The following is a 914897-nucleotide window of genomic DNA, read 5'->3' on the forward strand; positions in this document are numbered from 1 at the left end:
GGGTTCGAGCACGACCGCACCCCGGTCACGCAGCGTCCCCACGTTCTGGACGGTGGCGGGGTGCAACCACATCTCGGTGTGCATGGCCGGTGCGAACAGCACCGGGCAGCGGGCCGTCAGCAGCGTCGCGGTCAGCAGGTCGTCGGCGCGGCCGGCGACGGCGCGAGCCAGCAGATCGGCGGTGGCGGGTGCGACGACGACGAGGTCAGCTTCTTGCCCGAGCCGAACATGCGGGACCTCGTCGACATCCTCGAAGACCCCGGTGCGGACCGGGTGCCCGGACAGCGCCTCGAAGGTCGCTGCGCCGACGAACCGCAATGCCGACTCGGTGGGGACGACGCGAACGTCGTGCCCGGCCTCGCTGAGCTGACGGACCACCGTGCACGCCTTGTAGGCGGCGATGCCTCCGGCGACGCCGACGATGATCCGCTTGCGGTTCATCAACTAGCCCGGGCTTGGTGGGCTACTCGCCTTCGGTGTGTTCGAGCAGATCGCCGTGGATCTCGCGCAGCGCGATCGACAGCGGCTTCTCCTGCAGGCCGGGCTCGACCAGCGGGCCGACGTATTCGAGGATGCCGTCGCCGAGCTGGTTGTAGTAGTCGTTGATCTGGCGTGCCCGCTTGGCGGAGTAGATGACCAGCGCGTACTTGCTCGACACCCGGTCCAGCAACTCGTCGATGGGCGGGTTGGTGATGCCCAGCGGTGTGTCGTAGGCGGTTGCGGCACCCGGGGCCGGATCGTAGTGATCCGTGCTGGCTTGCGTCACGTAGAACTTCTTCCTAGCGGATGATTTGGGAGCTTCGGGGCATCAATCTTGCGCGCCCACCAGCAAGGATACCAATTCGGCGCAGGCCGAATCCAATTGGCTGTTCACGACGACGACGTCGAACCCGTCCTGAGCGGCCAGCTCAGCGCGGGCGGTGTCCAGCCGGCGGGCCATCACCTCCGGGGTTTCGGTGCCCCGGCCAATGAGCCGCTCTTCGAGCGCCTCCCAGCTGGGGGGCGCCAGAAACACGGTCAAGACCTCGGGCATCGCCCGTTTGACGGCTTCGGCACCAGCCAGGTCGACCTCGATGAGGACGGGATGTCCCGCCGCGACCGCGTCGGCGACCGGTGCGGCCAGCGTGCCGGAGCGCTGCAGACCGTTGTGGATCTCGGCCCATTCGAGCAGGTCACCACCGTCGATCAACTGCTGGAACTTCTCGGGCGTGACGAAGTGGTAGTCGACGCCGTCCACCTCACCCGGGCGAATGGCCCGGGTGGTGGCCGACACGCTGAAATGCAGATCGGGCACCTGCTCACGCAGGCGGCGGACGATCGTCGACTTCCCTACCCCGGACGGCCCGGACAGCACCACCACTCGGCCGCGGTGGTCGGGCGTAACGCCCGCGCTGTCCGGCCTTCCGCCGGCATTCACCGCTGCTAAGCGGTGAAGTCGAACTTTTCCAGCAGTGCCTTGCGCTGCCGATCGCCGAGGCCACGCAGGCGGCGCGTCGGGGCGATCTCCAGCTCGGTCATGATTTCCTGCGCCTTGACCTTGCCCACCTTGGGCAGGGCTTCCAGCAGTGCGGAAACCTTCATCTTGCCGAGGACCTCGTCGGTCTCAGCGTCCTTGAGCACCTGCTTGAGGTTGGTGCCACCACGCTTGAGCCGATCCTTGAGCTCAGCTCGTGCGCGACGCGCGGCAGCAGCCTTCTCCAACGCGGCTGCGCGCTGCTCGTCGGTCAACTGGGGAAGGGCCACGGGTTCCTCCGTCTCATCACCATCATTGTTTTGCCTGGGCCGGGTACTTCAGCCAGCGACAGCGACCGTACCCACGCCCTCTGACGAAATCTAACCCCACCCCCTGCTTACCGGTGCAAACCCGCAGGATATGGCCCAAGATCACGTTGTCTGGACAGCTGTCGGGACAACATTCCGAGGCGGTTACGAGCCCGTTCGACGGTCTCGGCCCGCACCGAAAAGAGCCCGTCTACCTGCGGATTTTCAAGATCGCCCTGGTCGGGCGGCCCCGAGTCGACGCCCACTGGGAACTGGACCGCGTCAAATTTCACCTCACAGGCAGGTCACGGCGTGTCGGGCGTGTCGAGACGGCCGTCGGCGCTCGCTTACCGCACACACAGCTGCGCGACAGATTTTGCATAGCCGGGCTACCTAGCGTGGTCGGTGTCGGGGTTGTCAGTGGCAGATTCGAACCTCGAAGGGACGTGCCATGTCCATCACACAAACCACCCGCGTTGCTGCTGTGGCAGTTGGGATCGCGATCGCCGGGATGACGGTCGGAACGGCTTCCGCTCTGGCGGACCCCGGCCGTGGCGGGCCTGGCGACTGCGGATTCCAGGGCTGCCAGGGACCGGGCCAGCGCGGCCCAGACGGACCCGGGCCCGACCGCCGCGGCCCTGGCCCGGCCGACTGGCGCGGCGGCCCGGGTGGCGGGCCTGGTGGGCCGCAATGGCGTGGCGGCGACGACCGCGGCTGGCGTCCCGGACCGCCGCCGCCCGATCTGGGCTGGCGCGGGATCGACCAGGGCCGCTGGGATCACCAGCCGTTCAACTACAACGGCAACTGGGTCAGCCCGGTGTTCGACCAGGGCTACCAGGCGTGGGGGTTCTGGCTGTTCGGGGTGTGGATTCCGCTCTAGGCCGCTCTAGGCCAGATACGCGACTTCGTCGCGCAGCTTCTCCCCCGCCGCCCGGACCGCCTCGGCATCCGGTCCGGCGCGCAGGACCTCACGGGACACCGCAGGTATCAGCTGACCGGGCCGGGCGCCCCCGAGACCGCCGAGCACCTCGGGGCGTCCGCCCTGGGCGCCCACGCCGGGTACCAGGACCGGGCCGCCCAACTCGCTGAGATCGGGCACCACGTCGAGCGTCGCGCCGACGACGACGCCGACCGAACCCGGTTGTGAACCCGCCCGGTTGACGGCGGCGGCGTCATCGACGACCGACTGCGCCACCGTGCGCTCGCCTGCGATAGCGCGTTGCACCGACGCGCCTTCCGGGTTGGACGTCGCGGCGAGCACGAACACGCCGCGCCCGTTGGCTGCGGCCAGCTCCAAAAGTGGCTGCAGCGAACCGAATCCGAGGTACGGCGATGCGGTGACGGCATCCGCGGCCAGCGGCCCGTCACCCACCCAGGCCTGCGCGTAGGCGGCCATCGTCGAGCCGATGTCGCCGCGCTTGGCGTCGGCGAGCACCAGCACCCCGGCGTCCCGCAACCCGGCGATGGTGTTCTCCAGCACCGCGAAACCCGCTGAGCCATAAGCCTCGAAGAACGCCACCTGCGGCTTGACGATGGCGAATCCGGCGAAGGCCCGCACGCAGATATCAGAGAACCGCGCCAGGCCGTCGGCGCTGACCGGCAGATCCCAGGCGCGCAGCAGTTCCGGGTGCGGGTCGATGCCGAGACACAGCGGCCCGCGATCGGCGATCGCGGCCGCCAGCCTGGCGCCGAATCCCGCGTCAGTCATTGACCCACCTCAGTCATGACCCAGGGTGGCGTGCAACTCCTGCAGTGAGCGCACGTCGATATCGCCGCGGATGCCCGCCTCGATGCCCTGCACGGCCGCCGAGGCGCCCTGCACCGTGGTGATGCACGGGACGTTCATCGACACAGCGGCCGAGCGGATCTCGTAGCCGTCGATACGTGGGCCCGAGTTGCCGTACGGCGTGTTGATCACCATGTCGATGCCACCGGCGAGGATGGCGTCCACCGCCGACATCGCCGGCCGGCCGTCGCCGGGTTCCTCGAAATGCTTGCGCACGACGTCGCAGGGAATCCCGTTGCGCCGCAACATTTCCGCGGTACCTTCGGTGGCCAGCACCCGGAATCCCAGATCGGCCAGCCGTTTGACCGGGAACACAAGTGAGCGCTTGTCGCGGTTGGCCACCGAGACGAAGATCGTGCCGGTGCTGGGCAGCGACCCGTAGGCCGCGGTCTGGCTCTTGGCGAACGCACTGCCGAAATCGCGGTCGATGCCCATCACCTCGCCGGTGGACTTCATCTCCGGTCCGAGCAGCGAGTCGATGCCCGAACCGTCCGCCTTGCGGAACCGGTGGAACGGCAGCACCGCCTCCTTCACCGCGATCGGCGCGTTGGGTGCCGGTGTCGCCCCGTCGCCGCTGGCGGCCAGCACGCCTTCGGCACGCAACTGGGAGATGCTGGCGCCCAGCATGACTCGTGCGCAGGCCTTGGCCAGCGGGATCGCGGTGGCCTTCGAGACGAAGGGCACGGTGCGGCTGGCCCGCGGGTTGGCCTCCAGCACATAGAGCACGTCGTCCTTGAGCGCGTACTGCACGTTGAGCAGCCCGACCACCCCGACGCCGTGCGCGATCGCCTCGGTGGCCCGCCGGACCGCCGCGATATCGCTGCGGCCCAAGGTCACCGGCGGCAGCGCGCACGCCGAGTCACCGGAGTGGATGCCGGCCTCCTCGATGTGCTCCATCACGCCGCCGATGTACACCTCGGTGCCGTCGCACAGCGCGTCGACGTCGATCTCGATGGCGTCCTCGAGGAACCGGTCGACCAGCACGGGGTGCTCGGGTGAGAGCTGCGTGGCCCGGGTGATGTAGCCGTGCAGGGTTTCCTCGTCGTACACGATCTCCATGCCACGCCCGCCGAGCACGTACGACGGCCGCACCAGCACCGGATAACCGATGCGGGCCGCGATGTCGCGGGCCTGCTCGAAGCTGGTGGCGGTACCGAACTTCGGCGCGGGTAGTCCCGCGCTCTTCAGCACGTCGCCGAACCGGCCGCGGTCCTCGGCCAGGTCGATCGCCTCGGGCCGGGTGCCCACGATCGGCACGCCGGCCCTCTCCAGCCGCTTGGCCAGCCCTAGCGGGGTCTGCCCACCGAGTTGCACAATGACGCCGACCACACCCGGACCGCCCTCTCCGGAGACGGATTCGGCGTGGTAGACCTCGAGGACGTCCTCGAAGGTCAGCGGTTCGAAGTACAGCCGGTCGGCGGTGTCATAGTCGGTGGACACCGTTTCGGGGTTGCAGTTGACCATGACGGTCTCGAACCCGGCCTCGCTCAGCGTGGTCGCGGCATGCACACAGCTGTAATCGAATTCGATGCCCTGCCCGATCCGGTTCGGACCCGAACCGAGGATCAGCACCTTGGGCTTCTCGGTCTGCGGGGCCACCTCGGTCTCGGCAGCGGGATCGAGCTCGTAGCTGGAGTAGTGGTACGGCGTCTTGGCCTCGAACTCGGCCGCACAGGTGTCGACGGTCTTGAACACCGGGTGGATCCCGAGGCGCTGGCGCAGCGCGCGCACCCCGTCCTCGCCGGCCAATTCCGCACGCAGCGAGGCGATCTGGCGATCCGACAAGCCGTTGTGCTTGGCCCGCCGCAGCAGCCCCTCGTCGAGGACCGGGGCTTCGATCAGTTCCTGGCGCAATCCCACCAAGCCGTTGACCTGCTCGACGAACCACGGGTCGACACCGGAGGCCGTCGCGGTGTCCTCGACGCTCGCGCCCAGCCGCAGGGCGAGCTCGATGTCGTAAAGCCGGCCTTCGGTCGGGGTGCGCAACCGGTCCAGCACCTCGTCGACCGCACCGTCGTCGGAGCCGGTCCAGAACCCCGCACGGGTGGTCTCCAGCGAACGCATCACCTTGCCGAGCGCCTCGACGAAGTTGCGGCCCAACGACATCGCCTCGCCCACCGACTTCATCGTCGTGGTCAGCGTCGGGTCGGCGCCGGGGAACTTCTCGAACGCGAAGCGCGGCGCCTTGACGACCACGTAGTCCAGCGTCGGCTCGAAGCAGGCCGGGGTTTCCTTGGTGATGTCGTTGACGATCTCGTCCAGCGTGTAGCCGATCGCCAGCTTGGCGGCGATCTTCGCGATCGGGAATCCGGTGGCCTTGGAGGCCAGCGCGGACGACCGCGACACCCGCGGGTTCATCTCGATCACGATGAGCCGGCCATCTTTCGGGTCCACCGCGAACTGGATGTTGCAGCCACCGGTGTCCACGCCGACCTCACGCAGGATCGCGATACCCAGATCGCGCATCTCCTGGTATTCACGGTCGGTCAGCGTCATCGCGGGCGCGACGGTCACCGAGTCGCCGGTGTGTACGCCCATCGGGTCCACGTTCTCGATCGAGCACACCACCACCACGTTGTCGTGGTGATCGCGCATCAGCTCGAGCTCGTATTCCTTCCAGCCGTAGATGGATTCCTCGATCAGCACGTTCGCGCTCGGCGAGGCGGCCAGGCCGTCGCCGGCGATCCGCTCGATGTCCTCGGCGGAGTACGCCATGCCCGAGCCCAGGCCGCCCATGGTGAAGGACGGCCGGACCACCACGGGCAGGCCGAGTTCGGCGACGGTCTCGCGGACCTCGTCCATGGTGAAGCAGACCCGCGACTTCGCCGACTCGCCACCGACTTTGGCGACGATGTCCTTGAACTTCTGCCGGTCCTCACCGCGCTGGATGGCGTCGAAGTCGGCGCCGATCATCTCGACGCCGTACTTCTCCAGGACGCCGTCATTGTGCAGGGCGACAGCGGTGTTCAGCGCGGTCTGCCCACCGAGGGTGGCCAGCACGGCGTCGATCTTGTTGCCGCGCGCGGCCTGCTGGGCGAGCACCTTCTCGACGAACGCCGACGTGATCGGCTCGACGTAGGTGTAGTCGGCGTACTCGGGGTCGGTCATGATCGTCGCCGGGTTGGAGTTGACCAGGCTGACGGTCAATCCCTCGGCGCGCAGCACCCGGCAGGCCTGAGTGCCCGAGTAGTCGAACTCGCAGGCCTGGCCGATCACGATCGGCCCGGAGCCGATGACGAGAACGTGGTTGAGGTCGGTCCGGCGTGGCATTTAGCGCTTCCCCCCATCCATCAGGTCCACGAATTGGTCGAACAGGTAGTTCGCGTCGTGAGGCCCGGCCGCGGCCTCCGGGTGGTACTGCACCGAAAAGGCCTTTCCGTTGGCGAGTTTGATGCCTTCGACGACGCCGTCGTTGGCGCAGGTGTGGCTGACCAGGGCCGGTCCGAAGTCGGTGTCGAAGTGCTCACCGGCTTCGCCTTCCAGGGCGAAGCCGTGGTTCTGCGCGGTGATCGCGACGGTGCCGGTGGCGTGGTCGATCACCGGCACGTTGATCCCGCGGTGGCCGAACACCATCTTGTAGGTGGAGCGGCCCAGCGCCCGGCCCAGGATCTGGTTGCCGAAACAGATTCCGAACAACGGGATTTCGGCGCCCAGGACGGCTCTTGTCACTCCGACGACGTGGTCGGCGGTAGCCGGGTCGCCCGGTCCATTGGACAGGAACACCCCGTCCGGCTTCAGCTCGGCGATCTGCTCGAAGGTGGCCGCCGAGGACAACACGTGGGTGCGGATGCCCCGCTTGGCGAAGTTGCGCGGGGTGTTGGTCTTGATACCCAGGTCCAGCGCGACGACCGTGAACCGTTGCTCTCCAACGGGATCCACGATGTAGCTCTCGGGCGTGCTGACCTGGCCGGCCAGGTCAGCACCGAGCATCGCCGGCTGGCTGCGCACTCGGGCCAGCAGCTCCTCGGTATCCGCCAGCGCGGGCCCGGAGAACACCCCGGCCTTCATCGAACCGCCCGAGCGCAGGTGGCGCACGATCGCGCGGGTGTCGACACCGGCGATCCCGACGACGTTCTGGCGCTTGAGCTCGTCGTCCAGCGTCCCGGTGGCCCGCCAGTTCGAGGCGCGCGGCGACGGGTCGCGCACCACATACCCGGCCACCCAGATCTTGTCGCCGCGGCTCTCGGCGTCCTCGTGGTTCCAGCCGGTGTTGCCGATCTGCGGGGCGGTGGCCACCACGATCTGGCGGTGATAGCTGGGGTCGGTCAGGGTCTCCTGGTAACCGGACATCCCGGTGGAGAACACCGCCTCGCCGAGAGTCTCTCCGACCGCACCGAATTCGGTGCCGGTGTAGACCCGCCCGTCCTCCAACACCAGATGGGCTTTACCCGTCACGCTGCTTCTCCTGTTGTCGTCCATCGTGCATAGTCACTGCGGTCGTCACCGCGAAAACCTGTGTCGATCTCGGTGCCCGACGGCAGCCGCCAGCGGATGGCGAGGATTCCCGCCACTTTTCCCGCCAGCGCTCGCTCGGTGCGCACGTCGGTGATCGACTCCTGCGGCATCCAGATCGGGGTCGCCCCGGACCGCTCCAGCAGGATGCCCTCGGGATAGCGCGTCAGCACCGCCTTGGTCCGGAAACCCAGATCGCCCGCGGCAATTCGCTCCAGCCACGCTCCGGCCAGGGTACTGCCGACATAGAGACCTCTGGTCGGCGCGATGATCGCCGAGCTCAGCAGGTCCGGTATCGCAGGCAGTTCGCCCAGCAGTGCCAGCTGCCGGTCGGCGCGATGCCGCCAGCCGCGCAACATGCGGCCGATCAGAAAGCCGATGACGACGACGATGAGAAAGGCGAAGATGTACGCCCCGATCGCCGTCGGTGTATTCATGCTGGGCTCTTCCCGTCCCGCGCCGTCACGGTCCCCCGCAACAACGTCGCGGTGACCGTCGCGGGCAGCGTCATCGTCGCGAACGGGGTGTTGGCCGAGCGGCTGGCCAGTTCGGTGCCCTCGACGATCCAGGTGCCGTCGGGGTCGACGACGACGAGGTTGGCGGGCTCCCCCACCTCCAGCGGGCGGCCCTGGTCGTCGAGTCCGACAATGCGGGCCGGGTTTTCGCTCATCACCCGCGCGACGCCGCGCCAGTCCAGCAGGCCGGGCTGCACCATGGTCTCGACCACCACCGACAGCGCGGTCTGCAGGCCGAGCATGCCGGGCTTGGCCTGGGAGAACTCGCAGCACTTCTCGTGTTCGGCGTGCGGCGCGTGGTCGGTGGCCACGCAGTCGAGTACCCCGTCGGCCAGCGCCTGCCGCAGGGCCTGGGCGTCGCTGGCCTCGCGCAGTGGCGGATTCACCCGGTTCACGCCGTCGTAGCTGGCCAGCCGGCTGTCGTCCAGTAGGAGGTGGTGCGGGGTGACTTCGGCGGTGATCGAAATGCCTTGCCCCTTGGCCCATTTGATGAGCTCGACGGTCCCGGCCGTGGAGGCGTGACAGATGTGTACCCGGGCGCCGGCATCGCGGGCCAGCAGGGCGTCGCGGGCGACGATGGCTTCCTCGGCGGCGCGTGGCCAGCCGGCCAGTCCGAGCTTGGCGGCGTTGGGCCCCTCGTGGGCGACGGCGTTCCGGGTCAGCCGGGGCTCCTCGGCATGCTGGGCGATCAGTACGCCGAGACCCGTCGCATATTCCAGCGCCCGGCGCATCACGAGCGGGTCCTGCACGCAGATGCCGTCATCGGAGAACATCTTGACCTGCGCCACTCCGGCGGCCATCAGGCCCATCTCGGTGAGCTGCTTGCCTTCCAGCCCCACCGTGATCGCACCCACCGGATGCACGTCCACCAGGCCGACCTGCTGCCCGCGCCGCCAGACGTGGTCGGTGACCACCGGGCTGTCGGCCACCGGGTCGGTGTTGGCCATCGCGAACACCGCGGTGTAGCCGCCCAATGCGGCTGCCGCCGAACCGGTTTCGATGTCCTCGGCGTACTCCCGGCCGGGCTCGCGCAGGTGGGTGTGCAGGTCGACGAAGCCCGGCAGCAGCACCTGGCCGGTGGCGTCGATGACGTCGGCGTCCTGGGGCGCCTTCACCTTCGGCCCGATCTCGGCGATCTGGCCGTCGGCCACCAGGACGTCGACCTGATCGCCCTCGCCGTAGAGGCGGACGCCTTTGATCAACACGCTCGTCATACCGACACCGCCTCGTCCGTGCCGACCAGCAGATGGAACAACACCGCCATCCGCACGTGCACACCGTTGGAAACCTGTTGCAGCACAGCCGATTGCGACGAGTCCGCGACCGCGAAGGAGATCTCCATACCGCGCAGCATCGGGCCGGGGTGCATCACCACCGCATGTCCGGGCAGCACCGCCTGCCTGCGGTCGGACAGCCCGTAGCGGATCGAGTACTCCCGCTCCGACGGGAAGAACCCGCCGTTCATCCGTTCGGCCTGCACCCGCAGCATCAGCACCGCGTCGGCGCCTGGCAGCTCGGCGTCCAGGTCGTGCGACACCGTGACCGGCCAGTCCCCCACCCCGACCGGCAGCAGCGTGGGCGGCGCGACCAGCACCACCTCGGCGCCCAGGGTGGACAGCAGCGAGACGTTGGAGCGAGCCACCCGGCTGTGCACGATGTCGCCGACGATCACCACCCGGCGACCCTCGATGCCCCCGAGCCGCTGGCGCAGCGTGAGGGCGTCCAGCAGTGCCTGGGTGGGGTGCTCATGGGTGCCGTCGCCGGCATTGATCACCGACGGGCCGGTGCCGTCGGGCTCGACGGTCCACTCCGCCAGCTGCTGGGCCGCGCCGGAGGCGGGATGGCGGATGATCAGCGCGTCGGCGCCGGCCGCGCGCAGGGTGAGCGCGGTATCGCGCAGCGATTCGCCCTTGGCCGCCGACGATCCCGAGGCGCTGACGTTGATCACGTCGGCGCTCATCCATTTGCCCGCCACCTCGAACGAGACCCGGGTGCGGGTGGAGTTCTCGTAGAACATCGTGATGATCGTGCGGCCGCGCAGCGTCGGCAGCTTCTTGACCTCGCGGCCCAGCAGTGCCTGCCGGAACCGGTCGGCGTCGTCGAGGATCGCGGTGGCCTCGTCGCGGGTCAGATCGCCCGCCGAGAGCAAGTGTCTGATCGTCATCGGGCCGGTCCCCCCTGCGGTGCGATCCAGATGCCTTCGACGTCGTCGTCCTCGAGCAGGCGCACCTTGACGTTCTCGCTGCGCGACGTGGGCACGTTCTTGCCGACGTAGTCCGCCCGCAGCGGCAGCTCGCGGTGACCGCGGTCGACGAGCACCGCCAGCTGCACCACCTTGGGCCTGCCGATATCGCGCAGGGCGTCCAGAGCTGATCGCACCGACCGCCCGGTGTAGAGCACGTCGTCGACGAGGATCACCAGGGCACCGTCGATCCCGCCGGTCGGGATCGAGGTCTCCGCCAGCGCGCGAGGGGGCTTGGAACCCAGGTCGTCGCGGTAGAGCGTGATGTCGAGGCTGCCGCATGCGACCGAGACACCGGCGAACTCGTCGATCTTGGCGACCAGCCGGTTGGCCAGGGTGACGCCGCGGGTGGGAATGCCCAGCAGGATGACGCGCGGTGCGTCGGGGGCGTCGAGAGCGGTCTTCTCGATGATCTGGTGGGCGATGCGGGAAACGGTTCTACCGACGTCCGCACCGGACATCAATTCACGGTCGTCTGCGCTCACGAGCTGACCGGACCTCCTTCTCCGCCTCTCTGGACGGATCGTTAAAGGATGTCGAACTGCCGGGCAGCTTAACAGGTCTAGCCTCGAGGAGGTGACCACACCGCACCCGTCCCACTGGGACTTCGACGCCTTGTACCGCGGTGAGAGCCCCGCCGAGGGTATCCCTCCCGTCACTACTGTGCCGTGGGACACCAAGGGCCCCAAGGAAAGTGTCGTGGCCTGGCAGGAGCAGGGTCTGATCGGCGGCGATGTGCTCGACATCGGCTGCGGGCTCGGCGACAACGCGATCTACCTGGCCGGGCACGGTCATCGGGTGACCGCACTGGACATCTCCCCGACCGCCCTGATCACCGCCGAGCGGCGCGCGGCCGACGCCCACGTGGACGTCCGGTTCGCGGTGACCGACGCCACAGAGCTCACCGGCTACACCGACGCGTTCGACACGATCGTCGACAGCGGGATGTTCCACTGCCTCGACGACGACGGCAAGGTCGCCTACGCGGCCGCCGCTTACCGCGCCGCCCGACCCGGCGCGCGGCTATTGATCGCCTGCTTCTCGGAGGCCAACGACGACCCCATGCGCGGCCAGCGGGCGGTCAGCGAGGCGACGGTGCGCGATGTTCTGAGCGGTGCCGGGTGGACCGTCGGATCGGTAACCCCGACCACGGTGCACCGCCCCGACGGCGTCGACATGGGATTCTGGCTCGTGACAGCGAGGCGGCCGTCAGTAGACTCCTCCCGGTGAATCTCGGGGACAATCGCACCTCTGTCGTACAGGCGGTGGATGCCGGATTATTGGCCGGCGCCGTGACTCTGGTCTGCGAACGCGGAAATGTAGTGCAGGTCAATGAGATCGGCTATCGCGATGTCGAAGCGGGGCTTCCGATGCAGCGCGACACCATCTTCCGGGTGGCCTCGATGACCAAGCCGGTGACAGTCGCCGCGGCCATGGCTCTCATCGAAGAGGGCAAGCTCGCGTTGACCGACCCGGTCACCCGCTGGCTGCCGGAACTGGCCGATATGCGGGTTCTCGTCGATCCGACCGGCTCGCTGGACCGCACGGTGCCCGCGCAGCGGCACATCACCGTCGACGATCTGATGACCCACCGCAGCGGGCTGGCCTACCCGTTCTCGGTCGTCGGCCCCATCAGCCGGGCCTACGCGAACGTGTCCTTCCGCCAGGACCAGGACCATTGGCTTGCCGAGGTCGCCCAGCTGCCGCTGGTCCACCAACCCGGCGAACGGCTCACCTACAGCCATGCCACCGACGTGCTCGGCATCGTCGTGTCGCGGATCGAAGGCAAGTCCCTCCAGACGGTCCTCACCGAGCGGATCTTCGAACCGCTGGGCATGGCCGACACCGGGTTCTTCATCTCCCCCGACAAGCGCGCCCGTGCCGCCACCATGTATCGACTCGACGAAGAGACCGGTCTGCACCACGATGCGATGGGTCCGATACCGGTGACCGAACCGCGGTTCTGCCAGGGCGGGGCGAGCCTGGTGACGACCGTCGACGATTACCTACGGTTCGCCCGAATGTTGTTGGACGGCGGCGAAGTATCGGGCGCGCGGGTGCTCTCCGAGGAGTCCGTGCGCCTGATGCGCACCGACCGGCTGACCACCGAGCAGAAGCAGCATCCGTTCCTGGGGATGCCGTTCTGGGTGGGCCGCGGCTTCGGACTGAACCTCTCGGTGGTCACCGATCCGGCCAAATCCGCGCAGCTGTACGGCCCCGGCGGGGTTGGCACGTTCAACTGGCCCGGCGCGTACGGAACCTGGTGGCAGGCCGACCCGGCCAACGACCTGATCCTGATCTATCTGATCCAGAACTACCCAAACCTCAGCGCGCCCGGTGCCGCGGTGGCCGGCAACACCTCGCTGGCGAAACTGCAGTCGGTGCAGCCGAAGTTCGTACGCCGCACCTACAACGCACTGGGCCTCTAGACCATCGCGATCGGTGAGATCGGAACCCCGATCTCGCAGGCGCCCGCCAGTTCCCGGCTGACGTCGTAGTCGAACACCACATGTCCGGAGATGACGTCGATGTCACGCTTGGCACGCTGAAGCGGATTGTGCAGGAAATGCGCACCCGCGCCGGAGGATTCGAGGAGGTCGGCGACGACGGCCCGGGATTCGTGCACGATGTGCGCAGCCGCCACCCGCGCCTGGGCGCGCACCGGGCGCGGGATCTTGGCGCCGTCGGCGACCAGGGTCTCGATCGTCGCGACGGTCTCCCCCAACAGGCCGTCCAGCGCGCGTAGCCGCACCCGGGCATCGCCGAGGCGGATCTGCGCGGCGGGCTGCTGCTTCTGGGCCACACCGGAATACGCCAGCACACGCTCGCCCAGCCGGGTGGCGAAGGCGTCGGCGACGAATTCGGCCGCCCCCAGCGCGGGCATCGCCGCGAGCAGGGACAGCGCGGGAACCAGAGGCCAGCGATACGTGGCCGTGTCGTGCAGTGCGGCACCCGGCGCGGTGCCCCCGTAGATGTCGATGACCGTCACGAGGCGGTGTTCGGGCACGAACGCGTCGGTGACGACGACATCGTGGGACCCGGTCCCCCGCATTCCGTCGGTATGCCAAACATCCTCGACTGCAACATCTTTGACGGGCAGAAGGGCCAGAGCCGGATACATCCCGTCATCAGGACCACACAGCGCGCCGACCATCACCCAGTCGGCGGCCATGATCCCGGTCGCCCACGACCACCGGCCCGACAACCGCACCCCGCCGTCGACGGGCACGCCGCGCCCGGTCGGCGCCAGCGGTGCGGGGCACAGCACCGGTCCGTCGGCGAACACCTCGTCCTGGGCCTGCTCACCGAACAGCGCCAGCATCCAGTTGTGCAGGGTGTAGAAGCCGAGCGTCCACGCACTGGAGGCGCAGCCATGCGCCATCCGGCGCACCGGTTCGAGGATCGCGGGGAACGGGGCCTGCTCGCCGCCGTAGCGGGCAGGCAACAACAACCGGGCCAGGCCGCTGGCCCGGAAGTCGGCGATCGTCGCGTCGGGAAGCCGGCGCAGTTCTTCGGCGTCGGCCGCCCGCTGAGCCAGGCATGCCACGAAATCGTCACTGATCGTCCGCACGCCCGGGACGCTACCATACTTTTTGGTATGGAAATCGGGACGGTGCCGTCACCCGAGTCGCCGAGTGCGCCACCGCGACAGATCCGTCTCCAGCACTGCAGGATCGCGTTCGGGAAACACCTCTGAAGTGATCTCCAGGTGCCGGATGTGGTCGAGGTGAAATCCACGGATGCCCTCGCGCAGCCGACACCATCCCACGAACATCCACGAATCACCTCCGCGCAGCAGACCCATCGGCTCCACGTCCCGGGTGGTGTGGGTCTGGCGATCCTCGGAGGTGTAGTCCAACCGTACGACCCGGCGTGCGGCGATCGCCTCGGGAATCAGCGATATCGCCGCCTCGGACGACGGCTGCGCGTCGATGATGAACATCGACGCCAACGCTTCATCGACCGGCGCCAGCTGATCCTCACGGCTGACCGCGAGGACCTTCGCCCGCGCCCGACGCGCCGCCGCACCGTACGGCGAAGTCTCCAGCAGACCCAGCCCCGCGAGCACCGCCAGGGACTCGGGCACCGTGAGATTCAGCGGCGGCAGGGAGTGTTCCCGCAGGATCGAATAACCGCCCGACACCCCGTGGTCGGCATAGATCGGAACCCCTGCCAGCTGCAGGGACTGGATGTCACGCTCGATCGTGCGCTTGGACACCTCGAACTCCGCGGAGAGCCGAGCGGCTGACAACGGCAGGCGTGATGCCCGTAGCCGATCGACCAGCGCGTACATCCGCTCGGCTCTCCTCATGAGGGTGAGTCTGCCCGGTCTCAGGTCAGGTGCGTGCGCGTCCCGTTCACCGACCACACCTCGCGGATCAGCCCATCCTCGGTGAAGTCGAAGACATCGATCCCGCCCGCCGCAACCTCCCCGACCTGCATGTTCCACAGCATCCGCCCGTGCGCGCCGTCCACAGCCCGGGCGACCTCGGTGAAAACCACACCCGGATGCCCTTCGCGCCACCGACCCAGGAACCGGGCGAAACTCTCGGCACCCAGCACGTCATCGAACGGGTTCGACCCATCCGCGTCGGAGACCAGGAAATGAATCCGGAAGTCCGCACTGCAGATCCGGCGCGCGATCGCACTGTCGGTGTTCCACATCTCCAACCACACCGCCAGCGCCGCATCCGCAGCAGCCGAGTTTGTTTCCGCCATGTTCGCGTTCTCGTTCATGACCCCAGGATCAGACGCTGTCGCGACAACGGTATGTCGGTGTTTGCCTGCCCGTTTCGGACCGCCGAGGGCAATCGGCCTCAGTGCCGCAGCATGATGTCCAGGAAGCGTTGCTGCTGTTCGGCCGCACCCGCACCGGGCGCCGAGGACGACAAATGCAGGAACCCGACGCCGGCCGCGAATGTCGCGTCGGCCCGCACGGCGGCCTCTTCGACGCTGAAACCCTCGTCGAGGTAGGCCTGGCGTACCGCACGGCGCACCCGACGATCAGACGACGCCACCGCAGCGGCCACCTCGGGCTCCGACCGGGCCCATTCCCGCATCGCCCGCTCCAGCATCCAATGCCGTTGCCCCAGAAGGACTCCCATCATCCTGGTGAGCCGCTCCCGCGGTGAGAGGCCGGCGCCATCGGCGAACTCGGCGCGGTCGCTGTCATGGACCTCGGCCCAGGTGTCCACCAGCGCGCACCGATACGCACGCAAATCGGTGAAGTGCCAGTAAAAGCTGCCCTTGGTGGCGCCGACCCGTCGGCACAGCCGGTCCAGCGTCAAGGCCTTGACGCCCTCCTCGGCGAGCACGGAGAACCCGGCCTCCACCCAGTCGGCTGCCGACAGCCGGCCCCCGGCACCCTCGGCCATCAGGGTCGCCGTGCTGTCACGCACCACGACCCGGCCGGAACCAGGAAGCCCGCCCACCCGATGTCCACGATCCGCTCACCGGGGACGGCAGCCAGCGTCGCGAAATGCTGCTCGGCGTCCATCCCGGGGAGGTTACGCCTCGGGCGCCGCGCCCCGGACCGCGGCGGCTGCCGCGCGGATCTGCGGAGTGACCAGCATGACCTGCCCCAGAACCCCGTTGACGAATCCGGGCGACTCGTCGGTGGACAGCTCCTTGGCCAGCTCGACCGCCTCGTCGACGGCCACCGGCTCCGGAACGTCCTCGGCGTGCAGCAGCTCCCACACCGCCACCCGCAGGATCGCGCGGTCCACGGCGGGCAGCCGTTCCAGCGTCCAGCCCTGCAGGTGCGAGGTGATCAGCTCGTCGACGTGGGCGGCATGGGCGGCCACGCCCCTGGCCACGGTCACCGTGTACGGGTTGAGTGCCGACACGTCCGGGTTGGCCTCGGCCAGCGCGATGCGGGCATCGGCCACCTCGGCGGACGTCAGGCCGCGGGCCTCGGCCTCGAAGAGCAGGTCGACGGCGCGCTTGCGCGCCTGATGCCGACCCTTGTCGGCCTTGCGATCGGCCATATCAGGCGTTCACGCGCCCCAAATAGCTGCCGTCGCGGGAATCCACCTTGAGCTTGTCCCCGGTGTTGATGAACAGCGGAACCTGGATCTCGGCACCGGTCTCCAGCGTCGCGGGCTTGGTGCCGGCGCTGGAGCGGTCGCCCTGCAGGCCCGGCTCGGTGCTGGCGACCTCGAGCTCGACGGTCACCGGCAGCTCCAGATACAGCGCCGCGCCCTCGTTGAACGCGATCTGCACCGGCATGCCCTCCAGCAGGAAGTCGGCCAACCGGCCGACCAGCGACTCGGACAGCGGGTGCTGCTCGAAGTCCTCGGAGTCCATGAACACGAAGTCCGAGCCGTCGCGGTAGAGGTAGGTGGCGTCGCGCCGGTCGACGGTCGCGGTCTCCACCTTCACCCCGGCGTTGTAGGTCTTGTCGACGACCTTGCCGGAGAGAATGTTCTTGAGTTTGGTGCGCACGAACGCGGGGCCCTTGCCCGGTTTGACGTGCTGGAACTCGATGATCTGCCAGAGCTGGCCGTCGATGTTCAGCACAAGGCCATTCTTGAAATCGGCAGTGGATGCCACGGTCGGTCGTTCTCCTAGGTCAGGACTGCCAGTTCCTTGGGGAACCGGGTCAGCAGTTCAGGGCTTCGCTCGCCGACGACCAGGGTGTCCTCGATGCGGACACCGCCACGGTCGGGCAGGTAGACACCGGGTTCCACGGTCACCACGGAGCCAGCAAGCAGTGTACCGGCGGCGGCGGAGTTGATTCCCGGCGCTTCGTGGATCTGCAATCCGACGCCGTGGCCCAGACCGTGGCCGAAGTACTCGCCGTAGCCGGCGTCGACGATCACCTGCCGGGACGCGCCGTCCACATCCTTGAGCTGCGCCCCGACGTCGAGGGCATCGCGGCCCGCCCGCTGGGCGGCGGCCACCAGTTCGTAGATCTCCAGCTGCCAGTCGGCAGCCGCGCCGAGCACGAACGTGCGGGTCATATCGGAGTGATAGCCGCCGACCAGCGCGCCGAAGTCGATCTTGACGAAGTCACCGTGCGCCAGCACCGCGTCGGTGGGGCGGTGATGTGGGATCGCCGAATTGGCCCCGGTGGCCACGATCGTCTCGAACGACGGCCCGTCGGCGCCGTGCTCGAGCATCAGCGCCTCGAGCTGACGGCCCACCTCGCGCTCGGTTCGCCCGGGCCGCAGGCCGTCACTCGCCACCAACTCGGCCAGCGCCGCGTCGGCAGCCTCGCAGGCCAGCCGGAGCAGCGCGATCTCGCCGGCGTCCTTGACCTCACGCAGCGTCTCGACCGTGCCTGAGGCTCGGACCAGCTCGGCTGCCGGATGGTCGTCCAGTGCCCGAGCCAGGACGTCGAACCCGTCGACGGTGACGACGTGGCTCTCGAACCCGATCCGGGCGGCGCCGTCGGCCACCGCGCGGCCGACCAGATGCCGTCCGCAGGCCCGCTCGATGACCGTTTCCACATCCGGTGCCTGCAGCGCGGCCTGCGTCCGGTAGCGGGAATCGGTGGCCAGTACCGTCGGCGTGTCGTCCGCGAACACCAAAAGTGCCGCGTTCGACCCGCTGAATCCGGACAGGTATCGGACGTTGACCAGGTCACTGACCAGGATTGCGTCCAGTCCGTCGGCCGCCAGGCGGGCAGCCAGCCGGTCCCGGCGTTGGGAATGTGTCACGGTCGCTGACGGTACTCGCTACTCTGACTAGCCATGACTACGTGGTTGTTGCGCGGACTGGCCTTCGCTGCCGGCATGGTGATCGTCCGTCTGGTGCAGGGCACGCTGATCAATATCTACGAGACCAAGGCCGGGCTCATCAGCATCGCGCTGGTCGTGCTGTTCGCGATCGTGGCGTTCATCTGGGGTCTCATGGACGGCCGGGCCGACGCGAACGCCAACCCCGATCCGGACCGCCGCCGCGATCTGGCGATGACGTGGCTGCTGGCCGGGCTGATCGCCGGCATCCTGAGCGGCCTGGTCACCTGGGTGATCTCGCTGGTCTACAAGAACGTCTACGCCGAGGGCCTGATCAGTGAGCTCACCACGTTCGCGGCGTTCACCGCGCTGGTGGTGTTCATCCCGGCCATCGCCGCGGTCGCCATCGGCCGCTTCCTGGTCGACCGCAAGCGGCCGCCCCAGGAGCGCCGCCGTGAGGACGGCAGCACGGGCGATGTCTTCGACGCCGCCCGCGACGACGACAAGACCGGACCGATCGCCGGGCTCGGGTCCCACGAGGCCGCGGCGACCGAAGGGCAGACCTCCGCTGTGGCGACCGCCGAGCGCGACGAGCCGACCGAGCAGATCGACATGAGCAAGGGCAAGGACGCCTGACGATCGGCTAGATCGGCGCGATCGGCGACCAGTCGCCGACGTCGAAACCATCGCCGTCCGCGACGAGCACCGGGGCGCCCTGCCCGGGGTAATGCGCGGGAAAGACCGTCGCTTTGGCGCTGGCCGCCTCGGTGAAGACCCGCCTGCGCGTGCCCCGTGCAGCGGCCGCGTCGACATCGAAGGCACACGCGTCATCGGGCCGCCGGATCTGGATCGGGCAGTGCGTCAGATCGCCGACGAACACGGCGGGTGCGCCCGCATCGAGCCACAGCACCGACGAACCGGGGGTGTGTCCGGCCGCCGGGCGCAACCGCAGCGACGGGCTCAGCTGAAGGTCAGAAGACCACAGCTGAATCTGATCGGTCACCGGAATCACGCTGTCGGCCAACACCGTTCGCATGCCGTCGTTTTCGCCGGATCCCCCGGGTCCGAAGAACCGGTAGTCCGCCTCGGGCATCACGTAGCGGGCGTTGGGGAACGTCGGCACCCAATCGCCGTCGACCAATTGGGTGTTCCAGCCGACGTGGTCGGTGTGCAGATGTGTGTTGATCACGATGTCGACCGCCGCCGGGTCGAAGCCCGCCGCGGTGAACGACGTGAGAAAGTCGGTCGACAGGTGATCCAGCGGCGGCATGTGCGGGCGGTCGCGGTCATTGCCGACGCCGGTGTCCACGACAACCATCAGACCGTCGACCTCCACCACCCACGACTGCATCGCGATCCGCCACAGCTGCGCCTCGCGGTCCCAGAAGTGCGGCTCCAGCAGGTCGGCGTGGTCGTCCCAGGCCTGGGCAGGAGTGTCGGCGAACAGCGATGTCCGCATGCTGATTTGAGTTTCGACGACGCGCGTGACGGTGGCCGCGCCCAGCCCGATCCGGTTCTGCACTCCGGCGAGACTAGTCGAGCGTGACGTCCAGGGTGGCCAGATAGCGCAGAGCCAGCAGATAGCCCTGTACGCCGAGCCCGACGATGACACCGGTGGCCACCGCGCTCAGGTACGAGTGGTGCCGAAATTCTTCTCGCGCATGCACATTGGAGATGTGCACCTCGATCAGCGGGGCCTTCAGCTCGGCGCACGCGTCCCGCAACGCGATCGAGGTGTGGGTCAGCGCACCGGCGTTGAGGATCACCGGATCGCCGGCGTCGGCGGCGGCGTGCAGCCAGTCGATCAGCTGGGCTTCGCTGTTGGATTGCCGGACCACCGCGGAGAGCCCCAGTTCGGTCGCCTGCGACTCGATCAGCATGACGAGATCGTCATAGGTCGTGCTGCCGTAGATCTCGGGCTCGCGGCGGCCGAGCCGATCGAGGTTGGGGCCGTTGAGGACTAGGACGGTCGTCATTGCTTCGCCACCTCCGCGTAGGCCGCTGCGAGCAGCGCCGGGTCGGGACCTTCCAGACGACCCGGCTTGGCCAGACCGTCGAGCACCACGAACCGCAACACACCGGAGCGGGTCTTCTTGTCGCCGGCCATGATCTCGACGAGTTCGGGGAAGACGCCCGCCTCGTAACTGACCGGCAATCCCAGCAGTTCGAGCACATCCCGGTGCCGCTTGGCGGTCGCATCGTCGAGCCGGCCGGCCAGTCGGCCCAGCTCCGCGGCGAACACCAGCCCGACCGAGACGGCCGCGCCGTGACGCCACTTGTAGCGTTCCCGGCGTTCGATGGCGTGCGCCAATGTGTGTCCGTAGTTGAGGATCTCGCGCAGCGCCGATTCCTTCTCGTCGGCGGCCACCACCTCGGCCTTGACGGCGATGGCCCGCCGGATCAGTTCTGGCAGCACCGAGGACGCCGGGTCGACCGCGGCCTGCGGGTCGGCCTCGATGAGGTCCAGGATCTTGGGGTCGGCGATGAAGCCGGCCTTGACGATCTCGGCCATTCCGGCGACGAGTTCGTTGCGCGGCAACGTTTCCAGCATCGCCAGGTCGACCAGCACACCGGCCGGCTGATGGAATGCGCCGACCAGGTTCTTGCCCGCATCGGTGTTGATCCCGGTCTTGCCACCGACGGCGGCGTCGACCATGGCCAGCAGCGTGGTCGGCACGTGCACGATGTCGATGCCGCGCAGCCAGGTGGCCGCGGCGAATCCGGCCACGTCCGTCGCCGCGCCGCCACCGAGACTGACCAGGGCGTCCTTACGGCCGATCCCGATGCGGCCCAACACTTCCCAGATGTAGCCGACGACCGGCAGGTCCTTTCCCGCCTCGGCATCGGGAATCTCGATGCGATGGGCGTCGACGCCGAGTCCGGTCAGGTGCTCGCGGATGGCTTCGGCGGTCTGGGCCAGAGTCGGCTGGTGCAGGATCGCCACCTTGTGCCGCCCGCCGAGCAGCTCACCGAGCTCGCCGAGCAGGCCGGTGCCCACGATCACCGGGTAGGGCGGATCGACGGCGACCTCGATGGTCACCGGCGGGGTGGGCTCTGTCATTTGCGAACTCCGGCGCGGCGAGCGGCCAGCGCCGCCGGGGTGGCGGGCGTGACCGGGGTGGATTCGGATTGCTCCGTGGATGGTGTTGAGGTGGAACGCTTTTCGGTCGCCGACTGCGAGCGCCGCCAGGGCGGCCTGCGCCGCCGTGGCGGTTGCGGATTCTCCAGCCGCGACATGATGTGGCGCACGACAGCACCGGGGTTGCGACGGTTGGTGTTGATCCTGATGGTGGCGACGCGACGGTAGAGCGGCACCCGCTGGTTCATCAGCGTGCGGTACTTCTCGGCGTGGTCGGGGCCGGCCAGTAGCGGGCGGACGGTGTTGCCACTGGTCCGGCGCACGCCCTCGGCCGCGCTGATTTCCAGGAAGACCACAGTCTGCCCCGAAAGCGCTTTGCGCACACCGGGTGTCGTCACCGCGCCGCCACCAAGCGACAGCACCCCGTTGTGGGTCTTGAGCGCTTCGCGGATGACCTCTTCTTCGATGCGCCGGAATTCCTCTTCGCCGTCTGCTGTGAAAATGTCGGCGATGGTGCGGCCGGTCTTCTCCTCGATGGCGGCGTCGGTGTCGAGCATCGACACCCCCATCGCCTTGGCCAGCCGCCGTCCGATGGTGGACTTCCCGGAGCCGGGCAACCCGATCAGCACGGCCTTCGGCGCCATCGCGCTACCCCGACACCCGCACCGGCGAATCGGTGGGCATGCGCTCGGCCACGGACTGCAGGTAGGACTCCACGTTGCGCCGGGTCTCGGTCAGCGAGTCCCCGCCGAACTTCTGCAGCACGGCGCGGGCCACCACCAGCGCGACCATGGTTTCGACGACGACGGCCGCGGCGGGCACCGCGCACACGTCGGAGCGCTGGTGGATCGCGACGGCCTCGTCGCCGGTGGCCATGTCGACGGTGGCCAGGGCCCGCGGCACCGTGGAGATCGGCTTCATCGCCGCGCGCACCCGCAGCGGCAGGCCGTTGGTCATGCCGCCCTCCAGGCCGCCGGCCCGGTTGGTGGAGCGGACCACGCCGTCGGGGCCGGGGTACATCTCGTCGTGGGCCTGGCTGCCGCGACGGCGCGCGGTCTCGAAGCCGTCGCCGATCTCGACGCCCTTGATGGCCTGGATGCCCATTACCGCCGCGGCGAGCTGGCTGTCCAACCGGTTGTCGCCGCTGGTGAACGAGCCCAGTCCGATCGGCAGGCCGTGGACCACGACCTCGACGATGCCGCCCAGGGTGTCGCCATCACGCTTGGCGGCCTCGATCTGCTCGATCATGTCTGCCTCGGCGGCCTTGTCGGAGGCGCGGACCGGGCTCTCGTCGATGCGGTCCAGGTCCCCGGCGGCCGGCGGCGGTCCGTCATACGGCGCGGACGCCCCGATGGAGATGACGTGTGAGAGCACCTCGACGCCGAGCGCCTGGCGCAGGAAAGCCCGGGCGACCGTGCCTGCCGCGACCCGCGCGGCGGTCTCGCGGGCGCTGGCCCGCTCCAGCACCGGCCGGGCGTCGTCGAAGCCGTACTTGAGCATGCCTGCGTAATCGGCATGGCCGGGGCGGGGCCGGGTCAGCGGCGCGTTGCGCGCGACGTCGAGCTCCTCGGCGTCGACCGGATCCGACGCCATCACTGTTTCCCACTTGGGCCACTCGGTGTTGCCGATCTCGATCGCGATCGGGCCGCCCAGGGTCGAGCCGTGTCGGACCCCGGCCAGCACCGTGACCTGGTCCTGCTCGAACTTCATCCGGGCGCCGCGGCCGTAGCCGAGGCGCCGGCGGGCCAGCTGCTCGGCAATATCAGAAGAGGTGACCTGCACCCCGGCGACCATGCCTTCGACCACGGCTACCAGCGCGCGGCCGTGGGATTCACCGGCGGTCGTCCATCGCAACACGCGTCCCATCTTCCCACGCCGGTCACGGCAGACCAATTTGCTTTCACACCGACGTGAGGCCGGGGGCGTTCGATACCTGAGGTGACTAGCCGTCTCGATTGCTCAGCCCTAGCCTTTCCCAGGTGGGGACTCTTGATGTGAGTAGCGACGGCCTGCGAGCACTGTCGGCTCAGTGCGCGGCTGCATCAGAGCACTTGGCCAGCCCCATCGCTGCACCGGCCCCGGCACAAACGAGCCAGGCCTCAGTGGCGGCCGTCAGCACTGCGTACGTGGCAGTAGGTGAGACCAATGTCGTCCTGGCGACCAGGGTCCAGGCCACCGGTGAACTGTTCACCGAATCCGCAGCCCATTTCGCAACCACCGAGGCCCGATCAGCCGACCGGCTGGGCGCGCTCGGTGCCGCGGTCAGGCTGTAGCGGTGCCCGGCGTCGCTGATGCGGGGCTCCCGAGCCTGTCGCAGATCCTCGGCTGGGAGGTAGGACTCTTGTCCCGCGCCGCTGCCGAGTGGACGCGCACCGCCGAGGATTGGGAAGAAACCTTCGCCGGCGTTCACCGCGGCGCCCTAGCACCCGGCGGAACCGAATGGCAGGGGCTGGCGGCAGAAGCTGCGCAAGAACGCACCATGGGCGACCTGGTGGAGGTGCGCGGCCTGTCCGACACGCTGCATATGGCCGCCACACTCGCACAGCGCGGAGCCGATCAGCTGGAGTTCCTGAAAGGTCGAGCCGTCCACGCAATCGACGAGGCTCGTGGGGCGGGCTTCATAGTGGGCGAAGATCTTTCGGTAACCGACGCCAGCGGACATGGCAGTTCACGTATCACAGACGCACAACGACACGCCGCCACCATCTCAGCACGCGCCGCCGCCCTGCGCAGCGCCGATGTTGAAGTCGCTTCCAAAATCACTGCCGCGACAACGGAACTCAAAAATCACCAGTTCACCGAGAAGCCACAGAACATCATCCAGGCAGTGGATTTCAAAGAAGCCCCGCCTCCTGGATATCCGATCAACGATGTGATCGCAGAATCCACGGACCTCGACGGCAACCACGTTGTGCTCAGACGCGGCTATTACGATGGAAAGCGGGGATTCGGTTGGGACAAGATATTTCACAAGCACGGCATAACCAATCCCAACGTGTTCAATGATCTCATCTCGCATAGCCGGCCGATAAGCAGCAAGGACGGAGAGCTCATCTACAAGGTGCCGATCAATCGAGTTCACTGCGCATCACACTTGGGTGGCCTTTACACGTCGTGTGATGACACGGGCGAGAGCCTCGAAATGATGATCGTTGTCGATACCACCCAAAATCGCTGGGACGTACCCGATGGCGGGCAGAAAGGGGTGATAACCATGTATCCACTTCCTGGAGGTAGCGGAGTGGTCGAAGTCGCACCGAACTGGACGATGGCGCCACCGTGGGTGAGTAACAATGTGCCCATCAACTGAAGGCCCGCAGTCTCACGACAGTTTCGCCACCGATGTGCTGCGAAATTTGTTGCTACACATCGACGAACAGAACGCAGGCGGAAATGACCCGTTTGTCGTTTCGTACGGATGGACCGAAGGACCGGTGATGTATCTGGTCTACACCGCGCCGCCTTCCGCGATCACGTGGGGGTTGGTGCGCGACACGAGAGAGTCGAACATCGAGCCAGCGCCGTGGCCTTCGATGGAAACCGCCGTGCGCTATTACTACCTCCTTGATCTGTGCGAGGGGCGGGTGTCTGAATCCTTCACCCACCCCGGAAGTGATCCCGATTCGATCTTGTGGCACGGGGATCGGTCGTATGCAGACGGCTCATCCGGGGACCTCCCACAGCATCCATCAGAGATTTTCGATGGATATCGATACACGCCGCCTCCTCTCACCACTTCACCGGAGCCACAAGAACGACAAGGACCGGCGCCCGAACCTCGCCGTTACGGAAATGCGCCGTAGGGCGCGCTGACTGGCCTCACCACACCACCAACGCCGCGGCTGCCAGGCTCGCCAGGCACATCGATGGGCCGTGCGGCACTGTCGCGCTCCGATCCCGGACGGCGACAACGATTCCCACCAGGCCGGTCAGCACCGGCGCGCCGAGCGCGGCCAGCAGCCAGACATCGGGCCCGAACGCGCCCGTCAGCCCACCAACTCCTAGCGCCAGCTTGACGTCCCCGGCGCCCAGTCCGGCCGGGATCGCCAGGTGCACAACGAGATACAGCGCGGCCAGGCCGAGTGCCCCAGTCAGCGCCGGCAGCCCGCGGCCATTCAGACCCGCGACGGCGAGCACCGCGATGGCCCCGGGCAGGGTCAGCGCGTTGGGCAACCGACGGTGGCGGACGTCGAACACGGACAACACCGCCGCCCAGGTCACGGCAATTCCGAACAACACCGGCATGGCCGGACGCTAACCCAGCGCGGCCACCATCTGCTCACGCGGCGCCGGGCAGCCTGTGAATTGTTCGACCTGGCTGAAGGCCTGGTGCAGCAGCATCTGCACACCGCTGATCACCTCGCCGCCGGCGTCCCGCACGGCGGCGGCCAGCGGAGTGGGCCACGGGTCGTAGATGGCGTCCAGCAGCACCGGGACCCCGGCGAACACCCCGGCGTAGGCGGCGGCCGCATCGGCCGGGATGGTGCTGGCCAGGACGTCGGCGGTCGCCGCGACCTCCGGCAGCCGCGGATCGGCCAGATCGCAGAACTCGGTGGTGACGTCGACGGCCGCGCCGAGCTCCAGCAGCCGGGCTGCCTTGTCGCGGTTGCGGGCGACGACGGTGATCTCGATGGCCCCGATATCGGCCAGCGCCACGATCGCGGCGGGTGCGGTTCCCCCCGAACCGAGCACGATCGCGTGCCGCGGGTGACGCACGTGCCCGAGCGCACCGGCGACACCGTCGATGTCGGTGTTGTCCGCGCGCCAGCCGCGGCCGGTGCGAACCAGGGTGTTGGCCGAGCCGACGAGTTCGGCGCGTTCGGTGCGTTCGTCGGCGACTCGCAGGGCGGCGAACTTGCCCGGCATGGTGACCGACAACCCGACCCATTCGGGCCCCAATCCCCGTACCAGCGAAGGCAATTCGTCGGCGGTGCACTCGATACGGTCGTAGGTCCAGTCGGTCAGACCGAGCGCGCGGTAGGCGGCCAGATGCAACAGCGGCGATTTCGAGTGCGCGACGGGCGATCCGAGCACGGCCGCCTTACGCATTAGCGTGCCGAATCGAGGACGCCATTGCGTTTGGCCAGCTCGATGTTGGCCAGGTGCTGCTGATAGTCACGGGTGAACAGGGTGGTGCCCTCGGTGTCCACGGTCACGAAGTACAGCCAGTCCCCCGGCTCGGGCCGCTCGGCCGCCGCCAGCGCCTCTTCGCCGGGCGAGCAGATCGGCGTGGCCGGCAACCCCTCCATGGCGTAGGTGTTCCACGGCGTCGGCTGTGCCCGGTCGGCGTCGGTGGTGGCGACTTCCTGCCGGTCCAGCGGGTAGTTGACCGTCGAGTCGAATTCCAGCTTCTGTGGCACCGCCAGCCGGTTGTAAATCACCCGTGCGACCTTGGCGAAATCGTGCGGTTTGGCCTCGCGCTGCACGAGCGAGCCGACGACCAGGATCTGGTACGGCGACATGTTCATGGCTTTCGCGGTGTCCAGCAGACCACCGGCGACGTAGTGGTCGGCGCTCTGCCCGACCAGCTTGGCCAGGATCTCCTGCGGCGGCGCCGACGGGTCGACGTTCCAGGTGCCGGGCGCGATCAGCCCCTCGATGCGGCGATGGTTCTTGCCCAGTGACGTCACCGGCTGGCTCGCCCACGGCGGTACGTTCAGCTCGTCTGGGGGCGCTTGCTCGGCGGCCTTACGCAGATCCTCGGCGGGAACGCATTTCTGCTCGCCGTTCGACGGGACGCAGGTGGCCTTGGAGATCAGGGTGAAGATGCCGTCGGTGACCTTGCCCGAGCCGACCTCGGCGACGTCGTCGAGCTGCCGGCCCTCGGGGATCACCAGCTTGCCCACCCGGTTGTGCGGGTCGGCCAGCCGCTGCACCGCCGCCGACGCCGACATCTCGGTGCGCACCGAATAGAATCCCGGCTGGATGGCCGCGATCGCCCCGTTGTCCTTGGCCGCGTCGACGAATCCCTTGACGTTGGAGACGACGTTCTTGTCGCGCAGCGTCTGGCCGATCTGGGTGGTGGAGTCGCCCTCGTGCACCTGGATGACGACGTCGTCCTTGCCCTCACCGGTGTACTCACCGGAGCCGCCGCTGAACAGCTTGCCGCCCAGGTACACCGCGGCCACCACCACGACGATCAGCAGGGACGCCGCGGCAGCCCCGATCATCCTGCGGCGGTTACGGTTTCGCCGGGCGCGGACCCGATCGAGCCGGCTCATCTTTCGCCTCGGTGGACCGACCGCCACCGGGCCCGAGCGGTCGTGGTAGTCGTCAGACATCGTCGCTCCCGGAGTTCATTGCCCCCCGGCGCTGGTCCAGCCAGCCCTGCAGAATCCCCACCGCTGCGGCCTGGTCGATCACTCCGCGCTGGTCTTTGGCGCGCACCCCGGCGTCGCGCAGCGAGCGCTGGGCGACCACGGTGGTCAACCGTTCGTCGGCCAGCCGTACCGGCACCGGCGCGATCCGTTCGGCCAGCGCGTCGGCCACCTCGACCGCGTCCTGCGCGGACGTCCCGGCCCGGTCCGCCAGCGTGCGGGGCAGCCCGACGATCACCTCGATGATCTCGTGCTCGTCGACCAGGGCACTCAGCCGCCGCAGATGCTTGCCGGTGCGTTCCCGTCGCACCGTCTCCACCGGAGTGGCCAGGATGCCGTCGGGGTCACTGACCGCCACGCCGATCCGCACAGTGCCGACGTCGATGCCGAGCCGACGACCCCGCCCGGGATCGTCTGCGCCGGGCCGGTCAGGCACACGGTTCTGTGCGGAGAGCACTGAGGCTAGCTCCGCGCGATCTCTGCGCGAACCGCCGCCAATGCCGCATCGATCCCGGCCGCGTTCTTCCCGGACCCCTGGGCCAGGTCGGCCTTGCCGCCGCCCCGCCCGTCCACGGCCGACGAGATCTGCTTGATCAGCTCGTTGGCGCTGAAGCCCGCGTCCTGCGCGGCCGGGTTGGTGGCGACGACAAAGGGCACTGTGCCTTCGTCACCTTCGGCGATGAGCACCACGACGCCGGGCTCGGAGCCCATCTTGCCGCGGATGTCACCGACCAGGGAGCGCAGATCACCGGCGTTCATCCCGGCCGACATCCGTTGCGCCACAAGACGGACCTTACCCACCTGCTCGGCCCCTGCGGCGGCGTTCGCCCCGGCGGCCCTGGCGGTGGCCAATCGCACCTTGTCCAGTTCCTTCTCGGCGGCCTTGAGCTTCTCGACCAGTGTCGCGACCCGGGCCGGCACCTCTTCGGACGGCACCTTGAGCGACGAGGCCAGCCCGGCCATCAGCGCGCGTTCCTTGGCCAGATGGCGGAACGAGTCCAGGCCCACATACGCCTCGACCCGGCGCACCCCGGAGCCGACCGACGACTCACCAAGGATGGTGACCGGCCCGATCTGGGCCGAGTTCTGCACGTGGGTGCCGCCGCACAGTTCCAGCGAGAACGGCCCGCCGATATCGACGACGCGCACCTCGTCGGGGTACTGCTCACCGAACATCGCCATCGCACCCATGGCCTTGGCCTTCTCCAGGCCGGTGGTGAAGGTCTTGACCTCGAAGTCGGCCTCGACGGCCTCGTTGGTGACCTCTTCCACCTGGGCGCGCTGCTCCTCGGTCAGCGCACCCTGGTAGTTGAAATCGAACCGCAGGTATCCGGGACGGTTCAGCGAACCGGCCTGAACCGCGTTGGGCCCCAACACCTGTCGCAGTGCGGCGTGCACCATGTGCGTGCCCGAGTGGCCCTGGGTGGCACCGCGGCGCCACTTGGGATCGACGGCCGCGGTGACGGTGTCGCCCTCGACGAACTCACCGGACTCGACATTGACCCGATGCACCCACAGCGTCTTGGCGATCTTCTGCACGTCGGTGACGGCGGCCTTGGCCGAAGCGCTGCCGCCGGTGCCGCTGATCCAGCCGGCGTCGGCGATCTGCCCACCGGATTCGGCGTAGAGCGGGGTGCGGTCGAGCACGATCTCGACGCGTTCGGCCGCCTGTTCGCGACCGCCGTGCGCGGCCACCGGCACCCGCTTGCCGTCGACGAAGATGCCGAGAATCCGCGCCTCGGAGGTCAGTTCGTCGAACCCGGTGAATTCCGTCGGCCCGGCGTCGACCAGCTCACGGAACGCCGACAGGTCGGCGTGTGCGTGCTTGCGTGCGGCGGCGTCGGCCTTGGCCCGGCGGCGCTGTTCGGCCATCAGCTCGCGGAAGCCCAGCTCGTCGACACTCAGACCGGCCTCGGCGGCCATCTCCAGGGTCAGCTCGATCGGGAAGCCGTAGGTGTCGTGCAGGGTGAACGCCTCGGTGCCGCCCAGCATGGACTTGCCCGCGGCCTTGGTCGCCGAAGCGGCGTCCTCGAACAGCTTCGAACCCGAGGCGAGCGTGCGGTTGAAGGCGGTCTCCTCGGCCACCGCGATGCGCTGGATGCGATCGAAATCGGTGACCAGTTCCGGATACGACGGACCCATCGCGTCGCGGACGGTGACCATCAGCTCCGCCATGATCGGCTGCTCCACACCGAGCAGCTTGGCCGCGCGGATGATGCGCCGCAGCAACCGGCGCAGCACGTAGCCGCGGCCCTCGTTGCCGGGTGTGACGCCGTCGCCGATGATGATCGCCGCGGTGCGGCTGTGGTCGGCGATGACGCGATAGCGGACGTCGTCGGAATGGCTGCCCTGGCCGTATCCGCGGGGTGCCCAACCCGACACCTGGTCGATCACGGGCCGCAGCAGGTCGGTCTCGTAGACGTTGTCGACGTTCTGCAGCAGGCAGGCGATGCGCTCGACACCCATGCCGGTGTCAATGTTCTTGCGCGGCAGGGGCCCCAGGATCTCGAAGTCTTCCTTCGACGTTCCCTCACCGCGCTCGTTCTGCATGAACACGAGATTCCAGATCTCGATGTAGCGGTTCTCGTCGGCTTCCGGGCCGCCCTCGACGCCGTACTCCGGGCCGCGGTCGTAGTAGATCTCCGAGCACGGACCACACGGCCCGGGGATGCCCATCGACCAGTAATTGTCGGCCATGCCTCGGCGCTGGATCCGCTCGATCGGCAGGCCCGCGACCTCCTGCCACAGCTGCACGGCCTCGTCGTCGTCGTAGAACACCGTCGCCCACAGCCGCTCGGGGTCGAACCCGTAGCCGCCCTCGTCGACCGGCTTGGTCAGCAGCGTCCAGGCCAGTTCGATCGCCCCGCGCTTGAAGTAGTCGCCGAACGAGAAGTTGCCCGCCATCTGGAAGAAGGTGTTGTGGCGGGTGGTGATGCCGACCTCGTCGATATCGGGGGTGCGGATGCACTTCTGGATGCTGGTGGCCGTCGCGTACGGCGGGGTGCGCTGCCCGAGGAAGAAGGGCACGAACTGCACCATGCCCGCGTTGACGAACAGCAGGTTCGGGTCGTCGAGGATCACCGAGGCGCTCGGCACCTCGGTGTGACCTGCCTTCACGAAATGATCCAGGAACCGCTTCCTGATCTCGTGTGTCTGCACTGGCTTTCCTTGCGTTTCGGGTCTGACGCTTCGACCGCACTACATTACCGGTCGGACTACCTCCACTTATCCGCGCACGAAGCTCAGCCGAACCGACCGGCGCGGGTTGTCCCGGTTGAGGTCAACGAGCACGACGCTCTGCCAGGTTCCCAGCAGCGGATTGCCGTCGGCGACCGGAAGCGTCACCGACGGCGAGACGATGGCGGGCATCACATGATCGGCACCGTGGCCCGGCGATCCGTGCGAGTGCCGGTACCGCTCGTCGCGCGGCAGCAGCCGCTCCAGGGTGTCCAGCAGGTCGTGGTCGGAACCGGCTCCGGTCTCGATGACGGCGACACCGGCGGTCGCGTGCGGGACGAACACGTTGCACAGGCCATCACCGCGACCGCGGCAGAACGCGCGCACCTCATCGGTGAGGTCGACGATCCGCCGCCGGGAGCTGTCGACGTCGAGCACAGCAGTGTCCACAATTCCCAGCGTAGGTGACCTTGCAGGAGGAAGGTGGGTAGTGCCGGTGGCGCCACCGGGGCGCTGCCCCGAGTCGAAGGGGGTGGACCGTGCACGCACGCTCTACCACGTTTGACGCACGCCCTGATTGCGTCGATGCCGGGATCGCGATGTTTCGCGACGAGGTGATGCCGGCACTTCACGCCATGCCCGGATGCATCGGTATGTCGCTTCTGACCGACCGGGAATCGGGCCGCTGCATCGCCACCACCGCATGGGAGGACATGACGGCCCTGCGCGCCAGCGCCGACCAGGTCCGCCCGCTGCGGGCCAGGGCGGCCAAGGCGTTCAACGCCACCACCTCGGTGGACGAATGGCAGATCGCCGCCCTGCACCGGGATCACCGGTCGTCCGACGGCGCCTGCGTACGGGCCACCTGGCTCAAGACCAGGCCCGACCAGTTCGACCAGGCCGTCGACTTCTATAAGACGACCGTGCTTCCGGAGATCGAGCAGCTCGACGGCTTCTGCAGCACCAGCCTGATGAGCGATCGCACCACCGGCCGGGCCGTGGTGTCGACGACGTACGACAGCGGCGAGGCGATGGAACGCAGCCGGGATCAGGCCAGGTCGCTGCGGACCGCGCTGCTGCGCGACCTGGGCGCCGACCAGCTCGACGTCGGCGAGTTCGAACTGAGCCTCGCACACCTGCGCGTACCCGAAATGGCTTGATACATAAGGGACTTAAGCCCCTCCCCCGCGGCCCGCACCCGGACTACCTTCACCGGCATGGGTACGCACAGGCCGGCGCTGGCCGCGGGGATGGCGGCTGCCGGTATCGCTGGGTTATATCGCTGGGGTGTGCGACCGAGGTTGTACAGCTGGGGAGCCAGTGCCGAGGAGGCCGCCGCCGAACTGCCCGGCGACGCGTTGGTCGAGCCGTCCGCGCCGCGCACCACCCGCGGCATCACCATCGACGCCCCGATCGAGGAGGCGTGGCCGTGGCTGGCCCAGCTCGGCGACGACCGTGGTCCGCAATGGCAGGAGCCGCAGGCCGGTGACACGGTCTGGCTCGCCCGCCGCTACGGTCAGCGGGCCAGGCAGATCGCCGCGGAGGTGGTCCCGAAGTCGCATCTGGTGCTGATGTCGACGACCGACTACGAGCGCGTGCAACGCGGCCAGAGGGCATTGGGCTCGTGGGCCTTCTACCTTCGGCCGCAGCACAATCGGAGCAGGCTGCTGGCCCGCAGCATCGGAGGCACGGTCGGGGTCACCAGTTTCGACGTCGTGAACTTCGTGATCGAACGCGAGATGCTGCGCGGCATTCGCGCTGCCGCCGGGGTTAAACCGGTACCGCTTCCACCACACTGATCGGGGCCGCGGTGGCCACCACCCCGGTCATCCGGAATCCGGCCTGCGCCAACAGCGATCGGTACTGCTCGGCGGTGCGTTCCCGGCCGCCGGCCTGTACCAGCATCTCGAGATCGACCCACTTGCCGATGAAGTCGCTGTCGTCGTCGGGAATGACGAATTCGAGCAGCAGCAGGGTGGCGCCCGGTTTGATCGCGGCGCGGATGTTGCGCAGGATCGTCAGTGCCTCCTCGTCGGCCCAGTCGTGGATGATGTGCTTCATCACGTAGGCGTCGCCGCCGCCGGGAACCGTCTCGAAGAAGGACCCGCCCTGCACGTCCACCCGATCGGTGAGGCCGAATTCGGCGAGCAGCTTGGGCGCGTTGGCGACGACGTCGGGCAGGTCGTAGAGCACACCGCGCGCCGAGGGTGTGGCGGACAAGATCGCCGACAGCAGCCTGCCGTGGCCGCCACCCACGTCGATGATCGTCCCGAAGCGGCCGAAGTCGTAGGCGGCCACCGCGGGCGAGACCGTCATCTCCGACATGCCGGTCATCGCGTCGTTGAACAATCCCGCGAATTCCGCATCGTCGCCGAGGTATTCGAAGAACTCCTTGCCGCGCAGGGATTCGACGACAGGCTGGCCGGTCTTGACCGCGTCCAGTAGGTGCGTCCAGTGCTCGCGCTGCTGCCGGGAGCCGTAGAACAGCCCCGCCGCGCGCATCGGTGATCCGATGTCGGATCGCAGCGTCTCGCCGAGCGCGTTCAGCGCGTAGCGCCCGTCGCGGCCGCGCCGGAACACGCCGCGGCTGACCAGTGCCCGCATCAACCGGTCGACGCCGTCCGGATTGGCGTCGACCCTCTTGGCCAGTTCGGACGCGGGCAGTGGACCATCGGCCAGTGCGTCGGCGACACCGAGTGCGGCAGCGACGTGGATGGCCTGCGACACCCACGTCCCGAGCACCAGTTCCAGCATCGCGATTGGCGGCGGCACCATCCGCCCGCTCAGCCTCGACAGCGTGCTCCGCACGCGCTCGACGACCCGCACGACACGTGCCGGTGGCACCTTGGGCTGCGCCGTCATGACTGTGTTCCCCCTCGAGATGTTGTCAGCGTTTACGCCGGATGATCGCGCGCAGCTTGTCCAGCCGGCTCCCGATCTCCCGCTCCACACCGTGATTGGTCGGCTTATAGTAGTCGACGCCGGAAACCTCATCGGGTGGATACTGTTGCGGCACAACACCGTCGGGGTCGTCATGCGGGTAGCGATAGCCGACGGCATTGCCCAGTTTGGCCGCGCCCGCGTAATGCCCGTCGCGCAGATGGGCGGGCACCAAACCGGCTTTGCCTGCGCGGATGTCGTTCATCGCCGCACCGAGCGCGGTGGTCACCGCATTCGATTTCGGCGCGGTGGCCAGGTGCACGGTCGCGTGCGCGAGGGTCAGCTGCGCCTCGGGCATGCCGATCAATTGGACGGTCTGGGCGGCGGCGACGGCGGTCAGCAGTGCGGTCGGGTCGGCCATCCCGATGTCTTCACTGGCCAGGATCATCAGCCGGCGGGCCACGAACCGGGGATCCTCTCCCGCGGTCAGCATCCGGGCCAGATAGTGCAGAGCGGCATCGACGTCCGATCCGCGGATCGACTTGATGAACGCGCTGATGACGTCGTAGTGCTGATCGCCGTCGCGGTCGTAGCGCACCGCCGCCTTGTCCAGCGACTGCTCGATGGTGTCGACGGTGACGTGCTCACCCGATTCGGCGGCGACCTCCAGCGCGGTGAGCGCCCGGCGGGCATCGCCCGCGGACAGCTGCACCACGAGGTCCACCGCGTCGTCGTCGACCTCGACCGCACCGCCCAGCCCCCGGGGGTCGGCGATCGCGCGTTGCACGACGGTGCGGATGTTGTCGGCGGTCAGCGGCTGCAGCTGCAGGATCAGCGAGCGCGAGAGCAGCGGCGCGACCACCGAGAACGACGGGTTCTCGGTGGTGGCCGCAACCAGCAGCACGATGCGGTTCTCCACCGCGGCCAGCAGGGCGTCCTGCTGGGTCTTGGAGAACCGGTGCACTTCGTCGATGAACAGCACCGTCTGCTCGCCGTAGGCCGCCGCGCGCCGGGCGTTGTCGATCACGGCCCGCACTTCCTTCACCCCGGCGCTCAGCGCCGACAGGGCCTCGAACCGGCGCCCGGTGGCCTGGGACACCAGTGATGCCAGCGTGGTCTTCCCGGTGCCCGGCGGTCCGTACAGGATCACCGACGCCGCACCCGAGCCCTCGACGAGCCTGCGCAGCGGTGAGCCCTGACGCAGCAGGTTCTCCTGGCCGACGACCTCGTCGAGGCTGGCGGGGCGCATCCGGACGGCTAGCGGGGCGGTGGTCGGTCCGGCCGAGCTGACCCGGCCGTCGTCGCCCCCGGGCACGTCGAACAGGCTGTCGGACACGCCCTCAGACTTACCACGTTCGTAATGTGGTCGTCGTGACTGCACGCGGCTGGGTTCTGTTCGCCGCCATGAGTGTCATCTGGGGCATCCCGTATCTGTTGATCAAGGTCGCCGTCGACGAGGTGTCGGTGCCGGTGCTGGTGTTCACCCGCTCGGCGGTCGGGGCGGTCCTGCTGCTGCCGTTGGCGCTGTCGCGGCAGACCCGCACGCTGCTGCGACGGCACTGGAAAGCGGTGGCAGCGTTCGCGTTCTTCGAGATGATCGCGGCCTGGCTGCTGTTGTCGGACGCCGAGCGGCACTTGACGAGCTCACTGACCGGGCTGCTGATCGCGGCCGCGCCGATCATCGCGGCCGTTCTTGACCGGCTGACCGGAGGCGAGCGGCTCGGGCCGCTGCGGATGGCGGGGCTGGGCGTCGGGTTGGCCGGGGTTGCGGTGCTGGCTGGCCCCGGCCTGTCAGCCGGCGGAGCCTGGCCGGTGATCGAGGTGCTGCTGACGGCGACGTGTTATGCCATCGCGCCGCTGATCGCCGCCCGCTATCTGGCCGACGTACCGGGCCCTGCACTGACGTCGGCCTGTCTGGGGCTCGCGGCGCTGGTGTACCTCGCGCCTGCCGTCGCCACCTGGCCGCGGCACGCACTGACCGGGCATGCGTACGCGGCGATCGCGGCGCTCGCGGGCATCTGCACCGCCCTGGCGTTCGTGGTGTTCTTCGCGCTGATCCGGGAGGTCGGGGCCACCCGGGCGCTGCTGTTCACCTACGTCAATCCGGCGGTGGCGCTGATCGCCGGCGTCGCGCTGTTGAGCGAGCCGCTGACCTGGTTCCACATCGCCGGCCTGGCGCTGATCCTCACCGGCTCGGTGCTGGCCAGTCGGGTTTCGTCAGAAGACGTCGCCGACAAGTAGCCGGCAGGCCACGTCGACGTCGGCCAGCGCGTCCTCGGGGCTCAGCGCGCCGCCGACCGTCCACGTCAGGATGCCGAAGGCGGCCTGCTGCACCAGCCGGGTGCGGCGCAACTGTTCCTCGCTCGCGTGGTCGACGCCGGCGATCTTCAGGATGAGGTCGCGCAGGGTGGGATCGTCGGGCGCATCGGCCTGAGCGCGCACGATCTGGGTGGATGTGATCATGGCGTGACCAAGATGCTTGTGGCGCAACAGGTTTCTGCAGGCGAAGACCATCAGATTGGCGATGTCGTCGGCCGCAACCCCGCTGGGTGGCGGCGGGCGGAACCGCGACACCTGATCGTCGAGTACCGCGGCGAACACGTGATGCTTGGACGGGTAGTAGCGGTACAGGGTGCGCAGCGCGACGCCAGCTTCGGCGGCGATCTCCTGGGCCTGGATCCGGTCGATTTCCCGCGCCGAGCCCAGCCGGGAGGCGGCGGACAGGATGGCGCCACGGCGATTCTCCTGGTCGTCGGTCGCCGGGCGGGCCGGCGCCCGGGGCTCTGAAATCCGCGGCACGCCTCTCAGTATCCGGTATGGGCCTGGTCACCGCGCAGGAGTACCGATGAGCGAGACCCCTGCGACGGGTTTGACGCGAGCGGGTGACCATCGTTTTCGTGTCGTATTCACAGTACGGTCCGTGGGCGGTGATCGCCGGCGGCTCCGAGGGCGTGGGCGCAGAATTCGCCCGCCTACTTGCCGAGTCGGGCGTGAATCTCGTTCTGGTGGCCCGAAAACCGGAGCCGCTGGAGCTGACCGCCGCCAGGTGCCGTGCGCTCGGCGTCGAAGTGCGCACTGTGGCAACCGATCTCGTCGCACCTGCTGCGGTCGCTGAATTGACGCGCGCGACCGACGGTCTCGAGGTCGGGCTGTTCATCTACAACGCGGGCGCCAACACCTGCAGCGCGGAGTTCCTGGATGCCTCTCTGAGTGACTTTCAGCGAGTGATCGACCTCAACATCACCACGATGATGGCGCTGACCCAGCACTACGGACGACTTATGCGGGACCGGCGGCGTGGCGGCATCCTGCTGGTCGGATCGATGTCGGGCTATCTGGGATCGGTGCGCCACACGGTGTACGGCGGGGTGAAGGCCTACGGCCGGATCTTCGCCGAGGGACTGTGGCTGGAGTTGCGCGAGCACGGCGTCGACGTGCTGGAGCTGGTGCTCGGCGTGACACGCACGCCCGCGATGGAGCGCGTCGGCCTGAACTTCGACGTTCCCGGGATGCGGGTGGCCGATCCCGCGGACGTCGCGCGCGAGGGGCTGGATCAGTTGCCGAACGGGCCGGTGTTCGTCGCGGGCGGAAACGCCGAAGACGTTGCGCGGCGCAATGATCCGGATCGCACGAGGGTGGTAGCCGGCGCGCACCGGATGATGCAGAAGTTGATGGGGCTGACGTAACGCCCTAGTTGTTGGCGCCCGCCAGCGCCCGCGCGATCCGGGCGGCCGACGCGGAGACCAGCGGCTGACATCGCTGCGCGAGCACCCGGTCGGAGGTGACGATCCCGATCGCCGCACGCGAACCGATCGTCGCCGCCACCGACACCATCGGGCCGGTGTAGTCGCCATGGCGGACCACCACGCGGCGACGCACCTTGTGCAGCTCGCCCCACCACGCCGCGTCGGGCTCCCAGCCGCGGACATGATTCAGCTCGGCCACCACATCCTCGGGCGACAGCCCGGCCAGCGCGGCGACGCCCAGCGCGACCCGATGGCACGGGATCCGCACGCCGACCGACGTCGGTACCTGGCGTGCCGACGGCCCGCCCAGCTTGTCCAGATGAACGATCTCGCCGCGATCCAGCAGGCCCAGATGCACCACCGCACCGGTCCGCAACTGCATCTCGTGCAGCACGGGCGCCGCCACCGACCGCAGCCGGACATCGGCGCTGTCGCCCGCACCCCACGCCGACGTACGCGCGCCCAGCCGGTAGCCGCGGCCCGAGTGGGTCAGCCACTGCAGGCGCACCAGCTGGTCGAGGATGCGGTGCGTCGTCGAACGCGGCAGGTGTGCCCGCGCGGCGATCTGATCCAGCGTGAGCCCCGCGGAGGTGTCCTCAAAGGCGTCGATGATGGCAGTGAACCGGTCCAGCATCGATGCGGGAGCGGTGTCACTCAAAGCCGCGGTCATCAGCACTCCTGTCCGCTTGAGGAGAATTCGTTCTACCTCACCGTAGCGGTCTCGATCACCGGGACGCAAGCATTTCGCCTCCCGCGCGCCGGTTAGAACAGCACTGTGCGGATCGGACTGTCGACGCCGATGGTGATGCAGCTGCCCGGGGCGGCTGGCGAGTGGGAAGCGAATGCCGACGTCACCGACTTGGCCCGGATCGCCCGCGCCGCCGACGAGCTGGGCTTCGACCACCTCACCTGTGCCGAACACATCGCGATCCCTGTCGAGAACCATGAGCGCGGCCTGACCTATTGGGATCCGCTCTCCACCCTTGGCTTCCTGGCCGCCCACACCAGCCGGATCTCGCTGACCACGTCGGTGGTCGTGCTCGGCTATCACCATCCGCTGGAGATCGCCAAGCGGTTCGGCACGCTCGACCGGCTCAGCGGGGGCCGGCTGGTGCTCGGCGTCGGCGTCGGCTCGTTGAAGGAAGAGTTCGAGCTGCTCGGCGCGACATTCGACGGCCGCGGCGACCACGCCGACGACGCGATCCGCGCGCTGCGCGCTTCCCTGTCCACCACCCGGCCCGCCTACCAGGGCACCCACTACCGGTACGACGGTTGGGCGGTGCAGCCCTGCGCCGTCCAACAGCGGGTGCCGATCTGGGTCGGCGGGCGCACCAGGCGCTCGCTGCGCCGCGCGGTGGGGCTGGCCGACGGCTGGATCCCGTTCGGCCTGAGCGCCGCCGAGATCACGGCGATGCTGGCTGAATTCGACGCGCCGCCCAGCTTCGAGGTGGTGCTGTCCCCCGGGCGCCCGGTGGACCCGCTGGCCGATCGCGATCGAACCGCCAAGCGTCTCAGCGCTTTACGTGACGCCGGTGCCACCGCCGTCACGTGCTCGGTGACCGCCGACTCCCCCGACCACTACTGCGATCAGCTCGCCGCCCTGCGGGAGCTGGCCAACGAACTGTAGAGAGGACAGCGCCGTGAGCGACACCTTGGAGAGCCTCGAAAGACGGCTCCGCACACTGGAAGACGAACGGGATATCGCCAGGCTCATCGCGTCCTACGGACCACTCGTCGACTCCGGCAATCCGGACGCGGTCGCCGCGCTGTGGGCGGTCGACGGCGGCTACGACACCGGCGACTGGCAGATGAACAGCCGCGCCGACGTCGCCGCCATGGTGCGCTCCTCCGAACACCGCGGATTGATCGACCGGGGTTGCTGTCATTTCTTCGGTCCCCCCGCGGTCACCGTCGACGGTGACGAGGCCGTCGCGATCTGCCAGTCCATGCTGCTGGTGCGCCGGGAATCGCACGGCTACAACGTCGCCCGCGCCGGTGTGCACTTCATTCGCCTGCAACGAGCCGACACCGGCTGGGAGATCGTCAGCCGCACCGCCCGTCAGCTCGACGGCAGCGGTCAGGCCAACGAACTGATCGCCGCAGGATTGGCCGCCCGATGAGCGGCGCACTGGACGGCAAGGTCGCGCTGGTGACCGGCGCCGGCGCGGGCATCGGAGCGGGTATTGCGCGCAGGTTCGCCGACGAGGGCGCCCGGGTGGTGGTGGCCGAATTCGATCCCGCCAACGGGGCCGCGGTGGCCGACGAGATCGGCGGACTGTTCGTGGCCACCGACGTGTCCAACCGCGATCAGGTCGAAAATGCCGTCGCGGCAGCCATTTCCGAATACGGGTCGATCGACGTCCTGGTCAACAACGCCTGGGGCGGCGGAGCGATCGGCCGGGTGGAGAACAAGACCGACGAGGAACTCGCGCATGGTTTCGCGGTCGGCTACTACGGCCCGCTCTGGGCCATGCGCGCGGCCTTCGGCCACATGAAGGAGCGCGGCTGGGGCCGGTTGATCAACATGTGCAGCCTCAACGGCGTCAACGCTCACATCGGATCACTGGAGTACAACTCGGCGAAAGAGGCACTGCGCACGCTGACCCGCACGGCCGCCAGGGAATGGGCGCCGACCGGAGTGACGGTCAACGCCATCTGCCCCGCCGCGAAAAGCCAAGCCTTCCTGGCAGTTACGGCACAGCATCCCGAGATCGAGGCGATCGCCGACGCCGCCAACCCGATGGGCCGGATGGGCGACCCGTATGACGACATCGCCCCGGTCGCGGTGTTCCTGGCGAGCGAGGGCTCGCGCTACCTGACCGGCAACACGCTGTTCGTCGACGGCGGCAGCCACATCAACGGTGTGGCGTGGGCGCCCGATCTCGGTGACTAGCTGACTAGCGCAGCGGCAGACCGGTGAGCCGCCGCGCGATCACCAGCCGCTGAATCTCGCTGGTGCCCTCGAAGATCGTGAAGATCTTGGCGTCGCGGTGCATCCGCTCCACCGGGTAGTCGCGGGTGTAGCCGTTGCCGCCGAGGATCTGGATCGCCTCGTCGGTGACGTACACCGCGGTCTCGCTCGCGTGCAGCTTGGCCATCGAGCCCTCGGCCGACGTGAACGGCTTGTTGTTGCGCTGCATCCAGCCGGCCCGCCAGATCAGCAGCCGGGACGCATCGATGCGGCTCTTCATGTCGGCCAGCTTGAACCCGATCGCCTGGAAGTCACCGATCTTGCGGCCGAACTGCTCACGCTCGCAGGCATATTCGAGGGCGTACTCGTAGGCGGCCCGGGCCACACCCAGCGCCATCGCGCCGACGGCGGGGCGGGTGCGCTCGAAGGTCGCCATCGCCGCCTGGGTGGAGGTGCGGGTGCCTTCGCGGGCCTTGGCCATCCGCTGCTCGAAGCGCTCCATCCCGCCCAGGATGAGATTGCCCGGCAGGCGTACGTCTTCCAGCACCACCTCGGCGGTGTGCGACGCGCGGATGCCGTGCTTCTTGAACTTCTGCCCCTGGGAGAAACCCGGCGTGTTCGGCGGGATGATGAACGTGGCCTGGCCACGCGTTCCGAGTTCGGGATCGACCGAGGCGACCACGATGTGGACGTTGGCGATGCCGCCGTTGGTGGCCCAGGTCTTGGTGCCGTTCAGCACCCACTCGTCGGCGGCCGCGTCATAGCGGGCACGGGTGCGCACCGAGCCGACGTCGGATCCCGCGCCCGGCTCCGACGAACAGAACGCGGCCAGGTGCGGATCGCCTGGGGTGCCGAACATCTCGGGCAGCCAATGCCCGATCTGCTCTGGCGTGCCGCCCCCGGCCAGTGCCGCCGCGGCCAGCCCGGTGCCGAGGATCGACAGCCCGATACCGGCGTCGCCCCAGAACATTTCCTCGAACACCGTGAGCATGCCGATCCCGGAGGGCTCGGCGGACATCTCGGCGAACAGCTCAGGTGTGTAGAGACCGACCTTGGCGGCCTCCTGGATCAGCGGCCAAGGGGTTTCCTCGCGCTCGTCCCATTCGGCAGCCGCGGGTCGCACGACGTCGGCGGCGAACTGGTGCACCCAGTCCCGGACGGTGGCGACTTCTTCAGGCACTTCGAAGGAGAAAGTCATGACGGTGTAGCTCCGGACTGCAGTCGGCGGTAAAGCTCGTACGGTGAACAACTGTACACCGAACTGCTGTAAATACCGCCTGCGACATGCGTCACATGCGCAAGCCCACGTCAGGCGGGCTGCGTCACGAAATCTATGAGCTCCTCGACGCGGCCGATCAGTTCCGGCTCCAGATCCGTCCAGTCCCGAACCGACGAGCGGATGCGTTGCCAGGCCCTCGCGATGTCGGCCTGATCGCGGTGCGGCCATCCCAGCGCATCGCAAATGCCGTGCTTCCATTCGATGTTGCGCGGGACCGAAGGCCAGGCCTTCAGACCCACCCGTTCGGGTTTGACGGCCTGCCAGATGTCGACGTAGGGATGGCCGACCACCAGCGTGTGGTCGCCGCCCGGCCCGCGCCGGACCGTTTCGGCGATCCGCGCCTCCTTGGATCCGGCAACCAGATGGTCGACCAGCACCCCGAGGCGGCGCCCGGGGCCGGGCCGGAACGTTTCGACGATGCCTGCGAGGTCGTCGACGCCGCCGAGGTACTCCACGACCACACCCTCGACGCGCAGGTCCTCACCCCACACCTGTTCGACGAGTTCGGCGTCGTGGCGGCCCTCGACGTAGATGCGGCTGGCCAGCGCGACCTTCGCGCGTGCGTCGGCCACCTTGACCGAACCCGATTTGGTCCGCTGTGCGGCGGCGGGCGCGGCGCGGCGCGGCGCCGTCAGGATCACCGGTTTGCCCTCGAACCAGAACCCGGGGCCGAGCGGGAACACCCGCCGGCGGCCGTTGCGGTCCTCCAGCTCGACCCGGGCGGATCCTTCGACACCCACGACCGCGCCGACGAATCCCGACTGCGGATCTTCGACGACCATGCCCAGCTCTACGGGCTGTTCTGTCGACCGCGGCTTGCGCGAGTTGTGCGGGTTGTTGGCCAGTACGTCGGCGCCATAGCGATCAGCCACCCGGCGATCGTAGGGGGCCATCGCGGTGGTTCCACCCCTGACGCGCGGCGCGTCGGCATATCGTCTCGACAACAAGGAGGGCTGATCGTGCTCAAAGTTGCAGTGCCACCGGACTTGATGGGCGGCGACGTCGCCGAGGGTTACGGGAAGGTCGCCGACGCGTTCCGCGCGAATCTGGCGTCCGGCAAGGAGATCGGTGCGGCCGTCGCGGTCTACCGGGACGGTGTCAAGGTCGTCGACCTGTGGGGCGGCTACCGCAACGGTCTGACGAAGGCGCCGTGGCGCGCCGACACGATGGTCAACATGTTCTCCACCACCAAGGGCGTCACCGCGCTCGCCTTCGCCGTGGCGGTGTCGAAAGGCCTGCTGTCCTACGACGCCAAGGTCGCCGACTACTGGCCGGAATTCGCGCAGGCCGGCAAGGGCGAGGTGACCGTACGGCAACTGCTGGCCCACCAGGCCGGCCTCTGTGCGCTGACCCCGTCGCCGACGCTGGCCGATGTCGCCGACCCGGCCAGGCTCGCGCCCATCCTGGCCCGCCAGTCACCGGCCTGGCCGCCGGGCACCCGGCACGGCTATCACGCAATCACGTTGGGCTGGTATCAGTCTGAGCTGATTCGGCGAACCGACCCGGCCGGACGCACGGTCGGCCGATTCCTCGCCGAGGAGGTCGCCGCGCCGCTCGGATTGGATCTGCACATCGGGTTGCCCCGCGACGTCGACCGCGACCGCGTCGCGCACCTCCATCAGTGGAAGCGAGCCGAGTCGCTCCTGCATCTGAACGTCATGCCTGCCGGCTTCGCGGTGGCGGCGCTCAACCCGGTGGGCCTGTCCGCTCGAAGCACCAATGTGCCGAGCGACGTCAAACCGTGGGACGGCGACTACAACCGTGACGAGGTACGCGCGGTCGAGATGCCGTCGAGCAACGGGATCGGCACGGCGAGGGCGGTGGCCGAGTTCTACGGCAGTGCCGCGACGGGCGGTGCCCAGATCGGGCTGTCCACGGACGTCCTGGATCAGCTGACCGCACCGCCGAGTGCCCCCAGCGCCGGGACTCGCGACAAGGTTCTGAACGTCGATCTGCGGTTCTCCCTCGGCTTCTCGCGGCCGCTGCCGACCACCCACTTCGGATCGTCCGACAAGGCCTTCGGCACACCGGGTTTCGGCGGCTCGTTCGGCTTCGCCGATCCCGACACCGGCGTCGGATTCGGCTACGTCATGAACAAGCTCGGCTTCCACCTCTACAGCGACCCGCGCGAGCTCGCGCTGCGGCAGGCCGTGTTCCGCGACGTGCTGGGAGTGCGCCCGCAGTCCTAGGCCGACGCCACCTCGTCGATGACGGTGTGGATAAAGCGCATCTTCTCCAGCACCGGCACCGGCAGCACGAACGGGTACAGGTCGTCCTTGCCCATCGACCTGTTCACCATGTTCAGCGACCAGGTCAGCGGCAGCCACATCTCGAGAATATTATCGAACCCGCTGGGCCCCAACACCCTTCGCTCGTAGGTCGCGTTGGCCGGGGCGAGCCCGAACGCCGCGGCGGTGTCCAGGGTGTCACGGATGTGCAGGTAGTGCGCGAACGTCTCGGCCCAGTCTTCGGCGGGATGCATGGTCGCGTAGGACGAGACGTAATTCTCCTCCCAGCCCGCCGGCGGCCCCTCGCTGTAATGCCGGTCGAGAGCGGCCTGGTAGTCGGCGTCGGGGTCGCCGAACAGTTCGTTGAATCGCTCTAGATGCACCGGTGACGTGCTGACAAGCCGGTAGAAGTAGTAGTGGCCGATCTCGTGGCGGAAATGGCCGAGCAGTGTGCGGTACGGCTCGTCCATCGAGGTACGCAACTGCTCACGGTGAACATCGTCGCCCTCGGCGAGATCCAGTGTGATCACGCCGTTGTCGTGACCGGTGAACACCTTCTCCTTGGCGCTGGACAACAAATCGAAAGTCAGCCCGTACTGCGGATCCGCGTCGCGCCCCACGATCGGAAGCTTGAGCTCGTGCAGTTCGGCGATGAGCCGTCGCTTGGCCTTCTCGGCCAGAGCGAAGGCGGCCAGCGCCTCGGTGTCAGCGTCGGCGGGCCGGGTCCGGGTGAGGCCGCACGATGTGCACAGCTGACGGATCGGCTCCACCTTGACCAGCCAATTGCATTCGGCCAGATAGAGATTGGCGCACAGCTGATAGTCGGCGGCATCGACCGCTCCCCCGTGCTCGCTGTCTTCGCCGGAGGCGATAACCAGAAAAGCCATGGCGTCCAACGAGAATCCGACCGAGCTGCCGCACGACAGACAGACCGAATTCTCGAAGGCCAGATGCTGGCCGCAGTTGGGGCAGATGAAATCACGCATGCAGAGCGCCCTCCTCGTACGGGGCGACGTCCACCGAGACGTCGATCACACTCTGCTCGGAGTCGGTGTAGATGATGCCGCGCAGCGGCGGGATGTCCGCATAGTCGCGGCCCCAGCCCACGGTGATGTAGCGCTCGTCGACCAGTTGGTCGTTGGTGGGATCCAGTCCGAGCCAATCGTTTTGCGGGGTCCACACCGCGGCCCAGGCATGGGTGGCGTCAACGCCGTACATCCGTTCCTTCCCCGGCGGCGGGTCGGTGGCGAGGTATCCCGACACATAACTCGCCGCCAATCCGTTGGCGCGCAGGCAGGCGATCGCCAGCCGGGCGAAGTCTTGACATACCCCTTCCCTGGCCAGCAAAACCTCACTCACCTGTGTCGACACCGTCGTGGACCCGGATTTGTAGGTGAAGTCGGAGAAGATGCGCGCACTGATGTCACGCAGCACCTCGACCAGTGGGCGCCCGGGCGTGAAACTCAGTGCGGCGTACTCCCGTACGGCATCGGTGATCTCGGGTGGACGCAGATCGAGGGTGAACTCCGATGCCAGCGCGCCGTTGTGGCCGACCGGCCGGACGGCCTCCCAGGGCGCCAGCGCCCAGCCCGCCTCGTACAGCTCGGTGGGCGGCGCGTCGACCTCGACGACGGAGCGGCTGGTGACCGACAGCGCGTTGTGGCGTTCGGTCACATGGAAGTACGAGCTGATGTTGCCGTACACGTCGCGGCTCGTGGACCGGTCGGCGGGCACCGGATCGATGTCGAGTTCGTACGACAGGCAACGTTGCGTTGCGGTGTCGCGCGGGGTGAGGTGGCCGCGACCGTAGGAACTGGTGACCACATCCGAGTAGCCGTACTCGGTGCGGTGCGTGATCCGGTACGCCCGGGTCACGGCATCTCCCGGCGCTGATCCGGGCCCCACAGCGGCTGCATACCGCCGGGCAGCGACAGCTGGGCGCGGGTGATGACGTCGGAGAGGTCTCGCAGCGCGCTGTGGATACCGCCGAGCAGCCCGTCGAGTTCGGCACGGCGCCCATCGTCGTCGACGACTTCGAGATCGGCTGGATCGAGGCGGCGCAGCCGCGTGCTGATCTCGTCGACCAGCCGCTCCGGGCGCGACGAGCCCGACGCACCGGGCAGCGCGCGCAGGTTCGAGCGCAGCCGCTCCAGTTGGTAGACCAGCGATCTGGGGTTCTCCCCGTCGAACAGCACGAGGTCGGCCACAGCCGCCACACTAACCTTGCCGAGGTTGCGCCTGCGGTAGATGACCGAGGATTCACACACCACCAGCGCCGACTCGGTGATCGTCTGTTCGGCACCCGGGCTGCGTGCGATCGTGAGCGTCGCGCGCAGCAGCGCGGACAACGCGAGACCGCGTTCGATGCGCTTGCCGATGTCCATCATCGTCCAGCCCGCGTCATGCACCATCGACTCGGCAGCCACCCCGGACAGCGCCAGCATGCCGGCCAGCGTCTGCTGCTGGGCGGTGGCCAGCGCGGTGTCGTCGGCGACCCGAGCGCCCTGTTGCAGGCTGGGCGGGGAACCGGCCTGCTCGGCCAGCGCGCGTTCGACGGCGCCGAGCACCATCCAGGTGTCGTTGGACATCTGATCGCGCACCGAGCGGGCGGCCAGCCCGAGGCGCTCGACGGACTGGGCCAACGACCCCGAACGCCGCCGGTCGACGGTCAGCGACCACAGCGTGCGCTGCGCACCGGCCACGGCGTCGGCATAGGTTCCCGTTGCCTCGGTGTCGGTCCCGGTGAGCGCACCCAGCGCCTCCAGCAGAACCGGCACGCACTCGCTGCCCTCCATGTCCTGGCGGTAGCGGTATTCGTGGTAGCGCTCGCGGGCGACGATCAGCAGGCGGGCCAGGTTCTCGGTGCGCTCGCCGTACCGGCCCATCCAGAACAGGTCGGACAGCACACGCGGCGAGCTGATGAACCGGGTACCGCTGGGCAGCTCCACCGGTGGGATGGTCAGCGTGTCCGCCTTCAGCCTGGTCGGCGGGCGCACCCAAACATCTTTGGCCGCAACGGTTTTCAATTTGTAGGCGGCATTACCGGGCGCCAGCACGTAACCGAGACCACCGATCATCGGCGCATACCCGCCGCGCTGCGACACGGTGAACAGCCGCAGACCCACACTGGCCGCCGACAACCCGCCCCGGTAGTAATCGGTGGGAGCCGAGGAGAACTGCGGCAGTTCCTGGCCGACCCACTCCCAGGGCTGGGCTTCGATCCGGGCAGCCAATTCCTCGCGCTGCGCGATCGACAGCGCCGGACCCACGAGGGTCTCACCGCCGACCGTCGACTTGATCAGCAGGCTGTTCAGCCGCGCCAACAGATGCGACCGCTCCCGCTCGAACCCGCCCCAGTACAGCTGCGGGACATCCAGCAGCGGCTTCTCCCCCAGTAGCCGATCGGCCAACTGAGGCAGGAAGCGTTGCAGCCCAGGGCTTTCCAAGATTCCGGCGCCGAGGGTGTTGACCACGGTCACCGCACCGCGGCGCTGCATCTCGACCAAGCCGACGACGCCGAGGCGCGAATCCGGCCGCAGATCGAGCGGGTCGACGTACTCGGCGTCGATCCGGCGCAGCACCACGTCGACCCGCTTCAACGTGCCCAGCGACCGCATCCACAACTTGCCGTCCCGCACCACCAGATCGGCGCTCTCCACCAGCGGGAAGCCCAGCACCGACGCCAGATAGGCCTGATCGAACGCCGTCTCGGAATGGATACCGGGGCTGAGCACCACGACCACCGGATCCTCGGCCGCTTCGGGGGCGGCCTCGATGAGCGCCAGGCGCAGCGCCTGGGCGAACGGGGACGCAGGCCGCGGGCCGATTCGCTCGTAGACGTCGGGCACCGCATGGGCGACGACCCGGCGGTCGGCCAGCGCGTATCCAGCCCCCGACGGTGCCTGCGCCCAGTCCGCGTTGACGACGAATCGCATGTCGGCGGCCCGGCTCACATCGCAACCGAGCATGAACAGCTGATGCCGGCCCGGGTTCTCGATACCGCGGGCGGCCCGGATATAGCCGGGGTGGCCGAACAGCAGCTGCGGCGGCAGGATCCCACTGGTGATCGCGCGGCGCTCGCCGTACAGGTCGGTCAGCACCCCGTCGAGGATGCGGGAGCGTTGCACCACACCGGCTTCCAGCGTCTCCCAGTCCGATGCCGAGAGCACCAGCGGTATCCCGTCCAGGTGCCACGGGCCCGGCAGCGCGATGCCCTGGCCGTTGGTGACGGTCTCGCCGTCGTGGTCCACCTCGATGTAGGTGATGCCGTCGTTGTCGACGAGCCCCCGCACCACACCGCGCAGCCGTTCCAGCCCGGCACGACCGCGCTCGCCGATGAGTTCACCGAGTTCCTGCCAGGACGGGCGGACGGTACCGGTGGCGTCGACGAACTCGTCGTATCCGGTCCCACCGAAGGCACCCCCGCCGCCACGCAGGTCGAACAGCGTGTCCTGTGCGGAGGCGGCCCCATAACCGGCCAGCAGCCGGTCGGGGTCGTGGCTGGGCCGGCTCAAGCCAGAACCGGCGGCCGACAGCGACAACGGCCCACCTCCTGACTGAAGTACTGAAGCAAACTTACGAGAATGGCCCGCCCCGACCACATTCGGGTCGGCCGTAGCCATCAGTTCTGCAGCACGGTGCGCACCCGGCGCAGGTCGAGGATTCCCGCCGCGCCGACGTCAGTAGATTGCCGAGCCTGTTTTTCCCGCACGTCGGCGACGTCGACCTTGCCCGGAGTGAACCCGGTGGCCTCGAAGCGCCTGCTGCGCCGGGACTCGGCCTCCACGGCATTGACCGGCGGGCTGTCATAGGATCGGCCGCCCGGGTGGGAGACGTGATAGGTGCAGCCGCCCCGCGACGTCCCGCTGGCCATGTCCACCAATTCGAAGCGCAGCGGGCCGTCGACCGTGATCGTCGGGTGCAGTGCGCTCGGAGGCTGCCATGCGCGGTAGCGCACCCCGCCGACCTGGACGTCGGGATTGTCGGTCGCCAGCATCGGGATCGGATAGCCGTTGCACGTCAGCACGTGGCGCTGCCGGTCGGCGCCGATCGTGCGGACCTGGATCCGCTCGACCGAGGAGTCGACGTAGCGCGCGGTGCCGGTGCCGGTGGACTCCTCGCCCAGGGTGTTCCACGGTTCGATGGCGCCGCGCAGCTCGATCTCCACGTGGTCGAACACCGCGGTGCCCACGCGCGGGAACCGGAACTCGGTGAACGGGTCCAGCCAGCTGGTGTCGAAGTTGATGTCGTGGGCGCGCAGGTCGGCACACACATCGGCGATGTCGTGAATGATGTAGTGCGGCAACAGGTAGCGGCCGTGCAGGTTGAGCCCGTGCCGGATCAGCGGCGCGCGCAACGGTTGGTCCCAGAACCGCGCCACCAGCGCACGCACCAGCAGCGACTGCACCATCGCCATCTGGAAGTGCGGCGGCATCTCGAACCCACGCAGCTCCAGCAGGCCCAGCCGGCCGCGGGCGCTGTCGGGACTGTAGAGCTTGTCGATGCAGAACTCGGCGCGGTGGGTGTTGCCGGTGATGTCGGTGAGCAGGTGGCGCAAGGCGCGGTCGGTGACCCACGGCTTGGCCGAATGCGTGCCGGCGGCCGTCAGGCGGGCGATCTCGGCGAAGGCGATCTCGAGCTCGTAGAGCGCCTCGGACCGGCCCTCGTCGACCCGGGGCGCCTGCGAGGTGGTGCCGATGAACCGGCCGGCGAACAGGTAGGACAGCGCCGGGTGCCGCTGCCAGTACGTCAGCAGCGACACCAGCAGGTCGGGCCTGCGCAGCAGCGGCGAGTCGGCCGGGGTGATGCCGCCCAGCGTGATGTGGTTGCCGCCGCCGGTACCGCCGTGGGTGCCGTCGACGTCGAACGATTCGGTGGACAGCCGGGACAGGCGGGCCTCTTCGTAGAGCGTGCGCAGCTGTTCGCGCTGTTCGGCGAAACTCTTGCTGGGCGCCACGTTGACCTCGATGACACCGGGATCCGGGGTGACCGACATCGATTCCAGCCGCGCGTCCGACGGTGGCCCATAGCCCTCGATCACCACCGCGGCACCGACCTTGGCCGCAGCCGCCTCCACCCTGCCGATCAGGTCGATGAAGTGTTCCAGCTCCTCGGTGGGCGGGATGAAGATGTACAGCAGGCCGTCGCGCACCTCGGCCACCATGGCGGTGGTGGGTGCGGTGTCGGCGTCCTCCAGCTCCGCTTCGGCCGTCTCCCGCTCGACGGGCAGCGCGCGAGTCCCGCTCGCGATCGGGTCGGCAGGCAGCGACGGCCGCGGCGGATGCCAGCTGATCGAGCCGAGCGGCAGCCGCAGCCCAGCCGGCGAGTCACCCTCCAACAGCACCACGCGGCCCCGGCGAAGCCGCCAATCCGCACTGGCCCAGCCGGCGTCGTCCTCGCGGCGATGCAGCGGCAGCAGATAGGCGGCCGGCTCGACCACCGACTCCTCCAGCCGGGCCAGCAGCTCGGCCCGGCCCGCCGCGGTGTCGACTTCCAGATCCTGCGCGGCGTCGACCGGATCCCCGAGGGGCATCCGGACTTCCTGGGCCAGCCGGCTCAGCGGGTCCTCGTAAGCCGGCCGCACCTGGGTGGCGGGCAATCCGAGCTCCTCGGCGAACACCGCCAACACCTGCCGGGCGGCGTCGGGTTCCACCTCGATGTATTCGGTACCCCACGGGTCGGCCAGCAGCGCGGGGTCACTCCACAACGGCTTGCCGTCGCGGCGCCAGTGGATCCCGATCTGCCAGCGCGGCAACGGTTCTCCGGGATACCACTTGCCCTGGCTGCGCTGCACCAGACCACCCGGCGCCCACACCGCCTTGAGCCGCGCGGCCAGGGCCGAGGCCCGCTCGCGCTTGTGCGGGCCGTCGGCGTCGGTGGTCCACTCCGCGTCGACCTGGTTGTCCACCGAGACGAAGGTCGGCTCCCCGCCGACGGTCAGCCGCACGTCGGCGTCGGCGAGACGCTGGTCGATGCGGGTGCCGAGCGCGTTGATGGCCGCCCACGCCGCGTCGGTGTACGGCAGCGTGACCCGCGGATCCTCGTGGACGCGGGTGACGATATTGGCGAAATCCAGCGTCGCCTCGGCCACTCCGGTGGCGCCGGTGATCGGTGCGGCCGAGGACGGGTGCGGGGTGGCCGCCAGTGGGATGTGGCCCTCCCCGGCGAACAACCCCGAGGTGGGGTCCAGCCCGATCCAGCCGGCGCCGGGGATGTAGACCTCGGTCCAGGCGTGCAGATCGGTGAAGTCGGCGGCCGGCCCGGATGGCCCGTCGAGCGCTTCGACGTCAGACGACAGCTGCACCAGATAGCCGGAGACGAACCGGGCGGCCAGGCCCATCTCGCGCAGGATCGACACCATCAGCCATGCCGAGTCGCGGCAGGAGCCGATCCCGGTCTGCAAGGTGAAATCCGGGGCCTGCACGCCGGGTTCCATCCGCACGCTGTAGCCGACGTCGCCGTTGACCGCACGGTTGAGCGCCACCAGGAAGTCGATCGTCCGCGTCCCGGGCGCGACGACGAAATTGCGCACCCAGTTGGTCACCAACTCCCCCGGGCCCGAGCCCTCCTCGGCCTCGTCGACGGGCCGCAGATAGGGCTCGAGATCGTCCTTGAGCGCCTTGGGGTAGGTGAACGGGAAGGTCTCGGCGTAGTCCTCGATGAAGAAGTCGAACGGGTTGATCACCTTCAGGTCGGCGATCAGGCCGACCTTGATGGTCAGCTGCCGGGTCCGGGTCGGGAACACCAGCCGGGCCAGGAAGTTGCCGAAGGCGTCCTGTTGCCAGTTGACGAAGTGATCGGCGGGCTCGACCTCGAGTGAATACGCCTCGATGGGCGTGCGGGAGTGCGGCGCCGGCCGCAGCCGGACGACGTGCGGATGCACCTCAACCAAGCGGTCGAAGGTGTAGCTGGTCCGGTGCTCCAGCGCCACTTTGATACCCATAGGCCGTTAATCCCATCACAAGAAAAAGCGCTGTGCAGGTCGGCGAGCGATCAGCGGTCGATCCGCTAACTACGCCTTCCACCGTTGGGCAGCAAGGTGGAGTTGGCGCGTGACGGGCGAATCGGAAAAGCGGGCTGCTCGGCGGGGGCAGACGACGAGGTGGGGGTGGGCGGCACCGTCGCGTCGGGTGTCAGCGTGGCCTCAGGCTCCTCGGCCGGGATCGCCGTTTGGGTGGGGACCGCCGTCTGCGTGGCGGTCGGAACGCGCGTCTGAATCGGTATCTGAGTGGGCCGCACCGTCGGGGTGGGCGGCGGTGGTGGCGGTGGCGGTGGACTCGGGGGCGGCACCGTCTGCGGCTCGGGAGGGACAGAAACCGGCGTCGCGATGAGCGGCGGGGCGGGCGGCGGCACCACCCAGGGCGCCGCCGGAGTCGAAGGCGCCGGCGAGACATACGCGTCGTCGGGAGGGCTCGGCTGGTAGCGCATCGTGGCGATCGCCAGACCCGCGACCACGAGGCTGAGGACCGTCATCACGATCCCGCGAAGTGACACATGTTCTTTCAACGTCGCGAAGTCGGTCATCGACCCCGACATTAGTCGCTTGTGGGTGGCCGGGTTGAGCCGACACGAGTGCGACAATCGTCGGTGTGGATCAGCCCAAGCCGCGCTGGATACCCGCCCCGCTCTGGCCCTGGCTGACCAAGCGCTGGGTCAAGGCACTTCTCGTCGTCGCGGTGTTCGCGCTCATCGGCGTGATCCTGATGCTGACCACGGATCGCAAGGACGCCGCGTTCTGGAACGGCTACGCCGACGGGCAGCGTTGGGTCGACGCGGGCGGCTACAAGGCCCACGAGGAGTCGATCACGACGTACTGCGCCGGCGCATCCGCCAACCGGACTCCCAGCTACCAGCGCGGCTGCGTCGACGGCGCGCACAACGCCATGGACGGCATGAAAAGGCCTGGCTAGGACTGGGATTCGACCCGGATCGGCTCGGTGTTCTCCGCCGCCGGCCTGGGCCACGGGCTCGGCACCGGGCGCGGGCGCACCCGCTGCGGCCACCAGAACCAGCGACCCATCAGCGCCGCGATCGACGGCGTCATGAACGACCGGATCACCAGGGTGTCCACCAACAGACCCATACCGATGGTCGTACCCACCTGCGCCAGGATCGTCAGCTCGCTGAACGCCATGGCCGCCATCGTCACCGCGAACACGAGGCCCGCCGACGTGACCACCGAGCCACTGCCGCCCATCGCGCGGATGATGCCGGTCTTCAGGCCGGCCGGTATCTCCTCTTTGAGGCGGGCGACCAGCAGCAGGTTGTAGTCCGACCCGACCGCCAGCAGGATGATGACGGCCATGATCAGCACCATCCAGTGCAACGGCCGACCGATCAGGTCCTGCCAGATCAGCACCGACAGACCGAACGACGTGCCCAGCGACAGCACGACCGTGCCCACGATCACCGCGGACGCCACCACGGCACGGGTGATGATCAGCATGATGACGAAGATCAGACACAGCGCCGCGACGCCCGCGATCAGGATGTCGTAGTCGGCACTGTCCTGCATGTCCTTGAAGCTGGCCGCGGTGCCGGCGAGGTAGATCTTGGAACCCTCCAGCGGGGTGCCCTTGATCGCCTCGAACGCCGCGTTCTTGATCGGATCGACGTGGGTGAGGCCTTCCGGCGACATCGGATCACCCTCGTGAGAGATGATGAACCGCACCGCTTTTCCGTCCGGCGAGATGAACATCTTCATACCGCGCTTGAAGTCCGGATTGTCGAACGCCTCCGGTGGCAAATAGAACGAGTCGTCGTTCTTGGCCTCGTCGAATGCCTTGCCCATCGCGGATTGGTTGTCCTGCATGGCCGCGATCTGGTCCTGCTGGCCGGACTGCGTGCTCTGCAGGGTCAGCTGCATGGTCCGCATCGACCGCATCGTGTCGATCATCGGCGGCATCAGCATGCGCATCTGAGCCGTCAACAGGTCCAGCTTGTGCAGGTCGGGCACCAGGGTCTGGAAATCGTCGGTCATCGTGTCGATGCCGTCGAGGGTGTCGAACACCGACCGGATCGACCAGCACATCGGGATGTCGAAGCAGTGCGGTTCCCAGTACAGGTAATTGCGGATCGGCCGGAAGAAGTCGTCGAAATCGGCGATGTGGTTGCGCAGGTTCTGGATGTCGGCCAGCGTCACATCCATTTTGCCGACCATGCTGTGCGTGACGGCGTTGAGGTCGCCCATCAGGTTGTACATCTGCGTCATCGTGTTGATGGAGACGTTCATGTCGTCGCCCATCTTGAGCATGTCGCGCATCCGGTCCTGCATGTAGGACTGGTTGAGCGTCTGCGTGGTGCCCTGCATACCCAGCAGGAACGGGATCGAGCTGTGCTCGATCGGGCTGCCCAGCGGCCGGGTGATCGTCTGCACCCGTCCGATGCCCGGGGTGTGGAAGATGGCCTTGGCCACCCGGTCGATGACCAGGAAGTCGGCGGAGTTACGCAGGTCGTGATCGCTCTGCAGCATCAGCAATTCGGGGCTGAGCCGCGCTTCCGGGAAGTGGCGCTCGGCGGCCGCGAAACCCTCGCTCGCCGGGATGTCCGGCGGCAGGTAATGCCGGTCGTTGTAGTCGGTGTGGTAGCCGGGCAGCGCGAGCAGCCCGATCAGGCACACGAAGGTCGTCGCGACCAGAATCGGTCCCGGCCAGCGCACGACAGCGGTGCCGATGCGCCGCCAAAAGCGTTCGCGCGAGGCTCGTTTGGGCTCCAGCCGGCCGAAGCGGCTGGCAACGGTGACGACGGCGGGGCCGAGCGTCATCGCGGCGGCGACCACCACCACCATGCCGACGAACAGCGGGATGCCCATCGAGTTGAACATCGGACTTCGGGTGAAGTGCAGGCAGAACAGTGCGCCGGCGATCGTCATGCCCGACCCGACGATCACATGGCCGGTGCCGTGATACATCTCGTAGTACGCCGCCTCGGTGGTGGCGCCCTTACTTCGGGCCTCCTGATAGCGGCCGAACAGGAAGATCACATAGTCGGTGCCGGCCGCGATCGCCACCATCGTCAGCAGGTTGACCGCGAACGTCGACAAACCGATCAGGTGGTGATAGCCCAGGAAGGCCACCACGCCGCGGGCGGCCGCCAGCTCGAGGAACACCATGAACAGCGCGAGCAGCACGGTCGCGATCGAGCGGTAGACGAACAGCAGCATGACCGTGATGACGCCGAACGTCAGCAGGGTGATGATCTGCAGGCTCCGGTCGCCCGCGATGTGGGTGTCGTTGATCAGCGCGGCGGATCCGGTGACGTAGGTCTTGACCCCGGGCGGCGTTGGCACGCTCTCGACGATCTTCTTGACGGCCTCGACCGACTCGTTGGCGATGCCCTCACCCATGTTGCCGACCAGGTAGGCCTGCACGTATGCGGCTTTGCCGTCGGCACTCTGCGAGCCGGCCGCGGTCAGCGGGTCGCTCCAGAAGTCCTGGATGTGCTCGACGTGCGCTTTGTCGGCATCGAGCTTCTTGATGATCTCGTCGTAGTACTTGTGCGCAGCGTCGCCGAGGGGCTGATCGCTTTCCAGCACGATCATCACCGAGGTGTTCGACTTGAACTCCTGGAATGTCGCACCGATCGTGCTCATCGCGATCGACGACGGCGCATCCATCGCCGACATCGGCACCGACTGCTGCTGGCCGACGACCTCGACCTGCGGCACCACGATGTTGGTGAAAATGGTCAGCGCCAGCCAGCCCAGGATCAGTGGCACCGACAGCCAACGGACCCACTGCGCGATATGCGGGCGCTTGCCGTGCTCGTCGACCTGAGGCTTGTCGTCTTTGTTCAGCGTGATCATGCGGACTTGACCAGGCAGAAGGTCTGGGCGTTCACCCCGGTGTTGGTCTTCTCGTCCTTGAGTTCGCCGTTGACCGTGATCCGGCAGCCGATGGTGTCGGTGTCGCCCTGGGCGACGATGTTGGCCGAGGCTGCCGGCGCGGTGGTCGTCAAGGTGAGGGACCACGGAAGGGTGACGTCCCGCACGATCTGCGGCTGGGCGTCCAGGTCGAGATAGTTGATGGTCGCGACGGCTCCCGGGGGGCCGTAGATCTCGTACACGACGGTCTTCGGGTTGAACGGCTTGGTGTCGTTGGCCAGGCCACTGCCCGGGCGGGTGGTCTCGGTCTTGCCGAACACGCCATGCAGACGGAACACGCCGAACGCCGCGATCGCGACCACGAGGAGGATCACGATCGGCAGCCACACCTTGCGCAGCAGCTTCATCGGTCCGCCGCGCCGTTTGGTGCGCTGACCTGCGGGCTGAGCCTGCTGCTGGTCCGGGCCGGTCTGGCCGTCGTCAGCCGAAGCGCCCGAGGAGGTGTAGGTCTGGCTTTCCAGCGTCACGACCGGTCCCCCTTCTGGCCTTGCAGTTCAGCCTGTCGATTCACCGCGGCTGCATTTAGCACCGCTACATAGTAGGACTAACGGATCTCGTCAGCATAACCCGTGTGATGAGCCTCATGGGTCACAAAAATTTCCGGGGGCCATCACAGCGCGCCGGTCACTCGATCGTCGCGGTGAGCCCGAAACCATCGAGCACTCGGGCGAACGTGGCCTTCAGCTGGTCTCTACTGTTCGGTCCGCCGGGCTGCCACGCCGACAACGACAGCGAGACTTTTCCGTTGACCTGCCCGGACGCCAGAAACAGCGTTCCGCCGAGCCGGTCGAGAATATCGGCGGTGGTTCGGGACTCGATCTGCCGCAGGACGAGGTATTCGGCGTCGGTGCCGTCGGGCCGGTTCACCGCGGCGGGCAGCTTTCCGAGGTTGGAACAGCCGACCGGGGCGCCCGCGCCCAGGGCCATCCCCTCCAGACGGCGGGCCAGACCGGGCGGTACCAGCGGCGCCAGCGCCACCGGCCCCAACAGCTCGAAGCGTGCCTCGGACAGTGCCGTCAGATTTCGCTTCAGCTCGGCGCGCACATCGCTCAGGCTGGTCGTGACGTCGGCGGGATTGATCATCAGCGTCATACCGGTGAGCGCGTTGGCCCGGGTATCACCTTCGGTGCGTTCACTGACCGGGAACTGCAGCCGCACCAGACCGTCGTCGTCGACCCTGCCGAAGACCTGCCCCAGCTTCGCCCCGATTCCGGCGAACAGCGAATTGCTGGTTCCGCCAAGACTTTCCATCCGGCTCTGCCACTGCGCCTCGTCGATATAAGCCGCCACCGCGGGCACCGTGACCAGAGCCGCGCCGTCGAGCTTGGTGGGCGCGGGACCCGATCGCCCTACCGACGAGGCGAAATCCTTGGCGTTGTTGCGCGCCAGCTTGACCGCCGCGACCACCGCCGTGCCGATCTCGGGAATCTCGCGCAGGAACGCTGCCGCGTCCTGGCGCAGTGCCTGCCCGCGGGTGCGCGCGCCCGGTGGCGGGTAGCCCAGCTCCCACGTCTCGCCGCTGGCCGCCTGATTGACCGCCTGGGTGAGCGCCAGCCCGTCGCACACCGTGTGCGAGGCGATCAGCGTGATCGCGGCCCCGCCCTCGGTCAGCGGCAGCACCGCGACCCGCCACGACGGCCCGGCCTCCGGGTCGATCGGGATGCGTAGCTGCTCGTCGAGCCAGGCCATCACCTCGCCGCGCGGGCGTGCGGTGGCGGCGAGATCGATGTCCGCGGGGCCGCGCCAGGTGACCCAGCGGTCCCGCGCGAACGGCAGCGGCGATCGCTCGACGCGGCGCCCCAGCAGGCCGTGGCCCAGGTTGCGGTGGAATCGCCGCACGGCGTCGAGGTCGATCGGATGCTCGTAGATCCAGGCGTATTGAGCGAGCGGCCCACGACCGAGTGCCCGCAATCCGAGGAAAGAACCCTGATCGATGTACGCCAGCGTGGAGTCCACAACCGGCACTTTACCTATCTTCCCGGCGCAGCCGTGGGACCGCCCTTTCGCCTGATTTCCACACCCAGCTCCTCGGGCGGCACCAGATGACCTTCGGTGCAACGGATTTCGACGGTCGCGTCAGATCCGCATTTGAGGTGCGTCAGGCGCAGCCGGGTGTCGTTGCTCAGGTGCCGACGGCCCCATTCGAACATCGACCACACCACTGGCATCAGCTCGGTCCCGGCCTCGGTCAGCACGTACTCGTCGCGCACGCGCTGTCCCGGCTCGCGATAGGGCTGCCTGGTCAGCAGGCCGGCCTCGACCAGCTCGGCCAATCGCGCCGCGGTCGCGGCCTTGGTGATGCCGACCCGGCGGGCGAAATCGTCGAAGCGGGTGGTGCCGTAGTACGCCTCACGCAGGATCAGCATCGCCGACTTGGTACCGATGACCGCCATGGTCTTCTCGATCGGGCATTTGCCGACCGCCGACCAGGAGTCGCGATCGGCCAGGGGGCCCTGCAGCACTGTCACGGACGTCACTTTCTTTCTGAGTTGTTTTCACTATACCTAGGTGTTATAGCTGAGTATAGAAAGCAATACTCAGTAACGAGTTCAGGAGGACACCATGGCCGGTTACGCAGGACGTGACGCCGTCATCGTCGGAGCGGTCCGCACGCCGATCGGCAAGGGCAAGCCCGGCGGCGGTCTGCATTCGGTGCTGCCCGCCGATCTGCTGGCGCACAGCCTGTCGGAGCTGGTGGCGCGCACCGGTGTCGACCCCGCCGAGGTCGACGACGTCATCGCCGGCGCGGTATCGCAGGTCGGCGACCAGGCGGTCAACATCGCCCGCAACGCGCTTCTGGGCGCGGGCTTCCCCGAGTCGGTTCCCGGGACGACGGTCGATCGCCAGTGCGGCTCCAGCCAGCAGGCGATCTCGTTCGCCGCGCAGGGCGTCATCGCCGGCGCCTACGACGTGGTGATCGCCGGCGGCGTCGAGTCCATGAGCCGGGTCCCGATGGGCTCCTCGGTGCTGCCGGGCAGCGATCCGTTCGGCACCCGGTTCGCCGAGCGCTACTCCGAGGGTCTGGTGCCGCAGGGCATCAGTGCCGAGCTGATCGCCGCCCGCTGGGGGCTGTCGCGCAGCCAGCTCGACGAGTTCTCCGCAGGCAGCCACGAGAAGGCGGCGCAGGCCACCAAGGACGGGCTGTTCGACAACGAGCTGGCGCCCATCGCAGGGCTGCAGTACGACGAGATCATCCGTCCCGGCACCACGGTCGAGACGCTGGCCGGTCTGCGGCCCGCGTTCTACAACGAGGCCTACGCGGCGCGCTTCCCGCAGATCCAGTGGGAGATCACGCCGGGCAACTCCTCACCGCTGTCCGATGGCAGCGCCGCGGTGCTGATCACCACCTCCGAGGTGGCGCGCAAGCACGGTTGGAAACCGTTGGCGCGCATCCACACCACGACCGTCGTGGGCTCCGATCCGCTGTACATGCTGACCGGTGTGATCCCGGCGACCGAAAAGGTGCTGACGCGCGCGGGGCTGACGCTGGCCGACATCGACCTGTTCGAGGTCAACGAAGCGTTCGCGCCGGTGGTGCTTTCCTGGGCCGCCGACACCGGGGCTGACCTTTCGAAGACCAACGTCAACGGCGGCGCCATCGCGATCGGTCACCCACTGGGCGCCAGTGGAGCCCGGATCATGACCACGCTCGTGAACGCGTTAGAGCAGCGTGGCGGGCGCTACGGCCTGCAGACGATGTGTGAGGGCGGCGGCATGGCCAACGCCACAATCATCGAGCGGCTCTGACATGGCCACCGAGACCCGGTTCGACGGGGTGCGGGTGCGCTACGACAGCACCAAGAGTTACGACGAGGTCCTGGCCGCGCTGCTCGCCGACATCGGCGAGCAGCCGGTGCCGATCAACGACATCTCCGCGGCGGGCGGCGACTGGCAGACCTATCAGGAGAAGGTCGAAAAGTTTGTCGGCCCAAGCGGATTCATGTTATTCGGGCTGTTCGACCACGGCGCCTGGATCACGAAGGCCGGCATCGAGCGGCAGGTCTTGCGGGTGGTGCTCGGCAATCCGCTGATCGCGATCACCATGATCCGGCACGACGTGACCGCCGGCCTGTTCGCCCCGGTCGAGCTGTTGCTGCTCGACGAGGGCGACGGCAGCAGCATCACCTACGTCAAGCCGTCGTCGCTGATGGTCGTGGAGACCAATCCCGAGTTGCTCAGCGCCGCTGAGGCACTCGACGCCAAGCTGGCGGCACTGGCGGCCAAGGTCACCTAGCCGGTTCGGCGCGTCACATCGCGTATCGGCGAACAGTTTCCGGTTCGATGACCACACGTAGCCACTCTTCGTCGCGCATCTGAGCGAGGTCCGCAGCCCGGACGGGATCGTCGAGATCCCAGTAGCGGCCGGCGAGGCGCTCAACGAGTGCCCAGGCTCCGTCGGAGACCAGAGTGGTCGGGCCTGCCACCGACAACCAGCGTTCGCGCTCTCCGACGGGCGCGGCGACCACCAGGGATGCGCGCGAATCGCGGCGCAGCTGACGAACCTTGGGGGTGTCCACACCCGTGAACAGCTGGACGTGACCGGTGGTGGTCGCCTCGAACCACACCGGTCGCGGCTGTGGCGGCAATGCGCCGGCGGCGGTCGAGAAGAATCCATAGAGCGGACGGGCGAGAAACGAAAGGTCTTGTGCGCTCAACGTTTCGATGGTCATCAGCACCACGCTACCGTCGACCCGGCGCCGTCTTCGGCGCGGTTTCCGGCGCGCAGTGCGCGAAACCGCGCCGAAACCCGCCCTGCAGGGCAATACTTCTGCCGATGCAACTGAATCGAATGTCACTCGTGGGACTGGCAGCCCTCACGGTGATCGCGGCAGGCTGCTCCAGCAACGACTCGTCCTCGGAATCGACGTCGAGTGCGACCACAACCACGAGTGCGGCTGCCACGTCGTCGATGGCCGCCGGGGCGTTGGACGACTCGACCTGCCTGGATATCGGATTCGCCAAGGACAATCTGATGGTCGCAACCAGTGCAGACAAGGCGCGAACCAACGCCGACACGCTCGAGAAGTACAGCCCGCCCGACCCGGTGAAAGCCGCGATCGAGCACTTCGTCACCACCGTCGGCGCGCAGCCCAACGACGCCGACCTGGACGCCAATCGGAATGCGATCACCGATTGGCTCAAGCAGATCTGCCCGAACCTGAAGTAATTCGCGCCGAAATCGCTAGCTAGACCCGGGACAGCTCGAACAGCGGGATGATCCGGCTGGTCTTCTCCTGGTACTCGCCGAACCCGGGGGCTTCCGCCACAACCTTGGGGTAGGCCTCGTCGCGTTCCTCGCGCGAGAACTCGCGGGCGACCACGTCGTAGGCATCCGTGCCGATCTCGATGTGCGCCGACGGGTTGGCCCGCAGGTTGTGCACCCAGTCGGGATTGGTGTCGGCACCGGCCTTCGAGCCGATGATGATCAGCTTGCCGTCGACCTGGAAGTAGGCCAGCGGCGCCAGGCGCGGCTGGCCGGACTTCGCCCCGGTGGTGTGCAGCAGCAACAGCGGGCGGCCCTCGAAGGGCCCGCCGACGACCCCGGCGTTGGACCGGAACTCCTCGACGATGCTCTTGTTGAAGTCGTTCATGTACGCGGCGTCAGGGGTATCGCTCATGGAACCAGCTTAGGGAAGCACGGCCTGCGTCTGCGTCACCTGCGCGACCCTCTTGCCGCGGTCATCGGTGAGATCGGTCTGCACGACGATGGTGGTCCGCCCGACGTGCAGCGGCACGCACGTCGCGCCGACCACCCCGGATCGGACACCGCGAAAGAAGTTGGTCTTCGATTCGATGGTCGACGTGCCGGCGCCCGGCGGCAGGTTGAGGAACGCGCACACCGCACCGACGGTGTCCGCGAACGCCATCAACGCACCCCCGTGTAGCAGCCCACCCGACGTGCACCGCTCCGGCGCCCAGGCCATCGACCCCGTCACCCGGTCTGGTGCGGCGTCGTCGATTGTGATGCCGAGCGTGGCCGCCAGCGGCATCATCGCCGTGAAATCAGGTGTGCTCACACCGATCAGCGTGACGGATGACCTCGCCGCGCGTCGACTACCTAGGAGGTAATCGCCGGTTTCTTGGCCTCGGGTTTGACATCGATTCCGGATTCCTTGCGCTGCTGGGCCGTGATCGGCGCCGGCGCATCGGTCAGCGGGTCGATCCCGCCACCCGACTTCGGGAACGCGATCACCTCGCGGATCGAGTCCACCCCGGCCAGCAGCGCGACGATGCGATCCCAGCCGAAGGCGATGCCGCCGTGCGGCGGGGCGCCAAAGGTGAAGGCGTCCAACAGGAATCCGAACTTGTCCTGGGCCTCGGCATGGTCGATGCCCATCATGGCGAACACCCGCTCCTGCACGTCGCGCCGGTGGATACGGATCGAGCCGCCGCCGATCTCGTTGCCGTTGCAGACGATGTCGTAGGCGTTGGCCAGCGACGAACCCGGATCGGTGTCGAAGGTGGCCTCCGACGCCGGCTGCGGTGAGGTGAACGCGTGGTGCACCGCGGTCCAGGCGCCCGAGCCGACGGCCACGTCACCGGAGGCGGTGGCGTCGTCGGCCGGTTCGAACAGCGGCCAGTCGACCACCCAGGTGAACGCCCAGGCCGCCGGGTCGATGAGGTCCAGCCGCTTGGCGATCTCGATCCGCGTCGCGCCGAGCAGAGCGCGGGCGCCCTTCGGGGTACCGGCCGCGAAGAACACGCAGTCCCCCGGCTTGGCGCCGACATGGGCAGCCAAGCCGGCACGCTCGGCGTCGGACAGGTTCTTGGCGACCGGGCCGCTCAGTTCGCCGTCCTCGCCGATGAGCACGTACGCCAGGCCCTTGTGCCCGCGCTGCTTGGCGAATTCCTGCCAGCCATCCAGCGTCCGGCGTGGCTGCGACGCTCCGCCCGCCATCACGACAGCGCCGACATATGGCGCCTGGAATACCCGGAACGGGGTGTCGGAGAAGTACTCGGTGCACTCGACGAGTTCGACGGCGAAGCGCAGATCCGGTTTGTCCGAACCGAACCGCCGCATCGCGTCGGCATACGTGATCCGCGGGATGGGGGTCGGCAGCTCGTAGCCGATCGTGGACCACACCGCCCGCAGCACTTCCTCGGAAACGGCGATCACGTCGTCGGCGCTGACGAAGCTCATCTCCATGTCCAGCTGGGTGAACTCCGGCTGGCGGTCGGCGCGGAAATCCTCGTCGCGGTAGCAGCGCGCGATCTGGTAGTAGCGCTCCATACCCGCGACCATCAGCAGCTGCTTGAACAACTGCGGGCTCTGCGGCAGCGCGTAGAACGACCCCGGCTGCAGCCGTGCGGGCACCAGGAAGTCGCGCGCACCCTCCGGAGTCGAGCGCGTCAGCGTCGGCGTTTCGATCTCGACGAAGTCGTGTTCGGCCAGCACCGAGCGCGCGGCCGCATTGACCTTGGAGCGCAACCGGATTGCCTCACCGGGTCCGCCCGGCCGACGCAGGTCGAGGTAGCGATATTTGAGCCGGGCTTCCTCGCCGGCCTGCTCGTCGAGCTGGAACGGCAGCGGGGCGCTCTCCCCCAGCACCGTCAGCGATGTCGCGTTGACTTCGATCTCGCCGGTGGGGATCTCGGCGTTGGCGTTGCCCTCGGGACGGATTCCGACCTCGCCGGTGACGGTGACGCAGAACTCCGCGCGCAGCCGGTGCGCCTGGGCCAGTACGTCGGCGTCGTGGAACACCACCTGCGCAACGCCGGATGAATCACGCAGATCGATGAAGATGACGCCGCCGTGGTCGCGCCGGGTGGACACCCAGCCGGCCAGGGTGACCGTCTGTCCGGCGTCGGAGGCCCGCAACGAACCGGCGGCGTGACTGCGCAGCACTGGAAACTCCCTGAGAATCGGAAAACGGAGGTGATGAATCGAGGGATCAGTCTATGAGGTGGACCCGACCGGACATGTGCCGCCTCGATGTATGGTCTCCACGGAGGTAGCCCCGATGACCACGATGTATCCCTGCGAGCGCGTCGACCTGAGCTGGATCAAGACCGCGCCGTTCCGGTTCTCCAACAGTGTGGACCTGGCCGTCACGCCCGAGCAGCTCTTCGACGTCCTCGCCGACGCCGGCTCCTGGCCGCAGTGGGCGAAGGTCATCACCAAGGTCACCTGGACCAGTCCCAAGCCCTATGGGGTCGGCACCACCCGCACTGTCGACATGCTCGGCGGGCTGGTCGGCGACGAGGAGTTCCTGGCCTGGGAACCGTTCAGCTACATGGCATTTCGGTTCAACACCTGCTCGAACAAGGTGGTGGCGGCATTCGCCGAGGAGTACACGGTGGTGCCGACGCCGGGCGGCTGCCGGCTGACCTGGACGCTGGCGCAGAAAGCCAACGGGCCCGCCCGATGGGGACTGGTGCTCGGCGGGCCGGTGATGAACCTGTCGTTCAAGTGGTTCCTGGCCAATCTGCGCCGCTACACCGACAAGCACTGCACCTAGCAGCTAGTACAGCCCCGCCCAGGCTTCCCGGCGCGTTGCGTCGGGGTCGTCGATCGAGACGTCCCGGGCCGACCGGATGACGCGGGTGCGTCGACGCACGGTGTCGTAGTGCGGCCAGTCGTCCAGTGCGCCGTCGGTGGCGAAGGTCAGCCAGGTGCGCTGCATCCGGCGGCCCACCGCCGGCTGCACGCGCCGGCCCAGCGGATGCAACTTGCGACCCAGATACGAGCCGTAGCTGTGCTGGATGTGCACGATCTCGCTGCCGTGGGTGGCGCCCAGGCCCAGCATCCGCAGGGTCCAGGTGGTGTGGTCGAAGCGGTAGACGTGGGTGGTCGCGTTGGCACTGTAGGCGTCGGCGAATGCCCACGTCGGCGCGCCGAACATCACGTCGGAGCCCACCGCGATCTGCGACCGCCGCCGCGGAAAGTCGGGGTACGCGCCGAGCACCCGGTCCCGGGCCTCGGGTGCCACCCGGTCGAAGTAGGCGTCGATGCTGTCCAGCGTGGTCGGCAGCATGGGCGGCTTGGACCAGGCGAACATCGACGCCTCGTGGCTGTTCGTGCCGACGATCAGCGGCACGGGGTTGACCTCACCGGCCCGCGCCGCGTCGATCGGGTGCCGCGGCAGCAGGTCGACGCCGTAGGTGAGCCCGTAGGCCAGCGTCGGGCTGGTGGCGACGCTGCGGCGCTGGATCTCCCCCGCCGCGCGGCGCAGCACCCGCTGCGGCAGCACCGGAAAGGCCGCGGGATCGGCGCCGACGACGTCGACGAATTCGTGTGCTCGGCGGGCCCGGGTGGCGCGGTCGGCGATGAGTGGCAGTGCCGGGCTCTGGGCGATCGCGCGGGCGAACAGTCCCTTGCCCGCCGGGCTGGCCAGCAGCGCCAGCACCGAGGTGGCCCCGGCCGATTCGCCGAAGATGGTGACGCGCTGGGGATCTCCGCCGAATGCGGCGATGTTGTCCTGCACCCAGCGCAGCGCGGCGATCTGGTCACGCAGGCACAGGTTGTCGGCGAAGCCGGCCCCGAGATCGCCGAGTTCGAATCCGCCGAACACTCCCAGGCGGTAGGTCACGTTGACGACGACGACATTGCCGTTGGCGGCCAACCGAGAGCCGTTGTAGAGCTGCAGCTGTCCGGCCCCGTAGACGAACGCACCGCCGGGAATCCAGACCATCACCGGCAGTGGGGTCGTCGTTGTCTCCGGCGGGCAGGAGCGCAGCGACTCGGGATCAGGGCTGGGCGCCCACACCGTCAGCGTCAGGCAGGCTTCGTCGCGGATCTTCGGGTCGTCGCGACCGCCGCCGACGAACGACCGGCCCTGCGGGGGCATCGGCCCGTACTCGACGGCATCGCGCACACCCGGCCACGGCCGCGGTGGGATGGGCGCCAGGAACCGGCGCTCGCCGACGGGTTGTTCGGCGTAGGGAATGCCGCGCCAGACCCGCACGCCGTGCTCGGTGGCGCCGCGCACGGCGCCACCGGAGGTGTCAACCACGGTCGACGGATCGGCGACGACGGTCACGGCTGAATCGTAGTGTGGCAAAGTGAACGCGGCGGGTTGTCTGCGGTGGGGTGTCGATCTCGAGGAGTCACGATGACCTTCAACGAAGGTATGCAGATCGACACGAGTACGACCTCGACAGGTGGCGGCCGCGGTCGGGGCATCGCGATCGGCGGTGGCCTCGGCGGCCTGGTGGTGGTGCTGCTGGCGGTGTTCCTCGGTGTCGACCCCGGCCAGGTGATCAGCCAGCAACCGGCACTTCCGCCCGGCGCCGAACAATCCGGTTATGACCTGAGCAAGTGCCGCACGGGCGCCGACGCCAACGAGTACGTCGAATGCCGCGTGGTGGCCACCGGCAACTCGGTCGACGGCGTGTGGGAGAACCTGCTCAAGGGCTACACCCGCCCGAAGATGATGTTGTTCAAGAACAACGTCAACACCGGGTGCGGTCCCGCGTCCAGCGATATGGGTCCGTTCTACTGCCCGGTGGACCAGACCGCCTACTTCGACACCGATTTCTTCCAGGTGCTCAAGGACCAATTCGGTTCCAGCGGTGGACCGTTGGCGCAAGAGTATGTGGTGGCCCATGAGTACGGCCACCACGTTCAGGACCTGCTCGGCGACCTCGGCAAGGCGCAGGGCGCGGGTGCCCAGGGCGCCGGTGGCGGCGGTGTGCGCACCGAGCTGCAGGCCGACTGCTACGCCGGGGTGTGGGCGCACTTCGCCGCGATCACCAAGCAGCCCGGAACCGACGTGACCTACCTGAAACCGTTGACCGATAAGGACATTGCCGACGCGCTCTCGGCGGCAGCATCAGTGGGTGACGACCGGATTCAGAAGCAGGCGACCGGACGGGTGAACCCCGAGCAGTGGACCCACGGGTCGGCGGCCGAGCGCCAGAAGTGGTTCACCACCGGCTACCAGACCGGCGACCCCAAGCAGTGCAACACGTTCGCGGCCCGCGATCTGGGCTAGCCGGGCAACTCCGCGCTCATCTCGCATCGGTCGGCGTCGAAGCTGAAATATCCTGAGATGGCCGCTGTTTCGGGTAGCGGATCGTCGTAACTCCAGGCGACGTCCTGGACGTCGCCGGCCGCCCAGTAGGTCGCGTACCCCTTGTAGTTGCAGTAGCTCGACGTGTCCGTGCGGCGCAGCAGATCGGTGCGCACATGCGTGGGTGCGACGTAAAGCCGTGGCGCCAAGGATGTCTCGAAGACAATGACCGTGTCGTCGGTGTCGACGAGAACACCGCCGGGGACCTCGACGCGCAGCCGGCGCCGGGTCGGCCTGCAGTCGACGCGGTGGTACGGGTTCGGCGGGTAGTGCACCAGCGTGCGCCCCTCCTCCAGCCACGTGTCGACCGCATCCCACGGCACCCGAACATAGCCGGGCGCGAATTCTTCGGGTTCGGTTGGCAGATCACCTGTTTCACCGACCGGGAAGACGTAGCTCAGCGCCGCCCCCGCGCGGTGGACCATCAGTGCGTTCTCGGTGTCGATGACGACCCGGCCGTCACGCACCGCCTGCACCCGGCGCGGGTGCGGTTCGACGTAGACGATCGGCGCGGCCACCGGCGCGGAGAACCAGCCGGCCCGGTCCGGACCGAGTGGGCCGCGCCCGGCGACCAAGCTCATCGCACTAGATCCGGGCTTCGGCGGCGATCGCGTTGTCGGTGACCCGCAGCGGCCGGATCAGCGCGTCCTGGGTGAACGACGCGATCAGCTCGCCTTCCTGGGTGTGGATCGCCCCGCGGATATAGGACATGCCGGCGCCGACCTGGGTGCTCTCGTGGGTGTAGAGCAGCCAGCCGCCCCAGGTGACCGGCTCGTGGAAGCTCACCGTGACGGTCATCGGCGCGGTCGAGACCGTGAGGTGCGACTGCGCGGTGCCGATGCCTTCATGCGCGCGCATGGTCGCCGAGATACCCAGGTGCCCGGTGAAGTAGGCGATCAGGGCCTTGGCCAGGTCGTCGCGGGCCGGGATGGGCTCGTAGTGCAGCCAGGCGTAGACCTCGGGCGGGCCGACCTCGTCGGGGCTGTTGATGTCGACGACGTCGACGAGCTTGATCTGCCGTCCCGTCATCGGCATCTCGCAGTCGTTGGACTGGTCCGGCCCTTTCACCTCGGGGCGCGGCAGGTGATGGCGGATCACGTCGGGCGTTGGCACGTCGGCGAGCACGGTGAACGTCATGCAGCGCTTGTCATTCTGCGAGGCGGTGATGATCGCGGACGCGGTGGAGCGCCCTTCGGAGACCACGTCGATATCCAGCACCACCGGCGGACCGACCAGCACCGCGCGGGCGAACACACTGTGCACCGAGCGAATCGACTTGCCCTCGAAGCGTTTTGCCGCCGCGACGATCGCCTGGGCGAGAACCTGGGTGCCCTCGACGACCTGCCGCTCGTCGGCGTCGGCGATACCGGTCGGGGCGATGAAGCGGTCCTGGCTCTCGGCCTGGACGTCGAACAGGTCGAGCAGGCGCGCCACTGTCCAAACGGCGTCGCTGGAATCCGCAGTCATGTGTTCCCTCACCTCATCGTGTTCCAAGACGGTAACGTCATTCTCGTCACTGTAACCCGACCGATAAGCTGACCCGATGGCCAAGGCCAACGAACGATCAACCGAGACGACGACCGTCGATCCGGACTCCCGCGAGAGTCGCTTCATGCGCTCGGCGCTGTCGATCCTGGCCGAGACCGGTCGCACCGACTTCACCGTTCTCGAGGTCGTCGAGCGCTCGAAGACCTCGCTGCGCTCGTTCTACCAGCACTTCACCACCAAAGATGAGCTGCTGCTGGCGCTGATCGACACGATCATGGCCGAGTCAACCAAGGTGTGGCGCAAGGAAACCGACGGCCTGCCCGCCGCCGAGGCGATGCGCCTGCTGATCGATCGGATCTGCACCCCGGCCGAGACCACCAAGCAGGACAGCATCAACCGTGGCCTGACCTACTACAACGACCACCTCGCCGAGACCCTGCCGAAGGAGTACTCGCGGGTGCTCTCACCCCTGCATCAGCTGATCGGCGAGATCCTCGAACGCGGCAAGGACGAGGGCACTTTCCGCTCCGACCTGCAGTCCGAGACCACCGCGGCCCTCATCATGCAGGCGAACCTCGGGGCCATGCGGTTGCGCAGCCTGGGGGTCGAACTCAACGGCATCCCCATCGACGCGAAGCACATTTACGACTTCTGCGTGCGCGGCCTGCTCCCCTGACCTGTTTGCGCAGGTAGATCCCTCTTTTGCTGCAGATGTGTTTACTGTTGGGCTTACGTGGTAACGTCATTACCGTTACCCACTAAACAGACTCTCTGGAGGCGGACATGCCCTCGCGCCAGCTGCCCTATCCCGTTTTCGATGCCGACAACCACTTCTACGAGCCGCAGGAAGCGCTGACGCAATTCCTGCCGGACAACCGCAAGGGCGTCATCGACTACATCGACGTCAAGGGCCGCACCAAGATCGTGGTGCGCAACACCATCAGCGACTACATCCCCAACCCGACCTTCGAGGTCGTCGCCCGACCCGGCGCGCAGGAGGAGTACTTCCGCCACGGCAGCGGCGGCAAGAGCTACCGCGAGGTCATGGGCAAGCCGATGAAGGCCATCCCCGCGTTCCGCAACCCCGAGGCCCGCCTCGAGGTGCTCGACGGACTCGGCCTGGATTACACGATCATGTTCCCGACGCTGGCCAGCCTGGTCGAGGAACGCCTCAAGGACGATCCGGACCTGATCCTGGACATCATCCACGCGCTCAACCAGTGGATGTATGAGACCTGGCGGTTCGATTACGAGGGCCGGATCTTCTCCACGCCGGTCATCAACCTCAGCGTCGTCGACCGTGCGCTGGAAGAACTCGAGTGGTGCCTGGAGCGCGGCGCCAAGACCGTGCTGGTGCGTCCGGCACCGGTGCCCGGCTACCGCGGTTCGCGCTCGCTCGGCCTGCCCGAATTCGACCCGTTCTGGGACGCCTGCGTGAAGGCCGGTATCCCGGTGTGCATGCACGCCTCGGACAGCGGCTACGCCGAGTACCTCAACGACTGGGAGCCGGCCGCGGAGTTCACCCCGTTCAAGCCGACGTCCTTCCGGATGGTCGCGATGGGCAAGCGGCCCATCGAGGACACCATGGCCGCCCTGGTGTGCCACGGCGCGCTGACCCGCAACCCGGATCTGCGCATCCTGTCGATCGAAAACGGCGCGTCCTGGGTGCCTTACCTCTTCTACCAGTTCAAGGACGTCTACTCGAAGATGCCGCAGGAGTTCCCCGAGGACCCGATCCAGGCATTCAAGCGCGGTGTCTACGTGGCGCCGTTCTGGGAGGACGACTTCAAGAAGATGGGCGAGCTGTGCGGTATGGACCGCATCATCTTCGGCTCGGACTGGCCGCACCCGGAGGGGCTGGCCAACCCGATCAACCTCGTCGACGACCTGGTTGCCCAGGGTCTGAACGAGGAAGAGCAGCAGAAGGTGATGGGCGGCAACCTGGTTGACCTGTTCAAGGTCCCCAACGTGTCGGTCCACAAGCCCGACGTGCCCGCGCTCGTCATCGCTTGACCCTCTCGAAATCGTCGTGATGGACGTGGGCGCCGGGACGCCGGCGCGCACGTCCGCTGTGTAAGGAAAGCGAGGACGGCGCATGACGGATGTCGCCAATCCCGAACAACTGCTGTTCGTGTCGACGACCCAGGCATTCCTGGAGAAGGAAGCGTCCCTGAGCAAGGTGCGCGAGCTGCACGCAGCGGACACGTCCTTCGACACCGCCTGGTGGCAGCGTGCCGCCGAGCTCGGCTGGGCCAGCCTGCTGGTCCCCGAAGAGCTTGGCGGCGGCAGTGTTTCGGGCGACGGCTTGGCCGATCTCGCGTTGGTGGCCGAACAGATCGGGCACAGCGTGGCACCGGGGCCGCTGCACCCGGTGAGCGTCGTGCTGGCCGGCCTGGTCGAGGCTCCCGAGGGACATGAAGAGACCATCGAAGCGCTGGTGTCAGGCGAAGTGGTGGCATCGTGGGCGGTGTACGAACCGCGCAAGCCCCTGTCCCCGCTGACGCCGGGTGTGACGGCGACGCGCACCGAATCCGGTTACCGCATCGACGGGGTGAAGGACCGGGTGGAGGCGGGCGTCGAGGCGGGCGTCTTCCTGGTGGTCGCCGATTTCGAGGGTGCTCCGCGCCAGTTTCTCGTCCCGGCCGACCGCGCCACGGTGACCGAACAGCAGTCCGTCGACATGGTGAAGCGTTATGCCCGAGTCGAATTCAGCGGCGTTGATGTCGACGAGACCGCCGTCGTCGGCGACGCGGCGCAGACACCGGCGATCATCGAGCGGCAGCGACAGGTCGCCCTGGTGCTGCAGTGCGCGGAGATCGTCGGGATTCTGGACACCGTGCTGGCGATGACCACGCAGTGGATGTTCGACCGGCACAGCTTCGGTCGGCCGCTGGCGTCGTACCAGGCGCTGAAACATCGCCTCGCCGACATGAAGATGTGGTTCGAGGCGTGCCGGGCGACCACCGCGGGCGCGGTGGCCGCGGTGTCCGCACGCGCCGACGACGCTGCCCTGCTGGTCAGCGTCGCGAAAGCCTATGTGGCCGAGCGGGCTCCGGTGATGCTGCAGGACTGCGTGCAGCTGCACGGTGGCATCGGCGTCACCTGGGAGCACGACCTGCACCTGTTCCTGCGCCGTACCGCGCTCTACCGCGCGCTCTACGGCTCACCCGACGACCATCACCGGATGGTGTATGCGTTGAGCGCCAAGACCGTTCGACAGGAGGCTTCGGCATGACCGATGTAGCCATCTCCACCGCCACCGAATCGGTCGCCGACTTCGCCGCAAGGGCGCGAGTCTGGTTGGCCGACAACATGCCGCGTGTCGATCCCGACAATCTGCCAGTTGCCCTGCGGGCCGTGCAGTCCTCGTGGGACCGCGCCCAGGAACTGCAGAAGCGGTTGTACGAGGGCGGTTTTGCCGGCCTGTGCTTCCCGCGCGAGTACGGCGGGCAGGGCCTGCCGCTGGCCTATCAGAAGGCGTTCACCGCCGAGTGCCGCGGCTATGAGATGCCGCTGATCCTCAATGTGCCGTCGCTGACCATCTGTGCGGCGACAATCCTGGACATGGGCACCGAAGCCCAGAAGCGCGAACGTATTTCGGCCGCCATTCGCGGTGACGAGGTGCTCTGCCAGCTGCTCAGCGAACCCAGCGGCGGCTCCGATCTGGCCGGCGTCATCACGCGTGCCGACCGCGTCGGCGACAAGTGGATCATCAACGGCGCCAAGACGTGGAGCACCAGTGCGTTCGCCGCCGACTACGGCCTGATGCTGGCCCGCACCGACTGGACCGTGCCCAAACACCAGGGCCTGACCATGTTCCTGGTGCCGCTGAACTCCCCCGGCATCACCATGCGGCGGATCAAAGAGGTCAACGGCAACGAGGAGTTCTGCGAAGAGTTCTTCGACGGCCTCGAACTCGATGACGACGCCGTCGTCGGCGAGGTCAACAACGGGTGGGAGGTCGCGTCCCGGCAGCTGCACCACGAGCGCCGTGCGGTCGGCGGCGGTTCGGAGTTCGCCAGCGGCACCGACTCGGACAACGCCGAGGAGATGCCGCCCGATCACGTCGCCTACGTCGAGCTCACCGGCCAGGGCGACAACCTCGCCGTGCAGGCGCTGGCCGGTCAGGCATTGGCCCGCCGAATTGTCAAGGACCAGTTGATCGATCACGTCGGCAGCGCCATCGGCAACGGTTCGCTGCCGCCGAACGCGGGCACCTTGATCCGGCTGTTCCACGCCGAGACAACCGAACTCGAGGTCGACACCGCCCTGGCGATCGCCGGGACGGCCGGCGTGGTCGACGAGGGTGAGGAGCTGTCCGGTCTGCTGGACGCCATCGGCGTGCGGTACCTGTCGCGGCAGACCGGTTCGCTCGGCGGCGGCAGCAGCGAGATGGCCCGCAATGTGATCAGCGAGCGCATCCTCGGCTTCCCCCGCGAATTCGCCGCCGACAAGGGCGTGCCGTTCAACGAGGTCAAGCGGGGCCGCACCTAGAAGAGCGTCGGCTGCGGCTCCGGTTCGGCGACGGGCGGGGCGGCGGCACTGAACGGCCGGTGGTCGCGAGCCAGCCGGTGCTTGGCGATCAGCGGCGCGACCCGCTCGCGCAGCATGTCGCGGTAGTCGGCGGGCAGGTAGGCACCGCGCCGGTACAGCTGGCGGTAGGGCGCGACGAGTTCGGGATGTGAACGCGCCAGCCAGTTCATGAACCAGCCGCGCGTCGAACTGCGCAGGTGCAAGCCGAACACCGTCACCGAGGTGGCGCCGGCCGAGGCGATCTGGCCGAGCAGGCTGTCGAGGTGTTCGGCCGAATCGGTCAGGTGCGGCAGCACCGGCGCGACCATGACGTGGCAGTCCAAACCGGCGTCGCGCACCGCGGTGATCAGCCCCAGCCGAGCCTGGGGCGACGGGGTCCCGGGTTCGACGTCGCGGTGCAGATCGGGGTCGCCCACCGCGAGCGAGATCGCGACCGACACCGGAACCTGTTGTGCGGCATCGGTAATCAGCTCAAGATCCCGACGCAACAGGGTGCCCTTGGTCAGGATCGACAGCGGCGTGCCCGACCCCGCGAGCGCTCCGATGATGCCCGGCATCAAGGCGTAACGCCCCTCGGCCCGCTGATACGGATCGGTATTGGTACCCAGCGCCACCGCCTCCCGCCGCCACGACGCCCGGCCCAGCTCGCGACGCAGCACGTCGACGACATTGGTCTTCACCACGATCTGGCGGTCGAAGTCCTCACCCGGGTCGAACTCCAGATATTCGTGCGTGGGCCGGGCGAAGCAATACCGGCAGGCGTGCGAGCAGCCCCGGTAACCGTTGACGGTGAACCGGAACGGCAGCATCGCGGCCGCGGGGATCTTGTTCAGCGCCGACTTGCACAGCACCTCATGGAACGTGATGCCCTCGAACTGGGGCGTTCGCACGCTGCGCACCAGCCCGATGCGCTCCAGGCCGGGCAGCGCACCGTCGTCGACCGCTATCCCCTGGCCGCTCCACCGCACCCATCCATTCGAACGCACGTTCGATCATCTGTCAACGCCCGATATGGCGCAATGTGAGTGCTACGCCTATGACACGGCCGAGTAACGCCTTCCGTCTTCTCTTGAGGACAACAGCGGAAGGAGAACTTGTGACCGAGAAGTTCCATCTGGGTTGGTTTCTGAACTTCGTCGCCGACGAATGGAATGGCAACTGGGGTGACGGGGGGCGCGACTTCACCGGTGACTTCTACGTCGAGATCGCCAAAGACCTGGAACGGGCGAAATTCGACTACGTACTCATCGAGGACAAGCTCATGGTGTCGACCGCCTACGGCGGCACCATGGAGTTCGACCTCAAGCACGGTGTCAACCCCAAGCACGACCCCGTGCCGCTTGCCGTGCTGATCGCGGCTGCGACAAAGAATCTCGGGATCATCCCCACGATGTCGACGAGCTTCTACCCACCGTTCCTGTTGGCCCGGCTCTGCAGCACCGTCGATCACATCGCGCGCGGCCGGTTCGGCTGGAACGTCGTGACCTCCGCCGAGGACCGGGCCGCACAGAACTTCGGCATGGACAAGCTCTACGAGCACGACGAGCGCTATGCGATGGCCAGTGAGTACCTGGAGGTGGTCAGCAAGCTCTGGGAATCGTGGGAGCCCGACGCCGTTGAGCGCGACCATACGACCGGGACCTACGCGAACTACAAGAAGGTCCACACCATCGATTTCCATGGCAAGTACTACAAGAGCCGGGGCCCGCTGAACACCGCGCCGTCACCGCAGTACCGGCCCACCATCGCCCAGGCCGGCGCCTCACCGCCCGGACGCGAACTGGCCGCCCAGCACGCGGACACCATCGTCGCCCCCGCCAACGGCGCCGAGGCCATGAAGGCCTACCGCGATGACATCCACGAGCGGATGAAGGCCAACGGGCGCGATCCGTCGGAGTGCAAGGTGCTCTATCTGGTGTCCCCGATCGTGGCCGACACCCACGAGGAGGCGATCGCCAAGCGGGACCGCTGGTTCAACGACCCGCAGTACATCGAGTACATGCTCGCCGAGATCTCCTCGATCACCGAGATCGACTTCTCGCAGTTCGATCTCGACCAGCCGGTGCCCAACGTGACGACCAACGGTGAACGGGGCTCCCTGGAGAGCTTCCTGGCGCGCGGCAAGGGAAAGACGTTGCGCCAGATCGTCACCGGCAGCGGTCTGACCGCCAACATCCCGTTCATCGGCACACCGGAGGCGGTCGCCGAGGAGATGGGTGCGCTGATGGACGAGGTCGGCGGCGACGGCTACCTGATAACCAGCCCGGTGATGCGGCTCAACCGGCGCTACGTCACCGAGATCACCGACGGCCTGATCCCCGCACTGCAGAAGCGCGGGCTGACCCGCACCGAGTACACGACCACGATGCTGCGAGATACCTTGCGCGAGTTCTGATATGACGGTCATCGAAACGCTGGGCTGCGCGGTGGGCACAGCGATGGCGGACCTGCGCGAGGGTCGGATGGTGATCATCGTCGACGCGGACAATCCCGGCGACGACGGCGACCTGATGCTGGCCGCGGCGCATGCCACGCCCGAACGGGTGGCGTTCATGATGCGCCACACCGGCGGAATCCTGTGCGTACCGATGCTGTCGGCCGATCTCGACCGGCTGCGGCTGCCACCGATGGTGGCGCACAACGAGGATCCGCGTGGCGTCAGTTACTCGGTGTCGGTCAACGCCCGCACCGGCATCACCACCGGCATCTCAGCCGCCGACCGGGCCCGCACGATCGCGCTGCTGGCCGACCCCGCCACCACGCACGACGACTTGATCCGGCCGGGGCAGGTCTTTCCGCTGCGCGGGGCCGACGGCGGCGTGCTGCGCCGGGCCGGGCACACCGAGGCCGCAGTGGATCTGGCCGAGCTAGCCGGACTCCCGCCGGTCGCGGTGATCGGCGAAATCCTCGACGACGCAGGCGTTGTGGTGCGGGGGCAGGCACTGTGGACGTTCGCCGAACAGCATGGGCTCACGGTGGTCACGATGGCCGACCTGATCACCTATCGGCGGCGCACCGAGCGGCTCGTCGAGTTCAAGGCCGCCAGCCGGCTTCCGACCCGCCACGGTGTGTTTCAGGCGCACGGCTTTCGCTCGATCCTGGATGGCCGCGAGCACATCGCTCTGGTGATGGGCGATGTGGCGGGCCGACAGAAATCGCCGACATTGGTGCGCGTGCATTCGGAGTGTGTGACGGGCAACGTCTTTGACTCCGGCGGCTGCGATTGCGGCCCTTGGCTGGAGCAGGCGATGCAGATGATCGCCGAAGAGGGCCGCGGTGTCGTGGTCTATCTGCGCGGGGTCGGGGGCCAGCGAGGCTATCGACCGCACGACCCGTCCGCCGATGTACTCGACGCCAGGGAATACGGCCTGGGCGCCCAGATCCTGGCCGACCTCGGGGTGCGCCGAATGCGATTGCTGACCAACAACCCCGTCAAGCGGATCGGGTTGGATGCCTACGGTTTGACGATCGCCGGAACCGCGCGGTTGCGCCCGGCCGTGGCCGATATCTCTGCGGCAGAAGGTTGATGGCCTGCTGATGCGTTGCTCCGTCCCACGACGGTACGGGTCGCGGTGGTTCCTTCCGCTGATGGCCGCCGCCGGCGTCACGATGAGTCTCACCGCTCCCCTGGAAGTGCTGTTCATCCAGGCGGCGTCGGACAGCAGCACCTATATCGGGGTGTTCATGCTGGCCGCCTGCCTCGGCGTCATCATCGTGGACGTGTTCGGCACCAGGTTCGTCCCCGGGCTCGACGCCAGGGTGGCGCTGACCACCGGGTTGGCCATGTTCGCGATCGCCTGTATCGGCATGGGCGTTGCCGACGGCGGAGTGCTGCTGATGGCGTCGCGGATGCTGCAGGGGCTGGGCAGCGGGGTGGTGCTCGGCGCGGGATTGCAGGCCGCGGTGCGCGTTGCACCACGAGTCGAAACACCAATGCCACCAGGGCAATCCGACCCCGATATCGCGCGATGCCTGGCCCGCTTCAACGCGGCATTCCTGCTCGGCGGGGCGCTGGGCTCGCCGGGTGGTCTGCTCGTCGCCGGCATTGTCGAGGGCAGGGCCGGCTATCAGCTCGCCTTCGTCGGCACCGGCGTGCTGGCCCTGCTGGTCACCGCTGCGCTGGCGGTGGCACTGCCCAGGCTTGCCGCACCGCCGGGGATCGGGCGGCCGACCGTCGGGCTGCCACAATTCGTCCGCTCGCCGGGCAGCCGGGCCGCGCTCGTCCTGGCGATGGTCGGCGACTTCCTCAGAGGTGGCGTGTTGTTCACCGCGCTACCGCTGGCCGGTGCGGTCCGGCACTATCCGGTCAGCACGATCGCGGTGGCCATCGCGCTCATGTCTGTGGCCGAGATCCTGGCACTGCAGATCGCGTACCGCGTGATCAACCGCGTGGGTGTGGTGGCCGTGCTGGTGTCCTCGTTCCTGATGGGCACGCTGTGCGCCGCGCTGCTGGCGCTGGAGCCCAGCACCGGAACCTATTTCGTCGCCTCAACGCTGTTCGGCATCAGCCTGGCGGGCGCGACCGCCAGCCTGCCGGTGCTCGTCGTGGCACAGGTCAGTGAGTCCTCTGCGGGGCTGGCGAAGTTCCGTATCTCCGCGGGTATCGGCATGCTCGCCGGTTCGGTGGGCTGTGCCGTACTCGCCACCCAGATCAGCATGGCCGGTCTTTTCGCACTGATCGCGGTGCTTCTGTTGTGCAGCGCACAGTTGGCCCACTTTGTGGGCAAGCGCATGACGGCGGCGTAACCGGCGCGAATCAGGTCTGCCAGCAACCGGTAACAAACTCCTGGTGAAATATCGGCAAGGGACTTTGGTCCCCGATAGTTGGGAATCTGGCCGCCGGGAAGGAGACCTAGGTTGGCGCTTCACGACCCAGCGATGTACGGGAGCTGTCGAGCGGGATATCACCCTCGGGCCGCACTCCGGCCCGAGGTGGTCTATCAGCGCCAGCGCGCCAGCCCGGACCGGCTGAACAACTCCGCGCGGCGGACCTACGACCTCCTGCGCTCGACCCTGGTCACCACCGGACCCACCATGGCGCTGGTCGAAAGTGAACTGACCGACGCCCTTTCGGCGAGCCGCAACACGGTACGGGCGGTACTTCAGCAGCTGGCAAGGGAGGGCTTGGTGGTCCGCGAACCCAAGAACGGAACCCGCGCGACGGGCGCGCTGCTGTTGCCGATCGACGAGCTCGCACCCGTAGCGTCCCGCCGGCTGGATTACCGATCGCTGGGGTGCCCTCCCCTGGTCCGTGACCGACTGCGCCTCCCGGCGGGGTGGACCGTGCTGATGATCGAAAGCCTGATGCTGAAAGACTCATTACCACTGGGCATTTCGGTCAGCTACATCGCGTTGCCGGAGGGCCAGTCGCTCGACATCGACATCGACGACTCCGATGTCATCCTGATCCTCGAACGAAAACTGGGTATCCAGATCGGCGGCAGCCACTGCACCATCGGCGCGATCGCCGCCGACGAACAGAGCGCCGAACTGGTCGACGTGGAGGTCGGTGCTCCGCTGATCTGGCTCGAGGACGTCATCGAGGACGAGCTGGGACAGCCACGGGCGTTGTCGCAGTTGCGGCTACGCGGCGACCGAGTCGCCTTCTCCGCCACGGCCCGCCGGTTCGCCTAGCGTCGGCCTGTTCAGGTACCTGCGGCCGACCACAAGTGTGGCGGCCAGTGTCAGCAGGCCCACCAGAGCCGACACCAGCATGGCGCGCTGCGGGCCCAGCACGCTGGAGGTGACGCCCAGGATCACCATCCCGGTCGGCAGTGCCAGTCCGATCGTCGTGCTGAGAAGTCCGAGTGCGGCGGCACGTTCATGGATGCCGACCGCCGCCACCGGCAGCGTCGCCTGCGCCGACCCGAACAGCGCCTGCCCGATTCCGGCGATCCCCAACGCGACCAGCGTCACGCTCAACAGCGGTGTGGCCGCGACGATCCCGAGGCAGCCCAGGCAGAGCGCGACACCGCCGACGTACGCGGCCAGCGGACGCCGCACCGGGCGCATCACCAGAGCACTGCCCACCACCAACTGTGCGATCCCGGCCGCCGCACCGATCACGCCTGCCATCGCCGCACCCGCGTCGAGATGCTCGGCAATCACCGGAACCAGTGGCAGGAACGCGAAATAGCACAGATTGCAGATCACGGTCACCAGCAGGATCAGGGTCAGCGCCGGTGAGCGGGACAGCAGCCGCCAGTCAGTGCCCTGCCGCACCGGCACCGCGGCGAGCCTCGGCGGGGCATAGCGCCGGGTCGACGTCCAGAACAGCAGCACCGAGCCGGCGAGCAGCGCCGCGGGAACGCCGAATGCCACCCCGAGGCCGAAGACCGAAATCGTGAGCCCTCCGAGCAGAGGCCCCAGCATCATGGCGGCGGCCATGCTCGTCACTTCGATGTTGAGCACCCGAGTCGCGCGGTCCGGGCCGGCGAGACGGAACAGCAGCTCCCGCTGAGCGGTCATGTTGACCATGCCACCGAATCCGTAGGCCAGTTCGAACGGATAGATCATCCACATCGACACCGCCCCGGTGGACACCAGCACGGTCATGAGCACCGACACCGGCAGCAGCACGAGCTCGGTCACGAAAACCATGGTGCGAGGCTCGATATCGGATCGCGACGAGAAGTAGGCACCCGCGAGCATCGGCGCGAACATGGCCACCCCGACGAATTGGTTCGCGATCGGCGGACCACCGAGGTGGGTCACCAGGTAGGTGCCCAGGAACAGCCCGTTCCATCGGGTCAGGTGCCACATCCACGAGCTGACGAGCAGAGACGGCACCAAGTTCTACAGCGCCACTCTCGGATCGGCGAGCGATTGCATCATGTCGATGACGATATTGGTCACCACGTAGAGCGCACCGACCGCCAGCGTCACCCCGGCGATGGCGTTGAAGTCCGCCTTGTCGATGGCGCGCGATATGTAGAGACCGATTCCCGGTCGGGCGAAGATCAATTCGACAAGGATGCAGTTGCCGACCATCAACGCGAGCTGCAACCCCAGCAGGGCCAGTACCGGACCCACCGAGTTGCGCAGTGAGTGCACCACCACAATTCGCTTCTCCGACAACCCGATCGAGCGCGCAGTTCGGGTGTGATCGGCCCGCAACGTCGCTTCCAGGCTGCTCCGCAGGACACGACCCACCGCGACCGCGGGGGTCAACGCCAGGCAGAACGCCGGCAGCAGAAGGTGATAGATGTCGTCGGCGAAGATGTCCGGGCGGCCGGCCAACAGACTGTCGATCAGCAGGAAGTGCGTCGGTCCCGTCGGGGCGTCGACGTACGACGTCTGGCCGGTCACCGGCAGAATATTCAGCCACCGGTAGAAGACCAGCATGCCCAGCAGGCAGGCCAGGAACACCGGCACCGACGCGCCCGACACCATGACCACCCGGAGCACTCCCGAGCCACGCCAGCCCTGTGCGGTGATGAGGCCCAGCACGAAGCCGATGACCACGGTGAAAATCATTGCGGCGAAGAGCAACTCCAGTGTCACCGGCAGGAAGCTAGCCAGGTCAGACAGCACCGGGGTCCGAGTGACGGTCGACTGACCGAGGTCACCGGTGACCGCCTTGGTGAGGTAGTTCCAGAACTGCATGGGCAGTGGCTGATCCAGGCCGAGCTGGTGCCGCGCGGCCGCATAGACCTCGGGAGAAGCCTTGGCGCCCACCAGGGCTGCGATCGGGTCGACCGGCGCCAGCTTCTGCAAGGAGAACACCGCCAGGACGAGCATGATCAGCACCGGGATCGCGCCGAGCAGCCGGCGGGGCAGGACCGTGAGGATGGCGAGCATCAGCGGTCCCGAATCCGGTCGCGGATCGCGTCGCCGGCGAAGTTGGCGACCAGCGCGATCACCGCGACACCGACCGCGGGCATGATCGGAATCCACCACGCGCTGAAGATGTAGGTGACACCCTGCGCGCTCATCGATCCGAGTTCGGGTGCGGGCTGGGGAGCACCGAGTCCGAGGAATGACAATCCCGCCACAATCAGGACCAGGGCCGCGATGTCCAGGCTCAGGGTGACAATCGTCACCGGAATCGCGCCGGGCAGCAGATGCCGGTACATCAACCGCCACCGGCCGATTCCGCCTACCCGGGCCGCCTCCATGTGCGGTGAGGCCCGAAGCCTGCGCACCTCGGCCCGCACGATGCGGGTGTACAGCGGCCACCACACGATCGCCACCCCGATCAGGGTGTGCGTGTAGGACCGGCCGAGCGCGGCGACGACCGCCAGCGCGAGGATCGGCCCGGGCAGCGCCAGGAACGCGTCGGTCACCCGCATCAGGACGGCGTCGACCCAGCCGCCGCGGGCGCCGGCGACCAGGCCGACGAGGCCGCCGAAGATCGCGCCGAACGCACCCACCCCGAGCGCACCCCACCAGCTGGACTGCATGCCGACCAGCACCCGGCTGAAGATGTCGCGACCGACGGTGTCGGTGCCGAACAGGTTGGCGCCGTTCGGGGCCGCCATCGGCTGGCCGACCACCGCCAGCGGATCATACGGCGCGATGTGGGCGGCGAAGATGGCCAGGACGAACATGGCGGCCAGCCCGCCGAACGCGACGTAGTTGGGTACCGATGTGCCCTGGAAATACTGCCGGACGCCCAGCCCGAGCCGGCTGCGATACCGGACGAGTGGAGTCGGTACGTAATATTCGGCGACCGCCATGGAGTTCTCCTCGTTTCGTTGTGCCGGATCAGAATTCGCGCAGCGTCTCGCGCAGGGTGGACGTGCTGTACGACGTGCGGGTCAGCCCCAGCCGTTGCAGCTCGGGCACCAGGCCGTCGGTGATGGACGCGATGTAGTTGCGGTTGAGGTCCCAGCCGGGCTTCATGATCAGGAACCCGTCGCCACCGATCTCCTCCATCGCCTCGCCCATCTTGCGTGCGACCGTCTCGGGCGTGCCGACGAATTCCACGCCCGTGGTGGCCCAGTCGACGGCCAGCTGGCGAAGCGTCTTCGGTCCCGGGCTGCCGTCGCCGCGCATGAAATGCTCGAGTGAGCCACGTTCCCCGTTGGTCGTCAGGTCCTCGGGAAGTGGTTGGTCCCAGTCGAATTGCTTAAAATCGATCTCGGTGTTCGACGCGATGCTGACCAGTTGCTTCTCCACATAGCTCCGGGTCGCCGTGAGACGGTCGATATCGGCGCGCGCCTCCTCCTCGGTCGCGGCGACGACAGGCGATACGCAGAACATCAGTTTGATGTCGTCAGGATCGCGCCCGGCCTCGGCAGCCCGCTTACGAATATCGTTGCGGTAGGACCGCATTCCCTCGACTCCGGTGCCGACGGCGACGATCGCGTCGGCCGCGCGGGCAGCGAAGGCGCGCCCCCGCGGCGACGCGCCGGCCTGCAGGATCGTCGGCTTGTGCTGCGGTGAGGGCACCGTGTTCAACGGACCGCGGGACTTGAAGTACTTACCGACGAAGTCGACGGTGCGGACCTTCTTGTAGTCGGCATAGGTGTGGGTCTCGCGGTCCATGACCACCGCATCGGCATCCCAGGAATCCCACAGCTCGCAGACCAGGTCGTAGTACTCGTCGGCCACGTTGTAGCGCTCGTCGTGTTCGGGCAGTGCATCCAGACCGAAGTTCTGCGCCGCGCGGTCTTCGGCCGAGGACACGATGTTCCAGCCGAACCGGCCCCCGGCGATCGAATCGACCGTGGAGGCCAACCGGGCCAACAGGTACGGCGGATAGAACGATGTCGACATCGTCGCCACCACACCAAGGTTGGACGTGTTCGCCGCGATCAGCACCGCGAGCGGCACCGGGTCGTGTTTGGGGGCGAAGATCGAATTCTTCAGCGCCCCTTCCATGGTGCCGCCGTATGCGTCGGCGACCATGACGGTGTCTTCGATCATGATGAAGTCGAAGCAGGCGCGCTCCATGCTGCGGGCCATGTCCACATAGAACCGCCCATTGGACCAGTTCGCCACGTCCGGGGATGCCCACGGGGAATCCCATTCGGGCGGAATGAAATTCATGAACCAACCGAGGTGGAACTTGCTCGCCATTACCTACTCCTCTTCCTTGTTGATGTCGTCATGCCACTACGCCAGCAGGAGTTCCTCGGGCTGCCCGGTCGCGAGCAGACATGCCGCCATGTGCCTGCTGGTGCCGTCGATCGACAGCAGCTGCGGGGACTGGTTGGTGCACCGGTCGATCCGTTCCGGGCAGCGCGGATGGAACGCGCATCCGGTGGGCACCGCCAGCGGGCTCGCGGGCTCGCCCGCCAGCCGAACCGGTGCGGCTCCCGGGGACGGCACGGCCGCCAGCAGCGCCTTGGTGTAGGGATGTTTCGGGCTGTTGATCAGGTCCTCGGTGGGGGCGACTTCGACGATCTGTCCGAGGTACATCACCGCGATGCGGTCCGAAATGAACCGCGCGGCAGCCAGGTCATGCGTGACGAACATGACGGCCATGCCCAATTCCCGGCGCAGGTCCTGCAGCAGGTTGAGCACCGACGCGGCCAAGGAGGCGTCCAGCGCCGACGTCGGCTCGTCGCACAGCAACAGTTGCGGTGGCACGATGATCGCGCGGGCCAACGCCACCCGCTGACGCTGGCCACCGGACAGCAGACTCGCCTTGATGGCGGCGACGTCCGGCGGCAGCCCGACCTGGCGCAGGACTTCGTCGACGCGCTCACGGCGCTCGGCTCGCCCGGTGGTCTTGAGTAGCCGCTCACCAACGAGCTCGCCGACCGTCATCCATGGCGTCAGCGAGGCACCGGCGTCCTGGAACACCACCTGGGGGCGATTGCCGGTGTGCTCGACGCTGCCGCCGTCGGGATCGAGCAGCCCGGCGACCACCCGCAGCAATGTCGACTTCCCCGAACCTGATTCGCCCACCACGGCGATCGACTCCCCCGGCGCCACATCGAGGATGACATGTCGAAGGGCATGCAGGGCATCGCGCTTCAGAAGGCCGCGACTGACCCCGAACTGCTTGTCGACTCCGTTGATCTGCAGCACGGGCCGGTCTTCGTCGACGGGCGGCATCGGCGCGAACGAGCGGGTCTCGGAACGGGAATGCGTTGCCGCGGCCGCATTCTCGACAATGCATGCCACCAGCCCGGGATGGCTGCTCGCCGGTACCGGCTCGGGAAGGCTCTGCGAGCACGGCTCGATCACCGCAGGACAGCGCGGTGCGAACGCACATCCGGCCGGGTGGTTGCGCGGATCGGGTGGCTGGCCCGGCAGCGCGGCGATCGCCTGTCCCAGCGGAAGGTCAAGATCCAGACGCGAATTCAGCAACCCCATGGTGTAGGGATGCGACGGGGCGGCCAGCACGTCGTCCATCGCGCCGAACTCGGCGAGCCGGCCGCCGTACATGACTGCGACGCGGTCGCAGATCTGGGAGGCGACACCGATGTCGTGGGTCACGACGATGAACGAGGTGCCCAGCTCGTTGCACAGATCCCGCAGCAGGGCCAGCACCTGCGCCTGCACCGTCACGTCCAGCGCCGTGGTGGGTTCGTCGGCGATCACCAGATCGGGTTTTCCCGCCACTGCCATGGCGATCATGACCCGCTGGCGAAGACCGCCCGACAGTTCATGGGGATAGGCCTTCATCCGCCGCACCGGATCCGGCACACCGACGAGATCCAGCAGGCGCCGGGCCTCCTCGGAATCACCAGCCGCCTCGGTGATCTGCCTGCCCACCCGCATCGTGGGATCCAGGGACGTCATCGGGTCCTGAAACACCGCACCCAGGTGTGCCTTGCGCACCTGACGGCGTTCCTCGGGACTGGCCGCCACCATGTCCACCCCGCACACCTCGGCGCGGCCCGTGACGATCGGCGCGGGCTCACCGGCCAACAGCCCGAGCAGCGCAAGGCCCATCACGCTCTTGCCCGACCCCGACTCCCCCACCAAGGCCAGCACCTCGCCGGGCAGGACATCCAGGCTCAGCCCGCGCAGCGCGTGCACATCGACTCCGCGACGCTGAAAAGTGACGTGGAGATCCTGTACCCGCGCCCTCGGCTCGATCCCGGGGATGTCATTCGATGCGTTGTCCATAACTGCGCCCTTGTTCTGCGGGAGTTTCGACCAGGTGGTGAAGCTACGAGCGCAGCCGCCGTGGGCCGCTCGGACACCATCAGCAAAGCGGCACCGCATGACGCGTCCACGTCACCGACGTGTCGAACGTATTGCGCCGATACCCGGGAGACAGCGGTGCCGTGGCGCAATGCAGGCTTTACCACCCTGACGGTCGGCAGAAATATCCCCCGGTTTGACTCGCCGCTATGACCGTCGTTGTCGTAGGAAACCCCAAGCCCATGTCGCGGACCCGAGCCGCGGCCGAATTGGTCGCGCACAAGCTGACCGGCGTTGCCCCCCAGCATGTTATCGACGTCGTCGATCTCGGGCCGGGGCTGCTCGGCTGGGGCGACCCCGCGGTGGCCGCCGCCAAGGAGATCGTGAAGTCGGCGGACTCACTGGTGGTCGCGTCGCCGACGTTCAAGGCCACCTATACCGGGTTGTTGAAGTTGTTCCTCGACCAGTTCGGGCAGGGCGAGCTGAACGGCATCACCACCTACCCGCTAATGCTCGGCGCATCCCAGATTCATGCGCTGGCACCGGAACTCACGCTGCGTCCGGTGCTCGTCGAGATCGGCGCGAGCTGTCCGGCCCCGAGCCTGTACCTGCTCGACTCCGAGTACGAGACATCGCCGGATCTCGACAAATGGCTCGAGCTGGCCCGCCGCTTCGCCCCGCAGGTGTCGGCATGATCACCGCGGTCGACGGCAGGTTCGACCAGGCCCTGCTGCGTCAGGCGTTCGGCTGCTTCCCCAGCGGGGTGACCGCGTTCTGCGGTATGCGGGACGGCGTGGCCGAAGGCATGGCGGCAAGCTCGTTCACCACGGTCTCGCTCGACCCGCCGCTGGTGTCGGTGTGCGTCGCGAACACGTCGTCCACGTGGCCGAAACTGGCCGGCCTGCAACGCCTGGGCCTCTCGGTGCTCGCCGACGAGCACGCGCTGGTCGCCCGCTCACTGTCAGCCAAGAACGGCGACCGCTTCCGCGATGTCGACTGGACCTCCACCGAGAGCGGAGCCGTGTTCGTGCACGGCTCCACCCTGTGGCTGGAGTGCGCGCCGTTCAAACGGATCGAGGCCGGCGACCACCAGATCGTGGTGCTGCAGATCACCGCTCTGGCGGTGTATCCCGACGTGTCACCAATCGTGTTTCACCGCAGCGGCTTTCGTGAACTGGTCACGCCCGCTTGAGTGACTGCGGCCAGAAGATCGCCGGATAGAAGGAATTGTCCTCCACGCCGGACACATAGCTGTGCGAGATCGTGGAGTTCGGCGGCAGGCACAGCGGGATCCACAGGGCATCGTCGAGGATGATCTTGCTGCACTGCACATAGGTGGCCTGGGTCTCCTCCGGAGTCTGCGCCTGTACCGCCTTGTCCATGAGTGCGTCCAGCTCGGGGTTCGAATACTGGTAGAAGTTCAGGGGCTTGGCACCGGTGCGCGCGAGGATGCGGAAGGTGGTGTCCAGGTGCAGCGCATCACCGCCGAGGAAGCTCACCATCATGTCGGGCCGCTTCTCAGGCGGCTGGTTGGCCAGGTCGAATTGCTCGGAGACCGGGATGGTCCGCACGGTGACATCGAAACCGTATGCCGCGAGCTGGGTTTGGAGGAGTTCGGTCATCTGCTGGCGCGGCGCTCCGCCGTCCGCACTCCACGCCAGATCGATCTTCTTCGACGGCAGTGATCCCACCAGGGCCTTCAACGCCGCCCCGTCGACCTGACTGGGGAACGGCGCCAGGGTCGAGGAGAACGTCTGGTCCGGCCACATGCCCTTCTGCACGCTGGTGAGGCCGCCCCATGAGGTGGTGACCACCGATTCGCGGTCCAGCGCGGTCAGCATCGCCTGGCGCAGCGCCTTGTTGGCGAAGATCCCCGAGGTCGGGTTCAGCCAGACCGCCTCGCCGACACCACCGAAGGAGTTGACCACCGTGAAGGCCGAATTCTTCTGATAGGTCAGCACATCGGGGATCGCGAAACCCTTGGTGACCAGATCGAAGGCACCGGAGTCCAGTTGGAGCTTCTGGGTCGCGACACTGGGGGTGATGTCGATGCGTAGGGTCTTGAAAGTCGGCTTGGGGCCCCAGTAATCAGGGAAGGCCTCGAGCAGGTAGTGGCTGCCCGCCACGAATTCCTTGAACATGTAGGGCCCGGTGCCCGCGTCGTTGGTCTTGAGCCATTCCTGCGCCAGGTCGTCGCCGACGGCGTTCTTGGCGACCGCGGTGGGGCTGACCGCGAACGGCTGCCACGGACAGGCCATGTAGTGGATGAAGGCGTTGTTGCGTTCCTTGAGGGTGACGACGAACGTGGTGGGGTCGGGAGCGTCGGTCTTGACCACACCGGCCACCATGTAGGCCGGGCCCTGATCCACTTTCGCCCGCCGCTCAAAGCTTTTCACCCAGGATGCGGCGTCGGCGGGGGTGCCGTCGTGGAACTTCACACCGGGTTGCAGGGTGAAGGTGTAGGTGAGCTGGTCCGGTGAGACGGTCCACGACTTGGCCAGGTTGCCGATGATCGTCGACGAGCCGGGCTGGTAACGCACCAGACCCTCGTAGGCCGACTCCATCACCTGGACACCCTCGCCCTCGTACATGATGTCGGGGTCGGGCACCTGCATATCGGCGAGGAACGGCATGCGCAGGTTGAGGGTTCCGCCGTTGCTGGTGGTGCCGGGTCCGCCGCACGCCGCTAGCCACGACGCCAGTCCCAGACCGCCGACGGTGATGCCGCCGGCCTTGAGGAAGGCGCGCCGGTTCCACTCGGGGCCGGTGATCCGGGTCCCGGAATTCCTGTTGTCGTTCATGAATGCCTCCTGCTCGGCTGGTTGCGACGAGTTAAACGTGACTGGATGACACGGCCGCGTCGCCGCAATGCACCGCGTATTACGCCGGTGAGTCCTAGAATTCGAGGAGATTCTCGCGGAAGGTGCGGTGGGAATAGCCATCTCGGATCAGCCCGCGCTTACGCAGGGCCGATGCGAGACCGTCGGCGATCTCGGCGATGTTGCGCCGCGTCACCACCGGCGACAGTAGGAAACCGTCACCGCCGACTTCCTCCATGGCCTCACCCATCTTGGCCGCGACGGTGTCCGGGGATCCGACGAATGCCAGTCCCGCGTGGGTGTCGACGGTGGCAATCGCCTCCCGCAGGGTCTTGCCCCGCGCGCCCTCGATGAACGTGCGCAACGTGCTGGTCTCCCCGTTCCCCCACACGTCGGGCACTTCCTTGTCGAGATCGAAGGTGGAGAAGTCGAACTCCCCACCCGAGGTGTAACTCAGCCCCCACAAGGCCTTTTGGATGGCATGCTCGCTCCACCGGGCCGCCGCCATGTCCTCCTCGCGGGCCTGTGCCACCCGGTCGGTGTCGCCGAGGATGGGGTCGATCAGGAACAGGATCTTCAGTGTGCTGGGGTCGCGGCCGTACTCGCGCATCCGCCGGTGCATATCCAGCCGGAACGCTTTCATCGACTCGATGCTGGTGCCATGGGCCAGCATCGACTCGGCGTACTTGGCGGCCAGATCCCGCCCCGCCGGGGAGGCGCCGGCCTGCACGATCACCGGCCTGCGCTGCGGGCCGGGAATGGTGTTCAGCGGACCGCGGGTGCGGAAGTACTTGCCGTCGAAGTCGACGGTGTGCACTTTGGTGTGGTCGGCATAGCGCGGCGTTTCCTGATCGACGAGCACACTTCCCGGCTCCCACGAGTCCCACAGCGCACCAACGGCTTCCATCCACTCCTTGGCCATCTCGTAGCGTTCGCTGTGCAGCATCAGGTCGTCGTAACCGTACTGCTGAGCGGCCCGTGCCGAGCTGCCGGTGACGACGTTGAGGCCCACCCGGCCCTCGGTCAGGTGATCCAGCGTGGTCATGGTCCTGGCGGCCATGTACGGGTGGTAGAAGCTCGTCGACAACGTCACCGCGATGCCGATGTTCCTGGTGCGCTGGGTCAGCAGCGGAATCAGCGGAACCGGATCGCATTTGGGGGCCAGTATGCCGTACTTCAAGGTGGTTTCCATCGATCGGCCGTAGGCGTCCTCGACCATGCTGGTGTCCTCGACCAGCAGGTAGTCGAAACACGCTCGCTCCAGTGATGCGGCCAGGTCGACGAACAGGTCACCGCGCATCCAGTCGTGGCCGGTGCTGCCCGCCCACGGATCGAGCGCCCAGGTCTGCACGCTGAAACCGCTGCCCATGAACCAACCGAGATGAAACATGCCAAACCTCCTTGCCGCTCAATGTGACTGGTCGATGTTTCGGTCACCGCATTTTCGGTTCCACGCGCATTACGCTGGCGCCCACCCTTTTAGGGATTTCGGCGCGTTTTCGTTCGCCCAGCGGCGGTTTTCGCGCCGAAATCGCTACCGGCGTAATACGGATTTTCACGACGCGCCACAGTCCGGAAATCGCCTGCGGGTGAAGTCACAGTCATGGCGAAGAAGATGCATCTCGGCTGGTTCATGAATTACGCTCCGCCGCAATGGCTGAACCCGTTCGACCGGGTGAACTCGTCATGGGCGAACGCCGACTTCCACATCGAGATGGCCAAGATGCTCGAGGGCGCCTGCTTCGACTACCTCATGATCGAGGACACGCTGATGGTGTCCAATGCGTTCGGCAATTCCACCGAGGCCGCGCTCAAGCATGCGCTTCAGGTGCCCAAGCTGGACGCCACCGTGCTGGCCGGGGCGGTCGTCAAGGCGACGACCAAGCTCGGTGTGATCGCCACCGCGTCGATCCTGTCCTATCCGCCGTTCACGCTGGCCCGGATGATCGCCAGCCTCGACCACCTCTCCGACGGGCGATTCGGCTGGAACATCGTCACCTCAGGTGAAGAGCAGGCCGCGCACAACGTGGGGCTCGACGCCCTACCGCCGCGGCAGGTGCGCTACGACATGGCCGACGAGTTCGTCGAGGTGGTCACCAAGCTGTTGGCCTCGTGGGATGAGGGCGCCGTGGTGATGGATCGCGAGTCGGGGACCTACGTCGACCACACCAAGGTTCACGAGGTGAACTTCGTCGGCAAGTTCTACAAGTCACGCGGCCCGCTCAACGTTCCGCGCACCCCGCAGGGCCGACCGGTGTATCTACAGGCGGGCGGCTCCCCGCGCGGACGGCAGTTCGCCGCCGAGACAGCCGATTCCATCGTCGCGATCGCCGAAGGCATCGACGGAATGATCGACTACCGCAACGACATCCGGGCCCGCGCGCAGGCCGCCGGCCGCAATCCCGACGACATCAAGGTGATGTTCCTGGTGACCCCGGTACTGGGTGACAGCGCCGCGGACGCCGAGGCCAAGCGGTACTCGATGGTCAACACCGATGCGTTCATCACCAGCCAGCTGGGCATGATTTCGACCGTCACCGACATCGACTTCTCGAGCTTCCCTCTGGACGAAGAGCTGCCACCACTGACCACCAACGGTGAGCAGGGGTCGTTGAACAAGTTCATGCAGGCCGGTAGCGGTAAGACCCTGCGCGAACTGGCCACCACGGCAACCGGATTCGCCAGTTGCCTGCCGCTGGTCGGGACGCCCGCCGACGTCGCCGCCGAGATGGCCGATGCCATGGAAGCTGTGGGCGGGGACGGCTTCCTGCTGACCACGCCCCTGCAACACCTGAGCCGCCGGTATGTCACCGACATCACCGAAGGCCTGGTACCCGCGCTGCGCGACCTCGGCGTCGTGCGGGAGTCGTACGAATACGACACCCTGCGGGAGAACCTGCTGGCGTTCTAGCGCCCAGTTCGCCCCACCCAGGGTTAGTCCTTTTCGTCGTCCTTGGGAAGCAGTCGTTCGGGGTGGTGGTAGTCGTTGGTGCCGCCGCGTAGTGGGACGTCGGGTGGTGGGGTCCATTCTGTTTGGCCGTTAGGGAGTTGGCGGGTGTTCCAGCCGTCGTTCTCAACGAGCAGGTTGTCGCATTTGCAGGCCAGGGTGAGGTGGTCGATGTCGGTGGTGCCGCCGTGTTTCCAGTCTGTGGTGGCGTGATGCACTTGGCTGTTGTAGCCGTTGACGGTGCAGCCGGGTGCGGTGCAGCCACGGTATTTGGCGAGCAGCATGATGCGTTGATCCGCTGACGCCAGCCGCTTGCTGCGGCCCAGCCACAGGGATTGGCCGGTCACGCCGTCGAACACCGCCAGATAGTTGTACGACGGCGTCGCAGCCCGGATCAGGTCCGTCATGGGGATCAAGGTTCCGCCGGCGGTGACGGCCTGACCGGCTCCGGCCTGCAGGTCTTGCAGCGTGGTGGTGACGATCATGGTGACGGGAAGTCCTTTGTGCTGGCCGAGTTTCGGATCACCCAGCCGGTCCCGCACCAAGTGGGTTAAGGCGTCGTGTTGGCGTTGGGCGTGGCTGCGCAGATCCTCGGGCTGCGGTGCGGCGACTTTCGCAAACCAGGCGTCGAGCTGGGCCCGCAACATCGGATCAGCGATCAGCTTTCCCACACTCATACCGTCGGCGCGTTGACCGCCGCACCATTGGAAGCCGCGCTTGCGGGCGCGGTCCTCGTCGGAGAACTGCCCGTCGGGATTGAGGTGGGCGGCCAGCCGGTCAGCCACCTTCTCCAGCTGATCGGGCCGCATCGTCCGGGCATGCTCAGCTAGCGTCCGTTCGGCCTTCTCCACCTCGACCGGCCCGACATGATCGGGCACGTCCCGGAAGAACTTCTGAATGACCCGCACATGTTCGATGTCGAGATCACCTGCGTCCCAGGCTTGGCCGACTTCGGGGAGCAGAGCCGCCAACGGCTCGCCAGTCAGGCTGGTGCGCGGCGTGAGTTGTTCGGCATCACGCATCCGACGCTTGGCCGCGCTCCGGCTGATCCGCAGCACATCAGCCAGCACGATCGGAATCGGCGGACACCCCTCGTAGCGCTCCAACCGCAGGGTCTGCGCATGGGCCGTGGCGACCTGCCGACGGATCGCGTTCTCGAGCCGTTCCAACGCTGCGAACCGCTGCGGCGCAGGCAGGTCCCCGACATCGGCAGCAACCACACGTTCGACCGCGGCATCCAGCGCATCCAACGCCACTTCAATCGAACTCATGTTCGAAACATTACGGCCCACCGCCGATAAAACTGACCCCGGAAACCAGTCTGTGGATCAACCCGAGTCTGGGGATAAACCCCATCCGCCCAACCGAATTCGGCTAGTCGCCCAACTCCCCCGCGATGCCCCGCTCGAGTGCGGCTCTGGTCCGGTCGGGCAGCACGAGAAGCCCGTCGAGCTCACCGCGAGCCAGCTGGTACGCGCGCTCACGCTCCTGCGGGGTGGCACCGTGATCGGCGGCCACCCGCAGCAGGCTCTGCGCCCGCGTCATCCGCTGCTGGTCTTCCCTGGAAAAATCGCTGCGCCTGCGCCGGCGGGCCTCGCTCTCGGCGGCGTCGAACGCGGTCGCGTATTCCTCGACCGCCTCGAGATACTGCCGCGCCGCCTCCGGATCGTCGAGCAGATCCTCGGCCTTGCCCGGGCGCAGCAGCTCCGCACGCAGTTTCGCCCGGTGGAAGGCCAGCGTGAGCGGATCGCGCATATCGGTCATCGCCGGAAAGTCGAGCAGTTTGGCGGCGTCGAGCTCGTAGTCCAGCCAGCGCGTATCGGTGCGGTTGTGCTCGTCGATCACCCGGGTGACCGTGCGCCATTGTGCCGCATGGCTTTTGGCCTCGTCGCGGGCCGGCAGCGCCTCGGGCGCATCAGGGGATCGCTTGGTGAGCGCCGAGATACCCCGGAACGCCGCGTACAGCGCACCGACGATCGGCACCAGGACGAGCAGTAGCTCGACCAAGCGGAAAATCATCCCCACCTGGCCAGGATGCCACCTGTCTAGCCGGGTCCGTCGCTGGCCGCGGCAAGCAACGGCACCAAGACATCACTGATCGGCGTCGCCAGCCCGTGCTCGGCAGCCTTGCGAACGATGACGCCGTTGCGAATATCCCACTCCAGACGGCGGTGCGCTTCGGCATCGGTCAGCATCGACGTGGTCAGATCCTCCGGTGCGGCGACGAAGATCCCAAGCATCTCGTCGATGACCGAATCAGGCAGCGCCGCGCCTTCGGCACGGGCCACCGCCAGGCATTCGGCGACATAGCGGCGTGCCAGCGCGGCGACATCGTCGCGGCGGAACATCCCGGACCGTCTCCGCGCCAGCACCATGAACCCGGCCAGCGCGTTGACCAACAGCTTGCGCCAGGTCTCGGTGCGGAAGTCAGGATCCAGCTCTACCGTCATCCCGGCCGGACGCAGCACCGCTGCCAGCGTTTCGGCGTCGTCGCCGTCGGGCAGCACCAGCCGCACGCCGGTCCGCAGTCGCACCCAGCCGCCCGGCTGCGTCTCGGCCGAGAACCACACAACGGCCGGCACGATATGGGCCGACGGACTGAACTTTCCGACCCGCTCGACCTGCTCGACACCGTTCTGCAGCACGCACACGACCGTGTGGCCGTCGCACAATGTCTGCAGCCAGCCGGCCGCCGCTTCGTTGTGAGTGTCTTTCACCGCAAGCAGGACCACGTCGACGACGCCGCCGACGTCGGCGGGATCGGTCAACACCGGCCCGGGGACGACGATCGCGTCCTTGTCATCCGGCCGGACCTCAATCTGATCTCGCGGCGTGTGACCACACAACGTCACCTGATGACCGGCCGCATGCAGCAGCGCGGCGACGGTGGAACCTATTGCGCCGGGACCGACAAGCGCTATCGAGCTACCCACCGCTCCAAACGTACCGACGCAGTCTGTGGCTTTACCGTGAGCAGATGTTGTTACGCCGGGCCACCGCGGCCGATGCACCCGCCATCGCACACCTCGTCGAGCGGGCCTACGAGAAGTACGTCGCCCGCATCGGCCGCCGGCCCGCACCGATGGACGCCGACCACGCCGCGCTCATCGAGACCGCCAACACGTGGGTGCTGATCGACAACGACCAACTCGTGGGCAGCATCGTCACCGTCGTGATGGACGACCACCTGTTACTCGAGTCCATCGCCGTCGCGCCCGAGGCGCAGGGCCGCGGGTACGGCGCTCTACTTCTCCGCCGCACCGAGGACGACGCTCACGACGCCGGCCTGACCGAGGTCCGCCTCTATACCAATGCCGCAATGACCGAGAACATCGCCATGTATCCGCGGTTCGGCTACGTCGAGACGCACCGAGCCGGTCAGGACGGCTTCCGCCGGGTGTTCTTCACAAAGAAGTTATGAGGTCCACTTCGACAGGTAGCACTGCGGGCTGTAGGGGGCGTCCTGCGCGACGGCCACCTGGCCGTCGATCGACACCTCGCAGTGCGCGTTAGGGGCGCCCTGCCCACCGTGCGTGGTGCTCGCGACCTGCAGGAATGCCCACTGCGGGTCGTCGAGGGTGGTTTGGAAGACCCACGGCGCATCCGGCGACACCGTGATGGTCTCGCGCTTCATGAACGGGTTGGAATCCGCGTTGAAGGCGTCCTTGCTGGGCGGCTGAGCCGTCAGATAGGTGATGGTGAAGTCGTATGTGCCGCCCGTCGCGAGCGTGTAGGTCACCTGGTGTCCTGGCGCCGGATCGGCGTTCGACACCGCGTGAGTGGCCGCAACACCGGCAGCCGCCATCACCAGCGCCGCCCCAACCCTTGCTGTCACTTTTCGCATATCCGCCATATCGGCCACGCTACCGACAGCGTTACCCGTGTCGGCACCCCTCCGGAACCAGCGAATGAATAGCAGGTTAACCCGTTCGTCACACACAGATATGTCACAGAAACTTATGCGCTCTAACGTCCGGGTCGACACCAACCGTGGGTTCGGGGGCCAACAGGTCTGTCGCGGCCCAATGCTTGTCGTTCCCAACATGAAAGGGCCTCTATGCAACTCCGGCGTTCCGCTCTGAATCGATCGGCTTTGGCTGCGACGAGCGTGATGGTGACGGCAGGACTCGTGCTGTCCGGCTGCGGCAGCAAGGCGAGCGAGACGGACTCAGCAAAGTCCGAATCGTGCGTCGACACGTCTGGATCCAACATCAAGGTGGGTTCGCTGAACTCGTTGTCGGGCACCATGGCGATCTCCGAGGTCACCGTGCGCGACGCCATCAAGCTCGCCGTCGACGAGATCAATTCCAAGGGCGGTGTGCTGGGCAAGCAGATCCAGGTTGTCGGCGAGGACGGGGCCTCTGACCCGGCCGTTTTCGCGCAGAAGGCCGAGAAGCTGATCAAGGACGACTGCGTTGCCGCGGTGTTCGGCGGCTGGACCAGCTCGAGCCGCAAGGCCATGCTGCCGGTGTTCGAGAGCAACAACTCGCTGCTGTACTACCCCGTGCAGTACGAGGGCCTGGAATCGTCGAAGAACATCTTCTATACCGGCGCCACCACCAACCAGCAGATCGTGCCGGCCCTGGACTTCCTCAAGGAGAAGGGCGTCACGTCGCTGTATCTGGTGGGTAGCGACTACGTCTTCCCGCAGACGGCCAACCGCATCATCAAGGCCTACGCGGCGGCCAACGGGATCGAGATCAAGGGCGAGGACTACACCCCGCTGGGCTCCACCGACTTCTCCACGATCGTCAACAAGGTCCGCGCGTCCAACGCCGGCGCGGTGTTCAACACCCTCAACGGTGACTCCAACGTCGCGTTCTTCAAGGAGTACACCAACGCCGGCCTCACCCCGCAGAAGATGCCGGTGGTCTCGGTGTCGATCGCCGAGGAAGAGGTCACCGGTATCGGCGCGCAGAACATCGCCGGCCAGCTGACCGCGTGGAACTACTACCAGACCCTCGACAATCCGGTGAACAAGGCGTTCGTGGCGGCTTACAAGGCCAAGTACGGCCAGAACAAGCCCACCTCGGACCCGATGGAAGCCGCCTACGTGTCGGTCTACCTCTGGAAGAACACCGTCGAGAAGGGTAAGTCCTTCGACGTCAAGGCGATTCAGGACAACGCCGGCGGCGTCACCTTCGACGCTCCGGAGGGCCTGGTCACCATCGACGGCGAGAACCACCACATCACCAAGACCGCGCGGATCGGCGAGATCCATCCCGACGGCCTGATCTACACGATCTGGGAGTCCCCCGGCCCGATCACCCCGGATCCGTATCTGAAGTCCTACCCGTGGGCCAAGGGCCTGTCGGGTTAATCGGGGCGAGCGAAGCGACGGGGAATTAGCACAGTATGGAAGTCCTTGTCGGACAGCTGGCGACGGGATTGAGTCTCGGCTCAATCCTGTTGCTGGCGGCATTGGGGCTGGCGCTCACCTTCGGCCAGATGGGCGTCATCAACATGGCGCACGGCGAATTCATCATGGTCGGCTGCTACACCGCGTTCGTGGTACAGAAGCTGATCTCGAATGCCGGTGCATCCCTGCTGGTTTCGCTGGTCGTGGGATTCGTGGTGGGCGGCCTGCTCGGAGTTCTGCTGGAAGTCACCCTGATTCAGCGGATGTACGACCGGCCGCTGGACACGCTGCTGGTGACGTTCGGCGTCGGGCTGATCCTGCAACAGGCCGCCCGCAGTATCTTCGGCGCGCCCGCGGTCAACGTCTCCGCGCCGACGTGGTTGTCGGGCGGCGTCGAGATCCTCGGCGCGGTGGTGCCCAAGACCCGGATTTTCATCCTGGTGCTGGCGGTCGTCTGCGTTGTCGTGCTGGCGTCTGTCCTCAAGATGAGCCCGATGGGGCGGCGCATCAGGGCCGTCGTGCAGAACCGGGATCTGGCTGAAACCAGCGGTATTTCGAGCCGGCGCACGGATATCACCACGTTCTTCATCGGCTCCGGACTGGCCAGCGTGGCCGGTGTGGCGCTGACGCTGATCGGGTCCACCAGTTCGACCATCGGTCAGAGCTATCTGATCGACGCGTTCCTGGTGGTCGTGGTCGGCGGACTCGGCCAGATCAAGGGCACGGTGATCGCGGCGTTCGCACTCGGAATCATGAACTCGTTCATCGAATACAGCACCACCGCATCGCTGGCGAAGGTGATCGTGTTCGTGATCATCGTCATCTTCCTGCAGGTCCGCCCGCAAGGGTTGTTCACCGTGCGGACAAGGAGTTTGGTATGAGAGCGCTGGTGGGCCGGTGGCAGACCTGGGCCGGTTTCGCGGTCGCCGCCATCGTGCTGTTCGGCGTGGCGCCCGCGGTGCTGTCCAGCTTCCGGCTCGGCCTGCTGGGCCAGTACCTCTGCTACGCGATCGTCGCGGCGGGTATCGGGCTGGCATGGGGGCGCGGCGGCATGCTCACTCTGGGCCAGGGTGTGTTCTTCGGCCTTGGCGCCTACATGATGGGCATGCACCTCAAGATCGCCGACGCCGAAGTCCGCAAGCAGGCGGTTCCGGATTTCATGCAGATCGCGGGAATCCCTGCGCTGCCATCGTATTGGGAGCCCTTCGCCTCGACGGCGTTCACGCTCGCGGCGATCGTCGTGGTCCCCACGGCGATCGCGGCACTGCTCGGGCTCGGCGTGTTCAAGCGCCGCGTCAAGGGCGCCTACTTCGCGATCCTGTCCCAGGCGCTGGCCGCCGCGCTGGCGATCCTGCTCGTCGGGCAGGCGACATTGGGCGGCAGCAACGGGCTCAACGGCTTTCGGACGTTCTTCGGGTTCAAACTGTCCGATCCGGTGAACCGTCAGATGCTGTACTTCATCGCCGCGGGCACGCTACTCGTGGTCGTCGCGGTGGTGCGCCAGTTGATGCAGAGCCGCTACGGCGAGCTTCTGGTCGCGGTGCGTGACGGCGAAGAACGCGTCCGGTTCCTGGGCTACGACCCGGCCAACATCAAGGTCGTCGCCTATACCGCCGCCGCGCTGTTCGCCAGTATCGCCGGCGCGCTGTTCGCGCCGATCATCGGTTTCATCACCCCGGCCAACGTGGGCGTCGTACCGTCCATCGCCTTCCTGATCGGTGTGGCGATCGGCGGCCGGACCACCCTGCTCGGACCCATCCTGGGTGCCATCGGTGTGGCGTGGGCGCAAACGGCCTTCTCCGAACGCTTTCCGTCGGGCTGGACCTACGCCCAGGGCCTGCTGTTCATCGTCGTCGTCGGCTTCTTCCCCGCCGGACTGGCCGGTCTGGGTGCACTGTTCCGCCGGCGCAAGCGCACGAAGGACGCCGCCGAACCCAGTGGTGAGCCCGATCCGCAACCCGAATCCGAACCGGTGGGAGCTGCGCAATGACCGAAGTCGCGGAACCGGTAGCCGGCGGCAATGTCGGCATGGGCACGCAGTATCTCGAAGTCCGCGGTCTCACCGTCGATTTCGACGGGTTCAAGGCGGTCAACGAAGTCGACCTCACGCTGTTCCAGGGCGACCTGCGATTTCTGATCGGCCCCAACGGCGCCGGTAAGACCACCGTCATCGACGCGATCACCGGTCTGGTGCCCGCCACCGGATCGGTCGACAAATCGGGTGTCGATCTGCTGGGCAAGAAGGTCCACCAGATCGCCCGGCTCGGGGTCGGCCGAACCTTCCAGACCGCAAGCGTTTTCGAGCAACTGAGCGTGCTGCAGAACCTCGACATCGCCGCGGGGGCGGGCCGGTCGTGGCTGACCCTGCTGCGTAGGCGCAAGGCGGTATTGCCCGCCATCGAGGAAGCGCTCGAGACGATTGGGCTGTCCGACCTGGCGGATCGTCCGGCCGGCGTTCTGGCCCACGGCCAGAAGCAGTGGCTGGAAATCGGCATGCTGCTTGTGCAGAACGCCGATGTGCTGCTGCTCGACGAACCGGTCGCCGGGATGAGCGGCGAGGAACGTGAGGAGACCGGAAACCTGTTGCGCCGCATCGGTTCCTCGCGCACCGTCGTCGTCGTCGAGCACGACATGGATTTCATGCGGGCCTTCGCCACCTCGGTGACGGTGCTGGCCCGCGGCCAGGTGATCGCCGAGGGTTCGGTCGCCGAGGTGCAGGCCAACCCGAAGGTGCAGGAGGTCTACCTGGGCACCGCGGCGGCGGGCACCGACGGCATTCCGGACGAACTGATCGAGGAGACTGCCTGATGCTCGAATTGGTCGACGTCCGTACCGGATACGGACGATCACAGGTCATCCACGGCGTCAGCATCGAGGTGCCCTCCGACGGAGTCGCCGCGGTCATGGGGCACAACGGTGCGGGCAAGACGACGCTGCTGCGTGCGGCGGTCGGCCTGCTGAAATGCAGCGCAGGCAAGGTCTTGCTGCACGGTGACGATGTGACGAAGCTGCGGCCCAGCGCCCGGGTGAAGCGCGGGCTGGCCTATGTGCCGCAGGGCCAGCAGTCGTTCGGTCAGCTGACCACCGCCGAGAACCTTCAGGTCGTGGCCGATGGCCGCAGAGGAGGCAAGCAGCTGATCGACGAACAGCTCGACCTGTTCCCCGCCCTCAAGGAATTGCTCACGCGCCGAGCCGGTCTGCTCTCCGGTGGCCAGCGTCAGCAGCTGGCCATTGCGCGGGCACTGATCACCAGCCCGAAGATCCTGATCCTCGACGAGCCGACAGAAGGCATCCAGCCATCGGTGGTCGCCGAGATCGAAGCGGCGATCACCGCGCTGACCCGCCGGGGTGACCTCGGCGTGCTGCTGGTCGAACAGCACATCGGCTTCGCACTCGAATCCGCTCAGCAGTACTACATCCTGGAGGCCGGCCGGGTGACCTCCAGCGGGACGGGCGGGTCGGCGTCGGAGGCCGACGTGCGGGCCGCGATGGCCATCTAGTGGCTATCTAGACTCACCGGATGCCCCGCATCCTGCGTGAGGTCGGCGGTCTGGTGATCGCCGAGGACGGCCCCCTGGTTCTCGTCATCGACCGGGGTAACGGCCCGCGCGCCGTGCTCGCGTTCGTTGCCGGTGTCGTCGCGCTGGTCTTCGGCGGATTCGGTGCGGTCAGCCTGGCCGCGATCACGCCCGTGTGGCTGGGTCTGGCGTTCCTCGCCGTCGGGGTGGCGAGTGCGGCGATCACCGCCGTGGCGGTGCGGCACATCCGGGGCACCCGAGCGATCCCGGTCAGCGACTACCGCCCGGTGGCGGTGTTCGACCGCGCCGCGCGGGTCTTGCGCGACGGGAACGGAACCGTGGTGGCCACACTCGATGCCGTCACCATCCACCGCCGGATGCAGATCGGCTCCAGTTCACCCACGCTGGTGGCGCAGACACCTGCGGGTTCCTTCGTGCTGCTGCGGGGCAACCCGTTCACTGGCGGCCTCGGCGACCTCGACTCCGTACTGAGGGCTGCCACCGCCATCTAGACTTGCCGCGTGACGTGTGTCACGACAGTGAACAAAATCCGCCGGCAGCGCGTCCCCACATAGGTGACCAACCGTCCGCGCTGGGGAGTGAACGCCGCCGTCAACCGCCGGTCGGTTCTGGTCGGGCTGGGCGCGGTCGGCGCCTTTCTCGCCGTCGATCTGGGAGCCGTGGCCTACGCCAACAAGTGGATCGGGTCGGACAGCTCCCGCACGACGTTCCTGAACGGATTCCGGACCGTCAACGGTCCGCAGCTCGGCTTCCGCAAGAACCACGCCAAGGGCCTGGCCGTCAGCGGCTACTTCGAGAGCAACGGCAACGCCGCGGACCTCAGCCGTGCCGCTCTGTTCCGGCCGGGGCAGGTTCCCGTCGTCGGCCGGTTCTCGCTGTCCGGCGGCGATGCCCACGTGACCGACGCCCCCGGCGCACCCCGAGGCCTGGGACTGGCGATCGGGTTTCCCGGCCGCGACCAGTGGCGGACGGCGATGCTGAATCTTCCGGTGTTCCCGGATAATTCACCGCGCGGGTTCTACGACCGGTTGCTCGCGTCCAAGATCGTGCCGGGGACCGGCCAGCCCGATCCTGCCGCGACGAAGGCCTTCCTGGCCGCCCACCCGGAGACCGCCGCCGCTATGGACATCATCAAGAAGCACCCACCGGGTAAGGGGTTCGGCGACAGCACGTTCCGCAGCCTCAACGCCTTCTATTTCGTGAACGAGGCCGGCGTCCGCACCCCGGTGCGATGGTCACTCGTGCCGCAGCAGAACAGCGCCCCGGCCCCGCGCTCCGGGAATGCCAACGGCCTGTTCGACGCGTTGATCCGCCAGCTGCGTGGCGGGCCGCTGCGCTGGCATCTGCTGGTCACCATCGCGCAGCCCGGCGACCCGTTGACCGATGCCACACTCCCCTGGCCCGACGACCGCCAGAGCATCGATGTCGGGCTGCTCACGCTGACCGCGGCGGCGACCGAGGCGCCCGGCAATGCCCGCGACGTCAACTTCGATCCCCTGGTGCTGCCCGACGGCATCGAACCGTCCGACGACCCGTTGCTTTCGGCGAGATCCGACATCTATGCGGCGTCATATCGGCAGCGCACGGGCGAACCGAAGTCGCCACCGGCGGTTCAGGTGTCAGAGGTCGGCCCGTGACCGAGATCGACCGCTACCCGGTCCGCACCCGAATTCTGCACTGGCTCACCGCCGCCCTGGTGTTCAGCGCGCTGTTCATCGGGTTCGTGATGGTGAACTCGCTGGGCGGCTACGGCGCGCTGGTCGGTGTGCACATGACGCTGGGGGTGCTGATCCTGCTGATTGTGGTGGTGCGCGCGGCCAACCGCTTCACGCACCGCACACCGCGATTGCCGGACACCGTCGGCTCGGTCGAGCATCTATTGGTCGTCGGTTCCGAAATCGGCCTGTACGCACTGATGTTGGCGCAGCCGCTGATCGGGTGGGCGATGGTGTCCGCGGCCGGTCGCCCCGTCGTGGTGTTCGGCTCGGTTGCGCTGCCGCGGATCGCGCCGTTCGACGCCGATCTGTTCTTCGTGCTGCGCCAGGCGCACTCGGTACTCGCGTATCTGCTCGTAGCGGCGATCGCCGCGCACGTGTCGGCGGTGTTGTTGCACACTCTCACGCTGCGCGACCGGATGCTCAGTCGCATGACTTTCGGCACGCGGCACGACTGAGCCAGGCATCATGGCTGGCATGCGTACAACGCATGTCGTCACCGCGGCCCTTCTGGCCGCCGGAATGCTCGTCGCGAGCCCCGTTTCGACCGCGGGTGCATGCGCCTGCGGTGGCATCGTGAGCCCCGACCTCGACGCCCGGGTGACCGGGGAACAGAGCCTGGTCGCCATCGACGGCACCAACGAGACCATCGTCATGCGCCTGGACTTGCACTCGGTGGCCGACAACGCGGCGCTGATCGTGCCGACTCCGACGCCGGCCACCGCCACCTCGGCCAACCCCCGCCTGTTCGCCGAACTCGAGCGGCTCACCGCTCCACGGATCGAGCCCAGCCGGACCGCAGGAAGCGGGCTCGATGAGGCCGGCGCCGTCCCCGCCGGGGGCCCGACCGTCGTCGCGCAGGTGCAACTCGGCCCCATCGAGGCGACCACCTTGACCGGTGGCGATCTCACCGGCGTGCGTCAGTGGCTGGATGGACACGGTTATACGATGCGCCCGGAGGTCACCGCCCAGCTCGACCCCTATCTCACACAGGGCTGGTCGTTCGTGGCGATGCGACTGACCGGGGAACGGCCGCTCAGTGGTCAGCTGGACCCGGTCCGGCTGGACTTCACCTCCGACAAGCTGGTGTACCCCATGCGAATGTCAGCCGCCGCCAACGATACTCAGCGGGTGGTGGTCTACACCCTGGCACAGCACCGGATGCAACGAACCGACGCCGACGCTACCCACCAGGACGTCGCCGTCGACTACGCCGGCTCGATCCAGGGCCGCACCAGCGACCAGACACTGACCGAGCTGAGCGCCAAAAATCCCTACTTGACCAGGATTTCGACGACAATCATCCAACCGTCGTCCATCACAACGGATTTCACCTTCGCCCCGGCGTCCACCGATGACCCCTATCAACGGGTGATCCACCATGGTTCCGACAGCGACGACGGCGGAAATCTTCTGGTGACGCTGGGCGTCGCGGTGATCGTGATCATCGTGGCGACGGCGGTCGGGCTGATCTGGGTGTTCACCCGCAGGCGAGGGGTGCGCTGAAACTAGCTCTGCAGGCTCAAGATCCGCCGGCCGGCCTCGAGCAGCCGTGCGCGCAGGGTGTCGTCGTCGATGTCGGGTGGCGCCGTCGCGGCACCGCCTGCCAGTCCGGTCAGGGCCACCGCCGCGTTGATGGCGCCCGCCGGGCAGCTCCGGTCGGTCAGCAGCGCGAGCTGACGGTCGATGACGGCTGACCATTCGGGCTGGTTGCGCAAAACGTCGCGAACACTGGGGTCGAACGTGGTGACCGCGGCCAGCGTCCGATGGGCCGCCACCACTCCGGCATAGCCGGCCAGCATCGCTTCGGTCTTGGCGCGCGCGCCGCGCTTGCGCTCGGCAGCATCGACCACCTGGGCGATCTCGGTGAGGATGGGCTTCATCAGGGCGAGCAGGAGTTGCTCCCGGGTCCGGAAGTGGTAGTAGATCGCCGCTTTGGTCAGGCCCAGCTCGTCGGCGATCAACTGCAACGACGTGCCGGCGAAGCTGTACCGGTTGAACAGGTCGATCGCGGTGTCCAGCATCCGCCGCCGGGTGGTCGGGGTCCAGCCGGTGTCATCGGCCAAGGGCGCTTCCGCGGTCACCCGGCCACTGTACTTGCCGAGCGGAAAGGTATTCACAAAACCGTGCATTTCACGCGGAGTTACATTACTTTACGATCAGCTAGTAAATCTGTTTGATTGCGGGACAGTCAGATTCGATGGAGGTGCAACCCTGAACCCGGATACCCATGCGATCGGGGAAATGCTCGACCGGGAGTCGATCCGGCAGTGCCTCGCGCGGTTGGCCCGCGGTGAGGACCGGCGCGACGCGGCCCTGATCGACGGCGCGTTCTGGCCCACCGCGACCGTGGATTACGGCATCTTCGCCGGATCCGTCGACGACTACCTGGCCTGGGTGGTCCCCGGTTCTGTCGACGTCGTGGTCACCCAGCATGTGCTGGGGCAGAGCCTGATCCAGTTGCATTCGGATACCGCTCTGGCCGAAACCCACGTTCTCGCCTATCACCGGATTCGCGCCACACCAGAGGACCGCGACACGATGATCGGCGGCCGCTATCTGGACTGGCTGGACAAGGTCGGCGGCCACTGGCGGATCGCGCGCCGCACCATGCTCTACGACTGGTACCGCGACATGGGCGAGGCCGTCGACTGGTCGGCCGGGCTCATGGGCATGCCGTTGGACGCCGGTCGCTACACGGGGCGCGCCGTCGGCGACCCGAGCGGAGCACTGCTCGGCGAGGAGACAGCGTGACGTCGCTTGCCGGGGCGGTCGCCGTCGTCACCGGGGCCAGCCGCGGCATCGGGAAGGGCATCGCGCTGGCACTCGGCGATCATGGCGCCGTCGTGTACCTCACCGGCCGCACGACCGCCGCGGGCCAGCACGATCTTCCGGGCACCGTCACCGAGGCCGCGGTCGAGGTCACCCGGCGCGGCGGCACCGGGATCGCGGTCCCCGTCGACCATTCCGACGACGCACAGGTGGCCGCACTGTTCAGCCGGGTCCGCGCCGAGCAGGGCAGGCTCGATATTCTCGTCAACAATGCGTTCGCCCTGCCGGAGAATCTGACCGACCCCGAACCCTTCTGGGAGAAGCCGCTTTCGGATTGGGCGATGGTCGACGTCGGCGTGCGCTCCAGTTTCGTGGCCGCCCGCCACGCCGCCGAGATCATGGTCGGACAGGGCTCCGGCCTGATCGTCGCCACCTCCGGCTATACCGGCGCCACCTACACCTACGGCGTTGTCTTCGGACTCTGCAAGACCGCCGTCGACCGCATGGCCCGTGATATGGCGATCGAACTCGCGCCGCACCAGGTCGCCTCGGTGTCCCTGTGGCAGGGACTGACGATGACCGAACGCGCGCACCGCAACCTCGCCGCACGGCCCGAGATGACCAGGTCCCCGGTCACCATGCCGAGCGCCGGCAGCTCCCCCGAGTTTCCCGGCCGGGTGATCGCGGCCCTGGCCACCGATCCCGATCTCATGGACCTGTCGGGCGGCACGTTCATCACCGCCGAACTCGCCGCGCGCTACGGCATCACCGATATCGACGGCCGCATCATCCCGTCGCTGCGGTCAGAACGCGGATCGCCCATCTGGGGTCCCCTCGCACAGGAGTCTCATGACCGACATTGATCAGCGGCTACGCACCGTGCTCGACCGCCAGGACATCACCGACTGCCTGACCCGGTTCAGCCGCGGCATGGACCGCTTCGACCGGGAACTCTTCGTCTCAGCCTTTCACCCCACCGCCGTGATCGCCGCCGGCGACTTCACCGGCGGACCCGATGACCTGTACCAATGGGCGCACGGCATGCACGAGGACGGTCAGATCGCGACACACCACTATCTGCTGAACCACAGCTGTGAGATCGACGGCGACGTCGCACACAGTGAGACCTATTACCTGTTCGCCGCGCGCAACCGCGACGACAGCAACTGGCTGGCCGGCGGCCGCTACCTCGACCGGCTTGAACGCCGTGATGGCGAGTGGCGAATCATGCTGCGTGACAATGTCATCGAATGGTCCGGCATGCTGCCTACCATGCCGATCCCGTTCGCCGACAGTGGTAACAACCTCGTCGCGGCGCGTGACCGTACCGATCCGTCGTACCTTCGATCCTGACAAGGCTGAACCGCATGCACCGTAATCTGTTGAAAACCTTCATCATCGACGTTCCGTCGGCAGCGAAAGACGACACCGTCTCCTTCTGGGAGCACGCGCTCGGCGCCACCGTCGTGCCGACCGGTGTCGACGAATACACCTACCTCCACGACGCGTCGCCGGACAATCGGATCGTCGTCCAGGATGTCGGATCATCGCGCGCGGGAGTGCATTTCGACATCCACACCGATGATCTCGACGCCGAGATCACCCGGCTGCTCGCGCTGGGCGCAACCATGGTCGACGACTCGTTCGCCACACATCCCGGCCGCTGGGTCATCATGCGCGACCCGGCAGGGCTCGACTTCTGCGTGGTCGACGCCGCCAACCCGCTACGCGGCCAGGAAGCCTTCGACGACTTCCAGCGCCGGGCCAAGACCGTCGGCTCTCCTTAGCCCGCGTCGAGCAGATGCGTGGAGTCCGACGGGGACGCCACCAACGCCCTGAGCCGGCCGAACAGGTCGATCGCCGACTGGACGGCCTGATCGACGAAGGTGCCGAACTCGGCACCACCCGATCGGTAGCGCCGCTCGGCCAGTACCCCGACGAGACGCGGATCCGAGGACTCGAAGACTGCGGCGGTCACCTGCGGGTCGGCGTCGTTCCACTGGTCGACGAAGTCGGCGACCCGCGCGCGGTGCGCGGCCGGGTAGTACCGCTCGGCAGAGATGCTGATCCGCACCGCCGCCCCGTCGGGCCCGCACGGCTGCAGGTGGACGTGTAGGCGACCGTGGTAGGCGCTGACGAGGAAGAAGTACTCGTCGTCGTGGTGTCCGCGGAAGCACCGGACCTGCCGAGTGCGCAGGTAACTCTCGATGAGCTCAGTACCGGCCGCGGTGTTCATAGTTGTCAAACGGGCCGCGGGAACGACACGGTTCCCGAAAAGCCCAAGGGTCCACCAAGAATCCCTTGAGAATTGGTTAAATGAGGGAGCACGGCCCACAACTTGAATTCATGTCCCAAAAGGCCCGGTTTATCGGCGCGTGATTGGCGCGCCCTCGAACTTTGGGCTTTCCCTGCGCATCTGCTGAAAACCTAGTAACTTCTGCCGCAGCAGTAACTCCAATGCACACCACAAGGGACAAGAACAATGATCAAAGGTTTGTTGACGGCGGCTGCTGCCGCCGGGGCCATCGCGCTCGTCGGCGCGCCCGCAGCGTGGGCGATCACCAACGCCGAGGCTGACTACATCAAGGATCTGACCAGCGCCGGAATCGCCGGTGACCAGGCAGCTTTGATCGCCGACGGCCACACCATCTGCCAGGCCCTCGCGGGTGGCGCAGACCCCAACCAGCTGTCGCAGACGTACTTCACCAACTCCGGCCAGATCAGCCACGCTCAGGCGGACGCCGCGATCAATTTCGCGAAGACCGATCTTTGCCCGGCTGGCTGATAGCCAACTGAACAATGCGAAACGCGGCTGGCCTTTTTAGGCCAGCCGCGTTTTCACTTCTGTGATAACCGCATCGACCGGAACGTCGACCTGTGTGCCGGTCGCGAGGTCCTTGACCCCAACGGTGCCGGCCTCGATGTCGCGGTCGCCCGCCACCAGGGCGATCCGTGCGCCCGAGCGATCGGCGGCCTTCATCGCACCCTTCATGCCCCGGTCGCCGTAGGCCAGATCGACCCGCACGCCGTCGGCGCGCAGCCCCGCCGCCAGTGTCGCGAGCATCAATTTGGCCTGCTCACCCAGCGGCACCCCGAACACGTCGCAGCGGCTCGGGTTTCCGGCGGTCTTGCCCTCCGCCCGCAGTGCCAGCACGGTGCGGTCAACACCGAGGCCGAAGCCGATACCCGACAGGTCCTGGCCGCCGAGCTGACGCATCAACCCGTCGTAGCGGCCACCGCCACCGATCCCGGACTGCGCCCCGAGGCGAGAGTGCACGAACTCGAACGTGGTCTTGGTGTAGTAGTCCAGCCCGCGCACCATCCGCGGGTTGATCACGTACGGAACCTTCAGCGCGTCGAGGTGCGCGAGCACGGTCTCGAAGTGCTGCTTGGCGACATCGGAGAGGTGATCGAGCATCACCGGTGCGTCGGCGGTCATCTCGCGCATGTGCGGGCGCTTGTCGTCGAGCACCCGCAGCGGGTTGATCTCGGCACGGCGCTTTGTGTCGTCATCCAGGTCCAGCTTGAACAGGAAGTCCTGCAGCAGCTCCCGGTACTGGGGACGGCAGGAATCGTCGCCCAGTGAGGTGATCTCGAGGCGGAAACCGTCCAGCCCGAGCGAGCGGTAGCCCGCGTCGGCGATCGCGATCACCTCGGCGTCCAGCGCCGGGTCGTCGACGCCGATGGCTTCGACTCCGACCTGCTGCAGCTGCCGGTAGCGCCCGGCCTGCGGGCGCTCGTAGCGGAAGAACGGGCCGGCGTAGCAGAGCTTGACCGGCAGCGCACCACGGTCCAGCCCGTGTTCGATGACCGCGCGCATCACGCCGGCGGTGCCCTCGGGCCGCAGCGTCACCGAACGATCACCGCGGTCGGCGAAGGTGTACATCTCCTTGGACACCACGTCGGTGGATTCACCGACGCCGCGGGCGTACAGCCCGGTGTCCTCGAAGATGGGCAGCTCGACGTCGCCGTAGCCGGCCAGCCTGGCCGTCCGCAGCAGGCCGTCACGGACCGCGACGAACTCTGCCGACTCCGGCGGCAGATAGTCGGGAACACCCTTGGGTGCCTGGAATTCACTCACTGAGTCAGACCTTCGAGGAATGGGTTGGTACGGCGTTCGAGACCAATGGTGGTGGATTCACCGTGCCCCGGTAATACCAGGGTGTCGTCATCGAGCACCAGTAGTTTTTCGACGATCGAGCCCAGCAGGTCCCTCCCGCTGCCGCCGGGCAGGTCGGTACGCCCCACCGACTGTTTGAACAACGTGTCCCCGGTGAACGCCAGCTGGTCGCCGAGATCCACCCGGAACACCACCGATCCCCTGGTGTGGCCGGGGGTGTGATCGACGGTCACCGTGATGCCCCCGAGCTCGAGTTTGTCCCCGTCCCGGTCGAGTTCCACGACCTGCTTCGGCTCGCGGAACAGCGCCCCGAACGCGATCTGCCCGAGCCGGGGCCCGAAGCCGCGGATCGGGTCGGCGAGCATGAACCGGTCCTCGGGGTGGATGAACACCGGGCAGCCGAACGTGTCGCCCACCTTCTGCGCCGACCACATGTGGTCGATGTGCCCGTGGGTGAGCAGCACGGCGGCCGGGGTCAGCCGGTTCTCGTCGAGAATGCGCCGCAGGTTGGCAAAAGCACGCTGGCCCGGGTCGACGACGATGGCGTCGGCCCCGGCGCGTGGGGCCAGCACGTAGCAGTTGCATGCCAACATGCCTGCCGGGAACCCGGTGAGCAGCACATCGTCCAGTTTCCCATCCCGTATCCAGCCCGCTCGCAGGTATCCGGCCCAAACCCGCCGCGCGCGAGATAATTGACGTCTTAAATAATTTAGACGGAACACGGGCCACCTCGCCGAAGGAGAATCGGGCCAGGCAATGACCGAAGTAGACCGCGACGCGATCGTGGACACCGCACTGGAACTGTTCGTCGTGCACGGTTTCTACCCGACGACCCTGGCCGATATCGCGGCCGAACTCGACGTTGCTCCCGATGCGCTCGCCGCCTCGTTCCCGGACAAAGAGTCTTTCGTCTTCGCCGTCGTCGACGATCTCTTCGGCGCCATCCTCGCCGACCTCGCCGCCTCGCCGGAATCAGAAGACCTGGTCGAAGGGCTGCGAACCGCGCACCAGAACACCGTGGCCCGGGTCGTCGCCGGCGACGGACCGGTGCCACTACATCGTATGCAGCGCATGGGCCGGGTCATCGCGGCCAATCCGTCTGTGGCGCAAGCTGTCTCGGTTCGCCGCAAGCAGGTGCTCGGGTGCGGCCTTGCCGACCAACGCGGAGTAGGCCACGACGATCCCAAGATCGCCAGAGCCGTGACGGTGTGGTCGGCGGTGATGGCCTGCACGCACGCGGCGGCCGCCCACGACGAACCGGATCTCACACCGCAGGCCGACCGCTTCTCGACGGATAACACGACTCATCGGCTGAACCTCACGTTCAACCTGGTCCGCGGGAGTGCGTCGGCCGACGCGCCGCCGCAGGGCCTGCCACTGCGCCCCTACTGGTAATCCGTCCCGCGGGCGTCCAAGCAACCGCACGTAGAGTGGGGCGTCAGTCTCAACCGACTCCAACGGAGGACCACCCCGGTGCCCACCAACGAACAGCGACGTGCCACGGCCAAGCGCAAGCTCGAGCGACAGCTGGAGCGTCGCGCCCAACAGGAGAAGCGTCGTCAGCTGTTCGTCGTGATCGGCGGCGTGGTGGCCATCATCGTGGCCGCGGCCCTGGTCGCCACGTTCGTCCTGACCAACAACGACAAGAAGGACACCGCGTCCGCCTCCACCTCGGCGCCGAGCAGCGCCCCGGCTGATCCCGGTGCACCCACCGACGCTCCCCCGCCCGCCGGCGGCCTGCCCGCGTTCAAGCCCAGCGCGAACCTGGGTGCCAACTGCCAGTACCCGGCGTCGCCCGAGCCGGCCAGCAAGAAGGTCGACCCGCCGCACAGCGGCAAGGTGCCGACCACTCCGGCGACCGTCAGCGTCAGCATGAGCACTACCGACCGCGGCAACCTCGGCCTGGTCCTCGACAACGCCAAGGCACCGTGCACGGTCAACAGCTTCGCCAGCCTGGCCCAGAAGGGCTTCTTCGACAACACGCCCTGCCACCGGTTGACGACGTCGCCGTCGCTGTCGGTGCTGCAGTGCGGCGATCCGACCGGCAGCGGAACCGGTGGACCGGGCTATCAGTTCGCCAACGAGTACCCCACCGACCAGTACCCGCAGGGTGACCCCGCGCTGCAACAGCCGGTGACATACCCGCGCGGCACCCTGGCCATGGCCAACGCCGGCCCCAACACGAATGGCAGCCAGTTCTTCCTGGTCTACAAGGACTCGCAGCTGCCGCCGAACTACACCGCGTTCGGGACGATCGACGCGACCGGACTGGCCACCCTGGACAAGATCGCAGCCGCAGGTGTGGCGGGCGGCGGCCAGGACGGCAAGCCGGCGACCCCGGTGACCCTCAAGTCGGTCCTGCTGGACTAGCCGGCGATGAGCCAGCCGCCGCCGTACTACCCGCCACCACCGCCGCCTTACGGTGCGCCGTACGGGCCGTATCCCTATCCCGCGCCGCAGCCGACCAATGGGATGGCGATCGCGTCGCTGATCTGTGCGTTCCTGTTCGCACCGCTGGGCATCGTGTTCGGCCACATCTCGCTGTCCCAGATCAAGAAGTCCGGCGAGGAGGGCCGCGGTCTGGCGATCGCCGGGCTGGTGGTCAGCTATCTGGTGACTGTCCTGAGCATCGTCGTCGTGGTCGCCAGCATCGCGTTCTTCGCGTGGATGGCGCGCGAGCTGGAACGCACCGGCGGCGCGGGCATTCCGCGGCGGACCACCACCGCGGCACCCGGCAGCGACCAGCTGCCGCCGTTCAACCCGCCGGCCACCCTCGGCGCGAACTGCCAGTACCCCGCAACGGCGACACCGGCCTCCAAGCCCGTCAAGCCGCCGGCCCCCGGCAAGGCGCCGACCACTCCGGCGACCGTCGACGCGACGGTGGTCACCAACTCCGGGCCGATCGTGCTGCACCTGGACAACGCGAAGGCGCCATGCACGGTCAAGAGCTTCGAGAGTCTGGTCCAGCAGAACTACTTCGACGACACCCCGTGCCACCGGCTCACCGACGCATCGTCCTTGTCGGTGGTGCAGTGCGGTGACCCGACCGGTCAGGGCAGCGGCGGGCCGGGCTACCGGTTCGCCAACGAGTACCCGACCAACCAGTACCGCCCGTTCGATCCGGCCCTCAAGCAAGCCGTGAAGTATCCGCGCGGCACGCTGGCGATGGCGAACTCCGGCCCCGACACCAACGGCAGCCAGTTCTTCATCGTCTATCGCGATTCGATGCTGCCGCCGACGTATACGGCGTTCGGCCAGGTCGACAAGACCGGTTTCGGGATCGTCGACGGCATCGCGGCGACGGGCATCGCCGATGGTGCCGACGACGGGAAGCCGGCCAAGCCGGTGACGATCAAGTCGATCCGGCTCAACTGAGCCTGCGCCCGTCAGCCGGGCAGGCCCTGCTCTTCGGTCGGCAGCGGTGCCGGCCCCTTGATGGCGGGTACCGCCACCGGAAGGTCGGCCTTGGCCGGGCCCGGAGACTGGGTAACGGTCACTCCGGTGGACATCTCCGAACTGACGAATGTGCCACCGTCGGCCTGCGGGTTGGCCGCCACCGCGGCGAACACACCCAGCGAGACCAGGGCGCCGGCCCCGATAGTGGCTGATAACACGTGAAATCTGTTCATAGCGAATCTCTTTCCAAGAGGCGTCTTGGCCACTACGAACAAGAGCGTTGCGCCCATTGGATATTCCGTCGATTTCAATGAAATAATCTGCGGCGCAGAGGCGTTCAACAACGTGTTATGTGTACTGGCCTGCAGCGAAACGTCCATGTCGTTCTCGGCATACTGGCGGCGATCACCATCCTCATCGCGCCCGCTGTCGTGACGAGTGCCGAACGGTCCGGCTCCGTTGCACAGGGCTGCTACGACGGGGTGATCCCCTGGAATCCCTACCTGCAGAGTTGCAGCCTGCCGCGCACGCAGCCGAGGGTTCGCGGTGCCGCACCGGATGCCGGGGCGATCATCGCGTGCCGGCACCATCCGGGCTGTCTTGCGTGGTACATCAACGGCGGACCGTGAACCTCAGGCCGCGCTGGTCACCCGGTAGACGTCGTAGACACCCTCGATATTGCGGACCGCGTTGAGCACGTGGCCCAGATGTTTGGGATCACCCATCTCGAAGGTGAAGCGGCTGATGGCAACTCGGTCATTGGAGGTGGTCACCGAGGCGGACAGGATGTTGACCCGCTCATCGGCCAGTACCCGCGTGACGTCGGAGAGCAGCCGGTGCCGGTCGAGAGCCTCGACCTGGATGGCCACCAGGAACACCGACGTCGGCGACGGCGCCCAGTTCACCTCGATGATCCGTTCGGCCTGCTGTTGCAGCGACGCGGCGTTGGTGCAGTCGGTGCGGTGCACACTCACCCCGCCGCCGCGGGTGACGAAGCCCATGATGTTGTCGCCGGGCACCGGCGTGCAGCACTTGGCGAGTTTGGTGAGCACCCCGGGCGCGCCGGGGACGGCGACTCCGGTGTCGTCGGTGCTGCGCTGACGCACCGGCATGGTCGCCGGCGTAGAGCGTTCGGCCAGTTCATCTTCGGCGCTCTCGGCACCGCCGAGCTGGGCCAGTAGCCGCTGCACGACGTGCCGGGGCGAGACATGACCTTCGCCGACCGCGGTGTAGAGCGACGAGACGTCGGCGTAACGCAGCTCCTGGGCAAGCGCGCCCATCGCCTCGGCGTTGACCAGTTTCTGCAAGGGCAGCCCGCCGCGTCGAACCTCGCGGGCGATGGAATCCTTACCGGCCTCCAGCGCTTCTTCGCGGCGCTCCTTGGCGAACCACTGCCGGATCTTGGCCTTGGCGCGCGGTGAGACCACGAAGCCCTGCCAGTCGCGCGACGGGCCGGCGTTGGGCGCCTTGGAGGTGAAAACCTCCACCACTTCCCCGTTTTCGAGCTTGCGTTCCAGCGCCACCAGACGGCCGTTGACCCGTGCGCCGATGCAGCGGTGACCGACCTCGGTATGCACCGCGTAGGCGAAGTCCACCGGCGTCGACCCGGTCGGCAGCGTGATCACGTCCCCCTTCGGGGTGAACACGAAGATCTCTTGTACGGCAAGGTCGTAACGCAGCGACTCCAGGAACTCGCCGGGGTCCGCGGCTTCCCGCTGCCAGTCGAGCAGCTGGCGCATCCAAGCCATGTCGTCGATTTCGGCGGCCGTATAGCCGGCGGGTAAACCGTTGCGGCCCTTGGTTTCTTTGTATCGCCAGTGCGCCGCGATGCCGAACTCCGCGGTGTCGTGCATATCGCGGGTGCGGATCTGCACCTCCAGCGGCTTGCCCTCCGGCCCGACGACAGTGGTGTGCAACGACTGGTACACCCCGAACCGGGGCTGGGCGATGTAGTCCTTGAACCGGCCCGGCATCGGCTGCCACAGCGAATGCACAACTCCCACAGCCGCATAGCAGTCGCGGATCTCGTCGCACAAGATGCGCACACCCACCAGGTCGTGGATGTCGTCGAAGTCGCGGCCTTTGATGATCATCTTCTGATAGATCGACCAGTAGTGCTTGGGCCTGCCCTCGACTGTCGCGCTGATCTTCATTCCCGACAGCGCGGAGGTGATCTCGGCACGGACCTTGGCCAGATAGGTGTCCCGCGACGGCGCCCGGTCGGCGACCAGCCGCACGATCTCCTCGTAGCGCTTGGGATGCAGGATCGCGAAGGACAGATCCTCCAGTTCCCACTTGACGGTGGCCATACCGAGCCGATGAGCAAGCGGGGCAATCACTTCCAGCGTCTCGCGAGCCTTGCGGGCCTGTTTCTCCGGCGGCAGGAACCGCATGGTGCGCATGTTGTGCAGCCGGTCGGCGACCTTGATGACGAGCACGCGCGGATCGCGGGCCATCGCGATGATCATCTTACGGATGGTCTCGCCCTCGGCCGCGGTGCCCAGCGCCACCTTGTCCAGTTTGGTGACACCGTCGACCAGGTGGGCCACCTCTTCGCCGAAGTCGGCGGTCAGTGTCTCCATGGCGTAGCCGGTGTCCTCGACGGTGTCGTGCAGCAGAGCGGCCACCAGTGCGGTGGTATCCATGCCGAGCTCGGCGAGGATGTTGGCGACGGCCAGCGGATGGGTGATGTAGGGGTCACCGGAGCGGCGCAGCTGATCGGCGTGCTTGGCCTCGGCCACCTCGTAGGCGCGCTGCAGGAGCGCCAGATCCGCCTTGGGGTAGATCTCGCGGTGCACCGCCACCAGCGGCTCGAGAACCGGGTTGACGGTGCTGCGCTGCGAGGTCATCCGCCGCGCAAGCCGGGCGCGCACTCGCCGCGACGCGCTGCTGGTGGCCTTCGGGGTCTCGGCCCGGGGCTCGGCGGGCGGGATGTCGCCGACCGGCAGCGGCGCAGCGGTCACGGCACCGTTGTCGTCCACCACGCCGTCACCTCCTCGCCATCGGACCGACTTCGAGGATATCTCCCCGCGGGCGGCCGGGTGGCGAGGCCGGTCAGTCGGCGGTCGAGCCGATCGGCTTGGTCTTGATGACGTAGCTCCCCACACCGTTGGGGTCGGGCGTGGAGAAGGTCGCCCCGTTGAGCTGGTACGTCGAGTTTCCGATCTTGATCGTGAAATCGCCGGTCACGTTCCACACCGGCACCGAACCCTCGATCCAGGAGGTGTAGCCGGGGGCCACGGGGACCGTCATCGTTTGGGTGAAGGTCTTCGAGTTGGTCCAGGTGTGCCCGTACTTCGCTGTGATCTCGAGGTTGATCAGCGACGCGAGCTTGGCCAGCACGCCGCCGGACAGCTTGACGCTGACCTCGACATTGTCGGACTGGGTGACCGTGTCGGACAGGGCGACGGTGTACGTCGTCGGCGTTGACGTGGTGTTGGTGACCGGGGTGCCGATCGTGCGCACCGGGCTGAACCCGGCCACCTGACTCTTGGCCACATAGGAGCAGCCCGCCTGCGACCCGTCGTAGCAGATACCCGGAAGCACCTTGGCGATTTTGGCCGCGTCGTCGGCGCCGAGGGTGATGGTCGGGTTGCCGTTGTCTTTCGCGATCGCGAGACGGTCGTTGGGGACGTCGCACTGGCCGTTACCGCCGGCACTGCAGGTGGTGGCGCGCGAGTTGGTCTTGAATCCGATCTGGAAGGTGGTGCCGACGTAGCCTGCCGGGACGTAGCCGAAATCAGAAGGCGTGTAGCCGAATCCGACGGTGCCGAAATTCGTTGTGACAGAACCGGAGCTGAACAGGTACCAGGTCACGTCCCAGGGAGCCTCCCCGCCGGGCAGGATCACCGTGCCGACGGCGGGTCCGGAATCCAGATCGCCCGTGCTGCCCGCGTAGCCGTTGAACTTCAGCGGCGCCAGGGTGTAGTTGCGGAACCAGAAACGTTCGGTCACACCGAGAGTGGGTTTGACGGAGATGTTGATCGGCACCACCGCAAGGTCGTGCTGCCCGTCGTCGGCGATGACGATGGCGGTGTCGGTGCCACCGGATTCGGCGAAGTCGTCGTTCGGCTTGTAGTAGTAGGTGCCGTTGGCATTGATGGTCAGCGTGCCATTGGCAGGGCCCTGAGCGATCTGATACGTCAGCTTGTTGCCGTCGGGGTCCGAGGGCATCAGATCGCCGAGCACCTCACCGGTGACGAATTGGTAGAGCTCTCGGGGATGCAGCGCCGGAACGCCGTTGACGGGATTGGTGTCCGTTGCGCGCCGGTAGGCGTCCACGGCGTCGAGCAGCACGGTGCGCAGCGGCAGGATCGCGCCGATGCCCCCGAGGTTGGCAGGTTTCGGGGTGTAGCCGAGCATCGTGGCGAGATTGGCGGCGACCACGTCGACGCCGATCGCGATCGGTGAGGGTCCGCGCAGCTTCCTGGCGGCGGTCGCCGATGCGACGGGCGCGGGCGAGACCCGGGCCGCGCGGGCAGTGCCGGTCTTGGTGGCCGTGGCCGTCGGCGTCTTCGTCGCCGCGCGGGCGGGCCCCTTCGTCGCGGTCCGAGCGGTACTCGCCGTCGATGACGAATCCGCCGCGCCCGAATCGGCCGACGCCGTCGCGCAGCTACCGATCGCCAGCCCTACTCCGATGGCGAACGCCGCCGCGGCCAGCCGCGGAACCAGAATTGTTGATTGCACGGATGCCTCCTACGACAGGCCCCCGACAGGCCAAATATGTTGTCGCAGCAAGCATTGCGGACGTACCCGGCGCGGGCCTACGTGAATGTCAGACCGCCATCAGCCATTTGCCGGGCCGCCACCTGGCCACCCGCAGCGTTAACCGGAGTCAGACGGTTTGCAGGCTCGCCACCTGCAGAGGGGACACCTTGTCCCGGCCGCCGAGTCCGGACAGTTCCAGCACGACGGCCGCCACCGGCACCTCTGCCCCGCTGGCGGCCAGCAAGGCACCCGCCGCGGCCAGTGTGCCGCCGGTCGCGAGCACGTCGTCGATGATCACGACGCGCCGCCCGGCCAGATCGATCCCGTCGGCGGGAATCTCGAGTGTCGCGGTCCCGTATTCGAGGGTGTAGCTCTGGCTGTGCACGGGCGGCGGCAGTTTTCCGCCCTTGCGGATGGCCAGCACGCCGATGCCCAGCCGATGGGCCACCGCACCACCCAGCAGGAATCCGCGGGCGTCGATGCCTGCCACCAGGTCGGCGCCGTCGGCGATCTCGGCGAGCGCGTCGGTGACCACGGCCAGGCCGTGGGGGTCGGCGAGCACCGGGGTGAGGTCCTTGAACTGGATGCCGGGTTCGGGGAAGTCGGATACCTCGCGGGTCAGCGACTTGATGACATCGACGACGGATTCATTCACTTCTCGTACACCCATCGGTCCATGTTCCAGCCCGCGCCCCATTTGGTCGGATTGCCTTCTACGGCATACATCTTCTTCGATGCCAGCACCGTGCGCTGCTGACGGTACAGCGGCAGGGTCGGCATGTCGCCCCACAGGATCGGCGAGCTGTCGCTCAGCAGCCGGGCCTGTTCCTTGGCATCGCCGGTGACCGCCAGCGCCGAGATGATGCCGTCGATCTGCGGGTTGACGTAGCGGGGCAGATTGTTGCCGTCGCCGGAGAACAGCGTGTAGGCGTCCAGCGCCGACGACCCCGTCGACCCGCTGCCCGCCGCGCCGCCGGTGCTGGCCAGCAGGACGTCGATCTTGCCGTCGCGCAGCGTCTGCGGACCCGTGGTGTTCGTGGTCGTGTCGACGATCGTAATACCTGCTGCGGCACAAGATTTCGTGATGGCACCGACGGTGGCCGCCAGGCGGGGGTTGGGCGCCTGATAGCCGAGGCGTACGACCAGAGGCTGACCGCCGAGCGCATCGCGGGCGGCATCGGGGTTGGCCGGACCGAACTGGCCGGCGATCGCGACGCCCTCGATCGCACCGAACGCGTCATCGCTGGCGGGGTTGAGCCGGACATTGGAGATCGGGGTTTCGGAGTTCAGCGCGATCAGATCGCGCGGAGTGCACAGTGCCACCGCACGCCGGGCCGGTGTCGCCGCCAGCGGGCCGTCGGGGGCGAAGATGAGCTGCTCGATACCGCCGGAGGGAAATTCGTGACGGTCGTAGCCGTCGGGGGTGGTCAGGGTGCCCGACGATCCGGTGGCGACGTCGACCACCTGGAAGGTGCCGTTGTTGATCCGGTCCTGCACGTCGACGCCGCGCGGCCACACGGTGATCCGCTTGGTGATCGGTTTGGCGCCCCACCAGCGGTCGTTGGCGGTCAGCACCACCGCACCCTCGGGCAGCACCGAATCGATCTTGTAGGGACCCGACGACGGGAACCGCTTGAGGTCCACACCGGGCTTGAGATCCCAGATCGTGTTCCACGCCTGGGCGATGCGATCGACGGCGGCGGAATCACCGCTCTGGATGGCCCGGGTGACGTCCAGGCCCAGCACGTCACCGATCACGTGGGACGGCATCATCGATGTCGCGGTGAACAGCTGCTGGTAGTCGATGACGGCGCGGCCCGGCAGATAGGTCACCCGGGCCTTCTTCTGGCCGGGCTGGCAGTCGATGCCGTCGATGTCCAGGTAGCCGGCCCGGCTCGCGGCGTCGAAGGCCGGGAACCGCCCGGACTGCGCCGCCCACGCCAGCACCATGTCGTCACACGTCACCGGCTTGCCGTCGGAATAGGTGGCCTTGTCCGAGATCTGGTAATCCAGCACCAGCGGGTCACGGCCGACCACCGACACCGAACCGAAGTCGTGGTCGGCCAGCACCTGCCCGTCAGGGCCGTGGAAGTTGAACCCGGCCAGCACCCTGGCGAAGGCCTGCGGGCCTGCCGAGGCAGCACCGGTGACGGTGTTGGTGTTGTAGCTGGTCAGCATGCCGTCGACGGCATAGTTGATCTGGTCTGCCGGGCTTCCCGAACACGACGTCAGCACACTGGACGCGATCACTCCCACGACAGCCGCCGCCACCGCGGCGGCGCGCCGGCGCCCGACTGCCATGGCTCGCTATCGCCCGCGGGTGCTGCGTTTGCCCGTCGGCCGGCTCGGCCGGGCACCCGGCGAGGGCTTGTTGCCGACGGCCGGCGTGCCGCCGATGGCGGCTTCGGCCGGGACCGATCTGGCGGCCTTGTCCAGGCTGACGGCACCCCCGGTGACGACCTCGCTGGCGCTGGCACCGGCCGCCGACGGCTTGCGCCGGTTGAGCACTCGGCGGGTGTGGGTCCGCACCAGATCGGTGCGTTCACGCAGCGACACGAGCAGCGGGGTGGCGAAGAAGATCGACGAGAAGGTTCCGACGATCACGCCGACCAGCTGCACCAGCGCGAGGTCCATCAGGGTGCCGACTCCCAGCAGCCAGACCGCGACGACCATCAGCGCGAGGATCGGCAACACCGAGATGAGGCTGGTGTTGATCGAGCGCATGAAGGTCTGGTTGACCGCGAGGTTGGCCTGTTCGGCGAACGTTCTTCGGGTGGTGTGCTCGAAGCCGTGCGTGTTCTCCTCGACCTTGTCGAACACGATGACCGTGTCGTAGAGCGAGAAGCCCAGAATCGTGAGCAGACCGATGACCGTTGCGGGCGTCACCTCGAAGCCGACGAGTGAGTACACCCCCGCGGTGACGACGAGGTCGAACACCAGCGTCGCCAGCGCCGAGATCGCCATGTAGCGCTCGTAGCGGATGGTGATGTAGATGGCGGCCAGCCCGAGGAACACCGCGAGCGCGTACAGCGCCTTCTTGGTGATCTGGCCGCCCCAGGTCTCCGAGACCGCCGAGTCGCTGATGACGTCCTTGCTGGCCTGGCCGTCAGAACCCTTGGGGCCGAACGCATCGAACAGCGCGGTGCGCAACTCGTCGGTCTCGGTGTTGTTCAGCGCCTCCGAGCGGATCTGCACGGTCGCCGACGCGCCGTTGCCGACCAACACGACGGACTCCGGCGCCTTGCCGAGCGTCTTGCTGTAGACGTCCTCCACCTGCTGGGTGGTGACGACGCCGTTCTTGCCGGCAACCGGCATCGAGACCTTGGTGCCGCCCTCGAAGTCGATGCCCAGGGTGAAGCCCTTGATGGCGATGCTGGCGATGCAGACCGCGACGATCAACCCACTGATCGCGTACCACATCTTGCGCCGGCCGATGACCTCGAACGCGCCGGTGCCGGTGTAGAGGCGAACGAAGAAGCCGTGCTTGGGCGCGGCGGTGGCTTCCAGATCGGGCGCCTCGACGGCGGTGGACTCGGTGTCGTCCGCGATGTCCTTGGCCATGTGAGTTACCTCCGTCCCGTCGCTGTTTCGGCCGCTCGGCGTTCGCGGGCTATCTGCTGGATCGCGCCAAGACCGTTGAAGGCGGGTTTGGCCATCGTGGGCGACTTCGACGCCAGGTACACCAGCGGCCAGGTCACCAGGAACACCACCACGACGTCGAGGATCGTGGTCAGCCCCAACGTGAACGCGAAGCCCTTCACCTGACCGACGGCCATGATGTAGAGCACCGCAGCCGCCAGGAACGTCACGGCGTTGCCGGACAGAATCGTCTTACGGGCCCGTGCCCAACCGCGTGGCACCGCCGAGCGGAACGAACGCCCTTCTCGGATTTCGTCTTTGATGCGTTCGAAGAACACCACGAACGAGTCGGCGGTGGTACCGATACCGATGATCAGACCCGCGATACCGGCCAGGTCGAGGGTGTAGTTGATGTATCTGCCCAGGAGCACCAGGATCCCGAACACCATGGCGCCCGAAGCGATCAGCGACAGTGCCGTCAACAAGCCCAGCACTCGGTAGTAGAGCAGCGAATACAGCAACACCAGCGCAAGTCCGACCGCACCCGCGATCAGACCCGCCCGAAGCGACGCCAATCCCAGTGTCGCCGAGACGGTTTCAGCCTCCGAGGATTCGAACGACAGCGGCAGCGAGCCGTACTTGAGGACGTTGGCCAGCTGCTTGGCGCTGTCGGCGGTGAACGGCGGGTTGCCGCCGCTGATCTGGGTGCGCCCGCCCGGAATCGCTTCCCGGATCTGCGGGGCGCTGACGACCTGCGAGTCGAGCGTGAACGCCGTCTGGGTGCCGATGTTGGCTGCGGTGAAGTCGGCCCACGTGGTCGCGGCCTGGTCCTTGAAGGACAGGTCGACGACGTAGGCACCGCTCTGGTTGTCCAGCCCGGACGTCGCGTCCTTGATCTGGTCGCCGCTGATGATCGACTTGTCCAGCACGTAGATGTACTTGTGGTCCTGCGAGCAGGCCACCAGCGGCTTGTCCGCGTCGTCGTTGCCGGCCAGGATGTCGGGCTGATCGCACTTGCCCGCCATGTACTGCACAGCGATCAGCAGCAGATTCTGGTTGGTGCTCTGGCGCAGTTCCTTCTCGAACTTGATGCGCGCGGCGAGGTCCTTACGGGGGTCCGGCGGCCCGGGTGCAGGCGCGGGAGCGCCGGGTGCGGGCGCTCCTGGCGCCGGGGCCGCGGTCGGCGGGGCCGGCTGGCCGGGGGCCGGCGCGGGTGCCGGGGCGGGCTCGCCTGGCGTCGGAGACGGCGACGGTGCCGGCTCGGCCGGGTACGGACGTGGCTGGGGTGCGGGCGCCGCCGGGTTGGCCGGGGCAGGCGCGGGTGCGGCCGGTGGCGCACCGGGCGCGGGAGCTGGGGCACCGGGAGGTGCGGGCGCGGGTGTCGGTCCGCCCGGGCCTTGCGCCCCGGGCACGCCTGCGGCCTGCATCTGCTGCTTGATCGCCTCGATCGGGATCGGCTGGCCGATCACCGGCCGGATGAACAACCGGGCGGTCTGGCCGAGGTTGCGGGCCTCGTTGCCGTCGTTACCGGGCACCGTGATGACCAGGTTGTCGCCGTCGATCACGACTTCCGAACCCGCAACGCCGAGTCCGTTCACGCGGTCGTTGATGATCTGCTGCGCCTGGTTCAGCGCATCGGTGGTCGGCTTGGATCCGTCCGGGGTGCGCGCGGTGAGCGTGACACGGGTGCCACCCTGCAGGTCGATGCCCAGCTTGGCGTTGGCGTGTTTGTCCCCGGTGAGGAAAACGAGTGCGTAAACCCCGATGAGCAGGACCAGGAACAGCGCCAGCCAGCGGTAGGGATGCACCGGCGCCGAAGACGATGCCACGTTGTTGTCTCTCCTAGGTTTTGTGCCGCGTCCCGCTGGGTCTTTGTGCCGCGTCCCGCGAGCGCCTCCTCCGAGCTTCCGCTAGAGGGTACGTGGTGTGCCTGGCGATCAGTCTTTGGTGAGGCGGGGCGCGTCGGTGTCGGTGATCTCGGTGGCAGTGGATTCCACCTCATCGGCGTCGGGCTCCTCGTCCACGATGACGTCGCGGACGGCGAGCTTCAGCCAGGTGGTCACCACGCCGGGGGCGATCTCCAGGTCGACGCTGTCGTCGGTGATCCCGGTGATGGTGCCCTCGATACCGGAGGTGGTGTGCACCCGGTCGCCGACGGTCAGCGACTCGTGCAGGTCGATGGTGGCCTGCATGGCCTTGCGCTGACGCCGGGAGGCGAAATACATGAATGCGCCCATGATGATGATCAGGGGCAGGAAGACGAGCAGGTCCATGGCGGAAACGATTCTTTCGTATCGGGTGCGGGGTAAGCGCTCCGCGACCGTCAGGTCACGGGCTTCATAGCTGCCCAGTCTGCCATTGTCCGGGTTCGGGTCCGACCGGCACCGTCCATGGAAGATGGTCGGATGGACCTGATCGACACGCTGCGCAGCACCGGCTCGGTGCGCGAGTTCACCGATGAGCCCGTCGACGATGCCGCCCTGGCGCGGATTCTGGACACCGCGCGCTTCGCCCCCAGCGGCGCCAACGCGCAGGCCTGGCGGGTGGTCGTGGTCAAGGATCCGGCCGTGCGCGCTCGGCTGCGCGACCTCTATCAACAGCCCTGGGCCGACTACCTGACGCTGACAGCCGCCGGCCTGCGCCCCTGGTCGCCGGTCAACGACCGCGACGCCGAGACGGCCGCGCTGGGGGCCGGGGCGGACATCACGGTCGGCGGAATGGCCGCGCATCTCGACCAGGTGCCGGTGCTGCTGGCGCTGTTCGCCGACCTCGCGCAGCTGGCCGCGGTCGATCGTGACCTCGACCGGTATTCACTGGCCGGCGGCGCGTCCGTCTACCCGTTCGCCTGGAACATCCTGCTGGCCGCGCGGGCCGAAGGCGTCGGCGGCGTGCTGACGACGATGTTGATCCGGGCCGAAGACGAGGTGAAGCGGCTGCTGGGCGCCGAAGATCCGCTGGTGTTGGCCGCGGTGATCGCGCTGGGACATCCGGTTCACCAGGTCCGCAGGCTCACCCGCGAGCCCGTCGAATCGTTCACCACCGTCGATCGGATCGACGGGGCGCCGTTCTCCCCCGGCACCGGCTAGACACCAACCGATTACGTCGATTTTGCCGTCCCCAACGACGTAATCCATTATCGATGGCGCCCTCAAACCGGGTTTTCAGTTGCACAGCGCCGTCTCCCGACTAGGCTCGGATGGCCCGCTTCGTGCAGTGCCGCCTTCGTCTAGGAGATCAGAAGTGACCACCCTCGAGCAGAGCCGCAAACTCGTCACCGACATCCCCGGCCCCGCGTCCCTCGAGCTGTCCAAACGCCGAGTCGCCGCGGTCTCGCACGGTGTCGGCGTGACGATGCCGATCTACGCCGCCCGCGCCGGCGGCGGGATCATCGAGGACGTCGACGGCAACCGGCTGATCGATCTGGGTTCCGGGATCGCGGTGACGACGATCGGCAACTCCTCGCCGCGGGTGGTGGACGCGGTGCGCGCCCAGGTCGCCGACTTCACCCATACCTGCTTCATGGTGACGCCGTACGAGGAGTACATCGCCGTCGCCGAGCACCTCAACCGCCTCACCCCCGGCTCGTACGAGAAGCGGTCGGCGCTGTTCAACTCCGGCGCCGAAGCGGTGGAGAACGCGATCAAGATCGCCCGCGCCTACACCCGCAAGACCGCGGTGGTGGCCTTCGATCACGCCTATCACGGGCGCACCAACCTGACGATGGCGCTGACCGCCAAGTCGATGCCCTACAAGAGCGGCTTCGGCCCGTTCGCGCCCGAGGTCTACCGCGCACCCATGTCCTACCCCTACCGCGACGGTCTGATCGACAAGGAATGGGCAACCGACGGTGAACTGGCCGCCGAGCGGGCACTGACCGTGATCGACAAGCAGATCGGCGCGGCCAACCTGGCCGCCGTCGTCATCGAGCCCATTCAGGGTGAGGGCGGCTTCATCGTTCCCGCGCCCGGATTCCTGCCCGCGTTGCGGGCCTGGTGCACCGACAACAACGTCGTGTTCATCGCCGACGAGGTGCAGACCGGGTTCGCGCGCACCGGGGCGATGTTCGCCTGTGAGGACGAAGGCATCGAGCCCGATCTCATCGTGACCGCCAAGGGTATTGCCGACGGCCTGCCGCTGGCGGCGGTCACAGGGCGTGCCGAGGTCATGGATGCCCCGCACGTCAGCGGCCTCGGTGGCACCTACGGCGGCAACCCGGTGGCGTGTGCGGCGGCGCTGGCCACCATCGAGACCATCGAGCTCGACGGTCTGGTGGCGCGCGCCAAGCAGATCGAAGCGGTGATGAAGGACAAGCTGGGCCGGATCCAGGCCGACGACGATCGCATCGGCGACGTCCGCGGTCGCGGCGCGATGATCGCCGTCGAGCTGGTGAAATCCGGTACCGGCGAACCGGATCCGGAACTCACCAAGAATCTGGCCGCCAAGGCGCACGCCCAGGGCGTGCTGGTGTTGACCTGTGGCACGTTCGGCAATGTGCTGCGGTTCCTGCCGCCGCTGACGATCAGCGACGAGCTGCTGCTCGAAGGACTCGGGGTGCTGGCCGACATTCTGGCCGAGCTCTGATGACCAAGAACTTCATCAACGGCGAGCTGGTGGACTCGGTCAGCGGCGCCACCATGCCGATCGTCGATCCGTCGAGCGGCGAAAAGTACGGCACCGCACCGATTTCCAACGAGCAGGACATCGACAACGCCTACGCGGCCGCCGCAACGGCGTTCGCCGACTGGAAGCGCACCACCCCGTCACATCGGCAGAAGGCGCTGCTCGGTTTCGCCGACGATGTGGAGAAAGCGGCTGCCGACCTGGTTGCCGCCGAAGGCCGCAACACCGGCAAGCCCAACCACGTGACGGCCGCCGAAGAGATTCCGCCGATGGTCGACCAGATCCGGTTCTTCGCCGGTGCGGCACGGATTTTGGAGGGCAAGTCGGCCGGCGAGTACATGACCGACCACACCTCGTGGATCCGCCGCGAGCCGGTCGGGGTGATCGGCCAGGTCGCGCCGTGGAACTACCCGATGATGATGGCGATCTGGAAGTTCTGCCCGGCCATCGCCGCGGGCAACACCGTGGTGCTCAAGCCCAGCGACACCACCCCGGTGACCACCGTGATGTTGGCCGAGATCGCCGCCGAGCATTTCGGACCCGGCGTGCTCAATGTCGTGTGCGGCGACCGGGTGACCGGTGCGGCCGTCGTCGCGCATCCGACCCCGCAGATGGTGTCGATCACCGGATCGGTCGCCGCCGGCCGTGCGGTCGCGGTCAGTGCGGGCGGCCACCTCAAGCGCACGCACCTGGAGTTGGGCGGCAAAGCGCCGGTGATCGTATTCGACGATGCCGACATCGCCACCGCCGCAGAGGGAATCGCGACCGCGGGATACTTCAACGCCGGTCAGGACTGCACGGCGGCCACCCGGGTGCTGGCTCACGCCGGGGTCGCCGAGGAACTGACCGCCGCACTGGCCGAACAGGCCAGGGGCGCGGCCACCACGTTCGGCCGGGCCGCCGACGACGAGGACGCGTGGGTGCCGCCGGTCAACAATCCCAACCAGCTCGACCGGGTGCTCGGCTTCCTCGCCGACGTGCCGTCACACGCGACGGTCGCCGCCGGCGGAAACCGGCAGGGCGACAAGGGTTTCTACATCGAGCCGACGGTGATCGGCGGGCTGCGCCAAGACGACCGCCAGGTACAAGAGGAAATCTTCGGCCCGGTGATCACCGTGCAGTCGTTCACCGACGAGGACGAGGCTCTTCGCCTGGCCAACGGCACCGAATACGGCCTGGCCTCGTCGGTGTGGACCAAGGACGTCTCCCGGGCGATTCGGGTGTCCAATGCGCTGGACTTCGGCTGCGTGTGGATCAACACCCACATCCCGCTGGTCGCCGAGATGCCGCACGGCGGCTACAAGGCCTCAGGGCACGGTAAGGATCTGTCGATGTACGGATTCGAGGACTACACCCGCATCAAGCACGTGATGGCCTACACCGGCTAGAAATGCGCGGCGCGGTCGACCACCGACGCCGCGAAGTCACCCAGTAGCGTCGTCCGCAGGCGCGCCATGTGCGCGGCGCAATGTTCTTGCGCGCCTTCGGGATCCCCGGCGGCAATCAGCGCGACGAGCTGTTCGAACGAGCGGATCGTGCGCCGCCGGGAGGCGGCCGGTTCGTCCTGGCTGATGATGAGCGCATCGGCCACCGCGCGCACGATCACCTCGTTGATCATCTCGCAGATCAGAATCAGCGTCTGATTGCCGGCCAGTTGCACGATATCGCTGTGGAAGCGCACCATGACGCTGGTGCAGGCCACCGGATCGTCGACGGTGCGCTTCATCTCGAGCACGAGTTCGTGCAATTGCTCGGCCGCCCGTTGATGATCGCGCGATGCGGCCACCATCCGGGTCGCTGCCGGCTCGATCACCGCGCTGGCCTCGAAGACGTCGGCCAGCGAGACGCTGCGTGATTGCAATACCAGAGCAGCAGCGCGGGCGGTCATCCGCTGATCGGGCCGGTGCACGACCACGCCACCTTGGGCCCCGCGGACGACCGAAATCAGGCCCTCTGCCTCCAGGATGCGCAACGACTCTCGCAGCGACGGTCGCGACACATCGAACCGTTCGATCAACTCGGCCTCGGTGCCCAGCAGGTCCCCCTCGTCGAGGTCACCCGCGATGATCAGGCCGCGCAGTTCGTCGGCGACCTGCTTCGGCTTGCCCGCCGGCATGTGGAGTCCTTTCGGTCGACGCGGATCTTTACAAAGATACCTCTAGAGGATTAAATGTGCGATGTCGCCGTCCCCGATCCGTCCGAGGGAGTGCTCATCGATGAAATCCCAAGCGGCAGTGCTGCACGGCGTGGGTCAGGACTGGCAGATCGAAACCATCGAGCTCGACCCGCCGCGGGCCGGCGAAGTGCTGGTGAAGATGAGCGTGGCGGGTATCTGCCACTCCGATGACCATTTCGCGACCGGTGACAGTGTTCCCGACGACAATCTGGTGGCGTTGATCGAAGCCGCCGGAATGCCTATGCCCGAATGGTTTCCACTCCTCGGCGGCCATGAGGGTGCCGGTGTCGTCGAAGAGGTCGGCCCCGGGGTGACCACCCTGAAGCCGGGTGACCATGTCGCAGTGTCCTTCATCCCGTCCTGCGGAAGTTGCCGGTGGTGCGCGTCTGGTGCGAGCTATCTGTGCGACGTCGGCGGTCGGGTGTTCAGCAAGAACATGATCACCGACGACACACCCCGACGTCATCTCGATGACCAGCACCTGATGGCTTTGATGCAGGTCGGCACCTTCTCCGAGTACGTCGTCGCATCCGAGCGGTCGTTCATCAAAGTGCACGACTGGATACCCCTGGATGCCGCCTCGCTCGTGTCCTGCGGCGTGACAACGGGTTTCGGGTCGGGCAGTTCCTGCGCGGGAACCAAACCCGGTGATACGGTCGTCGTGATCGGCACCGGCGGGGTCGGCATGAACGCCGTCCAGGGAGCCCGTGCCGCCGGCGCGAAAAACGTCATCGCCGTCGACCCCGTCGACTTCAAACGCGATATCGCGCCGTCGTTCGGGGCCACCCACACCGTCGGCGACGCCGGCGAAGCACTGGCGCTCGTCAAGGAACTCACCTGGGGAGTCATGGCCGATGCGGTCGTGCTGACCGTCGGTGTGCTCCACACCGACTTGATCCCACTGGCTTTGATGCTGACCCGCAAGGGCGGCACCTGTGTCGTGACGGCGATGACTCCCCTGTCGCAGATGTCCGTCCCGCTGATCCTGTCCGACCTCGTCAACTCCTGTAAGACACTCAAGGGAGCCCTCTACGGCGAGATGAACGCGCGCGCCAGTATGCCGATGCTGCTGTCCATGTACGAGGCGGGCACCCTCAAGCTCGACGAGTTGGTCACGCGTCGCTATCGCCTCGAGGACATCAACGACGCCATCGGACATCTGCGCGAGGGAAGCAACATTCGCGGCATCATCGACTTCAGCCAAGGAGCGTCCCATGCCCGTTGACTTCGAAGTCGCCACCCACGCACCGACACTCGACCACTACCGGCGATCCTGGACACCAGGCGCCGGGGTCGGCCTGGCCGGGATGTGGGTCAGTGCCGTGGTCAATGACGCCGCCGGACAAACCTATTGGGGACTGCGTGGTGCCGACGACTTCCTGACCGGCATGACCCACGTCGTCTCGCCGATCACCGGCTTCAAGCGGCTGCCGCACTCATTCGATCCCGACCCACCACACCTCTTCGCCGAATACTCGACGATTGACTGGTTCGAGCCCATGCAGTATGCCGAAACCGACGACAGTTCCGTGCTGAGCTTTCCCAGCGGCCGGATCGAGCGCGACGCAGGAGGATTCCACTGGCACGACGCCAGCGGCCGCTGGGAGATGCACGGAACCAACGTCACCGACATCTTCACCGTTCACGTGCCCGAACAGAACGAGATCGCCGACCAGGCCTACTACCGCCACGAATTACTCGCCGCCACCGGGATTGTCGACGGCGTCGAAGTGTCGGGTTACCTGCATCAGGACTTTGCGTACGGGCCGCCGGGCACGGTCTATCCGGAACTGCCGATTGCCCGTCAGCTTCAGGGAATGTGGGTGTCCTGGTTGCACGAGTACCCCGACGGCGACTGGGGCGGCGGCTCGTTCTGGCAGGGCCGCGACGGTCTGCCATTCGGTCCCGGGTACCAGCTCAAGGCGGGTGTCACCACCGCCCACAACGACGTCGTCGCGACGCCCACTTTCGACGCCGAGGGAAAGCTAACGGTGTTGGACGCGACGATCGGCACGGATTCGTACACGTTCACCTTCGACACTGCCGGCAGCTATGTGCATTACTTCGGCTGCCTCACAAGCAGTTCCGATGCACGCAAACCGGCACGCAGCTGGTGCTGGGTCGAGTACGCGGGCGCGATGCTCGGTCCGGAGATCCTGGACATGGTGATGCATCAGTACCGCCTGGCACGCGGACGGTGACCGGACCCTCCCCCGAGTCCGGCCACCGAGCTCCGCATCAGTGCGCGACCGGCGTGCGGCGCGAACCGCCGAACATGTGACGCCAGCTGCGATGTCGAGGCTCCTCGTCGAACTCCTCGGGAGCGCGATGCCGGCGACGCTCCACGTCGACCGGCTCGGCGGTCACGGCCGTGACCGGCTCCGCCGCAACAGGTTCGGCGACGACGGGCCGCTGGGCATAGCGAAGGTCACGCAGGCTGCGCACCGACACCCGGCCCAGGGCCATCGCGCCGAAGAAGATGATCAGCGCACCGAGACCGCTGAAGAACGCCAGCTCCATCGCGAGCTGCCCGGTGATCGAGTTGGACGCCGGCGATCCGAAATCGCCCAACCCCAACGGCGTCGCGAACATCCGGCCGACGACGAACCAGGCGCCGGCGACCACAGCAAGCCAGCCACCAAGTATCGCGGTGGCGCGATTGCGCGACATCAGCAGCAGCACGCCACCCAGAACGGTCACCGCCCCGGGAAGAACCTCCAGCCAGCCGCGCGCTGTCGTCCACGTCCACGCGACGGCGGGATCGAAGGCGAAGTTGAAGTACGGGCCGACGAACGGAATCAGCGCACCCCACGTGCCCAGCAGGATCAGCAGGAAGCCACTGGCCGCGCCGCGACTGCGGGCGATCTCCATCCGGCCCGCACCGGTGTCGATACGGGTGTCTACGTCTTTCATGACGCCTCCTTGGGTCGGGGGATGTCCCCGTGATGACGCACGGGTACCCCAGTCGCCCGAGGCTCTAACCGGGGGCCTCAAGGGAATCGAGAGCAAGTTCACAGCCGATTCCGAGGGTCACCGGGGAATACCGTTAGCCTTGCTAACGTATTTTTCATATGGGCGCAGCGTTGCACCCACCAAATCTTCTTTCTCGCTTGTCAATGGAGTCTTGTCATGTCGACCGATACTCGCGAAGCCCGCTTTGAGCAGCGTGTCAGCGATCTTTATGCCACCGATCCGCAGTTCGCTGCGGCCACCCCCGACGCCGCTGTCACCGCGGCCGCCGGCCGGCCCGGACTCGGCTTGCCCGAGGTCATCAGGACCGTGTTCGACGGTTATGCCGACCGCCCCGCACTGGGGCAGCGCGCCGTGCGGTTTGTCGAGGACCCGCACACGCACCGCACGACCGCCGAGCTCGCACCCCACTTCGAGACCATCACCTACCGCGAGGCCTGGGACCGCGTGCAGGCCGTCGCGGCCACCTGGTCCGATCGCGGCGTCAAGCCCGGTGAGCGAGTGGCCATTCTCGGCTTCACCAGCGTTGACTACTCGATCGTCGATCTCGCGCTGACGCAGCTCGGCGCGGTGTCGGTTCCGCTTCAAACCAGCGCTGTCGTCACGCAGTTGGAACCGATCATCGCCGAGACCGAACCCGTCGTGATCGCGTCGAGCATCGACAATCTCGACGGCGCCGTCGACCTCGCCCTCGCCGGACCCGCACCGAAACGGTTGGTGGTCTTCGACTTCCGGCCCGAGGTGGACGATCAACGCGAGTCGCTGGCCGCCGCTAAGGACCGATTGGCAGGCGCCGGTGTCACCGTCGCCACCCTTGCCGAGGAAATCGCTGAGGGCACTGGACGTTCGGTTACGCCGCCCGCGACTACCGAGGCCGACCCGCTGGCCCTGCTGATCTACACCTCCGGTAGCACCGGCGCCCCGAAGGGCGCCATGTACCCGGCCAGCAAGGTGGCCGACATGTGGGCGGCCGCCGCCGCGCACTGGGACGAGAAACAGGGCTCCTACCCCTCGATCGTGCTGAGCTTCATGCCGATGAGTCACGTGATGGGACGCGGCAGCCTCTACGGCACGCTCAGCAGTGGTGGCACAGTCAATTTTGCTGCCCGCCCGGACCTTTCGACATTCCTCGAGGATCTGGCGCTGACCCGCCCGACCCAGCTGAACCTGGTGCCACGGGTGTGGGACATGATCCATCAGGAGGTTCAGAGCGAGGTCGACCGGCGAGGCGAAGAAGCCCGGGTGCTGGCCGACAAGCGCGACAGTCTGCTGGGCGGCCGGTTCGTCTCGGTGATGACCGGGTCGGCACCGATCGCACCCGAGCTCAAGGCGTGGGTCGAGGCATTCTTGGACATGCACCTCATCGAGGGATACGGCTCGACCGAAGCCGGCGCCGTGTTCGTCGACGGTGTCGTGCGCCGTCCCCCGGTCACCGACTACAAACTCGTCGACGTTCCCGAACTCGGCTACTTCGGCACCGACCTACCTCATCCGCGGGGTGAGCTGCTGGTGAAGACCACACAGCTGTTCCCCGGCTACTACAAGCGGCCCGAGGTGACCGCCGCGATGTTCGACGAGGACGGTTTCTACCGCACCGGTGACATCGTCGCCGAGCCCGCGCCCGACCATCTGCGGTACGTCGACCGGCGCAACAACGTGCTCAAGCTCTCGCAGGGCGAGTTCGTCACAGTGTCCAAACTCGAAGCCGCATTCCTGGGCAGCCCGCTGGTCCACCAGATCTACCTGTACGGCAACAGTGCCCGGCCCTACTTGCTGGCCGTCGTGGTGCCCACGGCCGAGGCGGCCGCCAGCCACGACGCGGCGGAGCTCAAGGCGCTGGTCGGCGAATCACTGCAGGATGTGGCCCGCGCCACCGGCTTGCAGTCCTACGAGATCCCCCGCGACTTCCTCATCGAGACAACGCCTTTCACGGTGGAGAACGGTCTACTGACCGGCATCCGCAAGCTCGCGTGGCCCCGGCTGAAGGAACGCTACGGCGCCGCCCTGGAACAGCTCTACACCGATCTGGCCGACGGCCAGGCCGACGAGCTGCGGGCGATTCGCCAGAGTGGTGCCGATGCACCGGTGCTGGCCACCATCACCCGAGCCGCCGGCGCGCTGCTGGGTGCCGCGGCCACGGATCTGCAGCCCGACGCGCACTTCACCGACTTGGGCGGAGATTCCCTGTCGGCGTTGACATTCGCCAATCTGCTCAACGAGATCTTCGACCTCGAGGTGCCGGTCGGCGTCATCGTCAGCCCGGCCAACGACCTGCAGGCCATCGCCGACTACATCGAGACCGAACGCAGTTCGGGCGGCAAGCGGCCGACGTTCGCCTCCGTTCACGGCGCAGGCGCGACGGTGGCGCATGCCGGCGATCTGACGCTGGACCGCTTCATCGACGCCGAGACGCTCGCAGCCGCGCCGGAGCTGCCCGGCCCGAGCACCGAGATCCGCACCGTACTGCTCACCGGCGCAACCGGATTCCTGGGTCGTTACCTGGCCCTGGAATGGCTCGAACGGATGAGCCTGGTCGGCGGCACGGTGATCGCCCTGGTGCGTGCCCGCACGAATGATGAGGCGAGGGCTCGGCTCGATGCCACCTTCGACAGCGGCGATCCCAACCTGCTGAAGCACTACCGCGAACTGTCCGGGCACCTCGAGGTGATCGCCGGCGACAAGGGCGAGCAGAACCTGGGCTTGGACACTCACACGTGGCAACAGCTGGCCGACACCGTCGACCTGATCGTCGACCCTGCGGCTCTGGTCAACCACGTGCTCCCCTACCGGGAATTGTTCGGCCCCAATGCTGTTGGCACCGCTGAACTGATCAGGATCGCGCTGACCACCAAAGTGAAGCCATTCGTCTACGTGTCGACGATCGGTGTCGGGGCGGGTATCGCGCCGGGACGGTTCGTCGAGGACGGCGATATCCGGTCGATCAGCCCGACCCGGGCAGTCGACGAGTCCTACGCCAACGGTTACAGCAACAGCAAGTGGGCCGGCGAGGTGTTGCTGCGCGAGGCCAATGACCTGTGCGGCCTGCCGGTTTCGGTGTTCCGCTGCGACATGATCCTGGCGGACACCACCTACGGCGGGCAGCTCAACCTGCCCGACATGTTCACCCGGATGATGCTGAGCCTGGTGGCCACCGGTATCGCGCCCGTGTCGTTCTACGAGCTCGACGCCGACGGCAACCGCCAGCGTGCCCACTACGACGGCCTGCCGGTCGAATTCATCGCCGAGGCGATCTCGACCCTGGGGGCCCACGTCACCGAGGGGTTCGAGACATACCACGTGATGAACCCCTACGACGACGGCATCGGGCTCGACGAGTTCGTCGACTGGCTCATCCAGGCCGGCTACCCGGTCCAGCGGGTCGGCGAGTACGACGCGTGGCTGCAACGGTTCGACACCTCGATGCGCGCACTGCCCGACCGGCAGCGCCAGTATTCGCTGCTGCCGTTGCTGCACAATTACCAGCGGCCCGAGCATCCGGTCAACGGATCGATCGCTCCGACCGACCGGTTCCGCGCCGCGGTGCAGGACGCGAAGATCGGCCCGGACAAGGACATTCCGCATGTCACGCCGGACGTCATCGTCAAGTACGTGACCGATCTGGAGCTGCTCGGTCTGCTCTAGTCGGCGACGAGATCGACACCAGGGTCGCGATCAGCGCGGATCGACGACCCTGGTGTCGATTTCGGCGTGCCTCCAGCGCTTCGGGAGCCGCGAATTTGTCGGCGCTGAGCACGATCACCTCACACCGCGACCGTACAACGGGCGAGCCCAAGACCGGAGCAAGTACTATTGCGGCTCAGACTTGCAGCTCCTGGGGGCCGGCTGTGGGCGGTTGCGGGAGCAGATGCACAAGGACGTGGGCATGGCGGCGTGGATCCGCCGCTGGTGGAAACAGCCCGGCCAGTACGACTGGATGTCCGAATATCTCGCCGCGCGCCATCTGCAGCGCTTCAGCCGAATCCTCATCGCGTCGGTCGTCATCATCCTCGGCGTGGTGCCGCTGGTGATGCTGTTCAGCCCGTCGGGTCCGCAGGGTGACGTCCACCGGACTGCTGCGATCGTGATGTCAGTGCTGTCTTTCGCAGGGGCGTCCAGCTGGCTGATCGGCTGGCCGAGCCGCCGTCAATCCGCGCTGTTCGCCATCGGCGCCAACGCCGGTGTGACGGTTGCCGTCGTGATTGCCGGGACCCCCGCGACCGGCTTGTTGGCGTGCGCGACCTTTGCACCGATCGCCGGCTACGTCGGTTTGTACCACTCCAGCCGGTTGTTGGCGGCGACGCTTCTCAATGCCATCATCGCCACTGTTTTCGCCGGGGTACGGATCGCTGAGGCCGGCGATCCCGCGATGGCTGTCGGCCATGTGCTGGGCGTGGTGATCGCCGTGCTCGCGGTCCCGTTCGGAAGCCAATTACTCCTGCATCTGCTGACCCTCGACGCGAGGATGTCGGACACCGACCCGCTGACCGGGCTGCGCAACCGCCGTGGCTACGACCAAGCCGTACTGCAGCTGATCGCCGAAGCACGCGGGTCCCAGTCCCAGTGGCTGGCAGTGACACTCATCGACCTGGACAGGTTCAAGCAGATCAACGACACCCACGGCCACGCCTACGGTGACGCCGTTCTGATCGCGGTGGCCGATAACCTGCGCCGCACCAGCGCCATGAATTCGGTGGTCGCGAGGCTCGGCGGGGAGGAGTTTCTGATCGCCGAACTGGCGCCGCCGGGCGACCCCGGCGCCAGCGCGGAGCGGCTGCGTGAAGCTGTCGCCGCAACCCCGGGCGGGGTGACAGCCAGCGTCGGGATGACGGCGGCCGCGCTGACCGACCTCGACGCCAAGGACGTGGCCACCACGATCTCGGAGTTGGTGGACACCGCCGACGCGGCGATGTACCAAGCCAAACGAGCGGGCGGCAATCAGGTCCGCTACCGCATCACCGTCAGATGAGCGCGATCACCAGCAGCACCACCGCGACCAACGGGAAGGCTCCCTGAGTCACCGCCGCGCGGGCCTTGTCCGGCGCGGATGCCAGCAGTACGACGGCCGCCGCCAGCATGGAACCGACACCGGCGAACACCAGGGCCGCGCCGATGGCCATGCAGCCCTGCACAATTGCGACGATTCCGACGACGCTGATGATCGCGAGGAACAGGTTGTAGAAGCCCTGGTTCAGGGCCATCAGCTTGGTGGTCTCGGCTTCCTCGGCGGTGGTGCCGAACACCGCACGGGTGCGCGGCGTCGTCCAGGTCAGCGACTCCATCGTGAAGATGTAGACGTGCAGCAGCGCGGCGAGGCCGGCGAATATCAGCGCGGCGATGACCATCGGGGCTCCCATCACTCGAAAAGGCCGGACTGACCGAGCCCGCTGGCCCGCGGCGGTGGAACCATGCCGAGGTGGGTCCAGGCTAACGGCGTCGCGACCCGTCCGCGGGGAGTCCGCGCGATCATGCCCGCGCGCACCAGGAACGGCTCGCAGACCTCTTCGACGGTGGTGGCTTCCTCCCCCACCGCGACAGCCAGTGTGGAGACCCCGACCGGTCCGCCGCCGAAACTCTTGGTCAACGCCGTGAGCACCGCGCGGTCAAGGCGGTCGAGCCCGAGTTCGTCGACGTCGTAGACCGCCAGTGCCGCCTTGGCGATGTCTCGGGTGATCACGCCGTCGGCGCGCACCTCGGCGTAGTCGCGCACGCGCCGCAACAACCGGTTGGCGATACGCGGGGTGCCCCGCGACCGGCGGGCGATCTCCGCACCGGCCTCGGCGCCGACCTCGATGCCCAGGATGCCGCCCGAGCGGGCCAGCACGCGCTCCAATTCGGCGGGCTCGTAGAAGTCCATGTGCGCGGTGAACCCGAAGCGGTCGCGCAGCGGCCCGGTCAGCGCGCCCGACCGGGTGGTGGCACCGACCAGGGTGAACGGTGCCACCTCGAGCGGAATCGATGTCGCCCCAGGGCCTTTGCCGACGACGACGTCGACCCGGAAGTCCTCCATCGCCAGGTACAGCATCTCTTCGGCGGGCCGCGCGATGCGATGGATCTCGTCGATGAACAGCACATCGCCCTCGACGAGGTTGGACAGCATCGCGGCCAGATCGCCGGCCCGCTCCAGTGCCGGTCCGGAGGTGACGCGCAGCGACGAGCCGAGTTCGGCGGCGATGATCATCGCCAGCGAGGTCTTACCCAGCCCGGGCGGGCCGGACAGCAGGATGTGATCCGGTGTGCCGCCGCGGTTCTTGGCGCCTTCGAGCACCAGCTGCAGCTGTTCGCGAACGCGTGGCTGGCCGATGAATTCGCGCAGCGACCGCGGGCGCAGGCTGGCGTCGATGTCGCCTTCGCCGACGGTCAGCGCCGGTGAGACGTCGCGTTCGAAGTCGTCGTCCTCGCCGTCCCCGTCGAACCTGCTCATTTCTTACCCAGCATCGACAACGCCGCCCGCAGCGCGCTCTGCGTGGACGCATCTGGATCACCGGCGAGCACCTTGTCGGTGGCTTCCTCGGCCTGCTTGGCCGCAAAGCCAAGTCCGACAAGGGCTTCCACGACCGGCGCGCGCACCGCATGCCCGGTTGCCGCGGCCACACCCGCGCCACCGGCGACCGCACCGATCTTGTCACGCAATTCCAGCACCATCCGCTCGGCACCACGCTTGCCGATCCCTGGCACCCGCGTCAAGGCCGTGACATCGCCGTCGGCGAGCGCCTGGCGCAGCGCGTTCGCGTCGTACACGGCCAGCGTCGCCAGCGCGATCTTCGGGCCGACCCCCGATACGCCGAGCAGGGTGGTGAACAGGTCGCGGGCGTCGGACTCGGCGAAACCGTAGAGCGTCTGGGAATCCTCGCGCACGATCATCGCGGTGATCAGCCGGGCTTCGGTGCCGCGCCGCAGCGTCGCCAACGTCGACGGGGTGGTCATGATCTTGTAGCCGACGCCGGCCGCCTCGATGACGACGTGGTCCAGTGCGATGTCGAGGACTTCCCCGCGTACCGAGGCGATCACGCGCGGGCCGCCTTCAGCCGGGCCTGATATGCCCGCTTCTGCTCGGCGGCCATCTTCTCGGCCTGCGCCATGCGGGCGATCATCGGGGCGCGCCAGCAGTGGCAGATCGCCAGGGCCAGTGCGTCGGCGGCGTCGGCCGGTGTCGGCTTCTGCTGCAACTGCAGGATCCGGGTGACCATCGTGGTGACCTGCGCCTTGTCCGCCCGGCCGTTGCCGGTGACGGCGGCTTTCACCTCGCTGGGGGTGTGGAAATGTACGTCGATATCGCGGCGGGCCGCCGACAGGGCGATCACTCCCGCCGCCTGGGCGGTGCCCATCGCGGTGTTGGCGTTCTGGTTGGCGAACACGCGCTCGATTGCGATCACATCGGGCAGGTGGGTGTCCATCCAGTGGTCGACGGTGTCGCTGATCGTCATCAACCGGCGCTGCAGTGGCTCGTCGGCCGGGGTGCGCACCACGTCGACATCAAGAGCGATGACCTGGCGACCGCCCCGGCTCTCGATCATCGAGAGACCGCAGCGCGTCAACCCTGGGTCGACTCCCATCACCCGCACTGATCACCTCTTTGACTACGAACAGTTGTTCGATCACAGTAGCGGGCCGCGCAGACAGGAGCCATCAGGACACGCGGTGGCTATCGTCAGTTCATGGGCGGCCCCGACGCATTCCATCCCGACCTGTCCGACAGCCTGCCGCCGGGTCACCGGGTGCACCACGTCAAGGCGGGCGATCTGGACGGCGGCACCTCCCAGACCGGCGGGATGCAGCGGTTCGCCGCGATCAGCGGCCGCAGTGTGGGCTCGGAAAAACTCTGGATGGGCGAGACGCACGTGAGTCCGGGCGTGGCGTCGGCGAATCACCACCACGGCGACTCGGAGACCGCGATTTTCGTGCGTAGCGGCCACCCCGAGTTCGTCTTCCACGACGGCGTGGCCGAAGTGCGCATCAGTACCGGGCCGGGCGACTACATCTTCGTGCCGCCCAATCTGCCGCACCGCGAAGAGAATCCGGATCCCGACGTGCCGGCCGTCGTCGTGATCGCCCGCAGCACCCAGGAAGCGATCGTCGTCAATCTGGATCGGCTGTACCCGCTGTGAGCGTCGAGGACATCACCGCCGTACCCAAACCCGGCCGCCCGCGCAGCGAGCAGTCCCGCGCGGCGGTGGTACGGGCGACGTCAGAACTGTTGCACGAGATCGGGTTACGGGCGATGACCACCGAACAGATCGCGGCCCGCAGCGGGTCGAGCAAGGCGACCATCTACAAGTGGTGGCCCAACAAGTACGCGGTCGCCGTCGATGCGTTCTTCTCGCAGATGCAGGCCGACTCCCCCGATCCCGACACCGGCTCGGCCCGGGGAGATTTCACGGTGTGGCTGCGCGGGTTGTGCCACTTCTACACGGGCCCGAGCGGGCGAGTCTTCGCGCAGTTGGTCGGTGAGGCCCAGTTCGATCCCGAGGTATCCGCCGAGTTGCGCGAGGGGCTCGTCCGGTCACGACGCGCGGTGCTCGAAACGGTGTGGGATCGCGGGGTGGCCCGCGGCGAACTGCGCGCCGACGTCGACCGCGACGTCGCGATCGACCTGATCATCGGGCCGGCGCTCTACCGGCTGATCACGGGCCGCGGCGCTCTGGACGACGCCACCGCCGACGCCATCGTCGACACCGCCCTGCGCGGCCTGTCGCGGTGAGAGAACTCACCAGCAGACGGGACTAATCGGGCGTCTGCCAGCGTTTTTAATTTCGAAACTGTACGTTCAGTTTCGAAGGAGAACACTCATGAAGGCGAACACTCGCATCGTCGCCGGACTGCTTGCCGGCGGTGTCGCCATGGCCATTGCCGCCGCCCCCGTCGCCGCCGCGGCCGGCGACCCGCATCTGGTCTGTACCGCTGTCAGCGACGGCAACACCGCGTGCGAAACACCGGGCAACGCCCAGCTGACGTCATCCCCGCCGGACGTCCCCTACCCGAGCCTGTATCCGTTCCTGTTCGGTGGCGGACTGATCTTCCACGACGGCGGCGGTCACGGAATGCGCTGATCAGGTCTCGGTGGTGAATTGGGTCAACGCGCCGTCCTGGGCTGCGCGAGCCAGCTCCTCCACGCGCTGACCGGAGCGCTTCCAGCCCCGCACCTGCTCGCTGCCCACTTTGGTGCCGTCGCGTTTGATGTCGATGGTCCACGCCGCACCAAGCCACTTCGACAGCAGCCAGAACGGCCACAGCAGCATGAAGGGCAGAACGATCAGGAAGATCAGGGCGTCGAGGGTGGCGAATCCGGTCTCCCACGGGATCGTCTTCCACCACCAGCGACGCACCGACCACCTGATCCCGTCGGGGTCGATAACCTCGGCCATCCCCGCAGCGTACGGTTCTCTTCCATGGTCACGGGCGATACCCGCGTTGTGCGAAGTTTCTGCCGGGTCTGCACATCGGTGTGCGGCATCCTGGTCGAGCTCGACGGCGAGCGCGTGCTGGCTGTGCACGGCGACGGCGAGCATCCGTTCTCCAAGGGCTACACCTGCCCCAAAGGCCGTGCGCTCCCCCAGATTCACCATCACCCCGATCGCCTCGAGCGGCCGATGCTGCGCGTCGACGGGCGCCTGACCGAAACCAGTTGGGAGACATGCCTGGACGACCTCGGCGCCCGGCTGCGCGCCATCATCGCCGAGCATGGACCCGCCGCGGTCGCGATCAACTTCGGCACCGGGGTCGGGATGGACGCCGTCGGCTACCGCACGGCCGAGGCGCTGCACCGCGCGATCGGCACACCGGCGAAGTTCAGTCCACTCACGATCGACGGTACCGCCAAGGTCCTGGTCGCGGAATTGATGGGCGGCTCGTCGGGGCTGACCGGACGCCCGGACTACGCAAACGCCGATCTGGTCGTTTTGCTCGGCAGTAATCCTGTTGTCTCCCATGGCCATACCGTCGGCATGCCCAATCCCCGCGGCCTGTTCCGCGACATCGCCAAACGGGCACAGCTCTGGGTCGTCGACCCCCGCCGCACCGAGACCGCACGACTGGCGACCCGCCACCTGGCACCGCGACCGGGCACCGACTATGCGGTGCTGGGCTTCCTGGTCCGCGAAATCCTGCGCGACGGCGCCGACACGGACGTTCCCGTCCAAGACCTGGACATCCTGGCGGCTGCCGTCGAACCGTTCACCGCAGAACATGCCGCCGCGCTCGCCGACGTCGAGCAGACCGATCTCGAGGACCTGCTGGCCGCGGTCCGCAAGGCCGGACACCTCGCGATCGACAGCGGCACCGGGATCACGATGTCAGCGAGTGCCAATGTGACACAGTGGTTTTCGTGGGCTCTCCTGATCTTGACGGGCTCGATGAACACCCCCGGCGGGATGTGGTTCCACCCGGGCTTCGGCTACCAGCTCGAACTGTTCGAGCTGCCGATCGCCCCGCCCGAGGGCAAGTCGAGACCAGGCCCGCGCAGCCGCCCGGAGACGCGGGCGTTCATGCGGGAATGGCCGTGCGCCACACTGGCCGACGAGATCGAGGCGGGCAACATCCGCGCGCTGATCAACCTCGGCGGCAACCTGCTCACCGGATTTCCGGCGGCCGACACACTGCGCGCGGCACTGCCCAAGCTCGAAGTCCTCGCCACGGCCGAGATTCTGCCCAACGAGACGACGGCCGCGTCCACCCACGTCCTCCCCACGAAGGGTCAACTCGAGCGGCCCGACGTCACGCTGTGGGATTTCATGAGCACCCGAATCTCGTCCCAGCACACGCCCGCGATCACCGGCCCGGTGGGCGAGCGCCGCTCGATGTGGTGGGTGCTCGCCGAGATCGGCAGGCAACTGGGCCACGACATCGCCGACACGACGATGGGCGACGAGCAGATGCTGGCCAAGCTCAACGCCGGTGGCCGCACCGGCTATGACGAACTGGTGGCGACCGGCTGGACCGAGGCCGAGCGCGAGCTTCCCGCACCGTGGGTGACGCGCCATGTCGAGCGTCTCGGCGGCTGGCGACTCGCTCCCCAGGTACTGGTCGACCAGCTGCACGGCCTGCGCCACAGCATCGGCCCGGTGTTGGTGCCGCGCCGCCAATTACGAAGACTCAACACCCAATTGGAGTTCCTCGGCGAGCTGCCCGAGATCATCGTGAGTCCCACGGACGCAACCGCCGCCGGTATCGCCGACAACCAGACGGTGGTGGTGCGCACCGAACACGGTGAGCTCACCGGTATCGCGAAACTGGACCCGTCGGTGCGCTCGGGGGTGGTGTCGGTGCCGCACGGTCACGTCGGCGCGAACGTCAACGTCCTGACGTCCAAGGACGACTTGGATCCCCCGACGGGGATGACGCGCTACTCAGGGGTGCCGGTCAGCCTGCATCCGGCCTAGGTCAGTCGTCCTCGAGCTGCGCCAGGACCTCGTCGGAGATGTCGGCGTTGGTGTAGACGTCCTGCACGTCGTCGCTGTCCTCCAGCGCGTCGACCAGCTTCATGATCTTGCGGGCACCGTCGGCATCCAGCGGGACCGTCACCGACGCCTGGAACCCGGCCTCGGCGGAGTCGTAGTCGATGCCGGCGTCCACCAGTGCGGTGCGCACCGCGACCAGATCGGTGGGCTCGGAGATGACCTCGAAGCTGTCGCCGAGATCGTTGACCTCCTCGGCGCCGGCGTCCAGAACCGCCAGCAGGACGTCGTCCTCGGACAGGTCGTTCTTCTCCAACGTGACCACGCCCTTGCGGGAGAACAGGTAGGCCACCGAACCGGGGTCGGCCATATTGCCGCCGTTTCGGGTCATCGCGACCCGGACCTCACCGGCAGCCCGGTTGCGGTTGTCGGTCAGGCACTCGATGAGCACCGCGACGCCATTGGGGCCGTAACCCTCGTAGGTGATGTTCTGCCAGTCGGCGCCACCGGCTTCCTCGCCGCCGCCGCGCTTGCGGGCCCGCTCGATGTTGTCGTTGGGCACCGAGGACTTTTTGGCCTTCTGGATGGCGTCGTAGAGGGTCGGGTTACCAGCCGGGTCGCCGCCGCCGACGCGTGCTGCGACCTCGATGTTCTTGATGAGCTTGGCGAACATCTTGCCGCGCTTGGCGTCGATGGCGGCCTTCTTGTGCTTGGTGGTAGCCCACTTGGAATGGCCGCTCATCGGGTTCTTCTCCGTACTTTCCGTCCTGGCGTAACCCGACGAGTCTACTGGCCCGCGCGCTGCACTCTCGACGCTCGCCGTCTAACTCAAGTCGCCGTCGACGTAGCGCTGTAGGTTCGGCGCGACGGCCGCGACGATCTCGTCCTCGCCCATCGACGCCAGCGGCTCGATGTTCCAGATGTAGCGCATCATCGCCAGCCCCATGATCTGAGACGAGATCAGCCCGCTGCGTTTGAGGCGATCGGCCTCGTCGACGCCCAGCTGCGACACGCCCATCAACTGGCCCTCGACGACTCGGCGCAGCTTCTCCCGGGTGCTCGGCTCGTGCGCGGCGGTCTGCAATACCGACCGCAGGATCGGCCCGATCTCGTCGTCGGCCCACGCGCTCAGCATCAGCCGCAGGAGCGCGGCCCCGAGCTGCGGAACCGGCGTCGTCCACGTCGTCGCGACGTTCTCCAGCCAGCGCTGCGGCGGATTGGTCGCCGCGTCGAGGAGGCGGTCCTTGGAACTGAAGTAGTGATAGACCAGGGCCGGATCGACGTCGGCGGCACGCGCCACCGCTCTGATCGTGGTGCCCGCCGAGCCGTGCTGGGCGAATTCGCCCCGCGCGGCATCCAGGATCCTGGCCGCCAGCACCCCCTTCTCGTCGCGGGGTCCCGGCGTCGTGGTCTTCGGCACGGTGACGACCCTACCAAAAGTTTCTCGTTGCGTTGAGACTAGTTTCATCGTAGCGTGAAACTCATGACGACCGAACGCCAGCTCAACGGGCCGCAGACCACGGGACGCGAGTACCGCAACCTCAGCGCGCCGGAGCACGGCATGACCACCGAGATCAACGTCGCCGTCCCCATGCGCGACGGCATCCCCCTGCTCGCCGACGTGCACAGACCCGACGGCCCCGGAGCTGAGGGGGCGCGCTTCCCCGCCCTGATCGCCGCATCGCCGTACCCCCGGCAGATCCAGGACCTCGGCGCCCCGGCCGGGTTCATCGAGGCCGGCGCGACCGACTTCTGGGTGCCCCGCGGCTACGGGCACGTCATCGCCAACCTGCGCGGCACGGGCGGCTCCGGCGGCACCTTCAATTTCTTCGACGCCCAGGAACGCCGCGACATGTACGACCTCGTCGAGTGGGTGGCCGCCCAGCCGTGGTGCGACGGCAACGTCGGGATGATCGGCATCAGTTATTTCGCGATGACTCAACTGGAAGCCGCCGTCGAGCGTCCGCCACATCTGAAGGCCATTTTCCCGGTGGCTGTCACCGCCGACCTGTACGAGGCCGCGGTGCATCACGGGTTGTTCTCCTCGTCGTTCGTGACGCCGTTCCTGTCGATGCTGGGCCTGACCGCCGCCCGCACCGACAAGTTCTGGCGCAGCCGCCCCCTGGGCCTGGCCCGCTGGGTGCTCAACACCAAGCCGCTGCACCACAAGTTCGCCACCATGAACGGCGAGGCGGCCGTCACGATGATGCGCGGCCTGCTGAAGCTGCCGCACGACCCGCAGCCCTGGGATGACCTGTGGCTCGACGCGGCGGTGCGCCACCCCGTCCGCGACGGATGGTGGGATGAACGCAATCTGCTGCCGCTTCTCGAAAAGATCGACATTCCAGTCTATTTGGGCTGCGATTGGCAGAACGTCCCGCTGCACCTGCCCTCGACGTTCACCGCGTTCGCCGGGCTGACCAGCAGTCCCGCGGTGCGGATGGGCATGCTCGGCCAGTATGGCCTGACGTGGCCGTGGGAGAGCCTGCACGTCGAAGCCCTTGCCTGGTACGACCATTGGCTCAAGGGCCGCGACACCGGCATCCTCGACGGCCCCGCCGTCCGCTACGTCTTGCCTGGGGCCGACGAGTGGCGCACCTCGGATTCGTGGCCACCGGCCGGCACCCATCGTGAACTCGCGCTGCGTGCCGACGGCGGCCTCGACGCCGACGAAGGTACTTCTGGTGCACGGGAATTCATGGTGCTCGGCGCCGGCCTCGGCCGGGCCAAGCCCAGTGAGATCGATCCCCCGCCGTCACTGACCTGGACGAGTCAGCCACTGTCCGAGGCGCTCGACGTTGTCGGCGACGCCGAATTGCGCCTGCTGGCCAGTACCACCGCCACCGATACCGCGTGGATCGTCACACTGAGCGATGTCGCCCCGGACGGCACCAGCGAGGCGGTCACCGCCGGGTGGCTGCGCGCCAGCTTGCGCGAAGTCGACGAGGCGAACAGCCGCCCCGGCGCGCCGGTGCTGCCGTGCCGTCACCCGGTCGCGGTGCCCGTCGGCGAGGACGTGGAGTACCGAATTCCACTGGTGGCCAACGCCCGCCGATTCGCGGCCGGCCATCGCATCCAGGTCACCATCACGAGCGACGACCAGGATCCCGGCACCCCCGCGATCATGAACTTCCGCCACGCCAGCGTGGGAGCCAGCAGCATCAACACCGTCCGCTCGGCGTCGCGACTGCTGCTACCCGTTCTGAACTGAACCGAAGACGAGCGGCAGTTTCGGCAAGGCCAGTGAGGCGGCCGGCCACTCGACCACAGCGTCGAACCCGGGCGCCACCTCGAACTCGGGGATGCGACGCAGCCACTCGGTGAGAACGAGTTTCAGCTCGAGGCGGGCCAGGTTCGAGCCCAGGCACCGATGCGGACCGCCACCAAATCCCCAGTGCCGGTGCAGTTTACCGTCCATCACCAGCTCGTCGACTGAAATGGCGTCGCTGCCGTCGCGGTTGATCGCGGCCAGCGGTAGCCGTACTTTCGCACCCGCGGGCAGCGTCACTCCCGCGATCGTCACCGGCCGGGTGGTCACCCGCGGAATCATCGGGGCCGGTGATTCCAGCCTCAGCAGTTCCTCGATGAACACCGGGATCTGGTCGGGGTCGGCGCACAGCTGCCGCCGTGCCTCCGGATGGCGGGCCAGCATCAGCAGCGCCGAGCCGATCGCCGAGGTGACGGTGTCCAGCCCAGCCAGGATGAAGACGTAGCCCAGCCCGAGCGCCTCTCCGTCGTCGAGCGGGTCGGGCCCGGTGAGCACCCCCGAGAGGACGTCGTCGCCGGGATTGCCGCGGTGCTCGGCGATCGCCTCGGTCAGGTAGGTGGCCAGTTCGATCGCCGGTGTCAGGTCGGCGTCGTCGAGGTTCTGCGCCATCCCGATGTCGATGATCGCGTCCTTCCAGGCCACCAGACGGTCGCGGTCGGCCAGCGGCAGGCCGAACAAGGTCAGGAAGACCTGTGAGGGATACGGAATCGCGAGCTCCTGCACCACTTCACAGCCGTCCTTCGCGGCGATGTCGTCGATGACGTCGATCGCCTGCTGCTGCAACGACGGGAGCATCGCACCGAGGGTCTGCATGCTGAAGTACGGGTGCAGAATGCGGCGGAATCGGGTGTGCTCGGGCGGGTCGAACGCGATCGGGACCATCGGCAGCGGACTGGCCAGCCCGTCGAAGGCCGCCTTCGACGAGTAGACGTCGGTGTTGCGCAACGCCTCGAGGACGTCGTCGCGGCGGGTGAGCGTGTAGAAGCCGTCACCCTCGATCAACGGACCGGCTTCGCGCAGCATCGCCCAGCCGGCGCCCCGGTCGGCGGCCATCGGCAGGTCGGCGAAGTCCAGCCGCGGAATCGTGGTCATCGGGCCTTTGTAGTACGCGGCCAGCGGATAAGTCAATGACTCAAGTCAGTGAAAGTGGCGTTGCGGGCGCAATGCGATCATGAACGGCATGGACAAGGCGACATACGACAAGGGACGACAGATCCGCGCCGCGGTGCTCGGCGAGGAGTACGTCGCCAACGCCGAGCGGCAGGCCGACGACTTCAGCAGGCCGCTGCAGGACCTCCTCACCGAGTACTGCTGGGGTGCGGTGTGGGGCCGCGAGGAGCTGCCGCTGAAGACCCGCAGCATGCTGAACCTGGCGATGATCTCGGTGCTGAACCGCCCGCACGAGCTGAAGACGCATGTGCGTGGAGCACTGACCAACGGGGTCACCCGCGAGGAGATCCGCGAGGTGCTACTGCAGGTCGCGATCTACGCAGGCGCGCCCGCCGGTGTCGACGGCTTCCGCGTCGCGCGCGAGGTCTTCGCCGAACTCGATGCCCAGTGACCATGGAGATCGGGTTCATCGGCCTTGGCAATATGGGCTTTTCCATGGCTGCCCGTCTGATTGATGCCGGTCACCCGGTGATCGTCTTCGACACCCGTCCTGAGGTCGTCGCGTCGGCCGTCGCACTGGGTGCCCAGGCGGCCTCGTCGCCACGCGACGTCGCCGACCGCAGTGAGACCGTGCTGGCGAGCCTGCCGTCGGTGCAGGCCTCCCGCGACGTCGCCACCGGCCCCGACGGAGTGATCGAGGGGCAACGGGTCAAGCGGTTCATCGACCTGTCCACCGTCGGCAGCACCGCCGCACAACAGATCCAGGCTCAGCTGGCCCAGCGCGGGATCGCGATGCTCGACAGCCCGGTCAGCGGCGGTGTCGGCGGTGCGACGAAAGGCAAGCTGGCGCTGATGGTTTCGGGACCGCGCGACGAGTTCGACCTCGTCCAGCCGGTGCTGGCGCAGCTGGGTACACCGTTCTTCGTCGACACCAAATCCGGTGCCGGCCAGACGATGAAACTGGTGAACAACCTCCTTGCCGCCACCGCGTTGGCGACCACCTGCGAGGTGGTCGTGATGGGCGTCAAGGCCGGTCTGGACCCGTCGGTGATGATCGACGTGATCAATGCCGGATCGGGTGCGACCAACGCGAGTCGGGACAAGTTCCCGAATTCGATTCTGCCGCGCAGCTTCGACTACGGATTCGCCACCGGCCTGATGGTCAAGGATGTCCGGCTGTATCTGGAAGAGGCCGCTGCACTGGGCCTGCCCACCGAGGTGGCCGCAGCAGTCGGACGGCTGTGGGAGACAGTGATGGACGAGGAAGGTCCCGACTCGGATTTCACGTCGGCGATCAAACCCCTCGAGCAGGCTGCCGGTGTCATCGTGGATGGGCGGAATCGAAGCTAGAGCGCGCGCCACCAACTGATCGGGCGTTCCACGGACGAGGAGCTCTGCCAGGCCGGGCGCCACAGGCCCTGCGTCGATTTCCCGGACTGGCTTCCCAGTAGTCGATGGACGCGGCAACTCAACCAGCCCAGTGACATCATCACGACCTCCTAGTGCCGCGCCGCGTGCCGAGATATCGAGTATGGGCACGGGCATTGGCCATGGTGGGTCTGCCCAGATTGACGTTGTCTAAACGTCGGACGACGAATTGGCGCTGCTAGCCGCCGAAAAGCAGATACAACCCGGTAAAGGTGTAGGCCACCATGGTCAGCATCATCACCAGCTGCCCGGTGATCTGGTGGCCGGACGGCAGCAGCCGAATCGCGCTGTCGTGCGCGGCGATCACACCCGCGATATGCCCGGCCACCACGAAACACACCTTCAGAGTGGCCAATACCGAGGGGTGAGCCGACAGCAGATAGTTCACCTCGAGCCCTGGGATGCCCAGCAGCGCGATCACGGTCTGCTGACCCTTCTCGACGAGGTACGAAAGATAGTGCGCGAACACGTATCCGATGACGATCGGGATCAGTGAATGCGCCATCAGCCCGGGCAGCTCGCGGCGGCGCGCACGGTCCACCCCGCCGACGGCCTGCGCGGCCGTCCAGAAGCTCAGCGCCACCACCAGAACGAACACCAGCAGCCCGACACTGCGCGTAACCGCCGGATTCACGGCAAGACCGTCGGCGAAATTGCGCCAGTCCGGACTCGCCGAGAAGCTGTCGAACGCCGTGGATCCGAGCAGAACAGCCAGCACCGCAACGGTTCCCGGTCGCACCGGCAGTGTCAGCAGATGATTGAACGGATTGACCAGCGTGACCAGACCGCTGTCACGACTGCGGCCGAACACCGCGAGCCGCGACGCCACCACGCTGTACACCTCGAACGGATCGGCCCGAGCCAGCCAGCGCTGTCCGCACAGCAGCGTGCCGCCGAGCGTGATCACCACGTAGCAGGCCAGCCAGATCTTGATGGCCCGCAACGATCCCGGGTCCGGGCTGGCCAGTTCCAGCCAGACGAATGCCAGTAGACCCGCCGCGCCGGGCCAGTAGCCCAGCGCATCCGGATAGCGCCGGGACGCACGCACGGGCACCGGCCGCATGACGGTGCGCAGCGGCGAAAGAAGCCGCCAGACCGGGCCGATCAGCACCGAGAGGGCAGGCACCCCGACCCACAGCAGCACGTAGAAAGCGCCAGGCAGCGCGTTGCCGGCAGTCTGCGGACCGAACAGCCCGACGGTGACAACCCACACCGCCAGCGCCAGCCCCAGGCCGCGCACCACCCACCGGGTGACCGGTGAATCGACGACCGCACCGACCCAGCCCGGCACCGGGCGGCCCGGCCGGTCAGGGTCGAAACGCGGTTTCCGCCAGGCGAATACCACCACGGCAAAGGTGAGCGTCAGCGCCCAGGCTGCACCGATGAGCGCGTAGGCGTACGGGATCGGCAGATCGGTGGAGCCGCCGAGGCCGTGCGCCAGGACCGCGACCGTCACGGCTGGACTTGGATGGTGGCCACCGTCCGGTCGAGGTGGTGCAGTTCGACCGCGACGCTGCCGGGAACGTCGACGGTGAACGAGAACTCTTGCTCGGGTTTGGCCACGACCTCGAATTCGTGGTCCGGGGTGGAGTGCACGTGCAACTCGTCGTCGGTATCGCTGTTGACCCGCAACGTGATCGGCTGGCCCACCTTCGCGGTCAGTGTCGCGTTGGTGGGTGTCACCGAGCCGTGGGCGATGGTGATCTCGACGACCGGTCCGGCCGCCTGCGGCACCGGCGGTTTGGTCGACCCACACGCCACCGCGGCGGTCATCATCGCAGTGGCCGCAATAATGTTGGACACCTTCACTTTTCGTCTCTTTCGGAATCGGCGTCGACGTCGCCGCGGCGACGATCGCGGATTGCTATGAACAACACCACGCCGACGAGGATGACGGCAGGCGTCAGCGCGGGCAGCGCCAGCACCAGAGCGTGGTGGGCACCGTATGTGACGGTCACACCTGCGGCCCCACCGGTTCGTCGAGGCGGGCGGGCTCCTCCTCGGTGCGGTTGATCCGGCCGCCGCCCCACGTCAGCGCCGCGATCAGGATGAGCGTGCAGATCAGCACCACCACTCCCCCCGCGGCGAACAGCCAGGTCGGGTGGTTGAGGTTGCGTTCGCGCTGCAGGATCTGGATCTCCGGAACGAACGGCCGGGTACTCGTCAGTTCCGCGGGCACCGCCTCGGCGTTGATTCCCGGATCGGCAGGCAGGTAGATCGGCACGCCGGCCATCGTGGTGCCGTCCTGCACCCGCAACAGGGTCTTCCACGAACCCCAGATCGGGACCGGGCGGGTCGACCGATAGTGGCCCGGCCCGACGCGTTCGAGCCGGTCGATGACCAGGCCGCGATCGTTCGCCAAGCCACCCTGCCAGGACAGGATCGTCACCCATTCGGGGTCTCCGCTGACCAGGTCCGGCGGATTGATGCGCACGTCAGCGTTGGCCATCCGCTGTCCGGGCGGGCTGGGCAGGTCGGTCAATGCGATTGTGGCCGTGCTGGATTGGGGCACCTCGACGCGCAATCCGTTGGCAACGGCCCCGCCGATGGCCAGTACCGTCACCACGACGACGGTGATGCCGATCGCGGGCCGTGGCAGCCGCTGACCGTTGAGGACCATCGACAACAGGGCGCCGCACAGGCCCATCATCACCGCGACGGGCACCGCCATGGTCAGGGCTTCGCCCCACATACTCGTCGGCCACGGGTAGTGGTAGACCGCCCCGATCCACAGCGACTCCAGCCACAAACCGAGGGTTCCGACGGCCAGGCCGGCGACTGCGCCAAAGACGATGGGCCGCTTGGCCAGCGGGGTGAGGGCAACGATTTCGACCACCAGCGCGGCACCCAGGTACAGCGGGAACCAGCTGTTGGGCCCACCGAGGATCGGGCCGACCACCAGTGCCACACCGCCGCGCAGCGCGATCGCCAGGATCGCGGCGATGATGGCCGCGCCACGGCCGAGCGTCAGCCGGGCCGCAACCAGCGCCATCGCGGCCGCCACGCCGATCATCATCGGCTGCAACACCAGCCGGAACTGTTCGACCCCGAAGTCGTACTCGATCTGGAATACCGACAGCCCGACCACCAGGCCGCCGAACGACAGGTACTGGAGAAACTTCACGAACCGGGTGTCGGGCGGGGCGTCGGATCCCATTGCGCGACGGCCCTCGTACTCGAGGTACAGCACCGCGACCAAGGACAGACCGGCACCGCCGATCAGCATCAAGTGCGTGGGCCCCCAGAGGGTGACGTCTTGGCCGAAGATCCGGTGCCAGACATCGTCGAGCGGGAAGCCGATCAGCGCGTAGAGACCGCAACCGGCCATCAGCACACCACCGACCGGGGCATACCAGTGCCGGGTGATCCGGACGGCGGCCGACCCGGGCTTGTCATACGGCAGCACGACCGCCAGCACGCCGGCAATGAACAGCAGGAACAGCCCGAACAAGATGAAGTAGTGCGCGGGGTTGGCCAGCGGCCCTGCATCGCGGCCCTTGCCGATGTGCAGGCTGACATCCCAGATGAACCCGAACAGCGCGCAGATCAGCGTCGCGGAGAACAGCATGATGCTGACCGCCACCCACGGCGGCCTCTTGAACTTGGCACCCGCGCGCTCGGCGGTGCCGGCCAGCCAGGTGATGCGTTTGGCGCGGTGCTGATAGCCGATCCACAGCAGCACCGCGGTGACCACCGCCGCCACGATGGACAGGCCGATCACCTGGTCCAGTGCCGCACCACCGCCCTCGGACGTCGCCGCCAGAACCGTCGTACTGAGCCCACCACTCATCGTTGATTCGCTCCGTGGTCGAAGAGTTACCGGTCAGGGAATGACCCTATTCGCCGGAATAGATACCCGGTACCGCCGGTTCCGAATCGAAATTTTCGCGCGAGTTAATCCCGGCCGGTGACGATCTCCACGAACAGCTTGTGCACCCGCCGATCCCCGGTCATCTCGGGGTGGAACGCGGTGGCCAGCACCCGGCCCTGCCGCACCGCCACGATGTGGTCGCCGGCGCGCGCCAACACCTGCACAGCCGGCCCGACCCGCTCGACCCACGGCGCACGGATGAACACCGCATGCGCGGGACCATCCAGGCCCTCGAAGTCGATGTCGCCCTCGAAGGAATCCACCTGACGCCCAAAAGCGTTGCGCCGCACCGTCATATCGATACCGCCCAACGGCACCGCCTCACGGCCCGGCGCACCGGCGTCGAGGATCTCGGAGGCCAGCAGGATCATCCCCGCACACGAACCGTAGGCCGGCATCCCGTCGGCCAGGCGCTCCCTCAGCGGCTCCAGCAGGTCGAATTCACGTAGCAGGTGGCTCATCGTGGTGGATTCGCCGCCCGGGATGACCAGGGCGTCCACCGTGTCGAGTTCGCTGCGGCGACGCACCGTGCCCGCCTGTGCACCGGCCTCCTGCAGGGCCGCCAGGTGCTCACGGGTGTCGCCCTGCAGAGCCAGCACGCCCACCCGCACGCTCACGAGCCGGTGTATCCGCGCTTGTAGCGCGTCAGCCCCTCCTGCATGACGGCCGCAACCATCTCGCCGTACCGGTTGAAGATCCGGCCCTGGGTCAGCGAGCGGCCGCCGCACGCCGACGGTGAGGACTGGTCGTAGAGCAGCCACTCGTCGGCCCGGAACGGCCGCATGAACCACATGGCGTGATCCAGTGAGGCGATGTTGAGGTGCTTGCGTTCCTCGGGATGCGTGACCTGCGCCGAGCCGAGCAGCGTGAGGTCGCTCATATAGGCCAGCGCGCAGATGTGCAGCACGTGGTCGTCGGGCAGCGGGTCCTTGTGCTTGAACCAGACCTGCTGTTGCGACGCCTTGCCCGGCAGCCGGGCCACCTGGTCGCGCGGGACGATGCGGACGTCCCATTCGGCGAACTGGGAGAAGCCCGCGTCGTCGAACACGCCACCCTTGGAGATGAACCCGGGCAGGTCGTCGGGCGGCGGCGCGGCCGGCATTTCGTCCTGGTGCTCGATACCGCTCTGATCACTCTGGAACGACGCCGACATCGAGAAGATGGTCTCGCCGTGCTGGATCGCGTTGACCCGCCGGGTGACGAACGAACCGCCGTCACGCAGCCGCTCCACGGTGTACACCGCGGGGGCGGTGGCGTCACCGGGCCGCAGGAAGTAGCCGTGCAGCGAGTGCACCTGGAATGCGGGATCCACGGTGCGCACCGCCGACACCAGGGACTGGCCGGCCACGTGGCCACCGAATGTCCGCTGCAGGAAACCGGATTCGGGGCTGAAGACCGCACCCCGATAGATGTTGACCTCGAGTTGCTCGAGATCGAGGATCTCTTCGATCGCCACGCGTTACCAGCCGCGCTGGGCCAGTCGGTGCGGCTCCGCGATCTCCTCGACGTTGATTCCGACCATGGCCTCACCCAGTCCACGCGACACCCGTGCCAAGACATCGGGATCGTCGAAGAAGGTGGTGGCCTTGACGATGGCGGCGGCCCGCACGGCGGGGTCGCCGGACTTGAAAATGCCGGAACCGACGAACACGCCTTCCGCGCCGAGCTGCATCATCATCGCGGCGTCGGCCGGGGTGGCGATACCGCCGGCGGTGAACAATGTCACCGGCAGCTTGCCCGCCCTGGCGACTTCCACAACCAGGTCATAGGGCGCCTGCATGTCCTTGGCGGCGACGTACAGCTCATCTTCCGACAGCGACGACAACCGCCGGATCTCCGCGCCGATGGATCGCATGTGAGTGGTGGCGTTGGAGACGTCGCCGGTGCCGGCCTCACCCTTGGAGCGGATCATCGCCGCGCCCTCGGTGATGCGGCGCAGTGCCTCGCCCAGATTGGTCGCGCCGCAGACGAACGGGACGGTGAACTTCCACTTGTCGATGTGGTGGGTGTAGTCGGCCGGCGTCAGCACCTCGGACTCGTCGATGTAATCGACACCGAGGCTCTGCAGGATCTGCGCCTCGACGAAGTGCCCGATGCGGGCCTTGGCCATCACCGGGATGGTGACCGCCGAGATGATGCCCTCGATCATGTCGGGGTCGCTCATCCGCGATACGCCGCCCTGGGCGCGGATATCAGCGGGGACGCGCTCGAGCGCCATGACGGCCACCGCACCGGCGCCCTCGGCGATCCGCGCCTGCTCGGGGGTGACGACGTCCATGATGACGCCGCCCTTGAGCATCTCCGCCATGCCGCGCTTGACCCGAGCGGTACCGGTCTGCGCGGGGCTGCCCGAGCCGTTGGTATCCACTGTCAGTCCCTTCGTTTGATACGGATCCAGTGTAAAGGGCGGACCCAAACTGAATAATTCCGCTGTTCGTCAGCGGATCGGGTGTAATTCCGTGTCCGGCCCGCCACGTCCGTCGGCCAGCAGATTCGCCTCCTCGAGCAGTTCCCCCAGCTGCAGCGGATACACCGTCTGCCCGCCCGCGGCCAGCTGCTCGATCGTCGCGGAATCACACCACCGGTGGCCGTGAATGTACCGCAGCTCCAACTGGGTGCGCCCGGCCGCGGTCGGTTCGAACCGGGCCGTGCGGTGCACGAAGTAGAACTCCTGGCTGGACACCACGGTGCCGTTGAAGTCGATCAGCGAATCACGGCGCCAGACCGGGCCGACCATCTGGACCGGGTCCACCCGCAGCCCGGTCTCCTCGGCGATCTCACGGACGGCGGCGTCGACCAGCCGCTCCCCCGGTAATGCCTGCCCGCCGACGGTGAACCACCAGCGCGGTGCCACACCGGTCGTGACAGCTGGATCGGATCCGCAGAACAGCAGCACCGCGCCCCGGTCATCGAGCAGCACGACGCGCGCCGACGTGCGGCGGTCGACCTGCTCGACGGCTCCCGACGGCGCGGTGTCCGCGCGTTCGGCGATCTCGAAGTAACTTGGCAGCGGAGCGGTACCGGCCAGCCGCAGCCACCGGACCGGGCGCCGTTCCCGCAGCGCCAGGGTGTCGCGCACGGCATCGTTGTGGAACCGCCGGGCCAGCAGCACTCGGGCTTCGGCGTCGGCGAGCTCGGCGACCAGCGATACCGGCATCGATGTCGGGTCGACGGTCGCCAGGGCCGCCGACAGCTCGTTCTCGGCGGCTTCACGGCCGGAGCGGGGCGCGCGTTCGGCAGCGTCAGCCAGTGTGGCGAGGCGCTTGCCCTCGGGCCGTCCGCGGTAGGTGTCTGCGGCTACCGCGCGGGCGACCACCGCCCGGCGGGCCAGCGCGCCGTCGAGTGCCTGCCAGGACAGGTCGTAGCGGATGTGCAGCCGGTCCAGCCGGCTGGCGGTCTGCAGGGCCAGCAGCGCGCTGACGACCAACACCAGGATCAGCAGTGCGGTCAGCGTCCAATACAACCCCGGCGCCATCTCAGTTCGATCCCCGAGTCGCTTCGCTCCGGCCCGCCGATCCAGCGACCCTGACCTTCATCCCCGCGCCGGCCACCGTCTCGTAGACCCGCATGATCTGGTCGGCCACCACCGGCCAGTCGTAGCGCAGCACCGCGGTATTCGCCGCCGCCACGTAGCGCTTGCGCAGGGCGTTGTCGTCGAGCATCTCGATCAGCGCGTCGGCCAACGCGTCGGAGTCCTCGACCGGAACCAGCCGGCCCGCCTCGCCGTCGAGCAGCACCCGCCGGAACGCGTCGAGATCGCTCGCCACCACCGGGGTCTGCGCGGCCATCGCCTCGACGAGCACGATGCCGAAGCTCTCACCACCGGTGTGCGGCGCGCAGTAGACGTCGGCACTACGCAGCGCCGACGCCTTCTCGGCGTCGTCGACCTGACCGAGGAACCGCAGATGTCCCGCCAGATCGCCGCACTTGTCCCGCAGCTCGTCCTCGTCGCCGCGCCCCACGATCAGGATCTCGACGTCGGCGAAGCGTTCCACCAGTGTCGGCAGCGCGCCCACGAGCACCTCCATGCCCTTGCGCGGCTCGTCGAAACGGCCGAGGAACAGCACGGTCTTGCCCGGCCGTGGATAGCCCTCCAGCCGCGGGGCCGACTTGAGGGCCGCGACGTCGACGCCGTTGGGGATTTCGACCGCGTCGGAGCCCAGCGCCTCCATCTGCCAGCGCCTGGCCAGATCGGAGACCGCGATCCGGCCGATGATCTTCTCGTGGAAGGGCCGCAGAATCCCCTGAAATACGCTGAGCGTCAACGACTTTGTGGTCGAGGTGTGAAACGTCGCCACGATCGGCCCCTCAGCGGCCTGCAGCGCCAGCATCGACAGGCTGGGCGCGTTGGGCTCGTGCAGGTGCAACACGTCGAATTCGCCTTGGGCGAGCCACTTCTTGACCTGCCGGTGGGTGGCGGGCCCGAACCTCAGCCGGGCCACCGAGCCGTTGTAGGGAATCGGCACCGCCTTACCGCCGGAGACCACGTAGTCGGGCAGCTTCACATGCGGCGACGACGGCGCGAGCACGCTCACCTCGTGACCGCGGGCGCGCATCACCTCGGCGAGCTGCAGGATGTGCGACTGCACCCCGCCGGGCACGTCGAACGAGTACGGGCAGACCATGCCGATACGCATCAGTTGTCCCCGAGCCGGGCCCGCCGCTCATCGGACAAGTCAGCCAGCCACTGCGGCTGCAGCATGTGCCAATCCGCTGGGTGCGCCGCGATATTGGCACCGAAGCGGTCGGCCAGCGCCTGGGTGATGACGCCGACGTCGCCGCTGGAGCAGTCCAGCTCCGGATAGAGGTCGACGACCCAGCCGTCGTCGGTGAACCAGGAGTGCACCGGGATCAGCGCGGCGCCGGTCTCCAGCGCGAGCTTGGCCGAGCCCGCGGGCATCCGGGTGGCCTCACCGAACAGGTCGACGGGCACGCCGGAGCGGCTCAGATCGCGCTCAGCCATCAGGCAGACCACGCGGTTGTCGTTGAGCCGTTCCACCAGCACCTCGTAGGCGGGCCGGTCGCCTCCGGTCAGCGGCAGCACCTCGAAGCCGAGGCTCTCGCGATAGTCGAGGAACCGCTTGTAGAGCGATTCGGGCTTGAGCCGCTCGGCGACCGTCGTGAACTGGCCGTTCAACTGGACCAGCCAGACCCCGGCCATGTCCCAGTTGCCGCTGTGCGGCAACGCGAGGATCGCGCCGCGCCCAGCCGCCAGCGCGGCCTCGAGGTGCTCCTTGCCGAACGCCGTCTTGTCCAGCTCAGGCCCTAGTTTCGTGTGGTCCATCGTGGGCAACCGGAATGCCTCCCGCCAATATCGGGCGTACGAGGCCAGCGAAGCACGAACCAGCGATTCCGGCACCTCGGCGGGCGTGGTGCCGATCACCCGGGCCAGGTTCTTGCGCAGCTGCCCGGGCCCGCCGCCCTGCGCGGCGTACCAGGCGCCGGCGTCGAACGCGTTGCGCGCCACGAACTCCGGCAACGCCCGCACCATCCGCCACCCGGCGGCGTAGCCGAGATCGCTGAGATAGTCGGTGCGCGGCATCCGGTTCCGGCCCGCTGTCCACAGCTGCCCCGGCGTGCTGATCACTGCTCGGTACCTTCGGGCTCATCGCCGGCGGTCTGCGGCTGTTCCGGCGCGATCTTGTCCATGGCGCCGGGGCTGGAGCGCACCGAATGCACCCGCTGGCCGACGGTGACCAGGCTGGCTACCGCCAGGACCCACATCGCGATGGGCAGCAGCACCGGGATCGGGAAGAGCGGGAAGTCGGAGAGTCCGGCACCGACGAGCACGATGATCAGCCGCTCGGGGCGCTCGATGAGTCCCCCGCCGCCGTCGAGCCCACTGGCCTCGGCCCGGGCCTTGACGTAGGAGATCACCTGCGAGGTCACCAGGCAGATCAGTGTGGCCACCACCAGGGACGTGTTGTGGAGTCCGAATGCCGCCCACCACAGCAACCCGCAGAACACCGCGCCGTCGCTGATGCGGTCACAGGTGGCGTCGAGGACCGCGCCGAACCGAGTGCCGCCGCCGCGCTCGCGCGCCATCGCACCGTCGAGCATGTCGGCGAGCACGAAGAACCAGACGGCCACCGCGCCCCACCACAGTTGCCCGATCGGGAACCCGATCAACGCGGCAAGCACCGAACCCGCGGTGCCGATGATCGTGACCATGTCGGGGGTCAACCCGATCTTCAACGCGCCCTTGGCCAACGGCGTACTGAGCTTGGCGTACGCGGCGCGGGTCATCAGGTAGAAGTCGCTCACGGCTGGCTGGCCCACTCGTCGGCGAGAAGCTTGCGGGTGTCGCGAAGCAGCTGCGGGATGACCTTGGTTTCACCGACGATCGTGATGAAGTTGGCGTCGCCCGACCAGCGCGGCACGACGTGCATGTGCAGGTGTTCGGCCAGTGAACCGCCCGCGGATTTGCCCAGGTTCAGCCCGACGTTGAACCCGTCCGGACTCGACACCGACTTGATGATGCGAATCGCCTTCTGGGTGAACGCCATCAGCTCAGTGCTCTCATCCGCGGTGAGATCCTCCAGCTCCGACACCTGCCGGTAGGGCACCACCATCAGATGGCCGGGGTTGTACGGATACAGGTTGAGCACCACGTACACCTGCTCACCGCGAGCGACCACCAACCCGTCCTCGTCAGACAGGGTGGGGATGTAGGTGAAGGGTTGCGAGGATCCAGCAGATCCTTGCTTCTGAGCGTCCTTCTGTGCGGGCACATCCAGGATGTAGCTCATCCGGTGCGGGGTCCACAGGCGCTGAAGCCGGTCCGGCTCACCTATGCCCCGATCGATGATCGCGTCCGGTTCGTCAGCCACCGTCGACCTTCACCAGTTCAGCTGTGGGAACGGCATTTTCGCGGTCCGCGATCCACTTCTTGATCGTGGCGGCGGCCTGCGCCCGGGGTATCCCGTTGATCTGGGTGCGGTCCCCGAAGCGGAATGACACCGCGCCCGCTTCGACGTCGCGGTCCCCCGCGAGCAGCATGAACGGCACCTTCTGATTGGTGTGGTTGACGATCTTCTTGGCCATCCGGTCGTCGCTGATGTCGACCTCCACCCGAATACCCTGCGACTTCAGCTCGGCGGCAACGTCTTTCAGGTATTCCTCGTGCGCTTCGGCGACCGGGATGCCGACCACCTGCACCGGCGCCAGCCACGCCGGGAAGGCGCCGGCGTAATGCTCGGTGAGCACTCCGAAGAACCGCTCGATCGAGCCGAACAGTGCGCGGTGGATCAGCACCGGACGCTGGCGGCTGCCATCCGAGGCGGTGTACTCCAGCTCGAAACGGTCAGGCATGTTGAAGTCGAGCTGGATGGTGGACATCTGCCAGCTGCGGCCCAGCGCATCCTTGACCTGCACCGAGATCTTTGGGCCGTAGAACGCGGCACCACCGGGATCGGGCACCAGCTGCAGACCGGATTCCTCGGCGACCTGACGCAGGGTCTCGGTGGCCTCATCCCACATCTCGTCGGAGCCGACGGACTTCTCCGGGTTCCTGGTGGACAGTTCCAGATAGAAGTCGTCGAGGCCGTAGTCGGCCAGCAGGTCGAGCACGAACCGCAGCAGCGAAGCCAGCTCGTCGCGCATCTGCTCGCGGGTGGTGTAGATGTGCGCATCGTCCTGCGTCATGCCGCGCACCCGGGTCAGGCCGTGCACCACACCGGACTTCTCATAGCGGTACACCGAGCCGAATTCGAAGAGCCGCAACGGAAGTTCCCGATACGACCGCCCCCGCGACCGGTAGATGAGGTGGTGCATCGGGCAGTTCATCGGCTTGAGGTAGTAGTCCTGCCCGGGCTTGCGCAGCTTGCCGTCCTCGTCGAACTCGGCGTCGATGTGCATCGGGGGGAACATGCCGTCGGCGTACCACTCGAGGTGACCCGAGGTGATGTAGAGCTGTTCCTTGGTGATGTGCGGGGTGTTGACGAACTCATAGCCCGCCTGCTCGTGCTTGCGGCGTGAATAGTCCTCGAGCTCACGCCGGATGATGCCGCCCTTGGGGTGGAAAACCGGTAGGCCAGAGCCCAATTCGTCCGGGAAGCTGAACAGGTCCAGCTCGACACCGAGCCTGCGGTGGTCGCGGCGCTGTGCCTCCTCGATCAATTCGAGATGACGGTCCAGCGCCTCCTGCGACTCCCACGCCGTGCCGTAGATGCGTTGCAGGCTGGCGTTGCTCTGATCACCACGCCAGTACGCGGCCGAGCTTCGGGTGAGCTTGAACGCCGGGATGTATTTGGTGGTCGGAATGTGCGGGCCGCGGCACAGATCACCCCAAATACGTTCGCGGGTGCGGGGATTGAGGTTGTCGTAGGCGGTCAGCTCATCGCCGCCGACCTCCATGATGTCGGCGTCGCCGGACTTGTCGTCCACCAGTTCGAGCTTGTAGGGCTCACCGGCCAACTCGCTTCGCGCCTGGTCTTTGGACTCATACACCCGCCGGGAGAACAGCTGACCGTCCTTGACGATCTTCTGCATCCGCTTCTCGAGCTTCTCCAGGTCCTCGGGCGTGAACGCCTCGGGTACGTCGAAGTCGTAGTAGAAGCCGTCGGTGATCGGCGGGCCGATGCCGAGCTTGGCTTGCGGGAAGAGCTCCTGCACCGCCTGAGCCAGCACGTGGGCGGCCGAGTGCCGGATCACGCTGCGCCCCTCGTCGGTGTCGGCGGCCACCGGGATGACGTCGGCATCGGTGTCGGGCGCCCAACTGAGATCGCGCAGCTTGTCCTCACCGTCGCGCACGACGACGATCGCACCGGGTTCGCCACGGCCGGGCAGTCCCGCTTCGCGCACCGCAGCGCCCGCCGTAGTCCCGGCAGGCACCCGGATCGGGGCTGCGGGTGCGGGGTGTGCGGGGGCGCTCATTGCGGGCCTCTTTCAGCTGTTGGGGAGACGGCTAATCGCCGACCATGCTATCGGGGCGCTGGTCAGGCACCGAGGCCGATGGGGCTGTCCAACGCGGGATGGTCCAAGCCCAGCAGGCCCGCCGACCAACTCACCGCACCGACCAGCCACAGCGTGGCCACCACCACCGCGGCGGTGAACACCGCACCGAGTGCCTGCACGAACCAGCCCTGCCTGCGGAACCAGACCATGACACTGTCGTAGCGGTCTTTGGTGAACGACAGGGTGCGGTGCGCCCAATAGAACTCGGTGGCCAGGATCGCCAGGCCGAGGAACACGATCGCCCAGCCGGGACCCGGGTAAGGGATCGCCACGATCCCGACCAGCAGGACGGTGAGCCCGACGGCGGCCACCACGACGCGGTAGGCGAAATCGGCGACCGGACGGTCCCGGAGCAGATCGCGCCGCCGGGCCCATGCGCGCAGCCAGTTCTTCACGGCTGCCCCGGTTTGAGCAGGACGAACAGGCCCTCGCCGTCGGCGAGCAGGTCGTCACCGTCGGACAGCCGGACGTCGACGAAGATCTTGCGGCCTTCGGTGCGCAGCACCCCGGCATCGATCTGCAGTTCCTTCTCGATGGGCACGATCTTGCGGTAGTTGACGTGCAGATAGGCGGTGCGCTGGAAGGGCCCGCCGGTCACCAGGAACGAGGTCTTGCCCAGCACCCCGTCGAAGAGGTGGGCGATGAACCCGCCGTGCACGGCCCCGTTGCGGCCGAGGTGATAGCGCCGGAAACGGACCCAGCCGCGCAGTCGGCCGTCCGCTCCGACCTCGGTCTCGTTGGGCACCCCGACGATGCTGCCCCGCATCGGCAGGTCCATCCGCCGACCGGACGGGGTGGTCCACTCGTCGGCGTCGTAGGGCTTGAGCAGGGCCGACACCCGCTCCAGCAGATCCGCCGCCTCGGTGATGACGTCGTCGGGAGCGTCCGCGGCCCGTGCGCGATCCTGCAGGTCACGCACCGCCTCGATGAACCGGCCGTAGTCGGGGCCGCCCTTGGCGGTCGGCTCCGGCGGATTGAACCCGCCACCCGGATGCAGCTCCGCCACGACCTCACGGATCGCCGCCGTGTCTTCTCCCACCTCGTTACCGTAGACCGGTGAAGCTCAGCGACCTGGCCGGCCGCCCGTTGACCTACGCCGAGGTGGGTGCGACGGCAGCGGATCTGCCTGTGGGCTACCACCATGTGCGGCTGTCCTCGCGGATCGGAAGCGGGCGGGCCCGTTTCGAGCAGGCGGCGCATGCCGTGATGCGCTACGGCATGCTGCGCGGCGCGGGACTGCGGGTCACCGCGACCACCGAGGTGGCCGAGGTCGGCGCCGACGTGCTTGGCCGGCTGGGACCGTTCTCGGCGCCGTGCCGGGTGGTCTACGTGGTCGACGAGGCCAATCGGCGCGGTTTCGCCTACGGCAGCCTGCCGGGGCACGCGGTGGCGGGTGAGGAGATGTTCGGGGTGCGCTTCGAGCCCGCAGACGAATCGGTGCATGCCGAGGTGGTGGCGTTTTCCAGGCCCGCAACATGGTGGAGCCAAATCGGGGCGCCGGTCGCCTCTGTTGTCCAGCGGGTGATCACCCAGCGCTACCTGTCGGTGGTCTGAAGGTTGAGCTGTGCCCGGCCGTGGGTATGGCACATGTCATGTCGGTCGACAACGGATCCCCGCCGACTGACGGAGATGTGGCGGCCCGCATCGCCGACATCGCCCGGGGACTGTACACGCGCAGGAGCCACAGGGGCGGGGTGATCGCCGGACTTGTGGAGCACGCGGTCGCGGAGCTACCCGGGGTGGACTACGCGAATGTGACTGTCCTGTCGGCTCACAACGACATCGAAACGCCGTCGGCGACGCACGAGTGGGCGGTGCGCATCGACGACATCCAGCGCCGCCACCGCGAAGGCCCATGCCTGTCGTCGGCCTGGCACCACCAGGTGGTCCACGTCGATGACCTGCAGCACGAGACCCGGTGGCCGAAGTTTCGCGCCGACGCACTGGAAACCACCCCGGTACGCAGCATCATGGGATTTCAGCTGCATCTGAGCGGCAAGCCGATGGGCGCGCTCAATGTATTCGCCGAGCGCGCCAACGCTTTTGGCGATCAAACCAGGCAATTGGGATCGTTGTTGGCCGCGCATTCGGCGCTCGTATGGGACGCCGCCCAGCGCGAGGTGCAGTTCCAGGAGGCGCTGGCCAGCCGTGACATCATCGGCCAGGCGAAGGGCATGATCATGGAGCGCTACACCATGAACGCCGACCGCGCCTTCGAGATGTTGCGTCAGCTCTCGCACGACACCAACGTCCCACTGGCCGCGGTAGCCGCCAAGATCGTCGATGCGGCACAGTCGAATCCGCACTGAGCCTTTCGCGGGTGTAAAACCCACAATCAGCGGCTATTTAACAGGGCGTGACACCAGCACGTTTCGACCACGCAGTGGTCGTGATTCCCGCACACAACGAGGCGCGCGCATTGCCCCGCTGCCTGACCGCGATGCTGACCGCGGCTGTCCGGGTCGACATCCCGGTCAGCGTCATCGTTGTGCTGGATGCGTGCGACGACGACAGCGCCGCACTCGCGGATCACTTCGGATCACGCGTTCATTTCGTCGAGGTCGACGCCCGCAATGTGGGTGAAGCCCGAGCGGCCGGTTTCACGTTCGCACGCAATCAATTACACGACGGCCTCGACGCCGCGCGCGTCTGGTACGCGACCACCGACGCGGACAGCTGCGTCGACCGGAACTGGCTGGCGAGGCAGCTCAGCGCGGACGCCGACATGGTGCTCGGCATCGTGCGCATCGCCAACTGGCGTCACCTCCCCACCGCGGCCATCCAGCGTTACCGACGCGCGTACCGCGCCAAGATCCACCCCGGCCATGATGCCCATGACCACATCCACGGTGCGAACATGGGATTCACCGCCGACGCGTACTGGCACATCGGCGGATTCGCCGCCCTGACAAGCGGCGAGGACGTCGATCTCGTCCGCCGCTTCGAAGTGGCCGGGTTTCGCATCCGGCGCGACACCCGCCTGTCGGTGGCCACCTCAGCGCGCCGGATCGGCCGCGCCCCGGCCGGATTCGCGGCTCACATCCGTTCGGTTTTGAGTGGGCCGGAACGGGATTCGGCATGACAGCCGCAATCGTCCAACGATGGCTCGACTCCGGCGAATTGAACCTGCCCCTGCCCGGTTCAGGCCAGACCCAGGTGCGCTGGAACGCACTGGCCGACCTGTGCGAGCGCGACGTGGTGGCGGGCCGGCTCGCCGAGGCACACACCGACGCGGTGGCGATTCTGGCCGAGCTGGGCGGACCGCCTGCGCGGCCCGGCCGACTGTGGGGCGTCTGGGCGGCCGAGACGCCCGAGACCTGCCTTCAGGCCCATCAGAGCAGCGGGGATCTGGTGACACTGAGCGGAACCAAGGCATGGTGTTCGGGCGCCGGCCTCTGTTCGGACGCGTTGGTGACCGCGCGCACCGACACCGGCGAGCGCGGGCTGTATGCGGTGGATCTGCGCGCTGCGGGTGTTCACCCGCTGCCGAGCAGTTGGCGTAACGCGGGCATGGCCGACTCGGACACCCGCTCGGTGCAATTCAGCGCGGCACCAGCGGTTTCGGTGGGCAAACCCGGCGACTACCTGCGCCGACCCGGATTCTGGCACGGGGCGGCCGGTGTCGCCGCATGCTGGCTCGGGGCCGCCCGTGCCGTGGCGGCACCGCTCTATCGCAGAGTGGCCGAGCGAGCAGACGGCGACCCGCACGCCGCAGCACATCTCGGCGCGGTCGACGCCGCGCTCGCCGCAGCGCACGCACTTCTGGTGCGGACCGCGCAAGAGGTCGACGCCGCTCCGCGCAGCGAGCACGGCGAAATCTCGGCCCGCCGACTACGCGCGGTGGTCGAAGTCGCCGTCGATGAGGCAATCGGACGGACAGCTCGCGCCTTGGGCCCCGCCCCGCTCGCCCTCGATGCGGCGCACGCACACCGTGTCGCCGATCTGACGATGTACGTCAGGCAGAGCCACGCGGAGCGAGATCTCGCGACGTTGGGCATCTTGGTGGCCCGATGAGCACCGTCGTGCCCGGCAACTGCGCGCGGTTCGCCGCCGCGCCGATCGCAGACGGCGGGACACCTGTCACGGAGTGGCTCGCGTGGCAGCCCGACTTCCCCGCTTTGCGTCTCGACCGATGTCCCGGGTTGGTGGTCGTCGCCGCACATCCGGATGACGAGACACTCGGCTTCGGCGCTGCGGCCAGTGACATCGCCGCCCACGACATCGAGGTGCACACCGTCATCGCCAGCGACGGCGGGATGGCATGGCCGGACCTGTCGGCCTGGGAACAGGACCGTCTTCAAGAGTCACGCCGGCACGAGTCTCAATGCGCGGCAGACCTATTGGGCCTTCCCCGGCCGTCGTTCCTCGGGCTGCCCGACGGCGGTCTGGCAGCGCACGAATCACATCTCGCCGACATCCTGACCGATATCCTCACCGCCCGCGGAGCGGGCATGTGGTGCGCGGCTCCCTGGCGGGGTGACGGTCACCCCGACCACGAAGCCGCCGGCCGCGCCGCGGCGATCGCCGCCCGTCGCACCGGTGCGGTGTTGATGGAGTATCCGATCTGGATGTGGCACTGGGCGCACCCGGACGACGCCGACGTCCCGTGGAATCGTGCAGTCCGCCCCTCGTCGGAACCTGTTGCGGCACTACGCAAACGGCAGGCCATCGACGCGTTCCGGAGCCAGCTCCACCCACAGGCGAGTGATCGTGACGCGATCTTGCCGCCGTTCGTCGTCTCCCGGATAGACCAGATCGGCGAAGTGGTGTTCCGGTGACATTGCCCGACACATACTTTGATGACCTCTACGACGGATCGAGCGACCCGTGGCAGCTATCGTCGCGATGGTATGAACGGCGCAAGTACGCCATCACCATGGCGCTGCTGCCCGACGACCGCTACCGGCATGCCTTCGAACCGGGCTGCTCGGTGGGTGTGCTCACCGAGCAGCTGACCACCCGCTGTGATCATGTGACTGCTACCGACATCGCCGAAGCCGCACTGAGGCAGGCCGACCTCCGGCTTCGGCAGTGCGGGCGCCGCGAGGCCGCGACCCTGCTACGACAGTCCTTCGACATGCCCTGGCCGGCAGCCGATTTCGACCTGGTAGTGATCTCGGAGATCGCCTACTACTTCGACAGCTCGTCGCTGCGGTCGATACTCGATCGTGAACTGCCTCGCCTGGGAGCCCACGTCACAGTGGTCGCCGCGCACTGGCGCCATGCGGTCGCCGACTATCCGCAATCCGGCGATTCCGCGAACACCGTCATCGGTGCCACCGCCGGGCTGCATCGCCTCGGTGGATATCGAGACGACGACGTCGTCATCGATGTGTTCGGCACTGGGACAACACAGTCGGTCGCGGCGCGAACCGGGGTGCCGGGCGCGCAATAGCCGCTCAGGGCATCTGGTTGAAATTCGGGGCAGGCGGTAAACCGGGGATCCGCGGTGGAGGAGGCAGGCCGGGGATCAGCGGCCGCCGAGTCGTGGTGGTGCTGGTGTCCCACTCGGTGGTGGTCGTCGTCGGTGTGGTCGTGGTGGTCGTCGGCGTCGTCGTCGTGGTCGTGGTGGTCGTTGTTGTCGTGGTGGTAGTCGTGGTGGTTGTGGTGGGCGGCGTCGTTGTCGTCGTTTCCACCGTGACGACGGTGGTTTGGGGCGGCGGAGCCTGCACCTGCTCGGTGACGGTGCTGATCGGCGGGTTGGTCATGGTGACCGTTTCGGTCGGCGCCGCCGGCGGCGGGGCCGCGGGGCTCTCCATGGAGTTGACCACGGTGGCCGGCGCGGGCTTCACCGACTGGGTGGCCGGTGTGTCCGGGGTGCTGGCACCGGTGAGGGTGTAGGCGAAGCCGCCGACCGCGACGGCAGCGACGGCCGCAGCCCCGCCGAGTAGCAATGGCACGCTGCGGGTCAGGCCCGATCCCCGCCGCGCGGGCTGCTCACCGCCGAGGATGGACAGATCCTCGTCGTTGGTCGCGTAGTCGTCATATCCGGTGCGGTAGCCGCCGTAGTCGTAGTCACCGTACGCGTGCGGCTGGCCTTGCGAGACCGGCTCTTCGGGGGTTTCGTCACTCGACCACGCCAGCGCGGCCGCCATGGTGGCTGACTGTGGGCCGACGTCGGCGATCAGCGGAGCCGGCGCGAGTCCGGTCGGCGCGTCGGCAGCGAACTGGCGCGCCGCGGCCAGGCTGGCCCCCAACGCGGCGTCGAGTTGCGGATGGGCCGACATGATGACCGGCAGCCGCAGATGTTCCGAGAGTTGTTGAGCGGCCGATGCTATCGCGTCTCCATCGCCGATAGCCGCGACGGCACTGAGGTTTTCGCGGGACATCCTGGCCTGACCCAGCGTGTCGTCGACAAACCCGCCGAGCTCGGCGAGAACCCCCGACCGGTGCGCGGTCTCCCCGATCTGACGGTAATCGGCGCCGGCATCGGCCAGGGTCACCGAGGCGCCGTCGGCACCGATGTCGCACACCAGGATGACGCCGTTGCGCGGCAGTCCGGGGTCGCTCTGCAGTGAGCGCAGCGCGGCGGTCGCGTCGGAGACCAGCAGCGGCGGCGCCGCGGCACCGGCCAGCGCGGGCAGGCTCCACATCGCGTCACGCAGCGCGTCGCGGCGGCCCGGCCCCCAATGCGCCGGAACTGCCACACCCGACACCGCCGCGAGACCAGCCCCCTCGGCATCCGCCAGCGCGGACAGCGCCAGAGCCAGCAGCTGCTCGGCGCGGTAGGAGCCGCCGTCGTCACCGACGAGTGGCATCGGGTCGCCGACCCGATCGACGAAACCGGTCCACACCTGGTCACCGAGCGTCAACTCAGCCGGGCAGATCAACGAGGGGCCCCCGGCGCGGGCCGCGACCAGACTGGTCGGGCGCACGGAGATACCCAGTGGTTCGGTCACTCAGCCATGATCACCACGGCCGGCAGCGAATGTCACTCAGGCGCGCCGAATCGGCGCATGCCTATGACCTAACTGTGACTTAGCTTGGTGCTCATTGCGTTTGCCCATGTCGATCGAGGTACGAGCAGATCACGTCGACCAGCGCCGTCAGCTCCCGGCTGTTGTGCAACGGGCCCGCCATGACCAGCTGGGTGATCACCAGACCGCGCATGGTGGCCCAGATCAGGTCGCCGATCGCTGCCGCATGCGGATTGTCCAGACCCTCGGCGATATCACCACTCAAGTCTGTTATCGCCCTTTGCAATTCAACCAGGTGGCGGGTGGCCCGCTTGTCTCGCATGGCCCTGGTGCCGATGAGGATCTCCAGCGAGGCTCGCGAAGTCGGGCTGGAGAACGCCTCCCAGGCGGCGTGCACCACCAATTCGACTCGCTTGCGCCGGGTTTGCGCGGGCGACGGGGGCGGCAGGCTGCGCAACAGTTCCAACAGCTCGGTGAAGCCCCGGTCGACCACGGCCATCAGCAGGCCGTCACGGTCGCCGAAGTGGTACTGCACCACCCCCCAGGTGACCCCGGCTCGTTCGGCGATGTGTTTGGCACTGGCGGCGGCGAAGCCCTCCTCGACCACACAGCGCACCGTCTCGTCGAGCACCGCCGCACGGGTGCGGTCGGCGCGCAACTGGCCGCCGCCTGGCGGCCGCCGGGGCGCGATTTTGGTCACGTCACCACATCACCGAGTCGGCATGCGCGGTCGGCAGGTCCTTGACCGACAACAGGCCTGGCGGTGCCGCGCACACCGCGTCGATGGCGTTGACAGCGCGCGCGGCAGTGGAGATGACACCGCCGTCGTTGTGGTCGACGCCGTCCAGACCCAGGTGGGTGTTGATCTCCACACCGGGGTTGCCATGCACGACGACCCGGTGCACACCGAGCCGCCCGTCCGGCGGATAGGGCCAGTCCGGCGCGGTGACCGGGGTGAGCCGGTTGACATGTTCCATGGTGATCACCGGCCGGCCGTCGCGTATGCCCTCGACCGCGAAGCGAACCGCGGCCACCTGGCCGGGCGCCACGCTCATCATCGTGCAGTGGATCGGCTCGGGGGTCACCCAGCTTTCGTGCCGCTCGCGCACCTCGTCGAGGGTCACCCCCAGCACGTCGGCCAGTGAGCGGACCTGCCCACCCCACAGGGAGGACAGCACACCAGGGGCGAACATGATCGGAGTGTGGTCCGGTGCGGTTCCGAAACCGAAACTGACACCGGTGAATTCGGCGTCGTCGTAGCTGCCGTAATCGCAGATCTCCGACACCGTGATGCCGGTGGCCCGCCCGGCCAGGGTCAGCGCGGTGTAGACCAGGCTGTCACCGGAATAGCCCGGGTCGACGCCGTTGATGTACAGCGACGTGCCGCCCTCGGCGCAGGCCGCCGCCAGCGGTTCGCGAATCCAGGCGTCGGCGTGCTGCGGGGCGACCAGCCAGACCATTGACGTGCCAACCACATTCGTGCCGGCCCGCAGGAATCGGCAGATCTCGTCGATCGCCTCCTTCGGGCGCATCTCAGCCTGTGAGGTATAGACGACGCAATCGGCGCCGAGCGCCACCAGGGCATCGACGTCGTTGGTGGCGATGACACCGGTGGGCTCGGATAGGCCGCACACGTCAGCGGCGTCACGGCCCACCTTGTCGGCACCGTGCGCATGCAGCCCGACGAGGTCCAGGTCGGGACGTTCGATGATCATCGGCAGCGCATGCTTGCCGACGTTGCCGGTGGCGAACTGGATGACCCGCTTCACAGCAGATCCGTGATCGTCTTGAGGCCCGCTTCGTAGAGCACTCCGGGCATCATGCCGCCGTCGATCTCGATGGTCGTTCCGTTGATGAAATCGGCTGTCCCACTGCACAAGAACACCACCGCGCGGCCGACCTCGGCGGGCTCGCCGGCGCGGTGCATGGGGACGGCGTGGAAGTACTTCTCCCCCGTCGGGTCGTCCTTGGGCAGCACGAACGACTTGAAGTTGTCGGTCATCGTCGGCCCCAGCGCCAGGCAGTTCACCCGCACCTTCGGTCCCCATTCCTCGGCCAGCGACCGGGTCAGATGGTTCAGGCCGGATTTGGCCGCGCCGTACGACACCAGCGTCGGCGATCCGGCGGGATGTCCTGCGCCACTGGAGATGTTGACGATCGAGCCGACACCGTCCTGCTCGCGCATCTGCCGGTACGCCCGGATGGCGAACCACATCGGGCTGATCAGGTTCATCTGAATGGCGAAGGCGTGGAACAGCACCGTGCGTTCGTAGTCGTCGTCGGCCGCCGGGGCGCCCTGGATGCGCGAGACGAGTTCCGGGATGTCCTCGACGTGCGGAGCGGGCACGGTGCCGCCGGCGTTGTTGACGAGGATGTCGATCCGGCCGTAGTCGGCGACCACCGCGTCGACGAACGCGTCGATGGCCCGGTGGTCGCCCTGATCGCAGACCCGCTGCGATGAGCGGGCCAGCCACTCCGGATCGTCGACGCCGGGGATGGCGTCCAGCGGCCCACGCGAGCAGCCGATGACGGTGGCGCCGGCGCGCAGCAGTTCGTGTGCGATCCCGAGTCCGACGCCGCGACTGGTGCCGGTGACGACGGCGACCTTGCCGTCCAGCGGTGATGCCACTGTGAGGTACCTCTCCCTACAGGCAGATTTTCATTAAGTGCTCAATATGATTACATGCTCAATGTTATTGGGCAATGATTCGACGAAGGGCAGCGGAATGGGCTTGCGCGGAGAGGCCGCGATCGTCGGCTACACCGAACTCCCCTCGACGAAACGACCTACCGGGCCGCTGGAGTTCACCCTCGAGCAGTGGGCCCGACTGGCCGCGGCCACGCTCGCGGATGCGGGCTTGTCGGCCGCCGACGTGGACGGCATCTGCACCACGCATTTGCAGGAGTCGCAGATCTTCGTGCCCTCGACGGTCATCGAATATCTGGGCATCAAAGCCAATTTCGCCGAGATGGTCGACCTCGGTGGGGCCAGCGCGGTGGCGATGGTGTGGCGCGCGGCGGCGGCCATCGAACTCGGGCTGTGCAACGCCGTGCTGTGCGTGATCCCCGCAACACCGCTGACCCCGACGACGCCACAGAAGCCGCTCGACGTCAGCGAGCTCATGTACTTCGGCGCGTCGAGCAACCGGTACGGCTCACCGCAGGCCGAATTCGAGATCCCCTACGGCAATCTGGGGCAGAACGGGCCCTACGGACAGGTCGCGACCCTGTACGGCGCCAGCTACGGCTACGACGAACGGGCCATGGCCAAGATCAGCGTCGACCAGCGGGTCAACGCCAATCACACTCCGGGGGCGATCTTCCGGGACGCGCCGATCACCGTCGACGATGTGATCAACAGCCCCATGATCGCCGCGCCGCTGCACATGCTGGAGATCGTCATGCCGGTGATGGGCGGCGCCGCCGTCCTGGTGACCAACGCCGAGCTGGCCCGTCGCAGCACGAATCGGCCGGTGTGGGTCAAGGGCTTCGGCGAGCGCGTGCCCTACAAGACCCCGACCTACGCCCACGAGCTCCTGCAGACGCCGATGATCAAGGCTGCGGCATCAGCCTTTTCGATGGCCGGGCTGACACCGGCCGACATGGACATGGTGTCGATCTACGACTGCTACACGATCACCGTGCTGCTCAGCCTGGAAGACGCGGGCTTCTGCCAGAAGGGCAAGGGTCTGCAGTTCGTCGCCGAACACGATCTGACCTTCCGCGGCGACTTCCCGATGAACACCTCCGGCGGTCAGCTGGGCTACGGCCAGGCCGGAACGGCCGGCGGCATGCACCACGTCTGCGACGCCACCCGCCAGATCATGGGCCGATCGGGTGCCACCCAGGTGGCCGACTGCAACCGCGCATTCGTCTCCGGTAACGGCGGCATCTTGAGCGAACAGACCACCCTCGTTTTGGAAGGCGACTAGTCATGGGCGATTTCACCAAGCCGATGCCGATCCCGACGCCGACCACCCAGCCGTTCTGGGATGCGCTGGCCGAACACACGATCCGCATCCAGTACTCGCCGTCGGCGCAGCGCTACGTGTTCTACCCCCGGGTGCTCGCACCGGGCACGCTGGCCGACGACCTGGAATGGCGGGAGATCTCCGGCGCGGCCTCGTTGTACACCTACACCGTCGCCTACCGGCCGGTGGCACCGCATTTCGCCGGCGACGTGCCGCAGCTGCTGGCCGTCGTGCAGTGGGACGAGGGGCCGCGGTTCTCGACCGAGATCGTGAATGCCGATCCGACCGAACTCGAGGTGGGCATGCGGCTGAGGCCGGTGTTCGTCGACTATCCCGATTCGGGTGTGACGATGCTGCGCTACGAGCCGGCGTGAGCTAACCGACCGCGAAGTCGGCGTCGTCCTGGCGGGCGTAGAAGTGCTCGAAGCGCAGGCACACGGTGGTGCCCAGCGCCGAGGAATCGATGGTGAGCTCGTCGGACAACGCCCGCATGAGCGGGATACCGCGACCACGCGACCGGCTTTGGGTGGCCGGGGTGGATTCACGCCAGCGCCCCTGGTCGGCGATCGTGATGGTGAGGGTGGAGCCGTCGTAGATGGCTTCTACATCGATGGTTCCGGGACCACCGCTGTGCAGATAGGCGAACTCGGCGGTATTGGCGAGCGCTTCGTTGACCGCGAGGACGACGTCGCTGAACCGAACCCTGTCGAGATCTCCGCGCGCCCGCAGCCAGGTCGCGAACTCATCTCGGACCCTGGCTGCGTTGTGCGCATCAGCGACGACATCGTTACGGATGAAACGGTCACCGTCTGCTGTGGGACTTGGGTAACTCGGTGTCGTCATGGCAAATCTCTTATACCCAACTTCCGAGAATTACTCACCCAATGCGGCGCGTGCCTCTTCCAGTGTGGCGTACAGACCGACAATATCGGCCAAACCGACCAGTTTCAGCGGTCGGGATGTCGCGGGTCCGCTGGCCACGACCCCGAAACCGATCTCCGCGGATGCCTTGTCGCGGGCCGCGACCAGGACGCCCATCCCCGCAGAAGCCAGGAAGTCGACGTCGCTCAGATCGACGATGATCGCCGTCGGGTTCTTGTTCAGCGAGGTGGCGATGCTGGTCTCCAGTTGCGGTGACGTCAGCATGTCCACCACACCTGCCGCGGAGATGACAACCGTGCGGCCGAACCACTCCTCGTTGATCACGCAACCTGTGTTGGCAGCGGTGGTCGTGCCGGTCGTGGCTGTGGCTTGCTCGTCCAAGATTCACCTCATTAGCGCGTGCGGACAGCACGCTCGCGATACAGCGTGGGTGCGAGGCTGCCGTCTGAACCTGGCATCAAAGTAGTAGCAGTCGTGCACCGGTCTGCTTGCGGCGCGTGGTCGATCCCGGAAAATCTACCGAACCGACCCGTCCAGGCTAACGCACATCCCCCCTGGATGCCGGAACCACAGTCATCGCCAAGCGTCGACCGCGTCCGCTCAGCAACGTCTTGTCTCTCGCCCAAACCGACAAACCGCAGGAGAACTGCGAGACGGGCCCTCACTTTCGTCGATCTCGGCGAACAGCGATGCCTCTTTTCTATACTGGACTCATGTCTAATACGCCGACGCCGTCGCTGCCGCCGGGCCCCTCTCTTCCCCCCGCCATCCAGGCCGTGCTGATGCTGCGCTACTGGCCGCGCTTCGTATCCGCCTGCCGGCGGCGCTATGGCAAGACGTTCACACTGCGGATCGCGTCGATGGGCACACTGGTGTACCTCGACGATCCGGCCGACATCAAACAGGTCTTTGCTGGCGATCCGGCGATTTACCATGCGGGCGAGGCGAATTCGATGCTGTCGGGCCTGCTGGGCCCGGCGTCGGTGCTGGTGGTGGACGACGAGGTGCACCGCGATCGCCGACGGCTGATGCTCGAACCGTTCCATCGCGACGCCGTTGCGAGACAGACCGAGGTGATGGCCGAGATCGCGGCGACCAGCATCGCGGGCTGGCCGGTGGGCAAGCCGTTCCCCGTCGCACCGAAGATGTCGCAGATCACCCTCGAGGTGATCCTTCGCCTGGTCATCGGCGCAAGCGATCCGGCCCGGCTGGCCGCGCTGCGCGAGGTTCTCCCCCGGCTGCTGAACCTGTCGGCGTTCGAGCTGCTGGCGATCGGCACTCCCCGCCTGCAATACAAGCGGCCGTGGCGCGGGGTGCGCCGGCGCATCGAGGAGGCCGACCGTCTGCTGTACGCCGAGATCGCGGAGCGTCGCACCGATCCGGAGTTGGCGTCGCGCACCGATGCACTGGCGATGCTGGTGCGCGCCGCTGATCAGGACGGCCGCACGATGACCGACTCCGAGTTGCGCGATCAGTTGATGACGTTGTTGGTGGCCGGGCACGACACCACGGCCACTGGCCTGTCATGGGCGCTGGAGCGGCTGACCCGGCATCCGGCGGTGTTGGCCAAAGCCGTGCGGGCCGCCGAGTCAGGCGACGACGAGTACTTGGACGCGATCGCGAAGGAGACGTTGCGCAACCGGCCGGTGGTGTTCGACGTCGGCCGGATCCTCAAGCAGCCGGTGGAGATCGCCGGCCATCTGCTGCCCGCCGGTGTGATGGTGGCGCCCGGGGTGGGATTGGTGCATTCCGACGACCGGGTCTATCCGGACGCCGATCGGTTCGACCCGGATCGGATGATCGGAGCGACACTGAGCCCGACGACGTGGCTGCCATTCGGTGGCGGGGCGCGCCGGTGCTTGGGCGCGACATTCGCGATGGCCGAGATGCGGGTGGTGCTGCGTGAGGTGTTGTTACGGACCGAACTGGTGACCACGACCGCTCGCGGTGAGGAGCAGCGGGTCAAGCATGTGATTCTCACGCCGAAACGTGGTGCGCGGATCACGGTCTCGCGCATCAAGACCCCGCGGCCGACCGTGGACGCGAGCCTCACGCAACCGACGGTGTAACCCGCTGCACCGCATCAATATTCGCTGCCGGGTTTCGATTTGCCTGATTCTGTGAATCAACTGCGTGCCGTTTCCCAGCGAGAGAGGTTCCCAGTGAAGCGAATCGTGCACTCCATCCTTGCAGCGTCGGCGGCCGCGGCCGTGTTCAGCGGTTGCTCGGCCTCGGAGATCGTCAACACCGGCGGCGACACCAAGTGCAAGGACTTCCTCGGCCAGGACGAGAAGAAGCAGAACGACGAAGTCAGCAAAATGCTCAAGGACAAGAGCGGCCAGGATCCGACGAACCTGGAGATCACTGCGACGAAGACGTCCGTCACGCTCTACTGCCAGACCTTGGGCAAGGAAGACACCAAGATCTCCGAGGCGCCGCACGGCTGATCGGATTACGAAAAGCCGCCGACGAGAAGGTGATTCAGCCTTCGAGCTGACGCGGCTCGGGTCACGACACGCGCATGGTTCCGCTTGGCGCCACATCGAACGTATGTTCTACTGAATGTCATTGCCAGCCGCGTGCAGCGGACGATGTTCAGGAGGAGACCTACGTGACCATGACTGTAGACACCCACGCCCCCTCGACCGAGGCCGCAACGCCGGACGTATTGCTCCGCCCGATCGGCGCCGAGGTGTCAGAGAGCGGACCGGCGCCGTCCCCCGCCTCGCAAGAGCCGGCGAAAGTCCCGGCCAAGAAGGCCGGCAAGAAAGCCAAGACGCTTGAGCTCACCCTCACGGTCACCGGTACCGCCGACGGTGAATGGCGGGCCGAGCTCAAGCGGGGCACCACCTACGTCGCCCGCGACCTCGCGATCGCGGCGGCCGCGGTATCCCGGGCGGCCAAGGAACTGCACGATGACCTTGCCACCCCGATCGACGAGGTCATCGAGGAGGCACGCTCGGAGCAGGCCGCCAAAGTCGCCGCACTCGAAGCCGAATTGGAAGCCGCCCGCCAGGCGCTCGCCAACCTGGACTGAGGCGGGCTCCGAAATTCGACGATTGAAGCTCGCCCGTTGACGGGTATGTAAGAACCGCTCGTGCACCCCGACTGAAGCGGAAGGAACCACCGTGGGCGATAGCGGACCGGAAGAGGCCGTCAAGGGCATCGTCGAAGACGTGAAGGGTAAGGCCAAGGAAGTCGTCGGCATCATCACCGACAAAGACGACCTGCGCGAAGAAGGCCGCGCTCAGCAGGACAAGGCTGAAGCCGCACGTGAGGTGGCCAAGAAAGAGGCGGAAGCCGAAGCTGCACGCGCCGCGGAGAAAGCCGCCGAGGCACGCCAAAAAGCCGCTGAATAGTCATTGCACCACCGGGTCGGCTGCGCGCCGGCAATTCTGGCCATCGACGCCTGCGTCTCACGCTCGGCTACGCTCTATAGCGCCAAGCCGTCGGGGCGCTTTGCTGGCGCGGCGCACGAAGTCTTTGGTCGCGGCGCGCGCCGCGTGTGCTTGGAGGTATCACTCATGCGTTCGTTCAGCGTGGCATTGGTCGTCTCTATTGCCGCCATTTCCCTTTCCTCCGGGACGGCCGCGGCCGCCCCGAAGGATTACTGCGCCGACCTCAAGGGCGGCAGCACCGGCAGCACCTGCGAGATCCAGCTCTCCGATCCCGCGTACAGCGTCGACATCAGCATCCCGCTGGATTACCCCGACCAGAAATCGGTCGCCGACTACATCTCGCAGACGCGTGACTCGTTCCTCAACACGGCCAAGGCCGGCTCCCCCGGCGCGTGGCCATCCAAGTTGACCATCAAGCCGGCGGAGTACAACTCGTCGATTCCCCCGCGCGGCACGCAGGCCGTGGTGTTCACGGTGACCCAGAACATCGGTGCCGCCCAGCCACAGACGACGTACAAGGCGTTCAACTGGGACCAGAGCTACCGCAAAGAGATCACCTACACCGCGGCACCCGATGACAAAGAAAACACGCCGCTGTGGCGGGTGGACGATCCGCTGAAGACCGTCGCGCCCATCGTCCAGTCCGAGTTGCAGCAGCAGTTGGCTCCGCCGCCGCCGGCAGCGCCGCCCACGACGTCCACGTCGGCCACGCCCACCACGACGACCACGACCACGACCACACCGCCACCTCCGCCCCCGCCGTTGCCGTTCGCACCTGGCGCGCTGTACAACCCGGCCAATTACCAAAACTTCGCAGTGGTCAACGACGGGGTGATCTTCTTCTTTGACCAGGGGGTGTTGTTGCCTGCCTCAGCCGGTGCGTTGCACGTGCTGGTGCCACGGTCGGCGATCGACCCGATGATCGCCTGACAGTGTCAGGCTCTGGTTCCGACTATCGCCCGGCAGTCGCCGACAACCGCTCGACCGCCCGCTCGATTCCGTGCGCCAGTTCATCGACATCGGGCGCCGCGTCGTAGTCGGCGGTGATCCCGAACACCAAGCTGTCCGCATAGCTGAGAATTGCGATGCCGGTTCGAAGTTGAAGCGCGATAGGCGGAATGGGTAAGACCCGGACAACATCTCGCCCCATGATCTGAGATTTCTTCCGTGGTCCCGGGACATTTGTCGCGAGGGTGACGACTCCCCGTTGCGGCAGTCGGGTGAGCGCACGAACCGCCCACGCTGTCAGCGGGAAGGGCAACAGATTCATCGCCGACACAAAGACACTGCCGGCTTGGCGCTGACCGCTGGCCTTGGTTCTCGTCAACCGGCGATGCACTGCTTGGAGCTGGTCGGCCAGGTCCTCCTTCTCGACGGGCAGAAAAGGAAGCATGACCGAAACCCTGTTGTCGACGATCTCTTGGGCATCGTTGGTTCGGATCGACACCGGCACCAGCGTCCGCAGCGAATTACGACGTGGCTTCTCGCCCCGCCGGACCAGCGCGGCCCTGAAACTATCGGTGATCGCCGTCAGCGCAACATCATTGACGGTTACTCCGAATTCGCGACAAATCGTCGTCACCTCATCCAGACTCACGCACGCCGCGCTGTAGCGGCGCTTCGAGCCGAGCGGGCCGGCGAGCGAAGACGCCGCCGCCGGGCGCAACAGACCACCCGTGAGCTCGATGGCGCCCTGGGCCGCCAGCACCGCCGCGTTGGTCAAGCCGGTCGCGGCCGACCACATGCCGGTCGCCCACGCGAGAGGATTCAGACTGATGCCGGGGACGTGGATGTGCGGCCGCGTCGCTTCTCGAGCTGCGCGGATCTCGGTGGCGAAAGAGTCGTCTTCGCCGTCATCGCTGAGGCCGGCGAACATGTGCATGGTCGCGATCCCGTCGGCGATGCAGTGATGGATCTTCATCAACACCGCCCACCGGCCATCGGCGAGGCCCTCGATGATCCAGCACTCCCACAGGGGACGGTCTCGATCCAGCCGGCGCTCCATGACATCGGCAGCAAAACGGTACAAGGTCTGTTCGTCACCGGGCCGGGGCAGCGCCGCTCGGTGAAGATGCTGGGACACATCGAAATTCGGATCCTCTACCCATTCCGGTGAGCCGAGGTCGAGTACGTGGGTGTGTAGCACCTGCCGGAACCGAGGAACCTTGAGGATGCGCTCGACGATGCCATCCGCGAGCGACGCGAAATCCGGCATCGGGCCCTCGATCACCGAGATCCCGCCGACTGCCAAGCTCACGTGCCGGTCGGAATCCTCGGCCTCGAGGAATCCGGCATCCAGAGTGGTCAACTGCTCCACGGGGACCAACACTCCGCCCGCCGCCAACACTGGACAAGGGACGAAGGTCCCTGTCTCCGAGGACACTCGCCGGTGACCGCAGCCGGTGACGTCGATCACCATGTGGAGATGACCCGCACTCGCTGGTTGGTGATGGAGTCGCCGGAAGACGCTGTGGCGGCACCGTATCGCACCCGCGTGGCCGGAGCGGGCAGGCGTCTGCCCGAGACCCACCTCACGACCGACGAGCTGATGTCGTCCACGCGGCACCGCACTCACATCGATCTCGAACGGCTGACCGGAATCCACGAGCGCCGGGTGTCGGTCGGCGATGAGGACTCCTACAGCCTCGCCGCTGGGGCGGCGGTCGATTGCCTGGCCAAGGCCCAGCGACCAGGCGAATCGATCGACGCCGTTATCAGCTGCAGTATCACCAAGTTCCGCGGCGGCCTCACGCAATGGCTGGAACCACCGATGAGCGGCGCAGTGGCCAGGGCGGTCGGCGCCGAAGCAGCCATGACATTCGACGTCGCCAACGCGTGCGCTGGCATGCTCACAGGCGTCACCATTGCGAACAACTGGATCAGGCAGGGCAGCATCGAACGGGCCTTGGTCGTCAGCGGTGAATACATCTCGCAGCTGGGCCAGAATGCGGCCCGCCACATTCGCTCCATCATGAGCAGGGAACTCGCCTGCTTGACGCTCGGCGACGCAGGCGCAGCGCTTCTGCTGGAACGGGCGCCGGCCGGTTCGGCCAGCATCAGTTTGGCCGGCTTCACCACGGTCGCGGACTACAGCCGATTGTGTCTGGCCTATCCGAAGGGACAGGATCCCGGCGGCCGGATGTTCACCGATGCGCGCGGAATTCATCGGGCGGCGATGTCCGATACACCGGTGCTGCTCCGTGAAGTCCTTGAGACCGTTGGTCTTTCACTACACGATATCGACCACGTGATCACCCACCAGACGTCAGCTCGGGCGATACGCAAAGGCATGGCCGAACTCACCGTCGCGTTCGGCGACCACCCCCGACACGACGCGGTGATCACCGTGGACCGGTACGGCAACACCGCCTCGACAACACACACCGTCGCACTTGTCGAGGAACTCGAAGCGGGTCGCATCCGTCCCGGAGAGACCGTCGCCCTGATCGCCTTGGCCTCGGGTCTCGAAATCGGTGTTGTCATACTGACATTGGACGAGCAGCTGGTGAATCGATATGGGCACGGTAATTGATCGGGTCGCCCTGGCCAAGAGCGGCTGGCGGCACCGGCACAGCGCCCTGCATCTCGCGGTGACCACAGCACAGGACTGCCTCCGATCGGCGGCCCGCCACCCGCATGATGTCGACCTCTTGATCAACGCGGGAATCTACCGAGACAGAAATCTCGGGGAACCGGCGCTCGCGGCCTTGATCCAGGACGATATCGGCGCCAATCCGGAGGATCCACACGGAGGCACACACGGAACGTTTTCGTTCGACGTGGCCAACGGCACATGCGGCGTTCTCACCGCATTGCAGATCGCCGACGGTTTCTTCAGGTCACGAGCGATCGACTGCGCGATGGTGGTGGCTAGCGACGCGGACCCCGGCCACGGCATGAGCGATCACTTCCCGTTTTCACCGACCGGGGCAGCACTGCTGTGCAGCTGGACCGACGGAGATGGCGGCCTCGATCACGTGCGGTGGACGAATACTCCCGATGATGGTGAAACATTCAGTGCCACAGTCGGTCTTGTGGACCATGACAATGTGCTGCGCTTCCGGGAATCATCCGCACGCGACGAACGCTTCGCCGTCGCCGCGGCCGAGGCCGCCACGCGTTGCCTACAGACGTCGGCACTGGCGATCGACGACATCGACGCAATCGTCGCTGCGCCTGCGCGGCCTTCCTTCCGCCTGTCGCTGGCGGACAACCTGGGTGTGCCCCCTGACCGGGTCGTCGTCGCACGCGACGAGAACATGCACACCGCTTCGCTCGCAGCGGCTTTCGCGCAGGCTTCCGGGCAGCTCCACGAAGGGACGACCGCGCTGCTTGTCGCGGCAGGCGCGGGAATCACCGCCGGTGCCGCCCTTTACCGCGCGCGCTGATCCGACGGCAGACGACAGGGACTTTGGACTCCCGCCTCAGGGACCCATATCCCCTGCTTCCGGCCGCGAAAGAGCGCACGATAACTCCATGGAAAGAGCGGTGATCGACGCCGCAGGGCTGGCGCAACTCGTATCCACACTGATCGACCGCGGGTACCGAGTGGTAGGTCCGACCGCGTCGGACAACGCCATTGTGCTGGCCGAGATCACGACGGCCGACGAGTTGCCCAGCGGGTGGGGCGTCGACGTGGGTCCCGGGCATTATCGGCTGCGCCGTCGCGACGACGACGCGGTGTTCGGCCACTCTGCAGGTCCGCAGTCGTGGAAGCAGTTCCTTCACCCACCGCGCCAACAGGTGTGGTCCTCCGACGGGGCACAGCACGAAGCGCAGCCGCGGTATGCCTTCCTCGGAGTGCGGGCCTGCGATCTCGCGGCCATCGCGACACTCAACGGAGTGTTGGGGAAGCCCCCCTACCCCGATTCCGGTTTCGCGGGCCGGCTCGGGGGCACCTTCGTGGTCGCCGTCAACTGCACCGAACCGGGCGCCCTGTGCTTTTGCGCGTCCATGGGCACCGGGCCGCACGTCGGCCCGGGCTACGATCTCGCGCTCACCGAGCGCGCTGACGAAGCGGGCCGATGCTACCTCGTCGAGGTCGGAAGCGAGGCCGGCGCCGACCTCCTGACGGCCGTTCCCCACCGAGTCGCCAGTCAGGATGAAATCGACTCCGCCAGAGGAGAAGTGGACGCCGCGGCCCACCATATGGGGAGGCAGATGCCCACCGTCGACCTCCGTGAACTGCTGATCGAGTCACGACAGTCACCACACTGGGACGAGGTGGCCAGCCGTTGTCTGACGTGTGGCAATTGCACGATGGCATGTCCGACGTGTTTCTGCACCAGCGTGGAGGACGTCACCGACCTCACCGGCGAGCATGCCGAACGCTGGATGAATTGGGCATCGTGCTTCGAGACCGACTTCACGTTCATCCACGAAGGCAGCGTGCGCCAATCCGCATCGTCGCGGTATCGACACTGGATCACCCACAAGCTCGGGACCTGGCACGACCAGTTCGGAAGCAGTGGATGCGTGGGCTGCGGGCGATGTATCGCATGGTGCCCGACCGGGATAGACATCACCGAGGAAATGCACACCCTCGCCCGTGCGGCGGACGGCGATGACTGACACCGACCGCTGCCAGGCTCCCACCTCGGCGATGACCCCGGTCCCCTATCGGGTCCGTCGCCGCGTGTCGGAGAACCGTGACTCGGCCACGTTGGAGCTCGAACCGGTGGACCAGGCGCTGACCGCTCCCCTGCCAGGCGAATTCATGATGATGTACGCCTTCGGGATCGGCGAGGTCGCGATCTCCGTCAGCGGTGTACCCACCGGCGCCGACACGACCATCACCAATACGATCCGGTCGGTGGGTGCGGTGAGCCGCGCGCTGCACGACGCACAGCCGGGAACGGTGATCGGGATGCGCGGCCCGTTCGGCACCGATTGGGGCCTCGGGACCGCAGCGGGCCGCGACCTCGTCATCGTGGCCGGCGGAGTCGGACTCGCACCGCTGCGACCGGTCGTACTCGGCGCGCTGGCCGATCGCGATGCGTACGGCACGGTCACCCTGATCGCTGGGGCCCGCTCCCGCGAAGACTTCCTGTTCGACGACGAACTGCGGCGCTGGGCCGAAGGCGGCGTCATCGACGTGCACCTGACCGTCGATGTGCCGGTACAGGGCTGGCCCGGCGAAGTCGGGTTCGTCACCGAACCCCTACGCAGACTGAGACTGCGCGGCGGCAACACCACCGCATTCCTCTGTGGACCCGAAGTGATGATGCGCAACAGCGCCGTCGAGCTGCTCCGAAAGGGATTGGCCGCCAGCGATATCCGGGTTTCGCTCGAGCGAAACATGCAATGTGGGGTGGGTTGGTGCGGACACTGCCAGTTGGGCCCGCTGCTGTTGTGCCGCCAAGGTCCGGTGGTGGGTTATGACGCCGCCGAGCCGCTGCTGGCAGTCGAGGAGTTATAGATGAGCAGCACGCCCACGCTGGCAGTGTGGAAGTTCGCGTCGTGCGACGGCTGTCAGCTCACCCTGTTGGACTGTGAGGACGAACTGCTCACCCTCGCTGCGCAGATACGCATCGCGACGTTCCTGGAGGCGTCGAGCGATATCAGCCCCGGACCATACGACGTGTCGCTCGTAGAAGGATCGATCAGCACCGCGGCCGACGTGCGGCGCATCAAGCTGATTCGTGAGCAGTCGAACGTTCTCGTCGCCATCGGCGCGTGCGCGACCGCCGGCGGTATCCAGGCCTTGCGCAACTTCGCCGACAGCGATGAATTCACATCAGTCGTCTATGCACGACCCGACTACATCGACACGCTCACGACGTCCACTCCCGCGTCGGCGCACGTGACGGTCGACTACCAATTGAACGGTTGCCCGATCGACCGCGGGCAGCTCCTCGACACCCTGGCCGCACTTCTGGTCGGTCGCAAGCCCGCGCTCCCGGCCAAAACAGTGTGCACCGAATGCAAACTACGCGGCGTCACCTGTGTCGCCGTGGCCGACGGCATCCCGTGCCTGGGCCCCGTGACTCACGCCGGTTGCGGAGCATTGTGTCCGTCCTACCATCGAGGCTGCTATGGCTGCTTCGGTCCCGCAGCAGCCCCCAACACCGCGGCTCTGATCCCCCTCCTTCGCCGGGACGGGATGTCGAACTCTGCTGTGGAGCAGGTCTTCTCAACATTCAATGTGACCAGATTCGCCGCCGAACGGAACGACGGATGAACCCCGAGATTCGCACACTGTCGGTGGGCGCCCTGACCCGGGTCGAGGGTGAAGGCGCACTGCACGTCACGCTCGCCGACGGTGCGGTGAGCAGTGTCGAACTCAACATCTACGAGCCGCCGCGATTCTTCGAGGCCTTCCTGCGCGGCCGCGCACACACCGAACTGCCGGATCTCACCGCACGCGTCTGCGGTATCTGCCCGGTCGCGTATCAGGTGAGCGCATGCAACGCGGTCGAAAACGCCTGTGGGGTCACGGTCGACCCCGAATTGGTGGCCCTGCGCCGGCTGCTGTACTGCGGCGAGTGGATCCACAGCCACGCCCTGCATATCTTCCTCCTGCACGCCCCGGACCTTCTGGGCTACCCGGACGGCATCGCGATGGCGAAGGATCGCCCCGACCTCATCCAACGCGGTCTGGAGATCAAGAAGACCGGCAACCGGTTGATGGAGCAGGTGGGCGGTCGTGCCATCCATCCCATCAACGTCCGGCTGGGCGGCTTCCATTCTGTGCCGCACAAGCGCGATCTCGACCCGCTGGCAGAGATGCTGCGCCGCTCACTCGACGACGCGGTGGACACCTTGACATCGATCGCCGAGTTCGACTTTCCCGATGCCGAATTCGACCATGAGTTGCTGTCGCTGTCGGACGGAGACCGATACCCGATCGAAAACGGCGTCATCAATCGCAGCAATGGACCGGCGTTCGACGTCGCGGACTTCAGCGATCACATCGTAGAAACGCAGGTGAAGCACTCCACCGCCCTGCACGCCGCCCTGGATGGTCATCGGTATCTGACGGGACCGCTGGCGCGGTATTCGCTCAACTCGTCGACCCTGTCCCCGATCGCCCGCGAGGCTGCCGCAGCGGCCGGGTTGGGGCCTGTCTGCCGAAACCCATTCCACAGCATTCTTGTTCGTGCGGTCGAGGTGATCTACGCGATCGAGGAGTCGCTGCGCATCATTGCCGATTACCAGCGCCCCGCGAGGCCTTTTGTCGACGTCCCGGCTCGTGCCGGCATCGGGCACGGAGTCAGTGAAGCTCCCCGAGGCCTGCTCTACCATCGATATGAGATCGGCGATGACGGCACCGTCCGTGCGGCGACGCTCGTACCGCCCACCTCGCAGAACCAGGGCGCCATCGAGCACGAGATGGCCGAACTCGTGGCAGCCAATCTCACACTCGATGATGCGACGTTGACGTCATTGTGCGAGAAGTCGATTCGCAACCATGATCCGTGCATCTCGTGCTCGGCGCACTTCCTGACGCTCAGCATCGACGGCCGATGATCGGCGGGGCTCTGGTCATCGGTATCGGCAACGACGTGCGGGGCGATGATGGAGTCGGTCTCGCCGTCGCCGCCGGCATCGCCGAGCGGCACCATCCTGGCGTCGAGGTCCTCTCGGCGACATGCGATCCGGCAACGATCCTCGACGCCTGGACCGGTCTGCCGTTGGTCGTGGCGGTGGATGCGGCCAGCGGGCCGGGCGCGGTACCGGGCAGAATCGGACGCTGGACCCCTGGCGAAGAACAACAACCGAGTGTCCTGAGCTCGCATTCGCTTGGACTGCAGGAGGTCTACGCGCTGGGCCAAGCCCTGGGCCGGTTACCGCAGAGATTGGTTGTCTTCACTGTCGAGATCGAAGGCGCCGGTTACGGTGTCCAGCTCACAGCACCCGTCGCTGCCGCTGTGTCCGTGGCGGTCGAGGCGGTGCTGGCCGAGATCCAGACGCTCGACATTTCCTAGGAAGTTAGCCGGCCTGGTTCGGCCGGATTCGTCGTTTCCCGACCGGCTGCGGTTTTGGCACAGGGTTAGGGGACTTTCGTCCCTTCACTGCCCCAGCCCAGGCCGCCATCGTTGAGACGGGGTGGCCGTAAGGAATTGTGATGACGACTGTCAGTGCGGCAAGTGCGATCGCCGAGTGCGAACTCGACACCATTGCGTGGGAATTCCTCTGCTCCCCCTACACCTCGCAAACCTACTGGGATTGGTCCTTGGAACGGCGCCTCGACGCCTACCTGCGCCACCAAGATCGCGCCGACGTCCTCAACAACGGCGCCGCCTACGCAACCGTGCTGGACCGGGTGATGGCCAATCTGAGCCGGGCGCGCCGCCACGGCAAGCTGTCGCCACCCCAAATCTGAGCAGGATCCATGGACATCATCCGCAAGACCGCCGACGACCTCCGCGTCGTCCCCAATCTCGCCGACTACGAGCGGACTCGTTCGTCATTCAGTTGGTCTGCGCTCCCCGACCTCTGCACCGGAATGGGCCCGGCCGGGTGCAACATCGCCTACGCCGCGGTGGACCGACACGCCGCGGGGCCCGAGGCCGACCGAACCGCCCTGCGCTTCATTGCCAACGACCCAGAACTCACGATTTCGGACCTGAGTTACGGCGCACTCGGCAGGCTGACCCGGCAGTTCACCAACGTGTTGCGTGGACTGGGCATCGGCAAGGGCGATCGGGTCTTCGTCATCATGGGTCGCCGACCCGAGCTCTACATCAGCATCCTCGGCGCCCTGCGCAACGGAAGTATCGTCTCACCGCTGTTCTCGGCGTTCGGCCCTGAGCCGATCGCCACCCGCGTCAGCATCGGGTCCGCCGATGTGCTGGTGACGACGGCAGCGATCTACAAGCGCGCGATCGCCAAGATCCGTGCCGAACTCACTTCGGTCAAACACGTTCTGGTCGTGGGCGACGACGTGGCGGGGACCGAGAGCTTCGACCGGTTGATGGACGCCGCAGACGACGACTCACCGATCGAGCACACCACCGCCGACGACCCGTCGCTGTTGCACTTCACCAGCGGCACCACCGGAACACCCAAGGGAGCCCAGCACGTCCACGGCGCAGTTGCGATGCACTACATCACCGGCCGCTACGCACTGGATCTTCACCCGGACGACGTCTATTGGTGCACAGCAGATCCCGGCTGGGTGACAGGAACGTCGTACGGAATCATCGCTCCGCTTCTGCACGGCGTCACCTCGATCGTCGACGAAGCTGATTTCGACGTTGCCCGGTGGTACCGGATCCTGCAGGACCAGCAGGTGTCCGTCTGGTACACCGCACCGACAGCGATCCGCATGCTCATCAAAGCGGGCCCCGAGTTGCCCGCGCAGTACCGTTTCCCCCGCCTTCGGTTCATCGCCAGTGTCGGCGAGCCGCTCAACGCCGAAGCAGTGTGGTGGGGAAAACGGGTGCTGGGCTTGCCCATCCACGACAACTGGTGGCAGACCGAGACCGGCGGCATCATGATCGCCAATACCCCGGCCTTCGACATCAAGCCGGGATCGATGGGCAGGCCGCTGCCCGGCGTCGACGCCTGCGTGGTGCATCGCGACGAGACAGGCGCGGTCGTCGTGGTCGACGAACCGGATGTCGAGGGTGAACTGGCGTTGACGGTCGGCTGGCCGTCGATGTTCCGCGGTTACCTGCACCAGGATGAGCGCTACCGCAAGAGCTTTGCGGGCGATCTTTACCTGTCGGGTGATCTGGTCAAACGCGATGCCGACGGCTACTTCTGGTTTGTCGGGCGCGCTGATGACGTCATCAAGTCGGCCGGGCACCTCATCGGGCCCTTCGAGGTCGAAAACGCGCTGACCGACCATCCGGCCGTCGCCGAGGCCGCCGTGATCGGCAAGCCGGAACCGACCTGTGGCGAGGTGGTCAAAGCGTTCGTGACGCTCAAGACGGGCTACACCGGCGACGACGAACTACGGCGCTCTCTGCTGGGTCATGCGCGAAAGAGGTTGGGGGCAGCGGTCGCGCCGAAAGAGATCGACTTTGTCGACTCGCTGCCCCACACCCGGTCGGGGAAGATCATGCGCCGGCTGCTCAAGGCCCGTGAGCTGGGGCTACCGGAAGGCGACACGTCAACGGTGGAGGTGTCCGCGTGATCGACAGGGATCTGGCGCGCGGTCTGCTGGCCGACATGATCCGGGTTCGCCGGATGGAAGAGAAGTGCGCCGAAATGTACAGCGCCGCAAAGATTCGCGGCTTTCTCCATCTCTACGTCGGCGAGGAGGCGGTGGCGGCCGGTTCGCTGCGCGCACTGGGTGCCGAGGATGCCGTGGTAACGACCTACCGAGACCACGCCCATGCGTTGCTGCGCGGCATTCCGATGACCAGGATCATGGCCGAGATGTACGGAAAGGTCGAGGGCTGCTCAGGCGGCCGCGGTGGATCCATGCACCTGTTCGACGCAGGCCGACGGTTCTACGGCGGCAATGCGATTGTCGCCGCGGGCCTGCCGCTGGCAGCCGGGCTGGCGTTTGCCGACGCGCAACTGGACCGAAAGAACATCACCGCATGCTATTTCGGCGAAGGAGCGATCGCCGAGGGCGCATTTCACGAGTCCATGAACATGGCCGAACTGTGGCAGCTTCCGGTGCTGTTCTGTTGCGAGAACAACCGGTACGCGATGGGCACGGTGATCGACCACGAGCTGTCGCAACCAGATCTGGCGGCCAAGGCGGCGTCGTATCGCGTGCCCAGCGCGTCGGCCGACGGGATGGATGTGCTCGCCTGCCATGCCGTCATGCAGCAGGCGGTCGACCACATCCGTACCGAAGGTGGACCGTTCTTCATCGAATTCCGTACCTATCGCTTCCGCCCGCATTCGATGTTCGACCCCGAACTCTATCGGGAGAAGTCCGAAGTCGAGGAGTGGCGCAAGCGCGACCCGATCCACAGTTTCAGCGAGAAGTGTCTGGCCGACGGCACGGTCAGCGCCGAGGACATCGCCGCGATGCAGACGTCGGCCGAGACCGAGGTGGCCGAGGCAGTCGCCTATGCCGAGGCGGGTACCTGGGAGAGCGTCGACGACCTGGCGCGACACCTGATGTCTCCGATGAGCGCGGAGGCCCTCCGATGAAGACGACCTACCGCAACGCGGTGCATGACGCGATTCGCCATGCCATGCAGCAGGATTCCCGCGTTTTGCTGCTGGGCGAGGATGTCGGGGCCTACGGCGGCACCTACGCCGCCTCGAAGGGACTCCTCGAGGAGTTCGGCCCCAAACGAATCTTGGACACCCCGTTGTCGGAGTTGGGTTTCGTCGGCATCGGGGTCGGCGCCGCATTGGGCGGCCTTCGCCCGATCGTCGAGGTGATGACCGTCAACTTCAGCCTGTTGGCGCTGGACCAGATCGTCAACACCGCTGCCGCACTGCGCCACATGTCCGGTGGGCAATTCTCCGTTCCGCTGGTGGTGCGGATGGCCACGGGCGCTGGGCGTCAACTCGCCGCCCAGCACTCGCACAGTCTCGAGGGCTGGTACGCGCACATCCCCGGTATCAAGGTGCTGGCGCCGGCCACAGTCGCGGATGCCTACGGAATGCTGCTCACCGCGCTTGCCGACCCTGACCCGACCGTCATCTTCGAACATGTCCAGCTCTACAACACGTCGGTCGACGTCGACACGCTGGAGCCCACCGACATCACCCGGGCAGCCGTGCGGCGCAGTGGGACCGACGTCACGCTGATCACCTATGGAGGCTGCCTGCCCAAGACCCTCGATGCCGCCGATCAGTTGTCGCTCGCCGGAATCGATTGTGAGGTAATCGATCTGCGAGTGCTACGGCCGATAGATGACGAAACGATCCTGGCTTCGGTCCGCAAGACGCACCGCGCCGTCATCGTCGACGAGATGTGGCGCACCGGCAGTTTCGCCGGTGAGATCTGCGCCCGCATCGTCGAAGGCGCGTTCTACGACCTCGACGCTCCTGTCGCCCGGGTCTGCACCGAGGAAGTGCCGATTCCATACGCCAAGCACCTGGAGGATGCGGCTCTGCCGCAGGTGGACGACATCGTGGCCGCGGTACACGGTCTGTTCGGGGATCACCGATGATCGAGTTCACGATGCCCGCACTGGGCGCTGACATGGACGAAGGCACTCTCGACGAGTGGCTGGTCAAGCCCGGCGACTCGATCAGCCGCGGCCAGATCGTCGCCGTGGTCGAAACCACCAAGGCCGCAGTGGAGATCGAGTGCTGGCACGACGGCGTGATCGGTGAACTGCTCGTCCCGGTCGGAGAGACGGTGGCCGTCGGCGCGCCGTTGGCCACATTGCTGGAACCTGGCGATGCACTCACACCGCAAACCGCCGCGCCCGCTGCGACAACGCCTGCAGTGACACCCGCGGGGCACCGGCTCTGGGTCTCTCCCCTGGCGCGGCGCACGGCCGCCACGCTCGGCGTCGACTTGGGCGCGGTGACCGGAACAGGACCACAAGGGTCGATCACCATCACCGATGTCGAGCAGTTCGCGGCCGCCAACCACCACGACGAGCCCAAACCTGCTGCTGCGGAGGAGATTTCCGCACCGCAGTCGGCCGCGAAGAAGGCCGTCGAACGTGGCGAGGCCATGCGCGCAGCGATCGCGGCGGCCATGGGGCGCTCGAAGCGAGAGATTCCGCACTACTATCTGGCAGACGAGATCATCCTCGACACCGCCGCGGGCTGGCTGACCGACCAGAACACTCACCGGCCCATCACCGACCGGTTGTTGATGGCCGTGCTACAGCTCAAGGCGGTGGCGCTGGCAGCACAACGGTTCACCGATTTCAACGGGTTCTGGCGGGAAGATCGCTATCAGCCGGCACCGGGTGTGCATGTGGGCGTGGCGATATCGCTGCGGGGTGGCGGATTGGTCGCTCCCGCGATCCACGATGTCAACGAGAAGAAGCTCGATGAACTGATGCGTGATCTGACTGATCTGGTGGCCCGCGCCAGAGCCGGTTCCCTACGCAGCTCGGAGATGTCGGACCCGACCATCACCGTGACCAATCTCGGGGACAACGGAGTCGACACGGTGTTCGGTGTCATCTACCCGCCACAGGTCGCGCTCGTCGGGTTCGGGCGCGCGGCGCAGCGCGTTGTTGTAGTCGATGGCGGCATCCGTGTCGCCACGACGACGCAGGCCAGTCTGGCGGCTGACCATCGCGCCAGCGACGGGCATCGCGGCGCACTATTCCTGGCCGAGATCAACCGGCTACTTCAGAAACCCGAAGAACTGTAGAGAGGGAACTCGACATGGGAGATACCGCGCCCCGTTCTCAGATCGTCGATGAGCTGCTGATGGTCGCGCCTGAGATCGAACCAGACGAGCTGGCCGACTCTGTAGCGTTGCGCGACCAGATCGACCTGGACTCGATGGACTGGCTGAACTTCCTCATCCGGGTGAGCAAACGCTTCGCTGTCGACATCCCGGAATCGGCACACGCCTCATTGCGCACGATCGATGATCTGACACGCTACGTAGACACCCATCGTTAGCCTTCTGGGCGACGACGGTCCTTGCGCCAGTGTGCATTACAGCCCCGTCGGATATGTCTCCGGTATCTCGCCGGATTTCCACTGGCTGGTCACCTCGAGCGGCTCGAGGGCGCGGGTGTTGTCGATGTGGATCATCGCGTCATACTGCTCGCCCGGTCGGACATGGTAGTAGTGGCTTTGCCGTTCGGTTGCCGGCTGATAGATGACGCCGATGGCGCGCCCGAGTCGCACCGCGTCAAGTGGCTCGGCTGCGTCGCGACTGATCATCGGCGAGATCAGGAAGGCCGGCCGGCCGGCCTCGTGGAACAGCTCTTCCACACTGCCCGGCAGCGCCGGCCGAACGACCTTACGTTCGGCGTGGGCCCCCCACTCGCTGGCGGCGGTGACCGTGCCGCTGTAGGTCGTCAGGCCGATCAGGCGCACCGCGTCACCGTACCGTTCTCGCGCCAATTGCCCGAGTGTGAGCTGACCGTCGGATCCCACCTCGGTGGCTCGCGCATCTCCAACGTGAGAGTTGTGGGCCCACACCACTATTCGTGCTGACTGATCGTCGTGGCGATCAAGATGGTGCATCAGGGCGTCGAGGGTCTGGGCCATGTGTCGATCACGCAGGTTCCATGATGTGACACGCCCGCTGAACATGGCACGGTAGTAAACCTCGGCATTGGCAACGGTCTGCGCGTTCTGCTGTGCGTAGAACAGTTCGTCCTCGGCGAGAAGGCCATCACTTCGCATGAACTCCCCTGCGCTGCGGTGCATCTCCGCGAGTTGCTCGACAGCCTCGCGTTCGCAGGAGACGCCGGCACCGAAGGCAGCGGCGAACCCATAGGCCTGACCATCATCGGCCGACGTGTGATCGAAGCAGCTGTAGCGTTCGCGCGCACGTGAGGCTGCCAGCGGGTCGATGTTCTCGAGGTAGGTGATCACTTCCTTCATCGAGCGGTGCAGACTGTAAAGGTCTAGGCCGTAGAAGCCCGCTGAGGAGCCGCCTTCGGCTTGCCGGCGCCGGTTGTGGTCACGCAGCCAGTGCGCAAAGTCACGCACCACGACGTTGCGCCACATCCAGGCTGGGAAACGTTCGAAACCACGCAACGCCTGCTCAGCGGTCGTGTCGTCGCCACGGCCACGCACGAAGCGGTTGATGCGGTAGGCATCCGGCCAGTCCGCCTCGGCGGCGACAGCGCAGAAACCCTTCTCTTCGATGAGCCATTTCGTGATGGCAGCGCGTGTTTCGTAGAACTCGTGGGTCCCATGTGAACCCTCACCGATCATCACGATGCGTGCATCGCCGATGACTTCCTCCAGCGCCTCGTACGGCGGCAGGCCGCCGGGCGCATCGACGGAGTTGTGGGCGACGATCTGCGCCGGAGTTTCGCGAGCACTGATCGGCGCAGTTCCCGGCCCGACGGTTGGAAGGCTGAGCAGGTCGCGAACCTCGTCGTCATCGACTTGGCGGAAATCCCAGAATGATTCACCTACCGCCAGAAACGGCGTAGGCATCGATGCGCAGACCACATCGTCGACGATTGCGGCGAATTCGCGGCACGTCGACTCGGGCGCCGCGGGTACCGCAATCACGATTTCGGCGGGGTCGGCTTCGCGCAACGCCTGCACCGCGGCAAGCATGCTCGACCCGGTGGCAAGCCCGTCGTCGACGAGGATCACTGTCTTACCGGCAACATTCAGCGGCGACCTCCCGGCACGGTAGGCAGCCTCGCGCCGATGCAATTCACGGCCCTCGCGCTCAGCGACGTCGCGAAGCTGCTGCGGAGTAATGCGTAAGGCGCGCATGATGTCGTCGTTGACGACAACGCGGCCGCCGCTCGCCAGGGCACCGAACGCGAACTCTTCATGCCCCGGGGCCCCGAGCTTGCGGACGACGAACACGTCCAGCGGGGCACCGAGAGTCGCTGCCACCTCCCAGGCGACGGGCACCCCGCCGCGGGGCAGCGCCAGGACGAGGACATTGTCCCGCCCACGGTATGCGCCCAACAGGTCGGCCAATACCCGGCCGGCCTCTCGCCGGTCACGGAAAACCCGCCTGGGTGAGTTCTTCGCCAGACTTCGCGTATCGGCCATTTCAATACCTCCAACAGGTGGGTGTCTCGTCAGCGGGCGTGAAGGGGCGGCCCCGCCGCTGGTAGCGATAGTCGCGGGACCCCCCGCGCCGGCCCCGCCACTGACGCAGCGTTTCACGGGGCCGCCCCGCGCCGGTTAGCTCACTGATGCGATGTCAACGCGTTGCTCTGTCGGTTTCTGGGAAGTCTGCTCATGACTGCTCCTTCATTGACGGGCTTCCCCACTCATCGGACCACCACAGCCTCGGGGCTGATAGGTACCGAAGTCCCGGGTAGCGAGGCCCTTCGTCGAGGCGATTTGCGTCGCCCGGCGGGGACCACCGGCACTTCTGTGGGCGCGTGGACCAGCGCATTGTTGATCCATGAAAGCGACGGTGATGCGTGCCGGTGTGACAACCGCATTGCTCTATGCGGCCCGGCGGTTCTACCGCAATTGGGGCACGACCAAGGACGAGTGCCGGCTGTGGCTGCCGGGTGACGAGCTGGTGACTCAGCCGGCGCTCGTCACGACAGAAGGCATTTCTATCGACGCGACGCCGCGCGCCGTGTGGCCGTGGCTGGTCCAGATCGGTCAGGACCGTGCGGGACTGTACGGGTCGCACGCCCTGCACAAGCTGGCCCGGTTGGACAACCACGACGCCGATCGGATTCATCCGGAATGGCAACACCTCGGCGTTGGCGACACCGTGTGCCTCGCGCCACCTGAATGGTTGGGTCTTTCGAACGGGATTGTGGCCACCGTCGCCGATGTCGACGCCGAGCGATCTCTCGTGCTGGGCATCAGAAGCGCTAAGGGCACGTGGAGCATCCTCTGGTCGGTGAATCTGTTGCCGCACTGGGACGATCGCTGCCGGGTACTCATCCGCACCCGGGTCGCGCTGCGTCACCCGGGAGCAGTGCTGGTTGCCGAGCTTGCCGGACCCGTGAACGCCCTGGTGACACGAGGACTGCTGATCGGTGTCAAACGACGCGCAGAGCGCAAGGCACAAACCGACGCGGCCGCCGCGTGCGGCGAGTAGCACCCACCTCGCAATCCTGTGAATCATGGTGACAACAGCTGCTATTCACGAACATCAGCTGGCCACGCCGGGGCGAGGGTGGAAACGCGTCGTCGTTGTCGCGTCGACCGGCGGCATCCAGGCGTTGATCGGGTTGGTGAGCGGACTCAACGACGAGTGGGATCTGCCGATCAGTGTGGTCCTGCACCGCAAGGCATCAGCGCGCACGCCCGATGCGCTGGTCAAAATTCTGGAGCACTACACGAATGTCGATGTCTGCGTTGCAGTCCAGGGTGCGCCGGCATCCCAGCCGGGTATCACGGTCATGCCAGGCCACACCATGGTCGCCATCGATGCCCGAGGATGCTGGTCATTCGGGAACGTCGAATGGAACAACAGGCCAGGCGACCGCCTGCTGGAAAGCTCCGCCGCCCTTGGGCCGACCATCGCCGTCATCCTTACCGGCCCGCTCTCCGACGGATCTCAGGGGTGCCGCGCCGTGAAGCTCTGCGGAGGTCTGGTGATCGTCCAAGATCCGCAGGAAGCACGAGCCCCCGAGATGCCCACCCACGCCATCGCTACCGGCTGCGCCGACGCCGTTCTACCGACGCGTGACATCGGCGCAATGCTCAGCCTGCTCACGGGGGCTCGATAAGCGACGCCGATTCGGCGGGAGTTCGTCAGTAACCGGGCAGTGCGAAACGCAACAGGGCTCCGATACCGTCAGCCAATCGCAGATCGTCGGGAGCGTGGACGAGGCCGGCCCCGGATGACAAGGCCGAGTAGGGCACTGCTTCGTCGGCACGCAGCGTCCGCGTAGGGGCAACACCGAAATTCGAGAGCGTATCTGCATCGGGTGCGACGACCGTCAGATCATCGCCGGCAAGCACCGTGCGATCGGTCATGCCACCGACGATCAGGGTGGCTACCGCGTATTCGCGCAGTGCCGCGGTCACCAGCTCGAGACCCTCGACGGCCAACCCCGATTCACGGCCGGCTTCGGCTCGATATTCCTCGGCTACCCGATAGCTCTCACTGCTGCGCCTGTTGGCGAGTTCGCGCGTTATGGCACTGTCGACGGCTTCGTCGACGCCCGTGTGGCGAGCACCTACACCTGGCTGCACCACAAGCTTGGCAACCCGTTCTGGCAGCATCGCGGCCAACTCGGCCCGTGCCCGATCTTGCCCGATGAGGACGACGAACTCGGCTGGGCGCGAGTCGATCTCGTGTGTCAGATGACCGGCGACCGCACGGAGGTTTTTCCGCACGACCTCCTCTACCCGATGTTGCTGGTCGCCCCAGGCATTGAGACCGGCCGCGGCGGCCTTGTGCACCGGATATCCGCCGGCCTCAACCGTTTCAGAGGAGGTTGATTTGCCGTGGAACCGAGTGAATTCGGCACCGACCTGGTCGACGGCCACCACCACGTACGGGCCGTGTAGTGCCCCATAGTCGAGCAGCGGAATGAGGTAGGGAATGTCTGAGACTCGGGCGAGGGAGGTGACCGGCGGTGAAAACAGCGGCTCGTCGACCGCCACCCCGCTGGTGGCGACGATCAAGCCTCGACCACTCGCTTCCTTGCCAGTCCGCCGTGTCATCGCTTCCCCGACCGAGGTGATGAGTGCCTGGGGGGCACCGTTTTCCGCGAGTTCGCGCGCGATGTCTCGTCGAGTCACCTCGAGGCGGGCCTCCGCATCGGGAGTGTCGTGGGAATCGTCGTAGAAGACCGAGGCAAACGGACCGCGCGCGGCCAGAAGCTGTTGCGTCAGAGGAGAATATGTGGCTGCGGTCGTCACCGGAGAGCTCCTTCGTGTAGGCAGTGCTGCTGACAGCGGGCACGGCTGCTGTAACCATGCGCCGCCTGAACCCCGTCGAGAAGTGACAAAGGTCGTAATCGACGGCACCCAGATCGATGCCCTTGGTCCCCAGCAAGGGGTATCAGGGTCGTCAGTGTCGTACCAGAAGAACCGAACAATCGGGGTAGCCCAGAATTGGATGACAATTCGGCACGTCGAGTGAGGCGATACCGGCCGCGTCAGAGGGTCCGACGACGGCGAGCCCGACGTGATCTGACTCATCGGACGGAAACATCGATGCGGTGCCAGCGGCTACCGTCTCGACGTGGACGTCCGGGAAACGGCGAATCCAGCTGTTGAGACGCCGATCAATCTGGCGGACAGTGGCTTTACGCAATCGTCCCTCGCGCATGGCCAAACCCACGACCTCATCGTTGTCAGCGTCGTCGGTCAGCACAACGGACACCACGCCTTGGGTGCGCGGGCTACCGTCCTCGGCGCTGCGGATGATCGCCACCGGGCACCGGGCATGGGCGGCGAGGTGAGCCGCCGTCGCACCGATCAGCCGGCCCGCACACAACCGCAAGGGACGGGCACCAATGCAGACCATTTCGGCGTGGCACGATTCCTCATCGAGTACCTTCTCGGGCGACCCAGCGATGCACGCCGTTTCCACCCGCACCGTTTCGCGTGCCTGTCGTGCGGCGTCTGCCGCGTCAAGCACCGTGGTGTCGCACCGTCGGGCATCCCGCCCGGGTTTCGCCGGCGGAATCACGTGCACCAGCCGCAACACGACATCGCGGTTCACCGCCTCCGACGCCGCCCACCTGACCGCGTTGAGGGCCCACGGGGAATCGTCCACTCCCACGACAACGGCACCGATTGAGCGAGAATCCTTCTCTTGCCAGGCCATCGTCTGACGCTAATGAGGATGGCTGCCGCTCGATAAGGGCCTTTCGTCGATGAATCGCCAAACCACGCCGAACTGTGGACTCGAGCACACCGGTGAATGACATTGGTCCCTAGCCGCACCGACTTCGGCGCGACAACATAGACCGTCATTCGGGGCGACGATGCCCCTGGGAAGGGCCGACATTGTGGCGTCCGCCGACTCGGTGGTGTGGGGTGAACACATCGGTCACCGACAGAGTTCGAAGCTACCCGGCGCGCTACAGAGTCTTGCTCAGATCGACTCGGTACTCGACGGTCGCTGTCCCGCTGTCTTTCTTGACTTCGACGGCACGCTTTCCGACATCGTCGACGACCCGACCACAGCCACATTGGTTCCCGGTGCCGCACAAGCATTGCGCGCATTGAGTGAGGTGTGCCCGGTCGCGGTCATCAGCGGCCGCGCCCTGGCCGACATCCGAAGCAGGGTGGGTATCGCCGGGTTGTGGTACGCCGGATCGCACGGCACGGAACTGGTAGGACCGGAGGGCGAAGCACACCGCCATCAGCCCGCCGACGATGCGATTCCCCGTGTCCAGAACGCCGTCGCCGACCTGGGCCCGCTTCTGGACGCAATCCCCGGCATGCTGATCGAGAACAAACAGCTTGCGGTGGCGGTGCACTACCGGATGGTGGCCGCGGGCCGGGTATCAGAGATCGTCTCTGCGGTGGAGTCCGTGGGCCGACGTCACCAGCTTCGCGTCTGCCACGGCCGAAAGGTCATCGAACTGCTGCCAGAGGGCAAGTGGGACAAGGGCGACGCGACCAACTGGATCATCAGCTGCCTCAACCGTCCCGAAGGTCTTGTGCCGATCTATATCGGTGACGATCTGACCGATGAAGACGCACTGGGCGTTGTCCGACATGACGGCATCGGCGTCCTTGTGCGGAGCAGCGAGACTGGCACCCGCAGTACCGCAGCACATTTCACTCTCGACTCGCCCCACGAGGTCGCCCAATTTCTTGAACACCTGGCCGAGCAACTCATCCTGATTCGCCAGGAAGCCGACGGTTGGAGACTTGTCTTCGATGACTACCGCCCCGAGTCCGAGCGCCTGCGGGAGGTGTTGTGCGCCGTCGGAAACGGCTACCTCGTGACCCGTGCGGCCGCACCCGAGGCCGTCAATGGTCCCGCCCACTACCCCGGCACGTACGCCGCCGGCGTCTACAACCGGTTGACCGACGTCGTCGACAACGTGTCCGTCAGCAACGAGAGCCTTGTCAACCTCCCCAACTGGCTTCCCCTCACCTTCCGCATCGACAGCGGATCGTGGTTCGAGGTCGACGACGTTGAACTGCTGTCCTATCGGCAGACCATCGAATTCCAGCCGGCGGAGTGCGTCCGCGAGCTGCGCTTCCGCGACGCCGAGGGGCGCTGCACCTCCGTGACCCAGCGCCGATTCGCCTCGATGCGCGATCCTCATGTCTGCGCACTGCACATGACAATCCATGCCGAAAACTGGTCAGGCTCTGTCGAACTGCGATCCGGTGTCGATACCACCGTCACCAACAGTGGCGTCCCGCGGTACCAACGGCTCTCGGCCCAGCACCTCGGCAGTATCCGGATCAGCGAATTGAGCGAGGGCGCGGTCCTGGTCGACGCGCAAACCGTCCAGTCCCTGGTGCCCATCGCGGTGGCAACCCGCACCAGCCTCTGGCACGGCGATCAGGCCGTCGCGGCTACGTTCGTGTTCGACGATGAGCCGGCGACCGCTGGACACCGCATCACCACTGCAATGCAGATCGGCGAGTCGCTCACCGTGGAGAAGGTGGCAGTCGTCTTCACCGGTCGCGACCGCGCAATATCGGTTCCCTCCGACGCCGCCCAAGACCTTCTCGGCACGCTCGGCCGGTACTCAGATCTGTTCGACGACCACCGCAATATCTGGGCACAGCTATGGCAGAAATTCGATTTCTCAGCAGCCGGCTTTGTCGACTCCGAAACCGTTCTGCGCCTGCATATCACGCACCTGCTGCAGTCGCTCTCGGGTTACACCGCCGAAGTTGACGCGGGAGTGCCCGCACGTGGCCTACACGGAGAGGCCTATCGAGGGCACATCTTCTGGGACGAACTGTTCATCGTGCCGTTGCTCACCTTGCGGCTGCCACAGGTTTCGCGGTCACTGCTCGGTTACCGCAGCCGGCGCCTTCCGCAGGCCCGCCGAGCGGCGAGTATCGCGGGCTATGCCGGGGCGATGTACCCATGGCAATCCGGCAGCGACGGCCGCGAAGAGAGCCAGCAACTGCATCTCAATCCGCTCTCGGGGAGGTGGAACCCCGACGGCAGCCACCTGGCCCAGCACATCGGTTCGGCTGTGGCTTACAACATCTGGCAGTACTACCAGGTCACCGGCGACCGTCAGTACCTGATCGACCAGGGTGCCGAGATTGTCGTGGAGATAGCCCGATTCTGGGCCAGCCGCGCGCGATACGACAGCAACCATGGACGGTATGTGATCGACGGCGTCATCGGGCCTGACGAATTTCATTCCGGTTATCCGGATCGGCCACATGAGGGGATCAACAACAACGCCTACACCAATGTGATGGCGGTGTGGGTGATCGTGCGCGCCTTCGAGGTCCTCGCGACCCTGCCCCTACCCGACCGTCTAGACCTGCTCGATCGACTTCGCCTATCGGAGTCCGAACTCGCACACTGGGATTCGGTGAGCAGGCACATGTTCGTTCCTTTCCATCATGGGGTGATCAGCCAGTTCCAGGGGTACGAGCTACTGGAGGAACTCGACTGGGACGCCTACCGCCGGCGTTATGGCGATATCGGCAGGCTCGACCGCATCTTGGAAGCGGAGAACGATGATGTCAACCGCTACAAGGCCAGCAAGCAGGCCGACGTGCTCATGCTGTTCTACCTGTTGTCGGCCGACGAACTCAGGGAGCTGTTCACCCGGTTGGGCTACGAGTTTCGGCCGTATCAGATTCCGGACACCATCAACTATTACTCCGCCAGGACCTCCCACGGGTCAACCTTGAGCGCGGTCGTCCACTCCTGGGTCACCGCTCGCGCCAATCGTGATCAAGCCGTGCGGTATTTCCAGCAAGTACTCAGCGCCGACATCGCCGACGTGCAGGGTGGCTCGACGACGGAAGGGATCCACCTGGCGGCGATGGCGGGCAGCATCGACCTACTGCAGCGGTGCTTCACGGGGCTGGAAACGCGCGGTGAAAGGTTGGTGCTCGGGCCGATGTGGCCCGAAACCGCGGGCCCGCTGCGTTGTTCACTGTGGTATCGGGGTCACCGGCTGCACCTTGTCATCAGTGGACGGGAGGCAGACGTCATCGCCGACCCGACCGGCGCACCCGAGATCGAAGTCAGCTGTCGAGGACGCGTCCAGCGCCTGGCCTCTGGGTGCACCATTCACGTCAGGTAGATCTCCTGCGTCATTCCGCCCGTGCCGTCTGACACGTGAGCGCTCCGAGGGGTTCAGGCGCCACCACCGTGGATCTCGCGACCTGATCGTAGAAGCGATCGACCTCGTCGAGGGCGAAGGCCGCTGTGCCCGGCGTCTGAAGCTTGGCGGTGGCGGCGGCGATGCCGTACCGCACGGCGGCGTCCAGCGCCCACCCCCGCTGCAATCCCACCACGATCCCCGCCACCATCGCGTCTCCTGCGCCCACCCCGCTGACGGCGTTGGCCTCGACGGCGCTGAACCACCGGGCTTCTTCCGATGTCACCAGCAGGGCCCCCTGAGCGCCGAGGGATACGACGATCACGTCGGCGACTCCACGCTCGATGAGCTCGCGCGCGGCGGCCGCCTGCTCGGATTGAGTACGAAGCTGACGGCCAACGCACTCCTGAAGTTCGCGCAGGCTCGGCTTCAGCAAGTACACGCCCGAATTGATGTGCCTCAGACCGCAACCGGAGGTATCGAGAATCAACCGGACGTGTCGCCGTTGACAGATGTCGGCGACCCGCTGGTAGAAGTCGGCCGGCACACCGGGCGGTAGGCTGCCGCTCGCCACGATGAATTCGGCTTGTGTCGCAGCGTGGTCGACAAGGCTCAGACAGCGCGCCTGGTCGTCGTCGGACAGCAGCGGTCCGGGCAGAACGAAGCGGAACTGCCGCCCTGTCGAACTCTCGTTGACGGTGAAGCTCTGCCTCGTCACACCCCGCACCGCGACGGGCTCAGTGGAAACTGTCGCGGCATCCATGAGTTCCAGCAGGTGCGCTCCGGTCGGCCCACCGACAGTGAGCACAGCTGTGGCCGACGCACCAAGCGCATGGGCGAATCGGGCGACGTTGACTCCGCCCCCTCCTGCGTCGTATCTGTCTGCACGGCAACGGATCTTGTCGGTCGGCCGAACCTCGTCGGCGTCGACTGTGATGTCCAGTGCTGGATTCATGGTGAGCGTGACGATCAACTGGACCTCCGAGGGTCGGATCGGATACGGCTGTCAGCGGCGGACGTCGAGCACGTCGGCCAGTGGTCGGCGCGGGGTGGCCGGAGGGGTTTGCGCAGGCGGTGGCAACGAGCCGATACGGATCAGCACCTGCGGACAGTCCTGCGCGCCAGTCAGTTCCCGGACAACCTCGCGGCTGGCCTCGAGCTCGGTCATATGGGTCAACGTGCAGGTGGCCAGCCCAGCCAGAGTCGCCTCCAGCAATACCTCGGAAAGCACCTCGCCGCAGCCCAGTGCATCCCGCCGGGTGTCTCCCCAGGTGGACAACACCACGATTGCGGACTGGTCGTGCTGGATTTCCGGTCGCCGGTCGGACTGTTCACCGGCGGGAAAGACGCGCGCGACATCGAGCCGCTCCCGCTCGGCAACCGACACCAGATTGCTCAGCGGCACTCCTTCGGAAACCTCGTAGTCGGCGGTCCACCACTGCAGCTCAGCGTGATACGCGCTGTCGTACCGTCGCAGTGACTCGGTGAGTCGGGAGGCCTCGGCCAGCTGGGGGCGCACCGATGCGGGCAGCACGTGCAGGATGGCCTGCTCACTGTCGATCGTGGTGCGTAACACCGCCTCGAAGGCGCCCCAGTCCGGCGGCGCGGCGAACGGCAGCCGGTCGGTACGACGCGTCAGGATCGCATCGGCTCGGTCGCGGTCAGCCTCGGTCACGAAGCTCGCCGGGCTGAATTCGACGGTCGCCAAGTGGCTGGGGTCATTGGGGTTGGGAAATCGGGACATGCTCGCCCGCCAACCGGCCGCGGCCATGGCGACGCGCAGATGGTCGAGCACTGCGCCACAGCTGATGACCGCTTCTCGGCCGGTGACATCGGTGGCGTGCGGTACCCGATGGGTTGCCAAGAACAGCTTCAGCGACCGATCGTCGGCGACCCAGTGCCAGGGCTGGCTGTTGTGCACGGACGGAGCGCGGCACGCCAACTCCACGGCGTCCGCAATGACCTGAGGATCGGGCGTCGACATGGTCACCACCGCTTTCTCTTCTCGGCTCGACCCTAGGACTGGTGCCCGCTGATGAGAGGTGCCAGAAGTCACTTCGGGCGGAACGGTTCTGGGGGGGCTTTGGGCCCTGGCGGCGAGGACCTTCAACCTCCGGGCCGCGGCCGTATTGCCGCTTTCCGCCGGTCACATGCCGGACCAGGATCAGCACCATGGGATCCAGACCGCGCACCGCATCCGCGCCGCAGATCGTCGAAACCCACACTGGGATGGTGTTCCTCGCCGGCGAGAGGGCATTCAAGATCAAAAAACCTGTCGTCACCGACTTTCTCGATTTTTCCACGCCGGAGCGCCGCGAATACGCGTGCGCCCACGAGGTCGCCCTCAACAGCCGCCTGGCGCCCAGCAGCTATCTCGGCGTTGCGCACTTCACGTCGCCCGGCGGCGAATCCGAGCCCGTCATCGTGATGCGGCGCCATCCAGACGAGCGACGATTGGCAACAATGGTGCGCCGCGGCGAGGCGGTCGAGGACGCGCTGACGGACATCGCGATCGTGCTGTCACGTTTCCACGCATCGGCTTCCCGGGGTCGTGAGGTCGACGCCGCGGGCAGGATCGACGCGATCACCACACGCTGGCACGAGAACCTCACGGAGTTGGCGCGCTACGCCGCCGGTGTGGTACCCGGCGTCGATCCCGAACTGGTCGCCGAGATCGCGAAACTGTCAACCGATTTCATCACCGGACGATCGGTGCTCTTCGCGCGCCGGATCAGTGAGCGAAAGATCGTCGACGGTCACGGCGACCTGCTTGCCGACGACATCTTCTGCCTCGAGGACGGTCCCGCACTGTTGGACTGCCTGGAGTTCGACGACCAGCTGCGCTACGTCGACGTCATCGACGATGCCGCCTTCTTGGCCATGGATCTCGAGTTCCTCGGCCGGCCCGATCTCGCATCGGCATTTCTGCGCACATACAGCCAACTGTCCGGCGAGAACGCGCCCGCCTCCCTGTCCGCCTTCTACATCGCCTATCGCGCGGTCGTTCGGGCGAAGGTCGATTGCGTACGGCACAGCCAGGGCGTCACCGGCGCCGCCGATGACGCACGCCGTCATCTCGAGATCGCACGCCGGCACCTACAGGCCGGTGCGGTGCGTCTGATCCTGGTAGGTGGGGCCCCCGGCACCGGCAAATCGACGCTGTCCCACTCCCTGGCCGAGGCTATCGACGCACGAGTGGTCTCGACCGACGACACCCGCGCAGAGATGGTTCGGCTCAACGAAATATCTGGTACGCCCGGGATCCTCGGCGAGGGTCTCTACACCGCGGAAAAGGTGGACGCCGTCTACGCAACCGTATTGCGCCGGGCCCACCTGATGCTCTGCGAGGGCCGCAGCGTCGTCCTCGACGGCACCTGGGGTGACCCCCGGCATCGCGACGCGGCCCGCTGTCTGGCCTCTGAAGCCGCCGCAGTGCTGACCGAATTCGCCTGCGTCACATCGCAGGATGCTGCCCTCGCCCGGATCGCCAGCCGTGGCGCGACCACCTCGCAGGTGACGCCGGAGATCGCCACCGCCGTGGCAGATCGTGCTGGCGTGACATGGGAGGGTGCGCACTTCATCGACACCAGCGGACCCCGAGAGAAATCCCTGGCCGAGGCCCAAAATATCTGCGCTATGGGCGTTTGAGGTCGCGATCGAAGGAGATGACCCATGCCGAGTCAATACGTCGAGGACATCGCGAACCTCAGCCTGGCCGATTCCGACGAGGCCGGCGGCAAGGGAGCCAACCTCGGCGAGATGGTCGCTGCCGGTCTGCCGGTTCCTCCCGGCTTCGTCCTGCTGCGTAGCTGCTACCTGGACTCCATGCGGGCGGGTGGTGTCGAGGACGAGCTGAACTCGTGCCACCGCTCCGCCACGGCGCATACCGATGCGTCCGATGAACTAACCGACAGGTGCGAGCGGATGCAGGCCCTCGTGGCCAAAGGCGGCATGTCCGACGACGTCCGGGATGCCGTGCTTGCCGCCTACCGCCGAATGGGAGCGGACGTCGTGGTGGCGGTTCGCTCCTCGGCAACCGGCGAAGACGGCCGCGACGCGTCATTCGCCGGCATGAACGCCACCTTTACCAATGTCACCGGCGAGCAGCAGCTCCTCGATGCGGTGGAGCACTGCTGGGCATCACTGTTCAGCCCGCGGGTGGTGACCTACCGGGCGAGCCGCACGTTCACCGCAGACCCGGCAATGGCTGTCGTCGTGCAACGCATGATCGACGTGGAGCGCGCCGGCGTCGCGTTCACCGCCGACCCCAGCACGGGCGCAGCCGACTGTGTCGTCGTCGAGGGCGCGTTCGGCCAGGGCGAGGCGGTGGTATCGGGATCAGTCGAACCGGACACTTACGTCGTCGCGAAGGACACCGGCGAAATACTGTCGATGCGAATGGGATACAAATCCTTCAAAATCGTCCGCGGCCAAGACGGCCACGACGAGCAGATCCCGTTGACGGATGCCGATGCACAGTCGAGGGTCCTCACCGACGACGAGCTCCGTGACATCGTCGCGCTCGCCATCGCCAGCGAACGGCACAGTGGGTGCCCGCAAGACACCGAGTGGGCGATCGGCGAAAACCAGATCTGGATGGTCCAAACCCGACCCATCACCACCTTGCCTCATGCTGTTGCGGCCGAGGCTGATTCGGTGCTGGCGCGTGGTCTGGCCGCCGCACCGGGCCAGGCCACCGGCGTTGTTCGTGTGCTTCGGACACCCGAGGAGGGCGCCAAGTTGCTGGACGGCGAAGTGCTGGTGGCCCCGATGACCAACCCGGATTGGCTGCCCACGTTGCGCCGTGCCGCAGCGTTGGTGACCGACACCGGCGGGATGACCTGCCACGCGGCCATTGTCGCGCGCGAACTGGGCGTGCCCTGCATCGTCGGCACCCGCACGGCGACAACCGACCTGCCTGAAGGCAGCCTCGTGACCGTTGACGGCACGCACGGCCGGGTACTGGCTGCACAGCCGGCGAGCGGGGCGCTGAAAACACCCCGCCTGGAACCGGTCGCCAGCGCTCCCCCGGTTGTGCGGGAGGCCACCGGCACCAAGATCTACGTCAACCTGGCAATGCCGGAGAGCGCGGAACGGATTGCCGCCCAAGATGTCGACGGGGTGGGTCTGCTGCGCGCGGAGTTCATCCTGACCGATGCGCTGCACAATCGGCATCCCCGCGACCTGATCGCACGGGGCGAACAGGAGACCCTCGTAGACGCGCTCGCGGCCGCGGTGGGACGAATTGCCGCGGCCTTCGCACCGCGGCCGGTCGTCTACCGTGCGACCGACTTTCGCACCAACGAGTTCCGAGACCTCGACGGGGGCGTCAGCTATGAGCCCGTCGAGCACAATCCGATGATCGGCTACCGCGGTTGCTACCGGTACATCAAAGAACCCGAGGTATTCGCCCTCGAGCTGCGGGCGCTCGCCCGAGTTCGCGAGCAGAACCCCAATCTGCATTTGATGATTCCGTTCGTCCGCACCAAATGGGAACTGGAGCAATGCCTTTCGCTGGTCGATGCCAGCCCACTGGGCCGTCAGCGCGGGCTGCACCGTTGGGTGATGGCAGAGGTACCATCCGTGGTGCACTGGCTCCCCGAATACGTGGGCATGGGCATCGATGGCGTGTCCATCGGCAGCAACGATCTGACTCAGCTCATGCTTGGTGTCGACCGCGATTCAGAAGTCTGCGCAGAGCTCTTCGACGAGTCCGACGCAGCGGTGCTCGATGCGATCAGCCGCATCGTTTCCACTGCCCGCCGCCTGGGGATCACGTCCTCACTCTGCGGCCAGGCGCCCTCCACCAAGCCAGCGTTCGCCGAATATCTTGTGCGGATGGGCATTACGTCTATCTCGGTCAATCCCGACGCTATCGACCAAGCCCGCCACATCGTCGCTGCCGCCGAGCGGCGCCTCATGCTGGAATCTGCACTCTCACAGCGGAGCTGATGCGCAGGACCAACGCAGTCATGAACAGGGACCTTCGGCACTGATGCCGCTGGCAGACCGGCCATACCCTCAGGTAGGGGGCATCAGCAGAGCTGAGGTGTGCCATGAATGACGGCGCGGTACCGCGGCCATCGGTGGTCGTCGGGATCGACGGTTCACGCGACGCGCTGACCGCGGCGCTATGGGCAATCGATGAGGCAGTCCTACGGGATATCCCATTGCGCCTGGTCTACGCGATACACCCCCGTCCTGGAGCAACACCCGAGGACGCGGCGCGGGACTTGGCCGTCGCCGACACCGCGGTCCGGATGGCGCTGATCGCCATCGAATCGACGGACAAGCCCGTCAAGGTCGAGATCGAGATCATGCAGGGCCGGCCCGTGGACATGCTCCTGGAAGCCAGCCGCGCGGCGGAGATGACCTGCATCGGGGCGATCGGGATCGGCACGGCGACGGGCGTCCGTCTCGGTTCGACGGCCCTCGCCCTGGCCAACAACTCACATGGTCCGGTAGCGATCATCCGAGGATTCGATCCGGTGATCCGTAACAAAGCCGTCGTCGTCGAGATCGATGCATCGGCCGAAAGCGATGTCGTGCTGCAGCGCGGAATCGAGGAGGCGCAGCTTCGCCACGCACCCCTCGTGGCGATCTCCACGTGGCGAACGGAGGCCGACAGCCGGAACGGCGCCGGTGCTGTCGCCGAGCAGAACCGGGTCCTGACCGCCGCCCTCACCAGGCGGTTGGCGCGATCGGGGCACAGTCGTCCTCAGCGTGACGTGACCCCGATGGCCGTGCACGGCAGCTTGCCCGCCTATCTGGCGGAGCACGCCCGCACCATTCAACTGGTGATCGTCAGCCGTCGGCGCCCACACGGAATCGCCGAACTGGTCGGGCCGCCTTGCTCGCTGGCCCTTCACGGGACCGACTGCTCGGTGCTGATCTGCGAACCGATGAGACCGCTGTGACCGAGTCGAACATCTGGAGGAACCATGGTGACCGTTGTCCTTGTGGACGATCATGAGGTGGTCCGTCGCGGCCTCATCGAGTTGCTCAGTGCCGATCCCGACCTGGAGGTCGTCGGCGAAGCCGCATCCGTGTCGGAAGCGTTGGCACGAATACCCGCACTGCGACCTGACGTCGCAGTTCTCGATGTCCAACTGCCGGACGGCAACGGCGTCGAACTGTGTCGCGAGCTATTGGCACGCCTGCCGGATCTTCGGTGTTTGATGTTGACGTCGTTCACGTCGAACGAGGCGATGCTGGACGCCATCCTCGCCGGAGCGAGCGGATACGTCGTCAAGGACATCAGGGGCATGGAATTGGCCAAAGCCATCAAGGATGTGGGAGCGGGCCACTCGCTGCTCGACAACCGGGCGGCGTCGGCACTGATGGCGAAGCTGCGCAGCACGGCCGACCAGTCAGGTCCCCTGTCGAGCCTCACCGACCAGGAACGGGTCCTACTCGGGCTGCTGGGCGAGGGGCTCACCAACCAGCAAATCGGCGATCGAATGTGTCTGTCGGAGAAGACCATCAAGAACTACGTATCACGACTTCTCGGCAAACTCGGAATGGAGCGTCGCGCCCAGGCGGCAGTGTTCGCCGCCAAGCTCGACCAGCCGTCCGCTGACTACACGCGGCCAACCCTTCTCCCCTAGCTTCGCCTCTCCCGTAGCTTCGCCATGACTTTCGCCGGAGCTTTCGGTGTCTTCCCCCTGGCCACGCCGTCCCGTAGCATTGGCGCCTTCTCTAATTCCTGAGCTGGAGGGCCCGGCACATGGAAGCCGATGACGGTTCAGCCTTCGCAGCTCTCGGGCGACGCGCGTTGGTCGGCAGCATGCACGCCCAGCTCGACGAACTGCTCGGCGCACGGGATCAGATGGAGCACCTCCTTAGGATCATTGTCGGGCTGGCCGCTGACCTCGACTTGGACGCCACACTGCGACGCATCGTCACCGCGGCCATCGAGCTGACCGGCGCAACGTACGGCGCCCTAGGGGTGCTAAGCCCAGACGGCAGCCTGGCGTCGTTCCTGCATTCGGGACTCGATGACACCACCGCGGAGGCCATCGGCCACCTGCCGGTCGGTAAAGGAGTTCTCGGTGTGCTTCTCGAGCACCCAGCCCCGTTACGGCTCAGCGATCTCACAGCCCATCCGTCCGCGGTCGGATTCCCCGAGCACCATCCGCCGATGCACGCATTCCTCGGTGTGCCCATCACGATCCGTGACACCGGGTTCGGGAGCCTGTACCTGACCGAGCCGAAGGGGCGGCGGGAATTCTCGGAATCGGACGAAGCTGTTGCGCGCGCGCTGGCGTCTGCTGCGGCAGTGGCCATCGACAACGCCCGGCTGTTCGAAAACGCACGCTCGGCGGCCACGTGGGTCGAAGCGAGTCGCGCCATCACCACCGCGGTATTGTCCGACACCGAACCGGTGCAGCAGCCACTGCGCCTGATCGCCGAGAAGGCCTGCGAACTAACCCATTCTGAGCAGGGCATCGTTCTTGTCCCCAGCGATCCAGACCTCCCGGCCGACAGCGTCGAGGAACTGGTGGTCTCCACAGCAGTGGGTCTGATGGCCGATACGGTGGTCGGTCAGCTCATACCGGTCGAAGGCTCAACGACCGGTGAGGTGTTCCGCTCCCGGGTACCACTGATCACCGAATCGTTTCGTCATCCCATCCAGGCCTTCACCGACGTCGGACAGCGCCCGGCGATCGTCATGCCGCTGTGCGATCAGCAGTCCGTGCTCGGCGTTCTCGCCGTAGCACGCAACATGCACGAAACTCCCTTCGACACACATCATCTGAAACTGATGCGAGATTTCGCCGACCATGCGACCGTCGCACTGAGATTGGCCGAAAGCCGCGAACAAGCACAGGAAATGTCGCTGATCGCCGACCGCGAGCGAATCGCACATGACTTGCACGACCACGTCATTCAACGACTCTTCGCCGCCGGCATGGATCTGCAGGGGACCATCGCGCGCTGCCGGTCCGAGGACATCAACAAACGACTGGACCGCACCATTGACGACCTGCAGTCGACGATCGAGGAGATCCGCACCACGATCTTTGCGCTGCAATCCCGAAGCCACGACGCCGACGGGTTTCGCAAACGAATCCAGACCGCCATCACCGAACTCACCGACGATCGTGACATCGAAACGTCAGTACACCTGTCGGGGCCTCTGCAGATCGTGGAGGCGGGCGTCGCCGCACATGCCCTGGCAGTTGTTATCGAGGCGGTCAGCAACGCCGTGCGCCACTCGGGCGCAAGCCATCTCAGTGTCGGCGTCGACGTAAGCGACCACCTGACAGTCGACGTCGTCGACGACGGGTGCGGCATCGATCAAACCAACCGGCGGCGCAGTGGTTTGGCGAATTTCGAGCGCCGCGCCCAATTGGTCGGCGGCACCTGCACCATCACCACCGCACCCGGCAGCGGCACCCACATTCACTGGGCCGCGCCACTGACTACTGAGCGTTGAACGCTCGAGCACTGAGCAGCGGCACGCGTGTGATCGACTAGTCGTCGGTGTCTGACTTCGACAGTGCCCGATCAGCCGCCTTGAGCAAGCTGCGATGGAAGTTGTATTGCGCTTTGACCAGATCATCGGCGAGCTCGAGCGCCGCGTCGACGAGCTTGTTGCGCAGCGGCTGAACGGATTCAGGCATTGCTGCGTCCACCGCATCGTGGAACTTTCGCAACGCCTTTCCAGCCGCGTGTTGGCCGGCCTTGGCCGACTCGCGCACCTCGTCCGCCAACTCGTTCGTGGCCGATCCGGCAGGGACGTCTTTCGTCGTGTGCGTCATGGCGCAACTCCTCTCGGTTGGTTAAGTACTGCGAGACCAACACTATTGACCGCGGCGCGGGCATCCTATGGGCGAAGGTCCCCCGACGAGGAGCCGCTGGTCGGCATGATCTGGGATCGACACTGCCGCCGACCACGATGACCGGTGTGACGAGAGCCTTGTCGCGCGAACCCTTCACGGCTGGCTGAGCATCACCAAATGTCCTCGTCGGTCGTGACCTCCGGCTCTTCTTCGCCCACGTCCGGCGTAGTCAGATCGAGGTATTACGAAGCGAAGCCAAGGAGGACAGCGATGGCAAACGCTACAGGGATCGTTGTGGCGGTCAATGGTTCACCGTCAGCACATCCCGCGATCCGTTGGGCAGCTCAAGAAGCACACATGCGTCATCTGCCGCTCACCGTCGTCCACGTGGCTGCGGACATCCCATTCCCGGTGTCCACATTGGGGTGGCCGGCTGGACGGGTGCCCGAGGAAGTGCTTGCCGGCTGGGAGGAAGACATCGAAGAACTCCTCGCCGACGCGGTGGACATCGCCAACGACACCGTCCTGGACGGGGACCCGCTCGACATACACAGCGAGAGGGGCAGCGGAAACCCCGTTCCCACACTGGTCGATCTGTCCAAGGACGCGCACATGTTGGTGGTGGGCAGCCGCGGACGAACGGGATGGACCAGCCGCCTGCTCGGGTCGGTGAGCTCCGGGGTCATCCATCACGCCCACTGCCCGGTAGCCGTCGTCCATCGCGAAAGCGTGCTGCCGCGCCGGCTCGGGAAACGACCGGTGTTACTGGGCGTGGACGGCTCACCCGCTTCTGAGCTGGCGACGTCCATCGCATTCGACGAAGCATCCAGGCGGGCAGTGGATTTGGTGGCAGTGCATGTGTGGAGCGACGATGACATGTCGCTGTTCTCAGGCCTCGAGGATTCGGTCCTCCGTTCAGCCGCACGGGAAACACTGGCCGAGGCGCTGGCCGGCTGGCAAGAACGCTATCCGGATGTGGTGGTACACCGCCTGGTCGAGGTGGCTGATCCTGCCCGCCACCTGGTGGCCCAGTCCGAGAGGGCGCAACTGGTGGTGGTCGGCAGCCATGGCCGCGGCGGTTTCGCCGGAATGCTCCTCGGTTCAGTGAGCACCGCTGTCGTGGAATCTGTACAGATACCGGTGATCGTCGCACGACACCGTTGAGCGTGGGTGCAGGTTCAGCCCGCATGGCTGAATCGTGCTGCCCGCCGGTGGATTCGGTGTTCGATGCCACGAACGCGATGCGGCTGTCCATGCAGTCGCAGCGGATCGGCGTAGAACACTGTCTTCGTCAGTTCGACCAGCACGAGGTACAGCACCGTCATCGCAACGAGAGCGGCGAAGAACGACATCGGCAAAGCGGTGAAACCCAGCATCCCGGCAAGCGGGGACAGCGTCAGTGCCACTCCTAGCGCAACGACCACGAACGTGGACACCGCCAACACTCCCCCGGGCCTGCTGCGATAAAAAGGAATCCGACGAGTACGGACCGCAAAGATGATCAATGTCTGTGTGGCAAGGGATTCCACGAACCAACCGGTACGGAACTCGACAGGGCCCGCGTGCAGGACGCCGAGCATCAAGCCGAAAGTCAGAAAGTCGAACAACGAACTTATCGGTCCGAAGGTGAGCATGAAGCGCCGGATGAAGGAGACATTCCAATGCGCCGGGGCATGTAACTGCTCCGCGTCGACTCGATCGGTCGGAATCGCCAATTGAGAGCTGTCGTAGAGCAGATTGTTGAGCAGGATCTGGCTGGGCAGCATCGGCAAGAACGTGAGAATCGCCGAAGCGGCTGCGGCACTGAACATATTGCCGAAATTGCTGGAAGTGCCCATCAGCACATACTTAATGGTGTTGGCGAAGATACGACGGCCCTCGGCAACGCCGGTCGCCAGCACTCCGAGGTCTTTCTCGAGCAGGACCACGTCCGCGGCATCCTTCGCGACGTCGGTGGCGCAGTCGACCGAGATTCCGACGTCCGCTGCATGCAGAGCCAGCGCGTCGTTGACGCCGTCACCCAAAAAACCCACGGCACGGCCGTGCTGACGGGCTGACGTGATCAGCTGAGCCTTCTGCTCCGGTGAGATCCGGGCGAAGATGGTGCAGTTCTGCACTCGGTCGTCGAATGCACTGTGATCGAGGGCCTCCAGTTCCGCGCCGGTGACCGTTCCCTTCGACACCAAACCGAGTTCTTGACAGACCTTTTCGGCGACTTGGGGGTTATCGCCGGTGGCCACTTTGACTTCGATACCGAGCTCTGTCAGTTTCACCAGGGATTCGCGGGCTGCGGCCTTCGGCTCGTCAGCGAACACGAGGAAGCCAGCCAATGTCAGATCGGATTCGTCGGCCGCCGTGATGCCCGATAGCCCAACAGCCGCTCTGCTGGCGACGGCCACCACTCGCCGACCATCCTCGAACAGCGCCGCCACGACGGGCTGCGGCCCGTCGCCGATCCCTGCGCACCGGGCGAGCACTTGTTCGGGGGCTCCCTTGACGATCAGCGTTCGCTCCGCGCCGTCGCCGACGAGAACCGATGCGGCGCGGCGGGTGTGGTCGAACGGCAGAGTGGCCACCACGGACGGTTGTTCGGCCGGGGCGCAGCGTCGGGCTCGCGGCGACTCCCACAGTGCGGCATCGAGGGCGTTGGACGCTGCCGCACCGCTGGCAGGATCCAGGGCAGTAGCCAACAGGCCCAACTGAAGGACTCGGTCTGAACTGTGTCCTTGGGTGTCCAGCGCATCGATCAAGGTGATGCGGCCCTCGGTCAGCGTGCCGGTCTTATCGGTGACCAGAATGTCGATATCGCCGAGGTCTTCGATACACACCAGCCGTTTCACCAGAACGTTGAGTTTGGCCAACCGACCGGCACCGGTGGCCAAGCTGGTACTCACTACGGCGGGTAAGAGTTGCGGCGTGATGCCTACGGCAATCGCCAAGGAGAACAGGACGGCCTCGATGATCGGCCGATGCAGCAGGAGATTGCACACGAGGATGACCGCGGTCAGGGTCAAAGCCACCCACAGTAAGAGGTAGGAGAACCGGCGTAAGCCGGACTGGAACGCCGTCTCGGGCTGGCGCATTCCCAATCCCACCGCGATGCGCCCGAATTCCGCCGCAGACCCGGTCGCATAGACCATCCCGCGACCCTCACCGGCGGTGACCACCGTGCCCATCAACGCCAGATCGGCCCGGTCAGCGATGGAGATATCCGAATGCACTGGAGTGCAGAGCTTTTCAACTGGAACAGACTCGCCGGTGAGGATGCTCTCGTTACATTCCAAGCCAGTGGCCGCGAGTAGCTTGACATCGGCCGGCACCACCTCTCCCAGCCCGAGCTCGATGACATCGCCGGGAACCAGTGTGGTGACATCAACCCGGACCCAGTGCCCATCGCGCAACGCGACCGCGCTGTGACGCAGGCTGGAATGCAATCGAGCCGCCGTCCGCTCGGCTCGGTATTCGTTGGTGAAACCCAGGCCGACACTGGCCAGCAAGATCACCCCGATGACGAGCGCCTGGGTACTGTCACCGAGGAAGAAGGACAACCCGGCGGTGGCGGCCAACAACAACAGGATCGCACTGCGGAGCTGACGGACCAGGATTGCCAAGGCGCTGACCCTGTGGCTGCGTACGGCGTTGGGGCCCAGTCGAACCAGACGTTCTTGCGCCTCAGCGCTGGTGAGCCCGTCAGTGGTGCTGTGGAGCCATCGTGCCACGTCTTCCGAATCGGCGGCGGCCACCGACGACGCCGTGAGCGGGCCCGCGCCCTGAGGTGATACGTCAGTAGCGCTCAACGCCCGATACCAGCCGCGTCATTCAGATTTGCGCACGACGAGCACCGGTACCCGCGCCCGCTGCACAACGGCGGCACCGACCGAACCGAGCAGCATGCCGGCAAAGCCTCCACGACCGTGGCTGCCGACCACCACGAGCTGAGCATGTTCGGATTCTTTCAGCAGTTGGTCGGCTGCGCGATGGGCAACCACCACGCGTCGCACGTGGACGTCCGGATACCGCTCCTGCCACCCGGCCAGTCGCTCGGCGAGCACCTCCTCGCCCCAGATCTCCACATCCGACCAGTGGACGTCAGGATGATCCCATCCGTCCCAGTCTGTGCACGCGTGAACCGCGACCAGTTCCACACCACGTCGGGAAGCCTCATCAAAGGCGAGTTCGGTGGCCGATTCGGAGAACGACGAGCCGTCGATGCCGACGACCACCGGCGCCGTGGTGCTATCGGGAAAGACGTTGTCCTCGTGCAGAATCGCGACCGGACAGTGCCCATGATGGGTCAACCCGGACGCGACCGATCCCAGCATCGTCCTGAATCGCGACCGGCCACGAGCCCCCACCACCATCATCTGAGCATCTTTCGACAAGTCCGCCAGCGTGGAAATTGGCACGCCCGTGGCGATCTCACTGGTGACGTCGATCGGGTCGGCCACCTCATGAGCCCGCGCCACCGCGGCGTCGAGTGCGTCACGACACGCGGCTTCCTGCCACATTTCAAATCCCGTCGGCAATGCCACACCGGGGGCCACCACCATCGGCGGCGGAAGCACGTACACCAGCCTCAGCGGCAGACGGCGCATGGCCGCTTCGCGCGCCGCCCAACCAACCGCAACCTGCGAAGCGGGCGATCCGTCGACACCGACGACGACACCATGATGCGTTGCGGCCCTGGCCATTATCGTCTCCCACCCGTTGCGACCCGTTGACATCACCGACGGTATGGTGCGACGGCCACGATGCCGCAGAGTCGTTGGTCACCCGACTGCGGCATTCCGACCTTGCTTCCAGGGTGCCCTCGCCATCGGGGCCGAGTCCATTGGTCATCGGCCAGCGGGACCAACGACACTCCCCTCCCGTTGTGCTCGAGCCGTGTCAGACGACGAATACCGATCCATCCAGCCATCGCACCCCCTCGCCCAAGGGGCGCCGAGGGGTTGCGGGCAACGGCTCAGCGTTCAGCGGCGGCCAGCCCACCCGCAGCACGGCCTGGGGAAAACGTTCACCGTCGAATGTACTGGTGCGCAACGCCGCTCGCGTGTCATCCACTTCGAGAACTTCTGATACGTCACACGAGGCCAGACCCTGCGCGGTGGCGGTCAGCATCACTGCGCTGGTAGCCTCCCCGGCCCGCAGCGCAGCGCCCACATCATCGGAGGCAGTACCCAGCGCCAATATGCTGCCGTGGCCGTCGGCAACGACATCGGCTGCCTCGTAGCGGCCAGTCCAGTTCCTCATCTCGAGGGTGTAGCCCTGATCGCCTGCATGGGCGTTGATCGCTTGGGCAATCAGAGCGGTGAACGCGTCGCTGCATTCGACGCGCCGCAGCGTCACACCGAGCCGAGCCGCACGGGCACTCATCAACACGATGTCCGCCATGGCGACCGGCCACGAGCTGTAGTGACGCGGATCGGTTCGCCGCCGCGGGATAGCGGCGGCCAGCGCGACGTCGACGCCATCGGGTGCTCCGCTGTTGGTCTGCAGAAAAGCGAGGTGCTCGGGCTCAGCCGAATCCGGAAACCGGCGAATGAACGTGCGCCAACCTAGTGCGGCGAGCGCGACGGCGGCGTGATGCAGGGTGGCCCCACAACTCACCATCGTGTCGCGATCTCGGGTGTCCGTGCGTGGCAGTCCGCCATCGGTGCTGGCGTAGAGACTCATGCTGTGCGGCCCGACGCGCCACTGCCAGGGCTGGCTGTTGTAGATCGACGGCGCGCGGTTGGCCAGTTCGAGGGCGGCGCACAAGGTGAGGTGGTCAAGGGAGTCCGTGGTCATGTGATCACCAGCTCGAGAGAGAGAACTACCGCGTGTGATCGACATTGCTCGGCGGCCATTCCAGCTACCAGTGCCGCAAGTCCCCGGATTTGAGGACGAAGACTCGACGGACGTCACTGCGGTGGGAAGGAGGTTTCGAGGTCTATCGCCGGGCGGCCTACACGGGCCTTCATACCGGGCGATTGGTGGTGGTCCCGGCTGGTATCGAACCAGCGACCTTCCGCGTGTGAGGCGGACGCTCTCCCACTGAGCTACGAGACCGGGTGGCGGACCGAACGTGAACACTAGCACGACAAGGCCATCGGGCCGGAATGCGCCAAGGCGCCACGCGTGAACAGTGGGGATTTGTGTGGCTTCGGTTGCGTCGACTATTGTCGTCCTTCGCAGCGGGCGACGATCTCGTTCGAGGCGTGCGGATGTAGCGCAGTTGGTAGCGCATCACCTTGCCAAGGTGAGGGTCGCGGGTTCGAATCCCGTCATCCGCTCGAAGGTGCAAGCGGCATCAGACCCAACGGTGGAGTGGCCGAGTGGTGAGGCAACGGCCTGCAAAGCCGTGCACACGGGTTCGATTCCCGTCTCCACCTCCAAGTTTTACCCCGCGCGATTAGCTCAGCGGGAGAGCGCTTCCCTGACACGGAAGAGGTCACTGGTTCAATCCCAGTATCGCGCACCAGAGTTTACGCAGGTCAGAGCCTCAGAAGCACGTAGCTCGGCGGTCAGGTTCGGTTGAGGACCTCGGCAGACGTCAGCCGTACACCCAATCGATGCGGGCATAGGCGGGGCCGCCATTGCCGCCTCGACCAGAGTTGTTGCCATTCAGGCTTGCTCCCCCGCCGCCACCGGGTGCGCCGTAGCTGATGCCGTCCGCACCGGCCTGGGCAGCGGTGGTGATCGACGCAGCGCCGCCACCCGCACCGGGGCCGGTCAGCCCCGGGACCGCACCCGAACCCGCGGCCGGGAGCGTGCTGTCGACGACCCCACCTGCCGGGGAGGTACCGGGTTGCGACATCCGTGCTTCGCCGCCGCTGCCGCCGTTGGCCGCGACGTTGGCGGCCGTGATTCCGCCGCCGGCCCCGGCGCCCCCGCAGATATCGATCCATCCGACGCCGGTCCCGTTGCCGCCGGCACCGCCGGATGTGGACGCGCTCGCACCACTGGCGCTTGCCGGGGCGGTCGGCGCGGCTGCCCAGTTGCCGCCGGCGCCTGAGGTTGCGGTGCCGCCCTTGCCGGGGAGCGTGACCGTCGACGACATGGCGCTGTACCGCTGACTGCCCATCTGGAAGTAGGTGAAGCCGGGGCTGCTCGCGTCGTTCCCGTCGGTGTTGTCGGTGGTGACGGCCGCTCCGCCGAGGCAGGGAGCCGACACGGCCAACCCCCAGGTGGTGTTGGACCCGACCGGGATGAAAAAGTCACGGATCACCCCGAAGGCTCCACCACCGCCGCCTCCACAGCGGACGGTACCGGCGGCACCGCGGCGACCCGAACCACCGCCGAACCCGCCGGGAATCATCGTCACCCGCACCCCGACGGCACCGGCCGGGATCGCGCGGTTGGTGAGGTTGACCGATGATGCGCCCGCCGACACCGTCCACTCCTGGGACAGGTCGTTGCCGGTGTGCTTGCCGACGAACAACGTTGCCAATGCGGCCTTCACGTTCGCCCACGTGAGTTTCTTCAACGTCCACGACGCGGCGCTGTCCGCGATGGCGAGCTCGTCGGCGTCGACAGGGGTGCTCTTGCCGAGCAAGGTATGGGTGACCATCGAGTCGAGAGTTGCGACCACGTTGACGCCGTCGATCGTGATCAGCGACCTGCGCGTGTCGCCTGGGTCGAACTGCGACACCATGGCGATACCGACGCTGGTGCCGTGACCGCTGCCCGGGACACCGGGCCCCTTGGCCCGGATCACCGGATCTCCCCATGGGTTCTCTTCAGTCCGAACGTAATTCGCGCTGTCGCCCCGCACTCCGAAGCGTCCCGGATCGCCGATGGTCACGAATCCGATTTCGTTGCGGGCATAGTGTCCGAAGCTGGGGCTGTCGACGCGTCCGGCGAAGACGACTTTGTAACTGTCCGGCGCGATGTTTCCGGCGACGAACGGGGCCGAGAAGTCGTTGAAGATCAGGGATCCAACGCCACGCAGATTGCCCCCGCCGTGCCAGTTCATGTCCACATGCCCGACCGCGCCGGCGTTGGTGGTCTCGCCCGACCAATCCATCCCGGCCTCGATATGGACGTAGTCGTCGCCATCGCTGCCGAACGTGAACGCCACCCCGGAGTTCGTGGCCCCAGGATTGCAATTGAACTTCATCGCCCACGTACAGCCCACGGCGGCAACATGATTGCGCACGATGACGCCGTTCTGATCGGCCTCCGCGCTGAACCCCCAGTCGAGCATGTTGTAGGACCACGACGTGGTCCCGTACGGGAGCGGGTGATCGGGGTGAGCCTCAAGCACGAAGTTGGTGGTGTTGTTGTCTCCCTGAATCCGCAGCCTCCCGTACTCGCACCACGAGTAGCGGTTCTGGCCGAGGAAACCAATACAACCCTCGGTGGTGAAGCCGGAAATGCGGACGTCCTCGACCACCGGGGCGACGAGATCGCCGAGCTGCAGGCCGATCGCATCGTCGTTGGTGTTGTTGACACCCAAGATGGTGACGCCACCGAGGACGCCCCCACCGCGACCGGGGGCGGTGGTTCCCCCGGTGGAAACCGTAGAGTCCCAGACCTTGAGGGCTGGACCAGTACCGCGGAAATCGATGCTGGTGACACCCAGGCCGGGGAACTTGAAGTACTGCCCCGGGTGGGCGAGCACAGCCGAACCGTCGAGCCGATAGGTGCCGACACCGAATTCGATGACGCCCGAATCGGTTCCGAGTTGAGCGATCGCCGCCGCCACCGCGGTATCCGAGGGAGTGGTACCCGTCGGGTCACTACCCGGGAAACTGTCCACACAGATGGCCGTATCGCAATTCGTCATGCTCCTGCCCTCCGAGCCGCTTGTTGTGTCCCCGCCCCCGTCTTACCGAACACCTGTCGCGGGCCACGGTCAACGCCCGTCGGTCGTACCTTTTCCGGTGACCTGGGTAAAGGTGCGGTCCAGCCGGCCGCCCATGCGATCGGTATCGATCAGGTCGACCTGCGGGGTGTCGTCGATCTTGTCGTTGATGCCGGCCGCATAGGTGGCGGTCACCACTGCCGACCACACCGTCACGGCGCGGGTGATCTCGGGGTCGTCGACACCAACGCCGCGGTGTTCAGCGAGAGCTCGAGGCAGCATCTTCTTGCGCCGATCCGAAATCATCTGTGCCACATCGGGATACTTCATCGCAACGATGCCCATCTGCTGCATCCTGAACAAGGGCACCGGCCCTTCTCCGGCGACGGTGCGACTCAGGACAATCTGATGCGCGTCCCGCAGCGCCTCCACGAGGTCCTCGGCGGCCGCGGCGGTGGCGAGCTCCTCGAAGACAGCGGCGAACATGTCGTCGACCACGGCAACGATAAAGGAGTCGTTGTCCGGAAACTCGGCGGCCAACGTATCAAGATCGACACCGCTCGCTGCCGCGATGTCGGCCAGGGTTGTCGAGGCGTATCCCCCGCTGATGAAGAGTTCGAGTGCGGTGTCCACGATTGCGTCGCGGTCCAACTCGGTCATCCCGAAGCCTCCCAGGTCGGCGCGCGTACCTCGGCATGGAAATTAGCAAGAGACTGACGGAATGAACATGTTTATCGTTCGGCTTTCAGAGTGCGCGACAGACAGTTTGCCGTTGCCGCCAGGCATCTCTCGCACGATTGGTCATTTCCGGCGTGAACCTAGGCCCGTTCGGCAGCCATGTTCATATCGACAGTGCCCTGGCACGCCCCGCTGTAGATCTCGGTATGCATTGTGCCGGAAAGGGTCCCGTCAGCTTGAGGTGTGTAATGCACCTCGGCGTGCGCTGGATTCCACTGGATCGTCTCGTCGGGCATCATGCACTGCCACTGGAAATCGCTGGCTTGGGTCCACGACGATCCATCCCAGGTGAACACGACGGGCTGCGGAACCGTCGGGTTGCTGGGTGGCGGACCGCTGGTGATCGTGGCGGTGCACTTTGCGTTCGTACAACTCGACTGGAACCCATACGTTTCGGTGTGTTGTTGCTCGGGCTGGCCGGCCGCCATGCTCGTTCCGGCTTTCGGACCGACGATGAACGTGATCGCGTACTCACCATTCCAGGACGCGGTGTCGGCGGACGCGACGACAGGCAAGCACACTGCGGTCACAGCGGACGCGGCGCACAATCCGATAAGCGCGCTCAGGTCGCGACGATCCAGGTGAACCACCGCTCGATACTAAAGCCCACGCAAACAAGACCAATAGTCTTAAAAAATCTCCCGCGCGGCCCGAGGCAGTCGTACGCTGCCAACCATGACCGCCACCGCGCAGCTGCCGTTTCGCCAGAGCCATCCCCTGCGCTCCCCCGACCAACTGCGCGCACTGCAGGGCACCGGGCCGATCCACAAGATCCTCACCGCTGTCGGCGACGAGGCCTGGCTAGTCACCGGCTACACATTGGTGCGGCGGCTGATGGACGACGAACGGCTGGGTCGCACCCACCGCGATCCTGCCAACGCGCCGCGCAGCCGGACGTCGGCATTGTTCGGCGGCCCGATCGGCGACTTCGACTCCGAGCCCACCGACCACGCCCGCATGCGCCGGCTGCTGCTACCGCATTTCGGGCCGCGACACATGCGCACCCTGCACCCCAAGGTCGAGGGCCTGTGCACCGCGCTGCTCGACGACATGGAACGCCATGGATCACCCGCGGACCTGTTGACCGGCCTGGCTCAGCCGCTTCCCATTCTGGTGATCTGCGATCTACTCGGCGTGCCCTATGCCGACCGAGATCGCTTCCGGCTGTGGGTCGATGACGCCGCCTTCTCACCCGATGACGACGTCTCGCTGAAGGGACTCGAATCCCTCCTCGGCTACGGCATGGAACTGGTGACCGCCAAACGCGCGCATCCCGACGACGACGTCATCTCCCGGCTGTGCGACGAACCCGACCTCTCCGATTTCGAAATCGCCACCCTCGCAATGCAGTTGCTCTTCGCCGGGCATGAAACAACCGTCACCCAGATCTGGGTGGGCTCGCTGCTGCTGCTCACCAACCCCGACCAATGGCAGGCACTGCTGGCCGACGCCGATCTCATCCCCAAGGCCGTCGAGGAAATCCTGCGTGCCGGCATGGTCGGTGGCGTCGGTGTCCCCCGATACGCACGAGCCGATATCGACGCCGACGGTGTGACGATCCGGGAAGGCGATCTCGTCCTGCTCGATCCCGGTGCCGCCAATCACGACCCTGAGTTCTTCGCCGACCCCGACCGGCTCGACCTCGCGCGCACCGGCACAGCCCACGTCGGTTTCGGCTACGGCCTGCACTACTGCGTCGGGGCGGCGCTGGCCCGGCTGGAACTCAAGACCGTCTACTCCCAGCTGATCCCCCGGTTCCCGACCATGCGGTTGTGTGCCGATCCCTCGACGATGACCGCCGGCTTCCATTCCCTGTCGCACGGCCTGGTCGCACTGCCGGTGACCTGGTAGAGCTTGCCTTACTGATTCGTCAATTTTTCTTGCGAAGTCGGCTTCCCGCGGGCGCGGATTGTCGTACATTTTGACGAAGCTGCGAACACAGCCGACCGGTCGGGGTCCGGTACAGAATCAGCCGAAACCTGACCGTCACAAGCGGGTCTCCAGGGGTGGGTTACGCGAAGGTGGCCACCCCCTTGGGCCACCGGCCCCCCGCCCCTGGGGACCACTTGGACGTTCGTCAGAGAGTGACCTCGACACCGCCGGATGCCGGCTCGACGCCACCCGACGTCAGCACATCGCCCGGTGAGATATCGCTGCGATCGAGGTCGGAGAACAGCAGCCCGACGTTGTCGCCGACCACCGCCTCGTCCACCTTCTTGCGGAATTGTTCGACGGCCGCGACCTGGGCGGCACGGGCGCCGTTGACGCGCACCTCGTCGCCGACCCGAACCTCGCCGAGTTCGACACGACCCGTGGCGACGAGACCGCGACCCTTGATGACAAACACGTCCTGGACCGTCAGGCGAAACATGCGCAGACCCTACCCGCCCTGATCCTCGGACCACAGGCAGTTGCCGCTGAGCGTGATCGTGAACAGTTTGGGCAGCACCTCCAGTTGCACTGGCTGACCCGGCTGCCCCTGCGAATGCACAAGGGGTGCAAGCACTCCCGCGCTCACCACAGTGACCTGATCGGCACCGCACACGGTGACCGGATCCAGCGGGCTGGCCGTCCACGATCCCGAACGCAGGTTCGGGTTGCGGAATCCCTGACCGTGCAACGTGATCTCCGGCCCGTAGCTCAGCCATCGACTGCTGGGGTCGAACGGGGCGTCGACCGAAGCCCAGTTGCCGGCCCGGTCCGGGACGGGCTGGCACACCAGGAAGTCCCGTCCGCCCGGCAGCTGCGTCATGACGTTCGCGAACGTCTGCGGGCACAGTGCGCCGGCCTGGGGCACGGGATCGTCGGCATGTGCAGGCACTGGAAACGACAGCGCGACAACCGCCGCCGCGATCAGGGCGCCGCGCCGCCGCACGGCTACCCGTACAGCTCGTCGATGTCGTCGTGGAAGTTGTCCACGACCGCTTTGCGCTTGAGCTTGAGACTCGGCGTCAAATCGCCTGCCTCGACGGTCAATTCACGATCGATGATGGCGAAGCGTTTGACCTGCTCCCAGCGGTTGAGATGCTTGTTGAGGGTCTCCACATACCCCTCGACCATCTCCCTGGTCTTCTCGTCGCGAGCGACCTCGGTGAACGACTTGCCCTCCATGCCGTTTCTGTCGGCCCATTCTCGGATCGCGTCCCCATCCAGGCTGACCAGCGCCACACAGTACGGCTTGCCCTCGCCGTAGATGATGATTTCACTGGCGAACGGGCACAACCCCTTGAACGACGCCGAGATCGCCGAGGGCGCAACATATTTGCCCTGCGAGGTCTTGAACATGTCCTTCTTGCGATCGGTGATCCGCAAGTACCCCTCAGCGTCAAGCTCACCGATGTCTCCGGTGTGGAACCACCCGTCGTCGTCGATTGCCTCGTCGGTGGCCTCGGGCAGGTCGTGGTAGCCGCTCATCACGCCCGGCCCCTTGAGCAGCACCTCACCGTCGTCGGCGATCTTCACGTCGGTGTACGGCAGTGTCCAGCCGACCGTGCCGAACCGGTAGGCATCGGCACGGTTCAACGACGACGCCGCGGACGTCTCCGTCAGGCCGTACCCCTCGAGGACGGGGACGCCGACAGCATCGAACCATTGCGCGATGTCACGATCCAGCGCCGCCGACCCGGAGATGAAGAATCGCAGCCGCCCGCCGAAGCGCTGGCGGATGGTGGAGAACACCAGCCGGTCGGCCAGCTGTTGCTGTATCGCCAGCAGCGGCCCGACCCGATGGCCGGCCTGCTTGGCGCGCGACACCTGCAGGCCCACGTCGACGGCCCAGTCGAACAGCTTCTTCTTGACGCCGCCCTCTTCGGCCATGGTCTCGGTGATCCGGCCGTGCACCTTTTCGAAGATGCGCGGTACCGCACCCATGAACGTCGGCTTGATGATGGCCAGGTTCTCGACGATCTTGTCGACCCGGCCGTCGATGACCGTCGGGAAGCCCATCACCAGCGGCATGGCCAGCATCACCTTGCCGAACGAGTGCGCCAGCGGCAGCCACAGGTAGTTGAGGTCTCGGTCGGACAGCACGTGCAGCGATTCCAGCGCGGCCGCCGTGTAGGTCCACGCCTCGTGGTGCAGACGCACACCTTTGGGCTTGCCGGTGGTGCCGGAGGTGTAGATCAGCGTGGCCAGCTGGGTGGCTGGGATCGCCTCGATGCGATCGGTCACGGCCGTGGGGTTGTCGGCCAGCAGCTGCTTGCCGAGTTGCTCGAGATCCTCGAGGGTGATCACCCAGTCGTCTTCGCTGTTGCCGTCGATCATCACCACCTTCTCGACGGCGGGCAGCTGATCCCGGTTGGCGACCAGTTTGTCGACCTGAGACTGGTTCTCCGCCACCACAATCCGGCTGCCGGAGTTGGCGACGATGAACGCGGTGTCCTCGGCGTTGGTGCTGGGATAGACCGTTGTGGTGGCCGCGCCGGCCGCCAGGATGCCGAAGTCGACCACCACCCACTCGTAGCGAGTGCCCGATGCCAGCGCGACCCGGTCCTCGGGGTTGATGCCCAGGGCGATCAGCCCGGCAGCGATCAGTTCGACGCGATCGCCGACCTGCTGCCAGGTGACGCTCGTCCAGCCGTCGTTGTCGGGATAGCGAAATGCTTCGCTGGTGGGTGTGGCCGCGACGCGATCCAGGAACATCCGCGGCACCGACGGCGCCCGGTTGTCGATCCTGCTCAGGTCGGGCCGCTCTTCGGATTTGCGCGGGCCTGCCATGGCCGCGAGTTTATTGAGCCTGCCGCGATGCCGGTGGCGGAATCGGTAAGCGCGCTGCATGTGAGTTTGTGTCTGCCCGCCGGCGCAATCGCCCGCGCACGTCAGGTGAACTCGGCAGGCTCGCGGCTCTCGGCGAGGTTTGCCAATCGCCAGGTGCACTCGCGATTGCGCGGCCAGAAGCTGGTCAGTTGCACCCGATCGGGCACGAATCGCATCGGCCCCTCGACGGCCACTTCAGACATCTCGAGGCAGCAACCGCCCTCGATATCGCTGAGCCGCAGCGTGATCCGTGCCGCTCCCGCGGGGCCCAGCCGGGCCAGCAGCACCAGTTCCTCCTGCGGTCGACAGCTGAGCACGACCGTTTCGTCATCGATGACAGCCGGCCACACCCCGATGGAATGCAGGATGCGCGTCCCCGGCGCGGGCCAGTCGGAGTCGACCGCCCGCATGCGGCTGTTACCGACCACCCACTGCGAATAGGTCCAGCCGTCGGCCAGAACCTCCCAGACCCGACTCCGCGATGCGCTGATGTTGCGTGTGACGCTTGTTGGCATAGCGCGCGGGTACCCGCCCGCCCGCGGGCTACACCGTCAACCCACGGTTGACGAATCCCCATCGTCAACTTACGGTTGACGCATGGAAGAACCGGCTCGCATCGCCTACCCCGTTCGCCTCGACGACCTGATCGACGCCATCAAGCGCGTGCACACCGACGCCCTCGAACAGCTGGCCGACGCCGTGCTCACCGCGGAAGCGCTCGGCGACCTCGCCGATCACCTGATCGGCCATTTCGTCGACCAGGCTCGCCGCTCGGGCGCCTCCTGGACCGACATCGGCAAGAGCATGGGCGTCACCAAACAGGCCGCGCAGAAGCGCTTCGTGCCCAAGCTGACCAACCTGGACGCCAACGATCTCGACCCCGCCCAGGGCTTCGCCCGCTTCACCCCGCGCGCCCGCGGCGCCGTCGTCGCCGCCCAGAACGCCGCGCACAAAGCCGGCAACGCCGAGATCACCGTCGACCATCTGCTGCTCGGCCTGCTCACCGATCCGGCCGCGCTGGCGACTCCCCTGCTGCGCGCCCAGCAGATCACCCCCGAGACGGTGCGCGACGCGATCACCTTGCCTGCACCCGCCGGCGAAATGCCCGCCCTGATCCCATTCGACGCGCAGGCCCGTAAAGCGCTGGAACTCACCTTTCGCGAGGCACTTCGGTTGGGCCACAACTACATCGGCACCGAGCACATGTTGTTGGCGCTGGCCGAAGCCGAGAACGACGAAGGCACCCTGCACCGCCTCGGGTTCGACAAGTCCCGAGCCGAGGCCGATATCGCCGACATGCTCGCCGCGATCACCGCGACGACGGAATCCTGATCAGCCGGACATCGTCCCGCGCAGGGTCGCCAAACGCTGTTGATACTCGGCATCGTCGATCTCGCCGCGGGCGAATCGGGCAGCCAGGAGTTGTTCGGGCGATTCGGGGTACGCCGGATATCGCGGAGCTTGGTACGCCTGCGCGGAACCGGTGGAAAAGCGCACCAGCGCAACGATTCCGACGATGACGAGAATCCAGAACAACACCATTCCGACAGCCATACCCGCGTAGCCCCATCCGCTCATGTCGTGGACGGACCAGAACATCATGGGACCTTCCCTCCTCTCGACGCCAGGGGTTTCCGGTACCACTCTGCGCGTGACCGGACGGGGTTTCGGTGTTGGTTCGGTAAAGATTGGCTCAAGCGCGTGAAGCGGCGCCGCGGCACGGCACCATAAAGGCATGGATCTCAGATCGCAGACGGCTCCGCACGGGGCTGACCTGGGGTATCGCGCCTTGGTGGTCGACGACGAGAAACCGCTGGCCGACGTGGTCGCCAGTTACCTGGAGCGCGAGCACTTCGAGGTGACGGTGTGCTTGTCCGGTGCCGACGCCTTGGACGTGGCGCGGCAGGTCGATCCCGATGTGGTGGTGCTCGACCTCGGACTACCGGGCATCGACGGCTTGGAGGTGTGCCGGCAGCTGCGGACCTTCTCAGACGCGTACGTGGTGATGCTGACCGCCCGCGACACCGAGGTGGATACCATCGTCGGACTCTCGGTCGGTGCCGACGATTACGTGACCAAACCGTTCAGTCCGCGCGAGTTGGTCGCCCGGATCCGCGCCATGCTGCGGCGACCTCGCTCGGTGCACGCACCCGTCGCTCCCGCCGGCCGACCACCGGATGATGAATTGCCGCCGCGGGTGTTCGGGTCACTGTCGATCGATGTGCCGAGTCGGCAGGTGTTCCTCGACGCCGCGCCGATCTCGTTGACCCGCACCGAGTTCGACATCCTGGCGGCGTTGTCGTCGCGGCCCGGTGTGGTGTGGAGCCGTCGCCAACTGATCGACGCCGTCTGGGGTGAACCGTGGGTGGGCAACGATCATCTCGTCGACGTCCACGTCGGGCACGTCCGGCGCAAACTCGGTGACAACCCCGCAGAACCGAAGTTCGTGCTGACCGTGCGGGGTGTGGGCTACCGGATGGGAAGCGGACAGTGACCGGGCTCAGCGGATTCGGGATGCGCCGGCGGCTCTTGCTCGCACAGAGCGTTGTTCTCGTAGCCGGCGGCGTGACGACGTGGGTCGTAGCATCCGTCGTCGGGCCGCCGTTGTTCCGCAAGCATCTGAACATGGCCGGCGTGGCTCATGGCTCCAACGAGCAGTATCACGCAGAGCAGGCCTACCAAAACGCCACCGCGCTGTCGATCCTGGTCGCCATCACCGTGGCGGCTGTCACGGCCCTGATCGTCACCATCTATCTGAGCAGGCGACTGCAACGCTCGATCGCCGAGGTATCCGACGCCGCGTCGGCAGTCGCCGAGGGGCATTACGACATTCGGGTTGCCCCTCCTCGACTCGGCCGCGAGTTCGACGACATGGCAACAGCTTTCAACAAGATGGCAGAGCGCCTACAGGCAGTGGAGTCAACCCGGCGCCAGTTGTTCGGCGATCTGGCCCACGAGATCCGCACACCGGTCTCGGTGCTGGAGGCATACCTGGAAGCCGTGGAGGACGGCGTGCGGACCCTGGACGAGCCCACGATCGCGATGCTGCGCGAGCAGACCGGGCGATTGGTCCGATTCTCGGCCGACGCCGCCGCCCTGGCTCAGGCCGAGGAGGCGCACGCCAGCATTGCCCCGGCCTGGCTCGAAGCCGGCGAGATCGCCAGATCCGTCGTCGCCGCAGCGTCCGACAGCTATGCGGCCAAGAACGTCGCCTTGAGCCTTCACGCCCGCGACGCGATCCGACTCTGCGCAGACCGCCAGCGACTGGCGCAGGTGTTGGGCAATCTGCTCGACAACGCACTGCGCCACACAGCATCTGGTGGACACGTCACGGTCACCGTCACCGGGGTCGCGGACGACGTGGTGTTCAGTGTCGCCGACGACGGTGACGGCATCGCCGCCGAGCATCTACCGCACGTCTTCGATCGGTTCTACCGCGCCGACTACGCACGCGACCGCCAGCGAGGAGGTTCGGGCATCGGACTGGCGATCGTACGAGCTCTCACCGAAGCCCACGGTGGCCACATCACCGTGACGAGTGGCGGACTCGGTCATGGCTGCGTCTTCACTGTGGCGCTGCCGGTGCTGCCGCCGGTGGCAGCACCCGACAGCGACCGCGTCGACGCCTGAGCCGTCTACAGGGTGCCCAGAATCTGGTTCATCGTGTCGATCTGCTTCTGCTGGCTGGTGGCGATGGACTGGGCCAGAGCCACCTCATCGGCGGATTGACCGTTCTTGGGTCTCGTTCTGCGCCATCGTGATCGCACCCCGGTGGTGTTCGATCATCTGGGTCAGAAACAGCTTGCTGGCCGCGACACCCTGGGCGTTCTGCAGCGCTTCCATATCGGCCGGCGACATCATTCCCGCCATGCCCGGCATGTCATCCATGTCGGGCATGCCCGGCATCATCGAGCCGTGCATGCCGCCGTTCATCCCGGGCATGTTGGGCGCGCCCCACTGATCCAACCAACCCTGCATCATGTCGATCTCCGGTCCCTGAGCCGCCTTGATCTCCTTGGCCAGCTCAATCACCCGCGGATCGATCCCCTGCTTGGCAAAAATCATGTCACTCATCTGAATTGCCTGCTGATGGTGCGGAATCATCATGTGGGCGAACATGATATCGGCCTGGTTGTGGGTGCTCGCAGGCGTCGTGGGTGAACTTTGCGTGGTGGGCGACGCTACCGATGTCGCTTCCCTGGTCGCCGGACCACTACACGCGGCGATGGCGGCCAGAACGGCCAGCACACCTAGCGTCGCCATCCCGACGACCACGGTCGTTCGCTTCTTCACAGCGCATCCCTTTCGTCAGGTCTTCCCATTCGTTCAAGCCCAGCGTGGTCGGGCTCGATAGGGTCGTCCTAGTCGTTCTGTGAAGATTCGGTATAGATCGCCGTTCCGATTTGGTCGTCGTCGATCAGAGTCAGCGCCAACCGTGGGCACCGGGCGACCGCGCGACGCGCGTGCTTCGCCATCCGCCCGGGTACCGATGGTTCTCGCGAATTGTCCCGGGCCAGCGGATATCCCCAGTCGTCACGACTCAGCAGCTGTGGCAGGAGTTCGCTGCACAAGCCACGGCCGTCGCACCGTGTCCAATCGATGTGCAGCCGCAGTGCTCGCGCCGGCTTGGCGGTCACCGGGGTTCTCCCCCGCACGCGGCGGGCACTGCTTGGCAGCACCCGCGACGATGCTCGGCGATGTCGCTGTCGAAGACGGCGAGGGCGGAACGAACGAATCGTGCCGTGCCGTCCGGGTGGCGGCACGATCCGCGGCCATCGACCAAACCCACCATTCGATGGATCTCGTCGAGGAGACCGTCGTCGACCTCGCTGAAGGCGAGCTGGTCGAGCAGCCTCGACAGCCGCGGCAGGCCGTACCGGCACGGTCCACACTGCCCCGCACTCTGATCGGCGAGGTACGAAGTGATTTCAGCGGTGCGGGCCAAGCCGCATTCGTCCTGCCCTAAGACGTGGATGACACCCGCCCCCGGGGTTACGCCTGATGCGCCGAGGCTGTCTGAGCAGAGGCGAGCCTGTTTGATCGCGCCGACGGGGATCCAGCTGCCGTGATAGCCGCCCACGAGCACTGCCTGGAGCCGATTCACGGTGTCAGGATCAGTCCGAGCGATCAGATCGCACAACGTAATTCCGGTTGGAACCTCGAGAACTGTGGTCGGCATGACTGATCCCGACACGGTCGCGAGCATGGTGCCCGGCTGGGCCGCGTCGCCCACAGCGCGGAACCACTTCGGGCCGTACCGAGCAATGAGGGCGATGTGGGCGAAGGTTTCCACGTTGCTGACCAACGTCGGCCGTCCTCGCACACCGGATTTCGTGGTGAGCTCCGTTCGGTCTCGCGGCAGGGCCGGGCCGCCGCCGATGCGGCGGACCACCGCCGATTCCTCACCGGCGACGAAGACGTCGGGCGCCTCGACAAGAGTGATTCGGGATCGACTCGCTGACGATCGCTCTCGCTCGCGGAGCGCATACTGCAAGCCAGCAGAGGCGACGGACGGGGCGTACAGATAGACCGATTCCGCCGCAACGGCATTGGCGGTGAGGGTCAGGCCGTCCAGCACCAACTGCGGGGCACGGGCCAGCAGCGTCACGTCCTTGGCGCTGAGTGGTTCTCCTTCGGCACCGTTGCCGATCACCACCGGTGGCCGGTCGCCGAGCGAATCGATCTTGCGCCCAGTCGGGAAGCCGGCGCCGCCCCGGCCGGTGAGCCCGGCCTCGGTCAGGTGCAGGGCGAGTTCGTCGCGGGACAATGCCGGCAGGTCGCCGAACCGTTCTCGATGCTGATCGATTCCTGGCCCAGCGGCGGCAAACAGGCGTTGAGTTGTCATGCGCCCACGGAGTTTCGCGCGCGGGCATACTCGGCGAATTCGGTGCGCAGGCGCCACACCAGGGCTCCCCCCGCCACTACCACGCAGCATCCGGCGAAGATCAGAAACCAGACGTGGCCGGTGTCGGTTCCGTTGCCAAATGCATGTGCCAGCGCGATCGGCCACAACGCATACGACGTCCAGTGCACTACCCGGAAGGCACGCACGCCCAGTCGGAGCCGGAACATGCTGCTGACCACCACGACGATGAGAAGGTCGCAGGCCAGGGTGCCCAGCCCCTGCCACAGCGGCCGATAGTGGCCGAGGAGGGGCACGACGAAATCGATGAGATATAGCTGCGCATAGGGATCTGCGAACAACAGGCCCACATGTAGTGCTACCAAGAGGGTTCCGGCCAACGCGGCAAATCGGTGCACTTCGGCAACGGCGAACCTCGGTAGCGTCGGCAACCGGCGACCGGACCGGGTGATGATGCCAAGGGCCAGTGAGAGTGTCAGGAATCCCAACGCGGTGGTCCCACAGCCACGGCCGAGGGCCCACAGTGTCTCGCTCGTCATCGCCACCCGCCAGCGCTCTCGGGCGGCCATCCACCGAGGGTGTGCACAATCCCGTCGCTGTCCACCAGTCGGGCTGGAAACTCCTGCGCCCGAATCCATTCCACGGCACGCCATCCCCGAACGATGGCGGCGGTGCTGACCGTGTTGGCGGACAGACAACTATCGGCCGCCACGCTGACCGTGCGCCACACCGGATCGGCTGACCGGCACGACCGCGGATCGATGATGTGGTGCATCACCTGCTGCCCGCGTTGCCACCGGCGCCGCAGGGTGCTCGATGTGGCCAGAGCCATTCCCGACGGCAGCGCGACCGCCGTCGCCGGTTCGTTGTCGCCGTCGCAGACCAGTACCTGCCAACCTCCTTCGGGAGCTTCTCCCGCAGTGGCGATGTCACCGCCGAGGTTCACCAGCACTCCGGCACCGGTAGCGCGATACGTCCGTGCCGCACAGCGGTCGGCGGCCACGGCCTTGGCCGTCGAGCCGAGGTCGAGAACCACCCCGCGGGGTACGCCGGCGACTCGCCCGGCAAGTTGGACCATCGACCAGTCGGCGGGCTGGGCGACCGACATCGTCAGCGGCACAGACCAATCCGTTGCGGCAAAGGCGTGATCGTAACCGAGCTCGATGAGCCTGGCCCCGATCGTCGGGTCGACGTCACCGTCGGTCTGATCGGCCGCCCACAACGCCGCCGCGAGCAGTTCGGCAAGCAACTCACTGACTTCCCTAGGCCGGCCAGACTGTGCCAGGGCGTTGATCTCGGAGTCCGGATTGAACCGCGAGGCGGCGCTGTCGACGGCATCGAGTTCAGCGTCGGTCTCCCGGCGCGCAGTGGCCAGCGCCTCGGGTCGGGTGACGATGATCTGCATGTCCATGGTCCAACGCCGCCAACGGTCTTCGGCCGTCGACCGGCCGTGCTCGGCGGTCAAATCGTCAGCGGTGATCATGATCCGCGGGAAACCGTGATGTGCGGAGGTGAGTACTTCGGCGACTGCACGGTCGTCGGCGTGTTGATCCGGCGGGTCGTCGGTGGCGCCGCCTTGGTAGTCGGAGCCGGTGCCGGCGGCTTGCGTACGGCCACGACAGGCGTGTCGGGCTCGGCGCTTTGCACGGGAATGGGCTTGGGGACGCGTGGCGCAGACGTCACCGGCGCTGGTGCCTGCGACACCGGGGGCGGAGGCTCGACCGCCGTGGGAACGACCGGCACGTCGACAGCTGGTGTCAGCGACACAGCGGGGTCGTCAGTGGGCTGGGTCGCCGACTCGGTCGGGGGTTCCGCGGCAGGTTTGAGCGTATCCGCATACGCCAATGTCGACGCGGCCGCGACTCCGGCTACACCGATGCCCGTCAACACCCATGACGCCACCGCCGCGCGGCGTAGCCCAGAACCAGGTGAGTCCATGACGAGATGCTCACACCCGATTTTTTGAATCTTCGAAGAATCTCACCGGCGCGACATTCGGCCGGCGCTGGTAAACACCTGAGCGAGCGCTCGTCTTGTCGCGCCACGACGGCGATCGACTCTCCATTGACGCGCACTGATCTGATCAATCACTCTGAGCGGCAGGCAGACTCAGGGCGAACGTCGCCCCCTGGCCAGGCGCCGACTCGACCTCGACATCCCCGCCGTGTGCATGGGCAATCTCGCGTACCAGCGCCAGCCCGATGCCGTAGGACGGCCGGCCTGTTCGGGTGGTGTGCTCGGTACCGTGCGCAAAACGGGTGAACAGCGTGGCCATGGTGCCGGCGTCGATGCCGACGCCGTCGTCGGCGACCTCGGCCCTGACCATCGAGCCCCGGCGACTCAGGCGAACGTCGACCACCCCTCCGGGGTGTTCGTGCCCGAGGGCATTGTCCACCAATGCCGTCAGCGCACGCCGCAGCGCAGCCCTCGAGCCGACGACATCGAAACTCTCTGTCCCACTTGACTCTTCCAAATGAAGACTCACCCCGAGTGCGGCCGCATACGGGGCCAGGCTGTGGTACACGTCGGCTGCCACCGACGCCAGGTCGACCCGATCGCGTGGCGAGTCGCCCGCCGTCATCGTCGCCGACGCAAGAAGGTCATCGACGATATCGCTCAGTGCCCGAGTATCAGCGACCAATGCTTCGGCATCCGCCCGAATCACTTGGGGTTCGGCCTTGCCCGCTCGCTGGGCCAGCATCTGCGCTCGCGTGTGCAACACCGTCAACGGAGCTCTGAGCTCGTGCGAGGCGTCGGCGACGAACCGCCTCTGCAGTGCCAGCGCCTGAGCCAGCGGACGCACCGAGCGTCGAGTCAACAACGTGACCACCGCGATCGAGGCCAGAATGCCGGCCAGTTCGGCGAATGCCACTGACATCAGCAGTCTATTTCGACCGGCACCGTAAGGCGCCAGGTCCGTCATCGCCACCACTCGGCCCTCGGCTCGATCGACGACTAGCGTCCGGTAGTGCCGCCCATCGGTGCGAAGGTCGCCAAACCCGGTCGGCCCCGACAGCAGCGGCACACCCGGTTGGCCGCCATCGCTGGTCGAGATGTCACCGCTGCGCCCGCGCATCGCGAGTTCCATATCCGGAGGCGGGTCATTGGCGTCGTCGGCCGACATCGCCAATGTCTGCAACTCAGCGTCGATCTGGCGGTTCTGTGCACGCACGTAGACGGCGAACACCACCCCGCCGACGACCAGGAGCACGGCAGCAAGAGCAGCCGAGGCCTGGATCGCGGCGATGCGGCCCGCCCGCTTGACCACCGCCAAATCACCGGCGGGAGTCATTCGAGCCCGAATCGGTAGCCGGAGCCGTGCACGGTGCGGATCACCTGCCTGCCGAGTTTCCGTCGCAGATAGTGGACATAGAGATCCACCGCACCGCCGGATTCGGCGCCCTCGAAGACCACGTCCAGTAGCTGCGCTCGGCTGAACACGCGTCTGGGGGCTGCCATCAACGTCGCCAACAACGACGCTTCCCGTTCGGACAACTCGACCTCTTCGTCGTCCGGTGTCCTACCTGTCACCCGTCGGGTCACCCGATCCAGGCGCAAGCCACCGGCCGTGATCACAGCCGCGGCGTTGTCGAGGCGGCGCAGCAGCGCCCGCACCCGCGCCAGCAATTCGGGCACCTCGAACGGTTTGACCAGATAGTCCTGCGCGCCCGCGTCGAGACCTTCCACGCGGTCGTCGACCGCCCCGCGGGCCGTCAAGATGAGGGCCGGGGTCGCAATACCTTTCGACCTGAGCAACGCGATCAGGTCCGAGCCGTCCATCACCGGCAATCCGCGATCGACGATGAGGGCGTCGTAGCGACCGGACAGACCGCGGTGCAGGCCTTGCTGTCCGTCGTACGCGGCATCGACGCGATACCCCTCCTCGGTGAGAAGCGCAGCCAGCATCGCGTTGAGTGCCCGGTCATCCTCGATGACCAGAATCGCGGGTGCGACGTCCGGCATGGCCACTCAGCGAGAGTGCCACGCGGCGCCCTGCCCCACCCGCCGAAAGCAGTTTCTTTCAGTACTCAAAGAAGATGACGTGGCCCAGCCTGTTCAGATCGCGGACCCGTGACTTGAAGCAAGAAGCAGACCAGATACCACAAACTCGATGACGTTGGTCCCTGACGGGATCAGCGCGACGGCAATAGCGTTACGGGATCGCGGCGCTTGCAGGAGGTCAACGTGTTGACAATACGATCCCACGTAACCGTGCCGGGTTTGACTGCAACGGAGGTCACCGACTTTCTGTCCGACTGCACCGATGAGGGTTACCAGAAGTGGTGGCCCGGCGTGCACCTGCATCTGCACCCCCTCAATTCGGGTAACGCCGCCCACGTCGGCGACGCGGTCTTCATGGACGAGTTCATCGGCGAGCGTCGCCTGCGCATGACAGCGGTGGTGATCGAAGCTGACCGAGGACGAAAACTGGTGTGGCAAATGAAGAAGGCCATCCGCTTGCCGGCTTGGTTGACGATCGAGGTCACCGATCGCGCCGATGGTGTCGATGTCTGTCACACGATCACTGCTGGATGGACCGGACCCGGGCGCCTGCTGGACCCGCTGTTGAAGCTGTACTTCTCACCGGCATTCGCTACGGCGATGGACAAGCACGTCCATACCGAATTTCCGCTGATCCGTGAGCGGCTACACCCGGCCGCACAGTGATACCGCTTCAGGAAAGGACCTGGACATGAACCGCGAAGTGTGCAAATTCTTTTCGGGATCGTTCGCCGCCCTGGGCTACGCCCACGCAGCGTATGCCGTGGCGACCACCCGCGGGATCATCAGCGAGCCGATCTTCCTCGGACGGCGTTGGGGCGTCGGCTCCATGTGGTCAGAAGCAGCGGTATACACCGCCCTGGCCGTGGCATTAGGGTACGCAGGGTGGGGTGGCGAAGATCTAGAGCGGCCCCGGAACATTGCGGACAGTCAGATCGCAGACGTGGTTGGCTCTGCGCCGCCGGTACCAGTGCAGTGACGTCTGACACCGCGGACCCTGTCCGGTCCGCGATGCTTGCTGTCGGCGCGGGCACGTCGCGTTGAACTTCTCGGAACTGCAGCTCTTCGTGGTGGCCTTGGCCATTGGGCTGTTACTGGGTTTCGAGCGCGAGCGCAGCCACAGCCGCAAGCTGGCGGCCGGGTCGCGTTCGTTCGCGCTGCTGTCCCTCGTCGGCGCCGTCGCAGCGAGCTTCAACATGTGGACCGTCGTGGCCGGAATGGTCGGCGTCAGTGCGCTTTTGGCACTGGCTTACCTCCGTACGAGCCAGGAGGATCCTGGGACCACCACCGAGATAGCCGGTCTCGTCGCATACCTGCTCGGAGCGCTGGCGTATACGCGGCCGGCACTTGCCGTGGCCCTGGCCGTGATCGTGACGCTGTTGTTGGTGTCGAAGGCCCGTATCCATCGGTTCGCCCGTGAGATCGTCAGCGAGGTCGAACTCGAAGACGCGATCAAGTTCTTCGTGGTCGCCTTCGTGATCCTGCCGCTGCTGCCTGATCGACAACTCGGACCGTACGGTGTCCTGAATCCGTCCAAGGTGTGGTTGCTTGTCGTCTTGCTCACCGGTATCGGCTGGGTCGGTTATGTCGGCGTTCGTGCGCTCGGCCCCCAGCGCGGTCTGCTGGTGACCGGTTTGGCCGGTGGGTTCGTCTCCGCGAGCGCAACGACGGCGTCGATGGGGCGTGCCAGCCACACCGCCCACAACGTTCGCGCCCCGCTTGCCGGTGCGCTACTCGCCAGCGAGGCGACATTTCTTCAGCTTCTTCTCGTCATCGGCGTGGTCGACCTCGATGTGCTGCGCCGGCTGTGGCCGCCCGTCATCGCGGCAGCCGCGGTCCTGATCGTCGTCGCTGTGGCGGTATACCGCGGTCGCGCCGCGGATCACCATCAGCAGACCGAGCCGGAGCCGGACGCCAAATCCCCCTCGACCGCCCGGCCTTTCGCTCTTCGGCCCGCGCTCGTGCTGGCCGCAGTTCTGACCCTCGCCCTGCTCATCGGGCGTTGGGGCGCTGACGTATTCGGACCACAGGGCGCCGTGCTGGCCGCCTTTGCCGCCGGGCTAGCTGACGCGCACGCCGGATCCGTCGCGGCGGCGAGTCTCGCGGCCAAAGGAGATATCACGGTCGACACCGCGCTCGTCGCGATCGCCGCAGCGCTCGGATCCAATCTGCTGGTGAAGATCGTGCTGGCCTTCACCGCAGGCGGACGACGCTTCGGAATGGGATTCGTCGCCGGGATGGCCGGACCGGCCGTCGTGTTCGCAGCGTCGGTGACCGCGGTGATCGTCTTTTCCTGAGCCATCAAGATTGGGCTCATCGGCGTCAAGGCGCCGTCAAGAATTCCCACCCCAGGCGGGTGTGGGCGTATCGATTGAGACATGACGCTTTCGGAATTGCTGCCCTCGCTCGGCCACCCCGGCCTCGACCGCCGGGTATGGCCGTCGAGCACCCACATAGACGACCTCGGTCAGGCCTGCATCGGCGGGGTGCCACTGACCGAGGTCGCCGACAAGTTCCGCACCCCCACCTATGTCCTGGACGAAGGGGACTTCCGCGGCCGCATCCGCCGCTACCGCGCCGCCTTGCCCGGTGTGTCAATCGCCTACGCAGGTAAGGCGCTGCTGACCGCCGCCGTCGCCCGCTGGATCGAGCAGGAGGGCCTCGGACTCGACGTGTGTTCGGGCGGTGAACTGGCCACCGCACTGGCCGCCGGTGTGGATCCGGATCGAATCATCCTGCACGGCAACGCCAAAACTCCTGATGAACTCCGCGACGCAACCGCCGCGGGGGTGGGCCGGGTGGTCGTGGACTCTCCGCTCGAGATCGCCTTCCTGGCCGGCCAGGTACGTCGGCGCCAATCGGTGCTGCTGCGGGTGATCCCCGGCGTCGACATCGGCGGCCACCCTGCGGTCACCACCGGCGTCGACGACCAGAAGTTCGGCTTCACCATCGGTGGCGACCAGGCCCTCGACGCCGCCGCGCGCATCCTGCGCCAACCGTGCCTGTCGCTGGCCGGCCTGCACTGCCACATCGGGTCCCAGGTCGCCGACCCCGAACTGTACGGCCGGGCGATCACACGGATGGTCGCCCTGATGGCCGACATCCGGGCCCGGTTCGGCGTCACGCTTCCCGAGCTCAACATCGGCGGCGGTCACGCGGTGCCCTATGTCGCAAGCGACCAGGAACTCGACCTCGCGCGGTTCCGTGACGTCGTCGAGCAGAGCATCGAATCCTCCTGTGTGGCAGCCGGTTTCCCTCGGCCCGCGCTGACCATCGAACCCGGCCGAGCCATCAGCGCACGCGCCGGGGTGACCCTCTACCGGGTGGTCGCGGTCAAGTCCCAGCCGGGTGGTCGCACATTCGTGGCCGTCGACGGTGGCGTGAGCGACAACCCGCGGGTGGCCCTCTACGGCGCGAAATACACTGTCACCCTGGCCAATCGGCACACCGCAGAGCCGAGCACGACGGTGACCGTGGTGGGCCGACACTGCGAGGCCGGTGACGTCATCGCCCGCGACGTGGAGCTGCCCGCCGACATTCACCCCGGCGACCTGCTGGCCGTGGCCTGCACCGGCGCCTACCACCACAGCATGGCGTCGAACTACAACATGGTCGGCCGTCCCCCGCTGGTCGCTGTCGCCGACGGCCGATGCCGCCAGCTGATCCGGCGTGAGACCGTCGCGGACCTGTTGTCCCGCGACTGCAATGTGCCATCATTCTCCAGGGGGTGAGGAGGGCAATCGTGCGTTCTGTGCTGTCGGTGGCGCTGGCCGTGCTGACGCTTCTCGCGGCGGGCACCACCGCTCCCGCTTCGGCCGTCGACGCCCCGATCGGACGCATCGGCGACACATTGCGGGTGCAGTCGAATGGAATCGTCGCCGACGTCACCGTCACCCCCGTGGTGCCGTCGGACATCCCGCCGGGCTTCGGCTACCCGCCGCACTCGCCGCGCTTCCAGCTCTACAGCTCCACGGTGGCCATCCACGCCGTCACGGTGCCCAGCCCGTCCGTCATGGCGCCGATGTTCTCCTTCCGCGGTGTCACCCCGACCGGCGACGCCTATCTGCCGCGCAACAGCGACGCCCCCGACGCGCTGCAATACGCGATGCAGAACGCGCCGCAGGGCTCGACCGTCGGCGGCCGGGTGTTCTGGGACTGCTACCGCGACCTGGTGTCCACCGTGGTTCTGATCAACCCACGCACCGGTGAGCACCTCGCCCAGTGGAACGTGTGAACCTGTTCGGTCCCAACACCTTTGACGCGAGTGCGTTGATCAACCCCAGAGTCGGGGTTTCTTCCAGGCTTTTTCGTCGCCGTCTACGCCGGTCCACTGGCCTGATTCGTAGCGGTGCGGCTTTCGCTCGCCGCGCCGCACGACATCAAGCGAGCCGTCGTTGTGCTTGACATACGAGTCACCGAAACGCATGTACTCGTCGGATTCGCCGTCCGGCAGCGTCACAATCACGGTCATGACCGAAACCTCAGCGGATCTTTTCGGGAATTGAATTCAGCGCGTGCAGCACTTTCGCAGCCACTTCACGCGCAGCCTTGTCGCCGAGCTTGGATTCCGACTTGATGATGTCGGCAACCAGATCGAGACGATGGAGGTACGGCGAACGGACCGTTGTTGGCGAAGCCATGAAATTCCTTCTTTGACGGGCATGTCTGCTCGTAATCGAGCTGCCCGTTACTGCCGACAGTACGCCTAAGCCGTCGCTCTGGGGGCCGATAGCCCGCATGGTCTGAATCGCATTGGTTTTCAAGATCTCTCGGACCAGGGCGTAGAGTCGAGGGATCGGGGCCATCAGGGACCTGTAAGCAAAGGTCCAAAAACATTAATGTACAACCACTTTCACTGGGCATTCTCGCTCGCTCCCGCAAGGAGAATGAGCGGCGTTTGCCGATCCATCCGGCACATCTGAGCAGGATCGACCCAGCGCTGCGATCGCGGATATTCCTCGAACACGGCTATGGCTCGGACTTCGGAGCCACAGATGACGCGCTGCGCGACCTTGTCGGTGGAGTCTGCACCCGCACCGAGCTCCTGGCCGACTGCGACATCATTCTCCTTCCCAAAGTCCAGGCCGAAGATCTCGCGGAAGTCAATGAGCGGCAAGTGGTTTTGGGGTGGCCACACTGCGTACAAGATACCGCGCTCACCCAGGTCGCCATCGACCGTCGGCTGACACTGATTGCCTTTGAGGCGATGAATCACTGGCGCGCCGACGGTGGGTTCGGGTTGCACGTCTTTCACAAGAACAACGAACTCGCGGGCTACTGCTCGGTGTTGCACGCGATGGAACTGATCGGGGTCACCGGCAGCTACGGCCGCCGCCTGCGTGGCGCCGTCATCGGCTTCGGCGCGACCGCACGAGGTGCCGTCACCGCCCTGAACGCCCACGGCGTCGACGACGTTCGGGTCCTCACTAACCGTGACGTCGCCGCCGTCGGCTCGCCGATCCCCTCCACACAGATCATCCAAATGGGACAACACCCGGACAGGCCCGACCAGGTCTGGGCCGACGCCGCGGACGGACCAGTCCCGGTGGCCCGCTACCTCGCGGACAACGATATCGTCGTCAACTGCGTTCTGCAGGATCCCGCCGCGCCGCTGATCTTCGTCACCGAGGAGGAGCTGGGCGAGTTCGTCCCGGGCAGCCTGATCGTCGACGTCTCGTGTGACGTGGACATGGGCTTCAGTTGGGCCCGGCCGACCTCGTTCACCCACCCGATCGTCGAGGTGGCCGAAGGCGTGCATTACTACGCCGTCGACCACAGCCCGTCCTATTTGTGGAACTCGGCGACCTGGGAGATCAGCGAGGCGCTGTTGCCCCACCTCGAGGTCCTCCTGGCCGGGCCTGCGGCGTGGAAAAGCAGCCCGACGATCTCGCGCGCCATCGAGATTCGCGACGGGATCGTGCTGAATCCAAAGATTCTGTCGTTCCAACATCGCGACGAGTCCTATCCGCACGCCGTTCGTGTCGGCCGACACCGCACGCACGTGTCAAAGTCGTTGGGCGCGTTGGCTGCGAACTGAACGCTATCCTCCAGATGATGCGCGATCGGACTGTGAATCCATCCGGCCTCGAGCTCGGCAACGTCGCCCATACCGACGTCGACGAGCTCGCCGAACTGGCCGCCGCCACGTTCCCGCTGGCCTGCCCGCCCTCGGTACCACCCGACGATGTCGCGGCGTTCATCGCCGCGAACCTGTCCCGCGCGCGCTTCGCGGACTACCTCGCCGACCCGTCGCGCACCGTGCTCGCCGCTCGCGACGGCGGCCGCATCGTCGGCTATGCCATCCTCGTCGACGGGATCGGCCAGGACCCCGACGTCGCCCACGCGGTGACAGTACGGCCCGCGGTGGAGCTGTCGAAGATCTACGTGCTGGCCGCTAGTCACGGTTCGGGTGCCTCCGCCGCGCTGATGGCTACCGCCGTCGAGCGAGCCACCGCCGCCGGAGCCCGCTGCCTGTGGCTGGGCGTGAACCAGAAAAACGAACGCGCGCAACGGTTCTATGCCAAGCATGCTTTCACCGTCGCCGGTACCAAGACGTTCCCGATGGGCGCACACATCGAGCAGGACTTCATCTTGGTCCGACCGCTCTGATCTGGGACTCTGCGCCGACAAACGCCCCTGGTTTAGCGAACTGGTCGTAATGTGAACCCCGTTGGCTGATCACCCTGGCCGGATCTAGCCGAAAGGACACTTGGTGGACGTTGGCTCGGTCTCCGGCCCGGACGACCATGTCGGTCGCGATCTGTCGCAGGTGGACTGGGCGGCGACCCCGCTGGGAGTGTCGTCCGAGTGGCCCCAGAGCCTGCGAACCGCCGTCAGCATCATGCTGTCCTCCCGCTTCGCCATGTGGATGGCCTGGGGCCCTGACCTCACGTTCTTCTGCAACGACGCCTACCGACGCGACACCCTGGGCCGCAAATACCCCTGGGCTCTGGGCCGGCCCGCTCGCGAGGTGTGGGCCGAGATCTGGGACGACATCGGCCCCCGGATCGACCGGGTGCTGGCTGCAGCGGAGTCGACCTGGGACGAGGCTCTGCTGCTGTTCCTCGAGCGTTCGGGGTACCCCGAGGAGACCTATCACACCTTCTCCTACAGCCCGCTACGCGACGAGGCCGGGCAGGTCGTCGGGATGCTGTGCGTCGTCAGCGAGGACACCGACCGGGTGATCGGTGAGCGGCGGATGGGCACGCTGCGCCACCTCGGGTCCGACCCGTCGGTCGCGCGCACCGAGAGCGAGATGCTGGCCTTCGTCGCTCGCCAACTCGAGGGCAACCCCCGCGATCTTCCGTTCACGCTGACGTACCTGTTCGACGACGACGGCAACGCGCAATTGGCACAGACCACCGGCATATCCGCCGCCCATCCGGCCGCACCGGCGACGCTGCCCGGCGGCGGCACCTGGGTGTGGCCGGTCGGCGAGCCCGCCCGCGGCCACTCCGTACTCGTCGATCTCGACGGGCCGCCGTTCACCGATCTCCCGACCGGCCAGTGGCCGGATCCCCCGCGCCAAGCGCTCGTCACACCGCTTCAGGCGCAAGGCGGTACACCGTCGGGCTTTTTGGTCGCCGCCCTGAATCGCTACCGCCCGCTCGACGACGAGTACCGCGGTTTCATCAGCCTGGTCGCGGGCCATATCGCAACCGGTATCTCCAGCGCCCGCAGTTTCCGCCAGCAGCAGCTCCGAGCCGAGGAACTCGCCGAGCTGGACCGCGCCAAGACGACGTTCTTCTCCAACATCAGCCACGAGTTCCGCACCCCGATCACCCTGATCCTGGGACCCGTTGCCGAACTGCGCGCGCACTCGCCGGGACTCGACGAGCACGCCCATCAGGAACTCGACGTGATTCAGCGCAACGGGTTGCGGCTGGCCAAACTGGTGAACACGCTGCTGGACTTCTCCCGCATCGAAGCCAATCGGGTGCAGGCCCACTACGAGCCGGTGGACCTCGCCGAGGTGACCGCCGAACTGGCCAGTGTGTTCCGCTCGGCGATCGACCGCGCGGGGCTGCGGATGGTCGTCGACTGCCGATCCGTCGAGGATCCGGTCTATCTGGATCGCGACATGTGGGAAAAGGTCATCCTCAACCTGCTGTCCAACGCGTTGAAGTACACCTTCACCGGCACCATCACGGTGCGGGTGGTCCGCGAGGGCGACGAAGCGGTGGTGACCGTCGCCGACACCGGCATCGGCGTGCCCGCGGTCGAGATGCCCCGGTTGTTCGAGCGGTTCCACCGGATCGAGAGCGCGCGCGCCCGCTCCACCGAGGGCAGCGGTATCGGGCTGGCCCTGGTCAAGGAACTCGTGGGTTTGCACGGCGGCGAGATCACCGCAGAGAGCGTCGAAGGCGCGGGCACGACGTTCTCGATCCGGCTGCCGATGGGATCGGCCCACCTTCCGGCCGACGCCCTCATCGCGGCCGGGACCGAACGGATGTCCTCCGGTATCGCCGAACCCTTCGTGCAGGAAGCCCTGCGCTGGCTGCCCGACGATCACGCCGACCAGCTACCTGAGGTCGCCGAACGCCCGCCATCGATCGTCGCGCCGAGCCATGTGCTGGTGGCCGACGACAACGCCGACATGCGCGAATATCTCGTCCGGCTGCTGCGCGGCGCCGGCTACCGGGTGGACGCGGTCGCCGACGGGCACCAGGCGCTGGACCGCATCCGGGCCGAACTGCCCGACGTGGTCGTCAGCGATGTGATGATGCCGCGACTGGATGGGCTGTCTCTGGTCACCGCGTTGCGGACCGATCCGCGTACCGTTGGCGTGCCGGTGCTGCTGCTGTCGGCCCGGGCCGGCCAGGAAGCCTCCGTCGAAGGACTCAACGCAGGCGCCGACGACTATTTGGTGAAACCCTTCGCCGCGGCCGACCTGCTGGCGCGGGTGCGGGCCAATATCGAGCTGGCCCGGCTTCGCACGCACCACAGCCGCTGGCGCACAGCGCTGGTGGAGTCGCTGCAGGAGGCATTCTTCGTCTGCGACGAAGTCGGTGCCGTGATCGAGATCAACAACGCGTTCACCGAGATCCTCGGCTTCGGCCCCGAAGACCTGCCCTACGCGCCAGAGCACCCCTGGTGGCCCAACGCCGAAACCCAACCCGAAGCACACCGGCTGATCGTCGAGGCGTTCTCCGGCATCCCCGACAAACCGCTTGGCAGCTACACGATTCCGGTGAATCATCGCGACGGCCACCGGGTGTGGATCACCGCGAACATCGCCCACGCCGAAGACCCCGACACCGGCCGCGACGTGATGGTCGGGACGTTCCGCGACGTCACGCTCGAGCACTACAGTGGGCAGCGTCAGATCGCCCTTTCTGCACTGAATCAGCAACTCGCACAAGCAGATACCGTTGACGATGCGTTGCGCGGCGCGATCGAGCAGCTGCGCGCCCAGTGGTCGGCAGACCGTATCCTGGCCGCCGTCTTCCCCGTCCGCAGCGCTGCGGCCGCGTCGGAGTCAGACCCTCCGGAACTGTTCGGCGACATCGACGAAGGGTTGTGGGCCACCGTGCCCGAGGCGGTCCGGGACCGGATCACCACGCTGGGCAGCACCGCCGATCTGCTGGCCACCGACGCCGGCATCACGGGTTCGGCAGGCATCGCGCTGCAACACCCACGCGGCATCCTGGTGATCTGGATCGACCTGCCCGCGGAGCGGCCGTTCACCACCGAAGACCAGACCCTGCTCACAGTGCTCGCCGGCCGACTCGGGCAGGGCCTGCAACGCGTCCACCAGGTCGACCAGCAGCGGGAAACGGCTCTGGCGCTTCAACACTCGATCCTGGGACCGGCCTCCCTGCCCGCCGGCTTCGCGGTGCGCTACCAGCCCGCGTCACACCCGCTCCAGGTGGGCGGCGACTGGTACGACGTGATCGCTCTCGATGACGGCCGCATCGCTCTCGTGGTCGGTGACTGCGTCGGCCACGACCTGGCCGCCGCCACTGTGATGGGTCAGCTGCGCAGCGCCTGTCGCGCGCTGCTGCTCGAGAAGTCCGGTCCCGCCGCGGCATTGGCGGGACTGGACCGCTTCGCGGCGCGACTGCCGGGTGCGCAGTCCACCACCGCATTCTGCGCCGTGCTGAACCCCGACACCGGCGAACTCGCCTACTCCAGTGCCGGGCACCCGCCGGCGATCATGGTCTGCGCCGACGGCACCACCCACCTTCTCGAGGGCGGGCATTCCATCGCCCTGGGCATCCGGCCGGACCGGGTTCGCCCCGAGGCCCACGTGACGGTGCCGGCGCAGTCGACCCTGCTGCTCTACACCGACGGACTGATCGAACGCAGGCGTCACTCGCTTGACGAGGGAATCAACCAGGCGGCCAACCTGATTCGCGACGACAGCGCGCTGGACCTCGACCCGCTGGCCGACCAGATCATGCAAACCCTTGCCCCGCCGGGCGGCTACCAGGACGACGTCGCCCTGCTGCTCTACCGCCATCCCGCGCCGCTGAACGTGATCATCCCGGCCGATGCCATACACCTGGCCCCCGCACGCGCCGCGCTGCGCGAGTGGCTGAACTCGGCCGGGATCGACCACGATCAGGCGCAGGACGTTCTGGTGGCCGCGGGTGAGGCCGTCACCAACTCCATCGAACACGGGTATCGCCACATCGAGGGCGGCACCATCACGCTGCAGGCCACCTCGGAGGTCGACCAGCTGCGCCTGACGATCACCGACACCGGCGCGTGGAAGCCCAAAGACACCGGATACAGCCACCGCGGCAAGGGCATTCAGATCATGCAGGCGCTGATGGAAGATGTCTCGATCCTGCGGGACACCACCGGCACCATCGTGCACCTCGCGACCAGGATCCGCCGATGAGCACGCCACTGACCGTTCGCATCGACCGCGGGGCCGACGGTCATCTGGTGTTGTCCGCCCGCGGGGAGATCGACGCCAGCAATGTCGCCGACTTCGCCCAGGCACTCGACGCCGGCACGGGCGGCGACTCCGAAACCCTGACCGTCGACCTCAGCGCGGTCGAATATCTGGACAGTGCGGCGATCAATGCCCTTGCGCCCCATGCGGAAACCCTGCAGATCATCGCCAACCCGGTGTTGCTTCGTGTGCTCACGGTCAGCGGCCTTGCCGAGCTCGCGAAGATCCGGCCGGCGTCCCCCTCGGAGGGCTGAACTACAGTCCCCCGGGGCTGGTCAGCGCCAGCAGCCGTGATGTCGCCCGCAGGTACTTCTTGCGATAGCCACCCGCCAGCATCTCCTCGGAGAAGACGGTGTCCAACTTGGCGCCCGATGCCACCACCGGAATGCCGGCGTCGTACAGCCGGTCGGTCAACGCCACCAGTCGCAGCGCCACATTCTGGTCGTCGATCGGATGCACGCCGGTGATGTAGACCTGCGAAACGCCTTCGATCAGGGTGAGATAGCGCGACGGGTGCATCGTCGCCAGATGCGCGCACAGCGCGTCGAAATCGTCGAGGGTGGCGCCCGGCACCTCGGCCGCCCGCTCGGCCACCGCCTCGTCGGACAGCGGCTCCGGAGCCGGCGGCAGTCCACGATGACGGTAGTCCGGCCCCTCGATCCGCACCGTGGTGAAAATGCTTGCCAGGGTGTTGATTTCACGCAGGAAGTCCTGGGCCGCAAAGCGCCCCTCCCCGAGTTGCTCGGGCAGTGTGTTCGACGTCGCGGCGATCGACACACCGCGCTCCACGAGCTGAGACAGCAGCCGCGAGATCAGCGTCGTGTTGCCCGGGTCGTCGAGCTCGAACTCGTCGATGCACACCACCACGTACTCGGCCAGCAGGTCGATGCACTCGACGAAACCGAAGACACCGGCCAGCTGGGTCAGCTCCCCGAACGTCGCGAACGCCTTGGGATGTTCGGCCGAATCGGGCAGCTGCCGATACGACGACGCCAGCAGATGCGTCTTGCCGACACCGAACCCGCCGTCGAGGTAGATGCCGACCCCGGGCAGGGTTTCGCGCTTGCCGAACAGCTTCTTCTTGCCCGCCCGGCGCCGCTCGGCCTCCTCGCAGAACGCCCGGCACGCATCCACCGCGGCGGCCTGAGTGGGCTCGGCGGGGTCGGGGCGATAGGTCTCGAAACGAACGTCGGCGAACGTGGGTGGCGGGATGAGCTGGGCCACCAGCCGTTCCGGAGAGACCGTCGGATGCCGATCGACGAGGCGGTCCATGACACGCACTGTATCGACGTGTTGGAATCGTGCGCATGGCCGACCCAAGCCCCGATGACCCGGATGGGACGCACTTCACACTCAGTGATGGTGGAGCAGTCGACGATGACCGCCTCGCCGAGCTCTACGCCTACCCCGCGGAACTGACCCGCTGCCTGGTGCGCGGCAACATGATCACCAGCCTCGACGGCGGCGCCGCCACCGACGGCACCTCCGGCGGACTCGGCGGCGCCGGCGACCGGCGGGTGTTCCTGCAGCTGCGCGAGCTCGCCGACGTCATCGTCGTCGGCGCAGGCACCGCCCGCGCCGAGAACTACTCGGGTGCCCAGATGAGCGTCCCCGACCGCGCCGACCGGCAACGACGCGGCCAGGGTGAGGTGCCGCCCATCGCGTTGGTCACCCGCTCCGGCGCGATCGACCCCGACCTGCCGGTGCTGACCCGCACCGAGGTGGCCCCACTGGTCCTCACATGCGACAACGCCCTCGCCGACACCCGTTCTCGATTGGGCGGCGCCGCCGAGGTGATCGCCTGCTCCGCGGCCGATCCCGCCGCGGTCGACCCGGCTGCCATGCTGACCGCCCTGTCCGACCGCGGGCTCTATCGGGTGCTGTGCGAAGGCGGTCCGAGCCTGATGGGCACGTTCGTCGACAACGGTCTGCTCGACGAGCTGTGCCTGACCACCGCACCGAAGCTGGTCGGCGGCGCGGCGCCGCGGATCGTCGCCGGCTCCGGGTCGGTGCTGACCGACATGCGCCGCGCACACCTGATGTTCGACGCCGAGGGCTATCTGTACGGGCGGTATACGCGCGTCGGCTGAGTCGTACTGGGCGGCGGTATCGCTACTGTGGTGGGCATGCGCGATCGTCGGGTCCGTGCCTCCCAAGCCATAGCCGGCATCGGCACCGCGGCATTGACGGCCCTGCTCACCGGATGTGCCCCCTGGCTGGCGGCAAACCCGCAGTTCGCCAGCGACAAGGCGCACAACCCGTCGGCTCCGACCACCACCCAGCAGCCCGGTGGCCCGCAGGGCATCGCGGTACCCAAGAACGAGCTGGGGTGGAAGGACTGCACGTCGAAGGTCTTCGGTGACGCCGGCGCGCCGCCCGCCCCCGGCGTGATCCTCGAATGCGCGAACTACGACGCCGACCTGGACCCCATCGCCGGCGCGACCGGCACCGTCAGCATCGGCGTGGTGCGGGCCCGGTCGGTGCAGACCCCGCCCGACGCCGGCCCGCTGGTGTTCACCACCGGCACCGACATCCCGTCGTCCATGCAGCTGCCGGTGTGGCTGTCCCGCTCCGGCGCCGATGTGCTCAAGAGCCACCCGATCGTCTCGGTGGACCGCCGTGGTCTCGGGATGTCCAGCCCGGTCGACTGCCGCGACGCGTTCGACCGCCAGGAGATGCGCGACCAGGCCCAGTTCGAGTCGGGCGACGACCCGGTGGCCAACCTGGGCGCGATCACGATGACCGCGACGACGAGCTGCACCGACACCATCGCCCCCGGCGACTCGGCCTACGACAATGCCCGCGCCGCCGAGGATCTCGAGCGGCTGCGCAGTACCTGGGACGTGCCCGCGCTGGCCCTGATCGGTGTCGGCAACGGCGCGCAGATCGCGCTGGCCTACGCCGGATCACACCCCGACAAGGTGGCCCGCCTGGTGCTGGACTCCCCCGTCCCGCCCGGCGTCAACGCCGAAGCGGCCGCCGAGGAACAGGTCAAGGGCCAGCAGGCCGCGCTCGATGCGTTCGCCCAGCAGTGCCTCGCGGCCACTTGCGCGCTGGGACCCGACCCGAAGGGCGCCGTCGACTCAATGCTGGCCGCTGCCCGCGCCGGTCGCGGTCCCGGTGGCGTGTCGGTGGCGGTGCTGGCCAACGCGATCGTCACCGGCATGGGTTTCCCCAGCGGCGACCGCATCGGCAGCACCATCAGCTTGGCGAACATTCTGGCTGCGGCGCGCAACGGCGACGCCAACCAGCTGAACAGCCTGATCAACCGGGCCGAAGCGATGCGCGACAGCGACGGCCAGTTCGTCAACTCGTGCAGCGACTCGCTGAACCGACCCACCCCCGACCGGGTGCGCGAACTCGTCGTCCAGTGGGGCAAGCTCTACCCCCAGTTCGGCACGGTCGGCGCGCTCAGCCTGGTCAAGTGCCTGAACTGGCCCAGCGGCGCCGCCCCGAAGGACCCCAAGGACCTGAAGGTCAATGTGCTGCTGCTCGGCGTGCAGAACGATCCGATCGCCGGCAACCAGGGCGTGCCCGCATCCGCGGCGGCCATCATCAACGCCGGCGCTGCCAGCAAGCGGGTGATGTGGCAGGGCATCGGGCACGGGGCCAGCATCTACTCGGCGTGCGCGCTGCCGCCGATGATGAGTTATCTCGACAGCGGGAACATGCCGCCGACCGACACCTACTGCCCCGCCTGAGCGTCTGGCGCATCGCGCCGGTGTACGGTGCGGACGTGGCGCTAGCTGACTCATTTCGGCCCCGGACCAGCCCGCCGACCACGGCGGCCGTCCTGCGGTCGGTTCTCTGGCCGATCGCGATCATGTCGATCATTCACCGCAGCTACGTGCTGTCGACCAACGGCTACATCACTGACGACTTCGGCCCGGTCTACCGGGCGGTGTCCAACTTCCGCCGTGGCTTGGACATCTACAACGAGCACTTCGACTACGTCGACCCGCACTACCTGTATTTCCCCGGTGGCACGCTGCTGCTGGCGCCGTTCGGGTATCTGCCGGTGTTCGCCTCGCACAACTGGTTCGTGTTCTTCAACACCGCGGCGATGATCATCGCCGCCTGCCTGCTGGTGAAGCTGTTCAAGTTCTCGCTGACCTCGGTGGCGCTGCCCGCTCTGCTGCTGGCGATGTACTGCACCGAATCGGTGACCAACACCCTGGTGTTCACCAACATCAACGGCTGCATCCTGTTGTTCGAGGTGCTGTTCTTCCGCTGGCTGCTCGACGGCAAAATCAGCCATCAGTGGTTGGCCGGTATCGCAATCGGGCTGTCGCTGGTGCTCAAGCCCGTGCTCGGGGTGCTGTTGCTGCTGCCGCTGCTCAAGGGGCAGTGGCGGGCCATCGTGGCCGCGATCGCGGTGCCGGTGGCGTTCAACGTGGTGGCCTGGCCGCTGGTCGCCGATCCGATGAACTTCGTCGAACGCACGCTGCCGTACATCTTCTCCACCCGCGACTACTTCAACAGCTCGGTGCTGGGCAACGGCACCTACTACGGGCTGCCGACCTGGCTGATCCTGGCACTGCGGGTGCTGTTCCTGGCGCTGGCCGTGGCCAGCCTGTGGCTGCTGCACCGCTACTACGCCAAGCGCGACCCCCTGTTCTGGATGCTGACATCGTCGGGCGTGCTGCTGATCGCGTCGTGGCTGGTGCTGTCGCTGGCCCAGGGCTACTACTCGATGATGCTGTTCCCGTTCCTGATGACGGTGGTGCTGCCGAACTCGGTGGTGCGCAACTGGCCGGCCTGGCTGGCCACCTACGGATTCCTGACGATGGACCGCTGGCTGCTGTGGCGCTGGCCGACGACCGGACGGTTCCTGGAGTACATGAAGATCACCTACGGCTGGTCGCTGATGCTGGTCGTGGTGTTCTGTGTGCTGTACTACCGCTATTCCGACGCCAAAGCCGAGGGCAGGCTGGCCGACGGGATCGATCCGCTGTGGATGCGCGAACCCAAGGCGGACGCCACGGTAACGTGAACCCATGAGTTCGATCCCAGCCCCCAAGCTCGAACTGACCGACGACGAATGGCGCAAGCGGCTCAACCCAGCTGAGTTCGCGGTGCTGCGCGAGGCCGGCACCGAGCGCCCGTTCACCGGCGAGTACACCGACACCAAGACCGAAGGCATCTATGCCTGCCGGGCCTGCGGTGCCGAATTGTTCCGCAGCACAGAGAAATTCGAGTCGCACTGCGGTTGGCCGTCGTTCTTCGACCCGTCGCACTCCGAAGCGGTGATCCTGCGGCCGGACGACACCCTTGGCATGCACCGGGTGGAGGTGCTGTGCGCCAACTGTCACAGCCATCTCGGTCACGTCTTCAGCGGTGAGGGATACCCGACGCCGACCGATCAGCGCTACTGCATCAATTCCATTTCACTGAAGCTGGTGCCGTCCGAGGAGTGACCGACGGGCCGAAGCGTTCGAGCACGGTCTCGACGTCGACGGGCCTGCTGTAGAAGTAGCCCTGCCCGATATCGCAACCGTGCTGCCGGAGCCAGGCGGCGGTGTGGGCGTTCTCCACACCTTCGGCCACTGTGGTGATGCCCAGCTCCCGCGCCAATCCGACCACGGCCCGCACGACGGCCGCAGCGGTCGGATCGGTGAGCACCGGTGCGATGAACTGCGGATCCAATTTCAGTTCGTCACTGGGCAGTTCGCGCAAGTAGGACAGCGTCGAATAACCGGTCCCGAAATCGTCGATGGCGATGCGGATCTGCTGCTCCCGCAACCGCTGCAGAATGGCGCGCGTCTGCTCGACGTCACCCAGAATCAGATGCTCGGTGATCTCGATCGTCAGGAACGAGGGCGGCAGGCCACTGTCGGTCAGGGCGGCGGTGATCCTGCTCGGCGTGGACGGATCGGCCAGCGACGGCGCGAACATGTTCACCGCGACCGACGCGTCGATGCCTGCGGCCCGCCACCGTGCGGCATCCGCCGAAGCCAGCCGCAGCACCAGATCGGTCACCGCGTCCATCAGTCCGTGGCGGCGGACCATCGGCAGGAATTCATGCGGCATGAGCACGCCACCGTCGGCCTGTGGCCAACGCAACAGTGCTTCGAACCCAACGAGTTCGCCTGTCTCCAAAAGGAACTGCGGTTGGTAAGCCAACGCCAGCTCGGCATGGTCGACGGCCTGCCGGAGCTCGGCAAGCAATGTCAGCACCGCCGAACTGTTGCGAGCCGGAACCATGGTGGTGCGGAACAACTCTCGATCGACGCGAACGGTATCCATGTCGGCGGTGAAGACGTGGACGCCACCGGACCCGGCCCACTTGGCCGAGTACATCGCGGTGTCCGCCTGCTTCAGCAGCGCCTCGGCGAAGACCGCGGAGCCGTCTGCCTCGGCGACGGCCAATCCGGCGCTGGGCCTCATCGACAACACGTGACCGTCGACCAGGAACGGCGCATCGAAGGCTCCGACCACCCGTCGTGCGACGCGGTGGAATTCCTCGACCGCTCCGGTCATCACGATGCCGAACTCGTCACCGCCGAGACGGGCCACCGTGTCGCCGGCACGGACCGCCTGGCTGATCCGGTAGCCGACCAACATCAGCAGCCGGTCACCCGCGGGGTGGCCGTAACTGTCGTTCACGAGCTTGAAATCGTTGAGATCCAAGACCATTACCGCCACCGGGGTCCGGTCGCGTGCACGTCCGTCCATCGCCTCGGCCAACCGCTGGTTGAACCGGGTGTAGTTGGCCACTCCGGTGAGCGGATCCCGCAGCGCCTGCTCGGCGGCCTCGGCAAGCAGCCGCTGGTTGTCCCTGATCGCCAGAAACTGACGGGCGAAGACCGCCAGCGCCAGGAATGCACCCAACACCAGCACCGGCCGTGAGGTCAGGTCGGCCACCGGCTCGCTCGTTGCGGCGGCCACCACCAGGAACGCGGTGAGCGCGGGAAGCCACACCGATACCCAGGCCGACTCCGTGCGGACCTTCCGCGCGGAGATCGTCTGCTGGCGTGAGGTGAGTGCGGCACTCGCGATCAGCAGCATCCCGGCGATCCAGCCGGTGTCGACCAGCGATCCGTGCTCGTAGGCGCCGTGAACCGAGATATACGTGTACACGCCGTCCGACACGATGATGCACATCAGGCCCGTAGTGAGCAGCGCCAGTGTCGCGCGCCGGCTGGACGGACCGCGCAGCAGCAGGAGCAGCGCGAGCGTCATGACCGCGATCTCCATCGCCGCGTACACCGCGGGCAGCAGCTGAGCCACCTGTCGGATTCCGGCGGTGGCCTTGTACGACTCGTCCATGACGATCAGCCAGAACACCAGGAAGAACGACCCGGCGACGACGACCCCGTCGAGGAGGAACCGGCCCGCATGTCGCTTACTGATCCCGGTCGGGAACAACAGCAGCGCAGCGCCCAGCCCGATCGGGAACAACACGAACGGCCAGGTGTCGCCGCTGGACAGCGGATGCCCGGTGCGAAGGAGTTCGACGCGGATGACGGACGCCGCGCCCAGCGCCCAGCCGACGAGCCCGGCAGACAGGCACACCCAGGCCACTCGCTGACGACCCGACGACGACCACGCGGCCCACACGGCGCTTCCCGCGGCGAACCACGGCGCCGAGATGAACAGCGCGTGGTTGACCTTGGCCAGCACGACCTCCGGCACCCAGTCCGCGATGAGCCACATAGCGATCGCGACGGCCGCACCGACGATGAACACCGCCGTACGTCCGGTTCGCGCCCGGTTATCCACGGTTATCCACGCTGACACCTATGAATGATTAGTCAGATTTGGCAAAATCGCCAGCGCTAGGTTAGCAGCGTCCTCGCTGCACATATGCCGATATGACGGTCTGGCAGCGACTTGTCGGCCCACCTAGGTCGGTGACCACGGAACGGCCACGCCTGCGGACCTGAGACCGGCCAAATTGGGCACCTCTGCGGGCGTCACCGGCATCCCGAAGTAGAAGCCCTGCCCGATATCGCAGCCGAGCCGGCGCACCAATGCCGCGGTCTCGGCGTCCTCAACACCTTCCACCACCACCGTCAGGCCCAGCACATGCGCGAGGTCGACCACCGCCCGCACCACGGCGGCGGCCCGTTGGTCGACCAGGATCGACGCGATGAAACTGCGGTCCAGCTTCACCTCGTCGATCGGCAGATCCCGCAGATAGGACAGCGCGGAGTAGCCGCTACCGAAATCGTCGACGGCGATGCGGATTCCGTTGTGCCGTAACTGTTCCAGCACCGTCCGTGCCCGCTCCGTGCTGTCCAGGAACAGGTCTTCGGTGATCTCGACGGTCAACGCCGCCGGGGACAGGCCGTGAGCGGCCAGCGCCTGCGCGATCCTGGCCGGCAGGCCCACGTTGGCCATCGACGGCGCGAACAGATTCACCGCCACCGGCACCTCGACCCCGGCGCCCCGCCAGGCCACGGCGTCGTCGAGGGCTTTGGTGATGACCAGCTGGGTGACCCGGCCCATCAAGCCGTGCCTGCGGACCACCGGCAGGAACTCCTCCGGCGATATAGCACCTCCACCGGGAAGGGGCCAGCGCAACAACGCCTCCACCCCGACGATCCCACCGGTGCTCAGATCGAACTTCGGCTGGTAAACCAGCGTCAGTTCGTCGTTGTCGATGGCCAGCCGCAGTTTCTCCAGAAGTGCCAGGGAGGCAGCACTTCCGGCGTCGGGTCGGCCCACCGCGCCCCGCTGCTGCTCGTCTCCCCCGTCGGCCTCGAATTCCATCTCCGGGTCATAGCTGCGCACCCCGCGAAACCGCGACCGCTTCGCCGTGTACATCGCAATGTCGGCGCGCCGCAACAGGTCATCGGCGGACAGGTCCGGTTCGTCGGGTGCGGCGATGGCCAGTCCGACGCTCGGCCGCATCAGGAGTTCGTGGCCGGCGAGCAGGAACGGCTCCTCGAAAGCCTCCACGACACGGCGTGCCACCAGTTCGGCCGCCACGGGGCTACTTTCCACCAGCACCGCGAACTCGTCGCCACCGAGCCGCGCCACCGTGTCGCCGACCCGCACACACTTCCGCAGCCGCTGGGCCACACCGATCAGCAGGTCGTCGCCGACGGGGTGACCAAGGTTGTCGTTGACGAGCTTGAACTCGTTGAGGTCCATCGACACGATGGCCGGTGACAGATCCTGTCGTCCGCGCATTTGCATTGCGTGGTCCAACCGTTCGTTGAACAGGGCGCGGTTGGCCAGCCCGGTCAGCGGATCGTGCAGTGCTTGTCTGGCGACGGTGGCGACGAGCCGCCGGTTTTCCCGCACGGCGAGGAATTGGCGGGCCAGCACCGTCACCCCCAACACCGCAGCGACGGAAATGACCAGCCCGCTCTGCAGCAGCGGAACCGGTTGCGCGGCAGCGACGAATCCCGCAACCAGCAGAGGCGTGTAGGGCAGCCAAACCGACGCCCAGCCCGGCAGCGCGAGCGATTCGGGCTGATGACGGATCTCGTCCCGGCCCGCCGCAGCGGCCACCGTGATGAGCAGCAGACCTGCGGCCCACCCGATGTCGATGACATCGCCCGAGCCGTAGTCGCCCTTCGCCGACAGATACGCAAAGGCACTGTCCGACAACGCAAAACAGGCCAACCCAACGGTCAGCAACGTGAGCGGCAATCGTCGGCTGTCCACCGATCGGACCAGGACCACGCCGGCCACGGTCAGCACCAGGATGTCGGAGATCGGATACGCCAGCGCGATGATGAACCCCAGCCGATTGGACGCCTCCGATTGGTAGAGCGGATGCAGGATCGTCACCCAACTGACCAGGAACAGCGATCCCGCCATGATGACCCCGTCGAGGAACAGACGGCCCCGCGAATTGGTGCGCTGCTCGGTGGGAATCAACAGCAGCGCCGCGCAGGCGCCCACCGGCAGCAACAGGAATCCCGCATCGGCGATCGAGGGGTATGGAATCTCGTGGAGATGAACCTCGTAGTACGTCCAAATCGCTTCGCCGACACCCCAACCGATCACCCCGATCGCCAACGCCAGCCAGGCGAGCCTCAACCGGCCGTGCAGCGATCGGGCCGTCGCGGCGGCGAAGAACGCGGCGGGAATCGTCAGCACGACGAAGACGACATCGTCGATGACGGTCAGCGTTGTGCCCTCAGCCCAACCGCCCAGGATCAGGATGAGAACGGCGATGAAGACGACGCCTGCACCAGCGGCGACATGAGAGGTCTTCGGCAGTTCGGGCCTCCCTTCCCCATCCGCCAGGCAGATCGACGATGGATACCTAGCGCATCAGCTCGATCTGCGGAACGTCGGATTCGACCCACCGACAGGAGCCTTCGCGCACCGAACACCCCAATGTCTGGCATGTTCCATCGCTTTCACACTTCTTCAAGATCTCAATCAGCTTCTCCGACGTCAGCGGCGGACTGAAGTAGTAGCCCTGCCCGACGTGGCAGCCGTGCCCGCGAAGCCAGTCCGCGGTCACCGCGTTCTCGATACCTTCGGCGACGGTGGTCAGCCCCAGCTCGTCGGCCAGGTTCACGACCGCCCGCACCACGGCGGCCGCACGTTGGTCGGCGGGAATCGGCGCGATGAAATTGCGGTCCAACTTCACCTCGTCCACCGTGAGATCACGCATATAGGACAGCGCCGAATATCCACTGCCGAAGTCGTCGATGGCTATCCGAATACCATGCTCCTGCAACTGATTCAGCACTGTCTTGGTGCGTTCCATGTTGTCCAGGAACAAGTCCTCGGTGATCTCGACGGTCAGCTGCGACGGGTCGATCTTGCGGTCGGACAACGACTTGGCGAACTTGCCGGGCAGCCGCAGATCGGCCATCGACGGCGCGAACATGTTGACCGCGATCGGTACGGTGAGTCCCTCTGCGCGCCAGCGCAATACGTCATCGAGAGCCTGGTTCACCACCAGATCGGTGATCGAGCCCATCAATCCGTAGCGGCGGACCAGCGGGAGGAACTCATCAGGCGGCAGCAGGCCCCGTTTGGGGTGCGGCCAGCGCACCAGCGCCTCGACGCCCACGATCGCCGCGGTGCGCAGGTCGAATTTGGGCTGATACACCAGCGTGAGTTCGAACTGATCGATGGCCTGTCGCAGCTCACCCAGCAGCCGGATGGTGGCCGCTCCGCTGCGGGCGATCGGCAGCGGTCCGCTGGCGAACAGGTCGCTGTCGGGCGATTCGGCCAGCAGCATCTCCGAGTTGAACGGGTGCACGCCGCCGGTGCGGGACCGCTTGGCCGAATACATCGCGATATCGGCCCGTTTCAGCAGATCTTCGGCCGTCAGATCGGGCTCGTCGGATTCCGCGACCGCGAGCCCGACGCTGGGCCGGATCAGCAGGTCTTGGCCGTCGACGACGAACGGCTCGTCGAAGGCCTCGACCACCCGGTGAGCGACCAGCTGCGAATTGTCCACCCGGCCTTCGATCAGCACCGCGAACTCGTCACCGCCCAGGCGCGCCACCGTGTCACCGGCCCGCACACACCCGGCGATCCGGTCGGCGGCCAGGCTCAGTAGTTCGTCACCGACGGGATGACCGAGGGTGTCGTTGACCACCTTGAAATCGTCGAGGTCCATCACCAGCACACCAACCGAAAGGCCGTCGCGCTGGCGCATTTCCATGGCGTGGTTGAGGCGGTCCCGGAAGACGATCCGGTTGCCGACACCGGTCAGCGGATCGCGCAGCGCCTGCTCGGCAACCGCCGCCAGAAGGATACGGTTCTCGCCCATCACCAACACCTGACGGGCACCGAACGCCAGCAGCAGCACCATCCCGATCACCGGAATCGGCCCCGACCGGATCTCGTCGGGCGACTCGGTGAACACCGCGAAGCTGGCGAACATCACCGGCACAAACGGAAGCCATACCGAGGTGAACGAAACCGGTTGCGCTGCAACCGCATCCCGATGCGCAAAGCCCGTTCCGGTGATGGCCGCCGCAATGAACAGGGCCAGGCCGATCAGCCAGCCGAGATCGAGGAGTTGCGTGCTCGTGTGCTGGTGCGTCGCCGTCAGATACACGAAGGCGCCGTCGGAGATCGAGATGCCCAACATGCCCAGGGTGAGCAGGATCAGCGTCAGGCGCTGACCGCGCTGGGCCCGCGCCACCACAAGGACGCCGATGGTGAGAACGGCGGCATCCAAGACCGGGTAGCTGACCGAGACCGCGACCTGCATGCGGTCCCTGGGCTCCGAATCCCACAGCTCGTCGATCACCGCGGCCCAGCCGACGATCGTGAACGACCCGGCCACGATCAGCGCGTCGAGGATCAGCCGGGTGCGCGACGTCCTGCTGAGCCCGGTGGACAGCAGCAACAGCGCGATCGCGGTCGCGACCGGCAGCACGAGGTAGGCCAGGTCAGCCAGCGAGGGATACGGATGTTTGTAGCCGACGAGCTTGTAGATGCGCCACAGCACGGCGCCGAGGGTGAAGCAGACGAGGCCGAACGCCACGATGATCCATGCCAGGCGCACCCGCCCACGCCCGCTTTGCGCGGTCAGGGCCGCCGCGATCGCTGCGACTACGGACAGCTCGATCATCACGTTGTCGGTGTTGGTGAACACCGACAGGAGCGAATCCCCGGCGCCGCCACCGAGCGCCAGCAAAACCCCGACGAGCACGACGGATGCCACCAGAGCGACGACCAAGGCCATCGTCCGCGTCGCGCTGAGCCCAGTCACACGGGCCTCCCGATCGTCCCGGCCGCGCGAGAAATCACGGCCCCGCAATCGTAGCGAACTTCGGGTGAGTGGACGGCGTCTTTGTGCAGCTAGGGCAGCTTGGCGACCAGTTCCTCGACCCCGATCCGGGGGCCGGTGAAGAACGGGATCTCCTCGCGGACGTGGCGACGAGCCTCGGTGGCCCGCAGGTCTCGCATCAGGTCGACGATCCGGTACAGCTCAGGGGCCTCGAACGCCAGGATCCACTCGTAGTCGCCGAGGGCGAAAGCGGGCACCGTATTGGCCCGGACGTCCTTGTAGCCGCGGGCGGCCATCCCGTGGTCGGCCAGCATCTTGCGGCGCTCGTCGTCGGGCAGCAGATACCAATCCAGCGAACGCACGAAGGGGTAGACGCACACGTAATTGCCGGGCTCCTCGCCGGCCAGGAACGCGGGGACATGGCTCTTGTTGAACTCGGCGGGCCGGTGCAGTGCGACCGCACTCCACACCGGTGAGACCGACCGGCCAAGGGTGGTGGTGCGCCGGAAGTCGCTATAGGTGGCCTGAAGCGTCTCGATCCGCTCGGCGTGCGTCCAGATCATGAAATCGGCGTCGGCACGCAGGCCTGCGACGTCGTACAGACCTCGGACCACCACACCGTTCTCCTCCTGCTGCTTGAGGAAGGTGGCGGTCTCATCGACGACGGCGGCGCGGGATTCCTCGTCGTAGCCCAGCTCCCCCGGCTCGGCGGCGAACACCGAGAACATCACGTAGCGGATTGTGGCGTTGAGCTCGTCGTAGTCCAGTTTGGCCATGGCACCCATCGTGCCACGCGCACCGATCGCTATCGGCGGATGGTGGCCTTCGCCACGTGCTCCGCCGCACGGCCCGCGACCGCCACGCAGGCCGGCACCCCGATGCCGTCCAGATAGTTGCCCGCGATCGCCAGGGTGGGCGGCAACCCGGTTCGCAGTCCGGCGGTCAGCTCGCGATGGCCAGGGCCGTACTGCGGCATCGCATCCAGCCATCGATGCACCAGGAAATCGAGGGGCTCCACTTTTGTGCCGAAGACGGACTGCAGATCTTCCACCGCCCACGCCTGCAGGTCGGCGTCGGAGGTGTTGCGCGCCACCTGGTCGCCGAACCGGCCGAACGACAGCCGTAGCAGCTCGGCGTTACCGCGCGCCCCCCACTTGCGGGTGGACAAGGTAATTGCCTTGGCGTGCAAGCGTTCTCCACTGGCAACGAGCACTCCCGACTGCTGTGGCAACGGGGTGCCGCCGGGGACGGCCAGCGCCAGGACCGCCGCGGAGGCGACCGGGATCCGGGCGGCCGTCGCGGCGGCTGTCGGCGCGACCTCGGCCAGCAGCGGCGCCAGCCGCGGCGCAGGCACGGCGATGACCACCGCGTCGGCGTACCAGTGCTGCCCTTCGTCGTCGCGCAGGTTCCAGCCTGTGGCATCGGGCGCGAGGTGGGTGACCGAGGTCGGTATCCACCGCAGCCGGCTGCGGGCCACCAGTTCGTCCAGCAGTACCTGATAGCCGCCCTCGATGGCGCCGAACACCGGGCCCTGCGTGCTGCCCGGGAGCGCGCGCCTGCCCGCGTCGGTGAGGCTGGGCGCGCCGGCGTCCAGGGCGGCGGCCACCGTCGGCGCCGCGGAGCGGATGCCGATGGTGGCCGCCGAGCCGGCGTAGACGCCGGACAGCATCGGGTCCACCGACCGGGCGACGACCTGGCCGCCGAAGCGGTCGGTCACGACCGCGCCGACGGCCGGGTCGGCGCCGGGCTGCCAGCGCAGCGGCCGGTTCGGCTCGGCGGCCATCTGGGCGATCGTGGCGTCGTCGACCAGGCCGGTCACCGACGCCGCCGACGTCGGAATGCCGTTGACGGTGTCCGCCGGCAGCGGGTGCATACGGCCCTGGCTGAAGATCGTGGGCCGCACCCCGGTGGTGCTGATCTGACGCCCGGCCAGGCCGAGCTCGGCCAGCAGCGCGGGCACCTCAGGACGGCGCACCACGAAGGCTTCGGCGCCGACGTCCATCGACTGGCCGCCGAGGCGTTCGGTGCGCAGGATCCCGCCGAGCCGGTCGGCCGGGTCGAACAGCGTGATGTCGGCGTCCTCGCCGACCAGCATGCGTAACCGGTAGGCGGCGACCAAACCCGAAATGCCGCCTCCGACAACGCAATACCGCTGTCTGGTCACAAGGAGTGCACCAAGCCCACCAGATCCGTCAGCAGTGCCGGATCGGTCGCGGGCAGCACCCCGTGGCCCAGGTTGAAGATGTGCCCGGCGGCGCCGGCGTCGACCGCCCGCCTGCCGTCGTCGACGACCGAGCGGGCGGCCCGCTCGACCGCGGGCCAGCCGGCCAGCAGCACGACAGGATCCAGGTTGCCCTGCAGAGCCAGATTCGGGCCGACGCGCAGCGCGGCATCGGCCAGCGAGGTCCGCCAGTCGACGCCGACCACGGTGGCACCGGCCTCCCCCATCGCGCCGAGCAGTTCAGCGGTGCCGACACCGAAATGCGTCATCGGCACCTGGTAGTCGGCCAGTGCGGCGAACACCCGCGCACTGTGCGGCAGCACATGGCTGCGGTAGTCGGCCAGCGAGAGCGTGCCCGCCCAGGAGTCAAACACCTGGATGGCGTCCACCCCGGCGTCCAGCTGCACCTTCAGGAAGGCGATGGTCAGGTCGGCCAGCATCTCCATCAGCGCGTGCCAGGTCGACGGGTCGGCCAGCATCATCGCCTTGGTGCGCTCGTGCTGTTTGCTGGGGCCACCCTCGATCAGATAGGACGCCAGCGTGAACGGCGCACCGGCGAAACCGATCAGCGGCACCTCGCCGAGTTCGCCGACCAGCAGCCCGACCGCCTCGGAGATCGCGCTGACCCGCTCAGGGTCAAGGCTTTTCATGGCGGCGACGTCGCCGGCGGTGCGAATCGGATGATCGATCACCGGGCCGACGTCGGGGACGATGTCCAGTTCGATGCCCGCGCCGCGCAGCGGGACCACGATGTCGGAGAACAGGATCGCCGCGTCAACCCCGTGCCTGCGGATCGGCTGCAGGGTGATCTCGCAGATCAGCTCCGGGTCGAAGCAGGCTTCCATCATGGTGTTCTTGGCCCGCAGTTCGCGGTACTCGGGAAGCGACCGGCCGGCCTGGCGCATGAACCACACGGGCACACGGCTGGGTTTGCGGCCAGTGGCGGCGGCCAGGTAAGGCGCCTCGGGCAGCTGGCGACGGGTACTCATCGCGTCCATAGTCCCACGAGCCCCGGCACCAAATCGGCGCGCCTGCCCCCTCGACCTCGACGATAGGGCTAGCGTCAATTGCTGTGACCACTGCGGAACCGGCGCTTTTCCGCGAGGCGGTGGCGGCGATGAACACCGCCGAGGTACGGCCGGAGATCGAGCTCGGTCCGATCCGCCCACCTCAACGTCTCGCGCCGTACAGCTATGCGCTGGGCGCGGAGGTCAAGCACGCTGAGACCGAGATCGTCCCGGAGACCTCCGAGGGCGACGCATTCGGCCGGCTGATCCTGCTGCACGATCCCGACGGTTCGGAGGCCTGGGACGGCACCATGCGCCTGGTCGCCTACATCCAGGCCGACCTGGACTCCAGCGAAGCGGTCGACCCGCTGCTTCCCGAGGTGGCCTGGAGCTGGCTGGTCGACGCCCTGGACAGCCGCGCCGAGCACGTCACCGCCCTCGGCGGCACGGTCACGGCCACCACCTCCGTGCGCTACGGCGACATCTCCGGTCCGCCGCGCGCCCATCAGCTCGAGATGCGCGCGTCGTGGACCGCCACGACCATGGCCCTCGACACCCACGTCCAGGCGTTCTGCGAGGTGCTCGAGCACGCCGCGGGCCTGCCGCCGGTGGGAGTGACGGATCTGGGTTCACGCTCCCGCGCCTGATATGCCAGAACTCGATGATGACGCCGCCGATGCGGTGTCCGACACCCCAGCTGACGACGCCCCCGAGGCGACTCCCCTGCTGTGCCCGTCCGAGGGCGTGCCGCCGGTATCGATCAGCGTCGACGAGATCGCCCGGGCCGCAGAGCAGCTCGCCAAAGGCACCGGGCCGTTCGCGGTCGACGCCGAGCGGGCGTCGGGCTTCCGCTACTCCAACCGCGCCTATCTGATCCAGATCCGGCGCACCGGCGCGGGCACGGTGCTGATCGACCCGGTCAACCACGGCAACAGCCCGATCGACGTGCTGCGCCCGGTGGCCGAGGTGCTGGCCGAAGACGAGTGGATCCTGCATGCCGCCGACCAGGATCTGCCGTGTCTGGCCGAGGTCGGCATGCGCCCGCCCGCCCTGTACGACACCGAGCTCGCCGGCCGGCTGGCCGGCTTCGAGCGGGTGAACCTGGCGGCCATGGTGCAGCGCCTGCTGGGGTTGGGGCTGGCCAAAGGACACGGCGCGGCGGACTGGTCCAAGCGGCCGCTGCCCGACGCGTGGCTGAACTACGCCGCCCTGGATGTCGAGGTGCTGATCGCGCTGCGTGAGGCGATCGCCGATGTGCTCAGTGAGCAACGCAAAAGCGACTGGGCCGCAGAGGAATTCGAGTATCTCCGGTGTGCGGAAGCGACACCGACCCGGCGTGATCGGTGGCGCCGGACGTCCGGGATCCACAAGGTGCGCAACCGGCAGGCGCTGGCGGCGGTTCGGGAGCTGTGGACGGTGCGCGATCAGATCGCCCGGCGCCGTGACATCGCGCCGGGGCGGATCCTGCCCGACTCGGCGATCATCGCCGCCGCGGTCGCCGACCCCAAGACCGTCGAGGACCTGACCAAGCTGCCGATCTTCGGCGGGCACAAGCAGCGCCGCAGCGCGCACGTCTGGCTGGCCGCACTGGAATCGGCCCGCACCAACCCGGAGCCACCGGACACCGCTGAGCCGCAGAACGGACCGCCGCCCGCGGTACGCTGGGCCAAGCGCAAGCCGGAGGCCGCGGCCCGATTGGACGCCGCCCGCGCCAAGCTCTCCGAGCTTTCGGAGCAGGTGCACGTGCCGACCGAGAACCTGGTCTCCCCCGAACTCATCCGCAGGTTGTGCTGGGACTGGCAGGACAGCGGCGATGTCGGCGCCGCGATCGAGAACGTCCTGCGCGACGGCGGGGCCAGGCAATGGCAACGCGCGCTGGTGGTTCCGGCGCTGACGGTGGCACTGAGCCCACCGGCCGAGGCGGACTGAGCGCGGTTACCGCTTGTCGGCGGAGTCGGTGACCGTATCGTCGAGCGCGTTCAGCGCGGCCACCCAGCCGGTGACCTGGCGGGCGATGTTCTGCTCGGTCAGCCCGATGTCCTCGAGCACCTCACCGCGGCCTGCGTGGTCCAGGAACTGTTGCGGCACAGCGATATCGCGGCACGGGATGTCGATCTCGGCGGCGCGCAACGTGGCGGACACCATAGAGCCCACGCCACCGCGCACGCCGTTGTCCTCCATCGTCACCACCAGCTTGTGCGACTTGGCAAGGGGCACAACCGCATCGGGCACCGGGATCACCCAGCGGGGATCCACCACCGTCACACCGATCCCCTGATTGCGCAGCCGCTGGGCGACCGCCAGGGCCATCGACGCGAACGATCCCACCGCCACCAGCAGCACGTCGTTGCCCAGCCCCTCAGTCGGGCGCGCCAGGACGTCGATGCCAGACACCCGCTCCACCGCCGGAATATCCTCGCCCACTTCGCCTTTCGGGAAGCGAATAGCGGTCGGACCGTCGTTGATCTCGAGCGCCTCACCCAGCTCCTCGCGCAGCCGGGCGCCGTCCCGCGGCGCGGCCACCCGAATTCCGGGAACGATGTTGAGCAGCGAGAGGTCCCACATACCGTTGTGGCTGGCGCCGTCGTTGCCGGTGATCCCGGCCCGGTCGAGCACCATCGTGACCGGCAGCTTGTGCAGCGCGACGTCCATCATCACCTGATCGAACGCACGGTTGATGAACGTCGAGTAGATCGCCACCACCGGGTGCAGCCCGCCCATCGCGAGCCCGGCGGCCGACGTCATCGCATGCTGCTCGGCGATCCCGACGTCGAACAACCGGTCCGGGAAACGTTCCCCGAATGCCGAAAGGCCGGTCGGGCCGGGCATCGCCGCGGTGATCGCGATGATGTCGCGCCGCTTGGCGGCATAGGAGATGAGCGACTCGGAGAACACCGACGTCCAGCCCGGGGCCGAGGACTTGGTCGCCAGCCCGGTGTCGGGATCGATCGGCCCGCAGGAGTGCATCTGCTCGGCCTCGTCGTTCTCGGCCGGCGCATAGCCCATGCCCTTGCGGGTGACCACGTGCACGATCACCGGGGCGTTGAAGCCGCGGGCGTGCCGCAGCGCGGTTTCCACGGCGTGCTCGTCGTGCCCGTCGATCGGTCCGACGTACTTCAGGCCGAGGTCGGTGAACATCACCTGCGGAGACAGCGCATCCTTGATGCCGGCCTTCACGCTGTGCATGGCCTGGTAGGCGGGTTCGCCGACGACCGGCACACCGCGCACCGCGACCCGGGTGCGCTCGAGGAGGCGTTCGTAGCCCGGCTGCAGGCGCAGGCCGGCCAGGTGGTCGGCCAGGCCGCCGATGGTCGGGGCGTAGGAGCGGCCGTTGTCGTTGACGACGATCACGACCGGGCGGCGGGCGGCGGCGATGTTGTTCAACGCCTCCCAGCACATGCCGCCCGTCAGGGCGCCGTCGCCGACCACCGCCACCACGTGGCGGTTGCGATGGCCGGTCAATTCGAAGGCCTTGGCCAGACCGTCGGCGTAGGACAGCGCTGCCGAGGCGTGGCTGGACTCGACCCAGTCGTGCTCGCTTTCGGCCCGCGACGGATAACCCGACAGGCCGTCACGCTTACGCAACGTGTCGAAGTCGGCAGCGCGACCGGTGAGCATCTTGTGGACGTAGGCCTGGTGGCCGGTGTCGAAGAGGATAGGGTCGTGCGGCGAGTCGAAAACCCGGTGCAGCGCCAGCGTCAGCTCGACGACACCGAGATTGGGCCCGAGATGTCCGCCGGTGGCAGCGACCTTGTGGATCAGGAACTGGCGAATCTCAGCGGCCAGATCGGTCAGCTGCGCTTGTGACAGGTGCTGCAGATCGGCTGGGCCGCGAACCTGTTCGAGCATTTGGCCAGTCTACGCACTGCCGCGTAGATCAGTCCTGATGAGACTCGTAGATGTCGGGCACACCGTCATGGTCGAGATCGCGGTTCTCCAGCTCCCACACCATGCGGTAATGGCGGTTGCGCAGCCGCAATACGATCGCCGCCAGCAGAGCGGCCAGCAAACTTCCCGTGAGGACCGCGACCTTCACGACGTCGTGCCGTTCGGAGCCCGGATCGTAGGCCAATTCGCCGATCAGGAGGGATACGGTGAACCCGATCCCGGCCAATATCGAGATGCCGAACACGTCGATCCAGCGCAATGCCGAGTCCAGGCTGGCGCGGCTCAGTTTGGCCAGAGTCCAGGTGGTGCCGAACACGCCGAGCGTCTTGCCTACGACCAGAGCCGTGACGATGCCCATCGCGATCGGATCAGTCAGAGCTGTGATCAAACCGTGATAGCCGCCGAATGTGACACCGGCGGCGAAGAACGCGAACACCGGGACCGCGAAGCCCGCCGACAACGGCCGCATCCGGTGCTCGAAGTGCTCGGCCATCCCGGGTCCGGCCTCCGGTCCGCCGGCCGCAGCGCTGCGCACGACCGGCACCGTGAAACCGAGCAGCACCCCGGCCACCGTCGCGTGCACGCCCGACTCGTGGACGAACGCCCAGGTGAGTACCGCCAGCGGGATGAGCAGCCACCAGGAACTGATCCGGCGCTGGACGAGGACCGCGAACAGCGTGAGCGGGATCAACGCGACCAGCAGCGCGACGACGTTGATCGTGTCGGTGTAGAACACCGCTATCACGGTGATCGCGAGCAGGTCGTCCACGACGGCGAGGGTGAGCAGGAACGTGCGCAGAGCGCCCGGCAGATGGGTGGAGAGGACGGCCAGCACGGCGACCGCGAACGCGATATCGGTGGCGGTCGGGATGGCCCACCCGCGGCTCGCGCCGCCACCCACGTGCCAGGTGAAGGCGACGAAAATGACGGCCGGCGCGACCATGCCACCCACCGCCGCGGCGATCGGGAGCGCGGCCCGGCCGGGGTCACGCAGATCGCCGGCCACGAATTCGCGCTTGAGTTCGAGTCCGACGACGAAGAAGAAGATCGCCAACAGCCCGTCGGCCGCCCAGCCGCCCAGGCTCAGGTCCAGGTGCAGGCCGAGCCGGTCGGTTCCGACGTGGAGATCCTCGAAGCGGTCATAGGCCGCCGCCCACGGCGAGTTGGCCCACACCAAGGCGATCGCCGCGGACAGCAGCAACAACGCCCCGCCGACGGTCTCCTTGCGGAGGATCTCCGAGACGCGTGAGGTCTCCGACCAGGAGCCGCGGGCGAACAGCGCCCGCTGCAGCAACGGCTTACGGTCGGCCAACATTCACCTCAGGCATCGAGAGCACGGAAAACTGATTGCCGACCAGACTTCCCGGCACACCTGAAGCCTGAGCCTAGTCGGCGGTGATGCATCTCACCTCGTGAGTAGCGCCACGCACTCGACGTGGTGGGTCAGCGGGAACGAGTCGAACACCCGCAACTCCTCGACGGTGTAGCCATGCCCGCGATACAAGCCGATATCGCGCGCGAAGGACGCGGCCTCACAGCCCACATGGATCACTCGTGGCACGCCGGCCTGGGCGAGCAGATCGATGATCTCGCGCCCGGCACCCGAGCGCGGCGGGTCGAGCACCGCGATGTCGGCGCCCTCGCGCTGCGCGGTCAGCGCGCGACGCACCGAATCGGTGAGCACCTCGACCTGGGGCAGATCGGCCAGCGCCGCGCGCGCCGCACCGGACGCCGCGCGGGAGGTGTCGACCGTGAGCACCCGGCCACGCTCACCCACCGCATCGGCGAGCACCGCGGCGAACAACCCGGCACCGCCGTAGAGATCCCACGCGGTGGACCCGGTGAGGTCCTGAGCCCAGCCGGCCACCAGCGCGCTGTAGGTCGTGGCGGCGTCGCGGTGCGACTGCCAGAAACCGGTGACCGGCACCTGCCAGGCACGCCGGCCCACCCGCTGCACCGCGTCGAATTCCCCCTCGGCTCGGTGACCGCGTCGCTGCTGTTTGTTGTTGCAGACGATGTGGCGGGTGCTGTCGTCGTCGACGACCACGTGCACCTGATCGCCCGGCTTCCAGCGCGACCCGTCCAGCCCGTCGACCAAACCGTCGCGCAGCTGGCCGCAGTTGAGGTCGGTGACCAGCTCGGCGCTGTGATAGCGATGAAATCCGGCGTGGCCGTTGCCGTCTACGGCCAGCCGCACCCGGGTGCGCCAGCCTCGCACCGCGCCGTCGCCGAGCGGTTCGGCCAGTCCCTCCCAGGCGAAGTCACCCAGCCGGGCCAGCTGGTTGGCCACCACCTGACCCTTGAGCACCCGGGCCGCCTCCGGCGTGGCGAAGGCCAGATCACAACAGCCGGCCTTGCCGACGCCGGCGATCCCGCACAGCGAGTCCACCCGGTCGGCAGACGGTTCGAGGATCTCGATTGCCTCTGCGTGCCAATAGGATCCGCGGTCGCCGGTAACCCTGGCCCGCACCACTTCGCCGGGCAGCGCATAGCGAACGAACACCACCCGCCCCTCGTGGCGGGCGACGCAACTGCCCCCGTTGGCGGCCGCGCCGGTGGTGAGCACCAGCTCGACCGTATCCCCCTGGCTCACTATCGAGTCACTCCAAAAAGCCTCGGCGCACGTCGCCGGGGGCGTTCTGCGCCTGCAACTCGTGCACCCGCTCCGACGAATTGAGTTGCCAGGGAACCGAAGTCACCATGACGTTGGGCATGAACAGCAACCGGCCCTTGAGCCGCAACGCGCTCTGGTTGTGCAGCACCTGCTCCCACCAGTGCCCGACGACGTATTCGGGGATGAACACCGTCACCACCGTGCGCGGGGCTTCCTTGCTGATTCGCTTGACGTAGTCCAGCACCGGACGGGTGACCTCCCGGTACGGGGAGGCAACGACTTTCAGCGGGACAGTGATGTCACTGTCCTCCCACTTGTGCACGAGCTGACGCGTCTCGGAGTCGTCGACGTTGACGGTGATGGCCTCCAGCACGTCGGGCCGGGTCGCCCTGGCGTAGGAGAGCGCGCGCAGCGTCGGCATGTGCAGTTTCGAGACCAGCACGACGGCGTGGTTGCGGCTGGGCAGGATCACCTCACCCTGTTCGGCCTCCTGCTCGGCCAGCTCGCGCGCCACCGTGTCGTAGTGCTTGTGGATCGCCTTCATCAAGACGAAAAGGCTTGTCATGGCCAGGATTGCGATCCAGGCGCCGGCGACGAACTTGGTGACCAGCACGACGATCAGCACGGCGCCGGTGGAGATGAACCCGATCGTGTTGATCACCCGCGAGCGCATCATGTGGCGACGGGCGCGCGGGTCGGTCTCGGTGCGCAGGTGGCGCGTCCAGTGCCGGACCATGCCGATCTGGCTCAGCGTGAACGACACGAACACGCCGACGATGTACAGCTGGATCAGCGCGGTGACTTCGGCGTTGAATGCGACGACGAATGCGATCGCGGCGGCCGCCAGGAACAGGATGCCGTTGGAGAAGGCCAACCGGTCGCCGCGGGTGTGCAGCTGGCGCGGCAGGTAGCGGTCCTGAGCCAGGATCGAGCCCAGCACCGGGAATCCGTTGAAGGCGGTGTTGGCGGCCAGCACCAGGATCAGCGCGGTGACGCCGGTGATCAGCCACAGGCCCAGCGGGAAACCGGCGAACACCGTGTCGGCGAGCTGGGCCACCAGGGTCTTCTGGTGGTAGTTGGCGGGAGCGCCACCGAGCTGTTCTTCCGGCCGTTCGGCGATCTTCACGCCGATCTTGGTCGCCAGCACGATGATGCCGATCAGCAGCGCCACCGCGATCGAACCGAGCAGCAGCAGGGTGGTGGCGGCGTTCTTGGACTTGGGTTTACGGAACGCGGGCACCCCGTTGCTGATCGCCTCGACACCGGTGAGCGCCGCACAACCCGATGAAAACGCCCGCGCCACAAGGAACACCAGCGCGAATCCCATGATGTCGCCGTGCTCGGAATGCATCTCGAACTTCGCCGACTCGGCCTGCAGATGGTCACCGAGCACATAGATCTGGAAGAAGCCCCAGATGAGCATGATGAACATGCCGATGATGAAGGCATAGGTCGGGATCGCGAACGCGGTACCCGACTCGCGGATACCGCGCAGGTTGGCCGCCGTCAGGATCACGATCGCGGCGACCGCGAACCACACCTTGTGCTGGGCGATGAACGGGACCGCCGAGCCGATGTTCGACATCGCCGAGGCCATCGAGACCGCGACCGTCAGCACGTAATCGACCAGCAGGGCGCTGGCCACCGTCAGGCCCGCCGTCGGGCCCAGGTTGGTCGTCACCACCTCATAGTCGCCGCCACCGGAGGGATAGGCGTGCACGTTCTGCCGGTAGGACGCGACCACCACGAGCATGACCAGCGCGACCGCCACCCCGATCCACGGCGCCATCGCATACGCGGACAGACCCGCCACCGAGAGCACCAGGAAGATTTCCTCGGGCGCGTAGGCCACCGATGACATGGCATCCGAGGCGAAGACCGGCAGGGCAATGCGCTTGGGCAGCAGCGTGTGGCTCAGCTTGTCGCTGCGGAACGGCTGCCCCAGGACCAGCCGACGGGCGGCGGTCGAAAGCTTAGACACGAGTGCCAAGAGTAGGCCCATGGCGGTTTGGCTGTAGCGTTCCCCATACGGTCGGGTCGGCGCACGACGAAGTCGAGAGGACGCCAGGTGCGGGTAGTGGTGATGGGATGCGGCCGTGTGGGCGCGTCACTGGCCGATGCTCTGTCCCGGATCGGCCACGAGGTGGCCGTCATCGATCGGGATGCGACGGCGTTTCACCGGCTCTCGCCGGACTTCTCCGGTGAGCGGGTGCTCGGCATGGGGTTCGACCGAGAAGTGCTGCTGCGTGCGGGAATCCAGGACACCGATGCGTTCGCCGCGGTGTCGTCGGGCGACAACTCGAACATCATCTCCGCGCGGGTGGCCCGCGAGACGTTCGGGGTGCAGCGGGTGGTCGCCCGGATCTATGACGCCAAGCGGGCCGCCGTCTACGAACGCCTCGGGATCCCCACGGTGGCGACCGTGCCCTGGACCACCGACCGGCTGCTGAACGCCCTCGTCCGGGACAACGAGACCGCCAAGTGGCGTGATCCGACCGGCACGATGGCCGTCGCCGAGGTGACGCTGCACGAAGGCTGGGTCGGGCACCGGCTCACGTCCCTGGAGGAAGCCACCGGCGCGCGAGTGGCCTTCGTGATCCGGTTCGGCACCGGGATCCTGCCCGAGCCGAAAACCGTCGTCCAGGCCGGCGACCAGGTCTACGTCGCGGCGGTGTCCGGGCGCGCCGCCGAAGCGCTGGCGATCGCCGCGCTGCCGCCGGGCCCGGACGTCGGAGAGGGGCACTGATGGGCGACAAACGGCTCAAGGTGGCGATCGCCGGGGCCGGCGCAGTCGGCCGGTCGATTGCCCGCGAACTGCTCGAGAGCGAGCACGAGGTGACGCTCATCGAGCGCAACGCCGAACATCTCGACATCGATGCGATCCCGGCCGCGCACTGGCGCCTCGGCGACGCCTGCGAGATCAGTCTGCTGGAGTCGGTGCACCTGCACGATTTCGACGTCGTCGTCGCCGCCACCGGTGACGACAAGGCCAACGTGGTGCTGTCCCTACTGGCCAAGACGGAGTTCGCGGTCTCGCGCGTGGTGGCCCGGGTCAACGATCCCCGCAACGAGTGGCTGTTCGACGACTCGTGGGGGGTGGACGTCGCGGTGTCCACGCCACGGATGCTGGCCTCGCTCGTGGAGGAGGCCGTCGCGGTGGGCGATCTGGTGCGGCTGATGCAGTTCCGGCAGGGCCACGCCAACCTCGTCGAAATCACCCTGCCCGACGACACCCCGTGGGGCGGACGGCCGGTGCGCAAGCTGATCCTGCCGCGGGACGCCACGCTGGTGACGATCCTGCGCGGTCCCCGGGTGATCGTGCCCGAGGCCGACGAACCGCTGGAGGGCGGTGACGAGCTGTTGTTCGTCGCAGCGCCCGAGGTGGAAGACGAGCTGCGCAATACCGTCCTGAAGGCCTCGACCGGCTAGCGCGTGGCCGGCGGCGGCCCGTCCCGGTCCTGACAGGCCGCGACGGCGGCCTGCGAGGGCGCGGACAGATCCGGCACCCGATCGTTGATCCCGACCGCCGACACCACGGCGGCGATCACGAGCAATACCGCGGTGGCGATCACCCCACGCCGAAATCCATCCAGATCGATTGCGCCACCGACGATTACCGCGGTGAAGGCGATCGCGATCAGGCCCGAAACCCGGGCCACCGCATTGTTGATCGCCGACCCGATCCCACTGTGCACGGGCTGAACCGCCGCCAGAATCGCGGCGGTCAACGGCGACACCGTCACGGCCAATCCGATGCCGAACAGCACCAGGCCCGGCAGCGTCTGTACCCAGACGTTGCCGGTCGTCACCGCCATCAGCACGAAACCCGCCGCAGCGATCAACGGTCCCGCGGCCATGAAGCGGCGGGGGCCGTGGCGGCCCGCCAGCTCGCCGAAGCGAGCGGCCAGAAGCAGCGACAGGATCGGCACCGGCAGCGTCGCGAGTCCGGCCTGCGCCGGCGACAGTCGTCCGGGCTCCTGCAGGAACAGCGCGAGGAGCACCTGGCCCAGCGAGACACCCGCGTAGAGGAACACGGTGGCGAGGTTGCCGACGGCGAAGTTACGGGCGGCGAAGATGCCCGACGGCACCATCGGCGCCCGGGCGTGGCGTTCCCACCAGACGAACGCGATCAGACAGGCCGGACCGACGACGAGACCGGCAAGGATCGCCGGGTTGGTCCAGCCCAGGCGCTGTTGTTCGATCACCGCGAAGACCGTGCATCCGAGGCCGACCGCAGTGAGCGCCGCGCCGACCACGTCGACACTGCCGCCGCGTGCGGCGGTGCGGTCGGCCAGCTTCGTGCTCAGCGCGAGCGTGACGGCCAGCGGCACCACGTTGACGGCGAACACCCACCGCCAGCCGAGGCCTTCGACGAGCAGACCGCCCAGCAGCGGGCCGATCACGAACGCGGTTCCGGTCCATGCCGTCCAGATCCCGATGGCGCGGGACTGTTCGGCTCCGGTGAACCTGGCGTTGAGCATCGCCAGCGAGCTGGGGACCAGGAAGGCGGCGCCCAGGCCCTGCAGGCAGCGCGCCGCGATCAAGATCGCGCCGCTGGGCGCCAGCGCGCACAGCAGGGAGGCCAGACCGAACAGGACCAAACCGGCCCGCAGCGCCCGCAGCCGCCCGAAGGTGTCGGAGATCGCGCCGGCGACCAGGATCAGCGCGCCCAGCGTCAGCAGGTAGCCGTCGAGAACCCACTGCTGGGTGAGCAGCCCGCCGCCGAGTTCGGCTTGGATGGCCGGCAGGGCGAGGTTGACCACCGAGCCGTCGAGGAACGCCACGAAGGAGGCGAGCACGGCGACCGCAACCAGCAGGCGGTCGTCGCGGCCGGCCACGAAACGTCAGTCGTCGCCGGCGACGTCGGCGTCGTGGCTTTCGGCGTGGGCGGCGTGGATGGCCTTCTGCGCGACCCGGATCGCGAAATAGGTGACCAGCGCCGCCACGGCGGTCAGCGGCCAGCCCATCGAGATGCGGGCCACCCCCAGCCAGCCGGTCTGGTCGAGGTCGTAGAGGTGGCGCTGCACGACGAACCGCGACGCGAACACCAGCACCCAGGTCAGGGTCGCGATGTCGAAGGCCAGCACGGCGCGGCGGCTGCTGCGCCAGCTGCGGTCGTGGCTCTGGATCCAGCTCCAGGCGTAGCCCACCACCGGCCTGCGGATCAGCACCGAGACCGCGAAGACCGCCGCCCAGATCAGTGATGACCAGATGCCAAGCAGGAAATAGCCTTTCGAGGCGCCGACGATCCATGCGATCAGTGCGCTGATGCCGACTCCGATGAAGCCCGAAATGGCGGGCTGGACGGAGTCGCGGCGGATCAGGCGCCACACCAGGATCAGGGCGGCGACGCCGAGTGCGGCGTAGATGGCGGGCATCAGGCCGAAGGCGGAGTTGACGGGGACCAGCACCGCGACGGGCAGTGCGGAGTAGATCAGGCCGCTGATGCCACCCATTTGGGCCAGCAGCGCCTGGGCGGGCGTCTTCTCAGGGGTCGCCTCGACGGAATCTTGGGAGCGATCGCTGTCTTCGACGGGAAGGCTCAAGTCTGGATCTCGTAATGCGGGTTGTAGATGGCCTTGGTGCCGTTCTCCAGCGTGCCCAGCCTCCCGCGTACTCGCAGGGCGCGTCCCGATTCGATGCCCGGGATCCGGCGCTGCCCCAACCAGACGAGCGTCACGGTGTCGGTGCCGTCGAACAGTTCGGCACGTACGCCCCCGGCGCAGCCTTTGGCATTGGTCTCGACACTGCGCAGGGTGCCCACCATGGTGACTTCCTGGCCGCGCTGGCAATCGATTGCTCGCTGCGCTCCGGTGCCGGCGGCTTCGTCGGTGAGTTCCTCGACATCGCGCTGCTCAGGATCCTCCGTCAACCGACGGGTGAGACGGCGGACAAAACTTTCGGCCGTAGCCATGGCCTCTCCTGATACTTCAGCGGATCACAATGCCAACGCAACGCTAGACCTGTTGGTTCCCGAATGCCACGTGGCATACCCGCGGCGGCCCTTGCTGATACGTCACAGGGAAGATCATGAGATGACGATCACATTCCGCGGCACCACCGCGGTACTGCTGGCCGGTACCGGCTCCGACGACGACTACGTCTACCGGGCGTTCGCCGGACCGCTGCACGGTGTCGGCGCGGTCGTGACGACACCGCCGCCGCAGCCGGCCCGGCTGGTCGCCAGCTACCTCGAAGCCCTCGACAACGCCGCTCGTCAGGGCCCGATCATCGTCGGCGGCGTATCCATCGGGGCGGCGGTGACGACCGCGTGGGCGCTGGCCCATCCGAGCCGCGCGGTGGCGGTGCTGGCCGCGCTGCCGGCGTGGACCGGTGCGGCACCGTCGGCTCCGGCCGCACTGTCGGCCCGGCACACCGCACACCAGTTGCGGACCGCCGGTCTGGTCGCCACGACGGCGCAGATGCAGGCGTCCAGCCCGGCCTGGCTGGCCGACGAGCTCACCCGCAGCTGGCTCGGCCAGTGGCCCGAACTGCCCGACGCGATGGAGGAAGCGGCCGGCTACGTCGCACCCAGCATCACCGAATTGGAACGTCTCAGCGTGCCGATGGGCGTGGTGGGGGCATCCGACGATCCGATCCATCCGCTCGAAGTCGCGCTGGAGTGGGTGTCGGCGGCGCCGCGCGCGGCGCTGCGGACGGTCAGCCTCGACGACTTCGGTCCCGACCCGTCGGTGCTGGGGGCAGCGTGCCTGGCCGCTTTGGAGGAGGCGGATACCTAACCGCCGGTGCTGGTGCTGCGCAGCTGCTGCATGGCCGAGCCCGACGCGCTGCGCCGCTCGGTCGGCGGCTGGCCCTGGGCCTGCTGCTCCTGCACCAGCGCCTGCTGCGCGGCGACCATCTGCGCCTGCTGTGCGGCGGCCTGACGCAGCTGCTCCAGCATCGGCTCGGGCAACTGCACCGGCAACGGAGTGCGCACCGGCAGCGGTGTATCACCTCGCCGTACGACGGTGTCGCCCAACGCTTCTCGCGCTTCGGCGACGAGGTTGTCCATGGCTTCGGGGGCACCGTTGACCACGCAGCGGATCATCCAGCGGTAGCCGTCGACCCCGATGAAGCGCACCACACCGGCGCCGGTACCGACGACCTCACGCCCCCAGGGACCGGACTGGATGGACACCTGGGCGTTGTCCTTGCGCAGCGAGTCGGCCAGCTCGGAGGCCACTTCCCGCCACAGGCCCGGCGACTTCGGCGCGGCGTAGGCCGCGATCGTGAATCGCCCGTTGGGCGTGACCACCCACACCGCGCTGGGGACGCCGACCTCGTTGAGCTCCACCTGAATCTGGCCGGCCGCGGGCATCGGCACGAGCACCGAGCCGAGGTCGAGGCGAGCCTCGAGGGCGTCGTCGGGGTTGTCGAAATCCTCGACATCGAAAGGGCCGCCCTCGAACTCGGCAACATCGTCGATGTCGTCCGCCTCGTCGGCTTCGGTCACCGCTGGGGCCTCAGCAGCTTCTGAGTCCTTGGGAGTCTCGTCCGCAGGGGTCTGCGGTTCGTTCTTACGTCTGCCGAATGCCATCACAAACTCGCATGTCCGCCGGAGGATCCGTAGCCGCCCTCGCCACGGGTGGTGTCAGCCAGTCCGGCCTCGTCGAACGAGGCCACCTCGACCAGCTCTGGGAGTTCGACCCGCTGGACCAGCAATTGGGCGATGCGGTCACCGCGCCGAATGGTGATCGGCGTGGTGGGGTCGAGGTTGATCAACGACACTTTCACTTCGCCGCGATAGCCGGCGTCGATCGTGCCGGGGCTGTTGACGATCGAAAGTCCCACGCGCGCAGCCAAACCGGAGCGGGGGTGGACCAGACCGACCATGCCGTGCGGGATCGCCACGGCGATTCCGGTGCCCACCAGCGCACGATGGCCCGGCGCCAGGTCGACGTCTTGCGCACTGAACAAATCCACGCCCGCATCACCGTCATGGGCGCGGCTGGGCATCGGGAGATCGCGGTCTAGGCGAACCACCGCGAGACTGGTCGGCACGATGCCACAGACTACCCTTGGCCGCGTGTCTGGTTCGCGTGTGACCTCGCAAACCGTGCGGTACCGCGAGCGGCTCTGGGTGCCGTGGTGGTGGTGGCCGCTCGGCCTGGGGCTGGCGGCGCTCATCGCCAAGGAAGTCACCATGGGTGTGCGCACCCTGCCCATCTGGCTGCCCTACAGCCTGCTCGGCGCCGTCGCGGTGGGCGTGTTGCTGTGGCTGAGCCGCACCGAGGTGCGGGTCGTGACCGACGGCGCCGAGGTCGAGCTGTGGGCCGGTCAGGCACATCTGCCGACGTCGGTGGTGTCACGGTCGGCAGAGATCCCCCGCACCGCGAAATCGGCGGCACTGGGCCGCCAGCTCGATCCGGCCGCCTACGTCCTGCACCGGGGCTGGGTGGGCCCGCTGGTCCTGATCGTCCTCGACGATCCCGACGACCCGACGCCGTACTGGCTGGTCAGCGCGCGCCACCCCGATCGGGTGCTGTCCGCGCTGAGGAGCTGACCGCTACGCGGCGCAGTCCGTGCAGATCATCACGCCGTTCTTGTCGCTGGCCAGCCGGCTGCGGTGGTGTACCAGGAAGCAACTCGAGCAGGTGAACTCGTCGGCCTGTTTCGGGACCACCCGCACCGAGAGCTCCTCGCCGGACAAATCGGCGCCGGGCAGCTCGAAATTCTCTGCGGAATCAGTTTCGTCGACATCGACCACCGCGGACTGCGCCTCATTGCGCCGTGCCTTCAGTTCCTCGAGCGAGTCCTCGGACACCTCATCGGTCTCAGTGCGCCGTGGGGCGTCGTAATCGGTAGCCATTCTTGTCCCCTCCAAACCTCAGCATGGCTTTGTATCAGCGTCGAACGGATCCGCCAAACGATTCGTGCCCAGATCACCCAGATCCACGTGTGATTTACGTCACACAGATTGATCTGGTTCAACGGGCGTGTTCCACAGACACCCAGCGGGTGGCTCTAGAGTGCATCCGTGGTCGCTCAAATCACGGAGGGCACGGCCTTCGACAAGCACGGTCGTCCGTTCCGTCGGCGCAACTACCTGCCCGGACTCATCGCCCTCGGCGTGATGTTCGCGATCACCGCCGTGGTCTGGGGATTCGTGCTCACCCGCCCGGTCGACGTGCGGGAAGCCGCGGCCTGCAACCCACCGCCGCCGGCCGCCGATCCGGGCGCTCCCACGCTCGGCGAGCAGGTGTCGCACGCCTCGATGCTCGATGTGGCGCCGGCCAAGCTCGTCGACACCAAGATCCGGGTGCTCAACGCCAGCGGCCAGGGCGGGCAGGCCGGTGAGGTCGCAGGCGCACTGCGGGATCTCGGCTTCGCCCAGCCCACCGCTGCCAACGATCCGATCTACGCAGCCACCCGGCTGACCTGTCAGGGCCAGATCCGGTTCGGCTCGAGCGGGAAGGCAGGCGCCGCGGCCGTCTGGCTGGTGGCGCCGTGCGTGGAGCTGTTCCAGGACGATCGCAAGGACGATTCGGTGGACCTGTCGATCGGCACCGACTTCACCACGCTGGCCCACAGCGACGACATCGACGCCGTCCTGGCCGGCCTGCGCCCGGACGCCACCGAGCCCGCCGACTCGGCGCTGGTGACCAAGATCCACAACGGCACCTGCTAGAGCGACCGCAATCCCCCGGCCCGATCCAGCGCGTCGGTGAGCGCGGCCGCGACGCCCGGCGCGGCGGCCACCAGCAGTGCCCCCTCCTCGTCGGCCGAGGGCAGCACCACGCGCGCGCCCGCCTCGGTCGCGATCAGCGCCCCGGCCGCCCAGTCCCAGATGTGCAGACCGTGCTCGTAATGCGCGTCGAGGCGCCCCGCGGCCACCAGGCACAGATCCAGCGAGGCCGAGCCGATCCGCCGGATGTCCCGGATCTGCGGCAGCAGCCGGGCCAGGATCTGCGACTGTTCGGCGCGCCGCTGCGGCGCGTAGCCGAATCCGGTGCCCACCAACGCCATCGACAGCTCGGTCACCGCGCTGCAACGCAGCGGCCGGCGCTGCCCGTCGCTGTGCACCTGCGCGCCCTGACCCGTCGCGGCCGAGTACACGTCGCCGCTGACCACATCGACCACCGCACCGGCCACCGACTCACCGCCGATCTGCGCGCCGATCGAAATCCCGTATGCCGGAATGCCGTAGACGAAGTTGACCGTGCCGTCGATCGGGTCGATCACCCAGCAGACACCCGCGTCGTTCCCGCCCGCCGGACCGCCACCCTCCTCGCCGAGGATCACGTCGTCGGGCCGCAGTACGGCCAGCCGATCCCGCAGCAGCAGTTCGGTTTCGGTGTCCACGATGGTCACCGGATCGGTCGGCGTGCTCTTGGATTGAACAGAATCCTTGCCGACGGCGTCGCGCCCGTCGGTAAGGATCTCCGCCCGCCGGCGGCGGACGAATGCGGCGGCTTCGGCGGCCAACTGCTCGGCCACCGTCCGTAATTGCTCAGGCCGGTTGTCGGTCACCGGCCTATCGCAGCACAGAGGGGCGCGCAGCCACTAGTGTGGGCAATCGCGCAGAACGCCCGCCTCGCCGAGGAGCAGCCCATGCCAGAGACCGAGTCCCCCAGCCCTGGACAGAATCGCGGCTTCGGGGTCGACGTGGGCGGCAGCGGGGTCAAGGGCGGCATCGTCGACCTGGACACCGGGCAGCTCATCGGGGATCGCTTCAAATTGCTCACACCCCAGCCGTCGACGCCCGACGCCGTCGCCAAGACCGTCGCCGAGGTGGTGCGGCACTTCGACTGGACCGGCCCCCTGGGCGTCACGTATCCGGGCGTGGTGGTCAACGGCGTCGTGCAGACCGCTGCCAACGTCGACAAGGGCTGGATCGGCACCAACGCCGCCGAGATCATCAGCGGCGCGCTCGGCGGCCAGCATGTCACCGTCCTCAACGACGCCGACGCCGCCGGCCTGGCCGAGCAGCGTCACGGCGCCGGACGCAACAAGAGCGGCGTTGTCGTGCTGCTGACGTTCGGCACCGGAATCGGCTCGGCCGTGATTCACAACGGCCAATTGCTGCCCAACACCGAGTTCGGCCACCTCGAGGTGGGCGGCAAAGAGGCCGAGCACCGCGCCGCCTCCTCGGTGAAGGAGCGCAAGGACTGGAGCTACGAGCGGTGGAGCGAGGAAGTCACGAAAGTGCTGGTCAGCATCGAGAATGCGATCTGGCCGGACCTGTTCATCGCCGGCGGCGGCATCAGCCGCAAGGCCGACAAGTGGATTCCGCTACTGAAAAACCGCACTCCGGTGGTCGCCGCGGAATTGCTGAACGAGGCGGGCATCGTCGGCGCGGCGATGGCGGCTCAAGCCGACGTCACACGCTGATTTTTCGCCGCTCGCGCGGTAGATGCTCGCACTGTCGTTACAATGGTCGACGGCGGCCGCCTACCGGATAGCGGCGAGTATCCGCAAACGAGATCCACGCCAACAGTCCTCATAGCCGACGCATTCGGTGGAGCCCCCGCGCCCACCGAAAGCCAGCACGACCGAAAGGGTGTACGTGGCAGCGACCAAAGCAAGCCCGGCAACCGAAGAGCCGGTGAAGCGCACCGCCACCAAGACTCCCGCGAAGAAGCCTGCGGCCAAGGCCGCCAACGGTTCCGCGCCTGCCAAGCGTGCCGCCAAGGCCGCGCCGCGCGCCGCCGAGGCCGGCGAGTCCGATGTCATCGATGAGACGGCCGCCCCGGCCAAGGCCCGCGCCGCCAAGGCCCCCGCGAAGAAGGCGCCCGCCGCTCGCGGCCGCAAGAAGGACAGCGCCGAGGACGGTGCCGCCGAGGGCGATGCCGAGCTCGGTGGCGATGACGAACTCGACGGCGATCTCGACGACGCCGACATCGACGTAGCCGACGACGACCTGGAACTCGACGATCTCGAGGACGTCGCCGACGAATCCGACGACGACACCGAAGACGACACCGAGGACGCCGAGGCCGAGGGCGGCGAGCAAGCCGCCGCCCCGAAGAAGGCTCCCGCGGCCGAGGGCGAGGCCGCCGACGACGAGGAGATCTCCGAGCCGTCGGAGAAGGACAAGGCCTCCGGTGACTTCGTCTGGGACGAAGAAGAGTCCGAGGCATTGCGGCAGGCCCGCAAGGACGCCGAGCTGACGGCATCGGCCGACTCGGTTCGCGCCTACCTCAAGCAGATCGGCAAGGTCGCGCTGCTCAACGCCGAGGAGGAGGTCGAGCTCGCCAAGCGGATCGAGGCCGGCCTCTACGCCACGCAGCTGATGGCGGAGAAGACCGACAAGGGCGAGAAGCTGCCGGTGCAGCAGCGCCGCGACATGCAGTGGATCTGCCGCGACGGCGACCGCGCGAAAAACCATCTGCTGGAAGCCAACCTGCGTCTGGTGGTGTCGCTGGCCAAGCGCTACACCGGCCGCGGCATGGCCTTCCTGGACCTCATCCAGGAAGGCAACCTGGGTCTGATCCGCGCGGTGGAGAAGTTCGACTACACCAAGGGCTACAAGTTCTCCACGTACGCCACCTGGTGGATCCGCCAGGCGATCACCCGCGCGATGGCCGACCAGGCCCGCACCATCCGTATTCCGGTGCACATGGTCGAGGTCATCAACAAGCTCGGCCGCATCCAGCGCGAGCTTCTTCAGGACCTGGGCCGCGAGCCCACTCCCGAAGAGCTGGCCAAGGAGATGGACATCACGCCGGAGAAGGTGCTGGAGATCCAGCAGTACGCGCGTGAGCCGATCTCGCTGGACCAGACCATCGGCGACGAGGGCGACAGCCAGCTCGGCGACTTCATCGAGGACTCCGAGGCCGTCGTGGCCGTCGACGCCGTCTCGTTCACCCTGCTGCAGGATCAGCTGCAGTCCGTACTCGAGACGCTCTCCGAGCGCGAGGCCGGCGTCGTGCGGTTGCGGTTCGGCCTGACCGACGGCCAGCCCCGCACCCTCGACGAGATCGGACAGGTCTACGGGGTCACCCGCGAGCGCATCCGCCAGATCGAGTCGAAGACCATGAGCAAGCTGCGTCACCCCAGCCGCTCGCAGGTGCTGCGCGACTACCTGGACTGAGCCGAACCAATTCAGGCGCGCCCCCGCCGCTTTCAGTCGGCAGCACGAGCTGCCGGTTGCGTGGTGCTGACTCTGGTCGCAGCGTGCTCCCACGACGCCGGGCCGAACGCCTCGGTTGGTGAGCAGGTCCGCGTGGTGCCGGTACCGACTGCACCGGTCCGGCCGGTCGGCCCGCCGACACCGGACATCGCCGCGGTGTCGAAGATCATGACCGACGCCATCGCCGCGAACCGTCTCCCCGGCGCGGTGGTGGTCGTCGGTCACAGCGGCACGGTCGTCTTCCGCAGGGCCTTCGGGGTTCGCAAGCTCGCCGGCGAGCGGGGCCTCGACGGATTGCCCGCGCCGGCCGAACCGATGACCGAGGACACGATCTTCGACCTGGCATCGCTGACGAAACCGATGGCCACCGCGACCGTGGTGATGCAGCTCTTCGAACAAGGCCGCGTGCGTCTCGACGACCCCGTGCAGGACTATCTGCCGGGTTTCAACACCGCGAACGATCCCAGGCGCGCCGAGGTGACCGTGCGGATGTTGCTCACCCACACCTCGGGCGAAACGGGCGACGTCGAACTCAAAGATCCGTGGGGATTGGCCGCCCCGGACCGCACCGAGGGCTTCCGCCGGGCGCTCACCACGCCGCTGGAATCTGCTCCTGGAGAGCAGTTCCGCTACTCCGACATCAACTTCATCCTGCTCGGCGCGCTGATCGAACAGGTCACCGGCGAGCGGGAAGACGTCTACGTCGAACGAGAAGTGTTCGCGCCGCTGGGCATGACCGAAACCCGCTACCTGCCGGTGGCCAAAGCGTGCGGTGCGCACGCGGTCACGGGCGCGGCGGTCCACTGGTCACCTACCGAATCAACCGAATGCACTGCTGGGCAATGGGATACGAGCCTGCTACCCCGCATCGCACCCACCGCATGGGATGAGGAGAACCCCGGCGAGCAGAGCCGCAACCCCGATTTCGGCCACCTGCTGCGCGGCACGGTGCACGACACGACGGCACGCCGGATGGGCGGGGTCGCCGGGCATGCCGGGCTGTTCTCGACCGCCTCGGATGTCAGCATCTTCGCCCAGGCCCTGCTCGACAGGCTCGCGGGCCGGCCCAGTGCCTTTCCACTTCAGCAGTCCACCCTTGCCCTGATGACTTCTCCGCAACAGCCCGGGCACGGCGCGGGCCAGCTCGACGCAGCCAACGCTGCCGCCGCGCAGGGCCGCGATCCCGCCAACCCCCTGCTGGCCGAGCGTTATCCCGCGATCCGTGGACAGAACCTCCGCGGCTTCGGCTGGGACATCGACACCGGCCAGTCCACCACCCGTGGTGCGCTGTTCCCCATCGGAAGCTTCGGCCACACCGGGTTCACCGGCACCTCACTGTGGCTGGACCCACCCTCGGATACCTACGTGGTTCTGCTGTCCAACGCCGTCCACACCCGCGGCAGCGCGCCGATCTCGGCCCTGCGCGGTGAGGTGGCCACCGCCGTCGCGCAATCGCTGCGGCTCTACGGCTGAGCACGCGTCGCGCGTAGCGACTCTGACCCGGCGCCATCCGATCTTCTGCCGATCGCAAATATGGGCCTGTCGTCGTTGCTGCCGTGCCATGATCGGGCTGATCAGCTCACCCGGAGCTCCCCGGCCGAAGGGTTGCCATGTCTATACCCAGTGCTTGCCGACTCGGCTCCCCAACTCTGATGGCGACCGTATCGCTCGCCGCCGGAACAGCATTCGCGAGTGCGGGTCTGCTCTTGGCCACCGCAGGCACCGCTTCGGCGGCACCCGCCGAGGCATCCTCGCCCAGCGGTCTGCAGTGCTTGATGACCAGCACGGGATGTAGCGCGAGCGGCCCGGTGCGGGCCAGTTCATCGGCCGCCTCCCCTACCGCGCTGGTCGCTGCCGTCAGCGATGTCTCCGTGCGCGACGTTCCGATCATCGGCATCTTCATCGGCAATGGCGCCGACGCCCAGCCCGGTTGTGTCGGCAGCGCCTGCAACGGCGGCAACGCCGGACTGCTGTTCGGCAACGGCGGTAACGGCCTGGACGGCGGCAACGGCGGCGCGGGCGGCCTGTTCTTCGGCCGCGGCGGGAACGGCGGAGCCGGTGTCACCGGCACCTCAGCCACACTTCCCGGGGACGACGGCGGGCACGGCGGCAACGGCGGCAGCGGCGGCGCGGGCGGCTTCTTCTTCGGCCGCGGCGGCGACGGCGGCGCCGGCGGCGTAGGTGGAGGCGGCGGAAACGGAGCTTCCGACTCCCCGACATTCGGCGGCAGCGGCGGCCAGGGTGGCAATGGCGGAGACGGCGGAGCAGGCGGACGAGGAGGATTCTTCGGCCTGTTCGGCCTTGACGGCTCCACCGGCAGCGGCGGCGACGGCGGGACCGGCGGCGCCGGTGGCGGCACCTTCACGACGCAATTCGCCGGTGCCGGCGGAAACGGCGGCAACGGCGGCAACGGCGGCCAACTCGGCGGCACGGGCGGCACCGGCGGGGCCGGTGGCGTCGGCGAAACCGGCGGCGACGGCGGCAATGGCGGTCAGGGCGGCAGCGGCGGCACGGGCGGCGCAGGTGGCACCGGTGGCGCGGGCGGCCTGGCCTCCGAGGGCAACGGCGGACCTGCGGGCAATGGCGGTCAGGGCGGCACCGGCACCCAGACCGGTGGCGCCGGCGGAAACGGCGGTTACGGCGGCACGGGCGGTCCCGGCGGCAACGGCTTCGACGGCGGCGCGGGCGGAGCCGGCGGCACCGGCGGCCAGGGTGGCACCGGCGCCACCGGTGGCGCCGGAGGGACGGGCGGCACCGGCGGCTTCGGCGGCGTGAACTTCGACTTCGGACAGACCAACACCGCCGGTGCCGGCGGCACCGGGGGCGGGGGCGGCGCCGGCGGTCTGGGAACCGTGAAGTCCGGCGGGCGCGGCGGTGCCGGCGGCACGGGCGGCTTCGGCGGTAACGCCGAAAACGGCCAGACGAACACCGGCGGTGCCGGTGGGTCTGGTGGCGCAGGCGGCCAAGGCGGTTCCGGCGCCAACGGGGCCAACCCGGGCGGCACCGGGGGTACCGGTGGCACGGGCCAATCCCAATCCGGCGGCGTCGGCGGGAAGGGCGGCTCGGGCGGCGGGGGTGGCACGGGCGGCGCCGGCTGAACAGCAGTCACCATGCGCGAAACTCAGGTGCGCGGGCAGGCCGCACCGCCTTACGCTGACCGGCGTGGCCGATCGGGTGAAGCTGTCCTCTGACTCCGTCTACGAGCCCGAGGTCGGGTACTCACGAGCGGTGCGCACCGGGCCGTTCATCGCCGTCTCCGGCACTACGGCGGAGGGCGCGGACATCGCCGAGCAGACCCGAAATGCGTTGCAGCGCATCGAGAAAGCGCTGTCCGAGCTGGGGGCGGGACTATCCGATGTGATCCGCACCCGGATCTTCGTCACCGACATCTCCCGCTGGCGGGAGGTGGGCGCCGTCCACGCGGAGTTCTTCGGCGCGATCCGCCCGGCCGCCACCATGGTCGCGGTCGCCGCCCTCATCGAGCCGGGTCTGCTGGTCGAGATCGAGGCTGACGCTTACGTCGAGGCCTCGAACGGCTGAAACCGGCCGTCCGGTCCTGGCTCGTACGGGGTGACGTTCGTCACGGCGTCCGTGGGCAGCCGGCCGTAGAGGTGCGGGAACCTCATCGACGTGGGATCCGTTGGCACTCCGGGTTCCCATCGCACGGGCGCGTCGAGTCCATGCGGGTCGATGTGCAGGAGTACCAGGTCGGTGCGGCCGGCGTAGAGCCGGTTGGCGGGCAGGTGCACCTGCTCACGCGTCGACAGGTGGATGAACCCGACTTCGCTCAGCGACGCGGGGCAAAGTTCGCCGACGGCCTTGGCGGCGAGCCAGTCCCGCTGTCCGCACAGGTGGAGTAAGAATTCCGGAATCGGGTACATACGACCACACTGCACCACCCGCAACACGACAGGGCGTGAGACACGACACAGCGTTAAACCCCCGGGGAACAAGGCCGAAACACAGAACGTCTGAGACAGTGGAGATACGTGACGGTGGCACCGAATCACCGAAGCGCTGAGCACCTTACGGAGGAGCCCAAATGAACGCGACCCTGACCAGTCCGGAATTGACCAAGGCTGATCGCTGCGACCGCTGTGGTGCGGCTGCCCGGGTCCGCGCGAAGCTCCCCTCTGGCGCCGAACTCCTGTTCTGCCAGCACCACGCGAACGAGCACCAGGCCAAGCTCATCGAGCTGGCCGCGGTGATCCAAGTCTCCGCGTCGGAGGCCTAGCCGCAACTCACGGCCGCGTCGCTGGGCAGGACCGCTGTCGTCAGGAATGCTGGACTGGTCATGACTGACCAAGCCGCCAAGCCGTCTCGCCATCACATATGGCGGATCTCCAAACGGACATTGTCCAAGAGTTGGGACGACTCGATTTTCTCCGAGTCGGCCCAGGCGGGTTTCTGGTCGGTGCTGTCGCTTCCCCCGTTGCTGCTGGGGATGCTGGGCAGCCTCGCCTACATCGCTCCGCTGTTCGGCCCGGACACGCTGCCCACCATCGAGAACCAGCTGATCAACTTCGCCAACAGCTTCTTCTCGAAGAACGTCGTCAACGAGATCATCGAGCCGACCGTCCACGACATCGTGCAGGGCGCGCGCGGCGAGGTGGTCTCGCTGGGCTTCGTGATCAGCCTGTGGGCCGGCTCGTCGGCCATTTCGGCGTTCGTCGACTCGGTGGTCGAGGCCCACGACCAGACACCGCTGCGCCATCCGGTGCGGCAGCGATTCTTCGCGCTGGGGCTCTACGTGGTGATGCTGGTGTTCGTGATCGCCGCGGCGCCGTTCGTGGCGCTGGGTCCCCGCAAGATCTCGTCGTACCTGCCGGACAGCTGGGACAACGTCCTGCAGTACGGCTACTACCCCACCCTGGCGCTGGCCCTGGTGCTGGCGGTGACGATCCTCTACCGGGTGTCGCTGCCCAAGCCGCTGCCCACGCATCGCCTGGTGTGGGGCGCGCTCCTCGCGACGACGGTGTTCGCGGTCGCCACGTCCGGCCTGCGGTTCTACCTGACCTGGATCACCAGCACCGGTTACACGTACGGCGCGCTGGCGACGCCGATCGCGTTCCTGCTGTTCGCGTTCTTCCTCGGCTTCGCGATCATGATCGGCGCCGAGCTCAATGCCGCGATCGAAGAGGAGTGGCCGGCCCCGACTCCGCACGCCGAGCACGTGCGACGGTGGTTGCGGCACAAGGCGAAGTCCTTGGGCGACAAGGACGTCGAGGACGAAACGGTGCCCCAGCCCGACGAGCAGGCGCCGGTCAGCCCTTCTTGAGGCCCTCGTAGACGCGCTTGCAGTCCGGGCAGACCGGAGAGCCCGGCTTGGCCGCGCGGGTCACCGGAAACACCTCGCCGCACAGCGCGACGACGTGGGTGCCCATGACCGCACTCTCGGCGATCTTGTCCTTCTTGACGTAGTGGAAGACCTTCGGCGCATCGTCATCGGTGCCGTCGTCGGCGCGTTCGTCGGTGTCGGTGCGCTCGATCGTCTGGGTCTGCATAGAAGACATTGTGCCCGGTCGGGCAGCCGGGCGAAACCGGCCTGCATATCGAGCGCCGAATGTGGAACAGTAGATGTATGAAGCGCGAGCTGGGTTTCGACGACGAAGGTCGCCCCGTGCTCATCACCGCCGCGTCGACCCCCTATGAGGAGCAGCACCGCCAGCGCGTGCGGAAGTACTTGACCATCATGTCCTTTCGCATCCCCGCGCTGATCCTGGCGGCCGTGGCCTACGGGTTGTGGCACAACGGACTGATCTCACTGGCGATCATCGCCGTGTCACTGCCGCTGCCCTGGATCGCGGTCCTGATCGCCAACGATCGCCCGCCGCGCAAAGCCGAGGAACCGCGTCGCTTCAATGACACCCCTCGGCGCAATCAGCTGTTCCCGCGCGCCGAACATCGCGCGCTGGAAACCGGGATCCCCGCGGCGCAACCGCATCCGGCCGGTGGCGCCGACCGCGGTTCCCACTGACCGCCTGCGCGGTCGTTTCTCAGGACATTCTCAGGGCTCCGTCGCATTCCTGCACTTCAGAGGGTGTGAGAAGGCGACCCCGCGGGAACTCTTTGCTCTGATCGAACGTTGGACCGTTTGACAGTTGCAGCCGATCAGGAGGCCACCATGGCAAATGCCACCACCAGCCGGTTTGATAGCGACCTGGACGCCCAGAGTCCAGCCGCGGACCTGGTGCGCGTGTATCTGAACGGCATCGGCAAGACCGCTCTGCTCACCGCAGAGGACGAGGTAGAGCTGGCCAAGCGCATCGAGGCCGGCTTGTTCGCCGCACATCTGCTGGAGACCCGCAAGCGCCTGTCCGACAACCGCAAGCGCGACCTCGCGATCGTGGTCCGCGACGGCCAGGCCGCCCGCAGCCACCTGCTCGAGGCGAACCTGCGCCTGGTGGTCTCGCTGGCCAAGCGCTACACCGGGCGCGGTATGCCGCTGCTCGATCTCATCCAGGAGGGCAACCTGGGCCTGATCCGGGCGATGGAGAAGTTCGACTACACCAAGGGTTTCAAGTTCTCGACCTACGCCACGTGGTGGATCCGTCAGGCCATCACCCGCGGCATGGCCGACCAGAGCCGCACCATCCGGCTGCCTGTCCACCTGGTGGAGCAGGTAAACAAGCTGGCGCGGATCAAGCGTGAGATGCACCAGAGCCTGGGCCGCGAAGCCACTGACGACGAACTGGCCGAAGAGTCGGGCATCCCGGTCGAGAAGATCAACGACCTGCTCGAGCACAGCCGCGACCCGGTGAGCCTGGACATGCCGGTCGGCAGTGACGAGGAAGCCCCCCTGGGCGACTTCATCGAGGATTCCGAGGCCATGTCTGCGGAGAACGCCGTCATCGCCGAGCTGCTGCACACCGACATCCGACACGTGCTGGCCACGCTCGATGAGCGTGAGCAGCAAGTGATCCGGCTGCGGTTCGGCCTCGACGACGGCCAGCCCCGCACCCTCGACCAGATCGGCAAGCTGTTCGGCCTGTCCAGGGAACGCGTCCGCCAGATCGAGCGCGAAGTGATGTCCAAGCTGCGCAACGGCGACCGGGCCGACCGGCTGCGGTCCTACGCCAGCTAAATCAAGCAACCCCCTTAGCGTGCCCGTCGGCGATGCCGGCGGGCACGCTGCTGTGGGCGGTGGTGTTGCACAACCATTTCCCCAGCTAGCCAAGTAGACTCGGGACCGACGAAGGGTGCCCCATGAACGACCTGGTCGATACCACCGAAATGTATCTCCGCACGATTTACGACCTCGAAGAAGAGGGCGTGATCCCGCTGCGCGCACGCATTGCGGAACGGCTGGATCAAAGCGGTCCGACGGTCAGCCAGACGGTGGCGCGCATGGAGCGCGACGGCTTGCTGCACGTGGCCGGTGACCGGCACCTCGAACTGACCGATAAGGGTCGTGGGCTGGCGGTTTCGGTGATGCGCAAGCACCGGCTCGCCGAGCGCCTGCTCGTGGACGTCATCGGCCTGCCGTGGGAAGAGGTGCACGCCGAGGCCTGCAAGTGGGAGCACGTGATGAGCGAGGACGTCGAGCGCCGCCTGGTGCAGGTTCTCGACGACCCCACGGTGTCCCCCTTCGGTAACCCGATTCCGGGCCTGTCCCTGCTGGGACTGGACATGGGCCAACACGAGGACGCCCACCTGGTGCGGCTGACCGAGCTGCCCCCGGGCACACCGGTCGCGGTGGTCGTCCGCCAGCTGACCGAACACGTCCAGGGTGACGTCGAACTGATCGGCCAGCTCAAGGACGCCGGCGTGGTGCCCAATGCCCGTGTGCAGGTCGAGAACAGCCCGGCCGGCAGCGTGACGATCGTGATCGGCGGGCACGAGAACGTGCAGCTCCCCCACGAGATGGCCCACGCCGTCAAGGTGGAGAAGGTCTAAACCGCACGGCGGCCGTACGACCGCCGCGGCGGAAGCCGCACCCCGAGCCGCTTCGCCAACTGGTAGCCCGTGCGGGCCAGCTCGCGAATCTGTTCGGGTCGCATACCGGACTGCAGCGCACTGTCGAGCATGCCGGCCATCCGATGCTCGGGATCACAGCGCAGTGCCGCGTCCAGCGACAGACCGGCCAGCGGCCCATCGCCCCGCGCATAGGCCGAAAAGGCCAGCAGCACAAGCGCTTCGGCCCGCCACGGCTCAGGAAGGGTGCGCGCCAGCAGCGCCCACAACGCCTCGGCCCGCGCAGCGTCGGCGCCGACGGCCAGCGCGTACAGCGTGTCGCGGACGGCCACATCGGTCAGCGCGCAGGCCAGCCCCGCCAACTCGTCCTCGTCCAGTTCCCCGCCGTCGCCCACCCGGGCACCGAACGCCATCGCCGCCTCGACATCACGTCGGCCGCACCCGTCGGGATCGGTGCGCCACTGCGCCTCCCGCACCTCACCGCGCTCGGAGATGACTGAAACCAGCGCCTCGCTGCGTGCTTCGTCCGCCACCGCGATCACCGCTTGCAGGTCGGACCGGCGCCGATACAGCCGGCGCCCGTCGAGCACGGCCGCAGCCGCCAGTGGCGAGGCCATCGGATCCTCCACCGCGCCGGTTGCCCCGCACCCGTCGACACAATGCCAGCGCCCGCCGGCCTCGATCCGGTCGACGACATGACCCGCATAGAGCTCCATGTCCTGCGCCACGAGCGCTGCCGTCAGCTCGTCGCACAGCTCCCGGTAGTCCTGGTTGCACATCGGGCATCCGGCGCCTTCGGCGTCCACGATCACCGCCACCACCGTGTCCGCACCCGAGGCGGAGGCGAGCTCGGCCAGATGCGTGAGATCACCGTCCAACGCCTTGGGCAGGTCCAGACGCATCACGGCGCCCATCTCGCCGTGCTCGAGGGACACCAGCACGAGCGAGCGCTCCGGCACGAAGCCGAGAACGGCGGGCAGGGCGGCGATCAGCGCGCCGGGGCGGGTGAAGCGGTGGTCGGGTTCGTGTGTGGTCATGGCGGTGACGCTGTCAATCGGCACCGTCGAGACCGTGCCGCGCGCACGCCGGGGAGCCGGGCCCTGTGGATGAAGTCGGGACTGGGGATCAGCGGCGACGGGCGTCACAGCGAATGTTCATGTCGTATTGACATGGTCGGCATGCGAGATTCGGCAAACCGGCGTACACCTTGTCCTCATGGGTGTGGAATACGACCTCGTCGTCATCGGATCAGGACCCGGCGGCCAGAAGGCCGCCATCGCCGCGGCCAAGCTGGGCAAGTCGGTAGCGGTCGTCGAGCGGGGCCACATGATGGGCGGCGTCTGCGTCCAGACGGGCACCATCCCGTCCAAGACACTGCGCGAGGCCGTCCTCTACCTGACCGGGATGAGCCAGCGCGAACTCTACGGAGCCAGCTACCGGGTCAAGGACAAGATCACCCCCGCCGATCTACTCGCCCGCACCCAGCACGTGATCGGCAAAGAAGTCGACGTCATCCGAAATCAGTTGATGCGCAACGGGATCGAGCTCTACATCGGCCGTGGGCGGTTCGTCGACGAGCACACCGTCGAGATCGAGGACCCGAGCCGAGCCGAGCACTTCACGATCAGCGGCCGCTACGTCATCGTCGCCACCGGCACCAAGCCGGCCCGGCCGGCCGGTGTCGAATTCGACGAGAACCGGGTGCTGGACTCCGACGGCATCCTCGACCTGAAATCCATCCCGGGTTCGATGGTGGTGGTCGGCGCCGGCGTCATCGGTATCGAGTACGCCTCGATGTTCGCCGCCTTGGGCACCAAGGTCACCGTCGTCGAGAAGCGTGACACGATGCTCGACTTCTGCGACCCGGAGATCGTCGAGGCGCTGCGGTTCCACCTGCGCGATCTGGCCGTGACGTTCCGCTTCGGCGAGGAGGTGACCGCCGTCGACGTCGGCGCGGCCGGCACCGTCACCACCCTGGCCAGCGGCAAGCAGATCCCGGCCGAGACCGTCATGTACTCGGCAGGCAGGCAGGGTCAGACCGACCATCTCGATCTGGAGAACGCCGGCCTGGAAGCCGATAACCGCGGCCGAATCTTCGTCGACGAGAAGACATTCCAGACCAAGGTCGACCACATCTACGCGGTGGGCGACGTCATCGGCTTCCCCGCCCTGGCCGCAACGTCGATGGAGCAGGGCCGGCTGGCCGCCTACCACGCGTTCGGCGAGCCGACGGCCGGCATGACCATGCAACAGCCGATCGGGATCTACTCGATCCCCGAGGTGTCCTACGTCGGCGCCACCGAGGTGGAGCTCACCAAGGACTCGATTCCCTATGAGGTCGGGGTGTCGCGCTACCGCGAGCTGGCCCGCGGCCAGATCGCCGGCGACTCGTACGGCATGTTGAAGCTGCTGGTGTCCACCGAGGACCTGAAGTTGTTGGGCGTCCACATCTTCGGCACCGCCGCCACCGAGCTCGTGCATATCGGCCAGGCCGTGATGGGGTGTGGCGGGACCGTCGAATACCTCGTCGACGCCGTCTTCAACTACCCGACGTTCTCCGAGGCCTACAAGGTCGCCGCGCTGGACGTGATGAACAAGCTGCGTGCGCTCAACCAGTTCCGCAGCTGATTCAGCACTCGCTGTCGAATGATGCCGGCGCGGGATCGCCGGGACCGCCCGCCTCGGCGCGCGTCAGCAGTGCGGCCGTCGCCGCATCGAACGGCGACGAGTAGGACACGTCGTCCTGGCAGCCGCCACCGTTGCGCCCGCCGATCACGCCGACGACCGTCGCACCCGTGATCCAGGGCCCGCCGCTGGTGCCGTCGACCAGTCCGCCACAGCGCACCGCGGGGTATCCGTCGGCGTCAGTCGCGGCCGTCGTGTCGCAGCCGAGCGGTGGACCGCCGACGCCCTCGGGGTACCCGACCACCGTCACCGCACCCGGCTGCCCGGGCGCCACCCCGAGCGTCAACGCCCGGCCGGCAACCGATTCGACGGCCCCGCCAGTCGCCCGGCTGACCCGCGCGAACGCGTAGTCCGCCTTGGGGTCCTGGGAGCCGACCCAGCGCGGGTCGAGGTAGACCGCGCCGACGGTCCACACGTCGTCGGGTGCGGCCTTCTCGTTGAACCCCGGCACGAAGGTCGCGGGCATCCCGTCGGCCAGGCAGTGCGCCGCGGTCAGGATCAGATCCCCGGTGCTGGAGTGGACGACGGACGCGGTGCAGGTGTGCGCGTCGGTGCCGCCCAGGAACAAGGCCCCGACCTCCGGTTGGGGCGCGACCGGTTGGGCGCTGGCGGTCCGGGAGTGTCCGCTTGCAGGCTCGGCGGCCTTGGCCGGCGGTTCGGCCGACGAGTGGCAGCCGGCCGCGAGAACCGTGGTCACCGCCAGGTTCAATGCCGCCGCAACCCTCCGCATCTGCTCGATCATGCCTGATGGGGAACGGTGCGCGCCGAGTCTGCGTTGTGCAACACAGGCACTCTTGCCAGCGCAGGCCCGAATCTAAGAGACACTGGGTGTCCCGGTACAAGGGCATGACACCATGCCCGGGCACCGCGAAGGAGGCGGAGACGATGACTGACGAGCAAGGACAGCAGTACCAACCCGAGCAGACCGGAATGTACGAACTGGAGTTTCCGGCGCCCCAATTGTCCGCGCCGGACGGGCGTGGACCGGTGATGATCCATGCTCTCGAAGGGTTCTCCGATGCCGGCCACGCCATCCGCCTGGCCGCCGAACACCTGCGCAGCAAGCTCGACACCGAGCTGGTCGCGTCGTTCGCGATCGACGACCTGCTGGATTACCGGTCCCGACGGCCGCTGATGACGTTCAAGACCGACCACTTCACCGACTACGACGATCCGCAGCTGAACCTGTATGCCCTGCGCGACAGCCTCGGCACGCCTTTTCTGCTGCTCGCCGGCCTGGAGCCCGACCTCAAGTGGGAGCGGTTCGTCACCGCGGTGCGGCTGCTGGCCGAGCGGCTCGGGGTACGCCAGACGATCGGCCTGGGCACCATCCCGATGGCGGTCCCCCACACCCGCCCGGTGACGCTGACCGCGCACTCCAACAATCGCGAGCTGATCACCGATTTCACCCCGTGGGTGGGTGAGGTGCAGGTGCCCGGCAGCGTGTCCAACCTGCTGGAATACCGGATGGCTCAGCATGGCCACGAAGTCGTCGGGTTCACCGTCCATGTGCCGCACTATCTGGCCCAGACCGACTACCCGGCAGCCGCCGAGGCACTGCTGGAGCAGGTGGCCAAGCTGACTTCGCTACAGGTGCCGTTGCGGGCACTGACCGACGCCGGCGCGGGTATCCGCACCAAGATCGACGAGCAGGTAGAGGCGTCGCCGGAGGTCGCTCAAGTGGTGACCGCTCTGGAGCGCCAGTACGATGCTTTCGTTGCCGCTCAAGATAACCGGTCGCTTCTGGCCCGCGACGAGGATCTGCCCAGCGGCGACGAATTGGGTGCGGAATTCGAGCGGTTCCTGGCCCAGCACGCCGAGGACTTCAAGGACGGTTTCACCGACAACGGGGATACCTGAGCAAGTCCACCGCACCGACGACGGGGTTGCCTATGACGCAGCGAAAGCCCAATCTGCAACCCGTACGGGAAGTGACGCCCACACTGCACTTCCGGACCATTCATGGCTACCGGCGAGCGTTCCGGGTGGCGGGATCGGGCCCGACGCTGCTGCTGATCCATGGGATCGGTGACAACTCGACGACGTGGCATTCGGTGCACAGCAAGCTGGCTCAGCGCTTCACCGTCATCGCCCCGGATCTGTTGGGCCACGGCCAGTCCGACAAACCGCGGGCCGACTATTCGGTGGCCGCCTACGCCAACGGCATGCGTGATCTGCTCAGCGTGCTCGAGGTCGACAAGGTCACCGTCGTCGGGCATTCGCTCGGCGGCGGGGTGGCGATGCAATTCGTCTACCAGTACCCGCAATTGGTCGAGCGGCTGATTCTGGTCGGCGCCGGCGGGGTCACCAAGGACGTCAACGTCGCGCTGCGGGCCGCCTCGCTACCGCTGGGCGGCGAAGCCCTGGCGCTGTTACGGCTGCCGCTGGTGCTGCCTGCCCTGCAAGTCGCAGGACGCGCGCTGGGTTCCCTGTTCGGCTCGACGGGGTTGGGCCGCGACCTCCCTGATGCGCTGCGAATCCTGACCGATCTGCCCGAGCCGACCGCGTCGTCGGCGTTCACCCGCACGTTGCGCTCGGTGGTGGATTGGCGTGGGCAGGTGGTGACCATGCTCGACCGATGTTATTTAACGGAATCCGTTCCCGTACAACTTATTTGGGGCGACCAGGACGCGATGATCCCGGTCAGCCACGCTCGGATGGCACATTCGGCAATGCCCGGGTCGCGGTTGGAGATCTTCGGCCGCTCCGGGCATTTCCCGTTCCACGATGATCCCGACCGCTTCGTGGAGGTGGTCGAGCGGTTCATCGATTCCACCGAACCCGCACAGTACGACCAGGACATGCTGCGCGAACTGTTGCGCACCGGGCTCTCCGAGGGTTCGGTCACCGGCACCCTCGACACCCGGGTGGCGGTCCTCGATGCCATGGGCACCGACGAGCGCAGCGCTACCTGACCGCGAGCCCGGCGCGCCGTCGTAGAGTCGGAATATGACCGTCGACGTGACTGTGTTGCGGGTGTTCACCGATTCCGATGGCCAGTTCGGCAACCCGCTCGGCGTGGTCGATGCGGCCACCGTGCCCGCCGCCGAGCGGCAGCGGATCGCTACCGAATTGGGTTACAGCGAAACGATATTCATCGACCTGCCCAACAACGGGTCGACGACCGCGCACGCCCGCATCTTCACCCCGGCCACCGAGCTGCCCTTCGCCGGGCATCCGACGGTGGGCGCGGCGTGGTGGCTGGCCGAACGCGGCACCCCGATCCGCACCCTGCAGGTACCGGCAGGCATCGTCCAGATCACCTATGACGACGCGCTCACCGTGGTGAGGGCGCGCGCGGAGTGGTCACCGGAGTTCGCTCTGCACGAGCTGAATTCAGTGGACGAACTGCTGGCCACCGAGCCCGACGACTACCCCGACGATGCGGAGCATTACCTGTGGACGTGGCTGGATCGCGATAGCGGGCACATCCGCTCGCGCATGTTCGCCACCGACCTGGGCGTCGTCGAGGACGAGGCGACCGGATCCGCCGCGGCGCGGATCACCGACTACCTGAGCCGCGACCTGACGATCACCCAGGGCAAGGGCTCGCAGATCTATACGACGTGGAATTCCGAAGGTTGGGTGCTGGTCGCGGGCCGCGTGGTCAACGACGGCACGCGCCAAGTGGATTGACGATTCAGCCGGAGGTGCCGACGGCGCGGTGGGCGCGCAGCGCCTCGATCTCGCGCTCGAAGTCCTCGGCCGAGCTGAACGAGCGGTACACCGAGGCAAATCGCAGGTACGCGACCTCGTCGAGCTCGCGCAGGGGGCCGAGGATGGCCAAGCCGACCTCGTGGCTGGGGATCTCGGGTGAGCCGGCGGCCCGCACGGTGTCCTCGACCTGCTGGGCGAGCAGATTGAGCGCGTCATCATCGACGTCACGGCCCTGACAGGCCCGTCGTACGCCACGCATGACCTTCTCGCGGCTGAACGGCTCGGTGACGCCGCTGCGCTTGACGACGGCCAGGACTGCGGTCTCCACGGTGGTGAACCGCCGTCCGCATTCCGGGCAGGATCGGCGCCGGCGGATGGCCTGGCCTTCGTCGGCCTCGCGGGAGTCGACGACGCGCGAGTCGGGATGGCGGCAGAACGGACAATGCATGACCGCTCCTTCGACTCCGCCGCAGCTCGATGCTTCGAGCCACCCAGAGCCTACCTGGGCCATCCGTCGAGCGGCCACGTCCTGGAATGCTGGTCAGCCGATGGGTGCGATGAGGGTCTGACCGGCGTCCAGCGCGGCCGAATCGAGCTTGTTGAGGTCGCGAATGCGCTGCATGACCTGACCGGCGGGCGCGTCGGGCGCCACCCGGCCGGCCAGCTGTTGCAGCGTCTCCCCCGCCTGGACCTGTACGACAGCCAGCTGATCGGGCATCTGCTCGGGTGCCGCAGCCGAACTGCCGCTGACATGGCCCACCAGGCCCAGCCAGAGAGTGATGAGTGCGGCCACCCCGGCCAGGGCGATGGTCACGGCGGTGCTGACCGGCCGGCGGGTGTGCGGGGCCCGCGAGAAGGCGACGCCGGTACCGCGGTACTGGATCGGCGCGATGGCCGGGCGGGCCGGATACGGCCGGTGGGCACGGGGCCCCGCCGGGCGGCGCCGAGCGGGCGCGACGGGCTTGACCGCCGCCGGACGGCGGATCGGTCGCACCGGAACCGAGGGGAAAACCTGTCGATCGTCGATGACTGTCACGTCTGTTTCCTTCCTTCAAGACGCCCACTGTTCGCTCTTGTGTTCGAACTGTACTCGATCATCCGTTCGAAAACCGAACATGTGAGCGAGCGTGTCTGAAGAATAAATCCGGCCACCGACAAGTTTTGATTCCGAGTAATTCGCCAGGTCACCCGCTCGACCCCCGCCGGCGCGACACGCCGCCGTCGAACAAGTGTTTGATTATCTGGAGGCCCGCGACTACATTCGGGCCCATGAGCGACCGCAGTGAGACATCAGGTGCCGACTCCGGGCTGACCGAGCGGCAGCGAACCATTCTCGAAGTGATCCGGGCCTCGGTCACCAGCCGCGGCTATCCCCCGAGCATCCGCGAGATCGGCGACGCCGTCGGCCTCACCTCGACATCATCGGTGGCGCATCAGCTGCGCACTCTGGAGCGCAAGGGCTACCTGCGCCGCGACGCCAACCGCCCGCGCGCCGTGGACGTCCGCGGCGCCGACGACAGCGTGACGGCCGTCCGTACCGAGGTCGCCGGTTCCGACGCGCTTCCCGAACCCACGTTCGTGCCGGTGCTGGGGCGCATCGCCGCCGGCGGCCCGATCCTGGCCGAGGAGGCCGTCGAGGACGTGTTCCCGCTGCCGCGCGAACTGGTCGGCGAGGGCTCGCTGTTCCTGCTCAAGGTCGTCGGTGAATCGATGGTCGACGCCGCGATCTGCGACGGCGACTGGGTCGTGGTCCGCCAGCAGAACGTGGCCGACAACGGCGACATCGTCGCGGCGATGATCGACGGCGAGGCCACCGTGAAGACGTTCAAGCGCACCAGTGGTCAGGTCTGGCTGATGCCGCACAACCCGGCATTCGACCCGATTCCCGGTAACGACGCCGCCATCCTCGGCAAGGTCGTCACCGTCATCCGCAAGATCTAGCGGACCAGAGCCTCACTCCGCCTTGAGGAATCCGTTCGCCTGAGCGAGTTCCTCACTGGCGAACCACACTTCGGGAACCGTGTGGTCGTAGAGAGCCGAATCGGGAGTGTAGTACAGCCCCGAATGCGTATTCGCCTTGATCACATAGCCTTCCGGTGCCTGATACGGATCCGACAGCGGAAGGTGGATCGCCGGCCGCGACGACGCGCCCCCGGCCGGGACATCGGACTGAAGAACCTCCGCCGGCTCGGTGATCGACTGGGCGTCGTCGTCAAGGTCGTCGACCTCGGCGTCGACGATCTCGGTTTCCGCGAACCCCTCTTCCGGTTCCGGCTCGGGTTCGGGATCCGGCTCGGCCGCGCGGCGACGCCCACCCGGCCTACCCGACTCGCCCAGGTTGAGGCGCCAGATCGACTGCGACTCGCCGAGATTCACCGCGGCATGGCGTCCGGAGTCGGCGGCGCTGTCGTCGTCCTCGATCTCTTCGATCTCGGCGTACTCGTGCTCGACGGCCACCTCGGGTTCGGCATCGTCATCGCCGAGATCCGCGGGCTCCTCGGGAATCCGCGTCGGCGTGGTGTCGATGGAGTCCTGATCGCCGTCGAACACATCCTCGGGCCCGGGCTGCGACTTGTGCTCGTCGTCCGGTTGCGCCCAGCCGAACCCGGGAGCCTGGGCGATCTGCCCGCGACCGCCGTCGGGGTAGGTCGAAAAGCGGTCCGCAGCCGTCGGTCCCGACGAGACGGGGTGCTCGCTGGGCCAGTGGTCGTCATCGTCGTCGTACTCGGTGTCATGGAAGTCGTCGTCGACCTCGATGTCGTTGCCACGGCGCCGCTGCAGCCAGAGCAGCCCCAGCGCGATCACCGCCACCAGCAGCAGCGCCGGAATGATGATCAGCAACCACCACCAGTGCCAGGTGAAGCCCTTGTCGGACTTCGGTGCCGGGCCCGCCTGCGGGCCGGTCCCGTTGGGCACCTGCAGCCCGGCCAGCTCCCCGGCCAGCTCCGGCGGTTTGGTGGTGAACTTGCTGCTGGCCTTGTTCCACGAGAGCTCGCCACCGGTGAACTTCTGAGTCACGGTGTCGCCATTGACACTCTGCTCCGCGGTCGGCGCACCGAGCTTGCCGCCGCCCCCGCCGAGCTTGGCCCATGCGGCGTTGATCGCGCCGCGCACCACGATGGCGCCGTTGTCCGGCGTCCAGAAGATCACCGGCTTGTCGGCGGCGCTGAACGAGCTGACGCGACTGTTCGGGGCTCCGCCGTCGGCCTCGGTTCCGGTCGGCAGGCCGAGATCGCCGGTCGGTCCGCCCTGGGCCTCGTACTTCGCGAGGATCGCGCCCGTCACCGCGTGCGCACCGGTCGCCGGCGAGTAGAAGATCTTGCCGCCGGCGTAATCCTGCACCGCACCGTCGGAGCCGACGGGACTCTGCGCGCCCTGGCGGGCTCCGAGCGGCCCCGAGAGTCCACCAGCGGCACGCCACGCCTCGTTGATCGCCGAGGTCGCGTCGCTCGGGACCTCGAGACCGGCCAGGGTGCCGGCCAGTTCGGGCGGAACCGTGGTGAAGGTCTTGGCGCTGTTGTCGTAGGAGATCTCGCCGCCGGTGAACTTCTGATTCACCATGGCGCCGTCGAAGGTCTCGTCGCCGGTCGGGACGCCCATCGTGCCGGCCGAGCCGCCGAGCTTGTCCCATGCCGCGTTGATCGCGCCGCGCACCACCCACGCGCCGGTGTCGGGCGTCCAGAAGATCGCGGGCTTGTCGCTGGCGCTGAAGGTGCTGACCCGGCTGTCCGGACCTACCAGGCCGGCGACCTCGTCGATGGTGGGAAAGCCGAGATCGCTGTCGGCCGGACCACCCAGTGCCTGGTACTTGTCCAGGATTGGTCCGAAGAGCAGATGGGCGCCGGTCGCGGGGGTGAAGAAGATCTTGCCGCCGCTGAAGTTCTGGGCGAATCCGTCACCGACGGCGTAGACGTCGCCGTCCTTCGTGCCTACTGGGGAGGTGTCGCCACCTGCGGCCTGCCAAGCCTGGTCGATGGCATCACTTGCATCACTGTCGGGGGTTGCGATCGCCCCGGGTGCGAACAGCAGCGCCGCAGCAGCCGTCGCGACGACGGCGAGCGCCATCCTCCCGACGCCTCTACTGAGACGACTTCCAAGCCAGGTCATGCACTCTCCCCGCAGTTTCGGTCAAGATGCTTCCCCTCATCCTCCGCGTCAACCGTGCGTCAGCACTTCACGACACGCGGCGTTTACCGAGATAAGCCCCGCGGTCGAGGGGGTAAAACTCCGAGAAAAGTCGAGCACAAAGTCGGCATATTCGGGTAATCGCGTCCCGAATTGTGACTTTTGTCAGGATGAAATACCAGCTCAGGCCATAGGCCTGGGTTAGACACCCAGGCTGCGGCCGATGATTTCCTTCATGATTTCGGTCGTCCCCCCATAAATGGTCTGGACGCGGGCATCCAGGTAGGCCCGAGCCACCGGATATTCGCGCATATAGCCATATCCGCCATGCAACTGCAGGCAGCGGTCCACCAGATGGACCTGCTTCTCGGTGGAATACCACTTCGCCATCGAGGCCTGCTCGGCCGAGAGGTTCCGGTCGAGGTGCAGCCTGATGAACTCGTCGACCATGATGCGCACGGCGGTCGCTTCGGTGGCCAACTCGGCCAGCAGGAAGCGGCTGTTCTGCTGGCTGCCGATCGGCTTACCGAAAGCCTTGCGCTCCTTGGTGTACTGCAGCGTGTCCTCGAGGACGCTCTCCATGGCGGCAGCTGCCATCACCGCGATGTTGAGGCGCTCCTGCGGCAGGTTCTGCATCAGATAGATGAAGCCCTGACCCTCCTCGCCGAGGAGGTTCTCCGCAGGAACCCGGACGTCGGTGAAGGACAGTTCGGCGGTGTCCTGGGCGTCCAGGCCGATCTTGTCCAGATGACGGCCGCGCTCGAAGCCCTCCATGCCGCGCTCGACGACCAGCAGCGAGAAGCCCAGCGCCCCCTTCTCGGGGTCGGTCTGGGCGACCACGATCACCAGGTCGGCGTGGATGCCGTTGGTGATGAACGTCTTCGAGCCGTTGAGGACGTAATGGTCGTCCTGCTTGACCGCCCGGGTCTTGATGCCCTGCAGGTCGCTCCCGGTGCCGGGCTCGGTCATCGCGATCGCGGTGATGTACTCGCCGCTGCAGAACTTGGGCAGCCAGCGTTGCTTCTGCTCTTCGGTGGTCAGGTCCAGCAGATACGGCGCGACGACGTCGTTGTGCAGGCCGAATCCCAGGCCGCTGTATCGCCCCGCCGCGGTCTCCTCGGTCAGGATGACGTTGTAGCGGAAGTCCGCGTTGCCGCCGCCGCCGAACTCCTCCGGCACGGCCATCCCGAGAAAGCCCTGCTTGCCGGCCTCGAGCCAGACCCCGCGGTCGACGATCTTGTCCTTTGCCCACTGCTCGTGGAACGGCGCCACATGCCGATCGAGGAACGCCCGGTAGGCCTCGCGGAACAGGTCGTGCTCGGGCTCGAACAGGGTCCGCTCGTACTTGACGGTGGCGTTCTTGTCGACAGCCATTGACTTCCTTCCGGATGGCATTCTGGGTTTGCGAACGAGGATAACCAACCGGATGGTTGGTCGCCAAAGCGGGACCCGCCGGTCGGCGTGAGCCAGATGTTCGCGCGAAGTTCGGGAGCCGGCCTCCGCGCGGCGCTACCGTTGGCAAAGCAGCAGGTCGAGGGGGCTCAACATGCTGACATGGCTTCGTGTCATCGCGGCGGCGGTCGGACTGGGAGCAGCGCTGTTCATCTGGCCCGCGGCGGCGACGGCGGCACCCAGCTCCTCGGATTCGGTGGCGGGCCATCGCGCCCATCCGCGGTCCGCCTCCGCATCGGCACCCCAGCGCATGCGCACATCGGCGATGGCGTCCTCGGCGAGGAAGAACCGCCGCCCGGTCGTCGCGGCGCCGCCACAGGCACAGAGCCCCGCCCCGCAGCCGCAAGCTGGCGAACCCGAGCGGCGCACGCTGGTGCTGACGGCCTTCCCCGCCGAAGCCGACGCCGTCCTGGCGCGGACCACGCTGGATCCCGAACCGTCGGTGGTGGTCGACGGCCGGCACTTCTACCTCGGCGAGCTGGGTGGCAAGAAGGTCATCGTGGCGATGACCGGCATCGGCATGGTCAACGCCACCGACACCACCCGCGCCGCCTTGGACCACTTTGCCGGTGACACCGGGATCGCCATCGGCGCAGTCGTTTTCGTCGGCGTCGCCGGCGGATCGGGCCGAAGCAGCATCGGCGCGGTGACAGTGCCAGCGCGCTGGACCTCCGATGGTGGCGAGAGCTGGAACCCGGTGGACTCCGGCATGCTCGCGGCGGCCAACAGCCTGACGGTCGACCTGCGGAGTTCCGACAGCATCGTCGATCCCGCATTCGGCTGCGGACTGCTGAATTCGGTTCTGCGGATCGATCTGCGGCGCGAACCGGGGGTGTTCGTCGGGGGCGACGGGACCAGCGGCGACTACAACAACGGCACCGCCTTTCCCAATATCCCGCTCGGCGGGTGGGTGTTCGGCCCCCAACCGTTGGCCGCACCTGATTTCTCGCCGCTGTTCACCGGCAACTTCTTCCAGGCGATCGGGCCGTTCCTCGCCAAGGGGCTGATCGGCAACATCACCGGATACCTGGGGACCACCATTCCGCCAGTGGATGCCGTCGACCAGGAAACCGCCGCGGCACAACAGGTCGCCGACAGCTTCGGGGTTCCCTTCCTCGGCATCCGCGGGGTTTCGGACGGCCCCGGCGACCCGCTACACCTGCCAGGCATCCCGTTCCTGCAGTTCTTCGTCTACGGCCAGATCGCCGCGGACAACGCCGCCACCGTGGCCGAGGCCTTCCTGCAGACCTGGCAGGCGGACACCGCCGCATAAGCTCTGGGCATGGCCGGTGCCCGCAGGAGCCTCACGCACTGGGGCGCCTTCAGCGCAACGGTCTCCGACGACGAGATCACCGCGGTCGCGCCGATGCCCGGCGACGACGACCCCTCTCCCCTGCTCGGCAACATCCCCGGCTCGCTGCGCCACCAGTCCCGCGTCGCCACACCCGCCGTCCGTCGCGGGTGGCTGCGCGACGGACCGGGGCCCAGCGCCACACGCGGCGCCGACGCGTTCGTCGCCGTGAGCTGGGACGAACTCGCCGATCTGCTCGCCGGGGAGCTGCGCCGGGTGGTCGACACCTACGGCAACGAGGCGATCTACGGCGGCTCCTACGGCTGGGCCAGCGCGGGCCGCTTCCACCACGCGCAGAGTCAAGTGCATCGCTTCCTGAAACTGCTTGGTGGATATACCTTTTCGCGGCACTCCTACAGTCTCGGGGCCACCGGCGTGATCATGCCGCGGGTGGTCGGCACGCACGACGACCTGTTCAAGCGATCCACCGAGTGGAACGTCATCGTCGAGCACACCGACCTGCTGGTGTGCTTCGGTGGGGTGAACCTGAAGAACACCGGGATCAACCACGGCGGCACCACCGGCCACCCCGCGCGCGACGCGCTACGGCGGTTCCGCGCCAAGGGCGGGCGCATCGTCTCGATCAGCCCGCTGCGCAGCGACGTCGACGGCGACTGCCAGTGGCTGCCCGCCATCCCCGGCACCGACGTGGCGATCATGCTCGCCCTGGCCCATGTGCTCGCCAGCGAGAACCTTGCCGACCGCGCCTTCCTCGACACCTACTGCACCGGCTACGAGAAGTTCGAGCGCTACCTGCTCGGCATCGACGACGGTCAGCCGAAATCTCCGCAATGGGCCGCGGACATCTGCGGTATCGACGCCGCGGTGCTCACCGACCTGGCGAGAACGATGGCCGCCAAGCGCACGATCGTCACCGTCAGCTGGTCGCTGCAGCCCCTGCGCCACGGCGAGCAGGCCCCATGGATGGGACTGACGCTGGCCGCCATGCTGGGCCAAATCGGCCTTCCCGGAGGCGGTTTCGGCCACGGCTACGGCTCGATGAACGAACCTGGGCTGCCCCCGGTGCGGGTTCGGCTGCCCTCACTGCCGCAAGGGTTCAACCCGGTGCAAACCTTCATCCCGGTCGCCGCAGTCAGCGACATGCTGCTGCATCCAGGCGAGACGTTCACCTACAACGGGCGCACGCTGACCTACCCCGACATCAAATGCGTGTACTGGGCCGGCGGCAATCCCTTTCACCATCACCAGAATCTGCCCCGGCTGCGCCGCGCGCTGGCCCGGGTCGACACCGTCGTGGTGCACGACCCGTACTGGACACCGATGGCCCGGCACGCCGATATCGTCGTCCCGTCCACCACGGCATTCGAACGCGACGACTACTCCGGGTCACGCAACGATCCGCTGCTGGTGGCGATGCCGGCGCTGGCGCGGCCCTATGCGCAATCCCGCGACGACTACACCACATTCGCCGCGCTGGCCGAACGGTTGGGCTTCGGCGACCACTTCACCGAAGGCCGTACCGCTCGGCAGTGGCTGGCGCACATGTATGAAAAGTGGTCGGCTGAAGTCGATTTCGCCGTGCCCGACTTCGACCAGTTCTGGGCCGACGGCGTTCTGACGTTGCCGGTCGAATCCGGCCTGACCCTGCTGGCGGACTTCCGGGCGGACCCGCACGCGCACCCGCTGGCCACGCCGAGCGGCCGGATCGAGATCTTCTCCTCCGATATCGACGGGTTCGGCTATCCGGACTGCCAGGGACATCCGCGGTGGTACGACCCGGTCGAGTGGCTGGGCGGCCAGCGCGCCGAGGCCTTCCCGCTGCACCTGCTGGCCAACCAGCCCGCCACCCGGTTGCACAGCCAGCTCGACACCGGCGCCGTCAGCCAGGACGCGAAAGTCCACGGCCGCGAACCACTGCGCATGCATCCCGCCGACGCCGCGCAGCGCGGCCTGACCGGCGGCGAGGTGGTCAGGGTGTTCAACGACCGCGGCGCGTGTCTGGCCGGGGTGGTCATCGACGACGCGTTGCGCCCGCGGGTGGTGCAGCTGTCGACCGGCGCCTGGTACGACCCGCTGGATCCGGCGGACCCGGACTCGATGTGCGTGCACGGCAACCCGAACGTCTTGACCGATGACGTCGGCACCTCGTCGCTGGCGCGTGGCTGCACCGGGGCGGCCGTGCTGGTCCAGGTGGAGAAGTTCGCCGGCCCGTTGCCGCCCGTGCGAGCGCACGAGCCCCCGGTAATCCGCTGACCACAGCGTTTTTCTCAGGTTCTTCTCACATTTCACTGCGGACATAAGTCCGCTGATGCGAAGATTTCACCCAACCTCGTTGCTCCCAAAGAAGGTTTGCTGATGTCTCAGATAGTCCGCACCGCCACCCGCTCGGTCATCGTGTCGCTGCTGGCGATGCTCACCGCGGTCGCTCTCGCGGTGGGCAGCACCATTTCCGCCGCCGTCAGCCTGGCCGCGGTGGCCCTGATCGTGCCCGGTACCGGCACCCCTAACCCGGCCGTGCCGCCGCTGGGCACGAACTACATGGAAAACGCGGTGAACTACTACATCCAGCCGCTGGATCCCGCTTGCGCGACGACGTGTACGCCCGAGCCGGTCCCCTACACCGCGCAGTTCTGGCCCTTCCCGTTCGCCGGCTGGGGCGGGCTCAACGGCGCGAAGTGGAACGTCTCGGTGGCCAGCGGGGTGGAGAGCCTGAACACCCAGATCGCCGCCACCGATCCCAATGACGACGTGGTCATCTTCGGCTACTCGCAGGGCGCGACGGTCTCCAACATCGTCAAGCGGCAGCTCGCCGACGCCAACGGCGGCGTCATCCCCGACCGGTACTCGTTCGTCTTCATCGGCGACCCCAACCGCCCGAACGGCGGCCTGTTCGAGCGCCTGGCCGCGCTCGGCACGGTGCCGATCCTGGACGCGACCTTCGGTCAGCCTGCCCCCACCGACACCACGGTGCTGCCCGCGGTGAACACCACCGATATCGCGTTCCAGTACGACGGCGTTGCCGACTTCCCGGCCAACCCGCTCAACGCACTGGCCGTCCTCAATGCGCTGGCCGGGTTCTGGTACATCCACGGCAACTACATCTCCCCGCGCGGCACCCAGCCGTCGACCGAGCTGCCCTACGGGTACACCATTCCCGAACTCGAGACGGCGATCGACTGCTCGCAGAGCCCGAAGAACTGCCAGACCTTCAACGACACGCTCTACATCACGATCCCGGCCAAGACCCTGCCGATCATGCAGCCACTGCTGGACATCGGCGCCGCGACCGGCACCACCGCGATCATCAAGCCCTTCGTGGACCTGATCTCACCGGTCACCCGAGTTCTGATCGAAACCGGTTACGACAGAAGCAATTACGGTCAGCCGATGCCGTTCAACATCTTCACCCCGATCAACCCGGTGAAGCTGACCGTCGACCTCGCCAAGGCCGTCGTCCAGGGCATCCACGACGCGCTCGGCGACGTGGGCGTCTCGGTGCCCGCGCCCGCCGTGCCCGCGCCCGCCGTGCCCGCGCCCGCCACCTCGTCGACATTGGCCGCGGCCAGCACCAGCCAGCCGGCCACCGAGGCCGCCCCGAAGCCGGTGCAGCGCAAGGCCGCTGCCTCGAGCCGTCCCAGCACGGCAGCCAAGGTCAGCAAGCCCAAGACCGGTGACGACGAGAAGAACACGGTCAGCAGCTCCGCACCCAAGGCGGCCAAGGCCGGCACCGGCAAGAGCGGAAGGCCTTCCGCCGCAAAGGATGCCGCCTAGCTGCTGTACTGGCGCAGGCCCGCGGCCAGCGCCGCGGGCACTCGCGCTTTGAGGCGGGTGCCCGCCTCGGTGTGCTCGACGGCGTCGACGTGCCCGTCGCTGTGCAGGCGTGCCACCAGGTCGCCCCGGTCGTACGGGATCGTCACGTCGACGGTGATCTCCCGCGGTTCGACGAGTTCGCCGAGGCGGGCGCGCAGGCGTGGCAGCCCTTCTCCGGTGTGCGCCGACACGAAGACCGCGCCAGGCAGCGCACGACGCAGCTGAGCCAGCATCAGATCGTTGGCGGCGTCGATCTTGTTGACCACCAACAACTCCGGCGCCGGCGGGGCGTGGTGATCGTTCTGCACCTCGCGGATGACGTGACGCACCGCTTCGATCTGGGCCATCGGGTTGCTGTCGGATCCGTCGACCACATGCACCAGCAGGTCGGCGTCGACCACCTCTTCCAGGGTGGAGCGGAACGCCTCGACAAGCTGGGTCGGCAGGTGCCGGACGAAGCCGACGGTGTCGGTGAGGACGAACGGGCGGCCGTCGTCGAATTCGCCACGGCGCGTGGTGGGTTCGAGCGTGGCGAACAGCGCGTTCTGCACCAGCACCCCGGCGCCGGTGAGCGCGTTGAGCAAGCTGGACTTGCCGGCGTTGGTGTAGCCGACGATCGCGACGGAGGCGACATCGCTGTGCAGCCGGCGGCTGCGTTGCGTGTCGCGGATCTGCTTCATGTCCTTGATCTCGCGGCGCAGCTTGGACATTCGCTCGCGGATACGGCGGCGGTCGGTCTCGATCTTGGTTTCACCGGGGCCGCGGGTACCCACCCCGCCCCCGGCGCCGCCGGCTCGGCCACCGGCCTGCCGCGACATCGACTCACCCCAGCCGCGCAGCCGCGGCAGCATGTATTCCATCTGCGCGTAGGCGACCTGCGCCTTGCCTTCCCGGCTGGTGGCGTGCTGGGCGAAGATGTCCAGAATCAGCGCGGTGCGGTCGATGACCTTGACCTTGACCACCTTCTCCAGCGCATTGAGCTGGGCGGGGCTGAGCTCACCGTCACAGATCACGGTGTCGGCGCCGGTGGCGATCACGATCTGCCGCAGCTCCTGAGCCTTGCCCGACCCGATGTAGGTGGACGGGTCCGGCTTGTCGCGGCGCTGGATCACTCCTTCGAGCACCTCGGAACCCGCGGTTTCGGCCAGTGCCGCCAGTTCGGCGAGGCTGGCCTCGGAGTCGGCGGCGGTGCCGTCGGTCCACACCCCCACGAGGACGACCCGCTCCAGCCGCAGCTGGCGGTACTCGACCTCGGAGATGTCGGTGAGTTCGGTGGATAGCCCGGCGACGCGCTTGAGGGCGGCGCGGTCCTCGAGCGCGAGTTCGCCGACGCTGGGGTCGGGAAAGTCAGATTTCGTCATAAGCCGTAGTCGATGGTGTCACGTCACGCTGGCGTCGTGCACTCCAATAATGTGCCGTCAGCGCTGGGCCGCCCACCACGCGTCGGCGACTTCACCATGCGCCACCAGGCACGACGGCCCGCGCAGGGAGCTGCTGGAATCGGTGATCCCGACGGTGACTTCGCCGCCCGGAATGCGTACCCGCAGCGTGCCCGTCGCCAGGTTGAGGTGCGCGAGCGCGGCCGCCGCGGCGGCCACCGTGCCGGTGCCGCAGGAGCGCGTCTCACCGACCCCGCGTTCGTGGACCCGCATGCTGACCGCGCCGTCACCGGCGATGGTCAGCACCTCGACGTTGACGCCGTCGGGGAACTGTTGGTGGTCGAATTGCACGGGTGCGGCGACGTCGAGCGCGGCCAGCGCCGCCTCGGACAGGCCGGGGTCGAGGCAGGCCAGGTGCGGGTTGCCGACGTCGACGCCGATGCCGGTGAAGTGCCGGCCGCCGACGGTGGCGGTGCCGGCTCCGAGCCGGTTGACCTTGCCCATGTCAACGGTGACTTCGGCGGCGAGCGCGTCGGCGTGGTGGACGATGACTGGCCGTGGCCCGGCCAGCGAGCCGACGACGAACTCGTCGCGCTTCTCCAGGCCGCTGGCCCGCAGATAGTGCGCGAACACCCGCACGCCGTTGCCGCACATCTGGGCGATCGAGCCGTCCGCGTTGCGGTAATCCATGTACCAGTCGTCGGCGTCGACGCCTTCGGGCAACCGGTCCAGCACGCCGGCGGCGACGACCGCGCCGGCGGTGGTGACCCGCAGAACACCGTCGGCGCCCAGGCCCTGACGCCGGTCGCACAGCGCGGTCACCGCGGACGGTGCCAGCTCCAGCTGTGCGTCGAGGTCGGGTAGCAGCACGAAGTCGTTCTCCGTGCCGTGCCCCTTGGTGAAGATCACCTGATCAGGATACGTGCCGCCACCGGGCGATCACGTCGTCGGCGAGGCTGCCGCCCGCACCGTCGAGCCATACGATGCGATGGTCGCGCCGAAACCACGACCGCTGCCTGCGCACGTAGCGGCGGGTGCCGATGAAGGTGAGCTCGCGCGCCTGCGCCAGCTGCTCGTCGGTGCCACCGGCGTCCAGCGCGGCGATCACCTGGGCATAGCCCAGCGCGCGGGCGGCGGTCACCCCGTCGCGAAGCCCGTTGCCCAGCAGCACCCGCACCTCCTCGACCAGGCCTGCGTCGAACATCGCATCGGTGCGCTGGGTCAGCCGTTCGTCGAGAATGCTTGTCGGCCAGTCCAATCCGATGATCAGCGTGTCCCAGCGGGGCGTGCCGATGCGGGGTGCCGACGCGGCGAACGGCTGGCCGGTCAGCTCGACGACCTCCAACGCGCGCACGATCCGGCGTCCGTCGGTGGCCAGGATCGCGGTCGCGGCGGCCGGGTCGCGGCGGCCCAGTTCGGCGTGCAACGCGGCCACCCCGATGTCGGCGAGCTGCTGTTCCCACCGGGCGCGCACCTGCGGGTCGGTGGCGGGGAACGCCCATTCGTCGAGCAGCGACTGGATGTAGAGCATCGAGCCGCCCACGATGACCGGCGGCACCCCGCGGGCCACGAGTGCTTCGATGTCGGCGGCGGCAGCCTCCTGATAGCGCGCGACGGTGGCGGTCTGAGCGACGTCGAGCACATCGAGCTGGTGGTGCGGGATGCCGCGGCGCTCGGCGACGGTCAGCTTGGCGGTGCCGATGTCCATGCCGCGGTACTGCTGCATGGCATCGGCGTTGACGATCTCGCCGCCGAGCCGTTCGGCCACCTCAAGAGCAAGTGCGGACTTACCAGTGCCGGTCGGCCCGATGACCGCGATGGGCCTCATGGGACCCAGACGCCCACGAAGTAGCCCACCCCGTACGGCGCGCCCCGCACCAGCTCTTTGGCCGCCCGCGGCCCGGAGCCGATCAGCCCGGCCAGCACCTGGTAACCGACCCGTCCGACGATCCCGTCGGGCAGCCGGGTCAGCGCCTCGGTGTCGCCGGTGGCCAGCGCGTCGTCCAACGCGGTCTGAACCGGCTCGGCATTCGGGTCGTATCCGCCCGGTGCGGGCGGCGTCAGCGTGTTGGCGCCATCAGCGACCACCAGCACACCGATCGGTTCGCCGGCGGCGTCGATCTCGGCGCGCAGGGCGCGGCCGGCTGCCACGGCAGAATCGGCGTCGTGGTCGGCGCGATACACCCGGACCTGCGCGCGGGCCGCCGGATTCGCCTGCCCGCGCAACCATCCGGTGAACAGCGCGCAGAGCGGCAACGCCGTCACGTCCGCCGGCGCGTCCGGGGACAGCGCGGCGGAGACGTCCACCCCGTAGCCGGCGAACGTTCCTCGGGTCTCGGGGTCGATGGTCCGGTCGTCCGGTCCGACGCCGACGGCGATCCAGCGCTGCGGCAGTTCGGCGGCCGCGGCCAGCGCCGCGGCACGGAATTCGGCGACTTCGGCGGCCGCCGCGCCGGCCAGCTCGGGCACCAGGACGGGCGCCGACGGAGTCAGGGCGATCGCGGACAGCACGCCACCACGGTAGTGGCCGTCAGCCGGGGACACTCTCGCTGGCGGGCTCGCCCGAGGAGGTGACCTCGCCGCGAGCCAGCGCCGCAGTGGCGAACACCATGGCCGCGACGGCGACGATCAGCACGAACCAGCCCGCCTCGCCGGGCCGCAAGGTCTCGCCGAGCACGAAGATGCCCAGCACCGAGCCGACGATCGGTTCGGCGACCGTCATCGTCGGCAGAGAGGCCGCCATCGACCCGGCGCGGAACGCCGACTGCTGCCACGCGGTGGCGCCCACCGCCACCGCGGCCCACGCGTAGAGCTCGGGGCTGACCAGGACGGCCTCGATTCCGTGGTCCAGGCGGCCGACGACGCCCTTGGTCAGGACGGCGAACAAGCCCCACAGCGAGCCGGACACCAGCGCCAGCAGCACCGCGGCGGCGGGCTTTCCGGACCACACCCGCGCGCCGATGATGCAGGCCGCCAGCGCGGGGCCCATGATCGCGATCACCCAGATCCACAGTTCGATGCCGGCGCGGGAGTGTCCTTCGGTGGGGTTGCCGACGGTGACGATCACCGCCACCGACGCGGCCAGCAGGACCGCCCACAGCCATTGCGAGCGGCTGATCCGCCGGTGCGCGAAGTAGGCGCTCATCGGCAGGGCGAACAGCAGCGAGGTCACCAGCAGCGCCTGGACCAGCAGCACCGAGCCGAATCCGAGCGCTGCCGCCTGAAATCCGAAGCCCGCGCCACCGGCGATACTGCCCACCCACCAGGTCTTGTCGCGCAACAGCCGGGTGAACAGCTCGACGGGACTCACCTGTTCGTCGGTGACATCGTGAGCAGAACGTTGCTGGATGACGTCGCCGATCGCGATGAAGAAGGCGGCGCACAACGCAAGCAGGACAGCGATATCCGCCTTTGCCATGGTCAGTCTCCTCCACCCTCGAACCCGCCAGCCTGCCCGCCGGTGACGGGCGTCCGCAACCTCAGACCACTCAACCCGGACGCATATGTGGCATCGACCTGGTTCAATACCAACGAGGACGGCCGCCCGCAATTCGAAGGGGGTCGTCGACCATGCAGTAGTGGCGCCGCGTCGCGCGGCAGATGCGCGGGCTTTCCGCGCGGAGGGTAGGTGAGGCGAGTGACCATCGACGAACCCAATGCCGGCGGACCCCCGCGGCCGGGACCCCGACCGGGACCGGCGCGGCCCGTGCCCAAGCCCCACCCTCCCACTGCCCCGCTGGCGGTGCCCCCGTCCAGTGACCCGCATCGTTTCGGCCGCGTCGACGACGACGGCACGGTGTGGCTGATCACCTCCGCCGGCGAGCGTTCCATCGGCTCGTGGCAGGCCGGCGACCCCGAGGCGGCCTACGCGCACTTCGGCCGGCGCTTCGAGGATCTCGCCACCGAGGTCACGCTGATGGAGACCCGGCTGGCCTCGGGTACCGGCGACGCCCGCAAGATCAAGGCTGCCGCGGCCTCGCTGGCCGAAACCCTGCCGACCGCAAGCGTTCTCGGCGATCTGGATGCGCTGGCCGAGCGGCTGGGCGCGATCCGGGACCACGCCGAGGAGACCGCCGCCGCCGATCGGGCGCGCCGCGACGAGCACCGCGCCGAGCAGACGGCCCGTAAGGAAGCGCTGGCCGCCGAGGCCGAGGAACTGGCCAACGCCTCGACACAGTGGAAGGCCGCAGGCGATCGGCTGCGCACCATCCTCGACGAGTGGCGCACGATCACCGGCCTGGACCGCAAGACCGACGACGCGCTGTGGAAGCGGTATTCGGCCGCCCGCGAGACGTTCAACCGCCGCCGCGGCTCGCATTTCGCCGACCTGGACCGCGAGCGCGCCGGCGCCAAGCAGGCCAAGGAAGCGCTCTGCGTGCGGGCCGAGGAGCTGTCGGGTTCCACCGACTGGTCGGCGACGGCGACGGCATTCCGCGATCTGCTGACCGAGTGGAAAGCGGCGGGCCGGGCGGCCAAGGACGTCGACGACTCGCTGTGGCACCGGTTCAAGGCGGCCCAGGACACGTTCTTCGCTGCGCGCAACGCGGTGAACGCCGAGCGCGACACCGAGTTCGCCGCCAACGCCACCGCCAAGGAGGCGTTGCTGGCCGAGGCCGAGAAGCTCGACACCTCCAACCTCGATGCCGCGCGCTCGGCGCTGCGGCACATCACCGACAAGTGGGACGCGATCGGCAAGGTGCCGCGCGAGCGGTCCGCCGATCTGGAGCGACGGTTGCGCGCGGTCGAGAAGAAGGTGCGCGACGCCGCCGACTCCGGCTGGACCGATCCGCAGGCCCAGGCTCGCGCCGAGCAGTTCCAGGCCCGGGTGGAGCAGTACGAGAAGCAAGCGGAGAAGGCCGAGGCCGCGGGCCGCACCAAGGACGCGGAGGCGGCCAGGGCCAGCGCCGAGCAGTGGCGGCAGTGGGCCGACGCCGCGGTCGAGTCGCTGGGTAAGAAGCGCTAGCTAGAGTCGTCGTCGCGGCGGTCGACGTCTTCGAGCAGGGTGCGCGACTGACTCTCCGCTGACGCGATCCGGCGTTGTTCTTCGGCGGCCAGCTGTACCGCGGTGCGTGTCCACACGACCCGCGCCCAGTGGAACGTCAGCACGATCACCGCGAGCCAGCCGAGCAGCAGCCCGATGCCCGGACCGGGATGTCCGTGCGTGGCGGTCTGCCGAGACCAGACGGCCAGCAGCCCGACCGCGCTGGACAGCGCCGAACCGGCCAGTGCGATCCAGGCCAGCACCCAGCGCCGGGTGGTCAGCGCCAGCATCGAGAACCCGACGCCGAACACCAGGACCAGCCAGGTGAAGATCCGCGACGGCAGGGCGATGCCCACCCCGATCGCCTTGTTGTCCCCGGCCAGAACGTCGATGCCGCGGGCGTCGCCGGTGTGCGGCAGGATCAGCGACACCAGCAGGACGAACACCAGGATGGCCACGACCATCGCCCGGGCGCCCGGCTGAATCTCGCCGGCGACCTTGCGTTCGGCCTTTTCAAGGTCCGAGCGGTAGGCCTCCCATCCGTCGTTTTTTGGCGACTTGCTCACCGCGAACATCCCGTCGTCTCTTCGATGATGGGCTTGCCGATCGGGGGCAGCCCTAACCCGACGGTACGGGGACGCAGCCCTGCGGCGTGGGCATCACCGGCCCGGGTGCGGCGGTGGCTGAGCAGTGGCGCGTCGGCGATCAGGTGGTGCGGGGCCGCGCCGGTCACCGTCGTGGTGACGATGTCGCCCGGGCGCAGCTCGATCCCACCCGGGGTGAAGTGCACCAGCCGGCCGTCGCGGGCGCGTCCGCTCATCCGGGCGGTGCTGGCGTCCTTGCGGCCCTCGCCGGTGGCGACCAGCAGCTCGACCTCGGCGCCGATCTGGGCGGTGTTCTCCTCGAACGAGATCCGCTCCTGCAGCTCGATCAGACGGTCATAGCGTTCCTGCACAACGGCTTTGGGCAGCTGTCCGTCGAGTTCGGCGGCCGGGGTGCCGGGCCGCTTGGAGTACTGGAAGGTGAACGCGGCGCTGAAGCGGGCTTGGCGCACCACGTCGAGGGTGGCGGCGAAGTCGTCCTCGGTCTCGCCGGGGAAGCCGACGATGATGTCGGTGGTGATCGCCGCGTGCGGCATGGCCGCGCGGACCCGATCGATAATGCCGAGGTACTTCTCGGCGCGATAGGAGCGGCGCATCGCCTTGAGCATGCGGTCGGACCCGGACTGCAGCGGCATGTGCAGGTTCGGGCAGACATTCGCGGTCTGCGCCATGGCTTCGATGACGTCGTCAGTGAATTCGGCCGGATGCGGCGAGGTGAACCGCACCCGCTCCAGCCCGTCGATACGGCCGCAGTCGCGCAGCAGCGCGGCGAACGCGCCGCGATCCCGCGGGGTGCCGGGGTCGGCGAACGAGACGCCGTAGGCGTTGACGTTCTGGCCGAGCAGGGTGATCTCCAGGACGCCCTGATCCACCAGTGAGCGCACCTCGGCCAGGATCTCGTCGGGGCGGCGGTCCACTTCCTTGCCGCGCAGCGACGGCACGATGCAGAACGTGCAGGTGTTGTTGCAGCCCACCGAGATGGAAACCCATGCGGCGTAAGCGGATTCGCGAGCCGCGGGCAGCGTCGACGGGAATTCCCGCAGCGACTCTTCGATCTCGACCTGAGCCTGCTGGTTGTGCCGCGCCCGGTCGAGCAGCGCCGGCAGCGAACCGATGTTGTGGGTACCGAAGACGACGTCGACCCACGGCGCCTTCTTGAGAAGTCCCTCGCGGTCCTTCTGCGCCAGGCAGCCGCCGACGGCGATCTGCATATTCGGGTCAGCCTGCTTGCGTGGCGCGAGGTGGCTGATGTTGCCGTACAGCTTGTTGTCAGCGTTCTCGCGCACCGCGCAGGTGTTGAACACCACCACGTCGGCGTCGGTGCCCTCGGGCGCCCGGTGGTATCCGGCGGCCTCGAGCAGCCCGGCCAGCCGCTCGGAATCGTGGACGTTCATCTGGCAGCCGTAGGTGCGGACCTGGTAGGTGCGCCCAGCGCCCGAACCAGGCAGTTCGCCCGCGGGGTGGTCGTTGGTCAGCACCGATGTCACACGCTCATCGTACGGAGGAGGTGGGGTGCCCGAGAAATCGCGGATTGGTCAACGCTCGGCAAACTGGGGGTTACCTGGGTAGGGTCTGAACGCATGGGGCGCAGCGGCGAAGAGCCGATGATCTCGATCAAGGGCGTCAACAAGCATTTCGGCGACCTGCACGTACTCAAGGACATCAACCTCGAGGTCGATCGCGGCCAAGTGGTGGTGGTGCTCGGGCCGTCGGGTTCGGGTAAATCGACGTTGTGCCGCACCATCAACCGGCTGGAGACCGTCGATTCCGGCACGATCACCATCGACGGTCAGCAATTGCCTTCGGAGGGACGCAAACTCGCGGAGTTGCGGGCCGATGTGGGCATGGTCTTCCAGTCGTTCAACCTGTTTGCGCACAAGACGATCCTGGAAAACGTTGCTCTGGCCCCGGTGAAGGTGCGCAAGGTGGGCAAGGACGAGGCGCGCAAGAATGCGCTGTCGTTGCTGGAACGGGTCGGGGTGGCCAATCAGGCGGACAAGTACCCCGCGCAGCTGTCCGGTGGTCAGCAGCAACGCGTCGCGATCGCCCGGTCCCTGGCGATGAACCCGAAGGTGATGCTGTTCGACGAGCCGACCAGCGCGCTGGACCCGGAGATGATCAACGAGGTGCTGGCGGTCATGAGCTCGCTGGCGTCCGACGGCATGACGATGGTGGTGGTCACCCACGAGATGGGCTTCGCCCGCCGGGCGGCCAACCGGGTGGTGTTCATGGCCGACGGCGCGATCGTCGAGGACGCCGTACCTACCGAGTTTTTCGACAACCCCCAATCCGACCGTGCCAAAGACTTTCTCGGCAAGATCCTCAACCACTAGGGCGAAAGGAAACACCCGATGGCTTCTCTTTCTTGGCGGCTCGTTGGCGCCGCCGTACTCGCAGTCGCACTGCCATTCGCGGCCACCGCGTGCGGCGGCGGTGACAGCGGCGACAAGCTGGTGATCGGCACGAAGTTCGACCAGCCCGGTCTGGGGTTGAAGAAGCCGGACGGCACGATGAGCGGCTTCGACGTGGACGTGGCCAAATACGTCGCCAAGGAGCTGGGCTACCCCGAGGACAAGATCGAGTGGAAAGAATCGCCCTCCGGTCAGCGGGAGAACCTGATCCAGAACGACCAGGTGAAGTACATCGTCGCGACGTACTCGATCACCGACGCCCGCAAGGAGAAGGTCAGCTTCGCCGGGCCGTACCTGGTCACCGGCCAGAGCCTGCTGGTGCGCGCCGACAACTCCGACATCACCGGCGCGGAGTCGCTGCAGAACGGCAAGAAGCTGTGTTCGGTCAGCGGGTCGACCCCGGCGCAGCGGATCAAGGACAAGTACCCGGGTGTCCAGCTGCAGCAGTACGACACCTATTCGGCGTGCGTGGAGGCGCTGAAGAACGGCGCGATCGATGCGGTGACCACAGATGAGGTGATCCTGGCCGGATACGCAGCGCAGACGCCCGGCACGTTCAAGATCGTCGGCCAGCCGTTCTCCGAGGAGCGCTACGGGATCGGGCTGAAGAAGGGTGACACCGCGCTGTGCACCAAGATCAGCGACGCGCTGAAGAAGATGGTGTCCGACGGCTCCTGGAAGGCCGCGTTCGACAAGAACCTCGGCCCGGCCGGGATCACCGCTCCGGCCCCGCCCGCACTCGACGCCTGCTGAGACCGCACCGACGTGGAGGTCTTCAGCGAGTATCGCGGCCAGATCTTCGAGGCGTTCTGGACCACGATTCAACTCACGGTGTTCTCCGCGATCGGAGCGCTGATCCTCGGCACGGTGCTGGCCGCGATGCGGCTGGCACCGGTGCCGATGCTCAACTGGCTGGGCACCGCCTACGTCAACGTGGTGCGTAACACTCCCCTGACGCTGATCATCCTGTTCTGCTCGTTCGGGTTGGCGCAGACGCTGGGGATCACGTTGGTGGATCCGAAGTCGATGACGTCGATCGAGGACAGCAACTTTCGGCTCGCGGTGCTCGGATTGACGGTCTACACAGCGTCATTCGTGTGCGAGACGGTGCGCTCCGGGGTGAACACGGTTCCGCTGGGCCAGGCCGAGGCCGCGCGTTCGTTGGGCTTCACGTTCGGCCAGAATCTGCGAATGATTCTGCTGCCGCAGGCTTTTCGCTCGGTGATCATTCCTCTTGGTTCGGTGCTGATCGCGCTGACGAAGAACACGACGATCGCCTCGGCGATCGGTGTGGCCGAGGCGGCGCTGCTGATGAAGGGCATGATCGAGAACACCGCGGCGCTGATCACGGTGGGCACCATCTTCGCCGTCGGCTTCGTGATCCTGACGTTGCCGATGGGTCTGCTGTTCGGCTGGCTGGGTAAACGACTGGCGGTCGTGCGATGAGTACCGCGTCAGTTCTCTTCGATGCACCGGGCCCACGGGCGCGGGTACGCAACCGCATCATCTCGGTGGTGACGATTGTCGTTGCCGCACTGGTGATCTGGGCGGTCATCGCGAAGCTGGCCAGCAAGGGCCAGCTGACTTCAGCCAAGTGGCACCCGTTCGTGACGGGCAACCTGTGGACGACCTACGTGCTGCCGGGTATCGAAGGCACGCTGACCGCCGCGGCCCTGTCGATCGTGCTGGCACTCATCCTGGGGTTTCTGCTGGGGGTGGGACGGCTCTCGCATGTGGCCTTCATCCGCTGGCCCTCGGCGGTGATCGTGGAGTTCTTCCGCGCTGTGCCAGTGCTGATCATGATGATCTTCGCGTACTTCGTGTACGCGCTGTACGACACGTTCCCGTCGAAGTATCTGGCGCTGGCCGGTGTGGTGACGGGTCTGACGCTCTACAACGGCGCGGTGATCGCCGAGATCGTGCGTGCCGGCGTCGGTTCGCTGCCGCGGGGACAGAGCGAGGCCGCGTCCGCGCTGGGGTTGCGCTGGGGACAGACGATGCGGTCAATCCTGTTGCCGCAGGCTATTACCTCGATGCTGCCGGTGCTGGTGAGCCAGCTCGTGGTGGTGTTGAAGGACACCGCGATCGGGTATCAGATCACGTTCGTCGAGATGGTCCGCCAGGGCACGGTCGTCGGGTCGTCGTACGGCAATTACGTTCCCGCGCTGATCGTGATCGCGGTGTTGATGATCAGCGTGAACTTCGCGTTGTCGGTAGCGGCGACGCGGCTGGAGAAACGGCTACGGCGGTCCAAACGGACGGCTGCGCCGATGCATGCGCAGGCGGCGTTGGAGCCCGGAGACTGACCCTCAGACCGAGACGGAAAGCGGGCTGAGCAGGGCGCCGAAGGGTGTCTCGAAGACCACACTGAATTGCGCCCCGATGCCTCCGAGAGCCAACGGGTCCACATTCAACTCCGGCTGCAGCGGTGTCACCGCTCCGGCCGCCACCTCCAGCAGAGCGCCGCTCGCCGCGCTGTACACGTGCATCACGAACGTGGGGGCGCCCGGCACCAGCTGCGGTAGGTCGGTGGCCCGAACGTGCACGGGGCCGGCCACTTCCGACTCCGCCCCGACCCCGGGTTCGACACCGTCGACGTCGATCCAGGCCGGAACCGAGATCGGGCCCCACGGCGATTCGACACGGTCGCCCTGCGGTCCTGTCGCGCTCAGTTCCGGCGCGACGACCACGTCGACGCCGGGCACCACCATGTCTTCGTCCGGATAGCGCACCGCGACGGCGACCCCGGCACGCGACCACGCCGGCACGTGGATGGTCGCCGTCCCGGCGAACACGGCCGCGTCGGCCGGCGACGGCGCCAGGTCCGCGACGGCGATCTGTGGCCAGAACCAGGGGTCGCCGTCGGTCGATGCCTCGACGAATCGCGCCTGAATCGGTTCCTGCGCATAGCGATTGAGCACTGCGGCCTGGACGCCGCGAACGACGACCGTCGCGGTCACCGGAATGCCCGCGGCTTCGGCTTCGCCGGCCCGGGTCAGTGTCAGCTCAGGAGTGGGCGGCACCTCGTCGTAGGGCACCACGACGAACACCGGCTTGACCGACGCGAACGGCGGCTCCACACCGTCGCGGACGACGCGGCCGGCCGTGTCGAGTTCGGCCGTGACCGGGACCGCACGGGCGGCGAGGACGTCGACGGTGCCCGCAGGTACGTCGAGACGGGCGGTGGCCACGCCGGCCTTCACCGGGACCGGCTCGGACACTGCCAGCATCGAGGCTGCTCGCGCGGTCGCCGGATTCTGCACGTTGAGCTGTTGTGCGCGAGCCGCTCTGGTCGCCGCCGTCAGCGGGTTCAGGGCCGCCGCGGTACGTAGCGCCGATTCCGACGCCAGGTAGAACCGATAGGCGCCGTCGTCACGCGGGGCCCGCACCGTGAGCGTCACCGACACGCTCGGGTCGGCGGCGCGCCGCGATGTCGCCAGCATGTGCGGGGCGACGGTGGGTGGGCGCAAGGCGCGCGAGTCACTGGTGTCGAGTTCGAATGTGACTGTGCCGGAGCGTGTTCCCGCATTGTCCTCGGCATCCGCCTCGATGGTGACGCGGTGGTGCTGCCCGGGAACCGTTGCCGGTGCCGGGAATTCGGCACGCACCAATAGCGCGGCAGCATCCGGGCCCGCCACGATCCCGGTTAGGTCCAGCGTCGGCATGACTGTGCCATCGGCGCGCCAGTTGACGCGCCGCAACGGTAACGCTCCCGGCACGGTCGCCGTGGGCACCCGGAACCGCACGTGTACGACTCCCGGGGAGGCCGGCGCCGCGCCGGCCGGGGTCTGGCGGGCCAGGCCGGCGTCAATGGTGGGCGGTGCCGGTGGCAGCGGGCCGGGCGGATACAGATCGATGCCGGCCGGGTCACCCCATCGCCCAATCCAATCGCTCAGAGCGACAGACCAGGTGATGGGGACCATCGTATCGCCGTCCGGAACGTCTTGGCTACCCGCCAATGTCGAGGCGCCGGTGTCGTCGTCCCACCCGGGAAGCAGCGGGGCGGCTAGACCGGTGCCGTCGATCTCGGGGTGCAGTGTCTGCGGCTGCGGGTCGACGCGCAGGAACGCCACCGGCGACCGCGGGACGGGTCCACGCAAGGCGTAGGCCGTCCTGGGCGGCGCACCGATGACGATGGTCTGCTCCCAGCGCCGCGGCTCGTCGGGTGCCCATCTGGGCCCGAACGGCGGCGGTGCCAGAACCGGCTGGACGGGACGCGACGGGGTGACCCCGGCGAAGTACGGCAAGGGAACGTGAGCCAAAAATACTGCGGGAGACCCGAATTCAGGATGAGATGGCCAGGACTCGACCTCCTTGAGAAGGTCCAGATAGGCACCACCGGCACTGATGCGGTCGTCATAGATACCGTCGTCAGTTGCGTTGTCGGCCAACGTGACACCGACAGGCAGACGCCCGCGATAGAGGTGCAGAGGAACCGTCGCCAACAGCACGCCCTGCCACGGCGCGTTGACCAGTCCGTGTGGCAGTATCCCGGACCGGCCCAGCCAGCGCGCCACTCCAGGATCGAGTGAGCCGACGCCGAGCGCTGCCGCAGCCGTCTGGGCCGCGACCACCCGGTACGACTCCCCCGGATCGGTACTCGCCGCCTCGATCAGGCCACGCGCGTCCGAGCCAAGCGCGTCATATGCCATGTGCACCCAATCGTTCACCGAGTTCCCGGATCTGGCGATCTGCTCCGCCCGGCGCAGCTCGTCGTCGGGACTCCAGGGGCCGCCGGGGTCGTTGAGGGCATAGGGCACCGGTTGCCGGGGCGCGGCCAGCGCGATCCGGTCCTTCCAGGACGCCAGGATGCCGGGGCTGGTGAAGCCGTGAAGCGGCAGGATGTCATCGGGCGGTGCGTGAACCTGCGGATCGCCGGGGATGTCGCCGATGTCGGCCGCGAAATCGGTGGGCAACACGAAGAACGACGACTCGATGATGCGGCCGTCACCGCTCACCACCAGGCCGGCCATGTCGTGAGCGGCCACGGCGTACGGTTCCCGATCGCGCGCGGATATCTCCACGTAGGCGCCGCCGACCGCGACCCGGCCTGAGATTGCCGCGACGCGCAGATTACCTTCGCCCTGGATCAGCGCCCAGCCGACCATCGCGCCGGGCGGCGTGCGCGGCAGCAGCAAAACCGGCGAGTCCGGGGTGACGCGCAGGCCGGGCTCTGGTGGCTGTTGCGTGGCGGCGTCAATCGCTTCCACCCCGACCGGGTCCTCGACCCGCAGGTGGCGCAGCAGGATTGGACCGGCGGGCAGGTCCGTCACACCCCCCGGGGTGACTCGCCAGTACAGGCCTTCGGGCACGCTGTCCTCTTGGCCGGCGTCGATGTAGGCCGCCTCGCCCAGCGCGACGATCGAATGACAGAACTCGCTCATGCCCGTACCGCCTTGATCGGTCCCTGCAGGAATCGTGGCACAGGCTCCACCCGTACCCGGCGCTGGAACGCCGTGCCTCGGTCATCGGCGGTCACGACCAGCGCCGCGGGCGCGGCCGGCGCGCTGGGTTGGTGCCGCAACCACAACACTCGGGTGCCGCTGCGCGACGCCCGCATTACCGGGAACACGGTGCCATCGAGCGCCGCCGCGTGAATTCCCATGCGTCCGGGCCGGTTCAGTGGTTCTGAGGATTCCAGCAGCAGGCCGGCCACGCCCCACCGCCCCGCGGAGAGCGCCCAAAGCACGGTGCTGCGTGGCGCCGGAACGGGCCGCAGCGGAGGCAGTCCGAGCGCGGCCAGGGTCTGTTCGAGTTCGGCGTCGTCGGCGATCGAACCGTCGGCGAGGCCGGCCAGTGCGCCAGGGGCGCCGTCGCCACCGTTGCCGATCGGCACGTCCCCGTGCGCGGTCGGTGTCGACGCCAGCGCCAGAGCGCTGTCAGCCAGCTGGAATGCTTCGATCAGTTGCGTCGGGCCGGCGTATGCCGACGTGGTGAAGGTGACGCCATCCAGTTCCGGGTCACCCAGCGTGAATGTCTGACCGGTCAGCGGCAAGCCGACGGACAACTCGTACGGGGTCAGCGGTTGCAGGGGCAGGTTGCCGCTGAGCTGCGCACCGTCGGGCAGCGACTGGCACCCCGCAAGGCCGGCCGCCTTCGCCAGCAGGTCGGCCGCCGACAGTCCCGGCCCGTGCACTCCGGCGGCGAGGATCGCGGCCTCGAGTCCGGGGATCAGGAAGATGTGCGGGCTGTTGCTGCGGTCGGTCCGCCGCGCGGCAAGGCCGATGGCGCGACCCATTGTGGTGGCCAGTTGCGCGATGTGCGGTGCGCGAAATGTCGCCGTCACCGGGTCGCCGGTGAAGTGGAACGGCTCGTGATCGGCTGGGGTGTAGCCATCCAGATAGCGCGACAGAAAGCCTGGATCGAATCGGTCGACACGCCTGGATGTTGTCTTGTACGAGACGATCTCGGCGTTCTTCTTCCATGCCGCGACGACGGTGTCGCCCCACGGCGTGTTGTCGACGGCTCCCGCGACACCAGATTGGGCCGCGTTGACTTTGGGATCCTTCCCAGCGGTGCGGAAGAACCAATGCACCGTGCGCTCATCGGTCGCCGTCGAGTTGGTCTTGGCGTCGACGCGATCGTGGTAGGCCAGTGTGGCGGTGATGCGGTACTGGCTGGCCGCGTCGAGCACCACGCGGCCGGACCCATCGACAAGAGTGTCCGGCGGCAAGGCGGCCAGGGCGGCGGCGTCCGACGCCGAGGAACTCGCGCCGTCGTACATCGCTGCGGCGAGCGCGTACAGTCCGAGGATCGCCAGGGGGCGTAGCGCGCGCGAATTGAGTTCGGCCCCAACCGCACTGGACTGCCCATGCTGGGCGAGATGCACGCGCCAGAGGCCCGCACCCACCGGCTCGATCGGTGCGGGGCGGCTGCCGGTAGCGGTGAATACGGTGGCGCTCCCCCACGGCGTGTCCTCGTTCTCGCGGCCGGTATCGACCAGCAGGTAGCCCTCGGCGACCGGCTCCCGCAACTCGACGGTGTGCCGCGCATCCGGATGCCGTTCCTCGAGGACCGCTGACGTGCGCCCCCACAGCCGCAGCGCCCCGTCGAAGGACGCCCCGTCGGCGTCGACCGCCTCGGCGAAAGCCACGACGCCGCCATCGTCGATCCACCCGGTCTCACTCAGGCCTGCCAGCAGATCGCCCGGGTCGTCGGCCGGGCTGACGATGTCGAATCCGACGGCACGGCTGAAATTCGGCCACCCTGTGGGGAACCCGATCTGGTTCTCCCGGGGCAAGACCCGCCACGATCGCCGTTGCGGTAGCCGGCGCGCGTCAGCGCCGTAGGTCCATGCCGCTTCAGCGTTGGGGTGCCAGTGGCATTTGTCGGCACCCTGGGCGACGTTGGGCGGAATGCTGCCGTCGGCCGGGGGCGCCTGATGTACCAGCGAGAGCCCTTGTTGCACGGTCAGTAGGGCGAGCTGCCGCTGGTCGGAGGTGACGGCCGATGGCGCGTCGGGAGCGACATCCGAGGGGATCTGCCAGGCGGACACGGTGTTCAGCGGTACCCCGGTGGCCCCGGCGTTGGTGATCCTCTCCAGCGCAACCCGCGTGAGATGCCATTCATGTTGGAAGCGTCCCGATCCGGACAATCCGGCGTGGACTTCGTTGCGTACTCCGGCCGCGGTGTCGACGACGGGGGCGATCGGGAAGGTCAGCAGCGGGATGGTGTCGGGCCATACCGTCGGCGTCGATTGCCAGCCCCCTGCAGGCGTGTCGCCGTTCTCGAACACCAGATGTCCGGCCGCGGGTTGGTTGGGATCGGTGAGCAGCCGGCCGATGCCGTCGGCCAGCGTGACCGTCGGCAGTGGCCACGGATCCGGTGGCGGCGCTTGGGTCAATGCTGTGGTGTCGCTGCCGATCTCGATGCAGCCTTTGAGTTCGGTGAAGAACAGGTCGACGACGGCACACACTTTGAAGTGCAGATCCACGTGGCCTTCCGACAGCAGCATCGTCGCGGTCGCGGAGACACCGATGCGGAACGGCCCCAGTCCGACAGCGCCGTCGAGGTGGCCCTGCGCCCACACGGTGACCGGGCGGGTTCCGATCGCGGCGATCAGGCTGGCCGACACTTCGGCCCAGATGACGGGTTTGACCCCGAACACCTGACGGAACCCGATCCCGGCGGCAACCGCAAAACCGTTGAGGGTCTGGTTGGTTCCGGCGAGTTTGTCGATTCCGTTGCCCCGGATCATCAGGAACGCCCACCCCGCGTCGACCTGTAGGGGGCCCAGCCCCGGGAAGACGACGGCCTTCACGGGTCCGGGGGGCCGGCCGGTGTGCACCCCGCCGATGCCGTCGTCGGAGCCGAGGTGCAGCCACCAGCTCGCGGCGTCGAAATGTCCGGCGGCCGGGATGTCCATCTTGAACAGGTAGGGCACGCTCAGGTGGGCTTCGAGACCCATGTCGAGCGCATTCTTGTTGGCGGACAGGCCGCCCAACACTGTGAGACCAGGGGTGTTGTCGTCGGTTTGGATCTGGTCGCGGTCGGGCACCAGGTTGTGACGCTGTTGCACGAAACCGGCGTCCAGGCCGATACGTAGGGCGAAGTCCGGCACGGTGACTCCGACAACGCCTAGCGCGTTGGCGGTGAAGCCGTCATCGACGGCGGTGCCCACTACGACGGCGGCGCCGAGGGTGAGATCGCCGGGCGGCGGAAGCAGTCCGTCGTCTGCCCAGGGCCGCCAACGGCGCAGTGACTTCATTGGGTCGGCCGGGTCGGCCAGTGGGATTCCGGAGTTCGTGGCGATCGTGGCCGCCAGTGAGAACAAGCCAAGACCTGTAGGCCCCAACAGAATCGGAGCAGGGAGATCAACACCGGCCGAGAGCTTCACCTGTGGTCCGTCGAGCGCCACCGCGACAAAGGCATTGACGCGCAAGGGCACGATCTGGGCCCACAGGTCGACGTCGAGCTTCTCGGCAACGGTCACCTTACCGCCGCCGCGCAGCACACCGGGCAACTCGACGGAAGCATCCAACCCACGCAGGCCGATATCGGGAGTGAGGGCACCGTCAGCGAACGTCGCGCGGATCGTCGCTCCGGAGACTCGGACCGGGCCGAGATCCACGGTGAAGCGCAGATCCACTTCGAACCAGCTAGACCCGGAGCCGCCGCGGCTGCCGATCACCTCGAACAAGTTGCCGGGGCCGTCGACGACCCAGCCGCCGGGGTCGACGACATCCGGACGCGCCCCCTGGAGATCGACTTGTATCGCATCCTCGATCGATGCCGCCGCCACATCGATCACCGCGCGAATGCTGCGCCACCGCACCCGCATCGGACGGCTCATTCCGATCTTGAGCAGCGGCTCGACTTTCCATTCCTTGGCCTGCACCGCGCCTTCGAAATCCAGGGTCACCGGCACCTTGCCGTCGGTGGTAGATGCCTGCAGGGTCACACCGTGCAGCACCATTCCGCCCAAGGACGCGAATGCGGGACCGAAACCTCGTGCCGCGGCGTACAACAGACCCAGTGCCGCGATCCCTTGAGCGCCACCGCGGGCTGCCATCGCGGTCCCGAGCACCGTGGTGACGCCGGCCGCGATCGCCGCCGCATCCCCGGATTCGCCGATATGGGCCAGCCCGGCGATCCCATCGGATTCCGCCGTCACCGCGACCTGCACCGCGGCCGGATCTTCCGGCGGGCGTGAGGCAGTGACACGCACCCGAATCGTCTCGGGCACATGCGGTCCTGTTGCGCCGAACGGTGAACCGCCACCGGGCAGCTCCAACACGGCCGATATCGCGATGGGCACCAGGTCGGACAACGATGCACGCGTCCCGAGGTGGAAGGTCACGGTGCCGGAGACGTGCGGACCATCCGGTCCCGCCGGAGTGCGCGGCACCTGCACAGTGATATCGGTGCCGTGCGCGACGGCGGACAGGTCGACGGGCAGTACCAGGCCACCGACGATGGGAAGTGCTGTGGGGAGGATCAATTCGATCGCGCCAAGCGCCGGGCCACTGTTGCTCAGCGCAATCTCGGAGCTGGGCAGACTCAGTCCGAAGCCCCCGGGAAGCACCAGGTGACGCGACGACAGAACCGCGCGGGCACCGGCATCCGGTGTCACGCTCGTGGGATGCGCTGGTGAGCCGCTGATGACCAGGTCCCCGGCGAATGCGACCGTCATCGGTGCACCGCTCGGCGTCATCGAGGCGCGGGGCGGTTCGGTGGCCAGATCATCGCGGTTCGCGGCCTGCACCTCGGCGATCGGCGTACCGGCGCCCGCAACGGCGCCGGTGACCCGCACGACGAAACCGCCACCGCCCCCGGCCGGTTGAGACAGCGTGCAGTGCACCGTGCCGCTGAGCGGGGAATCCAGTGCGCCCGGGATGCTGGCCCCGGAGCCTGTGGCATCGAATGCCCCGCCGGCCGGCGGGAACGGCCCGTCGACTGTCAACGAGTCGAGCACGGTCGCGATATCGGCAGGCACGACCGTGCTCGCCGCGATCAGGTTCTGACGGATGACGTCGAGCAACGAGTTCATCTACTCACCCCGTAGTCGTTCAGATCGCGGACAAGAGCCCGAACAGCGCGGCGTGGATCTCTCGTTCCACCTTGGGGTATTGCATGCTCGAATCGGGCCAGTATCCGCCGTCGTCGTCATCGGGGTCCGACGGATTTTGCCCCAACTCCCAGCCGGCTTCCAGGGTGAACGTGTGGGTGTTGAGCAACAGCGGATCGGCGAATTGACGGCTGAACGTGAAGTCGTCGAATGCGCCGGTGGTCGGATACAACAGCGAGGACGGCTGCGGGATGTAGGTCGAGCGTTGGATTGCCGTGGCGTCACTTCCGGCGGATGCCGCGATCGCCGTCGCCATCGAGGCGGCCAACGACTGGTGCCGCGACAGCAACGGTCCGCGGGCATCCGCGAAGTTGTCGGGGATGTACTCGGCGTAGGTGCCGTTGGGCACGACCCCGTCGCGCTGGAAATCGAACAACGGGTTCAGGAAGCTCTGCGTCTGGTCGACAGACTGGTTCTGTTCAATTCCCCACGGGTACAGGATGGTTCGCCCGAACATGTGTACGTCCACCAGGTAGGTGATACCCGTCTGGGTGATCAGCTCCATGAGGTTCATCGTTTCGGGCTCGATCGACGGTCCATCCGGCGGCGGCGCCACGGTGTAGCCGCGGAAGATCTCACTGCACGGATTCTTCGACGTGTGGGCTGCCGGTGCCGCGGCGGGCGAATAGTAGATGTCCTGATCCCAGGCGATCGGGAAGTTCCGATTGAGGTCCACGCCCTCGCACCCCGGGCCGGGACGGCGGTTCTTGCGCCACAGCCGGTTGAAGGATGCGCTGCTGGACAAAACCAAGTCACGGCCATCCGGATTGACGCAGGGCACTACGTACAGGTCGATCGTGCTGAAGATGGCATTGACCGTCGCAAGCGGTATGACGAACTCGTCGTAGACCACCCCGGTGGCGTCGGTGAACGCGGGATAAGTGATGTCGGTTCCGTTGGTGAACGCGCTCAGCAGCTGGTTGCAGAACGACAACAGCGCATCAGGTGGCGCCAGCTCGCGGCTGTGGACGCCGCCGGTGAAGAGCACCGGTATCGCGTCCGCGACTCCCGTGTTGATCTTGACGAACGGTACCGGCTGATTGTCCTGGGCGGTCAGGTGATTGAGGGTGAAGCGTGTGCAGTTGAACGAGAAGTTTGCCTCGAGTGCGGTGACCGCATTGGCGATCGCTGCGGATTTCTTGTAGGCCATCGCCCGCCTTCTTCCTGATCTATTCGTCTTCGATCTGGTTGTCGATGGCATCCCACCGCTGCTGCAGTGCGACCTCGTCACGAAGAATCGAGACCTCGTAATCCAGTGCCACCAACGTGTCGAGCGTTTCGACCGGCGCGTAGGCGACGACACTCCATTGCCCGTCCGCCACCTCACTCGCCGTTGCCCGAACCAAGGACACGTCAGCGACGGTGACCAAACCGGCCATCGCTTCTTGTGTGCCGCTGATCAATGCGCATGCGACCATTTCGGCCCCGCTTTCGGTTGGTTACCAGATGTGGTCGATCGCCGCGGTGCCGTCAGCACCCTTGTAGGCAACCTCGTACGGCTCGTCGCCGATATGCAGCTGAGCAAACAGGCTCCAGCCGGGTTGCCAATTGCGATATAGCAACGTGTCCACGCCGGTTCCGTCCGGCCGCACTCGGTCCACCGACATCAGCCCGTCGCCGGCGCGATAGGCAACGTAGAAGGTGTCGCCGAACCGGGTGAACGGTGTGAAGGCGGTCCAGCCCGGGCTCCAGGTGAAGTTGGCGGTCGTGGTGACGTCTTGGCCGTCCGGTGAAATCCTGCACAGTTGGGCTCTTCCGGCGGCGGTGTCATAGAGAAGCAGCCGCTGGCTGGGTCCGGTACTCAGCGGCACGAAGTGGGTCCAGCCCGACGACCATGTCGACCCCATCGTGTTCTTGAATCCCGAACCGTTGGACAGCAGCTGATCGATCGCCACACTGCCGGTGGCTTGTTTGTACGACAGCAGGAACTGGTTGCCGCCCAAAGTGAATGGCGTGAAGTGTGTCCACCCGGTCGACCAGTTCGCCGTCCACCGAGTAGTGACATCAGCCCCGTCGGCGCTGACGTCGTCCAGTTCGACCCCGCCCGTCGACGCGCGGTAGAGCAGCAGATGCGCTCCGGCCGTCGACTTCAACGCGGTGATGCCGGTCCACTTGCCACCCCACGTCGACCCCATCCTGTTGTCCCAGCCGCTGGCATCCGCGCGCAACCGGTCGATACTGACGCCGCCGCTCTGCAGCTTGTAGGACAACATGTGGCACACACCGGCCAGGTCAAACGGAACGAAATGCGTCCATCCCAGCGACCACCCCTCCCGTAAGACTTCTTCAGGGCGGTGCGCGAAGCGGGACAGGGTTCCTGAGATTTGTTTTTGGCACACCGGGCAGAACGGTGCGGCGAGAGTCTGCATCTTGCAGTCGTAGGACGGGCGGAAAATACCGCAGTGGAAGTTCAATCCGCCTTCATAGGCACCGACATCGCGCGGACCCAACGGATTGGCACGCGTATCGCAATGAGTGCAGTTCGGATTCTTCAACGTGGGCAGTGCGGTGTCTGCCACGGTGAGCGAGTCGTGCCACTTGACCGTCGACCATGCCGTCGACGCTGTGATGTTGGCCTGAGACGGCTCGCCGCCGGTGTAGGCGTCATGCGCCGGGTCTGTTTCGCCACACCCTTTGTAGGTCGGATACTCGTCCGCGAGCCCAAAGGACGAATGACCCATTTCGTGGATCGCGATGCGCGCGGAATCCGGGTGCAGTGAGAAGGTCGCGACTTTGCCGCCCGAACCTCCGTATTGGGGGCTGTTGACCAGCAGCATCGGCTGACTCGTCTGAGGCAGCGCGGCCTTGGCCGCCGCCTCGACCCTGTCGGCGTCCGCACGGTGCGGACCGAGCAGTCGGTGTATCTCGCCGTCAAGGCAGAACGTCGAGTCGAAGAATGTGCGGGCGACAGCACCGGTTCCCCGACACGGTTCCCCGGCCGGATCATCGGCGCCGGCATCGGTGGATGTGACGTCGAGGCGGTACACGTTGATGGCCGTTCGGTAGATATCGAAGGGCGGCGTTGCGAAAAGGGTGTTGACGAACTGTAGGACACCGGCGGCGAAGGCCGCCTGGTCGACTTCCCGGAAGCCATCGGCGGCAACCATCACATTGAAGCGACGCGCGGCAGGTCCGTGTTCTCGTACGATTTGGCTGCCGATGATGGCGCCATCGTGTTCAGTCATTGCGCGTCCTAGAGTTCGACGGTGGCCAACGCGACTGCCGCGATGCCCTGGTCGTTGTCCACCGGGTCGGGCCCAAAGATGACGAGGGTCGTGGCGTTCCCGAGCGCCGGCGTGAGCAAGTCGAACGAACCAGCTGACTCATCACTCTTCGCACGAACGAAAGTTCCATCCTCGGTGGGTATTTCGTAGTGCGGAGACATCGGGTTTTCGGAGATCCTGCGGAAGAGCACAGCATCGTTTGTGTCGCGTAGCTCGTACCAGAACCCGGCGAAGCCACTGATATCGTCAGTCCGGTCAGACGGGCCAGTACGCATTTCCACGTTGGCGACGTCGGTGACCGCGAGCGCCGCGCCATCGAAGGCCATGCTGAATCGCCATGTCAGGTCTTGGCTGGGAGGGTCGTCAGGCATTGCGCTGCTCCTGCCTATTTGGTATCCGTATTCCGTTGTCACACAGCAATATCAGGAGATAGCGGCCCGTTTTGCCGAGCAAGCACATCGCCGCCAGATCGGTTGCACATGACGATCCCCCTCCCCGCAGGTTCGATGTCGATGACCCGAACACTGCCCCCCGTTCACGATAGGACGGCGGAACAAGCCCGCCACAAGTAGCGGCCTACTTAAAAACGCGAGCTTCCCCACGTAGCACGATGAGTAGTACGAAGGTCAGAGTGCTGCGCACCGCTCCAACAGCTCGGCTGGCGGCGGCTGGTAGAAGCTCAATACCGCATGCTCACAGCCCAGCTCCGCGAACTGCGGCAGCAGATCCAACTGCTCCTCGACCTGCTCGGGTTGGTCCGGATACAGGAAGACCTGAACCGAGCGGCGGATCGTGGCAGGGTCCCGGCCGACCTCTTCGCACGCCTCGGTCAGCCGCACACTCGCATCGCCCCAGAGCTGCGGGGCGCCATGGCTGGGCATGTTCCATTCGTCGGCGTGACGCGCGATGACCCGCAACATCTTGGGCTGCGATCCCCCAACGACGATCGGGGGGTGCGGCCGCTGGATCGGCTTGGGTTCGCAGAGCGCGTCATTCAGCGTGTAGAACCGGCCCTCGAACGCGACCGTCTCCTCGGTCCACAGCCGGCGGATCACCGTCAAAGCCTCGTCCAGCATCGCGACTCGCGTTCCCGCACTGGGAAATTCGATGCCGTACCCGAGATGCTCGGCCTCGTGCCAGCCCGCCCCGATACCGAAGTCCAGCCGCCCACCACTGATGTGATCGACGGTGACAGCCATCTTCGCCAGGATCGCCGGGTTGCGATACGTCACGCCGGTGACCATGCAACCGATGCGGGCTCGCTGGATCACCACCGCCATCGCGGCCAGCATTGTCCACCCCTCGTGCGTCGGTGCGGCGTTCTCGGCCAAACCGTAGAAGTGGTCGTAATTCCAGATCGCCTCGAAGCCGAGCTCGTCGGCAGCGCGCCAGAACTGCTCGAGCTCGGGATAGGTGAACGTGGGTGCGAGCTTGGCCGAGATCCGCATGCCTGCAGCCTACGTTGGCAAGATCCCATCGCCAGCTGTCAACCGCGCCACTGTTGGTGACCGGCCGCTGCATCCGACGATGTCGGCATGCATGCACAGATAGTCCTGTTCGACGGATTCGATCCCCTCGACGCCATCGCTCCCTTCGAAGTGCTCGCCGCCGGTAGCGATGCCGTCGGCGGCGAGCTGGTGGTCGAGATGGTCACTGCCGAAGGCCCGCGGCCCGTCACAAGCGGCACCCGCGGGTTGGTGATCGAAGCCACCGGTCAGCTCGACCCCGCCAAGCCGGGCTACATCATCGTGCCCGGCGCGTCCGGACCCATCGAGGGCGATCCCGACGAGGGTGTCGAGACCATCCCGGTCCTGCTGGCCCGATTTGGCGAAACCGCGGCAGTCCCATTGCTGCGCAAGGCGTTCGACAACCCGGACATCACGGTGGCCACGGTCTGCGGCGGGTCGCTCGCGTTGGCGATGGCGGGACTCATCGAGGGCCGCAACGCAAACACCCACCACCTCGGCATCGACGTCCTGGAAGCCACCGGCGCCACGCCGATCCAGGCCAGGGTGGTCGATGACGGCGATCTGGTGAGCGCCGGCGGCGTGACATCGGGCCTGGACCTCGCCCTGCACCTGCTGCACCGAAGTTATGGTCCCCGAGTGGCTTTGGCCGTCGAGGACATGTTCGCCTACGAGCGGCGCGGAACGGTGTGGACCAACACCGGCCGAGTCCCGGTGGCGGTGTGAGCATCCTCGGCGACTGGGACGTCGCGATCAAGACTCCAATCGGCACACTTCATGTCGTCTACAGCTTCACCCAACACGACGAAGGCGTCGCCGGAACCGCGGCGGGCAAGGACGAAACCGTGCCGCTCAGCGACATCGTCGTCGCGCCAACAGCCGACGGCGAACGAGTCACCTGGCGTCAAACCGTCACCAAACCAATGCGATTGAAGCTTGATTTCGACGTGCAGGTGCACTCCGACCAACTGAAAGGCCACTCCCGCGCTGGCCGGCTACCCCGAACCGCGGTCACCGGCCAACGCCGAACCTGACCCGAGCCAGCCAGTCGCAAAGGTATCGTCAGCGAGTGCCGAACCCGCTCGACGTCCTGCCCGTCGCCGACGGTGTCGGGCTGCCATGGGATGTCGCAGTCGACGATGCGGTGGGTGCGATCGCCGCGGCCCGCGAACGCTGCGGCGACACGTTCGTGGTGGAGAGCGGGGGCGATCGGTACCTCTTCACCTTCTCCCCCACCGGCGTCGAATCGTTCTACGCACTCGCCGAAGAAGCGGCGAGCAAGGGGGTAGCGGATTTCCTCATGCTGCGGCGCAAGCTGCCCGACGAGGTGTTCGCAGGCCGACGACTACTGCCGAGCTCGCTATTTCGCCGCGACGACGTCACGTCCTACCTCGCGAACCTCGACCGTGCCCTCGACGCGACCGAAGTCGAGCTCGGCGAAAGCGGCTCCGTCGACCTGTTCGCACTGACCCGACGGCTCGGCCATCGCATGGGGTTGGCGTCGTGGGCCGGCCCCGGCTGCGCCGACGGCGAGGCGTTCGAGGCGCTGGTGCGCGCATTCGACGTGCTCGACGGTTCGGACGCCTTCGTTCACCCCGACGCGATGGCGGCCGTGGCCGCCTCGGGTATGCGTGCTGAGCGAGCTGCCTTGGCGGAAATCTCCGAGATCATGGAAGTGTCACTGCGGCAGCATGATTCGACACCGGAGGTCGGCGATGGATTATTCAGCCGCATCGTCGACGCCTGGGCTTCGGAGCCGCCAGACGTCCGCAACCGCGGCATTGCGATGGACGTCGCGCTCATCCACATCGCCTCGATGTCGAACCTGATGGCAGCGCTCGGCTGGGCGCTCGTCGACCTGATCGTGCATCCCGAGCACCTCCGCCTCGTCGCGGCCGGGGATCGCGACCTCGCTACCAGCTGCGCGCTCGAAAGCACCCGGCTGGCACAGCGTTCGATCATGTCCCGCGCCGTACTCGAACCCGTCGCATTCGACACCGGCGCAGGTGTGGTCGACGTACCGAAGGGCTGGACCATCGCGACGCTCCTGCCGCTGCTGAACACGTCGGCGGCGGCCGGCTTGGAGAATTGGGATCCCAGTCGGTGGCACCGGCACCGGCTCGCCGATTCAAGCGCGTTGCCATCACCGATGCTGGTGACTGCCTTCGGGCACGGCAGGCATTCCTGTCCAGCACAGCCCTTTTCGTTAGCCGCGATGACAATGGCGATGACCCGCCTCGTGGGTCGCTACGACATGAAGCCGGAGTGGAGTGACTACCCACGTCCGGTGCCCGCTCAGATCGGCGGCGTGGCGCGCGCGGCCGATCCCTGCCCGGTCGGCTACACAACGCGCTGAGCCGTGATTCTCTTCACTACCGGCGATCGCGGGGTTGCGCGGTGTCGCACGGTGGGTACCCGTTGCCGCGGAGGGATACCGACATGTCGAAACAGTTGGCCAAGGCCGGTGCAGGTGCTCTGATCGCGTTCAGCGTGCTCGCTGGATGCTCGTTGCGAACTGCCACCACATCACAACAAGCTCCGCCCGCCCAGCCGGTCGGATACGAGGAGCACAACGATGCCGACGTCGCCTTCGTTCAGCAGCTGATTCCCCTTGAACGACAAGCGGTCACCCTGAGCGACGCACTACTGGCCAAGCCTGGTGTCGACCGCGGTGTTGCGGACATCGCCACCGCCATACAGGAGAATGATCGCCCGGAAATCGCCCAGTTGCAGGGCTGGCTGAACGACTGGGGAGCTCCGGCCGCCGTGAAGAACGGCGCAGCGGAGCTGGCAACTCACCAGTCGGCCGCTGACCTGCAGGCCGCCGATCCGAGTCGGGCCGCCAAGCTCTACCTCGAGCAGATGATCGCCAACCGCGAGCGCACCCTCGCCCTGAGCAAGACCGAGGTCGACCATGGCACCTACCGCGCGACCGTGGCGGCCGCAGGCGGCAACGAGGCCACTCAGGAACGGCAGATCAGCACCATGAAGACGCTGCTGGGATCGCCCTGACCTAGACCCGCCGGCGGTCCCGCTCGGCCGCCAGCCCTTCGCTGACCACGGCCACGGCCATGCTCTGGTTGTAGCCACGCCGGGCCAGCATGCCGACCAGCCTGCGCATCACCTTGGCGTCGTCGTCGCCGTCGAGTTTCTCCCGGCGCAACTTCTGCTCCACCAGCTCTTCGGCACGCTGCCGTTCGGCACCGGCGTCGATCCCGTCGAGCGCCGCGGCGATCAGGTCGTCGTCGACGCCTTTGGTCCGAAGCTCAGCAGCCAAGGCGCGCTTGCCTTTTCCGGCTCGTTGCCGTCGTGAGCGCACCCATTGTTCGGCAAAGTCCGCATCGTCGATCAAGCCGACGGCGGCCAACCGATTCAGTGTCGTCGCGGCGACCTCGTCGGAGTAGCCCCGCTTGGCCAGTTGCCCGGCGAGTTCAGATCGCGTCCGCGACCGCACGGTGAGCAGGCGCAAACACAGTGCGTGCGCCTGCTCCTCGCGGGTCTCAGAAGTCGACTGGGGCGGGGAGAACGTCATCGATGGGCCCATCGGTCATCACCGCACCGATACCGAGCTTCTCTTTGATCTTCTTCTCGATCTCGTTGGCGACGTCGGGGTTCTCCATCATGAAATTCCGGGCGTTCTCTTTGCCCTGCCCGAGCTGCTCGCCCTCGTAGGTGAACCACGATCCGGACTTGCGGATGAAGCCCTGGTCGACGCCCATGTCGATGAGCGAGCCCTCGCGGCTGATGCCCTTGCCGTAGAGGATGTCGAATTCGGCCTGCTTGAACGGCGGCGAGACCTTGTTCTTGACGACCTTGACGCGGGTGCGGTTACCCACCGCGTCGGTGCCGTCCTTCAGCGTCTCGATCCGTCGCACATCCAGGCGCACCGAGGCGTAGAACTTCAAAGCCTTACCGCCGGTGGTGGTTTCGGGCGAGCCGAACATCACGCCGATCTTCTCGCGCAGCTGGTTGATGAAGATCGCGGTGGTGCCCGAGTTGTTCAGCGCGCCGGTCATCTTGCGCAGCGCCTGGCTCATCAGGCGGGCCTGCAGGCCGACGTGGCTGTCACCCATCTCGCCCTCGATCTCGGCGCGGGGCACCAGGGCGGCCACCGAGTCGATGACGATGAGGTCGATGGCGCCGGAACGCACCAGCATGTCGGCGATCTCGAGCGCCTGCTCACCGGTGTCGGGCTGGCTGACCAGCAGTGCGTCGGTGTCCACCCCGAGCTTCTTGGCGTAGTCCGGATCCAGCGCGTGCTCGGCGTCGATGAAGGCCGCGATACCGCCGGCCGCCTGCGCATTGGCCACCGCGTGCAGTGCGACGGTGGTCTTACCCGAGGATTCCGGGCCGTAGATCTCGACGACGCGGCCGCGCGGCAGTCCGCCGATGCCGAGTGCGACGTCCAGCGCGATGGATCCGGTCGGGATGACCGAGATGGGCTGGCGCACCTCGTCGCCGAGGCGCATCACCGAACCCTTGCCGAAGTTCTTGTCGATCTGCGCGAGCGCCAGCTCGAGGGCCTTCTCGCGATCGGGTGCCTGCGGAGCCATGGTGATACCTCTTCCGGTAGTCGTCCTCTGACCGTTTTGGTCGATTGGCCGTGACGCTAAATCAGGCCACCGACAAAACCCGACGGTCGAACACGGACCACGATAGCGAACAGGTGTTCGAAAGCAAGCAAGGCGCGCCGAGCGTGTCGGCTACCACTGATCGCGCGGCACGTCGAAGTCCGCGCACAGCGCCCGCCACACGTCGCGGGGCTCCACGCCGTCCTCGATAGCCTGCGCGGCGGTGCGTCCGCCCAGCTGGGCCAGCACGTGATCGACCACCAGCGAGCCCCCGCGAACCGGGCCGAACTGCCCGTCGACCAGTTCATGGAATTCCGTCAGCCGCACGTCACCAACCTACCGATTCATGGCACACCTGTACCGGATCGGTGACCTGACCGATGCTCTCACCCGCGCGCCGGGCCGCCTCCCGGTACCCCGGCGACGCCAGCACCTCTCCCACCTCGGTCACCAGCGCCTCGGCCGACAGCGGCCGGATCAGGCGCGCACTGCCTTGCCGCACAACACGATTCGCCAACTCCCATTGGTCGCCACCGCCGGGCAGCACCACCATCGGCACCCCGGCGAGCAGAGTCTTGGCCAGCATCCCGTGCCCGCCTCCACACACCACCAGATCGGCGTGGCCCAGCAGCTCGTCCTGGCGGCCGAGCCCGACACTCGCCCACGGCGGGACCTCCAGGTCTTGGCCGCCGAGGCGAGAGATCACCACGCGCGAACCCGCGGGCAGCGTGCGCCCCGGAACCAGGTGTTCCAAAGCGAGCTCGGCCACCCCCTGGGCTCCCGTCGTCGCGGTCGACGGCGCCACCACGATCACCGGGCCCTCCCCCGGCGGGATCGGCAACACCGCGGCGGTCGGCTCGAAATGCAGCGGTCCGACGACGACGGCCTCGGCGGGCCAGTCCGGGCGCGGCACCTCCAGCGCGGGCAGGGTGGCGATCAGCCGGCGAGCCGGACCCGGTTCGATCGCCGGCAGGCCGATCTCGACCCGCACCGCCGAGCGCTGGCGCAACCCCGCCTTCAAGGACCGGGCGGTCAGGGCACGCATGACCGAGTCCCGAAGCCGGCCCCGGATACCGGTGCCCGGCGCCAGCCCGCTGCCCAGCGGTGGCAGGCCGCGTGACGGCAGGTACAGCGGGTGCGGATTCAGTTCGACCCACGCAATGTCGAGCAGTTCAGCTGCCATCCCACCGCAGACGGTGATGACGTCGGAGACGACGAGATCGGGCGCCAACTCGCGCAGCACCGGCACGTTGAGCACCGCCATCCGCGCCGCGCGCTGGTGGATCTTCTCGCCGGCGTCGGTGTCGTCGTCGCCGACTTCCAAGTCCAGGCCCACGAGTTCGACGGACTCAATGCCGGCCGCCCGCGCCGTCTCGAGCCATTCGGTGCCGGTCAGCAGAACGGGGTCGTCCCCGGCGGCGGCCAGACGCAGGCACAACGCGATCGCGGGAAACGCATGGCCAGGATCCGGGCCGGCCACCACCGCGACACGCACGGGCCTACCCTGCCACAGCGCTTTTCAATAGGCTGGCGAGCATGACCGAGCAGACCACCAATGTGAGCTCCGACATCGACAACGCGCATACCGTCGAGGTCTTCCTCGCCGCACTGCAGGACCAGGATCTGACGACCGCCGACGCGCAGCTGGACGACAACCTGGTCTACGAGAACGTCGGCTTCCCCACCATTCGCGGCCGCGCGCGGGCCATCAAGATGTTCAAGGGACTTCAGCGACCCAGCTTCGGGTTCGAAGCCAAGATCCACCGCATCGCCGTCAACGGTCCGGTCGTGCTGACCGAACGCACCGACGTGCTCGCGATCGGACCGGTGCGGCTGCAGTTCTGGGTGTGTGGCGTCTTCGAGGTGCACAACGGCCGAATCACCCTGTGGCGGGACTACTTCGACATGATGGACATGCTCAAGGCGACAGCCCGCGGGCTCATCGGTGCCGTTGTGCCTGCGTTGCGTCCGACGCTCTAGGCGCGGCGGAGCTGGCCCAGCTCGTCGAACGCCTGCGCCCAGCCCATCAGCCGGTCGGTCGCACCGGCCAGCTCGTTGCGGTAGCGCTGCTGGGACATCGGCGAGCTCGACATCGATCCGGTGTTGGCCGCCGACACCAGTTGCGCTGCGGCGGTGACCATTTCGTTGTACTGGCGCACGCCGGCATTGAGCTGAGCGGTGAACGCGTTGATGGTCGGCGCCAGATACGACTGCGAATGCGGCGTCTCGGTCGCGGCACGCTCCATCGAGACCACCTCGGCCGCCGTTGCCGCCATGGTCGCCGCGGTGCGGTCCGCGGCCTCGGTCAGTTCGCGAATTTCCTCCGGCGGCAACATGTTTCCGCGTGTCATCACGCCGAGCAGCGAGTGGAACCCCCGCTCGGAGGCACCCAGCGCCGACATCGACGGCCGTGCCACCGATCCGTGCGGGGGCAGCCGACGGCCGCTGACCTGACGCGCCGGCGGCAGCGGCTCGCCGCGCAGCCAGCGATAACGCAACAGCAACAGGGTCGCCGGAACCGCAGCACCCGCGGCGATCACACCGGTGATGATCAGGCCCCAGACCGGGACACTCCACGTCGCGAGCAGCCCGGTCACCGCCACCCAGAACACCGTCGCGAAACCGAAGAACAAACCCAGCCGCAGCGCCCAGCGCCGCTTACGCAGCAGCCGGGCACGCGGATCGGCAGCGGCACTGAGCTTTTGGGCCGCGGTGTCGGCGTACTCGCTGACGGTGTCGATACCCCGCTGCATGGCCGAACGCCATTGGCGCGATACGAATCCCGGTTTGTCCGGTGTCACCGCCATCGAAGAATTCGCCTCCTACTGTCCGAGTGGCTTCTCAGCCTCGGGTGTGACGGCCGGGGTGGCCGGTGCGGCGGTACCGCCCGCGGGAAGGGCATCTCCGCGCATGGAGGCACGGATCTGCTCGAGCCGGGAATGCCCGGCCATCTGCACGCTGGCCTGCTGCACTTCGAGCATCCGGCCCTGCACCGAGTTCTGCGCCAGTTCGGCCGACCCGATCGCGTTGGCGTAGCGGCGCTCGATCTTGTCGCGCACCTCGTCGAGGCTGGGGGTGTTGCCCGGCGCGGCGAGCTCGCTCATCGACCGCAACGAGGCGCTGACCTGCTCCTGCATCTTGGCCTGCTCGAGCTGGCTGAGCAGCTTGGTACGTTCGGCGATCTTCTGCTGCAGCATCATCGCGTTCTGCTCGACGGCCTTCTTGGCCTGGCCCGCGGCCTGCAGCGCCTGGTCATGCAGGCCCTTGAGGTCCTCCACGCTCTGCTCGGCGGTGACCAGCTGCGCGGCGAACGCCTCGGCGGCGTTGTTGTACTCGGTGGCCTTGGCGGCGTCACCGCCCGCGACCGCCTGATCGGCGAGGGTGAGCGCCTGACGGACGTTGACCTGCAGCTTCTCGATGTCGGCGAGCTGGCGATTCAGGCGCATCTCGAGCTGGCGCTGATTTCCGATCACCTGCGCGGCCTGCTGAGTCAGCGCCTGATGCTGCCGCTGGGCCTCTTCGATCGCCTGCTGGATCTGGATCTTCGGGTCGGCATACTCGTCAACCTTGGAGTTGAAAAGCGCCATCAGGTACTTCCACGCCTTGGTGAACGGATTCGCCATCAGATGCCCGCCTTCATATCGAGTGCCGCAATGAGATCGTCGAGCCCCAATTTATCGGTTCTCGATGCCTGGCCACACCCCTGTACGTATGTGACCCGGACCTGACCCGGTCAAACGGGCTCAGGCGACCGCCATCGCGACCGGATGCGGGATGACCACCTTGGTGGCGACGTCGATCACGCTGTCCTGAGCAGGCACGGCGGTCAACCGGGCGATGCGCTCGCGGTCGGCCATCTTCTCCCCGGCGTCGGTCAGTACCCGCGACAGCGGAACCTGGAGTGCGCTGCAGATCGCGCTGAGAAGCTCACTGGAGGCCTCCTTGCGGCCACGCTCCACCTCAGAGAGGTAGCCGAGGCTCACACGGGCCGAATCGGACACCTCACGAAGGGTGCGTCCCTGCGAGGTCCGGGCGTCACGAAGCACGTCACCGACCACCTCACGCAGCAGTACGGCCATTTGGTGTCCTCCTCCAAGAATTGCACTGACTACTGCAACGCCGAGGAGAGCCGAATTGGTTCCCAGGAAATCTCAAGTTCGCTCGACCAGGCCGGACAGCCGGCCGATGGCCTCGCGAACCGCCCCCAGTCGGATGTCCCACCGGGAGCCGTCGAGCGCCAGTTCGGCGACCTCCGTCGGCCCCGGGCCGGCCAGTCCTAGATAGACCGTGCCCACCGGATGCCCGCCGTGCGGTTCCGGGCCTGCCACCCCGGTCAGGCCGACGCCCCAGGTCGCGGCGCAGCGGTCGCGTGCCCCCTCGGCCAGCGCGGCCGCCGTCGGGGCGGCGACCGGGCCGACGTCGTCGAGCAGCTCACGCGGCACTCCGGCCAGCGTGATCTTGGTTTCGACGGTGTAGGTGACCAACCCGCCCCGAAGGACGACGCTGGCGCCGGGAACCCCGGCCAGGGTGGCCGCGAGCAGCCCGGCGGTCAGCGATTCCGCGGTGGCGACGCTCTGACCGCGCGCGGTCAGAGCCGCGACCAGCGCCCGGGCCGCATCATCGACCAGCGGATCGCTCACGGGAGTCCTTGATCGCCGACACCACATAGTCGATCCCGGTGAGCACCGTGAGTACGACCGCGGCCCACATGATCACCCAGGCCACGGTCAGCCACGGCGAGGGCCAGTTGTGCAGCGGCAGCACGAACAGGCCGATCGCGACGGCCTGAACCAGTGTCTTGAGCTTGCCGCCGCGGCCGGCGGGGATGACGCCGTGACGCAGGACGACCAGGCGCAGCACTGTGATACCGAGCTCACGCACCAGGACGACCACCGTCACCCACCACGGCAGGTCGCCGAGCATCGACAGGCCGATCAGCGCGGCGCCGATCAGCATCTTGTCGGCGATCGGATCAGCGAGCTTGCCGAATTCGGTGACCATGCCGTACGTGCGGGCCAGTGAACCGTCGAACCGGTCGGTGATGACCGCGACCGCGAAGATAACGAAAGCTGTTATCCGATAAGTGGTTTCGTGGCCGTCGCCGGCGAACAGGGCCAGCAGTAAGACGGGGACCAGGACCAGCCGGACACCGGTCAGCAGGTTGGCGACGTTGGCCACCCGCACGCGCGGGACTTCTGAACCGGTTTGGGGTTGTCCCGACACCGCAACAGAATATCGGTTGGCAGGCGGGCGCCTCACGCCCGATACTCTGCACCCGTGAGCCCTGATGTCGTCGTCCGCCGCGCCCGCACCTCGGATGTCCCCGACATCAAGCGTCTGGTCGACACCTACGCAGGCAAGATCCTGCTGGAAAAGAACCTGGTCACGCTGTACGAGGCGGTCCAGGAGTTCTGGGTGGCCGAGCTCGACGGCGAGGTCGTGGGCTGTGGGGCGCTGCACGTGCTGTGGGCCGACCTCGGCGAGGTACGCACCGTCGCCGTCAACCCGAAGGTCAAGGGCCGCGGGATCGGGCACGCTGTCGTCGACCAGCTGCTCACGGTCGCCCGTGAGCTCGAGCTGCAGCGGCTGTTCGTGCTGACCTTCGAAACGGAGTTCTTCGCCCGGCACGGCTTCGCCGAGATCGAGGGCACACCCGTCACGTCCGAGGTCTACGAGGAGATGTGCCGCTCCTACGACATCGGTGTCGCGGAGTTCCTCGACCTGTCGTACGTGAAGCCCAACATCCTCGGCAACACCCGGATGCTGCTCAAGCTCTGACGCGTGAGCGCTCAACCAACTTCAGAAGTCGTCGTCGTCCGAGTAGTCGGTGCCTTCGTCGTCGCCGCCGCCGCCACGGATCGCCATCAGCGTCGCGGCCAGTTCATCGGGCTTGACCAGCACCTCGCGGGCCTTGGAACCCTCTGAGGGCCCCACTATGCTGCGGGTCTCCATCAGGTCCATGAGCCGGCCGGCCTTGGCGAACCCGACCCGCAATTTGCGCTGCAGCATCGAGGTCGAGCCGAACTGCGACGACACCACCAGCTCGACCGCCTGCAGGAAGACGTCCATGTCGTCGCCGATGTCGGGATCGACGTCGCTGCGGTCCCCGGTCGGCTTGGCGTTGGTGACGCCCTCGGTGTACTCGGGCTCGGCCTGGTCCTTGCAGGCCTGCACGACGGCGTGGATCTCCTCGTCGCTGACGTAGGCGCCCTGCAGCCGCTCGGGCTTGTTGGCGCCCATCGGCAGGAACAGACCGTCGCCCATACCGATCAGCTTCTCGGCGCCCGGCTGGTCCAGGATGACCCGACTGTCGGTGAGCGACGACGTCGCGAAGGACAGCCGCGACGGGACGTTGGTCTTGATCAGGCCGGTGACCACATCGACGGACGGCCGCTGGGTGGCCAGCACCAGGTGGATACCGGCCGCGCGGGCCTTCTGGGTGATCCGCACGATCGCCTCTTCGACGTCACGCGGCGCGGTCATCATCAGGTCGGCGAGCTCGTCGACGACGGCCAGGATGAGCGGGTACGGCTTGTACACGCGCTGGCTGCCCAGCGGCGCGGTGATCTCCCCGGAGCGCACCTTGGCGTTGAAGTCCTTGATGTGGCGCACCCGTGAGGCCTTCATGTCCTGGTAACGCTGCTCCATCTCCTCGACCAACCAGGCCAGCGCCGCGGCCGCCTTCTTCGGCTCGGTGATGATGGGCGTGATCAGGTGCGGAATGCCTTCGTACGGTGTGAGTTCCACCATCTTGGGGTCGATGAGGATCATCCGGACCTCATCGGGGGTCGCGCGGGCCAGCAACGAGACCAGCATCGAGTTGACGAAGCTGGACTTACCCGAACCGGTGGAGCCGGCCACCAACAGGTGCGGCATGTCGGCCAGGTTGGCCGAGACGAAGTCGCCCTCGATGCCCTTACCCAGGCCGATCACCAGCGGGCGGTGGTCGCCACGAGTGGACGGCGCGGTGAGAACGTCTGCCAGACGGACCATTTCGCGGTCAGTGTTGGGCACCTCGATGCCGACGGCAGACTTGCCGGGGATCGGGGCAAGGATGCGGACGCTTTCGGTGGCCACCGCATACGCGATATTGCGCTGCAGCGCAGTGATTTTCTCGACCTTGACGCCGGGGCCGAGTTCGACCTCGTAGCGGGTGACGGTCGGCCCTCTGGTGCAGCCGGTGACCGTGGCGTCGACCTTGAACTGCTGCAGGACGGACGTAATCGCCTCTGCCATCTGCTCATTGGCCGCGGTGCGCCGCTTCGGCGGGTCACCGGCGACCAGCATGTCCAGCGACGGCAGCGTGTACGGCCCTTCGACCACCCGATCAAGAACCTTGGTGTCCTGCACGGGCTTGGGAGCGGGCTCCGGCTTGGGCGCAGGTTTCTTGCGCCGCGCCTTGACCGGCTCGGGAACCGTGGGCGCATCCTCGTCGAGCGGGTAGTTGTCCAGCGGCGTGCCGACCGGGCCCTTGGCTCCCGGCCAGGCCGCGGCCTCGTCGGTGTAGGACCGTGGGTCGTCGTAGTAACCGTCGGAGAAGTCTTCTGGCTCAGCCGGTTCGACGGCTTCGGGCTCGTCGTAGTCGTCGTACTCGTCCTCGTCGTCGTAACGGGCACGGGTACTGAACATCGCGTAGACCGTCTCGGGCACTTCGCGAATCGTGGTGCCGGTCAGCAGCAGCAGCCCGAACAACGCGGCGATGATGAGCAGCGGGGTGGCGATCCACGGGGACAGCCCATCGGACAGCGGGCCCCCGATCGCGAAGCCGATGAAACCGGCGGCGCGCTGACGGGCGGCCGGATCCTGCGGCGCACCCGACCACAGGTGCCACAGCCCCAGCACCGGCAGGGCGATCATCGCGCAGCCCAGAATCAACCTCGGCCGGGCGTCGGGGTTGGGCTCGGTGCGCATCAGAAGGACGGCGACCACGCAGATGATGACGGGCAGCAGAACCACCGCGCCGCCGACCATGGTGCGCAGCACCGAGTCGATCCAGGCGCCCACCGGCCGGGCGGCGTCGAACCAGGAACTGGCCGCGATCACCACCGAGACGGCGAGCAGCCCGAGGGCCAATCCGTCTCGGCGATGACCGGGCTCGATGTCACCGGCTCGACCGACCGAACGGGCGGTCGAGCCGGCCCCCTTGGCCAACATCAGCCAGGTCGCCCGCGCAGCCCGCCCACTGGCTGCTGCGGCGGTGGCGACCGGCGACGAGTTCCGCTTCTTGGCAGGCTTGCGCCGCGGGGCCGGCTTTGCCGACCGCGTCGCACCCTTTGACCTGGTCGTTCGCGCGCTTGAGCGAGCGGCCGTCTTGTTCGCCATGCGGGTCAGCCTAGTCCCAATCGCCCCATCTGCACCACCCACAACACCCGTTACACGGCGCGTCGTTGCCAGACTGCGACAAACCCCGCCAACGGCCGATAAATGCGCCCTGAGCCGCTCACCGGGACCCCATCACGTACCGATACGAAGTAGGGCTAACGTAAGCGCCGTCACACCTACCCGAGAGGCTCGCTCATGCCCGTCGTCGTCGTTGCCAGCTTCACCGTCAAGCCCGAGTCCGTCGATGCCGTCCGCGAGGCCTGCAAGACGGCGGTCGCAGCGGTCCACGAAGAGCCTGGGTGCGACCTGTACGCCGTCCACGAGGGCGACAAGACGTTCGTGTTCGTCGAGCAGTGGGCCGATGAAGAGGCCCTCAAGACCCACAGCACCGCGCCCGGCGTGACCGCGCTGTTCGGTGCGATCGGTGAGCACCTCGACGGTGCCCCGGACATCAAGATGCTGGAGGCCATTCCGGCCGGCGACCCCGCCAAGGGCCTGGTCCGCCCCTAAGCCATGGGTGAACTCGACGGCAAAGTCGCACTGATCACCGGCGCGGCCCGGGGGCAGGGCCGCGCGCACGCGCTGAAACTGGCCTCCGAAGGCGCCAGCATCATCGCGGTCGACCTGTGCGGCCAGATCGCCAGCGTGCCCTATCCCATGGCAACGCCCGAGGACATGGCCGCCACGGTCAAGCTCGTCGAAGACACCGGGGCCCGCATCGTCGCCCGCGAGGCCGACGTCCGCGATCGGTCGGCGCTGAAGGCCGCCGTCTACGCGGGCATCGAGGAACTCGGTCGGCTCGACATCGTGATCGCCAACGCCGGTATCGCCCCGATGGCCGACGACGGCGCCTGGCAAGACGTCATCGACGTCAACCTGACCGGGGTCTATCACACCGTCGACGTGGCGATGAAGCCGATGATCAAGCAGGGTGACGGCGGCGCGATCGTGCTGACCAGCTCGGTGGCCGGACTGGTCGGCATCGGCGCCCCCGTCGCCGGGTCACTCGGCTACACCGTCGCCAAGCACGGTGTGGTCGGCTTGATGCGGGCGTACGCCAATTTCCTTGCCGCATTTAATATTCGGGTCAACTCGGTGCATCCAGCCGGGGTGAACACCCCGATGATCGACAACGAGTTCACCCGATCCTGGCTCGAAGGCTTCGCTCAGCAGATGCAAGGCGGCCCTGATATGAGCAATGCGCTGCCGGTACAGGCGCTGGAACCCGAGGACATCGCCAACGCGGTGTTCTATCTGGTCTCGGATGCCGGCCGTTATGTCACCGGGGTCACGTTGCCCGTCGACGCGGGTTTTACCAACAAGCGCTAGAACTCGTCTCTGCTGAAGATCCCGTCGCGGAGAACCACCTCGGCGCCGACGATGTCGCCGGCCAGGGCCCACGCCATCAATTCCTGGTCGTGGCTGCGGGCCACGGCGCGGCGGCCGTCAGGCAAATCGGCCACGACGATCGCCCGCTCAGGCCGATCACCGTCGAACACAACGGTATACGCGACGATCCGCGCGGTTCCCTGAGCGTCGACGGCGACCGGCAGCTGCGGTTCCTCGCCGGCGACCGCGTCGGTGACGTCGATGGTCTCGAAGGCCTCGGGCGGCGCCTCGGCGGTGATCACCAACGCCCCCTGCTTGGTGTACAAACCGCTCACACTGCTGATCAGCGCGGCACGAGAGTCCGGACCGGTCAATCGCTGTGCTGCCGCGGCAATCGCATGCAGGACATAGCTGTTGAGCGGACCGCCGGCGAAGGACATCCCACCGGTCAGGGTCAGGTCTCGTCCCGCCGGGACACGCAGCGCCTGAGCGCCGATGAAGACCGGTGCGGGAAACGCGGAGTACAAATCCAGCAGCTCGATCTCGGACACGTCGCGCTTCATCCGCTGAGAGATCGTCTCGCCGATGATCCGCATGGCCGCCGGCTGGCTGAGCCGGGTGCGGGCAGCCACGGGCACAACGTGATTGGACTCGACGGCCACGGCCGGGTAGCGCCGCGCCGCCGCGGGGATGCCGAGTTCGTCGGCGTGGCGGTGGGTCGTGATGACCAGCGCGCATCCTTGATCGACGGTCCAGGTCGTCGACAACAACTTGGTGTAGGGAAACGCCAGCATCGGATTGCTCTCCGACGGGTTGCGCAGCTCGTCTGGACGATAGCCGTTGGCACGCACCGCATCCGGGTTCTTCTGCGCGATCTCGGCGAATCGGGCGTACACCCGGGCGATCTCGTCGCGGCGCTCCTCGACCCCCTGCCCGTTCTGACTGCGCCAAAAGCTGTCGATCAGGGCGTAGTACGCCGGAGTGGCGGAAAGCCCGGCGGCGACCTCTGCCGGGTGTGACATGCTCGCGTCGAAATCCGGCGAGGTCAGCGACTCGTCGGGCACCACACCCGCCGCCTGGGTGGTGACAGGCACATCGTGCCCGCGGGCGGCCGCCCTGACCTTCCGATAGTGCGCCTCGCCACCGACTATCAGCGCCACGCGGTGAGTCCCGGTCTGGACGGCCCGGCAGGCGTGGCTGACCAGTGACTGCTGCATCACGCCGATATGCGCGAGCACCGTGTGCACGTCGGCGGCGCCGATTCGGTCCGCCACCAGCCGCGCGGGATCCGCGTACCGGGTCAGGCCCGCGGTGGCACCAATCCAGTCGATGTCGGCGGCGTCCACACCCGATGCCTGCAACGCCCCACGCGCCGCGCTTGCCATGAGGTCGGCTGCTTCCTGACCGTCGCGAGGATCATGGTCGCGGCGGCTGAGCGCATGCCAGCCGACGAGAACTGGAGTCGACGGGTCGATGGCTGACACGCAAGCTGTCTACCACACGCTGCACTACGATCGGGTGACGATGACACCCGATCTGGACCTCACCAGCGTCCCGGCGTGGGCCGTCGAACCCGCTTGTCCGACCGCCGATCTGACCGGCCGGCACTACACGGTGCTCGCCATCGGGACCGACGCGGCGGAGATCGCTGAGCAATGGACGGCGCAGATCATCGCCGAGCATCCTGAGGCCCAACCGCGCGTGCATCTCGTCACCGATGCCGACGCGGCCCGCGCCGCACTGGACACCGACCTCGCGGACGCGGTGGTCGGCTGGCGGCTGCTGCTGGCGGGTCCCGCGCACATGTGCCTGCGGGTCCGCGCCCGCGCACTGGAAGCCGGCGCGGCCGACGACGAAATCACCGTCGCGAGCACCGAAGTGGATACCCGCGAGATCTATTGCGCGCACTGCCGGATCACCACGACGGCTTCCGCGGGGTTGTCCGACGAGATCCCCTGCCCCGCCTGCGGCCGTGGGCTGTTCGTCTACCACCACGTCTCGCGGCGGCTCGGCGCCCACCTCGGATTCGCGACCGCTGCCGACCGGGCACCATGAGCGCGCTGACGCTGGAGGTCGTCACGATCGACGATCACGTGCCCGGGATCAGGACTCTGAGCCTGGCCCGCGCCGATCGTGGTGTGCTGCCGTCCTTCACTCCCGGCAGCCACATCGTCATCCAGTGGGCCGGCGGCGCCAACGCCTATTCGCTGACCGGCGAGACCGCCGCACCCCGTGAATATGTGGTGTCGGTGCTCGAATGCCCGCAGGGCCGTGGTGGATCACGCTGGATTCACCGGGAACTAAGGGTGGGCAGCACAATCCATACTCATCTGCCGCGCAGTGCGTTCGCCCCGGTCCTGCGCGCCAGCCGACACCTGCTGGTCGCCGCCGGCATCGGAATCACTCCGATGATTTCGCATCTGCGCAGTGCCCGGCGCTGGGGCCGCGACGTGCGACTGCTGTACATCCACCGCGAGGGCCGCGGCGCCTACGTCGACGAGATCGCCTCGCTCACCGACCACGCGTCGTTCTTCACCGACCGCGCGGCATTTCTCCACGAGCTCAAGGCAGCACTGGCCGGACAGCCGTTCGGCACGCACCTCTACCTCTGTGGCCCAAGCCAATTCATCGACGACGTCGTCGTCGCCGCCACCGACCTGGGCTGGCGGGCCAGCCGCATCCACGTCGAGCATTTCGGCGGCGAGCTGGCACCCGGTGACCCATTCGAGGTCGAATTGGCAAGCAGTGGCGATGTTTTCACGGTTGAGTCGGGTGTCTCGCTGCTGGAGTCGCTGACGGCTCACGGGCATAATGTGCCCAGCCTGTGCCATCAGGGTGTGTGCGGCGAATGCCGGGTGCCGGTGCTCGCAGGCGAGGTGCTGCACCGCGACCTCTACCTCACCGCCGAGCAGCGCCGCGACTCGATGATGGCCTGCGTCTCCCGCGGGACCGGCCGGGTGGAGTTGGACCTATGACCGTATCCGCACCGGATCTGGTGGCGTCGTTCCCTTTTCCCTACACCGCCGATTCCTACCGCTACAGCACGAACATCTCCCCCGCCGCGGTCGTCGTCGAAACCGCGACCGGGCAGTGGGGCCAGCGGGTGGTGGATATCGACAGCGAGTACGCCCATGAGATCGCCGAGCGGCGCCGCATTCTGGCGGCCGACCCGTCACGTCACGCGGTGCTGCCGCACATGCGCGTCGCGTGCTGGGACACCCTGATGGTGTTGATGACCGAGCTCGCCACCGCCTACCCGGACACGATGTCGCTGACCCGTGACGGCGACAGGTGGCACTGGCGCAACCAATTGCTGGGTATCGAACAGGATTTCGTGATCGGCGACGAGTCCAGCCTGCCGTGCGATCCGCTGGCCTACATCGCCGACCAGGTTCAGGAGGACATCGTGCTGCTCGACCAGCGCGATGGCGACCTCTTCGCCGATGCGGGTGTGGTGACCTTCGCCGCGGGCTGGTCGTTCGGTTTCGACGTCGGGATGACGTTCCTGGAGATCCACGGGCCGGTTCCCCGGTTGCGCGAGACCGGGGTGATCACCCGGGCGCGGGAATTCCTGATGCGCCTGCAGCCCAACGACATGTACCGCCGGACCAATTGGTCGATGACGGTGGGACGGCGCCTGGACGTCTCCACCGAAGCATTTCCCGAGTGGCTGCCCGACCGCGATCACCTCGACGCGCTCGACGACGATGCCTTCGGCCGGCTGATCCACCTGCGGGTGGAGGTCCAGCATCTGATCCGGCTGCCCGAGTCCGGGGCGATCTGCTTTCTGATCCGCAGCTACATGCTGCCGCTGGTCGATATCGCGACGGTGGACGAGTGGCGCACCCGGATGGCTGCGGTGCTCGCCGAATTGCCTTATGACATGGTCGAATACAAGGGGCTCAGCACCTATCGGGACCGCGCGGTGTCCTGGCTCGGCGCGCGCTGAACACCCGGAGCCCGTAGCGCTGAAGCACCCGCGACAGCGGTGAGCACCAACATCGTCACCAACGGCCACACGGCGGGTGCACCTTCAGCGATCAGGCCGAGGGCGAAGCCCGAGACGATCATTGCCACACTGATGACGATGTGGGTACAGCTGATGAGAACGGCCGCGTCGGCGCCGTCGGCATGACCGAAGATCCAGTCGTAGGCGGCGGGCAGCAGAGCCTGGTTGGCGACCGCCGACAGCAGCATGGCGGGTCCGAACGCCCACAGACCCGGCACGACGTGCCACTGCTGCGACGCGATGCACAGCGCGGCCGCCACCACACTGATCAATGCGCTACACAGGTACACCCCGCGCGCACCCCACTGCCTGCGCACCAGCCGCCACAGCGGGATCCCGGCCAGCAGACCAACCCCGACGAAGACCAGGAACTGGTCCACCTTGACGCTCTCGGCGAGGAACTCGGCAGCATAGATGGCATAGAACGTGGGCGTGAGGATCACCGGGACGAATACGAGGTTGGTGGTCATAAACTGCCGCAGCCATCGGTTGTTCAGTAACTGAGTGCGCCCCTCGCGCAGCGTGTCGATCATCCGCGCCGGACCGCGCGCCAACTCCACACCAGGGGCCCGCAGCGTCGCGCAGCACACCGCGCCCACCAGCATCGCCACCACGGAGACCCAGAGCAGGTCGGCGTCGTGCCAGCGAGGCGAATCCGGCAGCAGGTGGCCCGCCGTGAAGGCGGTGATGAGGACCACGAGTGCGCCGCTGTACCCCGCCTGTCGCAACATCAGGTCGCCGCGCTCCTGCGCCGACAGCAGCGCCGACATCGCCATCGGTGAGACCACCTGTGAGCTTCCGGTGACGGTGCCGATGAGCAGGCACGCCAGCAGCAGTGGATAGGCGAACAGCCAGCGTGGCGCGAGCGCGATGTCCAGTGCCACCAGCGCGGTCAGAGTGGCCTGGGTGAGCGCGATGCCGACCAGCAAGCCGGTGACCGACACGGCCATGCGTAATACCTTGGGGCCGAGCATCGTTCCCACCATGGTGCCCGCGGTGAACGCCGGCGCCAGCAACGCCACCACCACGGCGGGACTGCCCAGCTGATCGGCCATGTACGGGATGACGGCTGAGATGCTGCTGACCTGGACGCCGACTTTGAAGAAGGTGCCCTGGGTCAGCAGCACCCGATAGTTCTGTCCGCCTTGCAAAGGGCGCGCCATAACTCAGAAAGCATAGGAAATCTCAGAGCGAGCGGACGTTAAATCTCGATGACGGTCGGCACGATCATCGGCTGGCGCCGATAGGTCTCCCCCACCCACTTACCGACCGTCCGCCGCACCACCTGCGCGATGCGGACCGGATCGGCGACCTTCTCGGCGGCTAGCGATTCCAGCTCCGCCTCGACCTTGCGGGTGACCGGCTCCAACGCCTTGGGGTCCTCGGAGAAGCCACGCGAGTACAGGTGCGGCGGGCCGGCCAGCCGCCCGGTCTCGCGATTGATCACGATCGTCGCCGCCACGAACCCCGAGCTCAGGATCAGCCGCTCACCCAACGTCGCCTCGCCCACGTCGCCCGAGATCAGCCCGTCGACGAACATCTTTCCGACCGGCACCGCACCCGCGATCGAGACCCGGCCACCCACCAGGTCGACGCTGACGCCGCTCTCCGCGACCACGATGTTCTCCTCGGGCACGCCGCTACGGGCGGCCAGCTTGGCGTTGGCGCGCAGCATGCGCCAGGTGCCGTGCACCGGCATCACGTTGCGCGGCCGCACCCCGTTGTAGAGGAAGAGCAGCTCACCAGCGTAGGCGTGACCCGAAACATGCACCCGGACTTGCTGATTGGTGACCACTCGGGCGCCGATCTTGGCCAGGTCGTCGATGACGCCGTAAACGGCCTCCTCGTTACCCGGGATCAGCGACGACGACAGGATGATCAGGTCGTCGGAGGTGATCGTGATGCTGCGATGTTCCCCGCGCGACATCCGCGACAGCGCCGCCATCGGCTCGCCCTGGGTGCCGGTGGTGATCAGCACCACCTGTCCGGGCATCATCTCCTCGGCCATCGCGATATCGACGACGTTCTGGTCGTCGACATTCAGGAATCCCAGTTCCCGGGCGATCGCCATATTGCGCAGCATGGACCGCCCGACGAACGAGACCCGGCGGCCCAATGCGATTGCGGCGTCGACGATCTGCTGCACGCGGTCGACGTTGGAGGCGAAGCACGCCACGATCACCCGCTGGCCTTCGGCGCCACGCATCAGCCGGTGCAGATTGGGCCCGACTTCGCTTTCCGACGGCCCGACCCCGGGAATCTCCGAGTTGGTCGAGTCGCACAGGAACAGATCCACTCCGGCGTCGCCGAGGCGCGACATGCCCGGCAGGTCGGTCGGACGGCCGTCCAGCGGCAGCTGATCGAGCTTGATGTCGCCGGTGTGCAGCACGGTGCCGGCGCCGGTGTGGATGGCGATCGCCAGCGCGTCCGGAATCGAGTGGTTGACCGCGAAGTACTGACATTCGAACACCCCGTGGGTGCTGCGCTGTCCCTCGGCGACTTCGACGAATACCGGATTGACCCGGTGCTCACGGCATTTCGCGGCCACCAGGGCGAGGGTGAACTTCGATCCCACCACCGGGATGTCGGCGCGCATCTTCAGCAGATACGGGATCGCGCCGATGTGGTCCTCATGGGCGTGGGTGAGGACCAGGGCTTCGATATCGTCGAGCCGGTCCTCAATCAAGCGAAGGTCCGGCAGGATCAGGTCGACGCCGGGTTCATCGTGGTTCGGGAAAAGCACACCGCAGTCGATGATCAGCAAGCGGCCGAGATGCTCGAAAACGGTCATGTTGCGGCCGATTTCGTTGATGCCGCCCAGCGCGGTCACGCGCAGACCTCCCGGGGCCAGTGGCCCGGGAGGTGACAGCTCCTCGTTCATCGCAACACTGCGGCCGCACGCAGGTCGGCGGCCAGTTCGTCGAGTTGTTCTGGGGTGGGAGACATTTGCGGCAACCGTGGCTCGCCCGCGTCGATGCCCTGCAGCTGCAGGCCGGCCTTCGCGAAGGTGACCCCGCCGAGGCGGGTCTGCGCGGCGTTCAGCGGTGCCAGCGTGACACCGATCTTGCGCGCGGTCGCGATGTCACCGGAGTTGAAGGCGGTCAACATGTCTCGCAGCTGGCTGGCGGCGACATGTCCCCAGACGCTGACGAAACCGACCGCGCCCATCGCCAGCCAGGGCAGGTTCAGGGCGTCGTCACCGGAGTAGTAGGCCAGGCCCGTCTCGGCCATGATCTGCAGACCACCGTGCAGGTCCGCCTTGGCGTCCTTGACCGCGACGATGTTGGGGTGCGCAGCCAGGGTGCGCATGGTGTCCCACTCGATCGGGATGACCGAGCGCGGCGGGATGTCGTAGAGGATCACCGGCAAATCAGTGGCATCGGCAATCGTGGTGAAGTGCGCAACCAGACCCGACTGCGGCGGCCGCGAGTAATACGGCGTGACGACCAGCAGGCCGTGGGCACCCTCGGCGGCAGCCGTCTTGGCCAGGTGCACGCTGTGCGCCGTGTCATAGGTGCCGGCGCCGGCGATGATGCGGGCCCGGTCGCCGACGGCCTCGAGAACCGCCCGCAGTAGGGCCAGCTTCTCCGCGTCGGTGGTGGTCGGCGACTCACCGGTGGTGCCGGACAGCACCAGGCCATCGCAGCCGGAATCGACCAGATGGGTGGCTACCCGCGCGGCGGCGACCGTGTCCAGCGTGCCGTCGGGCTTGAACGGAGTCACCATTGCGGTCAGAACGGTGCCCAACTGGGCGCTGACATCGATTCCGCTGGTGCTCACGGACACCTAGATTACCCGCTCCGGGTCATGCCTCCGTAGCCAGCGGGGACGTCGCGACCTCCGTGCCGTCGGCCAGTTCGCTGATCTCGAAGTCGGCGAAGACCGCGGGTGCGGTGTCGGCCAGTTGACGCAGGCAGGCGATCGCGAGCCGGCGAATCTCCACGTCGGCGTGCTCACTGGCCCGCATCGCGATGAAATGCCGCCAGGCCCGGTAATTGCCGCTCACCACGATCCGGGTCTCGGTGTCATTGGGTAGTACCGCGCGGGCCGCCTGACGTGCCTGCTTGCGCCGCAGCATCGCGTTGGGCTGGTCAGCGAATTTGGCCTCCAGCCGGGTCAGCAGCTCCAGGTAGGCGGCGCGGCTGGCGTCGGCCGCCTCGAGCAGGATCTGCTGCAGCTCCGGGTCGTCCTCCAGTCCGGGCGGCACGACGACCTGGGCGTCGTTCTCGGGCACGTACCGCTGCGACAGCTGAGAGTAGGAGAAGTGCCGGTGCCGGATCAGCTCGTGCGTGCAGGATCGCGAGATGCCGGTGATGTAGAACGACACCGACGCGTGCTCGAGCACCGAAAAGTGGCCGACATCGATGATGTGCTTGAGGTAGGAGGCGTTCGTCGCCGTCCGGGGATTCGGCTTGGACCAGCTCTGATAGCAGGCGCGCCCGGCGAACTCGAGCAGCGCCTGGCCACCGTCGGCGTCGGTGTCCCAGGGCACGTCGGCAGGCGCCAGGAACTCGGTCTTGGCGATCAGCTGCACGCGCAGCGGCGCGATCTCTGCCACGGGCTCACCTTAGTGCGCTTACGCGCCGTCACCGGTCAGGTCCCCGGCATACCGAATCTGATTCCCGCCGCTGCGTTTGGCGTCGTACATGGCGGCGTCGGCCCTCGCGATCAGCCATTCGATGAGCTCGAGCGGTTTGAGCGCCGGGGCGCGAATCACGGTCGACGCCAAACCCAGGCTGGCTGTCACGCCCCACGGAAGAGCGGCGATGGCCCTGCGCAACTCCTCGGTGCGCTCCCGCGCGTCGTCGAGGGTGGCCAACTGGGCGAAGAGGAATTCCTCGCCGCCGGCCCGGGCGATCGCGGTGTCGCTTCCACTGGCGTGCCGGAGGCTGTCGGCGACGGCAACGAGAACCGCGTCGCCCGTCGGGTGGCCCATGGTGTCGTTGAGTCTCTTGAAGCCGTCCAGGTCGATCATGGCGACCGTGAAGTACGGCCGGGATCGGTAGTCCGCCTGCCGCAACAGCGTGCGCGCGGATCGGAAGAAACCGCGGCGGTTGGGCAGACCGGTGAGCGTGTCGGTCGACGACTTCACGGCATCGATCGACAACCAGTGGACGAGGACCTGCCCGCAGAATGGGACCGCCAACATTCCGCCACACAGGATGAGCAACTTGGCCACCGCCATCGCGGTATCGCCGGTCATCGCGATCCGCACGGCACTGACAGCTGCTGTGGCCACGCCGGTGCCGAGTGTCAGAACCAGGAGCGGTGCGGTGTGAAAGAACGCGACGTAGCCGGCCAGCCCGACGAAAGCCACCGCGCCGATCATGGCGGTGCGCGGATCGGACTCCGCCAGGACGCCCGCCGCCACGCACGCATTACCTGAGATCGAAAACACTTGCGACTGAATGCGAGTCGGCCACCGACAGAGGTACCACAGCGCCGTACCTGCCAGCACGGCGCTGGCCAGGCAGGTGACGATGCGCTGCGCGGGAGTCTGCGGCCCGGACGGGCTGGCCAGGGCCAGCGCGATCGCGGCAGCGATCGTGAGCAACACGGCGAACATCAGCCCGCGCATGAACGGCTGAAGGTGGCGGGCCTTCAGGTAGGACGACAGCCAGTCATAGTGATCTGGCTGCCGCCACCACAGACCGATGCTGTGCACTTGTCCCCCGCGCCCCATGCTGTGACCGTGATTTGCCCCCGATGGTAGTGATGTGGGAGGGCTGTCATAGCAACTTCACGCAGGTCGGTCTGATCATCCTGCGCGACAACGGTGTTCGCGTCAGCGCAGGGCTTGCCGCAGAGCGGGCGCCAGATCTCCGCGTCGTCCGACCGTGAGATCAGCAAGTCCCAGCCAGGACGCCATCGACCGGAGTTCGGCAGCCAGCCGGGGCGCGACGACGGCGGGCTCATGACCCGGCTCGGTGAACGCGCCGACCACGTTCAACCGATCGCTGGTCCGCTCGGCCTTGAGGTCGACGCGACCGACGAGGCGCCCGTCGAGCAGAAACGGCCACACGTAGTAACCGAACTGACGCTTGGGTGCGGGCGTGTAAATCTCTATGCGGTAATGGAATTCGAACAGTCGCTCGACCCGCGGGCGGAAGAAGATCAGCGGGTCGAACGGGCACAGCAGTGCGGTGCCACGGTCCACCCGCGGCACGGTCTGCCCAGCGCGCAGATAGGCCGGAGCCGACCAGCCGTCGACCTCGACCTCCTCCAGCTCACCTTCGGCGACCAGCGCGGCGACCGCCGGCTTGCTCTGCTTGGGGTTCAGCCGGAAGTAGTCGCGCAGATCGGTTTCGGTGCCCACCCCGAGCGCGCCGGCCGCGCGCAGGATCAGCTCCCGCACCGCCTCGACGTCGTCGACGTCGCGGGCGAACACGTCGGGCGGCAGCACCCGCTCGCTGAGGTCGTAGTGCCGGGCGAACCCGACCCGGGTGGCGGTGGTCAACGCCCCCGAGGACCACAGCGCCTCGGCCACCCACTTGGTGTCACTGCGGTCCCACCACGGGCCCTTGCGGCCACGTGGTTCGGATTCCATGTGCGCCTCGATCTGCCCCGCGGTGCTCGGGCCGCGCTCGGCGACCGCGGCGAGAATGTTCTCGGCCAGCCGGGGGTTTTTCTTGACGATCTCGGTACCCCACCGCCCGTGGCTGTATTCGCGCATCCGCCAACGCATTAGCGGCCAGTCTTCGACGGCCATCAGCGCGGCCTCGTGCGCCCAGTATTCGACGAGCAGCCGCGGCGCGCGGGCACTGTGGCTCCATGCCGCACTGTCGAGCACATCGCGGTCGTAGGGGCCGAGCCGGCTGAACACCGGCGCGTAGTGGGCGCGCACCGCCACCGACACCGAGTCCAGTTGCAGCACCTGGATGCGATTGATCAGCCGACGCAGGTGTGCCCGGGTGACGGGTCCGCGCGGCTTGGGCTCGGCCAGGCCCTGCGCCGACACGGCGACTCGCCGGGCCTGATCGGCAGACAGCCGGGTCATGCGCGCAAGTAGCGATGGAACCGGTAGCGCAGCCCTGACGTGCTGGTCTGCCAGTCCCCGGACGTGCCGACCCACGATTCGTCGAGGAGGGGTGCCAGCGCGTCGTCGTCCTGCAGGCGCAGGTCGACGTCGAGTTCGGTCACCTCACAGTGCGTCGCCAGGGGCAGGGCGAGGTGGTAGATCTCCGCCCCGCCGATCACCCACGCACTGTCGTCGGTCACCTCGTCCAACCCGCTCACCACGGTCGCTCCGTCAGCCATGTAGTCAGCTTGCCGGGTGAGTACGACATTTTTCCGGCCCGGCAGCGGCCGCACCGAGGCGGGCAGCGACTCCCAGGTGCGCCGGCCCATCACCACGGTGTGGCCCATCGTGAGGTCCTTGAAGCGCGCCAAGTCCTCGGGCAGGCGCCACGGGATACCGCCGTCGCGGCCGATGACACCTGAGGTCGACTGCGCCCAAATGAGGCCAATACTCATACGGCGACGGGCGCCTTGATCGCCGGGTGCGGATCGTAGTTGCGGATCTCGACGTCCTCGAACTGGTAATCGAAGATCGAATCACGATGAGCCAAAACAAGTTCCGGGTACGGACGCGGGTCACGGCTCAGTTGCTCGGTGACCTGTTCGATGTGGTTGTCGTAGATGTGGCAGTCACCGCCGGTCCACACGAACTCCCCGACATCCAGGCCGGCCTGATCGGCCATCATGTGGGTCAACAACGCGTAGCTGGCGATGTTGAACGGCACGCCCAGGAACAGGTCGGCGCTGCGCTGATAGAGCTGGCAGCTCAGCCGTCCGTCGGCCACATAGAACTGAAACAGCGCGTGGCACGGCGCCAGCGCCATCTGCGGAATCTCGCCGACGTTCCACGCCGAGACGATGATCCGGCGGCTGTCCGGGTCAGTGCGCAGCAGGTCCAGAGCGGCACTGATCTGGTCGACGTGCTCACCCGACGGCGTCGGCCACGACCGCCACTGCACGCCGTAGACCGGACCGAGATCGCCAGTGGGAGAAGCCCATTCGTCCCAGATACTCACGCCGTGCTCCTGCAGCCAGGCGACGTTGGAGTCGCCGCGCAGGAACCACAGCAGTTCGTAGACGATCGACTTGAGGTGCACCTTCTTGGTGGTGATCAGCGGAAAGCCGGCCGATAGGTCGTAGCGCAGCTGGTGGCCGAACAGGCTGCGGGTGCCGGTGCCGGTGCGGTCGGATTTCGGGGTGCCCTGCTCGAGCACAAGTCGCAGCAGATCCTCGTACGGCGTGGCGATCGGCACGCCGCTCAGCTTACGTCCGGCAGCGGAGAGTACAAACGAAGCCATGCCGACCATCTCTGACACCGTCACCACTGCCGATGGCACCTGTCCGGTCACGCTCGCCGTTCCCGACGGGCAGGGACCGTGGCCCGCGGTGATCATGTATCCCGACGCGGGCGGTACCCGCGCGACGTTCGTGGACATGGCGGTCCGGCTGGCCGGCCTGGGCTACGTGGTGCTGGTACCCGACGTGTACTACCGCAGCGGTGACTGGGCGCCGTTCGACATGGCGACCGTGTTCGGTGACGGTGCCGAGCGGCAACGGCTGTTCTCGATGATCAGCACCGTCACCCCCGAAGCGATGGCGTCCGACGCCCGGGCGTTCTTCGACTATCTCGCGGCCCGACCCGAGGTCAGCGGTGAGAAGTTCGGCACCACCGGCTACTGCATGGGCGGCCGTACCTCACTGATCGTCGCCGGCCGGGTCCCGGAGCGAGTGGCAGCGGCGATGTCGTTCCACGGCGGCGGGCTGGCCGCCGAAGACCCGGCGAGCCCGCATCTGCTGGCCGACAAGATCTGCGCGGTGGTCTACGTCGGCGGGGCCCAGGACGACGCGTCCTTCACCGCCGCCAATGCCGAGACCCTGGACAAGGCATTGACCGACGCCGGCGTCGAGCACACCATCGAGTGGTATTCAGCCGCCCACGGTTTCGCGGTGCCGGACAACCCGCCCTACGACGAATCCGCGGCGCAGCGGCACTGGGATGCGATGCGCGACGTCTTCGGAGCGCACCTAACTCGTTGAGTCGTGGTGGTGGTTGCGGCGCAGGCTGGCCACCGCGCGGATGACGCCGCGGGAGGCGTAGACCGCGACGATGCCGGACAGCACGATCAGGATGATGAACATGATCAGCCAGTTGCTGCGGCTGTGCGGCACGTTCCACCAGACGATGGTGAACAGGACCGCGCAGACGAAGACCACGATGTCGCGCCAGTTGCCCTTGTAGGACGCGGCGATCTCACGCAGTTCGCGGCTTTTCTCGGTGGCGGTGATGAGGTCAGCGATGCGCTCGTCGATGCTCTTGCGCAGCGCCGCGCGTAGCTCGGCGTTCTCTTCGGGGATCTTGTCCAGCAGCTCGATATCGTCCTTGATCGCGCCGCGGATGTCCGGGCCCCGCAAGTTGCCCGCGGCGACGCCCAGCAGCGCACCGCCGGCGATCGGGGCGGCTCCCAGCGCGATGTCAGCGATTCCCATGCCTGAAGACGGTAGGACCGACCGGCCCGCCGGTCCAGGAAGCGCGCTAACTCGTGTCGGTCTCGAACGCTGCTAGAGGCGAGGTCGCAGGCACAATGACGTATTTTGACTAGGCGAGCCGATCACGACCGGAGGGCGAGACCGATCCCACCCACACGTCAGCAGAGTGACAACGCCAAGCGTCGCGACGAGCGTCGCAGCGCCGACCGGCGGGCGTCCAACGAGCGCTGGCGCAGCATCCTGGCCGGCGCCGCGGATGTCTTCCGGCGCGAGGGCTTCGGCCGGGCCCGGCTCGAAGACGTCGCCGCGCAGGTGGGCATCAACCGGGCCTCGCTGTACTACTACGTCGGCACCAAGGAAGAACTGCTGATCGCGCTCATCGAGGAGCCTGCGCGGGAGATGACCCGCCACTGCCGTGAAGCGCTGGAGTCCGAGGGGCCTGCCGATCTCAAGCTGCGCCGCGCGCTGCGCCATTTCGTCGATGACCTGCAAAATCACCCCGAACTGTTTCTGCTGTTCGGCGAAAGTCACCACATCACCGCGATTCCGGAAGCCGACGGCATCATCGCCAACGCCGAGGACTACCGGCAGACCCTGCTCGCGATCATCGAGGACGGCATCGCCACCGGCGACTTCCGGCAAGATCTGGATGCGCGGCTGGTGATGTACGGGGTGCTGGGCATGCACAACTGGATCCACCACTGGTATGTGCCGGGCGGACGGAACTCACTGGCCGAGATCGGCGATGTCTTCGCCGAAATGGTCCTCTCTGGACTACGCCCCTGCGCTAGCCACCCATGATCGTGCTGAAGAGTTCGGCCATCTCGTCGGCCGGCCCCGACGGCACCGTGTAGTCGCGTTCGTCGCGGATCTCACCGAGGTGGTCGCGGACATCCTCGACCGAGAGCCCCGGGGCGTAGTAGCCCTTGGTTCTGCCGATGAAGAAGCGCGCGACATGTCCGGCGCCGACGGTGAAGATCTCGCCGGTGACCGGGCAGTCGTCGTGGGCGAGATAGGCCACTACGGGCGCGACGTGTGCGGGGTCGAGCCGGTCGAGGAAGGGGCGCATGATCTCCTCGGCCGCCGCGACGGCGGCCGGATCGTCGAGTTGGGCGACATTACCCAGCGAGTAGTCCAGCATCCGCGTCGCGGCGATGGGCGCGATCGCGTTGACCCTGATGTCGACGTCGGCGCTCTCCGCGGCGAGCACCCGCGTCAGTCCGATCAGTCCGGTCTTGGCGGCGCCGTAATTGCTCATCCGCGACGATCCGAGAATGCCTGCGGCAGAACAGGTATTGACAATGCGGCCGTAGCCGGCCGCTCTCATCGCCGTCCATGCGGGCCGCGTGACGAAGAAAGCTCCCTTGAGGTGCACGTCCAGCAGCGGACTGAAGATCTCCTCAGTCATCTCTTCAAAGGGCGAATCACGCACCGTCCCAGCATTGTTCACCAGGATGTCGATCCGGCCCCAGGCGTTCAGCGCGGTGTCGATGATCGCCTGTCCGCCGTCGCCCGTCGCAACGGTGTTGGTGTCGGCGATGGCTTCGCCACCGTTGTCGATGATCTCGCGGACTGTCGCGTTCGCGGCGCCGGTTTCCGATCCGTCGCCGGTCACCGACCCGCCCAGGTCGTTGACGACGACGCGGGCGCCGCGCGCGGCGAGCAACAACGCGTATTCTCGGCCCAGTCCCCGGCCCGCTCCGGTGATGACGGCGACCCGGCCGTCGAATCGCAGTTCGCTCACAGCGGCCAGCTGTCCGGGATGGGCGCGCGCCGAAGTGCCACCGAGGGAGGCAATTTGCGTGGCTCCGGTGTGGTGATCGCGTCGAGCATCAGTGCGACGTAGCGGCGGGAGCCATCGCTGCCGGGGTCCATGGTCCACAGCACGCTGTTGAGCATCGCGATGATGCGGGGCAGGTCATCGGCGACGAGGTCGGCACGCACCAGGCCGGCCTCCTGGGCGCGGCGGGTCAGGTCGTAGAGCGCCTCGTCGAGCCGCACCGACACGTTGTCCAGTGCGTCAGCCTTTCTGGCCGCCGCGAGGATGCTGTGCTCGCGCGCGCCAAGCGCGATCGCGGCCTCGATGAGATCGGCGAGCCCGCGCAGCGGGTTGCGGTTGTTCACCGCTTTTTCGATTGCGGGAGAGAGATTTTCGGCAATGCTCTGATCCAGCACGGCTCTGATCAGAGCAGCCTTGGTGGGAAACCGGCGATACAGCGTGCGCTCGCCGACTCCGGCCCGGCTGGCGACAAGCTCCATCTGCGCGTCCGGTCCGACCTCGGCGTACACCTCGCGGGCCGCGCGCAGTATCCGCTCGGCGTTGCGTGCGGCGTCTGCTCGTACTCCGGCGATCACCAGGTGACCGGGAGTTCCTTGAGACGCCAAATGGCTTGGTCGTTCATGAAGTCCAAGTCCTCCTCCGGTACCGCCAGCCGCAGCGTTGGGAGCCGGCGCGCCAGCGAGGTCAGCGCGATCTGCAACTCCGTACGTGCCAGGTTCTGACCGACACACTGGTGGATCCCGTACCCGAACGCAAGATGCCCGCGGTTGTTGCGGTCGACATCGAAGAGCTCGGGACGCGCGGTGAACACCGGATCATAATTGCCCGCAGTCAGGTTCATCATCACGTGGTCGCCTTTGCTGATCAGCTGCCCGCCGAGTTCGAAGTCCTCGGTGGCGACTCGGTCGACCAGTCCACTGTGCACAATCGTCAAGTAGCGCAACAATTCATCGACAACCTGAAGACCGGCCGCCGAGTCGCCATCCCGCAGGATCGCGAAGGCGTCCGGATTCTTCAGCAGCACCAACGTCCCCAGCCCGATCATGCTGGCGGTGGTCTCGTGACCGGCCTGCAGCATGACCCATCCGGTCATTGCGGCCGTCATCACGGAGATATCACCGTTCGCGACATTCTCGTTCATCAAGCGGGACAACAGATCATCACCCGGCTCAGTCTTCTTGCGCTGCAATAGTTCGGTGATGTAGTTGATCATCGTCATGATCGATTCGATCCGCTGCTCGTCGGTGGTCTTGACGTCCAGCCCGGCGACGCTGTGTTCCTCGAAGAACTCGTGGTCTTCGTAGGGCACCCCCAGCAGCAGGCAGATCACCAGCGACGGAACGGGTAGCGCGAAATCGCGCACGAGGTCGCTCGGTGGCCCGGCCGCAATCATGGCGTCCAGGAATCCGTCGACGAGCTTCTGGATGTCGGGTGCCATCTCCTTGGCCCGCCGCACAGTGAAGTCTCGGGTCAGCATGCGGCGCAAGCGGTTGTGTTCGGGATCGTCGGTCCGGGCGAAGAACACCGGCGTCTCGTCATCGTCACCGGTGACCTTGGTCGAGTCCGGAAGCGAGTTGGCGCTCAGACGGGGGTCGGTCAGCGCAGCGCGGATCTCCTCGTATCTACTGACCACCCACGCCGACTCCCCGGTGAACAAGTTGGTTGCGTGGCACAGCCCCGGGTCCTCGCGCCACCGCGCGAAGTCGGCCGGTGGATCAAGCGGGCACCCGGACGAACGCGGCGCCGGCATCGTTGGGGTGGCCACGGCATCTCCTCACGTCGATATCCGACAGTGGACTGTCATTTCGGCCGAGCGTAGACAGCCGCTAAGTGACAGTCAACTGTCAGTGACGGAAGGGCCTAGCCTGAACAGATGGCCAGCACCGAGGCAGTCACCGCCGACAACTTCACCCGCGCCGAATCCGACCTGTACTTCAGCCACATCGCCGAAGACGACGGGTTCGGGCAGTTCATGCACTATCGCGAGCTGAGTCCGATCGACCACCAACGAGTCATCCGGCAGAACCGCGACACCCTGTACTCGGCCTCGGTGTTCGACCTCGCGGCCGGCCCGGTCACCGTCACGCTGCCCGACGCGGGCCCGCGCTTCCTGTCGGCGCAGATCATCACCGAGGACCATTACGTGCCGCGGGTGATCTACGGCGAGGGCCAGGTTCGGTTGACGCGCGAGGAGATCGGCACGCGGTATGCGGTGGTGGCGGTGCGAATCCTGGTCGACCCGAACGATCCTGACGACCTGCCGGTCGTACACCGGTTGCAGGACGCCATCGGGGTCCAGCAGGGCAGCCGGGGTCAGTTCGAGATCCCGTCGTGGGATCCCGTCAGCCAGAACACCGTCCGCCAGGCGCTGCTGACACTGGCCACCACGCTGACCGACACCAAGCGGATGTTCGGCACCCGCGAGAGCACCGACCCGGTCCGGCACCTGATCGGCTCGGCCTCGGCCTGGGGCGGCAATCCCGAGAGCGACGCGTTCTACCTGACGATCACCCCGAAAGACAACGACGGCAACACGATTCATCGCCTGACCGTCAAAGACGTTCCCGTCGATGGGTTCTGGTCGGTCACTGTCTACAACAAGGACGGCTATTTCACCGCCAACCCGTTGAACCGCTACTCCTTCAACAGCCTGACCGCGGTGCCCGACGCCGACGGCGCCACCACCATCCAGTTCGGTGGCTGCCGCGACGACACTGCCAACTGCCTGCCCATCACACCGGGCTGGAACTACCTGGTCCGCCTGTATCGGCCGCGGCCCGCAATCCTCAACGGCGACTGGACTTTTCCCGCCGCCCAACCCGTGTGAGGCTCACTCCCCCATCAGCGTCGCCGCCACGGTCGCACCGAGGTTCCAGCACGCCTCGACGTCTGCCTTGGCCGGCTTGCCCGCAACCACGACCGTCTCGGCCGCCTTTACCCAGCCCAATCCGGCGGTGATGCCGTCGATGGCCCGTTCGGCGCCCTCGGTGCCCTCATTGCCGTGCAGGTAGACGCCGAACGGCCGACCGCGGGTGGAGTCCAGTAGCTGGTAGTACGACTGGTCGAAGGCATGTTTGAGTGCGCCGCTGATGTAGCCGAGGTTGGCCGGTGTGCCCAGCAGGTAGCCGTCGGCCTCCAGCATCTCGGCCGACGAACACGTGAGCGCCGGCCGGCGAACGACTTCCACACCCTCGATGTCGGGATCGGTCGCGCCCGCGAGCACCGCCTCGAACATCTCCTGGCAGTGCGGAGACGGCGTGTGGTGCACGATCAGCAGCCGCTTCATGTCTGCTCGGCTTGCATCGCAACAGCTTTGCGCATCGTCTCCCGGGCGCGGCCGCGGTCGCCGGCGTAGTCGTAGGCCCGGGCCAGCCGGTACCACCGCTGCCAGTTGTCCGGGTCGGCTTCCAGCTCGGAGCGCACGGTGTTGAACAGTGCGTCGGCGGCGTCGCGGTCGATACGGCCCGCCGGAGTCCGCGGCAGGTCGCTCACGTCGAGTTCCATGCCGTCCTCGCCCGCGAGCCGGGCCAGCCGCTGATGAGCGAAACCGGCCCGCAGCGTCGCGACCATCGCCCACGCCCCGACGACCGGCAGAATCAGCACCCCGATGCCCAGGGCGATCGCCACCGGCGTCCCGGTGCCGATCAGCGTGATCCCGGTGCGCCCCAGCAGCAGGAAATACACCACCAGGGCCGCACACATGAAGCCGATCAGCAGCTGGAGACGCAACGCGGGATTCACAGGTCGAGCAGCGGTTCGATTCCGATGGTGAGCCCGGGCCGGGTCGCCACCCGGCGGACGGCGAGCAGGACGCCCGGCACGAACGAGGTTCGATCGAGGCTGTCGTGCCGGATGGTCAGCGTCTCGCCCAGCGTGCCGAACAGGACTTCCTGATGGGCGACCAGCCCGGTCAGCCGGATGGAATGCACCGGAATACCGTCGACGTCGGCGCCGCGAGCCCCCTCCAGGCCGGTGCTGGTGGCATCGGGGTTGGGCGGCAAGTCTTTTCGCGCCTCGGCGATCAGTTTGGCGGTGCGCGTCGCGGTGCCCGACGGGGCATCGGCCTTGTGCGGGTGATGCAATTCGATGACTTCCACCGATTCGAAGTACGGTGCGGCCTTCTGCGCGAAATGCATCGACAGCACCGCGCCGATCGCGAAGTTGGGGGCGATCAACACCGCCGAACCCGGCTTGTCGGCCAACCACCCGCTAACCGTGTCGATTCGTTCGTCGGTGAACCCGGTGGTGCCGACGACGGCATGGATTCCGTTGTCGATGAGGAACTTCAGGTTGTCCATCACCACATCGGGGTGGGTGAAGTCGATGACCACTTCGGTGTCGCTGTCGGTCAACAACGACAGCGCGTCGCCGGCGTCGACTTCCGCACTCAGCGTGAGGTCGTCAGCCGCACGCACCGCCTCGCACATGGTGGTTCCGACTTTGCCTCGGGCGCCCAGGACCGCAACTCGCATGCGTGCAGCCTAGTCGGCGGACTATCGCACCAGGGTGGACAGACCGGCGTAGGCGACGGCGACGAAGACGACCCCGAAGAGCGCTGCCGCGAACATTCCCTCGGCGACCGGCACGAGCCGCCGGAATCTGACCGAGAGAAGCACGACCACGCCACCGAGAACCGCCGCATACGCCGGCGCGAACAGCCAGTAATAGACCAAGGGCGTCGCTGCCATCGCGAACAATCCGAGCAACAGGCCGATCACCAGCGGCGCGAGTCGAGGCGCAGCCGGTTCCCAGGACATCACAGCCTCCACAGCCAGGACTGCAGCGCAACGGTGCCGACCACGATCCATCCGGACAGCGCGCAGAGAACCAGCGCCAGCCCCACGGTGCGCACCAACGACCGCAGCAGCAGAAGCAGTGCGCAACCCACGAACAGGGTCAAAGCGCTGGTCGCGACGAAGGTGAGGAGGTCGGCCGGGGTCATCCAGCCCCGGTGGGTCGGGCCGTGTTCATGAGCGGTCACGAGCGTCGACAACAGCCCCCAATAAACACCACCGAGCACGGCTCCGAAAAAGACCGCCAACCTGTATTGAATGCCGGATCGCTGCTCTGTCATCGGCCACCTCCTTTGCCGCGTTGAGCAAAAGCTAGGCGATCGGCCGACACCGCACTAGTCACCCTGACTCAATGCGGCAAACCCCGCTCACAGAAGGTTGCCAGGTCCTACCATCGCCAGTGGGGAGGTCGGGGGATGTTCAAACAAGCAGGCTTGGCCGTGCTGATGAGTGCCGCACTCATCACGTCGGCCCCAATGGGTAATGCCGCGACGGTTCTGACACTCGAGGGCGGCTTTGTCGGCATGCAGCACATCTGGCACTTCGTGCCGCAGCAGCTGCAGGGCGATCTGTGTAAATCGCCCAACCACTGTCAGCCGGTCGACTATTTCGCATTTCCGGGTGGCGCCTTCACCGATTCGGGCGCGGCGAAAGTCGTACAGGCGATCGATGCGTTGCCCGACGACGAGCAAATCATCCTGTTCGGGCACAGTCAGGGCGGCCAGGTCGTCTACTCCGATCTGCGCCGGTTTGCCGCCGACCCGTCCAGCGCCCCGGACCCGTCGCGGCTGACGTGGGTGTCGATCGGCAATCCGGAGAACCCCTACGGGGGCCGGCGGAACAAGACCGAGACCCCCAATCAGTGGCTTCCGCCCGACACCGCCTACACGGGCATCGAGGTGATCCGGCAATACGACGGCTGGGCCGACTGGCCCGATGATCCGCGCAATCTGCTCGCGGTCGCCAACGCCGTCGTCGGGATGTTCTCCATCCACGTCGATTACAAGAACGTCGATCTCGACGACCCGAACAACGTCCGCTTCACCCCCGAGGTGAACGGGCAGCCGGGCAACGTCACCTACGTGTGGTCGCCCACCAAGACGCTGCCGCTGGTGGCGTGGGCCGGACCGCTGGCCCCGGCGCTGGACAATGCGCTGCGGCCGATCATCGAGAAGGCCTACCACCGGCCGGTCGACATTCCCGATCCCACCCCGCCATCGTCGGCCGCCGTCACAACAGCCCAAAAGAGCACCGCACCAACGAAATCGACGGGATCAGTCAAGCGCGCCGGTGGGAAATCCAATGCGAAGCCCGCGAGTGGACCTAAACCGAAAGGCACGGCGTCCTCGGCTCGACACAACTGAGTTTTCTGTCGGTGGTCCGGAGTAGTCTTTCGAACATGGGTTCGATCGACGGCTTGTTGGATGCGCTCGACGATGTCGTCGCGTCCATCGCCGCGGTCGATCTCGAGACCTTGCCCCCGCCGAAGCGGTTCGCAGTGTTGGCACGGATGGAGACGGCCCAGCGAATCCAGGCGGCGACGTCCCATGCCGGAGTGGCCAGCCTGAAACAGTTCCAGGGCTGCCCGCCGGTCGGCATTGCGCTGGCCGATGCATTGCGGATCAGTCCGCGTGAGGCCCGGCGGCGGATGCGGGATGCAGAGCAGTTGGCGCCGCGCACCACGTTGACCGGGCAGCCCCTACCGCCCGTCCTGCCGGCAACAGCTGAAGCGTGGAACGACGGGCAGCTCGATGGTGAGCATCTACGGGTGATCCAGAAGTTCTTCCGCGAGCTGCCCGATCATGTGCCACCGACCGAGGTGGAGAAGGCCGAACGCTCGCTGGCGCAGAAAGCGGCAGTGCTGCGGCCGGATCAGCTGGAGAAGGTCGCACACCGACTGGCGTTGCATCTGAATCCCGACGGAAAGTTCTCCGACGTTGACCGGGCGCGCAAGCGTGGCTTCGTTTGGTGCGGCGGCCAACAGGTCGACGGGATGAGTGTGGGCCGGTTGATCGCCGACCCGGAGTTGCGGTCGGAGTTGGATGCGTGGTTCGCGAAGTTCGCCGCTCCGGGCGTGTGCAATCCCGACGACCAGAATCCGACGACGAGTCCCACAGATGAAATGGCCGAACGCGATTCGCGCACCTACGGGCAGCGCCAACACGACGCTCTCAAGGCGTTGGTGCGTGGCCGGCTTGGGGATCCGAAACTGGGGCAGCACAACGGCTTACCCGTGACAGTGATTGCGACGGCCACCATCCAAGATCTCCAGGAAAAGACCGGGCATGCGGTGACCGCGGCTGGCACGCTGCTGCCGATCCCGGACCTGATCCGGATGGCCAGCTATGCCTACCACTACCTCGCGTTGTTCGACGGCGTCAACGGGCGAGCGTTATGGCTGGGCCGTGATCGACGGTTCGCCACCGCCGACCAGCGAATCATCCTGCACTCCAAGGACCTTGGTTGTACACGGCCCGGCTGTGATGCACCCGCCTATCACACCGTGGTCCATCACGCCGCCCAAGACTGGAAGAACGGCGGCAAAACCGACATCAACGACCTGGGCCTCGCCTGCCCACCCGACAATCAACTCGTCGAAACCGGTGGCTGGGAAACCAGAAAACTCCCCAACGGCGACACCGAATGGATCCCACCACCCGACCTGCCCATGCTCAAAGGCGGCGTCAACGACTACCACCACCCTGAACGACTACTGGGCACCGACAGCGACCCGCCGTCCGGTGGCGCGGGCAATGACGCCGCCTAGAGCGGCGCGGCGCCGCGCAGGTGTTCGAAGATGAGCGACGTCTGGGTGCCTGCCACATCGGGGTCAGCGTTGAGGTTCTCGACCACGAACGAGCGCAGATCGTCGGTGTCGCGGGCGGCCACGTGAATGATGAAGTCCTCGGCGCCGGCCAGGAAGTAGACGTCCATCACCTGGGGCTTGCGCCGGATCTTCTGGATGAAGGTGTGAATCCGGCCGCGGGCGTTGGATTGCAGGCTCACCGAGATCATCGCCTGCAGCGAGAGCCCGATCGCCGACGGATCGATATCGGTGTAGAAACCGCGGATCACGCCGACGTCCTGGAGCCGCCGCACCCGCCCGTGACAGGTCGACGGGGCGATGCCCACCGCATCGGCCAGTGCACTGTTGGACATCCGCGCATCGGCGTGCAACGCCGCCAGAATCCGGCGGTCGACGTCGTCCAGCTCGGCGGCCCGAACATTCTTCGGAGCAGCGGACGATCCGACATCAGTTTTCGTCGATCCTTCGGACATAGCGACATATTAATGAATTTTCGTCGTCATGATTGCGATCACACCGAAAGTTCTTCACAATTCTTCTAAGCCAATTCCCGAACTAGGAGCGATCATGCGTGTCGGTATCCCGACCGAGATCAAGAACAACGAGTACCGCGTCGCCATCACCCCGGCCGGCGTGTCCGAGCTGGTCCGCCGTGGCCATGAGGTGATGGTCCAGGCCGGTGCCGGCGAGGGATCCGCCCTCCACGACGCCGACTTCAAAGCCGCCGGCGCCCAGATCATCAACACCGCCGATCAGGTGTGGGCCGAAGCCGACCTCCTGCTGAAGGTCAAGGAGCCCATCGAGGCCGAATATTCGCGCATGCGCGAGGGCCAGACCCTGTTCACCTACCTGCACCTGGCCGCTTCGCGTCCGTGCACCGACGCCCTGCTGGCGTCGGGCACCACGTCGATCGCCTACGAGACCGTGCAGACCGCCGATGGCGCACTGCCGCTGCTGGCCCCGATGAGTGAGGTCGCCGGGCGGCTCGCCGCTCAGGTCGGCGCCTATCACCTGATGCGCACCCAGGGTGGTCGCGGTGTGCTGATGGGTGGCGTCCCCGGCGTCGCCCCGGCCAAGGTCGTGGTGATCGGCGGTGGGATGGCCGGCGACAACGCCGCCGCAGTCGCCTGGGGTATGGGCGCGCACGTCACGGTGTTCGACCTCAACGTCAACATCCTGCGCAAGATCGACGCCGAGTACTGCGGCGCGATCGAGACCCGTTACTCCTCGCAGCTCGACCTCGAGGACGCCGTCAAGCAGGCCGATCTGGTCATCGGCGCGGTGCTGGTGCCGGGTGCCAAGGCGCCCAAGCTGGTCACCAATGCGACTGTGGCACAGATGAAGCCAGGCGCGGTGCTGGTCGACATCGCGATCGACCAGGGTGGTTGCTTCGAGGATTCCAAGCCCACCACGCACGACAACCCGACGTTCAATGTCCACGACGCGGTGTTCTACTGCGTGGCCAACATGCCCGGCGCGGTGCCGCGCACGTCGACGTACGCGCTGACCAACGCGACGATGCCCTACGTGCTCAAGCTGGCCGACAAGGGCTGGCAGGGCGCCTGCCAGGCCGATGCGGCCCTGGCCAAGGGTCTGTCGACCCATCAGGGCCAGCTGCTCAGCCACGAGGTCGCCCACGACCTGGATCTGCCCTACACCGATCCGGCCGGCCTACTGGCCTGAAAACCTTTGTGAGCCAACGGCTCACCTGCACACAGCGGACCGGGATAGCTCACTGAGCGTCCCGGTTCGTTGGTATTCAGGCCATGTCGGCCGGTGGATGCCCGAGGCAGATCAGCGCGCCCAGCGGATCGCGCAACACCGCGAGCGTGCCGTACGGGGTCTCCTCGCCGGGCATCAGGATCTCCGCACCGAGCGCTTCGGCCTGTTTGACCGTCGCGGCCACATCGTCGACCATGATGTACACCTGCCAGAACGACGGCACCTCGGCGGGAAAGAGCTTGGCCGCGTCCATGATTCCCGAATACGCGCTCTCCCCGGCGAAGACCTGTCCGTAGCGGTCGGGGCCGACGGCATCCGGGTCCCCCCCGGTGCCGATCTCGTCGATGCGGGCACCGAGCACCGTCCGGTAGAACGCCAGCGATGCGTCGTAGTCCTTGCTCTGGCATTCGAACCAGTACGGCGTGCCGTGCTCACCCCACTCGGTGAAACCGGGATGAGTTCCCGGCTGCCAGAAGCCGATAACCGCGCCGGCCGGGTCGACGACGACCATCATCGACCCCAGATCGCCGACCGGCATCGGCGGCACCATCACCGACGCGCCCGCCGCTTCGGCCGCCGCGACCGTGGCGGCGCCGTCGGCGGTATGCAGATACACCGACCAGATGTTCGCCGGACCGTCGCCCATCGGCGGGATCAGACCGGCGACCCGCTTACCGTTGCGGGTGAAGTTCTGGTAGCCGCCGAACTCCGGGTTCGCGGGCCCCTCGAGCGTCCAGCCGAAGATCTCGCCGTAGAACTCCGCGGCGCGGGCGGGATCGCTGCTCATCAGGTCGAACCAGATGGGCGCCCCGATCGGGGCGGTGTACTCACTCACGATGAATCCTTTCGGCGGTTCTTCGGTGTCCTCAGTACTGACATTCCCATTCCCCAAAACTCATCGGCCCGCGCCGGTCAGTCGAAGAGATCACCGTCGACGTAGAACCAGCGGCGCGCCCGCACGGCGAACCGGGACCGCTCATGCAGCGTGCCCCTTTCTCGGCCGTCCCGGTAGTGCGCCCGGAATTCGACTTCGCCGTGCTCGTCGCCCGCCTCGCCGTCGACGGTGTCGAGGATCTGCAGACCGGTCCAGATCAACTCACCGGGTGACAGCGCCTCGGGCCGGGTGCGCGGATGCCAGGTCTGCCACACGTAGTCGAGATCGCCGACGGCGTAGGCGCTATAGCGGGACCGCATCAGCTCTTCCGCGGTGGCGGCCTGCCGTTCGCCTTGGTGCAGTGGCAGGCAACAGCGACCGAACGGCTCACCCGATCCGCAGGGGCACGCGTCGGTCGCTTGCACCGTCGGCTAGCTCTTGCCGAGCAGGACCGGGAGCGCCAGCGTCGCCACTTCCCCGACGAGGTCGCGCAGCGCGGGCGTGTTCGCGTCACTGGACTGCGTGCGGGTCATGATCGCCAGCAGCAGGCGTTCACCGCTGGGCCCGAACGCGATTCCGACGTCGTTGGTGCTGGCGAAGTCACCGCTGCCGGTCTTGTCCGCGGTGGTCCAGCCAGGCGGCAAGCCCGCCCGCATGCTGGACGTGGTGTTGGCGCGCATCCAGTCTTCGAGCTGCGTGCGGTGCGGTTCGTCCAGCACGTCACCGGTGAGCACGGCCAGGATGCCGCCGCCCAACGCCCGCGGGGTGCTGGTGTCCCGCGGATCGCCGGGCAGGGCCGAATTCAGTTCGGTTTCCCAGCGATCCAGCCGGGTGGTCTGGTCGCCGATGGACCGCGCGAACGCGGTGATCGCCGGCGGTCCGCCGATCACCCGCAGCAAGAGGTTGGCCGCGGTGTTGTCGCTGACCTGCAACGCCGCGGCACACAGATCCGAAAGTGCCATCGGCTTACCGACATTGGGCTCGGTGCGCGGAGAATTGGGCCGCAGCAGCTCCGGATCGACCACCACGGTGTCGATGAGTGCCAGCTCCCCGGCCTGGGCCTTCTGCAGAACCCGCGCCGAGAGGTAGGCCTTGAACGTCGAGCACATCGCAAACGGGTCGCCGTCGCGGTGCGCCACCACCTGTTTCGTATCCAGGTTCTGGCCGTACAGACCCACGAATGCGTTGTGCCGCTTCTCCAGTGCCGCGATCCGCTGATCGAGTGGCGGCAGCGGTTCGGCCGGGTCGCTGAGTGTCGGGTGTGCGGGCGTGGTCGTAGGACTGCATGCGGCAGCCGTCAGCGCCGCACCAACGACGAGGAAGCCCCGGCGCGAAAGGCTCACCCGATCTCCCCAGCCAGGGCCGCGACGATATCGGCGGCGCTGCCACTGCTGGTCCGCCGCCACGACGTGCCCGCCCACAGATTGGTGCCGTGCGGATCGCCCGCGGCCACCGAGGCTCTGCGCAGCGGACCGGTCATCTGGTTGACCTCCGGATAGCCCAGCGGTGCCACGTCGTCGTAGCGTCTGGTGAAATCGTTGGCCAGTCCTCGCGCATACCGACCCGAGAATGCCCGCGTCACAACGGTTTCGGTGAACTTCTCGTCAGTCAGCGCAGCCCGGTGGGCCCCGTTGGTACCCGCCTCGTCGGACAGCAGAAACGCCGTTCCGGCTTGAGCCGCGGCCGCTCCGGCGCCCAGGACCCGCCGGACATCCGCCGCGCCGGCCAGGCCACCCGCGGCGATCACCGGCACACGGTGGGCCGCGACGATCGCCGCCAGTAGACCGTCCAGTGGTTCGTCACCGGGACGGGCCACCGGATCGAACGTGCCACGATGGCCGCCCGCCTCCGGGCCTTGCACCACCAGCGCGTCGGTGCCGGCGGACACCGCCGTATTCGCCTCGTCCAGGCTGGTCACCGTCACCGCGGTCAGCACGCCGCGGTCACGCAGGCGGCCAAGGACTTCCGCGCTCGGGCACCCGAAGGTGAACGAGGCCACCTCCGGCGCGAGATCGGCGACGACATCGAGTTTGGCCTGCCAGGCGTCATCGTCAGGACGGGGCTCCGGGACCTCGGCTCCGTACTGTTCGGCCAGCGGTGCCAGTAGTTCGCGATAGCGTTCCAACTCGCCGGGCGTCGCGGCCGACGGCCCCGGCACAAACAGATTCACCCCGATCGGCGCCGACGTGAGCGCACGCGCCGCGACCACGATCTCGGCGAATTTCTCGGCGCTCAGATAGCCTGCCGCCACGAATCCCAGGCCGCCGGCATTGGATACCGCCGCCGCCAGTGCGGGAGTGCTCGGACCTCCTGCCATTGGTGCACCGAGAATGGGTACCGCCAAATCCTGCAGGCCGAAGGTCACGGCTAGCTCCTGATCATCCGAAGGGGTTGTGGCAGTGAGCGTTTAGACTTGTGCGGGCCGAGCACGGCGCCGCCGAAGGGTTTGGTCAGCACCTGGCGGGCGATCGCGTTGACCTCGTCGAGGGTCACCTCGTCGATGCGCTGAAGCGTGGTGGAGATACTGCGGTATTCACCGTAGTTCAGCTCGCTGCGGCCCAGCCGGTGCATCCGCGACGCCGAATCCTCGAGGCCGAGCACCAGGCCGCCCCGGATCGAGCCCTTGGCGATGCGGCATTCCGCTTCGGTGATGCCGTCGCGTGCCACATCGTCGAGCACTTCGGTGGTCAATCGCACCACCTCGTCGAAGCGCTCGGGAAGGCACGCCGCATATACCGACAATGCCCCGGTGTCGGAGAACGTGTCAACCGACGAGAACACCGAGTACGCGAGGCCTCGGCTTTCCCGAATCTGTTGGAAAAGACGCGAACTGAGGCCACCGCCCAGTGCGGTGTTGAGCACCGAGAGAGCCCAGCGGTGCGGCCAGTGCCGCCCGGGAATCCGCACGCCCAGCGACAGATGGGTCTGCTCGGAGTCGCGGTTGATCAGCGCCAGCGTGGGCGAGCTGGTCAGTCGGCCGGTGCCCTTGCGGGGCGGCTGCGGGGTCCGGCCCTTCTGCAGGCGACCCGCAAAGTGCTTGCGCACCAGCCTGACCACCTCATCGTGCTCGATGTTTCCAGCCACCGCCACGACCATGCGCTCCGGGGTGTAGCGACGGACGTGGAACGAATGCAGTTGCGCACGGGTCATGTCGGAGACCGACTCGACGCTCCCGATCACCGGTCGCCCGACGGGATGGTCGCCGAACATGGCGGTCAGGAAGACATCTCCGAGAGTGTCTTCGGGATCGTCGTCGCGCATCGCGATCTCTTCGAGGACCACGTCGCGTTCCAGTTCGACGTCATGCGCCGCGCACACGCCGTTGAGCACCACGTCGGAGACCATGTCGACGGCGAGCTCCAAGTCGTCGTCGAGCACGTGCGCGTAGTAGCAGGTGTGTTCCTTGGCGGTGAACGCGTTCAGCTCACCACCGACGGCGTCGATGGATTGCGCGATCTCGACCGCGGTACGGGTCGGGGTCGCCTTGAACAACAGATGTTCCAAGAAGTGCGCGGCGCCGGCCACGGTCGGGCCCTCGTCACGGGAGCCGACATTGACCCAGACACCGACCGAGGCCGAACGCACCGACGGCACGAACTCGGTGACGACCCGCAGGCCGCCGGGAAGTACGGTGCGCCGCACCGCAACCGGCGCCTCGCTGGGGAGGCGCCGGCTACGGCGAAGTGAGGGGTTAGGCGCCGGCGGTCGCGGCATCGGCATCAACAGGAGCCGGTGCATCGTCGGGCGCGGCTGCCCCTTCCTCGTCCACCAGGACCAGAGAGATCTTGCCGCGGTTGTCGATGTCGGCAATCTCCACACGGAGCTTGTCGCCGACCTTGACCACGTCCTCGACCTTGTTGATCCGCTTGCCGCGGCCCAGCTTCGAGATGTGCACCAGGCCGTCACGTCCGGGCAGCAGCGAGACGAAGGCACCGAAGTCGGTGGTCTTCACCACGGTGCCGAGGAACCGCTCGCCGGTCTTGGGCAGCTGCGGGTTGGCGATCGCGTTGATCCGGTCGATGGCCGCCTGCGCCGACGGGCCGTCGGTGGCACCAACGAACACCGTGCCGTCGTCCTCGATCGAGATCGAGGCGCCGGTCTCCTCGGTGATCGAGTTGATCATCTTGCCCTTGGGGCCGATGATCTCGCCGATCTTGTCCACCGGCACCTTGATGGCGGTGACCCGAGGCGCGTACGGGCTCATCTCGTCGGGCGCGTCGATGGCCTCGGCCATCACCTCGAGGATGGTCAGGCGCGCGTCCTTGGCCTGCGCCAGCGCACCGGCCAGCACCTGCGACGGAATACCGTCGAGCTTGGTGTCCAGCTGCAGGGCGGTGACGAAGTCCTTGGTGCCCGCGCACTTGAAGTCCATGTCGCCGAAGGCATCTTCGGCGCCGAGGATATCGGTCAGCGTGACGAAGCGACGCTCGGTCTTGCCGTCGACCTCGACATCGTCGGACACCAGACCCATCGCGATACCGGCGACCGGGGCCTTCAGCGGCACACCGGCGTTCAGCAGCGACAGGGTGGACGCACACACCGAGCCCATCGAGGTGGAACCGTTGGAGCCCAACGCTTCCGACACCTGGCGGATGGCGTACGGGAACTCCTCGACGCTCGGCAGCACCGGCATCAGCGCACGCTCGGCCAGCGCGCCGTGGCCGATCTCGCGACGCTTGGGCGAACCGACCCGGCCGGTCTCACCGGTCGAATACGGCGGGAAGTTGTAGTGGTGCATGTAGCGCTTGGAGGTCTCGGGGCCCAGCGAGTCGATCTGCTGAGCCATCTTGACCATGTCCAGCGTGGTGACACCCATGATCTGGGTCTCGCCGCGCTCGAACAGTGCGCTGCCGTGTGCGCGCGGGATGATCGCGACCTCGGCCGACAGGGCACGGATGTCGGTGACACCGCGGCCGTCGATGCGGAAGTGGTCGGTCAAGATGCGCTGGCGCACAAGCTTCTTGGTGAGCGAGCGGTAAGCCGCGCCGATTTCCTTCTCACGCCCGGCGAAGGTCTCGCCGAGCTCTCCGAGGACCTCGTTCTTGATCTCGTCGGTGCGCTCGTCGCGCTCCTGCTTGCCGGCGATGGTGAGCGCCTGCGCCAGCGAGCCGCCGGCCACGTGCGAAACGGCCGCATACACGTCGTCCTGATAATCCGGGAACAGCGGGTAATCGGCGACCGGCTTGGCGGCCCGCTCGGCCAGCGCCGACTGGGCATCGCACAATGCGGCGATGAACGGCTTGGCGGCTTCCAGGCCTTCGGCGACGACGGCCTCGGTGGGCGCACCGGCGCCACCGGCGACGAGCTCGATGACGTTGTCGGTGGCCTCGGCCTCGACCATCATGATCGCGACGTCGTCACCCGCCTTGCGGCCGGCGACGACCATGTCGAACACGGCGCCTTCGAGCTGCTCGACGGTCGGGAAGGCAACCCACTGGCCGTCGATCAGGGCGACGCGCACGCCGCCGACCGGACCCGAGAACGGCAGACCGGAGATCTGGGTGGAGGCCGACGCGGCGTTGATCGCCAGCACGTCGTAGAGGTCCTTGGGATCCAGGCTCAGGATCGTGACCACGACCTGAATCTCGTTACGCAGACCCGAGATGAACGTCGGGCGCAGCGGCCGGTCGATCAGGCGGCAGGTCAGGATCGCGTCGGTGGACGGTCGGCCCTCGCGACGGAAGAACGAGCCGGGGATCCGGCCCGCGGCGTACATCCGCTCTTCGACGTCGATGGTCAGCGGGAAAAAGTCGAAATGGTCCTTGGGGCTCTTGCTGGCGGTGGTCGCCGACAGGAGCATGGTCTCGTCGTCGAGGTAGGCGACGACGGAACCGGCGGCCTGCTGAGCCAGCCGGCCGGTCTCGAAACGAATGGTGCGGGTGCCGAAGCTCCCGTTGTCAATGACGGCGGTCGACTCGAAGACGCCTTCGTCGATTTCAGCTACAGACATGGATGTCCGTTCAGCCTTTCTGAGTTCACTGTTCAGCTGTTTTGCGTCGTCACAGATGAACCCAGGTAGACCTGGGCGCTACGAGGCTTGGGCCTGAGTGCGGCTACGGCCGTCGATCGAAGCGGCCGGGCACTTCCCAAGTTTCTTGAGGCCAAGTTCCTTGGGGCCCGGCAGCCACTACCGAAGACCGCCCGCGCAGGGAAGCTTCGCTATGACGCGCGGGAACGGGACACGCGGATTGCATGCACCGCACCCGATGTTCGAGCCGGAAAACGGCTCACAACGGCCCCTATGTTACACGGCGTGTTGCGCCGCTCAGCGGCGCAGACCCAGCCGCTCGATCAGCGAGCGGTAGCGCGCGACGTCGAGGTCGGCGACGTACTTGAGCAACCGGCGACGACGGCCGACCAGCAGCAGCAGACCGCGCCGCGAGTGGTGGTCGTGCTTGTGCTGCTTGAGGTGCTCGGTGAGGTCCGAGATGCGCTTGGTCAGCAGCGCCACCTGCGCCTCCGGCGAACCGGTGTCGGTCTCGTGCAGACCGTAGGAGCCCAGGATTTCCTTCTTCTGCTCGGCGGTAAGCGCCACGAAAACATCTCCATCAATCGGTACCGCGAATGAAATCAAGTGGGTGGCCACCGCGGACTGCAGCACACCAGGTTGGCAACTTTAGCAGCGAACACGCCGCGCACTGAAATCGCGGCAGGTCAGCACCTTGACAACATACAACCAATTGGTTGTATGTTGATGGGGTGACCGTAGATCAGGAGGACCGGGCGGACGCGTTGTTCCATGCTCTCGCCGACCGGACCCGGCGCGACATCATGCGTCGGGCGCTGGCCGGGGAGCACTCGGTTTCCGCCCTGGCAGACAAGTACGACATGAGCTTTGCCGCCGTGCAGAAGCACGTCGTCGTACTCGAGAAGGCCGGCCTGCTCACCAAGCGACGGAACGGTCGCGAGCAGTTGGCCAGCGGTGATGTGACGGCCGTGCGCTCGGTGGCCGCCATGCTCACCGAGCTGGAGCAGATCTGGCGCGGTCGCATCGCCCGCATCGACGAACTCATCGCCATCGACGAGAAAGAGACTGAATAAATGCCTGTCACCGACGTCAAGCACGATCTCGAGAACCTGACGCTGACCATCACCGCGGATTTCGCGGCACCGGTGCAGCGGATCTGGCAGGTCTACGCCGACCCGCGCCAGCTGGAGAAGGTGTGGGGACCGCCGACTCATCCCGCGACGTTCGTCGACCACAGCCTGACCCCCGGCAGCCGCGTCACGTATTACATGACCGGCCCGGACGGCGAGAAGTACGCCGGCTACTGGGACATCACGGCCGTCGACGAGCCGACCAGCTTCGCGTTCCGCGACGGGTTCGCCGACGCCGATCTGAACCCGAATCCCGACATGCCGGTCTCGGAGAACACCTACACCTTCACCGAGCACGACGGCGGCACCCGGGCGGTCTACACGGCCAAATTCGCGTCGGCCGAGGGCCTTCAGCAGGTGCTGGACATGGGTGTGGTCGAGGGCTCCACGCTGGCGATCAACCAGATCGACGAGCTGATCGCGTCCTGAGCGTCCTCAGTCCTGTGCCGACAGGATCGTTCGGGCCTTCTCGGTGTCCTTGCCCATCGCCTCGACCAGGTCGTGGACCGAGTCGAATTTGAGCTGGCCACGCAGGCGGGCGACGAAGTCGACGGCGACGTGCTGGCCGTACAGATCGGCGGCGGTGTCCAGGACGAAGGCCTCCACTGTGCGGGTGCGCCCGGAGAACGTCGGGTTGGTGCCCACCGAGACCGCGGCCTGATAGCGCTCCCCCGGTACCACCGAGCCGGTGACCGGCCCGTGGCCCAGCACGGTGAACCAGGCGGCGTAGACGCCGTCGGCCGGGATCGCCGAGTACATCGGCGGGGCGACGTTGGCGGTCGGGAAGCCCAGCACCCGCCCGCGCCCGTCGCCGCGCACCACCACACCTTCGACGCGGTGCGGGCGGCCCAGGGCCTCAGCGGCCGTCACCACATCGCCGGCATCGACGCAGGACCGGATGTAGGTCGACGAGAAGGTGACCGTTTCGCTCTGGTGGTGCTCGGCGACCAGCGACAAGCTCTCGACGGCGAAGCCGAAGCGGTCGCCGGCCTTACGCAACGTGGCGACGTTGCCTGCCGCCTTCTTGCCGAAGGTGAAGTTCTCGCCGACGATCACCTCGACGACGTGCAGGCGCTCCACCAGCAGCTCGTGGATGTAGCGGTCCGGTGTGAGCTTCATGAAATCGGTGGTGAAGGGCACCACCAGGAAGACGTCGATGCCGAGTTCCTCGGCCAGTTCGGCGCGCCGGGCCAGCGTCGTCAGCTGGGCCGGGTGACTACCGGGGAACACCACTTCCATCGGATGCGGGTCGAACGTCATCAGCACCGTCGGCACACCGCGGGACCGGCCGGCCTTCACCGCGCGGGCGATCAGCTCGGCGTGCCCACGATGTACGCCGTCGAATACGCCGATGGTCACCACACATCGGCCCCAGTCCGAGGGGATCTCGTCCTGTCCGCGCCACCGCTCCACGTCGGCAAGCCTACGGCGCGGGGGTGCAGCCGGACGCGCCAGATCCCCAGATCAGGTGATGATTGCCTAAACTTTTGGATGTGAGTCCTGACAACAGCCCGAACCCCGGGGTACGCGACCTGACGACGGTCGCTCAGGACTACCTCAAATGCATCTGGAGCGCCCAGGAATGGTCGCACGAGAAGGTCAGCACCAAGCTGCTGGCCGAGCGCATCGGGGTGTCGGCCAGCACGGCCTCGGAGTCGATCCGCAGGCTGGCCGATCAGGGTCTGGTGGACCACGAGAAGTACGGCGCGGTGACGCTGACCGAGCGGGGCCGCTCCGCCGCGCTGGCGGTGGTCCGCCGGCACCGCCTGCTGGAGACGTTCCTGATGCAGGAGCTCGGCTACGGCTGGGACGAGGTGCACGACGAGGCCGAGATCCTCGAGCACGCCATCAGCGACATGATGCTCGACCGCATCGACGCCAAGCTGGGCTACCCCACTCGCGATCCCCACGGCGACCCCATCCCCTCGTCCGACGGCCAGGTGCCCACACCCCCGGCCCGCCAACTGTCGGCGTGTGTCGACGGCGAACTCGGCACGGTGGCACGGATTTCCGACGCCGACCCCGAGATGCTGCGGTATTTCGACACCGTCGGCATCAGCCTGGACTCCCGCCTTCGGGTCCTCGCGCGGCGCGACTTCGCTGGTGTGATCTCGGTGGCGGTGGAGTCGTCCGATGGCGCAGCAAACACCATCGATCTGGGCAGCCCTGCGGCCCAGGCGATCTGGGTCGTCGGCTGAGACAACCGGCTGGCAAACATTGCCGCCAGGGTGCGGAAATCGCGTGCTCAGCGCCATAATTCCGTAAAATCTGTCCCATCCACGGGAGGGACGGGGCGGATGGCGTGGTTTCCTGTCGACCCGCAGTCGGTGACCGCGGGCTGGCTTAGCAAAATCCTGGATGCAGACGTTCGACACTGCCGGCTCGAGCAGATCGGGATCGGTGTCGGACTGCTCGGGAGACTCTTTCGCGCCCATCTCGAAGGTCCGGATGTTCCGGCTTCGGTCGTGGTCAAGCTCCCGACCCTCGATGAGCGCGCCCGGTCAGAAGTCTGCGAACCGTTGGAGTTCTACCTGCGCGAGGTGCGTTTCTATCGCGACGTCGGGCTGGACAATCCGCTGCCGCCCGCGCGGCCCTACTTCGTGGGGTTCGACGAACTCACCCACGACTTCGTCCTGGTGTTGGAGGACCTGGGCCGGCTCCGGGTGGCCGATCAGACCGTCGGATGCACTGCCGAGGACGCTGAGATCGTGGTCGACGCGATCGCGCGCCACCACGCGCACTGGTGGGACGATGAGCGCCGCTCGACGCTGCCTTGGCTGAGCTCGTACACCGCACCACCGTTCCCCGCTGTCCTGGCGGAGAACTTCGAGGTCGCCTGGCCCCGCTTCCTGGAAAGAGTCGGATCGAGCCTGTCGCCCGACATGCACTCGTTCGGCGAACGATTCCCGTCGCTCGTGCCGTGGTACCTCGACCAGATCATGCGGCCACCCCACACCTTCCTGCATGGCGATCTTCGGCTCGACCAGTTGTTCTTCGCTGTCGAACCTGACGATCCGCCGGTGACCGCGCTGGATTGGCAGGTCACCTGCATGGGCCGCGGCGCCTACGACGTGGGTTACTTCCTGAGTCAGAGCCTAAACATCCACACCAGGCGCAGCTGCGAGGCCGACCTGATCCAGCGGTACGCCCAGCGGCTCGCCGAACACGGAATCAACTATCCCGCAGACGAATTGACGCGGGATTATCGCCTGACGACCGCCTGGTGCTTCGCCTATCCGGTGATCGGCACGGGTCAGGCCGACACCATTACCAACGAACGCCACCTGGCGTTGCTTCGGACGATGGCGATCAATGCTGCGAGTGCGATCGAAGACCATGATGCCCTGTCGCTGAGGCCGGACTAATGGCCGCGTGCGGCTCGTGCGGAAGCGCCAACGAAGCCGATGCCCGATTCTGCGAGAGCTGTGGGAACCCTCTGCAGCGCTCCTGTGGCGCGTGCGGAGTCGTGGCCAGCGCGACCGCGCGATTCTGTCGGTCCTGCGGTGCATCGCTGAATGACCAAGGCGCCCAAGAGGTTGCGAGCCCGACGCGCAAAACCGTGACGGTCATGTTCGCCGACTTGGCCGGCTCGACGGCATTCGAAGAACTCGTCGACCCCGAGACAGCCCGTGAAGTCATCGGTCAGTATCACGAGCTGCTGCGCTCGACCGCCCAGCGCCATCGCGCCGGAGTGACCAAGTACATCGGCGACGGGTTCATGGCGGTCTGGGGCGTGCCCGAGATCGGAGCGGGCGATGCCGGGCACGCCGTCGATGCCGCGGTCGAGCTACAGGAGCGATTCGTCGGGCTGGCCGGCCGCCTGTCGGATGCCCACGGGGTGGACCTGGCGCTGCGTGTCGCCGTGAACACGGGCGAAGTCGTGGTCGGCACCGAGGACGCCGACCTGGTCGGTGACGCGTTGAATGTCGCGGCCAGGCTGGAATCGGAATGTCCGCACGGCCACGTCGTCGTCGGCGAGGAGACCTGGCGCGCGACGCGCGGGCAGCACCGCTACGACCCGCTGGGCGCCGTGCAGGTGAAGGGCCGCAGCGCCGCGGTCCCCGTCTACCAATGGGTCGGGCGGGCCGACGCCGCGGAATCCGTCCCCTTCGTCGGTCGATCCCCCGAATTGGGGCGCCTCCAAGCGGTTTTCGACGCGGTCGCCACCGCTCGTACGGCTCGTCTGGTCACCGTCATCGGCGATCCGGGTGTCGGCAAAACCCGGCTTGCGGCGGAATTCATCGGAGCACTCGGCGACGGAGTGCAGGTGATCCGGGCGCACTGCGCGGTCGAGGGCAGCCCGGCCCTCGCTCCCCTTGTCGACGTATTGCGAACCCGCGATCTCGACGACGACATCTCGGCCACGATCGCCGAGCGAGACCGAATTCTGCGCGATCTCACCGGTATGACGGCCGGTGTCGCGGGCTCCGTCGAAGAGGCATTCTGGGCGCTTCGCCGCTACGTCGAAATCCTTGCCACCCACCGTCCGCTCGTCCTCCTCGTCGACGACATCCAGTGGGCCGACACCCTGCTGCTCGATTTTGTCGAGCACCTCGTCGAGTGGGTGCGGGACGCACCTGTCCTGCTGATCGCACTGGCACGCCCCGAATTGCGGGAGACGAGGCCCGATCTGGTCACTGTGAGCGGCTGGGTCGCCGAGGCACTGCGGCTGCGCGGCCTCGACGCCGACGCCACCGCAGAGCTCGCGGCCCGTGTGCTCGGCAGCGATCAACTGCCTGAGGAACTCCTGGCCCGTCTGCCATCGTCGACGGGCGGCAATCCGCTGTTCGTCCGGGAGCTGGTCGGGATGCTCGTACACGACGGCGTTCTGATCGCGAAACCCGGCGGTTGGAGCCTGACCGTAGACGTCGACGCCGTCTCCGTCCCGCCGACCATCCACGCCCTGCTCGCGTCCCGGCTCGAGCGTCTCGGTTCCACCAACCGGCGGGTACTCGAAGTCGCGTCGGTGATCGGAACCGATTTCTCGCCCAGCGCAGTGGCGGCACTGGCAGGCGTCGGCGTAGCCGAGATCATGTCGGGCCTGAATCGGTTGCGCCGCCTCGACCTTGCCCAGCCGAGCGGCGCGTACGCCGGTGACGAGCCAGTCTGGCGGTTTCATCATGTCCTCATCCGTGACGTCGCCTACCGAAGGCTGCTGAAGGCCGAACGCGCCGAGCTCCACGAGCGCTTGGCGAATTGGGTGCACGCCGGCGGACCCAGTGCGGCGTTCGAATCAGACGAGGTGATTGCGCGCAATCTCGAAGCGGCCCATGGCTACCGGTGCGAGCTCGGTCTGCGCGACGGTCACACCAGCGAGCTCGCCCTGCGCTCTGCGCGCAACTATCTAGCATCGGCCAGGCGTGCACTCGACCGTGACGAGCTGGGTTCGGCGGGCAGCCAGGCGGCGCGGGGCGCATCGCTGGCGACCGCCGACGCGGCGCTGCATGCCGAGCTGCTGATGACCGGCTGTGAGGCGTTGCTGTCCGCCGGCGACGTGGCTGCCGGCGCGCCACTGGTCGACGATCTGGAAAGCGTTGCGGGCCTGGACTTGACGCCATGGGCGACCTGCTATCGGTGCCAGCTCCTGGTGTACACCGATCCCACCCGGCTGCTCGAGGTCGATCAACGGCTGCAAGCAGCGATCGACGAGTTCGAGGGCCGCAACGATGCCGTCGGTCTCGCGAAAGCGCACCGGGTGCGGGCGAGCGCGCGGGCGCGGCTCGGCCGGATCGGGGACTGTGAATCCGACCTGTTCGAGGCACTGATCGCCGCACGTCGAGGTGGGGACCACCGGCAGATCACCGCCGCATTGGGTGCCGCACCCAACGCCGCGCTATGGGGACCGAGTCCGGCGCCGAAGGCAGGAGGCCGGTGTCTGGATGTGGTTCGGATGCAACGCATGACCACCGCGACGCCGTCATTGGAGGCGACGTCGCTGCGTTGTCTGGCGGTACTCGAATTGCTCCGCGGCCGTCCCGACAAGGCACGCACGATGCTGGCCGACGCCCGCCAGATCGTCGCCGACCTGGGTCTGCGGCACGGCCTCATGGAAACAGAGTTGTTCGCCGGAATCATCGAGCTGATGGCAGGCGATGCGGTGGCCGCCGAACCGCATTTCCAGGTCGCGCTCGAAGGACTCGACGCCCTCGGGGTCGGTGCCGACGCCGGCCAGGCGGCAGCACTGCTTGCCAGATCGGTTCTGGCGCAAGGCCGTGTTGACGAGGCCGATAGATATGCCGGGGAAAGCGAACGCATCGCCGGCCACAATCTGAAGACGGCCATCGCCTGGCGTTCGGTGCGGGCCGAAATCCTCTCGGCGTCAGGCGAAGACGACCAAGCCGTCGCGATGGCTAGAGGTGCGGTCACAGTGGCCGAAGGAACCGATCTAGTGCTCGACCATGCCGATGCCTGTCTGGCGCTGAGTCGAGTCCTGACGGCTGCGGGTGACGAACGCGGCGCGGCCGACGCCCGGCGTGACGCCGAAGTGCTCTACGCTGTGAAGGACGCGGTGTTCATGGTCGCCCGAACCGCGGATCCAGCGGCGAGCGGTGCCTCAATCGGATCCGGAGCCCAAACGCCCCCGAGACCGGTAACCGCCAATCGGGCAAGCAGAATCGTCGACCTCGCCCGCCAGGCCATGACGGCCGGCGACCCAGATGCGGTGGTCGCGTTTTACTCCGACCAGATGGTGTACGACGATCGCCGACGACTCAGCGGCGATCCGATCAACAGCGTCGAGGAATTGCGCACCGCCGCGCAACGCATGATCAATCACTACCACCACGTCGAATCGCGAACTGTGGGGGTCCGCGGCGACTCGCTGGTGCTCTACCTCGATACCTGGTCCGATGACTTCGGCAACCGGACAACGACTTTCAACCTCTTCGAGGTGAGAAGCGACGACCTTGTCAGCTACCATGGCAGATTCGACGAGAACGACGGTGATGAAGCCGAGCACGAGCTCGACAAGCGTTACGCCGCCGGCGAAGGCCTCGAGAAACCGGCCCCCAGCCGGCTGGTGCTCGCCAACCGAGCTAGCGCAGTCGGCGATCGCATGATCGCAGCCATGCAGGCCCACGATGTCGACGGCACCATTGCGACCTGGTCCGACCAGTTCGTCTACAACGACCAGCGGCGACTTGGCGGGAGCCCATTGGAAGACGTTGCCGCTCTGCGAGCCGCTATCGAGCGAATATGCGTGCAGTACAGCCACTTCGAAGCTCACAATCTGGCCTTCCGTGGCGACAATGTCTACATGGGCTGGACCTGCTGGTCTGACGACGCCGGCAACGAGTCGAGATACATCGGCGTCTACGAAGTCAATGCCGACGGATTGGTGTGTTACCACAGCCGATTCGACGAGGACGAGTTCTGGCCGGCGTACCGGGACATGGAAACCCGTTACTACATGGGCGAAGGTGCTCAGTTCGCCATCAATGGCCTCCCCGCGGCGGAGTGGGTGATCGGCATCAGCCAGGGTGACATCGATGCCGTCCGACGCGTGTCGGACCCCGAATTCCGTTGGCATGCCCCACCTTCAGCGCTTAAAGAGAAAGTGCGTTCGGTCGATGACATGTTTCGCTGGACGCGGGCCAGGGGAAGCCAAGTCTCGTCTCAACGCCACTGGGTGCCCGCCCTGGTGTGGCTGTCCCCCACCTGCAACGTCGGGCTGGGCGAGATTGAAGGTGTCGGTCCAGACGGCGAAGAGTATCGATGGAACTTACTGTTCGTCTGCGAGTGTCGCGACGGGTTACTGGTATCGACGACAGAGTTCGACACCACCGACGAGGACGCGGCATTTGCCTATGCCGCGTCGCTGGTCGCCGCGCGCCCAAGCCGTTTCGCGGTCACCAACCGTGCTTCCCAGATCAGTGACCGCCTGGCCACGGCACTGGAATCCGGAGACATCGTCGCCGCCGGTGCGCTGTTCTCCGCCAAGGTCGAATACGACGACCGACGCGGCTTGTTCGGCGAGCTTTCCCGAATCGTCGGTTCGACGAGCATACGAAAAACGATCGAAGGCCTCCGCGGCCAGTTCACCCGATTCGACCTGCGCACGTTGGCCGTTCGAGGAGGTCAACTGAGTCTCGCCCAATTTCGTTGGTTCGACGACGCCGGAAACCAGTCGACCGGCCTGGCAGTCGGCGAGATCGATGACAACGATCTCGTCTGCTATCAGGGCTACTTCGACGAGGACGACTTCGACGGCGCCTACTCCGAACTCGAGCGTCGCTACTTCGCGAGCCTTGGCCCATCCCGGGCCGCGCTGCGCGAACCACTGACGGAGCTCGTCCTCGCAGAGAACCGCGGCGACCTGGACAGCACGTTCCGGATCTTCGCGCCAGGTCTGCAGATCGAGAGCCGGTCCCGTTCGGTATTCCCACGACGCACCGTCGCGGAATTGCGCCAGAGCGTCGAATCGCTCAGCGCGATGGTGGAGTCCTACCGGGTGTGGGGCTCGGCGATGTGCTGGGTATCCGACGACGTGTTCGTGTCGCGTCACGAGCGGGAAGCCATCGGGCTCGATGGCCAGCCATTTACCTGGTCTCGGCTCTACGCGGCACGGATGCAAAACGGACTCTTCACCGCGCTGTGCGAATTCGACGTCACGGACGAGGACGCGGCGTTCGCCTACGCCGAGGAACTCGCGCGCACTGGTTCGAGCGGGCTGGCGCTCGCCAACCGTGCCACCGAAGCCGCGGTAAGTGTGGCGCAGGCGGCGGAGGCCCGCGAATTCGACGCGCTGAGCGCGCTCTACTCTGACGAGTTCCACTACGACGACCGTCGCCAACTCAGCGGTGATCCGATCGTCGGATCCAGCGGTCTGCGAGCTGCGTTCGAACGACTGCGGGCGCAGTACACCCGATTCTCGTTGCGCATCTTGGCCGTCCGCGGTGACAACGTGCACCTTGGGCAGACCACGTGGTCGGACGAGGACGGAAACGAGGCGATCAACCTGGCGGTGGGTGAGGTCGATGACGATGGTCGGGCGAAATATCACGCCGTCTTTGAGGAGGACGATTTCGCGGGTGCCTATCGCGAGCTCGAACGCCGTTACTACGCAGGCGAAGGAGCGGCCGCAGCCCATTCGGGACTGACCAACGCCGACTATGTCGCCGCCCTGAACCGGGCCGATTTCGACACGATCTTCACCGAATTGAGCTGGCCCGACCTGCAAATCGAGAACCGTTCACGCTCAGGCTTTCCCGATCGTTCAGCCGCCGAACTCCGCGCCAGCCTCATCGAACTGCAGAAGATGGTCCCCTCCCTGCGATCGTGGTTCTCATCCATCCGCTGGTTGGCGCCGGACCTCTTCGTCGGACGCATGGACCGCGAAGGTCTTGGACACGACGGCGAGCATTTCACCTGGGCACGGATTCTCGTCGGCGTTTACCGTGAGGGACGCCTGGCGCGGCTATGCGATTTCGACGCCGACGACGAGGACGCGGCGTTCGCCTACGCACACGAGTTGCTCTAGAGCGTCGCGGGTCGGATCACCACGACGGGTTTGGTCCGGCCGCCCTTGTCCTCCAGCAACGCGATCACCCGTCCATCGGGATCCGTTGCGGCATAGACACCGTCGATTCCCCCAGCGGTCAGCGGGCGGCCGTGGCTGGTGTCCTCCGCTTCTTCCGGTGTGATATCGCGGCGCGGAAACGCCAGCAGGCACGCCTCGTCGAGGGAGTAACTGAGCTGAGCACTCTCGGCGAGTTCGTCCAGCGACCGGGCATGGTCGAGCCCGTAGCCCCCGACCCGGGTGCGCCGCAACGTGGTCAGGTGTCCCCCGACGCCCAGCCCGTCACCGAGATCGCGCGCCAGGGCCCGGATGTAGGTGCCCGATGAGCAATCCACCTCGACGTCCACATCGATGAAGGGTCCGTCGCGCCGGACGTCGTGCACATCGAATCTGTCGATGCGAACCGTGCGCTCGGCGAGCTGCACATCCTGGCCCTCGCGCACGAGCTGGTAGGCCCGCTTGCCGTCGACCTTGACCGCGCTGACCGACGATGGCCGCTGCGAGATCTCGCCACGCAGGTTCGCAATCCCCGCCTGAATCTGCTCATCGGTCACGTGCTCGGCGGAAATATCCTGCAGCACTTCACCTTCGGCGTCTTCGGTGGATGTCGACCGGCCCAGCCGAATGGTCGCGGCGTACGACTTCGACGTCGCTGTCACCAGGCCGAGGATTTTGGTGGCCCGCTCGATGCCAACCACCAAGACACCGGTGGCCATCGGGTCCAGCGTTCCGGCGTGGCCGACCTTGCGGGTGCCGAAGATCCGCCGGCAGCGGCCGACCACGTCATGGCTCGTCATACCGGCGGGTTTGTCCACCACGACAATTCCAGGTGCCGGGCTCACAGCACGATCGCCGTCAACGCCAGCCCACCACCCACCGACCACCGGCCGGACAGCTCGGTCAGCGGCGGGCCGAAGCGCGCGGCAGGATCGATGAGGATCTTCGAGACGAACGTGCCCGCGAGCCCGGACTCCTCGACACCGAAGGTGATGTGGGCGTCTTCGAACCCCAGCCAGCGCTGCGTCAGCGGAAACCACGCCTTGTAGGTTGCCTCCTTGGCGCAGAACAGGATTCGATCCCAATGCAGGCCGCCCGGCAACGCCCCGATCTCGTGTCGCTCGACGGGCAGGCTGATGGCATTGAGCACCCCGTCGGGCAGCACACCATGCGGTTCGGCGTCGATACCCACCGAACGAACGCTGGTACTGCGCGCCACCACCGCGCCTCGATATCCCTGGGTGTGGGTGAGGCTACCGACCACTCCGTCAGGCCAGCACGGTTCACCCTTGTCGCCCTTGAGGATCGGCACCGGCGGCAGGCCGAGCTTCTGCAGCGCAACCCGAGCGCAGTGCCGGACGGTGATGAACTCGTTGCGCCGTTTGTCCACCGATTTCGCGATCAGCGGCTCTTCTTCGGCCAGCGGCACCAGATCCGGCGGATCGTCGTAGGTCTCGGCGTACACCAGGTCGGCCATCTGCGGGAGCACCGCCGCCATGAGATCGCTCATCCGCGTCGGCTTTGCAGCCGCTCGCGCAGTTTCGCCGACTGCTCCTTCATCTCCTCGGTGATGACGAAATGCCCGCCGAAGTCGTTGAGGTAGCCGGGCGCGTACTGCGGGTCGGGCAGAATCTGGCGCAACCACCGATAAGGCTTGCGGCGCCGCCACTCTCGCGGATAGCCGACTGATACCTCCTCGAAGCGCACACCGTCATACCAGGTGGTCCGCGGAATGTGCAAGTGTCCGTAGACCGAGCAGACAGCGTTGTAGCGGGTGTGCCAGTCGGCGGTCTCCACGGTGCCGCACCACAACGAGAACTCCGGGAAGAACAGCACATCGCACGGTTCGCGGCGCAGCGGGAAATGGTTCACCAACACCGTCGGCTGCATCCAGTCGAGTTCCTCGAGCCGGGCCCTGGTGTGCTTCAGACGATCCCGGCACCACGCGTCGCGGGTGGCGTACGGCTCGCTGGACAACAGGAATTCGTCGGTCGCCACGACGTTGCGCTCGCGGGCGATCGCCAGACCCTCGGCCTTGGTGGCCGCTCCCGCGGGCAGGAATGTGTAGTCGTAGAGCAGGAACATCGGCACGATGGTCGCCGGCCCGCCCTGCTCGGTCCACACCGGAAACGGGTGCTCCGGTGTGACGATGCCCATCTCGTCGCACATGTTGACGAGGTAGTCGTAGCGGGACCGGCCGAACACCTGCACCGGATCCTTGCCGGTGGTCCACAGCTCGTGATTGCCCGGCACCCAGATCACCTTGGCGAAGCGCCGGCGCAGCAGATCCAGCGACCAGCGGATGTCGTCGGTGCGCTCGGCGACGTCACCGGCGACGATCAGCCAGTCGTCCGGCGACGAGGGATACAGCGATTCGGTAACCGGTTTGTTGCCGGTGTGACCCGTATGCAGGTCACTGATCGCCCAGAGCGTGGGTGCCACAACACGCCAGACTACTGGCGCGCGGCCGGTTAGACTGCCAGCGGTCGGGGCTGACCGCTTAGGGGGGAGACATGGCCGCCGCAGTGCGCCTCTCCGTCAGCCTGTTCGCGATCGCCGCCGCCGCGTTGATCACCATCCAGACCGGTCCGCCGACCGGTGCCGGCCCGACGGCAGTACAGCTGCGGTCCACCGACGCCCCGATGACCGACGTGTCGACCACGATCAAGTCCCCGGTCATCGCGCTCACCAATCCCAACCCGTTCGACCCGTGCAACGACATCCCGCTGGACGTCATCGCCGGGCTGGGACTGGAAGCCAGCCCGCCGACGCCGATGGAGAGCGGGCGCTGCCAGTACGACGCAGGCAACTACCAGATGGCCGTCGAACCCATCATCTGGCGCACCTACGCGCAATCCCTGCCACCCGATGCCGTCGAGAGCGAGATCAACGGCCACCGCGCCGCGCAGTTCTGGGTGATGAAACCCACCGATTGGAACAACCGCTGGTGGTTCTCCTGCATGGTGGTGTTCAAGACCAGCTACGGCGTCATCCAGCAGTCGTTGTTCTACTCCCCGATCTACTCCAACCCCGATGTCGACTGCATGCAGGAAAACCTGATGCGGGCCCAGCAGCTCACGCCGTTCTACAAATTCTGAATATCCTGACCGGTGTGCGCAGCCGTCGTGCCCACCGATTCGTCGACCGCGCCTTATCCCGCCACCTGCGGATAGCGCCGCCGACCGTTGACTACCTCGTGCATCGCGCTGTCGGCATCCCGATGCGCGACGGTGCGGTCCTGCGCGCCACCCACTACGCACCGAACCTCGACAAGCCGCTCGGCACCATCCTGGTCCGCGGGCCCTACGGCCGGTCCTTTCCGTTCTCGCTCGTCTACGCGCGCCTGTACGCCGCGCGGGGCTATCACGTCGTGCTGCAGAGCGTGCGCGGCACGTTCGGCTCGGGCGGCGAATTCGTGCCGATGGTCCACGAGGCCGACGACGCCGCCGACACCGTCGTGTGGCTGCGCGAGCAGCCGTGGTTCACCGGCAGCTTCGCCACCGTCGGGCTGTCCTACCTGGGCTTCACCCAGTGGGCCCTGCTGTCTGATCCGCCACCCGAACTGGCCGCCGCGGTGGTCACCGTCGGGCCGCACGACTTCTACGAATCGTCGTGGGGCACCGGGTCGTTCTCGCTCAACGATTTCCTGAGCTGGTCGGACTCGATCGCCCATCAGGAAGAGGCACTGGCGCGGAAGTTGGCGCTCCAAAACCGTGCGGCACGGCGACTGGACCAGGCCATGCACGGCCTCCCCCTGGGCAGTGCGGGCCGGGGGCTGCTCGGGGCGAACTCACCGTGGTATGAGTCGTGGGTCGAGCATCCTCGCGGCGACGACCCGTTCTGGGACGCCATGCGGATGAACTCCGCGCTCGATCGAAGCGATGTGCCGGTGCTGCTGCTCAGCGGCTGGCAAGACCTGTTCCTGGAACAGACCCTTGAGCAGTACCGCCGCCTACGTGACAGAGGCGTTGACGTCGCGATGACAGTCGGGCCGTGGACCCACAGCGAGATGATGACCAAGGCCGGCGGAACTGCCGCCGCGGAGTCGCTGGACTGGCTCGGCACCCACCTGGCGGGGGCGCCCGCGACCAGGCGCAGCCGGGTGCGGGTGTACGTCGCACACCACGGCTGGATCGACATGCCCGATTGGCCACCCGCCACCGGCGAGGGCGTGCTGTACCTGCAGCCCGCAGGCCGGCTGGCCGCGGCGCGCCCACCGGCAGACGCCACGCCGTCGACCTTCCGTTACGACCCCGCCGACCCGACCCCGACGGTGGGCGGCCGATTCCTGACCCAGAACAAGAGCGGCTACCGGGACGACTCCGCACTGGCCCGACGCACCGACGTGCTCAGCTTCACCAGCGGCCCGCTCGACGCCGATCTGTACGTGTTCGGCAGCCCTGTCGTCGAACTGGCCCACGACTCCGATATCGACCACGTCGACCTGTTCGTGCGCATCAGCGAGGTGGATGCGCGTGGGCGCTCCCGAAACGTCAGCGACGGCTACCGGCGGCTGAATCGGCCGGCGCCCGGTCCGGTCCGGGTCGAGCTCGACGCCATCGCACACCGCTTCCCCGCGGGCACTCAGATCCGGGTGCTCATCGCGGGCGGCTCGCACCCCCGCTACGCCCGCAACCTCGGCACCGGCGAACCGGTCCTCACCGGGCAGCGGATGGTCCCGGCGCTGCACACCGTCCGCCACGGCGCCGGCGGGCTGTCGCGGTTGATCCTGCCCGCCTCGGCCGGCCTGCCCTCAGCCGACGGCGGCGCGAACCCGGCCGGCGATCTCGTCTAGCGCAGTGGCGTCATGGACCGGCCGGCCCCGCTGCGCCGTCGCGGGCAGTTGCACCCAGCTGGTGCAGCCCCCGTACTGCGGCTCGCGCGACAGCCGGATCGGCTCGACCAGCGGGGCGGCCTGAACCACGAGCACGGTCAAGTGGTGGCGGGGCCGGAAGTCCAGCCGGTCGGCCCGCACCGAATCCGCGGTCCAGATGTGCAGGTCTTCGATGTCCGCCAGCCCGTCGGCATTCGATACCGCCACGGCGGCAACCACTTTCGCCGCAGCACGGATCACAAGGTGGTCATCGGTGCTGTCGGAGGCTGATCCTGCGAGGAGGTCACGATGCTCGGGGCGCACCCGTTCGGCATGACTGTGCGCGACCGTCGGGAACAACAGGAAGTCCTCGGCCGCCACCGCGAACCGCTTCTCATGGATGCCGCCCTTGCGCAGCAGCACGGTTTGTCGGCCGTCGAGCAGCGCGTGCACGGCGGCGCTCCACTCCTTGAGCGCGGGCGTCACTTCGAGGCAAGCCGCGCGATGACTTCGGGTCGGCGCAGCGGCGGAACGGTCTTCGGCGGCTGACGGCGGGCGGGCAGCTCCGAGAGCAGCCGCGTGGTGATCGTCGCGACCTCGGCCACCGCGGCCTCGAACGCGTCGACATTCGCCTCCGAGGGACGGGTGATTCCGCTGACCTTCCTGATGTACTGGCGGGCGGCCGCGGTGATCTCTTCGTCGGTGGCCGCCGGCTCCAGGCCGCGCAACTCGGTGATGTTTCGGCACATAGCCCCCACGATAGGCGGATCCGCGCGCTGGCTACGGTGTGACGATGACCGGCGACGACATCCTCCTCATCGACACCACCGACCGGATTCGCACGGTCACGCTGAATCGGCCCGGCGCGCGCAACGCGCTGTCGAGCGCACTGCGCAGCCGCTTCTTCAGCGCGCTGCGGGAAGCCGACGCCGACGAGGATGTCGACGTCATCATCGTCACCGGTGCTGACCCGGTGTTCTGCGCGGGTCTGGACCTCAAGGAACTCGGTGACACCACCGAACTTCCCGACATCTCACCGAAGTGGCCGCCGATGACCAAGCCCGTCATCGGGGCGATCAACGGCGCCGCGGTGACCGGCGGCCTGGAACTGGCGCTGTACTGCGACATCCTGATCGCCTCCGAACAGGCCCGCTTCGCCGATACCCACGCCCGCGTCGGGCTGCTGCCGACGTGGGGCCTGAGCGTGCGTCTGCCGCAGAAGGTCGGCGTCGGCATGGCCCGGCGGATGAGCCTGACCGGCGACTACCTGTCGGCCGAGGACGCCCTGCGCGCCGGGCTGGTCACCCAGGTCGTCGCGCACGACGAGCTGCTGCCGGCCGCCCGCGCGGTGGCCGCCGCGATCGTCGGCAACAACCAGAAGGCTGTGCGCGCGCTGCTGGCGTCCTATCACCGCATCGACGAGGACCAGACCGGTTCAGGGCTGTGGATCGAGGCGATGTCGGCCAAGAAGTGGATGGCGCAGACCTCCGGGGATGACATCGCCGCAAGCCGCGCCTCGGTGATCGAGCGCGGCCGCTCGCAGGTGAAATAGGTTCTCGTCACACCGCTTTCGCGGCATCGATGAGGCTCTGCCACTTCACCAGCGTGCCGGCGTCCTTGGCGATGATGTTGCCGATCTGCAGCTCACTCAGCGTCACGCCCGCCAGGGTGTAGCTGCTGTTGTTGCCGACGATGGTGATCACCGTCGAGCCGGACGTGTCGGAGACGTCGAACGCGGTGGCCTGCATCCAGACGAAGTCCAGCGTGTCTTTGGCGGGATCGAAGGTCAGTACCGGGTTGGCGCCCCACGCCCAGCCGATCGTGGTCGACGTGCCGCCGGTCACCGGAGTCGCGCCACCGCCACCGCCACCGCTGGAACTACCCGCCTTCGTGTAGTCGACGACGTTGATCGTGCCGTAGTCGTTGAACACGTTGCTGAAGGCACCCTGGGGATCGCTGAGCCCCGAGGCACCCGTCGTGGCCTGCCCGAGAGTGCCCGGGATGTCGCGCAGGACCTGCCACATCGACAGCATGCCGATGCCCTTGGTACGAGCCCAGTCTTCGAGGGCCTGCGCGTCGGCGACAGTGAAGACCTCGGTGATGACATCGTTGACGCCGAGCATCGGAGTGACGCCGATATTGCTCCAGCCGAACGTCCTTCCTTGTGCGGCATACAGCGCGGCCAGCTGGGCGTAGGTGGACTCCGCGGACTCAATCGCGTAGGCGCCCATGGTCTTTGCGTTCGGTCCGCTGGTGGGCGCGGCGGATTCTCCGTAATCCATGGCCATCACGTTGACGCCGGCGAGTGTGACACCCGCCTTGAGTGCGGTGTCCACCACGTTGACGCCGTCGGCGGTCAGCCCACTCGGCAGGACCGGCAAGGTGTACCAGATCTTCAGGTCTGGCTTGGATTTCTGCAGCAGTGCCAGCGCCTGGGCGTTGAGCGTCACTGACTTCGGGTCGGCCACCGCGGCCCCTTCGATGTCGAAGTCGATCTGGGTGATGCCGTATGTGTCGATCACCGCGGCGTAGGCGTCGGCCAGCTCTTGGGCGCTGCGCCCCTTGGCCGCGTAATCCTGTGCCAGGCTGGTGCCGGCCGCACCGCCGAGCGAAATCATGACGTCGCCGCCGGCGGCCTTGAAGTCGGCGATCGACTTGTTGATCGCGATGGCCTGTTCGTTGGTCGAATTCGGTTCCAGCGCAGCCAATCCCGCCCAGGCGAGGTTGCCGTTCTGGTCGGCCTGCATGAAGCCCAGCGTCACCAGCGACGTGCCGTATGTCTTCGACAGCGCCAGGAGATTCGGCACCGGGTAGGCGCCCATGTCGATATAGGGCGCAAAGAAGCTCTTGCCCCACTGCGCGGTTCCGCCCGGCGTCGTGGCGGTGTCGTCGTTCGTGATCGTGCCGGTTGCGGACGTGTTGACGAGCGTGGCGCCCACCGGATTGGACAGCACGACCGTGAACGTCTCGGTCGGCTCGACTGTCGTGTCGGCCAGGACGTTGACGGTGATCACCTGCGACACCGAGCCGGGGGCGAACGTGACCGTGCCCGAAGCCGCGGTGTAATCCTGACCGGCGGTCGCCGACCCGCCGCCCGTTGTGTAGGCGAGCGTGACCGTCGTCGCCGTGGCTTTGGACAGAGTCACCGTGAACGTCATCGCGGTCGTTCCGCTGTTGCCCTCGGCGACGGTGGCGCCGGCGACGGACACCGTGGGCAGTTGCGGGACGCTGGCGTCGTCATCGTCGGTGATCGTGCCCGTCGCGACGGCCCGGCCGATCTTGGCGCCGAACGCGTCGGACAGTGTCACGGTGAACGTCTCGGCCGGCTCGGCCTTGGTGTCGCCCAGCACGTCCACGTTGATGACCTGCGACGTCACCCCCGGAGCGAAGACCAGCGTGCCCCCGCCGTTCACGTAATCCTGCAGGGCCGTCGCCGACCCGTCGGCCGTCGCCCAGCTCACGGTGACGGTCTTGGTGCTCGCCTTGGACAGCGTCACGGTGAAAGCCGCGCTGGTGGTGCTCCCGCTGCCCTCGACCAGGCTGGTGTCGGTGATCGAGAGGCTGGGCGTGGTCTGCGGACGCAGCAGGTTCTCGATCTCGCGACGGATGAGCGCGAGCGCACCGGTGATCAGTTCGACCGGTGAGGGTGGCAGGCCCTTGATCCCGAACAGCGACAGAAACCCTTTGACGAGATCGGTCGGGGTGACCGCGGCCCTCGCGGTCTGGCGAGCCGGGGTCACCGCCTTCGGCACGGATACAGCGGTGTCGACCGGCTCGGCCTTGGCAACCGAAACCTGAACCGCGGCAGCTGATTCCGTGAGGGCATTCTGAACTGATCCCGTTGAATCCGCCGCTTTGGCCGGCGTTGGGGTTTCGGTGGCCGGCACGCGCGTGTCCGGACGGCTCGCGGCGGCAGGTCGTGAGGTCGACGGCGTGCGGGCGGACCTCTTGGGAGCCTCAGCCTTGCTGCCCGCCGGCGCCTGCGCGGCACGGCGTGACGTCCCGACCGCTGATTTCGATGGTTTCGACGGTTGCGACGCCGAGCCGGTATCCGGGGTGTCAGCTACCGCGATACCCGGGCTGGCGGCGACCGCCATTCCAAGGCTCAGCGCAAACGCGGCGGAACCGACGCGAAATCCAAATGCTGTCGAACTCATGGCACCCCCGTACCTGGATGGTCTGTCAGCAACGCCCAGTATTAACGCACAGAGGAGGGCCGTGGAGCCAACTCAGCAAAAATTCAGATCGAAGTTTCAGGCGCATCCCCTACGCTTGGCCGCATGAATGAGGCGCATGAGGTCTGTGGCAGCGACGAGTGGCGTCAGATCATGCGCGAGCAGATCCTGCCCTGGGTGCTGGGTGGTATCGACCTCGGTGACGACGTCCTGGAGGTGGGGCCCGGCTATGGCGCCGTCACCGATGTGCTGAGCACGGCTCTACCCCGGGTGACGTGTGTGGAGATCGACGAAAAGTTGGCGGCGATGCTCACCGAGCGGTTCGCCGGCGTGCCGTCGGTGCAGATCCTGAACGCCGATGCCACCGCGCTGAACTTCCCCGACGACCGGTTCTCGGGGGCGGCCTGCTTCACGATGCTGCACCACGTGCCCACTGCCGAGCTGCAGGATCGACTGCTGGCCGAGGTCGCCCGCGTACTGCGGCCGGGGGCGACGCTGGTTGCCAGCGACAGCATCGGCAGCGACGAGATGGAAGCCGCACACGAGAGCGACACCTACAACCCGGTCGACCCGGCCCGTCTTGCGGACCGTCTGGTCGCCGCGGGCTTCGCGGACGTCGACGTCCGCACCAACGACTTCGGTTGGGCCGCAACCGCTCACGTGCCCGGTCGCTAGATCTCCCGGTGCTGATCGAGTACCTATCCGGTACCCGACACCAGCCAGCGTCCCGAAAAGGCCCGCCAGCCAACGAAAATCAGCCGCAGCACCATGAACGTGGTCAGGCCCGACCAGATGCCCAGCAGGCCCCAGCCGAACGCCAGTGACAGCCAAATCAGTGGCAGGAAGCCGATCAGCGCGCTGGCCAACGTCGCGGTACGCATGAACGCGGCGTCACCTGCACCCAGCAGCACCCCGTCGAGCGCGAAGACGACACCCGCGATCGGCAGCTGCGCCACCATGAACCACCACGGCACCCCGATCTCGCCGAGCACCGAGCGGTCGTCGGTGAACAACGACGGCAACACCGAGGCGCCGACCGCGAACACGAAAGCCAGCACCGCTGCGGCGATCGTCGAGAAGATCGTCACCCGCCATGCCACCGACTTCGCATGCGTGGTCCGGCCCGCGCCGAGCGCGGCGCCGACCAGCGACTGCGCGGCGATCGCGAGTGAATCCAGCACCAGGGCAAGGAAATTCCACAACTGCAGCACCACCTGGTGGGCGGCCACGGCCGCGGCTCCGAACCGTGCGGCCACCGCGGCGGCCGACACGAAGCAGGCTTGGAACGCCAGCGTCCGCACCACCAGATCGCGGCCCATCACCACCTGCGCCCGCAGCACCGAGGTGTCCAGGCGCAGCGGCACCTTCTCGACCAGCAGCGCGCGGCAGAAGAGCACGGCGGCCAGCCACTGCCCGACCAGGTTGGCGATGGCCGAGCCGGCCAGCTCGAGGCGGGGCAGGCCCAGCCAGCCGTACACCAGCAGCGGGCAGAGCACTGCGGAGACGCCGAAGCCCACCAGCACGTAGCGCAGCGGGCGCACGGTGTCCTGCACGCCGCGCATCCAGCCGTTGCCCGCTGCCGAGATCAGGATGGCCGGTACGCCGAAGATGGCGATCCGCACCCACGGCATCGCGGCGGCCGCGATATCGCCTCCCGACCCACTGCCCGCGATCGCCGACACCAGCGGCACGGCCGCCAGCTGCACCGCGGTCACGATCACCGCACCCATCGCCAGCGCCAGCCAGGTCGCCTGCACGCCCTCCCCGACCGCCGCGACCCGGTTGCCCGCGCCGAAGAACCGCGCCGAGCGGGCCGTCGTGCCGTACGACAGAAACGTGAGCTGCGCGCTGACCACCGAGAGGATGAGACCGCCGATCGCCAGGCCCGCCAGACTCAGCGCACCGAGGCGCCCGACGATCGCGATATCGAACAGCAGATAAATCGGTTCGGCCGCGAGGACGCCCAGTGCGGGAATCGCCAGCCCGGCGATCCGCCTGCCGGTGACCGAAACACTCCCCGGGTCGCTACGCTCCTGCCCGCCGGCGGCGTCGTCGGCCGAGTCAGTCAAGGGCTGCGGTCAGCTGCTTCACGACGTGGTCGATCGGCCCGGATGCGGAATACCCGGCGGCCAGCGTGTGCCCGCCGCCGCCGAACCCGCTGGCGACCTTGGCCAGGTCGTAGCTCTTGGCCCGCATCGATACCGACCAGTGCTGCGGCTCGATCTCCTTGAAGACCGCCGCGACCTCGGCTTCATGGGTGGTGCGCACGATGTCGACGATGCTCTCGACCTCTTCGGACCGATTCTCCATCCAGTCCTCGTGGGCGACCACCGCATAGACGAGGCCTCGCCCGTCGGCCGCCTCGGGCACCAGCTGGGCGCTGGAGAGCACTCGGGCCAGTAGGGGCAGCCACACGAACGGGTGGGTGTCGAACAGTTCCCGGCTGATCGCCGCGTTGTCCACACCGAGCTCCACCAGCCGGGCCGCCAGCCGCAGCGCGCGCGGCGACGCCCACCGGAACGAACCGGTATCGATGGTCAGGCCGGCGTACAGACAGGTGGCCACGTCCCGGTCGATCGTCTTCTCCCACGCGTCGAGCAGCTCGGCGACCACCATGGTGGTCGAATCCGCCTTGGGATCAACGAGATTCAGGCTGCCGAACAAGGTGTTCGACTTGTGGTGATCGATGACGAGCACCTCACGGCCGGGCGGGGTCAGCTCGGCCAGCGCGCCCAGTCGGTTGATGCTCGGGGCGTCGACGGTGACCACCAGATCGGCGTCGCGGCGCATGTCCTTGGGCGCCACCAGCAGGTGGCCACCCGGCAGCATGTGCAGCGACTCCGGCAGGTTCGACGGCGTCGCGAAGCTCACCTGCACCTCGACACCGTCGCGCTCGAGGATCAGCGCCAGCGCCAAGCCGGCGCCGATGCTGTCGGCGTCGGGATGGACGTGACAGATCACGCTGACCGAACGGGCGCCACGCAAGGCCTCGACAGCACCGTGCGCATCCACCCGCCTACCGAGGCGGGTGATCTCAGTCGTCGAATCGATCGCGGTCACCGGTGTCCTGGTCGTCCTGCTGCGAGGATGTGTCCTCTTCTCCTACCACACGGTACGGCTGCGCGTCTCCCGCAGGAGTGGCTCCTTCACGAATCCGCGCGACATCGGCGTCGGCGGCACGCGCCTTCGCGAGGAGTTCCTCCATGCGATGAGCGGCGTCCGGCACGGTGTCACGGACGAAGCTCAGCGTCGGGGTAAAGCGGACACCGGTGCCGGCTCCGACCTTGGAGCGCAGCACACCGGTGGCCTTGTCCAGCGCCGCCGCCACCGCGGCATAGTCGGGTTCGTCTTCGATCGAGCGTCCGATCACCGTGTAGTACAGCGTGGCGTCGTGCAGGTCGCCGGACACCTTCGAGTCGGTGATCGTCACCCCGGTGAGCCGGGGATCCTTGATCTCGTACTCGATCGCCGAGGCGACGATGGTGGAGATTCGCTTCGCCAGTCGCTTCGCCCGTGCGGGGTCAGCCATGGAAATCGCCGCGCCTACACACGGGCTTTTTCTACCAGCTCGTACGTCTCGATGACGTCGCCTTCCTTGATGTCGGAGTACGTCAGCGTCAGACCGCATTCGTAACCCTCGCGCACCTCGGTGGCGTCGTCCTTCTCGCGCTTGAGCGAAGAGACCGTGAGGTTCTCGGCGACGACGACGTTGTCACGCAGCAGCCGCGCCTTGGCGTTGCGCCGCATGATCCCGGACTGCACGAGGCAACCCGCGATATTGCCGACCTTCGACGACCGGAAGATCGCCCGGATCTCGGCACGGCCGAGCTCCTTCTCCTCGTAGACCGGCTTGAGCATGCCCTTGAGCGCGCTCTCGATCTCGTCGATCGCCTGGTAGATCACCGAGTAGTACCGGATCTCCACACCTTCGCGGTTGGCCAGCTCGGTGGCCTTGCCCTCGGCGCGGACGTTGAAGCCGATGATGATTGCATCCGACGCCGACGCCAGGTTGACGTTGGTCTCGGTGACGCCACCGACACCACGGTCGATGACGCGCAGCTCCACCTCGTCGTCGATCTGGATGCCCAGCAGAGCCTCTTCCAGCGCCTCGACGGTGCCGGAGTTGTCGCCCTTGAGGATCAGGTTCAGCTGGCTGGTTTCCTTCAGCGCCGAATCCAGGTCTTCCAGGCTGATGCGCTTGCGGGTACGGGCGGCCAGCGCGTTGCGCTTACGCGCGCTGCGCCGGTCAGCGATCTGACGGGCGATGCGGTCCTCGTCGACAACCAGGAAGTTGTCACCGGCACCCGGCACCGACGTGAAGCCGATGACCTGCACCGGTCGCGACGGCAGCGCCTCGGTGACATCCTCGCCGTGCTCGTCGACCATGCGGCGGACGCGGCCGTAGGCGTCGCCGGCGACCACCGAGTCGCCGACCCGCAGCGTGCCGCGCTGAATCAGCACGGTCGCCACCGGACCGCGACCGCGGTCCAGGTGCGCTTCGATGGCCACACCCTGGGCTTCCATATCGGGGTTGGCCCGCAGGTCCAGCGCCGCATCGGCGGTCAACAGCACGGCCTCTTCGAGCGCCTGAATATTGGTGCCGTTCTTGGCCGAGATGTCGACGAACATGGTGTCACCACCGAAGTCCTCGGCAACCAGGTTGTACTCGGTGAGCTGCGCCCGGATCTTGGCCGGGTCGGCGCCTTCCTTGTCAATCTTGTTGACCGCAACCACGATCGGCACATCGGCGGCCTGCGCGTGGTTGATGGCCTCCACCGTCTGCGGCATGACGCCGTCGTCGGCGGCGACCACCAGGATCGCGATATCGGTGGCCTTCGCGCCGCGGGCACGCATGGCGGTGAACGCCTCGTGACCCGGGGTGTCGATGAAGGTGATCGGCCGGACGACACCGTCGTGCTCGACGGTCACCTGGTAGGCACCGATGTGCTGGGTGATGCCACCGGCCTCGCCCTCGCGGACGCTGGCCTTGCGGATGGTGTCCAGCAGTCGGGTCTTGCCGTGGTCGACGTGGCCCATGACGGTGACGACAGGCGGGCGGACCTCCAGGTCCTCTTCGTCGCCCTCGTCCTCGCCATAGGTGAGGTCGAAGGATTCCAGCAGCTCGCGATCCTCGTCCTCCGGCGACACGACCTGGACGACGTAGTTCATCTCGCTGCCGAGCAGCTCCAGCGTCTCGTCACCCACGGACTGGGTGGCGGTGACCATCTCGCCGAGGTTGAACAGCGCCTGGACCAGTGCGGCCGGGTTGGCGTCGATCTTCTCGGCGAAATCGGACAGCGACGCGCCGCGGGCCAGCCGTATGGTCTCGCCGTTGCCGTGCGGCAACCGCACGCCACCGACGACCGGTGCCTGCATGCTCTCGTATTCGGCGCGTTTTGCGCGCTTCGACTTACGGCCACGACGCGGGGCACCGCCGGGACGGCCGAACGCACCGGCCGCGCCACCGCGCTGGCCGGGACGACCACCGCCGCCACCGGGACCGCCGCCGCCGGGACGACCGCGGAAACCACCGGCAGCCGCTCCACCAGCACCGGCACCGGCACCACCGGGGCCGCCGGTGCGGTAGTTACCGCCACCGCCACCACCACCCGGACGACCACCACCGCCGCCGGGACGGGGGCCGCCGCCGGGACGGGGCGCACCCGGACGACCGGGTGCGCCGGGACGGGCGCCGGGCGGACGCGGCGGCATGTTGCCGGGCGTGGCGCCACCGGGACGCGGACCACCGGGGCCCGGACGCGGACCGCCGGGGCCGGGGCGCGGGCCTTGCGGGCGCGGAGCGGGACGCTCGACCGGCTGGGCCGAGGAGAACGGGTTGTTGCCGACGCGCGGCGGGCGGGGCATACCCGGCTTGGGCGCTGCCGGGCCGGGACGGGGACCGGGCGTCGGCGCGGGCCCGGGACGGGCCGGCGCCGGGGCTGCCGCAGATGCCGCAGGAGCGGGCGGGGCCGCGGGTGCGGGCGGCGCAGGCGGCGGCGCCGCGGGGGCGGGGGCTGCCGGCTTGGGGGCCGCCGGCACCGGTGCCGCGGGCGCGGCAGCACTGGGTGCGGGCGCCGGCTTCGGCGCTCCGTTTCCGGCGCTGGCCGGTGCGGGCTTAGCTGGGGTTTTGTCGGGCTTGCCGCCGCCGAACGATTCACGCAAGCGGCGCGCCACGGGGGCTTCCACCGTCGACGACGCGGATTTGACGAATTCGCCCTGATCGCTCAGACGGGCGAGAACTTCCTTGCTGGTGACACCGAGTTCCTTGGCCAACTCGTGCACGCGGGCCTTACCTGCCACTACATCTCCTACTCAAGAGGCGACAGCGGTGGTAGGCCGCGCCTCGGGTTTAGCTACGACGCATGGTCATCGTCGGGACTTCACGGTGTGCTCATGTTCTTCGCTTGCCTGTTCTCTCTTGCCGGGCTGGGCGAGCTATCCAACTTCTCGACGTACTCGACCACCGCGGAGGTGTCCGGTGAACCGGTGATGCGCAACGCTCGGCCAAAAGCTCGCCGCCGAATCGCTGCCTCAAGGCACCGATCAGTAGGATGCAGCCACGCACCCCGACCCGGGAGGTTACCGGCTTGGTCAACGTTTACGGCGCATTCACCGTTCCCGTTCGACACCGCTACCACTCGGAGGAGATCGACGGCCAACTCTCGCTTCCGGCACCCGACGCACGTCCGCACCGGTCCTTCGGTACGTCGATGCGGTCTCTCGGGAGCCGGAGTCTCGCGCTGGATCACGGCATAGTCTACCGTCATCGCGGCACCACTCCGAACCACCCTTCGCTGGCCCGATCCAGGCCGGGTTCCGGCCTCGCGGAGCCCCGCTGATCAGCCCACTTTCTCCTGATATGGCGAATATTCGTCGCGTCCCACCACGCCGGAGTGCCGCGCAGACATCGTGGCGACGCGCGCACCCAGGCGCATGGCCTGATCCAGGTTGATGTAGATCCCGGCCCCCTGGCGCCCGGTGCTGATGACACCAGCGCCGAATCCGCGCAACGCCTCGTCGAGCAGGGCCAGCTGATCGGCCGACGCGTCGAAGTTCGAGTAGGCGTCGGTGGCCACCTCGGATCCGAGGAAGTCGATCGCCCCGCCCGGAAGCAAGATCGACATGTCCTTCAATGCCGTGACGGCGACATCGAACGTCTCCCCCGTCGGCACCGTGTACTCCAGCCCGATGACGCCGAACGGGCAGTGCAGGCTCTGCCACTCGCCGTAGTTGTTGAACCGGTGTGCGCGGACGCCGGCGTCGTGGGTGTACAGCCACTGGTATCCGTGCCAGCTGGCCGGGCAGTCACGGACGTGGACGACGCCGACCACGAGATCCCGCCGCCCCGACCGCTGTGCGATGGCGACGCCCAGCTCGTCGAGCCCCAGACTCATCGCGAGATCCTCGGGACGCCCGGTGGAGATGACCCTCTTGCACGACACCGTGGTGTCCCCGCCGGGACCCGCGACCGTGACCGAAATCCGGCCGCCGGCGGGGGGCGCTATCGCCGTCACCCGGGAGTCGAACAGCCAATTCACTTGATCGCCAAGCAATTCGGCCAGCCCCGACCACAGCACGCCGACTCCGCCCTGCGGATAGAAGAACCGATCGATGACATCCGCAGGCCGCGCCGTACGACCGGGTTTGGGGATCGCGGTGGCCAGCACCGAACCGAGACCGGGCGACAGGATCCGCTGCGCCGCCCAACCTGCCGGGATATCCCGGGGATCGACACCGAAGACCTTGCGCGCGTGTGGCGCCATGAACGTCTCGGCGAGAAACGGCCCGTACCGGTTCTTCACCCACTCGTCGAGGTTGTGATCTTCGCGACCGGTCGGCGCCCGCAGTTTCCAGGCCGCCAGCGAGGCGGCGCCGCGGGCACGGACCGGCCAGGGAACCGAGGCGCGGAACTGCTGAGTGTCGAAGGGATAGGCCACGACGTAGCCGTCGCGCAGGATGCCGCTGCGCCGGCCGATGTCCGACATCGATACCCCGCCCAGGCGATCGGCGAAATCCAGCCAGGCGCGCCGCTGTTTCGGCGTCGCCGACAGCAGGCGGTGACCACCGAGGTCGATTTCGTTGCCCGCCACGGTCGCCGAGCGCGCCAAGCCACCCACCCTCGCCGTGCGTTCCACGATCGCCACTGACGCGCCATCGGCCACACAGGCGTCCGCCGCCGTCAATCCCGTTGGACCGGCACCGATTATCAGAACATCGACTGTAAGGGGAATGTCGTCGCCGGAATTAATTGCGACCACCGATACCCATTCGGTCTGAGAAAGTGTTTGCCGCCGTGCGCGTGAACATCGTCAAGACATACCCCCCTTCGGCAAACCCTATAGTCCCGACATCGTATTCAACTGCCGGAAGGGATTATCCAGTTACCGAAGGACCGCAACCGGTTCGATATCTCTTGAGCCGACTCGGCACAGCGCCCCAGTGAATTTCGCTGCGATCGCATATTCCGTCGCCGCGTCGCGAAACGAAATACGACGGCTTCGAAAACGAGACAGCGAAGTTCGCTCGCCCGCCATGTGCGCGATATTTATGCATTTCACGATTCCGGGCGAGATCGGCACACGATTTGCCGATCAGCCCTCCGCGTCGGCGCCTTCCGGGGCCGCGGCATCGCTGCGAATATCGATGCGCCAACCGGTCAGCCGAGCGGCCAGCCGGGCGTTCTGCCCTTCCTTGCCGATCGCGAGCGACAGCTGGAAGTCCGGGACGACCACCCGCGCGGCGCGGGTGCCTGCGTCGATGACCGAAACCGACACCACCTTGGCCGGCGAGAGTGCGTTGGCGACGAAACGAGCCGGGTCGTCGTCGAAGTCGATGATGTCGATCTTCTCGCCGGACAACTCGCTCATCACATTGCGCACCCGCTGGCCCATCGGACCGATGCAGGCGCCCTTGGCGTTGAGCCCGGGAACCTTTGAGGTGACCGCGATCTTCGATCGATGCCCCGCCTCACGGGCCACCGCCACGATCTCCACGGAGTTGTCGGCGATCTCGGGCACCTCGAGAGAGAACAGCTTGCGAACCAGGTTGGGGTGGGTGCGCGACAACGTGATCAGCGGCTCGCGTGCGCCGCGACTGACGCCGACGACGTAGCAGCGCAGCCGATCGCCGTGCTCGTAGCTTTCACCGGGAACCTGCTCGGCGGCGGGGATGACGCCCTCGGCGCCCTTGGTCTCGCTGCCCAGCCGCACGACCACCAGCCCGCGGGCGTTGGCGCGAGCGTCGCGCTGGATGACTCCGGCGACGATGTCACCCTCCCGCGCGGAGAATTCGCCGTAACTGCGTTCGTTTTCGGCGTCCCGGAAGCGCTGCAGCATGACCTGGCGGGCGGTCGTGGCCGCCACGCGGCCGAATCCCTCTGGGGTGTCGTCCCATTCACTGATGAGGTTGCCATCGTCGTCGGTCTCGCGGGCCATCACCTGGACGACACCGGTCTTGCGGTCGATCTCGATGCGCGCGTCGGGCTGATGTCCCTCGGTGTGCCGGTAGGCGGTCAACAGAGCTGACTTGATGGTGTCGAGCAGCTCGTCGACCGAGATGCCGCGATCGATCTCGATCGCGTGCAGGGCGGTCATGTCGATGTTCATGCTCCAGCCTCCGTTCCCGCTGTTCCCGCCAGCTCGAGTTCGCGCGCTTTTGGTGGTGAAAACTCAACTTGGACAATGGCTTTGACGATGTCCGCAAATGGGATGCGGCGCACTGTCCAATCATTGCGCTCGCGCACCACCAGGTCGACCGCGTCGTCGGACACCACGCCCAGCCTGCCGGTGACCGTGGTCCCGTCGGCGAGTTCGGCGTCGACCTTGCGGCCATGGGCGCGACGGAAATGCTTCTCGGCGGTCAGCGGCCGCTCCACGCCCGGTGAGGTGACTTCCAGGACGTAGGCGTCGTCGCCGTCCAGGCCGTCGAGCAGAGCCGACGCCGACCGCGACAGCTCGGCCACGGTGTCCAGATTCAGGGGGTTGTCGCCGTCGGCGATCACGGTGATGCGGCACGGCTGCGTGCGGGAGTCGATCAGGACATCTTCGATTTCGTATCCGGCGCGCACGAACTCACCACCGAGTAGCTCGATCACCTGCTTCTGGGTTGGTAGCCCCGTAGAACGGCCAGCCACGGCGAGCTCCTCATCTTGAGTTGTTCTGATCTGCGTCGGATGCAGGGCTCTGCAAGAGCCAGCCATCAACGATACGCCAGCACAGGCCGTCTCAATGGCAGGATGTTGGCGTGCTGAGCCCAGATCCCAGTCCTTTCCCAGGGATAACCCGCCGCCGCGTTCTCGTCGAGGGCGGCCGGGGGCTGGCGTTGTTGGCGCTGCTCGGCGCCGCGAGTACCGCATGCGGGACGAACCCGCCGCCCGAACCGGATCCGCTCGAGCAACAAGCCGAGCTGGCCCGCCACGACAGCGAACTGGCCGCGGCCGCGGCCAAGGCCGCCCCACCCGCGCTGGCACCGGTGTTGGTCGAGGTGGCCGCGGAGCGCGGGCAACACGCGAGCGCGCTGGACCAGGAGGTCGCCCGGTTGGCCGGCAAACCCAGCAGCACCGCGAGCAGCAGTACGACCACCCCGTCGGCGGCCGCCGCACCGCCACCCAGCGTTGCCGACGTCGTCGCCGCACTGCGCAGCTCGGCGGACAGCGCCACCAAGCTGGTACCGACGCTGTCCGGCTACCGGGCGGGGCTGCTGGGCTCGATCGCGGCCTCGTGTGTCACCGCGTACACGGTCGCGCTGCCGTCAGGAAAGGCCGGGCAATGACATCACCGACCTCACCGACACCGTCGACCACGCCTGATCCCGACCGGCCTTCGGATGCCGCCGTGGCCGCCCTCCTCGACGCCGTCGCCGCCGAACACGCCGCGATCTACGGCTACGGCATCGTGTCGGCGCACAGCTCTCCCGACGAGAACGATCTGGTGTCCGCGGCGATGGCCGAACACCGTGAGCGCCGCGAGGCGGCGATCGCCACGCTGACCGGCCACTCGGCCAAGGCGCCGCTGCCTGCGGCGGGCTATCAGCTGCCGATGCCGGTGAACAACCCGACTGACGCCGCCAAGCTCGCCGTACGGATGGAGGACGACTGCGCGGCGGCCTGGCGCGCGGCGCTGGAGCGGGCGAGCTCCGACCAGGACCGCGCGTTCGCCGTCACCGCACTGACCGAGGCCGCCGTCGCCTCGGCACGCTGGAAGCAGATCCTGGGCATCAAGCCGGTGACGGTCGCGTTCCCCGGCGGCACTGAGTAACTAGGGCTGCGGATCGGCCAGCGCCGCCGCGATCTCCGTGACCGCGCCGTCCGCACCGACCTCGCGCTTGTCACCGGTGAACCGGTTGCGCAGCTCGACAACTCCGTCGGCCCAGCCGCGCCCCACCACGACGATCCACGGCACACCGATCAGTTCGGCGTCTTTGAACTTCACCCCGGGCGAAGCGGTGCGGTCGTCGAGCAGGACCTCGATGCCCAGCCGATCCAGATCGCGGGCCAGCTCCTCCGCGCCGGCGCGTGCCTCGGCGTCCTTGTTCGCGATCACCACGTGAACGTCGAACGGTGACACCGACGCCGGCCAGCGCAGCCCGAGCTCGTCGTGTTGCTGCTCGGCGATCACCGCGACCAACCTCGAGACACCCACGCCATAGGAGCCCATGGTCAGGCGCACCGGCTTGCCGTCCTCGCCGAGCACGTCGGCGCTGAACGCGTCGGTGTACTTGCGGCCGAGCTGGAAGATGTGACCGATCTCGATACCGCGCGCCGAGACCAGCGGCCCGGCGCCGTCGGGTGACATGTCGCCGTCGCGCACGTCGGCCGCCTCGATGGTGCCGTCGGCGACGAAATCGCGGCCGGCCACCAGACCGACGACATGCTTGCCGATTTCATCCGCGCCGGTGATCCAGCTCGTACCGTCCACCACACGCGGGTCCACCAGATAGCGAACACCGTTGGCCAGCAAGCCTTTCGGGCCGATGTAGCCCTTCTTGAGGAACGGGTACTTGGCGAAGTCGGCGTCGTCGATCATCGCGTACTCGGCCGGCTCCAACGCCGCGCCCAGGCGCTTGTCGTCGACTTCGCGGTCGCCGGGCACGCCGATCGCCAGCAGCTCCCAGTCGCCGCCGGGCGCCCGCACCTTGAGCAGAACGTTCTTGAGCGTGTCGGCCGCGGTCACCTCTCGGCCCAGGCCCGCGGAATTGGCCCACTCGACGAGGGTGGCGATAGTGGCGGTGTCCGGTGTGTCGTGGACGACGGCCTCAGGCAACCCGTCGACGGGAAGCGATTCCGGGACGGCGGTGATGACCGCCTCCACGTTGGCGGCGTACCCGGACTGCAGACAGCGCACGAACGTGTCCTCGCCGATCTCGCTCTCGGCGAGAAACTCCTCGGAGGCCGACCCGCCCATGGCGCCGGACACCGCCGAGACGATCACATAGCGAATTGCCATGCGCTGGAACATCTTCTGGTACGCCTCGCGGTGCGCGTGATACGCGTTCTTGAGGCCTTCGTCGTCGACGTCGAACGAGTACGAGTCCTTCATGATGAACTCGCGTCCGCGCAGGATGCCCGCGCGGGGCCGGGCCTCGTCGCGGTACTTGGTCTGGATTTGGAACATCAGCAGCGGGAAGTCCTTGTAGGAGCTGTACTCCCCCTTCACCGTCAGCGTGAAGAATTCCTCGTGGGTGGGGCCGAGCATGTAGTCGTTGTCGCGGCGGTCCTTGAGCCGGAACACCCCGTCGCCGTATTCCGTCCAGCGGTTGGTGGTCTCATACGGCGCCTTGGGCAGCAGCGCCGGGAACAGGATCTCCTGCCCGTTGATCGCGAGCATCTCGTCGCGCACGATCTTCTCGACCTTGCGCAGCACCCGCAGGCCCAGCGGCAGCCAGGTGTACAGCCCCGGCGCCACCGGCCGGACGTATCCGGCACGGATCAACAGTTTGTGGCTGGGCACTTCGGCGTCGGCCGGGTCATCGCGCAGCGTGCGCAAGAACAGCTCGGACATGCGGGTGATCACAGTGGGCAAGCCTAGCCGGATAGCGATGGCGAGCCTCCGATGGTCAGCGGCGGGCCTATCAGCTGATCCGCAACGTGCTCACCTGGGTTGAGAGATGGAACAAATTCGACGGGGCCCAAATGGTGAAGCCCACCACCAATGCTCGAGTGCCGTCGGGGCTCATGACAGGAGCTGGCGGCCGCCAGAACTGGACGGAATTGAGACCGGAGATGGTGACGGTCCGGCCGGTGCCCGTCGCGGTGTCGATCACCGTCCACTGCTCAGCCTGGAAAGACTGGGCGAGCTGCACCACCGGACCCAGGACAGGGAAAAAGATCAACAGGGGAACGAAGAAGATCATGGCGGCGGCCGCCAAGACGTTGACCACGGCAGCTTGGCCGGTCGGGATGCTCGCGATGAGCGCACGCGAACCGTCCGCACTCAGGACCAGGCCGTTCATCTCGGTGTCGACCGCTACACCGGCAATTCGTAGCGTGGAGCCCACTTGTTCGCCCGTTGCGGTATCGACTATCGCCACCCGCATGGTGTCGGTGGTGACCACCGCGCGCGTGCCGTCGGCGCTCAACGCAGTCGAGGCGGAGCCCGTAACGGTGAGTGCCGAGCCCATTTGGTTGCCTGTGGCGGTATTGATCACCACCACCGTGGACGAGAAGGAGTACTGATCCGGGTCGTAGGTTCGGACGGTGACCACGGCACGCGAGCCGTCGCGATTCAGCACCGTTGACGCAGCGCCGGTGGGAAGGGTGGTGACGGTGGAGCCCACCTGATCACCGGTGGCAGTGTCGATCACCGCCACCGTCGACGAACCGAGAGTGCTGCTCAAGCCTGATAGGGACGCAGTCAACACAGCTCGAGAACCGTCGGCACTCAACACCGTCGACCCTGCACCGGTAAGGCCGAACGTCGAACCCACCTGATCACCTGTGGCCGTGTCGATCACCGCCCACGACGTCGCGGAAACGCCGTAGATGGCCGGATCATAGACACCGGCAGCCACCACCGCCCGAGAACCATTGGCGCTCAACACCGTCGACCCATCACCGGTTAGGCTGAACGTCGAACCCACCTGATCGCCGGTGGCCGTGTCGATCACCGCCCACGAGGTGGATGTCACCCGATATACGGTCGTGTCGAAAACACGGGCAGTTACCAATGCTCGAGATCCGTCGGTACTCAATACCGTTGACCCGCCCCCGGCAACAGTGACCGGCTCACCCACCTGCAAGCCGGTCTTGGTGTCAACCACCACAACGGTCGTAGGGCCGTCATCCGAACCAAAGGGTGTCGCCGTCACGACCGCCCGAGAACCGTTGGCAGTCAACAGTGTCGACCCATCACCGGCAACAAAGACCGTGTCACCGACCTGGACACCGGTCTTGGTGTCAACCACCGCAATGGACGTAGAGCCATCTTCAGAGCCAAAGGGAGAGTGATAGGGCATCGCGGTCACGACAAACCGAGAACCGTTGGCAGTCAACAGTGTCGAGCCAACACCGGCAACGGAAACCGTGTCGCCCACCTGAGCACCGGTGTCCGTGTCAACCACGGTGACGCCCGTGCTGGTGGAACCAGTGACCGCATCGGAGCCACTGGAAGTGATCACGGCACGCGTGCCGTCCGAACTCACGACCGTCCCTGACACTGCGCCGGCAAGGCTGAGCGTGTCACCCACCTGGGCACCGGTCGTGGTGTCCACCACCACCACGCTCGTGCTCAGCGAAGCGGCGCCGGAATCGAAAACGGTGTATGCGACCACCGCTCGTGAGCCAGTGGAACTGACGGCCGTCGACGCAGTACCCGTCACGGTCAGGGTGCTACCCACTTGCGCGCCGGTCTTGGTATCGATCACGGCCACTTTCGAAGAATCGGGCGTGTACCAATCACGAAACTGCGCGGTGACCACGGCACGGGAACCGTCGGAGCTCAACAACGTAGACCCATCACCGGTAAGGCTGAACGTCGAACCCACCTGTTTGCCGGTGGCAGTGTCGATCACGGCCCACTTGGTGGACGTCGTCTGAAGGGTGTCCGCATCCAGAATGGGAGTGGTCAGCATGGCGCGGGATCCGTCGGCGTTGAAGGCCACTGTCGTGACACCGCCGCCGGGCACAGTGACCGTTGTGCCAAGCTGTTTGCCGCTGGAGGTATCGAACACCGCCACCCGCGTCGCTGAGCTTGAGCCCGCCGTGTAGACCACACGGGATTTGTCCGGACTCAACCACTCGGAGAGATCCGCTGGATCACCTCTGAGTATCGTGTTGCCGGTCACCGATACCCGGGTGAGCGTGCGGCCGGCCTCACGCGCGGCCAGCGCAAGGCCGTCGAGCTGACCGACACCAATCCGCGTCAGCACATCAGCCAGAAGCGACGTCACCGTGACGGGACGCGCCGGCGATGAGGGCGCCCCCGCCGCAGGCGCCAAGGACGCGACGTCGCGCCGGGAAACACCTAATGCCGACACCGCCGCTGTCGATCTCGCTCCCCGCACGTGCGGCTCCGCACCAAGGCGTGCCCGTACCGCCGGCGCGCGCGAACCGCCAGTCACCGACGCGGCGGCTGCGTGCCGAGCGCCGCGCGCTGACTGCGACGAACCCGCAGCCGACTGCTGAGAACCCGAGGGCCGCGATCCACCGTCGTCGGCGTAGGCAACCCCCTGTCCGAGCCACAGCCCGGCACCGACACCGAGCGCCGCCGCGAGTAGTCCTACCCGCCCCACGAACCGGCCACCATTCACAGCGCACTCCTCGCCCCGCGACACCACGCCAAAGCCGAATGGACTCGCGCGATAAGCAATCGTCACCGGGCGCTGCCGTGAGATATGCAGTAGCGGGCTACTGCATATTCACCGGCAGGCGGATAGTTCGTGGTCGGCCAGTTGGGCGTCGGCCGGATCGTCTTCAGTCGCGTCCCTGCCAGGTGCAGACGCAGGCCTCGTTGCCCTCCGGATCTGCCAGTACCCACCACGCCGGTGCGGCGGCATCCGACAACAGGGTCCCGCCCGCAGCGAGCGCGGCCTCGATGCGGGCGGCGGCCGCGTCGTGCGGTACGTCGACGTCGAGGTGGATTCGATTGCGCTGCGGACGCGGAGCGTCCATCTGCTGGAACCAGATGGTCGGCCCGCGGTGCAGCGGGTCGACGAGCGCGGACCCGTCGTCGAGCGGACCCGGCTCGGTGACGTACCCGAGGATCGCCGCCCAGAACGGGCGGATCGCGGCGATATCCATCGCGTCGATGCCCAATTCGATCTCCTGCACCGCCGAACCGATTCCGGGTGTCGGTGAGAATCCTTGTGCGGTAAGCGCTTCCGTTATCTGCCGCGCCACTCTCAGGTCTCGACCCGTGGTGGCGCCCGCGGCCGTGTCCATCAGCCGCATCACCACCAAGCCGGCGCGCAGGTCGAGGTCCAGATGCCCCTCGGCGTCGGGCCCGGCAGCGGCCGCGGCCACCGCTGCGACGGCGGCGCCTTTCGCCATGGACGGCACGCTGACATGGGTCTGGATCGCGCCGAGGATGAGCCGCCAGCCCAGGTCATCGATCGCATCGGAGATCTCCTGACGGCTCGGCCGGGCGTCGTCGGTGATCACGCCGCCGCCTTCTGGCCGCGGTGGAACATAGCCGCACCGAGCAGGCTCACCACCACCCCGCCGGCGATCCAGCAGACCAGCACCACGATCGAATGCGTCATGCCGTGGCCGTCGAAGTACACGATCCGGCGGATGGCGTCGGTACCGGCTCCGTTGGGCAGCACACCGCTGATCGCGCGCCAGAACGGCGGCAGCACCGACGGCTGATACGCGCCACCGGCCGACGGGTTGCCCAGGATCACGAAGATCACCACGGTCAGCCCGATCCCGATGACGCCGAACAGAATCTGCAGCGCGATCGTCACCGTCGCCGCCGACAACGTCACCAGCGTGCCGATCCCGGCGATCGACCAGAAGTGCCCGTTCATCGCTCCCAGCACCGGCTCGGCCACCACCGCACCGCCGAATCCCGAGGCCAGCGCGTACGGCACCGTGGCGCCCAGCCGCCAGACCGACCGCGGAAAGGTCGCCGGCCGTGAGCCTTTCGCAATGCCGAGCATCGACGCGAACAGATAGCCGCCGACCACCCAGCCGACGACGAGATAGAACCCGGACAGCCCGCGCGCGTCGCCGGAGAACAGCGGGACGACGTCGTCGACGGCGACGGTGCGCTGCTGGGCCGCGGTCACCTTGGTGAAGATCTGCTCGAGCGCCCCGGAGACTGCGGTGCCGCCACCGGACGCCACCAGCAACCGGTCTTCGGTGCCGGCGGGGTTGAGGACGTAGACGCCGGAGATGTCGCCGGCGCGCAGGGCTGCGCGGGCCGCGGCCTCGTCGGTGGCGGCGGAGGCGGCGACTGGATCACCGGCCAGGTCGTTGAGCTGGCCGACGACCTGATCGGCCACCTGCGCGGGTGCGACGACGGCGACCGGGATCTGGTGCGGGGTGGGCGAATGGAAGGCGCCGAGGTAGGACAGGATGAACGCGAACTGCAACAACAGCACGCCGACGCCGAGTGCCAGCGTTCGCGGGGCGACCGCGTCGCGGAACCGGTCCTGCCACGTCTCCGGCGCTTCGGGGGCTTCGTGCTTGTTGACCATTCGGCTCATCTTCCTCCGCCGGAAAGGTGCTCGTCCCCGGCAACTAGGGTGGATGGGTGACACCTGAATCGTCGCCCACAGGATCTTCTCTGGCGGCCCAAACCTACTCCGGCCGGATGCCCTCGCACGTCGGTGACATGGCCGTCGAGACCCACGGCATCGCACCCATCCCGCCGGCCAACCGCTACGGCACCGCGCGCCGGCTGTTCACCGTGTGGTTCGCGCCGCAGGTGAACATGACCGTGGTGTTCACCGGCACCCTGGCCGTGGTGCTGGGGCTGGGCTTTTGGCTCGGGCTGCTGGCGATGGTGATCGGCACGGTCGTCGGGTCGCTGGCCGTCGGCTACCTGTCCACGTGGGGCCCACGCACCGGTACCGCGCAATTACCCAACGCGCGCATGGCATTTGGCGGCACCGTCGGCGTGGTCGCGGTGATCCAGTGGTTGTCCTCGATCGCCTGGGACGGGCTGGTCGGGCTGTTCGGCGGCGAGGCGCTTGCCGAGTTGGTCGGTATGCCGTTCTGGCTGGCGGTGGTGATCGTGCTGGCTGCCCAGGGGGCCATCGGCGTCTTCGGCTACGAGGTGATCCACCGCGTGCAGGCCGTGATGACCGTCGTGCTCATCGCCACGTTCGCGGTGTTCGCCTGGAAACTGGTCAGCGGCCATCAGGTGATCTCGCTACCCACCTTGACTGGCGCCGATCTGGCCGGCGCGTTCGTGCTGGAGGTGACGATCGCGCTGAGCCTGGCGATCTCGTGGGCCAGCTACGCCTCCGACTACAGCCGCTATCTGCCGGTGAACACCTCACGAAAAGCGGTGTTCGGCTACACCTTCGGCGGGCTGGCGGTCGCGTACATCGCCGTGCAGGCCATCGGGGTGGCCGCGGCGGGCACGCTCACCGATCAGACCGCGCAGGGCGTGCGCCAGATCATGGGCGGCGGTGTGCTGGGTGCGATCGCGCTGCTGGTGATCGCGCTGGGCTCGGTGGCCTCCAACGCGATGAACGACTACAGCGGTTCGCTGGCGCTGCAGACCGTCGGGGTTCGGGTGCGCCGGCCGGTCTCGGCGGTCGTGGTGGTGGTGATCGCGTTCGCGCTCATCATGTGGCTGCACTCCGGCGATATGGCCGCCCGCTTCCAGGGCGTGCTGTTGTTTGTCAGTTACTGGATTCCGGCATTCGTCGCGATCGTTGCCATCGACTGGCGCTACCGCAGCGCCGGGCGGGACACCGTCAACCCCGCCACCGAGGTGACGGCGCGCACCAACGGCCTCGTCGCTCTGGGTGCGTTCTTCGTCGCGTTCGCCGCGGCGGTTCCATTCATGCACACCAACCTGATCGTCGGCCCGGTGGCCACCGCGCTGCACGGTGCCGATCTGGCCTACTTCGTGAATTTCCTAGTCGCGGCAGCTGTTTACGGCGGCTACCGGCTGACACGAGCGCGCCGCTGAGCCCTACAGGTTGAAGCGCAGCTGCAACGCGTCGAGGAGCCGGCGCAGTTCGTTGATGCGCGCGTTGAACCGCTGCATATCGTGACGCAGCCTGATCTCACTGTGATCCGCTCGGGCGCTCCGGAGTCGCGCGGCGAGGATTTCGACCTCGTCGAGCTCCCGGCGCAGCACGTCCTCGAACAGTCGCGCCTGCGCCTGATCAGCGGGATGCGCCGACCGGCTGGGCCACGGCTCGAAGTCCTCGGGAGAAACAGCAACCACGCTCATCACCCATAGCCTCGACCCCCTTCCGCCCGGATCAATTACCGTGCCGTACCGGCTTGGTAAGGAGAAATTCACGCGGCGCCATGCCGCCGTGTGAGCCCGTTCTACAGTTCGCCGGCCTCGACCGCTTCACGGGTGTGCTGAGCGGCGGCGATATCCCTGGTCGAGAATCCGATCCCCAGCGCGGCCACGCCGACGAGCAGCGCGATGCCGGCCACCCACAGCAGCGAGTAGGTGTAGCCGTACCCGAGCGCGTCGAGCTGGGCGGGCGTCATGTACTTCACCGGCCCCGTAGTTCCGCCCAGGTACAGCGTGCGGGACGTCTGGACGGCCTGGACGATCACCAGGACCAGCGGGCCGCCGAGGTTGAACACCATCAGCGTGATCGACGAGACCGGGCCGATCTCCCGCGGGCCGACGTTGGCCAGCGTGCACAGCGGCAGGATCACCGAGATGATGCCGATCCCCAGGCCGCCCACGACGATCGGGACGAAGAGGTCGGGGAAGTACGGGATCGAGCGGTTCAGCGTCGACCCGTAGAGCATGGCGGCCAGCACCAGCAGGCCGCCGCCGAGGATCACCCAGCGCGGCGGAATCCGCAGTGCCAACTTGGTGGCCGCGACGTTGCCCACCACGAAGGCCGCCGCGAACGGCATGAAGCAGATGCCGGCCCGCAGCGGCGAATACCCGAGCACATCCTGAACCAGCAGGCCGATCATCACGCTGAGGGTCAGCATCACGCCGCCGGCCATGAAGTACGCCAGGAACGACGCGACCCGGCTGCGATTGTCGAACACCTCGAACGGCACCAGGGGGTTGTCGGCCTTGCGCTCGACGACCAGGAAGGCGATGGAGAAGACGACGGCGGCCACCCCCGCGCCGATCACCCACGGATCGATCCAGCCGCGCGGCGGCCCCTGGGTGAACACCAGCACGGCCGACGTGCACGCCAGCGTGGCCAGCAGCGCGCCGGTGACGTCGAGTTTGAGGCGTTCGTGCCGGGTTTCCTCGAGGCGGGTGAGCCCGACGACGATGATGAAGATGCCGATCGGCACGTTCACCAGGAAGGCCAGCCGCCAGGACAGGCCGGTCAACGCCCCGCCGAGGACGAGCCCGAGCACCGACCCGAGGCCCTGCATGGCCGCCGAGACCGCCAGCGCCTGATTACGGGCATGCCCGACGGCATAGGTGGTGGCGATCAGCGCCAGCCCGGTGGGTGCGGCCACCGCGGCGCCCACGCCCTGCACCGCGCGCGCGACGATCAGGGTCCACTGTTCGTTGGCCAGCCCGCAGGCCAACGAGGCGATGGTGAAGACGCCGACCCCGGAGATGAACGCTCGCTTGTGGCCGACGGCGTCGCCGACGCGCCCGCCCAGCAGCAGCAGACCGCCGAAGGTCAGCACGTAGGCGGTGATCACCCAGCTCTTGGACGCGTCAGACAGGCCCAGCTCGGCCTGCATGCGCGGCAGCGCGACGATCACGATGGTGCCGTCGAGGGTGGACATCAACTGCATACCGGTGATCGCGACGATCGCCAGGCCCAGCACACGGGCTGCAAGGGGTCTGGTCGCCGGTAGCGGACCGCTCGCGCCAGACATGGGTAGCAACCCTACCGTCCGAGATTGGGCGGGCTTTCGAGCGCCGGGCGCATGAAACCGCGCCGAAACCGGATCGAGACTAGAGCTCTCCGGCGTCGATCGCGTCTTTGACTTCCTGCGCGTGGGCGACCTGAGCCGCGGTGTAGCCGATGAACAGTGCGACGGCGCCCACGATCACCGCGACGGCGGCGACCCACAACAGGCCGTAGGTGTAGCCCTGGTCCAGGGCGTGCAGCTGCGCGTCGTTCATCTTCTTGACCGGGCCGGTGGTGCCGCCCAGGTAGAGCGTGCGCGAGGTGATCACAGCCTGGATCACGGCCAGCACCACGGGTCCGCCGAGGTTCTGCAGCATCAGCGCGATCGCGGTGACCGGGCCGATCTGATCGAAGCCGACGCCGGCGATCGCCGAGACGGTCAGCGGGACCACGATCATGCCGATACCGAAGCCACCGACGGTGATCGGGATGACGAGGTTCGGGAAGTACGGGATGCCGCCGTTGAGCGTGGAGCCGTAGAGCATCGCGGCCAGCACCAGGACGCCGCCGGCGATCACCAGCACCCGCGGCGGGAAGTACGACACCAACTGCGACGACGCGCCCAGACCGATGCCCAGCGCGATCACGAACGGGATGAAGCCGATCCCGGCCTTCAGCGCGCTGTAGCCCATGATGTCCTGCACGTACAGGCCGATCAGCACGGTCAGGGTGAACATCACGCCGCCGGCCAGGAACACGGCGGCGAAGGTGGCCAGCCGGTTGCGGTCGCGGAACAGGCTGAACGGGACAACCGGGTTGACGGCACGGCGCTCGACGAAGACGAACGCGACGAAGGCGATCACAGCCGCCGCGCCCGCCGCCAGGATTATCGGAGACGACCAGCCGTTCTCGGGAGCTGACGCGAACCCGAACACCGCGGCGGTGCAGCCGATGGTGGCCAGCAGTGCGCCGGCGGCGTCCATCTTCATCCGCTCGCGGTGGGTTTCCCGCAGGGTGTTGCGCGCCAGGTAGATCATCAGCAGGCCGATCGGCACGTTGACCAGGAACGCGAAGCGCCAGGACACCTCGACCAGTGCGCCGCCGACCACCAGGCCCATCACCGAGCCGATGCCGGTCATCGCGGCGAACACCGCAGTCGCGGCATTACGTGCCGGCCCCTTGGGGAATGTGGTGGCCACCAGCGCCAGGCCGGTGGGTGAGGCGATCGCCGCGCCGACGCCTTGCAGCAGGCGCGCGATCACCAAAGTTGCTTCGTCCCAAGCGATACCGCACAGCACCGAGGCGATCGTGAACAGCGCGACGCCGGCGATGAAGGTCCGCTTGCGGCCGATGGTGTCACCGAGGCGGCCACCGAGCAGCATCAGTCCGCCGAAGGTCAGCACGTAGGCGGTGATCACCCAGCTGCGGCCCGCATCGGACAGCGCCAGCTCGTCCTGGATCTTGGGCAGAGCCACGATCGCGACGGTGCTGTCCATGGTGGCCAGCAGCTGCATCCCGCCGATGGCGGTCACCGCGGCGAAGAAGCGGCCCGACGGGAGCCAGGCCGGGTACTTGCGCGTGCGCTCCAGAGAGGTCGGCTCGACGCGCATCGGAACAGCGCGCTCGGAGCTGTTGGCGGTCGCCCGCGCAGCGTCGTTGAGAGCCGTCATAGCGGCCAACCCTACAGGAATCTTAAGAAGAGTTTAAGCCGCGAAGGCTGCCACGGGACCGATCACGATGATCGCCGGGGGCCTTATGTTGTCCTCGCGAATCCGCTCGGGTGCCGCACTCAAAGTGGTCCGGACAATCCGTTCGGCGGCCGTGGTGCCGTGTTGCACCACGAGTACCGGCGTTTCCGCAGGTCGGCCGCCCGCAATCAGTGCCTGGGCAAACAATTCGATGCGTTCGACCGCCATCAGCAGAACTAGCGTCCCAGTCAATTTCGCCAGCGCATTCCAATTCACTAACGATTCCGGATGGTCGGGGGCCAAATGGCCGCTGACCACGACAAATTCATGGTTGACGGCCCGATGGGTGACCGGCACCCCGGCCATTGCGGGCACCGATATGGCACTGGTCACACCCGGCACGACTGTGACCGGGATCCCGGCCTCGGCGCAGGCGATGACTTCCTCATATCCGCGGGCGAACACGAACGGATCCCCGCCCTTGAGACGCACCACGAAGCGCCCTTCCCGGGCCCGTTCTATAAGAACGTTGTTTATGGCTTCCTGGGCCATCGCCCGGCCATACGGGATCTTGGCGGCGTCGATCACCTCGACGTGCGGCCCGAGTTCGGCGAGCAGCTCCGGCGGCGCCAGCCGGTCGGCGACCACCACGTCGGCGCGGGCCAGCAGGCGCCTGCCGCGCACGGTGATCAGCTCGGGGTCACCGGGCCCGCCGCCGACCAGGGCAACGCTGCCGGGTACCGCGTCACTGGTGTCGGCCGCGATGAGGCCCTGCTGGAACGCCTCGTGGATTGCCGAGCGGATGGCCGCCGAACGGCGATGTTCGCCGCCGGCCAGCACCCCGACCACCAGTCCGTCGTGGTCGAACGACGCCGGGGTGACTGCGGAGCCCTCCACCGCGATGTCGGCGCGCACGCAGAAGATCTGGCGGCGGTCGGCCTCGGCGACGACGGCGGCGTTGACGGCCGGGTCGTCGGTGGCGGCGATCGCGTACCAGGCGCCGTCGAGGTCGCCGTCGCGATAGTCGCGCAGGGCCAGGGTGATGCCGGGCGAGGTCGTGGACAGGACTTCCACCGCCGGGGTCGCGGCCCGCGCGATCACGTGCACGTCGGCGTCACTCCCGATGAGCAGCGGCAGTCGTCGTTGGGCGACGGTGCCGCCGCCGATCACGACGACCTTCTTCCCGGCCAGTCGTAAGCCGACGAGGTACGCGTTCTCGGTCACCGGGCGAGCTTAAAGCGTGCCGACGTGCTCAGGCTGAGCGGTCGTCGCCACCGCCCTTCTCGGGCGTTCTTCGGTTGAGACCTGCTAATGCGGTGTCAACTTCAGTTCCCGCGTCATTCAGGCTGGTTTCACCGGCACGCGCAAGGTGCAGGTCAGTACCGTCCCGTCGGCGGGCATTGGTAGCTCGGCCTCGTTGCTTCGAGGTCCGAGGATCTGGTGATATACGGTCTTCGCTCCAGCGAGCCAGATTCACGGCCGCATTGGTGTCCCGGTCCGCCAGATAGCCGCAACCGCACGCGAACACTCGATCGGCGAGCGTTAGACCACAATCAATAACACCGCACTGTGGACAAAGCTTGCTCGACGGGAACCAGCGATCAGCCACGACGAGTTCGCCACCACGCCAGGCCTGCTTATACGTCAACATACGGGCGAACGCGGCCCAACCGGCATCTGAAATCGCTTTGGCGAGACGGCGGTTCGCAAGCATCCCCGACACGTTCAGGTCTTCAACAACGAGCCGGTCGTGCGTCTTGACGAGCGAGTTGGAAACCTGGTGCAGGAAATGTCGGCGCACATTAGCGACGTGCAGATGGTGACGGGCGAGCCTAGCTGAAGTCGTTCTTCGGTTACGCGATCCTTTCTTCTTGCGCGACAACGATTTCGCCAACCGGCGCTGTTTCGACATCCCGGTGGCCAAAGCTTTGGGGGGCGCGTCGATCCGGTCGACTTCCTTGCCGTCTGCAGTGGCGGCGACCAAGAATACCGAGAGACCACGGTCGATGCCGACCCAACCACCGTGCCGGTTAGGCTCGACGCGGGGCTGATGCTGGCGAGCCGAATGAAACTCCGCCGCAACGACATTGAGCGATACCCACCACCGACCACCGCGACGGCTGACAGTCGCGGACAAGATTCGGGCTCGGTGCTTGGCAAGCATTCGCCGCAGCGGTCGGGTGTCGTCATGCACCCTGAGCTGCCCAATGCCGGGTAAACGAACGGAACGCACTCGATTCTCGTCGCCCAAGCGGATAAGGGAAGGCATGCCTTTGCGGTGATTGTTGCGCAGCCGAAACGTCGGCGCCGCAGCTGACTTCTTCTTGAACCGCGGAAAGCCAATTCGTCTGCCTCGTCGCTGACCGCCTCGCGAATTCGACCAGGCGCTCAGTGCTCTGCCGAGGTCTACGGCAGCTTCCTCAAACACCTGTTGGCATACGTCAGATCGCCATGCCAAGCCCGTCACAATCGTGTCGACGACACCCCTTGAGTCGACGGCAAAGACCCGCCCAGCGCCTTCAGTCTTCTTCCAACGGTTGAACAAGTTGATCAAATCGAAGGCAGTCCAGGGCACGTCAACGGAGGCATCGACGTTGCGTTTGTCGAGTGCGCATTTGACTAGCCGAAGGCACTGGTTATAGGCAAACCGGGCTGCGCCAGCGTGACGAGCAAGTGCCGCCTCCTGCTCCGCTGTCGGGTCGAGGCAAAACTTGAACGTCGTGTGCCGAGTCATGTCACCGAGAGCGTCTCACGATGCACCGACAACAATTGGTGGCAGCGCAACCGACATTCGAAGTCCAGCCAAGGTCGCAGTCAATCACGTTTGGTGATCAATTGCCGCCTCGATTGCGACCAATCCCATCAGCCACCGAACCACCTACCCGATGGGTTGACATCCGGCGGCATGTTCGACAAACCGTGCGACGGACTGCGGCTGCGCGGCGGAATGGGTGTGCAGATACGAGGCGTGCACCCCCGCGCACACCGCACCCTCGGTCACCGGGTGGCCGTCGTGTGCCCGGAACCCCCAGGCCGGATCAACTTTCACACTGAATTCGGCTGTGGTGCGGTGGAATTCGTGGCCGACGACCCGCTCCCCCGCCGCGTGCAGCGACGACTCGGACAGCGCGACGGCCTCCCGGTAGCCCAGCGTCAGCCGTTGGGTGAACCGGGCCGAGCCGGTCAGCACCCCGCACATCGGGTGCCCGTCCAGATTGTCCATCAGATAGGCCAGGCCGCCACATTCGGCGTGTACGGGCGCGTGGCGAGCCAACTCGCGGATCTGGTTGCGCAGTTCAGCATTGGCCGACAGGTCGGCGAGGTGTTGTTCGGGGAAGCCGCCCGGCAGCACCAGCGCCGCCGTCTGTGCGGGCAGTGACTGCGTCAACGGATCGAATTCGACGACGTCGGCGCCGGCGGCGCGCAGCAGCTCGGGGTGTTCGGCGTAGCCGAAGCTGAACGCCTTGCCTGCGGCGACGGCCACCACCGGTCGTGTCTCGGCGGGTTGCCCGACGACGTCCTCGGGCGACCAGGGCGCCGCGGTGACCCGGGAGCCGCCGAGTGCGACGACGGCGGGCAGGTCGACATGGCGGGCGACGAGCGCGGTCATCGCGGCGACCGCTGCCGTGGCCTGCTCGCCGTGTTCGACGGCGGTGACCAGGCCCAGATGCCGCGAGGGCACCGACAATTCGTCGTGGCGTGGAATCGCGCCGAGCACCGGCACTCCGGCCGCCTCGCAGGCTTGGCGCAGGATCTGCTCGTGGCGGGCGGTGCCCACCCGGTTGAGGATCACCCCGGCGATGTGGACGCCCGGGTGGAATGTCGAAAATCCTTGCAGCACAGCGGCGATACTGTGGCTCTGGCCACGCGCATCGACCACCAGCAGTACCGGGGCGCCGAGAATTTCGGCCACATGCGCAGTCGATCCGCGGGCCGGGGTGACGATGTGCTCGTCGATACGGCCGTCGAAAAGCCCCATCACACCTTCGATCACGGCGATGTCGGCGTCGCGGGTGCCGTGCCGGTACAGCGGGCCGATCAGCTCCTCGGGCACCAGGACCGGGTCGAGGTTGCGGCCCGGCCGGCCGGCGGCCAGCCCATGGTAGCCGGGGTCGATGAAGTCCGGGCCGACCTTGAACGGCGCGACCCGATGCCCGGCGGACCGCAGCGCGCCGATCAAACCCGTTGCCACAGTGGTCTTTCCGCTCCCCGATGCGGGAGCGGCGATCACGACGGCGGGGATGGACACCATGCTTACCACTCGATACCGCGCTGGCCCTTGCGGCCGGCGTCCATCGGGTGTTTCACCTTCGTCATCTCGGTCACCAGGTCGGCAGCGTCGATCAGGCGTTGCGGCGCATCGCGTCCGGTGATCACCACGTGCTGACCGCCCGGGCGCGCCAGCAGCGTCTCGACCACCTGATCGACGTCGACCCACCCCCATTTGAGCGGGTAGGTGAATTCGTCGAGGACGTAGAAGTCGTGCCGCTGATCAGCCAGCCTGCCTGCGATTTCGGTCCAGCCCTCGGCCGCGGCTACGGCGTGGTCGTCGTCCGAACCCGCCTTGCGGGTCCACGACCAGCCCGAGCCCATCTTGTGCCACTCCACCGCGCCGCCGATGCCCTGCTCGGCGTTGAGCCGGCCCAGCGCGGCGAACGCCGACTCCTCGCCGACCTTCCACTTGGCGCTCTTGACGAACTGGAAGACCGCCACGCTCATCCCGGCGTTCCACGCCCGCAAGGCCATTCCGAAGGCCGCGGTCGACTTGCCCTTGCCGGGCCCGGTGTGGACGGCGAGAACGGGGGTGTTGCGACGGGCCCGGGTGGTCAGGCCGTCATCGGGCACGGCAACGGGCTGACCCTGCGGCATGGACGGTCCCCTTCTGCTTCAGGCAGCGCGGCGCACGGCCTGTGCCAGATAGTCTGCGCGCAGCTGCTCCAGTTGCAGCAGCTGGGCTTCCAGATGCTCGGCCAGATCGGCGGCCAATCCCAGCCGGACGTACGACGTCTCGCAATCCACCACCACCGCGGACGCACCCTCGGCCACCAGGCGACGCGCCGCGGAACGGCTGCGGCCCAACGGATCCGGACCGCCGGTGGCCCGGCCGTCAGTGAGCACCACCACCAGTGGACGACGGGTGCGATCACGCACCCGCTCACGCACCACGATGTCTCGGGCGGCCAGTAGGCCCTGCGCCAACGGCGTGGTGCCACCGGTGTCGAACCGGGTCAGCCGCCGCGAGGCGATATGCGCAGACGTCGTCGGCGGCAACAGGACGCGGGCGCCGTCGGCACGGAAGGTGATGACAGCGACCTTGTCGCGACGCTGGTAGGCATCACGCAACAACGACAGCGCCGCCCCCGACACCGCGGACATCCGGTCGCGCGCGGCCATCGACCCCGACGCGTCGACCACGAAAATCACCAGGTTGCCTTCGCGGCCCACCCGCACCGCACGACGGATGTCCTCGGGCTGCGGACGCAGCCGGCCGTTGCCCGCGGCGCCCAGCACTGTGGCGAACAGATGCAGCCCGTGGCCCTGTCCGGGGTCGTCGGTAGCGGTGACGACCGCCCCGGATCGGTTGCGCGCCCGCGAGCGGCGCCCGGGGTTACCCTCCCCCACCCCGGGCACGGTCAGCGCACGGGTGCGGAACGTCGCTGCGGGCGGAGCGGCCGGCTTCGGTGCCGACGATGACGAATTCCCTTGCGGCGCAGATGGACTTGACGAACCATCGACCGACTGCCCGCCGCCCGGCGGGTCGGGATCGGGGTCGGGCTCCGAGCCGCCGTCAGTCGACGCCAGCGCCTCGTCGAGCTGCGCGGGATCAAGCCCGGGATCGTCGAACGGGTCGCGCCGGCGCCGGTGCGGCAGGGCCAGTTCAGCGGCCACCCGAATGTCCTCGGCCGCCACGGTTTGCGCCCCGCGCCACGCCGCATGCGCCACCGCGGTGCGCGCCACCACCAGATCGGCGCGCATCCCGTCGACGTCGAACGCCGCGCACAGCGCCGCGATCCGGTTCAGTTCGGCGTCGGGCAACACCACGTCGGCGACCCGGTCGCGGGCGTCGGCGATGCGGCGAGCGAGGTCACTGTCGACAGCGGCGTGCCGCGCGGCGAACCCGACCGGGTCGGCCTCGTAGGCCAGCCGCTGGCGGATCACCTCACTGCGTACCGCCACATCGCGGGAGGCATGCACGTCGACGGTCAGCCCGAACCGGTCCAGTAGCTGCGGACGCAGTTCGCCCTCTTCGGGATTCATGGTGCCGATCAACACGAAGCGCGCCTCGTGGGAGTGCGAGATGCCGTCGCGCTCGATGTGCACCCGGCCCATCGCGGCGGCGTCGAGCATGATGTCGACGAGGTGGTCGTGCAGCAGGTTGACCTCGTCGACGTACAGCACGCCACCGTGCGCGCGGGCCAGCAGGCCGGGCGAGAACGCATGCTCGCCGTCGCGCAGCACCTTCTGCAGGTCCAGTGAGCCGACCACCCGGTCCTCAGTCGCCCCGATCGGCAACTCCACCAGCCGCGACTCGGAGTCGACCTCGGCCAGCACCGCGGCCAGTGCCCGCACGGCCGTCGACTTCGCGGTGCCCTTCTCGCCGCGGATCAGCACGCCGCCGATTTCGGGGCGCACCGCGCACAGGATCAGTGCCAGTCGCAGCTGGTCGTGCCCGACGATCGCGCTGAACGGAAAAGCGGGCGCGCTCAAGGCTGTTCGACTTCGCTGGCACCCGTACGCCGCACCATCGGCACGTGCGGGATACCGTCTTCGACGAATTCGGCTCCGGCAGCGACGAAGCCGTGCCGGGCATACATGTCGGCCAGGTAGGTCTGGGCATCGATCCGGCACACGTAGTCGCCGACTTCGGCGATGGCCGCCTGCAACAACCGCGTCGTGTGGCCATGCCCACGAGCCGCTTTCTGTGTGCAGACCCGGCCGATACGGAACGTCTTCTCCCCGCCGGCGTGCTCCTCCATCAACCGCAGCGTGGCGATCACGGTGCCGTCGGGCTGTTCCAGCCAGAAGTGCCGCGTCTCGGCGAGGAGGTCACGGCCGTCGAGCTCCGGATACGGGCACGCCTGCTCGACGACGAACACCTCGACCCGCAGCTTCAGCAGCTCGTAGAGCGTGGCCGCGTCGAGATCCTTGGCCCAGAAGCGGCGCAGGGCGACCGTCACACCACCCCCGCGGGTTCCGGGCTCCCGGAACCCGACGTGACCGGCGCGGTGTCGGCCCCGGCAGCCAGCGCAGCGCGGCCGGCGTCGGTCCGGCTCTCCAGCCCGAGGACCTTGGTGCCGTGCGACCACACCTCGGCGAACAGCTCCGGATTCTCCGAGAGCTTGACGCCCAGCGACGGCACCATCTCCTTGAGCTTGGGCAGCCAGCCCTGGTAGCGGTCGGCGAAGCAGCGCTCGAGGACCTCGATCATCGCCGGCACGGCGGTGGAGGCACCCGGGGAGGCACCGAGCAGACCGGCGATCGAACCGTCGGCGGCGGCCAGCACCGTGGTGCCGAACTCGAGCACACCGAGCTTCTTGGCATCGCGGCGGATCACCTGGACACGCTGGCCGGCGATATCGATCTCCCAGTCGGAATCCTGTGCGGTGGGCGCGAATTGGCGCAGATCGTTCACCCGGTCGGCTTCGCTGAGGGCAAGCTGGCTGATGAGGTACTTCAGCAGACCCATCTCGGTCAGCCCGACGCCGATCATCGAGGCGAGGTTGTTGGGTTTGACCGACAGCGGCAGGTCGGTGACCTTGCCTTCCTTGAGGAACTTCGGCGACCAGCCGGCGAACGGGCCGAACAGCAGCCACGAACGCCCGTTGATGACGCGGGTGTCCAGGTGCGGCACCGACATGGGCGGGGCGCCCAGCGGGGGCGCGCCGTAGACCTTGGCCTGGTGCGCGGCCGCCAGCTCGGGGTTGCCGGTGCGCAGCCACTGGCCGCTGACCGGGAAGCCGCCGAAGCCCTTGGCCTCGGGGATACCGGCCTTCTGCAGCAGCGGCAGCGCACCGCCACCGGCACCGACGAACACGAACTTGGCCGACAGCTTGCGCTTCTGTCCGGTGCGCCGGTTGTGGATCTTGACCGTCCAGCCGCCGTCGGATTCCTTGTGCAGGTCGAGCACGTCGTGGCCGAACAGCGTGGTCATACCGCGCTGGGTGCCGTAGCCGAGTAGCTGGCGGGTCAGTGACCCGAAGTCGACGTCGGTGCCGTCCTCGGTCCAGTTCAGCGCCACCGGCTGGGAGAAGTCGCGACCCTTGGCCATCAGCGGCAGGCGGCGGGTGAACTCGTCGCGGTCGTCGATGAATTCCATCGTGGCGAACAGCGGGTTGCGCACCAGGGTGTCGCGGCGGCGGCGCAGGTAATCGATGTTCTCAGCGCCCTGCACGAAACTGACGTGCGGGATGGGGTTCAGGAAGCTGCGGACGTCGGGCAGGATGCCGTTTTCGTGTGCGTAGCTCCAGAACTGGCGGGTGACCTGGAACTGTTCGTTGACATTGATGGCCTTGGCGATGTCGATGGTGCCGTCGGCCTTCTCCGGCGTGTAGTTCAGTTCGCACAGCGCCGAGTGCCCGGTGCCTGCGTTGTTCCACGGATCGGAGCTCTCGGCAGCGGCCGCGTCGAGGCGCTCGACAAGCGTGATCGACCAGTCGGGTTGGACCAGCCGCAGCAACGCCCCCAGCGTCGCACTCATGATTCCCGCGCCAACCAGCACCACGTCGGTCTTGGTCGTATCAGACACCGCTTTGTCGTCCTTTACTCGTGACAGCTGTTCAGACAGTCAGGTTATCCCGCCCGATACCCACTTATTCTTCAGAGTCGCCAGCACCACACCCCGATGTAGCCAGCGCCACACCCGGCTAGGGTATGGCGTGTGACGGCAGCTCGGGCCGAATGGGCCGACGATGTCCTTACCGGCTACCAACAGGCCACCATGGCGTTGGGGCCGGATCCCGATGGTGAAGGCGATCTGTTCGCCACTCTGGTGCGCCGCGCCGAGGGCACTCCGGCCGCGCACACCGTCCTGGCGGTGCACGGATTCACCGACTATTTCTTCAATACCGACCTCGCCGATCACTTCGCGGCGGCCGGGTTCCGGTTCTACGCGCTGGACCAACACAAGTGCGGCCGATCGTGGCGGGAGGGTCAAACCCCGCACTTCACCACCGACCTGGCGCGGTACGACCGTGAGCTGGAGCGCGCGGTGGCGGTCATCGCCACCGAGAACCCCGGCACCACGATCCTGGTGTACGGGCATTCGGCCGGCGGGCTGATCGTGTCGCTGTGGCTGAACCGGGTGCGTCGCCGCAACGCGACGGCCGCGCTGTCACTGGGCGGGCTGGTGCTCAACAGCCCGTGGCTGGACTTGCACGGACCGGCAATCCTGCGGACCAGGCTGACGTCGACGGCGATCGGCGCGATGTCGCGGGTGCGCAAGACCAGGGTGGTGCGCGGCACCAGCAAGGGCGGCTACGGACTGACGCTGCACCGCGACTACCACGGCGAGTTCGACTACAACCTGGTGTGGAAGCCGCTCGGCGGCTTCCCGGTGACCTTCGGCTGGATCCACGCCATCCGCCGCGGCCACGCCACCCTGCACCGCGGTCTGGATGTCGGTGTGCCCAACCTGATCCTGCGTTCGGATCACAGCGTGACCGAGAGCGCCGACGCGGCCGGCATGCAGCGCGGTGACGCCGTGCTCGACGTCACCCAGATCGCGCGCTGGGCCGGCTGTATCGGCAACCGCACCACCATCGTTCCGGTCCGGGACGCCAAACACGACGTGTTCCTGTCGTTGGAGGGCCCTCGGTCGGAGTCCTATCGCGAATTGGACACCTGGCTGGATTTCTATCGTGCGCATCTGGGGTCGGCCTCGTCGGCCGCGGGTCGCGGTTAAGGGGATTTTGTTGCAGCACTTCGATATTGCGATCATCGGCACCGGCTCGGGCAATTCGATTCTGGACGAGCGCTACGCAGGCAAGAAGGTGGCGATCTGTGAGCGGGGCGTGTTCGGCGGCACCTGTTTGAACGTGGGATGCATCCCCACCAAGATGTTCGTCTACGCCGCCGAGGTGGCCCAGACCGTGCGCGAATCGGCGCGCTACGGCGTCGACGCACACATCGACGGGGTGCGGTGGAACGATATCGTCTCGCGGGTTTTCGGCCGCATCGATCCGCTGGCAATCGGCGGCGAGCACTACCGGCGGTCGTCGCCGAATGTGACTGTCTACGACAGCCATACCCGCTTCACCGGCCGCAGCGAGGCCGGCTATCAGCTGCGTACCGAGGCCGGCGACGAGCTCACCGCCGAGCAGGTGGTGATCGCCGCGGGCGCACGGGCGATGATCCCCGAGGCGATCGCGGGTTGTGGCGTACAGGTCCACACCAGTGACACGATCATGCGCATCCCCGAGTTGCCCGAGCATCTGGTGATCATCGGTGGCGGATTCGTCGCCGCCGAGTTCGCGCACGTGTTCTCCGCGTTGGGATCTCGGGTAACCATCGTCATCCGCGGCGGCGGCATGCTGTCACACTGCGACGACACGATCTGCGAGCGGTTCACCGACATCGCCGCCAAGAAGTGGGAAATTCGCAGCCACCGCAACATGATCGGCGCACACCACGAGGGATCGCAGGTGGTCGTCGAACTCGATGACGGTTCGTCGGTCTCGGCCGACACCGTGCTGGTGGCCACCGGCCGGATTCCCAACGGCGATCTGATGGACCTGGATCTGGCCGGCGTCGAGATGGACGAGAACGGCCTGGTCGTGGTCGACGAGTTCCAGCGGACCACCGCGCGCAACATTTTCGCACTCGGTGACGTCTCGTCGTCCTATCAGCTCAAGCACGTCGCCAACCACGAGGCCCGGGTGGTCCGAAACAACCTGCTGCAGGACTGGGACGACACCGACTATCTGATGCCCTCGGATCACCGCTTCGTGCCGTCGGCGGTGTTCACCGATCCGCAGATCGCCTGCGTCGGACTGACCGAAAACGAGGCTCGCGCAGCCGGTTACGACATCAAGGTCAAGGTGCAGGACTACGCCGACGTGGCCTACGGCTGGGCGATGGAAGACACCACCGGCATCGCGAAGATCATCGTCGAGGCGGACACCGGAAAGATCCTGGGCGCGCACATCATGGGCCACCAGGCGTCGTCGCTGATTCAGCCGCTGATCCAGGCGATGAGTTTCGGGCTGGCCGGCCAGGACATGGCCCGCGGCCAGTACTGGATCCATCCGGCTTTGCCCGAGCTGATCGAGAACGCACTGCTGGCGTTGTGCGGTGAGCCGCGCTGGCCACCGTCCCGGCGACATTGACGGTTAGCGCGCGGGAACGACGAAGCCCCAGGGCAATTCGAGCCGGTGTGCGGCCAGCAGATCACTGTCGGAGAGCACCGCGGTGACGGTGTCGTCGGCCACCACCACGCCGGCGTCCAAGACGATGGCCCGGTCGCACAGCTGGGCCGCATATGGCAGATCGTGGGTGACGATCACCATCGTGGCCGACAACGTCGCCAGCGTCTGCGCCAGTTCGCGGCGCGCCACCGGATCGAGGTTGGCCGACGGTTCGTCGAGCACCAGAATTTCCGGCTCGCAGGCCAATACGGTGGCCAGCGCCGCGCGCCTGCGCTGACCGCCGGACAGGTGCGCGGGACTGCGGTCGGCATGCTCCGTCATCGACACCACGTCCAGCGCGGCGGCCACCCTGGCAGCCAGCTCGTCGCCGGTCACGCCGAAGTTGGCCGGGCCGAATGCGACGTCCTGGGCCACCGTCGGCATGAACAGCTGGTCGTCGGGATCCTGGAACACCAGCCCGACCCGGCGCCGGATATCGCGAAGGGTCTTGCGGGTCAACGGGATTCCACTGATCTCGACCGCACCCGACGTCGCGGTCAGAACACCGTTGAGGTGCAGCATGAGCGTGGTCTTGCCCGCCCCGTTGGGCCCGAGGATGGCCACCCGCTCACCGGGGGCGATGGACAGATCGACGCCGTCGAGCGCACTGCGGCCGTCGGGATAGCGGTAGCGCAGGCCCTCGACGCGGATCGCCGGCGCGGTCATCGCAGCACCCACGCGCAGGCCGCCACCGTGGCCGCCGCCACCGCAGGCATCAGCGCGTACACCCACTGCGCGCCCGACGCACGTGGCCCGGCACCGACGATCGCCAGCTCGGGAACCTTGCCGTCGAAGCCGCGCGACGTCATCGCCAGGTAGACGCGTTCACCGCGCTCATAGGACCGAAGGAACAGGGCACCAACACCTTTGGCGGTCGCGCCGATCTGGTGGATGGCGCGCGGGGAATCGCCGCGGGAGATCCGCGCCATCCGCATCCGGCTCACTTCGGCCGACAGCAGGTCGATGTAGCGGATCATCAGCACCAGCATCGAGGTCACCAGGCCCGGCATCCCGAGCCGGCTCAGCGCCAGCGGCAGTTCGCGCGCCGACGTCGTCGCGGCGACGGTCAGCGAGGCGGCCACGCCCAGCGTGCCCTTGACGACGATCCCCCACGCGGCCCACAGCCCGGTCACCGACAGCTGCAGGCCCGCGACCTGAACGCGCGCACCGCCCTCGGCGAACGGCAGCAGTACGGCCAGCACGATGAACGGCGCTTCGATGAGCATCCGCGGCAGAATCCAGCGCAGCGGGATAGCCGCCACTCGCCATACCACCAGCACAATCACGGTGTAGACCGCGAACGGCCAGATCATTTCGCGCGGGGTGGCCACCACCGCGAGGACGAAGAGCACCAGACCGGCGATCTTGACCTCCGCCGGCGCGCGGTGCACCACCGATTCGCCGTCCCGATACAACGGGTGGGAATGTCCGGCGCCCATCTCAGCCCTTGGTGCGACGGGTGCGCGCGATCAACCAGAACGCGCCGAAGGCGATGGCCAGCACGACGACGGCGCCGATGATGCCGGCCGGCCCGTTGGTCGCGGGGTGCCCGAAGATCGTGTAGTCGGCCAAGGGCGAGGTCGACATGGCGTGCTGGGTCGCGTGCTGGGCGATGCAGCTGCCGGTCAGCTCTTCGCCGTGCGCGGTCTGCACCACCTGGCAGCCCTGCAACGTCGCCGAGTCCAAGCCGTCCGGGCTCGAACTGGCGAAATAGGACACCACGCCGGCGATCAGCAGGATCGCGATGCCGAAGGCCGCCCAGAACTGCCAGCGCCGGGTCACCGTCTGCGCGCTCATGCCGCCACCGCCTCGCGGTCGCGGCGCAGCAGGTATACGAGGTCGGGACGGGACCGGGCGACGGCCATCACGGTCACTGCGGTGATCACGCCCTCCCCGATTCCGATGAGCACGTGTGTGCCAAGCATGTAGGCCGCCACGGTACTCAGCGACGTCGACGCGGCGCCGCCGATCGCATATTCGACGACGAATCCCATTGAGGCACAGACGGTTCCGATCAGCGCCGCCAGGAAGCCAACGACCCCCAGCGCCGGCACCGATCCGGCGCGACGCCGTCGCACCACGGAGTACAGGACCAGGGCGGCCGAATAACCCGCGGTCACGCCGATCAGCGCCATGTTGGTGATGTTCATGCCGAGCGCGGTGACCCCGCCGTCGGCGAACAACAGCGACTGGACGACCAGCACGATCGTGATGCACAGCACGCCGGTGAAGGGGCCGACCAGGATCGCGGCGAGCGCGCCGCCCAGAAGGTGGCCACTGACCCCGGGAAGGATCGGGAAGTTGATCATCTGGACCGCGAAGATGAACGCAGCAACCAGGCCGGCCAGCGGGACCGTGCGCTCGTCGAGTTCGGTACGCGCCCGCCAGCCGCAAAACGCCACAACGGCGATCGCCAGAATCCCGAAGACCACCGAGGTGGGTGCGTTGACCAGGCCGTCACTCATGTGCATGGCCGTGATCTGGACGCTCGACATGCCTCGAACCCTAGGCGCGCAGGCGACATCTGTCTACCTGTACAGATATTCGAATGAACCGACCAGCTCACTCCGTGTGGGCGGCACCGATCCAGTGCAGAAGGTCGTGCACGGTGTGGTCCTCGAGGCGGTAGCTGGCCTGCCGGCCCACCCGCGTCGAGGTCACCCAGCCCTGCTGACGGAGCACCCGCAGGGCCTGGGAGACAGCGTTTTCGGAGCGGCCGACGGCCGCGGCGAGGTCCCCGACGCAGATACCGGGCGCCCGGTGCAGGCCGAGCAGGATCTCCAGCCGGTGCGGGTCGGACAGCAGGTCGAAGCGCTGGGTCCAGCCGTGGATGTCGACATCGGCCAGCGCGGAGGAGGCAAGCACGACCTTGCCCTCGTCTCCCGGCCCGTCCATGACTAGGAATCTAGCCCAGGACCGACATTGAGCTCGGGACGCTGGAACAATCCGGGCCGCGTACGCGACTATTGCACCGTGGACTGCGATGTCGCCCAGGAGGCGTTGTCAGCCCGGATCGACGGCGAACGCGAACCCGTTCCCGCGGCCCGGGTCGACGAGCATCTCGCCACCTGTGACCCCTGCCGCGCCTGGTACGCCCAAGCCGTCGAGCAGACCCAGCAGCTGCGGCGACTGGCCGGCCGGTCGCAGGTGGCGGCCGTCGCCGCGCCCGGTGACCGGCCGGCGCCGACACGGCGGTTCCCGTCGTCGCGCACCTGGCTGCGCGCGACGCTGGCCGTCGTCGGGCTGATGCAGGTCGCGCTGGCGGGTGCTCAGGCCTTCGGTGTCAATGTCGGAACCTCGGCGGCCGCCCACCACGCGATGATGGGCGGTCACCTGCTCAACGAGTCGACGGCATGGTCGGCGGCCTTGGGCGTGATCATGGTCGTCGCCGCGGCGCGGCCGACCGCGGCGGCCGGCCTGGCCGGCGTGCTGACAGTCTTCACCGGAATCCTCGCCGGCTATGTCGTCAGCGACGCGCTGGCCGGCGCGGTGAGCCTCGACCGGGTCCTGTCGCACCTGCCGGTGCTGGCCGGCACGATCCTGGCCCTGCTGGTCTGGCGCACCACCGGAAGTTCCGGGCCGCAGCCCCGGTCGGATGCCGCGCCGGTCACCGCCGATGTGGTGTTGCCCGACAACGCCTCTCGCGGCCGTCGGCGCGGGCACCTCTACCCCACCGACGGCTCGGCTGCCTGACTCCCCTCGCCCAAACCGACATTTCGCACAAGAACTTCGAGTAGATCGCGACAAAACGTCGATCTCGGCGCTACAGCATCACGCCGAACATGATCGCCATACCGGCGGCCATCATCGACTGGCACAGAATCCCGAGTGGCTGGCCCGCGTCGGCGGGCGCACCGCTCATCCGCACGGCCAGGTACCGGTAGAGCCAGTAGGCGGTGGCGACGGCGAAGCCCACGGTGCACACCCAATTGACCGTGTCGATGTAGGCCGGGTACCCGCCGCCGTGGTCGGTGACGGTGGCGTCCGGCCCCGACATATCCATGCCCGGCATGTTCATGCCCGCGTGCCCGCCATGACCAGTGGCCGGGGTGGCGACGGCGTCCCCCGCATACGACGCCTGGCCGGGCAGCAGTCGTCCGTTCATCACCGCGTACATCCAGGCCATCGCGAGCATCATCAGCGCGTGGTACGAGCCGGCGATCCGGTGGCCGGCGCCCAGCGGGCTTGCTGTCACGCCGACGAACCAGCCGGTCGCCAGCAGGAAGAACACCATCGGAGCGACGGTCGGCAGCGCGGCACCCCATGGCCAGGCCATCACCGCCATCGCCACCGCCATCACGATGTGCAGCAGCTGACCGACGATGGCCGCCGGTCGCCGATTGCCGGCCACGAGCGCATACAGGCACTCCACTGCGGCAAGGACGAACAAGATGGTGACGAACCATCGCAGCGCGAGATCAGCGATCACCGGTCTGTTCCTCCCTTCGGTCGCGCCTGAGCATTGGTCGATCCATCGCACCAGAAAGTTCCCACCGCGGCGACTCGACTACGACGGCCAGTCGTAGACTCTCGCTGATGGAGTCGACCCAGGCAGCACCCCGGCCGACGGGTCGATGGATCCTCGGCGGCTACCTCGTCATGGTCGCCGCCCTGGTCGGCTATGCCGCGGCCTCCGGTGATCGGCGCTTCACCGCGAACGGCGATTCGTACCCGGGAGCGGCCACCAGCATCGCCGAGATCGTCGGCTACTTCACCGCCACCCTGGCCGCCGCGATCTGCCTGGGCGCCCTGATCTTCGTCGTCGTCACCGCCGAGCCCGACGATCGCGGGGTGCTCGACGCCGCCTCATTCCGCGTGCACCTGCTCGCCGAACGCCTGGCGCCACTGTGGTTGGTGAGCGCTCTGGCGATGGTGCTGATCCAATGCGCCAACGCCGCCGGGGTTCCGCTGACCCGACTGATCGGCGGTGGCGGTATCGGAAGTGCGCTCGGCGCTTCGGAAATGGCGCGTGGGTGGGTCGTTGTCGCAGCGGTGGCTGCCTTGGTCACCGTGGGGTTGCGGCTCACGCTGCGCTGGGTGTGGCATGCCGTGCTGGTGATCCCGACGCTGATCGGGGTGATCGCGCTGCCGGTGAGCGGCAATGCCGGCCAGGGCCCCGACCACGACTACGGGACCAGTGCCGTCATCGTGTTCGCGCTGGCCCTGGCGGTGCTGGCGGGAGTGCAGATCAGCGCCGCGATCGCCCCGCCGAAAGCCCAACTGCGACGGCGGGTTCGGATGATCGAGGTTGCCGCCGGCGGGGTGGCGCTGCTGTACGGCGCGGCACTGCTGGTGTTGTTGGCCACGCCGGCGGGGGTGACCGGCTCCGACTACGGACGGCTGGGGCTGCTGGCCGGGGTGGCAGTGCTCGGCAGCATGCTCGTGAAGCGCGCGGCGGTCGCGTCGTCGGCCGCGATTGTGGCCGTTGCCGCCGTTTCGGCCATGGCCGTGCAGACCGCACCGCGACTGCTGGCCCACCGCTTCACCGCGTGGGATGTGTTCCTCGGCTACCAGCTACCTGATCCCCCGAATGTTCTTCGGCTGCTGACGGCCTGGCGCTTCGATGTCTTGATCGGCATAGCGGCCCTGGTGCTGGCCGGTGCGTACGTGGTCGGGGTGGTCCGGTTGCGGCGCCGGGGCGACAGCTGGCCGCCCGGTCGGCTGGTGGCGTGGCTGTTCGGTTGTGCGGCCTTGTTGTTCACCACCGGATCGGGCGTCCGCGCCTACGGGTCGGCGATGTTCAGCGTGCACATGGGCGAGCACATGGCGCTGAACATGTTCATCCCGGTCTTCCTCGTTCTGGGTGCGCCGATCACGCTGGCCTTGCGGGCATTACCCACCGCGGGCGCGGGGAACCCGCCGGGACCGAGGGAATGGCTGCTGTGGCTGGTGCATTCGCCGGTGTCGCGCTTCCTGTCCCATCCCGCAACGGCTTTCGTGCTGTTTGTCGGTTCTCTGTACGCCGTGTACTTCACGCCGATATTCGACACGCTGGTGCGCTACCACTGGGGCCATGAGTTCATGTCCCTGCATTTCCTGATCACCGGATACCTGTTCTTCTGGGGCATCATCGGAATCGATCCCGGCCCCAAGCGCCTCCCGTTCATCGGCCGCCTGGGACTGCTGTTCGCGGTGATGCCGTTCCACGCGTTCTTCGGAATCGCCACGATGACCATGACTTCGGTGCTCGGCGGCTCGTTCTATCGCAGCCTTCACCTGCCGTGGCTGAGCAGCTTGACCGACGACCAGCATCTCGGCGGGGCGATCGCCTGGGGGTCCAGCGAGCTGCCGATCATCGTGGTGGTGGTGGCGCTGGTGGTGCAGTGGGCCCGCCAGGACCGGCGGACCGCAGCGCGTACCGATCGGCACGCCGACGCCCACTACGACGACGATCTCGACGCCTATAACGCGATGCTGGCCGAGCTGGCCAAGAACCGCCGCTGACCCAAAATATCAGTCTGGTTGAACAGATGGACATGTGTTAGGTTGGCGACGACAGGCCGGGCGCGGGCGACTGAGTCGATGCAGCACATCAACGAGCCTTGAGATCAAGGTGGTGGCTCGCGACCGGCCTTGCCATACTCTGCCAACCGAAGTAGTTGATACACAACCCTATTCACTCGATGGGTTCGTCACCCAAGACCGTGGTGCGCAACATCAATCGGCCCGAGTCGTCGGCGTACTGCCCGGCGCGGTGGAGCACCCCGCGGTTGTCCCAGATGACGGTGTCCCCGACCGACCAGGTGTGGCTGTAGACGTTGTCGGGGCCGGTGGCCTTCTGCAGTAGTTCGTCGAGAACGGCCCGGCCTTCCTCGACGTCCATGCCGACGATGTAGTCGGCGGAGGCCCCGAGCACCAGTGACTTGCGTCCGCTGCGATGCGTCCAGACCAGTGGGTTCTCGTGGGTGGGACGAGAACGCCAGCGGGCCAGGTCTTCTGGTGACGGATCGGGCGTGGTCTTGCGCTGTGAGGCCTCCAGGGAGTGCACCACACGCAGTGAATCCACGCGCTGTTTGTCGTCGTCGCTCAGCATCTCGTATGCGGTGTAGGCGCTGGCGAAGTCGGTCTCCCCACCCTCGTCGGCCACCTGCTTGGCCGACAGGATCGTCGCCATCTGCGGGCATTCGTCGTTCATCGGCGTGCAGCCGTCGATGTGCCACAGGAACGCGGCCCGCAGGTAGTTGGCGCTGGCGTTCTTGGTCTTGTCCATGGTGATCGGGTAGATCCCGGAGACCGGGTGCCGGCCGTCCGAGGAGTAGTCCACCTCGCCGAGCCGGGAGCAGAACGCCACCTGAGCTTCCGGCGTCAGGAACAGAGCCGGGAACACCAGAACTCCGTTGTCCTCCAAGGCCTCCAGCACGGCGGCGGCCAGGGCGTTGTCGGTGCCGAGTTGGTCGCTACTCACGCCGGTCACCTCGGCGCCAACCGTGTCGGTTAGTTTGGTGATGGTCAGCAGGCTCATCGTCATCCGCCTAGGGTCTCGGTTCGCTGATACGGGTCATCACGGCGTCGCATGCGTCGACAGGTCTGGGCTGGTGCATGATCTCGACCGACATGGCCACCATGATCAGCGAGTAGATCAGGTACAGCAGGTTGGTCGCGTCCTGCGGCAGCTCGTCCAGCGAGAACTTGTCGCAGTACTCGATAGCCTCTTCCAGCCGTGGGAAGAACGCGGCGTAGAACTGCTCCATCTCGGCCATCGTGCTGTTCACCCGCCGGTCCCACCGCTGCGTCTCGGTCGGCAGGCACCAAATCGGGGCGAACTCCTCGAGTTCGGCAAAGGCACTGGGCAACAACGCTTCTGACATGCCTACACCCCTACCCCAGTGGTTTCGCGCTGATAGTCCTCAACCCAGTCGACGACAGCCTTGTGCAGGTGCCGGACCAAGATCTCCTGATCGTTGAGCGGGAACTCGTCGATCACCCCGGTTTCCAGAGCGGCCTGAGTGCCACCCAGCATGCCCGCGTCCTGCAGGGCGAATTCCTTGAGCACGACCGACGCAACCTCGTGCTCGATGCGCTCGCGGACGGTGCGTGCCGGACTGAAGTAGGTGAAGGCTTCGAACCGGTGGGTGTTGTGCGATGTCGGCCAGTAACGATAGAGCAGGTACCAGCCGCCGTAGATCAGGATCTCGATGTTGGGGAAGATCTGGAAGTTCGAGATGCCCCACGGTTCGATGTTGCCGGGATTCAGGCCGGCAGGCAGCTCGCCGATATCCGGTGTGCGCCAAGGTCCAACGAGACCACTCTGGGTGGCGAGCTCAATCGGATACATGTACTCGGCAGGCAGGAGCCAGCGCCGGGTTCCCGCCGTCGACACCACCCGGTGCGGCCCGTCGAGCTGGAAGTGGGCACACGTGAAGCCGGCGCCCGGAACTCGAACCTCCGGCGGCACCTGCTGCGGGTGCAAGGATGGCACGTGGTAATACTCTTGAAAGGCGTCGGCGAAGATCTTCCAGTTGCTGTTGTTGTCGGCCACCCATTCGTAGCGTTCGGTGAGCTTGTCGAACGGATAGCCGTCGAGCGCAGTCACCATGGGCCCCAGGAATTCCCGCAATGTCTGCCGGGGTTCACGGTCGAGGTTGATGAAGATGAACCCGCTCCATATGTCGCAGTGCACCGGACTGAGCCCGAAGTCGGCATGGTCGAAGTCGAAGAACTCCGACTCCTGCTGGACGAAGTTCAGTGTCCCGTCCAGGCCGTAGCGCCAGCCGTGGTACTTACAGGTGAACTGCCGGCAGTTCCCGCGGACCTCTTCGGTGGGAAAGTCGTTCCACATCAGCTTGTTTCCGCGATGGCGGCAGATGTTGTGGAAGGCCCGAATCGTCTCGTCCTTGCCTTTGACCACGATGACCGAGGCCCGGGCGACCTCGATCTCCTTGGTGAAATAGCTTCCCACCCGGGGCAGTTCCTCGACCCGGCCGATATTGAGCCAGGCCCGCTTGAAGATGGCCTCGCCTTCGAGCTTGTAGAACTCCGGCGAGGTGGAGTCCCGGAACGAGATCGGGCCGGTGCCCAGCTCGGGGTAGTGCTCGGTCCAGCTGCCCTCCGGGGGCTTGGGCCAGGTGACTGCCATGGGAACCTCCTGCTGATGTGGAGCTGACTAGATGACTGAGCCGCCGTTGACGCCGATGACCTGACCTGTGATGAAACCGGCCTCGTTGGAGGTGAGGAAGCCGACGGCAGCGGCGATATCGTCGCCGGTACCCAAGTGCCCCACCGGGATATGGCTGGCGATCGTTTCGTTGGGCGGCAGGATTCCGGCAGCCTGCTGCTCGTGCTGCATGGGCGTTTCGATACCCGATGGCGGAATGTTGTTGACCGTGATGCCCCGCGCGGCGTACTCACGGGCCAGCGATTTGGTCAGGCTCAACACCCCGCCCTTGGCCGCGGCATAGTGCGCCATCACCGGCGAACCGCGCTGGGCACTCGACGAGGAGATCATCACGATGCGGCCCCAGCCCGCGGCCACCATGTCGGGCAGCGCCAGCTGGCAGGCGTGAAACGTCCCGGTCAGGTTGACGGCGATCACCCTGTCCCACGCCTCGATGGTCAGTTCGTCGAACGGCGAATAGCCGAACAGTCCGGCGCTGGTGACGAGGATCGTCGTCGGCCCGAGCTCGGAACGGACCTTGGCGAAAGCGTCCTCCATCGCCGGCCGGTCGGTCACGTCGGCGCCGACCCCGATCGCCGTCGCCCCCTCGGCACGCAGGTCGTCGGCGACCCGTTGGGCCGCAGCCTCATTGAGGTCGAGGACGGCGACCTGATGGCCCCGGCGGCCCAGCTCGTGGCACGTCGCCTCACCCATACCGGATCCGCCGCCGGTCACCACCGCCACCCGACCCATCGCCGACTCCCGCCTGCTACTCATAGATGATCCGAACGGTCTTGGTGGTGGGCAGCGCCTGGCAGGTCAGCACCAGGCCGTCGGCCACTTCGTCGTCGGTGAGCGCATTGTTGTTGAGCATGCGCGCCGCGCCGTCGGTCAGCTGCGCGATACACGTTCCGCACGAGCCGGTTTCGCAGGACGAGGGCGCCTTCAGGCCGGCCATCCGGGCCGTCTGCAACAACGTGTTGCCGGCCCGGTACTGCGTTGTGGTGGTCCGCCGGTCGAGTTCGATGATCACCTCTTCGGTGACCTCCGCCCCGGTGGGCACCGGATCGGGTGTGACGGCCACGAACCGCTCGAGGTGCACCCGGTCGGACGGCACTGCGGACTGGTGGAGAGTGGCCTGCACGGCGTCCATGAATGGTGTTGGGCCGCAAACGAAATACTCGGCGTTCCCGCCGGCGAGGAACTGCTCGAGGGTCTCGGCGGTGACCACACCACGATCGCTGTCGAGGTGATGGTGCACCGTGACACGATCGCCGTAGTCCTCGACCAGCCGGCGCAACGGCTCGTCGAAGATCACCGAATCCGCGCTGCGGTTGGCATAGAACAGCCGAACCCGCCGCGGAGTGCTGGCCAGCGCCGTGCGGATCAGCGAGAACACCGGCGTGATGCCACTGCCACCCGCGAATGCCACGATGTCGCGTCCCGACGAGTCCAACACGAATCGGCCTTGCGGCGCTTCGGCGTGGATCTCGGCCCCGGCGACGACAGTGTCGTTGATCCAGTTCGACACCACCCCGCCCGGGTCGCGCTTGACGGTGATCCGGAGGGGTTCGGCCAGCACCGGCGACGACGACATCGAATAGCAGCGCCGGTGCTCGACGCCCGCGACCGTCACCCGCAACGTCAGGTACTGGCCGGCCGCGTAGCGGAAGCGATCCTGATGGTCCGAAGGCACGTCGAAGGCCAGCGAGACACAATCGGCGGTCTCGGACTGCACATCGGAAATCCGGAGCCGGACGACTCCGTCGGTGCTGTTTGTCGTTCCCATCGCGGGCAACAATATCAAGTACTTGTCATTAGTATCAAGCACTTGCCATATTTGTCAGTCGGCGTCCGGGTGCAGGGTGAACGAGACCTCCCCGTGGCCCTGTACAACGATCCGGATCAGCAACTCGGCCAACGTCTTTCGCTCCTCGGCGGTCAGCACCGAGAACAGCTCGTCGTGGGCGATCACGGCGTCGGCATTGGCCGCGACGACCGTGCGCCGGCCCTTTTCGGTGAGGTAGGCGCGCTGGATGCGGCCGTGTTCCGGGTCGGGTTTGCGTTCGATGAGGCCGTTTTTCTCCAGCGTGGCCAACGCCAGTTGCGCACCCTGCGGGCTGATCAGCAACCGGCGGCCCAGCTCGGCTCCGGACAATCCGGGTTCATCGGCGAGCTGGCGCAGCAGACCGGTCTGGGCACTGGTCACACCGTGCTTGCTCATCGCCTCGTTGACCGTATGTCCGGAGTAGTGAAAAGCCTGCTTGAGCAGCCAGAGGAGGTTCTCGTGCCCGTTCTTCATACCGCTGCCGCCTGTTTGTAGATCTCGCCGCCCTTCATGACGAATCGCACGTCCAGGGTCGTCGTGATGTCCGTGGAGGGATCTCCGGGTACGGCGATGATATCGGCAAGGAAGCCCGGAGCCAGGCGCCCGAGATCGTCGGCTTCGTCGATCAGGTCGGCACTGGTGATCGTGGCGGCGCGCAGCGCTTGCATCGGAGTCATGCCCCGATCCACCAGCGCGCAGATCTCCTTGGCCTGCTGGCCGTGCGGGATCGCCGGGGCGTCGCTGCCGCACGCGATCTTCACCCCCGCCGCGATCGCCTTGGGCAGCATGGCCTTGGCCTTGGGGAACACCTCTTCGGCCTTGCGGCGCAGTTCCGGAGCGATCCGGTCGACGGCCATCGCCTCGGTCAGATAGGTGGTGGAGACCAGGAAGGTGCCGTGGTCGACCATCATCTGAATGGTCTCGTCGGAGGCTAGGAAGCCGTGTTCGATGCAGTCGATACCGGCGCGGATGCAGGCCTGGATCGCGCTGTCCCCCACCGCATGTGCGGCAACACGAAGACCGGCCCGGTGGGCCTCGTCGGCGATCGCAACGAACTCGGCGTCGGAGAACTGTTGCGAACCCGGCGAGGTGCTGTGCGACATCACGCCACCGGACGCCGACACCTTGATCAGCTTGGCGCCGTGCCGGATCTGATACCGCACACAGGCCTGCACATCGGGCACCCCGTTGGCGATGCCCTCGGCCACGCTCAGCGGCATGATGCCCGGCGCCAGGCGCTGGAACACCGTCGGATCCAGATGTCCGCCATAGGGTGTCACCGCATGCCCGGCCGGATAGATCCGCGGCCCGATGTGCCAGCCCGCCTCGATCGCGCGTTGCAGCGCGACGTCGAGGAGATAGCCGCCGGTCTTGACCATCAGGCCGAGGTTGCGGACCGTGGTGAACCCGGCCTCCAGCGTGGTGCGCGCGTTCACTGCTCCCCGCAGCGTCCGGTAGGCGGGATCGTCCTGCACCCCGTGCATGGGGCTGGGTAGCCCGTCGGGGCCGCCCGGTCCGCCGATGAGCAGGTTGAGTTCCATGTCCATCAGGCCCGGCAGCAGAGTGACGTCGCCGAGATCGATGAAAGTAGCCGAATCCGGCAGTGGTTCAGCCGGATTCACCGCGGTGATGCGGTCCCCGTCGACGACGACCACCGCGGGCGACCGGACCTGTCCGGCCTCGATATCGGCCCAGCGTGCGGCCTTCAGAACAACGGTCATGGCACCGGTTCGGAGACGCAGTCGAGGCTGACGGAGCCGGTGTCGGGAACCTTCGGCTGTTTCCAGCACTCCACCGGGAACGACACGATGATCATCGAGTACAGCAGCCGCATCAGGTTCAGCACGTCCTCGGGCAGGTCGTCCAGAGAGAACTTGTCGCAGAACGCGATTGCCTCTTCGGCACGTGGGGTGATGGCGTCGTAGAACGCTTGCATCTCGGTCATCGTGCTGGCCAGCCGTTTGTCATAGCGCTGCGTCTCGGTGGGCAGGCACCAGTCGGTGAACTCTTCGAGATCGGCGAATTCCGTTGGCAACATGGGCATCGGGTCACACCCCGGCTTTCTTGCTCTGGTAATCCTCGACCCAGTTCGCGGTCTCCTTGTGCAGGTGGCGCAACAGCACCTCCTGGTCGTTGAGCGGGAACCGGTCGACGTAGCCCGACTCCACCATCATCTGGGTGGCCTCCAGGGTGTTGGCGTCCTGCAGGCCGTATTCCTTGAACGACGCCGCCGCCAGTTCCTGCGCGATGCGTTCGCGGGGAGTGCGGGGCGGCGGGAAGTACGCCGACCCCTCGAAGATGTGGGTGTTATGCGAGGTCGGCCAATAGTGGTAGGTCAGGTACCACCCCATACCCCAGATCAGGATGACGAAGTTAGGGAAGAGCTGAAACGAGTCCAGCCCCCACGGCTCACACTTGGCGGGGTTGAGCCCTATGGGCATCTCGCCGAGGTCGGGTCCGTCCCAGGGGCCGAAAAGTCCACTGCGGCAGATGTCTTCGATCGGCTTGCGCATCTCGGCGTCCATCTCCCAGACCCGCACACCTGAGGTGCTGACCAGCCGGTGCGGCCCGTCGAGCTGGTAGTGCGGCGCCTCGAACCCGGCTTCCGCCGCGGCCTTCGAATACTTGGTCGGCGACTGGTTCGCGTGCAAAACCGGTGCGTGATAGAACTCCTGGAACGCATCCAGGTACAGCTTCCAGTTCGCTTTGACCTCGGAGCGGTAATACCAGCGTTGAGTCAGTTCGCCGAACGGATACCCCTCCAGGCCGGTGACCATCGGTCCGAGGAACTCGCGCAGCGACTGCTCGGGTTCGGGAGCGAAGTTGACGAAGATGAAGCCTTCCCAGACGTCGCAATGCACCGGGACCAACCCGTAGCGGTTCTTGTCCAGGTCGAAGAACTCCTCCTCCTGCTGGACGAAGGTGAGGTTGCCGTCCAGGTCATAGCGCCAGGCGTGGTACTTGCACACGAATTGACGGCAGGTTCCTGAGCTTTCGGCCCGCGGATCGTCGTCCCAGACCAGCTTGTTGCCGCGGTGCCTGCAGATGTTGTGGAAGGCGTTCACCTTGCCGTCGCGGTTGCGCACCACGATGATCGAGGTGTTGACGACCTTGAGTTCCTTGGTGAAGTAGTTCCCGGTACGCGGAATCTGTTCCACCCGGCCGACATTCAGCCAGGCCCGCTTGAAGACCGCATTGCGTTCCAGTTCGTAGAATTCCGGGCTGATGGAATCCTCGTAGGAGACCGGCGCGGTACCCAGTTCGGGGTAGTGCTCGGTCCAACTGCCTTCGGCCGGCTTGGGGAAGCGAGGCAACGTCTGCTCCTTCGACTCGTAGACGATCGACGGTAAGGCTGCCCCAGCAGAATAACAAGTAGTTGATATTGCCCGGCCGTAATCAGCCCAAGACGGCCTCGCGGATCACCGCGGCGAAGCGCTGGCCGATGAGCTCGTGGGCCTGCGGACCGGGATGCAGCCGGTCGGCCAGCGGGAATTCGGCGAAGTCCGCGGGACCGTAGAGGTCCAGGCCGTTGACATAGCGCAGGTTCGGATCGGTGGCCGCCCGCTGGGTGACGATGCGGGCGAGCTCGTCGCGAATCACCCGCAGGGTGAGCTTGCCCGCCCGCACCTCGGCCGGGTCCCCGGTGGCCATGAAGGCCATCACTCCCCCACTGAAGTCGGGAACCAGCGGTCCGGGCGTGTCCTCGTGGATCGGACAGTGCACCGCGGAGACGACGATGATCGGCGTGTCGGGGTGCCCGTCGCGGATGGTGTCGAGGAAGCCGTGGACCGCGGGGCCGAACGCGCGCAGGCGCATCAGGTCCGCGTTGACGATGTTGATGCCGATCTTGAGGCTGATCAGATCGGCGGGGATGTCGCGCATGGTGCGGGCGACGAACGGGTCCAGCAGCGCCGACCCACCCATCCCGAGGTTGATCAGCTCGACGCCGCCGGCCGCGGCGGCCACCGCGGGCCAGGTTCCGGTCGGGTGTGCAGCGTTCGAACCGTGGCTGATCGAGCTGCCGTGATGCAGCCACACCGGCCGGGTGATCGGGCTCGGCTCCAACGGCTGGTCACTGCGCAGCGCGATCAGTTCGGTGATTTCGTTGTGGGGCAACCAGATCTCGACGGACTTGCGCCTGTCGGGCAGGCCGGCGAATCGAATTGTGCCGGGAGCACCGGGCAGGAGTTCCTCCGTCCCGGCAGCGGCATCCTTCATCAGGACGTTGCCGCCGGTGAGGCTGGCCCGCGCCGTCAGCTCGCCGTCGACGAGCAGGTCGTAGGTGCCGTCGGGTCGCATCGGCATGCCCACGTAGGCGGGCCGGGTGCGCAACGCGTCCAGTTCGATCTCGGTGGACCGGGTGTGAAACACCAATCGGCAACCGGCAGGCTGGGATTCGGCCATCGCCAGCTGGGGGTCGGCGCATTGTGCCCGCGCCCATTCGGGGAGCCGGTGTGGCAGCAGGCCGTGGGTCGTCTGCTCGATTTGCACTGCGCCGCGCAGGAACTCGAAAGAAATTGGGGCGCTCAGCATGTCAGCCGACGACGCTGTAGTCACCCTCGTCGGCCAGTGCGGCCCGGACCTGCTCGACGCTGAGATCGGCGGCGGTGTCGACCCGCACGGTCGACGCACCCTGCGCATCGAGGTCGACCTCCACCCCACTGACCGCGGGCAGCGCGGTGAGCGCGCCGCTCACCACGCGCACGCAGCTCTGGCAATGCAGGCCGGTGACCATGAAGGTCTGCTGGGACATCGGATCTACCTTTCGGTGACTAGCGCCTGCGGGCGTCAAAGGTGCGCAGCCGCAAGCTGTTCGAGACGACGAAGAACGACGAGAAAGCCATCGCCGCACCCGCGATGAGCGGATTGAGCAGACCGGCAGCGGCGATCGGGATGGCCGCGACGTTGTAGCCGAACGCCCAGAACAGATTGGTCCTGATCGTGCGCATGGTGGCCTTGGCCAAGTCGAGTGCCTGCGGGACGATCGCGAGATCGTCGCGCACCAGGATGATGTCGGCCGCGCCGATCGCGACGTCGGTGCCGCGCCCGATGGCCAGGCCGAGATCCGCCGATGCCAGTGCGGGGCCGTCGTTGATGCCGTCACCGACCATCGCGACCACCCGGCCCTGCTCGCGCAGCTGCTCGATGACGTCGACTTTGCCTTCGGGCAGCACCTCGGCGATGACCTCGTCGATGCCGACCTGAGCGGCCACCGCACCGGCGGCAGCGGCGTTGTCTCCGGTGAGCAGCACGGTGCGCAATCCCCGGTTGTGCAGCGCCGCCACGGCATCGGCGGCGGAGTCTTTGACGGCGTCGGCCACCGCGATCGCGCCGCAGACCTCGTCGCCGATGGTGACGAAAACGACTGTCTCGCCGCGGGATTCACCGCTACGACGGGCGGTCTGCAGCGACTCGGGCACCAAAGCCTGGCCGGCAGCCCAGGACGGCCGCCCGATCACGACCCGGTGGCCGGATACCGTGCCCGTCACGCCACGGCCGGCGTGGGAACGGAAGTCCTCGACCGGGCGGCGTTCCTCGGTGGCGGTGGCGATCGCGACGGCAACCGCGTGTTCGGACGCCACCTCGACGGCGGCGGCCAGCGCCAAGATCTCGGCACGCTGCCAGCCGTCGACGGCGGTCACCTCGGTGACCGCCAGGTGCCCCGTCGTCAGGGTGCCGGTCTTGTCGAACACCACGGTGTCCACCGCGCGGATGGCTTCCAGCGCGCGGTAGCCCTTGAGGAAGATGCCCAGCTGCGCGCCGCGCCCGGAGGCCACCATCATCGCGGTCGGCGTCGCCAGCCCCAAGGCGCACGGACAGGCGATCACCAGCACGGCCAGCGCCGCGGAGAACACCCGGTCGGCGTCGGCCCCGGCCAGCAGCCACCCGGCCGCGGTGAGCGCGGCGATCACGAACACCGCGGGCACGAACACCCCGGCGATCCGGTCAGCCAGTCGCTGGGCGTCGGCCTTCTGGGCTTGTGCTTCCTCGACGAGGCGCACCATGCCGGCGAACTGGGTGTCGGCACCGACCGCGGCGGCCTCCACGATCAGGCGCCCGTCGAGCACCACCGTCCCGCCGATCACCGGGCCACCCGGATGGGCGCGCGCCGGCTTGGCTTCGCCGGTCATCGCGCTCATGTCGATCGCGGCGCTGCCGTCGACCACCAAACCGTCGGCCGCGATCGTCTCACCGGGGCGCACGACGAACCGCTGCTGCTCCTTGAGCTCGTCGGCGGGCAGCACCATCTCGGTGCCGTCGGCCAGCAGCACCGACACGTTCTTGGCGCTCAGCGCTGCCAGGGCACGCAGGGCGCTACCCGCCCGCGACTTCGCCCTGGCCTCGAAATACCGGCCGGCCAGGATGAACACTGTCACGCCCGCGGCCACTTCGAGATAGATGGCGTCGCTGCCCGTCACGGCCTGCCAGATGCCGTCGACCGTCCGGTCGTGGTGTCCGAAGAAGATCGTGTAGAGCGACCACACGGTGGCCGCGGTCACGCCGACCGAGATCAGCGTCTCCATGGATGCGGTGCCGTGGCGGGCGTTGCGCAGGGCCACCCGGTGGAACGGCCAGGCCGCCCAGGTGACGATCGGCGCGGCCAGGGCCGTCAAGGCCCATTCCCAACCGGTGAACCGGGTGCTCGGGACGACGGCGAACATCACCGACAGGTCGGCCAGCGGCACGAACAACACCGCGGCAACCGCCAGCCGGAGCAGCAGATTGCGGGCCAGACGATCGTCGGGATCGGCGGGCTCGGTCGGCGATGCCGAGCGCGGGGCGGCGTCGTAGCCGGCCTTGCGGATCACCGCGCACAAATCCTCGACAGGCATCGATTCGGGCGCGTCGACGCTGGCCACACGGGTGGCGAAGTTGACCGAGGCGCGGACGCCGTCGAGTTTGTTGAGCTTGGTTTCAACCCGGGCGGCGCACGCCGCGCAGGACATGCCCGAGACGTCGAGTTCGACGCGGTGCGCGACGTCGGCGGTCGGACCGCCCACGACGGATGCCGTCGTCATCGCCCTCCTTGGCTCAGTGGTGCCCCGGAAAAGAGTCGGCTCCCGAGGCTGTCGGGTTCCCGGCCACCCAAAATACGCTCACGCGACCGGGCCCCAGATGTGCCGGGCGCGGTGATCCCCTAGTCTCACTGACCGTGGGTGAACGCGACGACGACCAGGTGACGGTGCTCGCCCTGGCTGCCGGGCGGGGCGATTCGGCCGCACTCGACGCGTTCATCAAAGCCACGCAACGCGATGTCTGGCGCACGGTCGCATTCCTGGGTGATCCCGGTTACGCCGACGACCTGACGCAGGAGACCTTTCTGCGGGCGCTGGGCGCCCTGCCCCGGTTCTCCGGCCGGTCCTCGGCACGGACCTGGCTGATGTCGATCGCCCGCCGGGTGGTGGTCGACCAGATCCGCCGCAACCAAGCCCGCCCGCGCACCGCGTCGGCGATCGACCTGGATCAGATGCTCGACACCCGGCCCAGCGCGGCCCGGTTCGAGGACATCATCGAGATCAGGATGCTGCTCGACGGCCTGGACACCGACCGCCGCGATGCGCTGATGCTGACCCAGGTGCTGGGCCTGTCCTACGCCGAGGCGGCCGAGGTGTGCGGCTGCCCGGTCGGCACGATCCGCTCCCGGGTGGCACGCGCCCGTGAGGATCTGATCACCGCCGCGCACCGCGACGATCAGGTGGGCTGAGCTCTACCCGTCAGCGCCATTGCTGCCGTTGGTGCTGCTGCCTTGGCCGCCGGTACCACCGCTACCGCCGGGAGCTCCGAGCCCGCCGTGGCCACCCCTACCGCCATTGCCACCGGCACCGGTGCCCGTGCTGGTGTTGCCGAGACCACCCGAACCACCCTTGCCGCCCCGGGTGGCGACGCCGCTGTTGCCGCCATTGCCGCCGGCGCCGCCCTTGGCCGTACCGACTGTTGACGTGCCGTTGCCGCCGTTGCCGGCGTCGCCACCTTTACCGGTGACACCGCCGCGACCGCCATTACCCCCGCGACCGCCGGTGGACGTGCCGGTGCCGGTCACTGCGCTGCCGCCCTTACCACCGCTGCCGCCGGAACCGGCGATCGTCGCGTGGCCACCGTGGCCGCCTGCCCCGCCGGTGGCTCCCCCGACGGTGTTGGACCCGTCACCGCCGTCGCCACCAACACCACCGTTTCCCGACGCAATCCCGCCGTTACCGCCGTTGCCGCCCTTTCCGCCGGTCGACGAACCGTTGCTTGCGGAGTCGCCACCGTCACCGCCGTCACCGCCGTCGCCGAACAGACCGGCGTGACCGCCGTTGCCCCCCGCCTGCCCTCCGACGCCGTCACCGCCGTTGCCGCCGTTGCCGAACAACAGGCCGCCGTTGCCCCCGTTCTGACCTGGGCCACCGTCTGCGCCGTTACCGATCAACAGGCCACCGTTCTGGCCCGGCTCGACCCCGTTTCCGATCAGCCAGCCGCCCGGGCCGATGATCGGACGGCCCGCGAGGCCGGCGAGCATGGGGCCGGGAGTAAACGATGCAGGCCCGCTGGTCGCCGCGAACAGACGCGGCGGCGTGGCCGACGTCGAACTCACGACGTGTGGCGTGGGGATCACAGGTGCGGCCGAGGCCTCACCGGCAAGGGCGGTGGCGACCCCGACGTATACGCCGGTCGTCACGAAGGCAGTCATTGCGATCTTCTGCATAACGGTCATTGATTGGCTCCTCTAGGTCTAGGCCGGCTTGGTCGCAGTAACGAGCAGGTACTCCGCGTCGTAGCTCGTGCGCCCCGGATCGGTTGACTGGTCCCAGGTTTCGAGGAATGCCAGGAAATCCCGATCCAGATTTGCCACTTGCTCTGGCCGGTCCTGGTTGAACGCGTAGACGGCAATGGTGGGACCGTAGTTGCGTTTCCAGTATTCGCGGAACTCGATGGGACTCGGGCTCTGGTCGATGCGGATCGTCTGCCGCCGGAACGTCAGATCGACGACGTTGTCGCCGAACAACTCTCGCACGTGGTCCTCGGTGCCCCACAACGGTGCCGGCTGAGCTCCCGGTGGCAGTGGTGCCGCGTACGGCTTCATCGTCGCGAACAGCTGGCCGATGAATCCCTGGGGCGTCCAGTTGATCATCGCAATCGTCCCGCCCGGCCGGCAGACCCGCACCAGCTCGTCGGCGGTGGCCTGGTGGTGCGGTGCGAACATCGCGCCTAGGCATGACATCACCACGTCGAAACCGTTGTCGGCGAACGGAAGTGCCTCGGCATCGGCCTCCACCCATTCGAGCTCGACACGGCGGTCGGTAGCGATCCGCCGCCCGGCGTCGAACAACTCGGGGGTCAGGTCACTGGCGGTGACGGTTGCACCCACCGCGGCGGCCGGGATCGCGGCATTGCCGGAGCCCGCGGCCACATCCAGTACCAACTGTCCGGGTCGAATCCCGGCGGCCGTCACCAGTTCGGGTCCCAGTGCCGGAATCAACTCCGCGGCGACGGCCGGATAGTCACCGGAGGCCCACAGCGCCCGATGCTTCGCCTTGAGTGTGCGGTCGGTTGAATTGTCTTGCTGCTGTGTAGTACTCATATTCCAATCTCCTTGTCTACCGATTCCGGCCATTTGGCCCATTGCTGCCGTTGCGGGTGCTGCCGGTCCCGCCGGTGCCGCCGTCACCGCCAGGCGTGCCGGCTCCGCCCGGCCCGCCGTTACCGCCATAACCGCTGCCGGTGTTGGCATTGCCGTTACCCGCGTTACCGCCGTTACCGCCCTTGCGCCCCGGACCGCTCGCACCGCCGACGCCGCCGTTGCCGCCCTTGGCGGCGCCGTTGACGATGTCGGCCACGCCGCCTGACCCGCCGTTTCCGCCGGTTCCTGCGATCACGCCTCCGTCGCCGCCATTGCCGCCGTGGCCCGCGGTCGCATCCCCCTTGCCCCCGACCGCGATTCCCGCGTCGCCGCCCTTGCCGCCCGCCCCGTTGATACCGGCGTCGCCGCCGTCGCGGCCCGAACCACCGAAGGCGCTCCCGTCTTCGGACCGGCCTTCACCGCCTGCGCCGCCGGCGCCGCCGTTGCCGAAGGCTCCGCTGTTGCCGCCGTAGCCACCGGATCCACCAAACGCGCTCTTCTGCCGGCTGAACGCGAGACCACCCGCGCCCCCATCGCCGCCGTTGCCGGTGAACGTCCCACCCGCGCCGCCGGAGCCGCCCAGTCCGCCGGTCGCGGGTCCGAAGCTGGAGCCGATGCCGCCCGCGCCTCCGGCACCGCCGTTGCCTCGCAGCCCACCGTCGCCGCCGTCACCGCCGAGGCCGCCATAGGCCAGGTTTTCGGCAGCCCCCGCGCCACCGCCTGCGCCGCCGGCACCGGCATCACCACGCAACCAGCCCGCGTTGCCACCCTTGCCGCCGTTGCCTGCGTAGGCGTCGCCGGTCAAGAGGTTCGCAGCATTGCCTCCGGCACCTCCTGCGCCACCGGTTCCGAACAAGCCGGCGTTGCCGCCCCTGCCGCCGTCACCAGCGCGGGCCTCGTCGGGTGAGTTCTTCACCATGTCACCGCCGATACCACCGGCGCCGCCGTTGCCGAATATCCCTGCGTCGCCGCCGTTTCCACCGGCCTTGCCGGGCAGCGCATCGCCACCGCGGCCACCGTTACCGAACAGCAGGCCGCCATTGCCGCCGTCCTGGCCGGACGCACCGTCCGCACCATTGCCGATCAGCAGCCCGCCGTCCTGACCCGGCTCGACACCATTGCCGATCAGCCATCCGCCGGGGCCGATGATCGGGCGGACACCGGGCGTCACTGTCATCACCCGGACTACCGGTGCCGCAACCTTTTCGGCGTCTCCAGTCGGAGCTGCGATGCGCGGCACGGTAGTCGGGTAGACGATGAGCGGCTCGGAGTCGGACGCCAGTTGGACCGCGACTTCGACGCGGGGCGGTGTGCTTGACGGTGTGCTGTGCGTGATGAGTGGCGCGGTCCCGACCCCCAGGGCCACCGCGAGCGCTCCGACGAATCCGATGCATTCGGTCATGCGACGACGATGCGCGCGGGCGTTTCAACAATGATGAAACAATCGTGAAATCCGCAGGTCAGGAGCTAAGGCGGCGCAGGCTGGCCCGGGCACGCGCCACGGCGTCCGCGCCGGTCAGCGCGTCGGTTCGCGGCACACCCAGACCCGTGCCGAGCTTGACGATCTGAGTCTGACTCAACGGTGAGGGCTTGCCCGCTTCCACGAGTGCTCGGTGCAGCACGGCGGCGTCCTCGTCGGCACCGAGGCGAACCAGCAGGCGGGTCACATAGCGCAAGTTCAGCCACTGCTGGCTCCAGTCCCCCACCCTGTCCCAGTGATCGAGCACGGCGACGAAATCGCCTGCCGCCGTGTGGGGATCGCCATGGACGGCACGGGTAGACGCCGCTTCCATCAAGGCGATGCCGTGCCACCAGAAGTTGTGTGCCGACGCCGCCAGCTCGGCCGCCTCGTCGAAGAGTGCCAGTGCCCGATCCGGCTGAGACTTCTTGAGCACCAATCCCATTGCATAGTCCGCCATCGACCGGGCGGTCGGATTCGCCGTACCGTCGGCAACGACGCAGGCTTCCTCGGCCGCGTGAAGGCCGCCGTCCGGGTTACGCAGTGCGGCATAGCAGATCGCCATGTAGAACAGCGTCCACACCAAGCGGATCGGGTCATTCTCGCTCCGCGCCCGGATGACCTCGGCCTCGTAATGGCGAAACGCAGTCTCGGGGTCGCCCTCGTAGAGAGCCACATCAGCGAGCACGTCACCGGGATAGGCGATGCGGCCATTGCCTCGGCCGGGCACCCGGCCCGCGACATGACTCGCCCATGCGCGCGCGGCAGCATGATCGGCCCGAATCCACGCTCCCCGCGCCGCGAATCCCGCGGCGGCGGGAACCAGCGGGTGCTCCGGCGGCGCGACGCCCAACACCCGCTCGGCCCACAGTGCGGGTTCGTAACCGATGCGCAGGAACACCGGCTCGGGCAGCGACGTCACCAACCGCAGTGCCCGGTCGACATCGCCATCGGCCATCGCGCACTCGAATCCCGCCCGCAGGTTGTCGTAGTCGGGCAATATCCTTTCGGCCCAAGTCCTTTCATCAGGGGTGTGCATACCCGCCGCCGCATTCTCGGCCAAGCCGGTGAAATACTGCGAATGCCTGGTAGCGCAAGACTCCGCGATCCCGTTCTCCCGCAGCTTGTCTCGACCGAACGCCCTGAGCATCTCCAGCACGGTGAAGCGAGCAGACTCCGGCCCGGATCGCACCACGACCATCGACTTGTCGACCAACCCGCTGAGCAGGTCCAGGGTGTCGTCCTCGGTGGCACCGTCAGGAGCACATACCCCGTGTGCCGCAGCGAGATCGAAGCCGCCCACGAACACAGACAGCTGAGCGAACAGCGCCTGCTCCTCGTCGGCGAGCAAGCGGTAGGACCAATCGATCGTCGCGGCCAGGCTCTGATGGCGGGGATGGGCACTGCGCACACCGCCGCTGAGCAACCGCAGCCGGTCCAGCCGGCGGGCGACGTCGAGGCTGGACATCGCGCGCATTCGCGCCGCGGCCAATTCGATGGCCAACGGCAGCCCATCGAGGCGGCGGCAGATCTCGGCGACGGCGCCGACCGGCTCGCGGTCGGGATCGAAATCCGGGCGGCCCGCCCGGGCCCGGTCGACGAACAGCTCGGTGGCCTCGTCCACACCCAGCGGCGGGACCGCGACGATGCGCTCCCCCTCGATGCCGAGCGGCTCACGGCTGGTGACCAGCAGTGACACCCGCGGACAGTGGCGAACGATCTGGTCGATCAGCCTCGCGGCATCGTCGAGGACGTGTTCGCAGTTGTCGATCAGCAGCAGCACTTCGCGAGCTCGCAGGTATTCGATCAGCGTCTCGTCGATGCTCAGCCCCTGGCGCTGCTGCAGGGTCAGGGCGGCGGCCACCGCGTGACCCACCGCCACGCCGTCTTCGACCGGGGCAAGTTCGCACAGCCACACCCCGTCGGCGAACCGATGTTCGTCGCGGCCCGCGGCCTCCAGTGCAAGCCGCGTCTTGCCGACGCCACCGACCCCGGTCAACGTGACCAGCGGGCCTTCCTGCAGCGCCTTTCCGGCGGCGACCACCTCCTGCTCGCGACCGACGAAACTGGTCGCCCGCCGCGGCAGACCGGCATGCGGGCGAGTCCTCACCGGCTGCGCAGGCACCTCGACTCTGGCTCCCTCGTCGCCGTCGAGGATCGTCTGGTGGACCGCACGCAACGACGGGCCCGGATCGACGCCCAGTTCCTCAACGAGCCGGTCTCGCATCCGACGGTAGGTGTCGAGAGCCTCTGCCTGCCGGCCACTGCGGTACTGGGCCAGCATCAGCTGACCGGCCAGCCGCTCATCCAGCGGATGGGCCGCGAGCGCGGTGACCAACTCGCCGAGAAGCTCGTGATGCCGGCCCGCGCGCAGGGCCGCGTCGTTGCGGTCGAGGACGACCGAAAGCCGTTCCACCTCAAGGGAACCCCGAACATCGAGGATCCACGGGGTGTCCAGCGCGGCGAACGGCTCGCCGCGCCACAGCGCCAGTGCTTCGTCGAACAGACTGGTGGCCGCGACCGGATCGTCTGTCGAGCGGGCGGATGAGGCCAGCTGCCGGAACAGGTGCACGTCGATGGACAGCGGATCGGTGCTGAGCTGGTAGCCACCGGGGCCACGCCCGATGCTGACACCGTCCACTCCGGCGAGCAGGCCGCGCAGCCGGGAGACATAGCCCGCCAACGCATTGCGGGCCCGACGGGGCGGGGCATCGGCCCACACCCGGTCCAGGAGTTGATCTACCGACACCGAACGGTTGACATCGACCAGAAGCGCGGCCAGGACGCAGCGCTGACGTGCATGCCCGGCATCGAGCGGCCGGCCGTCGAGATGAACCTCGACGTCACCGAGCAGGCTGAACCGCGCGCCCATCGGTCACTGACCGCTCGCGTGCGGCAGCACCCGTCCACAGCTCACGCACTCAGAATCTAGTCCAAAAAGCCGTGTAGCAGGGCAGCTGATCCGGCAACATGCGCCTGCATGGCCGCGCCGGCCGCATCGGGGTCGCCGGCCAGGATGGCGATGACGATCGCCTCGTGTTGTTCGTCGGAGTGCGCGATATTGCGCCGCAGCAACGGAATCTGGTCCAGCAGGGCGTTCAGCCGCATCCGGTTCTCGGCCACCAACGGCACGAGCGACGCAGATCCGGCCGCCTCCGCGATCGCCAGGTGCAGCCGGGAGTCCAGCCTCCGGTAGTCGTCGGAGCACGCGGAGCGCACGTCGGACAGCCGGGACCACAGCCCTTCTCGCTCCGTGGCGGTCAGCGTCCGGGTCGCGGCCATCCGGGCGGCCCCCACTTCGAGAATCTCCCGCAGCCGCAGCGCATCGTCGATATCGGCGCGGCTGAACCGCACCACCCCCTCGGTCGGCGCGGGCAGCGACTCCGCCAGGAAGGTGCCCCCGTAGCGGCCACGCCGCGACACCAGATAGCCCGCGTCGGCCAGCGACTTGATCGCTTCCCGGACGGTGTCGCGGCTGACCCCGAGCCGGGCCGCGAGCTCCCGTTCGGGCGGCAGCGAATCACCCGGCGTCAGCACACCGAGCTTGATCGTCTGCAGCAGGCGGCCGACGGTGTCCTCGAAGGCATTACCGAGGCGCACCGGACGCAGCAGTGCCTCATGGGCCTGCTGCGGTTCCGGAGCTGACATGAGTTCTTGCCTCCTACAGCGGAGTCACGTAGTGGCCGGTGATGCCGCCGTCGACCAGGAAGCTCGACCCGGTGATGAACGACGAGTCGTCGCTGGCCAGGAACGCCACCGCGGCAGCCAGCTCCTCGGGCTCGGCGAACCGGCCCATCGGCACGTGCACCAGCCGGCGGGCCGCCCGCTCGGGGTCTTTGGCGAACAGCTCCCGCAGCAGCGGGGTGTTCACCGGGCCGGGGCAGAGGGCGTTGACCCGGATTCCCTGGCGCGCGTACTGGATTCCGAGCTCCCGCGACATGGCCAGCACGCCGCCCTTGGAGGCGGTGTACGAAATCTGGGAGGTCGCCGAGCCGTTGACCGCGACGAACGACGCGGTGTTGATGATCGAGCCCTTCTGCGCGGGCACCATGTGCCTCAGCGCGGCCTTGCAGCAGAAGAAGACCGACTTGAGGTTGACGTCCTGCACCCGGTCCCAGGCGTCGATGCCGGTGGTCTCGATCAGGTCGTCGTCGGGCGGGCTGATGCCGGCATTGTTGAACGCGATGTCGACGCCGCCGTGCACCTCGAATGCGGTGTCGAACAAGCGATTCACCGCGACCTGGTCTGCGACGTCGACCTGGACGAAGGTCACGTTCAGATCGTCCGCGACGGTCTTGCCGGTCGTCTCGTCGAGATCCCCGATCACGACGATCGCACCCTCGTCCCGCATCCGCTTGACCGCTGCCAGTCCGATACCGCTCGCACCGCCGGTGACGACCGCGACCTTGTCCTTGAGTCGCTGCGACAGATCCATCTAGCTCTCCTCTACTGCAAAAAAGACGTTCTTGGTTTCCGTGAAGTGCAGGGGTGCGTCCGGGCCGAGCTCGCGGCCAAGTCCGGACTGCTTGAAGCCGCCGAAGGGGGTGTTGTACCGCACCGACGAATGCGAGTTCACGCTGAGGTTTCCGGCCTCGACCGCCCGCGACACTCGCACCGCCCGCGACAGGTTGTCGGTCCAGATCGACCCGGACAGGCCGTATTCGGTGTCGTTGGCCAGCGCGATGGCGTCGGCCTCGTCGTCAAACGGCAGCACGGTGACGACCGGACCGAAGATCTCCTCGGTGACGGTCCGGTCGGTGCGGTCGGGGGTGAGTACCGTGGGCGGGAACCAGAAGCCAGGCCCGCTGGGCGCTGAGCCGCGGAAGGCGACTGGTGCGTCGTCGGGCACATAGGCGGCCACCGAGTCGAAATGCTTGCGGCTCACCAGCGGACCCATCTCGGTCTCCCTGGCCGCGGGGTCACCGACGACCAGGCCCTTGACGGCCGGTTCGAGCAATTCCATGAACTTGTCGAATACGCTGCGCTGCACCAGGATCCGGCTGCGCGCACAGCAGTCCTGCCCGGCGTTGTCGAAGACCCCGTACGGTGCGGTGGCGGCCGCTTTCTCGAGGTCGCAGTCGTCGAAGACGATGTTGGCGCTCTTGCCGCCCAATTCCAGGGTCACCCGTTTGACTTGATTGGCCGCCCCGGCCATCACCTTGGTGCCGACCTCGGTGGAGCCGGTGAACACGATCTTGCGGACATCGGGGTGGCTGATGAAGCGCTCGCCGACCACCGAACCACGGCCGGGCAGCACCTGGAACAGGTCTTGCGGCAGACCGGCTTCCACCGCGAGCTCACCGAGGCGCATCGAGGTCAGCGGGGTCCACTCCGCCGGCTTGAGCACCACCGCGTTACCGGCAGCCAGTGCGGGCGCGAAGCCCCACGCCGCAATCGGCATCGGGAAGTTCCACGGTGTGATCACGCCGATCACGCCCATCGGCTCGTTGAACGTGACGTCCAGGCCGCCCGCAACCGGAATCTGCTTGCCCGACAGTCGTTCCGGGGTGGCCGAGTAGAACTGCAGCACGTCGCGTACGTGGCCGGCTTCCCATTCGGCAGCGCCGATCGGGTGCCCGGAGTTGGCGACTTCCAGCGCTGCCAGCTCCCCCACGTGGGCATCGACCGCGGCCGCGAAGGCGCGCAGCGCGGCCGCCCGCTCAGCGGGAGCGGCAGCGGCCCAGGCCTTTTGCGCGACCTTGGCGCGCGCGATCGCGTCGTCGACCCCGGCGACGTCGGTCAGCTCGACCGTGCGCAGCGCCTGCTCGGTCGCGGGATTGACCAGCTCAGTCGTACTCAAAACCCTGCTCTCTCTGTCGTGTAGATCCGTGCCGCCTCGACCAGGCCGGCGAACAGGCGAAGATCGTCCAGCGTCTCCTCGGGATGCCACTGCACCGCGAGAACGAAGTCTTGGCCCGGGATTTCGACGCCTTCGATCACCCCGTCGTCGTCCAGCGCGCTGATCATCAAACCATCACCGAGGCGATCGATCGCCTGGTGGTGATAGCACTGCGCCTTCGTGCTCTCCCCGACCAGCCCGGCCAGTCTGCTGCCTGCGACGGTGCTGATCGAGGAGGTGCTGAACACCGCGTTGCCCTGCTGATGGCGGGTATGCCCGACGATGTCCGGCAAGTGCTGGTGCAGCGTGCCGCCCAGCGCGACGTTGAGAACCTGTGCGCCCCGGCAAATTCCGAGTATCGGCAGATGACGGCGCAATGCGGCGGCCACCAGTGCGAATTCCCAGGCGTCGCGACCGCGATCCGGCTTGTCGGTGGTGGGATGCGGGTCGTGGCTGTATGCGGCCGGGTCGACATCCCTGCCGCCGGTGATGATCAGGCCGTCGATCCCGTCCAGGATCTGGTTCGCGATCTCCTCGTCGACCGGCTGCGGCGGCAGCAGCGTCGCGATGCCGCCGGCCAGCGACACCCCTTCGAGATAGATGCCCGGCAGGAAGCTGGCGGGCACGTCCCAGATGCCGGACTTCGCCTGCTGAAGGTAGGTGGTCAGGCCGATCACGGGCCGCTTAGAGGCGCTCAAAGCCGCGCACCCTCTCCCAGTCGGTGACCGCGGAATTGAACGCGGCCAGCTCGATCCGGGCATTGTTGAGGTAGTGCTCGACGACCTCATCACCGAACGCCTCGCGAGCCACGGTCGAGCCCTCGAAGAGCGCGGCGGCTTCGGCCAATGTGGTCGGCAGCCGCTCGGCGCCACTGGTGTAGGCGTTGCCCGCGAAGGCGTCGGGAAGTTCCAGCCCGTTGTCGATGCCGTACAGACCGCCGGCCACCAGCGCGGCCACCGCGAGGTATTGGTTGACGTCTCCGCCGGGCGCGCGGCACTCCATCCGCATCGAATGGCCGTGACCCACCACGCGCAGCGCGCAGGTCCGGTTGTCCAGGCCCCAGGCCACTGCCGTCGGAGCGAAGCTGCCCTCGACAAATCGCTTGTAGGAGTTGATGTTCGGCGCGTAGAACAAGGTCAGCTCACGCAGAGTGGCGAGCTGGCCTGCGATGAAACTGCGGAACATCGGCGACATCCCGAGCGGCTCGTCGGCGTCGGCGAACACCGCGGCGCCGTCCTCACCACGCAGCGAGATGTGGATGTGGCAGCTGTTGCCTTCGCGCTCATCGTATTTCGCCATGAACGTCAGGCTCTTGCCGTGCTGGTCGGCGATCTCCTTGGCACCGTTCTTGTAGATGGTGTGGTTGTCGCAGGTGACCAGTGCGCTGTCGTAGCGGAATGCGATCTCCTGCTGGCCGAAGTTGCACTCCCCCTTCACGCCTTCGCAGTACATGCCCGCGCCATCCATGCCGAGACGGATGGCGCGCAGTAGCGGCTCCATCCTGGTCGACGCGTGGATCGCGTAGTCAACGTTGTAGTCGGTGGCCTTGGACAGTCCCCGGTACCCGGCAGCCCAGGCGTCGCGATAGGTGTCGTCGAAAACCATGAACTCCAGCTCGGTGCCGACGAACGCCTCCAGCCCGCGCTGGGCCAGTCGGTCCAGCTGGGTCTGCAGGATGGAGCGTGGCGCAGGACCCACCGGGCCGCCGTCCACCCACGACAGGTCCGCCATCACCAGGGCGGTGCCGGGCAGCCATGGCAGCAGGCGCAGGGTCGAGAAGTCGGGTGTCATCACCATGTCGCCGTAGCCGGACTCCCAGCTGGACATCGCGTACCCGTCGACGGTGTTCATGTCGACGTCGACGGCCAGCAGGTAGTTGCAGCACTCCGACCCATGCGCGGCAACCTCCTCGACGAACAGCCGGGCCGCGACCCGCTTACCGGTCAACCTGCCCTGCATGTCGGTGAAGGCCACAATCACCGTGTCGATCTCGCCGGCGGCCACCATGGCCTCGAGTTCGGCCTGCACCAACAGACCAGGCCGGCGGCGGCCTACACCATCTGGCGTCACAGGTGCCCCTCTCGATAAAGCCGGTTCGATCATGATTCGACGGAAAGTCAACCATTGGATGCCACCGCTGCGGTGACGTCATCATCCAGATTTACATAAACGTCACTCCAAAGGTAGGACACCAGACCAATAGCGGCCTATTGTCCCTACTCAGAGAGCGCCGGTCGACGCTCGCTGCTACCACGCCCAAAAGGAGAAGAGCCGTGCCAGAGGGTCACGAACTACTCGACGAGGACGAAAAACATCTCGCCAGTCTCGGTTACACCCAGGAACTGCACCGGTCCTGGTCCGGGTTCAGCAACTTCGCCATCTCGTTCTCGATCATCTCGATCCTGGCCGGCTGCTTCACGTCCTTCGGCCTCGGCTGGAACAACGGCGGCCCGGCAGCCATCGCCTGGGGCTGGCCACTGATCTCGGTCTTCATCCTGATCATCGGCCTGTGTATGTCCGAGCTGGTGTCGGCATTCCCGACCTCGGGCGGAATCTATTGGTGGGCAGCCAAACTCGGCGGCCCGAAGGCCGGGTTCTACACCGGCTGGCTGAACCTGATCGGCCTGATCGCCATCCTGGCCTCGGTGGCCTACGGGTCGGCGACGTTCCTGGACCTGACGCTCGGCACCTTCAGCGAGAGCTGGCTGGCCGGCTACAGCCTGACCCGGACCTTCATCCTCTTCGTGGTCATCCTGCTGATCGTCGCGACCATCAACATCTTCTCCAGCCACCTGCTCGCGGTCATCAACAACGTGTCGGTGTGGTGGCATGTCTTCGGTGCCGCGGCCGTCATCGTCATCTTGTGGGCCCTGCCCGAGCAGCACGCCAGCTTCTCCACGGTGTTCGCCACCACGGTCAACAACACCGGCTTCTTCGGCGGATCCACCTCCGGATTCACGTTCCTGCTGTTCGTGCTGCCGATGTCGGCGATCCTGACCCAGTACACGATCACCGGATACGACGCCTCGGCTCACCTGTCCGAGGAGACCAAGAGTGCGGCCGACGGCGCCGCCAAGGGCATCTGGCGCTCGATCTTCTACTCGGCGATCGGTGGCTGGATCCTGCTGCTGACCTTCCTGTTCGCCGTGCAGGACGTCGACGGGGTCACCTCGGGCGGTGGCGCCGTGGCCACGATCTTCAGCCAGGCGCTGACCTCCAAGTGGGCCGGACTGGTCCTGCTGATCTCCACGGCCGGCCAGCTGTTCTGCACGACCGCCTGCCAGACCAGCGCCTCGCGGATGCTGTTCGCGTTCAGCCGTGACCGGGCGGTGCCCGGACATCAGCTGTGGGCCAAGCTCAGCGCCAGGAAGGTCCCGGCCAACGCGGTCATCGTCACCGCGGTGATCGCGGCCATCATTACCCTGCCCGCGCTGGTCAAGGTCGATATCAACGGCGCCCCGGTGCCGATCGCGTTCTTCGCGGTGGTGTCGATCGGCGTGGTCGGTCTGTACCTGTGCTTCGCGGTGCCGATCTACTACCGCTGGAAGGCCGGCGATTCGTTCCCGCTGGGCAGGTGGAATCTGCGTGGCCACCACAAGTGGATGGCACCGGTGGCGCTGATCGAGATCATCGTCACCTCGATCATCGCGATGTTCCCGACGTCGATCGGCGGCGCACCGTGGGATCCCAGCTTCGAGTGGAAGTTCGTGAACTACACCCCGCTGCTGGTGGGCGGTGTGCTGATCCTGCTCTACATCTACTGGCATGTGTCGGTGAAGAACTGGTTCACCGGCCCGATCAAGCAGGTCGATACGACCGGCGAAAAGCTGGAGGGGGTTTCCTGAGTCGCTGAAGGAGACCACACCCCAGGCCCGCCCCCAGGCGGGCCCCGCGCCCCTCGTGCCCCCAGGCCGAGGGGCGCGGTTTGTGTGGAGCCCCGTCTTTTGTGAGCGCCGTCTCCGCCCGGGTTAGGACCCGTCACGCGCGGGTAAATAGGAGGGCCAAGTCAGCGAACAGACGGGATAGGTCGGGACGATGTGTGGAGCGGCGGGCGAAGTCCGCCTCGACAGTCAGGCCCCCGATGTGGCGGCGGTGGCTGCCATGGCGGAGACGATGGAACCGCGGGGCCCGGATGCAGCCGGGGTGTGGTCACAGGGCCGGGTGGCGCTCGGGCACCGCAGATTGAAGATCATCGACCTCTCCGAAGCCGGTGCCCAGCCCATGGTGGACGCCGACCTCGGGTTGACGATCGCCTGGAACGGCTGCATCTACAACTACGAATCGCTGCGCGACGAACTCGCCGGGCACGGTTATCGGTTCTTCTCGCACAGCGACACCGAGGTGCTGCTGAAGGCCTACCACCACTGGGGTGACCGGTTCGTCGATCATCTGTACGGGATGTTCGCCTTCGCAATCGTCGAGCGCGACAGCGGCAGAGTGCTACTGGGCCGTGACCGCCTGGGCATCAAACCGCTTTACATTACCGAAGATTCGCATCGAATCCGGTTCGCGTCGTCGCTACCCGCCCTGCTGGCCGGCGGCGGTGTGGACACCCGCATCGATCCGATCGCGCTGCACCACTACCTCACCTTCCATTCGGTGGTACCCGCGCCCCACACCATTCTGTGCGGCGTGCGCAAGCTCTCCCCCGGCACGTTGCTGGCGATCGAACCTGATGGCACGCGACGCGAAATCACCTACTGGGAACCCGATTTCAGCCGCCGCGCCGACCACGCCGGCTGGAGCGAACGCGATTGGGAGGACGCGGTTCTCGACTCCCTGCGCAAGGCAGTGAAGCGACGCCTGGTCGCCGACGTGCCGGTCGGCTGCCTGCTCTCGGGCGGAGTCGACTCCAGCCTGATCGTCGGGCTATTGGCCGAAGCCGGCCAGCACGGCCTTTCCACGTTCTCCATCGGGTTCGAATCGGTCGGCGGGGTCAAGGGCGACGAGTTCGTCTACTCCGACATCGTGGCCAAGCGGTTCGATACCGATCACCACCAGATCCGCATCGACACCGCCCGCATGCTGCCCGCCCTCGAAGGGGCGATCGGCGCGATGAGCGAGCCGATGGTGTCGCACGACTGCGTGGCTTTCTATCTGCTCAGCCAGGAAGTGGCCAAGCACGTCAAGGTCGTTCAGTCCGGGCAGGGCGCCGACGAGGTGTTCGCCGGCTATCACTGGTATCCCCCGATGGGCGAGCCGGATGCCGCCACCGTGGCCGGCTCGGTGGCCAGCTATCGAGGAGCGTTCTTCGATCGGGACCACGACGGCGTCGCCGACCTGCTGGCCGCGGACCGGATCAGCGACCAGGACCCGAGTCTGGCGTTCGTGGCCGAGCACTTCGCCCGGGCCGGTGCGCAGACCGGTGTGGACCGCGCGCTGCGCCTGGACACCACCGTGATGCTGGTCGACGATCCGGTCAAACGCGTCGACAACATGACGATGGCGTGGGGGCTGGAAGGCCGGGTGCCCTTCCTCGACCACGAACTCGTCGAGCTCGCCGCCACCTGCCCGCCAGAACTCAAAACCGCCCACGGCGGCAAGGGTGTGCTGAAAGAGGCTGCGCGGCAGGTCATTCCCTCCGAGGTGATCGACAGGCCCAAGGGATACTTCCCGGTGCCCGCACTCACCCACCTGGAGGGTCCGTATCTGGACATGGTCCGCGATGCGCTGTACGCGCCGCAGGCCAAGGAGCGCGGCTTGTTCCGGCCCGATGCCGTGGAACGCCTGCTGGCCGACCCCAACGGCCGCCTCACCCCGCTGCGCGGGAACGAGCTGTGGCAGATCGGACTGCTCGAACTGTGGCTGCAGCAGCACGGAATCACCGGGCCGGCAGCGTGACGTCGCATACCGAGGCCATCACGCTGAGCCTGCACGAGGCGTCGCCGGAGGAACTCGTCCGGGAGATGTCCGATGACACGGTGCTCGAACTTGGTTGGGGCCGACTGATTTTCGGGCAGACCTTCGATGATCCCGACAAGCTGGCCGCCGTGCTGCAGCAAGAAGTCCGGGGCCGCAGGGACATCTGCATCTACGCCCGCGAATCCCATGTGCTGGTGGCGAAGTCACCGGCCGAGCTGTTCATCGACCCCAGCCACACCTACCGGTGGCGACTGTCTCCCGACGATCCGGACCCGAGCCAGCCGATCGGCTTCTCGGTGCGCGCGTTGCGCGACAAGTCCGACGCCGACGAGATGAACCGGGTTTACCTGCGCTGCGGCATGGTTCCCGCGCCGACCGAGGTGATCTGGAACAACCACCTGCACTGCGATGCGGTCGAGTATCTGGTCGCGGTACGCGATGACGACGGTTCGATCATCGGCACCGTCACCGGGGTGGACCACAAGCGGCTGTTCAACGATCCCGAGGACGGCTCGAGCCTGTGGACCCTGGCCGTCGACCCGACGACGAGTCTGCCCGGCATCGGCGCCGCGCTGACCCGCACGCTGGCCGCGATGTTCCGTGACCGGGACCGCGCCTACATGGACCTGTCGGTGGCCTACGACAACGAGGCCGCGATCGCGCTGTACGAGAAGCTCGGTTTCCAGCGGGTCCCGGTGCTGGCCGTCAAACGCAAGAACGCCATCAACGAGCCGCTGTTCACCCCGCCGTCGGAAACCGTCGACGATCTGAACCCCTACGCGCGCATCATCGCCGACGAGGCCATGCGTCGCGGTATCCGGGTCGAGGTGCTCGATGCCGAGACCGGCGAGATGCGGTTGTCGCACGGCGGGCGCAGTGTGGTGACCCGGGAATCGTTGAGCGAATACACCTCTGCGGTGGCGATGAGCCGCTGCGACGACAAGCGGCTCACCCGTCGCATCGTCTCGGAGGCCGGCATCGTGGTGCCCCGCGGCAGGCTGGCCACGTTCGACGCCGAGGACCATGCATTCCTGTCCGACGTCGGCGACGTCGTCGTCAAACCGACCCGCGGCGAACAGGGCAAGGGCATCACCGTCGGGGTCGACGGACCCGAGGCGCTGGATTCCGCACTCGCCCGTGCCCGTGAACAACATCCCGAAGTGCTGATCGAGCAGCGCGCCGACGGAGACGATCTGCGCCTGGTGGTCATCGATGGCAAGGTGGTCGCGGCCGCGCTGCGCAAACCCGCCGAGGTGGTCGGCACCGGTAAGCACACCATTCTGGAGCTGATCCAGACCCAGAGCCGCCGGCGGGCCGCCGCCACCGGCGGCGAGTCACGCATTCCGGTCGATGACGTCACCGAATCGACCGTGGCCGAAGCCGGCTTGTCGTTCGATGACGTGCTCGACGAGGGGGTGCGCCTGCGGGTGCGCCGGACCGCCAATCTGCATCAGGGCGGCACCATTCACGACGTGACGGCCACCGTGCACCCCGAGCTGTGCCGGGTGGGGGTGGCGGCGGCCGCCGCCATCGGCATTCCGGTCACCGGCATCGATCTGCTGGTGCCCGACGTCACCCGCGACGAGTACGTGTTCATCGAGGCCAACGAGCGTCCCGGGCTGGCGAATCACGAGCCACAGCCGACCGCACAGGCATTCGTCGACTTCCTGTTTCCCGGGCAGCCGGGTCTACCGCAGGCGTGGACTCCTGAACAGCCGCCGCGCTGAATTCACCAGGTGCTGGTGCGCAGCACGATCTCGGCGGCCAGCTGTGCGGTGGATTCCGCGGCGTTGCGCCGCCCGGTGAATTCGACCAGGCGGAAATCGCTGTAGACGTAGCGCTGGCTGGCCCGGGCCAGCGCCCTGGCGGCCGGGGTGCTCACCAACGCGGTGGTGTTGATCTCCACCGGCGGGCAGTCCTCGTCACGGACCACACCGTTCTGGTCGGGAACCTTGGGGTGCCCGCGGTCGATCACGACCAGACCGGTGAACCGGTCGAGGCGGGTGGCGGCCAGCTCCCAGGCGAGCTCCGCGCCCGCCCGGTCGCCCACCAGGATTCCCCAGCGGACATCGAGCGCGTCGAGGATGCCGATGACGGCTTTGGGATGTAGCCGTGGGTCGGCACCGATGACGACGGTTCGCACCGAAGCCGTGTGCAGGCGCTGACAGACCCCGTCGTAGGCGGCCGGTGCGTGCTGGGCGGCACCCAGCACGACGACGTAGGGGCCCTTCTCCGGGCCGGTCACGCTGACCGGCACGGGGAACCCATCGACAGTCACCATCGTCGAAGGCATTTCGCCACGTTACTGTGAAAGTGGCTTACGGCGGGCGGTTTTCGCAGGGTCCCTCAACTCCTACTCAGGTAGCACGGCGAATCTTGGCGGCCTGCTTGGCAAAGACGTCCAGAAACGTCTGCGGCAGTGTCGCTTTGGCATCGACGCTGGGATCGGGCGTGGGAAAAGCGATTCCGAACATTCCGTATCTGCCCACGTTTTGGAATGCCATATAGACACTACTGGGAGAACCCATCAGCTGCATTGTTTGCTGGTACGCCAAGAGGCCGTCCCCCAAAGGGGGTAGCTCGGTGGTCGTGATGGGGATGCCCTTGCTCCGCGGATCGAAATAGGCTTCGAATTTCGCACAGCGCCCGGCCGCCGCCTCGAGCTTGTCCAGATCCAGTGGCCACGACAGCACGGTCATCACGATGCGCGCCCCGTCGTAGGTGGCGGCGTATTTCGAGGCGCTGCCGGGCCCGCGTTCCGCCGATTCGGCGATGACGTTCGTCATGGCATTGGCGCAGCCCTCGGGACGGGACAGCATCGACGGCGGGCTGCCTGCGTTGTCGGGCTGACCGGCCTGCTCGACGATGCGGTCGTACTGCACGCCGGGCGGGAAATCTGCCGGGCCCAGCGTGGCCTTCTCCAAGAACGCGCCCGGCCACGTCGCGGTGCCGGTGACCGTCGATCCGCAGCCGGCGACCAGCACGGTGGCAGCAATCGCCGCGGTGACCAGTGTCGTCCGACCCGACATGGTTTTCAGGCTACCGATTCAGTCGCGTACTCACCGTGGGGCGCACGGCCGCACCGCCGTCGAGCAGCGACAACAGTGCGTCGATGTCGAGGTGGGCGGCCAGCAGATCGGCCATGACGTCGAGTTGAGCGTCTCGGCGGGCGGGCACCAGGGTGTCGGCGGCAACCCGAAATCCGTGCCGTCCGGCGGCGGCGGCCGCGGTGGCGAGCCAGTCGCGACGGAATTCGTCGTTGTCCAGCAGGCCGTGCCAATGGGTGCCGAACACGGCGCCGCGGACGTAGCCCTGCACGGCGCCGTCGGCCTCGAACCAGCTGTCCTCGGCGCAGCGGGTCACCCGTCCGTGGTGGATCTCGTAGCCGCTCAACGGACTCGGCCAGTGCCGCAGCACCTTGTCCTGGGCGAAGTCGATGTCGGCGTCGAACAGTCCCAGCCCGTCGACGTCACCGGCACGGGTTTCGACGGTGTCGCCGATGTGGCGGCACAACATCTGGAAGCCGCCGCAGATACCGAGCACCGGACGCCCGGCGCCGGCATGCGCGGCGATCGCGTCGGCCAGCCCCCGTTCCCGCAGCCAGCCGAGGTCGGCGACGGTCGCTTTACTACCCGGGATCACCACGATGTCCGCGTCGGCCACCTCGGCCGGTTCGGCGGCCCAGCGGACCTGCACGCCGGGCTCGCAGGCCAGGGCCTCGATATCGGTGGAGTTGGAGATCCGCGGCAACCGAATGGCCGCCACCCGCAGCCACTGCTCACCGAGCGGCGGCGTCGGCACACCGACCACATGACCGGCCACCACGGACACCGAATCCTCGGTGTCCAGCCACAGCTCGTCGCTGTAGGGCACGATCCCGTAGGTGGGCCTGCCGGTGAGCTGAGCCAGCTGATCGAGGCCCGGCGCCAGCAGCGCGGGATCGCCGCGGAACTTGTTGACGATGAAGCCGGCGATCAGCGCCTGGTCTTCCGGTGAGAGCACGGCGAGGGTGCCGAACAGGTGGGCCAGCAGGCCGCCGCGGTCGATGTCGCCGACGACGACGACCGGCAGTCCGGCCGCGCGCGCCAGGCCCATGTTGGCCAGATCGGTTGCCCGCAAGTTGATCTCGGCGGGTGACCCGGCGCCTTCGCAGATCACGACGTCGAATTCGGCTCTCAGTGAAGCTAATTCGTCGGCGACCACCCCGGCCAGCCGATCGCGGTGCTCGATGTAGTCGCGCGCGCTCACCTGCCCCACCGCATGCCCCTTGACCACCAGCTGCGAGGTGCGGTCACTACCGGGCTTGAGCAGGACGGGGTTGAACCGAGTGGTGGGTTGCAGGCCCGCCGCCCGCGCCTGCATACCCTGGGCCCGCCCGATCTCGCCGCCGTCGACCGTGACCACCGAGTTGTTGCTCATGTTCTGCGCCTTGAACGGCGCCACGCGAATTCCCTTGCGCGCCAACAGCCTGCACAGCCCGGCTACGACCATCGACTTGCCGGCGTCGGAGGTGGTGCCGGCGATCAGCAGCGCGCCGCCGGTCACGGCGCCAGGGTCAGGATCTCCGCGCCGTCCTCGGTCACGACCAGGGTGTGCTCGAACTGGGCGGTCCACTTGCGGTCCTTGGTGGCCACCGTCCAGCCGTCGTCCCAGATCTCGTAGTCCAGTGCACCGAGGTTGATCATCGGCTCGATGGTGAACGTCATCCCGGGCTCCAGCACGGTCTCCACTTCGGGCTGGTCGTAGTGCAGCACCACCAGACCGTTGTGGAACGTGGTGCCGATTCCGTGCCCGGTGAAATCACGAACCACGTTGTAGCCGAACCGGTTTGCGTATGCCTCGATGACCCGGCCGACGACCGACAGCGCCCGGCCCGGCTTGACGGCCTTGATGGCCCGCATCGTCGCCTCGTGGGTGCGCTCCACCAACAGGCGGTGCTCCTCGCTGACGTCACCGGCCAGGAACGTGGCGTTGGTGTCGCCGTGCACACCGTTGATGTAGGCGGTGACGTCGATGTTGACGATGTCGCCGTCCTCGACCACGGTCGAGTCCGGGATGCCGTGGCAGATGATCTCGTTGAGCGAGGTGCAGCACGACTTCGGAAAACCCTTGTAGTACAGCGTCGACGGGTAGGCGCCGTGGTCGACCATGTAGTCGTGGGCGATGCGGTCGAGTTCGTCGGTGGTCACGCCGGGGGCGACCGCCTTACCGGCCTCGGCCAGCGCGCCGGCTGCGATGCGTCCCGCGATCCGCATCTTCTCGATCACCTCGGGTGTCTGGACCCACGGCTCACTGCCTTCGGCCACCGTCGACTTACCGACGTATTCGGGACGCTCGATGGACTGGGGAACCTGCAGGTCCGGTGAAACCACTCCGGGCCGGAGTGCACTGCGTACGGGCATGTAGGCCAGCCTAATGGCGACGCAGCAGCGGACGCTTGGGACCGCGGACGTTGACCGAACCCATGACCACCCGGCCGGTGAGCACCACGTGCGGGGTGCCCTCGGCGGGTGCGTCCTTGCGGCGGTCGCGGGCGCTGCCGGCGTAGACGGTGATGTCGTCGATGGACGCGCTCGCGCCGTCGGGCAGGCGCAGATCCACCGAGCCACGCACCATGTCGAGTTCGATGACGACGACCGGACCGGCGAAGCGGGCATTGGTGAGGTCGAGGTCGACCGAGCCCATCCGGCGCACCAGCGCCAGCCGAGTCGGAACCGTCCACTCCCCGTGCCGGCGCAGTGAGCCCATCCAACCGCGCAATTCGACCCGGTCGGCCGCCGAGGTGACGATGGCACCGGGACCGGGTAGGTCGTCGACCAGGATCTCGAGATCGGTCTGCATGCGGGCGGCCGACACCTGCGCCGAGCGCTCCTCGAACTCACCGATATCGATCAGCCCCAACGCGACGGCGTTGTGCAGCCGCCGCAGGGTCCCGTTGCGGTCGGCATCGGAGACCCGCAGCGCGGGCGTGTGGTCGATTCCGGTCATAGCCACTCCACGGTACCTGTTCGCCCTGGCCACACGCCCATCTCGGCAGCTCTCGGCTAGCCTGGGCCGATGTTCGATTTGCCGCGCCGAACCGTCCTGATCGGGGCCGCTGTCGCGCCGATCGCCGCCTGCAACAGCAATACCGGCGAGCTCACCGCGTCGCCGACGACGACCGCACCGGGTCAGGTGTTGGCCCCCACCGCCGACATCCCGGTGGGCTCGGGCAAGGTCGTCGGAGACACCGTCGTCACCCAGCCCAAACCCGGGGTGTTCGAGGGGTTCGTGGCCCGCTGCACCCACGCCGGGTGCAAGCTGCCCGGGGTCACCGACGGCACGCTCAGCTGCCCGTGCCACGGCAGCCAGTTCGGTCTCGACGGCGCGGTACTGCGCGGGCCTGCCGTGACGCCGCTGACGCCGGTCGCGGTGAAGGTTCAGGGCGCCGACGTCGTCGCTGGCTGACTCAGAAGCGGGCCGCGGCCCCGGTCAGCGCGCTCTGCGCGCCCTCCCAGGTGCTGCGGACGATATCGGCCACCGGTAACACCTCGACGATGCGCGAGCAGACCTGGCCGGTGTTGGCCACGCTGGCCTCCATATCGCCCTCGAAGTAGAGCTCGGTGACGCCGCTGATCAGCGGAGCCGACGCTCCCTCGGTCGCGACGCGACGGGCCAGCCCCACGTGCAGCACGCGCATCGTGGGATTTCCGGGCAGGTTCAGCAGGATCGTGCCGGCGTCGTCGGCGGCGACGATGGCGTCCTTGAAGTTGGTGTGCACGCCCGCCTCACGGCTGGCCAGCATGCGGGTGCCCATCTGGACACCTTCGGCGCCCAACACCACTGCTGCGGCGGCCGACCGGGCGTCGCAGATGCCCCCGGCGGCGATCAGCGGCAGGTCGATCTGTTCGGCGATCAGCGGGAGCAGCACCATGGTCGACGCCCCGAGTGCGGATTTGAACCCACCTCCCTCGACGCCCTCGACCACCAACGCGTCGACACCGGCGTCGACCGCCTTGCGGGCGCCGCCCAGTGAGCCCACCACGTGCACCACCGTCATGCCCGCGTCGTGCAGCCGTGCGGTGAAAAGGCCCGGGTCACCGGCGGAGGTGAACACATGGCGCACATCGGCTTTCACCAACACGTCGACGATGGACGGGTCACGCTTCCAGCCCTGGATCATCAGGTTGGCGCCGACCGGCCGGTCGGTGAGATCGCGAACCTTGAACAGGTCCTCGCGGCCCTCCTCGGTGAGGGTTTCGATGACGCCGAGGCCACCGGCCTCCGATACCGCCGCGGCGAGCTGCGCTCTGGCGATGTAGGTCATCGGCGCCTGGACGACGGGATAGGTGACGCCGAGCAACGTCTGGATCCGGTTGGCCACGCATCATCTAAACACACCGGCCGCGACGCACCGAAGTTCTTGTCCCACTTGAGAATCGCGGTTGGTCAGGCGACCTTCAGCGCGTAGAGAACCAACACCAGGGTGGCCGTGAACATCATGGCCACGAGCAGAAATTTGGCGATCGGATTCAGTCCGCCGCTGTAGCGAGCCTCATATCTGAGCCGTCGCCGAAATCGCATCCAGCGTCGCCGAGTCCAATCCATGGTCACGAGCCCGCCCCCACCGTCCGTCACGTCTTTCACACCGCTTCGCGAGACGACGTCGGCCCTCGGTACTCACCATCATCGTGGCGGCCGATTTCGATGGATATGGGCTCGCCGAAGATTTAACCCAACGGTTGCCTTCGGTCAGGCCAGGTAGTCGGTGGGCAGCTCGCTGAACATCATCTTCACCATCCGCACCGCGTATTCCGAACTGCCGCCGCCCACGATCAGCGCCGCAAACGCCAAGTCCCCGCGATAGCCGGCGAACCAGGCGTGCGAGCCGCCCTCGAATTCGGCCTCACCGGTCTTGCCGCGCACATCGCCGGCGTCGTTGATGTCCTTGGCAGTGCCGTTGGTGACCACCTGCCGCATCATCGGCCGCAGGCCGTCGAGCATGGCCGGGGTGATCGGCGGATGATCACCGGTCTCGGCGGTCTGACTGCCCACGATCAGGTGCGGGTTGGGCGTTTTGCCGGCGGCGACGGTCGCCGCGGCCAGCGCCATCCCGAACGGGGTGACCAGAACCTTGCCCTGCCCGAAGCCGTCCTCGGTGCGTTCGGCCAGGTTCACCGTCGGCGGCACCGTGCCGGTCACGGTGGTCAGCCCGTCGATCGTGTAGTCCGGCCCGATGCCGTACTGCGAGGCCGCCACCGTCAGCGCGGTCGGCGGCATCCGGCTGGCCAGCTCGGCGAAGGTGGTGTTGCAGGAGTTCGCGAACGCCTTGGACATCGGGACCGTGCCCAGGTCGAACTTGTTGTAGTTCGGGACGATCCGCTGGCCGATTTCGAGCTCACCCGGGCAGCCCAACAGGGTGTTCGGGGTGGCCATATCGCGATCGATGGCCGCACCCGCGGTGATGATCTTGAACGTCGAACCCGGCGGGTAGAGACCGGTCGTCGCCGCCGGACCGTCGGCATCGGCCGCGGCGTTCTGGGCGACGGCGAGGATCTCACCGGTCGACGGCTTGATGACCACCATCATGGCCTTGCGGCCCTGGGTGTCGACGGCGTGCTGGGCGGCGTTCTGCACCGAGCGGTCCAGCGTGATCGAGATGGACGGCGCGGGCGTCGGCGGCACCTCCTGCAGCACGTCGACGTCGTTGCCGTTCTGGTTCACGCTGACCACCCGCCAGCCGGACTGACCGTCGAGTTCGTCGATCACCGCCTTCTTCACCTGGCTGATGACGGCCGGGGCGAAGCGATCGTCGGTGGGCAGCAGATCGGCCTGCGGGGTGACGACGACGCCGGGCAGCGCGTCCAGCGCCTGGCCGACCTTGTCGTGGTCGGACGGTCGCAGCGTGACGAGCTCGAGTGGCTTACTCGAGGAGCTGGCCTGCTCGGCCAGGCGCTGTGGGTCCAGGGTGTTGTCGAACTGGCGCAGCTGATCGGCGACCACTCTCGAGGTCGCCATCAGCTGACTGCCGGCCTTGGCCGCGTCGAGCTGGTAGCGGTACAGGTTGGCAGGCGCCAGCACGTCGGTGCCGCCGAGTTCGTTCACCGAAGCCCGCCGCGGGGCGTCGGAGCGCAACGTAAAGTGCTGGTGCTCACCGAGTTTCGGGTGCAGTCCGGCAGGTGTCCAGCGCACTCGCCAGGTGCCCTCGTCGCGGATCATCTGCAGCACGCCGTCGTAGGTCCAGGTGCGCTTCTTGGGCAACTGCCAGGTGAAGCGGTAGTTCACGCTGCCGGTGTCCTCGGTGTAGCGCGAGCCGAGGACCTGAGCGTCGAGGTGGGTGGCCTGCAGCCCGGCCCACGCCTCGTTGAGGGCGGCCTGCACGTCGGCAGGGCGGTCGGAGAGCTGCGCCGCGGCCGAGGTGTCGCCCTTGGTGAGGTCGGCGAAGAACTTCTCCGCGGCGGGGCCGGGGCCGTCGGGGCGCGGGGTGCACGCCGACAGCGTCGCCGACGCCGCCACCACGGCGAGAAGGGAGACCACGCCTGTGACTCGTGTTGCTAATGGGGTGCAAGTAACCATTGGGACAAATGTTATGAGCCCGTGATCCGAATCCCGTGCCAACACACCGGCGCTCGGCGAGTCATTCCGGACGCCTCAGAGCGCGCGTACGGTCAGCTGACGGCGGCTTGCGAATACTGCTTGGCCCAAGCCACTTCCATCTGCGCACCGGCGGCGATGTCGGGCCCCATCACGTCCAGTTGGATGCACAGGTGCATCGACCCCGGCGGGAATGTCGACTTGTTCGTCGAGGTGAACAGCGGAACGCCGTCCACGTACGTGACGATCTGCGTCGGCGTCCACTTGACCGCGTAGGTGTGCCACTGTGTGGCGTCGACCGCCATGCTGGCCCTGATCTGTTTGTTCGTCTGGCCGTAGTGCAGGACTGAATTGACCGTCTGGCGTGCGGGGTCGTCCCACATCTCCATGAAGTCGACCTCGCCCCCCTTGGGCCAGTTCTCGGCGTCGGGCCACAGCAAGAGGACGGGGTCGTAGTTCTTGGCTCCCGGCGGCACGCGCAACCGAACCTCCCACCCGCCGTACTTCTGGCCGCCCGGCACCCAGGCGATACCTTCGTCATGCCCCTGCGCGTCACCGGTGATCGTCATCGTGCCGTTCGAGAACGACAGCATCTCCGGTGTGCGAATGCCGTCCGGGTATGTCCCGGTGTAGACCACGAACTGGGACAGAACCGAACTGTCGGTGAAAGTCACCGTGCGCGTCGGCGCACCCCAGGTGCTGGGACCGCCGCGTGGCGCGGGTGTCTTGATGCCCACCGCCGCAAAGGCGGTCTGCACTTGCCGGAAGAACGAGTTCACCGCAGCGGTCACCATGGCCATCGGATTGGGCGACGCCACCTTCGGCAGCACCGGCGCCTGCGCCGTGGTCGGCGCACCGGTTGCTGACGCCGCAGCCAGCGTCTGGGTCACTGTGTTCCGCGGTTGCGCGACAGCCGCCTTGGCGTCTGACCGTCGAGATGTGTTGGCAGGAGCGGCAGATCGCGGCGCGCGGGCGGCGTGCGCGGTACCCGCCGACGTCCCCCTCGCCGAATGTGCCGGCGCTGACGATGCGGAGCCCGATGATGCGTCGGCCGCCGCGGCGCCGGCGCCGGACAGGATCGCGGCCCCGACCCCCAGTGCCGCCACCACACCGCCGGCCCATCCCGCGTACGTCGCGATCGTGGAATTGCCTGCCCGCCCGCAGCGTGCACAAGATTGTCGTTCCATGGTTCCCCCTGCCCTGCGAGTCCGACGATAGACCGAATTGACGCCCGCGATCGTCAATCAGGTGAAGGAGGCGTACGAGTACTCCTTGGCCCAGGCGACCTGCATCTGCGCGCCCGCGGAGATATCGGAGCCCAGCATGTCGAGCTGGATGCACAGGTGCATCGGCCCCGGCGGGAACGTCGAGGTGTCGGTGGTGGTGAAGATCGGCGTGCCGTCGACGTAGGTGGTGATCTGGGTGGGTGTCCAACTCACCGCGTAGGTGTGCCATTGAGTCGCGTCGACGACCTTGGTCGCGCCGGCCTGCTGATTGGTCGCCCCGTAGTGCAGGACCGAATTCACCGCCTGCCGGGAGCCATCGCCCCAGATCTCCATGAAGTCGATCTCGCCACCGGTGGGCCAGTTCTCGGCGTCCGGCCACAGCAGCAGCACCGGGTCGTAGTTGGGCGCGCCCGCCGGGATCTTGACCCGAACTTCCCAGGCGCCGTACTTCTGTCCCGGCCCCCACGCGATGCCCGCGTCGTTTCCGTTGGCGTCGCCATTGAGCGTCATGATGCCGTCAGCAAAGGTGATCTGGTTCGGTGTCCGATTGCCGTGCTGGGTCCGGCCGTTGTACACCCACCAGTCCGACAACACCGAGAGGTCGGTGAAGTACGCGGTGCGCGACGGCGTTCCCCACGGTCCGACGCTGCCCGGATCGCCGGGCGGCAGGATCGCTCCGAGCACCTTGGCGGTCAGCTTTGCGGTCGAACCCCACCCGGGAACCAGCATGCCCATCAGCCCGTGGAACTGTCCGGGAGTGGCATCGCTGACGGTGGCGGTGAAGATGTCGCCCGTCGTGGATACGAAGTCATCTCCCGGGGTGAAGGTGAAATTGCCACTGCCATCGATTGTTACGGTTCCCTTGGCCGCGGTGCTCACCGAGTACTTGAGCGCGTCGCCGTCGGCGTCGTTGCCGACGACCTGCCCGGTGATGGTGCCGTCGTCGTGGATGACGTTGTCGGAGCCGTCGTAGGTGAGCGTGGGTGTCCGGTTGAAGAATTTGACTTGGATCTGTCGGGCGATCGAATTCAGGAAGCTGAACGGATTGGCAAGTGCTGAAGCACTTTTGGTGGCCGAGGCACTTTCCATCGAACGGACCGTCGTCGTCGCGGCGGCCGGTTCGGGCACCACCAGCGCAGCGACTCGGCGTCCGGTGGAGCCGACGGCGGCCTGCGGTCGCGTGGTGCGTGCGCCGGCCACCACCGCTTTGGGCTGAGACGGCCGTGCCGACTGCGCCGAGGTAGCTGAAACATGTGACGAGGCAACGGATTGCCGCGAATGCGCGGTCCCGGACGCCGTCGAGCCGTCGGCCGCCGAACCCGTATCAGCGGCGGCCACCGCACACCCCACGGTGACCGAGGCGCCGAAGCCGAGCGCTACCAGAGCACCCAAGCCGAGCTGATGTGATGAACGAGACCAACGCATGAGGACCCCCCGACCCAACACTGCGAAACCGCCGGTCGCAAACCCCCCGTTTGCCATGGAGTCCCGGCAATAACCCGACTTACGTCGCGCTTCACCGATATTGACACAGATCGCGCAGACGCGTCCCTAATCGAGCAAATTGATTTCGACGCTCAGTCGAGCAGCACGGTCGCGAACATACCGACCTCGGCGAAGCCGACCCGTGAGTAGGCCGCGCGCGCGACCGCATTGAAGCTGTTGACGTAGAGGCTGGCGATCCGCCCGCTGTCGACCACGGCGGCGGCCACCGCCGCGGTGCCCGCCGTGCCGAGTCCATGGCCGCGCCACTCGGGGTGCACCCAGACTCCCTGGATCTGGCCGACCACCGGGGACTGCGAACCGACCTCGGCTTTGAACACCACCTGGCCGTGCTCGAAGCGGGCGTAGGCCCGTCCCGCGGCGATCAGGCTCGCGACCCGGCGCCGGTATCCCCGGCCACCGTCACCGATCCGCGGATCGATCCCGACCTCGCCGATGAACATGTCGATCGCGGCAACCAGATACGCGTCGAGTTCGTCGACCCGGACCCGGCGCACCGCCGGGTCGATCCGGCACGCCGGCGGAACACCGAGTGCCATCAGCGGTTGACGGTCGCGCACATCACGAGCGGGACCCCACGCATGCTGCAGCCGGTCCCACATCGGCAAGACCAGTTCGGCGCGCCCCACCAACGACGAACAACGTCGTGCGGTGCTCATCGCCTTGTCGGCGAACGCGTGCAAATCGGGTTGCGCACCGCGCAACGGGATCAGATTGGCCCCGGCGTAGCACAGGGATTCCTCGGCCCGCCGCCGCGTCCACAGCTCTCCGCCGATCGCCTGCGGCTCGACACCATGGTCGGCGACCCGCGCGGCCACCATGCAGGAGCCGACCGGATCGTCGGCCAAAACCCGTCCCACCGCCGCGGCGTCGCGCACCACCGAGACCCGTCGTTCGTCGACCAGACGAAACAGTGGCGGAGCCGACATGGCGGTAACTTTCTGGCGGGTGTGAAAACCCCTGCGGGGTTACGCCATCAGCTTACGGTCACCACCGGCGAACCGCTGGCACTTGCATCCGTGCCGCCCTGCTCTTCGGCGAGTCGCATCGCCTCTTCGATCAGCGTCTCGACGATCAGCGCCTCGGGCACGGTCTTGATCACCTCGCCCTTGACGAAGATCTGGCCCTTGCCATTGCCCGATGCCACCCCGAGATCAGCCTCGCGGGCCTCACCCGGACCGTTGACCACGCACCCCATCACCGCCACCCGCAGCGGCACGTCGAGGCCGTCGAGACCGGCGGACACCTGGTTGGCCAGCGTGTAGACGTCGACCTGGGCCCGCCCGCACGACGGACACGACACGATCTCCAGCCCGCGTGGTCGCAGGTTCAGCGACTCCAGGATCTGGGTGCCGACCTTGACCTCTTCGATGGGCGGCGCCGACAGCGACACCCGGATGGTGTCACCGATCCCCCGCGACAGCAGTGCACCGAACGCGACCGCCGACTTGATCGTGCCCTGAAACGCGGGGCCGGCCTCGGTCACGCCGAGATGCAGTGGGTAGTCGGACTTTTCGGCCAGCAACTCATAGGCGGCGACCATGATGACCGGGTCGTTGTGCTTGACGCTGATCTTGATGTTGCCGAAACCGTGCTCCTCGAACAGCGAAGCCTCCCAGAGCGCGGACTCGACGAGCGCCTCCGGGGTGGCCTTGCCGTACTTCTCCATGAAGCGCTTGTCCAGCGAGCCGGCGTTGACGCCGATGCGGATCGGGATGCCCGCCGCGCCCGCGGCTTTGGCGACCTCGCCGACCCGGCCGTCGAACTCCTTGATGTTGCCGGGGTTGACGCGCACGGCCGCGCAGCCTGCGTCGATCGCGGCGAAGATGTACTTGGGCTGGAAGTGGATGTCGGCGATCACCGGAATATTGCTGTGCTTGGCGATCTCGGCCAGCGCGTCGGCGTCTTCCTGACGGGGGCACGCCACCCGGACCATGTCGCACCCGGCGGCGGTCAGCTCGGCGATCTGCTGCAGTGTGGTGTTGACGTCGTGAGTCTTGGTGGTGCACATGGACTGCACCGAGATCGGGTAGTCGCTGCCGACGCCGACGTCGCGCACCATCAGCTGACGGGTTTTTCGTCGGGGCGCCAGTACGGGCGCCGGCGGAGCCGGCATACCCAGGCCTATCGAAGTCACTTCATCTCCTACTGGAACAGTCGGATGGGGTTGACCAAGTCGGCGGTGACGGTCAACAGCATGTAGCCGACCACCACGACGAGGATCACGTAGGTGGCGGGCATCAGCTTGAGGTAGTTCACCGGCGCTGCGGCGACCTTGCCGCGCGCCGACCGGACGAGGTTGCGGATTTTCTCGTACACGGCGATCGCGATGTGGCCGCCGTCGAAGGGCAACAGCGGCACCAGGTTGATCGCGCCGAGCACGAAGTTGAGCTGGGCCAGGAAGAACCAGAACGCCACCCACAGGCCGTGGTCGACGGTATCGCCGCCGATGATGCTGGCGCCCACCACGCTGATCGGCGTCTCGGGATCACGCTCACCGCCGCCGATGGAGTGAATCAGGGCACCGACCTTGGTCGGGATCTTGGCCAGCGACTTGCCCAGCTCGACGGCCAGGTCACCGGAGAACGCGAACGTCGCGGGCACTGCCGACAGCGGGTTGTACTGGGTGGGCGCGAACACCTCGGGCGCGACGCCGATGGCGCCGACGGTGGTCGGTGCGGTCGCGTCTTTGGAGGTCCACCGCTGCGTGGCGGTGACGTCGACGGTCGTGGTGAATTCGCGGGATTGCCCGTTCTCGACGCGGTCGACGGTGAACGCCGTGGGACCGTTCACCTTGCGGACGGCGGCGACGAGGTCGTCGAAGGTCCCGACGCGGGCGTCACCGACCTTGGTGATGACATCGCCCTTCTTGATTCCCGCCAGCGCTGCCGGGCCGGGCCCGGTGCAGTCGCCTGCCTTGTCCTTCGCCAGTTGCGGTGCAACACAAGCGGTTTCACCTACCATCGCGTTGGTGGGCTGGTGCAGGTTCGGCAGGCCCCAGACGATCGCGATGCCGTAGACCAGCACCAGGCCGATGATGAAGTTCATCGCGGGCCCGGCGAACAGCACCGCGACCCGCTTCCAGGTGTCCTGCTTGAACATCGCGTACGGCCGCTCTTCGGGCTTGAGCTCCTCGACGGACGTCATGCCCGCGATATCGCAGAAGCCGCCGAGCGGGACGGCCTTGATGCCGTACTCGGTGGTGCCGAGTTTGTTGGGCCGGTGTGTGGACCACAGGGTCGGGCCGAAGCCCACGAAGTAGCGGCGCACCTTCATTCCGGTGGCGCGCGCCACCCACATGTGACCGCACTCGTGCAGTGCAACAGAGATGAGGATGCACAGTGCGAACAGCGCGATGCCGATAACGAACATCATCGGATTGAAGCGACCTCCTGTGTGACGGCCGCGCGGGCTCGCTCCCGTGCCCATCGCTGCGCGTCAAGTACTTCTTCCACGGTAGCGGGTTGCGCGGCCCACTGGTCGGCGGCGTGCAGGACGTCGGCAATTGTTCGCACGATGGCCGGGAACCGGATCTTGCCGTCGAGGAACGCCTCGGCCGCCTCTTCGTTGGCCGCGTTGTACACCGCGGTCAGGCAGCCGCCGGTCTGGCCGGCGTGCCTGGCCAGGTCGACGGCCGGGAACACCGACGCGTCCAGCGGCTCGAATTCCCAGGTGGAAGCTGTCGAGAAGTCGCAGGCCGCGGCGGCGCCGGGCACCCTGGCCGGCCAGCCCAGCGCCAGCGAGATCGGCAGCTTCATATCCGGCGGGCTGGCCTGCGCGATCGTCGAGCCGTCGGTGAACGTCACCATCGAGTGCACGATCGACTGCGGATGCACCACGACCTCGATGCGCTCATAGGGAACGCCGAACAGCAGGTGCGTCTCGATCAGCTCCAGGCCCTTGTTGACCAGCGACGCCGAGTTCAGCGTGTTCATCGGGCCCATGTTCCAGGTGGGGTGGGCACCGGCCTGTTCGGGTGTGACGGGCTCGAGCTGGGCGGCCGACCAGCCGCGGAACGGTCCGCCGGAGGCGGTGAGCACCAGCTTGGCGACCTCGTCGGCGCTGCCCGAGCGCAGGCACTGAGCCAGCGCCGAGTGCTCGGAGTCGACGGGCACGATCTGGCCGGGCTGGGCGGCCTTGACCACCAGCGGTCCCCCGGCCACCAGCGATTCCTTGTTGGCCAGCGCCAGGCGGGCACCGCTGGCCAGCGCGGCCAGGGTGGGCTGCAGCCCCAGCGCCCCGACCAGGGCGTTGAGCACGACATCAACGCCGTTCTTTTCGCAGGCGTCCTCGACCAGCCGGGTGACGCCGTCGGGGCCGCTGTAGGTGACGTCGCCGATCGTCTCCGCGGCGGCCGGGTCGGCGACCGCGATATTGGTCACCCCGGTCTCGGCGCGCTGGCGGGCCAGCAGGTCGGGGTTTCCGCCACCGGCGGCCAGCCCGACGACTTCGAAGCGGTCCGGGTTCTCGGCGATGACCTCCAGCGCCTGGGTTCCGATGGAACCGGTGCTGCCCAGGATCAGGACCTTCAGGCGGTTGGCGGGGCTCACCGCTCAATTGTGCCGCGTCCCGCCCGTGATTTCGGCATCGGCGATCGTCGCGGTCGAACATCGCTTCGGATTTGGGTCGCACCGCCACGATTTGCACCCATCCGGATGGCCGAGTGCGCCGAATCACCTGTGCATTGCCGACCACACAGGACAAGGGAGTCACTAATGGCATTTCACCGGACCGTGCTGAGCGCCGTCGGATTGACCGCGGCTGCCGTGCTTTTCGCCGGCTGCTCGTCGACCGGCACCACCGCGGAGTCATCGACCGCCACCTCGGCGGCGACCACGATGATGACCACGACCACGGCCACCAGCACCGGGGCTGCCGCACCGGCCGGCACGCTCGTCGGCCCCGGGTGCGCGGGCTACGCCGAACAGGTACCCACCGGCCCCGGGTCGGTCGCGGGCATGTCGAAGGACCCGGTGACAGTGGCGGCAAGCAACAACCCGCTCCTCAAGACGCTGACGTCGGCGTTGTCGGGCAAGCTCAACCCGAACGTCAACCTGGTCCAGACCCTCGACAGCGGTCAGTTCACCGTGTTCGCACCCACCGATGACGCGTTCGCCAAGCTGGACCCGGCCACCGTCGAGAAGCTCAAGACGGACAAGGATCTGTTGACCTCGATCCTCACGTATCACGTCGTTCCGTCGCAGGCCAGCCCCGCCCAGGTGGTGGGTCAGCACAAAACCGTCCAGGGCGGAACGGTCACGGTGACCGGATCGGGTGACAACCTCAAGGTCAACGACGCCGGTGTCGTGTGTGGCGGGGTCCAGACGGCCAACGCCACGGTGTACCTCATCGACACGGTGCTGATGCCGCCGGCGCAGTAATGCCGCGGGCCCGCGACTAGTTCGGGCGGTGGCCAGACAACCGCTCTGACCCAAGGGGGAGCATGGAAAAGATGCCCGCACTGCTGTGGTTTCGCCGCGATCTGCGCCTGCACGACCTACCGCCTCTGCTGGAGGCCGCGGCTGACGACGCCGACGTGCTCGCGTGCTTCGTCCTGGATCCACGGCTGGAGAAATCCTCGGGCCCGCGCCGACTGCAATTCCTCGGTGATTCGCTGCGCGAGCTCAACGATGCGCTCGACGGGCGGCTGCTGATCACGCGCGGCCGCCCGGAGAAGCGAATTCCCTTGCTGTGCAAACAGATCGGCGCTTCTTCGGTTCACATCTCGGCCGACTTCAGCCCGTTCGGGGTGCGGCGCGACGAGGCGGTGGCCGCTGCGTTGGCCGAGACGGGTGCCGAGCTGTGCGCCACGGGTTCGCCGTATCTCGTGTCGCCGGGACGGGTCGCCAAGGACGACGGAACCCCCTACAAGGTGTTCACGCCGTATTTCGCCAAGTGGCGCGACGTCGGCTGGCGCAAGCCCGCGGCGTCCGCGACGGCCGCGGTGAGCTGGATCGACCCGCCGTCGAAACACCGGGTGGACGCCCCCGACCCCGGTGTCGAGCTGGACCTCCCGGCCGGTGAGAAAGCCGCACTGGACCGCTGGGCCGAGTTCGTCGATGACGGCCTGGCCGACTACGCCGAGGACCGCAACCGCCCGGACAAGCCGGGCATCAGCCGCATGTCGGCGCACCTGAAATTCGGCACCATCCATCCCCGGACGATGGCCGCCGACCTCAACGTCCGGGCCACCGGGGCGAGCGCCTATCTGCGGGAGCTGGCGTTCCGCGATTTCTACGCAGCAGTGCTGCACGAATGGCCCGACAGCGCGTGGTGGAACTGGAATCGCAGCTTCGACGCCATGGAAGTCGATACCGACAAACACGCCGACGAGCTGTTCGAGGCCTGGAAGCAGGGCCGCACCGGCTTCCCGATCGTCGACGCCGGGATGCGGCAGCTGCGCGACTCGGGCTTCATGCACAACCGGGTGCGGATGATCGTGGCGTCGTTTCTGGTCAAGGATCTGCACCTGCCCTGGCAGTGGGGCGCACGCTGGTTCCTCGAGCAGCTGGTGGACGGCGATATGGCCAGCAACCAGCACGGCTGGCAGTGGTGTGCGGGCTCGGGCACCGACGCGTCGCCCTACTTTCGGGTGTTCAACCCGATCACACAGGGCCAGAAGTTCGATCCCGACGGTGACTACGTGCGGCGCTGGGTGTCCGAGCTGGCCGAGGTCGACGACGTCCACAAACTGAAAGGTGGCCGGCCCGACGGTTATCCGGAGCCGATCGTCGATCATGGCGCCGAGCGCGCCGAGGCATTGCGGCGCTACGGCCAGATCGGCTGAGCCCGCGGCAGGCGGGTGTGCCAGAATTACGGCGATTGCCGATCGCAGTGACAGGAGCCGCAATGGTCAGCACCGAGGTGGAGCGCTACACAGACGTCGACACCGGCGACGTACCCTCGGCCGCCTGGGGCTGGAGCAAGATCACCCCGCGCACCTGGCACGGTGTCGGCATCTTCGTCACCCTGTTCCTGCTCGCGATGCTGCGCGGCAACCATGTCGGCCACGTCGAGGACTACGTGCTGATCGTGTTCGCCGTCCTGGTGTTCGGCGCCACCGTCCGTGACTGGTGGGGCCGTCGCCGCGGTTGGATCCGCTAGCCGCTAACCGCTGGCGGCGAGCTGACCGCACGCCGCCGCGATCTCACGCCCGCGGGTATCCCGCACCGTGCACGACACTCCCTGAGCCTTGACCCGGCGGACGAACTCGCGTTCGGCCGGCTTGGGGCTGGCATCCCATTCGCTGCCCGGCGTCGGGTTCAGTGGAATGAGGTTGACGTGGGCCAGCGGGCCCAGCGCCTTGTGCAGCTTCTTGCCCAGCAGGTCGGCCCGCCAGGGCTGGTCGTTGACGTCGCGGATCAGTGCGTATTCGATCGACACCCGCCGGCCCGTCGTATCGGCGTAGTACCGGGCCGCATCCAGCACCTCGCTGACCTTCCAGCGGTTGTTCACCGGCACCAGGGTGTCGCGCAGTTCGTCATCGGGGGTGTGCAGTGACAGTGCCAGCGTCACACCCAGGTGCTCGTCGGCGAGCTTGCGGATCGCGGGGGCCAGCCCGACGGTCGACACCGTCACCGAGCGCGCGGAAATACCGAAGCCGTCCGGCGCCGGGGCGGTGATGCGCTGCACGGTGGCCAGCACCCGCGCATAGTTGGCCAGCGGCTCACCCATGCCCATGAACACCACATTGGACAGCCGCTCACCGAACTCGTCGCGCGAGGTGACCGCGGCCGCGCGCACCTGCTCGAGGATCTCGGCCGTGCTCAGGTTGCGAGTCAGCCCGCCCTGGCCGGTCGCGCAGAACGGGCACGCCATGCCGCAGCCGGCCTGCGACGAGATGCACACGGTGTTGCGGTTCGGATAGCGCATCAACACCGACTCGAAGGTGGTGCCATCGTGGGCGCGCCACAACGTCTTTCGGGTTTCCCCCGCGTCGCATTCGATCTCTTTGGCCACCGTCAGCAGTGGGGGGAACAGTGCATCGGCGACCGTGTCGCGCACCGCGGCGGGCAGATCGGTCATCTGCTGCGGGTCGGCGAGCAGCCGGCCGTAGTACTGCTGGGCCAGCTGCTTGGCCCGAAATTTCGGCAGCCCGAGTTCGGCCACCGCGACCGCCCGACCCTCGGCGTCCAGGTCGGCAAGATGGCGCGGCGGCAAGCCACGCCGCGGCGCCTCGAACACGAGGTCTTGTTTCATTACGTCCAGTATGGCGGTCAGGCCAGCAGGGTCAGCACAATCCAACCGGCGACCGCCGACGGCAGCATCGCGTCGATGCGGTCCATGATCCCGCCGTGACCCGGCAGCAGCGTGCCCATGTCCTTGATGCCCAGATCGCGTTTGACCTGCGATTCGACCAGATCGCCGAGCACGCCGGTGATCACCAGCATCAGCCCGAGCGGCAGTCCCACCCAGGCGGGCTTGTGCAGCAGGAACGTGACCGACAGCACGGACGCGGCGATGCCGAACAGCAGCGAACCGCCGAGGCCTTCCCAGGACTTCTTGGGGCTGATCGCCGGGGCCAGCAGATGCTTACCGAACAGCACGCCGGCGGTATAGCCGCCGATATCGGCGAACACGACAGTGGCGATCACGGTGAAGACCCGCGCGCCGCCGTTGTCCTGGAAGATCAGCAGCGCGGTGAAACTCGCGAACAACGGCACCCAGGTGGCGAGCAGTACCGAGGCGGCGATATCGCGCAGATAGTTCACCGGCGCTTCGCGCAGCCCCTGGCCGAGCAGGCGCCACACCATGGCGACGACGATCGTTCCGCCGTAGGCACCCAGCGTCCCGGCCACGCCCCACGGCCAGGCCAGCCAGATCATCGCCTGCCCGCCCACCAGCAGCGGCACGACGGGCATCACATAGCCGTGCTCGCGCAGCCTGCGGATCACCTCGTGAGTGGCGATCGCCATGGCGATGGACAGCAGCGGGAACCACCACTTCGGCGCGAACAGCAGGCTGCCGATCGCCATCGCGCCCAGCGCGGCGCCGACGGCAATCGCGGCAGGCAGATCACGACCGGCGCGCGAGGTCTTCTTGTTCTCCGGCGCCGGTGTACCGGGGGCGTCGGATTCGGTGTCTGCCACGGGCAATCGTTGCTGAGCGGTCATCAGACCTCCAGCAGCTCGCCTTCTTTGTGCTTGACCAATTCGTCGATCTGTCCGACGTAGGTCGCGGTGGCCTTGTCCAAGTCCTTCTCCGCGCGACCGACCTCGTCTTCGCCGGCCTCGCCGTCCTTGCGGATGCGGTGCAGTTCCTCCATCGCACGACGACGCACGTTGCGCACCGACACCTTGGCGTCCTCACCCTTGGACTTGGCCTGCTTGACCAGATCCCGGCGACGCTCCTCGGTCAGCTGCGGGATCGACACCCGGATGATGTTGCCGTCGTTGGAGGGGTTGAGACCCAGGTCCGAATTGCGGATCGAGTCCTCGATCGCCCGCAGCTGCGACGCCTCGTAGGGCTTGATGACGACCATGCGCGCCTCGGGCACGTTGATGCTCGACAGCTGCGTGATCGGAGTCGGTGTGCCGTAGTAGTCGACGACGACGCGCGCGAACATGCCGGGATTGGCCCGTCCGGTCCGGATGGACGACAAGTCGTCGCGGGCGACCGAGACGGCTTTCTCCATCTTCTCTTCGGCATCGAAGAGAGCCTCTTCAATCATGTGACGTGGGTCCTCCTCAGCTGACCAGAGTTCCGATCTTCTCACCTGCGACCGCCCGAGCGATATTCCCGTCGGTCAGCAGGTTGAAGACCAGGATCGGCATCCCGTTGTCCATGCACAAACTGAACGCCGTCGCGTCGGCCACCTGAAGGCCGCGATCGATGACCTCTCGGTGGCTGATTTCGGTGAGCATCTCGGCGTTCGGGTCCTGGCGCGGGTCCGCGGTGAAGACACCGTCGACCGCCTTGGCCATCAGGACGATGTCGGCGCGGATCTCCAGCGCCCGCTGCGCGGCAGTGGTGTCGGTGGAGAAGTAGGGCAGTCCCATGCCGGCACCGAAGATCACCACGCGCCCCTTCTCCAGGTGGCGCACCGCACGCAACGGGATGTAGGGCTCAGCGACCTGACCCATGGTGATCGCGGTCTGCACGCGGGTGACGATGCCTTCCTTCTCCAGGAAGTCTTGCAGCGCAAGGCTGTTCATCACGGTGCCGAGCATGCCCATGTAGTCCGAGCGGGTGCGTTCCATCCCGCGGTGCTGCAGCTGGGCCCCGCGGAAGAAGTTTCCGCCGCCGATGACCACGGCGACCTGAACGCCGCTACGCACCACTTCGGCGATCTGGCGGGCCACCTGGGCGACGACGTCGGGATCGAGCCCGACCGATCCGCCGCCGAACATCTCCCCGCCGAGCTTGAGTACGACCCTGTTGAAGTGCGGCCGCAGCTCCGTCTCCCCCATCAGACTCCTCCGAGATAGTCTCCGCTCCTGGCACGAGAGTGCCATCCCGGCGACTCTCGGGACGGCACTTCCATCCTGCCTTATCGGAGAACCTGGTGATTTCCCGGGTTATGCCTGGTGCGGGTCACCAAATCACGGCGATGCCCGCCGCCGCCAGCGACAGGACACCGACCGAGACGAAGACCGGACGCGGAACCGGAGCACCGGTGCGGCGCTGCCGGGCATTGCCCATCCCGAGCAGGCCACCGATCACCACGAGAATGGCCAACTTCACCCCGATCTTGGGGTAGTTCAAGACAATTCCCGCCGGCCACGGCGCCGCCAGCGCGATTCCGGTGAGCAAGGAGACGAGGAGTCCGTAGTCCATCAACCGGGTAGTGCGAAATCGCCGGGCCGCCGCCTCGGCCGTCCACGCACCGAAGGTGACGGCGAACCCGACGATATGCACCAGCACAACTACATGACGTAGTAGTTCCATGCCGGTCACACTACGACACGCCGGGGTCAGCCGAGGTGAGCTTGCAGCAGCCACGCCGGCATCGACTTGCGGCCGTTCGGCTCGTCGCGCAGATCGCCGCCGGCGAATTCGACCATCGTCGCCATCGCCTCAGGGACGTTCGCGTGGATGCGCGCGGGACGGATCTCGTCGATCACCCAGTACGGCTCCACAGCGGCACGCAGTTCGTCGGCGGTCACCGGATGAGCGGGGCCATTGGCCGGCATGGTTCCGGCGTCGAAGACCAGCACGAAATACGACGCTCCCGGCGCGGCCGCTCGCACGATCGAGCGTTGATAGCCGTCGCGCAGCTCGACAGGCATCGAGTGGAACAGTGTCGAGTCGACGATGGTGCCGAATCTGCCGTCGTAGCCGCCGAAGTCGCTGATGTCGGCGACGTCGAAGCTGGCCGTGGTCACCCCGCGCTTGGCGGCCTCGGCGCGGGCGAGCTCGATGGCGGTCGGCGAGAGGTCCAGGCCGACAGTGGTGAAGCCGCGCTCGGCGAGGAACAGCGAGACCGCCGCTTCCCCGCAGCCGGCGTCGAGGACGTCGCCGTGGAACTTGCCTTGCTCGATGAGCGCGGCGATCTCGGGCTGCGGCTCGTCGATGCTCCACGGGGGCCGGAAGCCCTCGAACTCCGGGGCCGAGCGCTGGTATGCGGAATCGAAGAGATCTTCAGTGGTCATACCTCCACGAATATCAATCAAGTTGATATATGTCAATATCATTGACATGAGTGCCGCCCACGACGAGCCGCTGGGCTATCTGCTGTACCGGGTGGCCTCGGCCCTGCGCGCCGAAGTGACGGCAACGGCGCTCGAACCCGTGGGGCTGTCGTTCCCGCAGTACATCTGCATGCGGATCCTGTCCAAGTTCCCCGCCCGCTCCAATGCCGAACTGGCCCGCGACACCGGCGTCTCGCCGCAGGCGATGAACATGGTGCTGCGCAGCCTCGAAGAGCGCGCACTGGTGACCCGCCCGGCCAGCGTGGATTCGGGCCGCTCCCTGCCGGCGAAGCTCACCCGCGCGGGAATCGACCTGCTGGCGCGCACCGATGCCGGGGTGCGCGCGTCGGAACAGTCATTGATGGCCGATCTGAGCGACGAACAACGGCGGGAATTCCGCAGGATTCTCGCCACCCTGGGCGCCTGAGGAATGTTCCCTTACTGAGTTCAGTTGGCTATACCCAGAAGGAATTCTTCCGCGCGTAAGGAAACCCGATGGCAGACAACGAGTTGTTTCTGGTCACCGGCGCCACCGGCAACACCGGCGCCCCCACCGTCAAGATTTTGCGCGATGCCGGGCGGCGTGTGCGCGCACTGGTCCACACCGCAGACGAACGCGCCGACGAACTGGCCACCCTCGGCGCCGAGGTGGTGGTGGCCGACCTGCTCGACCTGCACTCCACGAGTTCGGCCCTGGCCGGAGTGAGTGCGGCCTACTTCTGCTTTCCGATCGCGCCCGGTGCACTACTGACCGCCACCACCATCTTCGCGCAGGCCGCCAGCGAAGCCGGGGTCAAAGCGGTGGTCAACATGTCTCAGATCTCGGCCCGCCGGGAAGCCAAAAGCCATGCCGCCCAACAGCACTGGCTGGCCGAACGGCTCCTGGACCGGTCGGCTTTCATCACCACACACCTGCGCCCCACCTTCTTCGCCGAATGGCTGCGCTGGACGTGGCTGCGCAACGAGGACGGTGGCGTCTTGCAGCTGCCGTTCGGGGACGGCCGCCACGCCCCCATCGCCGGGTCCGATCAGGCCAAGGTCATCGCCGCGATCCTGCAGAACCCGGCGCCACACGATCGGCAGATCTACCCGCTCTTCGGAGCGCAGGAACTCAATCACCACGGGATCGCCGCGCAGATCGCAGGAGAGTTGGGCATTCCGGTGCGCTACGAGTCGCTCGACATCCCTACCTTCGACGCGGCGATGGCCGCCAACGGGCGGGCCGACTTCTTCATCCAGCATCTGAGCAACGTCGCCCAGGACTACCGCGACGGCATCTTCGCCGGCGAGAACAATCTCGTCGAGGTCATCGGTGGGAGCAAACCGCTGTCGGTACCCGAATACGTCCGGGCCAACCGCGCCGCGTTCGATCACGATGGACCGTTCTCACTGCGCAAAGAACTGCCCCAACGGTAAAGGACCCGAAAGCCAAGCAGCGGCGAGAATTCCGCAGAATTCTCGCCGCTGCTCGCGTCCGCTAGTGGTGGGAGTGACAGGCCTTCGGCGGTGACGGCGGCAGGTCCAATGCCGGGTTACCGTCGAAAAATCCGATCGGCTTGAGGTGGAATCCCACGTACGCACACGGCATCACCGGCCAGTCCTCCGGACGGACGATGTGGTGAGCACCGAGGGTGTACCACAACACCACATCGGTGTCGTCCAACGGAGCATCATCGGCGATGAATTCCGGCAGGCCCTGAGCATCCGGCGACTGGTACATGTAGTCACCGGCGGCGAACTTCTCCCCCGGCTCGTACTTCGTCACCCATAGGTTGTGCTGGACGAACTTCGCCCGGTCGTAGATGTAGGACCCTTCCTGCACCATCACCGGAACGATCTCGCGCGGCACCAGCTTGTAGGCCACCGGGCTTCCGAGTTCGTTCTTCTTGGACGGGTTGGTCACCTTCCAGTACCGGCCGGTGTTCCAGTTCCAATCCCTGGCACCTTCGGCTTCCGAGGCCACCAGCGTGTCCCTGGTGATCCAGGCGTTCTTGTGTGGATTCAGCTCCGGGTCAGGCTCAGGAATCGAATCCACCTCGTACACACTGTTTTTCGCACCATCGACGCTCATGTCGAGACGGAAGTTGAAGAAATGCTGATGATTCGGACCGTAGATGCCCGGCGCGACCAGCTTGCCCCATCGGGGCGACTCCCCTTCCGCGACAGCACCCGTGGTGAGCACGCCGGAGAGCTTGACCTCCACCTCGATGGACGCATCGTTGTAGAAGTACCAGAAGAAGCCGTACTCGTAGTTGCCCACCGTGCAGATCATCGAGATCACCAGCCGGCGCGAGCGCCGCACCTCGACCTCTCCGGTGCGGAAATCGGTGTGCTTCCAGGAGATTCCGTAGTCCTCCTCGTGCATGCAGATCGCGTTCGGAATCGTCACGGCGTTGCCGTCCGACTCGTTGACCGTGCCGTCGAAGTAGAAGATCTCACCGAGGCAGTCACAGCCCAGAGTCAGCGGGTTGGCCGAGAATCCCATGCCCACTTCGCCCATGTCGAACACGTTCTTGTTCCAGTGCGTCGGCGAGGTGTCGCCGTACGGCACCACCATCTCCGAGAGTGAACCGCGGTACAGAATCGGCCGGGTCTCGCCGCGGTCGGTGTAGGTCACCTCATGGATGGTGAGGCCCTCGCGCGGATTGAAACCCACCCGCAGAGACCACTTCTGCCACTGGACTTTCCAGCCGTCGACGGTGAAGCTCGGGCCTTCGGGCTGGGTGATGTCGATGGTCTTGACGTCGTCGCGGAACCGGGTGAACGCGGGCCGGTTGTCCTCGCTGAACATGAACTCCGCCGAGTAGTTGCCCGCCTTCGGCGGCAGCGGCACCACCCCGTGATCCTCGACCTCCAGCACTTTCATCGAGTCCAGGTCGAAGGTGACGATCACCCCTTCGACCGGACGCGCATAGCCGTGCTCGGAGGCCGCCGCCCGCATGAACGTCAGCGGCCGGCAGATCAGCGGTGAGTTCTCGTAATGATCCTGCGCGCCGTAATAGCCGGCCGGCCACGGGTCGATCATGGCCAGGTCGAAATCGGTGATGCCACGTTTGAGCATCGCGTCCTGCCACCGCGGGTCGGCGCGGACCACCTCCTCCACCCCAGTCATGTGCTCGACCAGATAGGACGGGAATCGGCCCGGGATAGCCGTCCACGACTCCACCACCCGGGCGCCGATATCGACGACCGACTCGTAGATCAGCTTGGCCGCCGCGTCGTACATGGTGATGAAAGCCCGGCGCGGCACGTCGGACATCGACTGATAAGTCAGCTGCTCGTTCTTGTCCGGCTCCGCGAGCTGGATCATCACGAACTTCAGTGTCGGAGTGGCATATTCCGATTCCTTCACGACGGCCGCAGCCGCCTCGATCTCGGCGCCGCTCAGTGGGTCGAGAGGGTAACAGGAACGGTCATCGGTCATCCCCGTGCTCAGCACGGTGCTGTCCATGGTCATATCGAGCTAAACCGCCTCAGGGCTAGGTGTTTCGGACTTCTTGAGATCCAGCACGGCCAGGTGGGCCAGTGCGTCTTCCTGCGTCATCTTGTGTGCGGAACGCCGGCCGAAGATGTAGACGACCACACCGAGGGCGAACATGCCCGCCGCGATGCTGCCCGTCCACGTCATCCAGGTGCTGTCCGGCACGTCGGCAATCCAGGACTTGGCGAACGAGTAGTAGATGCCGCCGAGGGTGCCCACCGAGCCGATGACGATCGTGATCCACACGCCGACCATCCCGCCGGGGATGCGCCAGAACTTCTCAGCCGCATAGCGATCGGCGTACTTCTTACGCGCGATGATGACCGGGACCAGGAAGAAGAACCCCGAGATCAGCCACGCGATGGACAGGCCGCCCTGCAGGAACACCGTCACGTTGGCCATGCTGCTCTGGGAGTACAGGCCCACCAGGATCAGCGAGGACAACACACCCTGGATGAGCACCGCGGTCACCGGGTTACGGGTGCGCGGGTTGAGGTGGGTGAAGATCCGCGGCAGGTGGCGTTCCAGGCCGGAGACGAAGATCAGCCGCGAGTAGGTGACCTGGTAGCTCATCAACGCCACGAACACGATCAGGGCGAGCACGACCGCGGCCACTTCCATGACACCCGCGGGCGCGGCGGTACCGAGCATGCCGATGACGCCGGTGACCGGGTTGATCTCGTCGGCGGGCAACACCATCACGGTGCCCAGGGTGGTGAGCAGGTAGATGAGGATCAACGCGATCGAGCCCCAGACCACCATCTTCGGCCCGCTCTTGCGCACCGACAAGAACTCCGCACCCATGTTGTACGGGGTCTCGACGCCGACCAGGTAGAGCAGCACGGTGCCGTAAAGGAAACCGGCGCCGGCGAAGTCGGGCACCAGCGCAGCGTGCGCGGTGAATTCCTGCGCCGACCCGTTGCGGATCGCGTAGATGACGCCCGAGACGAAGATGACCGCGGTCAGCACCCAGTACACGACGAAGACTGCGTTCATGATCTTCTGGTTCGCCGCGAGTTTGGCCAGCGCCAAACCGATGACAGCCCACAGGATCACGACCTGCAGAATGATCGTCAGCGTCAGACCGAGTTCGGCGTGGAAGGCCAGCAGCAGGAACTGCAGGATGATCGCCGGCGACGACGCGGAGTTCAGCACCACCGGGATCCACGACAGATAGCCGCCGATGAATCCCCATGTCTCGCCCATGGTCCGGGTGGCCCAGATGTACACACCGCCTTCACCGGGCCACAGGTTGCCCAGTTCGGCGACGGCCATGCCCGCGGGGATCAGGAAGGTGAGGATGCCGAGGATCCACATCGGGATCGCGGTCCAGCCACCGGCCGCCATGATCGACGAGCCGGTGATCCAGCAGATGATGAAGACGTAGGTGGCCGTCAGGCCGAAGGTCGTCATCACCTTCGGCAGCACCTGCTCGGGGACGAGCTCTGTGGTCAGAAGCTTGTCACGCTGAGCCGACGCTGGCGCCTCGAGTTCTTGCGTCATACGTGTTTTCTCCGAATCCCGATTGGGGCAGTTGGATTCCCCTGGGTCAGTTGATGATTTGTCCGTCTCTCATACGGACGACACGGCTCGCTTCGTCGGCCACCGTGGGATCGTGGGTGCTGGCGACGACCGTGACGCCAAGCGTCGAACACAGGTCGCGCAGCATGCGCACCACCGTCTCCCCCGTGCGGTGGTCGAGATTTGCCGTCGGCTCGTCGGCAAGAACGAGCGTGGGGCTACTGATCAGCGACCGCGCGATCGCGGTGCGCTGCTGTTCACCACCCGACATCTTGGTCGGCTGGTGATGTACGCGGTGGCTCAGGCCGACGAGGTCGAGCAGCTCCAACGCCCTCTGTCGCAACGACTTGCGGTCGTAGGGCTCGAACATCAATGGCAGTTCCACGTTTTCGACCGCCGACAGGAACGGGATCAGATTGTAGCTCTGGAAGATGAACCCGATCGTGTCGTGGCGCAGCGCGGCGAACTGGCTCTCGGTCAGCTTGGCCGTGTCGCGACCGGCGATCGTCACCGAGCCCTTGGTGGGCCGGTCGAGGCCGCCGATGATATTCAGCAGGGTCGACTTGCCCGAACCACTCGGGCCCATCAAGCAGACGAATTCGCCTGGCATGACGGTCAGTTCGGCGGCGATCAGGGCCTTGACCACCTCGTCGCCGAGCTTGTGCAGCTTCCATACATCGCTGATCTCGATCACCGGCGACGGCTCGGGCGACGGCGCGATATCCGGGGTGGCGTCTTCGACTGCGGTCATGTCTAACCTCCGGTCGACAGGGAGCGGATGGGGGGACGCGACGCCGCGTTCCACGTGGGCACGATGCTGGTAGCGAGGGCGGCGATGATGCTCACGATCACGGCGATCGCCGAGCCGAGGCCGAGTCCGGCCGAGGAGACCCCGGTGGGGACCAGGCCGAGGACGCCGAGCACGATCGCCGCGATGACGGCCAGCACGACGCCGGCCACGGCACCGAGTACGGCAGTGACCGCGGGTTCGACGAGCAGGGCGGCGATTACGGGCCTGCGGGGTACGCCGGTGGCTCCGAGGACGCCGAGTTCACGGGTGCGGTGAGCAATGGTCCGGGTGGTCGCGACGGCAACCTCGACGACTCCGACGAGCAGCACCGTGATCGCGATCAGGATGACCGCACGGCCGATCTCGGCGGCATGGCCCAGGGATGCCGACTGGGCCTGGATGCCCGCCGACATGCCGAAGACGATGACGACCAGGAAGGCGCCCGTCGCGGTGGTCACGATCGGCAGCACCATTTCACGCACCCGCCGCCGCGCGGACAACCAGCCGTAGGACAGTCCGAACTTGATCATCAGCGCGCTCCGAGCAGGTCGACCGGACGGTTCTGCAGCAACCGGTGCACGGGGATCAACGCGCCGACGATCGACATCGCGGGCAGGAAGCCGGCCACCATACCGGCGGCCTGCAGCCAGGCGATCGGGGTGGCGATGCCCGGGATCACCAGCCACACAGCGATTCCCGCGGTCAGCACGCCCAACACGTAGGCCGCCACGAACACGACGGCGGACTCCACCAGGAAGAAGTAGAGCACTTCGTCGGCCAGGCCGATGCTGGACATGATGCCGAATTCACGCCTGCGCTCCTGCACCGCCGCGAGGAAGGACGACACGGCGATGATGAAGCCCAGCACCAAGCCGATGATCGAAATGATGCCCAGCGTCGAACTGGTGACCTTGCCGGAGAACAGCGCCGAATACTTCTGGTCGAACGTCAGCGGGCCGTTTCCGCCCACCGTGTCATAGATGAGGCCGGCCCCGGCCGGGTCGGGTTTGACGGACGGGTCCGACGTCGAGGACAGACCGACCGCGCCGCCGAAGGTGGTGCCCAGAGTGCGACTCTTCTCCTGGCCCGCCGGCGCGTAGACCGTCCACCACCCGTTGTCTCCCACGATCGACGCGGCAAGCGGTGTCGTCACCGTCACCGACTGGCCGCCACCACCGACCCGCACTACGAGAGACTGGCCGCCCACGACGATGGGGTCACCGTCGTGAACGCCCAGCCGCTGTGCCACCTCTGAGCCCAAAACTGCTTGGCCAGTAGCAGTTTCGTCGCTCCCCCGCAACGAGACCGGCGTCCCGTTGATTTCGGCCGTACCCGACAGCGTCTTGATCGCACGCCACCCCCCAGGGGCGTCGATCGCGGGTGCGGGCCCGTCGGCTACCAGTGCCTGCACCGTGCTGTCGTAGTGCACTCCGGCGGCCGGAACCGCCCAGAGCTGTGCGCCACCGAGCACCTCGGTCACCGAGTCCGCGCCGGTGATGGCGAAGCTCGACGAGATGGTGCGCACGACCGTCACACACGTGAGGGCGAGCGCAATCCCCAGGACAGACAACACAAACCGTTCGGGCCTGCGGCGGATGTTCGCCCACGCAAAGCGGAGTAGACACACGAATGTGTTGTTCCCCGAAGAGGTGGCGATCGCCGATGGTCGCGAAATCGTTGTGGAGGCAGAGGTTTCCACATCGACAATATTCTGCTCGCCCTGTTTCGCGGACCGAAGCCGCTGATGTCGGTCCGGTTACGCCACCGGCCCCGCTGTTAAATCAACGTGTCGACGCGAGGCCACGGTTTGGCCTCTTCGAGTTCGTACGCCAGCTCCAGCAGCCGCCGCTCGTGGCCGAGTGGACCGGCCAGCATCATGCCGACCGGCATCCCGGACGCGGATTGGCCCAGCGGCAACGAGATTGCCGGCTCCCCCGTCGCGTTCTGCAGCGGCGTGAAGGCCACCCAGTCGATCAGGCGGTCGATGATCTGTTGGTAGTCCGCGGTGGGGTCCAGGTGCCCGATGCGCGGCGTCTCATCGGCCAGCGTGGGCATCAGCAGCACGTCGTAGGTCTGGTAGAGCCGGGCGGTGACCCGACGCAGCCGACGCAGCCGGGTGATAGCGACCGGCAATTTGTGGAGGTTGCGACTGGCGTGCCGGTCGAGCCCCAGGGTGAGGTTGTCCAGCTTGGTCTTGTCGAAGCTCTCACCGAACGTCTTCTGGCCGGTGCGCACCAGGGTCATCGCCAAAAGCGCCCAGTACAAGAGGAAGTCGTCCAGGAAATAGCGCGGCACCGGCGGCTGGTCGAGGTATTCGACACTATGGCCAAGTCCCGCAAGCAGTTCGGCGGTCTGCAGGGTGATGTCGCGGACGCTCGGAGCGGCTTGCCGCACCACCGAGGACGTGACGACCGCGACGCGCAGCCGCGCGGTGCCCGGGCCGGTGACGGCGCCGATCGGCTGCAGCCGGCGGTTGCGCCAGATGCGTTCGGTCTCCCGGTAGAACGCGGCGGTGTCGCGCACGGTGCGGGTGAGCACGCCGTCGTTGACGATGCGCACCGGCATCTGCCGGGTCATCTTGTCCAGCGGCAACCGGCCGCGCGACGGCTTGAGCCCGACGAGGCCGTTGCACGCCGCGGGAATTCGGATGGACCCGCCGCCGTCGTTGGCGTGGGCGATCGGCACCACGCCGGCGGCCACGAAGGCGCCCGAGCCCGACGACGACGCACCCGCCGTGAAGTCGGTATCCCACGGGTTGCGGACCGCGCCGATGCGGGGATGCTCGGCCGAGGCGCTGAAACCGAACTCCGAGAGTTGGGTCTTCCCGAGCGGCACCAGTCCGGTGGCCAGGAAGAAGGCCGCGAAGTCACCGTGCGCGGTGTGCGGGCGGGGCTCCCACGCGTCGGTGCCCTGCATGGTCGGCATGCCCTCGACGTCGACGTTGTCCTTGATGAACGTCGGTACGCCGTCGAAGTAGCCACGCCCGCCCGCGTAGGCCCGGGCCAGCGCCCGCTCGAAGGTCTGGTGCGCCAGGCCGTTGAGGATCGGATTGACCTTCTCGGTGCGGGCGATCGCGGCCTCGACCAGTTCCGGCCGGGACACCTTGCCGGTGCGCAGGGCGTCGACCAGGGCTACCGCATCCAGGGTGCCGAGGGCGTCGTCGCCGAAGGCATTCACGTGCTGCATTCGGTCGACGCTAGCAGGCACGTGTTCAATAACGGCCCGGCTCACCCGGGAAGGTCGGCCGCCACCGCTTCCAGCGCCGCCAGGTGGCCGTCGACTCCGACCAGGCCCGCGCCCATCGTGTTGATCGAGACGTGGGTGGCGCCGGCCGTGCGCCACGCGTCGAGCTCCTCGCCGACGGTGTCGCGCCCGCGAGACCAGTCGACCCGGCCCTCCATGCCCAGCGCGGCCGGATCGCGTCCTGCGGCAACCGCTGCCCGCTCAACGGCGGCACGCGCCTCGTCGAGCCCGTGCGCCGGCGGTATCATCGGGAACCAGCCGTCACCGAGACGCCCAGCGCGTTCGTAGGCTTTCGGCGAGGCGGCACCGAACCACACCGGGATGGGCCGCTGCACCGGCAGCGGCGCGATGCCCGCTCCGGTGATCGTGTGATAGCGCCCCTCGAGCGTCACCGATTGTTCGGTCCAGAGCCTGCGCATCACGTCGACCTGTTCCTCGGACCGGCGGCCGCGATTGGAAAAGCCTTCGCCGAGCGCCTCGTATTCGACTGCGTTCCACCCCAATCCGATTCCGAGCCGCAGCCGGCCGCCGCTGAGCAGATCCACCTCGGCGGCCTGCTTGGCGACCAGAGCGGTCTGACGCTGAGGAAGGATGATCACCCCGGTCACCAGCTCCACGGTCGTGGTGACCGCCGCGAGGTAGCCGAACATCACCAGCGGTTCGTGGAAGGTGGTGTGGACGTCATAGGGCCCGGCCCAGCCCTCGTGCACGTCGCGGTCGGCGCCCAGCACGTGGTCGTAGGCCAGGATGTGGGTGAACCCCAGCTCCTCGACCCGCTGCCCGTAGGCGCGGACCGCGCCGGCGTCGCCGCCGAGTTCGGTCTGGGGGAAGGTGACTCCGATGCGCATGGCTCATCCAACCGCAGGCGGTTCGCGATGCTTCCCGAGAATGGCAAAACCCCGCGTCGCCGGGATCGCCGGAGGTGACGCGGGGTTTTCCAGTGGGCCGCTTGATGCGCGGCCCAAGTTTTGTCAGGCCTGGCCGACCTCGAAGCGGGCGAACCGTGTGACGGTCACGCCGGCCTCGTCGAGCAGCGCCTTGACGGTCTTCTTGTTGTCGGACACCGACGGCTGCTCGAGCAGCACGACGTCCTTGTAGAAGCCGGTGACGCGACCCTCGATGATCTTGGGCAGCGCCTGCTCGGGCTTGCCCTCGGCCTTGGCCGTCTCCTCGGCGATGTGGCGCTCGTTGGCCACGATGTCGGCGGGGACGTCCTCACGGGTCAGGTACTTGGCCTTGAGCGCGGCGATCTGCAGGGCCACGGCGTGCGCCGCCTCCTTGCCGTCACCGGTGTACTCGACCAAGACACCCACGGCGGGCGGCAGGTCGGCGGCACGCTTGTGCAGGTAGGCCTCGACGGTGCCGTCGAAGTACGCCGCACGGCGCAGTTCGAGCTTCTCGCCGATCTTGGCCGACAGCTCGGCGACGGCCTGCTCGACGGTCTTGTCGCCGATCTTGGCGGCCTTGAGGGCCTCCACGTCGGCGGCCTTGGACTCCAGGGCAGCTGCGACGACATCGTCGGCCAGCTTCTGGAATTCGGCGTTCTTGGCGACGAAGTCGGTCTCGGAGTTGAGCTCGATCAGCGCACCGCCCTTGGCCGCGACCAGACCTTCGGCGGTCGCGCGCTCCGCGCGCTTGCCGACGTCCTTGGCGCCCTTGATGCGCAGCGCTTCGACGGCCTTGTCGAAGTCACCGTCGTTTTCGGCGAGGGCATTCTTGCAGTCGAGCATGCCCGCGCCGGTGAGCTCCCGGAGCCGCTTGACGTCGGCAGCGGTGTAGTTAGCCATGTGGCCTTCCTATGAATTAAGAAGCGTCAGTGGTGGTTTCAGCGGCTGGCGCAGCCTCATCGGGGGCCGTCGCGGTTGCGCTGGCAAGCAGCTCCTGCTCCCACTCGGCCAGCGGTTCGGCTGCGGCTTCAGGCTTGTCGCCCGCACCGGCGCCGGAACGAGCCTTCAGGCCCTCGGCCACCGCGGAGGCAATCACCTTGGTCAGCAGGGCTGCCGAGCGGATCGCGTCGTCATTACCCGGGATCGGGTAGTTGACCTGATCGGGATCGCAGTTGGTGTCCAGGATCGCGATGACCGGGATGCCCAACTTGATGGCCTCGCTGACAGCGAGGTGCTCCTTGTTGGTGTCGACGACCCAGACGGCCGAGGGAACCTTGGCCATGTCGCGGATACCACCGAGGCTGCGCTCGAGCTTGTTCTTCTCACGCGTGAGCATGAGGATTTCCTTCTTGGTGCGACCCTCGAAGCCACCGGTCTGCTCCATGCCCTCAAGTTCCTTGAGGCGCTGCAGACGCTTGTGGACGGTGGAGAAGTTCGTGAGCATGCCGCCCAGCCAGCGCTGGTTCACGTAGGGCATGCCGACGCGAGTCGCTTCTTCGGCGATGGATTCCTGCGCCTGCTTCTTGGTGCCGACGAACATGATGGAACCGCCGTGGGCGACGGTCTCCTTGACGAACTCGTAAGCCTGATCGATGTAGGTCAGCGTCTGCTGCAGATCGATGATGTAGATGCCGTTGCGGTCGGTGAAGATGAACCGCTTCATCTTGGGGTTCCAGCGTCGGGTCTGATGCCCGAAGTGCGTGCCGCTGTCAAGCAGCTGCTTCATGGTTACAACAGCCATGATTGGCCATACCTCTTAGGTTGTCGGTTGCCGCCCGGCTTCGGGTGAAGCCAAGCCCTGGCGCCTGAGGCATGCCGACCCGGCCGAAACATCTCAGACGGGACCAACCGGCATGCGTTGTGCAAGTCAATGAAGCGGACTTGCGGAACAGACGCGCGAAGTCAACCCGCTCGCGCGAGTTGCGGATCAAAGTTTACACCGCCGCAACGGGTGCTTTGTCCACAGCGGCTGGCCGGTCCACAGTGTGCCGTTCCCGGGCTACCGCTCGGCCGGTTGGGGCGCTGAATTGGAGTGATGCGAGTCTTCGCGGTGCTTGCGGCCGCTGTGCTGCTATCCGCGGGCGTCGGCCGGGCCGATTCCGGACGACTGGTGTGGCCACTGCGACCCCCGCCGGCGGTGACCAGGACATTCGACGCTCCCTCCCCGGACTGGCAGCCCGGACACCGCGGCGTGGACCTGGCCGGGGCGCCCGGGCAGCCGGTCTATGCCGCCGGACCGGCGACGGTGGTGTTCGCCGGCACGCTGGCCGGACGCCCGGTGGTGTCGCTGGCCCATGCCGGCGGGCTGCGGACCAGCTACGAACCGGTCGAGGCCTCTGTGCGGGCCGGACAGCTGGTGGACACGTCGACCGCGCTGGGTCGACTGTTGCCTGGTCACGCGGGGTGCCCGGCGCAGGCTTGCCTGCACTGGGGCGCGATGTGGGGTCCGGCGTCACGGGCCGACTACGTCGACCCGCTGGGTCTGCTGGGCAGCACACCGGTCCGGCTCAAGCCGCTGACGGGATCTAGCTGAGCGTGTAGGCGTCGTGGGACACCTGGAACGACCTGCCGGACTTGCTGTCGGCGCAGGTGACCCCGGCCCGCTCGATCGTGCAGGTGATGCTGCCCACTGAGCGCCGTGCGCCGTAATCGAGGGTCGGGGGCGCGTACTGCCCGGTGAAGAACAGCTGACTCATGACGAACCCGAAGCAGGGCGCCTGGCCTTCGGCGAGCTGAAGGTTCTCACCCCCAGGTTCGCCGATGGCCCCGGGAACGTTGGCGCGCGGGCAGGTGTCGGACTCCGGGGTGGCCCAGCTGTGCTCGTTGACCTTGCACCAGGCGAAGGCCGTGCGATCCGGGGCCGTGCCGAGTTGGCAGCCGACGTTCCCGGATGGGGACAGGAATTGAATCCTCGAGTTCGCCGCGTAGGCGTTCGGCGCCATGGCCACGGTCGTCAGTGCTGCCGCCGCGGCGACCATCGCGATTCTGAACATGGCGGAAGTCCACTGCGCCGTCGGGGCTACCGAACCCAAGTTCGGCGTCCGTAGGCTGGTCAGCGATGAGCATCGCGCCTGACACGACCGTCGTCCTCGGCCACCGATTCGCCACCGAGGTGCCCGAAATCGCGCTGCCCTGGCAGGCCGAGTCCGCACCCGATCCGCGCGTGCTGGTGCTCAACGAGTCGCTGGCCGCGGAGCTGGGCCTGGATCCCGCGTGGCTGCGCAGTCCCGACGGAATCGGTCTTCTCGTCGGGACTCGTCTGCCTGAGGATTCCGAACCCGTCGCCCAGGGATATGCCGGCCACCAGTTCGGCGGCTGGGTGCCGCGCCTGGGCGACGGTCGCGCCCTGCTGCTGGGCGAACTCGTCGATGCCGAAGGCCGGTTGCGCGACCTGCATCTCAAGGGATCGGGGCGCACCCCTTTCGCCCGCGGCGGCGACGGGCTGGCGGCGGTCGGGCCGATGCTGCGCGAATACCTGATCAGCGAAGCGATGTATGCACTGGGCATTCCGACCACCCGCTCGCTGTCCGTGGTGGCCACCGGGCGCACTGTCCAGCGCGAAACCGCTTTGGACGGTGCCGTTCTGGCTCGCGTCGCGGCCAGCCATCTGCGCGTCGGTAGCTTCCAATTCGTCGGCGCGTCAGGCGATCTCGCGGTATTGCGCCGCCTTGCCGACCACGCGATCAGCAGGCACTACCCCGCCGCCGCCCAGGCCGACAATCCCTATCTGACCCTGCTGGATTCCGTGGTCGCCGCGCAGGCGAGCCTCATCGCGCGGTGGATGCTCGTCGGATTCATCCACGGCGTGATGAACACCGACAACATGACGATCTCGGGCGAGACGATCGACTATGGCCCGTGCGCATTCATGGATGCCTTCGACCCGAGGACGGTGTTCAGCTCGATCGACTCGGGGGGCCGGTACGCCTACGGCAACCAGCCACCGATCGCGGTGTGGAATCTCGCCCGTTTCGCCGAAGCCTTGTTGCCGTTGATTGACGAGGACCAGGACCGGGCGGTCGAGCTGGCGATGGCGTCACTGCAGCAGTTCGAAGGGTTGTACACGGCGGCGTGGTCGGCGGGTATGCGCACGAAACTCGGGCTGCGCGACGGCATCGACAACGCGGTGGCCGAGCAGCTGGTCACCGACCTGGTGGAACTGCTCACGAGCGAGCACGTCGACTACACCTCGTTCTTTCGCGCGTTGGCAGCTGGCGTGGTCGACCCGGCATTCGCGCAGTGGGCCACCCGATGGCGCGCCCTGAACCCGGACGTGGAGGCGATGCAGCGGGTCAACCCTGTCTACATTCCGCGTAATCACCTGGTCGAGGAGGCGCTGACCGCCGCGTCGGCAGGCGACATGGAGCCGTTCGACCGCCTTGTCAGGGTGGTCAGCGCCCCGTTCGACGAACGGCCGGGTTTCGAGCGCTACGCCGATCCCGCTCCTGACGACTTCGGAAAATGCTTCCAAACCTTCTGCGGCACTTGATCGTTCAGGCGCGCGGATGCGCCTGGTCGTGCACGGCGCGCAGCCGCGCAACGGTCACATGGGTGTAGAGCTGCGTCGTGGCCAGCGTCGAGTGGCCCAGGATCTCCTGGACGATGCGCAGGTCAGCGCCGCCTTCCAGCAGATGCGTTGCGGCACTGTGCCGTAGGCCGTGCGGACCCATGTCGGGGGCGCCGTCGACCGCCGAGACGGTCTGGTGCACGACGGTGCGGGCCTGGCGCGGGTCGAGGCGTCTGCCCCGCGGGCCGAGCAGCAGTGCGGGACCGGAGTTCTCGTTGACGAGTTCGGGCCGGCCGTCGGTCAGCCAGGCGGTTAGCGCAGCCAGCGCCGGCGCGCCGAACGGGACGGTGCGTTGTTTGTTTCCCTTACCCAGCACGCGGAGCAGCCGCCGGCCGGTGTCGACGTCGTCGACATCCAGCCCGCATAGCTCGCTGACACGAATCCCGGTGGCGTAGAGCAATTCGACGATGAGGCGATCGCGGATGGCCAGCGGGTCGCCCTGTTCGGCGCCGAGGTCGGCGGCGGCCATGGCGGCCAGCGCCTGGTCCTGGCGCAGGACGGCGGGCAGAGTGCGGCGGGCCTTGGGCAGCTGTAGGCGCACCGCCGGGTCCTCGGTGAGCAGGCCGCGACGGGTGGCCCACGCGGTGAACGTCTTGACCGCCGAGGTGCGGCGGGCCAGCGTCGTGCGGGCTGCCCCGGCGGCGGATTGCGCGGCCAGCCACGACCGCAGCAGCGGCAGGCTCAGGCCCGCCAGTCCGGCACCGGGAGCGCGTTCGTCGACAAAGGCGAACAGCGAGCGCAGGTCGGTGAGATAGGCGCGTTGCGTGTGCTCGGAGCGGGCACGTTCCAGCGCGAGGTGCTCGGCGTAATCGTCGAGGATCGCCGAGTAGTCGCCGGGGTCCACGTCCCTACGGTGGCACTCGTGCGCGTACCCCTGTGGATGCGCGCGCGGCGTGTCCCCGCGTCGTGACTATTCCGTTAGCCCTGGCCCGCTTCGGCGTCGGCCAATTCCCTCTTCCACTGCTTGAAGGACTCCTCCGTGCGGCCTCGGCGCCAATAGCCGGAGATGGACGCCCATTTGGCGTCGACGCCGCGTTCCTTGCGGATGTAGGGCCGCAGGTTGTGCATGACGGCCTGGGCCTCGCCGTGAATGAAGACCTGCGCTTGGCCTGGCAGCCACGGGGTGGTCTTGACGGCCTCGACCAGAGGGGCGTTGTCGCCGGCCCGGTCGTCGCCGACGAGATCGGCACGCCCACCGCGGTAGATCCAGTTGATCGCAACGGATTCCGGTGCCACCAACTCGACCTCGTCCTCGGGACCGGCAACCTCGATGAACACCTTGCCAACAGCGTTGGGCGGCAACGCTTCCAGCGCGGCGCTGATGGCGGGCAGACCGGCTTCGTCACCGGCGAACAGATGCCAGTCGGCGGCCGGGTCGGGCGAGTACGCACCACCGGGGCCCATCAGATAGATGGTGTCGCCCGGCTTCGCCGATGATGCCCACGGCCCGGCCACGCCGTGCTCGCCGTGCACCACGAAGTCGACGGTGATCTGGCGGGCCTGGGGATCGACGCGCCGCACAGTGTAGGTACGTACGGTGGGCTGCTGTTCGGGCGGCAGCTTGTTGAAGATGTCCAGCGTGAACGGCGTGAAGCGGCCCTTGAGCTTCGCGACGTCGACGTCGTCGCGCACGAAGACGAACTTGACGTAGGAGTCGGTGAACTCACCGGGTTTGAAGGTGTCGAAGCCGGTACCGCCGAGCACGACGCGCACCATATGCGGTGCGAGCTGCTCAGTACTGACGACCTGAAATGTGTGTAGTGGTCGACCCGCCACATCGCCTCCCGACGGAATTCGTTAGCCAACCTCTTCGACTATACGTTTCGCGATTGTGTTCGGGCTGGCTACGCCGGTCCCGCGGGGCCTATCTCGTGTCAATCCATGAAACCCTTGACGGTCGCCATGTCGTCGAGGCGCTCTGCGTGCGACCGCGCGACCGGATCTGCGAGAACGCAGGTCACACCCGCTGCCTTCATCGCAGCGATGCGGTCCGCAACCTCCGCGCGACTGCCGATCAGCGAAATGGCTCGCACGAACTCCTCTGGAACAGCTTCGGCAGCCGCACTTTTCGCGCCGGCCAAGTACCGTTGCTGGATGTCGGCCGCTTCCTGCTCGTACCCATACCGGGCGAACAGCGTGTTGTAGTAGTTCTTGCCGACGGCACCCATGCCGCCGACATACAGGGCAACGTTGTCACGCACCGCGTTCAGCGACGCTTCCTTCGCGGCATGATCGTCGGAGATCAACAACGGACTTTGGACGGTGATGCCGAGGTCGCCGAGGTCAGTGTCGCGCATCCGTTTCCCGCTGGTGAGGGCCTGCCCGAATGCACGATCGGCCCGTTCCGGATGGAAGAGAATCGGCTGCCATTCGTCGAACACTTCGGCCGCGAGCGCAACGTTCCTCGGCCCGATCGCCGCCAGGGCCATCGGAATGCGGTCCCGGACCGGTCGACCGATGATCTTCAGCGGCTTCCCCAATCCCGATCCGCCGGCGTCGGCATCCAACGGCAACGTGTAATGCCTGCCGTGAAACTCGCTGGGTTCCCGCCGCCAAATCGTGCGGCAGATGGTCACGTGCTCCCGGGCTCGCTCGACCGGAGCATCGTATTTGACCCCGTGGAAGCCCTCGATGACTTGCGGCCCCGAAGCGCCGATGCCCAAGACGCAACGCCCGCCACTGACGTAGTCGATGCCAGCGGCGGTCATGGCCAGGTTGGTGGGCGTTCGTGAATACATCGGCAAGACCCCGAAGGCCAACTCCGCGCGGCGAGTCTTGGCCGCCACGTAGCCCATTTGGCTGACTGCGTCCACGCTGTACGCTTCGGCGATCATCACCCGGTCCAGTCCGACCCGCTCAAAGTCGACCAATCGGTCTGCGGCAGAAGCGAACTCGTCCCCGCAATAGTGCAGGGGCATACCCAGCTTCACAGGCTCTTCTCCTCAGTCGAAAAGGCCGCCGGGACGGCCGGATCTGTTTTCACCCCGCGCCGCCACACGTCATTTTCAAAGCACGATTCGACAGCATGTCGATGGCGTTCACCTCGTCGTAGTTCCGCAGACTAGCAGTATTTTTATTTCATGTTAAATTTTGTTTCGTGAGCAGAAGAGCGGCGCGAGCAATGCCATCCGCATCGGTGGCACCGATCGAGCACGGTCTCCATGAGCTGACGGATAACGTCGTCTGCGTCCCACTGCCGCTCCCCATGCCCGACCTGCAGGTCGTCAACGCCTATGTCATCCACTGCCCCGATGGGGTGACTCTCGTCGACCCGGGTTGGGCGTACCCACCTGCCGAGACGGCCTTGCTCAAGGCACTCGACAGACTGGGATTCGCTGTCGGCGACGTACGCCGGATAGTCGCCACCCACCAACACTGGGATCACTACTCGCTCGGTGTGCAGTGGCGTGACCGGTACGGCATCGAGCTGATGCTCGGACACGAAGAACATCACAGCATCACCGCGTTCGCGCGCCAGCCCGACGAGGTTCACCCGGGCCAGGTGGAGATGTTGATCCGAGCCGGTGCACCGCAGGTTGCCACTGAGATCAAGGCGCTCGATTGGCAAGAATACGAACGGAATGTGGCGTTCTCGCCGCCCGATCGCTGGCTCACCGACGGCGAGGTGATCGACTGCGGCTCCGTACGAATGATGGTGCGCACCACTCCAGGGCACACCAGAGGCCACGTCGTGCTGCACGATGCGCGGCAGGGCCTGATCTTCACCGGTGACCACCTGCTGCCCAGGATCACGCCATCGATCGCATTCGAGCGTGCGCCCGAGCACTTGCCCCTGCGCTCGTATATCAATTCACTGCGCTTGATGCTGGATCTACCCGACGCACGAATGTTGCCTGCCCACGGCGCCACCGAGCGCACCACCCACGCGAGGGCCCACGAGCTGATCGAACACCACGAGACCCGACTGAATCGGATCAGCGAGCTTGTTGCGGCCGGCGCGTGCACCGCCTACGACGTCGCGAACCAGATGCTCTGGACACGGCGCGATCTTGGGCTCGACGACCTGCCGCCCGTGCACCGCATGACGGCGATCCTGGAGGTGCAATCGCATCTGGATGTGCTGGAGCTGCACGGAACGTTGAGGAGTTCCGACGACGCTGGTGTTCGAAGCTTCGCGGCAGCGTGACGGTGGCGGTGCGGTCATGCCGGCCGCCGCACCAACTTCCAGCAGCCGTCCTCACGGCGAGCCAGGCCGGCGATCTCCAGCATCGCCAGCGGGCCCAGCACTCCTGTGGGCGGCAGACCGGAAGCGACCGCGATCTCGTCGGCGCTGAGCACGCCACGCGCGGGCAACGCCTCGTAAACCTGCTTCTCGGCGTCCGTCAGCCCATCGAGCGGGCCCACGGGCCGCGGCTCTTCGTCGGCGAATTCACCTGCCCGCCCGACCAATTCGACGACTTCCTCGGCACGGGTCACCAGCTCGGCACCGCCGCGCAACAAGGCGTGACACCCCATCGACGAGGCTGAGGTCACCGGACCCGGCACCGCACACACCACCCGGCCCAGCGCGCGGGCCCAAGACGCGGTGTTCGCGGCCCCGCTGCGCACACCGGCCTCCACCACCACAGTGGCGACTCCCAGTGCCGCCACCAGCCGATTGCGGGTCAGAAAGCGGTGCCGAGCAGGCCGCACGCCGGGCGGATATTCGGTGAGCAGCAGCCCCGAGCCGCTGATGCGGTGCAGCAGTGCCGAGTGTCCGGCCGGGTACAGCACGTCGATGCCGCCGGCCAGAACGGCGACCGTCTCCCCCTCGACAGCCAACGCGGCACGATGGGCCACCCCGTCGATGCCGTACGCGCCACCCGAGACGACGGCCACCTCACGCTCGGCCAGCCCCGCGGCCAGGTCGGCCGCGACATGCTCGCCATAGCTGGAACACGCGCGGGTGCCCACGATGGCCGCGGACCGTTCGGCGACCTCGTCGAGCCGAGCCGGGCCGATCGCCCACAGCACCAGCGGCGGGCGACCCTGCTGCTTGTCTCGCACGGCCGATCCGCCGAAGCCCGCGAAGGCCAGCCGCGGCCACTCGTCATCGTCGGGTGTGATCAGCCGGCCACCCCGCCGCTCGATCATGTTCAAATCCTCTTCAGCCGCATGGATGTTGCGGCGGGCTGCCGTGCGGTCGCGCAACGCGTCGCTCACCTCGCCCGCCGCAACCCGATACGAGGCCTCCACCGGGCCGAGTTCGCCGACCAGCGCTGCGATTTCGTCGCACGGCGGTTCGGCAACCCGGGACAGATACGCCCATGCCAAGGTCGTGACATCGTCGCTCACGGCTTCACCTCTCCCCGGCGGAAACTCAGCGCCACCGCAACGTCGTCGATGTTCGGTGTGGTGCGTCCGGCCAAATCCGCCATGGTCCAGGCCACCCGCAACGATCTGTCGACGCCGCGGATGCTCAGCACCCCACGCTCCAATGCCGTCTTCAATGGGGCCATGGCGGTGCTATCGAGCCGAAACTTACGGCGCAGCACCGATCCGCTCACCTCGGCGTTGGTGAGGAATCCGTAGTGGCGCCACCGCTCAGCGGCTGCCGCGCGGGCATGCGCGACGCGCTCGCGCACCGCAGCGGTGCTCTCCGCAGCCTCCGGAGTGAAAGCGCCAGCCCGCACCATGTGCATCTCGACTCGTAGGTCGACGCGGTCCATCAGGGGCCCGGACAGCTTGCCGAGATAGCGCCGTTTATCCAGCGACGTGCAGATGCAGTCTTTCGGATCGGTCTTGGCACACGCGCACGGGTTGGCTGCCATCACCAACTGGAACCGCGCTGGATAGCACGCCACCCCGTCGCGGCGGGCAAGCCGAATCTCACCGTCTTCCAACGGTGTTCGTAGCGACTCCAAGACACTGACCCGAATCTCAGCACACTCGTCGAGAAACAGGACACCCCGATGCGCACGGCTGACCGCACCCGGACGTGCCAAGCCCGAGCCCCCGCCGACGAGTGCCGCCACGCTCGAGGAGTGGTGCGGTGCAATGAAGGGCGGACTCGTGATCAACGGGGTGGTTTCCGACAACAGCCCGACAACCGAATGGATGGCGGTCACTTCCAGGGCTTCACTCTCGGTGAGCTCCGGCAGTAGACCGGGAAGGCGTTGCGCCAGCATGGTTTTCCCGACACCGGGTGGGCCGGTGAGCATCAGGTGATGCGCCCCGGCGGCGGCCACCTCGACGGCGAATCGGGCGTGGGTCTGCCCCACCACGTCGGCCAGGTCGGCAATGGACGCAGGCTGCGGTGCCGGCGCATCGACGCGCTCGTCGAGCGTGGCTTTCCCGTTGAGCCAGGCCTGTAGTTGACCCAGCGTGGCGACTCCCAGGACTTCGATGCCGTCGACCAGGCTGGCTTCGGGCAGATTCGCACGGGGCACCACAACTGTCGGCCAGCCGTGCTGCTTGGCGGCCAGCACCGCGGGCAGAACGCCACGCACCGGCCGAATCCGCCCGTCCAGAGCCAACTCTCCCAGCAGCACCGACTTCTCGAGGCGCTCCCACGGCTTCTTGCTCTTCGCTGACAGCACGGCGGCGGCGATGGCGATGTCGTAGAGCGAGCCGGTCTTGGGCAAGGTCGCCGGCGACAACGCCAGCGTGAGGCGCGACTGCGGCCATTCGTTGCCGCAGTTGGTGATTGCCGCGCGCACGCGATCGCGGGACTCGCGCAACGCGGCGTCGGGCAGCCCGACCAGGTAGACGCCGGGCAGCCCCGAGCTGATATCCGTTTCGATCTCGACGATCTCGCCATCGAGGCCGCGCACGGCGACAGAGTAGGCCCGTCCCAGCGCCATCAGCCGACCGCCTGAAGGTGGGTGATCTCCGGGGTGCGCTGCCGGCCGATGCGTACACCAATCACGTCGATGCGGACACTCGCCCAGCTCGCATCTTGGCCGGCCAGCCACAGCCCGGCCAAGCGACGGATGCGGCGCACCTTGGCAGGTGTGACGGCGTACTCCCAGCCGCCGAAACCGTCACCGGTGCGGGTCTTGACCTCCACGAACACCGCGGTGCGATCGGGGCCTGCGGCGATCACGTCGAGTTCGCCATAGCGGCAGCGCCAATTGCGGGCCACGATCCGCAGGCCCAGCGCGGTCAGGTGGTCAACCGCAAGCTGCTCCCCCAGCGCCCCGAGTTGGTTGCGCGTCAACGTCGTCATGGATGCAGCGTCGGCGAGTGAACCGACACACGCCGACACTCACTGCCGGATACCTGCCGAGAATGGGCGAGTTGTCCCCAGACCCGCGCTCATCCACAGCGTCGCCACCAACGGCGACGCTGGCATTCATCGCCGTCCGTGCCGACCCGGCCGATGCCGAACTCGGCGGCTTCCGCGCTGCTCATGCGCGTCATCAAGCGTTCGGATCGCTCGTCGTCTAACTGGGCGACCTCATCCCACCAGGCCATGATCTCCCCCTCAACCGAGTACGTGACATCGATCGTCGCGCTGGAGAATCACGGCCGCACGCGTAGTTCGGCACTCGACTTCTCGGGGCTACTCACTGCGCTACTCGACGGTCCGAAACACGCTGTCGCTTCAGGTGAAGGGATGAAGCTCGAACCGGCCCCACGCCACAAACGCGAAGGCACAGATGAACAGAACATCACCGAGCATCGAGCCCCATTCGCTGCGGCGGAATCGAGTCGTGGCGGCGCCGGCCATGAACAACATCAGCCCGGTTGCCGCCAGCGGGACCAGAACCGGCGCGACGTTCATCAACGCGGGAAGCACGAGCCCCGCGGCGCCGACGAGCTTGATCGTTCCAATCGCCTTGATATGTCCCGGGCTGAAGTCGTCAACCCAGTGCTGACTCGTCGAGAGGGCCCGGTAGCGGGCCTTGCTCAGCAAGATCTGGCTGGCACCGCCGACGGCGAATGCGACGGCGAGCACTGCGGCGGCGACCCAAAGCACTGTGTTCATGATCTCGCTCTCTGTGGTTACCTCAGTCCTTGCGGGCTCGTCTTTGGTGTTGACGGGTTCCGACGACGCGAGGTAACAACATGACGAATGACGCCGACACTGTGGAGCAATTCGCGTTACAGCGAGGTCGTCTGCTGACGATTGCGCACCGAATTCTCGGGTCACATGCCGACGCCGAAGACGCTGTACAGGAGACGTGGCTGCGATTCTCGCGGCAGGACCCGGCGTCGATCGACAACCCCGCAGCCTGGCTCACCACAGTGGTCGGTCGCATCTGTATCGACATGCTGCGCGCCCGCGCCGTCAGGGCCGAGGTCCCATTCGGCGATGATCCGTCCGACATCGTGGTGGTCGATGATGCCGAGACCCCGGAGGACACCGCCGTGCTGGCAGATCTGGTCGGCATCGCCTTGTTGTCCATACTGTCTTCGCTCGGACCGGAGGAACGACTGGCCTTCGTTCTGCACGACATGTTCGCCGTCCCCTTCGTCGACATCGCCGCCATCGTCGGCAAGTCGGAGGCCGCGACGAAGATGGCCGCGAGCCGTGCCCGGCGCAAAGTACACGTGGCACCGACAACGCCATCCGCCCTCCACGAGCAGCGCGCCGTCGTCGATGCGTTCATGCGCGCCGCTCGCGATGGCGACTTCGACGCCTTACTCGACGTCCTGGCCCCCGACGTCAGGTGGGAACAGCAGAGTGCGCGTGGGGTTACCGTCACCGTCGGTGCCACCGAAGTCGCCGACGCGGTACGACGCGGAGCACGCGCGAAGGTCACCACTCGACGCGTGTTAATCAACGGGACGCCAGGCATCGCGGCGTGGAGCACCACGGGCAGACCCCTCGGCATCATGGTGTGCACTGTGACAAACGGACGGCTCACAGCCATCACGTCGATCTCCGACCCTGCGCGTCTGGCCGCGCTGGATCTGCCGGAGCCGTAGAGGTCAGATCAGGTCGATTGCCTCGGCGATCGACGGCAGCACCCGCGCCGGGCGGAACGGATAGCGCTCCACATCTTCGATCGTCGTCGAACCGGTCAGCACCAGGATCGTCTCCAGCCCCGCCTCGATACCGGCCACCACATCGGTGTCCATCCGGTCGCCGACCATCACCGTGCTTTCCGAATGCGCCTCAATGCGATTCAGTGCGCTGCGGAACATCATCGGGTTGGGCTTGCCGACGAAATACGGCTCCCGCCCGGTCGCCTTGGTGATCAACGCGGCCACCGACCCGGTCGCCGGCAACGGCCCTTCCGCCGACGGTCCGGTGACGTCGGGGTTGGTCGCGATGAACCGCGCCCCCTTGCCGATGAGTCGAATTGCCTTGGTGATCGCCTCGAACGAGTACGTCCGCGTCTCTCCGAGCACCACGAAATCGGGGCCGGTGTCGGTCAGCGTGTACCCCGCCTCGTGCAGCGCGGTGGTCAGCCCCGCCTCGCCGATCACATACGCCGACCCACCCGGCAGTTGGTCCACCAGGAACGCCGCAGTGGCCAGCGCGGAAGTCCAGATCGCCGACTCCGGCACGTCGAGTCCGGAGCGTGCCAGTCGTGCCGCCAGGTCACGCGGGGTGTAGATCGAGTTGTTGGTCAGCACCAGGAATCGCCGCTGCTTGTCGATCAGGCACTGCAGGAACTCCGCCGCCCCGGGCAGCGCATGTTCCTCGCGCACCAGGACACCGTCCATGTCGGTCAGCCAGCACTGCGGTGTCGCACGCATGGCCCTCCCTTCGAGCACATCCTCGGAATCAGTGTTCCCCGACACCGCACTGCCAACCCCGTTTTCGAGCAGCGGCGTCATGACGCGATCCCAGCAGCAGGCCGACGCTGCACCACCCGGCCACCGATGCATGTCTGGGTGAAGGCTGACACCGGGGTCACCCGGAACGCGGTGTCGTCGACTGCAGGCGGAACAGCTTGGCCACCAACGGATTCAGATCCGTACAACACGCCCCAGCCCACCGAGCCGTCGCCGTCGGAATGGGCGACCAGAAGCGTGTCCCGCGAAGACATCTGATCCAGCACGGCCTCCAGCAGCTGATCCGGTTCGGCCAGCACTACGACCGGCTGAACTCCCGCAGTAGTCAACCGCGCCACCTCGTCGCGCAGCCCGGCCCGCTCGGCCAGCAGGATCTGCAACAGCATCCGATCGCTGGATTTATCCCGATGCACCGCACCGACTTTGGTGCGCACCCACATGCCACACACCAGGCCCTCGATGTGCTCGACGACAGGCGGCAGCGAGCGCCGGTCCACATGCAGCCGGGAGGACAGGCAGGTCCGGTACGCCGCACGCGCCTCAGCGAGAGTGTTGGCACCCCCGGCACATCCACTCGGAACACCCCGGAACGCGATCTCCGGCTGATGTTCGGGGTCGTAACGGAAGACCACATGGTCGGTCATCAGATGACCTCCCGTCGGACCGCCCGCTCTCCCAGGACGATCGTCACCCGTTGTCGGGCAGGCAAATACAGATCGACACACAGCGGATCGCGCCGCCGAAGAAGAGCCACCAAGAACCGGATCATGAGAGCACCGCCGGCGAACGACGTTGCAGTGCCACCGACACGGTGAGCACCACGAGCCCGATAACAGCCAGTACGGCGCCTGCCGCGGCCGGTGCGGTGTACCCGTAGCCGAGCGCGATCACCAGCCCGCCGATCCACGCGCCCGACGCATTCGCGATATTCAAAGCCGAGTGATTCAACGCCGCGGCCAGCGTCTGCGCCTCGGCGGCCACGTCCATCAGCCGGGTCTGCAACGCGGGGGCGATCGCCGCTCCGCTGGCACCGATGCCGAACAAGACCAGCATGGCCGTATACGGGTTGTGCGCGGCGGCAACGAAGATCGCCAGCACCACCGCCAGCGACGTCATCGAAATGTAGAGGCCGCGGATCACCGACCGGTCGGCCATCCGGCCGCCGGCGAAGTTGCCGACCACCATGCCGACACCAAAGACCATCAACCCCAACGGAACCCAGGACTTCGAAACTCCCGCCACGCCGGTCAGCGTGGTGGCGATGTAGGTATAGACGGCGAACATGCCACCGAAGCCGACCATTCCGATCAGCAGCGCCAGCCACACCTGCGGACGCCGCAGCGCCCCCAGTTCGGCACGCGTGCTGGTGGCATACCCCGGGGCGACGTCCGGCAGCCAGATCCAGATCGCCACCAACGTCATCAGCCCGATGATCACCACCAACGCGAATGCGCTTCGCCAGCCGAGCAATTGGCCCAGCCAGGATGCCAGCGGAACCCCGACGACCGTCGCCACGGTCAGCCCGGTCATCACCTGCGCGACGGCTTTGGCCCGCCGCTCGGGGCCGAGCAGTTGGGCGGCCACCAGCGCGGCCACACCGAAGTACGCGCCGTGCGGAAGGCCTGCGAGGAATCGTGCCCCGATCAGGACCGGATAGTTGGGTGCCAGCACGGTGGCCACGTTGCCGACGGCAAACAGCGCCATCAGGCTCATCAGTACGACCTTGCGGTTGAACTTGGCCGTCATCGCGGCCAGCAGCGGCGCGCCGAGCACCACGCCGAGTGCGTAGGCGGAGATGACGTGGCCCGCGGTTGGCTCGGAGATGCGAAAGCCGCCGGCGATCTCAGGGAGCAGCCCCATCGCGACGAACTCATTGGTGCCGATGCCGAACGAACCCAGCGCCAGAGCCAGGATGCCGAGTCCTGACCGGGTCGGGCACATCGCGGGTGACGCCGCCGGGGTGGCGGGCCGAGAGGTGAGAGTCACGGGGATGTCGCCTTTCTGTGCGGTGGCGGTGTGCTGCCGCAGTGCAGCGTCTGATCCCTGCCCACGACTCTAGCGCCACTTAGGCCGCTCCTCCAACCGACTTTTGTCTAAATACGGTCAAAGTGACACGCATCTCCATTACTTTTGATCGGCGATAGATCTTGGTTCAATGGAAAGATGCCGGTCACCAGGCGTTCTGCCGCCCCCGCTACGGCGGGGGAAGTTTTCGCGCTCATCCGCGACGGCGTCGCCACCACCCGCACCGAAGTTCGCGAGCTGACCGGACTGTCCAGGACTGCCGTCGGAAGCCGTATTGCCGCCCTGGGCCGCCGCGGACTGGTCTCCGAAGGCGAGGAAGGCCCGTCGACCGGCGGGCGCCCGCCGGCGCTGGTCCGATTCAATGCCGAAGCCGGGGTGGTCCTCTCGGCAGCCATCGGCCGCAGTCGCACCCGCCTGGCGGTCTGCAACCTCGCCGGCGACATCCACGCGCTGACCGATATGGACTCCGAGATTCGCATCGGCCCCGACGACCTGATGCCCGACCTGGCCAAGCGCCTCGAAGTGCTGCTCGACGAAACCGGACGGCCCGCCCGCGATGTCCTCGGGGTCGGAGTGTCGCTACCGGGCACCGTCGACCAGCAGCGCGGCTGCAGCCTGGCCTCACCGGTGATGAGCGGCTGGGACGGTGTTCCCCTGGAGCCCTACTTCCGCAAGCTGACGTCGGCACCGGTCGTGCTCGAGAATGACACCAACGTCCAGGCCCTCTCCGAACGCCGCGGCCCTCTGAAAGTCCACGACGACCTACTGCTCATCAAGGCGTCCACCGGCCTTGGGGCCGGCATCGTGTCCGGCGGCATCCTGCAGCGCGGCGCGCTGGGCGCGGCCGGCGAGTTCGGCCACAACAAAACCGCTGCGGCCGAAGGCATTCCGTGCCGCTGCGGAGACACCGGCTGCCTGGAAGCCATCGCCGGCGGGTGGGCACTTGTGCGCACCCTGCAAGAGCAGGGCCGCTCGGTCAACCACATCCGCGACGTCGTCGAGCTGGCCAACCACGGTGACGGCGAGGTTCGTCAGCTGCTCCGCGAGAGCGGCCGCCACGTCGGTGAAGTGATCGCTCCCGCGGTGAACCTGCTCAACCCCGAGGTTCTCGTCGTCGGCGGCGACATGTCGGGCGCCTACGACTTCTTCGTCGCCGGCCTGCGGGAAACGTTGTACGGCAACGCAACCGCGCTGGCCACCCGCCACCTGCACGTCGTGCCGTCCACCTACGGCGACAAGGCAGGCAATATCGGCAGTGCGGCACTGGTTTTGGACAAGATCTTGTCGGCCGAGGCCATTGACGCGTCGCTGCGCTGACCGCAACTAGTGCGGGGCGACCGTGTATCCGAGATCCTCGAGGATGCCGAGCTCGACCGGGCTCAGGACGCGCGCTTCCGCTCCGTCGCCGTCGTCACCGGGATTCATCAACTTCTTGTTCTGGCCGGTGAAGACATGGCCATCCAGATGCGTCACATTGCTGACGCTCCACGTGGGATCCGTGAGAAGCGGCACCGGCTTCCCGTCGTAGGCAGCCATCGCGTTCGGGCCGCCGAAGAACAATCCGCCGTTGCCACCGGTGAGATTCGGGTCGAAGGCGGTGTCGAACGTGTAGTCGTCCTTGATCACCTTCGCGCCGTCGGCGTTGACGATGAACTCGTCGAAGGTGGGTCGGTTCTTCACCGGTGGCGACCCCGGGCCCTGCACGTTGGTGTCGAAGCCCAGCGTGTGCACCAACTCATGCATGATCGTCGCCTTGAAATCGTCCGGGGCCTGCGCGTCGCCGTCGTCCTTGGCCACGTCGTCACCCAAGGCCCAGTTGGAGTTCCAGTTCACGTCGATGTCCCCGTCGGGCAAGGCGGCGTTGGCGTCCTCGCCGGTGATCAGCTTCTGCTGAACCACCGTGCGGAAGTAGCCGGGTGACTCGTCGTCGATCCGATCGCTGGACGCCTGCGCGAGGTGGCTCGGCTCGTTGTCGTCGGCGATCTTGTAGGTGAGGGTGACGGGTTTGGGAACCACGAGGTAGGACGCGACGGTATCGGCGGCGTCGTTCAGCGCCGCTTTGGCCTCATCGGTCCAGTGGCCGTCGCCGTCGGGGTAGATGAAATCGAAGGTGATGGCATTCTGATCGCCCACCAGGTGGGCGGGCTTGTCCGGCGCCGACGCCACGACGCTGTCCGCCGTCGAGGTCGGCTGCGCCTGGGGTTGATCGGACGAACATCCCGCGACGAACAGACCCACAACCGCACTCGCCGCCCCGACCTGTAACCACCCCATCACCGGAAGCGTACGTGATCAGGCGCGTGCAGTACGCGGATAGGTTACCTGTGCAAATATGTTGTGCTAGACCGGAAGTCGCTACCGAGACGTTTATTCGGGCAGCCGCAGTTCGGGCTTCTCGACCTCTTCGATGTTGACGTCCTTGAAGGTGATCACCCGGACCTGCTTGACGAACCTGGCCGGGCGGTACATGTCCCACACCCAGGCATCGGTCAGGCGCAGCTCGAAGTAGACCTCGCCGTCGGTGTTGCGCGGTACCAGCTCCACACTGTTGGCCAGATAGAAGCGGCGCTCTGTCTCCACGACGTAGCTGAACTGCCCCACGATGTCCTTGTATTCGCGGTACAGCGAGAGCTCCATCTCGGTCTCGTACTTTTCGAGATCTTCGGCACTCATCGGCTCAGCGGTCCTCTTGTCGTTTCATCGGTATCCATCTTGACTCACAGCGTGTCCTCGCGTGCGACTGGTGGGCACTCGACCACCATCTCGGTCCCACCGACACCGGCCACCCGCCGAACATTGATGTAAGAAAACCGGTGCTGACGGCACGGACCGAGGCTGTTCAGCGCCGCGCTGTGCGCCGGGGTGCTGTACCCCTTGTGCCCGGCGAATCCGTATCCGGGATGTTCGGAGTCCATCGCCACCATCAGCCGGTCACGGCTGACCTTGGCCAGCACGCTGGCCGCCGCGATACACGCCGCCGCCGCATCCCCGCCGATCACCGGCAACGACGGCATCGGCAGCCCCGGCACCCGGAAGCCGTCGGACAGCACATACCCCGGCCGTACCGACAGACCCGCCACCGCCCGGCGCATCCCCTCGATGTTGGCCACGTGCACTCCCCTGCGGTCTACCTCGGGGGCCGGGATGAACACCACGTGATAGGCCAGCGCGTAGCGCTTGATGATCGGGAACAGCCGCTCCCGTTCTGCCTCGTTGAGCTTCTTGGAGTCGTCCAGCGCCGCCAGGCTCTCGAGGCGATTCGGGCTGAGCACACACGCTGCCACCACCAACGGGCCCGCGCAGGCCCCGCGACCCACCTCGTCGACCCCCGCCACCGGCCCCAAACCGCTTCGGTACAAAGCGGATTCAAGCGTGCGCAGTCCCGACGATTTGCGGATCACCGTCCGCGGCGGCCACGTCATCGCCGGCACGGTCAGCCCTGCTGCGGGTTGACCGAAGACACACCACCCCAGCGAGAGGGCGGCCACGCGATGAACCGCGCCTTGCCGATGACGTTGTCCACCGGAACGGTGCCGGCCATCGGGTCACCGGTGCACAGGATGCCCTTCTGCGCGTCCTCGGGGGTGCTGGTGCAGTGCGCACGCGAGTCGGCCGAATGGGTGCGGTTGTCGCCCATCACCCACAGCCGGCCGTCGGGCACCTTGACCGGGCCGAACTCATTGCCCAGGCACGGGTACACCAGCGGGTCGGCATTCATGGTCTGCGCGTTGAGGTAGGGCTCCTTGAGCGGCTTGCCGTCCACGGTCAGTCCGGTGTCAGCACGACACTGCACGGTCTGGCCGCCGGTCGCGATGACGCGCTTCACCAGGTCGTTCTCGTCCGGCGGCACGAATCCGACCACCGAAAGCGCGTTCTCGAGGTAGCGGACCGCCGTGTTCTCCGAGCGGATGGACTTGTAGCCCACATTCCAGTTCGGCGGGCCCTTGAAGACGATGACGTCACCGGGGCTCGGCTCGCTGAACCGGTAGGTGACCTTGTCGACCATGATGCGGTCGCCGACGCAGCCGGCACAGCCGTGCAGCGTGGGCTCCATCGATTCCGACGGAATCAGGTACGGACGCGCGATGAACGTCAGCATCACGTAGTACAGAACCAGCGCGATCGCGACGAGGATCGCGCCCTCTTTGAGGGCTGACCGCTTCTTTTCGCCCTTCTCAGGGGCGTCGTCAGCGGTGGTGTCGCCCGGAGCGTCCGTCGCAGTGACGGATTCCGGAGTGGCGTCGTCCGAGCCGGGTTTGTCGGTCACGTCGTTAGCGTAGTCAGACGAGCTGACTGGTCAGTGCCGCCCACACTCGAAGCTCAGCGCTTCTCCTTGATCTTCGCCTTCTTGCCACGCAGCTCGCGCAGGTAGTACAGCTTGGCGCGACGCACGTCACCGCGGGTGACGACCTCGAGGTGGTCGATGTTGGGCGAATGCACCGGGAAGGTGCGCTCGACGCCGACGCCGTAGCTTTCCTTGCGCACGGTGAAGGTCTCGCGGATGCCACCGCCGGAGCGGCGCAGCACAACACCCTTGAAGACCTGGATGCGCTGCTTGTTGCCCTCGATGACCTTCACGTGGACATTGATGGTGTCCCCGGGGCTGAAGGTCGGGATGTCGTCGCGCAGCGACGCCTGGTCGACGAAGTCCAGCGTGTTCATCGGTGACACTTCCTTGTAGTTCGCGGCGCAGCCAACTCACCTGCGCAAACGCGCTGGCGGTCGCCGGGCCGATGGATTCGGGCACGTGGTGTTTGGCGCAGCAGGCGGAAGAATCCAGTCCAGCCCGCGCGGCAACTGCTCAATTGTGCCAGATGCACCGCGAGCAGTGAAATCGCACGACCCGCCGGGGTAACAGAATGATTCGGCTAGCTAACCGCGCGGTGTAGAAAAGGTACGGTTAACCTGAATTACGGTCGGGCGGCAGCGCAGCACCCAACATTATGGCGTTTCCCCAGGCCCTCGAGGAGATGGACATGCGACGGCATCTGTCGGTGCTGGTCACCGGCACTGCAGCGGCACTGATCGGCGTGCTGGTCGCCGCGTCCTCCGCTCAGGTCAGTGCCGGCCCCAACGACCGATCCGCCCGGCCCGTGAATCTGCTCTCCGCCGACCCGAACGCGATTGCCCAGGCGCCCGCGATGGGCCCGCTGGCCGACGCCCCGCCCGATGCGACGATCGGCCTGGATGTCCGCGCCAAGGCGGCGGCATCGGAGGCAGCCAAAGACGGCGCCGACATCAGCTTCACGGTGCTCGACCGCAACACCGGCCGGACGATCTCCGGCGGCGACGGCGCGCCCTTCCCGATCGCATCGGTGAGCAAACTGTTCATCGCCGACGATCTGCTGCTTCAGGTGGCCAAGGGCCAGCGTCAGATGACCCCAGAAGAGCGCCAGTCCTTCGATGTGATGTTGCGCTCGTCCGACGACAGCGCGGCCGAAGTGTTCTGGGGCGAGGGCGGCGGCAGTTCGATCGTCGGCCGGGTGAGCTCGCGATACGGCCTGGGATCAACCAGCGCGCCCTACGACGGCAACTGGTGGAACACCATGAGCACCACCGGCGACCTGGTGCGCTACTACGACATGCTGCTCGACGGCGCAGGTGGGCTGCCCGCCGATCAGGCCGCCCTCATTCTGGGCGACCTGTCGAAGTCGACCCCCACCGGAGTCGACGGCTACCCGCAGCGTTTCGGCATTCCTGACGGGCTGTTCGCGGAACCCGTTGCGGTCAAACAAGGTTGGATGTGCTGCTGGAACGGCGGCAACTGGCTGCACATGACCACCGGCGTGATCGGGGCCGACCATCGCTTCGTGATGGCCATGGCCTCACTGCAGCCGGTCGACGACGCCACCGCGCGCGCGACGCTGACGCAGGCCGTCAAGACGATGTTCCCCGGCGGGCGGGTCTGACCCGCTAGCGCCGCGGCGGCCCCGGCGGCCGCTCACGGAATTCGGCGCGGGCCCGGAACGGCCGGGTCGGTACGTTGTCCTCCGCGATTGCCGGCCCCATCTGCAGACGAGTGGTCGGCGCGGTCGCGCTGGCCGCGGTGCGCTGCGGACCGAGCACCATCGGCCGGGTGTACTGCTCGGCGCCGCCGTCGTTGTCTGCCAGCACGTCGCGCGCAATGCGTTCGATCGCGCCCTGGACTTGCATCCGGTCGGGTCGGCCCTCGAAAGCCGGTGAGCGGGTGAGGGTGTCGGTGATCCAACTCGCGAGCATGTTGCGGGCATGGTTCACCTCCGCTGCGCCGGCCGGGGTGAGCCACAGCTGATCGCCGCTGCGCTGGGCGTAGCCGCTCGCGACCAGCCGATCGAACGTCGGCTCCAAGATCTCGACCGGTACTCGGTGGTGGGCGGCCACGACGCTGAGGTCTGCCGTGCCTGCCACCTGCGCATGCCGGTAAATCCGCAGCGCCGCCCACATCAATGGGACGTCGAGGCGGGTGCCGCCCGCCCGCGCCAAAGCCGGCAGGTGCTGGCCGCGGTTTTCCCGCAGCAGTCGGCTGACCGCCACCTCGAGCACCTTCTCGGCTGGCTCGGTGGTCGGCATCCCGAACCCCTCGCCGAGGTCGGTGCTGCCCATCGCCGCGGCGTCGCGCAGCGGAACCTGCTTGAGGAACAACGCGAGAACGAAGCCGACGACGGCGACCGGCGCGGCGAACAGGAACACCTTGCTCAACGAGTCGGCGTAGGCCTCGACAATCGGCGCGGCGACCTCGTGGGACAGCTTGTGCAAGGCCTGCGGGGACTGCGCGACCTCGGGCGAGGCGCCACTGACGGCCAGTGCCGCGGGCAGCCGGTCGGCCAGGAAGTTGCTGAACAGCGAGCCGAAGATCGCCGCGCCGAACGAACTGCCGATGGTGCGGAAGAACGTGACACCGGAGGTGGCGACGCCGAGGTCGGTGAAGTCGACGGTGTTCTGCACGGTCAGCACGAGCACCTGCATGCTCAGCCCGATGCCGGCACCCAGGATCAGCAGGTCAAGAGACTGCACCAGCACCGAGGTGTGGGCGTCCATGAACGACAGCAGGACGAATCCGACCGCCATGATCGCGGTGCCCGCGACCGGGAAGATCTTGTAACGCCCGGTCCGTCCGACGATGACGCCGCTGGTCAGCGAGGTCGCCAGCAGACCCACCACCATCGGCAAGGTGTGCAGACCCGACACCGTCGCCGACACCCCGTCGACGAACTGCATGTAGGTCGGCATGAAGGTCAGCGCGCCGAGCATGGCGAAGCCGACGACGAACGACAGCACGCAACACACCGTGAACACCGGATCTTTGAACAACCGGATCGGCAGGATCGGTTCGGCCGCACGACTTTCGACGACGACGAACACCACGATCGCCACCAGCGATCCCACGAACAACCCGATGATCGTCGCCGAACCCCACGGATAGGTGGTGCCACCCCAGCTGGTCGCCAGCGTCAGCCCGGCCGCGCCGAGCCCGATCAGCACGATGCCCGGATAGTCGATGACCGGGCGGGACGTGCGGCCCAGCTGCGGGATCGCCCAGGCGGCGACCGCAAGCACCACCACGGCGACCGGCACATTGATCCAGAACGCCCACCGCCAGCCGAGATGGTCGGTGAACAACCCGCCGAGCAGCGGCCCCACCACAGTCGTGACGCCGAACACCGCACCAAGAGCGCCCTGGTACCGGCCGCGTTCCCGCAGCGGAATCACCTCGCCGATGACCGCCACGGCCGTCACCGTGATGGCGCCGCCGCCGATACCCTGCAGGGCCCGCGCGCCCACCAGCATGGTCATCGACCCGGCCAGCCCGCACAGCACCGAGCCGGCCAGGAAGAACAGGATCGCGGCCTGGAACACGACCTTGCGGCCAAAGGTGTCGCCGAGCTTGCCGACCACCGCCGTCACGATCGTCGAGGCCAGCAGATAGCTGGTCACGACCCAGGATTGGTGGCCGGCCCCACCGAGATCGGCGACGACGGTCGGCAGTGCGGTGGCCACGATCGTCTGGTCGAGAGCCGCGAGCAGCATGCCCAGCACCACGGCCAGAAAAACGAGATTGCGTTGCCGGCCCGTCACCTGCGCGGCCGCCGGTTCTGGCGGAGCGCCGATTTCTGGACGAGTCACGCCACCCTTCATACCCGGCGGCGGGGGTGGATAACCTGTTAGTCCGCCAGCAGGTCGGGCCTGCGCTCCCGGGTCTGCTGCAGTGCCTCGCGGTGACGCCAGGCCGTGACCTTCCGTAATCGTCAGAAACTTCGAGCCGACGGCCCTTTTCCGGGGTGCGCGAAACCTTTTGGCGGGACCGTGGATTGCCTATCACGTTGGGAGAAGCGAACCGTCACGGACTTTGATGGGACCTGGCTTCCCATTCCCGACGGGTCGCTGCGGAACAGGCTCCACACAGCGGCATTGGATGTGCGCGTGTCAACGTATCGTTGACACCCACGAAGGGCCAACTTATGATCTGAGACGGCACGGCTCAATATACTTATGTGACGACCTGATCGAGTGCCCGGTTCAGCAACACATCAGAGTTTGCGCGTTGTTTATCAGGATTGAGCCCACCAACGCCGGCGCCGGTCGCTGAGCTACCTGGCGAGGAGTCATCGACCACCGTGGCGGTAATAGACCGGGGCACTTCAGAGACGAGCACCGTCAAGCAACGGCTCATCGAGGCAGCCCACGATGAGATCACCGAGTTCGGTCTGGACAATCTGCAGATGGACGCGGTGGCCCGGCGAGCAGGGGTATCTCGTGCCACCGCCTTTCGTCAGCTGGGGGGCATCTCCGAGTTGGTGATCCAAGTAGCTCTTCTGCGCTCGGACCGCCATCGCGAGGTACTCAACCAAATCATGGCCAACAAGGTCGGGGTCTTCGCGAAGCTTGAAGCGGCGCTGGTCTTCTCCGCACGCGAGTTACCGGCCGATCCCCCAATCGCCGCCCTCATCGCGCGGCATTCCGAGTCAGCGCAGGATCCGCGGGTGCGACGGCGCGCCCTCGACGTCCTCGGTCAGGTACTGCTCGCCGGTCAAGAAAGCGGTGAAATCCGCACCGACCTGGAGCTCGACGAACTCGTCGACTTCATCGTGGAACAGACCTATCTGGCCGCAGACGATGTCCACCGCTCAGAAGCCGCCTCCCGCAGGCGATTCCGTCATTTCGTCGTGCCCGCGATAAGTGCGCGCGAACTGTGCAGTGGTGAACTTGCATCACGAATCACCGAGGTCCACGCCGCCTCCGAGGCTGCTCGCGATGCGCTCGATGCCCTGACTCAGACACTGCAGATCGCACGACCGTAGTTGGGTGCCTGTCGAGTGTAGTCGGCGCGTTGCCAGGATGTTGTTGACACATTGTGCCGAATTAACTTGCACCGCAGTCCACTAGGAGCAAGGAACCATCGCCAGTCGTTGTCAAAGCACGCAGTTGTCAAGACCCGGCGGTTGACCGGCCGGCATTCTTTGCGCGGCGTTCGCAGAATTTATCGCTGAGTAAAATAACCATTGACTGCTTTCGTTCCGGTGGTGCCGCCAACACCCGTATGGTTGTGGATATGTGGAGGAAACTTGCGGTGGTTGCCGCTCTACCGGTGATGATCGTGCTTGCGGCGCAGGCACACGCCACTCCTGCCAACACCCGCGACTTCCTCAAGCAGCTCGAACTCGACGGCATCGAGATCAACGGCCGCACGGCAATCCAAGAGGGTTACGACATCTGTAGCTTCATGAAGCCGCCAGACGGTGGCGCACTTTGGGACGCCGCACAGAAGGTCAAGTCGGAGCATCCGGATTGGACGATCGATCAAGCGCTGACCTTTTCCGACCGGTCCACACAGTTCATTTGCCCGGACGGGGAGTCGCACCGTCCGTAGAGGTTGGACGCGTCCACTTCGCCCGGGCGTCCGCCCACTAGCAGTGGTGGCGCTGAAATACGCTTGAGCACAGGTTCATTCACAATTTGATGCACACCGATGTCAATGGCGCTATCAATGCGCGACCCGCGCTGAGGCGATCTGCCCGCGCGGCCGAACCCAAATGACTGCGACTCAGGGACCGACAAGGTCAGTGAACTGAGGGCAATACGTCCTGACGGCCAACACCAAAAAAGGGTGGGCTTGACTCGGTGGATCGACCCTGGTGTAGCGGACGATGCGGGCTTCCACCTCAGCGGGAGCCCGTTTGCGGACGAGAAAATAGCACGCGGATTCCGCTTGACTAATCAGGTTGTCGGACGCCTGCAAGAATCCCATGGCCTGGACGTCCCGCACGAATTCGGCATCGTCTGCACGCGCCACGGGCGAGGCCAGGAACCCGAGTGTCGCCCCAATCGTGACGAAGCTCGTCGTCAGCGCGCGTATTCGCATTGCATTTCCGTTCTTTGGGGAATGGGGTCGATCGGGGAAGGGGTACCCCTGGGATGCATCACGGGCACCAGGGCCTGTCGGTGGCACCTCCCCCGCTGCATTGCCCTTACGGACACAGGTAGATGAGCGCCAGCTGGACGATTGCCGGCGACTGGAAGGTGGTTTCGGCCCCGACTTGACCAGCGCGGCGCATATCGCAGACGAATTGACCCCTGGTCAACAGCTCGCCATCGCTACGGAAAGCCGAGGGATCGTGCTTGGCCGCAAACACTTTGCGCAGTTGGTCGAGGTATTGAAGTTCGCCAGGTGTCAGTGGAGTCAGCGGCTCGGAATGAGCCGGAGGACCGGCGGCCACGCTGACGACCACGGCTACGAGCGCTGCAACCGTCAACCCCTTTCGGCTGTTCACGACATCTCCCATCACGTTGCGCCGGCTGTCAAAAAAATCGAAACACGTTGTCTGCCAATTACTTATCTCGCCACTCCTTGCGGACTTCCTACGGCGGGGCGAGCCAGGTCCGGGACGGCGTGACGAAGAACCTGAAGGGACCGCGCTGGCAGTACGTACTGGTATCGGCCATGGTGGCGCAGCGGGTCCCGTTGTACTCGATGTAAGTCCGCGGCGGAAGGTCCCGCTCCGCCCTGCCCGGCGGCATCAGAACGGCGAAGCCGGGATCCCACCGCATCCTGATCTGCCCGCTGACCCACCCGATGTTCGTGGTACCCGGCGGTGCGCCGCGGATATCGCCGGTGCATGCAAACGCCCCGCGGTCCCAGATACCGCAATTGAGCCCGAGTGGGGTTGAAAACCACACGCCACCAGAACTACTGGTGAAGTACTCGTCGTACTTCACCCTGCCGTAGTAGTTGAGGATCAGGTTGGTCGTCGGAAACGGGCTGTTCGGATCGCCGGTGTTTGGCTCTGCCTGCACCCCGGGCGACGTAGCGAGGAGTAGCCCGCTCACACACGCGGACACCGCAAGCCAGCGGCCCAGCCGTGGTGCAGGACCTTCCAGCCGCCCGGTCATGGCAGATTACCCGGCGACGATTCGTTCTTCGCGGTGTGCGGCACACTGCCATAGCAGGTGGCGTTGCCTAGATCGAGGATGCTCTCGCAAAGCACGTCGCTTCCTCTCGTGATGCGAACAGTTACGAAGTGCCCCTGCAGAACTCGTGCCACGGTTGCAGCCGTCCGAAAGTTTGGTCGCCAGTCTGCCCGCAGTTCGGCACCGTCGCTGGTCGGGCTCTCCGCATCAACCACCGGCACCGTCAGCGTCCAGGGCAGAGGCACGTCCTCGATCAAGTGTTTGCCCGCGGTGTCGCGGTACTCGACACCGGCCAGTTGCCCGACCGAGTCGGAGAAGATGTCATACCTCACGGTGTCCTCGGCGTGCGCCGTCGGTGCGTAAGCGAAGCCCGCCAGGCAAACAGCTATCGCGACCGCGCTTGGGTGAATGCGCTTCACATGGCTCCTTCGGCTTCAACGAAATGAGATACGACTAGTAATCCGAACGGGTCTCGGTCAACCAACCAGGACAGCGGTGGCTAGGACCACGTCCTTCCTGGCGTTGTACGTCGTGGCCACACCGTAGGCGGTATACGAGCAGTCGGGCAGTGTCGAGAAGCCCAGCAGTAACAATCCCTTGATCGACAAGACCGCGGTGGTCGCGGAGCCCGACAAGATTTGTGCCTTGCCGGCGCCCTTGTAGCCGAGGTCGTTCAGCAACGGCAGCGCGTCGGTCTCCGGAACGGCACGGGCCGCGAAGTTGAGGTACCGGTCCGTCGTATCGTTGATTTCCTTGGCCACCTGGTCGATCAACGGGTCCGAACGGAGCGGCCCACATGTCGATGGCCGTGCTGCGGCCACCGCGTCCCTCAGGCTTTCGGTCGCATCTGCCGATGCCGCGGGCGCAAGGACGACGCCGACAATCGTCAGTCCGGCTGCGGCAAAGCACATTCCGAGTCGAGCGCGGCGGCGAGGGGCTATGCGGCCCCGGCCGCCTTCCACCACGCCTGACCTAGGTCGCCGAGTCGTCATCGTCGCTTCACTTTCGCATTCGAGTTTCATCCTTCGCACACATGCGAACGATGGATGTCGGAGCCCCAGCGCTTCGCCTTCTGTACCGACGGGCCGGTGAACCAGTCGGGTTGATGGGCCAGGATGCCGTTGTTGACGTTGGACAACTGCTCCCACAGTTTGAAGAAGGCCTCGCCCTCGTAGATGGGGAAATAACTGTCGCCGAACGGGTTTCGTGCTTGAGTCAGCGACTGGGCCCGCGGCGCCAGGAAGTCAACAGCTTGTCCGATGTTTCCGGTGACGATGTCGACCTGCTGCTGAATGTTGTCTCGCGTGTAGTCGTAGTCCTTGCCGGTGACGTCGTCGATCCGGTTCGTCTGCAACCTGTCGATCTGGAATCTCAGCGTGGCGTACTGAGCGTTGTACCACTGACACATCTCGCTCATCGCCGTGATGTCGGCGGGCGTCACCGCGTTCTTCGTCTGGTCGTACGGAAACGGAAATTTGGGCGTCCACGACGACGCCGTCGGCACGACGATGGGCAACGGCCTGATGAGCGAACTGTCCGAGGGCGGCGAAGGAAGGGGAACCACGCCACCGGGATCGGCCTCAGGATCAGCACCTGCTGGTGGTCCCGTCACGACGACCAGCGCCGACCACAGCAGTGCGCAACCCACTGCGCCCGCGCCGCGTCGGATTGTTTCTCGAATCGTCACCGTGACTCCATTTCTCGCAGCGCTCGCGGGTCGTTACTTCGGCCCCATGGCAGAGCCGATTCCGCCAACGTCGGTGATCTGCCAGTTGCCGTTGCTGTCGATCGTGGTGCTATAGGTCGCCGTCGACTGCAGTGCCTCCGGCGCCTGGACGGTCTTGGTCTGGACGCTGACGAAACTGTCCACCACGTAGATGCCGCCCGTGCTCGACCTCACCTTGGCCACCAAGGCTTGTGCGGTCGAACTCCACTGCAACGGCACCAAGACCTGTTCCATGGAGGTGCCGGCTTCGGAAAGCTTCTTGCCGAGCTCCGGGGAGGTCCCAGCCACAAGTCTGACCTTCCAACCCTGCAGGTCCTTGTAATCCATCGTCGCGGCATTGACCGCATAGTCGAGGGCAATCTTCTCGGCTCGTGCGTCGTTGGACTTTCGGGTAGCTTCAGCCGTAAGTTGCTGGCGCGCATCGACATAGAGCCAGCCCATTGCCGCCGTCGCGGCTACCAGTGCCACGATCAGTCCACCGACGATCAGGCCTCGCAGGCTGACCGACACCGACTTTGATTGACGCTTCGGCTTCGCCCCGCTGGTCGATGTCTCTGCGTTTGTCTCGTTTGACTGGTTCGCATTCGACTCGGTCGTGCGCGCCTCGGCGGCATCCGAATCGAGTGTCTCCTGCACTTCAGTGTCATTGATGGTCATCTCGAACCTCTCTTGGTGTGTGCCCTAGAGCAAAACTGTTGCGCGCGTGTGATTCACGGCCTGACGCGGAGGGTGATCATCCCGTCAGCCGGTACCTGGTCGAGGAAGTTGTCCAGAATCTGGCCGCTGTCGAAGTTCATGAGTGTCGCCGCGATGGTGTTGAGTTTCGGCTGGAATGCCTCACCCAGCACTTTCAGGTCGCCGCCGTTGTTGTCCAGAAGGCCCTGTACGCGATCCAACAGGTATTTCAGCTGCCTGACGCCGTCTGGATTGTCCCGCGAGAAGAGGATGGGCAGATGCTTGAAGAAGTCCTGCCAGTACAAGCCAAGTAACGCCAGATTGGGGGTGAAAGCCGTGAGATCAGGATTGATCCACTCCGAGTTGCGGATCAGCGTTCCGAAGTTGCTCAGAAGTGTGCGTCCCTCGCCGTTCAGGCTATTGAGCATGTTGTTGAACAACGTGGTAGTCCGAGACAGGTTGGGAAGCACTCGCACCGGGTCCGGTAGGGCGGCATCGCCCTCGGCGATGATGCGTTGCAGAGCGCCGGGTTCCATCTGATTGAGGATTCGCGTAGCGGTCGTTGCCAATTCGGAGACCGACGCCGGCGCCATCACCGACTCCGTGGAGATGCGTTGGTTGTCCTTCAGAAACGGTCCGCCCTCGCTGCGCGGCACGAGCTCGATGTAGGACTCGCCGAGCGCCGACAGGTTCTGTAGTTCCACCTTGGTGTCGACGGGAACCTCGTACTGGCCCCCAACCCAGAAGTCGATGGATGCCGAGTCGATGCTGGTGCTGGTCTTGACTACCTTGCCAACGGGCACACCACGGAACAGCACGTTCGAGTCGGGAACCAGACCGTTGATCTCGGGCACGTTCATGGACAGGTTGGTTCGGTGGGACGGCGGGCTGACGCGCAGCCCAAGCGAACCGAAGTACCACAGCGCGATCGCGACGATGACCGCAAAGACCAGATAGGAGATGACGTCTTTGATCTTTATCGCGTTCACGGCATAGCCCCTAGGATCCGCAGCACTTCCTGGACGTTGCCCGATAGCTCCCGACCGTCAGGCCCGATGATCGACTGGATGTTGATGGCCGGATACTTGTCGGTTGGCAAGAACATGTCGGTGAAGATCCTGCGGTACTTCGGTATCTCCGTCTCGCCGGCCACCTTCGACTCCTGCAGCGCGCCAACGGAATCCGCCAGCGAATTCAGGAAAGGAACGAGCCAGTAACCACCGAGAGTGATGCTGCCGATTCCGGGCAGGACGGTGCCCACGTAGTTCCCCACGCCGATGAAGTGCTCCCACCCACGTTGCCCCGTCGGTGAGAACAAGTACTGCAAGTCCGGTGTGCGGTCGTTCGCAACTGCTGCAGTCTCCGCCAAACCATTGAGTGCCTGGTCGACTGAATCGAGGTTGTCCGCCAGCGCCGAAAGGTCGGTTTTGATGCGACCCGTCAGAACCCTCACCTCGTCGGTAGGCGGTGCGATCCGGTTGAGGCGAATGATCGTGTTCTGGGCCCGCTGAATCGATCCGCTGGAGACGAAGTTCGCCAGGCTGGCAATGGTGTCTTCCAGCTGCGGCGGGGACGTGGTCTGCGAAACCGGAATGGCTGCACCGGCTTCGAGTGCTGGTACCGGCGCGGTTCCCGCTGACGGCGTTTGCGTGGCGTTCGCCGTCGGTCGCTCGAGCGCTACGTAGATGTCGCCGAGCACCGTCGCTTGCTGCAGCACGGCGTGAATGTCGGAGGGAACCACGACACCGTGCGCCATCCGCGCCGTCACGTCCACGTCACGATCAGTGAGAGCCACGTGGGACACGACTCCGACGGTTACCCCGTCCAACACCACCTTTGCCCGCTCGGGAAGATTGAGAACGCTCTCGAACCGCATGACCAGGTCGTATCCGTCGTCGTATGACGGGCCAGGCTTTGGCAAGGCGTCCACACTGATGGCCGCGCAGGACGAGACCGAGAGGACGGTGGCCGTCGCGGCGGTGGCGGCGACCAGCCGGGTTCGCAATCTCACTTGTTCGCCGCCTGGGTCAGCACGTACTGAAGCAATGCGACGTCCACGGCGTAGGGCGTGCCCTTGACGTTTGCGCAGCTACCTGGCAGGGACGCATTCATGATGTTGCACGCAGCGACGCCCTCAGGCGCGCGTAGGCGGTACGTCGGCGGCCGGTAGTGCAACGTGAAGTCGTGGTTGTTCGACATGTTGATCAGGCCGTTGATCACGCGCGGCGTCACGTTCAGCAGGCTCGCGTAGAACGGGGCGCGTGGAGAGGCTTTCCTGAGGACAACCGAGACCGCGTCGAGCAATTGCTGTACCTGCGGGCCCAACTCCTTCTCGATGCCCTGTGCCGCAGCGATGATGTTGATGATTCCATTGAAGGCGTCGTCGGCGCCGAGGATAACTTCGCGCAACTCGCCCCCGACCGGAGACGCCAGGTTGTCGAATACCTGCCGCGTCGCCGGGTTGAGGTCGTTCAACGTGCCCGTCAACTGCCCGAGGTTGCGGGTGATGGAAGCCAAGTCACCGATGGCTTGGTCGGGAGAATCGAACACCGAGGACGAGGTGGCCAGCAGCTGGTTGACGTTTGGCCCCTGATTGCGAGCCGCCTCGTCGACGCCTTTCACGAGATCGCCGACGTTGTTCGATCCTGCCGGGTTGATCGAGTTGAGAAAGTTGGTCGACGCTCCGATGACCTCGGAGAGGGTCTTGGGAGTCAACGACCGGCCGAGGGGGATGCAGTTCCCCGGGCGTAGGTGATCACTCTTCTCGTAGTCGCCGACGAGTTCAAGGGCTCTGTCCGCCAGGATCGAGGTCGACCTGGTGACTGCCTTGGCATCCGCCGGAATGGTTTGTCCGCCATCAATTTTGAAGTCCACTCGGACGGACTGAGCTGACGGAGTAATGGACGAGACCTCCCCGATGGGATACCCCAAGTGGGTAACGGGGTTGCCGACGTACAGCCCGACGCTGTCGGGCATCGTCGCGCAGTAGTCGGCGGCATCCGACTTGGTTGACGACGAGCACGAGGCACCCCCGAGTACGGCCGCCAGAGCTACCGACACCGGCAAGACTCGCCGGAACGGGGGCAAGAATGACGAAGGCATCAGCAGGCACTCCCTGGAGTCGGCACGCACAGGTCGGTCGCCAACAGTCCCGGGTCTGCGTTCTGCGCGTTGAGGATCCGGTCGAACAAGTTCTGCGTGCGCTTGAGTGCCCGGATGGTGAGCCCGTTACGCTCGACGAACAATCGCCCTCGGTACAGGAAGTCCCGCACCTTCTCGATGAACTCCAGCCGGTGACCGTCGTAGAAATCGCCGAGCGGCTTGAGAGCTTGCAGGACATCTCCGAGCCCATGCAGCGTGTCGGAGAAGCCCTTGTCGTAGATCTCCAGGGTTTGGGTCACGATCGACAGTTTCCTGACGAGCGACACGAGCTTGTCGCGATAGTCATTGAGCGCCGTGATGTATTCATCAGAGAGATCCAGGATCTTGGTGATCTGGCCCCGCTGCCGTTCGACCGTCGACATCAACGCGTTGCCAGCGTCGATGGTCGCCGCGACCACCTGGACATTCGTTCCCGTCAACCCCGTCGAGATCTGATTGAGCGATTCGTTGACGGGCTTGGTGTCGACCTTCTGGGTGACCTTGGTGGTGTCGACGAGCGTCTGCATCAGGCTGTACGGCATGGTCACGCGCGACAGCGGAATGATTGTTGAGCCCAAGGGCGTGTTGCCCATCGAAGCGACATTGACGTAGTAACCACCCACGATCGTGAGCATCCGCACGTCTATCTGCGACTGATCGCCGACGAAGGCGGTGTCGTCGATCTTCGCCGTGACGAGCACCTGGTTCGGTTCCAGTTTCAGATTGGAGACCGTCCCCACCTTGATGCCGGCCATCCGCACCTCGTCGCCGGCGCGTATCGCATTGGCGTCATCGGTGTAGAAGGAAACCAACTGGCCCTTACCCGGCGGGTTGACGTATACGTACGTCAGGATCATGCCGACGATGACCGCAAACACCATGGCGGTTACCCCCCAGGTTAGGGGGTTGCGCAGCACCTCTTTCGAATTCAGCGATTGCACAGCACCACCCGCTGCCCGTTCAGCAACACGTCCATCGTCTCCGGTAGTTGGAAGTTGCCGCGCGAACACGGCTCCACGGCGGTGCCGTCGTCACCCGGTGGCGGGATGTTCTCGTTGATCACCGGCACCAACTTGAAGGCGTCAAAGAAGTTGTCGAGATTGCTGAATGCTCGGTCGAGTGAGTCGTCGACGTTGATGCCATTCCTGAACCCAGCGTTGTGCAGGAGGCGTACGACGGGATCGAAGAAATCCTTGCTGTACAAGAAATCCTTGCGAAACTCGTCCAAGATCATGCTGACCTTGTCGACGGGCTGATTCAGCAGGTCGATCATGTGAATGAATCGTTGAGAATTGCCACCGATGCCGTCGGCGACGCGAGACAGGTTGTTTATCAGCGTCGACACCACCTGCTGGCGATCCGTCACGAACTCGGTCAGTTTGCGGATGCTGTCCAAGAGGGGCGCCAATCCGCTTCCGTCGCCGGTGAGGAACGATGCCGCATTGCCGGTGAAGGTGTTTATCTCGTCCGGGCTCAAGGTGGCCAACACCGGCTGCAGACCATTGAAGAGGGCCGTCACGTCGAACGACGGCTGGGTCATCGATGTGGGTATCTGCGTTATGAGGTCGCCGTCCCGATACCCCTCGGCAGGATTCGTGACATCCATGTAGCGCACACCCGTCAAGGCCTGGAACTTGATGGCCAGCCGCGTGTCTTTCACGATGCCGTACTTGTGATCCAAGGTGAACTTGACCTGCGCGACGTTTTGTCCGTTGGCCCGCGCAAGGTTGACCGAATCGATCTTGCCGACCCGAACGCCACGGACTCGCACGTCGCCGTCGGCATGGAGCCCGGAAGCGTCGGTGTACTCGGCAACGTATGACCGCGTATCGACGGCTACCGGATTGATCAGGGTGTTCGACAACAGGATGAAGAGGAAGACGGAGACCCCCAAGGCCACCCCGATCCGCCATGCGGCTGCTCTTGGACTCATGGCGTCCTCTCCGTGGCAATTCCGATCGGTGCCGCGACACCCGGCAGGCTGTCTAGTAGGAGCCGGACCGAAACTGCGCGCTGATCTCCGTTGCCGGCGTAGAGCCTCTCGAAGCGCGAGCGCAATTCGGCGAGCTTCTGCGCGACGTCGCGTGGGCGCAGCAGGACGGGCCCGGTGTCCGTCAGTGCCTTGAGCCCCGAGATGAGTGGGTAGAGATCGTCGACGTGACTGGCGACCAATCTGCCGACGGACTTGAACAGGCCGTTTTGAATCGCATCCAGGGACTTGTCGAAGTGCTCGTCGTAGTACTCGTTGGGTATGTCACCCAGACTCGGGACCGTCACATCCTTGAGATACGGGTAGCTGAGCTTCGGGGTGCTCGACTCCGCCGGCGACCGAGTTTGCCCAGGGTAGTAGCTGTAGTCCTGGACTCGCCTGAGTCCGATGATCAACTCATTGGCGAACGGCGGAACGGCGATAAGCGCCGACCCCAGTCTGCCGACCTGTTCTTCGGTGGGTTCGGTCTGCACGGCTTCGACCGCCCTCGTTATCGTCACCAGCGACTCGAATAACGGGTTGAGTCCGTCGGTGTATCGGGTCACGCGATCGATCACACCGACCAGCTGCGGTGTCAGAGAAGCCTGCGAGACGTCGCCCAGCTGATAGAGCAATTCAGCGAGGGTGAAGTTTCCTGTGGGCACCAGGGTCAGCTGGCTGCCGTCGCGGAGGGCTTGGCCGCCGGCCTTCGGAATCAGGTTGATGCCCGGCACGCCGAAATAGTTGATGGGCCGGTAATCGATGCCCACCTCACTCGTGAGGCCCCTGGTGGGTTCGGCCTGAAGGTCGGCGGCGAGCCGCACCTCACCACCGGGGGTGTTCTTGACGTTGGTGACCTCGCCGACCTTTACGCCGTGCAGGACGACCGACGTCCCTTCCTGCACGCCCTGGCCGATGTACGGCGTCGTGATCGCAATCGAGTAAAGCCCCCTGGCCCGTCCACCGAACGGGTTGAGGATGGCGACGATTAGGGCCAGAACGATGAGCAGCACCACACCACCACCGATGCCCAGCAGCACCCGCTCCTGGTGCTGGTCTGATCCTCTCAACATGAGCAGCCCTTATCCCTTGAAGATGAACACGGGCTGAAGGCCCCAGATGAGGATCGACGTCGTGAGGTCCAGGACGACGATCGTCACCAAACTGGCACGGACCGCGCGACCCGACGCCATGCCGACACCGACAGGCCCCCCCGAGGCGAAATAGCCGTAGTAGCAATGGATTAACGTCACCGCCACGCAGTAGACACTCACCTTGATCGTCGAATAGAGCAGATCCATCGGAGACAGGAACATCACAAAGTAGTGGTCGTAGGTGCCGGCGTGTTCGCCGTTGAACAGGACCACAACCAATTCGATCGTGTAGAAAGTGCCTATCAGCGTCAGCAGGTAACCGGGCACGACGCACGTCAGCGCGCCAATCAAGCGGGTGCCCACGACGAATGGGATTGGCCGCAAACCGATCGCTTCGACGGCGTCGATCTCCTCGGCGATGCGCATGGCACCGATCTCGGCGGTCATGCGAGTGCCCGCCTGAGCCATGAATGCGATCCCGGCGACGATGGGGCCAAGGACGCGGACGGCACCGATGCCGCTGATGATGCCGGCCAGCGGCCCAAAGCCCAAGATGTTCAGGACCGCGAGCGCCTCGATTCCCAAAGTGGCACCGGTCGCAGCACCAAGCAGGAGCAGGACGCTGATGGTCCCGCCGTCAACGATCATCGACCCTCTGCCCCACGCCATATTGATCGTGGCCGCAAGCGTCTGCCGGCTGTACCGACGGACCGTCAGAGGTAGGTAATAAAACACTTGACCGACGAACAGCACCCACTGTCCAAACCCCCGCACTGGGGTCTTCGTTGCATCGAGGGCGGCTGAACCGGCCCGGCCGAGGACTGACGACGGTGCCGCCATCACGCCACCGCCGTCGGGAAGAACATAGTCGAAATCTGCGCAATGACGAGGTTCGCGAAAAGGATCAGGATGGTGTTGATCACGACCGCCGCATTCACGGCGTCAGCCACACCTCGCGGGCCGCCCTTGGCTTCCATCCCTCGCATCGAGGAGATGATTGCCACGATGGCGGCGAAGACGAGGCCCTTCCCGATCGCGAAGTAGACGTCCGTCATCTTGGCAAACGTGCCGAAGGATTGCCAAAAGCTGCCTGGCGCAACACCGCTGACCGTGACCGATAGAAGGTAAGCCGACGCCGTACCCGACACGATGATGACCAACGTCAGGATGGGCGCGATCAACAGCAGCGCCAGAAATCGCGGCACCACCAGCCGCCGGATGGGGTCGACACCTAGCACCCGCATCGCGTCGAGTTCCTCGCGAATGGCACGTGCCCCGAAGTCCGACGCGATGGCCGAGGCCGCTGCCCCGCCCATCAACAAGCCGGCGGTAACGGGCGCGCCCTCCCTCAGCACACCCACCCCGCTGGCCGCACCCAATAGCGCGGTGGCGCCGACCTGGGCGACCAGACCCGAGACGATGACGGTGACAATCCCGCCGATCGGAATGGCCATCAACACTGCCGGCGTGGCGGTCACCTTGAACAGCGCCCAGGCTTGCCAAAGAAACTCCCCGACTGGCAGCCGCAAGGTGAGGGTGTCCGTGACCGCGTAGCGGACCACGTTGACCGCCATACCGACGCCGCGACCGGTGGTACCGGCGGCGTCTACCGGCTTCTTGCCGAGGTTCGATACCTTTCGACCGGCCGCGTGGAGCACGGAAGGTGCTCGTGGCGGCGCGTGACTAGCCAACGTCGATGCTCCTCTGCGCGGCACTTGTGGCCATCTGCACTTCCTGTCCGTCGACCGACATCGGCTGTGAGCCTGGCCATTCCGATGCGACTTGAAGAGCCGATCGTATTAACCGTGAGATTCAGGTATTTTTTAGTCGCACAGTCTCAAAATGTGATCTCAGATTAGTGGTGGCCGTCACAGCTTGTCAATCATTAGTCGTGGATCACCACGAGAAGCTCACCCGTTCGGGAACTTTCGGCGCAGTATCGGCAGCGACGAAAAGCAGCGCTCAAGTCAATTGCTTAGATTCGCTTTGGAGACAAGGATTTACGACATCGTCAAATCTATAGTAAAAAACATTCGCCGCATCGGGGGCGATTGGATGTCAGTTGGCGTCATCGTGACATCGGACGATTGCCCCGTCGGACGGCAGCTCCTTGCGATTCGAGATAGGTGCGACAGAGACGTCATTACTTAGCGCACCAATCCAATACTTCTGTCGTCGAACAGGTTACGAGGAACCATCCCGGCACTCCGCGATTGTCCGACACCTAGGACGAGTCGATATCTGGGTCGCCCTTGATCGGATCACGCTGAACCTCAACAGATTTCGACGGGCGTCGAGGTATATTGCGCGATCGCACCTTCGCCGTTATTTGACCGCTGCGTCAATCAGCCCCCTGGCTACCCGCTCTCTCCGCGCAGTATGGAAAGACATTGCTCCACAGAATTATTCAGACGGCGTCCGCGGGTGGCTCCGCCACACTCCTGGTCGCCGTCCGGCGCGCCCACCGCCTACGCCGATAACACCCCTGCGCTGACTCAAGCCGCGGAATGGCACGCAGACCGTGGCAATCATTACCGCCCCTAGCGATCAACACCATGGACGTTATCAACCAGTGGTACTACGACTCGGTCGTGGTGGGGTTTACGGCCAGCCAGCCTGATGACGACCGACTGCCCCAAGACCGCTGACTAGTCTCTGAGCAGGTCGGGGCGACGCTCCCGGGTTCGCTCCAGCGCCTGTTCGCGGCGCCAGGCAGCGACTTTGCCGTGGTCACCGGACAGCAGCACCTCGGGCACCGGTAGCTCACGCCATACCGGCGGGCGGGTGTAGCTCGGCCCCTCCAGCAGACCGTCTACCTCCGGCGAGTGCGAATCATCTTGGTGTGAGCGCGGATTGCCCATCACATTGGGCAGCAACCGGACCACCGCCTCGAACATCACCAGGGCCGCCACCTCGCCGCCGGCCAGCACGTAGTCACCGATCGACACCTCTTCGACCCGCATCCGCCTGCGCGCGTCCTCGGCGACCCGCTGATCGATGCCTTCGTAGCGGCCGCAGGCGAACACCAGGTGCGACTCCCCCGTCCAGCGCTGGGCGTCGCTCTGGGTGAACAGCCGACCCGCGGGTGTCGGGATCACCAGAAGTGTTGACTCGGTACAGATTTCGTCGAGGGCCGCACCCCACACCGGCGCCTTCATCACCATGCCGGGACCGCCCCCGTACGGCGAATCATCGACGGAGTGGTGCACATCATGGGTCCAGCGGCGCAGGTCGTGCACCTCGACATCCAGGATGCCCGACTCAATAGCCTTGCCGGGCAAGGACTGTCGCAGCGGCGCTAGATAGTCCGGAAAGATCGTGACGACGTCAACGCGCATCTCAACTCAAGCCGTCCAGATCCAAAAGCCCCTCGGGTGGCTCGATTTCGACGACGCCGTCGGCCAGCGACACCGATGTCACGATCGCTGCGACGAACGGCACCAGCACTTCGGCACCGTCGGCGTTGCGTACGGCCAACAGCTCCCCGCCCGCGGTGTGCAGCACCTCGGCGACCGAGCCGAGAGCGCGGCCGTCGACCGTGCGTACCGAAAGCCCTTCGAGCTGATGGTCGTAGAACTCGTCGGGATCGTCGATCTCGGGCAGATCGGCGGTGTCGACGACGAACAAGTTGCCGCGCAACGCATCGGCGGCGTTGCGGTCGGAAACCCCGTCGAGCCGGACCAGCAGGCGGGCGCCGTGCGGACGCGCCGCCTCGACGACGACATCCCTGCCGCCACCCCCGCGGGAAGGCTTGAGGTGCAACCGATTACCGGGAGCAAAGCGCTCGTCGGGGTCGTCAGTGCGGACGTCCACCACCAGTTCGCCGGTGATCCCGTGAGCTTTGGCCACGCGTCCGACGACGAGCTCCATGGCGACCTACTGACCTACTGGTCGGTGTCCACCACGTCGACGCGGATGCCCCGGCCGCCGATACCGGCGACCAAGGTGCGCAACGCGGTCGCGGTGCGACCACCGCGGCCGATCACCTTGCCGAGATCCTCGGGGTGAACATGGACCTCAACCGTGCGTCCCCGCCGGTTGGTGACCATGTCGACGCGAACGTCGTCCGGATTGTCGACGATCCCGCGGACCAGATGCTCTACGGCGTCGACGACGACCGAGCTCATTCTGCGGCGGCTTCAGTGGCTTCGGCGGCCGGCTCGGCAGGAGCCTCGGCAGCGGCTTCAGCAGCCGGCTCGGCCTCGGCGGCCTCGGCCTTCTTGGCGGGCGCCTTCTTCTTCTTGAGCTGGGCAGCCTCGCCAGTCGGGGCGCCATCGGCCTCGGCCAGCGCGGCGTTGAACAGATCGAGCTTGCTGGGCTTGGGCTCCTTGACCTTCAGCGTGCCCTCGGCACCGGGCAGACCCTTGAACTTCTGCCAGTCACCGGTGATCTTCAGCAGGTTCAGGACGGGCTCGGTGGGCTGGGCGCCGACGGACAGCCAGTACTGGGCACGCTCGGAATCGATCTCGATCAGAGACGGATCTTCCTTGGGGTGGTAGCGGCCGATGACCTCGATCGCACGGCCATCGCGGCGGGTGCGCGCGTCGGCGACAGCGATGCGGTACTGGGGATTACGGATCTTGCCAAGCCGGGTGAGCTTGATCTTGACAGCCATGAACTAACTCCTTGGGTATCACGCTGCAATTCAGCGAGCCGGCGGAAGTGCCGGATCCGGTTTTGCCTCGCGTGCGTGACCAGCCTGCGACCGTGGTCGCGGGTCGGACAGCCGCCCATTGTGCCAGAGGAGACCGATCAGGTGTTAATCGCGCACAGCCGCGACCGCCCTGTTCAGACCACCTTCTGGATGCACTTGCTTTCCACGCGCCGCGTCATCCGCCAGCCCTCGGCGGTGCGGATGAACGCGTCGTCGTACCAGAGGCCGCAAAACATCACCTGGCCGTTGTCCCCGAGCGCCATCGGGTTGAACAGGATGGTGCGCGACGTCGCGGAGTCGCCGTCGATGCGGATGTCGAAGTTGCCGAGCATGTGAAAGTAGGCCGGGAAATTGGGCAGCACCTCAGCCAGCCACGCTTTGACATCGGGAAACGTGCCCGCGATTCCGCCGAGCTCGGTGTAGTCGATGTGGGCGTCGGGCGTGAAGACGCGATCCAGGTCGTCGAACCGGCGACTATCGATCGCGGTGGAGTAATCCACCAGCAGCTGCTGGATCTCCAACCGATCCGAAATCTCTTCAAGACTCAGCATTCGAGTGATTCAACACCGCTGCCTCGGGCCCCGGTGGGGAGGTCCACGCCAGTGGGACAACTCCACTAAGGTAAACCTAACCAAAGTCGACTATCGAGCGGAGGACGAGTGTCGGAGCGCCCCGGATTCTCACTGATCATTGGCTACGCCAGTGACATGGGCACCGCCGAGTACATCGCCATGCAGCTGGCCGACGCCGTCAAGGCCGTCGGCATCGACGTCACCGAGACCGAGCTCAACGACCTCTCACTGGACGAGGTGGCCGCCGCAACACACTTCATCGTGGTGGCGTCGACGTTCGGCGAGGGCGAAGTACCCGACAACGGCAACGTCTTCTGGGAGGAACTGGCGGCCACCGAGACCCGCTTCGACGGCCTCGGTTACGCGGTACTCGCGCTGGGCGACAGTTCCTACGAGCTGTTCTGCAACGCCGGACGGATCTTCGACACCCGGCTGGCCGAACTGGGTGCGCACTCGCTGACCGAACGCGTCGAGTACGACTGCTATCGCGAGGGCGACGCCAAAGCGTGGATCGCCGACATGGCCAAGATGATCGAGGAAGCCAGCACCACCGCGACCGGTCACACCGCGACCGCACCGGTGACGCCGCGGCCGACGACGATCCGCAACACCACCCCGTGGACGGACGCCAATCCGTTCACGGCGACGGCCGCGGTGAACCGGCTGTTGACCGCGACCGAATCGGACAAGGAAGTCCGCCACATCGAACTCGATCTCTCCGATTCCGGGATCACCTACGAGGCAGGCGATTCGGTGGCGGTCCACCCGCTGAACTCCCCCGCCTTGGTCGAGGCGATCCTGGCGAAACTGGGGGTCGACGACACCTACCTCGTCGCCGGTGCCGAAAGGCCGCTGGGCGAGCTGCTCGCCGGCCATCTCGAGATCTGCACTCCGTCGCGGGCATTGCAGGCGCTGGTCGCGGCCCGCACCGAGGACGCTGAGGCAGCGGCCGCGCTGAACTCGTCCGACCCGGCCGTGGTCTCGGCGTGGTTGTACGGCCGCGACGTCCTGGATCTCCTCGAGCTTGCCGACCTGACCGTCGACGAGGTGCTGGAGACGTTGCGGCCCTTGCAGTTTCGGGACTACTCGATCGCGTCCAGTCCGCTGGCGCATCCCGGCCAGCTGCACCTGACGGTCGCGACCGTGCGCTACACCTGCCGCGACCGCGATCGCGGCGGTGTCGCCTCCACCTTCCTGGCCGACCGGGGCCAAGCGGTGCGAATCCACTTGCGCCCCAACCACAATTTCCGGCTGCCCGCCCCCGACGTGCCGATAATCATGATCGGGCCCGGCACCGGCATCGCGCCGTTCCGCGCCTTCCTGCATGAGCGTCACGCCACCGCGGCACCGGGCAAGTCCTGGCTGTTCTTCGGCGATCGTCGTCGCGCCACCAGCTTCCTCTACGGCGACGAGCTGTCGGGATTCGTCGAGTCCGGCGTGCTCACCCACCTGGACCTGGCATTCTCGCGAGAGAGCGACGGGCCCAAGACCTACGTCCAGCACCGGATGAAGGAGAACGCGCCAGAGTTCTTCGCATGGCTGCAGGACGGTGCGCACCTCTATGTGTGCGGCGACGCCGACCGGATGGCCAAGGACGTCGACCGGGCGCTGCACGAGATCGTCGCCGAGGCCGGCGGCATGGACGCGGCGGCCGCGCACTCCTACGTCAACGAGCTGATCAAGGCCCATCGGTACGTCCGCGACGTCTACTGAGCCAGCACCTCTCCGGACCCTCCGGTTAGGCTCAGAGCCCATGCGCAGACTTCTCGCGAGCGCGACCACGGCGCTGCTCCTGCTGACCTCGACCGCAGCCATCGCCAACGCCGACACCGACCAGCCCGCGGGTTCGGTACCCATTCCCGACGGCCCGGCCGCGGCATGGATCATCGCCGACATGGACACCGGCCAGGTGCTGGCGGGCCGCGATATGTACGCCGCCCACCCGCCGGCCAGCACCATCAAGACGCTGCTCGCCCTGACCGTTCTCGACGAACTGCCCGACCTCAACGCCACCGTCGTCGCCAACAACACCGACGCCCTTGTGGAATGCAATTGCGCGGGCGTGCGGCCCGGCCGCACCTACACCGCCCGCCAGCTACTCGACGGGCTGCTGCTGGTGTCGGGCAACGATGCCGCCAACACCCTGGCCGACATGCTCGGTGGCTTCGGCGCCGCGGTCGACAAGATGAACGCCAAGGCCGTCGCGATCGGTGCCACCAACACACACGCGACCACGCCGTCAGGACTGGACGGTCCGGGCGGGCCGGGGTGGACCACCCCGCACGACCTGGCCGCCATTTTCCGTGCCGCCATGGCCAATCCGGTGTTCGCCGAGATCACTGCACAGCCGGTGGCGATGTTCCCCACCGACACCGGTGACAAGCCGTTGGTCAATCAGGACGAACTCCTGGCCCGCTACCCGGGCGCGATCGGCGGCAAGACCGGCTTCACCGATGCCGCCCGCAAGACGTTCGTCGGCGCCGCCGACCGTGACGGCCGCCGCCTGGTTATCGCGATGATGTACGGGCTGATCCACGAGGGCGGCCCGACCTATTGGGATCAGGCCGCCACCCTGCTGGACTGGGGCTTCGCCCAGAACCGCTCGGACAGCGTCGCCGCGCTGTAGTTCGCCGGGTTAGCGGTGTCCGCCGCCTGAATTGAACCCGGGCTGAGCCGCATCACCTTCGGTGATCTGATACGGCGAGGTGGCCAGGTCGTTCGGCGTGGCCACGATCGACGAGTTGCCTTCCGACGGCGCCGGGCCGCCGGCGGCGGCCTGGTCCGGCACGACCTGGAAGTTCTCGTCGGAATCCGGCACGACGACCGGCGCCGCGGTGCCGGGATCACCAGGTACCCAGGCCAGGAGGTCGCGGGTGCCGTCGTTGAAGACGACGCTGTTCGGGATGGGGCCAACGACGTCGAAGTAGAGCTTTCCGGCGTTCGATGCCCCCCAGATCGAGGGGTAGAAGTCGCCGGACTCCGCCCGGGCACCGAAGCGCTCGATGAATATCGGGTAATTGGCACCGAACCCGTCGACCACCAGCTTGGCCGCGTACAACGTGCCGTTGTGTGGCACCGCGTCCGAACTGGGCGCGAGCTTGCCCACGGCATAGCCGATATAGGGCAGGCCATTGGGCCCGTTCAACGTTTCCTGCTGGCCGAACACCTTGATGCTGTCCGCTGCCCAGGCCGGCGCGGCGGTGACGCCGGCAAGGCCCAACGTGACAACGGTGGCGGCCACTCCGGCCATTTTCGCGAATTTCACAGTCTCTCCCCAGCTGATCAGTGCCAACATCCCCGACGCTTGTTCGGACAACTTTACTGTGACTTACCTAACAAAAACCTGCTTTCAGCGGCATCCCCAAGGACAGCGGCGCCGCGACCTAAACCGGTAGTCGCTGATCGCAATGCTTTCGAGATTCGATCGCGTCGTTGCCGAGGTGCTGGCCAAATAGCCTCGGCACCCATGCCGGCCCGCCCCTTCATCGCGCTGCTGAGCATTGCCATGTCCATGGTTCTGGTGGCACCGGCCGCCGCGGCACCCGCGCCCCAGCCGGCCGGAACGGTCGCCGCCCCACCCGACGGCCCCGCCCAGGCCTGGCTGGTCGCCGACCTCGACACCGGACAGATTCTCGGCGGCCGCGAGCCCTATAGCTCCCACGCACCGGCGAGCACCATCAAGGCTCTGCTCGCGATGGTGGTGCTCGACCAGTTGGCGCCGGGCACCGCAGTGCGCGCGACCGACGCCAGCACCCAGGTCGAATGTTCTTGTGTCGGTTTGGTTCCGGGCCAGGTCTACACAGCGCGACAACTCCTCGACGGGCTGCTGCTGGTATCGGGCAACGACGCCGCCAACCTGCTCGCCGACATGCTCGGCGGCTCGCAGGTCGCGGTTCAGAAGATGAACGCCAAGGCCTACCAGCTCACGGCCCGCAGCACCAGGGCCGGATCCCCCTCCGGCTTGGACGGACCCGGCTGGGAATCTGTCACCACGCCACACGATTTGGCGGTGATCTACCGAGAAGCGTTGCGCTACCCGCTGTTCGCCCAGATCGTCCACCAGCCCTCCGCGTTGTTCCCCGGCAAGTCGGGGTTCAAGGAGATCAAGAACCAGGACCATCTGTTGCGCAGTTACCCCGGCTTCATCGGCGGCAAGAGCGGATACACCGACCTGGCACAGGAAACCTACGTCGGCATGGCGCAGCGCAACGGGCGACGGTTGATCGTGGTGCAGATGTACGGCAGCGAGGACCTGTGGGACCAGGCGGGGAAATTGCTCGATTGGGGTTTCAGCCACTACAGCCAGTGATCGTTGAGTCAGAACCGGGAGCGAAGATTTCGTCGAAATCTTCGCTCCCAGTTCTGACTCAACGCTAGTAGACCCGCCCGCGCAGGATCACCACGTCCGGGTTCGACAGCACGTCGGCGCCCCCACGCGGATCTTCGGTGAAGCACACCAGATCCGCCGGGGCGCCGTCGTCGATGACCGGCCGCCCCAGCCACCGTCGGGCGTCCCAGCACGCCGCACCGAGCGCGTCGGTCGGGGTCATCCCGATCCGCGTGAGGGCATCGACCTCGTCGGCGATGCGCCCGTGTGCGATCGTGCTGCCCGCGTCGCTGCCGGCATAGATCGGCACGCCGGCCTCGCGGGCCGCGCCCATCCGCGCATAGCAGCTGTCGTAGAGAGCGCGCATGTGAGCGGCGTAAGTCGGGTATTTCGTTGCGGCGTCGGCGAATCCGGGAAAGTTCTCGATGTTGATCAGGGTGGGCACCAGGGCGGTGCCGTGCTCGACCATCATCGCGATGGTGTCGTCGGTCAGGCCCGTGCCGTGCTCGATGCAGTCGATGCCCGCTCCGATCAGGCCGGGCAGCGCGTCCTCACTGAACACGTGCGCGGTGACCCGAGCGCCCTCGTCGTGCACGGCCGCGATCGCGGCGCGCAGGACATCATCGGACCACAGCGGTGCCAGGTCGCCCACCGACCGATCGATCCAATCGCCCACGAGTTTGACCCAGCCGTCGCCGATCCGGGCCTGCTGCGCCAGCGCCTCGGGCAGCTGCCACTCGTCTTCGAGTTCAATGGCGAAACCGTGCGAGTAGCGCTTGGGGCGCGCCAAATGCTTTCCGGCCCTGATGATCCGGGGCAGATCGTGGTGATCGTCGAGGCTGCGGGTGTCGGTCGGCGAGCCGCAGTCGCGCAGCAGCAGGGCGCCGACCCCGCGCTCCACCTCGGCTTGGGCGATGGCGTCGTCGAGCGGGATCTCGCCGTGGTCCCCCAACCCGACGTGACAGTGCGCGTCGACCAGGCCGGGCAGGATCCAGCCGCCGTCGAACACCGTCTCGGCGTCGGCGACCGGTTCGGCGCGCAGAATTCCATCGACGATCCACCACTCGACGAGCTCGCCGTCGGGCAGTCCACGGCCCCGAACGTGGAGGGCCCGCACGCTAGTTCTTGCCCGGGAACTTCAGCTTGGACAGATCGAAATCCGCCAGGCCCGGCGGCAACTCGTTGAGACCCTGCGGCATTCCGGACAGGTCGGGCATGCCGGCAAGCAACGGATTCTGCTTCGGCGGCGTCGGCCCGCGACCGCCACCCTTCTTCTTGCCCGCCTGCTTGTTCTTGCCCTTGGCCTGCTTCTTCGAGGAGCGACGCCCGAACGGCATGCCCATCGCGCCTGCCATCTGCGACATCATCTTGCGGGCCTCGAAGAACCGGTCGACCAGCTGGTTGACCTCGGACACGTTGACGCCGGAGCCGTTGGCGATGCGTAGGCGCCGCGAGGCATTGATGATCTTCGGGTCGGCCCGCTCCTGCGGGGTCATGCCGCGGATGATCGCCTGCAACCGGTCGAGCTGCTTGTCGTCGACGGTGGCCAGCGCGTCCTTCATCTGGCCGGCGCCGGGCAGCATGCCCAGCAGATTGCCGATCGGGCCCATCTTGCGGATCATCAGCATCTGCTCGAGGAAGTCCTCCAGCGTCAGCTCGCCCGAGCCGATCTTGGCGGCGGCCTCTTCAGCCTTCTGCTGATCGAAGACCTGCTCGGCCTGCTCGATCAGGCTCAGCACATCGCCCATGCCGAGGATGCGGCTGGCCATCCGGTCGGGGTGGAAGACGTCGAAGTCCTCGAGCTTCTCACCGGTCGACGCGAACAGGATCGGCACGCCGGTGACCTCGCGGACCGACAGTGCCGCGCCACCGCGGGCATCGCCGTCGAGCTTGGTCAGCACCACACCGGTGAATCCGACACCCGAGCCGAAGGCCTCGGCGGTGGCCACGGCATCCTGGCCGATCATCGCGTCGAGGACGAACAGGGTCTCGTCGGGGTGCACGGCGTCGCGGATCGCGGCGGCCTGGGCCATCAGCACGTCGTCGATACCGAGACGGCCCGCGGTGTCGACAACGACGACGTCGAAGTGCTTGGCCTGGGCCTCGGCCAGGCCGGCGGCCGCGACGGCGACCGGGTCACCGGGGCCGGCGCCCTGGGTGTCCGCGGCGTCGGGCGCGGTGCCCGGGTGCGGGGCGAAGACATTGACGCCGGCGCGCTCGCCGACGATCTTGAGCTGGTTGACCGCACCGGGACGCTGCAGGTCGCAGGCCACCAGCAGCGGGGTGTGTCCTTGGCCCTTGAGCCACTTGGCGAGCTTGCCGGCCAGCGTCGTCTTACCGGCGCCCTGCAGGCCCGCCAGCATGATCACCGTGGGCGGGTTCTTGGCGAACGCGAGCTGACGGGTCTCGCCGCCGAGGATGCCGATGAGCTCCTCGTTGACGATCTTGACGACCTGCTGGGCGGGGTTCAGCGCGCCGGAGACCTCGGCGCCGCGCGCCCGCTCTTTGATGCGATTGACGAACGTGCGCACGACGGGCAGCGAGACGTCGGCCTCGAGCAGGGCCAGCCGGATCTCACGCGTGGTGGCTTCGATATCGGCGTCGGTCAGCCGGCCCTTGCCACGCAGGCCGGCCAGCGCACCGGTCAACCGGTCGGACAGGGATTCAAACACGGGGCAAGCCTATCTGGCGGAATTCGGCGACGAGATCTACACCATGGTTGCTCGGCGCCACGAATTACGACCATGGTGGCGGTTTCGCGACTCCAACACGTTGTATCCGCATGTGACGTGGTCTGATGCGCTAGCTGGCTTCCTCGGCGGGCTTGGCCGGCGGCGGCGCCGGCAGCACCGCGTAGAGCTCGCTCTCGAGCTGCTTGCGGACGTCGTCGACCGAATTCTGCGGCTGCACCGAGATGCCGAACGCGTCGACCACCGACGAGCCCAGCGTCGTGATCTTGGCCCAGGAGATGTCGGCGGCGGCACGCTCGAACACTCCGGTGAGCAAGGCGAGCAGCCCGGTGCGGTCGGTGGTGCGAATCTCGACGATCAGCTGACCCTCGCCGCTGCCGTCGTGCCACAGGATGCGCGGCGGCGCCGGGACGGCGTTGATCGGCACGGCGGGCTTGTGCTCCCCCACCCGGCCGGTGCCGTACTGCGCGGCCTCGCGGTCGCGCTTCTCCAGTGCGGCGATGACGTCGAGCTCGCCGTCCAGGGCCAGGATGAACTGCTGGCGCAGGAGCTCGGCTGCCGGTGGGGCACCGAAATGGGGTGACACCACGAACGTGTTGATCGCTGAACCCTCGGCACTGTTGACCGACGCCGAATGCACGCGAAGCGAATTCAGCGCGAGCACGCCCGCCGCCTTGGACAGCAGACCGCGCCGGTCGGGCGCGATCATCGCCACGTTGTAGGTGTGAGCGCTCTCCCCCGGCGTCATCTCGACGTGCACACCGCGATCGGCGGCGAGCGAAAGATGGTGCGGGTCAATCGGATCCGCCTGCGGAAGTGGCTCACCGGCCAGCACCAGCCGGCACCGACGGACCAGATCGCCGATGAGCGACGACTTCCAGTCACCCCACACCCCGGGCCCGGTGGCCAGCGAATCCGCCTCGGCCAGCGCATCCAGCAACTCGAGCAGCACCGGGTCACCGCCGAGCGCGTCGACGACGCGGGCGATGGTCTTCGGATCCTGCAGATCGCGGCGGGTCGCGGTGTCGGGCAACAGCAGGTGATAGCGCACGATCGCCGACAGCAGGTCGATATCCGACGGCCACAACCCCAGCCGCGTGCCGACCTGAACAGCCAGCTCCGCACCGATCACACTGTGGTCGCCGCCGCGGCCCTTGCCGATATCGTGCAGCAGAGCGCCGAGCACCAGCAGGTCCGGTCGCGATACCCGCGTGGTGAATGCGCTTGCCCGCGAGACGGTTTCGACGAGATGACGGTCGACGGTCCAGATGTGCACGACGTCGCGGGGTGGGAGGTCGCGCACGGCTCCCCACTCGGGGAACAGTCGGCCCCACAATCCCGTGCGGTCCAGCGCCTCGACGGTGGCCACCGTCGTCGGCCCGGCGGCCAGCAGCACCAGCAGGTCCTTGAGCGCGTCACGGGGCCACGGCGCGCGCAGTTCGGGGGCCGAGGCCGCCAGCCGGCTCAGCGTGGAACCCGAGATCGGCAGCCCGGTGGTCGCCGAGGCCGCCGCGACCCGCAGGATCAGGCCCGGGTCGCGCTCCGGACGGGCGTCGCGGGCCAGGATCACCTCGCCAGCGAACTCCACCACACCTTCGTCCAGCGGGCGCCGGGTCGGACGGCGCAGCACCGAAAGTCCGCGCTTGGGAAGGGCATTGGCCGCGGTGCGCAGCCCGGCGTCCACGTAGTAGCTGATCGTGCGCGCCCCGTCGGAGAGCACTCGGGCCAGGTCGAACCGGTCACCGATACGCAACGACGCACCGATCTCGTCGGCGAACTGCGCCAGCAGATGGTCACGGTGCCGTTTGGACACCCGATGCAGTTCGGTGCGCACGTTCAGCAGCGCCAGATGCGCCCCACCGAGGGACCCGGTCGGCGAAGCGAGTGAGCTGCTCGGGTACACATCGGCCAGCTGGGCGATCGCCAGCGCATTGAGCAGCTGGACATCCCGCAGGCCGCCGCGGCCGCATTTCAGGTCGGGTTCGGCGCGATGGGCGATCTGCCCGCTGCGCTGCCAGCGGTCCTTCGTATGGTCGACGAGCTCGTCGAAGCGGGAGGCGATCCCGGTACGCCACTGGCGCCGGGCCCCGCCGATCAGCAGCTGGGAAAGTTCGGAATCGCCCGCGATGTGCCGCACCTCCAGCATCGCCAGCCCCGCCGAGATGTCCTCGCTGGCCACGGTGAGCGCCTCGGGCACCGTGCGGACACTGTGATCGAGGCGAATGTTGGCGTCCCACAACGGGTACCAGAGCAGCTCGGCCACCTGGGTGACGATGTCGGCGGGCATGTTGTCGTGCAGCAGCATGAGGTCGAGATCGGAATACGGCACGAACTCGCGGCGACCCAGCCCGCCGGTGGCGACGATCGCGAATCCACTGGTCGGGGTGATGCCGATCTCGGTTGCCTTGGTGGACAACCAGAATTCGTGCAGGTCCTGCAGTGCGTCGCGAAGCGCGGCCGAATCCAGTTGGCGCTGACCGCCTTCCAGCAACTGCTGGCAGGCCTTCGCCAGATCCTTCGCGGGCTTTGACGAGCCCGCCGCCGGTGCCTCCCATCGGGAAGCGCCGGCGGCGGAATCTCTTGATTGCTTTGTCATCTCAGTCCTCCCACGGCCGACCCCCAACTAACGATCATTCGGTGTGGCCGCACGAGAACGTCACATCGGATGCGTCAGAGAGCGTCGGACCCCCGCTCGCCCGTGCGGACCCGAACAACGGTCTCCACGGGGCTGACCCACACCTTGCCGTCACCGATCTTTCCGGTGCGGGCGGCCTGCACGATGACATCCACGACCTTGTCGACGGCAGAGTCATCGACCACGACCTCCACGCGGACCTTGGGCACGAAGTCGACGGAGTACTCCGCGCCTCGATACACCTCAGTGTGGCCCTTCTGGCGTCCGTATCCCTGCACCTCGCTGACGGTCATCCCGAGGATACCCGTCTGCTCGAGGCCGGTCTTGACGTCTTCCAGCGTGAACGGCTTGACGATCGCAGTGATCAGTTTCATGTCCCTCATTCCTCCGCGCCGTGTTTACCGAGAACCGAGCCAGTGCCGGCGGTGGCGAAGTCGTACGCGGTCTCCGCGTGCTCGGCTTCGTCGATGCCGGATGCCTCTTCCTCGCGATCAAGCCGCAGTCCGATGGTGTACTTGACGATCAAGGCCAAGATAGCCGTACCGACAGCGGAGTACCCCAGAACCGCGAAGGCACCGATGGCCTGCTTGATCAGCTGATCCGCGCCGCCGCCGTAGAACAGGCCGGAGACCGCTGCCGGCGCCTCCGAGGTGGCGACCAGGCCGACCATCAGGGTGCCGAACAGACCACCGACAAGGTGCACACCGACCACGTCGAGCGAGTCGTCGAAGCCCAGCTTGTACTTCAGTCCGACCGCGAGAGCACAGACGATACCTGCGCCCGCGCCGATCGCCAGCGCGCCAACCACATTCACCGACGAGCAGGACGGGGTGATCGCGACCAGGCCGGCCACGATGCCCGATGCCGCACCCAGGGTGGTGGCGTGACCGTCGCGAATGCGCTCAGTGAGCAGCCAGCCCAGCATCGCCGCACCGGTGGCGACAGTGGTGGTGATGAAGGTGACACCGGCAATTCCGTTGGAGCCCACCGCAGAACCGGCGTTGAAGCCGTACCAGCCGAACCACAGCAGACCGGCGCCGAGCATCACGAACGGCAGGTTGTGCGGCCGCATCGGGGTGCCGGGCCAGCCGAGGCGCTTGCCGAGGATGATCGCGAGCACCAGGCCCGCGGTACCGGAGTTGATGTGCACCGCGGTTCCACCGGCGAAGTCGATTGCCTTGAGCTTGTTGGCAATCCAGCCGCCCGTCTCACCGGTGACACCGTCGAAGGCGAACACCCAGTGGGCAACCGGGAAGTAGACGAACGTGGCCCACAGGCCGGCGAACACCAGCCAGCCACCGAACTTCAGGCGGTCGGCGACCGCACCGGAGATCAGGGCGACGGTGATGATCGCGAACATCAGCTGGAATGCGACGAAGACGACCTGCGGAATGGTTCCGGCCAGCGGGATCGAGACGGCCGCGTCCTCCGGCTTGAGCTGCAGGTAGGTGCCACCGATCAGCCCCTTGAGGCCGAAGTACTGACTGGGATCGCCGAACAAGTTGAACTTGTCATTGCCGAACGCCAGTGAGTAGCCGTACAGCACCCACAGCACCGTCACGACGCCCATGGCACTGACGCTCATCATGATCATGTTGAGCACGCCCTTGGCACGCACCATGCCGCCGTAGAAAAAGGCCAGGCCCGGCGTCATCAGCAGCACGAGCGCGGAGCTCGCAAGCATCCATGCTGTGTCGCCGGTGTCCGGCACACCCATTACGGGAAATCCATCCACTCGCAGTTTCTCCTTCACCCATGCCACGGTTAGGCACCGTTGACCTAGGGCAAGACAATGCGCAGTGGTTGTTTCAGCTAAGACGCTTAGGTGTTTCGCGCGTGTGAACGGATAGGCAGTCTTCGTTTCGCCGGTGTTACATCCCGCAATTCGCCCCGCTCAGAAGGGATTTGCAGGCTATCCCAACAGCGCGTCGACGAACGCCGCCGCCTCGAACGGCGCCAGATCGTCGGGTCCCTCGCCCAGACCGACCAGCTTCACCGGCACGCCCAGTTCCTGCTGTACGCGGAAGACGATGCCGCCCTTGGCCGTGCCGTCGAGCTTGGTGAGCACGACCCCGGTGATGTCGACGACGTCAGCGAAGACTCGAGCTTGTGCCAGACCGTTCTGGCCGATCGTCGCGTCCAGAACGAGCAGCACCTCGTCGACCGCGGCCCGCTTTTCCACCACGCGCTTGACCTTGCCGAGTTCGTCCATCAGGCCGGTCTTGGTGTGCAGCCGTCCGGCCGTGTCGATCACGACGACGTCGGCGCCGGCTTCGATGCCCTTGTCCACCGAATCGAAGGCCACCGAGGCCGGGTCGGCACCCTCGGCGCCGCGAACCACCTCGGCACCGACTCGCGACGCCCAGCTCTGCAGCTGGTCGGCGGCGGCGGCCCGGAAGGTGTCGGCCGCACCGAGCACGACCCGGCGACCGTCGGCCACCAAGACTCGGGCCAGCTTGCCCACGGTGGTGGTCTTTCCGGTGCCGTTGACCCCCACGACCAGCAGCACCGACGGCTTGTCGGCGTGCGGCAGCGCCTTGATCGAGCGGTCCAGCCCGGGGTTCAGCTCGGTGATCAGCACGTCGCGCAGCACCGCGCGGGCGTCGGCCTCGGTGCGCACGGTCGCGCTGGCCAGCCGGCTGCGTAGTTGCTCGATCACCGAGGCGGTGACCACGGGTCCGAGATCGGCGATCAGCAGCGTGTCCTCGACCTCCTCCCAGGAGGCCTCGTCCAGGTCGCCACCGCCGAGCAGACCGAGCATGCTGCGGCCGAGCGCGTTCTGCGATTTGGCCAGCCGCCCGCGCAGGCGCTCGAGGCGGCCTTCGGCCGGGGCGATGGCCTCGATCGCGGGGGCTGCCGGAGGCGCCACCGGAGCTTCGGGTTCGACCGGAGGAACTTCCGGGGTGACCTCGGTAACAGGCTCGTCGACCACCGGCGGCTCGGGCAGCGCCACATCGGCGATCGGGCGTTTGACCGAATCGCGCGGCAGCGCGGCGTCGTCACCCACGCCCGGCAAGCCGGTGGTGTCCACCGTCGGCGTCTGGCTGAACGAAATGCCTGTCGACGCGGTGTATCCACCGGATCGGTCAATCGGTGTGGGACCCTCTGAGCTGGGGCGCAGACTGATCTGACGCCGCCGGAACCGCACCAGACCGACGACGAGTGCAGCGATGACCAGGACGGCGATGACCGCGATAGCGATCCAGAGACCCTCTGACACCGTGCCATTGTTTCAGGGCGCGCAGTGGGCCTGCGCCACCCCTGGGGGTATGCGGTGAGCATGGACCGCCCCTCAATGGCCAGCCGGAAGCTGCGCCACATCGACGCCTGCTTGCACGGGCCTGTCTCCTACGAGACTGTGACCACCGGCTTCGAGCGTTACCGGCTGCCGTACAACGCGCTGACCCAGACCAGTCTCGACGCCGTCGACGTGGGCACTTCCTTCCTTGGCCGCGGGTTGCGCGCGCCGGTTCTCATCGGGGCGATGACCGGCGGTGCCGAGCTGTCTCGCACGATCAACCGCAACCTGGCCGAAGCCGCCCAGAAGCTTGGGATCGGCATGATGCTCGGTTCGCAGCGCATCATGCTCGACGACGACCTGGCTGCGACCAGCTTCGAAGTCCGTGAGCTGGCACCCGACGTCCTCCTCATCGGCAATATCGGCCTGGCTCAGCTTTCCGACGCTCTGATACCCAAACTGGCTGCCGCACTGGATCGGATCGGTGCGGACGCACTGGCGGTACACACCAACCCCCTGCAGGAGGCGATGCAGGAAAACGGCGACACCGACTTCAGCGGCTCACTGCGGCGGTTGCACACACTGGCCGAGGAACTCCCCTACCCGGTGCTGGTCAAGGAGGTCGGCCACGGTATCGGGGCGGCAGCCGCCGAACGGCTGCGCGGCCTGCCGATCGCCGCGGTCGACGTCGCCGGTGCGGGCGGGACGTCGTGGGCGCGGGTCGAGCAACTGGTGCGCGATGGCGAGGTGCGCGACCCGGCGATCGCCGAATGGGGTGTCCCGACCGCACAGGCGCTGACCGAGGTCCGTGCGACGCTGCCGGGTATGCCGCTGGTGGCCTCCGGCGGCATCCGCACCGGCCTGGACGCCGCCAAAGCGGTGATGATGGGCGCCGACGTGGTGGCACTGGCCCGCCCGCTGCTGGCCCCGGCCATCGAGTCGCCTGCCGCGGCGCTGGACACACTGCACCGGTTCATCGAGGAGCTGCGGGTCTGCCTGCACGGCTGCGGCGTCCCCGACCTGACCGCGCTGCGCGATCTCGGCGCTCCGCTGCGAATCAGCTGACTTTGTCGACGGCGTCCTGCAGGGTGGCGACGACGTCGAACACCTCTGTCAGCCCGACGAGCGCGAGCGGCCGACTGGTGCTGCGGCCCTCGGCAACCACCGCGAATCCGATGTCCGGCGTTGCTGTGGCGTGGACGTTGACCAGCACCTGCATTCCGGCCGAACTGAGGAAATCCACCTCGGTCAGATCGACGATCAGCGCGGTCGGCCCGTCGTTGAGCGTGTCGGTGAGAAGTTGCTCCAGACGCGGCGATGTCAGCAGGTCCAGGGCGCCCGACGCGGCGACCACGGCTGTTCTTCCCAGCCAATATTGACGGGGATCGTGTGCGTCCAAGGCCATCCTTGCGCGTCCGGTGCCCGGCCGACGGGCGACTGCTGATTTGGTGAGGCTGCTGCTGAACCCGTTGCCACGTTAGCTCGCGGCCGTCGCCACGATGGCCAGAAGGCCTGCAAGTGGCGTTCGGTTGACGCTAGCGTGGAGCACGATGGCAAACGAATCGATCCCCGACGCCCCGCCGCGAGACGATGACGTCGAGTTTGCGCTCAACGGGTCGCTGAATCTGCGGCGGACTGTCCTGAAACTGCTCACCACCGTGCGGCCCGCGCTCGCGGATTGGGCCGTGGTCGCCATGCCCGATCACCGAACCGGCGGTCTGGCGCTCTACGGCGGAGCCAATGTCGGTTTCTCCGCGGTCATTTCGCGATCGTCGGTCACCGAGCGCGGCTTGGACCAGGTGCTGCGCACCGGCCAGCGCGTCCACCGTCTCATCGGTACGGACGAATCGGCCGCCGACATCTCCGGACGGCTGCGGCATGCCGGCCTGGCCACCGAACTCGCCGGACTGCGCCCGGTCGACGTCTTGGTGTTGCCGCTGATAGCGCGCGGCACGACGACGGGGGTTCTCGTATTGGCCCGCACTGCCGGGCGGCACTTCGACGACGACAGCATCACCGAAGCGGAACGGATGGCGGCGACGGCCGCGGTCGCCCTCGACTCCGCCCGAAGCTATGAGGAGCGCGGCCAATTGGCCGCGGTGCTACAGCGCACCCTGCGCCCACCAAAACTCCCCCAGCTCAGCGGCTTTCGGGTCGCCGCGCGGTACCGTCCCGCCGTCGAACACCTCGAAGTCGGGGGCGATTTCTACGACGTCATCGGCACCGACGACGACTTGCTCGCCACGTTGGGCGATGTGTGCGGCAAGGGCGTGGACTCCGCCGCCCTCACTCTGCAAGCCCGCCAAACCGTCCGTACCGCAGCCCATTTCGACCGCAGACCCGCGTCCGTGCTCGATGCGCTGAACTCGGTGCTGTGCGAGCAGAGGGCGAGCGGCTTCGTCACCGCACTGTGCGCCCGGGTCCGCAGCGCGCCTGACGGAGCCGAGGCGGATATCGCCGCCGCCGGGCACCCGGCACCGATCCTCATTCGGGCCGACGGCAATGTCGAGCAGGTGGAGGTCGCCGGAATCGCAACAGGGGTGAAACCCGGTGTGGTGTACCGGCCCGCAACCGTGCGACTGCAGCAGGGCGACACCATGCTGATGTTCACCGACGGTGTCGAGGAGGCCCGCCGCGATGAGCGTTTCTATGGCGTACCAAGGCTATTGGGTATCCTTCCTGCCTATGCCGGCGCCGGCGGAGATGTGATCTGCGAGGCGGTCGAGCGCGACGTCCTTGAGTACCTCGACGGCGACCCGCACGACGACATCGCCCTGCTGGCGGTCACATGCGAGAGATGAGCTCGGCCTCTGACTATCGAAAAGCGTTGGCGGCCAGGGACCGTGCGCAGGCAACGGGAATCGTCACACAGCTGGTCACCGACGGCGCCGACCCGATAACGGTTCTGACCGAGGTGATCGCCGCATCTCAGCGCGACGTCGGAATGCGTTGGCAGCGAGGCGAATGGACGGTTGCCGACGAGCACGCCTGCACGGCGATCTCGGTCGCCGCCACCCAGGCCGTCGCCGACTTGGTCGCGCAACGCCCGCTGCGGGGCAGCTCGGTTGTGGTGGCCTGCGCTGAGCGCGAATGGCATGAGCTGCCTGCCAAGATCATCGGCTGCGCCTTACGCGCCCACGGGTGGGACACCACCGTGCTGGGCGCGGCCACGTCGCCACTGCGGCTCAGTCAGCATGTCTCAGATCACGGGCCCGACGCGGTGGCGATCAGCTGTTCGGTGCTGGGCGCACTGCCGACCACCCGCCGTTTCATCGAGGCGGCCACCGCGGCCGGTGTGCCGACGCTTGTCGGCGGTCCGGCATTCGGCTACGACGACGAGCGGGCCCGCGCGCTCGGTGCAACGGCCTGGGCACCCGACGCACGTTCCGCGGTCGCGACCATGGAGTCATTGCCCGCGGTGGTCAGCGTGCTGCCGGAGCGGCCGGCTGCGGCCATCACCGAGCAAGCCCTGCTCGACCTCCATCACCGTCGGATTGTCGAATCATTGCGTCAGCGTTGGTCATTGACCCGCGAGCCCAACCCGAGCGCGGCCTTCGCCGACCTCGCGACAGACACCCTGAGTCAAGCGCTGCATGCAGTATCGGCAACGCTGCTCACCGGGGACAGCCGCCCGATCTCGGAGACTGCGTACTGGATCGTCGATGTGTTGGCCGCCCGCGACGTCGGTCCCACGGTGGTGGCCGAATTGAGTGGGCTGTTGGCCGCCGAGCTCGGCGAATTCCCGCTGGCGCGCGAACTCGTCGCGCAACACTTCGCCGCCGGTTAGTTGGCGGCCGACACCAGCTCTTCGCCACGCATCCGCTGCGAGATGACCGTGGTGATGCCGTCGCCCTGCATCGTGACGCCATAGAGCGCGTCGGCGATCTCCATCGTCGGCTTCTGGTGGGTGATGACGATCAGCTGTGACTGCGCCCGCAGCTGCTCGAACAATCCGATGAGCCGGCGCAGGTTCACGTCGTCGAGCGCGGCCTCGACCTCGTCCATGACGTAGAACGGTGACGGGCGGGCCCGGAAGATGGCAACCAGCATCGCGACCGCCGTCAGCGACTTCTCACCACCGGAGAGCAGCGAGAGCCGCTTGACCTTCTTGCCCGGCGGGCGGGCCTCCACCTCGACGCCGGTGGTCAGCAGATCATTGGGGTCGGTCAGCAGCAGCCGGCCCTCGCCGCCGGGGAACAACGCCGAGAACACCTGCTCGAACTCGCGCTCGACGTCGGCGTAGGCCTCGGCGAACACCTGCAGGATCCGGGCGTCGACGTCGGCGATCACGTCCAGCAGATCCTTGCGGGCTGCCTTGACGTCCTCGAGCTGGGTGGCCAGAAAGTTGTAGCGTTCCTCCAGCGCCGCAAACTCCTCCAGCGCAAGGGGATTCACCCGGCCCAGTTCGGCCAGCTCACGTTCGGCCCGCTTGGCGCGGCGCTCCTGGGTCGGCCGGTCGAACACCATCGGCGCGGGCGCGGTCACCTGTTCGCCGCGCTCCTTGGCCTGCTCGTATTCGGCCATTTCCAGATCCGACGGAGGCAGCGAGATGTCGGGTCCGTATTCGGCGATCAGATCGTCTGCGGCCATACCGAACTGCTCGAGCACCATCTGCTCGAGCTGTTCGATGCGCATGGCGGCCTGAGCCTTGGCGACCTCGTCGCGGTGCAGTGAATCGGTCAGCGCGGTGATGCGACTGTTCAGCGCGGTCACCTCTTCGCGGGCCGCCGCCATGGCGGTGGCCCGCTCCTGGCGTTCGGCCGCCAGACCGTCGCGGCGGCGGGACGCCGCCGCGACCACGCCCGACAGGCGGTCGGCGACGCGGCGGCCGGAATCGGCCACCGCGGCGGCGACCGCCGCCGCGTGCTCGCGGGCGGCCCGGGCGCGCTGAGCGCGGATCCGCGCCTCCCGCTCGGCCGCCGCGGCGCGGCGTAGCGAATCCGCTCGCCCGCGAACAGCATTCGCGCGTTCTTCGGCGGTGCGTACCGCAAGCCGGACCTCGACCTCGACAGCCCTGGCCTCCTCGGCGGCCGCCTGCATGTACTGCCGGTCCACCGGCTCGTCGTCGATGATCGTCTGGTCGTCTTGCGCTGCAGCCAAACGGTTTTCGAGTGCCGTGAGCTCTTCGACCGTCTGTAGCCTGTTGGCCTCGAGCTCGCCGCGCTGGGCCAGCTGCCTGCGCCACTCCTCCTCGGCGGCCCTGGCTTCCTGCCCGAGCCGCCCGAGCTGTTCGTAGATCGCCGAGATCGCGGCGTCGGATTCGTTGAGCGCGGCCAACGCCTGCTCGGCGGCGTCCTGGCGATCGCCCTGCTCACTGAGCGCGCCGGTCAATGCCGCCGACAGTTCGGCGACCTGCGTCTCGGACGCAGCGAGTTCGGTTCTGGCCTTGTCGATTTCGCCGGCGATCTCCAGAGTGCTCGGCTTGCGGTCAGACCCGCCACTCACCCAGCCGGCGCCGACCAGATCGCCGTCGAGCGTCACCGCGCGCAGCGTCGGCCGTGCGGCGACCAGGTCGAGCGCGGCCCCCAGATCCTGGACGACAGCGACATCGGACAGCATCGCGGTCATCGCGCCCTGCAGGCGCCCCGGCGCTTCGATCAGATCCAGCGCCCAGGACACACCGTCGGGCAGCGACCCGAACTGTCGCGCGGTTATCGGCCAGTCGCCCAACACGATTGCGGCCCGGCCACCGTCGGCTTCCTTCAGTGCCCGCACCGCGGACCGGGCGGCGTCAGAGTTGTCAGCGGCCACCGCGTCGGCAGCGGCGCCCAGCACCGTCGCCAGCGCCACCTCGTAACCCGACCGCACCTTGACCAGTTTGGCAATCGTTCCGAAAAGTCCTGCGCCGCCACGGTTCTCGGTCAGCCAGGCCGAGCCGTCCTTGCGCTCCAAGCCGACCGCCAGCGCGTCGATGCGGGCCCGCAGCGAGGCCACCTGCCGCTCGGCGGCGCGTTCGGCGGACTGCAGTTCGGCCACCCGCTCGTCGACCAGTCGCAGTGCGGTGATCGTGCGGTCGTGATGCTCGTCGAGCCCGACCTCGCCCTGATCGAGCTCACCGACCCGGCCCTGCACAGTCTCGAACTCGGCCCGGGCGTGCTGGGTACGGGCGCCGGCCTCCTCGATCGCGTTGGTCAGCCGCGCCACTCCGTCGTCGATCGATTCCACGCGGGCGCGCAACGTATCCACCTGGCCGGCCAACCGAGCCAGGCCCTCGCGACGGTCGGCTTCGGCGCGCACGGCCGCCATGTGGGCCCGTTCGGCCTCGGTGGCCGCGCGTTCGCGTTCGCCGAGCTCGGCCCTGGCGACCTCGAGCCGGGACTGGGCCTCGGACAGCTCGAAAAGCAGCTCCTGCTCGCGGGCGGCGACCTCGTCGGCCTCGGCCTCCAGGGCGTCTGGGTCGGGTCCGGTGCTCGCGGTGGGTTCGGCGTCCAGATATTGGGCCCGCTCACTGGCGATCCGCACGGTGGCGCTGACCCGTTCGGCCAGCGCGGAGAGCCGGAACCAGGCCTGCTGGGCGGCGTCGGTGCGTTCGGACAGCGTCGCGACCGCGGCCTCGTGGGCGGTGAGCGCCTCGCTGGCCACCTCGAGGCGGGTCGTCGCGTCGTCGTGCTCCCGGCGCAGCGTCGTCTCGGTGTTGTCGGCGCCGGCGAACTCGGCGCGGCGGGTCACCAGGTCGTCGGCGGCCAGTCGCAGCCGGGCGTCACGCAGGTCGGCCTGGATCGTCTGGGCGCGCCGGGCCATCTCGGCCTGGCGGCCCAACGGCTTGAGCTGGCGACGCAGCTCGGTGGTCAGGTCGGTGAGCCGGGCCAGGTTGGCCGACATCGACTCGAGCTTGCGGACCGCTTTTTCCTTGCGCTTGCGGTGCTTGAGCACGCCGGCGGCTTCTTCGATGAACGCCCGGCGGTCTTCGGGCCGCGACTCGAGAATCTGCGACAACCGGCCCTGGCCGACGATGACGTGCATTTCGCGCCCGATACCGGAGTCGCTCAGCAACTCTTGAACGTCCATCAGCCGGCAGCTGCTGCCGTTGATCTCGTACTCACCCGCACCGTCGCGGAACATCCGCCGGGTGATCGACACCTCGGAGTATTCGATGGGCAGCAGGTTGTCGGAGTTGTCGATGGTCAGCGTCACCTCGGCGCGCCCGAGCGGCGCCCGCGACGAGGTGCCCGCGAAGATGACGTCTTCCATCTTGCCGCCGCGCAGCGTCTTGGCGCCCTGCTCGCCCATCACCCAGGCCAGCGCATCGACGACATTGGACTTACCCGAGCCGTTGGGACCGACCACGCAGGTGATGCCCGGCTCGAAGCGCAGAGTCGTCGGCGAAGCGAAGGACTTGAAGCCCTTCAGCGTCAGACTCTTGAGGTACACGGCGTGCCAGACTACCGCTCGGAAAAGCCGCTGATGGGTTCGCCGCGCGGTGACCAGTCGACGACAACGTTGTCGACGTGCCCAGGAGTTTTCTCACTACGTAGCAGCTGTAACAGCTGTTCACATGCGTCACGCGGACCCTGTGCCACGACGAGCACCCGGCCGTCGGCCTGATTGCTCGCATAGCCGGTCAAGCCCAGCTCCAGCGCCCGCGAGCGGGTCCACCAGCGGAAGCCGACGCCCTGGACGTGGCCATGCACCCAGGCGGTCAGCCGGGTTTCAGACTCGGCCAACGTCGGTCACCTCGAATCGGACCTCGGTGCCGGACTTCAGCGTGCGCCCGACGGTGCAGACCTGGTCGATCGCGCGGCTGACCACCACGACCAGGCGCTCGACCTCTTCGGCGGACAGCCCGGACAGGTCGATCTCCAGCTTCTCCTCCAGCAGCGGGTAGCGCTCCTGCTCGCGGTCGGCCGGCCCCGAGACTTTGATCTGCGCCTGGTAGTCATCACCGAGGCGGCGACGCAGGGGCTGATCGCTGCTCAAGCCGCTGCAGCCGGCCAGTGCGATCTTGAGCAGCTCACCGGGGGTGAAGACGCCCTCGTCGGTCTCCGAGCCGATCAGCACCTCCGCGCCGCGGCTGCTGCGCCCGGTGTAGCGCCGCACGCCGGTGCGTTCCACCCACAGATCAGTCATGTTGTCGTCCACTCCTTGGTAGTCGCGCTGCCGTCAACCCCGGGGGCGCGGCTTGGCCGGATTTCGTTGACACTGCGGGCAGTAGAACGACGAGCGGTTCATGAATTTCTCCCGCCGGATCGCCGTCCCGCAGCGCGGGCAGGGCAGGTCTTCGCGGCCGTAGACGTTCAGCGACCGGTCGAAGTAGCCCGACTGGCCGTTGACGTTCACATACAGCGAGTCGAACGAGGTGCCGCCCTGGCCCAGCGCCTCGCGCATCACCTCGGTGGCCGCGTCCAGCAGCTCGCCGAGCTGGCGGCGAGTCAGGTTGGCGGCCAACCGCGCGCCGTTGATCTTGGCCCGCCACAGCGACTCGTCGGCGTAGATGTTGCCGACACCGGACACCACAGTCTGATCCAGCAGCTGCCGTTTGATCTCAGAATGCTTGCGGCGCAATACCGTAACGACGGCATCGCGATCGAACAACGGATCCAGCGGATCACGGGCGATATGAGCCACCGGCTCGGGAACACGGCTGCCGTCGACGTCGACCAGGTCGGCCAGCTGCCACCCGCCGAAGGTGCGCTGGTCCACGAAACTCAGCGTGGTGCCGTCGTCGAGAAGCGTCGCGATCCGCAGATGGTTGGTGTTGGGCACCTCACCGAGCAGCATCTGCCCGCTCATACCCAGATGCACCACCAATGCCGTCTCTCCGTCAGAAAGATTGAGCCACAAGTACTTTCCGCGACGATCGGTGCCGGTGATCTCGGCGTCGAGCAGCCGTGCGGTCAGGTCGGCGGCGCCGGCCTCATGTCGGCGCACCGCCCGCGGATGGTGCACCCGCACCGCGGTGATCGTCTTGCCGGCCACATGGGCTTGCAGGCCGCGCCGGACGACCTCGACTTCCGGCAGTTCAGGCATCCGGTGAGTTGTCCGTGATGGCCTGCCAGGCCTGCGCCGCGGCCTTCTGCTCGGCTTCCTTCTTGGAGCGGCCCACACCGGTGCCGTACTCCGACTCCCCCACCACGACGGTCGCGGTGAACTGCTTGTCGTGGTCGGGCCCCGTCGAGGTCACGACGTAGGTTGGCGGCCCCAAACCCTTTGACGCACAGAGCTCTTGAAGGCTGGTCTTCCAGTCCAGACCGGCGCCCAGCGTCGGTGCGGTGTCCAGTAGATTGCCGAAGAGCCGCAGGATCACCTTGCGTGCGGTATCGATACCGTGCTGCAGGTAGACCGCACCCAGCAGCGACTCCATGCCGTCGGCCAGGATCGAGGATTTGTCGGCGCCGCCGGTGTTGACCTCACCGCGGCCCAGCAGCAGATGCGCCCCCAGCCCCTCATCGGTGAGGCCCCGGCCCACGTCGGCCAGCGCCTGGGTGTTGACGATGCTGGCACGCAGCTTGGCCAGGTCGCCCTCGGATCGATCCGGGTGGCGGTGGAACAGTTCATCGGTGACCGTCAGGCCCAGCACCGCGTCGCCGAGGAACTCCAGGCGCTCATTGGTGGGCAGCCCGCCGTGCTCGTAGGCGTAACTGCGGTGCGTGAGCGCAAGCGTCAGCAACTCGTCGGACATGTCGACACCCAAGGCGTCCAGCAGATTCTCGCGTCCCGGGTTCACGAATCGCCCGCCCCCGGTCCGGGGGTGTTCTCCTCGTCTGCGGCGGGAAACATGTTCGCCAGCTTGGCAAAACGAGGATCGATCTGGTCGTGGTGGTGGCCCGGCTCGCCGGCGAGGGCGACACCGCACTGCGGGCACAACCCCGGGCAGTCCTCGGTGCACAACGGAGCGAACGGCAGGGCCAGGCCGACGGCGTCGACGATGGACTGTTCGAGATCGATGGTCTGGTCGACGACGTGGCCGACCTCGTCTTCCTCGGTGGTGGATTCCGTCGCGCTGTCCGGATAGGCGAACAGCTCGGTCAGCGAGATCTCCACATCGCCGGTGACCGGCGTCAGGCACCGAGAGCATTCACCGCTCGTCGGCGCGTGCACTGTTCCGGTGACCAGCACCCCTTCGGACACCGATTCCAGCCGCAGATCCAGGGTCAGATCGGCACCGCGCTCGATTGCGATCAGGTCCAATCCGATCCTGGACGGACTCGGCACCGTCTCGTGCAGTTCGAGCATGGATCCGGGGCGCCGCCCCAGCCGGGAGATGTCGAACACGAGCGCCGACCGCGATCTGTGCTGGGTTCGGGCACTGCGTGGCGTTGCCATGAATCCAATCTTAAAACGCGGTGCGGCCCGATCCAGTAGGTAGGCGCGGGCCGAACCGGTCAGCGCTGGACGTAGTCGTGTGTCCCCGCGGCGGTTCGCAGCTGGTGACGACCCCGGCTCACCGAGCGCAGCGTGCCGTTGAGGTAGTCCTCGAACTGGGCCAGCTTGTTGTCGACGTAGATATCGCACTCGCCGCGCAGCCGGTCAGCCTCGGCGTGTGCGGTGTCGATCAGCCGGCTCGACTCGGCGTTGGCCGCCTGGACGACCTCGGTCTGCGACACCAGCCGCTGCTGCTCTTTGATGCCTTCCTGCACGGCCTTCTCGTACGACATGTTGCCGTTCTCTACGAGCCGGTCGGCCTCGGCCTTGGCCCTGCTGGTGGCGGCCTCGTACTCGCGCTTGGCCGTCGCGGCCAGGCGGCCGGACTCCTCGCGGGCCTCGGTGACCGTGCGCTCGCTGTGCTGACGGGCCTCGGCGACCATCCGGTCAGCCTGCGACTTGGCCTCGGCCAGCAGCCGATCGGCCTCGGCGCGAGCATGGCTCAGCAGCGAGTCAGCCTCGGCGGTGGAGTTCGACACCATCGACTCGGAGTGCTCCTTGGCCTCCCGCAACAGCGAATCGCGGGCGTCCAGCACGTCCTGGGCGTCATCGAGCTCACCGGGGATGGCGTCCTTGATGTCGTCGATCAGCTCCAGCACGTCGCCGCGCGGAACCACGCAACCAGCCGTCATCGGCACGCCACGGGCCTCTTCGACAATCGCGCTCAGCTCATCGAGCGCTTCAAAAACTCGGTACACGGCGCCACCCTCCTGGGCGTAGTTGGTAGTGACTAGTGTGCCTGGTGTTACGCCTGTGACTGCGGTGACATGCCGGTGTGTCGAAAAGACGTTTTTGACAAGCGCACCGGTCAGAGGGCGTCCCGCTGGTGATTATGTCGACTTCAGAAGCTGCTCGGCGGCCGATTCCGCCGCAGAATCTCAGCGTTCGGCGAGCTTGGCCTGCAGGCGGCGATTGACCGCCTCCGGCAGCAGCGCCGAGACGTCGCCACCGAAGGTCGCCACCTCTTTGGCCAGCGACGACGAGACGAATGAATACTGCGGCGTGGTGGCCACGAAGAATGTGTCCACCCCCGCGATGTGCTTGTTCATCTGGGCCATCTGCAGCTCGTATTCGAAATCGGTGCCGGTGCGCAGACCCTTGACGATCGCGGTGAACCCGCGCTCCTTGACGAAGTCGACGACCAGCCCCGTCCCCGCCTCGGCACGCAGGTTGGGCAGATGGGCGGTGGCTTCGGAGATCATCGCGATGCGCTCGTCGATATCGAACATCCCCGACTTCTTGGGGTTGATGAGCACCGCGACGATCACTTCGTCGAATTGCGCTGCGGCGCGCTCGAAAATATCGACATGGCCCAGCGTCACTGGATCGAACGATCCCGGACACACCGCGCCACTCATGACCGAAGACGCTAGCAGGCCACCGTCCAGACCATCCCCCAGGAAGCCGAAACCCGCTGCGTTCGGCCCGATTCGGTTAGTCTGTCGCTGACCTACGGAAGGCGGGTTCGATGGCCCAGTTGTTCCAGGCGTCGGGCAAAATCATTGAAGCGCGGTTGGAGAACACCGCGATCAAGGCACTCAGCGGCTCGATGGTCGCCTACGAGGGCAACGTGTCGTTCAAGACCGCCGGTTTCGGCGGCGGAGCGGGCCTGGTGGCCGGCATCAAGCAACGGGCCACCGGAGAATCCCTGTCGCTGATGGAATGTCAGGGCCACGGCCGGGTCTTCCTGGCCGTCAACGCCCAGCACGTCGCCGTCATCGACCTGAACAACGAACAACTGCGCGTCGAGTCCCGCCAGCTGCTGGCACTGGCCGGCAACCTGCAGACCAACGTCACCTTCGCGGGGCTGCGCGGCGCATCGTCAGGACAGGGCCTGTTCACCACGGTGGTGTCCGGCGTCGGGCAGGTGGCCCTGTTGTCGGCCGGTGGTCCGCTGATCCATCTCGAGGTGTCCCCGCAGTACCCGCTGGTCGTCGATCCCGACGCGTTCGTCTGCGCCAAGGGCAATCTGCAGCAGTCCTTCATCACCGACGTGTCCTGGCGCACCGTGGTGGGCCAAGGATCCGGCGAGGCGTTCTCATTGCGTTGGGACGGAAGCGGTTTGGTGTCCATTCAGCCGGCGGAACGGTAAGCCGATGGTCTTCACGAAGGTCAACTCGAAAGTCGTCAAAGTCGACGTGGCCGCGGCCGGCGGTGTCGTCGCCCGCACCGGCGCCATGCTGCTCTACACCGGAGACGTCGCTTTCAGTCCGCATCAGGTTCCCGGTGCCGCGCAGATGGGCGGCATGGGCGGTCTGATGCGGATCGCGGGGCGGATGATGCAGGGTGAGCACGAACGCACCATGCTCGCCCAGGGCTACGGCGAGGTCCACTACGGCTACGCCGGCCTGGATCTGCACATCGTCGAGATTCAGCCCGGCGCGGTCCTGACCGTGGAAGCCTCACGGCTGCTTGCCAATACGGCCGGCCTACAGAGCGCGATCGTCTCGGTCGCCGGCGGTTCGGGTGGCGGCGGTGGCGGCATGATGGGCATGCTGCGCGGCGCCGCGACCGGGGCGCTCACAGGTCAGGGCATGTTCACCACCCAGCTGTCCGGGCACGGTGCGGCGGTGCTGCTCGCCCACGGCGGCGTACTCGAATTGCAGGTGGGCGGCCCCGCTCCGGTGGTGGTGGACCCGCAAGCCTTCGTCGGCGCCTACGGCAATGTCACCACCGAGCTCAAGACCGCGATGAGCTGGCGCGACGCGGTCGGTCGCGGATCCGGCGAGGCCATGCAGCTGAACTGCCAGGGCCAGGGCACCGTCTTTGTTCAGGCATCGGAGGAAAAGCTGTGACGCAGATGGTCAATCCGTCGAACCTGCCGCCGGACGACAACGTCCCCGGCAACAACTATGCCTTCAACATCAACCTGACCGCGCCGTGGTTCATGCGCAAGGGCGCCATGATCGCCTACTACGGGCAGATCGAATTCCGGGCGCTCACCACCGGCCTGCACGCGGGCCTACTGCATATGGTGTCGCAAAATTTCTCCGCCCCACTGTATTTGGGCGACTACGTGGTGGCAGAAGGCCAGGGCAATCTGATCATCGGCGACCGCGGCTACGACATCAATTCCTATGATCTCGACGACGGCAACCTGACCATTCGAGCCGCCAATCTGCTGGCGTTCCAACCCGGTCTCGCGATGAACCAGTCGATCGTGCCGGGGTTCGTCACCCTCATCGGCACCGGAAAATTCCTGGCCTCATCCAACGGTCCGGTGCTGTTCGTCGAACCGCCGGCGCGGGTGGACCCCGAAGCGCTGGTCGGCTGGGCCGATTGCCCGGCGCCCAGTCATCATTTCGATCAGCGCTGGATCAGTGGGTTCGTCTCGGCAGGCGCCGCCCGCATGGGCATCAACACCGGCGAGGAGCGCCAGTTCGATTTCACCGGCGCGGGAACGATTCTCGTGCAATCCAGCGAGAAGGTGATCAGCGACTCGGCGATCGTGCGCTCCATCGAATCCCAGCTGCACGGCCTGACCTTCACCGGCCTGCAGCACCTGGGCTCGGTGATCAATTCACAGATGGCCGCACAGCAGCAACAGCGCTGACGCTCAGCCCGCCAGGGCTGACGTCTTGTCCTCCTGGGCCGCACGGCGATTGCGCATGACGCTGGAGATGAAGGCCGCGGCGATCAGGACCACGCCGATCAAGCCGGTGACGATTTCGTTGACATGGACGCCAAGCGAGATGAGCAGGATGAACGCCAGCGCGCCGATCGCCCAGTGCGCCCCGTGCTCGAGGTACACGTAATCCGACAGGGTGCCTTTGCGGACCAGGAAGATCGTGATCGACCGCACGAACATCGCCCCGATGAAGCCCAGGCCCAGCGCAATGATGATCGGGTCGCTGGTGATGGCGAACGCACCGATCACCCCGTCGAACGAGAACGACGCATCCAGTACCTCGAGGTACAGGAACAGGAAAAAGCTTGCCTTGCCGGTGGTTACGGCCAGCGCCGAGGGGCCATTCGAGGTGCCCTCCCCCGCTTCCTCGTCGTCGTCGATCTCGAACATCGAGCCCAGTCCGTCGACCAGGATGTAGGTCCCGATGCCCAGAACTCCCGCCAGCAAGACCGTCGGCCGATGCTCGTCGGGAGCGAGGAATTCCGCGGAGATCACCAGCAGGCCAAGCGCCACCACGACCGCCAGCTGGTCGAGCTTGCCTGCCTTGCCCAGTGGGCGCTCCAACCAACTGAGCCAGGTGATTTCGCGTTCGCTGAAGATGAAATTCAGGAACAGCATCATCAGGAACATGCCACCGAACGAGGCGATCTGCGGATGCGCGGCGGTCAGCGCGGTCTCGTAACTCGGCGATCCGTCCGCGAAGTACGGCGCGCCGCCGGCCGGCGGGTTCAGCGCGATGTCAAGGGCGCGGACCGGATCCAGGCCGGCGGTGATCCACACGACGGCGAGCGGGAACACCAGCCGCATGCCGAACACCGCGATCAGGATGCCCACGGTCAGGAACATCTTCTGCCAGAACTCGCTCATCCGGCGCAGCACCGTGGCATTGATCACCGCGTTGTCGAACGACAACGAGACCTCGAAAATGCCCAGCACCGCCGCCAGGATGAGGGCCTGCGGCCCGCCGTAGAGGAACGCGACAACCAGCGCTACCGCGGAGACGAGAAACGAGATTCCGAAGACGCGTAAGACCATGGCGATCCCCTTGACAAGTGTGGAAATTGGCGACGGCCACCGGCGCGGATCGCGCCGGTGGACGTCGGTGGGTCGGTGTTAGACGTTCACTCCGTAGTCACGCGCGATGCCGGCCAGACCCGAGGCATAGCCCTGACCGATCGCGCGGAACTTCCATTCCTCGCCGTTGCGGTAGAGCTCACCGAACACCATCGCGGTCTCGGTGGAGGCATCCTCGGACAGGTCGTAGCGCGCCAGCTCCTTGCCGTTGGATCGGTCGACCACCCGGATGAAGGCGTTCTGGACCTGCCCGAAGCTCTGCGAGCGCGAGTCGGCGTCGTAGATCGACACCGGGAAGAAGATGTTGGTGATGCTCGGCGGCGTCGCGGCGAGGTCGACGGTGATGACCTCGTCGTCGCCTTCACCCTCACCGGTGAGGTTGTCGCCCTTGTGCTCGATCGAGCCTTCCGGGGACTTCAGATTGTTGAAGAAGACGAAATGCTTGTCGCTGAGCACCTTCTTGTCGGCGCCCGTGGCGATGGCGCTGGCATCGAGGTCGAAGTCGGTTCCCGTCGTCGTCCGGATATCCCAACCCAGGCCAACGGCCACCGCGGTGAGGTTCGGTGCCTCCTTGGTCAGCGAAACATTTCCACCCTTGGTCAGACTGACACCCATGCGATGCTGCCTTCCTTTAACTGTGAGAAAACTGTGTGGAACCAACAGGCAAATGTCTGTGGTGCTGCGCGCCGGCGCGGTCGGCGCCGCGCCCCCCACCGTAGTGGATGCGCGGATGGGTGAAATTGTTTCAGCTAATCGCCGTCGCCTCCACCATTAGGATCGAACCGTGCCCAGTCGCTGGCTGAGGTTGTCTCGCAGCCCGCGCGAGGACAACGACACCCAGATACCCGCTGAACTCACCAGCGCGTTCCTTGATATGGAACGCCGCCTGGGTATCGCGGAGCAGGCCGTCGAGATCGCCACCGCCCTGCAGCATCACGCATCGCTTACAGCTGAATGGGCCACCGCCCGTGACCGGGCCTACGCCGCCACCGCCCAGTACCTGGCGGTCGCGGCGCCGGATTCCACGAACGCGGGCCCCCGGGCGCCGCTGGCCGAGGTCGCGCGCAGCATCGACACCGCGATGGCCGGGCTCGACGATTTCTACCACCGGCACCGGCGCACCCTCGACGGCGCTACCGGGGCGGCGGTGTCCGCCAGGACCCAGGCCGACCAGGCGCTCGCCGCTGCGATCCCCGCGCTGCAACGGCTGGCGGCGCTGGACCCCGAATTCGCCGACTATCCGTCCGTCCGGGCCGCCAGGGAGTTGGTCGAATCCACCCGCACCGAGACCCAGGCCGTCGTGCACCGCGGCGACATCGCAGCCACCGGTACGTCCGCGCAACGGCTGCAGCGCGCCATCGCGGCCCTCGACCAGGCCGTCGCCGCCGCCCCCGGCCTCAACGAACGCACAACTCGCACAATGGCTTCCGTGCGCACCCGGCTCGATGCCATCACAAACCGCGCGGGCACCATCGATACCGCGTATTCGGCGTTGCTCAGAGAATTCAACGTCGCATCGTCTGAAGACCTGGACGACAACAAAGAACTCGCCCAGACTCACCTCGACGTCGCACGGACCTGTATCGACCGCGCCGCACGGGAACTCGGCGCACACCACCCTGAGCAGGCCGCGGCCCTGGCGGCGCAGGCCAGAGAAGAGCTGGCGCGCGCCGAGGGACTCGTCGACGCGGTCACCGACCGGCTCGGCATCCTGCGTGCCCTGCGCGCCGACCCCAGTCAACCGGAGCGGGACATCCGATTCCGGATCCGCGACGCGCAGCGCTTGGCCGTCGACCGCAACGCGACAGCCGAATGGGGCACGGCGCTCGACGCCCAGGTGCCCCGCGTCGACCGGATCGTCGAGGCCCTGCGCGGTCCCCACCCCGACTATTGGCGATACCACGTCGCCCTGGACGAGGTCTCGCAGTTCGTCGCCAACATCGTCAACCGCATCCGACAACAATCGGCGACACGATGACCGCAGCCCGAGCCGTCCACGGACGAGCAGCCTTTCAGCACTTCCACCACCTGGGGCCGGACGAACGGGACCGGCTCTTCTATCTCGCTCCAGAGGAACTCTCCGCCGACGCCGACCGCGACCTGCTCGCGACCGCACTGGGCGCCACGCTGTACATGCCTGCCGATCGCGCCGACCTTCCCGCCACGGTCATTCGCCGCTCCGCCGAGGGCATCTGCTCGATGGTGCTCGACCTGGAGGACGCCGTCGAGGAGCGTGGTGTCGCGGCCGCCCTGGACAACGCCGTGGCCGCACTCGACGCGCTGGCCGAGCTACCCGGTCCGCTGCGGGCGATGATCTTCGTCCGCGTCCGAAGCCAGCGCTGCATCGAGAGGATCACCGCCAACCTGGGCCGCGGAGCCGAGGTGTTGCTCGGCTTTGTCATTCCCAAATTCGAGGCTGCCACCGGCGAGACCTACCTGGCCCAGACCGCGGCCGCCGCGGACACCCTGGGCCGGCGGCTGTATTGCATGCCGGTGCTGGAATCCGCCCGCGTCATCTACCGGGAAACCCGGGCCGCGGAGCTCGAGGCCGTATCTGAACTGCTTGGCAAACACCGGGATTCGGTGCTCGCCGTGCGGGTCGGCGCCACCGATCTGTGCGGGAAGTTCGGCATCCGCCGCGACCGCGACCACACCATCTATGACGTGCACGTGGTGGCCTCTGCCATCGCCGACATCGTCAACTACCTCGGACGTACCGACGGCACCGGCTTCGCGGTCACCGGTCCGGTCTGGGAGTATTTCGCCGACCACGAGCGGTTGTTCCGGAGCATGCTGCGTACCACTCCGTTCGCCGAGCACGACGCGGTGCGCTTCCGCGACAAGCTTGTCAGCCGCGATCTCGACGGGTTGCTGCGCGAAATCAGCCTGGACCGCGCCAACGGCATGATCGGCAAGACTGTCATCCACCCGTATCACGCGCCGGTGGTGCACGCCCTGTCGGTGGTGACCCACGAGGAGTACCGCGACGCCACCGACATCCTCGCCGCCGAAGCCGGCGGAGTGCGCCGTTCGGAATACCGCAACAAGATGAACGAGGCTCGCCCACACAGGATTTGGGCGACACACGTGCTGCGCCGCGCCCAGGTGTTCGGTGTCGCCAACCAAGGCGTCACGTTCGTCGACTTCCTCACGCGTCTGGCGGCCAAGTGAACGCGACGACGCCGTGGGCGACCGAGCGATTCGGGTTGCGGCTCCAGGACGACGCCGGCGGCACGCACCGGTTGTCGGGGCTGGTGCTGCCGGGGTTGCGGCGCAACCCACGCCGCGCTCACCTGCTCGTGTCGACCGTGCTGGGCAAGCACATCGCGGTGTCGCCGACGACCGTGCGCGACGCCGCCGACAGGCTCGGCGATACCGTCGCCGCACTCGGCGCCAGCGAGGCCGATGTGCTCGGCATGGCCGAAACCGCCACCGGGTTGGGCCACTGCGTCGCCGACCGGCTCGACGCTGCGGTCTACCTGCACAGCACCCGGCGCCAGGCCCCCGCCCGCCAGATCTATGCCGAATTCCAGGAAGGGCACTCGCACGCTACCGATCACCTGCTGCAGCCCGCCGGGCCCGCGGTGTTCACCCAGTATCGCCCCCTGGCGATCGTCGACGACGAAATATCCACCGGAACAACCGCTTTGGCGACGATCGAAGCCCTGCACCGGCAACACCCCCGACCCCGGTACATCGTTGCCTCGCTGGTCGACGTCCGCACGGCCGCGCACAGGGCGCTGGCCGACCAAAAAGCCCAGACCCTCGGGGCGGCCATCGACTTCGTCAGCCTCGCCAGCGGCCAAGTCAGCATCCCCGATGCCCTGACCGCACAGGTGTGCGCCCTACCCGCACCTCGGCTCAACCCCACCCACCACGACGTTCCCGGCAGCTGCCGGACGGTGACGCTGCCCTGGCCGGCAGATGTCCCCGACGGCGGCAGGCACGGCTTCCTGCGCAGCGACGCTCCGGCGTTCGGCGCCGCCGTCGCGGAGGCAGCCACTGAGCTCAGCGCGGTGCTCGACCCGGGCCGGCCGCTGCTGGTGGTGGGCCATGAGGAACTCATGTATCTGCCGCTGCGGATCGCCGAGTTGCTGGCCGCCCGTGGCTTTGCCACCCGCTTTCAGTCCACCACCCGATCCCCGGCCTATGTCGTCGACGGCCCCGGCTATCCGCTGCGCACCGGATTCGAGTTTCCCCCAGGCGAATCCGGCGAGACCGGACACCGCTATCTCTACAACGGGTGGCCGGGTGCGCGCGCCCAGCTGGTGGTCGTGATGGACGAGATCGCGTTACCCGGCGCCGGGGAACTCTCCGCTGTGCTGACCGCGGCCGGGTACGACGTCGTCCTTGCCGTGGTCGCCGGACCCGGTTTCGATGCACTGACCAGCGCACGGGCGGCGACATGAAGACCCCGCTGGCCGGACCGGATTTCGGCAGTTACGCCCCCGACGAGGTCAGCTGGCTGCTCACCGACCTGTCGGACATGCCACTGGAGGCCGACACCGCCCGTCGGGAGCGTGAAATCCAGTCCGGGCGTGCCCATTACGCGGAATCGCTGCCCATCGAGTATCAGCCCAATCCCGAATATCGCGCCTTGTTCACCGAGGTACTCACCGAAACGGCAGCCCGGCTGGCCACCGCCGTCGGCGTCGTCACCGAACTGGTTCTCGCCGAGCGCGGTCACGACATCTGCCTGGTCTCGCTGGCCCGCGCCGGCACCCCGATCGGCATCCTGATGCGCCGCTGGGCTGCCCGGCATCACGGACTGCGGCTACCGCACTATGCCGTGTCGATCGTGCGGGACCGCGGGATCGACACCGCCGCACTGCATTACCTCAGCACGCACCACGACCCGGCCTCTGTCGTGTTCGTCGACGGCTGGACCGGTAAGGGCGCGATCACTCGGGAGCTGACCGCGGCCCTGGCGGCGCACGCCGCCGAGACCGGCGTCCACTTCAACCCCGACCTGGCGGTCTTGGCCGATCCCGGTGACTGTGTGCGCACCTACGGCACCCGCGACGACTTCCTCATCGCGTCCGCGTGCCTCAATTCGACGGTGTCCGGACTGATCTCCCGCACCGTGCTCAACCGTCGATTGATCAGCGTCGACGATTTCCACGGCGCCAAGTTCTATCGCGAACTGGCCGCCGATGACCGCTCCGGCACCTTCCTGGACGCCGTGAGCGCGTGCTTCGACGAGGTGTTTACCTGCGCGACAAAGCAGAGTGCCGAGCTGATGTCGGCCGATCGCACCCCCGGTTGGGCGGGGATGGCCACCGTCGAACAGATCCGCCGCGACTATGGCATCACCACAACCAATTTCGTCAAACCCGGGATCGGCGAAACCACCCGGGTGCTGCTGCGCCGGTTACCCCGACACATCATCGTGCGGGATCCCGACGCCCCCGAGCACCGGCACATCAGGCTCTTGGCCGCCGAACGTGGTGTGCCCGTCTCGTGCAAGCCCGACCTCGCCTACGCGTGCGTGGGCCTGATCGATGACGTGATCCAGTGACCGCGCTCATCGCCAGCGACCTGGATCGCACGCTGATCTACTCCCGCCGGTTCTTCGAGGTCGCGCCACCGGTGGAGCACTGCGTCGAGATCTACCGCGACGAGCCCATCTCCTTCATGACTCCGGCTTCGGCAGAACTGTTGTGGCAGTTGACTACCCAACACCTGGTTGTGCCCGTCACGACCCGCACCGTCGCGCAGTACTCCCGGATCACCCTGCCCGGCGGCCCGTTCCGCTACGCGATCACCAGCAATGGCGGCACCATCCTGCTCGACGGTGTTCCCGATCTCCTGTGGGCAGACACCATGGCCACCCGCATTCGCGCCAGCGGACCTCCGCTGGCCGAGGTCATAGCGCAGCTGCAGAACCGCATCGACGACAGCTGGGTCGACAATCTGCGCACTGCCGAAGACCTGTTCTGCTACCTCGTCGCGGACGAAGCCGCGCTTCCCGCCGACTTCGTGACCGAGTGGCAGACGTGGTGCGCACCGCGCGGCTGGAAGGTGTCCCAACAGGGCCGCAAGATCTACACGGTGCCGGAGCCCCTGTGTAAATCCCAGGCGGTGGCCGAATTGCATCGCCGCCTCATCGAATCCGGCCAGCTGCCCGAGCACGCGCCGATCGTGGCCGCCGGCGACGGCGCGCTGGATGCCAAACTGCTCGAGCTGGCAGACGCGGCGATCCGCCCCGCCCACGGCGAATTGCACAGCCTGGACTGGCAATGCGCCGATCTGCACGTGACCACCGGCAGCGGAGCCATCGCCGCAGAGGAGATCCTCACCTGGTTCAGTCAGCAGGTAACCACCGATATGCACCATTAACCACCCTGTGCGCCTAGAAGATTCGAGGAAGGACATCCGTTGACGACACCATTGAGCAAAGGCCAGAACGGACCGCTCAATTCTGCCGAGCTGGTGATCTCTGTTGAGCTTGCGGCACCGGCAGATCTGTCGGCGCTGTTGGTGACCGAGGCCGGAAAGGTCCGCAGCGACGCCGATTTCGTTTTCTTCAACCAGCCCACCGGACCCGGTGTGCGGCTGCAGCCCGGTCCTCCCGGCCAGCCGGCCAGCCTGGGCGTCAGCCTGGCCGCGGTGCCGGCCGACATCGCGCGGGTGCGCGCCGTCATCACCCTCGACGATGCCGGCTCCACCTTCGGCCAATCTGCCCCGCCGGTCGCCCGGATCAGTGACACCGCCGGAAATGTGCTGTACGAGTACCGCATCGAGGGGTTGTCCAGCGAATCGATCGTGATCGCCGCCGAGGTCTACCGCCGCCAGGACACCTGGAAGGTGCGCGCGGTCGGCCAGGGGTACGCCGGCGGATTCGCCGCACTGGTCACCGACCACGGGGTGAGTGTGGACGATGCACCCGCCGCCGCCCAGGCCGCGCCACCACCACCGCCACCGCCACCGCCACCTGCGGCCTATCCGCCCCCGGCACCGCCGGCACCACCGGCGTACCCGCCCCCAGCACCGTCGGCGTACCCGCCCCCTGCCGCACCGGCGTATCCCCCGCCGGCCGCACCGCCACCACCGCCGCCACCGGCGGGAGACGGCGAAGTCAGCCTCGTGAAGGGCCGGACCGTCAACCTGACCAAGGGCCAACGGGTTTCGCTACGCAAGGACGGCGGAGTGGCCCTCACCCAGATCCGGATGGGCCTGGGCTGGGACCCCATCAAGCAGCGCGGCATGTTCGGCAACCGCACGCCCGACATCGACCTGGACGCCTCGGCGATTCTCTTCGCCGACCAGCAGGTCGCCGACGTCTGCTACTACGGCCAGCTCGCCTCCAAGGACGGGTCCATCAGGCACCAGGGTGACAACCTCACCGGTGAGGGTGAGGGCGACGACGAGGTCATCAACGTCGACCTCACCCGGGTCCCCGCCTACGTCACCACGGTGATCTTCACCGTGACCTCCTATCGCGGGCACACCTTCGACATGCTCTCCAACGCGTTCTGCCGGCTCGTGGACGCGACCACCAACGCGGAACTGGCTCGCTACACCCTGCAGGGGGCCGGAATGCGCTACACCGGCATGGTGATGGCCAAGTTCTTCCGGGTCGGCCAGGAGTGGAAGATGCAGGCCATCGGCGAGGGCATCACCGCCAAGCACGCCGGCGAAGCGATCCCCCAGATCACCCGGTTCCTCTGATCCCATGGCACAGCTCAGCGCCGGCCAGAACAGCGAATTAGGCTCCCCCGAGCTGACATTCACCGTCCAACCGGCGCGTGCGTCGGTTGCGGCGCTGGTCCTCACCGACCAGCGCCGCGCCGTGCCGGACGGGTACCTCGACGACACCGGATCGTCACGACACCCCGGCGTCGACGTCCAGCCCGACCGGGTGCTCATCGACCTCGGTGCGATGGCTCCCGAGATCGGGTACGTCCTCTGCGCGGCGCTCGACCCCCAACCCGGCGCCGATGCGCTGTCCTTCACCCTGACCGACGGGCGCGGCCAATCCACCGAATTCACCATTGCCGCCGCCGAGGTGCACCCCGTGATCATCGGCTTCGAGCTCTACCGCCGGGGAACGGGGTGGAAGGTGCGGGCGGTCGGGCAGGGGTATGCCGGCGGCGCAGCCGAAATGGCTCGGGCTCATGGCATTACGGCCACCGCGACACCCGTGCCCGCGCCGCCGGCAGCCGCTGCCCCGATCACCCCACTGGGCGATCAGAATCCACTGGAACGCATCTCGATGATCTACGAGGACGCAGCCCGCAGTTCTGGCGCGCTGCTGACCGCGCGCACCTTCGCCGCCGACCGGCTCGAGACAGAGATGTCCAACGCCGTCGCGGATCCCGCCACCCGCAACACCGCCGCCGGCCAGGACGCGATGACGCAAGCCCAGCGCCGTCATGACGATCTGATCGCTGCCGCCGCAGCCGACTACCAGCGCGACGCGGCCCACCTGGCAGCCGAACTCGAGGCCCTCGACGGCGAACTGCCCGCCGCACTGGCCTCCTGGGCGTCCCCTGTCTGGCAGCGCCCGCCCCAGCCGAGCACCGGTATCCGGCTGGGTGTGCTCACCATGCCCGACGTGGGGACATTGACGATCCCCATGTGCCTGCAGGCCCCCATGCGCCGGCCGGTATGGATCGACACTCGCGAGCCCGCGGCCGCCGCCCCGGTCCTCGCCTCGCTGCTCACCAGGCTGCTGGCCGCGGCGCCGCACGACAACACCGCGATCGACATCATCGACCTCGCCGACACGCTCGGCCCGCTCACCGAACACCTGCGGGCCTATCTGCCCCGCCCGGCCGTGACCGATCACACCGATGCGGCAGAACGCCTGCAGCACTTGGTCACCCGCGCCGAGCTGGCATCCCTGCCGGACAGCGACGACGCGTCGGCAAGCATCGTGGTGATCACCGACCCAGGTTACGGCTTCAGTCCCGACGCCATCGGCGCCACCGTCGCGCTGATCAACAGCAGCGTGGACGCGGGTATCTCGGTGGTCTTCGTCGGCGATCACGCCGACGCCGCCACGTCCACATCCGTTCCGCTGCTGCGCGAGATCGCGGAATTCAGTCACCACATCCGCGTCGACAGCGACGACTCCGGGATGCTCGACCCGTGGACCCATAACGCCTGGCGGTTCATCCCCGACACCCTGGCGCCGGGCCCACAGCTGGCCGACGTGATCGGTCTGCTGTCAGCAGGTCGCTAGCTCGACACGGGTGTCTCCGTAGCGGCGGTCCGGCCATGCCGTCCATCCCGCAGGCCAGCCGATTTCAGCAGCCGACACCGGGCGTTCGACCACGACGATACTGTCCGCACCCAGCCATCCGTTGCGTACCAAGCTGTCCAGCATCACCTCGATATCGGCGGTCGACACCTCGTAGGGCGGGTCGGCCAGCACCAGGTCGACCGGCTTGTCCGACCCCGCCGCGAGCACCGCGGCCACCGCACCCCGCCGCACCGTCGCACCCTGCAGCCCGAGGGCCTCGATGTTGCGTTTGATGACCGCTGCTGCGCGCGAATCACTTTCGACGAACAGCGCAGAAGCCGCACCCCGTGAGAGCGCTTCGAGTCCGAGCGCTCCAGATCCGGCGTAGAGATCAAGGACCCGCAGTCCGTCGAAATCCCGGCGCGCGGCAAGAACATTGAACAGCGCCTCGCGGACGCGGTCCGTGGTCGGGCGGGTCCCGCGGGCCGGTACGTCGATGCGGCGGCCGCCGGCACTGCCCCCGACGATGCGGGTCAGGCTGCCCCTCCGGTGAGGTCGGCCTTGGCCGGGGAGCCGATCACCACCAGCAGGTCGCCGCCCTCGACCTGCGCGGTGCTGCCAACGGCGACACGGTTGACGATGCCTGCCTTGGGTGCGGTGATCGCGGCTTCCATCTTCATCGCCTCGATGGTGGCGATGGTCTGGCCGGCATCCACCTTGTCGCCGACGGCCACCCCGATGGTGACGACGCCGGCGAACGGGGCCGCAACGTGGTCCGGGTTGGTGCGATCCGCCTTCTCGGCGGTCGGCACGGTTTCGGCGATGCTGGTGTCGCGCACCAACACCGGACGCAGCTGCCCGTTGATGATGCACATGACCGTGCGCATCCCGCGCTCGTCGGGTTCGGAAATCGCTTCCAGCCCGACAATGAGGTCGACGCCGCGCTCGAGCACGATGCGGTGCTCGTCACCGTGGCGCAGACCGCTCCAGAACTGGTTGGCGCTCAAACCCGAAGTGTCGCCGTACTCCTCGCGGTGTGCCTCGAATTCCTTTGTCGGACCGGGGAACAGCAGCCGGTTCAAGGTGGCCTGGCGCAATGCACCGGGTTCACCGAGGATCTTCTCGTCCTCCACCGACAGCGGCTGCTCGGGCTTGGCGGCCCCACGGCCTTCCAGTGCCTTGGTGCGCAACGGCTCGGGCCAACCACCGGGCGGATCACCCAGCTCGCCGCGCAAGAACCCGATCACTGAGTCGGGAATGTCTTGGCGTGCAGGGTCTTCGGCGAATTCCTCGGCCGTGATCCCGGCACCGACCAGGGCCAGAGCCAGGTCGCCGACCACCTTGCTCGACGGGGTGACCTTGACCAGGCGTCCCAGGATCCGGTCGGCGCCCGCGTAGGCGTCCTCGATGTCCTCGAAGCGTTCACCCAGGCCCAATGCGACGGCCTGCGTACGCAGGTTGCTCAGCTGACCGCCCGGGATTTCGTGGTGGTACACCCGCCCGGTCGGCGCCGGCAGGCCCGACTCGAACGGGGCGTACACCCGCCGCAACAACTCCCAATACGGCTCCAGGTCGCACACCGCGTCCAGGTTGATGCCGGTGTCGAACGGGGTGTGCGCCGCAGCGGCCACGATCGCCGACAACGGCGGCTGGCTGGTGGTACCCGACAGCGGGGCCGCCGCACCGTCGACCGCACTGGCTCCGGCCTGCCAGGCCGCGGTGTAGGTGGCCAACTGGCCGCCGGGGGTGTCATGGGTGTGCACATGCACCGGCAGGTCGAAGCGACTGCGCAACGCCGACACCAGGGCCGCGGCCGCGGGCGGGCGCAGCAGGCCGGCCATGTCCTTGATCGCCAACACGTGCGCACCGGCGTCGACGATCTCCTCGGCCAGCCGCAGCCAATAGTCCAGCGTGTAGAGCTTCTCGGCGGGGTTGGACAGGTCGCCGGTGTAGCTCATCGCGACTTCGGCTACTGCAGAACCGGTTTGACGCACTGCGTCGATCGCGGGCCGCATCGACTCGACATTGTTGAGCGCGTCGAAGATACGGAAGATGTCGACGCCGGTCCGGGTGGCCTCATCGACGAACGCGTGCGTCACCGCCTCCGGGTACGGCGTGTAGCCCACCGTGTTGCGGCCACGAAGCAGCATCTGCAGACAGATGTTCGGGATCGCCTCACGCAGCGAAGCCAACCGCTCCCACGGATCTTCCTTCAGGAAGCGCAGGGCCACATCGTAGGTCGCACCGCCCCAGCACTCGATCGACAACAGCTCCGGGGTCATCCTGGCGATGTAGGGAGCGACCTGCAGCAGACCCGAGGTGCGCACCCGCGTCGCCAACAGCGACTGATGCGCATCGCGGAATGTCGTATCGGTCACCCCGACGGCTGGAGAATCCTTGAGCCACTTGGCGAATCCCTCGGGGCCCAGCTCGACGAGACGCTGCTTGCTGCCCGGCGGCGGCGTGGTGGCCGCGATGTCGAGGTCAGGCAGCTTGTCCTGCGGGTAGACGCGATCACGATCCCGGTAGGGCGAGTTCACCGTCACCTCGGCCAGGAACTTCAGCATCTTGGTACCGCGGTCGGCCGAGGTGCGCGCCGTCAGCAGTGCCGGGCGCTCGTCGATGAACGATGTGGTGATGCGTCCGGCCTGGAAATCCGGATCGTCCAGAACCGCTTGCAGGAACGGGATATTCGTCGACACACCGCGGATCCGGAATTCGGCGACCGCGCGCTTCGCCCGTGCCACCGCCGTAGGGAAGTCCCGGCCCCGACAGGTGAGCTTGACCAGCATCGAATCGAAATGCGCAGCGACCTCGGCACCCAGATGCGTACCACCGTCGAGGCGGATCCCCGCCCCACCCGGCGAACGATAGGTGGTGATGCGGCCGGTGTCGGGCCGGAACCCGTTGGCCGGATCCTCGGTGGTGATGCGGCACTGCAGCGCCGCACCGTGCGGTGCGATCGCGTCCTGACTCAGACCCAGATCGGCCAGCGTCTCCCCCGAGGCGATCCGCAACTGCGCCGAAACCAGGTCGACGTCGGTGATCTCCTCGGTCACGGTGTGCTCCACCTGAATCCGGGGGTTCATCTCGATGAAGACATGCCGGCCGCGCTCGTCGAGCAGGAACTCCACAGTGCCCGCGCAGCTGTAGCCGATCTGTCGGGCGAATGCCACCGCGTCAGCGCAAATCTGGTCCCGCAGAGCAGGATCCAGGTTCGGCGCCGGGGCGAGTTCGATGACCTTCTGGTGGCGGCGCTGCACACTGCAATCACGCTCGTAGAGGTGAACGACGTTGCCGTGAGTGTCGGCGAGGATCTGCACCTCGATATGGCGCGGATTCACCACGGCCTGCTCGAGGAACACCGTCGGATCGCCGAAGGCGGACTCCGCCTCCCGGCTGGCCGCCTCGATCGCCTCGGCCAGCGCCGACGGATCGGCCACCCGGCGCATACCGCGCCCGCCGCCACCGGCGACAGCCTTGACGAACACCGGGAATTGCATGCTCTTGGCGGCCTCGACCAGTTCCTCCACCGACGCCGACGGCTCTGAGGACGCCAGCACCGGCAGACCCGCCGCACGGGCCGCCGCGATCGCGCGCGCCTTGTTGCCGGTGAGTTCCAGGATCGAGGCGTCCGGCCCGATGAAGGTGATGCCCGCAGCCGCACAGGCCGCCGCCAATTCGGGGTTCTCCGACAGGAAGCCGTAGCCCGGATAGATCGCGTCCGCACCCGCCGCCAGCGCGGTGGCGACGATCTCGTCGACCGACAGATACGCCCGCACCGGGTGTCCGGTATCACCGATCTGATACGACTCATCGGCCTTCAACCGATGCAGCGAATTTCGATCCTCGTACGGGTAGATCGCCACCGTGCCGATACCCAGCTCGTAGGCAGCACGGAAAGCGCGGATCGCGATCTCACCGCGGTTGGCAACGAGGACTTTAGAAATCACCCAAGCACCCTACCCGCGTCTGCTACCCGAGCGTCGGGCGACTAGATCAACGTCGACCAGTAGTTCCAGAACCGAACCAGGATCAGCAACACGATCGCGGTGAACCAGAGCGCCACCAGCGACCAGCGCCACGTGTAGAGCACCCTGGCCACCACGTTGCCGGCCAGCGGACGCAACGCGATCGAGGACACCACGACCAGCAGCGGGATGGTGACCGACCAGACGACCATGCAGTACGGGCACAGCGCGCCGATTCGGTAGAGCGTCTGGAAGATCAGCCAGTGGATGAACACCACGGCCAGCGCCGTGCCGATGGCCAGGCCCGACCAATACCACCGTGGCAGCCGCACCTTCGCCACCGCGAGAACGCCGGTGACCACCACGACCGTGAATCCGGCGATCCCGATCAGCGGATTCGGGAAACCGAACGCCGAGGCCTGAGGGGTGATCATCACCGAGCCGCACGACAACACCGGGTTGATGCTGCAACTCGGCACGTAGGACGGATTGACCAGAATCTCGATCTTCTCGATCGTCAGGGTGACCGAGGAGATCAGTCCGACAACACCGGCGATCAGCACCCACCACGCGCTGGCCGCGCGCACCCTGATGCCGCCCGGCGCGGCCCCCGCCTCGGGGTCCGTCGGTTCCACCGGCGCCGGGGTCGTCACGCTCACGGCGTCGGCGTCGCAGGGGCCGGAGCGGCGGGAGCGGGAGCGGCCGGAGCAGCAGGTGCCGGAGCCGCCGGAGCGGCGGGAGCCGCGGCCGGAGCGGGCGCACCCGGGGTCGGCGCGGCATCCAGGCCGGGCACGTTGCCCACGATGGTCTTGACCTTGGCGATCAGGTCCTCGGGCGATGCCGGGCTGATGTCCTGGCCGTTGAGCCGGATGGTCGGCGTCGCGGAGATCTTGGCGGCGGCGGCCAGGCCCTCGACCATGTCGCTGTGCTTACCGGAGTTGATGCACTGCGGGACACCGCCCGCCGCACCGGCCTGACGCGCGGTCTCGATCAGCGAGTTGTTGTCCGGCGCGGCGCCCGAGCCTTCCTCGGGCTGCTGGGCGAACAGTGCGCCATGGAACCGCAGGAAGGCGTCCTTGTTCTCGTCTGCGACGCAGTAGGCCGCATTGGCGGCGCGCGTCGAATAGTTCTTGTTGATCGGCGAATTCAGGATGGCGACCATGTAGTAGTCGGTGGCCACGGCACCGCTGTCGGTCAGCTTGGTGATGGTCGGGCCGAACACCTTCTCGAACTCGCGGCAGTGCGGGCACTGGAAGTCCTCGTAAAGCGACAACACTGCCTTGGGCTCGTCGCTGCCGTCCTTCTTGATCAGCTGGCTCGAGGCGATCCGCACCGCCTGGGCATTGCCGTTGCCCTTGTTCTTGTCGTGGCCCATCACGATGTAGAGCACCAGAGCGACGGCGAAGACGACGACGATTGCGGTCAGCCCCAGCTGGATGAACAGGTTCCGCTTGCGGTCCTGCGCCTTCAGGTCGTATTTCGGGGTGCTTTTCTTATTGGTGGCCACGGGTCGGCTCGTCCTCGCTGTCAAGACTCGGTGTTGGCGCCTCTAGAGTACCGGCGGCGGATTTGCGACCGGTCACACGCCGAACGTAACGCCAGGGCGCGTTTCGGTGCCGAACGCAACCCTGGGGTTACGTTCGCGGGATCAGCCGCGGGCCAGGTGGGCCCGCAATGCCGAGATCATCTCGGCATTGGCCTGGCTGACCTGCCCGCCCAGCGCATTCATGTTGAGGAACGCGTGGGTCATCGGGCCCATCCGGCGGGCATCGACCGTGACACCGGCCGCCCGCAGCTTGTCCGCATACTGTTCGCCCTCGTCGCGCAACGGGTCGAAGCCTGCTGTCACCACCAGCGCCGGTGACAGGCCGGAGAGGTCGTCGGCCAACAGCGGGGACACCCTCGGGTCTGTCACATCGATGCCTGACCCGCCGATATAGGCGTCCTGGAACCAATCCATGTTGCGCTTGGTCAGCAGGAAGCCGTCGGCGAACAATGTCCGCGACGTGCTGTTCCCCCGCAGGTCGGTGGCCGGATAGATCAGCCACTGCAGGGTGGGCAGCGGCGCACCGGCATCGCGGGCCAGCCGGGTCACGACGGCTGCCAGATTGCCGCCGGCGCTGTCACCGCCGACCGCCACCCGGCCGGGGTCGGCACCCAGTTCGGCGGCGTGCTCACGAGCCCAGAGGTAGGCGGCGTAACTGTCCTCGACGGCGGCGGGCGCCTTGTGTTCGGGGGCCAGGCGGTAGTCGATGGCGAGCACGTGAACGCCGGCGTCGCGGCAGATCAGCCGGCATGCCGAATCATGGGTCTCCAGGTCGCCGAAGACGAATCCGCCGCCATGGAAGAAGACCAGGAGCGGCGCGCCGTCGTCGCCTGCCGGACGGTAGTGGCGGGCGGGAATGTCCCCGGCCGGTCCCGGAATGGTGAGGGCGTCGATACCGGCGGCGTGGACGTCGACCTCGTCGAGGCTGGCCGTGGCTTCCCGGTTCTGCCTGCGGGTCGCGATCGGATCGCCGGGGACCGCCAGGCTGCTCATACCCACCGCACGCTGCGCGACCAGCATCATCTGGATCGAGGGATCAAGGGTGTTTCCGTCGATCGTGATTGCCCGGCCGCCCGACAACAGGCGTTTGAGGGCACCCGGCAGGCGCGGGATGACCTTCACTCCGGCCCGGCTGCTCACGGCCTGTGCACGCTTGGAAAACCGGCTCTCTGCCATCACTGCTCCCCTCACTTGTGGTGTGTGGTCGGCATCGCCGCAGCGTACGGGACCCGGACTGGCAGGGGTCTGTCAGCCTCCGGTCAGGACCATCGACTGACGAACCCGACAATTCGGGCTTCCGCCCCGGGCGGCGCGCCGGGCCTGCTCAGCTGACATATCGCTGTAAGGACTAAGGTCAACGCGACCAACTTGATTCCACAGGCAGGTGAAGAAGATGCCGGCGGCCACCATCCCCACCGTCACGCTCAATGACGACAACTCCATCCCGGTGCTGGGACTCGGCGTCGCCGAACTCTCCGCCGAGGAGACCGAGAGCGCGGTGGCCAGTGCCCTGGAGGCCGGGTACCGGTTGATCGACACCGCCAAGGGCAACGAAGAGGCCGTCGGCCGCGCCATCGCCTCATCGGGCATCGCCCGCGACGAGGTGTTCGTCTCCACCAAGCTCGCCACCGAGGATCAGGGTTTCCAGTCCTCTCAGGACGCGATCAAGGCCAGCCTCGAGCGTCTGGGCCTGGAGTACGTGGATCTCTATCTGATGGACTGGCCCGCCGAGGCCAACGGCAAGTACATCGACGCCTGGGGCGGCATCATGCGGTCCCGTCAGGACGGCCTCATCAAGTCGATCGGCGTCGCGAACTTCACTGCCGAAAACCTGTCGGACATCATCGACTTGAGCTACTTCCCGCCCGTCATCAATCAGGTCGAGCTGCACCCGCTGCTCAACCAGACCGAGCTACGCCCGGTACATGCCGAGCACTCGATCATCACCGGCGCCTACATTCCGCTGGGTGAAGGCAAGTTGGCGGAGAATGCCGCGATCGCCGAAGTGGCTGCCGCGCATGGTAAGTCGCCGGCACAGGTGCTGATCCGCTGGAGCCTTCAGCAGGGCGACGTCGTGGTTGCCCGCGCCAATCCGGCCCAGATCGCCGAGAACGCCGACGTATTCGACTTCGAGCTGAGCGCGGCCGAGGTGGAGACGCTCAGCGGGCTCGACGACGGGACCCGGTTCCTGCCCAATCCAGGAGCCTAGGGTTTCGGCCCCGGGCGCCCGCCGTCGAGACTGCAACCAGCGCAACGATTACCCGTCGAGCAGCCAGTCGTTCGGGCTGAACAGCTCGCAATGCACACGCTCTGACGCGATCCCGCGAGCGGTGAGCTGACCGCGCACCGCTTGGACGAATCCCGCGTTGCCGCAGAGGTAGACCTCGGCGTCGCCCGCGATCTCGACACCCTCGAGGTTCATCAACCCCTCGTGGATTCTCGCGTTGTCGCCATCGACGCCCTCGGCGTACCAGAGCTGCAGGCTGGCGTCGGGCAGGATGTCCACCAGTTCCTGGTGCCGCTTGCGCAGCGGGTGACTTTCTTCGCTGCGGTCGGCGTGCAGAACCTGCACCGGAGCCTGGTGCCCGTGCGCGACAAGGTATTCCAGGAGACCGACCATCGGGGTGACGCCGATACCGGCGGAGATCAGGACCACCGGCGATCCGCTGCGCGGCTCCGGCAGGTCGCCGAACGGCACCGTGACGTCCAGCAGGTCGCCCACCCTCACGTTGGCGCGGATCCAGGTGGACACCTCGCCGGCCGGGTTCGTCCCGTCGGCGTCCACCGGCTTGACCGCGAAGGTCAGCTCCGCGGCACCCGGGGCGTTCACCAGGCTGTACTGGCGAAGCTGGCGAGCACCGTCGGGCAGCGTCACACCCACCGAAACATACTGTGCGGCAGCCGTGTTCGAGCTTCCGTTGCCACGAACCGTCAGCAGGACCGTCCCGGATGGATCGTCTTCACGGGCGGTGACGCGCAGTCGACGGAAGACGTCGCCGTCGTCGACACCGGCGCCGCGATACAGGTCGTGCTCCATCGCGATCAGGGTGTCGGCCATGATCCAGTACACCCGGTCCCACGCCGCGGCGACGTCCGCGGTCACCGTGTCGGCGCCGAGCACCTCGACGATCGCGGCGAACAGATGCTCGTGCACGATCGGGTACTGGTCGGCGGTGACTCCCAGTGACGCATGCTTGTGACCGATACGCGAGAGCAGTTCGGCCGGGTGCGGCAGCTCCGGAGTCACCAAATGCGTTGCGAAGGTGGCGATCGACGCGGCCAGCGCGCGCTGCTGAGAGCCCTGTGCCTGATTTCCGCGGTTGAACAGGTTCCGCAGGAGCTCGGGATGACTGCCGAACATCCGGCGGTAGAACTCGACCGTGATCTCGTCGACGTGTGCCCCGACGAGCGGCAGTGTCGCCCTGATGATCTCGGCGTGGCCGGACTCCAGTTCGGCTGCGGTGGTGGTCATCCCAGTTTCCTTTCAGTGGTGAGTTGCAGAACGACAGGCAGCGACGTGCTGCCGACGAGATCGGCGATGGTGTGGCGGTCGAGTTCGGCGTAGAACGCCTCTTTGGCGTCGGCGAGCACCCGGCGCAACCGGCAGCCCGCGATCAGCGGGCACGCGGTCTGGCCTTCGCAGTCGACGACTTCGCGGTCGCCTTCGAGCTGACGCACCAGCCAGCCCAGCGATACCTCCCGGCCGGCGTCGGTGAGTTCCAGCCCGCCGCCACGGCCGCGCCGGGCGTACACCAGGCCCATGTCGGTCAATCGCGAGACCGCCTTGGCGACGTGGTTCTCCGAGGCGCCGGCCGCGGCGGCCACTGTCCTGGTGGTGACTCGCTGCTCACGTGTCTGGCCCGTGGCCAGCAGCATCATGGCCCGGAGTCCCAGGTCGGTGAACCGTGTGAGCTGCATGAATGCGACGCTAGTTTATTGCGCATCTGAAATGCGCATTTAGCGGGTGTGGGCTTGAATACTACGAATCGTGCGGTTTTTTGACCTGCGACGACCCGTCAGCTGAGTCAGTTCTTCGGGCAGGTGGCCGCGGCGTCGCGCAGTTCGTCGGCCGACGACTGGTCCACCGGCAGTGAGTAGCCGCGCAGCACCGCGATGAACTGCATCGCGTACTGGCACCAGAACGCGTGGTTCGGCGGCATCCAGGCCCCGGGTGGCTGATCACCCTTGTCCTGGTTCACCTGTCCCGCCACCGACAGCAGGTTGGCCGGATCGTTGGCGAACCGCAGCCTCATGTCGTCCGGCCAGTCTCGGGCACCCATGTCCCAGGCGTAGGCCAGCGGCACCAGATGGTCGATCTGCACCGCCTGCCCGACATTGGCGCCTCGGGTGAACGGAATCGTCGCGCTGGTATAGGGATCGTGCAGAACGCCGGTGGCCACCGCCTGCGGACAACGTTTGGTGAAGACGTAGGTCTTGTCGACCAGGTCGCGGTCCAGGATGTCGTCCCGGGTGTCGCACCCGTTGTGTCCGCCCGGCGCCGCATTGTTGTCGTCCCAGGCATCGCCGAACGCCGCGCGCCGGTAGTCGTAGCCCCGGACCCGCTGCGCGACGATCACGATGCCGTCGAGAACGTCGGTTCCCGGTGCGACGGTGGGCACGTCCGCGCGCGCGACCATCCGGTCCGGTTCCCCGGTCGAGGACATCACCTGAACGGCGACGATCACCGACAGCGCCGCGATCACCGCCATCCAGATCAGCGGACGACGCCTCATGCCTTGTCCAGATAGTCGATACGGTCGCCGCCGGTGAATTGCCCGGCCAGGGTGGCCATCCCGCGGTTGCCGGGGTCGTGTGCGTAGATCGTCTGGGCCACTTCCCTGGCATCGACGATCACATCCAGGTGCTCGGCCAACGACAGGAAGCGCAACGTGATGGGCCGCCCGGACTGGTTGAGCCCCAACACATCCCCTTCACGGCGCTCCTGCAGGTCCAGATCGGCCAGCGCGAAACCGTCCAGTGTGCTTGCCACCGCTCGCAACCGGTCGCCCGCCTTGGAATCTTCGGGAAACTTGGTCGCCAACAGGCACAGGCTGGCGTGCGCACCCCGCCCGATGCGTCCACGCAGCTGGTGCAGCTGGCTGATGCCGAACCGGTCGGCGTCCATCACGACCATCACCGTCGCGTTCGGCACATCGACGCCCACCTCGATCACGGTGGTGCACACCAGGACATCGATCTCACCGGCCCGGAACGACGACATCACCGCGTCCTTCTCATCACCGCTCAATCGGCCGTGCATCAGGCCCAGGCGTAACCCGGACAGCGGACCGTGCCCCAGGTGTTTGAACAGCGCGAGGACGGTCTCGGCGGGCGGACCTGCCTGCTCCCCACTGGCCTTGTCGTCCTCGTCGATGCGTGACGCGACGACGTAGGCCTGCCTGCCCTGGCCGACCTCCTCGATGATCCGCTGCCACGCCCGGGCCAGCCATTGCGGCTTGTCCTTGATGAAGATCGTGTTGGTGGTGATCGGCTGGCGCCCGCGCGGAAGTTCGCGCATCGTCGAGGTTTCCAGGTCGCCGTACACCGTCAGCGCCACCGTGCGCGGGATCGGGGTGGCCGTCATCACCAGCAGATGCGGGGTCAAGCCGTCAGGCGCCTTGGCGCGCAACCGGTCTCGCTGTTCCACGCCGAACCGGTGCTGTTCGTCGACGACGACGAACCCCAGTCGGTGGAACTCCACCGCATCCTGCAACAGCGCGTGGGTACCGATGACGATGCCGGCCTCCCCCGAGGCCACCTCGTCACGCACCTGACGCTTCTGCGCCGCCGACATCGATCCGGTCAGCAGTGCCACCCGGGTGGCGCCCTCTTCGCCGCCGAGCTGCCCTGCCATCGCCAGCTGCCCGAGGACATCGCGGATCGACCGGGCATGTTGGGCGGCAAGGACTTCCGTCGGAGCCAGTAGCGCGCACTGGTAGCCGGCGTCGACCATCTGCAGCATCGCCAACACCGACACGATCGTCTTGCCCGAGCCGACCTCGCCCTGCAACAGCCGGTTCATCGGCTTGGTCGTAGCCAATTCGCGGGCGACCACGCCCAGCACCTCCTGCTGCCCCGCCGTCAGCTCGAACGGCAGGCGCTCCAGCAACGCGGCGGCCAACCCGTCGTGACGATGCGGTGCGGGCGGGCCGGACTCGCCGAGCTCGCCGTGCCTGCGCTCGGCCAGCGCCCACTGCATGCCGACGGCTTCGTCGAACCGCAGCCGTTCGCGGGCCGCCTCGCGTTCGGGTTCACGCTCGGCGATGTGGATGTCACGCAGCGCGGTGCCCTCGTCGATCAGGCCGCGCTGCTGCACAACGGTTTTCGGCAGCGGGTCGACGATCGGGTCGAGCACGGCCAGCACCTGCTGCACGCAGGCGTAGATATCCCAGCTCTGCAGCTTGGCGCTGGCCGGATAGATCGGAAAGAAGTCGCGCTCGAACGCCGACATCGTCAGCTCACCGGCCTGCGACGTCGAGGTGTCGGCGATCGCCTTGAGCGACCTGCTGCCGAACACCCGGCCCTTCGGCGAGTTGAGCGCCAAGAAGTCCGGGTGGGTCAGCTGCATATTGCCTTTGAAGAAGCCGACCTCCCCGGAGAGCATCAAGCGGACGCCCTCGATCAATTCCTTCTTGAGCCACTTGGCGTTGAAGAACGTCGCGGTGACCTTCCTCCTGCCCTTCCCCAGCGTGATCACCAGGTACTCGCGTTTGGGCTGGCGATTGGTCCAGCGCACCTCCGCCTTCTCGATCTCGCCGACCAGGGTGATGTGCTCGCCCTCTTCCGGCGGGGCTTCATCCTCACCCCACACGGACATGCCGTGGATGTACTTGCGCGGGTAGTGCCGCAACAGATCGTCGACGGTCTGGATACCGAAGACGTCGTCGAGCAGGCCGGCGGCCTTGCCGCCGAGGATCCCGTCGAGCCGGTCACTGAGATTGACCACGGCTACTCCACCCCGATCAGCAGCGCGTCGCCACGGTGACCGGTGGCATAGGTCGCGAATTCGATTCCAGGATGGCGGCGGTGCACGTGTTGCGAAAGCGCCTCGGCGACAGCCGGATCGGTGTCCTCGCCGATCAGCACGGTCACCAGCTCACCGCCGGCCACCAGCAACAGGTCGATCAGCCCGGTGGCCGCGCCGGCCACATCCTCGGCGACCACCAGCACCTCGTCACCGGCGATGCCAAGGCCGTCGCCGGGCTCACAACTGCCCGCCCAGGTCAGCGCCTGCTCGGTGGCGGTGCGCACCGACCCGTGCCGGGCCGCGGCCGCCGCCCTGGCCATCGAGAAACCGTCGTCGACGGCCTGGCGGCTCGGATCGTGGACGGCGAGCGCGGCCAGACCCTGCACCATCGATCCGGTCGGCAACGCGACAACGTCTATGCCCCAACCAATTCCGGCCGTACATCCAGCGACCAGCTCCTCGGCCGCCACATAGCCGTTGGGCAGCACCATCACCTGAGCGGCCCCGGTGTCGACGAGTGCGCGCACGAGTTCCCGCGCGCTGACCCCGTTGGCCGGGTCGGCCAGCCCGGCATCCGGGCGCAGAACGCAGGCACCCTCCTGGCCGAAAAGCTCTGCGGCGCCGTCGCCGTCGACGACGGCCAGCACCGCACGCTCGCGGCTCCAGCTGCCCGGCGAAACCCGGGCAGGGCCCGCGCTGAGCACCGAGATCTGAATGCGGCTGACCGCACCGGCATCCAGTCCGGCTTCCACCGCCGCACCCGCGTCGTCGGTGTGCACATGAATGGAGTAGCGGTCCGCTTCGGTGGATGCGGCGATCGCAACCGAATCGCCGAGCTGCTCCAGCCGGGTGCGCAGCGGGTCGAGGGCGGCGCCGTCGCAGTCGGCGAGCAGGTACATCACCTCGAACTGCGGCGGCCGCGGTGCGGTGACGGCGCTGTCGAGTCGCGGCGGTCCTGGCTCGTAGGCGTCCCGATGGGGCGCGTGCCCGGTGACGGTGGCGGTCAGCGCATCAATGAGGACCAGGAATCCGCGCCCGCCCGCGTCCACCACTCCCGCCGCCGCCAGCGCGTCGAGCTGATCGGGGGTGCGTTCCAGCGCCGTGACCCCCGCGTCGCCACCGGCGGTCAGCGCCTCGGCCAGCGTCGCCCCCTCGGCGGCGCGCTGCTGGATGGCTTCGGCGACCGCCTGCAGCACCGACACGATGGTGCCGGCCACCAGCTCGCCGCCCATCGACGACACCACCAGCCCGACGGCGTGCCGCAGCGCCGCTCCGAGCAGGACGGCGTCGATGTCGGCCAGCGCACCATCGGTGTCTTCTGCCGCGGATGCGGTCACGTCGGCCAGGCCGCGCAGGATCTGCGACAGGATCACCCCGGAATTGCCCCGGGCGCCGTGCAGCGCGCCCTCGGACAGCGTGGCGGCCATCAGGCTGACATCACCGGACCCCGCGCCCGATTTCGCCGCGTCCAGCGCCGCGCTCATGGTGAACAGCAGGTTCGTCCCGGTATCGGAATCGGCCACCGGGAACACGTTGAGCCGGTTGATCTCGTCGGTGTGGGTGATCAGGTCGCCGACGGCGGTGTGAGCCCAATCGCGCAGGGCCGATGCGTCCAGCCGCCGGTCCGGCATCGGCACCTCCTCGCGATCCCTGCACACCACACGGCTGTGTCGCGCCAGCCTATCCAGTTCACCCGACAGTTCGACGCCAGCGGGAGGCGCGACGGTGCAATGTTACGATCGCCGCAGGTCACAGGCGCTTGCGTGGATTCACGGCAGGACGACTGGGGAGCATTTTGGCGTTCGGTTCACCGGACGGCTATCCTGGTCAGGTTGTCGGGTCACCCTTCGCAGGTCGTTGGCCCCCTTTGACTACTGATTTAGAGGAGTTCTACATGGCTGCCGTGTGCGATATCTGCGGAAAGGGCCCCGGCTTCGGCAAGTCGGTGTCGCATTCCCATCGCCGGACCAGCCGTCGGTGGAACCCGAACATCCAGACTGTGCACGCCGTGACCCGTCCCGGTGGCAACAAGCAGCGCGTGAACGTCTGCACGTCCTGCATCAAGGCCGGCAAGGTCACCCGCGGCTAATTCCTCTCTTCTCGCGCCCAAACCGACGTTTGGCCGCGAAAGGTCGAGAGAACTCCTGCATAACGTCGATCTCGGCGTGCGCTAGGGAAGCTTCCAGTCGATCGGCTCGGCACCCATCCCGGTCAGCAGTTCGTTGGCGCGGCTGAACGGTCGCGAGCCGAAGAATCCCCGTGATGCCGACAGCGGCGACGGGTGCGCCGACTCGATGACGCGCGTATGCCCCAGCATCGGCTTCAGTGTCGACGCATCACGCCCCCACAGAATCGCGACCATCGGCGTGTCACGAGCCACCAGTGCGCGGATAGCGCATTCGGTGACCGCTTCCCAGCCCTTGCCGCGGTGCGACGCCGGGGTGCCGGGCTGCACGGTCAGCACTCTGTTGAGCATCATCACGCCGCGTTGCGACCACGGCGTGAGGTCGCCGGTGGACGGCTGCGGATAGCCGAGGTCGGCGGTGTACTCACTGAAGATGTTCGACAGGCTGCGCGGCAGCGGCCGCACGTCGGGCGCCACCGAGAAACTCAGGCCGACCGCATGTCCCGGCGTCGGATAGGGATCCTGGCCGACGATCAGCACCCGCACGTCGTCGAACGGGAAGGTGAAGGCGCGCAGCACGTTCGGCCCGGCGGGAAGGTAGCGCCGGCCGGCCGCGATCTCGGCGCGCAGGAACTGGCCCATCTGAGAGATCTGATCACTGACCGGGGCCAGTGCCTGCGCCCAGCCGTCGTCGACGAGTTCGGTCAGCGGCCGCGCGGTGGTGGTCACAGACGCCAACCTAACGTCTGCGCTCAGTCGAAGGACTGCCAACCCGCCGAGCCGGCCCAGGGCTGCCCGTCCACCCGGACCTCAGGTGGGCCGTCGACCACCGTGCCGATCACCCGCCAACCCGCAGGCACCGCACCGGGGAAGCATGCGACGAGCGCGTGATCTTCACCACCCGACAGCACCAGCGACAGCGGGTCGACACCGGCCGCCGTGGCCGCCGCGCTCACCGCATCGACGTCGGGCAACAGTCCGTCGGAGACGAGATCGACAGTCACGCCGGAACCTTCGGCGATGTGGCCCAGATCGGCGAGCAGTCCATCGGAGACGTCGGTCATCGCCTGGGCGCCGGCTTCCGCGGCCGCTATGCCCTGGCCGTACGGCGGACGCGGCACCAGATGCCAGCCGCGCAGCTCGTCGAATCCTTCGATTTCCTTATGCCACAACAGATATCCAGCCGCCGAGCGGCCGAGCTCGCCGGCGACGGCCACCACCGAACCGGCGCGCGCACCGCTGCGCAAGACGGGTGCACGCCCACCCAGATCACCGAGCGCGGTCACCGACACCACCCACTGCGGGCTGGCGACCAGATCGCCACCGACGATCCCGGCGCCCAACGCCAAAGCCTCCTGCCACATTCCGTCGGCCAGCTCCTGCACCCGCGACACCGCGGTGTCCGGCGGGGCACCGAAGCCGACGACGAACGAGCTACACCGCGCGCCCATCGACTCGACGTCTGCGGCGTTCTGCGCGATGGCTTTTCGGCCGACGTCATGGGGTGCCGACCAATCCAGCCGGAAGTGCCTGCCCTCCACCAGCATGTCGGTGGTGACGACGACCCGCCCGTCGGACGTACTCACCACTGCCGCGTCGTCTCCGGGACCGACGCTCACCCCGGCGGGCTGGCGACGGTCCGATACCAGCCGATCGATCATGGCGAACTCGCCCAGCTGGCGCAGATTGGGTTCACAGGAGTCGGCCACGGCGCCTCCCCTCCTGTCGCACACGCTGATCGGTCCGGCAACCTGCGGTACGTTTTCTCTGCCGGCCTACGAACACGTCAGTCTAGGGCGGCACCGCACACGGGCGAATATCGAGACGAGGAGGCGACGGATGGTTGAGGCCTACATGCTGATCCAGACCGAGGTCGGCCGCGCCGAGGTCGTCGCCAAGCAGGTGGCCGCACTGCCCGGTGTGCTGTCGGCGGAATACGTGACCGGACCCTATGACGTCGTGGTGCGCGTCGGCTCTGCCAGCGAGGACGACCTCGCCGCCACGATCGTGCCGAGCATTCAGCAGATCACGGGGATCACCCGAACCCTGACCTGCCCCATCGCCGATGCCAACTGAGCCTGTCCCCGCCGCCACCGAGGTAAGCCCGCCGGACGGTCCACCCCGCGCCCTGCTGATCGCGGCTGTGGTGGTCGCGGTGGCCGCGATCGCCGCGGTACTCGGTATCGCTGCCACCCGGCAGGCCCCGGTCCAGCCGGTGGTCATCGCGTCGGTGCCCGCGCCGAAGGCCGACTCCTCGACGTGCCGGGCCCTTCTCGAGGCCGTGCCCACCAACCTCGGCGAGTTCAAACGCGCGGTCGCGGCAGACCCGGTACCGCCGGGAGCGGCGGCCTGGCGCGGATCGGCAGACAACTTTCCGGTCATCATGCGATGCGGGATCGACCGGCCCGCCGAGTTCGTGGTCGGCTCCCCCATCCAGATGGTCAATGCCGTCCAGTGGTTCCGGCTCGACGATCCCGACGTCGACCGCAGCACCTGGGTGACCGTGGACCGGCCGGTCTACGTGGCCCTCACGCTGCCGAACGAGTCGGGGCCGACGCCGATCCAGACGCTGTCGGATCTGATCGCACGCACCATGCCCGCGGTTCCGATCGATCCGAACCCGGCGCGCTGAGTCAGCGCAAGCCGGTCCCGCGGGCCAGCGCGGTCTCGACCATGGTGGTCACCAGCGTCGGGTAGTCGATGCCGCTGGCCGCCCACATCCTCGGGTACATCGAGATCGTCGTGAACCCCGGCATCGTGTTGATCTCGTTGACCACAGGTCCGTCGTCGGTGAGGAAGAAGTCCACTCGGGCCAGGCCCTGACAGTCCAGTGCTTGGAACGTTTGAATTGCCAAGCGCTGCAATTCGGATGCCACATCGTCGTCGATCTTGGCAGGCACGTCGAGTTCGGCGCCGTCGTCGAGATACTTGGTGGCGAAGTCGTAGAAACCGTCTTCGCGGCCCCGAACTCCCGCCACCCGGATCTCACCGATCGCGCTGGCTTGCACTGAGCCGTCCGGGAATTCGAGAACTCCGCATTCGAGCTCGCGGCCAGGAACGGCGGCTTCGATGATCACCTTCGGATCGTGGCGACGGGCCTCGGCGATCGCCAACGTCAGCTCGTCGCCGTTGGTGACTCGGCTGACCCCGATCGACGAGCCGCCGCGCGCCGGTTTGACGAACATCGGAAAGCCCAGTCGCTCAATATCATCCAGCGTCGGCGCCGTCTGTTGCGCCCGCAGCACGACGTGGTCGCCGATCGGCAGGCCGGCGGCGGCCAGCAGCTTCTTGGTGAACTCCTTGTCCATCCCGGCCGCACTGGCGAAGACTCCGGCGCCCACGTAGGGCACGCCCGCCAGCTCCAGCAGTCCCTGGATGGTGCCGTCCTCGCCGTAGGGGCCGTGCAGGATCGGAAAGACCACGTCGACCGACGTCAGCATCTGGCCGGGAGTCTGCCCCAACGACACCATCTCACCGGGCCGCACCGGATCGGCCGCCATGACCAGCGCCGTTCCCGACTCCCCGGTGACCTCCGGCAGCGTGCGGTCGGTGATCGCCAGGGTTTCGGGACGGCCGTCGGTGAGCACCCACGAGCCCTGCGGGGTGATGCCGACGGGCACGACTTCGAAGCGTTCCGGGTCGAGATTGCGCAGGATGCTTCCCGCCGACACACAGGAAATGGCGTGCTCGGAGCTGCGTCCCCCATAGACGACAGCGACACGGATGCGGGAAGTCACAACCTAGAGAGGCTACAGCCCGGGTATTACCGGCACGATCCGACGCCGTGAACAGGCATTTCAGGCTTCGAGCGCGGCCAGGACGTCGGCGACGAGGTCGTCGGTGTCCTCGAGGCCCGCCGAGATCCGGGCAAACCCGTCGGCCACCGGATCGCCCCAGCGGGCGCGGCGGTCCACCGAGGTGTGGATACCGCCGAAGCTGGTGGAGGCGACCAACAGCTCGCTGTGCCGCACCAGCGCATGCACCGCGGCGGCGTCGGCGAGCTCTAGGGACACCAGTCCACCGAAGCGGCGCATCTGAGCGGCGGCCGCCGGATGGGACGGGTCGTCGGGCAACCCCGGGTACCGCACCGACCGGATTTTCGCGTGGCCCCGCAGCACCGTCGCGAGGGCCAGCGCGTTCTGGCACTGCCGCTCGAAGCGCAGCCCGACGCTGCCGAGGCTGCGCAGCACCAGCCAGGCCTCGAACGAACCGAGGATGGCGCCGGACAGCAGCCGCTCACGCTCCAGGGCCGCCATCAGCTCGGGGTGGCTGCCCGCCAGATAGCCGGCCAGCAGGTCGCTGTGCCCCGCCAATGCCTTGGTGGCGCTGGCCACGACGAGATCGGCGCCCAGTGACAACGGCTGCTGCCCCAGTGGTGTGGCGGTGGTGTTGTCGACCAGCAGCCGCGCGCCCCGGTTACGGCAGATGCCGGCCAGCCGATGCAGATCGACCACGTCCAGCGCGGGGTTCGTCGGGGTCTCGGCCAGCACCACATCGGCGCCCTCGGCGGCCTGATAGATCTGCTCGGCGGTCGCCTCGCGGACCGTGACACCAAGGGGCGCAAGGCTTTCAGCGGCATAACGGCGCACCTGGTAGTAGCCGTCGGCCGGGACGACCAGCACCGAGCCCGGGGTTGCGGTCACCCGCAACGCCGCGGTGATGGCAGCCATCCCCGACGAGAAGCTCAGCGCGGCGGTGGCGCCTTCCAACTGGGCCAGCGCCGACTCGAGCTGGCGCCAGGTCGGATTGGAGCCGCGACCATAGGTGTTGGCCTCGCTGCCCTCGTCGTCGGAGAGATGAAACGCCGACGCCAGCACCGGTGCCGGGCCGACCGGCTCGCCCGGAATCGGTTGGGAGCTAACAGCTTTGACCGCACGAGTGGAGTCGCCGTACTGATCGCTCATCGGGTGCTCACTCCGGCTTGATGCTACGGCCCAGCAGCAATGCCACCGCCTGGTCGACCGACAAACCCTTGTGGCACACCTGATACACCGCGTCGGTGAGCGGCATCTCGACGTCGTAGCTGGACGCCAGCGCCAGGATCGATTGACAGGACGCGACGCCCTCGGCGACATGGCCACCGGCGGCCAGTTGGGCCGCCTCCATGGTTCCGCCCTGGCCGAGACGTTGGCCGAAGCTGCGATTGCGCGAATGCGGCGACGTACAGGTGGCCACCAGGTCGCCGACGCCGGCCAGCCCGGCCAGCGTCGCGGGCTTGGCGCCCACCGCGATTCCGAGCCGCATGATCTCGGCCAGCCCCCGCGTGATGATCGCGGCCGCGGTGTTCTCCCCCAGGCCCACGCCGGCCGCCATCCCGCAGGCCAGCGCGATCACGTTCTTGCACGCGCCGCCGATCTCGGTGCCGATCACGTCGGCGTTGGTGTACGGCCGGAAGTATCCGGTGCTCAATGCGCGCTGCAGGGCAACCGCGCGACCGGAATCGGTGGAGGCCACCACTGTCGCGGCGGGCTGTTCGTGGGCGATCTCGTCGGCCAGGTTCGGACCGGAGACCACCGCGACCTGACTGGGGTCGACACCGGTGACCTGAACGATGACCTGACTCATCCGCATGAGGCTGCCCAATTCGATGCCCTTGGCCAGGCTCACCAGAGTGGCGCCGCCGGCGATCGAGCCCCGCCACTGCTCGAGGTTGGCCCGCAAGCTCTGGGACGGGACTGCCAGCAGCACGGTGGTCAGCCCGTCGAGCGCCTCGGCGGGGTCGGTTGTGGCGCGGATCGCGCCCGGCAACTCGATGCCCGGGAGATAAGGAGTGTTGACATGTGTGGCGTTGATCTCATCGGCCACCTCGGCGCGGCGTGCCCACAACCGGACCTCGGAACCGGCCTCAGCCAGCACCTTGGCCAGTGCGGTTCCCCAGGCGCCGGCGCCCATCACCGCGGCAGTTCCCACCGTGCTGGTCATGGTCATTAACGTAGCCCACGCCCCCGCGACTGCTCGCCGACCAGGAATGCAGGGGCGCCGGACGACGCTGGAAGGATGGTGAACATGAGTGGCGCAGCCGATGTGGGCGTGATCATCGCGGTCAAGCGCCTCGTGGCCGCCAAGACCAGACTGAGCCCGGTCTTCGAGGCAGGCACCCGCGAACAGGTCGTACTGGCGATGCTGATCGACACGATCACCGCAGCCAGGGACGTCGATGCCGTCCGGTCGATCACCGTCGTCACCCCCGACGACACCGCAGCCGGCGCCGCTCGTGATCTCGGGGCGGCGGTGTTGTTCGACACCACGGCACCCACCGAGCCCGACCCGCTGAACACCGCCGTGCGGTTGGCGTGGTCCACGGTCAGCAAGCAATCCGCCAATACCGTTGTGCTGCAAGGCGATCTACCCGCACTGCAGACCGATGAACTGGCCGAAGCGCTGACACAGGCACAGTCACATCGGCGCAGTTTCGTAGCCGATCGCCACGGCAGCGGTACGGCGGCGCTGTTCGCCTTCGGTGCACCACTGGATCCGCTGCTCGGCCGGGATTCGGCCCGCAGGCATCGCGACTCCGGAGCGGTCGAACTGACGGGCGCGTGGCCGGGGCTTCGCTGCGATATCGACACCATCGAGGATCTGGAATCGGCCCAGCTGCTCGGTGTCGGCGCGGCGACCACCAGGGCAATCGCGCACCGGTGATGGTTAACAACTCCTGAACGCACTTCGACTTTCGGCTGCCGAGGTCCAAGCATCCTCCAGATGAGGGATGATCGGGACTGTGACCGACACCGAAACCGACGCCCGATCCACGGATGACGACTGGCAGCCCGGTGAGGCACCTGAAGCCCCGCCCGCGGCCACGGACACCGCGGTCGACAACGAGTTGCCCGAGAATCGGTACCTCAATCGCGAACTGAGCTGGCTGGATTTCAATGCCCGGGTGTTGGCCCTGGCCGCCGACACCTCACTGCCCCTGCTCGAGCGGGCGAAATTCCTGGCGATCTTCGCGTCCAATCTCGACGAGTTCTACATGGTCCGGGTGGCCGGCCTGAAACGCCGCGACGAGATGAGCCTCTCGGTGCGGTCGGCCGATGGTCTCTCTCCACGTGAGCAGTTGCGCCGCATCGGCGAGCGCACCCGGCAGATCTCGTTGCGCCAGGCCGAGGTCTTCATCGAGTCGGTGCGTCCCGCGCTGGCCGAGGAGGGCATCCGCATCGTCACGTGGGCCGAGCTCACCGACGCCGAGCGCAGTGAGCTCTCCACCTATTTCCACGAGCAGGTGTTCCCGGTCCTCACCCCGCTGGCCGTCGACCCCGCGCACCCGTTCCCGTTCGTCAGCGGCTTGAGCCTGAACCTGGCGATCACGGTGAAGTCGCCCGACGACGGCGGCGAGCACTTCGCCCGCATCAAGGTTCCCGACAACGTCGACCGGTTCGTCGAACTCAAGGGTGCCAACGGAGACAGCGACGTCGTCCGGTTCCTGCCCACCGAAGAACTCATCGCGGCATTCCTGCCGGTGTTGTTCCCCGGTATGGAAATCGTGGAGCACCATGTCTTCCGGATCACCCGTAACGCCGATATGCAGGTCGAGGAAGACCGCGACGAGGATCTGCTGCAGGCGTTGGAACGGGAACTGGCACGGCGGCGATTCGGCTCTCCGGTTCGCCTGGAAGTCGCCGACGACATGACCGAGCACATGCTCGAACTGCTGTTGCGCGAGCTCGACGTCCACCCCGGCGACGTGGTGCAGGTGCCGGGGCTGCTTGACCTTTCGTCCCTGTGGCAGGTGTACGGCGTCGACCGCCCGGCACTCAAGGACCGTCCGTTCGTGCCGGCCACCCATCCGGCCTTCGCCGAACGCGAGACACCCAAGAGCATTTTCTCGACGCTGCGAGACGGCGACGTGCTGGTGCACCATCCCTACGATTCGTTCTCGACGAGCGTGCAGCGGTTCATCGAGCAGGCCGCGGCCGATCCGAATGTGTTGGCCATCAAGCAAACGCTGTACCGGACCTCCGGCGACTCCCCGATCGTCAACGCGCTGATCGACGCCGCCCAGGCCGGCAAGCAGGTGGTCGCCCTGGTCGAATTGAAAGCGCGCTTCGACGAACAGGCCAACATCAAGTGGGCACGCACACTGGAAGATGCCGGCGTGCATGTGGTTTACGGCCTGATCGGACTGAAGACACACTGCAAGACCTGCCTGGTGGTTCGCCGCGAAGGCTCGACGATTCGCCGCTACTGCCATATCGGTACCGGCAACTACAACCCGAAAACCGCACGGCTGTATGAAGATGTCGGCCTGATCACCGCCGCCCCCGACATCGGCGCCGACCTGACGGACCTGTTCAATTCGCTGACCGGGTACTCCCGCAAGGTCAACTACCGCAACCTTCTCGTCGCCCCGCACGGCGTGCGCAAAGGCATCATCGAGCGCGTCGAACGGGAAATCGAGGCGCATCGGCAGAACGGCAACGGCCGGATCCGGCTGAAGGCCAACGCCCTTGTGGACGAACAAGTCATCGACGCGCTGTACCGGGCATCACAGGCCGGGGTTCGCGTCGAGGTCGTCGTCCGTGGCATCTGCGCTCTCAAGCCGGGCGCCGAGGGCTTTTCCGAGAACATCGTCGTGCGCTCGATTCTCGGCCGCTTTCTGGAGCATTCACGGATCTTCCACTTCAATGCGATCAACGAATTCTTCATCGGAAGCGCCGACATGATGCACCGCAATCTCGATCGCCGCGTCGAAGTGATGGCGCAAGTCAAAGACCCCCGCCTCACCGGATACCTCGACGAGATCTTCGAATCGGCGATGGATCCCTCGACGCGATGCTGGGAGCTCGGCCCCGACGGCAGCTGGACGGCCGCACCGCAAGACGGCCGACAAGTCCGCGACCATCAGGTGTGGCTGATGGAACGTCACCGGCAGCATTAGGTGCTCCCTCCGTTGCGACCCACCAAATCCGGTCCCACGCAGGGACCCGAATTGAACTGCGGGAGTTGAGGTGGCCAAGAGAGCGTCACGTGACAGCTCGAGGTCCAAATCGACGAAGAAGACAGCGGCCAAGAAAGGTAAGCCACCCCAGCGGCCGATCCTGGCCGCCGGCGCGGCATTGTGGCGCCCCAACCCGGACACCGGCGAGCTACGTCTCGCCCTGATCCATCGGCCTCGCTACGACGATTGGTCGCTGCCCAAAGGCAAAGTCGATCCTGGTGAGAACGAACCGGTCGCGGCCGTGCGCGAAATCTGGGAGGAGACCGGTCAGCGATCGCAGCTGGGCCGGCGCCTGATCCAGACCCACTATCAAGTGGCGCAGGGCTCCAAGGTCGTTCACTACTGGGCGGCCCGGGCACTCGGCGGCGAGTTCACTCCCGGCTCCGAAGTCGATCGGCTGGAGTGGCTACCGATCGCCGATGCCGTACAACGGCTGACGTATCCCCACGATCGGGAAGTGCTCAAGGCCTTCGCCAATCAACCCGCCGATACAGCGACGGTGCTGATCGTGCGGCACGGCACCGCGGGCATCAAGTCCCGCTACAAGGGCGACGACCGCGGCCGGCCATTGGACAAGAATGGTCGCGCACAAGCCGAATCACTGGCCGGACAGCTGATCGCGTTCGGAGCCACCGAGGTGTACGCGGCCGACCGCGTCCGCTGCATTCAGACCGTCGAGCCGCTGGCACAGGAACTCGGGGTAACGATCTCGGCCGAGGCCGACCTCACCGAAGAGGCGTACGCCAACGATCCCGACGCCGCGCACAAGCGCATCACCGAGATCGTCGCTCGCGGCGGGACGCCGGTCATCTGCACACAGGGCAAGGTGATTCCCTACCTGCTGGCGTGGTGGCGGGGCAACGACAAGCCCGACAAGTCGCGCAATCGCAAGGGCAGCACGTGGGTGCTGTCGTTGGACGGTGACCGGATCATCGCCGCTGACTACATCGGCAGCCCACTGGCCACTAGGCCCTGACACGCAAATACGCCGCGGGCGTTGAGCCCGCGGCGTATTCGACGGTGAAACTTAGCGACGGCCCTTCTTGGCCGGAGCCTTCTTGGCCGGAGCCTTCTTCGCGGGCGCGGCCTTCTTAGCAGGCGCGGCCTTCTTGGCCGGAGCCTTCTTGGCCGGAGCCTTCTTGGCGGGCGCGGCCTTCTTGGCCGGAGCCTTCTTAGCCGGAGCCTTCTTGGCGGGCGCGGCCTTCTTAGCAGGCGCGGCCTTCTTAGCCGGAGCCTTCTTCGCGGGCGCGGCCTTCTTAGCAGGCGCGGCCTTCTTGGCCGGAGCCTTCTTGGCCGGTGCAGCCTTCTTCACGACCGCCTTGCGGACGGCCTTCTTCACGGCAGCCTTCTTGACCGGGCCGGCGACGGCACCGCGCTTGACGGCGGGACCCTCGGACGGAAGCTTCTGTGCGCCAGAGACGACGGCCTTGAATTGAGCGCCGGGACGGAAAGCGGGAACGGAAGTCGGCTTCACCTTGACGGTTTCGCCGGTGCGCGGATTGCGCGCCACACGGGCGGCACGACGCCGCTGCTCGAAAACGCCGAAGCCGGTGATGGTCACGCTGTCGCCCTTGTGCACCGCGCGCACAATGGTGTCGACCACGTTCTCCACCGCCAATGTTGCTTGCCGACGGTCTGAGCCCAATTTCTCCGTGAGTACGTCGATGAGCTCTGCTTTGTTCATTCAATTCCTCCGAAGCCAGTGGTCCACTTTGGACCGACTGCAGAACACGGTAAACCCAAGACCTGCAGAATTCCAAGAGCCACGCCCAATTTCAGGCATCACTTAGAAGGATTTCAGCAATCCGCTTGCCGCCCTTGGGCGGTGATTCCGAGGGGCTGAACCCCCCGTTCGGGGGCGGGAATTCGGCGTCCCGCCCCGTTCAGGAGACCGTCGAAATGCGCGGCTTCCAGCTCGGGCGCCCAGCTTCAAAGGCTTCGATTTCAGGGAGTTTTCGCAGCGTAAGGCCTATATCGTCGAGGCCTTCCAGCAATCTCCAAGCCGTGTAATCGTCAATCGTGAACGGCACCACGGCTGTTCCCGCGGTGATATTTCGATCTTGAAGATTGACAGTGATTTCCAGTCCCGGATTCTGCTCGATGAGCTTCCAGAGAAGTTCAACATCATCTTGAGCGACTTCGGCCGCCAGGAGCCCCGCCTTGCCGGCGTTGCCGCGAAAGATGTCGGCGAAGCGGGACGAGATGACGACCCGGAATCCGAAGTCCATGAGCGCCCAGACCGCATGCTCGCGTGACGATCCGGTGCCGAAATCCGGTCCTGCGACCAAAACCGAACCCTGGTCGAAGGGGCTCAGATTCAGAATGAACGAGGGATCGGTGCGCCACGCGGCGAACAATCCATCCTCGAAACCTGTTCGGGTGACTCGCTTCAAATACACCGCGGGAATGATCTGATCGGTGTCGACATTGGACCGCCGCAACGGAACGCCGATGCCGGTGTGAGTGTGAAATGCCTCCATCGTGGGTCTCCTTAGCAGGTCTAGTTTTTGAGATCGGCGGGCGAGGACAGAGTTCCGCGCACGGCGGTCGCCGCGGCGACCGCCGGCGAAACCAGGTGTGTGCGGCCACCCTTGCCCTGTCGGCCTTCGAAATTCCGGTTGGACGTCGAGGCGCACCGTTCGCCCGGTGCCAGCTGATCTGGATTCATTCCCAGGCACATCGAGCAGCCGGCCTGACGCCAATCGGCGCCCGCCGCGGTGAAGATCTCGCCCAGCCCTTCGGATTCGGCTTGAGCGCGCACTCGCATCGAGCCCGGCACGATCAGCATCCGCACCCCATCGGCGACCTTTCGCCCGCGCAACACATCGGCCACCACCCGCAGATCCTCGATGCGCCCGTTCGTGCACGAGCCGACGAACACCGCGTCGACGGTGACGTCTCGCATCGGGGTGCCCGCCTGAAGGCCCATGTAGGCCAACGCCTTCTCCGCGGCCTGCTTCTCGGAATCGCTGGTCATCAATTCGGGGTCGGGCACCGCCTCGGACAGCGGAACACCCTGGCCGGGGTTGGTGCCCCATGTCACAAAGGGACTCAGCGTCGTCGCGTCGATGTAGACGTCGGTGTCGAATTCGGCGCCCTCGTCGGTCTTCAGCGCCTCCCACGCGGTCACCGCCGCATCCCAATCCGCACCGGTCGGCGCGTAGGGGCGGCCGCGCAGGTACTCGTAGGTGATCTCGTCGGGAGCCACCAGACCCGCGCGGGCGCCGGCCTCGATGCTCATATTGCAGATCGTCATCCGGCTTTCCATAGACAGCGATTCGATGGTGCTGCCGCGGTATTCGATGACATAGCCCTGGCCGCCGCCGGTTCCGATCTTGGCGATAACGGCCAGGATGATGTCCTTGGCACCGACGCCCGGCGGCAGCGCACCGTCGACATTGACCGCCATCGTCTTGAACGGACGCAGCGGAAGTGTCTGAGTGGCAAGCACATGCTCCACTTCGGAAGTACCGATGCCCATGGCGATCGCGCCGAACGCACCGTGGGTGGAGGTGTGGCTGTCACCGCACACGATCGTCATTCCCGGCTGGGTCAGCCCCAGCTGTGGGCCCATCACGTGGACGATGCCCTGCTCGGCGTCACCCATCGGGTGCAGCAGCACACCGAATTCTGCGCAGTTGTGCCGCAAGGTCTCCACCTGAGTGCGCGACACCGGGTCGGCAATCGGCTTGTCGATGTCGACCGTCGGCACGTTGTGATCTTCGGTCGCGATCGTGAGGTCGGCGCGGCGCAACGGCCGGCCGGCCAAGCGCAATCCGTCGAAGGCCTGCGGACTGGTCACCTCGTGGATGAGATGGAGATCGATGTAGATCAGATCGGGTTCACGCGATGCACCGCTGCCGGCACCGGCGACGACGACGTGGTCGTCCCAAACCTTCTCGGGCAGTGTCCTGGGCTTGTCGGACTGAGCCATGAGTTCTCAATTCATTCTTCGATTCCCGGAACGTAAGTCTGGATATCTCACATTTCGGGACGCTAGTATCTCGATATGAGACAGGATAGCGGCATCGGCGTGCTCGACAAAGCCGTGGGCGTACTCCACTCGATCGCCGATTCCCCGTGCGGGCTGGCAGAACTCTGTGAACGGACCGGGCTCCCCCGCGCGACCGCACACCGGCTCGCCGCCGGCCTCGAGGTCCACCGGCTGCTGGCCCGCGACAGTTCGGGGCGCTGGCGCCTGGGACCGGCGATCAACGAATTGGCCGCCCAGGTCAACGATCCGCTGCTGGCCGCGGGTGCCGCGGTATTGCCCCGCCTGCGGGAGATCACCGGCGAGAGCGTGCAGCTCTACCGCCGCGAAGGCACCACCCGGATCTGCGTTGTCGCGCTGGAACCCCCTGCCGGGCTTCGCGATACCGTGCCGGTCGGGGCCCGGCTGCCGATGACGGCCGGATCGGGCGCCAAGGTCCTGCTCGCCTACAGCGACAGCGCCACCCAGCAGGCCGTCCTGCCGACCGCGAAGTTCACCGAACGCACCCTGGCCGAAGTCCGGCGCCGCGGCTGGGCGCAGAGCGCGGCCGAGCGCGAACCCGGGGTGGCCAGCATCTCGGCTCCGGTGCGCGACCGCAGCGGCGCGGTGATCGCGGCGGTGTCGGTGTCCGGCCCGATCGACCGGATGGGCCGCCGGCCCGGGGCACGCTGGGCAGCCGATCTGGTGGCCGCCGCCGACGCCCTGACCCGCCGACTGTGATCCCGCCGACAACCGCCAGACAGCGCCTGACAAACTGACGCGATGGGAACCAATCAGCGCAACCAGATCGTCATGTCGGACGCCGAGATCGCCGATTTCGTGGCACGCAGCCGCACCGGCACGATGGCGACGATCGGGGCCGACGGCCAGCCTCATCTCGTCGCGATGTGGTACGGCGTTCTGGACGGCGAGATCTGGGTCGAGACGAAGGCCAAGTCCCAGAAGGCTGTCAACCTGCGCCGCAACCCGCGGGTGAGCTTCCTCATCGAAGACGGGGACACCTACGACACGCTGCGCGGTGTCGCGTTCGAAGGCGTGGCCGAGATCGTCGAGGATCCCGACACCATCTTCAAAGTCGGCATCAGCGTGTGGGAGCGCTACAACGGCCCCTACACCGACGACCTCAAGCCGGCCGTCGACATGATGATGAACAAGCGGGTGGCGGTGCGCATCGTCGCCAACCGCACCCGCTCCTGGGACCACGGCAAGCTCGGTATGCCCCCGATGCCGCTGGCCGGGTCCACCGCGCCCGCCCAGTGACTACGACGGGCGCCCGTAACGGTCGCCGTGCCAGCGGAAGCTGTTGACGTACTTGCCCATATCCATGGCCAGCTCGAGGTTGGCGCCCGACGGATGGCCGTCGCCGTAGTCAGGGCCGAACCGGTGATACGGGCCGATCGCGGCCGCGATCAGGGCGTAGTCGTGCTTGACCGCGGCCATGACGATCACCCGCAGCGGGGTGTAGGTGGCCGAGGAACTGGTGGGAAACACATCGGCGACGACACCGTAGCCGGGCTGGTAACCGACCGATGCGTTGGGGATTTCGTAGTCGATGGTCGCGCCCGGGTACCTGCTGTCCACGATCTGCGCAACGACCTGCCTGGCCGTGCGATCGCGGGCCGGCTCACCGAAGAGTGTGAGCGTGCCGGTATCCCCACCCGTGTAGGTGAGTTCGACACCATTCACACCGGGTGGGTCGAAGGCGACGTCGTAGGCGGACCCGTTGCCGGGGTAGGCGACCGAGAACGCGCCGTCGTCACCGCTGAACCGCGGGTTGGTCTCCACCGGGGTGCCGAGTGGTGGCCGACCGCAATCCGGTGGACAGGCAAAGACTTCCGGTGCGGGGGTGATGCGCGCCGATACGACGACGCCCACGACGACCGCGACACTCAGGCCGGCGGCCAGCCATCCCAGCACGCGGGGGTAACTCGATTGCCCAGTGGCACGGGCCTCCTCGGGTGTTCGGCGGCGCGTCACGGCCGCGAGGACGAACCGCAGGACAACCATCGCCGCCGCGGCGATCAGCAGATGCAGCACCCCGTACCACGCAGACGGCATGGCGATGACGTCGACGACGCCCATCGCGGTGACCACGAGCAGCACCAGCAGGAGCGCGGCAGAAGCGCGAGAAGCCTTGGCGGGCTTGGTAAACCACAGTGCGATACCGATGATGCCACCGGTTGCCACACCCACCAGTGGCCATGCCACGCCCTCGACCAACGCCTCGACGAGGAGGCTGCCGACCGAGCGGTCCGGCGCGGTGACACCCATGGCCAGCTGGGGCACGAGCAGAATCGCGGTGGCCGCGCCGGTGAAAACCGTTGCCCCGAAGGCGCCGATCGCGAACCCGCCGAGCGGGTCGCGGGGTGAGCGGTCCGTCAGCCGCACGACCACAGCGGGCACCATCATCAGCAGGGCTTCGCTGACGGGCACCGCGACACCGAAGAGCAGGACCTGTCCCACATCCGCCTGCGCACCCAGCGCGACGTCGTAGGCACGCGCGACGATCGGGCCGGCGATCAGCGCCCACCCAACGGCCAATCCCAGTCCCAGAAGACCGGATACGACGACCCCTCGCAGTCCGACTGTGCGGCGAGCATCGATCTCGCGCAGGTAGATCACGAACAGCAGCGGCAGCCCACACACCGCGGTCGCGATCATCGGCGCCTGCCAGCGCAGCTCCGCGAATGCCACCAGCACCGCCACGAATACGAGGAGGGCGACCCGAAAACGATTGCGGGACCCCTCAGTCAGCTGCGGGAACAGCGAACTCGTCAGCCAGGAACGAAGAATCGGCACGCCTACCCGCCGCCGGGTGCGAAGCCCGCGGCCACCGATTGGGCCTTCTGCACGTCGAGCAGATTCTGGGCGAGGTTGTTGGCGATGGGGCTGCCCAGTCCGGTCACCAGGTCATACCCACGCTTGGGGTTGTCGACGGCGTTGCCGCCCAACGTGATGTCGTGGAATCCCGCCAGCCGCGATCCCTGCGCGGCACGATAGAGAAGAGGGTTGATATCGCCGAGTGGCCTGCCGCCGTGGTCGAGCACATACTGATTCATCAACGCCGCCATACCCGCCCAGATGGGCGCGGCCTGAGATGTTCCTCCCCCGATCCTGATCTTCTGCTCGAACACGATCTGCACGCCGGTGAACGGATCGGCGACCGCGGCCACGTCGGGAACCAGCCGGTGGTCGGTATCCCGGTCGACGTCCACGCCACGTTGATAGTCGGGGCGGGGGAACAACCGGGACACCCCGCCACTGGAGCCCTGAGACATCGGCACGTCGATCCAGGCCCACTCGTCCAACCACTTACCGGTCGTATCGGTCGACAGCGTCGTGCCGCCTACCGAGGTGACCTCCGGCAGCGAAGCGATGGTGTCCACCCCGATGTCGTCGGGCCCCGGCGCCGACGACCAGTCCTTGCCGCCTTTGCATTCCAGCCCGCCGGTGTCGCCGCTGGCGTCGAACACGGTGATGCCCCGATGGTGTGCATTCGTCAGGGCCGCCCGCACGGGCGCGACGTCGGCCGCGTTGACCAGAGCCTCGCAGCCCCAACCGATCGACAGGCTCCACACCGAACCCGGATATCGCTGGGCCGCAGCGTCGAACATCGCACCGATCTTCTCGAAGGTCCCGCCCCCCTCGACCGTCGGCCGTGCGTTGACGACCACCAGGCGAGCGTCCGGCGCGATCGCGTGGGCGATCTCGAGGTCCATCACGGCCTCGCCTTCCGCCGGCCCGAGCGGACCGCCGATCACCTCAGGCGCGAATCGCGGCAGTCCCCACAGATCGGCGAACATGTCGAGGTCGCGCTGATCGAAGCCGTCGAACACGTAGAACACCAAGGTCTGGCCGGCCCCCCGGTAGCCGGCCGCGGCCAGCGGGGCCGCGCTGTACGCGGTCAACAGCTGCTGAGGCGTCAACCCGGGTCGCGGCACGTCGCGCGGAATTACCGGCCGTGCCATCCGATGTGGCAGATAACTCAGAATTCGGCCGACGGCGGTGACGTCGCCGCGCAATGGCTCCGGCAGGTCCGGCTGCCGCGGCGAGGCGTAGAACACCTGGCCCTGCTTGCCCCGGTAGTCCCGGACAGGCACGCCGAAGGCGTTTGCGATGTGGCCGGCGGCGCCGGTGATGATGGCGAAGTCCTCGCCGGGCCGCCATCGCACCGCGAGCCGGCGCGCGCCGGCCCAATCGATCAGCGTGGCCGGACGGGCACCGTCGCGCAGGGTCACGGTGAGCTGAACATCACCGGCCCGTGATGGCCCCAGATTGGTCGACGCCGCCAGGAGCGATGCGTACGGGCCGGTGATGATCTGGGCCACACCCGCGCGTTGCCACGCCGAGGGTCCTGACACCGCGGCGACCATCAGCAGCACTGCCGCGATCGCGGCTGCCGAGCGGTACCGCTGCATCGGACGCACAGCTCAATGTAGATGCTGTCCTGGACAGACGAACTGCCCGAAAAGACGAATCGCCCGGTCGATGACCGGGCGAGTTCGGATTGGTAGCCCCGATGGGATTCGAACCCACGCTACCGCCGTGAGAGGGCGGCGTCCTAGGCCGCTAGACGACGGGGCCAGAACCAAATCCGTGGCGCACCTTGCGGCGCACCGGGTAGCCAGCATAGCTCAGAGGCCGTTGCCGACATAATTGCTGGGGTACCAGGACTCGAACCTAGAATGAGGGAATCAGAATCCCTAGTGTTGCCAATTACACCATACCCCATTGGCTGCCTATAACCGCAGGTCAGAAGCCTTTATCCCGGTGTTGCCAGGGAGTCCAGGCCGCTTCCCCTTGGATGCGGGCCGACGAGCAGACTATCAAAGATTTCAGCCGTCTTTTTCGCCCACCCCGGTGTGGTCACGCGCTGCGCGCAGTCGGCGCAGGCTGCGGTCCTTGCCCAGCAGTTCCAGCGACTCGAACAGCGGCGGGCTGATCGTGGCGCCGGTCGCGGCCACCCGGATCGGCCCGAACGCCTTGCGCGGCTTGAGCTCGAGCCCGTCGAGCAGTGCGGCCTTCAGCGCCTCCTCGATGGCCGGTGTCGTCCACTCGGCCACACCACCCAGCGCGGCGATCGCCGCGTCGAGCACCGGTGCGGAATCGGGACCGAGTTCCTTGGCCGCCGCCTTCGGATCCAGTTCGTAGACATCGTCGTTGAGGAACTTCAGCAGCTCCCAGCCGTCGGACAACACCACGATGCGGGTCTGGATCAGCTGCGCGGCAACGGCAAACCCCGCGTCGTCCAGCCCGGTGTCGTGGCCGTGCGCATCGAAGTAGGCCCGCAGCCGTGAGGCGAACTCCGCCTCGTCGAGCCTGCGGATGTGCTCGGCGTTGATGGCGTCGGCCTTCTTCTGATCGAAGCGCGCCGGGTTGGAGTTGACGTCGACGACGTCGAAGGCCGCGACCATCTCGTCCAGGCTGAAGATGTCGTGGTCCTGGGCGATCCCCCAGCCCAGTAGGGCCAGATAGTTCAGCAGCCCCTCCGGCAGGAACCCGCGGTCGCGGTGCAGGAAGAGGTTGGACTCCGGGTCGCGCTTGGACAGCTTCTTGGTGCCATCCCCCAGAACCGGTGGCAGGTGGGCGAATTCGGGCACGAAGTCGGTCACACCGATGCGAATCAGCGCCTTGTACAGCGCGATCTGGCGCGGTGTCGACGACAGCAGATCCTCGCCGCGCAGCACGTGGGTGACCTTCATCAATGCGTCGTCGACCGGATTGACCAAGGTGTACAACGGTTCTCCGGTCGCGCGGGTCAGCGCGAAGTCGGGAACGGTCCCGGCGGCGAATGTCGTTGTGCCGCGGACAAGGTCGTGCCAGCTGATGTCCTCGTCAGGCATCCGCAGCCGCAGTACCGCGTTGCGCCCCTGCGCCGCATAGGCGGCGCGCTGCTCGTCGGTCAGGTCGCGGTCGTAGTTGTCATAGCCCAGTTTGGGATTACGTCCGGCAGCCAGGTGCCGCGCCTCCACCTCCTCGGGGGTGGAGTAGGCGAGATAGGCCTCCCCCGACTCGAGCAGGCGGTCCAGCACATCGCGGTAGAGCTCGGTGCGCAGCGACTGCCGGTACGGCTCGTAGGGGCCACCGACTTCAGGCCCCTCGTCCCAGTTCAGGCCCAACCAGCGCAACGCGTCGAGCAGTGCGGCGTAGCTTTCCTCGGAATCGCGCTGGGCGTCGGTGTCCTCGATGCGGAACACGAACGTGCCACCGGTGTGGCGGGCGTAGGCCCAGTTGAACAACGCCGTGCGCACCATGCCCACGTGCGGAATGCCGGTCGGTGACGGGCAGAACCGCACGCGCACTGGAGTGTTGGCCGCCGCAGTCATCAGTTGCCCTTCCGGATAACAGGATTCGTCAGTGTGCCGATGCCCTCGACGCTGATGCTGACGGTGTCACCGTTCTCGATGGGCCCGACACCCTCCGGTGTCCCGGTCAGGATGAGATCGCCCGGCAGCAGGGTCATCACGGCCGAGATCCACTCGATGATGGCACCGATGTCGTGAATCATCAGCGACGTCCGGCTCAGTTGCCGCACCTCGCCGTTGACCTCGGTGCGGATCTCCAGATCCGACGGGTCGAGGTCCGTGACGATCCACGGACCGGTCGGGCAGAACGTGTCGTGCCCCTTGGCGCGCACCCACTGACCGTCGGCCTTCTGCTGGTCACGGGCGGAGACGTCGTTGGCGATGGTGTAGCCCAGGATGTTCTCGGCGGCGCGCGCGGCGGGCACGTCCTTGCACGGACGGCCGATGACGACCGCCAGCTCACCCTCATGGTGAACCGGGGAAGCGTTGGCAGGCAACTGGATTGGCACGCCCGGTCCGATGATCGCAGTGTTGGGCTTGAGGAAGATCACTGGATCGTCGGGCGCCTCGCCGCCCATCTCGTCGATGTGGGCCTGGTAGTTCTTGCCCATACAGACCACCTTGCTGGCCAGGATCGGCGCCAGCAGGCGCACATCGGCCAGCGGCCAGGTGCGGCCGGTGAAGGTCGGCGTGCCGAACGGATGCTCGGCTATCTCACGAACGATTTCACTCCCCGCATCCCCTTCGATACTGACAAAGGCGACCCCATCGGGGCTGGCGATTCGACCCAAGCGCATTCCTCAGAGCCTAGTGGCCAGCGCCCAGTTCCTCGTCATCGCCTACGTCTCCCAAATAATGAGATACAGATTCAGCATTGTGAGATTGGACGTGGAATCATTGCCGCATGGACGTCGACACGATCAGCACCGTGCGGCGCTGGATGATGCTCGCGATCGCGCTGTTCGCGACGTTGTCGGCCAACGTGTTCATCAACGGGGCTGCGTTTCTGATCCCCACCCTGCACACCACGATGGGTCTCGACCTGGCCAAGGCCGGCCTGGTGTCGGCGATGCCGAGCTTCGGCATGGTGCTCACCCTGATCCTGTGGGGCTATGTGGTGGACCGCGTCGGCGAACGCTTTGTACTCAGCGTCGGCTCCGCCCTGACCGCCGCGGCAGCGCTGGCGGCCGCCTTCTCGCACTCGCTGATCCTGGTGAGCGTCTTCCTGTTTCTGGGCGGAATGGCCGCGGCGAGCAGCAATTCGGCCAGCGGACGGCTGGTGGTCGGGTGGTTTCCGCCCCATCAGCGCGGGCTGGTGATGGGCATTCGCCAAACCGCGCAGCCGCTGGGCGTTGCGGTCGGCGCACTGGTCATTCCCCGCCTGGCCCAGTCGTACGGAGTCGGATCAGCGCTGCTGTTCCCCGCGATCGTGTGCGGGGTGGCGGCGCTGGTGTGCGCCGTCGTCGTGGCCGATCCGCCGCGCCCGCCGCGGGCCGAGGCACCCGCCGAACATCTGGCCAATCCCTACCGCGGATCGTCCGTGCTGTGGCGAATTCACGCGGTGTCGGTGCTGCTGGTCGTCCCGCAGTGCGTGGTGTGGACCTTCACGCTGGTGTGGCTGATCGCCGACCGCGGCTGGTCGGCGGAATCCGCAGGCGTGCTGGTGATGGTGGCCCAGGTGCTCGGCGCCCTGGGCCGCATCGCGGCCGGACGCTGGTCGGACCGGCTCGGGCTGCGGCTGCGGCCGATCCGGATGATCGCGGCAGCGGCGGCGGCATCCATGACGGCGTTGGCACTCACGGACGCACTGCACTCGCCGCTGAGCATCGCGGTGATCGTCGTCGCGTCGGTGATCACGGTCGTCGACAACGGGTTGGCGTTCACCGCGATCGCCGAGATCGCCGGGCCGTTCTGGAGCGGACGGGCGCTGGGCACGCAGAACACCAGCCAGTTGCTGACCTGTGGGCTCGCCCCACCGTTGTTCGGGGCGCTGATCGGCGTCGTGGGCTACCCCATCGCGTTCGCGGTGTGCGCGCTGTTTCCCGTCGTGGCACTGCCCTTGGTGCCCACCGATCAGCCCGCCAAGAACTGACTAGAGCGCGGCGCGGATCCGGTCGCCGACCTCACGGGTCGAGTATGTCGCATCGCCGCGGGTCGCCAGATGATCCCCGACGGCCTTGTCGACGCGCGCGGCCGCCGCGTCCTCGCCGATGTGGCGCAGCAACAGAGCCACCGACATCACCGCCGCCGTCGGATCGGCGATGCCCTGGCCCGCGATGTCCGGCGCGCTGCCGTGGACGGGTTCGAACATCGACGGATTGGTCCGGGTGGCATCGATATTGCCGCTGGCGGCCAACCCGATGCCGCCGCAGACTGCAGCCGACAAGTCGGTGATGATGTCGCCGAACAGGTTGTCGGTGACGATGACGTCGAACCGTCCCGGGTCGGTGACCATGTGGATGGTGGCGGCGTCGATGTGCTGGTAGGCGACCTCGACCTCGGGGAACTCGGCGCCGACTTCGGCGACCACCCGCGACCACAGGCTGCCCGCGAAGGTCAGCACATTGGTCTTGTGCACCAGAGTCAGATGCTTGCGCCGGGCCTGCGCGCGGGCGAACGCGTCCCGCACCACCCGCTCGACACCAAACGCGGTGTTGACGCTGACCTCGGTGGCCACCTCCTGCGGCGTGCCCACACGCAGGGCGCCGCCGTTGCCGGTGTACGGACCTTCGGTGCCCTCGCGCACGACGACGAAGTCGATGTTGGTCACCCCGGCCAACGGGCTGCTGGTACCGGGATACAGCCGACCCGGCCGTAGGTTCACGTGATGGTCCAGCGCGAACCGGAGTTTCAGCAACAGTCCACGCTCGAGAACTCCGCTGGGCACCGACGGATCGCCGATCGCCCCGAGCAGGATGGCGTCGTAGCCCTTGAGCTCCTCGATGGTCTCGGCGGTGAGCAACTCACCGGTCGCGTGGTAGCGCCGCGCGCCCAGGTCGTACTCGGTGCGCTCCACACCGGGCAGCACGACATCGAGCACCTGCAGCGCTTCGTCGATGACCTCCGGGCCGATACCGTCGCCCGCGATGACCGCCAATTTCACGACAGATCAACCACTTCCAGTGTGGTGGCGCCGACCGCATTGGCGATCGCAGCGCGCACGTTTTCGGGGACATCGGTGTCGAGGCGCAGGATGATCGTCGCGCTTTCACCGTTGGCGTCCTGGGACAGCTGCGCGGCCAGGATGTTGACATCCGCGCCGCCGAGCTCGGTACCGATCTTGCCGAGCGCGCCCGGCTGATCGGAGTAGTTGACCACCAGGTTAAAACCCTCGGCGCGCAGATCGAAATTGCGCCCGTTGATCTGAACCAGCTTCTGCACCTGCTGCGGGCCCGACAGCGTGCCCGCCACGTTGAACGAACTCCCGTCGGCGTACACAGCGCGGACGTCGACGACACTGCGATGGTTGGGGCTCTCCGTTGCGGTGGAGATATCGGCGGCGACGCCACGATCCTTGGCCAGCGCCGGAGCGTTGACGAAGGTGACCTGTTCGTCGACCACGGCCGAGAACAGTCCGCGCAGCGCCGAAAGCTTCAGCACCTCAACATCTTCGGCGGCCAGCTCACCACGAGCCTGCACGCTCAGTGACACCGGCGCGGCGTCGGACAGCGATCCGACCAGCAGGCCCAGCTTGCGCACCAGGTCCAGCCACGGGGCCACCTCTTCGCCGACCACGCCGCCGGCGACGTTGACCGCGTCCGGGACGAACTCGCCGGCCAGCGCGAGCTTGACGCTGGCGGCGACATCGGTCCCCGCCCGGTCCTGAGCTTCTTCGGTCGAGGCACCCAAGTGCGGGGTGACGACCACCTGCGGCAGCTCGAACAGCGGGCTGTCGGTGCACGGTTCGGTCGAGAACACGTCCAGGCCGGCACCGCGGACGTGGCCGCTGGTGATCGCGTCGGCGAGCGCCTGCTCGTCGATCAGACCGCCGCGGGCGGCGTTGACGATGATCACACCCGGCTTGGTCTTGGCCAGGTTCTCTTTGCCGATCAGCCCGGCGGTTTCCTTGGTCTTGGGCAGGTGCACCGAGATGAAGTCCGCGCGGCCCAGGAGTTCGTCCAGGGTCAGCAGCTCGATGCCGAGTTGGGCGGCGCGGGCGGCAGAGACGTACGGGTCGTAGGCGACGATGTGCGCGCCGAACGCCGCGAGCCGCTGCGCGACGAGCTGACCGATCCGTCCCAGACCCACCACGCCGACGGTCTTCCCGAAGATCTCGGTGCCGGAGAACTTCGAGCGCTTCCAGGTGTGCTCGCGCAGGGTGGCGTCGGCGGCGGGGATCTGCCGCGCGGCCGACAGCAGCAGCGCCAGTGCGTGCTCGGCGGCGCTGTGGATGTTCGACGTGGGCGCGTTGACGACCAGGACCCCGGCCGCGGTGGCGGCATCGACGTCGACGTTGTCCAGGCCGACACCGGCGCGGGCGATGATCTTGAGCTTGGGCGCGGCGGCGATGACCTCGGCGTCGACCGTGGTGGCCGAGCGCACCAGCAGCGCGTCGGCGTCAGCGACGGCGGCCAGCAGTTTCGGCCGGTCCGGGCCGTCGACCCACCGGACTTCGACCTGGTCACCCAGGGCCGCGACGGTCGACTCGGCAAGCTTGTCCGCGATCAGTACAACGGGCAGATTCACGCCGGTCAGCCTAGCGTGGCAACGATACGGTCCATAAACGGCCGACGACTAACCGATGGCTATAGCCGTGACTGCCTTACCCACGTACCGTCGATCGTCGATTTGATCCAAGAGGACGCCGGCCAGCGCGGTACGCGTGAGTTCGGAACGCATCTTCGCGCTGACGCTTTCACCGATCGCCACCTCACCCACGGGTTGGCCGTCCATCAGTCGGGGCGGACGAACGATGGTCCAGTCCAGTGCGTCTCCCGCCGAACGGATTTCCGCCTCCGCCGCTTCGGCTTCTGCGAGCCGATCCTTACCGACAACGAGCCGCCACACGATCCGGGCCATGCGACTCTGGTCGGCGACGCTGGAGCCAACCCCGATCGTCGACACCGCGATCAGGCGACGCACGCCGCACCCGCCCATCCGCGCGACCAGACTGGCCGTGCCCGCGGAGCGGACCGTTCCGGGAACCTGTCCTGCCCGGACACCGAGGCAGCTGATCACGGCGTCGACGCCCGCGAGCGCGGCCGCGACGGCTTCGGCATCAAGGACATCCCCCACCACGACATGGGCGTCGGGGAACTCCGCGGCTGCGGCGCTGTCGCGCAGCAGAACACTTACGTCGTGGCCGCGCTGCAGCGCTTGCGCAACTACCTGACGTCCAGTCCCGCCGGTTGCGCCAATGACCAGAATCTTCATGTTCCGTCTCCTCCACCGAACCCATAATGGATACTTACACTCTCCATCATAATGGATAGTGGCTCTATCCGCTATCCGTCGGCGCTATCATTCAGCGATGCGATTAGCCGAGCTCAGCCGGGCAGCGGGCCTCTCCCCGACGACGGTGAAGTGGTACATCCGAATCGGCCTACTTCCGCGAGGCGAACCGACCGCAGCCAACCAGGCGCAGTACGGGGCCGACCATCTACACCGGTTACGCCTGATCCGCGCACTCGTCGATGTAGGCGGCCTGAGCACTGATGCTGTCCACGACGTATTGGCGGCCATCGATGACCCGCAACGGCCGATCAACGAAGTGTTCGCCGTGGCCCGCAGGGCCGGTGCAAGCCCCGGCGCGGACATCGCGCGGGAGGCAATCGATCGGGCTGACTCCTTCATCAATCACCGTGGTTGGGATGTCCCCCCCGCATCGCCCACCCGGCGTGAACTCGCCGCGATACTCAATGCCATGGCCGTCCTGCAGCCACCGCCCGACAGCGTCGTGCCCGCACCGCAGGTCGGCGACGACGCATCGGTGTTCGCGCTACTCGACCCGTACGCCGATGCAGTCGAGCCGTTGGCACGCGCCGAAATCATCAACACTTCAACCGATTTGCCCCGTGACCTTCTCACTGAACGCGTGGTGGCCGGCACCGTCCTGATGGAGCGGGCGCTCGCGGCACTGCGCAGACTCGCTCAGGAGCACTACTCAGCCCGGCATTTCACGTCCTGATCCTCCTATCGGGACCGCGGGTTTCACCTGCCCGCGGTGGTGCGGTCTACTTGTCGGGTGGACGTGACCGTCGTCGGCAGTGGTCCCAACGGGTTGGCGGCTGCCGTCATCTGCGCGCGAGCCGGTTTGACGGTGCGCGTCATCGAGGCCCAGCCGACGTTCGGCGGGGGTGCCCGCACCGCGGCCGATCCGGAGTTCCCCGACATCCGCCACGACGTCTGCTCGGCAGTGCACCCGCTGGCGATCGCCTCGCCGTTCTTCGCCGAGTTCGATCTCGCCGCCCGCGGGGTGCAGCTGGCGGTGCCGGAGATCTCCTACGCCAACCCGCTGCCGAACCGGCCCGCCGCGATCGCCTACCACTCACTGGAGCGCACCTGCGCCGAACTCGAGCACGGCGACTCGTGGCGCCGGTTGTTCGGTCCGCTGGCCGACCATCCCGAGGGTGTCCTCGGTTTCTTCCTGGGCGACAAGCGTTCGCTACCACCCGATCTGGTCACCACGGTGCGGTCCGGGCTTCGGGTGCTCGCCCAGGGCAGCCCCGCGTGGGGCGTGCTGCGTGGCGAGGAGGCTCGCGCGCTGTTCACCGGCGTTGGGACACATGCGATTTCGACCATGCCGTCGCCGGTCAACAGTGGAGCCGGCATCATGCTCGGCACCGTGGCGCATACCGCAGGGTGGCCGGTTCCGGTCGGCGGTAGCCAGGTCATCGTCGATGCCCTGCTCGCCGATCTGCGGGCCCACGGTGGCGAACTCGTGGTCGGCGAGCCGGTGACCTCACCGCCCGAGGGTGTCGCCATCTACGACACCGCACCGACCGCGCTGCTCGACATCTACGGCTCCGCCGTGCCGGACCGGTACGCAAAGGCTTTGCGGCGCTACCGGTTTGGACCGGGCGTCTGCAAGGTTGATTTCGTGCTCTCCGGGGAGATCCCCTGGCGCGACCCACGGATCGCGACCTCGCCCACCGTGCACATGGGTGGAACCAGAGCACAGATGGCGTACTCGGAGAAGGAGATCGCCTCGGGGCGCCACGCCGACTGGCCGATGACCCTGGCGGCGCTCCCCCACGTGTCGGACCCGTCGCGCATCGACTCCGCGGGCCGGCGCCCGCTGTGGACCTATGCCCATGTCCCCGCGCACTCGACCGAGGATCTGACCGAGACCATCATCGGGATGTTCGAGAAGGCCGCGCCGGGGTTCCGGGATCTGGTGCTGGCATCGCGGTGCGTGACCGCCGCGCAGATGGCGACCCACAACGCCAACTACGTCGGCGGCGACATCATCGTGGGCGGCGCGACATTGTTCGCCGCGATGGTCGGGCCGACCCTGCGCTGGAATCCGTGGACGACGCCGATACCCAAGGCGTACCTGTCCTCGTCGGCGACCCCGCCGGGCACCGGCGTACACGGGATGGCGGGCTATTACGCGGCACGCACCGTGCTCAAGCGCGAATTCGGCCTGCCGCTACCGTCTCTCGCGCCCTAACTCTTTAGCGATTTCGGCGCGTTTTCGTTCGCTGGGCGAACGAAAACGCGCCGAAGTCACTAGGACACCTGGTCGAACAGCAGCGCGAGCTGACCCGGCGAGATCGCGATACCGCACTGATTACGCAGATCGCGCAACGGTCGGGCGATGTTCTGCAGGTCATTCAACTCCCCGAGGTGGCCCGCGAAGTACGACCGCACCGAGTTCCGCGCCTCGTCGGCGGGCTGACTGGCCGCGGCGGTCAGCACATCGTCGGCGCCGGGGTGGGTGGCCAGATAACCGCCGGCATCTGCCAGCACACCACTGGCCGTGGTGGACAGTCCGCTGGCGGTGCACGGCGCGGCGGCCGCGGCCGGCATCGCAACGGCGGCCCCGACACCGAGTGCGCCGATCACCAGCGCGCCGAACGCGCGTCCCCTGAACGTCATTGTCGAACTCCCTCTGCCGTCGCTGTGAATCACGTGAAGCGTGTCACACGACGGTGTACCCCGTTGCTCGGCGACGATACAGAGATCCTTACTGTTGTAATTTCCGGAAACGCGTCATCACCGGTGTCGCGACGTTCTAGCATCAGCGGCCATGGCCACCATCGCCGCTGAAACCGCCACCGTGCGCACTCCGATCCCGCTGCGCGAGCGTCGCTACGACTGGTTCTTCATCGTCGTGTTCACCATGTTCATCGGGTCGTCGTTCACCGGCGACATCGTCAACATGGTGTCCCGCCCGGACCCCGACTCCGACTTCTTCCTGGCCCGGGTCGTCTATCACGTCTATGCCGGCGGCACCGACCCGCTGCTGATCGCCAACCCGCGGTTCCTTCAGGTCGGCGCCAGCGTGTCCGCTGTGGTGTTCGGGACCTTCTACGTCCTGCTCGTCTACTGCTTCATCCGCGGGCGCGAGTGGATCCGCAAGCCGTCGTTCATCTACACGGGCATGGTCGTGCAAACCACATTCATCGTCGTAATGGTCGGATTCGCCGGTGACGCACCGCTTTTCCAGGCGGTCTGCAACACGGTCTACGACTACACGTTCACCAACGTGCCAAAAGCGCTCGCCTACAACCTGCCCTACATCATCGTGCCGATCCTGCTGACCGCCCGGATGTGGCGGCCCCATCCGTTCACCCGCTTGGAGTCGCCGAACTAGCCGCCTGCAGGCTGGATATTTGCTTGGCAATCGCTGCGCGTGTTCTGCCAGGTCGACATACGATCGCTCTGGCGAATTCGCTGGGCCGCGGTGCGGCAGTCGAGCACACGGCTGACCCGTTCTACTCGCGCGTCCAGATCGGACCAACAGGGGCGGGGAATCCATGAGTGCAATCACACCTTCGTTGAAAACTGGGCTGGCGTTGACGGCCGCGGGAGCTCTGTTGGCGGCGGCGGTCGCCGCAGAACCGGCGCACGTCGGCAGGACAACTGAAAGCGCCGCTCCGGCAAGCGAATCAGTGTCCATCGGTATCCGACTCGCGCTGGCGTCCGTGCCGGCCGAGAATCCGGTCACCGTCGTGGCTCCCGCGCTCGATCCCCTGCCGACGACCGTCGCGCTGCTCCCAATCACGAGTTTCACTCGGGCCGTCGACCGACCGGGCATTGCGGTGCGCAAAGCCACACCGAGCGCGGCGCCGGCCAGCCATCGCGTCCGGGCGACGACCGCCGCTGCGACCGGTGGCGGCGGGAACGCGCAGGCAGTGGCCGCTGCGGTACCGATCGCCTCCGCCGCCGCCGACCCACTCAGCTCGCTTCTTCTCGCCGTCACGTTCGGCGCAATCGGCAACGGCGCCAACGCCACGGCGCCGGGAGCCAACGGCGGCAACGGCGGCTGGCTGATCGGCAACGGCGGTGACGGCGCGAATGGGGCCGCCGGGCAGGCCGGCGGAAACGGCGGCAGCGCAGGCATGTTCGGTAACGGTGGCAAGGGTGGCAACGGCGGCGCCGGCATTGCCGGCACCAACGGTGGCGTGAGCGCAGTGCCCGGCGCGCCCGGGATCGACGGCACCGACGGGACCGCAGGCGGCGCCGGTGGCAATGGCGGCAGCGGCGGTCGGCTCATCGGCAACGGCGGGGCCGGCGGCAACGGCGGCGCAGGCGGATTGGCCGGGACCGGCGGCGCCGGTGCGGCTGGAGTCACGGGAGTCAACGGCGGAACCGGTGGAACCGGCGGCAACGGGGGCGCCGGGGGTAACGGGGGCGCCGGCGGCAGCGGCGGACTCACGGGGGCGCCGGGGGTAACGGGGGCGCCGGCGGCAGCGGCGGACTCACGGGTGCGACCGGCAAGGGCGGCACAGGCGGGGCTGGTCAGAACGGCGGCACCGGCGGCGAGGGAGGCGCAGGCGCCGGCACCGGGGGTACTGGCGGAAACGGCGCCGCCGGCGGCCTCGGCGGGGCGGGCGCAGCTGGCGGCAGCGACGGTGACGGCGGCGCCGGTGGCGCTGGCGGGGCAGGCAATCCGGGTGTCGCCGCTACTCCCAGCGGCGGCACCGGCGGAAACGGCGGGACCGGTGGCAGTGGCGGCGGTAACAGCGGAAACGGCGGCGCGGGCGGTGCCGGCGGGGTAGGCGGCGACGGCTATGGGGTTGGTGAGGTAATCCCGCCCAGCTCGTTCGGCGGCGCAGGCGGTGCCGGCGGCGTCGGCGGAACTGGTGGCGGTGGTCGGGCCAACGGTGTCGGCGGAGTCGGCGGCACTGGTGGCAACGGCGGCGCCTCCAGCATCGGTCTCTTGCCTGGCACCTATCCGAGCCCGGGGGCCGGCGGCCACGGCGGCAATGGCGGAAAGGGCGGCGCAGGCAACGGCTCCGGGGCGGCCGGAGGGAAGGGCGGCACCGGCACGTTTGGCGCGGGCGGCGCCACGGGTGGCACCGGCGGCGCCAGCGGTGGCGGCACACCCGGTTCACCGGGCAGCCCGGGGAACCCCAGCGGCAGCGGCGGTGGCGACAGCGCGGGTGGGGCCGGCGGCGCGGGCGGCGTCGGCTAGAAACGACTTCGGCGCGCTAACCGGTGCTGAGCACCGGTTAGCGCGCCGAAATCTGTTGCTGCTAGGCGGTTTCGGTGATCGGCCGGTCGACCCAGCTCATCAGGTCGCGCAGCTTCTTGCCGGTGACCTCGATCGGGTGCTCGGCGTTCTGCTTGCGCAGACCCTCGAGCTCCTTGTTGCCGCCCTCGACGTTGGCGACCAGGCGCTTGACGAAGGTGCCGTCCTGGATGTCGGAGAGGATGTCCTTCATCCGCTTCTTGGTGTCGGCGTCGATGACCCGCGGGCCCGACAGGTAGCCGCCGAACTCCGCGGTGTCGGACACCGAGTAGTTCATCCGCGCGATGCCACCCTCGTACATCAGGTCGACGATCAGCTTGAGCTCGTGCAGCACCTCGAAGTAGGCCAGCTCGGGGGCGTAGCCCGCCTCGACCATGACGTCGAAGCCGGTCTTGACGAGTTCCTCAGTGCCACCGCACAACACGGCCTGCTCACCGAACAGGTCGGTCTCGGTCTCGTCCTTGAAGGTGGTCTTGATGACACCGGCGCGGGCGCCGCCGATGCCCTTGGCGTAGGACAGCGCGAGCGCCTGGCCCTCGCCGGTCGGGTCCTGCTCGACCGCGATCAGGCAGGGCACGCCCTTGCCGTCGACGAACTGGCGGCGCACCAGGTGGCCGGGGCCCTTCGGGGCGACCATGCCGATCGTGACGTTGGCCGGCGGCTTGATGAGACCGAAGTGGATGTTCAGGCCGTGACCGAAGAACAGCGCATTGCCGGCCTCCAGGTTGGGCTCGATGTCGTTGCGGAAGATCTCGGCCTGCGCGGTGTCGGGCGCCAGCAGCATGATGACGTCGGCCCACTTGGCGACCTCGGCCGGAGTATCGACCTCGAGGCCCTGCTCGGTGACCTTCTCACGCGACTTGGAGCCCTCTTTGAGGCCGACCTTCACCTGCACACCGGAGTCGCGGAGGCTCAGCGAATGGGCGTGGCCCTGGCTGCCGTAACCGATAACCCCGACCTTGCGACCCTGAATGATCGACAGGTCGGCGTCATCGTCGTAGAACATCTCAACTGACACGATTGAACTTTCCTTCTGTTTGGTTACTTCGGTGGGGTCTTTACTTGGTGTTCGTCATCCCGCGAGGCCCGCGCGACAGCGCCACCACGCCGGACTGCACGATCTCACGGATGCCATAGGGCTCGAGCACCCGCAGCAGCGCCTCGAGCTTCTCCGGGGTTCCGGTGGCCTCGACGGTCAGCGACTCCGTCGACACGTCGATGACCTTGGCGCGGAACAGGTTCACCGCCTCGATCACCTGGCTGCGGGTACCGGCATCGGCGCGCACCTTGATCAGCGCGAGTTCGCGCGAGACGAAGTTGTCGCCGTCCTGCTCCACGATCTTGATCACGTTGATCAGCTTGTTGAGCTGCTTGGTGATCTGTTCGAGCGGGGTCTCCTCGGCGGTGACCACGATCGTCATCCGCGACATGTTCTTCTGCTCGGTGGCCCCGACCGCCAGCGACTCGATGTTGAACCCGCGCCGTGAGAACAGCGCGGCCACGCGGGCCAGAACACCGGGCTTGTCTTCGACAAGCACCGAAAGGGTATGGGTGACAGTGTTTCCCGCCATCAGGCTCGACCCTCCTCGTTGTCGTCGAACAGCGGACGGATATTGCGCGCCGCCATGATCTCGTCGTTGCCGCAGCCGGCGGCCACCATCGGCCACACCTGGGCGTCGGCGCCGACGATGAAGTCGATCACCACCGGACGGTCGTTGATCGCCCGGGCCTGGTTGATCACATCGGCCACGTCTTCGGCACGCTCACAACGCAATCCGACGCAACCGTAGGCTTCGGCCAGCTTCACGAAGTCCGGGATGCGGTGGCTGTGGGTGGCCAGATCGGTTTGGCTGTACCGCTCTTCGTAGAACAGCGTCTGCCACTGACGCACCATGCCCAGGTTGCCGTTGTTGATCAGAGCGACCTTGATCGGCACCCCTTCGACCGCGCAGGTGGCCAGTTCCTGATTGGTCATCTGGAAGCAGCCGTCACCGTCGATCGCCCACACCTCGGCCTCGGGCCGGGCCATCTTGGCGCCCATGGCCGCCGGGACGGCAAAGCCCATGGTGCCCAGACCGCCCGAATTCAGCCAGGTGCGCGGCTTTTCGTAGGACACGAATTGCGCGGCCCACATCTGGTGCTGGCCGACGCCCGCGACGTAGATGGCATCCGGGCCGGCGATCTTGCCCAGCTGTTCGATCACGTATTCCGGGCTGAGGCTGCCGTCGTGCTGCGGGTCGTAGCTCAGCGGATAGGTGGACCGGATCCCGGACAGGTACTCCCACCAGTTGTCCTGGTTGGCCTTCGGCGAACCGCCCGTCTTCCGCAGCGCCTCAGTGAGTTCGGTGATCGCCAGCTTCACGTCACCCACGATCGGCACGTCGGCGTTGCGGTTCTTACCGATCTCCGCCGGGTCGATGTCGACGTGGATCACCTTGGCCTCGGGGGCAAAAGAGTCGAGCTTGCCGGTCACCCGGTCGTCGAATCGAGCACCCAGCGCGATCAGCAGATCGCTCTTCTGCAGCCCGGCCACCGCGGCCACGGTGCCGTGCATGCCCGGCATGCCCAAGTTCTGCGGGTGGCTGTCCGGGAACGCGCCGCGCGCCATCAGCGTGGTGACCACCGGAATGCCGGTCAGCTCGGCCAGATCCAGCAACTCCTCGGTGGCCTCGCCGCGGATCACGCCGCCGCCGACGTAGAGCACCGGCTTACGCGCCGCCGCGATCAGCTTGGCCGCCTCACGGATCTGGCGGCTGTGCGGCTTGGTGTTCGGCTTGTAGCCGGGCAGATCGATCTGCGGCGGCCAGGCGAACGTGCACTGCCCCTGCAGGATGTCCTTGGGGATGTCGACGAGCACCGCGCCGGGACGGCCGGTGGAGGCGATGTGGAACGCCTCGGCGATCACCCGCGCGATGTCGTCACCGTTGCGCACCAGGAAATTGTGCTTGGTGATCGGCATCGTGATGCCTGAAATGTCGGCTTCCTGGAAGGCGTCGGTGCCGATCAAGGTCCGCCCGACCTGCCCGGTGATGGCAACCACCGGGATGGAGTCCATCTGCGCATCAGCCAGCGGGGTCACCAGGTTGGTGGCACCGGGCCCCGACGTCGCCATCATCACGCCGACCTTGCCGGTGGCATGGGCGTAGCCGCTGGCCGCGTGACCGGCGCCCTGCTCGTGGCGGACCAGGACGTGGCGCAGCTTCTGCGAGTCGAAGAGCGGGTCGTAGACCGGCAGCACCGCGCCGCCGGGGATGCCGAAGATCGTGTCGACGCCGAGCACCTCCAATGAGCGGACTACTGCCTGGGCGCCCGTGAGCTGCTGCGGGGCGACGCGCTTGGCGGCGGTCGTGCCGTTCTTACCGGCGGTGTGTGCCGCGCCGGGGCTGTCAGCGGAAGCCGTTGGCTCGGGTGGTCGCGTCGTGGGTGCGCTCACGGTCTGGTCCTTTTCCATCTCTTCGTTGCTGATTATTCTCTCGGGCAAGAAAAAACCCCCGTCAGCTCGGCGGCTGTACGAGGGTTGCGCGCTGGTGCGTGTGGCTATGCCCGTGTCGGGGCAAGCGCGACACCAACGCGCTGGCCAATTACTACGAGCATTCCGCCGGACTTCATAACCTGCGACGGTAGCCTCCGCACTGGTCAAGCGTCAAATCCCGCCCTGGTCGGCGCGGCGGCCACGCTGAGAGTGGGAAGATGGCTTCATGCCCGCCGGTCGTGCCCCTGATGCATCCACCTCCAAGCCCGTCGTGATCCGGATGTCCCCGATGGCGCATTTCGCCTCGGGATTCCTGGCGCTCTGCCTGCTGGTGATGATCACGATGTTCCCCACGTGGGGGGCGATATTCATGGTGTTGCCCGTTGTCGCGTCGGTCGCGATCGTGAGGTTCCGGACGGTCGCCGACCGCGACACCGTCACGGCCCGCACGATGTTGAGTAGCCGCACAGTGTCGTGGGACGAGGTCGACGGGCTGCGTTTCGACCGCAGCTCGTGGGCGCGGGCACACCTACGCGACGGGTCCGACCTGCTGCTGCCCGCCGTCACCTTCGCGGTGTTGCCGTTGCTGGCCGAGGCCAGCGGTGGACGAGTGCCCAACCCCTACGAGTAGTACGAATAGTTAGGCCAGCGGGTTGTTCCCGTGCAGGAAGAACCACGCCGCGATGCCGCCGCCGATGCCGAGCAGCAGCGCGATGAATGAGCCGATGAACGGACGACGGGCCCAGCCGCGTCCGCCGTCGAAGCCGTAGCGGCCCGGGCCGACCAGGATGACGGCACCGGCCGCCGCGATCAGCACCAGCAGGTACTCGAAGCCGTCGGGGCCGAAGACTGCGAGGTAGCCGTCCTGGCGCTGGGCCGCGACGATCGTGAGCACGCTGTTGACCAGGTAGGCCACTCCGCCGGCGGCGGCAAGCGGAGTGAACAGCCCGAGGATCAGCAGTACACCGACCAGGATCTGGGCGCCGGCACCGACGTACGTCAGGATGCCCGCGTGCTGGTAGCCGGCGTCGGCCAGCGCGGTCTTGAAGCCGTCCAGGCCCTGGCCACCCCACCAGCCGAACGCCTTCTGCAGGCCGTGACCGATGAAGACGGCGCCGACGGTCACCCGCAACAGCAGCAGCCCCAGGTCCTGGGTGCCTCTGCGCCCGGCGGCCTTGGCCCGCTCCTCTGCATCGATGGGCTCGATCTCCATCGGCGTCGCCTGCGAGGGCGTCGGATCGATATGCGGCTGCACATAGGGCAGCGGCTCGGGATCGTGCAGCAATCCGTAGCCGGTCGACGGCGCGGAGCCGGGCAGCCCGGAACCGTAATGGGGAATCGTCGTGGTCTCGAAATCGCCACCGTAGGTGGCCGAAGGCAGGTCGTCCTCGGGGTCGACTAGCTGGGCCGACACCGGTCGGGCCGAGGAGTCGTCGGGGCGCTGCCAGTGCGGATCGGGGCCTTGACTCGTCACGAAAGTCAGAGTAAGTGCAGTTCGCCGCAAATCGGGGATTTGAGCGGCGCTTCTGGCGGGCAATATTGCCTGGATTTCGCACCGCACACGGACCGTCGTGGCGAACATCGGCGCGATATCCGTAACCTGGCGGGCATGCAGGTACGCCGGTCGGTCCGTGGGGTGCTGGCCGTGTTTTGCGCAACGACGGTCGTGGCAGGGTTTTCGGCGGGGTGCGCGAAGTTCAACAACGACATCTCGCAGCCGTTCACCACCGCCCCACAGCTGGCACCCGGCCCGTCGACGCCGCCGCCCCCACCGCCGCCCCTGCCGCCCAAGCCGTTCCCGAAGGCCTGCCCCGCACCCGGCGTCATGCAGGGCTGCCTGGAGAGCACCAGCGGGTTGATCATGGGCCCCGACAGCAAGACCGCCCTGGTGGCCGAACGCACCACGGGCGCGATCAAGGATGTGTCCGTCAGCGCCGAGCCGAAGATCCACACCGTCATCCCGGTCGACCCGAGCGGAGACGGCGGACTGATGGACATCGTGCTGTCCCCGACGTACTCGCAGGATCGCCTGATGTACGCCTACATCAGCACGCCGAGCGACAACCAGGTGATCCGCATCGCCGACGGCGACATCCCCAAGCCCATCCTGACCGGGATTCCCAAGGGCGCCACCGGTAATACCGGGTCGATGATCTTCACCAGCCCGACGACGCTGGTGGTGCAGACCGGCGACGCGGGCAACCCCGCCCTGGCGACAGACCCGAAGTCATTGGCGGGCAAGGTGATCCGCCTGGAACAGCCCACGACGGTCAATCCCGCGCCGCCCACCACCGCACTGTCCGGGATGGGCCCGGCAGGTGGAATGTGCATCGATCCGACCGACAAGTCGCTCTACATCACCGACCGCAACCCGGCCGGCGATCGCCTGCAACGCATCTCGCCGGACGCCAAGACCACGACGGTCTGGACGTGGCCGGACAAGCCCGGGGTCGCCGGATGCGCGGCGTTGGACGGCACGGTGCTGGTGAACCTGGTCAACGCCAAGCAGACCGTCGCGGTCCGGCTGGCGCAGGGCACCGGCGCGGTGACCGGCGAGCCCGAGGTGGTGCGCCAGGACACCCACGGCCACGCCTGGGCGCTGGAAGTGGCACCGGACGGAAACATCTGGGGCGCAACGGTCAACCGCACCGCCGGGGACGCCGAGAAGCTGGACGACGTGGTGTTCCCGCTCTTCCCGCAGGGTGGCGGCTTCCCGCGCAGCAACGCGGACAACACCTAAGGCGTCTACCAAACGGATCTCCCGCCGGCCGTCGTCGGCAATCGACATTCGCAGGTGAGCGCCCTGTTGCCCACGTGACTTCTGGTAGCGTCTACCAAATATCGGGTCAGCGGGGTACGGACTACCAGCCTTTGGAGGAGTCGTGGGGCGTTCGCGCATGACGCCAAAGCTGGGCACGGGCAACGCCTACGACGACGGCACCCGGCGAACCGAGATATTGCAGACGGCGGCGTCGATCATCGCCACCTCCGGACTGCGGACCTCGCTGCAGGAAATCGCCGACGCGGCAGGCATTCTGCCCGGTAGCCTCTACCACCACTTCGACTCCAAAGAAGCGATCCTCGTCGAGCTGCTGCACCGCTACCACGAGGATCTCGATCGCATTGCGGCCGAGGCACAGACCAGACTGAACGACCCCACCTTTCGGCCGGCCTTCGACCAGATCGCCGAGCTGTCCACGGCGATCGCGCAGTGCGCGGTGACTCATCGCGCGGCGCTGCAGATGTCGTTCTACGAGGGCCCCAGCTCCAATCACGAGCTGACCACACTGGCGGCCAGACGCCCGACCGCGCTGCTTCAGTCGATGCTGGAGACCCTTCGCGCGGCGCGGTGGAGCGGCTACCTGCGATCCGATGTCGACCTGGCCGTGCTGGCCGAGCGGATCGTGCAGACGATGCTGCAGATCGGACTCGACGTGATCCGGGGTAACGCGGGACCGGACAAGTCCGCGGTGCTGCTGTGCCGAATCCTGCTGGAGGGCCTGGCCGCCGGTAGCCCCACCGACGAACAACTGGACGCCTCGGCGGCTTTCCACGCCGCCGATGCGGTCGTCCGGTCGTGGACCGACGACGCCGATGCCGAACCCGATGACAAGGCCGCCCACGTACGAGCCGTCGCCAGAGCCGAATTCGGCAAGAAGGGCTATGAGGTCACCACCGTTCGTGACATCGCGTCGGCCGCCGGAATGGGCACGGGCACCGTCTACCGGCTGATCGGGTCGAAAGATCAACTGCTGGCCTCGATCATGCAGTCCTTCGGCGAGAAGGTCGCCATGGGCTGGTCCGAGGTGCTTGCGGCCGACTCCACGATCATCGAGAAGCTGGACGCATTGAGCTGGATCAACACCAATGCGATGGACCGCTTCGCCGACGAGTTCCGCATTCAGCTGGCGTGGATGCGCCAGTCTCCCCCGGACACCCCCAACCCCGGCTGGTTGTTCACCAAGCGGGTACGGCAGATGAAAAGCCTTCTGGCTGAAGGGATCAAGTCCGGCGAGATCGATATCGACTGCCCGTCGAACGATCTGCTGGCACGGTCGATCATCGGTGTCGGCTGGATACCCGAATCCATCCTTCGGGAGGTCGGCACCCGCGCGTCGCTGCTGTGTGTGCGGGACACGATGCTGCGCGGTGTGGTCGTGACGTGACGGTCCGCTAGCTGGGATCGAACAGCACCGGCAGCGACGTCGGCGACCGGAACACCTGGCCGCGGATGTGCGGGTCGTCGCCGTCGGGGTCCATGCGCAGGTTGGGCAGCCGGTCGAGCAACAGGTTGACGGCAGTCCGCATCTCCAGCCGTGCCAGATGCATGCCGAGGCACACGTGTACGCCGTATCCCCAGCCGAGATTGCTGCGCGGCTCGCGGAACAGGTCGAACGTGTCCGGATCCGGCCAGCGGTCCTCCTGCCGGTTCGCCGCACCCAGCATCGGCATCACCGACGCGCCCGCGGGGATCGCCACCCCGCCGAGTTCGGTGTCACGGGTGGCGACCCGAGTGATGGTGAGCAGCGGCGGATTCCACCGCACCCCTTCCTCGATCGCCGCAGGCAAGAGCGAGCGGTCGTTGCGCACCGCCTCCAGCTGAGCGGGATCCGACAGCAGGGCGAACAGCAGATTACCCAGCGACCGGTAGGTGGTTTCCACGCCGGCGGGCAGCAGCAGACGCAGGAACGAGAAGATCTCCTCGTCGGCGAGCTTCTCGCCGTCGATCTCCGCGGCGGCCAGCAAGCTGATCAGATCATCCCGCGGTTCAGCCCGGCGGGCCTCTAGGATCGGCCGGTAGTACTCGACCAGTGCGGCCGAGGCAGCAAGGCCGCGTTCGGGATTCATGATCCAGCTGAGTAGCGAGATCGACCAGCGCTGAAATTGCGGATAGTCCTCCTCGGGAAGGCCGAGCAGTCCGGCGATGATCCGGCTCGGGTAGGTGAACGTGAACTCCTTCACCAGATCCGCCTTGCCATTCGCGACGAACGAGTCGATCAGCTCGTTGCCCACCCGCGCGACCAACTCGTCCTGGAACCGGGCAAGTGACTTCTGCGAGAACGCTTTCGAGATCAACGCCCGCAACCGGCCGTGCACCGGCTCGTCCATACCCAGCATCACCCGCTCGCCCAGCACCGGGCCGAAGGCGGCGATGACGCCCGACGACGAGAACGTCTCGTTGTCGCGCAGCATCTGCTGCGCCTCCTCGAAGCGGTACACGATGAAAACAGGTAGACCGGCCTCTCCGGGCATCGCCGACCCTTCGATGCGCTGCACCGGCTCCTCCCGACGCAGCCGTGCCAGTTCCGGGAACGGGTCCCGCACATTGCCGGACACGACGTCGTCGAAGGAACCGAAGTCCTCGAGGTCGTCGAAAAGCTGTTCCATTACTGCTCCTTCTGTTGCTGCGGTGGCTGTTTCGCAGCTGAACGTTTGGCGGCGGCCGCGACGAGGCGCTGCATCACCGGCTGCGGGATGACTTTCATGGCAAGCACCATGGCCCGCTGGGCCGCGGTCAGCGGAAACGCACCGCCACGCATCGAGCCTTGGCGAGGGATGCCGAGCACGATCCGTGACATATGGTGCATACCGGACGCTGGAAGAATTCTGTTGGACACCAACAACATCGATGCATCCGGACCGACGCCGTGGCGACGGAACGGACCGCTGTCGGCGAGTGCATTCACCAGTCCGTCGGCAAAGCGTTCCGGCGGTCTGGCAAGTTTCATCGCAAAGCGGCCACGGGTGTCCATCGTTTGGTGCAGCCGCGCGTAGGGGCCGCTGAAGTCGCGGTCATCCGTTGTCCCGGCGTCCGTGATGATCTCGGTGTCGTAGGTGCCGGTGATCAGCACAGTCACGCCGAGACCGAACGGCGCGATCTCGGCGGCCAACGATTCGCCCCAGCGTTCCATTGCCCCCTTGCTCGCGGAGTAGGGCGCGGTGGCGGGCTGCCCGCGTACCCCGGCCGAGCTGCACACCAGAACGATCCGGCCCTCCCCTGCTGCCCTCATCGACGGCAGAAGCGCATTGGTCAGCACCACCGGACCGATCACGTGGGTGGCGAACATGCGTTGCCATAGCTCCACGTCCGTCTCTTCGGACATCCCGGCCGAAGAGATTCCGGCGTTGTGCACCACGGCGTACGGCGCACCGACCTGTTCTTCAATAGCCTTGGCGGCTGCCGAAACCGACGCATTGTCCATGAGGTCCAGCTGCACACCGATCAATCGGTCGTCGTCCTCACTCGCACCGGTCGCTTCGCGGAGTAAGGGCATGCCACGGTCGGGGGTGCGCATCGCGGCGACCACCCGCCAGCCTTCGCGGTACAGCCGCACCGCCGAGGCGAACCCCAAACCGCGGGCCGCGCCGGTGATGACGACGGTGCGATCACCCATTGGCGTTCTCGGTTGCGCATCGGTTACTCGTCGAACCGAGTTCGACGTCGGTGTTTCGCGACGGCCCCTGCTGCCACGTGGACCACTTGCCTACCGAGTAAGGTCCTTGCGCTCCATTCGCCCGGTAATAACCCTGCGGGTCGTAGACCTTCGCTTCGGGATAGGGCCACGGACACGCCACCGAGGTGGCCGCGCCGCTGGCCTTGATCACCCAGAACCAGCCGCCGTAGACGAAATACGAGATGTTGATGATCGTGAACATCACGATGAACATGCCCAGCACCGGCTTCGTCGGGAAGAGCTTGGCCTTCGCGGCAAGCTTCTCGGCCACCGACTTTCCGGTGTCGTCGCGGTAGACGAGAATCGCCGCCGGGATCATCACGAACGTCACCGACAGTGACTCCCACAGCAGCGGGAACTGGAAAGTGCTGCCGGCGAACAGTGTTCCCCACGGAATCGCCTGTGAGTAGATGTAGAGCCCGGTCCAGACCAGGCTGATCTCCAGCATCGCGTCGAAGAGGAAACCGATGACCAATACCAGCAGTCCGAGGCTGATCAGCGGGTGCCGGCTGACGAATGACTCGGGACCCTTTCTGGCCTGCAGCTTGCGCAGGATCCAGATCGCTGGGAAGTACGGGCCGAAATAGAAAGTCACATAACCGAACACGATGAAGGGCTCCACCGTCGGCGACATCATGATCAGGTACCAGGACTCCGGCCAATGCATCAGCGCCGGGTTGTACACCGCGTATGGCGACCAGTTCATGATCGGGTCCTGCCACACGATCAGCGTGGTGACCAGAACCATCATCAACACCGGGCTGCCGGGGTTCTTGCGCCAACCGCGAATGAAGACGACGGTCAGCACCACGACCATGATCGCGGCGCCGATCTGCGGGACGAGCTGCCAATGGTCCCAACTGTTGAGGAAATCGACCGGACGAGGCCGGCCTTCGACATTCGGGTTCGCCACTCGCGGGTCGACAGCGGTGCGCCCGACCACGAGGAACAGTCCGAGGAAGCCGAGCCAGGCCAGCAGCGCGACCACCCGGCCCCAGTTCGGCCCCGTGCGCTTCGGCTCCACCGGCGGCGCCGGTTCGACAAGAGGTTCTTTCGTGGTCATCGAGTCAGCCTTCCTCTCCGAAACGATCGACCAAGTGCGAGTTCACCCCGTCGGCGTCGAGCGTGCGGGCCACCAGATACCCCGACCCCATCCAGGCCCGTCGCGTCCACTTGCCAAGGGACACCCGGGTTCCCGGCGCACCGGAAGCCGCGGGCAGCATCTTCACGCGCTCCAGCGCCTCCTTCACGCCCCGTGGGCTGAGCGGATGCGCGTCGGCGAAGGCGCGCACCAGCGTGGCGGCCACGTCGTGATTGACGACAGTCACGCAATACTCGGGCCGACTCCCGTCATAGCGCTGCGCGTAACGGTCCAGCCATGCCTGCCCGATCGGGTTGCCCTCGTCGTATTGGTCGACCCCGATCCAGCCCATGAAGGCGTTCCACATGATCGGGTTCACCCAGGCGTTCTGGAACGCGGTGGTGGTGAACCGTGGCGGATCCCATTCCAGCGCCTCCAGCACCGGGTTGATGAACACGATGCCGAAGCCAAAGCCCAGGTGCACAACGGCCTCGGCCTTCGCCTCGTGCAGCGCGCGGACGGCCCCGTCGATGTCCTGCGCTGTCTGCGCGATCGCAGCCTCGGCGACGATACGAATACCCTTGCGGCGGCAGGCACTTCGAAGGTTCTTCAGATAGCTCTCGCCGATCAGGCTCTGTTCGACGAGCACGCCGATCTCGGTCAGCCCCCGCTTGGCAATCAGGTCGACGATGAAGATCGGCTCGTCGGTCATCGAGCCCTGAGGGAACGCGAAAGTCCATTCCCCGAGCCAGTCGTCGGTGCCCGTCACGCTGATCGCGGGCACTTTGAAACGTTCCTCGATCGCCTCGCGCACCGGCACACAGTTGTCGGTGATGTTCGGCCCGAACACCACCAGGCAGCCCTCGTCGACGAGCTCGCCGTAGGCATCGATCACAGCCTTGACGCTGCCCTTGGGCAAGCCCTCGACTTCCTTGTAGATCATCTGAACCGGCCGGTCGATATAACCGTCGGCCATGGCTTCTTCGAAGACCAGCTCGAAGCACCGGGTGAACGACAACAGGAGTTCCTCGGGGAATCCGGGTGGCAGTGTGAAGTCCATCAGGTAGCCGACTTTGATCGGCTCGGCGGTGCTCTCGTAGGACATGCGGTCTCCCGGTGGTCAGTTGGCTGCGGACAGGTAGACGTCGATCATTTCCGCGAGGCCACGGCCGACGACGGCATCGTCGGTCAGCGGACCCGCGATCGCGGCCAGCGCCGCCTCGCGCATCGGCAACCCTTCGGCGATCAGCCGGCCGGCCGCGATCAGCACCCGGGTCGAGGCCACCTCGCGGAGCCCGCCGGTCTCCAGCCTGCGTACTGCCTGACCGAAGCGCACCAGCTCCGCGGCTACCGCCGGGTCCACGCCCGCTTCGTGAACCACGATGCCCTCCTCGACTTCCGGTGCGGGGAAACCGAATTCGATGGCGACCATGCGCTGCCGGGTGGAGTCCTTGAGATCCTTCAGGACACTTTGGTAGCCCGGGTTGTAGGACACCACGAGTCCGAAACCGGGTGCGGCGTCCAGTGTTACGCCGAGCCGCTCGATGGGCAGCTGACGGCGGTGGTCGGCGAGCGGATGCAGCACCACGGTGGTGTCCTGGCGGGCCTCCACCACCTCGTCGAGGTAGCAGATGGCACCGTCGCGCACCGCGCGGGTCAGCGGGCCGTCGACCCACACCGTCTCGTCGCCGCGCAACAGGTAGCGCCCGACCAGGTCGGCGGTGGTGAGATCGTCGTGGCACGCGACAGTGATGAGCGGACGACCGAGATCGTGGGCCATCGCCTCGACGAAGCGCGTCTTGCCGCACCCCGTGGGCCCCTTGAGTACCAGCGAAAGCCCTTGCCGATAAGCCGCCTTGAAGACGGTCTCCTCGTTTCCGACCGGTCGGTAGTAGGGGCGCTCACCCACAGGCAGGCATGCGGCCCCGTTCTGGCGCTCGAGCTTGTCCGCAACCACTCAGTCTTTCCCTTCCCCGCGTCGCTGCGGTGTTTCGCAGCCTATCCGGAACAGATGTTTGTTTCAAGCATGGTCACGACACCTGCCGTCGGACTTCGGCGGCGCGGACCGCGGACCGGAACAGCGGCCCGATCACGCCTGTGAGCTGCTCGGGACGGCCCACCATCGCGTATGCGGCACTGCCGAAGATGTCCCGGAGCGACGCCGAGTCGACGTTGGCGCCAACGGTCAGACATACACAGCCGGTGCCGCTGCGGCGGGCTTCGGTCAGCGCCCGGCGCGCATCGGCCGCGCCGTATCCGCGCTCGTATCCGTGGTCATAGGCGAGACCATCCGACACCACCACGAGCAGCCGCCGCGAGGTGCCACCGCGCTCCTCCAGCACCCGGGTCCCGTGCCGGATCGCCGCACCCAGCCGGGAGTACGCGGCGGGTTGCACGCTGTTGAGCCTGCGCATCACCCGGGTGTCCAGATGATCGTCCATCCGCTTGATCGGAATGATGTTCACCGCCGAGCGGCCCTGGGAGTTGTATCCATACAGCGCGACGCGATCACCGAGGTCGTTCAGCGCGACGACGAGGTTGGCCGCGGCAATCAGTTGCTGCTCGTGGACGGTCTTGCCCACGGTGCCGGCCTCGGCGGACGAGCCCGACACGTCGAGCAACACCAGTACCGACAGGTCCCGGCGACGACGCAGGCTGTCGAGGTAGACCGCCTCGTCCGGGACCGAACCGGCCCGCACCTCGACCCTCGCCGCGACGGCGGCATCGATGTCGATGTCATCGCCCTGGGACTGGCGATGCCGACGGTGCAGACCCATGCCGAGGCGTGCCAGCGGCCGCCGGAATGCGATGGCATCGTCGATGGCGGGCGACGCGTCGGGCTTGATCCGCGGTTCGACTTCGCGCACGGTGCACCAGTCGGGGCGGTACTTCTTCTGATCGACATCCCACTCGGGATAGGTCACCCCACTCACTGTGGGATCCGTTGCCTCCTCGGTGATCACCGAGGCGGTGGAGGCCACAGCGTGGCGGCCACGATTCGCCGAATTGACGCGATGGGTGGGCGAATCCGCTCCCGGCGGCCCGCCGCCTGAACTGCCCGCGCGCGTCGAGGACAACAGCTTCTTGAACCACTTTCCGATGAAGCCGCCGCCACCGACGGGGCTACTGAACAGGTCCGGATCGTCATCGCCCGTTGGTAATTCGCCATCGTCGAGCTCGTCGAGTTCGCGGTTGCCCTGATTGCGCGGAACGTGGCCGATGGCGTCCTTGCCCACCGCTTTCGCGGCGCGCTCAGCGAGGTCGAGAATCTGCTTCGGCCGGATCACCCCGAACGACGCAGGCGCCTCCGCGACCGGCGCCGAACTCTTCGCAATCGCCAACGAGTCAGCAGCAGAGCGGCTTTGGCTCGCACAGAGGTCAGCCGGCCATGCCAGAGCGGCGGGAAGAATGTCGGCGTTGGCCAGCACCGCGCGGCGCCCTTCGACCGCGAGATACCGCGTCGCAGTCTTTCTGCTCTTGGCGAGCTTCTTCACGATGCCGGCGTCGAGACTGCCCGCCGCGATCAGCGAGGCCTGAACGGCAATCGCCTCGATGATGGCGCGCGGCGAGGCCGACGGGTCGACGACGATGCTCTGCCCGTCGGTCCAGGGCGGCGAGCCGGACGCGCCGGGCGTGACGACTACCAGTTGCCCGGCGAAAGCCGACGCAGTCACGGCCAGTCGGGTGAGCACATCGTCGTCAGTCAACGAGCACCTCCACGCCTCCGGCCGTCCACGATCTTTGTTGACCAAATATCTGTTCCAACGTATGGTTCGAGCGGGCGGCCGTCAACCGACCCTCTGGGCGGCCGCACCTAAGCACCGAATTGACAAGGGTGATGACATGATCGACTTCACCGGCCAATCAGTGATCGTGACCGGCGCCGGACGTGGCCTGGGCCGGCTCTATGCACTCGATCTGGCTCGCCGTGGGGCGGCGGTCGTGGTCAACGACATCGGGTCGACGATGCGCGGAGACGGGACCGACTCCTCGGTCGCCGATGCGGTGGTCGACGAGATCCTCGGCGCCGGCGGGCGCGCCGTTGCCTCGCACGACTCGGTGGATACCGCCGAGGGCGGCGCGGCGATCGTGGAGACCGCGGTGAGCGCGTTCGGCCGCCTGGATGCCGTCGTCAGCAATGCGGGCATCTTTGGCAGCGTTGCCTTCGACGAGCTTTCACACGAAGACTGGGCCCGGATGTTGCGGGTCCACCTCGACGGAGGTTTCCACCTGTCTCAGCCCGCCTACCGGGTGATGAAGGCAGGTGGTGGCGGACGGTTCGTGTTCATCTCCTCGTCGGCCGGAGTGTTCGGGCAACCGATGGAGGCGCACTACGCGGCGGCCAAGGCCGGTCTCATCGGGTTGACGAATGTCATTGCGATAGAGGGCGAAGCGCACGGCATCCTGGCCAACGCCGTTTTGCCGACCGGCTTTTCCCGGATGGTGACCGAGACGGTCGGCGACGAGAAATTCCTCGCCGAATCCGGTTTCATGCGTGTCATCCGGCCCGAACTGGTGGTGCCGTTGGTGGTGTTCTTGGCAAGTAGGGCTTGCACTTTCACCCACCGCAACTATTCGGCGTGCGCGGGACGCTACGCCAGGGCGTTCGTCGGGCTCAGCGACGGCTGGCTGGCCGGTGCCGATGCCGAGCCGGCGGCTGAAGACATCGCCGACCACCTTGAGCAGATCTCGGCAACCGAGAACTTCATCGTGCCGAACTCGATCGTCGACGAGGTGTTGGAGGTGTGCGACCGCTTGGGCGTCAGCGCGATGCCGGGCGACGCCGAAGTCGAATTCCCCGAGCCGGCGTAACTGATGGACGCCGAAACGCTGCTCAGCACAACACGATCCGTCCGCAAGGCGCTCGATGTCGGTGCGCCTGTCGATCTCACGGAGATCCGCGACTGCCTGCGGATCGGGCTGCAAGCGGCCAACGGATCCAACCAGCAGGCATGGCGCTGGGTCATTGTCACCGACCCGTCATTGCGTACTGCCATCGCCGACCTGTATCGACAGTCCTATCTCGACAAGGTGGGCGGCCAGTTCCTCGCCGGGTTGTTGCCCGCAGGGACTCCCGGGGCGGCACTGATGAGCTCGACCGAGTGGCTGGTGGAACACCTGGCCGATGTGCCCGTGTTGGTCATCCCGTGCTATGAGCCGACGTATCCACGGCAAGAGGGTGACGAGTCCTTCCGCCTGGCCACGCTGTACGGCTCGATCTTCCCCGCAGTGTGGAACTTTCAACTCGCGCTGCGCACCCGCGGGTACGGCACCTGCATCACCACCTTGCACCTGCATCACGAGGCAAGGGTGCGAGATCTGCTGGGTATCCCGGAGACCTATGTTCAGGGGTGCCTGTTGCCGGTGGCCCGGCTGCGCGCGGGTTACGAGTTCCGCCCGGCACCGCGCAGACCGCTCGACGAGGTCGTCGCTGTGAACGGCTGGGACGGCATGGCGCCGTGATCGACGACGATCTGCTCCCCCATCTTCGGGAGATGAAGGACCGTGCCGACATTCACGACTGCATGCAGCGGTACGCCCGAGGGATGGACCGCCAGGACCGCGCTCTGCTGCGCTCGGCCTACCACGACGGTGCCATCGACGATCATGTCGGATTCATCGGTGACGTCGAGGATTTCATCGACTGGGCGTTCGCCTATCACTCGACCCAGACCCGGTATCAGCACTTCTTGCTGAACCACTCCGCCGAGATCGACGGCGACACCGCGCATGCCGAGACCTACTACCTGTTCGTCGGCACCGACCGGCAACCTCCTGATCACATGACGATCTCGGGCGGACGCTACGTCGACCGGCTGGAACGGCGGGACGGGCGGTGGGCGATCATCGCCCGGGTCTGCGTCGTCGAGTGGAACACCGAATCGACCTCGCAGCTGACCGACGCGATCATCGCGATGGTGCCGGCGATGCGGCCCGCGACCAAGGATCACACCGACCCGTCCTACGATCGCCCGCTGGTGGCCGAGCGCCCGCCTCACTGAACGCGTTGACACGCAGGCATATCGGTTTCATAAAGGAATCGGCCGGATCTTGTGTTGACCGCCCATCCCGATGACGATCTTGATGGCCAATCGAGATCGTCACGGACGGGGAATCGTGTCACCGAATATCCACCGCCCGGCGGTCATCTCGGCCTGTAGCGCGGCCCTGATCTCGTTGAGCTGCATCAGTAGTCCCCTGGCCGGCGCCGAGCCCAGCCCGGGCGTGCCGTGCGGCAGCATCATCGAACAGTTCGCCGCTTCCCCGACAGCGGTGCCGGACATGCTCGGCAACGCCGCCTCGGCCGTCGGCGGGGCACTCCCTGACTCCGCGGCACTGGCCCCGGCTCCCGTCCCAGTCGCCGCTCCCGCTGCCGCGGAGCCGGTGGTGGCCGCACCGATCACCGATAGTGCGCTGACCCCCGCGCCGCCGGCCGCAGTACCCGTCGTTCCCGTGGCCGCCCTGCCTGTGCCGGTGGTACCGGCCCCGGTGGTCGTGCCCGCCGCCCCCGTCGGGGCAGCCGCCGTACCCGCACCTGTCGCGGTGCCCGCACCCGTCGCGGTGCCCGCACCCGTCGCGGTGCCGGCCGCGGCTCCCGTTCCGGTCGTACCTGTCGAGGCCGTCGCGCCGATGGCAGCCGCCCCGGTACCCGGCCCGGCACCCGTCACCGATGTCGTCCCGGTCGCCGACATCTCGCCGGCTCCGCCGATCACCGCGCCGGCAGCCGAAGCCGCCCCGGTCGTGGAGGCCGCCGCGGCTCCCCCGGTGATGCCGGTTGAACCCGCGCCACTGGCCGCGCCGGTAGCCGCCGGCCCGGAAATCCCGGCGGTGCCTGCGGGCGAGCTGTTCTCACTGACCCCGGAAGCCGCTGCCGTTCCGGAAGTGGCACCGATTCCCGACACCGCCGCGGTGCCGATGGCCGCGCCCGTCGAAGACGCCGCGCTCGTCGCACCGGCGCCTGTTCCCGCAGCCGCGGTACCGGTCGTGGTGCCGCCGGTTCCCCTGCCGGTGGGCGCACCGGTACCTGTCGTCGTGGCTCCCGCGGCCGCGCCGACGGCGTTGACGCCGCCGCTTCCGGTTCAGGCCCTCGTCGACGCGATACCGGGCGGACAGCTGCTCCCCGACCAGATTCCGTTGCCGCACGATCTAGTGTGCGAAGGCACCGCATGGTCGGCCCACGCCACCACCGATGGCACCCAGCACGAGCCGCACGCCGCGCGCCCGCCGTTCTGGGCGGACAAGCCGTAACGGCTACTGCAGCCACTGAACGCGCACTCCTAGTTGAGGATGTCGATACCGGGTAGTTCTTTGCCCTCAAGGTATTCCAGGGATGCGCCGCCGCCGGTGGAAATGTGGGAGAAACCGTCTTCGGGCAGGCCGAGTTGACGCACGGCGGCTGCTGAGTCGCCGCCACCGACCACGCTGAACGCGCCCTTGGCGGTGGCGCCGATGATGGCTTCGGCCACTCCCTTGGTGCCCGCGGCGAACGCCGGGAACTCGAAGACGCCCATCGGGCCGTTCCAGAAGATCGTGCGCGCATTCGACAGCAGCGTGGTGAACCGTTTCACCGACTCCGGGCCGATATCCAAACCCATCGTCCCGTCCGGAATACGATCAGCGGCAACGGTTTCCGGGGTGGAGTCGGCCGCGAACTTCTCGGCGACCACGATGTCCACCGGCAGATGGATCACATCCCCGTAGGTCTCCAACAGCCCCTTGCAGGTTTCGATCATCTCAACCTGGCACAGCGAGGTACCCACCGACACTCCTTGCGCGGCAAGGAAGGTGAAACACATACCACCACCGATGATGATGCTGTCGGCCTTGGTGGCCAGGTTCTCGATCACGGCCAGCTTGTCCGACACTTTCGACCCGCCCAACACCACCGCATACGGGCGGTCGGTCGAGCTGGTCAACGCCTCGAGCACCTTGACCTCAGCAGCCACCAGCGTGCCCGCATAATGCGGCAACAGCGTCGCGACGTCATACACCGAGGCTTGCTTGCGGTGCACCACACCGAAACCATCCGAGACGAAAGCGCCGTCGTCGCCGACCAATTCGACCAACGCCGCGGCCAACTTGCCCCGCTCGGCGTCATCCTTACTGGTCTCCCGCGGATCGAACCGGATGTTCTCCAACAGCAACACATCACCGTCGGTCAACCCCTCGGCACGAGCCAACGCATCGGTACCGACCACATCACCGGCGAGCTGGACGTGACGGCCCAGCGCCTCAGACAGCGCGGCGGCCACCGGCGCCAGCGAGAACTCCGGCTCCGGACCACCCTTGGGCCGGCCCAGGTGCGCGGTCACCACAACCTTCGCTCCGGCATCAGCCAGCGCCTTCAGCGTCGGCACCGACGCCAGGATGCGCCCCGGATCAGTGATGGTCCCGCCGTCGAGGGGGACGTTGAGATCCGAGCGGACCAGAACGCCCCGACCCGCAACACCTTCGGCCAGCAGATCAGACAGTGTCTTGACGGCCATCGCTATTACAGGGACTTGCCGACCAGCGCGACCAGGTCCACCAGACGGTTGGAGTAGCCCCACTCGTTGTCGTACCAGGACACGACCTTGGCCTGGTTGTCGATGACCTTGGTCAAACCGCTATCGAAGATCGAGCTGTGCGGGTCGGTCACGATGTCGCTGGAGACGATCGGTGCGTCGTAGTACTTCAGGATGCCCTTGAGCTTGCCGTCGGCGGCGGCCTTCATGGCGGCGTTGATCTCCTCGGCGGTGGCCGACTTGCTCAGCTCGGCGGTCAGGTCGGTGACCGAGCCGGTGGGGATCGGCACCCGCAGCGCGTAGCCGTCGAGCTTGCCCTTCAACTCGGGGAGCACCAGGCCGATGGCCTTGGCCGCGCCGGTCGAGGTGGGCACGATGTTCAGCGCGGCGGCGCGCGCGCGACGCAGGTCGCTGTGCGGGCCGTCTTGCAGGTTCTGGTCCTGGGTGTAGGCGTGGATCGTGGTCATCAAGCCCTTGACGATGCCGAACTCGTCGTTGAGGACCTTGGCCAGCGGGCCCAGGCAGTTCGTGGTGCACGACGCATTCGAGATGATGTTCTGGCTGCCGTCGTACTTGTCGTCATTGACGCCCAGCACGATCGTGATGTCCTCATCAGAGGCCGGCGCGGAGATGATGACCTTCTTCGCCCCCGCATCCAGGTGGCCCTTGGCTTTCTCCCGCTTGGTGAAGATGCCGGTGGACTCCACCACGATGTCGACACCCAGGTCGCCCCAGGGGATGTCGGCCGGTCCGGCCTTGACCTCCAGCGCCTTGATCTTGGTGTCGCCGACGACGATGGTGTCCTCGCCTTCGAGGCTCACCTCATAGGGCAGCCGGCCCAGGATGGAGTCGAACTTCAGCAGATGCGCAAGAGACGCGTTATCGGTCAGGTCGTTGACCGCGATGATCTCGATATCGGTGTTCTTGCCCTGCGCCTTCTGCGCGTCAAGAGCCCGGAAGAAGTTGCGCCCGATTCGACCGAAGCCGTTAACGCCAACCCGGATGGTCACCTTGTCTCTCTCCCGTCGAGTACTCGCATTACCGGGACACACCGTAGGGGGCGACGTACGGCTGCGGTGTCCCCCAGATAGGGGGAACCACAGTGGGATAACGGTGTCCGTAGTCACCACATCACCCCGGGAGCCCCCGCTACGGGGGTAGGCGCCGTAATTGCCAGCCGACAATCTGTACCGATCAGCTAGCCCGAAGGAGCACAGCGATGATCATGCAATGGCGCGGCACCGCCGGGCTCGATCCGATTCATCTGTCCACAGGCGATCGCGTGCGGGTGGCTTCGGGCGTATTCGGCAACTCCGGTCGGATCCGGTCAATCTCGGCCGGGCACATACTCGTTCACTATGATCACGGCGGTCGCGAGGTCATCGATCCCACTCGCCGGCCCGTCTGGTTCATCGGTGCCAGCGCCTGAGTTAGGCGATCACTTCATGATTGAACGCGGAATCTCAATAGACAAGCTGATGTTCGGACAGCAGCATTCCGTACAAGGACGTTCAACGCGACTATCACCGGAAATTGCAGCGAATCATGATGACTGAAGTTATCTCCAACCACGACCGATCGCGGCGCATGGTCAGCGCGATCGACGGCGCGACGGTGTCGGTGACGCTGTCCGGACCGGCCTTGGGCCGGACGATCATCATGCTCGAGGAGCCGGACCGAAGCCCGGCTGCCCGAGCTGCCGTGCGAGAACGGCTGCAGGTGGCGATGTTTCGCATTCTGAGTGTGCCGGTCGACCCTGGGCTGAGCGCGAAGTCGGTCGTCGGGTTTTTGGACCAACTGCGGATCTCGAGCGGACTGCTCGTCGGCGACGGTATCGGGGCGGAACTGGCATGGGATCTCGCCGTGGCCCACCGCGAGCGCTTCACCGGTCTGGTGGCAATCGATCGCGGCCACCCGGGAGTGCCGGATGCGGACGGCGCCGTCCGCGACGGCGATTGCCCCGCAGTCGAAGTCGATACCACTGTGCTGGTCGAGGGTAGATCGGCGCACGCCGTTGCCCGCGCCAGCAGACGTCACGTGCACGCGGACTTTCGGCTGGTCGACGCCGCGGGTCCGCGCAACTCCCGGCACTTCACCGCGCAGCTGGCCACCGAGATCGTGATGCGCGCGCTGTGCCGGTGACATAGCCTGTGTCGCCCTAGCCAAGTCCCCATCGCTGCAGCGCATCACGGCTCCGCCGATCGCCGGCCACCACCTCGGAGGTACCAGCCCGCCAGGCCGCGTCCGCAACCACACGCAGCGCGGCGAGTTCATCGTCGCCGCCTTCAGACGTCAGCGTCACCGCACCCTCGGCGACCGTCGCGCACCAACCGGGCTGGGCGCCGATCCGCAGGGTGGCCTCCGGTTCACGCAGCCCACGCAGATCCTCGGCAAGGTATGTCGGGCGCAGCCCATCAGGGGCGCTGATCACGTCTGTTGGGGTACTGACACCGCTAAAAACGAGCATACTCGGGAACCCCGTCGCATTAGCCGCTGCGATATCGGTGTCGAGACGGTCACCGATCACGAGCGGCGCGTGAAATGCCCCACGAGACAGAGCATCTCGTAGCATTGTGGGCGCCGGTTTGCCGATCACATCGGGGTTCATCCCGGTTGCCGCTCGCAGCGCTGCCACCATCGAACCGTTTCCCGGCAGCAGCCCGCGATCGGTCGGCAGCGTCACGTCCGCGTTCGTCGCAACCCACAGTCCGCCATCGCGGATACACAGCATGGCTTCGGCAAGGTCCGCCCAACCCGTCAGAGGTGAATGACCTTGGACGACGGCAACCGGTGCGTCGCTGAACAGACGTACCGGTTTCAGCCCGACACTGGCGATCTCGGTGGCGAGCGAATCGGTGCCCAGCACCAGAACCGTGGAAGATGGCGGTAGTTGCCGACTGATCACGCGCGCCGCACTCTGCGCGCTGGTCACGACATCGCCGGCTTCAGCGGCAAACCCGAGCGCCACCAAGTGGTCTGCGACCTCACCGGCGCCCCGGGAAGCATTGTTGGTCACGAAGACCTTGCGCGCGCCCACGGCCGCAAGCACCTCGACGGCGCCCGGTGTTGGCGAGTGTCCGCGAAAAACCGTCCCGTCGAGGTCGAGCAGCAGGCAGTCGTGCGCATCGACAAGGGCCCCGGGGACCTCAGCCGCCCGGTGGTCGATCTGTGCCATAGGTCAGCAGATTCTCGGAAGCTGTTCGCCCAGTTCTCGTTCGATCACTCGAGTGGTGCCGAATGCGGTGCGACCGACCACCATGCCCGGGTGCTCCTCGACCGCGCGTCCGATGACCACCGCACCCCTACCCTCGGATCGGGATCGCATGGCAGCCAACACCGCCTCGCTGTGTGCGGGATCGACGAATGCCACCAACTTGCCTTCGTTGGCCACCTGAAGCGGATCGAGTCCGAGGAAACTGCAGGCCGATGCGACGCTGTCCGGTACCGGGATGAGCTGCTCGTCGAGCTCGACACCAACACCGGAGGTACGGGCGATCTCGACCGCCGAAGCGACCAACCCACCTCGGGTCGGGTCACGCAGCACGTGAACGGCACCTGCGTCGGAGACCGCGGCCAGCATGGCGGCCACCAAGAGATGCAACGGGGCACTGTCGGTGGTCACCGTCGTTCCGAAGTCGATGCCCTCGCGCACGCTCATGATCGCCACGCCGTGCTCGCCGATGTTGCCCGACACGATGACGTGGTCGCCGGGCCGGGCTTGCTCGGGTCCGATGCGCACCCCGTCAGGAACCACGCCGACACCGGCGGTATTGATGAAAAGACCGTCCGCACTGCCCTTTCCGACGACCTTGGTGTCGCCGGTGACGATATCGACCCCTGCCTCGGCCGCCGCCTTACCCATCGTCTGAGCGATGGCCCCGAGCACGTCGAGCTCCAATCCCTCCTCGATGATGAAGCCCGCCGTCAGGCCGATCGGCTGCGCGCCACTGCAGGCGAGGTCGTTGATGGTGCCGTTGACGGCGAGATCGCCAATGTTGCCGCCCGGGAAGAACAATGGGTTGACCACGTATGAGTCGGTGGTGAGCGCGATGCGGCCGCCACCCACCGTTAACACCGCGGAGTCGCGGGACGGTCCACCTGCCGAGCCAAAGGCCGGAAGGAAGAGGTTCTCGATCAGCTCCTCGGAGAGAATCCCGCCGCCGCCGTGTCCCAGCACGATCCGCTTGGTCTCCCGCAACGGTAACGGGCACACCCAATCCGACGGATCGATCGCCACCGAATCCAACTCCCGGGTCGCTTCGCTCTCCCCCTCGCCTGCGGCTGGGCGGTACCCCCAGCCCACCGAATCAGACATGAGCCGCGGTTTCGAGCCTGCGGAACTGGTAATAGGCCGCACACGCTCCCTCGCTGGAGACCATGGTGGCGCCCAACGGTGTGCGCGGCGTACAGGTCTTGCCGAACGCGGGGCACTGGTTGGGCTTGAGCAGACCCTGCAGCACCTCACCGCTGTGACATTCGGAAGACTCCTGCACCTGCAGATGGCCCACCCCGAACTTGAGCTCGGCGTCGAATTCGGCATAGCGCGGCGACAAGGCCCAGCCCGATTTGGGGATCATGCCGATACCGCGCCACTGCCGATCGACGACCGAGAACACATCGGCCAGCGCCTCTTGCGCCACGATGTTGCCCTCTTGGCTGACCGCTCGCGGATAGGCGTTGCGCAACTCGACATTGCCGGATTCAAGCAGGTCAACGACCTGGCGTACGCCTTCGAGCAGGTCGAGCGGTTCGAATCCCGTGACCACGATGGGCACATTGAACTGTTCGACGAGTGGCCCGTATTCACCCGTGCCCATCACGGTGCACACGTGGCCGGCCGCCAGGAAGCCCTGTACCCGGTTGGTGGGTGAGCTGAGGATCGCCGTCATCGCGGGGGGAACCAGCACGTGCGAGATCAACACCGAGAAATTCGTCAGACCCAGCCGCTGGGCGTGCAGCACCGACATCGCGTTGGCCGGCGCCGTCGTCTCGAACCCGACGCCGAAAAACACGACCTGCTTGTCGGGGTTGTCGGCAGCGATCCGGGTCGCGTCCAACGGGGAGTAGACGATCCGGACGTCCCCGCCGCGGGCCCGCACGCTGAACAGGTCATGGCGGCTGCCGGGTACTCGCAGCATGTCACCGAACGAGCAGAAGATGACGTCCTCACGGGCGGCGATCTCGAGTGCCCGGTCGATCATCTCCAGCGGTGTGACGCACACCGGGCAGCCGGGCCCGTGGATGAACTCGACGGCGCCGTCGAGCAACTGGTCGATGCCGTTTCTGATGATCGAATGCGTCTGCCCACCACAGACTTCCATGATGGTCCAGGTCCGGGTGGACCGCCGTTGGATGGCTTCCACCAGGTTCTTCGCCGCGGCCGGATCGCGAAACTCGTCGAGATACTTCATGCCGGTTCCCTCCTCCCCTGTCCTTCGGTGCCGCCGAGTTCTTCCTCGAGAACACCCAGGTCTTCGAACATCTTCAACGTCTCGTTGGCCGAGGCCTCGTCGAGTCGGGTGATCGCGAAACCCGCATGGACGATGGTGTATTCGCCGATCTGCATGTCAGGCAGGTAGGCCAGGCACACCGTCTTGGTGGTGCCACCGAAGTCGACCGTCGACATTCGGGTGCCGGCCTCCTCCCAGATTTCGATCACCTTGCCGGGGATTCCGAGGCACATACGCCGTTCCTTTCTGATCCAGCCGTCGATTCCGCATCGACGAGCGCGGCGACGATGGCAGCCTGGCCCAGTGCCAGGCCACCGTCGTTGCATGGCACGATTCGGTGGCTGAGGACCTCAAGCCCGCTCTCGGTGAGCGCGAGCCGAAGGCCCTGCAGCAGAAGCTGATTGGCGAACACCCCGCCGGTCAATCCGATGGCGGAGATCCCAGCCGCTCGGGCACATTCGGTGGCCACCATCGTCGTCGCGCGAATGACCGCGAGGTGAAAACCAGCGGCCAGATCGGCGACCGGGGTGCCGTTGCGCAAGCCTTCCACGATTCCGCGGATCACCGGCGCGGGATCCAGCACGCCATCGGCGACAGAAAAGTCCAGCGCGCTCGGCGTCCCGCGCCTGGCCACGTGCTCGAGCTCCACGGCGGCCTGGCCTTCGTAGCTGACCTCTTGGCAAACGCCGAGCAAGCTTGCCACGGCGTCGAAGAGCCGGCCCATGCTGGTGGTGGGCACGCACCCGAAACCACGCGGGATCTGCTGGCCCAGAATGTGCAGAGCGTTCTCGTCCAGCGCGGCCACGGGCGGCAGGTCGGGCGCCCAGTCGATTCCGGCGCGGTGCAACAGGTCCAGGGCGATACGAGCCGGATGGCGGACGGCACCATCTCCGCCGGGTAACGCGAACGTCCGCAGGTGGCCGACCCGGGTGAACCGGGCGGTATCGCTGATCGCCAACAGCTCACCGCCCCAGATGGTTCCGTCGGTGCCGTAGCCGGTGCCGTCGTAGGTGACCGCGATGACGGGGGTGCCCAATCGTCCGTGTTCGGCCAACAGTGACACCGCGTGGGCGTGGTGGTGCTGAACGGCGACCACCGGCCTGCCCAGGGCGTAGCGCCGTGCCCACGAGGTGGTGGCATAACCGGGATGCATGTCGCAGGCGATCACATCGGGTGTGCGATCGGTCATGAAAGCCAGGTGCTCGAGGGCCCCCTCGAAGCACTTTTGGGTGCGCGGATCGGCCATATCGCCGAGATGCGAGGACATGTGGGCGTGCCCGTCGGCACCAACTAGGCAGAAGGTGGTCTTCAGATCACCGCCGGTGGCGAGAATGACGCGGTCCGGCAGTGGGCCGGTGACTGACACCGGCAGCGGCGCGTATCCGCGGGACCGGCGCAGCGGTAGCGGCGCCCCGCGGTCGTCGATCGTGATGACCGAGTCCTCGCACGGCACATGGATGGGCCGGTCATGGGTGAGCACCGCATCGGCGAGCCCGTCGATCCAGTCGAGATCGTCATCGCGGAACACGATGGGTGAGCCGCCCCGGTTGGCCGATGTCATCACCAGCGGAACGGATCCGAGCCGATCGAACAGCAGATGGTGCACCGGAGAGTAGGCGAGCATCACGCCCAGGTCGGTCAGCCTCGGCGCGACCTCTTCGGCGATCCCGCTCCCCCGCCGGGCGACCAGCACGATGGGCGCCGACGACGAGGTGAGTGCGGCAGCCGCCGCCTCGTCGAGTGCCGCGATGTCGCCGGCGGCCCGCACATCGGCGACCATCACCGCGAACGGTTTGGCTGGCCGGCTCTTGCGTCGGCGCAGCTCGCGGACAGCGGACGCGTCGTCGGCGCGGCACGCCAGATGAAAGCCACCGATCCCCTTGACCGCGACGATCAGCCCGTTCCGCAGGGCGCGCACCGCAGCGTCGATCGGGTCCTTCGTCCCTGCCATGCCGTCCGCCTGCCATCTCAGCCGGGGCCCGCACTCCGGGCAGGCGATGGTCTGGGCGTGATAGCGACGGTCCAGCGGATCGTGGTACTCCGCGGCGCACGCCGGGCACATCGGGAAGTCGGCCATTGTGGTCATCGGTCGGTCGTAGGGCAGATCGGTGATCACGGTGTAGCGCGGTCCGCAGTTGGTACAGGTGATGAACGGGTGGCCGTAGCGCCGGTTGGCCGGGTCACGCATGTCGGCCAGGCAGTCGTCGCACACCGCGATGTCCGGTGGAATCAGGGTCCGCGAGTCGTCTCCACAGCGGCTACCCACGATTTCAAAGGTGTTGTCGCCGTTGGGTTCCACTCTCTCACTGCGCAACGTATCGATACGAGCCATCCGCGGGCCACGCTGCCGGAGTGCCGCGATCGCCGCATCCACGTCCTCTGCTGGGCCTTCCCACTCGCAATGCACCGACCCGGCGTCGTTGTACACGAAACCACCGAGCCCGAATTCGGCTGCGATCCGCGCGACCGCCGGGCGAAATCCGACGCCCTGCACCACACCGGTGATGTCCAGACGGACCCGCACCATCATCGGATCGCCGTCACCTCGGGCCCGGCAGAACGCGGGCGGAAATCGATGCTCATGAACCTCCTGAGCAGAAGAAGGCCACTCGCGTCGATGGGCTGTCCACGCGGGTAGATCACCATCACGCTAACCCCGGCGTTCTATGACCACAATCACAATTTCGCAGCGAAAGTCTGCGTTTTTCCGTCCAAAAGGCCCTCGGCTGCCTCATCGGTGCGCTGTAGGGTGCAGGCCTGCCGACACGGAGAATGGGAAGACCGACTGTGCACGAATTGTCGCTGTGCCATGCGATCGCCGGGGTGGTGAAGCCGTACGCGGCCGGCCGCCGCGTCGACGTCGTTCGGGTGCAGATCGGCGCGTTGCGTCAGGTGGTGCCCGAGTCACTGTCGTTCTGCTGGACGCTGGTCCGCGACGACGAGAGCATGCCAGAGGCCGAGTTGGAGCTCGAGTTCGTCGCGGCTGAAGTGGACTGCCACGGCTGCGGGCAGCATTCCGAGATCACCTCACGGTGGTCGGTCTGCTGTCCGCACTGTGCGAGCGCGGACGTGCAGGTCGTTCGAGGCAACGAATTCCTGGTCACCTCGCTGGACGTGACGTGACGCGGGAGACGAAAGGTAGTCAGCATGGGTAGGTTTCACCGTCACGACGACGGCACCGTGCACAGCCACGAGCACGACGAGCATGGGCAGCATTCCCATGAGCACGGCGACCACAGCGGTTACGCCACCGGTGCGCAACGCATCGAGGTGCTCGAGCACATCTTCGCCGAGAACGACACCAGGGCCGACATCAACCGAGCAGCCTTCGAGAGCAACGGGATCCGGACACTGAACCTGATGAGTTCGCCGGGATCGGGAAAGACGACGGTGTTGGCCGCCACGCTCGACGAGCTGGCCGGTGAGCTTGCCGTGGGCGTGATCGAGGGTGACATCGCCACTGACCTCGACGCCGCCAAGCTCGGCGGTCGTGGTGCCCAGATCTCTCTGCTGAACACCAACAACGGGTTCGGCGGCGAATGCCACCTGGATGCCCCGATGGTCAACCGTGCGCTGCAAGGCCTGGATCTGCCGGTTCTGGATCTGGTGATCATCGAGAACGTCGGGAATCTGGTGTGCCCCGCGGAGTTCGACGTCGGCGAGCACGCCAAGGCGATGGTGTACTCGGTGACGGAGGGCGAGGACAAGCCGCTGAAGTATCCGGTGATGTTCCGATCCGTCGACGTGGTGCTGCTGAACAAGATCGACCTCGTCCCTCACCTCGACGTCGACATCAACACCTACATCGCCCGGATCCGTGAGGTCAATCCGACCGCAACGATCTTGCCGGTGAGTGCGCGCACCGGGGAGGGCATGTCGGCATGGTTCGATTGGCTGCGCGGCTTCGCATCAGTACCGGTGATCGCTAACTGACCTGAACGGGCTTTGTCTGCAGGCGTGTTCGCAACGCGCCGACGACCGCAGCGGTCAGAGTCGCGGGATCCAGGGGATGCGGCACCGCGGCGTCTGCACGTGACCAGCGAGCCAGCCAGTCATCGATGGGCCTACCTGTCAGGACGATCAGCGGCGGGCAGATATCGAGTTCGTCCTTGAGCTGCTTGGCAACTCCCATTCCGCCCGCCGGCGCGGCCTCGCCGTCCAGGATCGCCAGGTCGACACCATCAGAATCCATGCGCTGCACCACCATCGCAGGAGTGGCGACTTCCAGATAACGGAATTCGGGCAAATCCGCGACCGGGCGAGACCCCAGTGCGGCGATGGCGCGTTGCCGCGTCGAGCGGTTGTCGCTGTATACCAACACTGTGATGGGTGCACTCATAGCGCGATCGTAGGGCCGCAATCGCGCTTGGCGACAGGGCAATACGACTTCCCCCCGGCCATCCACCCGCCCGGGGGATGGGCAGTCCGCTCCCCCACCAGGACCATCGAACTGACCCGAAGTCGTGGGTTCAGTCACGCGCCCGGATCGCGAGGAGGAGTGCAACTCATGCTCACCAACCAGACCACCCTGGTGCGGTTCCTGATCGAGGAGCGCCGTCAGCACCCCGATGCCAGCGGCGAGCTGAATGCGTTGATTCTCGACGTCGCGCTGGCCTGCAAAGCGATCTCGAACCGGGTGGCGCAAGGCGAACTCGGGGGTGTGCTGGGCTCCGCCGACGTGGTCAACGTCCAAGGCGAGGTCCAACAGAAACTCGACGTCCTGGCCAACGAGTACTTCCTGCGGGCCTGCGAATGGGGCGGGCAGGTGACCGGAATGGTCTCCGAGGAACTCGACGACCCGTACCCCTTGCCCATCCAGTACCCACGGGGAAAGTATCTGCTGATCTTCGACCCACTCGACGGCTCTTCCAACATCGACGTGAATGTCTCGGTCGGCAGCATCTTTTCGATCCTGCGCGCACCCAACCCGGGTGTGGACGCCACGCTGGAGGATTTCCTTCAACCGGGCACCGAGCAGGTGTGCGCAGGCTACGCGATCTACGGCCCGTCCACCATGCTGGTGCTCACGGTCGGGACCGGCGTGCACGCGTTCACCCTCGACCCCGGTCTGGGCGAGTTCTTCCTCAGCCGGCAATCCATCCAGATTCCCAGCCACACGAAAGAATTCGCGATCAACGCCTCCAACCGCCGATTCTGGGAACCGGCGGTGCAGCGCTACATCGAGGAGTGCCAGGCGGGTCAGACCGGACCGCGCAACAAAGATTTCAACATGCGCTGGGTGGCATCGCTGGTCGCAGAGACTCATCGCATCCTCACCCGTGGCGGAGTGTTCCTCTACCCGCGCGACTCGAAAGACCCGTCCAAGCCGGGCCGGCTTCGCCTGCTCTACGAGGCCAACCCGATCGCGTTCCTCGTCGAACAGGCGGGCGGTCTGTCCAGCACCGGCCGTGGCCGTCTCCTGGAGGTTGCGCCGACCAGCTTGCATCAGCGAGTGCCGTTGATTTTCGGCGCCGCCGAAGAGGTCCGCCGGATCGAGGACTACCACACCGACAGCAATGACCGCCCAGATGGACTGCCGCTCTACGGCGTTCGCGGCCTCTTCCGGTCGTCAGCGAGCTGAAAGGAGCTCCGATGTCTCGTCTACATCCGATCATCTCGGTCACCGGCTCGTCGGGGGCGGGCACCACGTCCGTCATGCGCACGTTCGACCAGATCTTCCGCAGGGAAGGCATCGACGTGGCCTACGTCGAGGGCGACAGTTTCCACCGGTTCGACCGAGCCGAGATGAAGGTGCAGCTCGCCGACGCGCATACCCGTGGTGACCACGCGTTCAGTCACTTCGGACCAGAGGCCAATCTGTTCACCGAGCTGCAGGACCTGTTCTACTCGTATAGCGAGACCGGAACGGGCAAGGTGCGCAAGTACTTACACAACGCCGCCGAGGCCGCTCCCTACGATCAGGAGCCCGGGACGTTCACCCCGTGGGAGACGCTGCCCGATGACACCGACATGCTGTTCTACGAAGGTCTGCACGGCGCCATCGTCACCGACGACGTCGACGTCACCCGATACGCCGACCTCAAGATCGGTGTGGTCCCGGTGATCAACCTGGAGTGGATTCAAAAGCTGCACCGCGACAAGATTTCCCGCGGGTACACCTCGGAAGCGGTGACCGACACCATCCTGCGCCGGATGCCCGACTACGTGAACTACATCTGTTCCCAGTTCTCCTACACCGACGTGAACTTCCAGCGCGTCCCCATGGTGGACACGTCGAACCCGTTCATCGCCCGGTCGATCCCGACCGCCGACGAATCCATGGTCATCATCCGGTTCCGCGATCCGCACGGCATCGACTTTCCGTATCTGCTGTCGATGCTGCATGACTCGTTCATGTCCCGGGCCAACACCATCGTCTGTCCCGGCGGGAAGATGGAACTCGCGATGCAGCTGATCTTCACACCGATGGTGCTGCGACTGTTCGAACGCCGTAAGGCCGAACTGACCGTGCGTTGAGGTTCAGTTCAGAAAGGCCCCGGCGGCGTCGGCGAGGTCCAACAGCGGCTGGGGCATCAATCCGAATGCCAGTGTCACCACGGCGGCCGCAGCGATAGCGGCCCCCGTCAGCCAATCCGGCGTGTGCACCCGCGCCGGCTGCAGGGGTGTGCCGTCGGCGTACATCAACACCACCACCCGTGCGTAGACGAAAGCCGTGACGGCGCTGGCGATCACACCGACCAGCACGAGCATGAGCTGACCGCCGTGTGCCGCTGCCGAGAAGACCGCGAACTTCCCGATGAACCCACTGGTGAGCGGGATACCGGCGAAGGCCAACAAGAACAGTGAGAACACCATCGCGGTCACCGGGTGCCGCCGCCCCAGCCCGGCCCAGTTGACGATCGCGGTCTCCTCACCACCGGTGTGGTTGCGCACCAAGCCGATAAGGGCGAAGGCGCCCAGGGTGGTCAATGCATACGTCGCCAAGTAGAACAGAGTTGCCGAGAGCGCGGTACCGTCCGCGGCGACCACGCCGGTGAGGATGAAGCCGGCTTGCGCGACGGCCGAATATCCGAGCAGTCGCTTCAGATCTGTCTGTCCGACCGCCAGCACCGCGCCGGCCACCATCGTCACCATCGCTATGAGCGACAGGACAGGGCGCCAGTCGTGATCCAGACCGGGCAGCGCGACGTCGAAGATGCGCAGCATGGCGCCGAACGCGGCGACCTTGGTGGCCGCGGCCATGAACGCGGTGATCGGGGTCGGTGCGCCTTGGTAGACGTCGGGGATCCAGGAGTGAAACGGCACCGCGCCTACTTTGAACAGCACGCCCACGGCGACCAGCGCGGTACCGACGAGACCGAGTGTGTTGTCGGTGTTGGTCTCGATGGCCCGAGCGATTCCGGTGAGACTCAGGGTGCCTGCGCAGCCGTAGAGCAGGGCGATGCCGTAGAGGAAGAAGGCTGACGAGAATGCGCCGAGCAGAAAGTATTTCAGCGCGGCTTCTTGGGAGAGCAGTCGCCGGCGGCGGGCCAGGCCGCACATGAGGTACAGCGGTAGCGAGAACACCTCCAGCGCAACGAACATCGTCAAAAGGTCTCCCGCCGCGACGAATATCAGCATCCCGGCGACGGAGAACATCGCCAGTGGGAACACTTCCGTCTGCACGCTGGAGGTCCGCAGCGCGGTCTTCTCCGCAACACTGCCCGGCACCGTCGACGCCTGTGGCGTGAACGACCATGAGCCACCACCGGGCTCACGTTGCGCGACCAATGCCATTGTCGCCAAACCGATCACGAGCACGACGCCCTGAAGGAACGTCGCGGGTCCGTCGGAGATGATGGCCCCCGAGACGGCGGATCCGACGGTGCCTGCCAACGAGATGACAGCGATCAGTCCCGCCGTCAGCCCGGTGATGCTCAGGCAGATCTGCAGATGGTGTCGGCGACGGCGCGGCGCGAAGGCTTCGATCAGCACCCCGGCGACGGCCGCGCCGAGGACGATCAACATCGGTGAGAGCTGGCCGTATTCGATGCTGGGCGGGTTCATGGGTGTACCCCTTCCGCGACGGTGGGTGAAGGGTCGGATTCGTGGACGACACTCAACGTGTGGCCGACGGCCGGGTTGATGACGTCGAGGGCGACTTTGGGATAGATCCCGAGGCCGATCAGCAGGGCGATCAGGGGTGTCACCACGAGCATCTCGCGGGTGCTGAGGTCGCGGACCTTCTCGTTGCCGTCGGTGACCGGTCCGGTCATCATCCGCTGATACATCCACAGCACGTAGACCGCCGACAGGACGAGCGCGGCGGATGCGATGACGGCGAAGGCAGGGTGGCGGGTGAATGTGCCGATGAGGACCAGGAATTCACTGATGAACGGTGCCAGCCCCGGCAAGGCGAGCGTGGCCAGACCGGCGACCAGGAAGGTGCCGGCGAGGACGGGTGCAACCTTTTGGATTCCGCCGTAGTCGGCGATGACCCGGCTGCCGCGGCGGCTGACCAGGAACCCGGCAATGAGGAACAGTGCGGCCGTGGAGATGCCGTGGTTGACCATGTAGAGCGTCGAGCCGGCTTGGCCTTGGCTGGTCATCACGAAGATGCCCAGGATGATGAAGCCGAAGTGACTGATCGAGGTGTAGGCGATCAGCCGCATCACGTCGGTCTGCCCGATGGCCAGGACGGCGCCGTAGACGATCCCGACCACCGCCAGCGCGATGATCACCGGCCGGAAATAGGTTGCCGAGTCGGGAAACAACGGCAGGCAGTAGCGCAACATCCCGAACGTGCCGACCTTGTCCATCACCGCCATCATCAACACCGCCGACGCCGGCGTCGCCTCGGCGGCCGCCCCGGGAAGCCACGTGTGAAACGGCCACAGCGGCGCTTTCACCGCGAACGCGACCAGGAACCCGAGGAACAAGGCATGACCGACGGCAGGATTCAGAGTGAACGCACCGGCGGTGACGGCGTCGGCGATCACGCGGAAGTCGAACGTGCCCGCGCCGAACGCTCCGCTGCGCGAGGTGAGAACGTACAGCCCGATGACCGCGGCCAGCATCGCGAGTCCACCGCAGAGGCTGTACACCAGAAACTTCAGCGCGGCCTTGGACCGTCCGGCTCCGCCGAAGCCGCCGATCAGAAAGTACATCGGGATCAACATCGCCTCGAAGAGGACGAAGAACAGCAAGATGTCCAGGGCCACCAGCGCCAGCAGCACCATCGCTTCGACGGTCAGGGTGAGCGCGATGTAGGCGCTGACCGAGCGGGAACGCTCCTCGGCGTCGTTCCACCCCGCAACGATCAGGAGCGGCATCAGAACGGCGGTGAGCACGACGAGTGCCAGCGCGATACCGTCGAGGCCGAGGATGTAGCCGGTGCCGAATGACGGTATCCACGGATGGTTTTCGACGAATTGGAACCGCTCACCACCCGGGTCGAAGCGCACCGCGATCACGACGGTGATGACAAGCACGCCGACCGCGATGCCGAGGCCGGTGAACTTCGCCGACCGGCCGGCCTGTGCCGGGACGATCGCGACCAGTCCTGCGCCGAGGAGCGGAACCACCCACAGCAGGGTCAGCCAGGGAATCTGATCCATCACAGCCTCACCATCACCAGCATCGCAACCACCACCGTGGCACCCAGGAAGATCGACAACGCATAGGAACGAGCGAATCCGGTTTGGAAGCGGCGCACAGAGTGTGACGCCATCGCCACCACGGCGGCAATGCCCTCCACTGCCCCGTCGATCGCGCGCCGTTCGGCAGCGAGGAGCCCCGCGGTCAGCGCCTGGCCGGGCCGCATGAACGCAGCCTCGTTGATCGCGTCGCCGTAGAGGTCGTTGCGCGCGGCGATCGTCGCGGGCGAAACCCATTCGGAGGCAACCGGGTTGACAGTACGGACGACATACATCCGGACTGCGACGGCGATGCCGATGGCGACGACGCCGAGTGCGGCGAGGGTGGTGATCCAGGCGGGGATGAGGTGGTGGGTTTCGTGGCTGCCGACGACGGGTTCGAGCCAGTGCTCGAGGGTGTTGCCGATGGCGAGTAGCGCACCGGCGCCGACGGAGCCGACGGCCAGCACGATCATGGGTGCGGTCATGCTTGCGGGGGATTCGTGGGGGTGGGTGTCGGGTGTCCAGCGTTTCTGCCCGAAGAAGGTCAGCAGCATGACACGGGTCATGTAGAAGGCGGTGATGCCCGCACCGAGGAGTGCTGCCCCACCCAGAAGGAAGCCCTTGGCTCCGCCGCTGTTGAGGGCGGTTTCGATGATGGCGTCTTTGGAGAAGTACCCGGCGAACGGCGGGACGCCGATGATCGCCAGGTAGCCCAGGCCGAAGGTGACGAACGTGATGGGCAGCAGGGTGCGTAGGCCGCCGTAGCGCCGCATGTCGGTTTCGTCGTCCATGGCGTGCATGACCGAACCGGCACCGAGGAACAGGCCGGCCTTGAAGAAGCCGTGCGTCAGCAGGTGCATGATCGCCACCGCGTAGCCGGCCGGCCCGAGTCCGGCGGCCAAAACCATGTAGCCGATCTGGGACATGGTCGACGCCGCGAGGGCCTTCTTGATGTCGTCCTTGGCGCAGCCGATGATCGCCCCGAACAACAGGGTGACCGCACCCACGGTGACGACGGCGGTCTGGGCGGCGGGGGCGGCGGTGAAGATCGGACCGGACCGCACGATGAGGTAGACACCGGCGGTGACCATGGTGGCGGCGTGGATCAAAGCACTGACGGGGGTGGGGCCTTCCATCGCGTCGCCGAGCCAGGACTGCAAGGGGACTTGGGCGCTCTTGCCGCAGGCGCCGAGCAGTAGGAGCAGCCCGATGGCGGTCAGCACTCCTGATGTCATCTGCGGCACTGCGGCGAACACGGTGCTGTAGGTGACCGAGCCGAGGGTGGCGAACAGCACCATCAGTGCGATGGCCAGGCCCATGTCGCCGACCCGGTTGACGATGAATGCTTTCTTGGCGGCGGTCGCGGCGCTGGGTTTGTGCGACCAGAATCCGATCAGCAGGTAGGAGGCCAGACCGACCCCCTCCCAGCCCATGTAGAGGCCGAGGTAGTTGTCGGCCAACACGAGCAGCAGCATCGCGGCGACGAACAGGTTGAGGTAGGCGAAAAACCGGCGGCGGCCGGGATCGGTTTTCATGTAGCCGATCGAATACACGTGGATCAAGGATCCGACGCCGGTGATGAGCAGGACGAAACACATGGACAGGGCGTCGAGTTGCAGGCCGAAGTCGACTGTCAGCACGCCGACGGGGACCCAGGAGAAGCCCACCTCGTGCACGACCCGGTCCTCGCCCGGCAGGCCCAGCAGGTGGGTGAACAGCACGGCGCCGCAGGCGAAGGCGCCGATCACGGTGGCGCACCCGAGTAGGTGTCCCCACGTGTTGGTGGCTTTGCCGCCCAGCAGCAGGATCACCGCCCCGGCCAACGGCAGGGCGATGGTCAACCACACCAAGGTCTGCATCAGTGCCGCAGCAGGTGAGCGTCGTCGACGTTGGCGGAGCGTCGGGTGCGGAAGATGGTCATGATGATCGCCAGGCCGACGACCACCTCGCAGGCGGCCACCACCATCGTGAAAAAGGCCACCACCTGACCGTCCAGATGGCCGTGCATGCGCGAGAACGTCACGAACGCCAGGTTGCAGGCGTTCAACATCAGCTCCACGCACATGAACATCACGATGGCGTTGCGCCGCAACAACACCCCCGCGGCACCGATCGTGAACAACAACGCCGACAAGTACAGATAATTGTCAGGATTCATTGGCTCACTTCCCGATTCAGTGCGTCATCGTCTCCGTGATCGTGCGCAACCAGCAGGGTCAGGACCGTGCCGTCACGGGTCAGCGTCCTGCTCACCGACAGCGCGCAGTCACTTCCGTCCGGCAACCGAGCTGGGGTGTCGACCGCATTGCGAAGCGCGTACACCCCGGGGTTGGGCAGCGGGGTGGCGCGGGCCCCGGTCTCGAAGCGTTCGACGACCAACTCGCGCTGAGTCTTTCGCCGCTCGAAACGTTCCCGGTGGGCCAGCACCATCGCACCCAGCGCCGCGGTGATCAACAGCGCACTGGTCAACTCGAACGCCCACAGATTCCGGGTGAAGATCAACGTCGCTAGGCCCTGCACGTTGCCGCCGGCGTTGGCCTCGACCAACCCGACGACGTCCGATGTCGCCACACTGCCGATCGCCGCGATCAGCAGAATGCCGAACCCCAATCCGGTCAACACCGCGGCCAACCGCTGCCCGCGCAGCGTCTCGATCAGCGAGTCGGCCGAGTCGACTCCGATCAGCATGAGCACGAACAGGAACAGCATCATCACCGCGCCGGTATAGACCACGATCTGCACCACACCGAGGAACAGTGCATCCTGCGCGACGTACAGCACGGCAAGGCTGATCATCGCCGCACCGAGAAACATGGCGGAATACACGGCTTTTCGACTCGCGACCACTCCAATGGCGGCCACCAGAGTGAGCGGCGCGAGAACCCAGAACACCAGAGCACTCATCGCTCAGCCCCCTTCACATTGCCGAGGTAGTAGTCGTCGTCGGTGGTTCCCGGGGCCATGGCGTGTGGCGGTGGTTGCATGCCGGGTTGCAGGGGTGCCAGCAGTTTGTCCTTGCCGTAGATGAGGTCTGAGCGGTTGTCGTCGGCCATTTCGTAGACGTTGGTCATGGTCAGTGCGCGGGTGGGGCAGGCCTCGATGCACAGTCCGCAGCCGATGCAGCGCAGATAGTTGATCTGGTAGACCCGCCCATAGCGTTCGCCCGGCGAAAAGCGTTCGCCCTCGGTGTTGTCCGCGCCTTCGACGTAGATGGCATCGGCGGGACAGGCCCACGCGCACAGCTCGCAGCCGATGCACTTCTCCAGCCCGTCGGGGTAGCGGTTGAGCTGATGGCGGCCGTGATACCGCGGCGCGACCGGGCCGGGCTTCTCCGGATACTCCTCGGTGATCGGACGTTTGAACATCGTCCCGAACGTCACGCCGAAACCCTTGACCGCATCAAAGAACTCAGGCATCGCCACTCCCCCACGGCGCGACGGCCACTCGGTCGTGTACATGCTTTCCGTTGCGCATCGGCACTCCATATGTCAGGGCCGGCCAGGCAGCGGGGACCCGCTGGCCGGGAAGGGGCGGCACGGGAAATCCGCCGGCCATCGGGTCGAACTCGGTTGTCGTCACGGGTGTTTCATGCGATCGCGCGCGTCGGGCGAAGCGCCAAATGCCAAGGACCAAGGCCACCAGTGCTGCCGCGGCGATGAGGTTGGGGATGATGCCGATGTGGCCGACCGCGTGCAGGACGGCCACGATCATGATCCAGACCAGCGAGATCGGGATGAGTAGTTTCCAGCCCAGTGCCATGAATTGGTCGTAGCGCAATCTTGGCAGGGTGGCGCGTAGCCACATGAACACGAACAGGAATGTCCATACCTTGGCCACGAACCAGATCAGCGGCCACCACCCGGTGTTGGCGCCCTCGATCAGGCTGATCGGCCACGGTGCGTGCCAGCCGCCGAGGAACAGGGTGGTGGCCAGGGCGGAAACGGTGGTCATGTTGACGTACTCGGCGAGCATGAACATCGCGAACTTCAGCGAGGAGTATTCGGTGTGGAAGCCGCCCACCAGTTCGCCTTCGGCCTCGGGCAGATCGAACGGGGCCCGGTTAGTTTCCCCGACCATCGAGGTGACATACACCGCGAACGAGGGCAGCAGCAGAAAGACGTACCAGGTGTGTTCCTGGGCGGCCACGATGCCCGACGTGGACATGGTGCCCGCGTAGAGGAACACCGCCGCGAACGACAGCGCCATCGCGATCTCATAGGAGATCACCTGCGCACTCGAGCGCAGTCCACCCAGCAACGGGTAGGTGGAGCCCGAGGACCAGCCGGCCAGCACGATTCCGTACACCCCGATGCTGGTGACCGCCAGGATGTAGAGCACCGCGACCGGAAGATCAGTGAGCTGCAACGGCGTTGCATGCCCGAACACCGAGACCACCGGGCCCAGCGGGATCACCGCGAACGCCAGAAACGCCGGGATCACCGAAATCACCGGCGCCATCAAATAAATCGGCTTGTCCACCCCGGCCGGCGTCAAACCCTCTTTCAGCGCGAGTTTGATGCCGTCGGCCAGCGACTGCAGGATCCCGAACGGGCCGACCCGGTTGGGGCCGTACCGCATCTGCATACGGCCCAGGATCTTGCGCTCCAGCAGGATTGCCACCAACACCGTCAACATCAAGAACACAAACACCGCCACGGCCTTGGCAACCATCAGCCACCACGGATCCTGGCCGAACACCGTCATATCCGGATAGCTCATGCGCCCGCCTCCCGCTCAATGCACACGACCGCACCCGTCGTAACGCCCAACGCCTCGTGCACCGCACTGCCCGGCGACTTCAACGGCAACCACACCACCCCGTCGGGCATCTCGGTGACCACCAAGGGCACCCGGATCGCACCCCGGCCGGTCGACACCGCAACCACATCCCCGTCGGCCGCGCCGATCCCGGCCGCCGTCGCCGCCGACAACCGCACCACCACCGGTCGCGCCGTACCCGCCAGGTACGGTTCCCCATCCTGTAATCGGCCGTCGTCCAACAACACTCGCCAGCCGGCCAACACCGCCTCACCCGGGGCGAGCTCTGCAGGTGGCGTCGGCAAGTAGTCGGCCAACGGCGAACGCGTCCCGTCCCAGCTGCCGAGCCGAGCGATCTCCGCCCGAACCGTCGTGGCGTCGGGGGTGCCGAGGTCGACTCCCATCGCGGCCGCGAGGTTGTGCAGAATCCGATGATCGGAACCGTCGCCGGTAGAGACGGCCGTCTCGAAAGGCCGAACGCGGCCCTCCCAGTTCACGAACGAACCCGTCTTCTCGGCAACCGGCGCGACCGGGAACACGACATCGGCGCGGTCCGTCACCGAGCTCTGGCGGACCTCCAGACTCACGACAAATCCGGCAGACTCGATCGCTGCGAGTGCACCCTCCGGATCGGGCAGGTCGGCCGGATCCACGCCGCCGATCAGCAGGGCACCAACCCCCAGCGTGACCATCTCACCGAGATTCAGGCCGGCGCTTGCCGGCAAACCCGTTGTTCCCCAGATCCGTTCGACCTGCTCACGAGCGCGGCCATGCTGCACCGGCCGCCCGCCCGGCAGCAGGTTGGGTAGGCAGCCGGTATCGACGGCGCCGCGGTCGCCGGCGCGGCGGGGAATCCAGGCCAGCCGGGCACCGGTCCGCTGAGCCAACCGTGCCGCGGCCGACAACGCGCCACGGCTGGTGGCCAACCGCTCGCCGGCAAGGATGATCGCGTCCGGTGATAGTTCACTGGTCAGGCAGTCAAGCGCGACCGCCTCCTGGCCGGGTTCGGTGGCCACCACTCGGGCGGCCAGCTTCACCGATCCCGACGAGGCGAACGGCGCGATCGTCACCACCTTCAGGCCGTGTTTGCGCACCGCCTTGCGCAGCCGCAGGAACACGATCGGCGACTCGTCCTCGGGTTCGAACCCGACGAGCACCACCACCGGGGCGTTCTGCAGATCGGCGTGGCTCACCTCACGGCGGCCGGCCACCGCCGCGGCCAGGAATTCCTGCTCCTCCACCGAGTGTGGTCGGGAACGGAAGTCGATATCGTTGGTGCCCAATGCAACCCGGGCGAACTTGGCGTACGCATACGCATCCTCGACGCTCACCCGGCCACCCACCAGCACGGCCGCCCCGTCGGCGGCCGCGGCGAGACCGCGGGCAGCAGCCTCGAGGGCTTCCGACCACGCCGCCGGGCGGAGCTGTCCCGCCTCGCGGATCAACGGGGTGGTGATGCGGTCGCCGACCCGGGTGTAGGTGAAGGCCCACCGGCCCTTGTCGCAGTTCCACTCCTCGTTGACTTCCGGGTCGTCACCGGCGAGCCGGCGCAGCACCACGCCGCGGCGATGATCGGTGCGCTGGGTGCAACCCGAGGCGCAATGCTCACACACGCTGGGACTGGACACCAGATCGAAGGGGCGCGCACGGAACCGGTAGGCGGCGCCCGTCAACGCCCCCACCGGGCAGATCTGCACCGTGTTACCGCTGAAGTAGGAATCGAACGGCTCACCCGGAGCGATGCCCACCTGCTGCAGCGCACCGCGCTCCAGCAGCGAGATGAACGGATCACCGGCGATCTGCTCGGAAAACCGTGTGCAGCGGGCACACAACACGCAGCGTTCCCGGTCCAGCAACACCTCGGTGGACAGGTTGATCGGCTTGGGATACGTCCGCTTCGCCTTGTCGAAACGGCTCTCCGCACGTCCACTGCTCATCGCCTGGTTCTGCAGCGGGCACTCCCCGCCCTTGTCGCACACCGGGCAGTCCAGCGGATGGTTGATCAACAGCAGTTCCATCACCCCGTGCTGAGCCTTGTCGGCGGCCTCCGAGGTGTACTGGGTGCGCACCACCATGCCCTCAGACACCGTGGTGGTGCAGCTGGCCATCGGCTTGCGCTGGCCCTCCACCTCCACCAGGCATTGCCGGCACGCGCCCACCGGCTCCAGCAGCGGATGATCGCAGAACCGCGGGATCAGCACACCCATCAACTCCGCAGCCCGAATCACCAACGTGCCCTTGGGAACCGCGACCTCGACACCGTCGATGCTGACGGTGACCATCTCCACGGGGGGGGCGTCGTGCGTATCGGTATCCGAGGTCTGCGTCATCACGCTCCCACCCCTGCTGACGAGAGCATGGCGGCTCGTGGATCGAACGGGCAGCCACTACTGAGATGATCTTCGTACTCGCCGCGAAAGTGCTTGATCGACGAGATCACCGGTGAGGCCGCACCATCCCCCAACGCGCAGAACGACTTTCCGTTGAGCGTGTCGGCGATGTCGAGAAGATTGTGCAGATCCGCGTACGTTGACCAGCCGCTCTCGAGGTCGGCATAGATCTGGCTGAGCCAGTACGTTCCTTCGCGGCAGGGTGTGCACTTGCCGCACGACTCATGGGCGTAGAACTCGGTCCAGCGCCGCACTGCCCGTACCACACAGGTGGTCTCGTCGAAGATCTGCAGCGCCTTGGTGCCCAGCATCGACCCGACCGAGGCCATGCCTTCGTAATCCAGTGGCACGTCCAGGTGTTCGGCAGTCAGCAACGGGGTCGACGATCCGCCGGGAGTCCAGAACTTCAGCTCGTGCCCGGCCCGCACCCCGCCCGCGCGATCCAATAACTCACGCAACGTGATCCCCAGCGGTGCCTCGTACTGCCCGGGTTTCGTCACATGCCCGGACAACGAGTAGATGGTGCAGCCCGGTGACCTCTCGGTGCCCATCGAGGTGAACCAGCCGACCCCGTTGAGCAGTATCGGCGGCACCGTGGCGATCGATTCGACATTGTTGACGACGGTCGGGCAGGCATACAGCCCGGCCTCCGCGGGAAATGGTGGGCGCAGCCGGGGCTGGCCGCGCCGGCCTTCCAGCGAGTCAAGCAGGGCGGTCTCCTCACCGCAGATGTAGGCCCCGGCCCCGGCGTGCACGATCAACTCCAGATCGAAGCCCGAGCCCTGGATGTTTGTGCCGAGATAACCCGCCTCGTAGGCCTCGGCCACCGCGACCTGCAGACGGCGCAATACCGGCACCACCTCACCACGGACATAGATGAAGGCGTGCCGGGCCCGGATCGCATACGCCGCGATGATCGCACCCTCGACCAGCGAATGGGGTGTGGCGTACATCAGTGGAACGTCTTTACACGTACCGGGTTCCGACTCGTCGGCATTCACCACCAGATAATGCGGCTTGGCATCGTCCTGCGGGATGAACGACCACTTGGCCCCGGTCGGGAAACCCGCACCGCCCCGTCCGCGCAGTCCGGACTCCTTGACGGCGTCGATGACCTCGACGGGTGTCATCGTCAGTGCCTTGGCGAGGGCTTGGTAGCCATCGTGGCGCAGATAGTTGGCCAGGGTCCAGGACTGCGGGTCATTCCAATGACGCGTCAGCACACGGTCAAACGTCATCTCAGACCTCTTCCTCAGCGGTGGGAGCGAGCCCCGCCAGGGTTCGTGCGGTGTCGCGGAAGGAGCAGACTTGTGAGCCGCGGGTGGCGTGTGGTGTGTGGCCGGCGCGGATGTGTTCGATGAGTTCGCGTGCGGTGGAGGGTGTTTGGTTGTCGAAGAATTCCCAGTTGACCATGATGACGGGGGCGTAGTCGCAGGCGGCGTTGCATTCGATGTGCTCGAGGGTGATGGCACCGTCGGCGGTGGTGTCCCCAGCGTGGACACCGAGATCGGTTTGCAGGGTGTCCAGGATGGCGTCGCCGCCCATGATGGCGCACAGGGTGTTGGTGCACACCCCGACCAGGTACTTCCCGGTGGGGGTGCGGCGGTACATGGAGTAGAAGGTGGCCACCGCAGCGACCTCCGCCTCGGTCAGATCGAGTTGACGGGCGCAGAAACCGATTCCGGCGGTGGTGACATACCCGTCTTCGGATTGCACCAGATGCAACAAGGGCAGCAAGGCGGAGCGGGCTTGGGGGTAGCGGGCGATGATGGTGGCGGCATCGCCGGCCAGCCGTTGTTCGGTGTCCGCCGGATAGCTGGTGGGTCCGCTGATGGGGGGGCCGGGTTCCTCGGGCCGCGGCCCGAGCACGAGGTCGATGGGATTCATCGGTCGACACCTCCCATGACCGGATCAATACTGGCGACGGCGGCGATGACGTCGGCGACCATGCCGCCTTCCGACATCGCGGCCACCGCTTGCAGATTGGTGAACGACGGGTCGCGGTAGTGCACCCGATAGGGGCGGGTGCCACCATCGGAGACCATGTGCACGCCCAACTCGCCGCGCGGGGATTCCACCGCGGTGTACACCTGCCCGGCGGGCACCCGGATGCCCTCGGTGACCAGTTTGAAGTGGTGGATCAGGCCTTCCATCGAGGTGCCCATGATCTTGGCGATATGGGCCGGGCTGTTCCCCAACCCGTCGGGGCCTAACTGGAGGTCGGCGGGCCAGGCCAGCTTCTTGTCGCTGATCATCACCGGGCCGGGCTCCAGCCGCTCCAAGCATTGTTCGACGATCTTCAGTGATTGGTGCATTTCGCCGACCCGGATCAGATAGCGGCCGTAGCAGTCCGCGCCGGTGGCGGTGACAACGTCGAAGTCGTAGGTCTCATAGCCGCAATAGGGTTGGGTCTTGCGCAGGTCGTGGGGCAGGCCGGTGGAGCGCAGCACCGGGCCGGTGATGCCCAAAGCCATGCAGCCGGTCAGATCCAGATAGCCGATCCCTTGGGTGCGGGCCTTCCAGATGTAGCTTTCGGTCAACAGGTCTTCGAGTTCGCGTAACCGGCCCGGCAGAATCTTGAGCAAGTCCGCGACGCGTTGGGGTCCGTCGTCGGGGAGGTCGGTCGCCAGCCCGCCGGGGCGGATGTAGGCGTTGTTCATCCGTAACCCGGTGATCGCCTCGAACACATTGAGAATCAACTCGCGTTCCCGGAAGCCGAAGAACATTGGCGTCATCGCGCCCAGCTCCATGCCGCCGGTGGCCAGTGCCACCAGATGGCTGGAGATGCGGTTGAGTTCCATCAACATCACCCGCACCACACTGGCGCGCACCGGGATGTCGTCGGTGATGTCCAGAAGCCGTTCCACACCAAGGCAATACGCGGTCTCATTGAAAAACGGCGAGAGGTAGTCCATCCGCGTCACGAACGTCACACCCTGCGTCCAGGTGCGGTACTCCAGATTCTTCTCGATCCCGGTATGCAAATAACCGATACCGCACCGCGCCTCGGTGACCGTCTCACCCTCGATCTCCAAGATCAACCGCAACACCCCATGGGTCGAGGGATGCTGCGGACCCATATTCACCACAAGGCGCTCTGCGCGGTCTTCGACCGCCGCGGAAGTGATGGCATCCCAATCGCTTCCATTGACCGTGAACGTCGCTTCGACCATCAGCGATACGACCTCCGCTCATCTGGGGGCGCGACACGTGCGCCGTGATACTCAACGGGGACGCCGCCCAGCGGGTAGTCCTTGCGCTGCGGGTGGCCCACCCAGTCATCCGGCATCTCGATACGCGTCAAACCCGGATGACCGTCGAACACGATCCCGAAGAAGTCGTAGGTCTCCCGCTCATGCCAGTCAACCGTCGGATACACCGAAAGCAACGACGGCACATGCGGATCGGCATCCGGGCACGCCACCTCGACCTGCACCCGCCGGTTATGCGTGATCGACATCAACGGATAAAACGCATGCAACTCACGACCACTGTCATCCGGATAATGCACACCCGATACACCACAACACAATTCGAACCGCAACGCCGGCGCATCTCGCAAGGCGCGTGCGACCACGAGAAGCATCCGACGCGCCACGTGCAGCGTGAGCTGCCCGGCCTGGACGACAACACGTTCCACCGCATAGCTGAACTCGTCGCCGAGGGTGAGCGCGAGTTCGTCGACGATGTCGTCGAAATAGCCGCCATACGGGCGGGGTGTGCTGTCCCACCCGGGCTTACGACGAACCAGTCGACCGTATCCCGAGACATCGCCGCTCACCGCAGCAGTCCCTTGAGTTCCAGGGTGGTGGGGGCAGCCAGTGCGGCTTGTTCAGCCGCCGCGATGGCCTCAGCGCGATGCACCCCCAACGGCATCTCGGCGATCTTGGCGTGCAGAGCCAGAATCGCGTTCAACAACATCTCCGGACGCGGCGGACAACCCGGCAGATAAATATCCACCGGCACCACATGATCCACACCCTGAACCACCGCGTAGTTGTTGAACATCCCCCCACTGGAGGCACACACCCCCATCGCCAGCACCCACTTCGGCTCGGCCATCTGGTCATACACCTGCCGCAACACTGGGGCCATCTTCTGGCTCACCCGCCCGGCCACGATCATCAGATCCGCCTGCCGCGGCGTGGCCGAAAACCGCTCCATCCCAAACCGGGCGATATCAAACCGCGGCGAAGCCGTTGCCATCATCTCGATCGCACAACACGCCAACCCGAACGTCGCCGGCCACAGCGACCCCTTACGGACGAACCCGGCCACCTTCTCCACCGTCGACAGCAAGATGCCGCCCGGCAGCTGCTCTTCTAATCCCATTCCAGCCCACCCCGGCGCCACACATACCCGTACGCCACGAATACCGTCCCCATGAAAATCAGCATCTCCACCAGCGCGAACGTCCCCAACGCATCAAAAGAAACCGCCCACGGATAGAGGAACACGATCTCGATGTCGAACACGATGAACAACATCGCGGTCAGGTAGTACTTGATCGGGAACCGCTGACCGGTCGGCTCCCCGGCCACCGGCTCGATCCCACACTCATACGCCTCGAGCTTGGCGCGGTTGAACCGCCGCGGACCGATCACCAACGCGATCACCACCGACACGATCGCGAACGCCGCGGCAATAACCCCCAACACCAAGATGGGCAGATACAGGCCCAATCCCCTGCCCTCCTTCTTCAGTAGCGGCGCGCAGCGCGCCGACGGCGCCAAGCGGTAGCGGTAGCGGTATGTCTACCGCTCATCGCGGCACAGGTATCCCCCAATAGGGGGGAGAAGCATGGGGAGGCGGGGGGTGAAATTCGATACCCGCCAGTAACTTTCGCGATTCAGTGCACGGCGAGATGCAAATACGCGTGTCGCCGTGCGAGAACACTCGGCAACCAGGGCCCGACGTCGACCGCGTCGAACCAAGCGGTGCGTTCGAGCATGAGCCCTAGCACTGTCATCGCTTCCAGCCGTGCCAGCGGTGCCCCGAGACAGAAGTGGACACCCCTGCCAAAGGAGAGGTGCCCCTTGGTTTTCGGCCGGTTGAGCCGAAACTCATCCGGCGACTCGATGTGCTCGGGATCTCGGTTGGCAGCTCCCCACAGCAGCAGCACCCGGGAGCCGGCGGGCAATGTGACACCGCAGAGTTCGGTATCACGCACCACGTGGCGATAGTGCGCCCGAAAAGGCGGCTCCAACCGCAGTGTTTCTTCGATGAAGGCGCCCAACAACTCCGGATGAGCGCGCAGCTGCGCTTGAAGATCCGGTTCGGTCGCAAGTAGTGACACCGCCGTCCCGAGCAGCGACGCCGTGGACTCGCCGCCCGCGCTGAACAGTGACACCAGGATGAGCTGCGCGGTGAAGTGGTTCAGCCGATCCTCAATGCACGCCCTCGCGAGCTCACCGATCAGATCGTCCTGGGGATCTGCGATGGCAGTCCTCAGATGTTCGGCGATGTAATCGCTGAGCTCGGTGATAGCGGTCATCGACGCGGCCAGTTCGTCGGCCGACATCAAGCCGTCGAGCAATTGGGTGGTGGCATATCCCCAGTGCGCCAGCCTGTCGGTGTCGGCGTCAGGAACACCGATGAGGCGCGCGACAATCGTCATCGGCAACCGGTTGGCCACCGTGTCCATCCACTCGATACCACCGTCGGCAAGGCCGGCCGACCACTGCCGCTCGAAGACGTTGGCGATCAACGGGCCAAGCCCCGCAACACGCTTCGCCGTGAATTGTGCAAGCACCAGCTTGCGATGCAGGGAGTGCACCGGATCGTCAGCGGTCACCAGGATATGCGTCGCGCCCCCGACCCCGTCCATCGTGAATGGTGCCACGCCGCCGTCGGCGGTGTAGGTCATCGTCGCGGTGAGGTTTGACGAGAAATCCTGCGGCCGCGCAGTGACATCGGTGATCGACGCCCACGTGGACGCCAGATAGAACCCCGAATCACCGACCTGATGCACCGGCCCCGCCGCCCGCAGCCGGCCGTAGAGCGGATACGGATTCTGGATTGCGTCCGCGCTGAAGAATTCAGCCGGATCGACGACGGTGGTCACGCGATCAAGCCCAGCAGCCCAGGATCAAAGGTTGCCCGTGCCGCCACCGACGCGGCGGCCGCCGAAACCACCAGCGCCGCATCACTTTCGTAACCCTTCGGAAAGACGATCTCGGCGCTGTCCGGGCTCTCGCGGTGCGCCATCAGCCAGTCGTAGAGCAGCCAATCCACCGCGCAGGTCACCGTCAACGGATCGGCGTCCGCTGAGCGGGAGGCGGCGACCAACGCCTGCAATGCATCGCGATGTTCCTTGCGGGCGGCGTCCTTGTTCACCCCCGAGCTGTCGAAGAACAGCATCGCCAGGGTCAGCGGAAACCGTTGGCCCGCTTCGGTACGCACCAGCCAGCGGCCACCCTTCCACGGCTTGTCCGGGTCTACCTGATGGAATTCACCGAAGCCACCGACCACTCCGATCGACGGGTCGTCGAGTTCGCCGTCGAACGGTGCCGGCCCGAGCAGATCCAGCGGCAGACGCGCCCGGATCGAGAACAAGGCCGCAGTCCCGATGATCTTGCCGGCCCGTAGGTCCGCGCTGAAGCCCGACTGCTCCAGCGCCGCCGCGTATTCGAAACACAAACGGTCGAGCGTGCGGTGAAGCTCGAACAACCCGTCTCGCTCGTCAGCGTCAGCGGGCAGTCGGCCGCCACCCAGGATGTCGCCGAACCGGCCCGCCGCGATGATCAACGCGTCATCCAGTGCTTCAAGGTGGGTGGCGACCAACCGGTCTGGTTCGTCGTCGTCGGCGACGAGGGCCTGCAACGAGATCGGCCTACCGCTCGCTGCCGCCCAGTAGAACCCGATCTGCCCGTCTTCCTGGATGATTCGTGGTCTCACGTTCGCCGCCAGATCATCACCCGGTTGTTGCCGGAATCCGAGACCGCCAGCAGGTCATCGCGCAGCGATAACCCGTACGGCCAGCACAATGTGTCGCGTTGCACCGACGTCCAGCGGTTCTCGCCGTTGGAACTGAAATCCGGCTGGGCCAGTACATGATCGGCACCGCGCCCATCCGCCGGTATTCCGTCCCACAACAGAACCCGGTTGTTGGCGGTGTCGGCCACCGCCAGGCGCTCACCGTCCAGGCATGCCGCGTACGGGAACCGAAAACGATCCGACGTATGCGGCCCATAGGGCCATTCCAATGCACTGGTGAAGTCCGGCTGGCCGAGAACCGAATCGGCATCCTGGTCGGCACCCGGTGGCGGCGACCACCCCAACAGCCGGTGATCCCCGGCATCGGCCACCAGAAGCAGATCCTCGCGACCGGTGATGTCGTGGGGCCAACGGAACGTGGCCGGCCCGACGGCGCCGCCTCGATTCTCCTCCCGCGCGGCGGCATCGGGCTGCCCGAGCACGATATCGGCAGGCTGATCGGGGTCAGGAATTCCGCTGCGCCAGCCGAGAACCCGGCGATTGCCGGTATCCGCCACCCAAAACATCGAACCGGTGATCCCGACACCGAACGGCCAGTACAGCGTCGAGGCCGAGCACTCACCGCCGCGGTTTTCCGTCACCGAAACTGCGTCCGGCTGGCCGAGCACAAGATCGGGCGCCACGTCACTGCTCTGCGGCACGGTGTTCCAGACCAGAATCCGGTGATGCCAGGCATCGGCGACGACCAGCCTGCCGTTGTGCACCAATACTCCGGTCGGCAGATTCATCCCGCGCTCCGGACCCCGGCCGCCGGCCGCGCGGCCTTCCGATTCACCATTGGGCTGCCCAAGCACCACGTCGGCAGGTTGCTCATCGCAATCGGGTATACCGTGCCAGATCAGGACCCGATGGTTACCGGAATCGGCCACCACCACATGCCGGTCGTCGATGAACACTCCGCGCGGCGAATACATCCACGCCATAGACGGTTTCGCCGGCGGCAACGCCAGCCCACCCGGTGCGGGCGCACCCAGCCACAGCTCGGGTGCCCAGCCATCGGTGAGGTCGATGTCCGGAATGACGTCAGCGCGGGTACCCAGGCCGCTGATGTTGTGCCGGACGGTGTATCGGCTCATCCGCCGACACGGACCCAGACGACGCCGTCGTCGACACGTAGCGGCAGCTGTTCCAGCTGAGCGCCGGGCGCACTGAGGCACTCCCCCGATGTCGCGTCGTAGCAGAATCCGTGCCAGGGACAAGTCAGCGTGTTGCTACCGATGTCCAACACGGCGTTGTCCAATGGAAGGGCTTCGTGCGCACATTCGTTGCGGTAGGCCGACAGCCGCTGGCCGGCGTTGACCACGATGACCTCTGCCCGCTCGCCGGTGGCCGATGTCAGGCTCAGCGGCGAGAGCTCGTCGACAGCCAAGGCTGCGGCGGGGCCGACCTCGACCCACCCTTCAGCGGCGGGGTCGAGGCCGATCCGCAACGCCTCGATCGGAATCAGGGTCGGCGTGGGCTCGTTCGGCAGTACCTCCACAGCCGAGATCGCCGGGACTTCTTGCACCAGTGCCTCTTCGACGAGGTTCCGTAGCGTCACCGACGACATCGAGCAACCGTTGCACGCCCCCTCGAGACGTACGAACGCCGTGGCATCCTCGACCCGCACCAGCGTCACATCCCCACCGTGGCTGTTCAATTGCGGACGTACCGAAGCCAGCACCTGGTTCGCGTGGGTAACGGGATCCGGTCGCACGATCCCGTGCAAGGAGAGCAGCAGGTGGACAGTCGGATCGTCCACCAACTCGAACAACACGTCCCGGGCGGAGTCGTCGGACCGCATCCGGCGCACCATCGTCACCAATCCGGCCCGGTGGATCTGCTCGATTGCCGCCTTCAGTTCCTCGGCCACCTCACGCGCTGAGGGGTCCAACCCGTCCAGCGCGGTGACGGCGTCGTCGACGCGCTTGGCAAGGTCTTCGAAAGTGGCTTCGGTGACCGGTCTTTCAGTGGTCGTCGACATCACTGCCGTCCGTCCTGCCCAGGGCGATTTGCCGGGCGATCTCATCGAGTATGCCGCGCACCGTCCGCACGGCTTCGTCGTCGCCGAGTTCCTCGAACAGGAACCGGGCTTCATACAGCTTGGCTTTGGCGTGGTCGAAGGATCCCAGGTGTGCCAACACATTGCCCTGATTGGCCAGCACCCTGGCCCGGCCCATCGGATCACTGTCACGGTCACGGGCGTCCAGGACCGCCTCGTAGAGTTCTACGGCCTCGACCAGGTTGTCTGCCTGGTGTTTTGACGGGGTGTACACCAAGGAATTCGCGAGGTTGAGCTGCACACTGGCCCACTGGTCGGGATAGTCCTCGCGGGTGTACACCTTGAGCGCCGAGCGCAACGACTGTGCGGCGATGCCCAACCGCAGCTGACCGGAGGCCTCCGTCATCGGCATCGTGAGGTACGCCGTCGCCAGGTTCGCGTGCGCCGACGCCCACAGCAGTGGAGCTTCTTCGCGCAGGATCAGCTGTAGGGCCGAATGGTAGTGCGGCACAACCGCTGCCAACAGCTCGGGCCGGTCCGGCGCCTGTTCGTGCAGCAGCCCGGCCAGGTTCAGATGAAGTTCAGCCCGGGAGATGCGCAGCCCGTCAGCGCCCTCGAGGGCTTTCAGTGCGGTCTCGAAGCGCCGGACGGCATCTGGGTGGCCGCCGTGGGCGGCGATCGACGCCGCGGCACCCAGCAGCACCCCGCTCAGCGGCCTCGACACGCGCTCGGCTTCGTCGGCCGCCTCATCAAGCAACGCGGTCGCACCTGGCGCGTCGCCGTCGTTGAACGCGCTACTGGCCTGAGTCGACAACACCAGGGCCGCGAGCTCGGCGCTGGCCGAACCCACCTCCGGTGCGACGTCCGAGCGGCCGACGGCGAACAGTACGACATCGACCAGTACACCGAATTCGCCCAACAGTGACCGCAATTCGGCGGGGTTGTCGCCGTCGGGATCCATGACGAATCGGTTGTATCGGCTGACCGGGTCATCACCATCCAGCGCCGCCAGTGCACCGTCGCGGTCGCCGGCCAGCGCCAGCTCGTGTGCCCGCAGCGTCTCAGGCCACTGCGGAATGTTGCCGGCGAGCAGCGCAGCGCGGGCGTCCTCGGTGTCCGCGGAAGCGGGAATCAGCATGTAGCCCAGGGGAAGGGGAAACGCCCCCAGCGGCTGTGGCCGCACCGCGAGCACGTCGGTGTCCACCGGTTCGGTATTGGCGAGTGTGGTCACGAATCTTCTCCCCTCATCCGTGGATGGGTCCGCGGATATCGCGCTCGGCTGCGCGTTTGATCAATCGAGCCGACAGTTCGGCACGGGCTTTGGTGTTGTGGGTGTCGATGCGCTTGCGCACCACTCCATCGGCGAAGACCACGACGATGTCGACGGCCCAACGCCCGCGCTCTTCGACGACGACGGTGTGCACATCCAATGCCTCGTCGGTGGAGCTCTCGCTGCGGGGCGTGGTCTTCGGCCGAGGCTCTTCACACATGACGATCACCGGGCCAACCCCAGCGGAATCCGCAAAGCCTGCTGTGCATCGTCCCAGAATGCCTGATGAACACCGGTGACGGGACGGTCCGCGAGTACTTCGCGCACCAGAAGGGACCGGTCGCCCGCCGGGTTGCGCTGTTTGAGTAACAACCCGCCGCTGCGAGGACCCCGCAGCGGGATCAACCAGAGGTCGTCCTCGCGTACCATCGCCGCGACGGCATCCGAAGGAAATCTGCTGGCCGCCAACGCCGCATCGAGGCGCACATAGCCGTCGTCGGTGAATCGCACCGAGATGTCGTCGCCGATCCGCGGCCGCAGTGGGCCCAGATAGTCCCGCTCGAGAAGGTCGATCACCTGCTCCATCCCGGCCTCCACCGGTTCCGACAGGTCGGCGCCCAACTCGACGCCACCCGCCTCGATCAGGAACACGGTGATATCGCTCGGGCAGGCATCGGCCAGCACCCAACGGGCAAAGGCGATTGCGTGATCCCACCGAAAAGAGTGGGTGTGCAAGCCCTGCAGTGGCGGCAGATCGGCCAGCTCCTCGCCGGGCACGCGGTAGACGGTCCCGGGCCGCGCACCCGTGGCGGACGCGTCCACGATCACCACCCGCTCGGCGCCGCGCATCTGAAACGCGACGTCCATGCCCGCGGTGCCGCCGTCGACGAGACGGGCCCCGGTGGGCACGCCGCGCTCCCAGAGGTGCCGGACCAGAACCGGCCCGACTCCGTCGTCGCCGCGCAGCAAGTTACCGCAGCCCACCACCAAGACCGCACACCCAGGCGGTCCGATGTCCAGCGAAGGGGTGCTGGCATCGGAACCGCCTGGGTTGCTGCGGGAGTCGTGCGCCCCAGGCTCGATCGCCGGGATCACACCATTCCGTTAATGACGAACTTCGACAGCTCCTTGCCGGTCTTACCGTCATAGGCGTGCACGGTGCACACCAGGCAGGAGTCGAAGCTACGTGCCACATGGCCGAGTTCGACGGGATCGTCGGGATCGACGATCGGCGAGCCGACCAGCGCCTTCTCGATCGGGCCCAGAACCTCGTTGCCGTCCCTGGGCCCGATGTTCCACGCCGTCGGCGTGATCACCTGGTAGTTCTTGATCTTGTTGTCTTCCAGGACGATCCAGTCGCTGAGCGAACCGCGAGCCGCCTCGGTGGAGCCGAAACCCTTGCCTTCGGCGTACTCGGTGGGCTTGGTGTAGAAGCTCTCTTTGAGGTCGAGCTGGTCGAGCCAGCCCTTGACCCACTTGTAGTACTTCGGGCCCTCGTGCATGCGGGCCAGCTGCCGGGTCAGGACACTCGGCCCAATCTTGTTCATGATGTCGACGAACAACGGGTCGTTGTCCTGGTGCGGTGCGGCGTTGGGGCCGCCCGCAGCCATCCGGCGTGCCAGTGGTCCGGCTTCCAGCGGAATGTTGCCCAGATCGCCGACCGTGTAGCGCGGCGACTTGGCCCAGCTGTACTTGCCTTGCTTCCTGCCCTCTTCGGGATCGACCGGGATGGTCTCGCCCTCGAACGGGTGCAGCGGCTTGCTGCCCTGATAGAAGGAGTGGCTGGTGTCCTCGCGGACGTTGGCCTGGTCGAACTCGTGCCACTGGCCCTGTGCGTAAATGCCACCCCGGCCGATCAGGGCCGCGTTGCGACCGTCGATGGTGGGGTTCTCGTACAGCGTCGGGTCGAAGTACGTGCCGGTGGCGATGTAGTTGCCCACACCTTGGCCGTACTTGTCCAGACCGATGTCGAGGCAGTAGCGGATGAAGAAGCCGCAGTCGCTGTTGTACTGCGACTCGTTCTCGTCGACCCAGGCGAGGACGTCTTCCCAGGTCTTGTTCTCCAGCCAGCGGTCGATACTGCAGCCCAGCCACTCGCCCTCGAGCCAATTGTCCTTCCAGTGCTCGAGAATCGCGATCGAGCGCGTCACGTCCGACAGCGTCGGCGCGCACATCACCCCACCGGGCACCATGAAACTGGAATGCGGCCACTGCCCGCCGAAGATCGCGTAGACCTCGACCGGCTTGTTGGACAGCACCACACCCTTCTGGTAGCTGGTGCCCACGTACGGGGCGAAGCGGCGAACCGCCTCGTCGTAGAGTTTGGACTTGGCGTAGTTCTTGTTGGTCAGGTCGATGGCGAACAACGCGTAGAAGTAGCGCGGAATCGACTGCAGCGTTTCACAAGCCTGCGCGATGTTGCGGATCAACGTCGCGTTCGGCGGCATGTGGGTGCGCCACGCGGTGTCCAGGGCGTAGGCCGACTTGTACAGATGGCTGCCACCACAGATGCCGCAGATGCGGGGGCACACGACGAGACCGGACTGCGGGTCTTTGCCCCGCAGGATGATCTCGAAGCCGCGAAACATCGCGGCCTCTGTCCAGGCCGATGTGACGATGCCGTCGTCGATGGTGACCCGGACGTCGAGGTCACCCTCGACACGGCCCAGTGGGCTGACGTAAAGGTCGAGCGCGGTCATGAGAAAGTCCTCCAAAAGGTGAGAGCTGAACCAGGGCTGGTGGTTTCAGGCGGCCTAGACGACGAACATGTCTTCTTTGGACCACTGCGGCGCCGCGATGCGGGCCGCCGCCGCGTGTGCCATGTACGTCAGGTGATCGGATCCCTCCGGCACTTCCTTCGGGATCATTCCGCCGACTTTCTGGGTCTTGAACAGCGTCCCGGGCGCGAGGTCGAAGTGCGGGAACTCCGGCTCGGTGCAGCCCAGGCACGGCATGCCGGCACGCGTCTTGGACGATTGCCGGTTCCACAGGATGCGGTTGCACGGCGAGTGCGTCATCGGTCCGCGGCAGCCGAATTCGTAGAAAAGGCAGCCGGTGCGGGTGCCTTCGCCGAAGGACATGGTGGACTGCTTGTACTCAAAGAATTGCACACGGGTGCAACCGGTTTGGGTGAACGTCTTGAAGAACGTCTCGGGTCGGTGCAGCTCGTCGAGGGCGATGTCGCCGGCGCGACCGGTGGCCAGAGCGACGATGATCTGGGTGATCCAGTCGGGGTGAGCAGGGCAGCCCGGAATGTTGATGACCGGTAGTCCCATCTTGGAACGGAAGTCCGGGCCCAGAAAGCCGCCCTTGTCCCGCTTGTGGAATTGCAGGCCGGTGGAGGCCGAGGGGTTCGGTTCCATCGCGGGGATCCCACCCCAGCAGGCGCAGTCACCGATCGCGACGACGATCTGCGCGGCGCCGGCCAGATCGGTGACCCAGTCCTTCATCGGCCGGTCGGCGAAGATATCCATCCGGCCGGTGCCGTTCGGCGCTTCGATGACGCTGCCTTCGAAGACGAAGATGTCCAGGGGACGATCGCCTTTGGCGCAGTCCCAGAAGACCTTCTGCGCGTTGGCGCCGAGCTCCAGGCCCAGCGACGGATGCCAGATCAGGTCCAGGCCGAAGTCGACGATCAGGTCGACGACGTTGGGCTCTTCGGCATTGAGGAACGACATGGTGTTGCCACTACATGCCCCTCCCTGAAACCAGAGGACGGAAGCCATGGAAGAACTCCTCTCAGATGACGGCCGAGGGCGCGGCCGAAATTCGTTGGGCTGAAACGACTGTGGGACGGTAAGTCGGACAATTGGGGGGCACTACTGGCCAACCTGACGGCCAAAGGCACGGGCGATCTGGATCATGAAGCCCAGACCTCGGGACACGTCGGGGTCTTTGGTGACCTTCCAGAACCCGAACAGTCCCTTCGGCCCTCCTGGATCGGCGGCCGCCGCCGCGCTGCCCTCGGTGACCGCCTGCCCGAGCTGAGGCAGCAGCATGTTGAGCGCCGGCGCCGCAGCGATCAGCGAATTCGACAGTGTGGCAAGGCTTTGCATCAAACCTTGCACGTCAACGTCCTTGAGCGCTTCGGCGCTCGGCAACACCCCGGAGACCGATACGCCCTTGAAGTCGTTGACCGCGGACGCCAGGGACTCGGTGATCAGATCGCCGCGACGGACGAACCCGTCCAAACCGGTGACCAGCACGGCCAGCAGATCGGCATGGTCGAGCAGGGTGTTGAGCGCGGCGGCGACCGTTGGGTCGTCTAGCCGATCGCGGATCTGATCGGCGGGCGAAACCGCGACTGCCTGCCCGTTTGCCGTCATGCAAACCTCCCGATCGCTCGTGTTGCGTCTTCGTCGGCCAATGTGGCCTCCGTCACAAGCTAGCTGGGCATTTGCGCGATGCCTATCGCTTTCGCGCAGGAGCTGTCAGTATTACGCAGAGTTCAGTGCGTTGGTGCGCGCTGGGGTGCTTGGAGGCTTGCGTGATCACCGCGAATACTTTAGTCAAATCTTCACTATTCGGCCGGAAAAGCCATGGTCAGCGCTGATGTCCCGACTGACCCGTCTCGGCTACATCGACGTCCGTCGCACCAGCAACCCGGTGCGTCGCAAAGTCCGCTCGCGCGGCGTCCCGCCGGCACTGGCTAACAACGAAATCTTCTACACCGAGGATGTGTCGGAGGCTTCCCGGCTGATCGCCAAGACGCTCGGACCGCTCAACCTCACCGTCGGTCCCGACGAGATCAGCGGGTTTGCTGCCACGATGCACGGCGTGCGGCTGCGCAACGTGAGCATGCTCTATCTCGACGTACACGTGGCGGCATCCATCGACATCCCGATGCTCGGCCCGTACTTCGGGGTCCACATGCCGATGAACGGGCGGGCGCTCGTCGAGCATCGCGGACATTCATTTGAAGCCAACACGATTCGGTCGGCGGTGACCAGCCCCGGGGTTTCGCTGCGAATGACGTTGGACCACGACTCCCCACAGCTGATCATCCGCGTCGAGGAGCGCGCCATGGTTGCGCACCTGACCCGCCTACTCGGACGCAGTCTGAAGCGCCCGCTGGTCTTCGATCCCGAGTTCGATTTGGCAACCGAAGCCGCAATGCGTTGGCACACCGCGGTGCAGCTGATCCATACCGAGGTGTTTCACGAGGGCTCGCTGATCCAGCGCGGTCAGGGTATCGGCGCGGTGGAAGAACTTGTCATGAGCAGCCTGCTGCAACTGCAGCCGTCGAACTATCACGAGGAGTTCCTCGCTCCGCCACCGTCGGATCAGCGTCGTGCCGTGGTCCAGAACGCGATGAACTACGTCGATGACCACCTTGCCGAGCGGATCACGATGGATGCGATCGCCAAAGCGGTGCACATGAGTGTGCGCTCGATCCAGCAGGGATTTCGCGAGGAACTGGGCATGAGCCCGATGAGCTTCGTGCGGGAACGCCGGCTGGAACGCGTGCAGGAGGAACTCGCCGATGCACTGCCCTCCGACGGCGTCACTGTCACCCAGGTCGCCGAACGCTGGGGTTTCCATCACCTGGGGAGCTTTGCCGTCGAATACCGCAAGCGCTGGGGTGAGGCGCCATCGGAGACCTTGCGGCGCTGAGTGATTCGAGCGGTCAGGACGCGGCGCTACGGACCCCACTGATCGGACGCCAGCCCAGCCCCCGCTGCCCGACGAGGTGCTTGACCAACAGCTCGGTCGACATCGTCGGAGCGATCTGGCTGACCAGATGCCACGGCCGGTTCAGCGGTGTGCCGGGCACCGGTATCTGCACCAGGTCACCGCTGTCCAGGTGCGTCTGCACCGCCTGCTGAGACACCAACGTGACCCCGAGGCCCGCAGCGGCAGCGGCGACCACCGCACCGTGCGAGCCGAGAACGAGCAGCGGCGGACTCACGTCGAGGTCGTCCAACAACGCCATCGTGGCCGAACGGGTGCCTGAACCCGGCTCGCGCAGCAGCCACGTCGCCGCCGCGGGTTCGAAATCGGCTGCTGCAGAGGGGGGCCCGACGACGATCAGCGTGTTGGGACTCGCGGCACGCACTCTGGCCTTCTTACGCAGGTCATCAGGCGGGCGGCCGGCCACCACAAGGTCGACCTCGTGGCGGGCCAACATCGGCCACACCGCATTGCGGGAGGCCACCTCCAAGTGCAGCACCACGCCTGGGTACTTGGCCCGAAACGACGCCAGGGCCGCGGGGATCAGCAGTTCACCGGCCGTCGTGACCGCGGCCAACCGCACCGACCCGTTCTCCGGGTCGGCCTCCCCGCGGGCGGCCAGAATGGCCTCGTCATGCAGCCCGAGGATGCGGCGGGCGTACTCGACGTAGCGTTGCCCGGCAGCAGTCAGTTTGACGCCTCTGCCGTTTCGGTCGATCAGCGCGATACCGATCTCTTCCGACAGCGCACGCACCGCCGACGAGATCGACGATTCCGTCACCACCAATCGCTCGGCGGCACCACGCACCGATCCCGTGTCGGCAAGCTCGACAAGTGCACGCAGCCTGGCCTTCGTCGTCATCGCGGCGCCTCACTCTCCCCATCGTCGAACACCCGGCTGCTCAACAGATCCGCGGGCTCGATCGTCGACAACTCTGCCAGGCCGACCATGCCGGGCTCGGCCAACAGCCGCCGCGCGTGTCGAAGCCGCGCCCGTTCGAGCGCATTACGCACACTGCGGGCGTTGGCGAACCAGGGCTGGTCCACCCGACGGCGCAGGTAATCGCCGAATACCGCTGCGGCCTCTTCGGAGAAGCGATAACCCATGGCATCGCTCATCAATGCCGCGATCTCCCCCAGCTCGGCGACGGTGTAATCCGGGAACGAGATGTGATGGGCGATTCGGCTCTGCATACCGGGGTTGGCCGAGAAGAACTGGTCCATCTTGTCGGCATAGCCGGCCAGAATGACCACGAGATCGTCGCGATTGTTCTCCATGACCTGCAGCAGGATCTCGATCGCCTCGGAGCCGTAATCACGCTCGTTCTCAACCTTGTACAGGTAGTAGGCCTCGTCGATGAACAGCACACCGCCCATCGCGCGTTTGATCACGTCCTTGGTCTTGGGCGCGGTATGCCCGACGTACTCCCCCACCAGGTCATCCCGGGTCACGCTGACCAGATGGCCGCGCCGAAGGTAGCCAAGCCGGTGCAGCAGGTCGGCCATCCGCAGCGCCACCGTCGTCTTGCCAGTGCCCGGATTTCCGGTGAAGCACATATGCAGTGTGGGTTGAACAGCGTCGATACCGAACCGCGCCCGCATCCTGTCGACCAGCAGCAGGGCAGCGATCTCGGCGATGCGGGTCTTGACCGGCTCGAGGCCCACCAGCTCGACATCGAGCCGGTCAAGAACATCGTCGATACCCGAATCCTGGCGGGCTGCACCAAGATCCACGACGGCATCGGCCGACAGCACCTCGGGTGCGGTCTCCTCGGATCGGAATCCGAACGACACCCGTGGATTGGCGGCCGTGGTCACCGTCGCCTCACTCGCCGGGGTACCGCAGGCCGGCCGGGCGATCGGTGGCGTAGGCGTGGGTGGTGTAACCGATCGTGCGGTTTGCCTGCTCGGCCCGGTCCAGCCGGAATCCGGGCTCATCCGGCGGCCGGTTCACGATGAACGACAGCGCGGTGGTCTGCCTGCCGAGGCTGGCATCGTAAGCGTTGAGCCGGATGTAGTGGTTGGGGTAGGCCGCCCGACACGCGTTGACTTCCAACAAGACTCCCGCGGCATCCATCAGGTCGAACATCGGCAGTCCCCACATCTCCCAATAGATGTTGCGCGGGTGCGGATCGTCGGTGAACTCCACCGACAGCGGCCAGCCATGACTGAGCGCGTAGTCGATCTGCGCGGTGATCTCCTCATCGGTGAAGTCGGGCAGATACGAGAAGGTGCCCTGGGTGATTCGCATGCTCATCTCCTCAGATGCTCGTCGGCGTAGCGACGACGTCAGGGGTGTCGGTGGATTCGTAGTTGAAGGTGATGTCGCCCCAGGTCGCCAGCGCTGTGTCGAGCGCACGATTGCGGCTCGCGGCCTTCTTCAGAATGTCGGGACCCTCTTTGTAGTAGTCGCGACCTTCGTTGCGCGCCTTGATCATCGCCTCCAACGCAACCCGGTTGGCCTCGGCGCCGGCCGCGATACCCATCGGATGCCCGATCGTGCCGCCGCCGAATTGCAGCACCACATCCTCGCCGAGGTAGTGGATCAGCTGGTGCATCTGGCCGGCATGGATACCACCGGATGCCACGGGCATGACCCCCGGCATCGACGCCCAGTCTTGGTCGAAGAACAGGCCTTTGACGGGGTCGGCGTCGACGTGGTCCAGGCGCAGGGTGTCGTAGAACCCGGCGGTCGTGTTGGGGTCGCCTTCCAGCTTGCCCACGACGGTGCCGGCGTGAATGTGGTCGACACCGGCCAGCCGCATCCACTTCGAGATCACCCGAAAACTCACGCCGTGGGTCTTCTGCCGGGTGTAGGTGCCGTGGCCTGCGCGGTGCAGGTGCAGAATCACGCTGTTGTTGCGGGCCCACTTGGCCATCGATTGGATCGCGGTGTAGCCGATGGTCAGGTCGATCATCACGATGGCCGATCCCAGCTCGGCGGCGAAATCCGCGCGCTCGTACATCTCCTCCATGGTCCCGGCGGTGATGTTGAGGTAGTGACCCTTGATCTCCCCGGTCGCCGCCTGTGCACGGTTGACCGCCTCCATGCAGTACAAGAACCGGTCTCGCCAGCGCATGAAAGGCTGGGAGTTGATGTTCTCGTCGTCCTTGGTGAAGTCGAGTCCGCCGCGCAGGGCCTCATAGACCACGCGGCCGTAGTTGCGCGCCGACAGGCCGAGCTTCGGCTTGGTGGTGGCACCCAGCAGCGGGCGGCCGAACTTGCCCAGATGCTCCCGCTCCATGACGATTCCGTGTGCGGGACCCTGGAAGGTCTTGACGTACTGGGTGGGGATCCGCATGTCTTCCAGCCGCAGGGCCTTGAGCGGTTTGAAGCCGAAGACGTTGCCGATGATCGAGCTGGTGAGGTTGGCGATCGAGCCCTCCTCGAACAGGTCCAGATCGTACGCGATCCAGGCGATCCACTGGCCGGGCGTGCCCGGCACCGCGTCGACCCGATAACACTTGGCCTGGTAATGCTCGAATGTCGTGAGCCGGTCGGTCCACACCACCGTCCAGGTGGCCGTGCTGGATTCACCCGCCACCGCGGCGCCGGCCTCCTCGGGAGGCACACCGTCCTGCGGGGTGATCCGGAAGGCGCACAGGACATCGGAGTCCTTCGGCACATAGTCCGGTTGCCAGTAACCCATTTCTGCGTAGGGGATGACCCCCGCGTTCCATCTCTCCGTCATGCCCCGAATGCTGCCCGTTCGACAATGAACCTGTCTATCTAGAATTCTGCCCTAATCATTAACCATTTACTTCAGTATTGGGAACTCCCCCCAGCCCTCCACCTCCTGGGTGAGGCCGCGCCCGATGGCCGTCCCTACCGTGGCCCCGAACGCCGAACAGACGCAAAAGTCCCCAATTACCCGGCGTGTCGGGGGCTTTCGCGTCTGCTCGCGCCAGAACCGGAACCAGGGAGGCACACCGTGACCACGACTCGACAGATCGCCCAGCAGATGACCACCTTCGGCAAGGGCATCCTGGCCGCTGATGAAAGCATCGGCACCATGTCATCGCGACTGGAAGGTGCCGGCGTCAACCCCACCGCGCTGAGTCGCCGCGACTACCGTGAATTACTCGCGACCGCACCGGATCTGGCGAACGGCGTGTCAGGCATCATCCTGTGCGACGAGACCTTGAACCAGGCCTTCGCGGACGGTACCCCGTTCCCCGAGGCGTGCCGGGCACTGGGCATTTTGCCCGGTATCAAGGTCGACACCGGCGCCAAGCCTTGCCCCGGCCTGCCCGACGAGACGATCACCGAAGGCCTCGACGGACTGGCCGGCCGCCTGTCCGAATACGCCAAAACCGGTGCGGCGTTTGCCAAGTGGCGTGCGGTGTTCACGATCACCGCCAACACGCCCAGCCTTGGTGCGATCGTGGCCAACGCCAATGCGCTGGCTCGCTACGCGGCCGCATGCCAGGAGGCCGGCCTGGTCCCGATCGTCGAGCCCGAGGTGCTGACGGCAGGCGCCCACGGTATCGGCCAATGCGCCGAGGTCACTGCGGCCGTTCACCAGACGGTGCGCGAGCATCTGGCCCTGTTCAACGTCGACCTCGCGGGCATCGTGCTCAAGCCCAACATGGTCACCGAGGGTTCGGATAATCCCCACCCGGCGACACCCGAAGACGTTGCCGCTGCCACCGTCGAGGTGCTGCGCGCGTGGCCAGGGGATCTCGCGGGGGTGGCGTTCCTGTCCGGTGGTCAGCCCCCGCAGCGGGCCACGGCGAACCTTGCCGCCATGCAGAGTCACGACACGCCCTGGCCGCTGACGTTCTCATTCGGGCGGGCGCTGGTGTCTCCAGCGCTGGCCGCCTGGCACGGCGACGAGCAACTGATCGGTGACGGTCAAGCGGCGCTGTCCGCACATGTCGCCGCCAATGCGGCCGCCGTGCGGTTGCGCGGCAAGCTTCAGTCGGTCTGAGGGGTCTCGGCCACATCGAGCGGAATGGTCACCGTGACAGTGGTTCCCGATCCCGGCCGCGCCCGAACCGCGAGCCGACCGCCGACGAGTTCAGCCCGCTCGGCCATCGACAACATGCCGTAGCCACCGACATTGTTGGTACCCGGAACCCGTTCGACACCCGGATCGAACCCAATACCGTTGTCGGACACCTCGAGTCGAGCGGTACTGTCACCGACGGTGAACGACACGGTCGCCGTCATCGCGCGCGAGTGCTTGACGACGTTCTGCAGGCTTTCCTGGGCGATGCGGTAGAGCGCGACCTCGATGTGCTCGGGTAGCCGATCGTCGGCGAGCTCCAGCTCGAGGTCCACCTCCATGATCGAGGAAGCCAGACTGGCCAGCCCTCCAGCCAGGCCGAGGTCGTCGAGAACCGGCGGACGCAGGCCGCCGATGGCCGAACGCGCCTCGGCAAGCGTCAGATCCGCCAGATCGCGGGCCTTTTCGATCTGCTCCGCGGCCTCGACGGTGTCTGTGTCATCGACGGCCCTGGCCGCAGCATCCAACCGGTAGGTCAGGCTGACCAATCTCTGCGAGATCCCGTCATGGATATCGGCGGCCAGCCGGCGACGCTCGCTTTCCTGAGCGGCGATCACCTGCTCAGCGAAGTTCTCGTGCGCTCGCTCACGCGCGCTGAGCTGCCGGTGAAGCCGGGCCTGGTGCAGGGCCCCGGCAATCAGGCGCCCGATGACAAGCAGCAGCTGAATGTCGCGCGGGGTGAAATCGCGCCGAGAGATGGTGTGTACGTTGAGAACACCGACAAGCCCACCCGGTTCGGTCTCCATCGGGACCGACGCCATCGAGGTGAAGTCCGAACCGCGCAGCGACCCGATCGGCACGTAGCGCGGGTCGTCTTCCTTGTTGCTGATGATGACCACCGGCTCGCGGTGGCTGGCCACCCAACCCGACACGCCTGACCCCAGCGGTAGCCGCACCCGGCCGACCTGTTCGTCGAAGGGCGGGGTGGCACCGGCCAAGGTCAGGGACCGGTCGGTGTCATCGAGGACGTGGACGAAGCACACATCGGAAGCGGTGGCGGCGGTGATCATCCGAGCGACCGCGGCGGCCATCGGCTCCACCCCGGGACCGCTGGAAGTGGCCGCGATGATGTCGAGCAGCAGCGCAACCTCACGGTCGGCGTCAACCAGGCCGTGAACGTCGTGAGCGCCCAGTCCCCCAGACGGCGTCACTGGAAGATTCCCTCCCGCAACGCGGTGGCCACCGCGCTCGTTCGATCGCTGACGCCGAGCTTGCGATAAATGGACCGGAGATGGCTTTTCACGGTCTCGTCGCCGATCACCAGCTTGCTGGCGATGCCACGGTTGGACAGGCCGGTCACCACGAACGACAGGATCTCGCTCTCCCGTTGGGTCAAGCCGTGGCGGGCACCCGGCCAGAACTCGTCGCGTTGCAGCCGCGCCGCCGTGTCGACCGCACGTGCCGCGAGCCCCGGGTCGATCGCCGTCGCCCCACCCTGCACCAATTCCAGCTGCCGCACGAGTTCGTCGCTGCTGATCCCCTTGAGCAGATAACCCGATGCACCTACCCGCAGCGCCTGGAACAGATACTGCTCGTCGTCGTAGACCGACAACAGGATCACTTTGCGCTCGGGGTCGCGCTCCCGAACCGCACGGCACAGGTCAAGGCCGCTGGCACCCTGCATACGCACGTCGCACAGCACGATGTCGGGCTTGAGGCTGGCGATGACGCTCAGTGCCAGATCGACACCCACGGCCTCGCCCACCACCCGCACCCGGTTCTTGAACGGGGAGAGCATGGCCTTGAGACCTTCGATCACCATTTCGTGATCGTCGACAAGAACGACCCGCACTGGTCCATTCGTCGGCGCCGTCATGGCACCACGATAAGGCACCCGTCTTTTCAACCCCGGCAACTTAACTCGATCGGTCCCCCCTTCGGGGGACATCAGCCTCGCCGTTGCGGCCCTAGCATCTGGCCAAACACAAGGAGGGATGTGCTGATGACTGTGAAGACGACGTCGGCCCCGAAGCTGGTTGCCTCGGTGCTGCCCGCGGATTTCGCCGAACTCGGGCGTGATGTCGAGCAGATCGACCAGGCCGGCATCGACCGCATCCAATGGGACGTGATGGATGGGTCATTCGTGCCCAACCTGACTTTCGGACCGGACGTGATCGCGGCCAACCGCGGCCGCACCCCGATCGGATTCGAGGCCCATCTGATGGTCGACGATCCCGATCCGATGCTGCACCGGTGGGTCGACGCGGGCTGTCAGATCGTCATCGTGCACGCCGAGGCCTGCCGTCATCTGCATCGAACCCTCTCGCACATCAGGGATCTCGGTGCACTGGCAGGAGTGGCACTCAATCCGGCCACACCGCTGGAGGCCGTGGTCAACGTCCTCGATGTGACCGATCTGTTGTTGGTGATGACCGTCAACCCCGGCTTCGGTGGTCAACGCTATCTGGCCGACATGGAGCCCAAGATCGCTGCGGCGCGCGCTGAAATCGAGCTCCGCGGTTTGGATATCGAGCTGGAGGTCGACGGTGGAATCAGCACCTCGACAATCGGAGCCGCCGCGGCCGCCGGTGCCGACGTTTTCTGTACCGGCTCCGCACTGTTCAGCGGGCCGGGCACCATGAACGAACGTGCGCGTGAGATGCGCAGCGCCGCAACACAAAGGCTGGCCCTGCGATGACCTCAGCACCGACCCTCGAAGACGAGGCTCGCACCAGCGAGCTCGATCTGCTTGCGATGAACACAGTTCGATTCCTTGCGGCCGACGGCGTGCAGGCGGCTGACAGCGGCCATCCGGGGCTCCCACTCGGCGCGGCGGGAATCGGGTGGGCGCTGTGGTCACGACATCTGCGACATGACCCGGCCAACCCACAGTGGCCGGATCGGGACCGGTTTGTGCTCTCGGCCGGCCACGGCTCGATGTTGCTCTACGCTCTGCTGCACCTGTTCGGCTACGACCTGCCGATCGACGAACTACGCCGGTTCCGGCAACTCGGTTCGCGGACACCCGGACATCCCGAATACGGGCACACCCCCGGTGTCGAGACCACCACGGGTCCGCTGGGGCAGGGCCTGGCCAACGGGGTCGGTCTTGCGCTGGCCGAGCGAATGCTGGCCGCACGCTGCAACACCGGTGAGCACACCGTCGTCGATCACCGAGTCTGGGTGCTCGCCGGCGATGGCTGTCTGATGGAAGGCATCAGCCACGAGGCCGCGTCGCTGGCCGGCCGACTGGGCCTCGGCAAGTTGACGGTGATCTTCGACGACAACGACATCACCATCGACGGTCCGGCCCAGCGCAGCTGTGCCGACGACGTCGAAGCCCGGTTCGCGGCATACGGATGGCACGTGCTGCGGGTCGACGACGGCAACGACGTGCCCGCCCTGGACCGTGCGTTCTGCCGCGCCAGGGACAACGACGACAAGCCGACGTTCATCCGGGTGAAGACCACCATCGGCTACGGCGCACCGGGTATCGAAGGCACGTCGAAAGCCCACGGCAGCCCTCTCGGCCCGCAGACGCTCGCCGCGATGCGCTCACGCCTGGACTGGCCGGACAGCGAATTTCACGTTCCCGCTTCGGTCGCCGACACCGCGTCGGCGTCAGCCGCACAAGGCGGAGCCGCCCGAGCAGTGTGGGAGCAGACATACGCGGACTGGTCGGCGGCGAATCCTGGCCTGGCTCAGCACTTCCCGCTCGACAGAACACCTGAGCTCACGACGGTCGACGTGCTGCGACAACTCAGCGTTGATACATCGGCCTCGAAAATGGCCACCCGCAAGGCATCTGGAACCGCGCTGACCGCGCTGGCCGAAGTGTACCCCGCTCTGATCGGCGGATCCGCCGACCTGGCCGCGTCGACCAACACCGCGATCCCCGGGGGCGATATCGCCCCCGGGGACTACGCGGGGCGCACCATCCACTTCGGGATCCGCGAACACGCCATGGCAGCGGTGATGAACGGGCTGGCCCTGCACGGCGGCCTGCGTCCGTTCGGCAGCACGTTCTTGGTGTTCGCCGACTATCTGCGTCCGGCGCTGCGATTGTCGGCACTGATGCGACTGCCGGTGATCTACCTGTTCACCCACGACTCCGTGCACGTCGGCGAGGACGGGCCCACCCATCAGCCCATCGAGCAGCTCGAGTCGCTGCGATTGATACCCGGCCTGACGGTGTTGCGGCCGGCCGACGCTGCCGAGACCGCACTCGCCTGGGAACTGGCGGCCACCAACCTGGATGGGCCGACGGCGCTGATTCTGTCCAGACAGGACCTTCCCGTGCTGGACGCCGCCGGCCTCGACGACATTCGCGTGCACGGCGCGCGCACGGTCCGCGCCGTGCCCGGCAAGGCCGATATCGTGCTCGGCGCATCAGGTTCGGAGGTTGCCCTCGCCCTGCAGGCCGCCGACCTGCTGGAAGAACGTGGGGTGAACGCTGCCGTCATGTCTGTGATGTGCCGGGAGTGGCTCGATACCGCACGCGGTTGGTCGGACGTGCCCGCCGTCTGGATCGAGGCGGGAGTTCCGACCGGCTGGCGGGCGCTGGCCGGCCCACGCGACGCCGTGGTGGGCATCAGCCGCTTCGGCGAGAGCGGGCCGGGGCCACAGGTTGCCGAACACCTCGGACTCTCGCCGGCAGCGGTGGCCGAGACCGCACTGCGAACTCTCGGCCGATCGGCCGACGAACCTCCGGATAGCGATGGCTGACAAGATGATTCGGATTCGTCGCGCCTCGCACGAGGACCGTCGTCGCCCGGTGCTGCTGGCCATCGCCGGGGACAGCGCTGCCGGCAAGTCGACGGTGGCCAAGGGCATCGCCGATGCTCTCGGACCGCAGCGATGCACGATGCTGTCCACCGACGACTACCACCGCTACGACCGTTACGAGCGCGCACACAAGCCGTTCACCGCGCTGCATCCCGACTGCCACTATCTGCCGATCCTGGCCCAGCATCTGCAGTTGCTGGCCACCGGCCAGCCGATCCTCAAACCGGTCTACGACCACAGCACCGGACGACTCATCCGTCCACAGCTGGTCGAGCCGGCCGAGGTGATCATCGTCGAGGGACTGTTGCCGTTGCACAGCAAGCTGGCTCGGGCCTGCTTCGATGTCACCGTCTACCTCGACCCGCCCGAACAGATCCGGCGAACCTGGAAGATCACGCGCGACACCACCAGTCGCGGCTATACCGAGGAACAGGTGCTGGCCGAGCTGGTCGAGCGAGAGTCCGAATCCGCGGAATTCATCCGACCCCAGCGGTCACACGCCGACATCGTCGTCCGCTTCGCCCCGATCGAAGCCCGCGACGACGCACCCGGAACGCCGCTGTCGGCGTCATTGCTGCTGCGCACGACCATCCAGCAACCGGACCTGTCGGACGTGCTGCAGCCGGGCATGGCGCGAACGATCCACATGCGCCTGGCCCGTGACGGCGACGGGCGTCCCGTGGACAGCGTCCACGTGCACGGGTACGCCAGCCCCGAGGAGAGCGCCACCGCCGAGAAGTTGGTCTGGCATGCGCTCGGTCGGGACGGCTCTGCCGTTCCCGAAGCTCTGGGCCGGATCGGCGCCGACGAACGCAGCACCCCGCTGGCGATCACCCAGATGGTGCTGATGCATCACGTCCTGGCCGCCGGCCGGTAGATGGGGGCAGACCATGGCACGGGTGAGGTTTGGCTATGCCAATCCCCTGATCGGGGGATGCCGGGGCGTATCGGCCCAGCTCATACTGCGTGGGTGGCGGTCATGCACGCAGACACCATCACCAGGAATCGCTCGTTCTGGTGGGACCGGGCGCGCTGCGCTTACGCCGACGTGCCCGAGCTAGAAGCCGTCATCTTCGATGTCGACGGGACCATCGCCGACACCGAACGCGACGGCCACCGTCTGGCGTTCAACGCCGCATTCGCCCACCACGGACTCAACGTGTACTGGGATGCCGTCGAGTACGGACGACTCCTGCGGATCACCGGCGGCCAGCGCCGGATCACCGCCGACTTGCTGGCCCGCGGATACGGACAAGCCGCCGACGAGTTGGCCACCGCGGTGCACCGCACCAAGACCGCGCTGTTCCGCGACTCGATCCTCAACGGTGATATCGACGCACGGCCGGGATTGCTCGACCTGATCTGGGGCCTGCACTGTGCCGACATCCGCATCGGGATCGCCACCACGGGCCGGCGCTCATGGGTCGAGCCGCTGGTCCGGCAACTCATCGGCGACGGTGTGGTCGAGGTGATGATCACCGGCGACGATGTCACGCGACTCAAACCCCACCCGGAGGCTTACCAGCGGGCGTTGCACGAATTGGGCATTCGGCCCGATTCCGCGATGGCCATCGAAGACTCGGCATTGGGGCTGCAGGCCGCCCGAGGCGCCGGATTGGCGACGGTCATCGTCACCACGGACTACACCGCCCACCAGGATTTCACCGGTGCGGCCGCGGTGCTACCCGGGTATGACGGTCGCGAGCCGCTGTCGGCGCGGCACTGCAAGCGGCTGCACGATCGCTGGTGGCTGGGCCAGCAACAGTAGGTCTCAGCTCTGGCCGCAGGCGGCCATCACCAATTCGCGCACCCGCGCCGCGTCGGCCTGCCCCTTGGTCGCCTTCATCACCGCACCGACGATCGCGCCGGCGGCCTGCACCTTGCCGCCGCGGATCTTCTCGGCGATATCGGGGTTGGCGGCCAGCGCTTCATCGACGGCGGTCTGGATCAGCGAGTCGTCGCGAACCAGCGCCAGACCGCGATCGGTCATCACCTGCTCGGGCTCACCCTCACCTGCCAGCACGCCCTCGATCACCTGGCGGGCCAGCTTGTTGGACAGCTTGCCCTCGTCGACCAGCGCGATGACCTTGGCGACCTGAGCCGGCGTGATCGCCAGCGCGTCGAGTTCGACGCCACTCTCATTGGCCTTCTGCACCAAGAAGTTTCCCCACCAGGCCCGGGCCTGCTCGCTGGACGCCCCGGACTCGACGGTGGCGGCGACCAGCTCGATGGCACCGGCATTGACCAGGTCCCGCATGACCTCGTCGGAGATCCCCCACTCCTCCTGAATTCGCTTGCGCGACAACCACGGAAGCTCGGGGATCGTGGTGCGCAGCTGCGCCACCAGGTCGTCGCTCGGGGCGACCGGCTCCAGATCGGGCTCGGGGAAGTACCGGTAGTCCTCGGCGGTCTCCTTGTCGCGACCGGGCGAGGTGAATCCGGCTTCGTCGAAGTGCCGGGTCTCCTGGTGGATCCTGCCGCCTTCGACGAGAACCGCTGCCTGACGGCGCATTTCGTAACGAACCGCCACCTCGACGGTCTTGAGTGAGTTGACGTTCTTGGTCTCGGTGCGGGTGCCGAACTCTTGCTGGCCGATCGGCCGAAGCGACACGTTGGCATCGCAGCGCAGCGAGCCCTGGTCCATCCGCACATCGGAGACGCCGAGGGCGCGCAGCAGATCCCGCAGCGCGGTCACATAGGCGCGGGCGACCTCGGGAGCGCGCTCACCGGCACCCTCGATCGGCTTGGTGACGATCTCGATCAGCGGCACGCCGGCCCGGTTGACGTCGAGCAGCGACGTGGTCGCCCCGTGGATGCGGCCGGTGTCGCCGCCGACGTGGGTGAGCTTGCCGGTGTCCTCTTCCATGTGCGCCCGCTCGATGGCGACGCGGAAGGTAGTGCCGTCGTCCAGCGGCACGTCAAGGTAGCCGTCGAACGCGATCGGCTCGTCGTACTGCGAGATCTGGTAGTTCTTCGGCTGGTCGGGATAGAAGTAGTTCTTGCGCGCGAAGCGTGACCACGGCGCGATCGAGCAGTTCAACGCGAGCCCGATCCGGATGGCCGACTCGACGGCGGCCTCGTTGAGCACCGGCAACGCACCCGGCAGGCCCAGGCACACCGGGCAGACCTGGGTGTTGGGCTCGGCGCCGAACGTCGTCGAGCAGGGGCAGAACATCTTGGTGGCCGTCGAGAGCTCGACGTGCACCTCCAGACCGAGCACCGGATCGAAACGGGCGACGACGTCGTCGTAATCGAGCAGGTCGGCCTGCGCTGCAGCAGTCATGTCATCGATCCTAATGGGTCACTTTTTCCTCGCGAGCAGACGCAAACGCCTCCGGAAAACCCCGGATAAGGGGGATTTCGCGGCTGCTCGCGGAAGAACGGTGGGCACACAGCTCGGCCAGCTCCTGCTTGCTCGGTCCCGGCGGAACGGGTGGGCGCCAGCCGCGGCGGTAGACCTCCTGGGCGAGCGGCCGGGCAGCGGTCAGGCTGGCCGGCAACGCCTCCATCGCCAGGTAGGGCCCGACGATCGGCTGCAGCCGGGGATCAGCCTCAGCGGCCGCGACGATCAGGTCGGAGGGCAGCGGGCGGCTCGGGTCGATGTCTGCGCCCGCCCACCGGAGTTGACGCTCGCTGTCGCAGTGCACATGGTCGATGAACCACGGCTTGATGTTGGTTGCGCACCACTGGTCGAAACCCATTGTCGCCGAATGCAAATCGTGACGGTGGTCATCGAGCTGACGAACAAGCCCGCGAGCCTGCAGGAATGCCAGGGCGACTCCACGGCCGGCGAGTGGGGTGGTGGTACAGACTGCGTCGCCGACCGAGATCAGCCCAGGCAGAGCCGGTCGGCCGGAGCCGTCGAGCTGTCCACGATACGTGTTCTCGAGCCTCCCCCCGACCTGCACAGGCGTGAGGGGAACCGACCGCCGGGGGTCCACCCACTCGCACAGGTGCGGGATCGCGGAGACGGCAGCGTCGAACACGTCCACGTGGCGCAGCTCGCGCAGGCGGCGGTCGGTGCCGTCGTGCACGAGTGCTATCGAGAATGCCCGGTTGTCGTGCAGGAACGCGATGGCCCAGTACCCCGGATAGCTCAGGGCCAGGCCCAGCACGGAGTTGGTCGGCCCCGGAGGCGCCCCCGGCTGGAGCTCGTATTGCCGACTCAGATAAACGGCCCCACACGGGGCGCCCTCGGGCAGCGGCCGGATGCCGTCGGTCAGTCGGCTGGCCCGGCCTGACGCGTCCAGCACCAGATCCGCCCGCACGTACCTGCTCCCCAGCCGCACGCCGACCGCACAGCCACGTTCGGTGAGAATCTCGTCGACGTGGCCGGATACCAGGGTGACGCCGGGCTCTGCGGCCGCATGAACCCGCAGCACCCATTCCAACAGGCTCCGCCGGCACCGCAGGACGGCCGGCCGGTCCGCCGGATCGGGCCCGCCCGCCACTTCGGCTCCCGCCGCGATGACGGCTGCCAGAACGTCTGGCAGTTCGACGGCCAGCGCGTCGATCACCTGATGGCGAAACGTATGTGGCAAGTGGAACTGCATCACCCCGACGCGCTGCCAAGTTTCGCCGTCGCCGGGAGGCCCGGCATCACGGTCGAACACCACGACGTCGTGGCCGCGGCGCGCCAACATCATGGCGGTGAACAGTCCGGTGAGACCGCCTCCGACGATCGCAGCTCGCACGTGACACTCCCCAATTGAGGTAACAATGAGTGTAATGAATACGTGTAGAGTTACGTAGAATGAGCTCTCCTGTCAAGCGGCAATACCGGTCGGAGCTGCGCAGCGCGCAGGCTCGGACGACGTGTCGTCTCATCGTCGAGGCGGCCGAGCGACTGTTCGCCCAGCGGGGCTACGGGGCGACGACGATCGAGGCGGTCGCGACCGAGGCAGGAGTGAGCCGCAAGACCGTGTTCACCGCCATCGGCGGTAAGGCCGAGATCCTCAAGCTCGCCATCGACTGGGCGATCGCCGGAGACGACGAACCCATCGCGTTGCAGGAACGGCCGGAGGTTGACCGCCTTCTTCGAGCCGACGACCCCGATGCGCTGTTGAATGGCTGGGCGACGGTTCTGGTCGAGATCGACACCAGAGTCGCTGCGCTGTGGCAGGCACTGGATATCGCCGCGGGAGTGGATCCGCAAGCCCGCGAACTGCATCAGCAGCTAGCCGACCAACGGCTGACCAGTGCCCGCACCGTCGTCGACCGGCTCGCCGAATTGGGTGCTTTGCGAAAGGATTTGAGTCACGCCGAAGCCCGTGACATTGCCTGGCTGGCCAGCGACCCCGTCCTGTTCGACCGGCTGGTACGCCAACGGCGCTGGGCCGCAATCCGTTTCGAACGGTGGCTCGCGAGTCACCTCGTCAGCGAGCTGCTCGGCCGAACGACGTGATCTCTCAGCCGAAGAAGGCGGCCGCGTCGTCGTAGCGGGTCTGCGGCACCAGCTTGAGCTGACGCACCGCGTCGGCCAGCGGCACCCGGCCGATGTCCTGCCCGCGCAACGAGACCATGATCCCGTACTCGCCGGCATGGGCGGCGTCGGCGGCGTTCACGCCGAAGCGGGTGGCCAGCACCCGGTCATAGGCCGTCGGGGTGCCGCCGCGCTGGACGTGGCCGAGCACGGTGACCCGCACTTCCTTCTTGATCCGCTTCTCGACTTCCATGGCCAGCTGCTGGGCCACCCCGGTGAACCGTTCGTGGCCGAATTCGTCGGTGCCGCCCTGGCGCAGCTGCATCGACCCCTCGGCGGGCTTGGCCCCCTCGGCGACCACGATGATGAAGCTCGACTCGCCACGCTGAAAGCGCTTCTTGACCAGCCGGCACACCTCTTCGACGTCGAAGGGCTGCTCGGGGATCAGCGTCATATGCGCACCGGAGGACAGCCCGGCATTCAGCGCGATCCAGCCCGCGTGGCGGCCCATCACCTCGACGACCATGACCCGCTGGTGTGACTCCGCCGTGCTGTGCAGCCGATCGATGGCGTCGGTGGCGATCTGCAGTGCGGTGTCGTGACCGAAAGTGACGTCGGTGCAATCGATGTCGTTGTCGATGGTCTTCGGCACGCCGACGACGGGCACGCCCTCTTCGGACAGCCAGTGCGCGGCGGTCAGCGTGCCCTCGCCGCCGATCGGGATCAGGACGTCGATCCCGTTGTCCTCCAACGTCTGTTTGATGTCGTCGAGGCCGGCGCGCAGCTTGTCGGGATTTGTGCGCGCGGTGCCGAGCATGGTCCCGCCCTTGGCCAGCAGCCGGTTGTTGCGGTCGTCGTTGTGCAGTTGGATCCGGCGGTCCTCGAGCAGGCCGCGCCAGCCGTCGAGGAAACCGACCACCGAGGAGCCGTAGCGGGCATCGCAGGTCCGCACGACAGCACGGATCACGGCGTTCAGGCCGGGACAGTCACCGCCGCCGGTGAGGACTCCAATACGCATGGGCCCTATCCTGCCTCGTCAGATCGCCGTTGGCAGCGGACCGCGGGCAACCTCATAGGCCGCACCTACCCGGTACAGCCGATCGTCGGCCAATGCGGGCGCCATGATCTGCAGCCCCACCGGCAGGTTGTCGTCGGGTGACAGGCCCGAGGGCACTGACATTCCGCAGTGCCCGGCCAGGTTCAGCGGCAGCGTGCACAGGTCGAACAGGTACATCGCCAGCGGATCGTCGACCTTCTCCCCCAACCGGAACGCGGTGGTCGGGGTGGCCGGCGACACCAGCACGTCGACCTTCTCGTAGGCCGCGTCCAGGTCACCCGCGATCAGCGTGCGGACCTTCTGCGCCTGGTTGTAATAGGCGTCGTAGTAGCCCGCCGACAACGCATAGGTGCCAATGATGATGCGGCGCTTGACTTCTGGGCCGAAGCCGGCGGCGCGAGTCAGCGCCATCACCTCTTCGGCGCTGTGCGTGCCGTCGTCGCCGACGCGCAGTCCGTACCGCATGGCGTCGAAGCGGGCCAGGTTGCTCGACACCTCCGACGGCAGAATCAGGTAATAGGAGGACAGCGAGTAGTCCAGGTGCGGGCAGTCGACCTCGCTGACCTGCGCACCCAAGGCCGACAGCTGCTCGACGGCGGCGTTGAACGAGGCCAGCACGCCGGGCTGGTAGCCCTCGCCGCTGCGCAGCTGCTTGACCACGCCGATGCGCATCCCGGCCAGGTCACCGGCCGCCCCGGCCTTGGCCGCGCCGACGACATCGGGCACCTCCGCTTCGACCGAGGTGGAGTCACGCGGGTCGTGCCCGGCGATCACCGCGTGCAGCAGCGCGGTGTCGAGGACCGTGCGCGCACAGGGCCCGCCCTGATCCAGCGACGACGCGCAGGCCACCAGTCCGTACCGCGACACCGTGCCGTAGGTCGGCTTGACCCCGACGGTCGCGGTCAGCGCGGCTGGCTGGCGGATCGAGCCGCCGGTGTCGGTGCCCATCGCCAGCGGCGCTTGGAACGCGGCGAGCGCGGCCGCGCTGCCACCCCCGGAGCCGCCGGGCACCCGATCGGTGTCCCAGGGGTTGCGGGTCGGGCCGTACGCGGAGTTCTCCGTGGAGCTGCCCATGGCGAATTCGTCCATGTTGGTCTTGCCGAGGATCGGAATCCCGGCGGCCCGCAGCCGGGCGGTCACCGTCGCGTCGTAGGGCGACACCCAGCCCTCGAGGATCTTCGACCCACATGTCGTCGGCATGTCGGTCGTGGTGAAAACGTCCTTGAGCGCCAACGGAACGCCGGCCAGCGGCGACGGCAGCGTCTCCCCGGCGGCGGTCGCCTTGTCGATCGCAGCCGCACTGGCGAGTGCCTCGTCGGCCGCAACGTGCAGGAAGGCGTGGTACTGCTCGTCGGTCGCGGCGATCTGGTCCAGGCAGGCCTGCGTCACCTCGACCGAGGAGACCTCCTTGGCCGCGATCTTCTCCCCGAGGGTGGCGGCGTCGAGGCGGATCAACTCGCTCACTGCGACTCCCCCAGGATCTGCGGAACCGCGAACCGGCCGTCGGCGGAGGCGGGCGCCTCGGCGAGCGCTTCCTCTTGGGTCAGGCACGGCTGAACCACGTCAGGCCGGGTGACGTTGACATCGGTGAGCGGGTTGCCGGTCGGCTTCGCGTCACCGGTGTCGACGGCCTGGATCTGGCTGACATGGCCCAAGATGGCGTCGAGTTGGCCGGCGAAGCTGTCGAGTTCGTTGTCGGTCAGCGCCAGCCGGGCCAGCTTGGCCAGCCGGGCGACGTCGTCGCGGGAGATCTGGGACACGAGGCTCAAGCCTAGGTGACCGCTGGGGCGGGCGTGGAAGGGTGATGCGCGTGCAGCGTGTGCTCGCCGGCGCGGTGGTGACGCTGGCCGCTGTGGTGGCGGCCGTGGTCGGGCTGGGAACGGTCGGCCGGCTGACCGGCCCGCTGCTGCTGGCGGTGCTGGTATGGGCGGCGCTGGCCGCGCTGTTGGTGGCCCGCCGACTCCAGGTGCCGTGGCCGCACCTGCGGTGGCGGGAAGCTGTCAGCGTCGAGACGCTGCCAGTGCTGCTGGTCGGGACGGGCGGGGTGATGCTGGCCGTGGTCGCGGCCTACTACCTGCCGGTGTGGCAATGGGACGCGCTGGGCTATCACCTGCCGTACGTGAATTTCGCCCTGCAGCGCGGCACGTTCGCCGACGTCCCCGCCGACGTGCCCTATCTGTCCAGCTATCCGCACATCGTCGAGGACGCGTTCATCGCCTGGCGGGCGCTGCTGCCCGACGACCGGCTGGTCGAGCTGGCCCATGTGGTGTTCGGCCTGCTGGGTGCTCTGGCGATCGCGGCGATCGCCCGTCAGTCCGGAGCGCGACCGGACCACGCGGTGGCGACCGGGGCGGCCTGGCTGACGCTGCCCGCGGTGTTCCTGCAGCTGCCGTCGAACTACACCGACGTGGCCTCGGCCGCCCTTCTACTGACCGCGGTCGCGTTCGTGCTGGCGCCGGCGGGCCGCCCGCAGCTGCTGCTGGCCGGGCTCGCGATCGGTCTGTTCCTGGGCTCCAAACCGAACGCGCTCGTCGCCGGTGGGCTGCTCCTCACGGTGCTGACGGTCCGCGGTCTTCACGCCGGGCAGTGGAAAGTGCTTGTCCCGGCCTGGCTGGCCGCACTGCTGTTCGGCGCACCGACCTACGTGATCAACGTCGTCCGTCACCACAATCCGGTATGGCCGGTGCGCATCGACGCCGGCCCGCTGCATCTGCCTGGCACACAAGCTCTTTCGACCCTGCTGCACTCGGGCGCGGCCTCGCCCCACCTCGACGGGCCGCTGCTGAGCCGGGTGCTCCGTTCGTGGACGACGATCGCGCCGCCCCTTCCGGTGTTCGACATGCGCATCGGCGGGCTGGGGCTGGTGTTCCTGGTGGCCTTGCCGGTCGCGGTGGTGCGGGCCGTGCGCACCCGATCGCCTGCGGTCTGGCTGTGTTTCGCGGCCGCGCTGGCCACCCCGGATCCCGCGGTCGCCCGCTACGTGCTGGGCTTCGCCGGCCTGGTGCTGGCCTTCGCGGTCCCGGCCGTGGGGACGCTGGGCAGGCGCTGGCGTCAGGGGGTGTTCGCCGCGGTCGCGATCGCCGCGGCGCACGGACTGTGGCTGTCCTATCCCGGCCTCACCGGCGAAGGACCGCCGCTGAGTGCCTATCCGGCGATGACCGCCGACCAGCGCCGCGCCGCGGTCGGTGCCGACGGTCCGCCGGGCGATTTCCTGGCCGTCGTGGACCATCTGCCGCCGGGCGCGGTCACGGTGTTCGACAGCACGATGGACCTGCCCTATCTGGCCTGGCCGGCCGATCTGTCACATCGCGCGATCCGGGTCCCCGACGACATCACACCCGCCCGGGCGCGTGATTTACTCGCCGATCCTGACGTGGCGGTCCTGATGGTCGGCGACGACTCCGTCACCGGCCAGCTCGCACGGTCTGACCAGCGATTTCACCCGGCTTTCGGTTGCGGGGCCGCGCGCTGCACGGTCTATGTGCGGGGCTGAGCACACCTATCTGCCGGAATGCTGAGTCCAGGTGGCTGTGAAAGGGTGTCCGCGTGCCTTCGTATCTGCTGCGGGTCCAGCTGGTCGACCGGCCCGGTAGCCTCGGCTCGCTCGCCGTCGCCCTGGGTACGGTCGGCGCCGACATCCTGTCGCTCGACGTCGTCGAGCGCGGCTCGGGGTACGCGATCGACGATCTGGTGGTCGAGCTGCCGCCCGGTGCGATGCCCGACATGCTGATCACCGCCGCCGAACGTCTCGAAGGCGTGCGGGTGGACACCATCCGGCCGCACACCGGCCTGTTGGAGGCCCACCGCGAGCTGGAGCTGATCGACCACGTCGCCGCCGCCGACCGCGAGGACAGGTTGCAGGTGCTGGCCGACGAGGCGCCACACGTGCTGCGGGTGGGCTGGTGCACGGTCGCGCGCTTCTCGGAGTCGGGTTTGCAACGCATCGTCGGCAGCCCGGGCGCACCGGAGACCCAGGCGACGTCGGCGCCGTGGCTGCCGCTGGCGCACGCCGAGGCGCTCGACGGCGGTGCCGACTGGGTGCCCCAGATCTGGCGGGACATGGACACCACGCTGGCGGCCGCGCCGCTGGGTGATCCCAACACCGCAATCATGCTCGGGCGGCCCGGCGGACCGTTGTTCCGCCCCTCGGAAGTCGCCCGGCTGGGTTACCTGGCGGGCATCGTCGCGACGATCCTGCGCTGAGTCATTCCTCGGACTCGGGCTCCTCGACCGCTGGCGGCCCCTCGGCAAGCAAGGTGCGGAACCCGTCCTCGTCGAGGATCGGCACACCCAGCTCGACGGCCTTGTCGTACTTGGATCCGGGCGCGTCGCCCGCCACCACGAACGACGTCTTCTTCGACACCGAGCCGACGGCCTTGCCGCCGCGGGTGATGATGGCCTCCTTGGCCTCGTCGCGGGAGAAATTGGGCAGCGACCCGGTGACGACGATCGAAAGTCCTTGCAGCGTCGGGGTTATCGCCGCATCGCGGACGTCTTCCATCCGCACGCCGGCCGCGCGCCACTTGTCGACGATCGCGCGGTGCCAGTCGACGGCGAACCACTCGACGAGCGAGGCGGCGATGGTCGGCCCGACACCCTCGACATCGGCCAGCTGCTCTTCTGTCGCGGCCATGATCGCCTCGAGGCTGCCGAACGCGACCGCCAGCGCCCGCGCCGCCGTCGGCCCCACGTGCCGGATGGACAGCGACACCAGGATCCGCCACAGCGGGCGCTCCTTGGCCTGTTGCAGGTTGATCAGGAACCGCGCGCCATTGGCCGACAGCGCACCGTCTTTGGTCGTGAAGAAATCGGAGGTCAGCAGGTCCGCGCTGGTGAGGCTGAACAGGTCGCCCTCGTCGCCGATGACCTTGGCGTTCAGCAAGGCCGTCGCGGCTTCGTAGCCCAGCCCTTCGATATCCAGCCCGCCGCGGCCGGCCAGGTGGAAGACGCGTTCGCGCAACTGGGCGGGACACGACCGGGCGTTCGGACAGCGGATGTCGATGTCACCCTCTTTGGCCGGGGCCAGCGGGGTGCCGCACTCCGGGCAGTGGGTCGGCATCTCGAATTCCCGCTCGCTGCCGTCACGCAGATCGACCACTGGCCCCAACACTTCGGGGATCACGTCACCGGCCTTGCGGATCATCACGGTGTCGCCGATCAGCACGCCCTTGCGCTTGACCTCCGAGCCGTTGTGCAGGGTGGCCATGCCGACGGTGGAGCCGGCGATTTTCACCGGGGTCATCACCGCGAACGGGGTGACCCGGCCGGTGCGTCCGACGTTGACCTGGATGTCGATCAGCTTGGTCTGGGCCTCTTCCGGCGGGTACTTGTAGGCCACCGCCCAGCGCGGCGTGCGTGACGTGGCGCCGAGGCGGCGCTGTAGCGCGAAGTCGTCGACTTTGACCACGATGCCGTCGATCTCGTGCTCGATCTCGTGGCGGCGCTCACCCCAGTACGCGATCTTCTCCTGCACGGCAGGCAGTCCGGCCACCTGAGTGGTGTGGTCGGAGACCGGCAGCCCCCAGGCCTTCAACGCGAGATACGTGTCATGCAGCGTGGCCGGGGTGAAGCCCTCGGTATAGCCGAGGCCGTGGCAGATCATCCGCAGCCGGCGCTTGGCGGTGACCGCCGGATTCTTCTGGCGCAGTGAGCCCGCGGCACTGTTGCGCGGATTGGCGAAGGGATCCTTGCCCTCCTCGACCAGGCTGGCGTTGAGGTTCTCGAAGTCGGTGAGCCGGAAGTAGACCTCGCCGCGCACCTCGAGTACCGCCGGGACCGGGAATTCCTTTGCTGCGGTGAGGGTTTCGGGAATGTCGTCGATCGTGCGGGCATTGTTGGTGACATCCTCGCCGACCCGACCGTCACCGCGGGTGGCCGCGCGCTCCAGCCGGCCGTTGCGGTACACCAGGGCCAGCGCCACCCCGTCGACCTTCAGCTCGCACAGGTAGTGCGGGTCGCGGCCGATCTCGGTTTCGACCCGGTTGGACCAGGCCACCAGTTCGTCGGCGTTGAACACGTCGTCCAGCGACAGCATCCGCTCCAGATGGGCGGCCTCGCCGAATTCGGTGGTGAAGCCGGCCCCGCCGACCAGCTGGGTCGGCGAATCGGCGACGCGCAGCTCGGGGTATTGCTCCTCGAGGGCGAGCAGTTCGTTGAACAGCTTGTCGAAGTCCGCGTCGGAGACGATCGGCGAGTCCTTGATGTAGTACCGGAACTGATGCTCACGCACCTCGCCGGCGAGATCCTGCCAGCGCCGGCGCACATCCGGATCGATGGGATCAACCTCGGAATCGGTTGTCTGCGGAGCCACCCTCGCAGGTTATCGGAGCCGCCCGACAGGTCCCGATCGTGGCAAGGTGAATCCATGCCGCACCCGATCATGTTCGACGACGCCGACCCGATCCTGGCCAAGCTCCGAAAGATCGCGCTGGCGCTGCCGGAGGCGACCGAGAAGATCTCCCACGGCCGGCCGACGTTCTCGGCACCGAAGATGTTCGCGGTCTACGGCGGCAGCCAGAAGAATCCCAGCGGCCCGATGATCCGGTACAACCATGCGCTGCTGGTGAAGGTCGACGACAGCGAGCGGCAGGCCTTGCAGCAGGATCCACGCTTCTTCTATCCGGCGTATCTGGGTCCGTACGGCTGGCTGGGTCTGGACTTCGACGCCGCCAAGGTCGACTGGGGTGAGGTCACCGAATTGGTGGACGCGTCGTTCCGGTTGCAGGCTCCGGCGCGGCTGATCAAGCTGCTCGACAGTTAGCCGGTCCGCGTGAGCTCCGGCTCGTGAACCCGCTGTGCCCGTGTGAGATTGGCGCGAAGGATCCGGGCCAGAATCGTGGGTCGCATCAGCTGGGTAGGCGAATCGAGCATTCCCAGCACTCGGAGGAACTGACTGGTGACCACAAGATCGGTCTCGACTGCGGTGAGCACCCAGTCGGAGAACCTGTTGTTGATCCGGGTCGCCAGCGTCCGCTTCCCCGCGACCTGCGGCAGCGAGAGGTCGGCGTTGGTGGCGTTGCGCCACGCCACGCCAATGGTTTTGGCACTGGCCCGGAAGAACCGTCTGGGCAGGTCGCGATCGCCGACGCGCAGGCACTGCCGCAACACGACCGCCTCCATGGCCGCCACCGTCATGCCCTGGCCGTAGATCGGGTTGAAGCTGCACACCGCGTCACCGGTCACCACCAACCCGTCCGGCAGCCGCATCATGTCGTCGTAGCGGCGCCACCGGTTCGACGGCGTGCGGTAGTGGGCGGTCTTGCCCTCCGGTTCGGCCATCTCGAGCGCATCGAGAACCTGCCGGGGCAGCCGGCGCCGTGCTATCCGCATCATGTCGGCGAAATTCGCGGCCGGCTCGGCACCCCCCATCACCCCGGTCGTCATCAGCCAGGTGTCGTTCTCATGACGGAGCAGCGCGACGGTAGTCGGGTCGGTGGGTTTGGGGAATGTCGCCACCATGTTCTGGGTGATCGCGCCGGACGGCAAACGCAACCACTGGCTGGTGTAGGCGAGGTTGATCACCAGCTCGTCCTCGCGCGGGCGGTCGTATCCGAGGTCTTCGAGGAAGATCGGTGTGCGCGATCCCCTGCCGGTGGCGTCGATCACCAGATCCGCACCGAGCACAGTGGCTTCGGTGGCGTCGCGGCGCGCGATCGTCACACCGGTGACCCGTTGCCCATCTGCCGAGGCCGTCAGCCCCATCACATCGCGCCCCCCGAGGATCGTGACATTGGGCATTGCCGAAAGGCGTTGCATCACATGCCAGTCCAGGAAGGGTCGGCTCGGTAGATAGGACGTCACCGGGTTGATCAGCTTGCCTACCGGCAGGAACCGGTGCCCACCGTATTCAGCGATCACCCGATCCAGGTCGCCATCGCTCCAAGAGGGGGCACCGTGGGTCACCATGTCCTCGAGAATGCCGGGGAGCAGTTCGTCGAGGACGGCCACCCCGCCGGCCTGCAGCACGTGGCCATGGCATCCCTGTGGTACACCGCGACGCTGAGCCGGCCGTTCGGCCGGCATGTCCCGGTCGACGACGACCACCTCCCGGTAGTGCTCGGCGGCCACCCGTGCGGCCAGCATCCCCGCCATGCTGGCTCCCAGCACAACCGCACGTTCTCCGAGAATCGTCATCGTCGCCCCCGTTCGTCAGTGCGGCGTGATGCCGCTGATTCGAACGCTAGGTGCGATGTCCGGCCGGGTTGTAAGTAGAGCGATACTCCATTTCCCCAGTGCTCCGACTATCCGGGCGCGTGGATCCGCTGGAAAATGATGCCGCGCTTTTCGTAGTAGACCGGCGTGTAGTCGCTCCTGAACCGGGGATCGTTCAACAACGCATCCAGGGCGACGAACCCGGTGTCATATTTTCCGTCCACGTCCGCCGGACGCTTGTTTCGCAGAATCACCGCGACGACGTAGTCGAAATTGCGTGACAGAAAATACTGATTGTCGATGCGCGCGAAGTGTTTCCCCGCAACGTCACGTGCGACGTGCTTGTCCATCAGCCCGTACAGGTCAGTGAATCGCAGGCGATCGTTGAGATACGGGATGACACCCGCCTCGCCGAGCAGGACGGTCTGGTTGGGCGAAGCGATGTCACCCAGCTTGCGGGCGATGTCGTAGTAATCCTCGTTGTAGGGCACGAATTCCAGGGCCCAGCCCGATGTCAGAGGCTTGTAGGTCTTGACGTAGTACCGCTGCACCACCCACGAGGAGCCGACGACAACGGCCAGGATCAGCACCGCCGCAAGCAATTTCTGATCGAGAAGACCGCGCAGATCGACCTGATCGACCACCAGGAACAGCAGTATCGGCAGCACCGGCAACGCCAGCCGGAAGGCGGGCATCCAGTCGCCCCCCGCGTAAGCCGCGAAGGCCAGTTGCGCAACGACCACCAGGTAGATGGGTAGATGCGCACGCACCAGAAGCGGCGGCCGCTTGAGTAGGGCCAGCAGGAGGTAGGGGCCAAGCGTCATGGCGCCGAACAGGGCGACGTAGCGCGAACCCTCCTTGAACGCGGAGAGACTCGGATTGTTCTTGGCGAACAGGCTATTGGGGAGCAATTCGCCGTAGTAGGAGAACCGGAAAGCGAGGAACGCCACGACGATCGCCACCACGACGGCCGCCGTCGCTGCGGTGAACGGTAACCGTTCGTCTTTCCTGCGGGCTCCGATCGCAACGATGCCGGCGTAGATGGCGACCGGATACATGATCGCTTCGGGTCGAGAAGTGCTCAGCACTCCGAGCACGACGGCGAAACCCACGGCATAGCCCAGTGTTCGGCGCGCGCGCCACAAGCAGTAGAGCAGAACGGTCAGCGTCAGCAGGAATGTGACGAGCGACGTTTCCATACCCGAAATGTTGTAGACGTTCAGGAACGGGCTGGCCGCGACAACGACGACCAACAGCGCGACGACGGCGGTGCAGTTGTCGTGCAGCTTCGCAAGTCGGTACAGCACAACCAAATTCGCCAGCCCGAGCACCATGCACAGCACTTTTGCCAGATAGAACAGCGCGAGATGACCGGTCAGGCCCGTGACCGCTGAAACGGCGGTGACCAGGAACAGCCAGGTCGGATTCGAGTATCCCTCGACTGCATCACCCGGGTTGAACACCGCGCCCTCGCCGGCCAGCAGGTTGCGGCTGTAGCGCAATGTGATGAACACGTCGTCGATCTCGACGTTGACCATGTCCAGGCAACCCAGTACGTACACGACACCGGTGCCGATCAGGAACAGCGGGAACCATCGCGTCGCGAGCTTCTGCGCCATGTCCATACCGCTAGATCGCTTCGGGATCCTCGGTGACGGCGTCGGCGGCCCGCTGACACAAGCCGACCGCCACCCGCGCCCACGCCGCGGTCGCACCGGCCAGTCCGCAGGCCGGGCTGACGCCTATGCGATCGCGAACCGAACTGCGGGAGAAGCCGATTCGGTCGGTGATCGCCACCGCGGCGGCGGCCACCTCCTCGGCCGACGGCCGCGCTGCCGGCGCGCTCGTGGGCAGCAGACCGAAGATCGCCGCGCGGCCCGAGTCCAGGAACTCCCCCAACCCATCCAGATCGGCATCACCGAGCGCGCCCGCATCCAGCGATACCGCATTGATCATGCTGCGCTGCAAGACATTCCAGGGAACGTCGGCACAGCTGTGGAGCAGCACCTCGGTGCCCGCCCCCGCCACGCACTCGTCGAGCAAGGTGATCGCCACCGCCTCGTCGACCGGATGCACCGGGTTCAGTGCCGTCACCCCGGTCAGCCGGCCGGCCAGCGCGGCCGACAGCACCGGTTCGTCGTACTGCACCACCACCGTCGTGTCCAGCCGGCGCGCCAGTTCGGCCCGGTGCCGCCCCACCCCTTCGGCGAGCGAGGACGCCAGGTCGCGGACCGCCCCGGCGTCGGTCAGCGCGCGATGCCCGTTGGGTAGTTCCAGCTGGGCGGCCAGCGTGATCGGACCCGGCGCCTGCACCTTGACCGGACGCCCCGAACCCGGCCCGCCGGCCCTCTCCCACGCCTCCTCGATGGCGTCGATGTCCTCGTCGAGCAGACTCTTCGCCCTGCGGGTGACCGCGCCCGGGCGGGCGGTGATCCGGTAGCCGCGCGGCACGGTGTCGATGGCGATATCGACCAGCAGCGCCCCTGCGCGGCCGATCATGTCGGCGCCCACGCCACGCGCCGGCAGCTCGACCAGGTGCGGCAGCCGGTGCAGCTCCCCGACCACGATCTCGGCCGCCTCGCGCGGAACCGAACCCGGCCACGAACCGACCCCGGTGGCCGCCGCGAAAACACTCACCGGGCAACCGTATTGGACGGCCCGTCAAAACCGCTCATCCGGGGGCCTAACGTGGGGGTCATGACGGTGCGCGCGGGGCTGGCCTGTTGCGCGATGGCGGTCCTGCTCAGCGGGTGTACCCAGTGGGTCGACGGGTCGGGCCTCCGCGCCCTCAGCGAGCCGCCGTACAGCCCGCCTGGCATCGTCGACGTCGATCAGGTGCTGCTGACGCAGGCTCAGATGCAGGCGATCACCGGCGGCGGTCAGGACCTGACGATCATCCCCACGATGGACGGCAAGTTCCCGATCGACATCGACCAGCTCGCCGAGTCGGTTCCCCTGGATTGCCGCTTCTTGTTCGCCGAGACCGATACCTTCGGCACCGACGTCGAGGACTTCCACAAGACCAGCTTTCAGCACCCCGCCCGGCGCGCCCTGATCTCGGAGGGAGCCGCCGCCTACCGCGACGGCGCCACCGCGCAGCAGGCCTTCAACACGCTCTCGACCACGGTGCACCGTTGCGAAGCCGGTCCGATGGGGTCATATCTGGTCGGCGAGGTCACCGCCGACACCGAATCGCTGCACACCCGCCCGGGCCGGTGCGGCCGCGACTACCGGGTGAAGGCGTCAGTACTGGTGGAGGTGACGTTCTGCACGTATCCCGAGTCGGTGCCCGAGATCGTCATGGCCAATATCCTCAACAAGATTCCGGGTTGAGGCGGACCTTCAGTCGGCGAACGCCTTTCGCAGAAACGGCGTGGAGTCAGGCAGGGACGCCAGCACGGTGCCGCTGTGGTCGTCTTCGGGATAGATCCGCAAGGTGACGTTCTGGTTGTTGGCGACGAGCTGGTCGTAGAACGACAGCGTCGATGCCGGTGGAACGTCGCGGTCGAGCAGGCCGACACCGAGGAAGATGGGCCGGTCGAAACCCGTTGACGGGGTGCCCATGTAGTCGTAGAGCGCATCGGCCATGCCGGGGATGGAGTCCAGCGGCGCGATGAAGAAGCCGGCCGGTGTCATGTGTGCGAGCGCATCGGAAAGAGCCAGGGTGCAGAGGGTTTCGGCACGGTTGGCGGCGTCCAGGCCGGCGGGGCTGAGCACGCTGTCGATGTCGAGGTCGGGGCGGGCCTCGCGCAGGGCGGCCAGGATGTAGGCGGTGTAGGCGTTGGCGATCGGGCCGAGTTCCGGCACCGCGAATTCCGGTCCGGCCTGGTGGATGAGCTTGTCGATGTTGGCCGGCGTGCCGGTGGCAACGACGCCCCGGTAGTCCAGACCGCTCCCGTGGCTGAACTCGGTGGCCCACCGTGCGCTGCTGATCGCCGCACCGCCACCCTGCGACTGGCCGACGATCGCCCATTTCGGTGACAGCGGCAGACCCATCCGGTGCGCGGCGACCACCGAGTCGATGACGCCGTGGGCGGTGGTGACGCTGTTGAGGTAGCTCATCAGCCCGGGCGTGCCCAGGCCGACGTAGTCGCTGGCGACCACCGCGTACCCCTCGGCCAGCCAGTGCGACAGATAGTCGTTGTCCCGTGGGGTTCGGGGCAGCGCCGAGGGGGTGCAGTCATCGCCGAGCCCGACGGTCCCGTGCGCCCAGGCGATGACCGGGAATCCGCCGGGCGGTGCCGGACCCGGCGGCAGGAACACCGCACCGGTGCTGACGGCCGGCTGGTCGTGTTGGTTGACGGTGGAATAGAGCACCCGGAAGGCGGGACCGGCGCCGGTGAGCGACAACGCCGGGTCGAGCGGGACCGACTCGATGGTGTTGCCCGGCGGCGGGATCGGGCCGTCGTAGAACCGGGCATCCAGGCCCGACCAGCGCGGCGCATCCGCGTGGCTGATGGCAACCGGGAGTACCGACAACGCCGCGATCAGCAGCATGGCGAGCCAGTGTCGGTGGCTGCGCTTCACTGCCGATGGGTGATCGTCGCGCTGGCGATGACCTCGTCACCGGCCGGGTCGGGCCGGTAGAGCACCAGCGTCTGCCCGGGCGCGACACCGCGCAGCGGGGTCCGCAGCGCCACCTGCAGCTCATCGCCGACCACTTCGGCGACCGCGGGAACCACCCCGCCGTGGGCGCGCACCTGGACCTCGCACTCCACCGGCCCCGCAAGCGCGACGCCGGAGGTGAACACCGGGCTCGCACCGGTCAGCGACCGGATCTCGAGGTCTTCTTTCGCGCCCACCCGCACCGTCTGGGTGTCGGCGTCGATGGCGGTGACGTAGCGCGGCAGTCCGTCGGGCCCGGGTCCGGCGATGCCGAGACCCTTGCGCTGCCCGATGGTGAAGCCGTGCACGCCGTCATGCTCGGCGAGTACGGCACCGCTGGCGTCGTCGATGACCGCGCCGCGCCGCACCCCGATTCGGGCGCCGAGAAAGGCCTGGGTGTCCCCCGACGGGATGAAGCAGATGTCGTGGCTGTCGGGCTTCTCGGCCACCGACAGCCCGCGGCTGGCGGCCTCCTCGCGGATCGCCGGCTTGGGGGTGTCACCGACCGGGAACGCGGCGTGACGCAGCTGCTGTGCGGTCAGCACGCCCAGCACATAGGACTGGTCCTTGTCCACGTCGACCGCACGGCGCAGCCGGCCTTGCGACAGCCGGGCGTAGTGGCCGGTGGCCACCACGTCGAAGCCCAGCGCCAGCGCCTTGGCGGCCAGCGCGGAGAACTTGATCTTCTCGTTGCACCGCACGCACGGGTTGGGGGTTTCGCCGCGCTCGTAGGACGAGACGAAGTCGTCGATGACGTCCTCGGCGAATTTGTCGCTGAAATCCCAGACGTAGAACGGGATTCCGAGCACATCGGCGACGCGGCGGGCATCGCCGGCGTCCTCCTTGGAGCAGCAGCCGCGCGAGCCGGTGCGCAGCGTTCCGGGCGCCTTGGACAGGGCGAGGTGCACACCGACGACGTCGTGGCCGGCGTCGACCATCCGGGCGGCGGCCACCGACGAATCGACGCCGCCGCTCATCGCGGCCAGCACTCTCATCGCAGCGCTCCCAATGCCGAACTGGCCAGTGCCGCCTGGCGGGCGCGTTCGACGGCGGCGGGCAGCACCCGCAGCGCCGCGTCGACGTCGGCATCGGTGCTGGTGTGCCCCAACGACAGTCGCAACGAACCGCGGGAGGCTTCGGCATCAGCACCCATGGCCAGCAGGACGTGCGACGGCTGCGCCACACCGGCCGTGCAGGCGGACCCGGTGGAGCATTCGATTCCGTTGGCGTCCAACAACATCAGCAGGGAGTCGCCCTCACAGCCGCGGAAGGTGAAGTGGGTGTTGCCCGGCAGCCGCCGGTCGCCCAGCGCGCCGTTGAGATGCGTGTCGGGGATGGAGTCCAAGACCCCGTCGATCAGCCGGTCACGCAGAGTGCGCAGATGGGCGCCGGTGGCGTCCAGGGTCTCGACGGCGATATCGGCCGCCGCGGCCATCGCGACCACGCCGGCGACATCCGGTGTGCCCGAACGCACGTCGCGCTCCTGGCCACCGCCGTGCAGCAGCGGGACGCACGCGGTGGCGCGGCGCAGCAGCAGGGCGCCGACGCCGGTGGGCCCGCCGAATTTGTGCGCGGCCACACTGATGGCCGACAACGACGAGCCTGCGAAGTCGACCGGGATGTGGCCGACCGCCTGCACAGCATCGCTGTGGATCGGCACGTCGAACTCGCTGGCCACGGCAGCCAGTTCGGCGATCGGCATGATCGTGCCGACTTCGTTGTTGGCCCACATCACCGAAACCAGCGCCACGTCATCGTGCTCCTGCAGGATGTCGCGCAGCGCTGCGGCGGTGACCGAGCCGTCGGACTCGGTCGGCAGGAACGTCACCTCGGCGCCTTCGTGCTCGGCCAGCCAGGTGACCGCGTCGAGCACGGCGTGGTGCTCGACGGCGGTGGTCACGATGCGGCGGCGAGCCGGTGCCACGTCGCGGCGGGCCCAGTAGATGCCCTTGACCGCGAGGTTGTCGCTCTCGGTGCCGCCGGCGGTGAAGATCACTTCGGACGGACGCGCGCCCAGCCGCGCCGCGATGCTCTCCCGGGCCTCCTCCATCCGGCGACGGGCGTCGCGGCCCGCGGTGTGCAGCGAGGAGGCGTTACCGACGGTGGCCAGCGCGCCCGTCATCGCCTCGATGGCAGCAGGATGCATCGGGGTGGTGGCAGCGTGGTCGAGATACACCGGACCGGTGGTCGGGCTCATAGCCCGTCCAGGATACCGGCCGCCGCAGGTCGCCCTGACCACGCCGAACGTCGCGCTGCCGTTCGGCGGCCGAATCAGCCCGCCAGTGCGTGGGTGTGCTCGAAGCGGGGGGCGTTCTGACCGCGCACGGCCACCTCGCAGCGGGCCGCCAGTTCGCGCCGGTCAGCACCGGGCAGCTCCAAGGAGGTGACCTCCACGTCGACGACGGTCAGCCGGGCCCGCACCGTGCGGCTCAGCGACTGCCAGAGCGTGTCGTCACCGACGAACGCCGTCACCGTCGAGGGCCGCCCGTCGCGGTGGTGGTAGGTCAGCCGCAGCGGCTGAACCGGGCGGCCGGAGTCGACTGCGGCCTGGAACATCGCCGGGCGGAACTGTCCGTAGGCCAGCCCGCACCAGGTGGTGCCCTCCGGGAAGGCGACCACGGTCTGCCCGTTGCGCAGCCGGTCAGCCACCTGCGCGACCACCTGCGGCAGCCTGCGCAGGCTGGCGCGGTCGATGGGGATGACCTTCATGATGCGGGCGGCCAGCCCGACCGCGGGCCAGTCGATCAGGTCGGCCCGCGCGACAAAGGCACCCGGCAGCACCGAACCGATGACGAAGATGTCGATCCAGGAGACGTGGCCGCTGACCACCAGCACACCGCGAAGATTGCGAATCGGCCCACCCGACACCGTGATTCGCACGCCGAGGCAGCGCAGGAATGTGCGGCAGTACAGCCGTTGCACCCGCGAACGACCAGGCATCGGGACCGCCAGCAGCGGGACCATCAGCAACAGCAGTAGCGCCGCGGTGATGCGCAGCGTGGCGCGCAACCCGGCGATGAACCGCCGCGACGGCGGCGCACCGCCGGCGCGCACGCAGCTGTCGTCGCACAGGGCCCGGGGCAGCCAGGCGTGCTCGGGGGCGGTCATGCCGACTCCTCGATCCCGCCGGCCATCTCGCTGGCCGCCGAGACCGATCGCAGCCTGGTCAGGTACCGAACGTCGGCCTGCCGCTTGTCCAGCAGGGCCGGGAAGTCGCCGACGCCGAACTCCGGGTCGTGAGCCGGTTCACCGCAGACCCGGGCGCCCAGCCGCAGGTAGCCGCGCATCAGCGGCGGAATGGTGGGCCTGGCCGGTGGCGCGATGTCGTCGAGCCCGACCCCGTCGAGGACCACCGGGCGGTACGGGTGGACCGTGAGCTCGGCCGGGGCAGCATGCCGGCGCAGGACGAAGTCGCGCACCCCGCGAACCTGAGAACCTGGAGGTGCCCCCGCCGGGTCTTCTGAGTGGGTGGGCACCGAGACGCAGCCGGTCACGTAGTCGTATCCGCAGCGGTCCAGGTAAGCCAGGATTCCGCCCCACATGAGCAGCACCACCGCGCCGTTACGGTGGTCGCCGCGCACCACCGCGCGGCCCATCTCCACCAGCGACGGCCGCAGCACATCCAGCGCGCTCACGTCGAATTCCGTTGCGGTGTAGAGGCTTCCAGCGGCAATCGCACCGGGCGGCGGCAACATGCGGTAGCACCCGACAAGTTCGCCCGAGATGTCCTCGCGCACCAGGAGGTGGTCGCAGAACTCGTCGAACCGGTCAGCGTCACGGCCGTCGCCGTCGGCTGGCAGTGCGTAACCGGGCTCGGTGGTGAACACCTGATAGCGCAGCCGCTGGGCCGCCTCGATCAGGGTGGGGTCGGTGGACAGCAGCAGCGAGTAGCGGGGGCCGCGGAGGGCGGCGGTCTCGGTCTGGTCAGGGGCTATGAGTACAGAGGCAGTGCTCATAGCTGCACGGTTGCCGAGGCGGTCGGCGAGATGTCAACGCCCGCGTGACGTGTTCGTGCACGCTCGATGACCAATAGAAGCGAAAAGCCCCCGAGCACCGGAAACCGGTGCCGGGGGCTTTTCTGAGGTACTTAACCCTTGCGGGCCTTGACCGCGTCGGTCAGCTGCGGCGTGACGTTGAACAGATCGCCGACGATGCCGTAATCGGCGATCTCGAAGATCGGCGCTTCCTCGTCCTTGTTCACCGCGATGATCGTCTTCGAGGTCTGCATACCGGCGCGGTGCTGGATCGCACCGGAGATGCCCAGCGCGATGTACAGCTGCGGCGAGACCGTCTTACCGGTCTGGCCCACCTGGAACTGGCCCGGGTAGTAGCCGGAGTCGACAGCTGCACGGGAGGCACCGACGGCGCCACCGAGCGAGTCCGCCAGGTCCTCGACGACCGAGAACTTCTCGGCGCTGCCGACACCACGGCCACCGGAGACCACGACGCTGGCCTCGGTGAGCTCCGGACGGTCGCCCGCGACGGCAGGCTCACGCTTGGTGATCTTGGTGGCGTTCTCGGCCTGTGCGGGCACCTCGACGCTGACCTGCTCGCCGGCACCGGCGGCAGGCGCCGCGTCGACAGCACCCGGACGCAGGGTGATCACCGGGGTGTCACCGTTGGCCTTGGCTTCGACGGTGAAGGCGCCACCGAAGATCGAGTGGATGCCCACCCCGCCTTCCTTGACCTCGACGACGTCGGACAGCACGCCCGCACCGGTGCGTGCGGCCAACCGGCCGGCGATCTCCTTGCCGTCGGCGTTGGCGGCCAGCAGCACGGCGGCCGGAGTTGCCGACTCCACCAGCGACGCCAGGACGTCGACGAACGGGGTGATCAGGTAGCCCTCGGCGTCGGCCGACTCGGCGACGTAGATCTTCGCCGCACCGGCCTCCTTGAGAGCGTCGACCAGCGGCGCGGCGGTGCCGGGGGCACCGATCACGACGGCGGACGGCTCGCCCAGGGTGCGGGCGGCGGTGATGAGCTCGGCGGTGACTTTCTTCACCGCACCTTCGGCGTGCTCGACGAGCACAAGTACTTCAGCCATAGCTGTTCAGCCTCTTAGTCTTTCGAATGGTCCGGGTCGGGGTTCTAGATGATCTTCTGCGAAACGAGGTACTCGGCGATCTTCGTGCCGCCGTCGCCCTCGTCGGTGATCTTCTCGCCTGCGGTCTTCGGCGGCTTCGGCGTGGACGCCGTCACCGTCGTACCGGCGTTGGCCAGGCCGACCTCGTCGCCCTCGACACCGATCTCGGCCAGCGTCAGGGTGGCCACTTCCTTCTTCTTCGCGGCCATGATGCCCTTGAAGGACGGGAAGCGCGGCTCGTTGATCTTCTCGGTGACGCTGATGACCGCGGGCAGAGACGCCTCGACGGTGAACACGCCGTCGTCGGTCTCCCGCTCGCCGGTGATCTTGCCGCCCTCGACGGTCACCTTGCGCAGGTGCGTCAGCTGGGGCAGGCCGAGGTACTCGGCGATGATCGCCGGGACCGCACCGCCGGTGCCGTCGGTGGCCTCGTTACCGGCGATGACCAGCTCGGTGCCCTCGATGGCGCCCAGCGCGCGGGCCAGGGCCCAGCCGGTCTGCACCATGTCGGAACCGTGAAGGCCGGCGTCGAGCAGGTGAACGGCCTTGTCCGCACCCATCGACAGCGCCTTGCGGATCGCCTCGGTGGCCCGCTCCGGGCCGGCGGTCAGCACGGTAACCGTGCCGCCTGCATCGCCCTCTCGCTCCTTGATCAGCAGGGCTTCTTCGACGGCGCGCTCGTTGATCTCGTCCAGCACGGCATCGGCGGCGTCGCGATCGAGCGTGAAGTCACCGTCGGACAGCTTTCGCTCGGACCACGTGTCTGGGACCTGTTTGATCAGGACCACGATGTTCGTCATGAGTCTTCTACGTCCTCCTGGCAGGCGTCCTGCGGCCAGCGAAGGTCGCAAGACTTTTGGTCATTCCGCAACTCACATCATGTTACCGATGGGTAACTTAGAGTGGTTCGCACGAACACCATAGCTGGTCGAAGTTTGTGTATTAGCAGCCCATCGGTACCGAGCAGTTCGCGAACCGCCAACTTCGGGTTAGCCTGCCTTGCAATGAGCGCATTCGTGACTGACGCAGGTGACAGCGGTTTACCGCTGACCGGCGAGCGGACCATCCCCGGACTGGCGGAAGAGAACTACTGGTTCCGTCGCCATGAGGTGGTCTATCGCCGCCTGTTGGACCTCTGCGCAGGTCGCGACGTGCTCGAGGCCGGGTGCGGCGAAGGCTACGGGGCCGATCTGATCGCGTCGGTGGCCGGCCGCGTGGTGGCCGTGGACTATGACGAGGCGACGGTGGCGCACGTGCAGGCTCGCTACCCGAGGGTGGAGATGCTGGCAGGCAATCTGGCCGCGCTGCCGCTGCCCGATGCTTCGGTTGACGTTGTGGTGAACTTCCAGGTCATCGAGCATCTGTGGGATCAGCCACAGTTTGTCGCCGAATGCGCCCGCGTGCTGCGACCTGGCGGTTTGTTGCTGATGTCGACGCCCAACCGGATCACCTTCTCCCCCGGCCGCGACACTCCGATCAACCCGTTCCACACCCGCGAGCTCAACGCCGACGAAATGACGGAGCTGCTGACCGGCAACGGCTTCCGGATGCGCTCGATGAGCGGGGTTTTTCATGGCGCGGGTCTGGTGGCGATGGACGAGCGGCACGGCGGCTCGATCATCGACGCGCAGATCGCGCGGGCGCTGGCCGATGCGCCGTGGTCCGCGGACCTGCTGGCCGATGTGGCCGCCGTGGCGTGCGACGACTTCGATCTGCTGGACGCGGCCGAGCGCGATATCGACGACAGCCTCGATCTGGTGGCGATCGCGGTGCGCATATGAGGGGCGAAGTACCCGGCCAGTTCACCCTGGTCCTGCACACCCACCTGCCGTGGCTGGCCCATCACGGTCGCTGGCCGGTCGGCGAGGAATGGCTCTACCAGTCTTGGTCGGCGGCCTACCTGCCGTTGATGCGGGTACTGCGCACGCTTGCCGCCGAGGGCCGCCGCGGTGTGCTCACCCTCGGTATGACGCCGGTGGTCACCGCCCAGCTCGACGACCCCTACTGCCTGGACGGCATGCACCGCTGGCTGGCCAACTGGCAGCTGCGTGCGCTGGAGGCCGCCACGCTGCGCACCCCGACGGGCGCCGAGCCCGGCACCGCCACCACGCCGGAAGCGCTGCGCGAGTTCGGCATTCGCGAGTACGACGAAGCCAGTAGGGCGATGGACGAGTTCGGCACGCTCTGGCGACACGGCGCAAGCCCGCTGCTGCGCCAGCTGCTCGACGCGGGCACCGTGGAACTGCTGGGCGGTCCACTGGCCCACCCGTTCCAGCCGCTGCTCAATCCGCGGCTGCGCGAATTCGCGCTGCGCGAAGGGCTGGCCGACGCCGGTCAGCGGTTCGCCCACACACCCAAGGGCATCTGGGCGCCCGAATGTGCTTATGCCCCAGGCATGGAACTCGATTACGCCGCCGCGGGTGTCGGCCACTTCATGGTCGACGGCCCCTCCCTGCACGGTGACACCGCGCTGGGCCGGCCGGTCGGGTCGACGAACGTGGTCGCGTTCGGGCGTGACCTGCAGGTCAGTTACCGGGTGTGGTCGCCGAAGTCGGGCTACCCAGGCCACGCCGCCTACCGCGACTTCCACACCTACGACCACCTGACCGGGCTCAAGCCCGCGCGGGTCACCGGACGCAACGTCGACTCAGATGCCAAGGCGCCGTACGACTCCGAGCGTGCCGACAAGGCGATCGACACCCACGTCGCCGACTTCGTCGGGCTTGTGCGTCAGCGGCTGATCTCCGAATCGGAACGCATCGGCCGTCCTGCCCACGTGGTGGCCGCCTTCGACACCGAGCTGTTCGGGCATTGGTGGTACGAGGGACCGATCTGGCTGGAGCGGTTGCTGCGTGCGCTGCCGGAGGCCGGTATTCGGGTCGGCACGCTGAGCGATGCATTGTCCGCCGGGTTCGTCGGCGCGCCGGTCGAATTGCCGCCCAGCTCTTGGGGATCCGGCAAGGACTGGCAGGTGTGGTCGGGTGAACAGGTGGCCGACCTGGTCCAGCTCAACACCGAGGTGGTCGACACGGCGCTCACGACAGTCGACAAGGCCCTGGCGCACAGCGCACCCAGCCGCGATTTCGTCGCCGACCAGATCCTGCGCGAGACACTGCTGACCGTGTCCAGCGACTGGCCGTTCATGGTCAGCAAGGATTCCGCGGCCGATTACGCCCGCTACCGTGCACACCTGCACGCCCATGCCACCCGGGAGATCTCCGACGCACTGGCGTCGGGACGCCGCGATGCCGCCGAGCGGCTGGCCGCGGGATGGAACCGCGCCGACGGCCTGTTCGGTGCACTGGACGCCAGGCGGCTCAAATGAGAACTCCTCTCCGCGAGCGTGCGTGTCGGCGCGCCGACACGCCGCTACAGCGAGCAGTTGACGCGCCCTCGCGGAAGAAAGTCATGCCGTGAAAATCCTTATGGTGTCGTGGGAATACCCGCCGGTGATCATCGGCGGGCTGGGCAGGCACGTCTATCAGCTGGCGACCGCGCTGGCCGCTGACGGCCACGACGTCGTCGTGCTGTCGCGGCGGCCATCGGGCACCGACCCGAGCACGCATCCGACCACCGACGAGGTCCACGAGGGCGTGCGGGTGATCGCCGCCGCGCAGGATCCGCACGAATTCGACTTCGGCCGTGACCTGATGGCCTGGACGCTGGCCATGGGCCACGCGATGACCCGCGCGGGGCTGACTTTGCACGCCAAGGGCTGGCAGCCCGACGTCGTGCACGCCCATGACTGGCTGGTCGCTCACCCGGCGATCGCATTGGCTGAATTCTTCGACGTGCCCATGGTTTCCACCGTTCACGCCACCGAAGCGGGGCGACATTCCGGCTGGGTGTCCGGCCAGATCAGCCGTCAGGTGCACGCGGTCGAGTCGTGGTTCGTCCGGGAGTCCGATTCGCTGATCGCCTGCTCGGCGTCGATGGCGGACGAGATCACCGACCTGTTCGGTCCCGACCTCGGCGAGATCGTCGTTATCCGCAACGGAATCGACTCCAGCCGTTGGCCGTTCGCACCCCGTCGCGCACATTCCGGGCCGCCGGAGCTGCTGTACATCGGCCGACTGGAATACGAGAAGGGTGTGCACGAGGCGATCGCCGCGCTCCCCCGCATCCGGCGCACCCATCCCGGGACCACACTGACGATTGCCGGCGACGGCACCCAGCAGGACTGGCTCATCGAGGTGGCCCGAAAGCACAAGGTGCTCAAGGCGGTTCGCTTCGTCGGCCGGGTCGACCACGACCAGCTGCTGCGGCTGCTGCACCAGACCGACGCCGCCGTGCTGCCCAGCCACTACGAACCGTTCGGCATCGCCGCGCTGGAAGCCGCGGCCGCCGGTGCGCCGCTGGTCACCTCCAACGTCGGCGGTCTCGGTGAGGCCGTGATCGACGGCGAGACCGGGGTGTCCTTCCCGCCGCGCGACGTCGGTGCGCTGGCCGACGCGGTACGTCGCGTCCTCGACGATCCCGTTGCCGCACAACAGCGGGCGAACGCCGCGCGGGCGCGACTGACATCCGATTTCGACTGGCACACCGTGGCCGCCGAGACCGCGCAGGTCTATCTGGCCGCCAAGCGCCACGAACGCGATCCGCTGCCGCGCCGGCCGATCATCGAGCACGCCCTGCCCGGGCGCTCATAGTTCGACGGGCATCGAATCATTCCGCACCTAGCGTGCGGGTATGGCTCCACAACGCTCGTCGACCCTGACCCTGGTCGCCGCCTACCTCGGGCTGGTACTCGGCCTGATCGACAGCAATGCCGTCAATCTGGCGCTGCCTGCGATCAGTACGCATCTCGGTGGGGGCCTGACGGCCGCGCAGTGGACGGTCGACGCCTACAACATGACGTTCGCCGCGCTGCTGCTCGGCGCCGGGACTCTCGGCGACGCGTTCGGCCGGCGCCGGTTGCTGCGGATCGGCGTGGTCGTCTTCGTGGCCGCCTCGATGTGTTGCGCGCTGGCACCGTCGTTGCCGGTGCTGCTGGCCGGTCGGGCCGTCCAGGGAGCAGCGGCGGCGCTCATGCTGCCGCAGGGCCTCGCGATCGCGGCGGCTGCCTTCCCTGACGCGCCCGGGCGAGCCCGGGCCACCGCGGCGTGGGCGATCGCGGCCGCGTCCAGCACGGCGCTCGGCCCGATCCTCGGCGGAGTCCTCACCCAGTCGGTGAGCTGGCGCGCCATCTTCTGGCTCAACGTGCCCGTCGGCGTCGTCGCACTGGCCATCAGCTACCGGTACCTGCCGGAGTCGTCGGATCCGCGGCGCCCTCGCTTGGACATCGGCAGCCAGTTGCTGGCCGCCACCGGCCTGGCCGCCCTGACCCTGGCGCTGGTGCAGGGTCGTCACCTCGGCGCGGCGCCGACTGCGGCCCTGGTCGTGGTCACCGTCGCTTGCATCACCACTTTCGTTGTGCGGCAACGACGTATCGCCCAGCCGATGGTCCCGCCCGAGCTGGTCCGTCACCGATCGCTGAGGGCCGGGCTGGTGGCCACGTTCGCGATGACGTTCGGCACCTACGGCCTGGTGCTCATCAACAGCCTGGCCTTCCAACAGCTGCGGGGAGCCACCCCGCTGACCACCGCACTCCAGTTCCTGCCGCTGCCGATGACCTATCTCGCCCTGATCCCGGTGGTGAACGTCGTCGCCCGGCGCACCGGGGCCCGCGTCGCGATCGCGGCCGGCCTGACGACGCTGGCCGCCGCCCTGACGATCTACGGCGCGGCGGGCCCGACCGCCCCGCTCGGGTGGATCGAGGCCGCGCTCGTACTGGCCGGCGCGGGTCTGGCCGTCACCACCGGTCCGGCCGTGAGCGTGGCGCTGTCGTCGGTGCCATCGCAGAACACCGGTCTGGGGTCGGGACTGGTCAACCTGTCACGGCTGACCGGCATCACGGTCGGCACCGCGGCGCTGGGGTCGCTCTACGGCTCCGGTGGTGGTGCGCGCGCGGCGATGGCCGTCGGTACGGCGGTGCTGCTGATCGGCGGGGTTCTGTCGGTGCGGTGGGGTATGCCGGAGGAGGCCGCAAGCGATCCGGCGGTCGAGAAGGAGGCCAGTCATGCGTGACGCCGCCGAACTGCCCAGCCACGGCGACGCCGATATTGCCGCGGTCGCCTCGCTGCTGGCCGATCCGGCGCGCTGCAAGGTACTGCTGGCCCTCGACGACGGACGGGCGCTGCCCGCCAGCGTGCTGGCCGACGAGGCCGGTGTCAGCAGACCGACCGCCAGCAGCCACCTGGCCAAGCTGACCGAAGCAGGCCTGCTGCGGGTGGAGGCCCACGGCCGGCATCGCTACTACCGGCTGGCCGGCCCGCAGGTCGGCGAGCTGATCGAAAGCCTGGTCCGGCTCTCGCCGCCGCGCCCGGTCCGTTCACTGCGCGAGGGCACCCGAGCGGCGCGGCTGCGGTCGGCGCGCACCTGCTACGACCATCTCGCCGGGCGGCTCGGCGTCGCGGTGATGGCCGCCCTGCTGGACAAGGGCGTGCTGATCGGCGGGGACGGCCGCTACGACCCGGACCGCGACGCCCGCGATTCCCCGAGCAACCCGGGCCACGACATCCGCTACGAGCTCACCGGCGCGGGCCGGGAATTTCTGACCGCGCTCGGTGTGGTCCTGCCGACCGGGGGCCGCCCGCTGATCCGCTACTGCGTGGACTGGACCGAGCAGCGCCACCACCTGGCCGGCGGGCTCGGCCGCGGCCTGCTGGACCGGTTCGTCTCCGCGGACTGGCTGGCCCGCAGTTCGCGCGGTCGTGCGGTGACCGTGACCGCCGCGGGCCGGTCAGCGCTGGCCGAGCATTTCGCTGTCGACTGGTAGGTCAGGGCGTCCAGATCAACAGGTCTTGCATGCCGTTGTTCATGGTGACCGTGGTCGGCGGCGGACCGGTGACGTCGAAGTGGATCTTGCCCGTCGCCGTCGCACCCGCCGGGATGGTGGCGCCGCTGATGTTCATCGGGGCGGCGACCATCCACAGCACCCGGTAGGCCGCCTGGTTGGGGGCGACCGCGTTGAACTGCGAAATGGCAGGCGTGACAGGACCATTCAGGGCATTGACGGTGGCCGTCGCCTCCCAGAGCTTGCCGGCAACCGGGTAGCCGGGCATGACGTCGTTACAGGGTTTCAGGTCGCTGACCGTCCAGGTCATGGCTACCTGGCCGACACTGTCGGTCATCGTCAGCGGGCTACCCAACCTGCCGACGATGGGATAGTCGGCCGCCGCCGAAAACGGCGCGGCCGCCAGCACGATGAGCATGCTCACCGCGGTGGCCAGTACTGCCTTGATGATTCTGGAGATCGTCACAGGGCCCTCCCCAACGAGACGTGAATGGATGTCTCTGGCATAACTCCGGACAAACGCCGGACCATAGTGCCCAAAGGCCCGCCCTGTGGTGACCTAAGCCTCTAGACGAGACGCCTTTTTCCGCTCGATGTCCGCCAGGTTCGCTGCCAACTCGGCGCGCTGAGCGGCCGAGGTGTCCCAGGCCAGCTTGCGGTTCTTGACGACCTTCGCCGGCGAGCCGACCGCAATAGAGAAGTCCGGGATGTCGCCCTTGACCACGGCGTGCGCGCCGAGCACGCAACCGCGCCCGATCGTGGTGCCCCGCAAGACCGTCACCTTCGCCGCGATCCAGGTGTCGGGGCCGATGCGCACCGGGCTCTTCACGATGCCCTGGTCCTTGATCGGCATCTCGATGTTGTCCATCTTGTGGTCGAAGTCGCAGACGTAGCACCAGTCGGCCATCAGGGCCGAATCACCGAGTTCGATGTCCAGGTAGCAGTTGATGACGTTGTCGCGGCCCAGCACCACCTTGTCGCCGAATCGCAGCGAGCCTTCGTGGGCGCGGATGGTGTTCTTGTCACCGATGTGCACCCACCGGCCGATCTCGAGCTGCGCGAGCTCAGGGGTCGCGTGGATCTCGACGTTCTTGCCCAGGAAAACCATGCCGCGGGTGATGACGTGCGGGTTGGACAGCTTGAACTTGAGCAGCCGCCAGTAGCGCACCAGGTACCAGGGCGTGTACGCCCGGTTGGCGATGACCCACCGCAGGGATTCCTTGGTGAGGAACCTGGCCTGACGCGGATCACGCAGGCGAGAGCCCTTCCACCTCTTGTGGACCGGCGAGCCCCACATCGACGTCATGGGCTGAGAGCCTAACGGCAACAGCGGGACGCGTTACCCTCGCCTGTACTGTCCGGTTCGGGTTGGCGTGATGGAAGGTGGCACGGGTGCTGCGGCGATTGCTGGCTACGGCGTCGGCCGCGCTGGTCGTGACCGGCTTGGCCGGCTGCGGCAATACCGACTCCTGGGTCGACTCCACCGCGGCGCACGGCTGGTCCGCCCAATACGGCGACGCCGCCAACAGCAGCTACACCACCACCGGCGGAGCCTCCACGCTGCGCCTGAAGTGGAGCCGATCGGTCAAGGGTGAGCTGGGCGCCGGAGCCGCCCTCGGCGACGGCAGCTACCTGGCCGTCAACGGACAGACCGCAGGCGGTTGTTCGCTGATGGTGTGGGAGAACGACAACAACGGCCGGCAGCGCTGGTGCATCCGCCAGGTGCTCGGCGGCGGATTCGCCAGCCCGTTGTTCGACCAGTTCGACAATCTGTTCATCGGCCAGCCGGGCACCATGCAGGCCTACCCGCCCACCCAGTGGATCCGCTGGCGCCAGAACGTCATCGGAATGCCCACCACGGCAAGGTTTCTCGGGGGCGGCCAGCTGCTGGTCGTCACCCATCTGGGACAGGTGCTGGTGTTCGACTCGCATCGCGGTGACGTGACGGGGACGCCGCTCGATCTCGTCGAGGGTCTCGACCCGACCGATTCCACCCGCGGGCTGACCGACTGCGCCCACGGGATGCCCCAGTGCCCGGTGTCGGCTCCCCCCGCCTACGCCGAGAAAACCCACATGATCGTGGTGAACCTGTGGCTGCCGGGCGCCAAGGCGTCGACGCTCGTCGGCCTGCAGTACCACCCCGGCCAGACCCCGCTGCTCACCCGGGAGTGGAGCAGCGACGCCATCGCCGACGGCGTGCTGGCCGCGCCGGTGGCCTCGGCCGACGGCACAGTCGTGTACGTCACCGGCCGCGACCACAAGCTGTGGGCTCTGAACACCTCCGACGGCAAGGTGAAATGGTCTGTGCCGCTGGACTTCCTACCGCAGACACCGCCGTCGGTGTCACCGGACGGGCTGATCGTCGTCGGCGGCGGCCCGAACACCCACCTCGTCGCGCTCAAGGACGGCGGCAATCACGCCGACATCGCGTGGCGCCGCGATGACGTGACGCCGCTGAGTTCGTCGAGTCAGGCCACGACGGTGGGCTACACCGTGGTCGCCAATCCGCCGTCCGGCTTGTCGTTGCTGGCATTCGATACCGCCAACGGCCGCACGCTCAACAGCTATCCGCTGCCCGAGGCCGACGGGTTCCCGGTCGGGGTGTCGGTGGGTCTGGATCGCCGAGTCGTGGTGGCCACCAGCGCCGGTCAGCTGTACAGCTTCGATCCCGCGTAAGTCATAGCGCGAGCGGGGGCAGCGCGGCCCGTGGCACCGAAGCCGATGTGGCGCCCGCATCCGAGGGCAGCAACTCCCCCTGGCCGAAGAAGAAGATCACCGCATCGTCGGTGACGGCGAAGTTCTGGTAGTGCGACGGGTCGAGTCCGTCACTGGTCGCGATGACGCCGGTCAACCCGGTCTGGCGCTCGAGATCGCGTTGCACGATGGGAAATATCGCGTTGACGGCCTTCACGTCGGGCGCGAAGAGCGTGTCGAATGTGACCGGCTTGCGGTGCGCCACATCGTAGGTGAACGCCTTGTACCACGTCGTCGGATGGGCGCCGCCGACATCTTGGAACAGTTTGAGCACCACACTCTGGGTGCCGCCGGTCGGCGGCCCTGAGGTGAATGACTGTGTGGTGACATCCATTTCGTAGGGGGCGTTGCGCGCGGCCGGGGTCTGCGCGACGTTGGTGAACCCGTCACGATTCTGCGTCAGATAGTCGAGGACGGCCTGCTCGTCGGCGTAGTTCGTGGGGAACCGCAGATCCATCGTGTAGCTGGACGCGGCGCTGTGCACATGGCAGATGTTGTCGGCCTCGACCGCTCCGCCGAGCGCCGCGCAGTCGGTGGCCGCGCCGGCGACCGCCATCGTGTGCTCGCCCAGCACAACACCCGCTGCCAGAGCTGTCAGGATGAGAATGCGCATTCGTCGATCGTCCTCGCGCTGTGAGACGGCACTGTAGCCGTCGACGCCAGCGTACCCGCGCTAGCCCACTGCGGCCGATGGTCTGCACAGGAACGCACACGTGCGTTCGCCTGCGCCCGAGCCGATCCGGGTGATCACCAGCGACATCGAGGCACGTCCCGTGGGCCGCAGCCGTCTGCGCAGCGCGTCGGGGTCCACGTCCACTCCGCGCACCAGAATCTCCAGTTGCCCGCAGTCGTGCTGCGACAGTGCGTGCCGCAATACCTTGTCCCGCAGCGGCAGTTCGTCGAGCACTTCGAAACCGCGCACGCCGGCAGGCACGTGATCGCCACTGAGATAGGCGATGTCGGGATCGAGTTGCCACAGTCCGTGCCGGGCGGCGTAATGCCGGACCAGCCCGGCGCGGACGATCGCGCCGTCGGGGTCCACGATCCAGCGTCCGGCGGGGCCGACCGCGCTGTCGTCGGGATCGGCGTCGGTGACGACCTCGTCGCGGTCCAGCACGCAGGCCCGGCGGCGCACGCCCGGCGTGGCCAGCTCAGGCGACCACAGGCAGGCCTCCCGCACCGAACCACCGGCCGAGGTCACCTCGATCTCACCGTCGAATCCCAGTTGGCGCACGGCGTCGAAATCGATTCCCGGAGCACATTTCACGACGGTGGCCCGCCCGCGGTAAGCATCGAGCAGACCGTCCAGCGGCGGGACGTACGCGCTGGGGTCGAAGCGCCGACGCCCGCCCGATCGGCGCGCCGGATCGAGCAGGACGACCGCGTCCCGGGTGACGGGATGCAGCGCGTCAGCGCGGCACAGGGTCACATCGGGCACGTTGTGGCGGGCCATCGTCAGCCGAACGTCGTCGATATCGCTGCCGATGATCTCGGCCGCCACCGGGCGCAGCGCGGCCAGCTCGGTGCCGATCGAGCACGTTGCGTCGTGCACCACCGCACCGGACAGCCGGGCGGCCCGGTGCCGGGCCACCGGCGCCGCGGTGGCCTGCTGCAGCGCGTCGTCGGTGAACAACCACCCCGACACGTCACCCAGCGCGCCGAGCTTGGCGACGGCTTTGCGGCGCAGCAGCGTGGTCTCGATCAGGGCGACCGAGCGCTCGGCGAACCGGTCGCGGATGGCCGCGACATCGGCCAGCCGGCTGGCGTCGGTCAGCGGGTAGCGGGCCACCTCGGCCAGCGCCGCCACACCGGCGTCACTGGTCAGGTAGGTGACGTCGTCGCGCCCGAAGGTCAGGACGGTTTGACCCCGGTGATCATGACGTTGTAGTACCAGCCCTTGGGCACAACCTGGCGCCAGATGTTGTCGTCGACCCAGCTCAGCCCGATCCAGCTGTTGAACGCGAACTTGGCGTAGCCCCAGCCCAGCTTTCCGGGCGGGATGGCGGCCTCGAAGGTGCGCAGCGGCCAGCCCAGCATCGCGGCGGTGAACTCGGTGGTCGACGTCGACACGTCGACCGCACCGGCGCTGCGGGCCATCCGCTCGAGGTCGTCGGGATCGAAGGTGTGCAGGTCGACGACTGCCTCCAGCGCGGCCGCGCGCGACGACTCGTCGAGTTCGGCCTGCGGGCGACGCCAGCCGTCGAGGCCGGGCAGCTTGGTGACGTTGGTGGCCACCCGCCAGGTCAGCGTCGACAACTCACGTGCGTACCGGTTGCCCACCGTGGTCGGCTCGCCGGCGAACACGAACCGGCCGCCAGGCTTGAGCACCCGCACGACCTCGCGCAGCGACTTCTCGACGTCCGGAATGTGGTGCAGGACGGCATGACCGACCACCAGATCGAACGTGTTGTCCTCGTAGGGGACGCCCTCGGCGTCGGCGACCCGGCCGTCGATGTCCAGGCCCAGGTTCTCGCCGTTGCGGGTGGCGACCTTGACCATGCCCGGCGACAGGTCGGTCACCGATCCGCGCCGGGCCACCCCGGCCTGGATCAGGTTGAGCAGGAAGAAGCCACTGCCGCAGCCGAGCTCCAGCGCACGGTCGTAGGGCAGCTCACGCAATTCCTCGGGCGGCACGGTGGCGTCGAAGAGATTGCGGGCGTAATCCACGCAGCGCTTGTCGTACGAGATCGACCATTTGTCGTCGTAGCTCTCGGCCTCCCAGTCGTGGTACAGGATCTGGGCGAGTTTGCTGTCCTTCAGCGCCGCTTCCACCTGCTCGGCAGTGGCGTGCGGCTGCGGGGCGGGGTCGATCGTCGTCATCAGGGCAGCCTAACTGGCATCGCCCGCAGCGAAGACCTCACCGTAGCGTTGGGCCTGCTCACCGGCATCGAGCCGGCCGTCGATCAGTGCCTTGGCACCGGCCAGCGCGCTCGGCGCCGCGTCGGTGAACCGGCCGGCCCACACCGCCGCGGCATCGAAGACGTGGTCGGGGGCCACCATCTCGTCGATCAGCCCGAGCGGCAGTGCCTCCTTGGCGTCGACGAACCGACCGCTGAACGCCAGTTCTTTGGCGCGCGCCGACCCGACGGTGTCGGCCAGCCGTTGCGCCCCGCCGCCGCCGGGCACCAGACCGGCGAGGATTTCGGTGGCGCCGAGCTTGACGTTGTCGCCGCTGACCCGCCAGTCGGCCGCGAGCGCCAGGCTCAGACCGGTGCCCAGCGCGTAACCGGTGATGGCCGCGACCGTCGGCTTGGGGATCGCCGCGACCGCGTCGATGGCCTCACGGCGCAACAGATCGGCGGCCTCGGCCTCGGCGCGGTTCAGGGTGCGCAACTCAGGGACGTCGTCACCGACGGAGAAGATCTCGTGGCCGCCGAACAGGATGACGGTGGCGATGTCGGCGCGCTCGGCCAGCTCGGCCGTCGCTGAGATCAGCTCGCGGTAGGTCTGCCGGGTCAGGGCGTTGGTCGGCGGCCGGGACACCAAGAGCACACCGACGCCGGGGTGCTGCTCGCCGACGTGGATGCTGACGAACTCGCGCACGTCAGTAACCCTGCGGCGCGCGGCGGTTGCGGGCCTCGTTGTAGCGGTCGCTGTTGAAGAACTCGATCTCCCAATTGCCATTGTGGACAGCAAGATTGGGCTGCACCACCACGATCTGACGGTCCAGTGCCAACACCTCGCCGACCGTGCGTCCGGCCAGCGAGTCCAGCTGCGTCCAGGTCGGCGGCAGTAGGAAGGTCCTGGCCTCGGCGAAATCCTCGAGCGCCGCTTCGGGGCTGCTCCACGCCACCTGTTCGGATTCGGTGTTGTGGCCGTCGGCGCGCTGACCGTCCGGAAGGGCGCCGACGAAGAAGTACGTGTCGTAGCGGCGGGTGCGCTCCTCTTCGGGAGTGACCCAGTTGGCCCACGGCCGCAGTAGGTCGGCGCGCAGCACCAGGTTTTCCCGGCGCAGGAATTCCGAGAACGACAGGCTGCGGTCGACCAGGGCCGCACGGGCATCGCGATAGATCGACGTGTCGGCGACGATGCCGTCGGGATCGTCGGCAGGCCCGGCGAACAGCACCCCGGATTCCTCGAACGTCTCGCGCGCGGCGGCGCACACGAGCGCTTCGGCGAGGTCGTCTTCGATGCCGAATCGCTGCGCCCACCAGTCCGGCCCCGGGCCGTACCAGGCGATGTCGGAGTTGCGGTCGCGGTCGTCGACACCGCCGCCGGGAAACACCGTGGTGCCACCGGCGAACTCCATGGCGCGGTGCCGCCGCATCAGAAATACCGAGATGCCCTCGGCGGTGTCCCGGATCAACATGACCGTCGCCGCCGGTCGGATCGGCAGCGGTTCGGGCTTGTCCCCGGTCACTTGCTCGCTCACAAACGCCTCCTGTGGGCCGCGCGACTGCGCACGCGCCGGGCGAAGTAGCGGCCGTCAATGTTGTCCAGCGCGATCGATTGCCCGAACGCGGTGGACAGGTTTTCCGATGTCAGCGTGTCATGCAGCAGTCCGCCGGCCACCACCTGGCCCTCGGACAGGATGAGGCAGTGGCTGAAACCGGGCGGGATCTCCTCGACGTGGTGCGTGACCAGCACCAGCGCCGGCGCATCGGGATCGGCGGCCAGATCGGCCAGCCGGGACACCAGCTCCTCGCGGCCGCCCAGGTCGAGACCGGCGGCCGGTTCGTCGAGTAGCAGCAGCTCCGGATCGGTCATCAGCGAACGCGCGATCAGCACCCGCTTGCGCTCACCTTCGGAGAGGGTGCCGTAGGTGCGTTGGGCCAGGTGCTCGGCGCCGACGCTCTCCAACGTGTCGACGGCCCGTTCGTAGTCGACGTCTTCGTAGGTCTCCCGCCAGCGGCCCAGCACCGCGTAACCGGCCGAGACGACCAGATCGCGGACCACTTCACCATCGGGCACCCGCTGCGACAGCGCCGAGCTGCTCAGGCCGACCCGCTGGCGCAGTTCGGCCATGTCCGTGCGGCCCAGGCGCTCGCCCAGCACGTGCGCGGTGCCCGACGACGGATGTTCCATGGCGGCCGCGATCCGCAGCAGCGAGGTCTTGCCGGCGCCGTTGGGGCCGATCACCACCCAGCGTTCGTCGAGTTCGACCTGCCAGGTGATGGGTCCGACCAGGACCTGTCCGCCACGGCGCAGCGATACTTTCCGGAAGTCGATCAGCAGGTCGGGGTCGACCTCGTCGGCGGCATCGGGCACTGCACCATCGTGCCGCATTCGTCTCGATCCGCACGTCTGGGGTCGTTGCGATTTCGGGTGTGTCCGACCAGATGTGCCCAGCCGCTCACGGCCAGGACCGGCTTGGGTGTCAGCCGCAGCAGCAGCTGAACCATCGGTCCGATCCCGAACGCGTAGATGACGGTGCCGACACCGACGCTCCCACCCAGCAGCCAGCCGAGGGCCAGCACGGTGGCCTCGATCGCGGTACGCACCAGTCGCACCGAAAGGCCGGTCCGCGCAACCAATCCCGTCATCAGCCCGTCACGGGGTCCGGGCCCGAGTCCGGCGCCGACGTACAACACGGTGGCCACGGCGTTGAGGACGACCGCCCCCAGCATCAGGGCGATGCGAGCCGGCATCGACTCGGGTGCGGTCAGCACGGCCAGCCCGGCGTCGACGGTGATCGCGATGACGATGACGTTGGCGACGGTGCCGATGCCGGGCTTGTTCCGCAACGGAATCCACAACAACAGCACGACGACGCCGACCACCGCCGAGGCCACTCCGATGGTCATCGGGGTGTGCAACGTCAGGCCCTGGTGGAACACGTCCCAGGGGTCCAGCCCCAGACTGGCCCGCACCATCATGGCCATCGAGAAGCCGTAGCAGGCCAGTCCGGTCAGCAGCGCGACTCCGCGCAGCGCCGCCCTCACCGGTGGTCGGAGAAGCGGACGCGCAGCGCGTCGAGGTCACCGCGTAGCCGGCGGGCGTCGGCGTCGACGTCGTCCCAGCCGGTCGTCGTCGGGTTCCATGGGCCGTGATCGGCGTCCAGCAAGGTCGCCAGTCGGTGGGCCACTCGGGAAAACCAGGTACTCATGACAGCCATGCTTCCTCCCGACTGGCTTGCCCATCAATAGCCAGTTCGGTCATACTGGCATGCAAATGGTGACTCCTATGACGACCAGAGCCCTTGATCCGGACCTGTTGGCCCGCGAACTGGGCAACTGGCGTACTTCCAGCCGCAGTGGCCCCACCTATCAGGCGCTGGCCGACGGCCTGCGGATGTTGATCGTCGACGGCCGGCTTCCGGTCGGGTCGCGCCTGCCCAGTGAGCGCGTGCTGGCCGAGGCGCTGCGGGTCTCCCGCACCACCGTCACCGCGGCCTATACCGAGCTGGGCGAGAGCGGCTACCTGCATGCCCGCCGCGGTGCCCGCAGCACGGTGGCGCTCCCCCACACCCCGATCGCCGTGCCGAGTGATACGCCGGCCCGGATCAACCTGGCCGAGGCCGCCCTGGCCGCCCCGGCCAGCGCCGTGCAGGAGGCGTTCTCCGAGGCCGCCCGCCAGTCCGCCACGTACCTGCAAGAGACCGGTCACGACATGCGCGGGGTGCTGGCATTTCGCACCGCGATCGCCGAACGGTATTGCGCCAGAGGGCTTCCCACCACCGCCGATCAGATCATGGTGACCAGCGGCGCACAGCACGCGATCGCGCTGATCCTGGCGACCTACATCCAGCCCGGCGACCGGGTGCTTGTCGAACAGCCGACCTACCACGGCGTGCTCACCGCGATCGCCACCGCGGGCGCACGACCGGTCCCCGTCGCAATGACAAGGGAGGGTTGGGAACTCGACGCCGTGCATGCGGCCGTTCGTCAGCTCGCCCCGACCCTGGCCTACCTCGTGCCCGATAACCACAATCCGACGGGGTTCTCGATGCCGGCCGCTGATCGCAAGCGATTATCCGACATCATCGCCGAGACCCGCACCCGCACAGTGATCGACGAGACCATGACCGACATCTGGCTCGATGAGCCGGTGCCCCCGCCGGTGGCCGCGTCGATGGGTTCGCGGACAGACCTGATGATCACGATCGGCTCGATGTCGAAGTCGTTCTGGGGCGGCATGCGCATCGGCTGGATCCGGGCCGAGCCGAACGTGCTCGCGACGATTCGCGCATTGCGCCCGTCGATCGATCTCGGCACGTCGGTGATCGAACAGCTGGCTGCCGCATGGCTTCTCACCGAGCGGGCCGACGACGTGCTGCCTGAGCGCCGGGAGATCCTGCGCGGCAGAAGGGCTTTGCTGCTCACGCTGATCGAGGAGCACCTGCCGGACTGGCGTCCACTGCCGGGCAACGGCGGGATGTCGATGTGGGTGCAGCTGCCCGCCCCGGTGAGCTCGGCGATGTGCGCGTCGGCGTCCCGGCTCGGTGTCGAGTTGCCGCCGGGCCCTCGCTTCGGCGTCGACGGCACACTGGAGCGATTCGTCCGAATTCCGTTCGCACTGCCCGAAGCTGAGCTGACCGAGGCCATCGAACTGCTCGGTCGGGCGTGGCGCAACATCACCGGAGCAGCTATCCCCGAGACAACGGCCGTCGTCATCTAGCGCGCCGACAGTAACGCCATGGCGAAATACCGCAACGATTTCCGCCGTGGCGTTACGCTCGCCTACTCCGGCGCACTGGCGCCGAGATCGACGGTAGCGAGGGCGCTTCTCGAACATTCCCGCGCCAGCGTCGATCTCGATGTTGCTTTGCGCGCCCAGCGTGGGCGTTATCGGTGAAAAGACCGACGATCGTCAACGAAAACCCGCACGCTCGGCGGGTCGCGCCTCTACTCCGGCGGGATCGCCACCCGGCGCAGCGTGCCGTCGACCGCATCGGCCGCCTCGATCTCGGCACGGGTGATACCCAGGATGAACAGCACGGTATCCAGGTAGGGATGGCTCAGCGAGGCGTCGGCGACCTCGCGCAGCGCGGGTTTGGCGTTGAACGCCACGCCCAGGCCGGCGGCCGCCAGCATGTCGATGTCGTTGGCGCCGTCGCCGACGGCCACCGTCTGCTCCATCGGAACGCCGACCTGTTGCGCAAAGTCCCTCAGCGCCTTGGCTTTACCGGCGCGGTCGACCACCTCACCGACCACCCGGCCGGTCAGCTTGCCGTCGACGATCTCCAGTTCGTTGGCAGCCACGAAGTCCAGCATCAGCTCGTGTGCCAGCGGGTCGATGACCTGACGGAAACCGCCGGACACCACGCCGCAATGAAAACCCAAGCGGCGCAAGGTCCGGATCGTGGTGCGCGCACCGGGGGTGAGCTCGATCTGGTCGGCGACCTCCTCGAGCACCTCGGCGGGCAGGCCGGCCAAGGTGGCCACCCGGCGATGCAGTGACTCGGCGAAGTCCAGCTCGCCGCGCATGGCGGCCTCTGTGACAGCGGCGACGGCTTCCTCGGCGCCGGCGTGGGCGGCCAGCATCTCGATGACCTCGCCCTGGATCAGGGTCGAGTCGACGTCGAACACGATGAGCCGCTTGGCCCGTCGCTCCAGGCTGTAGTTCTCGACGGCGATATCGAGACCCTGCTCGGAGGCCACCCGGGCCAGCACCGTCTGCAGTTCGCTGCCCACCCCGGCAGGCACCGACACCCGCAGCTCCAACCCCGTCACCGGGTAGTCGGAGACGCCGCGGATGAAGTCGATGTTGACCCCGAGTGCGGCCGCGCCGCGGGCCACCACACCGAACGCCGCGGCGGTGATCGGCCGCCCGAGCACCACGATGGTGTGGGTGGACGGTTCGCGGATGATCGGCATGTCGTCGCTGCGCTCGATCGTGACGTCCAGCCCGACGCGGTGAATCGCATCGGTGACGTCGTCACGAAGCTGGGCACCGTCGGCCACGTCGGCGCGCCCGGACACCAGCACACCGAGCGTCAGACGCCCGCGGATCACGACCTGTTCGACGTTGAGCAGGTCGACCTCATGGCGGGCCAGCACCTCGAAGAGCGCCGAGGTGACCCCAGGCTGGTCTACACCGGTGACGGTGATCAGCACCGACACCTTGGACATGGTCATACCGAGAGTTTATGAATCCCGGGCTAGGTGCGGACGTGCTCGTCGTCGAGGCGCGTGACGTCACCGTCGTCGGGGCCGTGCGCACGACCCACGTGAGCTTCCTTGCGCATCCGCTCGATCATGTGCGGGTAGTGCAGCTCGAAAGCGGGCCGCTCCGAACGGATCCGGGGCAGTTCGGTGAAGTTGTGCCGCGGCGGCGGGCAGGAGGTCGCCCACTCCAGCGAGTTGCCGTAGCCCCACGGATCGTCGACGGTGACGACCTCGCCGTAGCGCCAGCTCTTGAAGACGTTCCAGGTGAACGGCAGCACCGAGACACCGAGGGTGAACGCGCCGATGGTCGAGACGATGTTCAGGGTCTCGAAGCCGTCGGACGGCAGATAGTCGGCGTAGCGGCGCGGCATGCCCTCGTCACCCAGCCAGTGCTGCACCAGGAACGTGAGGTGGAAGCCGATGAACGTCAGCCAGAAGTGCACCTTGCCCAGCCGCTCGTCGAGCAGGCGTCCGGTCATCTTCGGGAACCAGAAGTAGATACCGGCGTAGGTCGCGAACACGATGGTGCCGAAGAGCACGTAGTGGAAGTGCGCGATGACGAAGTAGCTGTCGGAGACGTGGAAGTCGATCGGCGGGCTGGCCAGCAGCACGCCGGACAGGCCACCGAGCAGGAACGTCACCAGGAAGCCGATGGAGAACATCATCGGCGTCTCGAACGTCAGCCGGCCCTTCCACATCGTGCCGATCCAGTTGAAGAACTTGATGCCGGTGGGCACCGCGATCAGGAACGTCATGAAGCTGAAGAACGGCAGCAGCACCGCGCCCGTGACGTACATGTGGTGCGCCCACACCGCCACCGACAGCGCGGCGATGCTGATCGTGGCGTAGATCAGGGTGGTGTAGCCGAAGATCGGCTTACGGGAGAACACCGGGAAGATCTCCGAGACGATGCCGAAGAACGGCAGCGCGATGATGTACACCTCGGGGTGCCCGAAGAACCAGAACAGGTGCTGGAACAGCATGGTGCCGCCGTTGGCGGGGTCGTAGATGTGCGCACCGAGGTGGCGGTCGGCGGCCAGGCCGAACAGCGCCGCGGTCAGCAGCGGGAAGGCGACCAGCACCAGGATCGACGTCACGAAGATGTTCCAGGTGAAGATCGGCATCCGGAACATGGTCATGCCGGGGGCACGCATACAGACCACGGTGGTGATCATGTTGACGCCACCGAGGATGGTGCCCAGACCACCGACGGCCAGGCCGAGGATCCAGAGGTCACCGCCGGCGCCGGGGCTGTGCATGGCGTCCGAGAGCGGGGTGTAGGCCGTCCAGCCGAAGTCGGCGGCACCACCGGGGGTGATGAAGCCGGCCAGCGCGATCATCGCGCCGAAGACGAACAGCCAGAACGACAGCGCGTTCAGCCGGGGGAAGGCCACGTCGGGGGCGCCGATCTGCAGCGGCAGCACCAGGTTGGCGAACCCGAACACGATCGGCGTCGCGTAGAACAGCAGCATCGCGGTGCCATGCATGGTGAACAGCTGGTTGTACTGCTCGTTCGAGAGGAACTGCAGGCCCGGAACGGCCAGCTCGGCGCGGATGAACAGCGCCATCAACCCGCCGAGGAAGAAGAAGATGAAGCAGGCGACGCAGTACATGATGCCGATCAGCTTGTGATCGGTGGTGGTCACCAGCTTGTAGATCAGGTTGCCCTTGGGACCCATCCGTGCAGGCATGGGCCGAGTGGCCTCGAGTTCTCCCCGCGAAGGCACTACGGCAGTCAACGGTCCTCCAAAATCAGTTAGCGCACCCGAGAACGTGCTCCTGATCCTAACCGTCCGGGGCTGCCGATGGGCTGTGGGTCCTACATTCTGTCGTAATTGACAGCTCGACACCCTGCCCCGCAGGTCAGCGGCCCTGCCGCGGGCGGGTGTTACCGTCGGCGTCGTGTTGATCGGCGGGAAGCGTTCGGGCGTCGTGATGGCGGCCGGAGCGGTGCTCGCAGCGGTCGCCATGACGGTCGCCAGCGGCTGCTCCGGTTCGTCCAAGAACCCCGCGCCGTCGGCCGCGAGCAGCATCGTCACCAGCACCACCAAGATCGCGAGCGCGGGCGTGTTGGGCAATCAGCGCCGCCCCGACGAGTCGTGCGCACCCGAGCCGGCCCGGCTCGACCCGGGCGGCCCGGACCCGCAGCGCATCGTCGTGCTGGCCGGCGACGAGCTCGACGCCCTCTGCGCGCTGGGTCTGCAGTCGCGGATCGTGGCCGCCGCGCTGCCCGACGGGTCGGCGAGCCAGCCGTCGTATCTCGGCACCGTCATCCACGACGTGCCCGGCGCGGGCACGCGCAGCTCACCCGATCTGGCCGCGATCGCGGCGGCCAAACCCGATCTGATCCTCGGCTCGCAGTTGTCAGCGCAGTCGCATGACGCACTGGCAGCCATCGCGCCGACGGCGTTCACCGATGCGCCGGGCGCCAAGTGGCAGGACAACCTGCGCGCGATCGGCGCGGCGACCGGAAGGGCCGAGGCCGCGAGCGATCTGGTCGGTGACTTCACCGAGGCCGCCAAGCAGAAGGGCCTGGCCAACGATGCCCCGCACTTCCAGGCGTCGATCGTCCAATTCACCGACACCACGATGCGGGTGTACGGCGCCGAGAACTTCCCAGCCTCGGTGTTGGCCGCCGTCGGTGTGGATCGTCCTGCGGCCCAACGATTTACCGACAAGCCCTATCTCGAGATCGGGATCTCCGACACCGACCTGAGCCATGCGGATCTCTCCCCCGCCGATGGCGACATCATCTATCTCTCGTTCGCGTCGCCGGCGGCCAAGGACCGCGCCCCGGCCGTCCTGGACAGTCCGGCCTGGCGCAAGCTGTCGGCCAACCGTGACAACCGGGTGTTCGTGGTCAACAACGAGGTGTGGCAGACCGGCCAGGGCATCGTCGCCGCCCGCGGCATTCTCGACGACTTGCGCTGGCTCAACGCCCCGATCAACTAGAGGTAACGTTCGTCACTGTGTTCCATGTGTTGATCGGCACGTACACCCAGCCCGCCGAGGTCGTCGAGAAGACCCGTCCCGCGCACCTGGCGTGGCTGCAGGACGAGGTCGACGCCGGTCGTCTGCTGATCGCCGGCCGCCAGGAGTCCGGTGCCGGTGGCCTGCTGTTCACCGCGGACATCGACACCGAAGCCGTCCAGGACATCATCGACCGCGATCCGTACACGCAGGCCGGGGTCGCCACCTACCAGCGGGTGTCCTTCAACGGCGCAATTCGCGCAGCCGGGTTATAAATCTCTCAGGCGGGAATTGCGCACGCGTCTCGCCCGGTTGTTTCCCGTAGGTCGCAACGTCGCGGCACTCTCCCACACGCTGACTCGATCAGTGCTGCCCGAAACGTGAACTCAAGGACAACGATGAGCACAGTTACCGCATATGCCGCCACATCCGCCACGGAGCCGCTGGCCAAGACCACCATTACCCGCCGTGACGTCGGCCCGCACGATGTGAAGCTCGACATCCACTTCGCCGGCATCTGTCACTCCGACATCCACACCGTGCGCGGCGAGTGGGGCGACGTGGAGTATCCGATGGTGCCCGGCCACGAAATCGCCGGTGTAGTAACGGAAATCGGCCCCGAGGTCACCAAGTACAAGGTCGGCGACCGCGTCGGCGTCGGCTGCTTCGTCGACTCCTGCCGCGAGTGCGACGCCTGCCTGGCCGGTGTCGAGCAGTACTGCACCAACCCGGGAATGATCGGCACCTACAACGGCGTCGGCCGCGACGGACAGCCCACCCAGGGCGGGTACAGCGGTGCGATCGTCGTCGACGAGAACTACGTGTTGCGGATCCCGGACAGCATCGCGCTGGATGCCGCTGCCCCGCTGTTGTGCGCGGGTATCACCCTCTACTCACCGCTGCGGCACTGGAATGCCGGGCCGGACAAGCGGGTCGCCGTCATCGGCCTCGGTGGCCTCGGTCATGTCGGCGTGAAGCTGGCCAAGGCGATGGGCGCCCACGTGACCGTGCTGAGCCAGTCGCTCAAGAAGATGGAAGACGGTCTGCGCCTGGGCGCCGACGAGTACTACGCCACCAGTGACGCAACGACTTTCACGACCCTCAAGGGCACGTTCGACCTGATCCTCAACACCGTGTCGGCGAACCTGGACCTCGAGTCGTACCTCGGTCTGTTGGCCCTCGACGGGACGCTCGTCGAACTCGGCATGCCCGAACATCCGATGGAAGTGCCGGCCGCGGCGCTGATCTTCGGCAGGCACAGCCTGTCCGGGTCCCTGATCGGTGGCATCGCCGAGACGCAGGAGATGCTCGACTTCTGCGCCGAGCACGGCGTGACCCCTGAGATCGAGGTCATCGCACCGGATTACATCAACGAGGCCTACGAGCGGGTGCTCGCCAGCGATGTGCGGTACCGCTTCGTGATCGACACCGAGTCGCTGCGCGCCTAGCGACTATTCGCCGACCGTGTCCTCGGTCACGCCGGCCAGCGGCCAGCCCGCCGCGGCCAGCGTGGCCGCCACACGCTTGACATTCTCCGGCCCGGCGTCGTGGTGGCTCACGTCCTTGATGAATTCGGCGATCTCGTCCTCGTCGATCCCGCCGTCCAGCGCGGGCGAATCCTTGGCGGTGAGGTTGGCGACGACCTCTTTGATCTGGTCCTCAGTCAGCGGGGTCGCGCGCAGCAGCGCCAAGAGCGGGACCCGGTCGGGACCGGGAACGCCGTTCGGGTAGCCGGCGCGCAGCCAGTTGAGGATCGAGTGCAGAAGCGACGTAGTGGTCACGTCGCCCAGTCTCTCGGTTGCGTCCGGACAGCGCCAGCACCGGTTGGACAGTTCGCCGCCGGTTCACACCGCGTTCACCGTTCGTCGGGGCACCTGGCCAGGAATTCCACCACCGCCTCGGCGAACAGGTCGTTACGATCGCCGGCCACCATGTGGCCGGCGCCGGCGACGTCGACGAACTCGATCCGCGGGAACCGCTCCAGAAACGCGTCGGCGCGGTCCTGGGTGACGAGATCGCTCATCTGCCCGCGCACCAGGAGCATCGGGACGCCGGCGGCCAGGATCGCCTCGACCGCCGCATTCATCCGCTCGGCCTCGGTGACCTCGACGGGCGGGCTGGCCGCGGTGCCGTCGATGAACTTGGGATCCCAATGCCAGTACCAGCGGCCGTCGCGCTGACGCAGGTTCGCGCGCAGACCGTCGAGGTCGGCGGGCCGCCGCCGGTTCGGGTTGTACTCCTGGATCATGTCGGCCACCTCGTCGAGCGACTCGAAGCCCGACTCCATGCGGTCGTACATGAACTGGTGGATCCGCTCGGCTCCGGACGGGTTCATGTCGGGAACGATGTCGACCAGGACCAGCGCGCGCAGGGCTTCGGGGGCCAGCTCCCCGGCGAGCAGCATTCCGGTGAATCCGCCCAGTGACGCACCGACGAGCACCGGCCGCGGCGGCAGCTCACGCAGGAGTTCCAGTACGTCACCGGCGAAGCTGACGACCCGGTAGTCACCGTCCTCCGACCAGTCGGATTCACCGTGTCCGCGCAGGTCGACGGTGATCGCCTGCCAGCCGCGCGCGGCCACCGCGGCGGCGGCCCGCCCCCAGGAGCGGCGGGTCTGCCCGCCGCCGTGGAGGAAGACAACGCTCGGCGCGCCGGGATCGCCGAAGCGGTCGGCGGCAATTCTCACGCCGTCCACGCCGAGGGCGCTGAACGGTTCGGGTGCGGTCACGCCCTTCAGCATCCGCGATGTAACCGCCGGCTCAAAGCACCTGTCCCATCCGAATGAAGCCCATGGGTGTCGATAGGTGGGACAAAGGGCCCTACAACGCCGCGTGACGGGCGCGGACCTTCAAGTACGTGAACAGGGAACCGTCGTGACGCACCGTGGCGTCTATCCCCGGCTGACCCGCGCCGCGGAACGGCCGTGGTACGTGCTGGGCCGGGTCGGCGATCAGGCGCTGTTCTACGCCAAAGCGATCGCGGCCATCCCGACCGCGGTGCGCTACTACCGCAGCGAGATCATCCGCCTGGTCGCCGAAATCAGCATGGGCGCAGGGATCTTGGCGATGTTCGGCGGAACGTTGGTGGTCGTCGGATTTCTCACGGTCGCGACCGGCGGCACGCTGGCGGTGCAGGGGTACAGCTCGCTGGGAAATATCGGCATCGAGGCGCTCACCGGCTTCCTGGCCGCATTCATCAATGTGCGCATCTCGGCGCCGGTCGTCGCCGGCATCGGTTTGGCGGCCACATTCGGTGCCGGCGTGACAGCCCAGCTCGGCGCGATGCGGGTCAACCAGGAGATCGACGCGCTGGAGGCTATGGCCATCCAGCCGGTGGCCTTCCTGGTGAGCACCCGGATCGTCGCCGGAATGATGTCGATCGCTCCCCTGTACGCCGTCGCCGTCATCCTCTCCTTCCTGGCCAGCCGGTTCACCACCGTGGCTCTCCTCGGCCAGTCGGCGGGGTTGTACGACCACTACTTCTCGACGTTCCTCAGCCCGATCGACTTGCTGTGGTCGTTCGCCCAGGCCATCCTCATGGCTTTGGCAATCCTGTTGATCCACACCTACTTTGGATTCTTCGCGTCCGGAGGACCGTCCGGAGTCGGCGTTGCGACAGGCGACGCTGTGCGGACCTCGCTCGTCGTCGTGGTGTCGGTGACACTGCTCATCTCGCTGGCGATCTACGGCAGCCAGGGGCGGTTCAACCTTGCCGGCTAGCACATTGCGGTCTCACGATTTCGCCACCGCCGGCCTCGCGCCGAGCGATAGCATCCCCCCGTGATGCGCGTGGCCATTGTGGGCGGTGGGGCCGCGGGAGTGCTCGCCGCGATCCACCTGCGCCGCAACACGCCGGATGCCCAGATCACCCTGATCGACGCCTCCGGACGCCCCGGCACCGGCGCGGCCTACGGCACCAGCGATCCGTCCCACTTGCTGAACGTTGTCGCCCCGCGGATGTCGGTGTGGCCCGACGATCCCGACCACTTCCGTCGCTGGCTCGACGAGCGCGCTGTGACGGCGGTCGAGGGTTTCGCTCCACGCCTCGCCTATGGCCGCTACTTGCGCGAAGAACTCATCGCCGCGAACGTCCGTATCGAGACGGCCGAGGTCGTCGGCCTGGTTCCGGGAACCGCCACGCAGCTGAAGCTGAACGACGGCAGGACGTTGTCGGCCGACGTGGTCGTGCTCGCCTCGGGCCGCCCTGACGGAGGCATGCCGGATTCCCTGGAGCGTGCGTTGGCTCCGGTATTGGCCGCCGACACCGACGGCAGAGTGGTCGTCGATCCGTGGGCGCCAGGGGCTCTCGCCGCACTAGGTGCGCGTCGACCCGAGACCGTCCTGGTGATCGGCTCCGGACTCACCGGCGTCGATGTCGCACTGCATCTCATCGCGCGCGGCGCCACGGTCACGTTGCTGTCCCGCAATGGTGCACTCCCCCAACGGTTCCGCAATGCGGGTGCACCGGCGGAGCTACCTCATCTCGATGCGCTCGGCCCCGAGATCTCACTGGAGCAATTGCGCGCCGCCCTCGGTGCGGATCTCGAGCAGGCACGCCAAGCAGGGTTGGACTGGCGACAGGTCATCGACGCGATCCGGCCACACACCGCCCGGCTGTGGCGTTCGCTCGGGTGGGAGGACCAGCGCCGATTCCTGCGGGAAGACTTGCGGCAGTGGGAGATCCTGCGCCATCGCATGCCGCCATCGGTCGCCGATGCCATCGAATCGGCGATCGAACGCGGCCAATTGGCCGTCGCGGCGGGTGAGGTCGCCGATGTTTCGCTACGCGGCGACGGCGTCGAACTGGTCGTCACCACCAGCGACCAATCCATCCGCCGCCGCGGCGATGCGGTGGTGGTCGCCACCGGCACCGCGTGGGACCGGCGATCCTTGCAACGTTCCCCGCTGTGGGCGAACCTGCTCGCCTCCGGCGTCGCGTCCTTGCACCCGTGCGGGATCGGCGTGCGCCTCGACGACGACGGCCGCCTCGTCGACGAGTCCGGCGCGACGGTCCCCGGCATCGTGTGCCTCGGGTCGATTCGCCAAGGTGAGGAGTGGGAGACCACCGCCATTCCCGAGATCCGTGCGCAGGCCGCGGCCGCCGCGAAACTGGTCGCCGACGACATCCGCGGTCACCCACCGCAGGTGCCACGTCGTGTCCCGGCGACGCCGCAATTGACCGGCGCCGCAGCGTCATACGCCGAAGGTGTGCGGCGTCTGCTCGCCGTCCAGGACGGCGCGTCGATGGCGTTCGCCGCCGCTGTCGCCGAAGATCCCGGCCATGCCCGGGCGCACGTTGCGCTGGCGATGATCGCCATGGAACGGCCCGACCGCGCCGGCGGTCCCGACGCCGTCGACGGCCATCTCGCACGGGCGCGGGCAGCACTCGCCCGAGGCAGTGCCGAGGACCGCAGTCACGTCGAGGCGATTGCGACGTGGTGCGAGAAGGGAAATGCGGCAGGCACGGAGGCGCTGATCGAGCATCTCGAGCGGGCACCGGATGATGCCGTCGCGCTGCTGGTTCTCGCGCCCTCGATCGCGTTCGCAGGAGCCGGTGACGCGTTGCCCGACGCGTGGCAGTACGTCGAGCAATTCACCGGCGTGCACGGTGAGGCGCCGTGGTATCTCGGTCTGCGCGCCTACGGCCGGACCGAGCAGGGCCTCTGGTACGACGCCGCCGATCTTGCCGACGCCGCACTCGAACTAGACCCGGCCAATGGCAATGCAGCACATGCCCTTTCGCACGTGCACTACGAAACCGACGCGCACGGCGCCGGTTTGAAGTGGCTGACCGACTGGATCCCGAGCCACGGCAGCACGCAGCGCTACCTCCCGCACTTCCAGTGGCACGCCGCGCTGCACGAGCTCGCCATGGGTGACGCGGCCGCGGCGGCTCGCCGGTACGCCGCGTTCCTGGCCCCGCCGCATTCGCGGGACGTACGCTGCCTGGTCGACGCCGGCTCGCTGGCATGGCGGGCGCGCCTGCATCCGGATTGGGTCACTCCGCCGGATCCGATGCCGCTGCTCGCCGAGGCCGGTTCACTTGCCTACGCGCCGCAAACGGCGTTCATCGCGTTCCACGCGCTGCTGGTGCTGGCCGCCGCCAACGATCCGGCCGCGATCCGCGCGATCACCGTTCCGGGCGCGACCGACGAGCAGTCAGCCACGCTCGGGTTGATCGGTGAAGGTCTCATCGCGTTGGTGGATGGCGAACCCCGCGCCGCACTGGACCATCTGCTCGAGTCACTGCCGGGCCTGCCCTCGATCGGCGGGAGTCGTGTTCAGCAGGAAGTCATCCTGGAAACCGCCTTGGCCGCGATGCTCCAGCTCGGGGCTCCAGGCCAGGCAGGCCGGCTGTTGTCGCGACACCGTTCGTCACCTGGCCCACAGGTGACGCGCGGCGCCGTGAACTGATTGCCGTAGTGCGCTACTGAGCCCCTCTGCTCGGCGCAGAGTGACGATTGCCCTCAGCGACACACAAGGGGCAGGGCAATGGGTATGACACGGCGCATTGGCACTTCGGTCGGCGCGGTCGTCCTCGCGGTGGCCGCGACGGTGACACCGGTGGCGGTGGCTGACGAACCCGATCGAACGGCCCTGATCTTGTGCGGAACCACGTGTCCGACACCAGACGAAACCTATATCGACATCGTCAAGAACCAGTACATCGAGCCGACCCATCCAGGCGACGTCATTGATTACGTCCCGGTGACCGCGCCGCAGCAGATGTGGCCCGTCACCGGCGTGTTGCGCGTGGTCGGTGTTGTTTTCGGAGATCCGCGCCTCTTCGGACCCGGCGGACCGGCGTGGCCTGACGAGCCCTGGTGGAAACTCACCGGACTCTTCGACCTCACGGCCAATCAGTCGCTGGCACTCGGGGCTGCCGATCTCGAGGCCGCGATCACTGCGCACGGCGGCGATCATCTGACCATCTACGGCCTGTCGCAAGGCGCCGGCGTCGCCAACGTGGTGAAAAAGAAACTGGCAGAACACTATCCGGAGGGGACGACCGCCCCCGATATCGACTTCGTCTTGAGTGGTGATCCGAATCTACCCAACGGCGGCTTGATGTCTCGCTTCGGCGGCGCCTACATTCCGATTCTCGACTTTCCGTTCAACGGGCCCGCGGCGACTGACACCCAGTTCAAGACGGTCGAAATCAACCGGCAATACGACGGATTCACCGATTTCCCGCTCTATCCGCTCAACGTCGTCGCAGACCTGAACGCGATTATGGGCATCCTCTACCTACATGCCAATTCATTCGATGTCAGCCTGCCCGCCGATCCAACGACATCGCCGGCGTATCAAGGCACCCACGGCGATACCAGCTACTACTTCTTCGAAACTCAGCATCTCCCACTGTTCGCCCCGCTGCGGGCGCTCGGGGTGCCCGAGAAGCTGATCGACGTGGTGGAACCGTTCTTCCGGGTGATCGTGGAAGCAGGCTACGACCGCACCATCAAACCGTGGGTGCCCACCCCGGCCCGGTTGCTCCCACCGTCGCCCGATCCCGGGAAGTTCGCCGCGGATCTCGCCGGTGCGATCGACGACGGCATCAACAACGCCAAGGCGCTCGTCGGCCCGCTACCGAAACCAGGGACCGGCTTGGGTCACTATGGCCCCACATCGCCCAGCACCGCGACATCTACCAAGCCGAACGCTCGGCCCGTCAAGGCAGCATCTCAGCCCACGCAAGGTGCCCCTCGAAGCCGAGCGACTTCGCCATCGCGCGGTAGCGATCACGACGGTCGCGGTACGTCGGCTCGTCGCCGGTAGCCTTGGCCAGCAGCGTGTGCATCCTCAGTAGCATGATCTGGCAGATCGGCGAATCCGCGGGCAGGTCCCACAGGCTGTCGACCGCCTCGCGCGCCTCGGCCACGTCTGCGGGCGCCGTTCGGTCGAGCAACACATCCACCAAAATGCTTGTGCCCCAAAGACCATAGAAGACGTTTCCCGCACTGCGCAGCTCGGTCACGGCTGCCCGCGCCAACTCGATGGCCGCGTCGAGGTCGCCGCGTCGCGCCTGCTCACGCGCCGCCCACACGTCGGTGACCGGGATGAGGAACAACGCGCGCTTGCGCAGCCAGACGCCGCGGGCACGCATCATCAGTTCAAGCCCGCGCGCACGATCCGATGGATCGTCTCGATTCAACAGCGCAACGGCCAATGTGTATGCGGCCAAACCCAATGCACGATCACTACTAGCCCGCTCGGCGGTCTGCACCGCGTCCGCGCTCACCCGCACCACGTAGGCACTCGTCTGAAGCACGCCGTACTGAATCGCGAAACCGTAGGTCCACGCGACGGCACCGGACAGTGTTTCGGGGTTACTGCGCCGGGCCAGCGCGATGGAGTCCTGGAGGTCGAGACGCCATCCCGGACGCCCCAGCCACCACTGGGCAGTTCCGCGCCACGCCAACGCGATCGCCAGCGGTGAACCCATCCCGAATCCGGCGCCTTTGTCCGGGTCTCCTGCCGCAAGGTCGACGATCGTGTCCGACCACCGCAGAATCTCGCGGAATTCACCGACGCCGAGCCAATTGACGAACGCCAAGAACGCCAACCCCATGGTCGGGGTGGGATCTCTGATCGCCTCCAGCAGGGCCATCTGTTCGGTCGCGAGTTCGCCCGCCTCTCGGGTGCGGGCGGCGTAGCAGAGGTCGGCCGCCAGGGCGGTCATGCCGATGGCCAGTGAGGTCTTATCCCCTGCCGCGGTGCATAATTCACGCAACTCTTCGAAACGTTCCCGGCTGTCTAGGACCGCGCGGGCTTGCCAGTCGGTAGCACACAGCATGGTTCGCGGGGCGATACGCATCGACAACTGATCGGTTTGGTCGTCAGGTAGCCGGTCGCCGATGGCGCGTGCGCGCTCCCAACTTATCCGAGCCGCGGCAAGATCACGGTTGGTCGACCAGGCGCCGGCACGCATATGCCAGCCGTAGGCGGCGCGCAATTCTCCTGCGGCTTCGAGCTGTTCGGCGATCAACGCCGCGTTCTCGTCCAGGGATCCCGGCGCACGTTCTTGGATGGCGGCCGCCAGACGCCGATGCCATCCCGCGCGATCCGATTTCAATTGCGATTCATAGACAACCGCATGGATCAGCGGATGGCGGAACGCGTACTCGGCGCGTGGCCCGAACCGCACGTGCTCGATCAACTCGGCACGCAACAGCTCGTCGAACACGGGATCGATACCCAGCGCGGCCAGTAACCCCGCCCCGAAACGCGCCCCGATCACCGATGCGGCGTTCACCGTCCGCCTGGCAGGCTCGGTGAGCCGGTCGATGCGCGCCCCGATCGCTGCCTGCACCGTGGCGGGCACGCTCACGTCGGCGATATCCGTCTGGCACACGTAATCACCGTGGTACCCGGTCAGCACGCCGCGCTGCACCAGCTCGCGCACCATCTCTTCGGCGAAAAAGGGATTCCCCGCCGAACGCTCGGCGATGAGCCTGGCAAGCTCACCGACGGAGGAATGCGACCCCAGCAGCTCGCGAAGCAGGGCCGCGCTGTCCGAATCATCCAGTGGGCCAAGCCCCAACGTCTGCGCACCGGACACCCCCACCAACGCGCCCTGGTATTCGGGGCGTGAGGTGATGACCACCATCGACGGGGTCTGCGGGATCACCGCAAGGAAATCGGCCAGCATCGATTCGCTGACCGTGTCGATCCAGTGCACATCTTCGATGACGAACAGCGCCGGTCGCGTGCGCGCCAGCGATGCGGAGTTGATCAGACCGGTCAGCCGGCGCCGCCGTGCGTCCGGATCGATCTGGGCCACCGGCACTTCGGGGTCGGCGATGCCGAGCAGATCGTCGAGCAGCAGCAGATCCTGCGGGTCGGCGTCGGGAAACTGTTCGCGCACGCGGGCGCGCGCCGCTTCGCCGTCGAGGTCCCCGATTCCGATGCGTCCGCGCAACAACTGGGCCACCGCACCGAAAGGGATATCAGCGGTGTGCGATTCGCAGAAGGTCCAGTACACCGTGAACCCGTGCCGGGTCGCCAGGGCCGCGGCCTCGCGGGCCACCCGGCTCTTGCCGACGCCAGGCGGGCCCACCACATTCACCACAGCACCGCCACCACGGGTGGCGTTGTCGACCATTGCGTCAAGTGCCGCCAACTCCCGGCGGCGCCCGACCAGGCTGGCCTCGGTACGCGCAGACCCCTGATCGCGCCGCCCGATCCCGAGCAGTCGGCGCACCGGCACGGGTTCGTCGGCGCCCTTGATACGTGCCCACGCGCGGTCCGCCAACAACACGCGACGCTGATCGACAAGTGCGGCGGTCGATTCGGACAGCATGACGCCGCCCGGGGGCGCAGCAGATTCCATCCGTTGCGCCATCCCGACGTGTTCGCCGGTCGCGCGGTATCCCAGTGAGCCCGAACCGATCTCGCCCGCGATCACCCGTCCTGAATTGAGTCCCACCCGCAGTTGCAGCGCCACCTTGTCGGTCCGGTGTACCTCGGCCCCCAGCCGGGTGGTTTCTTCCTGGATCGCGACGGCGGCGAGGCAGGCCCGAAAGGCGTGGTCCTCCAGAGCAACCGGCGCACCGAAGATCGCCATCACCCCGTCGCCGGTGTACTCCACGGTCCCGCCATAGCGGCGCACCACGGCCGCCGAACGCTCCAGTAGCTCGGTCATGATCTCGCGCAGCCGCTCGATATCGACCGACGCCGCGATGTCCATCGACCGCACGACGTCGGCGAAGAGCACCGTCACCTGCTTGTACTCCGCCGACCGTCCGGCAGGCGCGACAGCTGCACCACACTGATTGCAGAAACGGGAGTTCAGCGGAAGGTCAATACCGCACGATGCGCACGACAGCACTGATGCCGCCTGTTCATCGCGACCGTCCCCCGACGCGCCCACGCCCACATGGTGTCACCGCTCGCCAGCGGTGTCACGCCAATTCGCTCGTGGAGCCGGAGCTAAAAGTCCCAGTCCTCGTCTTCGGTAACGACGGCCTTGCCGATGACGTACGACGAGCCCGACCCGGAGAAGAAGTCGTGGTTCTCGTCGGCGTTCGGTGAAAGCGCGGACAGGATCGCCGGATTCACGTCGGTCTCGTCGCGCGGGAACAGTGCCTCGAAGCCCATATTCATCAGCGCCTTGTTGGCGTTGTAGCGCAGGTACTTCTTGACGTCCTCGGTCAGCCCGACCGCGTCGTAGAGATCCTGGGTGTACTCGATCTCGTTCTCGTACAACGCATACAGCAGTTCGTAGGCGTAGTCCTTGAGGTCCTGCTTGCGCTCATCGGTCTGGGTCGCATAACCCTTCTGGAACTTGTAACCGATGTAGTAGGCGTGCACGGCCTCGTCGCGGATGATCAGCCGGATCAGGTCGGCGGTGTTGGTCAGCTTGGCCCGGCTCGACCAGTACATCGGCAGATAGAAGCCGGAGTAGAACAGGAACGCCTCGAGGAAGACCGAGGCGATCTTGCGCTTGAGTGGATCGTCGCCGCGGTAGTAGTCGAGGATGATCTGCGCCTTGCGCTGCAGGTTGACGTTCTCCTCGGACCAGCGGAAGGCTTCGTCGATCTCGGTGGTCGAGCACAGCGTGGAGAAGATCGAGCTGTAGCTCTTGGCGTGCACCGATTCCATGAATGTGATGTTGGTCAGCACCGCTTCTTCGTGCGGGGTCAACGCGTCGGGGATCATGCTGACGGAGCCGACCGTGCTCTGAATGGTGTCCAGCAGCGTCAGCCCGGTGAACACCCGCATGGTCAGCTGCTTCTCGTCGGCGGTCAGCGTGCCCCACGACGGGATGTCGTTGGACACCGGAACCTTCTCAGGCAGCCAGAAGTTGCCGGTCAAGCGATCCCAGACTTCCGCGTCCTTTTCGTCAATGACACGGTTCCAGTTGATCGCCGTCGCCCGGTCGATCAGCTTTGTTCCATCGCTCACCGAAACCCCACTTCACCACGCTGTTTGCCCCGTTGCCGGCTGATGACCAAACACTACCCCTGGGGTCGGACAACAAGCCGCAACACAACAACTTGTGTTTCGCGCGTCCCGAATCCACAGGTCCGCCGCGCGTGTCGAAAAGAGCCCGGCGTGTCGGGCGATCAGCCCGCCGCGGCCCGCGTCGACGGCCGTGCCTGCGCCCCGGAGCCGACCCCGGTGAAGCGGTACTCCGACTTTTTCAGCGAACGCGTCGCCAACCAGTACTGCCACGTCATGCCGCTCCACAGCGTGCGGTTCTTGCCGTGCTCGTCGAGATACCAACTGCTGCATCCGCCGGTGCTCCACACCGCCCCGCCCAGTCGCTGCTGCAGTTCGGCATTGAAGGTGTCCTGCGCCCAGCGACTCGGCGCCAGCGCCTGCGCCCCGGCCTTGTCGACGGCATCGATCGCCTGGCCGACGTAGCGGATCTGCGACTCGATCATGAACACCACCGAGTTGTGGCCCAGGCCGGTGTTGGGTCCAAGCAGAAAGAACAGGTTCGGCATGTCGGCGACGGCGATCCCGCGGTGGGCCTGCACGCCCTCGCGGTTCCAGCGGTCCACCAGGTCCTCACCGCCGGGGCCCTTGATGCCGACGTAGGTATAGGAGTCGGTGACGTGGAAACCGGTGGCGAACACGATCACGTCCACCTCCCGCTCAGTGCCGTCCTCGGTGGCGATGCCATGTGGGGTGATCCGGGCGATCCGATCGGTCACCAGTTCCGAATGCGGTCTGTCGATTGCACGGAAGTAGTTGTTGGAGAAGAGGACTCGCTTGCATCCGACCTGGTACTTCGGTGTCAGGCGACGGCGCAGCTCCCGATCGCGGACCTGGTGACGGATGTTCCACTTGCCGGCCTTCTCGCCGAGCACCAGCAGCTCCGGTCGCTGGGTCATCGCGAAGCCCAGCGCTTCCTGGAACCAATAGATGCCGGTGCGCAGCGCCGCGCGGGCGCCGGGAACCGTACCGAACGCGTTGCGCATCCAGTCCGGGATCGGGTTGTTGGACCGCGGCAGCACCCACGCGGGCGTGCGCTGGTAGAGCTGCAGCTCGCCGACCTTGTCGACGATCTCGGGGACGAGCTGAATGGCACTGGCCCCGGTGCCGATCACCGCGACCTTCTTGCCGGTGAGGTCGACGCTGTGGTCCCACTGTGCTGAATGGAACGCCTCGCCCTGGAAGTCGGCCAAGCCCTCGAAGTCGGGCACCGCCGGGATGTGCAGCGCCCCGGCACCGGAGATCAAGAATTGAGCGACGTACTCGCGGCCGTCCTTGGTGAAGACGTGCCAGCGGTATTCGGCGTCGTCCCAGTGAGCGCGGTCGACGTGGGCGCCGAAGCGGATGTAGCGGCGCAAGCCGTGCTTCTCGGTCACGCCCCTGAGGTAGTCGAGGATCTCCGGCTGCAACGACCACATGTAGGTCCAGTCCGGCTTGGGCTCGAACGAGAAGGAGTAGAGGTGCGCCGGGATGTCGCAGGCGCAGCCCGGGTAGCTGTTGTCGCGCCAGGTGCCGCCGACGTCGTCGGCCTTCTCCAGAATCAGGAAGTCGACGCCGCGACGCTGGAGTTCGATCCCCATGCCCAGCCCGGAGAATCCGGTGCCGATGACCAGCGCCCGGGTGTGGACGGGCTCGGTGGTGGCGTCGGCGACGGTCGGTTCAGCAACAGTCATGCCACCAAAGTACCCAATACCGGCGGTATCGCCTATAGCGTCCGGTGGCTCAGCCCGCGGCGCGCCGCTGCATCGCGTCGTGGATGGGACGCTCGGGATCGAGGTGCACGCCGAGGAGGTCGGCGGTGCCGTTGACCGTGCCGAGCATGATCGTCGTCAAGTGGTTGATGAACTCGTCGGTCGGCATCCGGCGCGGGCTGTCCGGGTCCGGGCCCAACCACCAGTCGGTGGCCGCCGACGCCGCACCGAACGCGGCCGCGGCGGCCAGTTCCAGGGCCGCCGGGTCGAGCTGCATGCCGCTGAGCTCGTTGTTGAACGTGTCAGCGAACGCCATGGTGATCTCGCGTCCTTCGTTGAGCGCGATCTGGGTCGATTCCGATTGCTCGGGAAACCGGCCCTGCAGCATGAAGCGCAGCACGTTGGGATGCTGTTCGACGAGGTTCACGTACTCGGCGACACCGCGGCGGACGACCTCGCGCGTGGGGTCGGTGGCGGCGTCGATGTTGGAGAAAATCGCCGTCCACAACATGTCGCGCAGCCGCTTGCCGATCGCCTGGAACAGGTCGGACTTGTCTTTGAAGTGCCGGTAGATCTTCGGCTTGGCAGTGCCCGCCTCTTCGGCGATCTCGCGCAGGCTCACCTCGGGCCCGTGCTTGTCGATGGACCGGAACGCGGCGTCGACGATCTCGCGGCGCACCTTCTTCCGGTGCTCGCGCCAGCGCTCGCTGCGCGCGTCGACCTTGCCCGGTTCCGCGCCGGATCGCGATCTGGACACTCTGCGCACGTCAAGCACTGTACTCGGGCCAGCCCCGGCGGTCGGCGATGACGATCACACCGACCTACGCCGAGGCGAGCGATTCACCGTTCTCGGATAGCATCGAGGCAATCCAATCATCGAAGCGAGACGAGACACGTGACCGAGCGATTCGACCTGGTGATAGCCGGCGGAGGGCCATCGGGGTCCGCGGCAGCATGGCAGGCCGCGCAAACTGGCGCGAAAGTGGTGGTCCTCGACAAGGCCGAATTTCCGCGGGACAAACCCTGTGGTGACGGCCTGACCGCGCGCGCGGTGAGCTACCTGCAGAAGATGGGCCTGGCCAAGGAGATCTCCCACTTCCACAAGATCAGCGGTGTCACGGTCTTCAGCCCGTCGGAGTGGGAACTGTCGTTCCCGAAGCGTCCCGGCATGCCCGACTACGGCCGCACGGCCGGCCGCGCCGAACTCGACACCATGCTGCTCAAGCACGCCGAGTCCGCCGGCGCGGTGGTGCGCCAGGGCTGCGAGGTCGCCGGTCCCGAGTTCGATGCCCGGGGCCGCGTGATCGGTGCGGTGCTCAAGAGCGGCGAGAAGGTTCTGGGCGACGCGGTCATCGCCGCCGACGGCGCCTACTCCCCCTTCAAACGGGCACTCAAGATCGACTCGGACTACAACGGCTACTCGGCGATCGCGATCCGTTCGGAGATGCACGCCAACCGCGCGGACTCCGATCGCTTCGAGATCTACCTCAAACTGCTGTTCCAGGGCGACCAGCTGCCGGGCTACGGCTGGATCTTCCCGATGGGCGGCGGCCGGTTCAACATCGGGCTCGGCTACGTCAACAGCTACAAGAACTGGCAAGCCATCAACGCCACCCACTTCTTCGGCGACTTCCTGCGCACCCTGCCTGCCGAATGGGAGCTGCCGTCGGTCGAAGAGCTGAAGAAGAACAAGACGGTCCGGGCCTGGCGGCTGCCGATGGGCTTCACCGCCTGGCCGCCGTGGCGCCCCGGGGTGCTGTTCGCGGGTGACTCGCTGGGCGCGGGCAAACCGGTGTCGGGCGCGGGTATCTCCAAGGCGCTGGAATCCGGCTTGGCCGCCGGCGAGTGTGCGATCGCGGCGCTGGAAAACGGCGGACCCGACGACTTCACCAACTACCAGCAGCGCATGGAAGCCGCGTGGGGACGCGAGTACAAGCGCGGCCGCTTCTTCAACAAGCTGGCCGGCTACCCGAAGGTGTCAGAAACCGGGCTAAAACTGCTCGATAACCACACCTTCCGTGATCTGCTGCTCAAGTCGTTGTACAAGAAGGCGCAGAGCCCCCAACACACCTAGCCTGCTGGCATGTTCGACGACAGCACGGTGACGATGACACCCGGTCTCACCGACGAGGAATTGGCCGGCGTCGAGGCCGAGTTCGGATTCGAATTCGCCGACGACCACCGGTCGTTTCTGTCGTCGGGACTGCCCGTCGGTGCATCGTGGCCCGACTGGCGGGACGCGCCGCGCCGGAGTCTGCAACAGCGATTACGGATGCCCGCCGAGGGAATCCTGTTCGCTGTCGAATGGCGGGACTTCTGGAGCGCCGACTGGGGCGTGCGCCCGGCCCGAATGAAGGATGCGTTGCGTAGCGCGAACTACCATCTGGCGCGGGTACCGCAGCTGGTGCCGGTGCATTCCAATCGCTACCTACCCGCGGGCCGGGGAAGTTTGGGGCATCCCGTGTTATCGGTGTACCAGACCGACGTAACAAACTGCGGCACTGGCCTTTTCGCTTACGCAGAACGCGAACTCGGGCACCACGACTCCGACCCGGCGTTGCAGACGGCGTCGACGGTGCGGTTCTGGTCCGACCTGATCGGCTGAACGGCACGCCACTGATACCGTCGGGCGGTGGCATCGCTGGACGACGAGCTGAACGCGGCATTCACCCTCACCGATGTGGGCGACGGGGTCCTGCGGGCGCCGTACTTCACCGAGCGGCGCGGCGTCGTCTTCGGCGGCCAGATGGTGGGCCAAGCAGTGGTCGCCGCCACCCGGAGCATTCCCGACAAACGGGTGCGCTCGGTGCAGACGGTCTTCGCTAGGGGCGCGCAGCTCGACCAGCCGGTCGATATTCGGGTCGAGCCGATGCATGTCGGACGCAATATCGGCAGTGCGACAGTGACATTCGTTCAGAACGACCGACTGTGCGCACGCTCGCTGGTATTGCTCGATGTCGAGGAGCCGGATCTCGTACGTCACCAGATCCCGATGCCCGACGTACCGTCGCCGGACCCGGCGAAAGCTGTCGCCCACTGGCTGGCGGCCCCGCACACCATCGTCGTCGGCGACGTCGACATCGCCGACCCCGCACTCACCGGGCCGCCGACGTTACAGCTGTGGATTCGGTTCCCCGAGGCCCCGATCGGTGATGCGACGGTGGCGCGAGCGCTGCTCGCCCACGCCAGCGATGGCTGGCTCATCGCGACCGCGATGCGGCCCCATGCCGGCCTGGGTCAGTCGATGGCTCACACCGAGGTGTCGACCGGTGTGCTGACCCAGGATGTGACCTTTCACGACGAGTTCGACGCCCGGCAATGGCTGCTGATCGATCACGAGGCTCAGGCCACCGGAGCGGGGCGCACGTACGGCTGCGGGCACGTGTTCACCGAAGACGGCCGACTGGTCGCGTCGTTCGTCCAGGAGGCGCTGCTGCGCCGGTTTCCCGACGGTCAGGACCCGCGCGGGAAGACGTCGACGATCTTCTAGGCACCGAGCGTGTAGGACGTCATCGACAGCGATCCGTAGGTGCAGCCGTCGGTGAGCACCTCGACGTCGTCACCGTCGGCGGCCAGTCCGGCGAAATACAGCAGGGGCAGAAAGTGATCGGGTGTCGGCACCGCGGCGGCGTAGTCGGCGTCTTCACGCAGCCGGACCGCATCGCCCGGTGCCTCGAACAGCTGCGCCCTGGCGTGGTCGTCGAAGCGCTGAGCCCAGTCAAAACCCTTGTCCCCCAACGCCGGTTCCATACCTGCCAAATTGTGGACGACGTTGCCACTGCCGAGGATCAGCACGCCGCGCTCCCGCAGCGTCGCCAGCTTGGCTCCCAACGCGAGGTGATATTCCAGCGGTTCGAACGCGTTGATGGCCAACTGCACCACCGGCACTGAGGCATCCGGGAAGGCATGCACCAACACCGACCAGGTGCCGTGGTCGATCCCCCAGCTGTCGACGTCGGCGCCCACCCACGTCGGCTCGACGACGTCGGCGATCTCATCGGCGAGCTCCGGCAGTCCCGGCGCCGGGTACTGCACGTCGAAGAGTTCGGTCGGAAAACCGAAGAAGTCGTGGATGGTTCGCGGCAGTGCCATCGCGGTGACGGCGGTCGCGTTGATGTACCAGTGCGCGCTGACGACCAGGATCGCCCGCGGCCGCGGCACCGACTGACCGAACGCCCGCCACGCCGCCGTATACCGATTGAGCTCCAAGGCGTTCATCGGGCTGCCGTGTCCGATGAACGCTGCGGGCATGAGTGCGGCCATAGGCTCCAGTGTTACTCGCTATGGGTCAACTGGTCGGCGAACGCCGCACTCGAATTGCCATTGAGCTTGGCCGCATCGAAGCCATAGCCGATCGCATCGCCACGGATTGCGCGCAGCGGGTCCTCGAAGTCGCGGAAGTAGCCCATTGCCCACGCGCCCTCCTGATAGCCGATCAGTTTCAGCAGGTCGTCGTCGAGTGTGCGCGCGACTTCGGGTGGTACCGAAAGGAATTGGTTCTCCTCCTGGCGCAACCAACCGAGGCAGTAGTTGACGTTGATGGCACGCCGAACCCGGTCGCTGCGGTTGGCGGCACCGCTGTGCACGATCTTGCCGGAGTAGAGCAGCACCGAGCCGCGCGACATCTCGGCCTGCAGGCATTCTTCGTCGGCGTAGTCGGTCGGTTTCTTGTCACCGATCTGGCTGCCCGGGACGACGCGGGTGGCGCCCATCTCGGCGGTGTAGTCGGTCATCGCCCACAGCGTGTTGCACTGCACGTGGTAGTCGTCGGGGAACGGGTAGAAGTCGAAGGCGTTCTGGTCGCGGTGCAGTGCCTGGTCGGATTCGCCCGGCTCGATCGAGATGACCTGGGTCAGCATCAGCTGGAAGGCGCTGGCGTGGCCGAGAAAGTCCTGGCACACGCCGAGGATGGTCGGATCCTGGATCAGCGTGCGGCAGGCCGGCGAACGGGCGACGAGCGCGCCGGTGCGGCGGGTCTTGCGACCGATCATCGCGTTGTAGCCCATCGGCGTCGCGTCGAGATACGGCGCGAGTTCGTCACTGATGCTGTCCATCAACGCGTCCGGAACCAGGTTGTCGACGATCACGTAGCCGTCGCGGCGCAGGTGGTCGGCGAGTTCGGAAGGCGATGTGGTGGCCGGGACGTGGTTCAGCGTCATGGCTTCCAGTATCTCGGAGCACGTGTGTTGACCAGGTAAAACAGCGTCACACGCCCGTTACGCCGCTAGCGCTTGCCGCGCTTGACCGGCTTACGTGCCACCTTCCCCGCCGCGGCACGCGCGGCCTGCTTGGCCAGCGTCTTCTCCCGTGCGGTCCGTTTGGGTGCCGGCTGGGCGGCCCCGCGCGACGAGCCGGGCTTGCGGCCCCGCACGATTCCGGTGAACTCCTCGACCAACGCCGACGGCTGCCCCTCCGGGAAGGCGAGCGCCACCGCACACGTCGGCGCGCCGGCGATTGGCCGATAGGTGAGGTCCTTGCGGTGATACAGCCGGGCCAAGGACTGCGGAACGATCAGCGCGCCCAATCCCGCGGCGACGAGTTCGATTGCGGCCTCGGTGGTTTCGGGCCGATGCTCGAGCGGGGTGCCGGGAGCGTCCGCCCAGGCGACGACGTCATCGAGGGGTAGCAGCGTCGGTTCATCGTCGAGGTCGGCGACGGTGGCCTCGTCGGCGGCGCCGAGAAGGTGGTCGGTGGGTACCACGACGACCGTTGTCTCCTCATAGAGCGGGATGACGGCCAACCCGGAGGTGTCGGCGGGGAGTCGGAGCAACGCCACGTCGACGGTGCCGGCCCGCACCTCGGTGGCCGCGTCGGCCGCGGCGATAGTACGCAATGTCAGGGGTACGTCGGGATGACGATCGGCCCAGATCCGCGCCCATTTCGCCGGCGTCGCCCCGGGGACGTATCCGAGGGCGAGCGAGGGCGAGGTCACGGCATCAGGCTACCGATAGGCTGAGGCGATGAGCAGGCCTAACGCGCAGTCCATGAAGCCCATGACGGCGGCGAAGAAGCTGGACGTGTACCTGCCGGCGACGCCCGAGGAGTTCCAGGCGAACGCGATCACCCGCGACGAGCTGGCCGCGCTGCAGGCGGATCCGCCGCAGTGGCTGAAGGATCTCCGCAAGAACGGCCCGCACCCGAAGAACCTCGTGGCCGCCAAGCTCGGTGTCTCGATCGCGGGCCTCGCTCGCGGCGGTGTGGTGGATGCCCTGACCACCGAGCAGATCGACGCGCTGCTCGCCGACAAGCCTGACTGGCTGATCGCCGAGCGCGAGAGCTACCAGGCGGTGCTAGCCGAGGAGCGTCGGGTCAAAGCTCAGCGGGCCGAGAAAGCTCGTTGATTCAGTTCTGACTCAATGAGTCGTCGGCCCAGAAGATCTGCCAGGAATGGCCATCAAGATCGTTGTAACTGCGCCCGTACATCGACCCGTGGTCTTCGGAATCCCCGTCGGTGCCACCCGCGGCGATGGCGCGATCCACCAAAGCATCCACGGCATCACGACTCTCGACGCCCAGGCAGACCACGCATTCTTTGACCTTGGCCGCGTCGGCGGTCTCCACCGGGTGCAGCGAGTCGAAGGCCTCACGCTGCAGCAGCATCGCGAACTGATTGTCACCCAGCACGAGGGTCACTGCGCTCTCACCGCTGAGCTGTTCGTTGATCGCGTATCCGAGACCGGAGAAGAACTTTCGCGAGCGGTCGACGTCGGCGACAGGCAGGTTGACGAACAGCATTGCGTGCATGGGTTCCTCCGTGGCTTGCGCGGGATCCTGTTGGGATGCCATCGAAGAAATAGACCCGACAGCTTCGCGAAACTCATCGAAATAGAACTGAGAGCGCAGAATCCGCGGATTCTTCGCTCTCAGTTCTGACTCAACGCATTGGTACAATGGCCGCTACAACATGCAGCTGACGCAACCCTCCACCTCAGTGCCCTCCAGCGCCATCTGGCGGAGACGGATGTAGTACAGCGTCTTGATTCCCTTGCGCCAGGCGTAGATCTGCGCCTTGTTGACCTCACGGGTATCGGCGGTGTCCTTGAAGAACAGCGTCAGCGAAAGGCCTTGGTCCACATGCTGGGTGGCCGCCGCGTACGTGTCGATGATCTTCTCGTAGCCGATCTCGTACGCGTCCTGGTAGTACTCCAGGTTGTCGTTCGTCATGTAGGGCGCCGGGTAGTACACGCGGCCGATCTTGCCTTCCTTGCGGATCTCGACCTTGGACGCCACCGGGTGAATCGACGACGTGGAGTGGTTGATGTAGGAGATCGATCCGGTCGGCGGGACGGCCTGCAGGTTCTGGTTGTAGATCCCGTTGGCCTGCACCGACTCCTTGAGCCGCAGCCAATCCTCTTGCGTGGGAATGCGAATGCCCGCATCGGCGAACAGTTCACGCACCCGCTCGGTCGCCGGCTCCCACACCTGCTCGGTGTACTTGTCGAAGAACTCGCCCGACTTGTACTTCGACTTCTCGAAGCCCTTGAACGCCGACCCGCGCTCGATGGCGATCTTGTTCGACGCCCGCAGCGCGTGGTAGAGCACCGTGTAGAAGTACATGTTGGTGAAGTCGATGCCCTCTTCGGACCCGTAGAAGATCCGTTCGCGCGCAAGGTATCCGTGCAGGTTCATCTGGCCGAGGCCGATGGCGTGCGAGTCGTTGTTGCCCTGCTCGATCGAGGGCACCGACCAGATGTGCGTCTGGTCGCTCACCGCGGTCAACCCGCGGATGGCCACCTCGATGGTCTGTGCGAAGTCTGGCGAATCCATCGCCTTGGCGATGTTCAGCGAGCCGAGGTTGCACGAAATGTCCTTGCCCACCTTGGCATACGACAGATCCTCGTTGAACAGCGAGGGCGTCGACACCTGCAGGATCTCCGAGCACAGGTTGCTGTGGGTGATCTTGCCCTCGATCGGGTTGGCCCGGTTCACGGTGTCCTCGTACATGATGTACGGGTAGCCCGACTCGAACTGCAGCTCGGCCAGCGTCTGGAAGAACTCGCGGGCCTTGATCTTGGTCTTGCGGATCCGGCCGTCGTTGACCATCTCGTGGTACTTCTCGGTGACCGAGATGTCCGCGAACGGAACGCCGTACACCTTCTCGACGTCGTACGGCGAGAACAGGTACATGTCCTCGTTCTTCTTGGCCAGCTCGAACGTGATGTCCGGAATCACCACGCCCAGCGAGAGCGTCTTGATGCGGATCTTCTCGTCGGCGTTCTCCCGCTTGGTGTCCAGGAAGCGGTAGATGTCGGGGTGGTGGGCGTGCAGGTAGACCGCACCCGCACCCTGCCGCGCGCCGAGCTGGTTGGCGTAGGAGAACGAGTCCTCCAGCAGCTTCATGATCGGGATGACGCCCGAGCTCTGGTTCTCGATGTTCTTGATCGGGGCGCCGTGCTCGCGAATGTTGGTCAGCAGCAACGCCACTCCGCCACCGCGCTTGGACAGCTGTAGCGCCGAGTTGATCGAGCGGCCGATCGACTCCATGTTGTCCTCGATGCGCAACAGGAAGCAGGAGACCGGCTCGCCGCGCTGCGCCTTGCCCGAATTGAGGAACGTCGGGGTGGCCGGCTGAAAGCGGCCGTCGATGATCTCGTCGACCAGCTTCTCGGCCAGGTCGGTGTCACCGGCGGCCAAGGTCAGCGCCACCATCACCACGCGGTCCTCGAAGCGCTCCAGGTAGCGCTTCCCGTCGAAGGTCTTCAATGTGTAGGAGGTGTAGTACTTGAACGCGCCGAGGAAGGTCGGGAAGCGGAACTTCTTGGCGTAGGCGCGATCGGTCAGCGTCTTGACGAAGTTCCGCGAGTACTGGTCGAGAACCTCACGCTCGTAATAGTTCTCGCGAATCAGGTAGTCGAGCTTCTCGTCCTGATTATGGAAGAAGACGGTGTTCTGGTTCACGTGCTCGAGGAAGTACTGGCGCGCGGCCAGACGATCCATGTCGAACTGGATCTTGCCGTCTGCGTCGTACAGATTCAGCATCGCGTTGAGCGCGTGGTAGTCGGTCTCCCCCGGCAACGCGTGCCCTGACGTCGTTACAGGCTCAGCAGCTGTGACTGTAGGTGGCACGTGTCCTCGTCCTTCCAGAATTTCGTCAATTCCGCACGGACGGCTTCCACGTCCTCAGCGGTTCCCATCATTTCGAAGCGGTAGAGCAGCCGCACCTTGCACTTGTGCGAAACCAGTCTGGCCGCAAAGCAGTACTCGGCACCGAATTGTGTATTGCCGGCCCCGACCACCGCGCGGATGTGGGACCGATTGTTCTGATTGTTCAAAAAAGCGATGACCTGCTTGGGCACATATCCTTTGGCGTCGAGCCTCGGGCTGTCCCCCCGGCCTCTGCCGTAGGTGGGCAGAAGCAGAACATAAGGCGCGTGAACCTCGATGCGCTCGTGCAGGGGAATCCGGATGGCCGGCACGCCCAGCTTCTGGACGAAGCGGTGGGTGTTCTCCGAAACGCTGGAGAAGTACACCAACCGCTCCGCGCCGGCCAGGTTCGGGCTGCCATCCGGATTCATCACTTCGCTCCTCGTGGCGCCCGGACTGCTATGCGCTCAGTGCGGCACCGGTGAGGGCTTTGATCCGCTCCGGCCGGAAGCCGGACCAGTGATCACCACCGGCGACCACGACTGGCGCCTGCAGGTAGCCCATCGCCATCACGTAGTCGCGAGCCTCGTCGTCCACGGAGATGTCGATGACGTCGTAGGCCAGCCCTTCCTTGTCCAGGGCCTTGTAGGTCATGTTGCACTGCACGCACGCGGGCTTGGTGTAGACGGTGATGGTCATCTTTGGTATGGCTCCTCAGCGAAACATGGCGATGGACTCAAGACGGTCACGGGACGAGCTGTGCGCAGGCACTCATGAACTTTCAGCGAGCTTTCGGACCGTGAAATTCCTGGCTGTCGGGGCCGCTTGAACCGACATCTCAGCTTCGGTTCCGGCGATCCGGCGGCCCTGTGACTCTCGGGTCTGTCGGCCTGTCGAACACTACACCTAGTGTCCGACAGCGAGAAGAGATACAAGATGTTCTGAATAACATTTCTGAAATTCCCTGGTCGTAACCGCTCCGGAGCCTCTGCGCTCGGCGTGTCGCATGTCACAACACGCCGACCGGCACCCACTAGCCCTAGATGTACCACCGGGTACCGACATCGCCGGCCGATCAGCCCGGAGAACACCCGTAGATAGCAAAACCGCCGGCGCATCGGCACCGGCGGCTTTACAAGCTGGGAGGACGCGCTCAGCCGACCTCGGCGGCGAGTTTGCCGACCACGTCACGCACCGCCGCGGCGACTTCGGCGTTCTCCCGCGGATGCTTGCCGTCGAGCGTCTTGGCAGGCACCGCCAGCTTGACCGACTCCACCACCCGAGGACCGGCGACCCCGAATGACTTACGCGTCTCGTCTTGGGCCCACACGCCGCCGTACTGGCCGAACGAGGCCCCGATAACGGCCAGCGGCTTGCCTTTGAGGGCGCCGTTGCCAAACGGTCGCGACAGCCAGTCGATGGCGTTCTTCAAGACACCGGGGATGGTGGCGTTGTACTCGGGCGTGACCACCAGGGCGGCGTCAGCCTCCGCGGCCGCCGCGCGCAGCGCCACCACCGCGGCGGGCGCGTCCTCGGTGTCGATGTCCTCGTTGTAGAACGGCAGATCGCCGAGCCCCTCATAGATCGTCAGCGTGACGCCGTCGGGTGCCGCCTCGGCCGCCAACTCGGCGAGCTGGCGATTCACCGACGCCGCGCGCAAGCTGCCTACCAGCGTCAGAACCTTGATATCGGCCATGTCTGCACATCCCTTTCGTCGCCTGAGATCTTCGCACGCAACAACCGGACTACGGTCCGGTTTATTTCCGGCTGAGCTAAAGTGTGGGAGTGAGCATCATCGGATCGGCCAATGAGCTGCCGGTTTCCGCGCCACAAGAACGAGGCGACGCTGCCCGCAACAGGCTTCTCCTGCTCGACGCCGCCCGCACCCTGATCTCCGAGCGTGGCGCCGACAACGTCTCCATGGACGATATCGCCGCGGCGGCCGGCGTGGGCAAGGGCACGGTGTTCCGCCGCTTCGGCAGCCGGGCAGGCCTGATGATGGTCCTACTCGACGAGGACGAACGTGCGATCCAGCAGGCCTTCCTGTTCGGACCGCCGCCCCTGGGTCCCGACGCCCCTCCCCTGCAACGGCTGCTCGCCTTCGGTCGCGAACGGCTGCGGTTCGCGCAGACCCATCGCGACCTGCTCTCGGAAGCCAATCGCGATCCCGACACCCGCCACAACGCGCCGTTCGCGGTGATGCACACCCATATCCGGGTCCTGCTGGACGCCGCAGGCACCACCGGCGACCTCGACGCGCAGGCCGATGCGCTGTTGGCGCTTCTCGACGCCGATTACGTCGCACATCAACTCGACCGCGGCCAGACGCTCGACGGCCTCGGCGACGCCTGGGACGACGTCGCGCGCAAGCTGTGCGGGAGATGACCGCGCCACCGTCGCGACCATGGGTCCTGCACGTGGACCTCGATCAGTTCCTGGCCTCCGTCGAGCTGCGCCGCCACCCCGAGCTGGTCGGCCTGCCCGTAATCGTCGGTGGCAGTGGGGATCCCACCGAACCACGCAAGGTGGTGACGTGTGCGTCCTATGAGGCCCGCGCGTTCGGGGTGCACGCCGGGATGCCGTTGCGCAGCGCGGCGCGCAAGTGCCCGGACGCGACGTTCCTGCCGTCCGACCCTGCCGCCTACGACGAGGCCTCCGACCAAGTCATGGGCCTGCTGCGGGATCTGGGCCATCCGGTGGAGGTGTGGGGCTGGGACGAGGCCTACGTCGGCGCCGATATCGCCGACCCGGCCGAACTGGCCGAGCGGATCCGGACGACGATCGCGGCCGAGACCGGGCTGGCGTGTTCGGTCGGCATCAGCGACAACAAGCAGCGCGCCAAGGTGGCGACCGGATTCGGCAAACCCGACGGGGTCTACACCCTCACCGATACCAATTGGATGGAAGTGATGGGCGCCCGACCGGTGGACGCCCTCTGGGGTGTCGGCCCCAAGACCACGAAAAAGCTTGACAGTCTGGGCATTACATCGGTGCGTGAACTCGCCAACGCCGAGGCCGAATTGTTGACGGCCACGTTCGGGCCGCGCACCGGCCTGTGGTTGCTGCTGCTGGCCAAGGGCGGCGGGGACGCAACGGTCAGCGCCGAGCCGTGGATCCCCCGCTCACGAAGCCACGTGGTGACCTTCCCGCGCGATCTGACCGAGCGCGCCGAGATGGATTCCGCTGTGGTCGATCTCGCCCACCAAGCGCTGGCCGACGTGGTGGCCCAGTCGCGCATCGTCACCCGCGTCGCAGTCACGGTGCGCACCAACACCTTTTACACGCGCACCAAGATCCGCAAGCTCGACCAGCCGAGCATCGACGCCGAGGTGATCACGGCCGCGGCGCTGCGGGTACTGGACCTCTTCGAAATCGACCGCCCGATAAGGCTTCTCGGCGTGCGCCTGGAACTCGCACCGGTGGAGTGAGTCAGCCCGGCGGAATGAAGGTCGCACTGCGGGGCCGCAGTACCCGGGTGAAGAACACGTTGACCCGGCGCATCGCCACGCTGTACGGCCACCACGCCAATCGCTTGAATGCGTAGAGCGCGCGGATATCTGGTGATGTGTAGATCAGGAAGCGGTTCTTGGCGACCCCGGCCAGGATGGCGTCGGCGACTTTTTCCGGTGTCACGGCGTGGCCGCTGAACAGTCGCACCCACCGCTGCACCTTCGGGTGGTCCCGATCGACACCGGCGATCTGCACGGTCTTCACCAGTGGCGTGTCGACCGCGCCGGGCACCACCAGCGAGACGCCGATGTCGTGGCGGGCCAGATCGAACCGCAGCACTTCCGAAAGTCCGCGCAGCCCATACTTACTCGCGCTGTACGCGGCATGCCAGGGCAGCGCGACCAGGCCGGCCGCCGATGAGACATTGACCAGCTGACCACCACGGCCCGCGGCGACCATCGGCGGCAGGAACGTCTCGATGACGTGGATCGGGCCCATCAGGTTGACGTCGATCATCGAACGCCAGTGCCGGTGGGTCAGCTGTTCCACGGTGCCCCACGCCGAAATGCCCGCGATGTTCATCACGATGTCCATCGCCGGGTGGTGGGTGTGGATGTCGGCGGCGAATCGCGCCACCGCGTCGTAGTCAGCGATGTCCAGGGCGCGATGCTCGGCCACTACGGCACCCAGCGCACGGACGTCGGCCACGGTCTGGTCCAGCCCGTCGGCGTTGACATCGGTCAGATACAGCTCGGCGCCGTCGCGAGCCAGCCGAAGGGCGGTAGAGCGCCCGATACCGCTGGCCGCGCCGGTGATGAGCACCCTCTTGCCCGCGAAGCCGTCGACCATGGACTAGGCGCCGACCTGTCCGCCCCAAAGCGCATGCAGCCAAAGCTTTTCCAGGATGAGCACCGCCTCGTCCATCTTCCGGTTGGGGCCGACGAACGCGGAGTCACCAGACAGTGTGAAGGCCGTCGTCGCCGCGAGGGTTCGGACCAGTCCCCGGATATCGTCACTGATCGGGGACGCGGTCTGGTTGCGCAGTTCAGCCTCGACGATCGGCACGATCTGGTCGACGACCGTCTCGTTGTACGCGTCGAGGATCTCCCGGATCTCGGCATCAGTGTGGCGGGCCGCGTTGCAGGCCGACATCACGGGGTCATTGTGGGCGTAGACCACCGCCGCACTGCGCACCATCCGCTCGGCGAAGGCCGTCGGATCTTCGTCGGCGCCGCGCGGCGCGAAGGACTGGGTGAGTTCCTCGAGCTCTTGGCCGGCCTCGCCGACGATGTGCGCCAGCACGGCGTATTTGGAGTCGAAATAGAAGTAGAAGCCCGAGCGGGCGACGCCGGCCCGGTCGCTGATCGTACTGACCGACAGTTCGGCGAACGGCTTTTCCTCGAGCAGTTCGCGCACGGCCTGGACGATGGCGTGCCGCTGCTTGTCACCCCGGCGACGGGGCGCCTCGAAGGGTTCCTGCTGGGCGGTCACCCGTTTACCTTGCACCACGCCACGGCGGAAATGAAACTTGACACGCGTCAAGAATGTTGGCGAAGATGGTGCTGCGTGTGGCCCCGGCCACACCAGTCCGGTTGCCCGCCCCCGTGCCCAAGGAGCGTTGATGCCCACGATCAGCACCCCGCATTATTTGCTGGACCAGGCCAAACGCCGTGTCACCACATCGCCGATGCTGACGCTGCCCGGTATGGGCCAGCTGGAAAAGCGCCTCAACGCCCGCGACTGGCCGCAACACGCAATGGCCGAGCCGCCCGCGGGCAGCGATCTCAAGGCCGTGATGGGCGATGCGGGCCTGCCGATCATCGGTCACATGGTCGAGATGTTCCGGGGCGGACCGGACTTCTGGCTGCAGAAATACCGCAAGCACGGCCCGATCATGCTGCTGGATTCGCCGATCATCCCCACGGTGGCGGCGCTCGGTCCCGACGCGGGCCAGGCCATCTACTCCAACCGCAACAAGGACTTCTCTCAGCAGGGCTGGACCCCGATGATCGGGGCGTTCTTCCACCGCGGGCTGATGCTCATGGATTTCGAAGAGCACATGTTCCACCGCCGGATCATGCAGGAGGCGTTCGTCCGCACCCGCCTGGTCGGCTACACCGAGCAGGTCGACAAGGTCGTCTCGCAGGTCGTCGCCAATGACTGGGTGGCCAACGACCCGCGGTTCCTGCTCTACCCGGCGATGAAGGAACTGACCCTGGACATCGCCTCGATGGTGTTCATGGGCCACGAGCCGGGCACCGACCGGGAACTGGTGACCAAGGTGAACAAGGCCTTCACGGTCACCACCCGCGCAGGCAACGCGATCATCCGCACCGGAATCCCTCCGTTCACCTGGTGGCGCGGCCTGAAGGCGCGCGAATACCTCGAGGGCTACTTCCAAGAGCGGGTGAAGGAAACCCGCGGCAAGGAGGGCTCTGACCTGTTGTCGGTGCTGTGCCAGTCCGAAGACGAGGACGGCAACAAGTTCTCCGACGACGACATCGTCAACCACATGATCTTCCTGATGATGGCGGCCCATGACACGTCGACGTCCACGGCGACGACGATGTCGTATTACCTCGCCGCCAACCCGGAGTGGCAGGAACGCTGCCGCGACGAATCCGACCGGCTGGGCGACGGTCCGCTCGACATCGAGGCGTTGGAGAAGCTGGAGTCTCTCGATCTGGTGATGAACGAGTCGATCCGGTTGGTCTCGCCCGTGCAGTGGGCCATGCGCCGGACCGTGCGCGACACCGAGCTGCTGGGCTACTACCTGCCCAAGGACACCAACGTCATCTACTACCCGGGCATGACCCACCGGCTCGAGGAGATCTACCCCGACCCGTACAAGTTCGACCCGGCCCGCTTTGCCGAGCCGCGCAACGAGCACAAGAAGCACCGGTACGGGTTCTCACCGTTCGGCGGCGGTGCGCACAAGTGCATCGGCATGGTGTTCGGCCAGCTCGAGGTCAAGACGATCATGCACCGGCTGCTGCGCCGCTACCGCCTCGAGCTACCTCGCCCGGGATACGAGCCGCGCCAGGACTACGGCGGCATGCCCGTGCCGATGGACGGCATGCCGATCGTGCTGCGCCCGCTGCACTGAGGCGCCGGCTCAGCTGAGCAGACGGTTGGCGCAGGCGATGACCGCCCGCAGCGCCGACTGGGTCGGATCCTCCGACCAGCCCATCGCCCATTCCCGGCGCTGGCCGTCGCTGCCTTGGACGAACGTCGCGGTGTGCGCACCGGACGTCAGCTGGTGAAAACCGGTCATCTCCACGCCGATCCCGCGCTCGTAGAGCATTGCGGTCAGCGCGGCGACAGGACCGCCGGCCTGGGCGGTCGCCGTCTCGATGCGATCGCCGACGGCCAGGGTCGCGCGGAACCGGCGGGGGGCCGGACTGAGCCGAGACGCGTCGTCGCATTCCCAGGCGCCCAGGCGCACCGGGCCGCCGGTCGGCCTATAGGTCGCGGTGAACACACTCCACGGCATGGTTTCGGCGTGCTCACGCAGCCCGGCGGGCAGCGGCGTGCAGAAGTGGGGTGAGGGTTCAGAGATGGTGGTGCTGTGCGGAGCCATGAATCGGTCTTCTCGTCGAACGGAGGCTGACCGACGTCGTAGTTTCGACCCACAGCGGGGGGTCGGTCTGGATCAGACCCCGCTGCGGGTAGCTACTACGACAAGCGCACGATGCACGGACGCGATGTTAGACCTCGGCGAGCAAACGATGCAACCGAGTTAGGCCAGGGCCAGGAAAAGCTTCTCCAGCTCGGCTTCCGTCATCGGAGCGTCGCCGTTGGCGGAGGCACCGACGACACACTCCCGCAGCCCGGTCGCGACGATCTTGAAGCCGGCCCGGTCCAGTGCGCGTGACACCGCGGCCAGCTGGGTGACGACGTCCTTGCAGTCGCGGCCCTGCTCGATCATCGAGATCACGCCGGCGAGCTGACCCTGTGCGCGGCGCAGCCGATTGAGGACTGCGGCGATGGCGTCTTCATCACCAACCATGGTGAAACCTCCTCAGGTGAATGGGACCAGTTTACCCGAGGGGGTATAACGACAGGGGACGGTGTTTCATGCCCGGCCGTCGGCATAAGCTTTCCGCGCAAAGGAGTTGAAATGTGCTATCCCGTTGAGTGTCCGCGCTGCCACAAGACCACCTGGGCAGGATGTGGCGAGCATGTCGACCAGGTCATGCGTGATGTGCCCCCGGCCCAGCAGTGCACCTGCGAGCGGGCCGGTCAGCCCCAGCGCTGACGCGCTCACACGAACGGGTTGTCCCCCGTCGTCACCCGCACGCCGAGGCCGATCAGCCGGCTCGCCGAATCATGCAGGCGTTCACCGGCTTCGCGATGCGCCTGCCCGGCAAGGAACCTCGAGTACGTGCCCTCGATGACGATCGCCAGCTTGAAGCACGCCATCGCCACGTACCAGTCCAGGTGTTCGGTGGGCCTGCCCCCGGCATCGGCGTAGGCCGTGACCAGTTCGGTGCGGGTCGGCAGACCACCGAGCGCGGCCAGTTCCCGGCCGGCGTTGATCGGGTCGGGATCTTCCGGCCAACACACCAGGATCCAGCCCAGGTCCAGCAGCGGATCCCCGATCGTGCACATCTCCCAGTCGACGAACGCCGCGACTTCGGGTGACTCGCGGCGCAGCAGCACGTTGTTGAGGTGCGCGTCGCCATGCATGATCCCGGGCTCGCCGTCGGGCGGGCGATGATCTTCGAGCCAGCCCGCGAGCCGGCCGACATCGAGGGTCTCCGGCCGGTACCCCTCGTGCCGGTAGCTCTCGAGCAGTCCGAGGAAATTCGGGACCTGGCGCGCCAGAAAAGAACCCGGGCGGTGCAGCTGCTCCAACGGGCGGCCCTGCCAAGGCGCGGCGCTCAGCCGGGCGAGATCGGCCGCGTAGTTCAACCCGACCTGATGACGCATCCTCCGATCGGCCACGTAGGCGGGAGCGACCTCGGTCAGCGGGTTGAAGCCGTCGACGTCTTCCATGAGATAGAAGACGACGCCGAGGACGTCGAGATCCTCACAGCCGGCGATGAATTCGGGATGGGGTACCGAGCTGCCGGCCAGTGTCTTCAGCACCGCGATCTCGCGCTGCATCGTGCGGTTGCTGTTGGACCGCGGGTGCGGCGGCGGCCTACGCAGCACCATCCGGCGACCGCCGACACAAAGCCGCACCACCACGTTCTGGGTGCCACCGGTCAGCGGCTCGACATCGCTTATACCCGAACCGATTCCGCGCTCACGCAGCCATCCGCTCACGGCCGCTGTCGCGGCGTCGTCGAACGTCAACCCTGCCCACATCCTCGCGATTCGAACGCGCCGAAGCGCACTGCGACCACGCAGACGTCGTCGTCGCGGGGCGGCGGGGCCAGGGCGTGGGTGAGTTCGCGGCAGGCCTGGGGAAGCGACTCGTCACCGTTCCACTGGGCAACGAGGTCCTGCACGCGGGTCATTCCGGATTCGATGTCCTGGCCGCGCCGCTCGATCAGCCCGTCGGTGTACATGACGAGAATGTCGCCCTCGCACACCTGCACGTGGCCCTCGCTATAGGACGCTCGCTCAACCGGGCCGAGCACCGGGCCGTGCGCACCGGCCAGACGAATCACCGTCCCGGTCCCCGCCCGGCGCAGCAGCGGCGGCGGATGACCGGCCGATGCGTAGGTCAGAGTGGCCGACGCCGGATCCAGCGCGGCGACACCCATGGTCGCGAACTTGCCGTTGCTCGCGTGCCGGGTGAACATGTTGAGCGCGACCAGCAGCTGCGCGGGGGGCAAACCCTGCAACGCCAGCGCCCGTCCGGCGCTGCGAAGCTGCGCCATGTCCTCGACGGCGGGGAGCCCGTGCCCCACCACGTCACCGACCGCCAAATACGTTTGGCCGCGCGGTAATTCGAGTGCGTCATACCAGTCGCCGCCGAGACCCTGCACCACGTCAGCGGGTTCGTAGCTCACCCCGACGTCGAGACCGGCGATCGCGGTCGGGCTGGTCGGCAGCACCGCCGCCTGCAGCACCGCCGCGCGAGCATGTTCGTCGGCGTACACCCGGGCCCGCACGAGTGCCTGGCCGATCATCGTGGCGACCGCCGAGGTGTAGGCCAGTTGCGCGGTGTCCAACGGTTGAGGATCGGCCCACGCCAGCACCAGGGCCCCAATTGCCTTGCCGCCCACCGTCAACGGCCAGCTCGCGACGGCCGCGCCCCCACTGGCAAGCATCCATTTGGCGTTGTCGGGGTATTTCCGGCGGTATTCGGCGACCGTCCGGATCACCACGGGCTTGCCGGTGCGAACGGTGTCGGTGGCCGCGGTGGCGTCACCCAACGCCACGCCGTCGGCGAACTGGTTGGCGACGAATTCGGGATAGCCACCCATGGCCACCCATTCGAGTTCGGTGCCCTCGTCGTTGACCAGGCCCACCGCGAGTGCTTGCGCGCCAGCATCGTTGATCACCTGGCCGAGGACGGCGTCACCGATCTGGTTCTGGGTGAATGCACCCGACAGCAACTGGCCGAGGTTGGCCAGCGTCTCCAGCCGCGCCCGCTCTCGCCGTTCAGCCTGGCGCTGCTGGACGGCGGTGACGCGCCCGGCCGCCTCCTGCGCGGTCAGCATCGCCACCAGCACGACGACGCCGATGAACGCCTGGCCGATCGCCAGCTGCCCGGGCGAACGCAGATCAAGACTCTCGAACGTCGTATAACCGGCGTTGGCCATGGCGTTGGCCGTGAAGGCCAACACCCCGCCACCGAGCGCCGCACCGATCATGTCGAGCCGCAAGGCCGCCCACGCCATCACCGGCAACAGGAACAGCGCCGGTGGGAGCTCAAGACGGAACGACACCACCGTCAGTCCCCCCATGGCAACCAGAACCCCGACGGTGTCCAGCATTCGGGCGCGAAGCAGATGAGATTGGAAGCGCCACAGCAGAATCGGTGCACCGATCAACAGCACGCCGACCCCGTCGCCGGCCCACCAGTGCAGTATCGCGATCACCGACCACGTGCCATTGGTGACCGCGGTGGTCACCCCGCCGATGAGGCCGCCGACCAGCGGACCCAGGACCATCGCTCCGGCCACGAAGCGGAACAGGTCGGCTCGCTCACGGAGGTCAGGCGGCCCATTGCACCACGCCAGCACCAGCGACGCCCCGACCAGAGGCTCCACCGAATTGGCCACCGCGAATCCGATGGACGTCCCCAGGGCGGCCCCGTACCGGAGGTCGACAGCAAGCTCGGCCACCACGATGGCAGCCACGATCACCGGCCACAGCGCCCGCCGGTTGAGCAACATGGCCGCCACGGTGACTCCGGCGGACGGGAAGAACGCGGGCCCGATACCGGCACCGAAGGTCTGCCACGACAACACTGAACCGGCCAGATAGGGCAGGGCGACCCAGCCGAACAATCCGGCCGCATATCCGATTCGGTCGCGCACGCTCGGCTCGCTCATGAGTGCGGTCGACGCGATCGCTGGATGAACCGGCCCGCGTGCACGTGACGAGCGTAGTCATCCGGCGGTCAACCGGCGGGCTTCTCAGTGATCGCGAGCAAACCCGTCAGCGGTCGCGTCGGCGTTGGCCGAAGAATTCGACGGCTTCGCGGATCGACTCGTGCACATCGCGCGGCTGCCAGCCCAGCTCGCGGACCGCCTTGCCGTGGTCCATCGGGGCCATGATGTCCATCAGCCGCACAGTCGTGGGGTTCAGCGGCAGGTCTTTGCGGGTGACCGCGGCGGCGAGACCGCCCAGCACGCCGATCGCCTTCATCACCGGCTTGGGGATGCCCAGTCGGGGCGCCGGCCGTCCCGCCGCGCGTGCGGCAGTCTCGTAGAGCTCGCGGTAGGGCAGGTAGCGCTCGGAAATGATGTAGCGCTCCCCCACCCGCCCGTTGTCGGCGGCCAGCACCAGAGCCCGGGCGGCGTCCTCGATGCCCACCACTTCGGTGGCCATCCCATCCATGTAGAACGGCAGCTTTCCGGCCGCCGCGGCGGCGACCAGGGAGCCGTGTGGGGTGGGCTGCCAGTCCCGCGCCCCATACGTGTTGGACACGCACAGCGCCACCGCCGGGAGGCCCTTGTCGCGGCTGTAGTCCAGCACCAGCTTCTCGGCCGCGACGCGCGAGCCGATGTAGCCGCCGGCCTTGTTCCCCCAATTGAACGGGGTGGCCTCGTCGACGACGCCGCCGTTGCCCAGCCCTATGGTCCCGATCGTGCTGGTGAACACGAACCGGCGCAGATCGGCGTTCACCGCGACGTCCAGCACATGGCGCAGGCCATCGACATTGGTGCGGTAGAGCGGGGCGGGGTCGCGCAGATTGGCACGGGTGTCGACGACGCAGTAGAAGACGACATCGCAGCCGTCCATCGCCTCTTTCAGCGCGGCGTCGTCGAAGATGTCGCCATAGAAGCGCTGCACCGGCAGGTCGTCGATCGCCTTGGTCGAGCTGCTGCGGCGCAACATCACCCGCACCGTCTCGCCACGCTCGACCAGTTGCCGTGTCACATGCGAGCCGAGGAAACCGCTCGCGCCCAGAACCAGTTTGTCGGTGCCTGCCACGCCCGCAGCATGCCCGATGACAAGGGAGAAGACAAGATTGCCGAAGTGTTCACAGCTGATTTTCGGGGAGCGTGGTTAGGATCGGCCGCCGAACTGAAAAATGCGGAGGTCAAGCCACAGATATGAACGCGACAAGAGGGCCAGGCGCCGTCGCGAATCGGAACTGGTTTTCGGCAGTTCTGGGCGCGCTCGGCATCCTTGCCCTGGGGGTCCTGGTTGCCGCCGTCGTGAGCATGTCCCACGAGTCGGCACATCCCGTCGGGCAGCCGCGGCCCGCTGCGACCACCACCGCCTCGGTGGTGCCGGTGCACAGCACCGCACCCGTGCCGTCGTCCTCGGCGCAGCCGCCCGCCTCATGGAGCGTGACGGCCGTCGCCTCCACCCTCGCGACACCGCCAGCGCCCGCCGCGCAGCCCCGCGAACCCAGTGTGCGGCAACGACTTCACGACATGTTCCCCAGACTGATCCCCGGTCACTGATCGCGCGAGGCGTGGCTCAGTCCTTGAGGCAGGCCTCGGCCCCGTTGAGAACACCGTTGCGGAAGTGCTTGATTCGTTCGAATCCGGCGCCTTGGCGTTCGACGTCCCCGTCGCCTCGGAACACCAGCAGCGCGGTGATGGCCTCGTCGAGGTCGCCGGGCGAGATGCCGAAGCTGCTGGTCTCCTTGCGATTCTGCAGCAGGACGCTGGCGGTGTAGGCCCCCGCGAAGCAGTCACCACGCAGTGACTGGGTCTTGTCGTCGGACTTGTCGTTGGCCCGCGTCATCGCGGCCAGCCCGAACTGGGTGGCAAGCAGGGTCGCGACCGCATAGTCACCACCCTTGTAGTACACCGTCGGCATCGCGTCGACGTTGTCCCATCCGATGTAATCGTCTGGGACGCAATAGAACAGCGCATACCCCTCAGCGCGCGTGTCGCCGCACATCGGCGGGTTCGACGGGTCGAACGGCTCCAGGCCCTTCACCGGCACCCACGGCTCGCCGTTGGTCAGCTCCGGATACACGTGAGCCCAGTAGTCCTCGATGTCGTAGGGCACGTCGTTGACCATGGAGTCGTACGGCAACTCGCCTCCGGAGGCTTCGTCCTCGGCGTTCTGGAACGGAAGCTCGAGAACCATCGGGTCGTCGTCGCGATACGCCTTGCATGCGGTGGGCCCGTTGTCGAATCCGTCCTGGAACGCGCTGACCCGGTCGAATCCGCTGCCGTGCGCCGAGGGGTCGATCTTGCTGGTGCCCGGTGAATCACGCAGTTCCAAGATGCCGGCCAGAGCGTTGTCCATATCGGCGGCGTTGACCTTGTATTCGCCGGAATTCTTTGCGTGCTTGGCCCACCCGCCGGCGAAGCAGTCGGCCTGCAGTTCCTGAGTCACCGTGCGGGCGGTGAAGTTGGACCGGGCCTGAATGGCATGGCCCCATTCGTGCGCCAGCACGATCGGAATGACGAAGTCGCCGAATTTCTTCTGCAGATCGGGCATCAGCTGCTCGGAGTCCCACGCCACCACGTCCTTGGTCGGGCAGTAGAAGGCGTTCATGGAGATTTCTTTGGCATCGGACACACACGGCGGAAGCTTCGCCGATGACGGCACGACCGCAAAGAAGCCGCCAGCCACCGGCTTGTAGTCACCGCCGTAGAGCTTCGGATACTCCTCGGCCCAATACTTCTGCAGGTTTGCGATCGCCTGAATGGCGATCTTGTTCACCGGAGCAGACGCGTCGCCGGTGATCTTGATGTCGTCGGTCTTGGCGACCTGCGACGTGGGAGACGGGACGACGGGCTTGGGTCCTCCGCACGCCGCCAGGATGACGGCCAAGGCAGCAATTGCCAGAGCACGAGTTCGCATGGGCGAACATTAGCCAATACCCGCAAATTCTGCGATGAATAGCTCAAAAACGGTTTGCCAACTGTGCAAACCCTGTGTGAGTTACTTGATCAGCGGGTCCCGGGGCATGCCGAGGATGCGCTCGGCGATCTGGTTGCGTGTGATCTCCGAGGTCCCCCCGGCGATCGACAGGGCGCGCGAGCCCAGTGCGGTGCGGCCCGCCATCTCTCCCTCGCCGCCGTCCAGCGCCACGTTGGGGCCGACCAGAGCCGCGGCGATCGTGCCCTGCTCCTGGAACTGCTCGGCCAGGATCAGCTTGGTGATATTGCCTTCCGGGCCGGGCCCGGCGCCTTCGAGCGCGCGCACCACGCGACGCAGATTCAGCAGACGCAGTGCCTGATCGCGGGCGAGGAACTTGCCGACCCACTGAATCGCACCGGCATGCCGCTCGCCGTATCTCTTGGCCAGCGAGACCAGCCAGGCGGCGGCAGGCGCGATGGTGCCGGCCCCGCCACCGATGCTGACGCGTTCGTTGCCCAACGTCGCGCGCGCGACGGTCCAACCGGAATTCGGCTCACCGACCACGTCCTCGTCGGGGACGAACACGTCGTTGAAGAAGACCTCGTTGAAGTCGGCGCCGCCGGTGATCTGACGAAGGGGCCGCACCTCGACACCGGGCGCCTCCATGTCCAGGATCACCGTCGTGATACCGGCGTGCTTGGGCACCTCGAAATCGGTACGGACGGTGGCCAGGCCACGCTTGGAGTAGTGCGCCCCGCTGGTCCATACCTTCTGACCGGTGATCTTCCAGCCGCCGTCGACCCGGGTGGCGCGCGTCTTGACCGCCGCGGCGTCCGAGCCGGCCGACGGTTCGGAGAACAGCTGGCTCCAGATCTCGTCCTTGCGCAACGCCTTTTCGACGAACCTTTCGATTTGCGAAGGGGTTCCATGCTGGATCAGCGTCAGGATCACCCAGCCGGTGATGCCGTAGTCGGGTCGCTTGATACCGGCCGCCGCGAACTCTTCTTCGATCAGCAGCTGCTCGACGGCACCCGCCGCGCGGCCCCACGGCTTGGGCCAGTGCGGCATGATGTAGCCGGTCGCGATCAGCTCGTCGAGTTGCGCCTTCTCGTCCAACTTCGCCAATTCTGCTGCATCGGAACGGATCTGGGTGCGCAGCTCGTCCGCCTCGGCGGGCAGATCCAGGCTGTTGGCCCTGCTAACACCGGACTCGGTCAGGGTGAACACGTCGGTCACCGGGCCGTCCCCGCCGAGCAGCGCCTGCACCGTCAGTGCGCGGCGCAGATGCAGATGCGCGTCGTGCTCCCACGTGAATCCGATGCCCCCGTGTACCTGAATGTTCAACTCCGCGTTACCCACATAGGCCGGAAACGCCAATGCGGCCGCCGCGGCGGCGACAAGCTCGAACTGCTTCTGATCGTCCCCGAACGCGCGAGCGGCATCCCACACGACGGCGACCGCCGACTCGGACGCCACGATCATGTTGGCGCAGTGGTGTTTGACCGCCTGAAACGTGGCGATGGTGCGGCCGAATTGTTCACGCACCTTGGCGTATTCGACGGCGGTGTCGACGCAGTCCGACGCTCCACCAGCCGCCTCGGCGCCAAACAGTGTGCGAGCCAGGGCAACTGCCACCGAGCGCGCCCCGGACAGCACCGTCACCGGCGCATTGTCCAGCGAGACGCGGGCCGAGCGTCGGGCCCGGTCGAGACTTCCCGGCGCATCGACCGAGACGCCGTCGGCGCCGCGTTCCACCAGCAGCACGTCGGGCCCGGACGTCAGCACCAGCAGATCGGCCAGACCCGCACCGAGCACCACGCCCGCCTCGCCGCTGGCCTTGTCACCGGAGGCAGTGACGTCGCCACCGAATCCGATTGCGGCCGTGACCGATCCATCGACGAGACCGGGCAGCAGACGAGCCTTCTGCTCGTCGCTACCGGTCGCCGAAACCAGGGCGGACGCGACGACGGTCGGCACGAACAGGCCGGGCGCGATCGCCCGGCCGAGCTCGTCGATGACCACCACCAGCTCCGGCAGGCCGAAACCCGAACCGCCGTACTGCTCGTCGACGTGCAGGCCGAGCCAGCCCAGCTCGGCCAGCTCCGACCAGAACGGCGGGCGGGTCTCCTCGGCATCGTCGGCAAGGAGATCCCGCGTCGCCGCCCTGGCTTTCTGCGTGGCAAGGAACGAGCGCGCCACCTCGCTGAGTTCACGGTGGTCGTCGGTCAGTGCGATACCCATCGGGTCCTCCTCGAGGCGGCGGTGCCTGTTCCTCTAATGCCTTACCACAGAACGGATTACTTCGGGGCGAAGCGCTGCCCGGCATCCAGGCGGATGCACTGGCCGTTGAGCATCGGGTTCTCGACGATCGCCGACACAAGCTTGGCGAACTCCTCGGGCTTGCCCAGGCGCTTCGGGAAAGCGGCGTCCTTGGTCAGGGCCTTGGCGAACTCGTCGGGGATGCCCTTGGTCAGACCGGTGGCGAACAGGCTGGGCGCGATGGCCAGCGCGCGGATGCCGACCGGACCCAGATCGCGAGCCATGGTCAGGCACATCCCGGCGATGCCGGCCTTGGCCGCGGTGTAGGCGACCTGGCCGATCTGGCCCTCGAATGCGGCGATCGAGGCGGTGTTGATGATGACGCCGCGCTCTTCGTCCTCGGGCTCGTTGTTGGCCATGTGCGCCGCGGCGAGCCGGCTGAGGTTGAAGCTGGCGATCAGGTTCAGGTTGATCGTGCTCTGGAAGGTCTCCAGGGCGTGCGGGCCGTTCTTGCCGTACGTCTTCTCCGCCACACCGCCACCGGCGGTGGTCAGGATGACGTGCAGCCCACCGAGCGCCTCGACCGCGTCGGCCAGGACCTTCTCGGTACCCGCGAAGTCGGTGACGTCGACAGGCAGGAACGGGCCGCCAACGCCGGCCGCGACCTCGGGGCCGTCGGTGCCCTCGCGGTCGAGAATCGCCACCTGGGCCCCACGCGAGGCCAGCAGTTCAGCACTTGCCCGCCCGAAGCCCGATGCGCCGCCCACGACGACTACCTTCTTGCCCGAGATCTCCATCCGATACTCCTGTCGGTTGACGCCGGCACGCTAACCGTGCGGCTTACAGTTCGCTATTCCATTCGCGGACACCCCGGTGGCGTCCGAGCCGGTACGCACGTTACCGGCCGTCATAAATCGGTCATGAACAAGGGTGTCTACCCAGCGGTAGGTTGGGCGCATGGCCCAATCCACCACCGGTCCGCGGATGGGCGCCGGGGTGGCAGCCGCCGCCGTCGCTCTCGGCGTCGTCGAGCTGACAGCAGCCTTCTTCTCCCCGGCCGCCGACGCCCGCACGTCAGTGGGCACCGCAGTCATCAACCTGACGCCCGGCCCGGTCAAGGAATGGGCGATCCAGACATTCGGCACGGCCGACAAGCTGTTCCTGTCGGTATCCGTTCTCGCGGTGATCGGAGTGCTGGCCGCCGTCGCCGCGACGTGGGAACGCCCCCGCATCCCGGTGGCCACGCTCGCGTTCGTGGCGGCCGCGGTGGCCGGCAGCCTCGCCGTGCTGGCCATTCCCGGCGCCCGAGGGATCGACATCATCCCCACCCTGCTCGGCGCGGTCTGCGGGATCGCGGTGTTGCGATTCCTGATCGGCCGGATCGACGCGACCGAACGAGAAGAGCCCGAGCGCAACGACGCAGGCGTCGATCCCGGACGCCGGCTCTCCCTGCTGACGTTCGGGATCGGCGGGCTCGGACTGCTGAGCGGTGTCGCCGGGGCCGTGATCAGCCGCCGGTTGCACTCGGTGTCCGGCGACCGGGAGAGTTTCGCCCTGCCATCGGCCGCGCCAGCGTCGCCGGTTCCAGCCGACGTCACCCCGCAGGGCGTGCAGTTGCCCAGCTTCATCACGTCGAACAAGGACTTCTACCGCATCGACACCGCGCTCAGCGTTCCGCAGCTCGCGCGCGCAGACTTCCGGTTGCGAATCCACGGAATGGTCGATCGTGAAGTCACCTACACCTTCGACGACCTGGCGAAGTTCGAGCCGATCACCAAGGTGGTGACGCTGACCTGTGTGTCCAACCCGGTGGGCGGCGACCTGATCTCGAACGCCACCTGGACCGGTTATCGGGTCGCAGACCTGTTGCGCGACAGTGGGATCCATCCGGACGCCGACATGGTGCTGTCGACATCGGTGGACGGCTTCACCGCGGGAACCCCGGTGGAGGCACTGACCGACGCGCGCGAATCGATGCTGGCGATCGGGATGAACGGGGTGCCGCTGCCGGTCGAACACGGCTACCCCGCGCGCCTGGTGGTGCCCGGGCTGTACGGCTATGTATCGGCCACCAAATGGGTGGTGGACCTGGAACTCACTCGCTTCGACCGGGCACAGGCCTACTGGACCAAGCTCGGGTGGTCCGAGCGCGGCCCGATCAAGACGGAGTCGCGGATCGACGTCCCGCGCGACGGCCAGAAAGTGGCCAAGGGCGCGGTGACGTTCGGCGGTGTGGCGTGGGCACAGAACCGCGGCGTGAAGGCCGTCGAGGTACGCATCGACGACGGGCCATGGCAGCAGGCTCAGCTCGGGTCGTCCTACTCGAACGACACCTGGCGGCTGTGGAGCTTCCCGTGGACAGCCACTCAGGGCGGATTCCACACCATCACCGTTCGGGCGACCGACAACACCGGTGCGGTGCAGACCGAGGACCAGGCGCCGCCGGCACCCGATGGCGCGACGGGCTGGCCCGCGGTGTCGTTCGAAGTCGCCTGACTCCTGTCGGGGTGTCGTGCGAATCTGGACCCATGGTGCTCGGTGACGTCGCGGCGGCCTCGGTCGATGTGTCGGCGACGTCGTCGCGGCTGGCCAAGGTGGCACGGATCGCCGAGCTGTTGACCGGGCTGGATGACCCGCGGCTGGTGGCGGTCGTGGTGTCGTGGCTGTCGGGGGAATTGCCGCAACGCCAGATCGGAGTCGGCTGGGCCGCGTTGCGCTCGCTGCCCGATCCGGCGGCGGAGTCGACGCTGACGGTGTCCGACGTCGACGCGACCTTTACCGAGATCGGTGCCGTCGCGGGTAAGGGCTCACAGGGCCGCCGGGCCGAGTTGCTCACCGGGCTGTTCAGCGCGGCCACCGAGACCGAGCAGGTGTTCTTGCGGCGGTTGCTCGGCGGCGAGTTGCGCCAGGGCGCGCTGGCCGGGGTGATGGCCGACGCCGTCGCCAAGGCTGCGGGCCTGCCCGCCGCAGCAGTCCGCAGGGCCGCGATGCTCGGCGGTGCGCTGCCCGCGGTGGCGGCCTCGGCCCTCACCGGCGGGGTCGAGGCGCTCGACTCGTTCACCTTGACGGTGGGCCGGCCGGTCGGTCCGATGCTCGCCCAGACTGCGACCGGCGTGGCCGATGCCCTCGAACGCCTCGGTGGCGACGTCATATTCGAAGCCAAGCTCGACGGTGCCCGCGTCCAGATCCACCGCTCCGGCGACGATGTCACGGTCTACACCCGCAGCCTCGACGACGTGACCGCCCGGCTGCCGGAAGTCGTGGACGCCGCGCTGGCGCTGCCAGTCCGCGACCTGATCGCCGACGGCGAGGCCATCGCCCTGCGCCCCGACAGGCGGCCACACCGCTTCCAGGTCACCGCGTCACGGTTCGGGAAGAGCACCGATGTGGCCGCAGCCCGGACGGCACAACCACTTTCGGTGTTCTTCTTCGACATCCTGCACCTCGACGGCGTCGACCTGCTCGACGAGCCGACGCACGCCAGGATCGCGGCACTGGACGCCATCGTGCCCGTCGATCAGCGTGTCGACCGGCTTGTCACCACCGATGCCACTGCGGCACAAGAGTTTCTGGACACCACCCTGGCCGCAGGCCATGAGGGCGTGATGGCGAAGTCACCCGACTCCTCCTATGAGGCGGGCCGCCGCGGCGCGGGCTGGCTGAAGGTCAAGCCGGTGCACACCCTGGATTTGGTGGTGCTGGCCGTGGAGTGGGGTTCGGGGCGACGCACCGGCAAGCTGTCCAATATCCATCTGGGCGCACTGGATCCGCAGACCGGCGGATTCATCATGCTCGGCAAGACGTTCAAGGGCATGACCGACGCGATGCTTGACTGGCAGACGACGCGGTTCACCGAGCTCGCGTCCAGTCCCCTCGATCAGTACGTGGTGCACGTACGTCCTGAGCAGGTTGTCGAGATCGCGTTCGACGGGGTGCAGGGCTCCAGCCGCTATCCGGCGGGCATGGCGCTGCGATTCGCCCGGGTGCTGCGCTATCGCGACGACAAGGCCCCGGCCGAAGCCGACACCGTCGACACGGTGCGGTCGTTCTACGAGCGGCCCTAACCGGCCGGGATGGGCTGGTCGTCGACCCGTGTACCGAAGACGCCGAACCCGTGGATCATCTCCTCGGTGGGCGCCGGCGCCCAGTCCCACGCGGCGATCTGCTGCAGGGATCGGCGACTCAGGTTGGCGCGCAACAGTTCATAGCCGTCGGCCCGTAGCAGCGTCATCGGTTCCCCTGAGCCGCAACTCCACTGGTGGTCTTCGTCATCCACGATGAGCAGGGTCGTGCTGCGCCGCAGTTGCCTGCCGAGATACAGCATCGTCACATCCAGAAACGGCTGCCAATGCTCGCGTTCGACCCGTGGAAGTCCGAGCGCCTCATGCATATCCGACTCGTGGCAGATGGTGTCGATGGCCAGGTTGGGTCCGTAGAGATGGTCGTCGGTCAGCGAAGCGTCGGCATCGGCGGCAATACGATCCCATTCGGCCAAGAGTTCGCCGACGGATTTGCACCGGCGTTCCCGAACGTGCCGCGCGGTCCACTGATCGGTGGTCACCCCGTCCAGCCTTCCGCTGACGGCATCGGCAGCGACTCCGACCAGGTGTGCCAGCAATTCGTGCACCGTCCAGCGCGGCGTGGCAGGCACGTGCGAGCGGAGCTGTTCCTCGTTCAGGGTGACCACGAGCTCACACACCCGCCCCCGCGCGGCGCGATAAGTCGTCTCAAGCATGGAAGAGCCTCCGTCTCAGTATGCGGTGTTCTGCGAAAAGGCAAGCAGCCAGCCATCGTTGGTGCGCACAGCGACACTGGTGTTGCGCCGCCTGCCACAACGCAGCCGGCCCGCTATCGCGGCGCGGGCTTGGATCAACGCCACATCGGGTGTCAGGTATCGCAAGCGGGTGATCTCGGTTCGCCCTGTGCGGCGACGGGCCTGGCGGTCTACCAGCGCGCGAATTGCCTGTTCGTCGGCGTGGCTGATCGTCGAGTGCGCAGCAGCTGTCGAGCTGCGCCGATTGGGCCGCAGGTTGGCCAGCAGGATCCGCGCGAAGAACGCCGGTTCGCGCAGCCGTGTCGGCGGATCGATGAGACCGCGTACGCGCAGGATTCGTTCGGCCACAGCGATATCCGTGCTTGCGGCCCGCGTTGCCGCGCGCTGTATGGCGGCGTTCAGGCGGGACGGGCGTTGGGCCACGGCCGGTGACCGATCGTTGGCTCGGTTCTCGGACCACACCGGTCGGATGTGTTGGGCCGCAGCGAGAAAGAACCGCCGGGGCACGTCGTCATCGCCTGCACGCAGGACGTCGCGCAGCGCGAGTGCCTGCAGGGCCGCCATCGTCATACCTTGCCCGTACAGCGGGTTGAGACTGCACAGCGCGTCACCGAAGACCACCAGACCCGCCGGCAGGCGCGACATCCGGTCATAGCGCCGCCACACGGCGGCGGTGTTACGCGAGACGGAGATCTCCCCGACCGGTACCGCCTCCCGCACTGCGCCCATGATTCGTTCTGGCAGCATCTGCGCGGCCGCGTCCCTCATCTCCGCGAAATCGGCCGGCGGCCTGCCCAATTCCGTCGGACGAGAGATGGCCAGCATCCAGGTGTCGTGTTCGTAGGCCACGAACAACGCTCCTTGCGCTCGGGGACCCTGGTTGATGAACACCATCCGCTCACGGATACGCCCCGGCGGGATCCGCAACAACTGGCTGCTGTAACCCGTGATCGAGGCGACCCGCTCCTCCGGTACCGTGCCATAGCCCTGACTCGCCAAGAAGTGCGCCGTGCGCCCAGCCCGTCCCGTCGCGTCGACGACCAGTCCGGCCGCCAGGATCGACGAGATACCGGTGTCCCGGTGGATGATTCGCACACCGGTCACGGCATCACGACTCAAGACCGGCGCCACCATGTTTCGCCGATCGAGGATCTCGACATTCTCCAGTGCCGCCACCCGCCGCCGAAGGTGAAATTCCAGGAACGGGCGGCTGGACTGATAGGCCGCCAACGATTGTGGATCTGCCAGGCGACCCGCCGGATTCAGCTCGTACTGGCCAACCCGCACATAGAGCCGCGAGAGGTCGTCGCCGTCATCGACGACAGCGCCCGCCGCCCCGAGCTCACCCAGGATCCCGGGAAACAGCTCACCGATCGCCTGCGTGCCGCGACTCAGGAGGCTGTGCAGATGCCGCCCCTGTGGCACCCCTGTCCGCTGCTCGACGTGATCGGGTAGTGCGTCACGTTCGACGACGGTGACCGACGCATAGAACTCCGAAAGCACCCTGGCAGCCAACAGCCCGGCGAGGCCGGCCCCGAGAACCACCGCGTGTGAACCACGTTCTGCCATGCCGGGACCGTACCCCAAAAATAAGAATATTAAGAGAAACTTGTGGTAACACTAAGAACGCTGAATCCAGGCGTCGCGTTTGGCGTTCCCCTCACTGGCGAACCTGTGAATGAAAGGATCACCGCACCACCTGACACGCACGTCTCGTCAAGGGAGAAACACAGTGGCTGCACCGACCGCCGAGCCGTCGGAACACATCGAGGAAACCAAGGGCGACGTCACCTATATCCGCACCGAGAAGGATCTACCGCCGGTCGCCATCATCGACCGGTCGCCGATCACCACCCGGCACAAACTGATCTTCGGGGCCATCGCCGTCGTCGGGGCCATCGCGTGGGCGATCATCGCCTTCTTCCGTGGCGAGACCGTCAACGCCGTCTGGTTCGTGATCGCGGCGATCTGCACCTACGTCATCGGCTACCGGTTCTACGCCCGGCTGATCGAGATGAAGATCGTCCGCCCGCGCGACGAGTTCGCGACGCCCGCCGAGCTGTTCGAGAACGGCACCGACTACATGCCCACCGACCGGCGGGTGCTGTTCGGGCACCACTTCGCCGCGATCGCCGGGGCGGGCCCACTGGTCGGCCCGGTGCTGGCCATGCAGATGGGCTACCTGCCCGGCACGATTTGGATCGTCGTCGGGGCGGTGTTCGCGGGCTGCGTTCAGGATTACCTGGTGTTGGCGATCTCGACCCGCCGGCGCGGGCGCTCGCTGGGACAGATGGCCCGCGACGAACTCGGCGCCATCGGCGGAGCCGCGGCCATCATCGCCGTGCTGGCGATCATGGTCATCCTGCTCGCGGTGCTGGCTCTGGTCGTGGTGGGTGCGCTCGCCGAGAGCCCCTGGGGTGTGTTCTCGATCGCGATGACGATTCCGATCGCCATCTTCATGGGGCTGTATCTCCGGTTCCTGCGGCCCGGCCGAGTCTCCGAGGTCTCCCTGATCGGCGTAGCGCTCCTGCTGCTCGCTGTCGCATCCGGCGGCTGGGTGGCTGGAACCGATTGGGGCACAGACTGGTTCACGCTGTCGAAGGTCACCCTGTCGTGGTGCATCATCGTCTACGGGCTGGCGGCGTCGGTTCTCCCGGTGTGGTTCCTGCTGGCCCCGCGCGATTATCTGTCCACGTTCATGAAGGTCGGCACCATCGTGCTGCTGGCCGTGGGCATCCTGCTGGCCAGGCCGATCATGGAAGCCCCGGCGCTGTCGAAGTTCGCCGAAAGCGGGTCGGGCCCGGTGTTCGCCGGTTCACTGTTCCCGTTCCTGTTCATCACCATCGCCTGCGGGGCGCTGTCGGGCTTCCACTCACTGATCTCCTCGGGCACCACGCCCAAGCTGTTGGAGAAGGAAAGCCAGATGCGGTTGATCGGCTACGGCGGCATGCTCACCGAATCGTTCGTCGCGATCATGGCGTTGATCACCGCGGCGATCCTCAACCAGCATCTGTACTTCGCCATCAACGCCCCCTCCGCCCAAACCGGCGGCACCGCCGAGACAGCCGCCAAATACGCCAACAGCCTTGGCCTGTCCGGAGCCCCGATCACCGGGGTCGAGATCACCGAGGCCGCCAAGAGCGTCGGTGAGCAGTCGATCGTCTCCCGCACCGGCGGGGCGCCGACACTGGCGTTCGGCATGTCCGAGGTGCTCCATCAGGTGTTCGGCGGTACCTCGCTCAAGGCGTTCTGGTACCACTTCGCGATCATGTTCGAGGCGTTGTTCATCCTCACCACCGTCGACGCCGGGACCCGGGTGGCCCGGTTCATGCTGTCTGACGGCCTGGCCAATCTCGGCGGCCCGCTGAAGAAGCTGCGCAATCCGAGCTGGCGAATCGGGGCGTGGATCTGCAGCGTGCTGGTGGTCGCCGGCTGGGGCTCGATCCTGCTGATGGGTGTCACCGATCCGCTCGGCGGCATCAACACGCTCTTCCCGCTGTTCGGCATCGCCAATCAGCTGCTGGCCGCGATCGCGCTGACCGTCGTCACGGTCGTGGTGATCAAGAAGGGCCTGCTGAAATGGGCCTGGATACCCGGGATTCCGCTGCTGTGGGATCTGACGGTCACCCTCACCGCGTCGTGGCAGAAGATCTTCTCCGGCGATCCCAAGCTCGGCTACTGGACGCAGCACTTCCAATACCGGGCCGCCGCGGAGGCCGGCAAGACGGCGTTCGGCTCGGCCAAGAATGCCGATCAGCTGCATGCCGTCATCCGCAACACCTTCATCCAGGGCACGTTGTCGGTGGTGTTCGCGGTCTTGGTGATCATCGTGTTTCTTGCCGGTGTGATCATGGCGCTGCGAGCTATCCGCGGCGGCGGCCGTGAGTTGACCGAGGACGCCCCGGTGCCGTCCAAGATCTTCGGGCCGTCCAGCCTGATCTCCACCTCCGCAGAGAAGGAGGTGCAGAAGCAATGGGACGCGCTACCCACATCACACGCCAAATCCGTTGGTACATCAGCGCATTGATGGGCGACAGCCACTACCGTCGCTACGTCGAGCACCGGGCGCGCACCCACCCGGGCGAGCCGGTACTCAGCGAGGCGCAGTACTGGCGGATGCGGCACGACCAGCAAGACGCCAACCCCACCGCCCGCTGCTGCTAGTCGACCTCGAGGACGCGGTCGCACACGTCCCGCGTCGTCGCGATCAGCCGGGCGTTCGGTTCGTCGACCTCGTCGACCCACGCCGCGGCAGCCCGCGGTGACCGTCCCCCGTCAATATGGCGCGCCACCAACCGTTCTCGCCGCACCTCCGTCGGACAGTCGACGTAGTACAGCCGCTCCAGCAGTGGACGGACCGCACCCCACTCGCCGTCGCGCACGCCCAAGTAGTTGCCCTCGGTGACGATCAAGCGGCATTGGGCGGGTACGACGTGGCCGGCCGCTACCGGTTCGTCGAGGCCGCGATCGAAGGCGGGCACGTACAGGTCTCGCTGCTGATAGTCGGCACGTGCTCGCCGCAGCGCGGCGACGTAACCCGCGACATCGAAGGTGTCGATCGCACCCTTGCGGTGGCGGCGACCCAACTGGTCCAGTACCGCATTGGACAGATGGAAGCCGTCCATCGGCAGATACGCCGCACCTTCGAAGGCCGCCACCAACTCCAGCGCCGACGTCGACTTCCCGGCCCCGGGCGGTCCGGTGATGCCGACGATTAGCCGGCCCGGCACGGCCTCGATCAGGCCCGAGACCTCGGCGATGAGCAGTTCGGCGGCAGACACGATGACCGAAAAGCTACCTGAGCAGACGAAAGGCCCGGTCCCTTGTCCAGGGACCGGGCCTCTCAGTGTCACGTTTGCGGGCCATCCGGTTGCGGCCTCAAGCACTGTTCCCCGGCCCTTGGCTCCTCAAACACCGCCGCGCAGAATAAGTCAGACACCACCCTCAGCAGGCCCGCGAAGCCCGACGAGCTATGGTCATTTCTGAAAACAGCCGTGCGCAGATAAGGGGACAGCAGATGGACCTGTCGTGGTCGGCGAAAGATCTCGAGTTCCAGGACGAGGTGCGGACGTTCCTCGACGAGAAGCTCACACCGGATCTGCGGCAAGCGGGCAGGCTGATGACCAGCGTCTATGCCGACCACGAGGCCAGCATGGCGTGGCAGGCGATCCTGCACGAGCGCGGCTGGGCCGCCCCCGCCTGGCCGGTCGAGCACGGTGGCTGCGACTGGACGCTGACCCAGCACTACATCTTCAGCCGCGAATCCACGCTGGCCGGAGCGCCGTCGTTGTCGCCGATGGGCATCCGGATGGTGGCCCACGCGATCATCGCCTTCGGCACCCCGGAACAGAAGGACTTCTTCCTGCCGCGCATCCTCACCGGTGAGGTGTTCTTCTGCCAGGGCTACTCCGAGCCCGAGGCGGGCTCGGACCTGGCGGCGCTGACGATGGCTGCCACCGACGACGGTGACGACCTGATCTGCACCGGCAGCAAGATCTGGACCACCCACGCGACCGAGGCCAACTGGATCTTCGCCCTCGTGCGCACAACGCGCTCAGCGAAGAAGCAGCAAGGCATCACGTTCGTGCTCATGGACATGAGCACGCCGGGCATCGAGATCCGGCCGCTGGTGATGACCTCCGGTGAGAAGGTGCAGAACCAGATCTTCTTCGACTCCGTGCGCGTGCCGAAGGCGAATGTGATCGGCCAGATCGACGACGGCTGGACGGTGGCCAAGTACCTGCTGGAGTTCGAACGCGGGGGCGGCGCAACAGCACCCGCACTGCAGGCGTTGGCCGGCTCGATCGCCACCGAGGCCGCCGAGCAACCGGGTCCCGGCGGTGGCACGCTGATCGACGACCCGGCGTTCGCGGCCAAACTCGCCGACATCCGCATCCGCGCCGAAGTGCTCGAGATCCTCGAATACCGGTTCCTCACAACGGTTGCCGAGGGTGGCAATCCCGGCGCAGCATCGTCGATGCTGAAGGTCTTGTCCACCGAACTCTCCCAGGCCATCACCGAACTCGCGATGGAAGCCGCCGGACCGCGGGGCCGCGCGTATCAGCCGCACGCAACCTTTCCCGGCGGGCCGGTCTCGGACTTCGAACCACCCGCCGACGGCTATGTCAGCGGCGAACCCTGGCAGGCGGTCGCGGCACTGCGCTACTTCAACGACCGGGCCGGCTCGATCTACGCGGGCAGCAACGAGATTCAACGCAATATTCTGGCCAAGGCGACATTGGGGCTGTAATGGACTTCAACCTGAACAAAGAGCAAGAGCTCCTGCGCGACGGCCTCGGCAAGTTCTTGGCCACCCGCTACGACCTGGAAAAGAGCCGCACCGCGGCCAAGCTCGGCCCGGGCTGGCAGCCCGACATCTGGCGCGGCCTGGCTGACGAACTCGGCATTCTCGGCGCCGCGTTCCCGGAGTCCGTCGGCGGAATCGGCGGGGGCCCAGTCGAAATCATGGTGATCGCCGAAGAACTGGGTCGCGCCCTCGTGGTCGAGCCGTTCATCGACACGGTTGTGGTCGCGGGCGGCCTGCTGCAACGAGCCGACCATCCGGCCGCCGCCGCGCTCCTGGAGCAGATCGCCGAGGGCAGCGCCATTGTGGCCCTGGCGAACACGGAGCCCGATGGCGAACATACGGTGTCGACGACGGCGGTGCGCGACGGCAATGACTGGGTGCTCACCGGCGAGAAGATCGTCGTCACCGCCGCTCCCCTGGCGACCCACCTACTGATCACCGCACGCACAGAAGCACAAGGTGTTTCGCTGTTCCTGACCGAATTCGATCCCTCCGCACCCCCGGCAGGCATCGAGGTGCACAGTTACCGCACCATCGACGACCGCCGTGCCGCCGACCTGTCGATCAATCAACTGCGCCTTCCCGCCGCCGCGCTGCTCACCGAAGACGCGGCGAGCTCGCTGGCGCAGGCCCGCGATGAGGGCGCGGCCGCGGTATGCGCCGAGGCGGTCGGAGCGATGCGAAAGGTGCTGTCGGACACCGTCGAATACTGCAAACAGCGTCAGCAGTTCGGTCAACCGATCGGCACATTCCAGGTTCTGCAACACCGCATGGTCGACATGTACATGGAAGTCGAACAGGCCGTCGCCGCCGTCTACCTCGCGGTGCTGAACCTGGAGGCCGAGGCTCACACGCGCGCCCGAGCGGTCTCGGCGGCCAAGGTGACCATCGGCCGAGCCGCCCGGTTCCTGGGCCAGAACGCCGTCCAGCTGCACGGCGGCATGGGCATGACAGAAGAACTGGCGATCGGTCATTACTTCAAGCGGCTGACCGCGCTGCAGTACGAGTTCGGCTCCACCGACCAGCACCGCACGCGGTACGCGAAACTGACTCGCCCCTAGCCGGTTTCGGCGACCCGAGCGCGTTCGCGCATCGACGCGATCACTCCACCGTCGTTGAGCAGGTCCGTGCCGGTGAGATAGCCGGCGCGGTCGCTGGCGCAGAAGGCGAACAGCTCCGCCATCTCCTGCGCCGTTCCCCATCGCGGGACGGCGGCATTGGCGACCATCGCACCCGCACCGGCCTCCGCCTCCAACAGACCCATCTCGGTGTCCACCGAGCCCGGGGAGACCGACACGATGCGCAGGCCCCGGCCGTTGAACCGTTCAGCCTGTGACGAGCTGTACCACCGCACGAAGGTCTTGCTGATGCTGTACGCCAACCCCGAACGCATCTCCTCGCCCGCGATGTCGCACGCCGCCAGCAGCTCGGCGAGGAACCGCGCCTCGTCGGTGAAGGCGAGGTCGAAACTCTTTGTCGGCACGAGTTCCTCGGGCAGCATGTGCGAGGCCATCGACGCGACGTTGACGATCGCGGCGCCTTCGCCTGCCGAGGCGAAGAACACCTCGTTGACGTTGAGGGTGCCGATCGCATTGGTGGTCATCACGTAGTCGGCATCGCCCATACTCGGGCTGACTCCGGCGGTGTGGATCACCGAGGCGATCGGCCCGAGGCCGGCCGCGGTCTCGAAAAGCCGCCCGACGGCATCGCGGTCGGTGACATCGCAGTTGACCGCCGTGGCCGTAATGCCCAGCTCGCTCAGCTCGGCCGAGGCGGCATCCAGGCGATCCTGTCGCACATCGCAGAGCACCAGCGTGCGGTCCTGACCGACGATCTGTGCCGTCGCTCGACCCATGCCACCCGCGCCACCCGTGATAATCGAAACCCGACTCATGCCCGGACGATATACGGCGTGCCCCGGCCGACGGCTCACGGGCTCGCAAGTGCGTCAGAAATATGTCAGCGACTTTCACCTGAGTTTTGGGTATCTCATGCGATGACGAGGGAGGGTTGACGCATGCTCAAGACAATCGCGGACGCGGTAGTGCAGGTCGCCGAGGGCGTGGGCAACATCGTGGGCATCCGGCTCGGCACCGAGGAACCCGCCTACACGGTCGAACGGGAGATCGACGGGGTCCAGATTCGCCGGTACGGCCCCCGCGTCGCCGCCGAGACCGCTGTCGGCGCCGACGAGGAGTCGGCCCGCAATCAGGGATTCCGGGTATTGGCGCGCTATATCTTCGGGGCCAACTCCGGCAACGCCAGCATCGCGATGACGGCGCCGGTAGCTCAACAGCCCAGCGAAAAGATCGCGATGACGGCGCCGGTCGCCACCCAACGGCGACCGTCCGGTGAATGGGTGATCCGGTTCTTCATGCCGTCGAAGTACACGCTGGAAACGCTGCCGACCCCGAACGACGACCGGGTCGCTCTGGTGACAGTTCCCGAGGAGACCGTCGCGGTCCTACGGTTCACCGGGAGCATCGACCCCGGCGCGGTCTCCGAGCGCACCGAGCAGCTCTTGAACATCCTGTACCGCAACAACATCGAACCCGCTGGCGATCCGCTGGCCTGGTTTTATGATCCGCCGTGGACTCTGCCGTGCCGGCGCCGCAACGAAGTCGTGGTGGCCCTCGCCGAGGATTCGTGAGCCGCTGACCCGCGCCGGAAACGTGGAGGTGCCACAATTCCGGTCGTGCCCACCACCGCGCCGCCCATCTGGCTGGCCCCGGCGATCCGGCCGTACCGGGCGAGTTGGCTACGGGCCGACGTCCTGGCCGGGCTGAGTACCGGCGCGGTCGTCATCCCGCTGGCGATGGCGTATGCGACGGTCGCCAACATGCCCGTCCAGATGGGCTTGTACACCTGCATCATCCCCGTGCTGGTGTACGCCTTCATCGGCGGTTCCCGCATCGCCAGCGTCACCACGTCCTCGACGGTCTCGACACTCACGGCCTCGACGATGTTGGCCGGCGGCGTCCTGATCGGCTCTGAGGATCAGCGCGGCGATCTGATCACCCTGACCCTGCTGGTGGGCTTGTTCCTGTTGGCGGCCAGGGTGTTTCGCCTCGGCATGCTCGTCGACAACATCAGCGACATGACGCTCGTCGGTATCAAGGTTGCCGTCGGCCTGACCGTCATGGCCGCGCAACTGCCCAAGCTGCTCGGTGTTCCTCCCCATCCGCACACGACCGGGTTCTTCAAGGTGGCGTGGGCGGCCCTGTCCGACATCCCCGCGGCCAGCCTGGTCACCGTGGTGGTGTCGGCGGCCTGCCTCGTCGTGCTGCTGTTGCTGACCAAGTTCGCGCCGCGCGTCCCGGGCCCACTCGTGGTGATCACGATCGCGATCGCGGTGAGCGCAGTCGTGGCGCTGCCGGCCCACGGTGTCGCCTTGATCCCGACCGTGCCCTCCGGGTTCCCCATCCCCGAGGTTCCCCGGCTCGATCGCCACATCGTGCCGCTCGTCCCCGGCGCCTTGGCGATCGCGGTGATGGCATTCCTGGAGACGATCGCGGTGGCCCGTACCTCGCGCCGCGCCGAGGACCACCCGATCGAACCGGACCGCGAACTGATGGCACTGGGGCTGGCCGCCGTGGCGGGGGCGTTTTTCCACTCGCTGCCGCCGGCAGGCGGATTCGCCCAGACCTCGGTGAACCTGCGCTCCGGCGCGCGCAGCCAGATCAGCGGTCTGGTTCTCGCCGTTCTCGCCGTACTCGTCGCTTTTGTTGTCGCGCCGGTCCTGAGCCTGCTGCCGCAAGCGGTGCTCGGCGCGGTCGTGGTCGTCGCGGTCACCCGACTTGTCGACATCGGCGCGCTGCGCCGCCTATACCTCCTCAATCCCCGCGAATGCTTCGGCGCTCTCGGCGTCGCGCTGATCGGGTTGGCGTTCGGACTCATCCCCGCCGTGGCGGTCGCGGTGGCGGTCACCCTGTTGGTGGTGCTGCATGTGGTGAACTCCCCACACGTCGTCCAAGTCGTGCGCCACGAGAGCTGCGCGTGGATCGAACAGCCCGAGAACGCGGCGCTGGTCCCGGCCGAACCCTTGGTGCTGCGATGCCTCGTCCCGCTCTACGCGGCCAACGTGCGGCCTAACATCGCCGCCATCCGCGCCGCGACACTGGAGGCCGACACCGCGCCGGCGACGGTGGTGCTGGACCTGGTTCGCCAGACCGTTCTGGAGTCGACGGTGCTGCACATCCTGGTCGACCTCGACCTCGAGTTGTCCGGCTCCGGGGTCCGGTTGATGATCACCGCGCTCCCCGAGCGGACACTGCGAACCGTGCGACGCACCGAATGGTGGCAGGAGTTCGAGGCCGAGGGCCGCTACCAGCCCGACCTCGACGCCGCGGTCGAGGCCGTCGACAAGATCTAGGGAGTCGTGCCGGGATCAGCAGCGGGCGGCACCGCGGACGTACCGACCGGTCCGGTCGGGCCTGCGGGCATACCGGGCGGCGGGGCGGCGTTGGCGTCGAGCGGACGCTGGGTCAGCAGCAGGAGAGCGTCGCTGCCCGACACTTCCTGGGTGCGCATGGCGTGCAACAGGTCGCGCCAGTAGCCCAGCCTGCCCTGCGGCGGCTCGTCGGTCGAGGTGGTGCCCGGCGGCAGGTTGTCCGGGCTGGAAAGGTGCTGGACCGGAGCGGGCGCGGCTGCCGGGGCGACTGCGGGCGCCGGGGCATTCGGATCGACGACGACCGGGACCGGCGCCCCCGGATCAACCGGGTCGGCAGGGTCTGCCCAGGCCGTTGGTGCCGCCAGAAACGCCGCAGAAACCGCCAGCGCGCCGAGCCCTAGACGGGCATTCATCGTGATCGTCACCGTCGCGTCCTCCGCGGTTGCAGGGCGGCGTCCCCGTGCCGTGAACGCCCTGTACAGGTGATTTCGGCCATCAGCTCAATTCGTTACATCCGTCACTGCAGTCACCTCAGCCTCAGTACACTCCCCTTCCTCGAAAAAGTCGGCGGTTCGGCTTGAAAACCCAGCGGCGGACGTAGTAAAAAATTTTTGCCCGCAGAACCTGGGACGGCGATGGGTTCTGCCTTCATGGCACTCGTCGACGTCCGGGCACCTGCGGTTTTAGGAACAGGATGACAGCCGCAGGGTTGTTGGGGCCGAGGGGTGTCGATGGTTCTGGGGAAGGATCCGGCAGCGGGGAACGGTGACGGCTACGACGTGGCCGGGGTGCGACCGCAGCAGGTGGGGCGGTTTCAGTTCTACTTCGATGACGAACACTGGGAATGGTCGGACGAGGTCCAGATCATGCACGGCTACGAGCCCGGCACCGTGTCGCCGACCACGGAGCTGGTCCTCTCCCACAAACACCCGGACGACTATCAACAGGTCGCAACCACTCTGGACGATGTCCGTCGCCACCACCAGGCGTTCAGCACGCGGCATCGGATCATCGACACCGCGGGCCGGATTCATCACGTGATCGTCGTGGCCGACAAGCTGCAGGACGAGGCGGGCATGGTGGTCGGCACCAGCGGCTTCTATGTCGACGTCACCCCCGCCGAGGACCGTAAGCAGAAACAGCTCAGCGCAGCCATCGCCGAGATCGCCGAGAACCGGGCTTCCATCGAGCAGGCCAAAGGCATGTTGATGGTGGTGTACGGCATCGACTCCGAGGCGGCATTCGACCTCCTGCGCTGGCGTTCCCAGGAGGCCAACATCAAGCTTCGGCTGCTGGCCGAACGGGTCGTCGCCGATTTCGTCGAACTGTCGCAGACCGAGCCGTCACCACCTCGGTCGGCCTACGACAACTTGCTGCTGACCGCCGATCAGCGCATCGTTAGCCCGCATGAGACCGACGCGGACTGACCGACTCGCGCTGGCTGCCTTGGTCACGATGGCGACCGCGGTGGCTGTGGCACCCGCGGCCGCGGCGGCGCCCGGCGACGTGCCGCCGGTCAGCCCGCAGGCCGCGGCGGCCGGTTTCGTCGACGTTCGGACGGTCGTGCCCGACGCGGTGGTCGACCTGCGATATGCGACGCCACACAATTTCGTCGGCGTCCCGTTGTATCCCGCCGATGCCCGCTGCCTGGTGCATGAGTCGATGGCACCGGGCCTGGCGAAGGCCGCCGAGGCGCTGCGGGCCCAGGGCGAGGTGCTGGTGTTCTGGGATTGCTACCGCCCGCACGACGTTCAGGTGCGGATGTTCGAGGCGGTGCCCAACCCGGCGTGGGTGGCCAAGCCCGGGCCGTATGCGCGCAGCCATGAGGCGGGGCGTTCGGTCGACGTGACCATCGCCGAACACGGCCAATTAGTCGATATGGGCACCGATTTCGACGACTTCTCCGCGCGCGCCCAGGCATTCGCCACCGACGGAGTGAGTGCGGCCGCCCAGGCCAACCGCGCCCGGCTGCGAGCGGCGATGGCCGATGGCGGTCTTGCCGTCTACTCCGGTGAATGGTGGCATTTCGACGGCCCGGGCGCCGGCGTGCAGCGCCCGATCCTCGATGTCCCCGTGGACTAGCTGCGGCGCGATCGAGACCGCGACAGCACCACCAGCCCGGCCACCAGCAGCGGCGCGGCGATGATCGCCAGAATCGTGTTGATGCCACTGCCGGTTCCGAAGCCGTTGTCCTGCAACGCTTCCAGCGCGGTGCCCGCCACCGCTATCCCGACGCCGGCGACCGTGACGAGAAATGTCAGTGTGACACCGGCGGCTCCCCCGGCACGCTCCGGTGCGACGACGGCCTGTGTCGCAACGGTCGTGAAGGCGTACACCAAGCCCATCGTGAAACCACAGGCTGTCAGCGCCGCGACGTACACCACCGAATTATTCGCTGCGGCCAGCGATCCCAGCGCCACCGCAGCTGCCGTACATCCGGTACCCATGACCGCGATCGGCGAACGTCGGGCGGCGAGCCGGCCCGAGACCACGCCACCCAGTGCCGCACCTGCCGACGGGCCGAGGAACAACAAACCCGCCACCAGCGGCGTGAGTCCGCGGACCTGTTGGAGATTCAGCGTCGACAGGAACACCGTCACCGCATAGGCGACATTGGCCACCGTGCCCGCAGCCACCAAGACGACGAAGCCGCCGTTGTTCAACAGCGAGAGATCCAACAGCGGCCAGCGCGTGTGCCGCTCGACGACGACGAAAACCGCGAGCAGGGCGACCGCCGCGGCGAACGCACCGACAGTCGCCGTCGACGTCCATCCCCAAGACGGCGCACGATCGACGGTCAGCGTGAAAAGCCCGACGCCCGAGGTGATCAGCGCAAGACCGGGCAGGTCCAGGCGGCGCGGCACGGTGTGGTCGAACGTCTCAGGCACCGCCAGCGCGCCGAGGATCAAGGACACCACCGCGAACGGGACCAGGAGCCAGAACACCGCCCGCCAGCCCAGCGTGTCGGTCAAAACGCCACCGACCACCGGGCCTGCCGCGTTCCCCAGACCGGCGATCCCGTAGGCCAAACCGATTGCCCGGCTTGACTCTTGCGCCGAGTAGGCATTCGTCAGCACACTGACCGACACCGGGAAGATCAACGCCGCCCCGATCCCCTGCACCGCGCGGGCGGCGATCAGAAGCCCGGCATCCGGTGCGATCGCGCAGCCGACCGACGCCACCCCGAACAGCGCGATGCCCGCCAGCAGCGCGCGACGGCGGCCGAAGATGTCACCGATGCGGCCCGCGGGCACCATGAACGCCCCGAGGGTGAGCATGTAGACACTGATCACCCACTGCAGGTCCGTGGTGGTGGTGTCCAGGTCGGCGGCGATACGTGGCAGCGCCAGGTTCACCGCGAAGTAGTCGATCTGGACGCAGAACAGGGCGATCGAGACAGCGGCCAGAATCCATTTCGAGCCCCAACGGTCGCCGGTCACGGCATCACGATACGGCGCACGCGCACTTCGTTGTAGCGTGCCTTGATGTGGGCGAACCCGAACTGATTGCGCCGTTGGCGGTTCATCGTTTTGACACCGAATCATTGGCGCGTTACCTGAGTCCGCGGTTGCCGGGGTTCGACGAACCGTTCGACGTGTCCCAATTCCAAGGCGGCCAGAGCAATCCGACGTTTCACCTGCGCACCTCCGCGGGCGATTACGTGTTGCGCAAGAAGCCGCCAGGCAAGCTGCTGCCGCGTGCGCACGACGTCGAACGCGAACACCGGATCATCTCGGCACTGGCCGGAAGTGAGGTGCCGGTGCCCGAAGCCCGACTGTTGTGCACCGATGACTCGGTAGTCGGGACACCGTTCTTCGTGATGGATTACGTCCGGGGACGGATGTATCCCGACCGGGTGATGCGTGAGGGCACCCCCGACGAGCGTCGGGCGATCTACACCGATCTCGCGCGGGTGCTGGGTCTGCTTCACCGCGTCGACTGGCGCGCATGCGGGCTGGAGGGTTTCGGCAAGCCCAGTGGCTATATGCAACGCCAGCTGGCGCTGTGGACCAAGCAGTGGGACGCCGTTCGCGCCGAGGACAACCAGGATATGGACAGACTGGCCGAGTGGCTGGCCAGGCATCTACCCGCCGAAGAGGACGACTCGTGCATCGCCCACGGTGACTACCGGCTGGGCAACGTGCTGATCCACCCGACTGAGCCGCGCATCGTCGCGGTGCTCGATTGGGAGCTCTCCACGATCGGGCACCCGCTCGCCGATCTCGGATATACGTGTATCACTTACCATTTCGCGGCCGGGAGCAGCGGACTGTCCGGTCTGCTCGGCGAAGACTTCAGCCACACCGGCATTCCCGACCAGGAGACTTTTGTCGCGGACTACGCCCGATATGCCGAGTGCGAGCCACCCGAAGGGCTGACGGCGTTCGTGGTGTTCTCGATGTTCCGGCTCGCCGCGATCACCGCAGGCGTGTGGCGGCGCGGCCTCGACGGGAACGCGGCCGATGCGCGGGCGGCATCATCGGAATTCCGGGACCGGTACCGCGATTTGGCCAGTACCGCATGGTCGCTCGCGCATGCGGGCGCGTCTTAGCTCTCGTTCTCGGCGATCATCCGCTGTGCGGTGGCATACAGCGCCTGCCCGTGGATTTCGAACATCGCGACGAGATCGACACTGTCGCCGCCGACCTCCTTGGCGATGAACAGCCCGTCGGCACCGGCAATGGCGTACGTCGCCAATTGATGCACCTGAGCCTCGGTCAGACCCACTGCCAGATCATTGAGACTGCGCGTCAGTGCGCCGAAGGCTTGCTCGCGAACCTGGACGAACATCGCCCGCGCGCGGGGCTCGACCGGGCGCCGCTCCAGGGCGAGCATCAAGCCCAGACGCAGGAAGTCCGGTGAATCCATGATCGCCTTGGCGGTGCCGGCGGCCACCTCCACAAGCCGGTCGATGGCGACCAGATCCTCGGGCAGCTGCCACACCTTCAGCCAGTTGTTGAAGCTGCGCTCGATGACGGCCGCGATCAGGTCGTCCTTGTCCTTGAAATGCCAGTAGATCGAGCTCGCCGGTAGGCCGCATTTGGTGCTCACGGCCCCGATGCTCGTGCCCTCGTAGCCGCGCTCCGCGGCGATCTCGGTGGCCGCGTCCAGGATTCGGGCGCGGGACAACTCGCCGTCGGCACGGCGCTGCCGGGTCTTCGGTTCCTTCGGGGCCATCGATTCCACCTCTTGACTCTGTAGTGATCACTACATTACCGTATCGATCACTACAGAACAAGCTCAACGGATGAGAGCCCACCATGAGTGACGCAGCCAGCTACGACGTCGCGATCGTCGGCTACGGCCCGGTCGGCGCCACCGCCGCCAACCTGTTGGGCCAGATGGGCCTGAATGTCGTTGTGATCGAACGTGATCCCGATATTTACTTCCGGGCCCGGGCCATTTCGACCGACGAGGAAGTGCTGCGGATCTGGCAGCAGGTCGGGCTCGCCGATCGTCTCAATGCCGATATGCAGCCGGGTGCCGGCGCCACCTTCGTCGATGCGGCCGGCGTACCGATCGCCAAGCTGCTGCCCGCCGACCGGGGTAACGGCCATCCACCACAGCAGTTCATCTACCAACCGGCCGTCGACCGGGTCCTGCGCGAAGGCGTCGACCGCTTCCCGAACGTCTCACTCCTTCTGGAACACGAGTGCCTGCGATTGATCCAGCACACCGATTCCGTCGAGCTCATGCTTGCCGACCTCACCCGCGACGAGTTCAAGCGCATCCGGGCCACCTACGTCATCGCGGCCGACGGCGGATCGAGCGCCATTCGCGGACAGCTGGGTATCGGCTTCACCGGCCGGACCTATTCGGAGCGCTGGATCGTCATCGACACGAAGGTCCTCGAAGAGTGGCCTGGACACGATCGCCTGCGTTTCCATTGCAACCCGGCGCGTCCGACCGTCGACTGCCCCACTCCGCTGGGCCACCATCGTTGGGAATTCCCGGTCCGCGACCAGGAGGACGAGAAGGACCTCCTGACCGATGAGGCCATCTGGAAAGTCCTTGCCTACCAAGGCATCACCAAGGCGAACGTCGCGATCATCGGCTACGCCTGCTACAACCACCATGTCCGGTTCGCCGACCGGTGGCGGGTCGGCCGAATCTTCCTCGCCGGTGACGCCGCACACGCGATGCCGCCGTGGATCGGCCAAGGCATGTGTGCGGGCGTGCGCGATGTCGCGAACCTGTGCTGGAAATTGCACGCCGTGATCGCCGGTTCGCTACCGGACTCCGTCCTCGACACGTATCAGGACGAGCGCCTGCCGCACGTCAAGGAAGTCACCAACCGTGCAGTAAAGGTCGGCGAGATCATCATCGAGCGCAGTCGCATGCGGTCGGCCGTGCGCAATCGATTCTTCCGCTTGGCCACCAAGATTCCGGCATTCACGACGTGGTTGCGCGACCATCGCTGGCTGCCTGACGCGCGCTATGCGGCCGGTCTGCTCGCGCACAATCGCAATCCGGCGGCGGGCTGGCTGATCCCCCAGCCGTGGGTGACTGACGAAAAGGGCGAGCACGTGCGCTTCGACGACGTCATTGGCGGCCGATGGGCCGTGCTGTACACCGGCGCGGAACGCCCGTGGCACGAGTGGCGCTCGGCCGGGGTATCCGCCTACCGGATCGTGCCGTCCGGGGGGAGCCCGGGCGCCGACCGCATCGTCGACCGCGACGGCACACTGACCGCCTGGATGGACAGGAAGAGGGCAACGGTCGTGGTCGTCCGGCCCGACGGATTCATCTACGCCGCCGCAAGCGACGGCCAGCCACTTCCCCTACCACCGACCGGGTTCACCAGCCCGGCCATCCGAGCGAAGGACCACGCATGACCACGTTCATCTCCGAATACCTCGTCCGCGTGAACGGCCACGATATCTTCGTCGCCGAAAAGGGCAGTGGCCCTGTGATTGTCATGCTGCACGGCGGCGGGCCCGGCGCCTCTGGACTTTCGAATTACTCACGCAACATCGACGCACTCGCCGAGCACTTCCGGGTCGTCGTGCCGGACATGCCGGGCTACGGCCGCTCCAGCAAGCACGTCGATCACAGCGATCCGTTCGGCTATCTGGCCGACACCATGCGAGGCCTGATGGACGAATTGGGTTTACTGTCAGCCCATCTGGTCGGCAATTCCTACGGTGGGGCCGCAGCGCTGCGGCTGGCCCTGGACACCCCGCAACGCGTCGGCAAGCTGGTGCTGATGGGCCCGGGCGGCATCGGTACCACCCGCGGCCTTCCGACCCCGGGGCTGAAAAGCCTGCTCTCGTATTACGGCGGGGACGGGCCGAGTCGCGAGAAGCTCTCCGCGTTCATCCGCACCTACCTGGTCTATGACGGCGCCGCGGTGCCCGACGACCTGATCGAGCTGCGCTACCAGGCCTCCCTTGATCCGGACGTGGTGGCCAATCCGCCGTTGCGGCGGCCGTCGGGCCTGCGCACGCTGTGGCGGATGGACCTGACCCGCGACAAGCGCCTCACGACACTACCCAACCCCACCCTGGTGCTGTGGGGCCGCGACGACAAGGTCAACCGCCCCGCCGGCGGACCGCTGCTGCAGCGACTCATGCCCAACGCCGAACTGGTGATGACGTCGCACACCGGACACTGGATGCAGTGGGAACGCGCGGAGCTGTTCAACCGGCTGGTCGCCGACTTCCTCTCCCCCGAATCAGATCTGGCGATCGCATGAACGTCTTCGGCAGAGTCCGCCTCGGCTACCTCGTCATCGAGACCGAAAAGTTCGCCGACTGGCGCAGATTCGGCCGCGACGCCATCGGCATGCACCTCGACGAGAGTCGGTCCGACGCCATGCGATTTCGTCTGGACGACAACACCTGCCGCTTTCTGCTTACGCGCGGCCCTGCCGAGGACACCACCGCACTGGGCTGGGAGATCGACGATCACGCCACCTTCGAGGCCATCGAGGCACGTGTCCGCAGCCACGGGGTGCTCGTGACCGCCGGTGCCGCCGAGGAGGCTGCCCTGCGCGGTGTCGAGCGATTCGCCCGCTTCCCCGGCCCGAACGGACTGGCCCAGGAGATCTACGTCAACCCTCGCATCGGCGCCGAACCGTTGCGGCTCGGCGCCAGTGGTGGATTCGTCACCGGCGCCGCTGGGATGGGGCACGTCGCGATCGCCACCAAACGCCCGCACGAGATGCGCGGTTACTACAGCACGGTGTTCGACGCCCGCCTATCCGACTACATCGACGAGACGATCAGCGGCCTCAAGTTCAAGATCCGGTTCCTGCGCGTCAATGAACGTCACCACACCGTCGCGATCGCCGCGACGACCCGTCTACCGCTCAACCCGATACGCACCAGAATTCAGCACTGCAACGTACAGGTAGCCGGTCTGGACGATATGACCGAAGCCCACTACCGGGTCAAGCAACTCGGATTCGACATCGCGCTGTCGGTCGGCCAGCACACCAACGACAAAGAGCTCTCGTTCTATGCAGTCAGCCCGTCGGGATTCGAATGGGAGGTCGGCTGGAACCCGATCGTGGTCGACGAATCGACCTGGGAGCCAACCACTTACCAAGGAATCAGCATCTGGGGACACACACCCGAGGGGCAGAATATCGTCGAAACATTCGGACGGTTCAAGACCGGCGTGCACTCGGTCCTCCACCGCGAACCCACCGTGCCCGCCCTGGCCGGAGCCGGTATCGCCGACAGTTGAAAGGAACCGCCATGGCACGTATCGATACCCACGCCCACGCCATCCCCGCCGACTACCTGGCGGCGCTACGCAAGGCCGGAGTCTGCGACGCGGGCGGCCGAGAGATGCCCGCGTGGAGCCCGCAGGCGGCACTGGCCGCGATGGCAGAACTGGATGTCTCGACCGCGATCCTGTCGGTGTCTGCGCCCGGCACCACGTTCCTCCCCCAGGCCGCCGACGCCGCCGCTCTGGCCAGGGACGTCAACGACTACGCCGCTTCGGTGGTGGCCGACAATCCAGACCGGTTCGGATTCTTCGCCACCCTGCCGATGCCACACGTCGAGCAAGCGACAGCCGAGGCAGTCCGCGCGCTCGACGATTTGCATGCCGACGGAGTGGTGTTGCTGGCCAACCACGCAGGTGTGTATATCGGCGAGGAAGGTCAGGATGAACTGTTCGCTGCCCTCGACGCCCGCTGGGGCGTGGTGTTCATCCACCCCGCCGAGCTGCCGGGCCCGACAGTGCCCGGAGTCCTGCCGTGGGCCACCGACTTCCTTCTCGACACCTCGCGGGCTGCATATCTGTTGGTGCGCAACAATATCCGGCGACAGTATCCCAACATCAGGTTCATCCTCAGCCACGGCGGCGGTTTCGTGCCCTATGCGGCGCACCGGATGGCGCTGGCGATCATGAGTGAGACGGGCCGCAGCATCGCCGACATTCTCGACGATTTCTCGAGCTTCTACTTCGACACCGCGTTGTCGTCCAGTGCGGCCGCCCTGCCGACACTGCTGTCCTTTGCCCAGCCCGGACACATCACGTTCGGATCCGACTTCCCGTTCGGGCCGGTCGTGGTCGGCAAGATGTTCGCCGCCGGTTTGGAGTCCCACCCCGGACTCGACGACAGGCATCTTGGGGCGATCGAGCGTGACAACGCGCTGCGCTTGTTTCCCCGTCTCGGCAGTGCCGCTCCGCTGGAGACGCCGTCAGTGCCCGATCGGGTCAAGCATGCGGCCAGCCGTCAGGCAATGCGGGCGGTAACCCGGTTGATCAGCACCCGCTGAGAACCATTGGCAAGCAACAGGACTGATTCACCGATCGGTTCGCCGGCCGCGGGCGAGATCGTAGCCACCAAGCACGACAAAGACCGCACCCGCCACCATGCCGATGATTCCGCCGGTGGTCGCGCCGTAGTGATACTCGACCCAACCCGCGATCACCATGATCAGGCCCAAGCCGAGGATGAGATACGGCTTGACTCGACTCTTCTGCTTTTCGCCGGTCACTGCCACCTCCGTGCGTTCGACCAACAGAATTTTCAGCGTACGTCGTGACCAGGTGTGCGCCGCAAGTCAGCATTCGGCTGGTCCTCGGGTGTCAGGGGTGACTACCGGCCCGGCGGTTGTGGTGTCACGATGTTCTGATGTGGTTGACCCTGCTCAAGATCCTGCTGGTGATATTCCTGGTGGGAAGCGCCGCGGTCATCGTGGTCGTCGGGGTTCGCCGGTCGCGGGCCAATCGCGGCGATCCGCGGTGGTCGCAACAGCATCAGGGCCAGCCCGGACATCTGGCTTCCATTCGCGGGATCATGCCGAAGACGCCACTGCCACCGCCGTTTTCGCACGGCGATACCGAGAACGACAACCCGGAACGATCGGCCTGAGCCCCGGCACGGGCCGCAATCAAGCGGTGGCGCGCACCAGGAACGGCAACAGCAGGTCGGCGAACCGCTTCGGGCATTCGATCTGCGGCATGTGGCCCACTCCGTTGAGCAGGTGCACCTCGGCGTGCGGGTACACCCGCATCGCCTCGTCGATGTGATGGGCGGGCAGGATCCGGTCCTGCGTGCCCCACATGATCAGCGTCGGCCGCGGTGTTCGGGCGACGGCCGCGGCGAGTTCGCGCCGCCACTGCGGCTTCACCCCGCGCGGCGTACCGAGGGCCAGCGCAGCTTCGCGCATGACGGCACCGGCGCCGGGCTGAGACCCGACGGCGTGAGCGTGGTCGATGCGCTCTTTGGTCGCGACGGCCTTGTCGGCGTGGATGGCCCGCTCGAACAGCACCGCGCTCATCCGGTTGGGCTTGCGGGTGCTCATCGGCCCCAGCACCGGCATGGTGAGCATCCGCAGCAGCAAGGTGACCTCACTGCCGAAGCCCGCACTGTTGATCAGGGCGAGGCTGGCGACGCGCTCGGGCTGGTCGGCCAGCAGTCGCTGCGCGATCGCGCCGCCGAGTGAGTTGCCCACCACGTGAACGGGCCTGGTCTCGCCGAGTGTGTCCAGAGTCTCGGTGACCCCGCGGGCCAACGCGGGCAATGTGATTGCCTCCCTGGTCCGTTCGGAGAAGCCGAACCCGGGCACGTCGACGGCGATCGTCCGATACGACCGCGCGAGCTGTTCGTACTGGGGAGCCCAGTCCTCCATGCTGCGCCCGATCCCGTGCACCAGCAGCACCGGCGGGTTGTCGGGATCGCCGTCAACCCGAATCCGGGTACGCCGGCCGTCGACCTCGATGAAGGCCGGCCGACTCATGCGGTGGCCAGCCCCGACACCGCTTTCGCCGGAACCGACGTACCGAACCGCAGCGCCGGATCGTCGATGTCGCCCTTGCGCAGCCGGGCATGGTCGGACCAGTAGTCCATCTCGACCGTCCATGGCCCGGTCGTGCCCTGCTGCGGGAACAGGTCCACCGAGCGCTGGATGTAGCCGGCTGAGAAGTCCAGCATGGGGCGCTTCTCCATCAACGGGTTGTCGACGACGGGGACGACGGTGGTGTAGCCGTGCCGATCCATGTAACTCAGCATGCGGCACAGGTGTTCGCACACCAGTCCGACCTTGAGGGTCCATGACGAGTTGGTATAGCCGAACGCGAACGCCATGTTGGGGATATCGGAGAGCATGAAGCTCTTGTAGACCAGTGACTGATGCGGGTCCTTGACCTCGCCGTCGACGGAGACCTGGATGCCGCCGAACGGGAGCAGCTTCAAACCTGTTGCGGTGACGATGATGTCGGCCTCGAGGGTCGCGCCGGATTCCAGCAGGATCCCGTTCTTCGTGAAGCGCACGATCCGGTCGGTGACCACGTCGGCCTTACCCCGGCCGACGCAGCGGAACAGGTCCGCGTCGGGCACGGCACACAGGCGCTGATCCCACGGGTTGTAGCTGGGCTTGAAGTGGGTGTCGACGTCGTAGCCCTCCGGTAGTGCCTTGACGTTGATCGAGTGGATGAGGCGTTTCGCCAGCTTCGGGTGGCGCTGGCACAGGTTGTAGATGAACCGGCCCTTGCCGATATTGAACCGGCGCGTCGCAGCATAGGCGGCCTTCTCCGGCAGCACCTTTCGCAACGTGTTGGCGATCGGATCCTTCCGCGGCAGCGGCATCACATAGGTCGGCGAGCGCTGAAGCATGGTGATGTGTTCGACATCGTCGGCCATCGCGGGAATCAACGTCACCGCGGTCGCGCCGCTACCGATGACGACGACCCTCTTGCCCTTGTAGTCGAGGTCTTCAGGCCAGAACTGCGGGTGCACGATCACGCCTTCGAAGTCCTCTTCACCGGCGAAGTCCGGGCGGTGACCGCCGGCGTAGTCGTAGTAGCCGGTCGCCCCGAACAGCCAGTCGCAGGTCACCTCGAACTGTTCGCCGGCGCGCTCCAGGGTTACCGTCCACTGCGCGACTTCGGAGTCGAAGTCTGCACGGATCACCTTGTGCTGCAGGTAGATCCGACGGGCCAGATCGTCCTCGTCGACGACCTCGTGCAGGTAGTCGAGAATTTCGTGGGCGTCGGCGATCGCGTTGTCGGACGTCCACGGCTTGAACTCGTACCCGAACGTGTGCAGGTCGGAGTCCGACCGAATACCGGGATAGCGGAACAGGTCCCAGGTGCCGCCGATGGCGTCGCGACTGTCGACGATCGCGAAGGTCTTCCCGGGCTGACTGGCCGCCAGGTAGTGCCCCATCCCGAGGCCGGAGATTCCGGCGCCCACGATGAGCATGTCGATGTGGCCGGACAGCGGCTGAGTCGGGCGGGCCTGGTTGAGCGAGTTCACGGTCATCGAGGATTCTCCGGTTCGAGCGTGGAAACTATAACGCGAATAGTGTTATAGTTTTCCGGACAACTGTCAAGGGTCCCCAGGAGGTATGCGATGACCACGGCGTCGATCCCGCGCCGGGCCCCTGTTCAGGCCCGTAGCCGGCAGACCGTGGCCCGCATTCTCGATGCCGCCGCCGCGATCGCCGACGAAGAGGGTGTCGACGCCGTCACCACCCGTACGATCGCCGATCGCGCCGGGGTGTCCTATCCCTCGCTGTACCGGTTCTTCGCCGACCGTGACGCCATCCTCGACGAGCTGATGGAACGGCACTGCGCCGAGATCGACGCCCAGTGCGTGGCCGCCGAGCAGACCTGGGAGATCACCTCGATCGCGCAACTGCTCAACAACGAGCTCGATCTGCACGTCGACTACTACCGCAAGCATCCCGGCGCGGCCGGGCTGTGGATGGGTGGGCGTACCTCGCCGACCGTCACCAAACATGTGCACGTCCGGATGCAGACCCTGGCCGACCGGTTGCACGACATCCTGGTGGCCGCCGCACTGCTTCCCGCCGACACCGACCGGCGGGCCATGCTGGTGGCCGTCGAGATGGCCGACCGCATGTTGGAGCTGTCCTACCGGGACAACAACGACTTCGACGAGGCGATCCTGGAGATCGGCAAGGTGGGGCTGGTGGCGTTCGGCGAGGCCATGGCTTCCGGCGCGTCGGCCTGAGCGACTACGACACAGACGACGGCGGTGCCATCGTCGAGTTCGGTGCACCCCAGTCCGTCGAGACGAACCGGTGCGCGATCAGCCAGGCATCGCCGACCGGAGTGAAGACGTCCCGATAGCGGCCGTAGTGGTCCAGCCCGATTTCGGTGAACACGGTGAAATAGGACGAGACCTGCGCGCGCTCCGGCGTCAGTTCGGTGAAGCGAATGTTGGTCAGGGTGTGCCGGACGATCCGCTTGACCCCTGGTTCGGGCGGGGTTGCGGCAACGCCGCCGAGGAACTCCGCAATCGCGGCGCGGCCTGTCACCGTGGCGGTACCACGGACCTCGAGTTCACCATCCGGACAGAAGGATTGGGCCAGATCGTCGACCCGCCCCGCGTCACCGGACCAGTTGTACAGCGCCAGGGTGTCGCGAATTCGCTCGCGCGCCACCAATTCCCACATCTCCATTGCTCACCCTTTCAGCGGTGTTCGAAATGTTGATAGTCGATCGGGTTGTGCCAGTCGCCGCCCCAGGCCCACCCACGATCGGTGAACGTCCGCACCGCCGGGTCACCGGCGTGCAGGATTCCCGGGTCGGTGCAGGCGCGATTCAGGTAGGCCCCCGCGGTTGTCGGCTCGAGATGACCGGTCCGGTCGATGTACGGATTCAGCAGCGGATTGAGGTCGATGGCGCGACCGTAGGCGTGCAGCGACCAGTTGGCGGAACCGGGTAGTGGCCGGCAGTTGAAGGCCGAGGTGTTGTTGTCCTCCATCGACAGTTCGTCGGCGGCATCGGGGTAATGGTCGACGGGTTGCATCGTCGCGATCGGATAGTGCTGCCGCGCCAGCTCGTCGAAGATCGCGATGACGTCGGCCACCAGCGCCTCGTGCACGACAAGCGCCCCGCGGTGGGTCTGACCGTCGAATCCGACATAGTCCAGTTCGACCCGGCGCAGCTGTTCCGGCCCGACGGGACAGCCGGGCCGCCAGGTGGCACCGAGCTCGGCCACCGTCACCGGATGCACGACAGGTCGGACGAGGGTCGTACTGGTCGGCGTCGTGGGGGCCGACGCGATCGGTGACTCGGACGGCGCTGCACAGCCGGCGACGGCAACGGCAATGCCGATTGCCGCTGTCAGCGCTACTCGATTGATTACGCAGCTACCTCGGGCGCGGGTTTGCGGCGCCGGGTCGCACCCCACAGGCCGACCCCGATGCCCACCACGGCGCCGCCCAGTCCGATGATCTGCTGTCCGCGCGTCAGATCGCTGTGCACGCTCGAACCACCCAGCAGGTCGGCGGCATCGGCTCCGCCCGACGCCAGGAACCAGCCCCGGGTGTTGCGTCCGCGGAGGCCGGCCGACAGCAGAAGTCCGCCGATCAGCGCGTCGCGATAGCCCATCGACCGCAACAGCAAGCGTGCCGACGGGCCGGGGTCGTTGGGCTCGCCCCAGAGCTTGTTGGCTCCCATCGGGTCCACCAGGAAGTGGACACCGGAGGCCAGCCGGATACTGCCCGCGACAACCGCGGCCTTGTCGATCGACATGGGAGTTCCTAGAGAGTCGCGGTGAACGGACCGAGGAGCTGGCAGTCGGGAGCAACGTTCTGCCCCAGCCAGACCGGGCAGCCCCGGCCGGTCGCGATATAGGTCGTGCCGGGCTGGTAGGGCACCGTGATCGTCGCGGGATCCGCGCCGCGTCCCTGCGTGCAGTGCGTGACCCCGTCAGCACCCAGCAGGCAGGCGACCGCCTTGTACGGGCCCCCGGCCGGTCCGCATCCCGCCAGCTCCGCGGTGGCGCTGACCCCGCCCGGCCCGACTACGGGCGGCGAGAGCGTGTACGTGCAAGGCGGCAGCGGTCCAGCGTGCGAAACGGCACCTCCGGTCAAGCCGGCAAACGCCAACGCAACAGCCATCGACACCAGGTAGGTCGGCCGAATCATGGCCGAATACTAGATCACCACGGGGTGCGTCGATGTATATTCCGCGGATCGCCAGTACTCCCCGACCTGCGCCGATCAACCATGGGACAATATGCGAATGCCTAGCTCAAAAACCCGCCTGTTGATCGCCGGCGCCGTGGCCGCAGTGGGCACCGTAGGCCTGCTGACCACGGCACAGCCCGCGCACGCCGATAACATCGGTTACCTGATCAACGTCACCGTCCGGCCCGGGTACAACTTCCCCAACGCCGACGCCGCACTGGCCTACGGCAACGGCGTCTGCGATCAGATCAACTCCGGAGTGAGTTACGGCCAGTTGGTCAACAACATCAAGGCCGACTTCAACACCAGCGACGAATTCCAGGCGTCGTATCTGATCAGCCAGTCCGCGCAAGAACTCTGCCCCGCCGCGATCTGGCAACTCCGCCAGTCCGCCGCCGGCTACGTACCGTCCGCATAGTAAGGAAAGACGTTGGTATCACGAGCTATCCATGTCGCGACAGCCATCGGCGCGATCACGCTGGTGACCGTTGCCGGCGCACCCGCCGCGCACGCTGACAACACCCGCCTCAACAACGGCGTGGTCGCCAACGTCTACACCGTGCAGCACCAGGCGGGGTGTTCCACCGACATCAAGAAGAATCCCGCGCTGACGCAGGCCGCGGAGTGGCACGCCAACGACGTCCTCAACGACCGGACGCTCGACGGCGATCTCGGCTCCGACGGCTCCACACCGCAGAGTCGCGCTGCCGCAGCAGGTTTCAACGGGAAGGTCGCCCAAACGGTGGCCATCAACCCCGCACTGGCGATCAACAACATGGACGTCATCAACCAGTGGTATTACGACCCCGCGGATTTCGCGATCATGTCGGACTGCGCGAACACCGCGATCGGCGTCTGGTCGGTGAACAGCCTCGACCGCTCGGTTCTGGTGGCGGTCTACGGCCAGCCGGCCTGATAACGATCGATTACCTCCAACGCCGGGATCGTGGTGCGCCCTATCATGTTGCGATGGCCAGGCGGACCTCTCCCTCACGGCATTCCGCCAATGCCGCGGCCGATGATGTGAGTGCCGACTCCAAGTCGGCACTGACTCGCGCCCGGATCTTGGATTCCGCCGCGCACGTGTTGTCCGCCAAGGGTTACGCGGGACTGCGTCTCACCGATGTCGCCGCGAGTGCGGAACTGCAAGCGCCGGCGATCTACTACTACTTCCCCTCGCGTGACGAACTCATCGAGGAAGTCATGTGGGCCGGGATCGCCAATATGCGAGAGCACGTCATGGCGGCGCTGGATGCGCTGCCTGACGGAACCCCGCCTCTGGATCGTCTTCTCGCCGCGGCCGAAGCCCACCTGCGCCACGAACTGGAGATCTCCGACTACACGACCGCCGCGATCCGCAACGCCGGCCAGGTCCCGCTGGCGATTCGTAAACGCCAGATCCGCGAGGAGGAACGCTACGGCGAGATTTGGCGCGGGCTGCTCAACGAGCTGTCGCGAGAAGGCGGTCTACGGCGCGAATTCGACCCCTACGTCGCGCAGATGCTGGTGCTCGGCGCACTGAATTGGGCCGTGGAGTGGTGGGATCCGCGCCGGGGCTCGATCGAGGCCGTCGTGGCCAATGCTCAATGCCTTATCCGGCATGGCCTTTCCACCGGGACGACGCTCGACCAATATCATTGAACGATGCCTAGAAAATCTGCGGCGAGGGCGTCCGCTGACCCCGAGGGCGAGTCGAAGTCGCAACGCACGCGCCAACGCATTCTCGACGCCGCAGCGCACGTGCTCAGCGTCAAGGGATTCGCCGGCACGCGGCTGTCGGACGTCGCCGAGTACGCGGAGCTGCAGGCACCGGCAATCTATTACTACTTCCCTTCACGCGAGGACCTCATCGAAGAGGTGATGTTCTGCGGTATCAGCGATATGCGACGGCACCTGCAGGAGACCCTCGACGCGCTGCCTGCCGGTACTCCGGCGATGGATCGCATCATGGCGGCGGTGGAAGCCCACCTGCGCCACGAGCTCGAGCTTTCGGACTATGCGACAGCGACGATTCGTAACTCCGGCCAGATTCCCGAACATCTTCGCGCCCGACAGGAAAAAGAAAGTGCGGCATACGGCCGGATCTGGCAGCGATTATTCGACGATGCCACCGCCGACGGTGAGATGCGCGACGACCTCGAACCCAGGGTGGTGCGGGGTCTGGTGCTGGGTGCACTGAACTGGGCGGCGGAATGGTGGGACCCGAAGCGTGGATCCCTCGACGGAATCGTCGCCAATGCCCAGACAATCGTGCGCAGCGGAATCAGCCCGGCCGCCGAGAGCACCGCCAGCCGGCGCAAGCGCTCCCCCCGCACCACCGGATAGCCGTTATCCCCGGCCACGAGGACGATTCCCGTAGTTTTTGATTCTATGTTAAATTAATCCGGTGAACGAGGCATACATCATCGACGCTGTCCGCACCCCTGTCGGTAAGCGCAAGGGCGGACTGGCCGGTGTGCATCCGGCCGATATGGCGGCACACGTGATCAAGACGCTCGTGTGGCGCCATGACATCGATCCTGCCGCGATCGACGACGTCATTCTCGGCTGCCTCGACAACATCGGCTCGCAGGCCGGTGACATCGCTCGCACGGCCGCCCTTGCCGCCGGCCTGCCCGAATCCGTGCCGGGTGTGACGATCGACCGCCAATGCGGATCTGCCCAGCAGGCAGTGCATTTCGCGGCTCAAGGCGTGATGAGCGGCACGGCCGATCTCATCGTCGCCGGCGGCGTCCAGAAGATGAGCCAGTTCCCGATTCTCAGCGCGTTCGGCGCCGGCGAACCGTTCGGATCGGTCGACCCGTGGACGGACTGCAAGGGCTGGGCAGAACGCTACGGCGACCAGGAGATCTCGCAGTTCCGCGGCGCGGAGATGATCGCGCAGCACTGGAACTTGTCGCGCGAGGATAACGAGCGTTTCGCCTTCGCAAGCCACCAGCGCGCGCTGTCCGCGATCGCCGAGGGGCGTTTCGAGCGGGAGATCACCCCGTTTGCGGGCATCAGTGTCGACGAGGGCCCCCGGGCCGACACGTCACTGGAGAAGATGGCCGGGCTGCCCACGCTCGTCGAGGGAGGTGTGCTGACCGCCGCTGTGGCCAGCCAGATCTCCGACGGTGCCGCCGGACTGTTGATCGCATCCCAGGCCGCTGTCGACCGCTTCGGTCTCACGCCCCGTGCGCGGATTCACCATATGTCAGTGCGGGGCGCCGACCCCGTGATGATGCTGACCGCCCCGATCCCGGCGACCCAACATGCTTTGAAGCGCACCGGCATGTCCATCGCCGACATCGACGCCGTCGAGATCAACGAGGCCTTCGCCCCGGTGGTCCTGGCCTGGCTGGCCGAGATCGACGCCGACCCCGAAACCGTCAACCCCAACGGCGGCGCCATCGCGCTGGGGCACCCGATCGGCTGCACCGGGGCGCGACTGATGACGTCTCTGCTGCACGAGCTGGAGCGCACCGGTGGCCGCTACGGGCTGCAGACGATGTGCGAAGGTGGCGGCCAGGCCAACGTCACGATCATCGAACGGCTCTGAGATGCAACGCTCGCTGTACGGCCCCGACCACGAGGCCTATCGGGAGACAGTGCGGGAGTTCCTGGCCCGCGAAGTCGTTCCGCACCAAGAAGACTGGGATCAACACCGGTGGATCGACCGTTCGGTGTTCGCGCGCGCGGCCAAGGCCGGTATCTATGCGCTGCAGATCGGTGAGCAGTACGGCGGCGCAGGCGAACCCGACTACCGCTACCGCATGGTGGTGTGCGAAGAGGTCGCGCGGGTCAACGCCCTGTCCTTCGGCGTGACGATCAGCTTGCAGGACGATCTTGTGCTGCACTACCTGCTCGACCTCACCAATGACGAGCAGAAGCAGCGCTGGCTGCCCGGCTTCGTCGCAGGCGAGATCATCGGCGCGCTGGCAATGACCGAGCCCGGCGCCGGCAGCGACTTGCGCGGTATCCGCACCACGGCGCAGCGCGACGGCGATCAGTGGATCCTCAACGGCCAGAAGACGTTCATCTCGAGCGGAATCATGGCCGACGTCGTCGTGGTGGCGGCTCGCACCGACAACACCGGCGGCTCCGGCGATTTCAGCCTCTTCGGGGTGGAACGCGACACCCCCGGCTTCGAACGCGGACGCAAGCTCGACAAGATCGGCTTGCCCGGACAGGACACTGCGGAGCTGTTCTTCCACGATGCGGTCGTGCCGGCCGCCAACCTGCTCGGCGAACCAGGCCGCGGCCTGCAGTACCTGATGAGTCATCTTCCGCGCGAACGCCTCGGGGTAACCGCCGAAGCGATCGCCACAACCCGCGCCATTTTCGAACTGACCGTGGAGTACTGCCAATCCCGCCAGGCGTTCGGCGGACCGCTGACCGACAAACAGCATGTGCGCTTCGAGCTGGCCGAGATGGGCACCGAGATCGACATCGTGCAGGCCTACGTCGATTCCTCGGTGCTGGCCTACAACGCCGGCGAGTTGACGCCGGTGGATGCCGCCAAGGGCAAGTGGTATGTCAGTGAGCTGCAGAAGCGCGTGATCGACCGCTGCCTGCAATTGCATGGCGGGTACGGCTACATGACCGAATACCCTGTCGCACGTGCGTATCTGGACACCCGGGTCAAGACTATCTACGGCGGCACCACCGAGATCATGAAGGAAATCATCGGCCGGGAGATCGCCGGCTCTACGCGGTAACGGTTTTCAGAGCCCGGCGCATTGCGTCGAACATGATGAAGAACCAGGCTACGAAGACCGCCACCGGAATCCAGAACGCCAGCACCCCGTTCCAGGCCATGGGCCCGGTCGTGAAGAACGGGATCGCGCACGCGGGGATGAGGAGCAGACCCACCCACAGGTTGGCGTAGCCCACCCAACGCGGGAACAGTGGCCGCCCGGAGCTGTCCTGCAAGATGGCCAGACCGATGGCGAAGTACTGGAACGTGAACGGCGCGACCGGCGAGAACGTCATGATGAAACCGAGGTCGTGCAGCGGCTGGAGAACCTGCGGCGGCAGGTCCGGCCGGTAGGCGACCGCCGACAAGATCACAAAATTGAGTGTGAAGAACACCGTCCCGAAGGTGCCAAGCGCCGTTTGCGCAGTGGCCAGCACCGCGTGTTCGGACTGACTGCGACGCAACAGAATTCCCACCGCCACGGTGAACGGCACATACATCGTGCCGCCCCAGATGCAGAGCACCATGCCCGCCCGTTTGAGATTGGCGTGGTCCGACCAGAGGGCGGTCAAGCCGCCGCCGGTGATCGTCGGAGAGGGTGGCGGCAGGAACCCGGCGAACACCATCCAGCCCAGCAGGACGAACGCGATCCCGACCGGTCCGGTCCAGACCAGCAGCATGAGGTTGCGGGTGGATGTCATCACTGCCTCCGCGCTACGGCCACCAATTCTGCTGCGTCGGAATACTTCACCCGCGGCCGCGCACTGCCGGCGGCTCGGTCTCGCTCGGCGGCATCGATCGTCCGCCAGCCCTGCCAGTCGACAACGGGAACGCTCCTCGACGCCAGCAGCGCGTCCACGTCACTGTTCGTGCCCACGGGCCGCCCGAGCCTGCCGGCCATGAAATCCTCGAACAGTGCGTCGACCGTCTCGAGCGCGCATCCCCGGTTGGTGCCGATGACTCCCCGTGGACCGCGTTTGATCCAGCCGGTGGCATACACGCCGGGCACTGTCTGTCCGTCGGCCAGCACCCGCCCGCCTTCGTTCGGCACCACCCCGCGCGAGGCGTCGAACGGCAGATCCGCAATCGGTGTACCGCGATAGCCGATCGACCGCAGCACCATGGCGGTATCGATGGTCTGCTCGCCCTCCCCCGTCCGCACGCGCAAACCTTCCACTCGCTGCGCGCCGACGAGTTCGACGGGCGTGGTGGAGAACCGGAACACCAGTCGCTTGTTTCCGGGTGTGGCTGTCCTGCGACGGTATTCGACCGCGATGTCGTATTTGAGGGCGCGTTCGAAGTCGTCGTCCGGACGGTCTCCGAGCTCGCCTTCGATCGCGATGTCGACCCCGGCGATCTCACCCAGCGCCAGGAACTCACCGACCGAGAACGCCGCGTCCGCGGCACCGCGACGGGCCAGGATGACGACCTCCTGGATGGACCCGGCCGTCAATCGCCGCAACGCGTGGTCGGCGATGTCGGTGTTCGCCAGTGCATCCGGCGTCATCAGCAAGACACGGGCCACGTCGAGTGCCACGTTGCCGTTGCCGATGATCACCACGCGGGGCGAATCGAGGTCCGGGTCGTCGTGGACATGGTCGGGATGACCGTTGTACCAGGCCACGATGTCGGCCGCTGCGTGGTGGCCGGGCAGGTGTTCGCCGGGGACGCCGAGGCTGCTGCTGGCGGAGGCTCCGACGGCGTAGATGACGGCGTGGTGGTGGGCCAGGAGCTCGTCGTGACTGATGTCGGAGCCGACCGCAACGTTGAAGTAGCACCCTGCGCCTGGGCCGCCCAATGCCGGTTCGAAGAGGCTGACGACCTCCTTGGTGCGCTGGTGATCTGGCGCCACACCCGAGCGGATCAGCCCGAACGGAGTGGGCAGTCGCTCAAAGACATTCACCTCGACACCGTCGTTCTCCAGCAACTCGGCGGCGGCGTAGCAGGCCGCGGGGCCCGACCCCACGATCGCGACGCGCAAAGCACCGGAGGGAACAGCGGGCCGCACCGCCACGGGCGTCGCCGCGCGGGTCCTGAGCGGTTGCCGCGCGAAGAAATCGGCGTTGATGTCCCGGAACTTCGCCTGCCCGGTCGGCAGGTCGTCCTCGTAGTAGATGGCGCCGACCGGGCACACCTGCAGACACGCCCCGCAGTCCACGCACGCCGCCGGATCGATGTACAGCATCTGGTTGCCGACGCCTGAGGCGTTCGGCACGGGCCGAATGCAGTCGACGGGACATGCTGGCACGCAACTGGCGTCGGTGCAGCAGTTCTGGGTGATCACGAAGGCCACGACATTCTCCTGATTGGTGGTGCGAAGAGGCCGCTCAGGCCCTCATCATTCAGTGATCGACAGCGCCCCGGTCGGGCAGTTCGAGACCGCTTCTTCGGCAGCGCTCCGCTCGGATTCAGGTGGCTCGGGGTCGATCACCTGCGACTGCCCGTCGTCGCCGATCTCGAAGATCGCCGGGGCGGTCATCTCGCACAACCCGATTCCGGAACACTTGGTGTGGTCGACGTGCACCCGCATCAGAACAACTTCCTCATGAGCTTGAGCGCGCGATCGCTGTACGGCGGGTAGACGATCGACGGATCGGGCCGACTCGGCTTGGCGAGCACCGCGCGCCGGTGCGACAACGCCTCGAACCCCCACTTACCGTGATAGGCACCCATTCCGCTGGCTCCGACACCGCCGAACGGCAGCTGCGGAACAAGACAGTGCATCATCGCGTGATTGACGACAGCGCCGCCCGATGGCGTGCGGTCGATGATGTCACGCGCCGACGCCGAGCTCTTGGTGAAGACATAGAGCGCCAACGGCTTCGGCCGGGAGTTGACGAATTCGACTGCTGCGTTGACAGATTCGACGCGCATGACCGGCAGGATCGGGCCGAATATCTCGTCGGCCATCACCGCGTCGTCCGGCGACGGATCGACGATCACGGTCGGCTCGATGCGCAGGCCTGCCCGCTCGGAGCCACCGCCGGTGACGACGGTGCCGCTGGTAGTGGCGATGAGCGTTGTCAGCCGGTCGAATTGGCGTTCGTTGACGATCGGCAGCGACGGCGCGTTGCGGAACTCCGCGATGTTGGCGACGATCTTGGCCACCAGCTCGTCGGCAATCGCAGCGTCGGCAAGCACATAGTCGGGGGCGATGCAGGTCTGTCCGGAGTTGATCAGCTTGGTGTACGCCAGCCGCCGGGCGGTGACGTCCACGTCGGCGTCGTTGGCGACGATGGCCGGACTCTTGCCGCCCAACTCCAGGGTGACCGGGGTCAGGGTCGCGGCGGCCGCGGCCATGATCTTGCGGCCGATCTCGGTGCCACCGGTGAAGAAGGCATGGTCGAATCCCGACGCCAGCAGATCCTGGGTGGTCTGTGCGTCACCCTCCACGACCCGGATCGCGTCGGGATCCAGGTATTGCGGCACCAGGCGCGCGACGAGAGCCGATGTCGCCGGAGCCAGCTCGGACGGCTTGATGACGACACCGTTGCCGGCGGCGACCGCGGCCACCACCGGCCCCATCAGCAGATAGAACGGATAGTTCCACGGGCCGATCACCAGCACGACACCCAACGGGTCGTACTGGATCCAGCCGCGGCCAGGCAGCTGGGCCACGGGCAGCGAAACCCGCTGGCGGGCAATCCACTTCCGCAGGTGCTTACGCGCGAACGCCGCCTCGGCCTTCGTCGACGCGACATCGCCCAGCCACGCCTCCACCGGCGTGCGGCCAAGATCGGCCGCCAACGCCTCGGCGATGTCGGCTTCGCGTTCCTCGCACAGTCGCTCGATGCCGTGCAACTGCCTCAGACGCCAGTCGAGCGAGCGGGTCCGCCCCGTGGCGAAGACGCGACGGACATCGGTGAGAACCTGCGCCGCGGTACGTGCTTCTGTCTCGTGAATCGTCAAGACTGCACTCAGATTTCGGGTGCCGGAACCACACCGGAGGCCACCGCTCCGCTGATTCCGCCGTCGACGGCGAGCGCCTGTCCGTTCACCCAACGCGCGGCGTCGGAGGCCAGGAACAGCACCACCTCGGCGATGTCCTCGGGCTCGGCATGGCGGCCCAGCAGTTCCTCGAGACCGTCCAGAGTGTCCTTACCCATCGACTCCTCGAAGTCCACCAGGATCGGCGTCCGCACGGGTCCGGGCAGGACGGCGTTGATCCGGAAACCCATCTGCGCCATGGCCAGACCCATCGACAGCGTGTAGACCGTGCTGACTTCCTTGGAGAAGTTGTACGCGTTGCCCTGCTGCGGGTTGGCCTTGAACCAGGCGGCACCTTCCTCAAAGGTGTCGGTGGCCAGCAGATCGCGGATCGCCTCAAGGCGCTCGGGCCAGCCGAATCCGGCGGTCGAAGACACGATGGTCACCGAGCCGGCGGGCGCCAGCCGCTCGAAGAACGCTTCTGTGAGATGGCGCACCGCAAGCGAATTGACCGCGAACACCAGCTCGCCCGCGGCAGTCCCCGGGATGCCGGCGACGTTCATCAGCCCGTCGTATTCGCCGTCCAGCTGTTCCAGCGCGGCGTCGATGCTGGTCGGATTGGCCAGGTCCACCTCGATGTGGGTGTGCACCTTGGCAGTCGGGACGTTGCGGTCCAGGCTCGTCACCTCGGCGCCGTGCGCCAGCAGCTGTTCGGCGACGGCGTGGCCGATCCCGGAGGCGGCACCGGTGACGACGTAGCGTCGCCCGGAAAAGTCAGCCATATCGGTTGTCTCCTAGTCGAGGGTGTAGGGCAGGTGCTTGACGGCGGTGATGAAGTTCCCGGTCAGATACTCTGGTTCGCCGACCCGCAGATTCGGTGCACGCAAGATCAATTCGCGGAAGATCGACTCCAGCTGCATCTTCGCCATGAATGCGCCCATGCAGTAATGCGGTCCGCCCCCGCCGTAGCCGACGTGCGGGTTGGGCGAGCGGGTGATGTCGAACTCGTAGGGATTGGTGAACACCCGCTCGTCGCGGTTGGCCGACGAGTACACCATCGTCACCCAGTCGCCCTTACGAATGTGCTGACCGTGCAACTCGGTGTCCTGCGTCGCGGTGCGGCGGAACGTCATGACCGGAGTCGTCCACCGGACGAACTCCTCCATCGCGGTCTTGATGTGTCCGTCGAAATCCTTCTGCAGCAGCGCTTTCTGCTCGGGGAACCGGTCCAGCGCGATGGTGGTGAACGTCGTCGTGGTCTTGGTGGTGTCGTTTCCGGCGACCGACAGAAGCACGAAGTACGGGCCGAGTTCGTCGTCGGTGAGTTGACGACCGTCCACCTCGGCCTGCACCAGCAACGTCATCAGATCGTTCTCGGGCTTCTCCCGGCGCGCCTGGGCCAGGCCCATGCCGATCTCGAGCAGCCCGACCATCGAATCGGTGAGCACCTCGGCCGGTTCGCGTCCCGCCGCGACCTCGGGGTCGGCCCAGGCCACCATGCCCTCGGCCAGCTGCGCCGCTTCGTCGCGTTGCTCGTCGGGCAGACCGAGCATGTCGTAGATCGTCCACATCGGCAGCCGCTTGGAGACCTGCTCGACGAAGTCGCCCTCTTTCGTGGCGAGCAGATCGTCGACGATTGAGCGGGCCTGATTCTCGATCTGGTCCTTGATCTTGGCGACCTGCCGTGGCGTGAACACGGAGCTGACCAGCCTGCGCAGGCTCGAATGCTTGGCGCCATCCATGCCGAGGAACGACTGAATGGCGTCCAGCATCTCCTCGGGAACCGCTTCGAAAGTGATGCCCTGCCCCGAACAGAAGATCTCGGGGTTCTTGCTGACGTAGGAGACGTCCTCGTGCCGGGTGACCACCCAGACACCGTCGATCTCGGGCTCCATCATCGAACCCTCGATCGGGCGGTGCCAGCTGACCGGCCGTTCGTCGCGAAGGATCTTGAACGACTTCTCGCGATCGTCGAAGCTCTGCGCCCAGAAATCCACCGAGGAGATGTTCACCGGGTCGAACGGTGGCCGGTCGATAGCTGTCGAAGTGTCGGGCTGGACACTCATGCTGATGCCTCCACGTAGCTTGCTTTCAATATTCGTTTCACGAGTTTTCCTGTCTCAGAACGCGGTAACTGGTCGACGAAGTCGACCGAACGCGGCGCCTTGAAGTGCGCGAGACGCTCTCGCACGTACCCGATGATCTCGGATGCGAGCTCGTCGGACGGGCTGACGCCCTCGCGCAGCTGGACGACGGCCTTGACCTGCTCGCCCATCTCCGCATCCGGCACGCCGATGACGGCGGCGTCGAAGATCTTGGGGTGCAACGCCAGAACGTTCTCGACTTCTTGCGGATAGATGTTCACGCCGCCGGAAATGATCATGAAGGACTTGCGGTCAGTCAGGTACAGGTAGCCGTCCTCGTCGAGGTAGCCCATGTCCCCCACCGTGGCCCAGTTTTGGTGGGCCGGATGCCGCGAGCCCGCGGTCTTCTCCGGATCGTTGTGGTAACTGAACGCGGGTTTATCGCGTTCGAAGTAGACCAGCCCGACCTCGCCGGACGGTAGTTCGTTGCCGTCGTCATCGCAGATGTGTGCCACCCCGAGCACGGCTCTGCCGACCGATCCCCGCTTGCTCTCCCATTCGGCACTCGACATGACCGTGGTGCCGTGGCTCTCGGTCGCTCCGTAGTACTCAGTGAAAATCGGTCCCCACCAACCGATCATCGCGTCCTTGACCTCGGGTGGGCAGGGCGCGCCGGCGTGGACGGCAAGCCGCAGGGACGAGATGTCGTAGCGCGTCCGCTGTTCTTCCGGTAGCTGCAGAAGACGCACGAACATCGTGGGCACCATCTGGGTGACGGTGACTCGATAGCGCTCGATGGCCGCCAGCGCCGCGGCGGGGTCGAACTTCTCCATCATGACCACGGTGCCGCCGATCGCGTGCACCGCCGCTGACCACTTCAGCGGCGCGGCATGGTAGATCGGGGCCGGTGAGAGGTAGACATCGGCATTGGTGACCGCGAATACGTGGGCGAGCATCATGGCGATGATGTCCGCGCCCGGCTCGTCGACCGAGACTGCGGGCAGCGCCAGTTTGATGCCCTTGGGATGGCCGGTGGTGCCCGACGAGTACAGCATCTCGGCGCCGCGCGGCTGATCGTCCAGCGGCCCGGGGCGACCCGATTCGCGCAGCTCACGGTACGAGGCGAAACCGTCGATCGTGCCACCGAATGCGTAGCGGCGGACCAGATCCGGGACCTCGGCGGCCGCCCGGCCGGCCAGCTCGTCGAGGGCGGCGGAGGCGAAAAGCACCTGTGCGCCGCTGTCGGCCAGGATGTGGGCGATCTCCGGGGCCGTGAGATGCCGGTTGACCGGAGTGATGTAGAGCCCCGATCGCAGGGCCGCCCAGTAGATTTCGAATACCTCGGCGGCGTTGTCACTCAACACGGCGATCACATCGCCGGGCCGCAGGCCCAGCCCACGCAACGCCGACGCCACCCTGGCGGAGCCCTCGTCGAGTTCGCCGTAGGTCAGTGTCCGGCCGGTGCCGGCGATGATCACCGCGGGCCGGTCGGGGTCAGTGGCTGCGTGGGTTCCCGGATACATGGCGCTAGACGATCAGGTCGGTGCGGCCGTCACCCTGGAGCCGAGCGATATAGGTCGGGTAGAGCTTCTTGCCCAGCGGTGCGAGCTTGAGCAGGCTCGCGACATTGCCTTCGACGGTGATCTTCTTCTTGGCCATGGCCAGCGGCAGGTTCACCTTGCCCTGCCAATAGGCGTTGCCGGTGTCAGCGGTCATGAACATGGTGGCCATCGGCGCGGTACCGCCTGCCACTCCCTCACGGGTCGTCTTGTTGGCCATGTCGATGACGACGACGGCCTTGGGGTCGGTGAAGTCGAACGCCACCACCAGCCCGGTCGCCTCGAGCTTCGGGCCGATCTCAGGGTCGTCGAATGCGGCCTCGAAGATGCCGCCGATGTACTTCGCCACCTCGGCAGAGTCGGTGAACCCCATCGTTCTCCTTAATTTATTTTCGATTCAAAACTGTACCTGAAAGAGTACAACATCGACAGGATTGGATATGTGCATCGTCACATCCCGGTGCTGCCTCGTCAACTTCCGTCGGCCAGCGCAACCCAAGATTATGAACGACACTTCATGATTGAAATCTGATTCATTGCAGCGGTAGGGTCAGCCCAATGAGCACCGCCACTACCCCGCTGGACCTCCGCAGTGACATCGACAAGTCGCGCCGGATCCAAGTCTTCTGCACCTGGTGCGGGCCGGTCTTCGTACTGTGCCTGTTCGGCGGCTGGGGCCTGCTCGGCGGATTCATCCCGTTGATTCCGGCCACCGACTCGGCCGCCGAAGTAGCGGCCGTCTACAGCACGAACCCGACGCTGCATCGGATCGGATTGATCATCGCGATGGCGGGCGCCTTTCTGACCCTGCCGTTCGCCCTGGCGATCAGCATGCAGATGCGCCGCACCGAGTTGAGGACCCCGGTTCTGTCCATCCTGCAGTTCGCCTCAGGACTGATCGTCACGGTGGTGCTGATCATCCCGATCCTGTTGTTCGCCGGTAACGCCTTTCGCCCGGAGCGCGCAGCCGAACTGACCCAGCTCGTCAATGACCTGTCCTACGAGATGTTGATCCTTCCGTGGCCGCCGCTCATCGGCCAGCTGGGCGCCCTCGCGATGGCGGTCTTCACCGATCGGCGAGCCAATCCGGTGTTCCCGCGGTGGATCGGCTACTACAACGTCTGGGTCGCGGTTCTGCTATTGCCGGCAAGCATGATCCTGTTCTTCAAGTCCGGACCGTTTGCCTGGACAGGTGTCATCGGATTCTGGATTCCCGCAGCCGTTTTCGGCACCTGGTATCTGGTGATGACGGTGTTCCTGCTGCGTGCGATCAAGCAGGAGTCCGACGAAGGTCTGAAGGAGATCTGATGTCCGCACTGAAGGCGCTGTCGGCGACGCGGGCGGCGATCGGCACGAGCGGGTGGGCGATGCCGATCACGGCAGGGAAGCTGTTCGGCATCGACGCATCCAAGGATGTCAGTGCCGCGTTGTATCTGCGGCTGGGTGGAACCCGTGACTTCGCCCTGGCCGCAGGCCCGTTGATGACCGCGGGCCCTGCTCGCCGGAAGCTGCTGGCCGTCGCGGCCGCGTGCGATCTGGGCGACATCGCGGCCGTGACGATCGCCCAGCGTCGCGGGAAGATCTCTCCGCTCAGTGCGGGCCTGTTCACCGCGGCGTCGCTGGCGTGCCTGGGGCTGAGCGCCAAAGCGATCGCGGATACCCAGACCAAGTAATCCCACGCGCTCTTGCGCCGAGATTGACGCTAGCGCGGGCGCCTCTCGCACTTTCCCGCGCTAGCGTCAATCTCGGCGAATCCGCACCCTCCCGCGGCGACCCAAAAAACTAGCCCATCGCCTAGTCTGCGTGCCCGGCCTTGGCCTCGTCCTCACGCGTGAGGCCGGAGGCGGCGATCAACTCTTCGTGCAGTTCGAACCAGACGGTGTGATACGAGTCGATGATCGGGCGGGTGAACCATGCGGTGTCACCGGCTTGGACCTTACTCAAGGCTGACTCCAGCTTGTCCGCGTAAGCAGCCAGCCGCGGCACCACGTCGACGACTGCGGCGAGGACCGGTGTCACCCGCTGATGGACATCGGTGAGGCGGTCGAGGATCGCGGCGTCGTAGGCAGCGTCCTCGTGGGTATTGGGTTGACCGTCTTTGAGCTGCCAGTCCGCGACCAGAGCTTTGAACTCGTGGTTGACCGTGCGGAATTCGGCGTAGCTCTGCGCAAGAGCCGCGTGGTCTACGCTCGATCGCTCCTGGGCCAGCAGGGTATTGAGCCGCGCTCGCCCCTCCGGGCTGAGACGCAGCGAGGTACCCTCCAGGAGCAGCCCGCCGGCGGTCAGCTGAAGCACTGTCTGTGCCACGTCAGTCGCGTCCTCGCCCACCGTCGCCACTAGCTGCGGTTCGACGATGCGGCCTTTGAGCCGCACTGCCTGCAATACGGTCAACTCAGACATTGACTGCCCTTTCTTCGCTGAGTCGGAGCGCAACGAGCATCGTGATCAACGGATGCGCTGAGACGACGTCGGTGTGCCCGGCGGCCAGCGCATCGGCTACCACCGTCGGGGATGAATCAGTCAGCACCGGGTAGGCACCGCTGGCGTAGGCACGCAGGGGGCTGACGCGCCGCGCGATCTCAGCGAGTCCGGTCAGATCCGGCGACTTGGTCTCCGACCAGGCGGCGCGTTCGAGTATCCCTTCGCGCACCTCCCCTTCGTCGCCGTCGACCGTAACCAGCTTGCCGGCCAGCGCCGCGACCACTCCGGCGCCGCAGCCCACCACGGCCGGGGTGCCGATCTCGCGGCTGACCACCGCGGCGTGCGAGGTGGCCCCGCCGATCTCGGTGACGATGGCTTGAGCGGCGATCATGCCCTGCACGTCATCGGGGCTCGTCGCGGTGCGAACCAGGATGACGTCCTCCCCCGCGTCGGCCGCATCCAGTGCCTCGTCGACGTCGGTGTACACCCGGCCCGATGCCACTCCCGGGCATGATGGCAGGCCCCGGGCCAGAAGTGGTGCTGCCAAGCGTGTTTCGGGCTGCAATGACGGCGCGAGCAGCGCGTCGATGTGCGCCGGTGTCACCCGGCGCAGCGCCTCCGCGTCGTCGATCAGTCCTTCAGCACGCAGTTGCAGGGCTAGGCGCACCGCGGCTTGGGCCGATCGTTTGGCCGATCGCGTCTGCAGCAACCACAGCTTGCCCTCTTCGACGGTGAATTCGATGTCTTGAACATCGGCCGCCAGCCTCTCGAGCGTCCGTGCGGTGGCCATCAGTTGGTCGTAGACCGCCGGTTGCTCGACGCTCAGGGCGGCGATGGGTTCGACGCCGACGCTGCCGGAGACGACGTCCTCGCCTTGCCCGCCGGCCAGCCACTCCCCGAAGGGTGCGTTGGCCCCGGTAATCGGGTTACGCGAGAACAGAACCCCGGTGCCGGAATCATCCGCCAGGTTGCCGAACACCATGGCCTGCACGATGACCGCCGTTCCGGCGCTGTCGTCCAGGCCGTGGTGCGCCCGGTAGTGCACGGCCCGCGGACTGTTCCACGAAGCGAATACCGCTTCGATCGCTCCCCGAAGCTGCGTCCACGGGTCGTCGGGCACCTCGGCGCCTTCGACGCTGCCCAGCACGATGCGGCGGTACATGTCGGTGAACCGGATTCGGGTGTCACGGGCGAATGCGGCGCTCGCTCCGTCTGCGAGAGCATTCTCGACCGCATTGTCGATGCCGAGGTCCAGGACTGTGTCCATCATCCCTGGCATGGATTGCGCCGCACCGCTGCGCACGCTGACCAACAGCGGGCGCGGTCCCCGTCCGAACGTGCGCGATGTCTCGTCCTCGAGCCAGCCCATCTTCTCCCGGACATCGGACCAAATGTCATCAAGGCAGCCTGCCGCATCGGTGAGGAACCGGCCGCAGACTTCGGTGGTGATACAAAAGGCCGGTGGTACCGACAAGCCCTCGCGGCGCATCGCGTCGATGCCGTAGCCCTTGTTGCCCAGGATGTTTCGGGGAAGGTCTGCGCTGCCGTCCAGCATTACGACGGTACTAATGCCGCACCTCCGATCAGTTCGGTGCCGCGTTCGCGGGCCGCCGCGGCGATCACAAGATAGGCGGTGACGCAGATCCAGATGAAGAAGATCGCGACCCCGATTCCCCAGACGATGATCCCGTTCCAGGCCAGCGGACCCTCCTTGAAGAACACCACCAGGCCGGCCGGGAAGACGCCCATCACAGCGAAGAAGTTGAGGTAGGCATACCAGCGTGGATAGACCGGATTCGGACTCTTGTCCTGCAGGACGATCACCCCGATGATGGCGTTCTGCACCAGCACTGTCGTCGTGGTGCCGATGAACGTCAGCCACGCCACGTCATTGAGGGCCTGGGTGATTGCGGGATCGCGGTCGGGCCGATAGAGGATGCCCTGCCAGAGCATGAGCGGCAGGATGATCTCGAGCGTCGTGCACGCCGCCGCGGCCAGCTGGCCGTAGACCAAGGTGCGCGAGACCCCTTCGATGCGGCGCATCTGCTGCGAGATCACCGCGTAAAACGGTGCGAGCAGGCCGGTTCCGACCATCGCGATGAACACACCCAACCGCTTGGCGACGGTGTCGTCTTGGAAGAACGCCGCGATCTGCGCCGCGCTCTCCGACGGCGCCGGTGGCCAGATGAAATGGGCCAGGGGCAGCAAGCCGATGAAGAACAGCAGCGTCATCAACGGCCCGCACCATGCGCAGACCACCTGATTGCGATAGTTCACAGCACTTGCTCCGTCACATTGGATTCAGCGGCAACAGTTTTCTGCTGCGCGTCTTCGGCGGCGATCGCACGCAGCACCAGAAGCGACATGACCACCATCCAGACGGCGAATGCGGTCAAGGGCAGGTACCAGACCAGGATGCCGTTCCAGGCGAACGGACCGGTGTGGAAAAACACCGTGATCGAGCCGGGCAGGAACAGCATCGCGATCCAGAAATTGAGGTAGGCCGCCCAACGCGGGAACACCGGGTTCGGGTTGCCGGCACTGTCGAGGAAGATTGCGGTTCCGATGGACAGCGTCTGCAGGATCGGGGTCGAGGTGATCGCCACGAACAGCAGCCATGCGGTGTCGTTCATCGCCAGCAAGACCTGCGGGTCGCGTGGCCGGAATGTCATGGACTCCCAGATGATCAGGGAAATGATGAATTCCAGGACGAACAGGGCTCCGACCGCGAGGTTGGTGTAGGCAAGCGCGGCAACGCGGCGCTTCATGCGCATCATCTGCGCGGTGACGGCCGCACTCCAGGACGCCAGCAGCGCGGAGCCCATCAGCGAGATGATCATGCCCAGCCGGATGCGCACGGCGTCCTCGGTGAACAGCTGGGCAAGTTGTTCGCCGGTGAGGGTTGGAGGCGGCGGCGGAATGAAACCGGCAACCAACCAGAATCCGACGAAAAAGATGACGATGCAGGCGATCCCGCTCCACGCGCACAATCGCTGGGCCGTGGTGTTCATCCGTTGAACCTCCTCGTCGAGGGGCTAGTTCTCGGCGCGCTTGAGCAGCTGCACGGTCCCGGCGGACCCGTCGACCCGCACCAGGTCGCCGTCGCGCAGCACCCGACTTCCGTTGCCGGTGTTGACCACGCACGGCAACCCGAGCTCACGCGCCACCACCGCGGCATGGCTGAGCACGCTGCCGATGTCGACGACGAGGGCCGACGACACGAACATGATGGACGCCCAACTCGGGTCGGTGGTCGGTGCGACCAGGACCTCGCCTGGTTCGACGTCAACCACCGCCGGATCGAGCACGACACGCACCCGCCCTTCGACAGTCCCACTGCCGGCACCGATCCCGGTCAGTAGCAGATCGTCGGCAGCGTCGGGCTCGCTGTCGGCAATCACCGTCGGCTCGGGCGTGCCCCGCCACCACGTCGGCAACTCGAGCCGCTGGTACTCAGTGCGCCGTTCCCGGCGCAGCGCCACCAGATCCCGTGCGCCGAGCGGAGATCCGTCGACGATCTCGTCGACCGTCAGGTAGAACACATCCTCGGGCTCGTCCAGGACGCCGGTGGAGGCGAGGTGCTCACCGACCCGGCGGGCCGCCGCTCGCGCGACGTCGAGTGCCTGCAGGAACGACACTTTTCCGACCCCACGCAGCGGGATGGTGCGCGCGGCGTGATTCAGCAGCAGTTTGACCGCGGGACGTGCCGGTGCTGGAAGTTCCGCCAACAGCTCGGTCTGCATTCTCGGCAACCGATCCCGCGCCATCCGTTCCCGCGCAACAGGACTCGCACTGTCGTCAGTGGCGGCGTAGCGCTCGATCACCGCCGCCAGCGGGGCCGGGTCCTCGCGCCACACCCGCGAGGAGATCTCGCCCTCGAGCGGACCGTGATACCCGTGGCTGGCGACCACCTCATCGAGGGTGAGCTCGCCACGTGACGCCTTCCAGATGTCGTCGACCATCTTCAGTTCCGCGCCACCGGCACCGGAGAGCACGCCGACGTCGCCGACCCCGGTGCGGGCCACCAACGAAGTCAGTGCGTTGACCAACGGTGTGATCGCCGCGAACAGCGCGATGCCGTGCAATGTCATTGCGGTGGAGAAGCGGCGGCTGGCGTCCTCGAAAATCGCCACCGCACCGGCCAGGTCTGCGTGAGCCACCCGAGTGGTCTCCGCGCGCCACCAGGCATCGATCTGGGGTACCAGTCGGCGCACTCGGCCCGGCATGCCGAGCGCGGCGCGCGGCATCCGGTAGGCGATGACCGGATAGCGCCGCATCGTCGGGGCAAACGTCATCGTTGACGGTGCCTCACCCAGCATGCCGGTGATTGCGACTTCGCCTGTGGTGCCCGGCATTCGGTCACCGACCGCGGCCAGCCACTCGGTGCGCATGGCGATCCGCCCGAAGAAGACGGTGATGATCCGGTCCGGGCCCGGTGGCGGTTGCTTGCGCTCGCCAGCGCCGAAAACTCCGAGGGCGTAGGACAGGTCGCGGCACATCTGGTCACCGATATCCGACCAGATCGACCAGCCCAGCGGAGTGGCGACGCCGGGGACCGCCTCGCCGACGTTGACGGTCGACCAATGCGTGTCGGGTCCGCCCGGCTGATGCAGGGGATCCCACGCGTCGACCGGGTAGTGCGTCACGCGAGCCGGATCGATCGTTCGGTGTGGCCGTAGCCGATTTCGCCGTCCCATTCGAATCGCGACAGGTTTTCGAAGTTCGCCGTCGCGGTGACCGCGGGGTCGTACCCGATGCAGATGTCGTTGGGACCGTCGAAGCCGTTCGGGAAGGGATGCAGGATCTCGCCGCGGATGCGGTGATCGCCGAGTTCGAGCACATAGGGGTCGGCGTGCTGAGCCCGCTCGGTCAGCACCGGAGAGTTGTGCATCTCCACCGCCGTCAACACGCCGTCCTCTTGGATGACCGCGCGAGTCAAGAGATTTCCGTCGACAACCAATTGCAGCAGGATGAAGCCACGGCCGCTGGGGAAGTTTGCCCATGACCAGATGTGGCTGGAGAAGACGGTGAAATCGCGTGGGCCGCTGGTGTGGTCACGCAGTCCCTGTCCGTCGAACGGGATCTGCTCGCCCGCGACGGTGATGCTGCCGCGCACAGTGACCAGTTGCTCGTAGTGCAGTTTTCCCCACTGGTGCGCAGCCTCGACCTCGCCCCAGTCCCACACGGCTCCATGGCATTCCAGACTCAGATCAAATCCGAGCCGTTCGTGCCGCCTGTCGCCGGCCATACCGTTGTAGAGCCGGTCCACGGTGGTGCGGATCGACCCGCCATCACGGCTCATCCGCCAGGACCGAAACGGCTCGACGCACTGAAACGCCATCGTCGCTCCGCCCGGGCCGCGCGGTGTCTCGGAACGGCCGTAGCCCTTGCTGACCAGCCGTTCCCCGTCGGGCAGATACAGGAACGACAGCTCCCGCCATAGCGTCGGATCGAACGGCGCCCGGCCCAGATGCGTCCACAGACCGATCTGGGAACCGGGGTCGTAGGCGACGAAGCAGTAGTTCTCCGTCCACAGCGGAATATCGGGATAGGACTGGATCGGGAATTCCGATTCAGGCGTCAGACCCGTAGGGGCAATGGCGCCGCTCATGCGCGTGACCGGCTTTCGTCCCAGGACAGCATCAACCGCGCCGGGCCCCGGAACAACAGGGCGTCGGTGTCCCATTCGAGTTCTTCCAGGCGCAGCCCGCTCAACCGACTCAGCAGGGCTTGCACCGCAATGTCGATCACCGCCCGGGCCATGTGCTGGCCGGGACACTTGTGCGGTCCGTGACCGAACGTCAGATGGTCTGGCGGCACATCGCGGCTGATGTCGAACTGCTCGGCATGCGGGCACCAGCTCTCGTCATGATTGGCCGCCGACAGGTAGACCATGATCGGCGTATCGGCCGGGATCTGGTGGCCACCCAACTCGATGTCCTCGCTCAACAGACGGTGGGTGCCGTGCACGGTACCGATGTGACGCAGAATCTCCTGAACTGCGTTGGGCAGCAACGTCATATCCTCTTGCAATGCGCGCAGCTGGTCGGGGTGGCGCAGCAGCGTCACCATCGCGTTGCATATCGACAGCGCACTGGTGTCGTGTCCGCCGACATAGATGCTCCACAGGTTGGCGATCAACTCGTCTTCGGTGAGCGTGCCGTCGTCGGTGTCGGCGATCATCTTGTTGACCAGGTCGTCCACCGGCTCTTCGCGCCGCCGCGCCACCAGACCCCGGAAGTAGGTGTCCAGCGCCGACATCGAGTCGTTGGCGACCTTCAGCTGATCGGCGTCGAGCGGAAGCATCTGCACGGCCAGCTTGAACCCGTGCATCCACTGATAGATATCGGCCTCGTCCTCGTGTGGCACGGCGAGCAGCTGGCTGATCGCCGAGAGCGGCAGCGGGGACGCGAACGCCGCCATCAGCTCGACGCGGCCGGGGCCACCGGAGGGGTCGACGAAGGCGTCGATCAGCTGGTGGGCCCGATCGGCGATCGCGGGCCGCAGCGTGTCGACCAGACCGGGCCGGAAGTTGCGCTGGAAGGTCTGCCGCACCCGGCGGTGATCCTCCCCCGCCTTCATCAGCACGCTGTCGGCCATGATCGTGAAGTACGGCTGGTTCACGACGTCGTCGCCGTGGCGCATCCGCTGGAACTGCTCCCACCGCAGATCGCCGTCCTTGCGCGCCAGCACCTCCCGTGCCGGATCGTGTCCGGTCACGACGAAGGAGCCCAGCGCTTCCGCGGCGAAGACGGGATCGATGGCGCGAAGTCGCGCCAAGATCGGGAAGGGATCGACGGCCAGCTCCGGGTCGAGAGGGTTGAACACGTAGTCGTTTTCGGCGGTGGTCATGCGATGCTCCGAATTTTCCAGGCTTCGATCAACTTGGCGTTCTGGGCGGGAGTGCTTCCATAGGTGGCGATTTCGTCCGCGCCCGCGTCACGGAACCGCTGCAAGGAGGTCACACACTCGTCGACCGACCCGATGGCACACGTATCGATCATCCACTCGTCGGGCACGATTTTCGCCGGTTCCAGCAACTGGTGGCGATGAAACAGCCGATCGGCCACCTTCTCGTTGGCGGCCAGCTGCTTGTGTGCCCGCAACTCGTGGACTACCGACATGTCCCAGCCGTTTTCTTCGACCAGGGTCTCCCCGTAGCCGGGGTACTGCAGATAGCCGACCGCCCGGCCGTGCGCCAACGATCGGGTTTCGATGTCGTCGAGTCCCGGTGCGGTGATGACCGCTTGGCAGATCCGGATCTCGGCGGGATCGCGGTCGATTCGCTGGCACGCCAGGCGGATTCGCTCGACCGCCTTTGCGGTGGCTTCCGGGGTGAGCACCGGTGGCAGCAGGACTCCGTCGAAGGACGACGCGAGTAGTTCGGCGCCCTTCTTCTTCGCGAACGTTCCGAGCCACACCGGTGGCGGCGGTCCAGTCACGATCTCGGAGAAGGCCAGCGACGGGAAGTTCCCGACCGGCCCGTCGTACGACACTGTCTCGCCGCGCCATAGCCGGCGCAGGATGTCGACATAGTCCGCCATCTCGGTGAACGTCGGCATCCGAAGACCCATGCCGTGCCAAATCGCGTCGGTGCCACGGCCCAGACCGAGGGTGAATCGCGGACCGTAGCAGGCCTGCATGGTCGCCGCGAGCGCGGCCATCAGCCACGGCTGGCGGGTGGGCGGGCACACCATCGCCGTGCCGACCTCGATCCGCGACGTACGTGCTGCCGCACCCGAGAGGATCACGTCGGCCTGCTTGATATCCCACCGCTCGGAGAGCCACGCCGCACGAAAACCGAGCCGTTCGGCTTCGACAACATCGTCGATGCCCTGTGCCGGGGTGCGCATATCCGAGTCGTAGTCGACGTCGCCTTGCACCGCGCTCACCGCTCCGGAGATGACGTATGCGCTCAAATCGTCGACGACATCGACGTGCTCACCTTGGGACATTCGGTCTTCCGTTCGATGTCTGGCCCGCCATTGGGCTATTCTTACGCTTGTAAGAACGGTAGCTTCTACTTTTACAGTTGTAAAGGAATCCTTGGATGGCGAGTCAGGGCCAGCCTCGGCGCGGTCGGAAACCGACGCTGAGCCGCGAAATCGTCATCGAGGCGGCACTCGATCTCATCGACAGCGACGGGCTCGGCGCGCTGAACCTGCGCAAGCTCGCCGACCGGATGGGCATCAGCGCGATGACGCCGTACCACTACTTCGAGGACAAGGCGGACCTACTGTCCGCGATGATCGAGTACGCGATGACGCCGCTGGCCAACGATCTCGATCCGAACCTGTCCTCGGACAAGCAGATTGGTGCGGCCATGCTCGATCTGCACCGGATCCTTGACCGCCACCCCGGCGTCGTCGACCTGATCATCGCCGAGTCGGACAAGCTGCGACTCGACGAGTTCCGCCAGAGCCTCATCGCTACCCTGCAGAAGGCGGGACTCTCCCGCCCCCGCAGTGCCGACGTCCTGCGCTCGCTGACCAGCTACGTACTGGGCTACACGATGCTCAACCGGCTGCGCCCGGAACAGCCGAACCGGAGCGCGCCGCCGGATTCCTTCGACGTCGGACTCGAGATGATGATGCGTTCGCTGCGTGAGGAATTGGGCGGCTGAGGGTCACTCGGCAGGTCTCCGATTGGACTCAATCGGTTCATCCTTGACAGCCCGCAGTAAGTAGTACGTGACGACGTTGTACCAAATCGCGAAGACCGCGAGGGGCAGATAGAGGCCGAAGATCCCGTTCCACGCCAGCGGTCCGGTGTAGAAGAAGACGATCGCGCTCGCCGGAAACATACTGAGCGCGAACCACACGCTGAGGTAGCCGACCCACGAAGGAAGCACCGAGCTGCGATTCATCAGTATGCAGAGGCCGAGTGCCGCGGCCTGAACGAAGAAGAACGGCCAACTGACAATCCATGAGATCCACGCGAAGTCGTTGAGAAGCCCGATCGTGTCACTGGCGTGGCCGGACCGATAGGCCATGGCCAACCACACCAGGGGTGAGATCGCGAAGAACACTGCTCCGAGGCCTGCGGAGATCGCTTGAACTGCGCTGAGAGCCGGGAAGCGTGACCGTTCTAGCCGCAGCATCTGACCGGAGACCGCCACGCCCCACGGTAGATACAGTGCCGACGCGAACGCACAGACCGACATGCCCACCAGAATGCGCACGTGGCGCCCGTCGAAAAAGGCCATGACGGCGTCGGGGCTCCAGCTCGGCGCGGGTGGGGGGATGAAACCCGCCACCACGACAATTCCGAAAAGATAGAGAACGAAGAACGCGTAGCCGCTGTAGAGATAAACCAGCTGGCTTCGCCTGTTCACACTAAGCGTCCCATTCGAATTCGAGACGCTCCGGTCGATGGAAGATCATTCCGTCCTGCACCCGGATCTCCTGACCATCGACGAGACGCAGATTGGGCAGTCGAGTGATCGCTGTTTCGATCGCGACCTTCATGTCCATTCGTGCGACATTGATGCCGATGCAGGTGTGGGGGCCGGTGCCGAAATGCATGCTCTTGCGCATCTCAGCAGGATCGCGGTCGATGTCGAATCGCTCGGGGCACGCGAACACGGTGTCGTCATTGTTGGCGGATTGGACCAAGGCAAAGATATTCGCCCCCTTCGGAATACGTTGACCCCGAATCTCCACATCCTCCTTGACCCGGCGGACGATTCCGCGTGCCGGACTGAGCCGGCGCAACGACTCTTCGACGACTCTCGGTACCAGACTCAGGTCATTCCTGACCCGCTCCAGTAAGTCGGTGTGCTGGCTGAGTGTGTACAGCGTGAAGCTGATCCCGCCAGCACTGGTCTCGAACCCTGCAATGACCAATTGCCCTATCACGCCGAGGATCTCACGGTCCGTCAAACTCTTTTCGCTCTGCTCTTGAGCGAGAATCAACCCACTGATCAAGTCGGCACGCGGGTCGGCACGCCGCCGCGCGATGGCATCCAGCAGATACTCGTTGAACCCGACCTGATCACGGGCGAGCTCCAGACGCCGAGCATCGGAGATCGACGGGACGAACAGTTCAGTGATACCGAGCGTCCAGTCGCGGAATTTCTGCCGATCCTCCGCGGGTACTCCCAAGATCTTGATGAGCACATCGATCGGCATCGGGGTGGCGAACTGCTCCACCAGGTCGGCTCGACCGTCACCGGCGAAGCTATCGACCAGAGAGTTTGCGGCCGCGCGGATCACGTCTTCGTGTTGTTTCACCGCGACGGGTGTCAACGGTTTGGCGGCAAGTTTGCGAATCCGGGTATGTTCCGGCGGATCTGTGTTGATCAAGGCTGGCTGCCATGGCGCATAGCCATGAGGCAGTTGCTGTTTCAGTTCGTCCGGCACCTCGCCGACAAGGTCGTCCGGCATGCAGCCGAATCGGTCCATGTCCTTGACGATCGCCAACACATCGTCGTATCTGCTGATCACCCAGGCATCGAGCTCGGGAACGTGCAACACCGGTGCATGCTCGCGCAGCGGCCCGAACAAGGGGCAGGTATCCCAGGTGCTGCGAAACACGTCCATCATCGAAGGCTGTGTGTCGGTTTGGTCAGTCACTGTCACACCTCGGGTCGGCGGTAAGGGGGATAATCGGATGAATCCGGAAAGCACTGCAGGAGGCCAGGATCCTCGGCAAGGAGTCTCTTCCAGTACTTGCGGTAGTGCCGGAAGCTCATGAAATCCTGGTCCTCGCCATAGACCACCTGCCCGTCGTATTCCCAACGCACCAGCGACCACCAGTTCAGAATGTCGCTGTTGATCGGCCATTTCAGCCAGTTCATCGTTTGACCGACGGCGTGCAGCTCGCGGCCCAGTTCGTCCACACAGTCGATGACCTGGGACAGCACGCGTCCGTCTCGGCCGCGTTCAGCACGCCGGGTACCCCCGAGGATCCTTGCCTTGACTCCGTCGCGGATGTAAAAGCCGGTGGTCACGGTCTCCGTCGTGCCTTCGATCGGATCGTCGTCGAACTGCAGCGTCGTCTGCGGGTCGTAGAGATGCCAACCACTGTCGGCGGACGCGAAGACGTACGGCCAACCAGCACGCAGCGGGTCCTTCACGTCGGCATGCCGCGGGCCCCATCCACGGTCACGCAGGCCGCCGCAGTCGATATCGATGATGTCCCCCGCGATTTCGAGGGTGCCTTTGATCCAGCCGGCGTGCTCGTAGTGCCCGACCGAGTAGTCCCCTTCTTTCTTGACCCAGTTCTTGATTCCCGGATCCTCTTCACCGTCGCTCGCCAGTTGCATGTAGTGCGGCTCCGCGAGTGCGGTCCAGGTCAGGTCGAACGTGACCCCGTGGCGGTCGTAGCGCAGCCGGTACTCGCGCTGCGGCTCGATCATGGTGCAGCTCAGGGAGTTCGACAATTCGAAGTCGTACATCTGCGCACCGTCGGGGATGGCCAGATGCTGATCCCACCCGTAGTACAGGCAGTTGTAGACGTCCTCGCCGGTGTGGTCCCACATCGCCGGGCCGGCCACCACCAGGTTCATGTTCGGTCGGAAGTAGAAGTAGATGAATCCGCAGAGGTTTCGCTCCGGAACGGTGAACCCGAAAAGGCTGTTCTCACTCCAGTACGGGTCTGCGCTGCGTTGGTGAAAGTACTCGTCCGCGACGTCGATCTGGTCGGTCCACCCCATCGTCACACCAGCCCTGCAGCTTGCGGGGCGTCCAGGTCCAGGGCCATGTCTGCGTAGCGACGTATCTGGTCGATGATGATCCGATCCGCTTGCTCGCTGGACTCCACCTGACTGGCCATTCCGACGAAGAGGAGCACGCCATACATCGCCCCCTCGCGGTAGGCGGACCAACACTCGTCGCGGTTGAAGCCCTCCACACCTGAAAAAACCAGGCGGTCATGATATTCGGCGATCAATTCGCGCTCAGCCGCCCGGCGGTCCGCCGTAGGCAGCGATGAGCCCAGGTAATACGCAGGGTCGAGGCCCGGCGGGCCCAACCGGACCGTCTGGAAATCGACGACGACAGCTCGATCGGATTCCGGGTCGGTGGCGAACATCAGGTTGTCGCTACGAAAGTCGCCATGTTGGATGACGGTCGGGGCCTTCCAGCTGCGCACCCATTCGCCGGCGCGGGGCACCACGGACTCGAACAGGCTGACGTGGGACGCCGCGAGGTGGTCGCCGAACCGCTCCAAGAACGGTGCGAGGCCCGCCGGAAGAGAATCGAAAACCCCGATGGTTCGTCGTGGGTCTGCGAGCCAGGCCAGGTCCGCGAGTTGCGCACTATTCCACAACGGTGCCTGAAATTTGACGAGTTCGCCTAACGCCGTGGAACATTCGGAAGGCGTCGCCGTCTCGAGCACGTTGCCGGCCCGCATCCCCGTGCCGAGATCCTCCAGGACCAGGTTGAATGTTGCCGCATCCTCGGAAAGTTGAGCCGAGTAACACTTCGCCAGCCCCAGATTCGGCACCAAGGGAGCGATGTCGCGGTAGAACAGGGTCTCCAGCTCGTACATGCCCATCGCCACGGCAAGTCCCCGGCTGCCGGGATCATCACTGGGAAACTTCACGACAACTGATGCGGGTGCGTTCGTTGTGCCGGTATAGGTCAACCTTGCTCGCATCATCCGGGCAATGATCCCGCCTTCCACGGGCTCGAGATCGACGGCGGCGAGGTCAGCTTCGGCCAGCAGTCCCGCCTCGCCGAGGACAGCCCGGAACCAATCAAGAGTCATCAATTCGACCTCGCCCACGATCGGCGTCGGATTTCCGTTGCCGCCGTTGATAACAACGGACGGAATGGCGTTGCTCATCGAGTAGCGCTCCTACAGGGCAGAAGAGGGATCTGGTGCGTCCGAGCGTCGATCTCGCTCAATCTCGAACATCTAATTCGAACACTATGTACGATTAGCCCGCGTTGTCAATCCCCGCGAACGGAGACCATCTACATGAATCCCAGCCTGCGCATCCTCGGCGTGTGGAGCGCTGCCGCGTTCTTCCTGCTCTGGCTTGTCGGCTTCGTGTTCTTCGCTCAGTGGATTCCGCCGATACCGCCATCGAACTCGGCCGGGGAGATCGCCGATCTCTTCAAGGCCAGATCGGTCCCCATCCGAATCGGCATGGTGCTGATGACAATCGGCACGGTCTTCTACCTACCGTGGACCGTGGTGCTCTCCGATTTGATCAAGGAAATCGAAGGCAAGTCGTTCTTCCTCGCCGGTACCCAGCTCACGGCGGGCGTTGTTTCGGCAATGACGTTCTTCCTGCCGGCCTTCGTGTGGACCACGGCGGCGTTCCGCCCGAACCGAAGTCCTGAGATCACACAAGCTCTCGTCGATCTCGGCTGGTTGTTCTTCATCACCCCGATCGCGCCGTTCATCCTTCAGTACGTGACCCTGGCGATCGCCATCTTCCGCGACAGACGACCCCGCCCGGCGTTTCCGCGTTGGGCGGCTTATCTCCAACTCTGGGTGAGCATTTCGTTCTTGCCGGCTCTAGGTGCGATGTTCTTGAAGACTGGGCCGTTCGCGTGGAACGGGCTACTCGTGTGGTGGATTCCGTTCGCAATGTTCACAGGATGGTTCGTGTCGATGATCGCCCTGACCTGGCGAGCGGTTCAACAAGTGCATGAACCAGCCGAAATTGATTGAGGCGCTAGGCTATCGGTGAGTAGAGGGTCCGCCAGACCACGGTTGTCATGCCGTCGAGACGCTCTTCGACATCATCACCGGTGCTCGTCAGCTCGTAGAGACCGCGTTCGATCATCCAGGTGAGCCATGGCGCAACGGCCGCGACGTCGACCTCGGCGGGGATGAAGCCGGCATCCTGCTGCCCACGGAACCCGACTCTGAGGTCTTCTGCCCTGCGCTCCATAACGCCTGCGAACTGAGCACGGACTCGCGCATCATGGGTGGCGGTCTCGACGACAGCAGCCAATAAGTAGCGATGGGCGGTGTAGGCGTCCGCGATCTGTTTGAGCGCCGCCTTCAGATCAGCGGGGGTCGAATCCGGGGGCAGACTGAACCACGCGTCGGCAGCCTCTCCGACCTTTTGGGTGACGCGTTCCGCCAGTTCAGTAAGCAGTTCACCCTTGTCCTCGAAGTACACATAGAAGGTCGACCGCGCGATCTCAGCGCCAGTGATGAGCTGCTCCACGCTGATTTCCGCGAAGCCAGTACCCTCGGCGAGCAATTGTTCGGCGACAGCGAACAGCCTGCGAGCGATTTCCTCACGCCGAGCCGCGCGGCTGACCCTGCCCTTCCGAACCGTCACTGCCATCGCGCGATACGCCTGCCCGTCGTGTGAATAGTCGCCCAGTTTCTGGGATTCTACTCAGCCATCGCAGATCGCCGTGGATCCCTTCGCGATCACTCACGTTCGAGCCGCCGCAGTGCGCGGAATGCGTACGGAGTCAGGACGGCGATGAGAACGAAGAACATCACGAAGACCGCCCAGAAGTTGAGCAGACCGTGCCACGCGAACGGTCCCGTTCGGACGAACGGCACCAGAGTCAGCGGAATGTAGACCAGCGCGGTCAGGAAGCACACGTAGGCGACCCAGCGCGGGAACAACGGTTGTTCGCGGCGGTCGATCAGGATCGCGATGCCCAGCGCCACGCTCTGCAGGAACGAGAACATGAACGTGAGGTCGAAGAACAGCCAGCCGAAGTCGTAGAGGGTCTGAACGGTTTCCGGAGAACGGCTTTCCGCCCGGAACGTCGCGGTCTGCCACACCACGGCGGGCATCGCTGTCACGAGCGCGGTCATCAGGCCGCCGACGAGTTCGGTCATCGACAGCGGCCCCATCGGGCCTTCCATCCGGCTGATGATCTTGGACAGCGCCACACTCCAGGTGTAGTAGCAGGGCGCGCCGACGACCATCAGCACCATGCCGATTCTGATTGCGGTGCCGTGGGTTTGGAAGTACTCGGTGATAGCGGCGGCGTCAAGGTTCTCACCCGGTGGTGGCCAAAATCCGGCGAAGACCGCGAAGCCCAGCAGCCCCAGGCCGACATACAGACACACCGACCACAGTGCTGCACGCAGCAGGGTGAAGTCTGTCTTCGTGCCGTATCGCTGTACTGAAGCGGTTTCAGACGTCGTTGTCATGGTTGCCTCCTAGTCGGTCTTTTCCGGGGAATGAGGGTCGTCGAGGTTGGCGTTTCGCAGCACCACACCCATCACGATCAGGAATGCGGCGTAGGCGAACAGCGCGAGCCAGAAGACGAATACGCCGCGCCACGAGAACGGCCCGGAGTGGAAGAAGAAGGCCAGCACGTCAGGGATGAATGCCGCGGCGACCCAGAAGTTGAGGTAGCCGACCCACCTTGGCAACACCGACTGTCTGTGCCCCAGTATGGCCGTGCCGATCGCGATGTTCTGAATCATGAACGGCGCGATCGGCGTGAGGAACAGCAGCCACGCGATGTCGTTGAGGGTGACGGTGAGTTCCGGGGTGCGGTCGGGCCGGAACGCGATGATGGCCATCAACAGCATCGGCATCAGCAGTAGCACACCGGTGGCCGCGCCGGTGATCGCTTGGATGATCGTCAACAACGGCGTGCGTCCCTCGATCCGCCACATCGTCAGCGTGATCAACGCGATCAGCGGGAAAACCAGGCAGACACCGAGTTGCGCGATCACCAGGCCGACCAGGACCCGGGTGTCGTGACTGTAGAACGCGACGACTTCCTCGGTGGTGCTCGACGATCCCAGGGGGAACGGAAGGACGCCGGCGATGAGCCAGCCGATGAACGCCACCACGACCGTCGCCGGCCCGGACCAGGCGCACAACCGCTGCAGTGTCCCCGACATCGTCAACTGCGGACGATCGGACGGTAACTGGCGACGATCTTGTCGGCCACGAGCTTCGCGGTTTCCGCGCACGCGGTAGTGCCGCCGTTGGCGTACTCCTTGACCGCATCTCCGACGTTCCAGAGGCCCTCGAGCGGAGTTTCGTGGGGTAGGTCGAATCCGGCGACCGCCCGCTGAGGGGGCCAGCCGTCGCGGGTGACGGCGACGTTGAGAATCCTTGCCCGAGTGTCGAAATCGTCGATAGTGTCACGAAGGTCGTCGAACAGCAGCTCGGTCTCGGCGGCCTCGTCGAAGTCACCGATCGACGGCTGCGGCACCGACGTACCGACGTAGAGGTGCCAACCCGCTGGCGCCATCTCCGGACAGAGGTCGGTGAAGTTGGCGATGTACGCCAGCCGGCGGGATTTCGCGAAGCTCAGCATTCCGGGCGCGGCGATCAGTGGTTCGGTGCTGGCGAAGTTGACCGAAATCATCGAAGTTGGCCGGTCACCCAGTGCGACCAACTCGCGGTAGTCGGCCGGAACGGTGTCCGCGCCGAGCAGCGTCAGCGTCGCTGCGGGTCCGACGTCGCTGATCACGATCGGTGCGTTGACCGTGACCGCAACTCCGTCACGCACGAGCTCGACACCGGTCACCCGGCCATCGGCGGATGCGATGCCGGACACTTCCGTCGACAACCAGATCTCACCGCCGTCGCGCTCGAGGGCTGCGGCCAGTCCCTTCCAGATGCCGATGGTTCCTTCGGGATGGAAGCCGAACCGCTTGAACGCGCTCTTGCGGGTGAAGTAGGTCAGGAACACCCGCGCGGGCAGGTCTTCGGAGCCGACGGCGAAGATCGACGCGCACATATTGCGGAAAATCCCATGCACGCCTTCGTTCTTGGTGTACTTGGCCACCCACTGCGCCGTGGAGATCTCGTCCTCCGGCAGACCGGAGTCGCTCCGGGCTGCACCGATCCCCTTCACCAGCTTGGCGCCCTGCCGGGTCAGCTTGCCGAGCAGCAAGCCCCAGCCGCCGCCGGTGACGTCGACATCTTTACCGCCGATCCGGTAGAGCAGCGGGGGCTTGGGCTCCCGGATGTCGAACGGTGCGCCGACCTCCTCGCACGTCTCCTGGGTAATGCCACCGACCTCGATCACGATCGCGCCGTTGTTGACTTTGAACCCATCGATGTCGTCGGTGGACGCCCGGCCCCCGACCTTGTCGAGGCGTTCCACGACCAACGTGCGAAAGCCGCTGTGCGCCAATCGTGCTGCGGTGAACAATCCGCCGGCACCGGCGCCGATCACGACGACGTCGAAATCGGTTGTTGTCATTGACGTTTCTCCTCTTCCGTGGTCAGTACGAACGGGGCAGACCCAGTGAGGTCTGGGCGATGAAGTTGAGGACCATCTCGCGGCTGACCGGAGCGGTGCGCATCAGCCGTGTCACGAACCACAGCTCCGACAGCCCGTATTCGTGAGACAGTCCGTTGCCGCCGTGTGTCTGGATGGCTTGATCCAGCGCGGCGAGCGCCGCCTCTGACGCCGCGAACTTCGCCATGTTGGCGGCCTCGCCTGCCGACTCGCCGGCGTCGAACAACTCGGCGCTGCGCATCGTCGCCAGCCGGCCCACTTCGACGTTGATGTGACATTCGGCCAGCGGATGGGCGACGCCCTGGTGAGATCCGATGGGCGCCGACCACACCGTGCGTTCCTTGGCATAGTCCGCCGCCTTGTCGACCGCGTAGCGTCCGAGGCCACCGCACAAGGCGCCCACCAGGATCCGTTCCGGGTTCAGGCCGTCGAATACCTGCCGCAGGCCGTCGCCGACGCTGCCGATCAGGGCGTCGTCGCCGACTTCGACGTCATCGAGAAACACGGTGAACTGCTGATCGGGCGACACGATCGAGGTATCGATCTGCTGGTAACTGAGCCCGGGTGCGTCGGTGGGCACCACGAACAGCGACAGCCGAGATTTCTCGGGCGTCGACTCGTCGGCGTCGCGGGTGACGAGCAGGATCGCGTCGGCCTGGTCGACTGCCGAGATGTAGTATTTGGCGCCCGAGATCGACCAGCCCGAATTGGTGCGCCGCGCTGTCGTTTTGACGTTGTGGCTATTGGATCCGGCATCGGGCTCGGTGAGCCCGAAAGCCATCTTCTGTGATCCGTCGGCGATGGCCGGCAGCCAGCGACGCTTCATCTCCTCGGATCCGTGGTGGGCCAGGATGCTGCCGCAGATGGCCGGCGAGATCACCCAGATCAATAGCGGCATCCCGTGGGCGGCGAGTTCTTCGACCACCACCACGGCCTCGGCCATGCCCCCTCCCCCGCCGCCATATTCGTCGGGCAGGTGCACGCCGAGCAGGCCGGCCGCGCCGAGGTCCTTCCAGAGCTCCTCGATGTCGCCGCCACTGCGGGCGCGGCCCAGGAAGTATTGCGGGCCATAGCGATCGGCGATCGCGGCGACGGTGGCGCGGATGGCGCTGTGTTCTTCTGAATCGTGGATGAGTCCGGACATCGGCTACCTTCCGGTGAATTCGGGTGTGGTTTTGGCCGCGAACGCGGCGATGGCGGCGGCCGCATCGGCGGTGTCGCCGGTCAGGCGCAGTCCGTCGGTTTCGGCGACGAGCTGGGCCGGCAGGTCGCGATGCCACGATTCGCGCATCAAGCGGCGCATGGTGGCGAATGCTTTGGTCGGGCCGTGCGCGAGTTCACCGGCGACGGCGACGGCGCGCTGCCGCAGCTGGTCGGCGGGCACAACCTCGTTGATCAGTCCCCAGTCCAGCGCCTCGCTGGCGGTGATCGGGGTGTTGCGCAGATACGCGGCCGCCGCGCGGCGAGCCCCGATGAGCCGAGGCAGATGCCAGGTCCCTCCACCATCGCCAGAAACGCCGATCCCGGCGAACGCGGTGACGAAACGAGTTCCCTCGGCGGCGATTACAAGATCGGCGGCGTAGACGTACCCAAGCCCGCCGCCAGCCACGGCCCCGTGTGCGGCGGTGACGATCGGCACGTCGAGTCGGCTGAGGATGGCGAACGCTTCATGGAAGGGCGTGGTCATCTCGATGAATAGCTCACCGAATCGCTCCCGGCCGCCGTCGAGGAAGAACCCGATATCGCCGCCGACCGACAGGGACGGGCCGTCTCCACGGATCAGAACGCAGCGCACGGTGGCGTCGGCGGAGATGCGGCGGGCGACCTCGAGGGTTTCCTTGGCGACCCGCAGGTCGATGGCGTTGCGGTCGGCGGGCCGGTTGAGGCACAGCGTGGCAATGCCGTCGTCGACGAGGTAGTCGATCGTCGCCAACGGTGGCGGCGCGTCGAGAGCCGCGTGCCACGCCGCGGTATCGGTGAGCTGGTGCAGTGTCGTGATCCGCCCGTCCGGGGCGAAGGCGAGAAGGTGGACGAACTCGGCGTCGAGCGGTTGACCGGAGCGGCGCGCGGTTCCCCGGTAGCGGCCGGCGACCATCAGGCGTCCGTCGCCCAGGAGCTGGAAATCGCCGGGGATCGCGCGGGCGGTGAAGTTGCGACCGATGCGCCACCAGAGGTTGGCGCACATCGCGTCAGCCCCGACGTGGCGTCCGCCCATGTCGAGCGGCAGTCCCTCGGCGGCATGCCCGACGAAGTCGGGATGCAGAAGTGCGTCGATGCCCTCACGATCTCCGGCAGCCAGCGCGTCGTAGAGCCGTTGAACTGCTGCGACACGGGGGTCAACGGCGACGTCCGACACTGGGGCGCTCCTCTCCTGAAACAAAATCTAATCGCTATTAAAAATAGCCGGCAGCACATAGGCTGTTGCCCGGTCCGGACGGTATCACAGTTTTTAGTTGCTGTTAAAAATTTGAGCGAGTGCTGGTAGCCGGGAGATCAGCCCTCTGGCACCTGAAGGCCGCGAACCGTCAGGATCGTCATCGCTTCGATGACCTGCCGGTAGGCGGCATCCTTGTGCAGTCCCATCCAGTCGCCGTGCAACGCGACCGACAACACCATCGCGAACATCGCCCGCACGGTCGGTCCCAGATCGAAGCCGGAGAATCCCCGCTCGCGTGACTCGGTGCCCACGACCTCCTCAATAACGGTGAGCACCTCGGCGAAGGCCTGATCCACCTGGTTGGCCGCCTCCGTTGGGAGGTCGTCGAATTGGCGGGCGGACATGAGCGCGAGGAGGACTTCCCGCTCGCCGTGCAGGACCTCGAAAAGGCCTGTGTAAAGGTCGAGGCCCTCCTCATAGGGGCTGCGCACGCCGTGTTCGCGGGTGCGGTAATCGACCAGGTACTGCTGAATGAACGCGGTGAACGGGGCAACGACCGACTCTTGGAAGAGGCCGGCCTTCGTGCCGAAGTGACGGAAGATCATCACCTCCGTCACTCCGGCACGTTCGGCGATGTCGCGAGTGGACGTTCCCTTGTAGCCACGCTCGGCAAAGATGTCACGCGCGGCGGTCAACAGCAGCTGTCGTCCCCGGCCCCGCACGCTGGCGGTGGGTTTCACGGCTGCCATGCCACGTGACACTAGCCTGTCGTGAAGTCGATCTTGGCCCGACGGTAAAGCAACACGGTATTCACCGTCATACCCGCCGCGAAGAACACTGTCGGCAGCCAAATTCCGACAATGCCGTCCCACGAAAACGGTCCCGATTTGAAGAAGACGGCCGCCACACCGCCGGCGCCGATGGTCGCGACCCACAGGTTCATATAGGCCGCCCAGCGCGGCCAGGTCGGGTCGGGTCGGGTGTCCATGAAACCGGCGATCGCCATGCAGACGTACTGCATCGAGTACGTGGGGATGAGCATCGTCCAGACCAGCCACCCGTAGTCGTTGAAGCCGCGAATGATCTCCGGGCTGATATCAGGCCGGAAGCTCGCCAAAAGCCAGAACAGGCAGATGATCTGGAAGAACGCGACGAGGATCACGGCCCCGCCGAATTGAATGGGTGCCAGCAGTGCGCCGCGGCCCTCGATCCGTCGAATCTCTTTGGACACGACGGTGTAGAAGGGCAGCAGGAAGCTGGAGGCAAACAGCGCTCCGATCAACCCGAATCGGATCGAGGCTTGGTTGTCGAGGTAGAACCTTGCGATGTCAGCGGCACTTGCTCCCGGCGACGGTGGCGGGAAGAAGCCGGCGAGGAAAACGAACGGGATTCCGAAGCCGATGATGGCGACCGGCCAGGCCCAGATGCACGCGTAGTGCAATCGGCGCCGGATCGCGGATGCCGCCTGGGACGTCGCCTCGGCGCCGACGGCTGGGTAGGTGGTGGACATGGCATGCCTTTCTGGTGTGGGAGATTTCAGATGAGGTTCTGGGACATTCCGAAGATGACGACGAGCACTCCGCAGGTCACCACGCAGTACGCCTCGAAGACACCGCGCAGCGCTATGGGGGCGTGGCGCAATTCCATGAAATACAGTCCGATGAAACGGATCTTGACGAATGCGATGAGCAAGATGCTGAACCCGGCGAGCGAGTGACTACCGCCCACGCCCGGCACATGGCGGCTACCACCCAGCGACCAGGTCAGCAGCGTTGCGAGGATCAGAACGAACCAGACGATGCTGGTTCGGGTTCGCAGCAGGGGTGCAAGCATATCCATCCGTGCTCTCAATTCAGAAGGTAGATAAGGGGAAACAGGGCGATCCAGAGCAAATCGACCATGTGCCAAAAGCAGCCGCCACCTTCGAACCACGCAAGTTGGCGTGTGTCATGGTGTTTCCGGCGGGCGGAGAACATGAGATAGGTGAGCACCGCCAGGCCGAGGAGTAGATGAAACCAGTGCAGTGCGGTCAGCAGGAAATAGAACATGTAGAACGTGTTCGTCTGCGGCGTGATGCCGGCGTCGATCTTGCCGACGTACTCGATGACCTTGAGGACCGAGAACGCAAGCCCACACCCGATCGCTCCGGCAATCAACGGTTGTGCGGGCTGAGGTACTCCGCGGCGGACAGCGGACACCGCCAGCACCACCAGCATCGAACTCACCAGCAGCAGAAGCGTATTGATCAGACCGAAGGTGGCGTTGAGATGCAACTGGGAGCTGTCGAACAGCGCGACGTCCTTGTTCCGATACACCAGGAAGGTCCCGAACAGTACGGCGAATACCGCCATGTCCCCCAGAATGAAGATCCATATCCCGGGCTCGCCAGGGACGTGCTCTCGCATTGCCGCCCCGTCACGTAACCCGGCGCAGTCCGCTACCTGAGTTGTGCTCATCGGGACAACCTGCGGCGCAGTGACATCCGGCTCTTCCATCCACGAAGGACTGCGCGCGCCGCCTGCTGACCGGGTATTCCGCAAATCCCTGCGCTGGGATGAGTGCTGGCGCCACTGAGGAACAGGCCATCAACGGGCGTGCGATAACCGGCAGCGCCGCGCAGTGGTCGCAATGGGCCGAAGCGAGTGGCGACCGGGTCGACGTGATAAACGTTGCCGTCTGGTGCGCGAAAGCGAGCTTCGATGTCTTCGGGCGTCATCACCCGCCGGTCGATCTCGAGCTTCTCGAGTCCGTCGATGTACTTGGCGGCGTCACCGAGAACATGCGCGGCAGTGGAAGCGGCCAGCTCTGGCCAAGGACGAGCGGGGTTCGCGGGCGCAATGCCCGACCAGAACCAGAATGTGTCCTGACCGTCGGGTGCTTGCGAGGGGTCCATTCCAGTCGGCAGGATGGCGAAGCCCGGGAGTGGGTCGGCAACGGCACCGCGAGCGCAGGCACTCCAGGCAGCAACGTGATCGTCAAAAGTGGTCAGGCACAGCGCTGGTCGACGCAGATCGACATCGTCGCGCCGATTGTTCTGATGAGTCGACAGCTCCGCACGACCACTCAGAGCGACGTCGATCTTGAACGAGGACGCGTGCGTAGATGAAGTCGGAATGTAGGGCACCCGCTTGGCGAGACTCTCCGGCAGCACACCGTCCGGCAACCAGTCACCAAGCACCGTGCCGGCATTGTTGCTGGTCACTACGCTGTGGGCGAATAGCTGCTCGCCCGATTCCAGCTGGACGCCACTGACTCGGCCGCCACGAACCACCAGGGATTCGACGGCAGTATCCAGCCGGACCGAACCGCCTGCATCAGCGAAGCACCGTGCCAGCGCGTCGGTGATCGAGCCCGTCCCGCCTTGGAATCGACCGACGCCGACCCGATGGATCAGCCCGAAATAGATGAGCACCCAGGCAGTTCCATCGGCACCGATCGGCGCAAAGCACGGAACTGCCGCCAACAGCGACTTGATGCGATGGTCCGAGAAGCGGCTGTCGATGAACTCTGCCTGGGACGTCGTCAAGAATTCGGTGAGCGGCCCAAAGCGCCGTGGGTGGCGCGCGGAACGAACGGCTCCCCTGGCGATTTCGGGCAGAGCCGGCCGCAACGGATTGCTGTTCATGTACGGCACCGCGATGTTCATGGCCGCCTCGAGCGCATTGGCGAGCTCAAGGTAGGCGCGGCCGTCCGCCCGGTTGAACCGGCCGACCTCTTCGGCCGTGCGGACAGGATCGCGGTGGATGCACAGCGAACTGCCGTCGTCGTCCAAAAATGCGTACGGCGTGTCGATGTCGAGTTCGCGCAAGCCGTAGCGAGCGAGGTCCAGGTCCCGAGCAATGGTGGTCGTCCGCCAGAGCGAGGAGTCCATCGCACCCTCGTTGATGCGGTGTTCGGGCGCGCCGGGCAGGACCGCGTTGGTCGACGTCATGCCCCCGACCGAGGGTGACGACTCGACGATGAGCACGTTCAGCCCGGCGCGCGCGAGATAACACCCAGCTGTCAGGCCATTGTGGCCCGCACCAACGATCAGAACATCGGGTTGGGACCCCTGCTGCGACATCCACACTTCCTTCGTCGAACCGATAGTTGTATGTTAAGTACCTGCTATACATACATAGTGACAATCTGGACTTCAAGGAGACGAATGTCAACTGCCACTCGGTCGCAACCACGCGGGAGTGCCCTGGCCGATCCCCAGATGACCTTTCAGCGGATCTGCGCCATCAGCGGAATCATCTGTCCGCTGTTGTTCTTCGGCGCCTTCATCGCCGCCGGTTTTGTCCCTCCGTTGGCGCCGTCGTCCAGCGCGAGCGAAATCGCCTCGCATTACCGCGAACATGCGAATGGCATCCGGCTGGGAGCCGGGATCATGCTGTTGAGCGGGATGTTCTACGCGGCTTATACCGCGGTGATGTCAGGGCAGATGCAGAGAATTCGCGGCGTGCACCAAACGGTGGTCTTCACCCAACTCGCCGCCGGCGCGTTTGCCTGTCTGACGTTCCTGGTGCCTGCAATGTTCTTTGCCGTCACGGCGTTTCGGCCCGAGCGCTCGCCAGAGACCACCCTGCTACTCAACGACGTGTCGTGGATCTTCCTGGTGATGCCCTGGCCGCCCTTCATGGTGCAGAATTTCGCCTTCGCGTTCGCCATCCTGTCCGACAAAGGCCCGCGGCCAATCCTGCCCCGCTGGGTGGCCTACCTGAACATCTGGGCACCGATCGTGTTCACCCCCGGCATCATTCTCCAGTTCTTCAAGTCCGGACCATTCGCCTGGAACGGAATATTCGTGTTCTGGATCCCTGCAACAGTTTTCGTCGTCCAGTTCGCGGTCAACATGGTGTGGTTGCTGCGTGCAATCAAGGCCGAGCAATCAGAAGCACTCGCCGCCTGAGCAGGTCCCGGCCTCAGCGACCCTCGAGCCTCTCCACGAGGCGGAACTTCTGCACCTTGCCGGTGGCCGTCGTCGGCAACTCGTCGGCGCCGCACAGCACGACCTTCTTGGGCACCTTGAACCGCGCGAGCCGGCCGCGGCATCGGTCGATGATCTCGTCCTCGGTCAACGCGACCCCGGAAACCGGAACCACTACGGCACAGCCGATCTCGCCCCACCGGTCGTCGGTCAGGCCGATCGCATACACCTGGCTGATGTCGTCGTAGCCGGCCAATAGATCCTCGATCTCCTTCGGCATGACGAGCTCGCCGCCGCTTTTGTACAGCTCCTTGCTGCGTCCGGTGACCCGCAGATACCCGTCGGCTCCGACGCAGCCGATGTCGCCCGAGTGCAACCAGCCGTCCCGCAACGCCGCTGCCGTTTCCTCTGGCCGGTTCCAATAGCCGATCATCGTCGTGGGACCGCGGGAGACGAGTTCACCCTCGAAGCTCGAGTACTCCACTAACGCGTCGGTGCCCTCGACACCGGCCGCACCCGCGAGCTTGGGGCGGCCCACCGTCTCGGCGCACCGCGTCAACGGATCCTCGGGCAGGGTGAGCGTCATGGCTCCGCCACACTCGGTCATGCCGTAACCGGTGACAATCTCGCTGACGCCCAACACCTCTCGGATCTGCTCCCACAATCGGATCGGTGCGGGCGCGGATCCGCACAGCACGGCGCGCAGCGAGCTCAGATCGTAGTCGCCGCGTGCCGGACTCTCGACCATCGCGAGCGCCATCGTCGGCACACACAACATGTCGGTGGCCCCGTGGCGGTCGATACCGGCGAAGTACCCCTCCGCACTGAACGTCGGCTGCAGGATTACTGCGCCGCCGACGAACATCGCCGACAGCAGGCCTTCGATGTAGGCGAACATGTGATAGCACGGCAGCGAGAACAGGATCCGCCGACCGTCTTCGTAGGCGCGGGTGAGGGCGGAGGCGTACGCGGTCCGCAGCACCGCATCGTGAGAGGTCAAGACGCCCTTGGGAAACCCGGTGCTGCCCGACGTGTAGAGCATGTCGGCGGGCGCGTCGGGTGAGACCAGTGCTGACGGTTTCCCGGATCCGGGGAGGTCGGCGGTCCGCACCACGGTGACGTCCGGCCCTTCCCACCCCGAGAGAATCTCGTCGAACATCGCGCAATAGTCGACGTCACCGAAACGGCTCATCGCCACGACCACCCGGCAGCCCGAATCGGCGAGCACATAACGAAGTTCGTCGCGCCGGTACAGATAGTTGAACGGGACAGCGATCGCGCCGAGTCGGGCGATGGCGAATTTCACCGTGACGAAATCGGCGCTGTTGGCCATCACCATTCCGACCCGGTCGCCCGGTCCGACGCCGAGCGCGGCCAGTCCGGCGGCCAGTCGTGCCGCCTCTTCGGCCACCTCCCGATAACTGAGCGTCACCTCATCGGTGATGACGAAGGGCCGGTCGGGAAACCACGCCGCACAGCGCTCTAGCCAATCGGCCAACGTCATCGGTTCCCATATCGGAAACTGCGCACGCAGCGCATCCCGGCGCGAGTCGATCGTGATGCTCACAGCTCGGAGATCCGGCCCTGCACGATGGCCTCCCGTACCGCGAATCGCTGGACCTTGCCGGTCGGGGTGACGGGGAACTGGTCGGTGACATACCAGCGGGCCGGCACCTGGTATCGGGCGAGCCTGCTCTGTGCGTGCTCCAGCAAGTCTTGTTTGAGCACGTGATCGTGGTTCGCAAGCTTGAGAACGGCCGCGACGATCTCGCCGAGCCGGTCGTCGGGCAAGCCGACGACCACCACGTCGAGTACCGAATCATGTTCGGACAGAATCCGTTCGACGTGCGCTGGCGAAATGTTCTCGCCACCGCGGATGATGAGCTCCTTCAGACGCCCACTGATCGTGAGATAGCCGCGGTCGTCCATGGCGCCGAGGTCGCCGGTGTGTACGAAACCGTCGAGATCCACCGCGGCCGCGGTGGCCTCGGGATCGTGCAAGTAGTGCACAAACTGCTGGTAGCCCCGGGCGCACAACTCGCCGACCTCGCCGGTGGCGACCACCTGACCCGTCGCCGGATCGGTCACCTTGCAGTCCACCTGCGGCAGCGGGCGCCCGACGGTATGGCGGCGGTCTTCCATGCCGTCTGTCGGTCGGGTCAGGCTCAGCACCGGAGCGAGTTCGGTTTGGCCGTAAAGGTTGTAGACGTCAGCGCCGAACAGGTCGGAGGCGTCGTCGATGAGGCGGGGATCCACCGGCGAGGCCCCGCCCATGATCACCTCCAGGCGCGGAGCAGTCAGATCGCTGGCCCGCTGATGGTCGACCAACGCCGACAACACGGCCGGCACGTAGAACAGGACCTGGACCGCTTCCTCGCGCATGGCCGCCAGCACCGGCGCAGGCGCAAACCGGTCGACCAGGATGATCGTGCCGCCCGCCCACAGTGGCCCCAGCGTGCCGATCACACATCCTGCGGTGTGGAACATAGGCAGTGGATTCAGACACACCGGCCGATCGGGAAGCCCGGCGGCCTCGACGGTGAGCTTCGCGACGTTGACCAGCGAGCGGTGCCGCAGCGCAACGCCTTTGGGTCGCCCGGTGGTTCCCGACGTGTACTGCAGCATGGCGATCTCGTCGGCGTCGCCCACTCCGTCGTCGAGCACCGCGGGATCGGGGACGTCGGCGCACCACACCGTGTGATCGGACAACGAGATACACCGCAGGCCGGGGATTGTGCCGGCCACCCGTGCCGCGATCTCGGCCATGGGGTAATCCCGGTTGGCATCGGCGTGTAGCAAGATCGTCGACCCGGAATGAGCCACCGCGTACTGCAGATCATCCTCCGGCAGGACCGGGTTGAGCGCCACCAGCACCATGCCGGCCAGTGCGGCACCGTATTGGATGATCGGCCATTCCACGACGTTCGGCGCCCACAGGGCGATGTGGCTGCCCCGGTCGGTCAACCGGCCCAGTGCGGTCGCCACCCGGCACGCCTCGACGAACAGTTCCCCGTACGTCAATCGCACGGGAGTGATACCGCCGTGGCGGGTTCCGACCAGGGCAGTGCGCTGCGGGTCGCCGCCGGCCCGCTCGGCCAGCAGCTCACCCACTGTCAGGTCGACCAGCTCCGTGGAGCGGTCGGCCGTCCAGTAGGCAGAGGCAGAGCCGAGGGTCATACGGGATTGGTGCCCAGCTTCGCCTGGCTCATATCGCTGATCTCCGACCAGCGCGCGGTGATTTCGTCCAGGTCCGGGGCCGCGGCGAACGTGACACCGTCGTTCTGGAACTGGGCGACCCGCTGGACCAGCCCGCCGCCGACGACGAACACCGAACCGGTGTCGTGATTCTGCTCCGACAGCAGGTAGCCCACGGCCGGTGCGACCAGCTCGGGGTTGAGCTTGTCCAGGACTTCCTGAGGCGCGATGTCGGCGGTCATCCGGGTGGCGGCCAGTGGCGCGATCGCGTTGGCGGTGATGTCGTACTTGGCGCCCTCGATCGCCAGTGTGTTGATCAGACCGACCAGACCGGCCTTGGCTGCGCCGTAGTTGGCTTGCCCGAAGTTGCCATACAGCCCGCTGGTGGAGGTGGCTACGACGATCCGGCCGAAGCCTTGCTCGCGCAGATGCGGCCAGGCCGCGCGGATGACGTTGTAGCCGCCGTGCAGGTGCACCTGCAGCACCGCATCCCAATTCTCCTGTGTCAGCTTGTGGAATGCGCCGTCGCGCAGGATTCCCGCATTGCTGACGACGCCGTGCACCGCACCGAACTCATCCAGCGCGGTGGCGATGATGTCGGCGGCACCTTCGGCGGTGGCCACCGACGAGTAGTTGGCGACGGCCCGGCCACCCTCACTACGGATCTCCTGCACCACCGCATCGGCCATGCTGGTGCCCGATCCCGATCCGTCCCTGGCTCCGCCGAGATCGTTGACGACGACCAATGCGCCATTGGCGGCGAGGAATCGCGCGTATTCGCGACCCAGCCCTCCCCCGGCACCAGTGACGATGACGACGCGATCCTGCAATCCTGGCACTAGCTGTTCTCCTTGAACTCGTCGATTATCAAGAGCCGCAACGCGGCTCGCGGGACACCACGGATATGAACGAGACGCATCCGCCCGGGCGGCCTCCGAGATTGTGGGTGAGTGCGGTGTGCGGATCGGACAGCTGCCGCGCGCCGGCCTCCCCCCGGAACTGCAGCCACGCCTCGTACAGCATCCGCAGCCCGCTGGCCCCGACGGGGTGTCCGAAGCTCTTCAGCCCACCGTCGGGATTGATCGGCAGCCGTCCCCCGGCGTCGAATTCACCGCCCAGGGCGTCCTTCCACGCGTGGCCGGGTTCGGCGAATCCGAGGTCTTCCATCAGAATGATCTCGGTCGGCGTGAAGCAGTCGTGAACCTCGGCCAGCGACAACTGAACCGCCGGGTTGTCGATACCGGCCTGCGCGTAGGCATCCTTGGCCGACTTCACCACCTCCGGGAACGTGGTGAAGTCGTAGCCGGGGTCGGTCGTGCCCCTGGTGGAGCCCGCAACCAGCGATAGGGCGTTGACATACATTGGGCTGTCGGTGAATTCGTGAGCCCGCTCCGCAGGCACGATCAACGCACATGCCGCACCGTCGGAGACCCCCGAACAGTCATAGACACCCAACCGACCGGCGACCTTGGGTGCGGCCTCGATGGCCTCTTTGGCGACCGACTTGCGGAATTGCGCTTTCGGGTTCCGCGAGCCGTTGTCGTGGTTCTTCCAGGCGACGTGGGTCATCGCCGCACGCATCTCGTCGGGGTGCACACCGTATCGCGCGCAGTAGGCCGGGTCGAGCAGCGAGAAGGCCGCCGGCGCCGTCATCGACAACTCGGCCGCCGTCCCGTCGGCCGGCGGGTCTTGGCGCAGAAGTCCGGAATAACCAGAGTCCTTGAGCTTTTCGACGCCGACCGCCATCGCGACGTCATAGGCGCCGGAGGCGACCGCATAGCAGGCGTTGCGGAACGCTTCCGAGCCCGAGGCACACATGTTCTCCACGCGGGTGACGGGCTTGTCGTCGCTGCCGAGCGCGCGGCTCAGAGTCAGCCCCGACATCCCGGAGCTCAGCGTGCCCAGCCAGTAGGCGTCGACGTCGGCGGGCGTCAGTCCACCCGCCCCCGACAGGCATTCCTGGTAGGCCTCGAGAATGAGGTCCTCGGTCGAGATGTCGAATCGCTCGCCGAAGTGGCTGCAGCCCATCGAGACAACGGCGACCCGCCCCGCGATTCCGTTACTGGCCATCGCGCAGCACCGCCTTCCAGAAGTAGTTGTGCACACCGTCGGCGGTGAACAGGCGGCGGAATGTGAAGCCGACCCGGTCACCCACCTGCACTTCCCGAGCACCGACATCGGCCAGCTCGACGGTGAATCGGCCGCCACCGTCGACGTCGACGACGACCTGCACCATCGGCGGCGACGGCGAGTACGCCAGCCGGTCGACGGTGTACGTGACGACCGTCGCGCCGAGTTCGGCGATTCGGACCATACTCATCGGCTCCGTCGAACCACACGCCCGGCAGACCCGCAGCGGCGGAAGGTGCACGAATCCGCAGGCATCGCAGCGGGTTCCGGTGAGACCGAATTTCCACTCCTGCGCGCGTGCCGATGGCGGTCCGGCCGGCTTGTCGGGTTCCGGCCGCCGCGGTGGCTCGAAGTCCACCAAGCCCCGCCAAGACAGGTACTTCAGGTAGTCGGCGGGGATGCCGTCGGCCCGTTGGGACGCGACGGCGCGCTGTTGGCGCGCGGCACGCAGCGCCGCGGTGGCTTGAAGCACCATGGCGTCGCAGCCGTCGGTCGCCGATACCACCAGGATGGTGTCGCCCGGCTCGGCGGTATCGAGGACATCGCAGAGGGCGATCGCGGCGTCAGCGGCACCGCTGTGCCCGGCCGGTGAGGATCGGATCGACTTGCGGCCCTTGACCAGAGCTGCGGCGCTCTTGACGATCCCGGCGTTGGGGCAGGCGATGACGACGTGGTCGGCTTCCACTACACCCGCCGCATCCAAGGCTTGTTCGGCGGCGGCGCGCACGAGTGCGGAGTAGCGCTGGAAGCCGAAGCGCTCCTCCCATTGCCGGCCGGTGATCTCGGTGGGGACCCGCCAGCGGTCCAGGAATTCGTCGGTCAGAGCGGTGGTGGCCAGCACGTCGGCGATCGACGGGCCGTCACCGAAGAGCAACGCTGCCGCCCCGTCGCCGCCCAGCTTCTCGTCGGCCGAGCCCGGCCGGCCGACGCGGACGTCGGCACACACCGCGAGGCCACCACCGGCTGCCGCGGCACGGATCGCGGCGAATCCACTGCGGCCCCCACCACCAAGGTCCGCAGCGAACACATCCGGCGAAAGGCCCAGTGCAGCGTGGATCGCCGTCGCATTGGTCTTATCGGCGTACGCCGGGCTGGAGGTGGCGAAGTAGATCGCCTGCAGTGCACCGCTTTCACGCAGTGCAACGCCCGCCGCGGCCACCGCCATCGTGGTGGAGTCCTCGTCGTAACTGGCGACGACGCGGTCGCGCTTGGGCATCCCGATGTCGGCCCCGGCCAGCCGGAACCGAGGCAGATAGCTCCCATAGGACAGCAGCCCGGCCATCACGCCACTCCCCGGAACACCGCGGCGATCCCCTGCCCGCCGCCGATGCACATGGTCTCCAGTGCCAATCCGCCTCCGCGACGGCGTAGCTCGTGCAACATCGACGTCAGGATCCGCACCCCTGTCGCCCCGATCGGATGGCCCAGCGAGATCCCCGAGCCGTTGACGTTGAGCCGGTCCTCGACATCATCGAGTTTGACGCCCCAGCCACTCAGCACGGCCAATACCTGCACGGCGAACGCCTCGTTGATCTCGATCAGATCCAGGTCGTCGAACCCCAGTCCCGTTTTGGCGAAGAGCTTTTCGACCGCCCCGACCGGGCCGATGCCCATCCGGGATGGCTCGCAACCCACAGCGGCCCACCCTTCGAGATAGCCGATGGGCTCCAGACCGAGTTCGCCGAGCCGGTCCTCGGCGACCACCAGACACGCGGCGGCGGCGTCGTTCTGCTGGCTGGAGTTGCCGGCGGTGACCGTTCCGTCGGGCACCACGGTGCGCAGCCGGCCCAGTGTCTCGGGCGTGGTGTCGGGGCGCACGCCCTCGTCGCGGTCGACGACGACCGGCTCACCGCGGCGTTGCGGCACCTGCACCGTGATGATCTCGTCGTCGAAGGCGCCGGTCTCTTGCGCGGCCGCGGCACGCTGGTGGCTGCGGGCCGCGAACGCATCGGCGGCATCACGGCCGATGCCGAAGTCGCGCGCCAGGTTCTCGGCGGTCTCGATCATCCCGCTGATCGCCCCGAATCGCCAAGCCGGCTGCGACATTTCGCGGCCCCTGTCGAGCCGGTCGTAGAGCGTCTGATTACCGGATCGCGAGCCCCAGCGCGCGGTGGTGGTGTAGTGCTCGATATTGCTCATCGATTCAACGCCGCCGGCCAGCACCACATCGGCGGCGCCGGTCTGCACGGTCATCGCCGCGGTCACCACCGCCTGCAGCCCCCCGCCGCAGCGGCGATCGATCTGCAACCCGGGCACGGTGATCGGCAGGTCCGCATGCAGAGCCACCCAGCGGCCGATACAGGGCGCCTCGGAGTTGGCGTAGGACTGCGCGAACACGACATCCTCGATCAGTGCCGGGTCGACCCCGCTGCGGTCGACGACGGCACGGGTCACGTGCGCGGCGAGGTCCTCGGCCCGCAGGGGACGCAGCGCCCCACCAAAGGTGCCGACCGGAGTACGCAGCGGAGCGACAATCGCGGCCCGCCTCACGCTTCGTCGCCCCAGCGATTCGCCGATGGGTCCAGCAGCGCCGTGAGGCGCTCGTCGGGCAGCCACACGAGGGTCTCCAACTCCAATGCGTCGAGGTAGCGCACCCGGCCGGTACGCAGGTCTTCCAGCCGCAGCCGGGGCCCGTTGGCGTCGAGGTCGACGGTGACCGAGACCTGGGCGAACTCACTGGCCACCACGGATGGCTGTACGTGATCGGATTCCATGCGCAGCTCAGATCAGGAAGCCGAGGGTGGGCAGCGGCCGGTCGTTGTCGACCAGCACGACCTTCTTGTAGACCAGTCGCAGGCCCGTGTCGGTACGGCGCAGCCGGTAGGTGGTGCGACCACCCCACAGATGCGTGCCGCGAGCGCGCGATTCCAGCAGCAGGAAGTTCGCGCCGACCTCCAGGTCGGTACCGCCCGCGGGATTGGTCCTCCCGCCGAGGAATTCGATGTTGCTCAGCAGGCGGCGCATGTTCGAGGGAGGCGCTTGGGCATAGCGCTTGCCCGTCCGGATCTGTTTGAGCCGCGTCCCGATCCGGCTCCGGTTGTCGTTGATGATCGCCATCTGGTGACCGGAATCGTCGCCAAAGCCGTTGGCAGGCACCCAGTAGTGCGCGTCGTCGGTCCACAGCGCTTCCCACGAGTCGTAGTCGTTCTCGTCGGCGAAGCGGGCTTCGCGGAACAGGAACTGCTCAGCCTCGTAGCGGTCGAATTCAGTTGGTACAGGTAGGAGTTCATTGTTCGCGGTCGCGGTGGTCATCGTCAGTCCTGTTCCATCAACTGCTTGTAGTGCGACCAGAACGCCCGCATACCGGTCTCGTCGGTGTTGGTGCCGATAGTGAATCCGTGCTCGTCGACCCGCTCGCGATTCAGCCCGCGCCGTACGTCGAGCCATTCCGGGTTCAGTACCTCCAGGCCGGCCTGATTGCGCTCGTACATCTCGGTGTCGTCGGCCAGCAGCATGCCCGCCGGGCCGACAGAGGCCAGACACTGAGACACCAACCGCTTGTTGAGCTCGGGAGCACCCACCAGCTGAACTGCCGTGGAGTACTGCACGCATTCGCGGACCGACACCGGCTGCAGGTTGAACACCTGGATCTCAGCGATGAACAGGTTCGGGAAGATCATCACGTGCGGGGCGCCCTCAATGAGGATCTGTTCGGCCGCTTCGCCATGACGCGCTCGCATGGCCGCGACGTATTCGGGGACTCGGGATTCGGTGGTGCCGAACCAGCGCATGGGTGTCGCGTGCTTGCGGAACTCGGGTCGCAAATCGTTTTCGCTGTGGCCGTTGCCCAGATCGCGCGTGACGGCGGTCGAGGAGTCGCTGTAGAGCGGGCCGATCGTGGATTGTGTGACGCCGAGGATCGCGCCGTGCACGAACTGCGGGTGGTAGCCGTCGGTCTCGTTCTCCACCACCAGCTTCCAGTTGGCCCGGGTCTGATGTTGCAGCCAGCCGGCATTCAGCTCGATCGAGCCCTCCGGGGACAACCCGCACAGGCGGTCGATCTCGCCAGCGGCAGCACCGAGGTGCTCGAGCAGGCTGGGCCCGTCGGCGGCCATGCTGCCGAACACGAAGCCGCGATAGGACTCCATGCGCGGAACCCGGCCCATCGGCATGTCGAGCTGGCGCTGACCGTAGCCCTTGAAGAACGGAAACCCGATCAGCTCACCGGTATTGCGGAAGGTCCAGCCGTGGAAGGGGCACCGGAAGGTGCTCGAATTGCCCTTGGCGTCATCGCAGACCTGGTTTCCCCGATGGCTGCACCGGTTGAGGAGCAGGTGGATCTGCCCGTCCCGGTCGCGGGTCATGATCACGTCCTGCAGTCCCAGTTTCTTGCGGACGTAATCGTTCGGGCGGGCGACTTCGCTCTCGTGGCCGACGAATACCCAACTGCGGTACCAGATCTTGCGCAGTTCCTCGGCGAAGATCGTCGGCTCGGTGTACATCGACCCGTGCACCTTGTCGTGGCGGATCAAGCGGTCGTAGCGGCCCGCGGTATCCGCGGCCGGATCGATCACCGAGGTCATTGCCGTACTCCTTGTCTGGTTCCGAATACCGGGGCCCGCTTGGCGGCGAACGCATCGATGGCTTCGGCGAAGTCGTCACTGCCGAAGAGGCGCGCCTGTTCGGCAGCCTCTCGGTCGAGGACATCTAACGGGTGCATGGTCGGGGCGATGGCCAGCATCGCCTTGATGACGCCGAGCGCTTCCGCTGGCCGCTGTGCCAGCGTGGCGGCGTCCGCGACCGCCGCGGCAAGCGCTTGGCCCGGCTCGGCCAGGCTGTCGACCAACCCGAGTTCGAATGCGTCGGCGGCAGACAGCGGAGCTGGAAACAGGATCAGCTGACGGGTTCGGGCCACGCCGATTCGGGCCGGCAGTGAGACGTAGGTGCCCATGTCGCCCGACAGTCCGACGTTGGTGAAGGTGGCAGCGAAGCGGGCGTCGCGAGCGGCGATCACCCGGTCGCATGCCGCCGCCAGCCCTGCGCCCGCACCGAATGCCGATCCTTCCACCGCGGCCAGCACCGGTTTGGGGGTCGCCCAAATCGCACGAATCACCTTCTGCGCCAGATTGATGCGCTCAAGGGCGGCGTCGTGAGTCATGCGTGTCATCGTGGCGATGTCGCCGCCGGAGCAGAACGAGCCCCCCGCACCGGTCAGCACGATTGCCCGCACCTCGGGATCGGCGTCGGCCGCCTCGATCGCCTCGGCCAGCGCGATGCGCAGCGGCAGGTCGATCGCATTGCGGACGCTCGGCCGGTTCAGGGTGATCGTGCGAACCGCGCCGTCGTCGTCGACGAGGATGCTCATAGTCCGCCGAACTTCGGTGGGCGCCGCTCGATCACCGCGCGCAACCCTTCCAGCGCGTCGGCTGTGCCCGACAGTTCGGAGACCGTGCGAGCCTCCTCGGCCAGGCGCTGTTCCACCGACTGCCCGACCCCGCTCCACACCAGTCGCTTGGTGGCCGACAGCGCCGCCGTGGGCAGTTGCACCAGCTGGGACGCCACGTCCTCGACACGCGCCGTCAGCGCCTCGTCGTCGACGACCTCGGTGATGAGTCCGATCTGCGCGGCCTCGTCGGCGCCCAGCGTGGGGTTCGTCAGCAGTATCCGCAGCGCCTGCCGCAGTCCGACCAGCTGTGCCAGCGTGACCGACGAACCGCCGTCGGGCGCCATCCCGACCCGCACGGCGCCGGAGAAGAATTTCGCCGACCGTCCGGCCACCACGATGTCGGAGGCACACACCAGGCCCAATCCGCCGCCGCCGGCCGCGAAGCCCTGCACCGCGGTGACGACGGGCACCCGTAGCTGGATCAGCGCGGCGGTGGCCAGCTGCAGCCACGCGGTGGCTTCGCGCAGGTAGTCGGGCAGATCCGCGCCCTTGGATTCGAACGTCTTGACGTCTCCTCCGGCGCAGAAGTTGCGTCCCTCGCCGGTGAGCACCACGACACGCACCGCGGGATCGGCGTGGCAGGCCAGGATCGCTTCGTGCAGCGCCTTGAGAATCTCGACGTTGAGACCGTTGGACGCGTCGGGCCGGTTCAGCCGCAGCCGGGCGATCCCGTCGCTGACCGCCAAGACCACCGGGGCCTCGATCGATGTCGTCATGCACGAACCTCTCTGCTCTGGAATGCCGTCACGCTGTCCGATCCCGCGTCACCCACGATGTGGCGGACCACCGCATCCATCTCGGCGTCGAGTCCGTTGCGTAGGCCCTCGTCGATTCCGACGGCCACGAGCCGTTTGATGGTGATCACCGCGTCGCGGCGACGTTCGGCGAGCTGGGTGACGAAACGTGTTATGCCATCGTCGAATTCATTCTGCGGAAAGGCCCGGTAAGCCAGCCCCAACCGCACCGCGTCGAGCCCGGACAGCCGGTCGCCGGACAACAGCACACCCAGCGCCTGCTGCCGGCCCAGGAGGCGTGGCAGCCGGGCGGTGCCGCCCCCGCCGGGGACCATGCCGAACTTGACGTGGTTGTCGGCGATCTTGGCCGTCTCACTGACCAGGACGATGTCGGCGGCCTGCATGAGCTCGAAGCCACCCGCCGCCGCAGACCCCTCGACCGCGACGACGACAGGGATCTCGACACCGGCGATCGCGTCACACGCTTGACGAAAGGCCGCGAACAATTCGGCCAGTGCGGCGGGACCCTCGGCGCGTAGTCGTTCGACCTCTTCGAAGTCGCCGCCGGCGCAGAAGTTTCCGCCGCTGCCCCGGATCACGATCACATTGACCGCAGGATCAGCGCCCAGGGATTCGATGGCGTCGCGCAGTGCACTCGCCAGGCCGACGGTGATCGCGTTCATCCGGTCCGGGCGATCCAGGGTGATCCACCCGACGTGACCGTCGAGCGACGTTGTGACGCTCATCTGGGTCTCCTCGAAAGCCGGATATGGACAAATCTAATCGTAATTTCTAATCTAGGTTAAACCAATCGCTGGGGTGGCCTCAAGTGCGCCCCGACCAGGAAGGGTCAACGTGGATCTGGGACTGGCCGACGCCCGCGTCGTGATCACCGGCGGCGCGTCCAACATCGGGCGCGGCATCGTGCACCGATTCGCCGCCGAGGGTGCGCGGATTGTGTTGAACGACATCGACGAACCGCAGGCCGAGAAGGTCAAGGCTGAAGCGCTGGAGGCGGGGGCGGCCGCCGTCGAACTCGCGATCGCCGATCTGACCACGCCGGAAGGCGGCGAGGTCGCCGTAGGCACCGCGGTCAAGCACTGGGGCGGGATCGATGTGCTGGTCAACAACGCGGGATGGAGTGTGCCGGGGTTCATCGCGACCGACACCGACCGCGACAAGTGGCAGCGCACCATCGAGATCAACCTGTTCTCGGCGATCGCCGCGACCCAGGCCGCGATCGGACCGATGAAGGAGGGCGGCGGCGGGTCGATCGTGTTCATCGCCAGCGACGCGGCCTTCGGGCAGATCCGCCAGGGGGTGTACGGCGCGTCGAAGGCGGCGATGGTGGCACTGGCCCGCACCGCGGCACGCGAGCACGGCCGGCACGGCATCCGCTCGAATATCGTCTGCCCCGGCCTGGTGGTCCCGGAGAGCCCCGATGCCGTCGGGGCGGCCAGCCTGTGGTCCGTCGGCCAGGACGAGGTGTTCAACCCCAAACAGATCGAGTTCATGCTCAAGGACACCCCGACGCGTCAGCTCACCACCGCCCACGATGTCGGCAACGCCGTGTTGTTCTTCGCCTCACCGGTTGCCGCCGGCCAGGTGACCGGCCAGCTGATCTCGGTCAGCGGCGGCTACACAATGCCCTGAGTCGCGACCCCCCGCGAGCCTGTAGTCATGGATACGTCCACTCGCACTTTTGCACGCTAGCTACAGCCTCGGCGAAATCTGTCGGCCGCTGCTGTCAGCATTCCGCCATGAGGAAGCTCATCGTCGGCAGTCAGGCCCGGCAGACGCGAGCCGTGACCGAATACGAACTGCGCCACCGGTATGTGCGCATGCACCGCGATGTCTATGTGCCCAAAGGATATTCGCCAGATCTAGTGGATGTCATCGACGGGGCGTGGCTGCGTTCTGGTCGCAGAGGCGTAGTCGCCGGGATTGCCGCGTCGGCGCTGCACGGCGCTTCCTGGGTTGACGACGACCTTGTCGTCGAGCTGATCTGGAATAACACCAGGCCACCGAAAGGGATCATCGCTCGCGCCGAACGCCTGGAGCCAGATGAGATGACCACGCGTCAATGCATTGCAGTCACCACGGCCGCCCGAACCGCATACGACCTCGGTCGACACCTTCCGCGGCTCGAGGCACTCGTTCGACTCGACGCACTCAAGCGCGCGACGAGCTTCTCCAACGATGACGTGCTTGGGCTTGCGAGGCGGTACAAGGGCGCTCGGGGTACGCGCCAGTTGCTCGAATTGCTCCCCATAGTCGACGGGGGCGCCGCCTCTCCGCAGGAGACGCGGTTGCGGCTGCTGTATCTCGACGCTGGATTTCCGCGGCCTGTTACGCAGGTCGCTGTGTTCAAACGGGGCTGGGAGGTCTTACGCACCCTCGATATGGGCTGGGAGGAATTCAAAGTCGCCTCCGAGTACGACGGCGATCAGCACCGAACCAATCGCGTGCAGTACGTCAAGGATCAACGACTGATGCCCAAGGTCGCGCAACTGGGTTGGGATGTCATCCGGGTTATCAAAGAGGACAGCGACGCAGACACTCTCAACCGCACATTCGCGGCCTTGATTGCGAGAGGATGGGACGGTCAGTTGCGTCCAACGCGGAAGAACCGCTGGTGGCGGCCTCCGCCGGTACTCGGCAGAGCTGCGAGCCTGTAGTTATCGCGTGGGTTACTCGAACTTCTTGTCGACAACGACAGCTTCGGCGGGCACCTTCGGCTCCACGAGCACTCTGCCCAACAGCCCGACGGTGCTGGCGATGCCGGCGACCACCGTCAACGCGGCCAGATGGACGAGCACCATCGGCGGATTGTCGACCGAATGGCGCACCGACAGATACAGGATCCCGGTGCCGAACAGTCCGGCCGCGAACGCCATCGGCACGATCGGGATCAGGGAGAGGTACGCAATTCCACGCAGGTGTGGCGCCAGCCGGTAGATCACGATCCCGCTGACGAGCGCCGACATCGCGTTGGTGAAGCCGAGGAAGATCGGGTAGCCGAGCACGACGAACGGCTGGCTGTCCTGGTACTCGTAGACTTTCAGCACGCTGACGTAAGTCATCTCTGCTGCGATCGCCATCACCACGATGAACCCGTACATCGTCCACACCGTGCGGATCGCCGGGCGGCGCGCAATGGTCCTGGCGATGAACACGCTGGCGCCACCGTAGAAAGCCAGATACGCCGCGGGCACCCAGATCGGTTGGTGGCTACCGAATGTCGTGTAGAGGTGCCACTGGCCCTGTTCACGGAACCACAAGCCGTACAGGTGATCGAAGAGAGGTTCCATCAAACAGGTGAGCGTCCCGCTGACCAGAACGAACAGCGGCCAGACGATCGATTCCCGGCGGCACAGCCGCACAACCCACACCACCACCATGGCCGCCAGGGCGAACGTGAGCGCAGTGGCGATCCATTGACCGGTCGGCCAGACGGACGTATCGATTCCCAGCGTCGTTACCGGTGCCATCACGTCCTCCGATCAGCCGGCCAGCAGATAGCTGGGCAGATTGGCATACGACGTTCCGATCAGCCCTAGCCAGTTGAACGGCAGGTGGTACACGAATACCAATGTGACCATGCAGAATCCGAGGACCGCGAAGTTCCGGACGTGACCACGAAGCGACGGGCGCCACCGCTCGGCCCCGAGCTCGATGGGCGACTCCCCCGCCGGCCGCTCCTCGGCCTCCATCCGCGCCCAGGTGAATACGCATCCCACGAAGGCAACGAGGACCGACTCGTAGATCGGGAACTGGTGGACCTCACCCGCCCACAACGTCAGGGGCTCATAGGTTTTCGCGAATGCGTACGCGTGAGTGGTCCTGATCACCACGTTCTCCACCACGAAATCGAAGATGAATTCGAAAATGAAGATAAAGACAAACAGCCGGAACTTGGACATGGCCGGCCACCGACGCCGCACCCGCTGCGCTTCATGGCAGGCCACGATGGCCACCCCGGCGCAGAAGTAGATGTACATCGGCGGGCCCCAGATCAGGGACTCCGCATAGCGACTCGGCGCATCCGGATTGTGGAACGGGAGGAATCGGACCCAGACGCCGCGATTGACATTCGCACTGTTCCACGCGAACAGATACTGCTGCACATTGAGGAAGGCATCCGCGACGAAGCAGATGATGCCGCCGATGACGAACTTGCCGTCCAAGCCCATCTTGCCGGTCTGACGAATCGGCTTCACGACGCAGTACCAGATGAAGGCCACCATCACCGCCAGGCTGATCGCCTCGAAGATCCGCAACGCGATCAGCCGCCAGTCCTCCATGACATCGGGCCCGATTCGCGGCGCCGGGGTGAACTCCTCGCCCGAAGTCACCCATCGCACAATGACTTCCACGCAGATCACAAACCACACGACGCCGATGAACGCCAGGAACGTCGCGGGCCCTTGCCGCCCGAGCGGCGGTGGCTTTAACGCTCGCTCCTCGGCGACTGCGTCACCGCGGCCGGTGGTCAAGGACATCTAAACCTCCAGTAGACAAACTAGGTCATTTGTAACCGTATGGGTGATAATGACTACATGCCTGACCAGATGTCAACCACACCGCGGGCCGCAGCGCGGCAACGCATACTCGACGCTGCCCGGGACTTGTTCCGCGCCAACGGAGTACGTGCGGTGACGATGACGGACGTGGCCCGAGGCGCCGGCTACAGCCGGCAGATGGTCTACAAGGTGTTCTTCGATCGCCGCGAGTTGGTGCTTGCCGCCGCCATCGAGCGGATCGTCGAGATCGCCGATGCCGCGACGCCCGGCGCGAGCGTGCCCGACGGGAGTTTCACCGAGTCGTTCGTCGAGTTGTCCGTCCAGATCATCGAGACGCTGCGCAACGACCCGGAATTGTCGGAACTGCTCGGCGACGGCAGCCCGATCACCGCGCACGAGGCGCTGTGGTCGCCCGAATTGGTCGAGCGCGGTCTGCGGTTCTGGCAGCCTTGGCTGGACGTCGGGCGCGCCCGGCACCTGCTTCGTGACGACTTGTCGAACCGCGATCTCTCAGATTGGCTGCACACCGTTTATGCGTCGATCATCTTGCGCCGCAACATCCCTCAGGACGACGAGCGCGCGATGATCGAACGTTTTGTGATGACATCGCTGGCCATGGCTAGCGTCGCACCCCGCTGAACTCAGTTGCCGTAGAGCGTGCCGTTCCACATCGCCACGAGTGGGCCCACCATGGCTTCCTCGTCGGTGAGCTCGGGATCCACCCCCATACCGGCGATGTGCAGCACCCGCTCGGTACTCCAGAACAGCGTGGCGGCCAGCGTCCGGCTCGGCAGGTCCGAGGTGATCAACCCGGCCTCGCGCTCCCGATCGATCTCGACGGCACCGGCGGCGACGAAGCGCTCCACAACCGCGAGCCAGAGCGAACGCAGCGGCCGCTCGCTGTGCCAATGCTGGTTGGCCGCCTGCAGCACCGCCCGATGCCGGTGCCACGCATGGGTCACCGCTCGGATACTGCGCTCCAACGCCAGTGCCGGCGGATCGTCGGGCGAGCGCTCCAAGAACGGCTGCACCGTCCCGAAGATGTCCTCCATCGCCGCCTCGAGCAGGCCGGAGAGCACCGAGAACTTCGACGAGAAGTAGAAGTAGAACGTTGCCCGCGAGACGTTCGCCTCGGTGAGGATCTGCGCCACGCTGATATCGGCGAACGGCTCACGTTCCATCAGTCGCGCCGTCGCCGCGTAGATGGCATCGACCGGCGGCACCCCGTTGAGGTCAACCGATCTCGGTCGACGCGTCGCCTCGGTCATCGCAGCCACCTTACCGTCGCCGCGCACCGCCTCAGACGGCACGTGCAACAAATTTAATCCAATTTCAAACAGGGTATACACAATGTCTAGACACGATGTTAGTGTGAGCTGGTCCACAGTCGCCAGATGGCGGCATCGCGCCGGTTGCCGCGGAGAAACCGCAGTTGAAGCGGGCTTGCGGGCACACGATCATAAGGAGAGGCCGAATCGATGAGTCCCACCTTGAGCCTGAATTGGTCCCCCCTGGTCCAGGGGCAGGGCTGGCCGCCTAACATCCAGCCGGCCCCCGGAGCTTTCAGTGTCAGCCTGACCGCGGAGATCGCTTTCTTCCTCATCGCCGGCGCCCTGGCGGTGGTCGTGGCACTCCCCTGGGCGATCCGGGCCGCGGTGCGCAGCCGCAACTACGTCCCGCTGATCGTGCTCGCCAGTGGCCTGATCTGCAGCCTGCTCGAGCCGATGCTCGACTTGCTCGGCCATCTGCACTGGGCCAACAACCTGATCCCCGCTTTCACCAACTTCGGCATCACCGTGCCCCTCCTGATCCCGCCGTGCTACATGGCGTTCCTGGGACTCGAGGCGTACTTCTGCTACTTCGTGATCCGCAACGGCGCCCACGCGAGCCACTTCGTGATGCTGCTGGGGATGGGCATCGTCACTGATGCCGTCATGGAGACTGCGGGTATCAACCTGGGCACCTACGTCTACTACGGGGTGCAGCCGTTCAGCTTCCTGAACTTCCCGTACTGGTGGGGCTTCATCAACGGCGGTTCGTTTGTCACGATCGGCGCCATCCTCGCCTTCGCGGTCCCGAGACTCAAGGGCGCCCAGAAGCTCTTGCTGCTGCTGGTGGCTCCGTTCGGCATGATGGTCGCCTACTTCGGTGTGGGCTTCCCGCACATCCTGATCCACAACTCCACGCTGCCGACCGCGGTCCGCTGGCTGGGCGCCGCCCTCATGATGGCGATGATGGTGGGCTGGATGTTCCTGCTGCATCGCCTTGTGGGACGGCCGAATTCGCTGCCCGCCCCCAAGTGGACGTTCTGGCGGGTCTTCGCCTACGGCAAGTTCATCCCGACCCGCAAGGGCCGCCAAGAGCTGTGGCGCAAGATGTGCGAGGAAGGTGGCGTCAAGCCCGGCGACGGGATCGCCGTCGACCCGGAGGATCCCGCTCAGGCCCTCGTGGTCGGCCCGACCATCATCATGAACGGCAGCCAGCAGAACCGCCAGCCGGCCGCCTCCCGCTAACCCTCGGAAGCGGTGGGCCGGGTCCGAGTGCAAACCGGTTCCGGCCCATCGCTTTTCCACCCACCACCCCTACTTTCGATGAGGTTTTGTCATGTCCCAGAATGCCCAGCCCCCGCGTGAAGCCGATGTCGTCGTCGTCGGCTCCGGGCACAACGGCCTAGTCGCGGCGGCCTACCTGGCCAAGGCTGGGCTGAACGTCCTCGTCGTGGAGGCCGCTGCCACCGCCGGCGGTATGACGTCGACGAACTCCTTCGCACCGGAAGCTCCGGAATACACGATCAACGAAGCCTCGATCCAGGCGTCGCTGTTTCGCACCACGACCATCAACGACGACCTCGAGCTGTCGACGCGTTACGGCCTGCGCCAGACCGTCATCGATCCCGCCCACTTCCAGCTGGCCGCCGACGGCAGCTCCCTGGGACTCTGGCGCGACCCGCGTAAGACGGCATCCGAGCTGGAGCACTTCTCCCGCAAGGATGCTCGTGCGCTCCTGGAACTCTACGAAGTGATCGACGCCGCCGTCGAAATCGGCCTGCCCATGATGCAGACCAACGTCGTGACACCCGACATCTCGGCAATCCTGAAGGCCGCCAAGGGCGTTGCGAAGAATCGCAAGCAACTCAGCGCGATCGGGCGCTGGATGGCGAGTTCGCAGACCGAAGCGGTCGAGGAGAGCTTCGAGCACGACATGATCCGGGCGCCGTTGCTGACGTCGCTGCCGTTCATGCCCTTCGACGCCGACCTGTCCGGGTGGTCGCTGATCTACCTCGGCGTACTGTCCAAATATGGCGTCGCCATGTTCCACGGCGGCACCGGTTCACTGCCCAAGGCGCTGATCGGGGTCATCAAGGACAACGGCGGTGACATCATCACCAGCTCGCCGGTGGAAGAACTCATCGTCGAGTCCAACCGTTGCGTCGGTGTCCGGGTCCGCGGCGGCACCGAGATCCGCGCCCGCCGAGGGGTTTTGACCGCCTGCAGCCCCAAGACCACGCTGACCCGGCTACTCCCCCGCGGCATTCTCGAACACAAGAAGCAGGTCGCCGCCGATCACATCCCGACCAAAAAGCGCGGTATCGCCGACGCGAAAGTCAATGTCGCACTGTCTGGTCGGGTCGACATGTCCAAGCACGAAAAATGGCGTGGCGACGGCATCGACCTCCGGCTGGCATGCAACTGCTACCACACCTACGAGCAGGCCAAGGAAGCCGCGAAAGCCTGTGTGCGCGGTCAGGTACCCGATGCGATCCCCGGCTTGGCGCAGGTCACCAATGCTTTCGATCCGTCGATGTCGCCGCCCGGCAAGGATCTGTGGTGGTTCTGGACGGGCCTGACCCCGTCGTTCCCCGAAGAGGGCTGGGATGTGGCGCGCAAGAAGATCACCGACAGCATCATCAAAGATGCCGACCAGTACTACAAGGGTGTCGAGGACCTCCAGGTCGCGGTGCGGCCGCTGGTGCTGCCCGATATCGAAGAGCGGTTCTGGGCCATCGACGGTTCGGTCTACCACGTCGATCCGACCATCAGCCGGTTCGGGCCCAACAAGCCGGTAAGCGGATTCGCCGGCTACCGCACACCGGTGGAAGGGCTCTTCCTGACCGGATCGGGCACCCACCCGGTCGCCGGGATCAGCGGGATGCCCGGCCAAAACGCCGCGCGCACAATGCTCAAGCAATTCCGGCTGGAAGATCAGGGCGGGCGTCTCGGGGCACTGAAAGACCGGCTACGCCGGGAACGCCGGCGCGCCGCGGTCACCGCGAACCCGTACACGAGCGGGCCCAACGATCCCTTCCCGGGCCGATGACGCGCGAGATCCAGCGCACCATGGCGATCTGTGGTGCGGCGTTCGTGCTCTTGCTGTTCCCGTCGATCATCATGATCGGCCTGCTGCCGCCGATGTCGCCGCTGCGGACCGCGGATCAGGTGGCGCAGTTCTGGTCGACCAACACCGGCCTCAAGCGCGTCGGCCTGGTGATCATGTTGGCAGCAGCGGGATTACAGGCACCCTTCGGTGCGCTGATGGCGGTCCGCATTCGGCAGATGGAGGGCACCAGGTATTCGGCGCTCGCCTACACCCAGCTCGTGGGCACCGGGCTGGCGGTCGTGGCGATTCTGATGCCGACGTTCGCGTTCGCCGCCGCGTCCTACCGCCCGGAACGCAATCCCGAGATCACCCAGGCGCTCAATGATCTGGGCTGGCTCCCGTTCGTGATGAACTGGCCGGCCGCCACCATCCAGTGTGTGGTGATCGGGTTCGCGATCTTCGGTGCCAAGACCGCCGTCTGGCCGCGGTGGCTGGGCTACTTCAACGTATGGTGCGCCTTCATCTTCGCCGCCGGTGGGCTGGTGGTGCTCTTCAAGGACGGCGTCTTCGCGTGGAACGGGCTGCTGGCTTTCTGGCTGGTTGCGGTGTTCTTCGGGGTGTGGTTCCTGGTGATGTCGTGGCAGCTGTGGGTCACCGCATCGAGTGAGGACGAATCCCGCACGGCAGAAGGCGTATTGGCGTCGTGACAGTGCTCGACGACGACGTCAAGCCCACCAACGCGACCGAGCGCCGGATTCCGGGCGAGGAAGGCATCTGGGTCTTCGTCCTCGGCGACATGACGGTATTCGCGCTGTTCTTCGCGACCTTCATGTACTCACGGGGAAAGAATCCACAATCCTTCGCCGCGGGGCACGCCGATCTCCACGTCGCCCTGGGAACGGTGAACACCGTTCTGCTGCTGACCAGTTCGTTGCTCGTCGCGATCGGCGTCCAGCGGGTGCTCGGTGGCGCACACCGGGACGCCACCCGCCTGTTCACCGCCGCGATCGGATGCGGCGCCGGATTCGTGGGTGTCAAAGCGATCGAGTGGACCCAATTGTTCAGCGCCGGCAAGGGTGTCGGTAGCGGTGAATACTTCTCGTACTACTTCGTGTTCACCGGCATCCATCTGATGCATGTCCTGATCGGCATGGCGATCCTGGGCCGGCTGGTCTTCCTCACCCGGCGTCCCGCACTCGAAGCACCACAACGACGGCTGTGCGAGACCGGTGGAATCTTCTGGCACATGGTGGATCTGCTCTGGGTGGTTCTGTTCGCACTGTTCTACTTGGTGAGGTGACGATGACTGCCACGCGTCGGTTGACCTTGGTCTGGGTTGTGCTGCTGGCGTTGACCTTCGGATCGTTTGTGGTCGGTATCGAGCAGAGCGCCGATTTCGCCGGGGCCGCGGCGATCGCGATCATCGGGATCGCGCTGTTCAAGGTGCGGCTGATCGGCCTGCATTTCATGGATGTGCGGATCGCTCCGACCGCATTGCGCGTGCTGTTCGAGGGTTACGTGCTCGTGGTGTTCGCGGCGCTGGTCGTCCTCGACGTGGTGGTCAAGCCCTAGTCAGCTCCGCGAGCCTGTCGTTACCGACACAATCACTCGCACTTGTGCTCAACAGCTACAGCTTCGGCGAAACCGCCAGAGTGGCAGGGAATTCCCTATACAGTCAAACCGTGAACGATCGTTCGACGATATTCGTGATCGGCGCCGGCCCCTCTGGACTGGCCGCCGCATGGCGACTGCGCGAGGCCGGTCGCGATGTGGTGGTCTTTGAATCCCGCGACCGCGTTGGCGGGCAGCTGTTGTCGGTCAGACGTGACGGCTTCCTAATGGAGGCAGGCACGACGATCCTGCCCGAGGCCTACGACAGCGTGATGGGTCTGGTCCGCGATATCGGCATGACCAATGACCTGGTGCCAGCGAACTCGCTGATGGGGTTCATGCGAGGCAATGAGCTCCATCTGATGCGGTCCAACCGCCTCATCTTCGACGCCGCACGTACCAAGCTGCTGTCGCTGCGCTCCAAGATCAAGGTCGCCAAGCTTGCCCTGGACTCGTTCAGGCTGCGGAAATTGCTCAGCTACGAGGATCTTTCGATCGCGGCCGACTACGACGTCGAAACCCCCGAGGACTACTGCCGCCGCCGCGGCCTGGACGGCGAACTTTACGACTACCTGATCGAGCCGACCGTGCGAGGGGGCGCGGGAGTTCCAGGCGACGTCATCTCGGTCGTCGAGTTCTTCTTCCTGTGGCAGAAGGTGCTCGGCACCAGACTGTTCGCGTTTCGGGACGGCTATTCCTCATTCCCACAACGTCTGGCGGACAAGCTGTCCGACGTCCGGCTGAACACCCGGGTCCACACGGTCGTCGAGGACGACGACGGGGTCACCATCACCTACGAGGACGCGCGCGGAGTCCACACCGAAACCGGTGCCGGCGCGATCGTCTCCAGCATGGGCAACGAGGTCCCCGATCTCGTCCCCCAGCTCGACCCCGACCGAGCGGACTTCCTGCGCCAACTCAACTACACGTCCACCATGTCGATCAATCTGGCGCTCAATCGAGTTCCCGATTGCACGGCGTCCTTCATCGTGGTGCCCCGACCGGTCTCCGAAGGCCTGTTCGCAATCATCCTCGAGCACAACAAGGTTCCCGGTCGCGCTCCCGACGGGAAGGGACTGGTCTCGCTCTTCATGATGAACCAGTGGGCGATCGACCACATGGACGCCAGCGATGAGGAGATCGTCACCGACGCGCTGCGCGAAGCGGAGAAGGCGCTACCGGGGCTGGGCACCGATATCGAGTTCACTCGCGTCAACCGCTGGTATCCGGTCCTGGTGTACAGCCATCCCGGCCTTTACAAGAAGCTCGGCCGCTTTCACGCCGCCAGAGATCTGAATAGCCGCATCCACCTTGCCGGTTCGTACAACTCCTCGGGCAACGTCAACACCGCGACGACCGCCGGTGAGCGCGCGGCCCGCGAACTGCTCACGGCTCTGCGGCGCGGGTGAGCCATGCTCTTCGCCACTGAGCAGTTCAACATCCCGGTCCCACCGGACATGATCTTTCCGCGCGTACCGCAGATCGCGGCGGAAGTGACACTGTGGCTCGTCGTCGCCGGCTTCGTGATCTACGCCGTACGAGAGTGGCGCCGAACCGGTTCGCCGCTGGCACTCATCTTGCTCGCCGGCGGTGGCATCGCGCTGCTCAACGAACCACTCGACGACATCCTCGGGCTGGTCCATCACCCGCGCCCCGGCCAACACGTGATCTTCGAGACCATGGGGCCGATCCCGCACTGGGGCCTGCCCACCTACATCATCTTCTTCGGCGGCATCGCCTACGTGCTGCTTGCCGAACTGCGAAAGCTGAAGTTCACGCCGAAGGCGTTCTGGACCGGCATCGCCATCACCTTCGTCGCCGACCTGCTGATCGAGGTGCCATTATTGCACTTTCGGCTCTACACCTACTTCGCCTACGGTGACGTCCCGATGTCGATCGGCGGCTTCCCGCTCTACTGGTTGTTCATCAACACCACCGGGCCGATCCTGACCGCCGCCATCCTGTTTGCCGCGCCGAATTACTTCCGCGGCTGGCGCGCACCGCTGGTCATCTTTCTGCCGCTCGTCACGGACACGGCCTGTAGCGCAGCCGTCGGATTGCCCGTCTACAACGCGCTGCACACCCCGGGAGCCCCGGCATGGGTGACCTGGGGTGGCGCGCTGGCATCGTGCGCGATCGGAATGGTGTTGCTAGACGCCATGGCTCGGTGGATCTACGCCCGAACCCGCGACTTGCAGCAGCACGCCGCAGACACATCGCGGCCCGTGAAGGAGTCGATATGAAGGCACGCAAGACCGCCAAGCGGGCAAGCGCGGTGGGCGGCGGTGCCTGCGTGGGGCTGGTTCTCGGCGGCCTGCTCGTCACCCGGATGCTCCCGCCGTGGGCGCCCTTGGCCTGGCGGCCAGGCCGGGTACCTAAGGTGCGTCAGCCCTTGGCGTGATCGCGAAGTGCGGTCTGCGCAGCCAGCTTTCCTGGCAACGCGCACACTCCCCCGACCGGGTGAGTGCCCGCGCCACTCAGGTACAGACCCTTCACGGGAGTGCGGTAGGCACCCAGGCCCGCAGCAGGCTTCAGTGGCCCGAAGCGGGTGATCAACGGATCGACGTGGTAGACGTTGCCGGCGGGCGCGTTGAAGCGCTCCTCGATATCCGGGCCGCCCAACACTGCCCGGTCGATCTCGAGACTGTCGAGTCCCTCGTAATAGATCGCACTGTCACGCAATACCGAGTCGCCGATCTTGTCGCGCACGTCCTCCCACGGTTCGCGTGGCGTCACCGGAATCACGCCCGACCACAGCCACAGGTTGCTCTTGCCCGCCGGCGCCTGCGACGGATCGACCGCTGACGGGATGATCGCACAGCTCACCGGGACCGGATCCGGCCATTCACCGCGGACCAGAGAGTTCCACCCGGCGTCCTGCTCCTCGAGGGTGTGCCACGCGACCAGGTACTTGCGCAGGTCGAGATCGTTGCCCCGCCACTTCTCGTGGCGCTGCATCGAGACCTCGCCGTCGATGGCGACGTTGATCTTCAGCGAGGTGGCGTGCGTCTTGCGGATCGGGATGTCCTTGGCCCGTGCGGACAGCTTGCTGTCCAAGACACCTTCTGGCAGAAGCTCATTGAGTGTGATGACCGGATTGCACGTGGCGATGACGGCCTTGCGGGCCTTGACGACCTGCCCGGTGTCGAGCTCGATCCCGGTAACGCGGTCACCGGCCATGACGAATTCATGGACCCGGCAATCGGTGTGGACCGTTCCACCGAGCGCGAGCAGACAGCGGTGCAGTGCCGCCGGCAACGCACCCGTGCCGCCGACCGGCATCGCGTTCGCCACCTTTTGCACCACACCCAGATAGATCATCGCCCACGCTGTCATGTCCAGGCGCATCTGGGAGAAGGCCGCCATCGCCGCCAGCGCTCCCTTGGGCAGTTCTGACTCGAAGGTCTCTTCCAGAAACTCGGTGTGCGACGCGGTGGCCATGTTGCGCAGCGACCACAGCCGCTTGGGGTGACGCGCCGCCCGGGCAAAAGCCTTGCCCATCTCGGCATTCCAGGGCCGCAGCGGATGCGACTTCATGTAGGCGACCACCACGTCCATCGCGGGGTCCAGGGCATTGGCCAGATCCAGCCACGCCCGCGCATCCTTGGGTGAGAAACGCCGCAGCTCGTCGGCGGTGCGGCTGGCGTCTTTCCAGATCGCCAATGAGCTTCCGTCGGGGGCCAATTGGACGTGGGCCGGGTCCACCGAGATCTGGCGCAACCCGTACTTGTGGAGCTCGAGGTCCTCGGCGACACCGGACAGCCGGAAGATTCCGGTCAGCTGGATGGCGCCCTCGTTGAAGAAGTGGCCGGGCGCGCTGGGCAGGGTGGCGTTCGTCGACGTCATGCCGCCGACGGTCGGCGACGCCTCGACGACGGCGACGCTGTGGCCCGCACGGGCCAGATAGCAGGCCGCCGTCAGTCCGTTGTGTCCCGCACCGACGATGACGTAATCGGCTTCCTTGGGCAGAGGTTGGGTTTGGGTTTGCGATGACACGGGGTGCACTTCTCCTCGACAGTTATGGCGTTACGGGACCGGGAAGCATGTAGGACGGCGGAGTGATGATCGAGTCCGGGTTGACCGACATCCAGCTCCAGGGGATGAAATAGGCGAGGGCTGCCCATACCGCGCAGAACCCGATGACGGCCAGAAGTTTCACCGGTGTCCGAAACTGGCTGGGCCAGCGCTGGATCCCGCGGTGAAGGAACGCAGTGCCATCGGCACTATCGTGCGCCGACATCCGCAGGTAGGTGAAACCGGCGGCGTAGATCGCCACGAAGAGGCTCTCGTAGACCGGGAACTGATAGGGCGTGCCCGCGAACAGGGTGAAGGCCTCCCATGTTCGGGGGAACGCGTACACCCGGGTGCGGATGAACACCTGCTCGATCACGACGTCGACACCGAGGATGGCCACGAATGCAAGGCCGAATGAGCGGATGTTGGCGATGCCTGGGTAACGCCGACGCAGCGCGAGGATGATGCGGCACTCGATGGCGGCCAACCCGATACCCAGGTACAGATACTGAGGCACGAACCAGGCCAGCCCCTCGGCGTACCGCGTCGGCCCCTGGTGTAGCGGGAAGAACGCCAGCCACGATCCGGCGTTGAGCGCGTGGGCATTCCAGGCGAACGTGTAGTGGAAGTAGTTGATCAGCGGGTCGATTCCCGAGGCCAGCAGCGAACCGATGACGATCATCCCGTCCAGCGTCAGCCGGCGCTGCACGATCAACGGCTTGACGAGAAACACCCAGATGGTTGCGCCGGCGATCAGCAGGCTGACGACCTCGATGATGCGCAGTACGAGCAGTGCGGTGCCGTCAAAGGTGTCCGGCCCCTGGATGGGTGCCGGCCCGAACTGCGTGTCGGACAGGATCCATCGGGTCCAGGCCTGCCCGACGAAGAGGATCCACGCCACCCCCAACAGCGCCCACAGCGACACCGCGCCGCGCCGGGCTTCGGCATCGTGCGCGACCGAACCCGTTCGACTGGAAGGACTGTCGGTCAGCACGGGCTGCTCAACGGTTGCCGATGAACGTCGCGGTCTCCCCTGCCAGGGCCGAGAGGCCGAGCAGCTTGGCCAAGAGCTGGCTGGCCGGATTGTTCAGTGCCATCGGCGAATCCGGGGGCATCAGGCCCATCGCGATCATCATGTGCGCGGCCCGCACCATGATGATCGACAGCTTGGTGGCGGCCAGGATCTCGAAGTAATCGATGTCGACCGGAGTGTGGCCGGTGATCGAGGCGTAGTACGCGAGGGTCTCATCCCGGTCCGGAATCCCTTCCGGCAGCGGCAGTCCGATCCCCTCGGTGTGGTGGCGCATCAGGAACAGCCACCAGCCGAGGTCGAGTTCACGGCTGCCCAGGGTCACCATCTCCCAGTCGAGAATCGCCGCGGCGGACAGATCGTCGCCGAAGATGATGTTGCCGACGCGGGCGTCACCCCAGTTCAATACCGTCGCCGACGGTGCGGTGGGAACGTTGTCGGCGAGCCACTCCAGCGCGTGCTCGATCGTCGGGTTCGCTTCGCCCTCCGCGCCCCACGTGAACGAGTCCCGCCAATTGGCGATCTGCGCGTGGACTCCTCTGCCGTTGGCATCGGTGTCCAAGAAGTCCAGACCGAGCGCCCGCCAGTCAGCGGCATGGATCTGTGCCAACGCCGCAAGACTGTTGTGCCACATCGTGGTTCGCTGTTCGGGTGTCAGGTCGAGGACCCAACCGCCCGCGGTGAACGGCGGATCGTCCGACGGCACCCGGCCGTCGACGCGCTGCATCACCAGGAACGGCGAGCCGAACACTGCGGGATCCTCTTCGAAGAAGTACACCTCGGGTACCGGTACCCCGACCGACCCCAGCGCGCTGATGACGGTGGCTTCCTTACCCAGGTCGTACGACGCGAACACACCCTGCCCGGCGGGTTGCACCCGGGCCACCATCTTCCTGGTGTGGGGCTGCCCGTCCTGGTCCCAGGAGGCGGTGAAGAGCACCGTCTCGTTGGACAGGCCGGCCGAGGCGGGCACGTCTAGGTCGGTCACTCGAACCTGCTGAGCTCCAGTGATTTTCGACTCGATCCAGGATGCAAGTCGCCGCGACGCGTCCTCGGTGTCGATCTCGTTCTTCAACGCCATCGTGAAATCCCTCTCATGCCGTCGGTGTCGGTAGCAGGCGGTGGCCGAGCATCGCCCGCTGGTAGGTGTCGAACCAGATCTCCTGGTATGTGGCGTGGGTGACGCGCCCGTGGTCGTCCTCCCAGCGATAGACGCTGTCGTGGAACGAGACATTGGGCCACGCGGGAAGTACCGCGGAGGCGATCGCCTCACCGTGGAAGCGGTAGGTGTCGCCGTGCTCGTCTTGGGCGGTGATCTCCTGGCGGGTGGCCAGGTGGATGGTGGGGTGATACTCGAGCACGTCTCGGCGCACCGAGGTGACGGCTCGAGTTTCCTCGCCCCGTTGCACCCAGGCGAAGTGGTGCGACGGGCGATCGCCCACCTCGTAGAGGCCCGCCCAGCGCGGATCGGTGTCGAGCGGTTCGAAGCTGATCTGGTTGAAGACCAGGTCGGGCCCGAAGTACATGGGCGACCACCCGACGGGCGGGCTGGGAACCGCGCCGCGCCGTTCCACCCGGATCTGACGCCAGGACCGGTCTCGCGGCGCGAAGCAGTCGACGTCGTAGCCGGTGCCATCGAGCTGCAACCGCCCGGTGACATGCATGAACTGCTCACTGCCGCCGGGCTGCCGGGACTGGTCGTGGTGCGCGTCCTCGCCCGGCATGACATGCCCGCGGGCCAGCAGGGGGGTCACCGCGTCGGCCACCAGATCGAACGACATGCGGTCGTCGACAGCGCGATACCGCAAGCGGGCCGTCTTACCCGGCTCGACGAATTCGATCGACAGACCGTTGTCCGTCGTGATCGTGTTCCCTTCCACCGTCGGCCACGGCATCGTGATCTCGTAGTCGTGGAACGCGATGTCGGTGAGTTCGACGTTGTCGTTGCCCTGGAACACGCACACGCCGCCTTGCGACAGCGGGAAGGCCGGCTGATAGCGGATATAGAGGAACGCTCCGATCGCAGCCTCGGGCACCGAGAAGCCGAAGTAATGCGTGTGGATCAGATGCGGATCCCAGTGCTCATCCGGTCCGGGCAGTGGTATCAGCAGATCGGTCTCTGGAGCGTGTACAGCCAACTGCGAACTCACTGCAATCCATCCTCATCGTCAACCGGCCCAACCTTCGCTAACATAACGCTCGATGAACGCACTATCAAGTATGAAAATTCATTCATGTTGAAGAATCACGGTGTGCCGCCACACGAAAAGCCCGCGACGCGGACCGAACGCCAGCGCGAACGAACCCGCCGGCAACTGCTCGATGCCGGCCGGACTCTGATCGCCGCGAAAGGCGTTCCCGGACTGCGCATCCAAGAGATCACCGAGCAGGCCGACATCGCGCTGGGCTCGTTCTACAACTACTTCCCGTCCAAGGAAGAGTTCCTCGAAGCGGTCATCACCGAGAGCCTCTCCGATCTGGCGTCGGCCACGATCAGCAATGTCGACGACACGACCGATCCGGCGGAGGTCGTGGCCCTTGCCAATCTCCGGGTGATCCGGTTGGCCTATGCCGAACCCGATTTCGCCCGGCTGATCGTCAACATCGGCCACTCCGAGGCGTTGTTCGGCGCGGCCGTCCATCCTCATGCCCGGGTGGCCGTGGAGCGCGGGATCGCCAGCGGCCGTTTCGATGTCGCCGATGTCGAGGTGTTGCTGACGACGGTGATCGGTGGAGCCTTCGCGCTCATCCGGGAGATCCTCGACGGGCGTCATGGCGATCATGCCGAACGAGCTTTCGCGCGCCTGGTCCTTGCCGCACTGGGACTCAGTGCGGCCGAAGCCAAGACGGTGGTCACCAAGGTCGCCAAGCTCGAGCGTTGACCGGTCAGGCCGTCGCCGGTTCCCTGGCTTTGGCCGTCTCGTCGGCCCCGAATACCGCCGCCTTGAGGATGCCGACCTTCGACTTGATGAACACCTCCTCGTCGGGGCGCGCCACGACGAACGACAGCACCCAGACGTAGGTCAGTGCCAGACCGAGGGTGACGAGCCAGGCGAAGTGCGTGACCCACAGTGACGCATCGAGATTCAGCGCCGTCCACACCGGCCAGGCGGCCGCCCCGTTGGCGATCCCGTCCGACATCGGAATGAAGGCGACGACCAGAGCCAACCGCCATCCCGGCAGGTGTTGGCGCATCCGGTAGATCAGGGCGCCGGCCGTCATCGGCATCAGCGGGTTCACGCACACCCACCACAGCGGCAAGCCCCAGAAGTTGAGCGGCTGCGGGCCGTAGTACTCGTAGGCCCCCATCAGGACACCCGGGCTCTCCAGAAAGATGTTGATGCACACGTCGATCACGTAGAGCTGGAACATCTGCTTACGGGTCACCCCGGTGGAGTAGATCCGATAGGCCAGGTAGGCCAGGCCGCCGACGTACCAGATGTAGACGAAGTTGATGAACAGCGGGAAGTCACGGCCCATCGAGGAGAAGGTCATCGTGACGGCGCCCTGGCGGATGTAGCACAGGCCCAGCGTGTCCACGATCGGCTCGAACAGGCACGCAATCCCGCCGCCGATCAGGCAGAACAGCAGCAATGGACCCTTGCCGACGATCAGGTGCTTGACCGCGAAGAACACCATGACCACCACCGGGATGCCCAGGAAGATCGTGAAGATCACCTCGGGCACAAACGGCATCGGGGTGGTCGGGTGCGCGGGTATCGGGGGTGCGGCAAGCACGTACTCGAGCGCAGACATTCTCTCTCCTTGAGTGCTGATGCATCGGCACCCGGAGCGTAACGTCGCGTGAATCAGTATTCAAGTATGAAAATGCATTCAGGGAAGGATGCGCAGTCCCCACTGCCCCAGCAGGGGCTGCACCAGAGTGAAGTACGTCGTGTAGTCGTCGCCGTCGGGCGAGGACATCAGGATCCCGACCGCGCTCACGGTGCCGTCTGGATTCTTGACGAAGCCCGGACTGCCGCTGTCACCCTCGAGGCTGTAGACGCTGGCTTCGACGACATCACCCTCGACGCCCTTGACCTCACCACAGGTTTCGCCAGTGACAGCACCAACCTTGCAGAACGGCATGCCGACACTGAGTTGATTGGCGCCCAGCACATCTCGCACCGGATACCGGCCGCCGACATCCCCGTTGGGTGCGCCCGCGGCTGGGTCGAGGCGAATGATGGCGGCGTCCCGCTTGTCGCCGTTCACCTCGCTGGCGCTGATCGTCCCGAGCAGCGTGTCGTCGCTGCCGTACGTCCAATCCGACCCGTCGTGAGCATCACAGTGGCCGCTGGTCAGCAGGTAATAACTGCCGTCGTCGCCCTGTGCCGCGAAACCGGCTGTGCACCTTCCACTTTCGTCATCGACCTCAATACCCGGTGTCGGCGGAGGTTCCGCTACAGCGGGACGGGCCAGTCCGACCGCCGTAACCAGAACCGCACCCGCAATCGCCGGAACCCATTTCCCCGTGGCCATCTCGGCCTCCTCCCCGAATCGACCAGATGCTACCGAGCGGGCGTACACGTGGGAGAGTTTCTCCAGATGAAAGCGACAGTCGCAGTGATCGGGGCCGGGCCTGCGGGGCTGGTGGTGTCGCGATGGCTGCTGTCGCAGGGATTCGAGCCGACGATTTTCGAGCAGGGCCCGACGCTGGGCGGCCAGTGGACCGCTGCCGCGGGACGAAGCGGTGTGTGGCCGGGAATGCATACCAACACCAGTCGCATCTTGACCGCATTCAGCGACCTTCCGCACGACGGCGACCTCGTCTTCCCGTCGGGCCGTGACGTCTTGGACTACCTGCACCGCTACGCCGCCCTGTTCGACCTCGAGTCCCGCGTGCGCTGTGACACCAGCATCGAGACCGTCACCCGCTCTGAGAAAGGGTGGCTGGTTCGGCACGGCGGCACGCAGGAGGCATTCGACCGAGTCGTGGTGGCAGCGGGCCGGTTTCACACACCGGCGATACCGGATGTGCCCGGGCTGGACAGCTTCAGCGGCGACATGGGCGCCATCGCGTCCTACGCGTACCGCGGACCGTCGTCGTATCGCGGCAAGCGGGTCCTGGTCCCGGGCTGCGCGGTCAGCGCCCTGGAGATCGCCACCGAACTGGCCAGCCGGGGGGCCGCGCGCGTCGCCGTCACACAGCGACGACAGCGCTACGTCTTGCCCAAGTTCGTCGCCGGCGTGCCCTCGGATCACCGGATGTTCACCCGGTACGCAGCCCTTGCCGACGAAGCCCTGACTCCCGCCGAAGTCGACCGCCAGCTCAAAGAGATCGTCATCGAGTCCGCGGGCAGTCCGGAGCAGTACGGCGCCCCACGCCCGGCGGAGTCGCTCTTCACCGCCGGTGTGACGCTCAGTCAGAACTACCTTCCCGCCGTCGCGGAAGGATCGATCAGCGTGCGCCCCTGGCTGCAGTCGATCACCGGAACCGAGGTGACCTTCGGCGACGGCACCGTCGAGGAATTCGACGGCATCGTGTTCGGGACGGGTTTCGCACTGAGCTTGCCGTTTCTCGATGACGAGGTGCGTGCGGTCCTCAACCTGGACGCGGGCGGCTTCGACACCGACCGGCACACGTTCCATCCCGATCTGCCCGGACTGGCATTCATGGGTATGTGGGACCAGTCGGGCGGCTATTTCGTCCCGCTGGAACTGCAAGCCCGCTGGATCGCCTACACCTGGGGCGGCGTCATCGCCAAGGCGAGCGAGGCCGACCAGCGCGTGGCGATCGGCGCGGTCCATGCCGACGGGGTGCGGAAGACCCGGATGAACCTGGCCGCGGTGACCTTCGCCCGCGCCGCGGGCGTCGAACCCCAGCTCGACAACTGGCCCGAGTTGCGGCGCGCACTGCTGTTCGGGCCGCTGGCACCGAGCTGCTTCCGGCTGGAGGGCCCCGATGCGCTGGCCGACGCGCCGGCGCGGTTCGCCCACGAGGCGGCTACGTTCGGCGCGATAACCGACAACGAACTGACCGCCCGAGAGCGCAGCTACTGGTCGAGCGTCGAGGACGCGTTAACAAACGGACACCAAACGGGTGCGTCGAAGTAACGGCCGAGCAGCCTCATCGCAACGAACGGCAATCTGCCTGACGACCATCGGGCTGAGAGCCGCCCGGAACATAAGGGCGTTCTGGCAAATATTTTTAGCGACGTATTAGCGCTATGAGCTCGACACCTTATTTTTGAGCCCTAACTTGAATCACATGTTGATCGACGTTCGCTGGCTTCAGTTCCTGCTGAAGCGCCCCGCGCACAAGTAAGCCCGCTCCCCCGCGGCGACGGTCGACCTGCCATGTGCAGGGGCGGCCGGCCCGGACGTCATCGTCGGACGACGATCTTGCCCACCATGCGGCTGGACTCGACCGCTTCATGCGCTTCACGCAACCCCTCTGCGGTGAAATCTCCGATGGTCCGCGTCACCGTGCTGCGAATGACACCGTCGTCCACCAGCTGAGCAGTAGCGGCAAGCAGATCTTGCTGACCCTCGAGCCCGAACAGCGGCTTGGTGAACATGAACTCCCAATGCCAGGCGATGCTCTTGTCCTTGAGTGGCATCAAGTCGAGGTTCACCGGGTCGTCGATCGCGGCAACATGGCCAAACGGCTTGAGGATGGCGGCATAGTCTTCGACGTTCCCGGCCGAGTGCGGAGAGAACAGCCAATCGACTCCGTCGGGTGCGGCGGCGATGGCCTCGTCGCGCAGGTTGTGGTGATTGATCACCGCGTCGGCACCCATGCTCCTGGCCCAGTCGGCTGACTCCGGCCGGCTTGCCGTCGCGATCACCCGGACCCCGGTCAGTGCCTTGGCCAGTTGGATCATCGCCGATCCCACCCCGCCGGCGGCACCCAGGATCAGCAGGTCACCGCGAGACTCCCGAGTCAGTTCGAACCGGTCGAACAGCGACTCCCATGCGGTGATCGTCGTCAACGGCAGTGCCGCGGCGTCGGCGAACGACAACGACCGCGGCTTACGTGACACGATCCGCTCGTCGACGGCGTGAAACTGTGCGTTCGTGCCGGGCCGGGAAATATCTCCGGCGTACCAGACCTCGTCACCCACCGAGAGCGTGCTGACCTGCGGGCCGACGGCTGTGACAACGCCCGCGGCGTCGAAGCCGAGGATCACCGGTGAGGTGGACGGAGCCAGCGACCCGCGCCGCTTGATGTCGACGGGGTTGACCGACACCGCGGCCACCTCGACCAGCACGTCACGGGGACGAAGCTCCGGTATGTCGACGACGACGTCCTGCAGCGCCAGCGGATCGTGGACGGGCAGGCCCGCGAATGATCCAATCGCCGTCATCGTCGTCATCAGCGGTCTCCCTGTTTGTCGAGCTCGAATCCCGTTGTGCATCAGGCAGTTTCCATCACAGTACCGGCTAGCGGTAATACAGCCGTCCGGACAGCGTCACCCGCCAATTGGTGGACAGCCGCGATGACGGTAGTGCTACCGAAACGTCAAGGTAAGTACTGCGTCGCGGGCAACAGCTCGTAGGCCGAAAGTATTCCGACGACGAAAGCCTGTGATTGAGATGACTGATGACAAGACCGTCCACGCAGCGACTTACGACCTGCTCCGAAAGCTCGGCCTGACAACGATATTCGGCAATCCCGGATCCACCGAGGAGACGTTCCTGCAGGATTTCCCCGAGGACTTCACCTACGTGCTCGGGTTGCAGGAAGCCTCCGTTCTGGCGATGGCCGACGGATTCGCCCAGGCGACCGGCCGGCCGGCCGTGGTCAACCTGCACACCGCCGCGGGTACGGGCAATGCGATGGGCAGCCTGGTTGCCGCCTACCGGGCCAACACCCCGCTGATTGTGACCGCCGGGCAGCAGACCCGCGAAATGTCGGTGATCGATCCGTATCTGAACAACCCGAACGCCACGATGATGCCGCAGCCGTGGGTGAAGTGGGCCTATGAGCCGGCCCGCGCCGAGGACGTGCCCGCGGCATTCATGCAGGCCTACGCGATGGCGATGCAAGCGCCGAAAGGCCCGGTGTTCCTGTCCATCCCGCTCGACGACTGGCAGAAGCCCGCTCAGGGCGAAGCGACCATCCGCACCGTCAGCGATCACGTCGCGCCGGATGCCCACCGCCTGGCCGCCTTCGCTGAGCGAATCAATCAGGCCCGAAACCCGCTGCTGGTGCTGGGCCCGGAGGTCGACCGGGCCGGCGGCTGGGACGCCGGAATCGCCTTCGCCGAGAAGCTCGGCGCTCCGGTGCGCGGCAGCGCACTCCCCGACCGGATCTCCTTCCCCGAGAACCATCCGCTGTACGGGGGACCACTGCCGATGACGATCGCCGAGGTCGATCAGGTGGTGCACGGCCACGACCTGGTGATCGTGATCGGCGCGCAGGTGTTCCGCTACTACCCGTACGTGGCTGGTGAATACCTGCCCGAGGGCACCGACCTGTTGCAGATCACCGCCGATCCTCACCTGGCCGCGGTGGCCCCGGTCGGTGACAGCCTCATCGGTGACGTCCGGATCGCTCTGGAGATGTTGGTGGACGCGATCGATGCGCCCGTTGACCGGCCCGCGCCGGCCCCGCTGGATCGCAGCCGCGCAGTCCGGACCTCGGCTGCGTCGGATCCCCTGACCGCCGACGAGGTGTTCGCGACGCTGAGCGCCGTCAATCCCGACGATTCGGCGATGGTCATGGAGTCCACGTCGACCATGGCTGAACTGGCACAGTGGCTGCCCACGACGAAATCGGGCAGCTTCTTCGCCACCGGCAGCGGCGGTATCGGCTGGGGTGTGCCGGGTGCGGTGGGGATCGCCCTCGGCGACCGCGAGCGGGGTGTCAAGCGCACCATCGTCGCGACGATCGGTGACGGCTCGTTCCAGTATTCGATCCAGGCTCTGTGGACCGCCGCCCAGCACAAGCTGCCGATCGTGTTCGTGGTGCTGCGCAACGGCGAATACGCGGTGTTGAAGTCGTTCGCCGAGTTGGAGCACACCCCGGCCGTTCCAGGACTGGAGCTCCCAGGACTCGACATCGCCTCGTTGGCAAAGGGTTTCGGCTGCAACACCGCCGACGTCACCACGACCGACGAGCTCGCGGGCGCCTTCACCACGGCACTGCACGCGGACGGCCCCACCGTCATCGTCGTCAAGACCCAGCCGCAACTCCCGCATCTGGGCTGAAACGCCACACCCGGTGGGGGCCGTCAAGACGGTCCCCACCGGGCTGTCGCACAAGGAGAAGTCATGCCGATTTACACCTGCACCACCACGCAGTCCACGATCGACACCGATACCAAAGCTGCGCTGGCCCGTGAAATCACCCGCATCCACTCGGTCATCAATCACGTTCCGAGCACCTATGTGAACGTCGTCTTCCACGAACTGCCCGCCGACTGCGTCTACACCGACGCGGTGCCCGCGCGTCCACTGCTCATCACCGGCTGGGTTCGCGACGGCCATCCCGAGGCCGAGACGACGAGGCTGGCGATGGAGATCGCTGCGGCAGCCTCCCGGGTCACCCTCATTCCGGCCCAGCGCGTCCTGGTCGTATTCGAAAGCAGCCCTGCGCATTATGCCGTCGAAGGCGGTCGCGTCCTGCCTGAGCCCGGCGAAGAAACGGCGTGGCTGGCCGCCGGAGCCCATTGAGCCTCGCTCAGCACTGGTCCACGACCTCGATCGACGACAGCCGGCTGAGCGGCACGCGCACCCGTTTCCCGTCGGTCTGCAGAATCACCGCCCCTGAGCCGCTTTCCACGAGATCACCGCATGCCGTCCCGGTTCCGGTCGCCACCGCGACCCGCGGCACCGGTGTGGCCACATCCGCATGCTGTTGCGGCCACCACCAACTCAGCGCAGCCAGTGCCGTCAGCGAGACCGCGACGAACGTGACGATGATTCCCGACCGCAGCCTGCGCGCGGCGCCCACGGCCGTCATCGTGGTGAACGGATGCGCGACGCTGGCCACGACGATCACCGCGATCAGCGCGGCTACCAAGCCGGTCAACGCGATGATCCCACTGGCGTCCTGCACCCACGGCGGACGCGAGGCGCTCGCGTCTCCGCTGAACAGTCCGCACAGACCGACGAATCCGAGCACACCGATCTGCAACTGCTGCCAGCCACGTGCCGATGCCTGCAGCGGATGTCCTTCCTGCATCGGATAACTCGCCTCGGGCCTCATGCCGCGTCGCCCAGGCAGCGGCGCATGTTGGCCCGGCCGCGGTGCATCCGCGACATCACGGTTCCTTCAGGAACACCCATGATGTCGGCGGTTTCCCGATACGTCATTCCCTCGACCGCGACCCAATAGAGCGTCTCGCGCATCTCCGTCGACAAACAGGACAGCGCCGCGCTCACAGCCGGGTCCCACTGATGCCGAAACACCTGTCCTTCGGCCGACATTGCGTGCTCGGTCCCATCGTCGATTTCGCCGACCAAGCTCTCCTCAGGCCTGCGCAGCCGAGCCCGGTAGTCGGAGATCCAGGTATTGCGCATGATGCGCAGCAGCCATGCCCTCAGATACGTATCCTCACGTAGCCTGTCGAATGCGTTGAACGCCTTCAACATCGTCTCCTGCACCAGGTCCTCGGCGTCAGCGGCATTGTGCGTGTAGCCCAATGCCCGCCGATACAGCTCGGCGTGCAGCGGCACGACGTCTCGTTCGAATTCGGTGTCGTGGTTCATGAAGATAGCCCTGTCCTAATCGATTTCACGGCGCTGGCACCGCTTCACCCATGCTTCTCAGCGACACATGTCGCTGCTTGGTGATTGCGTGGAGATCGCGTGGAGATCGCTTGTACGATGCAGTCACTTGCCAGCAGATAGAGACCGATCCGTGTCAGAACCAACCGTTCAATTCCGCCGCCTCGCCGAGCAGGTCGCCGACCAACTGCGACGGCGCATTCTGCTGGGTGAACTCGCCGACGGCAGCATCCTTCCCAAGGAAGACGAGCTGCTGCGCGAGTTCCCGGTGAGCAAGCCCTCGCTGCGGGAGGCCATGCGGATCCTGGAGGCCGAGGGGTTGCTGCGGGTCCGGCGCGGCAAGCTCGGCGGCGCGGTGGTGCGCCGCCCCAATGCCGCGAACGTGGCCTACACGATCGGCCTGGTGCTCGGCTCCCAGGACGTGAGCCTGTCCGACGTCGGCGGCGCTCTCCGGCAGATGGAGCCGGCCTGCGCCGCGCTCTGCGCCGAGCGGCCCGACCGGATGCGCACGGTGGTCCCGGCGCTGCGCCGGCTGCACAGTGAAGCCGTCGAAGCCGCCGACGATTTCCCGCAGGCCATCTCGGCGAGCAGGCGCTACCACGAGGCCCTCGTCGCCAACTGCGGCAATCAGACCATGATCATGCTGGCCGGAGCGCTCGAGACGCTCTGGTCGGCGCACGAACAGAGCTGGTCAACCCAGGTGCACGACCACAGCATCGTGCCGGTCGACGAGCGGCTGGCGGTCCTGGAGGAGCACCGTCGGGTGATCGACGCGATCGAGGCCGGCGATTCCCGCCTGGCCCACGACCTGGCCGCCGCCCACCTGGTCAACGCCCAGCACTACCCCGGATCAGCGGGAACAGTGGACCCGACGATCGTGCGCCATTGGGACCATTGACGCCGCTCCTTATTTTCATATGATTTGGTGATGGCTGTCGACGCTGCCGTCACGACCAGCGCCGAGGCGGCGCACTACCGGGCCGCGGGCTGGTGGTCGGACACCACGCTGTCCGACTGCGTGCGTCGCAATGCGGTGTCCACCCCCGACAAGGTCGCCTTCGCCGACTTCACCCTCGACGCGCCGGACCGGGCACTGACCTGGTCTGAGTTCGACAACGCCGCCACCAACCTGGCGATCGACCTGCACGTGCTGGGCGTGTCACCTGGGGACCGGGTGGCGATCTGGCACCGCGACAGCGTTGCCATCCATGTCCTGCTGATGGCGATCGAACGGTGCGGCGCGGTAAGCGTGGGGCTCGGGGCGCGCGCCGGCGTGCGCGAGGCCGTGCAGATCATGCGGACCGCGCAGCCGTCACTGTTGGTCAGCGATGCCGCCCGGGGTCCGCAGGCGGCCGAAGCTGCCGCCGACGCCGATCCCTCGTTGCGTGCCGTGGTGCTCGGCACCGGCGGGCTCGGCATCAACACCGCGACTCCTGGCCCGGGGCCTCAGCTGTCGCAGGTGGGACCGGACGACGCGTTCCTGATCAATTCGACCTCGGGCACCACCGGGCTGCCGAAATGCGTGGTGCACCATCAGAACCGGTGGCACTACTTTCACCAAAAGGCGGTCGCCAACGGCGAACTGAACTCCGACGACGTCTTCCTTCCGGTCATCCCCACACCCTTCGGGTTCGGGATCTGGACCTCGCACACCACCCCGATCTACCTGGGCGCGACGACCGTGCGCATCGAACGGTTCGACCCGGTCGCCACCTGCGCGGCCATCGAACGCCACAAGGCCACCGTGTTGTGCTGTGTCAGCACACAATTGATGATGATCGTGGCCAATGCCGCCTCGCGGGAATACGACCTGTCCAGCCTGCGCATCGTCTTCACCGGCGGCGAGCCGTTGCCCTATGCGCAGGCCGCTGCGTTCGAAGAGCTGACCGGCGTCACCATCCTGCAGTTCTACGGTTCCAACGAGACCGGCATGCTCAGCGCCACCACCGTCAAGGACTCGCTGCACCACCGGCTGCGCACCGCCGGGCAGATCGTCCCCGAGATGCAGGTCCGGCTGTTCGACGGCGACGAGGATGTCACCGAATCCGGTCGCGGACAACCGGTCTGCCGCGGACCGGCGCTCAGCCTCGGCTACCTGGGTGGCACCGACCACGACAAGTTGTACACCAAGGACGGCTGGATGCGGATGGGTGACATCTGCGATCTGGACGACGACGGCTACCTGGTACTGGCCGGTCGAACCTCCGACTTCATCCTGCGCGGCGGCAAGAACATCAGCGCGGTCGCCGTCGAGGAGGTCGTGGACACTCACCCCGCCGTCGCAGTCGCTGCCGCCGTGGCCATGCCCGACCCGCTGTTCGGGGAGCGGGTGTGCGTCTTCGCCGAACTCGTCAATCCCCTCGACACGCTCGAGCTGACCGATCTGGTCGAGCACCTGCTGGCTCAGGGCGTCTCCAAGGAGCTGTTGCCCGAACGCCTCGAGGTGCTCGACGAGCTTCCTCGATCCTCCGGCGGCAAGATCGCCAAAGGCCAACTCCGCGAAACCATCCGATCAATACTGGAGCGATCATGAGCACATCAGAAGTGCGCCAGGGCGGGCTGGGTGTCTGGGCACCGTCGAAGACGCCGCCGATCGGTGTCGAGCTGAGCGACGAGCAGAAGATGGCGGTGGCATTCCGCCACCTCGCCGACATCGGGTTCGCCGAGAACATGGCCGGGCACATCACCTGGCAGCCCGAGGGTCACACGGACATGTTCGTCAACCCGTGGGGACTGTGGTGGCAGGAACTGACCGCGTCGGACATCTGCGTGGTCGACGAGGACGCACACGTGGTCCGTGGCCGCTGGGATGTCACACCGGCCATCCACCTGCACACCGAGATCCACCGGCAGCGTCCCGACGCCCGAGTGGTGATCCACAACCATCCCTACTACGTCAGCCTCATCGCGGCCCTCGGAGTGTTGCCCGATCTCGTGCACCAGACCGGCGCCCTGTTCCTCGACGACATGTACCTGGTCGAGAAGTACGACGGCGAGATCGACGCCCCTTGGCGCGCAGCCGAACTGGCCGGTCAGATCGGCACGGCCAACCTGATCATCCTGGCCAACCACGGCGTCATCGCCACCGGGCACGACCTGGCCGCGGCGGTGTACCGCGCAGTGTCGATCGAGCGGGTGTGCCGGCTCGCCTACGACGTGATGGTCACCGGTCGCATCCCGTCGGAGATGAACCGCGGCGACATGATCGGGATGCAGGCCTCGCTGATCGAACGCGCCGCCGACGTGTACTGGGCCGGCGCGGCCCGCATGACGATCAAAGCCGACCGCGGCGTACTGGACTGAACGAGGAGATCGGGCCATGGCTTCCATCGACGAATTGCAGTCGAATCTGAACTTCACCACCGCCAAGACTGGTGCGGACCGCACCGTGACGTTCCTGCCGGAACCCGAACGGGCCGAACGATATTACACCGTCATCTCCGTCGACGATCATATCGTCGAGCCGCCCGATACCTTCGAAGGACGGGTGCCGGCCAAGTTCGCCGACCGTGCGCCTCGGGTGGTCGACACTGCCGACGGCGGGCAGACCTGGATGTACGACGGTCAATCGCTGCCCAACGTCGGGTTCAACGCCGTGGTCGGCCGGCCGGTCTCCGAATATGGTTTCGAGCCGGCCCGCTTCGACGAGATGCGCCGTGGCGCATGGGATATCCATGCCCGGGTCAAGGACATGGATCTCAACGGTGTATACGCCTCGCTGAACTTTCCGTCGTTCCTGCCGGGGTTCGCCGGGCAGCGACTCCAGCAGGTGACCACCGACCGCGATCTGGCGATGGCGTCGGTGCGGGCCTGGAACGACTGGCATATCGAGTCATGGGCCGGAAGCTATCCCGGGCGGATCATTCCCTGCCAGCTGCCGTGGCTGCTGGAACCCGAGGTCGGCTCGAAGATGATCTACGAGAACGCCGAACGCGGCTTCCACGCCGTAACCTTCAGCGAGAACCCGGCACTTCTGGGATTCCCGACCATCCACTCCGGCTACTGGGAGCCGATGATGCGGGCCTGCGCCGAGACCGGCACGGTGGTCAACCTGCACATCGGCTCGTCGGGCACATCCCCGTCGACAACCGATGATGCCCCGCCAGACGTGGCCGGCGTACTGTTCTTCGCCTACGCGATTTCCGCCGCGGTCGACTGGCTGTATTCAGGAGTGTGCACCCGGTATCCCGAGCTGAAGATCTGTCTGTCCGAGGGCGGAATCGGCTGGGTAGCAGGTCTTCTGGACCGTCTCGACCACATGCTGAGCTATCACGAGATGTACGGGACGTGGAAGGCGCTCGGCGAAACGCTGACGCCGGCCGAAGTCTTCAGCCGCAATTTCTGGTTCTGCGCGGTTGAGGACCAGTCGTCATTCATCCAGTACGAACGGATCGGCGCCGACAACATCCTGCTCGAGGCCGACTACCCGCACTGCGACTCGACGTGGCCGCACACCCAGCGCACCATCCGCGAACAGATCAACGGGCTGCCCGATGACATCATCCGAAAAGTGACCTGGGAGAACGCCTCACGGCTCTACCAGCATCCCGTTCCCGAGGCCGTCCAGCAGGATCCGAACGCCTACTGAACCTCGCGGTCCAGCCACTCTGTGATGGCCGCAACGGCGTCGCGATAAAAGATGCGATAGGGACGGTCAGCGACGTAGCCGATGTGCGGGGTGGCGATGACGTTGTCCAGCGTGCGCAGCGGATGACCGGCCGGCAGCGGCTCGGTGTCGAAGACGTCGAGCGCGGCGGCCCGGATGCTCTTGGCTCGCAGCGCCTCGACCAAGGCGGCCTCGTCGACCAGAGGTCCGCGAGAGGTGTTGACCAGCACCGCAGTTGGCTTCATCAGCGCGAGTTCGCCGGCGCCGACCAGACCGGTGGACCGTTCACTGAGCTTCATGTGAACGGTCAGCACATCGGAGCGGGCGAACAACTCCTCCTTGCTGACATGGGTAGCGCCCGCCTCGGCGGCCGCCTCCGGGGTGAGGTTCTGACTCCACGCGATGACCTGCATACCGAAGGCTTCGCCGATGCGCGCGACGCGGGCACCGATGCGGCCCAGGCCGAGAACGCCCAACACCCGGCCGGACAGCTCGTGGCCCACCGACACCTGCCAACCGCCATCCCGGATCGACACACTCTCGGCCACGAGGTTGCGCGCAGCGGCCAGGATCAGCGCCCAGGTGAGCTCCACCGTGGATGCCACGGTGCCGCCGGTGGTCCCGACGTGAATGCCGTGCTCCTCGGCGGCCGCCATGTCGATGGAGGCATTGAACGGCCCGGTGGAGGCGATCATCTTCAGCCGCGGCAGGCGTTCGATGATGCTGCGCGGCAGCGGGGTTCGTTCCCGCATCACGAAGATCACGTCGAAAGGTGCCAGCCGTTCGACGAGTTCGTCAGGATCGAAGACATGGTCGTTGAAGACGGTGATGTCGGCGCGCTCGGCGACCGTCGACCAGTCGGCCATCTGCAGCGCCACGTTCTGGTAGTCGTCGAGGACCGCCACCTGCACCCGCGTCACGCGAGCGCTCCGATGAACTCGTCGGCGGTCATCGGCCGGGAGAACATCGGGTAGTCGTACTTCAACGCATTTTCGTGCTCCTCGACCGATGTTGCCGCGACGCAATCGCTCAATGTGATGACCTGATAACCATTTTCGTAGCCGCTGCGCATGGTCGACTCGACACAACAGTTGGTGAGGAAGCCGCCGAGAGCGATCGTGGTAATGCCCTTGCTGCGCAGGATGAAGTCCAGGTTGGTGCTGGCGAAGGTATCCAGGCCGCGCTTGCCCTCGATGACGATGTCACCGTCAGCCGGCGCCAGTTCGTCGACGATCGCCGCGCCCCACGACCCCTTGACGAAGGCGTTGCCGTCGACCACGCCCTTCAGAATTCCGTACGGGTGGTTGGTGATCTCGCCATAGCCCTCGGCGAACGCGATCGGAGCGTGCATGACCGTCGCCCCCGCGCTGCGCGCCGCGGCGACCACGTCACGGGTGTGCGAGAGCATGTCCGTCTTCGCCATCACCTCCGACACCGCCCCGTGCAGCACGCCGCCGTCAGAGGTGAAGTCGTTCTGGTACTCGATCAGCACCACGGCGGTGGTCTTCGGGTCAATGGTCATGTCCGCAGGCTAATCCGATCGGCGCTAGAGTCAACGATCAGTGAGCCCACTCAGCTACGCCGCTTCCACCACAGTGCTTGCCGAGGGCAGGCCATGGTTGTTCGTCGGCCAGGTGCTTCTGTTTCCCGCGATCGGGGTCCTTCTTCTGGTCCTTGGTCTGCGTGAGCGGTCGAAGGCCCGCCGGGCGCAGCCGCCGCCTCCGCCCGGCTATCCCGCGTATCCCCCGTATCCGCCGCCGGGCTATCCACCGCAGGGTTATCCCCCGCCCGGCTACCCACCGCAGGGCTACCCGCCCCCTGGCTATCCACCACCGGGCTACCCACCGATGCCGCCGCCGCGCCCGACCGCCGGCCGCGGTTTGATCATCGCGGGCGCGATCATCATCGGGCTCAGTCTCGTATCGACAGCTGCGCGGGTGGCCAATTCTGCGGGTGAGCACAAGGCAGCTGAGAATACCGCTCCCTCAGTGAAAGTCGGTCAATGCATCACCGGCGAAGCGATGGCATCGGGTGTGATCGGTCCGCACGATGTGACCATGTGCATCGACCCGGCCGGAGTCTTCGAGGTCGCCAGCACCGGTGGCCGGGACGCGCCGTGCCCAGACGGAGCCCGAAGCGATACCGATTTCGCCCGCTGGACCAATGACGCCTCGACCGTCTGCTTCATCCCGAACCTGTTGACCGGCCAGTGCTATGCCACGGTCAAACACCCCGTGGGTGATCGCAAGCGCACCGACACGATCAAACCCGTCGACTGCACTGACTCCTCGGCGGAATTCAAGGTGGTGCAGCGCTTCGACAAGGCCGACTACGACCTCTGCGACGCCGGATTGCACCAGAAGATCTGGACCATGCCGCCCCGGACTTACTGCACCGGCCCGCCGTCGTAGATCTGTTGCCATCGCTAAAGAACTGAGTATCGAGCTGGCATTCGCAAAGGAATTCGCGTACGCAACTACCCGTTTGTTGAGGTCCCCGGGCTCGTAGTGTGTCGGCCATCAAGCGCGTTGACGACGAGATCGCTACGAACGGTGGTAGCCATGCCTAAGCTTGCCGAACGAATTGAAGACTGCAAAAAATCGCGCAACGGGTCCGTTGCGGTTCTCACGCAGTTCTGCCAATACAGCGTCATTTTCTCCGCTGCAACCTGGTTGGGGCTCAATGACTCGGTGAGGGGCCGCAGGCACCTCGCGTATGTCGGGGTATGGATGGTCGGGTTGTTGGCGTTGTTGAAGTTTGGGCCGTTCACCGGTGTGGCGGCTTTCGTCGTTGTGGTTGCGGGCTTGTATCGCTTACAAGATCTCGTGTTCGCCTCTCTTGACAATGTATTCGGGTTGACCCGCCGGGGTGACAAATGGCGGTCTGTACCGGCAGGAACGTCGGTGGTGATCAACCTTCTCAATATCATCCAAGTGATCGTGGTCTTTGCGCTCGCGTATCAGAACGTGCACGGCGGTGGCAACGATGGCTTCGAACATAGAGACCTGCCTGATCTGACAGACCCCTTCAGCTTTCTCTACCTGAGCTGGACAACGCTCTTTCCTCCGGGCAGCGGGTACCAACCCACGTCGCTGGGAACCCGGTTGCTCGTGATGGCCGAGGGCACCAGCGGTCTGCTGATCATCGGTGTGACGCTCGCTGTCTTGGTCGCACGCATGCCCCCACGCACACAGCCGGAACCGCCGGAATCAAGTTCGACACACCCACCTCAGCCAACCGGCGACACCCGACTTGTCCAAGACATGACCGCGATGATCGCCCTGATCCTGGCCGCCACAGCGCTCGGCGGCTTCACAGGAGGTGTCCTAGCAGGGATACAGATTTTTGGGTGAGGCCGCGAACTTCGGCGCGCTTTCAGGCGCCCAGTGCACGTGAGCGCGCCGAAACTCCCGGCGTATGCGCTCGTACCCGCAGATCGCGTGCTCCCCGCTCGCTGGCAGTCGTCGCACCCCACACGCCGTACGGCTCGGGCGTATTCAACGCGTGCTCGAGGCAGCGGGGCCGCACCGGGCAGCTCCCGCAGATTCCCTTGGCTTGTTGTTCCAGCCGGCGGCGCTCGCCACGCGGACTGTCCTCGGGAAAGAACAATGAGCTCGGCTGGCCGACACAGTTGCCCGACGACTGCCATTCCCACTGCCAGACCGCCGGTTGCAAGGTATGCCGACCACTCAGATGCACGATCCCGATCATCGGCATCGGTCGCGCGCAACTGGAGGTATTGGATCGACGTGAATCTGAGCGCGGAATAGCTCCCGGTGCGCTGATGTTGAGCGAGCCATGACTGAACACGCCGAGTTGAGCCCCACCGATTGGGTGCGCGAGCAGACCGAACAGATCCTGAAGCAGGGCACCACCGACGGGGTCGAGGTATTGGACCGACCGATCGTCCTGTTCACCACCACCGGAGCCAAGTCCGGCAAGAAGCGCTACGTGCCGTTGATGCGCGTCGAGGAGAACGGCCGCTACGCGATGGTCGCCTCCAAGGGCGGTGACCCGGCACACCCGTCGTGGTACTTCAACGTCAAGAACAACCCGACGGTCACCGCTCAGGACGGCGACAAGGTCGTCACCCTGACCGCGCGCGAGGTGTCCGGCGACGAGCGTGCACATTGGTGGGACCTGGCCGTCGCGGCCTACCCGCCCTACGCCGAGTACCAGACCAAGACCTCCCGGTTGATCCCGGTTTTCGTCCTGGAATAGCCACTAGCATTCAGCGCATGTCGGGGGAGATTTCCCGCCAGGCGTTTGTGCGGCGTGCACTCGGCGGGTTGGCGGGCGCGGCGCTTCTGGGATCGTGCCGGTCGGTCACACCCGACGCGGTGTCGAGCCCGGCCCCACCGGACTGGACCGCACTGGGCAACCAGCTGGACGGCAGGCTGAGCCTGCCGTCCTCCGCGGACTACGCCACCGCCAAGGGCGTCTTCAACTCCCGGTTCGGCGGCTCCACCCCGGTAGCGGTAGTCGCCGCAACCTCGGTCGCCGACGTGCAGAAAGCGATAGCGTTCGCCGCGACAAACCACATCGGGATCAGTGCGCGCAGCGGCGGTCACTCCTACATCGGCGCATCCGCCCTCGACGGGACGCTGGTGATCGATCTGCGCGGGCTGCCCGGCGGGGTCACCACCGGCACGGGACCCGACGCGGTGACGGTGACACCGGCGACCGATCTGGACTCGGTGCAAACCCAGCTCGCGGCGAGCGGGCGGTCGATCCCGTCGGGCAGCTGCCCGACTGTCGGTGTTGCGGGACTGACGCTGGGCGGCGGGCTGGGTTCCGACGCCCGACGGTGCGGGTTGACGTGTGACGCGTTGACGTCGGCATCGCTGGTCTTGCCCAACGGCGAGGTGGTGACCGCATCCGCCGACGACCACGACGACGTGTTCTGGGCGCTGCGCGGCGGTGGCGGCGGCAACATCGGGGTCATTACGTCGCTGACGTTCCGCACCTTCCCCGCGACCGACCGCGATGTGGTCACACTCGCATTCCCGGTGGAAGCCGCCGGAGAGGCGATCGCCGGCTGGCATACCTGGCTCAGTGCGGCCGACCGAAACATCTGGGGCATGGTCAACATCACGGTCGGCGACGGTCCCGGCCGCTGCACCGTCATCCTGGCGACACCATCGGGCAGCGGCTCCGCCGTCGCCGGCGACATGCTGTCCACGGCAGGATTGTCGGCGTCGTCGAGCCGTACTCGCACGCTGAACCGCGTCGATTTCATCCACTATTTCGAGGGCGGCGACGCCGCCCGGGTTCCGCGAGCATTCGTCGCCGGTTCGGACATCGTCGGCGAGATGAGTCCGGCTGCAGCAGAATCCATCGTTACGGCAATGTCAGCATGGCCGCAGTCAGCGGGTTCGGCGACGGCGGTGGTCGAGTCCCTGTCGGGCGCGGTCGGTGATATCGGCCCAGCCAGCAGCGCATTCCCCTGGCGCGCCCAGGCGGCGTCGGTCCAGTGGTACACGGAGGCAGCATCCGACACGGCCAGCGCGTGGCTGACCGCCGCCCATCAGGCTTTGGGGGCGGCGTCGGCGGGCGGCTACATCAACTACCCGGAGGCTGGCGATCCCCTCTCCCGCTACCTGGGCCCTAACCTACAGCGGTTCAACACCATTCGGCAGAAGTACGATCCGACCGGATTGATGCGGTCCGGCATCGGCGGCTAGGCGGCGGGACTCACGACGACCTGGACGGCCGTCGCACCCGGGTCCGAGGCGATGACCAACCGGGCGGCATTGGCGGCCGAGACGACATGCCCGCCGGTGACGGTCACCTGATAACCGTTCGGATACTGCACCTCGGGCACCGAGATCGTACTGAGCGACCCGGCGGCGAAGCTACCCGAACCGTCGACTTTCGCTGTGGAGTAACCGAATTCGAAGGTTCCATCGGTGAACGACCAGACGCTCGGGGTACCAGACACCACCTGCGGGTACGGCGATGACAGGATCGCCAGGTTGCCGGCATTCACATTGTCGCCGGTTGGGTCCTTGGTGGGGTCGTACACCAGCGCCTCCACATCCGGCGATCCGGTGATGTCACCGACACCCGTGTACGCCCACTCCGCCCAGCCCATCAGATAACGGTCAGCGGAGCGGATCGTCTTGGTGAGCGTCGGCGCATCACTGGTGGCGCCGAACTCGTTCATAAGCGCCGGGATGTTGTGCTGCTTCGAATAATTCTCGGCCTGAACGGCAAGCGTGTCGACGATCTTCGTGCAGAGCACGCCGCCGATCGGACCACAGTAATTGTGGAACGCCAGAACGATATTCGGATCAGTGACGTGCCCCAGCAGGGCTACCGGCAGACCGAGCAGAGTGGGAACTTCCGTCACCGCCGGATTCGGCGGTTCCAGGTACAGCGCGGTCGTCGCATCGACGGACCGGATCGCCGCCGCCACCTGGTTGTACATCGGGGTCAGCTGTTGCGTCGCGAAGAACGAGCCGCCCAGAAGAGCGACCGGATACGTCGAGCCCGCCATGGGCTCGTTCATGATGTCGTAGCCGATGACGGCCGAGTTGCCGTTGAAGTAGGTCGCGACGTGCTGCCAGACCAGCGCGTAATTGTCCTGCAGCCCGATACCGTTCGGCGCATCGGCGTTGCCCCAGAAGGCATCCCAGGCGTGATGCAGAGCGGCGTTGACGTAGTAGTTGCCGGGGAATCCGGAGTTCTTATTGGGCCGGCCACCGCTGTAGGAGGCCCACTCGGGCGCACCTTCGCCGTAATAGGTGCTGCTGTAGAGATCCTGGTGCATGTCGATGATGGTGTAGATCCCGTGATCAGCCAACATCTGCACGGTCTGCTGGATCGAGTCGAGGTAGGCGGTGTCGATCACCCCGGGCTGCGGCTCGACGCCGGCCCAGATCACGCCCAACCGCACGACGTTGAATCCGTTGTCCGCCAAGAACTGTGCATCAGCTTCATTGAAGCCACTGGCAGAGGGTTCGTACGGCGCGAGCTTGTACACCTCGTTGAGACCGTGCAGGATCACGACCTGCCCATCGCTGGTGGTCAGCCAGGTGCCCACACTGGACACGGGCGGCAATGATCCGCTCGGCGCGGTCGCGGCAGCCGTGGCACCGGAATTGCCCACCGCGCCATGGTTACCCAGCCAGCCGGCCGTTCCGCCGGCACCGCCGAGCGCAGGCAGGCCCGTCGCGACACCGCCGACGTTGCTCTTGCCGGCGTCGCCCCCATCGCCCCCGCTGCCCAAGAACTCGGCGCCGTTACCGCCGTTACCGCCCCGGCCACCGTCGGAACCGTCACCGCCGGCGCCGCCGTGGCCACCGATGCCGAATACCAGCCCGGCCCCGTCGCCGCCCGCACCGCCGACCCCGCCGGCCGCACCCGCAGCGCCGGCGCCACCAGCCCCGCCATCGCCGCCGATGCCCATCAACCGACCGCCGGCACCGCCGTCGCCTCCGGCAGCACCAGCTCCACCGCCACCGCCGGCCCCGCCGTTGCCGAACGCTCCGGCCGCACCGCCGTTGCCGCCGACGACCCCGTCCTCGGTGCTGTGCCAGCCGGCGCCGCCGTCGCCGAGAAGCCACCCGCCGGCGCCGCCGTCGTGGTGCTGCTCTGTGCCGGGCGCGCCGTTGCCGATGACATACGACCTCGCCGCTTTGTTGATGAAATCGTCGACCTGCCTGCCGACCTCACTGACAATCCAGGCCTGCACAACGGCGTGTAGTGGGGTGTAGACCGCCTGCTGCACCACCGCGGTCAAGTTCGGGGGTGCCGTGATCTGCGCAGCGACGGCGGATGCCGGCGTCGAACGCGCGGTGGTCCGAGTCGTCGACCTCGGGGTCGCTGATTTCTGGGTCGGTGTCTTCTGGGTCGGTGTCTTCGGCTTTGCGCCGGCGGGTGCCTTTGCGGCCCGCGGGCCCGCGTGGCCGCCGGCCGATGCGGACGTGGAGTGCCCCGAGGCAGAGCCATCAGCGTCCGCCCACGCAACCGCGCTCGCCGAGGCCACAGCCGCGCCGATTCCCAGTGCGATGGCCAAACCGCCGACCCGGCCGATATGAGCGGACGCGTTCATAGATTTGTGTATACGGGACTCGCTATGCGGTGGAGTCGATTTCCGGTACATCGACCGCGCGTGTTTGCCGGCGACCATCACACAGCAGCACGGAAGGCGCCAACTCCTATTGCAACTCGATCGGGAGGGGTTGCACGATGACTCATGCTCGGGCATCTGGGGATCAACGTCACTGATCTGGCTGCGGCCAGGACCTACTACAACGAGCTGATGCCCGTGGTCGGGTTCGAGCTGTTCCTCGACGATCACGACCAGTTCGCCTTCCGCCCCGCCGCGGGCAAGCCGGGGACCTATCTGTTCTTCTACCCGGCCGGTGACTCAGCGCCGTACGCACGCGACCGCGCCGGGTTGCAGCACCTGGCTTTCATGGTCAAATCCCGCTCGGCGGTACGGGACGTTCACCGCCTGGTGCAAACCCTCGGCGGCGAGATAGTGCATGAGCCGCAAGTGTTTCCGCAGTATCCGCCGCCCTATTTCGCGACCTTCTGGCTCGATCCGTTCGGCTTGATGCTCGAAGCCGTCTGCCATCACGACCGTGAGTGAGCCGCCGCGGCCACGCACAGCAGTCTCATCATCGCCATAAAGCCCAATCCCAGTTCGACAGCCGACTGTGAAGCCATGACTCTTCCTGTTCCGGCCTCATCGATGCGGCGCGGGTACGCGCTGCCCGTCCTCGTCGGCATCACCGATCTGTCGATAGCTGCCTGCGGTTCGTCATCCACCACCTCGAGTTCGTCGCCGCAATCCGCGACATCGGGAACGACCAGCGCGGCCGCGCCGACCACATCGGGATCATCACCGGCCGCCAAGGGCGGCGGCAAAGATCATGCGGCCGGACTGATCACGTCGGTCACCGGCAGCACCCTCACTCTGAGCAACGACAATGCCAACTCCACGGTCGGCTTCTCCTCGGCGACGAAAGTCTCCGAGCTGACCCCGGCCGCCCTCACCGACGTGACGGTCGGCAGCTGCGTATCCGTGCGGCCGGCGCGGGGCCCCAGTCCCGCCCCGGACGGCTCAGTGACGGCGGCCGCCGTCATGGTCAGCACATCGCGGGACGGCCAGTGCTTCCCCAACGCTCGTCCATCCGCCGGCTCCCCCACCCCGGCCCCGCCCAGTGGGCGTCCGGGTCACGGTGGCCTGCGCGGGACGGTGAGCTCGGTTGGTGACAACACCTTGGTCGTGACGACGGCTGGCGGAAACGCGCCGGCCAATGTCGGCCTGTCCGGCACCACGACCTACACCAAGCGGGCCCCCGCCGACGTTCAGGCGATCGCCCAGGGCAAGTGCCTGACCGCGCGGGGCACCACCGACGGCAATGGCACCTTGCAGGCCGACGTGATCAGCCTGCGGCCCGCTGACAACGGCAACTGTCCGTCGATGCGGCACTAGCAGGCCGGCCGGCGACGGAAATTTAGAGTAGTCGACTACTCGTTTCCAGCGGCGACGGCGACTGTACGGTGTCGCGCGGGGGAAGACCGGTCTGGCGACACGACGAGGTGCCCTTATAGCGACGGAGAGCTCGACGCACTTGCGGCTGCTTGCCAGCATCGATCCCCGGCTATGGGATGTTCTGTTTCCTCCACAACCCAAGTGGGGCGAGGTCGTGCCCGCCGGATCCGTGGCGTCCCCTGCCGAACCGTGGGGTACTGAACGCAGTGACTTTCAGCTCGAAGTTCAGATCGCGGTTCGCGATCTGACCCGCCGAATCGTTGACGCCGCCGCTGCCGCAAGTACGCAGGGTGGTGACGGTGCCGCCGTGATCGCGAGCGCGGTCGACGAGTGGGTCAGCGTCGATGACGGTGATGGCATCGGGTTGGTACCGATCAAGCTCTTCTTTCCGCCATTGTGGTGGGTCGACCTACCCCGGCCCTCGCGGGCGAATGATCTGGTCGACGTGGTTCCCGCATTTGCAGCGGCGGCCTGGTCGTTCTTGGTGATCGCCGAAACGATCCGCGATCCATCGCTGAACAACGCGATTCACGAAGCGATCGAGAGCATCCTCGGCAGAGCCGAGCGCTCGCTGCATCATTGAGCACTCGTTCCAACGAGTGCTACGGGTAGTCAGATCGGGTAGCGCCTTACTCACCGCGACCGGGTGCGATCGCCGTACGTTGGCGTCAGGTATCAGTCTGATGAGACGGGGGCTTCTGATGGCGATCGAAAGTTCGACGCTCATGCGGCTGTTGGCAAGCATCGATCCCCGACTGTGGGAGGTCCTGTTTCCACCGCAGCCACCCTGGGTTGGCAAGGGCCACGGCACCATTCACGATCCGTGGAACGACGTCCAGCTACAGGTTCAGATCGCGACTCGCGATGTCGCCCGCCGGATCGTAGAGGCCGCGGCCGCCGTCAGGGCACAAGGGGGTGACGGCGCCGCGGTCATCAAGCGGTCGGTCGATGAGTGGGTGCAGGTCGACGACGGCGATGGCACCGGCACGATCCCCCGCTTCTTCCCAGCACCGTGGCCCTACGACCCGCCACGACCGCCGCGTCCGAATGAGTTGGTCGACCTAGCTCCGGCATTCGCGGCAGCCGCCTGGTCGTTCTCGACGTTCGGGGCCACGGTTCGCGATCCGTCCCTTCAGCAAGCCATCGGTGCGGCCGTCGACACGATCATCGACGCGGCTGCAAGCCTGCAACGGTGAATGCCTAAGCGGCCGTGCAACGTTGAGGGTCCGATTCGCAGAGCGGTGTGACCCCGCGAAAGCGATACCGATGCGCAGCAACCCACCGATAGACCATCTCTTGGACAGGACCTACGCCCGGGATGCCGTAGGCGACAAGCGGTAACCGCGTACCCAACGCCGTCGAGATTGCGGCATTGACCGCCTTCGCGCCCTCGAATACGGCCCCGGACGAGTCCAGCCACCAGGAGCTCTGCAGCAACCGTTCGGCATCGACGCCGACCCGCTCACGCACGCCGGGAGCCTGCATCGGTTCGGTCGCAAGACGTCCCGTTCGGTTGAGTCGCAGCAGCCCGTTGCGCGCCCGGGTACACATCCCGCAGTTTCCATCGAAGACAAAGACGCCGTTCATGTACCCATTGTGCTCCTGAGATCAGCGGACTGGCAGCAGAGTCACAGCCAACTGATTACCATCCGCTGGTGCCCATAATTGACGAGATCGTCGATACCGTCGGATCTGGTTCCCCGCGAAGGGATGCCCCGTTGACATGAACCCTGCTGATTCCTTCTGGCTCGGCCATACCGTCGTCTACACACTCGGCCTATGGGTGCTGTGCGCTGTTGTCGGTGCGGCGATCAGCAAGAACTGGAAGAACCGCGGGGTCGCCGAAGGGTTGGTACTCGGCGGCCTGCTCGGCATCCTCGGCGTGGCGATTGCGGCGTGCCTGCCCAAGCAGCTTCCGCCGGCACCCCCGGGCATGATCGCGGTGCAATGCCCGCGTTGCAACGCCGTCCAGAACGTGCCGATGGGTCAGCCGCAATACCAGTGCTGGCAGTGCCACACATCGACTCCCACGCCGGGCTCCTACCTCGAATTCGATGCACTGGCCAATCGCGAAGCGGCACGGCAGACTTCAGCCACCCGCAAGGTGCGGTGCTTCAATTGCAAAACAGTGCAGACGGTTCCAGATCTCCCCATGGCGCACTGCAGTGAATGCGGCAGCGTGATGAAGCTGGCCGATCGCAAAGCACCACCACAGAGCGCACCCACGCGCACGGTGCGTTGCTTCAACTGCAAATCAGTGCAGGCCGTTCCAGACCTTCCCATGGCCGACTGCAGCGAATGTGGAAGCGTGATGAAGCTTTCAAATCGATAGCAGAGCAACGGAATTGGTGGCTCCGACGCGGACCGGAGCCACCAATCCCTGCTAGTACGGTCTCCCCCTATTGACCGTTCTGCCCGTTGGCTCCGTTGGTGGTCGTGCCCGTGCCGCCCTTGCCGCCGACACCGGGCCGGCTGCCGACCAAGCCGCCGCCACTGCCGCCGTTGCCACCCTTGCCACCGGTGCCGACGCCGGTGACCGACGTACCCTTGCCGCCGGTTCCGCCGGGGCCGCCGGAGCCGGTGTACGCACCGCCACCGCCGCCGTTGCCGCCCAGACCACCAGTTCCGTTGCCGCTCACCGATGTACCGTTGCCGGCGGTGCCGCCCTTGCCACCGTTACCGGCGAACGAACCACCCCGGCCGGCATTGCCGCCGTCGCCGCCGACACCGTTGCCGGTGGTAGCCGTGCCGCTGCCACCCGTGCCGCCGTTGCCGCCGTTACCGCCGAAACCGGACGCCGCGCCCCGGCCGCCGGTGCCGCCGGTAGCATCTCCGGTCGCCGAGATCACCGAACCGCCGGAGCCGCCGGAGCCGCCGTAACCGATGGCCCCGGACACGCCGCCATCGCCACCGTTGCCGCCGGTTGCATCGCCGACCGCAACGAGGTTGGAGCTGCCGTCACCGCCGTTACCGCCGTTGCCGTAGAACTGGCCACCGGTTCCGCCGTTACCGCCGTTGTAGGCGGTCCCGAGCACGGGGTCGACGTTGGCATTGCCGCCGTTGCCGCCGTTGCCGACGCCACCGGAATTGCCGCCGTCCCCGCCAGCCCCGCCGAGAATGCTTCCGTCGCCGCCGTTTCCGCCGTTGCCGTAGAAGCCACCGTTGCCGCCCTTGCCGCCGTCGGCGATGGCGAGCGGGTTGCCGGCACCGCCGTCGCCGCCGTTACCGTAGATCAGGCCGCCGTTACCGCCATTGCCACCAACGACACTGGTGCCACCGTTGCCGACCAGCCCTGCGTTGCCGCCGTTGCCGTTGACCAGCGCGTTGCCGCCGCTGCCCAAGAACAACCCGCCGTTGCCGCCGTTGCCGGCGAGCACCGCGTTGCCACCGTTACCGATGAACCCCGCATTGCCGCCGTTGCCGCCGGCCAGGCTGTCTCCGCCGAAGCCGTAGAACAGGCCACCGTTGCCGCCGTTCTGGCCGGGAAGCACGCCGGCCGCACCGTTGCCGATCAGAAATCCGCCGTCCTGACCGGGAAGCACGCCGTTACCGACCAATCCGGCCGTGAACACCAGCGTGAGCGGATTGGCCAGGATCGGCGTGATGAAGGTGTTGAAGGCCACCAATGGGTCGAGGCCGGGGACGCCGGGCGCGGCATTCGCTTGGAGGAGTGCTTGCGTGACAGCACCGGCCCCCGAGTCTCCGACCAGTGACGCGGCCGGCAAGGCACTGCACAACTGCGCGAGAGTGCAAGCCGGCGCAGCAGGTGCAGCCGACGCAGTCGCCGCGCCGAATGCACCGGATACCCCGGCCGTCAAGGCGGCACCGACCATCACTCCGCCGGCAGCCCTTTTGGCCACCATCGCCCGCCTGACTTCTACTTTTTGGTGTTTGCCAATCGTCTTTGATTTGGACATGGTTGATTCCCTCCAGAGTCCGGATCCCCCGATCCGGTGATAGATGCACTGATCGATGTGTGATAGCTGGAGACAAAGTAGTTGCCAGCTAGGCAGATTGGACCCCCGGCCACAGTGGCTACGCCTCAACCACTGCGATCAGTACAGAAACTCCGTATGTGCAGGCCCACGCCCGACTCGTGACGTCCACCTAAGCTCTTCAGAAGCGGACAAGCACGACCGTAACAGTTAGCTACGGAATGAAGACGAATATTGCGTCAATAATTTTGAACAATAATTTGACGTATACGTCCATTATTTGGCGATATTAGCCCTCAACCATATATCGACTTATTTGCATCGTTAATTAACACCGCAAATGCTGTCAATCTGCTGTGGACGGTCGCGGGCTCGCCATGCGGTAATCCGCGCGGGCCCAGCGCAATTGGGTCAGTACTCCTGCAGGCTCTCTCGCAGGGTCGTGCCGGGATAGCGGGTGCGGTACCGACCGCGTCGCTGCAACTCGGGCACGAGTAGCTCGGTCACGTCGTTGAAGCAACCGGGTGTGTCGGTGGCTAGGAGCATGAAGCCGTTGCACCCACCGTCGTCGAGATACTGCTCCATCTGGTCAGCGACATCTGACGGCGTGCCGACCGCAACCGGGGCGCCCATCGACACCCCGTAGATCTGAGCCGCCTCGCGGACGGTGACCGGTGCCCCGTCCTTGGCTTCGAGGATCGCATCGAACAACCCGCGGATTCCCTGCACGTCGGCGTCGACGACGTTGTCGTCGAGACCGAGCGTCGAGAAGTCGAAACCGGTATGCCCGGAGAGAATTCCGAGTGCGCTCTCGATCTGTACGTTCTCGACGAACTCGGCGTACTTGTCGTTGGCCCGCGACTTGTCACGGTCGATGATCGTCTGCAGGCCGTAGATCAGCTTGACCGACTCCGGGTCGCGGCCGTGGTCGTCGGCGCGCGTGCGGATGTCGTCGGCGTAGGCCCGCATGCTTTTGGGCGTGGGGAAGATGCCGAACACGGATTCGGCATGCTTGGAAGCGAATTCACGGCCCTGGTCCGAGGAACCCGCCTGCCAGAGCACCGGGCGCTTCTGCGGCGACGGCGCGACGAAGTGTCTGCCCTTCGACTTGAAGAACTGTCCCTGGAAATCGATCTCGCGGACCTTCGACGGGTCGGCGAAGATCCCGTTCTCCCTGTCGTAGACGATCGCGTCGTCATCCCAGGAATCCCATAGCTGGTAGAGGATCTCCATGTACTCCTCGACCACCTCGTAGCGCTTGTCACGCGGCGTGAGATTGTCCTTGCCCATCGCCTGGAACTCGCTCTTGGAGTAGGACGTCACGATGTTCCAGCCCACGCGGCCACCGGTCAGGTGATCGAGCGACGACAGGTGACGCGCCATCATGTACGGCGGCACAAACGATGTCGACAGTGTGATGCCGATCCCCAGGTGCTTGGTGAATGCCCCGACGATCGGCACCAGTGTGGCCGGCTCGTGCACCGGACACTGGCCCGCATACTTCACGACGGGATCGGAGTTGCCCTTGTACGTGGTGTACGGCGCGAGCTCGTCGGCGATGAACATCGCGTCGAACAATCCACGCTCCATGATGCGGCCGAGGTCGCGCCAGTATTCGGGCCGCGACCAGTGGTAGCCGACCTTGTCGCGGGGGTGCGCCCACATCGTCGATGCGTGATTCATCACGCCGTGCTGGACGAAACCCAGCAGGTGAGCTTTTCTCTTGTCCTGCGTCACTTCACAATCCCAACCCGGTCGCCACGCAGCTCGATGACAAAGGCCACGATGACCGCCGCGGCGGTGCCGAGGCCGCTGAACGCCAGCACGTACCAGAAGGCGCCGCTGTACGAGGCGATGACGAGTAGCACAAGCGATGTCAGTACAGCGACGGTCGCCTTCCAGGTGAAGCCGGGAACCAGCGCCACCTCGGACGCGTCGAGTTCACGATCGAGTTCGTCGATACCGGTGCCGGCGGCCAGCTCTCGCCGGATGCGCAGGAAGCTCAAGCCGCCGACGATGAGGTAGACGACGGCCAGCACCGCGCCGATGGCCGCGCCGATGTAAAAGAGAGTCACGAGAATGCCTTTCGCGTGGTCGACTACTGCTGGCCGGCCAGCTCGGCGGCGGCCGTTTTCTTTGCCGCCGTTGCGGCGTCACGTTCGAGAAGGGCCGCCGTACCGTCGGCCAGGGTCGCGAAATCGAACCGGGTGTTGGCGCGAAGGCTGACCACCACCGACACGATCGCCGATGCCGCGATCAATCCGATGATCCCGAACAGCGGTCCGTAGGTGGGCCCGAGCGTCTCGCGCAGCGGACCACCGACGAGGATGCCCGCCAACACGCCGGCGACGTAACCGGTTCCCGTCATGCGCGACCAGAAGATGCTGAGGGTGACCGGGATGAGCAGGCTGGTGCCGTAGAAGTACACCGTGGTCACCAGGTTCACATAGTCGATGCCGGTGAGCACGACGCCGCCTGCGATGGCCGCCGCCACGATCATGCTCGTCTTGGTGATGGTGAGCAGCGTGCGCTCGGATACCTTGGGCCAGTAGCGGTGCACGATGTCCACGGCGACCAGCGAGGTCACACCCGAGAGGGCTCCGTCGATGGCCGCGAAGCACGCGTTGACGACCACCAGGGTGTAGAGCGCGATGATGAACACCGGCAAACCCAGGCTGGCAATGACGTGCGGTCCGATCGCACCCGCACCCAGCGATCCCAGCTGTGCCGGCGTCACGCCGTAGGCGACACCGATGAAACCGAGCAGGCCGAGCGCCAACGGAATCGGGTAGAACCACACCCCCGCCCAGAGGAAGCTGCGGCCGAGGTCCTTGGGGCGGATGGCCCACACCCGCTGCCAGAACGACTGATCGGCGATGACGTTGGTCAGCAGCCCGAGCGCCAGGGCAAGGCCGAAGCTGGCGGCGGTGACCGGATCGAACGGATTCAGGTGCTGGTCTTCGAGGGCTTGGACCTTGTCGAAGACGAGTTCGGCACCACCTGCCTTCGCCAGGGCGAACAGCACCACGACGGAGGAGCCGACGCCCAGCAGCAGCGTATTCAAGGTTCCGGTGACCGCGGAGGTCGTCAGCCCGCCGAAGTAGGAGTACACGGTCACGACGATGATGCCGGTGACCACGATGCTGAACGGTGAGAGCCCGAAGATCTTGTTCATGATCAGCACCAGGCCGGCGAGGTTGATCATGATGACCCCGAGCAGGGCGCCGATAAGGAAAACCAGTGTCGCCACGCTGCTGATCGAGTTCTGGAAGCGCGCGCGGATGAACTCCGCGAGCGTGTAGCCCGACGGCATCTTCTGCCGCAGTTTCAGGGCGAACGGCACCATGATGATCACCGCGAGCCCGTTCGGCACGATGAACCAGACCAGCCCCGAGGTACCCCAGGTGTAGGCCTGAGCCGAAGACAGCATGACGGCCATCGACCACGTCCACACCGAGATGAGCGAGGCGACACCGAACCCGAATCCGAGGAGCCGGCCAGAGATCACGAAGTTGTGCGTGGTCTTGACCGCCCCTTTGACCGCCAGCGCGATGAGCAGCAAGACGATGCCGGGACCGAAGAGCAGCGCATATCCCAATGCGCCTGACTGCTGTATGAATTCGAGGTTGGGCATATCGATGGCTCCTTGACGAGTGTGAGGGGTTGCAGCGCTACCGAGCGCGGAAATTCATTGGACGACAGCCGGTTTCCAGCCCAGCTCCGGCGCGATGTCCTCGGCGAACAGGCGCAGCCGCTCGACGTCGAGGTCCGCTCCGGCGGTGCCCTCCCGCACCGACGGGAACAGTCCGGTCGTGGGGAAGAAATCGGTCACAAAACCGAACAGGGCGGGATCGTCCTGCAGCTGCTGCACGATCTCTCGCGCAGAACCGGTGCGTGCCACCGTCTTCAGGTACTCCCTGGGCGACGCGGCCCCCAGTTGCGGGAACCTGTCCGCAAGGCCTCGTTGCGTGGACGCGACGTGCGCATCGAGCGCTTCGGCCACCGCATCCGCACTCTCACCGTGATAGGTGAATCTCTGTGCACCTATTCGCGCGTCATCGAGATTGCCGTTGAGCGCTGCCCACTCTTCGAGGTAGCCGACGATGTACGGGAGCTGATGGTGAATGACATGGTCGTGGAACGCGCCGATCATCAGACCGTTGCCGTTTCGTGCGATCTTGCGCGCCCTGTCCTCGCTGCTCGCGGTCTGCCACAGCCGGCGCCGCAGCGTCGGCGCGTTCGGGAAGAGACGCTTCGGGTCTTGGTCGGCGGTCGCCTGTTGCCCGGCAACGGAATCCGATGCACTGAGCCGCGCCTGAGCCGTAGGAGCGGGGTTGGTCGCCTTGACGAAATCGGTACAGGGTCGCTGTTCCAGCAGATGCTGCAGTGTGGCGAGATGGCGGTCGAACAACTCGTGCCGTTCCGCGAAATCGACACCGAACGTGGTGAACGCCTGTAGATCTCCCCTGGCTCCGCCCAATCCGACCTGGACCCGGCCGCCGGAGATCTCGTCGAGTACCGACAGGTCCTCGGCGAGCCTGATCGGGTGTTCGAACGGCAGCGCGATCACCGCGGTGCCGAGCTGGATCCGCGTGGTCCTCGCCGCGGCGGCCGCCAGAACGACCAGCGGCGACGGAACACTGCCGTCCTCGGGACTGAAGTGATGCTGCCCGATCCAGACGCTGTCGTAGCCGATCTCCTCGGCGGCGACGATGGTCTCCACGAGTTCGTCGTACGTCCTGCGCGCAGTCCTATCGGCAGGGCCGGGCACCTGGGTGAAGAATCCCAGGCTGAACTGCTTACCCGGTTGACGCAGGCGTGCAGCCCGCTCGTCGAGCGTGTGCACCTGTTCAGACATCGGTACGACGTACTCCGTTCTCGTCGAACGCTTCCTGGAACAGGTAGCTCGAGATGTAGCGGTCGGCGGAATCCGGAATGAGCGCGACGATCGTGCGGAGCGACGGGTCCCGACGTTCGGCGATCTGCCGGGCCGCGGCGACCGCGGCTCCGCCGCTGACGCCTGCGGAGATCCCGGCGTACCTGGCGAGATCGCGCGCGGTGGTTGCCGCATCCTTCTCGGTGACCCGCAGGATCTCGTCGACCACCTCGTCGGCGAAGTTCGGACTCTTGAAGTTGGGCCCCAGACCGTAGATCGTGTGCGGGTTGAACTCCTCGCCGCTGAGTACCGCGGAATTGTCCGGTTCCACCGCGAAAATCTTGATCCCCGGATTCTTCTCCTTCAGAAACGTACCGACTCCGCTGATCGTCCCGCCCGAGCCGACACCGAGGATCGCGGCGTCGATCTCGCCTGCGGTGTCCTCCCAGATTTCGGGTCCCGTTGTCTGTCGGTGTATTTCGCGGTTGATGGGGATGATGAACTGATTGACGAAGAACGCGCCCGGTGTCCTCGCTGCGATTCGCTCCGCCTCCTCCACCGAGCCTCGCACGCCGTCGGCCTTCGGGGTCAGCACGAGCTCGGCACCGAGGTTCTGGATGTAGACCTTGCGCTCGTAGCTCGTGTCCTCGTAGATGACGATCACGACGCGGTATCCGCGGCTGGCTCCTGCCGCCGCGAGCCCGATGCCGAGGTTGCCACTGCTCGCGGCGACGATCGTGCCTCCCGGGCTGAGCTGCCCGTTCTTCTCCGCGAAGTCGATGGCGCCGATGGACAGCCGATCCTTCACGCTCGCAGTTGGATTGAGGAACTCGAGCTTCACGAGGAGCTCTGTGTTCTCGAGGGTGAAGTGATGGTTCAGCCGCACGAGCGGGGTGTTCCCCACCGTCTGTGTCACATCGTCGAGGATTCTTTTTCGACCGGTCGCCAGTGTCATCTCATGTATCCGTAGTTGTCGTCATGGAGCGCATCGCCAATGCGTATGCGGGACTCCGGTTTAGGAGTTATCGGGTCGCACTGAGTAGAGGCGTCAGCGCGGCTGAGCCTCGGGTGTCGTCAGGTGGAATCAGCCCTCGGTCGAACGTCGTCGTTAGGAGAGAGGGCAATACGTCTGATTAGGCAAAGTACCGACGGGCGGCAAGCCGCGGAAGAGTTAATTGCACTGCGAACGAAAAGGCGTGAGCTGCCACGCGCCGACCTAGGCCACAGACCTCGCGACCGTGCGGTCTCATGCGCACCACGCCGCCGTCCGCGTATCACACCGCACATTCGACGAACAGCAACCTCGTCCGCAAACCAGAAACCCGCCTCGACCGAAGTCGGAGCGGGTTTCCAAAAGTGGAGCTAAGGGGACTCGAACCCCTGACCCCCACACTGCCAGGAGCGGGCAGAGTCCGTGACCAGGCACGATAGGTCGCAAGTTGTCGTGTAGGGGACGTCGTTGAGGCAGCAACTGTCGTCAGCGTTGTCGTCAAAACTGTCGTCACTCGCCTCGTAAAAGCGGTGCCACTAACGGGCCGCTCCCCATGCGGCCGTCCTGTCGCTGCGATCGGTTGTGTCAAGGGTGGCGAAGCCACGACGAAGTCGCGCCGAAGGCGCTCTTTACTCGGCCGATCAGCGGGCCAGACACTTCGGAAATGGAGGGTGGCAGCCGACCAGCTGCGCGTCGCGACCGCCGCCGGGGTCTCGTGACAACAGGCGTCTCGGCGTCGGTGGGCAAAGGTCGGCTTACGGGGCGATTGCCGCTTCAGACCGCTGCTTATGGGCCCAGAAAAACGCTGGGTGAGCTCTTAGGCTCGATTGATGGCTTCCTCACCGCTTCCTTCCGGTGCTCGTAGCGGCCGTCCAGCCCGGTGGCGACGTTGGATGCTCGAGGGGCTGTACAGTTTCGACCGCCGCGCAATCGCAGACTGGACAAGCCTGATGTCCAGCAACCTCCAGCGCCCTCAAGGCGCGGCGCCGACCGCGACCACCCGCTACATCGTGGACCTCATTCATTACACGACCGATCTCCGATATGCAGCACGGGTGCTGGCGGCACACGGTCATCCAGCCGGCCGCGCCTCGCTGGCCGATGCCGCGCTTGACTTCAATTCAGCATTAGATGGGCTTTGCGCCGCCCGCGACAAACTGCTGAAAGTTGTTTCCGCTGAACAGGTTACCGACACCGACGGCTAGGCGAGGTCGCATCTAAGCGGCCCGTGTTACGTAGGACCACGCGACCCCCGGGAAGCGGCGGTGGCACGTTTTCGCAGTTCAGCAGCAGTTGTAATGGTTTCAGGGCAGCTCGTGACATTGACGGACGCGCACGCCGTTCGGCATCGCGCAAGCCGTTTGGCCCCAAAGTGGTCCCAGCAGAGAACGGTGCCGCGAACAACCACGCTCGTGGTCAGGCGGGGCCCCTCTCAGGGGCCCAGGAGTGCCTTTATCTGAGACAGATTAGAAACTCTGTTGCATAGTTGATCGCGTAGTGCTGAGTCGTGTGCATACTGATCACGTGGCGACAAAGTCATTGCGCTGGGGCGCGTCCGCTGCGGCGGATGGGAGATCAGGGCGCGACCGATTGCTCGACGCCGCTGAGCGCTGCCTTGAGGTGCAGGGTCTCGCAGGCACCACTATGGAGGACATCGCCAGAAATGCCGGTGTGTCACGGGCGACGGTTTACCGGTACTTCGCGAGTCGCGAGGCCGTGATCTCTGGGGTCATCATTCGCGCCACCGAAGAATACCTACGCCGGATGGAACCGCGGTTGTCCGGCCATAGTGACTTAGGTTCTGCGATCGTTGATTTCATCGATCACACTGTGATTGCGGCCCGCCGAAGGCCCATCATCGGCGTCCTATTCGGCAGCGATCGTGAACTCGCGGGTGTGGGCCTTGCCGAGGGAACATCGACCATGCTTTTCGAACTCGTCACCGAGTTTCTTCGGCCTCTCTTCGCGACGCACTGGAACCAGTTGGCGCCCGGGGTCTCCGTTGATGACGCCGCGGAATGGATACTTCGCACCGTGCTGAGTCTGCTCACCGTTCGTGGCCCAAGGGATCGAAGCAGAGACGGACTGCGCACCTATCTGCAACGTCTTCTTCTACCCGCAATCGTCTCTGGCCAAGACGCAACGTGATGTAACAAGTCAGGCGTAGTGTCTCAAACACCAGCCCCCACACCGAGGAGAGGTGAACATGTCCGCGAACTTCGCCGCATTCGACGCGCAGGTCGCCAACCAGTTAAAAGGGGCGGCGTTGACGGCCGGCGGCCTGGCTGGCTACTTAGGATTTCGTCATACCGATTTCTTAGCGGGACGCCTCGTCGTCGAGATGGACGCCCGGGACGACTTAAAGACGCCCTTCGGCTCGTTGCACGGTGGCTGTCTGTCGGCGCTCGTTGACCACTGTCTCGGCGTCGTGTTCTATCCCGTCATTCCTGCCGGATCCTGGGTTGCGACCACCGAATTCAAGCTGAACCTACTCCGACCGGTGTCCAGCGGCACGTGCGTCGCGGTAGCCGAGATCATCTCGCTCGGGAAGAGCAGCGGTGTCGCGAGAATCGATATTACCAACGACGGGCGGGCTGTGTGCGCTGCCCAGGGCACTGTGACTGTTGTGGGCCAGAAGGCGGCCTCGTGATGTCCCCCGGGCTCGGCAGGCGGCGCAGGGTAAGACCTGTCCTCCAGCGAGTGCCCACCACCGACGGAGTCTCCTTGGCGGTCGACCTGTATCCGTGCGCGAAGCCGCGGGCAGCCGTATTGCTGCTACACGGAGGAGGCCAAAGCCGTCATGCGTGGGATGCGACAGCGCAGCGCTTACACGCACGCGGCTACCTCGCGGCGGCCTACGATGCGCGCGGACACGGGGATAGTGACTGGGACCCGGATGGCCGCTATGACCTTGATCGACTCGGCGGCGACCTGCTCGCGGTGCGTTCGCACGCGGCAGGTGGGCACCCTGTTGTGGCCATTGGAGCTTCCCTCGGCGGTCTGACGATCCTGGGCACTCACCTACTCGCATCACCTGACCTGTGGGACGCCGTGGTGCTGGTGGACATCACTCCACGCATGGAGATGCAGGGCGCACGGCGCGTCGTCGCATTCATGGCGGCGCACCCCGACGGTTTCGCCGATCTTGAGTCTGCCGCCGAGGTTATCGCCGCGTACAACCCACACAGATCGAAGCCAAGCAGCCTCGACGGACTACGGAAGGTCTTGCAGCAGCGCGCCGACGACCGTTGGGTATGGCGGTGGGATCCGGCCTTTGTGGCGTCGAATTTTGGCTTCCTGCAAGGTAATCCAGATGAGGGCGCAGCGGAGTTCGACCGGATGAGCATGGTGTTGATCGACGGCGCACGGCAGGTATCTGCTCCTACGCTTCTTGTGCGGGGGCTGTTGTCGGACGTGGTGTCGGAGGAGACAGTGAACGACTTCGTCGACCTCGTGCCGCACGCGCGCACGGTGGACGTGACCGACGCTGGTCACATGATCGCTGGAGACGACAACGACGCGTTCTCCGAAGCCGTCATCGATTTCCTCGACGAGGTTGTCTAAATCGAGCTAGAGGGAGAGCTTGTCCCGGGCACGTTCAAGCTCGGCCGGGTCGTGGCATGCAGTCACCAGGACACGCGACGCCCAGGGGCGCGTGCTGATGTAAGCGACGGTCGGCCAGGTCACGAGAATGCCGAACGCCAATAGCGCGGTCGCTGCGGGATCCGACAAGGAACGCACCCCTTGACGAATGGTCCCCAACGACTCGTTTGCTCGAAGTTGCCCGCCGTGCCCGTCGCAGCAAAATGCACAGCACCACCGCCGCACCCACGAGCTGCAAAATAGGACCTTCTGGTATCGCTCCGATACTAGCAGTACCATAAATACAACACATCGGAGTGTTGAACAGGAGACCGACATGCATACGCAGTGGATCGAACAGCGCACCGTCCAGCGAGTTTCGTTGCGAGAAGGCCTGGTTCTGAGTCTCGACGACTACAACGAACTCGTCATCGCGCGGCCCATGAGGCTGACCTTGCCGGCGATCGGGTCGCATCCGTCCGAAGAAGTGCTTATCGATCCCGCCCGGGTGTCGGCTCAGGAGCGTCCACTACTCGATTTGGCCGGCGCAGTGTGCACACGGGCCTGGTGCGATGACGAGGGGGCGCTGCATTTGGGCTTCTCCCGCGGGCATTGCATCGATGTCGATCCCGACAGCCACGAGACGGCGTGGGAGCTGTACGGCAAACGGCATGGCTACATGGCTTGCCTCCCGCATGGACGTGTGCGCGTCGTTCGCCATGACCTGGTCGATGACGAAACTGACGGTGCTGCAAATTGATTCGATGATTCGGAGCCGGGTTGCCGAGATAGCCGCCGTTTGCCCGGGGGTCGCGCGGGCAAATAGGAAACCGTTAGTATCGGTGCTATACCGATAGTTCCACTCTTGAGGGGGCGTGACGGTGGCTGATGATGTCCACGGTGTCGGGACCGTTTCTCGACGCGTCCGTCTTGCCGACCCCGCAGCGTCGCCGGAATACAGTGCGCGGCTGGCCAGGCTTGCCGCCTTCACGGTTCACCACAAGGCGCTCGTGATCGGTGGGTGGCTCGCCATTGCAGTGGTGCTAGCGCTGTTGTTCCCACAGCTCGAAACCGTTGTGCGGCGACAGTCGGTCGACCTCATTCCCCGGGACGTGCCGTCATTTCAGACTGTTGACCGCATGAGCGCTGCGTTCGGCGAGCAAGGGTCGAAGACGATGCTGTTCGTCGCCATGGAAAGCCCCGCTGGGCTGACGCAGCAGGCGCGGGATCGATACTCGAGGCTCGTCGAGCGCCTTCGAGCCGATCACGCCCACGTGCTGCTGGTGCAGGACTTGCTGGCCGATCCCGTGATGAAGGCACAAGCCGTCAGCGCAGACGGCAAAGCGTGGTTCCTACCGGTGGGGGTGGCCGGGACTCTGGGTGATCCCACTGCAGCGGAATCGGTGCAGGCAGTCCGCGCCACCGCCCAACGCGCCTTCGACGGGTCGGACATCACCGTCCGCGTGACCGGTCCCCCGGCAACCTTCAGTGACCAAATCGCTTCTGCCGAACACGATTTGCTGTTCATCTCGATCGCAACGGCCGGGTTGATCGCGTTGATCCTGCTGATGGTCTACCGGTCGTTGTTTACCGCGTTATTGCCCTTGCTAGTCATCGGGCTGAGTCTGGCCGTCGGCCGTGGTGTCTTGTCCGCATTCGGGCAGCTGGGCATGCCGGTTTCGCAGTTCACCGTGGCATTCATGACCGCGATCCTTCTCGGCGCAGGAACCGATTACACAGTCTTTTTGATCAGCCGGTACCACGAACAGCGGCGCGCCGGTACCCCTGCCGATCTCGCTGTCATTCACGCGACGGCCAGCATCGGACGAGTGATCTTCGCGTCGGCAGCTACTGTCGCCCTGGCTTTTCTGGCCATGGTCTTCGCCACGCTGAGCGTGTTCGCCGGATTGGGACCAGCGTGCGCGGTTGCCGTACTTGTGGGCTTCCTGGCTACGGTGACACTGTTGCCGCCAGTGTTGGCGTTGGCGGCCCGACGCGGTATCGGTGAACCCAAGCCCGACCGCACCCGCCGGTACTGGAACAGCGTCGCTGTGGCGGTCGTGCGTCACCCTCGGCCGTTGCTCGTTGCTAGCTTGATGATCCTCCTGGCTCTTTCCGGTGCAGCTGCCACGATGAAGATCAGCTACGACGACCGAAAAGGACAACCTCCCACCACGGCTAGCAATGAGGGCTACCAGCTCCTCGACCGACACTTTCGCAAAGACGTCGTCATCACCGAGTTCCTAGTGGTCGAAAACCCCGTCGACATGCGCACCGGGAAAGGGCTGGCCGACCTCGACGAAATGGCATCGCGCATCTCCCAGATCCCCGGCGTGGTCAAGATATCCGGAGTCACCCGTCCGGCAGGCACCCGCCTTGACCAAGCGCAATTATCGTGGCAGAACAGGCAAATCGGCGACAAGATGGCCGGTGCCGTCGCCGATGGCAATTCCCGCCGCGATGACCTCGCCAAGCTCACCGATGGAGCCAACCAACTGGCCAACGGACTCGCGCAGCTCGACACATCTGTACGGACCGCACTGAAACCATTAGGCCCAGTGCTCACCCAAGCACAGTCCGCCGGCCAGGACTTCCAACGGTTTGCCCCACTTCTGCACCAACTCTCAGCGACCAGCCCCAGTATCGACAACGCAATACAAGCCGGCCCAGGCATCCGCCCGCTGGCCGAACGCACACAAGGCGCCATCGACACCCTGAACCCGCTCGTCGACCTGCTCAATGGGTCACCCTGGTGCGTCACAACTCCCCAATGCGCTCAAATCCGCGACCAGGTCCAGATCCTGGTTGCTCTGAGAAACAACGGATTCTTCTCCCAGGTCGCCGCGCTGGGTGACCGCTACGACCCCGCCACCAACGCCACCGTAACCGGCACCATCGCCGACGTTCAGACTGCCGTCAATGCCATGAACAAGGCATTCGGCGCGCTGGGAAAGCCCGCCGATCTCGCGGCCAACATCACCCGGCTACAAGACGGCATCAGCCAGCTCGCCTCCGGTTCCCGCGCGCTGGCCGATGGGGTAAAGACGCTGGCGGACAGCAATATTGAGATGCTATCCGGTATGAGCCAAATCGCCACCCAGCTTCAGAACTCGTCTCGCGCGTCCGCGGGTTCGGATGCCGCGTCCGGCTTCTACCTGCCCGCAGACGCCTTTGCGAACCGCCAATTCGCCGACGTCGCAAAGCAGTTCCTGTCACCCGATGGGAAAACGGCGCGATTCGCAGTGGAGACCAGCAACGATCCCTACAGCGTCGAAGCGATGGACCTTGCCCGCCAGATGACCCAAGTCGCCGATGGAGCCAGGCCGAACACCTCGCTGGCGAACGCCACGATCTCTGTCGCCGGCTTCCCCGCGGTCAATTCTGATATCCAGCGTCTGCTCTCGTCCGACTTCATCCAACTTGCCATCGCCACCCTGGTCATCGTTGGACTCATCCTGGTGGTGCTACTGCGCGCGCTCGTGGCACCGCTGTATCTCCTTGGCACCGTGGTGCTGAACTACCTCGCCTCACTCGGCATCGGAGTCATCGTTTTCCAATGGATACTCGGTCATGAAATCGCCTGGCCTGTACCGCTATTAGCCTTCATCATTCTGGTGGCAGTCGGTGCCGACTACAACATGTTACTGGTATCGCGACTGCGGGAGGAGAGCGGCAGCAATCTGCGTATCGGCGTTCTACGGACGGTCGCCACCACAGGCTCGGTCATCACCTCCGCCGGCCTGATCTTCGCCGCGAGCATGTTCGGCTTGATGATCGGCTCGGTCGCGATCATGATCGAGACCGGCCTCATCATTGGCTGCGGACTGCTGTTGGATACTTTCCTGGTCCGGACGCTGACCGTACCCGCCATCGCTACTTTGCTGCGCGAACGGAGCTGGTGGCCACAACGTCTCGCCACTAGACCAAGGACTGCGGCACCGTCGCGATACCGCCCGACAGTCGACGTCGGCGCGTGAGCATGCAGCTTGCCCTCACATCACGTTTGAGCCGTTGACCGCCCACGGCGCTTGGACTCACTGGGTGGGCGCCCATTCCACCGAATATGGGCTCGAGTGAATGCGGCCGTCTCCGAATAGCCAAGTCGGCGTGCAGTTTCCTCGACAGTGAGTCCCGAACTCAACAGCTCGGCGGCCAGCGCTGCGCGAACCTCGTCTGCGAGTGCGCGGTAGCTGGTTCCCTCTCCCGCCAAGTGACGGTGCAACGTGCGATCGGTGATGCAGAGTTCCCTCGCGATGGTCGCCATGGATGGGATCTGGGTCGAATCTTGGATCATCCGCATCCGCACCCAGGCTGATATGCCACGACGGGTTCGTCGACGGTTCAATAACTCCTCGCACTGGCGGATACAGATCGCCGCAGTCTGGGGATCTGGCGCGGGCATCGGTTGGCTCACCAGATCAGCGGGGACAATCAGGGCGTTGCGCACCGCGTTCTCCACAGTGACCGTCACGTTGTCGATCTCCACCAGACTTGCCGGCAGCTGCAGATCCGCCACCTCCAGTCGCATCGCGATCGGCGCGTCAACGCCACGCATGAGCGGCGGCAAGATCTGCAGGAACATTGCAAAATCGCGTTCGAGCAGAAACCTCCGCACATCGGGAGGAACCTGGGCGTTATCAAGACCGATGACCGCTTCGGTGTTGTTGAGTTCTGGTGCGGCCAGACTCAGGTAGACGGTACTGAGTGCGGCGTACCGGCAGGCGACGTCTATCGCGTCCCCAACGGTTGGACTCGAAATCAGTGCATAACCCAGAATGCCCATGTCGGCGAAGGTGTAGCGCGCACCGGTTTCCGTACCCAGTCCCGGTTGATCGCCGAGTCGGCCGATCAGGTTGCGAATCATCGTCAGTTCCTGACTCGCATGCATCTCGCTGGTCGGGTCCCTCAACCCCTGCGACGTGAGTCCTGTTCCAGACAAACAGATTTCAGGATTGAGGCCGTGGTGTACCGCGGTCTCCAAGATGTGTCGACCCGGCGCCGAGGAGCGCGCCACGTCCCACACCGGGGCCATCGGACTAGGCATGTGTCTGAAAATATCAAATGTCTGTCTGATTCTGTCATTATCGAGCCATTGCGACCGGCCTAACGTCATGTTATGTCGACGGATCTTCTACGGCCCCCACCACGCGCGGTGCTTTCTGCAACTCGCAGCTCCGTCACTGATCTGTGGCGTCCGGTTGCGACAGGGGCTTACCGCGATCTACGGCGCCCACGCACTGCATCGGCGCCGAAGTCGGTGCCACGAACCACATTCGATCCGACGCTCGCCGAGAACATCGCCGACCCCTATCCCGAGCTGCTGCGCATTCGTGAGCATCCGGTGGTCGTCAACGAGCGGCTCGGCGTCTGGATGATGGGGCGCTACGAGGACGTGCACAAGGCCGTTCGCAACAATGAGGTGTTCTCGTCGAGGGACGGCATCATGCTGCGGTCGTTTGTCACCAGTGCTGTACTCACCACAGACCCACCCGATCACACCCGCCTGCGGCATCTGACCGCGCCCATGTTCAGCAAGCGTTCGGTACAGACTCTGGCCACAGATATTCGCGCGTTGTCCGATGAGGCGATCAGGCCACTGCGAGACGGCGACGTCATTGACATGGTCGCGGCGCTGACGATCCCCATGCCCATCAACGTCATTGCCACAATCTTGGGTATTCCCCATCCTCAGTGGCCGGCCTTTCGCACCGTATCCAACAAGTTCGCGAGACTATTCGGACCGCGGTCGGTGCACGAGGTCATGCGATACGTCGGTTCGCTACTTCAGTCCTACGTGCAGATGCGCAGCTTCATAGACGTCGAGATGGGCCGGCGGTCCAGCACGTCGGCAGACGATCTCTTGGGTTGGTTGCAGGCAGCCAAAGAATCCGGCGAGCTCAGCGATCAGGAAGCTTTCTTCTACGCGCTCATCCTTCTGGTCGCCGGCAACGAGACCACTACAAACCTGTTGGGCATGCTGCTCGTCAGGCTCGCCGAGGACCGCGAGTTCTTCCTGACGTTGAAAGCCGACCGCAGCCTGCTTCGCCCGGCGGTCGAGGAGACCGCGCGTTGGGGCTCGCCGGTGCAGTGGGTCACCAGAACCGCTACCGCGCCCTATCGGATCGGCGACACGGTAATCCCTAAGGGCGCAAAGGCGTTGCTCTTCTATGCCTCGGCGAACCGAGACCCGGCGAAGTTCAGCGACCCCGATCGGTTCGACCCTCATCGCGACACGACCGGGCACCTGGCATTCGGCCATGGACTTCACTTTTGTCTGGGCGCTCATCTCGCACGACTCGAAGTGATCACAGCGGTGGACCATCTGCTGGACGAACTCGACGGCCTGGAGCTTGCTGGACCCGTGCGCTGGGGTACCAATCCTTCACTGCGAGGACCTGTTTCGATTCCCTTACGCGTCCGGCGAGGAAGCGCTTCCTGAGCGACTGCATGCCGCCCCAATGTCGCTGTCTCCCAGTTCCATCGGAATATGACGATTCTATGTATCGAGGCCGCTGAGCGCCGCTTCGACGTAGTCGTGGACCGGTGGGTCCGCAGGCCTGCTCGTCCTAGGGATTGATGGTGTTTTCACCGACCTGGCGTCCCCACACATATTCGGTAAGCAATGGCTGCCCGAGTTCGAGGTGGTTGTAGGGAGCCAGTGATGCGCCGGTGTCGGCTACCAGGTAAGGGGCGGGCCAGAAATCCTTGGTGACTGTCTGCCAACATCCAGGGGCGCCGCCCGGGCCGCCTCGCGCATTGGAACGGGGCAGGTTATCCGGATAGACGTACGGATTCGGCGCACCGGTGAGCCCGATACGGAAGTCGATCGAGTAGCCGTTGCCGCCTGCGGATTCAACAGTCTGCGGCAGGATCGCAGCATAATTTCTTATGCTGCACAGGAATTCGGGACTGTAGGTGTTCAAGGTGCCGGTGGTCGTCACCAGGTCAGCCAGACCTCGCACCAGGTAGGGACTTCCCCGCCCCACGATGTCAGCGCCAGCGTTGCCGAAGCCCGCGGCAGCCAGCAGCGCCGCATCGAGATCGGCTCGCTGCTCATTGACGGTGCCTGCCGTGGTCGCTGCATTGTTGAGGAATTTCCAGAAATCGGGTGAGGATTGGGCATAGACGTCGGCGAGGTCGGTAAGGCGTTTGATGTCTTCGCGGATCTGCGGCATTTCAGGGTTGATGTCGTCGAGGACAGCATTGCCCGCGATGATTGATCGGCCGAAGTCGAGGCCGTGCCCGTCCAGTGCCTCGGCGGTGGCCGCAAGAGTCAGGTTGAGTTTGACGGGATCGACTTTCTGCGCGATCGACATCAAGGTTTCGAACAGGGTGTTGAATTCGGTCGTCACGTGCGAGACGTCGATCACCTGCGAGCTCGACACGCGCGCAGATGCCGGTCTCGACGGGCTACGGAAGGCTACATACTTGTTGCCGAATACCGTGCTGGCCTTGATCTCGGCGGTCACGTTGGCCGGGATCAGCTCGATGTACTTTGGAGCGACGTCCAGGGACAGTTTCGCCTTGGTGGTGTCATCTTGCTGGATCGCGCGCACCGCGGCGACCCGGCCGATTTCGACGCCGTTGTAGGTCACTTTTGCCCCGGGCTCCATGACCAGCCCAGCGCGATCCGACACCAGGGTCAAGTGCATGGCCGGAGTGAACTCACCGTGAAATTGCAGGTAGACCGTCGATACCACTACTACGACCAGGGCCAGCGCCACGGTCCCGGCCGTTCGTAACGGTGGATGGTGCCGCCAGTGATTCAGCGTGCGACCAACAGCGGCGCGATTCGACGAACGACTCACGCGGACAGGGGTTTTCATATGACGGGCTCACTGGATCGTGGTCGACTGAACCTCATAAGTGTACCTATAGTAGCACAACGCTACATAGCGTTTTGAAACTGTTAGTAGCGTTTTCTCAGCGCGGCTGGCGGATGGCGATGACGCAGGGTCACCAGGAAGTTTCAGCCAGGCCCAGTGCGAGCCGCCCGGTCCCAGCGACGACAAGCCGCAGGCGAACCGCCGGCGCACCTACCAATTCGCCGTCACGCCTCGGTTCGGGTGCGTGAGTGTGCGGCCAGAAAGTCGTCGACGATGCGGACGCACTGGTCACGGCTGATGGTGCAGAGTCCGGTCATGCGTGCGAAGACCAGCGGACCGACGAGCTGGCACTCAGCCAATTCGAGGTCGAATTCGTCAAGTTCTTCGCGAGCCTGGTCGCTCGACAGGATTTCGTCGAACGGTTTGCGGTATTGCTCGACGACCCTAGAACGCAGGCTGCCAGCCGGGCTGTCCTCATCTGCGGTGCCGTCAGCAGCAGGATCGGTGGGCCCAAGGGCGACCCAAGCCAGCGTGGTGACCTGGATCGGGGCATCGGCAAAGAGTGCGGCCTGCCGGCTGAGGATTTCAATCAGCCTCTGCCGCAGCGACCCCTCGTCGGGTGTCGGTGTAGTGACGTGCGGCAGCAGGCGCTCGAATGTGGCCGCCAGCAACTGTGATGAGCTTGCGAAATGCCGATAGAGGGTGGTGCGAGCCACCTTGGAGGCTTTGGTCACCGCGTCGATCGTGACGGCTTCGATTCCCCCGGTGGTGAGGAGTGCCGCCGCCGCGTCGAGCAGTCGGTTACGCGACCTGATCCGGCGGGGGTCGATGTCATCATCGTCGTCTGCGTATGCCGCCGGTTGAGTGCTCACTGCGTTGTCCCTTCGGAAAATGGGACCTGCGGGCGGCGTTTCCAGCAGGCGTCAAGGTATGGTACCAAGAGTAGCGTAGCGAAACTGTTCGTAGGTTTGTCCGCGGTTACGGAGAACACCCTGGTCGGTAGGCATGGCCGTCGTGTCTACGCGGGAGGGTCTTGGTGCGTCCAGAAGCTGCCAAACGAAGGCTCGTTGCAGTTGCGGTGCGGGCCCGACGATATCGCGAATCAGTGCGAAACAAGGGGATGACGATGGGTGACACAGCACATCCGGGGCCATATCTACTGCCTCCGCATACCTCGACGTGTACCGGGTGCGGGCCCGCGAATTCGCATGGATTGCAGCTGGTTGTCTATCGCGACGGTGACGAGGTCTACAGCGATGTGACGTTCGATGAGCGCCATATCGGCGCCCCAGGACTGGCGCACGGCGGCGCAGTAGCGACAGCCTGTGACGACGTACTGGGCTTCACGTTGTGGGTGGCCGGCACGCCCGCGGTGACACGCAGTCTGACAGTGGAGTATCTGCGACCTGTCCCGTTGCACGAACCGCAC

Annotated in this window: 893 protein-coding genes, 6 tRNA genes and 6 pseudogenes (2 of these 905 cut by a window edge); 341 read left to right on the plus strand and 564 right to left on the minus strand. The window is 66.7% G+C overall.

Going from position 1 to position 914897, the window contains the following annotated elements; genetic code table 11:
* The 4 genes in view from coaBC to mihF are tightly spaced (at most 42 nt apart) and all read right to left on the minus strand, a layout consistent with a single transcriptional unit that may run on beyond the window.
* Positions 1 to 441: the 5' end (the start) of a bifunctional phosphopantothenoylcysteine decarboxylase/phosphopantothenate--cysteine ligase CoaBC gene (gene coaBC / locus EV580_RS01595; protein WP_183519152.1), read on the minus strand. Its footprint begins 804 nt before the window's first position; 441 of the gene's 1245 nt are visible here — the first part of the coding sequence; it begins with the start codon at positions 439 to 441; its stop codon lies off the left edge, out of view.
* 22 nt (positions 442 to 463) lie between these two features.
* Positions 464 to 766, minus strand: a complete 303-nt coding sequence (rpoZ, locus tag EV580_RS01600; protein ID WP_133689413.1) for a DNA-directed RNA polymerase subunit omega — start codon at positions 764 to 766, stop codon at positions 464 to 466.
* A 42-nt stretch (positions 767 to 808) separates the two neighbouring features.
* Positions 809 to 1417, minus strand: coding sequence for a guanylate kinase (gmk, locus tag EV580_RS01605; protein ID WP_502703906.1), 609 nt, complete (start codon positions 1415 to 1417; stop codon positions 809 to 811).
* Between the two features lie 5 nt (positions 1418 to 1422).
* Positions 1423 to 1743 carry an integration host factor, actinobacterial type gene (gene mihF / locus EV580_RS01610; protein ID WP_005146193.1) on the minus strand — a complete coding sequence of 107 codons (321 nt, stop codon included), beginning with the start codon at positions 1741 to 1743 and terminating at the stop codon, positions 1423 to 1425.
* Between the two features lie 469 nt (positions 1744 to 2212).
* On the opposite strand from mihF, the gene EV580_RS01615 reads away from it, so the two are divergent.
* Complete coding sequence (locus EV580_RS01615; RefSeq protein WP_133689414.1) at positions 2213 to 2641, plus strand: hypothetical protein; 429 nt, start codon at positions 2213 to 2215, stop codon at positions 2639 to 2641.
* A gap of 6 nt (positions 2642 to 2647) precedes the next feature.
* Here EV580_RS01615 and pyrF read toward each other — a convergent pair whose 3' ends face one another.
* Genes pyrF through pyrR form a run of 7 tightly spaced genes read right to left on the minus strand, consistent with a single transcriptional unit; the run spans position 2648 to position 11241 of the window.
* A complete protein-coding gene (pyrF, locus tag EV580_RS01620; protein ID WP_133689415.1) occupies positions 2648 to 3469 on the minus strand; it encodes an orotidine-5'-phosphate decarboxylase in 822 nt (273 codons plus the stop codon).
* Positions 3470 to 3478: 9 nt separating this feature from the next.
* Positions 3479 to 6817, minus strand: a complete 3339-nt coding sequence (gene carB, locus EV580_RS01625; RefSeq protein WP_133689416.1) for a carbamoyl-phosphate synthase large subunit — start codon at positions 6815 to 6817, stop codon at positions 3479 to 3481.
* Complete coding sequence (carA, locus tag EV580_RS01630; protein ID WP_166654554.1) at positions 6818 to 7966, minus strand: glutamine-hydrolyzing carbamoyl-phosphate synthase small subunit; 1149 nt, start codon at positions 7964 to 7966, stop codon at positions 6818 to 6820.
* Entirely contained in the window at positions 7939 to 8436 is a 498-nt protein-coding gene (locus tag EV580_RS01635) for a PH-like domain-containing protein (protein WP_133689418.1), read from the minus strand. Before EV580_RS01635 ends, carA begins: the two co-directional genes overlap by 28 nt.
* Positions 8433 to 9728 (minus strand): dihydroorotase, encoded by a 1296-nt coding sequence (locus EV580_RS01640; RefSeq protein WP_133689419.1) that lies wholly within the window; start codon positions 9726 to 9728, stop codon positions 8433 to 8435. The genes EV580_RS01635 and EV580_RS01640 overlap by 4 nt, the downstream gene beginning before the upstream one ends.
* Positions 9725 to 10678, minus strand: coding sequence for an aspartate carbamoyltransferase catalytic subunit (locus EV580_RS01645; RefSeq protein WP_133689420.1), 954 nt, complete (start codon positions 10676 to 10678; stop codon positions 9725 to 9727). The genes EV580_RS01640 and EV580_RS01645 overlap by 4 nt, the downstream gene beginning before the upstream one ends.
* Positions 10675 to 11241, minus strand: coding sequence for a bifunctional pyr operon transcriptional regulator/uracil phosphoribosyltransferase PyrR (pyrR, locus tag EV580_RS01650; protein WP_133689421.1), 567 nt, complete (start codon positions 11239 to 11241; stop codon positions 10675 to 10677). Before pyrR ends, EV580_RS01645 begins: the two co-directional genes overlap by 4 nt.
* A gap of 91 nt (positions 11242 to 11332) precedes the next feature.
* On the opposite strand from pyrR, the gene EV580_RS01655 reads away from it, so the two are divergent.
* Together EV580_RS01655 and EV580_RS01660 are read left to right on the plus strand one after the other, a co-directional pair.
* Positions 11333 to 11986: a class I SAM-dependent methyltransferase gene (locus EV580_RS01655; RefSeq protein ID WP_133689422.1), complete on the plus strand. Its 654-nt coding sequence runs from the start codon at positions 11333 to 11335 to the stop codon at positions 11984 to 11986.
* Positions 11983 to 13185, plus strand: coding sequence for a serine hydrolase domain-containing protein (locus EV580_RS01660; protein ID WP_133689423.1), 1203 nt, complete (start codon positions 11983 to 11985; stop codon positions 13183 to 13185). Before EV580_RS01655 ends, EV580_RS01660 begins: the two co-directional genes overlap by 4 nt.
* Here EV580_RS01660 and EV580_RS01665 read toward each other — a convergent pair.
* The 8 genes from EV580_RS01665 to EV580_RS01695 form a co-directional block, all read right to left on the minus strand.
* Positions 13182 to 14327, minus strand: a complete 1146-nt coding sequence (locus EV580_RS01665) for an acyl-CoA dehydrogenase family protein (RefSeq protein WP_133689424.1) — start codon at positions 14325 to 14327, stop codon at positions 13182 to 13184. The two genes, EV580_RS01660 and EV580_RS01665, sit on opposite strands and share 4 nt — an antisense overlap.
* Positions 14328 to 14375: 48 nt before the next feature.
* Positions 14376 to 15068 carry a helix-turn-helix transcriptional regulator gene (locus EV580_RS01670; protein ID WP_166654555.1) on the minus strand — a complete coding sequence of 231 codons (693 nt, stop codon included), beginning with the start codon at positions 15066 to 15068 and terminating at the stop codon, positions 14376 to 14378.
* A 20-nt stretch (positions 15069 to 15088) separates the two neighbouring features.
* Positions 15089 to 15493 (minus strand): nuclear transport factor 2 family protein, encoded by a 405-nt coding sequence (locus tag EV580_RS01675; protein WP_133689425.1) that lies wholly within the window; start codon positions 15491 to 15493, stop codon positions 15089 to 15091.
* Between the two features lie 80 nt (positions 15494 to 15573).
* Positions 15574 to 16131, minus strand: a complete 558-nt coding sequence (locus tag EV580_RS01680) for a TetR/AcrR family transcriptional regulator (protein ID WP_133689426.1) — start codon at positions 16129 to 16131, stop codon at positions 15574 to 15576.
* On the minus strand, positions 16131 to 16253 hold the full coding sequence (locus tag EV580_RS34160; protein WP_255525491.1) for a hypothetical protein: 123 nt from the start codon (positions 16251 to 16253) through the stop codon (positions 16131 to 16133). The genes EV580_RS01680 and EV580_RS34160 overlap by 1 nt, the downstream gene beginning before the upstream one ends.
* Before the next feature lie 10 nt (positions 16254 to 16263).
* Entirely contained in the window at positions 16264 to 16743 is a 480-nt protein-coding gene (gene nusB / locus EV580_RS01685) for a transcription antitermination factor NusB (protein ID WP_133689427.1), read from the minus strand.
* A 1-nt stretch (position 16744) separates the two neighbouring features.
* On the minus strand, positions 16745 to 17308 hold the full coding sequence (gene efp, locus EV580_RS01690) for an elongation factor P (protein ID WP_133689428.1): 564 nt from the start codon (positions 17306 to 17308) through the stop codon (positions 16745 to 16747).
* 14 nt (positions 17309 to 17322) lie between these two features.
* On the minus strand, positions 17323 to 18417 hold the full coding sequence (locus tag EV580_RS01695) for a M24 family metallopeptidase (RefSeq protein ID WP_133689429.1): 1095 nt from the start codon (positions 18415 to 18417) through the stop codon (positions 17323 to 17325).
* A gap of 33 nt (positions 18418 to 18450) precedes the next feature.
* Here EV580_RS01695 and EV580_RS01700 point away from each other — a divergent pair, with 33 nt between their 5' ends.
* The gene (locus EV580_RS01700) at positions 18451 to 19071 is read left to right on the plus strand and encodes a B-4DMT family transporter (protein ID WP_133689430.1); all 621 of its coding nucleotides are present in this window, start codon (positions 18451 to 18453) and stop codon (positions 19069 to 19071) included.
* Positions 19072 to 19078: 7 nt separating this feature from the next.
* Here the strand turns inward: EV580_RS01700 and EV580_RS01705 are convergent, their stop codons facing one another.
* The 5 genes from EV580_RS01705 to aroC are packed head-to-tail and all read right to left on the minus strand — an operon-like array spanning position 19079 to position 23371.
* A complete protein-coding gene (locus EV580_RS01705; RefSeq protein ID WP_133689431.1) occupies positions 19079 to 19957 on the minus strand; it encodes an MBL fold metallo-hydrolase in 879 nt (292 codons plus the stop codon).
* A 10-nt stretch (positions 19958 to 19967) separates the two neighbouring features.
* Positions 19968 to 20411, minus strand: coding sequence for a type II 3-dehydroquinate dehydratase (aroQ, locus tag EV580_RS01710; RefSeq protein WP_133689432.1), 444 nt, complete (start codon positions 20409 to 20411; stop codon positions 19968 to 19970).
* Complete coding sequence (aroB, locus tag EV580_RS01715) at positions 20408 to 21496, minus strand: 3-dehydroquinate synthase (protein WP_133689433.1); 1089 nt, start codon at positions 21494 to 21496, stop codon at positions 20408 to 20410. The genes aroQ and aroB overlap by 4 nt, the downstream gene beginning before the upstream one ends.
* Complete coding sequence (locus EV580_RS01720; protein WP_133689434.1) at positions 21493 to 22158, minus strand: shikimate kinase; 666 nt, start codon at positions 22156 to 22158, stop codon at positions 21493 to 21495. Before EV580_RS01720 ends, aroB begins: the two co-directional genes overlap by 4 nt.
* Before the next feature lie 4 nt (positions 22159 to 22162).
* Entirely contained in the window at positions 22163 to 23371 is a 1209-nt protein-coding gene (gene aroC / locus EV580_RS01725) for a chorismate synthase (protein WP_133689435.1), read from the minus strand.
* 269 nt (positions 23372 to 23640) lie between these two features.
* Here aroC and EV580_RS33575 point away from each other — a divergent pair, with 269 nt between their 5' ends.
* Both EV580_RS33575 and EV580_RS01730 read left to right on the plus strand, forming a co-directional pair.
* A complete protein-coding gene (locus EV580_RS33575; protein WP_166654556.1) occupies positions 23641 to 23787 on the plus strand; it encodes a hypothetical protein in 147 nt (48 codons plus the stop codon).
* 2 nt (positions 23788 to 23789) lie between these two features.
* The gene (locus EV580_RS01730) at positions 23790 to 24824 is read left to right on the plus strand and encodes a WXG100 family type VII secretion target (RefSeq protein WP_133689436.1); all 1035 of its coding nucleotides are present in this window, start codon (positions 23790 to 23792) and stop codon (positions 24822 to 24824) included.
* Positions 24825 to 25333: 509 nt separating this feature from the next.
* Here EV580_RS01730 and EV580_RS01740 read toward each other — a convergent pair.
* The 6 genes from EV580_RS01740 to EV580_RS01765 all read right to left on the minus strand — a co-directional run bounded on the left by EV580_RS01740 (position 25334) and on the right by EV580_RS01765 (position 31446).
* Entirely contained in the window at positions 25334 to 25753 is a 420-nt protein-coding gene (locus EV580_RS01740; RefSeq protein ID WP_370629585.1) for a prepilin peptidase, read from the minus strand.
* A gap of 15 nt (positions 25754 to 25768) precedes the next feature.
* Positions 25769 to 26563, minus strand: coding sequence for a shikimate dehydrogenase (locus EV580_RS01745; protein WP_133689439.1), 795 nt, complete (start codon positions 26561 to 26563; stop codon positions 25769 to 25771).
* Positions 26563 to 27795 carry an endolytic transglycosylase MltG gene (locus EV580_RS01750; RefSeq protein WP_133689440.1) on the minus strand — a complete coding sequence of 411 codons (1233 nt, stop codon included), beginning with the start codon at positions 27793 to 27795 and terminating at the stop codon, positions 26563 to 26565. Before EV580_RS01750 ends, EV580_RS01745 begins: the two co-directional genes overlap by 1 nt.
* A complete protein-coding gene (gene ruvX, locus EV580_RS01755) occupies positions 27788 to 28288 on the minus strand; it encodes a Holliday junction resolvase RuvX (protein ID WP_133689441.1) in 501 nt (166 codons plus the stop codon). Before ruvX ends, EV580_RS01750 begins: the two co-directional genes overlap by 8 nt.
* A 5-nt stretch (positions 28289 to 28293) precedes the next feature.
* Positions 28294 to 30990 carry an alanine--tRNA ligase gene (gene alaS, locus EV580_RS01760; RefSeq protein WP_133689442.1) on the minus strand — a complete coding sequence of 899 codons (2697 nt, stop codon included), beginning with the start codon at positions 30988 to 30990 and terminating at the stop codon, positions 28294 to 28296.
* 66 nt (positions 30991 to 31056) lie between these two features.
* Entirely contained in the window at positions 31057 to 31446 is a 390-nt protein-coding gene (locus EV580_RS01765; protein ID WP_208114586.1) for a secondary thiamine-phosphate synthase enzyme YjbQ, read from the minus strand.
* Positions 31447 to 31547: 101 nt separating this feature from the next.
* On the opposite strand from EV580_RS01765, the gene EV580_RS01770 reads away from it, so the two are divergent.
* Together EV580_RS01770 and EV580_RS01775 are read left to right on the plus strand one after the other, a co-directional pair.
* Complete coding sequence (locus tag EV580_RS01770) at positions 31548 to 32168, plus strand: putative quinol monooxygenase (protein WP_133689444.1); 621 nt, start codon at positions 31548 to 31550, stop codon at positions 32166 to 32168.
* 57 nt (positions 32169 to 32225) lie between these two features.
* Positions 32226 to 32807 (plus strand): hypothetical protein, encoded by a 582-nt coding sequence (locus tag EV580_RS01775; RefSeq protein WP_133689445.1) that lies wholly within the window; start codon positions 32226 to 32228, stop codon positions 32805 to 32807.
* Here the strand turns inward: EV580_RS01775 and EV580_RS01780 are convergent.
* Together EV580_RS01780 and EV580_RS01785 are read right to left on the minus strand one after the other, a co-directional pair.
* Positions 32779 to 33870, minus strand: a complete 1092-nt coding sequence (locus EV580_RS01780) for a methyltransferase (protein WP_133689446.1) — start codon at positions 33868 to 33870, stop codon at positions 32779 to 32781. The two genes, EV580_RS01775 and EV580_RS01780, sit on opposite strands and share 29 nt — an antisense overlap.
* 25 nt (positions 33871 to 33895) lie before the next feature.
* Positions 33896 to 35269 carry a replication-associated recombination protein A gene (locus tag EV580_RS01785; RefSeq protein WP_208114555.1) on the minus strand — a complete coding sequence of 458 codons (1374 nt, stop codon included), beginning with the start codon at positions 35267 to 35269 and terminating at the stop codon, positions 33896 to 33898.
* Between EV580_RS01785 and EV580_RS01790 the strand changes: the two genes are divergently transcribed.
* Positions 35260 to 36129: a DMT family transporter gene (locus tag EV580_RS01790; RefSeq protein WP_133689448.1), complete on the plus strand. Its 870-nt coding sequence runs from the start codon at positions 35260 to 35262 to the stop codon at positions 36127 to 36129. The two genes, EV580_RS01785 and EV580_RS01790, sit on opposite strands and share 10 nt — an antisense overlap.
* Here the strand turns inward: EV580_RS01790 and EV580_RS01795 are convergent.
* Positions 36106 to 36687 carry a TetR/AcrR family transcriptional regulator gene (locus EV580_RS01795; protein WP_133689449.1) on the minus strand — a complete coding sequence of 194 codons (582 nt, stop codon included), beginning with the start codon at positions 36685 to 36687 and terminating at the stop codon, positions 36106 to 36108. The genes EV580_RS01790 and EV580_RS01795 overlap by 24 nt on opposite strands.
* A 98-nt stretch (positions 36688 to 36785) precedes the next feature.
* Here EV580_RS01795 and EV580_RS01800 point away from each other — a divergent pair, with 98 nt between their 5' ends.
* Positions 36786 to 37574, plus strand: coding sequence for an SDR family NAD(P)-dependent oxidoreductase (locus tag EV580_RS01800; RefSeq protein WP_133689450.1), 789 nt, complete (start codon positions 36786 to 36788; stop codon positions 37572 to 37574).
* A gap of 4 nt (positions 37575 to 37578) precedes the next feature.
* Here EV580_RS01800 and EV580_RS01805 read toward each other — a convergent pair whose 3' ends face one another.
* Positions 37579 to 38304, minus strand: coding sequence for an IclR family transcriptional regulator (locus EV580_RS01805; protein ID WP_133689451.1), 726 nt, complete (start codon positions 38302 to 38304; stop codon positions 37579 to 37581).
* Between the two features lie 105 nt (positions 38305 to 38409).
* On the opposite strand from EV580_RS01805, the gene EV580_RS01810 reads away from it, so the two are divergent.
* Genes EV580_RS01810 through EV580_RS01820 form a run of 3 tightly spaced genes read left to right on the plus strand, consistent with a single transcriptional unit; the run spans position 38410 to position 40527 of the window.
* On the plus strand, positions 38410 to 39261 hold the full coding sequence (locus EV580_RS01810) for an LLM class F420-dependent oxidoreductase (RefSeq protein WP_133689452.1): 852 nt from the start codon (positions 38410 to 38412) through the stop codon (positions 39259 to 39261).
* 13 nt (positions 39262 to 39274) lie between these two features.
* Positions 39275 to 39754 (plus strand): nuclear transport factor 2 family protein, encoded by a 480-nt coding sequence (locus EV580_RS01815; RefSeq protein WP_133689453.1) that lies wholly within the window; start codon positions 39275 to 39277, stop codon positions 39752 to 39754.
* On the plus strand, positions 39751 to 40527 hold the full coding sequence (locus EV580_RS01820) for an SDR family NAD(P)-dependent oxidoreductase (protein ID WP_133689454.1): 777 nt from the start codon (positions 39751 to 39753) through the stop codon (positions 40525 to 40527). The genes EV580_RS01815 and EV580_RS01820 overlap by 4 nt, the downstream gene beginning before the upstream one ends.
* Positions 40528 to 40531: 4 nt before the next feature.
* On the opposite strand, the gene EV580_RS01825 is transcribed toward EV580_RS01820, so the two are convergent.
* Positions 40532 to 41743, minus strand: coding sequence for an acyl-CoA dehydrogenase family protein (locus EV580_RS01825; RefSeq protein ID WP_133689455.1), 1212 nt, complete (start codon positions 41741 to 41743; stop codon positions 40532 to 40534).
* 110 nt (positions 41744 to 41853) lie between these two features.
* On the minus strand, positions 41854 to 42696 hold the full coding sequence (locus tag EV580_RS01830) for a DUF3097 domain-containing protein (protein ID WP_133689456.1): 843 nt from the start codon (positions 42694 to 42696) through the stop codon (positions 41854 to 41856).
* A gap of 84 nt (positions 42697 to 42780) precedes the next feature.
* Here EV580_RS01830 and EV580_RS01835 point away from each other — a divergent pair, with 84 nt between their 5' ends.
* A complete protein-coding gene (locus EV580_RS01835) occupies positions 42781 to 44013 on the plus strand; it encodes a serine hydrolase domain-containing protein (protein ID WP_133690973.1) in 1233 nt (410 codons plus the stop codon).
* On the opposite strand, the gene EV580_RS01840 is transcribed toward EV580_RS01835, so the two are convergent.
* The 5 genes from EV580_RS01840 to EV580_RS34035 form a co-directional block, all read right to left on the minus strand.
* On the minus strand, positions 44010 to 45038 hold the full coding sequence (locus EV580_RS01840) for a zinc-binding metallopeptidase family protein (protein ID WP_133689457.1): 1029 nt from the start codon (positions 45036 to 45038) through the stop codon (positions 44010 to 44012). The two genes, EV580_RS01835 and EV580_RS01840, sit on opposite strands and share 4 nt — an antisense overlap.
* Positions 45031 to 45957 carry a transglutaminase family protein gene (locus EV580_RS01845; RefSeq protein ID WP_133689458.1) on the minus strand — a complete coding sequence of 309 codons (927 nt, stop codon included), beginning with the start codon at positions 45955 to 45957 and terminating at the stop codon, positions 45031 to 45033. Before EV580_RS01845 ends, EV580_RS01840 begins: the two co-directional genes overlap by 8 nt.
* Positions 45924 to 48674, minus strand: a complete 2751-nt coding sequence (locus EV580_RS01850; protein ID WP_502703907.1) for a circularly permuted type 2 ATP-grasp protein — start codon at positions 48672 to 48674, stop codon at positions 45924 to 45926. The genes EV580_RS01845 and EV580_RS01850 overlap by 34 nt, the downstream gene beginning before the upstream one ends.
* Positions 48674 to 51994, minus strand: a complete 3321-nt coding sequence (locus EV580_RS01855; RefSeq protein ID WP_133689460.1) for a transglutaminase family protein — start codon at positions 51992 to 51994, stop codon at positions 48674 to 48676. Before EV580_RS01855 ends, EV580_RS01850 begins: the two co-directional genes overlap by 1 nt.
* 65 nt (positions 51995 to 52059) lie before the next feature.
* Entirely contained in the window at positions 52060 to 52575 is a 516-nt protein-coding gene (locus EV580_RS34035; protein ID WP_183506658.1) for a hypothetical protein, read from the minus strand.
* A gap of 65 nt (positions 52576 to 52640) precedes the next feature.
* Here EV580_RS34035 and EV580_RS01865 point away from each other — a divergent pair, with 65 nt between their 5' ends.
* A complete protein-coding gene (locus EV580_RS01865) occupies positions 52641 to 52961 on the plus strand; it encodes a hypothetical protein (protein ID WP_133689461.1) in 321 nt (106 codons plus the stop codon).
* On the opposite strand, the gene EV580_RS01870 is transcribed toward EV580_RS01865, so the two are convergent.
* The 4 genes from EV580_RS01870 to EV580_RS01885 form a co-directional block, all read right to left on the minus strand.
* On the minus strand, positions 52958 to 55855 hold the full coding sequence (locus tag EV580_RS01870) for an MMPL/RND family transporter (RefSeq protein WP_133689462.1): 2898 nt from the start codon (positions 55853 to 55855) through the stop codon (positions 52958 to 52960). The two genes, EV580_RS01865 and EV580_RS01870, sit on opposite strands and share 4 nt — an antisense overlap.
* A complete protein-coding gene (locus EV580_RS01875; protein ID WP_133690974.1) occupies positions 55852 to 56280 on the minus strand; it encodes an MmpS family transport accessory protein in 429 nt (142 codons plus the stop codon). The genes EV580_RS01870 and EV580_RS01875 overlap by 4 nt, the downstream gene beginning before the upstream one ends.
* 277 nt (positions 56281 to 56557) lie before the next feature.
* Entirely contained in the window at positions 56558 to 57889 is a 1332-nt protein-coding gene (locus EV580_RS01880) for a condensation domain-containing protein (protein WP_286171415.1), read from the minus strand.
* 14 nt (positions 57890 to 57903) lie between these two features.
* Positions 57904 to 58401 carry a winged helix-turn-helix transcriptional regulator gene (locus EV580_RS01885; RefSeq protein ID WP_133689464.1) on the minus strand — a complete coding sequence of 166 codons (498 nt, stop codon included), beginning with the start codon at positions 58399 to 58401 and terminating at the stop codon, positions 57904 to 57906.
* Between the two features lie 94 nt (positions 58402 to 58495).
* Here EV580_RS01885 and EV580_RS01890 point away from each other — a divergent pair, with 94 nt between their 5' ends.
* Both EV580_RS01890 and EV580_RS01895 read left to right on the plus strand, forming a co-directional pair.
* On the plus strand, positions 58496 to 59680 hold the full coding sequence (locus EV580_RS01890; RefSeq protein WP_133689465.1) for a thiolase family protein: 1185 nt from the start codon (positions 58496 to 58498) through the stop codon (positions 59678 to 59680).
* A gap of 1 nt (position 59681) precedes the next feature.
* The gene (locus tag EV580_RS01895; protein ID WP_133689466.1) at positions 59682 to 60167 is read left to right on the plus strand and encodes a DUF302 domain-containing protein; all 486 of its coding nucleotides are present in this window, start codon (positions 59682 to 59684) and stop codon (positions 60165 to 60167) included.
* Between the two features lie 13 nt (positions 60168 to 60180).
* Here EV580_RS01895 and EV580_RS01900 read toward each other — a convergent pair whose 3' ends face one another.
* Entirely contained in the window at positions 60181 to 60603 is a 423-nt protein-coding gene (locus EV580_RS01900; protein ID WP_133689467.1) for a pyridoxamine 5'-phosphate oxidase family protein, read from the minus strand.
* A gap of 128 nt (positions 60604 to 60731) precedes the next feature.
* Between EV580_RS01900 and EV580_RS01905 the strand changes: the two genes are divergently transcribed.
* Positions 60732 to 61100, plus strand: a complete 369-nt coding sequence (locus tag EV580_RS01905) for a hypothetical protein (protein ID WP_133689468.1) — start codon at positions 60732 to 60734, stop codon at positions 61098 to 61100.
* A gap of 19 nt (positions 61101 to 61119) precedes the next feature.
* Here EV580_RS01905 and EV580_RS01910 read toward each other — a convergent pair whose 3' ends face one another.
* The 3 genes from EV580_RS01910 to aspS are packed head-to-tail and all read right to left on the minus strand — an operon-like array spanning position 61120 to position 63779.
* Positions 61120 to 61551, minus strand: coding sequence for a nitroreductase family deazaflavin-dependent oxidoreductase (locus EV580_RS01910; RefSeq protein ID WP_133689469.1), 432 nt, complete (start codon positions 61549 to 61551; stop codon positions 61120 to 61122).
* Between the two features lie 9 nt (positions 61552 to 61560).
* On the minus strand, positions 61561 to 61950 hold the full coding sequence (locus tag EV580_RS01915) for a PaaI family thioesterase (RefSeq protein WP_370629578.1): 390 nt from the start codon (positions 61948 to 61950) through the stop codon (positions 61561 to 61563).
* Between the two features lie 41 nt (positions 61951 to 61991).
* Positions 61992 to 63779, minus strand: a complete 1788-nt coding sequence (gene aspS, locus EV580_RS01920) for an aspartate--tRNA ligase (RefSeq protein WP_133689470.1) — start codon at positions 63777 to 63779, stop codon at positions 61992 to 61994.
* 124 nt (positions 63780 to 63903) lie between these two features.
* Between aspS and EV580_RS01925 the strand changes: the two genes are divergently transcribed.
* Entirely contained in the window at positions 63904 to 64392 is a 489-nt protein-coding gene (locus EV580_RS01925) for an SRPBCC family protein (protein ID WP_133690976.1), read from the plus strand.
* 3 nt (positions 64393 to 64395) lie between these two features.
* Here the strand turns inward: EV580_RS01925 and EV580_RS01930 are convergent, their stop codons facing one another.
* On the minus strand, positions 64396 to 65913 hold the full coding sequence (locus EV580_RS01930) for a carboxylesterase/lipase family protein (protein ID WP_133689471.1): 1518 nt from the start codon (positions 65911 to 65913) through the stop codon (positions 64396 to 64398).
* A 72-nt stretch (positions 65914 to 65985) separates the two neighbouring features.
* Here EV580_RS01930 and ypfJ point away from each other — a divergent pair, with 72 nt between their 5' ends.
* Positions 65986 to 66867 (plus strand): KPN_02809 family neutral zinc metallopeptidase, encoded by an 882-nt coding sequence (ypfJ, locus tag EV580_RS01935; RefSeq protein ID WP_133689472.1) that lies wholly within the window; start codon positions 65986 to 65988, stop codon positions 66865 to 66867.
* On the opposite strand, the gene EV580_RS01940 is transcribed toward ypfJ, so the two are convergent.
* Together EV580_RS01940 and EV580_RS01945 are read right to left on the minus strand one after the other, a co-directional pair.
* Positions 66864 to 67526, minus strand: a complete 663-nt coding sequence (locus EV580_RS01940; RefSeq protein WP_133689473.1) for a DUF427 domain-containing protein — start codon at positions 67524 to 67526, stop codon at positions 66864 to 66866. The two genes, ypfJ and EV580_RS01940, sit on opposite strands and share 4 nt — an antisense overlap.
* 4 nt (positions 67527 to 67530) lie before the next feature.
* Positions 67531 to 68412, minus strand: a complete 882-nt coding sequence (locus EV580_RS01945; RefSeq protein ID WP_133689474.1) for an acyl-CoA thioesterase — start codon at positions 68410 to 68412, stop codon at positions 67531 to 67533.
* 76 nt (positions 68413 to 68488) lie between these two features.
* Between EV580_RS01945 and EV580_RS01950 the strand changes: the two genes are divergently transcribed.
* The 4 genes from EV580_RS01950 (at position 68489) to EV580_RS01965 (ending at position 72927) form a co-directional block, all read left to right on the plus strand.
* Positions 68489 to 69109: a TetR/AcrR family transcriptional regulator gene (locus tag EV580_RS01950; protein ID WP_133689475.1), complete on the plus strand. Its 621-nt coding sequence runs from the start codon at positions 68489 to 68491 to the stop codon at positions 69107 to 69109.
* A gap of 107 nt (positions 69110 to 69216) precedes the next feature.
* Entirely contained in the window at positions 69217 to 70446 is a 1230-nt protein-coding gene (locus EV580_RS01955) for an amidohydrolase family protein (protein WP_133689476.1), read from the plus strand.
* A gap of 82 nt (positions 70447 to 70528) precedes the next feature.
* Positions 70529 to 71668 carry an acyl-CoA dehydrogenase family protein gene (locus EV580_RS01960; protein ID WP_133689477.1) on the plus strand — a complete coding sequence of 380 codons (1140 nt, stop codon included), beginning with the start codon at positions 70529 to 70531 and terminating at the stop codon, positions 71666 to 71668.
* A complete protein-coding gene (locus EV580_RS01965; RefSeq protein ID WP_133689478.1) occupies positions 71665 to 72927 on the plus strand; it encodes an acyl-CoA dehydrogenase family protein in 1263 nt (420 codons plus the stop codon). Before EV580_RS01960 ends, EV580_RS01965 begins: the two co-directional genes overlap by 4 nt.
* Here the strand turns inward: EV580_RS01965 and EV580_RS01970 are convergent.
* Complete coding sequence (locus EV580_RS01970; RefSeq protein WP_133690977.1) at positions 72924 to 73934, minus strand: Rv2578c family radical SAM protein; 1011 nt, start codon at positions 73932 to 73934, stop codon at positions 72924 to 72926. The two genes, EV580_RS01965 and EV580_RS01970, sit on opposite strands and share 4 nt — an antisense overlap.
* 128 nt (positions 73935 to 74062) lie before the next feature.
* Between EV580_RS01970 and EV580_RS01975 the strand changes: the two genes are divergently transcribed.
* The 4 genes from EV580_RS01975 to EV580_RS01990 all read left to right on the plus strand — a co-directional run bounded on the left by EV580_RS01975 (position 74063) and on the right by EV580_RS01990 (position 78600).
* Positions 74063 to 75361 (plus strand): NtaA/DmoA family FMN-dependent monooxygenase, encoded by a 1299-nt coding sequence (locus EV580_RS01975; protein ID WP_133689479.1) that lies wholly within the window; start codon positions 74063 to 74065, stop codon positions 75359 to 75361.
* 1 nt (position 75362) lies between these two features.
* Positions 75363 to 76493: a 3,4-dihydroxy-2-butanone-4-phosphate synthase gene (ribB, locus tag EV580_RS01980; RefSeq protein WP_133689480.1), complete on the plus strand. Its 1131-nt coding sequence runs from the start codon at positions 75363 to 75365 to the stop codon at positions 76491 to 76493.
* A gap of 10 nt (positions 76494 to 76503) precedes the next feature.
* A complete protein-coding gene (locus EV580_RS01985) occupies positions 76504 to 77712 on the plus strand; it encodes an MFS transporter (RefSeq protein ID WP_255497097.1) in 1209 nt (402 codons plus the stop codon).
* Between the two features lie 111 nt (positions 77713 to 77823).
* Entirely contained in the window at positions 77824 to 78600 is a 777-nt protein-coding gene (locus EV580_RS01990) for a GntR family transcriptional regulator (RefSeq protein ID WP_255497098.1), read from the plus strand.
* On the opposite strand, the gene EV580_RS01995 is transcribed toward EV580_RS01990, so the two are convergent.
* The 5 genes from EV580_RS01995 to EV580_RS02015 are packed head-to-tail and all read right to left on the minus strand — an operon-like array spanning position 78550 to position 84993.
* The gene (locus tag EV580_RS01995) at positions 78550 to 79755 is read right to left on the minus strand and encodes an MFS transporter (protein ID WP_133689481.1); all 1206 of its coding nucleotides are present in this window, start codon (positions 79753 to 79755) and stop codon (positions 78550 to 78552) included. The genes EV580_RS01990 and EV580_RS01995 overlap by 51 nt on opposite strands.
* 6 nt (positions 79756 to 79761) lie before the next feature.
* Positions 79762 to 80766: an ABC transporter permease gene (locus EV580_RS02000; protein WP_166654558.1), complete on the minus strand. Its 1005-nt coding sequence runs from the start codon at positions 80764 to 80766 to the stop codon at positions 79762 to 79764.
* Complete coding sequence (locus tag EV580_RS02005) at positions 80766 to 81644, minus strand: ABC transporter permease (RefSeq protein WP_133689482.1); 879 nt, start codon at positions 81642 to 81644, stop codon at positions 80766 to 80768. Before EV580_RS02005 ends, EV580_RS02000 begins: the two co-directional genes overlap by 1 nt.
* 28 nt (positions 81645 to 81672) lie before the next feature.
* Positions 81673 to 82989 (minus strand): NtaA/DmoA family FMN-dependent monooxygenase, encoded by a 1317-nt coding sequence (locus tag EV580_RS02010; protein ID WP_133689483.1) that lies wholly within the window; start codon positions 82987 to 82989, stop codon positions 81673 to 81675.
* Positions 82990 to 83025: 36 nt separating this feature from the next.
* A complete protein-coding gene (locus tag EV580_RS02015) occupies positions 83026 to 84993 on the minus strand; it encodes a dipeptide ABC transporter ATP-binding protein (RefSeq protein WP_133689484.1) in 1968 nt (655 codons plus the stop codon).
* Between the two features lie 227 nt (positions 84994 to 85220).
* Here EV580_RS02015 and EV580_RS02020 point away from each other — a divergent pair, with 227 nt between their 5' ends.
* Positions 85221 to 85706 carry an NADPH-dependent FMN reductase gene (locus EV580_RS02020; RefSeq protein WP_133689485.1) on the plus strand — a complete coding sequence of 162 codons (486 nt, stop codon included), beginning with the start codon at positions 85221 to 85223 and terminating at the stop codon, positions 85704 to 85706.
* The gene (locus EV580_RS02025) at positions 85703 to 86203 is read left to right on the plus strand and encodes a flavin reductase family protein (RefSeq protein ID WP_133689486.1); all 501 of its coding nucleotides are present in this window, start codon (positions 85703 to 85705) and stop codon (positions 86201 to 86203) included. Before EV580_RS02020 ends, EV580_RS02025 begins: the two co-directional genes overlap by 4 nt.
* On the opposite strand, the gene EV580_RS02030 is transcribed toward EV580_RS02025, so the two are convergent.
* Complete coding sequence (locus tag EV580_RS02030; RefSeq protein ID WP_133689487.1) at positions 86190 to 87812, minus strand: ABC transporter substrate-binding protein; 1623 nt, start codon at positions 87810 to 87812, stop codon at positions 86190 to 86192. The genes EV580_RS02025 and EV580_RS02030 overlap by 14 nt on opposite strands.
* A 94-nt stretch (positions 87813 to 87906) precedes the next feature.
* The gene (locus EV580_RS02035; protein WP_133689488.1) at positions 87907 to 89220 is read right to left on the minus strand and encodes an NtaA/DmoA family FMN-dependent monooxygenase; all 1314 of its coding nucleotides are present in this window, start codon (positions 89218 to 89220) and stop codon (positions 87907 to 87909) included.
* A 213-nt stretch (positions 89221 to 89433) separates the two neighbouring features.
* Here EV580_RS02035 and EV580_RS02040 point away from each other — a divergent pair, with 213 nt between their 5' ends.
* Positions 89434 to 90741 carry an NtaA/DmoA family FMN-dependent monooxygenase gene (locus EV580_RS02040; RefSeq protein WP_133689489.1) on the plus strand — a complete coding sequence of 436 codons (1308 nt, stop codon included), beginning with the start codon at positions 89434 to 89436 and terminating at the stop codon, positions 90739 to 90741.
* A gap of 23 nt (positions 90742 to 90764) precedes the next feature.
* Here the strand turns inward: EV580_RS02040 and EV580_RS02045 are convergent, their stop codons facing one another.
* The 3 genes from EV580_RS02045 to EV580_RS02055 form a co-directional block, all read right to left on the minus strand.
* Positions 90765 to 92048, minus strand: a complete 1284-nt coding sequence (locus tag EV580_RS02045; protein ID WP_133689490.1) for an HNH endonuclease signature motif containing protein — start codon at positions 92046 to 92048, stop codon at positions 90765 to 90767.
* Positions 92049 to 92151: 103 nt separating this feature from the next.
* On the minus strand, positions 92152 to 92802 hold the full coding sequence (locus EV580_RS02050; RefSeq protein WP_133689491.1) for a hypothetical protein: 651 nt from the start codon (positions 92800 to 92802) through the stop codon (positions 92152 to 92154).
* Between the two features lie 20 nt (positions 92803 to 92822).
* Complete coding sequence (locus tag EV580_RS02055) at positions 92823 to 93710, minus strand: oxidoreductase (protein WP_133689492.1); 888 nt, start codon at positions 93708 to 93710, stop codon at positions 92823 to 92825.
* Here EV580_RS02055 and EV580_RS02060 point away from each other — a divergent pair.
* Complete coding sequence (locus tag EV580_RS02060) at positions 93674 to 94198, plus strand: GNAT family N-acetyltransferase (protein WP_353619767.1); 525 nt, start codon at positions 93674 to 93676, stop codon at positions 94196 to 94198. The two genes, EV580_RS02055 and EV580_RS02060, sit on opposite strands and share 37 nt — an antisense overlap.
* Here the strand turns inward: EV580_RS02060 and EV580_RS02065 are convergent.
* Entirely contained in the window at positions 94193 to 94630 is a 438-nt protein-coding gene (locus tag EV580_RS02065; protein WP_166654559.1) for an Rv2576c family protein, read from the minus strand. The genes EV580_RS02060 and EV580_RS02065 overlap by 6 nt on opposite strands.
* A gap of 204 nt (positions 94631 to 94834) precedes the next feature.
* Between EV580_RS02065 and urtA the strand changes: the two genes are divergently transcribed.
* From urtA to EV580_RS02110, 9 genes are all read left to right on the plus strand, one after another.
* Positions 94835 to 96097 (plus strand): urea ABC transporter substrate-binding protein, encoded by a 1263-nt coding sequence (gene urtA, locus EV580_RS02070; protein WP_133689494.1) that lies wholly within the window; start codon positions 94835 to 94837, stop codon positions 96095 to 96097.
* A 35-nt stretch (positions 96098 to 96132) separates the two neighbouring features.
* Positions 96133 to 97017, plus strand: coding sequence for an urea ABC transporter permease subunit UrtB (gene urtB, locus EV580_RS02075; RefSeq protein WP_133689495.1), 885 nt, complete (start codon positions 96133 to 96135; stop codon positions 97015 to 97017).
* Positions 97014 to 98126 (plus strand): urea ABC transporter permease subunit UrtC, encoded by a 1113-nt coding sequence (gene urtC, locus EV580_RS02080; protein WP_133689496.1) that lies wholly within the window; start codon positions 97014 to 97016, stop codon positions 98124 to 98126. The genes urtB and urtC overlap by 4 nt, the downstream gene beginning before the upstream one ends.
* Positions 98123 to 98944: an urea ABC transporter ATP-binding protein UrtD gene (gene urtD, locus EV580_RS02085; RefSeq protein WP_133689497.1), complete on the plus strand. Its 822-nt coding sequence runs from the start codon at positions 98123 to 98125 to the stop codon at positions 98942 to 98944. Before urtC ends, urtD begins: the two co-directional genes overlap by 4 nt.
* On the plus strand, positions 98944 to 99636 hold the full coding sequence (gene urtE / locus EV580_RS02090; RefSeq protein ID WP_133689498.1) for an urea ABC transporter ATP-binding subunit UrtE: 693 nt from the start codon (positions 98944 to 98946) through the stop codon (positions 99634 to 99636). The genes urtD and urtE overlap by 1 nt, the downstream gene beginning before the upstream one ends.
* A gap of 20 nt (positions 99637 to 99656) precedes the next feature.
* Complete coding sequence (locus tag EV580_RS02095; protein ID WP_133689499.1) at positions 99657 to 100166, plus strand: hypothetical protein; 510 nt, start codon at positions 99657 to 99659, stop codon at positions 100164 to 100166.
* 63 nt (positions 100167 to 100229) lie between these two features.
* Positions 100230 to 101312 carry a catalase family peroxidase gene (locus tag EV580_RS02100; RefSeq protein ID WP_286171417.1) on the plus strand — a complete coding sequence of 361 codons (1083 nt, stop codon included), beginning with the start codon at positions 100230 to 100232 and terminating at the stop codon, positions 101310 to 101312.
* Positions 101309 to 101848: a cytochrome b gene (locus EV580_RS02105; protein WP_133689500.1), complete on the plus strand. Its 540-nt coding sequence runs from the start codon at positions 101309 to 101311 to the stop codon at positions 101846 to 101848. The genes EV580_RS02100 and EV580_RS02105 overlap by 4 nt, the downstream gene beginning before the upstream one ends.
* A gap of 19 nt (positions 101849 to 101867) precedes the next feature.
* Positions 101868 to 102896, plus strand: a complete 1029-nt coding sequence (locus tag EV580_RS02110; protein ID WP_166654560.1) for a DUF2330 domain-containing protein — start codon at positions 101868 to 101870, stop codon at positions 102894 to 102896.
* Between the two features lie 2 nt (positions 102897 to 102898).
* Here EV580_RS02110 and EV580_RS02115 read toward each other — a convergent pair whose 3' ends face one another.
* The gene (locus EV580_RS02115) at positions 102899 to 103474 is read right to left on the minus strand and encodes a TetR/AcrR family transcriptional regulator (protein ID WP_286171418.1); all 576 of its coding nucleotides are present in this window, start codon (positions 103472 to 103474) and stop codon (positions 102899 to 102901) included.
* 160 nt (positions 103475 to 103634) lie between these two features.
* Here EV580_RS02115 and EV580_RS02120 point away from each other — a divergent pair, with 160 nt between their 5' ends.
* From EV580_RS02120 to EV580_RS02135, 4 genes are read left to right on the plus strand one after another with little or no spacing between them, the layout of a single operon-like run.
* Positions 103635 to 104144 carry a nuclear transport factor 2 family protein gene (locus tag EV580_RS02120; protein ID WP_133689503.1) on the plus strand — a complete coding sequence of 170 codons (510 nt, stop codon included), beginning with the start codon at positions 103635 to 103637 and terminating at the stop codon, positions 104142 to 104144.
* A complete protein-coding gene (locus tag EV580_RS02125) occupies positions 104141 to 105025 on the plus strand; it encodes an SDR family NAD(P)-dependent oxidoreductase (protein ID WP_133689504.1) in 885 nt (294 codons plus the stop codon). The genes EV580_RS02120 and EV580_RS02125 overlap by 4 nt, the downstream gene beginning before the upstream one ends.
* Positions 105012 to 105515 (plus strand): nuclear transport factor 2 family protein, encoded by a 504-nt coding sequence (locus EV580_RS02130; protein ID WP_133689505.1) that lies wholly within the window; start codon positions 105012 to 105014, stop codon positions 105513 to 105515. Before EV580_RS02125 ends, EV580_RS02130 begins: the two co-directional genes overlap by 14 nt.
* 14 nt (positions 105516 to 105529) lie before the next feature.
* Positions 105530 to 105949, plus strand: coding sequence for a VOC family protein (locus EV580_RS02135; protein ID WP_133689506.1), 420 nt, complete (start codon positions 105530 to 105532; stop codon positions 105947 to 105949).
* Here EV580_RS02135 and EV580_RS02140 read toward each other — a convergent pair.
* Positions 105946 to 106398, minus strand: a complete 453-nt coding sequence (locus EV580_RS02140) for a hypothetical protein (RefSeq protein WP_133689507.1) — start codon at positions 106396 to 106398, stop codon at positions 105946 to 105948. The genes EV580_RS02135 and EV580_RS02140 overlap by 4 nt on opposite strands.
* A 246-nt stretch (positions 106399 to 106644) precedes the next feature.
* Between EV580_RS02140 and EV580_RS02145 the strand changes: the two genes are divergently transcribed.
* Positions 106645 to 106947, plus strand: a complete 303-nt coding sequence (locus EV580_RS02145; RefSeq protein ID WP_133689508.1) for a DUF732 domain-containing protein — start codon at positions 106645 to 106647, stop codon at positions 106945 to 106947.
* 36 nt (positions 106948 to 106983) lie between these two features.
* Here EV580_RS02145 and hisS read toward each other — a convergent pair whose 3' ends face one another.
* Both hisS and EV580_RS02155 read right to left on the minus strand, forming a co-directional pair.
* Complete coding sequence (gene hisS / locus EV580_RS02150) at positions 106984 to 108243, minus strand: histidine--tRNA ligase (protein WP_133689509.1); 1260 nt, start codon at positions 108241 to 108243, stop codon at positions 106984 to 106986.
* Positions 108240 to 108902 carry an MBL fold metallo-hydrolase gene (locus tag EV580_RS02155; protein WP_133689510.1) on the minus strand — a complete coding sequence of 221 codons (663 nt, stop codon included), beginning with the start codon at positions 108900 to 108902 and terminating at the stop codon, positions 108240 to 108242. The genes hisS and EV580_RS02155 overlap by 4 nt, the downstream gene beginning before the upstream one ends.
* 136 nt (positions 108903 to 109038) lie before the next feature.
* Here EV580_RS02155 and EV580_RS02160 point away from each other — a divergent pair, with 136 nt between their 5' ends.
* The 3 genes from EV580_RS02160 (at position 109039) to EV580_RS02170 (ending at position 111657) form a co-directional block, all read left to right on the plus strand.
* Entirely contained in the window at positions 109039 to 109677 is a 639-nt protein-coding gene (locus tag EV580_RS02160; RefSeq protein WP_133689511.1) for a TetR/AcrR family transcriptional regulator, read from the plus strand.
* Positions 109678 to 109755: 78 nt separating this feature from the next.
* Positions 109756 to 110652 carry a peptidylprolyl isomerase gene (locus EV580_RS02165; protein ID WP_133689512.1) on the plus strand — a complete coding sequence of 299 codons (897 nt, stop codon included), beginning with the start codon at positions 109756 to 109758 and terminating at the stop codon, positions 110650 to 110652.
* Positions 110653 to 110658: 6 nt separating this feature from the next.
* The gene (locus EV580_RS02170) at positions 110659 to 111657 is read left to right on the plus strand and encodes a peptidylprolyl isomerase (protein WP_133689513.1); all 999 of its coding nucleotides are present in this window, start codon (positions 110659 to 110661) and stop codon (positions 111655 to 111657) included.
* Positions 111658 to 111668: 11 nt separating this feature from the next.
* On the opposite strand, the gene EV580_RS02175 is transcribed toward EV580_RS02170, so the two are convergent.
* Positions 111669 to 111896, minus strand: coding sequence for a hypothetical protein (locus EV580_RS02175; protein WP_133689514.1), 228 nt, complete (start codon positions 111894 to 111896; stop codon positions 111669 to 111671).
* Positions 111897 to 112028: 132 nt separating this feature from the next.
* Between EV580_RS02175 and EV580_RS02180 the strand changes: the two genes are divergently transcribed.
* Positions 112029 to 112307: a hypothetical protein gene (locus tag EV580_RS02180; RefSeq protein ID WP_166654561.1), complete on the plus strand. Its 279-nt coding sequence runs from the start codon at positions 112029 to 112031 to the stop codon at positions 112305 to 112307.
* A gap of 3 nt (positions 112308 to 112310) precedes the next feature.
* Here the strand turns inward: EV580_RS02180 and EV580_RS02185 are convergent, their stop codons facing one another.
* From EV580_RS02185 to yajC, 7 genes are all read right to left on the minus strand, one after another.
* Complete coding sequence (locus EV580_RS02185) at positions 112311 to 114626, minus strand: RelA/SpoT family protein (protein ID WP_286171520.1); 2316 nt, start codon at positions 114624 to 114626, stop codon at positions 112311 to 112313.
* A gap of 106 nt (positions 114627 to 114732) precedes the next feature.
* Positions 114733 to 116364, minus strand: a complete 1632-nt coding sequence (locus EV580_RS02190) for a cadherin-like domain-containing protein (protein WP_133689516.1) — start codon at positions 116362 to 116364, stop codon at positions 114733 to 114735.
* 148 nt (positions 116365 to 116512) lie between these two features.
* Positions 116513 to 117055, minus strand: a complete 543-nt coding sequence (locus EV580_RS02195) for an adenine phosphoribosyltransferase (protein WP_133689517.1) — start codon at positions 117053 to 117055, stop codon at positions 116513 to 116515.
* Entirely contained in the window at positions 117037 to 118686 is a 1650-nt protein-coding gene (locus EV580_RS02200; RefSeq protein WP_133689518.1) for an ABC transporter substrate-binding protein, read from the minus strand. The genes EV580_RS02195 and EV580_RS02200 overlap by 19 nt, the downstream gene beginning before the upstream one ends.
* Positions 118687 to 118692: 6 nt before the next feature.
* The gene (secF, locus tag EV580_RS02205) at positions 118693 to 119946 is read right to left on the minus strand and encodes a protein translocase subunit SecF (protein ID WP_133689519.1); all 1254 of its coding nucleotides are present in this window, start codon (positions 119944 to 119946) and stop codon (positions 118693 to 118695) included.
* A 5-nt stretch (positions 119947 to 119951) separates the two neighbouring features.
* Positions 119952 to 121793: a protein translocase subunit SecD gene (gene secD, locus EV580_RS02210; RefSeq protein ID WP_133689520.1), complete on the minus strand. Its 1842-nt coding sequence runs from the start codon at positions 121791 to 121793 to the stop codon at positions 119952 to 119954.
* A 108-nt stretch (positions 121794 to 121901) separates the two neighbouring features.
* Complete coding sequence (yajC, locus tag EV580_RS02215) at positions 121902 to 122237, minus strand: preprotein translocase subunit YajC (RefSeq protein WP_133689521.1); 336 nt, start codon at positions 122235 to 122237, stop codon at positions 121902 to 121904.
* A gap of 132 nt (positions 122238 to 122369) precedes the next feature.
* Here yajC and EV580_RS02220 point away from each other — a divergent pair, with 132 nt between their 5' ends.
* From EV580_RS02220 to EV580_RS02230, 3 genes are all read left to right on the plus strand, one after another.
* Entirely contained in the window at positions 122370 to 123050 is a 681-nt protein-coding gene (locus tag EV580_RS02220) for a nitroreductase family protein (protein WP_133689522.1), read from the plus strand.
* A 154-nt stretch (positions 123051 to 123204) separates the two neighbouring features.
* Positions 123205 to 124545: a 4-aminobutyrate--2-oxoglutarate transaminase gene (gabT, locus tag EV580_RS02225; RefSeq protein WP_133689523.1), complete on the plus strand. Its 1341-nt coding sequence runs from the start codon at positions 123205 to 123207 to the stop codon at positions 124543 to 124545.
* Positions 124545 to 125972: a gamma-aminobutyraldehyde dehydrogenase gene (locus tag EV580_RS02230; RefSeq protein ID WP_133689524.1), complete on the plus strand. Its 1428-nt coding sequence runs from the start codon at positions 124545 to 124547 to the stop codon at positions 125970 to 125972. The genes gabT and EV580_RS02230 overlap by 1 nt, the downstream gene beginning before the upstream one ends.
* Here the strand turns inward: EV580_RS02230 and EV580_RS02235 are convergent.
* Positions 125969 to 126700, minus strand: coding sequence for a FadR/GntR family transcriptional regulator (locus EV580_RS02235; protein WP_133689525.1), 732 nt, complete (start codon positions 126698 to 126700; stop codon positions 125969 to 125971). The genes EV580_RS02230 and EV580_RS02235 overlap by 4 nt on opposite strands.
* A 100-nt stretch (positions 126701 to 126800) precedes the next feature.
* Here EV580_RS02235 and EV580_RS02240 point away from each other — a divergent pair, with 100 nt between their 5' ends.
* Together EV580_RS02240 and EV580_RS02245 are read left to right on the plus strand one after the other, a co-directional pair.
* Positions 126801 to 127985: an NDMA-dependent alcohol dehydrogenase gene (locus EV580_RS02240; protein WP_133689526.1), complete on the plus strand. Its 1185-nt coding sequence runs from the start codon at positions 126801 to 126803 to the stop codon at positions 127983 to 127985.
* A complete protein-coding gene (locus EV580_RS02245; protein ID WP_133689527.1) occupies positions 127975 to 128961 on the plus strand; it encodes a hypothetical protein in 987 nt (328 codons plus the stop codon). Before EV580_RS02240 ends, EV580_RS02245 begins: the two co-directional genes overlap by 11 nt.
* A 37-nt stretch (positions 128962 to 128998) precedes the next feature.
* Here EV580_RS02245 and EV580_RS02250 read toward each other — a convergent pair whose 3' ends face one another.
* Positions 128999 to 129673: a hypothetical protein gene (locus EV580_RS02250; protein ID WP_133689528.1), complete on the minus strand. Its 675-nt coding sequence runs from the start codon at positions 129671 to 129673 to the stop codon at positions 128999 to 129001.
* Between the two features lie 216 nt (positions 129674 to 129889).
* Here EV580_RS02250 and car point away from each other — a divergent pair, with 216 nt between their 5' ends.
* Together car and EV580_RS02260 are read left to right on the plus strand one after the other, a co-directional pair.
* Positions 129890 to 133372: a carboxylic acid reductase gene (gene car / locus EV580_RS02255; RefSeq protein ID WP_133689529.1), complete on the plus strand. Its 3483-nt coding sequence runs from the start codon at positions 129890 to 129892 to the stop codon at positions 133370 to 133372.
* Between the two features lie 241 nt (positions 133373 to 133613).
* On the plus strand, positions 133614 to 134696 hold the full coding sequence (locus EV580_RS02260; protein WP_166654562.1) for a GGDEF domain-containing protein: 1083 nt from the start codon (positions 133614 to 133616) through the stop codon (positions 134694 to 134696).
* On the opposite strand, the gene EV580_RS02265 is transcribed toward EV580_RS02260, so the two are convergent.
* The 4 genes from EV580_RS02265 to ruvC are packed head-to-tail and all read right to left on the minus strand — an operon-like array spanning position 134689 to position 137292.
* Complete coding sequence (locus EV580_RS02265) at positions 134689 to 135072, minus strand: DUF1304 domain-containing protein (protein ID WP_133689531.1); 384 nt, start codon at positions 135070 to 135072, stop codon at positions 134689 to 134691. The genes EV580_RS02260 and EV580_RS02265 overlap by 8 nt on opposite strands.
* 11 nt (positions 135073 to 135083) lie before the next feature.
* Entirely contained in the window at positions 135084 to 136151 is a 1068-nt protein-coding gene (gene ruvB / locus EV580_RS02270; RefSeq protein WP_133689532.1) for a Holliday junction branch migration DNA helicase RuvB, read from the minus strand.
* A complete protein-coding gene (gene ruvA / locus EV580_RS02275; protein ID WP_133689533.1) occupies positions 136148 to 136738 on the minus strand; it encodes a Holliday junction branch migration protein RuvA in 591 nt (196 codons plus the stop codon). The genes ruvB and ruvA overlap by 4 nt, the downstream gene beginning before the upstream one ends.
* On the minus strand, positions 136735 to 137292 hold the full coding sequence (ruvC, locus tag EV580_RS02280; protein ID WP_133689534.1) for a crossover junction endodeoxyribonuclease RuvC: 558 nt from the start codon (positions 137290 to 137292) through the stop codon (positions 136735 to 136737). Before ruvC ends, ruvA begins: the two co-directional genes overlap by 4 nt.
* A gap of 93 nt (positions 137293 to 137385) precedes the next feature.
* Here ruvC and EV580_RS02285 point away from each other — a divergent pair, with 93 nt between their 5' ends.
* The 3 genes from EV580_RS02285 (at position 137386) to EV580_RS02295 (ending at position 138777) form a co-directional block, all read left to right on the plus strand.
* Positions 137386 to 137835 carry a cupin domain-containing protein gene (locus EV580_RS02285; protein ID WP_133689535.1) on the plus strand — a complete coding sequence of 150 codons (450 nt, stop codon included), beginning with the start codon at positions 137386 to 137388 and terminating at the stop codon, positions 137833 to 137835.
* Positions 137832 to 138428, plus strand: coding sequence for a TetR/AcrR family transcriptional regulator (locus EV580_RS02290; RefSeq protein ID WP_133689536.1), 597 nt, complete (start codon positions 137832 to 137834; stop codon positions 138426 to 138428). The genes EV580_RS02285 and EV580_RS02290 overlap by 4 nt, the downstream gene beginning before the upstream one ends.
* An 88-nt stretch (positions 138429 to 138516) precedes the next feature.
* Positions 138517 to 138777 carry a hypothetical protein gene (locus tag EV580_RS02295; RefSeq protein WP_133689537.1) on the plus strand — a complete coding sequence of 87 codons (261 nt, stop codon included), beginning with the start codon at positions 138517 to 138519 and terminating at the stop codon, positions 138775 to 138777.
* Here the strand turns inward: EV580_RS02295 and EV580_RS02300 are convergent, their stop codons facing one another.
* Positions 138778 to 139092 (minus strand): hypothetical protein, encoded by a 315-nt coding sequence (locus EV580_RS02300; RefSeq protein ID WP_133689538.1) that lies wholly within the window; start codon positions 139090 to 139092, stop codon positions 138778 to 138780.
* 24 nt (positions 139093 to 139116) lie between these two features.
* On the opposite strand from EV580_RS02300, the gene EV580_RS02305 reads away from it, so the two are divergent.
* Positions 139117 to 141105, plus strand: a complete 1989-nt coding sequence (locus tag EV580_RS02305; RefSeq protein WP_133689539.1) for a molybdopterin-containing oxidoreductase family protein — start codon at positions 139117 to 139119, stop codon at positions 141103 to 141105.
* A gap of 1 nt (position 141106) precedes the next feature.
* Here the strand turns inward: EV580_RS02305 and EV580_RS02310 are convergent, their stop codons facing one another.
* Both EV580_RS02310 and EV580_RS02315 read right to left on the minus strand, forming a co-directional pair.
* On the minus strand, positions 141107 to 141862 hold the full coding sequence (locus EV580_RS02310; RefSeq protein ID WP_133689540.1) for a YebC/PmpR family DNA-binding transcriptional regulator: 756 nt from the start codon (positions 141860 to 141862) through the stop codon (positions 141107 to 141109).
* A gap of 81 nt (positions 141863 to 141943) precedes the next feature.
* Positions 141944 to 142540, minus strand: coding sequence for a TetR/AcrR family transcriptional regulator (locus EV580_RS02315; RefSeq protein WP_183506761.1), 597 nt, complete (start codon positions 142538 to 142540; stop codon positions 141944 to 141946).
* Between the two features lie 63 nt (positions 142541 to 142603).
* On the opposite strand from EV580_RS02315, the gene EV580_RS02320 reads away from it, so the two are divergent.
* Entirely contained in the window at positions 142604 to 144331 is a 1728-nt protein-coding gene (locus EV580_RS02320; protein WP_133689541.1) for a CocE/NonD family hydrolase, read from the plus strand.
* Here the strand turns inward: EV580_RS02320 and EV580_RS02325 are convergent.
* A complete protein-coding gene (locus tag EV580_RS02325) occupies positions 144314 to 145480 on the minus strand; it encodes a cytochrome P450 (protein ID WP_133689542.1) in 1167 nt (388 codons plus the stop codon). The two genes, EV580_RS02320 and EV580_RS02325, sit on opposite strands and share 18 nt — an antisense overlap.
* 88 nt (positions 145481 to 145568) lie before the next feature.
* On the opposite strand from EV580_RS02325, the gene EV580_RS02330 reads away from it, so the two are divergent.
* On the plus strand, positions 145569 to 145949 hold the full coding sequence (locus EV580_RS02330; protein ID WP_133689543.1) for a carboxymuconolactone decarboxylase family protein: 381 nt from the start codon (positions 145569 to 145571) through the stop codon (positions 145947 to 145949).
* A 2-nt stretch (positions 145950 to 145951) separates the two neighbouring features.
* Entirely contained in the window at positions 145952 to 146848 is an 897-nt protein-coding gene (locus EV580_RS02335; protein ID WP_133690985.1) for an NAD(P)-dependent oxidoreductase, read from the plus strand.
* 256 nt (positions 146849 to 147104) lie between these two features.
* On the opposite strand, the gene EV580_RS02340 is transcribed toward EV580_RS02335, so the two are convergent.
* The 15 genes from EV580_RS02340 to EV580_RS02405 form a co-directional block, all read right to left on the minus strand.
* The gene (locus EV580_RS02340; RefSeq protein WP_133689544.1) at positions 147105 to 148382 is read right to left on the minus strand and encodes a hypothetical protein; all 1278 of its coding nucleotides are present in this window, start codon (positions 148380 to 148382) and stop codon (positions 147105 to 147107) included.
* Positions 148379 to 148699, minus strand: a complete 321-nt coding sequence (locus tag EV580_RS02345) for a cupredoxin domain-containing protein (RefSeq protein ID WP_255525534.1) — start codon at positions 148697 to 148699, stop codon at positions 148379 to 148381. Before EV580_RS02345 ends, EV580_RS02340 begins: the two co-directional genes overlap by 4 nt.
* 32 nt (positions 148700 to 148731) lie before the next feature.
* Positions 148732 to 148884, minus strand: a complete 153-nt coding sequence (locus EV580_RS33580) for a hypothetical protein (RefSeq protein WP_166654563.1) — start codon at positions 148882 to 148884, stop codon at positions 148732 to 148734.
* Positions 148881 to 150716, minus strand: a complete 1836-nt coding sequence (locus EV580_RS02350; protein WP_133689545.1) for a hypothetical protein — start codon at positions 150714 to 150716, stop codon at positions 148881 to 148883. The genes EV580_RS33580 and EV580_RS02350 overlap by 4 nt, the downstream gene beginning before the upstream one ends.
* A gap of 104 nt (positions 150717 to 150820) precedes the next feature.
* Positions 150821 to 151414 (minus strand): pyridoxal 5'-phosphate synthase glutaminase subunit PdxT, encoded by a 594-nt coding sequence (gene pdxT, locus EV580_RS02355; RefSeq protein ID WP_166654564.1) that lies wholly within the window; start codon positions 151412 to 151414, stop codon positions 150821 to 150823.
* On the minus strand, positions 151411 to 152253 hold the full coding sequence (gene tesB, locus EV580_RS02360; RefSeq protein WP_133689546.1) for an acyl-CoA thioesterase II: 843 nt from the start codon (positions 152251 to 152253) through the stop codon (positions 151411 to 151413). The genes pdxT and tesB overlap by 4 nt, the downstream gene beginning before the upstream one ends.
* Positions 152254 to 152256: 3 nt before the next feature.
* A complete protein-coding gene (gene pdxS, locus EV580_RS02365) occupies positions 152257 to 153105 on the minus strand; it encodes a pyridoxal 5'-phosphate synthase lyase subunit PdxS (RefSeq protein ID WP_255525532.1) in 849 nt (282 codons plus the stop codon).
* Positions 153106 to 153234: 129 nt separating this feature from the next.
* On the minus strand, positions 153235 to 154272 hold the full coding sequence (locus tag EV580_RS02370) for an NUDIX hydrolase (RefSeq protein ID WP_133689548.1): 1038 nt from the start codon (positions 154270 to 154272) through the stop codon (positions 153235 to 153237).
* A gap of 1 nt (position 154273) precedes the next feature.
* Positions 154274 to 155434 (minus strand): glycosyltransferase family 4 protein, encoded by a 1161-nt coding sequence (locus EV580_RS02375; RefSeq protein ID WP_133689549.1) that lies wholly within the window; start codon positions 155432 to 155434, stop codon positions 154274 to 154276.
* Positions 155434 to 156339 (minus strand): phosphatidylinositol mannoside acyltransferase, encoded by a 906-nt coding sequence (locus EV580_RS02380; RefSeq protein ID WP_133690988.1) that lies wholly within the window; start codon positions 156337 to 156339, stop codon positions 155434 to 155436. The genes EV580_RS02375 and EV580_RS02380 overlap by 1 nt, the downstream gene beginning before the upstream one ends.
* A gap of 41 nt (positions 156340 to 156380) precedes the next feature.
* Complete coding sequence (gene pgsA / locus EV580_RS02385; RefSeq protein ID WP_133689550.1) at positions 156381 to 157061, minus strand: phosphatidylinositol phosphate synthase; 681 nt, start codon at positions 157059 to 157061, stop codon at positions 156381 to 156383.
* Positions 157058 to 157627 carry an ATP adenylyltransferase gene (locus EV580_RS02390; RefSeq protein ID WP_133689551.1) on the minus strand — a complete coding sequence of 190 codons (570 nt, stop codon included), beginning with the start codon at positions 157625 to 157627 and terminating at the stop codon, positions 157058 to 157060. Before EV580_RS02390 ends, pgsA (EV580_RS02385) begins: the two co-directional genes overlap by 4 nt.
* Entirely contained in the window at positions 157620 to 159671 is a 2052-nt protein-coding gene (thrS, locus tag EV580_RS02395) for a threonine--tRNA ligase (protein ID WP_133689552.1), read from the minus strand. Before thrS ends, EV580_RS02390 begins: the two co-directional genes overlap by 8 nt.
* Positions 159672 to 159733: 62 nt before the next feature.
* Positions 159734 to 160147 (minus strand): TIGR02611 family protein, encoded by a 414-nt coding sequence (locus EV580_RS02400; RefSeq protein WP_133689553.1) that lies wholly within the window; start codon positions 160145 to 160147, stop codon positions 159734 to 159736.
* Positions 160144 to 160791, minus strand: coding sequence for a PaaI family thioesterase (locus EV580_RS02405; RefSeq protein WP_286171421.1), 648 nt, complete (start codon positions 160789 to 160791; stop codon positions 160144 to 160146). The genes EV580_RS02400 and EV580_RS02405 overlap by 4 nt, the downstream gene beginning before the upstream one ends.
* A gap of 17 nt (positions 160792 to 160808) precedes the next feature.
* Between EV580_RS02405 and EV580_RS02410 the strand changes: the two genes are divergently transcribed.
* Genes EV580_RS02410 through EV580_RS02435 form a run of 6 tightly spaced genes read left to right on the plus strand, consistent with a single transcriptional unit; the run spans position 160809 to position 165147 of the window.
* Positions 160809 to 161306, plus strand: coding sequence for a DUF1990 domain-containing protein (locus EV580_RS02410; RefSeq protein ID WP_133689554.1), 498 nt, complete (start codon positions 160809 to 160811; stop codon positions 161304 to 161306).
* Between the two features lie 38 nt (positions 161307 to 161344).
* Positions 161345 to 162061, plus strand: a complete 717-nt coding sequence (locus EV580_RS02415) for a GAF and ANTAR domain-containing protein (protein WP_133689555.1) — start codon at positions 161345 to 161347, stop codon at positions 162059 to 162061.
* Positions 162062 to 162108: 47 nt separating this feature from the next.
* A complete protein-coding gene (locus EV580_RS02420) occupies positions 162109 to 162834 on the plus strand; it encodes a glycosyltransferase family 2 protein (RefSeq protein WP_286171422.1) in 726 nt (241 codons plus the stop codon).
* Entirely contained in the window at positions 162831 to 163766 is a 936-nt protein-coding gene (locus tag EV580_RS02425; protein WP_133689556.1) for an acyl-CoA dehydrogenase family protein, read from the plus strand. Before EV580_RS02420 ends, EV580_RS02425 begins: the two co-directional genes overlap by 4 nt.
* Positions 163763 to 164530 (plus strand): PIG-L deacetylase family protein, encoded by a 768-nt coding sequence (locus EV580_RS02430; protein ID WP_133689557.1) that lies wholly within the window; start codon positions 163763 to 163765, stop codon positions 164528 to 164530. The genes EV580_RS02425 and EV580_RS02430 overlap by 4 nt, the downstream gene beginning before the upstream one ends.
* The gene (locus EV580_RS02435; RefSeq protein WP_133689558.1) at positions 164527 to 165147 is read left to right on the plus strand and encodes an SAM-dependent methyltransferase; all 621 of its coding nucleotides are present in this window, start codon (positions 164527 to 164529) and stop codon (positions 165145 to 165147) included. The genes EV580_RS02430 and EV580_RS02435 overlap by 4 nt, the downstream gene beginning before the upstream one ends.
* 4 nt (positions 165148 to 165151) lie before the next feature.
* Here EV580_RS02435 and EV580_RS33585 read toward each other — a convergent pair whose 3' ends face one another.
* From EV580_RS33585 to EV580_RS02455, 4 genes are all read right to left on the minus strand, one after another.
* Positions 165152 to 166651 (minus strand): hypothetical protein, encoded by a 1500-nt coding sequence (locus EV580_RS33585; RefSeq protein ID WP_166654565.1) that lies wholly within the window; start codon positions 166649 to 166651, stop codon positions 165152 to 165154.
* Positions 166652 to 166742: 91 nt separating this feature from the next.
* Positions 166743 to 167369, minus strand: a complete 627-nt coding sequence (locus EV580_RS02445) for a TetR/AcrR family transcriptional regulator (protein WP_133689559.1) — start codon at positions 167367 to 167369, stop codon at positions 166743 to 166745.
* A gap of 1 nt (position 167370) precedes the next feature.
* The gene (locus EV580_RS02450; protein WP_133689560.1) at positions 167371 to 168438 is read right to left on the minus strand and encodes an NAD(P)H-dependent amine dehydrogenase family protein; all 1068 of its coding nucleotides are present in this window, start codon (positions 168436 to 168438) and stop codon (positions 167371 to 167373) included.
* On the minus strand, positions 168435 to 169298 hold the full coding sequence (locus tag EV580_RS02455; RefSeq protein WP_133689561.1) for an SDR family NAD(P)-dependent oxidoreductase: 864 nt from the start codon (positions 169296 to 169298) through the stop codon (positions 168435 to 168437). The genes EV580_RS02450 and EV580_RS02455 overlap by 4 nt, the downstream gene beginning before the upstream one ends.
* A 97-nt stretch (positions 169299 to 169395) precedes the next feature.
* On the opposite strand from EV580_RS02455, the gene EV580_RS02460 reads away from it, so the two are divergent.
* Both EV580_RS02460 and EV580_RS02465 read left to right on the plus strand, forming a co-directional pair.
* Complete coding sequence (locus EV580_RS02460) at positions 169396 to 170601, plus strand: thiolase family protein (RefSeq protein ID WP_133690991.1); 1206 nt, start codon at positions 169396 to 169398, stop codon at positions 170599 to 170601.
* A 2-nt stretch (positions 170602 to 170603) separates the two neighbouring features.
* Positions 170604 to 171014 (plus strand): Zn-ribbon domain-containing OB-fold protein, encoded by a 411-nt coding sequence (locus EV580_RS02465; RefSeq protein WP_133689562.1) that lies wholly within the window; start codon positions 170604 to 170606, stop codon positions 171012 to 171014.
* A gap of 1 nt (position 171015) precedes the next feature.
* On the opposite strand, the gene EV580_RS02470 is transcribed toward EV580_RS02465, so the two are convergent.
* Positions 171016 to 171483, minus strand: coding sequence for an ATP-binding protein (locus EV580_RS02470; protein ID WP_133689563.1), 468 nt, complete (start codon positions 171481 to 171483; stop codon positions 171016 to 171018).
* 30 nt (positions 171484 to 171513) lie between these two features.
* Positions 171514 to 171903, minus strand: coding sequence for an STAS domain-containing protein (locus EV580_RS02475; RefSeq protein ID WP_133689564.1), 390 nt, complete (start codon positions 171901 to 171903; stop codon positions 171514 to 171516).
* Between the two features lie 332 nt (positions 171904 to 172235).
* Between EV580_RS02475 and EV580_RS02480 the strand changes: the two genes are divergently transcribed.
* The 5 genes from EV580_RS02480 (at position 172236) to EV580_RS02500 (ending at position 175850) form a co-directional block, all read left to right on the plus strand.
* On the plus strand, positions 172236 to 173591 hold the full coding sequence (locus EV580_RS02480; protein ID WP_133689565.1) for a cytochrome P450: 1356 nt from the start codon (positions 172236 to 172238) through the stop codon (positions 173589 to 173591).
* Between the two features lie 105 nt (positions 173592 to 173696).
* A complete protein-coding gene (locus EV580_RS02485; protein WP_370581649.1) occupies positions 173697 to 173969 on the plus strand; it encodes a hypothetical protein in 273 nt (90 codons plus the stop codon).
* A gap of 164 nt (positions 173970 to 174133) precedes the next feature.
* Positions 174134 to 174559 (plus strand): DUF6319 family protein, encoded by a 426-nt coding sequence (locus tag EV580_RS02490; protein WP_370629575.1) that lies wholly within the window; start codon positions 174134 to 174136, stop codon positions 174557 to 174559.
* Positions 174560 to 174650: 91 nt separating this feature from the next.
* Positions 174651 to 174881, plus strand: coding sequence for a microaggregate-binding protein 1 (mbp1, locus tag EV580_RS02495; protein ID WP_133689566.1), 231 nt, complete (start codon positions 174651 to 174653; stop codon positions 174879 to 174881).
* Between the two features lie 165 nt (positions 174882 to 175046).
* Positions 175047 to 175850, plus strand: coding sequence for an RsiV family protein (locus tag EV580_RS02500; protein ID WP_133689567.1), 804 nt, complete (start codon positions 175047 to 175049; stop codon positions 175848 to 175850).
* A 22-nt stretch (positions 175851 to 175872) separates the two neighbouring features.
* Here EV580_RS02500 and EV580_RS02505 read toward each other — a convergent pair whose 3' ends face one another.
* Positions 175873 to 177237 (minus strand): WS/DGAT/MGAT family O-acyltransferase, encoded by a 1365-nt coding sequence (locus EV580_RS02505; RefSeq protein ID WP_133689568.1) that lies wholly within the window; start codon positions 177235 to 177237, stop codon positions 175873 to 175875.
* A gap of 108 nt (positions 177238 to 177345) precedes the next feature.
* Between EV580_RS02505 and EV580_RS02510 the strand changes: the two genes are divergently transcribed.
* The 13 genes from EV580_RS02510 (at position 177346) to EV580_RS02570 (ending at position 189380) form a co-directional block, all read left to right on the plus strand.
* On the plus strand, positions 177346 to 178452 hold the full coding sequence (locus EV580_RS02510) for a 3-oxoacyl-ACP synthase III family protein (RefSeq protein WP_133690994.1): 1107 nt from the start codon (positions 177346 to 177348) through the stop codon (positions 178450 to 178452).
* Positions 178436 to 179308, plus strand: coding sequence for a 3-oxoacyl-[acyl-carrier-protein] synthase III C-terminal domain-containing protein (locus EV580_RS02515; RefSeq protein WP_133689569.1), 873 nt, complete (start codon positions 178436 to 178438; stop codon positions 179306 to 179308). Before EV580_RS02510 ends, EV580_RS02515 begins: the two co-directional genes overlap by 17 nt.
* 88 nt (positions 179309 to 179396) lie before the next feature.
* A complete protein-coding gene (locus tag EV580_RS02520; protein ID WP_166654566.1) occupies positions 179397 to 180491 on the plus strand; it encodes a 4Fe-4S dicluster domain-containing protein in 1095 nt (364 codons plus the stop codon).
* Positions 180484 to 181338: an FAD/NAD(P)-binding protein gene (locus EV580_RS02525; RefSeq protein WP_133689570.1), complete on the plus strand. Its 855-nt coding sequence runs from the start codon at positions 180484 to 180486 to the stop codon at positions 181336 to 181338. Before EV580_RS02520 ends, EV580_RS02525 begins: the two co-directional genes overlap by 8 nt.
* Positions 181339 to 182100 (plus strand): NADH-quinone oxidoreductase subunit B family protein, encoded by a 762-nt coding sequence (locus EV580_RS02530; protein WP_133689571.1) that lies wholly within the window; start codon positions 181339 to 181341, stop codon positions 182098 to 182100. It begins immediately after the preceding gene.
* Positions 182097 to 183389: a Ni/Fe hydrogenase subunit alpha gene (locus EV580_RS02535; protein WP_133689572.1), complete on the plus strand. Its 1293-nt coding sequence runs from the start codon at positions 182097 to 182099 to the stop codon at positions 183387 to 183389. Before EV580_RS02530 ends, EV580_RS02535 begins: the two co-directional genes overlap by 4 nt.
* Complete coding sequence (locus EV580_RS02540; RefSeq protein WP_133689573.1) at positions 183386 to 183847, plus strand: hydrogenase maturation protease; 462 nt, start codon at positions 183386 to 183388, stop codon at positions 183845 to 183847. The genes EV580_RS02535 and EV580_RS02540 overlap by 4 nt, the downstream gene beginning before the upstream one ends.
* 140 nt (positions 183848 to 183987) lie before the next feature.
* Positions 183988 to 184245 (plus strand): hypothetical protein, encoded by a 258-nt coding sequence (locus tag EV580_RS02545; RefSeq protein ID WP_133689574.1) that lies wholly within the window; start codon positions 183988 to 183990, stop codon positions 184243 to 184245.
* 9 nt (positions 184246 to 184254) lie between these two features.
* Positions 184255 to 186003, plus strand: coding sequence for an acetate--CoA ligase (gene acsA / locus EV580_RS02550; RefSeq protein WP_133689575.1), 1749 nt, complete (start codon positions 184255 to 184257; stop codon positions 186001 to 186003).
* The gene (gene pdhA, locus EV580_RS02555; protein WP_133689576.1) at positions 186000 to 186980 is read left to right on the plus strand and encodes a pyruvate dehydrogenase (acetyl-transferring) E1 component subunit alpha; all 981 of its coding nucleotides are present in this window, start codon (positions 186000 to 186002) and stop codon (positions 186978 to 186980) included. The genes acsA and pdhA overlap by 4 nt, the downstream gene beginning before the upstream one ends.
* Complete coding sequence (locus EV580_RS02560) at positions 186977 to 187954, plus strand: alpha-ketoacid dehydrogenase subunit beta (RefSeq protein WP_133689577.1); 978 nt, start codon at positions 186977 to 186979, stop codon at positions 187952 to 187954. The genes pdhA and EV580_RS02560 overlap by 4 nt, the downstream gene beginning before the upstream one ends.
* Positions 187951 to 189123 (plus strand): dihydrolipoamide acetyltransferase family protein, encoded by a 1173-nt coding sequence (locus EV580_RS02565; RefSeq protein ID WP_133689578.1) that lies wholly within the window; start codon positions 187951 to 187953, stop codon positions 189121 to 189123. The genes EV580_RS02560 and EV580_RS02565 overlap by 4 nt, the downstream gene beginning before the upstream one ends.
* A gap of 14 nt (positions 189124 to 189137) precedes the next feature.
* The gene (locus tag EV580_RS02570) at positions 189138 to 189380 is read left to right on the plus strand and encodes an acyl carrier protein (RefSeq protein WP_133689579.1); all 243 of its coding nucleotides are present in this window, start codon (positions 189138 to 189140) and stop codon (positions 189378 to 189380) included.
* A 36-nt stretch (positions 189381 to 189416) separates the two neighbouring features.
* Here EV580_RS02570 and EV580_RS02575 read toward each other — a convergent pair whose 3' ends face one another.
* Positions 189417 to 191459, minus strand: coding sequence for an erythromycin esterase family protein (locus EV580_RS02575; protein WP_133689580.1), 2043 nt, complete (start codon positions 191457 to 191459; stop codon positions 189417 to 189419).
* Positions 191460 to 191820: 361 nt separating this feature from the next.
* Between EV580_RS02575 and EV580_RS02580 the strand changes: the two genes are divergently transcribed.
* Both EV580_RS02580 and EV580_RS02585 read left to right on the plus strand, forming a co-directional pair.
* A complete protein-coding gene (locus EV580_RS02580) occupies positions 191821 to 192477 on the plus strand; it encodes an SRPBCC family protein (protein WP_133689581.1) in 657 nt (218 codons plus the stop codon).
* Between the two features lie 25 nt (positions 192478 to 192502).
* Positions 192503 to 193111, plus strand: a complete 609-nt coding sequence (locus EV580_RS02585; RefSeq protein ID WP_133689582.1) for a chemotaxis protein CheB — start codon at positions 192503 to 192505, stop codon at positions 193109 to 193111.
* 25 nt (positions 193112 to 193136) lie between these two features.
* Here EV580_RS02585 and EV580_RS02590 read toward each other — a convergent pair whose 3' ends face one another.
* Positions 193137 to 194252 carry an Rv2629 family ribosome hibernation factor gene (locus EV580_RS02590; protein ID WP_166654567.1) on the minus strand — a complete coding sequence of 372 codons (1116 nt, stop codon included), beginning with the start codon at positions 194250 to 194252 and terminating at the stop codon, positions 193137 to 193139.
* Between the two features lie 151 nt (positions 194253 to 194403).
* On the minus strand, positions 194404 to 195165 hold the full coding sequence (locus EV580_RS02595; protein WP_133689584.1) for a universal stress protein: 762 nt from the start codon (positions 195163 to 195165) through the stop codon (positions 194404 to 194406).
* A gap of 160 nt (positions 195166 to 195325) precedes the next feature.
* On the opposite strand from EV580_RS02595, the gene otsB reads away from it, so the two are divergent.
* Positions 195326 to 198589, plus strand: a complete 3264-nt coding sequence (otsB, locus tag EV580_RS02600) for a trehalose-phosphatase (protein WP_133689585.1) — start codon at positions 195326 to 195328, stop codon at positions 198587 to 198589.
* Positions 198590 to 198599: 10 nt separating this feature from the next.
* On the opposite strand, the gene EV580_RS02605 is transcribed toward otsB, so the two are convergent.
* Entirely contained in the window at positions 198600 to 199562 is a 963-nt protein-coding gene (locus tag EV580_RS02605) for a 1-phosphofructokinase family hexose kinase (protein WP_133690996.1), read from the minus strand.
* A 51-nt stretch (positions 199563 to 199613) separates the two neighbouring features.
* Positions 199614 to 200591: an Acg family FMN-binding oxidoreductase gene (locus EV580_RS02610; protein ID WP_133689586.1), complete on the minus strand. Its 978-nt coding sequence runs from the start codon at positions 200589 to 200591 to the stop codon at positions 199614 to 199616.
* A 188-nt stretch (positions 200592 to 200779) separates the two neighbouring features.
* On the opposite strand from EV580_RS02610, the gene EV580_RS02615 reads away from it, so the two are divergent.
* The 5 genes from EV580_RS02615 (at position 200780) to EV580_RS02635 (ending at position 208046) form a co-directional block, all read left to right on the plus strand.
* A complete protein-coding gene (locus EV580_RS02615) occupies positions 200780 to 202255 on the plus strand; it encodes a bifunctional aminoglycoside phosphotransferase/ATP-binding protein (RefSeq protein ID WP_133689587.1) in 1476 nt (491 codons plus the stop codon).
* Between the two features lie 24 nt (positions 202256 to 202279).
* Positions 202280 to 204559 (plus strand): phosphoenolpyruvate synthase, encoded by a 2280-nt coding sequence (gene ppsA / locus EV580_RS02620; RefSeq protein ID WP_133689588.1) that lies wholly within the window; start codon positions 202280 to 202282, stop codon positions 204557 to 204559.
* Positions 204560 to 204663: 104 nt separating this feature from the next.
* Positions 204664 to 205524, plus strand: coding sequence for a universal stress protein (locus EV580_RS02625; RefSeq protein ID WP_133689589.1), 861 nt, complete (start codon positions 204664 to 204666; stop codon positions 205522 to 205524).
* 24 nt (positions 205525 to 205548) lie between these two features.
* A complete protein-coding gene (locus tag EV580_RS02630; RefSeq protein WP_133689590.1) occupies positions 205549 to 206214 on the plus strand; it encodes a response regulator transcription factor in 666 nt (221 codons plus the stop codon).
* 179 nt (positions 206215 to 206393) lie between these two features.
* Complete coding sequence (locus EV580_RS02635; protein WP_255497128.1) at positions 206394 to 208046, plus strand: sensor histidine kinase; 1653 nt, start codon at positions 206394 to 206396, stop codon at positions 208044 to 208046.
* A gap of 37 nt (positions 208047 to 208083) precedes the next feature.
* On the opposite strand, the gene EV580_RS02640 is transcribed toward EV580_RS02635, so the two are convergent.
* Complete coding sequence (locus tag EV580_RS02640; RefSeq protein WP_133689592.1) at positions 208084 to 208371, minus strand: hypothetical protein; 288 nt, start codon at positions 208369 to 208371, stop codon at positions 208084 to 208086.
* A gap of 291 nt (positions 208372 to 208662) precedes the next feature.
* Between EV580_RS02640 and EV580_RS02645 the strand changes: the two genes are divergently transcribed.
* Positions 208663 to 209556 carry a universal stress protein gene (locus EV580_RS02645; protein WP_133689593.1) on the plus strand — a complete coding sequence of 298 codons (894 nt, stop codon included), beginning with the start codon at positions 208663 to 208665 and terminating at the stop codon, positions 209554 to 209556.
* Positions 209557 to 209570: 14 nt separating this feature from the next.
* Here the strand turns inward: EV580_RS02645 and mgtA are convergent, their stop codons facing one another.
* The 4 genes from mgtA to EV580_RS02665 all read right to left on the minus strand — a co-directional run bounded on the left by mgtA (position 209571) and on the right by EV580_RS02665 (position 214440).
* Positions 209571 to 212189 (minus strand): magnesium-translocating P-type ATPase, encoded by a 2619-nt coding sequence (mgtA, locus tag EV580_RS02650; RefSeq protein ID WP_133689594.1) that lies wholly within the window; start codon positions 212187 to 212189, stop codon positions 209571 to 209573.
* Between the two features lie 18 nt (positions 212190 to 212207).
* Positions 212208 to 213083 (minus strand): universal stress protein, encoded by an 876-nt coding sequence (locus EV580_RS02655; RefSeq protein WP_133689595.1) that lies wholly within the window; start codon positions 213081 to 213083, stop codon positions 212208 to 212210.
* 196 nt (positions 213084 to 213279) lie between these two features.
* Entirely contained in the window at positions 213280 to 214179 is a 900-nt protein-coding gene (locus EV580_RS02660; protein ID WP_133689596.1) for a nitroreductase family protein, read from the minus strand.
* 186 nt (positions 214180 to 214365) lie between these two features.
* Positions 214366 to 214440: transfer RNA gene (locus EV580_RS02665), tRNA-Val, on the minus strand.
* A 151-nt stretch (positions 214441 to 214591) separates the two neighbouring features.
* Here EV580_RS02665 and EV580_RS02670 point away from each other — a divergent pair.
* The 3 genes from EV580_RS02670 (at position 214592) to EV580_RS02680 (ending at position 214852) form a co-directional block, all read left to right on the plus strand.
* Positions 214592 to 214664, plus strand: a tRNA-Gly gene (locus EV580_RS02670).
* 28 nt (positions 214665 to 214692) lie between these two features.
* Positions 214693 to 214766 (plus strand) — tRNA-Cys (locus EV580_RS02675).
* Between the two features lie 11 nt (positions 214767 to 214777).
* Positions 214778 to 214852 (plus strand) — tRNA-Val (locus tag EV580_RS02680).
* A 72-nt stretch (positions 214853 to 214924) separates the two neighbouring features.
* On the opposite strand, the gene EV580_RS02685 is transcribed toward EV580_RS02680, so the two are convergent.
* The 3 genes from EV580_RS02685 to EV580_RS02695 all read right to left on the minus strand — a co-directional run bounded on the left by EV580_RS02685 (position 214925) and on the right by EV580_RS02695 (position 218505).
* Positions 214925 to 217159 carry a hypothetical protein gene (locus tag EV580_RS02685; RefSeq protein ID WP_133689597.1) on the minus strand — a complete coding sequence of 745 codons (2235 nt, stop codon included), beginning with the start codon at positions 217157 to 217159 and terminating at the stop codon, positions 214925 to 214927.
* A gap of 69 nt (positions 217160 to 217228) precedes the next feature.
* Complete coding sequence (locus tag EV580_RS02690; protein WP_133689598.1) at positions 217229 to 217837, minus strand: TetR/AcrR family transcriptional regulator; 609 nt, start codon at positions 217835 to 217837, stop codon at positions 217229 to 217231.
* 158 nt (positions 217838 to 217995) lie between these two features.
* Positions 217996 to 218505: an Rv2253 family sensor-like surface protein gene (locus EV580_RS02695; RefSeq protein ID WP_133689599.1), complete on the minus strand. Its 510-nt coding sequence runs from the start codon at positions 218503 to 218505 to the stop codon at positions 217996 to 217998.
* A gap of 85 nt (positions 218506 to 218590) precedes the next feature.
* On the opposite strand from EV580_RS02695, the gene EV580_RS02700 reads away from it, so the two are divergent.
* A complete protein-coding gene (locus tag EV580_RS02700) occupies positions 218591 to 219766 on the plus strand; it encodes a cytochrome P450 (RefSeq protein ID WP_133689600.1) in 1176 nt (391 codons plus the stop codon).
* Positions 219767 to 219992: 226 nt separating this feature from the next.
* Here the strand turns inward: EV580_RS02700 and EV580_RS02705 are convergent, their stop codons facing one another.
* From EV580_RS02705 to EV580_RS02720, 4 genes are all read right to left on the minus strand, one after another.
* Positions 219993 to 220286 carry an EF-Tu/IF-2/RF-3 family GTPase gene (locus tag EV580_RS02705; protein WP_133689601.1) on the minus strand — a complete coding sequence of 98 codons (294 nt, stop codon included), beginning with the start codon at positions 220284 to 220286 and terminating at the stop codon, positions 219993 to 219995.
* A gap of 9 nt (positions 220287 to 220295) precedes the next feature.
* Positions 220296 to 220790 carry a hypothetical protein gene (locus EV580_RS02710; protein ID WP_133689602.1) on the minus strand — a complete coding sequence of 165 codons (495 nt, stop codon included), beginning with the start codon at positions 220788 to 220790 and terminating at the stop codon, positions 220296 to 220298.
* Between the two features lie 2 nt (positions 220791 to 220792).
* On the minus strand, positions 220793 to 222631 hold the full coding sequence (locus EV580_RS02715) for an AMP-dependent synthetase/ligase (protein WP_133689603.1): 1839 nt from the start codon (positions 222629 to 222631) through the stop codon (positions 220793 to 220795).
* A gap of 101 nt (positions 222632 to 222732) precedes the next feature.
* Positions 222733 to 223185, minus strand: a complete 453-nt coding sequence (locus EV580_RS02720; RefSeq protein WP_133689604.1) for an SRPBCC family protein — start codon at positions 223183 to 223185, stop codon at positions 222733 to 222735.
* Between the two features lie 82 nt (positions 223186 to 223267).
* On the opposite strand from EV580_RS02720, the gene EV580_RS02725 reads away from it, so the two are divergent.
* The gene (locus EV580_RS02725; RefSeq protein ID WP_133689605.1) at positions 223268 to 224002 is read left to right on the plus strand and encodes a Clp protease N-terminal domain-containing protein; all 735 of its coding nucleotides are present in this window, start codon (positions 223268 to 223270) and stop codon (positions 224000 to 224002) included.
* On the opposite strand, the gene EV580_RS02730 is transcribed toward EV580_RS02725, so the two are convergent.
* Positions 224003 to 224272 carry an SHOCT domain-containing protein gene (locus EV580_RS02730; protein WP_133689606.1) on the minus strand — a complete coding sequence of 90 codons (270 nt, stop codon included), beginning with the start codon at positions 224270 to 224272 and terminating at the stop codon, positions 224003 to 224005.
* A 133-nt stretch (positions 224273 to 224405) separates the two neighbouring features.
* Between EV580_RS02730 and EV580_RS02735 the strand changes: the two genes are divergently transcribed.
* Together EV580_RS02735 and EV580_RS02740 are read left to right on the plus strand one after the other, a co-directional pair.
* On the plus strand, positions 224406 to 225164 hold the full coding sequence (locus EV580_RS02735) for a response regulator (protein ID WP_133689607.1): 759 nt from the start codon (positions 224406 to 224408) through the stop codon (positions 225162 to 225164).
* A 20-nt stretch (positions 225165 to 225184) separates the two neighbouring features.
* Positions 225185 to 226300 carry a sensor histidine kinase gene (locus EV580_RS02740; protein WP_133690997.1) on the plus strand — a complete coding sequence of 372 codons (1116 nt, stop codon included), beginning with the start codon at positions 225185 to 225187 and terminating at the stop codon, positions 226298 to 226300.
* Between the two features lie 5 nt (positions 226301 to 226305).
* Here the strand turns inward: EV580_RS02740 and EV580_RS02745 are convergent.
* From EV580_RS02745 to EV580_RS02780, 8 genes and pseudogenes are all read right to left on the minus strand, one after another.
* Positions 226306 to 226933 (minus strand): annotated as a pseudogene (locus EV580_RS02745) (DUF305 domain-containing protein).
* Between the two features lie 98 nt (positions 226934 to 227031).
* On the minus strand, positions 227032 to 227307 hold the full coding sequence (locus EV580_RS02750; protein WP_133689608.1) for a ferredoxin: 276 nt from the start codon (positions 227305 to 227307) through the stop codon (positions 227032 to 227034).
* The gene (locus EV580_RS02755; protein WP_133689609.1) at positions 227304 to 228515 is read right to left on the minus strand and encodes an NADH-ubiquinone oxidoreductase-F iron-sulfur binding region domain-containing protein; all 1212 of its coding nucleotides are present in this window, start codon (positions 228513 to 228515) and stop codon (positions 227304 to 227306) included. The genes EV580_RS02750 and EV580_RS02755 overlap by 4 nt, the downstream gene beginning before the upstream one ends.
* Positions 228512 to 229102 carry a ferric reductase-like transmembrane domain-containing protein gene (locus EV580_RS02760; protein WP_255525467.1) on the minus strand — a complete coding sequence of 197 codons (591 nt, stop codon included), beginning with the start codon at positions 229100 to 229102 and terminating at the stop codon, positions 228512 to 228514. Before EV580_RS02760 ends, EV580_RS02755 begins: the two co-directional genes overlap by 4 nt.
* Positions 229069 to 230016, minus strand: a complete 948-nt coding sequence (locus EV580_RS02765; RefSeq protein WP_255525466.1) for an FAD:protein FMN transferase — start codon at positions 230014 to 230016, stop codon at positions 229069 to 229071. The genes EV580_RS02760 and EV580_RS02765 overlap by 34 nt, the downstream gene beginning before the upstream one ends.
* On the minus strand, positions 230013 to 230471 hold the full coding sequence (locus tag EV580_RS02770; RefSeq protein WP_133689610.1) for a hypothetical protein: 459 nt from the start codon (positions 230469 to 230471) through the stop codon (positions 230013 to 230015). Before EV580_RS02770 ends, EV580_RS02765 begins: the two co-directional genes overlap by 4 nt.
* 145 nt (positions 230472 to 230616) lie before the next feature.
* Positions 230617 to 231825 (minus strand): sensor histidine kinase, encoded by a 1209-nt coding sequence (locus tag EV580_RS02775; protein WP_221220457.1) that lies wholly within the window; start codon positions 231823 to 231825, stop codon positions 230617 to 230619.
* On the minus strand, positions 231822 to 232496 hold the full coding sequence (locus EV580_RS02780) for a response regulator transcription factor (RefSeq protein WP_133691001.1): 675 nt from the start codon (positions 232494 to 232496) through the stop codon (positions 231822 to 231824). The genes EV580_RS02775 and EV580_RS02780 overlap by 4 nt, the downstream gene beginning before the upstream one ends.
* Positions 232497 to 232754: 258 nt before the next feature.
* Here EV580_RS02780 and EV580_RS02785 point away from each other — a divergent pair, with 258 nt between their 5' ends.
* The 4 genes from EV580_RS02785 (at position 232755) to EV580_RS02805 (ending at position 236769) form a co-directional block, all read left to right on the plus strand.
* Positions 232755 to 233201: a hypothetical protein gene (locus tag EV580_RS02785; RefSeq protein ID WP_133689611.1), complete on the plus strand. Its 447-nt coding sequence runs from the start codon at positions 232755 to 232757 to the stop codon at positions 233199 to 233201.
* Between the two features lie 374 nt (positions 233202 to 233575).
* Positions 233576 to 234832, plus strand: coding sequence for an MgtC/SapB family protein (locus EV580_RS02795; protein ID WP_133689613.1), 1257 nt, complete (start codon positions 233576 to 233578; stop codon positions 234830 to 234832).
* Positions 234833 to 234913: 81 nt separating this feature from the next.
* Positions 234914 to 236266 (plus strand): diaminopimelate decarboxylase, encoded by a 1353-nt coding sequence (lysA, locus tag EV580_RS02800; RefSeq protein WP_133689614.1) that lies wholly within the window; start codon positions 234914 to 234916, stop codon positions 236264 to 236266.
* A gap of 11 nt (positions 236267 to 236277) precedes the next feature.
* Complete coding sequence (locus EV580_RS02805; protein WP_133689615.1) at positions 236278 to 236769, plus strand: hypothetical protein; 492 nt, start codon at positions 236278 to 236280, stop codon at positions 236767 to 236769.
* Between the two features lie 39 nt (positions 236770 to 236808).
* Here the strand turns inward: EV580_RS02805 and EV580_RS02810 are convergent, their stop codons facing one another.
* Positions 236809 to 237006: a hypothetical protein gene (locus EV580_RS02810; protein ID WP_133689616.1), complete on the minus strand. Its 198-nt coding sequence runs from the start codon at positions 237004 to 237006 to the stop codon at positions 236809 to 236811.
* 10 nt (positions 237007 to 237016) lie between these two features.
* Entirely contained in the window at positions 237017 to 237340 is a 324-nt protein-coding gene (locus EV580_RS34455) for a DUF6307 family protein (protein WP_133689617.1), read from the minus strand.
* A gap of 29 nt (positions 237341 to 237369) precedes the next feature.
* Between EV580_RS34455 and EV580_RS02820 the strand changes: the two genes are divergently transcribed.
* From EV580_RS02820 to EV580_RS02835, 4 genes are all read left to right on the plus strand, one after another.
* Positions 237370 to 238572, plus strand: coding sequence for a N(5)-(carboxyethyl)ornithine synthase (locus EV580_RS02820; protein ID WP_133689618.1), 1203 nt, complete (start codon positions 237370 to 237372; stop codon positions 238570 to 238572).
* Between the two features lie 14 nt (positions 238573 to 238586).
* Positions 238587 to 239144 (plus strand): GNAT family N-acetyltransferase, encoded by a 558-nt coding sequence (locus EV580_RS02825; protein WP_370581651.1) that lies wholly within the window; start codon positions 238587 to 238589, stop codon positions 239142 to 239144.
* 103 nt (positions 239145 to 239247) lie between these two features.
* Positions 239248 to 243381: a SpoIIE family protein phosphatase gene (locus tag EV580_RS02830; protein ID WP_133689620.1), complete on the plus strand. Its 4134-nt coding sequence runs from the start codon at positions 239248 to 239250 to the stop codon at positions 243379 to 243381.
* Positions 243378 to 243692 carry an STAS domain-containing protein gene (locus EV580_RS02835; protein WP_133689621.1) on the plus strand — a complete coding sequence of 105 codons (315 nt, stop codon included), beginning with the start codon at positions 243378 to 243380 and terminating at the stop codon, positions 243690 to 243692. Before EV580_RS02830 ends, EV580_RS02835 begins: the two co-directional genes overlap by 4 nt.
* Position 243693: 1 nt before the next feature.
* On the opposite strand, the gene zapE is transcribed toward EV580_RS02835, so the two are convergent.
* Positions 243694 to 244710 (minus strand): cell division protein ZapE, encoded by a 1017-nt coding sequence (gene zapE / locus EV580_RS02840; RefSeq protein WP_133689622.1) that lies wholly within the window; start codon positions 244708 to 244710, stop codon positions 243694 to 243696.
* 35 nt (positions 244711 to 244745) lie between these two features.
* Here zapE and EV580_RS02845 point away from each other — a divergent pair, with 35 nt between their 5' ends.
* Genes EV580_RS02845 through msrB form a run of 4 tightly spaced genes read left to right on the plus strand, consistent with a single transcriptional unit; the run spans position 244746 to position 248855 of the window.
* Positions 244746 to 245528: a pyrimidine reductase family protein gene (locus tag EV580_RS02845; protein ID WP_133689623.1), complete on the plus strand. Its 783-nt coding sequence runs from the start codon at positions 244746 to 244748 to the stop codon at positions 245526 to 245528.
* 36 nt (positions 245529 to 245564) lie between these two features.
* Positions 245565 to 247139, plus strand: coding sequence for an alpha/beta fold hydrolase (locus tag EV580_RS02850; protein ID WP_133689624.1), 1575 nt, complete (start codon positions 245565 to 245567; stop codon positions 247137 to 247139).
* Positions 247140 to 247159: 20 nt separating this feature from the next.
* Positions 247160 to 248431, plus strand: coding sequence for an arabinofuranan 3-O-arabinosyltransferase (gene aftC, locus EV580_RS02855; RefSeq protein ID WP_133689625.1), 1272 nt, complete (start codon positions 247160 to 247162; stop codon positions 248429 to 248431).
* 13 nt (positions 248432 to 248444) lie between these two features.
* On the plus strand, positions 248445 to 248855 hold the full coding sequence (msrB, locus tag EV580_RS02860) for a peptide-methionine (R)-S-oxide reductase MsrB (protein WP_166654633.1): 411 nt from the start codon (positions 248445 to 248447) through the stop codon (positions 248853 to 248855).
* Here the strand turns inward: msrB and EV580_RS02865 are convergent.
* The 6 genes from EV580_RS02865 to hemE all read right to left on the minus strand — a co-directional run bounded on the left by EV580_RS02865 (position 248815) and on the right by hemE (position 259312).
* Positions 248815 to 251178 (minus strand): putative bifunctional diguanylate cyclase/phosphodiesterase, encoded by a 2364-nt coding sequence (locus tag EV580_RS02865; RefSeq protein WP_133689627.1) that lies wholly within the window; start codon positions 251176 to 251178, stop codon positions 248815 to 248817. The genes msrB and EV580_RS02865 overlap by 41 nt on opposite strands.
* Positions 251179 to 251283: 105 nt before the next feature.
* The gene (locus tag EV580_RS02870) at positions 251284 to 253494 is read right to left on the minus strand and encodes a putative bifunctional diguanylate cyclase/phosphodiesterase (protein WP_286171425.1); all 2211 of its coding nucleotides are present in this window, start codon (positions 253492 to 253494) and stop codon (positions 251284 to 251286) included.
* 169 nt (positions 253495 to 253663) lie between these two features.
* On the minus strand, positions 253664 to 256084 hold the full coding sequence (locus EV580_RS02875) for a putative bifunctional diguanylate cyclase/phosphodiesterase (RefSeq protein WP_133689629.1): 2421 nt from the start codon (positions 256082 to 256084) through the stop codon (positions 253664 to 253666).
* Between the two features lie 89 nt (positions 256085 to 256173).
* The gene (hemQ, locus tag EV580_RS02880; protein ID WP_133689630.1) at positions 256174 to 256878 is read right to left on the minus strand and encodes a hydrogen peroxide-dependent heme synthase; all 705 of its coding nucleotides are present in this window, start codon (positions 256876 to 256878) and stop codon (positions 256174 to 256176) included.
* Positions 256879 to 256907: 29 nt separating this feature from the next.
* Positions 256908 to 258266, minus strand: a complete 1359-nt coding sequence (locus EV580_RS02885) for a protoporphyrinogen oxidase (protein ID WP_133689631.1) — start codon at positions 258264 to 258266, stop codon at positions 256908 to 256910.
* Positions 258263 to 259312: a uroporphyrinogen decarboxylase gene (gene hemE / locus EV580_RS02890; protein ID WP_133689632.1), complete on the minus strand. Its 1050-nt coding sequence runs from the start codon at positions 259310 to 259312 to the stop codon at positions 258263 to 258265. The genes EV580_RS02885 and hemE overlap by 4 nt, the downstream gene beginning before the upstream one ends.
* A gap of 128 nt (positions 259313 to 259440) precedes the next feature.
* On the opposite strand from hemE, the gene EV580_RS02895 reads away from it, so the two are divergent.
* Both EV580_RS02895 and EV580_RS02900 read left to right on the plus strand, forming a co-directional pair.
* The gene (locus EV580_RS02895; RefSeq protein WP_221218534.1) at positions 259441 to 259977 is read left to right on the plus strand and encodes a DUF3000 domain-containing protein; all 537 of its coding nucleotides are present in this window, start codon (positions 259441 to 259443) and stop codon (positions 259975 to 259977) included.
* Position 259978: 1 nt separating this feature from the next.
* Positions 259979 to 261259, plus strand: a complete 1281-nt coding sequence (locus EV580_RS02900; RefSeq protein ID WP_133689634.1) for an HRDC domain-containing protein — start codon at positions 259979 to 259981, stop codon at positions 261257 to 261259.
* A gap of 6 nt (positions 261260 to 261265) precedes the next feature.
* Here EV580_RS02900 and dxs read toward each other — a convergent pair whose 3' ends face one another.
* From dxs to EV580_RS02920, 4 genes are all read right to left on the minus strand, one after another.
* Positions 261266 to 263179, minus strand: coding sequence for a 1-deoxy-D-xylulose-5-phosphate synthase (gene dxs, locus EV580_RS02905; RefSeq protein ID WP_133689635.1), 1914 nt, complete (start codon positions 263177 to 263179; stop codon positions 261266 to 261268).
* 28 nt (positions 263180 to 263207) lie between these two features.
* Positions 263208 to 264533 carry a Na+/H+ antiporter NhaA gene (gene nhaA, locus EV580_RS02910; protein WP_133689636.1) on the minus strand — a complete coding sequence of 442 codons (1326 nt, stop codon included), beginning with the start codon at positions 264531 to 264533 and terminating at the stop codon, positions 263208 to 263210.
* Positions 264534 to 264623: 90 nt separating this feature from the next.
* Positions 264624 to 265811, minus strand: coding sequence for a class I SAM-dependent RNA methyltransferase (locus EV580_RS02915; protein ID WP_370581654.1), 1188 nt, complete (start codon positions 265809 to 265811; stop codon positions 264624 to 264626).
* 7 nt (positions 265812 to 265818) lie between these two features.
* Positions 265819 to 267813, minus strand: coding sequence for an APC family permease (locus tag EV580_RS02920; protein WP_133689638.1), 1995 nt, complete (start codon positions 267811 to 267813; stop codon positions 265819 to 265821).
* Positions 267814 to 267900: 87 nt separating this feature from the next.
* Between EV580_RS02920 and EV580_RS02925 the strand changes: the two genes are divergently transcribed.
* Both EV580_RS02925 and EV580_RS02930 read left to right on the plus strand, forming a co-directional pair.
* A complete protein-coding gene (locus EV580_RS02925) occupies positions 267901 to 268578 on the plus strand; it encodes a potassium channel family protein (protein WP_133689639.1) in 678 nt (225 codons plus the stop codon).
* On the plus strand, positions 268578 to 269261 hold the full coding sequence (locus EV580_RS02930) for a potassium channel family protein (RefSeq protein WP_133689640.1): 684 nt from the start codon (positions 268578 to 268580) through the stop codon (positions 269259 to 269261). The genes EV580_RS02925 and EV580_RS02930 overlap by 1 nt, the downstream gene beginning before the upstream one ends.
* Here the strand turns inward: EV580_RS02930 and EV580_RS02935 are convergent.
* Genes EV580_RS02935 through EV580_RS02945 form a run of 3 tightly spaced genes read right to left on the minus strand, consistent with a single transcriptional unit; the run spans position 269258 to position 271746 of the window.
* On the minus strand, positions 269258 to 270670 hold the full coding sequence (locus EV580_RS02935) for an MFS transporter (protein ID WP_133689641.1): 1413 nt from the start codon (positions 270668 to 270670) through the stop codon (positions 269258 to 269260). The two genes, EV580_RS02930 and EV580_RS02935, sit on opposite strands and share 4 nt — an antisense overlap.
* A gap of 6 nt (positions 270671 to 270676) precedes the next feature.
* Complete coding sequence (locus tag EV580_RS02940) at positions 270677 to 271378, minus strand: DUF3159 domain-containing protein (RefSeq protein WP_133689642.1); 702 nt, start codon at positions 271376 to 271378, stop codon at positions 270677 to 270679.
* Positions 271375 to 271746 carry an OB-fold nucleic acid binding domain-containing protein gene (locus EV580_RS02945; RefSeq protein ID WP_133689643.1) on the minus strand — a complete coding sequence of 124 codons (372 nt, stop codon included), beginning with the start codon at positions 271744 to 271746 and terminating at the stop codon, positions 271375 to 271377. Before EV580_RS02945 ends, EV580_RS02940 begins: the two co-directional genes overlap by 4 nt.
* A 121-nt stretch (positions 271747 to 271867) precedes the next feature.
* On the opposite strand from EV580_RS02945, the gene EV580_RS02950 reads away from it, so the two are divergent.
* Complete coding sequence (locus EV580_RS02950; protein WP_133689644.1) at positions 271868 to 272572, plus strand: alpha/beta fold hydrolase; 705 nt, start codon at positions 271868 to 271870, stop codon at positions 272570 to 272572.
* Here EV580_RS02950 and EV580_RS02955 read toward each other — a convergent pair.
* Positions 272569 to 273369, minus strand: coding sequence for a DUF3710 domain-containing protein (locus tag EV580_RS02955; RefSeq protein WP_133689645.1), 801 nt, complete (start codon positions 273367 to 273369; stop codon positions 272569 to 272571). The two genes, EV580_RS02950 and EV580_RS02955, sit on opposite strands and share 4 nt — an antisense overlap.
* Positions 273369 to 273833, minus strand: a complete 465-nt coding sequence (gene dut, locus EV580_RS02960; RefSeq protein ID WP_133689646.1) for a dUTP diphosphatase — start codon at positions 273831 to 273833, stop codon at positions 273369 to 273371. Before dut ends, EV580_RS02955 begins: the two co-directional genes overlap by 1 nt.
* 25 nt (positions 273834 to 273858) lie before the next feature.
* Here dut and EV580_RS02965 point away from each other — a divergent pair, with 25 nt between their 5' ends.
* Complete coding sequence (locus EV580_RS02965; RefSeq protein ID WP_133689647.1) at positions 273859 to 274335, plus strand: DUF3093 domain-containing protein; 477 nt, start codon at positions 273859 to 273861, stop codon at positions 274333 to 274335.
* Positions 274336 to 274338: 3 nt separating this feature from the next.
* On the opposite strand, the gene EV580_RS02970 is transcribed toward EV580_RS02965, so the two are convergent.
* Positions 274339 to 274641 (minus strand): DUF4193 domain-containing protein, encoded by a 303-nt coding sequence (locus EV580_RS02970; RefSeq protein WP_005145714.1) that lies wholly within the window; start codon positions 274639 to 274641, stop codon positions 274339 to 274341.
* A gap of 168 nt (positions 274642 to 274809) precedes the next feature.
* On the opposite strand from EV580_RS02970, the gene cei reads away from it, so the two are divergent.
* Positions 274810 to 275460: an envelope integrity protein Cei gene (gene cei, locus EV580_RS02975; RefSeq protein ID WP_133689648.1), complete on the plus strand. Its 651-nt coding sequence runs from the start codon at positions 274810 to 274812 to the stop codon at positions 275458 to 275460.
* Here the strand turns inward: cei and EV580_RS02980 are convergent.
* On the minus strand, positions 275457 to 276302 hold the full coding sequence (locus tag EV580_RS02980; RefSeq protein WP_133689649.1) for an inositol monophosphatase family protein: 846 nt from the start codon (positions 276300 to 276302) through the stop codon (positions 275457 to 275459). The two genes, cei and EV580_RS02980, sit on opposite strands and share 4 nt — an antisense overlap.
* Positions 276303 to 276383: 81 nt before the next feature.
* Here EV580_RS02980 and ppgK point away from each other — a divergent pair, with 81 nt between their 5' ends.
* The 5 genes and pseudogenes from ppgK (at position 276384) to EV580_RS03015 (ending at position 282444) form a co-directional block, all read left to right on the plus strand.
* On the plus strand, positions 276384 to 277163 hold the full coding sequence (gene ppgK / locus EV580_RS02985; RefSeq protein WP_133689650.1) for a polyphosphate--glucose phosphotransferase: 780 nt from the start codon (positions 276384 to 276386) through the stop codon (positions 277161 to 277163).
* Between the two features lie 175 nt (positions 277164 to 277338).
* Positions 277339 to 278865 carry an RNA polymerase sigma factor gene (locus tag EV580_RS02990; RefSeq protein ID WP_133689651.1) on the plus strand — a complete coding sequence of 509 codons (1527 nt, stop codon included), beginning with the start codon at positions 277339 to 277341 and terminating at the stop codon, positions 278863 to 278865.
* A 63-nt stretch (positions 278866 to 278928) separates the two neighbouring features.
* The gene (locus tag EV580_RS02995; protein ID WP_502703908.1) at positions 278929 to 280377 is read left to right on the plus strand and encodes a serine hydrolase domain-containing protein; all 1449 of its coding nucleotides are present in this window, start codon (positions 278929 to 278931) and stop codon (positions 280375 to 280377) included.
* 431 nt (positions 280378 to 280808) lie between these two features.
* Positions 280809 to 282002: pseudogene (locus tag EV580_RS34040) on the plus strand (hypothetical protein); the annotation flags it as partial.
* Between the two features lie 64 nt (positions 282003 to 282066).
* Complete coding sequence (locus EV580_RS03015) at positions 282067 to 282444, plus strand: RidA family protein (protein WP_286171427.1); 378 nt, start codon at positions 282067 to 282069, stop codon at positions 282442 to 282444.
* Here the strand turns inward: EV580_RS03015 and EV580_RS03020 are convergent.
* Complete coding sequence (locus EV580_RS03020; protein ID WP_133689652.1) at positions 282420 to 282785, minus strand: DUF952 domain-containing protein; 366 nt, start codon at positions 282783 to 282785, stop codon at positions 282420 to 282422. The two genes, EV580_RS03015 and EV580_RS03020, sit on opposite strands and share 25 nt — an antisense overlap.
* Before the next feature lie 161 nt (positions 282786 to 282946).
* On the opposite strand from EV580_RS03020, the gene EV580_RS03025 reads away from it, so the two are divergent.
* Both EV580_RS03025 and EV580_RS03030 read left to right on the plus strand, forming a co-directional pair.
* Positions 282947 to 283138, plus strand: a complete 192-nt coding sequence (locus EV580_RS03025; protein WP_133689653.1) for a DUF7455 domain-containing protein — start codon at positions 282947 to 282949, stop codon at positions 283136 to 283138.
* Positions 283139 to 283198: 60 nt separating this feature from the next.
* Positions 283199 to 284182 (plus strand): YihY/virulence factor BrkB family protein, encoded by a 984-nt coding sequence (locus EV580_RS03030; protein WP_133689654.1) that lies wholly within the window; start codon positions 283199 to 283201, stop codon positions 284180 to 284182.
* Here the strand turns inward: EV580_RS03030 and EV580_RS03035 are convergent.
* Entirely contained in the window at positions 284169 to 284408 is a 240-nt protein-coding gene (locus tag EV580_RS03035) for a DUF3039 domain-containing protein (RefSeq protein WP_133689655.1), read from the minus strand. The two genes, EV580_RS03030 and EV580_RS03035, sit on opposite strands and share 14 nt — an antisense overlap.
* A gap of 59 nt (positions 284409 to 284467) precedes the next feature.
* Here EV580_RS03035 and EV580_RS03040 point away from each other — a divergent pair, with 59 nt between their 5' ends.
* The 3 genes from EV580_RS03040 to EV580_RS03050 all read left to right on the plus strand — a co-directional run bounded on the left by EV580_RS03040 (position 284468) and on the right by EV580_RS03050 (position 286800).
* Positions 284468 to 284881: a DUF3099 domain-containing protein gene (locus tag EV580_RS03040; protein ID WP_133689656.1), complete on the plus strand. Its 414-nt coding sequence runs from the start codon at positions 284468 to 284470 to the stop codon at positions 284879 to 284881.
* A 117-nt stretch (positions 284882 to 284998) separates the two neighbouring features.
* Entirely contained in the window at positions 284999 to 285988 is a 990-nt protein-coding gene (locus tag EV580_RS03045; RefSeq protein ID WP_255497103.1) for a sigma-70 family RNA polymerase sigma factor, read from the plus strand.
* Positions 285989 to 286110: 122 nt separating this feature from the next.
* Positions 286111 to 286800 (plus strand): iron-dependent transcriptional repressor DtxR, encoded by a 690-nt coding sequence (locus EV580_RS03050; RefSeq protein WP_133689658.1) that lies wholly within the window; start codon positions 286111 to 286113, stop codon positions 286798 to 286800.
* Here EV580_RS03050 and EV580_RS03055 read toward each other — a convergent pair.
* Positions 286797 to 287855 (minus strand): DUF4192 domain-containing protein, encoded by a 1059-nt coding sequence (locus EV580_RS03055; RefSeq protein WP_133689659.1) that lies wholly within the window; start codon positions 287853 to 287855, stop codon positions 286797 to 286799. The two genes, EV580_RS03050 and EV580_RS03055, sit on opposite strands and share 4 nt — an antisense overlap.
* A 178-nt stretch (positions 287856 to 288033) precedes the next feature.
* Here EV580_RS03055 and sthA point away from each other — a divergent pair, with 178 nt between their 5' ends.
* Positions 288034 to 289446, plus strand: coding sequence for a Si-specific NAD(P)(+) transhydrogenase (sthA, locus tag EV580_RS03060; protein ID WP_133689660.1), 1413 nt, complete (start codon positions 288034 to 288036; stop codon positions 289444 to 289446).
* A 1-nt stretch (position 289447) separates the two neighbouring features.
* Here sthA and EV580_RS03065 read toward each other — a convergent pair whose 3' ends face one another.
* Entirely contained in the window at positions 289448 to 290233 is a 786-nt protein-coding gene (locus tag EV580_RS03065) for a trypsin-like serine peptidase (RefSeq protein WP_133689661.1), read from the minus strand.
* 155 nt (positions 290234 to 290388) lie between these two features.
* Between EV580_RS03065 and EV580_RS03070 the strand changes: the two genes are divergently transcribed.
* The 3 genes from EV580_RS03070 to EV580_RS03080 are packed head-to-tail and all read left to right on the plus strand — an operon-like array spanning position 290389 to position 293139.
* Positions 290389 to 291363, plus strand: a complete 975-nt coding sequence (locus EV580_RS03070) for a proteasome assembly chaperone family protein (RefSeq protein ID WP_133689662.1) — start codon at positions 290389 to 290391, stop codon at positions 291361 to 291363.
* 32 nt (positions 291364 to 291395) lie between these two features.
* Positions 291396 to 292418 carry an alpha/beta fold hydrolase gene (locus tag EV580_RS03075; protein WP_133689663.1) on the plus strand — a complete coding sequence of 341 codons (1023 nt, stop codon included), beginning with the start codon at positions 291396 to 291398 and terminating at the stop codon, positions 292416 to 292418.
* Positions 292419 to 292452: 34 nt separating this feature from the next.
* Entirely contained in the window at positions 292453 to 293139 is a 687-nt protein-coding gene (locus EV580_RS03080; protein ID WP_133689664.1) for a PhzF family phenazine biosynthesis protein, read from the plus strand.
* A 4-nt stretch (positions 293140 to 293143) separates the two neighbouring features.
* On the opposite strand, the gene nrdR is transcribed toward EV580_RS03080, so the two are convergent.
* On the minus strand, positions 293144 to 293608 hold the full coding sequence (gene nrdR, locus EV580_RS03085) for a transcriptional regulator NrdR (protein WP_133689665.1): 465 nt from the start codon (positions 293606 to 293608) through the stop codon (positions 293144 to 293146).
* A 93-nt stretch (positions 293609 to 293701) separates the two neighbouring features.
* Complete coding sequence (locus EV580_RS03090; protein WP_133689666.1) at positions 293702 to 294196, minus strand: LysM peptidoglycan-binding domain-containing protein; 495 nt, start codon at positions 294194 to 294196, stop codon at positions 293702 to 293704.
* Positions 294197 to 294429: 233 nt separating this feature from the next.
* Between EV580_RS03090 and lexA the strand changes: the two genes are divergently transcribed.
* Positions 294430 to 295101 (plus strand): transcriptional repressor LexA, encoded by a 672-nt coding sequence (gene lexA, locus EV580_RS03095; protein ID WP_133689667.1) that lies wholly within the window; start codon positions 294430 to 294432, stop codon positions 295099 to 295101.
* A gap of 12 nt (positions 295102 to 295113) precedes the next feature.
* Here the strand turns inward: lexA and EV580_RS03100 are convergent, their stop codons facing one another.
* Positions 295114 to 297267 (minus strand): sunset domain-containing protein, encoded by a 2154-nt coding sequence (locus EV580_RS03100; protein ID WP_133689668.1) that lies wholly within the window; start codon positions 297265 to 297267, stop codon positions 295114 to 295116.
* A gap of 219 nt (positions 297268 to 297486) precedes the next feature.
* The gene (locus tag EV580_RS03105) at positions 297487 to 298659 is read right to left on the minus strand and encodes an acyl-CoA dehydrogenase family protein (protein WP_133689669.1); all 1173 of its coding nucleotides are present in this window, start codon (positions 298657 to 298659) and stop codon (positions 297487 to 297489) included.
* A 172-nt stretch (positions 298660 to 298831) separates the two neighbouring features.
* Here EV580_RS03105 and EV580_RS03110 point away from each other — a divergent pair, with 172 nt between their 5' ends.
* From EV580_RS03110 to EV580_RS03120, 3 genes are all read left to right on the plus strand, one after another.
* A complete protein-coding gene (locus tag EV580_RS03110) occupies positions 298832 to 300010 on the plus strand; it encodes a 5'-methylthioadenosine/S-adenosylhomocysteine nucleosidase family protein (RefSeq protein WP_286171429.1) in 1179 nt (392 codons plus the stop codon).
* A 9-nt stretch (positions 300011 to 300019) separates the two neighbouring features.
* On the plus strand, positions 300020 to 302302 hold the full coding sequence (locus tag EV580_RS03115) for a molybdopterin-dependent oxidoreductase (RefSeq protein ID WP_133689670.1): 2283 nt from the start codon (positions 300020 to 300022) through the stop codon (positions 302300 to 302302).
* Between the two features lie 102 nt (positions 302303 to 302404).
* Positions 302405 to 303820: a PE-PPE domain-containing protein gene (locus tag EV580_RS03120; protein WP_208114557.1), complete on the plus strand. Its 1416-nt coding sequence runs from the start codon at positions 302405 to 302407 to the stop codon at positions 303818 to 303820.
* Here the strand turns inward: EV580_RS03120 and hflX are convergent.
* Genes hflX through EV580_RS03145 form a run of 5 tightly spaced genes read right to left on the minus strand, consistent with a single transcriptional unit; the run spans position 303817 to position 308656 of the window.
* The gene (hflX, locus tag EV580_RS03125; RefSeq protein ID WP_133689671.1) at positions 303817 to 305220 is read right to left on the minus strand and encodes a GTPase HflX; all 1404 of its coding nucleotides are present in this window, start codon (positions 305218 to 305220) and stop codon (positions 303817 to 303819) included. The genes EV580_RS03120 and hflX overlap by 4 nt on opposite strands.
* A 57-nt stretch (positions 305221 to 305277) precedes the next feature.
* Positions 305278 to 306147: a diaminopimelate epimerase gene (gene dapF, locus EV580_RS03130; RefSeq protein WP_133689672.1), complete on the minus strand. Its 870-nt coding sequence runs from the start codon at positions 306145 to 306147 to the stop codon at positions 305278 to 305280.
* Positions 306148 to 306151: 4 nt separating this feature from the next.
* A complete protein-coding gene (gene miaA / locus EV580_RS03135) occupies positions 306152 to 307066 on the minus strand; it encodes a tRNA (adenosine(37)-N6)-dimethylallyltransferase MiaA (RefSeq protein ID WP_133689673.1) in 915 nt (304 codons plus the stop codon).
* The gene (locus EV580_RS03140) at positions 307063 to 307749 is read right to left on the minus strand and encodes a class III extradiol ring-cleavage dioxygenase family protein (protein ID WP_133689674.1); all 687 of its coding nucleotides are present in this window, start codon (positions 307747 to 307749) and stop codon (positions 307063 to 307065) included. The genes miaA and EV580_RS03140 overlap by 4 nt, the downstream gene beginning before the upstream one ends.
* A 19-nt stretch (positions 307750 to 307768) precedes the next feature.
* On the minus strand, positions 307769 to 308656 hold the full coding sequence (locus EV580_RS03145) for a DMT family transporter (protein ID WP_133689675.1): 888 nt from the start codon (positions 308654 to 308656) through the stop codon (positions 307769 to 307771).
* A gap of 219 nt (positions 308657 to 308875) precedes the next feature.
* Here EV580_RS03145 and EV580_RS03150 point away from each other — a divergent pair, with 219 nt between their 5' ends.
* Complete coding sequence (locus EV580_RS03150; RefSeq protein WP_133689676.1) at positions 308876 to 310201, plus strand: DUF349 domain-containing protein; 1326 nt, start codon at positions 308876 to 308878, stop codon at positions 310199 to 310201.
* On the opposite strand, the gene EV580_RS03155 is transcribed toward EV580_RS03150, so the two are convergent.
* Together EV580_RS03155 and miaB are read right to left on the minus strand one after the other, a co-directional pair.
* The gene (locus EV580_RS03155) at positions 310198 to 310794 is read right to left on the minus strand and encodes an Rv2732c family membrane protein (RefSeq protein WP_133689677.1); all 597 of its coding nucleotides are present in this window, start codon (positions 310792 to 310794) and stop codon (positions 310198 to 310200) included. The two genes, EV580_RS03150 and EV580_RS03155, sit on opposite strands and share 4 nt — an antisense overlap.
* Positions 310782 to 312296 carry a tRNA (N6-isopentenyl adenosine(37)-C2)-methylthiotransferase MiaB gene (miaB, locus tag EV580_RS03160; RefSeq protein WP_221218525.1) on the minus strand — a complete coding sequence of 505 codons (1515 nt, stop codon included), beginning with the start codon at positions 312294 to 312296 and terminating at the stop codon, positions 310782 to 310784. The genes EV580_RS03155 and miaB overlap by 13 nt, the downstream gene beginning before the upstream one ends.
* A gap of 129 nt (positions 312297 to 312425) precedes the next feature.
* Between miaB and EV580_RS03165 the strand changes: the two genes are divergently transcribed.
* The 4 genes from EV580_RS03165 to EV580_RS03180 are packed head-to-tail and all read left to right on the plus strand — an operon-like array spanning position 312426 to position 315538.
* Entirely contained in the window at positions 312426 to 313154 is a 729-nt protein-coding gene (locus EV580_RS03165) for an amino acid ABC transporter ATP-binding protein (RefSeq protein WP_133691006.1), read from the plus strand.
* Positions 313155 to 313172: 18 nt separating this feature from the next.
* Positions 313173 to 313985 carry a glutamate ABC transporter substrate-binding protein gene (locus EV580_RS03170; RefSeq protein WP_133689678.1) on the plus strand — a complete coding sequence of 271 codons (813 nt, stop codon included), beginning with the start codon at positions 313173 to 313175 and terminating at the stop codon, positions 313983 to 313985.
* A 12-nt stretch (positions 313986 to 313997) separates the two neighbouring features.
* Positions 313998 to 314678, plus strand: coding sequence for an amino acid ABC transporter permease (locus tag EV580_RS03175; protein WP_133689679.1), 681 nt, complete (start codon positions 313998 to 314000; stop codon positions 314676 to 314678).
* Positions 314675 to 315538, plus strand: coding sequence for an amino acid ABC transporter permease (locus tag EV580_RS03180; RefSeq protein WP_133689680.1), 864 nt, complete (start codon positions 314675 to 314677; stop codon positions 315536 to 315538). The genes EV580_RS03175 and EV580_RS03180 overlap by 4 nt, the downstream gene beginning before the upstream one ends.
* Before the next feature lie 3 nt (positions 315539 to 315541).
* On the opposite strand, the gene EV580_RS03185 is transcribed toward EV580_RS03180, so the two are convergent.
* From EV580_RS03185 to EV580_RS03215, 7 genes are all read right to left on the minus strand, one after another.
* Complete coding sequence (locus EV580_RS03185; RefSeq protein WP_133689681.1) at positions 315542 to 318616, minus strand: hypothetical protein; 3075 nt, start codon at positions 318614 to 318616, stop codon at positions 315542 to 315544.
* Positions 318613 to 323721 carry a hypothetical protein gene (locus tag EV580_RS33590; RefSeq protein WP_166654569.1) on the minus strand — a complete coding sequence of 1703 codons (5109 nt, stop codon included), beginning with the start codon at positions 323719 to 323721 and terminating at the stop codon, positions 318613 to 318615. The genes EV580_RS03185 and EV580_RS33590 overlap by 4 nt, the downstream gene beginning before the upstream one ends.
* A gap of 19 nt (positions 323722 to 323740) precedes the next feature.
* Entirely contained in the window at positions 323741 to 324949 is a 1209-nt protein-coding gene (locus tag EV580_RS03195; RefSeq protein WP_166654570.1) for a M14 family zinc carboxypeptidase, read from the minus strand.
* 19 nt (positions 324950 to 324968) lie between these two features.
* Positions 324969 to 325217, minus strand: coding sequence for a hypothetical protein (locus tag EV580_RS03200; protein ID WP_133689683.1), 249 nt, complete (start codon positions 325215 to 325217; stop codon positions 324969 to 324971).
* A 21-nt stretch (positions 325218 to 325238) separates the two neighbouring features.
* Complete coding sequence (locus EV580_RS03205) at positions 325239 to 326984, minus strand: M64 family metallopeptidase (RefSeq protein WP_133689684.1); 1746 nt, start codon at positions 326982 to 326984, stop codon at positions 325239 to 325241.
* An 8-nt stretch (positions 326985 to 326992) separates the two neighbouring features.
* Complete coding sequence (locus tag EV580_RS03210; protein ID WP_133689685.1) at positions 326993 to 327394, minus strand: hypothetical protein; 402 nt, start codon at positions 327392 to 327394, stop codon at positions 326993 to 326995.
* Positions 327395 to 327649: 255 nt separating this feature from the next.
* Positions 327650 to 328471, minus strand: a complete 822-nt coding sequence (locus EV580_RS03215; protein WP_133689686.1) for a TIGR03560 family F420-dependent LLM class oxidoreductase — start codon at positions 328469 to 328471, stop codon at positions 327650 to 327652.
* Positions 328472 to 328558: 87 nt separating this feature from the next.
* Between EV580_RS03215 and EV580_RS03220 the strand changes: the two genes are divergently transcribed.
* The 4 genes from EV580_RS03220 (at position 328559) to EV580_RS03235 (ending at position 331501) form a co-directional block, all read left to right on the plus strand.
* Positions 328559 to 329215, plus strand: a complete 657-nt coding sequence (locus EV580_RS03220; protein WP_133689687.1) for a DJ-1/PfpI family protein — start codon at positions 328559 to 328561, stop codon at positions 329213 to 329215.
* A complete protein-coding gene (locus EV580_RS03225) occupies positions 329212 to 329523 on the plus strand; it encodes a hypothetical protein (protein WP_133689688.1) in 312 nt (103 codons plus the stop codon). The genes EV580_RS03220 and EV580_RS03225 overlap by 4 nt, the downstream gene beginning before the upstream one ends.
* Before the next feature lie 35 nt (positions 329524 to 329558).
* A complete protein-coding gene (locus EV580_RS03230; protein WP_133689689.1) occupies positions 329559 to 330845 on the plus strand; it encodes a cytochrome P450 family protein in 1287 nt (428 codons plus the stop codon).
* 83 nt (positions 330846 to 330928) lie between these two features.
* Complete coding sequence (locus tag EV580_RS03235; RefSeq protein ID WP_133689690.1) at positions 330929 to 331501, plus strand: DUF305 domain-containing protein; 573 nt, start codon at positions 330929 to 330931, stop codon at positions 331499 to 331501.
* 1 nt (position 331502) lies between these two features.
* On the opposite strand, the gene recX is transcribed toward EV580_RS03235, so the two are convergent.
* The 4 genes from recX to EV580_RS03255 form a co-directional block, all read right to left on the minus strand.
* Positions 331503 to 332021, minus strand: a complete 519-nt coding sequence (gene recX, locus EV580_RS03240) for a recombination regulator RecX (protein WP_133691008.1) — start codon at positions 332019 to 332021, stop codon at positions 331503 to 331505.
* Positions 331990 to 333042, minus strand: a complete 1053-nt coding sequence (gene recA, locus EV580_RS03245; protein WP_133689691.1) for a recombinase RecA — start codon at positions 333040 to 333042, stop codon at positions 331990 to 331992. Before recA ends, recX begins: the two co-directional genes overlap by 32 nt.
* Before the next feature lie 150 nt (positions 333043 to 333192).
* Positions 333193 to 333387 (minus strand): DUF3046 domain-containing protein, encoded by a 195-nt coding sequence (locus tag EV580_RS03250; protein ID WP_133689692.1) that lies wholly within the window; start codon positions 333385 to 333387, stop codon positions 333193 to 333195.
* Between the two features lies 1 nt (position 333388).
* Entirely contained in the window at positions 333389 to 334555 is a 1167-nt protein-coding gene (locus tag EV580_RS03255; RefSeq protein WP_133689693.1) for a glycosyltransferase, read from the minus strand.
* Positions 334556 to 334596: 41 nt separating this feature from the next.
* Between EV580_RS03255 and EV580_RS03260 the strand changes: the two genes are divergently transcribed.
* On the plus strand, positions 334597 to 335040 hold the full coding sequence (locus EV580_RS03260) for a limonene-1,2-epoxide hydrolase family protein (RefSeq protein WP_133689694.1): 444 nt from the start codon (positions 334597 to 334599) through the stop codon (positions 335038 to 335040).
* Here the strand turns inward: EV580_RS03260 and pspM are convergent.
* The 5 genes from pspM to pgsA (EV580_RS03285) form a co-directional block, all read right to left on the minus strand.
* Positions 335037 to 335867 carry a phage shock envelope stress response protein PspM gene (pspM, locus tag EV580_RS03265; protein WP_133689695.1) on the minus strand — a complete coding sequence of 277 codons (831 nt, stop codon included), beginning with the start codon at positions 335865 to 335867 and terminating at the stop codon, positions 335037 to 335039. The genes EV580_RS03260 and pspM overlap by 4 nt on opposite strands.
* 15 nt (positions 335868 to 335882) lie before the next feature.
* The gene (gene pspA, locus EV580_RS03270; RefSeq protein ID WP_133689696.1) at positions 335883 to 336683 is read right to left on the minus strand and encodes a phage shock protein PspA; all 801 of its coding nucleotides are present in this window, start codon (positions 336681 to 336683) and stop codon (positions 335883 to 335885) included.
* 120 nt (positions 336684 to 336803) lie between these two features.
* Positions 336804 to 337139 (minus strand): transcriptional regulator ClgR, encoded by a 336-nt coding sequence (gene clgR, locus EV580_RS03275; RefSeq protein ID WP_133689697.1) that lies wholly within the window; start codon positions 337137 to 337139, stop codon positions 336804 to 336806.
* A gap of 72 nt (positions 337140 to 337211) precedes the next feature.
* On the minus strand, positions 337212 to 337700 hold the full coding sequence (locus EV580_RS03280) for a CinA family protein (RefSeq protein ID WP_133689698.1): 489 nt from the start codon (positions 337698 to 337700) through the stop codon (positions 337212 to 337214).
* Entirely contained in the window at positions 337678 to 338283 is a 606-nt protein-coding gene (pgsA, locus tag EV580_RS03285; RefSeq protein ID WP_133689699.1) for a CDP-diacylglycerol--glycerol-3-phosphate 3-phosphatidyltransferase, read from the minus strand. Before pgsA (EV580_RS03285) ends, EV580_RS03280 begins: the two co-directional genes overlap by 23 nt.
* A gap of 54 nt (positions 338284 to 338337) precedes the next feature.
* On the opposite strand from pgsA (EV580_RS03285), the gene EV580_RS03290 reads away from it, so the two are divergent.
* Positions 338338 to 338838 (plus strand): amino-acid N-acetyltransferase, encoded by a 501-nt coding sequence (locus tag EV580_RS03290; protein WP_133689700.1) that lies wholly within the window; start codon positions 338338 to 338340, stop codon positions 338836 to 338838.
* Between the two features lie 21 nt (positions 338839 to 338859).
* Here EV580_RS03290 and EV580_RS03295 read toward each other — a convergent pair whose 3' ends face one another.
* Positions 338860 to 341382 carry an FtsK/SpoIIIE family DNA translocase gene (locus tag EV580_RS03295; RefSeq protein ID WP_133689701.1) on the minus strand — a complete coding sequence of 841 codons (2523 nt, stop codon included), beginning with the start codon at positions 341380 to 341382 and terminating at the stop codon, positions 338860 to 338862.
* Positions 341383 to 341577: 195 nt separating this feature from the next.
* Here EV580_RS03295 and EV580_RS03300 point away from each other — a divergent pair, with 195 nt between their 5' ends.
* The gene (locus tag EV580_RS03300; protein ID WP_133689702.1) at positions 341578 to 341892 is read left to right on the plus strand and encodes a putative quinol monooxygenase; all 315 of its coding nucleotides are present in this window, start codon (positions 341578 to 341580) and stop codon (positions 341890 to 341892) included.
* A gap of 3 nt (positions 341893 to 341895) precedes the next feature.
* Positions 341896 to 342711: a mycofactocin-coupled SDR family oxidoreductase gene (locus tag EV580_RS03305; RefSeq protein ID WP_133689703.1), complete on the plus strand. Its 816-nt coding sequence runs from the start codon at positions 341896 to 341898 to the stop codon at positions 342709 to 342711.
* Here EV580_RS03305 and EV580_RS03310 read toward each other — a convergent pair.
* Positions 342708 to 344195 carry a TLP1 C-terminal extension domain-containing protein gene (locus tag EV580_RS03310; protein WP_133689704.1) on the minus strand — a complete coding sequence of 496 codons (1488 nt, stop codon included), beginning with the start codon at positions 344193 to 344195 and terminating at the stop codon, positions 342708 to 342710. The genes EV580_RS03305 and EV580_RS03310 overlap by 4 nt on opposite strands.
* On the opposite strand from EV580_RS03310, the gene EV580_RS03315 reads away from it, so the two are divergent.
* Genes EV580_RS03315 through EV580_RS03325 form a run of 3 tightly spaced genes read left to right on the plus strand, consistent with a single transcriptional unit; the run spans position 344185 to position 346660 of the window.
* Positions 344185 to 344766 (plus strand): dimethylamine monooxygenase subunit DmmA family protein, encoded by a 582-nt coding sequence (locus EV580_RS03315; RefSeq protein ID WP_255497106.1) that lies wholly within the window; start codon positions 344185 to 344187, stop codon positions 344764 to 344766. The genes EV580_RS03310 and EV580_RS03315 overlap by 11 nt on opposite strands.
* Complete coding sequence (locus EV580_RS03320) at positions 344763 to 345686, plus strand: PDR/VanB family oxidoreductase (protein ID WP_133689705.1); 924 nt, start codon at positions 344763 to 344765, stop codon at positions 345684 to 345686. Before EV580_RS03315 ends, EV580_RS03320 begins: the two co-directional genes overlap by 4 nt.
* On the plus strand, positions 345683 to 346660 hold the full coding sequence (locus EV580_RS03325) for a heme-dependent oxidative N-demethylase family protein (RefSeq protein ID WP_133689706.1): 978 nt from the start codon (positions 345683 to 345685) through the stop codon (positions 346658 to 346660). The genes EV580_RS03320 and EV580_RS03325 overlap by 4 nt, the downstream gene beginning before the upstream one ends.
* Here the strand turns inward: EV580_RS03325 and EV580_RS03330 are convergent.
* The 8 genes from EV580_RS03330 to EV580_RS03365 all read right to left on the minus strand — a co-directional run bounded on the left by EV580_RS03330 (position 346621) and on the right by EV580_RS03365 (position 354990).
* Positions 346621 to 347883: an MFS transporter gene (locus tag EV580_RS03330; protein ID WP_133689707.1), complete on the minus strand. Its 1263-nt coding sequence runs from the start codon at positions 347881 to 347883 to the stop codon at positions 346621 to 346623. The genes EV580_RS03325 and EV580_RS03330 overlap by 40 nt on opposite strands.
* A gap of 38 nt (positions 347884 to 347921) precedes the next feature.
* Positions 347922 to 349601 (minus strand): ribonuclease J, encoded by a 1680-nt coding sequence (locus tag EV580_RS03335; RefSeq protein WP_133689708.1) that lies wholly within the window; start codon positions 349599 to 349601, stop codon positions 347922 to 347924.
* Positions 349598 to 350500 (minus strand): 4-hydroxy-tetrahydrodipicolinate synthase, encoded by a 903-nt coding sequence (gene dapA / locus EV580_RS03340; protein WP_133689709.1) that lies wholly within the window; start codon positions 350498 to 350500, stop codon positions 349598 to 349600. Before dapA ends, EV580_RS03335 begins: the two co-directional genes overlap by 4 nt.
* 25 nt (positions 350501 to 350525) lie before the next feature.
* Positions 350526 to 351278, minus strand: coding sequence for an FAD-dependent thymidylate synthase (gene thyX / locus EV580_RS03345; protein WP_133689710.1), 753 nt, complete (start codon positions 351276 to 351278; stop codon positions 350526 to 350528).
* Between the two features lie 18 nt (positions 351279 to 351296).
* Positions 351297 to 352403 carry a GGDEF domain-containing protein gene (locus EV580_RS03350; RefSeq protein ID WP_133689711.1) on the minus strand — a complete coding sequence of 369 codons (1107 nt, stop codon included), beginning with the start codon at positions 352401 to 352403 and terminating at the stop codon, positions 351297 to 351299.
* 102 nt (positions 352404 to 352505) lie between these two features.
* Positions 352506 to 353717, minus strand: a complete 1212-nt coding sequence (locus EV580_RS03355; protein ID WP_133689712.1) for a winged helix-turn-helix domain-containing protein — start codon at positions 353715 to 353717, stop codon at positions 352506 to 352508.
* Complete coding sequence (locus EV580_RS03360; protein ID WP_133689713.1) at positions 353714 to 354193, minus strand: dihydrofolate reductase; 480 nt, start codon at positions 354191 to 354193, stop codon at positions 353714 to 353716. The genes EV580_RS03355 and EV580_RS03360 overlap by 4 nt, the downstream gene beginning before the upstream one ends.
* Positions 354190 to 354990 (minus strand): thymidylate synthase, encoded by an 801-nt coding sequence (locus EV580_RS03365; protein ID WP_133691010.1) that lies wholly within the window; start codon positions 354988 to 354990, stop codon positions 354190 to 354192. The genes EV580_RS03360 and EV580_RS03365 overlap by 4 nt, the downstream gene beginning before the upstream one ends.
* A gap of 43 nt (positions 354991 to 355033) precedes the next feature.
* Between EV580_RS03365 and EV580_RS03370 the strand changes: the two genes are divergently transcribed.
* Positions 355034 to 355774 (plus strand): dienelactone hydrolase family protein, encoded by a 741-nt coding sequence (locus EV580_RS03370; protein WP_133689714.1) that lies wholly within the window; start codon positions 355034 to 355036, stop codon positions 355772 to 355774.
* Here EV580_RS03370 and EV580_RS03375 read toward each other — a convergent pair.
* Positions 355763 to 356224 carry a hypothetical protein gene (locus EV580_RS03375; RefSeq protein WP_133689715.1) on the minus strand — a complete coding sequence of 154 codons (462 nt, stop codon included), beginning with the start codon at positions 356222 to 356224 and terminating at the stop codon, positions 355763 to 355765. The genes EV580_RS03370 and EV580_RS03375 overlap by 12 nt on opposite strands.
* Positions 356225 to 356329: 105 nt before the next feature.
* Here EV580_RS03375 and EV580_RS03380 point away from each other — a divergent pair, with 105 nt between their 5' ends.
* A complete protein-coding gene (locus tag EV580_RS03380; protein WP_221218456.1) occupies positions 356330 to 357025 on the plus strand; it encodes a TetR/AcrR family transcriptional regulator in 696 nt (231 codons plus the stop codon).
* Here the strand turns inward: EV580_RS03380 and EV580_RS03385 are convergent.
* From EV580_RS03385 to EV580_RS03395, 3 genes are read right to left on the minus strand one after another with little or no spacing between them, the layout of a single operon-like run.
* Positions 357012 to 357968, minus strand: coding sequence for an SDR family NAD(P)-dependent oxidoreductase (locus tag EV580_RS03385; protein ID WP_133689716.1), 957 nt, complete (start codon positions 357966 to 357968; stop codon positions 357012 to 357014). The two genes, EV580_RS03380 and EV580_RS03385, sit on opposite strands and share 14 nt — an antisense overlap.
* Entirely contained in the window at positions 357965 to 358579 is a 615-nt protein-coding gene (locus tag EV580_RS03390; protein WP_286171433.1) for a TetR/AcrR family transcriptional regulator, read from the minus strand. Before EV580_RS03390 ends, EV580_RS03385 begins: the two co-directional genes overlap by 4 nt.
* Positions 358576 to 359754 carry a cytochrome P450 gene (locus EV580_RS03395; RefSeq protein WP_133691013.1) on the minus strand — a complete coding sequence of 393 codons (1179 nt, stop codon included), beginning with the start codon at positions 359752 to 359754 and terminating at the stop codon, positions 358576 to 358578. The genes EV580_RS03390 and EV580_RS03395 overlap by 4 nt, the downstream gene beginning before the upstream one ends.
* A 123-nt stretch (positions 359755 to 359877) precedes the next feature.
* Here EV580_RS03395 and EV580_RS03400 point away from each other — a divergent pair, with 123 nt between their 5' ends.
* Complete coding sequence (locus tag EV580_RS03400) at positions 359878 to 360831, plus strand: DUF1214 domain-containing protein (RefSeq protein WP_133689717.1); 954 nt, start codon at positions 359878 to 359880, stop codon at positions 360829 to 360831.
* Positions 360832 to 360834: 3 nt separating this feature from the next.
* Here EV580_RS03400 and EV580_RS03405 read toward each other — a convergent pair whose 3' ends face one another.
* The 5 genes from EV580_RS03405 to EV580_RS03425 are packed head-to-tail and all read right to left on the minus strand — an operon-like array spanning position 360835 to position 363078.
* Positions 360835 to 361290 (minus strand): flavodoxin family protein, encoded by a 456-nt coding sequence (locus EV580_RS03405; RefSeq protein WP_133689718.1) that lies wholly within the window; start codon positions 361288 to 361290, stop codon positions 360835 to 360837.
* Complete coding sequence (locus EV580_RS03410; RefSeq protein WP_133691014.1) at positions 361287 to 361706, minus strand: tetratricopeptide repeat protein; 420 nt, start codon at positions 361704 to 361706, stop codon at positions 361287 to 361289. The genes EV580_RS03405 and EV580_RS03410 overlap by 4 nt, the downstream gene beginning before the upstream one ends.
* A gap of 35 nt (positions 361707 to 361741) precedes the next feature.
* Positions 361742 to 362476, minus strand: coding sequence for a 4-hydroxy-tetrahydrodipicolinate reductase (gene dapB, locus EV580_RS03415; RefSeq protein WP_133689719.1), 735 nt, complete (start codon positions 362474 to 362476; stop codon positions 361742 to 361744).
* A gap of 21 nt (positions 362477 to 362497) precedes the next feature.
* On the minus strand, positions 362498 to 362761 hold the full coding sequence (locus EV580_RS03420; RefSeq protein ID WP_133689720.1) for a hypothetical protein: 264 nt from the start codon (positions 362759 to 362761) through the stop codon (positions 362498 to 362500).
* On the minus strand, positions 362761 to 363078 hold the full coding sequence (locus EV580_RS03425; RefSeq protein WP_133689721.1) for a hypothetical protein: 318 nt from the start codon (positions 363076 to 363078) through the stop codon (positions 362761 to 362763). The genes EV580_RS03420 and EV580_RS03425 overlap by 1 nt, the downstream gene beginning before the upstream one ends.
* 135 nt (positions 363079 to 363213) lie before the next feature.
* Here EV580_RS03425 and EV580_RS03430 point away from each other — a divergent pair, with 135 nt between their 5' ends.
* On the plus strand, positions 363214 to 364161 hold the full coding sequence (locus EV580_RS03430; protein ID WP_133689722.1) for a PE-PPE domain-containing protein: 948 nt from the start codon (positions 363214 to 363216) through the stop codon (positions 364159 to 364161).
* Between the two features lie 35 nt (positions 364162 to 364196).
* On the plus strand, positions 364197 to 365564 hold the full coding sequence (locus EV580_RS03435; RefSeq protein ID WP_133689723.1) for an HNH endonuclease signature motif containing protein: 1368 nt from the start codon (positions 364197 to 364199) through the stop codon (positions 365562 to 365564).
* On the opposite strand, the gene aldR is transcribed toward EV580_RS03435, so the two are convergent.
* Positions 365561 to 366076, minus strand: a complete 516-nt coding sequence (gene aldR / locus EV580_RS03440) for an HTH-type transcriptional regulator AldR (protein WP_133689724.1) — start codon at positions 366074 to 366076, stop codon at positions 365561 to 365563. The genes EV580_RS03435 and aldR overlap by 4 nt on opposite strands.
* A 94-nt stretch (positions 366077 to 366170) precedes the next feature.
* On the opposite strand from aldR, the gene ald reads away from it, so the two are divergent.
* Positions 366171 to 367286, plus strand: coding sequence for an alanine dehydrogenase (gene ald / locus EV580_RS03445; protein WP_133689725.1), 1116 nt, complete (start codon positions 366171 to 366173; stop codon positions 367284 to 367286).
* Between the two features lie 76 nt (positions 367287 to 367362).
* Here ald and EV580_RS03450 read toward each other — a convergent pair whose 3' ends face one another.
* The 7 genes from EV580_RS03450 to rpsO all read right to left on the minus strand — a co-directional run bounded on the left by EV580_RS03450 (position 367363) and on the right by rpsO (position 374734).
* Positions 367363 to 368160 (minus strand): VOC family protein, encoded by a 798-nt coding sequence (locus tag EV580_RS03450; RefSeq protein ID WP_133689726.1) that lies wholly within the window; start codon positions 368158 to 368160, stop codon positions 367363 to 367365.
* 77 nt (positions 368161 to 368237) lie between these two features.
* Complete coding sequence (locus EV580_RS03455) at positions 368238 to 368624, minus strand: YchJ family protein (protein ID WP_133689727.1); 387 nt, start codon at positions 368622 to 368624, stop codon at positions 368238 to 368240.
* A 6-nt stretch (positions 368625 to 368630) separates the two neighbouring features.
* The gene (bla, locus tag EV580_RS03460; RefSeq protein ID WP_133689728.1) at positions 368631 to 369542 is read right to left on the minus strand and encodes a class A beta-lactamase; all 912 of its coding nucleotides are present in this window, start codon (positions 369540 to 369542) and stop codon (positions 368631 to 368633) included.
* The gene (locus tag EV580_RS03465; protein WP_133689729.1) at positions 369539 to 370564 is read right to left on the minus strand and encodes a nitronate monooxygenase; all 1026 of its coding nucleotides are present in this window, start codon (positions 370562 to 370564) and stop codon (positions 369539 to 369541) included. Before EV580_RS03465 ends, bla begins: the two co-directional genes overlap by 4 nt.
* Positions 370565 to 370566: 2 nt before the next feature.
* Positions 370567 to 371913 carry a M16 family metallopeptidase gene (locus EV580_RS03470; RefSeq protein WP_133689730.1) on the minus strand — a complete coding sequence of 449 codons (1347 nt, stop codon included), beginning with the start codon at positions 371911 to 371913 and terminating at the stop codon, positions 370567 to 370569.
* Entirely contained in the window at positions 371891 to 374149 is a 2259-nt protein-coding gene (locus EV580_RS03475; RefSeq protein WP_133689731.1) for a polyribonucleotide nucleotidyltransferase, read from the minus strand. Before EV580_RS03475 ends, EV580_RS03470 begins: the two co-directional genes overlap by 23 nt.
* A 315-nt stretch (positions 374150 to 374464) precedes the next feature.
* Positions 374465 to 374734, minus strand: a complete 270-nt coding sequence (gene rpsO / locus EV580_RS03480; protein ID WP_133689732.1) for a 30S ribosomal protein S15 — start codon at positions 374732 to 374734, stop codon at positions 374465 to 374467.
* 164 nt (positions 374735 to 374898) lie between these two features.
* On the opposite strand from rpsO, the gene EV580_RS03485 reads away from it, so the two are divergent.
* Together EV580_RS03485 and EV580_RS03490 are read left to right on the plus strand one after the other, a co-directional pair.
* Positions 374899 to 375240: an ArsR/SmtB family transcription factor gene (locus tag EV580_RS03485; RefSeq protein ID WP_183507010.1), complete on the plus strand. Its 342-nt coding sequence runs from the start codon at positions 374899 to 374901 to the stop codon at positions 375238 to 375240.
* The gene (locus tag EV580_RS03490; protein WP_133689734.1) at positions 375241 to 375726 is read left to right on the plus strand and encodes an SRPBCC family protein; all 486 of its coding nucleotides are present in this window, start codon (positions 375241 to 375243) and stop codon (positions 375724 to 375726) included.
* A 6-nt stretch (positions 375727 to 375732) separates the two neighbouring features.
* Here the strand turns inward: EV580_RS03490 and EV580_RS03495 are convergent, their stop codons facing one another.
* The gene (locus EV580_RS03495) at positions 375733 to 376710 is read right to left on the minus strand and encodes a bifunctional riboflavin kinase/FAD synthetase (protein ID WP_183507012.1); all 978 of its coding nucleotides are present in this window, start codon (positions 376708 to 376710) and stop codon (positions 375733 to 375735) included.
* Between the two features lie 80 nt (positions 376711 to 376790).
* Between EV580_RS03495 and mntR the strand changes: the two genes are divergently transcribed.
* The 4 genes and pseudogenes from mntR to EV580_RS03510 all read left to right on the plus strand — a co-directional run bounded on the left by mntR (position 376791) and on the right by EV580_RS03510 (position 384775).
* Entirely contained in the window at positions 376791 to 377495 is a 705-nt protein-coding gene (gene mntR / locus EV580_RS03500) for a manganese-binding transcriptional regulator MntR (protein ID WP_133689736.1), read from the plus strand.
* Positions 377496 to 377594: 99 nt separating this feature from the next.
* Positions 377595 to 378662 carry a protein kinase family protein gene (locus tag EV580_RS03505; protein WP_133689737.1) on the plus strand — a complete coding sequence of 356 codons (1068 nt, stop codon included), beginning with the start codon at positions 377595 to 377597 and terminating at the stop codon, positions 378660 to 378662.
* A pseudogene (locus tag EV580_RS34605) lies at positions 378662 to 378742 on the plus strand (zinc-ribbon domain-containing protein); the annotation flags it as partial. The gene EV580_RS03505 and the pseudogene EV580_RS34605, both read left to right, overlap by 1 nt.
* A 123-nt stretch (positions 378743 to 378865) precedes the next feature.
* Positions 378866 to 384775 carry a nuclear transport factor 2 family protein gene (locus EV580_RS03510; RefSeq protein ID WP_502703916.1) on the plus strand — a complete coding sequence of 1970 codons (5910 nt, stop codon included), beginning with the start codon at positions 378866 to 378868 and terminating at the stop codon, positions 384773 to 384775.
* On the opposite strand, the gene truB is transcribed toward EV580_RS03510, so the two are convergent.
* Genes truB through pptH form a run of 3 tightly spaced genes read right to left on the minus strand, consistent with a single transcriptional unit; the run spans position 384772 to position 387253 of the window.
* Entirely contained in the window at positions 384772 to 385656 is an 885-nt protein-coding gene (gene truB, locus EV580_RS03515) for a tRNA pseudouridine(55) synthase TruB (protein ID WP_133689739.1), read from the minus strand. The genes EV580_RS03510 and truB overlap by 4 nt on opposite strands.
* The gene (gene pptT, locus EV580_RS03520) at positions 385653 to 386321 is read right to left on the minus strand and encodes a 4'-phosphopantetheinyl transferase PptT (RefSeq protein WP_133689740.1); all 669 of its coding nucleotides are present in this window, start codon (positions 386319 to 386321) and stop codon (positions 385653 to 385655) included. Before pptT ends, truB begins: the two co-directional genes overlap by 4 nt.
* Entirely contained in the window at positions 386318 to 387253 is a 936-nt protein-coding gene (gene pptH, locus EV580_RS03525) for an ACP phosphodiesterase PptH (protein WP_133689741.1), read from the minus strand. The genes pptT and pptH overlap by 4 nt, the downstream gene beginning before the upstream one ends.
* Positions 387254 to 387324: 71 nt before the next feature.
* Here pptH and EV580_RS03530 point away from each other — a divergent pair, with 71 nt between their 5' ends.
* The gene (locus EV580_RS03530) at positions 387325 to 387909 is read left to right on the plus strand and encodes a DUF3558 domain-containing protein (RefSeq protein WP_133689742.1); all 585 of its coding nucleotides are present in this window, start codon (positions 387325 to 387327) and stop codon (positions 387907 to 387909) included.
* Positions 387910 to 387914: 5 nt separating this feature from the next.
* A complete protein-coding gene (locus tag EV580_RS03535) occupies positions 387915 to 389606 on the plus strand; it encodes a CocE/NonD family hydrolase (RefSeq protein WP_166654635.1) in 1692 nt (563 codons plus the stop codon).
* Here EV580_RS03535 and EV580_RS03540 read toward each other — a convergent pair.
* Together EV580_RS03540 and EV580_RS03545 are read right to left on the minus strand one after the other, a co-directional pair.
* Positions 389565 to 390110, minus strand: a complete 546-nt coding sequence (locus EV580_RS03540) for a DUF1802 family protein (RefSeq protein ID WP_133689744.1) — start codon at positions 390108 to 390110, stop codon at positions 389565 to 389567. The two genes, EV580_RS03535 and EV580_RS03540, sit on opposite strands and share 42 nt — an antisense overlap.
* A complete protein-coding gene (locus EV580_RS03545; RefSeq protein WP_133689745.1) occupies positions 390107 to 390373 on the minus strand; it encodes a DUF2277 domain-containing protein in 267 nt (88 codons plus the stop codon). The genes EV580_RS03540 and EV580_RS03545 overlap by 4 nt, the downstream gene beginning before the upstream one ends.
* Positions 390374 to 390417: 44 nt before the next feature.
* On the opposite strand from EV580_RS03545, the gene EV580_RS03550 reads away from it, so the two are divergent.
* Positions 390418 to 391176, plus strand: coding sequence for an enoyl-CoA hydratase (locus EV580_RS03550; RefSeq protein ID WP_133689746.1), 759 nt, complete (start codon positions 390418 to 390420; stop codon positions 391174 to 391176).
* A 7-nt stretch (positions 391177 to 391183) separates the two neighbouring features.
* Here EV580_RS03550 and EV580_RS03555 read toward each other — a convergent pair whose 3' ends face one another.
* A complete protein-coding gene (locus tag EV580_RS03555; RefSeq protein WP_133689747.1) occupies positions 391184 to 393781 on the minus strand; it encodes a Calx-beta domain-containing protein in 2598 nt (865 codons plus the stop codon).
* Between the two features lie 123 nt (positions 393782 to 393904).
* Between EV580_RS03555 and EV580_RS03560 the strand changes: the two genes are divergently transcribed.
* The gene (locus EV580_RS03560; protein ID WP_133689748.1) at positions 393905 to 394474 is read left to right on the plus strand and encodes a class I SAM-dependent methyltransferase; all 570 of its coding nucleotides are present in this window, start codon (positions 393905 to 393907) and stop codon (positions 394472 to 394474) included.
* 23 nt (positions 394475 to 394497) lie between these two features.
* Here the strand turns inward: EV580_RS03560 and EV580_RS03565 are convergent, their stop codons facing one another.
* The 8 genes from EV580_RS03565 to rimP form a co-directional block, all read right to left on the minus strand.
* Entirely contained in the window at positions 394498 to 395790 is a 1293-nt protein-coding gene (locus EV580_RS03565; protein WP_133691015.1) for an MATE family efflux transporter, read from the minus strand.
* 70 nt (positions 395791 to 395860) lie between these two features.
* The gene (locus tag EV580_RS03570; RefSeq protein ID WP_133689749.1) at positions 395861 to 396859 is read right to left on the minus strand and encodes a DHH family phosphoesterase; all 999 of its coding nucleotides are present in this window, start codon (positions 396857 to 396859) and stop codon (positions 395861 to 395863) included.
* Positions 396834 to 397328: a 30S ribosome-binding factor RbfA gene (gene rbfA, locus EV580_RS03575; protein WP_133689750.1), complete on the minus strand. Its 495-nt coding sequence runs from the start codon at positions 397326 to 397328 to the stop codon at positions 396834 to 396836. The genes EV580_RS03570 and rbfA overlap by 26 nt, the downstream gene beginning before the upstream one ends.
* Positions 397329 to 397342: 14 nt before the next feature.
* Positions 397343 to 400099: a translation initiation factor IF-2 gene (gene infB, locus EV580_RS03580; RefSeq protein WP_133689751.1), complete on the minus strand. Its 2757-nt coding sequence runs from the start codon at positions 400097 to 400099 to the stop codon at positions 397343 to 397345.
* Between the two features lie 80 nt (positions 400100 to 400179).
* Positions 400180 to 400566, minus strand: coding sequence for a YlxR family protein (locus tag EV580_RS03585; protein ID WP_133689752.1), 387 nt, complete (start codon positions 400564 to 400566; stop codon positions 400180 to 400182).
* Between the two features lie 72 nt (positions 400567 to 400638).
* Positions 400639 to 402057, minus strand: a complete 1419-nt coding sequence (locus EV580_RS03590) for an NAD(P)-binding protein (protein ID WP_133689753.1) — start codon at positions 402055 to 402057, stop codon at positions 400639 to 400641.
* A 333-nt stretch (positions 402058 to 402390) separates the two neighbouring features.
* A complete protein-coding gene (gene nusA, locus EV580_RS03595; protein ID WP_133689754.1) occupies positions 402391 to 403404 on the minus strand; it encodes a transcription termination factor NusA in 1014 nt (337 codons plus the stop codon).
* Positions 403401 to 403931 carry a ribosome maturation factor RimP gene (rimP, locus tag EV580_RS03600; RefSeq protein WP_286171434.1) on the minus strand — a complete coding sequence of 177 codons (531 nt, stop codon included), beginning with the start codon at positions 403929 to 403931 and terminating at the stop codon, positions 403401 to 403403. The genes nusA and rimP overlap by 4 nt, the downstream gene beginning before the upstream one ends.
* A 110-nt stretch (positions 403932 to 404041) precedes the next feature.
* On the opposite strand from rimP, the gene EV580_RS03605 reads away from it, so the two are divergent.
* Positions 404042 to 404569, plus strand: a complete 528-nt coding sequence (locus EV580_RS03605) for a hypothetical protein (RefSeq protein ID WP_133689756.1) — start codon at positions 404042 to 404044, stop codon at positions 404567 to 404569.
* Positions 404566 to 405054: a ferritin-like domain-containing protein gene (locus EV580_RS03610; protein ID WP_133689757.1), complete on the plus strand. Its 489-nt coding sequence runs from the start codon at positions 404566 to 404568 to the stop codon at positions 405052 to 405054. Before EV580_RS03605 ends, EV580_RS03610 begins: the two co-directional genes overlap by 4 nt.
* Here EV580_RS03610 and EV580_RS03615 read toward each other — a convergent pair whose 3' ends face one another.
* The 4 genes from EV580_RS03615 to EV580_RS03630 all read right to left on the minus strand — a co-directional run bounded on the left by EV580_RS03615 (position 405055) and on the right by EV580_RS03630 (position 411442).
* A complete protein-coding gene (locus EV580_RS03615) occupies positions 405055 to 406809 on the minus strand; it encodes a proline--tRNA ligase (RefSeq protein WP_133689758.1) in 1755 nt (584 codons plus the stop codon).
* Positions 406810 to 406867: 58 nt separating this feature from the next.
* The gene (locus EV580_RS03620) at positions 406868 to 408712 is read right to left on the minus strand and encodes a beta strand repeat-containing protein (RefSeq protein ID WP_133689759.1); all 1845 of its coding nucleotides are present in this window, start codon (positions 408710 to 408712) and stop codon (positions 406868 to 406870) included.
* A 994-nt stretch (positions 408713 to 409706) separates the two neighbouring features.
* Positions 409707 to 410393 carry a VOC family protein gene (locus EV580_RS03625; protein ID WP_353619785.1) on the minus strand — a complete coding sequence of 229 codons (687 nt, stop codon included), beginning with the start codon at positions 410391 to 410393 and terminating at the stop codon, positions 409707 to 409709.
* Positions 410390 to 411442 (minus strand): ABC transporter permease, encoded by a 1053-nt coding sequence (locus tag EV580_RS03630; RefSeq protein WP_208114558.1) that lies wholly within the window; start codon positions 411440 to 411442, stop codon positions 410390 to 410392. Before EV580_RS03630 ends, EV580_RS03625 begins: the two co-directional genes overlap by 4 nt.
* Positions 411443 to 411549: 107 nt before the next feature.
* On the opposite strand from EV580_RS03630, the gene EV580_RS03635 reads away from it, so the two are divergent.
* The gene (locus EV580_RS03635; protein ID WP_133691018.1) at positions 411550 to 412881 is read left to right on the plus strand and encodes a purine-cytosine permease family protein; all 1332 of its coding nucleotides are present in this window, start codon (positions 411550 to 411552) and stop codon (positions 412879 to 412881) included.
* A 3-nt stretch (positions 412882 to 412884) separates the two neighbouring features.
* Here EV580_RS03635 and EV580_RS03640 read toward each other — a convergent pair whose 3' ends face one another.
* From EV580_RS03640 to mqo, 10 genes are all read right to left on the minus strand, one after another.
* Positions 412885 to 413142: a hypothetical protein gene (locus EV580_RS03640; protein ID WP_133689760.1), complete on the minus strand. Its 258-nt coding sequence runs from the start codon at positions 413140 to 413142 to the stop codon at positions 412885 to 412887.
* A gap of 107 nt (positions 413143 to 413249) precedes the next feature.
* Positions 413250 to 414743 (minus strand): MFS transporter, encoded by a 1494-nt coding sequence (locus tag EV580_RS03645; protein WP_133689761.1) that lies wholly within the window; start codon positions 414741 to 414743, stop codon positions 413250 to 413252.
* A gap of 79 nt (positions 414744 to 414822) precedes the next feature.
* Positions 414823 to 416388 carry an MFS transporter gene (locus tag EV580_RS03650; RefSeq protein WP_133689762.1) on the minus strand — a complete coding sequence of 522 codons (1566 nt, stop codon included), beginning with the start codon at positions 416386 to 416388 and terminating at the stop codon, positions 414823 to 414825.
* A 33-nt stretch (positions 416389 to 416421) separates the two neighbouring features.
* Positions 416422 to 417630 (minus strand): uroporphyrinogen-III C-methyltransferase, encoded by a 1209-nt coding sequence (cobA, locus tag EV580_RS03655; protein ID WP_133689763.1) that lies wholly within the window; start codon positions 417628 to 417630, stop codon positions 416422 to 416424.
* 28 nt (positions 417631 to 417658) lie between these two features.
* Positions 417659 to 419140 (minus strand): RNA-guided endonuclease InsQ/TnpB family protein, encoded by a 1482-nt coding sequence (locus tag EV580_RS03660; RefSeq protein WP_133689764.1) that lies wholly within the window; start codon positions 419138 to 419140, stop codon positions 417659 to 417661.
* 144 nt (positions 419141 to 419284) lie between these two features.
* Complete coding sequence (locus tag EV580_RS03665; protein WP_502703917.1) at positions 419285 to 420655, minus strand: cobyrinic acid a,c-diamide synthase CobB; 1371 nt, start codon at positions 420653 to 420655, stop codon at positions 419285 to 419287.
* Between the two features lie 5 nt (positions 420656 to 420660).
* Positions 420661 to 421275 carry a cob(I)yrinic acid a,c-diamide adenosyltransferase gene (gene cobO / locus EV580_RS03670; protein WP_133689766.1) on the minus strand — a complete coding sequence of 205 codons (615 nt, stop codon included), beginning with the start codon at positions 421273 to 421275 and terminating at the stop codon, positions 420661 to 420663.
* Positions 421276 to 421293: 18 nt separating this feature from the next.
* Positions 421294 to 423114 (minus strand): magnesium chelatase subunit D family protein, encoded by a 1821-nt coding sequence (locus EV580_RS03675; protein ID WP_133689767.1) that lies wholly within the window; start codon positions 423112 to 423114, stop codon positions 421294 to 421296.
* Positions 423111 to 423584 carry a GNAT family N-acetyltransferase gene (locus EV580_RS03680; protein ID WP_133689768.1) on the minus strand — a complete coding sequence of 158 codons (474 nt, stop codon included), beginning with the start codon at positions 423582 to 423584 and terminating at the stop codon, positions 423111 to 423113. Before EV580_RS03680 ends, EV580_RS03675 begins: the two co-directional genes overlap by 4 nt.
* Positions 423581 to 425152 carry a malate dehydrogenase (quinone) gene (gene mqo / locus EV580_RS03685; RefSeq protein ID WP_133689769.1) on the minus strand — a complete coding sequence of 524 codons (1572 nt, stop codon included), beginning with the start codon at positions 425150 to 425152 and terminating at the stop codon, positions 423581 to 423583. Before mqo ends, EV580_RS03680 begins: the two co-directional genes overlap by 4 nt.
* A 192-nt stretch (positions 425153 to 425344) precedes the next feature.
* On the opposite strand from mqo, the gene EV580_RS03690 reads away from it, so the two are divergent.
* Together EV580_RS03690 and mtr are read left to right on the plus strand one after the other, a co-directional pair.
* Positions 425345 to 426307 (plus strand): alpha/beta hydrolase, encoded by a 963-nt coding sequence (locus tag EV580_RS03690; RefSeq protein WP_133691019.1) that lies wholly within the window; start codon positions 425345 to 425347, stop codon positions 426305 to 426307.
* Positions 426308 to 426317: 10 nt separating this feature from the next.
* On the plus strand, positions 426318 to 427730 hold the full coding sequence (gene mtr / locus EV580_RS03695) for a mycothione reductase (protein WP_133689770.1): 1413 nt from the start codon (positions 426318 to 426320) through the stop codon (positions 427728 to 427730).
* Between the two features lie 3 nt (positions 427731 to 427733).
* Here the strand turns inward: mtr and EV580_RS03700 are convergent, their stop codons facing one another.
* From EV580_RS03700 to EV580_RS03720, 5 genes are all read right to left on the minus strand, one after another.
* Positions 427734 to 428474: an energy-coupling factor ABC transporter ATP-binding protein gene (locus EV580_RS03700; RefSeq protein WP_133689771.1), complete on the minus strand. Its 741-nt coding sequence runs from the start codon at positions 428472 to 428474 to the stop codon at positions 427734 to 427736.
* The gene (gene cbiQ, locus EV580_RS03705) at positions 428471 to 429247 is read right to left on the minus strand and encodes a cobalt ECF transporter T component CbiQ (protein ID WP_133689772.1); all 777 of its coding nucleotides are present in this window, start codon (positions 429245 to 429247) and stop codon (positions 428471 to 428473) included. The genes EV580_RS03700 and cbiQ overlap by 4 nt, the downstream gene beginning before the upstream one ends.
* 1 nt (position 429248) lies before the next feature.
* Positions 429249 to 429605, minus strand: a complete 357-nt coding sequence (locus tag EV580_RS03710) for a PDGLE domain-containing protein (protein WP_133689773.1) — start codon at positions 429603 to 429605, stop codon at positions 429249 to 429251.
* Complete coding sequence (locus tag EV580_RS03715) at positions 429602 to 430303, minus strand: energy-coupling factor ABC transporter permease (protein WP_255525461.1); 702 nt, start codon at positions 430301 to 430303, stop codon at positions 429602 to 429604. Before EV580_RS03715 ends, EV580_RS03710 begins: the two co-directional genes overlap by 4 nt.
* 67 nt (positions 430304 to 430370) lie before the next feature.
* Complete coding sequence (locus tag EV580_RS03720) at positions 430371 to 430703, minus strand: ArsR/SmtB family transcription factor (RefSeq protein ID WP_133689774.1); 333 nt, start codon at positions 430701 to 430703, stop codon at positions 430371 to 430373.
* 78 nt (positions 430704 to 430781) lie between these two features.
* On the opposite strand from EV580_RS03720, the gene EV580_RS03725 reads away from it, so the two are divergent.
* Complete coding sequence (locus tag EV580_RS03725; protein ID WP_133691021.1) at positions 430782 to 431501, plus strand: zf-HC2 domain-containing protein; 720 nt, start codon at positions 430782 to 430784, stop codon at positions 431499 to 431501.
* A gap of 70 nt (positions 431502 to 431571) precedes the next feature.
* Here EV580_RS03725 and EV580_RS03730 read toward each other — a convergent pair whose 3' ends face one another.
* Positions 431572 to 432237, minus strand: a complete 666-nt coding sequence (locus EV580_RS03730) for a DUF5134 domain-containing protein (RefSeq protein ID WP_133689775.1) — start codon at positions 432235 to 432237, stop codon at positions 431572 to 431574.
* Between the two features lie 107 nt (positions 432238 to 432344).
* Between EV580_RS03730 and EV580_RS03735 the strand changes: the two genes are divergently transcribed.
* Positions 432345 to 434252 (plus strand): cytochrome c oxidase assembly protein, encoded by a 1908-nt coding sequence (locus EV580_RS03735; protein WP_133689776.1) that lies wholly within the window; start codon positions 432345 to 432347, stop codon positions 434250 to 434252.
* 172 nt (positions 434253 to 434424) lie between these two features.
* Here the strand turns inward: EV580_RS03735 and EV580_RS03740 are convergent, their stop codons facing one another.
* The 12 genes from EV580_RS03740 to EV580_RS03795 form a co-directional block, all read right to left on the minus strand.
* Positions 434425 to 435270, minus strand: coding sequence for a TauD/TfdA dioxygenase family protein (locus EV580_RS03740; protein ID WP_133691022.1), 846 nt, complete (start codon positions 435268 to 435270; stop codon positions 434425 to 434427).
* A 10-nt stretch (positions 435271 to 435280) separates the two neighbouring features.
* Positions 435281 to 435616 carry a hypothetical protein gene (locus EV580_RS03745; protein WP_133689777.1) on the minus strand — a complete coding sequence of 112 codons (336 nt, stop codon included), beginning with the start codon at positions 435614 to 435616 and terminating at the stop codon, positions 435281 to 435283.
* Between the two features lie 2 nt (positions 435617 to 435618).
* Complete coding sequence (locus EV580_RS03750; RefSeq protein WP_133689778.1) at positions 435619 to 436884, minus strand: aromatic ring-hydroxylating oxygenase subunit alpha; 1266 nt, start codon at positions 436882 to 436884, stop codon at positions 435619 to 435621.
* Positions 436885 to 436911: 27 nt separating this feature from the next.
* Positions 436912 to 437655: an SDR family NAD(P)-dependent oxidoreductase gene (locus EV580_RS03755; protein WP_133691023.1), complete on the minus strand. Its 744-nt coding sequence runs from the start codon at positions 437653 to 437655 to the stop codon at positions 436912 to 436914.
* A gap of 16 nt (positions 437656 to 437671) precedes the next feature.
* Positions 437672 to 438691, minus strand: coding sequence for a ferredoxin--NADP reductase (locus tag EV580_RS03760; protein WP_133689779.1), 1020 nt, complete (start codon positions 438689 to 438691; stop codon positions 437672 to 437674).
* 54 nt (positions 438692 to 438745) lie between these two features.
* Entirely contained in the window at positions 438746 to 439204 is a 459-nt protein-coding gene (locus EV580_RS03765; protein ID WP_133689780.1) for a MarR family winged helix-turn-helix transcriptional regulator, read from the minus strand.
* On the minus strand, positions 439201 to 440451 hold the full coding sequence (locus EV580_RS03770) for a metal-dependent hydrolase family protein (RefSeq protein ID WP_133689781.1): 1251 nt from the start codon (positions 440449 to 440451) through the stop codon (positions 439201 to 439203). Before EV580_RS03770 ends, EV580_RS03765 begins: the two co-directional genes overlap by 4 nt.
* A complete protein-coding gene (locus EV580_RS03775) occupies positions 440448 to 440774 on the minus strand; it encodes a hypothetical protein (protein ID WP_133689782.1) in 327 nt (108 codons plus the stop codon). The genes EV580_RS03770 and EV580_RS03775 overlap by 4 nt, the downstream gene beginning before the upstream one ends.
* 4 nt (positions 440775 to 440778) lie before the next feature.
* Complete coding sequence (locus EV580_RS03780) at positions 440779 to 442044, minus strand: aromatic ring-hydroxylating oxygenase subunit alpha (protein WP_133689783.1); 1266 nt, start codon at positions 442042 to 442044, stop codon at positions 440779 to 440781.
* A gap of 82 nt (positions 442045 to 442126) precedes the next feature.
* Positions 442127 to 443263, minus strand: coding sequence for an SGNH/GDSL hydrolase family protein (locus EV580_RS03785; RefSeq protein WP_133689784.1), 1137 nt, complete (start codon positions 443261 to 443263; stop codon positions 442127 to 442129).
* A gap of 1 nt (position 443264) precedes the next feature.
* A complete protein-coding gene (locus EV580_RS03790) occupies positions 443265 to 443483 on the minus strand; it encodes a heavy-metal-associated domain-containing protein (protein WP_133689785.1) in 219 nt (72 codons plus the stop codon).
* A 19-nt stretch (positions 443484 to 443502) separates the two neighbouring features.
* Positions 443503 to 445749 carry a heavy metal translocating P-type ATPase gene (locus EV580_RS03795; RefSeq protein WP_133689786.1) on the minus strand — a complete coding sequence of 749 codons (2247 nt, stop codon included), beginning with the start codon at positions 445747 to 445749 and terminating at the stop codon, positions 443503 to 443505.
* A 134-nt stretch (positions 445750 to 445883) separates the two neighbouring features.
* Here EV580_RS03795 and sigC point away from each other — a divergent pair, with 134 nt between their 5' ends.
* Positions 445884 to 446435, plus strand: a complete 552-nt coding sequence (gene sigC, locus EV580_RS03800) for an RNA polymerase sigma factor SigC (RefSeq protein ID WP_133689787.1) — start codon at positions 445884 to 445886, stop codon at positions 446433 to 446435.
* 342 nt (positions 446436 to 446777) lie between these two features.
* Here the strand turns inward: sigC and EV580_RS34610 are convergent.
* The 9 genes and pseudogenes from EV580_RS34610 to EV580_RS03850 all read right to left on the minus strand — a co-directional run.
* Positions 446778 to 447149, minus strand: a pseudogene (locus EV580_RS34610) (PGRS repeat-containing protein); the annotation flags it as partial.
* Positions 447150 to 447443: 294 nt separating this feature from the next.
* The gene (locus tag EV580_RS03810; RefSeq protein WP_133689788.1) at positions 447444 to 448292 is read right to left on the minus strand and encodes a class I SAM-dependent methyltransferase; all 849 of its coding nucleotides are present in this window, start codon (positions 448290 to 448292) and stop codon (positions 447444 to 447446) included.
* Between the two features lie 16 nt (positions 448293 to 448308).
* On the minus strand, positions 448309 to 449733 hold the full coding sequence (locus EV580_RS33600) for a PGRS repeat-containing protein (protein ID WP_166654573.1): 1425 nt from the start codon (positions 449731 to 449733) through the stop codon (positions 448309 to 448311).
* Between the two features lie 58 nt (positions 449734 to 449791).
* Entirely contained in the window at positions 449792 to 452662 is a 2871-nt protein-coding gene (locus tag EV580_RS03825) for an AfsR/SARP family transcriptional regulator (protein WP_133689789.1), read from the minus strand.
* A gap of 56 nt (positions 452663 to 452718) precedes the next feature.
* A complete protein-coding gene (locus EV580_RS03830; RefSeq protein ID WP_133689790.1) occupies positions 452719 to 453438 on the minus strand; it encodes a FadR/GntR family transcriptional regulator in 720 nt (239 codons plus the stop codon).
* Positions 453439 to 453451: 13 nt separating this feature from the next.
* A complete protein-coding gene (locus tag EV580_RS03835) occupies positions 453452 to 454225 on the minus strand; it encodes a 3-oxoacyl-ACP reductase (RefSeq protein WP_133689791.1) in 774 nt (257 codons plus the stop codon).
* Positions 454226 to 455590 carry an aldehyde dehydrogenase family protein gene (locus tag EV580_RS03840; protein ID WP_133689792.1) on the minus strand — a complete coding sequence of 455 codons (1365 nt, stop codon included), beginning with the start codon at positions 455588 to 455590 and terminating at the stop codon, positions 454226 to 454228.
* Complete coding sequence (locus EV580_RS03845) at positions 455587 to 456327, minus strand: gamma-glutamyl-gamma-aminobutyrate hydrolase family protein (RefSeq protein ID WP_133689793.1); 741 nt, start codon at positions 456325 to 456327, stop codon at positions 455587 to 455589. Before EV580_RS03845 ends, EV580_RS03840 begins: the two co-directional genes overlap by 4 nt.
* A complete protein-coding gene (locus tag EV580_RS03850) occupies positions 456314 to 457636 on the minus strand; it encodes a glutamine synthetase family protein (RefSeq protein ID WP_166654637.1) in 1323 nt (440 codons plus the stop codon). The genes EV580_RS03845 and EV580_RS03850 overlap by 14 nt, the downstream gene beginning before the upstream one ends.
* 266 nt (positions 457637 to 457902) lie before the next feature.
* Here EV580_RS03850 and EV580_RS03855 point away from each other — a divergent pair, with 266 nt between their 5' ends.
* The 3 genes from EV580_RS03855 (at position 457903) to ngg (ending at position 463218) form a co-directional block, all read left to right on the plus strand.
* Positions 457903 to 459474 (plus strand): amino acid permease, encoded by a 1572-nt coding sequence (locus EV580_RS03855; protein WP_133689795.1) that lies wholly within the window; start codon positions 457903 to 457905, stop codon positions 459472 to 459474.
* A gap of 190 nt (positions 459475 to 459664) precedes the next feature.
* Positions 459665 to 461470 (plus strand): N-acetylglutaminylglutamine amidotransferase, encoded by a 1806-nt coding sequence (locus tag EV580_RS03860; protein ID WP_133689796.1) that lies wholly within the window; start codon positions 459665 to 459667, stop codon positions 461468 to 461470.
* Complete coding sequence (gene ngg / locus EV580_RS03865) at positions 461467 to 463218, plus strand: N-acetylglutaminylglutamine synthetase (RefSeq protein ID WP_133689797.1); 1752 nt, start codon at positions 461467 to 461469, stop codon at positions 463216 to 463218. Before EV580_RS03860 ends, ngg begins: the two co-directional genes overlap by 4 nt.
* Positions 463219 to 463220: 2 nt before the next feature.
* Here the strand turns inward: ngg and EV580_RS03870 are convergent, their stop codons facing one another.
* From EV580_RS03870 to EV580_RS03890, 5 genes are all read right to left on the minus strand, one after another.
* Positions 463221 to 463784: an alpha/beta hydrolase gene (locus EV580_RS03870; protein WP_133689798.1), complete on the minus strand. Its 564-nt coding sequence runs from the start codon at positions 463782 to 463784 to the stop codon at positions 463221 to 463223.
* A 64-nt stretch (positions 463785 to 463848) separates the two neighbouring features.
* Entirely contained in the window at positions 463849 to 464520 is a 672-nt protein-coding gene (locus EV580_RS03875; protein ID WP_133689799.1) for a hypothetical protein, read from the minus strand.
* 10 nt (positions 464521 to 464530) lie between these two features.
* Entirely contained in the window at positions 464531 to 466036 is a 1506-nt protein-coding gene (locus tag EV580_RS03880; protein ID WP_133689800.1) for a cobyric acid synthase, read from the minus strand.
* On the minus strand, positions 466033 to 466893 hold the full coding sequence (map, locus tag EV580_RS03885; RefSeq protein ID WP_133689801.1) for a type I methionyl aminopeptidase: 861 nt from the start codon (positions 466891 to 466893) through the stop codon (positions 466033 to 466035). The genes EV580_RS03880 and map overlap by 4 nt, the downstream gene beginning before the upstream one ends.
* Before the next feature lie 10 nt (positions 466894 to 466903).
* The gene (locus tag EV580_RS03890; RefSeq protein ID WP_502703909.1) at positions 466904 to 467485 is read right to left on the minus strand and encodes a DUF1707 SHOCT-like domain-containing protein; all 582 of its coding nucleotides are present in this window, start codon (positions 467483 to 467485) and stop codon (positions 466904 to 466906) included.
* Positions 467486 to 467548: 63 nt separating this feature from the next.
* On the opposite strand from EV580_RS03890, the gene EV580_RS03895 reads away from it, so the two are divergent.
* Positions 467549 to 467938 carry a Rieske (2Fe-2S) protein gene (locus tag EV580_RS03895; protein WP_133689803.1) on the plus strand — a complete coding sequence of 130 codons (390 nt, stop codon included), beginning with the start codon at positions 467549 to 467551 and terminating at the stop codon, positions 467936 to 467938.
* Between the two features lies 1 nt (position 467939).
* On the opposite strand, the gene EV580_RS03900 is transcribed toward EV580_RS03895, so the two are convergent.
* From EV580_RS03900 to dxr, 9 genes are all read right to left on the minus strand, one after another.
* Entirely contained in the window at positions 467940 to 468854 is a 915-nt protein-coding gene (locus EV580_RS03900; protein WP_133689804.1) for an NAD(P)H-dependent flavin oxidoreductase, read from the minus strand.
* A gap of 65 nt (positions 468855 to 468919) precedes the next feature.
* A complete protein-coding gene (locus tag EV580_RS03905) occupies positions 468920 to 469108 on the minus strand; it encodes a hypothetical protein (RefSeq protein WP_133689805.1) in 189 nt (62 codons plus the stop codon).
* Between the two features lie 114 nt (positions 469109 to 469222).
* On the minus strand, positions 469223 to 471046 hold the full coding sequence (locus EV580_RS03910) for a penicillin-binding transpeptidase domain-containing protein (protein ID WP_133689806.1): 1824 nt from the start codon (positions 471044 to 471046) through the stop codon (positions 469223 to 469225).
* Positions 471047 to 471138: 92 nt separating this feature from the next.
* Complete coding sequence (locus EV580_RS03915; protein WP_133689807.1) at positions 471139 to 472251, minus strand: glycoside hydrolase family 16 protein; 1113 nt, start codon at positions 472249 to 472251, stop codon at positions 471139 to 471141.
* 57 nt (positions 472252 to 472308) lie between these two features.
* Entirely contained in the window at positions 472309 to 473682 is a 1374-nt protein-coding gene (locus tag EV580_RS03920) for a family 16 glycosylhydrolase (protein WP_133689808.1), read from the minus strand.
* Positions 473683 to 473867: 185 nt separating this feature from the next.
* On the minus strand, positions 473868 to 474722 hold the full coding sequence (locus tag EV580_RS03925; RefSeq protein ID WP_133689809.1) for a GNAT family N-acetyltransferase: 855 nt from the start codon (positions 474720 to 474722) through the stop codon (positions 473868 to 473870).
* Positions 474723 to 474769: 47 nt separating this feature from the next.
* Complete coding sequence (ispG, locus tag EV580_RS03930; protein ID WP_133691024.1) at positions 474770 to 475909, minus strand: flavodoxin-dependent (E)-4-hydroxy-3-methylbut-2-enyl-diphosphate synthase; 1140 nt, start codon at positions 475907 to 475909, stop codon at positions 474770 to 474772.
* A 29-nt stretch (positions 475910 to 475938) separates the two neighbouring features.
* Entirely contained in the window at positions 475939 to 477168 is a 1230-nt protein-coding gene (locus tag EV580_RS03935) for a M50 family metallopeptidase (protein ID WP_133689810.1), read from the minus strand.
* Positions 477165 to 478343: a 1-deoxy-D-xylulose-5-phosphate reductoisomerase gene (dxr, locus tag EV580_RS03940; RefSeq protein WP_133689811.1), complete on the minus strand. Its 1179-nt coding sequence runs from the start codon at positions 478341 to 478343 to the stop codon at positions 477165 to 477167. Before dxr ends, EV580_RS03935 begins: the two co-directional genes overlap by 4 nt.
* A 165-nt stretch (positions 478344 to 478508) precedes the next feature.
* Here dxr and EV580_RS03945 point away from each other — a divergent pair, with 165 nt between their 5' ends.
* From EV580_RS03945 to EV580_RS03955, 3 genes are all read left to right on the plus strand, one after another.
* Entirely contained in the window at positions 478509 to 479174 is a 666-nt protein-coding gene (locus EV580_RS03945; RefSeq protein ID WP_133689812.1) for a fasciclin domain-containing protein, read from the plus strand.
* 71 nt (positions 479175 to 479245) lie between these two features.
* Positions 479246 to 480580 carry a cryptochrome/photolyase family protein gene (locus EV580_RS03950; RefSeq protein ID WP_133691025.1) on the plus strand — a complete coding sequence of 445 codons (1335 nt, stop codon included), beginning with the start codon at positions 479246 to 479248 and terminating at the stop codon, positions 480578 to 480580.
* A gap of 62 nt (positions 480581 to 480642) precedes the next feature.
* Positions 480643 to 480897 (plus strand): DUF2631 domain-containing protein, encoded by a 255-nt coding sequence (locus EV580_RS03955; RefSeq protein ID WP_133689813.1) that lies wholly within the window; start codon positions 480643 to 480645, stop codon positions 480895 to 480897.
* Positions 480898 to 480900: 3 nt separating this feature from the next.
* Here the strand turns inward: EV580_RS03955 and rlmN are convergent, their stop codons facing one another.
* The 6 genes from rlmN to EV580_RS03985 form a co-directional block, all read right to left on the minus strand.
* Positions 480901 to 481992 carry a dual-specificity RNA methyltransferase RlmN gene (gene rlmN / locus EV580_RS03960; RefSeq protein ID WP_133689814.1) on the minus strand — a complete coding sequence of 364 codons (1092 nt, stop codon included), beginning with the start codon at positions 481990 to 481992 and terminating at the stop codon, positions 480901 to 480903.
* A gap of 17 nt (positions 481993 to 482009) precedes the next feature.
* Positions 482010 to 482906 carry a phosphatidate cytidylyltransferase gene (locus tag EV580_RS03965; RefSeq protein ID WP_133689815.1) on the minus strand — a complete coding sequence of 299 codons (897 nt, stop codon included), beginning with the start codon at positions 482904 to 482906 and terminating at the stop codon, positions 482010 to 482012.
* Positions 482906 to 483463 carry a ribosome recycling factor gene (gene frr / locus EV580_RS03970; protein ID WP_133689816.1) on the minus strand — a complete coding sequence of 186 codons (558 nt, stop codon included), beginning with the start codon at positions 483461 to 483463 and terminating at the stop codon, positions 482906 to 482908. The genes EV580_RS03965 and frr overlap by 1 nt, the downstream gene beginning before the upstream one ends.
* Positions 483464 to 483479: 16 nt before the next feature.
* Positions 483480 to 484202, minus strand: coding sequence for a UMP kinase (pyrH, locus tag EV580_RS03975; protein WP_133689817.1), 723 nt, complete (start codon positions 484200 to 484202; stop codon positions 483480 to 483482).
* Between the two features lie 124 nt (positions 484203 to 484326).
* Positions 484327 to 484680, minus strand: coding sequence for a Fe-S protein (locus tag EV580_RS03980; RefSeq protein WP_133689818.1), 354 nt, complete (start codon positions 484678 to 484680; stop codon positions 484327 to 484329).
* A 26-nt stretch (positions 484681 to 484706) separates the two neighbouring features.
* Positions 484707 to 485384 (minus strand): class I SAM-dependent methyltransferase, encoded by a 678-nt coding sequence (locus EV580_RS03985; protein ID WP_133689819.1) that lies wholly within the window; start codon positions 485382 to 485384, stop codon positions 484707 to 484709.
* Positions 485385 to 485430: 46 nt separating this feature from the next.
* On the opposite strand from EV580_RS03985, the gene EV580_RS03990 reads away from it, so the two are divergent.
* On the plus strand, positions 485431 to 485850 hold the full coding sequence (locus tag EV580_RS03990) for a MarR family winged helix-turn-helix transcriptional regulator (protein WP_133689820.1): 420 nt from the start codon (positions 485431 to 485433) through the stop codon (positions 485848 to 485850).
* Positions 485851 to 485918: 68 nt separating this feature from the next.
* Positions 485919 to 486839 carry an NmrA family NAD(P)-binding protein gene (locus tag EV580_RS03995; RefSeq protein ID WP_133689821.1) on the plus strand — a complete coding sequence of 307 codons (921 nt, stop codon included), beginning with the start codon at positions 485919 to 485921 and terminating at the stop codon, positions 486837 to 486839.
* A 61-nt stretch (positions 486840 to 486900) separates the two neighbouring features.
* Here EV580_RS03995 and EV580_RS04000 read toward each other — a convergent pair whose 3' ends face one another.
* The 9 genes from EV580_RS04000 to rpsB form a co-directional block, all read right to left on the minus strand.
* Positions 486901 to 488880: a primary-amine oxidase gene (locus tag EV580_RS04000; protein WP_133689822.1), complete on the minus strand. Its 1980-nt coding sequence runs from the start codon at positions 488878 to 488880 to the stop codon at positions 486901 to 486903.
* A gap of 6 nt (positions 488881 to 488886) precedes the next feature.
* Positions 488887 to 490407, minus strand: a complete 1521-nt coding sequence (locus tag EV580_RS04005; protein ID WP_166654575.1) for an APC family permease — start codon at positions 490405 to 490407, stop codon at positions 488887 to 488889.
* Positions 490408 to 490453: 46 nt separating this feature from the next.
* A complete protein-coding gene (locus EV580_RS04010; RefSeq protein ID WP_133689823.1) occupies positions 490454 to 491176 on the minus strand; it encodes an ABC transporter ATP-binding protein in 723 nt (240 codons plus the stop codon).
* 2 nt (positions 491177 to 491178) lie between these two features.
* A complete protein-coding gene (locus tag EV580_RS04015; RefSeq protein ID WP_133689824.1) occupies positions 491179 to 491745 on the minus strand; it encodes an ABC transporter permease in 567 nt (188 codons plus the stop codon).
* Positions 491745 to 492914, minus strand: coding sequence for an ABC transporter permease (locus EV580_RS04020; protein WP_166654576.1), 1170 nt, complete (start codon positions 492912 to 492914; stop codon positions 491745 to 491747). The genes EV580_RS04015 and EV580_RS04020 overlap by 1 nt, the downstream gene beginning before the upstream one ends.
* Positions 492915 to 492991: 77 nt before the next feature.
* A complete protein-coding gene (locus EV580_RS04025; protein WP_133689826.1) occupies positions 492992 to 494401 on the minus strand; it encodes an amidase in 1410 nt (469 codons plus the stop codon).
* Positions 494402 to 494442: 41 nt separating this feature from the next.
* A complete protein-coding gene (locus tag EV580_RS04030) occupies positions 494443 to 495306 on the minus strand; it encodes an LLM class F420-dependent oxidoreductase (protein WP_133689827.1) in 864 nt (287 codons plus the stop codon).
* 123 nt (positions 495307 to 495429) lie between these two features.
* Positions 495430 to 496245 carry a translation elongation factor Ts gene (tsf, locus tag EV580_RS04035; RefSeq protein ID WP_133689828.1) on the minus strand — a complete coding sequence of 272 codons (816 nt, stop codon included), beginning with the start codon at positions 496243 to 496245 and terminating at the stop codon, positions 495430 to 495432.
* Positions 496246 to 496261: 16 nt separating this feature from the next.
* On the minus strand, positions 496262 to 497086 hold the full coding sequence (gene rpsB, locus EV580_RS04040) for a 30S ribosomal protein S2 (RefSeq protein ID WP_133689829.1): 825 nt from the start codon (positions 497084 to 497086) through the stop codon (positions 496262 to 496264).
* 351 nt (positions 497087 to 497437) lie between these two features.
* On the opposite strand from rpsB, the pseudogene EV580_RS04045 reads away from it, so the two are divergent.
* Positions 497438 to 497866, plus strand: a pseudogene (locus tag EV580_RS04045) (M23 family metallopeptidase); the annotation flags it as partial.
* A 4-nt stretch (positions 497867 to 497870) separates the two neighbouring features.
* Here the strand turns inward: EV580_RS04045 and EV580_RS04050 are convergent.
* On the minus strand, positions 497871 to 498338 hold the full coding sequence (locus tag EV580_RS04050) for a hypothetical protein (protein WP_133689831.1): 468 nt from the start codon (positions 498336 to 498338) through the stop codon (positions 497871 to 497873).
* 65 nt (positions 498339 to 498403) lie between these two features.
* On the opposite strand from EV580_RS04050, the gene EV580_RS04055 reads away from it, so the two are divergent.
* A complete protein-coding gene (locus EV580_RS04055; RefSeq protein ID WP_133689832.1) occupies positions 498404 to 499834 on the plus strand; it encodes a protein adenylyltransferase SelO in 1431 nt (476 codons plus the stop codon).
* A gap of 4 nt (positions 499835 to 499838) precedes the next feature.
* Here EV580_RS04055 and EV580_RS04060 read toward each other — a convergent pair whose 3' ends face one another.
* The 3 genes from EV580_RS04060 to EV580_RS04070 all read right to left on the minus strand — a co-directional run bounded on the left by EV580_RS04060 (position 499839) and on the right by EV580_RS04070 (position 502830).
* On the minus strand, positions 499839 to 500756 hold the full coding sequence (locus EV580_RS04060; RefSeq protein WP_133689833.1) for a tyrosine recombinase XerC: 918 nt from the start codon (positions 500754 to 500756) through the stop codon (positions 499839 to 499841).
* A 74-nt stretch (positions 500757 to 500830) separates the two neighbouring features.
* Positions 500831 to 501688, minus strand: a complete 858-nt coding sequence (locus EV580_RS04065) for a siderophore-interacting protein (protein ID WP_133689834.1) — start codon at positions 501686 to 501688, stop codon at positions 500831 to 500833.
* Between the two features lie 98 nt (positions 501689 to 501786).
* Positions 501787 to 502830 (minus strand): LLM class F420-dependent oxidoreductase, encoded by a 1044-nt coding sequence (locus EV580_RS04070; protein ID WP_133691027.1) that lies wholly within the window; start codon positions 502828 to 502830, stop codon positions 501787 to 501789.
* 203 nt (positions 502831 to 503033) lie between these two features.
* Here EV580_RS04070 and EV580_RS04075 point away from each other — a divergent pair, with 203 nt between their 5' ends.
* A complete protein-coding gene (locus EV580_RS04075) occupies positions 503034 to 504059 on the plus strand; it encodes an MBL fold metallo-hydrolase (protein ID WP_133689835.1) in 1026 nt (341 codons plus the stop codon).
* 14 nt (positions 504060 to 504073) lie between these two features.
* On the opposite strand, the gene dprA is transcribed toward EV580_RS04075, so the two are convergent.
* The 3 genes from dprA to EV580_RS04090 are packed head-to-tail and all read right to left on the minus strand — an operon-like array spanning position 504074 to position 507080.
* Entirely contained in the window at positions 504074 to 505207 is a 1134-nt protein-coding gene (gene dprA, locus EV580_RS04080) for a DNA-processing protein DprA (RefSeq protein ID WP_133689836.1), read from the minus strand.
* Positions 505204 to 506715, minus strand: coding sequence for a YifB family Mg chelatase-like AAA ATPase (locus tag EV580_RS04085; RefSeq protein ID WP_133689837.1), 1512 nt, complete (start codon positions 506713 to 506715; stop codon positions 505204 to 505206). Before EV580_RS04085 ends, dprA begins: the two co-directional genes overlap by 4 nt.
* Positions 506715 to 507080, minus strand: a complete 366-nt coding sequence (locus EV580_RS04090; RefSeq protein ID WP_133689838.1) for a YraN family protein — start codon at positions 507078 to 507080, stop codon at positions 506715 to 506717. The genes EV580_RS04085 and EV580_RS04090 overlap by 1 nt, the downstream gene beginning before the upstream one ends.
* Positions 507081 to 507097: 17 nt before the next feature.
* On the opposite strand from EV580_RS04090, the gene EV580_RS04095 reads away from it, so the two are divergent.
* Positions 507098 to 507301 carry a hypothetical protein gene (locus tag EV580_RS04095; protein WP_133689839.1) on the plus strand — a complete coding sequence of 68 codons (204 nt, stop codon included), beginning with the start codon at positions 507098 to 507100 and terminating at the stop codon, positions 507299 to 507301.
* A 157-nt stretch (positions 507302 to 507458) separates the two neighbouring features.
* Here the strand turns inward: EV580_RS04095 and EV580_RS04100 are convergent, their stop codons facing one another.
* Positions 507459 to 507842 carry a DoxX family protein gene (locus EV580_RS04100; protein WP_133689840.1) on the minus strand — a complete coding sequence of 128 codons (384 nt, stop codon included), beginning with the start codon at positions 507840 to 507842 and terminating at the stop codon, positions 507459 to 507461.
* An 80-nt stretch (positions 507843 to 507922) separates the two neighbouring features.
* Between EV580_RS04100 and EV580_RS04105 the strand changes: the two genes are divergently transcribed.
* Positions 507923 to 508786: a sigma-70 family RNA polymerase sigma factor gene (locus EV580_RS04105; RefSeq protein ID WP_133689841.1), complete on the plus strand. Its 864-nt coding sequence runs from the start codon at positions 507923 to 507925 to the stop codon at positions 508784 to 508786.
* A gap of 3 nt (positions 508787 to 508789) precedes the next feature.
* On the opposite strand, the gene EV580_RS04110 is transcribed toward EV580_RS04105, so the two are convergent.
* From EV580_RS04110 to EV580_RS04120, 3 genes are all read right to left on the minus strand, one after another.
* The gene (locus tag EV580_RS04110; protein WP_133691028.1) at positions 508790 to 509563 is read right to left on the minus strand and encodes an HAD-IIA family hydrolase; all 774 of its coding nucleotides are present in this window, start codon (positions 509561 to 509563) and stop codon (positions 508790 to 508792) included.
* A 77-nt stretch (positions 509564 to 509640) separates the two neighbouring features.
* The gene (locus EV580_RS04115; RefSeq protein ID WP_133689842.1) at positions 509641 to 510246 is read right to left on the minus strand and encodes a hypothetical protein; all 606 of its coding nucleotides are present in this window, start codon (positions 510244 to 510246) and stop codon (positions 509641 to 509643) included.
* 121 nt (positions 510247 to 510367) lie between these two features.
* Positions 510368 to 511543, minus strand: coding sequence for an MFS transporter (locus EV580_RS04120; RefSeq protein WP_221220487.1), 1176 nt, complete (start codon positions 511541 to 511543; stop codon positions 510368 to 510370).
* Positions 511544 to 511765: 222 nt separating this feature from the next.
* Between EV580_RS04120 and EV580_RS04125 the strand changes: the two genes are divergently transcribed.
* Positions 511766 to 512944 carry an ROK family protein gene (locus EV580_RS04125; RefSeq protein WP_133689844.1) on the plus strand — a complete coding sequence of 393 codons (1179 nt, stop codon included), beginning with the start codon at positions 511766 to 511768 and terminating at the stop codon, positions 512942 to 512944.
* A gap of 6 nt (positions 512945 to 512950) precedes the next feature.
* Here the strand turns inward: EV580_RS04125 and EV580_RS04130 are convergent, their stop codons facing one another.
* The 5 genes from EV580_RS04130 to rplS all read right to left on the minus strand — a co-directional run bounded on the left by EV580_RS04130 (position 512951) and on the right by rplS (position 516289).
* Positions 512951 to 513901, minus strand: coding sequence for a hypothetical protein (locus EV580_RS04130; RefSeq protein WP_133689845.1), 951 nt, complete (start codon positions 513899 to 513901; stop codon positions 512951 to 512953).
* Positions 513902 to 513994: 93 nt separating this feature from the next.
* On the minus strand, positions 513995 to 514300 hold the full coding sequence (locus EV580_RS04135; protein WP_071946215.1) for a DUF2469 domain-containing protein: 306 nt from the start codon (positions 514298 to 514300) through the stop codon (positions 513995 to 513997).
* Positions 514301 to 514344: 44 nt separating this feature from the next.
* The gene (locus EV580_RS04140; RefSeq protein ID WP_166654577.1) at positions 514345 to 515049 is read right to left on the minus strand and encodes a ribonuclease HII; all 705 of its coding nucleotides are present in this window, start codon (positions 515047 to 515049) and stop codon (positions 514345 to 514347) included.
* A gap of 11 nt (positions 515050 to 515060) precedes the next feature.
* Positions 515061 to 515894, minus strand: coding sequence for a signal peptidase I (gene lepB / locus EV580_RS04145; RefSeq protein WP_133689846.1), 834 nt, complete (start codon positions 515892 to 515894; stop codon positions 515061 to 515063).
* Between the two features lie 53 nt (positions 515895 to 515947).
* Positions 515948 to 516289 carry a 50S ribosomal protein L19 gene (gene rplS, locus EV580_RS04150; protein ID WP_133689847.1) on the minus strand — a complete coding sequence of 114 codons (342 nt, stop codon included), beginning with the start codon at positions 516287 to 516289 and terminating at the stop codon, positions 515948 to 515950.
* Between the two features lie 314 nt (positions 516290 to 516603).
* On the opposite strand from rplS, the gene EV580_RS04155 reads away from it, so the two are divergent.
* Entirely contained in the window at positions 516604 to 517536 is a 933-nt protein-coding gene (locus EV580_RS04155) for a serine hydrolase (protein ID WP_133689848.1), read from the plus strand.
* Positions 517537 to 517540: 4 nt separating this feature from the next.
* Here the strand turns inward: EV580_RS04155 and EV580_RS04160 are convergent, their stop codons facing one another.
* Positions 517541 to 519742, minus strand: coding sequence for an MDR family MFS transporter (locus EV580_RS04160; RefSeq protein WP_133689849.1), 2202 nt, complete (start codon positions 519740 to 519742; stop codon positions 517541 to 517543).
* Between the two features lie 479 nt (positions 519743 to 520221).
* Between EV580_RS04160 and EV580_RS04165 the strand changes: the two genes are divergently transcribed.
* Entirely contained in the window at positions 520222 to 520905 is a 684-nt protein-coding gene (locus EV580_RS04165; RefSeq protein ID WP_166654578.1) for a TetR/AcrR family transcriptional regulator, read from the plus strand.
* A 251-nt stretch (positions 520906 to 521156) separates the two neighbouring features.
* Entirely contained in the window at positions 521157 to 521474 is a 318-nt protein-coding gene (locus EV580_RS04170; RefSeq protein ID WP_166654579.1) for a DUF732 domain-containing protein, read from the plus strand.
* A 174-nt stretch (positions 521475 to 521648) separates the two neighbouring features.
* Here EV580_RS04170 and EV580_RS34460 read toward each other — a convergent pair whose 3' ends face one another.
* The 20 genes from EV580_RS34460 to EV580_RS04270 form a co-directional block, all read right to left on the minus strand.
* Entirely contained in the window at positions 521649 to 521966 is a 318-nt protein-coding gene (locus EV580_RS34460) for a DUF732 domain-containing protein (protein ID WP_133689852.1), read from the minus strand.
* Positions 521967 to 522072: 106 nt separating this feature from the next.
* Positions 522073 to 522375 (minus strand): hypothetical protein, encoded by a 303-nt coding sequence (locus EV580_RS04180; protein WP_166654580.1) that lies wholly within the window; start codon positions 522373 to 522375, stop codon positions 522073 to 522075.
* Between the two features lie 88 nt (positions 522376 to 522463).
* Entirely contained in the window at positions 522464 to 522898 is a 435-nt protein-coding gene (locus EV580_RS04185) for a hypothetical protein (RefSeq protein ID WP_286171439.1), read from the minus strand.
* 92 nt (positions 522899 to 522990) lie between these two features.
* Complete coding sequence (locus tag EV580_RS04190; protein WP_133689854.1) at positions 522991 to 523431, minus strand: hypothetical protein; 441 nt, start codon at positions 523429 to 523431, stop codon at positions 522991 to 522993.
* 57 nt (positions 523432 to 523488) lie between these two features.
* A complete protein-coding gene (locus EV580_RS04195; RefSeq protein ID WP_133689855.1) occupies positions 523489 to 523923 on the minus strand; it encodes a hypothetical protein in 435 nt (144 codons plus the stop codon).
* Between the two features lie 107 nt (positions 523924 to 524030).
* Positions 524031 to 524699, minus strand: coding sequence for a hypothetical protein (locus EV580_RS04200; RefSeq protein WP_286171440.1), 669 nt, complete (start codon positions 524697 to 524699; stop codon positions 524031 to 524033).
* A gap of 33 nt (positions 524700 to 524732) precedes the next feature.
* Positions 524733 to 525395 (minus strand): hypothetical protein, encoded by a 663-nt coding sequence (locus EV580_RS04205; protein ID WP_133689856.1) that lies wholly within the window; start codon positions 525393 to 525395, stop codon positions 524733 to 524735.
* A gap of 53 nt (positions 525396 to 525448) precedes the next feature.
* On the minus strand, positions 525449 to 526402 hold the full coding sequence (locus tag EV580_RS04210) for an MlaD family protein (protein ID WP_133689857.1): 954 nt from the start codon (positions 526400 to 526402) through the stop codon (positions 525449 to 525451).
* A complete protein-coding gene (locus tag EV580_RS04215; protein ID WP_286171441.1) occupies positions 526399 to 527424 on the minus strand; it encodes an MlaD family protein in 1026 nt (341 codons plus the stop codon). The genes EV580_RS04210 and EV580_RS04215 overlap by 4 nt, the downstream gene beginning before the upstream one ends.
* Positions 527421 to 528389 carry an MlaD family protein gene (locus EV580_RS04220; protein ID WP_286171442.1) on the minus strand — a complete coding sequence of 323 codons (969 nt, stop codon included), beginning with the start codon at positions 528387 to 528389 and terminating at the stop codon, positions 527421 to 527423. The genes EV580_RS04215 and EV580_RS04220 overlap by 4 nt, the downstream gene beginning before the upstream one ends.
* Before the next feature lie 125 nt (positions 528390 to 528514).
* Positions 528515 to 529435 carry an MlaD family protein gene (locus EV580_RS04225; protein WP_133691034.1) on the minus strand — a complete coding sequence of 307 codons (921 nt, stop codon included), beginning with the start codon at positions 529433 to 529435 and terminating at the stop codon, positions 528515 to 528517.
* 47 nt (positions 529436 to 529482) lie between these two features.
* Positions 529483 to 530487: an MlaD family protein gene (locus EV580_RS04230; RefSeq protein WP_133689858.1), complete on the minus strand. Its 1005-nt coding sequence runs from the start codon at positions 530485 to 530487 to the stop codon at positions 529483 to 529485.
* Positions 530484 to 531596 carry an MlaD family protein gene (locus tag EV580_RS04235; protein ID WP_133689859.1) on the minus strand — a complete coding sequence of 371 codons (1113 nt, stop codon included), beginning with the start codon at positions 531594 to 531596 and terminating at the stop codon, positions 530484 to 530486. The genes EV580_RS04230 and EV580_RS04235 overlap by 4 nt, the downstream gene beginning before the upstream one ends.
* A 9-nt stretch (positions 531597 to 531605) precedes the next feature.
* On the minus strand, positions 531606 to 532457 hold the full coding sequence (locus EV580_RS04240) for an ABC transporter permease (RefSeq protein WP_133689860.1): 852 nt from the start codon (positions 532455 to 532457) through the stop codon (positions 531606 to 531608).
* The gene (locus EV580_RS04245) at positions 532457 to 533275 is read right to left on the minus strand and encodes an ABC transporter permease (RefSeq protein ID WP_286171443.1); all 819 of its coding nucleotides are present in this window, start codon (positions 533273 to 533275) and stop codon (positions 532457 to 532459) included. The genes EV580_RS04240 and EV580_RS04245 overlap by 1 nt, the downstream gene beginning before the upstream one ends.
* A gap of 990 nt (positions 533276 to 534265) precedes the next feature.
* On the minus strand, positions 534266 to 534955 hold the full coding sequence (trmD, locus tag EV580_RS04250; protein WP_133689861.1) for a tRNA (guanosine(37)-N1)-methyltransferase TrmD: 690 nt from the start codon (positions 534953 to 534955) through the stop codon (positions 534266 to 534268).
* Position 534956: 1 nt separating this feature from the next.
* Positions 534957 to 535487, minus strand: coding sequence for a ribosome maturation factor RimM (gene rimM / locus EV580_RS04255; protein WP_133689862.1), 531 nt, complete (start codon positions 535485 to 535487; stop codon positions 534957 to 534959).
* A gap of 14 nt (positions 535488 to 535501) precedes the next feature.
* Positions 535502 to 535744, minus strand: a complete 243-nt coding sequence (locus tag EV580_RS04260; protein WP_005148848.1) for an RNA-binding protein — start codon at positions 535742 to 535744, stop codon at positions 535502 to 535504.
* The gene (gene rpsP / locus EV580_RS04265) at positions 535741 to 536232 is read right to left on the minus strand and encodes a 30S ribosomal protein S16 (RefSeq protein WP_133689863.1); all 492 of its coding nucleotides are present in this window, start codon (positions 536230 to 536232) and stop codon (positions 535741 to 535743) included. Before rpsP ends, EV580_RS04260 begins: the two co-directional genes overlap by 4 nt.
* 173 nt (positions 536233 to 536405) lie before the next feature.
* Positions 536406 to 536822, minus strand: a complete 417-nt coding sequence (locus EV580_RS04270; RefSeq protein ID WP_133689864.1) for a nuclear transport factor 2 family protein — start codon at positions 536820 to 536822, stop codon at positions 536406 to 536408.
* A 108-nt stretch (positions 536823 to 536930) separates the two neighbouring features.
* On the opposite strand from EV580_RS04270, the gene EV580_RS04275 reads away from it, so the two are divergent.
* Positions 536931 to 538556, plus strand: coding sequence for a diflavin oxidoreductase (locus EV580_RS04275; protein ID WP_133689865.1), 1626 nt, complete (start codon positions 536931 to 536933; stop codon positions 538554 to 538556).
* Positions 538557 to 538596: 40 nt separating this feature from the next.
* The gene (locus tag EV580_RS04280; RefSeq protein WP_133689866.1) at positions 538597 to 539469 is read left to right on the plus strand and encodes a D-alanyl-D-alanine carboxypeptidase family protein; all 873 of its coding nucleotides are present in this window, start codon (positions 538597 to 538599) and stop codon (positions 539467 to 539469) included.
* A 9-nt stretch (positions 539470 to 539478) separates the two neighbouring features.
* On the opposite strand, the gene EV580_RS04285 is transcribed toward EV580_RS04280, so the two are convergent.
* Positions 539479 to 540108: a DUF1942 domain-containing protein gene (locus EV580_RS04285; RefSeq protein WP_133689867.1), complete on the minus strand. Its 630-nt coding sequence runs from the start codon at positions 540106 to 540108 to the stop codon at positions 539479 to 539481.
* Between the two features lie 201 nt (positions 540109 to 540309).
* Here EV580_RS04285 and EV580_RS04290 point away from each other — a divergent pair, with 201 nt between their 5' ends.
* Positions 540310 to 541152 carry a D-alanyl-D-alanine carboxypeptidase family protein gene (locus EV580_RS04290; RefSeq protein WP_133689868.1) on the plus strand — a complete coding sequence of 281 codons (843 nt, stop codon included), beginning with the start codon at positions 540310 to 540312 and terminating at the stop codon, positions 541150 to 541152.
* Positions 541153 to 541216: 64 nt separating this feature from the next.
* On the opposite strand, the gene EV580_RS04295 is transcribed toward EV580_RS04290, so the two are convergent.
* From EV580_RS04295 to ftsY, 6 genes are all read right to left on the minus strand, one after another.
* Entirely contained in the window at positions 541217 to 542287 is a 1071-nt protein-coding gene (locus EV580_RS04295; RefSeq protein ID WP_133689869.1) for a metal-dependent hydrolase family protein, read from the minus strand.
* A 1-nt stretch (position 542288) separates the two neighbouring features.
* Positions 542289 to 543842, minus strand: a complete 1554-nt coding sequence (gene ffh / locus EV580_RS04300) for a signal recognition particle protein (protein WP_133689870.1) — start codon at positions 543840 to 543842, stop codon at positions 542289 to 542291.
* A 130-nt stretch (positions 543843 to 543972) separates the two neighbouring features.
* Complete coding sequence (locus tag EV580_RS04305) at positions 543973 to 546456, minus strand: [protein-PII] uridylyltransferase (protein ID WP_133689871.1); 2484 nt, start codon at positions 546454 to 546456, stop codon at positions 543973 to 543975.
* Positions 546457 to 546530: 74 nt separating this feature from the next.
* The gene (locus EV580_RS04310) at positions 546531 to 546869 is read right to left on the minus strand and encodes a P-II family nitrogen regulator (RefSeq protein WP_005148837.1); all 339 of its coding nucleotides are present in this window, start codon (positions 546867 to 546869) and stop codon (positions 546531 to 546533) included.
* Between the two features lie 5 nt (positions 546870 to 546874).
* Positions 546875 to 548230 (minus strand): ammonium transporter, encoded by a 1356-nt coding sequence (locus tag EV580_RS04315; protein WP_166654639.1) that lies wholly within the window; start codon positions 548228 to 548230, stop codon positions 546875 to 546877.
* Positions 548231 to 548407: 177 nt separating this feature from the next.
* A complete protein-coding gene (ftsY, locus tag EV580_RS04320) occupies positions 548408 to 549715 on the minus strand; it encodes a signal recognition particle-docking protein FtsY (RefSeq protein WP_133689872.1) in 1308 nt (435 codons plus the stop codon).
* Positions 549716 to 549775: 60 nt separating this feature from the next.
* Between ftsY and fni the strand changes: the two genes are divergently transcribed.
* Positions 549776 to 550798, plus strand: a complete 1023-nt coding sequence (gene fni / locus EV580_RS04325; protein WP_133689873.1) for a type 2 isopentenyl-diphosphate Delta-isomerase — start codon at positions 549776 to 549778, stop codon at positions 550796 to 550798.
* On the opposite strand, the gene EV580_RS04330 is transcribed toward fni, so the two are convergent.
* Complete coding sequence (locus tag EV580_RS04330; RefSeq protein ID WP_183507150.1) at positions 550791 to 551132, minus strand: STAS domain-containing protein; 342 nt, start codon at positions 551130 to 551132, stop codon at positions 550791 to 550793. The genes fni and EV580_RS04330 overlap by 8 nt on opposite strands.
* A 151-nt stretch (positions 551133 to 551283) precedes the next feature.
* On the opposite strand from EV580_RS04330, the gene EV580_RS04335 reads away from it, so the two are divergent.
* Together EV580_RS04335 and EV580_RS04340 are read left to right on the plus strand one after the other, a co-directional pair.
* Positions 551284 to 552534 carry a PP2C family protein-serine/threonine phosphatase gene (locus tag EV580_RS04335; protein WP_133689875.1) on the plus strand — a complete coding sequence of 417 codons (1251 nt, stop codon included), beginning with the start codon at positions 551284 to 551286 and terminating at the stop codon, positions 552532 to 552534.
* Complete coding sequence (locus tag EV580_RS04340; protein WP_208114560.1) at positions 552531 to 553520, plus strand: cobalamin B12-binding domain-containing protein; 990 nt, start codon at positions 552531 to 552533, stop codon at positions 553518 to 553520. Before EV580_RS04335 ends, EV580_RS04340 begins: the two co-directional genes overlap by 4 nt.
* Here the strand turns inward: EV580_RS04340 and smc are convergent.
* From smc to coaD, 8 genes are all read right to left on the minus strand, one after another.
* Positions 553517 to 557104, minus strand: coding sequence for a chromosome segregation protein SMC (gene smc / locus EV580_RS04345; protein ID WP_133689877.1), 3588 nt, complete (start codon positions 557102 to 557104; stop codon positions 553517 to 553519). The two genes, EV580_RS04340 and smc, sit on opposite strands and share 4 nt — an antisense overlap.
* An 11-nt stretch (positions 557105 to 557115) precedes the next feature.
* Positions 557116 to 557397: an acylphosphatase gene (locus EV580_RS04350; protein ID WP_133689878.1), complete on the minus strand. Its 282-nt coding sequence runs from the start codon at positions 557395 to 557397 to the stop codon at positions 557116 to 557118.
* The gene (locus EV580_RS04355) at positions 557384 to 557800 is read right to left on the minus strand and encodes an OsmC family protein (RefSeq protein WP_133689879.1); all 417 of its coding nucleotides are present in this window, start codon (positions 557798 to 557800) and stop codon (positions 557384 to 557386) included. Before EV580_RS04355 ends, EV580_RS04350 begins: the two co-directional genes overlap by 14 nt.
* Before the next feature lie 33 nt (positions 557801 to 557833).
* Positions 557834 to 558700 carry a DNA-formamidopyrimidine glycosylase gene (gene mutM, locus EV580_RS04360; protein ID WP_133689880.1) on the minus strand — a complete coding sequence of 289 codons (867 nt, stop codon included), beginning with the start codon at positions 558698 to 558700 and terminating at the stop codon, positions 557834 to 557836.
* Positions 558693 to 559352: a ribonuclease III gene (gene rnc, locus EV580_RS04365; protein WP_221218481.1), complete on the minus strand. Its 660-nt coding sequence runs from the start codon at positions 559350 to 559352 to the stop codon at positions 558693 to 558695. Before rnc ends, mutM begins: the two co-directional genes overlap by 8 nt.
* A 41-nt stretch (positions 559353 to 559393) precedes the next feature.
* Positions 559394 to 559996 (minus strand): YceD family protein, encoded by a 603-nt coding sequence (locus EV580_RS04370; protein WP_133689882.1) that lies wholly within the window; start codon positions 559994 to 559996, stop codon positions 559394 to 559396.
* A 59-nt stretch (positions 559997 to 560055) separates the two neighbouring features.
* Complete coding sequence (gene sepIVA / locus EV580_RS04375) at positions 560056 to 560793, minus strand: cell division protein SepIVA (protein ID WP_133689883.1); 738 nt, start codon at positions 560791 to 560793, stop codon at positions 560056 to 560058.
* Between the two features lie 180 nt (positions 560794 to 560973).
* Positions 560974 to 561453 carry a pantetheine-phosphate adenylyltransferase gene (coaD, locus tag EV580_RS04380; protein WP_133689884.1) on the minus strand — a complete coding sequence of 160 codons (480 nt, stop codon included), beginning with the start codon at positions 561451 to 561453 and terminating at the stop codon, positions 560974 to 560976.
* A gap of 110 nt (positions 561454 to 561563) precedes the next feature.
* Here coaD and EV580_RS04385 point away from each other — a divergent pair, with 110 nt between their 5' ends.
* The 3 genes from EV580_RS04385 to EV580_RS04395 are packed head-to-tail and all read left to right on the plus strand — an operon-like array spanning position 561564 to position 563648.
* Entirely contained in the window at positions 561564 to 562187 is a 624-nt protein-coding gene (locus EV580_RS04385; protein ID WP_133689885.1) for an AIM24 family protein, read from the plus strand.
* Between the two features lie 4 nt (positions 562188 to 562191).
* Positions 562192 to 562890, plus strand: a complete 699-nt coding sequence (locus EV580_RS04390; protein WP_133689886.1) for an AIM24 family protein — start codon at positions 562192 to 562194, stop codon at positions 562888 to 562890.
* Positions 562887 to 563648, plus strand: coding sequence for an AIM24 family protein (locus EV580_RS04395; RefSeq protein WP_133689887.1), 762 nt, complete (start codon positions 562887 to 562889; stop codon positions 563646 to 563648). The genes EV580_RS04390 and EV580_RS04395 overlap by 4 nt, the downstream gene beginning before the upstream one ends.
* A gap of 3 nt (positions 563649 to 563651) precedes the next feature.
* On the opposite strand, the gene EV580_RS04400 is transcribed toward EV580_RS04395, so the two are convergent.
* Both EV580_RS04400 and EV580_RS04405 read right to left on the minus strand, forming a co-directional pair.
* Positions 563652 to 564758 (minus strand): DUF475 domain-containing protein, encoded by a 1107-nt coding sequence (locus EV580_RS04400; RefSeq protein WP_133689888.1) that lies wholly within the window; start codon positions 564756 to 564758, stop codon positions 563652 to 563654.
* Between the two features lie 78 nt (positions 564759 to 564836).
* Positions 564837 to 565412, minus strand: coding sequence for a TerD family protein (locus EV580_RS04405; RefSeq protein ID WP_133689889.1), 576 nt, complete (start codon positions 565410 to 565412; stop codon positions 564837 to 564839).
* 169 nt (positions 565413 to 565581) lie between these two features.
* On the opposite strand from EV580_RS04405, the gene EV580_RS04410 reads away from it, so the two are divergent.
* From EV580_RS04410 to EV580_RS04440, 7 genes are read left to right on the plus strand one after another with little or no spacing between them, the layout of a single operon-like run.
* Positions 565582 to 566775: a hypothetical protein gene (locus EV580_RS04410; RefSeq protein WP_133689890.1), complete on the plus strand. Its 1194-nt coding sequence runs from the start codon at positions 565582 to 565584 to the stop codon at positions 566773 to 566775.
* Positions 566772 to 567968 carry an HpcH/HpaI aldolase/citrate lyase family protein gene (locus tag EV580_RS04415; protein WP_133689891.1) on the plus strand — a complete coding sequence of 399 codons (1197 nt, stop codon included), beginning with the start codon at positions 566772 to 566774 and terminating at the stop codon, positions 567966 to 567968. The genes EV580_RS04410 and EV580_RS04415 overlap by 4 nt, the downstream gene beginning before the upstream one ends.
* Positions 567965 to 569206, plus strand: coding sequence for a phosphoribosyltransferase family protein (locus EV580_RS04420; protein WP_133689892.1), 1242 nt, complete (start codon positions 567965 to 567967; stop codon positions 569204 to 569206). The genes EV580_RS04415 and EV580_RS04420 overlap by 4 nt, the downstream gene beginning before the upstream one ends.
* Entirely contained in the window at positions 569203 to 570315 is a 1113-nt protein-coding gene (locus tag EV580_RS04425) for a cysteine protease StiP family protein (protein ID WP_133689893.1), read from the plus strand. Before EV580_RS04420 ends, EV580_RS04425 begins: the two co-directional genes overlap by 4 nt.
* On the plus strand, positions 570312 to 571136 hold the full coding sequence (locus EV580_RS04430) for an HAD family hydrolase (protein ID WP_133689894.1): 825 nt from the start codon (positions 570312 to 570314) through the stop codon (positions 571134 to 571136). The genes EV580_RS04425 and EV580_RS04430 overlap by 4 nt, the downstream gene beginning before the upstream one ends.
* Before the next feature lie 39 nt (positions 571137 to 571175).
* Entirely contained in the window at positions 571176 to 572468 is a 1293-nt protein-coding gene (locus EV580_RS04435) for a TerD family protein (RefSeq protein WP_133689895.1), read from the plus strand.
* Between the two features lie 4 nt (positions 572469 to 572472).
* Complete coding sequence (locus EV580_RS04440; protein WP_133689896.1) at positions 572473 to 573984, plus strand: TerD family protein; 1512 nt, start codon at positions 572473 to 572475, stop codon at positions 573982 to 573984.
* On the opposite strand, the gene rsmD is transcribed toward EV580_RS04440, so the two are convergent.
* The 5 genes from rsmD to EV580_RS04465 form a co-directional block, all read right to left on the minus strand.
* Entirely contained in the window at positions 573970 to 574521 is a 552-nt protein-coding gene (rsmD, locus tag EV580_RS04445) for a 16S rRNA (guanine(966)-N(2))-methyltransferase RsmD (protein ID WP_133691037.1), read from the minus strand. The two genes, EV580_RS04440 and rsmD, sit on opposite strands and share 15 nt — an antisense overlap.
* On the minus strand, positions 574518 to 577937 hold the full coding sequence (locus EV580_RS04450; RefSeq protein ID WP_133689897.1) for a pyruvate carboxylase: 3420 nt from the start codon (positions 577935 to 577937) through the stop codon (positions 574518 to 574520). Before EV580_RS04450 ends, rsmD begins: the two co-directional genes overlap by 4 nt.
* 41 nt (positions 577938 to 577978) lie before the next feature.
* A complete protein-coding gene (locus EV580_RS04455) occupies positions 577979 to 578614 on the minus strand; it encodes a vitamin K epoxide reductase family protein (RefSeq protein WP_208114561.1) in 636 nt (211 codons plus the stop codon).
* On the minus strand, positions 578611 to 579462 hold the full coding sequence (locus EV580_RS04460; RefSeq protein ID WP_133689898.1) for a DsbA family protein: 852 nt from the start codon (positions 579460 to 579462) through the stop codon (positions 578611 to 578613). Before EV580_RS04460 ends, EV580_RS04455 begins: the two co-directional genes overlap by 4 nt.
* A 141-nt stretch (positions 579463 to 579603) precedes the next feature.
* Positions 579604 to 580677, minus strand: a complete 1074-nt coding sequence (locus EV580_RS04465; RefSeq protein WP_133689899.1) for an alpha/beta hydrolase — start codon at positions 580675 to 580677, stop codon at positions 579604 to 579606.
* 217 nt (positions 580678 to 580894) lie between these two features.
* Here EV580_RS04465 and EV580_RS04470 point away from each other — a divergent pair, with 217 nt between their 5' ends.
* Complete coding sequence (locus EV580_RS04470) at positions 580895 to 581710, plus strand: aldo/keto reductase (protein ID WP_133689900.1); 816 nt, start codon at positions 580895 to 580897, stop codon at positions 581708 to 581710.
* Positions 581711 to 581758: 48 nt separating this feature from the next.
* Here EV580_RS04470 and EV580_RS04475 read toward each other — a convergent pair whose 3' ends face one another.
* From EV580_RS04475 to EV580_RS04495, 5 genes are all read right to left on the minus strand, one after another.
* Positions 581759 to 582973, minus strand: coding sequence for a globin domain-containing protein (locus EV580_RS04475; protein ID WP_133689901.1), 1215 nt, complete (start codon positions 582971 to 582973; stop codon positions 581759 to 581761).
* The gene (locus tag EV580_RS04480; protein ID WP_133689902.1) at positions 582970 to 583419 is read right to left on the minus strand and encodes an RrF2 family transcriptional regulator; all 450 of its coding nucleotides are present in this window, start codon (positions 583417 to 583419) and stop codon (positions 582970 to 582972) included. Before EV580_RS04480 ends, EV580_RS04475 begins: the two co-directional genes overlap by 4 nt.
* 107 nt (positions 583420 to 583526) lie before the next feature.
* The gene (locus EV580_RS04485) at positions 583527 to 584234 is read right to left on the minus strand and encodes an HNH endonuclease family protein (RefSeq protein ID WP_133689903.1); all 708 of its coding nucleotides are present in this window, start codon (positions 584232 to 584234) and stop codon (positions 583527 to 583529) included.
* The gene (gene recG / locus EV580_RS04490; protein WP_133689904.1) at positions 584231 to 586447 is read right to left on the minus strand and encodes an ATP-dependent DNA helicase RecG; all 2217 of its coding nucleotides are present in this window, start codon (positions 586445 to 586447) and stop codon (positions 584231 to 584233) included. Before recG ends, EV580_RS04485 begins: the two co-directional genes overlap by 4 nt.
* A 2-nt stretch (positions 586448 to 586449) precedes the next feature.
* Positions 586450 to 588099, minus strand: coding sequence for a DAK2 domain-containing protein (locus tag EV580_RS04495; protein WP_133689905.1), 1650 nt, complete (start codon positions 588097 to 588099; stop codon positions 586450 to 586452).
* Between the two features lie 263 nt (positions 588100 to 588362).
* On the opposite strand from EV580_RS04495, the gene rpmB reads away from it, so the two are divergent.
* A complete protein-coding gene (gene rpmB, locus EV580_RS04500; protein WP_133689906.1) occupies positions 588363 to 588557 on the plus strand; it encodes a 50S ribosomal protein L28 in 195 nt (64 codons plus the stop codon).
* An 81-nt stretch (positions 588558 to 588638) separates the two neighbouring features.
* Here the strand turns inward: rpmB and EV580_RS04505 are convergent, their stop codons facing one another.
* Together EV580_RS04505 and EV580_RS04510 are read right to left on the minus strand one after the other, a co-directional pair.
* Positions 588639 to 589322, minus strand: a complete 684-nt coding sequence (locus EV580_RS04505) for a uracil-DNA glycosylase (RefSeq protein WP_133689907.1) — start codon at positions 589320 to 589322, stop codon at positions 588639 to 588641.
* Between the two features lie 23 nt (positions 589323 to 589345).
* A complete protein-coding gene (locus EV580_RS04510) occupies positions 589346 to 590302 on the minus strand; it encodes a thiamine-phosphate kinase (RefSeq protein WP_133689908.1) in 957 nt (318 codons plus the stop codon).
* A 130-nt stretch (positions 590303 to 590432) separates the two neighbouring features.
* Here EV580_RS04510 and EV580_RS04515 point away from each other — a divergent pair, with 130 nt between their 5' ends.
* Positions 590433 to 590669 carry an Lrp/AsnC family transcriptional regulator gene (locus EV580_RS04515; RefSeq protein ID WP_133689909.1) on the plus strand — a complete coding sequence of 79 codons (237 nt, stop codon included), beginning with the start codon at positions 590433 to 590435 and terminating at the stop codon, positions 590667 to 590669.
* On the plus strand, positions 590659 to 591225 hold the full coding sequence (locus EV580_RS04520; protein ID WP_133689910.1) for a DUF3515 domain-containing protein: 567 nt from the start codon (positions 590659 to 590661) through the stop codon (positions 591223 to 591225). Before EV580_RS04515 ends, EV580_RS04520 begins: the two co-directional genes overlap by 11 nt.
* A gap of 1 nt (position 591226) precedes the next feature.
* Here EV580_RS04520 and EV580_RS04525 read toward each other — a convergent pair whose 3' ends face one another.
* The 3 genes from EV580_RS04525 to EV580_RS04535 are packed head-to-tail and all read right to left on the minus strand — an operon-like array spanning position 591227 to position 594515.
* Complete coding sequence (locus EV580_RS04525; RefSeq protein WP_133689911.1) at positions 591227 to 592330, minus strand: D-alanine--D-alanine ligase family protein; 1104 nt, start codon at positions 592328 to 592330, stop codon at positions 591227 to 591229.
* Between the two features lie 60 nt (positions 592331 to 592390).
* Complete coding sequence (locus EV580_RS04530) at positions 592391 to 593497, minus strand: cystathionine gamma-lyase (protein WP_133689912.1); 1107 nt, start codon at positions 593495 to 593497, stop codon at positions 592391 to 592393.
* Between the two features lie 7 nt (positions 593498 to 593504).
* The gene (locus tag EV580_RS04535; protein ID WP_133689913.1) at positions 593505 to 594515 is read right to left on the minus strand and encodes an NAD(P)H-dependent glycerol-3-phosphate dehydrogenase; all 1011 of its coding nucleotides are present in this window, start codon (positions 594513 to 594515) and stop codon (positions 593505 to 593507) included.
* Positions 594516 to 594590: 75 nt separating this feature from the next.
* Between EV580_RS04535 and cofC the strand changes: the two genes are divergently transcribed.
* The 3 genes from cofC to mutT1 all read left to right on the plus strand — a co-directional run bounded on the left by cofC (position 594591) and on the right by mutT1 (position 598507).
* Positions 594591 to 595235, plus strand: coding sequence for a 2-phospho-L-lactate guanylyltransferase (cofC, locus tag EV580_RS04540; RefSeq protein ID WP_370581663.1), 645 nt, complete (start codon positions 594591 to 594593; stop codon positions 595233 to 595235).
* A gap of 67 nt (positions 595236 to 595302) precedes the next feature.
* A complete protein-coding gene (locus tag EV580_RS04545; protein ID WP_133689915.1) occupies positions 595303 to 597471 on the plus strand; it encodes an RNA degradosome polyphosphate kinase in 2169 nt (722 codons plus the stop codon).
* 70 nt (positions 597472 to 597541) lie between these two features.
* Positions 597542 to 598507, plus strand: a complete 966-nt coding sequence (gene mutT1, locus EV580_RS04550) for an 8-oxo-(d)GTP phosphatase MutT1 (protein WP_133689916.1) — start codon at positions 597542 to 597544, stop codon at positions 598505 to 598507.
* Positions 598508 to 598558: 51 nt separating this feature from the next.
* Here mutT1 and EV580_RS04555 read toward each other — a convergent pair whose 3' ends face one another.
* From EV580_RS04555 to leuC, 3 genes are all read right to left on the minus strand, one after another.
* Positions 598559 to 599215, minus strand: a complete 657-nt coding sequence (locus EV580_RS04555; RefSeq protein ID WP_133689917.1) for an HU family DNA-binding protein — start codon at positions 599213 to 599215, stop codon at positions 598559 to 598561.
* A 199-nt stretch (positions 599216 to 599414) separates the two neighbouring features.
* Positions 599415 to 600011 (minus strand): 3-isopropylmalate dehydratase small subunit, encoded by a 597-nt coding sequence (gene leuD, locus EV580_RS04560; RefSeq protein ID WP_133689918.1) that lies wholly within the window; start codon positions 600009 to 600011, stop codon positions 599415 to 599417.
* Between the two features lie 20 nt (positions 600012 to 600031).
* The gene (leuC, locus tag EV580_RS04565; RefSeq protein ID WP_133689919.1) at positions 600032 to 601465 is read right to left on the minus strand and encodes a 3-isopropylmalate dehydratase large subunit; all 1434 of its coding nucleotides are present in this window, start codon (positions 601463 to 601465) and stop codon (positions 600032 to 600034) included.
* A gap of 75 nt (positions 601466 to 601540) precedes the next feature.
* Between leuC and EV580_RS04570 the strand changes: the two genes are divergently transcribed.
* Together EV580_RS04570 and EV580_RS04575 are read left to right on the plus strand one after the other, a co-directional pair.
* Positions 601541 to 602242, plus strand: coding sequence for an IclR family transcriptional regulator (locus EV580_RS04570; RefSeq protein ID WP_133689920.1), 702 nt, complete (start codon positions 601541 to 601543; stop codon positions 602240 to 602242).
* 42 nt (positions 602243 to 602284) lie between these two features.
* Entirely contained in the window at positions 602285 to 602782 is a 498-nt protein-coding gene (locus tag EV580_RS04575) for a pyridoxamine 5'-phosphate oxidase family protein (protein ID WP_133689921.1), read from the plus strand.
* Here the strand turns inward: EV580_RS04575 and EV580_RS04580 are convergent, their stop codons facing one another.
* From EV580_RS04580 to EV580_RS04605, 6 genes are all read right to left on the minus strand, one after another.
* A complete protein-coding gene (locus tag EV580_RS04580) occupies positions 602783 to 604321 on the minus strand; it encodes a zinc ribbon domain-containing protein (RefSeq protein ID WP_286171445.1) in 1539 nt (512 codons plus the stop codon).
* A 2-nt stretch (positions 604322 to 604323) separates the two neighbouring features.
* The gene (locus EV580_RS04585; RefSeq protein ID WP_133689922.1) at positions 604324 to 605940 is read right to left on the minus strand and encodes a S53 family peptidase; all 1617 of its coding nucleotides are present in this window, start codon (positions 605938 to 605940) and stop codon (positions 604324 to 604326) included.
* A gap of 90 nt (positions 605941 to 606030) precedes the next feature.
* Positions 606031 to 606106: transfer RNA gene (locus EV580_RS04590), tRNA-Glu, on the minus strand.
* Positions 606107 to 606181: 75 nt separating this feature from the next.
* A tRNA-Gln gene (locus EV580_RS04595) sits at positions 606182 to 606253 on the minus strand.
* Positions 606254 to 606357: 104 nt separating this feature from the next.
* A complete protein-coding gene (gene gltX, locus EV580_RS04600; RefSeq protein ID WP_133689923.1) occupies positions 606358 to 607848 on the minus strand; it encodes a glutamate--tRNA ligase in 1491 nt (496 codons plus the stop codon).
* The gene (locus EV580_RS04605) at positions 607848 to 608624 is read right to left on the minus strand and encodes a fumarylacetoacetate hydrolase family protein (protein ID WP_133689924.1); all 777 of its coding nucleotides are present in this window, start codon (positions 608622 to 608624) and stop codon (positions 607848 to 607850) included. The genes gltX and EV580_RS04605 overlap by 1 nt, the downstream gene beginning before the upstream one ends.
* Positions 608625 to 608731: 107 nt before the next feature.
* Between EV580_RS04605 and EV580_RS04610 the strand changes: the two genes are divergently transcribed.
* Entirely contained in the window at positions 608732 to 609919 is a 1188-nt protein-coding gene (locus tag EV580_RS04610) for an MFS transporter (protein ID WP_133689925.1), read from the plus strand.
* Here the strand turns inward: EV580_RS04610 and EV580_RS04615 are convergent, their stop codons facing one another.
* Genes EV580_RS04615 through EV580_RS04625 form a run of 3 tightly spaced genes read right to left on the minus strand, consistent with a single transcriptional unit; the run spans position 609920 to position 613200 of the window.
* On the minus strand, positions 609920 to 610930 hold the full coding sequence (locus EV580_RS04615; protein WP_133689926.1) for a 3-isopropylmalate dehydrogenase: 1011 nt from the start codon (positions 610928 to 610930) through the stop codon (positions 609920 to 609922).
* Positions 610927 to 612513, minus strand: a complete 1587-nt coding sequence (serA, locus tag EV580_RS04620) for a phosphoglycerate dehydrogenase (RefSeq protein ID WP_133689927.1) — start codon at positions 612511 to 612513, stop codon at positions 610927 to 610929. Before serA ends, EV580_RS04615 begins: the two co-directional genes overlap by 4 nt.
* A 48-nt stretch (positions 612514 to 612561) precedes the next feature.
* Positions 612562 to 613200 (minus strand): NAD(P)-dependent oxidoreductase, encoded by a 639-nt coding sequence (locus EV580_RS04625; protein ID WP_133689928.1) that lies wholly within the window; start codon positions 613198 to 613200, stop codon positions 612562 to 612564.
* 97 nt (positions 613201 to 613297) lie between these two features.
* Here EV580_RS04625 and EV580_RS04630 point away from each other — a divergent pair, with 97 nt between their 5' ends.
* A complete protein-coding gene (locus tag EV580_RS04630; RefSeq protein WP_133689929.1) occupies positions 613298 to 613954 on the plus strand; it encodes a MerR family transcriptional regulator in 657 nt (218 codons plus the stop codon).
* Between the two features lie 57 nt (positions 613955 to 614011).
* Entirely contained in the window at positions 614012 to 615439 is a 1428-nt protein-coding gene (locus EV580_RS04635) for a phytoene desaturase family protein (protein WP_208114562.1), read from the plus strand.
* A 59-nt stretch (positions 615440 to 615498) separates the two neighbouring features.
* On the opposite strand, the gene EV580_RS04640 is transcribed toward EV580_RS04635, so the two are convergent.
* On the minus strand, positions 615499 to 615867 hold the full coding sequence (locus tag EV580_RS04640) for a heme-binding protein (RefSeq protein WP_133689930.1): 369 nt from the start codon (positions 615865 to 615867) through the stop codon (positions 615499 to 615501).
* A 151-nt stretch (positions 615868 to 616018) separates the two neighbouring features.
* Here EV580_RS04640 and EV580_RS04645 point away from each other — a divergent pair, with 151 nt between their 5' ends.
* Together EV580_RS04645 and EV580_RS34615 are read left to right on the plus strand one after the other, a co-directional pair.
* Entirely contained in the window at positions 616019 to 616585 is a 567-nt protein-coding gene (locus tag EV580_RS04645) for a DUF2781 domain-containing protein (RefSeq protein WP_133689931.1), read from the plus strand.
* Between the two features lie 541 nt (positions 616586 to 617126).
* Positions 617127 to 618409, plus strand: a pseudogene (locus EV580_RS34615) (PGRS repeat-containing protein).
* A gap of 61 nt (positions 618410 to 618470) precedes the next feature.
* On the opposite strand, the gene ilvC reads toward EV580_RS34615, so the two are convergent.
* Genes ilvC through EV580_RS04670 form a run of 3 tightly spaced genes read right to left on the minus strand, consistent with a single transcriptional unit; the run spans position 618471 to position 621899 of the window.
* Positions 618471 to 619472: a ketol-acid reductoisomerase gene (gene ilvC, locus EV580_RS04660; protein ID WP_183507321.1), complete on the minus strand. Its 1002-nt coding sequence runs from the start codon at positions 619470 to 619472 to the stop codon at positions 618471 to 618473.
* A gap of 52 nt (positions 619473 to 619524) precedes the next feature.
* Positions 619525 to 620037, minus strand: coding sequence for an acetolactate synthase small subunit (gene ilvN / locus EV580_RS04665; RefSeq protein ID WP_133689933.1), 513 nt, complete (start codon positions 620035 to 620037; stop codon positions 619525 to 619527).
* Positions 620037 to 621899 (minus strand): acetolactate synthase large subunit, encoded by a 1863-nt coding sequence (locus tag EV580_RS04670; RefSeq protein WP_133689934.1) that lies wholly within the window; start codon positions 621897 to 621899, stop codon positions 620037 to 620039. Before EV580_RS04670 ends, ilvN begins: the two co-directional genes overlap by 1 nt.
* Before the next feature lie 265 nt (positions 621900 to 622164).
* Between EV580_RS04670 and EV580_RS04675 the strand changes: the two genes are divergently transcribed.
* Positions 622165 to 622569 (plus strand): PH domain-containing protein, encoded by a 405-nt coding sequence (locus tag EV580_RS04675; RefSeq protein ID WP_166654583.1) that lies wholly within the window; start codon positions 622165 to 622167, stop codon positions 622567 to 622569.
* Positions 622570 to 622578: 9 nt separating this feature from the next.
* Here EV580_RS04675 and EV580_RS04680 read toward each other — a convergent pair whose 3' ends face one another.
* Positions 622579 to 623412, minus strand: a complete 834-nt coding sequence (locus tag EV580_RS04680) for a DoxX family protein (protein ID WP_166654584.1) — start codon at positions 623410 to 623412, stop codon at positions 622579 to 622581.
* Between the two features lie 135 nt (positions 623413 to 623547).
* Here EV580_RS04680 and EV580_RS04685 point away from each other — a divergent pair, with 135 nt between their 5' ends.
* Together EV580_RS04685 and EV580_RS04690 are read left to right on the plus strand one after the other, a co-directional pair.
* Positions 623548 to 624678, plus strand: a complete 1131-nt coding sequence (locus tag EV580_RS04685) for a PQQ-dependent sugar dehydrogenase (protein WP_133689936.1) — start codon at positions 623548 to 623550, stop codon at positions 624676 to 624678.
* Positions 624679 to 624835: 157 nt separating this feature from the next.
* Positions 624836 to 626104: a TetR/AcrR family transcriptional regulator gene (locus EV580_RS04690; RefSeq protein WP_133689937.1), complete on the plus strand. Its 1269-nt coding sequence runs from the start codon at positions 624836 to 624838 to the stop codon at positions 626102 to 626104.
* Between the two features lie 7 nt (positions 626105 to 626111).
* On the opposite strand, the gene EV580_RS04695 is transcribed toward EV580_RS04690, so the two are convergent.
* From EV580_RS04695 to EV580_RS04720, 6 genes are all read right to left on the minus strand, one after another.
* Positions 626112 to 627326, minus strand: coding sequence for a cytochrome P450 (locus EV580_RS04695; RefSeq protein WP_133689938.1), 1215 nt, complete (start codon positions 627324 to 627326; stop codon positions 626112 to 626114).
* Positions 627326 to 628333 carry an SDR family oxidoreductase gene (locus tag EV580_RS04700; RefSeq protein WP_133689939.1) on the minus strand — a complete coding sequence of 336 codons (1008 nt, stop codon included), beginning with the start codon at positions 628331 to 628333 and terminating at the stop codon, positions 627326 to 627328. The genes EV580_RS04695 and EV580_RS04700 overlap by 1 nt, the downstream gene beginning before the upstream one ends.
* Positions 628326 to 629456, minus strand: a complete 1131-nt coding sequence (locus tag EV580_RS04705) for a spirocyclase AveC family protein (RefSeq protein ID WP_133689940.1) — start codon at positions 629454 to 629456, stop codon at positions 628326 to 628328. The genes EV580_RS04700 and EV580_RS04705 overlap by 8 nt, the downstream gene beginning before the upstream one ends.
* A gap of 4 nt (positions 629457 to 629460) precedes the next feature.
* Complete coding sequence (locus EV580_RS04710; RefSeq protein ID WP_133689941.1) at positions 629461 to 630579, minus strand: ABC transporter substrate-binding protein; 1119 nt, start codon at positions 630577 to 630579, stop codon at positions 629461 to 629463.
* 15 nt (positions 630580 to 630594) lie between these two features.
* On the minus strand, positions 630595 to 631431 hold the full coding sequence (locus tag EV580_RS04715) for a CbbQ/NirQ/NorQ/GpvN family protein (protein ID WP_133689942.1): 837 nt from the start codon (positions 631429 to 631431) through the stop codon (positions 630595 to 630597).
* Between the two features lie 73 nt (positions 631432 to 631504).
* Positions 631505 to 633181 carry a nitric oxide reductase activation protein NorD gene (locus EV580_RS04720; RefSeq protein ID WP_133689943.1) on the minus strand — a complete coding sequence of 559 codons (1677 nt, stop codon included), beginning with the start codon at positions 633179 to 633181 and terminating at the stop codon, positions 631505 to 631507.
* A gap of 136 nt (positions 633182 to 633317) precedes the next feature.
* Between EV580_RS04720 and EV580_RS04725 the strand changes: the two genes are divergently transcribed.
* From EV580_RS04725 to EV580_RS04735, 3 genes are read left to right on the plus strand one after another with little or no spacing between them, the layout of a single operon-like run.
* Positions 633318 to 634286, plus strand: a complete 969-nt coding sequence (locus EV580_RS04725) for an SDR family NAD(P)-dependent oxidoreductase (RefSeq protein ID WP_133689944.1) — start codon at positions 633318 to 633320, stop codon at positions 634284 to 634286.
* Between the two features lie 3 nt (positions 634287 to 634289).
* The gene (locus EV580_RS04730) at positions 634290 to 634937 is read left to right on the plus strand and encodes a nitroreductase family protein (protein ID WP_133689945.1); all 648 of its coding nucleotides are present in this window, start codon (positions 634290 to 634292) and stop codon (positions 634935 to 634937) included.
* Positions 634934 to 635476 carry a nuclear transport factor 2 family protein gene (locus EV580_RS04735; protein WP_286171447.1) on the plus strand — a complete coding sequence of 181 codons (543 nt, stop codon included), beginning with the start codon at positions 634934 to 634936 and terminating at the stop codon, positions 635474 to 635476. The genes EV580_RS04730 and EV580_RS04735 overlap by 4 nt, the downstream gene beginning before the upstream one ends.
* A gap of 99 nt (positions 635477 to 635575) precedes the next feature.
* Here EV580_RS04735 and EV580_RS04740 read toward each other — a convergent pair whose 3' ends face one another.
* Complete coding sequence (locus EV580_RS04740) at positions 635576 to 635758, minus strand: hypothetical protein (protein WP_133689946.1); 183 nt, start codon at positions 635756 to 635758, stop codon at positions 635576 to 635578.
* Here EV580_RS04740 and EV580_RS04745 point away from each other — a divergent pair.
* Positions 635757 to 636722: a hypothetical protein gene (locus EV580_RS04745; protein WP_133689947.1), complete on the plus strand. Its 966-nt coding sequence runs from the start codon at positions 635757 to 635759 to the stop codon at positions 636720 to 636722. The two genes, EV580_RS04740 and EV580_RS04745, sit on opposite strands and share 2 nt — an antisense overlap.
* Positions 636723 to 636751: 29 nt before the next feature.
* On the opposite strand, the gene EV580_RS04750 is transcribed toward EV580_RS04745, so the two are convergent.
* Positions 636752 to 637960, minus strand: a complete 1209-nt coding sequence (locus EV580_RS04750; RefSeq protein ID WP_133689948.1) for a phosphoglycerate kinase — start codon at positions 637958 to 637960, stop codon at positions 636752 to 636754.
* A 5-nt stretch (positions 637961 to 637965) separates the two neighbouring features.
* Entirely contained in the window at positions 637966 to 638988 is a 1023-nt protein-coding gene (gap, locus tag EV580_RS04755; RefSeq protein ID WP_133689949.1) for a type I glyceraldehyde-3-phosphate dehydrogenase, read from the minus strand.
* 209 nt (positions 638989 to 639197) lie between these two features.
* On the opposite strand from gap, the gene EV580_RS04760 reads away from it, so the two are divergent.
* Together EV580_RS04760 and EV580_RS04765 are read left to right on the plus strand one after the other, a co-directional pair.
* Positions 639198 to 639407: a hypothetical protein gene (locus EV580_RS04760; protein WP_133689950.1), complete on the plus strand. Its 210-nt coding sequence runs from the start codon at positions 639198 to 639200 to the stop codon at positions 639405 to 639407.
* A 119-nt stretch (positions 639408 to 639526) separates the two neighbouring features.
* On the plus strand, positions 639527 to 640120 hold the full coding sequence (locus EV580_RS04765; RefSeq protein ID WP_286171448.1) for an alpha/beta hydrolase: 594 nt from the start codon (positions 639527 to 639529) through the stop codon (positions 640118 to 640120).
* A gap of 16 nt (positions 640121 to 640136) precedes the next feature.
* Here the strand turns inward: EV580_RS04765 and EV580_RS04770 are convergent, their stop codons facing one another.
* From EV580_RS04770 to hypF, 5 genes are read right to left on the minus strand one after another with little or no spacing between them, the layout of a single operon-like run.
* Positions 640137 to 641153 carry an HAD-IIA family hydrolase gene (locus EV580_RS04770; protein ID WP_133689951.1) on the minus strand — a complete coding sequence of 339 codons (1017 nt, stop codon included), beginning with the start codon at positions 641151 to 641153 and terminating at the stop codon, positions 640137 to 640139.
* 3 nt (positions 641154 to 641156) lie between these two features.
* Positions 641157 to 642293 carry a hydrogenase expression/formation protein HypE gene (hypE, locus tag EV580_RS04775; RefSeq protein ID WP_286171449.1) on the minus strand — a complete coding sequence of 379 codons (1137 nt, stop codon included), beginning with the start codon at positions 642291 to 642293 and terminating at the stop codon, positions 641157 to 641159.
* Positions 642286 to 643389 carry a hydrogenase formation protein HypD gene (gene hypD, locus EV580_RS04780; RefSeq protein ID WP_133689952.1) on the minus strand — a complete coding sequence of 368 codons (1104 nt, stop codon included), beginning with the start codon at positions 643387 to 643389 and terminating at the stop codon, positions 642286 to 642288. The genes hypE and hypD overlap by 8 nt, the downstream gene beginning before the upstream one ends.
* A complete protein-coding gene (locus EV580_RS04785) occupies positions 643386 to 643661 on the minus strand; it encodes a HypC/HybG/HupF family hydrogenase formation chaperone (protein ID WP_133689953.1) in 276 nt (91 codons plus the stop codon). The genes hypD and EV580_RS04785 overlap by 4 nt, the downstream gene beginning before the upstream one ends.
* A complete protein-coding gene (gene hypF, locus EV580_RS04790; protein ID WP_133689954.1) occupies positions 643634 to 645958 on the minus strand; it encodes a carbamoyltransferase HypF in 2325 nt (774 codons plus the stop codon). The genes EV580_RS04785 and hypF overlap by 28 nt, the downstream gene beginning before the upstream one ends.
* A 257-nt stretch (positions 645959 to 646215) precedes the next feature.
* Between hypF and EV580_RS04795 the strand changes: the two genes are divergently transcribed.
* Entirely contained in the window at positions 646216 to 646551 is a 336-nt protein-coding gene (locus EV580_RS04795) for a hydrogenase maturation nickel metallochaperone HypA (protein ID WP_133691045.1), read from the plus strand.
* Between the two features lie 24 nt (positions 646552 to 646575).
* Positions 646576 to 647361: a hydrogenase nickel incorporation protein HypB gene (hypB, locus tag EV580_RS04800; RefSeq protein ID WP_133689955.1), complete on the plus strand. Its 786-nt coding sequence runs from the start codon at positions 646576 to 646578 to the stop codon at positions 647359 to 647361.
* Here the strand turns inward: hypB and EV580_RS04805 are convergent.
* Entirely contained in the window at positions 647354 to 647767 is a 414-nt protein-coding gene (locus EV580_RS04805) for a DNA-binding transcriptional response regulator (RefSeq protein ID WP_133689956.1), read from the minus strand. The two genes, hypB and EV580_RS04805, sit on opposite strands and share 8 nt — an antisense overlap.
* 168 nt (positions 647768 to 647935) lie before the next feature.
* Here EV580_RS04805 and EV580_RS04810 point away from each other — a divergent pair, with 168 nt between their 5' ends.
* Together EV580_RS04810 and EV580_RS04815 are read left to right on the plus strand one after the other, a co-directional pair.
* Positions 647936 to 649009 (plus strand): class 1 fructose-bisphosphatase, encoded by a 1074-nt coding sequence (locus tag EV580_RS04810; RefSeq protein ID WP_133689957.1) that lies wholly within the window; start codon positions 647936 to 647938, stop codon positions 649007 to 649009.
* 11 nt (positions 649010 to 649020) lie between these two features.
* Positions 649021 to 649905 (plus strand): phosphoribulokinase, encoded by an 885-nt coding sequence (locus EV580_RS04815; RefSeq protein WP_133689958.1) that lies wholly within the window; start codon positions 649021 to 649023, stop codon positions 649903 to 649905.
* 3 nt (positions 649906 to 649908) lie between these two features.
* On the opposite strand, the gene nuoN is transcribed toward EV580_RS04815, so the two are convergent.
* From nuoN to EV580_RS04935, 24 genes are all read right to left on the minus strand, one after another.
* A complete protein-coding gene (gene nuoN / locus EV580_RS04820; protein WP_133689959.1) occupies positions 649909 to 651435 on the minus strand; it encodes an NADH-quinone oxidoreductase subunit NuoN in 1527 nt (508 codons plus the stop codon).
* Positions 651432 to 652985: an NADH-quinone oxidoreductase subunit M gene (locus tag EV580_RS04825; protein ID WP_208114563.1), complete on the minus strand. Its 1554-nt coding sequence runs from the start codon at positions 652983 to 652985 to the stop codon at positions 651432 to 651434. The genes nuoN and EV580_RS04825 overlap by 4 nt, the downstream gene beginning before the upstream one ends.
* The gene (gene nuoL / locus EV580_RS04830; RefSeq protein ID WP_133689961.1) at positions 652985 to 654865 is read right to left on the minus strand and encodes an NADH-quinone oxidoreductase subunit L; all 1881 of its coding nucleotides are present in this window, start codon (positions 654863 to 654865) and stop codon (positions 652985 to 652987) included. Before nuoL ends, EV580_RS04825 begins: the two co-directional genes overlap by 1 nt.
* On the minus strand, positions 654865 to 655164 hold the full coding sequence (gene nuoK / locus EV580_RS04835) for an NADH-quinone oxidoreductase subunit NuoK (protein WP_005140925.1): 300 nt from the start codon (positions 655162 to 655164) through the stop codon (positions 654865 to 654867). Before nuoK ends, nuoL begins: the two co-directional genes overlap by 1 nt.
* The gene (locus tag EV580_RS04840; protein WP_133689962.1) at positions 655161 to 655910 is read right to left on the minus strand and encodes an NADH-quinone oxidoreductase subunit J; all 750 of its coding nucleotides are present in this window, start codon (positions 655908 to 655910) and stop codon (positions 655161 to 655163) included. Before EV580_RS04840 ends, nuoK begins: the two co-directional genes overlap by 4 nt.
* Complete coding sequence (gene nuoI / locus EV580_RS04845) at positions 655907 to 656464, minus strand: NADH-quinone oxidoreductase subunit NuoI (protein WP_502703910.1); 558 nt, start codon at positions 656462 to 656464, stop codon at positions 655907 to 655909. Before nuoI ends, EV580_RS04840 begins: the two co-directional genes overlap by 4 nt.
* The gene (gene nuoH / locus EV580_RS04850) at positions 656415 to 657710 is read right to left on the minus strand and encodes an NADH-quinone oxidoreductase subunit NuoH (RefSeq protein ID WP_502703918.1); all 1296 of its coding nucleotides are present in this window, start codon (positions 657708 to 657710) and stop codon (positions 656415 to 656417) included. The genes nuoI and nuoH overlap by 50 nt, the downstream gene beginning before the upstream one ends.
* Before the next feature lie 11 nt (positions 657711 to 657721).
* On the minus strand, positions 657722 to 660094 hold the full coding sequence (locus EV580_RS04855) for an NADH-quinone oxidoreductase subunit G (RefSeq protein WP_133689964.1): 2373 nt from the start codon (positions 660092 to 660094) through the stop codon (positions 657722 to 657724).
* Positions 660094 to 661392 (minus strand): NADH-quinone oxidoreductase subunit NuoF, encoded by a 1299-nt coding sequence (gene nuoF / locus EV580_RS04860; protein WP_133689965.1) that lies wholly within the window; start codon positions 661390 to 661392, stop codon positions 660094 to 660096. The genes EV580_RS04855 and nuoF overlap by 1 nt, the downstream gene beginning before the upstream one ends.
* A 1-nt stretch (position 661393) precedes the next feature.
* Positions 661394 to 662041 carry an NADH-quinone oxidoreductase subunit NuoE gene (nuoE, locus tag EV580_RS04865; RefSeq protein WP_133689966.1) on the minus strand — a complete coding sequence of 216 codons (648 nt, stop codon included), beginning with the start codon at positions 662039 to 662041 and terminating at the stop codon, positions 661394 to 661396.
* Positions 662038 to 663327 (minus strand): NADH dehydrogenase (quinone) subunit D, encoded by a 1290-nt coding sequence (gene nuoD, locus EV580_RS04870; protein ID WP_133689967.1) that lies wholly within the window; start codon positions 663325 to 663327, stop codon positions 662038 to 662040. Before nuoD ends, nuoE begins: the two co-directional genes overlap by 4 nt.
* Complete coding sequence (locus EV580_RS04875) at positions 663327 to 663935, minus strand: NADH-quinone oxidoreductase subunit C (protein ID WP_133689968.1); 609 nt, start codon at positions 663933 to 663935, stop codon at positions 663327 to 663329. The genes nuoD and EV580_RS04875 overlap by 1 nt, the downstream gene beginning before the upstream one ends.
* Positions 663932 to 664486 (minus strand): NuoB/complex I 20 kDa subunit family protein, encoded by a 555-nt coding sequence (locus tag EV580_RS04880; RefSeq protein ID WP_133689969.1) that lies wholly within the window; start codon positions 664484 to 664486, stop codon positions 663932 to 663934. The genes EV580_RS04875 and EV580_RS04880 overlap by 4 nt, the downstream gene beginning before the upstream one ends.
* On the minus strand, positions 664477 to 664836 hold the full coding sequence (locus EV580_RS04885; protein WP_133691046.1) for an NADH-quinone oxidoreductase subunit A: 360 nt from the start codon (positions 664834 to 664836) through the stop codon (positions 664477 to 664479). The genes EV580_RS04880 and EV580_RS04885 overlap by 10 nt, the downstream gene beginning before the upstream one ends.
* A gap of 167 nt (positions 664837 to 665003) precedes the next feature.
* Positions 665004 to 666218: a cytochrome P450 gene (locus tag EV580_RS04890; protein ID WP_133689970.1), complete on the minus strand. Its 1215-nt coding sequence runs from the start codon at positions 666216 to 666218 to the stop codon at positions 665004 to 665006.
* Positions 666215 to 667051 carry a hypothetical protein gene (locus EV580_RS04895; RefSeq protein ID WP_133689971.1) on the minus strand — a complete coding sequence of 279 codons (837 nt, stop codon included), beginning with the start codon at positions 667049 to 667051 and terminating at the stop codon, positions 666215 to 666217. Before EV580_RS04895 ends, EV580_RS04890 begins: the two co-directional genes overlap by 4 nt.
* Complete coding sequence (locus EV580_RS04900; RefSeq protein ID WP_133689972.1) at positions 667048 to 668226, minus strand: NHL repeat-containing protein; 1179 nt, start codon at positions 668224 to 668226, stop codon at positions 667048 to 667050. Before EV580_RS04900 ends, EV580_RS04895 begins: the two co-directional genes overlap by 4 nt.
* On the minus strand, positions 668223 to 669113 hold the full coding sequence (locus tag EV580_RS04905; RefSeq protein WP_133689973.1) for a NifU family protein: 891 nt from the start codon (positions 669111 to 669113) through the stop codon (positions 668223 to 668225). The genes EV580_RS04900 and EV580_RS04905 overlap by 4 nt, the downstream gene beginning before the upstream one ends.
* On the minus strand, positions 669097 to 670362 hold the full coding sequence (locus EV580_RS04910) for a hypothetical protein (protein ID WP_133689974.1): 1266 nt from the start codon (positions 670360 to 670362) through the stop codon (positions 669097 to 669099). Before EV580_RS04910 ends, EV580_RS04905 begins: the two co-directional genes overlap by 17 nt.
* A 13-nt stretch (positions 670363 to 670375) precedes the next feature.
* Positions 670376 to 670621: a hypothetical protein gene (locus EV580_RS04915; RefSeq protein WP_133689975.1), complete on the minus strand. Its 246-nt coding sequence runs from the start codon at positions 670619 to 670621 to the stop codon at positions 670376 to 670378.
* A gap of 5 nt (positions 670622 to 670626) precedes the next feature.
* A complete protein-coding gene (locus EV580_RS04920) occupies positions 670627 to 671388 on the minus strand; it encodes a hydrogenase maturation protease (protein WP_133691047.1) in 762 nt (253 codons plus the stop codon).
* A 104-nt stretch (positions 671389 to 671492) separates the two neighbouring features.
* A complete protein-coding gene (locus EV580_RS04925) occupies positions 671493 to 673100 on the minus strand; it encodes a nickel-dependent hydrogenase large subunit (RefSeq protein WP_133689976.1) in 1608 nt (535 codons plus the stop codon).
* A gap of 54 nt (positions 673101 to 673154) precedes the next feature.
* Positions 673155 to 674126, minus strand: coding sequence for an NADH-quinone oxidoreductase subunit B family protein (locus EV580_RS04930; protein ID WP_133689977.1), 972 nt, complete (start codon positions 674124 to 674126; stop codon positions 673155 to 673157).
* A 93-nt stretch (positions 674127 to 674219) separates the two neighbouring features.
* Positions 674220 to 674726, minus strand: a complete 507-nt coding sequence (locus tag EV580_RS04935) for a helical membrane plugin domain-containing protein (protein WP_133689978.1) — start codon at positions 674724 to 674726, stop codon at positions 674220 to 674222.
* A 226-nt stretch (positions 674727 to 674952) separates the two neighbouring features.
* On the opposite strand from EV580_RS04935, the gene EV580_RS04940 reads away from it, so the two are divergent.
* Positions 674953 to 676014 carry an AraC family transcriptional regulator gene (locus EV580_RS04940; protein WP_133689979.1) on the plus strand — a complete coding sequence of 354 codons (1062 nt, stop codon included), beginning with the start codon at positions 674953 to 674955 and terminating at the stop codon, positions 676012 to 676014.
* Between the two features lie 13 nt (positions 676015 to 676027).
* On the opposite strand, the gene EV580_RS04945 is transcribed toward EV580_RS04940, so the two are convergent.
* The 4 genes from EV580_RS04945 to EV580_RS04960 are packed head-to-tail and all read right to left on the minus strand — an operon-like array spanning position 676028 to position 679763.
* Complete coding sequence (locus EV580_RS04945) at positions 676028 to 676933, minus strand: LysR family transcriptional regulator (RefSeq protein ID WP_133689980.1); 906 nt, start codon at positions 676931 to 676933, stop codon at positions 676028 to 676030.
* Complete coding sequence (gene cbbX / locus EV580_RS04950) at positions 676930 to 677889, minus strand: CbbX protein (RefSeq protein ID WP_133689981.1); 960 nt, start codon at positions 677887 to 677889, stop codon at positions 676930 to 676932. The genes EV580_RS04945 and cbbX overlap by 4 nt, the downstream gene beginning before the upstream one ends.
* A gap of 7 nt (positions 677890 to 677896) precedes the next feature.
* Positions 677897 to 678322, minus strand: a complete 426-nt coding sequence (locus tag EV580_RS04955) for a ribulose bisphosphate carboxylase small subunit (RefSeq protein ID WP_133689982.1) — start codon at positions 678320 to 678322, stop codon at positions 677897 to 677899.
* Between the two features lie 10 nt (positions 678323 to 678332).
* The gene (locus tag EV580_RS04960; protein WP_133689983.1) at positions 678333 to 679763 is read right to left on the minus strand and encodes a form I ribulose bisphosphate carboxylase large subunit; all 1431 of its coding nucleotides are present in this window, start codon (positions 679761 to 679763) and stop codon (positions 678333 to 678335) included.
* Positions 679764 to 680003: 240 nt separating this feature from the next.
* Between EV580_RS04960 and EV580_RS04965 the strand changes: the two genes are divergently transcribed.
* On the plus strand, positions 680004 to 681002 hold the full coding sequence (locus EV580_RS04965) for a class I fructose-bisphosphate aldolase (RefSeq protein ID WP_133689984.1): 999 nt from the start codon (positions 680004 to 680006) through the stop codon (positions 681000 to 681002).
* On the opposite strand, the gene EV580_RS04970 is transcribed toward EV580_RS04965, so the two are convergent.
* On the minus strand, positions 680990 to 682231 hold the full coding sequence (locus EV580_RS04970) for a GAF domain-containing sensor histidine kinase (protein ID WP_183502060.1): 1242 nt from the start codon (positions 682229 to 682231) through the stop codon (positions 680990 to 680992). The genes EV580_RS04965 and EV580_RS04970 overlap by 13 nt on opposite strands.
* The gene (locus tag EV580_RS04975) at positions 682228 to 682896 is read right to left on the minus strand and encodes a response regulator (RefSeq protein WP_133689985.1); all 669 of its coding nucleotides are present in this window, start codon (positions 682894 to 682896) and stop codon (positions 682228 to 682230) included. Before EV580_RS04975 ends, EV580_RS04970 begins: the two co-directional genes overlap by 4 nt.
* A 126-nt stretch (positions 682897 to 683022) precedes the next feature.
* Between EV580_RS04975 and rpe the strand changes: the two genes are divergently transcribed.
* From rpe to EV580_RS04995, 4 genes are all read left to right on the plus strand, one after another.
* A complete protein-coding gene (rpe, locus tag EV580_RS04980; RefSeq protein WP_133689986.1) occupies positions 683023 to 683718 on the plus strand; it encodes a ribulose-phosphate 3-epimerase in 696 nt (231 codons plus the stop codon).
* Positions 683715 to 685745, plus strand: a complete 2031-nt coding sequence (tkt, locus tag EV580_RS04985; protein WP_133689987.1) for a transketolase — start codon at positions 683715 to 683717, stop codon at positions 685743 to 685745. The genes rpe and tkt overlap by 4 nt, the downstream gene beginning before the upstream one ends.
* Positions 685738 to 686682 (plus strand): phosphoribulokinase, encoded by a 945-nt coding sequence (locus EV580_RS04990; protein ID WP_133689988.1) that lies wholly within the window; start codon positions 685738 to 685740, stop codon positions 686680 to 686682. The genes tkt and EV580_RS04990 overlap by 8 nt, the downstream gene beginning before the upstream one ends.
* 102 nt (positions 686683 to 686784) lie before the next feature.
* The gene (locus tag EV580_RS04995) at positions 686785 to 687573 is read left to right on the plus strand and encodes an HAD-IA family hydrolase (RefSeq protein ID WP_133689989.1); all 789 of its coding nucleotides are present in this window, start codon (positions 686785 to 686787) and stop codon (positions 687571 to 687573) included.
* 3 nt (positions 687574 to 687576) lie between these two features.
* Here EV580_RS04995 and gatB read toward each other — a convergent pair whose 3' ends face one another.
* On the minus strand, positions 687577 to 689088 hold the full coding sequence (gene gatB, locus EV580_RS05000; RefSeq protein WP_133689990.1) for an Asp-tRNA(Asn)/Glu-tRNA(Gln) amidotransferase subunit GatB: 1512 nt from the start codon (positions 689086 to 689088) through the stop codon (positions 687577 to 687579).
* 10 nt (positions 689089 to 689098) lie between these two features.
* Positions 689099 to 690499 carry an FAD-dependent oxidoreductase gene (locus tag EV580_RS05005; RefSeq protein WP_133689991.1) on the minus strand — a complete coding sequence of 467 codons (1401 nt, stop codon included), beginning with the start codon at positions 690497 to 690499 and terminating at the stop codon, positions 689099 to 689101.
* A 59-nt stretch (positions 690500 to 690558) separates the two neighbouring features.
* On the opposite strand from EV580_RS05005, the gene EV580_RS05010 reads away from it, so the two are divergent.
* Positions 690559 to 691209: a TetR/AcrR family transcriptional regulator gene (locus EV580_RS05010; RefSeq protein WP_133689992.1), complete on the plus strand. Its 651-nt coding sequence runs from the start codon at positions 690559 to 690561 to the stop codon at positions 691207 to 691209.
* Positions 691210 to 691213: 4 nt separating this feature from the next.
* Here the strand turns inward: EV580_RS05010 and EV580_RS05015 are convergent, their stop codons facing one another.
* From EV580_RS05015 to gatC, 3 genes are read right to left on the minus strand one after another with little or no spacing between them, the layout of a single operon-like run.
* Positions 691214 to 692245, minus strand: a complete 1032-nt coding sequence (locus tag EV580_RS05015) for an ATP-dependent 6-phosphofructokinase (protein WP_133689993.1) — start codon at positions 692243 to 692245, stop codon at positions 691214 to 691216.
* Between the two features lie 18 nt (positions 692246 to 692263).
* Positions 692264 to 693748 carry an Asp-tRNA(Asn)/Glu-tRNA(Gln) amidotransferase subunit GatA gene (gene gatA, locus EV580_RS05020; RefSeq protein ID WP_133689994.1) on the minus strand — a complete coding sequence of 495 codons (1485 nt, stop codon included), beginning with the start codon at positions 693746 to 693748 and terminating at the stop codon, positions 692264 to 692266.
* On the minus strand, positions 693745 to 694044 hold the full coding sequence (gene gatC, locus EV580_RS05025) for an Asp-tRNA(Asn)/Glu-tRNA(Gln) amidotransferase subunit GatC (RefSeq protein WP_133689995.1): 300 nt from the start codon (positions 694042 to 694044) through the stop codon (positions 693745 to 693747). Before gatC ends, gatA begins: the two co-directional genes overlap by 4 nt.
* A 50-nt stretch (positions 694045 to 694094) precedes the next feature.
* Here gatC and EV580_RS05030 point away from each other — a divergent pair, with 50 nt between their 5' ends.
* Positions 694095 to 695777, plus strand: a complete 1683-nt coding sequence (locus EV580_RS05030; protein ID WP_133689996.1) for a hypothetical protein — start codon at positions 694095 to 694097, stop codon at positions 695775 to 695777.
* 53 nt (positions 695778 to 695830) lie between these two features.
* Entirely contained in the window at positions 695831 to 696487 is a 657-nt protein-coding gene (locus EV580_RS05035) for an ACT domain-containing protein (protein ID WP_133689997.1), read from the plus strand.
* Position 696488: 1 nt separating this feature from the next.
* Here the strand turns inward: EV580_RS05035 and ligA are convergent, their stop codons facing one another.
* A complete protein-coding gene (gene ligA, locus EV580_RS05040; protein WP_502703919.1) occupies positions 696489 to 698558 on the minus strand; it encodes an NAD-dependent DNA ligase LigA in 2070 nt (689 codons plus the stop codon).
* Between the two features lie 90 nt (positions 698559 to 698648).
* Here ligA and EV580_RS05045 point away from each other — a divergent pair, with 90 nt between their 5' ends.
* Positions 698649 to 699044 carry an MmcQ/YjbR family DNA-binding protein gene (locus EV580_RS05045; protein ID WP_133689999.1) on the plus strand — a complete coding sequence of 132 codons (396 nt, stop codon included), beginning with the start codon at positions 698649 to 698651 and terminating at the stop codon, positions 699042 to 699044.
* Here the strand turns inward: EV580_RS05045 and EV580_RS05050 are convergent.
* The 3 genes from EV580_RS05050 to EV580_RS05060 form a co-directional block, all read right to left on the minus strand.
* The gene (locus EV580_RS05050) at positions 699041 to 700417 is read right to left on the minus strand and encodes an FAD-dependent oxidoreductase (RefSeq protein ID WP_133690000.1); all 1377 of its coding nucleotides are present in this window, start codon (positions 700415 to 700417) and stop codon (positions 699041 to 699043) included. The genes EV580_RS05045 and EV580_RS05050 overlap by 4 nt on opposite strands.
* Positions 700418 to 700524: 107 nt before the next feature.
* Entirely contained in the window at positions 700525 to 702054 is a 1530-nt protein-coding gene (locus EV580_RS05055) for a DUF8728 domain-containing protein (RefSeq protein WP_133690001.1), read from the minus strand.
* Positions 702055 to 702064: 10 nt separating this feature from the next.
* Complete coding sequence (locus EV580_RS05060) at positions 702065 to 703072, minus strand: methionine synthase (RefSeq protein ID WP_133690002.1); 1008 nt, start codon at positions 703070 to 703072, stop codon at positions 702065 to 702067.
* Positions 703073 to 703132: 60 nt separating this feature from the next.
* Between EV580_RS05060 and EV580_RS05065 the strand changes: the two genes are divergently transcribed.
* Positions 703133 to 703768, plus strand: a complete 636-nt coding sequence (locus EV580_RS05065) for a sensor domain-containing protein (protein WP_133690003.1) — start codon at positions 703133 to 703135, stop codon at positions 703766 to 703768.
* 9 nt (positions 703769 to 703777) lie between these two features.
* On the opposite strand, the gene EV580_RS05070 is transcribed toward EV580_RS05065, so the two are convergent.
* From EV580_RS05070 to EV580_RS05100, 7 genes are all read right to left on the minus strand, one after another.
* Positions 703778 to 704932 (minus strand): lipase family protein, encoded by a 1155-nt coding sequence (locus EV580_RS05070; RefSeq protein ID WP_133691049.1) that lies wholly within the window; start codon positions 704930 to 704932, stop codon positions 703778 to 703780.
* Between the two features lie 26 nt (positions 704933 to 704958).
* The gene (gene mnmA / locus EV580_RS05075; RefSeq protein ID WP_133690004.1) at positions 704959 to 706035 is read right to left on the minus strand and encodes a tRNA 2-thiouridine(34) synthase MnmA; all 1077 of its coding nucleotides are present in this window, start codon (positions 706033 to 706035) and stop codon (positions 704959 to 704961) included.
* On the minus strand, positions 706032 to 707237 hold the full coding sequence (locus EV580_RS05080; protein WP_133690005.1) for a cysteine desulfurase family protein: 1206 nt from the start codon (positions 707235 to 707237) through the stop codon (positions 706032 to 706034). The genes mnmA and EV580_RS05080 overlap by 4 nt, the downstream gene beginning before the upstream one ends.
* A 74-nt stretch (positions 707238 to 707311) precedes the next feature.
* The gene (locus tag EV580_RS05085) at positions 707312 to 708148 is read right to left on the minus strand and encodes a lysophospholipid acyltransferase family protein (protein ID WP_133690006.1); all 837 of its coding nucleotides are present in this window, start codon (positions 708146 to 708148) and stop codon (positions 707312 to 707314) included.
* Positions 708145 to 708996, minus strand: a complete 852-nt coding sequence (locus EV580_RS05090; RefSeq protein ID WP_133690007.1) for a GNAT family N-acetyltransferase — start codon at positions 708994 to 708996, stop codon at positions 708145 to 708147. Before EV580_RS05090 ends, EV580_RS05085 begins: the two co-directional genes overlap by 4 nt.
* A gap of 131 nt (positions 708997 to 709127) precedes the next feature.
* Positions 709128 to 710084, minus strand: coding sequence for an electron transfer flavoprotein subunit alpha/FixB family protein (locus EV580_RS05095; protein WP_133690008.1), 957 nt, complete (start codon positions 710082 to 710084; stop codon positions 709128 to 709130).
* Between the two features lie 44 nt (positions 710085 to 710128).
* On the minus strand, positions 710129 to 710923 hold the full coding sequence (locus EV580_RS05100) for an electron transfer flavoprotein subunit beta/FixA family protein (protein ID WP_133690009.1): 795 nt from the start codon (positions 710921 to 710923) through the stop codon (positions 710129 to 710131).
* Positions 710924 to 711058: 135 nt separating this feature from the next.
* Here EV580_RS05100 and EV580_RS05105 point away from each other — a divergent pair, with 135 nt between their 5' ends.
* The 5 genes from EV580_RS05105 to EV580_RS05125 all read left to right on the plus strand — a co-directional run bounded on the left by EV580_RS05105 (position 711059) and on the right by EV580_RS05125 (position 716940).
* Positions 711059 to 711904, plus strand: a complete 846-nt coding sequence (locus tag EV580_RS05105) for a class I SAM-dependent methyltransferase (RefSeq protein ID WP_370581723.1) — start codon at positions 711059 to 711061, stop codon at positions 711902 to 711904.
* Entirely contained in the window at positions 711901 to 713448 is a 1548-nt protein-coding gene (locus tag EV580_RS05110) for a 1,4-alpha-glucan branching protein domain-containing protein (protein ID WP_133690011.1), read from the plus strand. The genes EV580_RS05105 and EV580_RS05110 overlap by 4 nt, the downstream gene beginning before the upstream one ends.
* Positions 713449 to 713536: 88 nt before the next feature.
* The gene (locus tag EV580_RS05115; protein ID WP_133690012.1) at positions 713537 to 714772 is read left to right on the plus strand and encodes a glycosyltransferase family 4 protein; all 1236 of its coding nucleotides are present in this window, start codon (positions 713537 to 713539) and stop codon (positions 714770 to 714772) included.
* A 40-nt stretch (positions 714773 to 714812) separates the two neighbouring features.
* The gene (locus tag EV580_RS05120) at positions 714813 to 716189 is read left to right on the plus strand and encodes an MFS transporter (protein ID WP_133690013.1); all 1377 of its coding nucleotides are present in this window, start codon (positions 714813 to 714815) and stop codon (positions 716187 to 716189) included.
* Positions 716182 to 716940 (plus strand): ArsR/SmtB family transcription factor, encoded by a 759-nt coding sequence (locus EV580_RS05125; RefSeq protein ID WP_133690014.1) that lies wholly within the window; start codon positions 716182 to 716184, stop codon positions 716938 to 716940. Before EV580_RS05120 ends, EV580_RS05125 begins: the two co-directional genes overlap by 8 nt.
* Position 716941: 1 nt before the next feature.
* Here EV580_RS05125 and EV580_RS05130 read toward each other — a convergent pair whose 3' ends face one another.
* Together EV580_RS05130 and EV580_RS05135 are read right to left on the minus strand one after the other, a co-directional pair.
* Positions 716942 to 717376, minus strand: a complete 435-nt coding sequence (locus EV580_RS05130; protein ID WP_166654641.1) for an MPT63 family protein — start codon at positions 717374 to 717376, stop codon at positions 716942 to 716944.
* 141 nt (positions 717377 to 717517) lie between these two features.
* Complete coding sequence (locus EV580_RS05135; RefSeq protein WP_133690016.1) at positions 717518 to 718264, minus strand: acyltransferase; 747 nt, start codon at positions 718262 to 718264, stop codon at positions 717518 to 717520.
* A gap of 86 nt (positions 718265 to 718350) precedes the next feature.
* Here EV580_RS05135 and EV580_RS05140 point away from each other — a divergent pair, with 86 nt between their 5' ends.
* Complete coding sequence (locus tag EV580_RS05140; protein ID WP_133690017.1) at positions 718351 to 719634, plus strand: outer membrane protein assembly factor BamB family protein; 1284 nt, start codon at positions 718351 to 718353, stop codon at positions 719632 to 719634.
* Between the two features lies 1 nt (position 719635).
* Here the strand turns inward: EV580_RS05140 and EV580_RS05145 are convergent, their stop codons facing one another.
* From EV580_RS05145 to EV580_RS33615, 8 genes are read right to left on the minus strand one after another with little or no spacing between them, the layout of a single operon-like run.
* The gene (locus tag EV580_RS05145) at positions 719636 to 720325 is read right to left on the minus strand and encodes an esterase (RefSeq protein ID WP_133690018.1); all 690 of its coding nucleotides are present in this window, start codon (positions 720323 to 720325) and stop codon (positions 719636 to 719638) included.
* 60 nt (positions 720326 to 720385) lie between these two features.
* Entirely contained in the window at positions 720386 to 721567 is a 1182-nt protein-coding gene (locus EV580_RS05150) for a THUMP-like domain-containing protein (protein ID WP_166654642.1), read from the minus strand.
* Positions 721564 to 722532, minus strand: coding sequence for a class I SAM-dependent methyltransferase (locus EV580_RS05155; RefSeq protein ID WP_133690020.1), 969 nt, complete (start codon positions 722530 to 722532; stop codon positions 721564 to 721566). The genes EV580_RS05150 and EV580_RS05155 overlap by 4 nt, the downstream gene beginning before the upstream one ends.
* 9 nt (positions 722533 to 722541) lie before the next feature.
* Positions 722542 to 723255 carry an enoyl-CoA hydratase gene (locus EV580_RS05160; protein ID WP_133690021.1) on the minus strand — a complete coding sequence of 238 codons (714 nt, stop codon included), beginning with the start codon at positions 723253 to 723255 and terminating at the stop codon, positions 722542 to 722544.
* A gap of 1 nt (position 723256) precedes the next feature.
* The gene (locus tag EV580_RS05165; RefSeq protein ID WP_353619843.1) at positions 723257 to 724021 is read right to left on the minus strand and encodes an NUDIX hydrolase; all 765 of its coding nucleotides are present in this window, start codon (positions 724019 to 724021) and stop codon (positions 723257 to 723259) included.
* 59 nt (positions 724022 to 724080) lie between these two features.
* Positions 724081 to 724938 carry an ABC transporter ATP-binding protein gene (locus EV580_RS05170; protein WP_133690023.1) on the minus strand — a complete coding sequence of 286 codons (858 nt, stop codon included), beginning with the start codon at positions 724936 to 724938 and terminating at the stop codon, positions 724081 to 724083.
* Positions 724881 to 725594: a membrane protein YczE gene (gene yczE, locus EV580_RS05175; protein WP_133690024.1), complete on the minus strand. Its 714-nt coding sequence runs from the start codon at positions 725592 to 725594 to the stop codon at positions 724881 to 724883. The genes EV580_RS05170 and yczE overlap by 58 nt, the downstream gene beginning before the upstream one ends.
* Entirely contained in the window at positions 725591 to 725767 is a 177-nt protein-coding gene (locus EV580_RS33615; protein ID WP_208114598.1) for a hypothetical protein, read from the minus strand. Before EV580_RS33615 ends, yczE begins: the two co-directional genes overlap by 4 nt.
* A 56-nt stretch (positions 725768 to 725823) precedes the next feature.
* Here EV580_RS33615 and yczR point away from each other — a divergent pair, with 56 nt between their 5' ends.
* Positions 725824 to 727269, plus strand: coding sequence for a MocR-like transcription factor YczR (gene yczR, locus EV580_RS05180; RefSeq protein ID WP_133690025.1), 1446 nt, complete (start codon positions 725824 to 725826; stop codon positions 727267 to 727269).
* A gap of 227 nt (positions 727270 to 727496) precedes the next feature.
* Here yczR and serB read toward each other — a convergent pair whose 3' ends face one another.
* Positions 727497 to 728723, minus strand: coding sequence for a phosphoserine phosphatase SerB (gene serB, locus EV580_RS05185; protein ID WP_166654643.1), 1227 nt, complete (start codon positions 728721 to 728723; stop codon positions 727497 to 727499).
* A 29-nt stretch (positions 728724 to 728752) separates the two neighbouring features.
* Positions 728753 to 730498, minus strand: a complete 1746-nt coding sequence (gene ctaD / locus EV580_RS05190) for an aa3-type cytochrome oxidase subunit I (RefSeq protein ID WP_166654585.1) — start codon at positions 730496 to 730498, stop codon at positions 728753 to 728755.
* A 163-nt stretch (positions 730499 to 730661) separates the two neighbouring features.
* Here ctaD and EV580_RS05195 point away from each other — a divergent pair, with 163 nt between their 5' ends.
* The 3 genes from EV580_RS05195 (at position 730662) to EV580_RS05205 (ending at position 733177) form a co-directional block, all read left to right on the plus strand.
* Positions 730662 to 731711 (plus strand): iron-siderophore ABC transporter substrate-binding protein, encoded by a 1050-nt coding sequence (locus EV580_RS05195; RefSeq protein ID WP_286171453.1) that lies wholly within the window; start codon positions 730662 to 730664, stop codon positions 731709 to 731711.
* 17 nt (positions 731712 to 731728) lie between these two features.
* A complete protein-coding gene (locus EV580_RS05200) occupies positions 731729 to 732004 on the plus strand; it encodes a YciI family protein (protein WP_133690028.1) in 276 nt (91 codons plus the stop codon).
* A 123-nt stretch (positions 732005 to 732127) separates the two neighbouring features.
* Positions 732128 to 733177: an NAD(P)-dependent alcohol dehydrogenase gene (locus EV580_RS05205; RefSeq protein WP_133690029.1), complete on the plus strand. Its 1050-nt coding sequence runs from the start codon at positions 732128 to 732130 to the stop codon at positions 733175 to 733177.
* Between the two features lie 3 nt (positions 733178 to 733180).
* On the opposite strand, the gene EV580_RS05210 is transcribed toward EV580_RS05205, so the two are convergent.
* Both EV580_RS05210 and EV580_RS05215 read right to left on the minus strand, forming a co-directional pair.
* Positions 733181 to 733510 carry a DUF3349 domain-containing protein gene (locus EV580_RS05210; RefSeq protein ID WP_133690030.1) on the minus strand — a complete coding sequence of 110 codons (330 nt, stop codon included), beginning with the start codon at positions 733508 to 733510 and terminating at the stop codon, positions 733181 to 733183.
* Between the two features lie 74 nt (positions 733511 to 733584).
* Positions 733585 to 734469, minus strand: a complete 885-nt coding sequence (locus EV580_RS05215) for an alpha/beta fold hydrolase (protein ID WP_133690031.1) — start codon at positions 734467 to 734469, stop codon at positions 733585 to 733587.
* 133 nt (positions 734470 to 734602) lie between these two features.
* On the opposite strand from EV580_RS05215, the gene EV580_RS05220 reads away from it, so the two are divergent.
* The 3 genes from EV580_RS05220 (at position 734603) to EV580_RS05230 (ending at position 739507) form a co-directional block, all read left to right on the plus strand.
* A complete protein-coding gene (locus EV580_RS05220; RefSeq protein WP_133690032.1) occupies positions 734603 to 735448 on the plus strand; it encodes an MlaE family ABC transporter permease in 846 nt (281 codons plus the stop codon).
* A gap of 63 nt (positions 735449 to 735511) precedes the next feature.
* Positions 735512 to 738142 carry an FAD/NAD(P)-binding protein gene (locus EV580_RS05225; RefSeq protein ID WP_166654586.1) on the plus strand — a complete coding sequence of 877 codons (2631 nt, stop codon included), beginning with the start codon at positions 735512 to 735514 and terminating at the stop codon, positions 738140 to 738142.
* Between the two features lie 84 nt (positions 738143 to 738226).
* Complete coding sequence (locus EV580_RS05230; RefSeq protein WP_133690034.1) at positions 738227 to 739507, plus strand: PE-PPE domain-containing protein; 1281 nt, start codon at positions 738227 to 738229, stop codon at positions 739505 to 739507.
* Here the strand turns inward: EV580_RS05230 and EV580_RS05235 are convergent.
* From EV580_RS05235 to EV580_RS05250, 4 genes are all read right to left on the minus strand, one after another.
* Positions 739401 to 742559, minus strand: coding sequence for an AAA family ATPase (locus EV580_RS05235; protein ID WP_286171525.1), 3159 nt, complete (start codon positions 742557 to 742559; stop codon positions 739401 to 739403). The two genes, EV580_RS05230 and EV580_RS05235, sit on opposite strands and share 107 nt — an antisense overlap.
* Positions 742560 to 742660: 101 nt before the next feature.
* The gene (gene nrdF, locus EV580_RS05240) at positions 742661 to 743635 is read right to left on the minus strand and encodes a class 1b ribonucleoside-diphosphate reductase subunit beta (protein ID WP_133690036.1); all 975 of its coding nucleotides are present in this window, start codon (positions 743633 to 743635) and stop codon (positions 742661 to 742663) included.
* A gap of 161 nt (positions 743636 to 743796) precedes the next feature.
* A complete protein-coding gene (locus EV580_RS05245) occupies positions 743797 to 745344 on the minus strand; it encodes a flavin-containing monooxygenase (protein ID WP_133690037.1) in 1548 nt (515 codons plus the stop codon).
* Positions 745345 to 745393: 49 nt separating this feature from the next.
* A complete protein-coding gene (locus EV580_RS05250) occupies positions 745394 to 746128 on the minus strand; it encodes a TetR/AcrR family transcriptional regulator (RefSeq protein ID WP_133690038.1) in 735 nt (244 codons plus the stop codon).
* Between the two features lie 129 nt (positions 746129 to 746257).
* On the opposite strand from EV580_RS05250, the gene EV580_RS05255 reads away from it, so the two are divergent.
* From EV580_RS05255 to EV580_RS05265, 3 genes are read left to right on the plus strand one after another with little or no spacing between them, the layout of a single operon-like run.
* Entirely contained in the window at positions 746258 to 747436 is a 1179-nt protein-coding gene (locus tag EV580_RS05255) for an NAD(P)/FAD-dependent oxidoreductase (protein ID WP_133690039.1), read from the plus strand.
* 9 nt (positions 747437 to 747445) lie between these two features.
* The gene (locus EV580_RS05260; protein WP_133690040.1) at positions 747446 to 747967 is read left to right on the plus strand and encodes a hypothetical protein; all 522 of its coding nucleotides are present in this window, start codon (positions 747446 to 747448) and stop codon (positions 747965 to 747967) included.
* 27 nt (positions 747968 to 747994) lie between these two features.
* Positions 747995 to 748852, plus strand: coding sequence for an acyl-CoA thioesterase (locus tag EV580_RS05265; protein ID WP_133690041.1), 858 nt, complete (start codon positions 747995 to 747997; stop codon positions 748850 to 748852).
* Here EV580_RS05265 and ygiD read toward each other — a convergent pair.
* The 3 genes from ygiD to EV580_RS05280 all read right to left on the minus strand — a co-directional run bounded on the left by ygiD (position 748849) and on the right by EV580_RS05280 (position 751294).
* Complete coding sequence (gene ygiD, locus EV580_RS05270; protein WP_133691051.1) at positions 748849 to 749613, minus strand: 4,5-DOPA-extradiol-dioxygenase; 765 nt, start codon at positions 749611 to 749613, stop codon at positions 748849 to 748851. The genes EV580_RS05265 and ygiD overlap by 4 nt on opposite strands.
* Positions 749614 to 749636: 23 nt before the next feature.
* A complete protein-coding gene (locus tag EV580_RS05275) occupies positions 749637 to 750521 on the minus strand; it encodes a phytanoyl-CoA dioxygenase family protein (RefSeq protein WP_133690042.1) in 885 nt (294 codons plus the stop codon).
* Between the two features lie 65 nt (positions 750522 to 750586).
* Positions 750587 to 751294 (minus strand): LysR family transcriptional regulator substrate-binding protein, encoded by a 708-nt coding sequence (locus tag EV580_RS05280; RefSeq protein WP_133690043.1) that lies wholly within the window; start codon positions 751292 to 751294, stop codon positions 750587 to 750589.
* Positions 751295 to 751322: 28 nt separating this feature from the next.
* On the opposite strand from EV580_RS05280, the gene EV580_RS05285 reads away from it, so the two are divergent.
* Positions 751323 to 751703, plus strand: coding sequence for a DUF5997 family protein (locus tag EV580_RS05285; protein WP_133690044.1), 381 nt, complete (start codon positions 751323 to 751325; stop codon positions 751701 to 751703).
* 1 nt (position 751704) lies between these two features.
* Here EV580_RS05285 and EV580_RS05290 read toward each other — a convergent pair whose 3' ends face one another.
* From EV580_RS05290 to EV580_RS05310, 5 genes are all read right to left on the minus strand, one after another.
* Positions 751705 to 752106, minus strand: a complete 402-nt coding sequence (locus EV580_RS05290) for a VOC family protein (protein WP_133690045.1) — start codon at positions 752104 to 752106, stop codon at positions 751705 to 751707.
* Between the two features lie 153 nt (positions 752107 to 752259).
* Entirely contained in the window at positions 752260 to 754428 is a 2169-nt protein-coding gene (nrdE, locus tag EV580_RS05295; protein WP_133690046.1) for a class 1b ribonucleoside-diphosphate reductase subunit alpha, read from the minus strand.
* Positions 754395 to 754877 carry a class Ib ribonucleoside-diphosphate reductase assembly flavoprotein NrdI gene (nrdI, locus tag EV580_RS05300; RefSeq protein ID WP_133690047.1) on the minus strand — a complete coding sequence of 161 codons (483 nt, stop codon included), beginning with the start codon at positions 754875 to 754877 and terminating at the stop codon, positions 754395 to 754397. The genes nrdE and nrdI overlap by 34 nt, the downstream gene beginning before the upstream one ends.
* 28 nt (positions 754878 to 754905) lie before the next feature.
* Positions 754906 to 755145 (minus strand): glutaredoxin-like protein NrdH, encoded by a 240-nt coding sequence (gene nrdH / locus EV580_RS05305; RefSeq protein ID WP_133690048.1) that lies wholly within the window; start codon positions 755143 to 755145, stop codon positions 754906 to 754908.
* Positions 755146 to 755599: 454 nt separating this feature from the next.
* The gene (locus EV580_RS05310) at positions 755600 to 756142 is read right to left on the minus strand and encodes an NAD(P)H-dependent oxidoreductase (protein WP_133690049.1); all 543 of its coding nucleotides are present in this window, start codon (positions 756140 to 756142) and stop codon (positions 755600 to 755602) included.
* Between the two features lie 89 nt (positions 756143 to 756231).
* On the opposite strand from EV580_RS05310, the gene EV580_RS05315 reads away from it, so the two are divergent.
* Both EV580_RS05315 and EV580_RS05320 read left to right on the plus strand, forming a co-directional pair.
* A complete protein-coding gene (locus EV580_RS05315; RefSeq protein WP_133690050.1) occupies positions 756232 to 756831 on the plus strand; it encodes a TetR/AcrR family transcriptional regulator in 600 nt (199 codons plus the stop codon).
* Positions 756828 to 757874 (plus strand): DNA polymerase IV, encoded by a 1047-nt coding sequence (locus EV580_RS05320; RefSeq protein ID WP_133690051.1) that lies wholly within the window; start codon positions 756828 to 756830, stop codon positions 757872 to 757874. The genes EV580_RS05315 and EV580_RS05320 overlap by 4 nt, the downstream gene beginning before the upstream one ends.
* Before the next feature lies 1 nt (position 757875).
* Here EV580_RS05320 and EV580_RS05325 read toward each other — a convergent pair whose 3' ends face one another.
* Together EV580_RS05325 and EV580_RS05330 are read right to left on the minus strand one after the other, a co-directional pair.
* Positions 757876 to 758745, minus strand: coding sequence for an SDR family oxidoreductase (locus tag EV580_RS05325; protein ID WP_133690052.1), 870 nt, complete (start codon positions 758743 to 758745; stop codon positions 757876 to 757878).
* A gap of 3 nt (positions 758746 to 758748) precedes the next feature.
* A complete protein-coding gene (locus EV580_RS05330) occupies positions 758749 to 759387 on the minus strand; it encodes a TetR/AcrR family transcriptional regulator (RefSeq protein WP_133690053.1) in 639 nt (212 codons plus the stop codon).
* Between the two features lie 130 nt (positions 759388 to 759517).
* Between EV580_RS05330 and EV580_RS05335 the strand changes: the two genes are divergently transcribed.
* The gene (locus tag EV580_RS05335; RefSeq protein WP_133690054.1) at positions 759518 to 761002 is read left to right on the plus strand and encodes a cytochrome P450; all 1485 of its coding nucleotides are present in this window, start codon (positions 759518 to 759520) and stop codon (positions 761000 to 761002) included.
* Positions 761003 to 761011: 9 nt separating this feature from the next.
* Here the strand turns inward: EV580_RS05335 and EV580_RS05340 are convergent, their stop codons facing one another.
* Entirely contained in the window at positions 761012 to 761476 is a 465-nt protein-coding gene (locus EV580_RS05340; RefSeq protein ID WP_133690055.1) for a homocitrate synthase, read from the minus strand.
* A 159-nt stretch (positions 761477 to 761635) separates the two neighbouring features.
* Positions 761636 to 761905 (minus strand): metal-sensitive transcriptional regulator, encoded by a 270-nt coding sequence (locus EV580_RS05345; protein WP_108055629.1) that lies wholly within the window; start codon positions 761903 to 761905, stop codon positions 761636 to 761638.
* Positions 761906 to 762016: 111 nt separating this feature from the next.
* Here EV580_RS05345 and EV580_RS33620 point away from each other — a divergent pair, with 111 nt between their 5' ends.
* Positions 762017 to 762154 carry a DUF8730 family Cys-rich protein gene (locus tag EV580_RS33620; RefSeq protein WP_166654587.1) on the plus strand — a complete coding sequence of 46 codons (138 nt, stop codon included), beginning with the start codon at positions 762017 to 762019 and terminating at the stop codon, positions 762152 to 762154.
* Between the two features lie 5 nt (positions 762155 to 762159).
* On the opposite strand, the gene EV580_RS05350 is transcribed toward EV580_RS33620, so the two are convergent.
* The 3 genes from EV580_RS05350 to EV580_RS05360 all read right to left on the minus strand — a co-directional run bounded on the left by EV580_RS05350 (position 762160) and on the right by EV580_RS05360 (position 766455).
* Positions 762160 to 763209, minus strand: coding sequence for a phosphotransferase family protein (locus EV580_RS05350; RefSeq protein WP_133690056.1), 1050 nt, complete (start codon positions 763207 to 763209; stop codon positions 762160 to 762162).
* Positions 763194 to 765350, minus strand: a complete 2157-nt coding sequence (locus tag EV580_RS05355; protein WP_133690057.1) for a SpoIIE family protein phosphatase — start codon at positions 765348 to 765350, stop codon at positions 763194 to 763196. The genes EV580_RS05350 and EV580_RS05355 overlap by 16 nt, the downstream gene beginning before the upstream one ends.
* A 106-nt stretch (positions 765351 to 765456) precedes the next feature.
* Positions 765457 to 766455: an NAD-dependent epimerase/dehydratase family protein gene (locus EV580_RS05360; protein WP_133690058.1), complete on the minus strand. Its 999-nt coding sequence runs from the start codon at positions 766453 to 766455 to the stop codon at positions 765457 to 765459.
* 122 nt (positions 766456 to 766577) lie between these two features.
* Here EV580_RS05360 and EV580_RS05365 point away from each other — a divergent pair, with 122 nt between their 5' ends.
* Entirely contained in the window at positions 766578 to 766934 is a 357-nt protein-coding gene (locus EV580_RS05365) for a hypothetical protein (protein ID WP_133690059.1), read from the plus strand.
* A gap of 16 nt (positions 766935 to 766950) precedes the next feature.
* On the opposite strand, the gene EV580_RS05370 is transcribed toward EV580_RS05365, so the two are convergent.
* The 3 genes from EV580_RS05370 to EV580_RS05380 form a co-directional block, all read right to left on the minus strand.
* Positions 766951 to 768294, minus strand: coding sequence for a neutral zinc metallopeptidase (locus EV580_RS05370; protein ID WP_133690060.1), 1344 nt, complete (start codon positions 768292 to 768294; stop codon positions 766951 to 766953).
* A gap of 81 nt (positions 768295 to 768375) precedes the next feature.
* A complete protein-coding gene (locus EV580_RS05375; protein ID WP_133690061.1) occupies positions 768376 to 770535 on the minus strand; it encodes an acyl-CoA dehydrogenase family protein in 2160 nt (719 codons plus the stop codon).
* A 56-nt stretch (positions 770536 to 770591) separates the two neighbouring features.
* The gene (locus EV580_RS05380) at positions 770592 to 771350 is read right to left on the minus strand and encodes an SDR family NAD(P)-dependent oxidoreductase (protein WP_133690062.1); all 759 of its coding nucleotides are present in this window, start codon (positions 771348 to 771350) and stop codon (positions 770592 to 770594) included.
* Between the two features lie 160 nt (positions 771351 to 771510).
* Between EV580_RS05380 and EV580_RS05385 the strand changes: the two genes are divergently transcribed.
* Together EV580_RS05385 and EV580_RS05390 are read left to right on the plus strand one after the other, a co-directional pair.
* Positions 771511 to 773049 carry a molybdopterin-dependent oxidoreductase gene (locus EV580_RS05385; RefSeq protein ID WP_133690063.1) on the plus strand — a complete coding sequence of 513 codons (1539 nt, stop codon included), beginning with the start codon at positions 771511 to 771513 and terminating at the stop codon, positions 773047 to 773049.
* A 32-nt stretch (positions 773050 to 773081) separates the two neighbouring features.
* The gene (locus EV580_RS05390; protein ID WP_133690064.1) at positions 773082 to 774617 is read left to right on the plus strand and encodes an ATP-dependent DNA ligase; all 1536 of its coding nucleotides are present in this window, start codon (positions 773082 to 773084) and stop codon (positions 774615 to 774617) included.
* Here EV580_RS05390 and EV580_RS05395 read toward each other — a convergent pair.
* A complete protein-coding gene (locus EV580_RS05395; RefSeq protein WP_133690065.1) occupies positions 774614 to 775288 on the minus strand; it encodes a maleylpyruvate isomerase N-terminal domain-containing protein in 675 nt (224 codons plus the stop codon). The two genes, EV580_RS05390 and EV580_RS05395, sit on opposite strands and share 4 nt — an antisense overlap.
* 15 nt (positions 775289 to 775303) lie before the next feature.
* Positions 775304 to 776896: an FAD-dependent monooxygenase gene (locus tag EV580_RS05400; protein ID WP_133690066.1), complete on the minus strand. Its 1593-nt coding sequence runs from the start codon at positions 776894 to 776896 to the stop codon at positions 775304 to 775306.
* Between the two features lie 163 nt (positions 776897 to 777059).
* Here EV580_RS05400 and EV580_RS05405 point away from each other — a divergent pair, with 163 nt between their 5' ends.
* Entirely contained in the window at positions 777060 to 779354 is a 2295-nt protein-coding gene (locus EV580_RS05405; protein ID WP_133690067.1) for a carbon starvation CstA family protein, read from the plus strand.
* Complete coding sequence (locus tag EV580_RS05410) at positions 779354 to 779491, plus strand: CstA-like transporter-associated (seleno)protein (RefSeq protein WP_370581719.1); 138 nt, start codon at positions 779354 to 779356, stop codon at positions 779489 to 779491. Before EV580_RS05405 ends, EV580_RS05410 begins: the two co-directional genes overlap by 1 nt.
* On the opposite strand, the gene EV580_RS05415 is transcribed toward EV580_RS05410, so the two are convergent.
* Positions 779488 to 780108: a nucleoside/nucleotide kinase family protein gene (locus EV580_RS05415; protein ID WP_286171454.1), complete on the minus strand. Its 621-nt coding sequence runs from the start codon at positions 780106 to 780108 to the stop codon at positions 779488 to 779490. The two genes, EV580_RS05410 and EV580_RS05415, sit on opposite strands and share 4 nt — an antisense overlap.
* Before the next feature lie 236 nt (positions 780109 to 780344).
* Between EV580_RS05415 and EV580_RS05420 the strand changes: the two genes are divergently transcribed.
* Positions 780345 to 781577, plus strand: a complete 1233-nt coding sequence (locus EV580_RS05420) for an acyl-CoA dehydrogenase family protein (RefSeq protein WP_133690069.1) — start codon at positions 780345 to 780347, stop codon at positions 781575 to 781577.
* A complete protein-coding gene (locus EV580_RS05425; protein WP_133690070.1) occupies positions 781577 to 782695 on the plus strand; it encodes an acyl-CoA dehydrogenase family protein in 1119 nt (372 codons plus the stop codon). The genes EV580_RS05420 and EV580_RS05425 overlap by 1 nt, the downstream gene beginning before the upstream one ends.
* Here EV580_RS05425 and EV580_RS05430 read toward each other — a convergent pair.
* Positions 782692 to 783528, minus strand: a complete 837-nt coding sequence (locus EV580_RS05430) for an SDR family oxidoreductase (protein ID WP_133690071.1) — start codon at positions 783526 to 783528, stop codon at positions 782692 to 782694. The two genes, EV580_RS05425 and EV580_RS05430, sit on opposite strands and share 4 nt — an antisense overlap.
* 123 nt (positions 783529 to 783651) lie before the next feature.
* On the opposite strand from EV580_RS05430, the gene EV580_RS05435 reads away from it, so the two are divergent.
* Both EV580_RS05435 and EV580_RS05440 read left to right on the plus strand, forming a co-directional pair.
* Entirely contained in the window at positions 783652 to 784284 is a 633-nt protein-coding gene (locus tag EV580_RS05435) for an SOUL family heme-binding protein (protein WP_133690072.1), read from the plus strand.
* A gap of 45 nt (positions 784285 to 784329) precedes the next feature.
* Positions 784330 to 786006 carry a SulP family inorganic anion transporter gene (locus tag EV580_RS05440; RefSeq protein WP_286171455.1) on the plus strand — a complete coding sequence of 559 codons (1677 nt, stop codon included), beginning with the start codon at positions 784330 to 784332 and terminating at the stop codon, positions 786004 to 786006.
* Here EV580_RS05440 and EV580_RS34170 read toward each other — a convergent pair.
* Positions 786003 to 786449, minus strand: a complete 447-nt coding sequence (locus EV580_RS34170) for a hypothetical protein (protein WP_286171456.1) — start codon at positions 786447 to 786449, stop codon at positions 786003 to 786005. The genes EV580_RS05440 and EV580_RS34170 overlap by 4 nt on opposite strands.
* A 306-nt stretch (positions 786450 to 786755) precedes the next feature.
* Between EV580_RS34170 and EV580_RS05450 the strand changes: the two genes are divergently transcribed.
* Both EV580_RS05450 and EV580_RS05455 read left to right on the plus strand, forming a co-directional pair.
* Positions 786756 to 787451, plus strand: coding sequence for a PAS and ANTAR domain-containing protein (locus EV580_RS05450; protein ID WP_133690073.1), 696 nt, complete (start codon positions 786756 to 786758; stop codon positions 787449 to 787451).
* Positions 787452 to 787479: 28 nt separating this feature from the next.
* Complete coding sequence (locus EV580_RS05455) at positions 787480 to 788106, plus strand: M15 family metallopeptidase (RefSeq protein WP_133691054.1); 627 nt, start codon at positions 787480 to 787482, stop codon at positions 788104 to 788106.
* On the opposite strand, the gene EV580_RS05460 is transcribed toward EV580_RS05455, so the two are convergent.
* Positions 788103 to 789464: an MFS transporter gene (locus EV580_RS05460; protein ID WP_133690074.1), complete on the minus strand. Its 1362-nt coding sequence runs from the start codon at positions 789462 to 789464 to the stop codon at positions 788103 to 788105. The genes EV580_RS05455 and EV580_RS05460 overlap by 4 nt on opposite strands.
* Positions 789465 to 789511: 47 nt before the next feature.
* On the opposite strand from EV580_RS05460, the gene EV580_RS05465 reads away from it, so the two are divergent.
* Positions 789512 to 790576: a phosphotransferase family protein gene (locus tag EV580_RS05465; protein WP_133690075.1), complete on the plus strand. Its 1065-nt coding sequence runs from the start codon at positions 789512 to 789514 to the stop codon at positions 790574 to 790576.
* Here EV580_RS05465 and EV580_RS05470 read toward each other — a convergent pair.
* Positions 790573 to 791202 carry a TetR/AcrR family transcriptional regulator gene (locus EV580_RS05470; protein ID WP_133690076.1) on the minus strand — a complete coding sequence of 210 codons (630 nt, stop codon included), beginning with the start codon at positions 791200 to 791202 and terminating at the stop codon, positions 790573 to 790575. The genes EV580_RS05465 and EV580_RS05470 overlap by 4 nt on opposite strands.
* An 83-nt stretch (positions 791203 to 791285) precedes the next feature.
* On the opposite strand from EV580_RS05470, the gene EV580_RS05475 reads away from it, so the two are divergent.
* From EV580_RS05475 to EV580_RS05490, 4 genes are read left to right on the plus strand one after another with little or no spacing between them, the layout of a single operon-like run.
* Positions 791286 to 792860, plus strand: a complete 1575-nt coding sequence (locus EV580_RS05475; RefSeq protein WP_133690077.1) for a bifunctional 3-(3-hydroxy-phenyl)propionate/3-hydroxycinnamic acid hydroxylase — start codon at positions 791286 to 791288, stop codon at positions 792858 to 792860.
* On the plus strand, positions 792857 to 793720 hold the full coding sequence (locus tag EV580_RS05480) for an alpha/beta fold hydrolase (RefSeq protein WP_133690078.1): 864 nt from the start codon (positions 792857 to 792859) through the stop codon (positions 793718 to 793720). Before EV580_RS05475 ends, EV580_RS05480 begins: the two co-directional genes overlap by 4 nt.
* Positions 793717 to 794715 (plus strand): VOC family protein, encoded by a 999-nt coding sequence (locus EV580_RS05485; protein ID WP_133690079.1) that lies wholly within the window; start codon positions 793717 to 793719, stop codon positions 794713 to 794715. The genes EV580_RS05480 and EV580_RS05485 overlap by 4 nt, the downstream gene beginning before the upstream one ends.
* An 11-nt stretch (positions 794716 to 794726) precedes the next feature.
* Entirely contained in the window at positions 794727 to 795758 is a 1032-nt protein-coding gene (locus EV580_RS05490) for an amidohydrolase family protein (protein WP_133690080.1), read from the plus strand.
* A 27-nt stretch (positions 795759 to 795785) separates the two neighbouring features.
* Here the strand turns inward: EV580_RS05490 and EV580_RS05495 are convergent, their stop codons facing one another.
* Positions 795786 to 795980 (minus strand): hypothetical protein, encoded by a 195-nt coding sequence (locus tag EV580_RS05495; RefSeq protein WP_133690081.1) that lies wholly within the window; start codon positions 795978 to 795980, stop codon positions 795786 to 795788.
* A gap of 137 nt (positions 795981 to 796117) precedes the next feature.
* Between EV580_RS05495 and EV580_RS05500 the strand changes: the two genes are divergently transcribed.
* On the plus strand, positions 796118 to 796357 hold the full coding sequence (locus EV580_RS05500; protein WP_133690082.1) for a hypothetical protein: 240 nt from the start codon (positions 796118 to 796120) through the stop codon (positions 796355 to 796357).
* Positions 796358 to 796376: 19 nt separating this feature from the next.
* Here the strand turns inward: EV580_RS05500 and EV580_RS05505 are convergent, their stop codons facing one another.
* The gene (locus EV580_RS05505) at positions 796377 to 797225 is read right to left on the minus strand and encodes an alpha/beta fold hydrolase (protein WP_133690083.1); all 849 of its coding nucleotides are present in this window, start codon (positions 797223 to 797225) and stop codon (positions 796377 to 796379) included.
* Entirely contained in the window at positions 797222 to 798748 is a 1527-nt protein-coding gene (locus EV580_RS05510; protein ID WP_133690084.1) for a flavin-containing monooxygenase, read from the minus strand. Before EV580_RS05510 ends, EV580_RS05505 begins: the two co-directional genes overlap by 4 nt.
* Positions 798749 to 798838: 90 nt before the next feature.
* On the opposite strand from EV580_RS05510, the gene EV580_RS05515 reads away from it, so the two are divergent.
* Positions 798839 to 799462: a TetR/AcrR family transcriptional regulator gene (locus EV580_RS05515; RefSeq protein ID WP_133690085.1), complete on the plus strand. Its 624-nt coding sequence runs from the start codon at positions 798839 to 798841 to the stop codon at positions 799460 to 799462.
* Positions 799463 to 799466: 4 nt separating this feature from the next.
* Here EV580_RS05515 and EV580_RS05520 read toward each other — a convergent pair whose 3' ends face one another.
* Genes EV580_RS05520 through EV580_RS05535 form a run of 4 tightly spaced genes read right to left on the minus strand, consistent with a single transcriptional unit; the run spans position 799467 to position 801386 of the window.
* Positions 799467 to 799913 (minus strand): nuclear transport factor 2 family protein, encoded by a 447-nt coding sequence (locus tag EV580_RS05520; RefSeq protein WP_133690086.1) that lies wholly within the window; start codon positions 799911 to 799913, stop codon positions 799467 to 799469.
* 11 nt (positions 799914 to 799924) lie between these two features.
* A complete protein-coding gene (locus EV580_RS05525) occupies positions 799925 to 800599 on the minus strand; it encodes a M15 family metallopeptidase (protein ID WP_208114592.1) in 675 nt (224 codons plus the stop codon).
* Positions 800599 to 800991 carry a DUF4267 domain-containing protein gene (locus tag EV580_RS05530; RefSeq protein ID WP_133690088.1) on the minus strand — a complete coding sequence of 131 codons (393 nt, stop codon included), beginning with the start codon at positions 800989 to 800991 and terminating at the stop codon, positions 800599 to 800601. The genes EV580_RS05525 and EV580_RS05530 overlap by 1 nt, the downstream gene beginning before the upstream one ends.
* An 8-nt stretch (positions 800992 to 800999) precedes the next feature.
* The gene (locus tag EV580_RS05535) at positions 801000 to 801386 is read right to left on the minus strand and encodes a hypothetical protein (RefSeq protein WP_133690089.1); all 387 of its coding nucleotides are present in this window, start codon (positions 801384 to 801386) and stop codon (positions 801000 to 801002) included.
* Positions 801387 to 801483: 97 nt separating this feature from the next.
* Between EV580_RS05535 and EV580_RS05540 the strand changes: the two genes are divergently transcribed.
* From EV580_RS05540 to EV580_RS05565, 6 genes are all read left to right on the plus strand, one after another.
* Entirely contained in the window at positions 801484 to 801846 is a 363-nt protein-coding gene (locus EV580_RS05540; protein ID WP_133690090.1) for a DUF732 domain-containing protein, read from the plus strand.
* 12 nt (positions 801847 to 801858) lie between these two features.
* Positions 801859 to 802344, plus strand: coding sequence for a CAP domain-containing protein (locus EV580_RS05545; protein WP_133690091.1), 486 nt, complete (start codon positions 801859 to 801861; stop codon positions 802342 to 802344).
* A gap of 53 nt (positions 802345 to 802397) precedes the next feature.
* Positions 802398 to 803069 carry a TetR/AcrR family transcriptional regulator gene (locus tag EV580_RS05550; RefSeq protein WP_133690092.1) on the plus strand — a complete coding sequence of 224 codons (672 nt, stop codon included), beginning with the start codon at positions 802398 to 802400 and terminating at the stop codon, positions 803067 to 803069.
* Between the two features lie 3 nt (positions 803070 to 803072).
* Positions 803073 to 803753, plus strand: coding sequence for a TetR/AcrR family transcriptional regulator (locus EV580_RS05555; protein ID WP_221217489.1), 681 nt, complete (start codon positions 803073 to 803075; stop codon positions 803751 to 803753).
* 61 nt (positions 803754 to 803814) lie between these two features.
* Positions 803815 to 804966 (plus strand): acetyl-CoA C-acetyltransferase, encoded by a 1152-nt coding sequence (locus EV580_RS05560; RefSeq protein ID WP_133690093.1) that lies wholly within the window; start codon positions 803815 to 803817, stop codon positions 804964 to 804966.
* Between the two features lies 1 nt (position 804967).
* Positions 804968 to 806125, plus strand: coding sequence for an acyl-CoA dehydrogenase family protein (locus EV580_RS05565; RefSeq protein ID WP_133690094.1), 1158 nt, complete (start codon positions 804968 to 804970; stop codon positions 806123 to 806125).
* Here EV580_RS05565 and EV580_RS05570 read toward each other — a convergent pair.
* From EV580_RS05570 to EV580_RS05605, 8 genes are read right to left on the minus strand one after another with little or no spacing between them, the layout of a single operon-like run.
* Entirely contained in the window at positions 806115 to 806804 is a 690-nt protein-coding gene (locus tag EV580_RS05570; protein WP_133690095.1) for a hypothetical protein, read from the minus strand. The two genes, EV580_RS05565 and EV580_RS05570, sit on opposite strands and share 11 nt — an antisense overlap.
* Entirely contained in the window at positions 806804 to 808396 is a 1593-nt protein-coding gene (locus tag EV580_RS05575; protein ID WP_133690096.1) for an FAD-dependent oxidoreductase, read from the minus strand. Before EV580_RS05575 ends, EV580_RS05570 begins: the two co-directional genes overlap by 1 nt.
* Positions 808397 to 808441: 45 nt before the next feature.
* Complete coding sequence (locus EV580_RS05580; RefSeq protein WP_133690097.1) at positions 808442 to 808633, minus strand: ferredoxin; 192 nt, start codon at positions 808631 to 808633, stop codon at positions 808442 to 808444.
* Positions 808633 to 810012: an aldehyde dehydrogenase family protein gene (locus tag EV580_RS05585; RefSeq protein WP_133690098.1), complete on the minus strand. Its 1380-nt coding sequence runs from the start codon at positions 810010 to 810012 to the stop codon at positions 808633 to 808635. Before EV580_RS05585 ends, EV580_RS05580 begins: the two co-directional genes overlap by 1 nt.
* Before the next feature lie 8 nt (positions 810013 to 810020).
* Positions 810021 to 810812, minus strand: coding sequence for a coniferyl-alcohol dehydrogenase (locus tag EV580_RS05590; protein WP_133690099.1), 792 nt, complete (start codon positions 810810 to 810812; stop codon positions 810021 to 810023).
* Positions 810813 to 810824: 12 nt separating this feature from the next.
* Positions 810825 to 812096: a cytochrome P450 gene (locus EV580_RS05595; protein WP_133690100.1), complete on the minus strand. Its 1272-nt coding sequence runs from the start codon at positions 812094 to 812096 to the stop codon at positions 810825 to 810827.
* Positions 812093 to 813637: an acyl-CoA synthetase gene (locus EV580_RS05600; RefSeq protein WP_133690101.1), complete on the minus strand. Its 1545-nt coding sequence runs from the start codon at positions 813635 to 813637 to the stop codon at positions 812093 to 812095. Before EV580_RS05600 ends, EV580_RS05595 begins: the two co-directional genes overlap by 4 nt.
* A 4-nt stretch (positions 813638 to 813641) precedes the next feature.
* A complete protein-coding gene (locus EV580_RS05605; protein ID WP_133690102.1) occupies positions 813642 to 814046 on the minus strand; it encodes an SCP2 sterol-binding domain-containing protein in 405 nt (134 codons plus the stop codon).
* 185 nt (positions 814047 to 814231) lie between these two features.
* On the opposite strand from EV580_RS05605, the gene EV580_RS05610 reads away from it, so the two are divergent.
* Positions 814232 to 814981 carry a hypothetical protein gene (locus EV580_RS05610; protein WP_133690103.1) on the plus strand — a complete coding sequence of 250 codons (750 nt, stop codon included), beginning with the start codon at positions 814232 to 814234 and terminating at the stop codon, positions 814979 to 814981.
* Positions 814981 to 815346, plus strand: coding sequence for a hypothetical protein (locus tag EV580_RS05615; protein WP_133690104.1), 366 nt, complete (start codon positions 814981 to 814983; stop codon positions 815344 to 815346). Before EV580_RS05610 ends, EV580_RS05615 begins: the two co-directional genes overlap by 1 nt.
* Before the next feature lie 121 nt (positions 815347 to 815467).
* Here EV580_RS05615 and EV580_RS05620 read toward each other — a convergent pair whose 3' ends face one another.
* Genes EV580_RS05620 through EV580_RS05650 form a run of 8 tightly spaced genes read right to left on the minus strand, consistent with a single transcriptional unit; the run spans position 815468 to position 824049 of the window.
* Positions 815468 to 816073 carry a MarR family transcriptional regulator gene (locus tag EV580_RS05620; RefSeq protein WP_133690105.1) on the minus strand — a complete coding sequence of 202 codons (606 nt, stop codon included), beginning with the start codon at positions 816071 to 816073 and terminating at the stop codon, positions 815468 to 815470.
* Entirely contained in the window at positions 816066 to 817649 is a 1584-nt protein-coding gene (locus EV580_RS05625) for a pyruvate, phosphate dikinase (RefSeq protein WP_133690106.1), read from the minus strand. Before EV580_RS05625 ends, EV580_RS05620 begins: the two co-directional genes overlap by 8 nt.
* On the minus strand, positions 817649 to 818371 hold the full coding sequence (locus EV580_RS05630) for a hypothetical protein (protein ID WP_133690107.1): 723 nt from the start codon (positions 818369 to 818371) through the stop codon (positions 817649 to 817651). Before EV580_RS05630 ends, EV580_RS05625 begins: the two co-directional genes overlap by 1 nt.
* On the minus strand, positions 818368 to 819105 hold the full coding sequence (locus tag EV580_RS05635; protein ID WP_133690108.1) for a hypothetical protein: 738 nt from the start codon (positions 819103 to 819105) through the stop codon (positions 818368 to 818370). Before EV580_RS05635 ends, EV580_RS05630 begins: the two co-directional genes overlap by 4 nt.
* 24 nt (positions 819106 to 819129) lie before the next feature.
* Entirely contained in the window at positions 819130 to 820740 is a 1611-nt protein-coding gene (locus EV580_RS05640) for a PEP-utilizing enzyme (RefSeq protein WP_166654589.1), read from the minus strand.
* On the minus strand, positions 820737 to 821705 hold the full coding sequence (locus EV580_RS33625; RefSeq protein ID WP_166654590.1) for a DUF7064 domain-containing protein: 969 nt from the start codon (positions 821703 to 821705) through the stop codon (positions 820737 to 820739). Before EV580_RS33625 ends, EV580_RS05640 begins: the two co-directional genes overlap by 4 nt.
* Positions 821702 to 822946, minus strand: a complete 1245-nt coding sequence (locus tag EV580_RS05645) for a cytochrome P450 (protein WP_133690110.1) — start codon at positions 822944 to 822946, stop codon at positions 821702 to 821704. The genes EV580_RS33625 and EV580_RS05645 overlap by 4 nt, the downstream gene beginning before the upstream one ends.
* Positions 822943 to 824049 carry a TIGR03857 family LLM class F420-dependent oxidoreductase gene (locus EV580_RS05650; RefSeq protein ID WP_133690111.1) on the minus strand — a complete coding sequence of 369 codons (1107 nt, stop codon included), beginning with the start codon at positions 824047 to 824049 and terminating at the stop codon, positions 822943 to 822945. The genes EV580_RS05645 and EV580_RS05650 overlap by 4 nt, the downstream gene beginning before the upstream one ends.
* A gap of 95 nt (positions 824050 to 824144) precedes the next feature.
* Here EV580_RS05650 and EV580_RS05655 point away from each other — a divergent pair, with 95 nt between their 5' ends.
* Positions 824145 to 824717 carry a TetR/AcrR family transcriptional regulator gene (locus EV580_RS05655; protein ID WP_133690112.1) on the plus strand — a complete coding sequence of 191 codons (573 nt, stop codon included), beginning with the start codon at positions 824145 to 824147 and terminating at the stop codon, positions 824715 to 824717.
* A gap of 3 nt (positions 824718 to 824720) precedes the next feature.
* On the opposite strand, the gene EV580_RS05660 is transcribed toward EV580_RS05655, so the two are convergent.
* From EV580_RS05660 to EV580_RS05675, 4 genes are read right to left on the minus strand one after another with little or no spacing between them, the layout of a single operon-like run.
* On the minus strand, positions 824721 to 825428 hold the full coding sequence (locus EV580_RS05660; protein WP_133690113.1) for a hypothetical protein: 708 nt from the start codon (positions 825426 to 825428) through the stop codon (positions 824721 to 824723).
* 1 nt (position 825429) lies between these two features.
* Positions 825430 to 826668 carry a cytochrome P450 gene (locus tag EV580_RS05665; RefSeq protein ID WP_133690114.1) on the minus strand — a complete coding sequence of 413 codons (1239 nt, stop codon included), beginning with the start codon at positions 826666 to 826668 and terminating at the stop codon, positions 825430 to 825432.
* A 2-nt stretch (positions 826669 to 826670) separates the two neighbouring features.
* Entirely contained in the window at positions 826671 to 827750 is a 1080-nt protein-coding gene (locus tag EV580_RS05670; protein ID WP_133690115.1) for a DUF7064 domain-containing protein, read from the minus strand.
* A gap of 2 nt (positions 827751 to 827752) precedes the next feature.
* Positions 827753 to 828883, minus strand: a complete 1131-nt coding sequence (locus EV580_RS05675) for a phosphotransferase (protein WP_286171459.1) — start codon at positions 828881 to 828883, stop codon at positions 827753 to 827755.
* A gap of 135 nt (positions 828884 to 829018) precedes the next feature.
* On the opposite strand from EV580_RS05675, the gene EV580_RS05680 reads away from it, so the two are divergent.
* On the plus strand, positions 829019 to 829720 hold the full coding sequence (locus EV580_RS05680; protein WP_133690116.1) for a hypothetical protein: 702 nt from the start codon (positions 829019 to 829021) through the stop codon (positions 829718 to 829720).
* A 4-nt stretch (positions 829721 to 829724) separates the two neighbouring features.
* Here the strand turns inward: EV580_RS05680 and EV580_RS05685 are convergent, their stop codons facing one another.
* The 11 genes from EV580_RS05685 to EV580_RS05735 all read right to left on the minus strand — a co-directional run bounded on the left by EV580_RS05685 (position 829725) and on the right by EV580_RS05735 (position 839678).
* The gene (locus EV580_RS05685) at positions 829725 to 830348 is read right to left on the minus strand and encodes a TetR/AcrR family transcriptional regulator (RefSeq protein ID WP_133690117.1); all 624 of its coding nucleotides are present in this window, start codon (positions 830346 to 830348) and stop codon (positions 829725 to 829727) included.
* Between the two features lie 89 nt (positions 830349 to 830437).
* The gene (locus EV580_RS05690; RefSeq protein WP_133690118.1) at positions 830438 to 831178 is read right to left on the minus strand and encodes a hypothetical protein; all 741 of its coding nucleotides are present in this window, start codon (positions 831176 to 831178) and stop codon (positions 830438 to 830440) included.
* Positions 831179 to 831187: 9 nt separating this feature from the next.
* On the minus strand, positions 831188 to 831883 hold the full coding sequence (locus EV580_RS05695; protein ID WP_133690119.1) for a hypothetical protein: 696 nt from the start codon (positions 831881 to 831883) through the stop codon (positions 831188 to 831190).
* A 2-nt stretch (positions 831884 to 831885) separates the two neighbouring features.
* Positions 831886 to 833199 carry a phytoene desaturase family protein gene (locus tag EV580_RS05700; RefSeq protein ID WP_133690120.1) on the minus strand — a complete coding sequence of 438 codons (1314 nt, stop codon included), beginning with the start codon at positions 833197 to 833199 and terminating at the stop codon, positions 831886 to 831888.
* A 22-nt stretch (positions 833200 to 833221) separates the two neighbouring features.
* The gene (locus EV580_RS05705; protein WP_133690121.1) at positions 833222 to 834382 is read right to left on the minus strand and encodes an acyl-CoA dehydrogenase family protein; all 1161 of its coding nucleotides are present in this window, start codon (positions 834380 to 834382) and stop codon (positions 833222 to 833224) included.
* Positions 834383 to 834385: 3 nt separating this feature from the next.
* Complete coding sequence (locus EV580_RS05710) at positions 834386 to 835594, minus strand: enoyl-CoA hydratase-related protein (RefSeq protein ID WP_133690122.1); 1209 nt, start codon at positions 835592 to 835594, stop codon at positions 834386 to 834388.
* A gap of 137 nt (positions 835595 to 835731) precedes the next feature.
* On the minus strand, positions 835732 to 836364 hold the full coding sequence (locus EV580_RS05715; RefSeq protein ID WP_133690123.1) for a TetR/AcrR family transcriptional regulator: 633 nt from the start codon (positions 836362 to 836364) through the stop codon (positions 835732 to 835734).
* An 11-nt stretch (positions 836365 to 836375) separates the two neighbouring features.
* On the minus strand, positions 836376 to 837125 hold the full coding sequence (locus EV580_RS05720) for a hypothetical protein (protein WP_133690124.1): 750 nt from the start codon (positions 837123 to 837125) through the stop codon (positions 836376 to 836378).
* A gap of 26 nt (positions 837126 to 837151) precedes the next feature.
* Positions 837152 to 837448 (minus strand): cytochrome C oxidase subunit IV family protein, encoded by a 297-nt coding sequence (locus tag EV580_RS05725; protein WP_286171460.1) that lies wholly within the window; start codon positions 837446 to 837448, stop codon positions 837152 to 837154.
* Positions 837449 to 837462: 14 nt separating this feature from the next.
* Complete coding sequence (locus EV580_RS05730) at positions 837463 to 838071, minus strand: cytochrome c oxidase subunit 3 (protein ID WP_133690126.1); 609 nt, start codon at positions 838069 to 838071, stop codon at positions 837463 to 837465.
* Entirely contained in the window at positions 838068 to 839678 is a 1611-nt protein-coding gene (locus tag EV580_RS05735; RefSeq protein ID WP_133690127.1) for a phytoene desaturase family protein, read from the minus strand. Before EV580_RS05735 ends, EV580_RS05730 begins: the two co-directional genes overlap by 4 nt.
* An 84-nt stretch (positions 839679 to 839762) precedes the next feature.
* On the opposite strand from EV580_RS05735, the gene EV580_RS05740 reads away from it, so the two are divergent.
* Positions 839763 to 840509: a hypothetical protein gene (locus tag EV580_RS05740; RefSeq protein ID WP_133690128.1), complete on the plus strand. Its 747-nt coding sequence runs from the start codon at positions 839763 to 839765 to the stop codon at positions 840507 to 840509.
* 13 nt (positions 840510 to 840522) lie between these two features.
* Here the strand turns inward: EV580_RS05740 and EV580_RS05745 are convergent, their stop codons facing one another.
* The 12 genes from EV580_RS05745 to EV580_RS05800 are packed head-to-tail and all read right to left on the minus strand — an operon-like array spanning position 840523 to position 852718.
* Entirely contained in the window at positions 840523 to 842031 is a 1509-nt protein-coding gene (locus EV580_RS05745) for a class I adenylate-forming enzyme family protein (protein WP_133691057.1), read from the minus strand.
* Positions 842032 to 842090: 59 nt separating this feature from the next.
* The gene (locus EV580_RS05750) at positions 842091 to 843704 is read right to left on the minus strand and encodes a class I adenylate-forming enzyme family protein (protein ID WP_133690129.1); all 1614 of its coding nucleotides are present in this window, start codon (positions 843702 to 843704) and stop codon (positions 842091 to 842093) included.
* Positions 843701 to 844561, minus strand: a complete 861-nt coding sequence (locus EV580_RS05755; RefSeq protein WP_133690130.1) for an SDR family oxidoreductase — start codon at positions 844559 to 844561, stop codon at positions 843701 to 843703. The genes EV580_RS05750 and EV580_RS05755 overlap by 4 nt, the downstream gene beginning before the upstream one ends.
* A gap of 28 nt (positions 844562 to 844589) precedes the next feature.
* Positions 844590 to 845792 (minus strand): acetyl-CoA acetyltransferase, encoded by a 1203-nt coding sequence (locus EV580_RS05760; protein ID WP_133690131.1) that lies wholly within the window; start codon positions 845790 to 845792, stop codon positions 844590 to 844592.
* Positions 845782 to 847137 carry a zinc ribbon domain-containing protein gene (locus EV580_RS05765; protein ID WP_208114566.1) on the minus strand — a complete coding sequence of 452 codons (1356 nt, stop codon included), beginning with the start codon at positions 847135 to 847137 and terminating at the stop codon, positions 845782 to 845784. Before EV580_RS05765 ends, EV580_RS05760 begins: the two co-directional genes overlap by 11 nt.
* Positions 847134 to 848342, minus strand: coding sequence for an acetyl-CoA C-acetyltransferase (locus EV580_RS05770; RefSeq protein WP_133690133.1), 1209 nt, complete (start codon positions 848340 to 848342; stop codon positions 847134 to 847136). The genes EV580_RS05765 and EV580_RS05770 overlap by 4 nt, the downstream gene beginning before the upstream one ends.
* Complete coding sequence (locus tag EV580_RS05775; protein WP_133690134.1) at positions 848339 to 848566, minus strand: hypothetical protein; 228 nt, start codon at positions 848564 to 848566, stop codon at positions 848339 to 848341. The genes EV580_RS05770 and EV580_RS05775 overlap by 4 nt, the downstream gene beginning before the upstream one ends.
* 7 nt (positions 848567 to 848573) lie before the next feature.
* Complete coding sequence (locus tag EV580_RS05780; RefSeq protein WP_133690135.1) at positions 848574 to 849104, minus strand: aromatic-ring-hydroxylating dioxygenase subunit beta; 531 nt, start codon at positions 849102 to 849104, stop codon at positions 848574 to 848576.
* Between the two features lie 2 nt (positions 849105 to 849106).
* The gene (locus tag EV580_RS05785; RefSeq protein WP_133690136.1) at positions 849107 to 850375 is read right to left on the minus strand and encodes an aromatic ring-hydroxylating oxygenase subunit alpha; all 1269 of its coding nucleotides are present in this window, start codon (positions 850373 to 850375) and stop codon (positions 849107 to 849109) included.
* The gene (locus tag EV580_RS05790; RefSeq protein ID WP_133690137.1) at positions 850372 to 851157 is read right to left on the minus strand and encodes an enoyl-CoA hydratase/isomerase family protein; all 786 of its coding nucleotides are present in this window, start codon (positions 851155 to 851157) and stop codon (positions 850372 to 850374) included. The genes EV580_RS05785 and EV580_RS05790 overlap by 4 nt, the downstream gene beginning before the upstream one ends.
* On the minus strand, positions 851154 to 851954 hold the full coding sequence (locus EV580_RS05795) for an enoyl-CoA hydratase/isomerase family protein (RefSeq protein WP_133690138.1): 801 nt from the start codon (positions 851952 to 851954) through the stop codon (positions 851154 to 851156). The genes EV580_RS05790 and EV580_RS05795 overlap by 4 nt, the downstream gene beginning before the upstream one ends.
* The gene (locus tag EV580_RS05800; RefSeq protein WP_133690139.1) at positions 851951 to 852718 is read right to left on the minus strand and encodes an enoyl-CoA hydratase/isomerase family protein; all 768 of its coding nucleotides are present in this window, start codon (positions 852716 to 852718) and stop codon (positions 851951 to 851953) included. The genes EV580_RS05795 and EV580_RS05800 overlap by 4 nt, the downstream gene beginning before the upstream one ends.
* 109 nt (positions 852719 to 852827) lie before the next feature.
* On the opposite strand from EV580_RS05800, the gene EV580_RS05805 reads away from it, so the two are divergent.
* Positions 852828 to 853625 (plus strand): SDR family NAD(P)-dependent oxidoreductase, encoded by a 798-nt coding sequence (locus tag EV580_RS05805; protein ID WP_133690140.1) that lies wholly within the window; start codon positions 852828 to 852830, stop codon positions 853623 to 853625.
* A 107-nt stretch (positions 853626 to 853732) separates the two neighbouring features.
* Positions 853733 to 854650: a hypothetical protein gene (locus EV580_RS05810; RefSeq protein ID WP_133690141.1), complete on the plus strand. Its 918-nt coding sequence runs from the start codon at positions 853733 to 853735 to the stop codon at positions 854648 to 854650.
* A gap of 12 nt (positions 854651 to 854662) precedes the next feature.
* Here EV580_RS05810 and EV580_RS05815 read toward each other — a convergent pair whose 3' ends face one another.
* The gene (locus EV580_RS05815) at positions 854663 to 855463 is read right to left on the minus strand and encodes a hypothetical protein (RefSeq protein ID WP_133690142.1); all 801 of its coding nucleotides are present in this window, start codon (positions 855461 to 855463) and stop codon (positions 854663 to 854665) included.
* A 12-nt stretch (positions 855464 to 855475) separates the two neighbouring features.
* A complete protein-coding gene (locus tag EV580_RS05820; protein WP_133690143.1) occupies positions 855476 to 856474 on the minus strand; it encodes a spirocyclase AveC family protein in 999 nt (332 codons plus the stop codon).
* 69 nt (positions 856475 to 856543) lie between these two features.
* Here EV580_RS05820 and EV580_RS05825 point away from each other — a divergent pair, with 69 nt between their 5' ends.
* Positions 856544 to 857134, plus strand: coding sequence for a TetR/AcrR family transcriptional regulator (locus EV580_RS05825; RefSeq protein WP_133691058.1), 591 nt, complete (start codon positions 856544 to 856546; stop codon positions 857132 to 857134).
* A gap of 2 nt (positions 857135 to 857136) precedes the next feature.
* Here EV580_RS05825 and EV580_RS05830 read toward each other — a convergent pair whose 3' ends face one another.
* The gene (locus EV580_RS05830; RefSeq protein WP_133690144.1) at positions 857137 to 857763 is read right to left on the minus strand and encodes a TetR/AcrR family transcriptional regulator; all 627 of its coding nucleotides are present in this window, start codon (positions 857761 to 857763) and stop codon (positions 857137 to 857139) included.
* 210 nt (positions 857764 to 857973) lie between these two features.
* Here EV580_RS05830 and EV580_RS05835 point away from each other — a divergent pair, with 210 nt between their 5' ends.
* From EV580_RS05835 to EV580_RS33630, 8 genes are all read left to right on the plus strand, one after another.
* The gene (locus tag EV580_RS05835; protein ID WP_133690145.1) at positions 857974 to 859008 is read left to right on the plus strand and encodes a hypothetical protein; all 1035 of its coding nucleotides are present in this window, start codon (positions 857974 to 857976) and stop codon (positions 859006 to 859008) included.
* Positions 859009 to 859099: 91 nt separating this feature from the next.
* Positions 859100 to 860812 carry a phytoene desaturase family protein gene (locus EV580_RS05840; RefSeq protein WP_133690146.1) on the plus strand — a complete coding sequence of 571 codons (1713 nt, stop codon included), beginning with the start codon at positions 859100 to 859102 and terminating at the stop codon, positions 860810 to 860812.
* Positions 860809 to 861519, plus strand: a complete 711-nt coding sequence (locus tag EV580_RS05845; RefSeq protein WP_133690147.1) for a hypothetical protein — start codon at positions 860809 to 860811, stop codon at positions 861517 to 861519. Before EV580_RS05840 ends, EV580_RS05845 begins: the two co-directional genes overlap by 4 nt.
* Positions 861516 to 862112 carry a cytochrome c oxidase subunit 3 gene (locus tag EV580_RS05850; RefSeq protein ID WP_133690148.1) on the plus strand — a complete coding sequence of 199 codons (597 nt, stop codon included), beginning with the start codon at positions 861516 to 861518 and terminating at the stop codon, positions 862110 to 862112. The genes EV580_RS05845 and EV580_RS05850 overlap by 4 nt, the downstream gene beginning before the upstream one ends.
* A 2-nt stretch (positions 862113 to 862114) precedes the next feature.
* On the plus strand, positions 862115 to 862384 hold the full coding sequence (locus EV580_RS05855) for a cytochrome C oxidase subunit IV family protein (RefSeq protein ID WP_133690149.1): 270 nt from the start codon (positions 862115 to 862117) through the stop codon (positions 862382 to 862384).
* A 110-nt stretch (positions 862385 to 862494) separates the two neighbouring features.
* The gene (locus EV580_RS05860; protein WP_166654591.1) at positions 862495 to 863832 is read left to right on the plus strand and encodes a protoporphyrinogen/coproporphyrinogen oxidase; all 1338 of its coding nucleotides are present in this window, start codon (positions 862495 to 862497) and stop codon (positions 863830 to 863832) included.
* Between the two features lie 3 nt (positions 863833 to 863835).
* Complete coding sequence (locus EV580_RS05865; RefSeq protein ID WP_133690151.1) at positions 863836 to 864666, plus strand: hypothetical protein; 831 nt, start codon at positions 863836 to 863838, stop codon at positions 864664 to 864666.
* A complete protein-coding gene (locus EV580_RS33630) occupies positions 864663 to 864824 on the plus strand; it encodes a hypothetical protein (RefSeq protein WP_166654592.1) in 162 nt (53 codons plus the stop codon). The genes EV580_RS05865 and EV580_RS33630 overlap by 4 nt, the downstream gene beginning before the upstream one ends.
* On the opposite strand, the gene EV580_RS05870 is transcribed toward EV580_RS33630, so the two are convergent.
* The 4 genes from EV580_RS05870 to EV580_RS05885 are packed head-to-tail and all read right to left on the minus strand — an operon-like array spanning position 864809 to position 869617.
* On the minus strand, positions 864809 to 866419 hold the full coding sequence (locus EV580_RS05870) for a phytoene desaturase family protein (protein ID WP_133690152.1): 1611 nt from the start codon (positions 866417 to 866419) through the stop codon (positions 864809 to 864811). The genes EV580_RS33630 and EV580_RS05870 overlap by 16 nt on opposite strands.
* Before the next feature lie 22 nt (positions 866420 to 866441).
* On the minus strand, positions 866442 to 867431 hold the full coding sequence (locus EV580_RS05875) for a spirocyclase AveC family protein (protein WP_133690153.1): 990 nt from the start codon (positions 867429 to 867431) through the stop codon (positions 866442 to 866444).
* A gap of 7 nt (positions 867432 to 867438) precedes the next feature.
* On the minus strand, positions 867439 to 868548 hold the full coding sequence (locus tag EV580_RS05880) for a phosphotransferase family protein (RefSeq protein WP_133690154.1): 1110 nt from the start codon (positions 868546 to 868548) through the stop codon (positions 867439 to 867441).
* A gap of 13 nt (positions 868549 to 868561) precedes the next feature.
* Positions 868562 to 869617, minus strand: coding sequence for a DUF7064 domain-containing protein (locus tag EV580_RS05885; RefSeq protein ID WP_133690155.1), 1056 nt, complete (start codon positions 869615 to 869617; stop codon positions 868562 to 868564).
* Between the two features lie 84 nt (positions 869618 to 869701).
* Between EV580_RS05885 and EV580_RS05890 the strand changes: the two genes are divergently transcribed.
* The gene (locus EV580_RS05890; RefSeq protein WP_133690156.1) at positions 869702 to 870349 is read left to right on the plus strand and encodes a TetR/AcrR family transcriptional regulator; all 648 of its coding nucleotides are present in this window, start codon (positions 869702 to 869704) and stop codon (positions 870347 to 870349) included.
* 4 nt (positions 870350 to 870353) lie between these two features.
* On the opposite strand, the gene EV580_RS05895 is transcribed toward EV580_RS05890, so the two are convergent.
* Together EV580_RS05895 and EV580_RS05900 are read right to left on the minus strand one after the other, a co-directional pair.
* The gene (locus tag EV580_RS05895) at positions 870354 to 871223 is read right to left on the minus strand and encodes a hypothetical protein (protein ID WP_133690157.1); all 870 of its coding nucleotides are present in this window, start codon (positions 871221 to 871223) and stop codon (positions 870354 to 870356) included.
* A 78-nt stretch (positions 871224 to 871301) separates the two neighbouring features.
* Positions 871302 to 871949 carry a S1 family peptidase gene (locus EV580_RS05900; protein ID WP_133690158.1) on the minus strand — a complete coding sequence of 216 codons (648 nt, stop codon included), beginning with the start codon at positions 871947 to 871949 and terminating at the stop codon, positions 871302 to 871304.
* A 66-nt stretch (positions 871950 to 872015) separates the two neighbouring features.
* Between EV580_RS05900 and EV580_RS05905 the strand changes: the two genes are divergently transcribed.
* Complete coding sequence (locus tag EV580_RS05905; RefSeq protein ID WP_133690159.1) at positions 872016 to 873524, plus strand: flavin-containing monooxygenase; 1509 nt, start codon at positions 872016 to 872018, stop codon at positions 873522 to 873524.
* 269 nt (positions 873525 to 873793) lie between these two features.
* Here EV580_RS05905 and EV580_RS05910 read toward each other — a convergent pair whose 3' ends face one another.
* A complete protein-coding gene (locus EV580_RS05910) occupies positions 873794 to 874786 on the minus strand; it encodes a zinc-binding alcohol dehydrogenase family protein (RefSeq protein WP_133690160.1) in 993 nt (330 codons plus the stop codon).
* Between the two features lie 220 nt (positions 874787 to 875006).
* Here EV580_RS05910 and mdlC point away from each other — a divergent pair, with 220 nt between their 5' ends.
* Together mdlC and EV580_RS05920 are read left to right on the plus strand one after the other, a co-directional pair.
* Positions 875007 to 876623, plus strand: a complete 1617-nt coding sequence (gene mdlC / locus EV580_RS05915) for a benzoylformate decarboxylase (RefSeq protein WP_133690161.1) — start codon at positions 875007 to 875009, stop codon at positions 876621 to 876623.
* Positions 876624 to 876686: 63 nt separating this feature from the next.
* Positions 876687 to 877088, plus strand: a complete 402-nt coding sequence (locus tag EV580_RS05920) for a tautomerase family protein (protein ID WP_133690162.1) — start codon at positions 876687 to 876689, stop codon at positions 877086 to 877088.
* 7 nt (positions 877089 to 877095) lie between these two features.
* Here the strand turns inward: EV580_RS05920 and EV580_RS05925 are convergent, their stop codons facing one another.
* A complete protein-coding gene (locus tag EV580_RS05925) occupies positions 877096 to 877623 on the minus strand; it encodes a hypothetical protein (RefSeq protein WP_133690163.1) in 528 nt (175 codons plus the stop codon).
* Positions 877620 to 878126 carry a sigma-70 family RNA polymerase sigma factor gene (locus EV580_RS05930; protein ID WP_133690164.1) on the minus strand — a complete coding sequence of 169 codons (507 nt, stop codon included), beginning with the start codon at positions 878124 to 878126 and terminating at the stop codon, positions 877620 to 877622. The genes EV580_RS05925 and EV580_RS05930 overlap by 4 nt, the downstream gene beginning before the upstream one ends.
* A gap of 151 nt (positions 878127 to 878277) precedes the next feature.
* Between EV580_RS05930 and EV580_RS05935 the strand changes: the two genes are divergently transcribed.
* From EV580_RS05935 to EV580_RS05950, 4 genes are read left to right on the plus strand one after another with little or no spacing between them, the layout of a single operon-like run.
* Complete coding sequence (locus EV580_RS05935) at positions 878278 to 879042, plus strand: FadR/GntR family transcriptional regulator (protein WP_133690165.1); 765 nt, start codon at positions 878278 to 878280, stop codon at positions 879040 to 879042.
* 30 nt (positions 879043 to 879072) lie between these two features.
* Positions 879073 to 880677 carry a class I adenylate-forming enzyme family protein gene (locus EV580_RS05940; RefSeq protein ID WP_133690166.1) on the plus strand — a complete coding sequence of 535 codons (1605 nt, stop codon included), beginning with the start codon at positions 879073 to 879075 and terminating at the stop codon, positions 880675 to 880677.
* Positions 880674 to 881447 (plus strand): class II aldolase/adducin family protein, encoded by a 774-nt coding sequence (locus EV580_RS05945; RefSeq protein WP_133690167.1) that lies wholly within the window; start codon positions 880674 to 880676, stop codon positions 881445 to 881447. The genes EV580_RS05940 and EV580_RS05945 overlap by 4 nt, the downstream gene beginning before the upstream one ends.
* Before the next feature lie 16 nt (positions 881448 to 881463).
* Complete coding sequence (locus EV580_RS05950) at positions 881464 to 882732, plus strand: amidohydrolase family protein (protein ID WP_133690168.1); 1269 nt, start codon at positions 881464 to 881466, stop codon at positions 882730 to 882732.
* Here the strand turns inward: EV580_RS05950 and EV580_RS05955 are convergent.
* A complete protein-coding gene (locus EV580_RS05955; RefSeq protein ID WP_133691059.1) occupies positions 882726 to 883616 on the minus strand; it encodes a D-2-hydroxyacid dehydrogenase family protein in 891 nt (296 codons plus the stop codon). The two genes, EV580_RS05950 and EV580_RS05955, sit on opposite strands and share 7 nt — an antisense overlap.
* A gap of 50 nt (positions 883617 to 883666) precedes the next feature.
* Positions 883667 to 884272, minus strand: coding sequence for a cysteine hydrolase family protein (locus tag EV580_RS05960; protein ID WP_133690169.1), 606 nt, complete (start codon positions 884270 to 884272; stop codon positions 883667 to 883669).
* A gap of 40 nt (positions 884273 to 884312) precedes the next feature.
* Here EV580_RS05960 and EV580_RS33635 point away from each other — a divergent pair, with 40 nt between their 5' ends.
* Together EV580_RS33635 and EV580_RS05970 are read left to right on the plus strand one after the other, a co-directional pair.
* Positions 884313 to 885161, plus strand: a complete 849-nt coding sequence (locus EV580_RS33635) for an LppU/SCO3897 family protein (RefSeq protein ID WP_166654537.1) — start codon at positions 884313 to 884315, stop codon at positions 885159 to 885161.
* A 150-nt stretch (positions 885162 to 885311) separates the two neighbouring features.
* Positions 885312 to 886103: a two pore domain potassium channel family protein gene (locus tag EV580_RS05970; protein ID WP_133690170.1), complete on the plus strand. Its 792-nt coding sequence runs from the start codon at positions 885312 to 885314 to the stop codon at positions 886101 to 886103.
* Positions 886104 to 886125: 22 nt separating this feature from the next.
* Here EV580_RS05970 and EV580_RS05975 read toward each other — a convergent pair whose 3' ends face one another.
* Positions 886126 to 886449 carry a WhiB family transcriptional regulator gene (locus tag EV580_RS05975; RefSeq protein WP_286171461.1) on the minus strand — a complete coding sequence of 108 codons (324 nt, stop codon included), beginning with the start codon at positions 886447 to 886449 and terminating at the stop codon, positions 886126 to 886128.
* Positions 886450 to 886548: 99 nt separating this feature from the next.
* Here EV580_RS05975 and EV580_RS05980 point away from each other — a divergent pair, with 99 nt between their 5' ends.
* Positions 886549 to 886971 carry a nitroreductase family deazaflavin-dependent oxidoreductase gene (locus EV580_RS05980; RefSeq protein WP_133690171.1) on the plus strand — a complete coding sequence of 141 codons (423 nt, stop codon included), beginning with the start codon at positions 886549 to 886551 and terminating at the stop codon, positions 886969 to 886971.
* Between the two features lie 17 nt (positions 886972 to 886988).
* Positions 886989 to 888434 carry an FAD-binding oxidoreductase gene (locus tag EV580_RS05985; protein WP_133690172.1) on the plus strand — a complete coding sequence of 482 codons (1446 nt, stop codon included), beginning with the start codon at positions 886989 to 886991 and terminating at the stop codon, positions 888432 to 888434.
* Here EV580_RS05985 and EV580_RS05990 read toward each other — a convergent pair.
* Positions 888431 to 890806 carry a cellulase family glycosylhydrolase gene (locus tag EV580_RS05990; RefSeq protein WP_255525616.1) on the minus strand — a complete coding sequence of 792 codons (2376 nt, stop codon included), beginning with the start codon at positions 890804 to 890806 and terminating at the stop codon, positions 888431 to 888433. The genes EV580_RS05985 and EV580_RS05990 overlap by 4 nt on opposite strands.
* A gap of 144 nt (positions 890807 to 890950) precedes the next feature.
* Here EV580_RS05990 and EV580_RS05995 point away from each other — a divergent pair, with 144 nt between their 5' ends.
* The 4 genes from EV580_RS05995 to EV580_RS06010 all read left to right on the plus strand — a co-directional run bounded on the left by EV580_RS05995 (position 890951) and on the right by EV580_RS06010 (position 893454).
* Positions 890951 to 891349 (plus strand): VOC family protein, encoded by a 399-nt coding sequence (locus EV580_RS05995; RefSeq protein ID WP_133690174.1) that lies wholly within the window; start codon positions 890951 to 890953, stop codon positions 891347 to 891349.
* Between the two features lie 75 nt (positions 891350 to 891424).
* Positions 891425 to 892198, plus strand: a complete 774-nt coding sequence (locus tag EV580_RS06000) for a DUF5666 domain-containing protein (protein WP_133690175.1) — start codon at positions 891425 to 891427, stop codon at positions 892196 to 892198.
* Between the two features lie 214 nt (positions 892199 to 892412).
* Positions 892413 to 892841: a hypothetical protein gene (locus EV580_RS06005; protein ID WP_286171462.1), complete on the plus strand. Its 429-nt coding sequence runs from the start codon at positions 892413 to 892415 to the stop codon at positions 892839 to 892841.
* Between the two features lie 118 nt (positions 892842 to 892959).
* The gene (locus tag EV580_RS06010; protein ID WP_286171463.1) at positions 892960 to 893454 is read left to right on the plus strand and encodes a hypothetical protein; all 495 of its coding nucleotides are present in this window, start codon (positions 892960 to 892962) and stop codon (positions 893452 to 893454) included.
* A gap of 4 nt (positions 893455 to 893458) precedes the next feature.
* Here EV580_RS06010 and EV580_RS06015 read toward each other — a convergent pair whose 3' ends face one another.
* Positions 893459 to 893845, minus strand: coding sequence for a thiol-disulfide oxidoreductase DCC family protein (locus tag EV580_RS06015; protein ID WP_133690176.1), 387 nt, complete (start codon positions 893843 to 893845; stop codon positions 893459 to 893461).
* Positions 893846 to 893981: 136 nt separating this feature from the next.
* Here EV580_RS06015 and EV580_RS06020 point away from each other — a divergent pair, with 136 nt between their 5' ends.
* The gene (locus EV580_RS06020; RefSeq protein WP_133690177.1) at positions 893982 to 894590 is read left to right on the plus strand and encodes a hypothetical protein; all 609 of its coding nucleotides are present in this window, start codon (positions 893982 to 893984) and stop codon (positions 894588 to 894590) included.
* A gap of 67 nt (positions 894591 to 894657) precedes the next feature.
* Here EV580_RS06020 and EV580_RS33640 read toward each other — a convergent pair whose 3' ends face one another.
* The 6 genes from EV580_RS33640 to EV580_RS06050 form a co-directional block, all read right to left on the minus strand.
* The gene (locus EV580_RS33640; protein ID WP_183516088.1) at positions 894658 to 896175 is read right to left on the minus strand and encodes a hypothetical protein; all 1518 of its coding nucleotides are present in this window, start codon (positions 896173 to 896175) and stop codon (positions 894658 to 894660) included.
* Positions 896176 to 896604: 429 nt separating this feature from the next.
* Positions 896605 to 897930: an LLM class flavin-dependent oxidoreductase gene (locus tag EV580_RS06030; protein WP_133690178.1), complete on the minus strand. Its 1326-nt coding sequence runs from the start codon at positions 897928 to 897930 to the stop codon at positions 896605 to 896607.
* On the minus strand, positions 897927 to 898268 hold the full coding sequence (locus EV580_RS06035) for a hypothetical protein (protein ID WP_133690179.1): 342 nt from the start codon (positions 898266 to 898268) through the stop codon (positions 897927 to 897929). Before EV580_RS06035 ends, EV580_RS06030 begins: the two co-directional genes overlap by 4 nt.
* Before the next feature lie 23 nt (positions 898269 to 898291).
* Positions 898292 to 899827, minus strand: a complete 1536-nt coding sequence (locus EV580_RS06040; protein ID WP_133690180.1) for a sodium:solute symporter family protein — start codon at positions 899825 to 899827, stop codon at positions 898292 to 898294.
* Positions 899828 to 899881: 54 nt separating this feature from the next.
* Positions 899882 to 901051 carry an LLM class flavin-dependent oxidoreductase gene (locus EV580_RS06045; RefSeq protein WP_133690181.1) on the minus strand — a complete coding sequence of 390 codons (1170 nt, stop codon included), beginning with the start codon at positions 901049 to 901051 and terminating at the stop codon, positions 899882 to 899884.
* Positions 901044 to 901985, minus strand: coding sequence for a PLP-dependent cysteine synthase family protein (locus EV580_RS06050; RefSeq protein ID WP_286171464.1), 942 nt, complete (start codon positions 901983 to 901985; stop codon positions 901044 to 901046). Before EV580_RS06050 ends, EV580_RS06045 begins: the two co-directional genes overlap by 8 nt.
* A gap of 968 nt (positions 901986 to 902953) precedes the next feature.
* On the opposite strand from EV580_RS06050, the gene EV580_RS06055 reads away from it, so the two are divergent.
* The 6 genes from EV580_RS06055 (at position 902954) to EV580_RS06080 (ending at position 909619) form a co-directional block, all read left to right on the plus strand.
* Complete coding sequence (locus tag EV580_RS06055) at positions 902954 to 903265, plus strand: hypothetical protein (protein WP_225509169.1); 312 nt, start codon at positions 902954 to 902956, stop codon at positions 903263 to 903265.
* 319 nt (positions 903266 to 903584) lie between these two features.
* Positions 903585 to 904208 (plus strand): TetR/AcrR family transcriptional regulator, encoded by a 624-nt coding sequence (locus EV580_RS06060; protein WP_225509170.1) that lies wholly within the window; start codon positions 903585 to 903587, stop codon positions 904206 to 904208.
* 58 nt (positions 904209 to 904266) lie between these two features.
* Positions 904267 to 904710 (plus strand): PaaI family thioesterase, encoded by a 444-nt coding sequence (locus tag EV580_RS06065; protein WP_036345885.1) that lies wholly within the window; start codon positions 904267 to 904269, stop codon positions 904708 to 904710.
* The gene (locus tag EV580_RS06070) at positions 904710 to 905624 is read left to right on the plus strand and encodes an alpha/beta fold hydrolase (protein ID WP_047329672.1); all 915 of its coding nucleotides are present in this window, start codon (positions 904710 to 904712) and stop codon (positions 905622 to 905624) included. Before EV580_RS06065 ends, EV580_RS06070 begins: the two co-directional genes overlap by 1 nt.
* 355 nt (positions 905625 to 905979) lie before the next feature.
* Positions 905980 to 906402: a DUF6188 family protein gene (locus EV580_RS06075; protein WP_036339711.1), complete on the plus strand. Its 423-nt coding sequence runs from the start codon at positions 905980 to 905982 to the stop codon at positions 906400 to 906402.
* A gap of 121 nt (positions 906403 to 906523) precedes the next feature.
* On the plus strand, positions 906524 to 909619 hold the full coding sequence (locus tag EV580_RS06080) for an MMPL/RND family transporter (RefSeq protein ID WP_225509172.1): 3096 nt from the start codon (positions 906524 to 906526) through the stop codon (positions 909617 to 909619).
* Positions 909620 to 909639: 20 nt separating this feature from the next.
* Here the strand turns inward: EV580_RS06080 and EV580_RS06085 are convergent, their stop codons facing one another.
* Positions 909640 to 910686, minus strand: coding sequence for an AraC family transcriptional regulator (locus EV580_RS06085; RefSeq protein ID WP_036339713.1), 1047 nt, complete (start codon positions 910684 to 910686; stop codon positions 909640 to 909642).
* A 72-nt stretch (positions 910687 to 910758) separates the two neighbouring features.
* Between EV580_RS06085 and EV580_RS06090 the strand changes: the two genes are divergently transcribed.
* Complete coding sequence (locus EV580_RS06090; RefSeq protein WP_047329670.1) at positions 910759 to 912081, plus strand: cytochrome P450; 1323 nt, start codon at positions 910759 to 910761, stop codon at positions 912079 to 912081.
* Positions 912082 to 912208: 127 nt separating this feature from the next.
* Here the strand turns inward: EV580_RS06090 and EV580_RS06095 are convergent, their stop codons facing one another.
* Positions 912209 to 913366: an MCE family protein gene (locus tag EV580_RS06095; protein WP_230986017.1), complete on the minus strand. Its 1158-nt coding sequence runs from the start codon at positions 913364 to 913366 to the stop codon at positions 912209 to 912211.
* Positions 913367 to 913692: 326 nt separating this feature from the next.
* Positions 913693 to 914340: a TetR/AcrR family transcriptional regulator gene (locus EV580_RS06100; protein ID WP_036339721.1), complete on the minus strand. Its 648-nt coding sequence runs from the start codon at positions 914338 to 914340 to the stop codon at positions 913693 to 913695.
* Between the two features lie 254 nt (positions 914341 to 914594).
* Between EV580_RS06100 and EV580_RS06105 the strand changes: the two genes are divergently transcribed.
* Positions 914595 to 914897: the 5' portion of a PaaI family thioesterase gene (locus tag EV580_RS06105; protein WP_047333248.1), read on the plus strand. The gene runs 219 nt beyond the window's last position; only the first 303 of its 522 coding nucleotides appear in the window; its start codon is at positions 914595 to 914597; its stop codon lies off the right edge, out of view.

The organism is Mycobacterium sp. BK086 (genome assembly GCA_004362315.1).
Classification (GTDB): domain Bacteria; phylum Actinomycetota; class Actinomycetes; order Mycobacteriales; family Mycobacteriaceae; genus Mycobacterium.

What these genes read in the sequence shown, in the direction of transcription:
- ilvC (WP_183507321.1), bottom strand. Translation starts at nt 619,472, where the DNA reads ATGTTCTACGACGATGACGCCGACCTGTCGATCATTCAGGGTCGCAAG.
- cobO (WP_133689766.1), bottom strand. Translation starts at nt 421,275, where the DNA reads ATGCCGCAGGGTCAGCCCGTTGCCGTGCCCGATGACGGCCTGACCACC.
- EV580_RS02625 (WP_133689589.1), top strand. Translation starts at nt 204,664, where the DNA reads ATGAATGACGGCGCGGTACCGCGGCCATCGGTGGTCGTCGGGATCGAC.
- EV580_RS02110 (WP_166654560.1), top strand. Translation starts at nt 101,868, where the DNA reads ATGCGTACAACGCATGTCGTCACCGCGGCCCTTCTGGCCGCCGGAATG.
- EV580_RS03050 (WP_133689658.1), top strand. Translation starts at nt 286,111, where the DNA reads ATGAACGACCTGGTCGATACCACCGAAATGTATCTCCGCACGATTTAC.
- EV580_RS05350 (WP_133690056.1), bottom strand. Translation starts at nt 763,209, where the DNA reads ATGTGGGCAGGGTTGACGTTCGACGACGCCGCGACAGCGGCCGTGAGC.
- EV580_RS01805 (WP_133689451.1), bottom strand. Translation starts at nt 38,304, where the DNA reads ATGACCGCGGCTTTGAGTGACACCGCTCCCGCATCGATGCTGGACCGG.
- EV580_RS02780 (WP_133691001.1), bottom strand. Translation starts at nt 232,496, where the DNA reads ATGCCGGACGTCGCACCCGCGATTCTGGTCATCGAGGATGACCGGGCA.
- EV580_RS02345 (WP_255525534.1), bottom strand. Translation starts at nt 148,699, where the DNA reads ATGACCGCCGCGGTGGCGTGTGGGTCGACCAAACCGCCGGTGCCGCAG.
- EV580_RS06040 (WP_133690180.1), bottom strand. Translation starts at nt 899,827, where the DNA reads ATGCCCAACCTCGAATTCATACAGCAGTCAGGCGCATTGGGATATGCG.
- miaA (WP_133689673.1), bottom strand. Translation starts at nt 307,066, where the DNA reads ATGAGGCCCATCGCGGTCATCGGGCCGACCGGCACTGGTAAGTCCGCA.
- EV580_RS05570 (WP_133690095.1), bottom strand. Translation starts at nt 806,804, where the DNA reads ATGACATCCACCCGCAACCTCATGCTGCTGGTCTGGACCGGACCGGTC.
- EV580_RS04220 (WP_286171442.1), bottom strand. Translation starts at nt 528,389, where the DNA reads ATGCCCGACAGCGTCGGGCTGTACGTCGGCAACCCCGTTACCCACTTG.
- EV580_RS01825 (WP_133689455.1), bottom strand. Translation starts at nt 41,743, where the DNA reads ATGACTTTCTCCTTCGAAGTGCCTGAAGAAGTCGCCACCGTCCGGGAC.
- EV580_RS04815 (WP_133689958.1), top strand. Translation starts at nt 649,021, where the DNA reads ATGTCTCGTCTACATCCGATCATCTCGGTCACCGGCTCGTCGGGGGCG.
- EV580_RS03360 (WP_133689713.1), bottom strand. Translation starts at nt 354,193, where the DNA reads ATGAGTATTGGCCTCATTTGGGCGCAGTCGACCTCAGGTGTCATCGGC.
- EV580_RS03180 (WP_133689680.1), top strand. Translation starts at nt 314,675, where the DNA reads ATGAGTACCGCGTCAGTTCTCTTCGATGCACCGGGCCCACGGGCGCGG.
- hemQ (WP_133689630.1), bottom strand. Translation starts at nt 256,878, where the DNA reads ATGGCCAAACTGGACTACGACGAGCTCAACGCCACAATCCGCTACGTG.
- rpsP (WP_133689863.1), bottom strand. Translation starts at nt 536,232, where the DNA reads ATGGCTGTCAAGATCAAGCTCACCCGGCTTGGCAAGATCCGTAATCCC.
- EV580_RS02430 (WP_133689557.1), top strand. Translation starts at nt 163,763, where the DNA reads ATGAGCACCGTCGTGCCCGGCAACTGCGCGCGGTTCGCCGCCGCGCCG.
- EV580_RS04585 (WP_133689922.1), bottom strand. Translation starts at nt 605,940, where the DNA reads ATGCAGCGGTACCGCTCGGCAGCCGCGATCGCGGCAGTGCTGCTGATG.
- EV580_RS02295 (WP_133689537.1), top strand. Translation starts at nt 138,517, where the DNA reads ATGAAGGCGAACACTCGCATCGTCGCCGGACTGCTTGCCGGCGGTGTC.
- EV580_RS02720 (WP_133689604.1), bottom strand. Translation starts at nt 223,185, where the DNA reads ATGCCAACAAGCGTCACACGCAACATCAGCGCATCGCGGAGTCGGGTC.
- EV580_RS04070 (WP_133691027.1), bottom strand. Translation starts at nt 502,830, where the DNA reads ATGCCCCTGCACTATTGCGGGGACGAGTTCGCTTCTGCCGCAGACCGA.
- carA (WP_166654554.1), bottom strand. Translation starts at nt 7,966, where the DNA reads ATGGACGACAACAGGAGAAGCAGCGTGACGGGTAAAGCCCATCTGGTG.
- EV580_RS02740 (WP_133690997.1), top strand. Translation starts at nt 225,185, where the DNA reads ATGCGCCGGCGGCTCTTGCTCGCACAGAGCGTTGTTCTCGTAGCCGGC.
- EV580_RS01675 (WP_133689425.1), bottom strand. Translation starts at nt 15,493, where the DNA reads ATGAACGAGAACGCGAACATGGCGGAAACAAACTCGGCTGCTGCGGAT.
- EV580_RS05510 (WP_133690084.1), bottom strand. Translation starts at nt 798,748, where the DNA reads ATGACCGTGAACTCGCTCAACCAGGCCCGCCCGACTCAGCCGCTGTCC.
- EV580_RS06010 (WP_286171463.1), top strand. Translation starts at nt 892,960, where the DNA reads ATGGCGATCGAAAGTTCGACGCTCATGCGGCTGTTGGCAAGCATCGAT.
- EV580_RS01840 (WP_133689457.1), bottom strand. Translation starts at nt 45,038, where the DNA reads ATGCGTGATTTCATCTGCCCCAACTGCGGCCAGCATCTGGCCTTCGAG.
- EV580_RS01945 (WP_133689474.1), bottom strand. Translation starts at nt 68,412, where the DNA reads ATGACTGCGGATTCCAGCGACGCCGTTTGGACAGTGGCGCGCCTGCTC.
- EV580_RS04690 (WP_133689937.1), top strand. Translation starts at nt 624,836, where the DNA reads ATGACGCCAAAGCTGGGCACGGGCAACGCCTACGACGACGGCACCCGG.
- pyrH (WP_133689817.1), bottom strand. Translation starts at nt 484,202, where the DNA reads ATGGGGGAGACGGAGCTGCGGCCGCACTTCAACAGGGTCGTACTCAAG.
- EV580_RS03070 (WP_133689662.1), top strand. Translation starts at nt 290,389, where the DNA reads ATGACTGACGAGCAAGGACAGCAGTACCAACCCGAGCAGACCGGAATG.
- EV580_RS02380 (WP_133690988.1), bottom strand. Translation starts at nt 156,339, where the DNA reads ATGCCGCGCACCGACTATCTCAGCGATCTCGGCTACGCCGCCGGGTGG.
- EV580_RS03550 (WP_133689746.1), top strand. Translation starts at nt 390,418, where the DNA reads ATGACCGGCGACGACATCCTCCTCATCGACACCACCGACCGGATTCGC.
- EV580_RS03490 (WP_133689734.1), top strand. Translation starts at nt 375,241, where the DNA reads ATGCCTGTCACCGACGTCAAGCACGATCTCGAGAACCTGACGCTGACC.
- EV580_RS04305 (WP_133689871.1), bottom strand. Translation starts at nt 546,456, where the DNA reads ATGACAAAGCAATCAAGAGATTCCGCCGCCGGCGCTTCCCGATGGGAG.
- lexA (WP_133689667.1), top strand. Translation starts at nt 294,430, where the DNA reads ATGAGCGACCGCAGTGAGACATCAGGTGCCGACTCCGGGCTGACCGAG.
- EV580_RS03710 (WP_133689773.1), bottom strand. Translation starts at nt 429,605, where the DNA reads ATGAGCGCGCAGACGGTGACCCGGCGCTGGCAGTTCTGGGCGGCCTTC.
- EV580_RS03700 (WP_133689771.1), bottom strand. Translation starts at nt 428,474, where the DNA reads ATGACCGCGCCGGCGATCCGCGTCGAGGGCCTGCGCTACCGCTATCCC.
- EV580_RS04480 (WP_133689902.1), bottom strand. Translation starts at nt 583,419, where the DNA reads ATGCAGCTCACACGGTTCACCGACCTGGGACTCCGGGCCATGATGCTG.
- EV580_RS02375 (WP_133689549.1), bottom strand. Translation starts at nt 155,434, where the DNA reads ATGCGTATCGGCATGGTCTGCCCGTACTCGTTCGACGTGCCCGGCGGG.
- EV580_RS05840 (WP_133690146.1), top strand. Translation starts at nt 859,100, where the DNA reads ATGTCCCAGAATGCCCAGCCCCCGCGTGAAGCCGATGTCGTCGTCGTC.
- ypfJ (WP_133689472.1), top strand. Translation starts at nt 65,986, where the DNA reads ATGACCTTCAACGAAGGTATGCAGATCGACACGAGTACGACCTCGACA.
- EV580_RS04270 (WP_133689864.1), bottom strand. Translation starts at nt 536,822, where the DNA reads ATGCTGAGTCTTGAAGAGATTTCGGATCGGTTGGAGATCCAGCAGCTG.
- EV580_RS05430 (WP_133690071.1), bottom strand. Translation starts at nt 783,528, where the DNA reads ATGAGTCGGGTTTCGATTATCACGGGTGGCGCGGGTGGCATGGGTCGA.
- EV580_RS02715 (WP_133689603.1), bottom strand. Translation starts at nt 222,631, where the DNA reads ATGGCAGGCCCGCGCAAATCCGAAGAGCGGCCCGACCTGAGCAGGATC.
- EV580_RS05520 (WP_133690086.1), bottom strand. Translation starts at nt 799,913, where the DNA reads ATGGAGATGTGGGAATTGGTGGCGCGCGAGCGAATTCGCGACACCCTG.
- EV580_RS05490 (WP_133690080.1), top strand. Translation starts at nt 794,727, where the DNA reads ATGGCACGTATCGATACCCACGCCCACGCCATCCCCGCCGACTACCTG.
- EV580_RS03315 (WP_255497106.1), top strand. Translation starts at nt 344,185, where the DNA reads ATGGCTGACACGCAAGCTGTCTACCACACGCTGCACTACGATCGGGTG.
- EV580_RS05070 (WP_133691049.1), bottom strand. Translation starts at nt 704,932, where the DNA reads ATGCTGCTGATCGCGGCGTTGTCGGTACTCCCGGTTGCCATCAGCCAC.
- EV580_RS02120 (WP_133689503.1), top strand. Translation starts at nt 103,635, where the DNA reads ATGCTCGACCGGGAGTCGATCCGGCAGTGCCTCGCGCGGTTGGCCCGC.
- EV580_RS05785 (WP_133690136.1), bottom strand. Translation starts at nt 850,375, where the DNA reads ATGACCTCGGTGATCGATCCGGCCGCGGATACCGCGGGCCGCTACGAC.
- EV580_RS05225 (WP_166654586.1), top strand. Translation starts at nt 735,512, where the DNA reads ATGCGCGTGGCCATTGTGGGCGGTGGGGCCGCGGGAGTGCTCGCCGCG.
- EV580_RS05715 (WP_133690123.1), bottom strand. Translation starts at nt 836,364, where the DNA reads ATGGCAGCCGTGAAACCCACCGCCAGCGTGCGGGGCCGGGGACGACAG.
- EV580_RS03350 (WP_133689711.1), bottom strand. Translation starts at nt 352,403, where the DNA reads ATGGGGCGCGGGGGACAAGTGCACAGCATCGGTCTGTGGTGGCGGCAG.
- EV580_RS02500 (WP_133689567.1), top strand. Translation starts at nt 175,047, where the DNA reads ATGCGTTCGTTCAGCGTGGCATTGGTCGTCTCTATTGCCGCCATTTCC.
- EV580_RS04110 (WP_133691028.1), bottom strand. Translation starts at nt 509,563, where the DNA reads ATGCGTGCGACACCGCAGTGCTGGCTGACCGACATGGACGGTGTCCTG.
- EV580_RS05130 (WP_166654641.1), bottom strand. Translation starts at nt 717,376, where the DNA reads ATGCTCATCGTGCTGGCGGCCGCGCCGTTTTCGGCGGCGGCCGACTAT.
- EV580_RS05555 (WP_221217489.1), top strand. Translation starts at nt 803,073, where the DNA reads ATGCCTAGAAAATCTGCGGCGAGGGCGTCCGCTGACCCCGAGGGCGAG.
- EV580_RS01900 (WP_133689467.1), bottom strand. Translation starts at nt 60,603, where the DNA reads ATGACCATCGAAACGTTGAGCGCACAAGACCTTTCGTTTCTCGCCCGT.
- EV580_RS02030 (WP_133689487.1), bottom strand. Translation starts at nt 87,812, where the DNA reads ATGAACGACAACAGGAATTCCGGGACCCGGATCACCGGCCCCGAGTGG.
- EV580_RS05955 (WP_133691059.1), bottom strand. Translation starts at nt 883,616, where the DNA reads ATGGCCGACTGGTCGACGGTCGCCGAGCGCGCCGACATCACCGTCTTC.
- EV580_RS03425 (WP_133689721.1), bottom strand. Translation starts at nt 363,078, where the DNA reads ATGACAGAGCAGCGATCCGGCATTCAATACAGGTTGGCGGTCTTTTTC.
- EV580_RS05370 (WP_133690060.1), bottom strand. Translation starts at nt 768,294, where the DNA reads ATGCGAACTCGTGCTCTGGCAATTGCTGCCTTGGCCGTCATCCTGGCG.
- rpe (WP_133689986.1), top strand. Translation starts at nt 683,023, where the DNA reads ATGACTGTGAAGACGACGTCGGCCCCGAAGCTGGTTGCCTCGGTGCTG.
- EV580_RS04240 (WP_133689860.1), bottom strand. Translation starts at nt 532,457, where the DNA reads ATGGCGGCACCGTCGTCAGTCCTCGGCCGGGCCGGTTCAGCCGCCCTC.
- ygiD (WP_133691051.1), bottom strand. Translation starts at nt 749,613, where the DNA reads ATGCCCGCAGCGTTCATCGGACACGGCAGCCCGATGAACGCCTTGGAG.
- EV580_RS04160 (WP_133689849.1), bottom strand. Translation starts at nt 519,742, where the DNA reads ATGAAGGGTGGCGTGACTCGTCCAGAAATCGGCGCTCCGCCAGAACCG.
- EV580_RS02595 (WP_133689584.1), bottom strand. Translation starts at nt 195,165, where the DNA reads ATGGCCTGGCAAGAGAAGGATTCTCGCTCAATCGGTGCCGTTGTCGTG.
- EV580_RS05615 (WP_133690104.1), top strand. Translation starts at nt 814,981, where the DNA reads ATGTCCGCACTGAAGGCGCTGTCGGCGACGCGGGCGGCGATCGGCACG.
- EV580_RS03870 (WP_133689798.1), bottom strand. Translation starts at nt 463,784, where the DNA reads ATGCCTTCGACGATGGTGACTGTCGATGGGTTCCCCGTGCCGGTCAGC.
- EV580_RS04935 (WP_133689978.1), bottom strand. Translation starts at nt 674,726, where the DNA reads ATGACGGCAAACGGGCAGGCAGTCGCGGTTTCGCCCGCCGATCAGATC.
- EV580_RS04030 (WP_133689827.1), bottom strand. Translation starts at nt 495,306, where the DNA reads ATGCGCATCGGAGTCACCTTCCCCCAGACCGAACTCGGCGGCGACGCC.
- EV580_RS04915 (WP_133689975.1), bottom strand. Translation starts at nt 670,621, where the DNA reads ATGTGTGAAGAGCCTCGGCCGAAGACCACGCCCCGCAGCGAGAGCTCC.
- EV580_RS05355 (WP_133690057.1), bottom strand. Translation starts at nt 765,350, where the DNA reads ATGAGCGAGCCGAGCGTGCGCGACCGAATCGGATATGCGGCCGGATTG.
- EV580_RS02730 (WP_133689606.1), bottom strand. Translation starts at nt 224,272, where the DNA reads ATGATGTTCTGGTCCGTCCACGACATGAGCGGATGGGGCTACGCGGGT.
- EV580_RS05065 (WP_133690003.1), top strand. Translation starts at nt 703,133, where the DNA reads ATGACGGTGCGCGCGGGGCTGGCCTGTTGCGCGATGGCGGTCCTGCTC.
- EV580_RS05530 (WP_133690088.1), bottom strand. Translation starts at nt 800,991, where the DNA reads ATGTCGATCGACAAGGCCGCGGTTGTCGCGGGCAGTATCCGGCTGGCC.
- EV580_RS02240 (WP_133689526.1), top strand. Translation starts at nt 126,801, where the DNA reads ATGAAATCCCAAGCGGCAGTGCTGCACGGCGTGGGTCAGGACTGGCAG.
- EV580_RS03370 (WP_133689714.1), top strand. Translation starts at nt 355,034, where the DNA reads ATGCCGACCATCTCTGACACCGTCACCACTGCCGATGGCACCTGTCCG.
- EV580_RS04730 (WP_133689945.1), top strand. Translation starts at nt 634,290, where the DNA reads ATGGACGCCGAAACGCTGCTCAGCACAACACGATCCGTCCGCAAGGCG.
- secF (WP_133689519.1), bottom strand. Translation starts at nt 119,946, where the DNA reads ATGGCCAAGGACATCGCGGACGACACCGAGTCCACCGCCGTCGAGGCG.
- ppsA (WP_133689588.1), top strand. Translation starts at nt 202,280, where the DNA reads ATGCCGAGTCAATACGTCGAGGACATCGCGAACCTCAGCCTGGCCGAT.
- EV580_RS01720 (WP_133689434.1), bottom strand. Translation starts at nt 22,158, where the DNA reads ATGGCGCCGAAGGCCGTGCTGATCGGGTTGCCCGGCTCCGGGAAGTCC.
- EV580_RS05730 (WP_133690126.1), bottom strand. Translation starts at nt 838,071, where the DNA reads ATGAGCACAACTCAGGTAGCGGACTGCGCCGGGTTACGTGACGGGGCG.
- EV580_RS05085 (WP_133690006.1), bottom strand. Translation starts at nt 708,148, where the DNA reads ATGACCGCCCCCGAGCACGCCTGGCTGCCCCGGGCCCTGTGCGACGAC.
- recX (WP_133691008.1), bottom strand. Translation starts at nt 332,021, where the DNA reads ATGACGTTCTCCCCGCCCCAGTCGACTTCTGAGACCCGCGAGGAGCAG.
- EV580_RS02130 (WP_133689505.1), top strand. Translation starts at nt 105,012, where the DNA reads ATGACCGACATTGATCAGCGGCTACGCACCGTGCTCGACCGCCAGGAC.
- EV580_RS04230 (WP_133689858.1), bottom strand. Translation starts at nt 530,487, where the DNA reads ATGAGTCCAAGAGCAGCCGCATGGCGGATCGGGGTGGCCTTGGGGGTC.
- EV580_RS04905 (WP_133689973.1), bottom strand. Translation starts at nt 669,113, where the DNA reads ATGTCGACGACCACTGAAAGACCGGTCACCGAAGCCACTTTCGAAGAC.
- EV580_RS03755 (WP_133691023.1), bottom strand. Translation starts at nt 437,655, where the DNA reads ATGGGTCGGGTGGCGGTGGTGACCGGCGGCGGATCCGGTATGGGTGAG.
- EV580_RS03650 (WP_133689762.1), bottom strand. Translation starts at nt 416,388, where the DNA reads ATGACGGCTCTCAACGACGCTGCGCGGGCGACCGCCAACAGCTCCGAG.
- EV580_RS34455 (WP_133689617.1), bottom strand. Translation starts at nt 237,340, where the DNA reads ATGGCCCCGATCCCTCGACTCTACGCCCTGGTCCGAGAGATCTTGAAA.
- leuC (WP_133689919.1), bottom strand. Translation starts at nt 601,465, where the DNA reads ATGGCTCAGTCCGACAAGCCCAGGACACTGCCCGAGAAGGTTTGGGAC.
- EV580_RS02900 (WP_133689634.1), top strand. Translation starts at nt 259,979, where the DNA reads ATGCCAGAACTCGATGATGACGCCGCCGATGCGGTGTCCGACACCCCA.
- EV580_RS03745 (WP_133689777.1), bottom strand. Translation starts at nt 435,616, where the DNA reads ATGTCAGAAGCGTTGTTGCCCAGTGCCTTTGCCGAACTCGAGGAGTTC.
- yajC (WP_133689521.1), bottom strand. Translation starts at nt 122,237, where the DNA reads ATGGACCTGCTCGTCTTCCTGCCCCTGATCATCATCATGGGCGCATTC.
- ribB (WP_133689480.1), top strand. Translation starts at nt 75,363, where the DNA reads ATGACGGTCATCGAAACGCTGGGCTGCGCGGTGGGCACAGCGATGGCG.
- rpsB (WP_133689829.1), bottom strand. Translation starts at nt 497,086, where the DNA reads ATGGCTGTTGTAACCATGAAGCAGCTGCTTGACAGCGGCACGCACTTC.
- EV580_RS02545 (WP_133689574.1), top strand. Translation starts at nt 183,988, where the DNA reads ATGACGACTGTCAGTGCGGCAAGTGCGATCGCCGAGTGCGAACTCGAC.
- EV580_RS05010 (WP_133689992.1), top strand. Translation starts at nt 690,559, where the DNA reads ATGAGCTCTCCTGTCAAGCGGCAATACCGGTCGGAGCTGCGCAGCGCG.
- EV580_RS05540 (WP_133690090.1), top strand. Translation starts at nt 801,484, where the DNA reads ATGCCTAGCTCAAAAACCCGCCTGTTGATCGCCGGCGCCGTGGCCGCA.
- EV580_RS05310 (WP_133690049.1), bottom strand. Translation starts at nt 756,142, where the DNA reads ATGGCCGATATCAAGGTTCTGACGCTGGTAGGCAGCTTGCGCGCGGCG.
- EV580_RS02195 (WP_133689517.1), bottom strand. Translation starts at nt 117,055, where the DNA reads ATGGGTGTACGAGAAGTGAATGAATCCGTCGTCGATGTCATCAAGTCG.
- EV580_RS01820 (WP_133689454.1), top strand. Translation starts at nt 39,751, where the DNA reads ATGAGCGGCGCACTGGACGGCAAGGTCGCGCTGGTGACCGGCGCCGGC.
- acsA (WP_133689575.1), top strand. Translation starts at nt 184,255, where the DNA reads ATGGACATCATCCGCAAGACCGCCGACGACCTCCGCGTCGTCCCCAAT.
- EV580_RS03145 (WP_133689675.1), bottom strand. Translation starts at nt 308,656, where the DNA reads ATGGCAAAGGCGGATATCGCTGTCCTGCTTGCGTTGTGCGCCGCCTTC.
- pyrF (WP_133689415.1), bottom strand. Translation starts at nt 3,469, where the DNA reads ATGACTGACGCGGGATTCGGCGCCAGGCTGGCGGCCGCGATCGCCGAT.
- EV580_RS03185 (WP_133689681.1), bottom strand. Translation starts at nt 318,616, where the DNA reads ATGAGCGAGTTCTGTCATTCGATCGTCGCGCTGGGCGAGGCGGCCTAC.
- thrS (WP_133689552.1), bottom strand. Translation starts at nt 159,671, where the DNA reads ATGAGCGCCCCCGCACACCCCGCACCCGCAGCCCCGATCCGGGTGCCT.
- EV580_RS02765 (WP_255525466.1), bottom strand. Translation starts at nt 230,016, where the DNA reads ATGATCACCGCTGACGATTTGACCGCCGAGCACGGCCGGTCGACGGCC.
- EV580_RS04810 (WP_133689957.1), top strand. Translation starts at nt 647,936, where the DNA reads ATGCTCACCAACCAGACCACCCTGGTGCGGTTCCTGATCGAGGAGCGC.
- EV580_RS03720 (WP_133689774.1), bottom strand. Translation starts at nt 430,703, where the DNA reads ATGGACGGGCCGGGAGACGAGGGCAAGGTCGTGCTTGCCTCCTCCGCG.
- EV580_RS05515 (WP_133690085.1), top strand. Translation starts at nt 798,839, where the DNA reads ATGACCACGGCGTCGATCCCGCGCCGGGCCCCTGTTCAGGCCCGTAGC.
- EV580_RS06015 (WP_133690176.1), bottom strand. Translation starts at nt 893,845, where the DNA reads ATGAACGGCGTCTTTGTCTTCGATGGAAACTGCGGGATGTGTACCCGG.
- EV580_RS05890 (WP_133690156.1), top strand. Translation starts at nt 869,702, where the DNA reads ATGTTGAAGAATCACGGTGTGCCGCCACACGAAAAGCCCGCGACGCGG.
- EV580_RS03420 (WP_133689720.1), bottom strand. Translation starts at nt 362,761, where the DNA reads ATGTCCTGGGAACCGGCTGCGCCTCGACTCGCGCCGCTGGTGATCGGC.
- EV580_RS03435 (WP_133689723.1), top strand. Translation starts at nt 364,197, where the DNA reads ATGGGTTCGATCGACGGCTTGTTGGATGCGCTCGACGATGTCGTCGCG.
- nuoH (WP_502703918.1), bottom strand. Translation starts at nt 657,710, where the DNA reads ATGACGGTGTTCGGCCAGGATCCGTGGTGGCTGATGGTTGCCAAGGCC.
- EV580_RS01680 (WP_133689426.1), bottom strand. Translation starts at nt 16,131, where the DNA reads ATGGCCGAGGGTGCCGGGGGCCGGCTGTCGGCAGCCGACTGGGTGGAG.
- EV580_RS03260 (WP_133689694.1), top strand. Translation starts at nt 334,597, where the DNA reads ATGACCGAGCAGACCACCAATGTGAGCTCCGACATCGACAACGCGCAT.
- EV580_RS04765 (WP_286171448.1), top strand. Translation starts at nt 639,527, where the DNA reads ATGACTGAAGTTATCTCCAACCACGACCGATCGCGGCGCATGGTCAGC.
- EV580_RS02045 (WP_133689490.1), bottom strand. Translation starts at nt 92,048, where the DNA reads ATGAGTTCGATTGAAGTGGCGTTGGATGCGCTGGATGCCGCGGTCGAA.
- EV580_RS05970 (WP_133690170.1), top strand. Translation starts at nt 885,312, where the DNA reads ATGCCTAAGCTTGCCGAACGAATTGAAGACTGCAAAAAATCGCGCAAC.
- EV580_RS05580 (WP_133690097.1), bottom strand. Translation starts at nt 808,633, where the DNA reads ATGCGGGTGCACGTCGACCACACCAAGTGTTCCGGAATCGGGTTGTGC.
- aroQ (WP_133689432.1), bottom strand. Translation starts at nt 20,411, where the DNA reads ATGACGACCGTCCTAGTCCTCAACGGCCCCAACCTCGATCGGCTCGGC.
- EV580_RS04425 (WP_133689893.1), top strand. Translation starts at nt 569,203, where the DNA reads ATGAAGACCCCGCTGGCCGGACCGGATTTCGGCAGTTACGCCCCCGAC.
- EV580_RS03410 (WP_133691014.1), bottom strand. Translation starts at nt 361,706, where the DNA reads ATGTGTGCGGCCCTGGTGGTGTATTTCCTGCTGCTGGGGCGCACCGGG.
- EV580_RS05170 (WP_133690023.1), bottom strand. Translation starts at nt 724,938, where the DNA reads ATGCGGCACGATGGTGCAGTGCCCGATGCCGCCGACGAGGTCGACCCC.
- EV580_RS04155 (WP_133689848.1), top strand. Translation starts at nt 516,604, where the DNA reads ATGCGACGGCATCTGTCGGTGCTGGTCACCGGCACTGCAGCGGCACTG.
- EV580_RS02010 (WP_133689483.1), bottom strand. Translation starts at nt 82,989, where the DNA reads ATGGCGAGCAAGTTCCACCTCGGTTGGTTCATGAATTTCATTCCGCCC.
- EV580_RS05420 (WP_133690069.1), top strand. Translation starts at nt 780,345, where the DNA reads ATGGACCTGTCGTGGTCGGCGAAAGATCTCGAGTTCCAGGACGAGGTG.
- car (WP_133689529.1), top strand. Translation starts at nt 129,890, where the DNA reads ATGTCGACCGATACTCGCGAAGCCCGCTTTGAGCAGCGTGTCAGCGAT.
- EV580_RS04005 (WP_166654575.1), bottom strand. Translation starts at nt 490,407, where the DNA reads ATGACGCAAGAACTCGAGGCGCCAGCGTCGGCTCAGCGTGACAAGCTT.
- EV580_RS02330 (WP_133689543.1), top strand. Translation starts at nt 145,569, where the DNA reads ATGGACAAGGCGACATACGACAAGGGACGACAGATCCGCGCCGCGGTG.
- EV580_RS05590 (WP_133690099.1), bottom strand. Translation starts at nt 810,812, where the DNA reads ATGGCTGACTTTTCCGGGCGACGCTACGTCGTCACCGGTGCCGCCTCC.
- EV580_RS03035 (WP_133689655.1), bottom strand. Translation starts at nt 284,408, where the DNA reads ATGCAGACCCAGACGATCGAGCGCACCGACACCGACGAACGCGCCGAC.
- EV580_RS03305 (WP_133689703.1), top strand. Translation starts at nt 341,896, where the DNA reads ATGGGTGAACTCGACGGCAAAGTCGCACTGATCACCGGCGCGGCCCGG.
- rnc (WP_221218481.1), bottom strand. Translation starts at nt 559,352, where the DNA reads ATGTCCGACGAGTTGCTGACGCTTGCGCTCACGCACCGCAGTTACGCC.
- EV580_RS02350 (WP_133689545.1), bottom strand. Translation starts at nt 150,716, where the DNA reads ATGAGTGGTGGGCTCAGTACGACGGTTCTGGCGGCGACGTCCGAGGGC.
- EV580_RS04400 (WP_133689888.1), bottom strand. Translation starts at nt 564,758, where the DNA reads ATGGTCTTACGCGTCTTCGGAATCTCGTTTCTCGTCTCCGCGGTAGCG.
- EV580_RS06065 (WP_036345885.1), top strand. Translation starts at nt 904,267, where the DNA reads ATGTCCGCGAACTTCGCCGCATTCGACGCGCAGGTCGCCAACCAGTTA.
- EV580_RS02810 (WP_133689616.1), bottom strand. Translation starts at nt 237,006, where the DNA reads ATGACCGTGATTGTGACGCTGCCGGACGGCGAATCCGACGAGTACATG.
- EV580_RS02370 (WP_133689548.1), bottom strand. Translation starts at nt 154,272, where the DNA reads ATGGCGCCGGGGTTGTATTGGACGCTGACCGCACTGCTGATCCTGGTG.
- EV580_RS03430 (WP_133689722.1), top strand. Translation starts at nt 363,214, where the DNA reads ATGTTCAAACAAGCAGGCTTGGCCGTGCTGATGAGTGCCGCACTCATC.
- EV580_RS06020 (WP_133690177.1), top strand. Translation starts at nt 893,982, where the DNA reads ATGAACCCTGCTGATTCCTTCTGGCTCGGCCATACCGTCGTCTACACA.
- EV580_RS05110 (WP_133690011.1), top strand. Translation starts at nt 711,901, where the DNA reads ATGAGGGGCGAAGTACCCGGCCAGTTCACCCTGGTCCTGCACACCCAC.
- EV580_RS04825 (WP_208114563.1), bottom strand. Translation starts at nt 652,985, where the DNA reads ATGGATCAGATTCCCTGGCTGACCCTGCTGTGGGTGGTTCCGCTCCTC.
- rimM (WP_133689862.1), bottom strand. Translation starts at nt 535,487, where the DNA reads ATGGAGCTCGTCGTCGGACGCGTGGCCAAAGCTCACGGGATCACCGGC.
- EV580_RS04090 (WP_133689838.1), bottom strand. Translation starts at nt 507,080, where the DNA reads ATGACGACGTTGACGCGCAACCAACTCGGGGCGCTGGGGGAGCAGCTT.
- EV580_RS03395 (WP_133691013.1), bottom strand. Translation starts at nt 359,754, where the DNA reads ATGCCGGCGCCGCGTTCGTCCGGGTGCCCGCTTGATCCACCGGCCGAC.
- EV580_RS04695 (WP_133689938.1), bottom strand. Translation starts at nt 627,326, where the DNA reads ATGGAACAGCTTTTCGACGACCTCGAGGACTTCGGTTCCTTCGACGAC.
- EV580_RS02480 (WP_133689565.1), top strand. Translation starts at nt 172,236, where the DNA reads ATGTCTAATACGCCGACGCCGTCGCTGCCGCCGGGCCCCTCTCTTCCC.
- EV580_RS04370 (WP_133689882.1), bottom strand. Translation starts at nt 559,996, where the DNA reads ATGGCAACGCCACGCAGTGCCCGAACCCAGCACAGATCGCGGTCGGCG.
- EV580_RS05345 (WP_108055629.1), bottom strand. Translation starts at nt 761,905, where the DNA reads ATGGTTGGTGATGAAGACGCCATCGCCGCAGTCCTCAATCGGCTGCGC.
- map (WP_133689801.1), bottom strand. Translation starts at nt 466,893, where the DNA reads ATGCCCGTACGCAGTGCACTCCGGCCCGGAGTGGTTTCACCGGACCTG.
- EV580_RS03100 (WP_133689668.1), bottom strand. Translation starts at nt 297,267, where the DNA reads ATGACCTGGCTTGGAAGTCGTCTCAGTAGAGGCGTCGGGAGGATGGCG.
- EV580_RS05750 (WP_133690129.1), bottom strand. Translation starts at nt 843,704, where the DNA reads ATGACCCTCGGCTCTGCCTCTGCCTACTGGACGGCCGACCGCTCCACG.
- EV580_RS01875 (WP_133690974.1), bottom strand. Translation starts at nt 56,280, where the DNA reads ATGAAGCTGCTGCGCAAGGTGTGGCTGCCGATCGTGATCCTCCTCGTG.
- EV580_RS04075 (WP_133689835.1), top strand. Translation starts at nt 503,034, where the DNA reads ATGCCATCCGCATCGGTGGCACCGATCGAGCACGGTCTCCATGAGCTG.
- EV580_RS05950 (WP_133690168.1), top strand. Translation starts at nt 881,464, where the DNA reads ATGGCTTCCATCGACGAATTGCAGTCGAATCTGAACTTCACCACCGCC.
- EV580_RS05790 (WP_133690137.1), bottom strand. Translation starts at nt 851,157, where the DNA reads ATGAGCATCCTCGTCGACGACGACGGCGCGGTTCGCACGATCACCCTG.
- EV580_RS01670 (WP_166654555.1), bottom strand. Translation starts at nt 15,068, where the DNA reads ATGAGGAGAGCCGAGCGGATGTACGCGCTGGTCGATCGGCTACGGGCA.
- EV580_RS04340 (WP_208114560.1), top strand. Translation starts at nt 552,531, where the DNA reads ATGAGCTCGGCCTCTGACTATCGAAAAGCGTTGGCGGCCAGGGACCGT.
- EV580_RS03740 (WP_133691022.1), bottom strand. Translation starts at nt 435,270, where the DNA reads ATGAGCCTGCTGACCATCACCAAACTAACCGACACGGTTGGCGCCGAG.
- EV580_RS05165 (WP_353619843.1), bottom strand. Translation starts at nt 724,021, where the DNA reads ATGTTGATCCGGGACACCGCCGAGGGCATCTCGGTATTTCTGATGCGG.
- EV580_RS03335 (WP_133689708.1), bottom strand. Translation starts at nt 349,601, where the DNA reads ATGAACGAGGAGCTGTCACCTCCCGGGCCACTGGCCCCGGGAGGTCTG.
- EV580_RS03945 (WP_133689812.1), top strand. Translation starts at nt 478,509, where the DNA reads ATGGCATTTCACCGGACCGTGCTGAGCGCCGTCGGATTGACCGCGGCT.
- hypB (WP_133689955.1), top strand. Translation starts at nt 646,576, where the DNA reads ATGGGTAGGTTTCACCGTCACGACGACGGCACCGTGCACAGCCACGAG.
- EV580_RS05205 (WP_133690029.1), top strand. Translation starts at nt 732,128, where the DNA reads ATGAGCACAGTTACCGCATATGCCGCCACATCCGCCACGGAGCCGCTG.
- EV580_RS02230 (WP_133689524.1), top strand. Translation starts at nt 124,545, where the DNA reads ATGACCAAGAACTTCATCAACGGCGAGCTGGTGGACTCGGTCAGCGGC.
- ald (WP_133689725.1), top strand. Translation starts at nt 366,171, where the DNA reads ATGCGTGTCGGTATCCCGACCGAGATCAAGAACAACGAGTACCGCGTC.
- EV580_RS02320 (WP_133689541.1), top strand. Translation starts at nt 142,604, where the DNA reads ATGACGACCGAACGCCAGCTCAACGGGCCGCAGACCACGGGACGCGAG.
- EV580_RS05735 (WP_133690127.1), bottom strand. Translation starts at nt 839,678, where the DNA reads ATGTCGCAGCAGGGGTCCCAACCCGATGTTCTGATCGTTGGTGCGGGC.
- EV580_RS03935 (WP_133689810.1), bottom strand. Translation starts at nt 477,168, where the DNA reads ATGATGTTCGTTATCGGCATCGCGCTGTTCGCACTGTGCATCCTCATC.
- EV580_RS03980 (WP_133689818.1), bottom strand. Translation starts at nt 484,680, where the DNA reads ATGGAACTACTACGTCATGTAGTTGTGCTGGTGCATATCGTCGGGTTC.
- EV580_RS04055 (WP_133689832.1), top strand. Translation starts at nt 498,404, where the DNA reads ATGAGCATCGCGCCTGACACGACCGTCGTCCTCGGCCACCGATTCGCC.
- EV580_RS04495 (WP_133689905.1), bottom strand. Translation starts at nt 588,099, where the DNA reads ATGCCGGACCGGCGGCTGGACGCATCGGCCCTGCGCGATTGGGCTCAC.
- EV580_RS05215 (WP_133690031.1), bottom strand. Translation starts at nt 734,469, where the DNA reads ATGCTGAAGGGCGTGACCGCACCCGAACCGTTCAGCGCCCTCGGCGTG.
- EV580_RS05275 (WP_133690042.1), bottom strand. Translation starts at nt 750,521, where the DNA reads ATGACGCTGAACCACGTCCCGGCCACCACATCGCCTTCCGAACTCGCC.
- hypF (WP_133689954.1), bottom strand. Translation starts at nt 645,958, where the DNA reads ATGATGGTGCGGGTCCGTCTGGACATCACCGGTGTGGTGCAGGGCGTC.
- EV580_RS05390 (WP_133690064.1), top strand. Translation starts at nt 773,082, where the DNA reads ATGGTGCTCGGTGACGTCGCGGCGGCCTCGGTCGATGTGTCGGCGACG.
- EV580_RS02260 (WP_166654562.1), top strand. Translation starts at nt 133,614, where the DNA reads ATGGCGGCGTGGATCCGCCGCTGGTGGAAACAGCCCGGCCAGTACGAC.
- EV580_RS02955 (WP_133689645.1), bottom strand. Translation starts at nt 273,369, where the DNA reads ATGGCATTCGGCAGACGTAAGAACGAACCGCAGACCCCTGCGGACGAG.
- EV580_RS05940 (WP_133690166.1), top strand. Translation starts at nt 879,073, where the DNA reads ATGGCTGTCGACGCTGCCGTCACGACCAGCGCCGAGGCGGCGCACTAC.
- EV580_RS03835 (WP_133689791.1), bottom strand. Translation starts at nt 454,225, where the DNA reads ATGGATCTGTCGCAGCGACTCAAGGACAAGGTCGCGGTCGTCACCGGC.
- EV580_RS02180 (WP_166654561.1), top strand. Translation starts at nt 112,029, where the DNA reads ATGTGTACTGGCCTGCAGCGAAACGTCCATGTCGTTCTCGGCATACTG.
- EV580_RS33615 (WP_208114598.1), bottom strand. Translation starts at nt 725,767, where the DNA reads ATGGCTGTCATGAGTACCTGGTTTTCCCGAGTGGCCCACCGACTGGCG.
- EV580_RS01780 (WP_133689446.1), bottom strand. Translation starts at nt 33,870, where the DNA reads ATGACGGCGCAGCCCAAGGTGCCACCGGCACGTGTCGTGCGGGTCGTC.
- EV580_RS33620 (WP_166654587.1), top strand. Translation starts at nt 762,017, where the DNA reads ATGTGCTATCCCGTTGAGTGTCCGCGCTGCCACAAGACCACCTGGGCA.
- EV580_RS04310 (WP_005148837.1), bottom strand. Translation starts at nt 546,869, where the DNA reads ATGAAACTGATCACTGCGATCGTCAAGCCGTTCACGCTGGAAGACGTC.
- otsB (WP_133689585.1), top strand. Translation starts at nt 195,326, where the DNA reads ATGCCCCTGGGAAGGGCCGACATTGTGGCGTCCGCCGACTCGGTGGTG.
- EV580_RS01855 (WP_133689460.1), bottom strand. Translation starts at nt 51,994, where the DNA reads ATGGGTATCAAAGTGGCGCTGGAGCACCGGACCAGCTACACCTTCGAC.
- EV580_RS05645 (WP_133690110.1), bottom strand. Translation starts at nt 822,946, where the DNA reads ATGACCACCGCCGAAAACGACTACGTGTTCAACCCTCTCGACCCGGAG.
- EV580_RS04645 (WP_133689931.1), top strand. Translation starts at nt 616,019, where the DNA reads ATGGCCACCATCGCCGCTGAAACCGCCACCGTGCGCACTCCGATCCCG.
- EV580_RS05620 (WP_133690105.1), bottom strand. Translation starts at nt 816,073, where the DNA reads ATGTCTGAGTTGACCGTATTGCAGGCAGTGCGGCTCAAAGGCCGCATC.
- EV580_RS04880 (WP_133689969.1), bottom strand. Translation starts at nt 664,486, where the DNA reads ATGGGATTAGAAGAGCAGCTGCCGGGCGGCATCTTGCTGTCGACGGTG.
- EV580_RS04235 (WP_133689859.1), bottom strand. Translation starts at nt 531,596, where the DNA reads ATGTTGAGAGGATCAGACCAGCACCAGGAGCGGGTGCTGCTGGGCATC.
- EV580_RS03915 (WP_133689807.1), bottom strand. Translation starts at nt 472,251, where the DNA reads ATGGAACGACAATCTTGTGCACGCTGCGGGCGGGCAGGCAATTCCACG.
- EV580_RS02755 (WP_133689609.1), bottom strand. Translation starts at nt 228,515, where the DNA reads ATGACAACTCAACGCCTGTTTGCCGCCGCTGGGCCAGGAATCGATCAG.
- EV580_RS05725 (WP_286171460.1), bottom strand. Translation starts at nt 837,448, where the DNA reads ATGCTTGCACCCCTGCTGCGAACCCGAACCAGCATCGTCTGGTTCGTT.
- EV580_RS05155 (WP_133690020.1), bottom strand. Translation starts at nt 722,532, where the DNA reads ATGACGACGATCGACCCCGCCCCGCAGCCGCACGCCACTGCCGAGCAG.
- EV580_RS02725 (WP_133689605.1), top strand. Translation starts at nt 223,268, where the DNA reads ATGGAAGAACCGGCTCGCATCGCCTACCCCGTTCGCCTCGACGACCTG.
- EV580_RS03770 (WP_133689781.1), bottom strand. Translation starts at nt 440,451, where the DNA reads ATGACCGTTGTTCTGAAGGCCGCACGCTGGGCCGATATCGAGGCCGGA.
- EV580_RS02285 (WP_133689535.1), top strand. Translation starts at nt 137,386, where the DNA reads ATGGGCGGCCCCGACGCATTCCATCCCGACCTGTCCGACAGCCTGCCG.
- EV580_RS05380 (WP_133690062.1), bottom strand. Translation starts at nt 771,350, where the DNA reads ATGGAGATCTCGGGCAAGAAGGTAGTCGTCGTGGGCGGCGCATCGGGC.
- EV580_RS03355 (WP_133689712.1), bottom strand. Translation starts at nt 353,717, where the DNA reads ATGACCCGGCTGTCTGCCGATCAGGCCCGGCGAGTCGCCGTGTCGGCG.
- EV580_RS03850 (WP_166654637.1), bottom strand. Translation starts at nt 457,636, where the DNA reads ATGGTGGCCGCCGGCGAGATCGACACGGTGATTGTGGCCTTCACCGAC.
- EV580_RS04840 (WP_133689962.1), bottom strand. Translation starts at nt 655,910, where the DNA reads ATGAGTGCTCTGGTGTTCTGGGTTCTCGCGCCGCTCACTCTGGTGGCC.
- EV580_RS04630 (WP_133689929.1), top strand. Translation starts at nt 613,298, where the DNA reads ATGCGATTAGCCGAGCTCAGCCGGGCAGCGGGCCTCTCCCCGACGACG.
- EV580_RS04955 (WP_133689982.1), bottom strand. Translation starts at nt 678,322, where the DNA reads ATGCGAATCACCCAGGGCACCTTCTCGTATCTGCCCGACTTCACCGAT.
- EV580_RS05675 (WP_286171459.1), bottom strand. Translation starts at nt 828,883, where the DNA reads ATGAGCAACGCCATTCCGTCCGTTGTTATCAACGGCGGCAACGGAAAT.
- EV580_RS05500 (WP_133690082.1), top strand. Translation starts at nt 796,118, where the DNA reads ATGTGGTTGACCCTGCTCAAGATCCTGCTGGTGATATTCCTGGTGGGA.
- EV580_RS04140 (WP_166654577.1), bottom strand. Translation starts at nt 515,049, where the DNA reads ATGACGTGGCCGCCGCGGACGGTGATCCGCAAATCGTCGGGACTGCGC.
- EV580_RS03530 (WP_133689742.1), top strand. Translation starts at nt 387,325, where the DNA reads ATGGCCGCCGCAGTGCGCCTCTCCGTCAGCCTGTTCGCGATCGCCGCC.
- EV580_RS02305 (WP_133689539.1), top strand. Translation starts at nt 139,117, where the DNA reads ATGGTCACGGGCGATACCCGCGTTGTGCGAAGTTTCTGCCGGGTCTGC.
- sthA (WP_133689660.1), top strand. Translation starts at nt 288,034, where the DNA reads ATGGGTGTGGAATACGACCTCGTCGTCATCGGATCAGGACCCGGCGGC.
- EV580_RS05700 (WP_133690120.1), bottom strand. Translation starts at nt 833,199, where the DNA reads ATGACAACAACCGATTTCGACGTCGTCGTGATCGGCGCCGGTGCCGGC.
- EV580_RS05685 (WP_133690117.1), bottom strand. Translation starts at nt 830,348, where the DNA reads ATGGCAGTGACGGTTCGGAAGGGCAGGGTCAGCCGCGCGGCTCGGCGT.
- EV580_RS02945 (WP_133689643.1), bottom strand. Translation starts at nt 271,746, where the DNA reads ATGGCTACGGCCGAAAGTTTTGTCCGCCGTCTCACCCGTCGGTTGACG.
- EV580_RS04205 (WP_133689856.1), bottom strand. Translation starts at nt 525,395, where the DNA reads ATGACCATCAATGACACTGAAGTGCAGGAGACACTCGATTCGGATGCC.
- EV580_RS05910 (WP_133690160.1), bottom strand. Translation starts at nt 874,786, where the DNA reads ATGACGACGATGACGGCGATTGGATCATTCGCGGGCCTGCCCGTCCAC.
- EV580_RS05335 (WP_133690054.1), top strand. Translation starts at nt 759,518, where the DNA reads ATGCCCACGATCAGCACCCCGCATTATTTGCTGGACCAGGCCAAACGC.
- EV580_RS02310 (WP_133689540.1), bottom strand. Translation starts at nt 141,862, where the DNA reads ATGAGCGGCCATTCCAAGTGGGCTACCACCAAGCACAAGAAGGCCGCC.
- EV580_RS02325 (WP_133689542.1), bottom strand. Translation starts at nt 145,480, where the DNA reads ATGACCACGATTCCGCGGCTGGACTTCGCCGACCTGCCGATGGCCGCC.
- EV580_RS02335 (WP_133690985.1), top strand. Translation starts at nt 145,952, where the DNA reads ATGGAGATCGGGTTCATCGGCCTTGGCAATATGGGCTTTTCCATGGCT.
- pspM (WP_133689695.1), bottom strand. Translation starts at nt 335,867, where the DNA reads ATGGCGGTGACACCGGACAAACCGGGATTCGTATCGCGCCAATGGCGT.
- EV580_RS05090 (WP_133690007.1), bottom strand. Translation starts at nt 708,996, where the DNA reads ATGAGCACTGCCTCTGTACTCATAGCCCCTGACCAGACCGAGACCGCC.
- EV580_RS05655 (WP_133690112.1), top strand. Translation starts at nt 824,145, where the DNA reads ATGGCGAGTCAGGGCCAGCCTCGGCGCGGTCGGAAACCGACGCTGAGC.
- EV580_RS04640 (WP_133689930.1), bottom strand. Translation starts at nt 615,867, where the DNA reads ATGACGTTCAGGGGACGCGCGTTCGGCGCGCTGGTGATCGGCGCACTC.
- EV580_RS03955 (WP_133689813.1), top strand. Translation starts at nt 480,643, where the DNA reads ATGGTCAGCACCGAGGTGGAGCGCTACACAGACGTCGACACCGGCGAC.
- aroB (WP_133689433.1), bottom strand. Translation starts at nt 21,496, where the DNA reads ATGACAGAGCCCACCCCGCCGGTGACCATCGAGGTCGCCGTCGATCCG.
- EV580_RS03295 (WP_133689701.1), bottom strand. Translation starts at nt 341,382, where the DNA reads ATGGCGAACAAGACGGCCGCTCGCTCAAGCGCGCGAACGACCAGGTCA.
- EV580_RS02220 (WP_133689522.1), top strand. Translation starts at nt 122,370, where the DNA reads ATGGACCTGATCGACACGCTGCGCAGCACCGGCTCGGTGCGCGAGTTC.
- EV580_RS01645 (WP_133689420.1), bottom strand. Translation starts at nt 10,678, where the DNA reads ATGACGATCAGACACTTGCTCTCGGCGGGCGATCTGACCCGCGACGAG.
- EV580_RS04555 (WP_133689917.1), bottom strand. Translation starts at nt 599,215, where the DNA reads ATGAACAAAGCAGAGCTCATCGACGTACTCACGGAGAAATTGGGCTCA.
- hypD (WP_133689952.1), bottom strand. Translation starts at nt 643,389, where the DNA reads ATGAAGTATCTCGACGAGTTTCGCGATCCGGCCGCGGCGAAGAACCTG.
- tsf (WP_133689828.1), bottom strand. Translation starts at nt 496,245, where the DNA reads ATGGCTAACTACACCGCTGCCGACGTCAAGCGGCTCCGGGAGCTCACC.
- EV580_RS02735 (WP_133689607.1), top strand. Translation starts at nt 224,406, where the DNA reads ATGGATCTCAGATCGCAGACGGCTCCGCACGGGGCTGACCTGGGGTAT.
- EV580_RS03020 (WP_133689652.1), bottom strand. Translation starts at nt 282,785, where the DNA reads ATGTACCCGATTCCGGAATTCTTACTCCACCTGTGCGGACAGCGGGAC.
- EV580_RS03830 (WP_133689790.1), bottom strand. Translation starts at nt 453,438, where the DNA reads ATGTCAGCTCCGGAACCGCAGCAGGCCCATGAGGCACTGCTGCGTCCG.
- EV580_RS01985 (WP_255497097.1), top strand. Translation starts at nt 76,504, where the DNA reads ATGCGTTGCTCCGTCCCACGACGGTACGGGTCGCGGTGGTTCCTTCCG.
- EV580_RS02645 (WP_133689593.1), top strand. Translation starts at nt 208,663, where the DNA reads ATGGCAAACGCTACAGGGATCGTTGTGGCGGTCAATGGTTCACCGTCA.
- EV580_RS02095 (WP_133689499.1), top strand. Translation starts at nt 99,657, where the DNA reads ATGCCCCGCATCCTGCGTGAGGTCGGCGGTCTGGTGATCGCCGAGGAC.
- EV580_RS05800 (WP_133690139.1), bottom strand. Translation starts at nt 852,718, where the DNA reads ATGAGCGTCACAACGTCGCTCGACGGTCACGTCGGGTGGATCACCCTG.
- coaD (WP_133689884.1), bottom strand. Translation starts at nt 561,453, where the DNA reads ATGAGTGGCGCGGTGTGTCCGGGATCGTTCGATCCAGTGACGCTGGGC.
- EV580_RS03325 (WP_133689706.1), top strand. Translation starts at nt 345,683, where the DNA reads ATGACCGTATCCGCACCGGATCTGGTGGCGTCGTTCCCTTTTCCCTAC.
- EV580_RS03925 (WP_133689809.1), bottom strand. Translation starts at nt 474,722, where the DNA reads ATGTCGGCTCCGCCACTGTTTCGTCTGGTCGACGAACGACGGGTCTCG.
- EV580_RS01700 (WP_133689430.1), top strand. Translation starts at nt 18,451, where the DNA reads ATGACTACGTGGTTGTTGCGCGGACTGGCCTTCGCTGCCGGCATGGTG.
- EV580_RS04465 (WP_133689899.1), bottom strand. Translation starts at nt 580,677, where the DNA reads ATGGCAGAGAGCCGGTTTTCCAAGCGTGCACAGGCCGTGAGCAGCCGG.
- EV580_RS02690 (WP_133689598.1), bottom strand. Translation starts at nt 217,837, where the DNA reads ATGACCGAGTTGGACCGCGACGCAATCGTGGACACCGCACTCGAACTC.
- EV580_RS05825 (WP_133691058.1), top strand. Translation starts at nt 856,544, where the DNA reads ATGTCAACCACACCGCGGGCCGCAGCGCGGCAACGCATACTCGACGCT.
- nusA (WP_133689754.1), bottom strand. Translation starts at nt 403,404, where the DNA reads ATGAACATCGACATGACCGCCCTGCACGCGATCGAGATCGATCGCGGC.
- EV580_RS02970 (WP_005145714.1), bottom strand. Translation starts at nt 274,641, where the DNA reads ATGGCTACCGATTACGACGCCCCACGGCGCACTGAGACCGATGAGGTG.
- ppgK (WP_133689650.1), top strand. Translation starts at nt 276,384, where the DNA reads ATGCCAGAGACCGAGTCCCCCAGCCCTGGACAGAATCGCGGCTTCGGG.
- EV580_RS01940 (WP_133689473.1), bottom strand. Translation starts at nt 67,526, where the DNA reads ATGAGCTTGGTCGCCGGGCGCGGCCCACTCGGTCCGGACCGGGCCGGC.
- EV580_RS02950 (WP_133689644.1), top strand. Translation starts at nt 271,868, where the DNA reads ATGACGATCACATTCCGCGGCACCACCGCGGTACTGCTGGCCGGTACC.
- EV580_RS03080 (WP_133689664.1), top strand. Translation starts at nt 292,453, where the DNA reads ATGACCGTCGACGTGACTGTGTTGCGGGTGTTCACCGATTCCGATGGC.
- EV580_RS03470 (WP_133689730.1), bottom strand. Translation starts at nt 371,913, where the DNA reads ATGCCGCGACCGCCGGCGCCTAACCCCTCACTTCGCCGTAGCCGGCGC.
- EV580_RS05290 (WP_133690045.1), bottom strand. Translation starts at nt 752,106, where the DNA reads ATGCACGCAATGCTGTTCGTCAACCTGCCTGTCGCCGACGTCGACCGC.
- EV580_RS02585 (WP_133689582.1), top strand. Translation starts at nt 192,503, where the DNA reads ATGGTGACAACAGCTGCTATTCACGAACATCAGCTGGCCACGCCGGGG.
- nuoN (WP_133689959.1), bottom strand. Translation starts at nt 651,435, where the DNA reads ATGAACCCGCCCAGCATCGAATACGGCCAGCTCTCACCGATGTTGATC.
- EV580_RS03210 (WP_133689685.1), bottom strand. Translation starts at nt 327,394, where the DNA reads ATGCCTGACGACCCTCCCAGCCAAGACCTGACATGGCGATTCAGCATG.
- EV580_RS01750 (WP_133689440.1), bottom strand. Translation starts at nt 27,795, where the DNA reads ATGTCTGACGACTACCACGACCGCTCGGGCCCGGTGGCGGTCGGTCCA.
- EV580_RS33590 (WP_166654569.1), bottom strand. Translation starts at nt 323,721, where the DNA reads ATGAACTCGTTGCTCGACGTCATCCGTCAGAACCTGATCGCGGCGAGC.
- EV580_RS01635 (WP_133689418.1), bottom strand. Translation starts at nt 8,436, where the DNA reads ATGAATACACCGACGGCGATCGGGGCGTACATCTTCGCCTTTCTCATC.
- EV580_RS04685 (WP_133689936.1), top strand. Translation starts at nt 623,548, where the DNA reads ATGCAGGTACGCCGGTCGGTCCGTGGGGTGCTGGCCGTGTTTTGCGCA.
- urtE (WP_133689498.1), top strand. Translation starts at nt 98,944, where the DNA reads ATGCTCGAATTGGTCGACGTCCGTACCGGATACGGACGATCACAGGTC.
- EV580_RS03235 (WP_133689690.1), top strand. Translation starts at nt 330,929, where the DNA reads ATGTCGAAACAGTTGGCCAAGGCCGGTGCAGGTGCTCTGATCGCGTTC.
- EV580_RS04930 (WP_133689977.1), bottom strand. Translation starts at nt 674,126, where the DNA reads ATGGCTTCCGTCCTCTGGTTTCAGGGAGGGGCATGTAGTGGCAACACC.
- EV580_RS04805 (WP_133689956.1), bottom strand. Translation starts at nt 647,767, where the DNA reads ATGAGTGCACCCATCACAGTGTTGGTATACAGCGACAACCGCTCGACG.
- nuoE (WP_133689966.1), bottom strand. Translation starts at nt 662,041, where the DNA reads ATGAATCCCATCGACCTCGTGCTCGGGCCGCGGCCCGAGGAACCCGGC.
- EV580_RS01640 (WP_133689419.1), bottom strand. Translation starts at nt 9,728, where the DNA reads ATGACGAGCGTGTTGATCAAAGGCGTCCGCCTCTACGGCGAGGGCGAT.
- EV580_RS03735 (WP_133689776.1), top strand. Translation starts at nt 432,345, where the DNA reads ATGGAGTCGACCCAGGCAGCACCCCGGCCGACGGGTCGATGGATCCTC.
- EV580_RS04520 (WP_133689910.1), top strand. Translation starts at nt 590,659, where the DNA reads ATGCCAACTGAGCCTGTCCCCGCCGCCACCGAGGTAAGCCCGCCGGAC.
- EV580_RS05285 (WP_133690044.1), top strand. Translation starts at nt 751,323, where the DNA reads ATGAGCAGGCCTAACGCGCAGTCCATGAAGCCCATGACGGCGGCGAAG.
- EV580_RS05505 (WP_133690083.1), bottom strand. Translation starts at nt 797,225, where the DNA reads ATGAGTCGGCCGGCCTTCATCGAGGTCGACGGCCGGCGTACCCGGATT.
- EV580_RS04415 (WP_133689891.1), top strand. Translation starts at nt 566,772, where the DNA reads ATGACCGCAGCCCGAGCCGTCCACGGACGAGCAGCCTTTCAGCACTTC.
- EV580_RS04530 (WP_133689912.1), bottom strand. Translation starts at nt 593,497, where the DNA reads ATGAGCGATCAGTACGGCGACTCCACTCGTGCGGTCAAAGCTGTTAGC.
- EV580_RS03990 (WP_133689820.1), top strand. Translation starts at nt 485,431, where the DNA reads ATGAGTGCCGCCCACGACGAGCCGCTGGGCTATCTGCTGTACCGGGTG.
- EV580_RS02685 (WP_133689597.1), bottom strand. Translation starts at nt 217,159, where the DNA reads ATGACGAATTGCGATACGGCCATCTGTGTGGACAGTTTCCCGGGTAGT.
- EV580_RS05990 (WP_255525616.1), bottom strand. Translation starts at nt 890,806, where the DNA reads ATGAACGCGTCCGCTCATATCGGCCGGGTCGGCGGTTTGGCCATCGCA.
- EV580_RS04405 (WP_133689889.1), bottom strand. Translation starts at nt 565,412, where the DNA reads ATGGGTGTCAGTCTGACCAAGGGTGGAAATGTTTCGCTGACCAAGGAG.
- EV580_RS05400 (WP_133690066.1), bottom strand. Translation starts at nt 776,896, where the DNA reads ATGGCAGAACGTGGTTCACACGCGGTGGTTCTCGGGGCCGGCCTCGCC.
- EV580_RS02705 (WP_133689601.1), bottom strand. Translation starts at nt 220,286, where the DNA reads ATGTTTCGCCTGACGGTCCAGGACGTGTTTGTCATCAAGGGTCGCGGT.
- ispG (WP_133691024.1), bottom strand. Translation starts at nt 475,909, where the DNA reads ATGCCGGCTCCGCCGGCGCCCGTACTGGCGCCCCGACGAAAAACCCGT.
- EV580_RS05260 (WP_133690040.1), top strand. Translation starts at nt 747,446, where the DNA reads ATGTTCGACGACAGCACGGTGACGATGACACCCGGTCTCACCGACGAG.
- EV580_RS05470 (WP_133690076.1), bottom strand. Translation starts at nt 791,202, where the DNA reads ATGGCCCCGAAGGAACCGAAGACCCGGCAGCGCCGTGCCGACGGCGAG.
- hemE (WP_133689632.1), bottom strand. Translation starts at nt 259,312, where the DNA reads ATGAGTACCCGTCGCCAGCTGCCCGAGGCGCCTTACCTGGCCGCCGCC.
- EV580_RS04170 (WP_166654579.1), top strand. Translation starts at nt 521,157, where the DNA reads ATGTGGAGGAAACTTGCGGTGGTTGCCGCTCTACCGGTGATGATCGTG.
- EV580_RS02610 (WP_133689586.1), bottom strand. Translation starts at nt 200,591, where the DNA reads ATGTCGACGCCCGATCCTCAGGTCATTGCGGACGCCGTGGAGTTGGCG.
- EV580_RS03205 (WP_133689684.1), bottom strand. Translation starts at nt 326,984, where the DNA reads ATGACTGAACACGATGGCGCCATCATCGGCAGCCAAATCGTACGAGAA.
- urtA (WP_133689494.1), top strand. Translation starts at nt 94,835, where the DNA reads ATGCAACTCCGGCGTTCCGCTCTGAATCGATCGGCTTTGGCTGCGACG.
- EV580_RS04900 (WP_133689972.1), bottom strand. Translation starts at nt 668,226, where the DNA reads ATGAGCCGATACACCGTCCGGCACAACATCAGCGGCCTGGGTACCCGC.
- EV580_RS03950 (WP_133691025.1), top strand. Translation starts at nt 479,246, where the DNA reads ATGCCCGCACTGCTGTGGTTTCGCCGCGATCTGCGCCTGCACGACCTA.
- EV580_RS03475 (WP_133689731.1), bottom strand. Translation starts at nt 374,149, where the DNA reads ATGTCTGTAGCTGAAATCGACGAAGGCGTCTTCGAGTCGACCGCCGTC.
- EV580_RS02035 (WP_133689488.1), bottom strand. Translation starts at nt 89,220, where the DNA reads ATGTTTCATCTCGGTTGGTTCATGGGCAGCGGTTTCAGCGTGCAGACC.
- EV580_RS04760 (WP_133689950.1), top strand. Translation starts at nt 639,198, where the DNA reads ATGATCATGCAATGGCGCGGCACCGCCGGGCTCGATCCGATTCATCTG.
- EV580_RS05435 (WP_133690072.1), top strand. Translation starts at nt 783,652, where the DNA reads ATGCTCAAGACAATCGCGGACGCGGTAGTGCAGGTCGCCGAGGGCGTG.
- EV580_RS05475 (WP_133690077.1), top strand. Translation starts at nt 791,286, where the DNA reads ATGAGTGACGCAGCCAGCTACGACGTCGCGATCGTCGGCTACGGCCCG.
- EV580_RS02065 (WP_166654559.1), bottom strand. Translation starts at nt 94,630, where the DNA reads ATGGCGGATATGCGAAAAGTGACAGCAAGGGTTGGGGCGGCGCTGGTG.
- EV580_RS03405 (WP_133689718.1), bottom strand. Translation starts at nt 361,290, where the DNA reads ATGAAGCGGCTGCTGATCGTGCACCACACGCCGTCTCCGCACTGCCAG.
- EV580_RS02530 (WP_133689571.1), top strand. Translation starts at nt 181,339, where the DNA reads ATGAGCAGCACGCCCACGCTGGCAGTGTGGAAGTTCGCGTCGTGCGAC.
- EV580_RS04025 (WP_133689826.1), bottom strand. Translation starts at nt 494,401, where the DNA reads ATGCAGCACGTGAATGCCTTCGGCGACGACGCCCTCGGCACCCTGGAT.
- EV580_RS05905 (WP_133690159.1), top strand. Translation starts at nt 872,016, where the DNA reads ATGAAAGCGACAGTCGCAGTGATCGGGGCCGGGCCTGCGGGGCTGGTG.
- EV580_RS03055 (WP_133689659.1), bottom strand. Translation starts at nt 287,855, where the DNA reads ATGACCACACACGAACCCGACCACCGCTTCACCCGCCCCGGCGCGCTG.
- EV580_RS03555 (WP_133689747.1), bottom strand. Translation starts at nt 393,781, where the DNA reads ATGAGTTCGACAGCATTTGGATTTCGCGTCGGTTCCGCCGCGTTTGCG.
- EV580_RS02525 (WP_133689570.1), top strand. Translation starts at nt 180,484, where the DNA reads ATGACTGACACCGACCGCTGCCAGGCTCCCACCTCGGCGATGACCCCG.
- EV580_RS05340 (WP_133690055.1), bottom strand. Translation starts at nt 761,476, where the DNA reads ATGGCTCCGCACAGCACCACCATCTCTGAACCCTCACCCCACTTCTGC.
- EV580_RS05425 (WP_133690070.1), top strand. Translation starts at nt 781,577, where the DNA reads ATGGACTTCAACCTGAACAAAGAGCAAGAGCTCCTGCGCGACGGCCTC.
- EV580_RS02565 (WP_133689578.1), top strand. Translation starts at nt 187,951, where the DNA reads ATGATCGAGTTCACGATGCCCGCACTGGGCGCTGACATGGACGAAGGC.
- EV580_RS06045 (WP_133690181.1), bottom strand. Translation starts at nt 901,051, where the DNA reads ATGTCTGAACAGGTGCACACGCTCGACGAGCGGGCTGCACGCCTGCGT.
- clgR (WP_133689697.1), bottom strand. Translation starts at nt 337,139, where the DNA reads ATGGCCGTACTGCTGCGTGAGGTGGTCGGTGACGTGCTTCGTGACGCC.
- EV580_RS05325 (WP_133690052.1), bottom strand. Translation starts at nt 758,745, where the DNA reads ATGGTCGACGGCTTCGCGGGCAAGAGGGTGCTCATCACCGGCGCGGCC.
- EV580_RS03985 (WP_133689819.1), bottom strand. Translation starts at nt 485,384, where the DNA reads ATGACCACTGAAGATCTCTTCGATTCCGCATACCAGCGCTCGGCCCCG.
- EV580_RS02760 (WP_255525467.1), bottom strand. Translation starts at nt 229,102, where the DNA reads ATGGCCGCCCGAGAGCGCTGGCGGGTGGCGATGACGAGCGAGACACTG.
- EV580_RS05690 (WP_133690118.1), bottom strand. Translation starts at nt 831,178, where the DNA reads ATGACAACGACGTCTGAAACCGCTTCAGTACAGCGATACGGCACGAAG.
- tkt (WP_133689987.1), top strand. Translation starts at nt 683,715, where the DNA reads ATGACCTCAGCACCGACCCTCGAAGACGAGGCTCGCACCAGCGAGCTC.
- EV580_RS02850 (WP_133689624.1), top strand. Translation starts at nt 245,565, where the DNA reads ATGCGCGATCGTCGGGTCCGTGCCTCCCAAGCCATAGCCGGCATCGGC.
- EV580_RS02615 (WP_133689587.1), top strand. Translation starts at nt 200,780, where the DNA reads ATGGGATCCAGACCGCGCACCGCATCCGCGCCGCAGATCGTCGAAACC.
- EV580_RS04750 (WP_133689948.1), bottom strand. Translation starts at nt 637,960, where the DNA reads ATGGCCGTCAAGACACTGTCTGATCTGCTGGCCGAAGGTGTTGCGGGT.
- EV580_RS34160 (WP_255525491.1), bottom strand. Translation starts at nt 16,253, where the DNA reads ATGGACGCCGAGCAGCATTTCGCGACGCTGGCTGCCGTCCCCGGTGAG.
- EV580_RS03795 (WP_133689786.1), bottom strand. Translation starts at nt 445,749, where the DNA reads ATGACGACGGCATCCGTCGTGGGCGGTCCGACCGCCGACGTCGCGCAC.
- EV580_RS01895 (WP_133689466.1), top strand. Translation starts at nt 59,682, where the DNA reads ATGGCCACCGAGACCCGGTTCGACGGGGTGCGGGTGCGCTACGACAGC.
- EV580_RS02245 (WP_133689527.1), top strand. Translation starts at nt 127,975, where the DNA reads ATGCCCGTTGACTTCGAAGTCGCCACCCACGCACCGACACTCGACCAC.
- EV580_RS03075 (WP_133689663.1), top strand. Translation starts at nt 291,396, where the DNA reads ATGACGCAGCGAAAGCCCAATCTGCAACCCGTACGGGAAGTGACGCCC.
- nrdI (WP_133690047.1), bottom strand. Translation starts at nt 754,877, where the DNA reads ATGAATCCGGATGGCAGCCCGAACCTGGCCGGCGCGGAGCGGTTGGTG.
- EV580_RS03995 (WP_133689821.1), top strand. Translation starts at nt 485,919, where the DNA reads ATGGCAGACAACGAGTTGTTTCTGGTCACCGGCGCCACCGGCAACACC.
- EV580_RS02605 (WP_133690996.1), bottom strand. Translation starts at nt 199,562, where the DNA reads ATGAATCCAGCACTGGACATCACAGTCGACGCCGACGAGGTTCGGCCG.
- EV580_RS05780 (WP_133690135.1), bottom strand. Translation starts at nt 849,104, where the DNA reads ATGACCACCGCGACCGCGAACAATGAACTCCTACCTGTACCAACTGAA.
- nuoD (WP_133689967.1), bottom strand. Translation starts at nt 663,327, where the DNA reads ATGGTCGAAGCGACGTTCACGGTCAATGGAAGCGATTGGGATGCCATC.
- EV580_RS04710 (WP_133689941.1), bottom strand. Translation starts at nt 630,579, where the DNA reads ATGTCCTACGAGAGCACCGCCGAGCCGATCAAAGTCGGCTACCTGATG.
- EV580_RS33625 (WP_166654590.1), bottom strand. Translation starts at nt 821,705, where the DNA reads ATGAGCGGCGCCATTGCCCCTACGGGTCTGACGCCTGAATCGGAATTC.
- EV580_RS05980 (WP_133690171.1), top strand. Translation starts at nt 886,549, where the DNA reads ATGACTGAACACGCCGAGTTGAGCCCCACCGATTGGGTGCGCGAGCAG.
- EV580_RS05865 (WP_133690151.1), top strand. Translation starts at nt 863,836, where the DNA reads ATGCTCTTCGCCACTGAGCAGTTCAACATCCCGGTCCCACCGGACATG.
- EV580_RS03030 (WP_133689654.1), top strand. Translation starts at nt 283,199, where the DNA reads ATGACTGACCAAGCCGCCAAGCCGTCTCGCCATCACATATGGCGGATC.
- EV580_RS04700 (WP_133689939.1), bottom strand. Translation starts at nt 628,333, where the DNA reads ATGGGTGATCGCACCGTCGTCATCACCGGCGCGGCCCGCGGTTTGGGG.
- nuoI (WP_502703910.1), bottom strand. Translation starts at nt 656,464, where the DNA reads ATGTACACGACCGAGTGGCCGTCGCGCCGTGGGGGAGTGGCGATGCCT.
- EV580_RS03965 (WP_133689815.1), bottom strand. Translation starts at nt 482,906, where the DNA reads ATGACCGCTCAGCAACGATTGCCCGTGGCAGACACCGAATCCGACGCC.
- EV580_RS06075 (WP_036339711.1), top strand. Translation starts at nt 905,980, where the DNA reads ATGCATACGCAGTGGATCGAACAGCGCACCGTCCAGCGAGTTTCGTTG.
- EV580_RS02560 (WP_133689577.1), top strand. Translation starts at nt 186,977, where the DNA reads ATGAAGACGACCTACCGCAACGCGGTGCATGACGCGATTCGCCATGCC.
- EV580_RS02575 (WP_133689580.1), bottom strand. Translation starts at nt 191,459, where the DNA reads ATGGCCGATACGCGAAGTCTGGCGAAGAACTCACCCAGGCGGGTTTTC.
- EV580_RS03375 (WP_133689715.1), bottom strand. Translation starts at nt 356,224, where the DNA reads ATGGGAATCGCTGACATCGCGCTGGGAGCCGCCCCGATCGCCGGCGGT.
- EV580_RS03170 (WP_133689678.1), top strand. Translation starts at nt 313,173, where the DNA reads ATGGCTTCTCTTTCTTGGCGGCTCGTTGGCGCCGCCGTACTCGCAGTC.
- EV580_RS05535 (WP_133690089.1), bottom strand. Translation starts at nt 801,386, where the DNA reads ATGATTCGGCCGACCTACCTGGTGTCGATGGCTGTTGCGTTGGCGTTT.
- EV580_RS05120 (WP_133690013.1), top strand. Translation starts at nt 714,813, where the DNA reads ATGGCTCCACAACGCTCGTCGACCCTGACCCTGGTCGCCGCCTACCTC.
- EV580_RS33600 (WP_166654573.1), bottom strand. Translation starts at nt 449,733, where the DNA reads ATGACCGAATGCATCGGATTCGTCGGAGCGCTCGCGGTGGCCCTGGGG.
- EV580_RS05705 (WP_133690121.1), bottom strand. Translation starts at nt 834,382, where the DNA reads ATGTCCGGACTCATCCACGATTCAGAAGAACACAGCGCCATCCGCGCC.
- EV580_RS04440 (WP_133689896.1), top strand. Translation starts at nt 572,473, where the DNA reads ATGGCACAGCTCAGCGCCGGCCAGAACAGCGAATTAGGCTCCCCCGAG.
- ruvB (WP_133689532.1), bottom strand. Translation starts at nt 136,151, where the DNA reads ATGAGCAGGTTCGACGGGGACGGCGAGGACGACGACTTCGAACGCGAC.
- hflX (WP_133689671.1), bottom strand. Translation starts at nt 305,220, where the DNA reads ATGACGAAATCTGACTTTCCCGACCCCAGCGTCGGCGAACTCGCGCTC.
- EV580_RS05960 (WP_133690169.1), bottom strand. Translation starts at nt 884,272, where the DNA reads ATGACCATTGACCCGAAGACCACCGCCGTGGTGCTGATCGAGTACCAG.
- EV580_RS03110 (WP_286171429.1), top strand. Translation starts at nt 298,832, where the DNA reads ATGCTGACATGGCTTCGTGTCATCGCGGCGGCGGTCGGACTGGGAGCA.
- EV580_RS04280 (WP_133689866.1), top strand. Translation starts at nt 538,597, where the DNA reads ATGCGCAGACTTCTCGCGAGCGCGACCACGGCGCTGCTCCTGCTGACC.
- EV580_RS04745 (WP_133689947.1), top strand. Translation starts at nt 635,757, where the DNA reads ATGCTCGGCAACGCCGCCTCGGCCGTCGGCGGGGCACTCCCTGACTCC.
- EV580_RS04355 (WP_133689879.1), bottom strand. Translation starts at nt 557,800, where the DNA reads ATGACTGATCTGTGGGTGGAACGCACCGGCGTGCGGCGCTACACCGGG.
- EV580_RS04015 (WP_133689824.1), bottom strand. Translation starts at nt 491,745, where the DNA reads ATGATCAAGTTCGGACTGTCCTACGGCTGGTTGTCCGCGCGGCGGCGG.
- EV580_RS04605 (WP_133689924.1), bottom strand. Translation starts at nt 608,624, where the DNA reads ATGCGCTTGGGTCGAATCGCCAGCCCCGATGGGGTCGCCTTTGTCAGT.
- EV580_RS03220 (WP_133689687.1), top strand. Translation starts at nt 328,559, where the DNA reads ATGCATGCACAGATAGTCCTGTTCGACGGATTCGATCCCCTCGACGCC.
- pptT (WP_133689740.1), bottom strand. Translation starts at nt 386,321, where the DNA reads ATGAGCGATCTCATGGCGGCGGTGCTCCCGCAGATGGCCGACCTGGTG.
- EV580_RS03895 (WP_133689803.1), top strand. Translation starts at nt 467,549, where the DNA reads ATGTTCGATTTGCCGCGCCGAACCGTCCTGATCGGGGCCGCTGTCGCG.
- EV580_RS03105 (WP_133689669.1), bottom strand. Translation starts at nt 298,659, where the DNA reads ATGGCTGTCGACAAGAACGCCACCGTCAAGTACGAGCGGACCCTGTTC.
- EV580_RS02580 (WP_133689581.1), top strand. Translation starts at nt 191,821, where the DNA reads ATGAAAGCGACGGTGATGCGTGCCGGTGTGACAACCGCATTGCTCTAT.
- EV580_RS05605 (WP_133690102.1), bottom strand. Translation starts at nt 814,046, where the DNA reads ATGGGGTTCACCGACTCTGCCGAGGTGGCGAAGTACATCGGCGGCATC.
- EV580_RS05845 (WP_133690147.1), top strand. Translation starts at nt 860,809, where the DNA reads ATGACGCGCGAGATCCAGCGCACCATGGCGATCTGTGGTGCGGCGTTC.
- nuoF (WP_133689965.1), bottom strand. Translation starts at nt 661,392, where the DNA reads ATGACGTTTGACCGTGTGCTGACGCGTCATTGGAATGACCCGCAGTCC.
- gltX (WP_133689923.1), bottom strand. Translation starts at nt 607,848, where the DNA reads ATGACTGCGGCGGCCAACACTCCAGTGCGCGTGCGGTTCTGCCCGTCA.
- EV580_RS05245 (WP_133690037.1), bottom strand. Translation starts at nt 745,344, where the DNA reads ATGACTGTTGCTGAACCGACCGTCGCCGACGCCACCACCGAGCCCGTC.
- EV580_RS03120 (WP_208114557.1), top strand. Translation starts at nt 302,405, where the DNA reads ATGTCTCAGATAGTCCGCACCGCCACCCGCTCGGTCATCGTGTCGCTG.
- EV580_RS02425 (WP_133689556.1), top strand. Translation starts at nt 162,831, where the DNA reads ATGACAGCCGCAATCGTCCAACGATGGCTCGACTCCGGCGAATTGAAC.
- EV580_RS02700 (WP_133689600.1), top strand. Translation starts at nt 218,591, where the DNA reads ATGACCGCCACCGCGCAGCTGCCGTTTCGCCAGAGCCATCCCCTGCGC.
- EV580_RS05625 (WP_133690106.1), bottom strand. Translation starts at nt 817,649, where the DNA reads ATGCTGGACGGCAGCGCAGACCTTCCCCGAAACATCCTGGGCAACAAG.
- EV580_RS03215 (WP_133689686.1), bottom strand. Translation starts at nt 328,471, where the DNA reads ATGCGGATCTCGGCCAAGCTCGCACCCACGTTCACCTATCCCGAGCTC.
- EV580_RS04925 (WP_133689976.1), bottom strand. Translation starts at nt 673,100, where the DNA reads ATGACCGCGCTCGACCTTTACGTCAGCCCACTGGGCCGTGTCGAGGGT.
- EV580_RS02470 (WP_133689563.1), bottom strand. Translation starts at nt 171,483, where the DNA reads ATGACGACACCGAGTTACCCAAGTCCCACAGCAGACGGTGACCGTTTC.
- EV580_RS05925 (WP_133690163.1), bottom strand. Translation starts at nt 877,623, where the DNA reads ATGAGGCCCGAGGCGAGTTATCCGATGCAGGAAGGACATCCGCTGCAG.
- dxs (WP_133689635.1), bottom strand. Translation starts at nt 263,179, where the DNA reads ATGCTCGAACAGGTTCGCGGCCCAGCCGATCTGCAGCACCTGTCACAA.
- EV580_RS04260 (WP_005148848.1), bottom strand. Translation starts at nt 535,744, where the DNA reads ATGAGCTCGGTCGTCGTCGACGCCGTAGAGCATCTGGTCCGCGGGATC.
- EV580_RS03630 (WP_208114558.1), bottom strand. Translation starts at nt 411,442, where the DNA reads ATGAGCCGAATGGTCAACAAGCACGAAGCCCCCGAAGCGCCGGAGACG.
- EV580_RS03330 (WP_133689707.1), bottom strand. Translation starts at nt 347,883, where the DNA reads ATGGCGCGCCCTTTGCAAGGCGGACAGAACTATCGGGTGCTGCTGACC.
- EV580_RS01745 (WP_133689439.1), bottom strand. Translation starts at nt 26,563, where the DNA reads ATGCGTAAGGCGGCCGTGCTCGGATCGCCCGTCGCGCACTCGAAATCG.
- EV580_RS06085 (WP_036339713.1), bottom strand. Translation starts at nt 910,686, where the DNA reads ATGCCTAGTCCGATGGCCCCGGTGTGGGACGTGGCGCGCTCCTCGGCG.
- EV580_RS05920 (WP_133690162.1), top strand. Translation starts at nt 876,687, where the DNA reads ATGCCGATTTACACCTGCACCACCACGCAGTCCACGATCGACACCGAT.
- EV580_RS04515 (WP_133689909.1), top strand. Translation starts at nt 590,433, where the DNA reads ATGGTTGAGGCCTACATGCTGATCCAGACCGAGGTCGGCCGCGCCGAG.
- EV580_RS05695 (WP_133690119.1), bottom strand. Translation starts at nt 831,883, where the DNA reads ATGTCGGGGACACTGCAGCGGTTGTGCGCCTGGTCCGGGCCGGCGACG.
- EV580_RS02845 (WP_133689623.1), top strand. Translation starts at nt 244,746, where the DNA reads ATGGCCGACCCAAGCCCCGATGACCCGGATGGGACGCACTTCACACTC.
- EV580_RS02020 (WP_133689485.1), top strand. Translation starts at nt 85,221, where the DNA reads ATGACCGTCGTTGTCGTAGGAAACCCCAAGCCCATGTCGCGGACCCGA.
- EV580_RS04105 (WP_133689841.1), top strand. Translation starts at nt 507,923, where the DNA reads ATGACGAATGACGCCGACACTGTGGAGCAATTCGCGTTACAGCGAGGT.
- EV580_RS01955 (WP_133689476.1), top strand. Translation starts at nt 69,217, where the DNA reads ATGCCCTCGCGCCAGCTGCCCTATCCCGTTTTCGATGCCGACAACCAC.
- recA (WP_133689691.1), bottom strand. Translation starts at nt 333,042, where the DNA reads ATGGCTCCGCAGGCACCCGATCGCGAGAAGGCCCTCGAGCTGGCGCTC.
- EV580_RS04130 (WP_133689845.1), bottom strand. Translation starts at nt 513,901, where the DNA reads ATGGGGTGGTTACAGGTCGGGGCGGCGAGTGCGGTTGTGGGTCTGTTC.
- EV580_RS04545 (WP_133689915.1), top strand. Translation starts at nt 595,303, where the DNA reads ATGATCGGGACTGTGACCGACACCGAAACCGACGCCCGATCCACGGAT.
- EV580_RS05985 (WP_133690172.1), top strand. Translation starts at nt 886,989, where the DNA reads ATGTCGGGGGAGATTTCCCGCCAGGCGTTTGTGCGGCGTGCACTCGGC.
- EV580_RS05895 (WP_133690157.1), bottom strand. Translation starts at nt 871,223, where the DNA reads ATGTCTGCGCTCGAGTACGTGCTTGCCGCACCCCCGATACCCGCGCAC.
- EV580_RS03155 (WP_133689677.1), bottom strand. Translation starts at nt 310,794, where the DNA reads ATGTTCGCGGTGAGCAAGTCGCCAAAAAACGACGGATGGGAGGCCTAC.
- EV580_RS05720 (WP_133690124.1), bottom strand. Translation starts at nt 837,125, where the DNA reads ATGTCCACCACCTACCCAGCCGTCGGCGCCGAGGCGACGTCCCAGGCG.
- EV580_RS05045 (WP_133689999.1), top strand. Translation starts at nt 698,649, where the DNA reads ATGCCGCACCCGATCATGTTCGACGACGCCGACCCGATCCTGGCCAAG.
- EV580_RS03040 (WP_133689656.1), top strand. Translation starts at nt 284,468, where the DNA reads ATGTGGAACAGTAGATGTATGAAGCGCGAGCTGGGTTTCGACGACGAA.
- EV580_RS05095 (WP_133690008.1), bottom strand. Translation starts at nt 710,084, where the DNA reads ATGGCTGAAGTACTTGTGCTCGTCGAGCACGCCGAAGGTGCGGTGAAG.
- EV580_RS05050 (WP_133690000.1), bottom strand. Translation starts at nt 700,417, where the DNA reads ATGACGATTCTCGGAGAACGTGCGGTTGTGCTGGGAGCCAGCATGGCG.
- nusB (WP_133689427.1), bottom strand. Translation starts at nt 16,743, where the DNA reads ATGGCCGATCGCAAGGCCGACAAGGGTCGGCATCAGGCGCGCAAGCGC.
- EV580_RS03300 (WP_133689702.1), top strand. Translation starts at nt 341,578, where the DNA reads ATGCCCGTCGTCGTCGTTGCCAGCTTCACCGTCAAGCCCGAGTCCGTC.
- ilvN (WP_133689933.1), bottom strand. Translation starts at nt 620,037, where the DNA reads ATGGCGGGAAACACTGTCACCCATACCCTTTCGGTGCTTGTCGAAGAC.
- EV580_RS06090 (WP_047329670.1), top strand. Translation starts at nt 910,759, where the DNA reads ATGTCGACGGATCTTCTACGGCCCCCACCACGCGCGGTGCTTTCTGCA.
- EV580_RS03715 (WP_255525461.1), bottom strand. Translation starts at nt 430,303, where the DNA reads ATGTCGAGCGTCCAGATCACGGCCATGCACATGAGTGACGGCCTGGTC.
- pdxS (WP_255525532.1), bottom strand. Translation starts at nt 153,105, where the DNA reads ATGGCGGAGATGCTCAAGGGCGGCGTCATCATGGACGTCGTCACCCCC.
- EV580_RS02300 (WP_133689538.1), bottom strand. Translation starts at nt 139,092, where the DNA reads ATGGCCGAGGTTATCGACCCCGACGGGATCAGGTGGTCGGTGCGTCGC.
- EV580_RS02415 (WP_133689555.1), top strand. Translation starts at nt 161,345, where the DNA reads ATGTCGGTCGACAACGGATCCCCGCCGACTGACGGAGATGTGGCGGCC.
- EV580_RS04085 (WP_133689837.1), bottom strand. Translation starts at nt 506,715, where the DNA reads ATGGCGCTGGGACGGGCCTACTCTGTCGCCGTGCGCGGCCTCGATGGC.
- EV580_RS04990 (WP_133689988.1), top strand. Translation starts at nt 685,738, where the DNA reads ATGGCTGACAAGATGATTCGGATTCGTCGCGCCTCGCACGAGGACCGT.
- EV580_RS03610 (WP_133689757.1), top strand. Translation starts at nt 404,566, where the DNA reads ATGACATCACCGACCTCACCGACACCGTCGACCACGCCTGATCCCGAC.
- EV580_RS05820 (WP_133690143.1), bottom strand. Translation starts at nt 856,474, where the DNA reads ATGTCCTTGACCACCGGCCGCGGTGACGCAGTCGCCGAGGAGCGAGCG.
- mdlC (WP_133690161.1), top strand. Translation starts at nt 875,007, where the DNA reads ATGACTGATGACAAGACCGTCCACGCAGCGACTTACGACCTGCTCCGA.
- EV580_RS03165 (WP_133691006.1), top strand. Translation starts at nt 312,426, where the DNA reads ATGATCTCGATCAAGGGCGTCAACAAGCATTTCGGCGACCTGCACGTA.
- carB (WP_133689416.1), bottom strand. Translation starts at nt 6,817, where the DNA reads ATGCCACGCCGGACCGACCTCAACCACGTTCTCGTCATCGGCTCCGGG.
- EV580_RS05880 (WP_133690154.1), bottom strand. Translation starts at nt 868,548, where the DNA reads ATGGCGTTGAAGAACGAGATCGACACCGAGGACGCGTCGCGGCGACTT.
- EV580_RS05395 (WP_133690065.1), bottom strand. Translation starts at nt 775,288, where the DNA reads ATGCTTGAGACGACTTATCGCGCCGCGCGGGGGCGGGTGTGTGAGCTC.
- EV580_RS05670 (WP_133690115.1), bottom strand. Translation starts at nt 827,750, where the DNA reads ATGGGGTGGACCGACCAGATCGACGTCGCGGACGAGTACTTTCACCAA.
- EV580_RS05945 (WP_133690167.1), top strand. Translation starts at nt 880,674, where the DNA reads ATGAGCACATCAGAAGTGCGCCAGGGCGGGCTGGGTGTCTGGGCACCG.
- EV580_RS03645 (WP_133689761.1), bottom strand. Translation starts at nt 414,743, where the DNA reads ATGTCTGGCGCGAGCGGTCCGCTACCGGCGACCAGACCCCTTGCAGCC.
- EV580_RS33640 (WP_183516088.1), bottom strand. Translation starts at nt 896,175, where the DNA reads ATGTCCAAATCAAAGACGATTGGCAAACACCAAAAAGTAGAAGTCAGG.
- EV580_RS02520 (WP_166654566.1), top strand. Translation starts at nt 179,397, where the DNA reads ATGGAAAGAGCGGTGATCGACGCCGCAGGGCTGGCGCAACTCGTATCC.
- EV580_RS05080 (WP_133690005.1), bottom strand. Translation starts at nt 707,237, where the DNA reads ATGAGCCCGACCACCGGTCCGGTGTATCTCGACCACGCTGCCACCACC.
- EV580_RS05485 (WP_133690079.1), top strand. Translation starts at nt 793,717, where the DNA reads ATGAACGTCTTCGGCAGAGTCCGCCTCGGCTACCTCGTCATCGAGACC.
- EV580_RS04625 (WP_133689928.1), bottom strand. Translation starts at nt 613,200, where the DNA reads ATGAAGATTCTGGTCATTGGCGCAACCGGCGGGACTGGACGTCAGGTA.
- EV580_RS02655 (WP_133689595.1), bottom strand. Translation starts at nt 213,083, where the DNA reads ATGGCCAGGGCCGCAACGCATCATGGTGTCGTCGTCGGTGTCGACGGA.
- EV580_RS01890 (WP_133689465.1), top strand. Translation starts at nt 58,496, where the DNA reads ATGGCCGGTTACGCAGGACGTGACGCCGTCATCGTCGGAGCGGTCCGC.
- EV580_RS03065 (WP_133689661.1), bottom strand. Translation starts at nt 290,233, where the DNA reads ATGCGGAGGGTTGCGGCGGCATTGAACCTGGCGGTGACCACGGTTCTC.
- EV580_RS05550 (WP_133690092.1), top strand. Translation starts at nt 802,398, where the DNA reads ATGGCCAGGCGGACCTCTCCCTCACGGCATTCCGCCAATGCCGCGGCC.
- EV580_RS03195 (WP_166654570.1), bottom strand. Translation starts at nt 324,949, where the DNA reads ATGGCCTACAAGAAATCCGCAGCGATCGCCAATGCGGTCACCGCACTC.
- EV580_RS02025 (WP_133689486.1), top strand. Translation starts at nt 85,703, where the DNA reads ATGATCACCGCGGTCGACGGCAGGTTCGACCAGGCCCTGCTGCGTCAG.
- EV580_RS02570 (WP_133689579.1), top strand. Translation starts at nt 189,138, where the DNA reads ATGGGAGATACCGCGCCCCGTTCTCAGATCGTCGATGAGCTGCTGATG.
- EV580_RS05650 (WP_133690111.1), bottom strand. Translation starts at nt 824,049, where the DNA reads ATGTCCCAAGGTGAGCACGTCGATGTCGTCGACGATTTGAGCGCATAC.
- EV580_RS05375 (WP_133690061.1), bottom strand. Translation starts at nt 770,535, where the DNA reads ATGGGTATCGCACTGACCGACGACCACCGTGAACTCAGCGAGGTGGCG.
- mnmA (WP_133690004.1), bottom strand. Translation starts at nt 706,035, where the DNA reads ATGAGAGTGCTGGCCGCGATGAGCGGCGGCGTCGATTCGTCGGTGGCC.
- EV580_RS01615 (WP_133689414.1), top strand. Translation starts at nt 2,213, where the DNA reads ATGTCCATCACACAAACCACCCGCGTTGCTGCTGTGGCAGTTGGGATC.
- mutM (WP_133689880.1), bottom strand. Translation starts at nt 558,700, where the DNA reads ATGCCTGAACTGCCGGAAGTCGAGGTCGTCCGGCGCGGCCTGCAAGCC.
- lysA (WP_133689614.1), top strand. Translation starts at nt 234,914, where the DNA reads ATGACGCTTTCGGAATTGCTGCCCTCGCTCGGCCACCCCGGCCTCGAC.
- EV580_RS01850 (WP_502703907.1), bottom strand. Translation starts at nt 48,674, where the DNA reads ATGGCTACGGCCGACCCGAATGTGGTCGGGGCGGGCCATTCTCGTAAG.
- hypE (WP_286171449.1), bottom strand. Translation starts at nt 642,293, where the DNA reads ATGTCTGATTCGGTGGGCTGGGGGTACCGCCCAGCCGCAGGCGAGGGG.
- EV580_RS05995 (WP_133690174.1), top strand. Translation starts at nt 890,951, where the DNA reads ATGCTCGGGCATCTGGGGATCAACGTCACTGATCTGGCTGCGGCCAGG.
- rbfA (WP_133689750.1), bottom strand. Translation starts at nt 397,328, where the DNA reads ATGGCTGACCCCGCACGGGCGAAGCGACTGGCGAAGCGAATCTCCACC.
- EV580_RS02465 (WP_133689562.1), top strand. Translation starts at nt 170,604, where the DNA reads ATGGGCGATTTCACCAAGCCGATGCCGATCCCGACGCCGACCACCCAG.
- EV580_RS03545 (WP_133689745.1), bottom strand. Translation starts at nt 390,373, where the DNA reads ATGTGCCGAAACATCACCGAGTTGCGCGGCCTGGAGCCGGCGGCCACC.
- EV580_RS05775 (WP_133690134.1), bottom strand. Translation starts at nt 848,566, where the DNA reads ATGGAATCCGATCACGTACAGCCATCCGTGGTGGCCAGTGAGTTCGCC.
- EV580_RS01960 (WP_133689477.1), top strand. Translation starts at nt 70,529, where the DNA reads ATGACGGATGTCGCCAATCCCGAACAACTGCTGTTCGTGTCGACGACC.
- EV580_RS04570 (WP_133689920.1), top strand. Translation starts at nt 601,541, where the DNA reads ATGAGACAGGATAGCGGCATCGGCGTGCTCGACAAAGCCGTGGGCGTA.
- EV580_RS03505 (WP_133689737.1), top strand. Translation starts at nt 377,595, where the DNA reads ATGGCGTGGTTTCCTGTCGACCCGCAGTCGGTGACCGCGGGCTGGCTT.
- EV580_RS03320 (WP_133689705.1), top strand. Translation starts at nt 344,763, where the DNA reads ATGAGCGCGCTGACGCTGGAGGTCGTCACGATCGACGATCACGTGCCC.
- EV580_RS02635 (WP_255497128.1), top strand. Translation starts at nt 206,394, where the DNA reads ATGCACGCCCAGCTCGACGAACTGCTCGGCGCACGGGATCAGATGGAG.
- EV580_RS04725 (WP_133689944.1), top strand. Translation starts at nt 633,318, where the DNA reads ATGATCGACTTCACCGGCCAATCAGTGATCGTGACCGGCGCCGGACGT.
- EV580_RS04975 (WP_133689985.1), bottom strand. Translation starts at nt 682,896, where the DNA reads ATGACGGCGCCGACGAATGGACCAGTGCGGGTCGTTCTTGTCGACGAT.
- EV580_RS04385 (WP_133689885.1), top strand. Translation starts at nt 561,564, where the DNA reads ATGGCCCAGTTGTTCCAGGCGTCGGGCAAAATCATTGAAGCGCGGTTG.
- nuoK (WP_005140925.1), bottom strand. Translation starts at nt 655,164, where the DNA reads ATGAATCCTGACAATTATCTGTACTTGTCGGCGTTGTTGTTCACGATC.
- EV580_RS02005 (WP_133689482.1), bottom strand. Translation starts at nt 81,644, where the DNA reads ATGGCGGTCGCCGAATATTACGTACCGACTCCACTCGTCCGGTATCGC.
- nhaA (WP_133689636.1), bottom strand. Translation starts at nt 264,533, where the DNA reads ATGTTGGCCGACCGTAAGCCGTTGCTGCAGCGGGCGCTGTTCGCCCGC.
- EV580_RS05830 (WP_133690144.1), bottom strand. Translation starts at nt 857,763, where the DNA reads ATGACCGAGGCGACGCGTCGACCGAGATCGGTTGACCTCAACGGGGTG.
- EV580_RS04010 (WP_133689823.1), bottom strand. Translation starts at nt 491,176, where the DNA reads ATGACCGCAGTCGAAGACGCCACCCCGGATATCGCGCCGTCGCCCGAG.
- EV580_RS04125 (WP_133689844.1), top strand. Translation starts at nt 511,766, where the DNA reads ATGCCGGTCACCAGGCGTTCTGCCGCCCCCGCTACGGCGGGGGAAGTT.
- EV580_RS02775 (WP_221220457.1), bottom strand. Translation starts at nt 231,825, where the DNA reads ATGACTCCCGCCGGTGATTTGGCGGTGGTCAAGCGGGCGGGCCGCATC.
- EV580_RS05680 (WP_133690116.1), top strand. Translation starts at nt 829,019, where the DNA reads ATGAATCCCAGCCTGCGCATCCTCGGCGTGTGGAGCGCTGCCGCGTTC.
- EV580_RS04575 (WP_133689921.1), top strand. Translation starts at nt 602,285, where the DNA reads ATGGGAACCAATCAGCGCAACCAGATCGTCATGTCGGACGCCGAGATC.
- EV580_RS02040 (WP_133689489.1), top strand. Translation starts at nt 89,434, where the DNA reads ATGGCGAAGAAGATGCATCTCGGCTGGTTCATGAATTACGCTCCGCCG.
- EV580_RS03775 (WP_133689782.1), bottom strand. Translation starts at nt 440,774, where the DNA reads ATGCCCATGTTGCCAACGGAATTCGCCGATCTCGAAGAGTTCACCGAC.
- EV580_RS03400 (WP_133689717.1), top strand. Translation starts at nt 359,878, where the DNA reads ATGGCCAGCACCGAGGCAGTCACCGCCGACAACTTCACCCGCGCCGAA.
- EV580_RS05565 (WP_133690094.1), top strand. Translation starts at nt 804,968, where the DNA reads ATGCAACGCTCGCTGTACGGCCCCGACCACGAGGCCTATCGGGAGACA.
- EV580_RS04470 (WP_133689900.1), top strand. Translation starts at nt 580,895, where the DNA reads ATGCCGGCGGCCACCATCCCCACCGTCACGCTCAATGACGACAACTCC.
- urtC (WP_133689496.1), top strand. Translation starts at nt 97,014, where the DNA reads ATGAGAGCGCTGGTGGGCCGGTGGCAGACCTGGGCCGGTTTCGCGGTC.
- EV580_RS03660 (WP_133689764.1), bottom strand. Translation starts at nt 419,140, where the DNA reads ATGACTCGGCACACGACGTTCAAGTTTTGCCTCGACCCGACAGCGGAG.
- EV580_RS01950 (WP_133689475.1), top strand. Translation starts at nt 68,489, where the DNA reads ATGGCCAAGGCCAACGAACGATCAACCGAGACGACGACCGTCGATCCG.
- EV580_RS03750 (WP_133689778.1), bottom strand. Translation starts at nt 436,884, where the DNA reads ATGGCAGTCACCTGGCCCAAGCCCCCGGAGGGCAGCTGGACCGAGCAC.
- EV580_RS01965 (WP_133689478.1), top strand. Translation starts at nt 71,665, where the DNA reads ATGACCGATGTAGCCATCTCCACCGCCACCGAATCGGTCGCCGACTTC.
- yczR (WP_133690025.1), top strand. Translation starts at nt 725,824, where the DNA reads ATGGTGACTCCTATGACGACCAGAGCCCTTGATCCGGACCTGTTGGCC.
- EV580_RS03910 (WP_133689806.1), bottom strand. Translation starts at nt 471,046, where the DNA reads ATGGTTACTTGCACCCCATTAGCAACACGAGTCACAGGCGTGGTCTCC.
- EV580_RS05760 (WP_133690131.1), bottom strand. Translation starts at nt 845,792, where the DNA reads ATGGCCAGTAACGGAATCGCGGGGCGGGTCGCCGTTGTCTCGATGGGC.
- EV580_RS03560 (WP_133689748.1), top strand. Translation starts at nt 393,905, where the DNA reads ATGAATGAGGCGCATGAGGTCTGTGGCAGCGACGAGTGGCGTCAGATC.
- EV580_RS06055 (WP_225509169.1), top strand. Translation starts at nt 902,954, where the DNA reads ATGCTCGAGGGGCTGTACAGTTTCGACCGCCGCGCAATCGCAGACTGG.
- EV580_RS03510 (WP_502703916.1), top strand. Translation starts at nt 378,866, where the DNA reads ATGTTCGCCGACTTGGCCGGCTCGACGGCATTCGAAGAACTCGTCGAC.
- EV580_RS02250 (WP_133689528.1), bottom strand. Translation starts at nt 129,673, where the DNA reads ATGAAAGACGTAGACACCCGTATCGACACCGGTGCGGGCCGGATGGAG.
- EV580_RS04940 (WP_133689979.1), top strand. Translation starts at nt 674,953, where the DNA reads ATGTCCCGACTGACCCGTCTCGGCTACATCGACGTCCGTCGCACCAGC.
- trmD (WP_133689861.1), bottom strand. Translation starts at nt 534,955, where the DNA reads ATGCGCGTTGACGTCGTCACGATCTTTCCGGACTATCTAGCGCCGCTG.
- EV580_RS06000 (WP_133690175.1), top strand. Translation starts at nt 891,425, where the DNA reads ATGACTCTTCCTGTTCCGGCCTCATCGATGCGGCGCGGGTACGCGCTG.
- dapB (WP_133689719.1), bottom strand. Translation starts at nt 362,476, where the DNA reads ATGCGAGTTGCGGTCCTGGGCGCCCGAGGCAAAGTCGGAACCACCATG.
- EV580_RS02145 (WP_133689508.1), top strand. Translation starts at nt 106,645, where the DNA reads ATGATCAAAGGTTTGTTGACGGCGGCTGCTGCCGCCGGGGCCATCGCG.
- EV580_RS05835 (WP_133690145.1), top strand. Translation starts at nt 857,974, where the DNA reads ATGAGTCCCACCTTGAGCCTGAATTGGTCCCCCCTGGTCCAGGGGCAG.
- EV580_RS04960 (WP_133689983.1), bottom strand. Translation starts at nt 679,763, where the DNA reads ATGACGGAGAGATGGAACGCGGGGGTCATCCCCTACGCAGAAATGGGT.
- EV580_RS03585 (WP_133689752.1), bottom strand. Translation starts at nt 400,566, where the DNA reads ATGACGGTAGACTATGCCGTGATCCAGCGCGAGACTCCGGCTCCCGAG.
- EV580_RS05930 (WP_133690164.1), bottom strand. Translation starts at nt 878,126, where the DNA reads ATGAACCACGACACCGAATTCGAACGAGACGTCGTGCCGCTGCACGCC.
- EV580_RS04855 (WP_133689964.1), bottom strand. Translation starts at nt 660,094, where the DNA reads ATGACGCAGACCTCGGATACCGATACGCACGACGCCCCCCCCGTGGAG.
- EV580_RS03765 (WP_133689780.1), bottom strand. Translation starts at nt 439,204, where the DNA reads ATGAAGAACGGGCACGAGAACCTCCTCTGGCTGCTCAAGCAGGCTTTT.
- EV580_RS05480 (WP_133690078.1), top strand. Translation starts at nt 792,857, where the DNA reads ATGACCACGTTCATCTCCGAATACCTCGTCCGCGTGAACGGCCACGAT.
- nrdR (WP_133689665.1), bottom strand. Translation starts at nt 293,608, where the DNA reads ATGCATTGTCCGTTCTGCCGCCATCCCGACTCGCGCGTCGTCGACTCC.
- EV580_RS03760 (WP_133689779.1), bottom strand. Translation starts at nt 438,691, where the DNA reads ATGGGAACGACAAACAGCACCGACGGAGTCGTCCGGCTCCGGATTTCC.
- EV580_RS04195 (WP_133689855.1), bottom strand. Translation starts at nt 523,923, where the DNA reads ATGTGCTTTGCCGCAGCCGGACTGACGATTGTCGGCGTCGTCCTTGCG.
- EV580_RS05855 (WP_133690149.1), top strand. Translation starts at nt 862,115, where the DNA reads ATGACTGCCACGCGTCGGTTGACCTTGGTCTGGGTTGTGCTGCTGGCG.
- EV580_RS04770 (WP_133689951.1), bottom strand. Translation starts at nt 641,153, where the DNA reads ATGGCACAGATCGACCACCGGGCGGCTGAGGTCCCCGGGGCCCTTGTC.
- EV580_RS02460 (WP_133690991.1), top strand. Translation starts at nt 169,396, where the DNA reads ATGGGCTTGCGCGGAGAGGCCGCGATCGTCGGCTACACCGAACTCCCC.
- EV580_RS04335 (WP_133689875.1), top strand. Translation starts at nt 551,284, where the DNA reads ATGGCAAACGAATCGATCCCCGACGCCCCGCCGCGAGACGATGACGTC.
- zapE (WP_133689622.1), bottom strand. Translation starts at nt 244,710, where the DNA reads ATGGACCGCCTCGTCGATCGGCATCCGACGGTCTCTCCGGAACGGCTG.
- EV580_RS05230 (WP_133690034.1), top strand. Translation starts at nt 738,227, where the DNA reads ATGACACGGCGCATTGGCACTTCGGTCGGCGCGGTCGTCCTCGCGGTG.
- EV580_RS05100 (WP_133690009.1), bottom strand. Translation starts at nt 710,923, where the DNA reads ATGACGAACATCGTGGTCCTGATCAAACAGGTCCCAGACACGTGGTCC.
- rpmB (WP_133689906.1), top strand. Translation starts at nt 588,363, where the DNA reads ATGGCTGCCGTGTGCGATATCTGCGGAAAGGGCCCCGGCTTCGGCAAG.
- EV580_RS02515 (WP_133689569.1), top strand. Translation starts at nt 178,436, where the DNA reads ATGGGCACGGTAATTGATCGGGTCGCCCTGGCCAAGAGCGGCTGGCGG.
- EV580_RS02640 (WP_133689592.1), bottom strand. Translation starts at nt 208,371, where the DNA reads ATGACGCACACGACGAAAGACGTCCCTGCCGGATCGGCCACGAACGAG.
- EV580_RS03860 (WP_133689796.1), top strand. Translation starts at nt 459,665, where the DNA reads ATGTGTGGAGCGGCGGGCGAAGTCCGCCTCGACAGTCAGGCCCCCGAT.
- EV580_RS05450 (WP_133690073.1), top strand. Translation starts at nt 786,756, where the DNA reads ATGGTTCTGGGGAAGGATCCGGCAGCGGGGAACGGTGACGGCTACGAC.
- EV580_RS05125 (WP_133690014.1), top strand. Translation starts at nt 716,182, where the DNA reads ATGCGTGACGCCGCCGAACTGCCCAGCCACGGCGACGCCGATATTGCC.
- EV580_RS04475 (WP_133689901.1), bottom strand. Translation starts at nt 582,973, where the DNA reads ATGACCACCACCGCAGCCGAACTGGAGTCCGGCCACGCCGAGATCATC.
- EV580_RS33630 (WP_166654592.1), top strand. Translation starts at nt 864,663, where the DNA reads ATGAAGGCACGCAAGACCGCCAAGCGGGCAAGCGCGGTGGGCGGCGGT.
- EV580_RS02170 (WP_133689513.1), top strand. Translation starts at nt 110,659, where the DNA reads ATGAGCCAGCCGCCGCCGTACTACCCGCCACCACCGCCGCCTTACGGT.
- EV580_RS03025 (WP_133689653.1), top strand. Translation starts at nt 282,947, where the DNA reads ATGAACGCGACCCTGACCAGTCCGGAATTGACCAAGGCTGATCGCTGC.
- EV580_RS05145 (WP_133690018.1), bottom strand. Translation starts at nt 720,325, where the DNA reads ATGCGCATTCTCATCCTGACAGCTCTGGCAGCGGGTGTTGTGCTGGGC.
- EV580_RS05900 (WP_133690158.1), bottom strand. Translation starts at nt 871,949, where the DNA reads ATGGCCACGGGGAAATGGGTTCCGGCGATTGCGGGTGCGGTTCTGGTT.
- nrdH (WP_133690048.1), bottom strand. Translation starts at nt 755,145, where the DNA reads ATGACCATCACCGTCTACACCAAGCCCGCGTGCGTGCAGTGCAACATG.
- frr (WP_133689816.1), bottom strand. Translation starts at nt 483,463, where the DNA reads ATGATTGAAGAGGCTCTCTTCGATGCCGAAGAGAAGATGGAGAAAGCC.
- EV580_RS02200 (WP_133689518.1), bottom strand. Translation starts at nt 118,686, where the DNA reads ATGGCAGTCGGGCGCCGGCGCGCCGCCGCGGTGGCGGCGGCTGTCGTG.
- EV580_RS02535 (WP_133689572.1), top strand. Translation starts at nt 182,097, where the DNA reads ATGAACCCCGAGATTCGCACACTGTCGGTGGGCGCCCTGACCCGGGTC.
- EV580_RS04995 (WP_133689989.1), top strand. Translation starts at nt 686,785, where the DNA reads ATGCACGCAGACACCATCACCAGGAATCGCTCGTTCTGGTGGGACCGG.
- EV580_RS03810 (WP_133689788.1), bottom strand. Translation starts at nt 448,292, where the DNA reads ATGAGTACTACACAGCAGCAAGACAATTCAACCGACCGCACACTCAAG.
- EV580_RS05610 (WP_133690103.1), top strand. Translation starts at nt 814,232, where the DNA reads ATGAGCACCGCCACTACCCCGCTGGACCTCCGCAGTGACATCGACAAG.
- EV580_RS05810 (WP_133690141.1), top strand. Translation starts at nt 853,733, where the DNA reads ATGAGGAAGCTCATCGTCGGCAGTCAGGCCCGGCAGACGCGAGCCGTG.
- cbiQ (WP_133689772.1), bottom strand. Translation starts at nt 429,247, where the DNA reads ATGGGCGCCGGACATTCCCACCCGTTGTATCGGGACGGCGAATCGGTG.
- EV580_RS04610 (WP_133689925.1), top strand. Translation starts at nt 608,732, where the DNA reads ATGGACGTCGACACGATCAGCACCGTGCGGCGCTGGATGATGCTCGCG.
- EV580_RS04390 (WP_133689886.1), top strand. Translation starts at nt 562,192, where the DNA reads ATGGTCTTCACGAAGGTCAACTCGAAAGTCGTCAAAGTCGACGTGGCC.
- EV580_RS05385 (WP_133690063.1), top strand. Translation starts at nt 771,511, where the DNA reads ATGGCCCAATCCACCACCGGTCCGCGGATGGGCGCCGGGGTGGCAGCC.
- EV580_RS02015 (WP_133689484.1), bottom strand. Translation starts at nt 84,993, where the DNA reads ATGGACAACGCATCGAATGACATCCCCGGGATCGAGCCGAGGGCGCGG.
- pspA (WP_133689696.1), bottom strand. Translation starts at nt 336,683, where the DNA reads ATGGCGAATCCGTTCACCAAGGCGTGGAAGTACCTGATGGCGCTTTTC.
- EV580_RS34035 (WP_183506658.1), bottom strand. Translation starts at nt 52,575, where the DNA reads ATGACCGACTTCGCGACGTTGAAAGAACATGTGTCACTTCGCGGGATC.
- EV580_RS04100 (WP_133689840.1), bottom strand. Translation starts at nt 507,842, where the DNA reads ATGAACACAGTGCTTTGGGTCGCCGCCGCAGTGCTCGCCGTCGCATTC.
- EV580_RS03635 (WP_133691018.1), top strand. Translation starts at nt 411,550, where the DNA reads ATGCCCTCGCACGTCGGTGACATGGCCGTCGAGACCCACGGCATCGCA.
- EV580_RS04050 (WP_133689831.1), bottom strand. Translation starts at nt 498,338, where the DNA reads ATGTTCAGAATCGCGATGGTCGCCGCGGCGGCAGCACTGACGACCGTG.
- EV580_RS04675 (WP_166654583.1), top strand. Translation starts at nt 622,165, where the DNA reads ATGCCCGCCGGTCGTGCCCCTGATGCATCCACCTCCAAGCCCGTCGTG.
- rplS (WP_133689847.1), bottom strand. Translation starts at nt 516,289, where the DNA reads ATGAACACGCTGGACTTCGTCGACCAGGCGTCGCTGCGCGACGACATC.
- urtB (WP_133689495.1), top strand. Translation starts at nt 96,133, where the DNA reads ATGGAAGTCCTTGTCGGACAGCTGGCGACGGGATTGAGTCTCGGCTCA.
- EV580_RS02835 (WP_133689621.1), top strand. Translation starts at nt 243,378, where the DNA reads ATGAGCACGCCACTGACCGTTCGCATCGACCGCGGGGCCGACGGTCAT.
- EV580_RS05745 (WP_133691057.1), bottom strand. Translation starts at nt 842,031, where the DNA reads ATGACGTTGGCCGATTGGCTAGAGCGCTGTGCGGCGTGGTTTCCCGAC.
- EV580_RS05815 (WP_133690142.1), bottom strand. Translation starts at nt 855,463, where the DNA reads ATGGCACCGGTAACGACGCTGGGAATCGATACGTCCGTCTGGCCGACC.
- EV580_RS03115 (WP_133689670.1), top strand. Translation starts at nt 300,020, where the DNA reads ATGGCCGGTGCCCGCAGGAGCCTCACGCACTGGGGCGCCTTCAGCGCA.
- fni (WP_133689873.1), top strand. Translation starts at nt 549,776, where the DNA reads ATGGACCGCCCCTCAATGGCCAGCCGGAAGCTGCGCCACATCGACGCC.
- EV580_RS05600 (WP_133690101.1), bottom strand. Translation starts at nt 813,637, where the DNA reads ATGTATCCGGGAACCCACGCAGCCACTGACCCCGACCGGCCCGCGGTG.
- EV580_RS02135 (WP_133689506.1), top strand. Translation starts at nt 105,530, where the DNA reads ATGCACCGTAATCTGTTGAAAACCTTCATCATCGACGTTCCGTCGGCA.
- EV580_RS03875 (WP_133689799.1), bottom strand. Translation starts at nt 464,520, where the DNA reads ATGTCGGGTCGGACGACACTGGTCACCGCGGCGATTGCTGCCACCGTG.
- EV580_RS02235 (WP_133689525.1), bottom strand. Translation starts at nt 126,700, where the DNA reads ATGCCGGCGGGCAAGCCGAAGCAGGTCGCCGACGAACTGCGCGGCCTG.
- EV580_RS02630 (WP_133689590.1), top strand. Translation starts at nt 205,549, where the DNA reads ATGGTGACCGTTGTCCTTGTGGACGATCATGAGGTGGTCCGTCGCGGC.
- EV580_RS04785 (WP_133689953.1), bottom strand. Translation starts at nt 643,661, where the DNA reads ATGTGCCTCGGAATCCCCGGCAAGGTGATCGAAATCTGGGAGGAGGCC.
- EV580_RS02140 (WP_133689507.1), bottom strand. Translation starts at nt 106,398, where the DNA reads ATGAACACCGCGGCCGGTACTGAGCTCATCGAGAGTTACCTGCGCACT.
- EV580_RS02825 (WP_370581651.1), top strand. Translation starts at nt 238,587, where the DNA reads ATGATGCGCGATCGGACTGTGAATCCATCCGGCCTCGAGCTCGGCAAC.
- EV580_RS04740 (WP_133689946.1), bottom strand. Translation starts at nt 635,758, where the DNA reads ATGTCCGGCACCGCTGTCGGGGAAGCGGCGAACTGTTCGATGATGCTG.
- gatB (WP_133689990.1), bottom strand. Translation starts at nt 689,088, where the DNA reads ATGACTGCTGCAGCGCAGGCCGACCTGCTCGATTACGACGACGTCGTC.
- EV580_RS02265 (WP_133689531.1), bottom strand. Translation starts at nt 135,072, where the DNA reads ATGGTCATCGCCGCGCTGATATTCGCCGGCCTCGCCGCGCTGCTGCAC.
- EV580_RS05365 (WP_133690059.1), top strand. Translation starts at nt 766,578, where the DNA reads ATGAACGCGACAAGAGGGCCAGGCGCCGTCGCGAATCGGAACTGGTTT.
- aldR (WP_133689724.1), bottom strand. Translation starts at nt 366,076, where the DNA reads ATGTCCGAAGGATCGACGAAAACTGATGTCGGATCGTCCGCTGCTCCG.
- leuD (WP_133689918.1), bottom strand. Translation starts at nt 600,011, where the DNA reads ATGGAGGCATTTCACACTCACACCGGCATCGGCGTTCCGTTGCGGCGG.
- EV580_RS02660 (WP_133689596.1), bottom strand. Translation starts at nt 214,179, where the DNA reads ATGACCACGGACTCCCTTGACCACCTCACCTTGTGCGCCGCCCTCGAA.
- EV580_RS04705 (WP_133689940.1), bottom strand. Translation starts at nt 629,456, where the DNA reads ATGACCACGAAAGAACCTCTTGTCGAACCGGCGCCGCCGGTGGAGCCG.
- EV580_RS04535 (WP_133689913.1), bottom strand. Translation starts at nt 594,515, where the DNA reads ATGACCAGCACGGTGGGAACTGCCGCGGTGATGGGCGCCGGCGCCTGG.
- EV580_RS03825 (WP_133689789.1), bottom strand. Translation starts at nt 452,662, where the DNA reads ATGGGCGCGCGGTTCAGCCTGCTCGGTGACGTCGAGGTTCATCTCGAC.
- EV580_RS04485 (WP_133689903.1), bottom strand. Translation starts at nt 584,234, where the DNA reads ATGAGGCGTCGTCCGCTGATCTGGATGGCGGTGATCGCGGCGCTGTCG.
- EV580_RS02510 (WP_133690994.1), top strand. Translation starts at nt 177,346, where the DNA reads ATGACCCGCACTCGCTGGTTGGTGATGGAGTCGCCGGAAGACGCTGTG.
- rlmN (WP_133689814.1), bottom strand. Translation starts at nt 481,992, where the DNA reads ATGAAACAAGACCTCGTGTTCGAGGCGCCGCGGCGTGGCTTGCCGCCG.
- EV580_RS03690 (WP_133691019.1), top strand. Translation starts at nt 425,345, where the DNA reads ATGGCGTTGGGGCCGGATCCCGATGGTGAAGGCGATCTGTTCGCCACT.
- EV580_RS05055 (WP_133690001.1), bottom strand. Translation starts at nt 702,054, where the DNA reads ATGGCGCAGAAGCTCGCGACGCGATGGTTCCCGCTGTTCCTGATCGGC.
- EV580_RS04120 (WP_221220487.1), bottom strand. Translation starts at nt 511,543, where the DNA reads ATGTGCCCGACCCGGTCAGGACTCGGCATCCTGGCTCTGGCGCTGGGT.
- EV580_RS02895 (WP_221218534.1), top strand. Translation starts at nt 259,441, where the DNA reads ATGAACACCGCCGAGGTACGGCCGGAGATCGAGCTCGGTCCGATCCGC.
- EV580_RS05015 (WP_133689993.1), bottom strand. Translation starts at nt 692,245, where the DNA reads ATGCGTATTGGAGTCCTCACCGGCGGCGGTGACTGTCCCGGCCTGAAC.
- EV580_RS03785 (WP_133689784.1), bottom strand. Translation starts at nt 443,263, where the DNA reads ATGCTGAGCGCCCCAATTTCTTTCGAGTTCCTGCGCGGCGCAGTGCAA.
- EV580_RS01775 (WP_133689445.1), top strand. Translation starts at nt 32,226, where the DNA reads ATGGGTACGCACAGGCCGGCGCTGGCCGCGGGGATGGCGGCTGCCGGT.
- EV580_RS02930 (WP_133689640.1), top strand. Translation starts at nt 268,578, where the DNA reads ATGGGCGACAAACGGCTCAAGGTGGCGATCGCCGGGGCCGGCGCAGTC.
- EV580_RS05740 (WP_133690128.1), top strand. Translation starts at nt 839,763, where the DNA reads ATGTCAACTGCCACTCGGTCGCAACCACGCGGGAGTGCCCTGGCCGAT.
- EV580_RS05320 (WP_133690051.1), top strand. Translation starts at nt 756,828, where the DNA reads ATGACCGCGCCACCGTCGCGACCATGGGTCCTGCACGTGGACCTCGAT.
- EV580_RS02770 (WP_133689610.1), bottom strand. Translation starts at nt 230,471, where the DNA reads ATGGACTCACCTGGTTCTGGGCTACGCCGCGCGGCGGTGGCGTCATGG.
- EV580_RS05410 (WP_370581719.1), top strand. Translation starts at nt 779,354, where the DNA reads ATGGGCGACAGCCACTACCGTCGCTACGTCGAGCACCGGGCGCGCACC.
- EV580_RS34460 (WP_133689852.1), bottom strand. Translation starts at nt 521,966, where the DNA reads ATGCGAATACGCGCGCTGACGACGAGCTTCGTCACGATTGGGGCGACA.
- EV580_RS05635 (WP_133690108.1), bottom strand. Translation starts at nt 819,105, where the DNA reads ATGAACACCACGGCCCAGCGATTGTGCGCGTGGAGCGGGATCGCCTGC.
- EV580_RS04115 (WP_133689842.1), bottom strand. Translation starts at nt 510,246, where the DNA reads ATGACCGACCATGTGGTCTTCCGTTACGACCCCGAACATCAGCCGGAG.
- EV580_RS05455 (WP_133691054.1), top strand. Translation starts at nt 787,480, where the DNA reads ATGGCGACCGCGGTGGCTGTGGCACCCGCGGCCGCGGCGGCGCCCGGC.
- EV580_RS04290 (WP_133689868.1), top strand. Translation starts at nt 540,310, where the DNA reads ATGCCGGCCCGCCCCTTCATCGCGCTGCTGAGCATTGCCATGTCCATG.
- urtD (WP_133689497.1), top strand. Translation starts at nt 98,123, where the DNA reads ATGACCGAAGTCGCGGAACCGGTAGCCGGCGGCAATGTCGGCATGGGC.
- EV580_RS04225 (WP_133691034.1), bottom strand. Translation starts at nt 529,435, where the DNA reads ATGGTGTTTGCGGTCATCGTCGGCATGATCCTGACGTACGTATACGTC.
- EV580_RS06070 (WP_047329672.1), top strand. Translation starts at nt 904,710, where the DNA reads ATGTCCCCCGGGCTCGGCAGGCGGCGCAGGGTAAGACCTGTCCTCCAG.
- EV580_RS04000 (WP_133689822.1), bottom strand. Translation starts at nt 488,880, where the DNA reads ATGACCATGGACAGCACCGTGCTGAGCACGGGGATGACCGATGACCGT.
- EV580_RS02000 (WP_166654558.1), bottom strand. Translation starts at nt 80,766, where the DNA reads ATGCTCGCCATCCTCACGGTCCTGCCCCGCCGGCTGCTCGGCGCGATC.
- nuoL (WP_133689961.1), bottom strand. Translation starts at nt 654,865, where the DNA reads ATGCAGACCTTGGTGTGGTTGACCATCGCCCTGCCGTTGGCCGGGGCG.
- EV580_RS01910 (WP_133689469.1), bottom strand. Translation starts at nt 61,551, where the DNA reads ATGAGCGATACCCCTGACGCCGCGTACATGAACGACTTCAACAAGAGC.
- EV580_RS01870 (WP_133689462.1), bottom strand. Translation starts at nt 55,855, where the DNA reads ATGATCACGCTGAACAAAGACGACAAGCCTCAGGTCGACGAGCACGGC.
- serB (WP_166654643.1), bottom strand. Translation starts at nt 728,723, where the DNA reads ATGTCCAAGGTGTCGGTGCTGATCACCGTCACCGGTGTAGACCAGCCT.
- EV580_RS02540 (WP_133689573.1), top strand. Translation starts at nt 183,386, where the DNA reads ATGATCGGCGGGGCTCTGGTCATCGGTATCGGCAACGACGTGCGGGGC.
- EV580_RS02160 (WP_133689511.1), top strand. Translation starts at nt 109,039, where the DNA reads ATGACCGAAGTAGACCGCGACGCGATCGTGGACACCGCACTGGAACTG.
- EV580_RS04135 (WP_071946215.1), bottom strand. Translation starts at nt 514,300, where the DNA reads ATGAGTGCCGAAGATCTCGAAAAGTACGAGACCGAGATGGAGCTCTCG.
- EV580_RS05795 (WP_133690138.1), bottom strand. Translation starts at nt 851,954, where the DNA reads ATGACGACATCGATCGAGGCCCCGGTGGTCTTGGCGGTCAGCGACGGG.
- EV580_RS04945 (WP_133689980.1), bottom strand. Translation starts at nt 676,933, where the DNA reads ATGACGACGAAGGCCAGGCTGCGTGCACTTGTCGAGCTTGCCGACACG.
- EV580_RS05135 (WP_133690016.1), bottom strand. Translation starts at nt 718,264, where the DNA reads ATGACGTCGATGTGGGGCTCGCCGGTCCACAAGAGGTGGAAGGGCTCT.
- EV580_RS03790 (WP_133689785.1), bottom strand. Translation starts at nt 443,483, where the DNA reads ATGTCCCAGCAGACCTTCATGGTCACCGGCCTGCATTGCCAGAGCTGC.
- EV580_RS01925 (WP_133690976.1), top strand. Translation starts at nt 63,904, where the DNA reads ATGTATCCCTGCGAGCGCGTCGACCTGAGCTGGATCAAGACCGCGCCG.
- EV580_RS03200 (WP_133689683.1), bottom strand. Translation starts at nt 325,217, where the DNA reads ATGGTCGCATGCGCATTGATCAGCGGCACACAAGAAGCGATGGCCGGT.
- EV580_RS05595 (WP_133690100.1), bottom strand. Translation starts at nt 812,096, where the DNA reads ATGAGTGTCCAGCCCGACACTTCGACAGCTATCGACCGGCCACCGTTC.
- cofC (WP_370581663.1), top strand. Translation starts at nt 594,591, where the DNA reads ATGGTGAACATGAGTGGCGCAGCCGATGTGGGCGTGATCATCGCGGTC.